Source organism: Thiorhodovibrio litoralis (genome assembly GCF_033954455.1).
GTDB classification, from domain to species: domain Bacteria; phylum Pseudomonadota; class Gammaproteobacteria; order Chromatiales; family Chromatiaceae; genus Thiorhodovibrio; species Thiorhodovibrio litoralis.
The window spans coordinates 170,346-1,093,091 of sequence record NZ_CP121473.1; the positions used below are offsets into that span (position 1 = coordinate 170,346).

The 922,746-nt window shown below is 61.3% G+C and carries 790 protein-coding genes, 7 tRNA genes, 1 other RNA gene, 17 pseudogenes and 2 riboswitches; of the genes and pseudogenes, 421 read left to right on the forward strand and 394 right to left on the reverse strand.

The window, feature by feature from the left end:
• Nucleotides 1-139: 139 nt before the first annotated feature.
• A pseudogene (locus Thiosp_RS24920) lies at nt 140-388 on the reverse strand (IS91 family transposase); the annotation flags it as partial.
• A gap of 168 nt (nt 389-556) precedes the next feature.
• Here Thiosp_RS24920 and Thiosp_RS00805 point away from each other — a divergent pair.
• Both Thiosp_RS00805 and Thiosp_RS00810 read left to right on the forward strand, forming a co-directional pair.
• Nucleotides 557-940, forward strand: coding sequence for a hypothetical protein (locus tag Thiosp_RS00805; protein ID WP_323696791.1), 384 nt, complete (start codon nt 557-559; stop codon nt 938-940).
• A gap of 124 nt (nt 941-1,064) precedes the next feature.
• Nucleotides 1,065-1,469 (forward strand): annotated as a pseudogene (locus Thiosp_RS00810) (IS21 family transposase); the annotation flags it as partial.
• A gap of 131 nt (nt 1,470-1,600) precedes the next feature.
• Here Thiosp_RS00810 and tnpC read toward each other — a convergent pair.
• The 3 genes from tnpC to tnpA are packed head-to-tail and all read right to left on the reverse strand — an operon-like array spanning nt 1,601 to nt 4,045.
• Complete coding sequence (tnpC, locus tag Thiosp_RS00815; RefSeq protein ID WP_201067122.1) at nt 1,601-3,289, reverse strand: IS66 family transposase; 1,689 nt, start codon at nt 3,287-3,289, stop codon at nt 1,601-1,603.
• Between the two features lie 52 nt (nt 3,290-3,341).
• The gene (gene tnpB / locus Thiosp_RS00820) at nt 3,342-3,695 is read right to left on the reverse strand and encodes an IS66 family insertion sequence element accessory protein TnpB (RefSeq protein WP_201067124.1); all 354 of its coding nucleotides are present in this window, start codon (nt 3,693-3,695) and stop codon (nt 3,342-3,344) included.
• Complete coding sequence (gene tnpA / locus Thiosp_RS00825; protein ID WP_009150009.1) at nt 3,692-4,045, reverse strand: IS66 family insertion sequence element accessory protein TnpA; 354 nt, start codon at nt 4,043-4,045, stop codon at nt 3,692-3,694. Before tnpA ends, tnpB begins: the two co-directional genes overlap by 4 nt.
• Before the next feature lie 80 nt (nt 4,046-4,125).
• Here tnpA and Thiosp_RS00830 point away from each other — a divergent pair.
• Nucleotides 4,126-4,506 (forward strand): annotated as a pseudogene (locus Thiosp_RS00830) (DDE-type integrase/transposase/recombinase); the annotation flags it as partial.
• Here the strand turns inward: Thiosp_RS00830 and Thiosp_RS00835 are convergent.
• From Thiosp_RS00835 to Thiosp_RS00850, 4 genes are all read right to left on the reverse strand, one after another.
• Complete coding sequence (locus Thiosp_RS00835) at nt 4,500-6,575, reverse strand: recombinase family protein (RefSeq protein WP_201067126.1); 2,076 nt, start codon at nt 6,573-6,575, stop codon at nt 4,500-4,502. The pseudogene Thiosp_RS00830 and the gene Thiosp_RS00835 sit on opposite strands and share 7 nt — an antisense overlap.
• Nucleotides 6,572-6,883 (reverse strand): hypothetical protein, encoded by a 312-nt coding sequence (locus Thiosp_RS00840; RefSeq protein ID WP_201067127.1) that lies wholly within the window; start codon nt 6,881-6,883, stop codon nt 6,572-6,574. The genes Thiosp_RS00835 and Thiosp_RS00840 overlap by 4 nt, the downstream gene beginning before the upstream one ends.
• The gene (locus tag Thiosp_RS00845) at nt 6,880-7,347 is read right to left on the reverse strand and encodes a helix-turn-helix domain-containing protein (protein WP_201067128.1); all 468 of its coding nucleotides are present in this window, start codon (nt 7,345-7,347) and stop codon (nt 6,880-6,882) included. The genes Thiosp_RS00840 and Thiosp_RS00845 overlap by 4 nt, the downstream gene beginning before the upstream one ends.
• Before the next feature lie 181 nt (nt 7,348-7,528).
• Nucleotides 7,529-7,741, reverse strand: a complete 213-nt coding sequence (locus Thiosp_RS00850) for a DUF5372 family protein (RefSeq protein ID WP_323696792.1) — start codon at nt 7,739-7,741, stop codon at nt 7,529-7,531.
• A gap of 101 nt (nt 7,742-7,842) precedes the next feature.
• Here Thiosp_RS00850 and Thiosp_RS00855 point away from each other — a divergent pair.
• The 8 genes and pseudogenes from Thiosp_RS00855 to Thiosp_RS00890 all read left to right on the forward strand — a co-directional run.
• Nucleotides 7,843-8,625: pseudogene (locus Thiosp_RS00855) on the forward strand (Mu transposase domain-containing protein); the annotation flags it as partial.
• A 28-nt stretch (nt 8,626-8,653) separates the two neighbouring features.
• Nucleotides 8,654-9,286 (forward strand): annotated as a pseudogene (istB, locus tag Thiosp_RS00860) (IS21-like element helper ATPase IstB); the annotation flags it as partial.
• A 114-nt stretch (nt 9,287-9,400) separates the two neighbouring features.
• Entirely contained in the window at nt 9,401-9,970 is a 570-nt protein-coding gene (locus Thiosp_RS00865) for a hypothetical protein (protein ID WP_323696484.1), read from the forward strand.
• Nucleotides 9,971-10,063: 93 nt separating this feature from the next.
• A complete protein-coding gene (locus tag Thiosp_RS00870) occupies nt 10,064-11,521 on the forward strand; it encodes a DDE-type integrase/transposase/recombinase (RefSeq protein WP_323696576.1) in 1,458 nt (485 codons plus the stop codon).
• Entirely contained in the window at nt 11,518-12,369 is an 852-nt protein-coding gene (locus tag Thiosp_RS00875; RefSeq protein ID WP_323696456.1) for an ExeA family protein, read from the forward strand. The genes Thiosp_RS00870 and Thiosp_RS00875 overlap by 4 nt, the downstream gene beginning before the upstream one ends.
• Nucleotides 12,369-13,178 (forward strand): DNA-primase RepB domain-containing protein, encoded by an 810-nt coding sequence (locus Thiosp_RS00880; protein WP_323696455.1) that lies wholly within the window; start codon nt 12,369-12,371, stop codon nt 13,176-13,178. The genes Thiosp_RS00875 and Thiosp_RS00880 overlap by 1 nt, the downstream gene beginning before the upstream one ends.
• Nucleotides 13,179-13,277: 99 nt before the next feature.
• A complete protein-coding gene (locus Thiosp_RS00885) occupies nt 13,278-13,856 on the forward strand; it encodes a tyrosine-type recombinase/integrase (RefSeq protein WP_201069229.1) in 579 nt (192 codons plus the stop codon).
• On the forward strand, nt 13,853-14,842 hold the full coding sequence (locus Thiosp_RS00890) for a tyrosine-type recombinase/integrase (protein ID WP_201069228.1): 990 nt from the start codon (nt 13,853-13,855) through the stop codon (nt 14,840-14,842). Before Thiosp_RS00885 ends, Thiosp_RS00890 begins: the two co-directional genes overlap by 4 nt.
• Before the next feature lie 70 nt (nt 14,843-14,912).
• Here the strand turns inward: Thiosp_RS00890 and Thiosp_RS00895 are convergent.
• The 6 genes and pseudogenes from Thiosp_RS00895 to Thiosp_RS00925 form a co-directional block, all read right to left on the reverse strand.
• Nucleotides 14,913-15,797: pseudogene (locus Thiosp_RS00895) on the reverse strand (IS91 family transposase); the annotation flags it as partial.
• Nucleotides 15,794-16,701, reverse strand: a pseudogene (locus Thiosp_RS00905) (tyrosine-type recombinase/integrase). The pseudogenes Thiosp_RS00895 and Thiosp_RS00905, both read right to left, overlap by 4 nt.
• A gap of 155 nt (nt 16,702-16,856) precedes the next feature.
• Nucleotides 16,857-18,107, reverse strand: a complete 1,251-nt coding sequence (locus Thiosp_RS00910; protein WP_201069226.1) for a glycosyltransferase — start codon at nt 18,105-18,107, stop codon at nt 16,857-16,859.
• The gene (locus Thiosp_RS00915) at nt 18,104-19,144 is read right to left on the reverse strand and encodes a glycosyltransferase family 2 protein (protein ID WP_201069225.1); all 1,041 of its coding nucleotides are present in this window, start codon (nt 19,142-19,144) and stop codon (nt 18,104-18,106) included. Before Thiosp_RS00915 ends, Thiosp_RS00910 begins: the two co-directional genes overlap by 4 nt.
• Nucleotides 19,141-21,090 carry a hypothetical protein gene (locus Thiosp_RS00920; protein WP_201069224.1) on the reverse strand — a complete coding sequence of 650 codons (1,950 nt, stop codon included), beginning with the start codon at nt 21,088-21,090 and terminating at the stop codon, nt 19,141-19,143. The genes Thiosp_RS00915 and Thiosp_RS00920 overlap by 4 nt, the downstream gene beginning before the upstream one ends.
• Before the next feature lie 86 nt (nt 21,091-21,176).
• Nucleotides 21,177-21,590, reverse strand: a complete 414-nt coding sequence (locus Thiosp_RS00925; protein WP_201069223.1) for a pilin — start codon at nt 21,588-21,590, stop codon at nt 21,177-21,179.
• Between the two features lie 349 nt (nt 21,591-21,939).
• On the opposite strand from Thiosp_RS00925, the gene Thiosp_RS00930 reads away from it, so the two are divergent.
• Both Thiosp_RS00930 and Thiosp_RS00935 read left to right on the forward strand, forming a co-directional pair.
• On the forward strand, nt 21,940-22,401 hold the full coding sequence (locus tag Thiosp_RS00930; protein ID WP_201069222.1) for a tetratricopeptide repeat protein: 462 nt from the start codon (nt 21,940-21,942) through the stop codon (nt 22,399-22,401).
• Between the two features lie 66 nt (nt 22,402-22,467).
• Nucleotides 22,468-22,680, forward strand: coding sequence for a hypothetical protein (locus Thiosp_RS00935; RefSeq protein WP_201069221.1), 213 nt, complete (start codon nt 22,468-22,470; stop codon nt 22,678-22,680).
• Nucleotides 22,681-22,764: 84 nt separating this feature from the next.
• On the opposite strand, the gene Thiosp_RS00940 is transcribed toward Thiosp_RS00935, so the two are convergent.
• From Thiosp_RS00940 to Thiosp_RS24615, 4 genes are all read right to left on the reverse strand, one after another.
• Nucleotides 22,765-23,124, reverse strand: coding sequence for an HVO_A0114 family putative DNA-binding protein (locus tag Thiosp_RS00940; RefSeq protein WP_201069220.1), 360 nt, complete (start codon nt 23,122-23,124; stop codon nt 22,765-22,767).
• On the reverse strand, nt 23,121-23,408 hold the full coding sequence (locus Thiosp_RS00945) for a toxin-antitoxin system TumE family protein (RefSeq protein WP_201069219.1): 288 nt from the start codon (nt 23,406-23,408) through the stop codon (nt 23,121-23,123). Before Thiosp_RS00945 ends, Thiosp_RS00940 begins: the two co-directional genes overlap by 4 nt.
• Nucleotides 23,409-23,775: 367 nt before the next feature.
• Nucleotides 23,776-24,126 carry a hypothetical protein gene (locus Thiosp_RS00950; RefSeq protein ID WP_201069218.1) on the reverse strand — a complete coding sequence of 117 codons (351 nt, stop codon included), beginning with the start codon at nt 24,124-24,126 and terminating at the stop codon, nt 23,776-23,778.
• Nucleotides 24,035-24,352 (reverse strand): DUF4143 domain-containing protein, encoded by a 318-nt coding sequence (locus Thiosp_RS24615; protein ID WP_201069258.1) that lies wholly within the window; start codon nt 24,350-24,352, stop codon nt 24,035-24,037. The genes Thiosp_RS00950 and Thiosp_RS24615 overlap by 92 nt, the downstream gene beginning before the upstream one ends.
• 53 nt (nt 24,353-24,405) lie before the next feature.
• Here Thiosp_RS24615 and Thiosp_RS00955 point away from each other — a divergent pair, with 53 nt between their 5' ends.
• A complete protein-coding gene (locus Thiosp_RS00955) occupies nt 24,406-24,654 on the forward strand; it encodes an SEL1-like repeat protein (protein ID WP_323696793.1) in 249 nt (82 codons plus the stop codon).
• A 21-nt stretch (nt 24,655-24,675) separates the two neighbouring features.
• Here the strand turns inward: Thiosp_RS00955 and Thiosp_RS00960 are convergent, their stop codons facing one another.
• From Thiosp_RS00960 to Thiosp_RS00975, 4 genes are all read right to left on the reverse strand, one after another.
• Nucleotides 24,676-24,804, reverse strand: coding sequence for a PIN domain-containing protein (locus Thiosp_RS00960; protein ID WP_255324711.1), 129 nt, complete (start codon nt 24,802-24,804; stop codon nt 24,676-24,678).
• Complete coding sequence (locus tag Thiosp_RS00965) at nt 24,801-25,007, reverse strand: hypothetical protein (RefSeq protein WP_201069216.1); 207 nt, start codon at nt 25,005-25,007, stop codon at nt 24,801-24,803. The genes Thiosp_RS00960 and Thiosp_RS00965 overlap by 4 nt, the downstream gene beginning before the upstream one ends.
• A gap of 133 nt (nt 25,008-25,140) precedes the next feature.
• Nucleotides 25,141-25,464: a type II toxin-antitoxin system PemK/MazF family toxin gene (locus Thiosp_RS00970; RefSeq protein ID WP_009147845.1), complete on the reverse strand. Its 324-nt coding sequence runs from the start codon at nt 25,462-25,464 to the stop codon at nt 25,141-25,143.
• Nucleotides 25,465-25,683 carry an antitoxin MazE family protein gene (locus Thiosp_RS00975; RefSeq protein ID WP_009147844.1) on the reverse strand — a complete coding sequence of 73 codons (219 nt, stop codon included), beginning with the start codon at nt 25,681-25,683 and terminating at the stop codon, nt 25,465-25,467.
• Between the two features lie 242 nt (nt 25,684-25,925).
• Here Thiosp_RS00975 and Thiosp_RS00980 point away from each other — a divergent pair, with 242 nt between their 5' ends.
• From Thiosp_RS00980 to argA, 6 genes are all read left to right on the forward strand, one after another.
• Nucleotides 25,926-26,186, forward strand: coding sequence for a type II toxin-antitoxin system Phd/YefM family antitoxin (locus Thiosp_RS00980; RefSeq protein ID WP_009147843.1), 261 nt, complete (start codon nt 25,926-25,928; stop codon nt 26,184-26,186).
• Nucleotides 26,186-26,602, forward strand: a complete 417-nt coding sequence (locus Thiosp_RS00985; RefSeq protein ID WP_201069215.1) for a type II toxin-antitoxin system VapC family toxin — start codon at nt 26,186-26,188, stop codon at nt 26,600-26,602. Before Thiosp_RS00980 ends, Thiosp_RS00985 begins: the two co-directional genes overlap by 1 nt.
• Before the next feature lie 331 nt (nt 26,603-26,933).
• The gene (locus Thiosp_RS00990) at nt 26,934-27,212 is read left to right on the forward strand and encodes a type II toxin-antitoxin system RelE/ParE family toxin (RefSeq protein ID WP_201069257.1); all 279 of its coding nucleotides are present in this window, start codon (nt 26,934-26,936) and stop codon (nt 27,210-27,212) included.
• Nucleotides 27,213-27,223: 11 nt separating this feature from the next.
• On the forward strand, nt 27,224-27,532 hold the full coding sequence (locus Thiosp_RS00995) for a HigA family addiction module antitoxin (RefSeq protein WP_201069214.1): 309 nt from the start codon (nt 27,224-27,226) through the stop codon (nt 27,530-27,532).
• Between the two features lie 156 nt (nt 27,533-27,688).
• On the forward strand, nt 27,689-29,125 hold the full coding sequence (locus tag Thiosp_RS01000; protein WP_201069213.1) for a sigma-54-dependent transcriptional regulator: 1,437 nt from the start codon (nt 27,689-27,691) through the stop codon (nt 29,123-29,125).
• A gap of 87 nt (nt 29,126-29,212) precedes the next feature.
• Nucleotides 29,213-30,577, forward strand: a complete 1,365-nt coding sequence (argA, locus tag Thiosp_RS01005; RefSeq protein ID WP_201069212.1) for an amino-acid N-acetyltransferase — start codon at nt 29,213-29,215, stop codon at nt 30,575-30,577.
• Nucleotides 30,578-30,616: 39 nt separating this feature from the next.
• On the opposite strand, the gene Thiosp_RS01010 is transcribed toward argA, so the two are convergent.
• The 8 genes from Thiosp_RS01010 to Thiosp_RS24620 all read right to left on the reverse strand — a co-directional run bounded on the left by Thiosp_RS01010 (nt 30,617) and on the right by Thiosp_RS24620 (nt 39,362).
• A complete protein-coding gene (locus tag Thiosp_RS01010) occupies nt 30,617-31,024 on the reverse strand; it encodes a hypothetical protein (protein ID WP_201069211.1) in 408 nt (135 codons plus the stop codon).
• A 144-nt stretch (nt 31,025-31,168) separates the two neighbouring features.
• Nucleotides 31,169-33,598 carry a sucrose synthase gene (locus Thiosp_RS01015; RefSeq protein ID WP_201069209.1) on the reverse strand — a complete coding sequence of 810 codons (2,430 nt, stop codon included), beginning with the start codon at nt 33,596-33,598 and terminating at the stop codon, nt 31,169-31,171.
• Nucleotides 33,595-34,560: a PfkB family carbohydrate kinase gene (locus Thiosp_RS01020; RefSeq protein WP_323696794.1), complete on the reverse strand. Its 966-nt coding sequence runs from the start codon at nt 34,558-34,560 to the stop codon at nt 33,595-33,597. The genes Thiosp_RS01015 and Thiosp_RS01020 overlap by 4 nt, the downstream gene beginning before the upstream one ends.
• A gap of 120 nt (nt 34,561-34,680) precedes the next feature.
• Complete coding sequence (locus Thiosp_RS01025; protein ID WP_201069207.1) at nt 34,681-35,523, reverse strand: SAM-dependent methyltransferase; 843 nt, start codon at nt 35,521-35,523, stop codon at nt 34,681-34,683.
• Nucleotides 35,520-36,323: a glycine/sarcosine N-methyltransferase gene (locus Thiosp_RS01030; RefSeq protein ID WP_407702756.1), complete on the reverse strand. Its 804-nt coding sequence runs from the start codon at nt 36,321-36,323 to the stop codon at nt 35,520-35,522. Before Thiosp_RS01030 ends, Thiosp_RS01025 begins: the two co-directional genes overlap by 4 nt.
• Nucleotides 36,324-36,937: 614 nt before the next feature.
• A complete protein-coding gene (gene folE2 / locus Thiosp_RS01035; RefSeq protein WP_242519037.1) occupies nt 36,938-37,726 on the reverse strand; it encodes a GTP cyclohydrolase FolE2 in 789 nt (262 codons plus the stop codon).
• Nucleotides 37,727-38,034: 308 nt separating this feature from the next.
• Nucleotides 38,035-38,928 (reverse strand): polyprenyl synthetase family protein, encoded by an 894-nt coding sequence (locus Thiosp_RS01040; RefSeq protein WP_201069202.1) that lies wholly within the window; start codon nt 38,926-38,928, stop codon nt 38,035-38,037.
• A 110-nt stretch (nt 38,929-39,038) separates the two neighbouring features.
• Entirely contained in the window at nt 39,039-39,362 is a 324-nt protein-coding gene (locus tag Thiosp_RS24620) for an exodeoxyribonuclease VII small subunit (RefSeq protein ID WP_201069200.1), read from the reverse strand.
• A gap of 272 nt (nt 39,363-39,634) precedes the next feature.
• Between Thiosp_RS24620 and parE the strand changes: the two genes are divergently transcribed.
• Together parE and Thiosp_RS01055 are read left to right on the forward strand one after the other, a co-directional pair.
• Nucleotides 39,635-41,527: a DNA topoisomerase IV subunit B gene (parE, locus tag Thiosp_RS01050; protein ID WP_201069198.1), complete on the forward strand. Its 1,893-nt coding sequence runs from the start codon at nt 39,635-39,637 to the stop codon at nt 41,525-41,527.
• Between the two features lie 24 nt (nt 41,528-41,551).
• Entirely contained in the window at nt 41,552-42,670 is a 1,119-nt protein-coding gene (locus tag Thiosp_RS01055; RefSeq protein ID WP_201069196.1) for an FIST signal transduction protein, read from the forward strand.
• A 44-nt stretch (nt 42,671-42,714) separates the two neighbouring features.
• On the opposite strand, the gene Thiosp_RS01060 is transcribed toward Thiosp_RS01055, so the two are convergent.
• The 4 genes from Thiosp_RS01060 to gatC all read right to left on the reverse strand — a co-directional run bounded on the left by Thiosp_RS01060 (nt 42,715) and on the right by gatC (nt 46,590).
• Entirely contained in the window at nt 42,715-43,194 is a 480-nt protein-coding gene (locus tag Thiosp_RS01060) for a rhodanese-like domain-containing protein (protein WP_201069194.1), read from the reverse strand.
• Nucleotides 43,195-43,305: 111 nt separating this feature from the next.
• Nucleotides 43,306-44,751: an Asp-tRNA(Asn)/Glu-tRNA(Gln) amidotransferase subunit GatB gene (gene gatB / locus Thiosp_RS01065; RefSeq protein WP_201069191.1), complete on the reverse strand. Its 1,446-nt coding sequence runs from the start codon at nt 44,749-44,751 to the stop codon at nt 43,306-43,308.
• Nucleotides 44,752-44,755: 4 nt separating this feature from the next.
• A complete protein-coding gene (gatA, locus tag Thiosp_RS01070) occupies nt 44,756-46,228 on the reverse strand; it encodes an Asp-tRNA(Asn)/Glu-tRNA(Gln) amidotransferase subunit GatA (protein WP_201069189.1) in 1,473 nt (490 codons plus the stop codon).
• An 80-nt stretch (nt 46,229-46,308) separates the two neighbouring features.
• Nucleotides 46,309-46,590, reverse strand: a complete 282-nt coding sequence (gene gatC / locus Thiosp_RS01075; protein WP_201069187.1) for an Asp-tRNA(Asn)/Glu-tRNA(Gln) amidotransferase subunit GatC — start codon at nt 46,588-46,590, stop codon at nt 46,309-46,311.
• A 652-nt stretch (nt 46,591-47,242) separates the two neighbouring features.
• On the opposite strand from gatC, the gene Thiosp_RS01080 reads away from it, so the two are divergent.
• From Thiosp_RS01080 to lipB, 10 genes are all read left to right on the forward strand, one after another.
• On the forward strand, nt 47,243-48,289 hold the full coding sequence (locus tag Thiosp_RS01080) for a rod shape-determining protein (protein ID WP_201069185.1): 1,047 nt from the start codon (nt 47,243-47,245) through the stop codon (nt 48,287-48,289).
• An 82-nt stretch (nt 48,290-48,371) separates the two neighbouring features.
• The gene (gene mreC, locus Thiosp_RS01085) at nt 48,372-49,259 is read left to right on the forward strand and encodes a rod shape-determining protein MreC (RefSeq protein ID WP_201069184.1); all 888 of its coding nucleotides are present in this window, start codon (nt 48,372-48,374) and stop codon (nt 49,257-49,259) included.
• A 6-nt stretch (nt 49,260-49,265) separates the two neighbouring features.
• Nucleotides 49,266-49,745, forward strand: coding sequence for a rod shape-determining protein MreD (gene mreD / locus Thiosp_RS01090; RefSeq protein WP_201069182.1), 480 nt, complete (start codon nt 49,266-49,268; stop codon nt 49,743-49,745).
• 9 nt (nt 49,746-49,754) lie between these two features.
• A complete protein-coding gene (gene mrdA / locus Thiosp_RS01095) occupies nt 49,755-51,662 on the forward strand; it encodes a penicillin-binding protein 2 (RefSeq protein WP_201069180.1) in 1,908 nt (635 codons plus the stop codon).
• Between the two features lie 6 nt (nt 51,663-51,668).
• Nucleotides 51,669-52,790, forward strand: coding sequence for a rod shape-determining protein RodA (gene rodA / locus Thiosp_RS01100; RefSeq protein ID WP_201069179.1), 1,122 nt, complete (start codon nt 51,669-51,671; stop codon nt 52,788-52,790).
• Between the two features lie 46 nt (nt 52,791-52,836).
• The gene (locus Thiosp_RS01105) at nt 52,837-53,682 is read left to right on the forward strand and encodes a septal ring lytic transglycosylase RlpA family protein (protein ID WP_201069177.1); all 846 of its coding nucleotides are present in this window, start codon (nt 52,837-52,839) and stop codon (nt 53,680-53,682) included.
• Between the two features lie 226 nt (nt 53,683-53,908).
• Nucleotides 53,909-55,075 carry a D-alanyl-D-alanine carboxypeptidase family protein gene (locus Thiosp_RS01110; protein ID WP_201069176.1) on the forward strand — a complete coding sequence of 389 codons (1,167 nt, stop codon included), beginning with the start codon at nt 53,909-53,911 and terminating at the stop codon, nt 55,073-55,075.
• A complete protein-coding gene (locus tag Thiosp_RS01115; protein ID WP_201069174.1) occupies nt 55,072-55,935 on the forward strand; it encodes an aminotransferase class IV in 864 nt (287 codons plus the stop codon). Before Thiosp_RS01110 ends, Thiosp_RS01115 begins: the two co-directional genes overlap by 4 nt.
• Complete coding sequence (locus Thiosp_RS01120) at nt 55,928-56,248, forward strand: YbeD family protein (protein ID WP_201069173.1); 321 nt, start codon at nt 55,928-55,930, stop codon at nt 56,246-56,248. The genes Thiosp_RS01115 and Thiosp_RS01120 overlap by 8 nt, the downstream gene beginning before the upstream one ends.
• A 59-nt stretch (nt 56,249-56,307) precedes the next feature.
• Nucleotides 56,308-56,862, forward strand: a complete 555-nt coding sequence (gene lipB / locus Thiosp_RS01125) for a lipoyl(octanoyl) transferase LipB (protein WP_242519003.1) — start codon at nt 56,308-56,310, stop codon at nt 56,860-56,862.
• Here the strand turns inward: lipB and Thiosp_RS01130 are convergent.
• A complete protein-coding gene (locus Thiosp_RS01130) occupies nt 56,832-57,488 on the reverse strand; it encodes a chorismate--pyruvate lyase family protein (RefSeq protein WP_201069169.1) in 657 nt (218 codons plus the stop codon). The two genes, lipB and Thiosp_RS01130, sit on opposite strands and share 31 nt — an antisense overlap.
• A 219-nt stretch (nt 57,489-57,707) precedes the next feature.
• Between Thiosp_RS01130 and Thiosp_RS01135 the strand changes: the two genes are divergently transcribed.
• On the forward strand, nt 57,708-57,905 hold the full coding sequence (locus Thiosp_RS01135; RefSeq protein WP_201069167.1) for an alanine-zipper protein: 198 nt from the start codon (nt 57,708-57,710) through the stop codon (nt 57,903-57,905).
• Here the strand turns inward: Thiosp_RS01135 and Thiosp_RS01140 are convergent.
• Nucleotides 57,884-59,146 (reverse strand): L,D-transpeptidase family protein, encoded by a 1,263-nt coding sequence (locus tag Thiosp_RS01140; protein WP_323696795.1) that lies wholly within the window; start codon nt 59,144-59,146, stop codon nt 57,884-57,886. The two genes, Thiosp_RS01135 and Thiosp_RS01140, sit on opposite strands and share 22 nt — an antisense overlap.
• On the opposite strand from Thiosp_RS01140, the gene Thiosp_RS01145 reads away from it, so the two are divergent.
• The 4 genes from Thiosp_RS01145 (at nt 59,060) to Thiosp_RS01160 (ending at nt 64,470) form a co-directional block, all read left to right on the forward strand.
• Entirely contained in the window at nt 59,060-61,180 is a 2,121-nt protein-coding gene (locus Thiosp_RS01145; RefSeq protein WP_201069166.1) for an elongation factor G, read from the forward strand. The two genes, Thiosp_RS01140 and Thiosp_RS01145, sit on opposite strands and share 87 nt — an antisense overlap.
• 224 nt (nt 61,181-61,404) lie before the next feature.
• Complete coding sequence (gene groES, locus Thiosp_RS01150) at nt 61,405-61,695, forward strand: co-chaperone GroES (RefSeq protein ID WP_009150142.1); 291 nt, start codon at nt 61,405-61,407, stop codon at nt 61,693-61,695.
• 83 nt (nt 61,696-61,778) lie between these two features.
• Nucleotides 61,779-63,434, forward strand: coding sequence for a chaperonin GroEL (groL, locus tag Thiosp_RS01155; protein ID WP_201069164.1), 1,656 nt, complete (start codon nt 61,779-61,781; stop codon nt 63,432-63,434).
• Between the two features lie 139 nt (nt 63,435-63,573).
• Nucleotides 63,574-64,470, forward strand: a complete 897-nt coding sequence (locus tag Thiosp_RS01160; RefSeq protein WP_201069162.1) for a CPBP family intramembrane glutamic endopeptidase — start codon at nt 63,574-63,576, stop codon at nt 64,468-64,470.
• On the opposite strand, the gene Thiosp_RS01165 is transcribed toward Thiosp_RS01160, so the two are convergent.
• From Thiosp_RS01165 to Thiosp_RS01180, 5 genes are all read right to left on the reverse strand, one after another.
• Complete coding sequence (locus Thiosp_RS01165) at nt 64,450-66,123, reverse strand: hypothetical protein (protein ID WP_201069160.1); 1,674 nt, start codon at nt 66,121-66,123, stop codon at nt 64,450-64,452. The two genes, Thiosp_RS01160 and Thiosp_RS01165, sit on opposite strands and share 21 nt — an antisense overlap.
• 52 nt (nt 66,124-66,175) lie before the next feature.
• Nucleotides 66,176-67,261 (reverse strand): GDP-mannose 4,6-dehydratase, encoded by a 1,086-nt coding sequence (gene gmd / locus Thiosp_RS01170; protein WP_201069158.1) that lies wholly within the window; start codon nt 67,259-67,261, stop codon nt 66,176-66,178.
• 182 nt (nt 67,262-67,443) lie between these two features.
• The gene (locus Thiosp_RS01175) at nt 67,444-67,965 is read right to left on the reverse strand and encodes a DUF3368 domain-containing protein (protein ID WP_201069156.1); all 522 of its coding nucleotides are present in this window, start codon (nt 67,963-67,965) and stop codon (nt 67,444-67,446) included.
• A 2-nt stretch (nt 67,966-67,967) separates the two neighbouring features.
• On the reverse strand, nt 67,968-68,267 hold the full coding sequence (locus tag Thiosp_RS24625) for a UPF0175 family protein (RefSeq protein WP_407702757.1): 300 nt from the start codon (nt 68,265-68,267) through the stop codon (nt 67,968-67,970).
• Between the two features lie 190 nt (nt 68,268-68,457).
• Entirely contained in the window at nt 68,458-68,754 is a 297-nt protein-coding gene (locus Thiosp_RS01180) for a Rossmann-fold NAD(P)-binding domain-containing protein (protein ID WP_323696796.1), read from the reverse strand.
• A 348-nt stretch (nt 68,755-69,102) separates the two neighbouring features.
• Here Thiosp_RS01180 and Thiosp_RS01185 point away from each other — a divergent pair, with 348 nt between their 5' ends.
• The 5 genes from Thiosp_RS01185 (at nt 69,103) to Thiosp_RS01205 (ending at nt 79,868) form a co-directional block, all read left to right on the forward strand.
• The gene (locus tag Thiosp_RS01185; protein WP_201069153.1) at nt 69,103-72,795 is read left to right on the forward strand and encodes a Druantia anti-phage system protein DruA; all 3,693 of its coding nucleotides are present in this window, start codon (nt 69,103-69,105) and stop codon (nt 72,793-72,795) included.
• Nucleotides 72,788-74,131 carry a hypothetical protein gene (locus Thiosp_RS01190; RefSeq protein ID WP_201069152.1) on the forward strand — a complete coding sequence of 448 codons (1,344 nt, stop codon included), beginning with the start codon at nt 72,788-72,790 and terminating at the stop codon, nt 74,129-74,131. The genes Thiosp_RS01185 and Thiosp_RS01190 overlap by 8 nt, the downstream gene beginning before the upstream one ends.
• A 763-nt stretch (nt 74,132-74,894) precedes the next feature.
• Nucleotides 74,895-78,881 carry an AAA family ATPase gene (locus Thiosp_RS01195; RefSeq protein ID WP_201069151.1) on the forward strand — a complete coding sequence of 1,329 codons (3,987 nt, stop codon included), beginning with the start codon at nt 74,895-74,897 and terminating at the stop codon, nt 78,879-78,881.
• Nucleotides 78,882-78,915: 34 nt separating this feature from the next.
• Nucleotides 78,916-79,302: a hypothetical protein gene (locus Thiosp_RS01200; RefSeq protein ID WP_201069149.1), complete on the forward strand. Its 387-nt coding sequence runs from the start codon at nt 78,916-78,918 to the stop codon at nt 79,300-79,302.
• Nucleotides 79,302-79,868: a Uma2 family endonuclease gene (locus tag Thiosp_RS01205; RefSeq protein WP_201069147.1), complete on the forward strand. Its 567-nt coding sequence runs from the start codon at nt 79,302-79,304 to the stop codon at nt 79,866-79,868. Before Thiosp_RS01200 ends, Thiosp_RS01205 begins: the two co-directional genes overlap by 1 nt.
• 89 nt (nt 79,869-79,957) lie before the next feature.
• On the opposite strand, the gene fcl is transcribed toward Thiosp_RS01205, so the two are convergent.
• The gene (gene fcl / locus Thiosp_RS01210; RefSeq protein ID WP_207188155.1) at nt 79,958-80,914 is read right to left on the reverse strand and encodes a GDP-L-fucose synthase; all 957 of its coding nucleotides are present in this window, start codon (nt 80,912-80,914) and stop codon (nt 79,958-79,960) included.
• On the reverse strand, nt 80,911-82,473 hold the full coding sequence (locus tag Thiosp_RS01215; protein WP_201069143.1) for a bifunctional GNAT family N-acetyltransferase/carbon-nitrogen hydrolase family protein: 1,563 nt from the start codon (nt 82,471-82,473) through the stop codon (nt 80,911-80,913). Before Thiosp_RS01215 ends, fcl begins: the two co-directional genes overlap by 4 nt.
• A 97-nt stretch (nt 82,474-82,570) precedes the next feature.
• Between Thiosp_RS01215 and Thiosp_RS01220 the strand changes: the two genes are divergently transcribed.
• Both Thiosp_RS01220 and Thiosp_RS01225 read left to right on the forward strand, forming a co-directional pair.
• Nucleotides 82,571-84,367, forward strand: coding sequence for an ABC transporter transmembrane domain-containing protein (locus tag Thiosp_RS01220; protein ID WP_201069141.1), 1,797 nt, complete (start codon nt 82,571-82,573; stop codon nt 84,365-84,367).
• 132 nt (nt 84,368-84,499) lie between these two features.
• Nucleotides 84,500-85,507 (forward strand): WD40 repeat domain-containing protein, encoded by a 1,008-nt coding sequence (locus tag Thiosp_RS01225; RefSeq protein WP_201069139.1) that lies wholly within the window; start codon nt 84,500-84,502, stop codon nt 85,505-85,507.
• A gap of 19 nt (nt 85,508-85,526) precedes the next feature.
• Here Thiosp_RS01225 and Thiosp_RS01230 read toward each other — a convergent pair whose 3' ends face one another.
• Nucleotides 85,527-87,437, reverse strand: coding sequence for a methyl-accepting chemotaxis protein (locus tag Thiosp_RS01230; protein WP_201069137.1), 1,911 nt, complete (start codon nt 87,435-87,437; stop codon nt 85,527-85,529).
• A gap of 582 nt (nt 87,438-88,019) precedes the next feature.
• Here Thiosp_RS01230 and Thiosp_RS01235 point away from each other — a divergent pair.
• Nucleotides 88,020-88,475 (forward strand): hypothetical protein, encoded by a 456-nt coding sequence (locus Thiosp_RS01235; RefSeq protein ID WP_201069136.1) that lies wholly within the window; start codon nt 88,020-88,022, stop codon nt 88,473-88,475.
• Nucleotides 88,476-88,513: 38 nt separating this feature from the next.
• Here the strand turns inward: Thiosp_RS01235 and metG are convergent, their stop codons facing one another.
• The 9 genes from metG to ettA all read right to left on the reverse strand — a co-directional run bounded on the left by metG (nt 88,514) and on the right by ettA (nt 97,815).
• The gene (gene metG, locus Thiosp_RS01240) at nt 88,514-90,562 is read right to left on the reverse strand and encodes a methionine--tRNA ligase (RefSeq protein WP_201069135.1); all 2,049 of its coding nucleotides are present in this window, start codon (nt 90,560-90,562) and stop codon (nt 88,514-88,516) included.
• 462 nt (nt 90,563-91,024) lie between these two features.
• Nucleotides 91,025-91,465 (reverse strand): SufE family protein, encoded by a 441-nt coding sequence (locus Thiosp_RS01245; protein ID WP_201069133.1) that lies wholly within the window; start codon nt 91,463-91,465, stop codon nt 91,025-91,027.
• Nucleotides 91,466-91,538: 73 nt separating this feature from the next.
• Nucleotides 91,539-91,865: a HesB/IscA family protein gene (locus tag Thiosp_RS01250; protein ID WP_201069131.1), complete on the reverse strand. Its 327-nt coding sequence runs from the start codon at nt 91,863-91,865 to the stop codon at nt 91,539-91,541.
• 136 nt (nt 91,866-92,001) lie between these two features.
• Complete coding sequence (locus Thiosp_RS01255) at nt 92,002-92,652, reverse strand: LON peptidase substrate-binding domain-containing protein (RefSeq protein WP_201069129.1); 651 nt, start codon at nt 92,650-92,652, stop codon at nt 92,002-92,004.
• 285 nt (nt 92,653-92,937) lie between these two features.
• Complete coding sequence (locus tag Thiosp_RS01260) at nt 92,938-93,381, reverse strand: YqaA family protein (protein ID WP_201069127.1); 444 nt, start codon at nt 93,379-93,381, stop codon at nt 92,938-92,940.
• A 34-nt stretch (nt 93,382-93,415) separates the two neighbouring features.
• On the reverse strand, nt 93,416-94,102 hold the full coding sequence (locus tag Thiosp_RS01265; protein WP_201069126.1) for a gamma-glutamyl-gamma-aminobutyrate hydrolase family protein: 687 nt from the start codon (nt 94,100-94,102) through the stop codon (nt 93,416-93,418).
• Nucleotides 94,075-95,124, reverse strand: coding sequence for an amidoligase family protein (locus tag Thiosp_RS01270; protein ID WP_242519002.1), 1,050 nt, complete (start codon nt 95,122-95,124; stop codon nt 94,075-94,077). The genes Thiosp_RS01265 and Thiosp_RS01270 overlap by 28 nt, the downstream gene beginning before the upstream one ends.
• A 118-nt stretch (nt 95,125-95,242) precedes the next feature.
• Entirely contained in the window at nt 95,243-96,130 is an 888-nt protein-coding gene (locus tag Thiosp_RS01275) for an ATP-binding protein (RefSeq protein ID WP_201069124.1), read from the reverse strand.
• A gap of 17 nt (nt 96,131-96,147) precedes the next feature.
• Entirely contained in the window at nt 96,148-97,815 is a 1,668-nt protein-coding gene (gene ettA, locus Thiosp_RS01280; RefSeq protein ID WP_201069122.1) for an energy-dependent translational throttle protein EttA, read from the reverse strand.
• 327 nt (nt 97,816-98,142) lie between these two features.
• Between ettA and Thiosp_RS01285 the strand changes: the two genes are divergently transcribed.
• Nucleotides 98,143-98,430 (forward strand): hypothetical protein, encoded by a 288-nt coding sequence (locus Thiosp_RS01285; RefSeq protein WP_201069120.1) that lies wholly within the window; start codon nt 98,143-98,145, stop codon nt 98,428-98,430.
• Nucleotides 98,431-98,664: 234 nt separating this feature from the next.
• Here the strand turns inward: Thiosp_RS01285 and Thiosp_RS01290 are convergent, their stop codons facing one another.
• The 4 genes from Thiosp_RS01290 to Thiosp_RS01305 all read right to left on the reverse strand — a co-directional run bounded on the left by Thiosp_RS01290 (nt 98,665) and on the right by Thiosp_RS01305 (nt 107,004).
• Nucleotides 98,665-101,841, reverse strand: coding sequence for an error-prone DNA polymerase (locus Thiosp_RS01290; RefSeq protein WP_323696797.1), 3,177 nt, complete (start codon nt 101,839-101,841; stop codon nt 98,665-98,667).
• 80 nt (nt 101,842-101,921) lie between these two features.
• Nucleotides 101,922-103,949 (reverse strand): CHASE3 domain-containing protein, encoded by a 2,028-nt coding sequence (locus tag Thiosp_RS01295; RefSeq protein ID WP_201069118.1) that lies wholly within the window; start codon nt 103,947-103,949, stop codon nt 101,922-101,924.
• Between the two features lie 164 nt (nt 103,950-104,113).
• Nucleotides 104,114-106,180 (reverse strand): oligopeptidase A, encoded by a 2,067-nt coding sequence (gene prlC, locus Thiosp_RS01300; protein WP_201069116.1) that lies wholly within the window; start codon nt 106,178-106,180, stop codon nt 104,114-104,116.
• A 152-nt stretch (nt 106,181-106,332) separates the two neighbouring features.
• A complete protein-coding gene (locus Thiosp_RS01305; RefSeq protein ID WP_201069115.1) occupies nt 106,333-107,004 on the reverse strand; it encodes a CNP1-like family protein in 672 nt (223 codons plus the stop codon).
• Between the two features lie 204 nt (nt 107,005-107,208).
• Between Thiosp_RS01305 and Thiosp_RS01310 the strand changes: the two genes are divergently transcribed.
• Genes Thiosp_RS01310 through Thiosp_RS01325 form a run of 4 tightly spaced genes read left to right on the forward strand, consistent with a single transcriptional unit; the run spans nt 107,209 to nt 110,246 of the window.
• The gene (locus Thiosp_RS01310) at nt 107,209-107,763 is read left to right on the forward strand and encodes a gamma carbonic anhydrase family protein (RefSeq protein WP_201069113.1); all 555 of its coding nucleotides are present in this window, start codon (nt 107,209-107,211) and stop codon (nt 107,761-107,763) included.
• Nucleotides 107,756-108,481 carry an SCO family protein gene (locus tag Thiosp_RS01315; protein WP_201069111.1) on the forward strand — a complete coding sequence of 242 codons (726 nt, stop codon included), beginning with the start codon at nt 107,756-107,758 and terminating at the stop codon, nt 108,479-108,481. The genes Thiosp_RS01310 and Thiosp_RS01315 overlap by 8 nt, the downstream gene beginning before the upstream one ends.
• A gap of 21 nt (nt 108,482-108,502) precedes the next feature.
• A complete protein-coding gene (locus tag Thiosp_RS01320; RefSeq protein ID WP_201069109.1) occupies nt 108,503-108,931 on the forward strand; it encodes a secondary thiamine-phosphate synthase enzyme YjbQ in 429 nt (142 codons plus the stop codon).
• 4 nt (nt 108,932-108,935) lie between these two features.
• Nucleotides 108,936-110,246 (forward strand): RuBisCO large subunit C-terminal-like domain-containing protein, encoded by a 1,311-nt coding sequence (locus tag Thiosp_RS01325; RefSeq protein WP_201069107.1) that lies wholly within the window; start codon nt 108,936-108,938, stop codon nt 110,244-110,246.
• Between the two features lie 58 nt (nt 110,247-110,304).
• Here the strand turns inward: Thiosp_RS01325 and Thiosp_RS01330 are convergent, their stop codons facing one another.
• The 5 genes from Thiosp_RS01330 to Thiosp_RS01350 all read right to left on the reverse strand — a co-directional run bounded on the left by Thiosp_RS01330 (nt 110,305) and on the right by Thiosp_RS01350 (nt 116,438).
• Nucleotides 110,305-110,577 (reverse strand): oxidative damage protection protein, encoded by a 273-nt coding sequence (locus tag Thiosp_RS01330; RefSeq protein ID WP_201069105.1) that lies wholly within the window; start codon nt 110,575-110,577, stop codon nt 110,305-110,307.
• A 178-nt stretch (nt 110,578-110,755) separates the two neighbouring features.
• Complete coding sequence (gene mutY, locus Thiosp_RS01335; protein ID WP_201069103.1) at nt 110,756-111,853, reverse strand: A/G-specific adenine glycosylase; 1,098 nt, start codon at nt 111,851-111,853, stop codon at nt 110,756-110,758.
• Nucleotides 111,854-111,867: 14 nt separating this feature from the next.
• Nucleotides 111,868-114,207: an AsmA family protein gene (locus Thiosp_RS01340; protein ID WP_201069101.1), complete on the reverse strand. Its 2,340-nt coding sequence runs from the start codon at nt 114,205-114,207 to the stop codon at nt 111,868-111,870.
• Between the two features lie 131 nt (nt 114,208-114,338).
• A tRNA-Gly gene (locus Thiosp_RS01345) sits at nt 114,339-114,412 on the reverse strand.
• Nucleotides 114,413-114,614: 202 nt separating this feature from the next.
• A complete protein-coding gene (locus Thiosp_RS01350; protein ID WP_201069099.1) occupies nt 114,615-116,438 on the reverse strand; it encodes an AMP-dependent synthetase/ligase in 1,824 nt (607 codons plus the stop codon).
• Between the two features lie 107 nt (nt 116,439-116,545).
• On the opposite strand from Thiosp_RS01350, the gene thiS reads away from it, so the two are divergent.
• Entirely contained in the window at nt 116,546-116,746 is a 201-nt protein-coding gene (thiS, locus tag Thiosp_RS01355) for a sulfur carrier protein ThiS (protein ID WP_201069097.1), read from the forward strand.
• Between the two features lie 13 nt (nt 116,747-116,759).
• On the opposite strand, the gene Thiosp_RS01360 is transcribed toward thiS, so the two are convergent.
• Nucleotides 116,760-117,167 (reverse strand): globin domain-containing protein, encoded by a 408-nt coding sequence (locus Thiosp_RS01360; protein WP_201069095.1) that lies wholly within the window; start codon nt 117,165-117,167, stop codon nt 116,760-116,762.
• A gap of 212 nt (nt 117,168-117,379) precedes the next feature.
• On the opposite strand from Thiosp_RS01360, the gene djlA reads away from it, so the two are divergent.
• From djlA to Thiosp_RS01375, 3 genes are all read left to right on the forward strand, one after another.
• Nucleotides 117,380-118,198, forward strand: a complete 819-nt coding sequence (gene djlA, locus Thiosp_RS01365) for a co-chaperone DjlA (protein ID WP_201069094.1) — start codon at nt 117,380-117,382, stop codon at nt 118,196-118,198.
• Nucleotides 118,199-118,314: 116 nt separating this feature from the next.
• Complete coding sequence (locus tag Thiosp_RS01370) at nt 118,315-118,545, forward strand: DUF350 domain-containing protein (protein WP_201069093.1); 231 nt, start codon at nt 118,315-118,317, stop codon at nt 118,543-118,545.
• Nucleotides 118,545-119,189: a transglycosylase SLT domain-containing protein gene (locus Thiosp_RS01375; RefSeq protein WP_201069092.1), complete on the forward strand. Its 645-nt coding sequence runs from the start codon at nt 118,545-118,547 to the stop codon at nt 119,187-119,189. Before Thiosp_RS01370 ends, Thiosp_RS01375 begins: the two co-directional genes overlap by 1 nt.
• A gap of 31 nt (nt 119,190-119,220) precedes the next feature.
• Here the strand turns inward: Thiosp_RS01375 and Thiosp_RS01380 are convergent, their stop codons facing one another.
• From Thiosp_RS01380 to Thiosp_RS01410, 7 genes are all read right to left on the reverse strand, one after another.
• On the reverse strand, nt 119,221-120,429 hold the full coding sequence (locus Thiosp_RS01380; RefSeq protein WP_201069091.1) for a type II secretion system F family protein: 1,209 nt from the start codon (nt 120,427-120,429) through the stop codon (nt 119,221-119,223).
• Nucleotides 120,430-120,450: 21 nt separating this feature from the next.
• Nucleotides 120,451-122,448: a type II secretion system ATPase GspE gene (gspE, locus tag Thiosp_RS01385; protein ID WP_242519000.1), complete on the reverse strand. Its 1,998-nt coding sequence runs from the start codon at nt 122,446-122,448 to the stop codon at nt 120,451-120,453.
• A gap of 186 nt (nt 122,449-122,634) precedes the next feature.
• Nucleotides 122,635-124,488, reverse strand: coding sequence for a polysaccharide biosynthesis protein (locus Thiosp_RS01390; protein ID WP_242518998.1), 1,854 nt, complete (start codon nt 124,486-124,488; stop codon nt 122,635-122,637).
• Entirely contained in the window at nt 124,488-125,426 is a 939-nt protein-coding gene (locus Thiosp_RS01395) for an MraY family glycosyltransferase (RefSeq protein ID WP_242518996.1), read from the reverse strand. Before Thiosp_RS01395 ends, Thiosp_RS01390 begins: the two co-directional genes overlap by 1 nt.
• 254 nt (nt 125,427-125,680) lie before the next feature.
• The gene (locus Thiosp_RS01400; RefSeq protein ID WP_201069090.1) at nt 125,681-126,232 is read right to left on the reverse strand and encodes a DJ-1 family glyoxalase III; all 552 of its coding nucleotides are present in this window, start codon (nt 126,230-126,232) and stop codon (nt 125,681-125,683) included.
• Between the two features lie 24 nt (nt 126,233-126,256).
• Complete coding sequence (locus Thiosp_RS01405) at nt 126,257-127,948, reverse strand: S41 family peptidase (protein ID WP_201069249.1); 1,692 nt, start codon at nt 127,946-127,948, stop codon at nt 126,257-126,259.
• Nucleotides 127,949-128,085: 137 nt separating this feature from the next.
• A complete protein-coding gene (locus tag Thiosp_RS01410; protein ID WP_201069089.1) occupies nt 128,086-129,288 on the reverse strand; it encodes a murein hydrolase activator EnvC family protein in 1,203 nt (400 codons plus the stop codon).
• 132 nt (nt 129,289-129,420) lie between these two features.
• Here Thiosp_RS01410 and Thiosp_RS01415 point away from each other — a divergent pair, with 132 nt between their 5' ends.
• From Thiosp_RS01415 to Thiosp_RS01435, 5 genes are all read left to right on the forward strand, one after another.
• Nucleotides 129,421-129,843: an ArsR/SmtB family transcription factor gene (locus Thiosp_RS01415; RefSeq protein ID WP_274607981.1), complete on the forward strand. Its 423-nt coding sequence runs from the start codon at nt 129,421-129,423 to the stop codon at nt 129,841-129,843.
• Nucleotides 129,844-129,861: 18 nt separating this feature from the next.
• Entirely contained in the window at nt 129,862-130,287 is a 426-nt protein-coding gene (locus tag Thiosp_RS01420; RefSeq protein ID WP_201069088.1) for a rhodanese-like domain-containing protein, read from the forward strand.
• A 14-nt stretch (nt 130,288-130,301) separates the two neighbouring features.
• A complete protein-coding gene (gene secB, locus Thiosp_RS01425) occupies nt 130,302-130,805 on the forward strand; it encodes a protein-export chaperone SecB (protein ID WP_201069086.1) in 504 nt (167 codons plus the stop codon).
• Between the two features lie 53 nt (nt 130,806-130,858).
• Entirely contained in the window at nt 130,859-131,854 is a 996-nt protein-coding gene (locus tag Thiosp_RS01430) for an NAD(P)H-dependent glycerol-3-phosphate dehydrogenase (protein WP_201069084.1), read from the forward strand.
• A 299-nt stretch (nt 131,855-132,153) separates the two neighbouring features.
• Nucleotides 132,154-136,764, forward strand: coding sequence for a DUF7948 domain-containing protein (locus Thiosp_RS01435; RefSeq protein WP_201069082.1), 4,611 nt, complete (start codon nt 132,154-132,156; stop codon nt 136,762-136,764).
• A 329-nt stretch (nt 136,765-137,093) separates the two neighbouring features.
• Here Thiosp_RS01435 and Thiosp_RS01440 read toward each other — a convergent pair whose 3' ends face one another.
• Nucleotides 137,094-137,504: a tRNA (cytidine(34)-2'-O)-methyltransferase gene (locus Thiosp_RS01440; RefSeq protein ID WP_242519025.1), complete on the reverse strand. Its 411-nt coding sequence runs from the start codon at nt 137,502-137,504 to the stop codon at nt 137,094-137,096.
• A gap of 306 nt (nt 137,505-137,810) precedes the next feature.
• Here Thiosp_RS01440 and Thiosp_RS01445 point away from each other — a divergent pair, with 306 nt between their 5' ends.
• Nucleotides 137,811-138,032, forward strand: coding sequence for a hypothetical protein (locus Thiosp_RS01445; protein WP_201069078.1), 222 nt, complete (start codon nt 137,811-137,813; stop codon nt 138,030-138,032).
• Nucleotides 138,033-138,109: 77 nt separating this feature from the next.
• Here Thiosp_RS01445 and Thiosp_RS01450 read toward each other — a convergent pair whose 3' ends face one another.
• The 6 genes from Thiosp_RS01450 to Thiosp_RS01475 all read right to left on the reverse strand — a co-directional run bounded on the left by Thiosp_RS01450 (nt 138,110) and on the right by Thiosp_RS01475 (nt 145,238).
• Nucleotides 138,110-138,514: a hypothetical protein gene (locus tag Thiosp_RS01450; protein WP_201069076.1), complete on the reverse strand. Its 405-nt coding sequence runs from the start codon at nt 138,512-138,514 to the stop codon at nt 138,110-138,112.
• Between the two features lie 167 nt (nt 138,515-138,681).
• The gene (gene ntrC, locus Thiosp_RS01455) at nt 138,682-140,106 is read right to left on the reverse strand and encodes a nitrogen regulation protein NR(I) (RefSeq protein ID WP_201069074.1); all 1,425 of its coding nucleotides are present in this window, start codon (nt 140,104-140,106) and stop codon (nt 138,682-138,684) included.
• Nucleotides 140,075-141,193, reverse strand: coding sequence for a nitrogen regulation protein NR(II) (gene glnL / locus Thiosp_RS01460; protein ID WP_201069071.1), 1,119 nt, complete (start codon nt 141,191-141,193; stop codon nt 140,075-140,077). Before glnL ends, ntrC begins: the two co-directional genes overlap by 32 nt.
• 318 nt (nt 141,194-141,511) lie before the next feature.
• Nucleotides 141,512-142,129, reverse strand: a complete 618-nt coding sequence (locus Thiosp_RS01465) for a DUF4124 domain-containing protein (RefSeq protein WP_201069070.1) — start codon at nt 142,127-142,129, stop codon at nt 141,512-141,514.
• 200 nt (nt 142,130-142,329) lie between these two features.
• Complete coding sequence (glnA, locus tag Thiosp_RS01470; RefSeq protein ID WP_201069068.1) at nt 142,330-143,736, reverse strand: glutamate--ammonia ligase; 1,407 nt, start codon at nt 143,734-143,736, stop codon at nt 142,330-142,332.
• A 320-nt stretch (nt 143,737-144,056) separates the two neighbouring features.
• Nucleotides 144,057-145,238: a cation diffusion facilitator family transporter gene (locus Thiosp_RS01475; RefSeq protein WP_201069066.1), complete on the reverse strand. Its 1,182-nt coding sequence runs from the start codon at nt 145,236-145,238 to the stop codon at nt 144,057-144,059.
• A 216-nt stretch (nt 145,239-145,454) separates the two neighbouring features.
• Here Thiosp_RS01475 and glyQ point away from each other — a divergent pair, with 216 nt between their 5' ends.
• The 5 genes from glyQ to Thiosp_RS01500 all read left to right on the forward strand — a co-directional run bounded on the left by glyQ (nt 145,455) and on the right by Thiosp_RS01500 (nt 150,332).
• A complete protein-coding gene (glyQ, locus tag Thiosp_RS01480) occupies nt 145,455-146,360 on the forward strand; it encodes a glycine--tRNA ligase subunit alpha (protein ID WP_201069064.1) in 906 nt (301 codons plus the stop codon).
• Complete coding sequence (glyS, locus tag Thiosp_RS01485) at nt 146,357-148,465, forward strand: glycine--tRNA ligase subunit beta (protein WP_201069062.1); 2,109 nt, start codon at nt 146,357-146,359, stop codon at nt 148,463-148,465. The genes glyQ and glyS overlap by 4 nt, the downstream gene beginning before the upstream one ends.
• 78 nt (nt 148,466-148,543) lie before the next feature.
• On the forward strand, nt 148,544-148,921 hold the full coding sequence (locus Thiosp_RS01490) for a pyrophosphohydrolase domain-containing protein (protein WP_201069061.1): 378 nt from the start codon (nt 148,544-148,546) through the stop codon (nt 148,919-148,921).
• Nucleotides 148,918-149,490: a D-glycero-beta-D-manno-heptose 1,7-bisphosphate 7-phosphatase gene (gene gmhB / locus Thiosp_RS01495; protein WP_201069060.1), complete on the forward strand. Its 573-nt coding sequence runs from the start codon at nt 148,918-148,920 to the stop codon at nt 149,488-149,490. Before Thiosp_RS01490 ends, gmhB begins: the two co-directional genes overlap by 4 nt.
• Before the next feature lie 257 nt (nt 149,491-149,747).
• Nucleotides 149,748-150,332: a lysophospholipid acyltransferase family protein gene (locus Thiosp_RS01500; RefSeq protein WP_242518995.1), complete on the forward strand. Its 585-nt coding sequence runs from the start codon at nt 149,748-149,750 to the stop codon at nt 150,330-150,332.
• 24 nt (nt 150,333-150,356) lie between these two features.
• On the opposite strand, the gene pseB is transcribed toward Thiosp_RS01500, so the two are convergent.
• The 15 genes from pseB to Thiosp_RS01575 all read right to left on the reverse strand — a co-directional run bounded on the left by pseB (nt 150,357) and on the right by Thiosp_RS01575 (nt 166,067).
• A complete protein-coding gene (gene pseB / locus Thiosp_RS01505) occupies nt 150,357-151,352 on the reverse strand; it encodes a UDP-N-acetylglucosamine 4,6-dehydratase (inverting) (protein WP_201069058.1) in 996 nt (331 codons plus the stop codon).
• A gap of 183 nt (nt 151,353-151,535) precedes the next feature.
• The gene (gene pseC, locus Thiosp_RS01510; protein WP_201069057.1) at nt 151,536-152,702 is read right to left on the reverse strand and encodes a UDP-4-amino-4,6-dideoxy-N-acetyl-beta-L-altrosamine transaminase; all 1,167 of its coding nucleotides are present in this window, start codon (nt 152,700-152,702) and stop codon (nt 151,536-151,538) included.
• A 65-nt stretch (nt 152,703-152,767) separates the two neighbouring features.
• On the reverse strand, nt 152,768-154,057 hold the full coding sequence (gene flgL, locus Thiosp_RS01515; RefSeq protein ID WP_201069056.1) for a flagellar hook-associated protein FlgL: 1,290 nt from the start codon (nt 154,055-154,057) through the stop codon (nt 152,768-152,770).
• Between the two features lie 19 nt (nt 154,058-154,076).
• The gene (flgK, locus tag Thiosp_RS01520) at nt 154,077-156,266 is read right to left on the reverse strand and encodes a flagellar hook-associated protein FlgK (RefSeq protein WP_201069055.1); all 2,190 of its coding nucleotides are present in this window, start codon (nt 156,264-156,266) and stop codon (nt 154,077-154,079) included.
• Between the two features lie 99 nt (nt 156,267-156,365).
• Entirely contained in the window at nt 156,366-157,397 is a 1,032-nt protein-coding gene (gene flgJ, locus Thiosp_RS01525; protein ID WP_201069054.1) for a flagellar assembly peptidoglycan hydrolase FlgJ, read from the reverse strand.
• A 34-nt stretch (nt 157,398-157,431) separates the two neighbouring features.
• Entirely contained in the window at nt 157,432-158,529 is a 1,098-nt protein-coding gene (locus Thiosp_RS01530) for a flagellar basal body P-ring protein FlgI (protein ID WP_242519023.1), read from the reverse strand.
• Between the two features lie 190 nt (nt 158,530-158,719).
• Entirely contained in the window at nt 158,720-159,406 is a 687-nt protein-coding gene (locus tag Thiosp_RS01535) for a flagellar basal body L-ring protein FlgH (protein ID WP_201069052.1), read from the reverse strand.
• Between the two features lie 27 nt (nt 159,407-159,433).
• Nucleotides 159,434-160,225: a flagellar basal-body rod protein FlgG gene (flgG, locus tag Thiosp_RS01540; protein ID WP_201069051.1), complete on the reverse strand. Its 792-nt coding sequence runs from the start codon at nt 160,223-160,225 to the stop codon at nt 159,434-159,436.
• A gap of 86 nt (nt 160,226-160,311) precedes the next feature.
• Nucleotides 160,312-161,052 carry a flagellar basal-body rod protein FlgF gene (flgF, locus tag Thiosp_RS01545; RefSeq protein WP_201069050.1) on the reverse strand — a complete coding sequence of 247 codons (741 nt, stop codon included), beginning with the start codon at nt 161,050-161,052 and terminating at the stop codon, nt 160,312-160,314.
• A 32-nt stretch (nt 161,053-161,084) separates the two neighbouring features.
• Nucleotides 161,085-162,533, reverse strand: a complete 1,449-nt coding sequence (flgE, locus tag Thiosp_RS01550) for a flagellar hook protein FlgE (RefSeq protein WP_201069049.1) — start codon at nt 162,531-162,533, stop codon at nt 161,085-161,087.
• Between the two features lie 33 nt (nt 162,534-162,566).
• On the reverse strand, nt 162,567-163,238 hold the full coding sequence (locus Thiosp_RS01555) for a flagellar hook assembly protein FlgD (RefSeq protein WP_201069048.1): 672 nt from the start codon (nt 163,236-163,238) through the stop codon (nt 162,567-162,569).
• Nucleotides 163,239-163,250: 12 nt separating this feature from the next.
• Nucleotides 163,251-163,673, reverse strand: coding sequence for a flagellar basal body rod protein FlgC (flgC, locus tag Thiosp_RS01560; protein ID WP_201069047.1), 423 nt, complete (start codon nt 163,671-163,673; stop codon nt 163,251-163,253).
• On the reverse strand, nt 163,673-164,086 hold the full coding sequence (gene flgB / locus Thiosp_RS01565) for a flagellar basal body rod protein FlgB (protein ID WP_201069046.1): 414 nt from the start codon (nt 164,084-164,086) through the stop codon (nt 163,673-163,675). The genes flgC and flgB overlap by 1 nt, the downstream gene beginning before the upstream one ends.
• Nucleotides 164,087-164,218: 132 nt before the next feature.
• Nucleotides 164,219-165,031, reverse strand: a complete 813-nt coding sequence (locus tag Thiosp_RS01570; protein ID WP_201069045.1) for a CheR family methyltransferase — start codon at nt 165,029-165,031, stop codon at nt 164,219-164,221.
• Nucleotides 165,032-165,122: 91 nt separating this feature from the next.
• On the reverse strand, nt 165,123-166,067 hold the full coding sequence (locus tag Thiosp_RS01575; protein WP_201069044.1) for a chemotaxis protein: 945 nt from the start codon (nt 166,065-166,067) through the stop codon (nt 165,123-165,125).
• 234 nt (nt 166,068-166,301) lie between these two features.
• Between Thiosp_RS01575 and flgA the strand changes: the two genes are divergently transcribed.
• The 5 genes from flgA (at nt 166,302) to Thiosp_RS01600 (ending at nt 170,123) form a co-directional block, all read left to right on the forward strand.
• Nucleotides 166,302-167,114, forward strand: a complete 813-nt coding sequence (gene flgA / locus Thiosp_RS01580) for a flagellar basal body P-ring formation chaperone FlgA (RefSeq protein WP_201069043.1) — start codon at nt 166,302-166,304, stop codon at nt 167,112-167,114.
• A gap of 138 nt (nt 167,115-167,252) precedes the next feature.
• Entirely contained in the window at nt 167,253-167,579 is a 327-nt protein-coding gene (gene flgM / locus Thiosp_RS01585; RefSeq protein WP_201069042.1) for a flagellar biosynthesis anti-sigma factor FlgM, read from the forward strand.
• A gap of 93 nt (nt 167,580-167,672) precedes the next feature.
• Complete coding sequence (locus Thiosp_RS01590; RefSeq protein WP_201069041.1) at nt 167,673-168,161, forward strand: flagella synthesis protein FlgN; 489 nt, start codon at nt 167,673-167,675, stop codon at nt 168,159-168,161.
• Between the two features lie 115 nt (nt 168,162-168,276).
• Nucleotides 168,277-169,791 (forward strand): flagellar hook-length control protein FliK, encoded by a 1,515-nt coding sequence (gene fliK, locus Thiosp_RS01595; RefSeq protein WP_201069040.1) that lies wholly within the window; start codon nt 168,277-168,279, stop codon nt 169,789-169,791.
• Nucleotides 169,788-170,123: an EscU/YscU/HrcU family type III secretion system export apparatus switch protein gene (locus Thiosp_RS01600; RefSeq protein ID WP_201069039.1), complete on the forward strand. Its 336-nt coding sequence runs from the start codon at nt 169,788-169,790 to the stop codon at nt 170,121-170,123. The genes fliK and Thiosp_RS01600 overlap by 4 nt, the downstream gene beginning before the upstream one ends.
• Here Thiosp_RS01600 and Thiosp_RS01605 read toward each other — a convergent pair whose 3' ends face one another.
• The 20 genes from Thiosp_RS01605 to Thiosp_RS01700 all read right to left on the reverse strand — a co-directional run bounded on the left by Thiosp_RS01605 (nt 170,124) and on the right by Thiosp_RS01700 (nt 188,945).
• On the reverse strand, nt 170,124-170,561 hold the full coding sequence (locus tag Thiosp_RS01605; protein ID WP_201069038.1) for a DUF2802 domain-containing protein: 438 nt from the start codon (nt 170,559-170,561) through the stop codon (nt 170,124-170,126).
• An 87-nt stretch (nt 170,562-170,648) separates the two neighbouring features.
• Entirely contained in the window at nt 170,649-171,134 is a 486-nt protein-coding gene (locus Thiosp_RS01610) for a chemotaxis protein CheW (RefSeq protein WP_201069037.1), read from the reverse strand.
• A gap of 158 nt (nt 171,135-171,292) precedes the next feature.
• On the reverse strand, nt 171,293-172,225 hold the full coding sequence (motD, locus tag Thiosp_RS01615; RefSeq protein WP_201069036.1) for a flagellar motor protein MotD: 933 nt from the start codon (nt 172,223-172,225) through the stop codon (nt 171,293-171,295).
• Complete coding sequence (locus tag Thiosp_RS01620; RefSeq protein ID WP_201069035.1) at nt 172,222-172,965, reverse strand: flagellar motor protein; 744 nt, start codon at nt 172,963-172,965, stop codon at nt 172,222-172,224. The genes motD and Thiosp_RS01620 overlap by 4 nt, the downstream gene beginning before the upstream one ends.
• 10 nt (nt 172,966-172,975) lie before the next feature.
• Nucleotides 172,976-174,085, reverse strand: a complete 1,110-nt coding sequence (locus tag Thiosp_RS01625; RefSeq protein ID WP_201069034.1) for a protein-glutamate methylesterase/protein-glutamine glutaminase — start codon at nt 174,083-174,085, stop codon at nt 172,976-172,978.
• Nucleotides 174,086-174,088: 3 nt separating this feature from the next.
• Complete coding sequence (locus Thiosp_RS01630; RefSeq protein WP_201069033.1) at nt 174,089-176,386, reverse strand: chemotaxis protein CheA; 2,298 nt, start codon at nt 176,384-176,386, stop codon at nt 174,089-174,091.
• Nucleotides 176,387-176,438: 52 nt separating this feature from the next.
• The gene (locus tag Thiosp_RS01635) at nt 176,439-177,209 is read right to left on the reverse strand and encodes a protein phosphatase CheZ (protein WP_201069032.1); all 771 of its coding nucleotides are present in this window, start codon (nt 177,207-177,209) and stop codon (nt 176,439-176,441) included.
• An 88-nt stretch (nt 177,210-177,297) separates the two neighbouring features.
• Nucleotides 177,298-177,684: a chemotaxis response regulator CheY gene (cheY, locus tag Thiosp_RS01640; RefSeq protein ID WP_201069031.1), complete on the reverse strand. Its 387-nt coding sequence runs from the start codon at nt 177,682-177,684 to the stop codon at nt 177,298-177,300.
• Between the two features lie 73 nt (nt 177,685-177,757).
• Complete coding sequence (locus Thiosp_RS01645; RefSeq protein ID WP_201069030.1) at nt 177,758-178,513, reverse strand: RNA polymerase sigma factor FliA; 756 nt, start codon at nt 178,511-178,513, stop codon at nt 177,758-177,760.
• 169 nt (nt 178,514-178,682) lie between these two features.
• On the reverse strand, nt 178,683-179,507 hold the full coding sequence (locus tag Thiosp_RS01650) for a MinD/ParA family protein (RefSeq protein ID WP_201069029.1): 825 nt from the start codon (nt 179,505-179,507) through the stop codon (nt 178,683-178,685).
• A complete protein-coding gene (gene flhF, locus Thiosp_RS01655; RefSeq protein WP_201069028.1) occupies nt 179,494-180,795 on the reverse strand; it encodes a flagellar biosynthesis protein FlhF in 1,302 nt (433 codons plus the stop codon). Before flhF ends, Thiosp_RS01650 begins: the two co-directional genes overlap by 14 nt.
• 81 nt (nt 180,796-180,876) lie before the next feature.
• Nucleotides 180,877-182,979 (reverse strand): flagellar biosynthesis protein FlhA, encoded by a 2,103-nt coding sequence (flhA, locus tag Thiosp_RS01660; protein ID WP_201069027.1) that lies wholly within the window; start codon nt 182,977-182,979, stop codon nt 180,877-180,879.
• Nucleotides 182,979-184,130: a flagellar biosynthesis protein FlhB gene (gene flhB / locus Thiosp_RS01665; protein ID WP_201069026.1), complete on the reverse strand. Its 1,152-nt coding sequence runs from the start codon at nt 184,128-184,130 to the stop codon at nt 182,979-182,981. Before flhB ends, flhA begins: the two co-directional genes overlap by 1 nt.
• Before the next feature lie 123 nt (nt 184,131-184,253).
• Nucleotides 184,254-185,027: a flagellar biosynthetic protein FliR gene (gene fliR / locus Thiosp_RS01670; protein ID WP_201069247.1), complete on the reverse strand. Its 774-nt coding sequence runs from the start codon at nt 185,025-185,027 to the stop codon at nt 184,254-184,256.
• Between the two features lie 102 nt (nt 185,028-185,129).
• The gene (gene fliQ, locus Thiosp_RS01675; RefSeq protein WP_201069025.1) at nt 185,130-185,399 is read right to left on the reverse strand and encodes a flagellar biosynthesis protein FliQ; all 270 of its coding nucleotides are present in this window, start codon (nt 185,397-185,399) and stop codon (nt 185,130-185,132) included.
• Nucleotides 185,400-185,461: 62 nt separating this feature from the next.
• Nucleotides 185,462-186,262 (reverse strand): flagellar type III secretion system pore protein FliP, encoded by an 801-nt coding sequence (gene fliP, locus Thiosp_RS01680; RefSeq protein WP_274607980.1) that lies wholly within the window; start codon nt 186,260-186,262, stop codon nt 185,462-185,464.
• A complete protein-coding gene (gene fliO / locus Thiosp_RS01685) occupies nt 186,259-186,789 on the reverse strand; it encodes a flagellar biosynthetic protein FliO (protein WP_323696798.1) in 531 nt (176 codons plus the stop codon). Before fliO ends, fliP begins: the two co-directional genes overlap by 4 nt.
• Nucleotides 186,786-187,337: a flagellar motor switch protein FliN gene (gene fliN, locus Thiosp_RS01690; RefSeq protein ID WP_201069024.1), complete on the reverse strand. Its 552-nt coding sequence runs from the start codon at nt 187,335-187,337 to the stop codon at nt 186,786-186,788. Before fliN ends, fliO begins: the two co-directional genes overlap by 4 nt.
• 90 nt (nt 187,338-187,427) lie before the next feature.
• Entirely contained in the window at nt 187,428-188,405 is a 978-nt protein-coding gene (gene fliM / locus Thiosp_RS01695; RefSeq protein ID WP_201069023.1) for a flagellar motor switch protein FliM, read from the reverse strand.
• 33 nt (nt 188,406-188,438) lie between these two features.
• A complete protein-coding gene (locus Thiosp_RS01700; RefSeq protein WP_201069022.1) occupies nt 188,439-188,945 on the reverse strand; it encodes a flagellar basal body-associated FliL family protein in 507 nt (168 codons plus the stop codon).
• Between the two features lie 317 nt (nt 188,946-189,262).
• On the opposite strand from Thiosp_RS01700, the gene Thiosp_RS01705 reads away from it, so the two are divergent.
• The gene (locus tag Thiosp_RS01705; RefSeq protein ID WP_323696799.1) at nt 189,263-190,534 is read left to right on the forward strand and encodes an AI-2E family transporter; all 1,272 of its coding nucleotides are present in this window, start codon (nt 189,263-189,265) and stop codon (nt 190,532-190,534) included.
• 39 nt (nt 190,535-190,573) lie between these two features.
• On the opposite strand, the pseudogene Thiosp_RS01710 reads toward Thiosp_RS01705, so the two are convergent.
• The 4 genes and pseudogenes from Thiosp_RS01710 to pcnB form a co-directional block, all read right to left on the reverse strand.
• A pseudogene (locus tag Thiosp_RS01710) lies at nt 190,574-190,981 on the reverse strand (HdeD family acid-resistance protein); the annotation flags it as partial.
• A gap of 130 nt (nt 190,982-191,111) precedes the next feature.
• Nucleotides 191,112-191,972: a pantoate--beta-alanine ligase gene (gene panC, locus Thiosp_RS01715; RefSeq protein ID WP_201069020.1), complete on the reverse strand. Its 861-nt coding sequence runs from the start codon at nt 191,970-191,972 to the stop codon at nt 191,112-191,114.
• 144 nt (nt 191,973-192,116) lie between these two features.
• Nucleotides 192,117-192,914 carry a 3-methyl-2-oxobutanoate hydroxymethyltransferase gene (gene panB, locus Thiosp_RS01720; RefSeq protein ID WP_201069019.1) on the reverse strand — a complete coding sequence of 266 codons (798 nt, stop codon included), beginning with the start codon at nt 192,912-192,914 and terminating at the stop codon, nt 192,117-192,119.
• 148 nt (nt 192,915-193,062) lie between these two features.
• Entirely contained in the window at nt 193,063-194,418 is a 1,356-nt protein-coding gene (gene pcnB, locus Thiosp_RS01725) for a polynucleotide adenylyltransferase PcnB (RefSeq protein WP_201069018.1), read from the reverse strand.
• A 171-nt stretch (nt 194,419-194,589) separates the two neighbouring features.
• Between pcnB and Thiosp_RS01730 the strand changes: the two genes are divergently transcribed.
• A tRNA-Glu gene (locus tag Thiosp_RS01730) sits at nt 194,590-194,664 on the forward strand.
• Nucleotides 194,665-194,753: 89 nt separating this feature from the next.
• Here Thiosp_RS01730 and Thiosp_RS01735 read toward each other — a convergent pair.
• Nucleotides 194,754-196,811, reverse strand: coding sequence for a methyl-accepting chemotaxis protein (locus Thiosp_RS01735; protein ID WP_242518990.1), 2,058 nt, complete (start codon nt 196,809-196,811; stop codon nt 194,754-194,756).
• Nucleotides 196,812-197,283: 472 nt separating this feature from the next.
• On the opposite strand from Thiosp_RS01735, the gene Thiosp_RS01740 reads away from it, so the two are divergent.
• From Thiosp_RS01740 to Thiosp_RS01805, 14 genes are all read left to right on the forward strand, one after another.
• Nucleotides 197,284-199,641, forward strand: coding sequence for a PAS domain S-box protein (locus Thiosp_RS01740; RefSeq protein ID WP_201069017.1), 2,358 nt, complete (start codon nt 197,284-197,286; stop codon nt 199,639-199,641).
• A gap of 67 nt (nt 199,642-199,708) precedes the next feature.
• Complete coding sequence (gene alr, locus Thiosp_RS01745) at nt 199,709-200,797, forward strand: alanine racemase (protein ID WP_201069016.1); 1,089 nt, start codon at nt 199,709-199,711, stop codon at nt 200,795-200,797.
• Between the two features lie 134 nt (nt 200,798-200,931).
• Nucleotides 200,932-203,004 (forward strand): ribonucleoside triphosphate reductase, encoded by a 2,073-nt coding sequence (locus Thiosp_RS01750; RefSeq protein WP_201069015.1) that lies wholly within the window; start codon nt 200,932-200,934, stop codon nt 203,002-203,004.
• A 47-nt stretch (nt 203,005-203,051) separates the two neighbouring features.
• The gene (nrdD, locus tag Thiosp_RS01755) at nt 203,052-203,282 is read left to right on the forward strand and encodes an anaerobic ribonucleoside-triphosphate reductase (protein ID WP_201069014.1); all 231 of its coding nucleotides are present in this window, start codon (nt 203,052-203,054) and stop codon (nt 203,280-203,282) included.
• Between the two features lie 115 nt (nt 203,283-203,397).
• A complete protein-coding gene (locus tag Thiosp_RS01760) occupies nt 203,398-204,141 on the forward strand; it encodes an anaerobic ribonucleoside-triphosphate reductase activating protein (RefSeq protein WP_201069243.1) in 744 nt (247 codons plus the stop codon).
• 237 nt (nt 204,142-204,378) lie between these two features.
• The gene (locus Thiosp_RS01765; RefSeq protein ID WP_201069013.1) at nt 204,379-205,371 is read left to right on the forward strand and encodes an SPFH domain-containing protein; all 993 of its coding nucleotides are present in this window, start codon (nt 204,379-204,381) and stop codon (nt 205,369-205,371) included.
• Nucleotides 205,372-205,385: 14 nt separating this feature from the next.
• Nucleotides 205,386-206,318 (forward strand): SPFH domain-containing protein, encoded by a 933-nt coding sequence (locus tag Thiosp_RS01770; RefSeq protein ID WP_201069012.1) that lies wholly within the window; start codon nt 205,386-205,388, stop codon nt 206,316-206,318.
• A gap of 318 nt (nt 206,319-206,636) precedes the next feature.
• Nucleotides 206,637-207,593 (forward strand): serine hydrolase, encoded by a 957-nt coding sequence (locus Thiosp_RS01775; protein ID WP_201069011.1) that lies wholly within the window; start codon nt 206,637-206,639, stop codon nt 207,591-207,593.
• 506 nt (nt 207,594-208,099) lie between these two features.
• Nucleotides 208,100-208,651 (forward strand): NapC/NirT family cytochrome c, encoded by a 552-nt coding sequence (locus Thiosp_RS01780; RefSeq protein ID WP_201069010.1) that lies wholly within the window; start codon nt 208,100-208,102, stop codon nt 208,649-208,651.
• Nucleotides 208,644-209,642 carry an ankyrin repeat domain-containing protein gene (locus Thiosp_RS01785; protein WP_201069009.1) on the forward strand — a complete coding sequence of 333 codons (999 nt, stop codon included), beginning with the start codon at nt 208,644-208,646 and terminating at the stop codon, nt 209,640-209,642. The genes Thiosp_RS01780 and Thiosp_RS01785 overlap by 8 nt, the downstream gene beginning before the upstream one ends.
• Before the next feature lie 194 nt (nt 209,643-209,836).
• The gene (locus tag Thiosp_RS01790; protein ID WP_201069242.1) at nt 209,837-210,442 is read left to right on the forward strand and encodes a c-type cytochrome; all 606 of its coding nucleotides are present in this window, start codon (nt 209,837-209,839) and stop codon (nt 210,440-210,442) included.
• A 22-nt stretch (nt 210,443-210,464) separates the two neighbouring features.
• The gene (locus Thiosp_RS01795; protein ID WP_201069008.1) at nt 210,465-211,757 is read left to right on the forward strand and encodes an NAD(P)/FAD-dependent oxidoreductase; all 1,293 of its coding nucleotides are present in this window, start codon (nt 210,465-210,467) and stop codon (nt 211,755-211,757) included.
• Nucleotides 211,758-211,933: 176 nt separating this feature from the next.
• Nucleotides 211,934-214,213 (forward strand): RelA/SpoT family protein, encoded by a 2,280-nt coding sequence (locus tag Thiosp_RS01800; protein WP_201069007.1) that lies wholly within the window; start codon nt 211,934-211,936, stop codon nt 214,211-214,213.
• Entirely contained in the window at nt 214,206-216,524 is a 2,319-nt protein-coding gene (locus Thiosp_RS01805) for a GGDEF domain-containing protein (RefSeq protein ID WP_323696801.1), read from the forward strand. Before Thiosp_RS01800 ends, Thiosp_RS01805 begins: the two co-directional genes overlap by 8 nt.
• 40 nt (nt 216,525-216,564) lie before the next feature.
• Here the strand turns inward: Thiosp_RS01805 and Thiosp_RS01810 are convergent, their stop codons facing one another.
• From Thiosp_RS01810 to Thiosp_RS01820, 3 genes are read right to left on the reverse strand one after another with little or no spacing between them, the layout of a single operon-like run.
• On the reverse strand, nt 216,565-217,803 hold the full coding sequence (locus tag Thiosp_RS01810) for a malic enzyme-like NAD(P)-binding protein (RefSeq protein ID WP_201069006.1): 1,239 nt from the start codon (nt 217,801-217,803) through the stop codon (nt 216,565-216,567).
• 40 nt (nt 217,804-217,843) lie between these two features.
• Nucleotides 217,844-220,996 (reverse strand): efflux RND transporter permease subunit, encoded by a 3,153-nt coding sequence (locus tag Thiosp_RS01815; RefSeq protein WP_201069005.1) that lies wholly within the window; start codon nt 220,994-220,996, stop codon nt 217,844-217,846.
• On the reverse strand, nt 220,993-222,489 hold the full coding sequence (locus Thiosp_RS01820; protein ID WP_201069004.1) for an efflux RND transporter periplasmic adaptor subunit: 1,497 nt from the start codon (nt 222,487-222,489) through the stop codon (nt 220,993-220,995). Before Thiosp_RS01820 ends, Thiosp_RS01815 begins: the two co-directional genes overlap by 4 nt.
• A 162-nt stretch (nt 222,490-222,651) precedes the next feature.
• Here Thiosp_RS01820 and Thiosp_RS01825 point away from each other — a divergent pair, with 162 nt between their 5' ends.
• From Thiosp_RS01825 to Thiosp_RS01875, 12 genes and pseudogenes are all read left to right on the forward strand, one after another.
• Complete coding sequence (locus Thiosp_RS01825; protein WP_407702759.1) at nt 222,652-224,844, forward strand: YgiQ family radical SAM protein; 2,193 nt, start codon at nt 222,652-222,654, stop codon at nt 224,842-224,844.
• An 886-nt stretch (nt 224,845-225,730) separates the two neighbouring features.
• Nucleotides 225,731-226,384, forward strand: coding sequence for a type II restriction-modification system restriction endonuclease (locus tag Thiosp_RS01830; RefSeq protein ID WP_201069003.1), 654 nt, complete (start codon nt 225,731-225,733; stop codon nt 226,382-226,384).
• A 3-nt stretch (nt 226,385-226,387) separates the two neighbouring features.
• Nucleotides 226,388-227,935 carry an N-6 DNA methylase gene (locus Thiosp_RS01835; protein WP_201069002.1) on the forward strand — a complete coding sequence of 516 codons (1,548 nt, stop codon included), beginning with the start codon at nt 226,388-226,390 and terminating at the stop codon, nt 227,933-227,935.
• Between the two features lie 519 nt (nt 227,936-228,454).
• On the forward strand, nt 228,455-228,988 hold the full coding sequence (locus tag Thiosp_RS01840; protein WP_201069001.1) for a hypothetical protein: 534 nt from the start codon (nt 228,455-228,457) through the stop codon (nt 228,986-228,988).
• A 128-nt stretch (nt 228,989-229,116) separates the two neighbouring features.
• Nucleotides 229,117-229,551 (forward strand): GNAT family N-acetyltransferase, encoded by a 435-nt coding sequence (locus Thiosp_RS01845; RefSeq protein WP_201069000.1) that lies wholly within the window; start codon nt 229,117-229,119, stop codon nt 229,549-229,551.
• Between the two features lie 71 nt (nt 229,552-229,622).
• Nucleotides 229,623-229,919 (forward strand): hypothetical protein, encoded by a 297-nt coding sequence (locus Thiosp_RS01850; protein WP_201068999.1) that lies wholly within the window; start codon nt 229,623-229,625, stop codon nt 229,917-229,919.
• Nucleotides 229,920-230,065: 146 nt separating this feature from the next.
• Nucleotides 230,066-230,356 carry a helix-hairpin-helix domain-containing protein gene (locus Thiosp_RS01855; protein ID WP_201068998.1) on the forward strand — a complete coding sequence of 97 codons (291 nt, stop codon included), beginning with the start codon at nt 230,066-230,068 and terminating at the stop codon, nt 230,354-230,356.
• Nucleotides 230,357-230,565: 209 nt separating this feature from the next.
• Nucleotides 230,566-230,703 (forward strand): type II toxin-antitoxin system HicA family toxin, encoded by a 138-nt coding sequence (locus tag Thiosp_RS01860; protein WP_323697143.1) that lies wholly within the window; start codon nt 230,566-230,568, stop codon nt 230,701-230,703.
• A 4-nt stretch (nt 230,704-230,707) separates the two neighbouring features.
• A complete protein-coding gene (locus Thiosp_RS01865; protein WP_201068996.1) occupies nt 230,708-230,920 on the forward strand; it encodes a type II toxin-antitoxin system HicB family antitoxin in 213 nt (70 codons plus the stop codon).
• Between the two features lie 253 nt (nt 230,921-231,173).
• Nucleotides 231,174-232,721 (forward strand): serine hydrolase, encoded by a 1,548-nt coding sequence (locus tag Thiosp_RS01870; RefSeq protein ID WP_323696802.1) that lies wholly within the window; start codon nt 231,174-231,176, stop codon nt 232,719-232,721.
• A gap of 127 nt (nt 232,722-232,848) precedes the next feature.
• Nucleotides 232,849-232,962: pseudogene (locus Thiosp_RS24630) on the forward strand (type I restriction enzyme endonuclease domain-containing protein); the annotation flags it as partial.
• A 37-nt stretch (nt 232,963-232,999) separates the two neighbouring features.
• Nucleotides 233,000-233,470, forward strand: a complete 471-nt coding sequence (locus tag Thiosp_RS01875; RefSeq protein ID WP_201068995.1) for an ASCH domain-containing protein — start codon at nt 233,000-233,002, stop codon at nt 233,468-233,470.
• Nucleotides 233,471-233,574: 104 nt separating this feature from the next.
• On the opposite strand, the gene Thiosp_RS01880 is transcribed toward Thiosp_RS01875, so the two are convergent.
• The gene (locus Thiosp_RS01880; protein WP_201068994.1) at nt 233,575-233,961 is read right to left on the reverse strand and encodes a type II toxin-antitoxin system VapC family toxin; all 387 of its coding nucleotides are present in this window, start codon (nt 233,959-233,961) and stop codon (nt 233,575-233,577) included.
• On the reverse strand, nt 233,958-234,197 hold the full coding sequence (locus Thiosp_RS01885) for a type II toxin-antitoxin system Phd/YefM family antitoxin (RefSeq protein ID WP_201068993.1): 240 nt from the start codon (nt 234,195-234,197) through the stop codon (nt 233,958-233,960). Before Thiosp_RS01885 ends, Thiosp_RS01880 begins: the two co-directional genes overlap by 4 nt.
• 288 nt (nt 234,198-234,485) lie before the next feature.
• Between Thiosp_RS01885 and Thiosp_RS01890 the strand changes: the two genes are divergently transcribed.
• The 5 genes from Thiosp_RS01890 (at nt 234,486) to Thiosp_RS01910 (ending at nt 239,013) form a co-directional block, all read left to right on the forward strand.
• Nucleotides 234,486-234,731, forward strand: coding sequence for a hypothetical protein (locus Thiosp_RS01890; RefSeq protein WP_201068992.1), 246 nt, complete (start codon nt 234,486-234,488; stop codon nt 234,729-234,731).
• Between the two features lie 73 nt (nt 234,732-234,804).
• Entirely contained in the window at nt 234,805-235,842 is a 1,038-nt protein-coding gene (locus Thiosp_RS01895; RefSeq protein WP_201068991.1) for an amino acid ABC transporter substrate-binding protein, read from the forward strand.
• A 15-nt stretch (nt 235,843-235,857) separates the two neighbouring features.
• Nucleotides 235,858-237,102, forward strand: a complete 1,245-nt coding sequence (locus tag Thiosp_RS01900) for an amino acid ABC transporter permease (RefSeq protein WP_242518987.1) — start codon at nt 235,858-235,860, stop codon at nt 237,100-237,102.
• An 85-nt stretch (nt 237,103-237,187) separates the two neighbouring features.
• On the forward strand, nt 237,188-238,237 hold the full coding sequence (locus tag Thiosp_RS01905) for an amino acid ABC transporter permease (RefSeq protein WP_201068990.1): 1,050 nt from the start codon (nt 237,188-237,190) through the stop codon (nt 238,235-238,237).
• A complete protein-coding gene (locus tag Thiosp_RS01910) occupies nt 238,234-239,013 on the forward strand; it encodes an amino acid ABC transporter ATP-binding protein (protein WP_430738961.1) in 780 nt (259 codons plus the stop codon). The genes Thiosp_RS01905 and Thiosp_RS01910 overlap by 4 nt, the downstream gene beginning before the upstream one ends.
• 133 nt (nt 239,014-239,146) lie before the next feature.
• On the opposite strand, the gene Thiosp_RS01915 is transcribed toward Thiosp_RS01910, so the two are convergent.
• The 4 genes from Thiosp_RS01915 to Thiosp_RS01930 all read right to left on the reverse strand — a co-directional run bounded on the left by Thiosp_RS01915 (nt 239,147) and on the right by Thiosp_RS01930 (nt 246,821).
• The gene (locus tag Thiosp_RS01915) at nt 239,147-239,569 is read right to left on the reverse strand and encodes a cysteine rich repeat-containing protein (RefSeq protein ID WP_201068989.1); all 423 of its coding nucleotides are present in this window, start codon (nt 239,567-239,569) and stop codon (nt 239,147-239,149) included.
• A gap of 63 nt (nt 239,570-239,632) precedes the next feature.
• Nucleotides 239,633-241,387: a methyl-accepting chemotaxis protein gene (locus tag Thiosp_RS01920; protein ID WP_201068988.1), complete on the reverse strand. Its 1,755-nt coding sequence runs from the start codon at nt 241,385-241,387 to the stop codon at nt 239,633-239,635.
• Nucleotides 241,388-241,652: 265 nt separating this feature from the next.
• Entirely contained in the window at nt 241,653-245,327 is a 3,675-nt protein-coding gene (locus tag Thiosp_RS01925; protein ID WP_201068987.1) for a YhaN family protein, read from the reverse strand.
• Nucleotides 245,328-245,423: 96 nt separating this feature from the next.
• Nucleotides 245,424-246,821 carry a metallophosphoesterase family protein gene (locus tag Thiosp_RS01930; RefSeq protein ID WP_201068986.1) on the reverse strand — a complete coding sequence of 466 codons (1,398 nt, stop codon included), beginning with the start codon at nt 246,819-246,821 and terminating at the stop codon, nt 245,424-245,426.
• A 273-nt stretch (nt 246,822-247,094) separates the two neighbouring features.
• Between Thiosp_RS01930 and Thiosp_RS01935 the strand changes: the two genes are divergently transcribed.
• The 5 genes from Thiosp_RS01935 to Thiosp_RS01955 all read left to right on the forward strand — a co-directional run bounded on the left by Thiosp_RS01935 (nt 247,095) and on the right by Thiosp_RS01955 (nt 252,156).
• Nucleotides 247,095-248,192 (forward strand): DUF2333 family protein, encoded by a 1,098-nt coding sequence (locus Thiosp_RS01935; protein ID WP_407702760.1) that lies wholly within the window; start codon nt 247,095-247,097, stop codon nt 248,190-248,192.
• Between the two features lie 27 nt (nt 248,193-248,219).
• Complete coding sequence (locus tag Thiosp_RS01940) at nt 248,220-248,783, forward strand: nucleotidyl transferase AbiEii/AbiGii toxin family protein (RefSeq protein ID WP_201068985.1); 564 nt, start codon at nt 248,220-248,222, stop codon at nt 248,781-248,783.
• Between the two features lie 278 nt (nt 248,784-249,061).
• Nucleotides 249,062-250,387: a GntP family permease gene (locus Thiosp_RS01945; RefSeq protein ID WP_207188161.1), complete on the forward strand. Its 1,326-nt coding sequence runs from the start codon at nt 249,062-249,064 to the stop codon at nt 250,385-250,387.
• A gap of 29 nt (nt 250,388-250,416) precedes the next feature.
• Nucleotides 250,417-251,592 carry a glycerate kinase family protein gene (locus Thiosp_RS01950; protein ID WP_201068983.1) on the forward strand — a complete coding sequence of 392 codons (1,176 nt, stop codon included), beginning with the start codon at nt 250,417-250,419 and terminating at the stop codon, nt 251,590-251,592.
• Between the two features lie 147 nt (nt 251,593-251,739).
• A complete protein-coding gene (locus tag Thiosp_RS01955; protein ID WP_201068982.1) occupies nt 251,740-252,156 on the forward strand; it encodes a TusE/DsrC/DsvC family sulfur relay protein in 417 nt (138 codons plus the stop codon).
• Between the two features lie 80 nt (nt 252,157-252,236).
• Here Thiosp_RS01955 and Thiosp_RS24925 read toward each other — a convergent pair whose 3' ends face one another.
• Together Thiosp_RS24925 and Thiosp_RS01965 are read right to left on the reverse strand one after the other, a co-directional pair.
• Nucleotides 252,237-252,506 carry a hypothetical protein gene (locus tag Thiosp_RS24925; RefSeq protein WP_456129275.1) on the reverse strand — a complete coding sequence of 90 codons (270 nt, stop codon included), beginning with the start codon at nt 252,504-252,506 and terminating at the stop codon, nt 252,237-252,239.
• A gap of 148 nt (nt 252,507-252,654) precedes the next feature.
• The gene (locus Thiosp_RS01965) at nt 252,655-254,460 is read right to left on the reverse strand and encodes a uracil-xanthine permease family protein (protein ID WP_201068980.1); all 1,806 of its coding nucleotides are present in this window, start codon (nt 254,458-254,460) and stop codon (nt 252,655-252,657) included.
• A gap of 84 nt (nt 254,461-254,544) precedes the next feature.
• Between Thiosp_RS01965 and Thiosp_RS01970 the strand changes: the two genes are divergently transcribed.
• The gene (locus Thiosp_RS01970) at nt 254,545-254,967 is read left to right on the forward strand and encodes a hypothetical protein (protein ID WP_201068979.1); all 423 of its coding nucleotides are present in this window, start codon (nt 254,545-254,547) and stop codon (nt 254,965-254,967) included.
• 104 nt (nt 254,968-255,071) lie between these two features.
• Here the strand turns inward: Thiosp_RS01970 and Thiosp_RS01975 are convergent, their stop codons facing one another.
• The 7 genes from Thiosp_RS01975 to Thiosp_RS02005 form a co-directional block, all read right to left on the reverse strand.
• Nucleotides 255,072-255,407, reverse strand: coding sequence for a NifB/NifX family molybdenum-iron cluster-binding protein (locus tag Thiosp_RS01975; RefSeq protein WP_201068978.1), 336 nt, complete (start codon nt 255,405-255,407; stop codon nt 255,072-255,074).
• A 99-nt stretch (nt 255,408-255,506) separates the two neighbouring features.
• Nucleotides 255,507-255,959 (reverse strand): DUF1810 domain-containing protein, encoded by a 453-nt coding sequence (locus Thiosp_RS01980; protein WP_201068977.1) that lies wholly within the window; start codon nt 255,957-255,959, stop codon nt 255,507-255,509.
• 46 nt (nt 255,960-256,005) lie between these two features.
• A complete protein-coding gene (locus tag Thiosp_RS01985) occupies nt 256,006-257,085 on the reverse strand; it encodes a hypothetical protein (protein WP_201068976.1) in 1,080 nt (359 codons plus the stop codon).
• 79 nt (nt 257,086-257,164) lie between these two features.
• Entirely contained in the window at nt 257,165-258,148 is a 984-nt protein-coding gene (locus tag Thiosp_RS01990) for a fatty acid desaturase (RefSeq protein WP_201068975.1), read from the reverse strand.
• A gap of 66 nt (nt 258,149-258,214) precedes the next feature.
• A complete protein-coding gene (locus tag Thiosp_RS01995; RefSeq protein ID WP_201068974.1) occupies nt 258,215-258,841 on the reverse strand; it encodes a DUF6962 family protein in 627 nt (208 codons plus the stop codon).
• A complete protein-coding gene (locus Thiosp_RS02000; RefSeq protein ID WP_201068973.1) occupies nt 258,838-260,529 on the reverse strand; it encodes a flavin-containing monooxygenase in 1,692 nt (563 codons plus the stop codon). Before Thiosp_RS02000 ends, Thiosp_RS01995 begins: the two co-directional genes overlap by 4 nt.
• 40 nt (nt 260,530-260,569) lie before the next feature.
• Nucleotides 260,570-261,751 carry a glycosyltransferase gene (locus Thiosp_RS02005; protein WP_201068972.1) on the reverse strand — a complete coding sequence of 394 codons (1,182 nt, stop codon included), beginning with the start codon at nt 261,749-261,751 and terminating at the stop codon, nt 260,570-260,572.
• Nucleotides 261,752-261,891: 140 nt separating this feature from the next.
• Between Thiosp_RS02005 and Thiosp_RS02010 the strand changes: the two genes are divergently transcribed.
• Nucleotides 261,892-262,956, forward strand: coding sequence for a type II CAAX endopeptidase family protein (locus tag Thiosp_RS02010; protein ID WP_201068971.1), 1,065 nt, complete (start codon nt 261,892-261,894; stop codon nt 262,954-262,956).
• Here Thiosp_RS02010 and Thiosp_RS02015 read toward each other — a convergent pair.
• Nucleotides 262,929-263,504: a class I SAM-dependent methyltransferase gene (locus tag Thiosp_RS02015; RefSeq protein ID WP_201068970.1), complete on the reverse strand. Its 576-nt coding sequence runs from the start codon at nt 263,502-263,504 to the stop codon at nt 262,929-262,931. The genes Thiosp_RS02010 and Thiosp_RS02015 overlap by 28 nt on opposite strands.
• Nucleotides 263,505-263,560: 56 nt before the next feature.
• On the opposite strand from Thiosp_RS02015, the gene Thiosp_RS02020 reads away from it, so the two are divergent.
• The 5 genes from Thiosp_RS02020 to Thiosp_RS02040 all read left to right on the forward strand — a co-directional run bounded on the left by Thiosp_RS02020 (nt 263,561) and on the right by Thiosp_RS02040 (nt 270,917).
• Complete coding sequence (locus Thiosp_RS02020) at nt 263,561-264,679, forward strand: glycosyltransferase (RefSeq protein WP_201068969.1); 1,119 nt, start codon at nt 263,561-263,563, stop codon at nt 264,677-264,679.
• Between the two features lie 347 nt (nt 264,680-265,026).
• Nucleotides 265,027-265,923 (forward strand): efflux RND transporter periplasmic adaptor subunit, encoded by an 897-nt coding sequence (locus Thiosp_RS02025; RefSeq protein WP_201068968.1) that lies wholly within the window; start codon nt 265,027-265,029, stop codon nt 265,921-265,923.
• Nucleotides 265,924-265,932: 9 nt separating this feature from the next.
• Entirely contained in the window at nt 265,933-269,085 is a 3,153-nt protein-coding gene (locus Thiosp_RS02030; RefSeq protein WP_201068967.1) for an efflux RND transporter permease subunit, read from the forward strand.
• Nucleotides 269,086-269,245: 160 nt separating this feature from the next.
• A complete protein-coding gene (lipA, locus tag Thiosp_RS02035; protein WP_201068966.1) occupies nt 269,246-270,274 on the forward strand; it encodes a lipoyl synthase in 1,029 nt (342 codons plus the stop codon).
• A gap of 19 nt (nt 270,275-270,293) precedes the next feature.
• A complete protein-coding gene (locus tag Thiosp_RS02040; protein WP_201068965.1) occupies nt 270,294-270,917 on the forward strand; it encodes a hypothetical protein in 624 nt (207 codons plus the stop codon).
• A 97-nt stretch (nt 270,918-271,014) separates the two neighbouring features.
• Here Thiosp_RS02040 and ilvA read toward each other — a convergent pair whose 3' ends face one another.
• Nucleotides 271,015-272,544 (reverse strand): threonine ammonia-lyase, biosynthetic, encoded by a 1,530-nt coding sequence (ilvA, locus tag Thiosp_RS02045; RefSeq protein WP_201068964.1) that lies wholly within the window; start codon nt 272,542-272,544, stop codon nt 271,015-271,017.
• A 268-nt stretch (nt 272,545-272,812) separates the two neighbouring features.
• Here ilvA and rpiA point away from each other — a divergent pair, with 268 nt between their 5' ends.
• A complete protein-coding gene (gene rpiA, locus Thiosp_RS02050; RefSeq protein ID WP_201068963.1) occupies nt 272,813-273,469 on the forward strand; it encodes a ribose-5-phosphate isomerase RpiA in 657 nt (218 codons plus the stop codon).
• 38 nt (nt 273,470-273,507) lie between these two features.
• Here the strand turns inward: rpiA and Thiosp_RS02055 are convergent, their stop codons facing one another.
• On the reverse strand, nt 273,508-274,059 hold the full coding sequence (locus Thiosp_RS02055; protein WP_201068962.1) for a bactofilin family protein: 552 nt from the start codon (nt 274,057-274,059) through the stop codon (nt 273,508-273,510).
• Nucleotides 274,060-274,214: 155 nt separating this feature from the next.
• Entirely contained in the window at nt 274,215-275,024 is an 810-nt protein-coding gene (locus Thiosp_RS02060) for a DUF6776 family protein (RefSeq protein ID WP_201068961.1), read from the reverse strand.
• A gap of 200 nt (nt 275,025-275,224) precedes the next feature.
• Between Thiosp_RS02060 and Thiosp_RS02065 the strand changes: the two genes are divergently transcribed.
• Both Thiosp_RS02065 and Thiosp_RS02070 read left to right on the forward strand, forming a co-directional pair.
• Complete coding sequence (locus Thiosp_RS02065) at nt 275,225-276,829, forward strand: formylglycine-generating enzyme family protein (RefSeq protein ID WP_242518986.1); 1,605 nt, start codon at nt 275,225-275,227, stop codon at nt 276,827-276,829.
• Entirely contained in the window at nt 276,816-277,808 is a 993-nt protein-coding gene (locus Thiosp_RS02070) for a PfkB family carbohydrate kinase (RefSeq protein ID WP_323696803.1), read from the forward strand. The genes Thiosp_RS02065 and Thiosp_RS02070 overlap by 14 nt, the downstream gene beginning before the upstream one ends.
• A 99-nt stretch (nt 277,809-277,907) precedes the next feature.
• Here Thiosp_RS02070 and Thiosp_RS02075 read toward each other — a convergent pair whose 3' ends face one another.
• Nucleotides 277,908-278,936: a DUF2333 family protein gene (locus Thiosp_RS02075; protein ID WP_201068960.1), complete on the reverse strand. Its 1,029-nt coding sequence runs from the start codon at nt 278,934-278,936 to the stop codon at nt 277,908-277,910.
• Nucleotides 278,937-279,230: 294 nt separating this feature from the next.
• On the opposite strand from Thiosp_RS02075, the gene Thiosp_RS02080 reads away from it, so the two are divergent.
• From Thiosp_RS02080 to Thiosp_RS02135, 12 genes are all read left to right on the forward strand, one after another.
• A complete protein-coding gene (locus Thiosp_RS02080) occupies nt 279,231-279,878 on the forward strand; it encodes a Na+/H+ antiporter subunit E (protein WP_201068959.1) in 648 nt (215 codons plus the stop codon).
• 1 nt (nt 279,879) lies between these two features.
• Nucleotides 279,880-280,128, forward strand: coding sequence for a monovalent cation/H+ antiporter complex subunit F (locus Thiosp_RS02085; protein ID WP_201068958.1), 249 nt, complete (start codon nt 279,880-279,882; stop codon nt 280,126-280,128).
• Complete coding sequence (locus Thiosp_RS02090; RefSeq protein WP_201068957.1) at nt 280,125-280,424, forward strand: monovalent cation/H(+) antiporter subunit G; 300 nt, start codon at nt 280,125-280,127, stop codon at nt 280,422-280,424. The genes Thiosp_RS02085 and Thiosp_RS02090 overlap by 4 nt, the downstream gene beginning before the upstream one ends.
• Nucleotides 280,421-281,119, forward strand: a complete 699-nt coding sequence (locus Thiosp_RS02095) for a Na(+)/H(+) antiporter subunit B (RefSeq protein ID WP_242518985.1) — start codon at nt 280,421-280,423, stop codon at nt 281,117-281,119. Before Thiosp_RS02090 ends, Thiosp_RS02095 begins: the two co-directional genes overlap by 4 nt.
• A complete protein-coding gene (locus tag Thiosp_RS02100) occupies nt 281,116-281,787 on the forward strand; it encodes an MnhB domain-containing protein (RefSeq protein WP_201068956.1) in 672 nt (223 codons plus the stop codon). The genes Thiosp_RS02095 and Thiosp_RS02100 overlap by 4 nt, the downstream gene beginning before the upstream one ends.
• A gap of 10 nt (nt 281,788-281,797) precedes the next feature.
• The gene (locus Thiosp_RS02105) at nt 281,798-282,091 is read left to right on the forward strand and encodes an NADH-quinone oxidoreductase subunit K (protein ID WP_407702762.1); all 294 of its coding nucleotides are present in this window, start codon (nt 281,798-281,800) and stop codon (nt 282,089-282,091) included.
• A complete protein-coding gene (locus tag Thiosp_RS02110; RefSeq protein WP_201068955.1) occupies nt 282,084-283,544 on the forward strand; it encodes a complex I subunit 5 family protein in 1,461 nt (486 codons plus the stop codon). Before Thiosp_RS02105 ends, Thiosp_RS02110 begins: the two co-directional genes overlap by 8 nt.
• Nucleotides 283,541-285,046, forward strand: a complete 1,506-nt coding sequence (locus Thiosp_RS02115; RefSeq protein WP_323696804.1) for a complex I subunit 5 family protein — start codon at nt 283,541-283,543, stop codon at nt 285,044-285,046. Before Thiosp_RS02110 ends, Thiosp_RS02115 begins: the two co-directional genes overlap by 4 nt.
• Nucleotides 285,047-285,164: 118 nt before the next feature.
• A complete protein-coding gene (locus Thiosp_RS02120) occupies nt 285,165-287,141 on the forward strand; it encodes a proton-conducting transporter transmembrane domain-containing protein (RefSeq protein WP_201068953.1) in 1,977 nt (658 codons plus the stop codon).
• 55 nt (nt 287,142-287,196) lie between these two features.
• The gene (locus tag Thiosp_RS02125) at nt 287,197-289,911 is read left to right on the forward strand and encodes a proton-conducting transporter transmembrane domain-containing protein (protein ID WP_201068952.1); all 2,715 of its coding nucleotides are present in this window, start codon (nt 287,197-287,199) and stop codon (nt 289,909-289,911) included.
• A 96-nt stretch (nt 289,912-290,007) separates the two neighbouring features.
• Nucleotides 290,008-290,286, forward strand: coding sequence for a BrnT family toxin (locus tag Thiosp_RS02130; protein ID WP_201068951.1), 279 nt, complete (start codon nt 290,008-290,010; stop codon nt 290,284-290,286).
• The gene (locus Thiosp_RS02135) at nt 290,246-290,578 is read left to right on the forward strand and encodes a BrnA antitoxin family protein (RefSeq protein ID WP_201068950.1); all 333 of its coding nucleotides are present in this window, start codon (nt 290,246-290,248) and stop codon (nt 290,576-290,578) included. The genes Thiosp_RS02130 and Thiosp_RS02135 overlap by 41 nt, the downstream gene beginning before the upstream one ends.
• A gap of 18 nt (nt 290,579-290,596) precedes the next feature.
• On the opposite strand, the gene rdgC is transcribed toward Thiosp_RS02135, so the two are convergent.
• Complete coding sequence (rdgC, locus tag Thiosp_RS02140) at nt 290,597-291,502, reverse strand: recombination-associated protein RdgC (RefSeq protein ID WP_201068949.1); 906 nt, start codon at nt 291,500-291,502, stop codon at nt 290,597-290,599.
• A 160-nt stretch (nt 291,503-291,662) separates the two neighbouring features.
• On the reverse strand, nt 291,663-292,772 hold the full coding sequence (amrS, locus tag Thiosp_RS02145) for an AmmeMemoRadiSam system radical SAM enzyme (RefSeq protein ID WP_201068948.1): 1,110 nt from the start codon (nt 292,770-292,772) through the stop codon (nt 291,663-291,665).
• A 264-nt stretch (nt 292,773-293,036) separates the two neighbouring features.
• On the opposite strand from amrS, the gene amrB reads away from it, so the two are divergent.
• The 4 genes from amrB (at nt 293,037) to Thiosp_RS02165 (ending at nt 296,473) form a co-directional block, all read left to right on the forward strand.
• Nucleotides 293,037-293,840 (forward strand): AmmeMemoRadiSam system protein B, encoded by an 804-nt coding sequence (gene amrB, locus Thiosp_RS02150; RefSeq protein WP_201068947.1) that lies wholly within the window; start codon nt 293,037-293,039, stop codon nt 293,838-293,840.
• Entirely contained in the window at nt 293,827-294,447 is a 621-nt protein-coding gene (amrA, locus tag Thiosp_RS02155) for an AmmeMemoRadiSam system protein A (protein WP_242518984.1), read from the forward strand. The genes amrB and amrA overlap by 14 nt, the downstream gene beginning before the upstream one ends.
• 188 nt (nt 294,448-294,635) lie before the next feature.
• Nucleotides 294,636-295,940, forward strand: coding sequence for an HlyC/CorC family transporter (locus Thiosp_RS02160; protein WP_201068946.1), 1,305 nt, complete (start codon nt 294,636-294,638; stop codon nt 295,938-295,940).
• A gap of 26 nt (nt 295,941-295,966) precedes the next feature.
• Nucleotides 295,967-296,473: a Uma2 family endonuclease gene (locus tag Thiosp_RS02165; protein ID WP_201068945.1), complete on the forward strand. Its 507-nt coding sequence runs from the start codon at nt 295,967-295,969 to the stop codon at nt 296,471-296,473.
• Nucleotides 296,474-296,491: 18 nt separating this feature from the next.
• Here Thiosp_RS02165 and radA read toward each other — a convergent pair whose 3' ends face one another.
• The 8 genes and pseudogenes from radA to thiC form a co-directional block, all read right to left on the reverse strand.
• Entirely contained in the window at nt 296,492-297,892 is a 1,401-nt protein-coding gene (radA, locus tag Thiosp_RS02170; protein ID WP_201068944.1) for a DNA repair protein RadA, read from the reverse strand.
• A gap of 52 nt (nt 297,893-297,944) precedes the next feature.
• Complete coding sequence (locus tag Thiosp_RS02175) at nt 297,945-298,463, reverse strand: GNAT family N-acetyltransferase (RefSeq protein WP_201068943.1); 519 nt, start codon at nt 298,461-298,463, stop codon at nt 297,945-297,947.
• Nucleotides 298,460-298,744, reverse strand: coding sequence for a type II toxin-antitoxin system TacA family antitoxin (locus tag Thiosp_RS02180; RefSeq protein WP_201068942.1), 285 nt, complete (start codon nt 298,742-298,744; stop codon nt 298,460-298,462). The genes Thiosp_RS02175 and Thiosp_RS02180 overlap by 4 nt, the downstream gene beginning before the upstream one ends.
• Nucleotides 298,745-298,948: 204 nt before the next feature.
• A pseudogene (locus Thiosp_RS02185) lies at nt 298,949-299,176 on the reverse strand (DnaB-like helicase C-terminal domain-containing protein); the annotation flags it as partial.
• Nucleotides 299,177-299,215: 39 nt separating this feature from the next.
• Nucleotides 299,216-299,716, reverse strand: coding sequence for a DUF3368 domain-containing protein (locus tag Thiosp_RS02190; protein ID WP_201068941.1), 501 nt, complete (start codon nt 299,714-299,716; stop codon nt 299,216-299,218).
• Entirely contained in the window at nt 299,701-299,946 is a 246-nt protein-coding gene (locus Thiosp_RS02195) for a UPF0175 family protein (RefSeq protein WP_242518983.1), read from the reverse strand. The genes Thiosp_RS02190 and Thiosp_RS02195 overlap by 16 nt, the downstream gene beginning before the upstream one ends.
• Nucleotides 299,947-300,166: 220 nt before the next feature.
• A complete protein-coding gene (dnaB, locus tag Thiosp_RS02200; protein ID WP_323696805.1) occupies nt 300,167-303,166 on the reverse strand; it encodes a replicative DNA helicase in 3,000 nt (999 codons plus the stop codon).
• Nucleotides 303,167-303,303: 137 nt separating this feature from the next.
• A complete protein-coding gene (gene thiC / locus Thiosp_RS02205; protein WP_242518982.1) occupies nt 303,304-305,208 on the reverse strand; it encodes a phosphomethylpyrimidine synthase ThiC in 1,905 nt (634 codons plus the stop codon).
• A 141-nt stretch (nt 305,209-305,349) separates the two neighbouring features.
• Nucleotides 305,350-305,448, reverse strand: a riboswitch (TPP riboswitch).
• Between the two features lie 139 nt (nt 305,449-305,587).
• Between thiC and Thiosp_RS02210 the strand changes: the two genes are divergently transcribed.
• The 4 genes from Thiosp_RS02210 to Thiosp_RS02225 all read left to right on the forward strand — a co-directional run bounded on the left by Thiosp_RS02210 (nt 305,588) and on the right by Thiosp_RS02225 (nt 312,038).
• On the forward strand, nt 305,588-306,175 hold the full coding sequence (locus Thiosp_RS02210; RefSeq protein WP_201068939.1) for a LemA family protein: 588 nt from the start codon (nt 305,588-305,590) through the stop codon (nt 306,173-306,175).
• 153 nt (nt 306,176-306,328) lie between these two features.
• Complete coding sequence (locus Thiosp_RS02215) at nt 306,329-308,497, forward strand: M48 family metalloprotease (protein ID WP_201068938.1); 2,169 nt, start codon at nt 306,329-306,331, stop codon at nt 308,495-308,497.
• On the forward strand, nt 308,473-311,184 hold the full coding sequence (locus tag Thiosp_RS02220; RefSeq protein WP_201068937.1) for an ATP-binding protein: 2,712 nt from the start codon (nt 308,473-308,475) through the stop codon (nt 311,182-311,184). Before Thiosp_RS02215 ends, Thiosp_RS02220 begins: the two co-directional genes overlap by 25 nt.
• Nucleotides 311,181-312,038: an ABC transporter substrate-binding protein gene (locus Thiosp_RS02225; protein WP_242518981.1), complete on the forward strand. Its 858-nt coding sequence runs from the start codon at nt 311,181-311,183 to the stop codon at nt 312,036-312,038. Before Thiosp_RS02220 ends, Thiosp_RS02225 begins: the two co-directional genes overlap by 4 nt.
• Nucleotides 312,039-313,136: 1,098 nt before the next feature.
• Here Thiosp_RS02225 and Thiosp_RS02230 read toward each other — a convergent pair.
• Nucleotides 313,137-313,610 (reverse strand): transposase, encoded by a 474-nt coding sequence (locus tag Thiosp_RS02230; protein WP_242518979.1) that lies wholly within the window; start codon nt 313,608-313,610, stop codon nt 313,137-313,139.
• Nucleotides 313,611-313,731: 121 nt separating this feature from the next.
• On the opposite strand from Thiosp_RS02230, the gene Thiosp_RS02235 reads away from it, so the two are divergent.
• Together Thiosp_RS02235 and Thiosp_RS02240 are read left to right on the forward strand one after the other, a co-directional pair.
• A complete protein-coding gene (locus Thiosp_RS02235) occupies nt 313,732-314,613 on the forward strand; it encodes a DUF4338 domain-containing protein (protein WP_323696489.1) in 882 nt (293 codons plus the stop codon).
• On the forward strand, nt 314,610-315,980 hold the full coding sequence (locus tag Thiosp_RS02240; protein WP_323696488.1) for an IS4 family transposase: 1,371 nt from the start codon (nt 314,610-314,612) through the stop codon (nt 315,978-315,980). Before Thiosp_RS02235 ends, Thiosp_RS02240 begins: the two co-directional genes overlap by 4 nt.
• A 249-nt stretch (nt 315,981-316,229) precedes the next feature.
• Here Thiosp_RS02240 and Thiosp_RS24635 read toward each other — a convergent pair.
• A pseudogene (locus Thiosp_RS24635) lies at nt 316,230-317,315 on the reverse strand (hypothetical protein); the annotation flags it as partial.
• Nucleotides 317,316-317,439: 124 nt separating this feature from the next.
• On the opposite strand from Thiosp_RS24635, the gene Thiosp_RS02245 reads away from it, so the two are divergent.
• From Thiosp_RS02245 to Thiosp_RS02260, 4 genes are read left to right on the forward strand one after another with little or no spacing between them, the layout of a single operon-like run.
• Nucleotides 317,440-318,840 carry a hypothetical protein gene (locus Thiosp_RS02245; protein WP_323696806.1) on the forward strand — a complete coding sequence of 467 codons (1,401 nt, stop codon included), beginning with the start codon at nt 317,440-317,442 and terminating at the stop codon, nt 318,838-318,840.
• Between the two features lie 36 nt (nt 318,841-318,876).
• Nucleotides 318,877-319,758: a DUF4338 domain-containing protein gene (locus Thiosp_RS02250; protein ID WP_323696489.1), complete on the forward strand. Its 882-nt coding sequence runs from the start codon at nt 318,877-318,879 to the stop codon at nt 319,756-319,758.
• On the forward strand, nt 319,755-321,125 hold the full coding sequence (locus Thiosp_RS02255) for an IS4 family transposase (RefSeq protein ID WP_323696602.1): 1,371 nt from the start codon (nt 319,755-319,757) through the stop codon (nt 321,123-321,125). Before Thiosp_RS02250 ends, Thiosp_RS02255 begins: the two co-directional genes overlap by 4 nt.
• Nucleotides 321,125-322,099, forward strand: coding sequence for a DNA polymerase (locus Thiosp_RS02260; RefSeq protein WP_201068892.1), 975 nt, complete (start codon nt 321,125-321,127; stop codon nt 322,097-322,099). The genes Thiosp_RS02255 and Thiosp_RS02260 overlap by 1 nt, the downstream gene beginning before the upstream one ends.
• Before the next feature lie 211 nt (nt 322,100-322,310).
• On the opposite strand, the gene Thiosp_RS02265 is transcribed toward Thiosp_RS02260, so the two are convergent.
• Nucleotides 322,311-323,810 carry a helicase HerA-like domain-containing protein gene (locus tag Thiosp_RS02265; RefSeq protein WP_201068891.1) on the reverse strand — a complete coding sequence of 500 codons (1,500 nt, stop codon included), beginning with the start codon at nt 323,808-323,810 and terminating at the stop codon, nt 322,311-322,313.
• Between the two features lie 421 nt (nt 323,811-324,231).
• On the opposite strand from Thiosp_RS02265, the gene Thiosp_RS02270 reads away from it, so the two are divergent.
• The gene (locus tag Thiosp_RS02270) at nt 324,232-324,822 is read left to right on the forward strand and encodes a peptidylprolyl isomerase (protein WP_274607974.1); all 591 of its coding nucleotides are present in this window, start codon (nt 324,232-324,234) and stop codon (nt 324,820-324,822) included.
• A gap of 19 nt (nt 324,823-324,841) precedes the next feature.
• On the opposite strand, the gene Thiosp_RS02275 is transcribed toward Thiosp_RS02270, so the two are convergent.
• Together Thiosp_RS02275 and Thiosp_RS02280 are read right to left on the reverse strand one after the other, a co-directional pair.
• A complete protein-coding gene (locus tag Thiosp_RS02275) occupies nt 324,842-325,405 on the reverse strand; it encodes a Slp family lipoprotein (protein WP_201068890.1) in 564 nt (187 codons plus the stop codon).
• Nucleotides 325,392-326,036: a Slp family lipoprotein gene (locus tag Thiosp_RS02280; RefSeq protein ID WP_201068889.1), complete on the reverse strand. Its 645-nt coding sequence runs from the start codon at nt 326,034-326,036 to the stop codon at nt 325,392-325,394. The genes Thiosp_RS02275 and Thiosp_RS02280 overlap by 14 nt, the downstream gene beginning before the upstream one ends.
• A 118-nt stretch (nt 326,037-326,154) precedes the next feature.
• Between Thiosp_RS02280 and Thiosp_RS02285 the strand changes: the two genes are divergently transcribed.
• The 7 genes from Thiosp_RS02285 (at nt 326,155) to Thiosp_RS02315 (ending at nt 331,807) form a co-directional block, all read left to right on the forward strand.
• Nucleotides 326,155-326,466 (forward strand): hypothetical protein, encoded by a 312-nt coding sequence (locus Thiosp_RS02285; protein WP_201068888.1) that lies wholly within the window; start codon nt 326,155-326,157, stop codon nt 326,464-326,466.
• Between the two features lie 9 nt (nt 326,467-326,475).
• Nucleotides 326,476-327,228, forward strand: coding sequence for a Nif3-like dinuclear metal center hexameric protein (locus tag Thiosp_RS02290; RefSeq protein ID WP_201068887.1), 753 nt, complete (start codon nt 326,476-326,478; stop codon nt 327,226-327,228).
• 383 nt (nt 327,229-327,611) lie between these two features.
• Nucleotides 327,612-328,205, forward strand: coding sequence for a ubiquinol-cytochrome c reductase iron-sulfur subunit (gene petA, locus Thiosp_RS02295; RefSeq protein ID WP_201068886.1), 594 nt, complete (start codon nt 327,612-327,614; stop codon nt 328,203-328,205).
• Nucleotides 328,205-329,446, forward strand: coding sequence for a cytochrome b (locus tag Thiosp_RS02300; protein WP_201068885.1), 1,242 nt, complete (start codon nt 328,205-328,207; stop codon nt 329,444-329,446). Before petA ends, Thiosp_RS02300 begins: the two co-directional genes overlap by 1 nt.
• The gene (locus tag Thiosp_RS02305) at nt 329,443-330,186 is read left to right on the forward strand and encodes a cytochrome c1 (RefSeq protein ID WP_201068884.1); all 744 of its coding nucleotides are present in this window, start codon (nt 329,443-329,445) and stop codon (nt 330,184-330,186) included. The genes Thiosp_RS02300 and Thiosp_RS02305 overlap by 4 nt, the downstream gene beginning before the upstream one ends.
• A gap of 408 nt (nt 330,187-330,594) precedes the next feature.
• On the forward strand, nt 330,595-331,200 hold the full coding sequence (locus Thiosp_RS02310; RefSeq protein WP_201068883.1) for a glutathione S-transferase N-terminal domain-containing protein: 606 nt from the start codon (nt 330,595-330,597) through the stop codon (nt 331,198-331,200).
• Between the two features lie 178 nt (nt 331,201-331,378).
• On the forward strand, nt 331,379-331,807 hold the full coding sequence (locus Thiosp_RS02315; RefSeq protein WP_201068882.1) for a ClpXP protease specificity-enhancing factor: 429 nt from the start codon (nt 331,379-331,381) through the stop codon (nt 331,805-331,807).
• Nucleotides 331,808-331,856: 49 nt separating this feature from the next.
• Here Thiosp_RS02315 and Thiosp_RS02320 read toward each other — a convergent pair whose 3' ends face one another.
• Nucleotides 331,857-332,192: a DUF3301 domain-containing protein gene (locus tag Thiosp_RS02320; protein ID WP_201068881.1), complete on the reverse strand. Its 336-nt coding sequence runs from the start codon at nt 332,190-332,192 to the stop codon at nt 331,857-331,859.
• Nucleotides 332,193-332,247: 55 nt separating this feature from the next.
• Nucleotides 332,248-332,628: a hypothetical protein gene (locus Thiosp_RS02325; protein ID WP_323696807.1), complete on the reverse strand. Its 381-nt coding sequence runs from the start codon at nt 332,626-332,628 to the stop codon at nt 332,248-332,250.
• Between the two features lie 269 nt (nt 332,629-332,897).
• Between Thiosp_RS02325 and Thiosp_RS02330 the strand changes: the two genes are divergently transcribed.
• The 5 genes from Thiosp_RS02330 (at nt 332,898) to Thiosp_RS02350 (ending at nt 339,414) form a co-directional block, all read left to right on the forward strand.
• Nucleotides 332,898-334,142 carry a TraB/GumN family protein gene (locus Thiosp_RS02330; protein ID WP_242518955.1) on the forward strand — a complete coding sequence of 415 codons (1,245 nt, stop codon included), beginning with the start codon at nt 332,898-332,900 and terminating at the stop codon, nt 334,140-334,142.
• 143 nt (nt 334,143-334,285) lie between these two features.
• Nucleotides 334,286-336,442 (forward strand): type II secretion system secretin GspD, encoded by a 2,157-nt coding sequence (gene gspD, locus Thiosp_RS02335; protein ID WP_201068879.1) that lies wholly within the window; start codon nt 334,286-334,288, stop codon nt 336,440-336,442.
• Nucleotides 336,443-336,488: 46 nt separating this feature from the next.
• Nucleotides 336,489-337,457, forward strand: a complete 969-nt coding sequence (locus tag Thiosp_RS02340; RefSeq protein ID WP_201068878.1) for a KpsF/GutQ family sugar-phosphate isomerase — start codon at nt 336,489-336,491, stop codon at nt 337,455-337,457.
• 11 nt (nt 337,458-337,468) lie between these two features.
• Nucleotides 337,469-338,542 (forward strand): glycosyltransferase family 2 protein, encoded by a 1,074-nt coding sequence (locus tag Thiosp_RS02345; protein ID WP_201068877.1) that lies wholly within the window; start codon nt 337,469-337,471, stop codon nt 338,540-338,542.
• A gap of 83 nt (nt 338,543-338,625) precedes the next feature.
• Entirely contained in the window at nt 338,626-339,414 is a 789-nt protein-coding gene (locus Thiosp_RS02350) for a glycosyltransferase family protein (protein ID WP_201068876.1), read from the forward strand.
• A gap of 19 nt (nt 339,415-339,433) precedes the next feature.
• Here Thiosp_RS02350 and Thiosp_RS02355 read toward each other — a convergent pair whose 3' ends face one another.
• Nucleotides 339,434-340,552 carry a BPSS1780 family membrane protein gene (locus Thiosp_RS02355; protein WP_201068875.1) on the reverse strand — a complete coding sequence of 373 codons (1,119 nt, stop codon included), beginning with the start codon at nt 340,550-340,552 and terminating at the stop codon, nt 339,434-339,436.
• Nucleotides 340,553-340,638: 86 nt separating this feature from the next.
• Entirely contained in the window at nt 340,639-342,573 is a 1,935-nt protein-coding gene (locus tag Thiosp_RS02360) for a hypothetical protein (RefSeq protein WP_201068874.1), read from the reverse strand.
• A 246-nt stretch (nt 342,574-342,819) separates the two neighbouring features.
• On the opposite strand from Thiosp_RS02360, the gene Thiosp_RS02365 reads away from it, so the two are divergent.
• Both Thiosp_RS02365 and Thiosp_RS02370 read left to right on the forward strand, forming a co-directional pair.
• Entirely contained in the window at nt 342,820-347,859 is a 5,040-nt protein-coding gene (locus Thiosp_RS02365; protein WP_201068873.1) for an AAA family ATPase, read from the forward strand.
• A 10-nt stretch (nt 347,860-347,869) separates the two neighbouring features.
• Nucleotides 347,870-349,138, forward strand: coding sequence for a glycosyltransferase family 87 protein (locus Thiosp_RS02370; RefSeq protein WP_201068872.1), 1,269 nt, complete (start codon nt 347,870-347,872; stop codon nt 349,136-349,138).
• Between the two features lie 73 nt (nt 349,139-349,211).
• On the opposite strand, the gene Thiosp_RS02375 is transcribed toward Thiosp_RS02370, so the two are convergent.
• Together Thiosp_RS02375 and Thiosp_RS02380 are read right to left on the reverse strand one after the other, a co-directional pair.
• A complete protein-coding gene (locus Thiosp_RS02375; RefSeq protein WP_201068871.1) occupies nt 349,212-350,114 on the reverse strand; it encodes an EamA family transporter in 903 nt (300 codons plus the stop codon).
• A 105-nt stretch (nt 350,115-350,219) separates the two neighbouring features.
• Complete coding sequence (locus tag Thiosp_RS02380; RefSeq protein ID WP_201068870.1) at nt 350,220-351,584, reverse strand: hypothetical protein; 1,365 nt, start codon at nt 351,582-351,584, stop codon at nt 350,220-350,222.
• A 512-nt stretch (nt 351,585-352,096) separates the two neighbouring features.
• Between Thiosp_RS02380 and Thiosp_RS02385 the strand changes: the two genes are divergently transcribed.
• The 5 genes from Thiosp_RS02385 to Thiosp_RS02405 all read left to right on the forward strand — a co-directional run bounded on the left by Thiosp_RS02385 (nt 352,097) and on the right by Thiosp_RS02405 (nt 356,816).
• On the forward strand, nt 352,097-353,422 hold the full coding sequence (locus Thiosp_RS02385; RefSeq protein WP_201068869.1) for a RyR domain-containing protein: 1,326 nt from the start codon (nt 352,097-352,099) through the stop codon (nt 353,420-353,422).
• Nucleotides 353,419-354,309, forward strand: a complete 891-nt coding sequence (locus Thiosp_RS02390; protein WP_201068868.1) for an ABC transporter permease — start codon at nt 353,419-353,421, stop codon at nt 354,307-354,309. The genes Thiosp_RS02385 and Thiosp_RS02390 overlap by 4 nt, the downstream gene beginning before the upstream one ends.
• Before the next feature lie 17 nt (nt 354,310-354,326).
• Complete coding sequence (locus Thiosp_RS02395; protein WP_201068867.1) at nt 354,327-355,028, forward strand: ABC transporter ATP-binding protein; 702 nt, start codon at nt 354,327-354,329, stop codon at nt 355,026-355,028.
• Between the two features lie 112 nt (nt 355,029-355,140).
• Nucleotides 355,141-356,115, forward strand: a complete 975-nt coding sequence (locus tag Thiosp_RS02400; protein ID WP_201068866.1) for an MlaD family protein — start codon at nt 355,141-355,143, stop codon at nt 356,113-356,115.
• 86 nt (nt 356,116-356,201) lie between these two features.
• Complete coding sequence (locus tag Thiosp_RS02405; RefSeq protein ID WP_201068865.1) at nt 356,202-356,816, forward strand: ABC-type transport auxiliary lipoprotein family protein; 615 nt, start codon at nt 356,202-356,204, stop codon at nt 356,814-356,816.
• A gap of 117 nt (nt 356,817-356,933) precedes the next feature.
• Here Thiosp_RS02405 and Thiosp_RS02410 read toward each other — a convergent pair whose 3' ends face one another.
• The 3 genes from Thiosp_RS02410 to Thiosp_RS02420 form a co-directional block, all read right to left on the reverse strand.
• Complete coding sequence (locus tag Thiosp_RS02410; protein WP_201068864.1) at nt 356,934-357,707, reverse strand: competence/damage-inducible protein A; 774 nt, start codon at nt 357,705-357,707, stop codon at nt 356,934-356,936.
• 104 nt (nt 357,708-357,811) lie between these two features.
• The gene (locus Thiosp_RS02415; RefSeq protein WP_201068863.1) at nt 357,812-358,999 is read right to left on the reverse strand and encodes a PcfJ domain-containing protein; all 1,188 of its coding nucleotides are present in this window, start codon (nt 358,997-358,999) and stop codon (nt 357,812-357,814) included.
• Between the two features lie 149 nt (nt 359,000-359,148).
• Entirely contained in the window at nt 359,149-359,580 is a 432-nt protein-coding gene (locus Thiosp_RS02420; RefSeq protein ID WP_201068862.1) for an OsmC family protein, read from the reverse strand.
• Between the two features lie 31 nt (nt 359,581-359,611).
• Between Thiosp_RS02420 and Thiosp_RS02425 the strand changes: the two genes are divergently transcribed.
• Nucleotides 359,612-360,034 carry a VanZ family protein gene (locus Thiosp_RS02425; RefSeq protein WP_201068861.1) on the forward strand — a complete coding sequence of 141 codons (423 nt, stop codon included), beginning with the start codon at nt 359,612-359,614 and terminating at the stop codon, nt 360,032-360,034.
• Here Thiosp_RS02425 and Thiosp_RS02430 read toward each other — a convergent pair.
• Nucleotides 360,019-360,747 carry an MBL fold metallo-hydrolase gene (locus Thiosp_RS02430; RefSeq protein WP_201068860.1) on the reverse strand — a complete coding sequence of 243 codons (729 nt, stop codon included), beginning with the start codon at nt 360,745-360,747 and terminating at the stop codon, nt 360,019-360,021. The two genes, Thiosp_RS02425 and Thiosp_RS02430, sit on opposite strands and share 16 nt — an antisense overlap.
• 75 nt (nt 360,748-360,822) lie before the next feature.
• Here Thiosp_RS02430 and Thiosp_RS02435 point away from each other — a divergent pair, with 75 nt between their 5' ends.
• The gene (locus Thiosp_RS02435; RefSeq protein ID WP_201068859.1) at nt 360,823-361,446 is read left to right on the forward strand and encodes an HAD-IA family hydrolase; all 624 of its coding nucleotides are present in this window, start codon (nt 360,823-360,825) and stop codon (nt 361,444-361,446) included.
• A 78-nt stretch (nt 361,447-361,524) separates the two neighbouring features.
• On the opposite strand, the gene Thiosp_RS02440 is transcribed toward Thiosp_RS02435, so the two are convergent.
• The 8 genes from Thiosp_RS02440 to Thiosp_RS02475 all read right to left on the reverse strand — a co-directional run bounded on the left by Thiosp_RS02440 (nt 361,525) and on the right by Thiosp_RS02475 (nt 368,516).
• Complete coding sequence (locus tag Thiosp_RS02440) at nt 361,525-362,211, reverse strand: hypothetical protein (RefSeq protein WP_323696808.1); 687 nt, start codon at nt 362,209-362,211, stop codon at nt 361,525-361,527.
• Nucleotides 362,212-362,473: 262 nt separating this feature from the next.
• A complete protein-coding gene (locus Thiosp_RS02445; RefSeq protein ID WP_201068857.1) occupies nt 362,474-363,184 on the reverse strand; it encodes a YoaK family protein in 711 nt (236 codons plus the stop codon).
• Nucleotides 363,171-365,870: a DNA topoisomerase III gene (gene topB, locus Thiosp_RS02450; protein ID WP_201068856.1), complete on the reverse strand. Its 2,700-nt coding sequence runs from the start codon at nt 365,868-365,870 to the stop codon at nt 363,171-363,173. Before topB ends, Thiosp_RS02445 begins: the two co-directional genes overlap by 14 nt.
• 79 nt (nt 365,871-365,949) lie before the next feature.
• A complete protein-coding gene (locus Thiosp_RS02455; protein ID WP_201068855.1) occupies nt 365,950-366,279 on the reverse strand; it encodes a type II toxin-antitoxin system PemK/MazF family toxin in 330 nt (109 codons plus the stop codon).
• Nucleotides 366,273-366,509: an AbrB/MazE/SpoVT family DNA-binding domain-containing protein gene (locus Thiosp_RS02460; protein ID WP_201068900.1), complete on the reverse strand. Its 237-nt coding sequence runs from the start codon at nt 366,507-366,509 to the stop codon at nt 366,273-366,275. Before Thiosp_RS02460 ends, Thiosp_RS02455 begins: the two co-directional genes overlap by 7 nt.
• 172 nt (nt 366,510-366,681) lie before the next feature.
• Nucleotides 366,682-367,623: a DNA ligase gene (locus tag Thiosp_RS02465; RefSeq protein ID WP_201068854.1), complete on the reverse strand. Its 942-nt coding sequence runs from the start codon at nt 367,621-367,623 to the stop codon at nt 366,682-366,684.
• A 100-nt stretch (nt 367,624-367,723) separates the two neighbouring features.
• Nucleotides 367,724-368,101, reverse strand: coding sequence for a tetratricopeptide repeat protein (locus tag Thiosp_RS02470; RefSeq protein ID WP_201068853.1), 378 nt, complete (start codon nt 368,099-368,101; stop codon nt 367,724-367,726).
• Between the two features lie 217 nt (nt 368,102-368,318).
• Nucleotides 368,319-368,516, reverse strand: coding sequence for an Alvin_2107 family globule sulfur oxidation protein (locus Thiosp_RS02475; protein WP_201068852.1), 198 nt, complete (start codon nt 368,514-368,516; stop codon nt 368,319-368,321).
• A gap of 383 nt (nt 368,517-368,899) precedes the next feature.
• On the opposite strand from Thiosp_RS02475, the gene Thiosp_RS02480 reads away from it, so the two are divergent.
• The 5 genes from Thiosp_RS02480 (at nt 368,900) to soxZ (ending at nt 374,433) form a co-directional block, all read left to right on the forward strand.
• Nucleotides 368,900-369,943, forward strand: a complete 1,044-nt coding sequence (locus Thiosp_RS02480; RefSeq protein WP_201068899.1) for an AAA family ATPase — start codon at nt 368,900-368,902, stop codon at nt 369,941-369,943.
• Between the two features lie 11 nt (nt 369,944-369,954).
• Nucleotides 369,955-371,283, forward strand: coding sequence for a vWA domain-containing protein (locus Thiosp_RS02485; protein WP_201068851.1), 1,329 nt, complete (start codon nt 369,955-369,957; stop codon nt 371,281-371,283).
• A 277-nt stretch (nt 371,284-371,560) separates the two neighbouring features.
• The gene (locus Thiosp_RS02490) at nt 371,561-373,045 is read left to right on the forward strand and encodes a M48 family metalloprotease (RefSeq protein WP_201068898.1); all 1,485 of its coding nucleotides are present in this window, start codon (nt 371,561-371,563) and stop codon (nt 373,043-373,045) included.
• A gap of 390 nt (nt 373,046-373,435) precedes the next feature.
• On the forward strand, nt 373,436-373,945 hold the full coding sequence (soxY, locus tag Thiosp_RS02495; RefSeq protein ID WP_201068850.1) for a thiosulfate oxidation carrier protein SoxY: 510 nt from the start codon (nt 373,436-373,438) through the stop codon (nt 373,943-373,945).
• 170 nt (nt 373,946-374,115) lie between these two features.
• Nucleotides 374,116-374,433 carry a thiosulfate oxidation carrier complex protein SoxZ gene (gene soxZ / locus Thiosp_RS02500; protein ID WP_201068849.1) on the forward strand — a complete coding sequence of 106 codons (318 nt, stop codon included), beginning with the start codon at nt 374,116-374,118 and terminating at the stop codon, nt 374,431-374,433.
• Between the two features lie 109 nt (nt 374,434-374,542).
• On the opposite strand, the gene Thiosp_RS02505 is transcribed toward soxZ, so the two are convergent.
• The 4 genes from Thiosp_RS02505 to Thiosp_RS02520 form a co-directional block, all read right to left on the reverse strand.
• Nucleotides 374,543-375,550, reverse strand: a complete 1,008-nt coding sequence (locus tag Thiosp_RS02505; protein WP_201068848.1) for a lysophospholipid acyltransferase family protein — start codon at nt 375,548-375,550, stop codon at nt 374,543-374,545.
• Between the two features lie 43 nt (nt 375,551-375,593).
• Complete coding sequence (locus Thiosp_RS02510; protein WP_201068847.1) at nt 375,594-376,088, reverse strand: Fe-S cluster assembly transcription factor; 495 nt, start codon at nt 376,086-376,088, stop codon at nt 375,594-375,596.
• Between the two features lie 138 nt (nt 376,089-376,226).
• Nucleotides 376,227-376,994 (reverse strand): serine O-acetyltransferase, encoded by a 768-nt coding sequence (gene cysE / locus Thiosp_RS02515; RefSeq protein WP_201068846.1) that lies wholly within the window; start codon nt 376,992-376,994, stop codon nt 376,227-376,229.
• A gap of 93 nt (nt 376,995-377,087) precedes the next feature.
• Nucleotides 377,088-377,861 (reverse strand): RNA methyltransferase, encoded by a 774-nt coding sequence (locus tag Thiosp_RS02520; protein ID WP_201068845.1) that lies wholly within the window; start codon nt 377,859-377,861, stop codon nt 377,088-377,090.
• Nucleotides 377,862-378,055: 194 nt separating this feature from the next.
• Between Thiosp_RS02520 and Thiosp_RS02525 the strand changes: the two genes are divergently transcribed.
• From Thiosp_RS02525 to Thiosp_RS02540, 4 genes are all read left to right on the forward strand, one after another.
• A complete protein-coding gene (locus Thiosp_RS02525) occupies nt 378,056-378,853 on the forward strand; it encodes an inositol monophosphatase family protein (RefSeq protein ID WP_201068844.1) in 798 nt (265 codons plus the stop codon).
• Between the two features lie 64 nt (nt 378,854-378,917).
• Nucleotides 378,918-380,669, forward strand: a complete 1,752-nt coding sequence (locus Thiosp_RS02530) for a 2-oxoacid:acceptor oxidoreductase subunit alpha (RefSeq protein WP_201068843.1) — start codon at nt 378,918-378,920, stop codon at nt 380,667-380,669.
• Nucleotides 380,656-381,510 carry a thiamine pyrophosphate-dependent enzyme gene (locus tag Thiosp_RS02535; RefSeq protein ID WP_201068842.1) on the forward strand — a complete coding sequence of 285 codons (855 nt, stop codon included), beginning with the start codon at nt 380,656-380,658 and terminating at the stop codon, nt 381,508-381,510. Before Thiosp_RS02530 ends, Thiosp_RS02535 begins: the two co-directional genes overlap by 14 nt.
• Nucleotides 381,507-382,061 (forward strand): ferritin family protein, encoded by a 555-nt coding sequence (locus tag Thiosp_RS02540; protein WP_201068841.1) that lies wholly within the window; start codon nt 381,507-381,509, stop codon nt 382,059-382,061. The genes Thiosp_RS02535 and Thiosp_RS02540 overlap by 4 nt, the downstream gene beginning before the upstream one ends.
• Nucleotides 382,062-382,230: 169 nt before the next feature.
• Here the strand turns inward: Thiosp_RS02540 and Thiosp_RS02545 are convergent, their stop codons facing one another.
• The 3 genes from Thiosp_RS02545 to Thiosp_RS02555 form a co-directional block, all read right to left on the reverse strand.
• On the reverse strand, nt 382,231-382,599 hold the full coding sequence (locus tag Thiosp_RS02545; RefSeq protein WP_201068840.1) for a sulfur globule family protein: 369 nt from the start codon (nt 382,597-382,599) through the stop codon (nt 382,231-382,233).
• 134 nt (nt 382,600-382,733) lie between these two features.
• Nucleotides 382,734-383,468 (reverse strand): HAD family hydrolase, encoded by a 735-nt coding sequence (locus Thiosp_RS02550; protein ID WP_201068839.1) that lies wholly within the window; start codon nt 383,466-383,468, stop codon nt 382,734-382,736.
• Nucleotides 383,455-384,561, reverse strand: a complete 1,107-nt coding sequence (locus Thiosp_RS02555) for a quinone-dependent dihydroorotate dehydrogenase (RefSeq protein WP_201068897.1) — start codon at nt 384,559-384,561, stop codon at nt 383,455-383,457. Before Thiosp_RS02555 ends, Thiosp_RS02550 begins: the two co-directional genes overlap by 14 nt.
• Nucleotides 384,562-384,663: 102 nt before the next feature.
• Here Thiosp_RS02555 and cls point away from each other — a divergent pair, with 102 nt between their 5' ends.
• The 3 genes from cls (at nt 384,664) to Thiosp_RS02570 (ending at nt 388,311) form a co-directional block, all read left to right on the forward strand.
• Nucleotides 384,664-386,058: a cardiolipin synthase gene (cls, locus tag Thiosp_RS02560; RefSeq protein WP_323697101.1), complete on the forward strand. Its 1,395-nt coding sequence runs from the start codon at nt 384,664-384,666 to the stop codon at nt 386,056-386,058.
• Between the two features lie 40 nt (nt 386,059-386,098).
• Nucleotides 386,099-386,761 carry a hypothetical protein gene (locus tag Thiosp_RS02565; RefSeq protein WP_201068837.1) on the forward strand — a complete coding sequence of 221 codons (663 nt, stop codon included), beginning with the start codon at nt 386,099-386,101 and terminating at the stop codon, nt 386,759-386,761.
• A gap of 206 nt (nt 386,762-386,967) precedes the next feature.
• A complete protein-coding gene (locus Thiosp_RS02570; RefSeq protein WP_201068836.1) occupies nt 386,968-388,311 on the forward strand; it encodes a dihydroorotase in 1,344 nt (447 codons plus the stop codon).
• Here the strand turns inward: Thiosp_RS02570 and Thiosp_RS02575 are convergent.
• Both Thiosp_RS02575 and Thiosp_RS02580 read right to left on the reverse strand, forming a co-directional pair.
• Nucleotides 388,301-388,453 carry a hypothetical protein gene (locus Thiosp_RS02575; protein WP_201068835.1) on the reverse strand — a complete coding sequence of 51 codons (153 nt, stop codon included), beginning with the start codon at nt 388,451-388,453 and terminating at the stop codon, nt 388,301-388,303. The genes Thiosp_RS02570 and Thiosp_RS02575 overlap by 11 nt on opposite strands.
• A 37-nt stretch (nt 388,454-388,490) precedes the next feature.
• Nucleotides 388,491-388,880: a DUF3775 domain-containing protein gene (locus Thiosp_RS02580; protein WP_201068834.1), complete on the reverse strand. Its 390-nt coding sequence runs from the start codon at nt 388,878-388,880 to the stop codon at nt 388,491-388,493.
• Nucleotides 388,881-389,215: 335 nt separating this feature from the next.
• Here Thiosp_RS02580 and bcsA point away from each other — a divergent pair, with 335 nt between their 5' ends.
• The 4 genes from bcsA (at nt 389,216) to Thiosp_RS02600 (ending at nt 397,995) form a co-directional block, all read left to right on the forward strand.
• Entirely contained in the window at nt 389,216-391,624 is a 2,409-nt protein-coding gene (bcsA, locus tag Thiosp_RS02585) for a UDP-forming cellulose synthase catalytic subunit (RefSeq protein ID WP_201068833.1), read from the forward strand.
• Nucleotides 391,625-391,711: 87 nt separating this feature from the next.
• Nucleotides 391,712-394,225: a cellulose biosynthesis cyclic di-GMP-binding regulatory protein BcsB gene (locus Thiosp_RS02590; RefSeq protein ID WP_201068832.1), complete on the forward strand. Its 2,514-nt coding sequence runs from the start codon at nt 391,712-391,714 to the stop codon at nt 394,223-394,225.
• Between the two features lie 115 nt (nt 394,226-394,340).
• On the forward strand, nt 394,341-395,474 hold the full coding sequence (locus tag Thiosp_RS02595) for a glycosyl hydrolase family 8 (RefSeq protein ID WP_201068831.1): 1,134 nt from the start codon (nt 394,341-394,343) through the stop codon (nt 395,472-395,474).
• A complete protein-coding gene (locus tag Thiosp_RS02600; protein WP_201068830.1) occupies nt 395,431-397,995 on the forward strand; it encodes a cellulose synthase subunit BcsC-related outer membrane protein in 2,565 nt (854 codons plus the stop codon). The genes Thiosp_RS02595 and Thiosp_RS02600 overlap by 44 nt, the downstream gene beginning before the upstream one ends.
• Before the next feature lie 185 nt (nt 397,996-398,180).
• Here the strand turns inward: Thiosp_RS02600 and Thiosp_RS02605 are convergent, their stop codons facing one another.
• Nucleotides 398,181-398,345: a hypothetical protein gene (locus Thiosp_RS02605; RefSeq protein WP_009148119.1), complete on the reverse strand. Its 165-nt coding sequence runs from the start codon at nt 398,343-398,345 to the stop codon at nt 398,181-398,183.
• 188 nt (nt 398,346-398,533) lie between these two features.
• On the opposite strand from Thiosp_RS02605, the gene Thiosp_RS02610 reads away from it, so the two are divergent.
• Nucleotides 398,534-398,776, forward strand: coding sequence for a ribbon-helix-helix domain-containing protein (locus tag Thiosp_RS02610; RefSeq protein ID WP_201068829.1), 243 nt, complete (start codon nt 398,534-398,536; stop codon nt 398,774-398,776).
• A gap of 12 nt (nt 398,777-398,788) precedes the next feature.
• On the forward strand, nt 398,789-399,124 hold the full coding sequence (locus tag Thiosp_RS02615) for a type II toxin-antitoxin system RelE/ParE family toxin (RefSeq protein WP_242518934.1): 336 nt from the start codon (nt 398,789-398,791) through the stop codon (nt 399,122-399,124).
• Nucleotides 399,125-399,144: 20 nt separating this feature from the next.
• Here Thiosp_RS02615 and Thiosp_RS02620 read toward each other — a convergent pair whose 3' ends face one another.
• The 4 genes from Thiosp_RS02620 to Thiosp_RS02635 form a co-directional block, all read right to left on the reverse strand.
• Entirely contained in the window at nt 399,145-400,062 is a 918-nt protein-coding gene (locus tag Thiosp_RS02620) for a diguanylate cyclase (RefSeq protein ID WP_201068828.1), read from the reverse strand.
• 99 nt (nt 400,063-400,161) lie between these two features.
• Nucleotides 400,162-404,121 carry an ABC transporter substrate-binding protein gene (locus Thiosp_RS02625; protein ID WP_201068827.1) on the reverse strand — a complete coding sequence of 1,320 codons (3,960 nt, stop codon included), beginning with the start codon at nt 404,119-404,121 and terminating at the stop codon, nt 400,162-400,164.
• A complete protein-coding gene (locus Thiosp_RS02630; RefSeq protein ID WP_201068826.1) occupies nt 404,118-408,116 on the reverse strand; it encodes an ATP-binding protein in 3,999 nt (1,332 codons plus the stop codon). Before Thiosp_RS02630 ends, Thiosp_RS02625 begins: the two co-directional genes overlap by 4 nt.
• Before the next feature lie 108 nt (nt 408,117-408,224).
• Entirely contained in the window at nt 408,225-409,859 is a 1,635-nt protein-coding gene (locus tag Thiosp_RS02635) for an alpha-D-glucose phosphate-specific phosphoglucomutase (RefSeq protein WP_201068825.1), read from the reverse strand.
• A gap of 168 nt (nt 409,860-410,027) precedes the next feature.
• Here Thiosp_RS02635 and htpG point away from each other — a divergent pair, with 168 nt between their 5' ends.
• From htpG to hemN (Thiosp_RS02670), 7 genes are all read left to right on the forward strand, one after another.
• The gene (gene htpG / locus Thiosp_RS02640) at nt 410,028-412,046 is read left to right on the forward strand and encodes a molecular chaperone HtpG (protein ID WP_201068824.1); all 2,019 of its coding nucleotides are present in this window, start codon (nt 410,028-410,030) and stop codon (nt 412,044-412,046) included.
• A gap of 170 nt (nt 412,047-412,216) precedes the next feature.
• Nucleotides 412,217-412,870 (forward strand): adenylate kinase, encoded by a 654-nt coding sequence (adk, locus tag Thiosp_RS02645; RefSeq protein WP_201068823.1) that lies wholly within the window; start codon nt 412,217-412,219, stop codon nt 412,868-412,870.
• Between the two features lie 234 nt (nt 412,871-413,104).
• On the forward strand, nt 413,105-413,479 hold the full coding sequence (gene trxA, locus Thiosp_RS02650; protein ID WP_201068822.1) for a thioredoxin: 375 nt from the start codon (nt 413,105-413,107) through the stop codon (nt 413,477-413,479).
• Between the two features lie 59 nt (nt 413,480-413,538).
• Nucleotides 413,539-414,084: a DUF1249 domain-containing protein gene (locus Thiosp_RS02655; protein ID WP_201068821.1), complete on the forward strand. Its 546-nt coding sequence runs from the start codon at nt 413,539-413,541 to the stop codon at nt 414,082-414,084.
• Between the two features lie 127 nt (nt 414,085-414,211).
• The gene (locus tag Thiosp_RS02660; RefSeq protein ID WP_201068895.1) at nt 414,212-414,682 is read left to right on the forward strand and encodes an Rrf2 family transcriptional regulator; all 471 of its coding nucleotides are present in this window, start codon (nt 414,212-414,214) and stop codon (nt 414,680-414,682) included.
• A 7-nt stretch (nt 414,683-414,689) separates the two neighbouring features.
• A complete protein-coding gene (gene prmB, locus Thiosp_RS02665; protein WP_201068820.1) occupies nt 414,690-415,646 on the forward strand; it encodes a 50S ribosomal protein L3 N(5)-glutamine methyltransferase in 957 nt (318 codons plus the stop codon).
• A gap of 69 nt (nt 415,647-415,715) precedes the next feature.
• Nucleotides 415,716-417,137 (forward strand): oxygen-independent coproporphyrinogen III oxidase, encoded by a 1,422-nt coding sequence (gene hemN / locus Thiosp_RS02670; RefSeq protein ID WP_201068819.1) that lies wholly within the window; start codon nt 415,716-415,718, stop codon nt 417,135-417,137.
• Nucleotides 417,138-417,292: 155 nt separating this feature from the next.
• Here hemN (Thiosp_RS02670) and Thiosp_RS02675 read toward each other — a convergent pair whose 3' ends face one another.
• The 3 genes from Thiosp_RS02675 to Thiosp_RS02685 all read right to left on the reverse strand — a co-directional run bounded on the left by Thiosp_RS02675 (nt 417,293) and on the right by Thiosp_RS02685 (nt 420,436).
• Nucleotides 417,293-418,876, reverse strand: a complete 1,584-nt coding sequence (locus Thiosp_RS02675; protein ID WP_201068818.1) for an FG-GAP-like repeat-containing protein — start codon at nt 418,874-418,876, stop codon at nt 417,293-417,295.
• Nucleotides 418,877-418,966: 90 nt separating this feature from the next.
• Complete coding sequence (locus tag Thiosp_RS02680) at nt 418,967-419,767, reverse strand: hypothetical protein (RefSeq protein ID WP_201068817.1); 801 nt, start codon at nt 419,765-419,767, stop codon at nt 418,967-418,969.
• 15 nt (nt 419,768-419,782) lie between these two features.
• Nucleotides 419,783-420,436, reverse strand: a complete 654-nt coding sequence (locus Thiosp_RS02685) for a P-loop NTPase family protein (RefSeq protein ID WP_201068816.1) — start codon at nt 420,434-420,436, stop codon at nt 419,783-419,785.
• 404 nt (nt 420,437-420,840) lie between these two features.
• On the opposite strand from Thiosp_RS02685, the gene Thiosp_RS02690 reads away from it, so the two are divergent.
• From Thiosp_RS02690 to Thiosp_RS02725, 8 genes are all read left to right on the forward strand, one after another.
• Entirely contained in the window at nt 420,841-421,476 is a 636-nt protein-coding gene (locus tag Thiosp_RS02690; protein ID WP_201068815.1) for a polysaccharide biosynthesis/export family protein, read from the forward strand.
• A gap of 168 nt (nt 421,477-421,644) precedes the next feature.
• Nucleotides 421,645-422,862: a hypothetical protein gene (locus tag Thiosp_RS02695; RefSeq protein ID WP_323696809.1), complete on the forward strand. Its 1,218-nt coding sequence runs from the start codon at nt 421,645-421,647 to the stop codon at nt 422,860-422,862.
• 154 nt (nt 422,863-423,016) lie between these two features.
• Nucleotides 423,017-424,798, forward strand: coding sequence for a GumC family protein (locus Thiosp_RS02700; protein ID WP_242518932.1), 1,782 nt, complete (start codon nt 423,017-423,019; stop codon nt 424,796-424,798).
• 8 nt (nt 424,799-424,806) lie between these two features.
• Entirely contained in the window at nt 424,807-425,691 is an 885-nt protein-coding gene (locus Thiosp_RS02705; RefSeq protein ID WP_201068813.1) for a CpsD/CapB family tyrosine-protein kinase, read from the forward strand.
• Between the two features lie 42 nt (nt 425,692-425,733).
• Complete coding sequence (locus tag Thiosp_RS02710) at nt 425,734-426,555, forward strand: ExeA family protein (RefSeq protein ID WP_201068812.1); 822 nt, start codon at nt 425,734-425,736, stop codon at nt 426,553-426,555.
• A gap of 1,035 nt (nt 426,556-427,590) precedes the next feature.
• A complete protein-coding gene (locus Thiosp_RS02715; protein ID WP_242518925.1) occupies nt 427,591-428,244 on the forward strand; it encodes a VPLPA-CTERM sorting domain-containing protein in 654 nt (217 codons plus the stop codon).
• A 130-nt stretch (nt 428,245-428,374) separates the two neighbouring features.
• A complete protein-coding gene (locus Thiosp_RS02720; RefSeq protein ID WP_201068811.1) occupies nt 428,375-429,124 on the forward strand; it encodes a VPLPA-CTERM sorting domain-containing protein in 750 nt (249 codons plus the stop codon).
• A gap of 141 nt (nt 429,125-429,265) precedes the next feature.
• Nucleotides 429,266-430,564, forward strand: a complete 1,299-nt coding sequence (locus tag Thiosp_RS02725) for a TIGR03790 family protein (RefSeq protein WP_201068810.1) — start codon at nt 429,266-429,268, stop codon at nt 430,562-430,564.
• A 56-nt stretch (nt 430,565-430,620) separates the two neighbouring features.
• Here Thiosp_RS02725 and Thiosp_RS02730 read toward each other — a convergent pair whose 3' ends face one another.
• The gene (locus Thiosp_RS02730; RefSeq protein WP_323696810.1) at nt 430,621-432,972 is read right to left on the reverse strand and encodes a tetratricopeptide repeat protein; all 2,352 of its coding nucleotides are present in this window, start codon (nt 432,970-432,972) and stop codon (nt 430,621-430,623) included.
• Between the two features lie 580 nt (nt 432,973-433,552).
• Here Thiosp_RS02730 and Thiosp_RS02735 point away from each other — a divergent pair.
• Together Thiosp_RS02735 and Thiosp_RS02740 are read left to right on the forward strand one after the other, a co-directional pair.
• Nucleotides 433,553-434,977 (forward strand): undecaprenyl-phosphate glucose phosphotransferase, encoded by a 1,425-nt coding sequence (locus Thiosp_RS02735; protein WP_201068808.1) that lies wholly within the window; start codon nt 433,553-433,555, stop codon nt 434,975-434,977.
• A gap of 165 nt (nt 434,978-435,142) precedes the next feature.
• Complete coding sequence (locus Thiosp_RS02740) at nt 435,143-435,865, forward strand: DUF4143 domain-containing protein (protein ID WP_201068807.1); 723 nt, start codon at nt 435,143-435,145, stop codon at nt 435,863-435,865.
• Here Thiosp_RS02740 and Thiosp_RS02745 read toward each other — a convergent pair.
• The 3 genes from Thiosp_RS02745 to Thiosp_RS24640 form a co-directional block, all read right to left on the reverse strand.
• Nucleotides 435,816-436,100 carry a HigA family addiction module antitoxin gene (locus Thiosp_RS02745; protein ID WP_201068806.1) on the reverse strand — a complete coding sequence of 95 codons (285 nt, stop codon included), beginning with the start codon at nt 436,098-436,100 and terminating at the stop codon, nt 435,816-435,818. The two genes, Thiosp_RS02740 and Thiosp_RS02745, sit on opposite strands and share 50 nt — an antisense overlap.
• 131 nt (nt 436,101-436,231) lie before the next feature.
• The gene (locus Thiosp_RS02750) at nt 436,232-437,383 is read right to left on the reverse strand and encodes an ATP-binding protein (protein ID WP_201068805.1); all 1,152 of its coding nucleotides are present in this window, start codon (nt 437,381-437,383) and stop codon (nt 436,232-436,234) included.
• A gap of 147 nt (nt 437,384-437,530) precedes the next feature.
• Nucleotides 437,531-437,692 (reverse strand): IS66 family transposase, encoded by a 162-nt coding sequence (locus Thiosp_RS24640; RefSeq protein WP_201068804.1) that lies wholly within the window; start codon nt 437,690-437,692, stop codon nt 437,531-437,533.
• Nucleotides 437,693-438,264: 572 nt separating this feature from the next.
• On the opposite strand from Thiosp_RS24640, the pseudogene Thiosp_RS02755 reads away from it, so the two are divergent.
• The 7 genes and pseudogenes from Thiosp_RS02755 to Thiosp_RS02780 all read left to right on the forward strand — a co-directional run.
• Nucleotides 438,265-438,512, forward strand: a pseudogene (locus Thiosp_RS02755) (NAD-dependent epimerase/dehydratase family protein); the annotation flags it as partial.
• A gap of 42 nt (nt 438,513-438,554) precedes the next feature.
• On the forward strand, nt 438,555-438,851 hold the full coding sequence (locus Thiosp_RS02760; RefSeq protein ID WP_242518972.1) for a hypothetical protein: 297 nt from the start codon (nt 438,555-438,557) through the stop codon (nt 438,849-438,851).
• Between the two features lie 219 nt (nt 438,852-439,070).
• Nucleotides 439,071-439,433: a pepsin/retropepsin-like aspartic protease family protein gene (locus Thiosp_RS02765; protein ID WP_201068803.1), complete on the forward strand. Its 363-nt coding sequence runs from the start codon at nt 439,071-439,073 to the stop codon at nt 439,431-439,433.
• Between the two features lie 692 nt (nt 439,434-440,125).
• Nucleotides 440,126-440,647 (forward strand): annotated as a pseudogene (locus Thiosp_RS02770) (NAD-dependent epimerase/dehydratase family protein); the annotation flags it as partial.
• Nucleotides 440,648-440,766: 119 nt separating this feature from the next.
• Nucleotides 440,767-441,588: pseudogene (locus Thiosp_RS02775) on the forward strand (GDP-mannose 4,6-dehydratase).
• Between the two features lie 349 nt (nt 441,589-441,937).
• Nucleotides 441,938-442,030 (forward strand): annotated as a pseudogene (locus Thiosp_RS24645) (hypothetical protein); the annotation flags it as partial.
• A 69-nt stretch (nt 442,031-442,099) separates the two neighbouring features.
• Nucleotides 442,100-442,405, forward strand: coding sequence for a hypothetical protein (locus Thiosp_RS02780; RefSeq protein WP_242518924.1), 306 nt, complete (start codon nt 442,100-442,102; stop codon nt 442,403-442,405).
• A gap of 50 nt (nt 442,406-442,455) precedes the next feature.
• Here the strand turns inward: Thiosp_RS02780 and Thiosp_RS02785 are convergent, their stop codons facing one another.
• Complete coding sequence (locus Thiosp_RS02785) at nt 442,456-443,484, reverse strand: IS630 family transposase (protein WP_201068802.1); 1,029 nt, start codon at nt 443,482-443,484, stop codon at nt 442,456-442,458.
• Nucleotides 443,485-443,778: 294 nt separating this feature from the next.
• Here Thiosp_RS02785 and Thiosp_RS02790 point away from each other — a divergent pair, with 294 nt between their 5' ends.
• The 6 genes and pseudogenes from Thiosp_RS02790 to Thiosp_RS02815 form a co-directional block, all read left to right on the forward strand.
• Entirely contained in the window at nt 443,779-445,050 is a 1,272-nt protein-coding gene (locus tag Thiosp_RS02790) for a lipopolysaccharide biosynthesis protein (RefSeq protein WP_201068801.1), read from the forward strand.
• 703 nt (nt 445,051-445,753) lie between these two features.
• On the forward strand, nt 445,754-447,013 hold the full coding sequence (locus Thiosp_RS02795) for a UDP-N-acetylglucosamine 1-carboxyvinyltransferase (protein WP_242518923.1): 1,260 nt from the start codon (nt 445,754-445,756) through the stop codon (nt 447,011-447,013).
• The gene (murB, locus tag Thiosp_RS02800; RefSeq protein ID WP_201068798.1) at nt 446,997-447,995 is read left to right on the forward strand and encodes a UDP-N-acetylmuramate dehydrogenase; all 999 of its coding nucleotides are present in this window, start codon (nt 446,997-446,999) and stop codon (nt 447,993-447,995) included. The genes Thiosp_RS02795 and murB overlap by 17 nt, the downstream gene beginning before the upstream one ends.
• A 76-nt stretch (nt 447,996-448,071) precedes the next feature.
• Nucleotides 448,072-449,235 carry a glycosyltransferase family protein gene (locus tag Thiosp_RS02805; RefSeq protein WP_201068797.1) on the forward strand — a complete coding sequence of 388 codons (1,164 nt, stop codon included), beginning with the start codon at nt 448,072-448,074 and terminating at the stop codon, nt 449,233-449,235.
• 77 nt (nt 449,236-449,312) lie between these two features.
• Nucleotides 449,313-450,590 carry a right-handed parallel beta-helix repeat-containing protein gene (locus Thiosp_RS02810; RefSeq protein ID WP_201068796.1) on the forward strand — a complete coding sequence of 426 codons (1,278 nt, stop codon included), beginning with the start codon at nt 449,313-449,315 and terminating at the stop codon, nt 450,588-450,590.
• Nucleotides 450,591-450,783: 193 nt separating this feature from the next.
• Nucleotides 450,784-451,083 (forward strand): annotated as a pseudogene (locus Thiosp_RS02815) (ISAzo13-like element transposase-related protein); the annotation flags it as partial.
• 71 nt (nt 451,084-451,154) lie between these two features.
• Here Thiosp_RS02815 and Thiosp_RS02820 read toward each other — a convergent pair.
• Nucleotides 451,155-452,345, reverse strand: a complete 1,191-nt coding sequence (locus Thiosp_RS02820; RefSeq protein ID WP_323696811.1) for an ISAs1 family transposase — start codon at nt 452,343-452,345, stop codon at nt 451,155-451,157.
• 311 nt (nt 452,346-452,656) lie between these two features.
• On the opposite strand from Thiosp_RS02820, the gene Thiosp_RS02825 reads away from it, so the two are divergent.
• From Thiosp_RS02825 to Thiosp_RS02845, 5 genes are all read left to right on the forward strand, one after another.
• Complete coding sequence (locus Thiosp_RS02825) at nt 452,657-453,964, forward strand: O-antigen ligase family protein (RefSeq protein ID WP_323696812.1); 1,308 nt, start codon at nt 452,657-452,659, stop codon at nt 453,962-453,964.
• 24 nt (nt 453,965-453,988) lie between these two features.
• Nucleotides 453,989-455,089 carry a glycosyltransferase gene (locus Thiosp_RS02830; protein ID WP_323696813.1) on the forward strand — a complete coding sequence of 367 codons (1,101 nt, stop codon included), beginning with the start codon at nt 453,989-453,991 and terminating at the stop codon, nt 455,087-455,089.
• Between the two features lie 61 nt (nt 455,090-455,150).
• Nucleotides 455,151-456,296 (forward strand): glycosyltransferase family 4 protein, encoded by a 1,146-nt coding sequence (locus Thiosp_RS02835; protein ID WP_323696814.1) that lies wholly within the window; start codon nt 455,151-455,153, stop codon nt 456,294-456,296.
• 29 nt (nt 456,297-456,325) lie between these two features.
• Entirely contained in the window at nt 456,326-457,435 is a 1,110-nt protein-coding gene (locus Thiosp_RS02840) for a glycosyltransferase family 4 protein (RefSeq protein WP_323696815.1), read from the forward strand.
• A gap of 140 nt (nt 457,436-457,575) precedes the next feature.
• Entirely contained in the window at nt 457,576-458,709 is a 1,134-nt protein-coding gene (locus tag Thiosp_RS02845) for a glycosyltransferase family 4 protein (protein ID WP_323696816.1), read from the forward strand.
• A gap of 59 nt (nt 458,710-458,768) precedes the next feature.
• Here the strand turns inward: Thiosp_RS02845 and Thiosp_RS02850 are convergent, their stop codons facing one another.
• Nucleotides 458,769-459,605: a WecB/TagA/CpsF family glycosyltransferase gene (locus Thiosp_RS02850; protein WP_323696817.1), complete on the reverse strand. Its 837-nt coding sequence runs from the start codon at nt 459,603-459,605 to the stop codon at nt 458,769-458,771.
• A 91-nt stretch (nt 459,606-459,696) separates the two neighbouring features.
• Here Thiosp_RS02850 and Thiosp_RS02855 point away from each other — a divergent pair.
• Nucleotides 459,697-460,832, forward strand: a protein-coding gene (locus Thiosp_RS02855) for an IS630 family transposase (protein ID WP_323696818.1) whose coding sequence is annotated in 2 segments (ribosomal slippage) — nt 459,697-460,123 and nt 460,123-460,832 — 1,137 coding nt in all. Because the reading frame shifts where the segments join, the coding sequence is not laid out codon by codon here.
• 288 nt (nt 460,833-461,120) lie between these two features.
• On the opposite strand, the gene Thiosp_RS02860 is transcribed toward Thiosp_RS02855, so the two are convergent.
• Entirely contained in the window at nt 461,121-462,656 is a 1,536-nt protein-coding gene (locus Thiosp_RS02860) for a transposase (protein WP_201066138.1), read from the reverse strand.
• 751 nt (nt 462,657-463,407) lie between these two features.
• Here Thiosp_RS02860 and Thiosp_RS02865 point away from each other — a divergent pair.
• The 9 genes from Thiosp_RS02865 (at nt 463,408) to Thiosp_RS02910 (ending at nt 471,662) form a co-directional block, all read left to right on the forward strand.
• On the forward strand, nt 463,408-463,635 hold the full coding sequence (locus Thiosp_RS02865) for a hypothetical protein (RefSeq protein WP_201066137.1): 228 nt from the start codon (nt 463,408-463,410) through the stop codon (nt 463,633-463,635).
• Between the two features lie 85 nt (nt 463,636-463,720).
• The gene (locus tag Thiosp_RS02870) at nt 463,721-464,053 is read left to right on the forward strand and encodes a sugar transferase (RefSeq protein WP_201066136.1); all 333 of its coding nucleotides are present in this window, start codon (nt 463,721-463,723) and stop codon (nt 464,051-464,053) included.
• Nucleotides 464,054-464,066: 13 nt separating this feature from the next.
• Nucleotides 464,067-465,632, forward strand: a complete 1,566-nt coding sequence (gene xrtD / locus Thiosp_RS02875; protein WP_201066135.1) for a VPLPA-CTERM-specific exosortase XrtD — start codon at nt 464,067-464,069, stop codon at nt 465,630-465,632.
• A 249-nt stretch (nt 465,633-465,881) separates the two neighbouring features.
• A complete protein-coding gene (locus Thiosp_RS02880; protein ID WP_201066134.1) occupies nt 465,882-466,169 on the forward strand; it encodes a type II toxin-antitoxin system TacA family antitoxin in 288 nt (95 codons plus the stop codon).
• Nucleotides 466,166-466,666, forward strand: coding sequence for a GNAT family N-acetyltransferase (locus Thiosp_RS02885; protein ID WP_201066133.1), 501 nt, complete (start codon nt 466,166-466,168; stop codon nt 466,664-466,666). Before Thiosp_RS02880 ends, Thiosp_RS02885 begins: the two co-directional genes overlap by 4 nt.
• Nucleotides 466,667-467,018: 352 nt before the next feature.
• Nucleotides 467,019-467,477, forward strand: a complete 459-nt coding sequence (locus Thiosp_RS02890) for an AAA-like domain-containing protein (RefSeq protein WP_242518491.1) — start codon at nt 467,019-467,021, stop codon at nt 467,475-467,477.
• A 67-nt stretch (nt 467,478-467,544) separates the two neighbouring features.
• Nucleotides 467,545-468,447: an Rpn family recombination-promoting nuclease/putative transposase gene (locus Thiosp_RS02895; RefSeq protein ID WP_201066132.1), complete on the forward strand. Its 903-nt coding sequence runs from the start codon at nt 467,545-467,547 to the stop codon at nt 468,445-468,447.
• Nucleotides 468,448-468,913: 466 nt separating this feature from the next.
• A complete protein-coding gene (gene feoB / locus Thiosp_RS02905) occupies nt 468,914-471,418 on the forward strand; it encodes a ferrous iron transport protein B (RefSeq protein ID WP_201066172.1) in 2,505 nt (834 codons plus the stop codon).
• A gap of 22 nt (nt 471,419-471,440) precedes the next feature.
• Nucleotides 471,441-471,662, forward strand: coding sequence for a FeoC-like transcriptional regulator (locus Thiosp_RS02910; protein WP_201066131.1), 222 nt, complete (start codon nt 471,441-471,443; stop codon nt 471,660-471,662).
• Nucleotide 471,663: 1 nt separating this feature from the next.
• Here Thiosp_RS02910 and Thiosp_RS02915 read toward each other — a convergent pair whose 3' ends face one another.
• From Thiosp_RS02915 to Thiosp_RS02940, 6 genes are all read right to left on the reverse strand, one after another.
• Entirely contained in the window at nt 471,664-472,584 is a 921-nt protein-coding gene (locus Thiosp_RS02915; protein WP_201066130.1) for a ParB/RepB/Spo0J family partition protein, read from the reverse strand.
• A 16-nt stretch (nt 472,585-472,600) separates the two neighbouring features.
• On the reverse strand, nt 472,601-473,389 hold the full coding sequence (locus tag Thiosp_RS02920) for a ParA family protein (RefSeq protein ID WP_201066129.1): 789 nt from the start codon (nt 473,387-473,389) through the stop codon (nt 472,601-472,603).
• Nucleotides 473,390-473,392: 3 nt separating this feature from the next.
• Entirely contained in the window at nt 473,393-474,142 is a 750-nt protein-coding gene (rsmG, locus tag Thiosp_RS02925; protein WP_201066128.1) for a 16S rRNA (guanine(527)-N(7))-methyltransferase RsmG, read from the reverse strand.
• On the reverse strand, nt 474,142-476,088 hold the full coding sequence (gene mnmG, locus Thiosp_RS02930) for a tRNA uridine-5-carboxymethylaminomethyl(34) synthesis enzyme MnmG (protein WP_201066127.1): 1,947 nt from the start codon (nt 476,086-476,088) through the stop codon (nt 474,142-474,144). Before mnmG ends, rsmG begins: the two co-directional genes overlap by 1 nt.
• 108 nt (nt 476,089-476,196) lie before the next feature.
• Nucleotides 476,197-478,170, reverse strand: coding sequence for a hypothetical protein (locus Thiosp_RS02935; RefSeq protein WP_201066126.1), 1,974 nt, complete (start codon nt 478,168-478,170; stop codon nt 476,197-476,199).
• Nucleotides 478,171-478,400: 230 nt separating this feature from the next.
• A complete protein-coding gene (locus Thiosp_RS02940; protein WP_201066124.1) occupies nt 478,401-478,781 on the reverse strand; it encodes a cupin domain-containing protein in 381 nt (126 codons plus the stop codon).
• A 191-nt stretch (nt 478,782-478,972) separates the two neighbouring features.
• On the opposite strand from Thiosp_RS02940, the gene prfB reads away from it, so the two are divergent.
• The 4 genes from prfB (at nt 478,973) to galE (ending at nt 483,317) form a co-directional block, all read left to right on the forward strand.
• Nucleotides 478,973-480,071, forward strand: a protein-coding gene (prfB, locus tag Thiosp_RS02945) for a peptide chain release factor 2 (protein ID WP_201066121.1) whose coding sequence is annotated in 2 segments (ribosomal slippage) — nt 478,973-479,047 and nt 479,049-480,071 — 1,098 coding nt in all. Because the reading frame shifts where the segments join, the coding sequence is not laid out codon by codon here.
• A gap of 51 nt (nt 480,072-480,122) precedes the next feature.
• Nucleotides 480,123-481,685, forward strand: a complete 1,563-nt coding sequence (gene lysS, locus Thiosp_RS02950; protein ID WP_201066119.1) for a lysine--tRNA ligase — start codon at nt 480,123-480,125, stop codon at nt 481,683-481,685.
• A gap of 66 nt (nt 481,686-481,751) precedes the next feature.
• Complete coding sequence (locus tag Thiosp_RS02955) at nt 481,752-482,243, forward strand: protein YgfX (RefSeq protein WP_201066117.1); 492 nt, start codon at nt 481,752-481,754, stop codon at nt 482,241-482,243.
• A gap of 57 nt (nt 482,244-482,300) precedes the next feature.
• Nucleotides 482,301-483,317, forward strand: a complete 1,017-nt coding sequence (gene galE, locus Thiosp_RS02960) for a UDP-glucose 4-epimerase GalE (RefSeq protein ID WP_201066115.1) — start codon at nt 482,301-482,303, stop codon at nt 483,315-483,317.
• 137 nt (nt 483,318-483,454) lie between these two features.
• On the opposite strand, the gene Thiosp_RS02965 is transcribed toward galE, so the two are convergent.
• The 5 genes from Thiosp_RS02965 to Thiosp_RS02985 all read right to left on the reverse strand — a co-directional run bounded on the left by Thiosp_RS02965 (nt 483,455) and on the right by Thiosp_RS02985 (nt 488,880).
• Nucleotides 483,455-483,871: a DUF2384 domain-containing protein gene (locus Thiosp_RS02965; protein ID WP_201066113.1), complete on the reverse strand. Its 417-nt coding sequence runs from the start codon at nt 483,869-483,871 to the stop codon at nt 483,455-483,457.
• 148 nt (nt 483,872-484,019) lie between these two features.
• Nucleotides 484,020-486,332 carry a RelA/SpoT family protein gene (locus tag Thiosp_RS02970; RefSeq protein ID WP_242518490.1) on the reverse strand — a complete coding sequence of 771 codons (2,313 nt, stop codon included), beginning with the start codon at nt 486,330-486,332 and terminating at the stop codon, nt 484,020-484,022.
• Nucleotides 486,333-486,428: 96 nt separating this feature from the next.
• Nucleotides 486,429-486,710, reverse strand: a complete 282-nt coding sequence (gene rpoZ, locus Thiosp_RS02975) for a DNA-directed RNA polymerase subunit omega (RefSeq protein ID WP_201066111.1) — start codon at nt 486,708-486,710, stop codon at nt 486,429-486,431.
• 462 nt (nt 486,711-487,172) lie between these two features.
• Nucleotides 487,173-487,817 carry a guanylate kinase gene (gmk, locus tag Thiosp_RS02980; RefSeq protein WP_201066169.1) on the reverse strand — a complete coding sequence of 215 codons (645 nt, stop codon included), beginning with the start codon at nt 487,815-487,817 and terminating at the stop codon, nt 487,173-487,175.
• Between the two features lie 196 nt (nt 487,818-488,013).
• Nucleotides 488,014-488,880 carry a YicC/YloC family endoribonuclease gene (locus tag Thiosp_RS02985; protein ID WP_201066109.1) on the reverse strand — a complete coding sequence of 289 codons (867 nt, stop codon included), beginning with the start codon at nt 488,878-488,880 and terminating at the stop codon, nt 488,014-488,016.
• Between the two features lie 195 nt (nt 488,881-489,075).
• Here Thiosp_RS02985 and Thiosp_RS02990 point away from each other — a divergent pair, with 195 nt between their 5' ends.
• From Thiosp_RS02990 to Thiosp_RS03020, 7 genes are all read left to right on the forward strand, one after another.
• Nucleotides 489,076-490,086 carry a serine/threonine protein kinase gene (locus tag Thiosp_RS02990; protein ID WP_201066107.1) on the forward strand — a complete coding sequence of 337 codons (1,011 nt, stop codon included), beginning with the start codon at nt 489,076-489,078 and terminating at the stop codon, nt 490,084-490,086.
• Nucleotides 490,087-490,212: 126 nt separating this feature from the next.
• A complete protein-coding gene (gene rph / locus Thiosp_RS02995; protein WP_201066105.1) occupies nt 490,213-490,935 on the forward strand; it encodes a ribonuclease PH in 723 nt (240 codons plus the stop codon).
• 28 nt (nt 490,936-490,963) lie between these two features.
• Nucleotides 490,964-491,575, forward strand: coding sequence for an RdgB/HAM1 family non-canonical purine NTP pyrophosphatase (gene rdgB / locus Thiosp_RS03000; RefSeq protein ID WP_201066103.1), 612 nt, complete (start codon nt 490,964-490,966; stop codon nt 491,573-491,575).
• Between the two features lie 25 nt (nt 491,576-491,600).
• A complete protein-coding gene (locus tag Thiosp_RS03005; protein ID WP_201066102.1) occupies nt 491,601-492,422 on the forward strand; it encodes a YggS family pyridoxal phosphate-dependent enzyme in 822 nt (273 codons plus the stop codon).
• Nucleotides 492,423-492,468: 46 nt separating this feature from the next.
• Entirely contained in the window at nt 492,469-493,299 is an 831-nt protein-coding gene (gene proC / locus Thiosp_RS03010) for a pyrroline-5-carboxylate reductase (protein ID WP_201066101.1), read from the forward strand.
• Between the two features lie 92 nt (nt 493,300-493,391).
• On the forward strand, nt 493,392-493,979 hold the full coding sequence (locus Thiosp_RS03015) for a YggT family protein (protein WP_201066100.1): 588 nt from the start codon (nt 493,392-493,394) through the stop codon (nt 493,977-493,979).
• 101 nt (nt 493,980-494,080) lie between these two features.
• Nucleotides 494,081-494,365 (forward strand): DUF167 family protein, encoded by a 285-nt coding sequence (locus tag Thiosp_RS03020; protein WP_201066099.1) that lies wholly within the window; start codon nt 494,081-494,083, stop codon nt 494,363-494,365.
• A 115-nt stretch (nt 494,366-494,480) separates the two neighbouring features.
• On the opposite strand, the gene Thiosp_RS03025 is transcribed toward Thiosp_RS03020, so the two are convergent.
• A complete protein-coding gene (locus tag Thiosp_RS03025) occupies nt 494,481-495,155 on the reverse strand; it encodes a sulfite exporter TauE/SafE family protein (protein WP_201066098.1) in 675 nt (224 codons plus the stop codon).
• Nucleotides 495,156-495,330: 175 nt separating this feature from the next.
• Here Thiosp_RS03025 and pyrE point away from each other — a divergent pair, with 175 nt between their 5' ends.
• Both pyrE and Thiosp_RS03035 read left to right on the forward strand, forming a co-directional pair.
• The gene (gene pyrE, locus Thiosp_RS03030) at nt 495,331-496,032 is read left to right on the forward strand and encodes an orotate phosphoribosyltransferase (RefSeq protein ID WP_201066096.1); all 702 of its coding nucleotides are present in this window, start codon (nt 495,331-495,333) and stop codon (nt 496,030-496,032) included.
• Nucleotides 496,029-497,192 carry a DUF4124 domain-containing protein gene (locus tag Thiosp_RS03035; protein WP_201066094.1) on the forward strand — a complete coding sequence of 388 codons (1,164 nt, stop codon included), beginning with the start codon at nt 496,029-496,031 and terminating at the stop codon, nt 497,190-497,192. The genes pyrE and Thiosp_RS03035 overlap by 4 nt, the downstream gene beginning before the upstream one ends.
• Nucleotides 497,193-497,248: 56 nt before the next feature.
• On the opposite strand, the gene argB is transcribed toward Thiosp_RS03035, so the two are convergent.
• From argB to coaBC, 4 genes are all read right to left on the reverse strand, one after another.
• Nucleotides 497,249-498,145 carry an acetylglutamate kinase gene (gene argB, locus Thiosp_RS03040; protein WP_201066092.1) on the reverse strand — a complete coding sequence of 299 codons (897 nt, stop codon included), beginning with the start codon at nt 498,143-498,145 and terminating at the stop codon, nt 497,249-497,251.
• Nucleotides 498,146-498,167: 22 nt separating this feature from the next.
• Nucleotides 498,168-500,783 (reverse strand): phosphomannomutase/phosphoglucomutase, encoded by a 2,616-nt coding sequence (locus Thiosp_RS03045; protein WP_201066091.1) that lies wholly within the window; start codon nt 500,781-500,783, stop codon nt 498,168-498,170.
• A gap of 121 nt (nt 500,784-500,904) precedes the next feature.
• Entirely contained in the window at nt 500,905-501,363 is a 459-nt protein-coding gene (gene dut, locus Thiosp_RS03050; RefSeq protein WP_201066090.1) for a dUTP diphosphatase, read from the reverse strand.
• Nucleotides 501,347-502,576, reverse strand: coding sequence for a bifunctional phosphopantothenoylcysteine decarboxylase/phosphopantothenate--cysteine ligase CoaBC (gene coaBC / locus Thiosp_RS03055; RefSeq protein WP_201066089.1), 1,230 nt, complete (start codon nt 502,574-502,576; stop codon nt 501,347-501,349). The genes dut and coaBC overlap by 17 nt, the downstream gene beginning before the upstream one ends.
• 194 nt (nt 502,577-502,770) lie before the next feature.
• Between coaBC and radC the strand changes: the two genes are divergently transcribed.
• Entirely contained in the window at nt 502,771-503,445 is a 675-nt protein-coding gene (gene radC, locus Thiosp_RS03060) for a RadC family protein (protein ID WP_201066088.1), read from the forward strand.
• 99 nt (nt 503,446-503,544) lie between these two features.
• On the forward strand, nt 503,545-504,558 hold the full coding sequence (locus tag Thiosp_RS03065; protein WP_201066087.1) for a helix-turn-helix transcriptional regulator: 1,014 nt from the start codon (nt 503,545-503,547) through the stop codon (nt 504,556-504,558).
• A gap of 120 nt (nt 504,559-504,678) precedes the next feature.
• Here the strand turns inward: Thiosp_RS03065 and ccmI are convergent, their stop codons facing one another.
• The 9 genes from ccmI to ccmA all read right to left on the reverse strand — a co-directional run bounded on the left by ccmI (nt 504,679) and on the right by ccmA (nt 512,217).
• Nucleotides 504,679-506,061 carry a c-type cytochrome biogenesis protein CcmI gene (gene ccmI, locus Thiosp_RS03070; RefSeq protein WP_201066085.1) on the reverse strand — a complete coding sequence of 461 codons (1,383 nt, stop codon included), beginning with the start codon at nt 506,059-506,061 and terminating at the stop codon, nt 504,679-504,681.
• Entirely contained in the window at nt 506,058-506,567 is a 510-nt protein-coding gene (locus Thiosp_RS03075; RefSeq protein WP_201066084.1) for a cytochrome c-type biogenesis protein, read from the reverse strand. The genes ccmI and Thiosp_RS03075 overlap by 4 nt, the downstream gene beginning before the upstream one ends.
• A gap of 1 nt (nt 506,568) precedes the next feature.
• Nucleotides 506,569-507,144, reverse strand: a complete 576-nt coding sequence (locus Thiosp_RS03080) for a DsbE family thiol:disulfide interchange protein (RefSeq protein ID WP_201066083.1) — start codon at nt 507,142-507,144, stop codon at nt 506,569-506,571.
• Nucleotides 507,145-507,238: 94 nt separating this feature from the next.
• Nucleotides 507,239-509,239 (reverse strand): heme lyase CcmF/NrfE family subunit, encoded by a 2,001-nt coding sequence (locus Thiosp_RS03085; RefSeq protein ID WP_201066082.1) that lies wholly within the window; start codon nt 509,237-509,239, stop codon nt 507,239-507,241.
• On the reverse strand, nt 509,236-509,706 hold the full coding sequence (gene ccmE, locus Thiosp_RS03090; RefSeq protein WP_201066081.1) for a cytochrome c maturation protein CcmE: 471 nt from the start codon (nt 509,704-509,706) through the stop codon (nt 509,236-509,238). The genes Thiosp_RS03085 and ccmE overlap by 4 nt, the downstream gene beginning before the upstream one ends.
• 61 nt (nt 509,707-509,767) lie before the next feature.
• Entirely contained in the window at nt 509,768-509,971 is a 204-nt protein-coding gene (gene ccmD, locus Thiosp_RS03095; protein ID WP_201066080.1) for a heme exporter protein CcmD, read from the reverse strand.
• Complete coding sequence (ccsA, locus tag Thiosp_RS03100; RefSeq protein WP_201066079.1) at nt 509,968-510,750, reverse strand: cytochrome c biogenesis protein CcsA; 783 nt, start codon at nt 510,748-510,750, stop codon at nt 509,968-509,970. The genes ccmD and ccsA overlap by 4 nt, the downstream gene beginning before the upstream one ends.
• Nucleotides 510,751-510,763: 13 nt before the next feature.
• The gene (ccmB, locus tag Thiosp_RS03105) at nt 510,764-511,435 is read right to left on the reverse strand and encodes a heme exporter protein CcmB (RefSeq protein ID WP_201066077.1); all 672 of its coding nucleotides are present in this window, start codon (nt 511,433-511,435) and stop codon (nt 510,764-510,766) included.
• The gene (gene ccmA / locus Thiosp_RS03110; protein WP_201066075.1) at nt 511,429-512,217 is read right to left on the reverse strand and encodes a cytochrome c biogenesis heme-transporting ATPase CcmA; all 789 of its coding nucleotides are present in this window, start codon (nt 512,215-512,217) and stop codon (nt 511,429-511,431) included. Before ccmA ends, ccmB begins: the two co-directional genes overlap by 7 nt.
• A gap of 249 nt (nt 512,218-512,466) precedes the next feature.
• On the opposite strand from ccmA, the gene Thiosp_RS03115 reads away from it, so the two are divergent.
• Entirely contained in the window at nt 512,467-513,087 is a 621-nt protein-coding gene (locus Thiosp_RS03115; protein ID WP_201066073.1) for a DUF2726 domain-containing protein, read from the forward strand.
• A 66-nt stretch (nt 513,088-513,153) separates the two neighbouring features.
• On the opposite strand, the gene Thiosp_RS03120 is transcribed toward Thiosp_RS03115, so the two are convergent.
• From Thiosp_RS03120 to Thiosp_RS03170, 11 genes are all read right to left on the reverse strand, one after another.
• Complete coding sequence (locus Thiosp_RS03120; RefSeq protein WP_201066071.1) at nt 513,154-513,489, reverse strand: non-heme iron oxygenase ferredoxin subunit; 336 nt, start codon at nt 513,487-513,489, stop codon at nt 513,154-513,156.
• A 21-nt stretch (nt 513,490-513,510) separates the two neighbouring features.
• Nucleotides 513,511-514,611: an anthranilate phosphoribosyltransferase gene (locus Thiosp_RS03125; RefSeq protein ID WP_201066069.1), complete on the reverse strand. Its 1,101-nt coding sequence runs from the start codon at nt 514,609-514,611 to the stop codon at nt 513,511-513,513.
• Between the two features lie 163 nt (nt 514,612-514,774).
• Nucleotides 514,775-515,686 (reverse strand): carbon-nitrogen hydrolase, encoded by a 912-nt coding sequence (locus tag Thiosp_RS03130; protein WP_207188036.1) that lies wholly within the window; start codon nt 515,684-515,686, stop codon nt 514,775-514,777.
• A 190-nt stretch (nt 515,687-515,876) separates the two neighbouring features.
• Entirely contained in the window at nt 515,877-518,243 is a 2,367-nt protein-coding gene (locus tag Thiosp_RS03135) for a TOTE conflict system archaeo-eukaryotic primase domain-containing protein (protein ID WP_242518486.1), read from the reverse strand.
• A 191-nt stretch (nt 518,244-518,434) separates the two neighbouring features.
• Nucleotides 518,435-519,406 (reverse strand): adenosylcobinamide-phosphate synthase CbiB, encoded by a 972-nt coding sequence (gene cbiB / locus Thiosp_RS03140; protein WP_201066167.1) that lies wholly within the window; start codon nt 519,404-519,406, stop codon nt 518,435-518,437.
• A gap of 18 nt (nt 519,407-519,424) precedes the next feature.
• Nucleotides 519,425-520,405, reverse strand: coding sequence for an ABC transporter ATP-binding protein (locus Thiosp_RS03145; RefSeq protein ID WP_201066065.1), 981 nt, complete (start codon nt 520,403-520,405; stop codon nt 519,425-519,427).
• Entirely contained in the window at nt 520,402-521,421 is a 1,020-nt protein-coding gene (locus Thiosp_RS03150) for a FecCD family ABC transporter permease (protein ID WP_201066064.1), read from the reverse strand. Before Thiosp_RS03150 ends, Thiosp_RS03145 begins: the two co-directional genes overlap by 4 nt.
• A 248-nt stretch (nt 521,422-521,669) precedes the next feature.
• Complete coding sequence (locus Thiosp_RS03155; RefSeq protein WP_242518484.1) at nt 521,670-522,590, reverse strand: ABC transporter substrate-binding protein; 921 nt, start codon at nt 522,588-522,590, stop codon at nt 521,670-521,672.
• Nucleotides 522,580-526,350 carry a methionine synthase gene (gene metH, locus Thiosp_RS03160; RefSeq protein ID WP_201066063.1) on the reverse strand — a complete coding sequence of 1,257 codons (3,771 nt, stop codon included), beginning with the start codon at nt 526,348-526,350 and terminating at the stop codon, nt 522,580-522,582. Before metH ends, Thiosp_RS03155 begins: the two co-directional genes overlap by 11 nt.
• A 219-nt stretch (nt 526,351-526,569) precedes the next feature.
• A tRNA-Ala gene (locus tag Thiosp_RS03165) sits at nt 526,570-526,645 on the reverse strand.
• A gap of 219 nt (nt 526,646-526,864) precedes the next feature.
• Nucleotides 526,865-527,392 (reverse strand): YcbK family protein, encoded by a 528-nt coding sequence (locus Thiosp_RS03170; protein ID WP_201066062.1) that lies wholly within the window; start codon nt 527,390-527,392, stop codon nt 526,865-526,867.
• A 391-nt stretch (nt 527,393-527,783) separates the two neighbouring features.
• On the opposite strand from Thiosp_RS03170, the gene Thiosp_RS03175 reads away from it, so the two are divergent.
• On the forward strand, nt 527,784-528,539 hold the full coding sequence (locus Thiosp_RS03175; protein WP_201066061.1) for a lytic transglycosylase domain-containing protein: 756 nt from the start codon (nt 527,784-527,786) through the stop codon (nt 528,537-528,539).
• A 21-nt stretch (nt 528,540-528,560) separates the two neighbouring features.
• Here the strand turns inward: Thiosp_RS03175 and Thiosp_RS03180 are convergent, their stop codons facing one another.
• Nucleotides 528,561-530,786 (reverse strand): DUF1631 family protein, encoded by a 2,226-nt coding sequence (locus Thiosp_RS03180; protein ID WP_207188030.1) that lies wholly within the window; start codon nt 530,784-530,786, stop codon nt 528,561-528,563.
• Between the two features lie 11 nt (nt 530,787-530,797).
• The gene (locus tag Thiosp_RS03185) at nt 530,798-531,157 is read right to left on the reverse strand and encodes a hypothetical protein (protein WP_323696819.1); all 360 of its coding nucleotides are present in this window, start codon (nt 531,155-531,157) and stop codon (nt 530,798-530,800) included.
• A gap of 211 nt (nt 531,158-531,368) precedes the next feature.
• Here Thiosp_RS03185 and Thiosp_RS03190 point away from each other — a divergent pair, with 211 nt between their 5' ends.
• Nucleotides 531,369-532,655, forward strand: a complete 1,287-nt coding sequence (locus tag Thiosp_RS03190) for an O-acetylhomoserine aminocarboxypropyltransferase/cysteine synthase family protein (RefSeq protein ID WP_201066058.1) — start codon at nt 531,369-531,371, stop codon at nt 532,653-532,655.
• Nucleotides 532,656-532,692: 37 nt separating this feature from the next.
• Here Thiosp_RS03190 and Thiosp_RS03195 read toward each other — a convergent pair whose 3' ends face one another.
• The 3 genes from Thiosp_RS03195 to map form a co-directional block, all read right to left on the reverse strand.
• A complete protein-coding gene (locus Thiosp_RS03195; RefSeq protein WP_201066056.1) occupies nt 532,693-533,514 on the reverse strand; it encodes a hypothetical protein in 822 nt (273 codons plus the stop codon).
• A 113-nt stretch (nt 533,515-533,627) separates the two neighbouring features.
• Entirely contained in the window at nt 533,628-536,300 is a 2,673-nt protein-coding gene (glnD, locus tag Thiosp_RS03200) for a [protein-PII] uridylyltransferase (RefSeq protein WP_201066054.1), read from the reverse strand.
• A 58-nt stretch (nt 536,301-536,358) separates the two neighbouring features.
• Entirely contained in the window at nt 536,359-537,141 is a 783-nt protein-coding gene (map, locus tag Thiosp_RS03205) for a type I methionyl aminopeptidase (RefSeq protein WP_201066052.1), read from the reverse strand.
• Between the two features lie 586 nt (nt 537,142-537,727).
• Here map and rpsB point away from each other — a divergent pair.
• The 15 genes from rpsB (at nt 537,728) to rnhB (ending at nt 552,470) form a co-directional block, all read left to right on the forward strand.
• Complete coding sequence (rpsB, locus tag Thiosp_RS03210; RefSeq protein ID WP_201066162.1) at nt 537,728-538,486, forward strand: 30S ribosomal protein S2; 759 nt, start codon at nt 537,728-537,730, stop codon at nt 538,484-538,486.
• A 57-nt stretch (nt 538,487-538,543) separates the two neighbouring features.
• Nucleotides 538,544-539,425 (forward strand): translation elongation factor Ts, encoded by an 882-nt coding sequence (tsf, locus tag Thiosp_RS03215; protein WP_201066050.1) that lies wholly within the window; start codon nt 538,544-538,546, stop codon nt 539,423-539,425.
• A gap of 38 nt (nt 539,426-539,463) precedes the next feature.
• The gene (gene pyrH / locus Thiosp_RS03220) at nt 539,464-540,183 is read left to right on the forward strand and encodes a UMP kinase (protein WP_201066048.1); all 720 of its coding nucleotides are present in this window, start codon (nt 539,464-539,466) and stop codon (nt 540,181-540,183) included.
• Entirely contained in the window at nt 540,180-540,737 is a 558-nt protein-coding gene (gene frr, locus Thiosp_RS03225) for a ribosome recycling factor (protein WP_201066046.1), read from the forward strand. Before pyrH ends, frr begins: the two co-directional genes overlap by 4 nt.
• A gap of 68 nt (nt 540,738-540,805) precedes the next feature.
• Nucleotides 540,806-541,621 (forward strand): polyprenyl diphosphate synthase, encoded by an 816-nt coding sequence (gene uppS / locus Thiosp_RS03230; protein ID WP_242518497.1) that lies wholly within the window; start codon nt 540,806-540,808, stop codon nt 541,619-541,621.
• A 36-nt stretch (nt 541,622-541,657) separates the two neighbouring features.
• Nucleotides 541,658-542,509, forward strand: a complete 852-nt coding sequence (locus Thiosp_RS03235) for a phosphatidate cytidylyltransferase (RefSeq protein WP_242518483.1) — start codon at nt 541,658-541,660, stop codon at nt 542,507-542,509.
• Nucleotides 542,506-543,726 (forward strand): 1-deoxy-D-xylulose-5-phosphate reductoisomerase, encoded by a 1,221-nt coding sequence (gene ispC / locus Thiosp_RS03240; RefSeq protein ID WP_201066042.1) that lies wholly within the window; start codon nt 542,506-542,508, stop codon nt 543,724-543,726. The genes Thiosp_RS03235 and ispC overlap by 4 nt, the downstream gene beginning before the upstream one ends.
• Complete coding sequence (gene rseP, locus Thiosp_RS03245; protein WP_207188029.1) at nt 543,723-545,093, forward strand: RIP metalloprotease RseP; 1,371 nt, start codon at nt 543,723-543,725, stop codon at nt 545,091-545,093. Before ispC ends, rseP begins: the two co-directional genes overlap by 4 nt.
• 190 nt (nt 545,094-545,283) lie before the next feature.
• On the forward strand, nt 545,284-547,593 hold the full coding sequence (gene bamA / locus Thiosp_RS03250) for an outer membrane protein assembly factor BamA (RefSeq protein WP_201066040.1): 2,310 nt from the start codon (nt 545,284-545,286) through the stop codon (nt 547,591-547,593).
• Nucleotides 547,594-547,668: 75 nt separating this feature from the next.
• Nucleotides 547,669-548,178 (forward strand): OmpH family outer membrane protein, encoded by a 510-nt coding sequence (locus Thiosp_RS03255; protein WP_407702784.1) that lies wholly within the window; start codon nt 547,669-547,671, stop codon nt 548,176-548,178.
• 8 nt (nt 548,179-548,186) lie between these two features.
• Nucleotides 548,187-549,251: a UDP-3-O-(3-hydroxymyristoyl)glucosamine N-acyltransferase gene (gene lpxD, locus Thiosp_RS03260; RefSeq protein WP_201066038.1), complete on the forward strand. Its 1,065-nt coding sequence runs from the start codon at nt 548,187-548,189 to the stop codon at nt 549,249-549,251.
• 177 nt (nt 549,252-549,428) lie between these two features.
• Nucleotides 549,429-549,872: a 3-hydroxyacyl-ACP dehydratase FabZ gene (gene fabZ, locus Thiosp_RS03265; protein ID WP_201066037.1), complete on the forward strand. Its 444-nt coding sequence runs from the start codon at nt 549,429-549,431 to the stop codon at nt 549,870-549,872.
• A 3-nt stretch (nt 549,873-549,875) separates the two neighbouring features.
• Complete coding sequence (gene lpxA / locus Thiosp_RS03270; protein ID WP_201066036.1) at nt 549,876-550,646, forward strand: acyl-ACP--UDP-N-acetylglucosamine O-acyltransferase; 771 nt, start codon at nt 549,876-549,878, stop codon at nt 550,644-550,646.
• Nucleotides 550,647-550,691: 45 nt separating this feature from the next.
• Nucleotides 550,692-551,879, forward strand: coding sequence for a lipid-A-disaccharide synthase (gene lpxB, locus Thiosp_RS03275; protein ID WP_201066035.1), 1,188 nt, complete (start codon nt 550,692-550,694; stop codon nt 551,877-551,879).
• A gap of 9 nt (nt 551,880-551,888) precedes the next feature.
• On the forward strand, nt 551,889-552,470 hold the full coding sequence (gene rnhB / locus Thiosp_RS03280) for a ribonuclease HII (RefSeq protein WP_201066033.1): 582 nt from the start codon (nt 551,889-551,891) through the stop codon (nt 552,468-552,470).
• 102 nt (nt 552,471-552,572) lie between these two features.
• On the opposite strand, the gene Thiosp_RS03285 is transcribed toward rnhB, so the two are convergent.
• The 5 genes from Thiosp_RS03285 to Thiosp_RS03305 all read right to left on the reverse strand — a co-directional run bounded on the left by Thiosp_RS03285 (nt 552,573) and on the right by Thiosp_RS03305 (nt 557,033).
• Entirely contained in the window at nt 552,573-553,988 is a 1,416-nt protein-coding gene (locus Thiosp_RS03285) for a YihY/virulence factor BrkB family protein (RefSeq protein ID WP_201066031.1), read from the reverse strand.
• 87 nt (nt 553,989-554,075) lie between these two features.
• Nucleotides 554,076-554,558 carry an SsrA-binding protein SmpB gene (gene smpB, locus Thiosp_RS03290; RefSeq protein ID WP_009150356.1) on the reverse strand — a complete coding sequence of 161 codons (483 nt, stop codon included), beginning with the start codon at nt 554,556-554,558 and terminating at the stop codon, nt 554,076-554,078.
• 92 nt (nt 554,559-554,650) lie between these two features.
• Entirely contained in the window at nt 554,651-556,036 is a 1,386-nt protein-coding gene (locus Thiosp_RS03295; RefSeq protein ID WP_201066029.1) for a TRAP transporter large permease, read from the reverse strand.
• Complete coding sequence (locus tag Thiosp_RS03300; RefSeq protein ID WP_201066027.1) at nt 556,029-556,616, reverse strand: TRAP transporter small permease subunit; 588 nt, start codon at nt 556,614-556,616, stop codon at nt 556,029-556,031. The genes Thiosp_RS03295 and Thiosp_RS03300 overlap by 8 nt, the downstream gene beginning before the upstream one ends.
• A 39-nt stretch (nt 556,617-556,655) precedes the next feature.
• Entirely contained in the window at nt 556,656-557,033 is a 378-nt protein-coding gene (locus Thiosp_RS03305; protein ID WP_201066025.1) for a DUF2782 domain-containing protein, read from the reverse strand.
• A gap of 187 nt (nt 557,034-557,220) precedes the next feature.
• On the opposite strand from Thiosp_RS03305, the gene bioA reads away from it, so the two are divergent.
• The 10 genes from bioA to Thiosp_RS03355 all read left to right on the forward strand — a co-directional run bounded on the left by bioA (nt 557,221) and on the right by Thiosp_RS03355 (nt 564,602).
• The gene (bioA, locus tag Thiosp_RS03310; protein WP_201066022.1) at nt 557,221-558,510 is read left to right on the forward strand and encodes an adenosylmethionine--8-amino-7-oxononanoate transaminase; all 1,290 of its coding nucleotides are present in this window, start codon (nt 557,221-557,223) and stop codon (nt 558,508-558,510) included.
• Between the two features lie 108 nt (nt 558,511-558,618).
• On the forward strand, nt 558,619-559,119 hold the full coding sequence (gene ybgC, locus Thiosp_RS03315) for a tol-pal system-associated acyl-CoA thioesterase (RefSeq protein WP_201066020.1): 501 nt from the start codon (nt 558,619-558,621) through the stop codon (nt 559,117-559,119).
• Nucleotides 559,109-559,783, forward strand: a complete 675-nt coding sequence (tolQ, locus tag Thiosp_RS03320; protein ID WP_201066018.1) for a protein TolQ — start codon at nt 559,109-559,111, stop codon at nt 559,781-559,783. Before ybgC ends, tolQ begins: the two co-directional genes overlap by 11 nt.
• 47 nt (nt 559,784-559,830) lie before the next feature.
• Nucleotides 559,831-560,271 (forward strand): protein TolR, encoded by a 441-nt coding sequence (tolR, locus tag Thiosp_RS03325; protein WP_201066016.1) that lies wholly within the window; start codon nt 559,831-559,833, stop codon nt 560,269-560,271.
• Between the two features lie 60 nt (nt 560,272-560,331).
• Nucleotides 560,332-561,324, forward strand: coding sequence for a cell envelope integrity protein TolA (gene tolA / locus Thiosp_RS03330; RefSeq protein ID WP_201066014.1), 993 nt, complete (start codon nt 560,332-560,334; stop codon nt 561,322-561,324).
• A gap of 12 nt (nt 561,325-561,336) precedes the next feature.
• The gene (tolB, locus tag Thiosp_RS03335; RefSeq protein ID WP_201066012.1) at nt 561,337-562,623 is read left to right on the forward strand and encodes a Tol-Pal system beta propeller repeat protein TolB; all 1,287 of its coding nucleotides are present in this window, start codon (nt 561,337-561,339) and stop codon (nt 562,621-562,623) included.
• Nucleotides 562,624-562,684: 61 nt separating this feature from the next.
• The gene (pal, locus tag Thiosp_RS03340; protein WP_323696821.1) at nt 562,685-563,200 is read left to right on the forward strand and encodes a peptidoglycan-associated lipoprotein Pal; all 516 of its coding nucleotides are present in this window, start codon (nt 562,685-562,687) and stop codon (nt 563,198-563,200) included.
• Nucleotides 563,201-563,309: 109 nt separating this feature from the next.
• Nucleotides 563,310-564,227, forward strand: a complete 918-nt coding sequence (ybgF, locus tag Thiosp_RS03345; RefSeq protein WP_201066010.1) for a tol-pal system protein YbgF — start codon at nt 563,310-563,312, stop codon at nt 564,225-564,227.
• Nucleotides 564,228-564,306: 79 nt separating this feature from the next.
• A tRNA-Cys gene (locus Thiosp_RS03350) sits at nt 564,307-564,380 on the forward strand.
• A gap of 137 nt (nt 564,381-564,517) precedes the next feature.
• A tRNA-Leu gene (locus Thiosp_RS03355) sits at nt 564,518-564,602 on the forward strand.
• A gap of 157 nt (nt 564,603-564,759) precedes the next feature.
• On the opposite strand, the gene Thiosp_RS03360 is transcribed toward Thiosp_RS03355, so the two are convergent.
• The 6 genes from Thiosp_RS03360 to Thiosp_RS03380 form a co-directional block, all read right to left on the reverse strand.
• Nucleotides 564,760-564,888, reverse strand: a complete 129-nt coding sequence (locus Thiosp_RS03360) for a hypothetical protein (RefSeq protein WP_274607915.1) — start codon at nt 564,886-564,888, stop codon at nt 564,760-564,762.
• Between the two features lie 258 nt (nt 564,889-565,146).
• Nucleotides 565,147-565,395, reverse strand: a complete 249-nt coding sequence (locus Thiosp_RS24650) for a toxin-antitoxin system HicB family antitoxin (RefSeq protein WP_201066008.1) — start codon at nt 565,393-565,395, stop codon at nt 565,147-565,149.
• A 68-nt stretch (nt 565,396-565,463) separates the two neighbouring features.
• Entirely contained in the window at nt 565,464-566,912 is a 1,449-nt protein-coding gene (locus Thiosp_RS03365; RefSeq protein ID WP_201066006.1) for a bifunctional 2-methylcitrate dehydratase/aconitate hydratase, read from the reverse strand.
• Between the two features lie 242 nt (nt 566,913-567,154).
• Nucleotides 567,155-568,309, reverse strand: a complete 1,155-nt coding sequence (prpC, locus tag Thiosp_RS03370) for a bifunctional 2-methylcitrate synthase/citrate synthase (protein WP_201066004.1) — start codon at nt 568,307-568,309, stop codon at nt 567,155-567,157.
• A gap of 152 nt (nt 568,310-568,461) precedes the next feature.
• Entirely contained in the window at nt 568,462-569,361 is a 900-nt protein-coding gene (prpB, locus tag Thiosp_RS03375) for a methylisocitrate lyase (protein ID WP_201066152.1), read from the reverse strand.
• A 38-nt stretch (nt 569,362-569,399) separates the two neighbouring features.
• Nucleotides 569,400-570,110, reverse strand: a complete 711-nt coding sequence (locus Thiosp_RS03380; protein ID WP_201066003.1) for a GntR family transcriptional regulator — start codon at nt 570,108-570,110, stop codon at nt 569,400-569,402.
• 435 nt (nt 570,111-570,545) lie between these two features.
• Between Thiosp_RS03380 and Thiosp_RS03385 the strand changes: the two genes are divergently transcribed.
• Nucleotides 570,546-572,576, forward strand: coding sequence for a UvrD-helicase domain-containing protein (locus Thiosp_RS03385; RefSeq protein WP_201066002.1), 2,031 nt, complete (start codon nt 570,546-570,548; stop codon nt 572,574-572,576).
• 47 nt (nt 572,577-572,623) lie between these two features.
• Here Thiosp_RS03385 and Thiosp_RS03390 read toward each other — a convergent pair whose 3' ends face one another.
• Nucleotides 572,624-573,664: a GMP reductase gene (locus Thiosp_RS03390; protein WP_201066001.1), complete on the reverse strand. Its 1,041-nt coding sequence runs from the start codon at nt 573,662-573,664 to the stop codon at nt 572,624-572,626.
• A 126-nt stretch (nt 573,665-573,790) separates the two neighbouring features.
• Here Thiosp_RS03390 and parA point away from each other — a divergent pair, with 126 nt between their 5' ends.
• The 6 genes from parA to ubiB all read left to right on the forward strand — a co-directional run bounded on the left by parA (nt 573,791) and on the right by ubiB (nt 579,839).
• Nucleotides 573,791-574,420: a ParA family partition ATPase gene (parA, locus tag Thiosp_RS03395; protein WP_201066000.1), complete on the forward strand. Its 630-nt coding sequence runs from the start codon at nt 573,791-573,793 to the stop codon at nt 574,418-574,420.
• Between the two features lie 636 nt (nt 574,421-575,056).
• A complete protein-coding gene (locus Thiosp_RS03400) occupies nt 575,057-576,016 on the forward strand; it encodes an MBL fold metallo-hydrolase (protein ID WP_201066150.1) in 960 nt (319 codons plus the stop codon).
• Nucleotides 576,017-576,227: 211 nt separating this feature from the next.
• A complete protein-coding gene (locus Thiosp_RS03405) occupies nt 576,228-576,590 on the forward strand; it encodes a gamma-butyrobetaine hydroxylase-like domain-containing protein (RefSeq protein ID WP_201065999.1) in 363 nt (120 codons plus the stop codon).
• A gap of 146 nt (nt 576,591-576,736) precedes the next feature.
• A complete protein-coding gene (gene ubiE, locus Thiosp_RS03410) occupies nt 576,737-577,486 on the forward strand; it encodes a bifunctional demethylmenaquinone methyltransferase/2-methoxy-6-polyprenyl-1,4-benzoquinol methylase UbiE (RefSeq protein WP_201065997.1) in 750 nt (249 codons plus the stop codon).
• Nucleotides 577,483-578,181 carry a ubiquinone biosynthesis accessory factor UbiJ gene (locus tag Thiosp_RS03415; RefSeq protein WP_201065996.1) on the forward strand — a complete coding sequence of 233 codons (699 nt, stop codon included), beginning with the start codon at nt 577,483-577,485 and terminating at the stop codon, nt 578,179-578,181. The genes ubiE and Thiosp_RS03415 overlap by 4 nt, the downstream gene beginning before the upstream one ends.
• A complete protein-coding gene (gene ubiB / locus Thiosp_RS03420) occupies nt 578,178-579,839 on the forward strand; it encodes a ubiquinone biosynthesis regulatory protein kinase UbiB (protein ID WP_201065995.1) in 1,662 nt (553 codons plus the stop codon). Before Thiosp_RS03415 ends, ubiB begins: the two co-directional genes overlap by 4 nt.
• 45 nt (nt 579,840-579,884) lie before the next feature.
• Here the strand turns inward: ubiB and Thiosp_RS03425 are convergent, their stop codons facing one another.
• The 5 genes from Thiosp_RS03425 to Thiosp_RS03445 all read right to left on the reverse strand — a co-directional run bounded on the left by Thiosp_RS03425 (nt 579,885) and on the right by Thiosp_RS03445 (nt 583,478).
• Nucleotides 579,885-580,874, reverse strand: a complete 990-nt coding sequence (locus tag Thiosp_RS03425) for an NAD-dependent epimerase/dehydratase family protein (protein ID WP_201065994.1) — start codon at nt 580,872-580,874, stop codon at nt 579,885-579,887.
• Complete coding sequence (gene xthA, locus Thiosp_RS03430) at nt 580,856-581,671, reverse strand: exodeoxyribonuclease III (RefSeq protein ID WP_201065993.1); 816 nt, start codon at nt 581,669-581,671, stop codon at nt 580,856-580,858. Before xthA ends, Thiosp_RS03425 begins: the two co-directional genes overlap by 19 nt.
• An 11-nt stretch (nt 581,672-581,682) precedes the next feature.
• Nucleotides 581,683-582,069, reverse strand: a complete 387-nt coding sequence (locus Thiosp_RS03435) for a hypothetical protein (protein ID WP_201065992.1) — start codon at nt 582,067-582,069, stop codon at nt 581,683-581,685.
• Entirely contained in the window at nt 582,066-582,797 is a 732-nt protein-coding gene (gene phoU, locus Thiosp_RS03440) for a phosphate signaling complex protein PhoU (RefSeq protein ID WP_201065991.1), read from the reverse strand. The genes Thiosp_RS03435 and phoU overlap by 4 nt, the downstream gene beginning before the upstream one ends.
• 156 nt (nt 582,798-582,953) lie before the next feature.
• Nucleotides 582,954-583,478 carry a L,D-transpeptidase family protein gene (locus tag Thiosp_RS03445; RefSeq protein WP_201065988.1) on the reverse strand — a complete coding sequence of 175 codons (525 nt, stop codon included), beginning with the start codon at nt 583,476-583,478 and terminating at the stop codon, nt 582,954-582,956.
• Between the two features lie 352 nt (nt 583,479-583,830).
• Here Thiosp_RS03445 and lgt point away from each other — a divergent pair, with 352 nt between their 5' ends.
• A complete protein-coding gene (gene lgt / locus Thiosp_RS03450) occupies nt 583,831-584,664 on the forward strand; it encodes a prolipoprotein diacylglyceryl transferase (RefSeq protein WP_201065986.1) in 834 nt (277 codons plus the stop codon).
• Nucleotides 584,665-584,728: 64 nt separating this feature from the next.
• On the opposite strand, the gene Thiosp_RS03455 is transcribed toward lgt, so the two are convergent.
• The 15 genes from Thiosp_RS03455 to pufB (Thiosp_RS03525) all read right to left on the reverse strand — a co-directional run bounded on the left by Thiosp_RS03455 (nt 584,729) and on the right by pufB (Thiosp_RS03525) (nt 597,484).
• The gene (locus Thiosp_RS03455; protein ID WP_201065985.1) at nt 584,729-587,374 is read right to left on the reverse strand and encodes a glycosyltransferase; all 2,646 of its coding nucleotides are present in this window, start codon (nt 587,372-587,374) and stop codon (nt 584,729-584,731) included.
• A complete protein-coding gene (locus Thiosp_RS03460; protein ID WP_201065984.1) occupies nt 587,371-589,200 on the reverse strand; it encodes a glycosyltransferase family 39 protein in 1,830 nt (609 codons plus the stop codon). The genes Thiosp_RS03455 and Thiosp_RS03460 overlap by 4 nt, the downstream gene beginning before the upstream one ends.
• Nucleotides 589,201-589,210: 10 nt before the next feature.
• Nucleotides 589,211-589,780 (reverse strand): dCTP deaminase, encoded by a 570-nt coding sequence (dcd, locus tag Thiosp_RS03465; protein ID WP_201065983.1) that lies wholly within the window; start codon nt 589,778-589,780, stop codon nt 589,211-589,213.
• A gap of 56 nt (nt 589,781-589,836) precedes the next feature.
• Nucleotides 589,837-591,069 (reverse strand): lytic transglycosylase domain-containing protein, encoded by a 1,233-nt coding sequence (locus Thiosp_RS03470; RefSeq protein ID WP_201065982.1) that lies wholly within the window; start codon nt 591,067-591,069, stop codon nt 589,837-589,839.
• Nucleotides 591,070-591,354: 285 nt separating this feature from the next.
• Nucleotides 591,355-591,735: a helix-turn-helix domain-containing protein gene (locus Thiosp_RS03475; protein ID WP_201065981.1), complete on the reverse strand. Its 381-nt coding sequence runs from the start codon at nt 591,733-591,735 to the stop codon at nt 591,355-591,357.
• A 724-nt stretch (nt 591,736-592,459) separates the two neighbouring features.
• Nucleotides 592,460-593,650, reverse strand: coding sequence for a twin-arginine translocase subunit TatC (gene tatC / locus Thiosp_RS03480; RefSeq protein WP_201065980.1), 1,191 nt, complete (start codon nt 593,648-593,650; stop codon nt 592,460-592,462).
• Nucleotides 593,647-594,060: a Sec-independent protein translocase protein TatB gene (tatB, locus tag Thiosp_RS03485; protein WP_201065978.1), complete on the reverse strand. Its 414-nt coding sequence runs from the start codon at nt 594,058-594,060 to the stop codon at nt 593,647-593,649. Before tatB ends, tatC begins: the two co-directional genes overlap by 4 nt.
• 17 nt (nt 594,061-594,077) lie before the next feature.
• Nucleotides 594,078-594,350, reverse strand: a complete 273-nt coding sequence (gene tatA / locus Thiosp_RS03490; RefSeq protein ID WP_201065976.1) for a Sec-independent protein translocase subunit TatA — start codon at nt 594,348-594,350, stop codon at nt 594,078-594,080.
• Nucleotides 594,351-594,506: 156 nt separating this feature from the next.
• Complete coding sequence (locus tag Thiosp_RS03495; protein WP_201065974.1) at nt 594,507-594,833, reverse strand: phosphoribosyl-ATP diphosphatase; 327 nt, start codon at nt 594,831-594,833, stop codon at nt 594,507-594,509.
• Nucleotides 594,834-594,849: 16 nt separating this feature from the next.
• On the reverse strand, nt 594,850-595,638 hold the full coding sequence (gene hisA, locus Thiosp_RS03500) for a 1-(5-phosphoribosyl)-5-[(5-phosphoribosylamino)methylideneamino]imidazole-4-carboxamide isomerase (protein ID WP_201065972.1): 789 nt from the start codon (nt 595,636-595,638) through the stop codon (nt 594,850-594,852).
• A gap of 62 nt (nt 595,639-595,700) precedes the next feature.
• Nucleotides 595,701-596,204 (reverse strand): ATP-dependent zinc protease family protein, encoded by a 504-nt coding sequence (locus tag Thiosp_RS03505; RefSeq protein WP_201065970.1) that lies wholly within the window; start codon nt 596,202-596,204, stop codon nt 595,701-595,703.
• Nucleotides 596,205-596,466: 262 nt separating this feature from the next.
• Entirely contained in the window at nt 596,467-596,637 is a 171-nt protein-coding gene (pufA, locus tag Thiosp_RS03510; protein WP_201065968.1) for a light-harvesting antenna LH1, alpha subunit, read from the reverse strand.
• Between the two features lie 53 nt (nt 596,638-596,690).
• The gene (gene pufB, locus Thiosp_RS03515; RefSeq protein ID WP_200281042.1) at nt 596,691-596,816 is read right to left on the reverse strand and encodes a light-harvesting antenna LH1, beta subunit; all 126 of its coding nucleotides are present in this window, start codon (nt 596,814-596,816) and stop codon (nt 596,691-596,693) included.
• Nucleotides 596,817-596,935: 119 nt separating this feature from the next.
• Nucleotides 596,936-597,184 (reverse strand): light-harvesting antenna LH1, alpha subunit, encoded by a 249-nt coding sequence (gene pufA, locus Thiosp_RS03520; RefSeq protein WP_201065965.1) that lies wholly within the window; start codon nt 597,182-597,184, stop codon nt 596,936-596,938.
• Between the two features lie 156 nt (nt 597,185-597,340).
• The gene (gene pufB / locus Thiosp_RS03525; protein WP_201065964.1) at nt 597,341-597,484 is read right to left on the reverse strand and encodes a light-harvesting antenna LH1, beta subunit; all 144 of its coding nucleotides are present in this window, start codon (nt 597,482-597,484) and stop codon (nt 597,341-597,343) included.
• A gap of 911 nt (nt 597,485-598,395) precedes the next feature.
• On the opposite strand from pufB (Thiosp_RS03525), the gene Thiosp_RS03530 reads away from it, so the two are divergent.
• From Thiosp_RS03530 to Thiosp_RS03580, 11 genes are all read left to right on the forward strand, one after another.
• A complete protein-coding gene (locus tag Thiosp_RS03530) occupies nt 598,396-602,214 on the forward strand; it encodes a magnesium chelatase subunit H (RefSeq protein WP_201065963.1) in 3,819 nt (1,272 codons plus the stop codon).
• 23 nt (nt 602,215-602,237) lie between these two features.
• A complete protein-coding gene (bchL, locus tag Thiosp_RS03535; RefSeq protein ID WP_201066148.1) occupies nt 602,238-603,155 on the forward strand; it encodes a ferredoxin:protochlorophyllide reductase (ATP-dependent) iron-sulfur ATP-binding protein in 918 nt (305 codons plus the stop codon).
• Nucleotides 603,156-603,866 (forward strand): magnesium protoporphyrin IX methyltransferase, encoded by a 711-nt coding sequence (gene bchM / locus Thiosp_RS03540; RefSeq protein ID WP_201065962.1) that lies wholly within the window; start codon nt 603,156-603,158, stop codon nt 603,864-603,866.
• A complete protein-coding gene (locus Thiosp_RS03545; protein WP_201065961.1) occupies nt 603,863-605,296 on the forward strand; it encodes a BCD family MFS transporter in 1,434 nt (477 codons plus the stop codon). Before bchM ends, Thiosp_RS03545 begins: the two co-directional genes overlap by 4 nt.
• A gap of 26 nt (nt 605,297-605,322) precedes the next feature.
• Complete coding sequence (gene puhA / locus Thiosp_RS03550) at nt 605,323-606,099, forward strand: photosynthetic reaction center subunit H (RefSeq protein WP_201065959.1); 777 nt, start codon at nt 605,323-605,325, stop codon at nt 606,097-606,099.
• Entirely contained in the window at nt 606,096-606,827 is a 732-nt protein-coding gene (puhB, locus tag Thiosp_RS03555) for a photosynthetic complex putative assembly protein PuhB (RefSeq protein ID WP_201065957.1), read from the forward strand. The genes puhA and puhB overlap by 4 nt, the downstream gene beginning before the upstream one ends.
• Nucleotides 606,828-606,854: 27 nt before the next feature.
• Nucleotides 606,855-607,364, forward strand: coding sequence for a photosynthetic complex assembly protein PuhC (gene puhC, locus Thiosp_RS03560; protein WP_201065955.1), 510 nt, complete (start codon nt 606,855-606,857; stop codon nt 607,362-607,364).
• Between the two features lie 18 nt (nt 607,365-607,382).
• Nucleotides 607,383-608,228, forward strand: a complete 846-nt coding sequence (puhE, locus tag Thiosp_RS03565) for a putative photosynthetic complex assembly protein PuhE (RefSeq protein WP_201065953.1) — start codon at nt 607,383-607,385, stop codon at nt 608,226-608,228.
• 530 nt (nt 608,229-608,758) lie between these two features.
• A complete protein-coding gene (gene hemN, locus Thiosp_RS03570; RefSeq protein WP_201065951.1) occupies nt 608,759-610,123 on the forward strand; it encodes an oxygen-independent coproporphyrinogen III oxidase in 1,365 nt (454 codons plus the stop codon).
• Nucleotides 610,124-610,215: 92 nt separating this feature from the next.
• Entirely contained in the window at nt 610,216-610,962 is a 747-nt protein-coding gene (gene bchJ / locus Thiosp_RS03575; protein WP_323696822.1) for a bacteriochlorophyll 4-vinyl reductase, read from the forward strand.
• 42 nt (nt 610,963-611,004) lie between these two features.
• On the forward strand, nt 611,005-613,095 hold the full coding sequence (locus tag Thiosp_RS03580; protein WP_201065949.1) for a PAS domain S-box protein: 2,091 nt from the start codon (nt 611,005-611,007) through the stop codon (nt 613,093-613,095).
• Nucleotides 613,096-613,179: 84 nt separating this feature from the next.
• On the opposite strand, the gene Thiosp_RS03585 is transcribed toward Thiosp_RS03580, so the two are convergent.
• The 6 genes from Thiosp_RS03585 to murJ all read right to left on the reverse strand — a co-directional run bounded on the left by Thiosp_RS03585 (nt 613,180) and on the right by murJ (nt 621,280).
• Entirely contained in the window at nt 613,180-614,211 is a 1,032-nt protein-coding gene (locus Thiosp_RS03585; protein WP_407702785.1) for a succinylglutamate desuccinylase/aspartoacylase family protein, read from the reverse strand.
• Between the two features lie 26 nt (nt 614,212-614,237).
• Nucleotides 614,238-615,143: a 30S ribosomal protein S6--L-glutamate ligase gene (rimK, locus tag Thiosp_RS03590; RefSeq protein WP_201065947.1), complete on the reverse strand. Its 906-nt coding sequence runs from the start codon at nt 615,141-615,143 to the stop codon at nt 614,238-614,240.
• 50 nt (nt 615,144-615,193) lie between these two features.
• The gene (lspA, locus tag Thiosp_RS03595) at nt 615,194-615,691 is read right to left on the reverse strand and encodes a signal peptidase II (RefSeq protein WP_242518480.1); all 498 of its coding nucleotides are present in this window, start codon (nt 615,689-615,691) and stop codon (nt 615,194-615,196) included.
• Nucleotides 615,691-618,498, reverse strand: coding sequence for an isoleucine--tRNA ligase (gene ileS / locus Thiosp_RS03600; RefSeq protein WP_242518492.1), 2,808 nt, complete (start codon nt 618,496-618,498; stop codon nt 615,691-615,693). Before ileS ends, lspA begins: the two co-directional genes overlap by 1 nt.
• Nucleotides 618,499-618,595: 97 nt before the next feature.
• Nucleotides 618,596-619,546, reverse strand: coding sequence for a bifunctional riboflavin kinase/FAD synthetase (ribF, locus tag Thiosp_RS03605; protein WP_201065945.1), 951 nt, complete (start codon nt 619,544-619,546; stop codon nt 618,596-618,598).
• 138 nt (nt 619,547-619,684) lie between these two features.
• Nucleotides 619,685-621,280 carry a murein biosynthesis integral membrane protein MurJ gene (gene murJ, locus Thiosp_RS03610; protein WP_242518479.1) on the reverse strand — a complete coding sequence of 532 codons (1,596 nt, stop codon included), beginning with the start codon at nt 621,278-621,280 and terminating at the stop codon, nt 619,685-619,687.
• Between the two features lie 97 nt (nt 621,281-621,377).
• Between murJ and rpsT the strand changes: the two genes are divergently transcribed.
• The 4 genes from rpsT (at nt 621,378) to Thiosp_RS03630 (ending at nt 625,346) form a co-directional block, all read left to right on the forward strand.
• Entirely contained in the window at nt 621,378-621,644 is a 267-nt protein-coding gene (rpsT, locus tag Thiosp_RS03615; RefSeq protein WP_201065943.1) for a 30S ribosomal protein S20, read from the forward strand.
• A gap of 255 nt (nt 621,645-621,899) precedes the next feature.
• The gene (locus Thiosp_RS03620; protein ID WP_323696823.1) at nt 621,900-622,946 is read left to right on the forward strand and encodes a sugar transferase; all 1,047 of its coding nucleotides are present in this window, start codon (nt 621,900-621,902) and stop codon (nt 622,944-622,946) included.
• Complete coding sequence (locus Thiosp_RS03625) at nt 622,946-624,211, forward strand: glycosyltransferase (protein ID WP_201067269.1); 1,266 nt, start codon at nt 622,946-622,948, stop codon at nt 624,209-624,211. The genes Thiosp_RS03620 and Thiosp_RS03625 overlap by 1 nt, the downstream gene beginning before the upstream one ends.
• 100 nt (nt 624,212-624,311) lie before the next feature.
• The gene (locus Thiosp_RS03630; RefSeq protein ID WP_201067267.1) at nt 624,312-625,346 is read left to right on the forward strand and encodes a glycosyltransferase family 2 protein; all 1,035 of its coding nucleotides are present in this window, start codon (nt 624,312-624,314) and stop codon (nt 625,344-625,346) included.
• On the opposite strand, the gene Thiosp_RS03635 is transcribed toward Thiosp_RS03630, so the two are convergent.
• Nucleotides 625,302-626,579: an O-antigen ligase family protein gene (locus Thiosp_RS03635; RefSeq protein WP_201067265.1), complete on the reverse strand. Its 1,278-nt coding sequence runs from the start codon at nt 626,577-626,579 to the stop codon at nt 625,302-625,304. The two genes, Thiosp_RS03630 and Thiosp_RS03635, sit on opposite strands and share 45 nt — an antisense overlap.
• A 77-nt stretch (nt 626,580-626,656) precedes the next feature.
• On the opposite strand from Thiosp_RS03635, the gene Thiosp_RS03640 reads away from it, so the two are divergent.
• Together Thiosp_RS03640 and Thiosp_RS03645 are read left to right on the forward strand one after the other, a co-directional pair.
• Complete coding sequence (locus Thiosp_RS03640) at nt 626,657-626,944, forward strand: hypothetical protein (protein WP_201067263.1); 288 nt, start codon at nt 626,657-626,659, stop codon at nt 626,942-626,944.
• The gene (locus Thiosp_RS03645) at nt 626,926-627,801 is read left to right on the forward strand and encodes a DUF6492 family protein (RefSeq protein ID WP_201067262.1); all 876 of its coding nucleotides are present in this window, start codon (nt 626,926-626,928) and stop codon (nt 627,799-627,801) included. Before Thiosp_RS03640 ends, Thiosp_RS03645 begins: the two co-directional genes overlap by 19 nt.
• Before the next feature lie 47 nt (nt 627,802-627,848).
• Here Thiosp_RS03645 and Thiosp_RS03650 read toward each other — a convergent pair whose 3' ends face one another.
• Both Thiosp_RS03650 and Thiosp_RS03655 read right to left on the reverse strand, forming a co-directional pair.
• A complete protein-coding gene (locus Thiosp_RS03650) occupies nt 627,849-628,163 on the reverse strand; it encodes an addiction module antidote protein (protein WP_201067260.1) in 315 nt (104 codons plus the stop codon).
• Between the two features lie 5 nt (nt 628,164-628,168).
• Nucleotides 628,169-628,510, reverse strand: coding sequence for a type II toxin-antitoxin system RelE/ParE family toxin (locus tag Thiosp_RS03655; RefSeq protein ID WP_242518634.1), 342 nt, complete (start codon nt 628,508-628,510; stop codon nt 628,169-628,171).
• A gap of 88 nt (nt 628,511-628,598) precedes the next feature.
• Between Thiosp_RS03655 and Thiosp_RS03660 the strand changes: the two genes are divergently transcribed.
• From Thiosp_RS03660 to Thiosp_RS03710, 11 genes are all read left to right on the forward strand, one after another.
• Nucleotides 628,599-629,489 carry a hypothetical protein gene (locus tag Thiosp_RS03660; RefSeq protein WP_201067258.1) on the forward strand — a complete coding sequence of 297 codons (891 nt, stop codon included), beginning with the start codon at nt 628,599-628,601 and terminating at the stop codon, nt 629,487-629,489.
• Nucleotides 629,490-629,493: 4 nt separating this feature from the next.
• Nucleotides 629,494-632,370 (forward strand): SLBB domain-containing protein, encoded by a 2,877-nt coding sequence (locus Thiosp_RS03665; RefSeq protein WP_201067256.1) that lies wholly within the window; start codon nt 629,494-629,496, stop codon nt 632,368-632,370.
• Nucleotides 632,371-632,404: 34 nt separating this feature from the next.
• A complete protein-coding gene (locus Thiosp_RS03670; RefSeq protein ID WP_201067254.1) occupies nt 632,405-633,661 on the forward strand; it encodes a Wzz/FepE/Etk N-terminal domain-containing protein in 1,257 nt (418 codons plus the stop codon).
• On the forward strand, nt 633,658-635,097 hold the full coding sequence (locus Thiosp_RS03675) for a lipopolysaccharide biosynthesis protein (protein ID WP_201067253.1): 1,440 nt from the start codon (nt 633,658-633,660) through the stop codon (nt 635,095-635,097). Before Thiosp_RS03670 ends, Thiosp_RS03675 begins: the two co-directional genes overlap by 4 nt.
• A complete protein-coding gene (locus tag Thiosp_RS03680) occupies nt 635,094-636,041 on the forward strand; it encodes a sulfotransferase family protein (RefSeq protein WP_201067252.1) in 948 nt (315 codons plus the stop codon). The genes Thiosp_RS03675 and Thiosp_RS03680 overlap by 4 nt, the downstream gene beginning before the upstream one ends.
• A gap of 13 nt (nt 636,042-636,054) precedes the next feature.
• Nucleotides 636,055-637,716, forward strand: coding sequence for a WecB/TagA/CpsF family glycosyltransferase (locus tag Thiosp_RS03685; RefSeq protein ID WP_201067251.1), 1,662 nt, complete (start codon nt 636,055-636,057; stop codon nt 637,714-637,716).
• A complete protein-coding gene (locus tag Thiosp_RS03690; RefSeq protein ID WP_201067250.1) occupies nt 637,716-639,002 on the forward strand; it encodes a PP2C family protein-serine/threonine phosphatase in 1,287 nt (428 codons plus the stop codon). The genes Thiosp_RS03685 and Thiosp_RS03690 overlap by 1 nt, the downstream gene beginning before the upstream one ends.
• Nucleotides 639,003-639,198: 196 nt before the next feature.
• On the forward strand, nt 639,199-639,555 hold the full coding sequence (locus Thiosp_RS03695) for an STAS domain-containing protein (RefSeq protein WP_201067249.1): 357 nt from the start codon (nt 639,199-639,201) through the stop codon (nt 639,553-639,555).
• A 4-nt stretch (nt 639,556-639,559) separates the two neighbouring features.
• Nucleotides 639,560-640,015 carry an ATP-binding protein gene (locus tag Thiosp_RS03700; RefSeq protein ID WP_323696824.1) on the forward strand — a complete coding sequence of 152 codons (456 nt, stop codon included), beginning with the start codon at nt 639,560-639,562 and terminating at the stop codon, nt 640,013-640,015.
• Nucleotides 640,016-640,112: 97 nt separating this feature from the next.
• Nucleotides 640,113-640,967, forward strand: a complete 855-nt coding sequence (locus tag Thiosp_RS03705) for a phosphate/phosphite/phosphonate ABC transporter substrate-binding protein (RefSeq protein ID WP_201067245.1) — start codon at nt 640,113-640,115, stop codon at nt 640,965-640,967.
• 4 nt (nt 640,968-640,971) lie between these two features.
• On the forward strand, nt 640,972-644,178 hold the full coding sequence (locus Thiosp_RS03710; protein WP_201067243.1) for a PAS domain S-box protein: 3,207 nt from the start codon (nt 640,972-640,974) through the stop codon (nt 644,176-644,178).
• Nucleotides 644,179-644,587: 409 nt separating this feature from the next.
• On the opposite strand, the gene Thiosp_RS03715 is transcribed toward Thiosp_RS03710, so the two are convergent.
• Entirely contained in the window at nt 644,588-645,712 is a 1,125-nt protein-coding gene (locus Thiosp_RS03715) for a type II CAAX endopeptidase family protein (protein ID WP_201067241.1), read from the reverse strand.
• 164 nt (nt 645,713-645,876) lie between these two features.
• On the opposite strand from Thiosp_RS03715, the gene Thiosp_RS03720 reads away from it, so the two are divergent.
• The gene (locus Thiosp_RS03720; RefSeq protein WP_201067240.1) at nt 645,877-647,079 is read left to right on the forward strand and encodes an efflux RND transporter periplasmic adaptor subunit; all 1,203 of its coding nucleotides are present in this window, start codon (nt 645,877-645,879) and stop codon (nt 647,077-647,079) included.
• Nucleotides 647,025-650,258, forward strand: a complete 3,234-nt coding sequence (locus tag Thiosp_RS03725; protein ID WP_201067239.1) for an efflux RND transporter permease subunit — start codon at nt 647,025-647,027, stop codon at nt 650,256-650,258. The genes Thiosp_RS03720 and Thiosp_RS03725 overlap by 55 nt, the downstream gene beginning before the upstream one ends.
• Nucleotides 650,259-650,356: 98 nt before the next feature.
• Here the strand turns inward: Thiosp_RS03725 and Thiosp_RS03730 are convergent, their stop codons facing one another.
• The 4 genes from Thiosp_RS03730 to Thiosp_RS03745 all read right to left on the reverse strand — a co-directional run bounded on the left by Thiosp_RS03730 (nt 650,357) and on the right by Thiosp_RS03745 (nt 655,141).
• The gene (locus Thiosp_RS03730) at nt 650,357-650,554 is read right to left on the reverse strand and encodes a type II toxin-antitoxin system ParD family antitoxin (protein WP_201067238.1); all 198 of its coding nucleotides are present in this window, start codon (nt 650,552-650,554) and stop codon (nt 650,357-650,359) included.
• A gap of 222 nt (nt 650,555-650,776) precedes the next feature.
• A complete protein-coding gene (locus Thiosp_RS03735) occupies nt 650,777-652,468 on the reverse strand; it encodes a SulP family inorganic anion transporter (protein WP_201067237.1) in 1,692 nt (563 codons plus the stop codon).
• Between the two features lie 164 nt (nt 652,469-652,632).
• On the reverse strand, nt 652,633-653,616 hold the full coding sequence (locus Thiosp_RS03740; RefSeq protein ID WP_201067236.1) for an aldolase catalytic domain-containing protein: 984 nt from the start codon (nt 653,614-653,616) through the stop codon (nt 652,633-652,635).
• Between the two features lie 127 nt (nt 653,617-653,743).
• Nucleotides 653,744-655,141: a GGDEF domain-containing protein gene (locus tag Thiosp_RS03745; RefSeq protein WP_201067233.1), complete on the reverse strand. Its 1,398-nt coding sequence runs from the start codon at nt 655,139-655,141 to the stop codon at nt 653,744-653,746.
• A gap of 395 nt (nt 655,142-655,536) precedes the next feature.
• On the opposite strand from Thiosp_RS03745, the gene Thiosp_RS03750 reads away from it, so the two are divergent.
• A complete protein-coding gene (locus tag Thiosp_RS03750; protein ID WP_201067273.1) occupies nt 655,537-656,007 on the forward strand; it encodes a DsrE family protein in 471 nt (156 codons plus the stop codon).
• Nucleotides 656,008-656,038: 31 nt separating this feature from the next.
• Here Thiosp_RS03750 and Thiosp_RS03755 read toward each other — a convergent pair whose 3' ends face one another.
• From Thiosp_RS03755 to Thiosp_RS03770, 4 genes are all read right to left on the reverse strand, one after another.
• On the reverse strand, nt 656,039-656,713 hold the full coding sequence (locus Thiosp_RS03755; protein WP_201067231.1) for a hypothetical protein: 675 nt from the start codon (nt 656,711-656,713) through the stop codon (nt 656,039-656,041).
• Between the two features lie 201 nt (nt 656,714-656,914).
• Nucleotides 656,915-657,247 (reverse strand): hypothetical protein, encoded by a 333-nt coding sequence (locus tag Thiosp_RS03760; RefSeq protein WP_201067229.1) that lies wholly within the window; start codon nt 657,245-657,247, stop codon nt 656,915-656,917.
• Between the two features lie 111 nt (nt 657,248-657,358).
• Nucleotides 657,359-658,480 (reverse strand): lipocalin-like domain-containing protein, encoded by a 1,122-nt coding sequence (locus tag Thiosp_RS03765; protein WP_201067228.1) that lies wholly within the window; start codon nt 658,478-658,480, stop codon nt 657,359-657,361.
• Between the two features lie 218 nt (nt 658,481-658,698).
• Entirely contained in the window at nt 658,699-661,401 is a 2,703-nt protein-coding gene (locus Thiosp_RS03770) for an FtsX-like permease family protein (RefSeq protein ID WP_201067227.1), read from the reverse strand.
• A gap of 333 nt (nt 661,402-661,734) precedes the next feature.
• On the opposite strand from Thiosp_RS03770, the gene Thiosp_RS03775 reads away from it, so the two are divergent.
• Both Thiosp_RS03775 and Thiosp_RS03780 read left to right on the forward strand, forming a co-directional pair.
• Nucleotides 661,735-662,019 (forward strand): helix-turn-helix domain-containing protein, encoded by a 285-nt coding sequence (locus tag Thiosp_RS03775; protein WP_201067226.1) that lies wholly within the window; start codon nt 661,735-661,737, stop codon nt 662,017-662,019.
• Nucleotides 661,979-663,256 (forward strand): type II toxin-antitoxin system HipA family toxin, encoded by a 1,278-nt coding sequence (locus tag Thiosp_RS03780; protein WP_201067225.1) that lies wholly within the window; start codon nt 661,979-661,981, stop codon nt 663,254-663,256. Before Thiosp_RS03775 ends, Thiosp_RS03780 begins: the two co-directional genes overlap by 41 nt.
• Before the next feature lie 157 nt (nt 663,257-663,413).
• Here the strand turns inward: Thiosp_RS03780 and Thiosp_RS03785 are convergent, their stop codons facing one another.
• The 12 genes from Thiosp_RS03785 to Thiosp_RS03840 form a co-directional block, all read right to left on the reverse strand.
• Entirely contained in the window at nt 663,414-664,751 is a 1,338-nt protein-coding gene (locus Thiosp_RS03785) for a protein kinase domain-containing protein (RefSeq protein WP_201067224.1), read from the reverse strand.
• A gap of 50 nt (nt 664,752-664,801) precedes the next feature.
• The gene (locus Thiosp_RS03790) at nt 664,802-665,452 is read right to left on the reverse strand and encodes a hypothetical protein (protein WP_323696825.1); all 651 of its coding nucleotides are present in this window, start codon (nt 665,450-665,452) and stop codon (nt 664,802-664,804) included.
• Nucleotides 665,453-665,766: 314 nt separating this feature from the next.
• A protein-coding gene (locus Thiosp_RS03795) for an IS630 family transposase (protein WP_323696471.1) occupies nt 665,767-666,902 on the reverse strand; the annotation gives its coding sequence in 2 pieces (ribosomal slippage) (nt 665,767-666,476 and nt 666,476-666,902; 1,137 coding nt in all).
• Nucleotides 666,899-669,046, reverse strand: coding sequence for a serine/threonine-protein kinase (locus Thiosp_RS03800; protein WP_201065458.1), 2,148 nt, complete (start codon nt 669,044-669,046; stop codon nt 666,899-666,901). Before Thiosp_RS03800 ends, Thiosp_RS03795 begins: the two co-directional genes overlap by 4 nt.
• 33 nt (nt 669,047-669,079) lie before the next feature.
• Nucleotides 669,080-669,775, reverse strand: coding sequence for a hypothetical protein (locus Thiosp_RS03805; protein WP_201065460.1), 696 nt, complete (start codon nt 669,773-669,775; stop codon nt 669,080-669,082).
• A 68-nt stretch (nt 669,776-669,843) separates the two neighbouring features.
• The gene (locus Thiosp_RS03810; protein ID WP_201065462.1) at nt 669,844-672,342 is read right to left on the reverse strand and encodes a S1 RNA-binding domain-containing protein; all 2,499 of its coding nucleotides are present in this window, start codon (nt 672,340-672,342) and stop codon (nt 669,844-669,846) included.
• Between the two features lie 26 nt (nt 672,343-672,368).
• A complete protein-coding gene (locus tag Thiosp_RS03815; protein WP_201065464.1) occupies nt 672,369-673,838 on the reverse strand; it encodes a hypothetical protein in 1,470 nt (489 codons plus the stop codon).
• The gene (locus Thiosp_RS03820) at nt 673,835-675,517 is read right to left on the reverse strand and encodes an Hsp70 family protein (protein WP_201065465.1); all 1,683 of its coding nucleotides are present in this window, start codon (nt 675,515-675,517) and stop codon (nt 673,835-673,837) included. The genes Thiosp_RS03815 and Thiosp_RS03820 overlap by 4 nt, the downstream gene beginning before the upstream one ends.
• Nucleotides 675,514-676,647: a hypothetical protein gene (locus tag Thiosp_RS03825; protein WP_201065466.1), complete on the reverse strand. Its 1,134-nt coding sequence runs from the start codon at nt 676,645-676,647 to the stop codon at nt 675,514-675,516. Before Thiosp_RS03825 ends, Thiosp_RS03820 begins: the two co-directional genes overlap by 4 nt.
• Nucleotides 676,648-677,112: 465 nt before the next feature.
• Complete coding sequence (locus Thiosp_RS03830; RefSeq protein ID WP_323696826.1) at nt 677,113-677,274, reverse strand: hypothetical protein; 162 nt, start codon at nt 677,272-677,274, stop codon at nt 677,113-677,115.
• A gap of 59 nt (nt 677,275-677,333) precedes the next feature.
• Entirely contained in the window at nt 677,334-678,920 is a 1,587-nt protein-coding gene (locus Thiosp_RS03835) for an ATP-binding protein (RefSeq protein ID WP_201065468.1), read from the reverse strand.
• A gap of 44 nt (nt 678,921-678,964) precedes the next feature.
• Nucleotides 678,965-679,642, reverse strand: coding sequence for an ABC transporter ATP-binding protein (locus tag Thiosp_RS03840; protein ID WP_201065470.1), 678 nt, complete (start codon nt 679,640-679,642; stop codon nt 678,965-678,967).
• Nucleotides 679,643-679,872: 230 nt separating this feature from the next.
• Between Thiosp_RS03840 and Thiosp_RS03845 the strand changes: the two genes are divergently transcribed.
• The 17 genes from Thiosp_RS03845 (at nt 679,873) to minE (ending at nt 697,267) form a co-directional block, all read left to right on the forward strand.
• Nucleotides 679,873-681,693, forward strand: a complete 1,821-nt coding sequence (locus tag Thiosp_RS03845; RefSeq protein ID WP_201065472.1) for a hypothetical protein — start codon at nt 679,873-679,875, stop codon at nt 681,691-681,693.
• Nucleotides 681,690-685,211, forward strand: a complete 3,522-nt coding sequence (locus Thiosp_RS03850; RefSeq protein WP_323696827.1) for a DEAD/DEAH box helicase — start codon at nt 681,690-681,692, stop codon at nt 685,209-685,211. Before Thiosp_RS03845 ends, Thiosp_RS03850 begins: the two co-directional genes overlap by 4 nt.
• A gap of 265 nt (nt 685,212-685,476) precedes the next feature.
• On the forward strand, nt 685,477-686,364 hold the full coding sequence (gene nifH / locus Thiosp_RS03855) for a nitrogenase iron protein (RefSeq protein ID WP_201065488.1): 888 nt from the start codon (nt 685,477-685,479) through the stop codon (nt 686,362-686,364).
• Nucleotides 686,365-686,529: 165 nt separating this feature from the next.
• Nucleotides 686,530-688,011, forward strand: a complete 1,482-nt coding sequence (gene nifD, locus Thiosp_RS03860; protein WP_201065490.1) for a nitrogenase molybdenum-iron protein alpha chain — start codon at nt 686,530-686,532, stop codon at nt 688,009-688,011.
• Between the two features lie 173 nt (nt 688,012-688,184).
• The gene (gene nifK / locus Thiosp_RS03865; RefSeq protein WP_201065493.1) at nt 688,185-689,756 is read left to right on the forward strand and encodes a nitrogenase molybdenum-iron protein subunit beta; all 1,572 of its coding nucleotides are present in this window, start codon (nt 688,185-688,187) and stop codon (nt 689,754-689,756) included.
• Nucleotides 689,757-689,822: 66 nt separating this feature from the next.
• Nucleotides 689,823-690,035: a putative nitrogen fixation protein NifT gene (gene nifT / locus Thiosp_RS03870; RefSeq protein ID WP_201065495.1), complete on the forward strand. Its 213-nt coding sequence runs from the start codon at nt 689,823-689,825 to the stop codon at nt 690,033-690,035.
• Nucleotides 690,036-690,062: 27 nt separating this feature from the next.
• On the forward strand, nt 690,063-690,257 hold the full coding sequence (locus Thiosp_RS03875; RefSeq protein WP_201065497.1) for a 4Fe-4S binding protein: 195 nt from the start codon (nt 690,063-690,065) through the stop codon (nt 690,255-690,257).
• Between the two features lie 159 nt (nt 690,258-690,416).
• On the forward strand, nt 690,417-691,136 hold the full coding sequence (locus Thiosp_RS03880) for a dinitrogenase iron-molybdenum cofactor biosynthesis protein (RefSeq protein ID WP_201065499.1): 720 nt from the start codon (nt 690,417-690,419) through the stop codon (nt 691,134-691,136).
• A 23-nt stretch (nt 691,137-691,159) separates the two neighbouring features.
• The gene (locus Thiosp_RS03885; RefSeq protein ID WP_201065502.1) at nt 691,160-691,435 is read left to right on the forward strand and encodes a DUF6129 family protein; all 276 of its coding nucleotides are present in this window, start codon (nt 691,160-691,162) and stop codon (nt 691,433-691,435) included.
• A 114-nt stretch (nt 691,436-691,549) separates the two neighbouring features.
• An RNA gene (gene ffs, locus Thiosp_RS03890) (signal recognition particle sRNA small type) lies at nt 691,550-691,646 on the forward strand.
• Between the two features lie 85 nt (nt 691,647-691,731).
• Complete coding sequence (dnaX, locus tag Thiosp_RS03895; protein WP_201065505.1) at nt 691,732-693,516, forward strand: DNA polymerase III subunit gamma/tau; 1,785 nt, start codon at nt 691,732-691,734, stop codon at nt 693,514-693,516.
• Nucleotides 693,517-693,640: 124 nt separating this feature from the next.
• Nucleotides 693,641-693,964 (forward strand): YbaB/EbfC family nucleoid-associated protein, encoded by a 324-nt coding sequence (locus Thiosp_RS03900; protein ID WP_201065508.1) that lies wholly within the window; start codon nt 693,641-693,643, stop codon nt 693,962-693,964.
• A gap of 105 nt (nt 693,965-694,069) precedes the next feature.
• Nucleotides 694,070-694,690: a recombination mediator RecR gene (recR, locus tag Thiosp_RS03905; RefSeq protein ID WP_207188022.1), complete on the forward strand. Its 621-nt coding sequence runs from the start codon at nt 694,070-694,072 to the stop codon at nt 694,688-694,690.
• Nucleotides 694,691-694,748: 58 nt separating this feature from the next.
• Nucleotides 694,749-695,093: a histidine triad nucleotide-binding protein gene (locus Thiosp_RS03910; protein ID WP_201065511.1), complete on the forward strand. Its 345-nt coding sequence runs from the start codon at nt 694,749-694,751 to the stop codon at nt 695,091-695,093.
• A gap of 105 nt (nt 695,094-695,198) precedes the next feature.
• On the forward strand, nt 695,199-696,005 hold the full coding sequence (minC, locus tag Thiosp_RS03915) for a septum site-determining protein MinC (protein WP_201065514.1): 807 nt from the start codon (nt 695,199-695,201) through the stop codon (nt 696,003-696,005).
• Between the two features lie 182 nt (nt 696,006-696,187).
• Nucleotides 696,188-696,997, forward strand: a complete 810-nt coding sequence (minD, locus tag Thiosp_RS03920) for a septum site-determining protein MinD (protein ID WP_201065517.1) — start codon at nt 696,188-696,190, stop codon at nt 696,995-696,997.
• Between the two features lie 3 nt (nt 696,998-697,000).
• On the forward strand, nt 697,001-697,267 hold the full coding sequence (gene minE, locus Thiosp_RS03925; RefSeq protein WP_201065520.1) for a cell division topological specificity factor MinE: 267 nt from the start codon (nt 697,001-697,003) through the stop codon (nt 697,265-697,267).
• A gap of 34 nt (nt 697,268-697,301) precedes the next feature.
• Here the strand turns inward: minE and dapE are convergent, their stop codons facing one another.
• The 3 genes from dapE to dapC form a co-directional block, all read right to left on the reverse strand.
• A complete protein-coding gene (gene dapE / locus Thiosp_RS03930; protein WP_201065534.1) occupies nt 697,302-698,540 on the reverse strand; it encodes a succinyl-diaminopimelate desuccinylase in 1,239 nt (412 codons plus the stop codon).
• Nucleotides 698,541-698,561: 21 nt separating this feature from the next.
• A complete protein-coding gene (gene dapD, locus Thiosp_RS03935; protein ID WP_201065537.1) occupies nt 698,562-699,383 on the reverse strand; it encodes a 2,3,4,5-tetrahydropyridine-2,6-dicarboxylate N-succinyltransferase in 822 nt (273 codons plus the stop codon).
• Nucleotides 699,384-699,689: 306 nt separating this feature from the next.
• Nucleotides 699,690-700,934, reverse strand: coding sequence for a succinyldiaminopimelate transaminase (dapC, locus tag Thiosp_RS03940; RefSeq protein ID WP_201065685.1), 1,245 nt, complete (start codon nt 700,932-700,934; stop codon nt 699,690-699,692).
• Between the two features lie 216 nt (nt 700,935-701,150).
• Between dapC and Thiosp_RS03945 the strand changes: the two genes are divergently transcribed.
• The 6 genes from Thiosp_RS03945 to Thiosp_RS03970 all read left to right on the forward strand — a co-directional run bounded on the left by Thiosp_RS03945 (nt 701,151) and on the right by Thiosp_RS03970 (nt 707,618).
• Nucleotides 701,151-702,392, forward strand: a complete 1,242-nt coding sequence (locus tag Thiosp_RS03945; protein WP_201065541.1) for a hypothetical protein — start codon at nt 701,151-701,153, stop codon at nt 702,390-702,392.
• Nucleotides 702,392-702,817, forward strand: coding sequence for a type 2 periplasmic-binding domain-containing protein (locus Thiosp_RS03950; RefSeq protein WP_201065544.1), 426 nt, complete (start codon nt 702,392-702,394; stop codon nt 702,815-702,817). The genes Thiosp_RS03945 and Thiosp_RS03950 overlap by 1 nt, the downstream gene beginning before the upstream one ends.
• 9 nt (nt 702,818-702,826) lie before the next feature.
• Entirely contained in the window at nt 702,827-704,416 is a 1,590-nt protein-coding gene (locus Thiosp_RS03955; protein ID WP_201065555.1) for a diguanylate cyclase domain-containing protein, read from the forward strand.
• Between the two features lie 43 nt (nt 704,417-704,459).
• Entirely contained in the window at nt 704,460-704,834 is a 375-nt protein-coding gene (locus Thiosp_RS03960; RefSeq protein WP_201065558.1) for a VOC family protein, read from the forward strand.
• Between the two features lie 191 nt (nt 704,835-705,025).
• The gene (gene gltX / locus Thiosp_RS03965; protein ID WP_201065562.1) at nt 705,026-706,444 is read left to right on the forward strand and encodes a glutamate--tRNA ligase; all 1,419 of its coding nucleotides are present in this window, start codon (nt 705,026-705,028) and stop codon (nt 706,442-706,444) included.
• Nucleotides 706,445-706,505: 61 nt separating this feature from the next.
• Nucleotides 706,506-707,618 (forward strand): glycosyltransferase, encoded by a 1,113-nt coding sequence (locus Thiosp_RS03970; RefSeq protein WP_201065565.1) that lies wholly within the window; start codon nt 706,506-706,508, stop codon nt 707,616-707,618.
• On the opposite strand, the gene Thiosp_RS03975 is transcribed toward Thiosp_RS03970, so the two are convergent.
• Both Thiosp_RS03975 and Thiosp_RS03980 read right to left on the reverse strand, forming a co-directional pair.
• Nucleotides 707,569-708,315, reverse strand: coding sequence for a sulfotransferase family 2 domain-containing protein (locus Thiosp_RS03975; protein ID WP_201065567.1), 747 nt, complete (start codon nt 708,313-708,315; stop codon nt 707,569-707,571). The genes Thiosp_RS03970 and Thiosp_RS03975 overlap by 50 nt on opposite strands.
• Before the next feature lie 151 nt (nt 708,316-708,466).
• Nucleotides 708,467-709,279, reverse strand: a complete 813-nt coding sequence (locus Thiosp_RS03980) for a DUF2189 domain-containing protein (RefSeq protein WP_201065568.1) — start codon at nt 709,277-709,279, stop codon at nt 708,467-708,469.
• 650 nt (nt 709,280-709,929) lie between these two features.
• Here Thiosp_RS03980 and Thiosp_RS03985 point away from each other — a divergent pair.
• The 4 genes from Thiosp_RS03985 to Thiosp_RS04000 all read left to right on the forward strand — a co-directional run bounded on the left by Thiosp_RS03985 (nt 709,930) and on the right by Thiosp_RS04000 (nt 715,222).
• The gene (locus tag Thiosp_RS03985) at nt 709,930-711,096 is read left to right on the forward strand and encodes an ATP-grasp domain-containing protein (protein WP_201065569.1); all 1,167 of its coding nucleotides are present in this window, start codon (nt 709,930-709,932) and stop codon (nt 711,094-711,096) included.
• 11 nt (nt 711,097-711,107) lie between these two features.
• On the forward strand, nt 711,108-712,040 hold the full coding sequence (locus tag Thiosp_RS03990) for an isoaspartyl peptidase/L-asparaginase family protein (protein WP_201065570.1): 933 nt from the start codon (nt 711,108-711,110) through the stop codon (nt 712,038-712,040).
• An 82-nt stretch (nt 712,041-712,122) separates the two neighbouring features.
• Nucleotides 712,123-714,573 carry a protein-disulfide reductase DsbD family protein gene (locus Thiosp_RS03995; protein WP_201065571.1) on the forward strand — a complete coding sequence of 817 codons (2,451 nt, stop codon included), beginning with the start codon at nt 712,123-712,125 and terminating at the stop codon, nt 714,571-714,573.
• Nucleotides 714,574-714,604: 31 nt separating this feature from the next.
• On the forward strand, nt 714,605-715,222 hold the full coding sequence (locus Thiosp_RS04000) for a redoxin domain-containing protein (protein ID WP_201065573.1): 618 nt from the start codon (nt 714,605-714,607) through the stop codon (nt 715,220-715,222).
• 56 nt (nt 715,223-715,278) lie between these two features.
• On the opposite strand, the gene pap is transcribed toward Thiosp_RS04000, so the two are convergent.
• A complete protein-coding gene (gene pap, locus Thiosp_RS04005) occupies nt 715,279-716,841 on the reverse strand; it encodes a polyphosphate:AMP phosphotransferase (protein ID WP_201065575.1) in 1,563 nt (520 codons plus the stop codon).
• A 95-nt stretch (nt 716,842-716,936) separates the two neighbouring features.
• Here pap and Thiosp_RS04010 point away from each other — a divergent pair, with 95 nt between their 5' ends.
• Nucleotides 716,937-717,074, forward strand: coding sequence for a hypothetical protein (locus Thiosp_RS04010; protein WP_201065577.1), 138 nt, complete (start codon nt 716,937-716,939; stop codon nt 717,072-717,074).
• A gap of 59 nt (nt 717,075-717,133) precedes the next feature.
• Here the strand turns inward: Thiosp_RS04010 and Thiosp_RS04015 are convergent, their stop codons facing one another.
• Nucleotides 717,134-718,300 carry an ATP-binding protein gene (locus Thiosp_RS04015; RefSeq protein WP_201065579.1) on the reverse strand — a complete coding sequence of 389 codons (1,167 nt, stop codon included), beginning with the start codon at nt 718,298-718,300 and terminating at the stop codon, nt 717,134-717,136.
• A 138-nt stretch (nt 718,301-718,438) separates the two neighbouring features.
• Nucleotides 718,439-719,599: an aminotransferase class V-fold PLP-dependent enzyme gene (locus Thiosp_RS04020; RefSeq protein WP_201065581.1), complete on the reverse strand. Its 1,161-nt coding sequence runs from the start codon at nt 719,597-719,599 to the stop codon at nt 718,439-718,441.
• 234 nt (nt 719,600-719,833) lie between these two features.
• Between Thiosp_RS04020 and Thiosp_RS04025 the strand changes: the two genes are divergently transcribed.
• Nucleotides 719,834-724,510 (forward strand): hypothetical protein, encoded by a 4,677-nt coding sequence (locus Thiosp_RS04025; RefSeq protein WP_201065584.1) that lies wholly within the window; start codon nt 719,834-719,836, stop codon nt 724,508-724,510.
• A 27-nt stretch (nt 724,511-724,537) separates the two neighbouring features.
• Here the strand turns inward: Thiosp_RS04025 and Thiosp_RS04030 are convergent, their stop codons facing one another.
• The gene (locus tag Thiosp_RS04030; RefSeq protein WP_201065587.1) at nt 724,538-725,308 is read right to left on the reverse strand and encodes a tetratricopeptide repeat protein; all 771 of its coding nucleotides are present in this window, start codon (nt 725,306-725,308) and stop codon (nt 724,538-724,540) included.
• Nucleotides 725,309-725,599: 291 nt separating this feature from the next.
• On the opposite strand from Thiosp_RS04030, the gene yajC reads away from it, so the two are divergent.
• The 3 genes from yajC to secF are packed head-to-tail and all read left to right on the forward strand — an operon-like array spanning nt 725,600 to nt 728,775.
• Complete coding sequence (yajC, locus tag Thiosp_RS04035) at nt 725,600-725,932, forward strand: preprotein translocase subunit YajC (protein WP_201065591.1); 333 nt, start codon at nt 725,600-725,602, stop codon at nt 725,930-725,932.
• 7 nt (nt 725,933-725,939) lie between these two features.
• Nucleotides 725,940-727,796 carry a protein translocase subunit SecD gene (secD, locus tag Thiosp_RS04040; RefSeq protein ID WP_201065593.1) on the forward strand — a complete coding sequence of 619 codons (1,857 nt, stop codon included), beginning with the start codon at nt 725,940-725,942 and terminating at the stop codon, nt 727,794-727,796.
• Nucleotides 727,797-727,812: 16 nt separating this feature from the next.
• Entirely contained in the window at nt 727,813-728,775 is a 963-nt protein-coding gene (gene secF / locus Thiosp_RS04045; RefSeq protein WP_407702765.1) for a protein translocase subunit SecF, read from the forward strand.
• 47 nt (nt 728,776-728,822) lie between these two features.
• On the opposite strand, the gene Thiosp_RS04050 is transcribed toward secF, so the two are convergent.
• Both Thiosp_RS04050 and Thiosp_RS04055 read right to left on the reverse strand, forming a co-directional pair.
• The gene (locus tag Thiosp_RS04050; RefSeq protein ID WP_201065595.1) at nt 728,823-731,003 is read right to left on the reverse strand and encodes an AAA family ATPase; all 2,181 of its coding nucleotides are present in this window, start codon (nt 731,001-731,003) and stop codon (nt 728,823-728,825) included.
• Nucleotides 731,004-731,067: 64 nt separating this feature from the next.
• Complete coding sequence (locus Thiosp_RS04055; protein WP_201065597.1) at nt 731,068-731,880, reverse strand: PilZ domain-containing protein; 813 nt, start codon at nt 731,878-731,880, stop codon at nt 731,068-731,070.
• Between the two features lie 183 nt (nt 731,881-732,063).
• Here Thiosp_RS04055 and lptF point away from each other — a divergent pair, with 183 nt between their 5' ends.
• Both lptF and hisF read left to right on the forward strand, forming a co-directional pair.
• Nucleotides 732,064-733,215 carry an LPS export ABC transporter permease LptF gene (gene lptF / locus Thiosp_RS04060; protein ID WP_242518429.1) on the forward strand — a complete coding sequence of 384 codons (1,152 nt, stop codon included), beginning with the start codon at nt 732,064-732,066 and terminating at the stop codon, nt 733,213-733,215.
• A 90-nt stretch (nt 733,216-733,305) separates the two neighbouring features.
• Nucleotides 733,306-734,931, forward strand: coding sequence for an imidazole glycerol phosphate synthase subunit HisF (gene hisF / locus Thiosp_RS04065; RefSeq protein ID WP_201065601.1), 1,626 nt, complete (start codon nt 733,306-733,308; stop codon nt 734,929-734,931).
• A 216-nt stretch (nt 734,932-735,147) separates the two neighbouring features.
• On the opposite strand, the gene Thiosp_RS04070 is transcribed toward hisF, so the two are convergent.
• A tRNA-Met gene (locus Thiosp_RS04070) sits at nt 735,148-735,224 on the reverse strand.
• A gap of 217 nt (nt 735,225-735,441) precedes the next feature.
• Here Thiosp_RS04070 and Thiosp_RS04075 point away from each other — a divergent pair.
• The 3 genes from Thiosp_RS04075 to Thiosp_RS04085 all read left to right on the forward strand — a co-directional run bounded on the left by Thiosp_RS04075 (nt 735,442) and on the right by Thiosp_RS04085 (nt 740,447).
• The gene (locus Thiosp_RS04075; RefSeq protein ID WP_201065604.1) at nt 735,442-737,196 is read left to right on the forward strand and encodes a B12-binding domain-containing radical SAM protein; all 1,755 of its coding nucleotides are present in this window, start codon (nt 735,442-735,444) and stop codon (nt 737,194-737,196) included.
• A 417-nt stretch (nt 737,197-737,613) separates the two neighbouring features.
• Nucleotides 737,614-739,743: a serine hydrolase domain-containing protein gene (locus Thiosp_RS04080; protein WP_201065607.1), complete on the forward strand. Its 2,130-nt coding sequence runs from the start codon at nt 737,614-737,616 to the stop codon at nt 739,741-739,743.
• Between the two features lie 44 nt (nt 739,744-739,787).
• Nucleotides 739,788-740,447, forward strand: a complete 660-nt coding sequence (locus Thiosp_RS04085; protein ID WP_323696828.1) for a hypothetical protein — start codon at nt 739,788-739,790, stop codon at nt 740,445-740,447.
• A 380-nt stretch (nt 740,448-740,827) separates the two neighbouring features.
• Here the strand turns inward: Thiosp_RS04085 and Thiosp_RS04090 are convergent, their stop codons facing one another.
• Nucleotides 740,828-742,588, reverse strand: a complete 1,761-nt coding sequence (locus Thiosp_RS04090) for a DEAD/DEAH box helicase (RefSeq protein WP_201065609.1) — start codon at nt 742,586-742,588, stop codon at nt 740,828-740,830.
• A 100-nt stretch (nt 742,589-742,688) separates the two neighbouring features.
• The gene (locus tag Thiosp_RS04095; protein WP_201065612.1) at nt 742,689-744,005 is read right to left on the reverse strand and encodes an alpha-amylase family glycosyl hydrolase; all 1,317 of its coding nucleotides are present in this window, start codon (nt 744,003-744,005) and stop codon (nt 742,689-742,691) included.
• Between the two features lie 311 nt (nt 744,006-744,316).
• On the opposite strand from Thiosp_RS04095, the gene Thiosp_RS04100 reads away from it, so the two are divergent.
• Nucleotides 744,317-745,420 carry an SAM-dependent methyltransferase gene (locus tag Thiosp_RS04100; protein WP_201065615.1) on the forward strand — a complete coding sequence of 368 codons (1,104 nt, stop codon included), beginning with the start codon at nt 744,317-744,319 and terminating at the stop codon, nt 745,418-745,420.
• Nucleotides 745,421-745,438: 18 nt separating this feature from the next.
• Here the strand turns inward: Thiosp_RS04100 and Thiosp_RS04105 are convergent, their stop codons facing one another.
• The gene (locus tag Thiosp_RS04105) at nt 745,439-748,168 is read right to left on the reverse strand and encodes a YncE family protein (protein WP_201065617.1); all 2,730 of its coding nucleotides are present in this window, start codon (nt 748,166-748,168) and stop codon (nt 745,439-745,441) included.
• Between the two features lie 750 nt (nt 748,169-748,918).
• Here Thiosp_RS04105 and Thiosp_RS04110 point away from each other — a divergent pair.
• Complete coding sequence (locus tag Thiosp_RS04110) at nt 748,919-749,446, forward strand: hypothetical protein (RefSeq protein WP_201065623.1); 528 nt, start codon at nt 748,919-748,921, stop codon at nt 749,444-749,446.
• 41 nt (nt 749,447-749,487) lie between these two features.
• Here the strand turns inward: Thiosp_RS04110 and rimO are convergent, their stop codons facing one another.
• Nucleotides 749,488-750,807, reverse strand: coding sequence for a 30S ribosomal protein S12 methylthiotransferase RimO (gene rimO, locus Thiosp_RS04115; RefSeq protein ID WP_201065625.1), 1,320 nt, complete (start codon nt 750,805-750,807; stop codon nt 749,488-749,490).
• 254 nt (nt 750,808-751,061) lie between these two features.
• Between rimO and ispH the strand changes: the two genes are divergently transcribed.
• The gene (gene ispH / locus Thiosp_RS04120; protein WP_201065689.1) at nt 751,062-752,012 is read left to right on the forward strand and encodes a 4-hydroxy-3-methylbut-2-enyl diphosphate reductase; all 951 of its coding nucleotides are present in this window, start codon (nt 751,062-751,064) and stop codon (nt 752,010-752,012) included.
• A gap of 128 nt (nt 752,013-752,140) precedes the next feature.
• Entirely contained in the window at nt 752,141-753,232 is a 1,092-nt protein-coding gene (gene thiO / locus Thiosp_RS04125; RefSeq protein ID WP_201065627.1) for a glycine oxidase ThiO, read from the forward strand.
• A 24-nt stretch (nt 753,233-753,256) separates the two neighbouring features.
• On the opposite strand, the gene Thiosp_RS04130 is transcribed toward thiO, so the two are convergent.
• From Thiosp_RS04130 to Thiosp_RS04150, 5 genes are all read right to left on the reverse strand, one after another.
• Nucleotides 753,257-753,724, reverse strand: a complete 468-nt coding sequence (locus tag Thiosp_RS04130) for a PAS domain-containing protein (RefSeq protein ID WP_201065628.1) — start codon at nt 753,722-753,724, stop codon at nt 753,257-753,259.
• A gap of 166 nt (nt 753,725-753,890) precedes the next feature.
• On the reverse strand, nt 753,891-754,349 hold the full coding sequence (locus Thiosp_RS04135) for an SRPBCC family protein (protein WP_201065629.1): 459 nt from the start codon (nt 754,347-754,349) through the stop codon (nt 753,891-753,893).
• 73 nt (nt 754,350-754,422) lie between these two features.
• Nucleotides 754,423-755,757, reverse strand: coding sequence for an NAD(P)/FAD-dependent oxidoreductase (locus tag Thiosp_RS04140; protein WP_201065630.1), 1,335 nt, complete (start codon nt 755,755-755,757; stop codon nt 754,423-754,425).
• Nucleotides 755,750-756,376 carry a c-type cytochrome gene (locus Thiosp_RS04145; RefSeq protein WP_201065631.1) on the reverse strand — a complete coding sequence of 209 codons (627 nt, stop codon included), beginning with the start codon at nt 756,374-756,376 and terminating at the stop codon, nt 755,750-755,752. Before Thiosp_RS04145 ends, Thiosp_RS04140 begins: the two co-directional genes overlap by 8 nt.
• A gap of 14 nt (nt 756,377-756,390) precedes the next feature.
• Nucleotides 756,391-758,382 (reverse strand): cytochrome b/b6 domain-containing protein, encoded by a 1,992-nt coding sequence (locus Thiosp_RS04150; protein ID WP_201065633.1) that lies wholly within the window; start codon nt 758,380-758,382, stop codon nt 756,391-756,393.
• Nucleotides 758,383-758,743: 361 nt separating this feature from the next.
• Between Thiosp_RS04150 and Thiosp_RS04155 the strand changes: the two genes are divergently transcribed.
• The 3 genes from Thiosp_RS04155 to Thiosp_RS04165 all read left to right on the forward strand — a co-directional run bounded on the left by Thiosp_RS04155 (nt 758,744) and on the right by Thiosp_RS04165 (nt 761,697).
• The gene (locus Thiosp_RS04155; RefSeq protein ID WP_201065635.1) at nt 758,744-759,322 is read left to right on the forward strand and encodes a DUF302 domain-containing protein; all 579 of its coding nucleotides are present in this window, start codon (nt 758,744-758,746) and stop codon (nt 759,320-759,322) included.
• A 207-nt stretch (nt 759,323-759,529) separates the two neighbouring features.
• Nucleotides 759,530-760,252 (forward strand): PspA/IM30 family protein, encoded by a 723-nt coding sequence (locus Thiosp_RS04160; protein WP_201065637.1) that lies wholly within the window; start codon nt 759,530-759,532, stop codon nt 760,250-760,252.
• A complete protein-coding gene (locus Thiosp_RS04165) occupies nt 760,249-761,697 on the forward strand; it encodes a hypothetical protein (protein WP_201065639.1) in 1,449 nt (482 codons plus the stop codon). Before Thiosp_RS04160 ends, Thiosp_RS04165 begins: the two co-directional genes overlap by 4 nt.
• Before the next feature lie 182 nt (nt 761,698-761,879).
• On the opposite strand, the gene Thiosp_RS04170 is transcribed toward Thiosp_RS04165, so the two are convergent.
• Complete coding sequence (locus Thiosp_RS04170; RefSeq protein WP_201065641.1) at nt 761,880-762,308, reverse strand: hypothetical protein; 429 nt, start codon at nt 762,306-762,308, stop codon at nt 761,880-761,882.
• A gap of 32 nt (nt 762,309-762,340) precedes the next feature.
• A complete protein-coding gene (locus Thiosp_RS04175; protein ID WP_201065643.1) occupies nt 762,341-762,721 on the reverse strand; it encodes a clan AA aspartic protease in 381 nt (126 codons plus the stop codon).
• A gap of 56 nt (nt 762,722-762,777) precedes the next feature.
• On the opposite strand from Thiosp_RS04175, the gene Thiosp_RS04180 reads away from it, so the two are divergent.
• Nucleotides 762,778-764,025, forward strand: a complete 1,248-nt coding sequence (locus Thiosp_RS04180; RefSeq protein WP_242518433.1) for a Bcr/CflA family multidrug efflux MFS transporter — start codon at nt 762,778-762,780, stop codon at nt 764,023-764,025.
• Nucleotides 764,026-764,033: 8 nt separating this feature from the next.
• On the opposite strand, the gene Thiosp_RS04185 is transcribed toward Thiosp_RS04180, so the two are convergent.
• Nucleotides 764,034-765,308: a YbfB/YjiJ family MFS transporter gene (locus Thiosp_RS04185; protein WP_323696829.1), complete on the reverse strand. Its 1,275-nt coding sequence runs from the start codon at nt 765,306-765,308 to the stop codon at nt 764,034-764,036.
• A 225-nt stretch (nt 765,309-765,533) separates the two neighbouring features.
• Between Thiosp_RS04185 and hsdR the strand changes: the two genes are divergently transcribed.
• From hsdR to Thiosp_RS04220, 7 genes are all read left to right on the forward strand, one after another.
• Complete coding sequence (gene hsdR / locus Thiosp_RS04190; protein WP_201065646.1) at nt 765,534-768,008, forward strand: EcoAI/FtnUII family type I restriction enzme subunit R; 2,475 nt, start codon at nt 765,534-765,536, stop codon at nt 768,006-768,008.
• A 107-nt stretch (nt 768,009-768,115) separates the two neighbouring features.
• Nucleotides 768,116-769,573 carry a type I restriction-modification system subunit M gene (locus Thiosp_RS04195; protein WP_201065647.1) on the forward strand — a complete coding sequence of 486 codons (1,458 nt, stop codon included), beginning with the start codon at nt 768,116-768,118 and terminating at the stop codon, nt 769,571-769,573.
• On the forward strand, nt 769,570-770,412 hold the full coding sequence (locus Thiosp_RS04200; RefSeq protein WP_201065648.1) for a DUF3800 domain-containing protein: 843 nt from the start codon (nt 769,570-769,572) through the stop codon (nt 770,410-770,412). Before Thiosp_RS04195 ends, Thiosp_RS04200 begins: the two co-directional genes overlap by 4 nt.
• A 136-nt stretch (nt 770,413-770,548) precedes the next feature.
• Nucleotides 770,549-770,797 carry a DUF433 domain-containing protein gene (locus tag Thiosp_RS04205; RefSeq protein WP_201065649.1) on the forward strand — a complete coding sequence of 83 codons (249 nt, stop codon included), beginning with the start codon at nt 770,549-770,551 and terminating at the stop codon, nt 770,795-770,797.
• A gap of 64 nt (nt 770,798-770,861) precedes the next feature.
• Nucleotides 770,862-772,586, forward strand: coding sequence for a restriction endonuclease subunit S (locus Thiosp_RS04210; RefSeq protein ID WP_201065650.1), 1,725 nt, complete (start codon nt 770,862-770,864; stop codon nt 772,584-772,586).
• Between the two features lie 115 nt (nt 772,587-772,701).
• The gene (locus tag Thiosp_RS04215; RefSeq protein WP_201065652.1) at nt 772,702-772,941 is read left to right on the forward strand and encodes a type II toxin-antitoxin system ParD family antitoxin; all 240 of its coding nucleotides are present in this window, start codon (nt 772,702-772,704) and stop codon (nt 772,939-772,941) included.
• Nucleotides 772,941-773,243, forward strand: coding sequence for a type II toxin-antitoxin system RelE/ParE family toxin (locus Thiosp_RS04220; protein WP_201065654.1), 303 nt, complete (start codon nt 772,941-772,943; stop codon nt 773,241-773,243). Before Thiosp_RS04215 ends, Thiosp_RS04220 begins: the two co-directional genes overlap by 1 nt.
• A 72-nt stretch (nt 773,244-773,315) precedes the next feature.
• Here the strand turns inward: Thiosp_RS04220 and Thiosp_RS04225 are convergent, their stop codons facing one another.
• Nucleotides 773,316-773,636 (reverse strand): type II toxin-antitoxin system YafQ family toxin, encoded by a 321-nt coding sequence (locus tag Thiosp_RS04225; protein ID WP_201065656.1) that lies wholly within the window; start codon nt 773,634-773,636, stop codon nt 773,316-773,318.
• Nucleotides 773,608-773,886, reverse strand: a complete 279-nt coding sequence (locus Thiosp_RS04230) for a type II toxin-antitoxin system RelB/DinJ family antitoxin (RefSeq protein ID WP_201065657.1) — start codon at nt 773,884-773,886, stop codon at nt 773,608-773,610. The genes Thiosp_RS04225 and Thiosp_RS04230 overlap by 29 nt, the downstream gene beginning before the upstream one ends.
• A 216-nt stretch (nt 773,887-774,102) precedes the next feature.
• On the opposite strand from Thiosp_RS04230, the gene Thiosp_RS04235 reads away from it, so the two are divergent.
• The gene (locus tag Thiosp_RS04235) at nt 774,103-775,689 is read left to right on the forward strand and encodes a sigma-54-dependent transcriptional regulator (protein ID WP_201065659.1); all 1,587 of its coding nucleotides are present in this window, start codon (nt 774,103-774,105) and stop codon (nt 775,687-775,689) included.
• A gap of 21 nt (nt 775,690-775,710) precedes the next feature.
• Here Thiosp_RS04235 and Thiosp_RS04240 read toward each other — a convergent pair whose 3' ends face one another.
• Nucleotides 775,711-776,658, reverse strand: coding sequence for a sulfur oxygenase reductase family protein (locus tag Thiosp_RS04240; RefSeq protein ID WP_201065661.1), 948 nt, complete (start codon nt 776,656-776,658; stop codon nt 775,711-775,713).
• 130 nt (nt 776,659-776,788) lie between these two features.
• Here Thiosp_RS04240 and Thiosp_RS04245 point away from each other — a divergent pair, with 130 nt between their 5' ends.
• Nucleotides 776,789-777,580, forward strand: a complete 792-nt coding sequence (locus Thiosp_RS04245) for a DUF599 domain-containing protein (RefSeq protein ID WP_323696830.1) — start codon at nt 776,789-776,791, stop codon at nt 777,578-777,580.
• A gap of 65 nt (nt 777,581-777,645) precedes the next feature.
• Here Thiosp_RS04245 and Thiosp_RS04250 read toward each other — a convergent pair whose 3' ends face one another.
• Together Thiosp_RS04250 and Thiosp_RS04255 are read right to left on the reverse strand one after the other, a co-directional pair.
• Nucleotides 777,646-778,212: a hypothetical protein gene (locus tag Thiosp_RS04250; protein ID WP_201065665.1), complete on the reverse strand. Its 567-nt coding sequence runs from the start codon at nt 778,210-778,212 to the stop codon at nt 777,646-777,648.
• Nucleotides 778,213-778,215: 3 nt separating this feature from the next.
• Nucleotides 778,216-778,800: a hypothetical protein gene (locus Thiosp_RS04255; RefSeq protein WP_201065667.1), complete on the reverse strand. Its 585-nt coding sequence runs from the start codon at nt 778,798-778,800 to the stop codon at nt 778,216-778,218.
• 409 nt (nt 778,801-779,209) lie between these two features.
• On the opposite strand from Thiosp_RS04255, the gene Thiosp_RS04260 reads away from it, so the two are divergent.
• Nucleotides 779,210-779,542, forward strand: a complete 333-nt coding sequence (locus Thiosp_RS04260; RefSeq protein ID WP_201065669.1) for an STAS domain-containing protein — start codon at nt 779,210-779,212, stop codon at nt 779,540-779,542.
• 69 nt (nt 779,543-779,611) lie between these two features.
• Here the strand turns inward: Thiosp_RS04260 and Thiosp_RS04265 are convergent, their stop codons facing one another.
• From Thiosp_RS04265 to Thiosp_RS04290, 6 genes are all read right to left on the reverse strand, one after another.
• Nucleotides 779,612-780,025, reverse strand: a complete 414-nt coding sequence (locus Thiosp_RS04265) for an ATP-binding protein (RefSeq protein WP_201065671.1) — start codon at nt 780,023-780,025, stop codon at nt 779,612-779,614.
• Between the two features lie 117 nt (nt 780,026-780,142).
• On the reverse strand, nt 780,143-780,835 hold the full coding sequence (gene cuyB / locus Thiosp_RS04270) for a cysteate racemase (RefSeq protein ID WP_201065673.1): 693 nt from the start codon (nt 780,833-780,835) through the stop codon (nt 780,143-780,145).
• The gene (locus Thiosp_RS04275) at nt 780,823-782,130 is read right to left on the reverse strand and encodes a dicarboxylate/amino acid:cation symporter (protein ID WP_201065675.1); all 1,308 of its coding nucleotides are present in this window, start codon (nt 782,128-782,130) and stop codon (nt 780,823-780,825) included. The genes cuyB and Thiosp_RS04275 overlap by 13 nt, the downstream gene beginning before the upstream one ends.
• On the reverse strand, nt 782,130-784,007 hold the full coding sequence (locus tag Thiosp_RS04280) for a transporter substrate-binding domain-containing protein (RefSeq protein WP_201065677.1): 1,878 nt from the start codon (nt 784,005-784,007) through the stop codon (nt 782,130-782,132). The genes Thiosp_RS04275 and Thiosp_RS04280 overlap by 1 nt, the downstream gene beginning before the upstream one ends.
• Nucleotides 784,004-786,076, reverse strand: a complete 2,073-nt coding sequence (locus Thiosp_RS04285) for a SpoIIE family protein phosphatase (protein ID WP_201065679.1) — start codon at nt 786,074-786,076, stop codon at nt 784,004-784,006. Before Thiosp_RS04285 ends, Thiosp_RS04280 begins: the two co-directional genes overlap by 4 nt.
• Before the next feature lie 314 nt (nt 786,077-786,390).
• Nucleotides 786,391-791,223 (reverse strand): hybrid sensor histidine kinase/response regulator, encoded by a 4,833-nt coding sequence (locus Thiosp_RS04290; RefSeq protein WP_323696831.1) that lies wholly within the window; start codon nt 791,221-791,223, stop codon nt 786,391-786,393.
• Nucleotides 791,224-791,531: 308 nt separating this feature from the next.
• On the opposite strand from Thiosp_RS04290, the gene Thiosp_RS04295 reads away from it, so the two are divergent.
• The 7 genes from Thiosp_RS04295 (at nt 791,532) to Thiosp_RS04325 (ending at nt 797,209) form a co-directional block, all read left to right on the forward strand.
• Complete coding sequence (locus Thiosp_RS04295) at nt 791,532-791,753, forward strand: hypothetical protein (RefSeq protein WP_201063860.1); 222 nt, start codon at nt 791,532-791,534, stop codon at nt 791,751-791,753.
• 30 nt (nt 791,754-791,783) lie between these two features.
• Nucleotides 791,784-792,611, forward strand: a complete 828-nt coding sequence (locus Thiosp_RS04300; RefSeq protein ID WP_201063858.1) for an ABC transporter permease — start codon at nt 791,784-791,786, stop codon at nt 792,609-792,611.
• A gap of 88 nt (nt 792,612-792,699) precedes the next feature.
• Complete coding sequence (nagZ, locus tag Thiosp_RS04305) at nt 792,700-793,971, forward strand: beta-N-acetylhexosaminidase (protein ID WP_201063856.1); 1,272 nt, start codon at nt 792,700-792,702, stop codon at nt 793,969-793,971.
• 37 nt (nt 793,972-794,008) lie between these two features.
• The gene (locus Thiosp_RS04310; protein ID WP_201063854.1) at nt 794,009-794,569 is read left to right on the forward strand and encodes a hypoxanthine-guanine phosphoribosyltransferase; all 561 of its coding nucleotides are present in this window, start codon (nt 794,009-794,011) and stop codon (nt 794,567-794,569) included.
• Nucleotides 794,570-794,804: 235 nt separating this feature from the next.
• Complete coding sequence (locus Thiosp_RS04315; protein WP_201063852.1) at nt 794,805-795,263, forward strand: hemerythrin domain-containing protein; 459 nt, start codon at nt 794,805-794,807, stop codon at nt 795,261-795,263.
• Nucleotides 795,264-795,430: 167 nt separating this feature from the next.
• Entirely contained in the window at nt 795,431-796,204 is a 774-nt protein-coding gene (locus Thiosp_RS04320; RefSeq protein ID WP_201063843.1) for an S-methyl-5'-thioinosine phosphorylase, read from the forward strand.
• A 639-nt stretch (nt 796,205-796,843) separates the two neighbouring features.
• Nucleotides 796,844-797,209: a hypothetical protein gene (locus Thiosp_RS04325; protein ID WP_323696832.1), complete on the forward strand. Its 366-nt coding sequence runs from the start codon at nt 796,844-796,846 to the stop codon at nt 797,207-797,209.
• 165 nt (nt 797,210-797,374) lie between these two features.
• Here Thiosp_RS04325 and Thiosp_RS04330 read toward each other — a convergent pair whose 3' ends face one another.
• Nucleotides 797,375-797,926 carry a SprT family zinc-dependent metalloprotease gene (locus Thiosp_RS04330; RefSeq protein ID WP_201063838.1) on the reverse strand — a complete coding sequence of 184 codons (552 nt, stop codon included), beginning with the start codon at nt 797,924-797,926 and terminating at the stop codon, nt 797,375-797,377.
• Nucleotides 797,927-798,346: 420 nt separating this feature from the next.
• Here Thiosp_RS04330 and Thiosp_RS04335 point away from each other — a divergent pair, with 420 nt between their 5' ends.
• From Thiosp_RS04335 to Thiosp_RS04370, 8 genes are all read left to right on the forward strand, one after another.
• Nucleotides 798,347-798,901, forward strand: a complete 555-nt coding sequence (locus tag Thiosp_RS04335; RefSeq protein WP_201063836.1) for a ribosome maturation factor RimP — start codon at nt 798,347-798,349, stop codon at nt 798,899-798,901.
• A gap of 111 nt (nt 798,902-799,012) precedes the next feature.
• Complete coding sequence (gene nusA / locus Thiosp_RS04340; RefSeq protein ID WP_242518283.1) at nt 799,013-800,629, forward strand: transcription termination factor NusA; 1,617 nt, start codon at nt 799,013-799,015, stop codon at nt 800,627-800,629.
• Between the two features lie 15 nt (nt 800,630-800,644).
• On the forward strand, nt 800,645-803,449 hold the full coding sequence (gene infB, locus Thiosp_RS04345) for a translation initiation factor IF-2 (RefSeq protein WP_201063833.1): 2,805 nt from the start codon (nt 800,645-800,647) through the stop codon (nt 803,447-803,449).
• On the forward strand, nt 803,446-803,865 hold the full coding sequence (rbfA, locus tag Thiosp_RS04350) for a 30S ribosome-binding factor RbfA (protein ID WP_201063831.1): 420 nt from the start codon (nt 803,446-803,448) through the stop codon (nt 803,863-803,865). Before infB ends, rbfA begins: the two co-directional genes overlap by 4 nt.
• Nucleotides 803,866-803,891: 26 nt before the next feature.
• A complete protein-coding gene (truB, locus tag Thiosp_RS04355; protein WP_201063827.1) occupies nt 803,892-804,887 on the forward strand; it encodes a tRNA pseudouridine(55) synthase TruB in 996 nt (331 codons plus the stop codon).
• A gap of 164 nt (nt 804,888-805,051) precedes the next feature.
• On the forward strand, nt 805,052-805,321 hold the full coding sequence (rpsO, locus tag Thiosp_RS04360) for a 30S ribosomal protein S15 (protein WP_201063825.1): 270 nt from the start codon (nt 805,052-805,054) through the stop codon (nt 805,319-805,321).
• Between the two features lie 153 nt (nt 805,322-805,474).
• Nucleotides 805,475-807,583, forward strand: coding sequence for a polyribonucleotide nucleotidyltransferase (gene pnp, locus Thiosp_RS04365; RefSeq protein WP_201063817.1), 2,109 nt, complete (start codon nt 805,475-805,477; stop codon nt 807,581-807,583).
• A gap of 27 nt (nt 807,584-807,610) precedes the next feature.
• Complete coding sequence (locus Thiosp_RS04370; RefSeq protein ID WP_242518282.1) at nt 807,611-809,212, forward strand: alpha/beta hydrolase; 1,602 nt, start codon at nt 807,611-807,613, stop codon at nt 809,210-809,212.
• Nucleotides 809,213-809,337: 125 nt separating this feature from the next.
• Here the strand turns inward: Thiosp_RS04370 and Thiosp_RS04375 are convergent, their stop codons facing one another.
• Together Thiosp_RS04375 and Thiosp_RS04380 are read right to left on the reverse strand one after the other, a co-directional pair.
• Nucleotides 809,338-809,622, reverse strand: a complete 285-nt coding sequence (locus tag Thiosp_RS04375) for a PilZ domain-containing protein (RefSeq protein WP_201063815.1) — start codon at nt 809,620-809,622, stop codon at nt 809,338-809,340.
• 244 nt (nt 809,623-809,866) lie between these two features.
• Nucleotides 809,867-811,030 (reverse strand): hypothetical protein, encoded by a 1,164-nt coding sequence (locus tag Thiosp_RS04380; RefSeq protein WP_201063813.1) that lies wholly within the window; start codon nt 811,028-811,030, stop codon nt 809,867-809,869.
• A gap of 547 nt (nt 811,031-811,577) precedes the next feature.
• Here Thiosp_RS04380 and Thiosp_RS04385 point away from each other — a divergent pair.
• Together Thiosp_RS04385 and Thiosp_RS04390 are read left to right on the forward strand one after the other, a co-directional pair.
• Nucleotides 811,578-813,476, forward strand: coding sequence for an AAA family ATPase (locus tag Thiosp_RS04385; RefSeq protein WP_323696833.1), 1,899 nt, complete (start codon nt 811,578-811,580; stop codon nt 813,474-813,476).
• A gap of 511 nt (nt 813,477-813,987) precedes the next feature.
• A complete protein-coding gene (locus Thiosp_RS04390; protein ID WP_201066846.1) occupies nt 813,988-814,728 on the forward strand; it encodes a putative metalloprotease CJM1_0395 family protein in 741 nt (246 codons plus the stop codon).
• Nucleotides 814,729-814,800: 72 nt separating this feature from the next.
• Here the strand turns inward: Thiosp_RS04390 and Thiosp_RS04395 are convergent, their stop codons facing one another.
• Nucleotides 814,801-815,010: a YjfB family protein gene (locus Thiosp_RS04395; RefSeq protein ID WP_201066849.1), complete on the reverse strand. Its 210-nt coding sequence runs from the start codon at nt 815,008-815,010 to the stop codon at nt 814,801-814,803.
• Nucleotides 815,011-815,396: 386 nt separating this feature from the next.
• On the opposite strand from Thiosp_RS04395, the gene Thiosp_RS04400 reads away from it, so the two are divergent.
• From Thiosp_RS04400 to Thiosp_RS04410, 3 genes are all read left to right on the forward strand, one after another.
• Nucleotides 815,397-815,717, forward strand: a complete 321-nt coding sequence (locus Thiosp_RS04400; RefSeq protein ID WP_201066851.1) for a hypothetical protein — start codon at nt 815,397-815,399, stop codon at nt 815,715-815,717.
• A 264-nt stretch (nt 815,718-815,981) separates the two neighbouring features.
• Nucleotides 815,982-817,196: an HDOD domain-containing protein gene (locus tag Thiosp_RS04405; protein ID WP_201066853.1), complete on the forward strand. Its 1,215-nt coding sequence runs from the start codon at nt 815,982-815,984 to the stop codon at nt 817,194-817,196.
• Nucleotides 817,197-817,358: 162 nt separating this feature from the next.
• Nucleotides 817,359-818,222, forward strand: coding sequence for an HDOD domain-containing protein (locus Thiosp_RS04410; protein ID WP_201066855.1), 864 nt, complete (start codon nt 817,359-817,361; stop codon nt 818,220-818,222).
• Between the two features lie 69 nt (nt 818,223-818,291).
• Here the strand turns inward: Thiosp_RS04410 and Thiosp_RS04415 are convergent, their stop codons facing one another.
• Together Thiosp_RS04415 and Thiosp_RS04420 are read right to left on the reverse strand one after the other, a co-directional pair.
• Nucleotides 818,292-819,011, reverse strand: a complete 720-nt coding sequence (locus tag Thiosp_RS04415; RefSeq protein ID WP_242518576.1) for an OmpA/MotB family protein — start codon at nt 819,009-819,011, stop codon at nt 818,292-818,294.
• 29 nt (nt 819,012-819,040) lie between these two features.
• A complete protein-coding gene (locus Thiosp_RS04420; RefSeq protein WP_201066859.1) occupies nt 819,041-820,123 on the reverse strand; it encodes a hypothetical protein in 1,083 nt (360 codons plus the stop codon).
• Between the two features lie 510 nt (nt 820,124-820,633).
• Between Thiosp_RS04420 and Thiosp_RS04425 the strand changes: the two genes are divergently transcribed.
• From Thiosp_RS04425 to Thiosp_RS04435, 3 genes are all read left to right on the forward strand, one after another.
• Nucleotides 820,634-821,080, forward strand: a complete 447-nt coding sequence (locus Thiosp_RS04425) for a hypothetical protein (protein WP_201066861.1) — start codon at nt 820,634-820,636, stop codon at nt 821,078-821,080.
• Between the two features lie 252 nt (nt 821,081-821,332).
• On the forward strand, nt 821,333-823,633 hold the full coding sequence (locus tag Thiosp_RS04430) for an FHA domain-containing protein (protein ID WP_201066862.1): 2,301 nt from the start codon (nt 821,333-821,335) through the stop codon (nt 823,631-823,633).
• A 246-nt stretch (nt 823,634-823,879) separates the two neighbouring features.
• Nucleotides 823,880-825,034 (forward strand): vWA domain-containing protein, encoded by a 1,155-nt coding sequence (locus tag Thiosp_RS04435; RefSeq protein ID WP_201066863.1) that lies wholly within the window; start codon nt 823,880-823,882, stop codon nt 825,032-825,034.
• A 171-nt stretch (nt 825,035-825,205) separates the two neighbouring features.
• On the opposite strand, the gene brxL is transcribed toward Thiosp_RS04435, so the two are convergent.
• The 25 genes from brxL to metK all read right to left on the reverse strand — a co-directional run bounded on the left by brxL (nt 825,206) and on the right by metK (nt 850,003).
• A complete protein-coding gene (gene brxL, locus Thiosp_RS04440) occupies nt 825,206-827,308 on the reverse strand; it encodes a protease Lon-related BREX system protein BrxL (RefSeq protein WP_242518577.1) in 2,103 nt (700 codons plus the stop codon).
• A complete protein-coding gene (gene pglZ / locus Thiosp_RS04445) occupies nt 827,298-829,925 on the reverse strand; it encodes a BREX-1 system phosphatase PglZ type A (protein ID WP_201066864.1) in 2,628 nt (875 codons plus the stop codon). Before pglZ ends, brxL begins: the two co-directional genes overlap by 11 nt.
• A gap of 3 nt (nt 829,926-829,928) precedes the next feature.
• The gene (locus Thiosp_RS04450; RefSeq protein WP_201066865.1) at nt 829,929-830,501 is read right to left on the reverse strand and encodes a Uma2 family endonuclease; all 573 of its coding nucleotides are present in this window, start codon (nt 830,499-830,501) and stop codon (nt 829,929-829,931) included.
• A gap of 65 nt (nt 830,502-830,566) precedes the next feature.
• A complete protein-coding gene (locus Thiosp_RS04455) occupies nt 830,567-830,824 on the reverse strand; it encodes a DUF2281 domain-containing protein (RefSeq protein ID WP_201066866.1) in 258 nt (85 codons plus the stop codon).
• Nucleotides 830,825-831,241: 417 nt separating this feature from the next.
• Nucleotides 831,242-831,703 carry a DUF3368 domain-containing protein gene (locus tag Thiosp_RS04460; RefSeq protein WP_201066867.1) on the reverse strand — a complete coding sequence of 154 codons (462 nt, stop codon included), beginning with the start codon at nt 831,701-831,703 and terminating at the stop codon, nt 831,242-831,244.
• Entirely contained in the window at nt 831,696-831,920 is a 225-nt protein-coding gene (locus tag Thiosp_RS04465; RefSeq protein WP_201066869.1) for a UPF0175 family protein, read from the reverse strand. Before Thiosp_RS04465 ends, Thiosp_RS04460 begins: the two co-directional genes overlap by 8 nt.
• Nucleotides 831,921-832,043: 123 nt before the next feature.
• A complete protein-coding gene (locus Thiosp_RS04470) occupies nt 832,044-832,232 on the reverse strand; it encodes a hypothetical protein (protein WP_201066871.1) in 189 nt (62 codons plus the stop codon).
• A 25-nt stretch (nt 832,233-832,257) separates the two neighbouring features.
• Nucleotides 832,258-832,515: a DUF433 domain-containing protein gene (locus Thiosp_RS04475; RefSeq protein WP_323696834.1), complete on the reverse strand. Its 258-nt coding sequence runs from the start codon at nt 832,513-832,515 to the stop codon at nt 832,258-832,260.
• Nucleotides 832,516-832,589: 74 nt separating this feature from the next.
• On the reverse strand, nt 832,590-832,727 hold the full coding sequence (locus tag Thiosp_RS04480) for a hypothetical protein (protein ID WP_201066873.1): 138 nt from the start codon (nt 832,725-832,727) through the stop codon (nt 832,590-832,592).
• 21 nt (nt 832,728-832,748) lie between these two features.
• Nucleotides 832,749-833,153 (reverse strand): PIN domain-containing protein, encoded by a 405-nt coding sequence (locus tag Thiosp_RS04485; RefSeq protein ID WP_201066874.1) that lies wholly within the window; start codon nt 833,151-833,153, stop codon nt 832,749-832,751.
• The gene (locus tag Thiosp_RS04490; protein WP_201066876.1) at nt 833,153-833,395 is read right to left on the reverse strand and encodes a DUF2281 domain-containing protein; all 243 of its coding nucleotides are present in this window, start codon (nt 833,393-833,395) and stop codon (nt 833,153-833,155) included. The genes Thiosp_RS04485 and Thiosp_RS04490 overlap by 1 nt, the downstream gene beginning before the upstream one ends.
• A gap of 35 nt (nt 833,396-833,430) precedes the next feature.
• Nucleotides 833,431-836,979, reverse strand: coding sequence for a BREX-1 system adenine-specific DNA-methyltransferase PglX (gene pglX, locus Thiosp_RS04495; protein ID WP_201066879.1), 3,549 nt, complete (start codon nt 836,977-836,979; stop codon nt 833,431-833,433).
• Between the two features lie 10 nt (nt 836,980-836,989).
• Nucleotides 836,990-837,175: a type II toxin-antitoxin system HicB family antitoxin gene (locus Thiosp_RS04500; protein ID WP_201066881.1), complete on the reverse strand. Its 186-nt coding sequence runs from the start codon at nt 837,173-837,175 to the stop codon at nt 836,990-836,992.
• Between the two features lie 35 nt (nt 837,176-837,210).
• Nucleotides 837,211-837,456, reverse strand: a complete 246-nt coding sequence (locus tag Thiosp_RS04505) for an AbrB/MazE/SpoVT family DNA-binding domain-containing protein (RefSeq protein WP_242518578.1) — start codon at nt 837,454-837,456, stop codon at nt 837,211-837,213.
• Between the two features lie 18 nt (nt 837,457-837,474).
• The gene (locus Thiosp_RS04510; RefSeq protein WP_242518579.1) at nt 837,475-837,684 is read right to left on the reverse strand and encodes a hypothetical protein; all 210 of its coding nucleotides are present in this window, start codon (nt 837,682-837,684) and stop codon (nt 837,475-837,477) included.
• Nucleotides 837,677-838,120: a PIN domain-containing protein gene (locus Thiosp_RS04515; RefSeq protein ID WP_201066885.1), complete on the reverse strand. Its 444-nt coding sequence runs from the start codon at nt 838,118-838,120 to the stop codon at nt 837,677-837,679. The genes Thiosp_RS04510 and Thiosp_RS04515 overlap by 8 nt, the downstream gene beginning before the upstream one ends.
• Before the next feature lie 25 nt (nt 838,121-838,145).
• Entirely contained in the window at nt 838,146-841,757 is a 3,612-nt protein-coding gene (gene brxC / locus Thiosp_RS04520) for a BREX system P-loop protein BrxC (protein WP_201066887.1), read from the reverse strand.
• 22 nt (nt 841,758-841,779) lie between these two features.
• Nucleotides 841,780-842,355, reverse strand: a complete 576-nt coding sequence (locus Thiosp_RS04525; RefSeq protein ID WP_201066889.1) for a DUF1788 domain-containing protein — start codon at nt 842,353-842,355, stop codon at nt 841,780-841,782.
• 24 nt (nt 842,356-842,379) lie between these two features.
• Nucleotides 842,380-843,081 carry a DUF1819 family protein gene (locus Thiosp_RS04530; RefSeq protein ID WP_201066891.1) on the reverse strand — a complete coding sequence of 234 codons (702 nt, stop codon included), beginning with the start codon at nt 843,079-843,081 and terminating at the stop codon, nt 842,380-842,382.
• A gap of 149 nt (nt 843,082-843,230) precedes the next feature.
• A tRNA-Leu gene (locus Thiosp_RS04535) sits at nt 843,231-843,315 on the reverse strand.
• 186 nt (nt 843,316-843,501) lie between these two features.
• Entirely contained in the window at nt 843,502-845,595 is a 2,094-nt protein-coding gene (locus tag Thiosp_RS04540) for a SulP family inorganic anion transporter (protein WP_201066893.1), read from the reverse strand.
• A gap of 372 nt (nt 845,596-845,967) precedes the next feature.
• Complete coding sequence (gene metF / locus Thiosp_RS04545; protein ID WP_201066895.1) at nt 845,968-846,837, reverse strand: methylenetetrahydrofolate reductase [NAD(P)H]; 870 nt, start codon at nt 846,835-846,837, stop codon at nt 845,968-845,970.
• A gap of 121 nt (nt 846,838-846,958) precedes the next feature.
• Nucleotides 846,959-848,380, reverse strand: a complete 1,422-nt coding sequence (gene ahcY, locus Thiosp_RS04550) for an adenosylhomocysteinase (RefSeq protein ID WP_201066897.1) — start codon at nt 848,378-848,380, stop codon at nt 846,959-846,961.
• 22 nt (nt 848,381-848,402) lie between these two features.
• A riboswitch (S-adenosyl-L-homocysteine riboswitch) is annotated at nt 848,403-848,510 on the reverse strand.
• Between the two features lie 86 nt (nt 848,511-848,596).
• Nucleotides 848,597-848,788, reverse strand: coding sequence for a type II toxin-antitoxin system HicB family antitoxin (locus Thiosp_RS04555; protein ID WP_323696835.1), 192 nt, complete (start codon nt 848,786-848,788; stop codon nt 848,597-848,599).
• 45 nt (nt 848,789-848,833) lie between these two features.
• Complete coding sequence (gene metK / locus Thiosp_RS04560) at nt 848,834-850,003, reverse strand: methionine adenosyltransferase (RefSeq protein WP_201066898.1); 1,170 nt, start codon at nt 850,001-850,003, stop codon at nt 848,834-848,836.
• Nucleotides 850,004-850,289: 286 nt separating this feature from the next.
• On the opposite strand from metK, the gene Thiosp_RS04565 reads away from it, so the two are divergent.
• The 11 genes from Thiosp_RS04565 to ilvC all read left to right on the forward strand — a co-directional run bounded on the left by Thiosp_RS04565 (nt 850,290) and on the right by ilvC (nt 863,862).
• Nucleotides 850,290-850,847 carry a thioredoxin family protein gene (locus tag Thiosp_RS04565; protein WP_201066899.1) on the forward strand — a complete coding sequence of 186 codons (558 nt, stop codon included), beginning with the start codon at nt 850,290-850,292 and terminating at the stop codon, nt 850,845-850,847.
• Nucleotides 850,848-851,490: 643 nt separating this feature from the next.
• On the forward strand, nt 851,491-853,503 hold the full coding sequence (gene tkt, locus Thiosp_RS04570) for a transketolase (RefSeq protein WP_201066900.1): 2,013 nt from the start codon (nt 851,491-851,493) through the stop codon (nt 853,501-853,503).
• Between the two features lie 108 nt (nt 853,504-853,611).
• The gene (gap, locus tag Thiosp_RS04575) at nt 853,612-854,613 is read left to right on the forward strand and encodes a type I glyceraldehyde-3-phosphate dehydrogenase (protein ID WP_201066901.1); all 1,002 of its coding nucleotides are present in this window, start codon (nt 853,612-853,614) and stop codon (nt 854,611-854,613) included.
• Nucleotides 854,614-854,756: 143 nt separating this feature from the next.
• Nucleotides 854,757-855,938, forward strand: coding sequence for a phosphoglycerate kinase (locus Thiosp_RS04580; RefSeq protein ID WP_201066902.1), 1,182 nt, complete (start codon nt 854,757-854,759; stop codon nt 855,936-855,938).
• A gap of 8 nt (nt 855,939-855,946) precedes the next feature.
• Entirely contained in the window at nt 855,947-857,395 is a 1,449-nt protein-coding gene (gene pyk / locus Thiosp_RS04585) for a pyruvate kinase (RefSeq protein ID WP_201066903.1), read from the forward strand.
• 64 nt (nt 857,396-857,459) lie between these two features.
• Nucleotides 857,460-858,524 carry a class II fructose-bisphosphate aldolase gene (gene fba, locus Thiosp_RS04590; RefSeq protein ID WP_201066904.1) on the forward strand — a complete coding sequence of 355 codons (1,065 nt, stop codon included), beginning with the start codon at nt 857,460-857,462 and terminating at the stop codon, nt 858,522-858,524.
• A gap of 187 nt (nt 858,525-858,711) precedes the next feature.
• Nucleotides 858,712-859,464 carry a DUF6776 family protein gene (locus tag Thiosp_RS04595; RefSeq protein ID WP_201066905.1) on the forward strand — a complete coding sequence of 251 codons (753 nt, stop codon included), beginning with the start codon at nt 858,712-858,714 and terminating at the stop codon, nt 859,462-859,464.
• Nucleotides 859,465-859,531: 67 nt separating this feature from the next.
• Entirely contained in the window at nt 859,532-860,158 is a 627-nt protein-coding gene (locus tag Thiosp_RS04600) for a biliverdin-producing heme oxygenase (RefSeq protein WP_201066906.1), read from the forward strand.
• Nucleotides 860,159-860,496: 338 nt separating this feature from the next.
• Nucleotides 860,497-862,227 carry a biosynthetic-type acetolactate synthase large subunit gene (gene ilvB, locus Thiosp_RS04605; RefSeq protein WP_201066907.1) on the forward strand — a complete coding sequence of 577 codons (1,731 nt, stop codon included), beginning with the start codon at nt 860,497-860,499 and terminating at the stop codon, nt 862,225-862,227.
• 48 nt (nt 862,228-862,275) lie between these two features.
• Nucleotides 862,276-862,767, forward strand: coding sequence for an acetolactate synthase small subunit (gene ilvN / locus Thiosp_RS04610; RefSeq protein ID WP_201066908.1), 492 nt, complete (start codon nt 862,276-862,278; stop codon nt 862,765-862,767).
• A gap of 78 nt (nt 862,768-862,845) precedes the next feature.
• Complete coding sequence (ilvC, locus tag Thiosp_RS04615; protein WP_190275827.1) at nt 862,846-863,862, forward strand: ketol-acid reductoisomerase; 1,017 nt, start codon at nt 862,846-862,848, stop codon at nt 863,860-863,862.
• Between the two features lie 234 nt (nt 863,863-864,096).
• Here ilvC and gshA read toward each other — a convergent pair whose 3' ends face one another.
• From gshA to aspS, 4 genes are all read right to left on the reverse strand, one after another.
• The gene (gshA, locus tag Thiosp_RS04620; RefSeq protein WP_201066937.1) at nt 864,097-865,728 is read right to left on the reverse strand and encodes a glutamate--cysteine ligase; all 1,632 of its coding nucleotides are present in this window, start codon (nt 865,726-865,728) and stop codon (nt 864,097-864,099) included.
• A gap of 23 nt (nt 865,729-865,751) precedes the next feature.
• On the reverse strand, nt 865,752-867,980 hold the full coding sequence (locus Thiosp_RS04625; protein WP_242518580.1) for a carboxy terminal-processing peptidase: 2,229 nt from the start codon (nt 867,978-867,980) through the stop codon (nt 865,752-865,754).
• A gap of 133 nt (nt 867,981-868,113) precedes the next feature.
• On the reverse strand, nt 868,114-868,587 hold the full coding sequence (gene nudB / locus Thiosp_RS04630; RefSeq protein ID WP_201066910.1) for a dihydroneopterin triphosphate diphosphatase: 474 nt from the start codon (nt 868,585-868,587) through the stop codon (nt 868,114-868,116).
• Nucleotides 868,588-868,650: 63 nt separating this feature from the next.
• Nucleotides 868,651-870,429 (reverse strand): aspartate--tRNA ligase, encoded by a 1,779-nt coding sequence (aspS, locus tag Thiosp_RS04635; RefSeq protein WP_201066911.1) that lies wholly within the window; start codon nt 870,427-870,429, stop codon nt 868,651-868,653.
• A gap of 373 nt (nt 870,430-870,802) precedes the next feature.
• On the opposite strand from aspS, the gene Thiosp_RS04640 reads away from it, so the two are divergent.
• A complete protein-coding gene (locus Thiosp_RS04640) occupies nt 870,803-872,725 on the forward strand; it encodes a methyl-accepting chemotaxis protein (RefSeq protein ID WP_201066912.1) in 1,923 nt (640 codons plus the stop codon).
• 92 nt (nt 872,726-872,817) lie between these two features.
• Here the strand turns inward: Thiosp_RS04640 and mutS are convergent, their stop codons facing one another.
• Nucleotides 872,818-875,553, reverse strand: coding sequence for a DNA mismatch repair protein MutS (mutS, locus tag Thiosp_RS04645; RefSeq protein WP_201066913.1), 2,736 nt, complete (start codon nt 875,551-875,553; stop codon nt 872,818-872,820).
• A 268-nt stretch (nt 875,554-875,821) separates the two neighbouring features.
• Here mutS and Thiosp_RS04650 point away from each other — a divergent pair, with 268 nt between their 5' ends.
• From Thiosp_RS04650 to Thiosp_RS04670, 5 genes are all read left to right on the forward strand, one after another.
• Nucleotides 875,822-876,457, forward strand: coding sequence for a class I SAM-dependent methyltransferase (locus Thiosp_RS04650; protein WP_201066914.1), 636 nt, complete (start codon nt 875,822-875,824; stop codon nt 876,455-876,457).
• Nucleotides 876,458-876,672: 215 nt separating this feature from the next.
• The gene (locus Thiosp_RS04655) at nt 876,673-877,812 is read left to right on the forward strand and encodes a hypothetical protein (protein WP_201066915.1); all 1,140 of its coding nucleotides are present in this window, start codon (nt 876,673-876,675) and stop codon (nt 877,810-877,812) included.
• A gap of 88 nt (nt 877,813-877,900) precedes the next feature.
• Nucleotides 877,901-878,260, forward strand: a complete 360-nt coding sequence (locus tag Thiosp_RS04660) for a hypothetical protein (protein WP_201066916.1) — start codon at nt 877,901-877,903, stop codon at nt 878,258-878,260.
• A gap of 136 nt (nt 878,261-878,396) precedes the next feature.
• Nucleotides 878,397-879,998, forward strand: coding sequence for a sensor histidine kinase (locus Thiosp_RS04665; RefSeq protein WP_242518582.1), 1,602 nt, complete (start codon nt 878,397-878,399; stop codon nt 879,996-879,998).
• A gap of 52 nt (nt 879,999-880,050) precedes the next feature.
• The gene (locus Thiosp_RS04670; RefSeq protein WP_201066917.1) at nt 880,051-881,385 is read left to right on the forward strand and encodes a sigma-54-dependent transcriptional regulator; all 1,335 of its coding nucleotides are present in this window, start codon (nt 880,051-880,053) and stop codon (nt 881,383-881,385) included.
• Between the two features lie 74 nt (nt 881,386-881,459).
• On the opposite strand, the gene Thiosp_RS04675 is transcribed toward Thiosp_RS04670, so the two are convergent.
• The 6 genes and pseudogenes from Thiosp_RS04675 to Thiosp_RS04700 form a co-directional block, all read right to left on the reverse strand.
• Nucleotides 881,460-882,278 (reverse strand): DUF2202 domain-containing protein, encoded by an 819-nt coding sequence (locus Thiosp_RS04675; RefSeq protein ID WP_201066919.1) that lies wholly within the window; start codon nt 882,276-882,278, stop codon nt 881,460-881,462.
• Nucleotides 882,279-882,739: 461 nt separating this feature from the next.
• Nucleotides 882,740-883,237: pseudogene (locus Thiosp_RS04680) on the reverse strand (TrkH family potassium uptake protein); the annotation flags it as partial.
• Between the two features lie 129 nt (nt 883,238-883,366).
• The gene (locus Thiosp_RS04685) at nt 883,367-885,958 is read right to left on the reverse strand and encodes a hypothetical protein (protein WP_201066922.1); all 2,592 of its coding nucleotides are present in this window, start codon (nt 885,956-885,958) and stop codon (nt 883,367-883,369) included.
• Complete coding sequence (locus Thiosp_RS04690) at nt 885,955-886,113, reverse strand: hypothetical protein (RefSeq protein WP_201066924.1); 159 nt, start codon at nt 886,111-886,113, stop codon at nt 885,955-885,957. The genes Thiosp_RS04685 and Thiosp_RS04690 overlap by 4 nt, the downstream gene beginning before the upstream one ends.
• Before the next feature lie 166 nt (nt 886,114-886,279).
• Nucleotides 886,280-889,720, reverse strand: coding sequence for a beta strand repeat-containing protein (locus tag Thiosp_RS04695; RefSeq protein WP_201066926.1), 3,441 nt, complete (start codon nt 889,718-889,720; stop codon nt 886,280-886,282).
• A 1-nt stretch (nt 889,721) separates the two neighbouring features.
• Nucleotides 889,722-890,024, reverse strand: coding sequence for a DUF4347 domain-containing protein (locus Thiosp_RS04700; protein ID WP_201066928.1), 303 nt, complete (start codon nt 890,022-890,024; stop codon nt 889,722-889,724).
• Nucleotides 890,025-890,269: 245 nt separating this feature from the next.
• Here Thiosp_RS04700 and Thiosp_RS04705 point away from each other — a divergent pair.
• A protein-coding gene (locus Thiosp_RS04705) for an IS630 family transposase (RefSeq protein WP_323696471.1) occupies nt 890,270-891,405 on the forward strand; the annotation gives its coding sequence in 2 pieces (ribosomal slippage) (nt 890,270-890,696 and nt 890,696-891,405; 1,137 coding nt in all).
• Nucleotides 891,406-891,494: 89 nt separating this feature from the next.
• Here the strand turns inward: Thiosp_RS04705 and Thiosp_RS04710 are convergent.
• On the reverse strand, nt 891,495-892,124 hold the full coding sequence (locus Thiosp_RS04710) for a helix-turn-helix domain-containing protein (RefSeq protein ID WP_323696836.1): 630 nt from the start codon (nt 892,122-892,124) through the stop codon (nt 891,495-891,497).
• Nucleotides 892,125-892,437: 313 nt separating this feature from the next.
• Between Thiosp_RS04710 and Thiosp_RS04715 the strand changes: the two genes are divergently transcribed.
• Together Thiosp_RS04715 and Thiosp_RS04720 are read left to right on the forward strand one after the other, a co-directional pair.
• On the forward strand, nt 892,438-893,742 hold the full coding sequence (locus Thiosp_RS04715; RefSeq protein WP_323696837.1) for a hypothetical protein: 1,305 nt from the start codon (nt 892,438-892,440) through the stop codon (nt 893,740-893,742).
• A 658-nt stretch (nt 893,743-894,400) separates the two neighbouring features.
• Nucleotides 894,401-895,225, forward strand: a complete 825-nt coding sequence (locus Thiosp_RS04720; RefSeq protein WP_201066949.1) for a response regulator transcription factor — start codon at nt 894,401-894,403, stop codon at nt 895,223-895,225.
• Between the two features lie 261 nt (nt 895,226-895,486).
• Here Thiosp_RS04720 and Thiosp_RS04725 read toward each other — a convergent pair whose 3' ends face one another.
• The 4 genes from Thiosp_RS04725 to Thiosp_RS04740 all read right to left on the reverse strand — a co-directional run bounded on the left by Thiosp_RS04725 (nt 895,487) and on the right by Thiosp_RS04740 (nt 900,145).
• Nucleotides 895,487-897,088 (reverse strand): AAA family ATPase, encoded by a 1,602-nt coding sequence (locus Thiosp_RS04725; protein ID WP_201066950.1) that lies wholly within the window; start codon nt 897,086-897,088, stop codon nt 895,487-895,489.
• A gap of 140 nt (nt 897,089-897,228) precedes the next feature.
• Nucleotides 897,229-897,351: a hypothetical protein gene (locus Thiosp_RS04730; protein ID WP_274607933.1), complete on the reverse strand. Its 123-nt coding sequence runs from the start codon at nt 897,349-897,351 to the stop codon at nt 897,229-897,231.
• Between the two features lie 117 nt (nt 897,352-897,468).
• Nucleotides 897,469-898,914: a TrkH family potassium uptake protein gene (locus tag Thiosp_RS04735; protein WP_201066951.1), complete on the reverse strand. Its 1,446-nt coding sequence runs from the start codon at nt 898,912-898,914 to the stop codon at nt 897,469-897,471.
• A gap of 142 nt (nt 898,915-899,056) precedes the next feature.
• Nucleotides 899,057-900,145: a TQO small subunit DoxD gene (locus Thiosp_RS04740; RefSeq protein ID WP_201066952.1), complete on the reverse strand. Its 1,089-nt coding sequence runs from the start codon at nt 900,143-900,145 to the stop codon at nt 899,057-899,059.
• Nucleotides 900,146-900,285: 140 nt separating this feature from the next.
• On the opposite strand from Thiosp_RS04740, the gene Thiosp_RS04745 reads away from it, so the two are divergent.
• Complete coding sequence (locus Thiosp_RS04745; RefSeq protein ID WP_201066953.1) at nt 900,286-900,828, forward strand: hypothetical protein; 543 nt, start codon at nt 900,286-900,288, stop codon at nt 900,826-900,828.
• Nucleotides 900,829-901,084: 256 nt separating this feature from the next.
• Complete coding sequence (locus tag Thiosp_RS04750) at nt 901,085-901,867, forward strand: spermidine synthase (RefSeq protein ID WP_201066954.1); 783 nt, start codon at nt 901,085-901,087, stop codon at nt 901,865-901,867.
• Nucleotides 901,868-901,928: 61 nt separating this feature from the next.
• On the opposite strand, the gene Thiosp_RS04755 is transcribed toward Thiosp_RS04750, so the two are convergent.
• The 7 genes from Thiosp_RS04755 to sufB all read right to left on the reverse strand — a co-directional run bounded on the left by Thiosp_RS04755 (nt 901,929) and on the right by sufB (nt 908,436).
• Nucleotides 901,929-903,056 carry a toxic anion resistance protein gene (locus Thiosp_RS04755; RefSeq protein WP_242518594.1) on the reverse strand — a complete coding sequence of 376 codons (1,128 nt, stop codon included), beginning with the start codon at nt 903,054-903,056 and terminating at the stop codon, nt 901,929-901,931.
• Nucleotides 903,053-903,958, reverse strand: a complete 906-nt coding sequence (locus Thiosp_RS04760) for a 5-bromo-4-chloroindolyl phosphate hydrolysis family protein (RefSeq protein WP_242518595.1) — start codon at nt 903,956-903,958, stop codon at nt 903,053-903,055. Before Thiosp_RS04760 ends, Thiosp_RS04755 begins: the two co-directional genes overlap by 4 nt.
• Before the next feature lie 6 nt (nt 903,959-903,964).
• A complete protein-coding gene (locus Thiosp_RS04765; RefSeq protein WP_201066956.1) occupies nt 903,965-904,150 on the reverse strand; it encodes a hypothetical protein in 186 nt (61 codons plus the stop codon).
• 46 nt (nt 904,151-904,196) lie between these two features.
• Nucleotides 904,197-904,616: an SUF system Fe-S cluster assembly protein gene (locus tag Thiosp_RS04770; RefSeq protein ID WP_201066958.1), complete on the reverse strand. Its 420-nt coding sequence runs from the start codon at nt 904,614-904,616 to the stop codon at nt 904,197-904,199.
• Nucleotides 904,617-904,798: 182 nt separating this feature from the next.
• Entirely contained in the window at nt 904,799-906,187 is a 1,389-nt protein-coding gene (gene sufD, locus Thiosp_RS04775; protein ID WP_201066960.1) for a Fe-S cluster assembly protein SufD, read from the reverse strand.
• A complete protein-coding gene (sufC, locus tag Thiosp_RS04780; RefSeq protein ID WP_201066962.1) occupies nt 906,184-906,936 on the reverse strand; it encodes a Fe-S cluster assembly ATPase SufC in 753 nt (250 codons plus the stop codon). The genes sufD and sufC overlap by 4 nt, the downstream gene beginning before the upstream one ends.
• A 57-nt stretch (nt 906,937-906,993) precedes the next feature.
• Nucleotides 906,994-908,436: a Fe-S cluster assembly protein SufB gene (gene sufB / locus Thiosp_RS04785; RefSeq protein ID WP_201066964.1), complete on the reverse strand. Its 1,443-nt coding sequence runs from the start codon at nt 908,434-908,436 to the stop codon at nt 906,994-906,996.
• A gap of 207 nt (nt 908,437-908,643) precedes the next feature.
• Between sufB and Thiosp_RS04790 the strand changes: the two genes are divergently transcribed.
• Together Thiosp_RS04790 and Thiosp_RS04795 are read left to right on the forward strand one after the other, a co-directional pair.
• Nucleotides 908,644-909,042 carry a hypothetical protein gene (locus Thiosp_RS04790; RefSeq protein ID WP_201066965.1) on the forward strand — a complete coding sequence of 133 codons (399 nt, stop codon included), beginning with the start codon at nt 908,644-908,646 and terminating at the stop codon, nt 909,040-909,042.
• 184 nt (nt 909,043-909,226) lie between these two features.
• Nucleotides 909,227-910,273 (forward strand): Fe(3+) ABC transporter substrate-binding protein, encoded by a 1,047-nt coding sequence (locus Thiosp_RS04795; RefSeq protein ID WP_201066967.1) that lies wholly within the window; start codon nt 909,227-909,229, stop codon nt 910,271-910,273.
• Between the two features lie 85 nt (nt 910,274-910,358).
• On the opposite strand, the gene Thiosp_RS04800 is transcribed toward Thiosp_RS04795, so the two are convergent.
• Nucleotides 910,359-912,197, reverse strand: coding sequence for an LTA synthase family protein (locus Thiosp_RS04800; RefSeq protein ID WP_207188066.1), 1,839 nt, complete (start codon nt 912,195-912,197; stop codon nt 910,359-910,361).
• 294 nt (nt 912,198-912,491) lie between these two features.
• Here Thiosp_RS04800 and Thiosp_RS04805 point away from each other — a divergent pair, with 294 nt between their 5' ends.
• Together Thiosp_RS04805 and Thiosp_RS04810 are read left to right on the forward strand one after the other, a co-directional pair.
• The gene (locus Thiosp_RS04805) at nt 912,492-914,171 is read left to right on the forward strand and encodes an ABC transporter permease (protein ID WP_201066971.1); all 1,680 of its coding nucleotides are present in this window, start codon (nt 912,492-912,494) and stop codon (nt 914,169-914,171) included.
• Nucleotides 914,158-915,249 (forward strand): ABC transporter ATP-binding protein, encoded by a 1,092-nt coding sequence (locus tag Thiosp_RS04810; protein WP_201066973.1) that lies wholly within the window; start codon nt 914,158-914,160, stop codon nt 915,247-915,249. The genes Thiosp_RS04805 and Thiosp_RS04810 overlap by 14 nt, the downstream gene beginning before the upstream one ends.
• A gap of 8 nt (nt 915,250-915,257) precedes the next feature.
• Here the strand turns inward: Thiosp_RS04810 and Thiosp_RS04815 are convergent, their stop codons facing one another.
• Together Thiosp_RS04815 and Thiosp_RS04820 are read right to left on the reverse strand one after the other, a co-directional pair.
• Nucleotides 915,258-915,491: a hypothetical protein gene (locus tag Thiosp_RS04815; protein WP_201066974.1), complete on the reverse strand. Its 234-nt coding sequence runs from the start codon at nt 915,489-915,491 to the stop codon at nt 915,258-915,260.
• Nucleotides 915,492-915,638: 147 nt separating this feature from the next.
• Nucleotides 915,639-916,601, reverse strand: a complete 963-nt coding sequence (locus tag Thiosp_RS04820) for an NAD(+)--dinitrogen-reductase ADP-D-ribosyltransferase (RefSeq protein WP_323696839.1) — start codon at nt 916,599-916,601, stop codon at nt 915,639-915,641.
• A 251-nt stretch (nt 916,602-916,852) separates the two neighbouring features.
• On the opposite strand from Thiosp_RS04820, the gene Thiosp_RS04825 reads away from it, so the two are divergent.
• Together Thiosp_RS04825 and Thiosp_RS04830 are read left to right on the forward strand one after the other, a co-directional pair.
• Complete coding sequence (locus tag Thiosp_RS04825; protein ID WP_201066975.1) at nt 916,853-918,802, forward strand: HAMP domain-containing methyl-accepting chemotaxis protein; 1,950 nt, start codon at nt 916,853-916,855, stop codon at nt 918,800-918,802.
• A gap of 12 nt (nt 918,803-918,814) precedes the next feature.
• Nucleotides 918,815-919,003 (forward strand): hypothetical protein, encoded by a 189-nt coding sequence (locus tag Thiosp_RS04830; protein ID WP_201066976.1) that lies wholly within the window; start codon nt 918,815-918,817, stop codon nt 919,001-919,003.
• On the opposite strand, the gene Thiosp_RS04835 is transcribed toward Thiosp_RS04830, so the two are convergent.
• Nucleotides 919,000-920,007 (reverse strand): hypothetical protein, encoded by a 1,008-nt coding sequence (locus tag Thiosp_RS04835; RefSeq protein WP_201066977.1) that lies wholly within the window; start codon nt 920,005-920,007, stop codon nt 919,000-919,002. The two genes, Thiosp_RS04830 and Thiosp_RS04835, sit on opposite strands and share 4 nt — an antisense overlap.
• A gap of 215 nt (nt 920,008-920,222) precedes the next feature.
• Here Thiosp_RS04835 and Thiosp_RS04840 point away from each other — a divergent pair, with 215 nt between their 5' ends.
• Nucleotides 920,223-921,716 (forward strand): hypothetical protein, encoded by a 1,494-nt coding sequence (locus tag Thiosp_RS04840; protein ID WP_201066978.1) that lies wholly within the window; start codon nt 920,223-920,225, stop codon nt 921,714-921,716.
• Nucleotides 921,717-921,718: 2 nt separating this feature from the next.
• Nucleotides 921,719-922,690, forward strand: coding sequence for a RibD family protein (locus Thiosp_RS04845; RefSeq protein WP_201066980.1), 972 nt, complete (start codon nt 921,719-921,721; stop codon nt 922,688-922,690).
• Nucleotides 922,691-922,746 lie beyond the last annotated feature (56 nt).

Genomic DNA, 922,746 nt, shown 5'->3' on the forward strand with positions numbered 1-922,746 from the left:
ATGAACCGCTGGCGGACTCAGCCTGAAGACGGCGGCGAAGTCATTAGGAACCGAGGGGACTATTTTGCCCGAATCTCAGGCGAACGCCACTCTCGGCACGCGATCACCGATTTGGAAGAAAACGGGTTGTTGCTTGCGTTTACATCACCGGTATCGATGCCCCATCAAGCGGCGGCGATGTCTGCAGCGGCGATCCTCGCGGGGGCAAGCGCGTCTGGATAATGATCATCTCGGCCCCGCAGCAGGGACATTTGAGCCGAGGACGCGGTTTGAGCTTGGCGAGGAACTGTTGCGGATCCAGTCCGAACAACCACTGCAACAGCGCAATCGCGCGTTTGCGATTAGGATGGAGAAAGCCGAAGTTGCGCGCGCGGCGAAAGCCCTTTATGCGGTGCAGCGCATAAAGGGCTTTATGCAGAGTAGATGGTTATGCCGAGAATGCCGCTGAGGGACAGCAGCTTTCACGCGATATCAATGGATCACGGCCCGAAGTCTGCCGATCGACTCCGCATAAGTAGAGTGCCGTCCTTCTCGATATTAACGAAAGGAGGACAGCATGTTGACCACATACTTCAAGCATCCGTTCACGCTTCGCAAGCTTCGCTCCGGCCCTGGCGGTCCCTACCTAGACGACTTCGCCGCTCAGCTGGCTCAATCGGGCTACTCCCGTTACAAGATCAGGGCTCATCTGCGCGGTGCCGGGCGATTCTCCGGGTGGGCCGCGCAGGCAGGCGTGGCGATCGATGCGCTGGATGCGGATTCCACGCCGATCGTAAGCGATCAGCGAACTACATCTACCCTGCCCGACCGGGGCGGCGGACAATGGTGCAATGGAACGCAACCACGCACCAGCGCAATGCCCGCAACAGTCAACCCCCGGCGGTTACCCGCCGATCCGGCCACCGATTCCAGGATTATCCGGCCACTGATTCCACGCTGATCCGGCCACCCATTCCAGAGGCATCCGGCCACTGATTCCACGGCCATCTGGCCACCCCTGGCAGGAAGCGACGCAGGACCACGATCCACTATCCTCGGCCCCTTTTCGAAGCGAGGAGGTTGAGATGGAGCGTTTGTCCATGCGTAAGATTCGAGAAGTGCTGCGCCTGCGGTTTGAGGCCGGGCGATCAGCACGTCAGATTGGCGCCAGCGTGCAGGTCGCACGCAGCACCATTGGCGAGTACGAGCGGCGCTTTGCCGCTAGCGGGTTACCCTGGCCGCTGCCCGAATCGCTCAGCGACGCCGAGCTGGAGCGACGGCTGTTTCCGCCCGCACCGGCGCTGCCGGCCCACAGCCGCCCGATCCCCGACTGGGCCAGCCTGCACCAAGAGCTACGTCGCCCCGGCGTCAGCCTGATGCTGCTGTGGGAGGAATACCGCGCCGCCTACCCACAAGGCTATGGCTACAGCTGGTTTTGCGACACCTACGCCAGCTGGTCGGCCAAGCTCGACGTGGTCATGCGCCGTAAGCGATCAGCGAACTACATCTACCCTGCCCGACCGGGGCGGCGGACAATGGTGCAATGGAACGCAACCACGCACCAGCGCAATGCCCGCAACAGTCAACCCCCGGCGGTTACCCGCCGGTGGTCGTCGCGGCATCATCGCTTGCCAGACACCGCTGGATCAGTGATCGAGGCCAAACGCGCTGGCGCGGGCAGATCCTCGGGGCGGAGGTTAAACGGCAGCAGCGCCTCAATCGCCTGCGGCGTTTTCGCCAGGGGCAGTTGCTCGAAGAGGTGGTTGAGGTACGCCCGGGGCTCGAGTTTATTCGCCTTGGCCGTCTCAATGAGGCTATAAAGCAGCGCGCTGGTCTGTGCCCCTTCGGGACAACCGGCAAACAGCCAGTTCTTCCTTCCGACCACAAAGGGACGAATGGCATTCTCCGCCTGGTTATTGTCGATCTCCACCTCGCCATGATCGAGGAAGACCAGCAGCGTCGGCCACTGATTCAAGGCATAGCCAATCGCCTTGCCCAGCAGACTCTTTGGCGCCACGCGCAGCACATGGCGATCCAGCCAGGCCTTGATCTGTTCGATGATCGGGAGGCTGAACGCCTGGCGCTCACGCACCCGGGTATCCGCATCCGCCCGCTCAAGACGCAAGCGCTTCTCAATGGCATACAACTCGCCAATCATTGCCACCATCGCCTGAGCGAGCGAGGCCTCGCGCCCGGCGCCCGCCTCGACGAACTTGCGTCGCACATGCGCCCAGCAACCGGCATGGTCGATGATCTCCTCTACCTTGGCCAGCACGTGGTAAGCACTGTAGCCATCGGATTGCAGAATCAGCTCAATGGGTGGATCGCTGCCGGCGCCATGCTCACCAAACAGCACCGCATGGGGGACAGCGGCCGCGCGCGAGGTCGCGTATTCAAACCAGCGCACCGCTCGCCCGGGCGGTCCCCCGCAAAACACCCAGATAAAAGACTCCTGGGTATTGTCCCGTCCGGGTTCGTTCAACACCTGCAAGCGGGTTTCATCGATGTTCAGCGTGGCGCCAAGCAGCAACTGCGCTTTGATCGCCTGCGCGATGGGAGCCAGTGGCGCCTGCAACTGCATCAGCCACCCGGCCATGCTCTGGCGCGGGATGTCGATCCCCTCGCGGGCAAAGATCTTCTCCTGGCGATACAGCGGCAGGGCATCGACAAACTTCCCCGTCACGATCGAGGCCAGCAGCGAGGCATGGGCGATGGCCTTGGGGATCATCTGAGGCGCGCGTGGGGCGATCTTGATCCCGGCCTCCTCGTCCTCAACGCTGTCATCGACCGGGGCATACTTGGCACGCTTGTATTCGATGACATAGAGCTGACGCGGCAGATCGGCGAGCTGCTCGGAGACGTCATAGCCGATGAAATGCCAGTTCTCCCCGAGCGCGGCTTTCTCCTGCTCGGATAGATCAAGGATGCGCTCCACCCGGGTCAAATGCGCTGGCAGCGGTTTGCGCTTGGGCTGGCCTTTGGGCGGGTTGGTCTTGGTGTTCTCGCCCTTGGGCGGCTTGGTCTTGGCATCCGCCTCGGCCTCAAGCTGGCCGATCAGTGCTTCAAGCTCTGTCTCATCAAAGAGGTTGAGCTGTCCATCGGGCACCTTGTCCGTGCTGGGACCAAAGCGTTTGCGGCGCAATAACTCAATGTACTCGAGCAATTGGTCAATGCGTTTGGCGTCGCTGTCAATGCGCTCCTGTTGTTCGGTGAGCGTCTGCGTCAACGCGTCCAATTGCGCGCGCAATTGGTGAATGATCCCGTGCAATTGAACGGGTTCATTGGGCAGCATTTGAATGGCGACTTCCATAGTCGCGAATCATACCGAGAACGCGTATCTGAATACAAGCTTTTTTTGCATTTTAAATCAGATTAAAGCGCGCCTGTTGATGTCCTTCGAGTTGCTTTGGATCGAGCCCTTCAAGCAGCCAATGCAATTCGCGCAATGAGAGGTTGACGGGATCGTTGCTGGTGGGTGATGGCCACCAGAAGCGCTGTTGTTCCAAGCGTCGGTACCATAACCAGAAGCCGTTGTTGTACCAATAGAGAATTTTGAGTTTGTCACGGGCGCGATTGCAGAAGACAAACAGGTGAGCGGAGAAAGGATCAGCGCCGAGGGTGTCGCTGACGATCCCCGCCAGGCCATCGATTTGCTTGCGCATGTCGGTAGCACCGGCGACCAGGTAGACGTGGGTATGGGTGCCGATGCCGATCATGCGTCACGCCCTTTGAGGAGGGCGATGAGCCGATGCAGGGTGGTGGCATCAAAGCCGGCGCTGATGTCTAGGCGCAGTCCGTCAGGAAAGTGAAGACTGAGCGGTGAACCGCTGTGGGGTGTCGGTTCGCTGATCCAGTGCACCGGAACCAGGGTGCAAGCCGGTTCTTGCTCGCGCCCGGGGGTGGGCGTTGCGCGCTGGCCTTCGCGGCGAAACACCTCACGCCAGCGCGCGAAACTCGACACGGAAATGCCGTGGCGTCGGCAGTACTCGCCTTGGGTCAGACCACTGTCCCACCATGCGTCGGTTAAGGTCCGCCATTGCTGGCAAGTGCGTCGCTTTTGTACCATGCGGATGCTCCTGTCGTGGTTGATCAGGTCGGCATCTTGGCGGGGCGGCGCTGGCGGGGCTAGATGTAGTTCGCTGATCGCTTACCATGCGCCAGAGCCACCGCGCCGGGGAGAAGCTGTTCGTCGACTATGCCGGTCAGACGGCAGAGGTGATCGATCGCACCACCGGGGAAATCCGCACCGCCCAGATCTTCGTGGCGGTACTGGGGGCATCGAACTACACCTACGCCGAAGCCACCTGGACGCAGAACCTGTCGGATTGGACCGGCTCCCACGTGCGCGCCTTGGCGTTCCTCGGGGGCGTGCCGGAAGTACTGGTCCCCGACAACCTTGCCAGTGGGGTGAGCAAAGCCCAACGTTACGAGCCCGACATCAACCCCACCTGCGCCGAGCTGGCCGCGCACTACGGTGTTGCGGTGGTCCCGGCCCGGGTGCGCAAGCCTCGGGATAAGTCTCACGCTTCACACTGCACTCCGTCTGGTTGTTGCGGGGTTGGTTTGACGTAACGACCGGATTTCCATTTTGATTTCACCGGCGCATTGTCCGTTGGTGGAACATAAAGGTAGCGCGGTTTGTCGTCGTAAGCGACCGCATCGAGCCAACCTTTTGACCGCCAATTCTTGACCGTGGCGGGCGCGATTCCAAGCTGCTCGGCGACCTCATCGGGCGTCAGATAGCCCGCTTCGCGCAAGCGCTCGTAGCGGCTCTTTAAACCGTAGGCAATGCGGATGTTACGAATCATCAACCGATGCAACGCCCCGCCATCGCACGAACGCATGCCGCGTGCATTGAGGATCGCCGCAATGGCCTTGTCGGTGTGGTGATCGATCAGGCGATCCACCGCAGCCACAAGCGTGGTGCTGTGGCGACGCAACTCACCGATTGGTAGAGGTCGTGGCAAGCGGATCGTTTGCGTCGCCCCACCGCGGAAACGCACTTGGGTGATGATCTCAGATCCCTTGTGCAGCGTGACATCCTCGATCAATAAGCGCAGCATGCGCTTGCGTTCCCGATCGGGTGTGGCGGGATCACGCCATAGGGCCGGGAAGTCATTGGCCAGTGCCATCATTTGGGCGCGTTGCGGCTCATCGACCAGCAAACGTTCGGCCTCGCGTTGGCGCGCGTAGTGCTCCTGCGCCTCGGCCACCGCGCGCAGCTTTTCATTCCACTCCGCCTCCAAGGAATCGGCCACCAGGCGATTTTCCGGCTCAACCTGCATATAGCGGCGCCGCGCCAGATCGGCTTCGTGCTGGGCGCGCTCGACGGCTTTGTGGCGCAATTGGTCGGCTTGATCGAAGCGCGCCTGCAGTTCCTGGTGGATCGCCAGTGTCACCTCCACTGTCACCGGGGTGAGCGTCTCCACCACCAGTTCACCGATCGCACGGTCAATGCCGGCGCCGGGAATTGACTGGCAAACGGGCTTGGCCTGTTCGATGCCGTCGCGCTGGCAGATGTAGTAGGGAAAGGTCTTGGCGTTGCGATGGTCGTAACGCACGCTCATGCGCTTTCCGCACTGCCCGCAGATCACCAGACCCTGGAGCAAGGCCGGTCCCTCGCGCGGTGGGCTGCGCCGGCGCTCCTCGCCGTGTGTTGCCGAGTTCTGACGCAACTGCTCAAGATTGCCCTCGTATTCCTCCCAGGTGATATAACCGGGATGGGCATCGCGCACCAACGCGATCCAGTCCTCGCGTGGGAGTTTCTTGTAGCGCTGCGCGCCGTACTTGCGCTGACGGCTGCGCCCGTAGCTGAAGGCTCCGGCGTAACGCGGATGGTGCAGCAGCCACAGGGCGCGGTGGTGCGCCAGCTCCCCCCAGATCACCTCGCCTTTGCGCGGACCATGGCTGATGCGACGTGGAAAGCGCAGCTTCTGTTGCCGAAACGCTTTGACCGTGGCTGTCGCTGAGCCGACGCGACGGAAGGTCTCAAAGAACAAGCGTACCGTCGCCTGCACGTGGCTGTCGGGATCCAGCACCACATGCTCGGCGCCATCATAGACGAACCCAATCGGCAGCCGACAGGGCAACTCCCCACGACGCGCCTTGTTCATCATTCCGCCGATCAGCCGTGCCCGCAGCAGGTGCAGTTCCGCCTCCGACATGGTGCCTTTCAAGCCCAACAGAAGTCGGTCGTTGAAGTGGCCCGGGTCGTAAATCCCGTCCTCGTCGAGAATCAGGGTATCGCTCAGGGCGCAGATTTCCAGCAGACGGTGCCAGTCGGCGTTGTTGCGCGCCAAACGCGAGACCTCCAACCCCATCACAATCCCCGCACGGCCCATGCCGACATCGCTGACCAGGCGCTGAAAGCCTTCGCGCTCCTCGCTCGAGGCGCCCGACTGACCGAGGTCACGATCGACCACGACGATGCGCTCGTGCGCCCATCCCAGTGCCAGCGCCCGCTGCTTGAGGGCGTATTGGCGCTCCGTGCTTTCGGTGTTCTCCAGAACTTGGCGCAAGGAGGACTGGCGGATATACAGATAGGCGTGGCGTTTGAGGTGGCGGGCCTGCACCTTGCCCTGAGGATCAGCGCTCATGCCGGTTGTGCTCCGCTGTGTGGCGCTTGTGAGCAATGGATGGCCATGCTTACCAGCACGTCGATGAGCTCCGCATGCAGCGGCGAGGGGGCGGACAGGGGCGGCGCAGCGCCAGACACTGAACGCTCGAGCGCGGGTTTGCACTTGGGCACGCCGAGCCGAGCCCACGTCAACATGCCATGACGCAGCAGGATGTTGAGTCCGAGTTCCTCGGCGCGGCCCGCTCGCGCCTCGAGGCAGTGCGCGCGTAAGCGTTCGTAGGCGCTGAGCGTATCGAGCGCGGGCGTTGGCTCGGGTGCGGTGTTCATGGGCGTTTTTTTTCCGCCCGCTGCAGCGCGCGTTCGATACTGCGTGGATGGACCTGGAGACCGAAGTGTGTCGCGACCTGTGCGGCCAGTTGTGCCGGTGTCAGCGCTGCCTCTTCGGCAACCCGGTGCAGCAAGAACGCGACGACCTCCTCGGTCAGCTTGTGCCCACCATGGGGACCGCGTTTTTTTGGATAGAGCCCCGCCAGTCCCTCGCCTCGCCACGCCGCCTGCGCCTCATAGAACGAGGGACGTGACAGGCCGAAGGCAGCCGCCGTGGCACTGACTGAATCGCCATCGACCTGCACGCGGCGCAACATCTCATATTTGACTTGAAGCAGATCGCGCGGATCGAAGAAGTCCGATTGCGCGAATAGCGCGTCGGTGACGGCGTGCGTGCGCGGATTCAGCACGCCCTGTTCGTGCAAACGCTGCTTCTTGGGATCGCTATACGCCCGTTTGGCCATCGTGAGTCTCAGGTGCAAGTGTTAGGCGAATTATGTCTCAAATGGCCACATTGTCAAGCGGCAGTTTCTGGCTGATGCAGATTTGTAGCGATGATACAGAGGAAGAAACCGAAAGGCATCTGTCCTGCCCATGGAAAGGCAAATATTCCCTTACAGTAATGACAAATTTTACCTGACACACTTATTCGCCTTGATCGCCGTTGTCCTGTTCGCGCAGACGCGCCACCAATGTCACCAGCTGGACAAGATCCGCTGGGCGAAAATGCGCGCGCCCGCCGGCCACTGACACAAACGCATCCACTTCGCCAACGTCCGTCCAGCTTGCTGGCACGGCTTTGAGCGCCCCTTGCTCGTCGTAGAAAAACACCCGGTACTCGCCCCAGGTTTGGCGCACCGTCAGCAACTCGTAGCGACATCCATGGCGCGGGTGGAACGGATGGGTGATGGTGACAACTTGCCCTTCACGAACGTCATAGGCTGTAGTCGATAGCTCTGGATAAGGCCAAGGTCGAAGTCGGCGTGCAAGTGGTTGAACGCTGGATACTCGCCGCTCTGCGCCGGCGCACGTTTTTCTCCCTGCGCGAGCTCAATGACGCCATCGCCGAACGCCTGGCTTGGCTCAACCAGCGCCCGTTCAAAAAGCTTCCCGGCTCGCGCAAAGAGGCGTTTGAGGCCATCGACCGCCCGGCACTGCGTCCCTTACCCGCTGAGCCCTACGTCTTCGCCACCTGGAAGACAGCGCGGGTGAACATCGACTACCACGTCGAGGTTGAGGGCCATTACTACTCCGTGCCTTACGCCCTGGTGAAGAAGACCCTGGATGTGCGCTTGAGCGAGCGCACCATCGAGTGCTTCCACCGCAACCAGCGCGTCGCCAGCCATGCGCGCTCCTCCCTCAAAGGCCGTCATACCACGGTGACCGCGCACATGCCCAAGGCGCATCAGAAGTACGCCGAATGGACGCCTGAGCGCCTGATTCGTTGGGCCGAGGAGACCGGACCGGCAACCGCCACGGTGGTGGCCAACATCCTCGCCTCCCGTGCCCACCCCCAGCAGGGCTTTCGCTCCTCTCTGGGCTTGCTGCGCCTGGCCGAGCGCTACAGCCCCAAGCGCCTGGAAGCGGCCTGTGAACGCGCCCTGCGCCTGAATGCCTGCCGCTACAAACACATCGCCTCGATGCTCGAGCGCGGTCTGGATCGCCACAACCCGCCCGTTCAACAGTCCCTCGATCTGCCCAGCGCGCATGAGCATCTGCGCGGGGCGGAGTATTTCCACTAATCCCTTCCATCAACAGGAGTGATCACTCATGCTGCATCATCCAACCCTGGATAAACTCCAGCAACTGCGCCTGCATGGCATGCTCGCGGCCTTGCGCGAGCAGCTCGAGCTGCCCGAGGTGGCGTCTTTGAGCTTCGAGGAGCGCCTCGGGTTGCTGGTCGACCGGGAGCTGACCCTGCGCGAGCAACGCCGGCTACAAACCCGTCTGCGCCAGGCCAAGCTCAAGCAACAGGCTTGCCTGGAGGATCTGGACCGCCACAGCCCGCGCGGGCTCGATGCGGCGCTGATGACCCAACTGGGTACCGGGCAGTGGATTCGCGAGGGGCTCAATTGCCTGATCCTCGGCCCCACCGGGGTGGGTAAGACGTGGATTGCTTGTGCGCTGGCGCAGCAGGCGTGCCGCCAGGGCTTCACCACCCGCTATCTGCGCACCCCGCGATTGTTCGAGGAGCTGCGCCTGGCGCATGCCGATGGCACCTTCCCAAAACTCATGCGTTCCCTGGCCAAGACGGATCTGATTGTGCTCGACGACTGGGGGCTGATGAGCCTGGAGGCCGAGGCCCGACGCGATTTGCTTGAACTACTCGATGACCGCCACGGCCAGCGCGCGACGCTGATCACCAGCCAGGTGAGCCTGAGCAGACTATTTGCGGGAATCGGCCGCGATTCTGAGCAAATTCAGTGAGGGAAAACAAAAAACCCCCTCAAACAACTTGACGCAAGTTGCCCGAGAGGGCTGTCTCCGAATTTCGCCAAAAACCAGGAGACAGTCCCAGTGTGTCACGCCTTTCTTGCCGACACGAACTTTTACCACCTGCTCACCCGGATCGACGAGTCGATTGCCGAGGAAGTCCGCGCGGGCGGCTGTGACTGCGGTGGTGCGTTGCACAGCGCCCGTTATCCGCGTAAGCCCCGAGGTGTTGTGCGTGGCGTCTTGGATGAGAGCTACCAGAGCCGTCTGAGTTTCTGCTGTGCCGCGGACGGGTGCCGGCGGCGCAGCACCCCGCCTTCCGTTCGGTTTCTGGGCCGCAAGGTCTATCTCGGGGTCATCGTCGTGCTGATTTCCGCCCTGCATTGCGGGCTGAGCGCATCGCGTCGCCAGCGCTTGATCAAGACGCTCGGTGTCACCGTCCAAACCCTGCGGCGGTGGCAGCACTGGTGGCGTGAGCAGTTTGTGCAAACCCGCTGCTTTCGATCCTTGGCTGGTCTGTTGATGCCGCCGATCGCCACCGAGCACCTGCCAGGATCCCTGCTGGAAAAATTGAGCGCAAAAGCGTTGTCCGAGCGCGTCGTGCAACTGCTGATATTGATCGCCCCGAGCACGACAGCGACAGGCTCGCTGTAGGGCAACGCCAACCCGCAGAAGACCTCATCGCGCCGCTGGGCGGCGCCTTCTAGACTCCCGGTGATGTGTGAAACAACTGGGAGGTGAAGACGAATGTCCGATGACAACGGCCTCGGTGATCCCGATGGTTGGGCGCGGTTGCGCTTTGCCATTATTGGTCCTTTATTGGCTGATCCTGCGCCGGCGAACGCGCTGGGCGCGCGGCTGAAGGCGCTAGCGGCCAAGTCATGGCGTCATCCGGTGACTGGGCGGGCGGTCAGTTTTAGCTTTGGGACCTTGGAGCGCTGGTATTACCTCGCACGCGATGCCCAAGACCCGGTGACCGCACTGCGCCCGCGCCGGCGCAGCGATGCCGGGGAGCAGCGCGCGCTGAGTCCGCGCCTGATGGATGCGGTGCAAGCCCAGTACCGCGACTACCCCGGTTGGACGGTGCAGCTGCATTACGACAACCTCGCCGCCTTGTGCGCGGGCGATCAGACCCTGGGGCCGCTGCCCTCCTATGCCACCGTGCGCCGCTTCATGAAGCGCGCGGGCTTGCACCGCCGGCGTGTCCCGGCGCGCAAGACGCCGGGCGCTGAACAGGCCGCGCGGCGCCTGGAGGCCTGCGAGGTGCGCAGCTATGAAGCCCAGTATGTCCATGCCTTGTGGCATCTGGACTTTCATCATGGCTCGCGCAAAGTCCTCACCCGGGGTGGCGTCTGGGTCAAGCCCCTGCTGCTGGCGGTCATTGACGATCACTCCCGCCTGATCTGCCATCTGCAGTGGTACCTCGATGAGACCACCGAGACCTTGGTCCATGGCCTGGGGCAGGCGTTGCACAAGCGCGGGCTGCCGCGCGCCTTGATGAGCGATAACGGCGCGGCAATGCAGGCCGAGGAGTTCACCGCCGGATTGCACGCCCTGGGCATCCTCCATGAGCCGACCCTGCCGTACAGCCCGTATCAGAACGCCAAGCAGGAGCGCTTCTGGGCCACGCTGGAAGGCCGCCTGATGGCGATGCTCAAGGACATCGCGGAGCTGAGTCTGCCTCAGCTCAACACCCTCACTCAGGCGTGGGTGGAGCAGGAGTACCACCGCAAGGTCCACAGCGAGACTGCCGCCACGCCGCTTGCGCGTCTTCTCGATGCGCCCAACGTGGGGCGCCCCTGTCCGGACAGCGAGCAGGTCCGCGGCGCTTTTCGTTGTCGCGTCCAACGCCGTCAGCGCCGCAGCGATGGGACGCTCAGCCTGGCGGGCAAGCGCTTCGAGGTGCCGGCGCGCTTGCGTCACCTTGAGCAACTGCATATCGCTTATGCCCGCTGGGATCTGAGTGCTGTGGACGTGGTTGATCCCCACTCGGGCGCCATCCTCTGCCGCCTCTATCCCCTCGATAAAGCCGCCAATGCCTCCGGGCAGCGTCGGCGCCTTGAGCCCGCCGGCGCACCGCCACCGCCATCACAACGCGCCACGACGCTGCCACCGTTGCTGCGCGACTTGCTCGCCGAGTATGCCGCCACCGGTCTGCCGCCGGCCTATCTGCCAAAACACGATGACCTGGAATCCAGTCGATGAACAAGACCCTGCTGGCCCTCTATGGACTGAAGTTCAATCCGTTCTCCCCGGAGCTGCCGACGGCGGCACTGCATCGCAGCGCGCCGGTGGAGCAGTTTTGCTGGCGCATCGAGCAGAGCCTGATCCGCGAAGGCGGTTTTGCGCTCATTCAAGGTGATCCGGGTACCGGCAAGAGTGCGGTACTGCGCCTGCTCGATGAGCGTCTGCGCCAGCTGCCCGATATCAGCGTTGGGGCGCTCACGCATCCCAGCTCGAAGGTGGCGGACTTCTACCGCGAGATGGGCGATCTGTTCGCCGTTGACCTCAAGCCCCATAACCGCTGGGGTGGCTTCAAGATCCTGCGCGAGCGCTGGCTGGCGCATCTGGAGACGACGCTGTTGCGCCCGGTGTTGCTCATCGACGAGGCGCAGGAGATGCATCCGACGGTGCTCAATGAGCTGCGTCTGCTGACCTCCATGCAGTTCGATTCGCGCACGTTGTTGAGCGTGATCCTGGCCGGCGATGGCCGCCTGGCGACCAAGCTGCGCCGTGAGGAGTTGCTGCCGCTGGGCAGTCGTATCCGTACGCGCCTGAGTATGGAGTATGCCAGTCGCGAGGCGCTGGTCGCCTGCCTGGAGCATTTACAACACAGTGCCGGCAATGCGAGTCTGATGAGCGCAGGGCTGATGAAGACGCTCGCTGAGCATGCGTTGGGCAATTATCGCGTGCTCACGACCATGGCGGCAGAATTGCTGGCGCAGGCTGCTCGGCTCGAACGCGCGCAGCTCGATGAACAACTCTACCTTGAGGTGTTTGGTTCAGCGGCGGGCAACGCCCGCCAACGCCCGAGTGCCAGGGCGGGCGCCTGATGAGCCGCTTGAGCGCTGAGCGCCCGCACCAGGCCATGACAGCGGCAAGACACACCGCCGTGATGCTTGAGGCATGGCACGACGCTGGCATCGTGCGTGCCGATTTGGCGGTGCGCACCGCCAAGGCGACGATGCTGTGGTTCCATGATCGCTCTTTGGATCAGCTTCCGTTGGGGCTGGCCAGAGCGCGCAATGTCCAACAGGCCGATATTTATATCCGTCCAGCCCGCGGCTATCCCTGGCCAATGGTGTTTCTCGATGATGTCGCACGGCCGATGGCGCAGCGCATCGCTCGGCACTATGCGGCCCTGGTGGTGCAGACTTCGACGCTCGGGGGCTGCCACCTGTGGCTACGGCTGACCCGCGCGCTCGATGAGGCGCAGCGCTGTGATGTGCAGCGTTGGCTGATCCCGCGCGTTGGCGCCGATCCGGGCTCGGTCTCCGGTGAGCACCTCGGTCGGCTCGCCGGGATGAAGAATGCCAAGCGTGGCGGGGAGTGGGTCAATGTCCTTCGGCGACCAAGCCCGCAGGAGCGCGTCTGGGATCCAACTCCGGCCTTGCCAACGATGGCTCCGGCTCCGCCGCCGGTCGTCAACTGCGCTCCACGGGCGCGCTTATCCACCGGTGATCCGTCCGAATCTGCCCGCGAATGGGGCTGGGTCTGCGGCGCTCTTGAGGCCGGCCTTGCACCGACCACGGTCTACCAACGCTTGCTCGAGCGCGCGTCCCCGCGTCGCGGAGCCGATGCCGAGCGCTATGCCCGCTACACCCTCGCTCGCGCCATTCGCCAGAGCGCTAGAGGCAACTGAACCCGCTGCGTCTCTCCCCCCTCAGGGGGGGAGCGTGGTTCACGATTCCGGCTTCCCGCTGTCGGCCAGTAACGGCCCCCGTGATCCCACACGCATTCCATGTCCTTCAAATGGCTTGGAAATGGGTCCCGCAATTATCGTGATTACGCTCACAAGACTCTGTTCACGCTCCTCGCCGTCACTGGACTGCGGCCGGCAGAAGCCTACGCATTGTGCCGTGATGACATCACCCACGACGGATTAACCATCCGTAAGACCAAGTTCGGAAAATCCCGCTTGGTCCCGATCCACGAATCCACCCGTTGCGCCTTGGCGCACTATCTGGAGCAGCGCGCACGGGTCGGCTGGAATGACGCGCATGTGTTCGTGTCTTTAGCCGGACGCCCTCTCTCTGCGTGCCTCGTCTCGCGCCTCTTCAGGCAACTCCTGCAGACAGCTGGACTGCCGGAGCGCCCCGGACGACCGCGCGTTCACGATCTTCGTCATCGGTTTGCCACCCGTGCGCTGGAGGCCTGTTCCGGATCCCGCGAGCATATTGGTGCTCATATGCTCGCGCTGACAACTTACCTTGGGCATGCCCATGTCGGAAGTACCTACTGGTATCTCGAAAGTACCCCGCAATTGATGACCGACATCGCCGCTCGCTGCGAGGACTTTGTCTGGGGAGAACCATCATGACGGCGATTGCTCCGCACATCACGGCGTTCTTGCGCGAGCGCCTTCCCCAGCAGCGCGGCGCCAGTGAGCACACCTGTCAGAGTTACGCATACGCCTTCCAACTCCTGTTCCTCTACGCGAGCGAACGCTTCCACGTGAAGCCCTCCGCGCTGACGCTCGAGCAGCTCGACGCTCCGCTCATCATGGATTTCCTCGAACAGCTCGAGACGAAGCGAGGCAACACGGCCAGCACCCGAAACGCGCGATTGGCTGCCATCAAATCCTTTATGCGATTCTGTGAGTATCGCGAGCCCGCCGTCCTTGAGCAGAGCCGCTGCATTCTCGCCGTTCCGTTCAAACGCACCGACGTTACGCTGATCGACCACCTGAACATCGCCGAGATGGAGGCGGTCCTCAACGCCCCGGACCTGAAGGTGCGCGACGGCCTACGCGACCGGGCCATGTTGCACCTGTGCTTCTCGGCAGGATTGCGGGTGTCAGAGTTGGTGAGCTTGCCCTTAGCCGCGCTGGACCTGCAGTCATCACCCAGTATCCGTGTCCAAGGCAAAGGGCGGCGCGAGCGCTGCCTGCCTCTGTGGAAACACGCCGCCACCGATCTTCGGGCCTGGTTGGCGGTCCGCGGCGAGGCGTTCGCACCGGAGCTGTTCCTCAACGCGCGCAGCCAACCGATGACCCGTTCCGGGTTCGAGTACATTCTGCGCAAGCATGTGCGCACCGCCTGCGAGCATTGTCCATCGTTGAAGGGCAAGCGGGTCTCTCCACACGTCCTGAGGCATACCTGCGCAATGATGATCCTGCAGGCCACCGGAGACCTGCGGAAAGTCTCATTGTGGTTGGGTCACGCGGACATGCAAACGACGGAGGTGTATGTGCGTGCCGATCCGACCGATAAACTTGAAGCGATCACAGCCATCACACCGCCAGATCTAAAAAGAGGGCGATTCCGAATGCCCGACAAACTAATTGCATCTCTGCAGCGGAGCTGATTATGCGGAGTCATCGGAGCCAGCTCTGGCTTCCGGGGCCGGCTCCGAACTCTGCGACTGCGCATAACCATCTACTCTGCATAAAGCCCTTGGGCAAGACATGCTGTAGGATCAGGGCAAGAAACTGCGCCCCCGGGAGGGTTCGGTATTCAAAGCGCTGGCGTTTGGCGTGGCGGTAGCGAAAAGTCACCTGGCCGTTCTCGCAGGCGATGATGTCTTGCTCGCGAATCACCCCGCGATAGAGATAGCGCCCCAGATAGACCAACGCCTTCTCCCCGCGGCCGACACGCTTGCAATCGACCACCCAGGGGCTTGGCACAGCGCTGGGCAGCGCCAATCCCTCGGCGGCGATGGCTTCCAGTAGCTTGGCGCGAAATACCGTTGCCAGCGCCTTGTGACTGAACAAATACCCGCGCTTGCCGGATTTGGTCCGCCACCGCTTCTTGGCCACATCGATCGCCGCCGCCGGCATCACCAGATGCACATGGGGATGAAAATCCAGCCGGCGTGAATGGGTATGGAGCACCGCAATCGCCCCGGCATCGCCCTGCAATTGCTTGTCATTGCGTGCGAATGTCTGCACCGTCTCCCAACTGGCGCGGATGAGGTGATCGTAGAGAACACGCTGGTTGGCCCACACCAGAGAACGCAGTTGCTCAGGCACCGTAAAGGTCAGCAAAAAGTAGGTCGCCGGTACCTGCTTGGCCAGTTGGCGCTCCAGCCACTGCTGGCTCTCATGGTGCTGGCAGTGCGGACAAGCGCGATGTCCGCAGGAATGCGGGATGAACTCGGTCTGCCCACAGGCGTTGCACTGGGCCTGCATGCGTGGACTGGCCGAGGTGCGGCAGTTTTTCAGCACATCCAAGGCCAGACGCTGACTGGGCAAGATGCGCTCGGCGTCCTGTTGCAGATACTCCGACTCGAAGGTGCGAATAATCGAGGAGAGCAAGATCATTTCACGCTCCTCCAGTCAATGGAGAAGCCGCCGATCAAGGCATTGATGGCCTGCTCGGCGCGCTCGCTGGTGTGGCGCGTGAGGTGGGTATAACGGGCGGTGGTGAGAATGGAGTGATGGCCGAGGATGCTCTGGACTTCGCGCAGATCGACACCGGCTTCGATTAGATGGGTAGCATAGCTATGGCGAAGGCTATGGGGCGTGATCTTTTTTTAATCCCGCAGGCGCTGACAACTTTACCCAAGGTGACTTGCACGCCACCGCGATCCAGCGGAGTCTTGGCCGAGCCAGCCCCTGTCAGACCGCCCTGGCGGTTGGGAAACAGCAGCGAGGGATGGCGGTGCAGGCTCCAGAATCGGCGCAGCACCTGCAAGGTTGTCTCCGGCAGCGGCACCAGACGATCCTTGCGACCCTTGGCATCGCGGATATGCACCCGCCGGCGAGCGGCATCGATATCAGCCACCGTCAGGCGTAGACCTTCACCGAGACGCAGACCGAGGCTGTAGAGGGTGAAGAAAAACACCCGATAGCTCAGCACCCGGGTTGCCTGCATCACGCGCTGGGCTTCCTCGACGGTGAGAATATCGGGCAGACGCTGACCGCGCGGTGGCTTGATCAGATCGACATGCACCCAGGGCTTGTGCAGCACATGGGTGTAGAAAAACTTCAGACCGTAGAGATCGAGTTTCACCGCGCTCCAGGAGTGCGTGTCGAGCAACGCGGTGAAATAATCGAGCAGCTGCGCCTCGCTGAGATCCTCAAGGCAGCCATCGAAGGCCGCGCCAATACGCCGCACGCCACGCGAATAGGCGTCGATGGTCTTGGGCCGCAGGCCCTTGAGTCGCAAGTGCTTGAGATGCGCCGCGTACTGGCGCGTGAACTGCTCCTGACAGGTTGTTGACATGTGGGTATCACCTCATGGTCGTTGACAGACAACCCCTCCAACGCGAGGGCGTGAGGTGATATTGTAAGCCGGGACTCGCCGCCGGGGTCTCCGCGAAGCGGCTCCGTCCAACAACGAAATCACGATGAAAGCATGCGCTTGGCGTTTGATGCCAGTCACTTGTAATCCCTCTTACGTCGACTCATCAGCTGTCTGAAAAGCACGTCGAATGCCCTGGCGCTCGCTGCGCGCGAGAAGTGGATTGTGGCGTGATGGTATGCCTTGTTGGCCAAACATTTTGCGAGCGAAGGTTCGGTTGTCAGTCGATGTACTGCGGCGGCAATCTGATCTGGTGCGCGCTCGTCGACCAGCAAACCCGTATGCTCGTGTATGACGGCATCGGGGATGCCGCCAAGGCGGCTGGCGATGACGGGGAGACGCGCCATCATGGCCTCAATGAAGGTTAACCCCTGGGCCTCGACCCAGCCGTTGGCGGCAGTGCGCGATGGGCCAACAAAGATGTCAGCGGCATTGAGCCAAACGGGGATCTCGGCTGGGTCGATCCAGCCGGCAAAGTGCACTTGGTCGCGGACAGAGTGTACTGCGGCGAATTGTTCGAGTGCTTGTCGTTCGGGGCCATCGCCAAGGATGAGTGAGCGAATGTTGGGGTAGTCCGCTCGGAGCTGGGCGGTCGCTTGAATCAAATCCGCCGCGCCCTTTTCCTCGATCAACCGACCGACAAAAATCAGCAGCGGCCCTGCCCCACACCGGTAGCGTGCGCGAACTTCCTGACTGCGCTGGCATTGTCCGCTATCAAGTGGCTCGCTAGTCACGCCCATGGGGATGCGCTCAAGGCGAAGCGGTTTGGGGGCCAACGCGCGTACGCCCTGTTCGGTAAAGGCACTGTTGACGGTGACGGCGTCAGCACGGTTTAGGACGAAGCGCTTGAAGCGCTGCATCAGCGGTGAACGCAGGCCGAACAGGTCACCGCCATGAACTGTAACCACATGGGGCAGGTCGCCGATAACGTGGCTCAACTGACCGACAAAGCCTTGGGGCAATATCCAGTGGCTATGTAGGATGTCATAGCGGCGACTCGCAAGCCGGCGCACAACGGCAAGCCCTTCGGCGGCAACCAAAGCGGGCAGCTTGAGTCGGTCAAGCGGGCGGCGGCGTAGATTGACCAGCGCGCCGCCCTGATAACAGACTGTCTGCTGGCTGGCGGGATAGAGATAGCGGAAGCGCTCGACCGGAACGCCATCAAGCCGTTCGGCGGTAGCCGCGCCGAGGGCATGGGGCGCGAGCAGATCGACCTGCCAGCCCAAGGTCTGGAGATCCTGGGCCAGATGCAGTACGAACGCGGTACTGCTGTCGCCGCTCCAGCGCGGGAGGCTGGAGGTGACACAGAGGATGCGGCCCGGTTTCACCCAGAGGTGCTTCTCGGTTGCTGCTCGGACGTCAGCGCCTTGGGAGTGCCTTGACCCATCGCCGGGCCGGTTGCGTTCGGCCGGGCGTCTCGCGCTGGGCTGTCCAGTTCAAGCCGGCGCACCCGCTCTAGCGTCATTTCCAGTAACTGGCGGTTGAATGAGATCAGATCGGCGACTAGCCCGATCAACCAGGCAAAGACGCCAATAAGCAGGAGCACACCGCCGAGTTGCAGCGACTGAATATGCCCTGCACCGCCACCCTGGATGTAGAAATACAAAAACCTCAAAACCGGCAGCAGACCCAAGCCAATCAGCGCCGCGCCGAGATAGAAAAACACCCGCAACGGCTTGTACATGGCGTACATGCGGATCATGGTGATCAGCGATTGACCGATAAACTGCGGAATGCTGCGGAACAGGCGTGAGGGACGCGCCGTGGCATTCGTGCGAATGGGAACCGAGACCACCGTCAGATCCCGTTTACCGGCCTGAATGACGGTTTCGATGGTGTAGCTGAAATTGGAAACAATGTTGAGCCGAAGGGCCGCTTCGCGGGAGAATGCGCGGAAACCGCTGACCGTGTCGGGGACATCAATCCCAGCAAGCCGGCGCACCGCCATGCTGCCGAGTCGCTGAAGCCGCTTTTTGAGGGGGGAAAAATGCGCGATCCCATCGGTCTGACGGTCGCCGATAACCATGTCGGCTTCCCCGGCGAGGATGGGCGCAACCAGCTTAGCGATGTCAGCACCGACATACTGATTGTCGGCATCGGTATTGACGATAATGTCAGCGCACTGTTGCAGACTGGCATCCAGGCCATTACGAAAGGCTCGCGCCAGCCCTAGGTTGTGCTTGTGGCGGATCAGATGATGGACTCCGTATTCCAGCGCCACAGCGGCGGTGCGATCCCTGCTGCCGTCGTCGATTACCAGAAGCTCAATGCAGTCGATCCCAGGTATAGCGCGCGGGATATCAGCCAAGGTGGCCGCAAGCGTTTGCTCCTCGTTATAACAGGGAAGCTGGACGATGAGTTTCACGAGTCGTCCGGCAGCGCCGAGACCGGCGCTTGTACCTGGGCCGCTTCCTCGCGCACGGCGGCAGCCATTTCATCCAGGAGCGCATCGGACATCGAGTCATCGCGCCATGGTACCAGCCGGCGACGTTCAATGAGCACCAAGGCGTCCTCATAGCGCTTTTCGTCAAGTAAGACATTAACCTGCAACTGCAGGATAGGCATTGTGCTAGGAGTCAATGCCTCAGCTTTTTGCAGATGTTCATGTGCCGCAGCAAAATCGCCCGCTTCCTTCGCAAAAAAGGCCGACTGAAAAAGAATCTTTGCCTTGCAAGGCAGTGTGCGGCAGTTTGGGTTTTTGGAAAATATCAACGGCAGTTGATAAGCATCTGCGGCTGTCAGGGGGCGGCAACGATTGTCGGCGATTACGATCTGAAAAGCGTACAGGCTATCCATAAAAGCATGTGAGTAACGACCGTCCTTTGCCGTCTCCAGAATTTTTTGATAGCGGCGACGGATGTCTGGCTCATCAGTTTCCCCGCACGCATAGAGCAACGCCTGCATCTGTACATCAAGACAGCCCGGACAACCATCCATTAATCGATCGAGTGAATAAAGCGAGTAACTAGTGGTTCCAAGCGCTTCGTAATACGCCGTGCTCAAATGAAGAATGGCACGCGCTGATGAAGGATGGCGCTTCGTCCAATTTTCAACCGCCTCTAGCGTATTGCCCCAAAGCGATGTCGTTGCGTAAAGGATGCCATACAACATCAGAGCATAAATGCTAAGCAGCACCTGCCCTAAACGGACATAGCGTTTTGGAAGCTGCCAAACGAGTGCTGCCAATGCTAAACAGCAGCCATAGATGGCCAGGTAATTGCGGTGATCGAAGACCAGTTCCAACTGAACGACGGTCGATTCGATTAGATGACCGGTAAAAAACCACAGCAGCGCGAACAGTGGCCAGGGGGTGCGCTTGCGAATGGCATAGGCTAGCGCAGTAAGAACAACAAACCCGGCCAATGCCAGACTCGGGAGTAGCCAGCCTTGCACCAGTTCCACGTCGTCATGGAAGGGGCTGAATGCGGTCGGTTGGGGAAATATCGCCCGATACAGGTAATCCCAAAGGATAACGACTTCGGTTTGTACCCGATCCCAACTCGACCAGCCGCGATAGTCGCTGTAGGCAAACCAGTCAAGATGTAAAGGCGAGAGATACCACAGTAACGCGAGCAATCCTACCCCAAGTGCTCCGCGTCGCAACCAGATGGCCGGCTTTGGAGCTGGGAGCGTCTTGAGCAAGACGGCATCAATTACCAGGGCATAGACAGGGATGAGCGCCCCGCTTTCTTTGGTGAAAAGTGCGAGCAGGGTTCCTATACCAAGTGCGGAGGCCTGGATGGTCAGAGCGCGCTTTGGGTGGCACTGTTGCAGGAAATAACCGTAGACGAAGACGGCCAATCCAGAAAGACCAAAAAGCATCGCCAAACTGGTCCAGCGTTGCACAGTGGTGAGCGTGGTCGAGACTAACAGCGGCATGGACAGCCACAGCAGCGCTGCCATTAGTGCTGTCCAGTAAGCCGTGCGGTCCGTGCCTTGGCCGCGCAGCTTCAGGATCATGTAGCCAATTACAAATAGCAATAGGCCATTGGTGAGATGAATGAGAACATTGACCCGGCGCGCATCAATGCTGCTATCGGACCAATCGCTGGCATGAGGCAGAAAACTGAGCAGCGCTAGCGGCCGGCCGAGTGGCCCGCCGTCACCTGTGGTGACAAAAGTCCATGCCTGGTCGAACGTTTCGATTTCCGCTAATGGACCGAGGAATCCCCGGTCGTCATAAAAAAGGTCACCTGTGACGCCTTGCTCATACGCAAAGCCAACCGCCATCAAAACCATCAAGAGTGGTAGCGAGACCAGAACAGCCCGTCTTAATCTTATCGGTGCCAAGGCAAGGTCGGATAATTGCATTGTCGGTCTTCTGAAAACGGTAATCAGCCATAAACAACAAAGCCCTGGAAACCAGGGCTTTATCAGGGTCTAACGAACTAGGCTAGTTAACGGCAAGAGCCAGGCATAAGCTTGGTCGGCGAACCGGAACACGTCCATTTGCCGACGGTTGCACCCATTACAGATCCAGTTAAGGTAATGGTTACTGAGTCGGGCACGGATCCCGTTACGGTAATCGTTGGGGCTGCTGTTGTACCAGCAATGGTCATACTTTTTGCATACTGCGTAGCTTGAAAGCCGTCATCACAGCCAGCAATGGCGGCTGTTGTGATCGGGGTCTGGCTAGCGACAACCTCCGTAACACAGGTACGCGCAGCGCTCGCGGCGAGAACGATTTCAGAAACCTTTGCCTTTTTCGTGTAATCCTGGTAGGCCGGCAATGCAATGGCTGCCAAAATACCAATGATCGCCACCACGATCATGAGTTCGATCAAGGTAAAGCCTTGTTGATGCTTACGCATGAGTAAAGTCCTCTTTATTCAACATTAAAAATGAAACCCGAATTCGCTGATGACTGACCGAGCCTAAGTCCAGGATCGGGCTTCGTACGGGCTCGTGGGAGCTGAAGCAGCCGCCATGCCAAGTGACCTCACGACGCAAGCTTGCGCAGAACATCTCATTACGCAACAATCGGTTACCAGCTCCTTCCCGCCGCCAACTGGCAACAACTGTCCCGACCACAGCAGCCTAAGGAAAACCATAACTTTATATCGGGATTGCCGATGCAATCTCTACCGTTTTTATCGGGATGGCCATGGCCGTCCCACAAATACTTGACATACCCTTCCTCAAAACAGGGGCTTTTTAACGATGCAAACCATCCATTTCAACACTGCCATGGCTATTACTGGCCTCAGCCGTAGCAGCCTGTGGCGACGCATCAGCACGAATCAGGGATCTAGCGAGACTGTCGGTGAGGTACGCGGCCACACTCGGGTCCGCATTAACCTCGATAGCGCGCTGGCATGGGCCAAGCTGAGCTTGCAGGACGATGATCGCGAACTGATCCTCTCCGCCGATGCCGAGCACGCCGATGCCCAGTGTGATCTCGGCTTGCTGCTGCTTGAAGTCGGGCACCCAAAGCGTGCAATCTACTGGTTGGAAAAGGCCGCCGCGCAGGGGTTCGCGGATGCCATGCAGTGGCTCAGTCAGTGCTATGCGCGTGGGGATGGTGTGGAGCCAGACGAAGCGCAAGCGGCCGTCTGGCTAAAAAAGGCAGCACAGCATGGCAGCGTGATCGCGCAGCGCCAGGTGGAAGCGCTGGGGCTTTAACCGGGCCGCGCGAGTGGTCGCGTCCGAATCTCGGTCAAGTGCCATGACTTTCTGAGGAGTTTTGAGATGAGTATCACTTATGAGCAGGTGCTGGAGTTGTTCCGGGAGACCGACCGAAAGTGGCAGGAGACTGACCTGAGGTTTCAAGAGACGGACAGGAAGTGGAAGGAGACTGACAAGAGGTTTCAGGAGACCGAGCAACGGATGAAGGAGCTGCAGAACTTGTTTGAGAGCCAGTGGGGCAAGCTGATGGAATCCCTGGTGGAGGGGATTTGGTGAATCTGCTGCGCGCACGGGGCATTGCCATCACCGACACCAGCACCCGCATGAAGGGAAAATTGCCCGATGGTGGCCCACAGACTCCTACGCAACTCGTGCCAGGGGCAGAATAATTTCGATGGAGGTAAAGGGGACGGACAAGGTGCCATCCTCGTTGCGCTCTAGTAAACCAAGGGTTTCGAGTCGGTCGAGATGCTGCGATAACACTTGGGGATCGCCTGCGACCGGCAGCTTGGCAGCCAGTTCCTCGGCATGGCACGGACCGATGCGCCGCAGGTGATCGAGAAGCTCCAGCCGTTGGGAGGTCAGCTCGGCGAACAGCGTCTGCGCCGATTCGAACCTGAGCTGATAATCGACCGACCGCCCTGAGCGTGCGTCGGCCATTTGGTCGGCAACGGCATCAAAGATCGAGCTGCGGTGACCAACTTCAATGATGGCTTTCATTTTGGCGACTCCCAGCGAGCGATATCGGCGCGAAAATCTGCGATAATTTGATCGAGCGTTGTGAACGGGTAAGGCTGCTCCTCGCTGGCGAAATGCCGATGATCCCCTTTTCCACGTTCATTGTCGTAACGGACCCGGCACCTGTCGCGCGTTCCAAAAAACAAGCGATATTTGTAGCGATGCCGGCAGGGCGGCAGCGGTTTTGGCAGCTCCCAAATAACCACTTCCACGATGGAGCCGTTATCACGAACCTCTTTTGCACGAGCCAGTAAGGTTGCGGCCATTCATCTAGCTTAACTGAAGATCGGTTCAGCGTAGTGAGGATAGCGACGAAGATTTTTCGGAAGCCACCCTGATACACGGCAGCTAGCCAAGAACGCAACCATCGGCTGCATGGTGCCGTGGCCTGGCTGACCGCCGATGCGGGCGCGGAGGCCATGGCGATCAACAAGGGATTGTTTGGAAGAAAAAAGTGCCAGGCTCGAATTGTTTTCATTGCTTGACGCTTTTCTCACCAAGCATCCACCTCAAAACCGCGGTTCAATCGGAGGTTAACCCATGAGCATTGAAATCAGCGGACACGAGGCGATGGCCCAATTTCCATATATGGCCACATTTATCTCAACATCGAGCAATTTTGGGGGCACCGAATCAATGCGCCGTGCCCTGCCGGACCAGTTCGGCCAACCCAATGGCCTCGATATTCTCGGCCAGCGGCAGGCGGCGTTCGCCAGGACAGACCACGATGAGTTGATCGAGCTTGAGTGTATCGATGGCCGCCCGCATTGAGCGGGTCGTGCGTGGGCTTGCGGTGTATTTGATCTCGTAACCAATCCGACGCCCCTCGTGAATGACCAGCAGGTCCAGCTCCGCGCCTGCGTGGGTGGCCCAAAACCAGACATCTTGCGCGTCAAGCTCGAGACTGCGGACAGTCTCCTCCAGTGCGAATCCCCCCCCAGGATCCGCCGAGCTTGGGGTGATGCAGTAGCGCATCATAGTCACTGATGCCGATTATCGTGTGTAGCAGTCCGGAATCGCGCAGGAACAGCTTCGGCGCCTTCACTTGGCGTTTGCCGATGTTCTCGTGCCAAGGCTGAAGCAGGCGCACCATGAATGTCGCCTCGAGGATGTCGAGATAGCCGCGTATGGTCGTGTCCGCAGCGCCGAATGACCGACCAAGCTCGGAGAAATTGAGCAGCTGGCCATGATATGCGCCAGCATCATCCAGAAGCGGCGCAGGGACTGTGGTGGAATGCTGATTCCTAGCGCCGCGTGACCTCGGTGGGCGCCGCCGCCCAGCGCGAACTGGGACTGCTGTTCCTGGCGCTTACGCAACCCGAGCGTGCGGCCCACTGGCTGCACCTGGCCGCCGCGCAAGCGGATGCCGATGCCATGCAGTGGCTCGGCAAGCTCCATGCGCGCGGCGAGTGTGTGGAGCAAGACGAGACCAAGGCCATTGAGTGGATCAAAAAAGCCGCAGAGCATGGCCATGTGATCGCGCGGCGGCAGGTGGCGGAGTTGGGGCTCTAACCCGTCAAGGTTGGCGTTCGGTCAAGAAGCTGCCGCGTCAGAAAAGGGATTGAGCACTGACACGCCACTGCGCTCGACATCCTTTACATTGCGGGTCACCAGGGTCAAGCCATGGACCTGCGCCGTCGCGGCCAGCAGGCCATCGATCACCGGCAGCGCATCCGGCACATTGTTGCGCGCCCAGCGCTCCGACCGACATCCCGGGCGCGATGCAAATCCTCATCACTGAGGCCCTCGGTCAATCCCGCAAGGCGGCGCTTCAAGTCGTCGTCTGTCCTGGAGGCATTGGCGGGAGGGTCATCCATCAGCAACAGCACCCGCAGATGGGTGCCGTCCTGGATGGTTTCCGGCACGCGAATGCTGTGCTGCTCGACCGTGGCTTCTAACTCGATAGGCTTGCATTAGCGCCTCCAGAAATAACCTGTTCATTTATCGCGCGATACCGCACATTTGGCTTGAGATTCGACATTGCACGCGAATTTACGCTTATTTTGCGATACCCAAGAACACTGCTAGACAACGATCAACCTCCACCATCGCATTCGCATCAATGCGCCCGAAGACAGCTCCGATCTTGTCGCGCCTCACCGTCACAGCTTTATCCAGCATCACCTGTGATGGCTTTTGCAAGCCATTTTCCGGGCTAGGATCAATGGTGATGCGCAATAGCGGCGCATCAACAAGCGCGCTGGTAAGTGGCAACAATGTGACAGTCCCGTGCTCGCTGAACTGGTCAGCTTGGATGACCAGCGCAGGTCGCGGTTTGCCGAAATCGCCCTGCATGGCGACGGTGACGAAATCGCCGCGCATTTACTCAACCCAAGCATCCAGACCAGCCAAGGCGTCATCCAAGAGCTGCTGCATGTCCGTGTCGGCCATGTCCGATTGGGATACAAGGCGAGACTGGCGGCGACATTCTTCGGCAAAGTCTGACCGTCGTGTATCCGGCACCCAAATTTGCACCGGACGAAGTCCAGCCCTGCGCAGTGCATCGCGGTGCTTTTGAGCTCTTGCGTTCGTGCTTGCCATGTCGGCCTTCTCGATTTGTTACATGAAACATACTCTACCCCCATATTTCATTCAAGATCGCGACCCTTGCGTTGATGCGGTTACTGCAACAGGCCATAGCCGCAGCCGAGTGATGCGGGCCGTTGGGACGGGTCGCTCTGGAAATTTGGTGTTGCGATGGACAGTTGCTTTGCAACAGTCGCCTGCCGCAAAATCTAGCCAAATCAGCTAGACAGGCCAAATCAGCTAAACAGGATTGAGCAATGCCAACCTCGACATGGTCTTTACAAGATGCCAAAAATCGCTTTAGTGCCGTGGTTGACGCGGCTTTGCTTGGCCAACCACAGTGGGTCACGCGACGCGGCAAACCCGTCAGTGTCATCCTGTCTGTCGAGGCCTACGAACGATTACGGCAGTGCGAACAGGCCACCGCCCCCTCGTTTTCTGCACTGCTGCTGCAATTGCCGCAGGATGACCAGGCGTTTGAGCGATTATCCGTTCAACAGCGGGATGTGGAACTCTGATGTATCTGCTCGACACGGTCGTGTTGTCGGAATTGCGCCGCAAGCAACGCAATCCCGGTGTGGTTGGCTGGATCTCAGCGCAGGCTTCAACCGACCTGTTCCTCAGTGTGGTGACCATCGGCGAGATCGAACGCGGTATCATGCAGCAACAAAAGCGCAATGCCGTGTTTGCGCGGGAACTCGGAAAATGGCTCGACCAGGTGCTTTCCCTTTACGCTGACCGGATTTTGCCCATTGATCGTTCGGTGGCACGGCGCTGGGGCAGGCTCTCGGCGAAGATTGGCGATGATGGAGCCGATCTCTTGATCGCGGCAACGGCACTGGAACAGGGTCTCACCGTGGTCACGCGAAATCTTTGCCACTTCGAACCGACGGGGGTGGCGGTGTTCAACCCCTTCACTGAGTCGCACGGCTGAAGCGGCTAAGATTGGCTATCCTGCGCAGGATGATCGCGCCAGGCAGTGACAGCGATCAGACCGCTGCTTAGCCTTCTCGATACCGAAACCTGCTAGCCATTCCACTTAATGGCTCTGCAAGACGATGCCAATGCGTGGATCAAGCAAGCTGCCGAGCACGGCGATGTCATCGCGCACCGGCAGGTGGAGGAGCTGGGACTCTAACCCGACAAGGTTGGCGTTCGGTCAAGAAGCTGCCGCGTCAGAAAAGCGGGCGCGCGGGTGCGCTACTTTGCCACCGGCCTTGGTCGATCATTTGGCGTTTCGTAACGCATCGCGTTATGCTTTAGCCATGATTAAGACGTTCCGCTGCCGGGATACAGAGACGTTGTTCTCAGGGCGGCGCATCGCGCGGTTCGTCAACATAGAACGCGCGGCGTTGCGCAAGGTCGTCCAGCTCAATCTCGCGCGTGCCATCGACGATATGCGCGGGCCTCCCGGCAATCGTCTAGAGGCCCTGAAGGGGGATCGCTCCGGACAATGGAGCGTGCGGATCAACGCGCAGTGGCGGCTGTGTTTCCGCTTTTTGGATGGCGACGCCCTGGATGTCGAAATCGTCGACTACCACTGAGAGGTGAACTGATGAATCGGGAGCTGGCGCCGGTTTCTCCCGGCGAGATGCTGATGGAGGAGTTCCTCAAGCCGCTGGAGCTGTCGCAGTATGCACTGGCACGGGCGGTGCATGTGCCGCCGCGGCGGATCAACGAGATCGTGCATGGCAAGCGTGCGGTGACGGCGGATACTGACCTCCGTCTGTGCCGTTTCTTCGGCCTGTCGGAAGGCTGGTGGCTCCGGCTGCAAGCCGACTATGACATTGCCCTGGCCAAGGAAAGCATGGCCGAGGAGCTCAGCGAGATCGAGCCCTTGCCACACGATCGTGAAGCCGCATGAGCCCGAGAGCAATGCTTCCAGGCGCTCGTTTCCGCCTCATTTTGAACAAATATGTCTGAACCAAATGGGATTTCGGCCCAAAACCGAAAGCACAATTGTGGTTAATATTCTTCTGTCGATTGCCACTCCCACCGCCTGCCATCCGCCTTCCGTCCAATGACATCTGCCACCAAATCCAGACCGCGTGCGCTGGTTGTCGATGACGAGCCGGACATTCTTGACTTGGTGCGTATTACCCTCTCGCGCATGGGGCTTGAGGCGCGCTGCGTCGGCACCCTGGCGGCCGCGCGCGAGGCGCTGACCGAGGACAGCTTCGATTTCTGTCTCACCGACATGCGCCTGCCCGACGGCGATGGAACCGATCTGGTGCGTCACGCCAGTGCCAGCTTTCCGGACATGCCGGTGGCGATGGTCACGGCCTACGGGAATATGGAATCTGCTGTTGCCGCGATGAAAGCCGGCGCCTTCGATTTCGTCTCCAAACCGCTCGACCTGCGGGTGTTGCGCGAGCTCACCGATGCGGCGCTGCGCGCGCGCGGCGGGGGCGCGGCCGATCCACTGGACGCGAGCAGCCCGCAGACCGCTTTGATTGGCGAGTCCCCGCAGATTCATGAGCTGCGCGCCATGATCGCCAAGCTCGCGCGCAATCAGGCGCCGGTTTTCATCAGCGGCGAGAGCGGCACCGGTAAGGAGCTGGCCGCCAGTCTGATTCATCAACTCGGGCCTCGCGCAGACCAGCCGTTCGTGCCGGTCAACTGCGGCGCCATTCCGGCTGATCTGGTCGAGAGTGAGCTCTTCGGTCACCGCAAGGGCAGCTTTACCGGAGCGATCAGCGACAAGCCGGGGCTGTTTCAGGCCGCCCATGGCGGTACCCTGTTTCTCGATGAGATCGCCGACCTGCCGCTGCCGATGCAGGTCAAACTCCTGCGTGCCATTCAGGAAAAAAGCGTTCGCCCGGTCGGTGTCGCCAAGGAGGTTCCGGTGAATGTGCGCATCATCAGCGCCAGCCATCTGGATCTGGCCGACGCGGTGGCGCGGGGCGCTTTTCGTCAAGATCTCTTTTACCGCATCAATGTGATCGACCTGCACCTGCCGCCGCTGCGCGAGCGCACAGGAGACATTCCGGTTCTGGTCGCGCACCTGCTGCCGCGCATCGCCGCGGAATCCGGCAGCCCGGCGGAAACCCTTGCCGATGACGCCATGGCTGCGCTCTGCGACTACGCCTTTCCCGGCAATGTGCGCGAGCTCGAAAATATCCTTGAGCGTGCCAGTGCCTTGTGCGAATCGAGCGTGCTGAGCGCGGTTGACCTGCGCCTGCCTGAATTGCAGCCGGCGCGCGTCCTGGCCGAAACCCCTGCGCCTGGAAATCGGGCTATCGCGAGCGCTGCAACTGCACAAGCGCCGGGCGGCATGGCGCTGCCAGGCGCCGGGCGTAGCCTGGCTGAGCGGCTTGATGTGATTGAAAAACCACTGCTCCTTGAGGCTCTTAGCCAAGCCAATCAGGATTCCGAAGCGGCGGCCGCCCAACTCGGGATCTCCCCGCGTTCCTTAAAGCTGCGCCTTGCCCGGCTGAATCTTGCCATCGCTGAATAAGCTGCGGCCGCGTTAAACTCGGGCGAGTCTGATTGGCGCAAGAACGGCGCATCACCCCAGGGCACCCCATCGGCTCTCTCCATACTCATGGCAACCAACGCATCGCGACCTCAGCCCGAGAACCCGCCCGCCGGCCCCGTCGGTATAGACCCAAAGGACCCCTTCGTGGCCTGGTTCCGCCAATGCACGCCCTATGTGCATGCCCATCGCGATCGCACCTTCGTGATCTGCTTTGGCGGCGAGGCCATTGCCGATCCGGGCTTTCCGAATCTGGTGCACGACGTCGCGCTGCTGCACGGTTTGGGTATTCGCCTGGTGCTGGTGCATGGCGCCCGCCCGCAGATTGAGCAGCGCCTCGCCCGCCAGGGTGCCGAGATGCGCTATGTGAAGGGCCTGCGGGTCACCGACGAGGTCGCCCTGGCCTGCGTGAAAGAAGCCGCCGGCGTCGCGCGGGTGGACATCGAAGCGCTGCTGTCACTTGGGCTGGCCAACTCACCCATGGCCGGGGTACGTATTCCGGTCGCCTCCGGCAACTTCGTCACGGCGCGTCCGCTGGGTGTTCTCGACGGCGTCGACTATCAGCACACGGGCGCCGTGCGCCGGATCGACCGCAATGCTCTGCGCGAGCGTCTGGATGCCCGGGCACTGGCGCTGATCCCGCCGCTCGGCTATTCCCCGACCGGGGAGGTGTTCAACCTGAGCGCCGCTGATGTCGCCTGCTCCACCGCTGTCGCGCTCGGCGCTGACAAATTGATCTTTCTACTCGAACCCGGTGGCCTGGTGTCTTCCCTCGGCGCCCAACTGCTGCTTGCCGAGGTCGACCGATTGCTCGCCAGCACTGAGGAGCTGCCGGAAGAAACCGCCGCCGTGCTGCGCGCCAGCACCGATGCTTGCCGGCGCGGCATCCGCCGGGTGCACCTGATTGAACGCGCGCGCGATGGCGCCCTGCTGCGAGAACTCTTCACTCGCGACGGCTGCGGTACCCTGATCTCCAGCGAACCCTTTGAGGAGCTGCGCCAGGCGCGCCTGGCCGATGTGCCGGGTATCCAGGAGCTGCTCGCGCCGCTCGAGCGTAAAGGCCTGCTGGTGCAGCGCTCGCGCGAACGGCTGGAAAGCGATATTGACCAGTTTCAGGTCAGCGAGCGCGACGGTACCATTCTGTCCTGTGCTGCGCTTTTTCCCTATCCCGAGGCCGGCTTTGGCGAGTTGGCCTGTGTCGCGGTGCATCCTGAGTATCGCAGCGCTGGGCGCGGCGATCGAATGCTCGCGCACATGGAGCAGTGCGCGCGCCAGCGCGGACTCGCGGGCATCTTCGTGCTCACCACCCAGACCGCGCACTGGTTTCGCGAACGCGGTTTTGAGCCCGCCGGTCTTGATTGCCTACCAGAAGCCAAGCGCTCAAGCTACCAGGGCAAACGCAACTCTCAAATCTACCTCAAGAAACTCAGTTGAGCCCCACCCGAAGCGCTTAGGCGATTGACAGAAATCGCCTCAGTGCCCGCTTGGCGGGCCGAACTGAATCGGGTGTTGCTTGACGTAGGGATCAGTGAAATCCAGATGGATCTCATAGCCATCGTCCTGCTCGCGGATTTTTACTTGTTTTAAGTCCGGCATCCGGGTCGCGAGCCAGGTGCACATGGCCGCCGCCAGCGCCTCGTTGTTGGTGGCAATGGACTCGGTCAGATTGGCGGCAATGAACTGGGCTTTCTGGCCCAGGTCGGGCGCGGGAATGTGCTGACCATCGACGACCACGCCCTCCTCATCCATGCGCTCGTCCATTTTCGCCAGATAGGCGCCCTGGTAATCGGGCAGCGACTTGGCGCGGTCGTACTCCAGTTGGGCGATGCCGTTCAGGGTCACGGCCATCATGGAGGCTTCGGATGCGGATTGTTCACTCATGTGCTGGTCTCCGTGCGAATACTCTAAAGCGGGAGGGCAGTGCTCTCGACCACCGGCGCTTAACCGGGCCGCGCTGAGCGGAGATTTCGCCAGGATCGGTGAGATGGCCAGGAGCGGGTGAATTACCATTACTGCAAAGAGGGTTTACGCGAGGACGTCGCGCGCAAGCGGGCGGAACTTGAGCGCGTACAGCATCTCGAGGTAGCGAGCGGTCTCGGCGCGCTCAAGGTCGGTGACGAATTTCCAGAAGCCGTAGATGCGTGACAGGGTCATCATGCGCTCGGCGTAGCGGCGCCAGGTGTAGCGTTCTTCCACGCGGTCGATGGCGGCTTGGGAGAAGGTTTGCCAGTGGTGAGCATCCTTGGCGCAGGCGTCGAAGAATTCGACGATCAACCCGGCGGCCTGGTCGCCGTGGTTGGGGTCGATGTGAAAGCCGGAATGGCCGTGCTCGATGATCTCGGACGGACCGCCGTATTGGGTGGCGAAGGTGGGCAGACCACAGCTCATGGCCTCGACCACGGTCAGGCCGAAGGCCTCGAACAGCGCTGGCTGGACAAAAGCGCCGCGGCGGTCGGCGATGGTGCGGTAGAGCTCCCCGGCGAGGAATTTGTCCAGATGAATCCCCAGCCAGCGCACCTGGCCGTCGAGTCCGTGGGTGTTCATCAGGTGATGCATATAGCCGATCTGTTCGCGCTCTTCGCTGTCGCCCGAGGCTTGTTCGTCGACATGCCCGGCGACGACGACCAGATTGACCCGTTCGCGCAACTCCGGGCTGTTGGCGAACCAGTCCACCAGGCCGCCGATATTTTTGATGCGGTCCAGCCGTGCCATGGAGAACAGTAGCGGTTTGTTGGGGTCTTGCAGATGCCCGCGCGACTGCCCGGGTTGGGGCTCGCCGAAAATGAGTTGTTCGATCTCCCCATGCAGGTGGTCCAGGCGCCGCTCGGTTTCGGTGAAGGGAAAGTAGATGTCCTCATCGGCGCCCGGGGAGACGATGTTGAACTTGGGGTCATAGACATCCACCCCGGCGACCACGCGGTAAAGGCCCGGCATGGTGAAGTTCATGTAGCTCTCGTACTGGCCGAGGTTGTCGTCGGTGCCGGCGATCTCCTGATAGGTGCTGGTGATGATGAAATCCGCTGTGTTCATCGCAATCAGGTCGGCGGTGAACTGACAAGAGAAATGATAGCGCTCCTCGTTGTCGCGCCAGTAGAGATCGGAGAACAGGTACTTGGTCTTCTCGAGTGCATGGGCAATGTTGCACTGGCTGACCCCAAGCCGCCGCGACATCAGGGAGGCGACCAGATTGCCATCGGAATAGTTGCCGATAATCAGGTCCGGGCGTCCGCCAAGCTCGGCCAGGAGTTCGGTTTCCGCATCCAGGGCGAAGCGCTCCAGGTAGGGCCAGATGGAAAAGCGCGAGATCCAGTGTGGCAGGATGTCGCCCTGTTCGTTGCGGAAGGGGACACGCAGAATACGGGCGTTGCGGGTGCCGGCGATGGGCTCGAGGCGCTGATCGGAGGTCGTGCCTTCAGATTCCGGGATCAGCCGGGTGATGACGATGACTTCCGGCTCGATGTCGATGCCCTGCTCGACCAGTCGCTTGCGCATTTCCCGTTCCAGCGCGCGGACCTGGTCGAGGATATAGACTACCTGCCCACCGGTATCAGGCCGGCCGAGCACATTGGATTGCCCGAACCAGCCATGCGGCGACAGGATGGCGATGGAGAAGATCATCGGGATGCGGCCGAGAAATTCCTCGATGGTCTGCGGCGATGGCGCCTCGAGGATATCGAGCAACAGGCCCATGGTGCTGCGCACGCGTGCGGCATCGCTGCCCCAGCCGGGCTCGAAACCGAGCGCGCGCAGTTCGGGCGCGAGCTCCTCATAGCCGGTACCGGCGGCGCGCCGGCGCAGCGGCAGCAGCGCTTGTCTGAGTGCGTTGCGCAGCCCGGCGACATCGGCGATGGAGTCGTTGAGCATCAGGTGTTGCCCACGATAGCTGTGCATGCGCAGGAAGTTGAGCAGCCGGCGGTCGCCCTTGCCGATCTCCTCGAACAGGCGACTGGACAGGCGGCGATTGAGAAACTCCACACCGCGGCCGATGGAGCCCTCCTCGCGCAGCTTGAACTGATCGCGATGGAAGGGCGACATGTCGATCTCGAGCCCCCAAGGGTCCTCTTGCCCGCCGGTTGCGGCGCGCTCCTTGAACACCAGATATTCAGTCACGTCGATCTGTTGCGCATCCATGGTGTCGATATGGATGCGCACAAAATCCCAGCGCGCCACCCGGCGGCGCAGCGCCAGGCAAACCCAGGCGGGTGTCAGGGTGGCCTCCTGGCACTGGTGCAAGGCGCGCGCGAGCACCGTGCCCTTGAGTTCCGGGACATCCTGGCATAGCTGCCCGAGTGCGTCGGAGACATCGCTGCGCAGCAGGAAAGGCCGTTGCAGGCCGGCGAGATAATGGAAAACGCGATGGGTCTGGTTACGCTGCTCGCGCACGAAAGCGATCAAATCCGGCACCAGGGAGCCGGTGGATTGCTCGTTGCGCTGCTCGAGAAAAAGCTCGCTCATGTCCGGCTCCGATGCGTCTGGCTCCGATGCGTCTGGCTCCATTGCGCACTGACGGCCCGATAAAACGCGGGATCGCGACAGGTGGCGCCGCGCTGTCCGACAATGGCGGTGGCAAAGGTCTGAGCGCGCTCGAGTGTTTGTTGCAAGGGCCAGCCACGTAGCAGGCCAAGAATCAGCACCGAAGCGAAACCGTCACCGGCGCCGACCGCATCGACAAAGTGCGCAACCCGCGGCGGGCCCAGCTTGAAACTGTCGCCGTCAGCGGTGACGGCCAGCGCGCCATCGGCACCCAGGGTGACGAAGGCGATGCTCAAACCCTTGGCTTCGACCAGACGCCGGGCGCGCTCTTCTGCTGAATCACCGGCCGGCGCTAGGATGCCCAGTTCGTCGGCATTGAGCTTAATCCAGGTTGCGCCATCGACCAGCGTGGACACCTGCTCGGGCGTCCACCAGGGGGCGCGCAGGTTGACATCAACAAAAACCGCGAGCTTTTTGCTATCGCGCAGGCGCTGCAAAGCCGCGGCTGAAACCGCATGCCGGGCTGCCAGGGTGCCGTGATAGAGCAGGGTGCCAGGCGCGCACTCGGGCATAGAGCCGGCATCGATAAAGTCGTAAGCGCGCTCGGCGACGATGTCGTAGCTTGGTTCACCGCGCTCCAGGCTGACTTCGACTGTGCCGGTCGGGCGGGTGAAGTCGCGTTGCAGCAACGATGCGTCCATGCCCTGCTCGGTCATGGCGATCTGGATGCGCTCGCCCAAGGCGTCTAGCCCGATCCGGCTGATGAATCGCGGTGCCTGAGGCGAAGCGGCGTCAGCGGCGGCGGCAAAGGCTTGAAGATGCCAGGCAACATTGAAAGGCGCGCCGCCAAGCACCTCGGTGACGCCGCCGCCCTCATCAGGGAAGCAGTCAAACAAGACTTCACCGAAAATGAGAGGTTGTTGTGACGGGTCCAGTGTCATCATAGGTGTGCCTGCGCGAGTTGCTGAAACGGGGCTGCAAGCGCGGGCGACCGGCGCGCCAGGCCGCAGCCAAGGCTCGCCGCCGCTGGGCTGAATCAGCTGGGCTGAATCAGCGGGCGGGTCTTACCCAGCCGGCTTGCGAAAGTGCAGGATACCCCAGTCGAGATAGCCGTTGCGACCGGCTTCGACCCAATGTCCCAAGCCGGTGATCATGCGCTCGATATAGGGATCGGAGACCTTGCCGGCAAGGTCATCGCGGCTGGATTCAAGCACTTCGCGCACCCGGCTGTAGTGGCTGATCAGATGCTCGACCATAGGCTCGACGCCGACCTCTTGCAAACCGTTGGCGGCGGCGGTTTCCCGATAAAAGCCGATGGAACCGAGGCTGGCAAGATGGATGCGATCCAGCACCGGTTGCAGCACGCCTTCGGGGCAGTCGTCGGCCTGCATCGGGTCGGTGAAGATCAAATCGCCACCTGCGCGCAGCACGCGTGCGGCCTCGGCGATGACCTGCGCACGCCGGCCGCTATGCAGAATGGCGTCCTGCGACCAGACCAGATCGAAGCTGCCGTCTGTGGCCGGGACTTCCTCGAAGCTGCCGTCGATGACCGTGATCAGGTGATCGAGCCCGCGCTCTCGGTTCATCTCCCGGTCGCGCTCGTTCTCGGTCTCGCTCAGGTTCAGTGCCGTGACCTGGCAGCCGTAAGTCTCGGCGAGATAGCGCGCGGCGCCGCCATAGCCAGCGCCCATGTCGAGCACGCGGGACTCGGGTCCGAGCCCAGCCACCTTGGCCGCCATGCGCTCGACCGTGCGGTGGCTGGCATCGCGAATGGCCTCATTCGGGTTCTGATACAGGCCGATGTGGATGTCCTCACCGCCCCAAACGTGAAAATAGAACTGATCGGCATCCTCGCTGTTGTAATAATTCCGTGCCGTTTCAACAACTTCTGTGTAGCCTAAGCTCATTCTTCTTCTCCTCCTTCCACATAGCGCTTTTCCGCCACATGGATAAAGAAATCCGGTTCTTTGTCATGGTAGGTTTCCTGGAAGTCGCCATAGGTGGTGACGCGCTGGAAGCCGACCTCGCGCAATAAGGTGCGGACGTATTTTCTGCGCAGCGGAAACATGTTCAGGTGAAAAACTTCATCATCCGGAAACTCGTAGCGGAAACGTGCCAGGGACTCGTCGACATGCTCGGGCGTGGCGCGGACATTGTCTCCGCAATAGTAAAAGTTGTGCGTGGGCTCGATTTTATGATCGAGCAGGGCATCGTAGTTGCGCTGGTCGATAATCAGGATGCCGTCATGCTTCAGGGTGGCGTAGAACTCGGCCAAGGCTTTACGCCTGTCGTTGTCGTCGTGTAGGTGGGTAAAGGAGTTGCCCAGGCAGATCACGGCGTCGTAATAGTCATGAATGTCGCGGTTTAGCCAGCGCCAGTCGGCTTGAGCGGTGCGCAGCAAATAGTCGCGCTTACGCGCGTTCTCGAACGCCTTGGCCAGCATGTTCGGGCTGCCATCCGCGCTGGTTACCTCGAAGCCGGCGCGCAGCAGGCGCACGGAATGGAAGCCAGTCCCGGTGGCGACGTCCAGCACTTTTTTCACACCATGCTCGCGCAGGGCGCGGATGAAGAAATCCCCCTCCGCTTCGGCGCGACCGTCCCAGTCGATGAGCTGATCCCAGCGCTCGACAAAAGGGTGGATGTACTCGGATTTGTAATGATTGGTGTCGCGAACCTCGAGTGGGTCCGATCCGTAATTTTGTTTCATGGAAAGTTCTTGGCTGTTCAGGTTCATCGCGGGTCCTCGAGCGGATGCTGGGCGGCTCGCAGCGCGGGCGCCTATGGGCGACGGGCGCGAACGCACGCCTGCGAGTTTTCGCGGAGCTGGCCTTAGGCGCGTAATCCGGACCATCCAGGCGGATGATTCCGTGAAATTCACCGTAAGACCAGTGATTTGCGGTGCTGACGCGGCATGCGTCAGCGAGATTGAACCCCGCGGAAAGCGCGGGGCAGCGCGTCGCTCCCGTGCCACCGTTGGGCCGGATGCACGATGGAGCGAGAGCGCGACTTGCGATGGCCGCCTGATCTTTACGCAGATCAATGGCAGCCAGATGAGGTGGCAGCGCCGCGAGCGGGCGAAGTGTGAAAACCCGGTACAACAACCGCCGGAAAACAGCCGTCAGTGAAAGACTGTCCGCCCATTCTAGCCGAATACCGCGACAAATTCACCCCGGGGTTGCGCGAGCGCTCCCGTGGTAGGGCAAACCGGCGCTAGAAGCAGCGCGCAATAGGGGTGTAGATGCCTGAGCCGGGGCGGATGTGGCGTTGCCCGTTAGTCCGGCTGGTGCCTTGGTCAGGGTGGTAACTCAGGGGCTAGGGCGCTCAGGTGGAGGCGGCGGCGTCCTTGTCGCGCTCGATCATCGCGTAGGCGGAATGATTGTGAATGGACTCGAAGTTTTCAGATTCCACCACATAGGCGGCCACCCGGGCGTCCTCGTTCAGCAGCCCGGCAATGTCGCGGACGGTGTCTTCGACGAACTTCGGGTTGTCATAGGCGCGCTCAGTGACGTACTTCTCATCAGCGCGCTTGAGCAGGCCAAACAGCTCGCACGAGGCCTGGGATTCGACCAGGTCGATCAGTTCCTCAATCCACAAGAACCCCCGCGTGCGCACGGTGACAGTGACATGCGAGCGCTGATTATGGGCGCCGTAGGCGGAGATTTCCTTCGAGCACGGGCATAGGCTGGTCACCGGAACCACAACGCGGATGGACAGGCAAGGCCTGCCTTGCTTGACCTCGCCGATAAAGGTCACGTCGTAGTCGAGCAGGCTGGCCACGCCACTGATGGGTGCGCGCTTGTTGATGAAAAACGGAAAGCGCATCTCGATGTGACCGGCTTCGGACTCCAGCCGATCGGCCATCTCAGCGAGCATGTCCTTGAAGGTGGTGACGCTGATCTCGGGCTCGTGGTTGTTCAGGATCGCGACGAAGCGCGACATGTGCGTGCCTTTGAAGTCATGCGGCAGATGCACGTACATATTGAAGGTCGCGACCGTATGCTGCTCCTGCCCGCTGCGATCCTGAATGCGCACCGGGTGGCGGATGTCCTTGATGCCGACGCGGTCGATGGCGAGATGCCGGCTGTCGGCACTCGACTGCACATCGGCCATGGCCTGGTCCGAAGAAAGCGGGCCTGCTTTGTCCTGTTGCGAGGGCGGCGGTGCTGTCGGGGCATCGGCCCTCAGGGTGGATTCCATCTGATAAGTCCTCGTCATCGCCGAACGGCGGGGGGAGGCATCTCCAACCCCGGCCGAGCGGGCGCAATACTGTCATTGAATTTCAATATATATTGACGCAGAGGAAAAAGGAAAGGTACCCGGAATCAGGAGATGCCAGGATCTGCGTCGGCTTGAAGCGGCTGTGCCTGGGGCTATTGAGGCTTTTTTTTGCCTGGTGGGGCTTTGAGCTTGGAGCCTTATCAGTGATCGCGGCTGATCACGTAGTCGGCGATCCAGCGCAGCGGGTCGGCTCCCTCGTCCAGCCCATTGAGGCAACGGTGGGCGTCCGCGATCAGGCGCGCGGCCTCTTCATGCGCGGCCTCGACGCCGAGCAACGACGGATAGGTTGCCTTGTGATGGGCGGCATCCTGGCCGCTTTGTTTGCCCAGCACCTCGGTTTGACCTTCCACGTCGAGCAGGTCGTCCTGAATCTGGAACGCGAGCCCGATGCAGCGCGCGTAGCCGTCCAGGGCGCCGGCCTGTTCGCCAGAGAAGTCAGCTTTAACCAGCGTGGCCATGTTGACGCTTGCCTGAATCAGCGCGCCGGTCTTGTGCAGATGAATGGCCTCGAGCCCGTCGCGGTCGAGGGTCTCACCTTCGCTCGCGAGATCCAGTGCCTGTCCGGCGACCATGCCGCGCGAGCCGGATGCGCGCGCGAGCAGTTCGACCATGCGCGCGCGTGCCTCGAAGCTGTTGGCCGAGTCGGTGGCGATCCACTGGAAGGCCAGCGTCTGCAGTGCGTCGCCTGCGAGGATCGCTGTAGCTTCGTCGAAAGCCTTGTGGCAGGTCGGGCGGCCGCGGCGCAGGTCGTCATCGTCCATGGCCGGCAGGTCGTCGTGAATCAGCGAGTAGGTGTGGATCAGCTCAAGCGCGCAGGCAGGCGCGTCGATTTGCTCGCTCGTGACTCCAACGGCACTGGCCGCGGCATAGGCAAGCGTAGGGCGCAGACGTTTGCCGCTGCCAAGCGCGGCATAGCGCATGGCCTGGTGCAGGCGTTGCGGCTCGAGCTCCGCGCTCGGCAGACGAGTCTCGAATGCCCGCTCGATCCGGGTCTGACAGCTGGTCAGGAATTGTTGCAGCGCCTTTTTGGCCATCGTTGAATTGCTGTGATCTGTAAAAGTGATTGAGGGTCGAATGCCTTGATACGGGCGGCTGTTAGCCAAGCAGTATCCTTACAAAAAGTCTTTCTCTCGCGAGCCTGTCGTCAAGATCGCGCCGGAGCGCCAGTGGCGTCGAAAGGCGCGGGCTCGGCGGCGGCATTGGCCTCGGTCAGGATGCGCACGCGCTGTTCGGCGGTATCGAGCGCCTGCTGACAATGGCGGCTGAGATGAATGCCGCGCTCGAAGGTGGCCAGCGATTGCTCAAGCGCCAAGTCGCCCTGCTCAAGTCGATCCACCAAGGCTTCGAGCTCTGCGAGAGACTGCTCGAACTGGAGCGGTTTTTCGGCGGCATCAGACCCTGTCGCATCCTGTGTGACGGGCTCGCCGGTGACGGCTTCGGATTCTGAACTGGGCTTGGCTTTGGGCACGGGTGACGCGTGGCTGTTGCTGGTAAGACCGCCCGCGGTGCGCCGCAAATTAGCGGGCCGAGGGCAATTGCCTTTGGAGTTTCGAGCTGACTACGGTAGCTTACAGCGGTTTTGCGGTCAATCGATCTGGCCCGCGGCGCGTGCAGGTTTCGCCGTCATTTGGTGTGGAGCGACAACTGCCCGCCGTGATCCGGTGAATTTCAGCCAGTAACTAATAAGCCAGTAACTAATCGGTCGGTGACCTGAGCTTTGATGGTGAAGGAGTATCAGCAGTGAGCAAAGGCGGGTATGACGCCTCAGCAATCGAGGTCCTGAGCGGCCTCGACCCGGTGCGCAAGCGCCCGGGTATGTACACGGATACCACGGGGCCAAACCATCTGGTCCAAGAGGTGGTGGATAACAGCGTCGATGAGGCCATTGCCGGTCATGCGCGCTCCATCGCGGTGGAATTGTTTGCCGATGGCTCGGTTCAGGTCAGCGATGACGGCCGCGGCATGCCGGTGGATGAGCACCCGCAGCTCGGGCTGCCCGGCATCGAGGTGATCCTGACCAAGCTGCACGCGGGCGGTAAATTCTCGGCGGGCAGCTATCAGTTCAGCGGCGGTTTGCACGGTGTGGGTGTGTCCGTCGTCAATGCACTGTCAAAAAGGCTGGACGTCTGGGTCAAGCGCGACGGTCGCGAGTATCACATTGCCTTCGAGCAGGGGGAGAAGGTCTCGGAGTTGATCGAAACCGGCACCGTCAAACCTCGGGATACCGGAACCCGACTGCGGTTCTCTCCCGAGGCGGGCTATTTCGACACCACCAAGATTGGCGTGCGCGCGCTGCGCCATCTGCTGCGCGCCAAGGCGGTGCTTTGTCCCGGTCTCGAGGTGTCGTTCGCGGATGAGGCGACCGGCGAGCGCGAAAGCTGGTGCTATCAGGAGGGCCTGACGGACTATCTCAGTCAAGCCTTGGGTGATGTGCCGACGCTGCCGGAGGCGCCGTTTGTCGGCGAGATGGCAGGCGAAGCGGAAGCCGCCAGCTGGGCCTTGGTCTGGGTTCCGGAGCAGGGCGAGCTGACTACCGAGAGCTATGTGAATCTGATCCCGACCGTGCAGGGGGGCACCCACGTCAACGGCTTGCGCTCAGGGCTGACCGAGGCGCTGCGGGAGTTCTGCGAGTTCCGCAACCTGCTGCCGCGCGGAGTGCGCCTGGCGCCGGAAGATGTCTGGGGCCGGGTCAGCTACATCCTGTCGGTGAAGATGCTCAATCCACAGTTCTCAGGGCAGACCAAAGAGCGGCTGTCCTCACGTGAGTGCGCCGCCTTTGTCTCCGGCGTGGTCAAGGACTCGTTCAGCTTGTGGCTAAATCAGCATGTCGCCGATGCCGAGCGTGTGGCCGAGTTGGTCATCAACGCGGCCCAGACGCGCCTGCGCGCCGGGCGCAAGGTGGCGCGCAAGAAGGTCACCCAGGGGCCTGCGCTGCCTGGCAAGCTGGCCGACTGCACCTCGACCGACCCCAGTCGCAGCGAGCTGTTTCTGGTGGAGGGGGACTCCGCCGGCGGCTCGGCCAAGCAGGCGCGCGACCGGGAATTTCAGGCCATCATGCCGTTGCGCGGCAAGATTCTGAATACCTGGGAAGTTGATCCCAACGACGTGCTGGCCTCGCAGGAAGTGCATGACATTTCTGTGGCCATCGGCGTCGACCCGGGCAGCGACGACCTCTCGCGCCTGCGCTTTAGCAAGGTCTGTATTCTCGCTGATGCCGACTCGGACGGCGCCCATATCGCCACCCTGCTGTGCGCACTTTTTCTGAGACATTTCCCGAGCCTGGTGGTGGGCGGCCATGTCTATGTCGCCATGCCGCCGCTGTATCGCATCGACGTTGGCAAGCAGGTGTTCTACGCGCTCGATGACAGCGAAAAGCAAGGTGTGCTTGATCGCATCGCTGCTGAAAAACTTAAGGGCAAGATCAGTGTGCAACGCTTCAAAGGCCTCGGCGAGATGAATCCGCGCCAGTTGCGCGAGACCACGATTGATCCGGACACCCGGCGCCTGGTGCAACTCACGGTTGAAGACCCGGAAGCCGGGGGGCATCTGATGGACATGCTACTGGCCAAGAAACGCGCCGGCGACCGCCGCGCCTGGTTGCAACAGAAGGGTGACCTGGCTGAATTAGCCTAGCGCGCCCCGCAGGAGGACAGACCCATGAGCCCATTCCGCTATTCCCACGCCAGCGGCGAAGACTGGCGCCAGATTCTGGCGCGGGTGGTTGCCGAGCTGCGCGGTGCCAGCGGAAACCTCGGCTTCCTTTATGTCACCGAGCCCCTGAGCCCCCATCTCGACGATGTCCTCGATGGCCTGCGGCTGGCTACGCGGGTCGAGCATTGGATCGGCGCCGTGGCCGGTGGCATCTGCGCCGCTGGTGTCGAGTACTACGACCGCCCGGCCCTTGCTGCCATGGTCGCCGACCTGCCGCCGGACGCCTTCCGCATCTTCCCCCCCGTCATCGGCGATCTCAAAGCGTTCGACGCGGACCAGCAGCGCTGGCTCGGCAACCAGCTGCCCTATATGGCGCTGGTGCATGGCGACCCGGGCAATCGCGCCACCGCCGTGCTGATCGAACAGCTCGCCGCACGCACGGCGACTGGCTTTCTGGTTGGCGGCCTGGCAAGCGCGACCGTTGGCGGGGATGCCCGGTTGATTGCTGAGGAGCCCTGCGGTGGGGGGCTTGCGGGCGTTTGCTTCAGCGATGCGGTGGCGCTGCAGACCGGACTCAGCCAAGGCTGTACGCCCATCGGGCCGCAGCGGCGCATCACCGAGGCGCAGCGCAATGTGATCGTTCAGCTCGATGGCCGGCCGGCACTGGATGTCTTCAAGCAGGATATCGGCGCCGAGTTGGCGCGCGACCTGAATCAAGTCGGCGGGCTGATTTTTGCCGGCTTGCCCATCCGCGGCAGCGATACCGGCGATTATCTGGTGCGCAATCTGGTCGGCATCGATACCAACAAGCGCTTGCTAGCGATTTCCGAGCTAGTCGAGCAAGGCCAGGACATGATGTTCTGCCGTCGCGACGCCGACAGCGCACGCGAGGACCTCGGGCGCATGCTGCGTCACCTGAAAGGCCGCGTGAAGGGTACCCCGCGCGGTGGTATCTATATCTCTTGCCTGGGACGCGGCGCCAACCTATTTGGTGAGGATTCCGACGAGCTTAAGCTGATTCACGATCAGCTCGGGGAGTTTCCCTTGGTCGGCTTTTTCGCCAATGGCGAGATTTTTCAGCACCGACTCTATGGCTACACCGGGGTTTTGACGCTCTTTACCTAGTGATCAGCCTGCCGAGCGACACGCCTGGCGAATGAGCCACGAGCTCAGCACTTCCGGCATGGCTCGACCGGCAGCCCGCGCCTTAGCCAGCCAGGGCCGGTGCGACTGCCGACCATTCCCTCGCTGACATTGGCCACATCGGTGAATCCGGCCTGCAGCAGCACGCGCTGCATCACCCCGCTGCGGTTGCCGGTGCGGCAAATCAGGCCGATGGGGGCGTTCTTATCGCCATCGACGGCTTTAAGCACGCTTTCAACGAACGCCTGAGGACCGCCCGGGCGGCTCATGTCGATACGCAGTGCGCCCGGTGCAACGCCGGTCTGGCGCCATTCCTCGGGGGTGCGCACGTCGATCAGCGTGAGGCGCTGTTCGGCGACGGCCTGACTGGCCTCGGGTGCTGTCAGCTCGGGGCCGGCCTCGGCGCTGCAGGCACCGAGTAACAGGCCAAGGGCTGCGAACAGAACGAGTGCTAGGGGACGGGCGCACGTGATCGACTGTATTTCAGACTGCGGTTGGCAGCGCATCGCGTGATACCTCCTTCGATGCTGGCAGGATAACGTTTAAGCGATTCACAAAAGCTATCGGCCAGATGGGGTGGCGCCATGGGTTCGGCAAGACCTCTGGCCTTCTGCGCTTCACTCGCCAGCAAGTTTGTGCTTGAGCAATTGATTCACCACCCCGGGGTTGGCCTTGCCCTGGCTTTGTTTCATCACCTGGCCGACGAAGAAACCGAAGACTTTCTCCTTGCCGGCGCGATACTGCTCCACCTGCTGCGGATTGGCGGCGATCACGGCATCAACGATGCCCTCGATGGCGCCGCTGTCGGTGATCTGCTTGAGTCCGCGCGCCGCGATGACCGCATCGGCATCGCCCTCGCCGGCCCAGATAGCGTCGAACACCTGTTTGGCAATCTTGCCGGAGATGCTGTTGTCCTGCAGCCGCTTGAGTAGGCCGATCAGCTGCTCCGGTGTAACCGGGCAGGCGCCAATCTCCAGATCGGCCTTGTTGAGCGCCGCGGCGAGGGCGCCGGTGATCCAGTTGGCGGCAAGCTTGGCATCGCCGCAGCCGGCGACTGTTTGCTCAAAGTAATCCGCCATCGCCAGAGAGCTGGTCAGGGTGACCGCATCCGCGGTGTTCAGGCCATATTGCTCGGCGAAACGCGTGCGCATCGCATCGGGTAGCTCGGGCAGCCCAGCCGTGGCGGCCTGGATAAACGCGGCATCAATGGCCAGCGGCAGCAGGTCCGGGTCTGGGAAGTAGCGATAATCGTTGGCTTCTTCCTTGGAGCGCATGGAGCGGGTTTCGTCGAGATCGGCGTCGTACAGGCGAGTTTCCTGTACGATAGTGCCGCCATCTTCCAGAATATCGCGCTGGCGCTCGATTTCGAATTCCAACGCTTTGTGCAGAAAGCGGAAGGAGTTGATGTTCTTGATCTCGGCGCGGGTGCCCAAGGTGTCGGAACCAGCCGGACGCAGCGAGATATTGGCGTCGACGCGGAAGGAACCCTCCTGCATGTTGCCGTCGCTGATGCCGATCCAGCGCACCAGCTGGTGGATTTTACGCGCATAGGCCACCGCTTCGGCCGGCGAGCGCATGTCGGGCTCGGAGACGATCTCGAGCAGCGGCGTGCCGGCGCGGTTGAGATCGATGCCGCTCAGGCGGCCGTCGCCGAGATGGTCTTCATGGACTGACTTGCCAGCATCTTCTTCGAGATGGGCACGGGTGACGCCGACGGTCTTCAGGCTGCCGTCATCAAGCAGAATATCCACCTCGCCGCGTCCGACCACCGGCAGCTCGTACTGGCTGATCTGATAGCCTTTGGGCAAGTCGGGGTAGAAATAATTCTTGCGCGCGAACACCGAGCGCGAGGCGATCTCGGCGCCGATGGCAGTGCCGAAACGCACGGCATGGCGCACCGCCTGGTCATTCAGCACCGGCAGCACGCCAGGCAAGCCGAGGTCGATCGCGCAGGCCTGCCGGTTGGGCTCGGCGCCGAAGGCGGTGGCGGCGCCGGAGAAGATTTTCGAGGCGGTCTTGAGTTGGGTGTGAATCTCAAGGCCGATCACAATGTCCCATTGCATGGTGTCACTCCGTGAGGGACGCTGGCGGACGTGCCAGGTGCCAGTCGCTGTGCCGCTGGAGCTGATGGGCGACATTGAGCAGGAGCGCCTCGGCGAAATAGTCGCCAATCAACTGCAGACCCACGGGCAGGCCAGCGACGGGGGCAACGGGCACCGACATGCCCGGCAGCCCGGCGAGGTTGGTCGAGATGGTGTAGATGTCGTTCAAATACATAGCGACTGGATCGGTGGTCTTGTCGCCGAGGGGAAAGGCGGTGGTCGGTGCCGTGGGCCCAAGGATCACATCCACCTCGCCAAATGCGCGCTGAAAGTCCTGCTTGATCAGGCGGCGAATTTGCTGCGCTTTCAGGTAGTAGGCGTCGTAGTAGCCGGCCGAGAGTACATAGGTGCCGATCATGATGCGGCGCTTGACCTCGGCGCCGAAGCCCTCGCCACGGCTGCGTTTGTAGAGATCTTCAAGATCGATCGGATCGGCCGCGCGATGGCCGTAGCGCACGCCGTCGAAACGGGCCAGATTGGACGAGCACTCCGCTGGTGCCACCACATAATAGGCGGGTACTGAAAGCTCGCTGTTGGGCAGGCTGATCTCCTTGATTTCCGCGCCCTGCTGGCGCAGCACGGCGATGGCCTCCTCAACTGCGGCGGCGATATCGCTGTCTAGCTCGGGACTCATGAACTCCTTCGGCAAACCGATGCGCAGCCCGGAAAGGCTTGCATCCAGTTCCGACGAGTAATCCGGCACCGGCTCCTCGGCGCTGGTTGAGTCCTTGGAGTCGAAGCCGGCCATGGCCTGCAGCACCAGCGCGGCGTCGGCTGCAGAGCGCGCCAGCACCCCGGCCTGGTCGAGGCTGGAGGCGAAGGCGATCATGCCCCAGCGCGAACAGCGCCCGTAGGTCGGCTTGATGCCGGTAATGCCGCAGAAGGCCGCCGGCTGGCGAATGGAGCCGCCAGTGTCGGTGCCGGTCGCGGCCACGCACAGTCCGGCTGCCACGGCCGCCGCTGAGCCACCAGAGGAACCGCCAGGTACCCGAGTCGAGTCCCAGGGGTTTTTCACCGGACCATAGTAGCTGGTCTCGTTCGACGAGCCCATCGCGAACTCGTCCATGTTGGTCTTGCCCAGGCTAACCGCGCCCGCCGAACTCAGTTGGCTGACCACGGTGGCGTCATAGGGTGCGATGAAGTTATCGAGCATGCGCGAGGCGCAGCTGGTGCGCACGCCCTGGGTGCAGAAAATGTCCTTGTGCGCAATCGGGATGCCGGTCAGAGGACTACCCTCCCCGCGCGCGAGTTGCTGGTCGGCGGCATCGGCGTCGGCCAGCGCCGCCTCGGGTGTGACGGTGATAAAGGCATTCAGCGCGGGGTTGTGTTGCTCAATGCGCGCGAGGCAGGCGGCTGTCAGCTCGCGGCTGGACAGCTCGCGCCGGCGCAGCCGCGCCGCCAATTCGGCAATGGGCTCGCCGAGCGTCTGATCGATCATGTTGCTGCGGTCCTGGTGCTGATGTTGGTGCCGGTGTTGAATCGGGTGTTAGCGCCGGTTGGGGCCACTCCTGTCAATGGTTACTCAATCACCCGCGGGACCAGATAGAAGCCGTCCTCGGTTCTTGGCGCGATCTGCTGGAACTGCTCGCGCTGGTCCGGCTCCGTGACTGCATCGGCGCGAAGCCGCTGCGTGATCTCGAGCGGGTGGGCGAGCGGCTCGACCGCGGTCGTGTCGATTGCGTTCATGTGCTCGACCATGGCGAGAATATCAGTCAGTTCGCCCGCGTATTGGTCGAGTTCGCTCGCATCTGCGGCAAGTTTGGCGAGATTTGCGATTCGTGCGACTTCGGACGCTTGCATTCTTGTCAGGACTCATTCGGCGTGATTTCAGTCACGAAAAAACCCGTCGCGCGAAAAAAACCGCACGAGGAGAGATGTTCGGTATTAAGCTTGCAGCTTCTGTATCAAGCGTGCGGATAAGCTCACACAGGGGCTTGCCCAGGGCAGACCGGGAGCAGGCCGGGACAGGATGGAGCCGGGCCCGCTGCATGCTCCAAGCTACCATAACAGCGCCCGTCTGACGAATTTGCCCGGTAACTTAAATCTGCCCAGTAACAAAATTCGGCCCGGTAACCTGGGTGAAGGTTTCACTGCTGCAAGGGAGCATTTGCTATCGGTGTTGTCAGTGACCTCAATGCGCGCGCAAAAAAAATCCTAGACCTGGCAGACCATTTGCCCTCGGGGTTCTTGCCGAGCAAGCGCGACATTGCTAGATTAGGCGTTTGACTGAGATGGCGCGATCGCGGTTTGCCGGTGATGTTGATCAGATGAGTCCGGGCCATGAGCGCTAGCCCACGACCTTATTCACAACGCGGCTTCGCTGGCGAAACGCCTCGATGCGAGGCGTTTTTTTGTATTCGCCACGCTCGCACCTCGGCGCGGGCATGCTGGTTAACACGGCTGAGCGACGAGCTTTTGTCGTTAGCCGGGGCGGTCTTAAGGAAGGAAACCAATGTTTTTTAGACGCATTCGGGGCATGTTTTCCAACGATCTGTCGATCGATCTGGGTACCGCCAACACGCTGATCTATGTGCGCGGCAAGGGGGTGGTTTTGAATGAACCCTCGGTGGTCGCGATCAGGCAGGATCATGATGGTGGGCGCAAGACCGTGGCCTCGGTTGGCGAGGAAGCCAAGGCTATGCTCGGGCGCACCCCGCAGAACATCACCGCGATCCGCCCGATGAAAGACGGCGTCATCGCTGATTTCACCGTCACCGAGAAGATGCTCCAGTACTTTATCCACAAAGTGCATGAGAGCCGGATTATTCGCCCAAGTCCGCGGGTGCTGGTGTGCGTTCCCTGCGGTTCCACTCAGGTTGAGCGCCGTGCCATCAAGGAATCTGCCGCCGGTGCTGGCGCGCGCGAGGTCTACCTGATTGAGGAGCCCATGGCGGCAGCCATCGGCGCTGGCTTGCCGGTGGCGGAAGCGCGCGGGTCCATGGTGCTTGATATCGGCGGCGGTACCTCGGAAGTTGGGGTGATTTCTCTCAACGGCATCGTTTACTCCCAATCGGCGCGCATTGGTGGGGACACCTTCGACGAATCCATCATCAATTACGTGCGCCGCAATTACGGCACCTTCATCGGTGAGGCTACGGCGGAGCGTATCAAGCACGAGATTGGCTCCGCCTTTCCCGGCAGCGAGGTGCGTGAGGTCGAAGTCAAGGGCCGCAATCTCGCCGAAGGCATGCCACGCAGTTTCACGCTGAACAGCAACGAGATTCTCGAAGCCCTGCAGGAGCCGCTGTCCGGAATCGTCAGCGCCGTTAAGATCGCGCTCGAGCAGACACCCCCGGAACTGGGCTCCGATGTTGCCGAACGTGGCATCGTGGTCACCGGTGGAGGCGCGCTATTGCGCGACCTTGATCGCCTCATTGCCGAGGAAACCGGACTGCCGGTGATAATTGCCGATGATCCGCTGACCTGTGTGGCGCGCGGTGGCGGCATGGCGCTGGATATGATCGACAAACGAGGTGTGGATTTCTTTGTTGGCGAGTAGGCTGGTCGTGAGTTGACTAGGATTCGGCGTCGCTTGTCTCGGATCGAGCAATTTTTCGCGGCTATTGCATGAAGCCCCTTGCATGAAGCCACTTTTCAACCGCGGACCCTCTGCCGGTGTGCGCCTTGTTCTGGCGCTGGTGCTGGCGTTCGCGTTGATCATCGCCGATCTGCATTACCGCCAGTTCGATGCGCTGCGCTCCGGGCTTGCGGTGACCGTCTATCCGCTGCAGGTGCTTGCGTCCCTGCCGACGCGCTTCGCGCAGGATCTGGAAAGCCAGATGGCCAGCAAGGTGGAGTTGCGGGCCGAGAATGAACGCCTGCACCGGGAAAATCTGACCCTGCGCGCACGCCTGCAGCGCTTCGCCTCGCTCGAGTCGGAAAACGAACGCTTGCGCAACCTGCTTGGCTCGGCGTTCAAGGTGGGCGAGCGGGTATTGATCGCCGAGTTGTTGCAGGTGGACCTCGACCCCTACCGCCAGCAGGTGCTGATCGATAAGGGCGCCTTGTCCGGGGTGTTCGTCGGTCAGCCGGTGCTGGATGCCAATGCCGTCATGGGGCAGGTGGTGCGCACCAATCCGCTGACCTCAACGGTCCTGTTAATCACCGATGCCCGCCACTCGCTGCCAGTCAAGATCAACCGTAACGGGCTGCGTTCTATCGCTACCGGCTCCGGACTGGTGGATCAACTCAATCTGCTGCATCTTCCCAAGAAGGCCGATGTGCGGGTTGGCGATCTGCTGGTCACCTCCGGCCTCGGCGGTACCTATCCACCCGGCTATCCGGTCGCGCGGGTGACCGAGGTGCGCATCGAGCCGGGCAAACGCTTTGCCACCGTGACCGCCGAACCTACGGCGCGACTTGATCGCAGCCATGAGGTGCTGCTGGTCTGGTCACTGCCGAAACTCATGGAGAGCGGCGTCATGACCGAGACCGGCGGAACGGGGATTACCTCGACGCTGGAGCCTTGAGCCGCCATGCCTGGACGTACCCTATGGGCGATTCTGTTGACGCTGGGCGCATCCTGGTTTCTGACCATCGTGCCAATGCCCGAATGGGCTGTCGGCTATCGCCCGCAGTGGACGGCGCTTGCGGTGGTTTTCTGGATCACGACTGTGCCCGACCGAGTCGGGGTTTTTTGGGCTTTCTTTGCCGGGCTGATGCTGGATGTCGTCACCGGCTCGCTGCTCGGCCAGCATGCATTGAGCTTTTCGGTGATGGGGTACCTGGCCGTTGAGCTGCAACAGCGCATCGCGCTGTTTCGGGACTGGCAGCAGGCGTTATCGATCTGGCTGATTTTGACAGTCGAGCGGTTGTTGTCACTGTGGGTGATGAGCGCGACCAATCAGCCGACCCCCTCGCTGTCTTACTGGACCGCAACCTTTGTCAGCATGCTGCTGTGGCCCTGGTTGGCGGCTATGTTGCGCGGGCTTGTGCGCCGCTTGAATCTGGCTTAGCCTCGAGCCATGGTCGATTCCATGTTCAAAGATCCACGCGGCGAAAAGCGGCTGTTCACCGCGCGGGTGATTCTAGCCGCCGTCGTGGTGGTGCTCTGCCTGGCTGCCGTGGTGGCGCGCCTGGTTTTCCTCCAAGTTTATAACAACGACCATTTTCGCACCTTGTCTGAGGACAATCGTGTGCGCGTAGAGCCCTTGCCGCCCATGCGGGGCCTGATGTACGACCGCAATGGTGTGCTGCTGGCCGATAATGTGCCGTCCTACTCGCTAGAGATCATCCCAGGCCGGGTTGAGGATGTCGCCGCCACCATCGATGCACTGAGCAAAATCATCCCGATCAGCGAGGACGACCGTCAGCGCTTCGAGCGCTTGCGCCGCCAGCATCGGCGCTTCGACGGGGTGCCGATCCGCCTGGACTTGAGCGACGCCGAGCGCGCCCGTTTCGCGGTGCAGAGTCATCGCTTCCCCGGTGTGCAGATTCATGCCGAGTTGCTGCGCCATTACCCCTTCTCGCTCGAGACGGCCCATGTACTCGGTTATGTCGGGCGCATCAACGAGGAGGAAATGGGCCGGATCGATACCTCGGCCTATGCCGGAACCAGCCATATCGGCAAGGTCGGCCTGGAGAAGGCCTATGAGGACGCTTTGCACGGCATCGTTGGTTACCAGCAGGTGGAGGTCAATGCGCGTGGGCGGGTACTGCGCACGCTCAAAGAACAGCTGCCAACCTCAGGTGAAGATCTGGTGCTGTTTCTCGATCTCGACCTGCAGCGCGATGCGATGGCGGCTATGGAGGGAAAGCGCGGGGCCGTGGTGGCCATCGACCCGACCTCCGGCGGCGTGCTGGCGATGGCGAGCACCCCCAGCTTCGACGCAAACCTGTTTGTCGATGGCATCAGCGTGAAGGATTATGTCGCTCTGCGTGACTCGATCGACAAGCCTTTGTACAACCGAGCGGTGCGCGGTCAGTATCCCCCGGCCTCGACCATCAAACCGTTCATCGGCCTTGGCGGCCTGGCCACCGGCTCCATCAGTTTCAGCGACGGCAAATACTGCGGGGGCTATTTTCAGCTCCCCGGCCACGGCCATCGTTATCGCTGCTGGCGGCGCAGCGGGCATGGCACCTTGACCGTGACCGATGCCGTGGTGCAGTCTTGCGATGTGTATTTTTACCGGCTCGCGCACGACATGGGCATCGAGCGGCTCGATCGATTCTTGGGCGATTTCGGCTTTGGCACCACAACGGGCATGGACTTCGCCGATGAGCTTGGCGGTCTGCTGCCGTCGCCAGAGTGGAAGGAGCGTGTCCGTGGTCAACCCTGGTACCCGGGTGAGACGCTGATTGTGGGCATCGGGCAGGGCGCTTTTCTGGTGACTCCGGTGCAGCTGGCCGCTGCGACCGCGGCCATGGCTAACCACGGAACCTACTTCCAGCCGCGCATGGTGCAGGCGGTGCGCGATCCGGCCAGTGGAATTGTGCAAAGAACAACAGCAGTGAGCCATCGCGTTGCGGTCGACAGCGAGGCGAAGTGGCAGGGGATTGTCGATGCGATGGCGCAGGTGGTGGAGGGGCCTCGTGGTACCGCACGCCGCATCCGCAGCCCATTGATCCGCATTGCCGGCAAGACTGGTACCGCGCAGGTCTTCACCATCGGTCAGAATGAGCGTTACAACGAGTCACAGGTGGCCGAGCGCATGCGCGACCATGCGCTGTTCATCGCTTTCGCGCCGGTCGAGGCGCCGCAGATCGCGGTGGCCGTGATCGTCGAAAACGGCCGCCATGGCAGCTCGACTGCCGCGCCCATTGCCCGCCAGCTCATCGATAGCTATCTCCTCAAAAAACGCGTAAAGATTCCGGAGCCGGCGGACACTGCGCCCAACGCTCAGGCGGATGCAGACGGATCGGATGTGGATTGAGCAGTTATGGCCACTCTCTCCGACAGCCTGAGCAGCGCACAGAACCGCGGATTGTTCGAGCGCTTGCATATCGATCTGCCGTTGCTGCTTGGCGTGCTGGTGCTCTGCGGTTGCGGGCTGGCGATTCTGTTCAGCGCCACGGACCAGTCCACCGGTCAGGTCGAGCGCCAGATGATCAGGCTGGGCCTGGCCTTTGGGATCATGACCCTGATCGCGCAGGTCCATCCGGACGAGTTGCGTCGCTGGTCGCTGCCGCTCTTTGGGTTTGGCGTGGCCATGCTGGTAGCGGTAGCCATCACCGGCGAGATCGGCAAGGGCGCGCAACGCTGGCTCGACCTTGGCGTGGTGAGGTTTCAGCCCTCGGAGCTACTCAAGCTGGCGGTGCCCATGATGCTCGCCTGGTTTTTCTCCGGCGCCACGCTGCCGCCCAGTCTGCCGCGGATATTGGTGGCTGTGGTTCTGACCGCCATTCCTGTGTTGTTGATCGCCCGCCAGCCGGACCTCGGCACCGCACTGATGGTCACCAGCGCGGCGGTGATGGTGCTCTTCATGGCCGGATTGAGCTGGCGGCTGATCGGGGTGCTGGCGGCACTGGCCGCGGGAGCGGCGCCGGTGCTGTGGTATTTGATGCACGACTACCAGCGCCAGCGGGTGCTGACATTTCTCGACCCGCAGTCCGATCCGCTTGGCTCCGGCTATCACATCATTCAGTCGCAGATTGCCATCGGCTCGGGTGGGATCTACGGCAAGGGCTGGTTCCACGGCACCCAGTCACATCTGGAATTTCTGCCCGAACGCTCGACGGATTTTATTTTCGCGGTGCTTGGCGAGGAGTTCGGCCTGGTGGGTATTCTGGTGGTGCTGCTGGTGTATCTGTTCATCATCTTCCGCGGGCTCTACATTGCCGCGCATGCGCCGACGAGTTATGCGCGCTTGCTGGCTGGAGCCATCACCATGGTGTTTTTCACCTATCTGTTCGTCAACACTGGCATGGTGGTGGGCTTGCTCCCTGTGGTGGGGGTGCCGCTGCCCTTGATCAGCTACGGGGGAACCTCCCTGGTGACCATCATGGCGGGCTTCGGGATTCTGATGTCAATACAAACTGCCAAATATTCTCAATCAAGATAAGATGTTTGCCGCTATAATGAAGGTAGTTTGTCAGGAAGGAGCAAGCATGAACGCGCGTCTTTTCAACCGCTGGCTGGTCTCTGGTGCCTTGATCTCCCTGCTTGTGGGCTGCGGCGGCACCGCGACCCGCCCGGACAGCGAGGAGATCGGTGGGGCGCCCGATGCCGTGCCACGGGTCGAGCCCAAGTCCAAATACGGCAACATGTCGTCCTATGTCGTGATGGGACGGCGTTATAGCACCAAGCCCAGCAGCAAGGGCTATGTCGAGCGCGGCCAGGCATCCTGGTATGGCAGCAAGTTTCACGGACGCCGTACCTCAAGCGGTGAGGTCTACGACATGCATCAAATGACCGCGGCGCACAAGACGCTGCCGCTGCCAAGCTATGTGCAGGTGACCAATCTCGAGAATCACCGCAGTACCGTGGTGCGCGTCAATGACCGCGGCCCCTTCCATGGCGGGCGCATCATCGATCTGTCCTACGCGGCGGCGAAAAAGCTTGGAGTGGTCGACGCCGGTACAGCAAAGGTGGAGGTCCGTTCGATCGATCCGCGCGATCATGGCGGGTTTGTCAAGGTTCAGGCCCCGAAGGCACGCAGGATTGCGGACAAGCCTGACAAGACAGCCGGCCCGTTTCAGGACCCAGCCCTCGCCGCCAACGATCATCTCTACCTGCAGGTCGGAGCCTTCGATCAACTGGCCAATGCCGAGGAGCTTCGCCATCGGTTGCTAGCGCAAGTCCCTGGTCCGGTCAATATTCGTCCCGGGGCAGAAGCTGAGGTTGCGCCCTACAAGGTGCATGTCGGGCCGCTTAGCTCCCGTGCCGAAGCTGAGGCTATGGCGCAGCGGCTGGCCAGCCTGGGGCTGGAGCCGGGGATCTTTGTCGGTCCCTGAGTCTTGTGCCCGTCGTCTCTTGTCTCTTGAGTCCTGAATCTGGCGCCCAGAGTTTCACAGGCTAGTTTCACAGCCTGGGCCGCGCCGTTGAAGGAGCGCGACCCTCAAGGCGCGCTCCCCGGATGACAAGCCCGCGCCGGCTTCCACTTCAAGGTCGCCAATCGGTTAGAATTTTTGCATTCAGCGGTCGCACGGCCGCGCTTTTTTCAGCTGGAAGGATAGCGTGATGTTCTCTTTGGCAAGATTCCCGCGTCTGGCCTTGGTGCCAGCCTTTTTCCTGCTGTGCGCTCTGGTGGCAAAACCATTGTCCGCGTCGCCCCAGGCCATGCCCGAGCCGCCCCAGCTCGATGCCGGCGGCTATGTGCTGATGGACTTCGAGAGCGGCAAAATCCTCGCCGAGCTGAATGCCGACGAGCAGCTCGCGCCCGCCAGCCTTACCAAAATCATGACCGCCTATGTGGTCTTCGGAGAGCTGGCTGCGGGGCGCCTAAGCGTCGACGACGATGTGCTGATCAGCGAAAAGGCCTGGCGCACCGGCGGGTCGAAGATGTTCGTCGAAGTTGGCAAGCGCGTGCGGGTGGAGGATTTGCTCCAGGGCATGATCGTGCAGTCCGGCAATGATGCGAGCGTCGCTCTCGCCGAGCATGTTGCCGGCAGTGAGGCGGCCTTTGCCGACATGATGAATGCCGAGGCCGCGCGCATTGGGATGACAGGCTCGCGTTTCACCAACGCTCCCGGTCTGCCCAATCCCGCGCACTACACCACCCCGCGCGACATCGCGATCCTGACTCGGGCGATGATTCGGGATTATCCGGACTACTACAGCTGGTATTCGCAACAGGAGTTCACCTACAACGATATCCGCCAGTACAACCGCAATATCCTGTTGCGCCAAGACCCAAGCGTCGATGGTGTCAAGACCGGCCACACCGACGAGGCGGGATACTGTCTGGTGGCTTCGGCGAAGCGCGATAGCCAGCGCATGATCTCGGTGGTGATGAAGACCGCAAGCACCAAGGCGCGCGCGAGTGACAGCCTGTCGCTGCTGAACTACGGCTTTCGCTTTTTTGAGACCATCGAACTCTTTCCCGGCGACAAGCCGGTCGAGACCCTGCGCATCTGGAAGGGCGAGACCCAGGAGTTGCCCGTCGGGCCGGCGCACGATGTCGCGATCAGTATCCCGCGCGGCAGCTACGAGAATGTCGTGACGCAGCTCGAGGCAGTGCCTGAGATCATCGCCCCCATTGAGAAAGGTGATCAAATCGGCGAGATTGTCATCACCTTAAACGACGAAGAACTGCGCCGGGTGCCGCTGGTCGCGCTGGAGGCGGTTCCCAAAGGCGGGCTGATCCGGCGCGCTATCGATACTGTGCTGCTGTGGTTTCAGGGATGACACAGGTCTATCTCAACGGGGAATTCCTGCCGCTGGCCGAGGCGCGGGTGCCGGTGCTCGATCGTGGGTTTCTGTTCGGTGACGGAGTCTATGAGGTGATTCCCGCGTATGGTCGCAAGCCGCTGCGACTCGGTGCGCATCTTGATCGACTCGAGCGCAGTCTGGCCGGCATTCGTCTTGACAATCCACTGGCCCGCTCAGATTGGGAGGGCATTGTTGCCCGTCTGCTTGATGCGCACGAGGCGAATGATCAAGCCATTTACCTGCAGGTCACGCGCGGTGCCCCGGCGGTGCGCGACCATCGGTTCCCTGCAAAGACCTCACCGACGGTTTTTGTCATGACCAAAGCGCTGACGCCGCGCGATCCAAATATTGCTGAGTACGGTGTCGCGGCGGTACTGCGTGAGGATACGCGCTGGCAGCGTTGCGACATCAAGTCCGTTTCTCTGGTGGCGGCCGTGCTGCTGCGTCAGGAAGCGGCTGATGAGTCCGCCGAGGAGGCACTGCTGGTGCGCGACGGCCATGTCGTGGAGGGGTCCATTAGCAATTTGTTTGTCGTGCACGAAGGTCGCTTGACCACGCCACCCACGGGCCCCGAGCTGCTCTCGGGTATTACGCGTGAATTTGTCATTGAGCTTGCCAGACGCGAGGGACTGCCGCTTGCCGAGCAGCCGGTACCAGTCGCTGCATGCCGCACGGCTGATGAAATGTGGATTTGCAGTTCCACGCGCGAGCTGTTGCCGGTCACCCGTCTCGATGGCAATCCTGTTGGCGACGGTCGAGTCGGGCCAATGTGGCGCCGGCTTGATGCCGCCTATCAGGAGTGCAAGGCGCAGCTGGCGGGGAACGGCCATGGCTGAGCGCGGCAAGGCCGGGGCGAGCGCCACTCCCACCGCGAGCAGCGCGCCCACTGCGAGCGATACCCTGCTGGAGTTCCCGTGCCGGTTTCCAATCAAGGCAATGGGGCTGGCCGAGCGCGATATCGCCACCCTGGTGGTTGAAATTCTCACACCCCACACGGGAGACCTGGCCCCGCACCAGGTGCGTCAGCGTCCCAGCCCCAATGGCAAATGGCTGTCGGTGACCGTGGAAATCGAGGCTCAAAGCAAAGCCCAGCTCGACGCCATTTATCGCGACCTGACGGCGCACGAAGCGATCGTCTATGCGCTGTGATAGAAGCTCCTGTCGTGCGCCAATGCGGGCGCTGCGCTTACCAGGAGACCTTCGAGCAAATGCGCGCATTCACCGACACGCGCGACGCGCAAACCCGCGATGAGCTCTGGGTGGTGGAGCATGACCCGGTATTGACCCTGGGTCAGGCGGGCCGCCGCGAACATCTGCTGAACCCAGGGACCATTCCCATCATCGACAGCGATCGCGGCGGTCAGGTCACCTACCACGGTCCCGGTCAGGTGGTGATCTATGTGCTGCTCGACCTGCGCCGGCGCGGACTTGGCGTGCGGCAACTGGTTAGTCTGCTCGAGCAGTCCGTGATCGCAGCGCTCGCCGCCGAGGGCATCAATGCCACCACCAGGGCGGGCGCGCCCGGCGTTTATGTGGATGATGCAAAAATTGCCGCTTTGGGGCTGCGCGTGCGCCGCGGCTGCAGCTACCACGGGCTTGCGCTCAATGTCTCCATGGACCTAGCGCCTTTTTCGCGCATCGATCCCTGCGGTTATCGCGGGCTGCGGGTCACCCAAGTCGCCGACCTCGGCTGTGAGCTGGCGAAGGAGCAAGCTGCCAGTGCGCTGGTTGATCAGCTGTGCGCGCGGTTGGGGTCGCCTTGAGCGCGGTCCGGCGAGCAAAACAGCGCCAGCGGAAAGGTTTCGGTAATCAGGATCACCGGTTCGCCGTCGATGATGATGCGATAGGTCCGAAACAGACTCTCGCCTGACACACCCTGAGCCGTGTCGGCTGGGACAGGGGCCTGATTCACACCAACCTCCATCACCTCGCGGTAGCTTTCCAGTCCGCTGTCGCGGATGAGCGCGCCGATGCCGATTTCACGGTCGATCAGGCGTTGGCGAAAATGATCGGGCACGCGCTCGGCGCGAATCACCGAGTCGGCGCGGGCATACTCATTTCCTGTGTCGGCCCCGCGCAGACGCACGCGCCGCATCAGAGCGCGATCGCCTGCATTGATCGCTACCCAGGGAATCTCCGCTTCGGCGGAGAGGAATTCCTGGTATAGGGTGTCCACCATGACCGGCTCCCAGAAATAGGCCTCGAGGATCTTGGTGACCGTGCCATCAGTGACCAGCAGGGCGCGCAGAAATGCCGGCAGCGATTGAATGGCGCGGCGACTGCCGTCACGACAGGCAATGGTGCCGCCACGCACGAATCCCTGGCAGCGAAACGGGTTGACGTCTGCCGCGATGCCGGAGGCATGGGCGCTGGGGTAAAACTGCTTCATTGAGGGTCGGGGTTTCCAGGCTTTTGAGCAGACATTCAAGAGACGAGGGCGCGGCCTTTGGGCCTCCAAGGGCAGTGATATCAAACGCTCATGAAGGTGGGGCAAGCTGCCGTCCGGAGTCGTCTGGGGCGATAATCTTTAGGCGTGGGACTCGAAATTTTCTCAGTCTGTGGTATAACGGGCGCGCCACAAGGCAACAGTTATATGGAGAATATGCTAATGACCAAGCGAACCAAACTCGCCTCTTTGTCCATCGCCGCCGTTCTTGGCGGTGCCATGCTCGGCGGCTGTGCCACCGATCAGGAAGCCCGTGATATGGCTCAGGCCGCCATGGACTCCGCCAATGCAGCCCAGGCCTGCTGCAACGCTAACGAAGAGCGCATCAACCGCATGTATCAGAAGATCATGTCCAAGTGATGCCAGCTGGCTGATTCTTGCCGGCCGCCCACTACGGTGGGCAGGCCGGTATTTTCATCCCTCACCTGTTTGACCTCGTCCCAGTTCACCAGCACGCCCGGCGCCTTGGCGATGGACTCTGGTATCAGATCCTCCACGCGCGTGTCGGCCTGCTGTTTCTCGGTAGCGTTTGCCTCCAAGAACAACTGATCCCCGAGCCAGCCAACCTTGTACGGTTGATCCACGATGGTGACCTGCGTTCCGGTCGGAATCTGACTGAACAGATATTCGATGTCTTCCGGAAACATGCGCGTGCAGCCATGACTGACTGGCATGCCAACTCCCCAGGGCTTGTTGGTGCCATGGATCAGATAACTGCGATTGCTCAGCCGCATGGCGAAGGCACCGAGCGGATTATCCGGTCCGGCCGGAACCACGGCAGGTAAAATATCACCTTTGGCCGCATGCTCGGCGCGGATCGATGCCGGCGGCGTCCAGGTCGGACCCTTGATCTTCTCGACAATGCTGTATTGACCGACCGGCGTCTCCCAGCCTTCGCGTCCGGTACCGACCGAGAAAGTTTCGACTTCCTGAGGCGAGCGGAAGTAATACAGTCGCTTCTCGGCGGTGTTCAGCACCAGCCCCTGCCGTGGCGCATCCGGCAGCACATGGCGCGCAGGAATCAGTACATCCGCGCCATCCTTCGGCACCCACATGTCGACATTGGGGTTGGCCTGTTCCATCTCGTCGAAACCGAGCCCATGATGGCGCCCGATATCAAGCAGCGTCTGGCGTGCGTCGGCCTTGACGTAGAAGGGCGTGCCGATGACGTCGTCGTCCGAGCTTGCCAGCCGGTATGGCTCTGACGCTAGCGCGATGCCCGAAGCGCCGATGCCGCTGAGTCCAATTGCGGCAAGTGCAACCGCCGGGAGTATCGCGGTCAGTCTTTGCCCGGTGTGGATCAAGAGTTGAACGGTAAGGTGCATCAGGGATGCGAACAACGAAGGAATCATGGTCGGGATTTGGCTAGGGATCTTTCTAAGACGCATGGCAGGGATGCTCGCGCCAATATTGGCGGCAAAGTTGGCGGCGATGGGGGCCGCGGCCATGCCCCTGCCGATTTCAAGCTTGATTTGTGCCTTGCAGGGCCGGGATGATGCGGGGCATCCTGACAGATGATCCGCTTTCGATCTCAGAGTGCCGTTGTGACAGATCATACCCATAAACTCCAGCACGTTCGCAATATCGGTATTGTCGCCCATGTCGATGCCGGCAAGACCACCCTGACCGAACGCATTTTGTTCTATACCGGTGCACTGCACAAAATTGGTGAGGTGCATGAAGGCGCCGCCCACATGGATTGGATGGCTGAGGAGCGCCAGCACGGCATCACCATCACCGCGGCAGTAACGCGCGCCCCGTGGCGCGAGCATTTGCTGCAGATCATCGACACCCCGGGCCATGTTGATTTTACCATTGAGGTGGAGCGCGCGATGCGAGTCCTTGATGGCCTGGTGCTGGTGCTCGATGGCGTGCGCGGGGTCGAGCCGCAAACAGAAACCGTGTGGCGCCAGCGTGGCCATTTCAAGCTGCCGACGCTGTTCTTTATCAACAAAATGGACCGCCCGGGCGCGGATTTCGCCCAAGCGATGGCCGCTATCGGCGAGCGCCTGGGCGTGCAGCCGATCGCCGTGACCCTGCCGCTGCCTGAGCGCAATGCCGTGATCGATCTGATCCGCCAGGAGCTGCTTGAGTTCCATGGCGAGCAGGGCGAGGAGGTGGTGCGTGCACCCTGCCCGCAGGCGCTCTGGTCCGAGGCCGCTGGGCTGCGCGAATCCCTGCTGCTGGCCGCTGCCGAGGTCGACGACACGCTGGCCGAGCCGGTGCTGGCCGGTGAGCCGGTTGCGCCGGCAGCACTGCTCAAAGCACTGCGCCGGGGCGTGTTGAACGGAGACTTGTTCCCCTGCTTTGGCGGCAGCGCGCTGCGCAATCTTGGTGTGCAGCCATTGCTCGACGCCGTGGTGGATCTTCTGCCCGCGCCGACGGATCGCCCAGCAATGACGGCGCAGCGCTTTGAGGCAGCAGCGGCGGATAGCCCGCAGCCCGCAACCGAGTCCATCACCATCGGCGGCGATGGACCCCTGGCTGCGCTGGTATTCAAAGTCCAGCTGTGGGATGGGCGGCGGCATTGTTTCACGCGCGTTTATCGCAATCGCGTGCGCCCCGGCGATAGTGTGGCCTTCATCGGTGCCGACGGACAGGTGGTCAAGGAGCATGTCGCGCGCATTTTCGACATTGACGCCGGCAAGAAGACCAAGCTCGACGAGGCCGGCCCCGGGCAGATCGTGCTACTCGCGGGGCTGCGCCACGCGGCAACCGGCGATACCCTGTGCGACCCTGAGCATGTCTTCAGCCTTGAGCGTATTGAAACCCGCACGCCGGTGCTGAGTCTGGCCATAGAACCGACCAGCAGCGCCGAGGAGGAAAAACTGCTCGAGGCACTGGACAAGGTGGCGCAGGAAGACCCGACGCTCAAGGTCGAGGAAGACCCGGAAACCGGCCAGCGGCTGCTGCGCGGTATGGGCGAACTGCATTTGCAGATTGTGATCGAGCGACTGGAACGCGAATTCCATCTGCGCGTGCGCAGCGGACGCCCGTCGGTTGCTTTGCGCGAAAGCATCGGCGTCGAGATCAGCGTTGAGGATTGCTATCAGCGCCCGGCGTCGCCGGACGGCAAGCACCCGGAAGTCAAGGCCAGCATCGGCTTGACTCTGACACCGGGGGAGCGTGGCTCTGGCGTGCAGATCCTTGATGAGCCGCAGGTGCACCCGGCGGGTAACGAATTGAGCGAGGAGCAGCGCCGCGCCTTGCGCGAGGGTTTGCAGCTCAGCCTGAGCAGCGGCCCGCTGCAGGGCGCGCCGGTTGAGGATGTCGCCATCCGTGTGCACCGGGTCGATCTTTTCGGTCAGGCCAGCACCCCTGAGGCCTTGGGCGCGGCGGCGGCCCGGGCGCTGCGCAAGGGGTTATCTGCGGCCGCTCCGGTTGTGCTGCATCCGCTGATGCGCGTCGATCTCGTGGTGCCGGAAGACAATCTTGGCCATGTGCTCGGTGACCTGCAGGCGCGCCATGCGGTGATTCGCGCCACCGTGCTGAGCGACGGTGGCGGCGAGCGCGAGGCGCGCGTGCAATGCGCGGTGGCACTCGAGAGTCTGCTCGGCTATGCCACCGAATTGCGCAGCCTGACCCAGGGCCGCGGCCAGTTCAGCATGCAGTTCGAGCGTTTCGACGCTATCTAAGCCTTCGGCTTGCCGAGCCCAGTCTTCCCGCCTGCGTGCCGACGTGCATGAATTTTGGGGGAGTCCCTGGCATTCCCGCAGCATTTTTTGATGTCTCTGCCCCTTGACAGTGCGAGCATCGGGACTATTATTAGCACTCGCTACTGATGAGTGCTAACAACCCCGTCCCTAGGCCGGGCTGACCGGCGCTCGACCACTCACACTACATTGAGGGGACTCAAACAATGAATATCCGTCCTTTGCACGACCGCGTCGTTATCCGTCGCATGGAAGAAGAGCGCACCACCGCTGGTGGCATCGTCATTCCAGATAGCGCTGCCGAAAAGCCGATCCGTGGCGAAGTCATGGCTGTTGGCAACGGCAAGATCATGGACAGCGGCGACTCCCGCCCGCTCGACGTCAAGGTCGGCGACAAGGTGCTGTTCGGCAAGTACTCGGGCACCGAGGTCAAGGTCGATGGCGAAGATCTTCTCGTGATGCGCGAGGAAGACATCATGGGTGTCATCGAGGGCTAAGCCTTCGCGCACCCTGACCCACAAGCAATTTCGTTCGCGTCACCCTGTCGCGAGACCAGTTTAGATCACGGGAGCAAACTCCAATGAGTGCAAAAGAAGTTAAGTTTGGATCTGATGCGCGTGCGCGCATGATGGATGGCGTCAATGTCCTGGCCAACGCCGTCAAGGTTACCCTGGGCCCGAAAGGCCGCAACGTCGTGCTGGAGAAGTCCTTCGGCTCACCCACCGTCACCAAAGATGGTGTCTCTGTGGCCAAGGAAATCGAACTGAAAGACAAGTTCGAGAACATGGGCGCACAGATGGTGAAGGAAGTCGCTTCCCAGACCTCCGACGTCGCCGGTGACGGCACCACGACCGCTACCGTGCTGGCTCAGGCCATGGTGCGCGAAGGCCTGAAGGCCGTCGCCGCTGGCATGAACCCGATGGACCTGAAGCGCGGTATGGACAAAGCCGTCGAGAGCGCCGTCGAGCAGTTGCGCGCCCTGTCGCGTCCTTGCTCCGATAACAAGGAAATCGCCCAGGTTGGTACTATCTCGGCCAACTCCGACGACAGCATTGGCGAGATTATCGCCGAGGCGATGGAGAAGGTTGGCAAGGAAGGCGTCATCACCGTTGAAGAAGGCAAGTCGCTGCACAATGAGCTGGATGTCGTGGAAGGCATGCAGTTCGACCGTGGCTATCTGTCGCCCTACTTCATCAATAACCAGCAGAGCCAGACCGCCGAGCTGGAAGACCCCTACATTCTGCTGCACGACAAGAAGATCTCCAACATCCGCGATCTGCTGCCGGTGCTTGAAGGTGTCGCCAAATCCGGCAAGCCGCTGATGATCGTCGCCGAGGATATCGAAGGCGAAGCGCTCGCGACTCTGGTTGTGAACTCCATCCGCGGCATCATTAAGGTTTGCGCCGTCAAGGCTCCGGGTTTCGGTGACCGTCGCAAGGCCATGTTGCAGGATATCGCCATCCTGACCGGCGCCACCGTGATCTCCGAGGAAGTCGGTTTGTCGCTTGAGAAGGCTACCCTGAACGAACTCGGCCAGGCTAAGAAGATCCAGGTCAGCAAGGAAGAGACCACCATCATCGACGGCGCTGGCTCCGAGGTCGACATCAAGGGCCGCTGCGAGCAGATTCGCGCCCAGGTCGAGGAGACCACCTCTGACTACGACCGCGAGAAGCTTCAGGAACGTCTGGCCAAGCTGGCCGGCGGTGTGGCCGTCATCAAAGTGGGCGCCGCGACTGAAGTCGAGATGAAGGAAAAGAAAGCCCGCGTCGAGGATGCTCTGCACGCCACCCGCGCGGCAGTCGAGGAAGGTATTGTGCCCGGCGGTGGTGTGGCACTGGTGCGCGCGCTCAACGGCGTGCGTGGTCTCAAGGGTGCCAACCACGACCAGGATGTCGGTGTCGGTATCGCCCTGCGCGCGATGGAAGAGCCGCTGCGCCAGATTGTGCATAACGCCGGCGCCGAAGCCTCTGTCGTGCTGCAGAAGGTTGCCGAAGGCGAAGGCAATTATGGCTACAACGCCGCCAGCGGCGAGTATGGCGATTTGGTCAGCATGGGTATTCTCGACCCGACCAAGGTATCCCGCACCGCGCTGCAGAACGCCTGCTCCATCGCCGGTCTGATGATCACCACCGAGGCCATGGTGGCCGAGGAGCCCAAGGACGATGCACCTGCCGGTGGTGGCATGGGCGGCGGCATGGGTGGGATGGGCGACATGGGCGGCATGGGCATGATGTAATCGCCCCTCTGTCGGCCTGTAGCGCGCTGGTCGGTTAGAGCTGACCAGCGCCTGCTGTCCCTTGACGCCCCCTGCAAGTCTCTTGCTGGGGGCGTTTTCGTTTTCAGTTCATCCCGTTCGTCGTGGCATCATCTCACCCATGCACCCAACTGCTCTGTTTTTTGGCTACATGTTCGCCTCGCTGGTACTCGCGGCCTTGCTCGCCGTGCCTGTGCTCGGTAGCGGAGTGCTCGACGAAGAACCTGCGCGAGTGCTTGGCCGCTTGGCTCAGGTGCTGATGCTGCTTGGCCTTTGGCCTTTTTTGCGCATGCTCGCACTGGCTGATCGCTCCAATCTGGGATTTGCCGTCCCGACCGAGCGGCTGCGCTCGCAACTCTTGGCTGGCTGGCTGAGCGGAGTGGCGATGATGATCGCCATTGTTGGCCTGCTGCTCATTACCGGCGCGCGCATTTTCGAGACCTGGGAGCCTGGCTGGGTGCTGGATTTGGCCAGGACCGCCCTGCGGGCGCTAGTTGCCGGGTTATTGATCGCGCTGGTTGAGGAGACCTTTTTTCGCGGCGCGCTTTTCGCCGCCATTCGCCGCCGCGGGACCCTGCTTGAGGCCGCCGGATGGTCCGCCGCGCTCTATGCGCTGGTGCATTTCATGAAGCCGCACGGGCTGCCGGACGGCATGACAGCTGACGCGGTTGGCATCGCCTGGATGCTCGGAAGCGTCTTCACCGGGCTATTCGACTGGCATCACCTGGATTCACTTTTCGCGCTCTGGCTTGCCGGGGTACTGCTGGCCCTGCTGCGCGAGCGCACCGGCAGCATCGTCTTTGGTATTGGTCTGCATGCCGGTTGGGTGTTCGTGATCCAGACCAGCCGGCGCCTGACCGATGGCGTGGATCACTCCGCTTGGGCATGGCTGGCGGGTGATTACGATGGCGTGATCGGCTGGTTGGCGGCGGCGGTGCTCGCGCTAGCGATTTTGCTTGAACGATTGACCGCCGGGGGGGACCGCGCGCCTGAGGGCCTATTCAGGTCTGGGGAGTAAGCAGGTATTGGGTGCATCCTCGCCGATGAAGCCATAGTAGCGACCGAGCCAGTAGGCCAATAGGTAATCGACACCGCCATAGAGTCCGTTCGGCAAGCCGGGGTCTTCCAGCTTCCACGGCTGGCGCTCCCACATAAATCTGGCTGGCACGCGCTCAGAGACATCGATCGCCTCGGCGGACAAACCGGGGCAGCGGGCACTCTCGGGGTAGCTCCCGTAGAGATCGACGGGGTGGGCCTGGTTCGGTGCGACGGGAAAGCCGGCGAGTTGGGCAACATGTGCGTTCAGGACCGCATCAAGCTCAGTGCCCTCTGGTGCCTGGGAGGCATAGATAAAGGCAAAGAATACATTCTTATCGTTGGCCACTGCGGGCCACATCCGCTCGGCAAGGATGTCACGCTGCAATTTCTCGCGTCTTTGTGGGTCTGTTTCGAGTCGTGCCCAGCTATAGGCAGGCATGAAGCCGATATTGAGCCCATGGTAGCCGTCACCGCAGCGGTTGGTATCGCGCCAGCGCGCGGCGATTGCCAGCCACTGATCCGCTTCTTCGGCATAATAGTCGACCAGTGCCTGGTGTCTTGCCGCATAGTCGGGACTGTCCGCTGACATCTGCAGTGCGATGCGAAAGGCGGCGCCAAGCTGTAACGCCTGGGTCGGTAGGGGTATGTCGGGCAGCCAGCGCAAACCGGGAAGCTGGCGCAGATACTCGGATGGATTTGGCCAGAACACCAGCACGCCTTCTCCACTTACCTCCCCGGTGGCGATATTGATCTCAAGCCTCGGGATGCCATCCGGCATGGCGGCGTTCAGATAGACGACGTTCTCAAGCGCCATCTTGAAACGGACATCCCAGTTTGGGAAGACGATTTCCACATCACGCCGCTCGCGCTGCATGAGTTGCTCGGCAAATTCGACGCTGTCGGCGCGCAGCTTCTCCATGGCGGCACGGGCCATCTCGCCGCGCTGAGGATCATCCTGCCAGGCACTCAGCGCCTCGTAGGCGAGTGAGTAGCCCAAGAGCACGCCTTGATATTGATCGCGGCTGACATTCCCGCGCCAGTCCCAGGTTTGGTCTTCAAACGGAGAGCCGATGTAGACCTCGGGATCATCCGGAGGCAGGGCGCTTAGAACCACGGGCGGGCTGTCGGAGGGCGCGGCGAAACGCGCCAGATACCCGGGATCGCCCGGAATGTTCCACCAGCGATGCAGCGTTTCGGTGGTCGTCAGCACCTGCTCGAAGGCGTCGTCGGCGCCCGTGGTCATCAAGCGCAGTGCCTCAGAAGCGAGATAGGACCCGGTCCAGATCGCCGAATCGCGCACGCCACCGTAGCTCCAAACGTCCTGGTAACTTGCATCGGCGAAAATGGCGCTCATCACACCGCCTGCTGGCATCATTTTTTCGCGTAGCCAGGGCAAATAGGCGCGAGCACGGTTGTGCATGTGCCCGACGCCTTCCTCTGGTGCTTCAACCCACCCCTGGGTCGTGGCATCCCACAGCGTGCAAGTACCAGCTTCAGTTGTGGTGTCTAGCAGGCAGCTGTCGGCGCAAGCGGCGGGCGTGTTCGCGGCAAAGGCCGACGCGGACAGCATGAGGAACTGGCTGCCGAGTGCAATTGCGCAGACTTGACGGAGGCTGTGGGCAATTCGTGGCATGGGGGCTCCTGATGTCAGCTATTACCTGATGAAAGCTATTCTCGGATGCAATCTATTCATTGTGCTGAAGCACGGTATATCCCTCGCGATTGCATAAGGCATCGCGCTCGGCTTCCTTCAAGTCCTCGCGCATCATCTCGGCCACAAGCTGCGCGAAGCTGATCTCGGGCTCCCAGCCAAGCTTCTGTTTGGCTTTGCTCGGGTCGCCGAGCAGGGTCTCGACCTCGGCCGGGCGGAAGTAGCGCGGATCGACCTCGACCAGACAAGCGCCGGTTTTTTCATCGAAGCCTTTCTCGTCGACGCCCTTTCCTTCCCAGCGGATGTCGATACCGATCTCTCGGGCGGCGATTTCAACGAACTCCCGCACCGAAAATTGCTTGCCGGTGGCGATGACGAAATCTTCTGGCTGGTCCTGCTGCAACATCATCCATTGCATGCGCACATAATCCTTGGCGTGGCCCCAGTCGCGCTTGGCGTCCATGTTGCCCAAGTAAATCCGCTCCTGCAGGCCGAGCTTGATCCGCGCGAGCCCGCGGGTGATTTTGCGGGTGACGAAGGTCTCACCGCGGATCGGGCTTTCGTGGTTGAACAAAATGCCATTACAGGCATAGAGCCCATAGGCCTCGCGATAGTTCACCGTGATCCAGTAAGCGTAGAGCTTGGCCACGGCATAGGGCGAGCGCGGATAGAAGGGCGTGGTCTCGCGCTGCGGGACTTCCTGCACCTTGCCGAAGAGCTCGGAGGTGGATGCTTGATAGAAGCGGGTCTTTTTCTCAAGCCCGAGGATACGAATGGCCTCGAGCAGCCGCAGCGCGCCGAGACCGTCGGAATCGGCCGTGTATTCAGGCTCCTCGAACGAGACAGCCACATGGCTTTGCGCTGCCAGGTTGTAGATTTCATCCGGCTGCACCTGCTGCATGATGCGAATCAGGCTCGAGCTGTCGGTCATGTCGCCGTGGTGCAGCACAAAGTGCCGGCCCGTCTGATGCGGGTCCTGATAGAGATGATCGATGCGGTCGGTGTTGAACAGCGAGCTGCGTCGCTTGATGCCATGCACCATGTAGCCTTTCTCAAGCAGGAATTCCGCCAGATAGGCGCCATCTTGACCGGTAATACCGGTGATCAGAGCTGTTTTCATTTTGTTGATAATCGCAAGTGGTTCCCTTAAACGCCCCAAATGCTACCGCAAAACCCGACCCAGCGGGTGCGGCGCCCCACCCCGGGGCTGCGCACCGCTTTGGCGGAAGCTTGCCGGCATTTCGCCCTTGACGCCGAAAACCTCGCAAGCTGTCAAAGCTTAAACAAGTTGTCGAATAATGATCAATGACAAGAACTTGAGGTTGGATGCCAGGCACAACCCTGATGCCCTTGCACCATGCGACTGACGGCTCGCAACACCTCCGGTGACACGCGAAAGTTCGTTTGCGCAGTCAAGCAAGAGACGGCTTCATCGAAATCAAGCCAACCGCGCTGTGCCGCATCCGCAAGCAAGCCCAGCGTGCCTGCCACGCGCAGACCGGCGCCAAGCGCGGTTTTTCTGCCGATGCGCTCGTCAATCAGGAGCAGATCGGCCTGCCGTCCTAGCGCGAGCCGGATTGCCGCAGACTCCCCGTGATCAAGCCGCTCCAACCCAGGAACATCAAGCGGCTCCGCCATCTTAATGTCCAGCCAATCCGGGCTGCCCTGAATGAAAGTCCGCAGTTTGCCCGGAGCAGACGGGTGAAGACATTCTTCGGCCACCTCGGGCGGCATCAGAATTCGCCCGAAGCGCTTTTGCAGAAACGCGCCGGCATCCAGGGTCACAAGATAGCGAAGTACCGAAGTATCGCTGACAACAGTCACGTTCAGAGCGATGTGGACAATGTCTCGATGTCCCGCGCAGCTTCCCCAACGGATGGGCTCGGCCAGACATCATGACTCGCAATAAATGCCTCGGTCTCCCAAAGGGACTCGTGCTCGAGTAGCTGACCAACCTCTGCACGCGAGAGGCTCCCGGAGCGGTAGGCTTCCGCGGCGAACCCCTCCAGGACCCTGCGCGGCACGTCCGCGCACTGGGTTTCAAGACGTCTGAGCAAGGGGTCTGGGATGTTGAGTGTCAAAGTCATCGCGGCACTGGAAATCCAAAGGACGGGGAGCCTGCGCATGATGATCGCCAAAGCCCCCCTATCAGCGCAAGTTTTTTACACCAAACCCCTTCCACGCACCCTTGGGCACAAGGGTTACAAGCCGAGGGACTCGGAAGGCTTTCGCAATCTCGCTCATGACCAGGCTCGGGAATGCCTTTTCGCGCCTTTTCGACCGGTGTCGCGGCATCGATCTTAATCGGACCAGCCCTCACCCGCGAACCTGTTCCAGGTTCTCGACAAACCACTGATAGGTTTGTGCCAGCCCTTGCTCGAGCTCGATGCGCGCCTGCCAGCCGAGACCGCGCAGACGGCTGACGTCGAGCAATTTGCGCGGTGGACCGTCGGGCTTGGTGGCGTCGAAGCGGATCTGGCCCTGGTAGCCGGTCACGCGCTTGATGGTCTCGGACAGCTCGCGGATGGATAGGTCTTGGCCGCTGCCGACGTTGACGTGGGAGCACATGCGCTCGGTCAGCTCGGCATAGTGGTCCGGTGCGAGGTTCGTCATAGAGACACAGGACTAAGAGATCTCAGGACGCTAGCTTCGGCGCTTGCCGAAGTTTGATCAACGTGCACTCAACACGGGTGGAGTGGTCGCGTGCCTTTTTCCGCGCTATCATGCCAGGCAGGTATTGGGCAAGGGTTTGGCCCAGAGCGTCTGGATCCATTATTGAGCTTGTGCTGTGGGATAGCATTTTTTTCACCGAGCGTTAGAGCACTATTTGCCATTTCTGTCACATTTAAAACATTATGCGCTCGAATTCATCCTGCGGACGCTACCGAACTGCGAACTCTGACGTGCCTTCACCAACCTTGAACTTATTGCCGACCTCATCGCCAAGGACACTCGATTTTAATGATCGTACCCATCCGCCCACCACTGGATGGCGCCTGCGCCGAGCGCTTTCTGGCCTTTTCCCGCTGCCTCGCGCGGACGCAATCGGCGGACGAAAGCGCGCGCGAAGCGCTACTGGCTGACGAGATCGGCTGGGCCCGGGACGCCCTGTCTTCCGCAACGTTCGCGTTCGACACCTACGAAGCCGCCGTGCGCGTTCTCGCCGACCTGCATCGCCTCGGTTGGCAGGTACGCGAATCGGGCTACGGCATCGAACTGTCGATGCAAACGCCACGCATCGGCGGACTCTCACCGGCCCAGATTCGTGACGAAAAGGCCCGCACGCGAGCCCTATTTCGCCCAGCGGTGCAGGCACAGCTTGGCGATCCCGCGGTGCGTAGCTTTGTGGCGCGCATGGAAAAACCTAGCGCCAAAAGTGGAAAACGGCCCATCACCCAACTGATTACCGAAGGTCCAGAACTGCATGGGCGCCTAACAACAACCACATGGGATGATGCAACGCCGTTCGAGCAGCTGCCAATCCAACCCTACTTGCAACTGGTCACCAAGGACGCCACGGATGCCGTCACCGGCCAGAATCTTCGGGAAATTTGGCGCTATTTTCGGTTTACCTGGTCGATTCCGCAGTTTGCCACGCCAGGGCGACAGCTGCTTTACTTGGTGCGCGACGCCGCGCATCCCTGTCATGCCGTCATGGGGTTGCTGGGTCTGAATAATTCAGCCCTGCAAATGGGCGAGATCCGCGAAGCCGAACTCGGTTGGAGCCGCGCAGTCCTGATCGCGCGCCTCAAGACTATCACTGACGCCAATCAGCTCACCGAAGAGTTCAACTGGCTTGAATCCTGCCTAAGCAATGCATTGCAGGATGTCGAAACGGAAGCTTTGGCTACCAGCGACGAGATCGCCGAACCCAGCGCGGAGGTGATCGCCCGGCTCAGGCGGCATGGTCAAGAATTCGATCATTGGCGCGATCAAACCCTGCGCCAACTCAAGGTGGAAAAAGCCAATGGGCATCATCCGGCAACCGCCGCATCCGTTGAAGACGCCCGCGGCTATCCCCCGGTCAGCGACGCGGTGCTCGACCTTGAGCCGAAACCGTCGGGAAATCCCAGAATGCAGCAGGCGCGTCGTTTCCTGGTCGCGCGTAAGCGGGCCACCTTGCTGGCCGAACTGCTCCAAGCCCGGCAGACGCTGCGCAGGTATCGAGCCGAACTGACGGATCCACGCCGACTTCCCGCGATCATCGAGCGCGAGGAGATCTTGGTCGCGTTGCAAACAGTGCTCGACTCCCTCAAGAGCCGCTATGCTGGTATCAATATCCTGGAGGTCAGCACTTGCGGTGCTATCCCTCCTTACAACCTGATGCTTGGCGGCAAGCTCGCGGCACTGCTGTTGTTCTCCCCGCGGATTGCCGCCGACTACCGCCGCCAATATGCCGGGCCATCCATCATCGCCTCGCAACTAAAAAACGCCCCGGTGCAGCGTGACGCGACCCTGGTTTATCTGGCGACAACCAGCTTGTATGCCCACGGCAGTAGCCAATATGAGCGGGTGCGGCTCCCCGCCTGCGTCATCAGCGAGCAACAAGATGAATTGCGTTTCCGGCGTCTTGGCATGACCAGCGGCTATGGCACCATGCAATTTCTAGATGAGACGCGAGCGGCAATCGAACGCTTTCTGCTTCATCAGCAAGGATTTGAGGATATCAACAGCATCTTCGGCGAGGGTCCCAGCCCCAAGCTTCGGCTGTTCACCGCCGGCATGACTCGGCTCGGCTTCCGGCCCGATGAGCTCATGTCACACCACCAGCGACGGCTGATCTATGGCATCAGTCTGGCTCCCCAGTCCAAGGAGTTCTTGTCAGGGCGCCCAACGCAGCTGCCCGACTATCTCCTCGAACCAGAGCGATTCCAAAGCGCGACCCGAGCCATCGCCCGTTATTGGACGAACCGCTGGCTGTCATCGCGGTTGTCTCATTCCGAAAGTCTCACAGCCCTGTTGGTTCAATCGGCGTGGCGACTCGGAGATCGGCTACCTGTCATACGCCCGCCGGAGGAAACGGAGATGTCTCAGCCCGATCGCGAAACCGATCAAACGCCAGCATCCCAGTCAACGGCGTCCGGCCAAGATTTCTGGCTGCAAATCGCGGCAGCGGGTCCCAAGACCGTCTCGGATGCCCTGACGCTCCAAGAACTCGACAAGCTGCATATCGACTTCGCGATCGAATCCTTTGTGGCCGCGCAAGTGGCTGACGGGCGAAGCCTGTTTCTGACCGGCAATGCTGGCGATGGTAAGACCCATATCCTGCGCAAGCTAGCACCACGGCTGAAAAAAGCGGGCGCGGTCGTGGTGGAAGATGCGACCGCCTGCATGCGTCGCAATCAGATTGAGCCGGTTATCGAGCGGTGGCGTGACGCCGAACGCGACGGTCGTCCGTTTTGCATCGCCATCAACGAGTATCCGTTGCATTTGCTGCGGATCGCGGCCAAAGCTCATCTTCCTGAGTTAGCCGCAGAATTGGCGCGTCAAAGCCAGCGGCCGCTGATTTATGGTGAAAATTCTTTGGTCGAAGAAGCGACACCGCCGCTGTTCGTTGTTGATCTTAGCCTGAGGAACCCTTTGAATCCGGCGATCTCAGCGGAAATGTTGGACCGAATATTGATGGATCAGTGGATTACCGAAACATCAAGCCTCGAGTATAACAAGACGCGGCTCGCCGACCCTGTCGTTAAACGAAGATTGATGGCGCTTTTTCAGCGACTTGTGAATATCGGCGTGCGTGTCACAATGCGGGAGCTATGGATATTGCTCGCACGCCTGGTTCTCGGCTATCGGGGTGATTTGAAAGAACCTTTAGGCTCAAATCTCGAATATCGCTACACCGAAGTTTTGTTCTCTAGCGACGCGCGCTTTACTTTGGGGCAGGCGCTACAATTTTGTGATCCAGCTCGATATAGTCATCCCATCTGGGATTCGCTGCTAGAGGACCGACATGAGACAACGCTTGAAGGCTGGAATTTTGGACCTCCAGTCATCAATGTAGCCGATCGGCCAGATCGAAAGGTGTTCCAGGCACTGAAGAGAAGTTTCTATTTCGAGCATGATTCCGGTGATGCCTGTTTTTCCTTGGAAGATTCGGACGTCGCTGAGTTTCAGAAAGTTTTGCGCAGTTCCGTTAGCTCGAATCTTCAGGTGAAAAGGCAGTTGGTTCACGGGCTTAATCGAGCATTCTGCGTTCAGGAGTTTCCTGGTTGTGAGGATAATCTTTACCTCTGGAATGGTCATCGTTTTCACGAAAAGCCGAGCCGATCATTCCTTGCGCATCGTTTTATTCCAGTTATGCGCCTGGAATTACTGCAACCGCAAATTCCCCCAATGGTGGCCGAAGCGTTTCCTGAATATGAACCAGATCACCTTGTTTTGGCATGCAAAACAGGAAATGAGTTCATGGCAAGATTAAAAATTGATTTCCCCCTTTTTTGCATCTTGCAACGTTTACGAAGGGGGTTGCCAAGAAAGCTCTTGCCTGAGAGCGAAGCCTTCCGCTTGGATGCGTTTATGGAAGCTCTAAATTCGGTGGAGACTGAATCCGATTCTCGTGTTCTTTCTGCGCATTTGGAACGTAAGGAGCTCCTGGAGGTTGAGCTTAATTCGGAGGCCAATCAGTATCGGCGGGTGTCTTGCAATGGCTGAGAAGAAGATTTCGCCGACCAAGAGCGGCAGAATTGATCAACTCCAGCGGGCGGCGTTGGGTTACAAGCCTTACAGAATGAAGCCGGTTCATTTAGCGACGAGTTTTCTATTGGCCTTGACTGGAAAATATCGTCAGCTCAGATGGCTCAATATCTTTATTAATCCAAAGGTCGCCGAAAAGAAACCTGGTGATATATATGTTTCAGAAAACTTATATTCTGAACTAATCGAAGGTGAACTTGATTTGCTTGCGAAAGATGTTTCGTTGCAAGATTTCAAGTTATTGCGTCAACATTTAAATGCAGCATTGAACAATGACGGAGCTGCTGGCGCCGCATTTTCTCCGCACTCCACGCACGGAGTAGATTACAGCACCCCATCTCTATGTTATCTCGCCAATCAGTCGAAGAATCATGGATATGCGGGCGCCTTCATCGTAATAGTTTTGCAGCAGAGCGACGCTGGACGAGATTTCTTGGCAATTGCGGCTGACATTGTCAATCAGTCGGAGACATCAGCAAGTTTTGTTGGAAATCCGCTGGTTGAAAATGAAGAGCAAACGCTCGATTCCGATTTATCTGAACTTTGCGGCGAACCACCGCTCTCCTTTTTGGCTTCCGTCAGTGATCTTATGTTGCCTCAAACAGAGGTTTTGAAAACCCTTGCCGAGCATTTAAAAAAATCGCGGTCCATCTACGCGCTGAGAAATCTTATGCTTGGTATTGGAAGCTGGTTACTCGCGTACCAAGTGCGACACATTCCTGGGTGTGAGGAAAGCATCTTGTTCTGCGATTTTGCGGGTGATACAAAGCCTCGATTAAGGGTTCAGTCTGCTGCTTGCTATTCGCGTCACCTCGGGCTTTTCGGCCGTAGTCTCAAATTTTGGATGGATCAGCCGGAATCACGAGTCCTAGATGCGGATATTGGTGTTTACGAGTTGGCGGCGACGTCCGTTACAAAACACTTGGAGGAACACTTCCGGGATTTTTCTGTGCAAATCGGGTGGGCACAACCTCGGAGTGGTGGGTCGCAAAAATATTTTCGGCCCCAGCCTGATACGATGCGCGTTTTGCTAATGAGCGTAATCGAGGACGGAGAGATTTGCACGATTGACGAAGTGGCGGAACGCTTGGCCTATCGTTGGCGCCTGGTTTTTGGGCTTTTGCCTTCAGATCATTCCGTGTTGAGGAAGCATGGTTACAGTCCTTTAGATGAGGATGCGGACTTGAGGGCAAATCGAGAGGCTTTCAAGAACCTGGCAATAAGTCTTGGTCTGGCCTGGGAACCCTCTGACGGACTGGTTTTGTTTTCCGTGCGAAAAGACCGATTGATCTGAGGTCAATATGAATGCTCCGGAATATGTCGCGATTGCTATTGCTCGATGGGTCGTGTCGCGGATCGATGCTGAGAACGATTTTGCCTGTGAAGGGCTCCCGCAGTTAGATGTCAAGGTGCTTTTTCGAGAGCTGGCAAACGATCAAAACTTTGTGAGAGCAGCTCCGGATTTCTCGATCGCGCTGGCCGGTTTCGGGGAAACGACCGCAGATCTGGAGTTGGCAGCTAGGCTGGTCAGTCTTAGTCCTATCATAGCCTTTGCCGATGATCTGCACGTCGCTGCTCAATGGCGAAATGATCGTGGAAACCACCCTCGCACGCTTGCTTTGGCGATGGGCTATAACGCCGGTGTGCATACCCTTGGACACTATGCCCGTCCCCAGGTACGGGATCTCGCAAGATTGTTACTTGAGGACGCGGGTCGTCATTTGACATCTCGCTTTCCAAACAGCCCAGACATACATCGGCAGTTATTGCAGGTTCTGATTTCTGAGCCGGGAGTCGATGCCTTGCTCTCGTTGGAAAGCTGCGCGAGTTTCCTTGCCGAGTGGGATTTGCTCCCCGAAAGAAACGGCAATCATGCCCCCTGGATGGCGCTCCCGGCACTTGGTCTGTTGCGGGATCGTGATCTGTTCGGTACGGACGATCTGGGAAAACGCCTAGCCAAAAATTTGGATGCTGCTGGGCGTATCCGCACCTTGCGCCTTTCGGATTTGCGCAAGCGAGGTAATCGAGTTTATCGCGATCCGAGTCGGCAGCAGCAAATGCGTTCCGCTTTCGGCTCGGTGCAAGCCTATCTCGAGGCTATCCAACAAGGCCGAGCCTCCGAATTGGATTTATCGGAGGCTCTTCTGGTTTTGCAGCCTCCGAAGGAGCCAAAACCGGATGCTCCCGACGATCCCGATAAAGCGAACCCAGATAACCCGGATGGCGATGAAGCATCCGCGAATCTGTCCACTCAGGCGGCGGACGCGTTGCTTGATGGGCGCGAAGAGGACTTAGCGGCTATTGCGGATGCGCTGGAAGAGGCGTGGAGGGAAGCACTCGATACCGGAAGCGATGTCATTGAGGTGGAACTTCGTCTTGTCAACGGGCAACCTGTCGAGGGGCATCTGGAAATCGACCCGGCTGTGCTTGATTGGGTTGAGGCGTTTTGCTCGGAAGATCGCTTTGGCGGTGTCTTCGAGACAGCAGAATCCAATCTCGAACAGGCATTGAAGTCAGCGGCAGATCATTCGCCGCTCTTCTTAAATGTTGATGCCATCATTACCGTCGAGGGCGAGGATGTGTCGCTGGAGACCATTCTTGCGGACTGGGATCAAGTACTAACCGAGCGAGTCGGGGCGCAAACTGCGTTGGCACCGGCTTGGCGGGAGTTTAGGGCGCTGCGAACGCGTCTGCTGTCGCATCTCGGCTTACTGGTCTTTCACGCGCGCCATTGGCTCGACGGGCGTCCCGAGGTGCTAGCAAAGGTCCGTCGGTATCTGGAGCTGGCAGCGTGCCTTTATCGTGAAACCCAAGACCACTATCAAGTGATGGCGGGGATCAGCGCCACCTGGGCGCGCGCGGCGCTGGAAGCCTTGCTCGCGATTGACATCATTCAGGTCCGCGCAACGCGGGCGGATGGCAAACAGCTTGCGAAAGCAGTGCTCCTGCCGACTCACCCGTTGCACCTGTGGCGTAATGAACGCCTGTCCACACTGCTGCGGGGTCTGGACGCGAGTTCACCGATGGCAAAGGACGAACGCGAAACCATTCGTCAGGAGTTGGAGCGTCCGGAGCAGTTCCTTTCAGTGGTGCGCCTGTCCAGTTTGCCAGCCGGTCGTGGACTGGGCCAGATGTTGCCCTACACTAACCAGATTCGCGGCTTGCCGGTATTTGAAAATCTCAGCAATACCTGTTCGGGTTCTGACGGGGTCCGGCGGCTAGGCGAGGCTTTGGATCAATTCATCATCCATAACCCAAACCATCCTTTTCCTCTTCGTCTCACGGTTGTCAATCCGCCGGCTGGTGATGAGTTGCCTCGGGAATTGGTCAGGCTGCTCAAGAAACCGCAATATCGTGGTGGCCAACGGCTGTCGGGGATTCATTTGGATCTCTATGCGAGTGGGCATCATCTTGATCGGTTGCGCGGCAGTCTTAGGTTTAGCCGCCCGCAAAATGAGGATGAAGTGCACGAGAAGGTCGCTGACGGCCGCTTGCTGATTCGTGTCCATGATGAAGAGGTGACGCCTGCGACCAAGCTGGAGTCCGTGGTGGAATTGCTGCGGGAGCGACCGAGCCACTTGGTGGCGATTTTCGATGAATCCAGCATCGAATTGCGGCAGCGCACCATTGATCACATGCTGCCAATGAGCCCATTTTGCGTCCGTTATGACGTTCAGGTGGATCAATTTTCTGGAAGCATCCGACTGGAACCGCAGCCGGGCGAGTCGCCGTTCAGCGAATTTCTCCAGTTGATGAATGAGCTGGAGGGTCATCAGCGCAGCGGCGCGGTTCAGGCCTATGCGCATGCCGAGGGGCTGGGGCAGACGGTGGATGCCTTGCTGCAAGGGAAGCGTCCCGCCGCCACCTGGCTGTTTCTCGCCGACCGGGCTTTGCCATCGGAGGCGGGCATGCGCTCGGTGCGCATTTCGGAACAACGCGAGGGGTTGCGCGACACCTTCCTCGCCGCGCGAGATTTTGCTGGTCTCGCGCGCTTGCTGCGCCCGAAGCTGGCAAAGCGGGCCAATTTGACCATTACACTGGAGGATATGGAGCGCCTGTTGTTGCAAGGCGCCCGCTTGCTCGGTAGCGGTCTGCTGTCGTTGATGAAAAAGCAGGACGGCCAGCCCGATGAAAAGCAGGTGATCGGTCTCGCTGGGCTGCTGTTCGCGGCGCGCGATTTTCAGCGGCGCATGCCAGGCGCCTTGGTGCTGAGCGTCGATCATCCGTTGGCCAGACTATGGCTCCGCACGACAAATCCTGATACCAGCGCGCGGTGCGATCTGTTGGTGCTGTGGCGTGACCAAACCGACGATACCTTCGAGTTGCTCGCGGTTGAGGTCAAAGCCTCGGACAGCGAGAGTCTGAATAACGAAACGGGGCGGATTCCTGACGCCGTTAATCAGATCAGCCACACGCTGGAAGCCATCGCCGATGGTCTGGCGGGAGGTGCCGCGCCGCCGAGTCCGCTGTCAGTTCCCCGTTGCGAAATGCTGAAGCAAACGCTGGCCCGCGCGGCGCAGGCGCGCACCGGCAAGGCGGCCGATGATCGCCGCAATCGCCAGCTGTGGGGTGGCTGGTTGCAAGCGCTTTTTGGTCAGGACGCGCCAAGGGTTCATCTCCGTGGCTGTGTCGTGAGCGTCATGCTGCGCCGCGCTAGTCCCGGAACGGAAGAGCCGCTGGCAAACGCGACGCAATGGCCCATCAGTCACCGGGTGCTCGGCGAGCTGGAGTTGGATGAGCTGCTGCATGATCCGCAGCCACGAGAGCTAGACCCATCCGAATCCGAACCCTCTTGCGCGGACGAGGGGAGTGCTCGTGCCGACACAGATGCAGCCATCCCGGCTGCGCCTGATGCTTCTATCCTCGCTTTTGTCACGACAACCACTGACCAGCAAGCAGCCTCAGGGTCGCCATCGCGGACCACTGTTCCGGATCGGCCACCATCCAGTTCTCCTGCTGTGGTCATGCCGACAGTGCCGCGAGTCCAGGCGTCGGATGAAACCTCGGCGGATGAAACGCCTGCCTGGCCGCCGGCAGTCAATGCCCTCGGGCTTATCGGTCAGGACGAAGCCGTCCAACGTCTCGTCGAGCAGGCCGTGTTTGCACAGACCACCGGGCAGCGCTTTCCAGATAAGTTGCTGGTTGGCCCGGCCGGTGTCGGAAAAAGTACCTTGGCTCGCAAAATTGGCGAGATGTTGCAGCACGAGCTGCTGCTGTTCAATGGTGCCGATCTGCGACGGCCTGCTGATTTGGCGCAGCGGCTGAAGGAGCAACAGTTGCTCGAAGACTCCGGTCAGGAAGTGCTTGTCAAACCCACGCTATTGTTCATTGACGAGGTGCATGGTATCGCAGGGACTGTCGCGACCTGCTTGCTCTCCGCCATGGATGATCGCCGCATTACCACCATCGACGGTAAGGTCTACGATTTCAACCAGGCTATTTTTCTGGTTGCCACAACCGACCCAGGCCAATTGTCCGAGGCTTTTCAGAGCCGCCCCGATAAGACCTGGCTGCGCCCCTATACCTTGCACGAACTGGCTGGAATCCTGTGGCTACACGGCAAGGGTTGCCTGGATGGCGCCGAATTGTCCCGGGAAGCCTGCTACGAAATCGCGGCGCGCAATCAATGCAATCCCCGCCGCAGCGTCCGGCAATTGACCAACACCCTGGTGCAACATTTCTTCAGCCGCGCGCTGGCGGCAGGGGAAGGAAAGCCCTCGCTGCGGGATACCGCGACCTGGATGACGGGCGAGAACATTGCCCGGTTTTACGATCAGCAGGGCATCGATGCCAATGGCCTTGATGACCTCGCACGGCGTTTTCTGAATTACCTGAAACGGCAGGGGCCATCATCCGAGCCAACATTGCGGCAGGCGCTCGGTCTTGCGCACCCAAGGGATTTCGTTGAGGTGGCCGAGTATCTGGTCAGGCTGGGACTGATCGAAACCTCTTCAGCGGGCAGGCGCTTGACGCGTCAAGGTGAGAAATATCTGCGCGCCGAGGCGCCAGCGGATTTGCGCTCGCGGATTTCGCGCGCTGGATAGCTAGGCTGATGCATGGCCTTTTGGAAGATTGGTCATGATTATGATTATTGATCAAGACACCCGCTTGCAAAGAGGTAGCCTCAATTCGCTCTGGCGCGAACCGAATTTGGAGTCCTTTACCGGCGAAATCGTACTAACAGGTGAGCGTATCAAGGCAGCCTGCGGCCTCGATAAAGCAATTCTTGCCTGGGACAGCAAATTGCGTCATGCGGGAAAACGCAATGGTTATCACGGTGGCTGCGCGCCGGCTGAAGCCCTGGTGCCTTTTTCTATCTACGGGTATGGTCCACAATCCGCAGCGATTGGAATCTTCGCGAAGAAGTCAAGCCGAATTGGTGGCAGGTCGCGCGGGATGCTCAGTGACAGAATTCAATCGCTCGCTGGTGCTGCAGACCCAAGTCAAACCAAGGGTATTCTTTGATGGAAGCGCATCGCCTTAGCACAGTCGATGACTTGCTGGCCTGGAATGGCGAGCACCCGGTCGAGCTCATCGATGGCGAGATTGTGCGGCGCCCGATGAGTCGTTTCGAACATGGGCAGGTACAAACCGGGTTAATCGGCCAATCCTTTCCCCTGGTCATGCAAGGGCAACCCGGGGGTTGGTGGATTCTGCCCGAGATCAGCGTTCGCTATGGCGCGCACCATTGTCCCAGCCATGACTTGGCCGGCTGGCGCAAGGAGCGGTTGCCCCAGCAACCCGCTGGCATCATGACCATCTTTCCGGACTGGGTGTGCGAGATTCTCTCACCGGGTCATGAGCGAAAAGATCGAGTCATGCACTTCATCCGCCTGCAACGAGCCGGCGTGCCTTTTTATTGGATTGTCGCTCCGCAAGAGCGCGCCCTGATTGCCTATGCGTTGGATGCTGGCTGCTATCGTGCCGTTTTCACCGCCGAGGGGGCGGGCGAGACGGCTGTCAAAGCTCGTATTCCGCCTTTCACGGAGATCGAGATCGATCTTGGGCTGCTGTTTGGGCAGCCGCACTGACACTCGTTAGCGACCAGTGGTGGATTTCGCTGTCGCTCATCGACCCTATGCGACTGGCGTCATTGTGCCGATCCCAATCGGACCAGCCCTCACCCGCGAACCTGTTCCAGGTTCTCGACAAACCACTGATAGGTTTGTGCTAGCCCTTGCTCAAGTCCGACATGCGCCTGCCAGCCGAGGGCGCGCAGACGGCTGACGTCGAGCAATTTGCGCGGTGGACCGTCGGGCTTGGTGGCGTCGAAGCGGATCTGGCCCTGGTAGCCGGTCACGCGCTTGATGGTCTCGGACAGCTCGCGGATGGATAGGTCTTGGCCGCTGCCGACGTTGACGTGGGAGCACATGGGCTCGGTCAGCTCGGCATAGCGCTCTGGTACCAGGTCCATGAGATGCACGCAGGCATCGGCCATGTCATCGACGTGCAGGAACTCGCGCAGTGCATTGCCGCTGCCCCAGACCTCGACCTCCGCTGCCTGCGCGCGCTTGGCGTCATGAAACTTGCGCAGCAGCGCCGGGATGACGTGGCTTTCGCGCAAGTTGAAGTTATCGCCCGGGCCGTAGAGATTAGTCGGCATGGCGCTGCGAAAATCCGAGCCGTATTGACGGTTGTAGGATTCGCACAGCTTGATGCCGGCAATCTTGGCCACCGCATAGGGCTCGTTGGTCGGTTCGAGCGGCCCGGTCAACAGGGCGTTTTCCAGCATTGGCTGGGGCGCAAGGCGCGGGTAGATGCAGGAACTGCCGAGAAACAGCAGCCGCTCGACTCCGTGCCGCCAGGCGGCATGGATGACGTTGGCCTCAACCATCAGGTTCTGATAGATAAATTCGGCCGGCAGGTGCTCGTTGGCCCAGATACCGCCCACCTTGGCGGCGGCCAGATAGACTTGCCGCGGTTGTTGCTCGGCGAAAAATGCCTCCACGGCTGCGCTGTCAGTCAGGTCAAGCTCTGCCCGGGAACGGGTGACCAGCTCGATCCCCTCATTACCGCTGAGCCGCCGCGCGATGGCGGAGCCAACCATGCCGCGATGACCGGCGACAAACACTTTCATTCCCGCCACACCAGGGTATAGAGGTCATGCCGGCGGTCCTTGAGGTTTTGCACCGTGCCCGAGTAGCGTGCCTCGCGCAGATCGGCGAGGCGCAGATCAGCGAAGGCGACTGTCTCGACATTGGGCGTGGTGTCGGCCGCCACGCCATCACGCGCGAAGGGGAAATCACAAGGCGTCAGGATGCAGCTCTGAGCATACTGGATGTCCATGTTGGCGACATTCGGCAGGTTGCCGCAGTTGCCGGACATAACCACATAGCATTGGTTCTCGACCGCGCGCGCCTGGCAGCAGTAGCGCACGCGCAGGTAGGACTGGCGCTCGTCGGTGCAGAAGGGCACGAAAATGATATTCGCGCCCTGGTCGGCGAGATGCCGGGACAGTTCGGGGAATTCGGCGTCGTAGCAGATCAGCACCCCGATGGGGCCGCAGTCGGTGTTGATGGTGGAGAGCTCATGGCCGCCCTCGATGTTCCACCAGTAGACTTCATTCGGGGTTGGGTGGATCTTTGCCTGCTCATGGACTTCGCCGCCGCGCAGGCAGACATAGCAGATGTTCTCGACCCGGCCGTTGGGCATTTTTGTCGGGTGCGAGCCACCGATGATGTTGATGTTGTAGCGCACCGCGAGATCGCGCAGCGCGGTCTTGATCGGGTCGGTCCAGCGCGTCAGCGCATCGATCGCCTCCGAGGGCGAGAGCTCAGAGTCTTCCATCGATAGCAACTGCAGCGAGAAGAGCTCTGGAAAGACGCAAAAATCCGAGCGGTAATCGGCCGTCACATCGACGAAATAGCGCAGCAACTCGACGAATTCCTCAAAGGATTTCACCCGCCGCTGTTGATACTGCACGGTCGCGACCCGCACCGTGTCGCTCAGCCGCCCGCCGAAGGGCTTGGCGCGCGCTTCTTCTTTCTCATCCGGCGCTTGCGGATTGCGCCACAGCAGATGCACGCCATAGCCGAGGGACTGGCGGTCCTCGTTCCAGTAGCTCTCCATCAGGCCAATCACGTCGAAATCGTTGCGCAGCTGAAACGTCAGCACCGGGTCTTTCTCGCGCCCCTGGCGGATGGCCTCGATATACTCCTCCGGGCTGGCATAGCGTTCCATCGCCTCAGCGAGGGTTGGCAGCCGCCCGCCATAGATAATGCCGCGCAGTGCCCAGGCCTGGACCAGCTTCTTGCGCTCGTCATAGAGGCGCTGGCCAATGCGCAGGCCGCGAAAGTCTGGATCGACACAGACCTCCATGCCATAGAGGTAGTCGCCGTTGGGGTCGTGGCGACTGGCGTAACCGCTGCCGGTGATCCAGTTCCAGGTGTGGGGCTTGAGCGCGATTTCACCGCTGATCAGAAAGCTCGAGCAGAAACCGATCAAAGCGCCCTCATATTCGGCAATGAATTGCCCTTCGGGAAACTTGTTGATCTGCCCGCGCAGCATGCTGGCGCTGTAACTGCTCACCCCGCTGCCGGCATAGGCGCGAGCAAAGAGTGTGCGGATGTTGGGAATGTCCGCCGGCGTCGGGTTGCGCACGACGACCTGGGCGGCTGTATCTGGCGTTTGAGTCATGGGCTCTCGGTTGGTTTGGGCCTGCTCTAGGGCCCAAAATGGCAGATGAATGTTTCCGATGGCTATATCTTGACAGTTTTTAACGGACCTTTCTCGAATGCATCATCAAGCTCCCTCCAGTGCTCCACCTGACCGGCCCGGTACGCGCAATTTGCACTCGCTGCTGCGGCTTCTGACTTTCGCCCGACCCTATGGCCTGCACCTTGGCGGCGCCCTGATCGCGCTGCTGCTCGCTGCCGGGTCTGTCCTGACCTTCGGCCAGGTCATCCGCACCGTGGTCGATACCGGGCTTAGCACCGGCTCGCTGACGGCGCTTAATCAGGCGTTGCTGTTTTTCATCGGGGTGGTGGTCCTGACGGCGCTGGCCATTGTCGCGCGCAGCTATTTGCTCAACTGGATTGGCGAGCGGGTGGTGGCGGATATTCGCCAGGCGGTTTTTGAGCGCGTGCTGCATCTGGATATCGGCTATTTCGAGAGCGTGCGCGCCGGGGAAGTCATCAGCCGTCTGACTAGCGATACCGCGCTGCTGCAAGTGGTCGTCGGCTCGACGCTCGCCATGGCGCTGCGCACTTCCTTGCTGATCATTGGCGGGGTGGCCATGCTGGCCTTCACCAGCCCGGCGCTGACCGGACTGGTGCTGCTTGGCGTGCCCTTTGTGATCGGCCCAAGCTGGCTGCTCGGCTCGCGGGTGCGCAAGCTCTCGCGCGCCAGTCAGGACCGGGTGGCCGACATCGGCGCCTATGTGGATGAGGCCGTGCATGGCATTCGCACCGTGCAGGCATTCAATCACCAGCCGATTGACGCGCACCGCTATGCGACTCAGGTCGAGCGCGCCTTTCGCGTCGCCATGTCCCGTTCCGTCAGCAGTGCGCTGCTCTCGGGAGTGGCGACGCTGCTGACCTTCGGTGCCATCGGTGCCGTGCTCTGGGTTGGTGGCCGCCAGGTCTTGGCCGGCAGCCTGAGCGGCGGCGAACTGTCGGCCTTTCTGTTCTATGCGGTGCTGGTGGCCGGCTCGGTCAGTTCGCTTGGCGACCTGATTGGCCAACTGCTGCGCGGCGCTGGGGCGAGTGAACGGCTGATGGAACTACTGAGCCTGGAGCCGGCAGTTACCGCGCCGGCCAATCCGCAGTCGCTGCCGCAACCGAGCCGGGGCGCGGTCGCTTTCGAGCAGATACGCTTCTGCTATCCGAGTCGCCCGGAAATCCCGGCGGCCGATGGGCTGAGCCTGGAGATCCAGCCTGGTGAGCGGGTCGCGCTGGTTGGGCCCTCGGGTGCGGGCAAATCGACTCTGTTTGCGCTCTTGCTGCGCTTCTACGATCCCCAGGCCGGCACCATTCGCTTCGACGGCGTCGACCTGCGTCAGCTCGCTCTGCGCGACTTACGCGGCCAGATCGCGCTGGTGCCGCAGGATCCGGTCATTTTCGGCGCCAGCGCCTGGGAGAACATTCGCTATGGGCTGGACTCGGCCAGCGATGAGGACGTCCGCCGCGCCGCCACCGCCGCTCACGCGGATGTGTTTCTGGACCGGCTGCCGCAAGGCTTCGATACCTATCTGGGTGAGCGCGGCGTGCGCCTGTCCGGTGGCGAGCGCCAGCGCATTGCCATCGCCCGCACCATTTTGCGCAATCCCGCCCTGCTGCTGCTTGATGAGGCCACCAGCGCGCTTGATGCGGAGAGCGAGCGCTTGGTGCAGGACGCGCTCGAGCATCTGATGCAGGGCCGCACCAGCATGGTCATTGCCCATCGGCTCGCTACCGTGCGCAATGCCGACCGGATTCTGGTGCTGGACCAGGGCCGTCTCGTCGCCAGCGGCAATCATGCCAGTCTGATGCGCGAGGAGGGACTTTACGCGCGCCTGGCTTCGCTACAGTTTCAGGATGGCGATTCATCTTGAAGCCATCATTAGAAAGCCATCCCCGATTGACAGCCATCCCCGGCTCGCGTCGAATTCACCGAACCGCGCGCATTGGCCGTTGTCGCAATAGCTGATGGCGCAACTCAAACCGAATCACTTGCGAGAGCGCTGATGTCTGCTGCCAAATCCGTCCATGTGTTGTGCTGGCTCGCCGCCTGCGGTGCCGCGCTGCTGCTTGCTGGCTGCTTTGACCCCGGCGAGAAGCGCAGTTTCGAAGTCGCCGTGCAGGGACTCTATGACGCCGATCTGAGCACTGACGCGCGCGCGCTCGTGGTTGCTTCGGTCAACCACGGCGGCAGCTTTTGGGATGTCAGCGGCAGCTCTCGGCGCTTCAATTGGAACCATCACGGCGGCGAGCAGACGACCTTGGTCGCTGCGGCACTGGCCGGCGACGCCACCTACGCGGTGACGGCGGATCAGGTGCCGATCATGGTGCTCTGGGATGCAAAAACCGGCCGCGCAATACAAAGCTGGATGCTGCCGCACGAGGTGACATCCATGGCCCTGGCAGATTCCGGTCAGCGGCTTCTGATCGGCACCGCCAACAGCGAGGCATTGGTGTTTGATCTGCGCCGCGGTGGCATCGAGCATCGCCTGCCTCATGATGAGGAGATCAATGCTGTCGCCATCACGCCCGATGGCCGCCTGGGGCTCACGGTATCCGATGACGATTACGCGCGCTTGTGGGACCTGCAGCAAGCCAAGGAGCTGCATCGCTGGGAGCTCAATAACAATGGGATGACCGCCGCCCTGTCCCCGAGCGGGCGCTATGCCTTTGCCGCTGGTCAGAGCGCGCGTGCGGCGGTCTGGGACACCCGCAGCGGCGCGCTGATGTTCGAGCTCAACCCCTACCAGAAGTGGGTGGGGCGCGGCATCACCTACAGCACCGCAGTGTTCTCGCCGCGCGAGGACGAGCTGCTGACCGGCAGCGTGACCGGCCAGGTCAAGCGCTGGTCGCTCGCCAACGGCGAGCCGCTCGGAAGCTGGACGCTTGGGCGGCGAAGCTGGATCGCGCCATCGGCCGTCAAGCTGATCGCCCTGGGATATGCGCTCAATGGCGACTACATCGCCGTGGGCAGCAACGGCCTGGTCTACGTGCTGGGCCGCCAGCCCGGTTAGCGGCCCTCGACACGCGACATCAGACTCGGAATTGTCCCACCAGCGACTGCAGCCGGGCGGCCAGTTGGGCCAGCTCTTCGCTCGCGGTGCTGATCTGGGCCGCCCCCGAGGTGGTCTGGTCGACGGCTTCGGAAATGACGTGGATGTTGCGGTTGATCTCCTCGGCCACGGCGGTTTGCTCCTCGGCCGCACTTGCGATTTGATGGTTCATGTCGGTGATGCTTGAAACCGCGCGGTTGATGGTTTGCAGGGACTCGCCACCCTGCTTGGCCTGATCGACCGCCTCGCTCGCCTTGGCTCGGCCCTGTTCCATGGCCGATACGGCGTTGTTGGAGCCGGTCTGCACCCGCTCGATCTTGTCCTGAATGTCCTGGGTGGAGACCTGAGTGCGGCTGGCGAGCGTGCGCACCTCATCGGCAACCACGGCAAAGCCGCGGCCTTGCTCGCCAGCGCGCGCGGCCTCGATGGCGGCGTTGAGCGCAAGCAGATTGGTCTGCTCGGCGATGCCGCGGATCACGTCGAGCACCGCGCCAATCTCCACACTGTCGGCGGACAGACGCGAGATGATCTCCCCGGCGCTCTCGACCTCGCGCGCAACGGCCTCGATGGCCTCGATGGTCCTGCCGACCACCTCGGTGCCGGCATGGGTCTCCTGGTCGGTCTCCTGGGTGGCGCGCGCGGCTTCGGCGGCATGGCGAGCCACTTCTTCCACGGTGGCGGTCATCTGGTTGATGGCGGTGGCGACTTGATCGATCTCATGCTGCTGGCGGCTGACGTGCTGGGAGGTATCCGAGCTGGTCATCGACAGCTCCTCGGCGGCCGAGGCAAGCTGGGCCGAGGCACCGGCAATCTCGCGCACCAGGGTCTGGATTTTGTCGAGAAAGGCGTTGAAGGCGCGCCCGAGATCGGCCAGCTCGTTGCGACCTTCGGTGTTCAGGCGCTGGGTCAGATCGCCGTCGCCAGCGGCGATTTCATCGAGGCCATTGACCGTGGCGCGCAAGGGACCGGTGATCGTCTTGGCGATCCCCCAAGCGATGCCGAGCCCAAGCGCCAGCATGACGGCGCCTATCAACAGCTGAGTGATGAGCGCGTTGCGGTAGGCCGCCACCGATAGGCTGCGGTCGACCAGCAGTTCGACCACGCCGATCGGCTTGCCCGAGTAGTCTTCAATGGCCTCGGCGTAAATCAGCACCGGCCCGCCCTCAACTCGCGCGTCGCGGGTGATCGTCTCGCCGTCGAGCGCCGCGCGCAGCTCGTCCGGCTTGAGCAGGGTGCCGCCCTTGATGGTGCCGGCAAGGGTCTCGAAGCCTCTGTCGGCGGCCAACTGCAACGCGCTTGGCACGCCGAAACTCTCGAGGATATGATCGAAGAAGGCTTGCCCGAAGGACATGCCAAATTCCACCACGCCGATGTGCTCGCCTTGGTAAAACACTGGCTGGACACCGCGGATGCCAAGGCCGGCCACTCCGCGCTCGAGACCCATGATGGGTTCGCGATTCTGATTGGCGTTCACCACGGTGCCGCGCATGCGGCTGAGGTCATCGCCATGCTTGTCTGGCATGTGCACGCGCAGAAAGGAGGTGGCGGGTGGGGTCAGAAACTGGAATTGCCGCACATCCTGGTGCGTTTTCAAGTGCTCGAACTCGGCTTGGGTCAGTTCGAGCAGGCGCTCGCGATCACGCTCGGCAAAGGCGCGCTGAATCTCCGGCATATTGGCCTGAGCGGCGCTGAGCGCCAGTGCAAGCTTGCCCTGTTCCTGAAGCATGGAGCTGAAGGTCTCGAACAGACCGCGCGCGAAGCGCATCTGATCTTCTGCCGTGATGGATTTGAGCTGGTTGAGCTGCGTTGGCAGCATCACACCATAGGTGACCAACAACATGAGGGCTGAGCCGAGCAGAATGCGCAGGCCAATGGTCAGGTTTTTCAACATAATTTCGTCTCCGGCGCGAAAAACAGCGCATCGCTTTCCCGGTGAGCCGGGGCGCTTGTTATAGTTATAGCTTATTTTTCAGCCCGCTTGACGGGAATCTTTCCAGGCTTTCGAGGTTTATGGGGCTCACACCTGCGTTCTTGCTTGGGGCTAGGTCACGGGCGTGGGCGTCGTGAATACCTGACTGAAGGCTTGCCAGTGGTACCCAGGTGGCGACAAATTTGCGGGCCCGTCACATACCCTGAGATGAGCAGGTTTACTTTTTAATTCAGTAATCTATAGGTCAAAAGTTGCATCCATCGAGCAAAATTGTCGCGCTCCCTGTGCTTGGAATTGCGATTGAAGCCTGCGTTATTGCTCAAGCTTTGCTATGGTTAGAGGAGGCAAGACTTGAGTACAATCTCGCCGATACGCCGCTTGTCGCCCCTGGCGCGCTCCCTCGCCCGGCTTCGCGACCCGCTCCGAGTCAGAGTTTCTGGCTCCGTGCCGCGGCGATTTCCTAGCAGTCCATCCCCGATAGACTGTAATGACCGATCAATCGGAACAGTTAAGAGATCAGCCGCCGGCTGAGTCTATCGCTCCATGAGTGAACACCAAACGACCTCTCCACGTAGCCGCCTGCGCGCGCTCAGGGCTATCCCTGATCAAGACAGGACCGATGAGCAGTGGGACGAGCTCAATGAGCTCGAGATCATGCTTGCGCCCGCCAATCGCATCGCGCCTCCACCCGGGGCGGAGCCATCGCGCGCGCGACCCGCTCGCGCGAATGGTGCGAGATCCAGCGGCCCCAAGCCCAATGGTCAGCGCTCCAATGCCGCCCGCTCAAATGACGGCCGGCCCAATGGCCCGCCGCGTTCCAAGGATGTGCGCGTCACAGCCGACGGAAATCCCAAGAAAGGCAATGCCCCAAGGCGCAATAAACCCGACGGCAATCCCGCGCTGAATGCCGGGGAGACCGATGCCGGGGCGCCAAGGCGAAAATCGCCCAAGCGCGCTCGCAGAAGACCTCGCACTGCGGGGCCAGCGGAGGGCGCCTGACGGGCTCGCTTGCGCCAGAGCCCGGCGTTTACCGGCGTTTATTTGACCCGCATACCAGGCTCTGCGCCGCTGTCGGGAGAGAGCAAAAAGAGCTCCTTGCCCCCAGGGCCGGCGGCTAGGACCATGCCCTCAGATACACCGAAGCGCATTTTGCGCGGGGCGAGGTTGGCGACCATCACCGTCAGGCGCCCAGCCAGCGTCTCAGGCGCATAGGCTGCGCGAATGCCGGCAAAGACCTGACGCTGCTCACTGCCCAGATCAAGACGTAGCTTGAGCAGTTTGTCAGCGCCATCAACGTAGTCCGCTTCGATGATGCGGGCGATGCGCAGATCCACTTTGGCGAAGCTGTCGTAGTCGATGGTTTCTGCAAGCGACGGGTCCAGTGGCGCGGCAGGCTCCCCCGTACCGGTGTCGTCAGCATTCGCGTCCGTTGTTTGCAGATCGGCTTTGGAAGCGGCCAGCATGGCATCGATCTGGCTGCGCTCGATGCGCGTCATCAGCGGCTTGAACTTCTCCACCTGATGATCCAACAGCGGCTTGGGCAGTGCATCCCAGGTCAGTGGCGCGATGCGCAGGAAGGCTTCGGCCGCCTCGGCAGTGCCGGGCAGCACCGGGCGCAGCCAGCCGATCAGCAGCCGAAACAGATTGAGCCCCTGGGTGCAGACACCGTGCAGTTCGGCCTCGCGACTTGGGTCTTTCGCGATCACCCAGGGCGCCTGTTCGTCGATGTACTGATTGGCGCGGTCAGCCAGTGCCATGATCTCGCGCATGGCTCGGCCCAGTTCGCGCTTGTCGTAGGCGGCGGCAATGCTCTCACCGGCGACGGCGAACTCGGCGAAGAGCGCTGGCTCGGGCAGTGTTGCCGAGAGTCGGCCGACGAAGCGCTTGTGGATGAAAGACGCCGTGCGGCTGGCGATATTGACGATTTTGCCGACCAGATCGGCATTCACCCGCGCCTGAAAATCCTCCAGGCTGAGGTCGATATCATCCACGCCAGGACCGAGCTTGGCGGCGAAGTAATAGCGCAGATACTCAGGGTTGAGATGGTCGAGATAGGTGCGCGCCTTGATGAAGGTCCCGCGTGATTTCGACATCTTCTGTCCATCGACGGTCAAAAAGCCGTGCGCGAAGACAGCTGTGGGTGCGCGGAAGTCAGCGCCTGTCAACATCGCCGGCCAAAACAGGGCGTGGAAGTAGATAATATCCTTGCCGATAAAGTGATAGACCTCGGCAGGGGAGTCGGGCGCCCAGAAGTGGTCGAACTCCAGACCCGGCGTGCGCTCGCACAGGTGCTGAAAGCTTGCCATGTAGCCAATAGGCGCATCGAGCCAGACGTAAAAGAACTTGCCCGGTGCGTCCGGGATCTCAAAGCCAAAGTAGGGCGCATCGCGCGAGATATCCCATTCCTGCAAACCGGCGTCGAACCACTCATCAAGCTTGTTGGCGACTTGCTTTTGCAGGCCGCCGCCGCGCGTCCAGTCGCGCAGCATGGGCTCAAAGTCCGCGAGCTTGAAGAAATAATGCTCCGAGCGGCGCATCTCCGGCACCGCACCAGAGACCGCTGAGCGCGGGTTTTTTAGCTCCGCCGGGGAGTAACTAGCACCACAGGCCTCGCAGTTATCGCCGTACTGATCCGGCGCGCCGCACTTGGGGCACTCGCCCTTGATGAAGCGATCCGGCAGGAACATCTTCTCCACCGGATCATAGGCCTGCTCGATCTCACGCCGGGCGATATGGCCCTGGTCGCGGTTGCGGCTGTAGATCAACTCGGCGAAATGGCGGTTCTCGGGCGAGTGGGTCGAGTGATAATTGTCGAAGCCGACGCGAAAGGCGACAAAATCCGCTTGGTGCTCGGCCGCGACCCGCTCGATCAGTGCCTCCGGGGAGATGCCCTCGGCGCGCGCCTTGAGCATAATGGGTGTGCCATGGGCGTCGTCGGCGCAGACGTACCAGCAGTTGTGACCGCGCATCTTCTGGAAACGCGCCCAGATGTCGGTCTGGATGTACTCGACCAGATGGCCGATATGAATGGGCCCATTGGCATAGGGCAAAGCGCTGGTGACGAGAATGTCGCGAACCTGAGTCATAATGTCCCTTGTTGGGTTGCGGGCGAAAAAGCGTCAGCGGTCAGCAACGAAAAGCAAAGCCGCGTCCGCAGGCTGCTGCCGCCAAAAATGTACGCCCATTATCTGGCACCGACGGCGGTGGCGTTAAGACTTTAACGCGAAAATGCACCGGCATTTCGGGCTGAAATGACGGCGAGGCCGCCCAAGGGTTGATTGCAGCAACCGCTTCATCCGCAGACACAGACGAAAAAAGCCCTAGGACATCGGCTTGGGGCTTGACGGAATGTTTGAGTTTGATATCAGGCAGGCGTCAACGAATGTTGCGAACGCGAATCGCCCCAGCGGATAGCGCGCGGGTGCGTGAGGTGATGTTGGCTTTTCTGCGTCGGTACTTGTTCAGCGGTTGCGCTTGCGACCGGAGTTGCTGAACCAGGTTGCCGAAGGGGCGCGGATTCCCAGGACCAAATCTGCAGCACTGGCGTTTCAGGCGAATGCTTGTGCCTGACCTTTCATCTTGTTCACGATGGCATAGACGCCAACGTGGCGGTTCGGGCTTAAGTGCTCTTCGAGTTGCAGCCCGGTGAAGAGCTCATCGACATCCAGGGCCTCAATTTCCGCCGGGGTCTTGTCGCTGAACAAGCCCACCAGCAGCGCCACCACCCCCTTGATGATGGCGGTGTCGCAATCGCCTTGATAGCTCAGCTGGCCGTTGCCATCCGGACTGGGGGCGACATGCACGGTGCTCATGCACTCTTTCACCAGATTGGAATCCGTTTTGGATGCAGGGTCCATGGGCGCCATCTTTTCGCCAATCTCGACCAAATACTCATAGCGCTGGTCCCAATCGCCGAGCAGCTCGAAGGTGTCGATGATCTCGGCGATTTGCTCGCTGGCCGATGGCTGTGCTGATGCTGAACTGGTCATGGGTGTGTCGTCATCAGGTGCTGGTGAGTTGGATGCGGCTGGATTGCGTGATGGCGGACTGCATGATGGCGCTTCAGACGTTGAAGGATTCGCCGCAACCGCAAGCGTCTTTCACATTGGGGTTGCGGAATTCGAACCCCTCGTTCAGCAGGCTGGATTTGACGAAATCCACCTCGGTGCCGTCAATGCGCGGCATGCTGTCTGCATCCACGATGACCTTGACGCCGTGGCTTTCGAAGATCTGATCGCTGTCGTCGACCTGGTCGGCGTAATCGACTTCGTAGGCAAAGCCGGTGCAGCCGCTTTTCTTGGTGCCAATGCGAATGCCAAGCCCATGTCCGCGTTTGTCGATCATTCCGGAGATATGTCGCGCCGCGGCATCCGTCAGAGTAACTGCCATTTTCGTGTCCTCAAATTATCGTGATCGGAAATAAGCCTTGGGTTTTGGGTCGATACTTTATGTCTATCTACTATAACCCTATCAATAACAAGCGAATAGTGGTCAGGTTGACGAATTTCAAGCTGCTTGTGCGCATTTAGTGCCGTTGCACGGTGCCATCGCTGCTTGAGAGAGCTGACATATCCATCAGCCCGCGCATCAGGGTGGCGCGCTCCTCAAGTGCGACGGTCTCGATCAACGCCTGCTTGTCGCCGGCATCAAGCGGCAAATGGGTGCAGAGCAGATTGACCAGATCATCATCGGCCATTTCCGCGATGTCGTCCCAGGGGATTTCAACCTGGCGGCGGGTGCAGAAGCTGCGCAGGGAGCCGATGAAGCGCTCGCGATCTGTAATGCTGGTTTGCTCGGTGTTGTAATCGCCGGCAAATTCATCCCAACTCACGCGAGCGCGCCGAAACCCGCTGACGGGCTCGGCTTCCTCAAGCACGCGGAAGCGGCAAAATCCACTCAGCACCAAGACGATACGTCCGTCATTGGTTTCACTATAGGAGGTGATTCGCCCGGCGCAGCCGATACGGTGAATGGAGTCTTCATCGCTGCCGGCGGGTTGCACCATCCCGATGATGTGCTGCTCGGCCAGCGCATGTTGCACCATGCTCAGGTACCGCGGCTCGAAAATATTCAGTGGCAGTTGTACGCCCGGCAGGACCACGACGCCAGCCAGCGGGAAAATTGGCACAATACTCGGCAACCGGTCGAATTCAGGCAGGAATGGACTGCTTTTCATAGGATAAAATCCAGCTCTGTCAAGTGTGATGTACCCGCATGAGCTGCGATTGCGGCGTGGCATAACATAACGGGCGCTCCCGCCAGCAACCGAAAACTCATGTGTGATACGCAGATATTGGGACGAGGAAGGCTGCCTGCGAGAGGCGGCAGGAAATGACGGGTACCTTGCCGTGAAACAGCAGCTTCATCCTCCGAGGCTTCATCCTCCGAGATGGTGTCGGACCATGAACGTCTAAGCAAAACAGTAGCTGCGTCTCCAGAGGTGATTGCCGCACTATGATCGTTAGGCTGTCGCCCACAGTGGTCGACCGAGCTCGACTAACCCGAGCAGCACGGCATAGCGAAGCCCCTTGCCGGTTGCGGTCAAGAGCAGAAACAGCAGAAAGCGCACTCGCATCAGCCCGGCGATGAAGGTCAGCGCATCACCGCCGACCGGCGCCCAGGCCAGCAGCAGCGACCACACACCCCAGCGCTGAAACCAGCGCTGGGCGGTGTCGAGCCCCGCCCCTTTGAACGGAAACCAGGGACGTTCGCGATAGCGCAGCAGCCAACGCCCAATTGCCCAGTTGAGGGCTGCGCCCAGGGTATTGCCGGCGGTGGCCCAGAGCCAGAGCGAAAAGGGCGCGTAGCCGGTGGTCAGCAGGCCGGCGAAGACCACCTCGGAGTAAGCGGGCAGCAGCGTCGCGGCAAGAAAGGAAATGGCGAACAAGCCAAGATAGGCGTCCATCGTCAGCGCGCGGTTTCGCTTAAGCGGGTGCTGATCAGAGCGGCGCGCACGCGGCGGTGATCAGGTCACGGAACAACCGGCGCTGGCGGCTGAGATACAGCAGAAATTCCGGATGCCACTGCACACCGACAACGTAGTCTGCGTCCGGGTCCTCGACCGCCTGAACGATGCCATCGAGATCGCGTCCGGCGATGCGAAGATTCCCGCCGAGTCGATCGATGCCTTGGTTGTGCAGACTGTTGATGCAGCAGCGTCCGCAGCCAAAGCGGTCATGCAGCGCGGTGTTGGCCTCGATCAGCAAGGTCTTGAGCGGAAAGATCGTCCAGCGGTTGGAGGTTTGTTTCCGCCGCGAGCGCAGTTCCTGAAACAGGCTCCCGCCGCGGCGGACGTTCAGCAGCTGGGCGCCACGGCAGATGCCAAGCAGCGGGCGCTGCCGAGCGAGCATCCGGTCGATCGCTGCAGACTCGAAGCGATCGCGCTCAGTGTCGATTTTGGGTGTCACCTCGGGCGCCGCCGCATAGAGCACCGGATCGACATCATGGCCGCCGGTGACGACAAGCCCGGCGAGTGAATCGATCGCATCCTCGGCGATGCCAGGATAGAGCTGCCGTGGCTGTCCGCCGGCTATCCACACGCCAAGCGCGACCAATCCGCGCGGCATGAGCGCGCCGTGCCGCGGTCCGGTGATGCCGATCAGCGGTCGGATGTCGGCGTTAGCCATTGTTCGCTCTCCTGCACCCAGCCTTCCAGCCCGCTCGTCAAGCGTGCGCCCAGAGATTGGTCCAGGTGCGCGGCATAGGCGACGCAGATGGCGTTCAGGCGTTCGGCGTCGGCCGCCAGGCGCTCGACTTCCACCCAGTCGTTCCAGGCCAGGTGCAGGCCCCAATCGGGTTGGTCGATCTCGCTATTTGGCAGGCGGTAGTGGAATGTGGGCCGCGCCTTGACGCGGGCGTCGGTGACCACGCGCGCCAAGCGCTCGGCATCGAGATGGGCGAACAGCGGCAGCAGGTCGAGCTCGCGGTTGCGGGTCGGGTTGGCGACCAGGTAGTCGTCGATGAATCCCGCCTGATCCGGCCAGTAGTCGGGGGCGATGGTTGCGCGGACATAGTCTTTCGGGAAGGGATCGGCAAAGAATGTCAGCCGCCGGGTCAAGTCGACCTCGGCGCGCTTGCGCAGCCAGTCAGCCAGGCACAGATAGGCTTTGAACAGGCTGAGCAGGGTGGTAGCGTCCAGCGCCGGTGGCTGCGGGTTGAGCTGCAGGCCAAAAGCGTAGATCGGGTTGTCGCCGGTACCCAGGGCGCCGGCTTTGCGCAGGTGCACAATCAGCGATTGGACATCGCCCAAGCGTTCCAGCGGCAGCGGCGGGCTGATGATCTCGACCGGCACCAGCGGCTCGGCAATGAGCTTGAGCATCTGCTCGATGCCATCCTTGACCAAGGTTTCAAAGGGGACATCCTGATCGTCATCGACGCGCTTGCGGCGGCCAAGCTCCTTGAGCAGTTCAAAGTCCAGCTCGACCCGCCATTCACCGGCCGAGTCGCCGCAGATCACGGCCTCGTAGCGCCCGCTTTCGCGCAGGTCACCGCCGAGGTGGTCGACGAGCAAGGCTGTGGTCTGCTCGAGCGTCAGTCCGCCAAATTCGATTTCGATGCCAACCAGTCGCGGTTGCCCCTCGGTTGTCAGCCGTTGCGGCGGCATGGCGAGCCGAGGAAGTGATGGATCGGTTTCCGTGTCATGGGCCATAACGGGAACTCCTTTATTGGGGCTGAGACCGGGGCGCTGGCCCAAGCCCGCCAGAGGTATCTTTAAGAGTCTTGCGGCCCGCGCGGAATTCTCAATGCGCGAAACGGATGGCGGTGCCTTAGGTTAGTTCGTCCGACGCCAACCGCCCGGCCCAGTCGCGCGCGAACTGCCAGGCGGTTCGGCCGCTGCGCGAGCCACGGGTTAGTGCCCACTGCAGGGCTTTGCGGTTGATGACCTCAAGGTCGGCCGGCGCGGCAACCGATTGGGCATCATTGAGGCGCGCGAGCCAGTGATGGACCACGCGAAGATATTGCTCCTGACTGAAAGGATAAAAGGACAGCCAGAGGCCAAAGCGATCCGACAGGGAGATCTTCTCCTCGGTGCTTTCGCCGAGATGGATCTCGCCGTCGATCAGTTGCGCCTGCTGGTTCTCCTGCTGGAATTCCGGCAGCAGATGACGCCGGTTGGAGGTGGCATAGATCAGCAGGTTGTCCGGCGGCGCGCTGATGGAGCCATCGAGTACGGCCTTGAGCGTTTTGTAGCTGGACTCGGCTGCCTCGAACGAGAGATCGTCGCAATAGACGATAAAACGCTCCTCGCGCCCGTCGATGGCCTCGAGCAGATAGGGCAGGTCGATCAGATCCGCCTTATCGACCTCGATCAGCCGCAGTCCCTGGTCGGCATAGGTGGTAAAAATCGCTTTAATCAGAGAGGACTTACCGGTGCCACGCGAGCCCCACAGCAGCACATTGTTGGCCGTGCGACCAGCCAGAAATTGCCGGGTATTGCGCTCGACTACCGCGCGTTGATGCTCGATGCAAAGCAGGTCATCCAGCGCCAAGCGGTGCGGGCGGCGCACGGCCTCAAGCCGGCCATCCCGCCCGCCGCCGCGCCAGCGGAAGCTCTGGGCATCAAAGTCCGGCGTTTCCGTTGGCGCCGGTAGCAAAGCCTCCACTCGCTTCATCAATCGGGTCGCGCGCTTGAGGAATTTCTTCTTCTCGCTCATTGGAAAGGTTCTAGGTATCAGGCATGCAAAGGCCGGTACTTGATCCGATGCGGTTGATCGGCTGCGTCGCCCAGGCGGCGATGGCGGTCGGCCTCGTAGTCGGCGTAGTTGCCCTCGAACCAGGTCACTTGCGAGTCGCCCTCGAACGCCAGGATGTGGGTGGCGATGCGGTCCAGGAACCAGCGATCATGGCTGATAACCACCGCGCAGCCGGGGAAGGTCAGCAGGGCTTCTTCGAGTGCGCGCAGGGTCTCGACATCCAGATCGTTGGTCGGCTCATCGAGCAGCAGCAGGTTGCCGCCGCTTTTCAGTAGCTTGGCCAGATGCACCCGGTTGCGTTCGCCGCCCGAGAGATCGCCGATGCGCTTTTGCTGATCCGAACCTTTGAAATTGAAACGGCTTACATAGGCACGCGAGGGCATCTCAAAGCGTCCGACGACGATATTGTCTAATCCGTCGGAAATATCCTCCCACACCGTCTTGCTGTCATCGAGCGCGTCGCGGCTCTGATCGACGTAAGCGATCTCCACCGTCTCGCCGACGCGGAGTTCACCTGAGTCGGCCTGCTCCTTGCCGGTGAGGATGCGAAACAGCGTGGTCTTGCCAGCACCGTTCGGGCCAATCACGCCAACAATGCCGCCCTTGGGCAGATTGAATGACAGATTCTCATACAGCAGCCGCTCGCCATAGGCTTTGCCCAGCCCATTCGCCTCAATGACCAGATCACCTAAGCGCGGGCCTGGCGGGATGTAAATCTCATTGGTCTCGTTGCGGGTCTGGAATTCCTGCGATTGCAGCTCGTCGAAGCGGGCCAGACGCGCCTTGCTCTTGGCCTGACGGCCCTTGGGATTGGTGCGCACCCATTCGAGCTCTTGCTTCATGGCCTTAATGCGCGAAGCCTCCTGCTTCTGTTCGAGCTCCAGACGATTCTCTTTCTGTTCGAGCCAGGAGGAATAATTGCCTTCCCAAGGAATGCCGTGGCCGCGGTCGAGTTCCAGAATCCAGCCGGCGACATTATCCAGGAAGTAGCGATCATGGGTCACGGCGACCACGGTGCCGGGATAATCGTGCAGGAAGCGCTCCAGCCAGGCGACCGATTCGGCATCTAGATGGTTGGTCGGCTCATCGAGCAGCAGCATGTCGGGTTTGGACAACAAGAGCTGGCACAGCGCGACGCGCCGGCGCTCGCCACCGGAGAGCTTGGTCACGTCCGCCTCCCAGGGCGGCAAGCGCAGCGCATCGGCCGCGACCTCCAACGTGCGGTCCAGATTGTGCCCGTCGGTCGCCTGAATCAAATCTTCCAGCTCCGCTTGCTCTTTAGCCAGGGCATCAAAATCGGCGTCTTCCTCGGCATAGGCGGCATAGACGGCGTCAAGTCGCTCCAGCGCCTGCTTGATGGGCGCGACCGCCTCCTCGACATTGCCGCGCACGTCCTTGGCCGTGTCGAGCTGTGGTTCCTGCGACAGAAAACCGACCTTGATACCGGGCTGGGGGCGCGCCTCGCCTTCGATCTCGGTATCGATGCCCGCCATGATGCGCAGCAGCGAAGACTTGCCGGAGCCGTTCAGCCCCAGCACGCCGATTTTGGCACCGGGGAAAAAGGACAGGGAGATGTCGCGCAGAATCACGCGCTTGGGCGGCACCACCTTGCCGACCCGATTCATGGTGTAGATGTATTGCGCCATGGTGTTGTTGTCTGGTTTGGGAGTTCGTAAGTCGCCAGGCGCGCACTTGGCACGCCTGAGGGAAAGACCCTGAATTTTGCGCGTTCGTGTCGGGAATGTCCAAGCAACCGAAGATTTTGCCGGACGCAAAACAGGCCCTTGTGTCGGGGTCTGGTATCGATGCGTCCAAGACGCTGATACTGACCGCAAGCAACCACGAATAGGAAAAATAATTTTCCTTTTGAGTTTTGCCCCGGATGAGTTTCTCGTGTTAGGCTCTGGCCTCCCAAAGTGTTCAGACGTGATTATATTGCCGAATCCATCACTCATTGCTAGGAGGAAATATCCATGTTTCGCAACAAACTTATTGTTACGACGGTCTTTCTAACTGCGGCACTCGGTTTCGCCGCGACAGGAAATGCACTGGCGGCGACTTGCAAAGGCATGGAAAAGCCAGCCTGTGAATCGACAGCTGGGTGTTATTGGGTGGACCCATACAAGCGCAAAGATGGGGTTTCAGTGTCCGGCCATTGTCGCGGAAAACCCGGCAGCAAGAAAGGCAGTGGCGACGGCAAAGGCGACAAAAAAGGATCCACAGGCACCTCTGGTTCAGGCACCTCTGGTTCAGGCAGCTAAGCAGGCACCAGAAGTACGGCCAAATGGTGCGGTGGCCGATCAAACCAAATCCTGAGGTTCTCCTTGCGACTGCTTGTCTCGCAGCACGCCCCGGCATCTAGTTTTGCGTCGCCGCCAGTGGCTGATACTCGTTATGGACCAGAAGGCTCGGGATCCGGCGGATAGCCTGATCCCGAGCCATTACATCGCCCGCGCATGCGCCGCCTCCAACATCCCAGCCCCACCCCAATTCACTTAGTGAAAATCCCGCGACTGGTATTGGAGACGCCCCACTAGGGTATTCAGCAGTGTCGTCTCATCGTGCAGGGTTCTGGCGATCAAGTGCGTTACCCCGCTCTGGCGCTGCACCTGCGCTCGCACCCGCAGCAGACTGGCGTTGAGTAACGGCTGGCGATAGCGCTCGGCGATCTGGCGCCAGACGATCAAATTCACATGCCCCGTCTCGTCTTCCAGGGTCACGAAGGTCACCTCGTTGGCCGATGCCGGGCGCTGACGATTGATGACCAGCCCGGCGGTGTCGATGCACAGGCCATTGATGGCTTGATCCGCCTCGGCCGCGCTCAGCAGCCGTTTTTTGTTCAGACGCGGACGCAGCAAGGCGAGCGGATGGCGACGCAGGCTCAAGCCCAGGCTGGCATAGTCAGCGACGATGTTTTCCCCTTCGCTCGGCGCCGCCAATGTCGGGCAGGGATCCGCCGACCCCGCCTCCTCGACCTGCTGAAACAGCGGTAGCGGCACCTGATATCCGCTAACCTGCCAGGCCGCCTGGTGGCGATCTGCGGCCAGCCCGCGCAAGCAGTCGGCGGCAGCCAGGGCGTTCAGATCGCGCCGGTCAAGCCGGGCGCGACTGGCCAGCTCCGCCACCGAGGAATAATCCCCCAGCTCGCGCGCCGCGACCAGACGTTCGCCACCGCCACGGCCTAGCCCCTTGACCAGACGCAGGCCCAGTCGCAGCGCCGGCGCACCCCGTGCATCCGCCTCCAAGGTGCAATCCCAGTCGCTGCTGCGCACATCCGCCGGGCGCACCTCGACCCCCTCCCCCTTGGCTGCCCGCACCAGTTGCGCCGGGGCATAAAACCCCATCGGCTGGCTGTTCAAGAGCGCGGCAAAGAAGGCGGCCGGCTCTTGGCACTTCAGCCAGGCCGAGACATAGACCAAGAGCGCAAAGCTGGCGGCATGGGACTCTGGGAATCCGTATTCGCCAAAGCCCAAAATCTGCCGGTAAAGTTGCTCGGCAAAGGCCGGTGCGTAGCCGCGTGCGCGCATGCCATCGAGCAGGCGCTGGCGGATATGTCCCAAGCCCCCGCGCTTCTTCCAGGCAGCCATGGAACGGCGCAGCCGGTCGGCCTCGCCGGCGTCGAAGCCAGCCGCGACCATGGCGATCTTGATCACCTGTTCCTGAAAAATCGGCACCCCCAAGGTCCGCCCAAGCACTGAGCGGACCTCCTCGGACGGGTAGCTGACCGGCTCCAGCCCCGCGCGCCGGCGCAGATAGGGGTGCACCATGTCGCCTTGGATGGGCCCGGGCCGGACGATGGCGATCTGGATCACCAGGTCGTAGAAGCAGGCCGGCTTGATGCGCGGCAGCATCGCCATCTGCGCGCGCGATTCGATTTGAAATACCCCGGTGGTCTCGGCGCGCCCAATCATCTGATACACCGCCGGGTCTTCCGGCGGGACATCGGCCATCGTCAGCCGCCGACCGCGAAAGTCGCTGATTAGATCCAGCGCGCGGCGAATCGCGCTTAGCATGCCAAGCGCCAGGCAATCGACCTTGAGCAGCCCGAGCGCGTCGATGTCGTCCTTGTCCCACTGGATCACCGTGCGCCCGGGCATGGCGGCGTTCTCAATCGGCACCAGCTCGGCCAGCGGTCCGCGGCTGATGACAAAGCCGCCGACATGCTGCGACAGATGCCGTGGCGTGCCGATCAGCTCTGGCAGCAGCCGCTTAAGCCAGCGCACCGGCCGACTATCGGGGTCGAGACCATGGGCGCGCAACTCTGCCTCGTCCAGCGCCTGCCCGTCCCACCAGTGGCGCTGCCCGGCGAGCCGGTCGATGCTGTCGGCGGGCAGCCCGAGCGCCTTGCCGAGATCGCGCAGCGCGCTTTTGGGCCGATAACAAATCACCTCGGCCGCCAGGGCCGCACGGTCGCGGCCATACTTGGCATAAATGTACTGGATGACCTCCTCGCGGCGTTGGTGTTCGAAGTCGACATCGATATCCGGCGGCTCGTTGCGCTCGCGCGAGATGAAGCGCTCGAACAACAACTCCATGCGCGAGGGATCAACCTCCGTGATACTCAAGCAATAACAGACCGCCGAGTTGGCCGCCGAACCACGCCCCTGGCACAGGATGCCGCGCGCGCGGGCGAACTCGACGATATCGAAGACGGTCAGGAAAAAGGGCGCGTAGTCGAGTGCGTCGATCAGCTCTAGCTCGTGCGCAAGTAAGCGCTGGACCTTCTCTGGCACGCCATCTGGCCAGCGCCGCCCGGCACCGGCTGCGGTCAGGGTGCGCAGATGGGCGATGGGGGTCAGGCCCGCCGGCACAACTTCTTGCGGGTACTCATAGCGCAACTCAGCGAGCGAGAATTGGCAACGCTCGGAAATGACCAGAGTCTCGCGCAGCAGCTCTGGCGGGTAGATGCGCGCCAAGCGCTCGCGCGGGCGCAGATGGCGCTCGCGATTCGCGGCCAGACGGGTGCCAAGGCGCGCAATCGGGCTGTTGTGGCGGATGGCGGTCAAGGCATCAAGCAAAGGTGCGCGCTCCGGTGCGTGCATCAGCACCTCGCCGACCGCAACCGCCGGCAGCTGACAGCCTTCGGCCAGCGCGAGCAGTTCGGCGAGTCTGGCCCGGTCATCCCCCTGGCGATGCAGCGCAATACCAAGCCAGGCACGTCCGGGGAACTGCTGGCGCAGCCAGGCGCCATGTTCCGCTAGTAGCGAAGCGGGCACGGACACCAGACCCGGCAGCCAGATCGCCAGGCAGTGCGCCAGCTGTGAACCGGGCTCCGGACCAACCTTCAAGCAGGACACGAAATCGGCGCGCGTCAATTGATACCGGCCTTTGGGTGCCTTGCGGCGACCGCGCGCAATCAGCGTGGAGAGCTCACGATACCCGGTCAGATTCGTCGCCAGCACTAGCAGCCGCGGGCCGTCGACAAGCTCCAGCAGACTGCCGATGATGAGCGCCAGCCCGTGCGACCGGGCCGCGACATGGGCGCGCACGCAGCCAGCCAGGGAGCAGTCATCCGTCAGCGCCAGTGCTCGATAGCCCAGCGCGCTGGCTGCTAGGACCAATTCCTCCGGCGAGGAGGCGGCGGAAAGAAAAGAAAAATGACTCTGACAACAGAGCTCGGCGTAATCGGGCTCAGGTTGAGCGGTGCGCGTGTCGGCAATGGTGTGAAACACTGGTGAGGCCCTGCTCTATACTGTTTATAAAAACAGTATAGAGCAGGGCCAAGGTTTCGGTCTCCAGGCCGAGCAGAAGGTTAGCTGCTTGTGAGCGTGCGCAACGCAGTACGCGGTGTGGCGTGCTGACTCCCGGCCTCGGTGCGGAAGAAGGCCATCGTCTCCTGCAACTGACTGGCCTGACCGCTCAGCTCTTCGGCCGTTGCCGCTAACTCCTCGGACGAGGAGGCATTCTGTTGGGTGGCTTTGTCGAGCTGGCTCATGGCATCGTTGATCTGCCCGATACCCGAGGCCTGTTCTCCGGATGCGGCTGTGATCTCTTCGATGAGGTCCGCTGTCTTGACGATGTTGGGCACCATATGGTTCAACAACTTGCCGGCCTCTTCGGCGATGCTGACGCTGCCGGTGGCAAGTTGGTTGATCTGCTGAGCAGTGACACCGCTGTTTTCGGCAAGCTTACGCACCTCGGCGGCCACCACGGTGAAGCCCTTGCCGTGCTCGCCCGCGCGTGCTGCCTCGATGGCGGCGTTGAGCGCGAGAAGATTGGTCTTGTAGGCAATATCTTCGATCAGGCCGATCTTGCCGGCGATTTCTTTCATGGCATCGACCGTGCGCTTGACGGCTTCGCCGCCGCGCCGGGCCTCATCCGCCGAGCTATTGGCGATGCCATTGGTGACGCGGGCATTCTCGGTATTTTGCTGCACCGATGAGTTCAACTGTTCGATGCTTGCAGTGGTCTGCTCCACACTGGCCGCCTGCTCAGTTGCACCCTGACTCAGTGCCTGCGCCGTCGAGCTCACCTCGCTCGAGGCCGAGGAGAGATTATCCGCACCCACACGAACCTCACCGACGATCTGACGGAGGCGCTCGACCATTGCGAACATATCCTTATAGACGCCCTGCAGATTGGTTTCATCAAACTTGACCGCCAGGTCGCCGTCAGCGACGCGGCGTGTGATATCGGCAATCACGGCCGGCTCACTACCCAGCTGCTTCATGATAATGCGGGTCAGCAGCACCGCAATGGCGACGCCGATGATGACCGCTAACAAGGTTCCGAAGATGGCGGTATTGATCGCCCGCGCCGATGTGGTTTCAAGGCTGTTCATCCGCGTGCCCATCAACGCCTCTTCCCTTCCCTTGAAGGTCTTAATCTGTTCACGGAATTTGTCGAAGAACACCTTGCCTTTTTCTTCTCCAACCAACCTGGCCATGTCATCCATGGTCTTGGCATCACCAATTTCGCGGCGCAGATTGATTTGGACTTCAACAACATTGTTGATCCAGTCAGTTATGGTTGTGTTGATCTCTTCCAACAGAGTAACCTGAGCGGGATTGTCGTCCACGGTTTTCGACAAGGAAGCGACTAACTCATAAAAGTTGGCCTTGCCGGTAGTGTAGGGTTCGAGAAATTCCTCCTTGCCCGCGAGAAGGTAGCCGCGCATCCCGGTTTCCATGTCGACCGCGGCGCCAAGGATCGCCTGCGCGCTCGCGATCACCTCATAGGTATGATCTACCCAGCCCGCCAATTGCCTGAGTTCGTCAATATCGGTTGCTGTTCTTGCCTTGGCCTGGCGCTGTTGCATCAGCTGCTGTTCGCGTTCGATAAAGGTGGCAATCTGCCCGCGAAACGCATCGAAGTATTGCTTGCCCCGGGCTTCTCGAACCAGCTTGGCCATGTCGTTCATGGTCTTCGCGTCGCCGATTTCTCGTCGAAGTTCGATGGCCGGCTCGGTGACATTGACTTGCCACTGATCGATGGTTTCCTTGGTCTCCGCCAGCAATTGCACCTGAGCAGGATTGTCATCGACGGTCTTTGACAGCTTGCCAATTAGTGCATCAAATGCTTGTTTCCCGCTCTTGTACGGGTCGAGAAACCCCTCCTTTCCCGCAAGTAGATAGCCGCGCATGCCCGTTTCCATGTCGACGGCGGCAGCTTCGATGCTGGACGCTTCGGCGAGTACTTCATGAGTGTGGTTGACCCACTGAAAATTCTGAAGCAGTGACTTAATGCTCGTGTAGACCACGATTGAAATGCCAATCATGAGGGCCAGAATTAGAGCGTTGCCCGAAAAAAGTTGAGTTCTGAGCTTTAAGTTTCCAAGCATTTTCTGATCCACTCCAGACTTTGAAGTCTCGGGCCGGTGAGTAAGTTAAACGCCAAATTGCCTTTCGGGTCTATTGTCGCGCATCGGGATCATAAAGGCCTGGAGCGTGATTCACAAAGTTTCATCTTTAGGTATCCCGGCACCGCCCCACAGGGATTGAGTATTCAATAGCTGCCAGCGGTTGGTTGCGCCTCTGGCACTGGCGGGCTGATGCCGCTATGACGCAGCAAAGCATCCGTGGTCGGTTCGCGCCCGCGAAAGGCGATGAACAGGTCCATGGCCTCGGCCGCACCGCCTTTCTCAAGGACGTTTTCCCGGAAAGAGCGGCCGGTGTCGGCATCGAAAATGCCGCGTTCTTCGAACAGCGAGAAGGCGTCGGCTGACAGCACCTCGGCCCATTTGTAGCTGTAGTAGCCGGCTGCATAGCCGCCGGCGAAGATGTGCGAGAAGCCGTGGGCGAAGCGGTTGAAGGCTGGTGGTTTCATCACCGCGACTTGGTCGCGCACCTGATCAAGAATTTGCCCGATGCGCGCGCCGGCAGCCGGGTCGAACTCGCTGTGCAGGCGGAAGTCGAAGAGCGCGAACTCGAGCTGACGCACCATCTGCATCGCCGACTGAAAATTGCGCGCCGCGCGCATGCGCTCAAACAAATCATCCGGCAGCGGCTCGCCGGTCTCGACATGACCTGAGATCAGGTCCAGGGACTCACGCTCCCAGCACCAGTTTTCCATGAACTGACTCGGCAGCTCGACGGCGTCCCAGGGTACATTGTTGATGCCGGCGACGGCCGGGTAGTCGATGCGGGTCAGCATGTGGTGCAGCCCGTGGCCGAACTCATGAAACAGCGTCAGCACCTCTTGGTGGGTCAGCAGTGCCGGCTTGCCGTCGACCGGCGGGGAGAAGTTGCACACCAGATAGGCGACCGGAATTTGTCGGTGGCCGTTGCTCCAGTAGCGGTTGGCATAGACGTCCATCCAGGCACCGCCACGCTTTTTCTGGCGCGCGAAGGGGTCGAGATAGAACTGGGCGCGCAGTTCGCCGTCGCTGTCGTGAATCTGGTAGAAGCGCACATCCGGATGCCAGAGCCCGGGGGCTTCGGCCTCGCTGATGCGCACGTCGAACAGTCGCCGCGCGGTCTCGAACAGGCCGGGCAGCACCCGGGTGATGGGGAAATAGGGCCTGAGCTCCTCCTGGCTGATGGTGTATTTGTGCTGCCGCAGCTGTTCGGAGAAGTAGGCGACATCCCAGGGCTCGAGCGCCTGATGGCCAAGCTCGGAGGCGGCATAGGCGCGGACTTCCTCCAACTCGGCGCGGGCACGCGCGACCGAGTGCGCGGCAAGATCGGTGAGAAACTCCATCACCTCCAAGGTGGAACGCGCCATCTTGGGTGCCAGAGATAGCTCGGCATAGTTGGCGAAGCCGAGCAGTTGTGCCTGCTCATGCCGCAAGGCGAGGATTTCTTCCATCAGCGGTCCGTTGTCCCAGCGCCCGGCATGCGGGCCCTGATCCGATGCCCGGGTGCTGTAGGCCTCATAGAGCTCGCGGCGCAGCTCGGCGTCCTTGGCATACATCATCACCGGCAGGTAGGAGGGCATGTCGAGCGTCAGCACCCAGCCGTCGATGTCGCGCTCGCGCGCCTGCTGGCCGGCTAGTGCCAGGGCGGACTCGGGCAGTCCGGCGAGCGCGTCTTCGTTGGTGATCTGCTTGTGCCAGGCGTTGGTGGCGTCGAGCAGGTTCTCCTCGTACTGGCTGGTCAGGCGCGTCATGCGCTGATTGATCTCGCGAAAGCGGGCCTTCTTGTCCTCTGGCAGGTCGACGCCGGAGAGGCGAAACCCGCGAATGCCGTGCTCGAGCATCTTGCGCTGGGCGGCGTCGAGGCCAGGCTCGCGGGCAACCCTTTCATACCCGCGCAGCAGGTCCGGGTTCTGCCCGACCTCGGTGCCATATTCGCTGAGCTTGGGCAGCCCGGCGTTGTAGGCCTCGCGCAGCGCCTCGGAATTCATCACCGCGTTCAGGTGGCTGACTGGCGACCAGCTGAGGCTGAGACGCTCATCGGCCGCTTCGACCGCCTCGATGAAGCTCTCCCAGGTGGCCTTGTCCGGATCGCGGGTGACGGCGGCGATGGTCGCGCGGCACTCGGCCAGACGCTTGTCCAGTGCCGGGTCGATGTGCTCGGGGCGTATGGCGGCGAACTCAGGCAGGGGTTGATCGGTCAGAAGCGGATTGGTCATTGGCTGTGAGGAATCTTCGGGTCAAATTGTTGGGCTTTGGAGCTAGCGTGCGTCTGCAACTTGGCAATGGTGGCGTTTCGGTGCGAGCGCAATAGGCGCAATGGGTGCAGAACGGAGCGGATGCGCAGCGGCTGGCAGCGTGTCGCGGCTGGCTACTCCATCAGAAAACCGGTGTTTTCGGTGCCGCTCACGCGGCCATTGCGCAGCAGTCGCACCTGCGCCTTTTTTGGCCGGGCGGCAAATTTGCGCGGAACGCACAGGTAGTGCCGCCAGAGTTCTTCGCGCACTGGGTCGGTACCTCGACGGTCGATACCCAACCACTGCGCAGCCAGCCCTGCGGACTCGAAACGATTTTGCTGGCCATAGGCATAGATGCGATATTCACCGTGCGGCGTGCAGCGCAATCCCTCAAACGAGAGATTGCGGGCGCCGGAAGCGGACTCGGCGACCAGGGTGTAGCGCACCACACCGTCGGCGCCGGTGTTGAGGCTGCGCGCGTCAATGAAGTAATCGAAGGGCGTATCGGGGTTGTCGAGCCGCACTGGGATCAGGTCCTGCTCGAGCGGCCAGGCAGGGAGATTGAATCGACCTTCCTTCCAGGACTCGGCGTCGCGCACGCTGTCGGGGGTATCCGGCTCTGCGTCATTGACGAACATGTTCTCCTGTGCTGACACTGTGGCGCACAGGCTCAAACCCAGTCCCAGTCCTAGTCCCAGTGCCAGCCGGGCCAGTCGCAGCAAAGCAAAGCGGGGCCTGCTGCGATGATGCTCACTGGTGCAGCGCGAGGCGGTTATCCAGGCATGCAAATCGATCGAACTGTACATAGCGCATTACTCTCCCGCAAAATTATCCCGCAAACAGTTTCCAAGATTTCCGGTCAAGAATTCTCCTCCCAAGAGTTCCACCAATGAGTTCCACAAGAAGTCCCGCCAAGAATTTCCCATAGAAAAGGCCGCTCTCGCCAAGCCGGCGGAGCATCGTGCTAGCATAGCCGCTGCGATGCATAGGGCCAAATAGCAGGAGTAGCGATGAATAACGTCCGCAGCTATCAGGGTATGGAGCCACAGATTGCCAACGATGCCTGGGTCGACGAGACAGCCGTGGTTATCGGCAATGTCCGCATCGGGCCTGAGGCATCAGTCTGGCCGCAGAGCGTGTTGCGCGGTGATATTCATCGCATCGAAATCGGTGCCGGCAGCAACATCCAGGATGGCTGCATTCTGCATGTGTCGCACGATAGCCGCTTTCTGCCCGGCGGTGCGCCGACCATCGTGCGCGACAAGGTCACCGTGGGGCATCAGGCGGTGCTGCATGGCTGCGAAGTGCAGGATCATTGCTTGATCGGCATCGGTGCCAAGGTGCTCGACCGCTCGGTGCTCAAGCCCTACTGCATGCTCGGCGCCGGTGCCCTGGTGCCACCCGGCAAAGTGCTCGAGGGCGGCTATCTGTACGTCGGCGCGCCGGCGCGCCGCGAGCGTAAGCTGACGGATCTGGAACTGGAATACCTCGCCTATTCCGCCGAGCACTATATTCAGCTTGCCGTGAAGCATCGCATGACCGTCTCCCTGGGGCTCAATGCCTGAACCCCATTCGGCCCCCCGGCCAGTTCGCAATCCGGTGCGCAAGCCGGCTCCCAATCCGGCCCTCAATCAGGTTCAGGCGGCGCGGTTGGGCAGCCTCTGGTCCCGTCGGCTGTTGCCGCTGACCGCACTGGCGCTCGCGCTCTTGCTCGCCTGGCTGTGGTTCGGCTGGCACCCGCAAGCGCCCTCGCATCAGTTGCGCGACGAGCAAAGGCCGCAGGCGGCAGGCGGCGACTTCGCGCTGCAATCCGCCGCTGGTCCGCTGCACCTTGAGGATTTCCGCGGCAAGCTGGTGCTGCTTTACTTTGGTTACACCGCCTGTCCGGATGTCTGTCCGACCAATCTGGCGATGCTCGGCATGGCCTTGCGCGCGCTCGAGCCCGAGGAGCGCGATCGGGTGCAGGTCATTTTTGTGAGCGTCGACCCTAAGCGCGACGACCTCGCGCATCTGCAAACCTACGCCGCCTATTTCCATCCGGACATCATCGGTGCGACCGGCAGCGATACTGAGCTGCGTGCCCTGGCCGATCGCTATGGCGCAGTCTATCGCGTCAGCGAAGACCCGAGCTCCGCCATGGGCTACCTAATCGACCACTCCGCCAGCACCTATCTGATTGACACCAAAGGCCGCTTGCGCGAGGCGCTTGGCCACGCGACGCCGGCGGAGCAGATAGTCGCCAGGCTGCGGCGGTATCTGGTAGAAAACAGGCTTCCTGGATAAGGCCAATTCGCAGGTAGAACGATGAAAACCGTGTTGGATGAGATCACCCTAGCGACCCATCAACCCATCGAGATCATCGACATCAGCGCGCAACTGCGTGAGTGCTGTGCCCGTTCCGGTATCCGCACGGGCCTGGCTACCCTGATCTCCCGCCATACCACGGCTTACGTCAACTTAAACGAGCGCGAGCCGCAGCTGCAGCTGGATATGCTGGCCTTCCTCAAGCGCTTCATCCCGCGCGACGGCGATTATCGCCACAATGTCGCGCCGGTGGATGATCGCGACAATGCCCATGCGCATCTGCTCGGGTTGTTTATGAACGCGTCCGAGACCATCCCGGTTGTCGATGGCAAGCTGATGCTCGGTGATTGGCAGTCGGTTTTTTTTATCGAGCTCGACGGTCCGCGACCGTCGCGCGCCCTGACGCTGCAGTTTCTCGGGGAGGGTTAACGCCATGAACGCAACCGATGCCCGCGGCTTTTTCGCCTCGGCCGAAGATATTGTTCTCGAAGACCATCTGCTGCTCGATTATGTCTTTGAGTGCCAGGGCGACCCGGAGCTCGCTGCCGCCCACCTTTGTAGTGAGCAATCCACCGCTCAATGGGCGCGCGTGGGCGTCGATGAGGACTACCGCCCGCGTTTCGCAGCCAAGGTGCTGGAACTTGAAATTCAGCCCTCGCCGGCTGGTTGGACTGTGCCGATGCCGGGATTGGGCGAGGGCCCGGTCCATCGCTGTCATGTGCGCATCGCTCACCCGCACGCCAATTTCGGCCCGCGTATCCCCAACCTGCTAAGTGCCGTGCTCGGCGAAGGCGCCTTTTTCGCCCCGGGCATCCCCCTGATTAAGCTGCTCGATATTCATTTCCCGGCATCTTTCCTGAGTGCCTTCGCGGGGCCAAAATTCGGCATCCAGGGTTTGCGCGAGAAGCTTCGGGTATATGATCGACCGATATTTTTTGGCGTGGTCAAGCCCAACATCGGCCTCGCCCCGGAACCTTTCGCCGAGCTTGGCCATCAGGCCTGGTGCGGTGGCCTGGATATCGCCAAGGACGATGAAATGCTGGCCGACACCGATTGGTCACCACTGGCCGAACGGGCGCGATTGCTGGGTGACGCCTGCCGGCGCGCCGAGCAGAGCACTGGGGTGCCGAAAATTTACCTCGCCAATATCACCGACGAGGTGGATCGGCTGATTGCACTGCATGACACCGCCGTCGCTGCCGGCGCGGGCGCGGTGATGCTGAACGCCTGGCCCACGGGTCTGAGTGCCGCGCGCATGCTCGCCCGCCATACCAAAGTGCCTTTGGTGGCGCATTTTCCGGTCATCGCGGCCATGAGCCGTTTACCCTTCTTTGGTGTGCATAGCCGTGTTATCACCAAACTGCAACGCCTGGCCGGATTCGATGTCATCATCATGCCCGGTTTTGGTGAGCGCATGATGACCCCGGCGGAAGAAGTGAGCGCCTGCATCGATGCCTGTCTCGACCCGAGCTTTGGCGCGTTGAAGCCCAGCCTGCCGGTCCCTGGTGGAAGCGACTCGGCGGCGACGCTCGCGGCTGTTCACGCCCAGGTCGGCAGCGCGGATTTTGGCTTCGTTCCCGGCCGCGGCGTCTTTAACCACCCCCAGGGACCGACCGCCGGGGCGAAAAGTCTGCATCAGGCCTGGGAGGCGATTGCCGCCGGCGTGGCCGTGCCTGAGGCCGCTCGTGAGCAGCCTGAACTCAAGGCGGCACTCGAGACATTTGGCGATCTGTCGATCCCTTGACCTGCGCCCTTGGGGCGCACTGACAGCTCCAGGCGATATTCGCTTTGACAGAAATCGCCTAAGTCTTGGGCGGCACATAGCCTTCGGGCACCTCCGCGCCCTCGCCGAAAAAGAACTCTTCCATCTGCTGCTCAAGAAACTTGCGTGCCTTGGGATCCATCGGGCTGAGGCGATTTTCGTTGATCAGCATCGTCTGATGCTTGAGCCATTCGCTCCACGCCTGTTTGGATACCTGATCGAAAATACGCTGCCCGAGCGCACCGGGATAAGGAACACGTTCGAGCCCTTCGGCCTCTTGTCCGAGCTTGATGCATTCAACCATGCGGGCCATAAAATTCTCCATTAGGAAGGTCGCGACCAAAGCCGGTCGCGCTTGGCGGATTCAGTCTGTTTCGTAAACCGGTCTGCACTCGCGGCATAGCAGGCACGCTTATTGACCAGGGCCAACCCAGGCGCCGCGAGCCGGTGCGGTTTGATCCGGCGCCGGCAGCAAGCTGTCACTGCCCGGCTCAAGCGTCTTCGGACAGCTCCAGCAGCAGGCGTTTGAGTGGCGCGGGCACGGCCATTTTGGTTGCCGCCTCAAGGCTCAGCCACACACGGGAATCATCGTCTGCGACCCTGTCGGAAAGGCCCGGAAACCTCAGGCGTACCGGGTGGATATCGAGTGCAAAGTGGGAGAAGGTATGCCGTCTGTCGGCGAGTTTTTCAACCGCAGTGGCCTGGGCACCCAGATGGCGCTCGCACCAGCTGGTGAAATCTTCATCCATTGCCGCCTCCGGCAAGGTCCAGAGTCCACCCCAGATCCCACTGGCGGGGCGTCGCTCGAGCAGAATGTTACCTTGAGCGTCTTGCACCAGCAGCCAGCGGGTCGCGCGTCGCGGTAGCGAGCGCTTGGGCTTGGGCTTGGGATAGCAGCGCACCTGGTCGCTCGCCAAGGCGAGACACTGTCGACTGAGTGGACAGCAAGTGCAACGCGGCGCGCCGCGGGTGCAGAGGGTCGCACCTATATCCATCATCCCTTGGTTGTAGGCGGCGGCGCCGGGCCAGTCGCCGCGAGGACCAAGTCCAACGGCGGCTGCCAGCAGCTCATCCGCCAGCACCCACAGACGGTGTTGGACCGCGCTCTGCCCCGGCCAACCAGATACTGCGAAGCACCTTGCCAGCACCCGTTTGACGTTGCCATCAAGAATCGCATGGGCCTGGCCGCCGGCCAGGGACAACACCGCTCCGGCAGTGGAGCGGCCGATGCCCGGCAGTGCCATCAGGGAGTCGAGTTGTTGGGGGAACTCGCCGCCGTGGCGTTTCTCGATCTCGCGGGCGGCGTGATGAAGATTGCGCGCGCGGGCATAGTAGCCAAGCCCGGCCCAGTGACGCAGCACATCGTCCAAGTCCGCGCGCGCCAGTGCGTGAAGGGTCGGAAAACGCGCGATGAAGCATTCGAAGTACGGGATGACCACGGCAACCTGCGTCTGTTGCAGCATGATCTCCGAGACCCAGACCCGATAAGGTGTGGGCTCGCGTTGCCAGGGGAGGTCCTTGCGGCCGTGCTGGGCGAACCAATCGAGCACTGTGGCCGCGAAGGCATCGGGGAGCCAGGCCGTGGTCATGGCATCACGCGCGCTTAGTCGGTTCCGAGCAATTGGCGCAAGCCTTGCTCCAAACCCTTGATTCCGGTGTGTTCCTCAAGTGCGCGCAGCTTGTCCTGATGCTGTTGCAGCTTGCGCTCGAGCGCGCGCGCTGCGGCCTCGCGCAATGCCGGCCCTGGGTCGAGCGTCACGCGCGGTGCTGTCCACCCGCCCTGAATGCGAAGCGGTAGCTCCAGGCCGCTCAGATCAATGCCATCCGGTTCATTCGCCTTTGGTTGCAAAACGGCGTTCAGATCGAAATCCACTCGTTGGGTGGGCAGCTCAACAAGGCCGGTGCCAGAGATGGCCACCTGCGGCGAACGAGCGAGGATGTCCTGACTGCGAAACAATCCCAATCCCGATCCCCCCTGAAAGCTCGCGCTCATCTCGGTGAAGACATCGAGTTGGGGCAACTCAGCCAGGGTTGCGGGAAGATTCAGGCCTTTCGCGCGGAGCAATTTGTCCAGCGCGATGCCTTCCACTCGCACATCGCGCAGCAGCAGGGCGGCATCGCCGCCCAGGCTGTGGCTGATTTGAGCCCAGTCGCCGCCGGTGGCGGTCAACTCGAGCCCAATCTCGGCCGCGCCGCTTGCCGACAGCTCGGTGCGCAAATCGTTCAGCAGGGGGCCAATTTGCACGCCTTCACCTTTCGCCAGCAGCTTGAGCGCTGGTGCCTTCGCGCCGACGGGCGTCAGCTCCAGATAGCCGCCGATGCGCCCGGCGTAGAAATCCGGAGCGGAAAAGTCCGTGGTCAGGTGCAGGTTCTGAAGCCGTGGTTTCAATTCAATCGGGCCGGCGTTCAGCTTGAAGATGCCAAATTGCTGGACTTCGATTTCACCCGATGCTCGCAGCGCAGACCAGAAGGGGCTGGACGACGCGGCGGCTTGCGTGGCGGGCGGTGTTGGCGCCGGCTCTGATGCCGCGAGCGCGCTGACTTTAAGCAATCGACCGTCTGGGGGGAGGTCATGGGCGGTCCGCGCGCTCGCGGTGAGACTTAGCTCGTCATCTGCGCGTGATGCTGAGGTTGTCGCAGACCTTGCCGCCAGATGTGCGACATCCCCACTTGGCAGGTAGCGGTCGAGGTTCAGTTGGTCCATTGACAGACTGAACAGGGCCGTCGGCTGGGCGCCAAAACCGAGCGAAGCGCGACCCTGGGCCTCGGTGTCATCAAGCTTTAGCCGGAGGGACTCCACGCGAAGGGCGCGTGGGCTCAAATGAAAATCAAGACGCGCCGCGAGCGAGCGAAAGCCTTGGTCGGTCGCGGTCAGCGTGGCTGGAACCTGGTCGAGCTCGCCGTTTTCAATCCAGGCGCGCGGATCGAAGGGGTCGATCCTGAGCTGCCCGGATGCTGTGGGCAAACCTTGTTCCAGAGCGGTGGAGAGCTGTCCGTGAAAACGCAGCCCGAGCATCAGCGCCTGCATGTTCTCGAGTTTTGCCAGACCTGCGCGACGATCGAGACGCAGGTCGCCCGTGAGCTCGGCCGCTGGGCCATGCAGGTCGAGGTTCGCGCGACGCAACCGCAGGGCGCCGATTTTGAGGCGCGCGTCCGACAGCTCAAGGATGTCGGGATCACTAACCGGCGCAAGGCTAGAGGTCAGTTCCATCCGCGCCGACCAGTCCGCGTCGAACCCAGGCAGGCCGCCGAGCAACAGCCCGCGCGCATGCACCTGTGTCGCCGCCGATTCTTCCCCGGGGCCATCCTCGGGTTCCCCTTTGAGTCCAGGTCCAGGATCAAGCCCAGGCCCAACCAAGGGCAAGGGCCCGATCTTTAAGGACAACTCCGTGACCTGAAGATCCTGTCGCGTCGCGCCGTCTTTTCCCACAGCGCTCAGGCTAAGTTGGCCGCCATCGATCGCAAGCTCGCGCAGGCGCGGGCCGGTGGCGTTGCTCGCTCCAACCAGCTCGACCTTGGCCTGTGCCATGTCAAAGGCGATCACTCGCGGATTTACCGTCGTGGCGGGGTTGGGTGTGCTGTTGAGTTCGCCGGTCAGACCCAGCGCCGTGGCGCTCGCTGGCTGCAACTCGGCGCTGAGTAAGGAGCCCCAACGAAAGGCGATCAGCACTTCACGCGCATGCAACCGCGGCCGTTGCGGGTGGTCCGCCGGCGCTTGCATGGTTACCTGCCCCAGGCTGATCTCCGGCAGGGGGCGCCAGCGAATGCGCGGGCCCGTGCCGATGGTCCATTGCCAGGCGGTGGCCTGCTCGGCTTGGGCGATCAGGACGTCCCGGATTTGTGGGCGATCAAGCAGATAATCGCCGGCGAAAAAGAGGGTTCCGCCGAGTCCGGCAAGAATGAGAACGACCGCGAGAAGAATTGCTCGTAGCCGTCGGATCATGCTCCCCGACTCCTTTTGCAATTTGCCCTGCTGTTGTTGTCGCAATTCGCGGGGCGGTTTTGGTCGTGATGCGAGCCGTGGTTTCGGCGGCGGATCAGAACCGCGTCTGCCGCCGTCATCGCGGTCGGGAATGGAGCGGGCGATGGGAATCGAACCCACATTGGAGGCTTGGGAAGCCCCTGTTCTACCATTGAACTACGCCCGCATTAAACTGGGCCTGCATTGCACCGAACCTGCATTGTGCCGGGTTCACATGCCTGGGTTCGCATTGGCCTGGGCTGGCATTGAGATGGACCCGCGATGGTGCCGGCACCGGCCAGATGCCTGTCAGGCGATTGTAGGTCCGGGCGAGCAGATCGGCAAGGCAAGATGTTGCCCGCTCAGAACAGACTGAACCGCCAAGCCGTTCAGGCATACATTTGCTCGATGCTGTCGCGATACCTTTCGATGACCCGGTCGCGCTTGATCTTCATCGTCGGCGTCAGTAGCCCGTTGTCGATGGACCAGGGCTCGAGCAACAGGGTGGCGCGGCGGATCTTGGCATAGCCGGGAAAATCTGCCAGCGCCTCGCGCATGCGCGCCAGCATGGCTTTGACCAAGCGTGGCTCGGTCAGACCGGCTGGTTCTTGAGGGTCGACGCCAAACTCCCGCGCCAGCGTTGGCCACAGGTCCGCATTCAGCACAAGCAGGGCGCTCAGAAAGGGTCTGCCTTCGCCGATCACCATGGCTTGCTCGAACATGGGGTCCATACTGATGGCCATCTCCATGTCGGCCGGAGGGATCTTCTCGCCATTGGAAAGCACCAGAATGTCCTTCAGCCGCCCGGTGATCTGAATATGGCGACCGATCAGCCGTGCCTGATCCCCGGTGCGCAGCCAGCCATCGCGGCCCAGCACCCGCGCGGTGGCGGCGTGATTGTTCCAATAGCCGCGCATGACGCCCGGCCCCTTCACCTGCAGTTCATCTTGGTCGCCAATGCGCACCTGCACGCCGCGCAGCGGGATGCCGACGGTCTCGGGACGGTTGTCCTCAAGCGGGTTCACGCTGATCACCGGGCTGGTTTCCGTCAGGCCATAGCCTTGAATCAGCGGCAGTCCCAGCCCGATGAACAGCCGCGCGACATCCGGCGGCAGGGGCGCGCCGCCGCTGACTGCCGCACGGATGCGCCCGCCGAGCCGTTCTAGCACCTTGGTGGCCACCAGACGCTTGAGCAGTGGCCACAGCAGCTGCAGTGGATGCCAGCGCCGGCGCCCCTGTCGGTGCTCGAACACCATCCAGCCGACGCGCGCGGCCAGCGCGAACAACCAGCGCGCCGGTGGTGGGCGATCTTTGAGCTGCTGGCTCAGGCGCTGATAGACGCGCTCGAAGACTCGCGGCACGGCGATGATCACGGTCGGGCGGATGTTCACGAGATCCTCGCCGAGCTGCCCGACCGAGCGTGCGTAGGCGACGGTGGAGCCTGCCATCATCGGCAGATAGTAGCTCGCCATGCGCTCGAGCATGTGCGACAGTGGCAAAAAGGACAGGAAAACGTCCTCCTGATAGACATCCAGCACGGTCAGGGCGCCATGCGCGTTGCTTAGCACATTGCGGTGGGTGAGCATGACGCCCTTGGGCTTGCCGGTGGTGCCGGAGGTATAAACGATGGTCGCCAACTCATCCGGGTCGGCCACGCGCTGGCGCCAGGTCTCCGCCTGCGCGGGTAGCCAGTCAGCGGCGGGCGCCACGCGTGGGTCGCGCTCAGCCTGCGCGCGCGCCTCGGCGGAGGACTCCAGCAGCACCACCCGCGCCGGCCGGCGTGGGTCGGCGATGGCCTCCGCGAGCCGCTTCCAGCGCCCCAGATCCTGGACTAACAGGACCTCAGCTGCGGCATCCTGGAGGATGTAGGCGACATTCTCGGGGCGGTCGTCAGTGTAGAGTGGAACCGTGACCAGGCCGAGCGACAGAGCTGCTTGCTCGAAAATCACCCATTCTGGACAATTACGCAGCAGGATGGCGACGCGGTCGCCAGGCTTCAGCGCCTCACCTGCCAGCGCCTTGCGCCAGCGCGCCACCTCCGCGGCCGTTTGCGCCCAAGTCAGGCTTTGCCAGCCGCCCCGAGTTCGATCAAGCGTACGATCATGCCAGCGATAGGCCTCGCGCTGTGGCGAGCGGTGCAGCCGCTGTAGGAACAACCCATCGAGCGTTACCGCGCGCTCGAGCGGAATGAGATCTTCTGACCATTGCACCATGACGGCCCTCGCGACGTTTTTATCCCAATTCCCGGCCAGCGGCGCCGAGTGCAACGGCGCCATTATCGCGGTTGCTAACGGCGCCAGGGCCGGCTGAGGACATATCTATGCACATCTTTCTTAACGGCGAAAGCCATGAGCTGGACCCGGGAACGACCTTGCAGCGACTGATTGACCAGCAGGGGCTGACCGGCCGGCGACTTGCGATTGAAGTCAACCAGACCCTGGTGCCCCGCAGCCAGTTTGCCGCAAGCGAGCTCGCCGAGGGCGATCGGGTTGAGATCATCCACGCCGTTGGCGGAGGTTGAAGGCTAGTCGACCTCAGCTTGCTCCGCCTTCCATCATCAGTTCGGCCAGTTCATCATAGACCCTGATCCATGCGGTGCGGGTTTCGGCGGTAAAGTCGCTCCCGAGCCGCTCGGCCAGTGTCGTGATCAAGGCCTCGCGCAGTCGTGGAAAATCCTCGTCCTCGACACCATAACCGCTATGGCGCGCGCCCATCATTTTGATCACCCGATCCAGCGCCTGCAGATCGTCGAGTGACTCGACCGCGCGATTGACCATGCGCATCAGCTTGTGGGCCTGCTCGTCCATTTCGCCCTTGAACAGATGGCGCAGGTCCGGGTTGTCGTTGAACATGCGCTGATACAAGGCGGTACCCAGTTGATCGGCTTGCGGTTGGAGTTGCGCCCAGGAAGAGCGCACGAGTGCGATGTCGTCTGATGTCATAATAGGAGTGTCTCCTGTGAGCAAAAGGCCGCGCGGAGCATCGGCGCTAGCGCGTGCCCGGAGTTAGCCGCAATGGCATGGTCCATCGGTCTGCCGGGCAGAGTAGCGGAAATCGCCGCAGTTTATACCTGAGTTGGGGCGAAATTGCTCACCCTGGGTGCGGGGCGTAAAGGGAATCATCGAGATACGAGTCCATGGGCTGGATAGGTAAAGTGATCGGAGGCATCGTCGGGCTGCTTGTCGCGGAGGCACCGGGCGCCGTGCTGGGCGCCATTCTAGGACATGGTTTCGATCATGGCCTGCGCGCGCTAAGGCGCAACGGCTCGCTGTCGCGGAGCGAGCGCGAGCGGGTGCAGACGGCGTTTCGCGCGGTGACCTTCAGCACCATGGGGCATGTGGCCAAGGCCGACGGAAGGGTCTCGGAAGCGGAAATCGCCATGGCCCAGGCCGCCATGAAGCGCCTGCGCTTTTCCGCGGAAAAAAAACGCCAGGCCATCGCCGATTTCAAGCGCGGTAAGTCGCCTGATTTCGTGCTGGCGCAAGCGCTCGGTGCCTTCTGGCGCGATTGCCGGGGCAATCCTATGCTGTTGGAGATGTTTCTGCGTTTCCAGCTACAGGCTGCCTATGCCGACGGGCCGCCCGCCCCGGCGCAACGTCAGCTGCTTAACCAGGTGCGCCGGGCCCTGCGCATCCCCGAGGCGGAGTTTAACCAGCTCGAGCAACGCACGCGCGCCGAGCAGGCAAAGGGCGCGGAGAAAAACGGCACCCGCAACAAGAAGAAATCCAGGCGCCGGCGAACTCCAAGCGAGGCGGCTGACCTGACGCTCGCGCAGTCTTACGCGCTGCTGGGTGTGAAGCCGGGTGATTCGGACCTCGAAATCAAAGGCGCCTACCGTCGCCTGCGCAGTCAGCACCATCCCGACAAGTTGGTGGCCGAGGGTCTGCCGGAGGAGATGCTGAAACTGGCAGCCGAAAAGACCCAGCAGATTCGCCAGGCCTACGAGCGCATCCGCAGCGCCCGCGCGGCTTGACCAAAGTGTCGTCATGGCTAACACTGAAAAGTGCGCGGCGGCCATCTCAGGCGCGCAGCGCGACCAGCCGAACCCTCCTGCAATGACAGGGGTGTGCCAAGACCCGGGAGAAGCTTATGACGGATGCCCTCGATCCAGCCATTCTCAATTTCATTTACGCGTTTTTGGGCGGCGTGATGACGCTGTTTTTCATGTGGCTGGGGTGCAAGCTATTCGGCCATACGGTCAACTTCGACATTCAGGCTGAGTTGGCGCGCGGCAATCAGGCCGTCGGCATGATGATCATGGGCATTTTCATCGGCGTCGGGGTGGCCCTGGGTCTGGTGATCGGCATGGGCCTTAACTGATGGGCTCGTGGCTGGGGCGGCTGGGGTTGCCCGCCATCTGGCTCGCCCTGGCTCCAGCGCTGGCGCTCGCTGGCTTTGGTCTGGGGCATGTGGGCCATGCGCGCTGGACCGACGAATACGACGCGGACTTTCGCAAATACTCCAAACGCTATTTTGGCCCCGGCTTCGACTGGCGCTGGTTCAAATCGCAAGCCATTGCCGAGTCCAATCTGCGCCCCGAGGCCTACAATCCCAGCGGAGCCACCGGGCTGATGCAAATCCTGCCAAGCACTTTCAAGGAGATCCAAGGCAAGAATCCCTCCTTTTCCAGTCTCGCCGAGACGCGCTGGAACATCGCCGCTGGCATCTACTACGACCGCTATCTCTACCAACGCTGGCGCAAGCGCATCGGCGTCAGCGATCAGCACCTGTTCTATACCTTCGCCAGCTATAACGCCGGCTTCGGTCGCGTCAGCAAAGCCTATCGGAAAGCCGGCGGCGACGAGGATGACGCTGTGCTGCCCTGGTACCAGGTAGCGCCCTATGTGCCAGCGGAGACGCGGGAATACGTCAAGAAAATCCACCGCCTCATGCGCCCGGCCTTCACTCGCCAGCCGCGCCGGGAGCCAGAGCCTAAAACCGCAAGCACGGGCAATCCCAACTGAAGCCGATTCGACCCGGCAGCAGCCGGTAGACTCAGAACACCAACTCGTTCGCGCCCAGAATGGCCATCAGGATGGAGATGATGATGCCGGCGACGATGACGCCGAGGCCGATGATCAGCAGGGGCTCGAGCAGGGTGAGCAGGCGTTGCACGGAGCTGCGGGTCTCGCGGTCGAAGATATCGGCCACTTTTGCCAGCATGGCATCGAGGGTGCCGGATTCCTCGCCGACGCGGATCATCTGCTGGGCGAGCTGAGGCAGGACTTCATGCTGCTGCAGCGGGCCGGCGATGCCGCGGCCGTGTTTGAGGTCTTCGGCCACATGATCGAGCCCTTCGCCAATCTTGCGATTGCTGATGACTTGTTTGGCCAAATTGAGCCCGCTCAGAAGCGGCAGGCCGTTTTTTAGTAGCGTCGAGAGGGTGTGACAGAAACGCGCGGTTTCCATCTTCCAGATCAGGTCTCCGAACAGCGGCAGCCCCATGACTTTGTAGTCAAAACGGCGGCGATTCTCGGGGTCCTGCAGCCAGCGTTCGACGAGCACCGCGATGATGGCGACGATGACCAGCAGCGCCCACCAGTAGTTGCGGAACAGGGCACCGGTGCTGACCACGATTTGGGTCGGCAATGGCAAGGCGGCGCCCATGTCCTCGAACAGCACGGTGAACTGCGGCACCACGAACACCAGCAGCAGGATCACCGACAGCCCGGCGACAAACAACAAAATCATCGGGTAAACCAGCGCTGAGCTGACGGTGCCACGCAGTTCGGCGCTGCGCTCAAGATAATCCGCCAGGCGCACCAGCACCTCATCGAGCGCGCCGCTGGCCTCGCCGGCGCGCACCATGTTCACGTAGAGCTTGGGGAATTGACCGCCCTGGGCCTCGAGCGCGGCGGAGAAGGTCGCGCCACCGCGCACGCGGTCTTGCAGGTCGGCGAGCACGCGCACCACGGTGTCGTCGATGCTCAAATCGCTCAACACCTGCAGCGAGCGGTCGAGTGTCAGGCCGGCTTCCAGCAGGGTGGCCAGCTGACGGGTGATGACCTCGATATCCTTGGTGGTCAGTTCCTTGCGCCGGCGCCTGGCGAGCCGCGCGGTCAGGCCGCCAGCCGGGCGCGTGACGAGCGGAATCAGCCCCTCGCCCTGGAGTCGGGCGATCAGGGCGGCCTCGTTTGCCGCTTCGTATTCGCCTTCGATCTCTTCGCCGTCGAGCTTGACGGCCTTGTACATGTAGCGGGCCATTGGTGTTTCCGTTAGGGGCGCCTAGTTCTCCTCGGCCACGCGCATGACTTCCTCGATCGTGGTGCGCCCGTCGAGCGCCTTGCGCAGGCCGTCCTGATAAATGGTCATCATGCCCTCTTCGCGCGCGATGCGCCCGATGTCGGTGGCGGTTTCATGCGCCAGCACCGCCTTGCGCACGCGGTCGCTCATCACGAGTACCTCGGCAATCACCAGCCGCCCCCTATAACCGGCGCCATTGCAGCTCTTACAGGCGCTGGTGCCAGCGCGATACAGCTGCACCGGGCCCTCGAGACCTGGCACCGAGCGCTTGAAGCGATCGGCGAGCTCGGGCCGCGCATCGAAAGGCTCGCGGCAATCAGGGCACAGGCGCCGCACCAGGCGCTGGGCCAAAATGCCGTTAATGGTGGAGGTGAGCAGGTACTCCTCCACGCCCATGTCGAGCAGACGGGTCACGCCGCTTGGCGCATCATTGGTGTGCAGGGTAGAGAGCACCACGTGACCGGTCAGGGCCGATTGCACCGCGATGCGCGCGGTTTCGAGGTCGCGCATCTCACCGACCATGATGATGTCCGGGTCTTGGCGCACAATGGCGCGCAGTGCACCGGCGAAGGTCATGCCGATGGACGCCTTGACCGGAATCTGATTGATGCCGGCAACCTGATACTCCACCGGGTCCTCGACCGTTATGATTTTGCGATCCGGGGTATTTAGCCGGCTCAGTGCGGTGTAGAGGGTGGTGCTCTTGCCGCTGCCGGTAGGACCCGTGACCAGGAAAATGCCGAAGGGTTGCTCCAGCACCTTGATCAGCCGGTCGCGCGGCGGGCCGTCGAAACCCAGGGCGTCGAAATCGAAGCTCACGCTTTCCTTATCGAGCAGGCGCATGACGACGCTCTCGCCAAACATGGTCGGCACCGTGGAGACACGCAGATCGAGTTCCTTGCCTTGCACCCGCAGCGGAATGCGCCCGTCCTGCGGCAGCCGTCGCTCGGCGATATTGAGCTTGGCCATGATCTTCACGCGCGAGATGACGGCTGCCGTGGAGCGCACCGGCGGTGACTCGGACTCCTTTAAGATGCCGTCGATGCGGTAGCGCACCTTGAGCTCATCGGCAAAAGGCTCGATGTGCACGTCCGAGGCGCGTGACTCGACCGCGCGCTGCAGGATCTGATTCACCAGCCGAATGACCGGCGCCTCGCTGGCCAGATCGCGCAGATGCTCGATGTCCTCCTCGCTGAAGTTGCCGAGCTCGGCGTCCAGATCGGCTTCCCCGGCGTCTTCGCTCGGATGCTCGTAGAGACGCTCGATGGCGGCTTCGATTTCGGTCGGCAGGCCAACGCGCAGGCGCACTGTGCGTGCAGTGGCCATGGCCACAGCCTGAGAGACAAAATGATCAACCGGATCGGCGACGGCGATTTCGAGCTCGCCATTGTGCTCGCGCAGCGGCAGCACCCGTGAGTCTTTCATGAAACGCAGGCTGATGGCGTCTTCGAGGATCGGGTCCTCGGGATAATCCTCCGCCGTCGCGCGCTCCAGACCGAGCACCTGCGCATAGGCGCCCGCCATGTCGCGATCAGACACCAGCCCCAGACGCACCAGCATGCCGCGCAGTGGGTCGCCGCTGTCGTCGGCCAACTTGCGCGCCCGCGCCAAGTCCCCGGCCGAAAGCTTGCCCTGTTCGTGCAGATGGGCAATCACCCGCGCCTCGTCGGCCGCGGTCAATTCCGTGGTGGACGGTGGGATATCCTCAACCAGCGATTCGGCGATGGCCTCGCCACCGCCTTCGCCCCCTTCGACCAAACCCGCCGCGGACGGCTTCTCCCCGGGAGCGGCCTTTGGATCAATCTCAGCGGAAGCGCCGAGCACTTGCTCCGCCGCGTCTAAGTCGACAGCGGGATTCAACCTCGGCTCGCGGCGACGACCGGAAAAGCGCAGGGCGTTGCGCAGCATGGGCAGCCGATCCAAGCCGGTCTTGGCGGCAACAGACGCTAGCGGATGCGCGGACGCTGACTCTGAAGGCATGGAATCTCCTGATCGTTGAGAACCTGGCCGCGCGAAAACGGCAAACTTCAGTCGGCCGCCTGAATCCGACCCCAACCTTGGCATTGTAGCCTTTCCGGCTTCGCGGTGGCGCACTGTCCAGGCAAATCCATTGAGGTCGCTCGCATGCGCGTGTTCCGGGCCAGCCAGCGGAATGCGCTTTTCAGGTCACGCGGACCATTCCGGCACCAAGCGGGCAAGCGCCTGGCGCAGGTGCTGTTCATCCCCCGCGTTCAGGGCGCTGAGCAGTCCCTCGAGCACCGCCAGGTCAATTTCAGCCGCCGCTGCAGTCGCCGGGCGGCGCGCGGCGCGGATCTTCGGATGCTGAGTTGGCAGGGTGTCTTCATCCTTGTAAAAGAGTTCCTCGAAACGCTTTTCGCCGGGGCGCAGGCCAATGTAGCGGATGGGAATATCGACATCGGGCTCGCGCCCGGAAAGCCGAATCATCTGCTCGGCGAGGAAGCGAATCTTGACCGGCTCGCCCATGTCGAGCGCAAAAATCTCCCCACCCTGGCCGATCGCCGCCGCCTGCATAATGAGCTGGCAGGCCTCGGGAATGGTCATGAAAAACCGCTCGACTTCTGGATCAGTCACCGTCAAGGGGCCGCCCTGCGCGATCTGGCGCTTAAACAAAGGCACCACGCTACCAGCGGAACCGAGCACGTTACCAAAACGCACGATAATAAAGCGCGTTTCAGAGCTTCTCGCTTGCTTAAGACACAGCTGCTCGGCTACACGTTTTGTTGCGCCCATGACGTTGGCAGGATTCACTGCCTTGTCGGTTGAGATCAGCACGAAACGCTCGCAGCCAGCCTGGGCTGCCGCAGTGGCGACCACCTGAGTGCCGAGCACGTTGTTTCGCACCGCCGCGCGAACCTGATCCTCAAGCAGCGGAACATGCTTGTAGGCCGCGGCATGAAACACGATCTGCGGTGACTCGCGCCGAAAAAGCCCGTTCAGAATCTCGCCATCGGTGACATCGAGCAAAAAGCGTCGCAGCGCGACATCCGGGTGCGTTTCGCGCAGTTCAAGCTCGATACGATACAGATTGAACTCGCAGGCATCGACCAAAATCAGTGATTCAGCCCCGGTTGCGATCAGTTGTCGGCACAGCTCGGAACCGATTGAGCCGCCAGCGCCTGTCACCAGAATGCGACGGCCGGCCAGTCCAGCGCGAATCCCGTCCCAATCGAGTTGCACCGGAGTGCGCCCGAGCAAATCTTCAATCGACACATCCCGCAGTTGATTGATGCTCACTTGTCCCGTCATCAGGCTCTCAAGCTGAGGGACGGTGCGAAAGGGTCGGCCCGAGCGCTCACAGCGCTCGACCAGATGTCGCATCTGGCGGGCGGAAGCGCTTGGCACCGCGAGCAGCACCAGATCGATGCCAAGACGCTCGACCAGCTGGGGCAACTCATCCACCGGCCCTTTGATTGGCACGCCATGAATGGCGCCCCCTCGCCGTCGCGGGCGATCGTCAACAAAGGCAATCGGCTGGTAGCGATGCGCCGGATCACGCAGCATGTCGCGCACCAGCATTTCCCCCGCCCGACCGGCGCCAACAATCAGCACCCGCTGCGCATCCTTAAGCGTCAGGCGCCGGTCTTTGATCGAGCGGTAAAGCAAGCGCGGGCCGGCTAATAAGACCAGCTGATAAAGCAGAAAAAGCACCGAGACCGAGCGCGGAACCTCCGCGAGCCGGTTAAGCACAAAGAGCGCAATCATGCTGAGCGCCGAGGCGGTGACCGCGGCTTTGAGGATGCGCGTCAGATCGGGCAGGGAAGCAAAACGCCACACACCGCGATAGAGCCCGAAAAGCCAGTAGACCAGCGCGCAGATCGGCAGCACCAACGCCAGCGCGCGCCAGGCGCTGTTCAAAAAAGGCGTGGGAATCGTCTCGAAATTAAACCGCGTCCAGAATGCCAGCAGCCAGGCAGTCGGCACCATGATGAGGTCGTGAGCGAACGCAGCCGTGCGCGAACGCAGCCGATTGTAGAGCGGATACAGTGCCGCCAAGCCCATCAGCGCAGCGCAGCCTGGCGCTTAATTTGACGCTCTGCCAGAGTCACCCGCCAGTGGATCAGCGCATAGATTCCCGCCCAGGCCAGGATCAAAGTCCACTGCTCGGTGATCGCAAGGCGGGGCGCGGCCACAGCACAAAGCGCTGCGGCTGCCATTAGCACACTGGCGCGCACAAGCGTTTTGCGGTGACTCCAGCCAGCCAGAACCAGACGCTGGTAATGATGGGAGCGGTGCGCCTCCCATACTCGCTCACCCTTCAAGGCGCGGCGCAACAATGTCCAGGTGGCATCGACGATGAAGGGCGAGAACGCCAGCACCGCTACCCACAGCGGGAATAGCCCTTGTTGCGCTCCCCTAAGACTGAGGCCGGCGGCGAAAAGACCCAACACAGAGGAGCCGACATCACCCATGAACAGCCGCGCTGGCGGGAAATTCAAGCTCAGAAAGCCGCTGGCCGAGGCTACAACAAGCGCATTGACCAGGGCAAAGAGCCAGGCTCCCTGAGAAAACCCAAGCCATGCCAGCGCACCAAAGCCAAAGAGGGCCATGGTCGCGGCAAAGCCGTCCATGCCATCCATGAAGTTATAAAGATTGATCATCCATACAATCAACAAAACACTCAGCGGCCACACCAGCAACGCTGGCAGCGGGGTCTGAATGCCTGGCAGCCCGCTGGTCTCCCAGCGCATGCCACCTGTAACCAGCACGGCCGCGGCGAGTATATGCGCCAGCAGTCGGTAGCGACGCGGCAGTTCGCGCAGATCATCAATCAGGGACACGCCGCCGACAATCGCGACCGCCAATAAGAGCGCGCCCAAAAGGCGTCCGACTTGCGCGGATGCAGGCCAGCCAGCAACGCTGATATACAGCACCAGCCCCAGGCTAAAACCTGCGATGATCGCCAAGCCGCCGGTGCGCGGCGTCGGCTGCTGGTGCAAGGAGCGCTCGTTGGGATGGTCCAAAGCTCGCAGAAAAGTCGCTATCCGCCCGTTTGCCGCCCTGGCTAACCATGCGCTGAGAAAACCGCTTGTCAGCAAGGCCAGCCCGAGGCTTAAGCTTGGTAACAGGACCTTCAAGCGCAACTCCCTAAAAAAACCGCTGGGGGAAAACTGCTAGCGCAGCGATCAGCCCAGGCGCGCGAGCTTTGCTCGCGGCAATTGCAGTCGGCACTCTCTGGCTGCGTCGTGCAGGGTCAAGTCCGCACCAGCGCGGCCGCGACCTTGTCGCGTTGGGCATCGCCTGAAAGCTGCGCGACCAACTCCAGCGCGAAGTCCATCGCGGTGCCGGGCCCGCGGGAGGTGACCACCAGGGCATCAACCACCACAGGCGCGTCGGTGAACTTCACCCGCGGATAGTCGGCGGGATCGACAGCGCCGGGATAGCTGGTGGCCTGGTGGCCATCGAGCAGGCCGGCGCTGGCCAGCACCTTGGGTGCGGCGCAGATGGCGGCAACCCGGCGGCCGGACTCGGCCTGGCGCCGCAGCAGATCGCGAATGCGCTGGTCACGCTCGAGGTGATCGGCGCCAGGCAGGCCGCCGGGCAGGACGATCAGATCGAAGGTCTGATCGAGCACGGCGTCGAGCGATTGATCAGGCAGCAGCACCACGCCGCGGCTGGCGCGCACCGGCCCGTCTTCCAGGCCGGCGGTGATTACTTCGATCTCGGCGCGGCGCAGCAAATCGATAATGGTCACGGCTTCGAGCTCTTCACACCCCTGAGCCAGGGGAACCAGTACGCGAGGCATCGTTATCGCTCCTCCAGTTCGGTCTCAGTTGCTTTGTGGCGGCACCAGAATCTCGGGCTTGAAAGAGGTGCGGGTGCGGGCGAGGCTGAGTGCTTTCAGCACATTCAGCGCCTCGCTGAGCTGATAGTCCTTTGCCGCCAGCGACTGCTCGGCGTCGGTTTCGTCCGCTGCATTCTCATCCGCCGCGTCGTCCTCTAAGTGCCGCACCAGATTGGCTTCCTTCAGTGGTGCCACGTCCGGCTTGTCGGCCAGAGTCAGGCTGCCGCGTTCCAGGCCAATGTCGGGCTCGATGCCATGGGCCTGAATCGAACGGCCCGAGGGGGTGTAGTAGCGGGCCGTGGTGAGCTTGAGCGCCGTGGTTTCATCGACCGGGACGATGGTCTGGACCGAGCCCTTGCCGAAGGTATCCGTCCCCATGATGATGGCGCGCCCCTGATCCTGCAGCGCTCCGGCGACGATCTCCGAGGCCGAGGCACTGCCGCCATTAACCAGCACCACCAAGGGGGCGTCTTCAAGGATGTCATCCGGGCCGGCCTTGAATTCCATGCGCGCGTCCTCGACCCGGCCCTGGGTGTAAACGATCAGTCCGCCACGCAGAAAGGCATCGCTGACGCCTACGGCACTATTGAGCACACCGCCTGGGTTGTTGCGCAGGTCCAGCACCAGCCCTTTGATGGGATCGCCGGTGGCTGCTGCGCTCGTCTCCGAGTCACTTTCGGTCAGATCCTGATCCTGCTCCGTCTCGCTTGGAGCTGCAGCTGACTCAGCGGTATCCGCTGGCTGCTTGGCCTTAAGTCTCAGCTCCTCGATTTTCCGGCGCATGTCCTCGGTGGTGCGGGACTGGAAATTGGAAACGCGAATATAGGCATAGCCCGGCTCAAGCATCCGCCCCTTGACGCTGGCGACCTGGATGATGTCACGCTCGATGGCGATCTTCAGCGGCTTATCCTCGCCATCGCGCATAATGGTGAGCTCAATGCCGGTGCCCGGCTCGCCGCGCATCAGCTTGACCGCGTCGCCGAGCGACATCCCTTTGACCGGCTTGTCATCGATGCGCACGACCACGTCGCCGGCTTGCACGCCAGCGCGTTCCGCCGGGGTGTCGTCGATTGGGGCGATGACCTTCACGAAGCCATCTTCCATCCCAACCTCAATGCCCAGGCCACCGAACTCACCCTTGGTGCCAACCTGGAGATCTTCATACTCCTCGGCATCCAGGTACGAGGAATGCGGGTCCAGGCCCGAGAGCATGCCCCGAATGGCAGCCTTGAGCAGAGCCTTGTCATCGACGGGCTCAACATAATCGCTCTTGATGCGACCGAAGACCTCGGCAAAGGAACGCAGCTGCTCCAGCGGCAGCGCAGACTCGTCCTCCTTCTCTGCAGCGGTTTCCGCTGCGTCTGCTTCGCCTTGGTCCTCGCCTTGATCCCCCGCAGTGTCTTGCGCATGTGAGTCCGGCTCGGCTTTGTTTTCAGCTGGTGCTGGCGCGGACTCAGCCGGCTGAGCAGCGGGCTGTGTCAGTGGCTCGACATCCGGCGCGGGGGTATAGGGTTTCGGCGGCTCTGCGCTCACCGCCAGGGTGGTCAGCGACAGCAGACAGGCTGCGGCAACCAGTGCAGGAGCGGCGATGACCGCCGAGCTGGCGCGCTGGCGAACAGTCTCCGACACCGAGCCTGAACACGGCATCCGATTCGCGGGAAAGGAAAGCTTGAGCATCATGATGATCGGTTCTCTTTATCGATGTTCCTGAGGTCGGTGTTCCTTGAGGTCGGTGTTCCCAAAGACTGGGTGCATTGTGACAATTTGCCAGCGCTTGGCAAGCGCTGCGGGTAAATTGGCCTAGCGAATGGCACCTAGCGAATGCCATCAGAGCACCAAAGGCGCGGGTCGAGCGGTCTGCCCTGGTGGCGCAGCGCGAAATAGAGCCCATCGCGGTCGCCACCGCCGCTAGCCCCAGCCAGTGCGATGGTCTCGCCGGCCCCGACCCATTCCCCGGGTTCCTTCAGCAGGCTTTGATTATGCCCGTAAATGGTCATGTAGCCATCGTGGTGGTCGATGACCAGCAGCAGCCCGAAACCGCGCAGCCAGTCAGCATAGACTACCTGCCCGCCATGCACGGCATGTACATCCTCGCCCGGCGTTGCCGAGAGCAGCACGCCGTCCCCATGCAGGTCGCCGGTTGCGCGCGGGCGAAAACTGGTTAGCACGCGCGCGCCGCGCACCGGCCAGTGCAAGGCACCGCGCCGAGCGGCGAGGCTCTCCCGGTCAAGGTCAAGCACATCGCGAATCTCACTCTGGCGGCTGAGCTCAGTGGCCAGCGCGCGCAGCTGCGCGGCATTCTCGCGCAGGCCTTCGACCCGATCACGACCGGCGGCAATGGTGCGCTCCAGGTTGGCGACGATCAACGAGCGCTCCTCCTGGGCCGCATGCAGCCGCTGGCGCGTTTCCTCCTGGCGTCGGGCGAGCTCGGCGAGGCGCTCGGCCTCAGCGGCGGTTTGCTGACTCAGTCCCTTGAGCCGTTTGGCTTGTTGATCGACCCGCGCGATCTGGCGCGCGCGCCTTTGGCCAAGGGCGCGGTAGTAGCCGAACAGGCGCCCGCTGCGGGTGACGTCCTCCTGATTGAGCACCATGCGCAGCCGATCACCGCGGCCCATCGCATGCGCGGAGCGCAACAGCTCGGCCAGCACCGCGCGCTCGGCGTCCAGCTCCAAGCGCACCGTCTCCTGGCGCACGCGCAGCTCAGCCAGCGCCTGGCGTTGCTCATCCACCATGGCACCGAGCTGCCGCCCGCCCAGCGCAAGGGCCGAGATATCGCGCTCGGTTAGCTCGAGATCAGCATAGAGTTGGTCACGGCGGGCCTCGCGCTCACGCAGATCGCGCTCGAGCACCTCCACCTGCTGCTCGATCGACGACAGGCTTTGCGAGTCGCCTGACCCTGCGTCCGCCGCTCCCGCTGCATCCAGCCCTGGCTCGCCCTGGGTAACGGACCAGGCTAGCCGCGGCGCAAAAGTTGACAGCAGAGTTGACGCCAGCGCCGCCCACAGGGCCAGTCTCATCCAAAACGTGCGATTTTGTCGTACCGCAGCGCCAGCCGAAACCACCGCGCGTGGGTTTTTGCTTGCCAGATGCGAGAAAAAGCTTATCATCCCTATGTCAATCAGCATTCGATCATCTTTTGATCATGAGTCATGGCATCCGATTCAAAACAGCCGTTCGCAACGCCCGGCGCGCCACCGCCATCCGCCAATGCGCCGCAAGAGGCTGCGCGGGCTGATCCTTTGGCCGATGCGTCAGCCGACCCACTCAGTGAGGAGCTACTCACCGACGACGGCGACATCGAGCGCGCCTCGCGCTCCCTTAAGGCCATGTCGCATCCGCTGCGGCTGAAAATTCTGTGCATTCTTGGCGATGAGGAAGTCAGCGTACAGGATATTGTTGAACACGTCGGCACCTCACAAAGCAATATCTCCCAACATTTGGCAATTCTTCGCGACAAAGGCATTCTTGCTTCGCGCAAGGACGCTAATCGGGTATTTTATCGCGTCAGCGACTCGCGTACCCTGCAGCTCATCCGCCTGATGCGCGAGGTTTTCTGTCACCACGGCCACTGAGGGTAATATTTACTTGCCATGCTTGCCCAACTTGTTGAATTTGCCGGCAACCACTGGATTCTGTTCCTCGCCCTGATCGTCATCTCAGCCCTGCTGATCCATAACCTGATCGTCGGCGACAAGGGCTCGGTCGACCCCTTGGGTGCAACTGATCTGATCAACCGTCGTGAAGCCGCGGTGATCGACGTGCGCCCAAGCGGGGATTATGCCAAGGGGCATATCATCAACGCGGTCAACATCCCGATGAATGGCTTCCGCAACCAGACCGGCACCCTGGCAAAATTCAAGACCAAACCCGTTGTGATCTCCTGCCGCTCGGGCTCGCAATCGCAGATGGCCTGCGGCATCCTGCGCAAGCAGGGCTTCGAGGAAGTCTACAACCTGCGCGGCGGCGTCATGGCCTGGCAGAACGCCAATTTGCCCCTGACCCGCAAAAAGCACTGATCAAAAGGTTACCTATGGCTGAGAAAGACACCCCAGAGCAGGCGCCAAATGCGGCGCCAGAGCAGCAACAGGCTCAGGATCATCAGGTCCTGATCCGCACCATCTACACCAAGGACCTCTCCTACGAAGGGCCCAATGTTCCCGAGATCTTTCGCGATGAATGGAAGCCCGAGGTCGCGCTGCAATTCGACATCAAGGTGAATCCGCTGGTCGAAGACACCTTCGAGGTGGTACTCACCCTCACCGTCACCGTAAAGGTTGGCGAGAAAACCGCTTACCTGGTCGAGCTGCAGCAAGCCGGCATCTTGAGCGTAAAAGGATTCAAGGAAGAAGAGCTCGCGCCCTTGTTCTATGTCTATGCGCCGAGCGTCCTCTTCCCCTACGCGCGCCAGACGGTGACGGACCTGGTCGCCAAGGGCGGTTTTCCGCACCTGGTGCTGCAGCACATCCATTTCGACCAAGTCTACGCGCAAAAGGTCGCCGAGCAGCAGGCCGCCGCCGGCACCAAGCCGCACTGACGCGAGATCAGCTCACCGCCAAAGGCGCCTGATCCAATCCGACGGGAGACAGCATGGCAACAGTGGCAATGATCGGGGCCGGCTCCTGGGGCACCGCGCTCGCGCTGCAACTCTGCCGCAACGGCCATCAGGTGCGCCTGTGGGGACATGAACCCGCGCTGATGGAGCGCATGGCCGAGGCGCGCGAAAACCGCGATTTTCTGCCCGGCTTTGCGCTGCCGCCAGCGCTGGAGCCAGTCAGTGACCTTGCCACTGCGGGGGCGGATGCTGATGCGGTGGTGATTGTCGTACCCAGCCAGTTCTTCGCCAGCGTGGTTGCCCAACTGCTCCCGCTGCTGCCCGCGGACATGGGCATTGGCTGGGCGACCAAAGGCTTCGACCCCGAAGGCGGGCGCCTGCTGCATGAAGTGATCCGTGAGCAGTCACCCCAGCGCGAGCTAGGTGTGCTGTCCGGCCCCAGCTTTGCCGGCGAGGTTGCCAAGGGCTTGCCGACCGCCGTCACAGTGGCAGCCAGTAGCGAGGGCTATGCGCGCTCGCTCGCGGCGCTCTTTCATGGCCAGCGTTTTCGCACCTACCACCACGATGATCTCATCGGCGTGCAGGTCGGCGGCGCCGCAAAGAACGTGCTCGCGATCGCCACCGGCATTGCCGATGGCCTCGGCTTTGGCGCCAACACCCGCTCAGCGCTCATCACCCGCGGCCTGACCGAACTGATCCGCCTCGGCTGCGCCCTCGGCGCCCGGCGCGAGACCTTCATGGGGCTCGCCGGCCTCGGCGATCTGGTGCTCACCTGCACCGACAACCAGTCGCGCAACCGTCGCCTCGGCCTGGCGCTGGCCGCCGGCACCCCCCTCAAACAAGCCCAGAGCGACATCGGCCAGGAGGTGGAAGGCGTCATCACCGCCACCGCCGTGCACAAGCTCGCCACCAGTCACCAGGTGGACATGCCCATCTGCGAGCAAGTCCATGCCGTGCTCTACCAAGGCCGCACCCCGCAAGAAGCCACTACCCGACTGCTCGAGCGCGCCGGCAAGCCCGAGCTCGACTAAAGCCCGCCCCAAGCTGGCCGTTAGCCCGTGTTGGCGAAAGGCGGAACAGCCACGAACAGCGGCAGCCAAACCCAGCGCCGATTAGCGTGGCGCATTTTATCCCTCAAGCGCAGGGCGCTCCTCCCTGAAAGCCGCACTGGTCTGGCCTGTCCAAACTTGCGCCGTTCCCCAAGCCAGGTACCCGCGTCACAGCAGAGGGCAACAATTTTTTGTTAACAAAGTCACACAACCGATCAGGAAAAATCCGCTATACTCGGCTATGCAGTGTCGAAAAACGCACTTTTTGAGGATCTAAGCGAATGCCACGACATAAATACGTAATATTCAAGGTCTTTTTGACCTTGCTCACGGTCTTTTTGGTGGCCGGTCTCAGCTCGGCGGCACTTGGCCCCGACCGACTGGGCAAGAAAGCTCCGGAGGCGCGCGCGCCTGCGCTGCCGGTTTATTTTGTCGCCAACCAGGGCCAGTGGCCCGAGGGCATTCGCTACCGCGCCCGCGCCGCTGGTGCCCAGGCACTATTCCGCGATCAGGGTGTTGACCTCCTGATCAAACGCCCGGATGGCTACCAGCCACTGGCGCTGCGGCCCCTGGCTGCCAGCACCTCTGCTGAACAGTCCGCCGGCCTGCAGCCGGGCGAGCCGCAACAGGCGCGCTTTAATTTCCTCAAGGGCGGCGACAAGGCCAACTCCCATAGCAATATTCCAAGCTATGGCCAGCTGACCTACCAAGGCATCTTCGACGGCGTGGACATGGTCTTCCGCTCCGAGAACAAGGCCCTGGTCTACGATTTCATCGTCCACCCCGGTGCCGACCCGGCCAGGATTCAGGTCGCGCTCGAAGGTGCCCAAGCCCTCGCCGTCAGTGAAGACGGCGAACTGCTGATCACCCTGCCCGATGGCGAGCAAATCAGTCAAAGTGCTCCGGTAATTTATCAGGAAGCCGACGGCCAGCGTGAGCGGGTTTCCGGTCAGTTCAAGCTGATCCAAGCCGCCGCGCAAGAAGGCCCGAGCAAGAGCGCGCCCGCCTATGGCTTCGAGATCGCCTCCTATGATCGCTCGCGCGAGCTGGTGATCGACCCGACGCTGAACTTCTTCTCCTACGGCGGCGGCGGCGGCGATGACATCGTCACCTCCATGTGGGTGAATGAAGATGGCGAAAGCTTCGTTGCTGGCTATACCGAATCCAATGGCTTCGCATTACCCGTGGATGATACTAACATCCTGACGCCCGACGAGCTTGTTGGTACTCAGGCTGGCACCGACGGCTTCATCTACAAAGTCGGTGTGGACGGCGCCCTTGCTTGGGCAACGATACTCGCCGGCGACGGCGACGATGAAGTGCGCGATTTCGCCGTTTATGACTCATCCGGCACCGTCGCCCCTTTCATGGTGCAAGTAATTGATATCACTGGCTTTGTGGTCAACGGCACAGGTTACACATTAACAGCTAATGGAAAAAGCGACACCGTAACTGCAACCGCAGCTGATGGCACCGGTCTCGATTTCGCTGCCACCCCCACTTGGACCGATGTCACGATCACGACAACAGCGGACGAGATCAGGCTCGAGTGGACAGCAACACCTACTTCGGACGCTTTGGCGACTTTAGTGAGTGGAGGAAGCGTCGACAACCTAACTCAGGATACAGCAGGTAATGCAACCACTCCTGCGCAACAAAGCGTTACTTTGACGAATGTTGGTCTGACTACAACAGACAGCTACCGCCTAACGGCCGATGGGATGACCTTGACCGCCGCAAGCCTGAGCAGCGCGGATCTTGATGCATTAATCGCGGCACTCAAAGCAGATCCCGGCTATCCATTCGCGCCTTTCACGATCTCGAAAAACACGGATGCCACTCCTGAGCTACAGCTCGACTGGAAGGCGGCTGGCGGTCCCATCGCCGCTGGTACCTTGTCGCAATTCAGCTCGACTAATGAAAAGGTCGCCACCAAAGAGGTCACCCCGATTGACCCAAGTTATGACGCCATCTACCTGACCGGCGTAACAGACTCGGAAAACTTCGCGACCTCCAATGCCATTTACCCGCTGCTGATTGGCGGTACCGATGCCTTTGTCGCCAGACTTGCGCTGAGCGGCGACAATCTGAGCTTCTCCACCTACTATGGCGGCACCGAGGACGATGCCGGCAATGCCATCGCGATCGACCCCAATGGAGGGGGCTCGCCGAACAAAATCTACATCGCCGGCATCACCGAGTCAGAGGACCTGCCGCTGCGCAACGCTCTTTATGCCTTCTCCGAGGACTTCGGCGGCACCACGGGTTTTGTGCTGCGCATGAAGTCAGACGGCTACCTGATCGAGAATGCCACCTACTTTGGCGGCGACGGGAATGACAGCATCGATGTCATCGAGATCGCCGAGAATGAGGATGTCTACCTCGCCGGCAATACCGAATCGGAGCAATTCCCGGTCACCGACCTCTCCATCAGCGACGCCAATAGCGGCGGCATTGATATGTTCGTTGCGCGCCTCGAACGCGGCGGTGACAACCTGATCTTCGGTACCTTCATCGGCGGCAGCGGCGATGACACATTGACCGACATGGTGCGCGTGCCGACCACCGACCCCGACCTGTTCCACTACCTGATCAGCGGCTATACCGACTCCACCGACTTCCCACTGATGAACGCAGTCGATGAAGTCAATGACGGCGAGGAAGTCGACGCCACCCTGACCAAGCTCGACTGGACCGGCACCTTCCTGCACTTCTCCACCTACCTTGGTGGCCGAGGCGAGGACTATGCCTACTCGGTGGCCGTGGACCAGATGCAGGACACTGCTACTACTACACCTACTCCAGGTGTCCCACTCAAATTGGATGAGCTCGATATCTACCTTGGCGGCGAAACCGGCTCCAACGTCTTCCCGTTCGAGGATGTGGGGAACATTCCCTTCTTGTTCGATCCCACGCAAACCATTCAGAATTTCAATGCCGGCAATGGCGATGCTTTTCTGACCAAGCTCGGTCCCTGCGGGCAGAGCATCTATTACTCCACCTTCTTCGGTGGTCCCGAGGCGGATCGCTTCATTCGCCTAAGAACCCGCCCTGCTGACTATGACACGACGGCGGACACAACCCCTGCCTACCAAAATGAGGTTTTCATCGCCGGTGAAACCGAAAGCGTCGCGGCCGGTTTCTTCCCGCCGAGCGGCGTGGCGCCGTCCGTGGATCAGCCCGACCTGGCAGGCGGTATCGATACCTTCACCGCCTACATCAACGGCTTGGACGAAGATCGTCTATTCCCCGAGTTGGTGCTCGGCTGCAATCTTAACGAGGTATCGCCGAGTGGCTTGGTTGGCGTGACTGACGAGCTCAACTTTGGGACCACTTTGGACTTCCCGCTCACCTTTAGCGCACCAACCGGCTCCGAGGCCATTGTCTCCTTCAGCACCAAGATCTACTACGACCCGGATGTGCTGAAACTTGGCGACGGCGCCTTTGAGGATAGCGGTACCAATACTGCGGCTAATCCGCTCGGCAACGGAGTAGAATGGGGCGTTGCGGTTACAGGTCCGCTTGCTGGTGCAGGCAGTTTTGAATGGCGCGTGAAGAATACGCCGGCGACCGGAGTTCTCGAGCTGGAAATCCAACAATTTGGAGGAGGCTCCGCCATCACCTTCGGTGCTGCTGGAAATACGGACATCGCGACGCTCAAATTTGCACCGGCCAACCCCATCTTGGTCACTGACGACGTCGACTCCATGATGGCCACGGTGCAGATCGAGCAAAACGCACCGGCAGTGACAAATAATGGCCGCAGCACCATTCTGTCTGGTCGCACCGGCAGCAAAATTGTGCGCTTGCGTTGCGGCAATCTTCTCGGTGACTGCAACTGCAGTGGCCGTGTTGAGCTGGCTGAATACACCACTGCACGGACTGCTGCGGTGAGCGGAGTTGCACCATCACTCCTGTGCCAGAAAGAGGATTACGATACCTTGACTGCTTTGGGTGCTTCAGACATCACCCTGATTGGCATCAACTACACCGCTGGCCAGGCCGCCAACCAGGCTGCCGCGCCGCGCTCGCGGGTAAGCTCGAGCCAACGCCTTGCCGCCGATGCAGTGGCAGCCGCCGCCAGCTCCGCCATGGCTGGGCTTGTGTTCAGCGAGCCACGGTTGTCCGGCGGCGTGGCCGAGGTCGATCTGGAATTGGATGCTGGCGGCTTGTCGATCGCGACCCTGCTGACGGAGGTCGATTACAACCCGTCCGCTGCGTCCGTCCTCGGTGTGACCATAGGCAGCGCGGCCCAGAGTTCAGGCAAGAATCTGGATTCCAGCTCGCCGACGTCCGGCAGTCTGCGCATCCTGATTACCGCGCTCAACGCCAATCTGATCGGCAGTGGCACGGTGGCCACCATCCGCTTCGACTGCGCCAGCGACTGCAGCAACCTCGGCCTGACGCAAGTTCCTGATGCCTCAGATGCCAATGGAGATAAGGTTGCTATCAGCGCGGGCCCGGCGGTCGCTGACCCAGGTGCCATGCCCACCAAGGTGGTGCAGCTCGGTGCCGGTGCTGAAACCACGAGCATCTCTGGCGAAACAGGCGTGATGCTGCGCTATGTCGACTTCGGTGGCAACGACACCTACAACATAGCCTCCTCACTGCAGGGGTCTGTCACCATCGTCGACAACCAGACCAGCAACATCGCGCTGCCGGCAGGTATGACGGTCAATGCCAGTCAGTTCGCGACGGATGGCGTGCTGCTGACCATTGGCGACAAGCAGCTGAAACTCCTTGGCCGCCCTGACCTGTTCACCTTCGACCTGGCCGGCGCACAGCAGTTGTCGCTGAGTGACTTTGCCAGTCTCTTCGGTGTCAGCAATCTTGGCAGCTCGCCGACTTCGGGGAGTTCAGGTACCATCAGCGCATCAGGAGGGCTCAACTAGAGCGTGAAGCGGCCCGCCGTTAGCGGCGGGCTTATTATCTCTCCGCGCGGGTGGTTCCGGTGGGCCCATCCGCGTCCCATTCAAACAAAAGGCCCGGTCATGGTCCCCATGATCGGGCCTTTTTTGTATTCTGCCGCCAACTGCTCTGGCTGGCCCGAGCGCTGGTGATTTGGCGCGGCTTTGACGGGGCTGCTGGAGCTACCGCTGGTCCGCGCACGGGATGGCTGGACTGCAACGCGCGAACGCCTTGTTGGGGGATGCTTGCGTGCCAGGCTCCCGTGGCAATGCCGCCAGAGGAACGGCAAGCACTGCGGTCTTGGGGATTGCGCTCACCCGCCATGTGCGAATTTGAGCTGCCGCCAAGCCTCGTAGGCGACGACCGCCACAGCGTTGGAAAGATTCAAGCTGCGGTTGCCAGGGCGCATCGGAATTCGCAGGCGCCTGTCCGCTGGCAGAGCTGCCAGTATCTGCTGAGGCAGCCCGCGCGTCTCGGGACCAAACAGCAGGGCATCCTCGGCAGCAAAGTCGACCTCCGCATAGGAACGCCCGCCGCGGGTGCTGAGCGCGAACAACCGCCGCGGTTGCAAAGCGTCGAGACAGACCGGGAGCGAGGGGTAAGTCTGCACCTGAGCCCAATCGCGGTAGTCCAGTCCGGCGCGACGCAGCAGCCGATCCTCAAGCGTGAAGCCCAGCGGCTCGATCAGGTGCAAGCGGGCCCCGACATTAACGCACAGGCGCATAATATTGCCGGTATTCGGCGGAATTTCGGGCTCGTAAAGCAGAATATCCAAGTACGCAGTCCAGGATGGCTAAGCGGACGAACCAGTTCGTTGTGACGCGGATGTGAAGCCGCTGCTGGCAGCTTGACCCAATATCAGACGGCTGTGCTATATTATTCCTTTCTAACATGCCCGGAAATGTCGGCATAACGCGATCTTGCAGCCGCCGCGCACGACATCAATCCGGTTTACAGGTTCAGCATCCGGCGCCTCCTGCCGCGTGCTGCATCCGCACCCCTTCCGCACTACATCCTCAGGAGCTGAACTATGGCCGACGTTGCTGCTTTGAAGAAAGAAAAACAGGAGCTGATCGATAAAATGCTGGTCATGCAGAAGCAGTTCATCGACCACGAGCATGACAACGGCATCTCGGGCAAGGACTACTGGGCATCCAAAGATGGACTGCTCGCCAATTTCCGCCATGAGTACAACGACATGGCCAACCGCGTGGTTGACCTGGCGCACGAAATCGTCGGCTCCAAACGCTAATCGCCGTCGTTCATCGCTTGCTTAGGCGCTGCAGGCGGGGTCGCTGATCCCGTTTGGCGCCAGGACTTTTACCGGCACTAGGCGGCCGGCCGGATGTGCTCAATGTACTTGGGGGTATCGCGCAGCGTGAGTGCGATGGTCTCCCCGCTGATAATCAGGGGTTCTGCGCGATCCCGGATATGCAGCTCGAGGCGAATCCTGCCGCGACTCTCAAGCGGAATCGGGATCATGTTTCGATAGGTATATTGGTTGTCGTCGATATCGGCGGTTTCGCAGACGCCAGGGCCATCCGGTAGCTCTCCTTCTATCTGCTCCACGCTGTTAATGACCAATTCTCCCGCCTGCCACCACAGGGTCTGCTCGAGCGAGCCGGTCATGGTCTTGACGATAAGTGCGCGGGTGAAGCGAAGGTGGAAGCTGCCTTGCTCCCAAGAAGCGCCGGCAAATTCCGAGCCGGCAATCTGGATACTGCTTGCGTCCAACGGGATACTCCTGTGCTCGCCGCTTTGCCTGCCCGGGGCTTTCCTGAGTGCAGGGATGATGGGTAGGCTCGGGGCGGTTGTCTGATCAGTCAGTGGCGAGAAGGTCTGGTTGAACGGCGCATTTTCAAGCGCCAGCAAGACCAGGCCGGTCGCGCAGCGCTCGTGTCTCAGTCGGATGGGGTCGCGCCGACGCGACTTTCTATGCCGAGTTCCTTGATTTTACGCGTCAGGGTGTTGCGCCCCCAGCCGAGCAGGCGCGCGGCTTCCTGACGGCGGCCGCCGGTGAACTCGAGCGCGACATCGATCATCACGCGCTCAAAAGCCGGCAGGGCGGATTCCAACAGGTTCTGCTGGCCGTTGCGCAGCATGCGTTTGGCCCAGTTGCGCAAAGCTCCCTCCCAAGAGCCGTCCTGCGATGGGGCGCGGGTCTCGGTCGCGCCCAGGTCCGGTGGCAGGTCCTCGACATGAATCTCCTTGGTCGAGGCCATCACCGTCAGCCAGCGGGCGGTGTTCTCGAGCTGGCGGACATTGCCTGGCCAGTCCAGATTCTCAAGCCGCTCGGTGGCGTCATTGGCCAGCACCTTGGGCTCGCAATTGAGCTCGCGCGCGGCCTGAGCGAGAAAGGCGCGCATCAGCAGGGCAATATCCTCGCGCCGCTCGCGCAGCGCGGGCAGATGAATGCGGATGACATTGAGGCGGTGGAACAGATCCTCGCGAAAACTCCCGCGACGCACCAGGTCATGCAGGTTCTGGTGGGTCGCGGCGATGATGCGCACGTCGACCTTGATGGGCGCAAGGCCGCCAACTCGGTAAAACTCACCATCGGCCAGTACGCGCAGCAAGCGGGTTTGCAGCTCGGCCGGCATGTCGCCGATTTCATCCAGAAACAGCGTGCCGCCATCGGCCTGCTCGAAGCGTCCTTCACGCCTTGTCTGCGCGCCGGTGAAGGCGCCACGCTCATGACCGAACAGCTCGGATTCCATCAGGTCGCGCGGAATGGCGGCCATGTTCAGGGCGATAAAGGGCGCGCCCGAACGTGGGCTGTGCCGATGCAATGCGCGTGCGACCAACTCCTTGCCGGTGCCGGATTCGCCATTGATCAGCACCGTGATATTGGATTTCGCCAGCCGGCCGATGGCGCGAAAGACTTCCTGCATCGAGGCGGCTTCGCCGATGATTTCAGGAGCTTGGTCGAGCATCTCCACTGCGCCGTCAGCATCCTCCTGGCAGCGACAGGCGCGGCGCACTTGGTCGATGGCATCGTCGATATCAAACGGCTTGGGTAGGTACTCGAAGGCACCGCTGTCGAAGGATGAAACCGCGCTGTCTAAATCCGAATGGGCGGTCATGATGATGACCGGCAGCCCCGGATGCTTGGCGTTGATCTGGCGCAGCAGCTCCAGCCCGTCGATTCCGGGCATGCGGATATCCGAGAGAATTACATCCGGGCGCTCGCGCTCGAGGTTGTCCATCACCCCCACACCGTTGGAAAAACTGGTTACATCCATGTGCTCCTGGCGCAGGGCGCGCTCGAGCACCCAGCGGATGGAACGGTCGTCATCAATCACCCAGATCCGAGGCGGCCTGTTCATCAGCATGTCTTAATGGTAAGTAAACGAAGAATTGGGTTTTGTGCGGCCGGCTCTCGCATTCGATCAACCCGTCATGCTGGTTGATCAACTCCTGCGCAATCGGCAGGCCAAGCCCGGTGCCGCCGGAGCGGCCGGACACCATGGGGAAGAAAATTCGATCCTGCAGGCTTTCTGGAATGCCCGGGCCGTTGTCCTCGATCTCGACTGACAGCACCAGACGGTGGCGCAGATTGCCGATGGTGAATTGCCGCAGCACGCGGGTGCGCAAGGTCAGTTGTCCTTTCTCCCCGGCGGCTTCGGCACCATTGCGCACGATGTTGAGCAAGGCTTGGATCAACCGCTCGCTGTCGGCTTCGAAATCCGGAATGCTCGGGTCATAGTCGCGGACCAGACTGGGGCCCTGCGGAAACTCGGCTGTGATCAGTCCGCGCACATGCTCAAGCACATGATGAATGTTGACATGGCTGACCTGGGGCAGCTGATTGGGCCCGAGCATGCGGTTGAGCAGATTTTGAAGGCGGTCGGCCTCGTCGATGATGATGCGGGTGTATTCACGCAGATCGGTGTTCGGCAGTTCACGCTCGAGCAGTTGCGCGGCTCCGCGCAGCCCACCGAGCGGGTTTTTGATTTCGTGCGCAAGCCCGCGCAGCAGCGCCTGGCTCGCCCGGTGCTGCGCAAGCAGGTGCTCTTCGCGGGTGATGCGGATCTGGCGGTCGACCTGGTAAAGCTCCATCAACAAATCATTGCGCCCGTCTTCCTGATGCAATGGCAGGACAGTGCAATTGACGCGGATTAGTTGTCCATCAGGGCGGGTCAGCTCGACTTCGCGCTCGGTGTAGGGATGGCGCGTCTGCAGGGTATCGCGCAGACGCTGTTCCACCGGTTCCGACGGGCAGGGCACCAGGTCGCCGGCGGGAACGCCAAGCACGGCATTGGCACTGACAGACAACAGGGTTTCTCCCGCCGGGTTGATATAGCGCAGATACAAATCGCGGTCGAACAGCAGCATGGCCGCGGTCATATTGTCGAGCACCCGCTCGGCAATGCGCGGGTCCACACGTGTGGCCACAGAGGCTGGCTTCTTCATGGTGGGAGGAATCTTCCACTTTGCACGCACGGCATCTGTTGCAAGCATGCCGGTTAATCGCTGAGGCGGTCCGCGGTGAGCCTGGCAGAAGCGAGTAGAAGCTGGCACCTTGGATTCAAGCCACGGCTTAGGGCCACGGACACCCTGAGGTAGTTAGCAATAACCAGGCCAGCCGGCCTGAATCCGCATGAGTGCTTGCAGCGCAGCGCTGTTTGCGTTGACCGACGGGGCAGGGCGCAACGTCAACGGCGAGAATTCGCACCAAAAATGTGCGGGCGCTGCCAGGGTGAATGACCCTGCTAGCGCGGCTCGGCATGATCAGGGCTGATCTGCCGGGGTCGGGGTGGTCAGCAGGTTGAATGACAAAAGCGCTGTCTGCGCCAGAACCGCGCCCGTTGGATCGAGAATCTGTGCCTGGACCTGATGGCTGCCGGGAGGCAGGCCCTGTAGCTGAAATTGCGTGCGCCCGTTGAGACCATCAACCGGCGTTCCGTCGACTTGCACCGCGAGCTTGTGCTCGGTCTCGAGCGGCGGGCTCAGCATCAGGCTGACCTGTACCTTGCCTTCGGCGGATTCCAGGGTCTCGCCCGCGGACGGCGCCACCACGGCGAACTGCTCGTAAGGGCCGAGCATGGCGCCTTGCTGCCCAGCATCTTCCCCCGTCTCCTGCCCGGCGTTTTCGCCTGAGGAGCGGCGTGGCAGCGGGATGGCTTCAGCATCCGGCAATGGCTGATCGGAATAGATGACACGTCCCTCGGCATCGACTCCCTTGTAGGCTTGGGCGCCGCACCAGGCTGGGAAGCTCAGCACCACACAGGTGAGTAGCAGGCGCGGTATCCAGAACCTGCGGGAGAGCGCGGATCTCGGAAAAAGCCCAGGCTCTGCCCGAGGATGGTCGGCGCGGCGGTCGGTGGGGATGGCAGAAAGCGTCGGCATGGCGATGCACCCAGCGGCGATGATTGGATATCCAGAATGTTAGTGCAGATATCCCGCGGCGACAACGTTGGTGGCGGTGCTCCGGGGTGGTGGCAAAAAAAACCCGCGGCCGGTTGCTCCGGCGCGCGGGCTGACTTGGCTGCCGTGGTTCGCGGAGCGCCAACCGGCACTCCGCGAGGCTCGCGGCCCCGGCAGCTGTATCAGCAGCTGTAGTAGAGGTCGAACTCCACCGGATGGGTGGTCATGCGAAGGCGCGTGACTTCATCCATCTTGAGTGCGATGTAGCCGTCGATGACGTCGTCGGTGAAGACACCGCCGGCGGTCAGGAACTCGCGATCCTTGTCGAGTTCGTCGAGTGCCTGGTCGAGCGAATAGCACACTTGCGGAATGGTCTTTTCCTCCTCCGGCGGCAGGTCGTAGAGGTCCTTGTCCATCGGGTCGCCCGGATGGATCTTGTTCTGGATACCGTCGAGGCCGGCCATCATCATGGCCGCGAAGGACAGATAGGGGTTACCCGTGCTGTCCGGGAAGCGCACCTCGATACGCGCGGCCTTGGGGTTGGCATCATGGGGGATGCGCACCGAGGCCGAACGGTTGCGAGCCGAGTAAGCCAGCATGACCGGCGCCTCGAAACCCGGCACCAGACGCTTATAGGAGTTGGTGGAGGAATTGGTGAACGCATTCAGCGCACGCGCATGCTTGATGATGCCGCCGATGTAATAGAGCGCGTTCTCAGACAGGCCAGCGTACTTGTCGCCACTGAAAATATTCTGCCCGCCCTTGCCCAGGGACTGATGCACGTGCATGCCATTGCCGTTGTCACCGACCAGCGGCTTGGGCATGAAGGTGGCTGTTTTGCCGTAGGAGTGCGCCACGTTGTGCACGCAGTATTTGAGAATCTGATTCATGTCAGCACGCTTGACCAGGGTGTCAAACACGGTGCCGATCTCACACTGACCTGCGGTGGCCACTTCGTGGTGGTGCACCTCGACCTTCAGCCCCATCTCTTCCATCGCCAGACACATGGCGGAGCGCAGGTCGTGCAGCGAGTCAACGGGAGGAACCGGGAAGTAGCCACCCTTGAGGCCCGGGCGATGGCCCATGTTGCCATCCTCGAACACGCGCTCTGAGTTCCACTGCGCTTCCTCGGAGTCAACTTTGTAAAAGGCGCCGCTGATGCTGGCACCCCAGCGCACGTCGTCGAGCACGAAGAACTCAGGCTCTGGACCAAAGAAAGCCGTGTCGGCAATGCCGGTGGACTTGAGATACGCCTCAGCCCGCTTGGCGACCGAGCGTGGGTCGCGCTCATAGCCCTGCATGGTGGCGGGCTCGAGAATGTCGCAGCGGATGATCATGGTTTTTTCGTCGGTGAAGGGGTCCATCACCGCCGTGTCAGCCTCTGGCATCAGCACCATATCCGAGGCCTCGATGCCTTTCCAGCCGGCGATTGAGGAGCCGTCGAACATCTTGCCGTCCTGGAACAGGCTATCGTTAACCATGGACGCTGGCATCGAGACATGCTGCTCCTTGCCACGGCTGTCGGTGAAGCGCAGGTCGACGAACTTCACGTCCTCGTCTTTGATCAGTTTCATTACCTTTGCGGACATCTAGCAATTCTCCATTCGGGTGAGCGGAATTTTGGTCTGCCATTGCAGATCAGTTGGATGCAGATCAGTTGGATTTTGAGTGAGGGTAAATGCCAACGGCTGGCACAGCGGAAAGCAGAGATCATGCCATAAGGACGCAGGCAGAGAAGCAGCATCAGGACAGAGCGTTGCGCTCTTTTTGAATGCGGCTACGCACCAGTGCTGTGCAAGTGAAGCGCTCAGCGCACCACGTTCGTGCATGCTGCTGGCGAGCAGCACGGGTGCATCAGACCAAACGCATCAGACCGAGAACAGCGTTTGCGCGCCCGGCGGTCAAGGCATCAGCCAAAGTAAACCCGCGCGTGGCGGAACACCGGGTCTTTGGTGATCGCGTGCCGGATGTGACTCGCGAGCTTCTCTGGCTCGCTTCCCGGATCGGTCGAGAGCCCAAGCGGCAGCAGAATCTCGACCTCAAGCGCGCCGTGCAGGTAATGCAGCAGCACCCGGCGGCGCTCGGCGAATTGCGGAATCCCGGCGCAGAGCTGCTCGAGCTTCTGCAGCGCCTCGGCACGCAATGGCAGGTCGGCCCTGACCGGGCGGGCTTCGTCATCTTCCGGGTCGATATGGACGATGACCTCGTTGATCTCGTCGAAGCCGGCCTTCAACCGCTGCTCCACCAGCACGGTGATCATGTGCCCTTCCGAGACGCTGATGTAGGGATCGACCAGTATATGGACGTCAGCGCTGGCCTGACCACCGTGGGTGCGGGTGCGCAGCATGTGCAAGTCGCGCACATCGGCAAGTCCGGCAATGGCTTGGCGAATCTCGCGCACGCGCGCCGGTTCCAGGCCAGCATCGACCAGCTCGCCAACCGCCTCCTTGCCCAGATCCCAGGAAATCTTGGCAATCATCACCGCTACCAGCACCGAAGCGATGGCGTCCAGATAGCTCAAGCCCGCCAGGGTGCCGGCGATGCCGATCAGCACTACGATGGATGAAATTGCGTCGCTGCGATGATGCCAGGCATTGGCGCGCAGCATGTCTGAGCGCACCCGGCGAGCATAGACCAGGGTGTACCAGAAAAGCGCCTCATTGACCAAAATTGAGACCCCGGCAGCAGCCAGCGCCAACCAACTCGGCTGCAGCAGTTGCTCGGGCTGAAACAGGCGCTCCACTGCATCCCAGCCGATGCCAAGCGCCACCGCCGCCAGGAAGAAACCAAGCACCAGTGTCGCGACCGTCTCGAACCGCTGGTGCCCATAGGGATGTTCGGCATCCGGTGCCTCCCCGGCGTGCCGTCCGGCAAAGTAGACCAGCGCGTCCGAGGCCAAATCGGAGACCGAATGCACCCCGTCGGCAATCAACGCATGGGAATTGCCAAACCAGCCGCAGAGGATCTTGCCCACCGCAAGCAGCGCATTGCTGATCGCCGCCACCAAACTGGTGCGCGCGATGGCGCTCACGCGTTCCGCTTTCCAATCACTAGCGCCGCGCTCGTCCTGCTGATGGGCTTCACTACTCATAATGCCTTCACCATGGTGACAGTGTACCGCTCCATTACCTTTGCTGCCTCGCCGCTAGCGCGCGATTTGCGACAAGCCTTTATACTGGGGCGCTTTCCTGTTTGGTTGCCTGTTTGGTTGCCTATTTAATCGGAGGTTTGCGTGCCAGGCACTGCTGGATCAAATTCTCAGGGGGCTCAGTCCCAGAGGTCTCATGCTCAGGGGTCGGAGTCTCAGGTGCTGGATTTTCAGGATCTCATTCTCAGGCTGCAGCAGTTCTGGGCCGAGCGCGGCTGCTTGATCGTGCAGCCCTATGACATGGAAGTGGGCGCCGGGACCTTTCATCCGGCAACCTTCCTGCGCGCCATCGGCCCCGAGCCCTGGCGCGCGGCCTATGTGCAGCCCAGCCGTCGCCCGACCGACGGGCGCTATGGCGAGAACCCCAACCGGCTGCAGCACTACTACCAGTATCAGGTGCTGCTCAAGCCCTCGCCGGCGGACATTCAGGAGCTCTATCTCGAGTCCTTGAAGACCCTCGGCATCGACCCGCTGGTGCATGATATCCGCTTTGTTGAGGATAACTGGGAATCCCCCACTCTCGGCGCCTGGGGCCTGGGCTGGGAGGTCTGGCTCAATGGCATGGAGGTCACGCAGTTTACTTACTTCCAGCAGGTGGGCGGGCTGGAATGCCGCCCGGTCAGCGGCGAGATCACGTACGGGCTCGAGCGCATCGCCATGTATCTGCAGGGGGTCGAGAATGTCTTCGACCTGCTGTGGAAGCAGACCCCCGAGGCGCGCGTGACCTATGGCGATGTCTACCACCAGAACGAGGTCGAGCAATCGGCCTACAACTTCGAGCATGCCGAGGTCCCGGCATTGTTCGAACAATTCGATGTCGCCGAGCGCCAAAGTCGCCATCTCGCCGAGCTCGGCCTGCCGCTGCCGGCTTATGAGCAGGTGCTGAAAGCCTCCCACCTGTTCAACCTGCTCGATGCCCGCGGGGCGATCTCCGTGACCGAGCGCCAGCGCTTCATCCTGCGCGTGCGCACCCTGGCCCGCGCGGTGGCCGAGGGCTATTACCAATCGCGCGAGGCGCTGGGCTTTCCGATGCTGGCTGAGCAAAGCGAACGGAGGGCCGCATGAGCACTGCCACAACCACGAACCTGAGTAGCAATACGGGCGACCTGCTGATTGAAATCGGCACCGAAGAACTCCCGCCGGTCGCCCTGCCGCGCCTGGCGGAAGCCTTTCGTCAGGAGCTGATCAAACGCCTCGATGAACATCAGCTGGCCCATGGCGAGGCGCAGCTATTCGCCACCCCACGCCGTCTGGCGGTGCGCGTTGCCGATCTGGCGCTCGCTTCCCCCGATCAGCAGCAGACGCGTCGCGGTCCGGCGGTAGCGGCGGCATTCGGCCCCGATGGTCAGCCGACTCAGGCCGCGCTCGGCTTCGCGCGTTCCTGCGGAGTCGAGGTTGCAGAACTTGGCCGGCTGGAAAGCGGAAAGGGCGCCTGGCTGATTTACGAACAGAACATCCCTGGTCGCGCCGCCGCCGACCTGCTGCCGGACATGGTTGAGCAGGCGCTTGCCGCGCTGCCCATTCCAAAACGCATGCGTTGGGGCAGCGGCGAGGCCAGTTTTGTGCGACCGGTACACTGGGTCTGCGGCCTGCTTGGCGATGAGCCGGTCAGCGGCGAGGTGCATGGGATCGCCATTGGTCAGCAAACGCGCGGGCATCGTTTCCACGCACCAGAGCCCATTAGGGTCGAGCATCCGCGCGACTACGACCGCCTGCTGCGCGAGCAGGGCAGGGTGGAGCCGGACTTTGCCGCCCGCCGTGCGCGCATAGTTGAGCAGGTCGGCGCGCTCGCCGCCAATGCTGGCGGGCAGGCGCAGCCCACGGATGCGCTGCTCGATGAGGTCACCGCCCTGTGCGAATGGCCGGTCGCGCTACTCGGGCGCTTCGATGCGGCCTATCTCGAAGTGCCGCCCGAGGTACTGATCGAGACCATGAAGAAGAACCAGAAGTATTTTCCGGTCTTCGGCAGCGATGGCGCCCTGATGCCGTGCTTCATCACCATCTGCAATATCGAAAGTCGCGACCCGGATGTGGTCCGCGCCGGCAACGAGCGGGTCATTACCCCGCGCTTTGCCGATGCGCAATTTTTCTGGTCGCAAGACCTCAAAGACCCGCTGGCCAGCCGCACACCGAAGCTCGCGGACGTGGTCTTTCAGGACAAGCTTGGCTCCCTGGCCGACCGCGCTGCGCGTGTCGCCCAAGTGCTCGGCGCCATGGCGGAGCCGATGGGACTCGACCACACCGAGGCCGAGCGCGCCGCGCAACTGGCCAAGTGCGATCTGGTCACCCTGATGGTCGGGGAGTTCGGCAGCCTGCAGGGTATCATCGGGCGCTACTACGCCCAGCACGGTGGCGAGTCCGCCGCCATCGCCGAGGCCATGGCCGAGCAATACCTGCCGCGTCATGCTGGCGACCAACTGCCCGGTACGCCGCTTGGGCAGGCGCTGGCGCTGGCCGACCGACTCGACACCCTGGTCGGCGTCTTCGCCATCGGCGAGCGCCCAACCGGTGTGAAGGACCCCTATGGCCTGCGCCGTGCCGCCATCGGCGTGCTGCGCATCCTGATCGAAACCCCGCTAAGGCTCGACCTCAAGGCGCTGCTCGGGCACAGCGCCGAGAGCTTCCCTGCGGCCATTAGCGCGCCAGCGGTGGTCGATGAGGTGCTCGGCTATTGTCTCGAGCGCCTGAGCGGTTACTATCAGGATCAGAAGATTGCCGCCGACCGGGTCGATGCGGTGCTGAGCCTTGGCCTCTCCGAGCCGGCCGAGATCGACCGCCGGGTGCGCGCGGTCGAGGCCTTCAGTGCCCTGTCCGAGGCCGCCGCGCTGGCGGCAGCGAACAAGCGCATTCGCAATATCCTCAAAAAAGCACCCCAGCAGGCTCCGCAGCATGCCCGCCAGCTGGACCCCGGCGCGCTGCGGGAGGCCGAGGAAATAGCCTTGGTGCAGGCCATGGATGAGGTCGAAACCAAGCTACAGCCGCTACTCGCGGCTGGCGATTACCGCGCGGCCCTGGTGGCCCTGGCCAGTCTGCGCGCTCCGGTGGATGCCTTTTTTGACGCTATTATGGTGATGGCCGAAGACGCGGGCGTGCGCGAAAATCGCCTGGCGCTGCTCGAGCGGCTGCAGCAGCTGTTCCTGCAAATCGCCGATATCGCGAAACTGCAATGAGCAAGCGCGCCGCGGCAGACATTGCTCGGGAGCACGCGAGAGTCCAACCTGATTCCGACCCTGATTCTGATAAGGCGCATGGCTGAAGACACCACCAACCCAGACTCCTACGACGCCATGCTGGCGGAGGTGCAGGCCTTTCATGATAAGCACCGCTTTCGCGAGACTGGCGGTGAGGATCTGGTCTATCGCATCGCGCTCATGGCCGAAGAGCTTGGCGAGATCTCGGCCAGCGTGACCAAGGGCAAGCCCTACGGGCACTTGGCCGAAGAAATTGCCGATCTTTACATTCTGTTGCTTGGCACCGCCATTTCCGCCAATGTCGACTTAAAAACCGCGTTCTGGAAAAAAATGGTCAAGCTCGAGTCGCGTGAGGCGCGCATGATCGGGGGTCGCATCCGCGTCTCCGCATTCAAGGATGAAACCGGTAGCGACCCTGGCCCCGAACACAAATGACTGTCAAGCTTGTCATCCTCGACCGCGATGGCGTCATCAACCAGGACTCGGACGCCTACATCAAATCGCCTGACGAATGGGTACCCATCGCCAACAGCCCACAGGCCATCGCCCGACTCAACAATGCCGGCTGGACGGTGACGGTCGCGACCAACCAGTCCGGCATCGGCCGCGGCCTGTTCGATCACGACCAACTCGCGCTCATTCATCAGAAAATGGCCCGCGAGCTTGCCACCGTAGGCGCGCGCATCGAGACTATTGCCTACTGCCCGCACCGCCCGGATAACGGCTGCACCTGCCGCAAGCCGCGCACCGGCCTGCTGGAGTCCCTCGCTCGGCGCTTTGGCGTTGAGCTCACAGGTGTTCCCGTCATCGGCGATGCGCTGCGCGATGTGCAGGCGGCCATGGCGGTGGGGGCGCGCCCGTTGCTGGTTCGCACCGGCAAGGGCGAGCGCACCTGCGCGACCCATGGGGTGGAGCTCAGCAATGTCGAGCAGTTCCCTGATCTTTTCGCCGTCGTCGATGCCCTGCTCAGCGAATCCCGGGCAGGGTCTGGGCGGCAGCCTTGAGCTCAGAATCTGGCACCCAAGCCTGAAACCACTCCGCCATACTTACCACCCAGATGCTGCTTTTTCGCTGAGTCCAACACCGCCAAACCATGCTGTATCTTCGCTCCGCACTTTTTATCCTGGTATTTAGCTTTACCAGTATTGGCTTTAGCATCGCTATTTTGCTTGCCACTCCCTTTGTGACCGAGTGCGCGCTGGGTCGGCTTGGTAATGCATGGTCACGCGCTTCGCTGACGCTGCTTCGTGTTATTTGCAAGATGGATTTTGAGGTCAGCGGGCGCGAGCATTTACCTTCAGGGGACGCAATCATCCTGTGCAAACACCAGTCCGCCTGGGAGACGGTCACACTGCGGACGCTTTTCCCGTGTCGACAGGCGTGGGTGCTGAAGCGGGAGTTGCTCGCCATTCCGTTCTTTGGCTGGGCACTGCGTTGTTTCCATCCCATCGCGATCGACAGGGGCTCGCCGCGCCAGGCACTCAAGCAAGTGCTGAGTCAAGGCGAAACCAGCTTGAATGCCGGGCGTTGGGTGATACTGTTCCCGGAAGGCACGCGCGTTGCTCACGGCGAGCGCGGGCGCTACAACATCAGCGGTGCCAAACTGGCTGAACGCACCGGAACTAACGTCGTCCCCATTGCACACAACTCCGGCGTCTTCTGGGGGCGGCGCGCCTTTGTCAAACAGCCAGGCTGCGTTCGTGTCGTGGTCGGGCCGCCAATTACCAGTCAAAACCGCAGCGCGGCTGAGATCAACCGCCTTGCCGAGGACTGGATCGAAACCACGGTTGCCAGCTTGCCCGACAAACCAGGCATCCCATGCAAGGCCAAACCCGCAGGGCCGTGAAGGGCTCACCCCGGGTGTTGGACTTCAGGACGAATCCAGACTCGCGATCATCTCTTTGAGCTCATCGACCGACAGCCAGCGGTTGTTGGTGTCGCTCGCATAGCGGAAGCCTTCCTCGCACCAGTGGCCGGTTCCGCGTAGCCGCGCGTCGTCTGATGCGCGTCCACCGTGGTGGCGGTAGAGCGCAAAATAGTCATCGAACTCTATCGCATTGCGAGAGTCGTCCTCGGGCAGCAGCACCTCGTGCAGCTTCTCACCGGGGCGGATGCCGGCTTCCTCAATACCACAGTTCGGGCAGATGGCGTGGGCCAGATCGAGGATGTTCATGCTGGGGATCTTGGGGATGAACACCTCACCGCCCTGCATGCGCTCGAGGCAGGCAAGCACAAAATCCACCCCTTGATCGAGCGTGATCCAGAAGCGGGTCATGCGCCTGTCCGTGACCGGCAGGCGGCCTTCGGCACACAGGCGTTGAAAGTAAGGGATTACACTGCCGCGCGAGCCCACCACATTGCCGTAGCGCACCACCGAAAAACGCGTGGTCTTGGGCCCGGAGAGGCTGTTGGCCGCCACAAAGAGCTTATCCGAGCAAAGCTTGGTCGCGCCATAGAGGTTAATCGGGTTGGCCGCCTTGTCGGTGCTGAGCGCAATCACCTTGCCGACATGGAAGTCGATTGCCGCATCGACCACATTGGACGCGCCGAGGATATTGGTATTGATGGCCTCAAGAGGGTTGTACTCGCAAGCCGGCACCTGCTTGAGCGCGGCGGCGTGGATGACGATATCGACGCCATCGAAAGCCCGGTGCAGGCGCTCCTTGTCACGCACGTCGCCGAGAAAATACCGGATCGCGCGGTAGCGTTGCTCCGGAAAAACCTGCGCCATTTCATACTGCTTGAGTTCGTCGCGCGAGAAGATAATCAGCTTGCGTGGCTTGTAATCGCGCAGTACCCGGCGCGCGAAAGCGGTGCCGAAGGAGCCGGTCCCGCCGGTAATGAGAATGACCTGATCATCAAGCATGGCTGTGAGTCCTTCCCGCTGTCCTTTGCGCCCGCTGTTTTCCGCATCGCACTTGAATTGACCTGTTCGGATCTGATTTTAGCGCGATTGCGAAACTGCTTTCAGTTTCAGATCGACTTTGCAGCTTCAGCTTGGCTGGCAGAGCGGTCGACAGCCTTTTGATCGGACCAAACGCTCACGCTGTCAAGCTCGCAAGCCAAGCGTTTCCTCAATTAGACTCATGACCTCATCCTGCGCCGTCTCGCTCAGATCAGGGAACAGGGGAAGCGACAGAGCGCCGGCGTAAAAAGCCTCGGTTCCGGGGAACTGCTCCGGTCGCCAGCCGCGATGCGCAAACAACTCAAGCCGATACAGCGGTTGATAATGCACCTGCGCGCCAATGCCCGCGCGATGTAAAGCGTCGAACAGGCCTTGCCGCTCTTCTGCGTCCGCGCAAGCGATCCAATACAAATGCCAGGCACAGTGTTCATCGGCATCCATCGGCGGCAACTTGAGTGTTGTTTTGCCCAAGCGTTGATGATAACGGCGGGCCAGGGCGCGGCGGCGCGCAAGCAGACTGTCAATCCGCCTGAGTTGACTGCACCCAAGCGCGGCCTGCAAATCGCACAGACGAAGGTTGTAGCCCGGCTGTCGAATGCGATAGCGCCAGTCCGCCCGCCCATTGTCCGTCGGGCGCTCGATGTCATGACTGCGCAGCCGAGCAATCCGCTCGGCCAGCAGCGGATCATTCGTCATCACCATACCGCCCTCGCCGGTGGTCAGCAGCTTGACCGGATGAAAGCTGAAGGCCACCGCATCGCTGTGGCGAGCGTTGCCGATGCGGCTGTTTGCGTCCTGTAACTCGGTCGCGCCCAACGCATGGGCCGCATCCTCAATCACCGCGAAGCCAAACTCTGCCGCCAGCGCGCCGATGGCCTCCATGTCGCACGGGCGCCCGGCATAATGGACGGGCACCAGAACGCGCGGCAAGCGACCCGCGCGTCGGGCTTGCCAGAGCTTTTCCTTCAAAGTGGTGATGGAAAGATTGCCGGTGCCAGGGTCGATATCGAGCAAGTCGACCTCAGCTCCGCAGTGCAGCGCACAGCTCGCGGAAGCAACAAAAGTCAGCGCCGAGGTCCACAGGCTTTGACCAGGTGCGAGTCCAAGGGCGCGGCAGGCCAGCAGCAGCGCCGAGCTGCCGGAGTTGCAGGCGATGCCATGGGCAGCGCCGCAGCAGGTGGCCAGCTCATGCTCGAAAAGCGCCACCTGCTCGCCTTGGGCGAGTTGGCCATGGCGCATGACATCGACGACGGCGGCAACATCGTCGTCTGTGATCTGATGCCAGCCGTAGGGGATTCGATTTTTGCTCAAGAGCGTTGTGCCTTGAACCTCATATCTGGCTGGCGTCCATCCCTGACCACAGGCTATCCCTTACATTAGAGGAAGTTGAAAAGCGACAGACGATTGGTCTGTACATAAGACTGCTGCGCGGCCTCAAGTGCAACCTGCTGAAACTTGAAGCGGCTGATGGCCTCAGCGTAATCGAGATCTTCGAGTTCGGACAGGGTCGAACGCAGATCAAGCTTGCGGCCCTCGTTCAGCTCGGTCTGGCTATCGATGACCTGCAGCCGGGTACCCACGGTGGCACGGATATCGCTCAAATGGTTGAAGCTTGCATCGAGATCCGTGAGGCCACGGTTAACGGCGTTGGTCAGATCAGCACGACTGCTTGGCCCGCCAACCGGCGTCTCGAGGGCGGTGGCGATTGCATCAAGTGTGTGGAAGAGTGAGACGTTTTCGGCCGGACGTGACGTGACAATGTCGCTCGGGTTCCCGGCGCCTCCGGCATTGGGTAAGCGCGGCGTGCCGCTGAGGACGAGCGAACGGCCTGCAAATTCAACCGGGCTGCCAGGGGAATAGTCGGTTGGGCCTAGCTCCACCCCGTTGGAAGCGCCGTTTGGCCCGAAGCGCTCGACCTGGTATTGGACCGTGCCAGCATTATCGAGAAAGCTGATTTCAAATGAATCAACGGCGTTATCGCCATCGAGAAAGACCCCGAGGTCGCTCACCTCCGTCTTTTCGATAACCACGGAGCCCCGAGGAATGGCGCCATTGTCAGCGCGAATGACATCTGCCGACACCCGTCCGTCGTTCTCCCGGATATTCATGAAGACGTCAGCACCATTGTCACCAATGGCAACATTTCGGAGCGATGTCATCGCGATTTCGCGCACCGACCCATTGCCTTCGGCACCGGTGTATGAAACAACCCCATCGCCGTCAATTTCGAAGGGTGTTGCAAGGGACTTGGTTCCAGCAAAGAGATACTCGCTATTCGGATCCTTGGTGTTAGCGACATCGAAAATTGCATCGCGAATTTCGCGGACTTCGCGCGCCATAAAGCCGCGAGTTTCGTCGGTTTGGCTGTCGTTCGCGCCTTGAATCACTAATTCTCGTACTCGCTGAAGTTGATCCGTCACGCCAGCAATGGCCCACTCTTCCTGCTGCAAACGCGGTTGGGCAAGATCGGCATTACGCTGAAATTGCTCGATCGATTGAATGATTTCCCGGAATTGCGCGCTTTGAGTCGCGCCTGCTGGGTCATCGGAAGGCGACAGAATGCGCTTGCCGGTGGATAGCTGCTGCCCGGTGCGGCTAAGCTCGGCCTGAGCCCGCTGCATGGACTCACTGCCGGCTCGAAAGATCTGTTCCGTTGAAACGCGCATTACTAGCTCCCAACCCGAATTAACGGATTGCCGCGAACAGGGTATCGAAGATTTGGTTACCGACCGAAATTACTTGGGCGGCAGCCTGATAAGCCTTTTGATATTTGATTAAATTAGCGGCTTCCTCGTCGAGATTGACCCCAGACAACTCGTCGCGCTGAACCTGGGCCGATTCACGCAGTGCAATGCTCGAATCACGAAATACCTGCGCCTGACGTGTGCGGGTCCCAACCAGCCCTAGGGTGCTGTTGTAGCTGTCGGCAAAGCTTTCTTGATTCTCGATGACTCGGTCCTCGGCCAGACCGGCTAGAGCGAGCATGTTACGGTTGTCACCTTCGCGGCCTTTGCTCAGTTCAACACCAAAGATATCACCCTCGACTGGGGTGCCTGCTATGTCAAGCTGCCAACCTTTACCCACAACCGTTGTTGGCGGAGGCTGATCTGCCACCGGTGGAGTTGAAGATTGCTGGATAATGTTAAAGGTGTCACCGTCTCCGGGGGTTCCCCGAATTTTCATCTCGAAACCATTTTCACTTATGGTTGTTGTGCCTGTCGGATCAATTGGAACAGAAGTGGATAATGGCGGCACGCCTCCCCCTGTGACCTCGAAAACCTGGTTGGTTTCGTCGTATTGAATATTGCTAGGCGCAAAATCCGTTGCATCGGTCACCTTGAATGACTCGATTTTGGTACCTCCGGCGTTTGGTCCGATCAAATTCGGTGGGTCGGCAAAATCATACTTCCCAGTAAATTCAGGGCTGAAAACCTGAAAATTGCCTCCTTGAAATAGCACGGCTGCGGGTACTTCGACATTTTCCTTGTCGGCTGGGGGCGGGTCATCCCGCCGCAGGTCGAGCATGCGCGTCGCGCCGTCATTGTCCGGGCTAGCGGTCGCGCCGGCGGCAGCAGCCACCTTACGCGGATCAACCATTTTGATGTCAAGTCGCTCAGCCGCGAAGCGGGTTGGTTGAATTATCCATTCATCCCTGTTCGCGGCTCCACCGATTGTGCTGGTGTCAACGATCAAACCGTCCACCTTGATAACCGGATCACCGGAAGAGTCAGCGACCACCGAGTTATCGTCCAGTCGCCTCAATTCAAAGTCAGACCCGTTGTAGCGCAAGGAATAATCGCTGGACGTCAAGTCCGTGATAGCGCCGGTGTTGAACTGCACATCAGGGTAATCGCTGCTGGCATTCCCGGGCTTTGCTCCAACGTACAGTTCCGGGGTGACAAAAATATCCTCGCCAGTGTCACCATTCAGATCCAGCCCGAGCTGGTTCTGTTGATTCATCGCCGTACTCATGACGACAGCAATCTGGCCGATGCTATTCTGTGCCGGGTCCAGTATCTGATCGCGAATTTCGATCAGACCGCCGAGTTCACCGCCGGTCATAAACTTGGTGATATCGTTTGCGTTACCGCCGGCACTTTTGAAGCCGATCCCATAGTTGCGGATGTCACCTGACATATTGCCAACGGTCAGTTCGTTGGTGATGCCGCCGAGCACTAGTGGTTGCCCGTTGCCGATAAAAACATTCATCGAGCGGTCTTCCTGCTCGAGCGTTCGGATGTCGATGATGTTGGAAAGCTCGGTCAGCACTCGCCCTCGTTCATCAAGCAAGTCGTTGGGCGCGCCACCTTGCCCCCCCGTCATGCCGTAGCCTTCAACAATGCGCTTGTTCAGGTCTTTTAGCGATGAGGCCAGGGCATTGACTTCATCGACATTAACTTTAATGTCTTGGTTGACAAGCTTGCGTTGCTCTTCGATTCTGGAATTCAGCTCATTGAATCGGCCGACCATGGATTCTGCTTCACCCAAAAATACGGTGCGGGCGGTGTTCGAGGTCGGGTCGCTCGCCACGTCGTTGGCTGAATTGAAAAAAGTTCGCATGGGCGGTGCCAAGCCAGTTTCGACATCCGCTAGCAAACGGTCGATACGTTCACTATATTCCGCCCGGGCCTCGCCATTGGCAGCATCGGAGGTGCTGTTTCGCAGTTGCACATCGACGAACTCGTTTTGCATCCTGCGGATGGACGAAACCTGCACCCCCTGACCAATGAAGTTGCCACCGAGCATTTGCGGAGTGCGCGCTTCAAGGTCGACACGCTGACGGCTGTAGCCATCCTTGGTGGCGTTGGAGATATTGTGCCCGGTGGTCGCGAGCGCACGCTGGAATGCCAGCAGCCCGGCGGTGCCGGTGCTCATGATGCTCATCTGCTTGCCCTATGGTGCATTTAACTGCCTGTTTTCCGGTTCCGCGCGCAACACCGCTTGCGTCGCGAGGCTCCTGCATCGCAACTTAAATTAACCTGCATGGGATGTAACGGTTGCGGAGGCGATTTCTTGAGTCGAATCCTTGGCCATCATAGCGTTCAGCCGGTCGTGAATGGACAAGATTTTGTTGGCATAGTTCGGGTCCGTGGCATAACCGGCGCGCTGCAAGCCCCGGACAAACTCGCGGCTGTTGGGGCTGGCGAGCACATCGCGGTAGCGCGGATTGCGATGCAAAAACTCGACATAATCCTGAAAGGATTCCGCAGGGCTCGGGTAGGCCCGAAAAGCCCAGCGCTCGCGCTGAGCCACGCCGTTGCGGTACTCGAGCGTGCCGACCGAGACCCGGTCCCCAGTCCAGCCGCCATGCGCCTTGATGCCAAAGAGGTTGTAACTGCTTTGGCCGTCGGCATGGCGTGGCACACGGCGACCCCAGCCGGTCTCGAGCGCGCTTTGCGCCAACAGTACATTCGGGTCGAAGCCTAGCTTGGCGGCGGCTGCTTCGGCTTGAGGTCGTAGCACCCGTAGAAAATCTTCGGGCGAGGATGGGGGCCAGTCGTTGGGGTCGAGCGGTGGCGCCTCGACTGAGGCTGAGGTTCTTCGCCAAGTTTGTGCGCTTTCTGCACCTTCACCAGCCCCCGCGGCAGAAGAAAGGGGACGCATCGGACGCAGGTAGGGGTTGCGTTCCGGAACGCGCAGATCAGCAGGGTCGGCCGCCTGCGCGGCGCTCGCGCTGGTGCGGCCGAGTTGTTGCATCAGCAGACCACGAAAGCCAAGCCCAGGACCCTCGCTGACAGATTGTGCGATCTCCTGATCGAGCATGTCGCGATACATATCGCTCTGGGCGGAGTCGAACAGGCCATCCCCCAAAGAGGTTGCACGCATCTGCTTGAGCATCTGCCCAACGAGCATCGCCTCGAAGGCGCGGGCAGTCGCTTCCAGCCCTTCACTGTCACCAGAGGTGGCTTGCCGGCGCAGGTCATGCAGGCCGGCCGGGTCAGTGGCCAATGCTCTACTGGCCTGATGGGTGGCCAGTGCCGAAATGCCAGTGTTGAGCTCGCGCATGGCAGCAGGTCCGTATTACCGGGGCAAGGGGCGGTCAGATTACCACCAGCTCTGCACGCAGGGCGCCAGCCTCGCGCAGGGCCTGGAGGATAGCGACCAGATCACCGGGGGCGGCGCCAACATTGTTGACAGCGCGGACGATCTCATCGAGCGAAGTGCCAGGATCAAACAAGAACATGCGGTTATCCTCCTGGGTGACGGCAATGTTTGTCTGCGGCGTTACCACCGTTTGACCACCTGCAAGTGCGTTAGGCTGCGTCACCTGCGGGTTTTCCGTGATGGTGACAGTCAGGTTGCCGTGAGAGACGGCGGCAGGCATGACCCGCACATTGGCGCCTATTACAATGGTGCCAGTGCGCGCGTTGATCACAACTCTGGCCGGCGGCGTACCGGGCTCAACCGGCAAATTCTCGAGTACCGCAACAAAGGCGACCCGGTCGCTTGGGCTGGTTGGCGCACGCACCTTGACTGATGCGCCATCGAGTGCCTGCGCCACCCGCCCGCCAAAGGCATCGTTGATGACATCCATCATGCGGCTGGCGGTTGAAAAATCTGGCCGATTGAGGTTTAGCACCAGCGAGCCGCCCTGGGAAAAAGAGCTGGGTACCTCGCGCTCGACTGTGGCGCCGCGCGGAATACGCCCGACGCTCGGAATATTGACGGTCACGCTGCTGCCATCAGAACCATCAGCGGTCAAACCGCCAACAATCAGGTTACCCTGTGCAACGGCATAGACCTGACCGTCCGCGCCCTTTAGCGGCGACATCAGCAAGGTACCGCCGCGCAGGCTGGAGGCGTTGCCGAGCGAGGAGACAGTTACGTCAAAGCGCTGACCGGCCTTGGCAAAGGGCATCAGATCGGCCGTGATCATGACGGCGGCAACGTTCTTGAGCTGCGGATTCACGTCCGCTGGCAAGGTGACGCCGAGCTGGGCGAGCATGTTCTTGAGGCTCTGCACGGTGAAGGGTGTTTGGGTGGTGCGGTCGCCGGAGCCGTCCAGCCCCACCACCAAGCCGTAGCCGACCAGTTGGTTGTCGCGCACGCCGGCAAAGTTGGCGATGTCCTTGATGCGCTCCTGTCCGGGGGCGGCACTAGGGATGGAATTGCCTGCTTGCAGCGGCATGCTGGCCATCAGGCCGACCAGCGCGGCGAACCAGGTGGCGGAGACGGTGGAGCGGTGTTTCATCGGTCGACCTCGTCAAATTCTTGGCGATTACCCGGGGCATTTCTGGAAGATGTCCGGGTGAGTGGCCGGATTGTCGCCGGCTCACCCAGGTTGAAGCAAATCGCGAGCCAGAATTCTTCAGCGGGCAGCGAGGTGCTCAGAATGGCATCAGCGCACTGACGAAGAAGCGCATGATCCAGCCCATCGCATTGCTGTCGGCCACAGCACCGGTTCCGCCGTAGTAGATTTGCACGTCAGCGACCTGAGTCGACAGCACGGTGTTCTCGGCGGTAATGTCAATGGGCCGCACGATACCGCGCAGGCGCACATATTCCTTGCCCTGATTCAGGCCCAGCCATTTCTCGCCCTGTATGACCAAATTGCCGTTGGGCAGTACCTCAGCCACCGTGACCGAGATATTGCCTTCGAGACTATTGCTTTGCTCCGAGTCACCCTGGCCGTCAAAGTTAGTTCCCGATTCCAATCCGGCCCCGAAAAGATTCCCTGACGGTTCAACTTGATGGCCAAGGATGTCTAGGCGCGTAAAGTCAATCCCGGCGGTGGAATCCTTGGTGACCGATGTTTTGGCAGTTTTCGTGGCATCGGTCTTTTCGACCAGTTGCACATTTAAAATATCGCCCACCAGCCTTGCTTTATAGTCCTCGAACAGCCCGCGACTCTGCGCAGCCTGAAAGATGGCGCCGTTGTTGTACTGTTGCGGCATCGGCGCAGGCGCGGAAGCGGCAAGAAATTCCGGGCTATCTCCGCGCTTCACCGGCATGGAATCGCAACCAACGAGAATGGCGGCGGACATAGTCACTGTGAGTATCTTGTTAAGCATCATGGTGCATTACTCTTGATCAGCCTGGCCTTAGCGGGCGAGGTTGTTGTTCGCGAACTGAATCATCGAATCGGCAGTCGACAAGGCCTTGGAGTTGGCCTCATAAGAGCGCTGGGTCTCGATCATATTGACGAGTTCCTCTGCGATATTCACGTTGCTGGTCTCAAGCATGCCTTGAATAAGACCACCTAGCCCGTTAATACCGGGTGTGGATTCCTGCGCGGCGCCGGATGCTGCCGTTTCCAGGAACAAATTCTCACCCATTGGCTGGAGGCCAGCCGGGTTGATAAAGTCCGCAAGCTGCAGTTGTCCAAGCTGCTGAGGCTCGGGTTGGCCGGGTAACTGTGCGTTGACGGTCCCGTCCTGGCCGATGGTAATCGAAAGGGTTTCTTCCGGGACGGTTAGCCCTGGCTGCAATGGATAACCGTTGGACATTACCACCTCGCCATCGGAGTTGACCTGGAAGCTGCCGTCGCGGGTATACCCCATGTCGCCATTGGGTAGCAGAATCTGAAAGAATCCGCGTCCTTCGATGGCGACATCTAAGGCGTTGTCGGTCAGAACCATATTGCCTTGTTGGAAGAGCTTTTCGGTTGCCACCGTGCGCACGCCGACACCCAACATCAGGCCGGATGGCAACTGAGTGTCCTGAGTCGCCTGAGCGCCTGGCTGGCGAATCGTCTGGTAGATGAGATCCTCAAAAACTGCGCGACCTTTTTTGAACCCAGTGGTATTGACGTTTGCGAGATTATTCGATACCACGGTCATCCGCGTCTGCTGAGCATCGAGCCCGGTTTTTGCCACCCATAGCGCTTGGTTCATGGTCTATTCCCTCCAGGCGGGCACTCATTGCCGCCCTGATTTTTGTTTCAGTTGCGCTCTGGAAATACGCGCAGATCAACTCGCACCTAGCTCATACCGAGCAGACGGTTGCTGGTTTTGCCAAGAGTGTCGGCGGTGCTCATCATCTTGACCTGGGTCTCGTAATGACGGGTGAGCTCCATCATCCGCGTCAGCGCCGCCACTGTATTGACATTGCTTGTCTCAAGCATGCCCGATGCCACCCGCACATTGGCATCGGCTGGTGCTTGAGCACCGTCGCGCTGCCGAAATAGCCCATCCTCGCCGCGAACCAAGTCTTCAATTGGCGGATTGACCAAGCGCAGACGCTCAACGGCCGCAAGCCCCTGCGCGTCACCTCCCAGCGGACGAATGGTCACGGTGCCATCGGTGCCAATAAGAATGCTCTCAGCCGGTGGTATCGCAATGGGTCCGCCATCGCCGAGCACGGGCAAGCCGTTACCGAGACGCATAATGCCCTGCGCATCGATGCGAAGATCGCCGGCGCGAGTGTAACCTTCGGTGCCGTCCTTGGCTTGTACTGCCAGAAATCCGTCACCCTGTATGGCGACGTCCAGGTCCCGTCCAGTGGTCTGCATGGCGCCCTGCCTAAAATCTATGGCTTCATCGGCTACCTGTACATAGTCTCGGGAGTCGTAAACCGGACCTCGCATAGGCTCGGTGTAGGCATATACGAAGGATTCGCGAAATCCATGCGTATTGGCGTTCGCTAGATTGTTGTTGTTGACTGCCTGCGCGTACATGGTCTGCTTGGCGCCGGTCATTGCCACATACAGCATGCGGTCCATGAAATCCCTCCAGCCTCAAAGGCCCGTTTGGCTTAACGCTTGATCTGCAGAACCGTCTGTGTCATTTGGTCGGAGGTTGAAATTGTTTTGGAGTTAGCCTCAAAATTTCGCTGGGCAACGATCAAATTGACTAGCTGAGTAGCCAGATCCACATTCGATGCCTCGAGGGCACTGGATTGAATTGTTCCGAGATCTCCAGTACCAGCTGCGCTGTAGACTGGATCGCCAGCGGCGAAGGTAGCCGCCCAGTTGTTGTCTCCGACTGGTTGCAGACCTTGGACATTATTAAAACTGGCCATTGCGACCTGCCCCAAGACCGACGACTGACCATTGGTGTAACGGGCAAATACCCTGCCTTCATTATCAATGTCAATCGTGGATATGGTCCCTGTTGTAAAGCCGTCCTGGTTAAGTTCGTTAATGTCGAACTGGGTGCCGTACTGGGTTGTGCCGTCTCCTGCGTTTTCCGGAGAGGTTGCACCAAAATTGATAGTGGTTACATTAGCCGCATCTGGGCTAAATTGGTTGGCTCCATTACCAAACGGTTCGCCATCAGGAAATGCCAAAGCCCAAACGAAAGCGTCATTATCCAGGGGCTGCGGTTGAGGACTCGGCATTTCCAAATAACCCTCAGGTGTAAAAACGAGTCTTGCTGCTTCTACCTCATTGCCAGGGCCTGTCGGGTCGCCACCGTTTGCACTTTGCATATACATCCGACCGTCGTCACCTTCAATCTCCATTCCCATGTAAACATCCCATTCCAAAGGGATTGGGTTGTCGTCGCCATCACGAGGCTTCACAAAATACAGGGTCAGCGTTCTTGGGGTGCCCAAGGAATCATAGACTGTAACAGCGGTGGAGTAGTTGTAAGTATCTGGGTCAGGTCTAGTAGGACTGCCTGGCTCACCTGGGTCTGGCCAGCCATCGTTATCCTGGGCCGTCCAGTCTAGTAGCGGAGGCTCGGCATCCGATGGTAGGTTAACCACCACGTCGACCTCTTTGGTGGCACTGGGTTCTGCATTACCCGTCTGAAGTTGCAGATCAGTTAATTCACCAGTTGCAAAGATGGTATCAAGATTGTTCGGCTCTGCTGGCTCAAAGCCTTGCAGATATTGACCATTATTATTGATGATAAAGCCTTCGCGATCGACCTTGAGCTCACCATTTCGAGTGTATTCGAGGCTCCCGTTTATTTTATCCTCTACCACAAAATAGCCATTTCCACTAATTGCAAGGTCTAGCGCATTATCCGTAAACTGAATGGTTCCCTGTGAGTGTTGCTGCGCCACATCAAGAACGCGAACACCCTGACCTGCCGCCGTATTGGAAAGCCCGGTGGTTGTAGTGGCAAAGAGGTCGCCAAACTCTGCGCGCGAGTATTTAAACCCCGTGGTCCCTACATTGGCAATATTGTTCCCGGTTACGTCAAGGTCTTTACTCGCTGCGAACAAACCGCTAAGACCAACATTAAAAGCACTCATGAGTTAACTCCCGTTTTTCAAATCTTACTGAGCTTAGCTAATACGCCTGACGTCTGAGAAGCCGATCGATTCCATGCCTGGCACGCTAAGCTCCAGAGTTCCGTCCTCACCGATAGCGACGGTCTCTACCCGCTTGTTCAGAAATGTTTCCACCGCTTCGGTACCCTCATTTCCAACCACGTTTGCGCGGAATTGATAGACACCCGGTGTTGCGGGGGTGCCATCACTCAGAAGACCGTCCCACTCGAACTGCTGCAAACCCGCGCCGGTATTTTCAAGCTCTAACGTGCGAACCGCCGCTCCACTAGCATCCAAAATCTCTATCGAGGCAGATGTTGCAGCGGTTTGAAGGTCAATGGCCCCGGAAATTGTTTCGCCTTCGTCGAGTTGGCTAAACTCAGCCGGGATTAAGACTTCATGGCCTACGAGAGTCGCCGCTTGGAGTGCCTGACCCTGACTCAAGGACTGCGACAGGGTTTCGAAAGACTGTGTCAAACTTTCAATGCCGGTTAACGTCGAAAACTGTGCCATTTGACCGATAAAGTCCGTGTTCTCGACGGGCTTCATTGGGTCCTGAGTAGAAAGTTGGACGGTCAGTAGTTTCAGGAAATCTTCTTGGCCTAATTCACCGCGCTGTTCAGTATTGACCTGGGGAGTCGGTGCGAGGCCAAGTGACTGCAAGGTCTCAGTAGAAAAATCTGACATTGTGCGGATTCCTTATTGCTGTCCGCCAATCTGCAGGGTGCGCTGCAGCAACTGACGTGTGGTATTCATGACTTCGACATTGGCCTCGAAGCTGCGTGAGGCGGACATCATGTTGGCCATTTCCTGGACCACGTTGACCGCGGGACGGAAGACATAGCCCTCCTCGTTTGCCTGTGGGTGATGTGGCTCATAGGTGATGATGGGCTCGTCTGGTCTGTCGACGATTCCTGCGACCCGCACTGGCGTATCTGCTCGCTCCGGGTTGTTACGATCAAGCACCGTCTGGAACAGCACTTCCTTGGGTTGATAGGTTTCTTCAGGGGTAGGAGCGCCTACGCTGGAGTTGGCCAGGTTGGATGCCACGGTATTGAGTCGCACCGACTGGGCAGTCAGCGCCGAACCCGAGGTATTAAAGATGCTAAAAAAGTTGCTCATCAGCTGCCTCCGGATTGCAGGGCGGATTTCAGACCCGAGACCTTGCGGTTGAGGAATTCGACGCTGCTTTGAAACTGCATGGCATTCTCGGCAAAGGCGGCGTGCTCGAGTTGCGGATCGACGGTATTGCCATCCAGCGCCGGTTGCGCGGGGACGCGATAGAGTCGCTCCGGCGGCATGTCGACGGCTCCGGCGGTGTCAGGCGGCAAGTGGCGGTCGTTGGTGCGCTTGAGCGGCAAGCTATTGCCGCGTCCGGCTGCCTGTGAGAGCGCGTCGCGAAAGTCGACGTCGCGCGCCTTGTAGTTGGGGGTTTCGGCGTTGGCGAGGTTTGACGCCAACAACTCGGTGCGGTCCGCCCTGACCAGAAGGGCTTGCGGCGAAATGCCTAGTGCTTTGTCGAGAGAGAGGCTCATGGCTTGTCCTGCATGGCTGACCCAATGTCTTGGTCATGAACAAGCAATGCCCGTGCCAGCCGAAGTAGGGCGGAGCAAGCAGGAGGAAATCGATGGGCAATCGCGCGCGGGCGCGATTAGGGGATGAGGCGATCAGACCCGGCGCAGGACCGAGCCGCGCGGGGTGCGCTCGAGTTCGAAGGCTTTGGTGTAGGGGGAGACAGACTCGGAAGCGCCAATGAAGAGATAGCCGCCCGGGTCCATCTGCCGGGCGATACCGTCAAAAACTCGACTCTTGGTTTCGGCGGAGAAGTAGATCAGCACATTGCGGCAGAAGACAATGTCGAACTTGCCGAGCGTGGCGTAGGAGTCGAGCAGGTTGAGCTTCTGAAAGCGCACCTGGCGCTGGAGCTCCGGCTTGATCTTGTGGCCGTTCTCGACGGTGTCGAAAAAACGCTTGCGGCGCTCCTCACTCAGGCCGCGCACGATGCTCAGGCCGTCGTAGATGCCAGTGCGGGCCTCGGCTAGCGCCGACTCAGACAAGTCGGTACCCACAATGCTGGCGCTTGGCGCTTTCATCGGATTGGCGCTGGCATACTCGCTCAGCACCATGGCAATGCTAAAAGCCTCCTGCCCGGTGGAAGCGGCGGCTGACCAGACGCGGATGGAGCGCTTGGAAGCAGCAAGGTCCGGCAGGATGATGTGGTGCAGCATCTCGAACGGGTAACCGTCGCGAAACCAGGAGGTTTCGTTGGTGGTCATGGCATCGATGACGCGCGACTTGAGCTTGGGCTGGGCCGAGCTGCGCAACGCTCGCAGCAGCTCCTCGACGCTGGCGAAAGAGAACTCCTCGAGCAGGCGCGACAGGCGGCTGGAGACCAGGTACTGGCGGTTTGAGCCGAGCACCAGCCCGCAGCATTCGCTCAAAAAGCGAGAAAATTCAGTGTAGTCCTGCGGGTCAATCACGGTAACATGGCGCAATTATCTGGCAAGTTGATCTGGCAAGGTGGTCCGGCACGCATCGGAGTCTTTCCGGGTGCTTCAAGGGGTCGCTACTTCAAGCCTCATGCGTTAGCTGCTGGCGAGTATATTTCAAGATGGCGGCGGCAAGCTCGTCAGGATCGAATTTTGGCAGAAAATGATCCGCGCCAGCACGTTTTACCAGATCGGCATTGAACTGACCGCTCAACGAGGAATGCAAGATCACATTCAAGTGTCGCAAATGCGGGCTTTCGCGGATCTTGCGCGTCAGCGTGTAGCCGTCCATGCGTGGCATTTCAATGTCGGAAATCACTAGCGCGATCTGCTCGTGCGCGGGTTGGGTCTGCTCAAGTGTCTCAAGGTACTCCAGCGCCTGGAGTCCGTCGGAACGCGCCTCGACTGCAAAGCCGAGATCCGACACGCTGCGCTCGATCTGTCTGCGCGCTACCATCGAATCATCCACCACCAGTACGCGTTGTGCGCCATCGCCCGCGACCGCACGCGCCTGCTCTTTGAACTCCGTTGAAACCTCGCGTGCAAGTGGGTTGACTTGCACGAATACCCGTTCAACATCGATGATTTCAACCCAGCGGTTGTCGATCTCCGTGACCGCCACCAGAAAGCTCTCGTGCTCGGTGCCGCGCGGCGGGGGCTTGACCTTTTCCCAACTGACATTCACGATCCGGTCCACATTCGAGACCCAGAAGCCCTGCACCGAACGATTGAACTCGGTGACAATGACCTTGGCGTCCTGATTTGGCGAAATTGTCTGGGCGCCGAAGCCGATGGCGCTGGCCAGATCGATGATCGACACCGTCTTGCCGCGGATGTTGGCGACCCCGCAAACAATAGCCGCCGAGCCCGGCAGCTGGCGCAGTCGTGGCTTGGCGATGACCTCGCGCACCTTAAACACATTGATGCCGAAGGTTTGGGTGCCACCGAGATGGAACAGCAAAAGCTCCATTCGGTTCTGCCCGACCATCTGCGTGCGTTGGTCGACATCGTCAATAAATTGACTCATTAAACCTCCAGACCCTTGGCCCCGATCGCATGGGTGCCACTCATTGGATGATAGCCTAAAAGCGGCAACATGGCTTAAGCCATCGGCGGTTTTTGGTCCGCTGGCTGGTCGCTGCAACCGCGACTACTGCTCGCGCCGGCGCGGTCGGTAAAAATGGCCTCGGTCTTGCATTCTCCTGCGCAACGAACAGGAGCCGAAATCGCCTCATCGCCCATAGGCAAGACGGAGCAAGAGATGCAAACTATCAACCTCAGAACCCCGCAACCGAGGCGCCAGCGTCTGGCGCCCAACTGGCGCTGGCTGATCAGTGCGCCCTTGCTATGCTTCAGCGCCCTTTTCCTGGTCCAAGGAATCAGCGGCCAAGTGGGAATCATCGCGCAGGCAAACGCGGCCGGCTTGGCCGCCACTGAAGAGATCGAGCCGGTTACCAATATCCAGCGCGCGGCCAAGACCTTTCTTCATCATGTGGCGGGCGGCGATGGCGGTGCGAAGGTCAAGGTCTCCGTCGACCCGGTCGACCCGCGGCTGCGCCTTAAGCTTTGCGAGCATGACCTTCAAGCCAGTCTGGCACCGGGTGCGCGCAAAACGGGTAACACCAGTGTGAAGATCCAATGTCAGGGGCCGGTGCGCTGGTCGTTGTTCGTATCCGCCCGCGTCGAGCGCTTTGGCGCGGTCGTGGTGGCCGCCGGCCCGCTGAACCGCAGCAGCATGGTCATGCCCACGGACGTCAAACTCGAGCAGCGCGAGACCGGTGCCTTGTTGGGCGGCTACTACGATGATCTGACCGATACCGTCGGCATGCAGGTACGCCGCTCGCTACGCCCCGGTGACATCATCACCGATTCCCACCTGAAAACGCCGCTCTGGGTTGAGCGCGGTCAACTCGTGCGCCTGCTCTCCGAGGGCGGCGGCATACGCGTCAGCATGAGCGGCGAGGCGCTGGAGGACGGCGGCGCGGGGGATCGCATCCGGGTGCGCAACAACTCAAGCGAGCGGGTTGTCGAAGGTGTCATCGAATCCCCTGGCGTGGTCAGGATTCCGCTCTAACCCGCTGGTTGCATCGCGTTGAAGCGGGGTGGCACGATGATGTTGACGCAATTCCATGGGTTTTCATTTCCCGTTGCCTTCGCCGTTAGGCTAAGATTCGGTTAAGGCCGCTAGCGAATTTTGACAGCAAGATGACCGATGGACATCAAAAACCTGGGAGCGAATAAAGGTCGCGCGGAGCGAGTCGGGTCTAAGGGCTCCCCGCGATCCGCTGGCAAAAGCGGTGCTGCCGGCAAAGCGGCGGGCACATCTGCTGCTGCAAGCTCCGCTGCAAACCAGGGCGAGTCGCTTGAGCTGACAGCCCTTGCGCGCGCGCTCAGCGCCGCGCAGGCCGACGCAGCCACCGCGCCTTTCGACGCCGACCGGGTGCAGGAAATTCGCGACGCCATTGCCGAGGGGCGCTATCCGATCGACAACCGGCGCCTGGCGGACAAACTGATTGAACTCGAGGGGTTGCTCGATTAACAAGGGTTGATTATCCGCGGCAAGCCTTCAAAGTGAGCCTATACGTGAAACAGCAGCTTCATCCTCCGGGGATGACGCACCATGGACGTTAGCATGTCACAGCATCACAACTTTCTGCATGCACTCGATCACTCGATCGATCTCGCGGGCCAGCTCGAGAAGCTGCTGCTTGAGGAAACCGCCACGCTCGATGGCCGTGACCCTGAGCATCTGCAGGCCTTGGTGGAAAATAAGCAACGGGTGCTTGAGCAAATTGAACAAGCCACTGCGGGCTTGCAGCAGATTGTCGAGGCCGCCGGTCACACGTTCACCGCCGACGGCATGGACGCTTTTCTTAAGGATGGCGAGCCGACAGCGGCAGAGCACGAAACCGCCACCGTCGGCTGGAAGCGGCTGCGCGAACTCGCGGCCAGTTGCGAGCTGATGAACCGCACCAATGCCCAGGCGATCGAGCGCGGTCGTCAGCGCGTCGCCACCGCGCTGAAGTTAATCCGCGGCGAGGATGACAACGGCAATACCTATTCGGCACAAGGGCATTCGCAGTCCGGCACCGTGCTCGGTCGCACCCTGACCCAGGCCTGACGCGCTCTGTGGCATCCCCACGTCTCGCCCGTTCGCCACCGCCCTTTCAGCACTCGGGCGGGGGTGTGCGAGAACCTGCTCCCGCAATCTGCTGCGATGGTGATCGGGTTTTGCGATGACAGAGCCCAGCCAGATCAACACCGGCGCCAACACCGGCGCGCAGTCGGCGCGTGTTGCCGATGCCACGCGGACCGCGCGTGCGGCGGTCGATCAGGCGCGCGAAAGCACCCGCGTGGCACTTGGCTCGCGCGTCGAGGTGCAGGTGAAAGCGGTGCAGAGATCGGGTGAGATGGAGGTGCGGCTGCGCACCCAGGGCGAAGGCGGCCAGTGGTCGCAGAACATGCGTGTGGGCGTGACCGACAGCCTGCGCCCGGCCCTCCTGGACGCGCTGCGCTCGCTTGCAGCCAGTCAGGGACGGGGTGCCACGCTGAACGCCGAGGTGACCTCCCTGACGCCGCGGATCATGCTGAGGCTGTTGCTGCCCAGCGCCGACGGCGCGCCCGGCACCAAGGCCTGGTTCAACGCCCAACTGCGCAATCATCTGCCCGGCGCCCAGCGTTTGGCCACGACCTTCGCCGATTGGAGTCGCGGACTGCGCGAGGCGGGCAGCGAGCGCCCCGCGCAAGTGCAGAGCGCGCAGAACCAGGCGCTAAACCAGTCGGTCAAGCAACTGCTTGATCGCCTCGCGAGCCCGCGCGAACTGACTGACCCCGCGCGCCTGGCCGAAAGCCTGCGAAATTCAGGTGTCTGGCTCGAGGCTACCCTTGCCCGTGCCGGCGCCGCTCCTGCTTCACACCAAGCGCTAGATGCGGATTTGAAAGCACAATTACTGCGTTTGGCTGAACAAGTGCGCGCGCAGCAAGCAGCTAACCCAAAGCCCGGCCAACCCAAAAGCGCTCAACAAGCGGAAACCAAAGCAGGGCAACCCAGTGCTGGATCGCCAGCACAAACCAAAGCAGGCCAGGCCGCTGCTGGATCGCTAGCGCAAACCAAAGCAGGCCAATCCGCTACCGCATCGTTAGCCCAAACCAAAGCTGGTCAGCTCGATACCGCAACATTAGCCCAAAGTAGAGCTGGTCAGCCTAGCAACCCAACACTCGCCCAAAGCAAGGCTGACCCCCAAGCCCCGCAACAACGCGCCGCCGACATGCAGATGGCCGGCGCGGATCGCCTCGCGCAGCTCTCAACAGGACTGTCGCGCGAGGTTGACGGTGTGCTCAAGCAGTTGGTCACGCTGCAGCTGCAAAACGCCGAAAACGGCCCGGACCAGCAGCGTTGGGCGCTTGAGTTGCCATTTCGGACCGGTGCCGGATTATTGACGCTGGATGCCGACATTCAGCGGGAGGCGGATCAGGACCGTGATCAGGGCGAGAACTGGAGCATGCAGATTCGCCTCGACCTGCCGGTGCTTGGGCCGCTGCTGATTCGCCTCAGTCTCAGAGATAGCCGCCTGCACGGGAGTCTGGTCGCTGAGCAGAGCGCCAGTGCCGAACTGCTGCGCGAACGTCTGCCGGAGCTGCGTGCGCAGCTTGAAAGCCGCGATCTCGACATCGGCAGTTTGCACGCGCGCGAAGGCAACACGCAGAGCAAGCCACCCGCGCGGGCGCCGCTGTTGCGGGAGCAGGCATGAGCGAGGAGTCCCGACAAGCGCACCAGCGCGCAAATCAAAAAGCGGTTGCCCTGCGCTGGGACCGCGAGCATGCCCCGCGCATCACCGCAACGGGCACTGGCCTGACGGCCGAGGAAATCCTGCGCGTTGCCGATGAGCATGGCATTCCCTTGCAGCAGGACCCGGCGCTGACAGAGGCTCTGGCGCAAATCCCGCTGGGTGAAGAGATTCCGCCCGCGCTCTATGTTGCTGTCGCCGAGGTGCTGGCCTTTGTCTTCATGCTCGCGGGGATCGATCCGCGTCAGGATCAAGCCAAGGATGATTCAGTCGTTGCCGAGTCCCAGCCTTCCTGATCAGCCTTCCTGATCGCCGCCCTGGCCAAGGGCGACGCCCTGTCCGTGCAGATTGAACAGTAAATCGACTTCCGATTCGGTCAGTGAGCACAGTTTGCGCACCTCAGAACGGGGCTGTCCGTGGCGAATCAGCTGGATCGCCTGGGTGTAGGGGCTGCCGTCCGCATCGCGCAGGCGCATCTCTAGACGCGTCTGCTGGTTGACCTCGCCGATGCGCTCGATTGCCCGACGCACGCTGACGAGATCCTCGCGATGGGTGACGGCCTCACCGGAGAGCACCCTCACAGCGCCCTGAATCGCCAGCAAGGTCTGGGTTTGCTGCTCCTGCAACTGCTGCATCTGCATCAGGCGCCTGCGCAAACCCGCCAGCGCCAGCAGTGCCAGCAAGGCGATCCCGGAGGCCAGAAGCGTCAGAATGTCGGCGGTGGCGATAACCATCTTTTAGCCTGAATGATCAGGATACGGGCGCGAAGTGTTAGCAATCACGAGCATTTGCGCTGGATCAAGACGCGCCGGTGGGCTGGGCTAGATGTTGCGCACCAGTTCCCATTCCTCATCCGAGAGCAGTTTTTCCAGGCTGACCAGTATAGTGAGCCCGTCCGGACTGCTGTACACGCCGAGAATGAAGCGGCTGTTCTGATCGTTACCAACCGCTGGTGCTGGATCGATGTCTTTGGAGGTAATCTGCACAACCTCCGCCACCGAATCCACCAGGATACCCACGTTCTGGTTGTCGACATCAATGATGACGATGCGCGACTGCTCCGTTGCATCATGGTCTGGCAGCCCCATGCGTCGACGCCCGTCGATAACGGTCACCACATCGCCGCGCAGGTTAATGATGCCGAGAATGTAATTCGGCACCCCGGGTACCGGGGCGATCTCGGTGAGCTTCAGCACCTCCTGCACCTGCAGCACGTCGATGGCGTAGGTTTCCTCGGCCAGACTGAAGGTGACAAAAGAAGAGGAATCGTGGGACGCGGCATCTTGGGCCTTTTGTGGCTCGGTCATGTCTTTTCACTCCCGTTAAACAGTGCGGCATTATGCGGATTGTTCGGCCTTAGTGCCAACCGGGCGCTGCGCAGTCCCTGGTCAAGGCGCCTGCCCTCGGCCACTGTGGCGCGATTGCCCCGTCAATTCACCTCAAGGCCCCGGCTTACGTCGGGCCTCTATCGGGCTTCCATCGGCGCCCGAGAATCGGATCTCAGCCGCTCGGGGGCGTGGTTCCCGTCCAATCCGTCATCGGTCGCGCTCGGCTGGGGCAGAATCATAACGGTAACCCGGCGGTTTTGCGCCCGCCCGGCGGCGGTGGCGTTGCTGGTAATAGGCGCGAATTCTCCATACCCCATGGCCACCATGCGCCGCGGGTCGACTCCCTCGCGGGCAAACAGATGTACTACGCTGGCTGCGCGCGCTGAGGACAGCTCCCAGTTTGAGGGAAAGGTCTCGCTGGCAATTGGCACGTTATCGGTATGGCCTTCCACATGAATCCGCACCGGACGCCCGACAAGGGTGTCTGCCACATCTGCCAGCACCGGGCGGGCACTTGCGGCGAGGGTGGCTGACCCGCTGGGAAATAACAGCTGAGTGTTGATCTGAATCTCGAGCCAGTAAGCCTCGCGCTTGACCTTAATCACATCGTCGCGAATCAAATCCTTGAGCGAGGTTTCCAGCTGATCGGCAATATCGGCAATCGCAGAGAGCCGATCGTCGGGCTGAGGTGCGGCTAACGCCTCATTCGCCGCGGGCGTGGCGGGTGCCTGCGCCTCCACGCGCGCATCCGTTCGCACCGGCGCGATCTCGCCCGTGGGCAGATCAGCCAGCCCAAAGTAAATTTCGAGCGGTGCCACGGTGCGCGCCTGCGCATCGGCAATCTCACTGGCATCGTACCCCACCTCCCCGATCTCGATCGGACGCCCGGAGCCCGCATTCCCAAAGGCCTCGACCATGGAATCAGACAGGGCATGGAACTTCCCGGCGTCCACCGCCGAGATGGCGTACAAGACGACGAAAAACGCCAGCAGTAGCGTCAACAGGTCGGCATAGGGAATGGCCCAGGCCTCGTGATTGCGTTCATCGGACTCGCGTCTGCGATTGATCATCGCCCAAGATAACCGCTGAGCTTGGTCTCGATGGTGTATGGGTTCTCGCCCGCGCCAATGGCCACCAGCCCTTCGAGTAGCATGCTCTGATAACTGGTGCGGGCGTGCACGATGCTCTTGAGCTTATTGGACGCTGGCAGGAATAACAGGTTGGCAAAGCCGATCCCATAGATGGTTGCGACAAAGGCCGCCGCGATGCCTTGACCCAGACGCGAGGGATCACCCAGATTTTGCATGACCGCCATCAGGCCCATGACCGCACCGATAATGCCGAGGGTGGGCGAGTAGATACCCATGCTCTCAAACACCCGCGCGGCCTGGATGTCGAAGGATTCCGCATGCTGCAGGTCCGATTCCAGCACCTCGCGCAATGCTTGCGGATCGGTCCCGTCCACCAGCAATCCCAGCGCCTTGCGCACGAAAGGATCGGCTTCTTTCTCCACCGCCGGCTCGAGTGCCAGCAGGCCATCCTTGCGCGAGAGGTGCGACCAGCTGACGATGCGCTTGAACATCCGCTCGGCATCCAGCTCCGGCGGCCGGAAGACCCAGGGGAAAATCCGCATGGCATGAAAAAAGGCGACCGGGCGCGAGTTGACCAGGGTCGCCGCCAGGGTGCCCAGCACGACGATCATAAAAGCCGCCAGATTCCACAGCGCGGCCAGGCCGCTACCCTTGGCGACGGAGCCGCCGATTACCGCGAACAGTCCAAGTGCCAGGCCGATGATGCTCAGCGCATCCATGTTGCCAGCCTCAGCAGAACCCCTTGACCAGCGCTGGTCCCACCTCCGCAAGTGCCAGAATATTGTCGGCCAGACCCGCATCCACAACTGCCGCAGGCATGCCATACACCACGGATGAAGCCGCATCCTGCGCCCAGACTTTTGCCCCCAGGGCCTTCAGCGCTCGCGTACCTTCGCGCCCGTCTGCGCCCATGCCGGTCAGCACAACCGCAAGCACCTGGCCGCGCAGCACTCCCACGGCCGACTGAAAGCTGATATCGACGCTCGGCTTGTAGATGGTGCCAGGCGGGCTGTCGGTGATCTTGATGCGCGGGGCAGAGCCACCTTCGAGCACCATCTGCATACCGCCCGGCGCGAGTAACGCCAAGCCAGGTTTGAGCATGTCGCCGTTGGCTGCTTCGCGCACCTCGATCTGGCACAGCTTATTCAAGCGCTCGGCAAAGGCCGGCGTGAAGCTGGCCGGCATGTGCTGAATGAGTACGATCGGCAGCGGAAAGCTTTTGGGCAGGTGCTTGAGCACTTCCTGCAAGGCGACCGGTCCGCCGGTGGAGGTTCCGATCAACACCGCGCGGGCCGATTTGAGCGTGCCGGGATTGATGTCCGCCGCCTTGGTCCCTTGTGGCGCCGGACGCGCACCGGCGGTGGTGGCGCTCGTCGCTGGGCTGGGCGTGGTTGGAGTACCTGCCGGCGGTCTCGCGGTGGCAGCGGCGGACGGACGCACGCGACTTCGCGCCAGGGTGCGCACGCGCCGGCGCAGCAGCGCCTTGGCGCTATCCTCGTCGCCGGCCATCTCGTTGAAGCGCTTGGGCATAAAGTCCATGGCCCCGGCATCAAGCGCGTCCAGCGTCGCTTGCGCCCCATCAGTGGTCAGGGTCGAGAACATGAGAATCGGGCACGGATTGTCCTTCATGATGTGGCGCACCGCCGTGATGCCGTCCATCACCGGCATCTCGATGTCCATGGTGACCACATCTGGCTTTACTTCCTTGACGACCTTGATCGCCTCTTGCCCGTTTGCTGCCATCCCCACGACTTCAATGCCTACATCAGCATTGAGAATCTCGGCAATGCGTCGGCGAAAAAAGCCGGAATCGTCAACCACGACAACGCGACACGACATGAATTAAATCTCCGCTACGACTGCCCGGCTGTGCGCGCCGCGGCTGGTAAGTCCGCCCTTGCCCATGGTGCGCATGAGCTCGGGAATATCCAGAATCAGAGCAATGCCGCCATCGCCGGTGATGGTGGCACCAGCAAGCCCCGGTACGCCGCTCAAGCCCAGCCCCAGCGGTTTGATGACAACTTCCTCCTGCCCGACCAGGCCGTCCACGACCAGTCCGACCTTGCGCTGACCAACGTGAACCACCACGACATGCGCTTCCGCGCTCGCCGTGATCTGCGCATCCGGGCGCACCCAGCGCCCGACATAGACAAGCGGCAGGGCGTGCTTGCGCACCATTATAGTCTCCTGGTCGTCGACGAAATGGCTCTTGGTCAGGTCCAGGTCGAGAATCTCCGAGACCGACGCGAGCGGGATGGCAAAGCGGCGCCCGTCGAGGATCACCATGAGTGCAGGTAGAATTGCCAGCGTGAGCGGCAAACGCACCTGCAGGCTGGTACCACGACCCAACTCGGAATCGATCTCAACGGTGCCGTTGAGCTGGGCGATGCGGGTCTTGACGACATCCATCCCAACGCCGCGGCCGGAGACGTCAGAGATTTGCTCCTTGGTGGAGAAACCGGCCATGAAGATCAGGTTGAACGCTTCGCGGTCGGGCATGCGCTCGGCCATCATCGGGTCGAGCAGGCCTTTTTCGACGGCTTTCGCGCGCAGCACGTTGGCATCCATGCCGCGGCCGTCGTCCTCGATGATGAGCGCGATATGATCGCCCTCCTGGGCCGCCCCGAGCACAACCTTGCCTTTGCGTGGCTTGCCCTTGGCCACGCGATCCTCCGGCGACTCAATGCCATGATCGACGGCGTTGCGCACCAGATGGACCAGTGGGTCGGCCAGCGCCTCGACCAGATTCTTGTCGAGATCGGTCTCTTCGCCGAAGGTCTCGAGGTCGATTTCCTTGCCCAGGTTGCGGGCCAGGTCACGGATCACGCGCGGGAAGCGGCCGAAGACCTTCTTCACCGGCTGCATGCGGGTTTTCATCACCGCGGTTTGCAGATCGGCCGTCACCAGCGCCAGCGAGCCGATGGCCTTGGAGACCTCGTCATCACCCATCTGCGAGCGCAGCATGCTGAGTCTGTTACGCACCAGCACCAGCTCACCGACCAGATTCATGATCTCATCAAGACGATGCGTATCGACCCGCACAGAGGTCTCGGCGGGCGGGTTGGCGGCGTTGCGCGAAGCCGCCTTGGCGGGTGCCGCGCTGTCGTCCGCGGCAGGCTTGGCCTCCGCGCTTGCCGCAGCCGGCTGGGCAGCCTGAGCTGGGGGAGCCGCTGCTTCCGCCGGCTTGGGCTGCGCGGGCGCAGGTTGCGTAGCACTGCTGGCCGACTGAGGCGCCGGTTGGGCGCTTGGCTGAGCTGGCGGCGCTTCAACTGCCGGCAGCTCGGCTGGATCAGGCTCGGCTGGAGCTAATTCGGCTAGGGCGGGATCAACAGGAGCAGGCTCAACGAGCGGCGGCGCCTCAACGGGCTTGGGCGGTCCGCCGGCACCGTGGAGTTGATCGAGCAGCGCCTCAAATTCGTCGTCAGTAATGGTATCGCCCCCGCCCGCAGCTGGTGGTGGGGGGGCTTTCGGCGCTGCCGGGGGTGCTTTTGGTGCTGCCGGTGGCGCACTGGCATGCTCGCTGCTGATCGCATCGAGCAGATGATCATATTCCGCCTCGGTCATCATCTCGCCGCCGGCGGCAAGCGGACTCTCCCCGGCGTCCGCTTCCTGTGCCGGCTCTGGTTTGGGCTCAGGCTGTTCAACCGGAGGTGGTGTCGGCTGCTCAGCTGGCTCGGGGCTCGCAGCAGGAGGTGCTTCGGCCGCCGGCTCGGCGGCTGGGGTGGATGCAGTCGCGGGCGGGCTGGAATCGCCGGGCACGGCGAGCTTATCGAGGTCCCCGAGCAAGGCGGCGGGAGCGGGGTCCGGGTCCTGGCCGGACTTGATGTCGTTGAACATGACGTTCAGCACATCGAGTACGCGCAGGATGGTGTCCATCAGGAAAGCGTCGATGCGCTTTTCGCCGTTGCGCAGCAGGTTGAAAATGTCCTCGGCCCGATGGCAGACTGCCACCATGGAGTCGAGGCTCAGGAACCCGGCGCCCCCCTTGATGGTGTGGAAGCTGCGAAAAACGGCGTTGAGCAATTCCCGGTTGTCTGGTTCCTGCTCAAGGTCGATCAGCTGCTCGTTTAGTCCCTCGAGCAGTTCGCCGGCTTCAACAAGGAAATCCTGGAGAATTTCGTCATTCGGGTCGATGGCCATGACCGTTACTCTTGCTGATGAAGCGCATGCGCGTCTGTGATGTCAGGCGGCGTCAGAAGCCGAGACTCGAGAGCAGGGCATCGACATCGTCCTGGCTGGACATGACTTCAGCCTCTGCATCCTTGGTGTTAGGCACGGCCGGTCCCTGAGCCGCGAGCGCGTCGGGCTCGGCGACCGCAGTCGTCGCTGACTGGTGAATTTTGTCGGGCTCCAGGCGCGCGCCGGAGAGGCGCACCAGGCCAACCAGGTTGCCCTCAACCTCTTGCACCAGTTTGATGACGCGCGCGATGATCTGACCGGTCAGGTCCTGGAAATCCTGCGCCATCATGACCTCGGACATCAGACTACCCATGCGCTTGGTTTCCGCCGTGGCATGGTGCAGAAAGTCATCGAGTTCGTGCGTGAGGTCGCGAAACTGCTCCACGCTCAGCTCGCGGCCGCGGAACTTGGTCCAGCTCTCGGCAAAGCGTGCGGATTTTTCATGCAACGCCTCGGCGATGGGCAGCCCTTCATCAACCGCGTTCAGGGTGCGGTGCGTGGCTTGTTCGGTCATGGTGATGACGTGGTTCAGACGCTCCTTGGCATCCGGAAACTCCGACTGCGTAAGCTCGATCAGGCGGGAGTCGTCGCGAAAACCGCGCAGGGCCTCGTGGAGCTCGCGGGTGAGGCGCCCGAGTTCCTCGAACAGCTCGCGCTCATAGGGGGCACCCAAGCGCTGGATGGTCAGCGCGGCTTCATCGGTTTGGCCGGATTCGAGTTGTTCGATCAGCAGCCGCGCCAGCTCAAGCTGGTGCTCGTTTAATTCTTCTTGCTGTTGTGACATAGTCCTGCCGTGCCGCGCTGACCTGGTTGGCGGTGCCCGTTTGGCGGCGTGAGGGTTGGCGGCCTAGAGCTTGCCCCTGGAAACCGTCTCAGCCTTGAAGACGCTCAAAGATTTTTTCGATTTTTTCCCTGAGCGTTTCCGCAGTGAAGGGCTTGACGATATAGCCGTTAACTCCTGACTGCGCGGCCTCCATGATCTGCTCGCGCTTGGCCTCGGCGGTGACCATCAACACTGGCAAGGTCTTGAGACGCTCGTCGGCGCGAATAGCCTTCAGCAACTCAATGCCTTGCATGATCGGCATGTTCCAATCGGTCACCAGGAAGTCGAAGTCGCCGTTTTTGAGCATCGGCAACGCGGTACTGCCATCGTCGGCCTCCATGGTGTTGTTGAATCCGAGCTCGCGCAGGAGATTCTTGATGATGCGACGCATCGTGGAGAAATCATCCACGATGAGAATTTTCATGCCTTTATCCACTTTCAGCTCCAAACCAACTCGATGAGTGATAATACGAAGATCGTAAGACCCCCGTCAGCCGATCAGCATCGGCTTATTTGTCCGATTCACCGGCACCGACCCACTCCTGCAGACGAGCCCTGAGCCGGTGGACGGACTGACTGCGTATCTGACACACGCGGGATTCTGTAATACCCATGACGGCACCAATCTCGCGCAAATTCAATTCCTCATTGTAATAGAGCGCCAGCACCAGCCGCTCCTTCTCCGGCAGACTGGCCAGGGCCTCAGCCAGCGCATCGCGAAACGCATCGCGCTCTAGCGAATCGACCGGGGTCGAGCCATCAGCCGGCAGCAGACGATCATGATCGCGATCCTGACCGAAAAGCTCATCCAGCCCGAGCAAATGCACACCGGCATTGTCCTGCAACATGCCATGGAATTCATCCAGGCTGACATCCAACTCGGCGGCAATCTCGCGGTCGCGCGCGGCGCGTCCTTCGCGCGCCTCGACGCTCTGAATGGCCACGGCCATCCGCCGGCTGTTGCGATGCACCGAGCGCGGCGCCCAGTCGGCCCGCCGCAACTCGTCGATCATGGCGCCGCGAATGCGAATTCCGGCATAGGTGGCAAAGGTGGCCCCCTGCCCGCCCTGGAATTGACGCGCCGCTTCGATCAGGCCAATCATACCCGATTGAATCAGGTCGTCGACCTGAACTGACGCCGGCAGCCGCGCCATGAGGTGATGCGCGATACGGCGGACCAGGTCAACGTGCTCGCTCACGAGCTGCTCTGGCGACTGCGCGTCCGCATCGCTCTGATAGCCCTGCAAGGGTCGCTTCGCGGTCATGACGGATGCAAGATCACGCCTCCCTGATATTCAACTGGCCTGATATTCATCGGGCCTGATATGCAACTGGGTAATCGACTCGATCGGCCGTCGCTCGTGGCCCGATAAATGGTCTGACAATAGGCCACAGGGTTAAGGGTAGCCGCCACACAGAGACTGCGCCAGTCACTCAGGCCCGCTCGAGCATGCGCTCGACAAAGAAACTGAGACCGCCGCTGCCGCTGCGCGCTGTTTTCCATCCGTCGACGCGCCGTGCCAGCTCGCTAAAAGCGCGGCCGGAGGGGCTTGACGGGTACAGGCTCACCACCGGCACGCGCTTCTGCACCGCCCGGCGCAAGTGCTCATCGAGCGGAATGGCTGCGGAGACATCCACCACCACCTCGGGCAAATATTGCGTCAGCACGGTTGTGAGCTTTTGCGCCAAGCGCCGAGCCGCCTCGGCGCTGGCGACCATGTTACAGACCAAGCGGAAGCGGCGCAGCCCATGATCTTGGTATAGCACCTTCATTAGTGCGTAAGCGTCTGTCATGGAGGCCGGCTCGTCACAGACAACGACCAGCACCTCCTGCACCGCTTTGCAGAAGCTGGTGACGGACTCCTGCACGCCGGCGGCGGTATCGACGATCAGCACATCGAGCGGGTCGCGGTAGGAGCTGAAGGCGCGAATCAACCCGGCATGCTCGGTCGGGGTGAGATTGGCCATGGAAGCGATACCCGAGGCCGAGGGAACCAGCAAGATGCCCTCGGGGCCTTCGACCAGCACGGCTTTCAGATCCTCCACCTCGCCGTTGACCAGATCGTGCAGCGTGCGCTGGGGGCGCAGGCCAAGCAGCAAATCGGCATTCGCCAGGCCCAGGTCGGCATCGAACAGCATGACGCGACGACCAAGCCTGGCCAGTGCCACGGCGAGATTAACCGAAACATTGGTTTTGCCAACGCCACCCTTGCCGCTGGCGATGGCGACGATTTTCAGCCCGGAGTCATAGGCCGACATGAGCGCTTTTCCTGAATGGAACCACCGACTCGAGGATCATACCCTGATCCTGCGGGCCAAGGCGATCAGCAATGGGTGCCGAGCCCAAGGGGCGGGCTGTCACGCGCTCGCCCGCAGTGCGTTCCGCCGACGCGCGGATGGAGGAAGTGCGCGCGAAAGTGCTCCCGCGCAGAGGCGTTTCGCGCAGGGCCAGTCGCGTCAGATAGAGGGTGTCGATCGTATGGAAATGCTCGCCCAGCCCCTGGCCGTCGCTGTAAAAAGCAAGCCCGAGGCGTTGCTCGAGCAGTACCGAGAGCGTTTCGCCAAGCTGTTCGGCTTCGTCCACCTTAGTCAGCACCAGGGCACTCGGCGCACTGCCCTGGAAGGCTTGCAGCACCTGCCGCAGTACCCGTCCTTGATGAGTCGCTGCAATCACCAGCCAGGTTTTCAAATCGACCTCGGAGCGCACCTGCGCGAACAGCCGTTGCTCGGCCACATCGCGCGCGGCCTGTCCGGCGGTGTCGATCAGCACCAGGCGCCCGTCGCCGGCACGCACCGAGAGATCGGCCAATTCGCGCTCGCTCTCAAGCAGCATCACCGGCACGCCAGCCATCTGCCCGAAGGCTTGGAGTTGCTTGTAGGCGCCCAAACGCTGACGGTCGAGCGTCACCAGGCTGACGGCGTCGCGTCCCATGCGCCGGATCTGGCGCAGCGCAAGCCGGCTGATGGTGGTGGTCTTGCCCACGCCAGTCGGCCCGACCAGTGCCAGCATGCCGCCATGTTCAAGGATGTCGGGCTGCTCGGTGGCGAGCGCCGAGGACAGCCGCGCGCGCACGCGCGACCAGGCGGTTTCGACATTGGTATCTTCAGGAATGCCGCCGGTTACGCTGCGCGAGAGCTTCTCGTTGAAGCCGCACTCGGTCAGGCCGGCGACCAGCTCCGCCGCAAGCGGATGCCGCGCGGCCCACTGCGCGCTCTCGCTGGCGCCATTCTGCTGGACCAGCAAATGGCGCAGATCGCTCAGCTCGCGGCGCATGGCATCAAGCTCGGGATCGACCGGACCCTGACCGCGCGCGCTATGGTGACCTTGGGTGCGCGCACCGTTGCGTCGGGATGCGCTAGCTTCGCGGCTTTGCGCGCTCACGCGTGTTGGCTCGGCTGGAGCTCCGTCATGATCGAGCGCCGCGACGATTTCGAGCATCCCTTCCACCCGGCGACTGGAGAGAATCACAGCGTCAGCGCCCTGATGCTCACGCACCTGGCGCATTGCATCGCTCATGTCCTTCGCTCGATACCGCCTGACATTCATCTGTGTTCTCCATTAAGCTCAAAAAGTTTTCAAGCTCTCAAGGGCCGTATCAACAGGCCCTTGGATAGTGTTTGGTTGTCTTCAGGCCGCGCGTGCCTCGTTCTGTCCCACGGTCGCGACCACCCGGATGCGCCTGTTGTCCGGAATCTCAGTAAAGGCGATCACTGTCAGATTCCGCACCGCGCCGCGCAACCAGCTCGAGATCCAGGAGCGGATTTCCGGCGCCACCACCAGGACCGCCGGTGCGCCTTCGACCTCCTGTCGGCGGGCCGCATCTGCCACGGACCGCTGCACCCGCTCGGCCAGGCTGGGCTCGATCCCGATGGTCTCGCCCTGACTGGTCTGAAGTGACTTATGCAAGAGCTGTTCCAATGAGGGGTCGAGCGCGATCAGCGGCAGCTCTTCGCTAGGGCCGATCAGGTCCTGCACGATGGAGCGCGCCAGCGCGACGCGCACGGCGGCCGTTAATGTGTCGGGATCCTGACTCGTCTGCGAGCGTTCCGCCAAGGTTTCGGCGATAGTGCGGATATCGCGGATGGACACCTGCTCGGCGAGCAGATTCTGCAGTACCTTGAGGACCGCACCAAGGGAGAGCTGCTTGGAGAACAGGTTCTCGACCAGCTTGGGCGAACGCCGCCCGAGTTGATCGAGCAGATGCTGGACTTCTTCGTAGCCGATCAGCCGATAGGCGCTCTCGCGCAGCACCTGCGACAGATGGGTGGCGATCACGGTCGCGCCATCGACCACGGTGTAGCCGGCGCCTTGCGCGGCATCGCGGTCGGAGGGATCGATCCAGAGCGCGTCGAGGTTAAAAGTCGGGTCCTTGGTCGGCGTGCCCGGGACCTTGCCGAACACCTGCCCGGGGTTGATCGCGAGCTCGCGGTCCGGGAAGACCTCGGCACTGGCGACATTCACACCCAGCAACGCAATGCGGTATTGGTTCGGGCCAAGCTCCAGGTTGTCGCGAATGTGCACCGGCTGAATCAAGAAGCCCAGCTCCTGCGACAGCTTGCGACGCACGCCCTTGATGCGGCCCATCAACTGGCCGTCCTGACTGCGGTCGACCAGCGGAATCAGCCGGTAGCCGACCTCCAGCGCCACCAGATCGACCGCCGGCACATCCTCCCAGGACAGGTCGCGCTGCTCGGGTGAGGGCACGTCGACTCCGGGTGGCAGCGCTGCCTGAGCGTCAACGGCTTCTAGCTCGCGCGCGCGGCGGCTGATCTGATACCCAGCCCCTGCGAACATGCTCGCAAGCCCCAAGAACACCATGTTGGGCATGCCGGGAATCAAGCCCAAAATACCAATGATCCCGGAGGAGACATAAAGCACCTTGGGGTTCTGGAACAGCTGCTTGCTCACCTGGCTGCCCATGTCCTGCGCGGTGGAGACGCGGGTGACGATGAGCGCGGTCGCGGATGACAGCAGCAGTGACGGCAATTGGGCAACCAGACCGTCGCCGATGGTCAGCAGCACGAAGTTGGATGCGGCGTCGCTGAACGTCATGTCGTGCTGCGTGGTACCGATGATCAGCCCGCCAATAACGTTGATGAACAAAATCAGAATGCCGGCGACGGCATCCCCGCGCACGAACTTGCTGGCGCCGTCCATCGAACCGTAGAAATCAGCCTCCTGGGCAATCTCCTCGCGCCGCGTGCGGGCGGTATCCTGATCGATCAGACCGGCATTGAGGTCGGCGTCGATTGCCATCTGCTTGCCAGGCATGGCATCCAGGGTGAAGCGGGCGCTGACCTCAGATACGCGTCCGGCGCCCTTGGTGACCACCACGAAATTGATAATGACCAGAATGGAGAACACCACCAGACCGGCGGCGAAGTTACCGCCGATGACGAAATCACCAAAAGCCTGCACCACGCGCCCGGCTGCACCTGTACCGTCGGCACCATTGAGCAGGATCACCCGCGTCGAGGCGACATTGAGCGCCAGGCGCAGCAGGGTGGCGACCAGCAACACGGTCGGGAAGATGGCGAACTCGAGCGGTCGCGGGGTGTAGATCGCGACCATGATCACGACCAGCGACAGCGCGATGTTGAAGGTAAAGAGAATGTCCAGAATGAAGGGCGGTAGCGGCAGCACCAACATAGACAATAAGGCCATAATGAGCACGGGCGCGCCAAGCCCGAAGCCGCGCAGGGATTGCAGTCTTTCGGCGATGGTGGCCATCAGTGTGCCCTGCGCGCACGGCGCGCCGAGGTCGGATCGAGATACTCCTCAGGTACCGGCAGGTCGTGCGGCATGCTCGGGTGCGTATTCGGGCGCTTAAGCTGATAGACATAGGCCAGGATGCGCGCCACGGCGACAAAAAGTCCGCCGGGGATTTCCTTATTTAGCTCGGTGGTGAAGTAGATCGCGCGTGCCACCTTAGGCGCTTCCACGGTGGTAATCAGATGCTCCTCGGCCAGCTCGCGAATCTTGAAGGCCACATCGTCAACGCCCTTGGCCAACAGCCGCGGCGCGCTCATGGCGCCCGGCTTATAAGAGATTGCCACCGCATAATGGGTCGGGTTGGTAATGATGACGTCGGCCTTAGGAACTTCGGACATCATGCGCCGTTGCGCCATCTCCATTTGCATCTGGCGGATTTTCCCTTTGACCTCGGGCTTGCCTTCCGTCTCCTTGTGCTCGTCCTTCACCTCTTGCAGCGTCATCTTGAGCTGCTTGTTGTGGTTCCACAGCTGAAAGGGTACATCGATCAGGGCGATCAGAATCAGCACCGCGGAGACCATCAAAAACACCCAGGCCGCCAGATGGGCGGAATGAATAATCGCTTCCTTGACCGGCTCCTCGCCCAGCATCAGAACCTCGTCGACGATGGTGGAAAGCACCATGGCGGCAACGCCGCCGACCAGTAAAAACTTACCAAGCGCCTTGCCAAGCTCCATCAGGCCGGTGGGCGAGACAAAGCGCTTCATGCCCTTTATCGGGTTGAGCTTGCTGAATTTCGGCTGCAGTGCTTGTGACGAGAAATTGGCACCGCCGATGATCACTGGCCCGATCAAGGCGGCCACCGCTAGCAAACCGAGCAGCGGGGAGAGATTGAGCAATGCGCGGCCGAACTGTTCGCCAAAGTAGGCGGGAAGTACGGCAGGATCAAACAGCATGTCGCGCTCAAGCGTCAGGCTGTCGGCGAACTGATTGGCCATGCCGATGCCCAGATAGGAGCCGAACAGCAGCATGAAGGTGCTGGCCACAATCAGCTCAATGACGGTATTGAGCTCCTTGGAGCGGGGAACCTGGCCTTTCTCGCGTGATTCGCGGACCCGTTTGCCAGTGGGTTCTTCGGTTTTTTCTTGGCCGTTTTCGTTTTCGGCCATGTTCGTTCTCCAGCAGCCTGTGTCGGTCCGGCCATGTCGTTGCGCGATCTTTTGCTGCGATCGCCAAGCCGAGTGCGCGCGCCGGGGCGGCCCAGGACTTGACTCGCGAGCCTTCGGTTGCGATCAGAGTCCAATCAGGCGCTGGATCAACTCAAAGCCCAGTGTCAATAACTCGCCTAATCGGGCAAAAACGCTCGGCAGCAAAATACTGAGAAGCACAAAGCCGGCCAACATCATGACCGGAAAGCCCACCGCAAAAATATTGAGCTGCGGCGCGGTGCGCGCCACCACACCCATGGCCAGATTGACCATCAGCAGCGAGGCAACGGCTGGCAGCGCGATCAACAAGGCACCACTGAACATGGTGGTACCAAAATTCAGCAGCGTCCAGAAATCGTCCGGCACCAGACCGCCGACGCCGATCGGCAGACTGGAAAAGCTCAGCAGCAGCATCTCAAGCAGCACCAGATGGCCGTTCATGGCCAGGAACAGCAGGGTGGCGATGATGACGAAAAACTGCGAGACGATGGGCACTTGCACACCAGCAGCCGGGTCAACCACCGAGGCAAAGCCAAGTCCCATTGACAGCGCCACGCTCTCGCCCGCCTGGGTCAGGGATGAAAACACCATCTGTAGTACAAAGCCCATGGCGATGCCGATCAGCACCTGCTGAATCGCAATGACCAACCCCTGCATGCTGAGCACGTCGATCATCGGCGGGGCTGGCAACTGGGGTGCGATCATCAAGGCCAGCAGCAGGCCAAAGCCGATGCGCATTCTGCCATTGACGCCGCGGGCGCCGAAGATCGGCGCCACCAGCAGCATGGCGCTAATGCGCACGAAGGGCCAGATCACCGACAGGGTCCAGCTCATGATCTGATCGGCTGTGATGCTGATCATCGCGCTTGCGCAGGCCAGACATGCCGACTGCCGAGGGTCATGGTCGCGCTCACGCCGAGAAATGAATCCTTGCATTCATTGTCTCTGAGCGCGGCCATCTCAGCCCAACAGCGAGGGAATGCTGTCGTAGAGTCCGGTGGTGTAGTCGGTAATGGTCGCCAACATCCAGTGGCCGGAAAAGAGCATGGCGGTAAAGACGCCAAGCAGCTTGGGGATGAAGGTCAGCGTCATCTCTTGAATCGAGGTCGCGGCCTGGATCATGCCAATCAGTACGCCGACGGCCAGACCTGTCAGCAGGGGGGGCGTAGCCAGCAATAACAGCACGGTTCCCGCATCTTTTCCGACATCGATCACCATTTCCGGAGTCATTGGATTTGCCTCTCAGCGCTTGTTGAATTGGGTTGACGTTGTGCTTGCTTGGAAGGTGATGCTCAGCTGTAAAAGCTGCGTGCCAGGGTGCCCATGATCAGCGACCAGCCGTCGATCAGCACGAACAGCATGATCTTGAACGGCAACGAGATAATCATCGGCGAGAGCATCATCATGCCCATGGACATGAGCACACTGGCGACGACCATGTCGATGATCAGAAAAGGAATCAGGATCAGAAAGGCAATCTGAAATGCCGTCTTGAGCTCGCTGGTAACAAAGGCCGGCACGAGCAGGTTGAGCGGAATGGCGTCCGGGCTATCAAAGCCGTCGATACCGTTGATGTTGGCAAACATCGCCAGATCGATCTCGCGGGTTTGCGCCAGCATGAAGGTCCGCAGCGGACCGACTGCCGTGCTCAGCGCCTCTTCGGTGCCGAGCTCTTCGTTCATGTAGGGCACGATGGCGTCGCTGTAGATGTCCTGAAACACCGGTCCCATAATGAACAGCGTCAAGAAGAGCGCGAGTCCGAGCAGTACCTGATTGGAGGGCGTCTGCGTGGTCCCCAGGCCCTGGCGCAGAATGCCAAGGACAATCACAATGCGCGTAAAGGAAGTCATCATGATCAGCGCCGACGGCAACAGCGTCAGCAGGGTCATGATGATCAGCACCTGCAGCGTGATCGAGTAAGTTTCCCCGCCGTTCGGCCCAGTGGTGACCGTCAGGGCGTTCAGGCCGCCGGTCTGTGCCCAGGACTCAGGCGCGAACAGCAGGCAGGTCGTCCCGGCGGCGAGAGCCAGCAGGGTGATCAAGCCGGCTGTCGGTCCGGTGCGCGATGGATTGGGGGTTTGGATCGGGCTCATGCGTCTGTGGTCTTGCTCATCTGCTTGCGCAGCAGAGAAGCAAAATCGACGCCAGCTTTCTTTCCAAGCGAAGGTTCCGATGCGGAGGGGGATTTCAGCGGTTTCTCAAGCCGGTGCAGGGCGCGCATGCCGGTCGGGGAGACCCCGATCAACACCTGCTCCTCGCCGACCTGCACGAGCATCAACCGCTCGCGCGTGCCGACGGAGCGAACCGCCAGAATTTCGATCGCTCGCGGGAGTCCCCTGCTCGAGGTGCCAGAAAACCGACGCATGAACCAGGCAAACACCAGAATGGCGATCACCACGAACGCCAGCCCGCCGATAAGCTGCGCCAAGTACCCCCCGGAGCCATAGCTGGCGCCGGCGAACTGACTGGCCGCAGCGGCGGCCTGCTCGCTCGCCGCAGGCGTTTGTGCAAAGAGCGCGTCCAGGGTTGCGAACTGGGCAGCCAACAGCAAGGCCAATTGACCGACCAGCCGCGAAGCGCCCGCGCGGAGCCGGCGTTGGCCGTAGTGTGCGGGTGTCACTTGTTGATCTTCCTGATGCGCTCGCTGGGGCTGATAACATCGGTCAGGCGAATGCCGAATTTTTCATTCACCACCACCACCTCGCCATGTGCAATCAGGGTGCCATTGACCAGCACGTTCAGCGGCTCACCGGCGAGGCGGTCGAGCTCGACCACCGAGCCCTGGTTGAGCTGCAGCAAGTTGCGGATTGGAATCCGGGTGCGGCCAATTTCCATCGAGATGGTGACGGGAACATCCAGCACCATGTCGAGATTGACCGCATCAACACCATCGGGCACCGACTGGGCGAATTCCTCTGGCTGCATGGGTGTCGCGGCGCCCGGATCGCCGCCGCCACCCAGCCACTCTGGGCTGCGCGGGTCGGAGCTGCCGCCGCCAGGGGCGGCCGCCGCCATCGCGGCATCGACATCGGCCTGCGCGTCACCGCCGCCTTGTTGCTCTTCATGCCGCTGCTCCTCGAGCGCTGCGGCCCAGTCGTCGGCCGCGGATTGGTCGTTGCCACCGTCCTCCGCATCCTCGACAACCGCGTTTTCCTTGTCCTCGCTCATGAATCAGGGCTCTTCTGGTTGGTTGGCTGCCTTGGCATTGGAACTGCCCTCCAGGCATTGGAACTTTGGCCGGGCCTGACGCCAGTGGCGTCAGCGATGCAGGATTTCCTCAATTTTTATCGCGTTCTGACCATTGAGGGTGCCGTACTTGCCGCGAAACAGTGGCACATCCTCCACGTTCAAGATCACTTGCTCCGGCAGATCGACAGGAATGATGTCGCCCGCGCGCACCCGCAGCAATTCTTCGACGCTCAATGTCGCCTCGGTCAGCATGGAGCTGATCTCGACCTCCGCGACCTGGACTTCTTCCTGCAGGGCCTTGAGCCAGCGCTGGTCAACCCCCGAGCGGTCCGATTGCAAGCCCGTATCCAGATGCTCGCGAATCGGCTCGATCATGGAGTAGGGCAGGGTGACGTGCAGATTGCCACCGCCGCCGTCGAGATCGATGTGGAAGTCGTTGATGACCACGATCTCGGTGGGGCTGACGATGTTGGCGAACTGCGGATTGACCTCGGAGTTGATGAACTCGAATTTCAGCTCCATCACGGGCTCCCAAGCTTTCTCCATGTCGCGAAAGGCCGTGTTGAGCAGATTCTGGATGACGCGCATTTCCATGGGCGTGAAATCGCGCCCTTCGATGCGGGTGTAGAAGCGCCCGTCGCCGCCGAAGAAGTTATCCACCAACACGAACACCAGCTTCGGGTCGAACACGAAAAGCGCTGTTCCATGCAGAGGGGCTACGCGCACCAGGTTCAGGCTGGTCGGCACGAACAGGGAATGGACATAGTCCGCGAATTTGGTCAGCCGGGTGCCGACCACGGAAATCTCCGCCGAGCGCCGCAGCAGATTGAATAGATGCACGCGCAGGTAACGGGCGAAACGCTCGTTGATCATCTCGAGCGTCGGCATACGCCCGCGGACGATACGCTCCTGAGTTGCGAAATTGAACGACCGCGCCTCGCCGTCGGTGGGGAAGTCCTCGCTCTCCGTATCAATGTCGCCGCCATCAACACCGTGTAACAGGGCGTCGATTTCATCTTGGCTGAGGATGTCGGTTTGCTGGGCCATGGCGCGCGGTCTCTTAAGATCAGACGATAGGCGTCATTGCATGACGATCTCGTCGAAAAACACATTCTCTATTCCGGCGGGAGAGCCGGTGCGGACCAAAATTGCGGTGACGGTTTCATGCACCTGCTCGCGCAACTTTTCCTTCCCCTCGGGCGTGTTGAGCTCTTCGAAGGACTGGTTGCCGAACAGCACGAGCAGATCATTGCGAATGATCGGCGTATGCAGCTGCAACGCATCAATGACGGCCTGATTCCGGCTAGCCAGCACCACATTAACCCGCAGGTGATTGGCCGGCTCATCGGGCGCCAGCGTCGCAGTGACCGGCTTGTCGAGGCGGTAGTAGATCAGGGGCGAAGGGCCGAGCTCCTGCTGCTCCGCCACCGCAGCTTCCTCACCTCCTCCGCGCAGCAGGAAAAACCAGGCTGCCGCACCACCACCCCCAAGCAAGAGCAATACCACTAAAATAATGACAATCAGCTTGCTCTTGTTGGCGCCGCCCTGGGCGTCCGCTGGTTCCTTTTTTGCCGGTTTCTTTGCCATTGTCGCTTCACCCTGGTTGTTCGCCCGCGCCGCGATGGACTCATCGGACAAGCGCACTCTTTGGCGATGAGTTTAACAAAACTGCTTGAGAGAGGATGGCCGGCACGGCAATTTTTGACGCGCTCCGCACGGTCGGCTTGCTACCATCGCTGCCGTCCAAGTCGCGAGCGCTGCAGCCGTGGCCTGCGCGCCGGTTTCTGGCATAGAATCCGCGCTGACAACAAGATCGCACCGCATGCACTCCGGGCACGGCCCGGGTGGGGGATCGCGCGCCCAACCCGGCAGGATCGGCAGGGCACAAACAAAGCAGGCCGCCAATGAGCAAAGACCAGATCAATAATCTGACCATTCTGCTGATGACGCTTGGCATCAGCGCGCTCTTTTTAAGCATGATCCATCAGTTTCTGATGGTGATTTTCCTCTCCGGGCTGTTCAGCGCGCTGGCGCGGCCCTTTTACCTGCGCTTCGACCAGTTGTTTGGCGGTCGGCGCCATCTGGCGTCGCTGGTGACCCTGCTGGCAATGGTTTTCATTATCCTGATCCCGCTCACCAGCCTGATCGGCGTTGTGGTCGCGCAGGCCATCGACGTCAGCCAGTCTGTCACGCCCTGGGTGAAAAAGCTTAGCGAACCCGGTGTTTTTGCCGCTAAGCTCGAGCATCTGCCGTTCTACGACGAGCTCGGACCTTACCGCGAGCTGCTGATTTCAAAGGCCGGCGAGGCGGTCAGCATCGTCAGCAAATTTTTGGTCGGCGGGCTGTCCTCGCTGACACTGGGCACCGCGAATGTGATCTTCATGGCTTTCGTGATGCTCTACACCATGTATTTTCTGCAAATGGACGGCGACAAGTTGGTGGAGAAAATTCTCTACTACCTGCCGCTCAAGAGCAGTGACGAGCATTTGATGCTCGACAGGTTCACCTCGGTTACCCGCGCCACGCTCAAGGGCAGCCTGCTGATCGGTGCCGTGCAAGGCACGCTGGCCGGTATCGCCTTTGCCGTCGCCGGCATCGATAACGCCGTTTTCTGGGGCACCGTGATGGCGGTGCTTTCCGTCATCCCAAGCGTCGGCTCGGCCCTGGTGTGGATTCCCGCTGTGATTCTCCTGATCGTTCAGGGCCAGATGGTCAGCGGCATTCTGCTGGCGCTCTTTTGCGGTCTGTTCGTCGGCAGCCTGGACAATTTCCTGCGCCCGATTCTGATCGGCAAAGACACGAAAATGCACGAGCTGATGATCTTCTTCGGCACCCTGGGCGGCATCATGATGTTCGGCATCTCGGGAATTTTCATCGGCCCGCTGATTGCCTCGCTCTTCATCACTGTGTGGGACATGTATGGCACCACCTTCAGGCACCTGCTGCCAGCGGTTGAGTGGACGCCCTCAGTGCTGCCCATCGGCCGGCGCAAGCCGGCCGATGGAGACGACAAGGAGCGGTCGGCCTCAGCTGACTCTCCCCTTGGCCGCGGCCCGCGCCGCGAGCGCGACGAACACATAGGACCAGCCGTTGAAGATCAGCTCCACGGCGACGAAGAGTCCGATGACCCAAAGTCCAGAGGTGGGCCACTGAGCGATGATCAGGCCGCCAAGTAGCAGCGAGATCACACCTGAAATCAGTGGCCAATACCACCCGCTGGACGGGCGCAGCTGAAAGCTCATCAGCAGCCTCATGATACCGACCGCGATCAGTACGGCGCCCAGCATCAGTGTCAAGCTGACGGCCGTGACTTGAGGATACAGAACGATCATCAGCCCACCCGCCACATAAAGCAGAGCGATAAGCACATGAAACAGAATGCTGCGCCAACCGCGGCATTTAATCGCCTGTAGCAATTGAAACACTCCGCCAACAATCAGCAAGGTGGCAAAGAAAAGCACGCTCGCCTCTGTCAGCAGGAAGGTCAGGCTCAGCCCCAAGGTGCCTAGCACGATGGAAAAAAGCCCGAAAGCGAGCAGCCATCCCCAGTGCTTTTCCAATTCGCCGAACAGTTCCGGTGGAATGACTGCTCCGTTTGGCGCGGTTTGATCTTCAGTCGCCATTTTGTTTCTCCAATTTTGGGTTGATATTACAAAACAACACGAATACTCATCGCGTTGCGTGTCGGACAGTATAGTGGCAGTTCAAGTCGCGACTGAGCCTTGCGCGGACGCTGCGCTCGCGCTTGCGCCGTCAAGTTCTTGCAGCAGGCCGCTGTAGGAGCAGATTATCGATCAGACGGGTGCTCCCAAGATAAGCCGCGACCAGGATGACCAACGCGGCATCGCACGGCTGCGCAGCGCCAAGATCGTGCGCGCGCCGCACGCTGAAATAGTCCGTGTTGAATCCGACCGCGTTCAGTGCCCGCTCGCCCTCGGCTTCAGCCGCCGCTGGGCTGCACCCATCGCGCAGGGCTTGTGCGGCCTGCTGGAGTTGCCGGTAGAGCGCTGGCGCAGCAACCCGCTCGGCATCCGAGAGATAGGCGTTGCGCGAACTCAGCGCGAGGCCGTCGACTTCCCGTACCGTGGGGCCAGAGAGAATCTCAATCGGTAGGTTGAGATCCCGCACCAGTCGGCGGATGACAACCAGTTGCTGAAAGTCTTTCTCGCCGAAGATCGCTATATCTGGCTGCACGGCATTGAAGAGTTTGGTCACAACTGTTGCGACCCCGTCGAAAAATCCGGGTCGGCTCAGGCCGCAGAGCATGTCTGAAAGCCCGGGAACATGCACCCGTGTCTGCCCCTCGCGCCCGTCGGGATACATTTGCGCATCCGCTGGAGCAAAGAGTGCATGCACGCCGCGCGCATTGAGCAGCTCGCAATCGCGTTCAAAGGTGCGCGGATAGCGGTCGAAGTCTTCATTGGGGCCGAATTGCAGCGGATTGACGAACAGGCTCACGATGACACGGTCGGCGCAACTCAGCGCCTGAGCAACCAGCGACAGATGTCCGTCGTGCAGCGCTCCCATGGTTGGCACCAGCGCGATGCGCTGACCTGCACGGCGCCAATCGGCTACTTGCGCGCGGGTGGCGGGTATTTTCGTGAAGATTTCCAACGATCGCGTTCCTCAAATCACCTTACCGCTCATGCTCCTGGCCGGCCCGGACAATGGCTCGGTGAGATTCGCGGCAAAGGCACTGGACTTGATGATCGGCAAGCGGAGCGGCAGCATTTGCTACCACTGCCAGGGCCAAAGCCGTCAAAACAGCGTCTGTTCCGGTCCCGGAAAGGCCCCGCACTTCACTGCCGTTAAATAGGCGTCGACCGCACCGCGCAGCCCTTTGTCTTGGCCGGTCAGGAAATCCCGACTAAAGCGCGGCTGCGTGCCCGCCCCCAGCATGTCGTGCAGCACCAGCACCTGCCCATCGCAGTCGGGACCAGCGCCGATGCCAATCACCGGCAGGCTGAGGCTCTGGGTCAGCTCTGCCGCCAATTGCGCTGGTACGCACTCCAGCACCAGCATGGCAGCTCCGGCCTGCTCGAGCGCCAGCGCCTCGGCGCGAATCCGCTCCGCCGCCGCGGCATCGCGCCCTTGATAACGGTATCCGCCGAGCCTGTGCACCGACTGCGGCAGCAGGCCGAGGTGCGCGCAAACGGGCACGCCAAAATCACTCAGCGAGCGGACGCAATCGAGCATCCTCGGTTCGCCGCCCTCCAGTTTGATCATGCGGGCGCCACCTTCGCCCATCAGCCGGCGGGCGCTCTCAAGCGTCTGTGCCGGCGTGGTGTAGCTCAGAAAGGGCAGATCGGCAATCAGCAGCGGGCCGGAGGTGGCGCGCGCGACGCAAGCGGTGTGATACACCATGTCATCGAGCGTGACCGGCAGCGTACTGTCCTGACCCTGAATCACATTGCCCAGAGAGTCGCCCACCAGCAGCACATCGACCCCGGCCTGCTCCAGCAGCCGCGCGAAGGTCGCGTCGTAACAGGTCAGGCAGGCAATCCGCTCACGCTCGCGCTTCATGGTGGCGAGGCGTCTCAGAGTCATGGGTTCCATGGCTAGCAGTGTCGCAAGGACTGAGCGTCTTGGGCGATGCGTGGGCTTGCTTGTCTCATCGAGCAGGAGCGACGCGCCTCAGCAGAATTGCTCATCAGGCAAGCGGAGCTGATCAAGCCAAAGCTGCTCATCCGGCAAGAGATGTGCATCAAACAGGGGGCACGGCAGGCGTGGATGCATCGCCCGTCGTGTTGGGCTGATCGGTGCGCACCTTGCGCCGGCGTCGCCGTCGGCGGGTCCCAGACGACTTTTGCTCGCTCGTCATGACGGCGCGCTCGGTCGCATTGACCTGCTGAAACTGGGTCCACCACTCGGCAAGTTCCGTATCCACCTCGCCCGATTCCGCACGCAGCAGCAGAAAATCGTAGGCGGCGCGAAAGCGCGGATGATTGATCAAGGCAAAGGGGCGCTTGCCCCGCCGCCGCTCCAGCGCGGGCTGCAGAGACCAGATCTCGCGCATCGGCAGACCCAGGCGCTTGGGGATTGCCACCCGCCTTTGCTGGCGCCCGTTGATCGAGCCCGAGGCGACAGCCATCGCCTCCGATGGGCCATGACCAGCGTCAAGCAGTCGTTGATACTCCTGCCGCACCGGCTCCCACAGCAGCACCGCGAACAGGAAGAAAGGCGCGATTGGCTTGCCTTCCTGCAATCGACGGTCGGTATTGTCGAGTCCGCGATTAACGAAAGTAATCGGGAAATCCTGTTCCTCCGCCGCCAAGCAGTTTTCGGTTTCGGGGAAAAGCTCGGCAAAGAGCCCGTAATGGCGCAGCTTCTCAAACGCCGACAAGGCACAACCCGCTTGAAATAGCTTGAGAATCTCCTCGAACAGCCGCGCCGGGGGGACGTCGTGCAACAGCGGTGCGAGCTCAAACAAGGGTGCCTCGCAGCGCGGGTCGATCATGAAACCCAGTTTGCAGGCAAAGCGCACCGCCCGCAGCATGCGCACGGGGTCCTCGCGGTAGCGCGCGACAGGATCATCGCCAATCAGTCGCAAGCGACCGGCGGCGATATCGTCGAGCCCCCCGGCGTAGTCGACCAGCGAAAAATCCTCGATATTGTAATAGAGCGCGTTAACCGTGAAATCGCGTCGTAACGCATCCTCGGCAATGCTGCCAAAGACGTTATCGCGCAGGATCATGCCGTTTTCGATCTGGCGCGCGTCATCATCATCTCCGCTGGTCACGTTCGCGGCGCGGAAGGTCGCCACCTCGACGATCTCTGGCCCGAAGAACACATGCGCGAGGCGAAACCGCCGCCCGATCAGCCGGCAATTACGAAACACCCGCCGCACATCCTCCGGGAGCGCATCGGTGGCGACATCAAAGTCCTTCGGCTCATGCCCGAGCAGCAAGTCGCGCACACCACCGCCCACCAGATAAGCCTGATAGCCGCTCTGCTTCAGCCGGTTGAGCACCTTTACCGCATTCGAGCTGATATTCGCGCGCGAAATACTGTGCTCCGGGCGCGGCACAATGCGAGGTGAATGTTCAGTCACAGAAGACAAGGAAACGAAAAGATCCGCATTTTTTTATGTTAAATGATCGACTTGTCGAAGAACCCGCTGTGCCCAAAAGACAAGCAAATGGACAGGGGCCGCGCGAACAATAAATCTCTACCGCCCGCTTGAGCCCACCAGGGAATACCGTATAATACGCGACTCTCCACCGCACGTCCCGCTCCCTTCGTCTAGCGGTTAGGACGCTGGCCTCTCACGCCGGTAACAGGGGTTCGAATCCCCTAGGGAGCGCCATTAAGCAAGGCTGTCTGCTCGCCAGCGCGTTAAAGGCCGCAGCGGTTAATGCCTGCTTGCTTTGCCCTTGAGTTGGCTAGGCATCCCGCCTAAAAGCGCTCGAAATCCTTATCGCCCCCATTGCTGCCAAAATCATCAGTTGCGACATCCGGTTCGCTGTGACGGGGGGGCGAGACCGCTTTTTTGATGGCCGGGCTTGAGCTTTCACGCTTGCCTGCTGACACCTTAAAGAACGCCATGGTTTCCTGTAGCTGCGCAGCCTGGCCGCTGAGTTCCTCGGCGGTGGCGGCCAGTTCCTCGGAGGCTGAGGCGTTCTGCTGGGTGGCTTTGTCGAGCTGGCCCATGGCCTCGTTGATCTGGCCGATGCCAGATGCCTGCTCGCCGGAGGCGGCGGTGATTTCCTCCACCAACTCGGCGGTCTTGACGATGTTGGGCACCATTTCCTCGAGCACGCGCCCGGCATCTTCGGCAATCGACAGGCTGTTGGTGGCGAGCTGATTGATCTCCTGCGCCGTGGTGCCGCTGTTCTCGGCGAGCTTGCGCACCTCGGCAGCGACCACGGTAAAGCCCTTTCCGTGCTCGCCGGCACGGGCGGCCTCGATCGCGGCGTTGAGAGCAAGCAGATTGGTCTTGTAGGCAATCTCCTCGATCATGCCGATTTTGCTGGCGATTTCCTTCATCGCCTTGACGGTGCGGTCGACTGCCTCGCCGCCCTGGCGGGCTTCCTCGGCCGAGCTTTTGGAAATGCCGTTGGTGACGCGTGCGTTCTCGGTATTTTGCTGCACCGAGGCGTTGAGTTGCTCGATGCTCGCGGTGGTCTCCTCGACGCTCGCGGCCTGCTCAGTGGCGCCCTGGCTAAGCGCCTGGGCGGTGGAGCTGACCTCACTCGACGCGGAGCTGAGACTATCCGCGCCGACACGGACCTCGCTGACCACGGTTTTCAGCTTGTCGGTCATCAGCGACATCACCGCCATCACGCTGGTCTTGTCACCGGCACGCACCTTAAGCGAACGAGTCAGGTCACCGTCGGCGAGCCGACCGGCGACATCCACCAACTCAGCCGGATCGCCGCCGAGCTGGCGCGAGGTGCCGCGCACGATGAGGATCGCCGCAGCAAGCCCGAGCAACAAGGCCACAATTCCAGCACCAATCAGCAGCGTAGTAGAGCTCTGGCCCGATGCCTCCATGGATTCCTGCAACTCGGTGGCATCCGCTTGGAGCTTATTGCCCATTCCGGTGAGATTTTCCTGCACCTGGGCCAGGTTCGGCTCCGACTCGTTGCGGAAGATCGTTGCGGCCTCCTGCACATGCTGCAGTCGCTTTTCGGCGGCCTCGATGATGTCATGCAGATGGCCGGTAACGGTTTCCAGTGCCGGCATGGTCACCTCGCGGTAGATGCGCTGGGCCTTGGCGACACCATCGTTTCCCGTGTCTTCCTGTCCCCAACTGCTGACGCGACTGCCCTCGGCGAGTGCGGCGTTGATCTCCTTGGCCGACTCGTGCAGCGTGTTGTGGGGTTCTTCGATCTCCTTGAAGATGCGAGCAAGCTGCGGATCATTCTTTTCAATGCGCGCACGTTCCGGGCCGTAGAGCAGTTTGCCCAGCGCGCACTCGCGCGGATTCATTTGCACATCGATTTCGGTCGCTCCGCTCAGCAGAGCCTCCTGCACCGTCATGGCCCAACGCAGGTGGCCGCTTTCGATGTCGGAGATTTTCTGCACCAACGCCGGGTCTACAGGTTCGTAGACCTCATCAATGGCTTGGGCGGATGCGTGCAGCTGACGATGCGGGTCCTCGATCGCGGCAAGGTAAGGCTTGAGTCCCGGAAACATGGCCTCGGCACGCTTGCGTTCGTCGCTGTAGTACCAGCGGCCAAACGCACATTTGGTGGGGTCGAGCTGAACCTCCAGCTCATTGACGTCCTTATCGAAAACAAATGACTTCAGCGCCGATGCCCAGCTCAAATGCTCGGCTTCGCGGGTGACTAAATCGGTACGCAGATTATCCGCTGCTACCACCTCATCGGAGCTTGCCAATAGAGACATCAGGCTTTGGATTCCCAAGCCGACCCCGAAAACCAAGAGCACCAACACAGCAGCGAACCCGAGCGTGATCTTGGTGCTGAGGGTCATTTGGCTTTTTGCCATTAGCGGAAACTCCTAGGATTTAGCCATATTATAAACGCGCATTGCAGGCGCTAAGCTAGGTATAGCACATGGAGCAATGCGCTGTTTCCGATAACGTCACGATTGACAATTCGCAACAAGAGTTCGCTCTGTTGTTTGCTCACGCAGCGCCGACATGTCCACCTTCGATCGTCCAGGCTTGCGGAAATTGCGTGCCATCTGTGGCACATTGCCCGAGACTGCGTGTGACCGCTTCGGGGACGCGTCGACCCAGATGGGGTGGATGCCTTGATGGCTCCGGCCGATGCGCGGCGCGAGCAGATGAAGGACAGCGCGGCGGACTAACGCGGTTTTGACATTTCGCGCGAATTGCGCGAGAACGGGTGGCAAATCCGGTCCCCTACGATGCCGGAGCATACCCAGAGCATGAAATGGATGGAGGATTTACCTCTTACGTGACTTCCCGCTCCGGCGCAGGATGCCAGCCGACCCCATGATGACAACCACCGCTCACAGTCAGGATGACCACTCGCCAGCAGCGCCTGCGCTTTTACGCGCGCTGGTGGCTGCCTATCCTCGCGGCTGGCTTCAGGCGATCGATACCAATGGGCGCTGCCTGTTTGCCCATGGCCGCGGACTTGATGCCGCCGGCTTAAAGCGCGCGGACATGACTGGCCGTCTGCTTGGCGAGTTTTTGCCGCCGGAGATTGCCGATCCCATCATGGCCGCCCTGTGCAGCCTTGGTGGCGATGAGGTGAAGGTTTTTGTCGGCGACCTGGCCGGGCAGCCGTTCCGCTTTGAGTTGACCGCCATCGCCGATCAGCCTGATCAGCCTGATCAGCCTGATCAGCCTGATCAGCTCGATCAGCCCCCCGGATTCCTGCTGGTCGCGGATCGTGCATCTTTACCCGCGGAGCCGCCGCAATCGCGCGATGACTTGCAGCGCCAGTCTTATCAGCGCTTGCTGGAGGTGCTCGAAAGCACCACGGATGCATTCTTCGAGGTCGATCCCGACTTTCGCCTGCTCTACATGAACCGCACCGGCCGCGAGGCGCTTGGCTGCTCGGATAACGGCGAGCTGATCGGGCGCAACCTTTGGGATATCTTCCCCGAGGCGGTTGGCACCCGCTTCCACCAGGAGTATGAGCGGTCCTTGCGTGAGCAAGTGCCGGTCGAGTTCGAAGCCTATTACGCCCCGCACCAGAACTGGTACGAGGTTCACGTCTACCCCTCGGCGCGTTCGCTGTGCGTCTATTTTCGCGTCACCAACGACCGCAAGGCCGAGGAGGCGCGGCTGCTCGCGAGTGAAAGCCGCTTTCGCGGGCTGTTCGAGCAGGCCGGCGATGCCATCCTGATCGCCGACGACAACGGGCGCTATTTGGATGCCAATCCGGCCGCCTGCGCCATGCTCGGCTATGATTGCGACGCGCTCAAGCAGATGAGCATTGCCGAACTTGCCGCGCCCGATGAGGCTGGGTGCTTGAGTCGCCAGTGGCGCGGGTTTTTGGATGAGGGCGAGCAGTCCGGCGAGTTTACGCTGCGCTGCAAGGACGGCACCTTGCTGATGACGGAATATCACGCGGTGGCAAACGTCATTCCCGGACAGCACATGTCGGTGCTGCGCGACATCTCTGAGCGCAAGCTCACCGAGCAGCGCCTGCTCGAGCGCTCCGAGCGCGCACAGGCGGCGAGTTCCGCCAAGAGCGCCTTTCTGGCCAACATGAGCCATGAACTGCGCACCCCGCTTAATGGCGTGGTTGGGATGCTGTCGCTGCTTGAATCGACTGTTTTATCCGCCGAACAAACAGACTATGTCGCCCAGGCCAGGCGCGCGTCGGAGCGTCTGACGCGGCTGCTGACGGACATTCTCGACCTCTCGCGTGTCGAGGCCGGGCGCCTGTTGCTGAGTCACGAAACCTTCGATTTTCACGAGTTCATCGACTCACTCAGACAGCTCTTCGCGCCCGCCGCGCGCCAGAAAGGGCTTGAGCTTGACATCACCCTGGACCCCGAGACTCCACGCCAGGTCAAAGGCGACCCGATCCGCGTTCATCAAATCCTCGGCAACTTGCTCGGCAATGCGATCAAGTTCACCGAGCACGGCAAGGTCAGCTTGACGGTCCGCTGGCTTGGCCACGGGCGGGGCGATGATCAACTGATTCTGTTCAGTGTCCGGGATACAGGCGCGGGTATCGCGGAGCTTGACCTGGATCATCTGTTCGAGCCTTTCGCGCAAGTCGATAACATCTTTACTCGCACCCACGACGGTGTCGGCCTGGGCTTGTCGATCGTGCGTAATCTGCTAAAGCTGATGGGCGGCTCCCTGTGCATTGGCAGCCAGCCGGGTATCGGCACCGAGTTCACGCTCTCCATTCCCTTTGCCCGGGCGGCAGCGCCAGCCAGCACCGCCCCGCAGGCCGACGCCGTGACAGCGGACCCGCTGCAGGGACTGCGGGTGCTGGTCACCGATGACGAGGCGGTCAATCGGCTGGTGGCGAAGAAGCTGCTTGAGAAAGCCGGCTGTCAGATTCATGCCGTCAGTGACGGCTACCAGGCACTCGATGCGCTGCGCGAGCAGCACTTCGACCTGCTGCTGCTCGACGTGCGCATGCCGGGCATGGATGGCATCGCCACCACCGCGGCCATCCGCGCCGGTGAGGCGGGCGAACACAACCGCCTGCTGCCCATCGTCGCCCTGACCGCCCATGCGATGAGCGGTGATCGCGAGCGCTTCCTCGGCGCCGGCATGGATGCCTATGCCGCCAAGCCAATCGATCTCGCGCAGCTGCGCGAAGCCATGGCCGTCGCGCTTGAGGCGCAACCGGGGCACGCCGCTAGCAACAGCTGGTAATCAGAGCGGATGACAAGAGGCTTGCCGTCTCTTACCTATCCGGGAAAATCTGGAATATTCTGACGCGATGTCCCGCCCCATTCGTGCCCAGGTCAATCTTGCGGCAATTCAGCACAACCATCGCCTGGCGCGACAACTCGCCGGTGGCGCCCGTGTCGTGGCGGTCATCAAGGCCAATGCCTACGGGCATGGGGCCGTCACGGTCGCGCGCGCGCTGGCAGCGGAGGCGGATGCCTTTGCCGTCGCCTGCAGCGAGGAGGCGTTGGAGCTGCGCGAGTCGGGCATCCACAATCCAATCCTGCTGCTTGAGGGCATTTTCGACCCCGTCGAGTTGGAGACGCTTGAGCGCCTGGCGCTGATGACGGTGGTGCATGACCAGCGCCAGCTCCAGTGGCTGCTGAACGCCCGCCCGCGCCAGCCGCTGCGGGTCTGGCTGAAGGTCGACACCGGCATGCACCGGCTCGGACTCGCCCCCGAGCAGGCCGTCGCAGCCTATCGCCAGCTTGCCAGTTGCCCGCATGTCGGGGAACTGGTGCTGATGAGCCATTTCGCTCGCGCCGACGAGGCCGATCCGGCACCGACCGACCGGCAGCTCGCGCGCTTCGCATCCTTGTCTGACACGGCCGCCGGACCCCGCAGCCTGGCCAATTCCGCCGCCATTCTCACGCGCCCTGACACCCACGCGGATTGGGTGCGCCCGGGAATCATGCTCTATGGGCTAAGCCCGCTGGAGCAGGGGCATCCGCATGCTGATGCCCTGCAACCGGCCATGTGCTTTGAATCTGAGCTGACTGCGGTGCGCGAGCTGCCTGCGGGTGCAGCCATCGGCTATGGCGGGCGCTTCGTGTGCCAGCGTCCGACTCGCGTCGGCGTGGTCGCGGCCGGCTATGCAGACGGCTATCCGCGCCACGCCCCTGACGGAACGCCTGTCGCCGTCAATGGCCAGCGCACCCGTTTGATCGGCCGCGTCTCAATGGACATGCTTACCGTCGACCTGACCGATCAGCCCCAAGCCAAGCCCGGCGATCCCGTCGAGCTCTGGGGCAACCTGGTCAGCGCCAATGAAGTCGCCGCCGCCAGCGGCACCATCAGCTATGAGCTGCTCACCGGGCTCTCGCGCCGGGTGCCGTTGCGCTACCCCGCAGTGCTCTCTTGATAGCGTCATAGCGGTGCATTAATTGATCCAGATCATGTTTTCGCGATTTTGGCGTCATTACAACATTCACAATATCTAGTGTCTTCTATACTCTGTAACACAATATCTTGTGCCTTAGCCTGAGAGGACGCCTCATGGCGCATTCCCAATCCAGCCTCGCCAGCCTGCCGCGGCGCGTGCTTAAGCGCGACGGGGAGGAAGTGCCATTCGCGTCCGCGCGGATTGAGTCGGCGATCCTGCGCGCCGGGCGCGCGAGCGGGGAGTTTGATGAGCTCGAGGCCGGCCTGCTGACCGCCCAGGTGGTCAAGGTATTGGCGCACCGCTTCGATAACGGGCGCGTTCCGGATATCGAGGACATCCAGGATGTCGTCGAGCAGACTCTGATCAGCGCCAATCATTTCGAGACCGCGCGATCATACATCGTCTATCGCGAGCAGCATCGCAAACTGCGCCACGACCATCGCACCCTGGTCGATGTCGCGGGCTCCATCAATGAATACCTCGACCGCTCCGACTGGCGCGTCTCAGCCAACGCCAACCAGGGCTATTCTCTCGGCGGGCTGATCCTGAACACCTCGGGCAAGATGATCGCCAATTATTGGCTCAGCCACGTCTATACGCCCGAGATCGGCCAGCCGCACCGCGACGGCGATTATCACATCCATGATCTCGACATGCTCTCCGGCTACTGCGCCGGCTGGTCGCTGCGCACCTTGCTCAACGAGGGGCTGAACGGCGTCCCCGGCCGGGTCGAGGCCGGCGCGCCTAAGCACATGTCCTCGGCCATCGGCCAGATCGTCAATTTTCTCGGTACCCTGCAGAACGAATGGGCCGGTGCCCAGGCGTTCTCGAGCTTCGATACCTATCTTGCGCCCTTCGTGCGGGTGGACCAGCTTGACTACAGCCGTGTGCGCCAGTACATCCAGGAGCTGATCTACAACCTGAATGTTCCCTCGCGCTGGGGTACTCAGACACCCTTCACCAATCTCACCTTCGACTGGGTCTGCCCGGAAGATTTGCGCGACCAGGTGCCCCTGATTGGCGGCGTCGAGCAGTCTTTCACCTATGGTGAACTGCAAGCCGAGATGGACATGATCAACCGCGCTTACATCGAGGTGATGACCGCGGGCGATGCGAAGGGCCGAATTTTTACCTTCCCGATTCCGACCTACAACATCACGCCGGATTTTATCTGGGACAGCGAGAATGCCGAGCGGCTGTTTGAGATGACAGCCAAGTACGGGCTGCCCTACTTCCAGAACTTTATCAACTCCGAGCTCACCCCCAACATGGTGCGTTCCATGTGCTGCCGGCTGCAGCTCGACCTGCGCGAGCTGCTCAAGCGCGGCAACGGGCTGTTCGGCTCGGCCGAGCAGACCGGGTCGCTCGGGGTGGTCACCATCAACTGCGCGCGCCTAGGTTATCTGAGCAAGGGCAACGAAGACGATCTGTTCGGGCGCCTGGACCACCTGCTGCAGCTAGCGCGTCATAGCCTTGAGCTCAAGCGAAAGGTTATCCAGCGCCATCTCGATGCCGGGCTCTTCCCTTATTCAAAGCGCTACCTGGGCACTCTGCGCAATCATTTCTCGACCATCGGCGTGAATGGCTTAAACGAGATGATCCGCAACTTCACTGCCGACTCGCAGGACATCACGAGCGAGTGGGGCCGCGAGTTTGCCAGCCGTTTTCTCGATCATGTGCGCGAGCGCATGGTGACCTTTCAGGAAGAAACCGGCCATATGTATAACCTAGAGGCGACACCGGCCGAGGGCACGACCTATCGCTTCGCGCGCGAGGACAAGAAACGCTACCCGGACATCCTGCAGGCCGGCAGCGAGGAGTCGCCCTACTACACCAACTCCTCACAACTCCCGGCCGGCTTCACTGACGATCCCTTCGAGGCCCTGGCCCTGCAAGAGGGTCTGCAATCCAAATACACCGGCGGCACCGTGCTGCATCTCTATATGAGCGAGAAGATCAGCTCCACCGACGCTTGCAAGCGATTGGTAAAGCGAGCACTTGAGAACTTCCGCCTCCCTTATGTCACGGTGACGCCGGTTTTTTCTATCTGCCCGCATCACGGTTATATCGCCGGCGAGCATGAGTTCTGCCCCAAGTGCGATCAGGAGTTGATCGCGCGTAAGCGCGCTGAGGCCCAGGGCGCAGAGCTTGCCAGCACCGGCGGAACGCCGGCGCTAACGCACTAATCAATTGTTGTAAAAGACATCCTTCGCCCCTTAATCGGAGACATCTCATGCTGACCGACGACAACATCGAAATCCGCGACGAAGAACGCACCCGCTGCGAGGTCTGGACCCGGGTGATGGGATATCACCGTCCGGTTTCAGCCTTCAACGCCGGCAAGCAGTCCGAGCATCGCGATCGCGTCATGTTCTGCGAAACACCGCAGGGCCAGGGGGAACGGTCAAACGCGCACGCGGGCCAATCCGCATTCGAAGAAGAGCGCCATCTCCAGGCGGCCTGATTCGCCTTTACTCGCAACTTACGAAGCTGCCATGTCCGACGCTGTTCAAACCGTTGAGCCAAGGCTGACCTTAGGCTGTGCGCCAGAGGTCGGTTGTCAGACCACGGCTGCGGAAATGCGCGAGCGATCCAATCTTGAGCAAGCTACCACGGACTTAGCTTCCGCACCGGATGCAGCAGAGGCACTGCGCCTTGGGGGCCTGACCGCGATGACCACCGGCGATTATCCCGGCGAGTTGGCGGCGACTCTCTTCTGTCATGGCTGCCCGTGGCGCTGCCCCTATTGCCACAATGCGCATCTGCTCGATGCTGGCCAGGCGCCAGCGCTCGACTGGGCAGAGGCGCGGGAGTTTCTTGCCCGACGTCAGGGGCTGCTCGATGCCGTGGTTTTCAGCGGTGGGGAGCCGACAGCGCAAGCTGCCTTGCCTGCCGCCATGGCCGAGGCTCGCGCGCTTGGCTTCAAGATCGGACTGCATACTGGCGGCCCCTTTCCAAGACGACTCACCCGAATCTTGCCACTGGTTGACTGGATCGGGCTCGATATCAAAGCACTGCCCGCGGACTATCCGCTGATCACCGGCGTGCCCGGCTCCGGAGAGCAGGCCTGGGAGAGCCTTCAGCTCGTGCTCGATTCTGGCGTTGATCTGGAAGTGCGCACCACCCTGATGCCGGGATTCGACCACCCTGAGTATCTCGCGCCACTGATGCAGCAGCTTGCCGACGCCGGCGTGGCCCGCTACGTCCTGCAGCAATGTCGCCCCCACTCCCTGCTCGACCCCGAGTTGCGCGCCCGGCTGCCGCTTGCGATTGATCTTCCGCAGAATATCCCCTTCGCGCATTTCAGCCTGCGCCAGGATTGAATCTCGCGACCGGGCGCAGCCAGACTCAGCAGGAGGCTGGGGAATAAACCTCCGATTGGCGAAAATCTCCCGCAGCCAATCGATCCGGTATCCTTAAAACGCAGTATCTCCGCGCTGGCCCAGCCGCTCTTTTCGCAATAATTGCGCTTGCGAGCTGATGGCAACCGGTTATGCTTGGCAGTGCCCGCGCAACGCTCGGGCGCTCACCCTATCAAGCATCTGCCGGAGATCCTGCCTATGGCTATTACCGCCTTTATTTTCGGGCTGCTGATTTATATCGGCTTTCGCGTATTTTCCGGTTCGCTCTATACGGTCAAACCCAATGAGCGCGCCGTGCTTACCTCTTTTGGTCGCGCCCAGCGCATCGGTGACAGCTTTGTCACTGACGACAGCTTGAACGACGAGGAAAGGCAGCGTTATCAGTTCCCGATGCTGCGCACCATCGGCCCTGGCGGACCATATTTTAAATGGCCCTGGCAACAGGTGCACAAGGTAGACGTTGCCACCCAAGCCTTGGACCTGACCTGGGACCCGACCAAGCGCCAATCGACCATTGAGGCTGTCACTAAGGATAACCTGACCACCGGCGTGAATGGCCAGATACGCTTTCGCGCCTCGGAGAGCAACCTCTACGCTTACCTTTTTGGTATCGACAGCCCGCTTGAGCATGTGATGGGCTATTTCGTCTCGGTGCTGCGCGAGCGGATTGCCAATTTTGTCGATCCGAAGGGCCAGAGTCTGGTTGGGGACAGCGAAATGCAGGGTGATGAAGGCACTGGCCCGGCAGTCGATCTGTCCGAAGGGGTGTCGATCAACGACTTGCGCAAAAATCTGCCGCTGCTGAATGACTACATGGAGCAGCAGTGCCGCTCGACCGGCACGCGTTATGGCATCGAGCTCGATGCTGCGCTCATTACTCAGATCGACCCGCCGACCGAGGTTGACCGCGCGCTCTCAGCGATTAACTCCACCCGCAATCAGGTCGCGGCGGATATCAGCACCGCACGCGCCGATGCCGAGCAGCAGATCACCATGAGCAAGCGTGCGGTGGAGATCGCCAGCAACAACGCCCAAGCTGAGGTGGCGCCGCTGCGCGAGCTTGGTGAGACCTTGTCCAAGATCAAGGGGACGGGTGGCCGCGAGGCCTTGCGCGCCTACCTGCGCAACATGCGCATTCCGCTGCTGAAGCAGGCGCGGCGCATCGTGCAAGTCACCGCCCCGAGCCGCTGAAGGAGGACATCATTATGTTTATCGATCAAGGTTTCGGCGCGGCTATCGCGTTCTTTTTTGGTCTTATTTTTATTCCAGTGTTCCTCGGGCTGTCGCGTTCCTTCGGGCTCTATGCGGTAGTGCGCGAGCGTGAGGCACAGGTGTTCACGCTCTTCGGACGGGTGATTGGCACCCTGGACGAGTCTGGCCTGCGTTATCCGGTCAGTCATTTCGGACTGAAGGCCTTGCTGGTGCCATTCTTCGGCAAACGCTACCTGGTCAGCACCGCGCTGAAGCAGTATTACCTGCGCGATCAGATGGTCAACTCAGAGGAGGGCACGCCCATGGGCGTGGGCATCTGGTATGAGATGCAGGTCAGCAACCCGGTGTCCTATCTGTTCGTCAACGCCAATCCCGAGGGCTCTCTGCAGGCGAATGTCGCCAGCTCGACCATCTCGACCCTAAGCAATCTTGAGATGGACAAGATGCTCGAGGATCGCCATCAGCTCAGTCGCAAGGTGCGCGCGACCGTGTCCCCGCTGTCGGAGAAATGGGGTTACAAGCTGGGCTCGGTCTATATTCGTAAGGTCGCCTTCACCGACCGGCAGATGGTGGACAACATCACCGAGAAAGTCGTCAAACGCCTGGTGCAGGTCACCAGCGCGATGAAGCAGGACGGCGAGAACCGCGTTGGTTTGATCAAAAGCCAGACCGCCTACAAGGTGTCGCAGAAAATGGCCGAGGCCGCCGCGACCCGCCCAGCAGTGGTGGGTGCCGCGCTCAACGATCTCGCCGGCAAGGACCCGGAAGTGCTGGCCGCCGTGCTGGATGTGATGGAAACGGACCAGTTGATCGCATCCAACGCCGAGGTCGACGTGCTGCCGGCTGACGCGCAGATGCTGGTTGAGCTGGGCGGTGCCTCGGGACGCCCGGCGCCGATGGCACTCGACAGCGACGCCTTTGCCTGAAATCTGCTGCGCCGCTGATCTGGCGCGCTGCTAATGTGGTGCGGCAGGCACACCCACGGTCAGAAGCCGAAGCCTCTGGCCGCGGGGCTTATCGTTCACAGCCCTGACCAAGCTGGGGATTGATCAACCCTGTGCTTCGGTGTGTTCCACCAGAGGGTCAGCAAAGTCCTTTGGAAAAGCGCGATAAGTCAATTGCTTGTTGCGTTTGCCTAAAAAATCTATAAAATTACCCGGGCAAGCGCCTTGCTTTCCTGTTGTTTTCAATTATGCTTTACGGCATCATTCCCTTGTTTCCCCTGCCTGGGAGCGGATCATGCCATGAACAAGCTCTACGACCCTTCTGCCACAGCAGCCCTTTCCAGTGTTGACGCAGACGGGCTGTCTTCGCGCCGCGACTTTCTACGCCAGCTCGCTTTTGCCGGCGGCGGTCTGCTGCTCGGCGGTGCACCAAGCCTGCTTGCGGCGGCGCCCAGTTCATTGCAAACCCAGGTCTCGGCGCTGGTCAAGCGCATGCGTGCCGAGGGGCGCATTTCCTCCCGCGAGCGCACATCCTGGTCAATCTACGATTTCTCTGCGCGGCAGAAACTGGTCGCCATCAATGAGGACATCCCGCGTCAGGCGGCGAGCATGATCAAGCCGTTCGTGGCCCAGGCGTTTTTCTACTCCGCCGACAGGCGCGGCTCCGGGCTCACGTTTTCAAGCTCGGTGCGCGATATCATGGAACGCAGCATTCGCCGCAGCAGCAACACGGCCACCAATGAGCTCATGCAGATGGTCAGCCGCGCCAACGGCAATCATGGCCCGGGGGATGTCGAGCGGGTGCTGAAAACCTATGCGCCGGGTGTTTTCCGTGAGACAAGCGTGGTCGAGTATATTCCGGCCGGCGGGCGCACCTACCGCAATATGGCCTCGGCGCATGATTACAGCCGCTTCCTGTTCGCGCTCTGGCAAAACCGCCTGCCGCACTCCCAGGAGTTGCGCGAGATCATGGGCTTGCCCAATCACGACCGCATTGCCCGCGGGGTGAGCAGCATCCCCGCAAATGTGCGTGTCTACGACAAGACCGGCTCGACCGCGCGTCTGTGCGGCAACATGGGCATCATCGAGTGTCGGGACAGCCGCGGGCGCCCGCGACCCTATACCTTCATCGGCATTATCGAGCGCGACAGCCGCACCGAGTCCTACACCAGCTGGATTACGGCACGCAGCAATGCGCTGCGATCAGTCTCCAACCTGGTTTATCTTTACATGAAAGATCAGCACCGTTTGGTGTGAATCCTCCAGGGCTGATGGTCCCAGCGGCCAGTCAGCCTTTCGCCTGCTCCTGGCGCGAGTCCCGGCACGCGCGTGAGTCCTCGACGGCGAGCGCGCTTGCAGTCCTGACACTTGTCTCCCTGCAAAAGCGTCTCCAAGCCATTCCAATCCCAGACGACGACCGCCGTGCGCCGGCTCTCACCTGCTGCATTGATCCGCGTGGACAGCCTCGCTCACGCAATCGCGTTGCCTTAGCAGGGCAATTGCCGGACGGGTCCGCAGCCCTCGCCGCTTGGCAAAAAGCCTTCGATCCATTAGCATCCGTCAATGACATCGTAATAAATCGAGGCTAGGAGCAGCGCGACCCGGCCCAAATGGCGACTCACCACCTCGCCGCCGTCCATTGTAATGGATTGATTGCTCGCTGGTCGGCCATGTCCACGGCGTCAGTTGTGTCGCCCTGCCTTGGTTTTTGCGCATCACGACGATCATCAGGCTCTGTTGTCAGTTTGTAAGCGAGGTTTCGCATGCCTGTTCTCAAGGGTTCTTCCCTCCGTCTTATTCTTGTGCTCGCCGCTCTCTTTGTAGCCGGTATCGGGTTCGCGGGCGTCTTTAACGCCACGCTGAGCGCCACCAACGAGATGGAGTTCTGCGTCTCGTGCCACACCATGGAGACCAACTACAAGGAATATCAGGAGAGTATGCACTTCAAGAACCAATCGGGCGTGCAAGCAACCTGCTCCGATTGCCATGTGCCCAAGCCCTTTTTGCCCAAGATCGCCACCAAGGTGATCGCGGCCAAGGATGTGTACCACGAAATCATGGGCACCATTGATACTCCGGAAAAATTCGAGGAGCATCGTTGGGCCATGGCCTCGCGGGTGTGGCAGAAGATGGAGCGCAGCGACTCACGCGAGTGCCGCAGCTGTCACGAATTCAAGAACATGGACCTGTCCGAGCAAGGCCGTTCTGCACGCAGCCGCCATTCCCGCGCCGAGGACAAGGGCCAGACCTGCATCGACTGCCACAAGGCTGTCGTGCATGAGATGCCAAGCGAGCCGGAGGATGACGATGCCTAGTGACTCGCGCCTGGCGCGCGCGCAGGCGGCGACCCGCCCCCGCCCCCGCCTTGTGAGCCTGTCTGTTTCTCTGCTTGTGGCGCTGGGGCTCATCACCACCACCGCGCTGGCGGATAACCCCGAACTCGACCGCGAACTGCGCCTGTCGGCCATGATCGGCGACAGCGAGTCCATCTCCGGGCTCATTGATCAGGGCGCCAGCGTCAACGCCGCCAATGAGTTTGGCAAGACCGCCTTGATGATGGCGGTTGAAAGTGACAGCATGGGGGCGGTTGCCACCTTGCTGAATCGTGGCGCTGACGTGAATGGTCGGACTGTCGCGGGCTGCAGCGCGCTGACCTTCGCCGCCGAGAACGGCCACATAGGTATCTCTGCGCTGCTGCTTGAGCGCGGCGCGCATGTCCACGACCGCACCCGGTCGGGCTGGGATTCGCTGATGATCGCCAGCCGCTATGGCATCTCCGAGATGGTGCGGCAGTTGCTGTTTCGAGGAGCCGATCCGCGCGCGGCCGACAAGGACGGACGCACCGCGCTGATGAACGCGGTCGCCGCCGGTTTTCCTGAGACCGCGCAGCTGCTACTCCAGGCCGGGGCGGATATCAACGGCCGCGACAACGAGGGCGACACCCCGCTGATCATCGCTGCCGACAACGGCCATCAACCGGTCGTCGGGCTGCTGCTTGGCGCTGGCGCCAATGTTAATGCGCGCGATGAGTTGGGGATGAGCGCGCTGTCATGGGCGGTTGCCGACGGATACCCGGAGATTACGCGCATGCTGCTTGGCGCCGGAGCTGACCCGAATGTCGCCGATGTCGATGGTCTCACCCCGCTGATGCTGGCTGCCAGCCAGGGCGATTCCAATCTGCTCCGGCTGCTGCTCGCGCATGGCGCGAACCCCGCCTTAACCGACGCCGACGGCCAGACGGCGGCCGACCTCGCCCGCAGCGGCGGGCATCAGGCTGCCGCCAGCATACTCAGCAATGACAACTAACACTTGCACGCCTCGCGGCGTTTGCCTCATCACCAGACCCGGCGCCAACCGCGTCGAACCCAATCGCATGGAAGCCCCCGCGCACTAGCGCACAACGGAGCTGTGCCAACCCCAGTCGCCCAGTCTGCAATGGTATTCACGCCATCGGCTCGGGCCACGCTGTATTTCCCTAGAAAAAGTCAGGAGGAGGAATGATGACCAAGCAACCCCCAACCCGCGCTCTGATCGGCGCAGCCCTTGCACTCGGGCTCGGCTCGGGCGCGGCCCTGGCCGAGACCGCCACCAGCGACATGCTCGCTAACACCTGTGCCGGCTGTCATGGCACCTATGGCAACAGTCAAGGCCCCGCAACGCCAACCATCGCTGCGATGGACCCGATCGTCTTCGTCGAGACCATGCAGTACTTCCGTGATGACGAGACCTACTCGACCATCATGGGCCGTATCGCACGCGGCTACACCGATGAAGAACTCGAGAAGATGGCGGAGTACTTCCACAAGCAGGAGTATGCGGCAGCCAAGCAGGATTTCGACCAGGCGCTGGTCGAGCAAGGCGGCGAGCTGCATGAAAAGTACTGCGAGAAGTGCCACATCGAAGGCGGCAAGCCGGTCCCCGAGGAAGAGGACTATTACATTCTGGCCGGTCAATGGACACCCTATCTGAAGTACGCCATGACCGATTTCCGCGACGAGCGTCGCGAGATCCCCAAGAAGATGAAAAGCAAGCTTGAGTCCATGCTCGAGTCCGACGGTGAAGATAGCCTCGCCGCCCTCTGGGCCTACTACGCGAGCCAGCAATAAGCATCCAGGAGGAGAACAGGACATGACAATGAACAGACGCGACTTCGTCAAATCCACCGGAGCCCTGGCCGCCGTCAGCGCCGTCGGCTTCCCGCACATCGCCCGCGCCGAGAGCAAGAAGGTCGTCGTGGTGGGCGGCGGCACCGGCGGTGCCACCGCGGCCAAATACCTGAAGCTTGGCGACTCGAACATCGATGTGACCCTGATCGAGCCGAACAAGACCTACTTCACCTGCTACATGAGCAACGAGGTGCTCAGTGGCGACCGCAAGCTTGACTCTATCGAGCACGGTTATGACGGTCTGAAAGGTCACGGCATCAAGGTTGTGCATGACAGTGCCACCGGCATCGACGCCGAGAAAAAGGTCGTCAAGACCGCCAGCGGCGAGGAATTCCCCTACGACCGCTGCGTCGTCGCCCCGGGCATCTCCCTGCTGTACGACAAAATCGAGGGCTACAGCGAGGAAGCCGCGCAGAAAATGCCCCATGCCTGGAAGGCCGGCGAGCAGACCAAAATCCTGCGCAGCCAGCTTGAAGCCATGAAAGACGGCGGCACTGTGCTGATCGCCCCACCGCCCAACCCCTTCCGTTGCCCGCCCGGCCCTTACGAGCGCGCCAGCCAGATCGCCATGTATCTGAAAGAGTCCAAGCCCAAGTCCAAGGTGCTGATCATGGACTCTAAGCAGAAGTTCTCCAAGCAGGGCCTGTTTACCCAGGGCTGGGAGCGCCTCTATGGCTTCGGCACCGAGGATGCGCTGATTGAATGGCAGCCGGGTCCGGATTCCGCCGTGGTCGGTGTCAATGCCGATGACATGTCGGTGACAACTAGCTTTGGCGACACCATCAAGGCCGATGTGATCAACATGATCCCTCCGCAGCACGCCGGCAAGATCGCTCAAGAAGCCGGCCTGACCGACGACAGCGGCTGGTGCCCGGTCGATAAAAAGACGTTTGAGTCCAGCATCCATGCCGGCATTCATGTCATCGGCGACGCTTGCATCGCCACCAAGATGCCCAAATCCGGCTACTCGGCCAACAGTCAGGCCAAGGTCACGGCGGCCGCCATCATCGCCATGCTAAACGGGGACGAGCCCGGCATCCCGGCCTATGTGAATACCTGTTATTCCATCGTTGGTAAGGACTATGGCATCTCGGTCGCGGCGGTCTATCGCCTGAGCGAGGATGGCGCCACCATCGCCGGTGTCGAGGGTGCCGGTGGTCTAACACCGATGGATGCACCTGAGTGGGCATTGGCACGGGAAGTCAAATACGCCCATAGCTGGTACAACAATATCGTTCACGATATTTTCAGCTGATCGGCTCTCGGTCAGTTGCCTGAGAATTCGGGGTCGTTCTGACCCCGAATTCTTGCCCGCTTCCGTGCGGGCTGATCTCCATCGAATTGCTCTCCCGACCCACCCGAACGACGCGGCTTTGGTATTCTGCGCGATGAGATTTCTTTTCCTTCATCCGCAGATATTCCGCGCGCCCGATGGTTCAATCCACCTCGACTCTGCCTGATCGGTCGCTCGCGGATCGCCCGGCGTCCGAGTCATGGCTGCGCGAGCTCGACGCGCATTACGAGCCCGCAGACCGCGAGCGCATTGCGACTGCCTGTGCGCTGATGATCGACTGCCGCAATGAAGCGCGGCTCGACACCGGCGAAACCGAAGCGCGTCATCGCCTGGCCACGGCGGATATCCTGTTCAACCTGCGCATGGACGCCGATACCCTGTGCGCCGCGCTGCTGAACGGCTGTCTCGATCGCGATGCGCTGACCGAAGCCCGCCTTGCCGAGCGCTTCGGATCGGGGATCGCGCGCATGGTGGCCGACCTTGGGCGCATCGGCGCCCTGACCAATGTCGAGCGCATCATCGCCGAGAAGGATCAGCACGAGCACGAGGAAAACCTGCGCCGCCTGCTGCTCGGCATCGCCGAGGACGTGCGGGTGGTGCTGGTGGTGCTGGCCGAGCGCCTGCACCTGATGCGCGCCGCCAAGTCGCTGGAGCCCAGCCGCCAGATCGCGCTGGCCGAGGATACCGAGCGCGTCTATGCCCCTCTGGCCAACCGGCTTGGTGTGTGGCAAATCAAATGGGAGCTTGAAGACCTGGCGCTGCGCTACCTGCATCCGCAGGAGTACAAGCGTGTTGCCACCGCGCTGCGCGAGCGCCGCGCCGAGCGCCAGGACTACATTGCGCAGGTGATTGCGCTGTTGCAGCAGGAGTTCGCGCGCGCCGGCATCGAGGCGCAAATCTACGGGCGCCCGAAGCATATCTATAGCATCTGGAAAAAGATGCAGCGCAAGGCTGTCGACATTGAGCAGATTTTCGATCTGCGCGCGCTGCGGGTCATTGTGGCCGATATTCCCGCCTGTTATGCCGCGCTCGGGGTGGTGCATGGGCTGTGGAAGCACATCCCGCGCGAGTTCGATGATTACATCGCCACGCCGAAAGGCAATCTCTATCGCTCCCTGCACACCGCGGTCATTGGCCCCGGTGACAAGCCGCTCGAGGTGCAGATCCGCACCCAGGAGATGCACGAGCACGCTGAGCTCGGCGTCGCCGCGCACTGGGCCTACAAGGAGGCCGCCGGCCATGATGCCGACTTTCAGCGCCGCGTGGTGTGGATGCGCAACTGGCTGGAACTGCAGAACGACTGCGACCAGAGCGGTGAGCTGCTCGCGCGCTTCAAGGCCGAGTGCGAGCCATCGCATGTCTATGTGCTGACCCCTCAGGCCAAGGTGATTGAGCTGCCCAAGGGCGCCACGCCGCTTGATTTCGCCTACACCATTCATTCGGAAATCGGCCACCGCTGCCGTGGCGCGCGGGTCAATGGGCGCATCGTACCGCTAACCCATCAGCTCGCCAGTGGCGAGTCGGTGGAGATACTGACGCAGAAAAACGCCACCCCAAGCCGCGACTGGCTGAGTGCGCATCATCACTACATGGTGACTGCCCGGGCGCGTAACCGCGTGCGCCAGTGGTTCAAGTCGCAGGACTTCGATCGCCATCTGAGCGAGGGGCGCGTCGCGCTGGAGAAGGAACTGGCGCGCTTGAACATCGAAGCCAAACCAATGCTCGATCAGATCGCGCCGCGCTATAACCTGCAACGCGGCGAAGACCTGCTGGCCGCCATTGGTCGTGGGGACCTGACCGCTGGGCAGATTGCGCGCCAGGTCGGCGAGCCGCGCCCCGCGTCGGCAGACAGCCAAAGCGCTGCCCAAGCTGAGGCCGCGACCCTGCAACAGATGACTTTCAAGCCGCGTCCGGCCAGATCAGGGCAGGCCCGATCAGGACAGACCCAGGCCGGCTCAGGCAGCCGCGAGCCGGGCATCGTGGTGCAGGGCGTCGGTGATCTGATGACCCAGATCGCCAGCTGCTGCAAGCCGGTGCCGAGCGATCACATCGTCGGCTTCGTCACCCGCGGGCGCGGTATCCGCATTCATCGCCAGAGCTGTCGCAACATCGCCCATCTACCGCCGGGCGATCGCGAGCGCCTGGTGGAAGCGCATTGGGCCGAGCAATCCGCCGATACCCGGTTTGCCGTCGATCTCCGCCTGCTCGCTGTCGACCGCCGCGGCCTGCTGCGCGATGTCTCCGCCGCGCTGGCCGATGCCCATGCCGATGTCGTCGGGGTAGCCACTCACAGCGACAGGCGTGCCGATGTCGCCAGCATGCGCTTTACGCTGAACATTCGCGGCATCGACGAACTCGACCGCCTGGTGACCAAGCTGCGACAGGTTGCCGACGTGCTTGAGGTCAAACGTGTCTAGCTTGGTTGCGCGCGCTCTTGCCCTGCTACTGGCATCCGGAGTCGGTTTTCTGACCGCAGCGCAAGCCGCGGCTTCCGCAACAGACACGCCCGCGGCTGAGCTCGCCCCGGTTGCAGATGCGGCGACTGTGCTCCAGCGCCCCATCGCCCCACTGGAGCACGGCTGGGCGTACCGCTGGGGTGATTCGCCTCTGGAGCCAGACGGCAGGCCAGCCTGGGCCACCGGGACCGGGACCGGGACCGGGGCCGATCAATGGATTGGGATTCACTTCCCGTCGAATCCGCCCGGGCGCGACGGGCGCGAGCATGTCTGGTACCGGGTGCCGCTGCCACCAATGGACTGGCGCGATCCGGCGCTGTTTATCTTCAGCGTCGACATCTTGGTCGAGGTCTATCTTGACGGCGAGCGCCTGTATCACTTTGGCGACTTCGATGCTGAGGGCCACGGAGCTTTCGTAGGCTGGCCCTGGCACCTGATCTCGCTGCCGCGCGACGCCGGTGGCAAAACCCTCTACTTTCGCATCTTCTCCGACTACAAAGACATCGGCCTGTGGGGCGACATCCTGCTTGGCGAGCGCATCGAGCTGGTGGAGCGGGTCCTTGCGCAATCATTGGAACGGCTGGTAACCGGTGGCTTCTCGCTGCTGATCGCGGTGCTGGCCCTGGTGCTGGCCCCGCTTGAGCGCAGTCGCCATGGCTTTGGCGCCATCGCGCTCTTTGCCGCGGCATCCAGTGCCATGCTGTTTAGCAGTGCCCCGGCCAGCACACTGATGCTGAATCGTCCCTTGCTGTGGGAGTTCGTCGGCGCTGGTGGCTATTACCTGATCCCGGTTGCCATCGCCTGGCTGCTCGAGCAATGGCTGCGTCCTGCGCGTAGCTCACTGCTTGTGCTGGTCCGCTGGGTGCATATCGCCTACTTTATTGGCGCGCTAGGGCTGGCCTGGCTCGGTTGGGTGTCGCTGGCCAACACCTATCCTCTCTTTGATGCGCTCTTCACCATCACCCTGGTTGCGATGATGGTACCGGCGCTGCGTCTGGCGCAAGCTGGCACCCTGGAGCAGAAACTGATCCTGTCCGCGGTGGCGCTGCTCGACATTCTGCTCCTGCTCGACTTGGCGGTGGCTCATAGCCTGCTGCCCTGGACCGAGATACCTCTAGCCTGGGGCGTGCTGGCCTTTTCACTCGTGATCGTCATCATCTCGGTGCGCCATTTCGCCGCCACCCAGCGCGAGTTGGCGCGGCTCAACGCGTCACTTGAGAGTCAGGTGACGGCGCGCACCAGCGAGCTTGAACGCATGGTCGAGCGCGAAGGCGCCCGTGCGCAATTATTGGAGATCGAAAACCGCAAGAGCGCCGAGCTCGATGCACTCATCATGCAGCTGCAAGGCTGCCAGCGCCTGAGTGCCAGCGAGGCCGTGCTGGCCGATGCATTGCCTGGACTCTGCGACCCGCTGTCGGGCACTTTCTACCTGCGTACCGCCGGGCGCCACATCGGTCAAGGCACCAGCTGGGGCCCGCGCGCGCCAGACCTTGACGAGAGCCTGACGGCCACCACGATGCGCCAGGAAAGCGAAGCGCAGTCAGTCGATATTGATGCCAGCGCCAGCAGCCAGGTGTGGCCCTTTCGGCTGCACTATGAGCATCCGCAGCTCGGTGACACCGACCTCGGGCTCCTGCTGATTCGCTCGCCAATGGATAGCCGCTCGAGCAGCACGGCAGAAGACATCGACTTCTGGTGGAGGGTGCTCGGGCGCTCGGTGGAGAGGATCAACCTGACGCTGTCTCTGCTCGCGCTTCAGGACGGGCTGCGCGTGCTCTCCTACGAAGACGGCCTGACCGGGCTCAAGAACCGTCGCTTTCTCGATGAGATGCTCGTGCGCGAGATTGCGGTGGCGCAGCGCCAAAGCTCGCCCCTGTCGCTGCTGATCTGCGATGTTGATCACTTCAAGCGCTTCAATGATACCCACGGACATGCCGCTGGTGATGAGGCGCTCAAACAGGTTGCCGTGCGACTGCGGCAAGTCTTTCGCGATACCGACCTGATTTGCCGCTATGGCGGCGAGGAATTTGTCCTGCTGCTTCCTTCCGCCGAGAGCGCACCGGCGCGCGAGCGCGGCGAAACTCTGCGTGCCCAGGTCGCATCCGAGCCTATCCTGTATGAAGGCCAGCCGCTGGCCCCGGTCACGGTATCCATTGGTATCGCCAGCTACCCCGACCCGGTTAGCGATCCCAAAGACCTGATGGCGCGCGCCGACGAAGCCCTGTATCGCGCCAAGGAATCAGGCCGCAATCGGATTGAACTGGCAACCTGAACTGGCGGCTGAGCCGCCTGGCCAACCCCCGTGGCTGAGTCTAGGCCGCAGCCACGCCGCTATCAATGGCGGCCTGGGCGACCGCAGCAGGGACGCGCTCTCGCAGACGCGGGTCGAAGGGTTTGGGGATGATGTAGTCGGGGCCGAATTCCAGCTTGTCGAGTTCATAGGCTTGCAGGACTTCCTTTGGCACCGGTTCGCGGGCGATGGTGCGCAGGGCCTCGACTGCGGAGATCTGCATCTCCTGGTTGATGCGCGAGGCTCGCACGTCGAGCGCGCCGCGGAAGATGAAGGGGAAGCCAAGCACATTGTTGACCTGGTTCGGATAATCCGAACGGCCAGTGGCCATGATCAGATCATCGCGCACCTTGAATGCCTGCGTTGGGCGGATCTCTGGAATGGGATTTGAGAGCGCAAAGACGATCGGCTTGGGCGCCATGGAGGCGAGCATGGCGTCGCTGACCAGATCAGGGCCGGAGACGCCGATGAAGACGTCGGCATCCTGCATGGCGTCTGCCAGGCTACGCTTGTCGGTCGGGTTGGCGATTTCGGCCTTGAAGGTATTGAGATCATCGCGCCCGGGGTGGATCACGCCCTTGCGGTCGAGGGTGAAAATGTTCTCAAGCTTTGCGCCCAAGCTCACCAGCAGATGAATGGCCGCGATGCCGGCGGCACCGGCGCCGAGGATGACGATTTTGGCCTCGGCCAGCGTCTTGCCCTGCAATTCCAGTGCGTTCAGCAGTCCGGCGGCGATGATGATGGCGGTGCCGTGCTGGTCGTCGTGGAACACCGGGATGTCCAACCGTTCAATCAGCCGCCGCTCGATATCAAAGCAGTGCGGTGCGGCGATGTCCTCGAGATTGATGCCGCCGAAGGTCGGAGCGATGTTTGCCACCGTTTCGATGAAGGCATCCGGGCTGTCGGCATTGACTTCGATATCGAAGCAGTCGATGCCGGCAAAGCGCTTGAACAACACTGCCTTGCCTTCCATCACCGGCTTGCCGGCCAGGGAACCGACATTGCCCAGACCCAGCACGGCTGTGCCGTCGGTGATGACCGCAACCAGGTTGCCCTTATTGGTGTAGCGGTAGGCATCGGCCGGATCAGCATGGATGCGGCGCACAGGCTCAGCCACGCCTGGCGTGTAGGCTAGCGCAAGCTGATGCTGGGTGCTGGCCGGTTTGGTGATTTCGGTGGCGATTTTGCCGGGGATTGGCTCGGCGTGATAGGCGAGCGCCTCGGCGTTGATGTCGGCGTCTTGGGCGGCGGTGTCGGTCACGTTGTTATCTCCGGTCGTTGAATATGGTTACTGAGTTCGGTCAGGACGAAGCAGGCGGTGCCGCAGGTTCCGGTGTCTTTGCCTTACCCAACCCATGGAACCACTCACGCCCGCGTTGGAAGACCACGTAGAGCATGGGGATGAGGAAAATCCCCAGTACGGCCGCGGCGAGCATGCCGCCAAAGACCGCCGTGCCCACGCCGCGCTGGCTGGCCTCGCCGGCGCCGGAGGCGATGACCAATGGGATGAGACCTAGGATAAAGGCGAAGCTGGTCATCAGCACCGCGCGGATTCGCAAATGCGAGCCGTTGATGGCGGCTTGCTCGATGCTGCGCCCGGCTTTACGCTCGGCCATGGCGAACTCGACGATCAGAATGGCGTTCTTACTCGCCAGACCAATCAGCACCACGATGCCGACCTGGGCGTAGAGATCGTTCGGCAGTCCGCTGATCCATAACGCCAGCATGGCGCCGAGCATGCCGACGGTGACGGACAGCAGCACCGCCGCCGGCATCGACCAGCTCTCATAGAGGGCGACCAGGAACAGGTAGGCAAAGAGCACCGCCAGGCCCAGCACGATGGGCGTCTGGCCCCCGGCTTCCTTCTCCTGGAAGGCGGTGCCAGTCCATTCATAGGCATAGCCGGCTGGCAAGGTCTTGGCCGACAGGGTTTCCATTTCTTTCAACGCCTGGCCAGAGCTGTAGCCAGGTGCGGGCTGGCCCTGAATGGTGACGCTGCGATAGTTGTTGTACCGCTGCAGAATCTGCGGTGCCAGCAACAGTTCGGGCGTCATCAGGGCGCGGATCGGCACCATCTGGCCCTGCTTATTGCGCACATGAATGCGATAGACATCATCGAAGCGTTCGCGGTCACGTTGGCTGCCCTGGATTTGCACCTGCCAGACACGGCCAAATTTGTTGAAGTCGTTCACGTAGTAGCCACCAAGCGTCGACTGGAGTGCGAGGAAGATGTCGCTAATCGTCACCCCGAGCGTCTGGGCTTTCTGACGGTCGATATGCAGGAAGATCTGCGGGGTGCTGGTGGTCCAGGTCGAGAACACCCGCTCCAGGTCCGGCTGCTGGTTGGCGGCCACGATCATGGCGCGCATCGCCCCGGCAAGTTCTTCTGGTTTGCGCCCTTGCAAGTCCTGCAATTGATACTCGAAGCCGCCGCCGGTGCCGAGTCCGATAATGGGTGGCAAGTTAAAGGGCATGACGCGCGCACCAGGGATGCCCGCGGTCTTTGTCGCCATGCGGTCGATGACGGCATTCACGCCCAGATCGGGCGAGGTGCGCTCTGAGAAAGGCTTGAGCCGCACCACCACCAGGGCACTGTTCGACTGCACGCTGCCGTTCAAAATGCTGTAGCCGGGAACCGTCAGCAGATGCTTGACGGCCGGATCATCCTTCATGATGTCGACGATCTGCTGGCTGATGGCGATGGTGCGATTGAGCGAGGCCGCCTCGGGTAGCTGCACCTCGGCCATGAAGGCGCCTTGATCTTCTTCTGGCAAAAAGCCCGTGGGCGTGTGGGTGAACAGCCAGCCGGCGCTGAGCGCGATGACCGCCACCATGACCAGAACCATGATCGCGACCCGCACCAGCCGGGTGACGATGGATGAATAGCCATCCCGCACCCCGTCGATGGCGCCCATCATCCGCGCCATCAGCCCGCCTTTGCGATGGTGGGTCGGCTTGAGCAGCACCGCGCACAGCGCAGGCGATAGGGTGAGCGCGTTGACCGCCGAGATCAGCATGGAGAAGGTCACTACGGCGGCGAACTGCTGGAACAACTGCCCGGTGATGCCGGGGATGAAGGCCACCGGCACGAAGACCGACAGCAGCACCAGTGTCACGGCGATGATGGGGCCGGTGATCTGGCCCATGGCTTTCTTGGCGGCGGCACGCGGGTCGAGGCCTTCTTCCTCCATGACGCGCTCGACGTTTTCGACCACCACAATGGCGTCATCTACCACAATGCCGATGGCAAGAACGATCGCGAGCAATGAAATGGTATTGGCCGAAAAGCCGATCATCAGCAAAAATGCAAAGGTGCCGACCAGGGCCACCGGGACAGCGACTAGCGGAATCAGGGTGGCGCGCCAACTGCCGAGGAAGACGAACACCACCAGGATGACCAGGGCGAAGGCCTCGAACAGGGTATGGATAACATCCTCAAGGCTCGACTCGACAAAGTCCGTGGTGTCGTAAACGATGTTGTAGTCCAAATCATCCGGGAAGCGCTTAGCGAGCTTATCCATCGCCGCATCAATGCCCTTGGCGACGGCAACCGCGTTGGCACCCGGTGCCAAGTAGATGGCCATGGATGCCGTGTCCTGGCCATCAAGCATGCTGACGGAGTCCGACTGCTGTGAGCCAAGATCCACGGTGCCGATATCCTTGATCAGCACGGTGGAGCCATCCTGATTGGCGCGCACCACGATGTTCTCGAACTCGCTCGCGTCCGTCAGCCGTCCTTGCGTCTGCAGGGTGATCTGGAACTGCTGATCCGGCGTCATCGGCTGGGAACCAATGCGCCCGACTGCCGCCTGCACGTTCTGCGCCTGGATGGCGTTGATCACGTCAGTCGGGGTCAGGGACAACGCCGTCATGCGATCAACATTCAGCCAGATGCGCATGCTGTAGTTGAGCGGACCGAACTGCATCACCTCGCCCACACCGGGGACGCGCGCGAGGGTGTCGATCAGGTTGATGGTGGCGTAGTTGCTCAGAAAGAGCCCGTCATAGGACTTTTCTGGCGAATAGAGCGCGATGACTTGCAGCATCGCGGTCGATTGCTTCTTGACGCTGAGCCCCTGGCGGGTGACTTCCAGCGGCAGTTGCGGCTCGGCAAGACTGACCCGGTTCTGCACATTGACGGTGTTGATATCCGGATTGGTGCCAAGCGCGAATGTCACATTGAGCGAATAGCTGCCGTCATTGGCGCTGGTCGACTTCATGTAGAGCATGTTGTCGACGCCATTGACCTGGGACTCGATCGGTTGGGAGACTGAGGACTCCACGACCGAGGCACTGGCCCCCGGATAGGCACCGCTCACCGACACCTGGGGCGGCACGATGTCCGGGAACTGGGCGACCGGAATACGGGTGATGGCGATGATCCCGGCGAGCGTCAGAACGACCGAAATGACGATCGACAGTCGCGGCCGGTCGATGAAGACGTCGGAAATCATAGCGCGTTGGCCTCGCTGTTCTGTTCCTGCTCGGCCTGGCCGTTCTGGTCGCCAGCATCGCCCTGATTAGCTTGATCTGCTTGATCTTTCGTGCCGTCAGCACTGTCGGGGCTGGCGGCTTGGGTTTGCGTCCCAGGTTTGTCATCAGCCGCCTTGTCAGATGATGCCTTGTCGCTGTCATCCACTGTTGCCCCAGGCTTGGGCGAATCCTTGGGTGCGTCCTTCGGCGTGTCCTTGGACTCGTCCGGGGATGCACCAGCGCCCGCGTCCTGATCAGCACCACCATCGCCGCTGTCGCCAGGCTCCTGCGGCGGGCTGGCCTTCACCGGCTGGCCCGGACGGACCTTCTGAATGCCCTCGACGATCACCAACTCGCCTTCTTTCAAGCCCTTGGTCACCGCGACATCCGCGCCCTTGGTCGGGCCGGTCTCAATGCGGCGCACTTGTGCCTTGCTGTCTTCGTCGACCACAAAAATGTAAACGCCCTGCTGATCGACCTGAAGCGCGGCCTGCGGCACCACGACGGCCTCGTCCGGATCACCGAGCGCGAGGCTCAGATTGACGAACTGTCCATCGATCAGAATCCCCTTCGGATTGGCGAGTTCGGCGCGCAGGGTAACGGAATCCGTGGTCTCATTGGTGGTTACATCGACAAAGTCGAGCTGGCCGGTGTGGTCGTACTGGCTGCCATCAGGCAGTTCCACCTTCACTTTCACGTCCTTGGCGTTGCCGCCACGACCCTCGATCTCGCGGCGTGCCTCGAGCAGTTCGCGCTGAGTAACCGGAAACTGCACATAGATCGGGTCCTGACTGACCAGTGTCGCCAGCGGACCGGACGAGGGGGCGACTAGATTGCCGATGGTGTAATTGGCCAGGCCAATGCGCCCGGCAACCGGAGCGGTGATCTGGGTGTAGCCAAGATTCAGCTCGGCCGAGTTCAGCGCTGCTTTCGCCTGCTGAATGCTCGCCTGGGCGACGGATTCCGCCGCTTGGAGTTCATCCACCTTGGATTGTGCGATATTTTTGCTTTGCAGCAACTCCTGACCGCGCTTGAGCTGGGCGCTGGCGTTGAGTTCGCTCGCCTCGGCCGAGGCCACATCGGCCTGGCGCTGTTCCACCACCGCCTGGTACTGATCGGGCTCAATCAGGAAGAGCACCTGGTCTTTCTCAACACGGTCGCCCTCCGTGAAGCGCCGCTCCTTGAGAAAACCCTCGACCCGGGCGCGCAGTTCCACCTTATTGATAGCGACCACACGGCCGACAAAATTGGCCGAACCCTCGACCAGCTCCTTCTTGGCTGGCTGGGCCACCACCGAGGGGGGCGCAGCGGGCGGCGCTGGCGGCGCTGACTTGCCGCAGCCAGCGACCACCAGAGCGGCAAAGATGGTGGCGGTCAGCGCAGCGCGATGCCAGTCAGACGCCAAGTGGCTCTGCTTGGCCGCTGCAGCTGGGATGTTCGGGGAGGGAATGGTGGTGCAACCAGCTTGTGGCATGGGGTAGGCCTCAACGTCTCGGGCGGAGCGAAACCGCGGCGGCATCCTGATGTTCATGGTGCGGCACCACCTCGGAGGATGAAGCTGCTGTTTCACGCTAGGGGATGCAAAGCGACTGCGGCGCGATCTTGTGCGCGTTATGCTAAACGAAAGCTCCCGCCAATGCCCACGATTGTTGCCATGATTGAGCCGCAGGATATCTTCACCTACCGCAAGCACTGGGCGCACAAATTCGGCACCGCCCCAGAGCTGCCGATGTCGCGTGCCGAGATGGATCTGCTCGGCTGGGACGCCTGCGATGTGATTATCGTCTGCGGTGATGCCTATGTGGACCATCCCACCTTTGGCATGGCCATTATCGGCCGGCTGCTTGAGGCCCAGGGGTTTCGCGTCGGCATCATCGCCCAGCCGGACTGGACCAGCGCGGAGGACTTTCGCCGCCTCGGCCGCCCGGAGCTATTTTTCGGCATCACCGCCGGCAACATGGACTCCATGGTCAACCGCTACACTGCGGAGCGGCGCAAGCGCTCGGACGATGCCTACACCCCGGATGCCATGCCCGACCGTCGCCCGGATCGCGCGCTGATGGTCTATGCCCAGCGCGCCCGCGAGGCCTTCAAGGACGTTCCCGTCGTGCTTGGCGGCATCGAGGCCAGCTTGCGCCGGGTGGCCCACTATGATTATTGGTCAGAGAAGGTCCGCCGCAGCGCACTGGTGGATGCCAAAGCGGATATCCTGCTCTATGGCAATGCTGAGCGTGCCCTGGTTGAACTGGCGCATCGCCTGGCGCGCGGCGAGCTGATTGAACAGATTCGGGATTTGCGCGGCACGGCTTTCATGGTGCGCGAGTTACCGCAGGACTGGGCGCAGGTCGATGCCAGTGCGCTCGACAAGCCTGGACGCATTGAGCCGCACCCGCATCCCTATCGGGATGAGCCGATTTGTTCAGGACAGCAGAGCCCGACCGATGCGGCATCGCCGCCCGGGCAGCCGCCCGCATCGCTCGCCCCAGAAGCTCGGCTGGCGCGAAAGGTTCGCGAGCGCACCCTGGTCCGACTCCCGGCGTATGAGCAAGTCCGTGCCGACCCGGTGCTCTATGCCCATGCCGCGCGGGTGCTCCATTTAGAAACCAACCCGGGCAACGCTCGCGCCCTGGTGCAGGCGCATGGCAATCGGTGGCTGTGGCTGAATCCGCCGCCGATTCCGCTGACCACCACCGAGCTTGATCGTCTCTACGAGCTGCCCTTCGCGCGCCGCCCGCATTCCAGTTATGGCGATGCGCGCATCCCCGCCTGGGAGATGATCCGCTTCTCGGTCAACATCATGCGCGGCTGTTTCGGCGGCTGCACTTTTTGTTCGATTACCGAGCACGAGGGGCGGGTCATCCAGAGCCGTTCGCGCGAGTCCATTCTGAGGGAGCTGGAAGACATCCGCGATCGCGCGCCCGACTTCACCGGCGCTATCTCCGATCTCGGTGGCCCGACCGCCAACATGTGGCGCATGTCCTGCCGCAGCCCCGTCATCGCCGCCGCCTGCCGGCGCTTGTCCTGCGTGCATCCGGACATCTGCAAGAATCTCAATGCCGACCATGGTCCGCTGATCGGTCTTTACCGCGAGGCGCGCGCGATGCCGGGCATCAAGCGCATTCTTATCGCTTCCGGCCTGCGTTACGACCTTGCCGTGCGCTCGCCCACCTATATACGTGAGCTGGTCACTCACCATGTCGGTGGCTACCTCAAGATCGCCCCGGAGCACACCGAGCCTGGACCTTTGAGCAAAATGCTCAAGCCGGGCATCGGCAGTTTCGAGCGCTTTCGCGAGTTGTTCGAGCGCTACTCGCGCGAGGCTGGCAAGGAGCAGTATCTGATTCCCTATTTCATCGCTGCCCATCCCGGTACCACCGATCAGGACATGCTGAACCTCGCGCTGTGGCTGAAGCGCAATGGTTTTCGGCTCGATCAGGTGCAGTCTTTTCTGCCGACGCCCTTGTCTTTGGCTACCGCGATGTATCACAGCGAGCGCAATCCGCTCAAAATCGTCACCGCAGACTCGGAACAAGTCACAGTCCCGCGCGGCCAGCGTCAGCGGCGCCTGCACAAGGCCTTTCTGCGCTATCACGACCCGGACAACTGGCCGCTGCTGCGCGAGGCGCTGACACGCATGGGCCGCGCCGACTTGATTGGCAACGGCAAGCGTCACCTAGTGCCGCGTTTTCAGCCGCCGGGTACTGGTGGGGTGCTGGTTGCGGGGAAAGGTGCATCCAGGGATTCGCATCGGGGCATCGGGGATTCGGGGCGGCCCTTGGCGGCGCATTCGGGGCGCTCCCGTCAGGGGCGCTCCGCTCGGCGGCGGTGACGGCGTGTTATCCAATATCCGCCAATTTGGCATTTCGCGGGGAAAAACGCCGCGCATGTACTATGATTTGTAGCAGATATAGACAGCGTGTTGCGGAGGGAAGAGGTAGCGCTTCGAGTCCCGAGGCTGTTTTGGGTCGGGTGACAGTCGCGGGGGACGCCGTAAATCCATCCCTGGAGGCTTCATGGCGGCATCCATGCCGCCAAGACCCCCGCGCCCGTCACCCGACCCAAAACCCAAAGCTCCTGGCTGGCATGTCGAGAAGCCGCGGATGGCGCGGATGGCAACGTCCGTCTAGTTCCTCCCAGCTTGTGGCGCGACGTAAAGTGTCGGCAGTTGCATCAGGCGCGATAGTGTCGCGAAAGAGTGAACTCAGTGTGCTAGACAGAATCCGCGATACTGTAATAGACAGATTCTGTCTAGCACACCTGACCGACATTCTGTCTAGTTAACTGTTGAACTAAACCGCCTTTGGCGGGGCTTGGCGCCAAGCCGATAACAAGGAAATGTGGATACTCGGCAAACCACTGAGACAGGAAGTGGGCGTGTCTGATTCGATAGCGCGACGCAGATCGGCAGGATTGTTACAAAATGATGAAGACTGTCATCCTCAGGAGATAAGAAAATGCTTTTTTACAACAAGATAGAACCGCGCCGCCTGAACCAGACGGCAGATACAATACCCTCTTTAGCATATTCCCTGCCAGATCCGATCTCGCCCGCCAGTTAGGCCGTTCCTGAAACTGGCACCGCGCATAAGGCGGTTTAGTCCAACAGACATTTATCCGCCGTGCGCGTCGAACTCAGTGCTTCGACGGGAACGTCTGTGTGGCGCACGCCGGATAAAATGCTTTTTCGTTAGCTGCAACACCGCATCAAGATATCTATGAAACCAAAATTGACAATCGAAGGACTAAGAGCCGAAGCCGCTCGGTTCGCAGAGGTGGAAAGCGCCTACGACGAACCGTCGCTCTACGGCGTAACGGATGGGAAAGCCGTGGGAACGTATCTTGAGCACAAGTTCACATCCTACCTGGCGAATACGTACACCCATAAAGAGGGCAACTCCGCCTCAGGCATTGATCTTCCTGGGCTCGACGTTGACATCAAGGTTACAAGTTTCAAACAACCTCAATCCTCATGTCCTTTTAGGTCCGCCTCTCAAAAGATATTCGGTCTCGGATACCATCTGCTCGTCTTTGTGTATGAAAAGACCGATGATGAGGAAAGTAGAACCGCTTGCCTCAACATGCAACACACGATCTTTGTTGAGAAAGAACGCACGGCGGATTTCCAAACGACAAAGGGTCTCATAGACATACTTGAAAGAGAAGGCAACAAAGACGACGTTGTCGCATTTATTATCGAACGCAACTTGCCGGTCGACGAAATAGGTGCTGCTCAACTCGCTGACAGAATTCTTGAAAACCCCCCAAAGCAAGGATACCTAACAATATCCAATGCCCTTCAATGGCGACTACAATATGGTAGGGTCATACAACAGGCTGGCGCCGTATCCGGCATACTTAGAGTTCGTTGAACAATGGCAAAAAAGCCTTCCGATAAATGGCAGTTTGGCGACTTTCAGACACCGATTGAACTGGCAAGGACGGTCGTCGAGACCCTTAGGGAGGTCCATCATATCGCCCCCGACGTTGTCATTGAGCCAACTTGCGGAAAGGGCTCATTCGTTCGCGCTGCTTACGAAGGATTCGAGCATTCACGGATACTTGGTTTTGAAATTAATCCCCGGCATGTCGACGAAGCCAATCGTTTGCTAAATGAAGCTTCCGCGAATGATCGGGCGTTAATTAAGCAAGCCGACTTTTTCAATACAGATTGGACCGAGACGCTGTCCAAACTTGTGGGGTTCGTTTTAGTGATAGGGAATCCTCCCTGGGTCACTAGCAGCGAGTTAGGACTTCTTAACAGCAAGAATCTCCCTGAAAAATCAAACTTTCAGAACCGAAAGGGTATGGAAGCGATAACAGGTTCAGCGAATTTTGACATATCTGAATGGATGCTTCTTCAGCATATCCAGTGGCTCTCGAAGAGAGAAGGCGCGATTGCCTATTTGTGTAAGTATTCAGTTGCTCGCAAAGTAATGCGGCAAGTCAGGCAAAGCGTGAAGCATCGGTTTTTCGGGCATGTTTACCCAATCGACGCAAAGGTTTTCTTCGGTGCCTCAGTGGATGCTTGCCTTTTTCTACTGACCACTGATGCTGGGGATGCTGATTTTGAACTATACGAGTCACTAGGCGCATCTAAGCCTTCCCGGCTTATCGGCGAAAGGGACGGGTTTATGGTGAATGATCTGCTCAATTATGAAAAATGGAAGCATTTGAATGGCCAAGATCCGAAATATATTTGGCGTTCAGGAATCAAACATGATTGTGCAAGAGTGATGGAAATGGAACCCCTGGACGGAGCTTACAAGAATGGGCTTAATGAGATCGTCCGCTGCGAGGATGACTACCTATATCCTCTGTTGAAGAGTTCAGATATTGGCAACGGCAGAACACAATCCTATAGAAAGGTTGTGTTAGTAACCCAGAAGCGCGTAGGAGATGATACGTCGGTTATCAAGAACCGTGCGCCAAAGACGTGGGGATATCTTGTTCAGCACAAGAGCCTTCTTGAAGGTCGTAGAAGCTCAATATACCGAAATCGACCGACTTTTTCTGTCTTCGGAGTTGGTGAATACTCATTTAAGGATTGGAAAGTAGCTATATCCGGGCTTTATAAGAAACTGCGCTTTAACCTTGTCGGACCGATGGATGGGAAGCCTGTAGCGTTCGATGACACGGTGAATTTTTTGGCCTTTGATACCGAAGCCGAAGCGGCGTTTGTTTATCGAATGGTCACTTCGCCTCCCGCGATGGAGTTTCTCGAATCGATGGTGTTCTGGGACGAGAAACGGCCTATAACCACGCAATTGTTACGAAGGCTTTCGATCAAAGAAGTCGCGAGAGAAATCGGTTCATTGGAAGAATACCTTAAATGGGCTGATTCACCGCGCCAAACTCTTGGTCAGCTCGAACTTGGAATAGCAGAGAAGAAAAATCGCTACATCGAAGTCGCTGGCAGCTAACAATCGGATAAGCGCCGACGCCCAACTGCGGCCTTCGCTAACGCTCAGACCGCAGTTGGCCGCGGGCTATGCAAAACGTTGAACTAAACCGCCTTCGGCGGGGCTTGGCGCCAAGCTGATAACGAGGAAAAATGGATACTCGGAAATCACTGAGACAGGAAGAGGGCGTGTCTGATTCGATAGTGCGATGCAGATCGGCAGGATTGTTACAAAATGATGAAGGCTGCCATCCTCAGGAGATAAGAAAATTCTTGTTTACAACAAGATTGAACCGCGCCGCCTGAACCAGTCAGCCGATACAATACCCTCTTGAGCATAATCCCTGCAAGATCCACTCTCGCCCGTCAGTTAGGCCGTTCCTGAAACTGGCACCGCGCATAAGGCGGTTTAGTCCAACAAACATTTATCCGCCGTGCGCGTCGTGCCATACGTTAGGGCGCCAGAGCTATGGCTCCAGATCGCGAAGCATATATCTCTGTGATGGTAGAGATTAAGAGGCGAATCGAGGTGATATCTTCCTTGATTCGAAAAGAGATTGCGGTTAAATACCATGCGACTCATGTGGAGACTATGGTTCTCCAGCTTCGTATGATTCTCGAACTAATTGCGCTCTCCTCACTGGCTGCAAATCGAGAGATATTTGAGGCCAACAGAAGAAAGTTTGAAGACCACTGGCGAGTCTCAAAAATTATCAAGGATGTCGAGGCGCTGAATCAGAATTTTTATCCCATGCCAATTTTGCAGCTGGAAACTCCAGGCGGACCGGCGGAGCAGGAGTTTATCTTAAGGGCTGATGGTTTTCTGACAAAGGATGAGCTGGTTGAAGTTCACGGGCGATGCGGTGCGGTACTTCATGCTGCTAATCCATACGGCAAGAAGGCGAATTACGGTCAGTTTGAGCAAGAAGTACCAACATGGGTTACAAAAGTCATGACTCTGCTTGCAGATCACAAGATTCAGTTGCTTGATGATGAAAGCTTTTACTTTGTTCGTATGGAAGACCCGACTGATAAGCGGGTCCACTTGTGGACATATGGTCGAGCACAGCCCTAACAATCTCCTTCAGACGGACAAAAGCATAGCGTCATGCCTCTTGCTTTGGCAAAATTTATGCCCCTATGCTTTTGCCGCTGAGGAAGGGCGTTAGGCGTCACACAACACCCTCATCGCGTCGCCACCGAATGGAATACCAACTTGACCTCACCGACGAAGCTAACGAAGAAATCCGCAAGGAAATCGTTGCTTCACTGGTCGAGTACAACGCCTCGAAGGCAGGCCCGAGCAATGGGCGACCATTGGTCATCGCTTTACGTGACACATCTAACACGATCATGGGAGGGTTGTGGGGCAGCACCGGTTTTCAGTGGCTCTTCACCCAACTCCTGGTTGTCCCGGAGGGCCTTCGGGGCCGCGGTGTAGGAAGCCAACTCATGCGTATGGCTGAAGCTGAGGCCATGGCGAGGGGCTGCCACGGCGCATGGCTCGACACGTTCGAGTTTCAAGCAAGAGGTTTCTACGAGCGGATCGGCTACAAGTGCTTTGCGCAACTGCCAGAGTATCCATCGGGCTTCTCGCGGTACTTCATGAAGAAGTCACTCGCACCGGTCGCCCTGTGAGCCCAAACCCCTCGCTCAAGCGGAGCGCCAACCGCCGGCCACCCTTACCGCAACCGAATGGAGAAAAAACTGTGAGAAATGCGATCATTGCACTGGTGTCTTCTATAGTCATCACCATCAGCTTCCCGATCATCGCCAACGATAACATTGACGGCATGATGTCTATGACAAGCCATCAAACAACTTCAAGGATAATCGATGATGAGTTGGCCCAAGACAATATAATCGTTGCAAGTGGTGATTTTGGCCAGTGTGTAGCAGGATGCGATAGTGAGCAGGGAATATGTATCGGACAGTGCCAAGGCAAGGGGCAATGCATTTCAAACTGCCAATCGGCTCATGGTCGTTGTGTAGCTCGTTGCCACTGATTATAGACGAGCGGTGCGTGATTGACGGAGTGAATACGCTAGCTGGACTAAAATAAAAATTCCCTAACAAGTTGCTCCAGCCGAAGCCGGTTTCGCTCTCGCTCAACCGGCTCGGCTGAGCATGGCGTTAGCCGAAATATCAAAACATGAAAAATCCAGACAGAGAGAAAGTATCACGCTTGGATGCACTACCAAATATTGGAAAGGCGATATCTGCAGATCTTCATTTGATTGGTATCGACCATCCTAAAAAGCTTGTTGGAATGGAGCCATTCAAAATGTATGAAAATTTATGCGCAGCAACAGGTAAAAAGCATGACCCTTGCGTGATTGATGTGTTTATGTCTGCTGTTCATTTTATGGAGGGTGGAGAGCCTCTTCCGTGGTGGTCGTTTACTAAAGAACGAAAAAATAGATTAATTCAGCGTGAGGGATAAAAAAAAGAGTTAGACAGGTCTGGTTCGATTTGGTTCCAAGGAATTGAACCAAACCTAACCAAATCGCCTAACGATGGCATTCAGCCGAGCGCGCGAATAGCGCGCCGGCTGATGCTGACGTTAGGCATGAAATATTCATTTACTCATTTGCACGAAGCACCGTGAAAATATCGGAGATTTTAGAACGAGTTAAAGAAGATGGTTGGTATGTGGCGGCGACAAGAGGAAGCCACAGGCAGTTTAAGCATCCCGATAAGCCCGGTCGGGTTACGGTGCCCGGCAAGCCAAATGATGACGTGGCTCCAGGCACAAAGAACAGTATTTTTAAAGAAGTCGGCTGGAAGTGAAACTATGCGCTATGCAATTGTCATTGAGAAATCAGACAGCAACTTCTCAGCATATGTGCCGGATTTGCCCGGATGTATCGCAACTGGCACTACAGTTGCCGAAGTAGAATCCGAAATCCGGGAAGCAATCACCTTTCACCTAGAAGGTATGCGGGAAGACGGCATGCCCCCTCCGATGCCACAAAGTCAGGTAGAGTACGTTGATATAGCCGCCTAAAGATTGCCTCCAGAGTCCGACCGCTCGCCCCGCTTACGGACAATTTCCCGGCTCGGGCGGCTGGGGCTCAGGTCGATATTCCCTCGAAAGCGCAGCATTGACAGCCGCCAAACGACCGATTGATACTTGGACGACCTGGGGGGCAGGTCGTTTTTGCTTCCTTTACTCACGCCGACGGCTTGACGATACGATAGGGGGTGTAATGGGAATATGGGGGAGTGATGTCGCGAATTCCGCGAGGCGCGCCTGTGCGGTGCTTTTGGTCTCGACCCTTGGTGTGTCGCCGGCCGGCGCGGAGGACCTCACGGAGGATCGGATCAGCAGTGCGATCCAAGAACTCGATCGCATGGCGCCCGAGTTGTTGCAGCGCTCCGGTGTGCCAGGTATGGCGATCGCCGTGATCTCCAGGGACCGGGTTCGCTACCAGCGCGGCTTCGGTGTCCGTGCGCTTGGCAGTGGCGAGCCGGTCGACACGGAGACGGTTTTCCAACTCGCTTCCGTCTCGAAGCCGCTGGCGGCCACCGTCGTTGCCGGACTCGTCGGGGATGGTCTCGTCGCCTGGGAGACGCCTGTCTATCGTTTTCTGCCGGGCTTCGTCTTGTCCAACCGCTCGGTCACGCAAGCCGTGACTATTGCCGATTTGCTCTCGCATCGCAGCGGATTGCCTGATCACGCGGGGGATCTGCTGGAGGATCTAGGCTTCGATCGTGACGAGATCCTGAAACGTTTGCGGTGCGAGCCACTCTCGCCTTTTCGCATCACCTATGCCTACACCAATTTCGGCTTCACGGCCGGTGCCCTGGCTGGTGCCTCGGCCGCCGGAATGGACTGGCCCGATGTCGCCGAGCAGCGGCTGTTCGCGCCACTCGGCATGTACCAGAGCAGCTTCCGCTATGCCGACTATCTGAGCCGGACCAACCGCGCCGTCGCTCACGCTTATGTGGACGGGGTTTACCAGCCGCTCTATGAGCGCGATCCCGATGCCCAGTCGCCGGCGGGCGGGGCTAGCGCCAGTGTGAGCGATCTGGCGAAGTGGGCGCAGCTCGCGCTCGACGAGGGCCGCTATGAGGGTGAGCAGGTTATCCAGTCCGCCGCACTGTTGCAGACGCAGTTGCCGCAATCGATCAGCGCTCCGGCAGACAAGGCGGGCGGACGCTCCGGGTTCTACGGCTTGGGTTGGAACGTCAGCTACGATAACGCCGGCCGCACCAAGCTCAGCCACTCCGGGGCCTTCATTCTCGGGGTCGCCACGAGCGTGACCCTCTATCCGGAGCTCGACCTCGGCATTCTGGTCCTGACCAATGGTGCACCCTATGGACTTGCGGAGGCGACGTCTCAGACCTTCTTCGACTTGGTGCTGGAAGGCGCCGTGCAGGACGACTTGCTGAGCCTTTACTTCGACCGCTTCTCCGTGCTCTGGGCCGAGGAGCGCGATTTCATGCGCGATTACAGCGTGCCGCCCGCGAGTCCCGCGCCGTCACTGGCGCAAGCGGCCTATCTGGGCCGCTATTACAACCCCTATTACGGTCCGTTGCGGGTGAGCGCGGGGGCGACTGGGATGTCGATCACCCTGGGACCGGATTCTATGACCTTCCCCTTGAAGCATTGGGATGGCAATCTCTTCGTGTTTGAGACGACTGGGGAAAATGCGCTCGGCCTCAGCGGCGCCGAGTTCGTGATCGGCCCGAGCGGCATCGCTGAAAGCCTCATCCTGGAGCGCTACAACCAGACCGGACTAGGCACCTTTAGGCGGCGTCCCGGTCTGCAACTCTGCCAATCCTGGCGCGAATCAGCCGAGTAGAGGGGGCGGGTGCCGCAGTGGTGCACAGGGTCAGTGACAACAGTCGCGGGCTGTCGAGCAATGTCTATTTTGCTCAACGGTAGCTGTTTCGGTGGCTGAACCGGCGAAGTCAAAAGCACTCGGTCAAAAGGTCAGGGTGCTGGTTAAGCCCATCTTGCGCAAGTACGGCTACCCACCAGGCCTGCAGACCGCAGCAGTGCAGGCGGTATTGACGGAGGCCGGGGGGGTGTCAACGGATTGGGGGCGGTTGTTTCGCACGAGCGGAAACATGACTTCCTATGGATGTAAAAGCAACAGATTATCTCGAACGATTTTTGGTGACCTTGCCGGAGGAGGGACGCCGGCAATCGCGGCAATTCGATGCCTACCATTTTTGCGCGGACCAGAAAAACGCAGATACCTGCGCTGAGCTTGTCCTGAACGGCGATAAACGGGCAACAGCCGGTCTCGTATGGAGTTACGAGGCAGAAGCGGAACCTCTTCCCGAGGTCGGCAAACTGACTGTCATCACGGATTGGAGCAAGACCCCAAGGTGCATAATCGAAACAACAGCGGTTGAGATCAGGCCTTTCAAGGATGTCGACTCAGCGTTCGCGTTCGAAGAAGGCGAGGGCGATAAGACACTTGAGTCCTGGCGAAAAGAACACTGGAAATTTTTCAGCGCCGAGTGTCATGAATTAGGCATTGAACCTAGCCAGGAAATGCCTGTAGTTCTGGAGCGTTTCCAGGTTGTCTATCGTGAACAGTAAGGCCCTTGAGAAGAAGAAAAGCAGCTGGATGAAATTGTTTTCCAGATTGCTGGGCATGCAGCGTGGTCAAGCCAAGGGCCTGATGCGGCTGTTCGCTGAATTTTCTACCAAATCGTTTCGATGCCAAACAGCGAAAAGGCCGGATCTCGCGTGATGAGCGGCAAACGCTCGATCTCACTTTGCGCCGCCAACATGCGGTCGAAGGGATCCTTTTGCGCCACGCCATAGCCGCCGCTTCGCAAGGCATGCAAATACGACGCAGGCAAATGGCGAAACCCATCGGCCGCCACCAATTCCCCGAAGCGATCAACCACGCCAGGCACGCCCGATAATTTACCTAATCGGACCTTGGTCGCAATTTCCCAGGCGCTCGCCGCGCTCACGAAGATCGCGTTGTCTTCATCCGCAATGATCTTGCGCGCAGGGCCAGAAAGGTCCGGGCTGTCCGTCACCCACCAGAGGAAAGCGTGCGTATCCAGGAGCGCGCTCACCCGGCTTGCTCCCAGGCGCGCAGCTCATCATCCGGCAGCTCCTCGAAAAACGCATCATCCACGCATCCAGAAAGGCGCCCGGGGCGACGCCCCGACGCTGCTTGATCGAGCGGCATCAGGCGCGCGTAGGGCTTCCCCGCTTTAGCCAGGACGATCTCGCGGCCCGCATGCGCCTGTTCGAGCAGGCGAGAAAAATGGGTTTTTGCCTCATGGACATTGACGCTTAAGACTGACATTGTTTGCGCTCAGGTGGACTAAGTCGTAAAACTAAGTCTGGCCTGGCGCCAAGCGAAAAGCAAGACAATTGCTTCTGCCGCGCTATCCTCGGCTTCTCTCCAGGCGAGTTGGCTAAGCGGACGGGATGCCGCGCGGCTGTTGATCAGGTAGCATGTCTTTCCCTCGACTGAGTCGCGCCACCACTCTACCATGTGCTTGCGATGCCCAATGCGGCACCGATCGACATCTCTCCATACCAAAGCGCCTAACAGACACGCAAGCAACAACAAGTAAAGAGGAGCGAAGCCATGGCTTATGTCACCATCGATGGTCAAAAGTATGAGAAAGAACTGCTGGATCTGGCAAAAAAGCATACAACCGGGGCTGGCGAGGGCAAATTGTCGAAAGATGAGGTCGCGGACCTGTTCAAATCCGCATCCGATGGGCAAGGCGTCACCGATACCGAAAAGGACACGCTGGCCTATATCCGCAAGAACTTCGAATTCACGGATGCCGCAGCGAGAGATTTTGATGAGAGCTTTGCCAAGCTATAAGCTGGCCTGATCGATTGCCGGGCCTCGCGGTGCCCGGCAGCCGCCATCCCCGATATAGAGAGGAGATTTGATTATGTTTCAACGGAAATTCACTCAAGGATGCGCGGCTTGTCTGGCGTTTGCGAGTCTGTGTCTGGGCCCTTTGACGGCCGTTGCGGGTGACACGCTCGACGCGGTTAAGAAGCGCGGCTTTGTTCAGTGCGGGGTCAATACCGGTCTGCCCGGTTTTTCGAATGCGGATGACCAAGGCGAGTGGACCGGCCTGGATGTGGACTTCTGCCGGGCGGTCGCTGCGGCCGTGCTGGGCGATGCGCAGAAGGTCCAGTTCACCCCGCTGACGGCAAAGGAACGACTCACTGCGTTGCAGTCCGGGGAGATCGACGTGCTCTCGCGCAACACCACCTGGACCTTGACGCGCGATACCTCGCTTGGTATCAATTTCACCGGTGTGAGCTACTACGACGGGCAGGGGTTCATGGTGACCAAAGCCCTGGGTATCAAAAGTGCCAAGGAGCTTGATGGCGCGGCGGTCTGCATTCTGGCGGGAACCACCACCGAGCTGAATCTGGCTGACTATTTTCGCACTAACGGCATGGAGTACGAGCCGGTGGTATTCGACACCGCCGACCAGACCGCGCGCGGTTTTGAGGCCGGGCGTTGCGATGTGCTGACCAGCGATCAGTCGCAGCTTTATGGGGTGCGCCTTAAGCTGAAGGAAGCGGACAAGGCGGAGATTCTGCCCGAGGTGATTTCCAAGGAGCCCCTGGGGCCAGCGGTGCGTCAGGGTGACGATGACTGGTTCAACATCGTGCGTTGGACGCTTTTTGCGATGGTGAACGCGGAAGAGTTTGGCGTGACCGCGGCCAATGTCGATGAGATGAAGAAATCGACAACCAATCCGGAAGTCCGCCGCCTGCTTGGCTTGGAGGGGATCAAAGGCAAGGGCCTGGGGCTCAAAGATGACTGGGCGTATCAAATCGTCAAGCAAGTCGGTAACTATGGCGAAGTGTTCGCGCGCACCGTCGGCAGCGGCTCGCCGCTTGGCATCCCGCGCGGGCTGAATGCTCTGTGGCGCGATGGCGGTCTGCAATACGCCCCGCCGATCCGCTGACCGAATCGGCACGTTTTGAAGCCACAACCCGCCGCTGACAAAACCTCCTCGCGCCAGTTGCCGACTTGGCTCGGCTGGCTGAGCCGGTCAGGTCAGCGGCCAAGCCACTGGCTGAACTGGCGCGACCCCCAAGTCCGGGCGCTGGTGTTCCAGGCCCTGTTTGTGGTTGGCGTTGGCGCGCTGCTGGCTGATATTGTCGCCAACACCCTGGCGAATATGGAAAGCCGGGGGATCAGCACCGGTTTTGGCTTTCTCTCATCCGAGGCCGGTTTTGGCATCCTGCAAACGCTGATTCCTTACTCAGAGACTTCGAGCTTTGGACGCACCTTTGTTGTCGGGCTGCTGAACACCCTGCTCGTGTCGGTGCTCGGCATCGCACTGGCGACCCTGCTCGGGTTTGTGATTGGCATCGCTCGGCTGTCTACCAACTGGCTGTTGGCGCGGCTCGCCTCGGTCTATATCGAGGTGTTCCGCAATATCCCTTTGCTGCTGCAGATTTTCTTTTGGTATTTCGCCGTCCTGCAAGCGCTGCCGAGCCCGCGCGACAGCCTGTCGCTGGGCGAGGCGGTGTTTCTTAACCTGCGTGGGCTCTATCTTCCCCGTCCGCTGCCAGAAGCCGGCTTCGACTGGGTGATGGCGGCTCTGGCGCTCGGCATCCTGGCGAGCATTGCGCTGCGGGTCTGGTCACGCCGGCGGCAGGCACGCACCGGACAGCTGTTCCCGCTGCTGCCGGCTGCACTGGGGCTGATCGTCGGACTGCCGACGCTGGTGTTCGTGCTCGCCGGTGCTCCGCTTGGCTGGGAGTTGCCGGTACTGCGCGGCTTTAACTTTCGTGGCGGCATTACCATGATCCCAGAGCTGGCGGCGCTGCTGCTGGCGCTGTCGATTTACACCGCCGCCTTTATCGCCGAGATCGTGCGCGCGGGCATTCAGTCGGTTGACGGTGGACAAACGGAGGCGGCGGAGGCGCTTGGATTAAGGCACGGGCAGATCCTGCGGCTGATCGTCATTCCCCAAGCCCTGCGGGTCATCATCCCGCCGCTGACCAGTCAGTATCTGAATCTGCTCAAGAACTCCTCGCTCGCGACCGCCATCGGTTACCCGGACCTGGTCAATGTCTTTGCCGGCACCACCCTGAACCAGACCGGTCAGGCAGTGGAGGTGATCGCCATGACCATGGCGGTCTATCTGACTATCAGCCTGCTGATCTCGCTGTTCATGAACTGGTACAACGCCCGCTCGGCGTTGAATGCGCGTTGAGACGGATACCATGATGAGCTCGGGCAGCGAATCGAAAAGACCCAGCCCCGGTGCAGGTCCGCCGAAAACCGCTGGCAGCCCCACGATGCGCGCCGGGCATTGGGTGCGGCGAAATCTCTTTTCCACGCCGTTTAACAGCGCCCTGACCCTGCTGATCCTCTACGGGCTCTACCTGGCCCTGCCGCCGCTGATCAATTGGGCCATTATCAATGCGGACTGGATCGGCGCCAGCCGAGAGGATTGCACCAGCGGCGGCGCCTGTTGGGTCTTCATCGGTATGCGGCTCAATCAGTTTCTGTACGGCTTTTACCCGGCGGAGGAACAGTGGCGGGTCAATCTCGGCTTTTCGCTGCTCGCTCTGTTGCTGGTGCCGCTGACCATCAAGGGCTTTCGCCACAAGCGCCCGCTTGCCTTGGCGCTGGTGCTTGGCTATCCCGCCATCGCCTATCTGCTGTTTCATGGCGGCGTGCCCGGTCTGCCGTTGGTACAGACCCACCAGTGGGGCGGGCTGATGCTCACCCTGGTGCTGGCAGTGGTCGGCATCGTCTTGGCGCTGCCCTTCGGCGTGCTGTTGGCGTTGGGGCGGCGCTCGAAAATGCCGATCATTCGCGCGGGCTGCATCACCTATATCGAGATCTGGCGCGGCGTGCCGCTGATTACGGTGCTCTTCATGGCCTCGGTCATGCTGCCGCTGTTCTTTCCGGGCGAGGTCACGGTCGATAAGCTGCTGCGCGCCATGATCGGCATCGTGCTGTTCCAGTCCGCCTACATGGCGGAGGTGGTGCGCGGTGGCCTGCAGGCCATTCCTAAAGGGCAATACGAGGCCGCCGAGGCGCTCGGGCTCGGCTACTGGCGGAGCATGCGGCTGGTGATTCTGCCGCAGGCGCTGCGGCTGGTCATTCCCGGCATCGTCAACACCTTTATCGCCTTGTTCAAGGACACCACCCTGGTGCTGATCATCGGCCTGTTCGACCTGCTCGGCATCATCCAGCAGGCGTTTACCGATCCTAACTGGCTTGGCTATGCAGTGGAGGGCTATGTGTTTGCCGCACTGGTGTATTGGATTTTCTGCTTCGGCATGTCACGCTACAGCCAGACGCTGGAGCAGGAGCTCAACCGCGGGACCTCAAGATGACCGAGAGCGAAAGCATCGATTCAACCGGGACGCAAACCGCCGCTGCTAACCCGATGATCCAGATCCAGGATCTGCATAAATGGTTCGAGGAGTTCCATGTCCTCAAAGGCATCGATCTCAATGTCGCACGGGGCGAGCGCATCGTCATCTGCGGGCCTTCTGGCTCCGGCAAATCCACTCTGATCCGCTGCATCAATCATCTCGAAACCCACCAGCGCGGGCGCATCGTCGTCGACGGCATTGAGCTCCGTGAGGACTTGCGCAACATCGAGCAAGTGCGCAGCGAGGTCGGCATGGTGTTTCAGCAGTTCAATCTCTTCCCGCACCTGACGGTGCTGGAGAACTGCTGCCTGGCCCCCATCTGGGTGCGCCACATCCCGCGCCGGGAGGCCGAGCGCAGTGCCATGGAATATCTCGAACGGGTGCGTATCCCCGAGCAGGCCGACAAATACCCCGCGCAACTCTCCGGTGGTCAGCAGCAACGGGTCGCTATCGCCCGCAGCCTGTGCATGAACCCGCGGGTGATGCTATTCGACGAGCCTACCTCGGCGCTCGACCCGGAGATGATCAAGGAAGTGCTCGATGTCATGACCGAGCTCGCTAGCGAAGGCATGACCATGCTCTGCGTCACCCACGAGATGGCCTTTGCCCGCACCGTCGCCGACCGCGTGCTCTTCATGGACGGTGGCGAAATCCTCGAGGCGGCTCCGCCCGAGGCTTTCTTCAGCAATCCCCAGCACGAGCGCACGCAATTGTTTCTCGGTCAGATCTTGTAACCAGCTGAGGGCTAGCACCCTCAGCCATGGATTCGAGAATCTCTACCAGACACTGCCGACCAACTGACTAGAGGTTTATATGGCCCGGGCCAAAGGCCGATATGGACCGGGACCTTAATCTACCGAAAACAGCTCAGTCCTTTTCGCTTAAGCCGGCATTAGCCAGAGCTTTCTTGCAACGGCCACTGATCTGCTTCTCGTGCTCTTGTAGGCAGATAATCAGCCGCCCCTCGCCTTTGGACACCGAGTCACAGTATTCATCGAGATCATCGTCGCATTCGTCGGCCACATCACTCAGGAGGCCTACGGCTTGTTCAAGTTGCACGGAGGCATCATAGAGGGCCAGCTCGCACTGCCCAGAGAGCTTGTCTCCGTATGCGTATAGACAGGCCAGCACCCGGCCGGCTCCAGGTGTGACTCCAGTGCAATGCGTTTCAAGCTCCTTCTCACAGCCTTGCGATATCGCTTTGGCGAGAGGATTCTCCTGTGCCAAAGCGCCGAAAGACAAGACATTGAGGAGAATCAGGATGGTCGCGCCGAATATGGATTGTTTCATGTTAATTTGCCTTCGTTTGATGATTGACTTTGTTGGCGTTTTGCCTTTGTGTTGGGATTACGATTAGCCATCTAGCCTGAACTGGTGCAGCTGATCGCGTAGCATTTGCGCAAGCTGCTTGAGGTTCTCTGTCGCCTCGGACATGCGCTCGGCGCCACGTGAGGTCTGATCGGCGACCTGGCTGATGTTGACGATGTTGCGGTTGATCTCCTCGGCCACGGCGGATTGCTCCTCTGAGGCGCTGGCGATCTGCTGGTTCATGTCGGTGATGGTGCCGACCGCGTCGGTGATGGAGTCGAGCCCGGCGCCAGCCTCGACGGCTTTGTTGACCGATTCCTTGGCCTGGGCCTGGCCGTGCTCCATCGCGGCGACAGCCTCTGTGGCAGCCGACTGCAAGCGCTGGATCATCTGCTGGATTTCGTCGGTCGAGCTCTGGGTGCGACTGGCGAGGCTGCGCACCTCGTCGGCCACGACCGCGAAGCCGCGACCCTGCTCGCCAGCGCGGGCGGCCTCGATGGCGGCGTTGAGCGCGAGCAGGTTGGTCTGCTCCGCCACGCCGTTGATCACATCGACCACGGCGCCGATCTGCTCGGCATCGTTTTCGAGCCGCGAGATGACCTGAGAGGCCTTTTCGATATCGTTGGCCAGCTGCTCGATCGATGTCATGGTCTGCTGGACAATGGCCTTACCGTTGCTGGATTGCTGGTTGGCGTTGCGCGCGGCATCGGCGGCGGCCGCGGCGTTGCGTGCGACCTCCTCGACGGTGGCCGTCATCTGGTTCATCGCGGTGGCGACCTGGTCGGTCTCCGCCTGCTGCTGGCTGACGCCGGCGTGGGTCTCGTTGGTGACCTGGCTGACCTCGCGGCTGGCGCTGTCGAGTTGCTCGGCCGACTGAGAGACTTCTCTGACCAGCCCCTGGATGCGAGCGATGAACTCATTGAAGCCCTCGGCCAGGCGCTGCATTTCGCGGTTGTTCTGCGGTGGCAGACGGAAGCTCAGGTCGCCGTTCTGCTGGGCTGCGAGCATGGCGTCAACGGCAGAGTCGATCGGTTGGGAAACCATGCGGTAGCTCAGCCAGCCAATCAGGCCAATCATGCCGCCGCCGGCAAGGATGACCAGTAGCACGAGCATGATGACCTTATTGCGCGTCTCTGTGCGAGACTCGGTCAGCGGGCGGATAATCTCAAAGGAGCCGTGCATGTCGCCAAGGCGCTTGCCGTCCATGCGAAATCCGGTGATGTCGGTTCCGTCAGTCCGGCCCCAGAGCTCCTCGCTGCGATCCGGGTTACCGTGGCAGTCGAGACACATGTGGCTGAGATAGACCGGGCGGAAGTAGCGCACGGCGTCCAGTTCCTCGTCGATGACGAAATGCTCTTCCACATCCGGGTTGTCTTTGAAATAGGTGAGCACTTCCGCCTCGACTGGATCGGGCTCGTTTTGTTCGTTGCGGGCGCCGCGGCGTGGTGTGCGGAACTCAAAACCGCCCGCTTCGGCCTTAGCCTTCGCGGCTTCCCAGGCGGTGATGACGGGGACCGTGGCTGCCATCTTGTCCCAGCGCTCATCCTTGGAGAGGTCTGTGGACTCGTTGATCTCGCGCAGCATTTCAGCCGAGAACAACCCCAGGCGCCATTTTTCGTCCATGTTCTCGCGCATGGACTCCGTCAGTAGCAGCAGGTTGCGCGCGGCATGGACCTCGCTTGCGACCGTCTGTTTAAACTCATCCCTAGCGTAGAAGACGAGTGCTACGCAGACCACGATGATCAAGATGGCGGCGGTCGCTGCCACAATTCGAAAGCCGACGCTGTTGATTGCTTTCACGGCGAACGGTACCTGCACGATGGGTTAAATAAAAAGCGAGCCGACCGCATGGCGCCTAGGCCGGTGGGGGCGTTCGATCATGTGCGCGAGTCTCGGCAGACTAATGATAGCCACTAACGACTCCGCCGGATTTTACAAGGCTATGCGCAACAATGGGTGCCGTCAAGCAAGCGGAACAGATCGCGGTTGCCGCATCAAGGCGTCCGGCTTGCCGATGTCGCTGCCGTCAGGGCGGATCGCAGCGGCTGCGGTGAGCGGATAGCCCTCAGCAAAGGTCGTGAACAAAGATTGGCATCCGCCGCTGTGAAGCATGCGGATGCGGTTGGGAGTCGCTAGCGGCTTGCAGCGCCAGCGCCTGCTCAACCACATAACGGTGGTGGGTAAACAGAATAACCTGGGTTTGGGCGGAGAAACTCGCCAGCGCCGCCAGGGTGGCGCGCGAGCGCTGATCGTCGAATTGCACCAGAATGTCGTCGACGATCAGCGGCAGTGGTTCGGCATGCGCGGCGCGCTGCTCGAGCGTTGCCAGGCGCAAGGCCAGGTAGAGTTGGTCGCGGGTGCCGGTGCTCAGCGCCTCGACCCCCAGACGCTCGCCGCTGCGGCGCCTGGCGACCAGGACCGGCTGCTCCCCCTGGTCGAAATCGATTTCGACCGCGCTGAAGGCGCCTTCGGTCAGCTGGGAGAAATACCCGGCGATCAATGGCAGCAGTGGATCGCGATGGCGCTCCGCGAAGCGATCGCGGGCGTCCTGCAGCAGGCGCGTGGCGAAGCGCCGCTGCAGCCATTGCTCGGACAGACGTCGGATGCGCGCGCGTGTCTGGGCGAGTTGAGCGGCGAGCTCGGCGGCATGGGCGCTGCCATCCATCGCCGCCAGGGCTTGGCGGGCGTGGAGCTTGCGCTCGATGGCTGCGCGCTCGCGCGGGCGCAGCTCCATGGTGAGCTGTTGCTCGAGAGCGTCGAGCTCGGCACTGAGTGCATCGCGCTCGAGCGACGCGGCTTCGGCGCGCAGTTCGGGGAGCGCTCGGCCGTCGCCGGACTGGCGCAGTGTCTCCTGGAGGGCGTCGCGCTCGCTGTGCAGGTCACGCTGGCGCGCTACGCGGGCCTCGACGCCGGCAAGTGCTTCGGGCGCTGGGCAGCCGGCGATGCGACAGAGCTCCGAGAGCATGGCGCGGGCGCCAGCCTGAGTGGCGTCGATGCGCGCAAGCTCCTCTTCGGCCTGACGGAGTTGGGAATTGATCTCATCGCGGCGGGTGCGGGTTTCGCGCTCCCGCCCGAGGCGCTGGCGCAGCTCGCCGAGCGCCGGCTCAAGCCCGCTGTTCTGGAGATCGGGGGCCAGACGGGCGAGCAGGTCGCGGGCATGCTGCTCGAAGGCGCGGGCATCGGCATCAATCGATTCGATACGGGTGTCCAATTCCGCCTCACGGTCGAGCAGCGCAAAGAGTTGATCCAAGCGCTCGAATTCCTCGGTCACCGCCTCGCCATCCCGCTGCGCCGGCAGGCCGAGCTGCGCGAGCAGTGCTTGCCAGCCTGTCTGCCAGTCGGCCAGGTCCCGCTCGGCGGTCGCTGCCTCGGTGTCCGCGCCCTGACGCCGCGCACGCAGATCCTGGAAGGATGCTTGCAAACTCGCGTGCTCTTGCGTCTGCTCCTGCATCCGCTCGAGCTCACGCTCGGCGCTGCGCAACAGCGGGGCGAGACGTTGCTGGGTGGCGGGTGCTGCCGCAGCTTGGTTTGGGTTGATCGACTGGTCAGATGATTGGCTTGCGGACTGGTTAGTGAGAGGCTCGACGGCCTGAGTCGGCGCCAGTGGCTGGTCCATCGCCCGGGTCAATCCCAGCGACAAGCGGGCGCGATCCTGCTCAAGCCGCTGCAGGCGTTGCGCAAGATGGGCGCGCTGACCGGCTTGCTCGATCAGCGGGCGCACCTGAGCGTGCCAGTCGCGCATCGCGGTAGGCTGGTGTGGGTGAATGCCGAGCGCGGCCCAGAGAGCATGCCATTCCTGCGCCAGGGCGCTGCTTTGGGATGCGTTTTCGCCGATCTTGCGCTCGAGCTCCGTGCTTTGCGTCTGTGTCTGCTCGAGCTTTGCCTGCATGGCTGCCTGCTCGTGCACGCTGGCGGCCTCGCGCCGCAGGCGATCGGCGATGCTGTCTGACTCGCTCTGGCTGGCTTCGAAGCGCTCGGGTAGTGGGGCGGCGGGCGTCTCGGTTGCCTGCGGCGCGGGTGCAGGAGCGGGCTCGGGAATGGACGCGGAAATGGGCGCGATGTCGCTCGCGCTGCCAAAGCATTGCGCCTTGATTCCCTGCCACAGCCGCTCGCGCTGGGCGCGGGCCGCGTTTAGCTGGTCTTCGGTCGGGATCTGACCAGCCAGTTGCAGGGTCCGCAGCCGCTCATTCAGGCGCGTGCGCTCGGCGCGAATCGCGGTCAGATCGGCGGCAAGGCGCTCGGCGGTTTGGTGCAGGCTGGACTCGCGCTCGACAAATTCAGCAATGCGCGTCGCGTTCGGCAGGGCGGCGCGACATAGACTGTCCAGGTCGCCGGGCCAGAGTCCGGCGCTGGCCAGAACCCGCTTGGCCTCGTTGGTGTGATGCGCGAGCTCGTCGCTCAGTTCGGCGATACTCTGGTCGAGATCGCCAGCCCGGCGCGCGGCCTTTACGGCGTCTTCCAACGCTTCGCTCGGTGGTGGGACCGGGCAGGCGGCCAGCGTGGCTTCGCGCTGTTCCAGCTGGTGCTGCAACTCGCGCTGCGCTTTGTGCGCATGGGTGACGGCGGCGCGCACTTTGGTGCCCTCGGCGGCCAGCTGCGCGGCGCCGCGGCGTAGCGCGAGCAGCGGGCGCAGGGTTTCGGCCTGTTCGAGGGGTAGCTCGGGGCGGGTGACGGCGAGTGCTTGGGTGGCTTGCTTGCGCAGTGCGTCGCGCCGGGCGAGCAGGCCGGGGCGGTCGTTTGCAGCCTTGCGATAGCTGCCGAGCTCTTCGCTCAGGGCCTCAATGGTGTCGGCTTCAGCGAGCAAGGCACCGGCGACGACCAGGCCGTCGGCCTGCTGGCGCAGATGCGCCAGGCGGATGTCGGCACTGGCGCGCTGGGCGGTTGACTGCTGCAGCTGGCGCTCGGCCTCTTGGCGGCGGGGGGTGAAATCCTCGGGCAGTGCGGGAACGTCGCCGATGGTCTCGAGCTCGGCGTTGAGCTCATCGAGCCGGCTGAGACTGGGCTGGGTGCGGCGCACGCGCTCGAGCAGGCTGCGGCGGGTTTCGGCTGCAAGAATGTCTTGTGCGATCGCGGCCAGGGCCTGTGCGGCCGCGGTCAGCTCACGGTCTGCATCCTCCCAGTCGCGGGCGCTGAGACCGGCGGTTTTCAATTCACGCTCGAGATCGCGGTAGCGGGCCAGCTCCTGGTTCAGCAGCGGCTTGCTGGCTTGGGGGCGATAGAGCTCGTCGGCACTGCTGGTCAGGGACGCGGCGATGCCGCGCAGATTGAGCTGACCGATGACGGCGCCGAAGAGCGCATCAGCGGCGGCGCCGTGCTCAGCCAGCAGTTCCTCGCCACCGCTGACCAGGGTTTGATGGTCGATGCCGAACAGGCGTTCAAAGGTCGCGGCATCCACGCCGCCGAGCAGGGCGCTGAGTTCCTGCTCAGGAATGGGGCTCTGGTCCGGGTCGAGCAGGGTGTTCTTGTTGCCCTTGCGCCGGGAGCAGGAAAGCTCACGGCCATCGCGTGCCTGCAGACGCGCGCCAATGCGCAGATCGCGCGGACCATGAATAAAGTCATCCCGAGTGCGCGCCGGGATGCCGAATAGCAGCCCATGCAAGGCACGCAGGGCCGAGCTCTTGCCGGCCTCGTTGGGGCCATGGAGGATGTGCAGCCCCTGTGCGCTGCCGCCGCTGCTCAGGTCGAGCCGGCAGTCAGTGAAGGGGCCGAAGGCCTGCAGGTGGAGCTCAAGCAGGTGCATGCGGGTACCGCTGGTGCAGCTCGTTCATCTCGCGCTGCTGGTGGGCCTTTTGCTGGCTCGGAGCTTGGCGACTGTGCTTTGTTGTTGCAGGCGTGGTCATTGCGTCTGATGACCCTGAGTCAAGTCGCCACGTAGATGCGCGAGCAGCAGGGCATGGGCATCGCGCAGGCACTGTTGCAGGTCGCCGTCGGCGCGGTTCAGGCTGGCGGCGCTCAAGTCCAGTGCATCCTCGCCATGGCGCAGGCTGGCCGGCAGCTTGCGCGCAAGCTCCTCGACATCCTGCAGCAGTTCCTCGGCGAGCGGCGGGTGTTCCGGGTCTGGCAAGTCTGGGGCTGCTAATTCGGTGTCTGGCAGGCTGGGGTCTGGTAACTTGGGATCTGATATGTCAGGCGAGAGAACAAAAGACGCGGGATCAGCCAGGGTTTCAAGCAGGGGGCCGAGGCTGGGTGCGTCGGCTGAAGGCTGATCGGCACCCTTGCGCCGCTCGGGGCGCTTGGTGTCGAGAACGAGCTTCTCAATCCAGATTCCACGACCCGCGATCTCAAAGCCCAGCACCCGGCATTGGTTCAAGAGTTGTTCAGCGCCGGCTCGCAGTTGCGCATCCTGCTCGGTTTGACCGCAGAGCCTCAGACGCAGGGCCAGCAGACGGCCATCGGCGGCATCGAAGGCGTTCTGCAATGCGCGTGCGATGCGCTCATCAATCTGATTTCGCGACGGGTTTTCTGCCACCACAAGCTCAAGCTGCTGCCAGCGCACCACATCGAGTGCGTGGTGCTCGGCAGATTCGATGCGACCGTCCTGAATGCGCACCAGGGTCGCGCCTTTGGCACCGGTCTCGCGCGCGTGGCGTCCCTGCAGGTTGCCAGGAAAGATGATCCAGGGCTGCTCGGTGACGACTTCGCGCCGATGCACATGGCCGAGCGCCCAGTAGTCGTAGCCGAGGCGAACCAGGTCATCGAGATGACAGGGCGCGTAGCTGGCGTGGCCTTCGCGGCCGTCGAGTGCGGTGTGCAGCAGGCCGATATTAAAGCCGTGTGGATCGGCTGGCGGATAGGCGCGAGCGAGGTTCTGCTCGACCTGACGCGTCCCATAGCTGTGGCCGTGAATCGCCAGGCCGGCCTGCTCGAGACGGATGGTTTCGGGCGCGGCGCTCGGGAACTCATGGACATTGTCCGGCAGGCGCAGATGCCGGCTGATCTGGCTGGCGGCGTCATGGTTGCCGCGCACCATCATGACTGGAATGCCGGCTTCTTTGAGCCTTGCCATCTGCGCGGCGAAGAATAGCCCGGTGTTGTAGTCGCGCCAGTCGCCGTCGTAGATGTCGCCCGCAAGCAGCAGGGCATCGACGGATTCGGCGATCGCCAGCGCGACCAGATTTTCCAACGCGCGGCGGGTGGCTGTGCGAATCTCCTCGACTGGCGCGCCTTCATAGGCTTCGAGCCCGGTCAGTGGACTGTCGAGGTGGAGATCGGCGGCGTGCAGGAAGGCGGGCATGGAAAAGTGGGGGATGGATGGTGGATAGAGGCCTGCTTAAGTGAGCGAATGTGCGGGAGCGGTCCTACTGCGGCGCGGGTTGGATTCCTTATCTGGCTGGTGACGGCAAGTGTAACAGAGTGCCGAGTGGGCAGGTGTGCGTCTTGATGCATTGATAATTGAGGTGACTGCAGCGGCCAAGGCTCGGATAATGGCCCCAGATGATGATCTCCAAGCCGACTATTTCTAAGTCGACGATCCTAATGCTTAATTGAGTCTCTGGCTCAGGAGCCAATGATGCAAGAACACAATCCCGAAGCGGGCGCGCCGTCGCCGAAAAATGCGTTGCGCCTGCGACAGAGCGCGGCGAAAGTCGTCAAGCTCTACGACCCGCGCACCTGGAAGGAAAAAGGCCTGTGGTGGACCCTCGGGCTGCTGCTGCTGACCGGTGCCGTGCTGATGGTGCTGACCGGCATTTATTGGTCGCGCAGCCCCAGCATGTTCGATGTCGAGCAGAACGCGCTGGAGAAAGCTGATGGCGATCAGGCCAAATTGGTTCCCGGCTATGTCACCACGGCCACCGCGATGCGCATCGGCGAGACCCTGCTCGACAAGCCTGGCGGCTATATCACCAATGACGTCCTTCCGCCGGGACTCTACCTCGACAACATCAAGAACTGGGAATTTGGGGCTCTGACAGAGTTGCGCGACTTGGTGCGTGCGCTGCGTAACGACTTCGCCCGCTCGCAAACCCAGTCGACTGAAGACAAAGATTTGCAGCTCGGTGAACCGCAATTCCATTTCAATTCGGATTCATGGATTCTGCCCTCGACCGAATCGGCATATAAAGAAGGCCTGGGCTATCTCGAGAATTACCTGAACCGCCTGGCCGATAATAAACAGTTCGACGGTCAGTTCTACAGCCGCGCGGACAATCTGGCCGCTTACCTGGCGGTAGTCGAGAAACGCCTCGGCAGCTACGCGCAGCGTCTCGCGGCCAGTGCTGGGGAAATGCGTTTCAACATCGACCTGGCCGGCGATCCGAACGCGACCAAGTCAACTCCCACACCATCGCAAACGGAAGTGAAGACTAACTGGTGGGAGCTCGACGATATTTTCTTCGAGTCACGCGGCTACTGCTGGGCGCTATTGCACACGCTGAAAGCGACACAGGTGGACTTCAGGAAGGTGTTGGTGGACAAGAACGCGGAGGTCTCCCTGCGCCAGATCGTCCGCGCGCTTGAGAACACCCAGAAGCCCATCTGGAGCCCGTTGATCTTGAACGGCACCGGCTTCGGTCCCATGGCCAACCACTCCCTGGTCATGGCGTCCTACATCTCTCGCGCCAACGCGGCCATCATCGACCTGCGCAACCTGCTCGAGCAAGGTTAGCCACCATCACGATGAATTGTTTTCTTGATGGATTTCCTCAAGGTCATCCAGCAAATAGGCGGCGCCCTCGATGCGCAGCAGGTGCGGTATGCCTTGATAGGCGGATTTGCGATGGCTTTGCACGGCTTGCAGCGCGCTACCGTGGATCTGGATTTTATCCTGATGCTGGAGGACCTGAACCGGACTGACCAAATTTTGACAGGTGCGGGTTACCGGCGTGTCTTTACCAGCGAGAACGTCTCGCATTATGTTGCCGACTCCCCAGACCTTGGCCGCATTGACCTGGTTCACGCCTTTCGGGGGCCGAGCCTGAGCATGCTCGAGCGTGCCGAACGCATTGAGATCGCCCGAGACCTTGGGCTCCCCGTTGTCCAGGTCGAGGATTTGATCGGCTTGAAGATACAAGCGGCTGTTAACGATGAGCAAAGGGCTGCGGCGGATTGGGTTGATATTCAGCTGATGATTCAGGCTGCGGCGCTGGCTGGAAACTCCCTGGATTGGTCGCTCATCGAAGATTATCTTGGTATCTTTGGGCTCAACTCCGAGCTAACACGCATGAGGGACTGGTATGGCCAGACTAACGGCCGATGACCGCGCCGCATTTCGGCGCTTGACCAACAAAGGCTGGGTACAGTCCTTGGACGAGCGCAGCCCCCGCGTGGTCAAACCGACTACCGAAGCGCGCTACCGCTACTGCCTTTGGGCAACTGCAGCCGCGAAGTTTTTTCGCGGCAAAAAGCCAGTCCGCTTCGGCGGCGAACATTGGAAGCTGTAAAGCCTATCGCGCGACTCATCTCGTCTCGGTGCACGGCGAACAAAGTGAGGGGGAGCACGTGACTGAGGTTGGTTATCTACTTCTCGTGCTAGTGATGGCAGTCGCGTTCATCGTGCTTGCCACCTCACAGTTGAAGTGGCACCCCTTCATTGTCCTGTTGATGGCCTCCTATGGCATCGGCTTTGGCGCTGGCATGGACCCACTGGCCATCGGCGCCACCATCCGCTCCGGGTTCGGCAACATCCTCGGCTATATCGGCATCATCATCATCCTCGGCACTCTGATCGGTACCATCCTGGAGCGCACCGGGGCGGCGATTACCATGGCCAATGCGGTGCTCAGGCTGCTTGGCGGTCGCTTTCCGGGGCTGGCAATGAGCCTCATGGGCTACGTGGTCTCCATCCCGGTGTTCTGTGATTCCGGATTCGTCATTCTGTCATCGCTGAAACGGGCATTGGCGGAGCGGGCCAAGGTGTCGGCGGTGATGATGAGCGTCGCCCTGGCCACTGGCCTCTTTGCCTCTCACACCCTGATTCCGCCAACCCCAGGCCCGATTGCGGCTGCCGGAAACCTGGGGCTGAGTGACAAGCTTGGGTTGGTTATCGTCGCCGGGATTCTGGTCTCCTTCGCGGCGGTATTGACCGGCTATGCTTGGGCGGTCTTTGTGGGTCAGCGCCTGAGCAGTGGCGAAGATGGCGCCAATTTTGACGAGGCGGCCTACGAAAAGGCTCTGAAGGAATACGGCAAGCTGCCCTCGGCGACCATGGCCTTTGCTCCGATCATGGTGCCCATCCTGCTGATTGCACTCGGTTCTGTCGCAGCCTTCCCCAGTCATCCTTTGGGCGAAGGCACCGCCTTTGCGATCATCAGCTTTCTGGGCAAGCCCATCAATGCGCTGTTCATCGGCTTCTTTATCTCGCTGGGCCTGCTGCCGTCGTTGACCAAGGTGACCACCTACGATTGGATTGAGGACGGTCTCAAGAGCGCGGCCACCATCATCATGATCACTGGCGCCGGCGGCAGCCTCGGGACCATCCTGAAAGAGGCCAGCATCGGCGAGGTGCTGGGCAACGCATTGGCGAGTTACAACCTCGGCATCTTCCTGCCGTTCGTGATCGCCGCAGCCTTCAAGACCGCCCAAGGGTCCAGCACCGTGGCCCTGGTCGCGACCTCAGCCCTGATCGCGCCGATGCTGCATTCGCTGGGACTGGATTCGACCGCTGGTCAGGTGTTAGCGGTCATGGCCATCGGCGCCGGGGCGATGACCGTATCTCATGCCAATGACAGCTTCTTTTGGGTGGTGGCGCAGTTCAGCAAGATGGACGTCAGCACCGCCTATCGGGCGTTGACGGTGGCGACCCTGATCCAAGGACTGACTGCGGTGGCGGTGGTGTACCTGATGTCGCTCGTATTGCTATGAACTCCCGCACTGCGATCAGGACCGGGCCGATGCGGGTCTTGGTGGCGCCAGATTCCTTCAAGGGAAGCATGGACGCGGCGACCTTTTGTGACATCGCTGAGGAAGTGTTCAGTGCCTGTCTGCCCGACTGCGAGGTGCCCAGTTGCGAGGTGATTGGCCTCCCGATGGCGGATGGTGGCGGGGGGACCGCCGAGGCGATGGTGAGAGGCACCGGCGGCGAACTGCGGATGCTCACCGTGACTGGCCCCATGGGCACGCCGGTCGGGGCCAGTTACGGCCTGCTCGGCGACGGCCTGACTGCGGTGGTGGAGATGGCGCAGGCGTCGGGGCTGCCGCTGGTGCCACCGGGGACGCATGATCCGCTGCGGGCGACCTCCTATGGCACCGGCGAACTGATCGCCGAGGCACTGGGGCAGGGGGCTGAGCACGTCATCCTGGCGCTGGGCGGGTCGGCGACCAACGACGGTGGGATGGGCGCACTGCAGGCGCTGGGTTTCCGCTTTCTCGATCATGCCGGCGCCCCGGTTGCCCCAACAGCTGAGGCGCTGATGCAGATCAGGTCGGTGGTTACTGACGATCTCCATGTCAGGCTGGGCTCGGCTCGCTTTACTATCGCGTCGGACGTTACCAACCCCCTACTAGGAAAGCGCGGCGCGACCGCAGTCTATGGTCCGCAGAAGGGGGCCGACGAAATGGCGCTGCGGCACTTGGAGCTGGGTTTGGCCCATTTTGCCGATCTCACCGACCAGGCGACCGGGACCGATCACCGCGAACACCCCGGCGCGGGGGCGGCCGGCGGCATGGGATTCGGGTTCTTGAGTTATCTCGGGGCCGCGCTGCGCAGTGGTTTCGAGGTCGTCGCCGAGACCTACGGCCTGGAGCAGCGGCTCCAACAGGGCCATTGGGACCTGCTGATCACCGGCGAAGGACAGGTGGATTTTCAGAGCGTGCAGGGCAAGCTGGTCGGACGACTGGCCGAGCTGGGGCAGGCGCACCAGATTCCGGTTCTTGTGTTGGCGGGCTCAATCAGCGGTGATTTGGAGGGCCTGTACCGCGCCGGTGTGACCAGCGTGTCAAGTATTGTCGAGGGGCCGATGACCCTGGAGCAAGCGATGCAGCAGGCGCCGATGCTCTTGCGGCGGCGCTTGACGGACCTGCGCCGATTGTGGCGGGTCCGGAGCTTGGTCTATCACGCAACGTCTTGATTTGGTCAATATCCATGGCAAACCGCAATCAATCGAAAAAATCGATCGGAAATGGCGATAAATTCCGTTTCTTTCTTGCGATTTGGGGCTAAACTTGAGTGGAGAGGTATGGATTGGGTCGGTCGGTTTTTGACGCGGAGGTTCACCATGACTGCGAAGGCTGCATCCGTTCGCCGGGATTCGCCACTGAAGGCCACGACTGATGGCAACATCACCGTCGGCAAGAGAGTGGTCTCCACCGACGAGGAGGGCTACCTGCTTGAGCCGGAAGACTGGTCCGAAGAGTTCGCCCTGGCCTTGGCCGAACGTGAAGGTCTGAAACTGACGCGCCGACATTGGGCGGTGATTCGCTATATGCGGGGTTACTTCAGTGACCACAACGTCCCCGTGGGCTGCGTCGATCTTGACACCATCCTGCATTTTCGCTCCCACTGGCCGCGGGTCCGCGGTCAGCCGCGTTGGTGGCCGGGGCTGTTTCCCGCCGGAGGACTGCGACGGCAGGGGCATCGGCTTGCCGGTCTGCCGCGCGTTGAGCACCACCATGGATGCCGGCTCGATCTCTGATCGCGCGAGCCTTTTCAAGCATTCGTCTAAAGCCACCGGGGTTGAGCCATTCGTTTCAAGCCATCCGGTGCTATTCATCGCTAGGTCGCCAAGCGTGTTCCTTTGCCCTTGACCAGCGCTTCCCAGTTCGCGTACGGGGCAGGTGGGCGGTAGCTGAAGGTTTTGCGGTCGTAGTGACCGGAGATGGTGGTGATGACGCGCATCAGATCGGTCGCCGCGGCTTTCACGCCGTCTTCCGTCACGCGCGCGCCGGCCCAATCGTCGTTACCGGGCCAGGAGACATGATCCCAGGCGACCAGGCTGTAGAGGCGGCAGTTGCTGCCAAAACCGGGGATGACTGTGACGGTCAGCTATCAGGGCCTGCCCGGTGATCCCAGTATCAGCGTTGGTTTCGACTGAGGCGAGCAACCGACGCCTTGGGACCATAGATTCAATTGATAAGGCTCGGCTTTGTGCGCTTCGATCATGGCGTTATCCACAGTCTTCAGCCCCTGGCGGCTAATGCTCGAACCGGAGTTGCAGATAGGTCAGCTTGCCGCGCTTGCCCACGCGAATCCGATCAGCCAGACGCTTGAGCATGATCAGCGGCAGCGCATCCAGCGCGCGCTCGAGCCGTTCGTCATCCTCGTCTTCCATGATGCTCGCGAGGTCGACCTGATCGACCTCCGGGGCCATGCTCAACGCTAGGCCCTCGTAGGAGAGCGTGAATTCCAGGAAGAATTCATCGAACGCCGCCTCCAGCAGCAGCGGCGGTGAGTCAGGCTGGCGCAGTGGCTCGATCAGCTCGATGGCTTCACCGAGGCTTTGGGCGGCGCGGGCGATGACAATGCGCCGCGCGCCCCATGCTGTGCCCTGGCTGTCGACAAAATCCTGAGCGGCGGCGACAGGCGTCCGCTCGGGCACCGGGAAGTTCGCGCGCTGCTTCACGCCGATTTGAAAGACGGCATTGAGCACCACGGCGACGATGGCGGCGACCGCCAAGGAGGATGCCAGCAGCGGCTCGGCCCAGGACGGCGCCGTCGCGGGAAGTTCGGGAAGAACCACGATGGCCATGCCGGCGACGATGGCCAGCCCGACCACGAATACTCGACGCGGGTTGAGCAGGCGCGACAGGATGAGCTCCATACCCGCCACGATCAGGTAGCCGGCGGTGTAGATGAGGATGGCCCCAACCACGGCGCGCGGAGTGTTCGCGATCAGCGCGCTAACCTGTGGCATAAAAGCAAACACCAGCAGGAACAGACCGGCGATGAGCCCCACTCGCCGCGCCGCGACGCCGGTGGCGAAGGCGAGGCCGATATTGGCCGAGGAAATTCCGGTCGACGGCGTTCCCGTCAGGCCGGACAGCAAGGTCGCGATCCCTTGCGCAAAAATCCCGCGACTGACCATCGGCAGGTCGGCGCGGCGCCAATCGGCGTCGTTCATCTTGTCCAATGTAAGCAGGTTGCCGAAGTTATCGACGGCGTTCACCACTTCCACCATCACCATGGGCAGCGCGGCGGCCATGACGAGCACCGGCGTCGGCAGTTCGGCCAACGGTAGATCAAACAGCGGCAGATCGAACAGACGTGCCGCCGACTCGGACGGCTCGGCCTGGCCTAGGTCAAGACCGAAAACCACCGTGACCAGGTAACCGCCGCCCACGCCGATTAAAACCGCATAGTTGCGCCAGCGCTGACCGCCCCAAATGGACAGGGCGATGATAATCATCAGCGTGAGCCCCGCCACCAGCGCGGCGGAGCCGTCGATAACAACAGCCCCAGCGGTGAGACCGAGGCTGCGCTCCACGCCACCCTGCACCAGGGACAGACCGAGCATGGTCACCACCACGCCGGTGACCTCCGGAGGAAAGATCGAGCGCAGCCGCGATACCCCGCGCGATAACAGCAAGACGAGGATGCCGCCGATGAGCAATCCTCCGGCCGCGGCCTCCAGGCCCAAGGTGCCGGCGACGGCAATGAAGGTCCCCAGGGTCACAGGCGTTGGGATATGAACCACGAGATGACCCGCTCCAAACCGGGTGGCGCTTGCCTGCAACAGGGTCCCGACCGCCGCGACCAGGATGCAGGTGGACACGAACTCCTGGACAGCGCCGCCGCTCAAGCCCAATTCGCTGGCGGCGATCACCCCGTAAACCGAGAGCATCAGAGCGAGGAGCGCATGCTGCAGCCCCAGTGCGAGGGTCATGCCAAGCGGCGGCGCCTCGTCGACTGCATAGAGCATGTCGCGCGGCTTGCTGAGGGAGCGCGGATTGGGCTTGGGCAGCCAGCGATTCAGCCAGCGGGTATGGATGTTTTCGCCCATGTTGGTCGCTCCTGTTCTCGCGTGCGCGGCGGGCATGGCGCAGTTCAATGGGTTATCCTGGCATCAGCGAGAGGACAGCATGCCATGGCCGATACCCGACTCATTCTCTATCACACCCAGCCCGTCAGCGCGCGCACGCGTTTTGTGCGCTTCGATCATGGCGGCATCTGCGGCTTTGAGCCCCTGCCAGCGCGAACACACCTGGACGAAGATGACCCCGACATCGCCAGCAAGTTGGTCTCGCATCCGGCGTTTTTGCTGCGCGATGCCGAGAAACGGCTGCGGCTGGAGGCTGGCGCCTTGGAGGTGCATGCTGGTTTTCGCGCGACACCGATGTCACCGGGTGGCGCGATTGAGGTCAGACTGGCACGCTTCATCAGCCTGGACCCGCCCTTCGCGGAAGTCGCGGCGGTCGGCGGCGCCTTCATCGCCTTGACCGAGGCACGCGAGCTGCCGCCGGTGGAGTTGGAGTTACTCCGCCGCGCTTATCAACGCATTCTTGGTTAGGCGGTGATCCAACTCCGCGGCATGAGCGCCGATTTCGATTCGGCTCTCGATGCGGTTCCCAAAGCCGCTCCCGATCCGGCTCCCGCTTCGGCCTTGGACGCCACTCAGGCTGCTGAGTGACGGCGCGCATAATCATGCAAGGCGTCCGTGATCGGCTGATTCGCATAGTCAGACACGGCCTCAACTCCACTCGCGGCCAGCTTCTCCCGCGGCGGGTCGCCGATCATGGCGACCAGCACCGCCTGGCAGTCGGCCACCGCATCGAGAATGCCACCGAGGGCGGAGCTGATCGATTGCCCAGCCACACAGTATTGCTCGATGTCGCGCTGCTCCACCAACTGGCAATGCTCGGCGCTGAGCTCATAGATCAGAAACTGTCTGGCATGACCGAAATGGGTGTCGATGGTCACACCGTCCTTGCTCGCAACCGCAACTTTCATGCGTTTTCCTCCAAGATTGTCCGCCAGTCAGCCACAGCCCCCGGCCCGGAGGTCGCGGCAACTCTGGGCCGGACCTGCGCAGTTAGGATCGTCCATTGCTTATCGCGCGGAACCAATGAGTTCAAGCGTTCGCTGATCCGGCACGCCGTCGAAATAGGCGTCAAGCAAGCGCTCAAAGACCGAGCTACCGCCAGAAGGCGGCGCGGGCAGGCAGTTGAACAGTGTGGCGCACGAGCGTAGCTTGATGTCATCCGGTGAGCCGAAGATGTCGTGCGCCGAGCGGCCGGTCACGCCGAGCACGGCCTCACAGCATTCCACCAGTCGCGATCCCAGTATCTCGTGCTGCAGATAGGCTGCGGCTTCGGCGAGGCTCTTGATTGCATAATGCCGAGAAGTCGCGCTGAATCCGAGCCCGGCGAACTGCGGGAAGATGTACCACATCCAATGCGACTGCTTGCGCCCCGCGCGGATCTCGGACAATGCCTGATCGTAATGTTGCGCTTGGGCTTGCACAAAGCGATGCAGGTCATGCGGGTCGTTAAGTTCCATCATCCCAGTGTCCAAGTGTATAGGTGTCCAGGTGCGGCCATGGCGCTGGTCAAGGCTGTGATGACAGCAGCAGGCGGGTGCCCTTGTCCTGGACCAGCGCTTCCCAGGTCGCGTAGGGGCTGGGTGGGCGATAGCAAAACGCCTTCGGGTCATAGTAGCCCGTGACGCCGGTGATCACTCGCATCAGGTCAGTGGCGGCGGCCTTGACGCCGTCGTCGGTTACGCGCGCGCCGGCCCAGTAGTCGTTGCCGGGCCAGGAGACATGATCCCAGGCGACCAGGCTGTAGAGGCGGCAGTTGCTCAAGTCCTCGCCGGCTTCGGCATAGCGCGGCGGCGGGCATAGCTGCGGTTTGAGCGCATTGCCTTGCAGGAAGGGGCGCACGCGCAGCGACAGCGATCCAAATTCGCGGCTTTGGTTGCTAGATTCCACATAGGGATCGTAATAGATCACGCGAATCTTGGGCAGACGCTCGGCGTGGCGCTCGAGCAGGGCTATCAGCGCATCGAGCAGTTGCAGCCCGAGCTGCCCGGAGAAGGGGCCGGCGAACTGCCCGCAGCCAAGACCGGGGACGGTGATCAGGGCGGACTGGCCGCGCGCGGCGGCATCGGCGTTAGCGTATTCGAACAGCGGCAGCAGGCGGCGCTCGTACAGGGCGCGATAGCCGGCTGGGTCGATCTGGCCGTCGCGGGTGACCGCGGCCCAATCGGCCGGCGTGCAGCCGCGACCATTGCGCAGCAGGGCCCCGGGGATGAAGAGCAGGGTGGCGGCAAAGGGGGGCTGATGGATGCTCGGTTCCTGATGGCGCCCATCGTCAAATACCTGAACCGGCGCGGCCAGGCCGAGATCGCCGAGCAGTGACAGCTCGGCGGGGTTCCAGTCGCGCCCATCGCCATAGACGGCGGATTCGGCGAAGTATTGAGGGCGCTTGGTGTTGATGAGTCGTTGCAGGAAGTCCGCGTCGCTGAGCTGGCCCGATGCGAGATCGAGATCACCCAGGTCCGCGCGCAGACTGGCACCGGCGCGGTCGAGTCCCCGTTCGGCGAGCAGAAGGCGATAAGCGCTCAGGGCCTGGAGCGTATCCCGGTGGCAGAGCCATCGATAAGGCGGGTTGGAGTGATCTTCGGGCATGGAGCCTCCTGACCGAGGTGCCGAGAAACTCGACGCTGGCTATCCGATGAGGTGACAACCATAACCCAGGCAGCGGTCGCTAGACCACGGACGTGTCGCGTCCGGTAACCGTCGCCGGGCGCGCCTGCGCCGGACCACGGATGGCCTCCCAAAGGCTGATGATACGCGCGCGGTAGTCCGGTTCGTGCGCGGCGAGTTCGGCGTGCAGCCGCGGCAGGTTGTGATAGGGCACGATCGGATAAAGATGATGCGCGGTGTGATATTTCATGCCGTGCGGCTGCAAGATGTCGGCAAGCGGCGAGACGATGGTGTAGCTATCGCTCAGCTGGTCTTGCATGGTCGACGGCCGCTCCAATAGCTTTTCCAGTCCATGCTCCAGCGGGATGCGTAGAGCGAGCAACAGCCAGCCGCCGGCGAGCACCAGGTACAACCAGGGCAGGGCCTCGGGGGCGAGAAGGCCAAGTACTAACAGCAGGACCAGCGCGAAGCGGCTGCGGGCGACGATTTCGCGCCGGTGCCGTTCCTCGGGGATATTGGCCGTGTTAGCTCCACGGCGCCCGAGGTAATCGGCGATCACCGCCTCAGCCGTGGTGCCCCCGAGGCTGGCGGCGATGACTTGCAGCAGGCTCCAGAACGGCAGCACCAGCGGCGCAAGCAGCAGGACGACAACCGCAAAGCCCGGATGATGCCGGACGAGCAGATATTGGGGATCGGCGGCGGTGCCGAATATGCCCCGCGCGTGGTGGGTCAGATGGGGCTTATGGAAGCGGACCACCGGAAACAGGCTGATTGCCCCGACGGTGTGATCCCACAGCAGACGAAAATTGCGCATGCGCGGGTCTTGGTGATGGTGGACGATGTCGTGACCAAAGATACTGGCGCGCTGAATTGACATCACGGCCAGGAGGTAGGCCAGGGCGGTGCTTGGCACTCCCTCGGCATGCAGCAACCAGACAAAGCCGAGCACGAAGCCGCCAAGGTCGATGGCGAAGTCGCGATAGTAGCGGCGCAGGTCGAGCGCGAAGTGTTGTTTGTCGATTGACGCGGGGCGTGATGACGCCATTCGGAAAAACCTCCGCTGCATTCTCTGGAAACGACGTCACGGGCTGCGACGTCTTGGGGTGGTCATTCAGGTTCGCTGACGCTTGAGTGCGCGACCGCCGAGGTAAAAGAACACGAATGCCGGCATCAAGGCGACGTGGAAGGTGCCATAGAGCCCGAGGCCGGCCACCCCGTCGCCACCCAGAGGGATCAACATGGAGGTCGCCAGGGTCAGCACGATGGCCAGGGCCATGGTCCAGGAGCCGCTGCCATTGCGCAACCCGCGCAGGTGCAGCCCCAGGGCGAGCAGCATAACGACCAGGTTCCCCGCCACCAACACCAAGAAATTGTCCTCGGTTGCCACCAGCCAGCTAATCAGCGCCAGTCCGACCAGCCCAAGCGCGAGGCTGATGCGCTGACCGAGTGTCGACAGAAACTGACGCGCCGTCGACATCAGAAAGACAAAGATGCCGAGCGTCATCACGATGCGGGTGACGGAACGCAATGGGATGTCGGCGGGATGCCCGCTGCCTTCGAGGAACCCGTGATGAATGGTGCCGAGCAAATTGGCCAGCGCCGCCACCAGAAGATAGAGCGCGAGAAGCCCGGCGGCTGAGGTTCGCTCCTGATCGGAGCGGAAGGAGAGGCCCGCCAGAAAGGCGATGAAGACGGCAAGAATGGCGTTGGTGATGGCGGATAGCGCAAGATCAGTCATGGCGTGACTCCTGTGGGTGCTGGTCGCGGTGGCAGCGAGCGACCGTGGCGGGCGATACGACGGCGGGCGATGGCATCGAACAACGCATCGAGCCGTAGCAGCCGCGCGACCCCGACCACCAGCCCGTAGGTCAGCAGATAGCGTCCCAGCGACACGTCACGACGCCGAAAGCCAAAGGGCATCGGTGAAATGTATTCATCCAGCCGCGCCCGCTCCGCGGGGCCGAAATCCGAGCTGATGAGCCGCAGCAGCAGCGGCGAAGCCGGCACCCGCACTACCTTCGAAAACAACGTCCAGTCCCGGCGCGGATCGAAGCGCGCGAGCAGGGGAGCGAGGCCGTCCTGCTGCATCGCCTTCATCATCACCTCGAGATACCAAAAGGGGCAGGTGATGTTGCGATTGCTGCGCTGATAGCCGAACACGGCATCGAGCGCGGCGGCGTCGGCCTCGGCCTCGGCGCGCAAGGTCGCCGGTTCCGGCAGCGCGACGCGCCCGGACCACACGCGGGCAGCGTAAAGACATTGCAGCTCGATCATGTAGGGCAACGAGAGAATGGTCGGGCGCGCGAAGCCGAAGAACGCCAGCGAGGGATCATCCGGGTGGAACACTAGGCGGTGCAGTCGGTCGGTCGGGGTCGCGGCCAGCGCCTCGGGCAGGAAGGAGAAATCCGGCTGATAGCCGAAACTACAGACGATGTGGGTGGCTTGGACCTCGCGGCCGTCCTCGAACACCACCTGGTCGCCGGTGCAGCGCGCGATGCCGCGCGCCGGGGTGACACGCCCGTTCCAGACGTGCTCCAGCGCATGGCCGTTCTTGTTGAAGAACTGGCGGTACAAGGGAATGTCGTTCTGCCATTCAGCGATACCGTGACCCTGGTAGGAGAAAACGCTCCCTGAGGTGGCAAGATTACCGATATAACGCATGCCATGCACACCCTTTGGCGCCGAGGTGAGTAGGCCAAGGACAGCTGAAGAGTATTCGTCCAGCGCCATGTCGTGGCGATCATAGCGGCCCGGCGGTTGGCCGGGTCGCAGCGGCACCTTGCGGAAAAAGTGCTGACCACCGCGGATGGCCCAGGTCACCTTGGCCTGGGTTCCGTTGGCGAGATCATTGACAATATCCGCCGCCGTCTCGCCGCCTCCATAGACGATGACATGATCGCCCGCGCCAACACCGAGGTCGAGTGGGTGTTTGATCACGGCGGTGTGAATCAGGGCGCCGCTGAAGTCCGCCACCGGCCCGGTGATCGGCCGGGGGCGCTGGTGGACGCCGGTTGCGACCGCGAGACGTCGAGCCGCGAAGGTGCGCCCGTCTTGCGTTTCGACCTTCCACAGGTCAGCGGATTTGGACGCCCGTGCGACCCGGGCGCCGGTGACGATGCGCTCGCTCAGACCGAAGTGATCGGCGTAACGGCGCAGGAAGGCGAGCGCGTCCTGGTGGCGGAAGAAGTTGCCCGCGGCCTCGCCCATCGAGAAGTCGGAGGCTTCGGTCACATGCCGCGAGGACGACGACACCGTATTGCGCATCACGGTGATGGTGTCGGGGTCGTCGGAATAGTTCCAGACGCCACCGAGGTCATCCCTCGCCTCCAGCAGAGTCACCTCGAGTCCCGCCTCGCGGGCATACTTCGCGGCATAGAGACCGGCCCATCCGGCGCCGATCACCAGCAAGTCAGGGGTTGGATTCATGTATCAGCTCCCGGGGGGATGAAAAACACCGTGGTCATGGTCAAGGCTTCAGGATCAGCGTCTCGACAATGCCCAGTAGGTCATGCGCCGCCGTATTGGTCTGTGCCACCTGGCGCGCCACCTGGAGCGCATCTGGCGCGCCGGCTTGTGCCGTCATCGCCCGCGCTTGGCGCACAAACTGCAAAGGGTGGGTAAAGGTTTCGCCGAGCTGCTTGGTCCGCACCCAGCGGGTTAGAGCTTGTTCCTGTGGTAAGACACGATGTGCATCAATCAGCAATGGCAGACCCAAAGCCAGCGCCTCCGATACCGACTGCGGTCCGGCCTTGCCGACGAACAGATCGGCGAGTGCCAGATAGCGGTGGATATCTTCGCGGTAGCCGAGAACCAGGCGCGGAAAAGGCAGCTTCGCCGCGTCCAGCTCGCGCGCGAGTCCGGCGTTGCGCCCGCAGAGAAAAATGACCTGCGGCCGGAAATCGGCAGCGGCCAGGGCGTTCGCCAGTTCGACCAAGCGCGGACTGCCCTGCCCGCCATAACTCAGCACCAGGGTGGGCCGCGCTGGTTCAAGGCCCAGTGCGGCGCGCGCGGCCCCCGGATTCTCCGGTGGTGGTTGCAAAAACTGAGGTCGGATCAATAATCCGCCGGTGGCGAAAATACGCTCCTCCGGTTGCCTTTTGGCGCGCAGCTGCGCCAGGCCCTCGGATGTGCCGGCAATGGCAAAATAGTCTGTGCCCCGGGGGAACCAGACGAAGGGCGACACTTCGGCCCAGTCGGTCATCATGATCGCCAGGGGCACCTGGCCATTGCGGTAGCGCTGAATGGCGTCGATCATCGCCGGGTTGAGCATGGGCAACACCGAAATGACCAGATCCGGCTGGGTCGTCGCCCATAGCCGGGCAAATTCACGTCGGCCCGCCCGCCGCAGGAAGACCACGGCGATTGCCGACAAGACAAAGAAAGCCCGGCAAAATAGCCCGGTTCGACCGCCATCGAGCACCAGCTGGTTATAGGTAGCCTCCACATCCCGTCCTGTCCAGCGAGTGAAGGGATCGAGGTGGGCAAGCACTTCGCGATAGGGGTTGATCAGGGTGACGCGGTAACCGCCGTCGGCTGCGAGCAGATCGCGGAGTGCCTGAGCGCTGGCGCGGTGGCCGCCACCGGCATCCGTGTAGAGGATGACCACATGAGGGCAAGGAGCGGCGCTGTTTGTCGAGTCAGGCGTCAACAGCTGGCTCGGTCAGGAATGGCGCCGGGAACCTCACTTTCATCGCGCGGAGCTCCCCGCTGGAAGGCTGATGATAGGATGGCCGCACAAGCGCGCGGCGAACGCGCCTACCAACGCTTGATCATGGCCGCGAGACAGCAATGCACGAAACACAGCACACCTCCGATTTGCTCGCCCAAGAAACCATCGAGAGCATGCGCGATGCGGTGCTCTCATTTGACCACGGTGGCACCATCCTGATGCTGAATCCCGCCGCGGAGCGCTTGTTTCAGATCAGCGCCCGGGATGTTATCGGGCAGCGTTTTGCACAGACCTTTCTTGATCGCGAAGAGCTTGAGAACCTGAACGACGCGATTCTCGACGCCATCTATGATCCCACGACGCCGCATACCGCTGAAGTGCAGATCAAGCGCGATAGCGATGGCCAGGGCGAGTGCGGCTCAATTCTGCATCTGATAGTAAGCACCAATCTCCTGGTCGGCGAGCATCAGCAACCCCTGGGACTCGTGGCGGTGATCGCCGACGTTAGCGAGCGCGTTCGCCTGCTCCAAGAGAAATTGGAACAGGAGCGAATGCGCCAGCTGTTCGGGCGGCTGTTCGTCTACACCATCGGCGTGATGTCGATTTTTACCATCGCCAATAATTTGATTGCACGCTCCATTGTCAACATCGACCTCTACAGCCCCATCACGGCCTGGGGCGCTCTGGTGGTGTTGTTAATTCCATCACTGATCGCCATCCGCATGATGGACCTGACATTGCAAGACCTTGGTATTAGCCAGGTCGGGCTGAAACGCTCGCTCATTGAGGGGGCGATCGCCTCGGCGATCCTAGCAGCGCTCGTCGCCATTTTGGCCATCGTCCTCAAGCATTACGATCTCGTTGACGGAAAGGCGACGCCTTTTGAGTTTGTACCGGCGCTTTTCTACCTGCTGCACAGCTTCTTCCAGGAATTTATCACCCGTGGCTTCATGCAAAGCTCTTTCCAGCGTTTCCTGGATGACAAAAAAGGCTTTGCCTCTGTCTTTCTGACTTCTTCGCTGTTCGGTCTGTTTCATCTGCAATTCGGACTCGACGCTGTACTGATGACCTTGGTCAGTGGGGTCATCTTCGGTCTGTTTTATCTGCGTACCCGCAATCTTGCGGGCGTCACCATGCTGCACTTCTTTGCTGGCGCCTATGCCTTTTGGTTCGGGCTGATTTGAGGTTGCGGAGGCCGTAATTTGACGACGAAATGCATCTTGCGATCGATCAGTGCGCTCACCGGCCAGAACCAGTAGCGGAGTCCGTTCCGCTGTTCTTCCGCCGAGAGCCGGGCCAGGCTGAAGACGTTCTGCCACTGGCGAGACGACAGGAAATTGAAGGGCATGGGGGTTCCGGTCCCCACGTTGCCGATCCAATCCAGGGCGGTCATGATCGCTCGCTCCCACCAATTTTCCACGACATGGTCCTTGACGATGACCCAGGCGCGGGCCACGCGCGCCGCCTCCCGCAGCGTCACTTGGGGGGATTCGGTATGGTGCAGCATGTCCGCGCACAGCACCAGGTCGAAGGCGTTGTCCGGGAAGGGGAAGATGCATCCGTCGTAGGTGGATGCCGGAATCCGGCAGTTGGGGGGGCGATGAATGTCGATGCCCGCGATGTGCAGATCCGGTTTGGCTCGCAGCAGGCGTTCGGCGAGCGCGCCGCTCCCGCAGCCCACATCCAAGAGCGAGACCTTGCCATCGGGAAGCATCGGCACAACCGCCTTCACGATGCCATCGAGTCTGCGTCGATCTCCGCGGACCACTAGCGCTCGAAACATTCGTCATGACCTCTGTACAGACCGTTGATATCGTCGCGACCGCCGCGCTTCCCTGGCGAACGGGCACGGCCGTTCTCGCACTGCTGCGGGCCTTCTATCTGGCCCGTCGCGGGCTGGACGTTCATCTGTATCTGCCCTGGATCGTGCCTTGGCAGCAGCGCGAACTTTTCGGGGACGCGGGCGCCTTCGATACCGAGGAGGAGCAGGCGGCCCATATCCGCTCCAGCCTGCCGGAGCCGGGATGTCCCGATTTGCATTTGCGCTTTTATCCCGCCCGCTATTGGCCATCGCTTGGCTCCATTCTGCCCGCCTGCGCGCTGCCATCACGTCTTCGCCCTTGCGACTGGCTCATCCTGGAGGAGCCCGAGCATCTGAACTGGACGCGCCCTTGGAGCCGTTATCGCAGCCTGTCCCCACGCGTCACCGGGATGGTGTTGACCAACTATCGCTATTATTGCGCGCATGCCTTCCCTGCCGTCCGCTGGGTGGCTGACCTCCTGGAGCGCTACGACCGCTGGCTGATTCGACGTCTCTGCGATCACTGCATCGTCCTTGGCAACAGCATCACCGGGTTGCCGGACGCCGGTCGCTTTCTCGGCAGCGGCGTCCATCCCAAGTTCTTCTCCCAGGCCGGACGGGCGCGGACCGGGCTCTATTTTATGGGCAAGCTGATCTGGGAGAAGGGGTTTCGCGATCTGGTCGACCTGCTGGCGGCGGGAGGGCAGCGAGAGATCGACGTCTTCGGTCGGGGACGCGACCAGGATGCCATTGCGGACTATGCCCGGGAACGCGGGGTGCGTCTGTATTTCAAGGGAGTGTCAACCCGGCCAGCCCTGGATATCGCCCGCTACAAGATCTTCGTGAACCCGTCGCGGAGCGAAGGGCTCTGTACCACGACGGCGGAGGCCTTGGCGCAGCGCAAATTCGTGATCATTCCCCGGCATGCCAGCAATGCGCTCTACGATCCGTTTGGTAACGCATTGGTGTACGACTCGCCCGAGACCTTCCAGGCGTGCCTCCGGCATGCCATGACCCACCAGCCCGAGGTGGATCCGCTTGAGGAGAGCCTAAGCTGGGAGGCAGCCATCGACCGTTTATTGGCAGACCATGGGCTGCCGCGATGATGGCTTTGGTGCGCGCGGCCGTTCATAGAATTCTGGCCATGGACGCCTGGCTAGGACCTGGGCAACCGCGCTTGCAGCCAGTCTTTGAAAGCTGCATAGTCCTGATCGGGCGGCACGGGTAGGCGCTGTCTGCCCGGGCGGTTGGGAGAAGCGCATGTCGCATGGTGAGGCTCGATTGCGGAATGTCAGAACCTAAGACGAAGTCATCCGTGGCACTTGTGCCGGAACATTGTACGTTTCGCTGGTTACGCCTGGTTTCTGCCACTGGTTTTGGCATCTTTCTCTTCTTTTCTCTGGCGCTGATTGCCCGGGCGGCTGACCCCTCGGAATGGATCGTTCGCCCATCGATGCGCATCATTGAATTGACCGCCTTCACCCGCCCACGCGCTCGTCTGCCTGTGGTGGCGGAGATTGGTGGTCGGGTTGAAGAGGCGCAGGATGACATCGGCGATCCGATCGGAGCGGATGGCCAGTTCGCGCGCCTTGATGCAACCTTTCTGCAACTGGAGCTGGAGGACAATCAGGTCGAGCAGGCGCGGTTGCATGATCAGATCGCCTTCGATGAGCGCGAGGTCAAGCGCAATCAGGAACTCGCCCGCAACAAGAATGTCGCCGCCTCGCAGCTCGACCAGGCGCGCCAAACCTTGCGCAATAACACCCAGGCGCTGCATCGCGCCGAGGTGCGGGAACGGGTGCTCAAGGAAAAAATTGCCCGCACCCGGGTACTGGCGCCGGTCGGTTGGCTGGTGATCGAACGCCGCATCGAGCCTGGCCAATGGGTGGCCGACGGGGAGCGGCTTGGTGAGGTGGCGGATTTCTCTACCCTGCTGCTGCCCTTGGCGCTGACACCCGAGCAGCTCAGCGCCCTACGGACCATGCCCGCGCCACTGACCGTCAGGCTGCCGGAGTTGGGCCGCGAGGTGCCGGTGGCCATCCATCGCATCAACCCCGCCCTTGACGAGGGCACGCGCAAGATCGCCGTCGATTTGCGTCTGCAAGACGCTATCGAGCCCCAGCGCGGCGGCCTGCGCGCCGAACTGCGCCTGCCCTTGCCCGATCCGGACAGCCGACTGGTGCCCGCCGCCGCCGTGCAACGCGGATTCGAGGAAAACTGGGTGCGGCCGCGCGAAGGAGAAGCCATTGGCGTCACCATCCTCGGCAGCGAGCGCATCGACGGCGAGGACTGGCTACGCGTGCGCGCACCAGGACTCGCGCCGGGCATGGCGTTAAGCCCGCGCGACTAACTCGGCGCGATGAAAGCCCTGGTCCATTTCACCCTGCGCCAGCAGGTGCTGTTCAACCTGGTGTTCGCGCTAGGCATTCTGGTCGGTGTGATGGCGCTGGGGCAGATCACGGTCGAGCGCTACCCCGATGTGAACATGGGCAAGGTGCAGGTCGCCACCCTCTATCCGGGCGCCTCGCCGGAGGATGTCGAGGCGCTGGTGACGCGCAAGATCGAGGAGTCGCTCGAGGGGCTGGAGGAGGTGGAGTTCATTCAGTCGAGCTCGGTGCGCGAGCGTTCGATCATCACGCTCAAGTTCCGTGACGACACCGATTACGACGCGCTTTACAACCAGCTGCGGTTTCGCGTGCTGGGTATTCTCGACGAGCTGCCGGAGATGGTCGAGCCGCCGGTCTTCACCCAGTGGACCACCGGTGCCTGGTTGCCGGTGGTGGTGGTGAACCTGGTCGGCGAACGCTCCAATCGCGCGCTGGCGCTGATGGCCGAGCAGCTGCGCGCCGAGATGAGTCGGATTCCCGGGGTGAGCGAGGCGCGGGTGAGCGGCGACTGGACGCGCGAGTTCCACATCTGGCTCGACCCCGCCAAGCTCGCGCGTTTTGGCATCACCTTCGATCAGGTCGCGAGCGCGCTGCGGGACGCCAATCAGGTGATCCCGGCCGGGGATTTCAGCGACGGCTCCGGGGAGTTCGTGGTGCGGGTCGACGAGCGCTTCCGCGACAGCGCGCAGGTGGCCGCCGTGGTGGTGCGCGCCGATGCTGATGGTTCCTTTGTGCGCTTGGGGGATCTGATCAGCCGCGCCGAGCTCGGCTATCGCGATCCTTTTGTGATCCGCTCCGTCAGCGGGCAGGACGCGGTGGCCTTGAGCATCCTGAAGACCACCGACGGCGATGCGCTGAAGATCCACCGCGCGGTGCGCGAGATTCTGGCCACGGCCGCGCCGCGCCTGGCCGCGCTTGGGGTCGAGGCGGTGCTGACCCAGGATTCGACCACCTATGTCGTCTCCTCGATCTCCACCCTGGGCTGGAACATGATCGTCGGCATGCTGCTGGTCGGGGTGCTGCTGTGGCTGTTCATGGGGCCGCGCAACGCCGGGCTGGTCAGCCTGGGGATTCCGTTTTCCTTCTTGCTGACCATCACCATGACCTGGCTGACCGGCAACACCCTGAACGAGATCACCCTGTTCTCCTTCGTGCTGGTGTCGGGCATCCTGGTCGACGATGCCATCGTGGTGGTTGAGAACATCTACCGCCACATCCAGGACGGCGAGCCGCTCGAGCAGGCGATTGTCGATGGGACCGCCGAGGTGATGCCGGCGGTCATCGCCGCCACCGCCACCACGGTCGCGGCCTTCCTGCCGATGCTGATGATGACCGGCTCGACCGGGGAGTTCTTCGCCCAGATTCCCAAGGCGATCAGTTTTGCCATCATCGCTTCGCTGTTCGAGTGCATCTTCATCCTGCCGCTGCATTACCGTGATTTTGGCCCACGCCCGGTGGGGAGTGGCGGCATTGGGGGACGGGGTTCAGGCCCCGTCCAGGCGCGCGACCGCTGGCTGCTGAATGCGCTGATCAAGCCGACGCAGCGCCTGCTGGCGGTAACCCTGCGCTTTCGCTGGCTGACACTGGGTACCGTCGGCCTGGCCTTTGTGCTCAGCATCGCCATTCTCGGCGTCTCGGTGAGCGGTGTCCTACCCCTGATACGCATCAAGTTCTTTCCTGACGATTACAACCTTTACTATGTTTTCGTTGAAGGCCCACCGGACACGCCGCTGGCGCGCGTGGACGAGAAAGTGCGTGCCATCAGCACCGATCTGCTGGCCGATGGCCCTGGCTATGTCGACTCGGTCGCGGCTTTCGCCGGCTTTACCATCAATGAAGACTACGAGGAGGTCTATGGGCGCTATCTGGGCACCGTGATGGTCTCGCTGCCGCGCACCAGCGCGCGCGCTTTCAGCGATCCGCTCGCGCATTTGGAGGACATCCGCGCCCGAATGATTGCGACCCATGGTGGCGGGGACTTCAAAATCCGGGTGCGCGCCGAGAAGGATGGGCCGCCCTCGGGGAAGGATGTCAACATCCAGGTGGTGGGTCACAACGACCGCGACGTGGCCGGGCTGGCCGATGCGCTGGCCGCCGGGCTCAGCGATGATCCGTCGCTGGCGCCCTACCTGACTGACCTTGACGCCGGGCGCGCCGCCCCGGCCCGAGTGCTGCGCTTCAACGTCAATGCCGAGCGCGCCGGCGAGCTGGGGCTGACTCAAGGGCAGGCCATCGCGCTGGCGGCCTCGGTGCTCGATGGCCGCTATCTGGGCAAGTTTCGCCTGCCCGATGAGGAAATCGACATCAAGCTGGGCCTCGACCCTGGCGGGCTCGAGCGACCGGAGGACGCCCTGGCCACGCCGGTGCTGGAGGATCTGACCGGCCCGGTGCGCCTGGGCGACGTGGTGCGGTTGAGCCACCTGAGCGAGCCGAGCGAGCTGCGCCGCTATCAAGGGCTGCGCTCGCGCGTGATCACCGCCAATCTCGCCACCGGCGCGCCCATCTCGGCGGCCACCGTGGTGGCCTGGGCGCGCGAGCGTGAGCAGGCCTTGAGTGAGCGCTACCCCGGCGCTCATCTGATCTTTGGTGGCGGCTACGAGGACACCCAGCGCTCTTTCCAAAGCCTAATGCGCGCCTTCTTCGTCGCCATTTTGCTGATCTATCTCATCCTCGCCGTGCAGTTCCGCTCCTACGCGCAGCCGGCGTTGATTCTCTCGGCGGTGATGTTCGCCATCATCGGGGTGGTGTTCGGTAAGCTGCTGACGCAGTCGCTGTTCACCGTCAATAGCTTCATCGCCGTGGTCGGGGTAACCGGCGTGGTCATCAACGATGCCTTGGTCTTGCTCGAGTTCATCAATCGCCGCTACCGCGCGGGCCAGGATCGCCGCAGCGCTATCCGCGAAAGTGTCAGCCTGCGCCTGCGCCCCATTGTGCTCACCACCCTGACAACCAGCCTGGGACTGCTGCCGATGGCGATTGGGTTCCCCAGCTATTCGGTCATCTGGGGCACCATGGCCTCGACCTTCGTGACCGGATTGGCGACCGCGACCCTGCTAACCATCTTCGTGGTGCCGGTCGCTTGGGACTTGCTGACGGAATGGCAGGAAAAGACGGCCCGAAAATGATAAACTGTTGGGCTTTGTGCCCATTGGTCGGTCGCTGACACCTCCCTTCGCTGTCCGGAACCTTGTGATACTTAAGGCGTAACGGGTGTTCGCTCCGTGCGATCAGAAACATCCGCGACCAGGATCATCCCAACTCAAAGTCATCGAACCCTGCTGCATCATGCCTGCAACCGATAAACTGACGCCGCCTTCACGTCTGAGTCCGCGCACCCATCAGCGCGGGCTCGACAAGGTCGCGCGTATTCCGGTGAAGGTGGAGGCGGGCGCGCGTGCTGATGGTCAAGGGGCGCATCAGGCAGGCGGCCAGGGTCCAGCGCGGCCGCCGCGCAAGCCGGCCTGGATTCGCGCCAAGGCACCTTTGGGTGCTGGAGTAGCGCGCATCCGCCGCCTGCTGCGGGATGCATCCCTGGCCACGGTGTGCGAGGAGGCGCAGTGCCCCAATCTGGGCGAGTGCTTTGCCCATGGCACCGCCACCTTCATGATTCTGGGCGACCTCTGCACCCGCCGTTGCCCCTTCTGTGACGTGGCCCATGGCCGTCCCCAACCACCGGATGCCGAGGAGGCAGGACGTCTGGCCGAGGCCATTGCCGGCATGGGGCTCAACTATGTGGTCATCACCTCGGTCGATCGCGACGATTTACGCGACGGCGGCGCCGGGCATTTCGCATCCTGCCTGCGGGCAATCCGCGCGCGAAGCCCCGAGATCCGCCTTGAGGTGCTAGTGCCCGACTTTCGCGGGCGCGAGGCCAAGGCGCTGGAGCAATTCACCGGCGATGCGGTGCCCGATGTGTTCAACCATAACCTGGAGACCGTGCCCAGGCTCTACAAGCAGGCGCGGCCCGGCGCGGATTATCGCGGCTCGCTCGAGCTGCTGCGCGCGTTCAAGCAACGCCATCCAGGCGTGCTGACCAAGTCGGGCTTGATGGTCGGAATTGGCGAGACGCCGGAGGAGGTGCTGGCCGTCATGCGAGACCTGCGCGCGCATCATTGCGACATGCTGACCGTCGGCCAATACCTGCAGCCAAGCGCCGAGCACCTGCCGGTGCTAGAGTACTGGACGCCGGATGCCTTTGCCGAGCTGCAGGCCGAGGGCGAGGCGATGGGTTTTGCCAGTGTGGCCTCAGGGGCCATGGTGCGCTCGTCCTATCATGCCGACCAACAGGCGCACGCGCTGGTTCGTGCCGAATAGGTCGGCGAAACGCACTGCCATGTCCATCGAGCTCAAGACATACGTTTTCATCGACTCGCTGCAGCCGCAGCTCGCCGCCTATATGGGTAGCGTGTCCCAGGGCTTCTTGCCGGTGCCGGGCGATGCCTGTCTGTGGCTTGAGGTCTCCCCTGGCATGGCGATTCATCGCCTGACCGACATCGCGCTGAAAGCCACCCGCGTGCATCTGAGTCAGCAGGTGGTGGAGCGGGCCTATGGCACCATGGTGATCCACCAGCGCGATCAAAGCGATGTGCTTGAGGCCGGGCGCTCGGTGCTGAATCGCCTTGGCGTGCGTGAAGATGACCGCCAGAAGTGCCAGGTGGCCTGGACCGAGATCATCCGCGCGGTCACCCCTGACCATGCGGTGCTGATCAACCGGCAGAATCGGCGCGGATCGATGATTTTGCCCGGCCAGAGCCTGTTCATCCTGGAAACCGAGCCGGCCGGTTACATCGTCTATGCCGCGAACGAGGCCGAAAAAGCCGCCAATGTCACTCTGGTCGATGCCCGCGCGGTCGGTGCCTTCGGCCGGCTAACCATGGCTGGGCGCGAGGCGGATGCCGATGTCGCTGCCGCCGCCGCTGTCAATGCGGTAGAGAGCTTGAGCGGGCGGATTCGTTAGACGATTTTTGAGTGCTTGGTCGGGGACGCTTTCGCTGCGATTGCTCCCGGCTGAAGTTGCTCTCACCCATCACGCTTGCATCCATCAGTGGACTTGGTTATTTCGCTCGTCCGCTGCCAGCAAAGAGTCCACAAGCGGGGTTGTCGGTCTCGTCCCAGAAAGGATAGCCGAGCGTCTGCAAGCTCTGATGGAGCTCATCCGCTTCGGCCTCCGGCACCTGAATGCCCATCAGCACCCGCCCATAGGCGGCGCCGTGATTGCGGTAGTGAAATAGGCTGATGTTCCAGCGCCGGCCCAGGCTGGAGAGGAAATTGAGCAGCGCGCCCGGGCGCTCGGGGAATTCAAAGCGCACCAGGCGTTCGTTGGTGAGTCCTGGCGCATGTCCGCCGACCATGAAGCGAATGTGTAGCTTGGCGGTTTCGTTCTCGCTCATATCGAGCACGCTGAAGCCTTTGTTTTCCAGGCGCTCGGCCATCTCGCGCCGTTCGCTGGCGCCGCCGCCGAGCTCAATGCCGACGAACACCTGCGCCTCGCGATCATCGCTGTAGCGGTAGTTGAACTCGGTAATCTGGCGTTTGCCGATGGCCTTGCAGAAGGCAAGGAAGCTGCCTGGGCGCTCGGGGATGCCGACGGCGAACAGCGCCTCGCGGCGCTCGCCAAGCTCGGCGCGCTCGGCGACATGGCGCAGGCGGTCGAAGTTAATATTGGCGCCGCTTTCGATGGCGATCAGGGTCTCATCGCGCAGGCCATAGAGCTCGACATAGCGCTTGAGCCCAGCGACCGCGAGCGCGCCGGCCGGCTCAGCGATGCCGCGGGTGTCATCGTAGATGTCCTTAATGGCGGCGCAGATCTCATCGGTGTCGACCAGGATCACTTCATCGACGCACTCGCGCGCGACGCGGAAGGTCTCAGTGCCAATGCGCCGCACCGCCACACCGTCGGCGAACAAACCCACCTCCGGCAGATCGACCGGCTCGCCGGCCGCGAGTGCGTGATGCAGGGTCGGGGCCTCGGCTGGCTCGACGCCAATGATGGAGACTTCCGGGCGCAGGTATTTGATGTAGGCGGCGATGCCAGCGATCAGCCCACCACCACCGACGGGCACGAAAATCGCCGTCGGTGGGTCCGGGTGCTGACGCAGAAGCTCCATGCCGATGGTGCCCTGGCCGGCGATCACATCAGGATCATCAAACGGATGGATAAACGTCAGCTTGCGCTCCTCGGCCAGGCCAAAGGCGTGGGCGCAGGCTTCATCGTAGGAGTCGCCGTGGAGCAGGGCGCGGCCGCCGAGATTGCGCACCGCCTGGACTTTGATCGCCGGCGTGGTGCGCGGCATCACGATGGTGGCCTCTGCACCCAGTCGCGCGGCACCGAGGGAGACACCTTGCGCATGGTTGCCGGCGGAGGCCGCGATGACGCCGCGCGCCAGGGCATCCGGCGAGAGATGACGCAGCTTGTTGTAGGCGCCCCGCAGCTTGAAGGAGAACACCGGCTGCAGATCCTCGCGCTTGAGCAGCACCCGATTGGCCAGCCGTCGCGACAGCAGGGGCGCCGGGGTCAAGGGTGTTTCGGACGCGACCTCATAGACGCGGGCTTTTAGAATGCGTTCAATATAGCGATGGGGCATGCGGGTGCCTGGGCAGGGTCGAAAGGCCGGCAGTTAGTGAGTGGTAGTGATACCGAAACAACAGGAAGTTTCTGTTCGGGACCAAAACGGATTTGCAATCAGAAAAGCGGGAAAGATGGCCGCGCCGGTGCTGGAGTGGCTCTGTTATTATCGGCACTGGACTTATCCTCTACCCGCATTACCTTGAGGCCTTTGGCCTGAAACCCGAAGTTCATTGATGCCGGGTAAAATTCCCAACACCAATTTCAACAGACGGAGCTTGAGCGCCATGACTCAGGATGAACTGAAAAAACAAGCCGCCGAGGCGGCCATCGCCTATGTTCAAGGCGGTATTATCGGGGTCGGCACCGGCTCGACAGTGAACCACTTTATCGATTTTCTTGCACAGATCAAAGGCCGGTTCGATGGCGCGGTCTCGAGCTCTCAGGCCTCGACCGAACGGTTGCAAGGCCACGGCATTGAAGTGCTGGACTTAAACAGCGCCGGCGATCTGTCTCTCTATGTCGACGGTGCCGATGAGGCCAATGGTCGCCTGCAGCTCATCAAAGGCGGCGGCGGGGCGCTGACGCGCGAGAAAATCGTCGCCGCCGCCAGCGAGACCTTTGTCTGCATTGCCGATGAAAGCAAACGCGTCGATGTGCTGGGTCAATTTCCGCTGCCGGTCGAGGTCATCCCGATGGCGCGCAGCTATGTTGCCCGTGAATTGGTCCGGCTCGGGGGCACGCCGGTGTATCGTGAGGGCTTCGTCACCGACAATGGCAATGTGATCCTCGATATCCAGGGGCTCGAAATTCAAGATCCCGCGGGTCTGGAGCAGCAAATCAACAATATCGCCGGCGTTGTCACCGTCGGGCTGTTCGCGCTGCGCGGTGCCGATATGCTGATTTTGGGCTCGCCAGACGGACTCAAGACTTACGAGCCCTAGTCGCTCTCGCGGCCTACCCAGGCTGCCCGCAGCGCAGCTCAGGCCGTCTCGGTTGCCGGTTTGGTGCTGGCGCGAGCTGGGCGGCTTGAGTTTTTGCTTGTATTCGTGGTTTCTCCTGAAGTTCCTCCTGGGGTTTCAGCTGAGGCGCGCCCGTTCGCTGAGCTGGAACCGGTTTTCAAGGTCACGGTTTCTTCAAATTTGCTTCCGTCGTAGCTCAAACGCTGCAACTCGGCTGACTCGCAATGCACCAGCTTGCCATTGATCTCGGCACCCATGGCCATTTCCAGCAGTTGATAGTAGAGGGTGCCGCTAACGCGCGCATTGGCGCCGAGCTCAACCCGGTCTCTCGCATGCACATCGCCGACAATGCTGCCGTCGGTGATCAGTTGCTCGACTTTGACGTCGCCCTCGATGACGCCCTGCTGGCTGATGATCAGCGCGGCGCTGGTTTCTGGTTCGGCGGTCACTTCGCCTTTGATCTTGCCATCAAGGTGAAGCGCGCCCGAGAATCGGACCTGACCTTCGATGACGGTGCCCTGCCCGATGACGGTCACGACCTTGGGCGGCTTCACTCTGCGGATACGTGCCATGAAACGAACCTCCTGGTTCCGGTTTTGGGTCATGTTTCCCATGACTGTCGTGAATCACACGTATTCATGACTATGGGGTAGTGAGAATGGGTTGGCCGGGACGCGCTGGTGCTGATTGGTTGCGCTGATTTATTCATCGGATTTATTCATCTGATTTATTCACCTGGGCCAGTGCCATTATCAGTGCCTGCGTCAGCGTCCTGGCTGGTTTGCCACGGGAACTGCCGGCGCGCCCCACCTGTCGCTTCGTCATCCGGCACCACGACCACCAGCAGCTCTTCGGGTTGGAAGTCTTGCGGCAATTGGAGTGTGCCGTCAATTTCCTGAAAGTGGCGAAAGCCGAGTCTGTGACTGTCGCGGGAATCATCCGTCAGTTCGTCGAGGCTGAAATAGCGTTCCTCGCCTTGCAGTTGGCCGCGCAATTGCAGGCGCACCTGGCCGGTCAGCATATCCGTACTGGCGTTGGTGCGCGAAACCTTGAACCAGTAGCGGAACCTGTTGTCGCTTTCGCGCGAGAGTGCCAGGTCGCTGATATCGAGCGGGCCATCGTCACCGCCAAAGAGTTGGGTCAGAAACGCCACCTGAGAGCGCAGTTGCGCGTTCTCAGTTTGGAGCACGCGAATCCTCTCCTGTGCTTCTCGTACCGCTTTGTTTTCTTCTTGGTGGTCCTTGGTGAGCGTTTGCAGACGTTGTTCGAGTTGCGCTGTTTCATCCTGGAGCGCCTCGCGGGTCTGCTTGAGCTCGGTCAGGTCCGCCGGCTCGACCGGTTGCTCGGCTGGCTGCTCGACTGCTTGTTCGACCGGCCATTTGGGCACGAAGGGCGTTTCGCCAGTGAGATCGAAAGCCAGATAGGCCCAGCTGCCGAGCGCCACGGCGACCAGCAGGAGCGCTAAGCCCAGCCGACCGGTCGGACGAGAATCAATGATGTGAGGCTGGCGAATTCTTCGCACTTTGACCTGTCCCATGCCTTGTCGCATCAGTGCCTTGGCTCGATTGAAAAATAATGATCTAGGATAGTCGCCTTTGGCCACGGGCGCAGCCGTTTTTGTGCTTAGGCGTGACTTGTTTATACTTTCGCCAATGGTACGCCGATCCTTGCGCCCTCGCGCGTTGCGGAATCTTCACGTTTTCAGCCACCACAACCTGCTCGCAGGCAGGGGGGACCATGTCTGATCGACCCTCTCAGTCCAACAATCCATCCGTCGGTCAGCCTTCCGCGGGCGGCGCGGACTCGGGCTCATCTGCCGGTGCGAAGGCCGCGCCGCGCAATGTCAGCACCGTAGCGGCCGATCTCGCAATCCAGCAGGAAAACGAAGGGCTGCGACTGGCGCTGCGCGAGCAGGAGCGCATCGTCGAGGAGCTGACCAACGAATGCCGCCGGCTTGAGGATCGGCTTGAGGATCGCTACCAGGACATCGACGCGCTGCGACGCGAACTCGATCGGGGCGAGCGGGAGCGCAAGCAGACCGATGAACGCTCCTCGCAAATTGTTGACGACGGCGGTTCGTCCGACTCCAGCTTGCCATCAGCACCAAGTGCGACCTCCGCAAAGGATACCAAAAAGGACGGTTCATCTGGAGCCGCGAAAGGTAGCGCGCTCGGTTTTGGTTCGGGTTTGGTGGGTGGTTTGTTGTTGGCGGGTCTGAGTGTGGGAGGTCTTTGGTTTGGTGGCATCCTGGCGCCGGCGGGCGGTATTTCCGCCGCGCCCGAGGTGGCTGGACCGCCGGAGCCCACGCGGCCCCCTGTACGTCCAGCCCCGGAGGCTGGCACTGCGGCTAGCTCGGCGACTGTTACGGGGACTGGAACGGCGACCGGCGGGGAGGACGCCCTGGTTTCAGACGTGGCGACAGTGGACACCGCAGCACCGATCTCCAGCACCGGCCCAAGGGATGAGGCGGGAATGCCCGAGGCGGGGGCGGATCAGGCCGCAGCGGAGACTGCAGACCAGAGAGCCAGTCCGGAAAGCATGGCGTTGAAGGTTCCTGATGAACCTGTTGCGGGCATGCACACGGATGCGTTCCTCACTGACGAAGCGACGGCACCGGAGATGGTGGTGCTGGAGCCAAGCGAGTTCATGATGGGAAATCCGGTTGGGATGGCTGACAGCGATGCGCGGCCGGTGCATAAGGTGAGCCTCGATGGCTTCATGATCGGTGCGCGCGAGGTGACCTTTGCCAATTACGATCGATTCGTGCGCGAGACCGGCGCGCGACGCCCGCAAGATTATGGCTGGGGACGCGGCTCGCGCCCGGTCATCGATGTCTCCTGGGACGAAGCGCGTGATTACGCCAAGTGGTTGAGTGAGAAGACCGGCCAGCCCTATCGGCTGCCGACCGAGGCTGAGTGGGAATACGCTGCGCGCGGCGGGGCCAGTTCCTCGTTCTGGTGGGGTATCGGCTCGCCGGCCAGCCGCGCACTCTGCTTTGACTGCGGGACCCGCTGGGATCAGATTTCGACCGCGCCGACCGGCAGCTTTCCGCCCAATCCATTCGGCCTCTACGATACGGCTGGCAACGTTTATGAGTGGACGGCGGATTGTTACCATCACAATTACAACGGGGCTGCGAGCGATGGCAGTGCCCGGATCGGGCCGGACTGCGAGCTGCGCGTTACGCGCGGCGGCAGCTTCAACTCGCCGGCGGGAGCAATGCGCAGCCACGCGCGCAATCGTTTTGCCGCCGACGCGCGTGTCGACATTCTCGGCTTTCGGGTCGCGCGTGATCTCGACGCAGCATCGCAACCCGAAGATAGTGACGGTGACGGGGGCTGAGACGCATCCTGCCGCGCTGGGGATGGTGAGCCTTGGTCGCCGAGTGCCTGAGTCCCAGCGCGAACCCGAGCCTTCTCGCCCGGGCCGCATGCTCGGGGTTGGCATCGCGGCGCTCGATATCGTCAATCAGGTCGCGAGCTATCCCTGCGAGGACCAGGAAGTGCGCGCCACCGGTCAGCGCATTGCGCGCGGCGGCAATGTTGCCAATACGCTGTCGGTTCTGAGCGATCTTGGCTGGCGCTGCGATTGGGCCGGTTGCTACGCCGATGACAGCGGCGCGGATTTTATCCTCTCGGATTTGCATCGCCGCGGAATCAACACCGAGACAGCCGTGCGTTGTGCGGGCTCGGCAACCCCCACCTCCTACATCACGCTGAGCGAGGCCACGGCAAGCCGGACCATCGTGCATTACCGGCGCCTACCTGAGTTGAGCGCGGACGATTTCGCCGCGATTCCGCTCGACGCTTACCAATGGGTGCATTTCGAGGGGCGCAACGCACCTGAAACAGCGGTCATGATCGAACGCGTGCGGCGGGAGCACCCGGCACTGCCGGTGTCGATCGAGATCGAAAAGCCTAGACCCGAGCTCGCGCGGCTGTTTCAGCCCGTGTCCCTGCTGCTGTTCTCCCGCGCCCTGGTGCAGCAGGAGATCGGCGCCCAGACCTTGCCCTGGGACTATCTGGCCGCCCAGCAGCGCCGCAGCGGGGCGGCGCTGTGCGTGGCGCCCTGGGGCGCCGATGGGGCTTATGGTATCGACAAGGGCGGCCGCCAGTTCTTCGCACCGGCTGCGCCGCCGGATCAGTTACGCGATACTCTTGCCGCCGGCGATGTTTTCAATGCCGCGCTGATCGACGGACTGCTCCACAAAAGGCCGGTTGCTGATGCCATGACGCGGGCGAACCGGATCGCAGGCTTTAAATGCGGTTATTCCGGCCTGGAGGGGATGATTGACGCGGCTCGCGACGCCGGTCGGGTCTGACTCTGCGGTTACGGACGCAAAGATCGGGTGGTGTGCGGCTGTTGCTGAGCTGAAATCGGCCCGCAACGCGTGCGGGCCGATCAGGTGCTAGGCAGAATCCTAGCCGGTCTCGAGCAATACGCGCAGGTCAATGACGGCGGCGTTGGCGCGCGAGATATAAGACGCCATGACGAGCGAGTGATTGGCGAGCAGCCCGTAGCCGTGGCCGTTCAGCACCACCGGGCTCATCTTGCGCATGGTGGCGCCATGCAGGTCGCGCATGATCTGCTCGACCGAGACCAAGGCGTTCTTGCCGGCCAGCACGCTTTCGAAGTCGATGGAAATTGCCTGCATCATGTGCAGCAGCGCCCAGGTATAGCCGCGCGCCTCGTAGAAAATGTTATCCACTTCGGTCCAGGAGGTTGCCTCCAGCACTTGGGCGCCACCCTGGGTCTGGGTGAAGCTCGCGGTCAGCTCGGCGTCGTTCACACTGGCGCTCAGGCGCTGCGCATAGCTGCCCAGGCGCTTCTCGACCACCATCAGGTAAGCGCGGAGATTGTCGGCGCGGGTATAGAAACGCGCGGTTTGGTCGGTCCCGGAGATCAGGGCCGCACGATACTCCTTCAGCGCATTGATGCCGTCGCGATACTGGGACTCGGTCGAGGGTAGCATGTAGGAGTTGGCGTCGAAGTTGAAATCGGAGTCCGCCAGCTTGAGCTTGTCGTTCTCGATCGACTGGGTCTGAGAGCGGCTGAAATCATTGCGCAGCGAGCGCACCGAGTCACGCAGCTCGGTCAGTACGCCGTATTCCCAGTTCGGCATGTTGTCGATCAGGATGCCGGGCGGGGTAATATCGTTGCTGATATAGCCGCCTGGCTTGCCGAGCAGGGTTTCGGCAACATTGATGGCGGAAGACACAGTGGCAACGCCCGGCGTCTTGAGCGCTTCCTTGGTGTCTATGTTCGGAATTTCAATCTTGCTGATCTCGAAGGGTTCTGGCTGCAGCGACCAGTAAGCGCCGAGACCGCCGATGGCAGCCATTGCCAAGATCACAAGCACGGCCATGATGCGACCGAGCGGCAGTTTGCGGCGTGATGATGTTGCGTTTGGCTGCTCGTCCGAGCGGCCGGCAGAGGTTTCCTTGGTCACAATGAGCTCCTCGTTGTTCGTGGAATGAGCCGGAAAATATCGCTGGCTTAATTCTACCCGGAAAAGGCGGCGTGCTGGTGAGCGAATCCGCTGGGGCGGGAATCTCCCGGGCAGGCATGCGGGCGAAGTTTTGATACACTCTTGCCGAACAGCGCGACCGCTGGCCACGCCGGCACTGCTTGCCGTGCCGGTTCTGGGCCAGCTCTGCTCCACATGTTCATAGGGGCGACCCGGGGATCACCCAAGTCGCATCGGTCGAGAATTCGAAATTCCATGCAGTTCTGGAAGTTAGGCATGCCCCGAGACCAGCGTCGATTTAAGCCAGAGACCCGGCCAGAGACGAGTGCGCAACAGTTGCTCACGCGCAGCCTGCTGTTTGCTGCGCTCTGGATGGTGCTGACCCGGGCTGACCCGGCCTCCTGGGTTATCGGCGTGCCGGCGGTGCTGGCTGCGACCTGGGCAAGCGTGCGCCTTGGATTCAAGGCACCGCGGCCGACGGCTCGCGGACCAGCGGGCTCCGGTTTGGGTCTTGCCTCGCTCGACCTGGCTACCTCGACACTCGCGCGACCGCGCGCGCGCCAGGCGCGGCTCGCCTCCTGGCTCGCCATTGATGTGCGCCGGTTGCTCCCTTTTGTGCTGTTTTTTGTCGTGGCCTCTGCGCGCGGCGGGCTCGATGTCGCCGGGCGGATTCTGGCACGGACGCTGGACATCGCCCCGGGTTTCATCACCTATCGCATCAGATTGCGCCATCCAGGGGCACGCATCCTGTTTATCGACCTGATCAGCTTGCTGCCCGGCACGCTGAGCGCCGACATTGAGGGGTCCGATCGCCTGGTCATTCATGTCCTGGATGTCGGCTCGGATAATTTTCGCGAGTTGGCGCAGCTCGAGTTGCAGGTCGCGCTGCTATTTCGCGAGCCCGGCGGCGCGGGAGCCTATTGACATGGCGACCATGATGCTGGTGTTCGCGAGCCTGCTACTGGCGACCATGGGCGTGGGTCTGGTGCGCGCGCTGCGCGGGCCGACGCCCGCAGACCGTCTGCTTGCGGTGCAGTTAATCGGTACCGCGAGCATCGGCGTGCTGCTGCTGCTGGCTGCCGCGCTGTCCATGCCGGCGCTTGCGGATGTGGCCTTGGTGTTCAGCCTGCTGGCCGCCGTGGCGGTGGCCGCGCTAACCCGGCGCCGCGCATGATCTGGTTCTCGCTGGCATTCTCCGCCGCCCTGATCGCTGCTGGTTTGGCGTTTTTTGCCGCCGGCACCCTCGGTTTGTTGCGTCTGCCGGATATTTTTACCCGGCTGCACGCGCTCACCAAGGCTGACAATCTCGGCTTGGGCTTGATCATCCTTGGCCTCACGCCCTGGGCGCCGAACCTCTGGTACGTGCTTGAGCTGGCGCTGATCTGGCTGCTGGTGCTGCTCGGCGGCGCGACCGGCGCGCATCTGATTGCCCGGCGTGCCTTGCACGGCGACGGGGAGGACCCGCAATGAGCGCGACCATGGCGTCAGGCCCCGCATTGCTCGCCTTTGACCTGCTGATGCTCTCCACCTTGCTCGCCCTGGCGGTTGCCACTCTGAGCAGTCGTGACCCGCGCCGTGCCGCCATTTTGTTCATCGTCTTCGGGCTCTGGTTGTCCCTGGTTTGGGCGCGACTCGGCGCGCCCGACGTCGCTCTGGCGGAGGCGGCCATCGGCGCAGGCCTGGGCGGGGCGCTGATGCTCGCTGCCGCGCGGCGCGCCGTCGCGAGTCAGGGCTCAGCGCTGTCCGCAGCGGATGAAACTGAGGCTGACCTGGCTGCGCAAGAGGGGATGACCTCTGCTGGGGGCCAGGCTCGCGCTTCCGAGGCGGAATCGGCCTCAGCACCCGCATCGGCCCCCGTTCCCGAATCCCCATCGCCGGAATCGACTCCATTGCCCGAATCAGTCCCAGCACCCGAATCGGCTCCAGCAAAAGCTGAAGTCCCTTCGGGCGAGCGGAGATTGGTTCAGGCTGAACTGGAGCTGACACAGCCTGAGGTCGAAACGGATCAGCTTGCCGCATCGGCCTCGGCCGAGCAGCCCAAGCTGGAAGCCGACCAGCCCGAGGCAGAAAAGTCCAAGCCGAGCCGGCACAGGTCGAAACGGTCGAAATCCAAACAGCAACCTGGGGACTCGCAGCCAGACTCAGGCGGGAGCTTGGAGCCATGAATCGGCTGGAGCCCAAGCCGCAGCGTTCTGCCTCGATTCTCGTCGTGGTGCTGCTGGCATTGCTCGCGGCCTTGTTGCAATGGGTGTTCTTTACTCACCAGATGCAGGCGCCGGACGGCGAGTTGGCCGCCTTGGCGGGGGCCGAGCTGCCGCGCACCGGAGTGACCAACCCGGTGACAGCTGTGCTGCTGAGCTACCGCGCGGTCGATACCCTGCTTGAGCTGGCAGTGCTGCTCGCGGCGCTGCTCGGCATCTGGGCGCTGGGTGCGCCCTCGCGCGGCTATCAGCGCGCCGGGCCTGTCTATGCCGGCATGGTGTCCTGGGTGGTGCCGCTGCTAATTCTCACCGCCGGCTATCTGCTCTGGATCGGCGCCAAGGCTCCTGGCGGGGCCTTTCAGGCCGGTGCCTTGCTGGCTGCGGCTGGGGTCATTTTGCGCCTCGGCGGCTCCGCGCGCGGCGGTCTGCCGGGTGCCTCGGCACGGCGCTGGCTGGCGGTGGCGGGAATTGGCGTCTTTGCCCTGGTCGGGCTCGCCACCATGCTGGCTGGGCGCGGGTTCCTGAACTATCCCGAGCCCTGGGCCGGCTGGCTGATTCTGCTGATCGAAACCTTCGCGACTGTGACGATCGCGACTTTGCTGACGGCGGCTTATGTGGGGAATGAGGAGTGACTGCGGGAACATGATGAACACCGAATTCCTTTACGCTGGTGCCGGCTTTCTGCTGTACGTGCTCGGCATCTGGTCGTTTTTGCTGCACCGGACGCTGCTGCGCAAGCTGATCGCGCTTAATGTGATGGGTGCGGGCGTGTTTCATCTGCTGATCGCGCTGGCGGGGCGCGGGGCGCCGCCGACTGATCCGATACCCCATGCGCTGGTGCTGACAGGCATTGTGGTCGCAGTCAGTGCGACCGCGCTGGCGTTGGCTTTCGGTCGCGCCCTGGATCAACTCGGGGAAGCTGCCACCGATGACTGACACCCTCGCGCTGGCCTTGGTTCTGCCCCTGGGCGGTGCGCTGCTGGCGGTGGCGCTGCCGGGTCAGGCCGCGCGTTTTGGCCTGCTGGCGGTGGTGCTCAATACCCTGAATACCGCGGCGCTGATCGTCGGCGTCTGGCAGCAGGGGGTCCTGCGCGCGGATTTCGGCGGCTGGGGGGCGCCGCTCGGCATCGGCTATCTGGCCGACGGGTTGGCGGCGGCCATGCTGGGGATGACAGCACTGGTTACCCTGGCCATCAGTGTCCAGGCTGGCGGCTATTTTCGCGATCCCGCCCGCGCGCGCCATTTCTGGCCGCTGTGGCTGCTGCTGCTCACCTCCCTGAACGGGCTCTTTCTGTCGTCCGATCTGTTCAACCTCTATGTGAATCTGGAGCTGCTCGGGCTCACCGCCGCAGCCCTGGGCGCGCTTGGTGGACAGCGCGCCGCGCTCGAGGCCAATCTGCGCTATCTACTGGTCGGGTTGCTGGGGTCCATGACCTATCTGCTCGGTGTGGCGCTGGTCTACGGCGCTTTTGGCACCCTGGACTTCGCGCAACTGACCGAGCAGTTGGCGGCGGGCACCAATTCACCGGGCCCGATCGCCGCCACTGCACTCGGGCTGATGGTGATGGGGCTGGCGCTGAAGGCGGCGCTTTTCCCGCTGCATTTCTGGCTGCCGCCGGCTCATGGGAGTGCGCCGGCCCCGGTGAGTGCCGCGCTCTCGGCGCTGGTGGTGAAAGCGGCCTTTTATCTGATTCTGCGTCTGTGGCTGGAGGTGCTCGCGCCTCTGACCACCCCGGGCGCGTCCAACCTGCTCGGGCTGCTGGGCGCGGGCGCGGTGCTCTGGGGCTCCTGGCAGGCACTGCGGGCCGAGCGGCTGAAACTGCTCGCGGCTTATTCGACAGTCGCGCAGCTCGGCTATCTATTTCTGTTCTTTCCGATCATGCAGGGGCTGCCGGCTGGGGAGACGCGTGAGAATCTGCTCGCCGCCCTGGCCTTGATGGCGCTGACCCATGGCTTTGCCAAGTCGGGCTTGTTCCTGGCGGCGGGTTTTGTGCAGCAGCAGGCCGGGCATGATCGCATCGCCGAGCTGAGCGCGACCCTGCAGCGGCTGCCGGCGACGACGCTCGCCCTGGCGCTGGCTGGTACCGCGCTGATCGGCCTGCCGCCGAGCGGCAGCTTTAACGCCAAGTGGCTGCTGCTCAGCGGGGCCTTCTCAACGGGGCAGTGGTGGTGGGTGCTGGTGCTGCTGGCCGGGACGCTGCTGGCCGTGGCCTATGTATTTCGCCTGCTGGCACGCGCGTTCGGCCTGGAACCGACGCCGCGGCAGTTCTTCACCCAGGCTCGGGCCGAGGTGCCGGCGTTGCTGCTTGGGGCGACGGCGGTGGTGGTGCTGGGCTTGGGCACGGCGCCGCTGTGGCGCCTGCTGGGCGCGGATGGAGGTCTGGGATGACGCCGCTGTTCGATAGCTTGCTGCCGATCGCCATCCTGCTTAGCTCGCTGGTCCCGGGCTTGGTGATCTTTCTGGTGGCGGAGGACAATCGCCGCCTGCGTGTTGTGCTGAACATGACCGGCGCCATCGTCAAGCTGCTGCTGGTAGCGGTGCTGGTGTGGGGGGTCTATCACGACCGCAGCTATGGCGCCGAGCTGCCGTTGGCGCCGGGGCTCAGCCTGGTGCTGCAGGCCGACGCGCTCTCGGTGCTGTTCGTCACACTCTCCACGGTGCTGTGGCTAGTGACCACCGTCTATGCCATCGGCTATCTGGAGCACTCACCCAATCGCAGCCGCTTTTTCGGCTTTTTCAGTCTGTGCGTGACCGCGACCATCGGCATCGCCCTGGCCGGCAATCTGTTTACCTTTGTGGTGTTCTATGAGCTGCTGACGCTGGCGACCTATCCGCTGGTGTCGCATCGTGGCACGCCGGATGCAACCGCCGGCGCGCGCGCCTATCTGGCCTACACCATGGGCGGTGGCGCGCTCTTGTTGGTCGGGGCCGTCTGGCTGCAGACCTTGATCGGGCCTGTCACCTTCACGCAGGGCGGGCTGCTGGCCGAGCAGCCGGCAAGTTTGCACCCGCAGTTCATCGCCATCTTTTTGCTGTTGCTCGCTGGCTTGGGGGTGAAGGCTGCACTGGTGCCGCTGCATGGCTGGCTGCCGCGCTCCATGGTGGCACCGGCGCCGGTCAGCGCCCTGCTGCACGCGGTGGCGGTGGTCAAGGCGGGTGCCTTTGGCATCCTGCGGTTGGTCTATGACATTTACGGAGAGGAGGTCGCCCACGCACTCGGGCTGCTGACCATCCTGGGTGTTGTGGCCTCGGTGACCATCATCTACGGCTCGATGATGGCGTTGGGGCAGGACGGGCTGAAAAAACGTCTGGCCTACTCCACCGTCAGCCAGGTGTCCTATATCGCCCTGGGGGCGTCGATTTTCGGGCCAGTGGCGACCATCGGCGGCATGGTGCATCTGGTGCATCAGGGCATCATGAAAATTACGCTGTTTTTGTGCGCAGGAAATTATGCCGAGACCCTGGGCGTGCACAAGGTCAGCGAGATGAACGGCATCGGCCGGCGCATGCCCTGGACCACTCTGGCCTTCAGCGTTGGGGCCTTGGGGATGATTGGCATTCCACCGATTGCCGGTTTTATCAGCAAGTGGTATCTGGGCCTGGGCGCGGTCGAGGCGGGCGTGCCCTGGGTGTTGCTAGTGCTGGCTGCCAGTACCCTGCTGAACGCTGGCTATTTTCTGCCAATTCTCTTCCGCGCCTGGTTCCGCGAGCCGCCGGTGGATTGGCCACATGAGGAGATTCCGCGCCGTCGGCTGGAAACCCATGCCTCCCTGCTGTGGCCACCGCTGATCACCGCTGCGCTTTGCCTGATGGCCGGGCTGTTCGCGGCGGCTCCCTTCAGTCCGCTGGAGTGGACGGAGCTGATTGCTAAGCGTGAATATGGCGGTTAGTTGTTAGTGGTCCTTTTGTAGCCGCTCGTTCGGCGCTAATCAGGAACTAATGATCACTAATTGCTAACCACCAATCGCGAGTCACTCATTACTAACAGCCGCTCACTAACAAGGAAACATGACCTTCTCCACCCCCTTCGCCTGGCTGCTGCTGGCGCTCTGGGTCTGGCCGCTGCTGCTGGTGCCGCTGGCCGCTCGGGTGCACTGGCCCTGGCTGCCGGCGCTGGGCGCACTGCCGGCATTGGGAGTGGCGTTGCTGTTGCCCGTTAACACCTCGCTCGCGCTGCCGTGGTTGATGCTCGGCAGCGAGTTGGGGTTGGATACCACGGGTAAGGTGTTTCTGCTGTTCAGCGCACTGCTATGGCTGGCCGCGGGTGTCTTCGTCGCGGCTTTTCGCGGTGGCGTTCAGGGACTGGCCGGCGAGATGACGGTTGCTCAACAACGCACCAATAAGAAGCTAGCCGATTCCACGCCGGGCGCCGGCGCGAGTTTCACCGGGCGGCGTTTCAACGCGCTCTTTCTGCTCACCATGAGTGGGCAGTTCTGGGCGGTGGTGGGGCTGGATTTGGTGAGTTTTTATGTCGGCTTCGCCATCATGGGGCTGGCGTCTTACGCGCTGGTGGTGGCTGATGGCAGCGTAACTGCATTGCGCGCCGGGCGGCTCTACCTGGCCATGACAGTGGCGGGCGAGGTGGCGCTCTTCGCCGGGCTGGTCAGCCTGGCCGCCGAGACTGCCACCCTGATGCCAGCCCCAGCGATGCTGGGGCAGGTGAGTGGCGCAAGTCTGGCGCTGGTGCTCCTTGGTTTGGGCGTGAAAGCGGCCATCGTACCGCTGCATCTGTGGCTGCCTCTCACCTATCCGGCCGCGCCGGTCGCGGCCACGGCGGTGCTGAGCAGCGCCATGATTAATGTCGCGGTGCTGGGTTGGCTGCGCTGGCTGCCGCTCGGTGCGGTGGCCTGGCCTGACTGGGCACTTTGGTTAACCCGGTTGGGGCTGGGAACCGCGTTCTTCGCGCTTGCCGTCGGGCTGATGCAGCGCGAGCCAAAGGTGGTGCTAGCCTATTCGAGCATCAGCAAAATGGGCTTTCTGCTGCTGCTGACAGGGCTGATGTTGGGCCAGCCAGAACTCGCCGGCGTTGGGGTGGCGGCCATGGTGTTCTATGCCGCGCATCATGCTCTGTGCAAGGCTGGGCTGTTTTTGGGACTGGGGCTTTTTGAGCGCGAACATTCACGCGGGCCGGCTGCAACCCGGGTGCGCGCCTGGCTCCTCGCAGGGCTCGGCGTGTTGGCGCTGGCGTTGGCCGGCGCGCCCCTGACCAGCGGTGCGGTGGCGAAGTATTTTACCAAACCCCTGCTGACGGACCTGCCGTGGGACGACTCCTGGGCTTGTCTAAGTCCGCTGCTGTGGTTGATGACCCTGGCCAGCATGCTCCTGATGGCGCGTTTTATGTGGCTGGTGTCGCGCGACAGCGGGCTTGTCAACCCAGATGTCAACGCGGCGGCCGGCCGGCTAGCGAATCCAGCAGCCAAGGAAGTGGCAAATGCGCAAGGGGTTGCCGCGAATCAGGCGCCCATGCTGAATACGCCATTGTTGGCCTGGAGTGCGCTTGTCGTTGTGGTTTTGCTTCTGCCCTGGGTCTTCGGTCCGGCTTCGTCCTGGCTGACCAACACCGCTACCCTGGTGTTGGCTGCAGGCATTTGTATCGGCGTGTTGCGCCTTGCTCAGCAAGGCCGCAATCCGCTGAGGTCCTTCGTGGGGTGGGTGCCGCCGGGTGATCTGCTGGCGTGGGCACTCGCCGGCGCGCGGGCATTGAGCGCGGCTGGCTTATGGCTGTGGTGCGGCTGGCATCTTGGTCTGGAACGGGCCGTTCGCTGCTTGGCGTCCGCTTGGGGAGGCGCAACCGGCTGCGGCGCAAACGCGAGCCCGAATCTGAACCAGGGGGCGGCGCAGCCTGGCAGCGCATCGGCGATCCGCCCGGGGCTTTCCGGGTCGCCTTCAGAGGCTGTGCTGCGCACCTGGCCGGTCGCGGGAGCGCTCTGGCTGGGGCTTGGCAGCCTGTTGCTGTTCCTCCTGGTATTGGGTGGGATGCAGTGAATCGGAGTGCATGCACTCGCCTGGCCTGCTCCGCGTTGGCTTTGACGGAGGGATCATGCTGACCGGGTTCTGGCTGCTTTTCGCCTGGCTGTGGCCCTTGCTGCTGGCGGGGCCTGCGCTAACCAGGCGCCTGTGGTGGCTGCCGCCGCTCGGTGCGCTTCCGGCCCTGCTGATTGGTTTCGCGCTGCCGCTCGGCAGTCAGGTCGAGCTGCCCTGGCTGATGCTTGGCACCCGCTTGGGGCTGGATGCAACCGGACAGGTGTTCTTGATTTTCACGTCAATCGTCTGGCTGGCCGCCGGGGTCTTCGCCGCCGCGCAGCGCTGGCGCGCGTTGTCGGCCCCTGATCAGGACAGGCACGCCGCGCGCTTCAGCGCCTTTTTTCTGCTCGCGATGGCGGGCAATTTCTGGCTGATTCTCGGGCTGGATTTGATCAGCTTCTACGTTGGCTTCGCCATCATGGGACTTGCCTCCTATGTGTTGGTGATTCACGACGGCGACCTGACCGCGCTGCGCGCCGGGCGGGTCTATCTGGCCATGGCCTTGGTTGGCGAGGTGTTGCTGTTTGCTGCCTTGGCAATGATCGTCGCCGAGACCGGCACCACAGCGCCCGAGGTCGGGCAGCTTGCGGCACTCAGCAATGTCGCCATCGCGCTCGCGCTGCTGGGTTTGGGTGTGAAGGCCGGCATTTTTCCGCTGCACCTGTGGCTGCCGCTGGCGCATCCGGCGGCGCCCATCGCGGCCAGCGCGGTGTTGAGCGGCACCATGATCAAGGTCGCGCTGCTCGGCTGGCTGCGCTTTCTGCCGGTGGGGGTGTTGGCGCTGCCGCACTGGGGGGCGGTGCTGATTCTGCTTGGGCTGTTTACGCTTTTCTACGGGCTTGGCGTGGGGCTGACCCAGCGCGACCCGAAAACCATCTTGGCGTACTCGAGTATCAGCAAGATGGGCTTTCTGCTGGTGCTGCTCGGGCTGGTGCTGATGCAGCCGGCGCTGGCGCCGCTCGGCGTCGTCGCCATCGCGCTCTATGCCGCCCACCACGGGCTGGTCAAGGGCGGGCTGTTCCTCGGTATCGGGCTGCGCAAGCATGCCGAAGCCATGCGCCAGCCGTTGATTCTGGGCGGGCTCGGCTTTCTTGCCTTGGCCATGGCTGGCGCGCCCCTGACCACGGGCGCCGTCGCCAAGGATGCCACCAAGCCCTTGTTGGCGGGGCTGCCGGCGGCGTGGGGCGAGCTGTGGGGTACTTTGGGGGGGGCGTTAACAGTCAACCCGGTAGGGACCGAGCAAGCCAGCGGCTGGTGGAGCTGGTTGGTCCCGGACCCGGCGATGGTTCTAGGGCTGGCACTGGTTCTTTCCACAATGGTCACGGTTGCCCTGATGGCGCGGCTGCTGTGGGTTGCCAAACACATCTCGATAGGAAACGGGGCCAAACCGCTGGCCGGCGAGGCCGGCGCCGAGATTGCCTGGGCGCTGTTGATCCAGACCATCATCATCCTGCCGTTCGCGATGGCGCAGCCCAAAGCGCTGCTGGCCAACGGTATCCCGGTAGCGCTTGGCGTCGGGCTGGTGGCGGGCACTCTGTGGCTGGTTAGGCGCGGGCAGCTGAGGCTGGCCGGAGCGGTCGGTCGGGTGCCACCCGGAGACCTGCTTGCGCTGGTGGTGCCCTTGTATCGCATCGCCTGGGTGCTTGGCGCCCTGTTCTGGGTTCGGTGGCAGGCGATGGTCACGGCTGTCGCGTCCTGGGTATCGCAAGGACTGCGGCGGGTGCTCGTGGGTGCGCCGGGAGACCCCGAGCGCGAACTGCGTGGCTGGCCGGTGGCGGGGGCGCTCTGGCTCATGGTCGGCGGCGGGCTGCTGATCGCCCTGGTGGCAACCAAGCCGCTTTGGGTTGTGGCTGCCAACAAGCCTGCGGCTGACGGTCAACCGGCAGCTGCGACACAAACTGCCGGGCCTGAGCCAGAACCGGAACCGCTTCCGTTGGCGATGCGCCCAATGGATGAGGAGACGACAGGCGTCATCCCTGCCGATCCCTGGGTTACGCCAGATGCCGCTTCGGCATCGTCCGCGCTAGCTGAAAAGGATTCCCGCCGGTCTGCACCCATGCAAGCCTCCAACGCGCGTGATGAGCAGCCGGGTGCGCGCGCCGCCGAGGCGCAGTCGTCTGAGCCCAAGCGCGGCGAAGAGGAGGGGCAAGCGGATGGAGCTGACTTAACCTTAACCGATGGTGAGGCTCAAGCGGAACAAGCTGGCCAAAACGGTGGTCAAACCCGGTTGAATGGCGCCGAGAACGAAACCGGTAAAACCGACGGTGAGTCCGCGGCGGATGAGAGCAACCAAATCGATGGTGATGGCCAGACCCAGGGCAGCTTGGCCTCTGCGTCAGCGCAGCAGGGGGATGAATCGGAAAATGATCAAGCCGCCGCCCCCGAGGCCGACGCGCGGTCTCCGCTGTGCGAGAGCGATGCGCCATTCGTTTTTAGCCAAGCCGACGACCCCGACACCGCAATCGAACTGACCCAGTGCGTTGCCAACGGCGACGGCGGCTGGCGTTCCCTCGGCGAACCGAAGCTCAGCAACCGTCTGGTGCTAATCCTGCAACGCAATCTCGAATGGCTCGAATACAATTCAGGAAGCACGGATGGCATGATCGGCCCATCCACACGCGATGCCATCCGCGCGTTCCAGCAAGCCCAGGGGATGCGCTCGACTGGCGGCATCAGCTTCCGCCTGCTGCGGGCGATCAAGGCTGAGATCGAGCGGCGGCAGGCAAATTGATGCCAACGCAAGAGATTGACAGATCTCGGCCTTTAAACGCTTGTTGTTGCAGTTTGGCCGCTTGTAATCGGTTTGCGATCATGTATTCTCTAGTGCATGCGCTTCACATGGGACGAAGCCAAGCGGCAAGCCAATTTACACAAACACGGGCTCGATTTCGCCGATGCAGCTCGGGTTTTTGCCGGGCCATTGGCTCTTGTCGAAGATCGTCGCCATGATTACGGCGAGCAGCGCATGATCGCGATTGGCCTGCTCGGGATTTTGATTGTGCTGATCGTTCATGTCGAATCCGACGATGAAGTCCGGATTATCTCAATGCGCAAAGCAACCAGTGATGAAACCGATCTCTTCTACCAAAACGCCGGTTACTTCTGACGAGGACGCGCCCGCGCTTAGCCAAGCCGATTTTGATCGGGCCCAATGGCGTTTGGGTAACAAGGGTGTCAGCCGCGCTGAGTGGCAGGCGGCTGTTCACGCTCGTGTCGACAAGCAACAGGTCGAACTGGTGCTTGACGCACCGATTGTCGAACACTTTAAGGCGATGGCGGGAGATCGCGATTACAGAATGCTTATCAATGATACCTTGCGACGCGTCATTGAGTCAGAGCATCTGGAATTGGACTTGCGCCGCATCATTCGCGAAGAAATGAGTGCGGCCCGCACCTGACGGTCAACCTTATAAGCGCTAGCCAGCTTCCGCTGGCGCGAACTCCCCGCTCAGCGCCTCGAGCAGGCTGCGTAGCTCGCCGGCCATGATGATGAATTCCGCATCCAGGCGCGCCTGGTCGTCTTCGGCGTTGTCATCGAGCGCTTCCTCGATCAGCTCGTCGCTGAAGCGCAGGCGTTTCAAAGCTAGGTCTTCACCGAGCACGAAGGATAGACGTTCGTTCCAGGTCAGGGCGAGTGCCACCACGCGCTTGCCTGAATCCAGATGCGCCTTGATCTCGGGGCTGGTCAGGTCCTGCCCGCGACAGCGCACTACGCCGCGGCTGTCGCCCTGGTCACGCAGCTCGCATTGATCCTCGATATCGAACCCGCTCGGGGCGTCATCGGCGGCCACCCAGGTGCTCAGGCGCTCATCGACCGCCGTGGTGGCGCGCAGCGGTTTGGCCGGCAGCGAGCCGAGTGTCTCACGCAGCAGGCTCACCAGTTCTTCGGCCAGTTTGTCGCTTGAAGCGTCAACTACCAGCCAGTTGGCAGCCGGATCGATATAGGCACGCAGCAGGCGCGAACGGGTGAAAGCGCGCGGTAGCATCTCGGTGAGCAGCTCCTCGCGCAGTCGGGTACGCTCGCGGCGGCCGACATCGCGCGACTCGCTCTGCTCGATCTCGGCAACTTTCTCCGCCACCGCCTCGGCCACTACCGAAGCCGGCAACAGCCGCTCCTGACGGCGCGCGGCAATCAGCAGACAGCCGCCGGCCTGGTGGGCCAGGCTTTCGGCATTCGGCCCCAGCGGCGATGCCCAGCCGAGGGTGGCGGTTTCCAGCGGCCCGCAAGGCCGAAAGGCGCGTTCGCCGAGACGGTCATGCAGTTGCAGTTGATCGAAAGCAAAGGTGCCATCGAGACGAAAAACCTTGGCATTCCTGAACACAAAAGCTCCTTACTGGGCGCATGATGGCGCGCAAAAGGCTGGCATTATGCGCCCCATGCGCTGGGATGCAAGCGCATGCGGCAGGTGGGCGCTGCTGAGGACAGGCTCCGGGCTCCGGTAAGCGAATCCAGGGCGTTATCCAGATCGCACCAAAGACTCTTTAGATCGCGCTCGTGAGCGGCTGGCGGCGCGCGCCCCAGTTACCGGGTTGGGGCTCGAAGACCCCGGCGCAGGGCGCGCCGCATTGGGCGCAGGTGCCGGTCGGGGTCAGGTTCCAGGTGCCGAGCCGGTACCAGTCGCGCTCGATTAGCAGGGCGCCGCAGTTGCTGCACCAGGTGCTGGCGCCGTCGCTGTCATGCACATTGCCGGTGTAGACATGGTGCAGGCCCTGCGCGCGCGCGATGCGGCGCGCGCGGGTCAGGGTCGCGGGCGGGGTTGGGGGCAGGTTGTTGAGCTTGAAGGCCGGGTGGAAGGCCGAGAAGTGCAGGGGCACATCGGGGCCGAGGTGCTCGAAGATCCAGGCTGACAGGTCGTTGAGCTCGGCATCGCTGTCGTTTAGCGTGGGAATCAGCAGGGTGGTAATCTCGAACCAGACCTTGGTTTCCTGCTTCAGGTACTCTAGGGTCTCGAGTATCGGGCCGAGCCGGGCGCTACAGTGTTTGCGGTAGAAGCTTTCGCGGAAGGCTTTCAGATCGATGTTCGCCGCGTTCATGTCGGCAAAGAACAGCTCGCGTGCGCCGGGGCTGATGTAGCCGGCGGTGACCGCGACGTTGGCGATGCCGAGCGCGCGGCAGGCCTGGGCAGTGTCGCAGGCGTATTCGAGGAAAATCACCGGGTCGTTGTAGGTGTAAGCCACCGAGCGGCAACCATGCTTGTGGGCAGCCTGGGCGATCTGTGCGGGGCTGGCCGTTGCGGCCAGGGTGTCGGTCGCGCGGGACTTGCTCATCTCCCAGTTCTGGCAGTAGTCGCAGGTCAGATTGCAGCCGGCGGTGCCGAAGGAAAAGACCGGCGTGCCGGGGAGAAAGTGATTGAGCGGCTTTTTCTCGATCGGGTCGATGCAAAAACCGCTCGAGCGGCCATAAGTCAGCAACTCGACCCGCCCGGCGCGCGCGCCGCGCACGAAGCAGAGCCCGCGCTGGCCATCGCGCAGCTGGCAGGCGCGTGGGCAGAGGTCGCACTGCACGCGTCCGTCCTTGAGAACATGGGACAGCCCCTCGGGGAATCCGGGGGATACCTGGTTCGCAGTGGTGGAGCTTGCTGATAGGGTCATGGCGGCTCGCTGACAACGGCTTGATTGGGTTCCAACATCTTCACACGGCTTCTTTGTTCGCGGTGATCCCTTTCAGTTATCCAGAACCATCGTCTAAACTGTTAGATGTCTCTGGCGCAGATTGGTGCGGCTATTCAGGCCGCAGCCGATCTTCGTCACTCGATCATCGTCGGGGCGCGGGGGCGGTATTTTTCGGGAAATCTTTGCCGGAACGCACGTCCTGACTCGGCGAATCAATTCGCCTCTACATTGGGAAGATGAGGCATGACTAGCTTACGCCAGGCAAATGTTGCCGGCAGCTTTTATCCAGCGAATCCGGCACAGTTGCGCGCGGACATCGACGCCTGCTATCGCCAGCGCGCCCAAGCCGAGGGTCCCGAACGGGCCGATGGCCGCATCAAGGCACTGATTGTGCCGCATGCGGGCTTGATCTACTCCGGCCCCATCGCGGCCAGTGCTTATGCCAGCATCGCGCATCAGGCTGCGGACATCCGCCGCGTGGTCCTGCTTGGGCCTTCGCATCGGCTGCCCTTCCATGGGCTTGCGCTCTGTGCGGCCGATGGCTACGAGACACCGCTCGGGGTGGTGCCCATCGCGCGCGCGGCCTGCGATGAGTTGCTGCGCTTCGCGCAGTTGCAGGCGCTCGATGCCGCTTTCGACGGCGAGCACTGTCTTGAGGTGCAGTTGCCCTTTTTGCAGCAGTTGCTGAGTGACTTTGAGCTAATTCCACTCCTGGTCGGCACCGCCAGTGCCGCCGAGGTGGCGGAGGTGCTGGAATCGCTCTGGGGTGGTGATGAGACTCTGATTCTAATCAGCTCCGATCTCAGTCATTTTCTCGATGACCAAAGCGCGCGGGCGCTGGATGCCCGCACGGCTGCCGCCATTTTGCGCCTGCAGCCTGAGGCGATCGGCTCGGATCAGGCCTGCGGGCGCTATCCGATGGCTGGGTTGCTGCAGCTTGCCAAGGCGCGCGGGCTCAAGGCCGAACAGCTCGATTTGCGCAACTCCAGTGAGACCGCCGGTCCGCGCGACCGCGTGGTGGGCTATGGTGCCTATGCCTTCCGCTGACACCCAAGACCGCGTGGTCGCGCAAGCCGAGGAGGCGGGTCGCCTGCTCGGCGACGCGGATCATCTCCGTCTGCTCGCTGTCGCGCGTGCATCCATTGCGCATGGACTTTTGCATGGGCGCGCCGCGAGCGTCGATTCGGCAAGTGAGAGCCCGGCGCTTCGGTCACCGGGTGCGGCCTTTGTCACCCTTGAGCTGCACGGGCAGTTGCGTGGCTGCATTGGCAGTCTGGAGCCGCACGGTGGCCGCAGTCTGGCGGCCGATGTCAGCGAGAATGCTTATGCCGCTGCCTTTCGCGATCCGCGCTTTGCGCCGCTCGGGCAGCATGAGCTGGCGGCGTTGCACATTAGTATCTCAGTCATCGGTCCGCGCGAGCCCATTGCCTGCGCGAGCGAGAGCGACTTGCTGGCGGCCCTGAGCCCTGGCGTTGATGGCCTGATTCTCGAAGCCGGGGCGTGCCGTGGTACCTTTCTGCCCTCGGTGTGGGAGCAGCTCCCACGTCCGGCGGATTTTCTGCGGCATCTCAAACGCAAGGCCGGCTTGGCTGAGAATCAATGGCCGGAAAATCTGCAAGCCTGGCGCTATCGCACGGAATACTTTGGCGAGTGACTTACACCAATCGCAAATGGTTTTTGGTTTTGGGGCGGGTGACGGCCACGGGGGTCTCGGCGGCAAGGATGCCGCCGGGAAGCCTACAGGGATGTATTCATAGCGTCCCCCGTGGCTGTCACCTGCCCCAGAACGAGCCGAAATCTCATAGGGTTTCGGCATAAACAGGCAACCCAGCCCCAACCACAGTGAATGATCCTCCATTAGCCGGACTCTTTCTGGCGCTGATCGGCCTGCTCATTTTGTCAGGCTTTTTTTCCGGTTCAGAGACGGCGCTGATGACCCTGAACCGCTATCGGTTGCGGCATCAGGCTGACCAGGGGCACCGCGGAGCCCAGCTTGCCCAGCGCCTGCTTGAGCGGCCAGATCGGCTGATTGGCCTGATCCTGCTGGGCAATAATTTTGTCAACATTCTGGCATCCTCGCTCGCGACGGTGATTGCCCTGCGCCTGGGCGGGGAGGGAGCGATTGCGATCGCTGCAGGCCTCCTGACGCTGGTGGTTCTGGTGTTCTCCGAGGTGAGCCCCAAGACGCTGGCCGCCCTGCACCCGGAGCGAGTCGCTTATCCGGCGGCCTTTGTCTATGTGCCCCTGCTGCGGCTGCTCTATCCCATCGTCTGGCTGGTCAATTTAATCGCCAACAGCCAGCTGAAGCTGCTCGGCGTGCGCATGGATGACCAAAACGGCCAGGCGCTGAGCCGGGAAGAACTGCGCACCGTCGTCACCGAGGCCGGTGCCATGATCCCCGAGCGCAGCCGCGACATGCTGCTCGCGATTCTGAACCTGGAGCAGGCGACGGTGGAAGACATCATGGTGCCGCGCCATGAGGTGGAAGGCATCGACTTGCAGGATGATGAAGAAGACATCCTGAACACCATCAAGCGTTCGAGCTATGCGCGGCTGCCGCTATTCGACGGCAGCATCGATAATGTGGTTGGCATCTTTCACGCCCGCAGTGCGCTCGGCGGCCTGCCTGAAGGTGATGAGCTGAAGGACGCGCTCTGCGGGCTGGCGCGCGAGCCCTATTTTGTTCCCGAGGGCACCCGGCTCTATCAGCAACTCATCAACTTCCAGCGCGCCAAGGAGCGTATGGCCTTGATTGTCGATGAGTATGGCGATTTTCAGGGCATGATCACCCTGGCCGATCTGGTCGAAGAAATCGTCGGCGAGATCACCACAGATCCATCGGACTCCTTCCCCGACATCCACCGCAATGAGGACGGCAGCCTGTTGCTTGATGGCAGCATCAATGTGCGCGAGCTCAACCGCGCGTTGCGTTGGGAGCTGCCGACCGATGGCCCCAAGACGCTGAACGGGTTGATTCTGGACTACATGGAAACCATCCCCGAGCCCGGCACCAGTCTGAAACTGAGCGGCTATCCACTGGAGATCCTACAGGCCGACGACACGGCGGTGAAGACGGTGAAAACCATTGCGCAGGAGCAACTGGAGTCCGATGCGGCTGTGATAGCAGAGCCAGCCAGTTTTGGTTGAAAAAGAAGCCTCACGAGCTATCGTCTATGACATTGGCAGAGACTCTGCTGCGCGCCGATGCACTTGGCATTCGCCTTGAGATCGTCAACGGCTTGCCAATCTGGGAGGCGCAGCCGGTTTATCGGCACCAAAAGCATGTTGATCGAATCGCACGGTCACTGCGCACGTCGTCAGATCAGGGGCCGGTGGGTGGTGGCATTTGCGACTGTATCTCAGCCAAGGATGTCTATATCCAGTTTCCGACTGGCCTGAAGCGGCCGGATATTTCCACCTTCTGCCAGGAGCCGCCGGAGGAGCAGCAGGACTCGGTTCTGACTATGATTCCGGAAGCCGTGATTGAAGTTGTCAGCAAGGGCTATGAGGCCAAGGATCTTGACATTGGTCCACCCTTCTATCTGTCGCAGGGGGTCAAGGATGTGGTGGTGTTTGACCCAGAGACTCTGCTGGTGTTGCATTCGCGCCAACAGGGCGTAAATGTCCAGATTGCGCCGCTCGAGATCGACCTTTTTTGCGGCTGTCGGTTAAGCCTTTAGCCTTTTCTGCGGTGCATCTCAGACTCCATCCAGCGCCTCGCGCAGGGTGGTCACGGCGCGAATTTCCAGTCCTTCGAGTCCACCCTTGGGCGCATTGGCCTTGGGGATAATGGCCTGACGCATGCCATGCTTGGCCGCCTCGCGCAGTCTCTCTAAGCCATTGGGAACTGGGCGAATCTCCCCGGCCAGGCCAATTTCGCCAAAGACGGCTAGCTCCAGCGGCAAAGCGCGGTCGCGATAGCTTGAGAGCACCGCCAGCACCAGCGCCAGATCGGCGGCTGTCTCGGTTACGCGCACGCCGCCGACCACATTGGCAAAGACATCCTGATTGAACATGGGCACCCCGCCATGGCGATGGACCACCGCCAGCAGCATGGCCAGGCGGTTCTGATCCAGCCCCAGGGTGACCCGTCGCGGATTGGCCAGCGGGCTTTCGTCAACCAGCGCCTGCACCTCCACCAGCAGCGGGCGGGTGCCCTCGCGCGTGACCAGCACCACCGAACCTGGCACTGGCTCCGCCTGGCGAGAGAGAAAAATGGCTGACGGATTCTTGACCTGACGTAGGCCACGGTCGGTCATGGCAAAAACGCCCAGCTCATTGACGGCACCGAAGCGATTCTTGACCGCCCGCACCAGCCGATGGGTGCCACTCGGTCCACCCTCGAAATACAGCACCGTGTCGACCATGTGCTCTAGCACCCGCGGTCCGGCTAGCGCGCCTTCCTTGGTGACATGGCCGACCAGAAACACCGTGGTGCCGGATTGTTTGGCAAAGCGCACCAATTGCGCCGCGCTGTCGCGCACCTGGGAGACCGAGCCGGGCGCCGAGTTGGTGGTCTCGCTGAACAAGGTCTGGATGGAATCGATCACCAGCACCGCCGGGCGCTCCTGCTCGACGGTGGCCAGGATGCGCTCGACCGAGGTCTCGGCCAGCAGCCGGATGGCATCCCGCGGCAGCGAGAGCCGCAGCGCGCGCAGGCTGACCTGCTCGGGCGATTCCTCACCGGTCACATAGAGCACCGGATGGCGGCGCCCGGGCGCCTTTGTTTCCGCCCAGCCCGCACCAATGGCAGCGCAGGCCTGCAACAGCAGCGTGGACTTTCCAATGCCCGGATCACCGCCGAGCAGCACCACGGAACCCGCGACCAGTCCGCCGCCAAGCACCCGGTCGAGCTCACTAATGCCGCAAGGCGCGCGAGTCTCCACCTCTGGAGCCAAGTCCGCCAGATCATGCACCAACCCAGCCGTGGCGGCACCGGCATAACCGCGCCCGACAGGAACGGGCGCCGGGCGATGCTCCTCGACCTGATTCCAGGCACCGCAATCCGGGCACTGCCCCGCCCATTTCGGCAGCTCCGCCCCGCAGGCGGCGCAGACAAACAGGGTCTTGGGCTTCTTGGGATTGGCAAGGGTGGACATGGCGGAGTTTGAAGTGTTAATCGGGAAGGGACGTTTGACAGCGGATTGGGGTTCAAGGCAGTTCGCAGGAGGGTGCCAACTGCTGCAAGACCTTTGCGGGTAACAGCAGGCGATCCGGGCAGCCCGGCAATGGGATAAAGCCAAAGTGTCGGTAGAAGGCCGCTGCCGATGCATCCTTGGCATCCACCACAATGGCGGCAACGGCCAGTGCCTGGCTCGCCTGTATAACCTTGCGGCAGGCATCGGAAAGCAAGATCGAACCCAATCCACGGCCCTGAAAGCTCTGGTCGACGGCCAAGCGTCCGAGTAACGCAATAGGCACCGGATAGCGGGGCAGCTTGCGCGCCATCTCTGGCGGCAAACTTTCAGCACGAAGGCTTCCCGCGCTCAACGAGAAGAAGCCGGCGGGACGCTGCGTCTCATTTGGAGTGGCGGCGACGAATACCCGAGCAATTCCCCGTCTCACATCCTGGGATGCATAGCGCTGCAGGTAGAGATCGAGTTGTGGCTCGCCACAGTGAAAGAGGTCGGTATCGATGGTGCCATCAAGCGCCTGGATAACGAAGCTCAAGAAGCAATAACCTGTTCCGAATGACGTTCGAAGGCACGAACCAGCGCGGCATTGGGTACAGCCGGCGTGTCGAGCGCGGCAAGAAATGCCTGAAAATCGTCGTTTTGAAGCGTGATCGACTCCTGTTCGCTCAGAATGCGTTCCGCAGCGGCGACGGCTTCGGTCAGAACGAATGCTGACAGATTGGAGCGGCTGTAGGCAGCTGCTTTGTCCAGCAACTGCCGGGTACGCTCGTCGCAACGGATATGGAGACGGCTATTTTTGGTTGCGATCAGGCTCATTGCAGGTTCCGGGCGAAAGAGGAAGACTTTCGGAATTGTGCGCCGAACGTGCGTACAGGACAAGTCGAAAGCCCTTTTGTCTTCAGGCAGGATATTGGCATGGCCCCGGAAGCCAATTGCGTATCCTGCCAACCGACATCATGGGCAGGCCGCACATACTTGATGTTGAGGCCCGTCGCTAATCCGGTCGACAGGCGCTTCAGATCAAAACCCACCGCCCTCGCTGTAGTAGTCGTGGGCCAGGTTATCAAAGCGCGTGAACTGACCCTGAAAGGCGAGCTTCACGGTGCCGATGGGGCCGTTACGCTGTTTGGCGATGATGATCTCGGCAATGCCTTTGTCGGAGCTGTCTTCGTTGTAGACCTCGTCGCGATAGATAAAGGCGATCAGGTCTGCGTCCTGCTCGATGGTGCGGGCCGACATTACCGGTCGATTCGCGATTCTGGCAGTCGGCAGAATAAAGCGGTCGGCTCAGTTCGGTGGCGCTTCGCCAACCTCTTGCAGCGCCTGCGCCACCAATGTGGGGCTGAGATACAACCCCTCGTCAATCAGTCGTTCGATAACAGGCTTGGCTGCCGGAATCTGTCCCATGCGTCGAGCCGCAAGAAGGATTCCTAATGTTCCGACGACTGGAATATCCAGGCTCTGCGCACAGCGGCGCGCTGCGGCGTCATCCAACACGGCAACCGCCGTGGGCCGACGAAGACAATGACTCACAACCTGGGTTTCGCCTGCTCCGAGGTCCCATGCCGCGACAATTGGGGGAATCGCGATGTCTTCGGCAAGAACCAGCCTGCGCTGGCTCTTAAAGGCACCCGTGATCTCTGGTCCATCCCAACCGGCGCGAATCTCTCGCACAACCGCATCTGGAACCGCGACATCCGTTGTGCTGAATTCGAAAAGCCAAGACCACCCATTTACCCGATGTAAAAAGATCAGTGGAGAGGCGTTGACGATCAGCTTGTCAGGCACGCCAGTTCCTCGCGCAATTCTTCAATGTCTGCTTGCACGGCAGGCACCCGGCGTCGATACAGTTCGCCAAGCAGATCAGTGCGGCTTAGCCCGAGAATTTCAGCCGCCTTGCTTTGCGAGATACGCCCTTCCGCATACCACTGAACCACCGCTGCGCTCTTGACCTCTTGCGCGAATTCATTAGGGCCCTGTCGGAGTGCGGATAGAGCGCCTGAATCAAAATCAACCATGATCTGGGGCATCGTGTCCTAAACCTCTCTTGCAGCGCTGAGATGGGTCAACTTTCAGCCTGGTTGTTAGGCAGAGTGCAAAAAAACAGCGTTCAACAGTTCGCTCAAGCTTGGGTCCCGCTTGTGCGTGACGATCACGAAGGCTTGGCGGCGTCCCTCGCGACTTTAGTCTGGCCCGAAATAAGCCGGACATCCAAGCCGTTTGGCTAGGTGGTAACGTTCAAAACCCACCGCCCTCGCTGTAGTAGTCGTGGGCCAGGTTATCAAAGCGCGTGTACTGCCCCTGAAAGGCGAGCTTCACGGTGCCGATGGGGCCGTTACGCTGCTTGGCGATGATAATCTCGGCAATGCCCTTGTCGGAGCTGTCTTCGTTGTAGACCTCGTCGCGATAAATAAAGGCGATCAGGTCTGCGTCCTGCTCAATGGCGCCGGATTCTCTCAGGTCCGACATGACCGGACGCTTGTTCGGTCGGCTTTCCAGGCTGCGGTTGAGCTGCGACAGGGCAACAACAGGCACGCTGAGTTCTTTAGCCAGCGACTTGAGTGAGCGGGAGATCAGCGAGATCTCGGTCGCGCGGTTCTCGCCGGCCATGGGTGCCTGCATTAGTTGCAGGTAATCGAGCACGATCATGCCCAGTTCTTTCTCTTCGCGCTTCAGCTCCCGTTGCAGGCGCCGCACCCGCGCGCGCACCTCGGTCGGCGACAGGCCGCCGGTGTCGTCGATGTGCATGGACACTTGTGACAGCATGCTGACCGCCGAGGTCAGGCGCGGCCAGTCCTCATCGCCGAGCTTGCCGGTGCGCACTCGGTGCTGATCGATCTGCCCGAGCGAGGACATCATGCGCATGGCAAGGGAGTCGCCGGGCATTTCCATGCTAAAGATAGCAACGCCTTTGCCGGTCTTAATCGCAACGTTTTCAGCCATATTCATTGCGAAGCTGGTGTTGTGTACGCAGATGTCGTTAGCGATGAAATTGTGGGTATCGGGGATGGTGAGATCGTAGACTTGACGTAACCCAAGGGGCTCAATGGCGACGATAGGGTCCCAGAACAGATCGCTGCTAGCAAGATCAGCTAGTGACTGATCCCCCAAGGCGCAGGCTAGCTTTGCGAGCCGCTTGCGGGGCAGGGCGCGCTTGCCCACATGAATGTTGCTGGTGCCGATCAATCCCGCCCGCGCTGCGAGATGCGCCCAAGACTCCTTACCCTTCAGTGCTCGCAGCCGCTCCCAGACGCCAACTGGAATCAGATCGGTGTTGGTCTGCTGGCGCTTTTGCGCGAGCGCCTCGAGCACGCGTTCGAGGGCGGGCTCTTTCGAAAAGATGCCGATCTCGGTGGCAAAGGTCCGAATCGAGTCGCCATCGGTGATATCCAATTGCCAGGCATGGGAGTGGCCCTGTTCGCGGCGAATGCGGCGGTGACGCAGCTTGGCGATGATGCCGAAGCGCAGCAGCAGATGCTGAATCTGTCGGGCCAGGCGCTCACTGACCGAGGCGTAGCCAAGCTGACATTGTCCGCTGCTCAAGCGCGTCGCCCAGCCATCGGTGGCGAAGAGCCGGTTCAGAAACAAAGCCAGTTGATCCTTCGGCAGTTGAAAGACGGGCGTGGGAACGAATTTGCCGTGCGCGTCGCGTTCCCAAAGTCCAAGCTCGATGAGCCAGCGAGTCAAGGCATTGGGACCATTTTTCGCGCCATCCAACCGTGGATTGGGATCCCAGGTAACGCGAATGTCGGCGAAAAAGTCTGTAATGCGGTCGAAAAGCGCCACACCGGGCATGCTGCGACCTTGAATCCAGTTGCATACGCTGGCCGGGCATGCGCCTGTGGCAAGGGCGAAGGCGCGCTGGGACGATCCAGCCGCGACCAATGCGTCCGCGAGCGCTTGGCCAAAGACTCGACGCTGGTCCTTGATGCGCGCGTGATCGCCGATCACACAGACCTCGGGAGTTCGGTCGGGGCGTTGCTTGAGTAATGCGCGTACCCCGCCGAAATCCTGCGCGGCGGAGATAAAGTCCGCTTGAATCGAGGCGTTTTCGTTGATCAGTTTGGGCGTTCGGTTTCTAAAGCAGCCGTCGCCAATGAGGTAGCCGAGCAGTTTGACCTCGCACTCGCGCATTGCCTGGGTGCCAAAGACCGGCAGGCGACGTGGGACGCCAATGGTGTCGCCGACCTTGAGCTCGCCAAGCGGCTTCCAGCCATCCAGCGTTAGAAAGGGATGCGTGGTGGTTGTTTCAACGACGCGGCCGAGCCTTGTGGTCACACGGAAGGCGGGCTTGAAGCCGTCATCGACGAATGCGCTCGCCCGCGCAGTCTGGAGTCGCAGCCGTTCGCTGAGTGTCAGCAGTTCGGCCTGGCGTCGGTGGAACAGGGTTTCAATGGTTTCGACGCGACCGTCTGCCAGCAGGATCTCCGAGTTGGCCTCGAGGCATTTGCCCATTGACGGCCGTCCGGCCACGATCACGAGATCCCCGGCTTGCAGACCGGAGGTTTTCATGTCGAAGTCGGTAAAGCCGGTCGGGACGCCGGTGATGGGTTCTTCGCGATGGTAGAGTTCGTCGATCTTGTCCATCGCGGTGACCAGCAGGTTGCGGATCGGCTGGAAGCCTCCGCCGCCGCGAGTGAGTTGCTCGGCGATCTGGAATACCTTGGCCTCGGCCAGGTCGAGGATTTCGGACTCGCTGCGGCCCTCGGTGGCGAAGGCGAGGTCGGCGATCTCGACTCCGGCACGGGCGAGCTGGCGCAGCACCGAGTTGAAACGCACGATGCGCGCATAGTGCACGGCATTGGCGGCGGAGGCGGTGTTGCGGTCGATCTCGGCGAGATAGGGCAGGCCGCCGATGTCCTCGAGCAGCGAGCGCTTTTCGAGCGCCTCGGCCAGAGTGACGACATCGAAGGGCTGGTTTTCCTCGGCCAGGATGGCGATGCCGCGAAAGACCAGGCGATGTTCCTGGCGGTAGAAGTCGTCTTCGCAGACTTTGTCGGCGATCTGCTCCCAGGTGGCGTTTTCAAGCATCAGGGCGCCGAGCAAGGATTGCTCGGCGTTAATGTTGTGCGGCGGGACGCGGGCGTCGGCGAGTTCTGGTGGGGTGGTTGGGTCCAAGGACGTCATCCTTTGTGTTTGCGGAGCAGTGCGGTTTTGGGAGGGGGCAATGTCTGAGCGGTAAGGGCTTGCCCATGGCTTTGGGTCGGGTACCGGTCGCGGGGGACGCCGTGAATCCATCCATGGAGGCTTCACGGCGGCATCCCTGATTGCAATCAAGGGCCGCCGAGACCCCCGCGCCCGGCACCCAGCCCAAAGCCTAAGACCTTTTCGCGATGGAAATATCCGAAGAGGGTCTAATCCGGAAATTGACGTTCTCAAACCGGCTTGTAGATTTCCCCGCCGGTGTTCCGAAATTCCGCAGCCTTCTCTTCCAGCCCCGCATCCAGGGCGCGGGTTTCGTCGCTCAGGGCGTGGGCCTTGGCGTACTCGCGCACGTCCTGGGTGATTTTCATCGAGCAGAACTGCGGGCCGCACATGGAGCAGAAATGCGCGACCTTGTGCGAGTCGTGCGGCAGGGTCTGGTCGTGAAACTCATGCGCGCGCTCGGGGTCGAGCGCCAGGTTAAATTGATCTTCCCAGCGGAACTCGAAGCGCGCCTTGCTCATGGCGTTGTCCTGCACTTGGGCGCCCGGCAGGCCCTTGGCCAGGTCCGCGCCATGCGCGGCGATGCGGTAGGCGATGATGCCGTCGCGCACGTCCTGCTTGTCGGGCAGGCCGAGGTGCTCCTTGGGGGTGACGTAACAGAGCATGGCGGTGCCATACCAGCCGATGTTGGCCGCGCCGATGGCGGAGGTAATGTGGTCATAGGCCGGCGCGATATCGGTGATGATGGGGCCGAGCGTGTAAAATGGCGCCTCGTAGCAGTCGGCGAGCTCTTTGGTGACATTCTCTTGGACCATCTGCAGGGGCACGTGGCCGGGGCCCTCGATCATGACCTGCACGTCGCGTTCCCAGGCGATCTTGGTCAGCTCGCCCAGGGTTTCCAGCTCGGCGAACTGGGCGCGGTCGTTGGCGTCGGCCAGGCTGCCGGGGCGCAGGCCATCGCCCAAGCTGAAAGCGACATCATAGGCGGCCATGATGTCGCAGATGTCGCGAAAATGGGTGTAAAGAAAGTTCTCCTGATGATGCGCCAGGCACCATTTCGCCAGGATGGAGCCTCCGCGCGAGACGATGCCAGTGACCCGGTCGGCGGTGAGCGGGACGTAGCGTAGCAGCACCCCGGCGTGGATGGTGAAGTAGTCCACCCCTTGTTCGGCCTGTTCGATCAGGGTGTCGCGGAACAGCTCCCAGGTGAGTTCTTCCGGGCGGCCGTCGACCTTCTCGAGCGCCTGGTAGATGGGCACGGTGCCAATTGGGACAGGCGCGTTGCGCAGAATCCATTCGCGGGTCTCATGGATGTTCTTACCCGTCGACAGGTCCATCAGGGTGTCGCCGCCCCAGCGCGCGGACCAGACCATCTTCTCGACTTCCTCGGCGATGCTGGAGCTCAAGGCAGAGTTGCCGATGTTGGTGTTGATCTTCACCCGGAAGTTGCGCCCGATGATCATGGGCTCGAGTTCGGGGTGGTTGATATTGGCCGGGATGATGGCGCGACCGCGGGCGACCTCGTCGCGCACGAACTCCGGCGTGATGGTCTCGGGCAAATTGGCCCCGAAGGCCTCGCCGCGATGCTGGCGCAGGAGCTTCTCGTAACGCGGGTCGGCGCGCAGCTCATCGAGCTTTAGATTTTCGCGCAGGGCGACATATTCCATCTCTGGCGTGATGATCCCCTGGCGCGCGTAGTGCATCTGGGTGACATTCTGCCCAGGTTTGGCGCGGCGCGGCGCGCGGCGATGCTCGAAGCGCAGGTGATCGAGCGACGGGTCCTGAAGACGACCCTGGCCGAAGGTGGAACTCGGTCCCCCAAGCTGCTCGGTGTCGCCGCGCTCGGCAATCCATGCGTCGCGCACATCGGGCAGGCCGCGCAGCAGGTCGATGGTCGCGTCCGGGTCGGTGTAGGGGCCGGAGGTGTCATAGACCGGGATGGGCGGATTGTCTTCCGGTCCCTGATTGGTCTCGGTTGGTGTCTGCACGACCTCGCGCAGCGGCACGCGCAGATCGGGCCGCGAGCCTTGCACCCAGACGCGGCGGGAGGCCGGAAAGGGCCGCGTCACCTCGGCGGACAGGCGCGTGCTGGTAGCGACAAAATCGGCGGGAAGAGTGCGGGGCGGGGCGTTCATCGCGGCTGTCCTCATCAAACCGCACGGCGCGCATCCGGGCCGGCGGCGGTTAGTCGGGTCTTGGCCGCACGGGTGGGGCGGGAGAAGAGTATCAGCCGGGCCGCGTTATAAAGATACCTTGTTGGGGCACCTGATTGGCCGGCCGCATGATCCCCACTTCCCTCCGCCGGTGCGAACCGGATCAGGTGCTTAAGGGTGTTTCTCAGCCCGCAGTTCGCGTGGGCACCCCCAGCAGGATGTATCAGCACGCTAGCCCAAGGCGCGGGGGATTTCAAGCGCGGAAAACCCGATGATGGCCATGCCGGTTTTGAGCTTTCCCGCTCGCAATGCCTCGGGGTTAGAATGGCCACCTGTTCAGTCAATCGGAGAGGGCTCATTCATGATCGCACTCATTGTCATTCTGGTTATTTTGGCGCTGATGGCGTTTTGGGGGATGGCGGCCTACAACGGGTTGATCGCCGCTCGCAACAATGTCGGCAATGCTTTTTCGCAGATCGACGTCCAGCTGCAGCGCCGGCATGATTTGATCCCGAATCTGGTCGAGTCAGTCAAGGGCTACATGAAGCATGAGCAGGAGACGCTGAATCAGGTGATTTCCGCGCGCGCAGCGGCGCAGCAGGCGCAGATACAGGTGAAGGGCGACCCGACCGATGGCGCCGCCATGGCGACACTGGCCGGTGCTGAGACGGCTCTCGGCGGGGCGCTTGGGCGGCTGTTTGCGCTGGCCGAGAATTATCCGGACCTGAAGGCCAATCAGAACATGCTGATGCTGCAGGAGGAGCTCTCAAGCACCGAGAACAAGGTCTCCTTCTCGCGCCAGGCGTTCAACGACGCGGTGCTGAATTACAACAATCGCCTGCAATCCTTCCCGGTTAACCTGTTTGCCGCTAATTTCAACTTCAAGCAGGCGCAGATGTGGGAAATGGAAGACACCGCCGCGCGCGAGGTGCCCAAGATCAGCTTCTGAACGGGTTTGTCATCATCCGTGCCGCAGTCCGCGCTCCAGCAGGGCCTGACTTCCGACTCATGACTGGTAATCATTGATAGGTTGCCGGTTACTGATCCCCCGTCACTGATGTCCAAACGCTGATCGCCGACGACTTATTTTCAGGCACTAACCATGGACTTCTTCGCTGCACAGGCGCGGGCGCGCACCAACACTCGGCTGCTGATGCTTTACTTCGGCCTGGCGCTGCTGGTCATCACACTTGGCGTTTATGTCTTGGCGCTGTTGCTAGTTGCCAGCGCATCAGATGGCAATTTCAGCGCAAGCGGCGAGTTGCCGCGCTTGCTCTGGTGGCGCCCGGGTGTGCTGATGACGGTTCTGGTCGGTGTCGGGCTGGTTGTTGGCGGCGGAAGTCTGGTCAAGATCGCCCTATTGCGTCGCGCCGGCGGTGCCGGCGTGGCCGAGTCGCTGGGCGGGCGGCGGGTAGAGCGCGACACCACGGATTTTGCTGAGCGGCGCCTGCTGAATCTGGTCGAGGAAATGTCGCTGGCCGCCGGCATGCCGGTGCCGCAGGTTTATGTACTCGACAAGGAAACGGGTATTAACGCCTTTGCTGCCGGTTTTTCCCCAAATGAGGCCGTGGTGGCCGTGACCCGCGGCTGCCTGGAGCGATTCAACCGCGATGAGCTCCAGGCGGTGATCGGCCATGAGATGAGTCATATCGTTCATGGCGACATGTCCCTGAATCTGCGCCTGATGGGGGTGATCTTCGGGCTGCTGATGCTGTGGATGCTCGGGCGCTGGTTGTTCGCGCTCGCGCCAAGGCGCGGCAGCGGGAACAAAAACCAGGGCAATCAGCTGGTCCTCTTTGGTCTCGGGTTGTTGATTCTGGGTGCTGTGGGTTTGTTCTTCGGGCGGTTAATTCAGGCCGCCGCCTCGCGCCAGCGGGAATATCTCGCCGATGCCTCCGCGGTGCAATTCACCCGTAATCCACTCGGGTTACGGGACGCGCTGATCAAGATCGCCCGCGCCGGCTCCGGGTTCGCGACCCCCGCAGCCGAGCAGGCGAGTCATTTGTTCTTTGCCGATGGTGTCGGTCGGGCGCTCAAGGGCGGTAAGCGCGCGCCGCGCCGCGTCCAGCAGCGCTCCGGCTGGCTCGCCACGCACCCGCCGCTGCTGCAACGCATTCAGCGGCTCGATCCGCATGTTGATGCGGAGAGCCTGTTGGGTGCTTCCCCAATACCCTCCCAAGTAGCCCCCCAGACAGCCTCCCAGACAGCCGGTTCCGCCGGGATGTCGGGCAGGGTTGCGTCCCTCGATTCCGATGCTGGCATGGTGGCTGGTTTCGCTGCCGGTCAGTCGGCGTCCGGGCCCTTGGTTGCGCAAGAGTCCACCGCCGTGCATCGCGGCCTACCTCCCGGTGAGTTCCCGAATGAGCCCCTCGGCGGGCAGAAGGGCGAGCTTCAGGCCGAACCCCAGGCTGCCGACTTGGTGGAGAGCGCCGGGCAGCTTGATGGTGGGCATCTGGCCTATGTGCAGTATCTGCTCGCACAGATCCCGCCAGCGCTGCAGCAGGCAGCGCATCAGCCAGCATCAGCGGCTGTTCTCGTCCGTGCCTTGTTCTGTCTGAGTCGCCCGGAGCAGGGCGAACAGCGCATCCGGGCACTGGCGCAACCGAGCGATGGTGCCTTGGCCGAGCAGGTGCGCCAGCTCTCGGCGCTGCCGGCGCAGACGCAGTTGCTGCTGTTCGATCTGGCCATGCCAAGTGTCGCGGCGCTGTCAAAGCCTGATCGTCATGCGCTGTTGCAGGTGCTCGGTCAGCTGGCGCAGCCGGATCTCGATGCGGGTCTGTTCGACCTGCTGCTCTTGGTCAGGCTCTATGCGGGCGCCTCCGAGGATGGGGAGTCCGTTGGTGCTGAATCAGGCTCCGATGCCAAGGCGCTGCGCAGCGGCAATCAGGGGGCGGCGATGAATCTGCTGTTCTCTGGCTTGGCGCTCGCGGCTGGCAGCGGGCCGGACAGCGAGCGCGCCTTCGCGGTGGCCTGTGAGCGGGCGCCGGTGCCTTACGCCTGGCGTCTGCTGCCTGGCGCTCAGCTCACGCCTGGCGCATTGATCGGCGCCTGTCGGCGTCTGGCGCGGCTGCACCCAGAGCGCAAGCGCGCGCTAGTGGGCGCCTGCGAGGCGGCAGTGATCGAAAACAGCAGCGTCAGTCTGGCCGAGGGGCAACTGCTGCGCGTGATCTGCGCGCTGCTTGCTGTGCCTGTGCCGCCATTGCTGCCGGGTCAGTTGCGCTATCTCGCGTCTGCGGAGTCGGTTGAATGGCCGTTGCGCCTGAGTCTGTAGCGAGCGCCACCGGCACGCCATCGCAGCCCTCCAAGACCCGCCGCCTGTCGGCGAAGTGGACCTATTTTTCCGCGGTGCTTGGCGCGGCTGCGGTGCTGTGCTTTATTGCGTTATTCGCGCTCTATCAGTTGCGCGAGGATGCACTGGAGAACGGCTACGCGACGGCAGAGACCTACGCCCGCGCCTTTGAAGACTTCGTCACCCAGACATTCAATCTCACCGAACTGCTGGCGGCGCGGCAGGATTGGGCCACTGTGATGGCGGATCAGACTGCAGCCGAGCGCGAGCAGACGCTGAGCGCGGCCATTTTGCATGTGCCGAGCATGCGCTCGCTGTCGCTAGGAACAGGGGGCCGGATTGTCGCAAGTTCCAATGCCGATAACCTGGGATTGGAGATCGATTGCCGCTCTTTCCTGCCGCTCAGCCAGCAGCTCGGGCTGCTGCGCCTGGGGCCGCCCTGGACTGGACGCGACTTCGCCGGTGCTCGGGAATCGACGCCGCTCGCGCCGATTTCCGGAACCGCGCTGGCTTTTCTGCCGCTGTGCTATCGGCTTGAGGCCGGGCGAGGGCTGAAGCTGCTTGGCGCGCTGAACCCGGACTTCCTGATCCAGCATTTCGACCAGGCATTGCCGCTCGACAGGGGGCAGGTGGAACTGCTGCGCATCGACGGCCGGCGCCTGCTCAGCACCGATCCGGCCCAGCCCATGGGCGACGTCAGCCCGCATGCGGTGCCGACGGCTGGGGTAGGAAGCGGGCATTTCGGGCGCTTCGCCCCGACGTCCTCCAGTGACGGGCTGCTGTCCGTCTACCGCTCCTCGTCGCTCTATCCGGTGGTGGTGCTGGTGCATCTGGATCGGGCGCGCGTGCTGGATAATTTTCGCCGCACCGAGGCCATTGTGCTGGCCGTTATCGTGCCGACGCTGGCGGTCTTTCTGGTGCTCGCGGTGCGTTATTCACGCCAGCGGGACAAGGAGTTTGAGCTGCGGCTGAGTATGGCGCAGGCGCAGCGGGCGAACCAGGCCAAGAGTGCCTTTCTGGCCAACATGAGCCATGAGATCCGCACGCCGATGAATGCCATTCTGGGCATGAGCTGGCTGGCGCTGCAGACACCGCTGGCACCCCAGCAACGCGACTATGTGCTGCAGATTGAGCGCGCCGGCAAGGCGCTGCTCGGCATCATCAATGACGTGCTCGACCTGTCCAAGGTCGAAGCCGGCAAGCTCGTTATCGAGCGCGCACCCTTTCGCATCGGCGATGTGATTGCCGATCTCGAAACCCAGATCGGCTTTCTGGCGCGCGAGAAACGGATCGACTTCCAGGTCGCGGTGCGGGCGGATATCGACCGCCCAGTGCTTGGTGATCCGCTGCGGCTGCGCCAAGTGCTGACCAATCTGGTCGGCAATGCCATCAAGTTCACCCCCGAGCAGGGGCGGGTCAGCCTTGAGGTGACAGCTCCGGATGCGCCCGCAGCGCGGGGCCAGCGGCCCTATTGCTTTGCGGTGCGCGACTCAGGCATCGGCATGAGCGCCGAGCAGCTCAAGCTTTTGTTTCAGCCCTTTACCCAGGCCGAGGCGTCGACGGCCAGGCGCTATGGTGGCACCGGCCTGGGCTTGAGCATCAGCCAGCGCCTGGCGCGCCTGATGGGTGGGCGCATTGAGGTCGAGAGCACGCCGGGCCAGGGTAGCTGCTTTCGCCTGCTGCTTGAGCTCGAGCCGGCTGCTGAAGAAGCGCAGAGTGCTGGGTCCGATGCGCTGTCATCCGGGAGCGTGTTCCCCGAGATGCCGGATTCCCGGGTGTTGGGCGCCGAGATCTCGGCTGTCGACCAGCAGGTGCTGACCGGCGCCAGATTGCTGCTAGTCGATGACAATGCGGTCAACCGCCAAGTGGCGATGGGGATGCTGGCGACCCTCGGTATTCAGCCGGAGCAGGCCGCCAATGGGGCCGAGGCCATCGCACAGGCCGAGCGCATGCTGTCCGAGTCAGGCGGTATCGACGTCATCCTGATGGACGTGCAAATGCCGGATATTGATGGCGACGAGGTGACGCGCCAGCTGCGAACGCGCGCAGCCTTCGCGCAGGTGCCCATCATCGCGATGACGGCCTATGCCATGCGCAGCGAGCGCGAGCGCTGTCTCGCAGCCGGCATGAACGATCATCTCGCCAAGCCAATCGACATCGCGGGGCTGAAACGGGTCATCGCGCGCTGGGTCCTGCCCGCGCTGGCGCGACCTGGCGAGACTGAGGCTGATTCCGGTTCCGGTAACGCCGGTTCATCAGGAGCCTCGGTGCCGGCGGCAGTAGCTGAGTCGGCAGGCGGGCCGACGATCGCCGGTATCGACCTGGCCGATGGGGCCTACCGTTTCGGACAGGATGCCGAGCTGTTCCTGTCGGTGCTGCGTGAGAGCGGCTCGTCCGTCCTTGCCCACCATGGCAAGCTTGAACAGCTGCTTTCGAGTCAGGATGTCGCAGGCGCGCAAGCCCTGGTGCATACCGTAAAAGGCATGGCAGCGAACGTGTCGGCGCGGCGGCTGCATTTGGCGGCGGCTCGACTCGAGGCGTTGCTGACGCCCGAGCGGTTGAATGCTTCTGATGCGGTATCGGCGCAACAGGAATATAGCCGCGCTTACGATGAGGTCAAAGCCGGACTCAGCGCGTTGCTGGAACGGCAGGAGGAGCAAAGCGGATGATGAATGGACGGACGCTGGGATGGCGTTTGTGGCTGCTGACGGGGCTGATTGTGATGCTGTGTTCGCCTGTGGTAGCAGCCGAGAATCGCCTTGAGCAGATCGTCGCAAGCGGTCGCGTGCGGGTGTGCATTTGGCCTGAATACTATGGCATCACCTTCCGCGATCCGCGCACGCAGTCGCTCTCTGGTATCGATTACGAGATGGCACAAGCGCTCGGGGACGATCTCGGCGTTGAGGTGGAGTTGGTCGACAGCAGCTTTGCCGAGCTGATCGCGGACATTGAGCAGGACCGCTGCGATGTCGCTATGTTTGCCATCGGCATCACGCCGGAGCGCGAGCGCCAGCTGCGCTTTACCACGCCGCATCTGGCCAGTGATATCTACGCCGTGACCACCAAGGCCAATCGGCGCATCGGCGACTGGGACGATATCGACCGCGAAGGCGTGGTGGTTGCTGTGGCCAAGGGCACCCTGCATGAGCCCATCATGCGCCAGCGGCTTGAGCGCGCGACGCTAAAAGTATTTGACACTCCCTTCGCGCGCGAGCAGGAGGTGCGTTCCGGTCGCGCCGATGTGTTTATGACGGACTATCCCTACGGCAAGAAGATGCTCGACACCGTCGACTGGGCGCGGCTGATCGCGCCGGGGGCCGAGTTTCATATCACGCCTTACGCCTATGCACTCAAACCCGGCGATGATGCCTGGCATGCGCGTATGCAAGACTTTGTGCAAACCATCAAGCAGGACGGTCGCCTGGCCGCAGCAGCGGAAAGAAATGGCTTGTCGCTGCTGTTGGCGAAGGATCAGGAGAAAGATGACCTCGGCTCTGTACCCATCGACCCGCAAGGGGACTGAATCGGCAAGCCGGTGACAGGCAGAAAATTCGAAGACAGAGCCAGGAGGCTGTGCACCAGCGGCAAGCCTCTTTACGCGCCATAGCCAACTTGGACATAGCGGTCTTAGAGCTCGTGCAGCACGGGCTCTAATAGGGTCTCTTGTCGGCCATGAACAGACCTTGCATCTTCCATGCCTATCCGGTTGGCTCCCAAAATTGGCGCGACGGGAAAGCGGCTCATGCTTCCACTCAGGTTGTCGGCCCCGGACCGAAGGAAAACAGATGCTTGCAACTGGAATGATAGTGGATGGCGTTTGAGCGCTAGTGTTGCAAGCTCAATCGGAACGGTGTGGGAGGCAACCGGATAGGCATGGCATCTTCGACTTCCACCGGCAGCAATGAAAGCCTGACCAGACTTCGAGTCGCCGGCCACAGCATTTGTTGGACGAAGCTGCTAGCGTGGAGAAAGACAACGCGCCTCGCAACCGGATATGCTTACCGAACCAGGTAAGAATTAGGCTGGTGTTTCTGCTCTGCGGGCGGCCACTCTCGGCGAATGCAGACTGAGCGCGCTAGACTCGACCATGATCCTGTTGCCTAACCGATACCCTAAAGGAACAGTCCGCACACAAAAAGCCCGATAGCATGAGTCACCATCGACACCCTCAGTGCCGGGCTAGCCATGAAGGCCGTAAGACGCAGATTTTTCTTTAACAAAAGGAAATGCTAGTCACAATTGCTCGGCATCATATTTTTTTCAATTAAAAAACAGATTCCGAAAAAATAGATATTGCTGCCATCCCACTTCCCCCGCCTTGTCAATCGTTTTTTTCTCGAGATTTAAATGTTTAAAATCGGCCTTGATCATAAGTCGAGCCGAAACTCAGTGACCAGGTCGGGAACCCCATGCCAAAGCATTGCGCAAACAATAACTTAATCTTCCTCTGCACCGCCTGGCAGCCCAAGGTGGCCCGACTTGTGATCAAGGCATTAAAATCAAGCTATTACACGCAAATCGATTAGTCCGCATGCGCGGCATCCTCTCTCCTCCTCAGGCTTGTCCAACGAACGGTTCAGATCGTCGCTCGCTTCGCACAGACGATCTAACCTCATTCGTTTCACCATTCCTTATAGTTCCCGCTTGCAAGCGAACCATAGTCACTGAAAAAATCGAGTTCCCATATCTTCTTGCCTGCTCTCCTAGGATTGTTCTTAAAGTATTCATTCCTCTCGTCAAAATGCCGGGAAATAGCGATTTTCATCTCTTGTTCGTTGGCATAATCCGAATGGTGAATGACGGCCTTCTTCATGATTCCAAATACCGATTCGATCACATCTAGGAATTGGGCACACGCGGGCAGCGGGATAAACTCGATTATCGGTCCAGTTTCCATTTTTATAGTAACTTCGTTGAACCCATCAAGCCATGAAACAAGTTTATTAGAATTATGCCAAGAAGCAGCGTCCCATGTAATGTAGATTCGGGACTTGTCAATATGCTGATTAAACAAGAGTTCGATCAAGTCAATCATCGTATTGGAATCTTTCGCCTTGCAGAAAAAGGCAGTGACTTGATTGGTGGTCGCGCTCAATGCACCGGCTAGAGATCATACCATTACCCATATCTCCCCGCCCCAGCGTCGTCCGGGGCTGGACACAGCTCCCGAGTTCTGCTGAGATGCCCTTTCATCTTCAGCAAGGGGACGGGAGACCATGGACCAAGCGATTCCAAGCCGTTTATGTGGGCGCCCTTTCAACGAGACCGACTTAGCGCGCATTCGCCAGGAGATCGCGCTGGCGCAGCCGCCGCTGCGCGCGGAGATCGCTCGGCGGGTGTGCCGCGCGCTGGAGTGGACCGATATCCAAGGCCGCCCCAAGCTCATGAGTGCCCGGGTGGGACTGCTGCGGTTGCATCGTGCCGGGCTCATTGTGCTGCCGCCACCGACCTGCGGCAATGGCAATGGGCGGCGCTTCGTCCCGCGCCCCGAGTCCCGGCCCGAACCGATCCCAGTGTCCGTCCCGCTGCGCGCGCTCAGCGGCTTGCGCCTGGCGCGCGTTGATGATCGAAGGGCCTCGCAATTATGGAACGGCCTGATCGAGCGCTACCACTACCTCGGCTACAGTCCCCTGCCTGGTGCGCAGCTGCGCTACCTGATCCAGTGGGATGGCGGTCTGCTCGGCGCCATCGGCTTTGGCGCGGCGGCCTGGAAAGTCGCTGCCCGCGACCGCTGGATTGGCTGGACGCCCGCGCAGCGCCAAGCACACCTGGGACGGGTGCTCAACAACGCCCGCTTCCTCATCCTGCCCTGGGTGCAGGTCAAACACCTCGCCTCCAAGGTGCTGTCCTTGGCCGCGCGGCAAGTCAGTGTCGACTTTCCCGCCCGCTATGGCGAGCGTCTGGTGCTGCTGGAGACCTTTGTCGAGACCCCACGCTTTGCCGGGACCTGTTACCGTGCCGCCAACTGGCACGACTTGGGCGAAACCACCGGGCGCGGCAAGTGCGACCGCACCCATCGGGCCGCGCTGCCGCGCAAGGCGATCTATGTCTACCCGCTGGCGGCGGACTTCCGCGCCGCCCTGGGGGTGGTGGCATGATCGCGCTGGCCTCTGAACTGCAGGACATCTCTCTGGGCGACAAGCGCCTGAATCATCGCGCCCAACAGGTGCTTGAAACCCTCGGCGCCAAGCCGACACAAAGTATTCCCGGGGCTTGCAACGGTTGGTATGAGACCCGGGCCGCCTATCGCTTTTTCGATCATCCCACGGTCACCGCCGAGCAGATCCTCGCACCCCATTTTGCTTGTACCGAAGAACGTCTGCGCGAGCATCCGCGGGTGCTGTGTATCCAAGATACCAGCGAGCTGGACTATACAACCAAAAAAGGCATTGTCGGTCTTGGGCCACTGAACTTTGAGAGCCGCTATGGGATGTACATCCATCCCACCTTGGCGGTCACGCCCGAGCGCCTCGCGCTGGGGCTGCTGGATTTGCACACTTTTGTGCGCGAGCCCGGTAGCCTGGGCCAGGACAAAGACTCGCGCCGCCCACTGGAGGAGAAAGAAAGCGTGCGCTGGGTCGATGGCTACGCGCGCGTCAATGCGCTGGCCGAGGAACTGAGCGACACGCGCTTGACCTATGTTGCCGATCGCGAGGGCGACATCTACGACCTGTTTGTTGAAGCGCCCATCCCCGAGAACAGCGCCGATTGGCTGGTACGGGTGCAGCATCGCGACCGCTGCTTGGCCGATGGCAGAAAGCTCAATGAGGCCCTGGACGCCGCCCCGGTGCTCACCGAGATCACCTTCGAGCGTCCCGCCACCAAGGGGGCCAAAGCACGCCAGGTCACGCAGGAGATCAAGGTGGTGCGCGTGACCCTGAAGGCACCCTGGCGCCCGGATCGCACCTTGCCCGATGTCACGGTCACGGCTTTGCTGGCCACCGAGGTCAATCCGCCCGCCGGCGAGGAGCCACTCAACTGGCTGTTGCTGACCAATCTGGCGGTGCAGAGCGCCCAAGAGGCCATCGAGACGCTCTCCTGGTATCTTTGCAGGTGGCAAGTGGAAATTTTTTTCCGGATCTTAAAAAGTGGCTGCCGCATCGAGGAGCTGCAGCTCGAGACGCGCGAGCGCCTGGAGCCGGCGCTCGCTTTGTACATGATCATCGCGTGGCGGGTGCTGTACCTGACCATGCTCGGGCGCGAGTGCCCGGAGTTGCCTTGCGATGCGGTCTTTGCCGAGGAGGAATGGAAGGCGGTCTATCTGGTCACCCAGAAACAAGCGCCACCCGAGCAGCCGCCCTCGCTCGATACCATGGTGCGCATGGTCGCCTCCCTGGGCGGCTTTCTCAACCGCAAATCCGATGGGTTCCCGGGACCGAAGACGCTCTGGATTGGGTTGCAGCGCATCCCCGATTTTGTCATGGCGCTGGAGGCTTACCGCAGCGTCAGGGATAGTTATGGGTAATGGTATGGCTAGAGATACAGAACCTCTGTGAGATTGCATTTGCGGAAATGTATTTATGGTTCCTTTCTTCATATACGTTCGTCCACCGTACTTCTTGACGCGGATCGGGCCCATTTCATCCACAAAGAAAAGCAGCTCTTCCGGTTGCAGGGAACGTAAGGTGCGGCAAAGTAGCTCAACCTTTTCCCGATACGCTGGGTCAGCACTTGTTAACACCTGACGCGCTCGGCGCATCGTATAGCCCGATTTCCGTAGATATCTTCTTGCGGTGGCTGCACTTATAGATTCTTTATATTCTTTTTCAAATGCTTCGACCAGGCTGCTTCCAGTCCAGCTTGCCCTGTTGATCCCATATGTTCTTGGCGGTTGATGAAAGATCTCTAATACGCGAGTGGCATCACGCTTTGCTTTCGTCTTATTTGGAAAAATGCGTCTTTTGTGAGGTACGAGACCTGAAATTCCGCGTATTGAGTAAGCACTAGACCAGCGTTCTATGGTTGCCTCCGAAATTCTAATACACCTACAATAGTCGGCTTTCATACCTTCAGCGCGCTTGTAATCCTTTAGCCGGTCAAGGACGTACTTCTTTTCCGACGGCCCTAAAATTGATGAATATCGCTGCGACTGACGATCGCAATCCTTACTGCCTAATGCACACAGAAGGCGCACTCTGACCGACTGCGTAATAAGGCACCTTCGCAAGTGACCGACAAGGTTTTCTAATCTGTTGATGTCCTCGCAAGGATCGCGATTGATCGACTGTTTTATGGCAAGAAGATATCGTCTGATCGTAGCGTAGCTAACCACAGGGACCCAGCCCTGATGCTTTGCGACTTCAATTAGATTGTCATAGTGCTTCTGAAAACTCCAACTTCTATGCCTCTTGAATTGCCTGAGCAGATATTTATAGCTTTCATTGTCAAGTCTTCGGTGAGCTCCTAAATCTGATCGACGTCGAGCTAACTCTTTTATTGGAGCATTGTCGGTCTTTAGCGCCAGGTAATACCATCTTTCGATAGTTGAGAAGCTAAACTTAACATCTCTACCGGAGAGTGGATGTTTCCAGGTTCGCTCTGAGAGTCGTTGTATCTCAACTGTAAGTTGACCTACATCGAAGCGCGAGAAAATGAGATGGTTGACGACTCCGTATCGAAAGTCACCCCATAGTAAAAGGCTTTGTTTGTCATCAGTAATTTTTGAGTTCTTTAGCATAAAGCAAATTGAATTGGTTAAGGGACTACTTGTGGTAGTTATTCTTGCTACACGATTGCCGGTGTAATCTGCTAAATTGTTCTGTACAGGCCGCTCATTATGTAGCAAATGAAAAAGCGACATGTGCTGGGCTATTTGTATCGGAATCTAGTGCCATACAACCCTGCACGCCACTGTCAGTACTCCTTTTGAAGACAGCTCCCAACAAGAATAGACCACCGATCAGTAGAATCGGATGGAGGTTATCATGCCACAATTGGCACACGACCTTTTCGTGGTAGATGCGACGTTTCTTGTCAAGAAAAGCCAACAGGCTTTCTTGGGCGCATCACTGCTTGAGGTGGATGGCATAGACCATACCTTTACCTATGGAGTTTGTCGCGAGTTTCTTCGGCTCCGACAAGCACTAGGTGCGGCGAGACTCGGCGTGATCTTTGGCAGCGAAACCTATGCCGAATCGGCCGATGCCCAGAAAGTCAATCGCACAGCCCAGCTGCTGAAGGATCTGGGCTTGCGGGTAGTCGACGAGCCAAAGTACTCCATCGTTGATATCTGCATGGCGAGCATAGATAATGCGAGCCATTTCGTCTCCGAAAACACCGCTTTGCTCCAATTCACTGTCCATGGCGCAACAGTGATACTGGTAGATATCCGCATGGGAAACACGGTTTTCAACGCCGACACTGTCCAGACCAAATTCGGAATTGCGCCCGTCCTCATTCCAGACCTCCTCGCCCTCACGGAAGCGCCAAAGGACTCGAGACTCACCACCCCCCAGGCCGTTAGGTTGCTAGAGCGTTTCGGAGGGCTCAAAGAGATACTGAAGGCGATAGATACCGATACTCTCAAACGCCGTTCGACGGCGGCCAAGCTCAAAGGCAACGAAGAGAGACTATTGCTACATCGAGCTCAGCTGGCACCAAGTGGGCAAAAGCCCGAGATCCAAGCCATTGGCTCAGTCGAACGCGACTTAGACACGGAGGAAAACCGAGAAGCTCTTCGTTTACGGCGATTTCACTCTCTTGTTCGCCTCCTCCCGACGCCGAAACAAATACAATTAGAACCCGTTGAAATCAAAGAGCATAAAGGTACCTACCAATCTATAGTGGATGCTGCTTCGCTGCAGCGTCTGGTAACAGCTATACGCGCGACTCGCGTCTGCGCTATCGACACAGAGGCAACTGACAAGGATCCCCATCGTGCAGAACTTCTAGGCGTGTCGTTCTGTTTCAAGAAGGGGGAGGCATTCTATGCCCCGTTGACCGGGGAAGACTTGCGGGATTTGAGCGCCGGTAATGTTCTAGAGGCTTTACAGGAAATCGCCCGGTGTGATGTTGATTTCGTTGGCCACAACGCGAAGTACGATGACGTGCTACTTCGCCGTCATGGAATCACTTTGTCCAGAATAGGATTTGATACGATGCTAGCAGCCCATGAGTGCTTCCATGATTGGGAGTTCTTCAATCTCAAGCATCTTGCGCAGGTCCTATTGGGAAAGACCATCAAGAAATACGGAGACGTTGTCGAAAAGAACAAGAACCTATTGGACGTTCCCTTCCAGCGCTTGGTGCATTATGCCCATACCATTACCCATATCTCCCCGCCCCAGCGTCGTCCGGGGCTGGACACAGCTCCCGAGTTCTGCTGAGATGCCCTTTCATCTTCAGCAAGGGGACGGGAGACCATGGACCAAGCGATTCCAAGCCGTTTATGTGGGCGCCCTTTCAACGAGACCGACTTAGCGCGCATTCGCCAGGAGATCGCGCTGGCGCAGCCGCCGCTGCGCGCGGAGATCGCTCGGCGGGTGTGCCGCGCGCTGGAGTGGACCGATATCCAAGGCCGCCCCAAGCTCATGAGTGCCCGGGTGGGACTGCTGCGGTTGCATCGTGCCGGGCTCATTGTGCTGCCGCCACCGACCTGCGGCAATGGCAATGGGCGGCGCTTCGTCCCGCGCCCCGAGTCCCGGCCCGAACCGATCCCAGTGTCCGTCCCGCTGCGCGCGCTCAGCGGCTTGCGCCTGGCGCGCGTTGATGATCGAAGGGCCTCGCAATTATGGAACGGCCTGATCGAGCGCTACCACTACCTCGGCTACAGTCCCCTGCCTGGTGCGCAGCTGCGCTACCTGATCCAGTGGGATGGCGGTCTGCTCGGCGCCATCGGCTTTGGCGCGGCGGCCTGGAAAGTCGCTGCCCGCGACCGCTGGATTGGCTGGACGCCCGCGCAGCGCCAAGCACACCTGGGACGGGTGCTCAACAACGCCCGCTTCCTCATCCTGCCCTGGGTGCAGGTCAAACACCTCGCCTCCAAGGTGCTGTCCTTGGCCGCGCGGCAAGTCAGTGTCGACTTTCCCGCCCGCTATGGCGAGCGTCTGGTGCTGCTGGAGACCTTTGTCGAGACCCCACGCTTTGCCGGGACCTGTTACCGTGCCGCCAACTGGCACGACTTGGGCGAAACCACCGGGCGCGGCAAGTGCGACCGCACCCATCGGGCCGCGCTGCCGCGCAAGGCGATCTATGTCTACCCGCTGGCGGCGGACTTCCGCGCCGCCCTGGGGGTGGTGGCATGATCGCGCTGGCCTCTGAACTGCAGGACATCTCTCTGGGCGACAAGCGCCTGAATCATCGCGCCCAACAGGTGCTTGAAACCCTCGGCGCCAAGCCGACACAAAGTATTCCCGGGGCTTGCAACGGTTGGTATGAGACCCGGGCCGCCTATCGCTTTTTCGATCATCCCACGGTCACCGCCGAGCAGATCCTCGCACCCCATTTTGCTTGTACCGAAGAACGTCTGCGCGAGCATCCGCGGGTGCTGTGTATCCAAGATACCAGCGAGCTGGACTATACAACCAAAAAAGGCATTGTCGGTCTTGGGCCACTGAACTTTGAGAGCCGCTATGGGATGTACATCCATCCCACCTTGGCGGTCACGCCCGAGCGCCTCGCGCTGGGGCTGCTGGATTTGCACACTTTTGTGCGCGAGCCCGGTAGCCTGGGCCAGGACAAAGACTCGCGCCGCCCACTGGAGGAGAAAGAAAGCGTGCGCTGGGTCGATGGCTACGCGCGCGTCAATGCGCTGGCCGAGGAACTGAGCGACACGCGCTTGACCTATGTTGCCGATCGCGAGGGCGACATCTACGACCTGTTTGTTGAAGCGCCCATCCCCGAGAACAGCGCCGATTGGCTGGTACGGGTGCAGCATCGCGACCGCTGCTTGGCCGATGGCAGAAAGCTCAATGAGGCCCTGGACGCCGCTGCGGTGCTCACCGAGATCACCTTCGAGCGTCCCGCCACCAAGGGGGCCAAAGCACGCCAGGTCAAGCAGGAGATCAAGGTGGTGCGCGTGACCCTGAAGGCACCCTGGCGCCCGGATCGCACCTTGCCCGATGTCACGGTCACGGCCTTGCTCGCCACCGAGGTCAATCCACCCGCCGGCGAGGAGCCACTCAACTGGCTGTTGCTGACCAATCTGGCGGTGCAGAGCGCCGAGGAGGCCATCGAGACGCTCTCCTGGTATCTTTGCAGGTGGCAAGTGGAGATTTTTTTCCGGATCTTAAAAAGTGGCTGCCGCATCGAGGAGCTGCAGCTCGAGACGCGCGAGCGCCTGGAGCCGGCGCTCGCTTTGTACATGATCATCGCGTGGCGGGTGCTGTACCTGACCATGCTCGGGCGCGAGTGCCCGGAGTTGCCTTGCGATGCGGTCTTTGCCGAGGAGGAATGGAAGGCGGTCTATCTGGTCACCCAGAAACAAGCGCCACCCGAGCAGCCGCCCTCGCTCGATACCATGGTGCGCATGGTCGCCTCCCTGGGCGGCTTTCTCAACCGCAAATCCGATGGGTTCCCGGGACCGAAGACGCTCTGGATTGGGTTGCAGCGCATCCCCGATTTTGTCATGGCGCTGGAGGCTTACCGCAGCGTCCGGGATAGTTATGGGTAATGGTATGGCATTATGCCTGCGAGGATGCGGACACAACCTTTCGGCTGTTCGGAGTTCTTAGCAAAGAGCTTGAGATACGCGGGCTGCAATCTCAGTTTGAATCACGGACTATGACCTTGGCATTGCAACTTGGCAGTTGGGAATTCGAAGGAATTCCCGTCGGCGAGCAGCGGCTGCACGCGCTCCGAACGGGTGCCAGCAAGCAAGTTGATACGGCTCGAGAAGCAGTCCAAAGCCACTTGGGCAAGGGTTTCAACGTTGACTCTAACCAGGAAATCCAAGCCGCGTTGTTGGCGGATGAAAACATTGCGGATTTTTTTCGGGGCAAACGACTAACAAACAATCTGTTGGAGGACCTATCCGGCGCCAGTGAGGCAGCTCGCGCGTTGGTCATCTACCGCCGTGAGAAATATGTGCTACAACAAATCGAAGAGCTGATTGAACAGAGCCAAAATGGGAAGGTGCATCCTGTTTTCAGCCAGATCAGTAGCCGATTTGGACAGATTACCGCCCGTAAGCCCAACCTTTTCGCAACAAATGTCGTCCGAGAAGCAGTAGACAAGTCAGTATGGCATCTCTACTCCGACGCTATGCGTTCGTTACAAGCATTGGTCACCTTATCGGGCGACGAGATTCTGTCCACGGACCTGATTGAAGGTTACCCGGCCGATTTCGCTATCTTGGAAGAAAACGTTGATAGATTCTTATTATCGTTGGTCGTAGGCAACAGCAACTCCAAGCTCGCTCGCCAGTTCCTTCTAGAGCAACCTGTCGTTGCCGACCTAAGGCACCGCATAAGCGTACGCTATCGACGCGCATTCCAGTGGGTCGATGGCGTCCACACAGACGCTATCAAATATGGCTTTATAGAGAACGAGGGCCGCAGGTTTTTCGTTGCAGGCCTCGGCAGTTCCGACCTCTATAAGCGTCAACAGGCTATGAATCTGTGCGTGAAGTGGTTGCTTCAATATTAAGGCCGCCGCTCTTCACCAACCCCGAGAGTCACTTCTCGGACGGTTGTTCGGGTCTTCGAAGACATCGATATCGGAGATTTTATTCCCCGTCTGATTTGGTTTGGATTCGGCCTTCATTACTCGTAGATCCAATATCGGTTCTGGGTCGGTAACTGCACCTGGGACGGAACTCACGATACGGCTGTTTCCTCAAGCTCTTAGGTACTCGGTCTCACCGCCGGCGACTGCCGCCGAAGAGCGAGCCCAGGGCGCCGCGCACCAGTTGGCGGCCGAGCTGGCTGCCGACTGAACGCAGGGTGCTTTTCAGCATGGCTTCCATGGGTGTTTGGCGGCTGCTGGAGCGGCGCTTGCCGCTGCTGCGCTGGCCGGCGGAGGTGCGCCCGGACGTCGAGGGCGCGTCCTGGCGCTGCTCAGCCGCTTTCGCGGCCTGCTCGGCCATGGTCTTGAGGGTTTCATAGGCGGAGACGCGGTCGATGGCCTGTTCGTAGACACCACTGACCAGCGACTGGCGTATCAATGCGGCGCGCTCATCAGCGCTGATGGGGCCAAGCCGGCTGCCGGGTGGGGCGATCAGCACGCGTTCGACCGGGGTGGGAATGCCGTCCTCATCGAGCACCGAGACCAGCGCCTCGCCAACGCCGAGCGCGGTGATGGCGGTTTCGGTGTCGATGGCCGGATTTTGGCGGAAGGTCTGGGCCGCCGCGCGCACGGCTTTTTGATCTCTGGGGGTGAAGGCGCGCAGCGCGTGCTGCACCCGGTTGCCGAGCTGGCCAAGCACTGTGTCAGGGATGTCCAGCGGGTTTTGGGTGACAAAATAGACCCCGACGCCTTTGGAGCGGATCAGCCGCACCACTTGCTCGATGCGCTCGATCAGCACCTCGGGCGCGTCGTCGAACAACAAGTGCGCCTCGTCGAAAAAGAGCACGAACTTGGGCTTGTCCGGATCGCCGACTTCGGGTAGTTGCTCGAACAACTCCGAGAGCAGCCACAGCAGGAAGCTGGCATAGAGCGTGCGGTTCTGGATGAGGGATTCGGCGGCCAGGATGTTCACCACCCCGCGTCCGTCGATGTCGGTCTGCATCAGGTCGGACAGATCCAGTGCTGGCTCGCCGAAGAGCGTCTCGCCGCCGGCCTGCTCGAGTCGCAGCAGCCGGCGCAGAATGGCGCCGACTGATGCCTGGGACACATGCCCGACCGTGGTGCGCAGCGCGTCGGCCTGCTCGGAGGCGAAATTGAGGATGGCGCGCAGGTCTTTGAGGTCAAGTAGCAGCAGGCCATTCTCGTCGGCAATATGAAAGCAAATGTTCAGCACCCCTTCCTGGGTGTCGTTCAGCCCCAGCAGGCGCGCGAGCAGCATGGGGCCCATTTCGCTGACGGTGGTGCGGGCCGGATGGCCGAGCGCGCCGCCGATGTCCCAGAAACTGACTGGGTTCTTGTCGTAGCGAAAGCCCAGTGACTCGAGGTCTAATTCTTGAACCCGCTCGGCGACCTTGGCATTCTCGCCGCCGGGCTGGCTGATGCCGGCCAGGTCGCCCTTCACGTCGGCCATGAACACAGGCACGCCGATGCGGCTGAATTGTTCGGCGAGCAGTTGCAGGGTGACGGTCTTGCCGGTGCCGGTGGCCCCGGCAATCAAGCCATGGCGGTTGGCTTTGTCCGAGCGCAGCCAGAGGCTTTGCTCGCCCTTGCCGATCAACAATGGGTCGGTCATGAGAAAACTCCTTGGAGCAAGCTGATGCGTGCATGATCGGCGCAAAGGCGGTGCGCGTCCAGACTTGGCTGGCGAACGGGTTTGACACATGGCGCTGGTGTTTTGCTCCGGCCCACGGCTGTGGCACGATTGGCTGCCGCATTGCCAAGCCGGGGCTGCGCCCTGACAATGGTAACCCGTTGCCCCGAGGAGTCAGGACTTGCGTGCTCGATGAGCCGCCTGGATGAAGGCTGAGCGCCGTCATCTTGCCGGCCGGCCTGCCCCGGAGAGTGACTTCGCGTGATATTGCAAAAGAGTCAGCCCCATAGCGTCTCTCTTGCATTCCCAATTTCGTCATGAACATCCGCCCGACACCCAAGCCCTCGGCGCACTGGGTCCATTTCAACATGCTGTTAGGAGATAAACCCCCATGATGAGAATCATGAATTCTTTGTTAGTTATTTTTGCTGCTTCCACCCTCGCTGTCGGGCTGGCCTTCGCCGAAGCTGATGCGGACCAGGCCGCTGAGACTGCGCCGAACCCGAAGGTCGCGATGGATGTCAGCATCGGCGGGGAGCCGGCCGGCACCATTGAGTTCGAGCTGTTTGCGGATACCGTGCCCAAGACGGCCGAGAATTTTCGTGCGCTCTGCACTGGAGAAAAAGGCGATGATCTCAGCTACGCCGGTAGCCCGTTCCACCGCATTATTCCAGGCTTCATGATCCAGGGCGGGGACTTCACCCGCGGCAATGGCAGCGGCGGTAAGTCGATTTACGGCCGCAAGTTTGATGATGAGAATTTCAAGCTCAAGCACAGCAAGCCCGGCTTGCTGTCCATGGCTAATTCTGGGCCGAACTCCAACGGCTCGCAGTTTTTCATCACAGTCGCGCCCACACCCTGGCTGGACGGCAAGCATGTGGTCTTCGGTGAGGTGACCGACGGCATGGATGTAGTCGATAAAATGGAAGCCACGGGTTCGCGCAGCGGTCGCACCAGTGCGCCTGTGGTGCTGGAGTCCTGCCGGGAGCTGTGAGCGCGCTGCGGCGCGGACGTCAGAAGCTGATGCCGACCCCGCCGCCGCTCCAGCCGGAACCGGCGCCCACGCCGATGCTGATGCGCGGGCGGTAGCCGTCCCAAGTGGCATTCGCTGCGCCGGGGCGGCGAATGCCATACAGGATCGTTTCCGTGACGACCGGCATCGGCTCGCCCGAGCGGGTTTGGGTTTCTACAGCGGCGAGCCGCCCAGAGACGCGCAGGGGCTGGCCGGAGATCAGCTCGGTGGTTTCGAAATAGCCGGGATAGCGCACCAGAAAGCGTCCCTGGGCCGGGGCGTCCCGGCGCACTTGGCAACTGCTGTCGAGTGGCCGGGCGCTGATGACGAGCTCGGTTGCGTCGGACAGGTGTCGAGCATCCATAAAGATGCCGCCCCAGGTCAGATGCTGCCCGAGCGGTACTTGGTCGGACGCCAGAGCGCGCATGGCCGCGGGTGATGGATAGGGATTGGATAAGGTGGCGGGGCACTGACCGCCGTCGCTGGCGCAGCCACTGAGGATGCTCAGGACGCACAGGGCCTTCGCGACCCTGCGTCCTGGACTCTGGTCTTTACCAAATGCCATAGGGCGGACCATACCAGGAAGGACCGCAACACCAGGGGTCGCGGATGAAAGGACCGAACCCAGGTCCCCACCAGCCATAGCCGTAGGGGTAAGCAAGCGCAACAGGTTCGGGCTTGGGCCACAAGTAGGTCGTCAGCGCAGCTACCACCGGGTAGGGGTAGCGATACTCGCCGATGGCATGCGGCTCAACGGCAATGATGGGGCCGACGACGGTGAGTAGTCGATCGAGCGGAAAGCGGGTGGGATCGACGAAACCTTGAAACTCAGCGATGAAACGCCCCGGCGAGTCGGTTTCGATGTCCGGGCGGCCGCTTTGTTCGAGTCGGCGTGCGAGCACTTTGATACGCGTGGTCTCGGGGCCGTTGTCGACCTCAAGGATGCGCCCGCCCCAGCGGGTCGAGCGCCCGAGATAGGCATCCGGTGTTTGCTGAACGGCTGCTAACGAGATGTCGGGCTGGGCCGGGTCGCGGACCGGGACCGGAACCGGACTGGCGCAGGCCGTGAGTAGCGCGCAGCAGAAGCCGAGCGCTAGTAACGGCAGACTAGCGTTCGCACGCCAGCGGTGGCGCCGGCGCCGATATGGGCGCTGATAGCGGTTCTCGGTGGCTGGCCTGTGGGAGTCGAAAGGCACGGAATGGAGTTGAGCAATGAGTGGCGCTTGGATTGAGTATAGGCATTTGCCCGTCGTAATGTCGAAGTCTCGGCGCTCGACTATGCCGCAGTCTTCGCTATGGCCGCGATGATTGTCGATGACGGCAGCATCCGGCGCTAGAATCCGCAAGCCCAACCCGCGTTGCGCGATGCGGCAGCTGCTGGCGCAGGCGCGCGAACTGCTTGGGCAGGCCGATCTCGCGAGCCTGGTGTGCGATGGTGATTGCGGGGACTGCGTCATCAAGCAGGTCGAGGTTTTCGAACAAGCGCTGGCTGAGTGGGATTTGCGCCTCGCGCAGGGCGAGGCGCCAACCTTGGGTGATCTTGAGGAGCTGGCGCAATGGGGATGGCTGCTTGGGAGAAGATTGGTGCATGCCGGGTTGCTGAACGGCGCAACGCAATTGCGATAGGTACAGGTCATGCTTGAGTTGAAAACACTGGTTGACTACTGCGCGGATTTTCTGTCGATCGCGGACTTTCAGGACTATTGCCCGAATGGTCTACAGGTGGAGGGTGTTGAGCGCATTGAGCGCATCGTAACCGGCGTGACGGCCAGTCAGGCGCTGATCGACGCGGCCGCGGAGGAAAACGCCGATGCCCTGCTGGTGCATCATGGTTTTTTCTGGAAAGGCGAGGATCCTTGCCTGGTGGGCAACAAGGGACGTCGGGTCAAGGCGTTGCATGCAGCCGGACTGTCTTTGTTGGCCTATCACCTGCCGCTGGATGCCCACGCGGAGCTTGGCAATAATCGTCGTCTGGCTGATTTGCTCGGTATCGAGCAGCCTGCCCCGGCATCCGCGCGGGAACCCTTACTCTGGCGCGGGCATCTTCCAACTGCCGAGTCGGCGGAAGCCTTTAGTGAACGTGTTGCGAAGGCACTCGCGCGCAAACCCTTGCATATCCCGGCGTGCGATCGGCCGATCAAAACACTGGCCTGGTGCACAGGGGGCGGCCAGCGCTACATCGAGCAGGCTGCAAGTCTTGGAGTCGATGCGTTTTTGAGCGGCGAGATTTCCGAGTCAACAACGCATCAGGCGCGTGAGTCTGGTGTGGATTACTTTGCCATCGGTCATCACGCCTCCGAACGCGAGGGTATCCGCGCGCTAGGCGAGCATCTCAGTCAAGGTTTCGGGCTGCGACACCGTTTTATTGATATCGATAATCCTGCTTGAGGCCGCCTCGGTTTTCGCCCGAACGAGTACGCGAGATCGTAGCAGCATAATCCGATCAAATTCCACGGGTATTTGCGGAATGTCGTGGTCAGTCGGCCATTTGGCGGTTTAAATTCGGCATGAGCGAAGCTCGATGAGCTGCCAAAGGCGTTTCGCTGCTTTTTTGAGAAGTGCTTTTATGGCTTGATAAGTAAGGTTTTTTGGTCTTTTCTGTCGACGAAAATCTTGCGGACATCTTGACCGCAATGGGCAGGATCGGCCAGAATGCTTGATCTTTTTTGAAGAGCTTCGCGATATTCTAGTTTTCCATTTCCTTCGATACTGTGCGAGCGCCTCCGGTTCGAGGCGTCGTCCGGACGAGCCTACGGGGGGCTTTTGATCAAATGAGCGCACAAGGCGTTAATAAGACGCGGCGGCGGGTCCTCGTCGCCGCCACTAGCGTCGCCGGTGCCGTTGGCGCTGGCTTCGTTGCGGTACCCTTTATCGCGTCGATGAATCCGAGCGCCAAGGCGCGCGCGGCCGGCGCACCCGTAAGGGCCGATATCAGCAAGGTCGAGCCAGGCGCACTGCTGCGTGTCAAATACCGTGGCCAGCCGATTTGGGTCGTGCATCGCACGCCAGAGATGCTTGATGGCTTGCCCAAGAACGACTCGAAGCTGGTCGATCCGCAATCGACTGTGCCGCAGCAGCCGGAGTATTGCCAGAACCCGACCCGCTCCATCAAGCCGGAATATTTTGTCGCTATCGGTATTTGCACCCACTTGGGCTGCTCGCCGACCTACCGGCCAGAGTTCGCACCGGATGACCTGGGGCCAGACTGGCGGGGCGGTTGGTTCTGTCCCTGTCACGGGTCTAAGTTCGACCTCGCCGGGCGGGTTTTCAAGGGCGTGCCGGCACCGACCAATCTGGTCATCCCGAAACATACCTATCTGACTGACACCACCGTCCTGGTGGGCGAGGATGGAGGACAGGCTTAATGAGTGCTGAACACGCGCAACCCACAGGTCTTCTTGGGTGGTTCGACAAGCGCTTCCCGATTCTGAACGTCTGGAACGACCACATGGCGCGCTACTACGCGCCAAAGAACCTCAACTTTTGGTCTTTTTTTGGTGTGCTGGCCATCACGGTGCTGGTGCTACAGATCGTCACCGGTATCTGGCTGGCGATGAACTACAAGCCTTCGGCTGAAAACGCCTTCGCATCGGTCGAGTACATCATGCGTGATGTCGACTGGGGCTGGCTGATTCGCTATATGCACTCAACCGGTGCCTCGGCCTTCTTCATCGTCATTTATCTGCACATGTTCCGAGGCCTGATGTGGGGTTCCTACCGCAAGCCGCGCGAGCTGCTGTGGATCATTGGCGTGGTGATCTATCTGGCCATGATGGCCACCGCCTTCTTCGGCTATCTGCTGCCTTGGGGGCAGATGTCTTACTGGGGCGCGCAGGTTATCGTGAACCTGTTCGCCGCTGTGCCAGAGATCGGCCCCGACCTCTCTACCTGGGTACGTGGTGACTTTGTCATCTCGGATGCCACGCTGAACCGCTTTTTCGCCTTCCATTTCCTGATTCCTTTCTTGCTGGTGGCGCTGGTGTTCATTCACATCGTCGCCCTGCACCATGTCGGGTCGAATAACCCGGATGGAATCGAAATCAAGGAAAAGAAAGACGAAAACGGAATTCCGCTTGATGGCATTCCCTTCCACCCGTACTACACGGTCAAGGATTTGGTTGGCGTCGTGGTCTTTCTGGCAATCTTCTCTGCGGTAGTGTTCTTCGCGCCGGACTTTGGCGGCCTGTTCCTTGAGGGGCCCAACTTCCAGCCGGCTGATCCGCTCAAGACACCGCCGCATATTGCCCCGGTTTGGTACTTCACCCCCTTCTACGCCATGCTGCGGGCGATTCCGCCGATTGGGGGCTCGCAGTTCCCCGGCGTGGTGGTGATGTTTGGCGCGATTGCCATTCTGTTCCTGCTGCCCTGGCTTGATCGTAGTCCGGTTAAGTCGATCCGCTACAAGGGGCCGATCTCCCGCTTCATGCTCGGTGCCTTTGCGGTGTCTTTCGTGGTGCTGGCGTATCTGGGGCTGCAACCTGCCAGCGATATTCATACGCTGATGGCGCAGATATTTACCGCGGTGTATTTCGCGTTCTTTATTCTGATGCCAATTTACAGCAAGCTCGATAAGGTCAAGCCTGTTCCGGAAAGGGTAACCTCATGAGAAACGGTCTATTTGCACTCCTCCTTTTGGTCGCACCCTTTGCCGCCTGGGCTTCGGGCGGGGAAGGGCCCGAGCTTGAGCACGCCGACATCGATCTAAAAGATCAGGCTTCTCTGCAGCGCGGTGCGAAATACTTCGTCAACTACTGCATGGGCTGTCATTCGCTTCAGTATTCCCGTTACAACCGGGTTGCGGCGGATATCGGCATCACCGACGCTCAGGCGCGGGAGTTCTTGATCTTCGGTGATCAAAAGCCAGGCGACCTGATGACCAACGCGCTGCGTCCCGAGGACGGTGAAAAGTGGTTTGGGACCGCGATACCCGACCTGACACTTGTCACTCGCTGGCGCGAGCCGGATTGGGTCTATACCTATCTTAAATCGTACTATGTCGATGACTCGCGTCCCTACGGCGTCAATAATCTCGTATTCCCCGATGTCGGCATGCCGCACGCCCTTGCCAGCCTTCAGGGGATTCAGGAGCCGGTCTACAAGGATGGCCACCATCCGGAGGAGGGTGCGGCTGCGCACATTATCGGGGTCAAACTGGTCGAGCCAGGCACCTTGACAGTCGAGGAATACGACAACATGGCTCGGGATATCACCAATTTCCTGACCTATGTCGGTGAACCGATGAAGCTTGAGCGCAAGCGCCTTGGTATCTACGTCCTTTTATTCCTCGGGTTGATGTTCTTTCTGACCTACAACCTGAAGAAGGAATACTGGAAAGACGTTCACTGATCTGGCGCGCTTTCTTGCTGGTCAGGTTTTACCCTGACTGAGGTGCATGAGTTCAATCTGGAGACCGGGAAGGATTCGGGTTATTTTTGACTGGCCCATCGCACTCCCCGTGGTGCCACCCGGGTTCTGGCACTTAGCCAGTGACCCGGGTGTCTGAGCCTTTTTGCAGGAGTTGCGGGCATTGCATTGGCCCGCGCCTGCACCATTCATTGCGATTATCGTCAACGCGATAATCAGGCTCTAGCGTAGATACGGTTCTTACTTACCCGGCCAGGTTCCCACAGTCCTGCGCAAAAGTGGCGTCTTGATTGTCGGATTGTCCGTCCGTCGTTTGCCGCAGCGGTTTCGCTTGACGGTGCGCGGCCTCGATGAGGATTTCTCGCGGTGGTTTCAACTCGACGTTCGGTAATGACCCTGTTTTCAGACAACACTTGCCCCTACTGCCACCGGGTTCGAATGGTCTTGGCTGAAAAGAAAATGACCGTCGACATTGTGGACGTCGACGCGGGGGCGCTGCCGGAAGAGGTGTTAGACGCCAATCCGTACGCCGAAGTGCCGACCTTGGTCGATCGCGATCTGCGCCTTTACGAGTCGCGGATCATCATGGAATACCTCGATGAGCGTTTTCCACATCCGCCATTGATGCCGATTGACCCGGTAGCCCGGGCCAATACCCGCGTTTACATGTACCGGGTGGACCGTGACTGGTCGGTGTTGATGGATCGCATCCTTAAGGGTTCCAAATCTGAAGCCACGCAAGCGCGCAAGCAGCTGCGTGAAAGTTTGGTCACGACTTCTCCAGTGTTCGGGGCGCACGCATTCTTTATGAGCGAGGAATTCTCGCTGGTCGACTGCTGTATCGGGCCCCTGTTGTGGCGACTGCCGATCCTGGGTCTGGAGCTGCCACCCGCGGCGAGCGCGGCCAGAGACTACGCGGCCCGCCTTTTTGCCTGGCCCGCCTTCAAGGAAAGTTTGACCCAAGCGGAACGGGACATGGTGGCGGATGCGCGTTGAAAGCCCGCCTCCTTGGGATGGATATAAAGGGGACTTCACAAACGACACAGGCACCGAGGGTCGCATCGCTGAAAGTGGCCTCGCCGTTAATGCCAGTCACTGTGGATAAATCATACAGGGTCGTCGGGACTCATCGCATCGGTGAGCCGATATGGGAGGCAAGGGAGAGGAGTAAGGCATGACATCCAATCGTCCCTACCTGATCAGGGCGTTGTTTGAGTGGATACTCGACAATGACATGACGCCGCATCTTTTGGTCGATGCGATGCATCCGAATGCTGATGTGCCGCGGAAATTTGTCGAAGAAGGACGCATCGTTCTTAACATTGCACCGACCGCCGTCAAGGATCTGATGATCTCCAACGAAATGATCACCTTCTCCGCGCGTTTCGGTGGCGTACCCTCTGTTGTTGGGCTCCCTCCGGCTGCGGTGCTCGGCATCTACGCGCGCGAAAATGGACATGGGATGATATTTCCGCAGGAAGAGGATCTGGAGTCCCACCCGACGTCCGAGGATGGGGAGTCGACCGATCTCGGCGCTCAGGGTCAAGAGAATGCCAAGGGTGAACGAAAGACCAATCGTCCGGCGTTGCGCATCGTCAAATAGTGGAGTTTGGCGGAAAAATCGCGTTGCTGCCCGCGCTACCAAAAGGGCTTCAGCTTTCCCAGAGATTTGGAGCCATTTCCTGAACGGGTTGGTAACCGCCGAGCGAGATACGCTCCAGGTCCAGTCCACGAATGATCACTTCTCCTTGATGGCGGCCGACGCCTTCTTCGCTGAATTCAAATTGGTAGGTTCGTCTTTGTTTCAAACCATCGGCTTGCCACACCAGAGTGACGCGGCGCAATGCGACAGTCTGGTCGAGAAACTGAACCCCATGCTTTTGGCACGTCCGACGCGAAATGCCCAGTGCCAACTCGCGCGCGCGCAGCGAGTTCATCCAGAGCGCAACCGCCAGTAAAAGCAACAAAATCAGAAACAGATGTGTCACTTGGTTGCGAGACGTAGCGAAACTGGGGGGCAGGGGCAGTTGTCTGTCAGCATGTCTAGTCGGTTTTGAACTTCGGCAGGCCGGAAGTCAGCCACCAGTTCGATGTCTCCTTGTCATAGAGCCAACGCTGGCGATCAGTGAGTGATTCCAGTCGCTGGCGATCACGCAGTACATACTCAATCCGGACGATTTGCTCTGCCTTATCCTCCTCGATGATGACCGGCGAGCGCACCACTTCGTAGCCGGTCACGCGGACATTCTCGAGAAGGGGTGTTAGCTGTTCAGGACGTTCTTTAGGCTCGACAAATTGCAGGGCCGCATCATGATAGCCCCAGCGAATAGCCTGCCGATATCCACTGGTTGCGCTTTCAAGCACCCGATTCTTGCGTTCCTCTTTGACTTGCTTGCAACCAGCAAGGGGCAACAGCAAAGTCAAGCACAACAGCAGTAGCAGTTTTCGATTCGAACGTGGCATGAAGATACCTTCTCGCAAGGGAAGTGTTGTTAGAGAGAAGTTTTGTCAGACAGTGTCGCGGTGATTTTCTGGTCTTATGGCGTCCATGTTGGCGGCGAATGCAAACTCAGTGTCTTATGGGAGAATACATTCTTGCAATTTTCTAAGCATTCTTGCATGGAACCCAAACCGCGAACAGTCGTAAAGAGTCTTTGCGGGCTTCGCCTGGCCATTTGCCTGGAGCGCCGCTGATGAGCCCGGAGATGAGCCCGGAGATGAGCGAGCCGCGCGAGAACAAACAGGGTGCCGCAGCTGAGCCACTGGTGACCGTCAATGTCAGCGGTGCCCATGTGACCTTGCTGGGTACAGCCCACGTTTCACGTGCGAGCGTCGATAAGGTCAGGGAACTCCTTCAGACGCCGGGAGAGTTCACGGCTGTTGCGGTTGAGCTTTGTCAGAGCCGTTACCAGGCGTTGATGGACCCGGACGCGCTCGCGCAGCTCGACCTCTTCGCCGTCATCCGCGAGAAACGGGCCCACATGGTTGCCGCGAATCTCGCGCTGTCCGCCTATCAGCAGCGCCTAGCCGAGCAGATCGGTGTTGAGCCGGGGGCAGAACAGCGTGAAGCGATCATTCAAGCGCAGCGTTTGGGATTGCCAGTCCTGTTGATTGACCGCGAAATCGGGGTCACGCTAAAGCGCACCGCGGCTAATTTGGGCTTTTTCAAACGGCTCAACTTGTTCGTTGGTCTTTTGGCCGGGCTGCTGTCACGCGATCAGGTGACTGAAGACGACATCGAGACTCTGAAGCAGGGGGATGTGCTTGAAACAGCATTCGGTGAGTTTGCCGAGAACCGCCAGGATTTGTTCACGCCCCTGATTAGCGAAAGGGATCAGTTCATGGCGGCGCGACTGCGCGAGGAGATTGGCGAGCATGGGTATCCTCGGGTTCTTGCTGTCATCGGCGCTGGACATTCCAAGGGCGTCGCTGAAGCGCTTGAGCATCAGTCGCGGCCCCCGGCTGAGCTCATCGCTGAATTGCAACGGCTGCCGACTTCCAGCAGGTTCTGGCGCATCTTCCCCTGGTTGGTCGTTGCGCTGATACTTGGGCTCTTCGGCTATGGATTCACCCAAGGGCCAGATGTCGGCTGGGAGGTTATTAGCGACTGGGTTGTCATCAACGGCGGACTGTCAGCATTAGGTGCCGCTCTGGCAGGGGCGCATCCGCTGACGGTGCTTGGAGCATTTTGCGCGGCGCCCCTGACCTCGCTCAATCCGACCATCGGTGCGGGCATGGTGACTGCGGCTATCGAGCTTTTCCTGCGCCGGCCGCGGGTCGGGGACTTCCGTCGGCTCCGCGACGATGTAGCGCGCTGGTCGGGCTGGTGGCGCAACCGTGTAGCCAGGGTTCTGCTGGTTTTTGTCTTTAGTACCATCGGCTCGGCGGTTGGCACTTATGTCGCCGGCTTCAATATCGTTGCGCGGTTGATTGCTTGATGCGTCCGTCTCGCTTGCGAGAGATCAAGGCTCTACTTGCTCGTTAGAGCATCAACAACATTATGTTAGCAGCAGTATTTCGAAAATAAGTTAAGATAAGGGTTATAGATGTTTGCTTCCTGTTGCTTGCTTGAGGAGAGACGTTGAAACTGCTGCTGGTAAATGGGCAAGGCTGCTGGCGTCTGTGTTTCAAGGCAGTCCCTGCTGTTTTGGTGGCACTGGCTGTCGGCGGTTGCTCGAGCTTCGTGTGGGACCCAAGTCAACGGGTCGGTTCAGACAAGGGACACATCATCAGTGAAGAAAAGTCCGCGTTTGGCGCCGAAGCTAGCACCAGTGCGCTGCGCCGCGACGGAATCGCAATGGGCGAGGACCTCCCTGAACTAACGGATAAAGTCGAACGTGGGACGGGTGTTTTCGTGCGCGATGTCCAGGCCCCAAGTGTTGATACAACCCCGGGTGACGTGACACTCAATTTTGACGGGACTGATATCCGGGAAGTGGTTAAGGTCATTCTAGGTGACCTCCTCGGGGTGAATTATGTGCTCGATCCTGCAGTGCAGGGATCTGCTTCGCTGCAGACTGGACGCCCGCTGCGCAGGGATCTTCTGGTACCGACCTTAGAGACGCTGTTGCGCATGAATAATGCCGCACTAGTCGAGAATGCCGGGACCTATGAGGTGGTTCCTCTGACAAAAGCGGTGCGCGGTCGGTTAGCGCCGCAACTTGGGGCTAGCCGCAAAGCGCTGCCGCAGGGCTATTCCGTGCAGATCATCCCGCTGCGCTATGTTGGCGCAAAGGAGATGTCGGACATTTTGCAACCCCTCGCACCTGAAGGCAGCATCGTGCGAGTCGACAGCTTGCGAAATCTGCTCGTCATCGCGGCCGCCGGGCCGGAAATGAGCAACTTAATCGATACGATCGACGTATTCGATGTTGACTGGATGGCCGGTCTGTCGGTTGGTTTCTTCACCTTGGAATATGCGCAGGCAAGTGATGTTGTTGGACAAGTCGAAAAGTTGCTAGCCGATGATTCTGGTTCCCCGTTCAGCGGCTTGTTTCGGATGATTCCGGTCGATAGTTCGAATGCAATTTTGGTGGTGGCGCCTCAAGCGAGCTACCTCGAAAAGATGAAGGACTGGATCGAGCGGCTTGACCTAGCCGCGGCGAGTGGCAGCGGAGCCCAGCGACTTTATGTTTACCGGGTTAAGCACGGGCAAGCTGAAAACCTTGCGGGTATGCTCACGGAATTGTTCGCCGGCAGTAGTTCCGGAGGTACAACGCGCAGTGTTGGTGGTGTGGCGCCGGGGTCAACTGAAGCAACGATCGGTGGCGATGGACAAAGTGGTACAAATCAGAGCTCGCAGGCTTCGAGGAGGAACGTCTCCAGTAATCTCGATATGTCGTCGGAAGTGAATATTGTTGCCGATACCATCAATAACTCGCTGCTGGTTCGCTCAACGCCTAGAGACTACAAGAAAATACTCGATGCACTCAAGCAGCTTGACATCGTGCCCTTGCAGGTGCTCGTCGAGGCTACGATTGTTGAAGTACGACTGAGTGGTTCTCTGGAATACGGTGTTCGTTGGAACTTTCTAGCGGGCCCGAAAACCGATGGAGATTACAGCAATGCCATCGGGTTAACAGCAGATAAAGATGGGGCCATGGGGCCCTCATGGCCCGGTTTTAATTGGTCTGTCGTCGTCAATCCGGATACAATCCGCTCGACATTAAGCGCATTGGCAGCCGATGACCTCGTCAATGTCCTGTCTTCACCGTCTGTCATGGTGATGGACAACCAGGAGGCCAGGATTCAAGTTGGTGATGAGGTTCCGGTAAGGACCCGCGAACAACAGAGTACCGATGCCAATAGCACGCTGGTTAACGAGATTGAGTACAAGAATACGGGCGTTATCCTGACCGTAAAACCACGAGTGACGCCAGGTGGGCTGGTGCAAATGGAGATTGAGCAGGAGGTCAGTTCCGTCAATGAGCAGGAAGGTGCGACTGATTCGCCGTCCTTCCGCACCCGCAAGATCAACAGCAATGTTGCGGTCCAGTCCAACCAGGCGGTCGTGTTGGGTGGATTAATTCAGGATGATAGGTCGACGAGTAAATCGGGTGTGCCGGGTTTTTACCGTGTCCCGGTTGTCGGTGCGCTCTTCGGGCAGACGGCCAGAAGCTCTAGCCGCAGTGAGCTTATCGTTGTTTTGACGCCAAAAGTGATCGCCAATGACAGCGATATCGAGGCTGTGACCGAGGACTTTCGCTCCAAGGTCCAAAATCTAAAAACTGCCTTTTGAAGTGTTAGACACCGAGCGATCAAACCGCCTTTTGGTATCTCAATTCATGCCACCGGACAAAGCCGACCTGAAATCACCGTCGCTCGATTTTGTGGCCATTGCAGAAGATGTCTTCCGCATCGAAGCCGAGGCAGTAGCGGGTCTGGCGAAGCACATCGACGAGAACTTCAGCTGTGCGATCCGGGCCATTTTTTCGAGCAGTGGCCGCGCAATTATTTGTGGTATGGGCAAGTCGGGGATTATTGGAAGAAAGATCTCAGCGACTTTGGCAAGTACTGGAACGCCGTCGTTTTTTATGCATCCTTCGGAGGCATATCATGGCGACCTCGGTATGGTCGATGGCGACGATATCTTCATTGCTATTTCGCATTCCGGAGAGACTGAAGAACTGCTGCGCCTTCTCCCCTTCTTGCGTGACAACGGTAATCGCACCATTGCATTGACCGGTAATACCCGCTCGACTCTCGCGCGTCAGGTCGACCACCATCTTTGGGTGCATGTGGAAAGAGAGGCCTGCCCGTTGCAACTGGCCCCTACAGCCTCCACGACAGCGACTCTTGCTATGGGAGACGCGTTAGCAGTCGCCTTGATGCGGGCGCGAGGATTTCAGGAAAACCATTTTGCGCGTTTTCATCCTGGCGGCAACCTGGGAAGGCGCATGCTCGCTCTGGTGCGTGATGAGATGCGCAGCGATGGCCTACCTTTCATAACGCCTGCCGCATTGGCTGCCGAGGTGGTTGCGACCATGAGCGGTGGACGCTTAGGTATTGCGATTGTCAGCGAAGATAAGATTGCCCCTCTGGGCATCATCACAGACGGGGACTTACGCCGAGCGCTAGAAACAAGTCACGAGTGCTTTTTTGAATTGCGCGCGGGTGACATGATGACGGCAGATCCGCTTTCCATCGGTGCTGACAGTCGTATGAGCGCTGCCATGGAGATGATGGCGGAGCGGAAAGTGACCTCGCTAATCGTCGTGGATGATTCCGGTATCGTAGGTGTTGTCCAAAAATAAGCGGGTGTTCAATGCGCTTGACCGATTCGGCGGAAGCTAAGTGTCAGTATCCGAGAGTCATTTTGGTGCTCGCGACTTTCTCCGGCGCTAGATTTTTGGAGGAGCTGCTTGACAGCCTGTTGTCACAAAGCTATCAGCGTTGGGAGTTGTTGATACGAGATGACGGCTCACAAGACAATACGCTGCCGATCATACAGCAGTACGAGAAACGTTATGAGCGCATTACATTAATCGATGATGGAAAAGGCCGGCTCGGTCCGGTCCAAAATTTTGCGGCATTGTTGGAAGTCGCTCAGAAGCGAAACGGAGATTATGTTTTCTTGGTGGACCAAGATGACCTTTGGAGCTCGGAAAAGATTGCGCTAGAAGTCAAAGCGCTTGAGCTCGCGGAAGGGAAAATGGGGCGCGATTGCCCGCTTCTTGTACATTCTGATTTGCGGGTTGTCAGCAAGAGAGGGATTCTCATTGCGAAGTCGCTATTGAAGTATCAACGGATTTCCCATCAGGAATCTGATGCCATGGAGGTTCTGCTGGTGCAGAACTTTGTCACTGGCTGCACCGTCGCGCTCAACCGTGCCGCATTAGAGGTCGCGCTGCCGATTCCCAGGCTGGCGGTGATGCATGATTGGTGGTTGGCGCTTGCCGTTGCGGCCACTGGGCGCCTGCTTTTTGTCGGGCACCCCACCGTTGACTACCGGCAGCATGGAAAGAACCAAGTTGGAGCCGTAGGTGCCCTGCGAGGCTTGCAGCTCTTGGCTCGGCGGATTAGAACCAAAAATAAACTGCTTTATGATTTCGTCGCAGCCATTGCTCAGGCCTTAGCGCTGCTGCGCCACCTTCGACTTCGGGGTCTTTTTGATGAGAATAGGCGCGAGCATGTCGTGCTGGAAAGGTTTTGCAGCTTGTTTGTGGACTCGGTGAGCTGGCAGGCGCGTTTGCAAGAATGTCGCTTATTAGGGATAAGACGGCAGTTTCTTCCCCGAAGAATTCTGTTTTATCTTCAGCTGGCGTTGCTTAAGGACCTTGCCGTCTGGGAGTTGGATAAGGGTGATGGCGTCATGGAAGATGCAATGGAAGATCTGTGAATAGTTCTTTGGTTGTGTCTGTTGTTGTCTATGGGCCGGAGATGGGGTGGTTTCGGCTTCTCGTGGAATCCTTGTCCCGGGCTGTGAAGGAAGCCAAGGAATCTCTTCACCTCAGACATGTCGCCATTTGCGTGGTAGATAACAGTGCCGATGAGAGCGGACGGTTAATTCTTGATAAGCTGCGCGAGGAAAGTCCAGACATTTTCGAAGAGAAAAGCTGGTTGAGGTGGGAAGTATTTTCCGGTCATGGCAATCTTGGCTACGGATGCGGAAACAATTTGGCGTTAAAGAGCTACAAGGACGCGGATTTCTGGTTGGTGCTAAATCCAGATGTGGAAATTGACGTCGATGCTTTAGCGGTTGGCATTCGCTACCTTGAAGATCATCGGTGTGTTGCCATGCTTGCGCCAGGTGTCCTAACGGAAAATGGCTCGGTTTCGCACCTTTGTAAGGCGTATCCAAGTGTCCTGGATTTGGCTGCGCGGGCTTTTTTTCCTGCATCTTTTTTTTCGGCGGCTTCTGTCCCTGAACGGCTGCAGCGTATTTTCCGTGACCGCATTGCGAGTTACACGCTAGCCGTGATGGCTGCGGAAGACCGGCCGCGTGATGTCCCGATTGTCAGTGGCAGCTTCATGCTGTGCCGGGCAGCGGCCTTAAGAAAAGTCGGGGGATTTGATCCTGGGTATTTTTTGTATTTCGAGGATTTTGATCTTTCTCTCAGAATTTCAGCTGAGGGCGCACTGCGATGGTTGCCGGCAATGCGCATTCGGCATGCCGGCGGGCATGCTGCGCGCAAAGGCCTATGGCATACCTGGCAGTTCGTGCGCTCTGGCATCCGGTTTTTCAATCAGCACGGCTGGCGTTGGGGCTGATTGAAAAATATAGGCAGCGCTAAAAGATGTCGCGGTAGGCGGCATACATGGATGCGAGCAACACGGGCGACAGGATTAGCAGCCCCAGTCCGAAGGGAATGATGGCGAGGATCATCAGCAGGCTGCCGACCAGGCCGTAGATCAGGAACGGCAGGACGTTTTTCAGACAGCCGTGGAAGCTCAGTTTCATCGCGGCGACCGGACCGAGACCGTTCAGCATGACCAGGGCGGGGGCGAACCAGTAGGCCATGACCAAGGGGATGGCCAGGGCCAGGATGATCAGGGAGAGCACCAGCACGGTCGGCCCCAGGGCAGTTAGAAACAGCTCTGGATTGTTTTCCAGTGCCTGTGTGTCCATGCCACCGGCTGCCCCCATGATGGGGCCGATCATGATAATCACCGCCAGAATGGCAAGCACAATGGACCCGAGCATGTAGAGTCCGCCCACGCCGAGCAAAGAAGCGGTGTTGTTCTTGAAACCCTCAAACAAATGACCCACGCCAAAGTGCTCGCCGCTGGCTTGCGCATGGGCGCCGGCCATTAAGCCCCCTATGAGCACGGGGCTGATGAGCATGGAGGCAACGCTGCCAATCACTGGTACCAAGGCAAGCGCGATATTGATCAGCATGAATACCAAGAGGGCGCCGATCCATGCGAGAGGCGCCTGCTTGAACAGTCCCCAGCCGCTGACGATCCAACTCAGTCCATGGCCCATTGGAACAACCGCTGGCTCGGGAGTCGTGGCCCGGTGGGAGCTTGCTGCGGCGGCCGGGGGCGGCATGAATGCGGGGGGCGCGGTGCGAGGTGGCTCGACGGGGCGCGCGGTTCCGGGAGGTGGTGGCGGTGCCATGCCGGCGGAGTTGGCAGCCGTGCCAGTGCTGCTATCAGTGCCGCTGCTGCTGCCGTCGTTGGCATCAATGCGGGCGATGAGCCCGATGTCGGCGAGAACGTCGCGGTAGTGCGCGGCGGCGGCGGGGTCGACGTCTTTCTTGAGTGCTTTTTCGCGGCCATCGCGAATGAGTCTTAGCGCCTTTTCTTCCGGTACCTTGAAGATGGAAGCGAACTTTGTCGCTGCCTGTTGCGGGTCGATGCCCGATTTTAACTGGCCGGTGAAGACAACGGTGCAGAGTTGGCTCATGGTGGTCACCTGCGGCAAGGATCGCTGATAGGCGCCAGCGACTGTTTCCTGTGGTCGTTGCTGGCCTGGGTTTTCAGATTGAGAAATTACGCGGTTTGTTTGTTCATCCAGGCGAGCAGCCCCGGCTCGGACACCCAGACATCGCGCATGGCCTCGCGATAAAGCCACGCCTGATTGTCGCTGCCGGGTGCCACGCTACTGGTGGCGAGTGTCGGTCGCCTGACGCGCTTGCGCATCAGGTAGCGCGGCACGCGTGGCAAGCGGCCGAAGGCGTCGTGCAGAATGGCCGCTGCGCGCTCGGTCTGGCCCAGGCGATAAAGCGCAAGCACCTCGCCATAGGCCAGTTCGGCGGTCACATCGGTCGGGAAGCGCCGCGCCAGCGCCACGGCTTTTTCGTCCTCGTGGTAGCGCAGGTAGTGGTTCATCAGCTCGGCGCGGATGCCGAACTCATCGCTGGGATTCAGGTTGAGCAACTGCTCGAGCAGGGTGCCGGCCGCTTCGGGTGGCCCCTCCTCAGCGCGGTGCTGCGACAACCTCAGCAACAGCCGCAGCAGCGGGCGGTTGCCTGGCATCGACCAAGGCAGCCGGTGCCAGCCGTGGGTCTCGACGCCACGCTCGAAAATGGCCTGGGCGCGTTCGAGCAGCCGGCGCAGCAGGCGGGTGCGAATCCAGGGCAGGCGGCTCTCGGGATGCTCCTCAATCGCGGTGGCAAGGTCATCGAGAATGTCCAGGCTGTCGATGGATTCTGGGTGATGGTCAAGAAAATTGAGCCAGCCGCCGCTCTCCCATGCGTCACCGTCGTCGAGTGAGCTGAGCTGGTTGCCGAGCGGCTTGGATGCGGGGAAGCTGCGGTGCCAGGCGCGCTCGGTGCGCTTTAGAGCAGCGGGTGGCGTTAGGCTGGCGGTCGCTGCGTTGGGCGCGGTGCCGGCTGGAAAGGGTAAATCCTGCTCCGCGAACAAAGGCAGTTGCTCATCGAAAAAGACGTTGGTGGTGCCTTGCGCGCGCTCGAAGTGGTAAGTCGGCAGCGAATGCCGGTGATGTTGCTCGACCCAGTCGCGCACCCGCAGCAGCATTGGGTCCATGGCATCGGCATGCGTGGTCGCCAGGGCGTCCTGCGGGTCGCTGATGGCATGGGTCAGGAAGTCGAGCGTGCGCTCGCTTGCCTGCCCATTGCGGCGCAATTTGCCGCGCCAGAACCGGGCGCGCTCCCGCGCCAGGTCGTCGCGATGCTCGGTCGCTAGCAGAGTGATCTCAAGCAGGGCATTGGCCGGACTGTCCGGCGCGTTGCGCAGAGCTTGCTCAAAGGACAGATGCGCCTTGGCAAACTGGCCGTCTTCGATCTGCGTGGTGCTGATGCGCTGCCAGGCGGCTGCTTTCAGTTCGCGCCCGGCGGTTTCGGTGACGCGGCGCAGAAAGCTCTGGCGTTTTTTGCGGTAATCCAGTGTCTCGTAGGCATCGCAAAGGGCGTCGAGTGCGGTCTCGTAGCGGCTGTCGAGTTGTGAGAGGTCGCGGTCAAACAGTGGCTCGAGCAGGTGCGCGGCGCGTCCCGGGCGGTCGTCATCGAGCCAGCGCTCGGCGACCCGGGCAAGCAGATGGTCAGGGATGGCGGCGTGGTTGATGGCGTTTTGCAGCGCGTCGTCGTCGAGCTTGTCGAGCAGCAGTTCCCACACCAAGTCGGCCGGCATCTCGGGTAATTCCCCGGCCTGGGCGCAGCATTGGCCGAAGGGGCGATCGGAGCCGCACAGGCAGGGCTGCTCGGGGGATGGCGTTGGCACCGGCCGCGGCCGATAGCCCAGCGCGGGCAATGGGGTTGCGTTCCAGATGGCGGTGCCGAGCAAGGCGCCGAGCCGGTTGATTTCGTCCGCGGTCAGCTCGTTCTCGTCGAGATCGAGAAATTTGGGAATGGCAACGCGCGCCCAGTCAAGAAACTGGTGCAGGTCTTGCTCGCGGAAGATTTCCTCCACCGCGGCTAGAATGAGCTCTTCCATGCGCTCGGCGTCCTGACTTTCGCGCTGGATCATGACAACCCCCGGTTCACTAGCGCCCTCGCATCGCTGCCTCATTCTAGCGCGAGATGCCCGCCTGGTGTCGACTTTGTCGCTTCCGCTGGGCAAAGACCGGGCTGTGGTCGAACTCCGGCGTTATGCTGGTGTCTGCCGGGCAGTGGCGCGTCCGGCAGTTTGGACGCGGCGGGTGGCGGATGCCTTGGGCGTCGCAGGCAGCAGGCATTGCAAGGCCGAGATTGAGCAACGCGCAGGCGCAATGGAATGAAAGACGATCAAGTTCGCATTTTCGTATCCTCTCCCACGGATGTGGATCACGAGCGCGCGATCGTAAAAGACGTGATCGAGCGACTTGGCCAGGAATATCTGCCCTACTTCCCGCTGCGCGCGATTTTGTGGGAAGAAGAAGCCCTGACCGCGGACCGGACCTTCCAGGCGGGTCTGACTCAGCCATCGCAATGCCAGATTGTCTTGGTAATCCTGTGGACGCGTGTCGGCTCACCCTTGCCGGATGATCCCTATCGTGGCATGACCGGCACCGAGTGGGAGTTCGTGAGCGCGGTGACGCATTCCAATACGCACGGACTTCCGGAAGTTCTGGTCTACAAGAAATCCACGCCCAAGCTGGTCGACATCACGGACGCCGAGACAGCGCAGGAAGCCATCGTCGACCGGCGCCGGCTTGAGGACTTCTTCCGCGCGCATTTCTTTCACCAAGACAATACCTTCAAACGCGCTTTTCGCACCTTCGACAGCGATGCCCAGTTTCGCGAACTGGTCGAGGTGCAGTTGCGCAAACTGCTCAATCGGCGCGTCAGCGCGGAGCGCCGCGCGGGCGCTGGGGAGCTGCAATGGCGCGGCAGTCCTTTCCGCGCCGGCGAGGCATTCGAGTCGAGCGACGAGCGGGTGTTCACCGGGCGCGAGGTCGAGCTGCGAGAGCTGAGCGAGCGTCTGCAGGCGCGTGCCGAAGCCGGGCGTGCGCTCATGCTGCTCAGCGGGCCGAGCGGCTGCGGCAAGACTTCCTTGCTGCGCGCCGGGCTGGTGCCGCGCCTCGCGCGTCCGTTCCGCTTTGAGCACATCGCCGCGGTGCGTTCTTGTCTGTTCAGTCCGCCGAGCATGCCTGAAGATCCGCTGGCAGCCTTGGCGGCCGCGTTGTGCGCGGAGACTTGTCTTGGCGATCCGCTGCGCGGATTCGGGCTCGATGCTGCGGCGCTGACCGCCTTGCTGACGCGCGATCCTGCAATCGCGGCACGCCAGCTCATCGCGGCGTTGAAAGAGTCGGCTCGCATCCAGATGCTCGAAGGGCAGGTGCGTTTGGCGGTGATTGTCGATCCGCTCGATGCGATCTTCGCCAGCGCGGGTGATGGGGGCGCGCACCAAGAGAGGACCGAGCTGCCTGCCCAGGTGCCGAACGAGGTGCCGAACGAAGGCGAAAAAACCCTGGAGACCTTTGCCCGCGCATTGGCGGCCTTGGCCCGTAGCGGCGAGATTTGGGTCGTGGCGGCGATGCGCAGTGATGCCGTGCGCCATCTGCCGAAGCTACCACAGCTGGCGGCGATGCTCGATGACGGCGGCTGGCAGCAGCTTGAGCCGCTGCCGAGCGCGCGCATCCGCCAGATTATCGAGATTCCGGCACGCATTGCCGGGATTGAGCTCGAGTCGCAAGTCAGCGGCGCCGGTCGAGGTCTGGTCGAGCTCATCGAGGCTGAGGCCGGGCATCTGCGTCAGTGGGCGCCGCCGCTGCAAGCGCTGCTGCACTCGGCCTATCTGAGCGCCCGTGCCGCGGCCCCGGAACGGGATCAGGCCACGCACCTGAGCGTGGATCATTGGCGCGAACGGGGCGGACTTGCCGGTCAGATGCTGGCGCATGCCGAGGCGATGTGGCGTGACAGCGTCGATGCACCCGCGCGCGCCGCCTTGCCTAAATTGTGTCGCGCGCTCATTGCGCTCGGCAATGACGGCCAGCCCCAGCCACGCTTGGGCGATCTGGACGTTCTCGAGCAGGATGCGCAGACGCGGCGGCTGCTCGATGCCATGATCGCCGCGCGCCTGCTGACGACCGAGGCAGAGTGCGATCCGAGTCTGACCGCAAGCTGCGAACACCCAAACTATTCGCTGCTGCACGCGCTGACTGGCCTGTTCCGTCATGCACAGGGGCGAATCGTGCGCGACCGACCTCAAGTCGGCGCGCCATCGCCTGATGAAGCCAGTCCGGGCTTGAGCGCAGAGGCTGCTGCGGCAGCGCCGCAGGCTTCGGACACGCTCGATTGGAGCCGCTTCGTGGGCGTGGTCAGTCTCGCGCATCCGGTTCTGCTCACGCGCTGGGAGCCCATGCGCGATTGGCTGAGCGACCCGGACAATCGCGCTCTGCTGCACCTGCGCGAGCAACTGAGCCGGCAGGCGCGGTTATGGAAGCGCACCGGGTGCAATCGAGAGTATCTGTTCGGGGAGGCCGGCTTCGCGGCAGCGCAGCGGTTTGCCGACGCCTTTCCCGACGAGCTAGAGCCCCTTGAGCGCGAATTCCTGCATCAAAACGGGGCTTACCTGGCCTTTGTGCGTCGGCGCAATCGCATGGTGCGCGCGTTCGGCGTGCTGCTGGTCCTGCTGCTGGTCACCGCCAGCACCGCGGCCTGGATTGCCCAGCGCAAGTCCGAGAATGCCCGCTTGGCGATGCATCAGGTGCAGCTCAAGGAGGCTGACTTGCAAAGTCGTGGCGGCAACACGCCCCAGGCAGTCGACAAAGCGCTCGCGGCGGGCGTAGATTTGCCGGGCGAGGCGGTGCGTACCCTCAGCGACGCCTTCAGTCGCAATCGGCTGATGGCGATGATCGCCGCGCGTTCGCCGTCGCTCGATCGGCCCGTGCGGCCCGCTTTCAATGCCATGGGCGATCGGGTTGCCACGCTGCAGACAGGGCAGGGGGCAGGCCAATGGCGGCTCAACGACGGGCGCTTTATCCCCGCCGACCCGCCGGTGTTGAGTGATGGGCGCCTCGGCATTCACTCCCTCGTTATGGCACTCGCAACCGACGAGGTCTTTGGCATCGCAGCGGACGGCGTCTATCGGCTGCCGGCCTTTGCCGGTGCCGCCCCCGATTACCCTTGTGGCGCGCAGGCGGGTGCAGCGCTTGCGCTCGACGCCGGGCGGCAGCGCCTGGCGCTGGCGGTTCCAGGGGATGGCGGGCATCAAGGAGTCTGCGTGCTGGGTTTGACAGAGCCCGGCCGAGTGCTGTTCGCGCACAGCTTTGCCGAGCAGGAGTTGCGCGGTCTGAGCTTTTCCGCGGATGGACGCTTCCTTCTGACAGCCTCGAGCATCGGACGCACCCATTTGATTGACTTGGACGCGCCGAAGGGCGAGCAGCCAATCCGTCTCTCGCTTCCACCTGAGGGACCGGTCGGGCGACCCTTCAATCGCGCTGTCTTCGATCCCGCAGGCGAGCGCATCGGGATTGCCGCCGCCGACGAGCAAGTGCGATTGTTCGACCGCGACGGTCGCTTGATTGCCACACTCGGTAGCGCCATCATCGACGCTCAGCGAGTCCAGATCCACAACAGTGCCGTGCGCGATCTCGCTTTTTCCCCGGACGGAGCTTACCTGGTGGCCGTGGACGACGAGGGGCAGGTGGTGCGCTGGTCACTGACCGATCCGCCCCAAGCGGTCGTCCTCGGTCAACACGAGCTCAGTATTGTCAGCGTAGCCGTGGGTGACCCAATGTCCGGCCGGGCGTTGGGGACGGACGCTGCTGGCGAGGCGAAGAGAGTTCTTGTGCTAACGGCATCGCTCGACGGAACGGCGCGCCTCTGGACTCTGGCAACCGGTAAGCCGCTGGCAGTCTTCGGGCACGATGAGGCGGTTAGCTGGGCTGATTTCGTAGCGGATTCAGAGCGCGTGCTGAGTTTTTCGGTGCGCGACGGTTCTTTGCGGTTGTGGAGCGTGCTGCCGAGATCGCGGCTCGCCTTCGAGCTCAAACATCCTGATCCAACAAATCATGTGTGGCATCTCGACATGACCTCCGTGCCGCGAGAGCTGCTGGGCTCGAGTGGACCTGACACCGCTGCGGCGGAAAAGTCCCCCCTGTGGCTCGCAACGGCGGGCTACGATGGTGAAGTCCGCGTCTGGCGATATGACCGCGACGGTCAGCCACCACGATTGAGCTACAGTTTCGCGCAACAGGATGCTGCCGCAGCTGAAGGGACGGATACGGACATCCGGCCCGTGCGCCGCGTGCGCTTTTCGCCTTCCGGTCGGCGACTTGCGGCGGCGCGTTCCGATGGCAGCGCGCGTCTGCATGACCTCCTGACTGGCCGCTCCTGTCGCCTGCAGGTCGCCGCGCCAGACGCGACTGCGACGGAAAGTCCTGGAGCCGATCAGGTCTTTGACGTGCGGTTCGCGCCAGATGAGAGCTGGCTGTTGGCGGCCTCCGATAATCCAAGCCAGCCGCTGCGCTTGTTCGACGCACTGAGCTGTGAGCCCATCACCGGCATCGATGTGCTCGAACAGGCGACTGCTGCGACTGAGGCGATCGCCGTCAGGCAGGTCGGCGACGTCACTCTGGTCGCCACGGGAGATCGCGCTGGGCGGGTGCGCTTGCTGCGCGCTGCCGGGGCTGATGACTGGCAGGAGCAATGCGCCATTGATGCCAAAGTCGGCTCCATCAGCGATGTGGCAATCGCTCCGGACGGCGCTGCTTTAGCCATTGCTGGCGAGGCAAAACAACTGGCAATCCTCAGACTGAATGGCCCCGAGTGTGGTCAGCTTGACCTTTCCGAGGGACACAGTGACCGGCTATACAGTGTCGCTTTCTCGCCGGAGGGTGATCGGATTTTGACTGCGTCTCTGGATAAAACCGCCAGGCTATGGACGCGCACCGGTCAGCCGCTGGCCGTGCTGGTTGGTCATCAAGACCGTATTTACCATGCCACCTTCAGTCCTGGGGATGGCCGCTGGCTGCTGACCGCCTCCCGCGACGGTACGCTGCGCCTATGGCGCGCGCCGCCAGCCGACTATCGCCCGGAACGCGCCGAAGTGTTGTCGGATTTTCTGCCCTTGCCGGCGAACGCGGGCGGAGCGGCCTTCGCGACTTTCAGCCCTGATGGTCAATATGTTGCAGGTGCCTACTGGGACAACGCTGCACTGCTTTGGCGCCTGTGGCGCGAAGATCCGTTGCCGGATGACAAGCTGGCTGCGCAATGGGGGGCGGATAGGGCGCGGCTCGCCCTGCTCAAGGAGGCCTACCGTTTTCGCCGTGACAATGATGTCAGCGCGGCCAAGCAAGATTCACCCGCGCAATTGCGCGCAACGCAATGATGGCTGACTGATGCTGAGCTGGAGCGCATTGCAAATCGGTCGACGGGGCATCGGGCTTGTTATCGCGCTCGTGCTCTTTGCTCTGGTTGCCAGCCAGATTCCGCTGCGCGACACCGATGTTGCGGTTTACGCCAAGGCCGCTGACCGGGTTGTGCTGGATTCACAGGACCCTTATCCGCGCCAACCAGGTGATGTGCTGCCTTTTACTTACCCGCCCACGGCGCTGCCGCTGCTGTATCTTATCGCGCGATTGTCCACGGCACAGCTCGCGGATGTGATGTTCGCCGTCAATATCATGCTGACAGTCGTGCTGATGTTGCTGCTGGTCGGCGACCTGGCGCGCGACGACCCCTCAGGTCGGTTGCGGATCTGGGGGCCGATCTATATCGCCTGCTTCGGCGGGCTCTCCCTGACGCTGCAGTTCGGCCAAATCAACCTGTTGCTGCTGCTGTTGCTCTGGGGTTACTGGCGCGAGCTGCGTCGCGGTCATCAGCGCGCCAGGGCCGGCGCGCTGCTGGCACTCGGATGCCTGGCCAAGCCGCACTACGCACTGCTGGCACTCGGCGCCGGACCGCGTCCAAGCTGGCGGCTCATTGCCGGGACTGGCGGCGCAGCCGCGCTGCTGGTCGTGCTCAGTCTGTGGGTCGCGCCGGTCGGCAGTTGGACCTCCTGGTGGAGCGAGATCGTCGCCACCACCAGCGTCACCGGGTTGCCGCCCGGACACAGCTCCATTGCCGCACCTTGGAATCGGAGCCTCGTTGGAGCCATTGCCCGGTTTCTTATCCCCAATAAGTTCAGCGGCGTCGTCTGCGAAGACGCCGAGCTTGCCGCGCAGCTCAGCACGCTGGCAATCAGTCTTGTCCTCGCGGTGACAGGCATGGTGCTGTGGCGCTCGATGCGCCGCGAGCTCACGCCATTCTCCGCTGGGGCCTATGGCGCGCGTGACTCTCTGGACCATGACCTCGAGTTGTCACTGATCAGTCTGGCGGTATTTTTGATCGCGCCTGCGAGTTGGACGCACCACTTGGTGATGTTGCTGCCGGCAACCTTGATCTTGCTGCGCGATCGGGTTCTCTGCGCCGGCGTTGCGCTTGGTAGCCGCGTGACCGCCGGGTTGGTGCTGGCGGTGATTGCCTTGACGCTCGACGATCTGATTCCGCTTGAGCTGCGGGTAAGCTCGCTGCCCCTGATGACCTTGATGACAGTTGCCGTGGTTGCGCTCTGGCTATTGCTCGCCGAGCAACTCTGGCGGCGAAGCGCGACTCTTGCACGTCTCTGAACAGAATCTTTGCGAATACGACCTTTGCGCCACGAGCGTTGTGAGCAGGTCGCCAGCCTAGGGCTCGCCGCTGTCACATCAGCGTCAGCACAATCAGGCCGAGCAGCATCACCGCCGAGCCGGTGAGCTTGACGAGCAGGCGCGCTTCGTCAAAAAACCAGCGCCCGAGCACCACGGCGAACAACCCCGCCGAGCGCTTCACTGCCATGGCATAGGAGGCGAGTGTCAGGCTGAGCGCGATCTGGTCGGCGATGCGCATCAATGCAAACAGTACGCCAAGGGAGAGCAGTGACCGACCGTGCTGCAGCACTTTCGGTGAGAAGGCCTCGCGGTGAAAATCCCGGTTCTGAAGGCTGAAAATGACATAAAGCATCACCGGGTTGATGGCTGCCACCATCACGGCGAAGGATAGTGGATCGGACAACTGAATCCCCACCCGCCCGAAGGTCGATGCCGCAGCGAAGCACAAGGCCGCGGCCAGGGTGAACAGGCTGCCGGGGTTCTTAACTAGCATCACCAGCGGGTCGGACCAGTGTCGCATCCCGCTCTCCAGGCTGACCACATAGCTGCCGAGCATCAGCAGTCCGAGTCCGAGCGCGCCCGACAGGCTTGGCAGTTGCCCGGTCAGCAGCCACTCCATCGCCACCACAAAGCCTGGCGTCAGCGTCAGCACCGGCCCGACCAGGGAAATCTCCCCGCGCTGTATGGCCAGATTCAACGCCCAGCCGCCGAATCCGGACAGCAGGCCGCCGCACAGCACGGCGCCAACATAGGCGGGCTGGTGCAGCGGAAAGTCGTGATACCAGATGATGAGTGGCAGGGTTACCACCAGGCTGGCCAGATTGACATAGAGCGTCAGCGCCTGCGCCGAGAAGCTGAAGCTCAGATGCTTGGTAACCGCGAGCCGTGAGGCATGAAAAAACGCTGACAGCAGCGAGAACAGGATCCAGAAATGTGCGTAGCCGGCGAAATCCACAAGGGTCGTGTTTCAGGGTTCGTCGGTTCGGCTCGTGAGGCGATGCAGGGGGGACGGGGCGACTGGCCATGCAGAGGTGCGGCAGGGTCGACCCAGCGGGCGACCTTAGCACCAGCCAGATGCAAAGTCGCGTAGCTGTTTAGGCTGTTCGATGTGCACGGATGCCAGCGCCGTCAGCCTTTTGCGCAGATGAGTGGCAAACGCATGCTGCCAGGCGGCGCGCGCATGCCAGTCTTGGGGGCTAAACTCACCCTCTCCGCGCAGGACACGCACGCTCGGGGTGGCGCCGATTGGCAGCAGGCCGGCACAGCCGATACCGGAAAAGAGTTTCGCCGACAGCAGCAAATACACCGGTCGGCTGGCGATGACCGGGGCTTTTAAGGTGTTGGCTAGAGGTGTGTATAGGTTGACTCCGTAGCAGGGTTGATTCAGGCTCATGCAGTGCTGGCGGGTTCTCGGGCTCGCATGCTGGAGCCGGGCCGCGGTGGCAGGCGACAAGTCGCGCAAGCCCTCGCCAAGGAATTTGAGCGAGGCTTCCAGCTCGGCTGGCAGGCTGAGAGCATGCACTGCGGCGAGACGCTCCGCAGCAGGGAGCAGCCGATGGCGGTGCCAAGGGGGCGGCGGCTCGTTATGGCCGACAAAGGCTTGTGACAGCTGCGCGGACAGGTGTGCAATGCGCTGATGGATTGCGCGCATGATGGCCTCAAACGCCGGTTCGCCGAGGACGTTCCACCCGGGCAGCTCGATCAAGCAGCCCGGCGGGCGTTCGCCGCGGATAATGGCCTCGGCGTCGGTGTCGAGCAGGCGCGCGCCGATCGGGGCAAGATCGAGATCTTGCAGGGCCGCGGTGAACAAGGCCCCGCCGAGGAAGCTCAGTGGATCGAGCAGCTGGCGTCTTTCCTTCAGGTCTCTGGTGGCAGCGAGCGGTTGCTGCGCGGCGATGGCCTTGAGCTCCGCATCGCTCCAGTAAAGCAGGTGCAGATGAAACTGCTTGGCCGCCTGCACGCTTTCGCGGTCGCTGGTGCAGGGGTCGCAGTTCATGGCCAGACTGAGATGCCCGCCGTCGAGGCCAAAGGTCCGCTGCGTGCCGGGTTGCGAGACGAAGCGCACAAACTCAAGCGCGCTGCGCCACAACAGGCGTCCGGTGATGGGCAGTACCGACTCGGGCGCCGGCTTGGGACTCGCCGAGACCTCGCTCAGCATCACATCATGCAGCGCATGTGGCAGCGCCTTGTCGATCAGCGCCAGGCGGTCATGCTCCGATGCCTTGACTGCCGCGCTCCGGCAGTCCCACGTAAGAATGGTGCGGCGGCCAAAGCGCTGCTCGGGCGGGCCGGCCGTTTCGTCCGCGCGCAGCCGGAAGGCCGCCGGCGCGGCCGGAATGCGCAAATGCTGCCAAGCCGTTGGCATGCGCTCGATCCCGGACGGGAAGAGCTGCGCGAAAGGGTCCTGGTGGCTGGAAGTCGTCATTTGGTGACAGGATACCAGACGCCCAGAGTGCGGAAATGCCAAGCGCGCATGATTCGGCCAGCCTCGGGCAATGAATCTCTGCGATTCACGAAAAGTCGGGAATTCATTGGCGGTCGCTCGGGTCGCTCAAGGGTTCATGCAATCGAATTGACTGCTCGGTTGCCGTCGATACCCTGAGCTTAGTCTGCTTTCTGTGGTTTGCTCAAGGCCCCCGGCGGATTCTTTACCGCGTCTGCGCTGTCAGCGCCAGCGTGCTGTCGTTGTGAATTTAGTCAGCTCGCGGGCATGCTAGACTCGCGACATGTGGTCGTGGCAACGGCGATGCTTGAGTTCTGCTACCAACGACGATGCGCGAAGCCTTGATTGGCAACCGATGGCGGCTTACAGGACGCGGGGAGGGAGCTTTCCCGCGGGATGGCTCGCGGCCGGCGACTGGGCCTGGACTGCAGCCGGCCGGGGATCGCGTCGCAGCGCAAAGTCGCCTGGCTTGGGCTCGGGCAGCAGCGTACCGGGTGATTCCTAACCTGCTCGAGGTGCGTGAAGGGCGCCTGGATCTGGCCGTTGTCGGAGAGCGCGAGACCTGTCTGGCGCTGCTGCACCGTATCGGGCGCATGATCGCCCGTCCGTTCGACGCGCCCCTGCCGCTGATCCTGTCCTTGTCCGGTGATCAATCGGGCGCTGCTGAGGATGCGCGCTTTGCCGTGTTTGAATCCCTGTTCAGGCAGCAAGAGCATGCCGCTCCGGGACGCCGCTTGCTGTTGTTTCTGGCTCTGCCGAGCGCGGAAGTGACACTGCAGCGCATTGAGGAAGTAACCAAAAGGCTCGCCGGCACCAGCGGCTTGATGGTGCTGCCTGCCCCCCCGAGCGCCGAACGCCAGGATGCCATCGCCACCCAGCTGCTGGCAGCGGGCTGGCTGCCGCATTTCGTTGCCCTGTCGGGCAAGTGGCGGGAGCAGGCGGCGGGGCCCGGCGGGCTCGATAGCGAGCGGTTGGGGCGGATCATCCATGAGTTGTTTCTTGAGAATGCCTGGACTCGCGGCGAACGCCGCGGGGCGGCGCCGGCATTGCAACCATGGCATCGTCTGGATGAGACCTACCGGATCGCCAACCGCTCGCAGGCGGAGCATATCGCGGTCAAGCTCGCCTGTGGCGGATTGATCGCGACCCAGGAACCGGTCATAGCCGATGGCAGCCAGGCGCCGCTATGGTCGATGCCAGAGTTCATCGAGCCGCTGTCGTGTATGGAACACGATCGTTGGTCAAGCGACCGCCTGCTCGATGGCTGGGTGTATGCGCCAAAGCGCGACAATGCCGCGCGCCACCACCCGGATCTGATCCCTTACGATGATCTGTCCGAAGACATCCGCGAGAAGGATCGGGTTGCCGTGGCAACCATTCCTTTCATTTTGCAGCTCGGCGGCTTCGGCTGGCGGCCGCTGGCGCAGGTGCGCCTAGTCGGTTCCTGGCCCGATCCCAGCGATCACGCTAGTGTAAAAAGGCGCTGGCGGCGCGATCTGGCACGGGCAGCACGCGAGCGCGCGCCAGCCCTGCTCGAGTTTCTGCTCGACCCGCGCGAGCCCCGGCAGTGCCATGTTGGCATCATGCTGGCCAAGTTTGGCTTTCCGCTGTCGCTGTGGTTGGCTGAACGGCACCCGGTCGCGTCCCTGGCAGCGGATGCGCCGAGCCGTGCTGCGCTGCTGCACTGTTTGGCGCTGTGCCGTCAGGTGGTCTGGGACGACGACCTGCCGCTCGCGCCGGCAACGCCCTCGGCACTGGAAGCCATGGTGGTGGAGCGCGGTGGCCTGCGCATCGAGCGACACCTGGCCGGGCCTGCATGAGTTCCCGCTCCGCCTTGGCCCTCACCGCACTGGGCCGGAGTGAAGCGCCCGGATTGCGCGGTCGCGCGCTCAGCCTGGTCGATACGCTCGGCGCCATCGCGCTCTCACCGGTCGAGCTGATCGGCATGGCGGTGATTCTGCTCGCGCGCATGGGCGAGTTCATCGCGCTTGCCCCCTTCGCGCGCCACCGCTTTGCGTTTCATGCGCTCATTTTTGGCCGCGATCTCGCGGATTTGCTCATCGGCCCCGCCTTGCGCGTGGTGGCCCTGTCCGCGGTCCTGGGCGTGACCGTGGCGGTGGTGCTGGAGAATTATGCCACCGGGCTGCTGTCGCAGACTGGTACCGCCAATCTGGTCATTATTGCCACGGTGCAGCAGATTCCGCCCTTCGTCGCCAGTGGCGTGCTGGCCGCGCGCGGCGCGCTGCCGCTGTCGATCCGTCTGGCGGAAATGGTCGATCGCGGCCAGATCGACTCCATGGCCATCATGGGTGTCGACCTGGTCATGCTGCACGCGGTGCCGCGTTGCCTGGCGGTGAGTCTGGCCTCGGTGGTGCATGCCCTGCTGGCAATGGTGGTTTTCGGGCTGACTACCGGGCTGACGCTCTCGCTGATGGGTATCGTGCCGATCGAAACGTTTTTTGCCGCGCTCAGGATGCTGCCGCTGTTCGCCAAGGTTGGACTGATCGGGCTGCAATTGCTCACTGCCTCCCTGCTGGTGGTGGCGGTCGCCGCGGTGCAGGGCATTCAGGGCAGTGGCGAGGAGCGCGTCGATCTGGCGCAGGTCAGCGTGGTTTGCATCCTCAAGGCGGCCACTGTGGTGCTGGTGGTTAACGTGTCCTTCGCGCTCTCGCGCATGCCAGAGCTGCCGGTGTTGGTATGGCGGTGAGCCAGGCAGGGCGCGGAATGGAGTCCGAATCCGCTAGCGGCCTCAGCGTCGTGGTCAAGGGCCTGGTGGTGCGCCGCGGCTCGCGGCGGGTGCTGGACGGACTGTCGTTTGAGCTCGGTGCCGATGGATTGTTGCTGGTCACAGGCCCCGCAGGCTGTGGCAAAAGCACCCTTCTGCAGGCGTTGGCCGGGGTGCTGAGCGCCGATGCGGGCTCGATTCGCTTTGGCGGGCGCGCTGCAACCGACGCCCTCGCGGCGGGGCAGATTGGCGCGGTGTTCCAGCGCGATTCGCTGCTGCCCGAATTGACGGTGCTTGAGAATCTGTTGCTGCCGCTGATGGTCGGGCGGGCGTTGTCGCGCCGCGTGGCGATGATTCGCGCCCAGGTGCTGTTGGCGCAGTTCGGTCTGGTCGACATCATGCACGCCTGGCCCGGCCGCCTGTCGGACGCACTGCGCCGGCGCGCATTGCTGGCGCGGGTGATGGCGGTGCAGCCGCGCCTGCTGCTGCTCGATGATATTCTGGCGGGTCTGGATGCCGCTGGCCGGGCATTGATCGCGCGTCTGCTCTCCCCGCCAACCGGGCGGGTGGCGAGTATCGTCGCCACCACCAGCCGCCCGGATGATTTTGCACGAGATGCCAGCGCGATGCTGGTGCTGCCGGAGGGCAGCACAACCCTGTACGATGAAAACCACGTCAAGCGTGCGGGGCCATCAAGATGACGCATGAGCAACACAGGCGCCGAGTCAGATCAGGCCTCTTCTGGTCGGGCCGAAATCGGAGCGCGCAGCCAATGCGGGCTGCAGTTGACAGAATCCATCGGGAGAGCACAGCTTGCGTCATAACACGCTGACCTTGCAGAATCGTGCGGTGGGCGCGGTCGTGGCACTGCTCGCCATCTGGGGAGCCGTCACTCTGATCGGCACGATCCGCGAACAACATGCTGGCAACGGATACTTCACCCTGACAACGGACGTGATGGGGGTGCAGGCTGGCAGCATTGTCACGCTGAATGGCTTTGAGATCGGGCAGGTCAACGCGGTTGCGCTGGAGTCAGCGGGCGAACAGGCTCAGAATGCCGCCAGCCTGGTGTTTCGGGTCGATTTTCAGATTGTTACGCCGGTGGTGTTCCCGGCGCAAACCACTTATCTGAGTATCGAGGAGGTCAATCCCGTCGCCCCCGCGCGCCTGGTCATCAAGCAGCTGCCGGCGGCCCAGCCGGAGGATGCCGAGGGCGTCGTCGAGCTGGGGCAATCATCGGCGAAGATAGTTTATGCCTGTCCGACCCCGCGCCCGATCGTCGACGGGCTGCTCGGACCAGGCGCCTGCATCCCCACCCTGGCGGTCGAGGAAGATATGCGCCCTGGTCTAAGCGGGCTGATCTCGGCTGCGACCGCGGCACTCATCACCCTGGATCAAACCATTGGCGAGTTTGCGCAGCTCGGCCAGGAGATTCGCGGCAATAACGCCCAGCTCGCGAAGATGCTGAGCGATGATCCCGACAATCCTGGCAATCTGTATCAGCTGCCGGCAGCACTTGAGGACGCGGCCACGCGCATGGCGGATGTCACCGAGGGGCTGCATCGCGATGTGGTTGAGAGGATCGATCGCATGGTAACGCCCGAGACCATCGCTTCGTTGGAGCGCGCGACCGCGCAACTCGAAGAACTCATTGCCACCACCGGCCATGGTAGCCAGGAGACGCTCGAGAACCTGGCCGCGATCACGCGCAGTCTCAATCGGATCACCTGGGAGCTGGAACGCGATCCGATCGGCTTCCTGCGCGGTCCAAGCGGAGGGACACGATGACGATGTCGTTGTTGCAAGAGAACTGCTGTTCCAGGCTGGGCCAAGGACGCGCTGAACCCCGGTGTTGTTTGTGGCCAACCGCTGTCTTGGGGCGCCTCACGGCGGTTCTGACGTTGGTCCTGATGGTGGCGAGCCTGCTTGGCGGCTGCGCCTTTCGGGCGGCTCCACCGGCGCTGATGTACCGCTTAAGTATTGCCTCCGAGCCTGCAGGATCGCCGCCACCGGTGACAGGCAACGCGGAGCTGCTGCCGCTGCGCTCGAATCGCCCTCAGGGCGGTTCGCTAGGGATTCTGATCGCGCAGGTCGGCGAGGTGGTGCGGGTGGAGGAATTCACTGCCGGGCGCTGGGAAGAATCGCCGGAAACCGTGATCGAGCGCGCCCTCACAGAGAGATTCAGCCGCTCGGGCGAGTCGGCGGTGGCCACCCGCCCGCGCCTGCGCCCCTCGCTTGATCAGTTCGAGTTGGTGGAGCCCGTCGCAGGCGACGGCGCCCATGCCGCGGTTACGCTGAGCTTCCAGCTGCTGTCGCCGCGCGACCGTCTGGTATTGGCAACCGGCGAAATCCATGAGCGCGAGCCGCTGTCAGCCGAGTCCCTGACTGCGGGGGAGGCCCAACTCGATGCCATTGTGCTCGCATTCAACCGCGCCAGCTCGCGCGCCGTGGCGCGCTTTGCTGAAGCCTTATCGCGAACCTTAAGGTGATTTCGGGAAATGAGCATCCCCGTTATCGAACTGAGTGTGTGAGTTGGACTGACAACTGACAGATGACAGAAATCACCTGATCAGAGCAGTGATGGCTGCCGCTCTGCAAGACGCCGTTCAGCGCTCTGGCGCGCGATAGTGAAACCCCGCCGCGTCGAGCCTGCACTTAAGCGCTGTCATGGCGGTGTCCAGCTCGCCGCGGCCGCGAAAGCCGAAGCGGATATGCGCGTCATCGCCCATGTGCGGCAGGCTAAAGAGCTTGAGCGTCGGAAATTCCGCTCCGAGTGCCTGCATGATGGGGATCAGCTGACTTTCTGGCACGCCGAGTACCTCGACGGCCTGCTCCGCCAGCGGCGCCGAGCGCTGGCTGTCGTCGCGGTAATGTGTGTCGAGCACCCACTCTGCCATCGGCCACGCCATGGACGGAAAACCGGGCATGAACCAGTGCTGGTGGATGTGAAACCCGGGTACCCGGGTCACCGGGTTGGAGATCAGGGTGCTGCCCTCAGGCAGTTCGGCCATCTGGATGCGGTGCGGATAGGCGTCGCCGCCAAAGCGCTCCTCGATGATCCGGCGTGCCTCCGGGTGCTGCATCAGCGGCACATCGGCGGCCGCGGCGGCGCAGGCGCGGGTGTGGTCATCCGGAGTCGCGCCGATGCCGCCGCAGCAAAAGACCGGCTCGCCAGCGGCAAAAGACAGCCGCAAGTGGCGCTCAATGGTCGGCGGGTCATCGGGCAGCATCCAATACCAGGCCAGCTGATGCCCGCGCGCCAGCAGTCGCTCGCGCAGCGCCGGAAAATGGCCATCGGTGCGGGTGCCGTTCAGCACCTCATCGCCAATCACAATCAGCCCGAAGGCGAGTGGCGCGTTGATCTTGCTGGTCTGCGTCATGTTCAGTATTTTCCGTGAAAGACAATCCAGGCCGTTTCGATGGGCGCGATTGTCCCCGGCTTGCACCCTGCGGTCTACCACTACCCGAGCAGCCCATCTTAGTGCTATTTTTGCGACGCTTGCCCCGGTCTTGCCTGCCTTGAGCCCTCGAGGCAGTCGCGGAACCACTGCTCGACTGCCGCTTGTGCTTGCTGGCTGGGCGTTTGGTTGGCGACACCCCGCAATTGATCGAACAAAACACGCCCGTCGTGAATCTTGAGCCCGAGTGTCAGGCGCTCAGGCGCGAGCACCTTGTAGACGGCATAGCGGCCGTTGTAGATGCGCTCGCTATAGGATGAGACGCAGTGGGCCATCTCCTCGGTTTCGGCTTGCAACGCGTCGGGGGTCTTAATGGCCTGAATGCTCTGTGTGTCGGCGAAAGGCGCTGGTGGGTACGGCACGACCTTGCCGTTCGCGTCGAAACGCCGCAGCCGCCAGCTTTCCTGGCGCATCTGAGCGGCGACCAGGCGGTCGTGCAGACGGCACAGTTGAGAGATTTGGTCAAATTGCTGCATTGTCCGCACCGCCTCCTCACCACCCATGCGGATATTGTCTTCGACCCATTCGCGCCGCGAGCGGTCGGTTGCCTCACAGAGCAGGCGTTGCAGGGGGCGACCGGCTACCCAGGGATAGCGCGCAAGGACCAGGAACAGGCGCCGGGTGAGACGTTGCTCATGGACCAGCGCGTTGCAGAGGGTTTCATCACCGAGGACACGCAAGAGTCTACTGAAAGCGAAGGTGTCAATCTCCGCCATGGCGATCTTGCGAATCAGCTTGACGACACGCTTGTGCGGCGGTAACCCCATCTCGCGCAGAATGTCGACCTGCTTGCGGGCAGCAAGCTCAGCGAATGCTTGTTCCGGGTAGCCGTGCGCGGTGGCAAAACGGTGCAGGAGGTAGCAGAGGTTGACGTTGGAGATAATGAGATCCCGCACGACCTGTGAGCGTTGCGCCAAGCGGGCGAGGGCATACCGACGCCCTGGCAGTTGCGCCAGTGGCTCGGTCATCGCCCTCGGGATAGTGGCGAACCATTGCCGGAACGCGCCGTCGGCGTAAGAGCCAAACGGCAGACCCAGGTCGGTGACGCTGCCTTCCTCAAGCTGGCTGTTGTTGCAGTGTAGCGTCAGAAAGCCGGATGCCCAGTCGCTGACCGCATGCAGGCTCTCGCTGCCGAGCAGCCTGGAGTAATCCATCAGCAGGCAGGCCGCGTCCTGATCCCAGGCATAGGTGACCGGGCTGCCGGCGTCGCCCACGAGTTGGCTGCGAGCGCGTTTCGCCGCAAGGCAGGCCTCTATGCGCCCTTTTGATGTCTTCTGACCCTGAAATGCTGTGTTCACGATCTAGTGCTCGCGTCACAAAGCTCGGCGATGAGAATTTTGGCCGGCGGTGCGCTGCCAGCGGACTAAGCGGACGCCACCGTGACGGTCGGTTCCATGTCCACTGGGCAGTTGAGCGAACGCGCGATCAGGCAGAGCTTGTGGGATTTTTCCAGTATGCGCTGGCCCTGCGCCTCGCTGCCGGCCGCGACTGTCAACTCGGGGCGAATCACAATCCGCTTGAAGCGGTAGCCGATCTTGTCTTCTTGCAGCAGTTCGCCTTCGGCGCTCGAGCGGTAGTCTTTGATCTCGAGCTTCGACATCCCGGCAATCACCAGTACATAATTTGCCAGGCAGGTTTCGGCCGCCAGTACCAGCAGATGCTCGGGGCTGTAACGGTCGCTGCTGTGCGGAGAGCCGACCGGCAGAGGGGCGTGGCCCTCGATGGCGACATCGCCGCCTTCGCCCTCTCCGGTCCAAGTGTAGGCGGTGTGATAATGCATTGGAATTTGGCTCATGCGGGAATCTCCTGTGGCAATGAATGAAAACATGAACAGAACGCCAGCACCCTTGCCGTCTACTCAGCTGATCTGGCAACCTTTCTGGCGGTTGAGCGCGTGGCTGCTGGTGGTCTTGGTGGTGATCTTGTCAGTGGTGCCAACGGGCGTGCCAGCAGGCTTTGAAGGCGGCGACAAGCTCCAGCATCTACTGGCCTATATGGTACTGGGGTTCTGGTTTGCCGTGCTTTATCCGCGCGAGCGGCGTCTGATCCTGCTTGGGTTGATCTTGCTCGGCGCCGCGCTGGAAGCTGTTCAGGGGTTGGTGCCGGCGCGCATGGCGAGCCCTTTCGATCTGCTTGCCGATGCGCTCGGTGTTTTTCTTGGTGTGCTCCTGGCTCGTTCGCCGGCGCAGGGCCTGTTTGGCTGGGTCGAACGGCGGCTGGCGGCGGGCGTTGGTCACAGCCAAAGCTGAGCTCCGGCTCCGCCTGGACGAGCGTGCTCGCCGAAAGCGTGATCAAAGGCCGCGATGCCTGCCTCCCCGGTGCAATGGGTGGCCAGCACGTCTTTGATGCCAAGATCGCCCAGTGTGCGGATTTCCTGTGCGATGGCCGCTGCATCGGCATACATCAGATGAAAGCCGCCGATGGCCCAGCGGACGGGCGTGGGCAGAAAACCATTGGCCTTGGCAACCAGCGCACTCATGCCCGGATGCGCACAGCCGCTGATCACGGCCGCCCCGTCCGGCGTTTGGAGCACCAGCGCATGCTCGGGAGGTTCGCTCGCCACCAAGCCTGTCGAATGGATGTCGGGCACGAATTCTAGCGGATCATCGTCGACGATCAGGCAGCGGATGCCAAGATCGAGCAGATCGGCGAGCAGATGCTTCGAGAACCCTTGATGCAGCACGCACTGGATGTCTGGGTTAAGCTCCAGGATCGAGTCCAGCCCGCCGATGTGGTCCCAGTGCTGATGGGACAGAAACAGCCAATGGATGCCGGTGGGCGTCACGCCCAGTGCCGCCATGTTGGCGAGCAGTACCCGGCCGTTGCTGCCGGTGTCGAACAACAGGCGCTGGCGCTCGCCTTCCGGGCCGAACTCGATCATTGCCGAGAACCCCCAGAGCGCGCGCGTGCCGGGCGCGCCGGGGATATTGTCGTACAGGAGCTGAATCTGAACAGTATTCATCACAGAGGTTACGAGGCATCAGACCGCAAAACTATAGCGCAACCTGAGCCAGGGTGCGGTCGCTTCAGGCTGGTGGTGTTCGACTTCGACGGCACCCTGGCCGACAGCTACGCCTGGCTGGTCGGCGCGCTGAATCGCCTCGCACCGCGCTATCGATTTCGCACTGTGAGTCCGGCCGAAGAACCTGAGCTGCGCCAACTCGGGGCAGCGGCCATTCTGCGCCGGCTACGGCTTGCGTTCTGGAAACGCCCGCTGGTTGCGCGCGCACTGCGCCGATTGATGGCCGAGGAGGTCGAGCAGATTGCGCTTTTCCCTGGAATCGCTGAGCTGCTGCAAGCGCTGGAGCATGGTGGCGTGCCTCTGGCCATCGCTAGTTCCAACGCGCGGGATAATATCACCAGGGTGCTGGGTGAGCGCCATCTGGCTCGCTTTGCGTATCTGGAATGCGGCATCAGTCTCGGCGGCAAGCCAAAACGGCTGCGCGCCTTGCGCCGACGCTATCGACTCGGACCAGGGGAGTTGCTCTACATCGGCGATGAAGTGCGCGACCTCCAAGCTGCTCGCGCCGCCGGCGCGGCAAGTGGCGCTGTGACCTGGGGCTACAATCATCCCGACGCCCTGCGCGCGCAGCAGCCGGATTATCTGTTTGCCGAGCCTGGTGAGATTGCAAGGCTGGTGCTCGCTTCCCAGTCCGCCTGAGGTCCTAAGCTGGAGGATTCAATTTTTCTGCGGGCGGCGCAGCCATATCCGAGGTAAGGTGTAAGGTGCCCCGAAGCCTTAGGCGGTGGCTGAGAAGCTGGCTGAAGACAAGTTCAAGCCCGGCGAGTTAGAGACGTCGCTACTGCCGTTGTTGCGGCCATATTCCATCAGCATCGACACGTTCTGGCGAACCTGCTCGTTGACGTTAACGCTTTGATTGTTGCGTTGATTGTAGGAAGCGGCTGGGGTCGCTGCAGAGGGGTCATAGGTTGTGCCGGAAGACGCGGCCATCGTGGAAGCGGTCCCGGTTGTGGTGCCTGTTGTGGCGCCAGTGCTGCCAGCAGCTTGCGGTGTAGGACCGGGATATTGCTGATTTGCCGGTTGCTGCTGCGCCGCTGAGTTTTGCGTGTATGCCTCCATCGCCGCCATCAGACGGGTCTGCCCAGCGCGCGTCGCTGGCTGTTGATCCATCCGATTGGCATTGGTCACATCACGCGTTGGATCGGCGGTTGGACGCATTTGCGCCCCGGTAGAATCACTCACCGATTGCAGGGTGGATTGACCCGGCGTTCCGCTGGCGTTGTTGACCTGTGATGTGCCCCTAGGCGCACCCGATGCCGGGGATGTCGCGTCTGGGGGCATCGCGGCCGATGCCATCGTGTTATTGCCGATCTGCCCGCTGCCTGGCGCGCCGACCTGCCCACTGCCTGACGGCTGCGGGTAATACAATGTCATGTTGCTGGAAGCGCTGCTTATCGGAGCCATCGCTGTCTCCTCGCTGGTTGTCGTGGTTCGGTCCGCACCTTCGGCTCGAATGCCGGACGGCGTAACTCAATTAGATCACATACTTTCATTATCGTTCATTTCAGCCGATCGGTCACCCTCGCCGGTCGAATATTTTGACAATGTGGTCGCGCGGCGCCGATCTAAAGTCTCCGAGTGCTTCCGAAACGCCTGATTGCCCACATCCATGCCGCGTTTCCGGCTGATTCAGACTCCTTTGCCCAGTCGAGAGAGGATCGCCGTGTCAGTCACGGTTCTGATTGTGAAGGCGAATCAAGCTGGCAACGAGCAGCAAGACCAGCGCCGGAGCGAGAAGCATCGCCAGACCAAGGCGGGTGGTTAACCAAGCCGAGATCAGGCAGCCCAGGACGAAGCCGGAAATGGTCGCAAGAGTGATGCGGTCCCGATGGTGCTCGGTATACTGCGTCTGGGGTGCAATGGGCGGAACCAGGCTGCGACTGAATTCGACCATCAGCCGAGCGATATTGCCGGTCATCACAGTGGTTGCGGCGCCGAAGCCGGGAAATAACTGGTGCGTGGCGTTTTGCACCGCCATCGCCATGACTGCGAGCAACCCGAGAATAACCGTGATGCTGTTGCCCGCGAGCACTGGGGACAGTTCGCGCGCCAGCGCTAAACCGGACAGCCCCGCCAGCAGCAGTGCTTCGACTATCAGCAGGCGACGAAAACGGGTGCCGCGCGGCCTGCCTGACAAGAGCCGGTCATGCACCAGAGTGACCAGCATGATAGTCACGAAGAACATTGGAATAGCCGCTAGGCGCAGGATTTCCGACAAGCTAACCCCATCGACCAGATCAGCCGCCACCAGCACCAGATTGCCGGTGATGTGCGCGGCCATCAAGTGATCTAGTGCGATGAAGGTGGCGACATCCGTCCAGCCGGCGATGAAGGCCAGCAGCGCGCGCAGCCATGAGGGAATCTCAAGCAGAGGCATCGAATGGCTCCGGGTCGGGTTGGGCGATGGCTTCAAGCGAAAAGTCCGCCCGCAGCCGCAAGATGCCATGCCCTGTTTGTCCATCGGGGCGCGTTAGTCTGTCGATGGGGTCGGTCTGGCCGCGCTCGATCAGACGACGGATCTGATGTTCATCGAGGATGATGCCATATTGCTCGCGCCAGATGACCAGATCGCAGCCCTCGCGGTAGCGGTCGCAGCCGTAGCCGCGGCGGCCGCGGATAATCCGACCTTGATGGCATTTGGGACACTGGGCGATGCCGGTTGGCGTCGATGCGGTTTGGGGGGCTGAAATTGGCGCTGGTTCGATCGGCGCGCGGGTAACCTGATCCGTGTCGGCGGCAGAATCAAAATCGAGCGCGACCCGGCCGTTTTGATCCAGCTGCAGCCGAGCGCTGAACGCTTTGCCGGCTTTGGAGCGGAAATCGCTGATGGGCTCGCTGTGGCCGGTATCGACCAGGGCCTTGAGCTCGGCCTCGGTGACCTTGTGACCGGCGATGGTCTTCCACACGGTGAAGCCGCAGCCGTCCCGGTAGCCGCTACAGCCGAAGGCGCGGGAGTTTTCGCTGATCTGGCCCTCTTTGCAGATGGGGCAGGCGCCGAGATCCCCGGCTGACTGAGTCGCGCGCTTGCTGCGGCCTTTCCCGCGCGTGCTTTTGCCGCCTTTTTTGCTCCCGGTCTTGCCAGGCGCGGCCGCGCGCGCGGCGTCGATCTGCTCAGGCGACATGGTCGCGCCCACGGCCACCTGGGGAATGAGCGCCCGGATAAAGTCGCAGATGTCCTGATAGAAGGCCCCGGCATCGGCTTCGGCGCGCTCGATGGCTTTCAAGCGCTGCTCCCAGTCGGCGGTCAGCTCGGGGCTGCGTAGCGGCTCGGCGACCAGATCGATCAGCACCCGGCCTTTTTCGGTGGCACGCAGGGTCTTGCGTTGGCGCTCGACATAGCCGGTGCGGATCAGCTTCTCGATGATCTCGGCGCGGGTGGCCGGGGTGCCGAGGCCACTGTCTTTCATTGCGGCGGCAAGCGCGTCGTCTTCGATCTCGCGCCCGGCGTTCTTCATCGCATTCAGCAGGCTGGCGTCATCGTATGGACGCGGGGCCTGGGTTTCTTTTTCGACCACCTCCATGCCCGCGACATGGACGCTCTGGCCTTTTTCCAACGCAGCCAGGGCGGTGGTCTGCGCCGATTCGGTCTCGGGCTCGCTGGCGCTGCGCTTGCTTTTGACCTCTGCTGCTTTCCAGCCGGGATCGAGCACCCGCGCGGCCTGGGCGACGAAGCAGGCGCCGCCGATGTCGAGCCTGACATGGATGTCCAGCACCCGCTGCTCGGGCAGAAAGACGGCGACGAAGCGGGCACAGACCAGGTCATAGATGCGCTGCAGCGGTTCCGGCAGGCTCGCCGGCGCCCGGGTCTGGGTGGGCAGGATGGCGTGATGGTCGGTCAGCCGGGTCTTGTCGACATAAGCCTTGCTGAGTTTGTGGCCGGTGGCTAGGCGCTCGGCAGCGATGGGCGCGAGCGGGTGGTTCAACGCGCCGAGAATGCCGGGCAGCTGCGGCAGCATGTCCTCGCTGATGTGGCGGCTCTCGGTGCGCGGATAGCTAATCAGCTTGTGTTGCTCATAGAGCTGCTGGGCAAGCTCGAGTGTCTTGGCGGCGGTGAAGCCGAAGTGCCGGTTGGCGTCTCGCTGCAAGTTGGTCAGGTCATAGAGCGGCGGCGGGCGCTGGCGGCGCTCCTTGCGCTGGATGTCCGTGACCTGGCCGCTCTGGTGTGGGGCGAGCTGCTCGCGCAGCTTCTCAGCCTTGGCTTTGTCGTCGATGCGGGTCTCGCCATCGTGCGGCCAGTTCGGGGCCAGGCGCGCATCGAAGCCCTCGCGCAGGTGCGCGACCAGCTCGTAGAAATAAGCTTTTTCAAAGGCCGCGATGGCCGCATCGCGCGCGACGATCATGGCAAGCGTTGGCGTCTGCACCCGCCCGATGGTGCAGAGCACCCGGTTGCGCACCGTATAGGCGCGGGTCAGATTCATGCCGATCAGCCAGTCAGCCTGGGCACGGGCGCGCGCGGTGGCGGCCAGCGGATCGAAAGCGCTGCCGGGCTTGAGTGCCTGAAAGCCCGCGCGGATGGCCTCATCGGTCAGGCTCGAGATCCACAGCCGCTCGACCGGCTTGGTGCAGCGCGCATGCTGATAGATGAGCCGAAAGATCGCTTCGCCCTCGCGCCCGGCATCCGTCGCGCAGATCACACGCTCGGTCTCGTGCGCGTTGAGCAGGGCCTTGACGATCTTGAACTGCGCGGCGGTCTTCTTGTCCGTGCGCAGCCGCCAGCGCGCCGGGATCATCGGCAGTTGCGCCAGCGACCAGCGACCGGCCCAACTGGCCGTTGCGGCTGGTTGACTTTGGGGGTCGCTTTGAGGCTGCCATTGAGCGCCACTCTGGGCGCCGTCTTCAGCGTTCGTCTGCCCGCGCGCTGTTGCCTGCTGCGCGGTTTCTCCGGGTGTCCCTCGGCGCGTCCCATAGTCATCCGGCTCAGCAAAATGCACCAGATGTCCCAGCGCCCAGGTGACGCGGTAGCCGCTGCCCTCCAGATAACCCTCGTGGCGCGAGCGCGCGCCCAGCACCCGGGCGATGTCACGGGCGACACTGGGCTTTTCGGCGAGGACAAGAGTGGTCATGGGATCGGAAACGTGAATATGAGATCAAATGATGCTCTCAAATCGTGCTCGAACGCGAGAGCAGGCGAGCCAGCGCAAATCACCCAAGCATCTCGAGCAGCACAGAGTGCCAAAGCGCGGGGTCGATCACTCCGATCTTGTTCAGCAGGCGGCGCTGATCGACGGCCCGCAATTGATCGAGCAGGATACGCGCCGGTTTGCCGTCGAACGTCAGTCCAGGGCGGCAGCCCAGTGCTTGCCCTTTGCTGGTGATGGGCGCGATGATCACCCGAGGCAGTGCTGTGTTCATGTCATCCGGCGAGACCACCAGACCAGGACGGGTTTTGTAAATTTCGGTTCCAATCGTCGGGTCGAGGTTGACCCAATAGACCTCGCCGCGACGAATCGATCGCTCGGGTGTCTTTACCATTCCCAGTCTCTGGTATCCGCATCCGGCGCCAAATCGCCCCAGACATAAGCATCCTGTGCTGGGTCATAGCCCTGGAACCAGTCCTGGCGTGCTGGTTTGATCGGCTCAATAATGAGGCGCCCAGCATCCAGTCGCAGCTCGACCTTGTCCGCGAAGCCGCCCTGGCTCAACAGCGCAGCCGGAATGATGATCCCTTTGGAATTGCCGATTTTTCGCAATCTGGTCTGCATCGAGATGTCCTTGCTGAAATGTAACAACTTCGTTATTACATCGCGATGTTGAACCACCGTCAACCAGCGATCAAGATTGCAAGAGACCCTAATCCCAAAAAATGCACCCTCTTTACAACGACTTCGCGTCACTACTCCCATCGCAAGAGCTGCGACTGGGACTTGGCCGTGATTATTCCGCCTCGCTCAGCCTCAGATAGCTTGCGAAGCGGGGGAGGCCGGTCTTGGTCTCGCCTTGGTATTGAAAAGTGATGGTGCTGCCGATGGGTGGCGGGTTGCGGCGTTCGGCGTCGCTGAAGCCGGTGCCGATGCGAAAGCGTCGGCCTTGGTCGTCCTCGACTAGCAGGGCGCCGAGCATGCCTTGGTATTTGCCGCGCCCGGGTAGGTGAGCCAGGACTTTGGCCTCGGCATCCTGCTTGGATTTGACTTTGAGCAGGTCGCTGGAGCGACCCTCGCGGTAGCGTGCGTTTTCATGGTGGAGCATCAGGCCTTCGCCGCCAAGCCTCTCGACGGCGGCGAGGCGTGCCATCAGTGCTTTTTCGTCGGCGACGCGAAATTGCTCGACCGGGGCGATGCGCTCGGAGGGCGCATTGGCCAGCAGGCGTTTGATTTCGACCAGCCGCTCGCTGAAGTGGGCGTCCAAGGTTGGCAGGTCGAACACCATGAAGCGTACTTCGCGCCAAGCGTCTTCGTCCGGCTCTTGGCGTCGCGCCAGGCCGGAGATGGCGGCAAACTGACCGCGCCCGAGCCAGAGTTCGCCGTCGAGTGGCACGGGCGGAAAGCCGGTGACGAACCAATCCGGTGCCTGAATGACATGACCGCCGCGACTGATCAGGCGGCTGCCGTCCCAGCGGGCGCGCACGCCGTCGAGCTTTTCGCTCACCCAGTAATGTGCGACATCGGTGCCCGCTTGGTGAGTTTTGGCCAGCATCAGTGCCGGCGGTGTGGGTGGATGCGGGTGTGCGGTGGCTGGCGCTTCGCTGATACCAGTTTCAGGCTGATTGTTGCGCGCGTCACTCCAGAGCGGTGACGGCGCAAGCGGCGCCAGGACCAGCAGAAGGAGAGCGCTCAGGTGGAGCCGGGTGCGCCCGGACGTGACTGCGAGAGAGGGCATGATATTCCTCGCGGCAAGGGGATTGGGTCAGGCGTGTCGTATATTACACAAAGGCCGCGAGGAGTGTGTGGGAGGGGCGCGACTGGGCCAGCTGATCGAGTCAATCAGCGCTGCTGGGAATGGGGCCTTGACCACCCATGTTTGGCTGCTGTGTGGCCGAAGCTCCGCTGCCTTCAATGACTGACAGCTTTGCGCCAGAACGCAGTCGGCGCGCGGCCTGGTATTCTTCTTCGGTCATTTGGCTGCCGATGATGTTGCGCAGGCTTTCTGCGTCGCGGTCGCCTTGGTCGACGGCGAGTGACAGCCAGTAGTGAGATTGGGCGAGGTCGATGGGAAGGCCGCGGCCCTCGGCGTAGATCAGGCCCATTGCGAACTGGGCGTCGACTTCACCGCGTTTTGCGGCGGCGCGCACGGCGGGCACCTTGGATGGGTCGTTGCGCAGCAGAATCAGGTGCTTGAGATAATTGTTATCTGTCATCGGCGGAACCGAACAGAGACGGTGAATCTCACGCATGCATTTGCCGGGGCAGTTCATGCAGTCGCAGGACCCGAGGAGCAGCGAGATGCTGAATCCTGGGCCTGCAGCGTTCAGTAGGCCTTGCCGTGAGGCCAAGGCACCAAAGTCCCGGTAGGGATGGCTTAAGGCGATGGGCTCAGGGACGCACGGCTTGGGGCGACGGACTTGGCGCGAGGTCTTAGCTCTTGGCCCACTTCTGGAAGTTGTCGGTGGTCTTTTCCTCGCCGTCGCCGTAGCCGGCTTCGTAGGCTTCGGTCAGGCGCTGCTCCTCGCGTTTGGGATTTTGCAGAAAACCGCACTGCCAGCCCTGAATGTACTCGTCGTCGACAGCGAGCTGTTCCATTTTTGTGACTGCATCATAGTAGAACTGATTCATATCCGCTCTCCGCACTGCCACATGGCAGTCTTGGGGGTTGTTCTTGGTGTTTGTTTCGAAGGGGCATCCATTTACCGACCGACTCTCAGTGTGTATCGCGCGATTCCGAGCCTAGAGCGTTGCGCCTTGCGGTGCGGCCGCGGACCCCGATCGGGTAAGGATAGCTGATAAGAATACTGCATTTTTCTGATGTCTGTCATCCTTGGGATGGCTCGCCCGTGCCGAATCCCGAGTCGCTGTCCCTGCCCCTTGCCCCTGCCTCTGCTGATTACAAACCGCAGCGCGTCTTGTGAAGACGGCATGCGACTCCAACCTTGCGGTACAGAAGGCTGTCCGTCGCGACGGCCGGAGTCCGTTTCCTCAAGCAGATCGTCGTCATGCCCATGCGCCCAGCTTATCTACTGAAAATTCTTGACCGCGAATTCACCAGTACCGCCGATGATCATCACACGCCGGTGATGCTGTGGGGGCCGCCCGGCGTGGGCAAGTCGCAGATGGTGGCCCAGGTTGCCGCCAGGCATCGCGCGCCGATGATTGACATTCGCTTGTCGCAGATGGAGCCGAGCGACCTGCGCGGCATTCCCTTTCGCGTTGATGAACGGGTCGAATGGGCGGTGCCCTCGCTGCTGCCGGATGCCGAGCGGCACGGGCCGGCGGGGATTTTGTTTTTGGATGAAATTACCTCGGCGCCGCCCTCGGTGTCGGCGGCTGCATATCAATTGATACTCGACCGACGGCTGGGTGACTATCAGGTGCCGGCGCACTGGGCCATCGTCGCTGCCGGTAATCGTCAGGGGGATCGCGGCGTGACCTACGCCATGCCGGCGCCGCTGGCCAATCGGTTTTCCCATTTCGAGGTCGAGACCCACCTGGACGACTGGGTCACTTGGGCTTACTCCGCTGGCATCGACGAGCGCATCATCGGCTTTTTGCGTTTTCGCCCAGAGCAACTGTTCGACTTCGACCCGGCGCACAACCCGATGGCTTTTCCCTCCCCGCGCTCGTGGGAGTTCGCGCATCGCGCGCTGCAGAAGTTCGAGCACGACCACGAACTGCTGCAGGGCTGCCTGCAGGCTTGCGTCGGGCCGGCAGCTGGAATCGAGGTGACCGCCTTTATTGAAAGCCTGGAGCAGATGCCGGACCTGGATGCGATTTTGCGCGGCGAGACGGTGCCGGTGCCAGACGAAATCGATCTGCAATACGCGGTGGCCGCGGCCCTGGTCGGGCGGGCGCTGCGTGTGCGTGGTGAGCCTCAGGGTGCGGACGCCATCGGTCATATCCTCGTCTATGCCGGGCGCTTTCCGCAGCGGGAGATGGGCGTAATGCTGGTGTCCGATCTGCATCGCGCCATCGGCAGTGACTTGTTCGCCGTGCCGGCCTTTGCCGACTGGGCGCAGGCAGTGGCGGATGTGATGCTGTTTGATTGAACCCGGCTAGCATGGCAGACACTGCAAGCAAAGCAAACGAGGTCGACCTGACGGCGCTAGAGACCAAGCTCGCCGCTGCGCGCACGCGCCTGATACTGGATAAGCCCTTCCTCGGCTCACTGGTGCTGCGCCTGCCGCTGCGCGCCGCAAATGCCAGCTGGTGCCCGACCACGGCGACCGACGCGCGCGCCTTTTATTTCAATCCTGACTACATCGACGCGCTAAGTCTGGCCGAGACTCAATTCATGCTCGCGCACGAGGCGCTGCATTGCGCGCTGTCGCATTTCGCGCGCCGCCAGCACCGGGTCAAGCACAAGTGGGATCTGGCCTGCGACTATGCGATCAACCCGCTGTTGATCGACGAAGGGCTCAAGCCGCCACCCAATGCGCTGTTCATGCCGCCCTATCTCGGCATGACGGCGGAGGAAATCTATCCGCTGATCGATGACAACGACCAGTCCGAGACGCTCGACACCCACGCCTACGATCAGGATAACGACAGCCAGCAGGGCAGCCAGGGACAGGGATTGAATGAGCGCGATCTGGCTGAGCGCGGCCGTTCGCCCGAGTCCCGTGATAGCGAGAGTGGCGGGACGGGGGGCGCAGACCAGGCGTCCGGACAACAGGGGACGGGGCAGGCCGTCGAGGACAGCTCGCCCGATGAGCGACGTCAGGGAGGCGATGACGGTCCGCCGCCGCTCACGCCGGATGAGCGCGAAACCCTTTCGGTGCAATGGCAGCAGCGCATGGCCGGCGCTGCGCAGCAGGCCATGCAGGCAGGCAAGCTCGGCGGCGAACTGCGTCGGCTGATCGACCACCTGCTACAGCCCCAACTGCCCTGGCGCGCGCTGCTTGCGCGCTATATGAGCGCCCTGGCGCGCGATGACTACAGCTATGCGCGCCCGTCGCGGCGCGAGGGCGAGTTCCTCCTGCCGCGCCTGCGCAGCGATCAGCTCGATCTGGTGGTCGGGCTGGATACCTCAGGCTCCATCCGCGATGCGGAAATCGAAGAATTCATCGCCGAGATCGATGCGCTCAAGGGCCAGATTCGCGCCCGCGTCACCCTGCTGCCTTGCGATGCTGCGCTTGCCCCGGGTGCGCCTTTTGAGTTTGAGCCCTGGGAAACCTTTGACCGCCCTGAGCGTCTGCATGGACAGGGCGGGACCAGCTTCGTCCCGGTGTTCAACTGGCTGAGCGATCAGGGCCGCCGTCCCGATCTGCTGTTGTACTTCACCGACGCCGAAGGCGCCTTCCCGCCCGCCGCGCCTGCTTATCCGGTGCTCTGGCTGGTCAAGGGCCGCTCACCGGTCCCTTGGGGCGAGCGCATCCAGCTTAATTGATCGCGATGCGCCAGCTTGATTTCAGGCGGCCTGCTTGCGAAGCTGTTGCTTGCAGAATGATAGACATCACAAATGTGCTGTGGGTGTTGGGCCGGGCGACGGGCGCGGGGGTTTCCAGCGGCAGGACGCCGCTGGAAAGCCTACAGGGATGTATTCACGGCGTCCCCCGCGACCGTCGCCCGGCCCAACACTTGCTTAACCCCCTGTGGTTTTGGTTTAACGCGGACGGAACCCTTGGCCCGCCGCTGGACTCTGAGCCGACATGACGATGCACCCCATGCAATATTGCCCGCGCGCCTCGCGACCGCGCGTTCTTTGGCTGGCCCTAGCGCTGCTGATCACGCTCGCGGCCAATCCGCTGGCCGCGGACCCCTATCAGTTGCCTGATTTCGGCAGCTCCGCCGACACCGTGCTGTCACTGGCCGACCAACGCGCGCTGGCGCGGGCCTTCATGAAAAGCGTGCGCAAGGCCCTGCCGGTGATCGAAGACCCGGTGCTGGATGCTTATATTCAGTCCCTGGGGCAGGAGCTGGTGCGCTCTGCCAATGCGGGTGGCGGCTACCATTTTTTCCTGATCAATCAGCCCGCCGTCAATGCCTTTGCCGGTCCCTCCGGACAGATCGGCGTCTTTGCCGGGCTGGTGCTGGCGGCCGAGACCGAAAACGAGCTGGCCGCCGTGCTGGCGCACGAAATCGCCCACGTGAGTCAAAAGCACCTGATGCGCTCGTTCGAGGCACAAAAGCGCATGGCTGTGCCGGCCACGGCGTTATTGATCGCCGCCGCGCTACTCGGCGCCCAGGTCGACTCCCAGACCGGCATGGCGGCTATGGCTGGCGTTCAGGCCATGGCCGTGCAGAACCAGATCAACTTCACTCGCGACAACGAAGAAGAAGCCGACCGCCTCGGCATCGATATTCTGGCCGAAGCGGGCTTCAACCCCTTCGCCATGCCCGGCTTTTTCGAGAGTCTTGGGCGCAGCAGTCGCTACTACGACAACAGCGCGCCCGAGTTCCTGCGCACCCACCCGGTGACCACCAATCGCATCGCCGATGCGCTTGCGCGTGCTGAACAATACGGGTTGCGCCAGCGTGCCGACAGTCTGGAATTCCATCTCGCCCGCGCCAATCTGCGCCAACGCAGCTACAGCGGCGCGCAGCGGGCGGTGGAACGCTTCGAGTCGACACTCGCGAGCGGACGTTACCGTAACGCGCTGGCCGAGCGCTACGGCTATGCGCTAGCGCTGCTGCGCGCCGGGCGCTTCGACGCCGCCCGTGCGCAGGCCAAACAGTTGCTTGAAGCGCGCCCAAGTCAGGTCGAGTTTATCGTGCTGGACGCGAACATCGACATCGAGGGCGGGCAGCTTCCGCGCGCGATCCGCAATCTCAAAAGCGCCCATGGCCTCGATCCGGGTAACTGGCCGATCACGCACGCCTATGCCGAGGCACTGCTGAAAGCGGGGCGGGTCAGTCCCGCCCTGAGCATGCTGGAGGCATTCCACCGCCGTCGCCCGTCCTTTGCAGCGGTTTACGGTCTGCTGGCCGACGCAGCCGGACGCTCGGGAAACAAAGCCAAAACCTATGGCTACCGGGCCGAGGAGCTTTATTATCAAGGCGACCTGGAGCCTGCGATTCGTCAGCTTGAGCTTGCCCTGCGGGTGCCCAATGTCGACTACCATCTGGCGTCCAAACTGCAGGTTCGCCTGGATGCGCTGCGTGAGGAAAAAGCCAGCGAGAAAAAGAAATGGTCGCGCGGAGATGACTAACTTCGCCTGCTGCCGTGGCGCGCGACGGGTTGCACATGTCAGCGACTCAGGTAAGCTTGGCAGCGAGCGATAAAGCCCAATGGTTGCGTGCAGTATTGCGCGGTGACCAGATCGAAGCTCTAACGAGCGGAAGCAATCGCGGGTCGATTCTGATGGACAAAAAGTTCCATTACCGGATGATTTTTGACGATTGTGCCTCAATCTTCTGCCCCAGCTTGCGACCCGGTGGCCGGTTAGGGCTTGTGCCGGATTGGGCTCGGCGGCCGTATTGAGCCTGGATGGGCCTGCTTTGGGTCTGGTGTGATTCGGCGCAGGTCCCATCTCGGATGCGGCAACCGGGTCTGCAGCGATGCTTCGCCTGTTTGATGTTTACCCCTAAGGAGAGAGTTTATGACTGACGCAAAAACAACGATTGACGCAAAAACAACGATTGACGCAAAACGCAGAACCGTTCTGAAAGGCTCCATGGGTGCTGGCGCCATGGCACTGGCGACCAGTGCTGGTCTGCTGACGCCGCAGGCGCTGCTGGCTGCCTGGCCAGAGGCGGCATTTACCGCCAAGGATCAGACCGCGGCGCTGAAAGAGCTGCTCGGTTCCGATGCGATGGAGACCAGCGATGCCATTGAGATCAAGGCACCGGACATTGCCGAGAACGGCGCCGTGGTGCCTGTGACCGTGTCGACCGATATGGAAGGGGTCGAATCCATTTCTGTATTTGCCATGGGCAATGGCACGCCGCTGGTTGCGTCATTCGACATGGCCGAGAATTCAATGCCCTTCGTTTCAACCCGCATCAAGATGGCGAAAACAGCCGATGTGGTCGCCGTGGTCAAGACCAAAGACGGGTTGCTCAGCAATGCCAAGAACGTGAAAGTCACCATCGGTGGCTGCGGCGGCTGAGGAAACGCAACGCGGTTAGCCTGACGCTTATGCAGTGATTTCCCCGGATACCCGGGAGCATGAGACTTAGGCCGTTTTTGTTAGGCTCGAGGGCCTGACATGAAGAATTCCAGACATGCAGAATGCAATTAAGCGCTGAGAGCGCGTCTCTCGCGCAGAGGAAACAGATTATGGCTAGCAACATCAAAATCCGCGCAAAGGTCGAAAATGGCGTGACCACGGTCAAGTCGCTGATGAACCATGAAATGGAAACCGGTCTGCGCAAGGACAAGAAGACCGGGGAGCCGATTCCGGCGCACTTCATCCAGGAGGTGACCGGTAAATGGAAGGACCAGGTGGTGATGACGGCTCTCTGGAGCGGCGGTGTCTCCAAAAATCCTTACTTGTCGTTCAAGTTCAATGGCGGCGAGCCTGGCGATACCGTCGAGATCAGCTGGGTGGACAACAAGGGCGAAAGCGATAGCGCTACGGTCGAAATCTCCGACTGATGCCCATGCTCCCGCGGTGCCGCGTGCCGGCGCATTAGCCGGCAGCGGTGCTGCGGACCTTCCCGCCCCGGCTGGGGCGGGTGCCAGCGACTGACGGTGTCAAGTCCGTTTAGGTCACTAGGTCTTTTTCCGTCGAAGGCAGCAAGTGCGCGCGCAAACCCATTACCTGCTGCCAGGCTGCGCTATCTGACGACTTTCCGGTGTAAAACTTCGGCACGCCTTGCGGGCGTTCGCGAAAGCGTCGATAGGGCCACAGGTATTGCTCGGGGCAGACGCGCACGCACTCAGCGATACCTTGGTTTAACGCGGCTGCAGCTTCTTCGTCGGAGTCCGCGGCAACCCCCTCGGGTGCTCGCTGGCAGTGAATGCGATAACCCTCGCCAGGGCCAAGACGCTCCGCGAACAAAAAGACCACAGGCGCGCCCGTTTTGCGCGACAGCCGATTCACCAGCAACATGGTGTAGGCTGGAATGCCAAAGAAAGGCGCGAACACAGCCCCTTTATCCGCCCGCGGCGCCTGATCGGGTAGGATGCCGACATACTCCCCGCGCTCAAGTGACTGCACCAGAACGCGAATCCCGCGCGCCGTAATGGGCGCAAGCGTCGCGCCGCTGCGTTTGCGCGCGGCCAGAATCATGTCATCCAGGTATTTCTGCGGCTTGTAGAAAATCGCTGTTGGTCCGCAGGCTGCCAGATAGAGGCCGGCGAGCTCCCAAGCGCCCAGGTGCGGGGACAGCACGATCAATCCGCTGCCGGTTTGGCGCTCCAGAAGCTCGACGCCGCGCGTTTCACGCACCAGGTTTAGCACCTCGGCGCTGGGGCGCAACCACAGGTGCGCAATTTCCGCGTAGGTCTTGCCGAATTCGCGCAGGCAGCGGTTGCGCAGCGCGATGGCCTCGTCTCGGTTGAGCTCCGGCAGGCACAGGCCAATGTTGATCAGGGTGTTACGGCGCTGGCGATTGGGCAGGTGGGCAATGGACGTGCCGATGGCACCGCCGATGTAATGGACCCAGCGCAGCGGCAGCCGCGCGAGCAGGCGCATCAGCGGGCGGACGCCGCGCTCAAGCCAGGCGGCTTTGTCGAATTGGATGCGGCGTTTCGCCGCGGGGGCAGCCATCTGGGCCATCTGGCTTGCAACCGCCGGGATCGACAAACGCCGCTCAGGCGTTAGCTTGCATCGGGGTGGGCTGGGCCTTCGCGGCTTCCATTACCGGCTCTTGCGGGATCTTGGGCCGGTGGATATCGCTGTGGTGACCGCGGCGCTCGACTAAGTCTTTCAGGCTGATCTGGTAGAGGTACTCGTAGATGCGGTGGCTCAGGTCCATCCATAGGTCGTGCGTCAGGCAGGGGCCCTCGTTGCAGCAGTCACCGGCGCCGCCGCATTTGGTGGCATCCACATGCTCGTCGACAGCGGAGATGACCTCGGCGATGTTGATCTCATCAATGTCGCGCGCCAGGTTGTAGCCGCCGCCGGGGCCGCGCACGCTGCAAACCAGCCGCTGCCGGCGCAGTTTGGCAAAGAGTTGCTCGAGGTAGGACAGGGAAATGCCCTGGCGGCGCGCAATGTCCGCGAGCGCGATCGGACCCTGGCCCTGATGGATAGCCAAATCGAGCACGGCGGTCACGGCGTAGCGGCCTTTGGTGGTCAATCTCATGCGTGCCGACTCCTTAGGATCGAAAACGAAGGTGACATCCTACGATAGCTGACTAATTCCATCAATTTTTCGCCAGCCTTCTTCGCAGCCGGTGTCGGTGGTTCGATCGGGCCGGTTGGATCGGGCTGGGGCGTGGCGTCACCTTGGCTCTTGTTCGGTGGCAGATTCCATCTCGCAGCCGTCGAGATCGTTCAGATGCTCGAAATGGCGCGTTAAGCCTTGCGACTCGAGCGTGCGCGACAAGGTCTCGACACGCTGATCCAGTACATGGATGTGATCGAGCATGCGGTTGATGGCATTGGCAATCGGGTCCGGCACGTCGCGGGTAGCGCCATAGGCGTCGAAGCCAATGCGCTTGGCGGTATCGGCGCGCTGCCGGCTGGCGGCATCGGCTGGTTGCTCAATGACGCGGCCCGGCACGCCGACCACCGTGCTGCCGGATGGCACCGGCTTGACCACCACGGCGTTGGAACCAATCCGCGCGCCATCGCCAATGCCAATCGGCCCCAGAACCTTGGCACCGGCACCGACGACCACATCGCACCCCAGGGTCGGGTGGCGCTTGCCTTTTTGCCAGCTGGTGCCGCCCAGGGTGACCCCATGGTAGAGCGTGCAGTCGTCCCCCACCACGGCGGTTTCACCGATCACCACGCCCATGCCATGGTCGATGAAAAAGCGCCGGCCGATTTCGGCGCCCGGGTGAATTTCGATGCCGGTGAACAGCCGTGCGACATTCGATAGCATTCGCGCGAGCCAGCGCAGACGCGCTTGCCACAGACGATGAGCCAGCCGGTGCATCAGCACGGCGTGCAGACCGGGGTAGGTGGTCAGAACCTCGAAGCTGTTGCGCGCCGCGGGATCGCGGGAGAAGACGCAATGAATGTCTTCGCGGAGTCGCTCAAACATGGATTTTCCTTGAGTGTCGCGGATGCATGTTGCGGCTTGGGTCGCGCCCCGCGGTGAATCCTACCAAGTCAGTTAATTCTATACGGAGAAGATTCATGAGTTGGCGTGGCGGCCGAGCGCCTTGAGCATCCCGCGCAGGATATTGATCTCGGTGCGATCGGGCCGCGCGCGATTGAACAGGCGCCGTAGCCGGCGCAGCAGCTTGTGGGACTGTTCCGGCTTGGCGAAGCCGACCAGTACCAGGGTTTCGCGCAGATGCTCGAAAAATCCCGCCATCTCCTCCGCGCTGGCCGGCTCATGTGGGCCTTCGGCGGCTGGCGGTGCCGCAGGCATATCTGCCACGGTCGGCGCAAGCCACGCCTGGCGAATCTCGTAGGCAAACACCTGGGCCGCGGCGGCCAGGTTGAGCGAGCTGAAGGCCGGGTTGGCGGGGATTTGGGTCAGATAATGGCAGTGGGCCAGCTCCTCGTTGCTCAGCCCAGAGCTCTCCCGACCCAGCACCAGGGCGACCGGGCCTTCCGCTGCCTCGGCGAGCAGTTTGCGTGCTGCGTCCGCCGGGCTCAGCAGGGGCCATTCAATCGCGCGTCGTCGGGCGCTCGCGCCAATTACCAGGCGGCAGTCGCCGAGCGCCTCGGGCAGGCTGGGATGGATGGGCGCTCGCTGCAGCAGGTCATCGGCACCCACCGCGCGAGCGAGGGCCTCGGCATCCGGCGCGCGACGCGGGTTGACCAGGGCCAGCTGATCCAGTCCCATGGTCTTCATTGCGCGTGCCACCGCACCCTGGTTGCCGGTCAGGCTGGTCTCGACAAGGACAAAGCGAATGCGGCCAAGCGCCTCGGAGTCAGCGTGAGCGTCGGCGTTGGTCATCGTGGCTCTGGTGAGGGGGCTAGCGTGAATCGCCAGGGGCAATGTTTGATGGTGCTAGAAAGGCGTGAGAGCTTAGCACCGCGTCATTGAGTGGACAACTTTTGCCGCGGCTGGCGCGGGCTGCCCCTCCCCGGCAAGACAGGGGTGCCGGGCAACGGGTGCCATTTCGGGCGCTCTTGGAGTATTGTTGTCGCATGGACCCCATGCTCAATATCGCCGTGCGTGCCGCTCGCAGCGCCGCGCGCATCATCATGCGCTCGTTCCACCGTCGTGACGAGCTGACAGTGACCACCAAGGAGCCGAATGACTTCGTCAGCGAGGTCGACCGCGCCGCCGAGGCCGCCATCATCCAGGAGATTCACGGCAAATTTCCCCAGCACGCTATCCTGGCCGAGGAAAGTGGCCAGCACTCCGGCAACGAGTACGAGTGGATTATCGATCCCCTCGACGGCACCACCAACTATCTGCACGGCTTTCCGCAGTTCGCGATCTCCATCGGGCTGCGCCACCGTGGCCTGATGCAGCAGGCAGTGGTCTACGATCCGCTGCGCGAGGAGCTGTTCACCGCCAGTCGCGGCCGCGGTGCCTTGCTCAACGACAGGCGCCTGCGGGTCACTTCCCGGCGCGACCTGCGCGGGGCACTGCTGGGTACCGGTGTTCCCTTTCGCGAGGATGGCAAGCTCGAGCTGTTTCTCGACAGCCTGCGGGTGATGGTGCCAGGTACAGCCGGAGTGCGTCGTCCGGGCTCGGCCGCACTGGATTTTGCCTATGTGGCCGCCGGACGCCTTGACGGCTTCTGGGAGTTCGGCCTGTCACCCTGGGATTTCGCCGCTGGCGCGCTGCTGGTGGTCGAGGCCGGTGGCACGGTCACCGACATGGCCGGCGGCGATCGCTTCTTCGACACCGGCAATGCGGTCGCTGGCAATTTGCGCGTGCATCAGGAGATGCTCGAGCGCCTGAAGCCGCTGCTGGGCGAACGGCTCAAGGCCTGACGGGGAATAGAATGAATACAACAACGGCGCGGATGCGCGAACGGATTTTCGAAACGACACAGGCATGACTGACGGATTTCAATCCTGCGCCATCACTGGCTCGGGCGGTAGCGGTGCCGTGACCGCCGGCATGATGGTGCTCGACGCCGCTGCGCGCGCGGGCTGCTATGGACTCATGACACGCTCGGCTGGCCCGCAGATTCGCGGTGGTGAGTCGGCTGCCATGCTGCGTTTCGGAGCCTCTCCGGTGGCCTGTATGGGCGACAGCTTCGGTATTCTCGCTGCCTTGGACTGGGGGAATTTCTTCCGCTTTGCGGGCGAGATTCCGCTGACGGCGCAGACGCTCATCCTGGCCGACCCGGGTGCTGGCAAGGTGCCGCCGCAGCTTGAGGCCTACAGTGAGCAGATACGCTGGGTCAATCTGCGGGAACTGGCCGATTCCCTGCCCGGCGGGCGCTTCAACATGGTCGCCGTGGGTGCCATTGCCGCCTGTGCCGGCTTGCCGCTGGCGGCGGTGCTTCAGGCCGCGAGCGCGATCTTGCGGGCGAAGGACGCCGCGGTGATCGATGCGTCGCACGCATGCATCAGCCTTGGGTTTCAGCAGTTCTCGAGCGATGGCAAGGAGCCTTTGGGCAAAGAGCCCGATGGGAAAAAGACGACCGCACTGCCCGAGGTACCGCGCCGCTGGAGCATCAGCGGCAACGAGGCCGCCGGGCTCGGCGCACTGCGCGGCGGTGTGCGCTTCGTCGCGGCCTATCCCATCACACCGGCGACTGAGATTCTTGAGTGGCTGGCGCCGCGCATCGCGCGTCTCGGCGGCGCCTTGCTGCAAGCCGAAGACGAGCTGGCCTCCATCAATATGATCATCGGCAGTTCCTTCGGCGGGGTGCCCTCGCTGACGGCAACATCGGGCCCCGGTCTTAGCCTGATGATGGAAGGGTTGGGGCTTGCGGTGGCGAGCGAAACGCCGGTCGTGCTGGTCAATGTGATGCGCGGCGGGCCGAGTACCGGCATTCCGACCAAGTCGGAGCAGTCCGATCTCAATATTGCGCTCTACGGGTTGCATGGGGATGCGCCGCATCTGGTGCTGGCGGCTCTGGATATCGGCGATTGCGTGCTGACCCTGCATTGGGCTACGCGCTTGGCCGAACATCTGCAGACAGCCGCCATTGTGCTGTCCGATCAGCTCCTTGGGCAGTCGCGCGCCATTATCGATCCGCCTGGCTTGCCTGAGCTGAATCTTGCCCGCCGCTGCATGCCGCTGGACCAGGGCGGGGACTACCGCCGCTACCAGTTCACCGAGGACGGCATTTCGCCGATCAGCGCACCGGGAGTGCCGGGAGGCAGCTACACCGCCGACGGGCTTGAGCACAATGAATCCGGCACGCCCTCGAGCATGGCCGGGGATCATGCGGCGCAATTGGCCAAGCGTCGCGACAAGCTGACGCGCTTCGATGTCGGCCCACTGTGGGCCGAGATCAGCGGCGAGGGCGATCTGTGCCTGCTCACCTGGGGGTCGAGCCACGGCGCGGTGCTTGAGGCGGCGGCGACACTGAATGCCAGCGGGCGCCCGACCCGGGTGATCGGCCTGCGACTGATCGCCCCGCTGCAGCGCGATGCCTTGCTGGCGGCGATATCCGGTACCCGCGTCTGGGTGGTGGAGCTCAACCAGGACGGACAGCTGTTTCATTATCTGCGCTCCGAGGCCGCCCTGCCGGAGCATGCCATGTCCTTTGCCCGCCCGGGGCCGCTGCCACTGCGCCCAGGTGAGATTCTTACAGCCATCGCCGCGGAGGCAACCGATGACCACCGCTAGCAGCGAGACCGCGACGCATTCTTCAACTACCCTCAGGGCCAAGGACTACAAGTCCGAGGTCAAACCGGTCTGGTGTCCGGGGTGCGGGCATTTTGGTGTGCTGGCGGCACTGACCAAAGCCTTCGCCTATCTTGGGCTGCCGAAGGATGAAGTCGTCACCGTCTCCGGTATTGGCTGCTCCTCGCGCATTCCGGCCTATATCGACGGTTACGGCTTTCATGGCGTGCATGGGCGCGCGCTGGCGCTGGCGGCAGGACTCAAGGCGGCCCGGCCGGACTTGACGCTGGTGGTCGCCGGTGGCGACGGCGACGGCTTTTCCATCGGTGGCAATCATTTTCTGCATGCCTGCCGGCGCAACATGGACATGACCTATGTGGTGATGGATAACGAAGTCTATGGCATGACCAAGGGCCAGGCATCGCCCACGACCCAGCCCGACTGGTCGCACAGCAAGCTCACGCCGCGCGGTACCGGCGTGCCGCGGTTTTATCCTGCCGCCATTGCGCTCGCGGCCGGTGCCAGTTTCATCGCGCGCGGCTTCTCTGGCGATCCTAACGAACTGGTGCGCCTGCTGGTGCAGGCACTTGAGCACCCCGGCTTCGCGCTGGTGCAGGTGCTGAGCCCCTGTGTGACATTTCGCCCGGAGCAGAAGGGTTGGAAGCAGGCGGTGCATCCGGTGGCCGAGCCGGCGCCGGACGACCCGGGGAAAGCCGCGAGCTTGATTCAAAGCGACGATGGTCTGGCGATCGGTGTACTCTATGCGCAGCGCCAGCCGGTCTATCAGCCGCGTAATCGCGCCGAGGCCGAGCTTGCGGAGATCGAAGCGGAGTTTCTGCTATGAATGATGCAGCATCCAAACAAGGGTCCCACTCCATCGACTCGCTCGAGGAACTCTGCGCCCATGCGCTCGAACTGGAACACGAATCGGCCGGGCGCTTTCATCAGCTCGCCGACAGCATGGAAGTGCATCACAATGCCGAGGTTGCGGGCCTGTTTCGCGAGCTGGGGAAACTGAGCGAGGCCCATGCCGCTGCAATCGAGGCGCGCGCCCAGGGGCTCGAGCTGCCGCGAATCCCGCCGTGGGAGTTCAAGTGGAATTGCCCCGACGGACCGGAAAGCCACTGTCTGGATGATGATGTCAATTATCTGATGACGTCCACGCAGGCGCTGCGACTGGCGTTGTTTAACGAGCAGCAGGCGCATGCTTTTTATCAAAGCATTGCCGATCGCTCATGCGACGTCCAGGTGCGCGAGCTGGCGGCGGAAATGGCAGCCGAGGAGGCCGAGCACGCGGGTCTGCTAGCTGAATGGCTGGAGCGCGAAGGCGCCGAGGATGGATCAGAGCAAGACGGACCAGCCGAGGATCTCGACCCGCCGAATGTTCCTGAGTAGCGCAGTGGTGGCTTGGCTGCCGTTGATGGGCGCAGCCGGGTGGCCAGGTCCAGACGCAAGAAAGGCCGGAGCTGAACCTGCTAAAGGGTTCAGCTCCGGCCTTTACATTCGACGGGATCAGCCAGCGCCAGGCGCTTGCGCGCCGGCAACTGACCGATAGCAAGCCGAATTACTGCTGGGGAGCGGCGGGCTGCTGCGGGGCAGGAGGAGCACCATAGGGCGCGGGCGGAGCACCATAAGGAGCGACTGGCGCACCATAGGGGGCACCGTAGCCGTAAGGGCCGCCGTAGTAGGGGGCGTCATAGCCATAGCCACGACCGTAACCACGGCCATAGCCGCGACCTGTGCCGCGACCGGAGCCGCTGAAGCTCATGTTGAAGTCGCCATAGCCATTGCCCATCATGTCGTTCCAGAAATCACCAACGCCGTCATTGTAGCCGCCGGGGCCGTAGCCATTACCCGGACCCCACCAAGCATTAGCGGTAGCGGAAACACCAAGAAGTGCGGCCACGGCCGCTGCGGTAGCAAGCTTTTTCATTATCCAATCTCCGTTATGTTGTGATCTCGCGCTAGCGCCAAAGTTGGCACCAACGAAGTTCATTATATTAGCATTTTCTAATGTGTCAAGAGAAAGTTCTGCTGCCAGATCAATCAGGCGGCAAGCATGCTCGCTTAGACCGATGCTGACAGGCCCGGCTCGCGAGCGGATGCGTCCTGAGTTCTTTGCAGCCTGAGTCCGAGAGCATGGGTCACGCGCTCGGCGAGTGCATCCGGTGTTGGCAAGATGACCTCCGCCGGGATGTCGTGCCCGACATGCAACCGCTCGAAGTCCTCGAACCCATAGGACACCATGAAAGGATGCATGCCGGTGCCGACTGCGGCGCGGTAGTCCTTGACCTCGTCGCCACAGGCATAGGCGCGCGCCGGGTTGATCTTGAAGCGTTCGCGCAGTTCGCGGAAATAGGGCAGCTTGTGCTCACTCAGCGGCAGGTGCACCAGAAAATCGAGCATGTCGTGGGCGAGACCATGGCGCTCGAACAGCCGGTGCAAGGTCGCGAGCGGATCATTGGTAATGTTACGGGTGACGATGCCAACTTTCACATCCGGCGCCTCGGCGAGCGCATGGATCAGTTGCTCGATGCCATCGAACATGCGCGCTTCTTCCCGATAGACCTCGGTCAGGGTGGCGACCAGCCCGGTGCGCTTTTGCCAGCCGATTTGCCGGCGCAGGTTTTGCGGAATTTCCTTAAAGCCCCCGAGATACTTGAAGATATTGCGCCGTTTCTGAAAACGCACCAGCGGGCCGATGTCCATACCGTGGTGGACAAAGGTTTTCTCGATGGCGCGAAAGGCGTCGATGGTGGTGCCATCGGCATCAAGGATTACCAGTCGATCATGGCTGTACATGAACGCCGTTTCCGGGAGGCAAGATATCCAAAATTCGTTTGACCAGGGCCGGCCCCTGGTAGATAAGCCCAGTATACAACTGGATCAGATCGGCGCCGGCAGCAAATTTGGCCATGGCATCCTGTGGCGACATGATGCCACCGACGCCAATCAGCGCGGCCTGCTCGCCAAGCGCAGCGCGCAGCGTGGCGAGCAACGCTGTACTGCGCGTGAACAGCGGCCGACCCGACAGGCCGCCGCTGAGTCCGGCGGGTGGGTTGGGCAGGGCGGAGTGGTCGATAGTGGTGTTGGTCAGAATCAGGCCCGCGCCGCCTTCATCGAGCGCCGCCTGGGCGCAGGTGATGGCATCCTCGTCGGCCAGATCCGGTGCCAGCTTGATCAGTAGCGGTCGCGGGTGGGCAAGGCGTTGATTGAGCATCTGCAACGCCGAAAGAATGCGCCGGACATCATCGACGCGCTGCAGATCGCGCAGGCCGGGGGTGTTGGGGCTCGAGATATTGACGACGACATAATCGGCCCACTCGCCGAGCGCGGCAAAGCTTTGCTGGTAATCGGCCGCGGCTTCGTCGCTGCTCGCGCGTTTGGACTTGCCGATATTGACGCCAAGCGGCACCCGCAGGCGATTGCTTTCGCTCTGGTCGCCCTGTTCGCCCTGTTCGCGAAGCGCGCGCAGGCGCTGTGCGACACAGCGCGCGCCCTGGTTATTGAAGCCCATGCGATTGACCAGCGCACCCTGTGGCGGAAAGCGAAACAGCCGTGGGCGCGGATTGCCGGGTTGCGGATGCGCGGTCACGGTGCCGACCTCAACAAAGCCAAAACCCAGCCGCTGCCAGGCCTGCACCGCGGTCGCGTCCTTGTCGAGCCCGGCTGCGAGACCGACCGGGTTGGGAAAGGTAAGTCCCATCAGCTGGCGGCCGAGACTGTTGTTGACAGCAGTCGGAGCGCGTTCTCTCGCCGGTGGGCTAAGCTGATCCAGTACCCTGGCCCAGTGTCCGGCCAGCGTGAGCGTGAGATGATGGGCCAGTTCGGGGTCGAGCCGGAACAGCAGGGGGCGCAGCAGCCGCCAGCTGCCGGTGGTGGATTCGTCTGGCATCATTATTCAGTGGTTATTCCGCGTCAACAGCGATGAGAAATTAGCATGGAGTTGTTTTTTCGGCTTGAGCATCTGGGGCTACAGCTGTTGCTGGCCGCGCAGATGATCGCCGTAATTTTGACCACGACGCACATTCTGCTCAGCGAGCGCGATGTGGCATCCACCGTCGGCTGGACCGGGCTGGTATGGCTCGCGCCTCTGGTTGGCTTGCTATTCTATTGGTTATTCGGCGTCAATCGTATCCAGCGCAAGGCTCACCGGCTGCGCCCCCAAGGCTCGGCGCAGAGCGAGTCGGCGCGCATTGCGGCCGAGGATCGCGCCCAGCATCTGCTCGAGCAGCGCTATCCTGAGTGGGTGCCGCTCGGTCATCTCGGAGATGCGCTGACGCACTCGGTGCTCGAGCCCGGCAACCAGGTGCGCGCGCTGGTCGATGGTGATCAGGCCTACCCGGAGATGCTCTGCGCCATCGATCAGGCGCATCATAGCGTAGCGCTATCGACCTATATCTTCGATATCGACGCCGTCGGGCGCCAATTCGTCGCCGCGCTCGATCGCGCCCACCGCCGCGGCGTGCAGGTGCGGGTGCTCATCGATGCCGTCGGCCAGCGCTACAGCCGCCCACGCGCGCCGAGATTGCTCGCGCGCCTGGGGGTGCCGGTAGCGGCCTTTCTCGACTCCCTGCTGCCGATTCGCAACCCCTATCTTAATCTGCGCAACCACCGCAAGATTCTGGTCGTTGATGGGCGCATCGGCTTTACCGGCGGCCTGAACATCCGTGGCGGCTGCCTGCTGGCCAACCGGCCGCAAAGCCCGGTGCGAGACCTGCACTTTCTGCTTGAGGGACCGGCCGTGCGCGGCCTGATGAGCGCCTTCGAGGTCGACTGGCATTTCACCACCGGCGAGCGCTTGAGCGGGGATGATTGGTTTCCGCCGCTGGTGCCGGTCGGCGACAGCCTGGCGCGCTGCCTGCCGGACGGGCCGGATGAGGACTTCGATGTCATTCGTCGCATGATGCTAGGCGCACTGGCCCAGGCGCGCGAGCGGGTGCGCATTATCACGCCCTACTTCCTGCCCGACCAACTCCTGCTGATGGTGCTCAATGTCACCGCGCTGCGCGGGATTGAAGTGCAGATCCTGCTACCCGAGCGCAACAACCTGCGTTTTGTGCAGTGGGCCGCCCAGGCGCAGGCGGAGCAGATACTCGCCGGCGGCTGTCGGATATTTCTCTCGCCTCCGCCGTTCGATCACACCAAGCTGATGCTGGTGGACGATCTCTGGTGCTTCTTCGGCTCCTCAAACTGGGACCCGCGCAGTCTGCGGCTGAATTTCGAGCTGAATGTCGAGGTTTACGACCGCACCCTCACACGCCAACTTCAGCACCTGTTCGACGCCAAGCTCAGGGAAGCGACAGAAATCACCGCCGCCCAGATGCGCGCCCGCTCGGTGCCGATTAAACTGCGCGACGGAGCGGCGCGGTTGTTGAGTCCTTATCTATGAACGCCTGCTAGCTGCTCACTAACGAGAGACGAAAAACACGATGGATCAGAAGAAACTACAAAAGAAACGCGCTAGGCGCGAACAGAAGCGCCGCCAGGCAAAGACGGGGAGCTCGGGTGGTCAGGGTCTCCTGGCCTTTTCGCGCGATTGGGCCTGGGCCGCGCAGGGCGAGATTGCCGATATCCTGGTGCCGGCGAACCTTTTTGATACCGGCAAAGGAACCCTATGGTTCAGCCGCAAGCTACCTGACGGTCGTCATGCGGTGGCGGCCTTTTTGCTGGATGTCCATTGCCTGGGGGTGAAGGACGCGCTCTATAAGATTGCCGAGGTTGGGGAGTATCCCAACATCCTCGAACGGATTTATGCCCAAGCGCCTGGTGAGATGGAGCGCCCGCAGTTGGAGCGGCAACATCCAAGCTGCGCGCGCAAGCTCATTGAGCAAACGGCCGCCTATGCCAAGGACCTCGGCTTCGAACCGCATGCGGACTACCGCATTGCGCGGATGATTTTCGGTGACATTGATGCCAGCGCATGCCCGGAGTCTTTCACCTTTGGCAAGGACGGCAAGCCCTTCTATGTCGATGGTCCGAATGACACGCCGGCGATGAAGAAACGCATCCTCAAGCAACTGGAGCGACGCTGCGGTCCGGATGGCTACCACTACATGGTCTCGGTATCTAATCAGGACGACGATCTGCTCTGAATAATCTCAGCTCCGAACACCGTCCTTGATCATCAGGGGCCTTGAATTTTCTGTCCGCAAAAACGAGGGAACGCGACAATGACAACTGTCACACTTGATCTCCCCGACGCCTTGGCCGAGCGCGCTGGCGGAGCGGCGCCTATGGGTCGTAGCAGGATGGCATCAGCCTGGCTGACGCCTATTCCCTTAAACGAGTGCTGATCGCGATGAAAACACTGCTGATCTCCAACGCGCGCGTGGTCAATGAGGGGCGGCAGTATGACGCCGACCTACTGATCCGCAACGGACGCATCGATACGATCGGTGCCGATCTTCAATCGCGACCGGCGGACCAGGCCATTGATGCGCGCGGCCACCTGCTGCTGCCGGGCATGATCGACGACCAGGTGCATTTTCGCGAGCCGGGTTTGACCCACAAGGCGGAGATCGCGACCGAGTCCCGCGCGGCGGTGGCCGGGGGCATCACCAGCTTTCTCGAGATGCCTAACACCCAGCCGCCGACGCTGAGCCTAGAGGCGCTGGAGGCCAAGTACCAGCGTGCCGCCCAGGTCTCGCCCGCCAATTTCGGCTTCTACCTCGGCGCGAGCAACGACAATCTGGACGCCATCCGCCGCCTGCCGGTCGGTGCCGCCTGCGGTGTAAAGGTCTTCATGGGCGCATCCACCGGCAACATGCTGGTCGATGACCCCAAGGTGCTTGCGAGTATCTTTGCTGAGGCACCGGTGCTAATCGCCACCCATTGCGAAGACACCCCGCTCATTCGCGCCAATGAGCAAGCCTATCGGGAGCAATATGGCGAGGCGGTACCGATGGAGATGCATCCGCTGATCCGCTCGGAAGAAGCCTGTTGGCGCTCGTCCTCACTCGCGGTAGAGCTGGCGCGCCAGCACAACACCCGCATGCATGTGCTGCATCTCACCACGGCGCGCGAACTCGGGTTATTCGAGCCCGGCTCGCACCGCGATAAGCGCATCACCGTCGAGGCCTGCGTGCATCACCTGTATTTTGACGCGCACGACTATGCCGAGAAAGGCAGCCTGATCAAATGCAACCCCGCCATCAAACAGCCAGAAGACCGCGCCGCGCTGCTTGCCGCAGTCACCGAGGGCCGCATCGACGTGATCGCCACCGACCACGCCCCCCATCTGCTCAGCGAAAAAGACGCGCCCTACTTCGCCGCCCCAGCCGGCCTGCCGCTGGTGCAACACGCCCTACCCAGTTTGTTTGAACATGTGCGCACCGGCGCCCTGACGCTGGAAACCCTGGTCGAGAAAACCAGCCACGCGGTGGCCGATTGTTTCAACATTCAAGGTCGCGGCTACATCCGCGAAGGCTACTGGGCCGACCTGGTGCTGATCGACCCCAACAGCCCGCACGCCATCACCCGCAGCGAGGTCTTGAGCAAATGCGGCTGGTCGCCCTTCGAGGGGCGGACATTCAGCGCGCGCGTGCTCGCAACTCTGGTCAATGGTGATGTCATCTGGCAGAACGGCGCGCTCAATCCGCAAGCGACCGCCGGCATGCGCCTGGAGTTTGGCGCTACGCGCTGACCCGAGCCGACTCGAAGCGTCCTTCGCGCAGCAACTCGAACGAGCAGTCTTCCAGGCAGTCGATGCCGGCGTCGGTCAGCATGCGCTGCAGCTCGGGGGATTCCTGGCCCGGGTTGAAGATGACCCGTCCCGGCCAGATCACGAGGATGGTCTCTGCCGTGGCCAGCGCACGGGCGGGGCTAATCCTCGCAGGACAGCCCGTGCGCGATCAGGCCTTCTTCTAGGTGATCGGAGATCATCGGGTGGGCCAGGATGTACTCGCAGGCGCGAATACTGAAATCGCCCAGGGCTTCATCGACGCATTCTTCCCATTCGTCAATGCTGTAGTCGCCCCGTCCGACCCACATTAATGCCACCAGTTCGGCGCGTTGGCGCTCGCCCATGTCGGCGATGGTCTGACGCATCTGGTTTAAGCTGTAGTCCTCGCTGTGGTCGGCGAGAATTTGCAGTGCCCAGTCCTCGGTGGGGGCGGCTGGTGAATCCGGAATGACGACTTCTTCCTTGGCCTGGAACTCCCGCGCCAGCGCGATGATGCAGCATAGTGTTTCAAGCCGGATATGCAGGTGCATGAGGTCTCCCCAGGTGTGGTGTCGGCCCTTGGTACCTGAGCCTGCGCTGGTGCTGTTCTAGCGCGGGGCGCGGCGCTCTGTTGGGCATGATTTTCTCTCTGTCGGTGGGCAGTTTACTACGGCTTTTGCTATCGCATGGCTGACAGGGCGCAAAGGATGCTGTGATTCGAGTCGCCAGTGACCTGAGCGGCTTTTCGTGTTTGACTTGTTTGGGGGCGAAATATGAACGTCAGTCCGCCTACGTATCCGTAAGGGCTTTTATGTTGATGGCTTCGTGCATGAGGCTGTTGTGTCTTGATCGTCCCGTGGATTGACCCTCTGCTATACTCAGTCGGATGTCCAAATCCAAGCCTTCATTGTCGCCGGATGACTCGCTGACACTTCAGCCGGGCGCGATTACGGGCTTTGCCTGGGCCATGTTGACGGCGTTTGTCGTGCTGTCGCTCCTGGTGCTAGCGGCCATGCCACAGTCGATCTGGGAGCAGTTACTGCTGGCGGCTGCCCTGGTGCTAACCATGATTGCGCTGCGCCCGGTGGCGCTGCGCCACCTTTATGTCAGCAATCTTGGGCTGATCCTGCGTTTTGTGCTACTGACGCTAGGGCTCTTCGTCAGCACCCGCTATTTGCTGTGGCGTGCCTTCTATACCCTGCCAACTGAGGGTGTGGTGGATTTCGCCCTCGGGCTGCTGCTCTATGCTGGGGAAGTCTTCGCTTTCGTCATTTTGATCTTGGGCATGTTCGTCTCTCTGCGCCCGATCACCCGCCCGGTGGCGCCGCTGCCGGCGGATAGATCTCAGTGGCCGAGCGTAGATGTGCTCATCCCTAGCTACAACGAGAGCACCGAGTTGCTCGAGACCACCCTGCTTGGCGCGCGCGACATCGACTACCCGGCCGACAAGCTCAAGGTCTATCTGCTCGATGACGGCGGCACAATCGAAAAGCGCAGCCAGGCGGACCCGGAACGCCGTCAGACAGCCGAGGCACGCCACCAAGAGCTGAATGCCCTGTGCGAGCAGCTCGGTGTGCAGTATTTGACCCGCGAGCGCAATCATTCAGCCAAGGCCGGCAATCTCAACGATGCGCTGCCCAAGGTGCATGGCGAACTGGTGCTGATACTGGACGCTGACCATGTGCCAACACGGGACTTTTTGCGCAACACCGTCGGCTGGTTTCTGCGCAATCCCAAGCTGTTTCTGGTGCAGACGCCGCATTTCTTTCTGAGCCCGGACCCGATCGAGAAAAACCTCGCGATCTTTCAGCGCATGCCGAGCGAGCAGGAGATGTTCTATACCAACATCCAGCGCGGGCTCGACTTCTGGAATGCATCCTTCTTTTGTGGCTCAGCCGCTGTGCTGCGGCGCAGCTGTCTGGATGAGGTCGGCGGTCTGGCGGGCGAGACCATCACTGAGGATGCCGAAACCGCGCTGGAGCTGCATCGCCGCGGCTATGACAGCGCCTACATCTGGCGGCCGATGATCGCCGGCTTGCAGCCCGAGACCTTCAGCTCTCTGGTGACCCAGCGGGCGCGCTGGGCGCAGGGCATGATGCAGTTGTTTTTACTCAAAAATCCACTGCGATCAGGCGGGCGAGTGCATTGGTGGCAGCAGCTTGGCTACTTAAATAGCATGATGTTCTGGTGGTTTCCCTTCGCCCGACTGATCTTCCTCTTCGCACCCTTGGCCTACCTTTTCTTCGGGCTTGGCATTTTTAACGCGAATTTTAACGAGTTGCTGGCCTATATGATCCCGCACCTGATCGGGGTGCTGATCGTTATCGACTACCTCTATGGCAACGCGCGCTGGAGCTTTGTCTCGGAATTCTACGAGACGGCGCTGAGCTTTTTTCTCATCAAGCCCCTGATCACCGTCATCCGTCAGCCGCGCGCGCCGCACTTTGCCGTCACCGCCAAGGGCGAGGTGTCGGGTCAGGACTTCATCTCCCCGCTGGCGCGACCCATCTACTGGCTGATCGGGCTGTCGCTCGCCGGCATGCTGGCCGGTTTGATCCGGGTCGCGCTAGTGCCCGGCAGCCTGGTGACCGACCTGGTCACCCTGTTCTGGAATTCCCTGAACCTGCTGTTGCTGATCGGTGCCCTGGGCGCCCTGCTCGAGCGACAGCAGCGCCGCGCGGCGCCGCGCTTCGACATCGACGCTGAAGCGCACATCAAATGCGGGGACGACTGGCTGCCCTGTCGCACCTGGGACCTTTCGGCCACCGGAATTGGGCTGGTGGTCGATGCCCAAGTGGGCGAGCGCATCGCGGAGCTTTCGCGGGTGCGCGTGCTGGTGCAGCGCGCGGCGGCCGATTTCGTCGAGGTGCATGTGGATATCCGCGACCGTCAGCCCTTCGGTGACGACCTGCGGCTTGGCTGCTTGTTCGTCGGCAAGGACGGCGCCTTGAGCACTGCGGAGAAGGCGACCATCGTGCGCCTGGTCTTTGGCGACAGCGAGCGCTGGCGCACCATCTTGCAGGCGCGCGACCAGCGTGTCGGCATTCTTCCCGCGAGCCGCATCATGTTGCAGCTGGTGGTGCAATATGGCCTCGCGCATCTGCGATTTTTGGGGCGCAACCTGGCGCGCCAATGGCAAGATCGGTGGCAAAATCACCGGCATGGCGAACGATATGCCCCGGGACAGTCCGAGCAGCATCTCCGCTCAGGCTCCGCAGCGTCTCCCGACGCTCACAAGCCGCCGCCCTCGCAACCTCCAGTCACCGCCGCCCTGTCCCTTGCCCAGTCGGAATAACTTTATCGTTTGATGAGGAAAATGATCGTGCACCATGGACTCTGTTTTGGTCCCTCTCGAGGGTTGCCGGGATCGGCGCTCCTGCTGATGACCACTATCGCGCTGTCGCCGATGGTGATCGCCCAGGATGCCGCGCCGCAAGCAGCGGATGCCGCCGCGCCCGCCGCCGTGCAACCGGCAAATCCGCCAGCCGATCAGCCAGCCGGTCAGCCAACTGATCAAGCAACCGACCAGTCGCCTAACCCGTCAAAAAGTCCGTCAATGGGCCAGGCAATAGGTCAATCCACCAAGCAGCCGGACAATGGCGCAGCACCCCTGCGCGCGGAGCAGGACCTGGCCAGCTTCCTGTACGGAAAGACCAGCATCATGCTGCAGGGCGCTCAGGCTCGGGCGAGTGTCACCCTGCCGCTGCCGGCAGCCTGGGATGTCCAGGCCTTCACGCTCAGGCTCAAATACCGCAACTCCGGCAGCCTGGTGCGCGACCGCTCGCAATTACGCGTGGCGCTGAATGGCCTGATCATCGGGCAATTCGCGCTCGACCCGGAACGCCCCGAAGGTGAGGCACGCATTCCTCTGCCGCGCGATCTGCTTGAGGTCGGTTCCAATTATCTCGAGTTCTCGGTCGCGCAGCACACCAATCGGCCGAGTTGCGAGGACCCGAGGGCACCCGAGCTTTGGACGCAGATTGATGCCAAGGCTTCGACTCTGACGCTTGAGTATCAGCGTCTGTTTCCGACTCTTAAACTCTCCGGCATCAATAACTTTGTCAAACGCCATCGCTGGGGGCAAGGCCGTTTGCGCATCCTGATGCCGCTCACGGACGGCAAGGCCGATGCCGATCAGCTGCGCTGGGGCGCGCTGGTGGCACAAGCAGCGGCGATTGGCCTGCTCTTCAATCCGCTCGAGTCTCGGCTCGAACCGCTGCACCCCTTTGCCAAGCAGGTCAACGCGCACTATGGCGACATCGTGCTGGTTGGAACCCGCGACCAGCTAAAAGGTGCGCTGGGAGCGGACTGGGCCGACACCGTCACCGATGCCTATCTGGGTATCCGTAGCAGCCGGGACCTTGCCGGCACGGCGGGCGAAGCCGCAGAACCCTGGGTGGCCCTGGTGGTTTCAGGCCGAGATGAAGCGGAGGTCACACGCGCGGCCACCGCCTTGGGTGTGATGCGCGAGCCACTGCCGGCTATGCCATCAGCCCTGATCAAAACACTGGAGCTGCCTGATATTCCCGACAACACCGGCCCGCGCGCGCTGATTGACGGCGCCGTCGCCAGCTTTGCCGACCTGGGTGCGTCGACCACCACGCTGACCAGCCCCTTGTTGCCGGCAACACTCTTCTCCGGCGAGGGCGGCGATGTGCTGGCTGACTTGCCGACCTCGCTCGGGCTCAATTTCTGGGTGCCGGCGGGCTTCTTCCCGGGCCGGCCGCTCGAAGGCGTGGTGACGCTGAATTTCTCCTATGGCGCGCGCCTGCGCGGCGACTCGGTGCTAAATCTGAGCTTGAATGGCGTTTTTGTGCGCGCCATTCCGCTCGATCAGCCAGCCGGCAGTGTCGAACGCGGTTATCAGATCCGCTTCCCGCTCAGTCTGCTGCGGCCAGGAAGCAATCAGCTCGATCTTGCGCCGATGCTGGTGCCTTCCTACACCGGTGAATGTGATATGCGCCAGGGCGAGAACCTGCTGCTGACGATTGACGCCGAATCCAGCCTGCAACTGCCGCCGGTGCAGCGCCTCGCCACCCTGCCAGACCTGGAATTGCTCGCGCGTGCAGGCTACCCGTGGTTGCGTGATCCCACCGGCAGCGATCTTGCCGTGGAGTTGGGTGATGCCACGCCCGCCACCGCCTCCGCCGCCTGGACCCTGCTTGGCCGCATGGCGCAGATCACCGGGGTGCCGCTGTTTCGGGCCAGCATTGGTTCCAATATCAACGAGCAACAGCCCAACGAGGACCGCGATCTGCTGATGATCGGGGCCGTGCCGGTGCTGAAATCCAAGCTCTGCGCCGCCGGGCCCATCAGTTGCCGTGATGGTCAGGTCCGGATCGACTATCCGGTGCTGGAGGCAGTCATGCCCGCTAAACCGGATAAACAATGGGCCGAGCGGGGGCTCGCCCGCATCGAGCGCTGGTTCGATCCGCCCGAGGGCCGACTGGGCCGCTTTGACGCCCGATTCGGACTGACGGAACCCGGAAGCTCCACCCGGCCCTCAGGCGACCTGCTTGGCGAGCGCGGCGCACTCTTCAGTTTCGAGTCGCCCAATACACCTGGACGCGCCGTGCTGATGCTGACCGCGCGCACCCCAGAGCTCCTGCAAGAGCGCACCGCGCGCCTGGTGCAACCGGACTTCTGGTACAACCTCAAAGGCGGAATGGTGCTCTGGGAGCAGACCGAACAAAGCCTGTTGAGCCGCTTGCCGCAACGCACCTTCACCGTCGGCGAGGTCAGTACCGGCACCTGGCTGAATTATCTGCTCAGTGCCTATCCTGCCGCGCTCATCAGTGTGACATTGTTGCTGGCGGTACTGCTCGCCTCGCTGCTGTTCGTGGTTACCGGGCGTTTCCGCCGCCGCCGTCATCCGCAGGTACCTGAAGATGCTTGATGTCTTTCGTCGCTTCCACCGCATTCCCCGCACCCAAACTGGCGTTAATGATGGGCTCTATGCTGATGCACATGCTCGTCCCGCCGGGACTTTGGTGCCTCGCGCTTGGCGATCAATGCTGGCGCTGATAGTGGTGCCGATACTGGTGTTGACCCAGCCGGCGGGCGCCGCAACCGAGCCATCAGCAGACTGTCCAACCGCCGCCGACCCAGCCAACTGGCAGCGCTATGCCGCCCTGGTGCTGGACCAGGACGGGCGGGTGCGCGACACCGGCAATGGTGGCATCTCGCATTCCGAGGGGCAGGGCTTCGGTATGCGGCTTGCTTTCCATTACAACCAGCGCGAGGATTTCGCGCGCATCTGGCAATGGACGCAGAAAAATCTCTATGTGCGCGGCGATCATCTCGCCGCCTGGCGCTGGCGCCCAGATGCTGACCCCCACGTCGACGACAAAAACAATGCCACCGACGGGGATCTCTTCATCGCCTGGTCCCTGGCGCTGGCCGGGCGCTGCTGGGACAAGCCTGAATATCTCAGCGCTGCGGGCAAAATCGCCGATGACATTCGCGCCAAGCTGGTCCGTCAGACCAAAGCCGGCGCACTGCTGCTGCCAGGCACCGAGGGGTTTGAGCACGATGAGACCCTGACGCTCAATCTGTCCTATTGGGTTTTTCCGGCCTTTGACGAGCTAGCCCAACTGCAACCGAAGGCCAAGGAATGGGCTGCGCTGATTGAATCCGGCGCCGACCTGATCGGCAAGCTGCGCTTCGGGCGCTGGCAACTGCCACCAGACTGGGTGGCCTGGTCAGAAGCGGACGGCTTCAACCTGCCGGATCAGTTCCCGCCGCGTTTCAGCTATGACGCGGTGCGGGTGCCGCTGTATTGGATCTGGCACGGGCAGGCTGGCGAGCCCATCGCGCGCATTGGCGCCTACTGGCAGGGGCAGCAGGGCTGGGCCTGGCAGCCAGACTGGGTGGACCTGAAAACCGACGCCATCAGCAGCAACGCGGCACCCCTGGGCATTGCCTCCATTGCTGGACTGACGCGCTTTGTTGCGACTAGTGGCGATGAGAATCATGGCGTCGCGCTGCTGCGCCTGTCCGCCTTGCCAGATGGCGAGGATTCCGGGCTCGACTACTACTCGGCCTCTTTGCGCCTGTTCACTGCCATGGCCGGCGAGGGCTGGTGCCGGCACTCAGGCAAAGATGGCCAAAGCCCCTGTCTCGGAACTTTCGGCGATGGGCAGTGATCCCGCCCGTGCGCTCCTGTCTGATCGGGCGGCTTTGCTCGCCCTGATTCTTTGGACTGGCCTTCTCGGCTGCGGCCAAGGTGCGAATGCTCAGTCTACTGGCGCCCAAAACAACGGATCTCAGAACACGGGCACCCAGACCGATCAGAACAATCTGACCGGACAACAAGCCAGTCCGCAGCAGGGTGCGACGGATGTGGTCCCCCCCGCCCCAGGTGTCGAAGTCTCGACCGATGCACAGACCGTCGAATTATCAAGCGAGGCAGCGGACGTCAAAGTTCGCGAGCAGAGGTCGGGGGTGGAAGTGCGCAATGCCCCGGACACCGAGGTGCGCTACACCCCACAACCGGGGCAGGACCTGCCGGAACTACCAGCCGGGGCAGTGCGGGCAGCCCAACCCATCTACTCCGCCGGCCGCCGCGCCGAGCCAGCACTCTGGGCACTGTTAAATGCGGGGCGTTACGACGAATTGCAGCGTGACATCGCCCGGCTGCGCAATGAGGACCCCAACTGGCAGCCCCCGACCGAGTTGCTATTCTGGCTGGACCATCACCTGGCCGAGCAGGCGAAACCCTCCGCCCCAGCCGTAGCTGGCGAGCCCGCCGCGCCGGCACGGCCCGATCCTTACGCCGAGGCACTGACCCGCGCCGGTCGCCAGCAAAGCCGCGGCCAGCCGGGAGCGGCACTCAACACCCTGAAGCCCTGGCTCAAGACGATGCAAGCGCGACGCGATGCCTCGGCCATGGCCCAGGTTGGCTGGGCGCGGCTCGCACTGGATCAGCCACAGCAGGCACTGGCCGCCTTCCAGCAAGCCTTGCGCTGGCGCGGAAGCAGCGAGGCGGCCAAAGGCGAACTGCTGGCGCTCTCCGCCCTAGGCGAGCCCGATCCGCTTTTGGCCCAGGCTGAGACCAGCACGCAACGCTGGCCCGCGCTGCGCAAGTCGGCAGCTGGCGCCCTGCGCGCGCTGGCGGTGCGAGAACATCAGCAAGGCGATTATCAAGCGGCGGGACGCCTGTTGAGCGCGGCCCAAGAACTCTCGCCCGCAGATCGCGACACCCAGATGCTCACCGGCTGGAACGACTTCAAGCTCGGCGACTATCGGCGAGCGACCGACACCTTCCAGGCGCTCTACCAAGCCGAGCCGGACAAGCCAAGTGCCGAGGGTCTGCTACAGAGCCTCGAGAAGCTTGGCGACCGAGGCGAACTGCGCGCGCTGGCACAAGCCCCTGGCCCACTGCGGGATCTGTGGCGTCGTGAACAGGCCCAAACCCGCTTTGACCAGAGCCAGTTCCTGCGCGCCTACCGGCTCGACCCGAGCCTGAATCCGGCGCTTGAGAACATCGAAAGCCCGGCACTGGCGCTCGGACTCGGCTGGCGCAGCCGCAGCGGCGATCCGGGCCTGAGCCGCCTGGATGAGCGCACCGAGCCACTGCTGCTGGCCAGCGGCTGGCTAGGTGAAGTCGGCCTGTCCTTGGCTGTCGAGCGCATCTCGCTGGATGCCGGCAAGCCGGATGCCGACGCGCTGCTCGGCTCCTGGCCATCGCGCAGCGCGCAGCAACAATCCTTGGGCCAGTTTTCAGAGTGGCAAGCCGCGCGCCGCGACAACCAGGTCGAGGGCGGCCTGAGCTGGATGCTGAGCCTGAACGATCAGCGCCTGCAACTGGGGGACTGGCAACTCGTTGCCGCCATCGGCCAGACACCGACCGAAGGGGCACTACCGGCGGGCTGGCAGGGTCTGCTCGGCGTCGAGCGGCGCCAGTCGAACTTCGCCTGGACGGCCACCTTCGAGCATCTCCCGCTGCGCGAATCCCTACTGTCCTACACCGGCATGGTTGATCCTGTCACCGGCAATGCCTGGGGGCGGGTGTCGCGCACCGGTGTCTCTCTCGACGGCTGGATGTTGCTCAATCCCGATTGGACCCTGAGCGGTCTGCTGCGGGCGCATGCCTATCGTGGCACCGACGTGGAGGACAATTTCGGCATTGAGGCTGGCCTGTCACTCGGGCGCAACCTGAATCACCCGGACTTCGCCTACTTGACCCTGGGGCCGGCCCTGGAATACCGGCACTTCGAGCGCAACCTCAACCACTTCACCTGGGGCCACGGCGGCTACTACAGCCCCGACCTCGACCTCGGCGTGATGCTGGCGCTCGATTTTCAGACCCGCGAGGCCGCGCACTGGTTGGTACGCGGCTCCGCCCGCGCCGGCTGGCGCATGCAGAATGAAGCCGAAAGTCCCTGGTATCCACTCGGCCTGCCACAAAATGGACTCTCAGCAGGCTTGCTCGACCCAGGCATCAATGGAACCTATGCCGATTCGCGCAAACAGGGGTTGGGCGGCTCACTGCGCCTAGAGGGCGTAATGCGCCTCAGCTCATACTGGCAGCTCGGCGGAACCCTGTCAGCCGACTACAGCCCCCAGTTCGATGAATTCAGCGGCATGCTCTTCGTCCGCCGCCTTTTCAGTCCCAGACCGGCCGTCTTCAGCAGCGATCTGCTGTCCGAGAGCATTTCACCCTGATTCGGGTTTTGTCTAGCTAACGCTCATGGTCCCGGCCAGCCCGGAGAATGAATCCATGACATACACGGTGAAGGGAGCGAAGAGACCGCGTTTCGCGAATCATCTTCGCTGAGCCTGATTCGCCTGAAGTACACCACCCTGCCGGCTTTGCACCGGCAAGATGGTGTTGAACTCGATCAGACAGCTCAGGCGACGGCTTTGGCAGGGATGCTCACAGCGGCGGATTTATCGCCGTCCTTTTTGCCGCCACAGCTTTTGCCGTCGCCAGCCGTAGCGGTTCCCAGAGCGCCAAAGGCAAGGATCAGGCCGAATGCCAGGGTGCCGAGCAGGTTCATGTTGCGCGTCTTCATCAGTGATTCCTCCGTCCGAAGCAGGATAAGCCAAAGGCTGTATTTCAAGAGTCTCTAAAGAGCGGATTGCGAATCCGCAACCGCCTCGAAACTATAGCTATGGCCTGCGGCGAGATTTCCAAGACCTTCGTCCACCAAGACAGCGGCGTTATACTTTGGCAAAACTTGCCAATCGGGAGCGGGCAACCATGGCGACAATCAACATTTCCCTTTCGGATGATCTGCGCGACTTTGTCAACGAGCAGGTCGTGGCGTCAAGCTATACCAGCACCAGTGAATACCTCCGCCAGCTGATCCGTGAGCACCGCGAAGTGGTGAGATTTCGCACCCTGATCGACGATGGTGCCAGCTCGCCGATAGAAGGCCAGTTTGACAAGGGGTATTTCGACGATCTGCGGAGCCGTGCCAAGCACCGAACGACTGCTACCTGATCGGCAGGCCTGATGGCTAAGCCCGTTATCCGCCGCGAGCGCTCAAGCAAAGATCTGGAGGAAGCGGCTGATTTTCATTTTGCCCAGGGCGGCGAGGCTCTGGAGTTGAGGTTTATCGATGCCATCGAGCGAACTCTGCAACTGATTGCCGAACGGCCCGCGATCGGCTCCCTCCGATACGCCCACCCGCTGCAACGCAGCGGTCTGCGATGCTTCCAAGTCAGGCGATTCCCGTACGTAGTCTTCTATGTCGATCTACCGGATCGGGTCGATGTGTTACGTGTCCTCCACCGCCGTCGCGATATTCCGGCGATCTTGCAGAGTGATCGTGGAGATGGCGCCCCTTGAGGAAAAATAGAACGGGAAGCTTACGATTTCCGATCTGGTTGCTCGAGGGCATAGCGATTGCGCCCCTGCGATTTGGCCAGGTAAAGCTGTTTGTCGGCGGCGGCGGTGAGTTGCTCGGGTTGCAGACTCTGGGTGCAGTAGCAGCTGACCAGGCCGAGGCTGACGGTGACATGGGGGGCGGTGGGCGAGGTCTCGTGCGGGATTTTGAGTGCGATGACGTTGGTGCGGATGCGCTCGGCGATGGCTTTGACATCTTCGAGCGCGCCGGTGTCGGGCAGGATGCAGGCAAACTCCTCGCCACCGTAGCGGGCGGCCAGATCGGTGGCGCGCAACAAGGAGCCATGTATGGAGCAGGCGATGGCGCGCAGGCAGTCGTCGCCGCGTAGATGGCCGTAGGTGTCGTTGTAGAGCTTGAAGTGGTCGATGTCGAGCATGATGACCGTAAGCGGCTCGTGGCTGCGCAGGTGGCGCTGCACTTCACGCTCCAGCACTTCGTCGAAGCGCCGGCGGTTGGCCAGGCCGGTCAGGCCGTCGGTGGTGGCGAGCTCCGTCAGGCGGTCGCGCGCGCGCTTGAGCTCGATGTGATTGCCGACCCGCATGCGCACGATCTGGGGGTTAATCGGCTTGGTGATGTAGTCCACAGCACCCAGCGCCAGGCCGCGCGTCTCGGTCTCGATATCGTCGCGCCCGGTGATGAAGATGACTGGAATATCGGCGGTGTGAGGCTCGGTTTTCAGGCGCGCGCAGATCTCGAAGCCGTCCATGCCGGGCAGCATAATATCGAGCAAGATCAGGTCGGGGTTGGTGCTGGCGGCCAACTCCAGTGCTTTGGCGCCGTCGGTGGCGAAGAGCACTTCATGGTCGTCCATGAATATCTTGGCAATCAGCTCGATGTTGATGGTCTCATCATCGACGATCAGAATCCGTGGCTGGTTCATGCGCGTGTGGTCGGGTGATTGGAGGGCGATTGGGTGGCGATGACCACAGTCTAAATCGAAGCCTAAGTAGAAACCGGAGGAGATGACTGGCCCTAACCCTCAATTAGGAGCAGGAGCGGGAACCTGAGCAGACACAGAAGCAGAAGCCGTCCTCAACTGTTCCACGATAGCACCGAGGTGCTTGCTCGCATTAGGGAAGTCCAGTCTGGCGAGCGCGGCGGCCAGCGCCTCAATGTCCGGGGAGCTGATGCGCGCTTCCAGGGATTGTCGCAGGTTCTGAAAGTCTAGGCGCGCATCAACAGCATTTATGTCTAGCTTGTCACGCAAATGTTGCAGGGCTTCGTCGAGGTCTGTTTGAGACAGCTTCGCGACATCGCTCGCCGGATCGGGCGCGGCGGCGGGAATGCGGACCTCCCCGAGCAGTTGGCGGGCAGCGCTCAGCGCGGCGGGCAGCAGGGTTTCCAGGTGCGCAAGAGCGCTGGCGAGTGACGCGGGTAAATTGGACGCAAGCGGCTGGGCATTCGAGCTCTCCGGGAGCGATTGGGCCGTGGCTTCGATGGCGGCTTCCAGCTCGCGCGCCGCGCGGGCGAGTGACTCCAAGGCCAGGGTCGCGGCGGAACCTTTGAGCGAATGCGCCCGCAGCCGCGCCTGCGCCCAGTGCCCGTCTTGCAGGTGTGCGCGCAGCTCTGGAACCAAGTCCGCAAACTCGGCAACGAAGGTATCGATCAGCTTGACCAGCAGGGCGAGGTCGTCGTTGCAGCGGTGCAGCGCGGCGGCGATCTCAAAGGGCGGACAGTCACGCAGCGGCGGAGGGCCGGCTGAGTTATCCGCGCTTGCATGCCCGGCTTCGCGGGTCATCGGCCAACCCGTCGGCTGTCCGGTCGCCCGCTCCACCGGCCAATCCGTCGCCCCGGCGCTGGCCAACTCCGCGCGCAGCCAGCGTGCCAGGGTGGCAACCAGCTTGTCCAGGTCAATCGGCTTGGTGAGATGCGCGTCCATCCCGGCGGCCAGGCTCTTGGCCTCATCACCGCGCAGCGCATGCGCTGTCATCGCGATGATGGGGAGATGCGACTGGTCGGCTTGGCGCTCTTCCCAGGCGCGAATGCGTCGGGTGGCGGTGAGGCCATCCATGCCCGGCATCTGGATGTCCATCAGCACCAGGTCGAAGGGCTCTGCGGTGACGCGGGCGACCGCGGCTTCTCCGCTGTCGGCGGTCGCGATGCTCGCCCCGAAGGGTCGCAGCAACTCCTCAATCAGCACCCGATTCACCCGGTTGTCATCGGCCACCAGCAGCCGGCGACCCTGCAGGTCGAGCGTTGGCGCTTCGGCGGGGACTGGCTCGTGATCGGTTGCGGAATCCGCGACCCGTTCGAACGCTAGAGCGAAGCCGAAGGTGCTGCCTTGCCCCAACTCGCTCCTGACCCAGAGTGTGCCGCCCATCCGTTCGACCAGCTCCCGGCTGATGGCCAGCCCGAGTCCGGTGCCGCCATAACGGCGGGTGATTGAACTGTCGCCTTGGGCGAAAGGTTCGAACAGCCGCGCCATCTGCTCCTCGCTCATGCCGACGCCGGTATCTCTCACCTCGAAGTCCAGCGTGATTGTGTCAGGCTGCTCCGGGGGGGGCTCGTCCTCTTTTGGCGCAGCGGCAGGCGCGACACGCAGTACCACCTGACCCTGCGTGGTGAATTTAATCGCGTTGTTGATCAGGTTGATCAGCACCTGCCCGAGGCGCAAGCGGTCGCCCTGGAGTTGGTTGGGCAGGTCGGGAGCTAGCTCCAAGCGCAGGGCGACGCCCTTCTCCTGTGCCTTGACGCCCAGGAGACGTTCAATCTGGGTGAGTGCCGGGCGCAGGTGGAAGGGCGCGTGTTCGAGCACCAGCTTGTTCGCTTCAATTTTCGAGAAGTCCAGAATATCGTCGATGATCAGCAGCAGGCTTTGGGCGGCTGTCTGGATTTCGTTTAGGTAGTTGCGCTGATGGTCGGTCAGCTCGGTACGCAGTGTCAGGTGTGTCATACCAAGGACGGCATTCATCGGCGTGCGGATTTCGTGGCTCATGTTGGCGAGGAACTGGCTCTTGGCGCGATTGGCCGCCTCGGCACGCTCGGCCATGGTCATCGCCTCCTGACTGGATGCGCGCAGGGCACGGTTGGCCCGCTCCAGCTCCTGGCGGGAGGCTTCGATCACGGCTTCCGCGCGCTTGCGCTCGCCGACATCCTCAAACACCGCGATGCCACCTGAGATGCGACCAGCGTCGTCGTATAGCGGCGCCACGCGCCCCGATAGCCACACCTCGGCCTCGCTGGTGGTGGCGCGATACAGCCCCTCGAACAGACCCTCCTCGCCGTTGAGTACGGCCTGCAATGCGGGAATCAGGCTCCGATCACGCAGCTTGCCGAGATCGAGACCGATCAGCCGCTCGCGCGTTGACTGGAGGATGGTGGCCAGGCGCTGGTTGCAGTCGAGCAGTTGCAGATCCTGATCGAACAGAAACACGCCGGCCGGGGAGCGCTCGAACAGCAGCCGGTAGCGACGCTCGCTGGCGCGCAGAGCCAGCTCAGCCGCCCGGCGCGCGGAGATGTCGCGGGTGACACCGTAGTAGCCGCTGATCTGGCCCTGGTCATTGCGCATGGGCGCGACATTGATCTCAGTCCAGAGCCAGCCACCGTTCTTGCATTTCTGCTCCAGCTCATAGCATTGGGTGCTGGTGGACTTGGCCTGGGATTCGCGCTCCAGACGCTGGGCGTTGGCCTGCTGGATCTGCTCAATGCCCTCGGGCTTGAGCAGGCTCCAGACGGTCTGGCCAAGCACCTCCTCGCGCGGGAAGCCGCGCAGGCGCTCATCGGCCAGGCTGATGTAGGTGAAGCGCAGATCACTGTCGAGATGCCAGATGATGTCGCTTGAGTGCTCGGTGAGATGGCGGAATTTCTCCTCGCTTTGGCTCAGCTCGTGGCGAATTCGCGCACTCTCTGCCAGGCTCGCGCGCAGGCGGCGATTGATGCGCCGGAACTGCCAGGTAATCGCGAAGCTGAGCAGGATGAGCACCAGCGCGCCGCCCATGGAAAGCCGCAGCCAGGCGGGCAGTGCGCCGCGTTCGGGCGCGCCATAGAGCATGTCCGCGACCGGAAAGTCGCGTTCCAGCATGCCAAGATCGGCATAGACGGCGGCGATGTGCTGCCAGCGACCGGGGTTCATATAGCCGATCTCGACCAGATCGGCGCGAATCAGCTTGGCGGTCTGCTCGGCCTCGAAGGTCAGGAAGGCCCGGCTCGGTGGCGGGTCGCTGATGTCGCGCGCCAGAATGTCGTCTATGACCTCTTGGGGGTGAGCGAGCGCATAGGCCCAGCCGCGCAGACTGGCGTCGAGAAAGGCGGCGACCCGACTCGGATGCCGGTCCAGTTCCGCCTCGCTGGTGAAGAGATTGTCGCCGTAGAAGTCGATCCCGGCCGAGCGCGGCGAGTAGATGGAAAACGGCAGCTCGGCCTGTTGCAGAAAGAAAACTTCGTTGGTTGAGTAGGCAGAAATGGCCTGGGCGCGCCCGTCGATCAGATCGCGGAAGTCAAATTGGTGCTCGATGATATCGATGGTGTCGAGCGGCACGTCCTCGGCCGCCAGATAGGCGAGCAACTCCTCGGCCTGGCGCTCGATCATCACCGGTTTTCCGGCCAGATCATGGATGCTTTGCAGGTCGTTATCGCGCCGCGCGAGCAGCACCAACGGCGAGTGCTGAAAAATGGTCGCCAGCGCCACCACCGGCTGCCCGGCGGCGCGCGCAAGCAGCAGGCTGCTGGTGCCGATGCCGAATTGCGCCCGACCGCTGACCACCTCGGCCACCACGTCGGTGTCGGGGCGGGCTTCGATCAACTCGACCTCCAGCCCGGCGTCACGATAGTAGCCCTGGGTCTGGGCGGCGTAGTAGCCGGCGAACTGGAAGGCGTGGGTCCATTTGAGCTGCACCCGCACCGGCTCGAGCGCGATGCCGGGGGCGGCGTCCAGCAGCAGGGCGGCGAGCAAGCCAACCAGCAGCCCGTGTTGGCGCATGCGGCGGCTGGTGATCTTCATGCCTCAGTGCTCGCGGCCTTGCCGCCATGGAGGCGATCGAGCAGCTGACCTGCGGCGGCAAAATCGAGCCGCTCGATCGCCGCAGCCAGATCATCCAGGGCCAGTGGGTCGCTTGCCTGCGCCAGCAGCGGGCGCAGCTCGGCAAAGGTGCGCCGCGCGCTGATCCGATTGGCGGCAAGCTGCTCGCGCAGCTCCGCCAGACGCGGGCCGATGAGGACGATGGAAGCCGGGGACGGGGCCTGATCGATTGCCTGGGTTGCTTGCCGGTTCGTTGCTGGGCTCGCTTCTGGGCCTGCTTCTGGGCTGGCGTCTGGGGCCTGTTCGGGTTCATGCGCCGGCGCCCTGTCGCACAGCGCTTGTGCGGCCGCGAGCGCGGCGGCGAGTTGCTCGCTCAAGCGTTCGAGTGCTGCGTCCCTGTGCGCGGCAGTGCGTGACAGCGCGGCATCTTCCTTCTGCGCCGACAGTGCTTTTTCAAGCGCGGCGGCGGTGCTGGCGAGCTCGCCGAGTCCCAGGGTGGCAGCGTTGCTCTTAAGCGCATGGAGTTGCTCGCTCGCGGCCCGTGCATTACCGGCCGCAAGCGCGTCACGGATCTGCGCATCGGCCTGCTCAAAGCCCTCGACAAAGCGCGCGATCAGCCGCAGCAGCAGGCGCTGATTGCCGCTGCAACGGGCGCTCGCCGCGCGCAAATCAAACGGCGGCCAGTCCTCAGGCAGCAAACCCCCGGTATCCGGCGCTCGGTCGGGTTGCTGGAGCTCAGAGTCGCGCGGCTTGTCGTCGGCCAGAGCGAGCACGGTTTCCGGATGCGCTGGGGCCGGATGTGCGGTGTCCGGATGCGCTGGGCCTGGCGGCAGCCAGCGCTTGAGCATGGTGGACAGGCTGACAGGGTCGACGGGCTTGGTCAGGTGATCGTTCATGCCCGCGGTCAGGCTCTTGGCGCGATCTGCGGTGAGTGCATGGGCGGTCAGCGCGATGATGGGAACGCCCGGCGCCTGCTCCCCTTCGGCGCGACGGATGCGGCGGGTCGCCTCGAGTCCGTCCAGCTCCGGCATCTGAATGTCCATAAAAATCAGGTCGAAGCGCTGCGCCAGCGCGAGCTCGACGCCGGTTAGCCCGTCGGTTGCGGTGGTGACCCGGACGCCCAGCTCGGCGAGCAGCGCCTTGGCCAGTTCGAGGTTGAGTCGGTTGTCCTCCACCACCAGCACATGGCGACCGCGCAGGCGCGCCCGGTCCAGGGCGGACAGCTCAGGCGCGCCTGGGGGCGCGGAGGCTGCCTCGGCGCGCGAGTGCGGCGGCATCCGCGCCGGTTCGCGGTCGACACGCAGGCGCACGGTGAAGCGGAAGCAGCTGCCCTGCCCGGGTGTGCTCTCGACCTCGATGCGACCGCCCATGCGCTCGATCAAGCTCTTGCTGATGGCGAGCCCGAGGCCAGCGCCCCCATAGCGGCGGGTGGTGGAGCTGTCTCCCTGGGAGAAGACCGTGAACAGACGCGGAAGCTCCTGCTTGTCGATGCCGATACCGGTGTCCCAGACCTCGAATTGAAGCACCTGCTCCTCGGCGTCAGGCGCGGCTGGCAAGGCCGCGACGCGCACGCCAACCGCTCCCTGCTCGGTGAACTTCACCGCGTTGCTGGCGAGGTTGGTCAGCACCTGGCCCAGCCGCAGCGAGTCGCCGATAAACTGTGTCGGTGTGCCGGGCGCGACCTCCAGGTGCAGCGCGAGCCCCTTGCGCTCGGCCGGCTCGCGGATCATGGCCCTCAGGGTGTCGAGCAGAGAGTCCAGCACGAAGGGCCGCTGTTCGAACTCCAGGCGCTCGGCCTCGATCTTGGAGAAGTCGAGGATGTCGTTCAGCAGCGCCAGCAGTTGCTGGGCCGCCGTCATGGTCATGTCGAGGTGCTCGCGTTGCTCCGGGTCGACGGCCTTGCGCTGTGCGAGGTAGGTCATGCCAATGACCGCATTCATGGGCGTGCGAATCTCGTGGCTCATGTTGGCCAGGAAGCGGCTCTTGGCTTGGTTGGCCGCATCGGCCTCCGCCGCCATGGCGTTGGCGTGCTGGATCGACTGATTGAGCGCCTGGTTCAGCCGCTCCTGTGCCTCGCGCGCCTGGCGCTCGCCGAGATACTGCTGGTAGCGACCGAGGGTGGCGGCAAAGTTATCGGCCGCGAGTTGCAGCAGCGCGCGCTCAGTCGGGCTGAAGGAGCGCTCGCGCTCGGTATCGTCGAAACCGACAAAGCCAATCAGATCGCCATCGACGCGCATCGGCTGCATCACACAGGCATTGATGGATTGGGCTTGCAGTAGCTCGCGCGCATCGGCCATCGGTGGCGGCAGCGCGTCGAAGGAGCTGAGGTAGAGTGGCTCGCCGACCAGGAATTGGTCGATCAGACCGGGGAAGGTTTCGAAGGGTACGTTCTGTAGTTCGTCGATCTTGCACTGGACACCCTCGCGACACCATTCGTGCGTGTTTGACCAGGTTCTGGCATTAAGGTCGTTGCTGAAGATGTAGGCGCGACCCGCGTTCAGATGGGTGCCGAGGATTTCCAGACAGCGCGTCAGTCCCTCGTCGATGGTGTCGATCCGTAGGCTGGCATTGGCGAGCGCGAGGCGCGAGGCGATGGCGTGGAAGTCGGTAATTTCTTGCAGGCGCGACTCCGCCTGTTTGCGCTCGGTGATGTTCACGATGATGCCGTCGAGCCACTCGAGCCGCCCGTCTTCGACATAACAGCCGCGTCCGGTTTCCTGCACCCAGAGGCTGCCCCCGTCGCGATGAATGATCCGATAGCTGAGCTCGAAGGGCTCGCGCGCGCTCACGGCCCAGTGCACTTGTTCAGTGACACTGTCGCGATCCTCGGGGTGGATCAGGTCCTCATAGCGGCGCGGCTCCTCGGCCAGAAAGTCCGCTGCCGGGTAGCCACTCAGGACCTCGATGCCGTCGCTGATGTAGTCCATGGGCCAGCCCGGCTCGTTCAGGCAACGGTAGACCACGCCAGGGACACTCTGGACAAGCGAGCGGAATTTGTACTCGCTTTCGCGCAGTGCGCGCTCTTTGGCCCGCGTCAGATTCAGATTGGCCGACAGCGCTGCGGCCGCCTGGGCCTGACGGCGCAGCAGATGCAGCAAGGTCGCAAGCAGTCCGCTCAGCACCAAGGCCGCGAGGGTCCAGCTCAGCATCTGCTGCTGGCGGTGATCGGCAATGGCAGCCATCACAGGCGCGATGTCCTCGCTGATCATCACCGCCAGCGGCCAGTCCTCCATGGTGCGCACCGAGACCATGCGCGGTGTCTCTGCGGTGGACTCGATGATGCGCGATGCCATGCTGCTGGGAGATGCCATGCTGCTGGGAGTGGCGTTCAGTGTGGCGATTTCTGGCACGACGCGACCGACCATGCGCGGCTGCTGCTGCGGTTGCTGCGCGATGATTTCTCCCGCGCGGGTCGTAATGGTCACCGATGTTTCGGGCAGTTGGTCGGTGAAGGCCAGAGCCTCGGCGAGCCACTCCACGCCCATGATGGCAACCACGGCGCCGGCGAATTGATCCTGCGCGTCGAGTACCGGTCGGCTCAGCGCGAGGAAATGATGAGCGGGGTAGATGCGCGAGCCCATTAACTCAGACAGCAGCGGCGTGTCGCGCGGGTCATCGCGATGGCGGACAAAATAGCTGCGATCGGCCACTTCGGGCGGTTCGCCCGGCGACGCCCAGGCGATGATGCTCCCGTCACGGTCAAGCAACAGGAAGTCGAGCACCACCGGCACCTGATCGCCATGCGGGCGCATCACGGCAGCCGCCATAGCGGGGCCGTCGGTTATGGGGCGGATCTGGCGCATTTGCACCAGCGTGCGGTCAAGCTCGGCTAAGCGCGCGAGAACCAGCGACTCTTCAGTGACTGCCAGGCTCTCGGCGCGGGCTCGCGCACTCTCCAGCAGGTGGTCTGCGAGGTCGCGCGTGCCGATGAGATACTGGCTGACAAAGAGACCGAGCAGCAGTAGCCAGAGCAGCACAATTGCAAGCAGTGATTGCCGCTCCCCGCGCGAGCGAGCGGCTCGCGCGGAAGATTCACCCGCAAGTCGGGGGGCGTCAGGCTGTTGGGAGGGTTCGTTCAGCGGAATTCAGGTCACGACATCTGGTGCCGAGCGCCCGGTACGGGCTTCGATCTGCGCGAGTTCGCGCGCGATGAGAATCAAGGGCTCGAGCGCAAGCTGCACGTCCTGATCATGTTTTTCAGGGTCCGGCTCGAAGCGCTCAATATAGACCCGCAGGGTCGCGCCCGAGGTGCCGGTGCCGGACAGGCGCATGACGATGCGCGAGCCGTCCTCGAAGCCGATGCGAATGCCCTGATTGGCTGAGATGCTGCCATCGACTGGGTCGGTGTAGCTGAAGTCATCGGCATAGGCGACCTTGCAGTCGCCGAATTGGCGACCGGGCAGATCGGCAAGCAGCAGGTGCAGGTGATGGACCAAGCCTGTCGCTGCCTCGCTGTCGACGCCTTCGTAGTCGTGGCGGGTGTAGTAGTTGCGGCCAAAGCGCCGCCAATGATCGCGCACGATGGTCGCGACTGACTGGCGCTTGGCGGCAAGTAGATTGAGCCAGAAGAGCACCGCCCAGAGGCCGTCTTTCTCGCGCACGTGGGACGAGCCGGTGCCGAAGCTCTCCTCGCCGCACAGGGTGATGCGCCCGGCATCGAGCAGGTTGCCGAAGAACTTCCACCCTGTTGGCGTCTCGAAGCAGTTCACCCCGAGTGCCTCAGCGACACGATCGGCTGCCTGGCTGGTCGGCATGGAACGCGCCACCCCGGCAATGCCGGCCTTGTAGCCTGGCGCGACCTCGGCATTGGCTGCGAGCACCGCGAGGCTGTCGCTGGGGGTGACAAAGAAATCCCGCCCCAAGATCATGTTGCGGTCGCCGTCGCCATCGGAGGCTGCGGCAAAGTCCAGCCCCTCGGCGCCCTGGGTGAGTTCCACAATCTCGTGCGCATGCACCAGATTGGGGTCGGGATGGCCACCGCCGAAGTCTTCTAGCGGGATGCCGTTGATGACGGTGCCGGGCGCAGCGCCGAGGCGGTTTTCCAGGATTTCGGTCGCATAGGGGCCGGTGACAGCATGCATGGCGTCGAAGCACATGCGGAAGCTGCCGGACTTGAACAAATCGCGAATGGCATCGAAATCAAACAGCGATTCCATCAGCATGGCATAGTCGGCGACCGGGTCGATGACGCTGACGCGCGTGTCGCCGAGTTGAGAGTCGCCGATCTGGTCGAGATCGATCGCGTCCGTCTCCAGGGTTAAGTAGCGCTCAATGTCGGTCGTGCGTTGATAGATGGCATCGGTCACCGACTCGGACGCGGGGCCGCCGGATGCGACATTGAACTTGATGCCGAAGTCTTCATCCGGTCCGCCGGGGTTGTGGCTGGCCGAGAGCACGATGCCGCCCTGGGTGGCATGCTTGCGGATGATGCAGGACACCGCCGGGGTTGAGAGAATCCCGCCTTGGCCGACCAGCACCCGCGCCACGCCATTGGCCGCGGCCATGCGCAGAATGGTCTGGATGGCCTCGCGATTGAAGTAGCGCCCATCGCCACCCACGACCAGGGTGCCGCCGTGCAGGGTGGCCTGGGTGTCGAAAATGGCCTGAACGAAGTTCTCGAGATAGTGCGGTTGTTGAAAGACTTTGACCTTTTTGCGCAGGCCCGAGGTGCCCGGTTTCTGCCCCTCGAACGTTGGTGTGCTGACAACTTTTGGTTCCATCTGCAAAACCCTTGAAAACGCGGTGGATAGCCTCTATCGACGGGCGCGACGAGGAAGCTGTGGAACCCTGATTGTAACCCCATGATCCTGTGCGACAATGGGCGATTGATTTTGGCGTTGGCTGCCGCCAGTGGCCGACTGGAAAAAACATTGAGGTAAAACCGATCCATGACAGACTCTACTCAGCCAGACTCTACTCAAAAGGAAACCCTGGAATTTCAGGCCGAGGTCAGCCATGTCCTCGACTTGGTCATTCGCTCGCTCTACTCCAACAAGGAGATCTTCATGCGTGAGCTGGTCTCCAACGCCTCGGACGCGGCGGAGAAGTTGCGCTTCGAGGCGCTGACCGATGCCAGCTTGTTCGAAGATGACCCCGAGCTGCGGGTGCGGGTCCTGGTCGATAAGGACGCCGGCACCGTCACCGTCTCGGACAACGGCATTGGTTTGAGCCGCCAGGAGGTGGTCGAGACCATCGGCAGTATCGCCAGCTCCGGCACCCGCCGCTTCGTCGAGGCGCTCAAGGACCGCCAGGGCGCGCCTGGGGATGGCGCCAAAGAGGATGACGCCAAAAAAGAGGGCACTAAGGAAGGCGATGCCGCCACTGACGGCACCCTGATCGGCCAGTTCGGCGTCGGCTTCTACTCCGCCTTTATCGTCGCCGATAAGGTCACACTCGTCTCCCGCCGCGCCGGCCTTGGCGCCGAGCATGGCGTACGTTGGGAGTCCGACGGCCGTGGCAGCTACACGCTCGAGACCTTAGACAAGCCCGGCCGCGGCACCGATGTCATCCTGCATCTGAAAGAGGACGAGAAGGAATTTGTCGACGACTGGCGCCTGCGCTCCATCATCAGCAAATTCTCCGACCACATCGCCGTGCCGGTGGAGATGCTCAAGCAGGACTTCCGCAGCGACGAAGAGAAGGAAAAGGACAAGCAGGAAGGCAAGGAGGATGCACCTGAGTACGAGCGCGTCAACACCGGCCAGGCGCTATGGATGCGCAACAAGTCGGATATCTCCGATGACGACTACAAGAGCTTCTATAAGCACATCTCGCATGACTTTGAAGAGCCGCTCTCCTGGGCGCACAACCGCGTTGAGGGCACCAACGAGTACACCACGCTATTGTTCGTCCCCAAGCGCGCGCCCTGGGATATGTGGGACCGCGACCAGAAGCATGGCGTCAAGCTCTACGTGCGGCGCGTTTTCATCATGGACGAGGCCGACAAGCTGATGCCGCACTATCTGCGGTTTGTGAAGGGCGTGGTGGACTCCAACGACCTGCCGCTCAATGTCTCGCGCGAGATCCTGCAACATAACCGCAAGATTGACACCATTCGCGGCGCCAACGTCAAGCGGGTACTCGGCCTGCTCGAGACCATGGCCAAGGATGAGCCCGACAACTACAAGGCCTTCTGGAAGGAATTCGGCCGGGTAATCAAGGAAGGCCCGGCTGAGGACTTCGCTAACCGTGAGCGCATCGCCGGCCTGCTGCGTTTCTCCACCACGGTGGGCGAGGGCGATGAGCAGGACACCTCGCTCGATGCCTACATTGAGCGCATGAAGGAAGGCCAGGACAAAATCTACTACATCACCGCCGACAGCCCTGCCGCTGCGCGCCACAGCCCCCACCTGGAGGTGTTCCGCAAGAAGGAGATTGAAGTCCTGCTGCTCTCCGACCGCGTCGACGAATGGCTAGTGTCCAACCTAAGCGAATACAAAGGCAAGCACCTGCAGTCCGTCACCAAGGGCGAGCTGGACTTAGGCGAAATCGGCGCCGCGGAGGAAAAGGAAAAGACCGAGAAGGCCGAGAAAGAGCACAAGGACCTGTTCAAGCGCCTGAAAGACGCCCTTGGCGACCGGGTCGATTCGGTGCGCCCCTCCAGCCGTCTGGTGGATTCTCCGGCCTGCATCGTGGTTGGCGCCCATGACATGAGCGCCAACCTCGCGCGCGTGCTGAAATCCGTCGGCCAGGATGCGCCGGATAGTAAGCCGATCCTGGAGCTGAACTTGGACCACCCGATGGTGCGCCGGCTGGAATCGGAAAGCGATGACAGCCGCTTCAAGGACCTGGGCCTGATCCTGCTCGACCAGGCCGAACTCGCCGAAGGCGGTCAGCTCGATGATCCAGCAGCCTTCGTCGGGCGGCTGAACAAGCTGATGCTCGGGCTGTTTATGACCGGGGGCTGATGCACGGCTGTTACCTGGTGCCGGCTCCGCGTCCCGCTGGGAACGCGGAGCCGGCTGCTGTTGGTGCTGGAACGGGACCGGGAACGGGAGGGGCAGCCAAAGTTTGCTCCGCACCCGCCTCTGTGGCAGCCTAGCGCGGCCAACTTAAACTACTATGAGGGCTTCAGCACATGCGCGTCATTCTTCTTGGCGGGCCGGGGGCAGGTAAAGGTACCCAGGCGGCTTTCATCACTGAGCATTTCAAGATTCCGCAAATTTCCACTGGCGACATGCTGCGCGCGCAGGTCAAATCGGGCAGCGAGCTGGGCAAGGCAGCCAAGGCCATCATGGACGCAGGCGGGCTGGTGTCGGACGACATCATCATGGCCATGGTCAAGGAACGCATCGCCGAGGACGACTGCCAGAATGGCTTTTTGTTCGACGGATTCCCGCGCACCCTCGCCCAGGCCGATGGGCTTAAGGCCGGCAAGGTGTTTGTTGACGCCGTTGTCGAGATTGCTGTGCCGGACGAGGAGATCATCAAGCGCATGTCCGGGCGGCGTGTGCATCTGGCCTCTGGGCGCACGTATCACGTTGTTTTCAATCCGCCCAAGGAGGAAGGCAAGGACGATATCACCGGCGAGCCGCTGATCCAGCGCGACGATGACAAGGAAGAAACCGTCTGCAAGCGCCTCGAGGTCTATCATGAGCAGACCAGTCCGCTGATCAACTACTACTCGAGCTGGGCCGAGCAGGGTGGCGAAGGCGCCCCGCGTTACTGCAAGGTTGAGGGGGTGGGCGGCGTCGATCAAGTGCGCGAGCACATCCTCAAGACCCTGTCCTGACGCAATGCCGATGCGCGTGGCCCGCGTGACGACCGGGCGCGCGGGGCCTTGCTGTCGGGCTTGATGGCAAGGTGATGACAGCGCACCGACGGCGCATCACTGCAGTCTGCGGGCGATTTTTTTCGTGTAATTATATTGCGCTATGAGCTGTGGCGCGGCTCCTGTCGGAGTTGAGCGAATCTGTTACACTGGGCAGCGTCTTGTAACCAGATGCTAAACAAACAGGAGTTGGTCATGGCAGTCATCGAATTGACGAGTGAGAATTTCGAGTCCACGATCACACAAAACCCCTTTGTTCTTGTTGATTATTGGGCGCCCTGGTGCGGCCCCTGTCGTTCGTTCGCGCCTGTCTATGAAAAGGTCTCGAATGATCACGAAGACATCGTCTTCGCCAAGGTCAACACGGAGCAAGAGCAACAACTGGCGGCGCATTTCCAGATTCGCTCCATTCCCACGCTGATGATCTTCCGCGATCAGGTCATCATCTTCTCGCAGGCCGGTGCGCTGCCGGAGGCATCCTTCCGCGATCTGCTGACCCAAGCCAGCGAGCTCGACATGGACAAGGTGCGTGCCGATATGGAGCAACAACAGGCCGCGGCCAACAGCTGAGGCTTGGCGTTCGCGAATTTCACCCGCCAGAGTCTTCCAGAAAGAGTCTTCCAGAAACTGTGCCTGGCATTGCGACACCCTGGCTCCGTGGCCCCACGGTCGGCGCCCTGCTTGAGTTGCTGGAGGAGAACTACCAGCTGCTGTTGTGCCTGGCACCCGACCTGCGCCGGTTGGCGGGAGGGCATCGGGCGTCCGGGCAGGGCACCGACCTGTACCTTGATGTCATCGACCAGGCGCGTTACACGACAACCCTGCGTCTCACCTATCGCTTCCCGTCCCAGGATGACTCCCTAAGCCAAAATCATTTGGGGTGCCAAAATGACCCCCTGAATGGTGAGACCGACCAGACGCAAGCCTGGCATGCCGACCCGGACGCCTACTTGCGCGTCTGTCACGATGCCCGACAGGTCGAGGTGATCTCGCTGCGTCAGACCGTGCTGCCGCTGTTTGGAGAAGACCGGCTGGCAACGCTGCAGTCAAAGTGGGACGCGAACTGGTTTCTCGCAAAATGGCTGGGGTACTGCGTGCGCGAGGACTACCGGTTCTTCCCGGCCCGCCCGCGCCCGCGCCCTGCCAAGACGTTGGATTCCGCGCCCGCCTGCTGACAGCTCGACATGGTTGAAAAATATTCGCAACCCCGATGCTTGACAATTGTTCGCTTAAAACCTAGTTATAGGGTAGGGTATTACAGCCGTCATGCGATGGCGGCGAATGGACTTGGGGTATGCGATCATGAGACTTTCCACCAAAGGCAGGTACGCGGTGACGGCGATGCTGGATCTGGCGTTGCACGACGGCCAGGGGCCTGTGACACTCTCGGGTATTTCAGAAAATCAGGGGATCTCTCTGTCCTACCTAGAACAGCTTTTCTCCGCCTTGCGCGCCAAAAGCCTGGTGCGTGGCGTGCGCGGGCCGGGAGGCGGCTATTACCTGGGCAGGGAATCCAGTGAGATTTCCATCGCCGACATTATTTGCGCTGTCGACGAGTGGGTTGAATTCACACGGTGCGGCGGGCGGGAAAACTGTCGCAACGGGCAGAAGTGCCTGACCCACAGCCTGTGGGACCAGCTCAGTGACGAGATCTTCGGCTTTTTGAGTAACATCTCTTTGAAAGACTTGGTCGAGCGCGGCGGCAAGCGTGATCCGCTGTTTTCACCCAATGTGCATCTGGCGGCTGACCCGCTGAAAAAGCAGGCTGCCTGAGAGGAATATGAGTCACTTGCCGGACTTGCTCGCTGATACCCAGGATCTCCTGACTATTGGTGACTTTGTTCGCTGGGCCACCAGCCGCTTTCAGCAAGCCGGCCTGTTCTTCGGCCATGGCACCGGCAATGCGCTCGATGAGGCCTGCTGGCTGGTCGCGGATGCCTTGCATCTCGATCTTCCGCTTGGCGGCGATCTTTACCCCTGCCGACTCACTCCAGGTGAGCGTGACGAGGTTGCGGCCCTGCTGCAGCGTCGAGTGCGCGAGCGCATCCCGGCGGCCTACCTGACCGGGCATGCCTGGTTTGCTGGGCTTGAGTTTTCAGTCGATCAAAGCGTCATGATCCCGCGCTCGCCCATTGCGGAGCTGGTTGAAGCCCGGTTCGCGCCCTGGCTCGACGCGGAGCGGATGACAGCGGTGTTAGACCTGTGCGCCGGCAGTGGCTGCATCGGCATTGCTGCGGCTGCGCATCTGCCGCAGGTGCGGGTCGATCTCGCAGAGCGCTCGCCGGCGGCCCTGCAGGTCGCGGTCAGCAACCTGCAACGCCTGACAGACGCCGCCGGGCTCGAGGACCGGGTGCGCGTGATTGAGTCGGACTTGTTCACCGCGCTGTCGGGATTCCAATACGATCTTATCCTCTCCAATCCGCCCTATGTCGGCCAAGCCGAGCTTGCCACCCTCCCGCCCGAATACGCCCATGAGCCGGTGGCTGCCTTCGCCGCCGGCGAGCAGGGGCTTGATTTGGTTCTGCGCATTCTTCGCGATGCGCCGGAGTATCTCACCGACCAAGGGGCGCTGATCGTTGAAGTCGGTAACACCGCAGCTGTGCTACAGGAGCGGTTGCCGCAGGTGCCATTCCTGTGGCTAGAGTTCGAGCGCGGCGGCGAGGGCGTTTTTCTGCTCCATCGCGAGCAGCTGATCGATTATCATGGGAAGTTCGCACAGGCAGCGACAGCGAACTGACGCTTGCAATAATTCAGCGCCAATGATGTTGTGCCGACCAATTCATGCCAACACTTTCATATTAGACCCATGCTTGACCAAACGCAGACCTCCCAAGCGCAGATGGCCGATCAGCGCACCGTTTTCGACCTCGACCTGATCAAGCGCTACGACCAGAGCGGCCCGCGCTATACCTCCTACCCCACCGCGGTCGAATTCCACGATGGCTTCAACGAGGCCGCCTACCGCGCCACCTGCGAACGCAGCAACTCGAGCAAGCGTCCGCTGTCGCTGTATTTTCACATCCCTTTCTGCGACACCCTGTGCTTCTACTGCGCCTGCAACAAGGTCGCCACCAAAGATCGCAGCCTCGCCCAGCCTTACCTCGAGCGCATGTACCGCGAGATGGAGATGCAGAGCGCGCTCTTTGATGATGACCGCGTGGTCGAGCAACTCCACTGGGGCGGCGGCACCCCGACCTTCATCAGCCAGCAGCAGATGCGTGAGCTGATGGATCAGACGCGCAAGAATTTCCGCCTGCTTGATGATGACAGCGGTGAGTATTCCATTGAGATCGACCCGCGCGAGGCCGGAGGCGACACCGTCAAGCTGCTGCGTGAGCTGGGCTTTAACCGCATGAGCCTCGGCGTGCAGGATTTTGACACCAAGGTGCAGAAAGCCGTCAACCGCATTCAGACCGAGGCTGAAACCATGGCAGTGCTTGAGGCCGCGCGCAAGGTTGGCTTTGGCTCTATCAGCATCGATCTCATCTACGGCCTGCCCTTCCAGGACCCGGATGAATTCAGCAAGACACTCGATAAGGTCATCGATGCCGCGCCCGAGCGGGTGTCGGTATTCAACTACGCCCACCTGCCATCACGCTTCAGCCCGCAGCGACGCATCAAGGATGATGATCTGCCGCCGCCTCAGGTCAAACTCGACATCTTGCAAATGACCATCGAGCGCCTGACCGACGCCGGTTGGCTCTACATCGGCATGGACCATTTCGCCCGTCCGGACGATGAGCTGGCGCTGGCGCAGCGCAATGGCACCCTCTATCGCAACTTCCAGGGCTACTCCACCCATGCCGACGCCGACCTGATTGGCCTGGGTGTCACCTCCATCGGCAAGGTGGCCAACACCTATGGCCAGAACCAGCGCGAGATGGAAGCCTACAACGCCGACATCGACGCCGGCCGCCTAGCCGTCTTCCGCGGCATTGAGCTCAATCGCGACGACGAACTGCGCCGCGATGTCATCACCCGCCTCATCTGCAACTTCAAGCTCGACTACGCCGAGGTCGAGCGCGTGTGGGACATTCAGTTTAGCGACTACTTCGCTACAGGCCTGAGCAAACTGAAGAACATGGAAGCCGATGGCCTGCTCGAAACTGACGCTGGTGGCATCCGCGTCCTGCCCAAAGGCCGACTACTCATCCGCAACATCTGCATGGCCTTCGACGCCTACCTCGAGGCCAAGCAAGGGCCGGTTGGCTTCTCGAAAGTGATCTGAGCGGGGCGCTCAGGTGGATACGGCAGGAGAGGGTCGAGGAGGAGGGTAAAGACACGCGACCCAAGCAAAACCTGCTTGAGTCTGTATCTGCGGGATAGCAGCGAGTGAGCAATTAGCTCACCGCTGCTATTCAGTTAGCAATTTCCAGTTGGAAATTATTTCTTGACAGCAGGCCAGATCGTCACATCGGCGGTGAACTCGCCAAAGTCTCTCACAAGCAGGCTGTCTTTGTGGACAAGGACGGAGCCTACATTGTCGAAGAGTTCAACGCGCGCTTCATTTGCGACACCGCGACTGGCGATGACCTCAACTATGCCGTCGCCATTCAAATCTTCTGCAGATGGCCGGACAGCACCTGAGCTGCCACCGTATTCTTGACCCGAAAGCTCCGCAAAACCAAAGGGCAGCAAATAGCCATCCGGCTCCGAGTGGAAGAGTTCCATGGTGCCGTCAGCACCCTCACCGAGGCCAAGAATGACGTCGTCGCGTCCGTCCTGGTCGAGATCCCCGGTTGCTGGCCAGGTTTCCCCGTTAACGCCGGCATAATCAAGCCAGCTCAAGGAAAAAAACTGGTCGTCACTGCCTAACAAGGCGCTTGGCTGCCCGGGTTCGGAGGGAGTCATTCCGGTGATGCCATCTTTAATGACAAAATTCCCGCCACCGTTGCTATTGGCAATGTTCGCAGTCGTGCCAAGGCCGATAATCAATTCTGAAACACTGTCGCCGTCGATATCACCGAGCGCTGGCCGTGTTTCGCCGTTCATCTGTGCGTACTCTGGCCAGCCAACTTCCGTCCAGCCGGAACTCACAAGGGTACCATTACCCTGGTCGTCCTCCTGGTAGGAGAAGACTTGCATCATACCGCCACCGCCGGCACCGAGCCCGACGATAATCTCGGCGCGGCCATCACCGTCGATGTCCCCGACCGCAGGAAGGGTCTCACCGTTTTGGCTGTTGTAGTCGACCCAGTCGATTTTTCCCCATGCCAAGGGCGTGAGGTCGTCATCGAAAACCTGAAAAATACCGCCCGGAACACCGGGAACGCCTTGAACAGGTCCTAGCCCAATGACCAGCTCGTCGCGGCCATCACCGTCGATGTCACCCGTTGCCGGGCGAGTTTCGCCGCTCAGCGCGTTGTATTCTGGCCAATCCAACAGGACGCGGTTTTCTTCGAGCCAATCAGGACTCAAGACCGATGTCCATCCACCATCTTGCGGGTAGGGACCGAACCCGGTGAGCAATTTTGGAATCACCGGGGCTTCGGCGGTGGCTGGCGAGAGGTCTGTGCTCGGGTCGCTACCATCGGCGAGGCTGCGTCCGCTAGCCTTTCTGCTGTTTGCCTGTCTGGAATTACCGACAGCACCGGCAGGGGAGCGAATTTGGTCTGATCTCGTGGGTCGAACCTGAGATTGGGTTTGAGGTTGGGCCTGGACCTCGTTCGATGCGGGCGACTCATTTCCTTGGCCGTCGTAAGCAGTCACAATAAAGTAGAAGGGCTGGTTGCCAGCGAGGCCACCAATACTATGTTGGGTGGTTTTGCCGACGTCGATGACCTCGGTGTAAGTGCCGGAGGCATTTCCGTAGTGGACGCGATACCCTGCCACTCGGCTGTCATCAACCGGGTCCCATGCAAGGTTGTATGTGGCTGCAAAAACGATCGAACTCGATAAACAGAACAACCCGCACAAAGCAGTTGTGGTATGCTTTGTGCTAGTATATCTTGTGCTAAATGCCGCCATCGTCTGGTAACCTCCTGTAGGTTCTGCCCTCGGGGTTCTATCCTAAATAATAGCAGGTTCCCGGAAAAATACGTCCTAAATCAGCCGCGTTCACTTGGCCGGCGATTGGTTGTTCGTGGATAAGTGGTCTGCGTCGATCACGGTTCCTAGCACTCGTAGCCCGAGGTAACGCGCCATTTGACGCTCGGACTTGAACGCTGCGTTTAAAAGCTCCTTGATGCCAACGACCAGCAAGAAGGTGATCATCAAGGCTGCAAAAGTGATCAGTGCTGGCGTCAGTTTTGCCCAGTGGAACGGAGAGCTTGCGCTGCCGGTGACAATGGATTGTTCCGGGTTCAGCACTGCTTGCGCCGGGGGTTGTTGGCCGTCGGCGCTTGAGCCTTCCGGTGTCGAAGCCGGTGTCGAAGTTTGGCCCGCGCGAGTGCTGCCGCTCTGAGCGCGTCTGATGAGCCGCTGGGAAAAAAATTCGACCAAGGCGACCCCAAGGGTTTCGCTCTGACCTTGGTAGCGGATGCGCAACTCCCCGGGCGAGGTGCGCTCGAAGGTCATGGTGTCGTGCACCACGCGGCCTAGGGCAAATTCGTTCAGCTGGACGTTATCAGGCAGCATTCCGGTCAGGCTCAATTGCTTACGGAGTTGCATCGTCGCGAACTGTTCGTTGAATAAACCCTCTGGCTCAGCAAGCAGCTGGGATAGCGGGATGACGTTGACCGGGCTATCGCTTGCTGCGATGGGCGGATCGCCCGCGAACGAAAACGCCTGGTATGCGAATGAAAGGTCCGGGCGGATGACGGCCCAGCCGCCGACGAGAAGCGAGACCGCAACAATGACCAACAGCCATGCCTTGTGCGCAACAATTGCGTGGCGGTATCGTCGAAAAAAGAAAAACATGGATTTAGTGCCAACCTAGCGGGTTTTCTGGGGGCGGAGTTGGTTATTCACAACGCCGAGGATATTCACGCCGGCACCCTCCAGTATTTTTTGGGATCTCCGGACATTTTGCCTTAGGGAAACGCCTGCTTGTACAACGAGAACCACGCCATCGGCGATTGCGCCGAGGATGACCGGGTCCATCATCTGGCGATTGGTCGGTATGACCGATGACGCATCAATGATGATAAATTGGTAAGACTGCTTGGCCTCCTCGATCAAGCGAGTGGCGATTTTGTACCAACCGCTGACCGAATGCGGCTCTTGGCGGCCGTGATCGGCAGGCGCTGTGATCATGTCGCAGTTTTCGATGCCGGTGGGGCGTGCAAGTTCCGCCACGCTGGCCGTTGTGTAGCGGTCAATCGTTTCCCCGATACCGAGTCCGAAGTACCCATGCAGGGCGGGGCGGAACCAGTTGCAATCAACCGCCAGAACAGAGCCTCTCCCCAGTAGCGCCGCCGACGCAGCAAGGGTGGCGGTCGTCAAGGTTTTCCCCTCATCGCGACATGCGCTCGTGACCAGCAGCGAGGCCGTCGGCTGGCGCCCGAGGGCATTGTCAACAGCGAGGAAAATTCGCCTTGATTCAGCGGCTTGCTCAAGGACTTTGCGGCGGTCCTCCAGCTCCTTCATGGTTCCGCTCCTGGCGTCAACTGCGCGCGGCACCATGCCCGGTTGCTCAAGATGGCAAAGGCGTCGTCAGGGCTCGGAGGCTGAGGTACGTCAGATCTCATGGGGCGGATCTCATGGAGGGCGGGACTCTATTAACGGTTGGGTTCGATATTGATCAATATCGGACAGAACAGCAAAGGTTACAACCAATCTCGGTTTTCAGCAACGACCGGGGCCAACAATTGAGCGGGGCATGGACGCTCATCGCCTTCTCAAAGGCCTGCTTCGGGGTGATAATGCCCGAGAAGGCGCCAAGACTGCAGCTAGACTGCGGCGGGGCGCTGCGCGAGCAAAACTGGCATGTGTCGGTCGGTGCAGGCCAAGCGCTTGATTTTTTATAGTCTACAGATAGAGGGAGCGACACTATGCAGCGGCAGCAGTTCTGTTCACGAGGGACATGGGCGACTTGGCTCAAGGTGGGGCTGTGCGGGATGGCCGTCCTCTCGGTTTCCTTGGCCGCGATGGCCAACGATGTGGCCGAGCCGCAAGGAGCCCCAGAAGCAACGACGGCCGAGTCCGTAGGTTACGGTCTGCAGCCGGGTGACATTATCCTCATCTCAATCTGGGGCGAGGAAGGGCTGGATCGGCCGGTACTGGTTGGCCCGGATGGGCGGATTTCCTTTCCGCTGGTCGGAAACCTCCAGGCTGGTGGGCGCACTGTCGAGGAGCTCACCGGCATTATCGCCAAGCGTGTCTCCCGATATGTGCCAAACCCGTTGGTGACCGTCAGTCTGCAAGACATCCCTGGTAACCGCATTTATATCCTCGGGCGGGTCAATAAGCCGGGCGATTTCGTCATCGGCCGCGACGTGCAGGTGATGCAGGCGTTGGCGATGGCTGGTGGCTTGACCGCATTTGCTGATCGAAAATCTATTAACGTGCTGCGCACCGTGGACGGCAAGCAGTTGCAGATTCCGTTCAACTACAAGGAAGTCGAACGCGGCAAGAACCTCCAGCAAAATATTCCACTTCAGGCTGGCGACGTCATCGTCGTGCCCTAGGCGGGACTGCTTGAACGAGCCTTAGCGACGGGCTTTCGTCTGTTAGTAGAGTTAAACCCAACCAAAGCGGTTGGGTTTTTTTTGAAAAAAAGACTGGCGGAATTCTCTATTTCTCATATCCTTGGAGGTGTAATCTAACATTCAGTCGAGAAAAAGGGGTTGAGGGCGTTGCCAAATCAGACTGCAGTGCGTTTGTGGCTTAGGCCTCGGGATTTGGCTGGCAGCCGGCGGGCATGGTCCCGCTCGTGGCTTCTGGCGCTTGCCACGCTGCTGCCGTTATCAGCATCAGCGCAGGATTGGTACCTGCAGCCAAAGGCCAGCCTAGACACCTTCTACGACGACAACGTGCGACTGACAACCGTCGACGCGCAAAGCTCTGCTGGCGCGATCGCCAGCGCCGAGGCTGAATTCGGCCGCCGCACCGAGGTCAGCGAGGTCGCGATCCGCAGCGAAGTCAGCAATCGCACCTATGACGCGGTTTCTGAGCTCAACAGGACCGACGGATTGCTCGAGTTGAACTCAGCCTATCAACTCGAACGCAACGGCTTCGGCCTCGACGCCCTTATCGACTACGACTCGACCCTCACCAGCGAGGTGGCAACCTCCGGTTTTGTGCAAGTCAACAAACGCCGCACAAGTCTATTTGCTGCCCCGTCTTGGACTTACTCGCTCACCGACCGCGCCAGTCTTGAGTTCGGTGCCAACTACACAGACGTGACCTACGAGGATGTTGGGGAGATCCCCTTGTATAACTATCGCATGAGCGGCGGCAGCATTGGCGGCACCTACCTTTGGAGTGAACGCACGCAGCTTTTTTCCCAGCTGACTTTCGACCGCTACGAGGCCGACCAAGTGGGCACCAGCTCTGATACAATTGGCCTGCTTGTCGGTGGCGCCTATGCGATTTCTGAGCGTTTGTCGTTGACAGCGCTGGTTGGTCCACGATTGGCTACGTCTGAAACGCCAAGTCCACTCGGCGGCACGGAGACTCAGGACAGCACCGGGGTGCTGGTGGATCTCTCGGTCGAGAAGCGTTTCAACGTCGGCAAACTGGAACTCTCGGGTTCCCAGGCACTCCTACCGAGCAGCAACGGCGATCTCGCGAGCACGACATCCGCCGGCTTAGATCTTGACTATCCGATCGGTGCGCGTTGGTCGCTGCTGGTTGGCGCCGATGCCTACCGCAATCGTAATCCCGACGGTGAGGAAAGCATCAATGACCGTGATTACGTCTCGCTCGAGCCGCGGTTGCGTCATCAGCTCGGGGATTGGTGGCAACTGGACCTTGGCTACCGCGTACGTTACCAGAAATACACTGAGCAACAGGAGAGTGCCTTTTCCAACGCCGTCTTTCTCAACCTGGGCTACACCCCAGCGCCGCGCTGAGTGGATCGCCCCCTGGGCTTGGCTTTCCTAATGGCCGCATCGGACCCTTGCCTTTATGTTTATGTTTACCGACAGTGAAAGGAATCCTGCAGTTGCCTCGGCAACCCCCTCTGCGCTTCAGGTGTTAGATTCGCCCGGGTCCTCGGCTCCCCACATGATGGAAGAGCATGCGCTCAGCCTCGACGACTACATTGCGATCCTCAAGCGCCGCAAGTGGCAGCTCATCATCCCCGTGGTCGTGCTGTCGGTGATCGCCATGATCACTGCGGTTTTGCTGCCGCCGACTTATCGCTCAACGGCCACCATTCTGATCGAACAGCAAGAGATCCCTGACGAACTGGTTCGCTCGACCGTCACCAGCTTCGCTGACCAACGGGTGCAGACCATCAGCCAGCGGGTCATGACCACCGAGAATCTCGGGAAGCTCATTGAAAGCTATCATCTTTATCCGGAGTTGATGCAGCGCTACGGTCTGGTTTCTGCCGTCGAGCAGATGCGCGAAGATATCAAGCTCGAGATGATCAGCGCCGATGTCATCGATCCCCGTAGTGGTCGCCCAGGTGAAGCGACCATCGCCTTCTCTCTGTCTTTCGAGAGCGAGTCGCCCGCCATGGCGCAGCGCGTCGCCAACGACATCACCTCGCTCTTTCTCAGCGAGAATTTGAAAGACCGTCAGGAATCGGCCAAACAGACCGCAGTCTTCCTGCAAAACGAGGCCAACAAGCTCGCCGATCGGCTTTCCTTGCTCGAGGCGAAGTTGGCGGAGTTCAAAGAAAAGCATGGCGATAGTCTGCCGGAGCTCAAAGCGCTCAACATGCAACTGATTCAGCGCACTGAGGATCATTTGCGCGACACCGAACAGGCGGTGCGCACCCTGCAGGAGCGAAAAATCTATCTGGAAGGGCAACTCGCGCAGATCGATCCCTACAGCGAGCTGTTCTCTTCCGATGGCAGACGCGTGCTCGGGCCGGTGGATCGGCTGAAGGCGCTCGAGGCGGAGTATGCGGAGGTGGCGGCGCGTTATTCGAGCCAGCATCCTGAGCGCATGCGCCTTGAACGCGAAATCGCCACCCTGCGCCAGCAAGTCGGGAAATCCGCGAATGTCACGGCAGGGCTCGAGCGGGCCTTGGATGCGCAGCAGGAGGAACTGGCGGATCTGCGCAAGCGCTACTCGAACGAGCATCCAGACGTCAAAGCCTTGACCAGTGCCATCGCGATTACCAAACGCCAGCTCGCGACAGCAAGGAAGGCTGGTTCAGCTGATCCAGCAGGCGTGTCCGACGCTGATAATCCCGCCTACGTTCAACTCCAGGCCCAATTGCACTCGGCAGACGTGGAGCTGCGCTCGCTTCAGGAATCTCGCGAGGAGACCCGCACCAAGCTTGCCGAGCTGGAGCAGCGCATCACCAAGGGCCCGAGAATCGAGCAAGAGTACCAGGCATTGACGCGCGACCATGAAAATGCCATGGCAACCTATAGCGAGGTCAAGCAGCGCCTGGTGGCAGCCGAACTCGGCGAGGCGATGGAGACCGAGCGCAAAGGGGAGCGTTTCTCCCTCATCGAGCCACCGCTATTGCCTGAGCAGCCGGCGAAGCCGAACCGGCTCGCGATCGCCTTCCTTGGGCTGGTGCTTGCGTTTGGCGGAGGCGTCGGCAATCTCGCGTTGCGCGAGGCGTTGGACAGAAGCGTGCACGACGTCCGTGACATGGAGATGATCATCATGGCCCCACCCTTGGCTGTGATCCCCTTCATCGAGACCGAAGCCGATATCCGCCGGCGCAACAGGCAGAGGTTGCAGCTCATACTCGGCAGTATTCTTGCTGTGACATTGGTAACAGGCGCTGTGCATTTATTCGTAATGCCGCTTGACGTCGCCTGGTTCAAGGTTCTCGACCGGGCAGGTCTGTTGAATACCGCCCCACCTAGCGCGCGCTGATATCGGCCATGGAGCGCATAAAAGAGGCATTAGAGCGCGCTCGGGCTGAGCGCGCGGCTGCGCGCCTGGATGACGGCACCGAACTGTCGGCGCTGCAAGCTGACGTGCAAGCCGATCTGCAAGCCGATCTGCAAGCCGATGTCCAAGATGACGAGGTCGAAGAGGCCGAGGACGACAGCAGCGGTGTGCAGGTTTCCTATACAAAAACGCGAAACCTGAGCGTTAATTACGAACGGCTGCGCGCAAAGCGCGTGTTAATCAATGAAGCCCGCAGCCCCATTGTCGATGCCTACAATATTTTGCGCACGCGCATCCTGCAGCGGCTTCGACCCAACGGGTGGAATGCCGTCGCGGTCACCAGCCCGCGACCCGGTTGTGGCAAGACGCTCACATGCATCAACCTCGCCATCAGCCTGGCTCGGGAGGTCAATCAGACCGTACTCCTCGTCGATCTCGACTTGCGCCGCCCATCTGTGATTCGCTACTTCACCGACGAGGATCTGCCTGGAGTCAGCGACTACCTCCTCGAACAACATGAACTCGCTGAGATCCTGGTAAATCCGAGTATCGAGCGTCTCGTGATCTTGCCAGGGCATAGCTCCTTCACCAATTCCTCGGAGATGCTCTCCACACCGCGGATGGTGCGTCTCGTCACCGAACTCAAGACGCGCTATCCTGACCGTATCGTATTGTTTGATATGCCACCCTTGCTGACCGGCGACGATGTTCTGGCCTTCTCCCCCTATATCGACGCCATCATGCTCGTGGTCGAGGCTAGCGGAACAACCCGAGATGACCTCAGGCGCGCATGGAATTTACTCGATGGGAAGCGCATCCTTGGCGTGGTGCTGAACAAGGCTGACGGCGGCTCGGCCGGCGACGGGTACTATTAGCGAAAAAAACCAAGCAGCGCGCAGTTGACTTAGGCGGCCCACATGTATGACAAGTTTTACGGATTCAAGGAAAGGCCTTTCTCCCTGCTTCCGGATCCGAGCTTTCTGTTCCCAGGTCGTCAGTACCGCATGGCCTATTCGCTGCTAGGGTACGCGGTGGTCAGCAAGGCGGGGCTTGCCGTCATCACAGGTGATGTCGGGTGCGGTAAAACGACGCTGGTTCGCCAAATGCTCAATCAGTTGACGAATCGTGTCACTGTTGGTCTGATCACCAACACCGCCAACATGAAGGAAAACCTGCTCAAGCGGGTGCTGCTGGCCTTTCGCCAGGACTACACGGGCAAAGAGTCAGTCGAGCTGCATGAGGCCTTGGAGAACTTTCTCATCTCCGAGTATGCCCGTGGCCAACGGACAATCCTGATTGTCGACGAAGCGCAGAATCTTCCCATCGAGACACTCGAGGAATTGCGCCTGTTTTCCAATATCAATGCAGACAAAGACCAGGTGCTGCAACTCCTGCTGGTCGGGCAGCCCGGGCTCAAGGAAAAACTGGAACGGCCCGAGTTGCAGCAGCTCGCGCAGCGGGTGGTTGTGAGCTACCACCTCAACCCGCTGACCGAGCAGGAAACGCCGATCTACATCCGCTACCGCCTCAGACACGCGCGGGGCAATCCGGCGATATTCACCGATGCGGCAATCTCCCTGATTCACCAGCACTCGGGCGGTGTCCCGCGTCTCATCAACGTTCTCTGCGACATGGCGCTGGTCTACGGCTTCAGGGAGCGCGCGAAAACGATCGAAGCCCCCCTGGTGCAGACCGTCATTCAGGATCGCACCGGGGGAGACCCTGCCGGCCTGGTCTGACGCAGTCCGTGGCGTTGACCCGAACAAAGCGTCTGCAAATAGTTGATTTATATAGCTTTTATGGACGTTATTTGAAAGCCTTTATCGCACTCTGCACCTCTGTCATCCGACGAATGGCATTGATAAATGTGACCAGCGTCACTATGATTGTGCATAAGAGTATATTTTTGGGGTGATTGCCGGCAGCGAAAGCGCTAAGTGCAAAGTCTTGCGATGAAAAAGACCAAACTCCTGCTCATAACGACGGCTGTTTTAGCAGCTGCGAGTGTCGCGGTGGTGCCAAGGCTGGCTCCAATCCTCCTGACGGACGGGGACGCCGATAACAGTTCTGGCAGCAGCAGCAATAAAACATCGGGTCCTGCTTCGGGCGCTTTGAGCCAAGCCGCTTTTGGCCACGCAGGGAGCGCGCCGCAGGTCCACTTCGCTTTTCTAGGCGGTATATCGCGCTTTAGTCAGCACTTTGACTTACTGAGCAACAATTTTACGTTCCAGTCCTGCCCCCTTCCGGACGGCCCAGGTTGGGGGGACGGAACAAACAGCGACGACCAGCAGTCGATCTGGTTTGCGACGGAGCCAAGCGAGAGTCCAGCGCCCGCTGATGGTGGCAACAGCAAGCTCGGCCAGAGCAGCAACGTCCAGTATGGCCCTCTTGGAGACGGTGCCCTGTTATGGACTGGGTTATCGAGCAGCAGCAATAATTCGAGCGCAAGTCAGGCCAGCGCGAGTCATAGCGGAGACCAGCAGACATTTTTGTATCAGAGCGACACAGATCAGGCAATTGCAGCTGAGACCACAGGGGGTGGAACAGCCGGCGCCGGCAGCCCGCCGAGTCCCGGCCCGACAGCAGTGCCCATTCCAGCTGCATTTGTCCTCTTCGGCTCCGCGTTGGCGCTCCTGCTGGGGCTTGGGCGGCGGCGCCAAACAAGCGTATTTTCTTAATATCAAAATGTTAGACTGTTACTCTGGGTAAATCTTGATCATCTAAGCATTTTTATAGACGAATACAATATCTTAAATTCCACCAGGTGAATGATCATGAAAAACTTAGTCTCTTATAGTATCGGTAGCATGATGCTCGCGGCGTCTATGGCCGCTTCGGCCGGGTTCGTGATAGAAGGCGGAACGGCGAACACACTGACGTACAGCACAGAGCTGCCGCACAATGGCTTCAACCCAAATGGGTTCGGTGCTGGTAAAGGATATGAGGGAGAAGTTGGCGTTGTCGGGGCCAAGGTCAATTGGTATGGGAATGCGTCTGATGTAACTTGGACCTTGGAGTACCTCGGTAAGGAGGCGAGTTGGAACAATGAGTTCAATTTCTCCGCAGTAGACGGTAACAGTTGGAAGTCTATTTTCACCGTTCAGGGATCAAAAGTTGGGGCCACGGAGAGCATTGAAGGCGGAAGTTTCGGTTTTCAGTTTCTTGCTGACGCAGGTGACAAAGGGAGTGTATCCAATGCCGAAGGGCGTGATAGCGCGCCGTATTTCTGGGCGCAAACGTACGACGAGGGCAATACCCTGGTTCTGTGGTTCTCGGATGGCGGTGCCGGCAATGATAAAGACTTTGACGACATGGGTGTGAAAATCAGTGCCAAAGTCTCTAGCGTTCCAATTCCTGCGGCGCTACCCTTGTTCATGTCCGCCTTGGCCGGCTTAGGCTTCGTCGGCTTCCGTCGCCGCAAAGCCTGAACGACAATCTTTATTATGCACTCAATGAGTGCTTGCGGTGGCAGTGTTTCTCAGTAGGCTTAACAATGGCTCGTTTTAGAGCAATACCAGCTAACACAATAGACTTGACGGCTGCAAGAGGTGTAGAACGATGAAAAAATCTATCTTTGTAGCGGGCCTAGCGCTCGCAACCTTGACCGGTGCCAATGCGTATGCTGCGGCTATTATCACAGAAATGCCATATTATGGTGCATACTTCACCGCTATCAAAGCCGCCGGTGGGACCGTTGAGGATTTTGAAAAGGAAAAATATGTTAAAGGGCCATGGAACAACAGCTGGGGCAGCCCCGTTGGCGACTTCTACGGGTTGGGCGGTACTGGCAGCGGAACCACCTGCCAAGCCTCTGACAACTGTGAGAAAATTGCTCTAACCGACTACTCAATTAACGGTCAATACGGCATTTTCCCTAACGACCAAGGTAAAGCGCTTAATTCAAACGACAAGGGCGGAATACAATGGAACGTCAATAGCGCAACTGGGTTTGATATGGTCGCATTTGCAATCCGTGACGCGGCTGACCAGTCGGGAACGCAGTTCAAAATCACGGCCATGTCGGCTGACGGTGGTACCATTTTCGCCGAGCAGTTGTTTACAGGTGGATGGGATAACGAAGAAGTAAATGTGTTTGAGATTAAGTTTGATACCGTGTTGAATAATGCGATAGTCAAGCTGGAAAGTCTAAAAGCAGATGGTGCTACTTACAGGTTAAACGATGCTTTTACGCTTGATGCCGTATCAATGGGTAAAACCGCCGTTCCTCTGCCAGCAGCCGCTTGGCTGTTCCTAAGTGGTTTGGGCGTGCTGGGCGCAATGCGCAAGCGGAAGCAGGTAGTCGCCTGATCTCGAAAGACGATTTTTTTAGCAGCGCCTTTCTAAAGGCCAACATACCCTCGTGCGAAAGCACGGGGGTATTTTTTTTCAATAAGATGCGGCAGTTTTCTTGACCCCTTCAGAAGGCTTGACCTAGCTGTGGATTGGAATTTGAAATTGATACCAACCGCCAGCTGCCTCAGCTTTTCGGAAAATGCGCGCGTCCCCCTGCATTTTTTGCTGCTACTTGCACTGACACCCGGTTCCCGAGCAAGCGGAGACGGTGATCTTTCGATCACTCTTCCGCGTCAGCACCTAAGCCCGGCTGAACTCGGGCTGATCATCAACGATCTCGATCCGCTCAGCCGCCACATCGGCGCCTACTATGCCGAGCGTCGTCAGATTCCGGAAGCGAATCAAATCCACATCCGCCTAGCGCCCGAACCGGTGATCAAGGCCGAGGCCTTCGCCGAGGTCTACCGCCAAGTCCAACAACAAACGCCCGAACAGGTCCAAGCCTACGCCCTGACATGGGCCGAACCCTACCGGGTTGACTGCATGTCGATCACCACCGGCTTCGCGGTGGGCTATGACCCGGCTTTCTGTGCCGATGAGTGCAATCTCACCCGACCAAGCCCCTACTTCGCCACCAACAGTCAGGCGCCCTACGATGACTACCGCTGGCGACCGACCATGGCTTTGGCGGGGGAAAGCTTCGATGAGGTCAAGGCGCTGATTGATCGCGGTATCGCGGCGGATGAGACGCGGCCAGCGGGGACGGGCTACCTGGTCAGCACCGATGACGCGGCCCGCAATGTGCGCGCACGACAGTATCAGCGCGTCATCGGCAGCTTTGGTTCCATCGTGCGTTTGGAGCAAGTCGAGGCCAATGCCATCCGGTATCGCCCGGACGTGCTGTTTTACTTTACCGGGCTCGTGCGGGTACCGGATATCGACACCAATACCTATCTGCCAGGGGCCATTGCCGATCATGTGACCTCAAGCGGCGGCGTGCTGACGGGCTCCCGGCAAATGAGCGCGCTGCGCTGGCTGGAGGCGGGGGCGACGGCCAGCTATGGCGCCGTGGTGGAACCGTGTAACTTTCCGGCAAAGTTTCCCAGTCCGGCGGTGCTGATCGCCAATTACCTCAATGGCGCGACCGCGATCGAGGCCTATTGGAAAAGCGTGGCCATGCCTGGGCAAGGCATTTTCATCGGCGAGCCGCTCGCGCGCCCCTACGGCGGCTATGCGCTTGAATACCAGGCCGGCGAGGATGATGCGGAGGGCGATCACTGGCGCTTGACAACCTATGCCCTCTCCCCAGGTCGCTATCGGCTTGAGAGCGCGCTCGACCCGCTCGGTCCCTACGAGGGGCGCGGCACCTTTGTGAAAAAAGGGGCCGCGCCGGCGGTGCTGGAGCTGCCGGTGGAAGGCGCGCCCGTCTACCGCATTTTGCCCGCGTCCCCGTGAGGATGCGGCGGAGCGGCCAAGTGACTCACTAGAGCTGCTCGGCTAGAGTTGCGCGACTAGAGTTCCTCAAGGGTCGCCTGTGCTTCCTCGCTACCGGGGAAGGGGCTGCCATCGGCCAGCGCGCGCTCAAGTGCCGCGCGGGCCTCGCTGGTGCGACCGAGGGCCTGGTAGGTCATACCGAGGTGGTATTCCAGCTCCGGGAAGGGGTCATCAAGCTGTGCCGCTTGGGTGAGAGTGGCGAGCGCGGTTGCGTAGTCGCCATTCTTGTAGTAAGCCCAGCCGAGGGTGTCGAGTAACACTGGCTGCTTGGAGTCATCGAAACGCTTGGCGAGTTCCAACGCACGCGCGGCCTGGGCCTCGTCAAGATCGGGCTGCATCAGCAGCATCATGGCAAGATTGTTGGCAACCACATCGGCATTCGGCGCTTTGTCGAGCACCTCCTGATAGACCGCAATGGCATCACCGCCGGATTTCTGGATCAGGTTGCCGAGATTGTAGAGCAGGAAGGCATTGCGCTCGGTGGCATCCGCGCCCTGCTCGAGTGTGGCGATGGCGGCGTCAAGATCACCACCGCGGTCTTGTACACTGGCAAGCCCCAGATATCCGGTGGGCGACTGCGGATGCCGCTGGATGATGTCACGGTAGGTCTCAGCAGCCGCCTGGTCCTGCCCGCGCGCGCTCTGGATCTGTGCCAATAGCTCGGCGGCGGCAATGCTGGTCGGCAAATCGTCGACCAAGGCCTTGGCTGTCGCCTCGGCCGCCTCTGGTTGCTCAAGCGCCATCTGCACGCGCGCCAGTGCCAGGCGCGGTTCCGGTGCTTTCGGTGCAATGGCCAAGGCCTTTTCCAGCTCGGCCTTGGCACCTTCAAGATCATCCTGCTGCTGCAAGCTGAGAGCCTTCAGATAGTGCCCAAGTGGATGGTCCGGGCGCTGCTCGAGCAGCAGCGTCGCGGTCTTGCCGAGCTCCTTCCAATCCCGGTTGCTGAGCTGTATGCGGGCGAGCGCACTCTGCGCCTCGGCACTGTCTGGCACCTTCGCCAGCAGGTCGTCGAGCGTCATTCTCGCACCCTCGAGGTTGCCACTGTTGGCCTGGACCTCGGCCAACTGCAAGTAGGCGCGCGGATCATCAGGCGCAGCGGCAATCAGATTGCTCAGCGCCTCTTGCGCCAGCGGCAGCTCGTTCTTGGCTAAATGCACCTGCGCTAACAGGCGCATCGCCGGCAGGGATTCCGGGCGGTTGCGCAAAATGGTGCGCACATCGGCCAACGCCTGGTTGGTATTGTCACGATCCAGCGAGATAGCGCCGCGCACCAGCAAGGCTTGCTCGTCTTGGCTTTCCTCTGCCAGCACTTCATCGGCCAGCGCCAAGGCATCGTCAAGGCGGCCCTCGGACACCGCGAGGGTCGCCAGGCGGGAGCGTGCGGTGAGGCCGGCTGCGTTCAATCCGGCGCGCTCGGCGACGTCCTCATAGGCTTTCCGCGCGCCCTCAATGTCATCTTGCTGCGCACGCAGCTCGGCTAGTGCGAGCCCCAGGTCATATTCCTCCGGGTACTGGGTAATCATCTCGCTCAGTGCCTCGCTCGCCGCTGCCGGTGAGCGGACTTGAGCCAGATAACGCACCACGGCAATCTTCGGCGCGCTCTCATCCGGCGTCAGCGCGATGGCCTCGCGCAGCACCGCCTCGCCCTTGTCGATCTGCTCGTGCTGCGCAAGGTAGCCAGCCAGGCGCAACCGATGGGATAGCTCTTCTGGGTCGCTCGCGACAATCTGCTCAAGCACTGCGGTCGCCTTCTCGACCTCCCCCTGCTTTTCATAGACGCCACCGAGCATGAGCTGGAGCTCCAGGTCATCGGGGTAGGCGGCGAGGGCTCGCTCAAGCAGCGCGGTCGCCGCGGCAGGATCATCCTGCGCCAGGCGAATTTGCGCCATCAAGGCCAAAGCCTCGCGTTGCTCAGGGTCGATCGCCAGCGCGGCCTCCACATCCTGCACCGCGGCGCCGAGATCGCCCTGGCGGCGGGCCACGGCCCCGCGCAGCATCAGCCCCCCGGCATTCTCAGCGTCAAGCGCCAGCACCGCCTCCGCCTCAGCCAGGGCATCCTCGGGTTGATTGCCCGCCAGCAACAGCAGACCCTTGCGCACCCGCGCCTCGATCAGATTCGGATCAATCTCCACTGCGCGCGAGTAGCTGCCGTAGGACTTACGCCACTCCCCAAGCTCCTCCTGGATGCGGCCAAGCATGTACCAGGACCCCGCATCGCGCCCTTCCACTTGCAAGGCGTTCTTGAATTCCAGCTGCGCCTTCTCAAAATTACCTTCGTCAAACAGCGCCATGCCGCGCTGGTAATAGCGGGCGCTGGTATCTTCCGCGCTGCAACCGGAGAGCACGACCGCGACCAAGAGTACGGACAACACCACAGTCAAGGGGGGGGGGCAGCGTGGCGTATGGAGCCGAGGGACCTTTTTGCATCGTGGCTTTCATCATGAGCTATCCTTAAAGGTGGGTTCAGACGCTAAGAACAGGGTGACAGATCAGGCCATCGTGCCCAAATTGCCACCCGCTCTGCGCCAGGGTGGATTCAGTGCTCAAGAATGACGAAAAATCCCTAAACTGTCCAGGATGAGTGGAAACGCGTCTAGGACCTCATTCGGGCTGCGCTCCGCTGATTTCGCTGTTCGCACCTGCAAGCAAGTGCAAGGTTTCTGATTTTCCCTTTGGTAGGATGATGCGCGTAAGTGGGTGAAAGGCTAGCAGGGCATTGAATCAAGTGCCGGTAGATGCTGAAACGCATTTTTTTGTGAGGCATTCTTATTTTTGTGCTCTATTTCTCCAAATACCGATGGGGCGTCTCGACTCCCGGCGACCCAAGCTCCTGTGTCGTAGCCTCTGCGCTCCGGTATGGTCGGCCCCTCATTTCTCCCAAAATGCCTGAAAACCGCTGTGGCGAATGGCGCCAGCGCCAACCGAGTTCACCAGAGATGATCTTCTAGCATGGATGCACAGCTCCCCTCCGCTCGCAAAAGGCCTATTCTGGCTGAATTTCAAGCCGTGTCGTTATTTTTCTGGATCTCCGACGCCGCCATGATCATGGTCGCGTTGAATGGGCTGACGCGTCGGTTTGATGCGGGATGGGGCATCAATTACTGGATGGCTGCCCTGCTTGGAGCTCTGATTTTCAACATTTATGCGCGACCAGCCGGGGCCCATCGCAGTTGGCGGGGGCAGCACGCAAGCCGGTTCGTCTGGCCGGTGATCAACGCCTGGGTGGCGACGGTGGCCACTCTCATTGCGGTTGCCTTTGTTACCAAAACGTCTTACGAATTTGCACGGGCAGTCATGCTGAGCTGGTTCGTATTAGTGCCTGTGATCATCTTAGCGTGGCGGTACCTCGGCATCCGAGTGGCTAGAAAAGCATATAACGCAGGCCGGAATATGAAGCACGTAGCGGTTGCTGGCTCTGTCAGCGATTCTACGGAGCTCATCAGTGTGATTCAGGGCAACCCAAGTCTCGGTCTCCGCCTAGTCGGCCTTTACGATGATCGCAAACTCGACAGAGAGGGAGACGCAAGCACCCATGACGAGCATCGCCGGGGGGATTTCGATGACCTTGTTACGGCGGCGCGGATGGGTATTGTTGACTTGGTGTACATTACCCTGCCCCTCAAGGCGGAGAACAGAATATCCGAGCTCATTCGCCACCTGTCGGACACCACGGCCTCTATACATTATGTGCCGAACTTTCTGACATTCGACCTCTTGCACTCGCGCTGGATCTACCTCGGTTCGATCCCGACGCTCAGCATCCGCGAGACCCCGTTTTATGGCGCTGATGGCTGGCTCAAGGCCCTTGAGGACCTCTTGCTGACGGTGGTTGCGCTTCTGCTAAGCGCTCTGCCAATGGCTATCATCGCGATTGCGGTGAAACTGGATTCGCCTGGTCCGGTCATCTTCCGGCAGAAGCGCTATGGCCGCGATGGTCAAGTCATTTCGGTCCTGAAATTCCGCACCATGCGAGTCTGTGAGGATGGTAAAAAAATCACCCAAGCCACCAAGGATGACCCGCGCGTGACCCGCGTCGGTCGATTCCTCCGCCGGTATTCTCTCGACGAACTCCCCCAATTCCTGAACGTGTTGCGAGGAGAAATGTCCATCGTCGGCCCACGACCTCACGCTGTCGCGCACAGCGAAGAATACCGCAAACTTGTACCTGGCTACATGCTGAGACACAAAGTGAAGCCTGGCATCACCGGATTGCCTCAGGTCAGCGGCCTGCGCGGCGAAGTGGACACCACGGAAAAAATTCGCAAGCGCGTCGAGTACGACATGCACTATATCCGCGAATGGTCTCTGTGGCTTGACCTGAAGATCATCTTTCTGACGACAATTCGAGTGATAACTGACAAGGATGCCTATTAAGCGCCTCGAACACTGTTTTGCCGGCACCCATCAAAGCGGCTCCGTCTCCTGAAACAAGCGTGAAACGCCATTGAGCGAGGGCTGTGCCGCGGACATCGTGGCCTCCAGGTTTGACAATATCCCTTTCCCGGCGTTAATTTGCCAACCATCTGGATTGAAAGAGAATTGGAGCCGGAACTTAAGCGTCTGACAGCGCAGTTTCCAGCCCTGATATTGGTCGGTCCGCGCCAAGTCGGCAAGACCGCTCTGCTCAGTCGTACCTTTCCCGATCATCGCTACGCCACCCTGGACGCGCGCGAACCGCTGGTGAAACACCACGCGGACTGGGCGCAATTCCTCTGGCGTGGCGGTTTTCCCGCTCTTTGGGCCGGAACGCAGAAACCCTGCCTGATCGCGAGCGCTGGTATCAGGGCTATCTGGCCACTTAATTTCACCGATACGGGGCTAGCCGCCTATCTGCTTGGATTCGCCGCGGCCGAAACCCTGCTGGCGGGGCGGGAAGCCGGCGCGCTGTGGGAAAACCATGTCGTCACGCAGTGGTTGCGCTCGCGGGACTGGCACCAGCCTTCTGCCAACCTCTGGTACTGGCGCGACCAAGCGGGCAACGAGGTGGACCTGCTCATTGAACGCAACGGCGCGCTGCACGCCATTGAATGCAAACTCACCGAACAACCCGGCCCGCGCGAGACCCGAGGACTGGCCAAGCTGCGCGCCTTCTACGGCGACCAGATCGCCACGCGCGCATGGATCGCCTGCACCACGCGACAGCGACATGAAATCGCACCAGGAGTGGATGCGACTCCAGGGTGGGAAATCCGCAGGAGCGTCCAACAGGCTCCTAGGGCGTTGCCACCATGGGTTCCAACTTGGGCGGCGGCTCGTTACTGATTCGCCACAAATCCCATTGAACTTGATTCATAAGCCATGATTCGGCGCTGGTGCCAGTCAGCAGCGACACCCTGAGCGCCATTTCAGCCGTCATGGCGGCATGGCCGTTTAGCAGACGGGATAACTGCACGCGCGACACGCCAAGCCGTTTGGCGGCGGCGGTTACGCTCATGCCATCAGGCAAGAATTCACCCAAGACTTCGCCGGGATGGGCGGGGTTGTGCATCTGTACCATGTTGGCCTCCTAGTGGTAGCCCGAGGGTTTGCACGATGGAAAACATCGTGGCCGCCAGCTGCGCGCTCCACAGGCTGGCGGAGCCAAAGTAGTTTTGGGTATCCCGAATTTTGTGTGGGGCTCGGTGACTATCAGTCCGCGCTGGCCTGGCCAGCGCCCAGGTCGGCCAGCCACTCGGCAGCGGGATCGACCGCCACGGGTCCGCGTTGCTCGCGCTGGCGCAGATGTCGAACCAGCAAGGTCGCTCGGGCATCGGGAAATCGGGCGGCAGTTGCGGTCAGATAGCTCGGAACGGTGGCGTTCGACCACTTGCATTCAATCAGTTGGGTCGGCTGATAGGAATCGCACATCACAAAATCAATTTCCCGGCCTTCCTTGTCACGAATGTACCCAAGACTCGCCTCTTTCCCCTCGGCATCGCGCAACCGCTGGACCTCGGCTCGCAGCATGGTGGCGCAGGCATTCTCGAAGCGGGCGCCCTCATCACCCTTGACGAGACCTGTGTCGTAGAAATACACCTTCGGCTCCTTGAGCAAGGCGCGCGCGATATTTCGGTGAAAAGGCCGCACGGCGAAGACGATATGCAGGGTTTCAAGGATGTCCAGATAGCGCCCGAGGGTGGTGGGTGAAACCTGAAGGTCGCGGGCCATGGATGCCAAGGATACTGGTGACCCAACGCGTTCGCGCAGCATCTCCACAAACAGCCGCATGGCCCGCACCTCGCCGATGCGGGAGAACTCAAGGATGTCATCTCGGATCAGACCTTCGAGATACAACTGGCGCCAGCGCCGCGCATCGGCATCCGCTTCCACCAACAGGGGCTCAGGAAAGCCGCCGCGCTCCAGTAGCCTGTTCAGGGCGTTTTCAGGGGTGATGTCGGTGGCTGTGACGAGCTCATGCACGGTCACGGGGAGCAGGTGCCAGGAGAAGTAACGACCGGCCAGCGATTCACCGGCTTGACGGAAGGCGTCCAACCGCGCGCTGCCCGTGACAAGAATCGATTGTCCTTTGGCTCGACCGTCATAAACGCCTTTCAGCCAGGCGCGCCAATCCTTCATTTTGTGCAGCTCATCGAATACCAGCAAGGACGCAGTGGGTACCCAACTTTGTGCCAGCATCACGCGACGGTCAGGAAGCACATCCCAGTTAAAGAGGTGCGCATCGGGAAACTGGGACGCAATCATCTGTGCCAGTGTGGTTTTGCCCGCCTGGCGCGGGCCGGTGAGAAAAACCATTTTCCGGGCAAGATCGCGCTGCACCATCGGCTGGATCAGTCGTTTCATGGTGACGATTTTCCCATGAGCTGGAAAATCGTCAAGACTATTTTGGCTTACTCTGGAAGACGGTCGCCACAGCTCGCAGAAGAAATTTGATTGCGAAACGGGAAGCCAAGATTTTCCGTGCGCGTCATCGGCCCCGGATGCGCTGGATCAACACCAGATTCCGAAATACCCATAGTTCTTGCGCCGGCATACCGGCGTGCGCAGGGTCTCCTCCGCCTTGTTATTGTCCATCGGGACCTGATCAGCACTTGGCGGGTGCGTGAGAAACACTGTCAGCCCCGACCAATGTGCGAGCAGGCTGGTGAGCACCTTCGCGCCAGATACCGCTTCAGGGTTGGGACTGCGAGGTCCAGCGCGCCCGCCAACTTGCTGTAGTTGAGAACCTGCCCGTTGTAATGGGCGCAGCGAATCAGATCCCGTGAGGCAGAGCTAAGGATCAGGAAACGCCCGGGCCGGCGGTCACGGTCGATTTCCAGTGCTTCCTCGGCGAGGCGGGGAATATAACCATGCATTTTCACTATGACCATAGTTGATTTGCATGGTTACGCGATGTCGCGCTGAATTCATCATCAAGGCTCTCCTCACCTGGCTCACCGCCTTGCGCGCCGCCCTGTAGGCGCGGCATCCCTCGTCGCGAACAACGCGCAAGACAACAGGTAGCGCTTAGATCGGCATACGCCGATCCACAGAATGGCAGCAACAGTTTAGCCATCGGTGCGCCGGCTCTAGCCGGCATCGCGCGCTAGGCGGGCTCGGCAGCCCCTCCGCGCCGCAGAAGGGAATTTTCAGCAGGGACAGAAAAGCGTGATCTCGACTATACTCTGCTGATGTAGTGTTCAGCCCGGCCACAACCCCGACAAGAGCTCAAAGTTGACGCCAAAATGAAGGTCTTTGTAGCAGGCCACCGTGGCATGGTCGGCTCAGCCATCGCGCGGCGCCTGGCAATGTTAATGGGGTCGATCTCATCACCCGTTCACGGGCCGAGCTTGATCTAACCGACAGCAGCGCCGTAGAGACCTTCTTCGCCGAGCAACGCCCGCAACAGGTCTACCTCGCCGCGGCCAAGGTCGGGGGAATCTGGGCCAACGAACATCTGCCAGCCGAGTTCATCCAGGTCGATCTGCTGGTGGCCAACGACGACGTGCTCATCGCCGTTGAATGCAAAAGCAAAATGACCCACGACTATGTGGACCAGCATGTTGAACGCAAGGGCAAACTCAAACGCATGCTACCCGCTTACCGCCATCACCAAGCCTTCGGCGCGGTGGCGGCAATGGTTATGCCCACGGATGTCGTTCACTACGCGCAAAACCAAGGTTTTTATGTGCTGGTGCAAAGCGGCGAGACGCTGACCATCTGCAACGATCCTTCTTTTTCTGCCAGTGCCTGGTATTCAAGGAATCAGAGGCAATCAAAAATCAAAGCGGCTACGCTCGGTTCACCTTTCGAGCGTCCTGCCGGAGCCTGAGCAGGTCGGCGGGCGCGAACGCGGGCTGACCGGGTGTGAGAGCGCCGCTGGCGTTATTGAGCCCGAGTTCGGCCAGATCAACCGCAGACAAATTCACCTCCGTGCATCCGTTTACGGAAGTGTCAACCCGAAGCCGAACGGAGTAGAAAGAATGCCAACCTGGCATTTTTTCTCTCCCATTTTTTACCTTTGAGCTAAATACTGGATTTGGAGAATCTCATGGGGCTTAGCTATGTCACTGTAGCGCTGACGAATCTTGGCAAAACGAAACCGTCCTATAAAGCCGATTTTTTAGTCGAAACCGGAGTCGTCGACTGTCTAGCGCCGAGTCGCGCCTTGCGGGATGCTGGGGTGCTTGAGGAAGGAAAAGACGTGTATGAACTGGCTAACGGCGATGTTATTGAATACCCCTACGGCTTTGCCCGAGTCACCTTCATGGGCGCAGAAACAGTGACCCAGGTGATTTTTGGTCCGGATGATAGCGAACCAATTTTGGGTGTTGTGGCTTTGGAGACCACGGGCATCGGGGTCGATCCAGCAACCCGCACGCGGAAGCAGATGTCCGCCAAACCCTTGAAATAGCAGTTTGCGTCGACCAAACCCCCGTTGACCCGCGGGGAAGGATAGCCTTGACGAAGGGCATCGCGTCATTTCCGCAAGCTAAGGACTATCGCGAACTCTAGCGATTCGGGCACCTAGTGCGGCAGGATACTTATCGGCCAGCGAAAAGATGCGCGCCCAGCAGAACACAATGATTGCGCCTTGAATGCACGTCGTTAATCTATGCTCGCGATGCGGCGAGATAACCGGTCAGATATCGCGCTGATCGGGCGAGCCATCTAATCGCGCTGACCAAGAGCTCCGTCAAGTTGGAAGCTTGGGGTCCGCCATTTCAGAGCTTTGGGCTATACTCTAGAACATAATAAATTTTAGGCTAGTGCCTACCGTTAACCTCGCATGGTGGCACTGCACAGCAGCGATTGGAGTCCAGTGGTTTTGTCGCGCTGGATCGGTAACGAAGGGAGGGTGAAGGTGCCATCAGAGACGCGATCCGTTAAGCGCAATGATTACTGTGCCTGCTCCGTGAATCACGCGAGCTCTTGATCAAGGTGCCTGCGGATCGCTGCCCCGGCGATCTCAGACCCAGCAGTCCGGCGTGACTTCTGAGGGCCGGCTGCAAATTGGTCGCTAATTTGGGGGGGGCGACCGGCGCCGAGACTACGACCGGTTGTTCTCAGAAGAGAGCCTATCCGCAGACTGCTCAGAGAGGGCTGATGAAGATTTTCGTAGCTGGTGACCGGGGTATGGTGGGTTCAGCCCTTCTGCGCCGGCTGCAAGCGGCAGATGGTGGCGGCAACCAGTACATCACCCGCACCCGCACGGAGCTGAATCTGGTCGACTCAGCCGCTGTTGAGCACTTTTTTGCAGAGCAACAGCCGGACCAAGTTTACCTGGCGGCTGCCAAAGCCGGCGGCATCTGGGCCAATAATCACCTCCCGGCCGAATTTATCTATCAGAATTTGATGGTTCAGGCCAACGTGATCCACGCAGCCTGGCGCCATGGTGTGCAACGACTCCTGTTCCTCGGCAGTTCCTGCATTTATCCGCGCCTAGCCGACCAACCGATGACGGAAGATGCCCTGCTGACCGGCCCCTTTGAGCCGACGAACGAGCCCTACGCGGTCGCCAAAATTGCCGGAATCAAGCTCTGCAAGTCCTACAATCGGCAATATGGCAAGGATTTTAGAAGTGTGATGCCGAGCAATCTCTATGGTCCGGGGGATACTTTCCACCCGCGTGCCCGCATCCCGCTCGGAGACGGGCTCGCCCAGACCGATGCATGGTTTGTCGAGCACCAGAACAGCCTGTGCACCTAACACATTACGATATTAAGAAAGCCCGTGACAACACGTCCATGAAGACAGCTCTCATCACCGGTATCACCGGCCAAGACGGCGCCTATCTCGCGGAATATCTGCTTGAGAAAGGCTATGTGGTGCACAGCATCAAACGACGCAGCTCGCTCTTCAACACCGACCGCATCGACCATCTGTATCAGGACCCGCATCAAGCGGACCGGCGCTTCGTCCTGCACCATGGCGACATGACCGACAGCTCGAGTCTGATCCGCATCATGCAGCAGGTGCGACCGGATGAAATCTATAACCTAGCCGCGCAAAGGTCCTGCAACGGCATCCGGTACAACCATAAAAGCCCCATCCGCGGCGAGACCTTCGTAACCCGCAAGATCACCCGCGGGCTGGCGCGCATCAAGCTCGGCCTGCAGGAGCGGATTTACCTCGGCAACATGGATGCCAAACGCGACTGGGGCCATGCCAAGGACTATGTGCGCATGCAATGGATGATGCTGCAGCAGGATCAGCCCGAGGATTTTGTCATCGCCACTGGCAAGCAATTCTCGGTGCGCGAATTCGTCGAGATCGCCGCGCGCGAGATCGGCATCGACATCCGCTGGGAAGGCCAGGGCGTCGAGGAGAAAGGCTATGACCAGAAAACCGGCGCCTGCCTGGTGGAAGTCGACCCGCGCTACTTCCGCCCGGCCGAGGTCGAGACCTTGCTCGGCGACCCGAGCAAGGCCAAGTAGAAACTTGGCTGGGAGCCAGAGATCAGATTCGCCAGCCTGGTGGCGGAAATGATGCGTGAGGACTTGAAGGAAGCCGAGCGCGATGCCCTCTGCACCCGAGAAGGCTATGCTGTCCATCGCTACAATGAATAACCGAACAACGTCGAATAATATCTTGGTCCTTTACCAACGTGCTGGGCGCTAAATGATCATTGGCCTACTAGTGGAAGTTCATTTTTTATTTGCACCAATATTCTTGGTGATAAAGAGACATTGCGTTTTTGGTACCTCTTTTTTGAAAGCCAACGAAGGTGTAACGTGTGGATTCTGACGAAATGTCTTCTGATAGGTTGATGAAAAAGTTAAACCTAGGTTGTGGCTCTCAGGTTCCGGATGGTTGGATTAATGTCGACTACGCGCTTGGAGCGAGATTCACAAAAATAATTTTTTTCGTGGCGTTAATAAAAAGATTAGGCTTTTCAACCTGGATTGGCATGAGAAAATATTTGTTCATGATCTAACGAAGAGCTTCCCGTGGAAGGGTACAACAGTCGACGTCGTTTATAGCTCTCATACTCTAGAGCATCTCACTAAAGAACAGGGCAGACAATTTCTCTCCGAGTGTTACAGAGTTCTTCGTCAGAACGGAATTATCAGAATCGTCGTGCCCGATTTAAAACATGAAGTAACAGAGTATCTTGAAGGTCGCATCCGAGCAGACGATTTTATTGAAAACCTTGGCGTGCTTTATGAGGTTAAAAGCAACACTCTGAGAAACATGCTACCCCCTTTTTTTTCATTCCCACACAAATGTATGTATGATTCACCAAGATTGATCGAAATACTCACCGAATTTGCTTTCCAGGCATCGTCGCAAAGCGCTTTCGAAAGTGAAATCACCGATATAAAAGCCGTCGAATTACCAGGCCGCACCAAGAACGCAGTAATCGTAGAAGCGCGGAAACAATAAAATTTTCAAGCTTGGGCTCTTTATACCCGTTGGATACAGGTTTTCGGCCCTCAAATAGATGGCACTATTTCGAAATTATCAGTTAGCAGTGACCTTAAGCCATCTCGATGTTTCTCCAGATTGTTGAAAAATTCACTGCACGCATCTTCGTATTCTGCGAATGTCTCGTAATAGGTGTTATAGAGAATCTTGCGTTTAAAGAATTTCCAAAATCGTTCTATTAAATTCAAATTGGGTGAATAAGGTGGAAGAGGAACAAGCTCTATCTTTGAGGTTTTCAGGTAATCACTTACTTTCTTCGCTTTATAGTAACCCGCATTATCGCAGAAGATGGTGATCACGGACGCCTTGGGATACTGGCGCTCCACGTCGCGAAGCAGGTCAATGGTGGTCTCGGCATTGATGGTGTCTTCAAAGCGAACAGTGGCTTTCAGATCGGCGACATTGAGTGCGCCATTGATGTTGAGGCGTTGCCGACCGGTATTACTTTTCACATACCCACGCTTGCCGCGTTTGATCCATCCGCCAGCGAGGACGGGGTTGTGGTGTGGATGGACGGCGTCCATGAAAATAATAACGTCTTGATCTTGAAGATTTTCCTTCAGCGCCTTGTAGTCCTCGACAAAGGCTTTTTGCTTGTCCTCGTCGGGCTTGCCTGGTACCAGCTTGGGCTTCTTGTAACGATAGCCGAGACGATGCAGCACGGCGGTCATGCCAGAGAGACTGAAGGTGACACCTAAGTGTTCTTTGACCCAACTGCGCACGCCTTCAGCAGTTTGATAGATATGATCTTGCAAATGCTTATCGAGTTCCGCCAACTGTGCTTCGTTCAGGAGCGCTTCACTGCCCACATAGTTCATGCGCATCAGCTGCTCAAGCCCGCCGCGGCGATAGTTTTTAAAGTATGATCGCGCGGTATCGGGGTCCATCAACAGCGCTTCGGCCACCTCCGAGGGGCTGAAGCCCTCGGCCAACAGGATCACGGCATTGATGCGATAGGCCTCGCGCACGTTGCTCGCCTTCCTATGCGCGGCACGCAGATCTTGAAGCTGGTCAGTGGTGAGACGGTAGTCGGTCATGGGGCAAGCCTACCGCATTTTTTCAGTGACTTCCAAGGGTAACCTCAACCGAAAACCTAAGTAAGACTGGTATATCTTTCCGGAGCCTAGCCACGTTAACTGTGAAAGACATCCCCTGCGGTTTGTGTCGATTGTGCGCTGATCCGTTCCTAAATTGTTAATCGCAGAAAATTTTTTGAGACTAGATCCCTTTCTCGATCCTTTTCGCAGTTTTCGAGGCACAATAACCGTGAGTTTGACTGTCGATAATATTGCGTCACTACTTTAATTTCAATGCGCAATAGATTATCGAATTTGAATGCTCGCCTATTTGGCGGGCCGGCTAAAGCGGTTTTTCAAGGAATGGGAACGCTGGCGCTTGGTACTGGGTTAGCGCGGCTGATTGGGGTTGCCTCGATCCCGGTGTTGACACGCATCTACAGCCCCGAGGACTTCGGCATACTATCGATTTTCACTGCGGTGATCTCTATGATCGTGCCGGTGCTGACGCTGCGCTATGTAGTCGCGATCCCGCTCCCTAGACATGATGGGATGGCAATGAACATCATGGCATTGTCCGCAGCCTCGATTTTTACCATCACGCTGGTGATCAGCGTCGGCTTGTGGTTTTTTGGCCCGCTACTGCTGGGGCTGATGTCGATGGAGGTTCTAGCCCCCTATTGGTGGCTAATCGCACTGGGAGCTTTTGGCATCGGAACATATGAGTTGCTGTCGATGTGGGCGACTCGACGCAAAGCTTATAAAGATGTCGCACAGACTCAAGTTTTCCAATCGGCAATTGGCTCGCTTATTAAGATTGGCTTGGGTCTGCTGGCGATCAAGCCCCTTGGATTGTTGCTCGGTCATGTTATCGCCCAAAGTGGAGGAATTGGATCATTTATCCTAAGGTTTTGGCCAGACTTTCGACGCACGAAGAGAATGATCACGCGACAACGCATGAGGTTCGCGGCAGGATACTTCCGTGGCTTTCCGGTCTTTCGGCTGCCGTCGCAGTTCTTGCTGGTGTTTTCGATGCAGGCCCCGCTTCTGTTTACAGCAGCGGTTTATGGTGCCGATGCGACTGGAGCACTTGGATTGGCGCTTACGGCATTGGCTTTTCCAATGAGCTTGTTCGGACGGACGATGGGTAAGGCGTATTATGCAGAGGTGGCAAGTCTAGGAAAAAATCGCGTTAAAGAGGTAAGGTCGCTCACTATTTCAGTCATCAAAAGGCTTTTTCTTTTTTCTTTAATTCCTGCTGTCGCTCTATTTCTTATGGGGCCCTTTTTTTTTCAAGTGATATTCGGTGAAGAATGGATATTGGCTGGTAATATCGCGTCGGTGCTTTCAATCTATCTTGTTGGTCAGTTTATCTCATCTCCAGTCGTTCAGCTTCTCGACGTTTTCGGGCGTCAATCTGATTATCTGTTAATAAATGTTTTGAGAGCCATTATTTTAATTATTTTATTTGGTGCTGCACACAAATGGCAGCTACATATTATGACGACTTTTTTAGTATACTCAGTTGGTATGTTCCTTTTTTACATACTAACAATGCTTCGCGTTATGAGCTTTGTTCGGAATTAAGAAAATGAACAAATGTTCAATTGAGTACCTATCAATAATTAGCTCTTCTAGCTCGAGATATAATCACGCCACTGATTTTACAGTCGCCTATAGGGGAGTGATATCATCTTGATTTTGCGATGCTATTTGATCATTAGTCCTTGTATTTCAAAGCTTAAAGAGTGAATAATTTTCTATGAGGTTTGTCAGAAATGATGATTTTAAATAAAACATTGGTTATGATTTCTTTGGGTTTGGTGCCACGGTTAATGTGGTATCTTAAATTGATGGGGTTTCTAAAGCAAAACGGCCAAAGTGTATTAGTATTAATCGCATTAAATCATATCCTGAAAAAATTCTAATTTTTATATCGCTAAATGCTCACTTAAATAATTCAATAAAACTTTACCATTCTACTGAAATTGTGGTTGGAGATGGCGTCCGGTTTGTGAGGATGATACTATTTAACAAACTCTCACAGTTGGAGGAGCAAGAATTGGTGATGCACAAAAAACATTATTACCCAGAGGTCGGGCGAAACACGGTCATATTCGCGGGCGCAGTGGTTGTCGGAAACATTAGAGTTGGCTGCAACTGTCGGATTGGTGCAAATTCAGTTGTGCTGGATGATGTGCCAGATAATTCCACTGCTGTGGGCGCACCCGCGCGCGTGATCACTACCGACTAGTTTATTGCGCTTTTGTGAACACTTGGGATGCGGAAAATGAACGCCATCAATAGTCTGACCCTTTTGCGCTCCTCGCTTAACGGCGTTGTCTCACTCTCCGGTGCCAAAAACTCCGCCTTGCGTCTGCTTGCCGCTAGCCTGCTTACCTCGGAAACGGTCACACTCACCAATTACCCCTCTGGTCTTCTGGATGCCCAAGTTCATGTGGATATGCTCACCGCTCTGGGCAAGACGGCTAATCTCACATCCAGTAATGAGATCCGCATCAGCGAAACCCGCCCAATACACAGCCGCCTGACCTGGGAGGGCCGCTTGATCCGCAACACGCTGCTGATCCTTGGCGCACTGACCGCACGGTTTGGCGAGGGTAGCGTGCCGCTGCCCGGTGGCTGTAAGCTGGGTGAGCGCAAGTTCGATCTGCATGTCATGCTGCTTGAGCGCTTGGGTGCTCGTGTCTGGGAGGAAGGTGACTCCCTCTGCGCATCGGCTCCCGCTGGGCTGATCGGGGCCGAGATCCATCTTCCGCTCCGTTCGACCGGCGCTACGGAGAACGCCATCCTAGCGGGTACGCTGAGTAAGGGGATCACCCGGATCTGGAACCCTCATATCCGCCCGGAGATTCTGGATTTGATCGCGATGCTTCGGCGCATGGGGGCGAAGATCCGAGTCTTTGGCCAAGAGCATATCGAAATCACCGGGGTTGAGGGGTTGCGGGGGGCGGAACATCGGGTGATTGCCGACAACATGGAAGCGATTACCTGGCTGGCCGCCGCCGTGATTACCGATGGCGATATCGAGATCCGCGATTTTCCCTGTCGTGATCTCGTTGTTGTACTGGCGCACCTGCGGGCAGCGGGGGCAAAGCTCTATCCGGGTGAAAACTCGTTGATTGTTCGCGGCGGGGCCTGCTATCCGATCGAGATCAGCACCGGCCCTCACCCGGGAATCAACTCGGACGTGCAACCGATTCTGGCGGCTTGGGCGGCTAAGGCCCGCGGCGAGTCGCGTATCATCGACCTGCGCTTTCCCGGACGCTATGGGTATGCCAACGAGATGGCTCGAATGGGTCTCCGCCACGAGGTGGAAGGTGACATGCTAGTTATCCATGGTCAAGGCGGTGGCCTTCATGGTGCTAAAGTCCGTGCACTAGATTTACGAGCGGGTGCAGCGCTTGCCCTTTGCGGATTGGCCGCTGAGGGCAAGACCGTGATCACGGATGCGTGGCAGATTTCGCGTGGCTATGTGAACTTTGCCGAAAAACTTCGGAGTCTGGGAGCCAATGTCCAATCAGACTGACAGGCGCGATTCGGGAACAACCGTCAGCGCAGCGGCGATTCGCGACCTGAAGCGGATCTGCCCTGGGGCGGTTGCCCGCGATGTTTCCCTCGCGAGCATCAGCCGCTGGCGTATCGGCGGCACTGCGGACGTGATCGTCCGCCCCCGAAACATCGACCAATTATCGAGGCTACGGGCCTGGTTACATGCTCAGGGGCTTGCCCAGGTGGTGATCGGCGCGACTACGAATCTGCTGTTTGCCGATGAAGGGCTGCGGGCAATTTGCATACAAGTAGGTGAAGCATTTGCGTCACTTAGGGTCGATGGCTCGAAGATTACAGCAGGTGCGGGGGTCTGGGTGCCACAACTTGCACGCAGGGCCATGGAAGCAGGCCTCGCAGGTATTGAGCATACCTGCGGCATTCCGGGCACGCTAGGCGGGTTGATCTGCATGAATGGTGGTAGTCAGCGCAAGGCAATTGCTAGCAATATCCTCTATGTCTTCACAGTCGACGAAAAGGGTCATTCATACACCCATCGACCGGATGATTTAGCTTTTTCTTATCGAGCATCGATTTTTCAAGAAAGTACGGAGACTATTGTTCAAGCGGTTCTGGGCCTGGAACGGACAGATGACAAAAGAAAAATCCGGCGTGATATGATCGAAACACTAAAGTTACGGCGCGAGAAATTTCCACGAAAAATACCAAATTGTGGTTCAGTGTTTGTCAGCAATCCTGAAATGTATCGAGAGCATGGTCCGCCAGGTGTTGTGATCGAGCGTTTGGGTCTGAAAGGATATACTCGTGGCGGTGCGCACATTTCAAGTCGGCACGCCAATTTCATTTTAAATCAGGGGGCCGCAAAAGCTCGGGATGTGCTCGAATTGATCTCGATTGTGCGGGCTCGCGCCAAAAGTGACATGGGAATAAATCTAAATACCGAAGTTCGGTACGTGCATCCTGCTGGGACGATTCTTTCAGCTCATGTTGCATGCATATAAGCTATATGAAGCTACACACTTCAATTATTGATTGTCGAACCGCGATGGTTAAGTTTATAGCAATTGATAATATTGTATGAAAGTTCTATATGTGATTAGCGTTTTCAATGAAGGGAGCGGAGGCCATTACCATTCTCTCGACCATATTTCACGAGCAGTAGCCGAAGTCGAGGACGTATCTATCGTCTCCATCGGAAAAAGAGAAAGCAATACGCTTTCCAGTAGCCCTCATTATCGAGGTAACATCCTTTTTAATGGATGCAACTTTATCCGATTATTTAAACAGCTAAATGATTTCCTGACTAAGATCAATCCGGATATTATCCATTTTTTTGATGCATATTCCTATTCTATCGTAACGCTGAATCCGTTGTATCGGCGCTGGCCAATGCTTCTAACCAAATGCGGCGGAAAAAATGAGATTCACTATCCAAAAGTAGCCGCTTTAACACTATTTAGTAAAGAAAACCTAGATTATTTTCTTTGTCAACGAAAGTTCAAAGACGCTTATATCTGCCTCATTCCTCATAGAGTGAGACAACTATCGCCTCCACAAGAACTGATGCCAAATGTTTTCACGCACGATTCAAATACGTTTGTTTTTATGAGAATAGCGAGGATCGGACCATCGAAGCATAAGAGTATTTTGGATTCCATTAGATTAATAGAGAATCTACGGCGATCATCAGCGGGCGTAAACGTCTGTCTGATTGTTGTTGGTTACCTTGAGGATTCGAACGTTTTTGCCGGATTAATGAAAGAAGTAGGATCTAAATCACTACCGGTGACATTTATTACAGACGAGAAAACAAGCAAACGCGGATCTGATTGCCTGATTGCAGCGGATGCAGTTATCGGAACGGGTAGAGGAGTAATGGAGGCGAGTTCGCTAGGTCTTCCGATTTTATGCCCAACAAATAATAGCAACATACCAATATTAATTAAGAACGAGAAAATGATGCATAATTTTTTTGATACTAATTTTTCTGGAAGAGTAACCGTTGATAGCGCGACTCTCAATGGTAATATGCTGGAAATACATAAGATGATATGTGACCTAGGCCATAGAAAAAAATTAAGCGCTCTATCTAAAATGTTTTTTAGAAATCATTTTGATCTGTCGCTTGCGAAGGATAAATACAGCCATGTTTATAATGACGTAATTAAAATCAATTTCAATAATTTTGGCGATTTATTTAATAAAGCAAGATATTGCTTGAGGTGTGTTCGACTTATGTAAGTTCCTTTTTTGGAACCATCAGATGCAACCCATGTCGAAGGTAAGATTAACAGCACAAAAAACGGAGAGCACGGCAAATGAAAACTGAGAACAATGCACGCAAAAACATTAATGTTCATTACGTAGCGATTTTAATGTTTTTCTCTAACATCTGTCTAGCCAATACTATCACGGTAGACACGGCGGGTAATGATAGCAATCCTGGAACAACTGCGTTGCCGGTTGCAACATTACAAAAAGCGATAGAGCTTGCAGAGTCCGATGATGTGATAGAGATAAAACCTGGAAGATATGAATCAACCGGCGGAATCAAAATAGATCATAAGGAAAATATCACAATAAGTGGAGTAATTGACAATGGCGGCAATATCCCCGAATTCATGCTCATGGGTGGTTACGTTAACGGAGTAGAGTTTGGTGAAGAAACAAGAAATATTGTTCTCGAAAATATTTCTTTAACATGGATGTCTAATGAAGATGGTAATGTTCTGGCAATAGCGGGATCCGACATTACTGTAAGAAACAACAAACTATCATTTGATCAAAATTCGTTGGCGACTAAGTATGATGGAATTAAAATACTTGCAACTGCGAAGAACATTTTAATTCAAAGTAATGAGATATCAAAAGCGCCACAGCAATGCATTGATGCGGTCGGCGGTATAGGCATTGTCGTCAGAGGTAACAAATTGCAAAATTGCGATTCTGGCATCGTGTTGAAAGGAGGGACTTCTGGTAACTTAATCGAATTCAATTTTATTCGAAATATGACGCACAGCGGCATCGGTCTCGGTGGGACAACGCTGCCAGAATATAGTCAAGCCGAATATGAGATTTCTTCAACAACCGCGAGGGAAAATATCATTACTTATGATGATCCAAACAATATCGGCGGCGGTATTTTTTTAAGGGGGGCTGAGAATTGTACTGTAGAAAACAATTCTATTTATGGTCCTGGTATTTACATTCAGGCCGGTGGAGATCCAGCCAAGTTAAACTATAAAAGCGCCAATAATGTTATTAAATCCAATATTGTTTGGAGGACGGGGAACGACGGTATTTTAGTCGTCGACGCGGGAAATGATTTGGGTTTGACATTAGAAAGCAATTGTTACTGGAAAACCACTGGTTCTGGGGAGTTTAAGATTAACGGCACATGGCTATCTTATGCATCCTATCTCTCTGATATAAAGTTTGATTCGGAATCGGTATTTGAAGACCCAGCGTTTTTAAATCCCCAGGATGGTGACTTTATAGTGCCTCCGACAAGTCCATGCTTCACAAAAGGTGCAGACCAAAGCAAGTTTACTAAATTAGATGCCGCGATACCTGCACCGACCCTCAGAATTGAATGACAAAAAAGAGTTGCGATCAATTCTTGCGAGATAATGGGTCGCTCTTTGCCTAGACGAAACATCATCGTGGCCCCTCCCGGCCGGTTGCCAGAAACGGAAGTTCTGCCTCCGCAGTTTTCGCTAAAACCGCCATTTGGCCGAGGGGATGTTAGAGCCGCATTGTGTCTATGATCCCGTGCGCAATCTCGCCTTCATGACGCTCGGGACCTCGCGCGAGACCATTGTCTTTGTCTATGACGCCATCGCGCGGGCTTGGCTCGCGCTGTTTAAGGCCCTCTATCCCCGCGCTACGGAGATCTTGCTGCAGTTCGATTGCGGTGGCGCTAACGCCGTGCGCTCCCTGCGCTTCAAAGAAGACCTGATCGCTTTGTCCGCGCAGCAAGGCCGGCGCTTGCGCATTGCCCACTATCCGCCCTACACCTTCAAGTGGAATCCTATCGTGCACCGCCTGTTCAGGCAGATCGAACGACGCTGGCGCGGCGTAATCCTTGATACCCCGCAGAAGGGGCTCTTGACTGTTGAGCAGACCCGGACAAACACCGGTCTGCAAGCAGGGCAATCGCATCAAGGTCCACTAATATTCGAGTCGCCTGACATCGTCTTCCGCCGTGGCGGATCGGGCGGCTCAAAAAGCAGTTTTCCCAGGTATTTCTCATTCCACCCAGCCGTCAATCGCTTGTTGTGAATCCCCAGTTTATGCGTGGAGTCCTTTTTCAGCCGAGTCAGGGCAAGATGTCTCAAGACCGCGAAGTTCTCCCGTGCAATCGGCTCGCGCAGGCGCGACTCATCTTCGCGAAAGCCGATATCCAGACACCAGTGAACCGCGTTTTCGATCCCCCAATGGCCGCGCGCGGCTGTAGCAAAGGTGTCGGCGTTGATGCCACAGCTCCCGATGTAGTAGCGTGTCTCTTGCGTGATTTTGCCGTTGCAGGTGCGCTCACTCTGCACCATGCCGATCATGTTCATCCCCTTCCAGCCTTCGCTGTGTGGCACCGCGCTGAGGTCTTCAAGCGTGCGGTAGCGACGGGTTTCGACGCGGCCATGTCCGCTGTCGCGCGTTTCAACGCCCTCAGAGACCAGTCCGGCATAGCCGCGCGCATCGGCTTCAATGAACGCTTCATTGACCTCTTCGACCAGGTGACCTTGGTTGCCTTTGAGGGCCAGCAAGTAGTCGCCGCCTTGGTCGATAATTTGCGCGGCAATGGCTTTCTGGCAGCCCATGGCATCGATCGTGACGATGCATCCGCGCAGGCAGAGCAGTTCCAGCAACTTCGGAATCGCGGTGATCTCGTTGGACTTCGCTTCGGTGGCAACCTGTCCCAGCACCATCCGGTTCGCCGTGGCCCATGCGCTGACCATATGCAATGCCCCCAGTCCGCGTGCCCGATCAAAGGAGTGACGCAGGGTCTTGCCATCAATGGCCACCACCTCCGCCGGGATCAGTTCGCGAATCGATTCGGCCCACGAGCGGAAGCAGGCTTGAAAGGCCGCCGGCTCGATCAGCGAAAACACCCGCCCGAAGGTATCGTGGGACGGAATCCCATTGGGCAAGTCCAGAAACTGCCGCAGCCATGCCTCCTTGCTGCGCCCAAACTGTGCGATCGCCGCGAAGCCCTCGGCCCCGCCAAGAATAGCGGCGATGGCGATCACGATCATCTCCAGAAGAATGTGCCGCCGCTGCGTGGGGTTGCGCGGATCGACAAGTGGGGCAAAGTGCCGCGTGAGTGCGTGATCAAGGGCAGTAGCAGATGGCATGGCAGGTCTCCGAGTCAGGCAAGTATTTTCAGCTGATTATCTTGGAAACCTCTACCTGTGTCTAAAAGTATATTATTAAGCGTTGATGCGATAGCCCTGGGTCTGCAAGTGGTCGGTCAAATCCTTGATCGCTGCTATGAGATCGGACGAACCTTTTCGATACGTTCCGCAGCACCAAAGATCAATTCATTCGCCCTGATCAGAATCTGAGCGGATGGAATTACGTTGTAGATGCCAATTAATTTCATGCATAAGTTGTATGACTCATGATTGAATCGTTATTTAATAATTGAAAATAATATATCATCAATATGTTACTTGAGTCAACAATTGAACTTATTGGCGTCGCATTGACTCCTGTACTTGTTGTCGGCATTTTTCTGCGTCCCCAAATTCTTTTATGGTACTTGGTGCTTGATTCATGGGTTGTTATTAGAATTAGCCAAATATCGATATTTATTCCCGCACTTACATTCAATCGGATCATGGTTTTCGTTGGAATTATCGTATTAGTTATGCAAAAAGTCGGGGCTCGAAAAAAAGCGCCACCATCACTTTTTACATTACCATCCTTAATCATGTTTTTTTTCATCTTTTACTGCCTCTTTTCTTATTATAGTTATGCGCACTCTATCAACACACTCTTACTTAACAATCTTATTTTTTTTGTTCTTTGCCTATTTTTAATAGAAAGTAAAAAAAACAACGAGGTACTTGCTACCGTGAGCATAATTGCGACTATTGTTGCGTTTCTGTTAGGAGGATCGACACTAGCTAATATTTTAATAAATATGGATCTCGCTCAGCGTAGTATCGCCGGAAACCGTAATCAGACAGGAGTCTATTTGATCCTTTGCCTAAGCTTTTTGATTCCATACCGAATGTCGCTTGGGCGCTCTCAATTGTTGGCTCGCCTCACAGTTTCCCTGGCAATTGTCGTTGCTTCCATTTCTGTTATCCTCGGCTTAGGAAGAATGACGACTTTTGCATTTATAGTCATCATGTCCTATTTTATTTTTCGCGGATATATTTCCAAGACAACGATAGTTGTCTCACTCTTTATAATTCTTTTGGTGGGATTATTGCACGGCGATTTTCTGGTAAGCTTTTCCGAAAAGCTATTGCGTCTTCCGAGCGCAAGTATTGAAAAGCTAGACGACCAACAACTCGGGGCCTTGACGTCTGGTCGGAACGTATTGTATGAGCAAGCGTGGAAATTATATCAAGGCAATACGTTGTTTGGCGCGGGTTTCGACAAATGGGTATATGTTCAGGAGGCCAGGTTTGGCAGAAGTACCTCCCTGCATTCTCGCTGGCTACAAATACTTATTGAAACGGGTGTGCTAGGAATTGCGCTCTACGGTTCGCTATACTTCTTTAGCTTTGGGTCATTAGGCAAACGCTCTGGCTCCAGACTGCTACGAGACGCGCTAGGGGCAGGTTTATTTGTTTTTTTTGTTGCTGGCATCACCGATAACCACGGATTCAATGATCGTATCTTTTATTTTATCGTCGCCTTGATCGCTGATTTCAGTACGAAGCGCAAGATACCTAACATTAGGGTATCGACTCAGCACCTCTTGAAAGGGGCATACATGGATAATCCAAGGCCCCGATAACAATCTTTGAGGGAAGACAATATAATGCTAAATCCAAAACTGAAAAGAGTTTGCTTTATTATCAATAATCTGCAAATCGGAGGAGCCGAGCGTTTATTAATAGAAACAATACTGAAGTGGCAACAACGACCTCACTGGGAGTTACATTTAGTCCTTGGAGACGACCGGATCGACTTCGATTCCATATCTTCATGTCGACTGGCGTCTTTGCATATCCTGCCAATGGCGTCTACCTTTCGCCGTATTCTTACGTTGCGTCAGTATTTTATCAATCACAATATCGATGTGTGCGTTTCCCACCTTGAGCGCTCAAACAAGACTGCGGCGATTGCGGCAATGCTTGCTCGGATCCCTTGTGTTGCGGTAGTTCACAACATCAATATTTATCCACCAAGAGCGCCATCGGGGGTTGTCGCGGCGGCGATTTATAATCTGCTATGCTGGCGAGTAGTAGCGGTTTCTGATGCAGTTGCTGAGTATTTGAATAGAATAGGCATTTTATCAACAAAAATCAAAATCATCAATAACGGAGTCGATACCGAGGCATTTTACCATTCGTATGCCTATTCGTTTTCCTTGAATCCTGTTACCTTTCTTTTCATTGGGCGTCTCGTTCCCGCCAAAAATCTATCCTTATTACTTGCGGCTCTCGGGCAATTCGATAGGAAATGCAATCGCTGGAAATTGATTGTAATAGGTAATGGAGTCGAGCGTCATAGCCTGGAACGGCAAGCAAGGGATCTCCATATTGTTGATAAAGTGTCGTTTATTGACGCGATACCAAATCCATGGGTGTTGTTAGGGGACTCTTCTGTTTTAGTGTTCACCTCTGTTAGAGAAGGAATGCCGATGGTGTTATTAGAAGGCATGAGTATTGGCTTACCCATTATTTGTTCGAATGTAGGGCAATTTCCCATTGTTGTGACATCTGAAAATGGTATCGTTTTTGAGTCAGGCAATCTTCATGCTTTGGTTGATGCTATGTGCGCTTTTTCCAAATTATCTATTGAAGAAATTCGCAGTATGTCAATCGCTTCGCGCCGTCTAGCTGCCGCTTATGACATTAATGTCTGCGTTGATAAGTATTGTTCTTTAGCCATGAACGCACTGGAAAACAGTCGATAACCCTTGTGAAAGCATTAGGGATGAGGTGGCTTGGAAGTTATTAATTCAGCCGGAGCATTCAATGAACCTAAGTGTTATTTTTCATAGTTGGCTGTTTAAAGATGGTTCCGGGTATTGGTGCAAGGATGTTTATGGGATTTACTTTGAAAAATTAGCCGAGAGATTCGATTTGAATCTTGTGGCTACCGTTAAGGAGGATGCTCAAACTTTTAGCACTCGAAAATTTTCCAGTGATCATCGAATAGTCATCACGCACTTGCCAAACAATCCACTGAGTAAGATGGCGGCTTTGTGGAATGGAATTCGGAATGCGGAATTTGTGCTGATTTTTATGCCGACCTATTCTGGCGCATTTGCGGGAGTCGTTGCCCGAATCTCAGGAATTCCTTACGCCGTTTACCATGGGATCGACTGGGTTCAAAATACCACTTGGGCTCGCCGAGTTGATTCATCCCGGCTGGGATGGTTGATAGAGCGCTTCGAGCCTTTTTGGATACGCTGGTGGGATATGCAGCTTATACGGGGGAGCCGTTTCGTACTCACGGCGGGTGGGCAGCTTCAAGAAAAATATCAATCTCTTGGCCTCCGAGTCATTCCGACTGTCCCTATTATTCAATTCGCACGCCGTGACTTATGCGTACCTAAGAAATCTTTGCATTCTCCGATACGTTTACTTTATGTAGGCGGCCTGATGGTACGCAAAGGCGTGCAGGATTTACTAAGTGCATTGACCAAACTGCGTGGACGCCTCGATTTTACACTGACGCTCGTCGGGGACGGCCCAGATAGGAGGTTAATTGAGAAGAAAGTAAAGGCCTTAGGTTTGGATCAGCAGGTTCATTTAGCGGGTTTTGTCGCTGCTAGCGACGAGTTAAAGAATATCTATCGCACTCATGATATTTTTGTTTTACCGAGCTATGCCGAAGGATTTCCACGGGTACTCTATGAAGCGGCGCTGTTTGGGCTGCCGATATTAACGACGGATGTAAACGGTATCCCTTATCTTCTGCAGGATGAACACAGCGCGCTCTTTCTTCGAGTAGGCGGCATTGAAGATATCGCTAACAAGGTTGGACGAATTTGTGAAGATACGGATCTTCGTTGCCGGATTGCAAAAGAGGCTAACCAAATTGTGACTGATATTCTTGATTGTCCAGCTTGGCAACAACATGGCGATCTTATACTTTCTGAAATGACGAATAATTAAGTGTAAGTCATTGGTATGGGAGTATTCTTGTGAAAAAAAAAATATTGTTCGTATCAAATTATCCAGTAAATTATCGGGTCGATTTTTATAACGAGCTTTTTCGTCTTTTTGGCCACGATTGCATCCGGTTTGCATTTGTAGAATCTGGCGAGCGTCATGTGCGAGCGATAAGTGTTTATGAGGGAGAACCCTTTCACGCATGCAGTCAGGTTATTGATGACGTCTCTATGCCCAAAGTACTCTTTAAAATTGCGCGACTGCTATTGCAGTTTCGGCCGGATGTTGTTGTCATCACGGGGTTTCCCTACTATTTATTAGGTATGGCGGTCTATCGGATACTTACGTCCTGTAGATTCGTGATCTGGTGGGCCGGTACGGCTCACTCGGAGTGTGATCGCTCTTTACTGCGTATGATCTACCGGCGTTTTTTTTCTCGCCTTTATTCTGATGGAATTTTTTATTCGCGTCTCTCGTTGGATTATTATCAAAAAATCTCAGTGAATTTGCAGCGTACCTACATACTTGGTAACAACACCAGGGATTCGCACAAGATCTACCGTGCATACAAGAGTGACAAAACAACACTCCGGCCGCAGAGACAGCAATGCGCATTGTCTTTTATTACGGTTGGCTTTCAAAACCCGAGTAAAAACACTATGTATCTGCTGGAAGCGGCGAGGCTTGTTAAGGATAGCGCTTTAGTTTTTGAACTTGTCGTCATCGGTGACGGTGAGGAGTTACCGCGTCTTCGAGCATATGCGTCTCAACATGATTTACCAGTCGTTTTCCATGGGGCAAAAAGTCCGCATGAAACATTGCAACTTATGTCGCAAGCCGATGTAATGATACATCCTAGCCTTAAAGATCGCTCGCCCCAAACCTATACCGAAGCAATCTGTCTGGGGCTTCCGGTATTAATCTCGAAATCATCTGGGGTTGATGACGCTTATGTTTCCCGTTTTGCGGATGAGGTTGTATTTGATCCTTGTGATATTTCCGATATTGCCCAGAAGATGCGATTATTGATAGAATCTCCCGCTCTGGTTTCGCGACTGGGAGACGCGGCCCTGGAAACCGCATTTCAACATGATGGCTTAACTGGCGCCAAAGACGTATATGATTTTCTTAGCGGACCCTGATTTTAGCATTCGGCGCAGCAAAAGCCGGACGTTTAAAGTTAGAGTCATTGTCAGAATGCATGAAAATATTATTAGTCCACAATTGTTATGGATCAGCCTCCCCTTCCGGAGAAAATCGAGTATTCGAGGCAGAAGGTTCGATGTTGCGGAAGTATGGCCATGACGTTAAGTTGTTTGTTCGGCAGAGCGATTCTATTCGATCAAAAGGCAAACGTGGGGAACTCATTGGAGGAGTAGTCACGCCGTGGAATTTTCAGATGACCCGCGCTATCAAGCGCGCAGTGCGATGCTTTTGCCCTGATGTCGTGCATGTCCACAATACTTTTCCTCTTATTTCTCCAGGTATTTTTCACGCTATCGGGAGCAATTTTCCGCGGGTCGTGACATTACATAACTATCGGTTATTTTGCCCGGCTGGCATCCCAATGCGGGATGGAAAGATTTGCATTGATTGTCTCAGGAAGCGGAACCCATTGCCGGCGTTGTACTATGGTTGCTATCGCGACTCTCATATCGCGACAGTACCACTTGCTCTTTCGGTTGTGCTGCACCGAGCGATAGGGACGTGGACACGGCAGGTCGAAGCGTTTATCGCGCTTTCAGACTTTCAGCGGGGTCTGATGAGTTCCGCCGGTCTGCCGTTAGCAAAGGTGCATGTGAAGCCAAATTTCTTCCCCGAAATCCCGGAGGTGATAACTTGGAAGGCGAGACACGGCTACGTTGTGTTTGTTGGACGTTTATCGCAGGAAAAAGGGTTGGTCTGTTTATTGCAAGCATGGGCTGGATGGGGGCCATCGGCCCCCGAATTACGCATTGTTGGCGAAGGAAATTTGCGTCCCACGCTTGAAAAAATGGCGTCAGGATTGCCAGTGCGCGTTCTCGGACAAATGCCTGGGACCGCCACACAAGCTCAAATCGCGGGGGCGAATTTGCTCGTATTACCGTCGGAATGCTTCGAAGGTTTTCCAATGGTGGTGCCAGAGGCGTTCGCATTTGGAACTCCCGTGGCTGTTTCGAACCTTGGGCCGTTGCCAAGCATTGTCTCCTCAGGGGAGAACGGCCTGGTCTTCGAGCCTTCAACGCCGAACTCTTTACTAGAGGTTGTGCGATCCGCTTGGCAGACACCCGGATTGCTCGAACGCCTCGGACAGCATGCGCGTGCTGAGTTTAAGAAGAAATATACAGAGGATGTCAACTATTCGAGACTCATCAAGATTTATGAAAGCGCAATTGGTGGTACTGGAGGAAATGGCTCATCTTTTTCCTTGTCATAAGTCTGTAATATAATGCAAATTATCGTGTTTTTATCGTACGGATTCGTGCAGAAAGATTTTCAGGCTTTCTTCTGTGTACCGATGATCTCCATCAGAATGTACTTCAGGTAGACGGGCGTCGAGATTAGGTTCCGCCGCCACAAGCGTCTCGGCTCACGCAACAATCGCGGTAGCCATTCAAGTCCGAGTTTGCGAATCCACTCTGGAGACCGTTTCTTTGAGCCGCCATAAAAATCGAAAACGGCACCAATTGCGCAGATGAGCGGCACTTGGAGTACCTGCCGATGATTTTCAATCCATTTTTCCTGCTTGGGAGCTGTCATGCCGACCCATAGCACGTCCGGCTTAGCTTCGTTGATCATCTGAGCCATTTTACGGTTCTCTTCTTGGGAAAAGGTCTGCTTGAATGGCGGGGAGTAAGTGCCGCAAACTGAGATATTGGTGAAATCCTTAGCGAGCTTGTGAGCGATTGCATTAAGAACACCTGGAGTGGATCCAAGAAAGAAATAACGCAGGTTTTCTGATTTATCGGCCAGTTGGGATAAATGAAGAAAAAACTCAGTTCCTGCTACTCTTTCCCTGATGGGAAGGCCAAGCATTTTGGCGCCTAGAATAATGCCGGCACCGTCGGGAAGTAATAGACTGGCGCGGGTCAGTGCCAATCGAAATTCATCATCATGCTTTGCCACAACGATCGAGTGTGGGTTAATGCAGTCCACGACATCAACTCGCGTCTTCTCGTTGAGCATATCGAACGCCAGTCTAACGTCACCATGCAGACCACGAGCGCTGATGTCATAACCCAGTAGACGACTTGATGGCCTTATCTCGCCGGATACTTGATCGTTCTGTGTGAGACCCCTTGGTTTTTTGTGTGGAAGTTTCGGTGTGGTCATTTTGTTGCCTTCTAGTTCCTTATTTCGGCTTATGTTGCGAAAAAAAGCCGCTAGTGGTATCTCTTAGAGCATTGCAGAAGGAGATACCGCTATGACAAAGAAATATGTAGTCCGTCTCAGCGATGAAGAGCGTGGTTTGTTGGAAGACCTGGTGAGCAAAGGGCAAGCGGCGGCGCAGAAGATCAAACATGCGAATGTATTGCTCAAGGTCGATGCCGAAGGGGCGAATTGGAGCGATGCACAAGCCGCTGAGGCGTTCGGTTGCGCGCCGCGCACTGTCTTCAGCATTCGCGAGCGGTTCGTCGAACAAGGATTTGAAGCGGCGCTTTCACGCAAGCAACGTGAGCACCCGAGCTGCGAGCCCCTGCTCGATGGGGAAAAGCAGGCGCGGTTGGTGCAAATTGCCTGTAGCGAGCCGCCTCCCGGATACGCGCGCTGGACGTTGAATTTACTCGCGGGGAAGTTGGTGGAACTGGATGTCGTTGAGAGCATCTCGGCACCCACGGTGATGCGCGCACTAAAAAAAACGCACTCCAACCGCATCGGCGCAAGTGCTGGGTGATTCCCCCCGGGGAAGACGCCGCCTTTGTGGCGCAAATGGAAGATGTCCTGGAGGTCTACCGCCGCCCCTACGACCCCAAGAAGCCAGTTGTCTGCATCGATGAACAACCGACCCAGTTGATTGCCGAGACACGCCAGCCCCTGCCGATGCAACCGGGCCAACCCGAACGCTACGATTATGAATATGAGCGCGCCGGTACGGCGGTGAACTTCATGATCACAGAACCCTTGGGGCAATGGCGCAAAGTCAGTGTGCGCGAAACCAAAACCGCGATCGATTTAGCCCAAGAAATCAAGACATTGCTGGACGTGGACTATCCCGACGCCGAGAAAGTCGTCATCGTCTGGGACAACCTCAATACGCATACGCCCGCCTCTCTGTACAAAGCCTTCCCACCTGAGGAAGCGCGGCGGTTGATCGAGCGCTTGGAAATCCACTACACCCCAAAGCACGGCAGCTGGTTGGACATTGCCGAAATCGAACTCAGTGTCATGACCAAGCAGTGCCTAGACCGCCGCATCGGCGATATCGAAACGCTTCGCCGCGAAACCGCCGCCTGGGCAGAACAACGCAACGAGGCCCAAATCGGCGTCGACTGGCAATTCACCAACGACAAAGCGCCTGTGAAGTTGAAGCACTTGTATCCGCAAGTTAAGCTGAAATGAGGTCCTAGTTGCCTATTTTAAGTGCGATGAATTGTAGCGAGAGATGGTCGCTGTGTCTCTCTACCTGGGAGATGTCAGTCCGGTAGGATGGTTGTGTCCACTCCGAAAAGGCACTCCGCCGTGGAGTCGCTGTTGGCTGCGGGCTGAGCACCAGGGATAGTAACCAGTTGCGCGAGCGACGGGTCTTACACGGATATTTGACGAACATTGACTAGGGTACAACGCGCTTCATGTAAACCTGCCGCGATCGAAGCTGTTGGCAATTGCCGGGCAGCCCTGGGCTAGCGTTCAGGCAGCCATTTCGGCCTCTTTGGCCTGATACAGGACTATCCGCTTCACGTTGAGCCACGCCACTCGGCACACCGCCCAGAGCTGAACGGCGCTGCGACCGCGATACTTCAGCTTCTTGTTTCGGGTGTGGTAGACGAGTTGGAAGATGCTCGCCTCGACGTTGCAGCGGCGATTGAAGAGCTCGCGCGGGAGATACTTCGTGCGCCGTCGCGTGGCGGCCGCATCAATGGTTTTGTCGGTGATGTAACGCCATTGGCCGTCGGCACGAAACCGATAGCGACCCGGTTTGTATTCTTCGGCGAGTTGGCGCTCGCCGCTGTGGCGGTCGACGACGATGACACCCTCGTCGGTGCGCTCGACGTCGTAGCGCCCGGGCTTGCCGGGGAAACCGGTGTAATGGATGTCTTTGTCCTGCTCGTTGGCGTAGGTCTCATTGGCTTCGCTGTAGTAGGCGCCGTCGGCGGAGATCGCTTCTGCCGGGGTCTCGAGCACCTGTTCGCTGTTGGCGACCGCCTCTTGGAGGTAGCTGTTGTCGGCGGCGGTGGCGGGCTCGACTTGGACGTCGACGATGAGGTTGAGCCCGTCGTCCTGGCAGGTTTCGGTGAGGTTGACGCTGTAACCGCGCGCGGTCTCATCGCGGTTCTTGCGGTAGGCGGCGTCTTCGTCATGCGGGGATTGGAGCGAGTCGGCACTGATCTCTTGGGCGGGTTTGAGCGTCACGCGGGTCGCCTCGTTTGAATCATCGACCTGGTATTGCTCAAGCAGTAGCCGCTCGATGAGCGAATAGCGGGGGCTGCTCTGGGCATCGTAAGTCTGATGCAGACGCAGGAGTAATTCGCCAAGCTCCTCGAGCCAGGCGTGCTTGGCGGTTTCTTCCAGGCGGTAGATGTGCTGACTCGGGCGTTTGGCGCACAGGCGTTCCAGCAGGGCGCGGTCGGCGTCGCTTAGGCGCGCTTGCTGCTCGGGCGCGAGGCTGTTCCAGAAGACCTGCAGGCAGGCGATGATGAGCTGTAAGCGGGTGCAGGCGGCCAGGTTGCTGCCCAGAAGGGTGCTATCCATGCGCAGGCGATCACCCACCACGCCGAGGCGCTTGGCTTGCTCGCGCGTGAGCTCCTGAAAGACGTCTTTGAGCAGGTTCTCGCCTGTCTCGACTTGGTGGGCAGACAATCGCTGCTTGAACAGGTAGTAGGTCGATTCGACCGGCACTTCGTTGGTGAGGTTCATCAGTCCCAAGGCGCGACGCACCAGCAGATTGAAGTGCACCGCCTCGAACAATTCCTCGTCACTCCAGCCGAAGCCCTCTTTGAGGATGAGCATCCCGACCAGCAGGCGCAGCGGGGCGTTCGGGCGACCGGTGGTGTCATCGAACAGCTCGGCAAAACGCTCCTCGGGAATGCGGTTGGTGACTTGGTCGAGGAAGACGTTCTGCCAGGCGCTGGGATCGTTGAGCTTCTTCTGGTCGAGAGCGCGCAAGAACTGCTCGACGTTGCTGAACAGATCAATCTGGCTGCTGGCAGGGCTGGCTCGGAACATCGTCTGGATGGCCTCGGCTGAGTCTTTGGACGGACGGTGCTATTTTACCAGCCATCGGCTGCCAGTCGACCGGTCTGGGGACTTTTCGGAGGGGACTCATGGTTGAAGAACGAACCGCATTTTTTGCGAGGGTTCTGGCGGGGATGTCGTCCAGGCAATTGCTACGTTCTTGCTTATCCGTGTTGGTGACTGATGAACTGTGTGGCGCGTTGATCCGGCGGGAGTGGTGCTCCACTGGCGCTCGGGCGCGTTCGACCCGAAACGACTGCAATGGGGCGGCTGGATGCCGCCGCATCCGACGATCAAGGGGTACGGGCGTGTTAAGTAAACGGGGCGGCAGGTAGTCTATCTGCCCGAGGTGCTGGTGCGGATGCGCACCGGCCGGGCCAGCAATCTGTCGATGCGCAATATGATGTGTAAATCGTCCGAGGATGATCGGGCGTTGCGGGCGAATGGGGTAGGTGCGGGCGGTGCTTTGGCCTGATAGAATCTGTCGAAACTTGGGCAATTTTTAGTCCGTTAAGGGCGGGGCGAATTATTTGGCGCCAGTTTTCCTCAGTCAGTTCTCTAGAAATACTTAGCTTCCCGGGTGCCGGAAGTATCTGGACGCTTCGCGTTGTGAATGGACGAAAATATAATTCCTAGGAGCGGATTGAAAATGGATAGCCGGGTTGGAAGCACATCTGCTTAGCCAACAGAAACCTTCCGCTCTAAACCACCAACAGAAGACATCAAGCAGCAGTTTCATCATTTGTTTGAGCTTAATGGCTCACTGCCGGATCGCCTGCCGAAGGTGATTTTCGACAATGTCGTCGCAGGCTCCCTTTTACTTGCGACCGCCCCGGTCTTGCTGTTATTAAAGCTCGCCTATCTAATCGAAGGCTGGATTTTGCCAGAAAATATAGGGCCGTTGTTCTTTTATTACAATGCAGTCAGCGCTGGTCGCGTCTTCCGTAAATACAAGATTTTGCATCATTAAAGTTAAGTACATTGAGCCAGAGTAAGCAAAGCGGGGCGATTGGGTTGCCTATTTCGCTGAATGGACACCGGAGAGTAGAGCTGTGATGGGGCGTTTCGTCAAGAGCTTTTACTTTGACGAGATTCCGCAATTCTATTGTGTGCTGCGTGGGGAAATGAGCATTGTCGGGCCGCGCCCTCTGGCAATCGTGCATTACCAGCGTGATTTGGCGCAGGGAAAAGTGGCACGCTCACTGATCAAGGGCGGTTTATTGGAACTGGGCCATATTCATAAAGAAACCTCTGAGATGGGGAAGCCTTTCTATGAATATGAATACGTCGATCAGTATCTTAAGCACTCCCCCATGGGGCTTTTGTGGCTGGATTTGACGATCATCGCCAAGGGTGTCCGTTTGATGCTCCAGGGCAAAGGGTTGTGACGGTATCGCTGACATGACGAATCAGGTGTCTTTAATCCGGCTGGCGGTTGCCATTGGCATTACCTTTGTTCTCATCGGTAACCTTTACTTGCCAGCACTACCCAATCTGCTGAGACAATGGAGCTCCAGCGAATACAGTCACGGCTATTTTATCCCGCTTGTTAGCCTGATGTTGGTTTGGCAAAAATGGACGGCGCTCGCCAAAATGCGCTTTTCCGGGGCATGGTTGGGCTTCGGTCTAACCCTTGTCGCGTTTTTGATGCTCCTGGTTGGACATCTGAGTGCCGTCTACATGGTGATGCACATCTCGCTGATTTTGCTGATTACGGGCATGGTTTGGTCCTTCGCTGGACACGCGGCCATGCGGATTCTCTCGGTGCCGTTGGTTTATCTGGTCTTCATGATCCCTTTGCCTAACTTTTTGCATAACCAGTTATCTCTCAGCCTGCAATTGTTGTCCTCTGAGATCGGCGTTTGGTTTATCCGGCTTTTTGGTATTTCGGTGTTCCTTGAGGGCAATGTCATTGACCTGGGTAGCTATCAGTTGCAGGTGGTGGATGCGTGCAGTGGCTTGCGCTATTTGTTCCCATTGATGAGCTTTGGTTTTTTGATTGCCTACTTCTTCAAGGCGCCTTGGTGGCAGCGGGTGATCGTCTTTGCTTCAACCGTGCCTATCACAGTGGCCATGAACAGCTTTAGAATCGGGGTTACCGGGCTGCTGGTGGAGTATTTTGGCATCGGCGCCGCCGAGGGCTTTTTGCACGATTTTGAGGGCTGGATTATCTTTATGGCGTGCACGGCTCTGTTGCTGGCGGAGGTGTGGCTGTTCGTGCGTTTTAGTGGCCATTTCTGCAAGAATCGGTCCTTTGGCGCAGCCTTGGCGCTGGATTGGCCCGAGCCTTTGCTGGCGGATTTCGTGCCGCCTGGGCGCTCGGTGCCCAAGCCCTTCTGGGCGGCGCTGGCGTTGTTGGCACTGACGGCTGTGGTGATGCCTTTTTTGCAGGCGCGCCCGGTGGAGCCTTTGGCGCGCGAATCCCTGACGGTTTTTCCTGAGGAGGTCGGGCAGTGGGAAGGCACGCCTGAGATTCTGCAAGAGAATATTCTTCGGAGCCTGGATCTGACCGATTATTTCATCGGGGATTTCATCGGTGGCGGTGATCGGCGGGTGAATTTTTATGCCGCCTACTATGATTCTCAGGGGGCTGGGGAGTCGGCCCATTCGCCACGCTCGTGCATTCCGGGCGGGGGCTGGAGGATTGAGGACTTGCAGCGGATCAGCCTGGATGGCTTGTTCGTGGCGGGGCAGCCGTTGCGGGTCAACCGGCTTAAGATTCAGCGCGGTGAGGATAAGCAGCTGGTGTATTATTGGTTCCAGCAACGCGGCCGGGTGTTGACGAATGAGTATGCGGTGAAGTGGTTCTTGTTCTGGGATGCGCTGACGCGCAATCGCACCGATGGGGCGCTGGTGCGGCTGACAACGGTGATTCAGCCGTGGGAAGACTGGGCCGATGGCGATCGGCGGTTGCGGGAGTTCGCGGCCCAGGCGGTGCCGGAGTTGGGGCGGTTTGTTCCGGACTGATTGGAGAGGCATTTCACGCGACCATTAAGGTTCCTCGGAATGCTTCTCTGCGCGGCGGTCGGGGCAAGGCTTGCTCCGGGAAGGTTCGACGCATGACCAAATCTGAGCTTCAACGGGATGCTGTGGGCACGCGGGCCGATGGGGTTGACATGGTCGCGCTGACAAAGTCGCGAGAGTCTTTCGTTGGTGGACGGGCGTTTGTCGATTGTACTAACCTGTCGTCAATTGTTTGCTTTTGGGACTCTTGACATGCCCTCTGTCATCGCATCGGCCCGATCTTCCCGTCTTGGCTTGCGCGCCACCCCCGCACAGGAGGCCGTGCTGCGGCGCGCCGCTGAAGTCGCCCACAAGTCGCTGACCGACTTCATTCTTGACGCAGCCTACCAGGCGGCGGAGCAAACCTTGCTCGATCAACGCCTCTTCATGGTTTCGGGCAACCAGTACCAGGCACTCTTGGACATGCTGGATCGGCCCGAGACGGACAATCAAAAATTGGCGGATCTGCTTTCACGCCGTCCGGTGTGGGCCGATACTTGAGTTTGTCGGCACCTCAGCCGTTGGGTGTGGCGCATCGGCTGGAGGCGTTTGATTGCGGGCAGCCCGCCCTCACGACATGGCTGCGCCAATATGCGCGTCAGGCCCAAGGGAGCGGATCGGCGAGAACCTTTGTCGCTTGCGATCAAGATCGGGTGGCTGGCTACTATAGCCTGACTGTCGGCCAGATTGACACGCTGGAAGCTCCCGAGCGGATTCGTCGTGGTATGGGGCAGTACCCAATTCCCTTGATCATTTTGGCGAGGCTCGCCGTGGATTTGGATTATCAGAAGCCGGGTTTGGGTTATAGCCTGCTGCAAGACGCTATCATTCGTACAATTGCTGTCGCTGGACATGCTGGGATTCGGGCGCTGCTGACACACCCCATCAATGCTCGGGCCGATGCTTTTTATCGCCGGTTCGGTTTCGAGCCAACGCCATTGCAACACCGACAACTCATTTTGCTCCTCAAGGACGCGCGCCGGCTTGTCCGGCCCTAGCGCCTGTGACATTACTCGCGATCATGACAGGATTCAGCGGGCTGGCAACGCCGCGCGCTTTCGCTCGGTGTCGCGCTGGTCCTCAAGGTTAGCCGCGATTCCCGCGACACCAGGTCACCGAGTGACAACGGCATGATGATACCTGGTGGTGCATGTCTCGCTCATTCTGCTGCTAACCGGGCTGGTGTGGGCGTTTACAGGGCATGAATATGCCGTGAAGTGGTTCTTGTTCTGGGGTGCGCGGACCCGCAACCGCACCGACGGGGCATAGTGAGCTTGGCAAAGGTCGTTTTAGCCCGGCGGCTGAGCTGTCAAAGCAGGTTAAACTGACGGACCAAAGCTTCCAGGCGCGATGCCCGCACCCGCGCCGTCACCGCCAGAAGACACCACCATGCGCTTTTTCAACACCGAAGGCCCGGTACGCCCCGAGATGCACTATGTGCTGCCGCCGCTCGAGCGCTGGGACCTGGACGAGGTGCTGCGGATGATCGCGCAGCAAAAATTCTTCCTGCTCCACGCCCCACGCCAGACCGGCAAGACCTCCTGCCTGCTCGCGCTGATGGAACGGCTTAACCGCGAGGGGCACTATCTGGCGGTCTACGCCAATCTCGAAACCGCGCAGGCGGCCCGCGAGAATATCCAACTGGCGATGACCGATATTGTGCAGACCATTGCCGATGAAGCCCGCGCCGATACCGGCGAACAGGGCTTGGCGGAACTGGCGGACGACGTGCTGCCAAACAACGCCCCCACCCGTGCCCTGCGCGCCTTCCTCACCGCGAGCCTGGGCGCTGTCTTTGAGCCGCATTAGGATTCGCTGTGGCATCCTCCCTTGCTTGGTCGACCCAAACCCTGATAATCGAGTCCACTGTCGAGCGATGAAAGAACGCTACATCAACCTTTTTACGGATTTTGGCTTTAAGAAAATCTTTGGCGAAGAGGCCAGCAAGGAGCATTTGATCAGCTTTCTGAACACCCTGCTTCCGGCGCGGCATCAGATCGAGGAACTGCACTTTTGCAACACCGAGAACCAAGGTGCCAGCGCGCTCGATCGCAAAGCCATCTTCGACCTCAACTGTCGCAGCGCCAGCGGGGAATTTTTCATTGTCGAGCTGCAAAAAGCCAAACAGAATTTTTTCAAAGATCGCAGCGTTTTCTACGCCACCTTCCCTATCCAGCAACAAGCCCAACGCGGAGACTGGGACTTCCGCCTCTCGGCGGTTTACACCATCGGCATTCTCGACTTCATCTTCGACGACGAAGACAACGCCGAGCGCAGCGAAGTGATCCACCGAGTCCAGTTGAAAAACCAGCATCATCAGGTCTTCTACGACAAGCTCACCTTTATTTACCTGACCCTGCCGAACTTCACCAAAACCGCCGAACAACTCGAGACCCTGCAGGACAAATGGTTCTACCTGTTCCGCCACCTTCACGAACTCGACGAAATCCCCCCGCGTCTGCGCGAGCAAGTGTTCTTGCGGGTGTTCGAGAAAGCCAGCATCGCGCGCTTTCAGCCCGAGGAGCGCCAAGCCTACGAATCGAGCCTGAAGTACTACCGAGACCTCAAGAACGTGATCGACACCGCGCGCGATGAGGGACGAGAGGAAGGACGAGAGGAAGGACGGGGGGAAGGCGCGCGGCAGGCGACGCTGAGCACTGCCAAGAAGCTGCTATCGCTCGGTGTTTTGACCGATGAACAGATCGTGGCAACCACCGGATTGAGCGCGGAAGATCTTCAGCGTATTCGCGTAGCCCTGGAAAGCGGCCCAACTGACTGAAACGCTCCTCAAGCCTCATCCAGTGGCTTCCCTTAGTTGATCCAAACCCTGATGATCAAGCCTGAGTTTATTCAGAGACGAACAATCGATCACTTGGGAAGACAGAGCGCTGGCGAACAGCTCTCGGAGAACCTCCATCGCTATGTCAGGCTCTACAACCAACACATTCCTCAACGCGCTCTTGGCCCATCGAGGCATTGAAACAAGGGCACCAACGGCAGCCAGAGCTGTTTTCAAAACGCATTTACAATCTTCCATGACTTGACATGATCCTATTTGAGACTGATTCTTGATTCGATTAAGTCTTCGGCGTAAGATTTTCGACGCGGCTGGGTTCGCTCTTCGGTGGCAATTTTTCGGGCAGCCTGTCGTTCCGCCAATCTTTTGTTTGATTGGCGTCAATCGTCCTGAATCTGCACGCGCTGGAGTGACAAGTCTGATGGGAAGGGAATTCGCAGTGGCGGAAATGCCTGCTGAAGCATCCGCTGTTAAGGTCACGCCTCATGCGGCAGCGCATGCGCCGAACCGCCCGCTGACGCTTGCGCTTGCCGGGAATCCGAACTGCGGCAAGTCGGCGCTGTTTAACTCCCTGACGGGCATCCGCCAGACCACCGGCAACTGGCCGGGGGTGACGGTGGAGCGCAAGGAGGGGCGCTGCGAGCTCGATGGGCGGGCGGTGCGGGTGATCGATCTGCCTGGTATCTACTCGCTCGATGCCAGCTCGCTTGATGAGCGGGTGACGCGCGACTATCTGCTCGCGCGCGAGGCGGATGCCATCGTCAATGTGGTGGACGCGACCAATCTGGAGCGCAATCTGTATCTCAGTGTGCAGTTGCTGGAAATGGGTGTGCCCATTGTGATTGCGCTCAACATGATGGACCTGGCGCGGCGTCGTGGTTTGGAGATTGACGCCCAGGCGCTGGCGCGCGAGCTTGGCTGTCCGGTGGTGCCGGTGGTGGCGGTGAGCAAGGAGGGCCTGACTGAGCTTAGCGCGCGCGCTCTGGCGGTCGCCTGCGGGCAGGAGTCGGCCGGCTTTAGTCTCGCGCAGGATGAGTGCGTTGAGCAGGGTGTTGTGGCGCTGAGTGAGGCTATTCAGGCCAAGCTGCCGGGGCAAGCGTCAGTCCCGCCTTCCCGTACGCCAGATGATCAGAAGGTTCCAGCTTCAGACCCAACTTCAGATCAGGCACCTTCCGAAACGCCGGCTCAGGCATCCGGGACGCAGGCGGGTTCGTCGTCACGCGCGCCCAATGTGCGCTGGCTGGCTCTCAAATTGTTGGAAGGCGATGACTTCGCTGCCGCGAACGTCGACGACTCGGTGCACCAGCTTGCGGAGCATTGGCGCGCGGCTATCAACGAGCGCTCGGGCGAGGAGCCGGATATCTACATTGCCGATTCGCGCTTCGGGCATGCCCATGCGCTGGCGGCGCGGGTTCAGCGTGTGCGCGGGCGGGCTGGCGGTACCCTGTCGGACGCCATCGACCGGGTGGTGCTGAGTCGCTTTTGGGGCGTGCCGCTGTTCCTGGCGGTGATGTATCTGATGTTCGTCTTTACCATCAACATTGGTGGTGCCTTTATTGATTTCTTCGATGGCGCTGCGGCGGCCTTGTTTGTCGATGGCTTTGGTACCCTCCTCGACAAGCTCGGCACGCCTGAGCTCCTGCGGCTGTTGCTGGCCGATGGCATCGGCGGTGGGCTGACCGTGGTGGCCACCTTTATCCCGGTCATCGCGAGCCTGTATATTTTTCTCTCGGCGCTGGAGGATTCCGGTTACATGGCACGCGCGGCCTTTGTGATGGATCGTTTCATGCGCTCCATCGGGCTGCCGGGCAAGGCTTTTGTGCCGTTGATTGTTGGCTTTGGCTGCAATGTGCCGGCGGTCATGGCCACGCGCACGCTCGAGAACGAGCGCGAGCGTAAGCTGACCATTCTGATGAATCCCTTCATGTCCTGCGGCGCGCGCCTGCCGGTATATGTGCTGTTCGCCGCCGCCTTTTTCCCGCACTCCGGGCAGAACGTGGTGTTCGCGCTCTACCTGACGGGCATCGCCGTGGCTCTGCTGACCGGACTTATCATGAAACGTACCCTGCTCGCTGGCAGCAGTACCGGTTTCGTGATGGAGCTGCCGCCCTATCATTTGCCGACAGTGCGTGGCGTGCTGCTGCGCACCTGGGACCGGGTGCGTTTGTTTCTGCGCGAGGCCGGGCGCATCATCGTGGTCATGGTGGTGGTGCTGAACCTGCTCAGCGCCATCGGCACCGACGGTAGCATTGGCGAGACGGACAGCGACGTCTCTGTGTTGAGTGCCGCCAGTCGCCTGACGACGCCGCTGTTCGCGCCCATGGGGATCGACTCGGACAACTGGCCGGCGGTGCTGGGAATTTTCTCCGGCGTGCTGGCGAAAGAGGTCATCGTCGGCACCCTGGATACCGTTTATGGACAGCTTGCCACCGAGGAGCAACCCGCCACGGTGGAGACCACCGAGTCCTTCAATCTGCTCGCTGCCTTAAGCGCTGCACTGAGCACCATCCCGGCCAATCTCGGCGATGCCTTGGGCAGCTTGGCTGATCCGCTTGGGCTCGGCGGTGTGGATCAGGCAGCGACCGATCCGGGCGTCTCCGCCGGTGCCTTCGGCGCCATGGAAGTGCGTTTCGACGGCCGTGCCGGTGCCTTCGCCTATCTGCTCTTCGTGTTGCTGTATTTTCCCTGTATCGCCACCATCGGCGCCATTGCGCGCGAGGCCGGAGCGCCCTGGGCTGCCTTTGTGGGAGCCTGGACTACCGGCATCGCCTACATCACCGCGACCCTGTTCTATCAGTCGGCGACTTTCGCGCGCCATCCCTGGTGGTCGGGGAGCTGGATTGCCGCTGGTGTGCTGACCCTGATCCTGGTCTTCATCGGTCTGCGCATCTGGGCGCGGCGGGGGCGGGAGCGGGAGCTGGATGTAGGCGGCGCGCAGCGGGCGCCGGCCTGATGACTGCTTTCGCAGCGTGCCGATGCTAACCGACCTGCGTGCCTACGTGCGCGAGCGCCCCTTTGCGAGCCTCAGCGACATCGCCTTGCATCTGCGGGTAACGCCTGAGGTGGCCAGGGATCTGTGTGCGGTGTGGATGCGCAAAGGACAGCTCGAGCGCATCGACTGTGCGAGCGGCTGTGAGAACTGTCAACTGTGTCAGGGACCGCCAGCAGAACTCTATCGCTGGCGGGTTGCGCCTTGAGTCACTGAATATGCGCCAAAATCCCGTCGAGCTCGTCGAGGTTGTTGTAGCCGATGACCAGCTTGCCGGAGCCGGCGGTGCCGTGCTTGATGGCGACGCGGGCGCCGAGGCGGTCGGCGAGGTCGTCTTGCAGTCGGCGGATGTCGGGGTCGAGCGGGGGCTTTTCCTTCTGGCCGTCTTCGGTTTCCTCGTTTTGCCAGCGGCGCACCAGTTTTTCGGTATCGCGCACCGAAAGACCGCGGCGCACGACCTGGTCCGCGGCGTCGCTCTGGTTGCGGCCTTTGAGCCCGAGCAGGGCGCGGGCATGGCCCATCTCGAGCTGGCGCTGGTCGAGGTAGGTCTTGGTGTCGGGCTCAAGCTCCAGCAGGCGCAGCAGGTTGGTCACCGTGGTGCGGGACTTGCCGACGGCCTCTGCGACCTGCTGGTGGGTCAGGCTGAATTCCTCGGCCAGGCGGTGCAGGGCGCTGGCTTCCTCGAGTGGGTGCAGGTCGTCGCGCTGGATGTTTTCGATCAGCGCGATGGCGAGCGCGGTTTTTTCATCGACATCACGCACCACCACCGGGATTTTTGCCAAGCCCGCCTGTTGGGTGGCGCGCCAGCGGCGCTCGCCGGCGACGATTTCGTAGTCGCCGTCATCGAGCCTGCGCACCACGATGGGCTGAAGCACGCCCTGGGCGGCGATGGAATCGGCTAACTCGCTCAGGCTGTCGGGGTCGAATTCGCGTCGCGGCTGGTAGCGCCCGCGGCGGATGTGCTCGACGCCGAGCTCGGTGACGGCCTCGCTCGGATGCGCCGTGGTGGGCGATTCATGTGTGGTGTTCTGGGTGTCGCTGCTGGTGTTGGATGCAACACCGGTTGCGGTGCTGCCGCTGCCGAGCAGGGCATCCAGGCCGCGTCCGAGTCCTTTGCGTTTTGTACTCATGCGTGGGAGCTTACTCTTAGGCGGCGTCCGCGGTGCGACCGGCTCGGCCAAGGACCTCGCCGGCCAGTGCCTGGTAGGCGATCGAGCCGCGCGAGCTGCCGTCATAGAGCAGCACCGGCAGGCCGTGGCTGGGTGCCTCGGCCAGGCGCACATTGCGCGGAATGATGGTGGTATACACCTGTTTGTTGAAATGCTCAATCAACTGGGTGGACACTTGATTGGCCAGATTATTGCGCGGGTCGTGCATGGTGCGCAGGATGCCTTCGATCTTCAGCCCCGGGTTGCGGCTGTCCTGAATCTGGCGGATGGTGTCGATCAGCGCGGAGAGCCCTTCGAGCGCGTAGTATTCGCACTGTATTGGGATCAGGACGCCGTGCGCGGCGACCAGCGCATTGAGCGTCAGCATGTTGAGCGACGGCGGACAGTCGATCAGGATGAGTTCATAGGCGTCAGCGACGGCGGCGATGACCTCTGACAGGCTGCGCTCGCGGGCGTCGGTATTCATCAGGCCCACTTCGGCGGCGGTCATGTCGCCATTGGATGGCAACAGATCGAAGCCGGGCGCGGGCTCCTCGACCCTGACCCGGCAGGCGCCGAACTCGGCATCGCTCAGGAGCAGATCGCAGCCGGTGAGCTCCAGGCTGTTTTTGTCCACCCCGCAACCCATGGTGGCGTTGCCCTGCGGGTCCATGTCGATCAGCAGCACACGGCTTCCGAGCGACGCCAGGGATGCCGCTAGATTCACGGCGGTGGTGGTCTTGCCGACCCCGCCTTTTTGGTTAGCGATCGCAATGATTCTGGCCATAATTCAAGGGCTTCCGTCGATGCGGATCAAATGGCGCTCGCCCGGTACAAAGGGCACCTCGAGCCGGGTGACTGTCACCCGCGCGCCCATTGTGGTTCCGGTTGTGGCCTCAGCGGTGGTCCCGGTTTTGGCTCCAATGGCTGATAGCGCGGCGATTTCGTCATCCGGCCGGCGACCTTTGTATGCGAGCAGGACTCCGTCTGGTTGGCGCAGATGAGCGCTGCTGGACCAGAGTGCGTCGAGCGGCGCAAGCGCACGAGCCGTTATGGTAGCGAATTTTTGCTCCGGCTGGTATGACTCAAAGCGCGCTTGCACGACGCAGACATTGCCAAGCTCCAAGCTGGCCGCGGCCTGGCGCACGAAACGGGTTTTTTTTCCGATGCTGTCAAGCAGCACGAATTGCAGTTCCGGGCGTGCGATGGCGAGCGGAATGCCGGGTAAACCGGCACCCGTGCCAAAGTCGAGTACCGGGGATGCGTCGAACGCACCGAGCGCGGCCAGGCTGTCGAGCAGATGGCGGCCGATCATCTCCAGCGGATCGCGCACCGCGGTGAGATTGTAGCGGCTGTTCCAATGCGCCAGCAGGTCGATGTAGTCGAGCAGCGCATTGCGTTGAGCATCACTGAGCTCGGCGGCAGCATGGCCAAGCGAGGTGCCGTTGGGTTCAGCGAGGGGAGCCGCCAGCGGGTCGCCGAGCTGCGCCAGGCCCTGATCGAGCCGCTCGCGCAGGGCAAGACGCAGCGATGCACGCATCAGGCGCTGCGGCGTGCCGCAGGTTGGGCGGCGCCATTACGACCCGTGCTCAGCTCTCCGCTCGCCTGGATGCGCTTGAGGTGAATCAGCAGCAGGGACACGGCCGCCGGTGTAACGCCCGGAATACGCGCGGCCTGACCTAGAGTGGTCGGGCGCGTTGCCTTGAGTTTCTCCAGGACCTCGGTCGAGAGTCCGCGCACCCGGTCGAAATCGAAATCGAGCGACAGTGGTTGGTGCTCCTGCGCCTGCTGGCGTTCGATCTCGGCGCGCTGGCGCTCGAGATAGCCGGCGTACTTGGCCTGGATCTCGATCTGCTCGGACACGGCGGGGTCCGCAACGCCCGAGCCGATGCCCTCGACGGCGGTCAGGCGGGCATAGTCGAGCTGCGGGCGGGCGAGCAACTCGAGCGCGCGTGCTTCGCGTTTCGGCGGCTCGCCCAGATGCGCGGTGAGCGCCTCGGCTGCGGGACTGCCGGGGCGCACCCAGGTGTCGCGCAGGCGTTGCTGCTCGCGGGTGATGGCCTCGCGCTTGGTGTCGAACGCCTGCCAGCGCGTCTCATCGACCAGGCCGAATTCCCGCCCGAGCTCGGTCAGGCGCAGGTCGGCGTTGTCTTCGCGCAATTGCAGGCGATACTCGGCGCGGCTGGTGAACATGCGGTAGGGCTCATTGGTGCCGCGAGTGATGAGATCATCAATCATCACGCCGAGGTAGGCCTGATCGCGTCGCGGACACCAGGGCTCGAGCCCACGCACCTGGCGCGCCGCGTTCAGCCCGGCCAGCAGCCCCTGAGCGGCGGCTTCCTCATAGCCTGTGGTGCCATTGATCTGACCGGCGAAGAACAGCCCGCGGATGGGCTTGGTCTCAAGCGAGGGCAGCAGGTCACGCGGGTCGAAGAAGTCGTACTCGATGGCATAACCGGGGCGGGTGATGTGCGCGTGCTCCAAGCCCGGGATGGAGCGCACCAGGGCCTCCTGCACGTCGAATGGCAGGCTGGTGGAGATGCCGTTGGGGTAGATTTCGTCGCTGTCCAGCCCCTCGGGCTCGATAAAAATCTGGTGTGAGGCCTTGTCGGCAAAGCGAAAGACTTTGTCCTCGATCGACGGGCAGTAGCGCGGCCCGATGCCTTCGATCACGCCGCTGAACAGCGGCGAGCGTGAGATGCCGGCGCGGATGATCTCGTGCGTGCGCTCGGTGGTGCGAGCGATATGGCAACTGACCTGACGCGGATGATCGGCCGGGGAGCCTAGGTAGGAAAAGACCGGCACCGGGGTGTCGCCCGGCTGCTCTGCGAGTTGGCTGAAGTCGATACTGCGCGCGGCGATGCGCGGCGGGGTGCCGGTTTTTAGCCGTTCGACACGCAGCGGCAGGGCGCGCAGGCGCTCAGCCAGTGCCAGCGCGGGCGGGTCGCCGGCGCGTCCGCCGCGGTAATTAGATAGCCCGATGTGAATGCGCCCGCCGAGAAAGGTGCCGACTGTGAGCACCAGGGTGCGGGCGCGGAACTCAAGCCCCATCTGGGTGCGCACGCCGGTGACTTGCGCACCCTCGCCCTCGCCATCCAGGATCAGATCGTCAGCCGCCTGCTGAAACAGGTCGAGCCCCGGCTGGTGCTCCAGTGCGCGGCGCACGGCGGCTTTGTAGAGCAGGCGGTCGGCCTGGGCGCGGGTGGCACGCACCGCGGGGCCCTTGCGGCTGTTCAAAATGCGAAACTGAATGCCGGCGGCATCGGCCGCGCGCGCCATCAGCCCGCCCAGGGCGTCGATCTCCTTGACCAGATGCCCCTTGCCGATGCCGCCAATGGCCGGATTGCAGCTCATCTGCCCCAGGGTTTCGATGTTGTGGGTGAGCAGCAGGGTGCGCGCGCCAAGGCGCGCCGCGGCCAGCGCAGCCTCGGTGCCGGCGTGACCGCCGCCGATCACGATGACGTCATAGTCTTGGGTTGCCCGCATGAATGCCCGCCTGGATGCAAAAAACTCGCCCTCGCCCGAGTGGGCGCATGGCGAGAGTCTAGCCGAATGCTGTCGGTGATGCGCGGATTCGCGCAGGCGACAGCGGGCTCAGAAACGCGGCGGGCGGGGCGCGGAATCGGCTGGGCGGCGGCTGTCTGCCGGCGGCGCCATCGGCGAGTGCGGGCTGGTGCTGCGCCGACGCATCTTGTGCGCGCGCGGGTAGTTGGGAACGCCCAGTTGCGGGTCGTGCGGGTTGATCTGGAACAGTAGGAAGTCCTGGGTGGCGTCCCGAACGCTGCGGAGTTTCGACTCGATACTCATGCGATTGGTGCGAATTGCGATCGGATCGCCTTCGTGAACCTGCTGCTGCGGTGGTGTCATCAGTCCCCAGCCGAAATCTTCGTCATAGACCAATAACGCGCGCACTGCGTTCTCGCGCGAGGATTCAGACTCTGGGGCGCTTGAAGGCGAAAGCAGTTCCTTGTCTGCCGGGTTTTCGCTATGGCCTTGGGTGTCGGCGACCGGGCTGTTGGAACTCATGGAGCTGCTGTTGAGCAGCGTGTCCTGGACCGGCTTGACCGAAACCGGCACCGCAAAGCTGGCCAGCTCGAGCAAGTCGATCTGCAGGGCATGGTTGCTGCGCAGAATGCGCGCAACGCGGCCGAGTCGCGGGCGTGCGAGGCCCGGCTTGCCGTTGCCGAAGGCGACCAGGCTGCCAACGTTCAAGGCGGTGCTCGACTGCGAGCTCGGGTCCTGAATGCGCCATAGGCGCGCGCTCTGACGCACTAGCTGCCAGGCGTCGCCATTGGTTCGCAGGTTGCTTGGCTGCTCCAAGGGGTGGCGTCTGGCGCGCGGGACGGTGCTGGGTGAATGCGAATGCGGGAAGCGCGAGAAGACCTGATGCAGCAGGGCACGAATGGTCGCCATGCCGGCGTTCAGGTACAGCGCCTCGGGCTGCTCCCGCGGCTGCTCCGGGTAGTGGTCGATGTCGCCATTGTCGATGTCGCGGGCGAGCAGACGGATACTCGGGCGGCGTGACGCCAAGGGCAGCGGCAGCAAGCGCTCGGGCGAGCGTGTGCCGCCCGGATCGCGACGGAAGAAGACTTGCTGATCGGCGCGAACGGCCATGGCGAGGTTGCTGTAGTCGAATGCGACGACAGCCGTCTTGCCCTCGGGGGCTTTGGCGCTCGGAGGACCGGCGTGATCGGCATGGATGAAACGTCGTTGAACGCTCTCAGGCTGCCCGGGCTGGGTCTGGATACCTTTGATCTGAGCGGGGCTGTCGGGCGTGCCCTGCGCACTGTTCGCACACGAGACGAGCTTGACGGCCTCTGGCACCGAGGCGCAGTAGCGCGCAATGAAGCCCTGGGTGTTCTTGGCCCAGCTATAGACGTCGAACAGCCCAAGCGCCTGGAGGTTCAGGTAAAGTTGCGAACGGGTGCAGTTGCCATCGACGCCGGTCAGGAAGTCTGGCGCGGTTTGGGCCTTGAGCGGCTTGTCAGGGATATTCGCGGCCGCCAGGGCAAAAAACACCCGATTCGCGCGCTGCCAGGAAGCTCCGGGAAGCGGCTGATAGCGCAGACGGTGCAGTTCCGCCTCGCGCCAGGTCCACTCAAGGATGCGCAGTCCGCTTACCTGCAGCAGGGCTCTGTCGGTCGCGTTCTGGCGCGCGGCATAGGCGTCGGCCAGCGCCAGATGATAGGCGTTGATCAACTCCACGATGCAGCCGTTGAGTTGATCGAGCTTGCTGGCCTGCACCGGGCGTTCCGGCAAGCCGCGACGGTCGCGGGTCTGCTGGGTGAGCAGCATGTCGGCTTCCGACCACAGATTTTCGCTGATCGCCTCGGCTTCTTCGAGTCGCTGGGCGGCCGCAATGCGGCTGCGATTGCTGTTCTGCAACTCGCCGAGGATTCCCGGCAGGGAGTCCTGTTCGGGCCGGTCGCCCTTGATCAGCCGCAGCGAGCTGGCTCGCAGCAGTCGCGGGGCGCGCCATTGGCTGGGTGTTTCAAGGCCCGCGCGCAAGCAGGCGAGCATATCGCGCTCGGCAATGCAGGCCGCATCGGTAGTCTGGGCTGTAAGCACGACGGCCTCCCGCAATCATGTTCAAGAAGCATTCTCGGTCCCCGGGCTTGAGAGCAGACTCCGAGGGATGGAGCATGGAAAGCTGCTCCGGGGACGATGCTTCCAGAGTCTCTTACTGGCGAGTCTAACGTGGTGCTGGGCGCATGCCTGTGATTCGAGTCACAGGTCTTGGGATTTGTCAGAATGACGGGCGAGATTCGCGCCTGGCGGGAGGGATGACGGCGGGCTTTTCAGTCTTCAAGCTCGATGTAGCGTTCTGCCTGAAAGCGCGGGTTGCAGATGGCGAGAAAGACCAGCGGCTGGTCGCCGATGTTCTCGATACGCTGCGGGCAGTCGGGCGGGATGAACACCACATCCCCTGGATCAACCTGCGTGGGTTCGAGCTCGCCGACATGCACGCGGCCCCGGCCCTGCAGGATCAGGTAGCGCTCGACTGTTTGTTCCAGACGATGCCAGCGGGTGGTGACGCCCACATCAACAGTAGCGCGCGCAATCGACAGCGCCGGGTCATCATCCCGGTTCCAGCTTTCCAGGATGTCGCAGCGCTCGCTGGTGGGATAGGTCTCGGCCTCGTCCGGGCGATGGATGATCGGTTGACTGCTGGCGGTCACGGATGAATGTCTCCCGGGTGCGAATGATTCCTGTTGGCGCGGGCGTTCGGGTCTTGACCCTGATCTGAGCCCGATCTGAGCCCGAGGCCCAAGTATAGCGCATCGACGAGCAGGAGATCCTTGCTCGCTCGGTCGGAATCCCGCATGGTTTCGGTATATACTTGACGGCTTTGCCCGATGCGGAGAAGACCATGCAGGATATCAGCCCGATTCGCGCTCGTCTTGGCGATTTGAGGGGACGCTTGGAGTCCCTCTGGGGGTATCTTTGACTATGCTGGCAAGGATGAACGCCTAACGGAGGTGATGCGCGAGCTTGAGGAGCCGGATTTGTGGAATGACCCGGAGCGCGCGCAGAAGCTTGGGCGCGAGCGCGCGATGCTCGAGAACGTGGTCATTGGGCTGCGCGAGTTGCGCGCCGGGCTTGATGACGCCGATGATCTGCTCGCGCTGGCGGTGGCAGAGGAAGACACCGATACCGTCGATGCCGTGGTCGCTGACCTCGACGGCTACGAAGCGCACGTCGCCAAGCTCGAGTTTCAGCGCATGTTCTCGGGGCAAATGGACGCGAGCAACGCCTTCGTCGATATCCAAGCCGGCTCCGGTGGTACGGAGGCACAGGATTGGGCCGAGATGCTGTTGCGCATGTATTTGCGCTGGTGCGAGGCGCATGAGTTCAAGACCGAGCTGACGGAATATTCCCCCGGCGAGGTGGCCGGCATCAAGTCGGCCACCATCGCGGTGCAGGGCGACTATGCGTTCGGCTGGTTGCGCACCGAGACTGGCGTGCATCGGCTGGTGCGCAAGTCGCCGTTCGACTCCGGTAACCGCCGGCATACGTCTTTTGCCGCGGTCTTTGTCGCGCCCGAGGTGGACGACTCGGTGGAGATCGACATTAACCCGGCAGATCTGCGCATCGACGTCTACCGTGCCTCTGGCGCTGGCGGTCAGCACGTCAACCGGACCGAATCGGCCGTGCGCATCACCCACAACCCGACCGGGGTGGTGGTGCAGTGTCAGAATGATCGCTCGCAGCACAAGAACAAAGACCAGGCGATGAAACAGCTCAAAGCAAAGCTCTATGAGCTGGAAATGAAAAAGCGCAGCGCCGATCAGCAGGCGTTGGAGGAGACCAAGTCCGACATCGGCTGGGGCAGTCAGATTCGCTCCTATGTGCTTGATCAGTCGCGCATCAAGGACTTGCGCACCAATATCGAGACCGGAAACACCCAGGCGGTGCTCGATGGTGGGCTTGATCCTTTCATCGAAGCCAGCCTGAAAAGCGGCCTGTAGAAGCGAATTGATAGCAAAACCACCAGCAAAAAATTATCCGCAAAACATCCAATGTCCAATCCGACATCGCCCGATATTGACGAACATAAGCTTATCGCCCAGCGACGCGAGAAGCTCACGCGCATTCGCGAGCAGGGTGTGGCCTTTCCGAACGACTTTCGCCGCAACGCCATGGCCGGCGAACTGCTGGCGGAATACAACAGCAAGAGCGATACAGAGCTCGAGCAGCTTGGCGTGCGCGTGAAGCTGGCCGGTCGGGTCATGAGCCGGCGGGTGATGGGCAAGGCGAGCTTCGCGCATCTGCAGGACATGTCCGGCAAGATGCAGCTATTCGTGCAGCGCGACCGCGTCGGCGAAGAGGCCTATGCTTGGTTCAAGAAAGAACTGGACATCGGCGACATCTGCGGCGCCGAGGGGGTGTTGTTCAAGACCAAGACCGGCGAGCTGTCGGTGAAGGTCGACGGGCTGCACCTGCTGACCAAATCCCTGCGCGCGTTGCCGGAGAAGTTCCATGGCCTGGCGGATACCGAGACCCGCTATCGCCAGCGCTATCTCGATCTGATCATGAACGACGCTACCCGCACGACCTTTCGCGTGCGCACCGGGGTGGTTCAGTTCATCCGCGAGTATCTCAATGGGTTGGGTTATCTCGAGGTTGAGACGCCCATGATGCAGGCCATTCCCGGCGGTGCGCTGGCGCGGCCCTTCGTAACCCACCATAACGCGCTCGACATGCAGCTGTTCCTGCGCATTGCGCCAGAGCTCTACCTCAAGCGGCTGGTGGTCGGCGGTTTCGAGCGCGTCTATGAAATCAACCGGAATTTCCGCAACGAGGGGCTTTCGACCAGGCACAACCCCGAGTTCACCATGCTTGAGTTCTATCAGGCCTATGCCGACTACCATGACCTGATGGACCTGACCGAAGACCTGCTGCGCCAGCTGGTGCAGCAGGTGCTCGGCGGTACCGAACTGAGCTATCAGGGCGAGACCTACGACCTGGCCAAGTCCTTCCAGCGCCTGACGGTGCGCGAGTCCATCCTGGCCTTTAATCCGGAGCTTAGCGCGTCCGACCTCGATGAGCTCGCCGCGGCGCGCGCGCTCGCCGAGCGCTTGGGCATCCCGGTGAAAGACAGCTACGGCCTCGGCAAGGTGCAGATCGAGATCTTCGAGAAGACGGTCGAGTCGCGGCTGATGGAGCCGACCTTCATCACCGAATATCCGCTTGAGGTCTCGCCGCTCGCGCGTCGCAATGATCAAAACCCCTTCGTCACCGACCGCTTCGAGTTTTTTGTTGGCGGACGCGAGATCGCCAATGGCTTCTCGGAGCTGAACGATGCCGAGGACCAGGCTGAGCGCTTCCGCCGGCAGGTCGAGGACAAGGATGCCGGCGATCTGGAAGCCATGCACTTCGATGCCGACTACATCTGCGCGCTCGAGCATGGCATGCCGCCAACGGCAGGGGAGGGCATCGGCATCGACCGTTTGGTGATGTTGCTGACCGACTCTGCTTCCATTCGCGACGTGCTGCTGTTTCCGCACATGCGGCCCATCGCGACCGCGGCGGAGATGTCGGGCGAGACTTCGGTTAATGCCGTCCCAGAGAGCCCAGCCTAGCGCCATCTGTCCCAAGGAGTTCGGCTGATGCCTCGAGACCTCGCCGCCGCCCGCTGGTGATCGGCGATGCAGTCGAGCGTTGATCTCCCCCCATTGCAGCTGCGTCCGGTCTGGTCACGGCAACTGCTGATTTATTGGGCGCTCGTGCATTTTGGTGCCTTGGCGCTGGTGACGGTTGTGCCGCTGTCCCCGCCGTTGCCCCCACCATTGTCTTGGAGCGTCCGCCTCGGTTTGGTCGCGCTGGTTGGCGGGTCCGCTGCCTTGATCTTCGCGAACCACTTGTGGCGGCGGATGCACTGGTCGATCATGGAGGCCGTCAGCCACCCGGATGCTTGGGAGTTGGTGCTCGGTAGTGGGGAGACCGTGCATGCGCGTCTGCTTGGCTCGAGCTTTGTCGGTCAGCGCCTGATGGTGCTGAATTTCGCCCTTGGCCGCTGGCGTCGGCTGTCGCTAACCCTTGCCCCGGACAGCTTGGATGCCGAGCCAATGCGTCGCTTGCGTGCCGATTTACGTGCTGGTTTGCGCGTCAATGGTCCGCACAGCAAGGTGGATCGCTAAGGGTGTAGGCTTGGTGAGTGTTGGCTTGGTGAGTGTTGCCTTGGGAGGAGACGCGCTATGAAAATTCTGGTCACCGGCGGTGCCGGTTACATCGGCAGTCACACGCTGGTTGAGCTACTGGCGGCTGGGCATGAACCTGTGGTGGTGGATAACCTCTGTAACAGCAAGGAAGAAGCGCTTGAGCGGGTGCGCCGTATTAGTGGTCGGGACTTTGCATTCCATCGCCTAGATTTGCGCGATTTGCCGGCTCTTGAGCAGGTGTTCAAGCAGCATGCATTCGATGCCGTGGTGCATTTTGCCGGCCTGAAAGCGGTTGGCGAGTCGACCGAACAACCGTTGCTCTACTACGACAACAATGTGATCGGGACGCTGAATCTGTGTCGCGCGATGGATGGTGCCGGCGTGCGGCGGCTGGTCTTCAGCTCTTCGGCGACCGTCTATGGTGATCCGCAAAGGCTTCCCATCGTCGAGGAGTCCCCGCTTTCGACCACCAATCCTTACGGGCGCACCAAATTGATGATCGAGGACATCCTGCGTGATCTGGCTGCCGCCGATGCGCGTTGGCAGGTGACGCTGTTGCGCTATTTCAACCCGGTTGGCGCCCATGCAAGCGGCCTGATCGGTGAAGACCCGAATGGCATTCCGAATAACCTGATGCCCTATATTGCCAAGGTCGCTATCGGCGAGCTGCCCGAGCTGCGGGTGTTTGGCAACGACTACCCGACGGTGGATGGTACAGGCGTGCGTGACTACATCCATGTGGTGGATCTTGCGCTTGGGCATGTGGCCGCGCTGCGGGAGGACGCCGCGAGCCCCGGGGTGCGGGTGTTTAATCTCGGAACCGGCCAGGGCTATTCTGTGCTTGAGGTGCTCAAGGCCTTTGAGCAGGCCTGCGGACGGGAGCTCAACTACCGCATCCACCCGCGCCGCCCAGGCGACGTAGCAAGCTGCTATGCCGACCCCGGCAAGGCCCAGCGTGAGCTGGGATGGCAGGCGCAGCGGGGAATGTCAGAGATGACCACCGACCACTGGCGCTGGCAGAGTCAAAACCCCCAAGGGTATGTGGCCGGTTAACCCTTGGGTGCTGGGGCGGGTAACGAGCGCGGGGGTGTTGACAGCAGGGATGCTGTCGTCAAGCCCCCAGGGAAGGGTTCACGTCGTCCCCCGCGCTCGTTACCCGGCGCAGCACAGTCCCGCCAGTCTGAACCTTTTCAGGCGGCTTTGGATTCCACCTTGGAACCGGTCAGGTCCCAGGCGAAGGTGCAGTCGAGATGCGACAGCACTGAGATCATGCCGCTTTCTCCGTCTTCAACCATCACCGCCACCGGGGCCTTTTTGCCGAACTGCCTGTTGCCGCGCTTCACCCACATGTTGCGCATCTCGGGGTTGCGGGGAAAGTAGGTGTGCAGGGCTTCTTCAATCCGCAGCAGATAGCTGACCCGACGGTTAACGGTTGGATCATCCGGGAAGGGCTCCTCGTCGCGGAAGCGCGAGATGTTGCGTGCCTTTACGCTCGCGGGCAGGCGCAGGATGTGCATGATGTCGCTGGCAGCCAGGCCCCATGTCTCAAGCAGGCTCATTGTGCGGCGGGTCATTAGCAGGCGTTCATCGAGTGTTAGCGTGGTCATGGTCTCAATCCCGGCGTAATGCGCTTGGTTTTCAATCGATCACCGCGCCAGCCTCGGCTAGCGCACCTTTAACGCCATGATGCGGGTAAAAAACCTAGTATGCAAGTCGGAATTAGCGCTGGCAGGACAAAGCCGCACGTTGGGGCCGTTAGCGACATAAGCGTGTAATGCGCAGGACCAGTGGGATCTGGCGCAGACGCCGCAGGATGCGGGCGAGGTGGCCGCGACTCTGTACCTTGATCTGGAAGTCGAGGGTGGAGGCTCCGCCGGCTTTTTCTTTCGACTGGATATTGGCGATGTCGGAACCGGACTCGGCGATGGCCGTCGCGATGCTGGCCAAGGCGCCGCGTTGGTCTTCGACCTCGATGCGAATCTCGGTGATGAAATCGCCGCTCGGCGTCTCCCCCCACTGCAGGTCAATCCAGTGGCCGCGCTTGGCGTGGTAATCGCCCAGGTTGCGGCATTCCAGGCGATGCACGACGATGCCCTTGCCGGGATTGAACAGGCCCGCGATGTGATCGCCGGGAATCGGCCGGCAGCAGCGGGGGAAGGTCATCACCATGCCTTCCGTGCCCAGAATCGCGAGCTGTTGGCTCGCAATGGTGTCGCTGGTGGTCGCCGTGGAGGGCTCCGAGTGCTCGGCGCTGGCCAGTCGCCGCGCCACCAGCATGGGCATGCGGTTGCCTAGGCCGACGTCGGCGAACATCGCCTCGGGTGAGACGGCATCGGTCTGCGCCGCATAGGTGGCGATGCGCTCCTCGCAAATCTCATCCAGGCTAAGCCCGAGGTTGGTGAGCTCATTGTTGACCAGATCACGCCCCAGCCGCGCCGCCTCACGCTGCTGCATGTTCTTGAGAAAGCTGCGGATATTGGCGCGTGCCTTGCCGGTGACGACAAATTTGAGCCAATGCGTTTTGGGTGTCGCGCTGGGTATGGTCGAAATCTCGACCGTCTGGCCGCTGCGCAGCACGGAGTTGATCGGCACCGGTCGGCGGTCGATCACCGCATAGACGCCGGTGTTGCCGATGTCGGAATGGATGGCGTAGGCGAAGTCGATCGCCGTGGCGCCGCGCGGCAGGACTTTGATCTCCCCGTTGGGGGTGAACACGTAGACATCGTCCGGGAACAGGTCGATCTTCACATGCTCAAGAAACTCTTTCGGGTCGCCCGAGTCGCGCTGCAGTTCGAGCAGGTTTTGTAGCCAGTCGCTCGCCAGGGCAGGCGTTTTGCCGTGCTCGCCGCCGGTCTTGTAGAGCCAGTGGGAGGCAATGCCCGATTCGGCCACTCGGTGCATGTCGGTGCTGCGAATCTGAATCTCGATCTTCACGCCCTGAGGGCCAAAAAGTACGGTATGGATCGACTGGTAGCCGTTCGACTTGGGGATGGCGATATAGTCCTTGAACCGCCCCGGCACCGGTTTGTAGAGATTGTGAACCTGGCCTAAAACCCGGTAGCAGGTGTCGATGGAATCGACAATGACACGAAAGGCGAAGACATCGACCAGATCGCGAAAGGATTTGCCTTCGTCGCGCATCTTGCAATAGATGCTGTAGAGGTGCTTCTCGCGGCCAACCACCTCGGCGGCGATGCCCTGCTGCTCGAGGCGCCGGCGGATGGCGCTCTCGACGCTGGCGATCATCTCATGATGACCGCAGCGCACTTGTCGCACCGCGTTGTCGAGTACGAAATGCCGCCAGGGCCACAGGTGGCTGAAGCCGAACTCCTCCAGCGCCAGGCGAATACTGTTGATCCCTAAGCGGTTGGCGATGGGGGCGTAGATGTCGAGCGTCTCGCGCGACTTACGCCGGCGCTTGTGCGGTGGCATCACCCCCATGGTGCGCATGTTGTGCAAGCGGTCGGCGAGCTTGACGAGGATGACGCGGATGTCGCGCGTCATCGCTAGCATCATCTTGCTGAAGTTGGCGGCTTCCTTCTCGGCGTCGGTCTTGAAGGTGATCTGAGTGAGCTTGCTGACGCCATCGACCAGCTCGGCGATCTCGTCGTCGAAGACCTCGGCGATGTGCTCCTTTTCGGTCTCGGTATCCTCCACCACATCGTGCAAGATGGCCGCCATCAGGCATTTGTGGTCCATCTGCAGGTCGGCAAGGATGCGCGCGACTGCGATGGGGTGGAAGATATAGGGCTCCCCACTGGTGCGGGCTTGTCCCTCGTGCGCTTCGGCACTGAACAAGTAGGCCCGATAGACTTCGCTGATCTGCTCGCGCGGCAGATAGCTCTCAAGCTGTTTGCATAGATCGCTGATCAAAAAGCGCTTGTTGGGTTTGCAATCGTCCTGCTGTTGGGTGAGATCCGTGGTGGAATCCTGAGGGGGATGCTGTATGCCCTGTTGGGGCGGCACTTGCGCCGTGGGGGTGCCTTCGGCAGCGGCAGGGAGCGGGTCCCGAGCGCGCGCGTGCCCAAGAAGCCCGGTCACGGCATCGGCAAGCGCGCTCTCGCTCATTTGACCGCGTCCGTTCTATCCGCCGCCGGGCGCGTGCCCGCGGCGATATGCGGTTGGGGATCTTTTGCGCTGCATGGACAAGGTTTCGCGCTGCGCTCAGATATCTTTCGCCACCGAGGCGGCCAATTCTTCCGCCAGGGCTTCTTCCAGCGATTTTGTGATTTCTTCTGGTTCGCTCGCGTGCTCCTCGATCTGTGCCGAGTTGATATGACCACTGGCAATTTCCCGCAGCGCGAGCACGGTGGACTTGTCCTTGGCCCATGGCAGAAAGGGCTCAACGCCGTTGCTTAGCTGTCGCGCACGCTTGGTCGCGAGAATAACGAGCTCGAATCGATTGTCGACGTGCTCAAGGCAGTCTTGAACGGTAATACGGGCCATTGGTTATTTTTCCTAAGGTGTCTTATGCGTGAATCACATAGTGTTTGGGCTTGTTTTGGCCCGGGTCACGGTCGCGGGGGACGCCGTGAATACATCCTTGTAGGCTTGCGATCGCATCCCTGCGATCGAACACCCCCGCGCCCGTCACCCGGGCCAAAACCGGAAACTGATTTGTGATGGCAAAAATTTAAGAATGAAGCGGTTAGCGACTAACCGCCGAGATATAACATGAGTACTTCCGAAAATAGCAAACTTTTGCTAGTTCGATAAGGATTTTCCGCAGGAAAGTAGAGAAAAGTCCCTGCTATCTGTGAAATTGCAAGAACTCATCGCCCGGCCCAGCCTTTCGGGTCTGACTGGGCCTGGCTGGGCCTGGCTGACTGGGCTGGCCGGATCTGGCTGGGCCAGGCGTTTTGCCGTGGATCAGACGGGGCTATTCGCTACAGTGGTTGGCTGTGAGTCTTAAGCAGGCTGGTCGCTGTTGCCCATGTCGGCTTTGGCGTCGCCATCGAGCATGGCGCCGAGTGTGCCGCCGAGCTTTTGCTGCTGGTTGGCGCGGCGCAGACCGAAGGCACACACCAGGGCGCGCAGCTCGGCCAGCGCGGCCTCGAAGCGGTCGTTGACGATCAGGTAGTCGTATTCGCCGTAGTGGGAGAGCTCGCTGCGGGCCTCGGCCATGCGCCGGTTGATGATCTCCTCGCTGTCCTGCCCGCGGTTGCGCAGGCGTTGCTCGAGCTCCTTCAGCGATGGCGGGAGGATGAAAATAGAAACGGCCTCGGGGAAATGCTCCCGCACCTGGCGCGCGCCCTGCCAGTCGATCTCAAGCAGCACGTCCTGGCCGGCATCGAGCGCCTGGCGCAGGGTCTCGCGCGCGGTACCATAGGCATTGTCGAAGACATGGGCGTATTCCACGAAGGCGTTCTCGAGCACCATGCGCTCGAAGGTCTCGCGGCTGACAAAATGATAATGCTCGCCGTCGACCTCGCCCTCGCGCGGCGAGCGGGTGGTGTAGGAGACCGACAGACGCAATTTGGGATGCCCGTTCAGCAGGGTGCGCACCAGGCTGGTCTTGCCGGCACCGGATGGGGCCGAGACGACAAACAGCATGCCCCGGGTGTCGTTGCCGTTGCTGTCATCACGTCTGTCAGTCTGTCTGCGATCGGAGTTTCCACGCCTGTCCAACCCGGGATTCATGGTCGTGGTTCCCGGCATGTTGTTTGCGGGGTGGTCGCTGATGTTAGCGCTCACGCTCTCGCCCTCCCTGGAGAATAAAAGTCGCTGTGATTCACGCCAAGGCTCCGTGTCATTCCAGATTTTGAATCTGCTCGCGCATCTGCTCGATCAGCACCTTGATGTCGACCGCGATGCGGGTCACGGCGGCATCGGTGGATTTCGACCCTAGGGTATTGGCCTCGCGGTTGAGCTCCTGCATCAGGAAATCCAGCCGGCGGCCGACCGGACTCTCGCCGGCAAGGGTCGTGCGCACTTCGTCGATGTGGCCGCTCAGGCGGTCCATTTCCTCGTCGACATCGCAGCGCTGGGCCAGCAGCACCATTTCCTGCTCGATGCGGCTCGGGTCGAGCTCGCCGCGGATCTCCGCCAGGCGCTCACTGATGCGCGCCCGCATCTCATCGAGTAATTGTGGCATGCGCGCGCGTACCTCGCCGACCAGTGTCGTCAGACGCTCGCAGCGCTGCTCGATCAGCGCGCGAAGGCGCGTGCCTTCGCGCTCGCGCGCGGCGAGGAGTTCGGTCAGGGCGGTATCGAAAAGGGCGAGCGCGGCGGCATTGAGGCTGTCGAGATCCGGCTCGGGCTCCTCGAGCATGCCCGGCCAGCGTAGCAGGTCCATGACCGATGGCGCGCGCGTTTCGCCGGTGCGGGTGGCGATCCGTGCGGCGGCGTCGAGCACTTGCGCAAGCAGCGGCTCATTGATGTGCAGTTCTCCGCCGGTGCCCGCGGACGGCGAATACTTGAGCGTGCAGTCGATTTTGCCGCGGGCAAGGCGCGCGGACAGTCGCTCGCGCACGCCGGGGTCGAGCCCACGCAGCTCCTCGGGCAGACGCAGGTTGGGCTCGAGAAAACGGTGATTGACCGAGCGGATTTCCCAACTCAGCTCGCCGAAGGCGCCGCGCTCTTGGTGGCGGGCGAAGGCGGTCATGCTCTTGATCATTGCAAGGGTTTAGATCATTGCCGGCGTTTTTGGTCGCGTCTTAGCGGCCATGGGTGTCTGGAATTGCTTGGGGCTGCCGCCCGGATGCGCTAAGGTCTATGATATACCAGACAGCGCCCGGCCGATGCCGGGCATGGCCGCGTCAGCGTCCGGCTGCTTGCCCGTGTTCTTTATTATCGGCGGAAAACATCGCTCATGGCAGCGCCAACTCCAGCTCCAAACCGGGACACCCTCGAACCCGGTACCTATATCGACTGCTTCCGCATCGTGCGCACCATCGGCAAGGGCGGATTCAGCCTGATTTATCTCGCCAAGGACGATGAAACGGGCGACGAGGCGGTCATCAAGGAGTTTATGCCAAAAAAGATCGCTCGGCGCCTGGAAAACAAATGGGTGGAGCCAGTCGATGAGAACAGCCGTGTCAGCATGATCCGCAGTTTGCGCCTGTTCTTTCAGGAGGCCAAGGCGATGGCGGCGCTGCGGCATCCGAACATTGTTGGCGTGCATGGTCTGTTCCTGGCGCATGGCACCGGTTATCTGGTCATGCAGCATGAGCGCGGGCGCAATCTGGCGCAGTTTGTCCACGAGCGCGGCGGCGCCTTGAGTACCACGCTGCTGCTGCGCATTTTTCTGCCTCTGCTCGATGCGCTGATGCTGATCCACGCGCGCAGCATGCTGCATCTGGACATCAAGCCCGGCAACATCCATCTGCGTCACGGGCATGACCCGCTGATGCTGGACCTTGGCGCGGTGCAGGTGATGTCCTCCGGGCGCAGCATTGGCGGGCAGGTGATCACCGCCGGCTATTCGCCGCCGGAGCAATACTCGAGTAGCGGCAACATCGGCCCCTGGACGGATGTTTATGCCATCGGCGCCTCCATGCGCTCGTGTATCGAGGCCAAGACGCCGCAGCCATCGCCTGAGCGGGTCGAGAACGATATCATGGTGCCCCTGGCGGAGGTAATGAAAGACCGCTATCCTGCCTCGCTGCTTGAGGCGATCGACTGGACCATGGAGCTTGAGCCTGAGAAGCGCCCGCAGGATGCCAGCGAACTGCTGACCGTGTTGCAAAGTCAGGACTATGCGCTGCCGAAGTCAACCATGCGCGAGCTCCTCCCCTCGTTCCAAGCGGGCGGCGACATCGCCACGTCTACCACTGGTTTGCGCATTGGTGCCCCGAGCTCGATGCTGACCCAGGACCTCTGAACTAGTACCTCTGAACCAGTACCTCTGGCCTGCGGTTGGTCGCTGATGTGTCTGGACCGAAGGCGCGGTCAAGCGTACCCGCTCGATTGCAACCGCACCCGATCAAACCCCCAGGAGTTTTTCAGCATGCGACCATCTGCCCGCCGCTCCGATGAACTGCGACCGGTCCGCTTCGTCCGTCATTTCACCCGGCATGCGGCCGGTTCGGTGCTGGTTGAGTGTGGCGACACCCGGGTGCTCTGCACCGCCAGCATTTCCGAGCGGGTGCCGCCGTTTCTGCGCGGTCGCAACAGCGGCTGGCTGACCGGCGAATATGGCATGCTGCCCGGCAGCACCTCCGAGCGCATTGACCGCGAAGCCGCGCGCGGGCGCCAGGGCGGGCGCACGCTCGAGATACAGCGGCTGATCGGGCGTTCCTTGCGGGCCGCTATGGATCTCACTGCCTTGGGCGAGCGCACCATCACGCTCGACTGCGATGTGCTCCAGGCCGATGGCGGCACCCGCACGGCGGCCATCAGCGGCGCCTGGGTCGCCCTGCGCGATGCGATCGACGCGCTGATTGCAAGCGGAGCCCTGGCCGAATCACCGCTGCAGGCGCAGGTCGCGGCGGTCTCGGTGGGGCTCTACCAGGGCACGCCGGTGCTGGACCTGGACTATGCCGAGGACTCGAATGCTGAGGCCGACATGAACGTGGTCATGAATGCCGATGGCGGCCTGATCGAGGTGCAGGGTACGGCGGAAGGCCGCGCTTTCAGTCGCAGCGAGCTAAATGCCCTGCTGGATCTGGCCAGCGGTGGAATCGATGAAATTTTCCACCTCCAGCGCGCGGCGCTGCAGCCGGCGGCTTGATGTTCAACCAAAACGAGCGCATGCGGTCATGACTGAGCATCAACATGCTGTCGTGCTTGCCAGCAACAATGCCGGCAAGCTGCGTGAGCTCGAGCAGCTCCTGCAGCCGGCTGATGTGCGGCTTTATGCACAGCAGGAATTCAGCATCGCCAGTGTCGAAGAAACCGGCCTGACCTTTGTCGAGAATGCGATTCTCAAAGCGCGCCATGCCGCCGCGGGCAGCGGTTTGCCGGCCATCGCTGACGATTCCGGCCTCGAAGTGGATGCCCTCAATGGCGCGCCCGGTATTCGCTCAGCCCGCTATGCGGGTGAGCAGGCCGACGACGGCGCCAACTGTGCCAAGTTGCTTGAGGCCATGACCGATATTCCGCAAGGACACCGTCAGGCGCGCTTTCAGTGCCTGGTGGTCTACTTGCGCCATGCCGAAGATCCGACACCGGTGATCTGTCAGGGGACTTGGGAGGGACGGATTCTGACCGAGCCACGCGGTGACAAGGGCTTTGGTTATGACCCCTTGTTCTGGGTGCCGGGGCAGAACCGCAGCGCCGCTGAGCTTGATGCGGGTACCAAGAATGCACTGAGCCACCGTGGGCAGGCGTTGTCGAAACTGGTGCTCGCCTTGACCGACGGGCTTGCGTGAGCGATGAATCCTGTGTGATCAGCCCATGAGTAAAGTCAATCATAGCGAGATCGCTGAGCGCATCCAGGCCGTGCAGGCTCGGATTGACACTGCCGAGCAGCGTTTCGGGCGTGAGCCGGGCAGCGTGCGCCTGCTTGCCGTTAGCAAGCGGCAGCCGCTTGACAAGATCATAGCGGCGCGGGCTGCGGGTCTGCGCGCCTTCGGCGAGAGCTATGCACAGGAAGGCATCGACAAACAGCAGGCTCTCGCCGAGTTGGAAGGGCCAGGACCGGAAGGTGCTGGGCGAGAATTCGCTGGCTCGGAAAGTGCTGGCCCCGAGGTGGCCGGAGCGGAAGTTTCTGGGCCGAACCCTGCGGGTCAGGATATCCGCCAGGCGATCCAATGGCATTTCATCGGTCGGGTTCAGTCGAACAAGACCCGCCTGATCGCCGAGCACTTTGACTGGGTGCATGGACTCTTCAGTGTGGAGCACGCGCGACGACTCGCCGCGCAACGCCCGGCAGCGCGAGGACCGCTGCATGTCTGCCTGCAGGTCAATTTGAGCGGCGAGGCATCTAAGGCCGGGGTGGCGCCCGACGCGCTTGAGGAATTGCTGCGCGAGGTCGTGAGCATGGACGGGTTGCGACTTGAGGGATTGATGACCCTGCCCGCGCCAGCCGCGGATTTCGCCGCTCAACGTCGCCCTTTCGCGGCCCTGCGGGCGTTGCGCGATCATTACTCAGGCGAAGGATTGGCGCTGCCCATGCTGTCGATGGGAATGTCTCAGGATCTTGAAGCCGCCATTGCCGAGGGCGCTACAATGGTGCGCATCGGGACCGCATTGTTTGGCGAGCGGGCCCAAGCCTGAGAATTTCTTTCATTCTGATAAAGACCAAACCGAGCGTTCAAGATTCATGTCCAAGACACCCATTGCTTTTATCGGTGGTGGCAACATGGCGCGCAGCCTGATTGCCGGGCTGGTCGCTGATGATCACGATCCGGCCGCCATTCGTGTCGCCGAGCCTGATGCCACCAAATGCGAGCAGCTTGCGCGTCATTTCGGCGTTCTGGCGAGTGCTGATACCCAAGCGGTGCTGCAGGGCGCGCGCGTGGTCGTGCTGAGCATTAAGCCGCAGGTTGCCGCCGAGGTTTGCCGCGCGCTGGCGCCGGCGCTCCCGGCCGAGACGCCGTTGGTGATTTCCGTGATGGCCGGCGTGCCTGAGGCCAGCATCCAGAAGTGGCTGGGCCGTCCGGTTGCCCTGGTGCGCGCCATGCCCAATACGCCGGCGCTGGTCCAGTCGGGCGCCATCGGGCTTTTTGCCAATGCGCAAGCCAGTGCCGAGGAGCGCAATCTTGCCGAGGAGATCTTGCGCGCCGGTGGGCTCACGCAGTGGGTGGATAGCGAGGCCGACATTGACGCGGTGACTGCGCTTTCAGGCAGCGGGCCGGCCTATTTTCTGCTGTTGATGGAAGCGATGGAGCAAGCCGGTATCCACCAGGGACTGGACGCCGAGGCCGCGCGTTTGCTGACCATTCAAACCGCGCTCGGTGCCGCGCGTCTGGCCATGGAGAGTGATGAGTCACCAGCCGAGCTGCGCGCCCGGGTCACCTCACCTGGCGGTACCACGGAGCGTGCCATCACGCATTTGGAAGACGGGGGGTTTACCTCGCTGGTCGATCAGGCTATCGCCGCTGCGCGGACGCGGGCTGCTGAACTGTCTCAGGAGATGCAGCGCGCCGACTGAACAGCTCTCGGTTGCATCGCTGTTTGCTCAGGCGCGGCTGCGACCCGCGCCGCTAACCAATCACCCACGAATTATCTGCCGGAGGCCTTGCCATGGGCGCATCCTACTTCACCAACCCGCTGGTGTTCTTGATCAAGACGCTGCTTGGCATTTATGCCACGCTGCTGGTGCTGCGGTTTCTGCTGCAGTGGGCGCGGGCGGATTTTTATAACCCGATTTCGCAGTTCGTGGTCAAGATGACCAGCCCGGTGCTGCAGCCCGTGCGTCGTCTGGTTCCGAGTATCAAGGGGATGGATACCTCGTCCTTGCTCGTCGCTTGGATTGTCAAATCCATTGAGCTGCTTTCGATTGCCCTGCTGGTCGGTGCTGGGAGTCTGTCCTGGCTTGCGCCGCTTTGGGCTATTCCAGCGTTGCTCAAGCTCGTTCTGAATATCTTTTTGTTCGCGATCATCATCCGGGTGATTCTAAGCTGGGTCAATCCCGACCCTTACAACCCGGCTGTTTCGCTGCTTGGGCGCATTACTGATCCGCTGATGCTGCCGGCGCAGCGTTTGGTGCCGCCGATTGGCGGCATCGATCTGTCACCCATGGTGGTGATGATCGTGCTGGTGCTGCTGCAGATGCTGCTGCTGCCGCCCTTGCTCGCGCTGACCGGGGCTCCGGCGGCTCTGGTCGTCTGACCTGGTGTGATATGGGCGCGTGATAAAAGGGCGAGATAAGAGAGTGTGCCTGAGGGTGCGGGGCGCTATTGCCGCGATTCGGGCATGAACGCGATCAGGGCATGAGCTGGTATCGGTGGGATGGCGAGGATCTGATTTTGAACCTGCGGGTCCAGCCGCGTGCCGGTCGCGATGCGTTTGCTGATCCGATCGGCGATGCGGTCAAGGTCAAGCTACGCGCCCCACCGGTGGACGGACGCGCCAATGCAGGACTGATTGCTTTCCTGGCCGATAACTTTGGCGTGTCGCGAGCGGACGTGACGCTGCTCAGCGGCGAGCATAGCCGCAGCAAGCGCCTGCGGATTAGGTCACCTCGGGACTTGCCTGCCGGCATTGTGCGTGTCTGAGACCAACGCAATGCGCCTCAGGCTGGTTTGACGAAAAATTGGCTTTACGCATTCGCGTGGCAGCTTGATCCACCGCGGCTTGGGGTTGCGATGATGGCGAGGCAGCAATAGGGAATCAGGCGGCAAAAAGCTGCCAGAAGGCCATCAGCGCGAAGCCAATCACAATGGCGCCAGCGATCTGGCTGAGCCAGGGGCGCTCGAGCAGTCGCGCCGCGGCGCCCGCAAGCAATCCCATGCCAAGAAGATTTGTCAGGGTGCCTAGGCCGAAGGCCAGCATCAGCAGGGCGCCGGCACCCGCGCTGCCCGTTGCGAGCGACCATATCAGCACACTGTAGACCAGTCCGCAGGGAAGCCAGGCCCAGACGAAGCCGACCGCTACGGCCTGCCAGGCATGGCGAATCGGCAGCCAGCGCCGGCCGATGGGCTCGATATAACGCCACAGGCGCCCGCCAAAACGCTCGAGTGTCGCCAGTCCCTGCCACCAGCGCCCGAGGTAGAGCCCCAGCAGCAGCATCATCACGGCGGCCGCGGCATAGAGCAGGCGCTGGGCGTCTTCCAGTGGGAGATAACTCAGCATCCAGTCGCCAAGCCCGCCAAAGAGCGCGCCGATGACGCCATAGCCGAGCAGGCGACCGAGGTTGTAGCCAAGCTGCGTGGGTAAGCGCTCAAGAGGCGTTTGCAACCGTGGTTGGCTCAGTGTCAGGCTGGTGACAATTCCGCCGCACATGCCAAGGCAATGAATCCCGCCGAGTAGACCGACGAGAAATGCGGTCGTCAAAGATGCTGTCATGATGTTGGAGCCGGTCGCGGGCAGCAGGAAATGCCTGAAATGGCTATTATAAGGTCGAGAGCATGAGGTATTTCGTAATGGTAGCAAGCCGAAATCCTATGCCATTCATGTATCACTAGGGTTTTGGCCTAGAACCGAAAACGCATCTGCCAAGGGTATCTTTACGGAGGTTGACTTGGAGCAAAGTCCGCAGGAATTTCGCCCGGATTTTCGACAGGAGTTCGTCCGCTTCGCGATCGAGGCCGGCGTGTTGCGCTTTGGCGATTTCGCGCTCAAGTCCGGTCGGCGCAGCCCGTACTTTTTCAACGCGGGGCTGTTCAATACCGGTGCGCGGCTGGCGCGGCTAGGGCAATTTTACGCTAGCGCCCTGCAGGCATCGGAGCTTGATGAGGTCGACATGCTGTTCGGTCCGGCGTACAAGGGCATACCCCTTGCCGCCGCAACGGCCATTGCTCTGGCTGACGGCCATGGTTGCGATCTGCCCTATGCGTTCAACCGCAAGGAGGTGAAGGATCACGGTGAGGGCGGGGAGATTGTCGGCAGCCCGCTGCAGGGGCGGGTGCTGGTGATCGACGATGTGATCACCGCTGGAACTTCGGTGCGCGAATCCGCAGAGCTGATCGATGCCGCAGGCGCTCAATTGGCCGGTGTGCTGATCGCACTCGACCGGCGCGAGTGCGGCAGCAGCGGCTTGGCCGCGACTGATGAGGTGGCCACGCGCCATGGCGTGCCGGTGATCAGCATCGCCTCGCTCGATGAGCTGATCGACTTCATGGGGAAAAATCCAGGATATACCGAGTTCACGCCGGAACTGCTCGACGCGATGCAAGGCTATCGTCAGCAATACGGTGCCAACCAAGACGGAGAAGCAAGATGATCGCTCGGCAGCATTCATCCGGTCACCGCGGCGGCTATTCAACGGCAGTGACCACAAGCAGCGCTCTGGTTCCGGTGCGCGCAATGACGATCGCGGCTGTGGCAGTTTGGCTTTTTGTGTGCGCCTGGTCGGCCGCGGCGAGTCAGCTCTACCGCTGGGTTGATGATGACGGCAAGGTGCATTTCTCCGACCGGCTGCCGCCCGAGGCAAGCGACAAGGCCCGCACCGAGCTTTCCGATGAAGGGATACCTGTGCGCGAAGTCGAGCGCGCCAAGACGCGCGCGGAATGGATGCAGGAGCAGGAGATTGAGCGGCTACGCAAGGAGGCGCAGGCGCAGATCGATAAACAGCGCCGGGAGGATGAGATTCTGCTGCGTTCTTACCGCACGGCGGACGATCTGATCATGATGCGCGACGGCAAGATTGCCGCCATTGATGTGATGATCCAGCAGATCAGAGGGAATGTGCGTCGGTTGCAAAACCAGATCAACCGATTTCAGAGTAATGCCGCGGACCTCGAACGGGCGGGTAAGCCGGTTGACCGCAGGACCGAACAGGCTATCGCATCCACCAAGGAGAGCATCGAGGGCGAGTATGCGCAGATTTTGCAGCATCAGCTTGCCAAACAGGACATCTATGAACAGTTCGCCGATGATCTCGAACGCTTTCGCCGCCTAAAGGATGTCCGGGAACCGGTCGCGGACAACGGCAGCGCGGAAATCCTTTTGGGGCTTAAGAATCTGGTGCCCTGTGCCAATGACCGCGAATGCGATCTGCTCTGGGGGCAGGCGGTCGGTTATGTGGAAACCAATTCCACCGAGCCGATCGAGAGTCTGAGCAACAATGTCGTGATTACAGCCGCTCCGAAGGATGACGACGACATCGGCCTGATTCTCTCGCGCATTCCCAACGACGCGGGGGACCCGGGTGCCGGTGCGTTGCTGTTCCTGGACTTACAATGCCGCAACTATGTGCAGACGGCATTGTCCTGTCGCACACCGGCCCGCGCCGCCGTGGTGGAGGGCTTTCGGGAAGCGCTTCTCGGTGCGGCCGAATCCCCTGCCGACTCGGCGCAATCTTCCGCTCCCGAGGGGCCTGATCGGGATGCGCAGACGACGGAAGCATCGCCGACCACACCGGGGCTTGGCGGCTCTGAATAACGATAGTCAGGGATGCCTTTGATAATGCCTGGCGCGTGTCTGGAGAAGTCAGAAAGCTAACGCCGGCGGATCAGACTGCCGATTCCTTCATCGGTGAACAGGTCGAGCATGACAGCATGCTCGACGCGCCCATCCAGGATATGTGCGGCGCCGACGCCCATCTGAACGGCTTCCAGGGCGCAGCGTACCTTGGGCAGCATGCCGCCCTGAATCACGCCGGTTTTGATCAGCTCGTCAACCCGCGCTGCTTCGATTTCTTTGATCAGCTTCCCTTGATCATCCAACAATCCAGCAGTGTTGGTGAGCAGGATCAGCTTTTCGGCCCGCAAGACTTCAGCGACCTTGCCGGCAACCAGATCGGCGTTGATATTGTAGGAAAAACCATCGTTGCCGACACCGATGGGTGCGATGACAGGAATAAAATTGCCGCCGACCAGCATGTCGACCACGGCCGCGTCGATGCTCTCCACCTCGCCAACATGGCCGATGTCGATGATCTCGGGCGCCGCCAGCTCCGGTGCGTCGCGCCGCAATAGCAGTTTGCGCGCGCGGATGAAATCCCCATCCTTGCCGGTCAGCCCCACGGCCGCGCCGCCGTGACGGTTGATCAGGGTGACGATTTCCTTGTTGACCAGACCACCGAGGACCATCTCGACCACATCCATGGTCTCGCTGTCGGTCACCCGCATGCCCTGGACAAACTCGGTCGCCTTGCCAAGGCGCTTGAGCAGCTCACCGATCTGCGGCCCGCCGCCATGCACCACCACCGGGTTGATGCCGACCAGTTTCATCAGTACCAGGTCGCGCGCGAAGCCTTCCTTCAGGCGTTGCTCCACCATCGCGTTGCCGCCGTACTTGATGACGACGGTCTTGCCGCTGAAGCGGCGGATGTAGGGGAGCGCCTCGATCAGGACATGGGCGATATTCTGGGCACGTTCAGCGGGTAAGGACATAAGCGGAGGAGGATTGAGTCAATCAGAATGGCAGCTTGAGATCGGGGGCGGCGCTTTGCATGATCCGGCGCATCAAGTCCTTGAGCTTCTCGAGCGTTGACTCGTTGACCGCCTCGAAGCGGAAGGCCAGGGCCGACTCTGAATTGGATGCACGCACCAGCGCCCAGCCTTTGTCGCTTTCCACGCGCAGGCCGTCGATGGTAATCGCTTTCACGCCGCTCAAGCGGCCTTTGGCTTCCATCACCTGGGACATGATTTCGATCTCGCGGCCGAGGCCGACCGGCAACAAAAGCTCGGGTGTGCCGACCGCGTTGGGCAGCTCGCCGAAGACATCCTTCGACGGGCGTGAGTCGATGGCCAGCACCTCGATCAGGCGCGCGGCGGCGTAGAAGGCGTCATCAAAGCCGTTCCAGCGGTCGCCGAAGACGATATGGCCGCTGTATTCGCCGGCGAGCGGCGCATTGAGCTCTTCGCGCTTTTCCTTAATGAATGCATGGCCGGATTTCCACATCACCGGCTGGCCACCGAGGCTCTTGATCTGCTGCGCCAACAGGCGACTGCATTTGACGTCGAAGACAATATCGCTGCCGGGTGCGCGCGCGAGCAGATCGGCCGCGAGCAGCATCAGCACCCGGTCGGTCTGAATGAGTTGGCCGGCGGAATCGACCACTCCGAGGCGGTCGCCGTCGCCGTCGAAGCCGAAGCCGACATCCGCTCCCTGTGTGGTGACGGCGTCGATCAGCTCGCGCAGATTCTCCGCTACCGAGGGGTCGGGCAGTTCGGTGCCGGCGCGCGGGTCGGAGAGGTCGCAGCGGACTTCGATCACCTCGCAGCCAAGGTCGCGGAACAGTTGCGGCGCCACCAGCGCCGGGGTGGCGAAGCCGCAGTCCACTGCCACCTTCAGCGGGCGCGCGAAGGTTACGTTCTGCTCGAGTTCGTCGAAATAGTCGGCCAGCACGGATTGCTCGCGATAGCTGCCCTCGCCAGTCATGAACTCGCCGCGTTGCAGCCGCTGCTTGAGCTTGGCTATATTAAGTGCGGTGGCGGATTTACCGGAAAACGCGAGCTTCACGCCGTTGTATTGTGCCGGATTATGGCTGGCCGTGACCATGGCGCCAGAAATATCGCCGGCGAGATGGGTGGCGAAGTAGAGCACCGGCGTGGGTACGATGCCGAGATCAATCACATCGCAGCCGCTCGCGCGCAATCCGTCCGACAGGGCCGCTGTCAGCGTTGTGCCGCTCGGGCGGTGATCATGGCCCACCAGCACGGCCTTGCTCCCGCCTTTCTGGGATTCCGTCCCGATCGCCTGGCCGAGCAGGCGCATGAAGTCTTCGGTCAGGTCGGTCTCGATCAGTCCGCGAATATCGTAGGGGCGAAACACGCGCGCCGGGGTGGTGCCCAACTTCTCCGACACGTCGACTCGGGTCAGGCTTTCCTCCGGCGTTTTGCTTGAGATCATGCTGGAGGGCGCTGCCACCTGGCTTGCCGGGTTGACGGTGTTTAAGTCCATGCTGAGTCCAGCAACCACGCTGCTGTCCGGCAGCAGCGCCGAGGAATGGTCCCCGGGGGCGACGAGTTCGGAGTCGCCTCTCGCGGTATGGGCGCGCTTGCGCGACATGCGCCTCAGCGCCGCGTCGAGCGCCATCAACTCCTGCAAGCGAATGGTGCGCTTGGTGGGCGGCTGCCCGAGGTCAACCTGGGCCATTCCGGCGTTGAGCTGATCGACTTCGCGTTGCAGACGCCGGGATTGCGCCCCGCCAGCCGCGATCAGAATCACCAAGTGAATCGCCGCAAGCGCCCCGCCCACGATGAGGTTTGGCCACAGAAACCCGGAAGCAAAAGGCTGCGGCGCCGGTTGCCAGGCAAGCAGCTCAATGCCGGTTTGCGGAATCTTTGCCTGCGCGATCACCGCGCCAGCGGCTGGCTGCGGCGCCGATTTGGGGGAGATGGTTGCCTTGGCTCGGTCCGTGCCCTGCTGAAACAGGAAATGGCGGTTACGCGCGATATCGGGATTTGGTTGCGGCAGCAGGTTGAGCGGAAGGGCCAGATAGATGATGCCCAACGTGGTGCTGCCGTCGCTCGCGAGAATGGGGCCGGCGATGGCGAGATGAGCATTCGGCGTGCCGACCTGATGCGCCTCCAGCAGGGAGATAGCGCCGGAATCGGCGACTTGCCGGACCAGGTCCAGCCCGGCGTAGCTCAGCGGCAGCTTGTCCTCGTCGAGAATCCGCACGCCGGGGGAGCTGGGATCGAGCCGCACTAGATGGAGCGCGAGCGCCAGGGGGGCGCGTTCCTGCAAACGCTTGACCTCGGCGTCGAGATTGGCCTGGTCGGCGTACTCAAGGGCGGTGCGCAGACGCGTGTCATCGGCGAGCTGTCCAAGCTGCTCGCGCAGACGCTCCTTGCGATCGCCGAAGGCGTCGGCCAGGCTGGTCACCAATTCCTGCAGCTGTTGCTGCTGCATGCGACGTTCGACGCCGGTTTCAAACCAGGTGGCGGCGAAAAATGCTCCAGCAATGGCCACAACGGACGCGCTTGCGGCGATGAGCCAGTATCGGACCAGATGCTGGGGTTTCGCCGCTTTGGATGTTGCGGTTTTGCCGCCACGCTTGATGGTTTTCTTACCTAGAGCCATGATGTCAGTGCATTCTGTTCCGGTGTCGGCACGAGCTGATTCTTGCAGACGCCCAGCCGGTTCTCGCAGAGGCGCAATGCTGCGGAGCAGCGCGCTCTGGGATTGGCGTCACGCAGGCCGATCAATGTCTACCACTGTGTCCGAAGCCTCCCTCGCCGCGCGAGGAGGGGGCGAAATCCTCGACAATCTCAAGCCTCGCCTGCAGCACGGGGACCAGAACCAGTTGCGCGATGCGCTCGCCGACCTGAATCTCAAAGCTGTCCTGGCCACGATTCCAGCAGGATACCAAGACTTCGCCCTGGTAGTCGGAGTCGATCAGGCCGACCAGGTTGCCAAGCACGATGCCGTGGCGATGCCCCAAGCCCGAGCGCGGCAGGATCAGGGCGGCGATGCCAGGGTCATCGATGTGAATGGCGAGCCCGGTTGGGATCAGCTCGGCCTTACCGGGCGGGAGGTTCACCGGCGCTTGCGCCATGGCGCGCAGGTCCATGCCGGCGGCGCCCTCGGTGGCGTGGGCGGGCAGCGGAAAGCTGTCACCCAGGCGTTTGTCGAGGATTTTGATCTTAAGCGGATGTGGCATAGCGTTCTGTGACGGTGCGGGCGATTTCACGCGCGGCCTGTAATTTTGGCATCAGTGGCAGTTCCTGTTGGCCGTCGCGCCAGAGCAGCAGCAATGCGTTGTCGTCGCGCTCAAAGCCGCCCTGCTCGCCACCAACCCGATTGGCCGCGATCATGTTCAACTTCTTGCGCTCGAGCTTGTCGCGGGCATGGGCCTCGAGTGCGTCGGTCTCGGCAGCAAATCCCAGGGTAAAGGGGGCATGATCGCGGGCGGCGACCTCGGCGAGAATGTCCGGGTTGCGCACCAGCCGCAACGTCATGTCGGCTTGGTGCTTTTTCAGCTTGTGGGAGGCCGAATGCTCGGGTCGATAGTCGGCCACGGCGGCAGCGGCGACGAAGATGGCGCAGTCGGCGATGTGCTCCATGACCGCGGCATGCATCTCCAGCGCTGTTTCGACCTGGATCACGCGCGCCACCAATGGTGGCGGCAATGCCGTGGGGCCGGTTACCAAAGTGACTTGTGCTCCCAATTCCGTCAACGCCTGTGCTAGAGCATAGCCCATCTTGCCGGAACTGCGGTTACCAATAAAGCGCACTGGGTCCAGGGCTTCACGCGTCGGTCCTGCGGTGACCAGCACCGGCTTGCGGGTGAGCGGGCCTGGGGCGACTGGATCTGGGCCGGGCGGCCCCGGAGCGTTCGCGAGCAGCTCTGCGGCAATGGCGGCGGGCTCGCGCATACGCCCGCCGCCAACCTCGCCGCAGGCCTGATCGCCGCTGTCGGGGCCGAGCAGACGCACGCCCCGGGCGAGCAGGCGGGCGACATTCTCCTGCAGCGCCGGGTGGGACCACATTTGTTGGTTCATGGCCGGTGCGATGGCCACGGGCGCCTGGCTGGCCAGGACCAGGGTCGTCAGCAGATCGTCGGCGAGCCCATGGGCGAGACGTGCGATCAGATTGGCACTGGCCGGCGCGATGAGAATCTGATCGGCCCAGCGGGCCAGCTCAATGTGGCTCATTCCAGCCTCAGCCGCAGGGTCGAACAGCTCCGAGCGCACCGGGCGACCGGCTAGTGCCTGCAGGCTGAGGGGGGAGATAAACTCGCGCGCGCTTGCCGTCATCACCACCTGGACCTCGGCGCCGCGCTCGCGCAGCCGCCGGATCAGTTCGGCCGCCTTGTAGGCCGCGATACTGCCGCTGATGCCAAGCAGAATCCGAGGTTGGCGGGCGTCGTTCATGTGCTCAGTCTGCGTTCGTGCGGGCGCATGCGCGACTTGGCACTCGGGCGAGGGTTGGCGTTCGGCGGCACTTCGTTTACTCTTCGCGGATACAGTGGCTGTTGCTGATCCAAGCCCGCTGCGTTGTCAGGCTGATACGCAATCCGGGCTGGGCTTGAAGGAACGTCATTGATCTAAAGAAGGAGGTTGCGATCATGTCGATTGCGGACTGGCCCGCGGATGAACGACCGCGGGAGAAATTGCTCGCTCTCGGCGCGGAGGCACTGACCGACGCCGAACTGCTGGCCATTTTTCTACGAACTGGTGTTCCGGGCAAGAGCGCTGTCGATTTGGCGCGCGAGCTGCTTGCGACCTATGGCGGTCTGGTGGGGCTGTTGTCTGCCAGTCAGGCGGATTTTTGCTCCGGCAAGGGACTCGGCGTGGCCAAATTCGCGCAGCTGCGCGCGGTACTCGAGATGAGCCGGCGCTATCTGCGTGAGGAATTGTGCGAGCGCGATGCCATCACCAGTCCGGAAGCGACGCGCCGCTATCTGAAAATGCGCCTGCGCGGCTATCCCTACGAGGTGTTTGCCGGGCTCTTTCTCGACAATCGCCATCGGGTGCTTGAGTACCAGGAGTTGTTTCGCGGCACCATCGACGGGGCCAGCGTGCACCCGCGCGAGGTGGTGCGCGCGGCCATGAACTGCAACGCCGCGGCGGTGATTTTTGCCCATAACCATCCTTCAGGCGTGGCCGAGCCGAGTCAGGCGGATATTCGCATCACCGAGCGTCTGCGCAATGCGCTCGATTATGTCGACGTGCGGGTGCTGGATCACATCATCATCGGCGAGGGTGAGGGGACCTCTTTTGCCGAGCGCGGGTTGCTCTGAGTGTTCCCGCCGGTATGTTCGTCGAATCATTTCGGCAAGCTGGCAATGATGAGGGCGGTTTGGCGATGAGAACGGCGTGGCGATGAGAATGGTGTAGCGATGAGTGCGACCCATGTTGAACGAATCGAGCGTCTGCAACGCCTGGAGGCGTTAATCGCGCATGCGCAGGCGGCGCCCGAGCGTTGTCCAGATGTGGCCTTGCTCGAAAGCCGGTTTGGCGATGAGGGTGCGCATCCGACCTCGCCCGCTGCGCGGCGGCGCATGTTGCAGCGGGATCTGACCGAGCTGGTCCGTGATGGGCGCATCAAGGTGGTGAATCCTGGCGGTAAGCCACTGCGCTACCGCCGCTGTGCGCAGGTGCGCGACGATGATCCGGCCGTTTTGGCCTACACCCGCCGGCAGATTGCCGAGCTGGTCGGCGAAATGGTTCCCCAAGGGCGTGTCAATGCACTCTGGCGCTCGCTGATGCACCATGACCATGGGCCGATTCTCGACGAGCAGCGCTTGCGCATGCTGCCGGATACCCTGCGGCTGGTGCCAGCGGACGTGAAGCCGAAAGTGCTCAATGCTGTTATTACCGCGCTGGCCGAACAGCGCACGCTCAAGGTGCTCTATCAGAACAACGCTGGTGAGCGCAGTCGTCCGCGCTTGCATCCGCAGGCACTGGTGCAGCGCGGACCCGTGTCCTACCTGTTGGCGCTCAAGAACCGGGAGCCTGAGCCGGTGCGTTTCTATGCGTTGCACCGTTTGATCGAAGCGCGGGTCGAGGATGACGCCGCGCGCGCGGCCGAGGATTTCGATCTGGATCGGGCAATCGAGCATGGCCAGATCGACTTTGGCCGCGGCGAGATGATCGCGCTGGAGCTGCGCGTGCGCGGCTACCTTGATGCCGTACTGCGTGACTGCCCCCTGAGTCTCGACCAACAGCTGCAAGATGAGCCAGAAGGCAGTGAATTTACGCTAAGGCTCAGTGCTCAGGTCCCTTCCAGCGGCGCACTGCTGCGCTGGCTGCTAGCCGGTGGGGATAACCTTGAAGTGGTCGCACCTGAGTCGCTGCGCGAGGTCATGGCCGCGCAGGCGGCCAAGATGAATGCCGTCTACGCGACCTCCTAGGAAGGGTGCAAAACGAGCGATACAACTTTACCTGCTGAAGTTGGGCCGGCTGCGCTTTGCCCAACCGGGCTGGTAATTTTTGAGCCTTTACCTAGCGTGCTGCCGGCCCGGAGGTGCGGCCTAGGGCAGGCGCCGGTCGATGATCACCTCAACCGGCGCTTGCCGGTCGCCCGCGACCTTGATTGGCCCGGTCTCGCCTTGCAGGTCGCCCGACATGGGCATGGCTTGGCCGCTGGCGGAAATCCGCGCGCCAACGATGACTTCAGGAAAACTCGAGAGCTTCATCGCCGGGGTCATGGCCATGCTGTCATCAAGCGTCAGAGTGGCGGGCAGGTCGCCAACGCCGATGCGCTGTGCCGCAAGCGGCATGGGTGGGCCGGCGGCGGCCTTGGCGTAGACGAAGACAGCGGCGCCTTGCGGGATCTGGTTGGCGAACTCGGGCGCGATCGACACCTCTGCCTGAATGCTGGCGGCGGGAGCGGCAGTGCGATCGGCGTCAGCAGGCGCCGGGGCGGATGCAGCCGTCGCGCTGGTGCTGGGCGGCGGTGTTGGCGATTCAGTTGCGGGTGAAGGTTCCGGCTGCGCCGGTTTTGCTTGTGCCGTCGGTGAATTGGGCAAATTGTCGCTGGCGATACCGCCGCGCTTGCGAGCTTCCTCGATCAGGCCACGCAGATCGGCAGCGTCACTGCTGTTGGGATCGGTCTGCGCGAGAATGCGCTGCCAGGACTGAATCGCGCCTGTGTATTGTCCGCGCTGGAAGGACAACACGCCGCTCAGCCAGCGGGCATTCATGTGGTCCGGATCGGCCGCGAGCACTTCGCCGATCAACTCGGCGGGTTTGCCTTCCAGGCGATTGTCGTTATTGGCCGCGATGGCCTCGGCATAGGTCAGCTTCACGTCCAGGTCATCAGGCGCCAACGCATAGGCACGCTCCAGGGAGGCAAGCGCTTGCGGGGCATTCCCCAGGGCGAAGTAGGTGCGCCCGAGCATCATCCAGCCTTCGATATCGTTCGGGGTCTGCTCCATGCGCGCGGCCAGGCGCTCGGCTAACACGTCAAGCGACGGCATTTCGCCGTTGCCCTGTCCTGGGCTTTGCCCGGCACCGGCATTGGCGAGCTGCGGAATAATCTGTGGCGTGCCCGTTGCCTGGTAGAAGACAACGGCGAGCGCAGGCACTGCCAGGGCCAGAAGCGGAAGTAACCAAAGTCCGCGGGTGGCGAGTGCGGGCGCTGTCCCTGCTGCGTCGCCCACGTCGTGCAGCAACTCGCGCTCCAGCTCCAATCTGGCAGACTGGTGCTGGTCGGCGTCAATCTTACCGGACGCGAGATCGGTATCCAGTTCTTCGAGTTGCTGGCGAAACAGCTCAAGGTTCACCGCATCCTGACTGACGTCGGCGGTGTCATCGCTACCTTCCGCCTGCTTGCGTCGCGGCCACAGCGGGACCAGCAAGATGACAGCAGATAGCAGCAGCAGTGCGCCGGCCAGGGTCCAGAACAGGGTCATGAGGTCTCATCCTTAACGCTGGAGTCGGTATCCAGCAGTTGTTGCAGTCGCTGGCGTTCGTTCTCTGACAGTTCGGCGGGTGGTCCAGCACGGCTGCGGAGCAGGGAACGGATCATGAAGAAGGCGGCGATGGCGATCAGCACGAAGGGCCCGAACCAGAGCACATAGGTGGAGGGTTTGAGCGGTGGATCGTAGAGCACGAAGTCACCATAGCGGTCGGTCAGGAAGGCGAGAATCTCCTCCTGCGACCGACCCTCGCGCATCATGCCGTAGACCTCCTGGCGGAGGTCTTGGGCGAGCTCGGCCTGAGAGGCGGCGAGGGATTCATTCTGGCACACCAGGCAGCGCAGCTTGCCGATCAGCACGCGGAATTGCTCTTCCTGCTCAGGGCTGGTGAAGTGAAATTCCTCGAGCGTGTAGGCACTGGCCGCGGCGCTTATTGCCAGCAATCCGCAAAGCAGCAGCAGGCGCGCTCGGGCGCCGAATTTGGGACGAAAAAGACGCATCTCAGCTCTCCGTTGCCGCTTGTTCGCGCTTGAGGTCCTCGATGATGGGGGCGAGGGTTTCCTCCCAGACCACCGGGTCGATGGCACCGATATGCTTGTGGCGGATGATGCCGTTGCGGTCGACGACAAAGGTCTCGGGCGCGCCATAGACGCCCCAGTCGATACCGGCGGAGTTGTCCGGGTCATAGCCGATCAGCGTGTAGGGATTGCCAGTCATGCGCATCACCGTCAGCGCATCGGTTTTCTCGTCCTTCCAGTTCAGTCCGATCAGCTGGAAATCGTTACTGCGTGCAAGCTCCATCAGCGTGCCATGTTCGGCACGGCAGGCACTGCACCATGACGCCCAGACGTTGACCAAGGAGATCTGCCCATCCAGATCCGCATTCGAGACCGTGCGCGATGGATCGAGCAAGTCTGGCAGTTCGAACTCCGGCGCCGCCTTGCCGATGAGTGGCGAGGGCACTTCGCGCGGGTCCTGGCCCAGTCCGTAGAGCAGCAGGCCGGCCAGGGCCGCGAAAATGATCAGCGGAACCAGGAAACGGAAGGTCGAGGATTTCTTCTGGTTGTTGTCAGTCATGGGTTGTAGGGTCAATCCAGCAAGTACGGTCAATCCAGCAAAAAATTGTCGCCCGAAAGATGGCGCACCGGCGAAGATGGTTTCTTGCTAACGCTCAAGCATTCACTGTGGCAGCCGCGCCAGCGGGCATGCCCGCCTTGACTCGGGCCTGGCGATAGCGCGGGTCGGTCACGGCCAAGCCGCCGCCGATGGCCATGAAGATGGCCCCAAGCCAAATCCAGCGGACATAGGGCTTGTAGTAAAGGCGCAGTGCCCAGTCGCCGTCGCCGACGCTCTCACCTAAGGAGACATAGATATCGCGCAGGAAGCCAGCATCGATAGCTGCCTCGGTCATCGGCATGCCGCCGCCGAGGTAGGCGCGTTTTTCAGGAAATAGCTCGGTGATTTTCTTCTCGCCGCGATAGACGATGAAATGCCCACGGTCGGCCTTGTAGTTAGGGCCATCAACCGGCTTGGCGCCCTGGAATTCAAACCGATAACCGGCGATTTCATCGGAATCGCCCGGTGACATGCGCACGTCATGCTCGACGTCGAAGGTCGAGACCATGGTGATGCCGACGATCAGCACCGCCACGCCCAAGTGCGCGATCAGCATGCCGTAGAAGCTACGTCCACCACCGCGCAGATCGGCGGGGATGGCCTTGATGCCGTCGATGATGCCACCAGCACGGTTTTTCAGCCGCTCGCGCAGGGTTGTCAGGTGCGAAAACAGGACCCAGGCAGCGAGCCCGATGCCGGCGGATACCCAGAAATGGCTCGCGGCAAAGTCGGACTTGGCCACCCAGACGGTGGCGCCGACGGTCAGTAGCACCGCCGGCCAGAGCTTGCCGAGCAGCCGCAGCATCTCGTCATGCTTCCAGCGCACCAGCGGGCCAATTCCGAGGAATAGCGCGAGGAAGGGCGCCAAGGCTACGAACATCTTGTTGAACCAAGGGAAGCCAACCGAAATCTTGCCCCAGCCGAAGGCCTCGTAGATCAGCGGTGCCAGGGTGCCGAAGAGCACCAGAATGGTGAAGGCAGAGAACAGCAGGTTGTTGATCAGCAGCGAACTCTCGCGCGAGAGCAGGTCGAAATGTCCGCCGGTCGATACCGCCGGCGCGCGCCACGCATAAAGCGCAAGCGACCCGCCGATGACGACGCATAGAAACAGCAGAATGAAGGTCCCGCGCGTTGGATCGGTGGCGAAGGCATGCACCGAGGTCAGCACGCCCGAGCGCACCAGGAAGGTGCCGAGCAGGCTGAGTGAGAAGGCCGAGATGGCCAGCAACACCGTCCAACTTTTGAAGGCTGCGCGCTTTTCAGTCACCGCCAGCGAATGCAGCAGCGCGGTGCCGATCAGCCAGGGCATTAATGATGCGTTTTCAACCGGGTCCCAGAACCACCAGCCGCCCCAGCCGAGTTCATAGTAGGCCCACCAGGAGCCGAGTGCGATGCCGATGGTGAGGAAAACCCAGGCCACCGTGGTCCAGGGGCGCGACCAGCGCGCCCAGGCGGCATCCAGCTTGCCGCCGATGAGTGCCGCGATGGCAAAGGCAAAGGCCACAGAGAAGCCGACATAGCCCATGTAGAGCATCGGCGGGTGAATGGCCAGTCCTGGGTCCTGCAGCAGCGGGTTGAGGTCGCGGCCCTCGGGCGGCACCGGGAACAGCCGGTCGAAGGGATTGGACGTCAGCAGAGTGAAAAGCAAAAAGCCGACCGTGACCATGCCCTGTACCGAGATGACTCGCGCGATCATTGTCAGCGGCAAGTTCTTGCTGTAGAGCGCAACCGCCGCGCCCCAGCCGGCCATCATCAGCACCCATAGTAGCAGCGAGCCCTCGTGCGCACCCCAGACCGCCGAAATCTTATAGATAGTTGGCAGCAGGGAGTTGGAATTGGTCGCGACATAGGTGACCGAAAAGTCGCTGACCACAAAAGCCTGCACCAGACAGGCAAAGGAGAAGGCAATAAAGGTCAACTGCCCATAGGCCAGCGGACGGGCGAGTTCCATCCAGGGCCGGTTGCCGTTGAGGGACCCAGCCAGCGGCACGCTGGCCTGCACCAGCGCGTTGACGAGTGCGATGACGAGCGCGAAATGGCCGAGTTCTGGAATCATTGGATCACCGGCTTGTTTTGTGTCACTGACTCGACCACGCCATCGACGTGGGATTGCTGCAGACTGTCGGCAACCTCGGGCGGCATGTAGGATTCGTCATGCTTGGCCAGAACCTCCTCGGCCATGAAGACACCGCCCGGCCCCATGCGCCCTTTGGCCACCACGCCTTGGCCCTCACTGAACAGATCGGGCAGGATGCCGGTATAGCTCACCGGCACCACGGCGGCGTTGTCCGTGACCTCGAACCTTGAGGTCAGTCCGTCGCTCTGTCGTTTCAGGCTGTCTTCTACCACCAGCCCGCCAACGCGAAAGACGGCATCGGTTGGATGCTCGTTCGCCATCACCTGCGAGGGGCTGAAGAAATACGAAATATTGCTGCGCAGCGCGCTGATGGCCAGGCCAGCGGCCAGGCTGACGCCGACCACGGCGACTGTCACGAAAAGCATGCGTTTTTGTCTGGCTTTCATCCTGAGTCCTCGAATGGCACAGTGCCTGCGCCGGGTATGCTCGGCGCGGGCTTTCGTCTTGCTAGTCAGGGCTGCGCTGCTTGCCTGACGGCTGAACTGACGGCTGATGTGGCGCGCGCCCGCGTACCCATCGACCTAAACGCGCGCGAATGGTTCGCTGACTGACCATCAGCGCGATGATTTCCGCCGCAAGCAGCACGAAGGTCATGCCGTAGGCGCCCCAGACAAAAAAGGCATAACCGCCCTGGTTCAGAAAGTCGCTCATCGCACCGTCCCTCCTCGGGGCTCTCCTTGGGATTCCCCTTGCAGCAAATCGCTTACCCAGGCGCTGTCGGCCTCACGCTGCAAAATGATGCCGCGCAACCGCGCGAAGGCGGTGGCGAAGGAGTAGCTCCAGAACCCGAGCGTCACGCCAAGCATTGGCCAAAGAATGCTCGGGTGAATCGAGCCCGGATCGGAGCGCTGATGCAGCGCCGCGCACTGGGTCGGATCGGGGCAATTAATGGACCAGTAAATCACCGGCAGCATCACCAACCCCACAATCGACAGCAAGGCAGCGGCGCGATCGGCGCGGCGGGTGTCATCAATGGCCGAATGCAATGCGATATAGCCGATGTAGAGGAAGAACAAAATCAACTCCGAGGTCAGGCGTGGGTCCCAATCCCAGTAGGTGCCCCAGCTTGGCCGCCCCCAGAAGGCTCCGGTCCAGAGCGCTATGAAGGTGAAAATCGCTCCGGTCGGCGCCACTGCATTGGCCATCATGAAGCTGAGGCGCGTATTAAACACCAGCCCGATCGCCGCCCAGCCGGCCAGGACAAGGTAAAGCCACATCGACATCCATGCACCACCGACATGGATGTAAATAATGCGGTAATACTCCTTTTGCGGATTACTGCCGCCGAGTTGGTCCGCGGTGCCGAAAAAGCCCCACAGCAGCGAGGCCAGCACCAGCACGGCAGCCAGGCCTCCAAACCAGGGAATCAGCCGGCCCGCGATGGGGTAGAAAGCAGCCGGGGAGGCGTATTTGAACCAGTTGAGCTTCATTTTGTAACGAGTGTCAGTCGATCGAGATGCGCAATGCCGCCGCCGCCGCCCAGGGGCCGAGGATCAGTGACAGCAGCAGCAGCGCACCCAACAGCATCAGATAAGGCTCGCTGTCGGCCAGCGCAATGGCGCTGACAGTGACGGCGCCCTCGCCGTAGATCAAAATCGGTATGTAGAGCGGTAAAATCAGCAGCGAGAGCAAAATTCCTCCACCGCGTAGCCCCAGTGTCAGGGCCGCGCCGATGGCGCCGATCAGCCCCAACGTGGGGGTGCCGAGCAGTAAGGATGCCATCATCATCAGCGTCTGACCATCCTCGAGCTGATATTGCAGCGCGATCAGGGGCGCGATGATCACCAGTGGCAACCCGGTCAGCAGCCAGTGGGCGAGCACCTTGGCCAGCACCAGCAGGCCGAGCGGCTGCGGGGTGAGCAGCATCTGTTCCAGGGTGCCGTCGTCGAAGTCGGCCGCAAACAGCCGCTCAAGCGCGAGCATTGAGGCCAGCAGCGCCGCCACCCAGACCACCCCGGGTCCGAGCTCGCGCAGCAGGGCTTTCTCGCTGCCAACACCGAGTGGGAACAGGCTGACCACGATGATAAAGAAGAACAGCACCGTCAGCACATCGGTGCGCCGGCGCAGCGCGAGCGTCAGGTCACGCAGCAGAATCGACCAAAATGTTTTTAGCATGATGTCTCTGCCGCGATCCCGGGGAGCTTTGCCGCCGCGGTCATTGCCGCGTTTCCCATCGAGCCAGAAACCGCGGGTGGCTGCGGGCTTTGTGCTGGATCTGGGCTTTGCATTGAATCTGCGCTTGGCATTGGACTAGCCGGTGATGTGATCACTGGCGCGGTTGCGTCGAGATTCAGATGCAGCCTCTGCTCAACCGCTAGCGTCAGCGCCTGATGTGTGGTTAGCACCACGAGGCCGCCGGCCTCGACATGGGCGCGAATCAGATCATCGAGCAAGGCGACGGCGCCGACATCCAGCGCTACGAAGGGTTCGTCGAGAATCCACAAGGGCGCCTTGCTAATCAGCAAGCGCGCCAGCGCGACCCGTTTCTTCTGCCCTTGCGACAGCATGCGGCAGGGTAAATCCTCAAAGCCGCCGAGGCCGATGCGCGAAAGTGCCTGCTCAATTTCGGTATCTTGGCAGTCTCGGCGCCCGGCCAGGCGCGCCGAGATGCGCAAGTTCTCGACGCCGGTCAAATCACCCTTGATGCCATTGAGGTGCCCGAGGTAGAGCAAATCGCGATAATAGTCCTCGGCCAGCCGTTCGATCGGCTCGCCGCGCCAGCGAATACTGCCGGCATCCGGGTGCAGCAGGCCGCACAGAGCCCGCAGCAGCGTGGTCTTGCCGCTGCCGTTGGAGCCCTGAAGATGCAGCAGTTGCCCTGGCTCGAGCTTCAGGTCCAGTGCGCTGAACAGGCAACGATCGCCACGGCGGCAGCTCAGTGCGGAAACCTCAAGCATTTTTCAGTGCGGAAACCTCATGCTGTCTCAGTGCCGGGGCCGCAAGTGCGACGCCGCGCGGGATTCTGTTTGCTGCTTTGGGGCCGCCAGACTCAGACAGGAAGATACAGCCCGGGATAACAACCAGGTAGATTCAAACCGTCAGACGCAAAAAGTGAGGTGTCTTGGGTTGCCGGAGTCTGGTGCTGTGGCTTAGCAGGCCGTGAACCTTAACCGCTGCAGCCTTTTTCGACAACCGGAGAGAAAATAATGCACCTGTTCTATCTGCTGCTGATTCTGACCATAATTGCGCTTGCCAATCTCTTGCTTGGTGTGGTCTTGAGCAAAAAGGACGGTGGGCGCGTCGGCAGGCTGCCGGCGCAGCGGCGCAGGCCCATGCTGAGTGTGCGGGAGGTTCAGAATCTCAAGCTGCTGGAGAAGATTCTCGGTGAGCAGCGCCGAGTGCAGACGCAGGTGCCTCTGTACTTGTTGATCGATCCGGCACCCGGCGTGTCGGCAAGACGCGCCAGAAAGTGGCGCTCCCAGCTCGGTGCCCTGAGCGTCGATCTTGCCGTGCTGTCAGCCGATGCCACTGAGCCGCTGTGCGCTATCTTGCTGACCGCGGGCGGCAAGCGTCCGCGCCGGGTGCGTCGCGAGCAGGCTCAGGTGCAATCCTTGTGCAAGCAAGCCGATCTGCCCGTTCTGACCCTCTCGGGCGACGAGCAGGCAGCTCCCGAGGCACTCAAAGAGCGTCTCGAGGAGCTAATCTGGCCGCTAGAGGAGCGCTTGGTTGCCGATCACCAAGTGGCGAGCGAGGACGAAGACGCCCTGCTCGCCGGGCTGGCCGTCGCCATGCGTGACCGTAGCGTGGCGCAGCGGTCGGCACGCTAGATCTGAATGACAGAGGGTTTCGGCTTGTTTTGGGCTCCAAGACCGGAAACTTTTTCGTGATGCTGATTAAGTAGCGGCGTTGGTCGACCGGCTGGGGTCAATCCAAATCCGCCCGTCCTCGATGACGACGGCGAAGGTGGCGATGGGCTGATCCGCCGGCTCATCCAGGGGCTCCCCCGTCTTGAGGCTGAAACGGCTTCCATGCAGTGAGCATTTGATGCGATCGCCATCCAGGCAGCCGTAAGAGAGCGGGTAATCCTCGTGGCTGCAAAGGTCCTCGACCGCATAGAGGTCGTCGCCCACCATGGCCACCAGAAAAGCGCGGCCGTCGGCTTGCACTTTCAGGAAGTGCCCGGGCTCGAGGGTCTCGGCATCCGCGACAGGGACAAAGGGTGCTTGCATGTCTCAATCCTCCCTGATGCGTCAGCGCAGCCGTTGCGCGGCCACGCCTGAGTCCAATGCAGCGCGAACGCGGTCGGCCGCAGCCGGCAGTGTTTTCTCGCGGCCCAGATGCCAGAGCACCAGGGCGCCTGCGAACACCAGACTGTCGTAGGTCGGGCCGGGCTCGCCAGCCAGCGCGCGGCGGCCGGCATCGGCAGCGGCCTGTGCGGTGGCGCGCACATCCACCGCGATGGCAATGTCATCGCCGGGGCGATTGGCGGTGGGCAGATCATCCGGCAAGGGCACGGCGCGCGCGGACTGCTCAATGCCCAGGGCGGCCGGGTCGATGTCGAACGACTGCTCCTCGCCCATCTGATGGTAGTTGAAGCACACGCCGGCCTGGCGAAGGGACGGGATCACGCCACCTTCGACACCACGAACCAGCAGGGCCGAGTCGAAATCGGCATGCCGCGCGAGCAGGGCATAGATGCGCGGATAGGGCTTGTGGACATAGCCGGTGACCAGATGTGTCTTGCGTCGCCCTTGAATGGGCTGGGCCATGACCTCCGTGGTGGTAATGACCTGGCGCTTGACGATGGTTGAGCGCAGGTCGACTAGTGCGTGCAGTTTGGGCGCGAAGGCGCGTTGGTCGACATAGGTCCAGCCAAGGGCCGGATCGGACAGGCGCCGAGCAGCATCGTCAGGCGACAAGTCGACCGGGATGCCGGCTGCCTCAAAGACATGCCGCGCGGTCACGCCGAATTTGGGGCCAACAGCATCCACGCCATGGCTGACGGTCGGTACGCCGCACTCAGCCAGCACAGGTGCCAGAAAGGGCGCCGCTGGCAGACAGCGATTGTAGCCGTCGTAGGGGTCGGCAATGTCCACCACGTCATCGACATCGGCCACCGCGCTGTCGGTGATGCCGCGAATCGCGTCCAGCACGCCGCGCATTTCGTCGTCGGTCTCGCGCTTCATGCGCAGTCCGATCAGAAAGAGCCCAGCCTGCACCGGGTCGATCTCGCCATCAAGAATGGCGCGCATGCCGATGCGGGATTCTTCCAGTGAAATGTCCTTGGACAGTTCCGGGCCGGTTGCGATGCGCTGAATAATGGAGCGCATGGTCTTTTGCGTATCGTTCATGTTTGTCAGTCCTGCGTCATGCCGCCGGTAATGATGCGCTGGCACAGCTTGCGTCCGCGCTTGGTATCTAGAGCTGAATTGTTGAGATGTCTGCCTATTTTGGGCCGGGACCTCATTAATGTTTTCTAATCCGCGCGGATTGTCAGGGTTGGCCGGGCGCACTTCAAGCTGAATCGCGAAACCGGCGGCTGAGATCGCCATAGGCGTCGATGCGCCGGTCGCGCAGAAAAGGCCAGGCGCGTCGGATCTGTTCGCTGTGGCTGAGATCAATCTCGGCAATTAGCAGCGCGGGCGCATCCTCAGGCGCCCTGGCAAGCAACTCGCCTTGAGGGCCGCAGACAAAGGAGCTGCCCCAGAACTGGCTGCCGCCGCCCGGTGCGCTGGCTTCGGCCTCAAAGCCCACGCGATTGCAGGCCAGCAGGGGGAGCCCGTTGGCGATAGCATGGCCGCGCTGCACCGTCATCCAGGCCTCGCGCTGGCGTGCCTGCTCGGCGGGTGAATCCTCCGGATCCCAGCCAATCGCAGTCGGATACAGCAGCAGCTCGGCACCGGCCAGCGCCATTAGGCGTGCCGCCTCAGGGAACCACTGATCCCAGCACACCAACACGCCAAGGCGCCCAATGCTGGTGTCGATGGGGTTGAAGCCAAGATCGCCGGAGGTGAAATAATACTTTTCGTAGTAGCCAGGATCATCCGGAATGTGCATCTTGCGATAGCAGCCGGCAAGACGCCCGTCGGTATCCAACACCACCGCCGTGTTGTGATACAGCCCCGGGGCGCGGCGCTCGAACAAGGATCCAACGATGACCAGACCATGCCGACGCGCAGCCACGCCGAGCCACTCGGTCGTCGGGCCTGGCACGGGCTCCGCGCGGTCGAATCCCGTCATGCTTTCGCGCTGGCAGAAATAGGGCCCGTTGTGCAACTCTTGCAGCAACAGCAGCCCGCAGCCCGCCTGCGCCGCTGCCTCGATATGGTCCAGAATGGCCCTGCGGTTGGTCTCGGCATCACCGTGATCCCGATCTTGCGCCAGGGCAAGCTTGATGACGCGCGCTCTGTCCGGGTTGGATTGCATCTGCTTGGTACTAGTAATTTTTGACAATGTTTTCGAACCCACGAGATTGCGGGAATTAAATGTCGCGTTCCTCGGCTTCCTTCAGAAGGCGTTGCCGAAAAGAGGTGCCAAGACGGAATCCGTGCAAGGGCGGTTGGGAAACTCACCAGCATCATCCTGCCTGAGAAACTGAGCGACAGCAAAGCATCGCTCAGCGGACATCCAGCTCAGGTTGGTCAGCGATGCGATAGCCCATCGCCCGATATCCCCGTTGGCGTTTGTCCCACATGCGTCGCAGTGCTGGATGCCCGGCATCGACAAAGTCGATAATCCGCACGTCGGTCTTGTTGGCATGCTCCCGGTGCAGGCGGCCAGCATATTGCTGGAGTGTCCCCCGCCAGGACACCGGCATCGCCAAGACCAAGGTATCAAGCGGCGGATGGTCGAAGCCTTCCCCGACCAGTTTTCCCGTGGCGAGTAACACTCGAGGGGCATTCGGCGAGAGCGCATCAAGCTCGGCGATCAAGGCGCCGCGCTGCTTTTTCGACATCCGCCCGTGTAGCACGAAGACTGATGGAACCTTGCCGGCCAGTGCAGCATGGATGGCATCCAAGTGGCCGGTGCGCTCGGTCAACACCAGAACCTTGCGTCCCTTATCGAACGCCTCGCAGATGGCATCGGCGATCGTCTTGGTCCGATCTTGGTCATTGGCCAGGTGACGAAAGACCTCCTGAATGCCCGCTTCCGGCGGCAGGTCAATGCCCCCGGACAGCTCGTGCGGCACCACGGCAAGGTCATGCGGGGCGCCTGCGGGCTGTGTCGCCGTATATCGGATGGGACCACACTGCATGAAGATAATGGGCTGTTGGCCGTCGCGGCGGATCGGCGTGGCGGTCAGGCCCAGGACGTATTTGGCTTTGACGCGTTTGAAGATGTCCTCGAACGAGACCGCGCCGATGTGGTGACACTCATCCACGATGACCTGACCATAGTCTTCGACGCAGGCGTTGACCTCACCCTGCCTCGAGAGCGACTGCATCACGGCAATATCGATCTGGCCGCTGAGCTTGGACTTTCCGCCGCCGATGGTCCCGATCACGCCCTTGCCGACGCTGAGAAAGAATCGCAGACGTTCCCGCCATTGGTTGAGCAGGTCCGTTCGATGTACCAGGATCAAGGTGTTGATACGGCGCTCAGCGATCATCGCGGCGGCGACGACCGTCTTGCCGAAGGCCGTTGGCGCGCAGAGAACCCCGGTGTCCTGTTGTAGCATCGCGGTGACGGCGTCGGTTTGGTCGGATCGCAGGGTGCCAGCGAATTCGACCTCAATAGGCTGGCCCGAACACCGCTCGTCGTGAAGTTCGCTGTCGATGGCGTTGTCCTGCAAGAGCTCCAGCGCGGCATCGAGACAGCCGCGCGGCAGCGCAATATGCTGCGGGTAGTTTTCCGCACAGCCGATCACGCGGGGCTTATCCCACACCGAGAGGCGCATGGCCTGTGCCCGGTAGAAGGCCGGGTTTTGAAAGGCGGCGAGGCGGATCAGCCGGTTGGCCAGTGGCTGCGGCAGTTGTGCCTTCTCGAAATAGAGCAGGTTGGCCAGGGTCATGGTGATGCGCTTGGGCATCGGTGCTGGCAGCGCTCTGGCCGCTGGTTCGGGTCGCTTCCAGGGCTTCGCCTGGTCTTCCTCATCGATGAAGGCGATATCCAATGGATGCATCCCACCGCCACCGCGCAGGATGGTGGGCTCGATATCCCGTGGCGACATCAGTCTTATCGACGCCAGGTAGGCCCATTGGTCTGGATACGCGCGCCAATTGGTGTCGACGAATAGGCTGCACTGGTTTTCTCGCGGTTGCTTTTGCAGTGGCAAGGCAATCAGGTTGCCGAAACCGCCCTTGGGTAGCTTATCCTGGTTTGGGAAAAGTCGGTCGTAGGAAGTCAACTCGAGCTGACGGGTCCGGGCGCAGGTGTGGCTGATCAGGGTCGTGCCAAGACGACGGGCCTCGTGTGCTGGCACACGGTTATCGAAGAAGATCCAGGCATGCGCCCCTTGGCCGGAGCGCGAGATTTCGAGCGCGACGGGAACACCGAGGTCCTCGCAAGACTGGGCGAAAGCAAGCGCATCGGCACGCCAGTCAGCTTTGTCGAAATCGACCGCGAGAAAATGGCAGGTGTCATCTTCCAGCAAGGGATAGATGCCCATCGTGTGCTTGCCCGCCAGGTGGTCATAAATGACTTCATCGGTGATTGGGATCAGCGCGCGATGGCCACAGTCGGCGCATTTGATGCGCGGTTTGTCGCACAGGCCCGCGCGCCATTCGTTGGCGCACGCTGGTGTATAGCCTGATTTGCCGCTGCTCTTGCTCTCCCAGCGGACCGGAAAGACATCGTCGCGGCCCCGGAAAAGCCGACGAAACAGCGCCACTTTTTCGCGCGTTGACAGCCTCGGAGTTTCCCGCTCGGAGGCGGGGGAATCGGACTCGGCAGGCTCTCGCCACTGGATTCCATGGGCTTCCAGTAGCGCGATCAGGCGCGCATTCTCGGCCCTCAGCGCGACAAGTTCATCCTGCTCAGCCATCGGGCCTACCGTTGACGAGCCTATCGCTGGCGAGGCAAGTGTCCCGACTCCTTGCATTAGCGAGATTGGCGTCGTCGGGGTTAATGTGGCTCGAGGGGGCTGTGGGTTGCTTGGTCGCCATAACGGGTGGCCTGGGTCGAATCAGCGTGATCTCGTATTGGATTTCAAAGCGGTGCGTGACACAAAATGCTTCATTCGCAAGCAACCAAGACCGCCATGGCAAGCCCGCAAGCGAGGCTGATCCAGCTGGCGCAGGCGATCAGGGCGAGCGCGCATCGCAGGTCGGATGCATTCAGGTTGGCCCGCCATTGCGGCGCGCCCATGAACAGATCGCTGACCAGTTTACCGTGCCGGTGGATGGGGCCGAGCAGGCGTGCGCGCAGTGCGCCAGCGCAGGCGGCTTCGCTCCAGCCGGAATTTGGACTGGGCAGCAGGGCATGCTGATGCCAGGCGGTGGTGAGCGCGAGCTTTGGGTGCAGGGGCTGGCCACCGAGGCGCAAGACGGCTGCCGCGAGTGCGATGAGCGGCGCTGATAGCCGCGCTGGCAGCCAGTGGATCAGGTCATCCGTGCGGGCGGCGAGGGTGCCGAAGCGGCAATAAAGCGCGTTGCGGTAACCGACCATGGAGTCGAGCGTGGAGATCGCCTTGACCAGAACCAGTCCGGGCAGGCCGAACAGGCAGAGCGCCCAGAAGGGTGTAAGGACGGCATCGGTCAGATTCTCGGCCAGGCTCTCGATGGTTGCGCGCACGATGCCGTCGGTTTGCAGCGGCTCGGTGTCGCGACCGACCAGGCGGCTCAGCGCGCGGCGGGCACGCGGCAGGTCATGCAGTTGCTCCAGCACGCGCCGGCCGTGGTCCAGGAGGTCGCGGGTGCAGAGCAGGCTGTAGGCGAGAAACAGATCCCAGCCCATGGCGAGCAGCGGATCGACGGCGGCCAAAAGCCAATGGGGCAGCCACCAGCCGGCGAGCGCGGCACCGATCACCAACAGCCAATGCAGCGCGCCGCCGCCATATCCCTTGAGTCCGCTGTCGAAGAGCCGGTGCTCAAGGCGCAGGCTGAATGCGCCGAGCAGCCGGATGGGGTGCCAGGGATAGTCAGGATCGCCAAGGGCGGCGTCAAGCAGCCAGACGGCGAGCAGCAGGGGCCAGGGGAAGGTGTTCAGCGGCGGGCTCTCAAGCGTTCAGGGAGCTTGTTGAACACTGGGATTCGCATGATTTGCATCGGCATCGCTCAGCGCCCAAGGTAGCACATAGCTTTGCCCCTCGATCTGCGCGCTGATTGCGCGAATGCCGTAGATGTCCCGCAGCCGCTCGGGGCTTAGCACTTGACCGGGCGGGCCGAGCGCGACGGGCTCGCCCTGGTGCAGCAGCAGCAGCCGGTCGCAGAAGCGGCTGGCGAGGGTGAGGTCGTGCATCACAACGATGGCGGCACGCCCTGGTGGGTGCGTATCGGTTTGCTCTGCGTCGCCGCTGCTGTGATGAGCGCTGTTCTGGCTGCTGTTTGGGGTGCTGTGGCCGACCTCGTTCTGCGCGCCGTGGCGGTCGCTGGCGGTTGTGCCGGACTGACAATAGTCGCGCAGATAGCTCATCACCTTGAGCTGATGCAGCGGGTCGAGCGCGGCGACCGGTTCGTCGGCGAGCAGCAGTGGCGCCTCGACGGCCAGTGCCCGGGCGAGCCGGGCGCGGGCGCGCTCGCCGCCGGAGAGTTCGGTCGCGCGGCGGGTTCGTAAGTGCCAGATGTCGGTGGTGCGCAGGGCTTGATGGATGGCGCGTTGGTTGTCCGCAGTCGGACTGCCTGAGGCCCAAGGGGCGACGCCGCGCCAGGTCGGGTGATAGGGATGTCGTCCGAGTGCGACCAGATCCTCGACCCGGATCGGCCATTGCACGCGGTCGTCCTGACTGAGATAAGCCAGCCGGCGGGCGCGCTCACGCGGGTCGAGCGTGTTCGTATCCTGCCCGAGCAGGCGAATCCGGCCGGCCCAAGCGCCACCAACAGCAGTGGGCAGCAGTTGCACCACGGTCTTGAGCAGGGTGCTCTTGCCAGCGCCATTGGGGCCGATCAGTCCCAGCAGCTCGCCTGCCCTCAGTTGCAGCGAGACACCGCGCAGCAGGCTGCGCCCGCCAAGCTCGACCGAGACGTTTTCCAGTTCGAGCAGGATCATGGTAAATCTGCCCGCGCGCGCCACACTAGCGCCAGGAAGAAGGGCGCGCCGATCAGTGCCGTGACCACGCCGAGCTTGAGCTCTTGCGATGACGGCAGGTGTTGGTCGAGCAGCCGCAGGCCGATGTCGGCGGCCAGCACCAGCGCCGCCCCACCAAGCGCGCTGGCGAGAATCAGCGGTCCCGGGCGATAACCGACCCAGGGCCGCAGGATATGCGGCACCACCAGCCCGACGAAGCCAATGGCGCCAGTGACGGCCACGGTGGCGCCGACGCTCAGGGCCGACCCGGCAATGATCAGCCCGCGCAGTCGCCCCAGCGACACGCCAAGACTGGCTGCTTCCGCCTCGCCCAGGGTCAGCACTTCAAGTGCGCGTCCACTGGCGAGCAGCAGCGCCAAGCCGAGCAGCACGAAGGGCAGGCACAGCAGTACGTCATCGAAACTGCGATCACTGATCGACCCGAGCAGCCAGAGCACCATGTCCTGCACCGCATTGGGGTTAGGCGCGAGATTGAGCGCCAGGGAGGTCAAGGCCCCGGCCCAGGCCGAGAGTGCGATCCCGGCCAGAATAAGCGTGAGATTGGACGAGCCCGCCCGGGTCAGCGCATAGAGTGCCAGGGTCGCGAGCAAGGCCAGCCCCATGGCCGCTGCCGGTAACAGCCACAGGCTGATGGCGGTGGCGCCGAAGTAGAGCGCCAGCACCGCCCCGAGCGCCGCGCTCGCGGAGATGCCGAGCAAGCCGGGCTCCGCCAGCGGGTTGCGCAGCAGACCTTGCAGCGCCGCACCCGAGGCACCCAGCGCCATGCCCACCAGCCAGGCCAGCAGTACCCGCGGCAGGCGAATCTGCTGCACAATCAAGCGCTGCTCCTCCGTGCCCTGGCCCAAAAAACCCGCCACAACCTCGGCTGGGGACAAAGGCGCATAGCCGATGGTGAGCGATGCCAGACTCAAGCCCGCCAGCAGGAGTGGCAGGGCAAGCAGTGGCAGGCCGGCGGCTTGCCGGTCGTCGGTTGCCACGGGAGAAGGCGCGGAGTCAGCTTGTATCACGCTGGTTCAGATACGGGCGACAAATCGCCTGGGAGTGAAAGTGCTGGCAAGGTTCGGTTGGGAGTTTTTGCATGATCTGTCATTCGGATTGCCAATTCATGCAAATATTCGTTTAAGTCAGCAGAGGTTCGTTAGGCACGCAGAGGCAAAAAGACGAGTTGCGCCGATTGGCCCATCCTAGTCGTCTGGAGCATGGACCACCAGGATGTTTGAACGCATCACGGGTTTTTCTGGCGATATCCCTGCGCAATGACCTCGGCCGCCTGTAGCAACTCGAGCCCACCACAGCCCCAGCCGTTGGCAGGCAGGCCGATGCTGGGGGTGCTGGTGAGCAGGTGGCGCAGCAGCGGATGCCGGGCGACGCCGGAGGCCTGTATTGGCTGATCCTGATCGAAATAGCCGAGCAGGAAAAGATTGGGCGGTGCCAGGACGAGACGCTCGAGCGGGAGCTGACCCCAGCCACGGATGTCCTGCTCGCTGGCGAGGTTGGTCAGGCCCAGGCGCTGGATGAGATCGTCGACATAGGTGCCGCTGCCGGCTGTGCCGCCGTTTGGGCGCAAATACAGGGCACGCTGGTTTTCTGTCCTTTTTTCTGTCTCTTTGTCTGGCTGCGCGCTGCGCTGATAGGCCGACATCTGCTCGGCCAGCGCTTTCATGCGCGCATCTGCGGCTGCGGTGACTTGCCGGGCCTTGTTCGCGCGGCTGATGCGCTCGCCGGTTTCTTGCGCGCTTTTCAGTGCATCTTCCCAATCGCCGGGATAGGGGATCTTGACGATTTCGATCCCCTGGCGTGCGAGCAGCTTAGCGTGGCGCTGACCGCCCCAGCCGGCATAAGCCAGCACCAGATCGGGCTTCAGTGCCAGCAATTCCTCGATGCTGCCGCGATGGCTGGGATAGGCCCGCGCCTGTGCGGCAAGCTCGGTTTGCTCCAGCCCACTGCTCTGGCGCGACAAGGCCAGCACTTGCTCTGGCGCGGCCAGGCGCAGCAACAGCAGGTCGGCGCACAGGTTGGTGCTGACCAGGGTTGGCAAATCGCGCGCAGTCTCGGCGCTTGCGGGCGCCACAAGGACGCTGATTAGCAGCGCAAAGGCTGCTACGGCACGGAATTTCGGCGCGATCCGCTCTGGTCTAAGGATCATACCCCAGCACCGGTGCCAGCCAGCGCTCGGCCTGCTCGAGCGTCATGCCCTTGCGCTGGGCGTAGTCCTCGACCTGATCCTTCTGGATGCGCCCGACGCCGAAGTAGCGTGACTCGGGGTGGGAGAAGTACCAGCCGGAGACGGCCGCCGTGGGTAGCATGGCGTAGCTTTCGGTGAGGGTGAGGCCGATGCGCTGATCGGGCTTGAGTAGCTCCCACAGGGTGCCTTTTTCGGTGTGATCCGGGCAGGCGGCGTAGCCGGGGGCGGGGCGAATGCCCTGATATTTCTCGGCAATGAGGGCGTTGTTGTCGAGCTGTTCGTCGGGTGCATGGCCCCAAAGCTGCGTGCGCACAATCTGGTGCAGGCGCTCGGCGAAGGCTTCGGCCAGGCGGTCGGCCAGCGCTTTGAGCATGATGGAGTTGTAGTCATCGTGATCGGTCTCGAAACGGGCGATGTGCTCGTCGATGCCGACCCCGGTGGTGACCGCGAAGCCGCCGATCCAGTCCTGGGTGCCGGAATCCGCTGGGGCGATGAAATCGGTCAGGCAAAGATTCGGTTGGTTCTTGCCGGGGGCGCGGAACATCTGCTGGCGCAGCATGTGCAGGGTGGCCAGTGGCTGTTTGCGGCCTTCATCGCTGAAGAGCGCGATGTCATCGTCATTGACCGATTGAGCGGGGAAAAAACCGCACACGGCGCGGGCGGTGAGCCACTGCTCCTTGACCAGGGTTTCCAGGAAAGGCTTGGCATCCTCGAACAGCTTGCGCGCCTCCTGACCGACGACCTCGTCATCGAGAATCGCTGGATACTTGCCGGCCAGCTCCCAGGCGTTGAAGAAGGGCGACCAGTCGATGAAGTTGACCAGATCGGCCAGCGGATAGTCGTCGATGGTCAGGATGACGCCATCGCCTTGGCGCTCGACCGTCAGTTTCCAGTCCGGCTGGTCAAGGCTGCCGATGTCGAATTTCGGCTCCAGAATCTGCGGGCGCGGTGGCTGGTAGCCTGCCCAATCAATACCGACCTTATTGGCCCGCGCATCGCCAATCGGCATCGACTTGCGCGTCCCGCTCTTGGCTTCGCGCTCGACGCGCAGGCGCTCGTAGTCGGCAGCGATTTGAGCCACATAGCTGTCGCGCTGGGTCTTGCTGAGCAGGTTCGACACCACGCCGACCGCGCGCGAGGCGTCCACCACATAGACCACCGGATGCTTCCGCTGCGGCGCGATCTTCACCGCCGTGTGCAGCTTGGAGGTGGTGGCGCCGCCGATCAGCAGTGGGATATCAAAGCCCTGGCGTTCCATCTCCTTGGCGACATGGACCATCTCGTCGAGCGATGGGGTGATCAGGCCGGACAGGCCGATCATGTCGACCTTTTCCTCGCGTGCGCGCTTCAAGATGGTCTCGGTCGGCACCATGACGCCGATGTCGATCACCTCGTAGCCATTGCATTGCAGCACCACGGCGACGATGTTCTTGCCGATGTCGTGCACATCGCCTTTCACCGTGGCGATCAGGAACTTGCCATAGCTGGTGCCGGCCATGCCGGAGGCTTCCTTCTCGGCTTCCAGATAGGGGAACAGATAGGCCACGGCCTTTTTCATCACCCGCGCCGACTTCACCACCTGGGGCAGGAACATCTTGCCCTCGCCGAACAGATCGCCGACCACATTCATGCCGGCCATCAGCGGGCCTTCGATGACCTCCAGCGGCTTGTCGGCGGCGGCGCGCGCGGCCTCGGTGTCCTCGTCGATGAAGTCGGTGATGCCCTTGACCAGGGAATGCTCCAGGCGTTTCTCGACCGGCCAGGAACGCCATTCCTGATCCTCGGCCTTCTCGGCGCTGCTGCCGTCGCCCTTGTACTTGGGTGCGATGTCGAGCAGGCGCTCGGTGGCATCCGCGCGGCGGTTCTGGATCACATCCTCGACCGCCTCGCGCAATTCTTCCGGCAGATCATCATAGATGGCCAACTGCCCGGCGTTGACGATGCCCATATCCATGCCGGCCTTGACGGCATGGTAGAGAAAGACACAGTGAATGGCCTCCCGCACCGGATTGTTACCGCGGAAGGAGAAGGACACATTCGACACGCCACCCGAGACCAACGCATGGGGTAGCGTGCGCTTGATTTCGCGGGTCGCCTCAATGAAATCGACCGCGTAGTTGTTGTGCTCCTCAATGCCGGTGGCGACTGCGAAGATGTTGGGGTCGAAAATAATGTCCTCGGCAGGGAAGCCGACCTGCTCGGTCAGCAGCTTGTACGCCCGGGTGCAGATCTCGACCTTGCGCGCCTGGGTGTCGGCCTGGCCGACCTCGTCGAAGGCCATCACGATCACCGCGGCGCCATAGCGCCGGCACAGCCGCGCCTGCTCGATGAATTTGGCCTCGCCCTCCTTCATCGAGATTGAGTTGACGATGGCCTTGCCCTGCACGCATTTCAGCCCGGTCTCGATCACCTCCCATTTGGAAGAGTCGATCATCACCGGCACTCGCGCGATGTCCGGCTCGGCGGCGGTCAAATTCAAAAACCGCTTCATGGCGGCGACCGCATCCAGCAGCCCCTCGTCCATGTTCACGTCAATCACCTGGGCGCCATTCTCGACCTGCTCCACGGCGACACTGAGCGCGGTGTCGTAGTCGCCCTCTTTGATCAGCCGCTTAAAGCGCGTCGAGCCGGTGACATTGGTGCGCTCGCCGACATTGACGAAGAAGCTGTCCTCGGTGATGTTGCAAGGCTCGAGTCCGGACAGGCGGCAAGCGGGTGCGATCTGGGGCGCCTGACGCGGCGCCATGCCAGCGACGGCTTCAGCGATGGCGCGGATGTGATCGGGCGTGGTGCCGCAGCAGCCGCCGATAATGTTTAAAAAGCCGCTGCGCGCCCACTCGGACACCTCTTTGGCCATGTCCTCTGGCCCGAGATCGTAGCCGCCCAGCTCATTCGGCAGCCCGGCATTGGGATGCGCCGAGATCTGGCACTCGGCGATGCGGGAGAGTTCCTCGACATAAGGCCGCAACTCGCTTGGCCCGAGCGCGCAATTCAGCCCAATGCTGAGTGGCTGGGCATGGCGCAGTGAGTTGTAGAAGGCCTCGGTCGTCTGCCCGGTGAGGGTGCGCCCGGACTGATCGGTGATGGTGCCCGAGAGCATGATTGGCCGCTCGACACCGTCCTGATCGAACACCTGCCAGACGCCAAAGGCCGCAGCCTTCGCGTTGAGCGTGTCAAAAATGGTCTCAATCAGCAGGATATCGACCCCGCCTTCGATCAGCGCCCGAGTCGCTTCGGCATAGGCGGTGACCAGGGTGTCGAAATCGACATTGCGGAAGCCCGGGTCGTTCACATCCGGCGAGATAGACGCGGTGCGATTGGTTGGCCCCAGAATGCCGGCGACAAAGCGCGGTTTCTCAAGTGTGGAAGCCTCATCCGCCGCCTGCCGGGCCAGCTTCGCGGCGGCCAGGTTGATCTCATAGACCAGCTCCTCCATGCCATAGTCGGCCATGGCGATGCGGGTGCCGTTGAAGGTATTGGTCTCGATGATGTCGGCGCCGGCAGCCAGGTATTCCGCATGGATGCCCTTGATGATCTCGGGCTGGGTCAGCACCAGCAGATCGTTGTTGCCCTTGAGATCGGACGGCCAGTCCTTGAAGCGCTCGCCGCGATAAGCGGCCTCGTCGAGCTTGTGGCGCTGGATCATGGTGCCCATGGCACCGTCGAGAATGAGGATCGAGCGCGCGAGGCGCTCCTGAAGGAGGCGGGAATTGTCAGTCATAAGTATATTTTGCGGAGGATTTCTGGCGCTGGATTGTCTAGGGCTGGGCCAATCAGGATGATCCAGAGAGGCCGGTCCAAAGGCTGGGCCACTGCGGCGAGTCGGGCGCAATAGCCAATGCCGAAGCAAATGGCGCTCGGCTGCTATAACACTCGGTTTTGGCACACCGCAATGAGGCGTGGGACGCCTTAGCAATGGCGTGCGCGGGGGAATGAAGCCTGGTGGAGCCGAGGGGGATCGAACCCCTGACCTTCGCATTGCGAACGCGACGCTCTCCCAGCTGAGCTACGGCCCCGATGGATCTTGTCGGGCGCTGAAGGCCGACGATTGACCCACAAGCCTAACCCGGGCGGGGGCTTGGTGCAAGCAACTCAGGGTTGCGTTTATATAAAGTGTTCGATCTGTCTTTTTTTTAAGCGTTAAGGGTGCGCGTAACGGGTTTTCTCGCGGGTTTCGTTGGCTCTGCCGCCATGGTCTGAGGCATGGCGGTCAGGCCATTTTCAACTCCATCCCCTCAAACGCCCCAGTGGCGCACCTGGCCGGTGTCGAGATGAACAAAGTCGGACCTCGGGTAGTAACCCACGCCGCCGCGGCTCAGCTGAAGAGCGGCATTACAAACGCTCGGGGTGGGAGTTTCGGCAAGGCGTATGTCGAGGGCGCGTCCGCTCATGTGCAGGCTCCGCTTGGCGACGCCCCCTGATTTGCGCCGAAGCATGGCGTTGGTCTGTGGGGACCGATAGGCGCTCAAAATCTCGAATAGACTGCCATCCTGGTCGAGACGTTCTTGCAGATCGTACAGGGTGTCGAACAATCGCGGGTCGATCGGCGTTTGCTCGCCGGTTCGGAAATCTTTCAGGAACTCATTGAGCCGCGCCAAGGCGCTGCGGTGATAATAGCTGCCGGTGCGGTAGTCGATTTCGAGCCGCTCTTCTGTATGCAAGTGGTGGAGTCGTAGGCAACGGGCCTGCGGGCGGCGCTTGGCGGCGAATACAGATGTGGCTGTTGTCGACAGCGCGAACCCCAAAAAAAACCTTCGGTTCATTATCGATCTCTCCAGTAAAAAGATGGGCGCCTTGGTCAGAAAAACTGATCAATCAGCATTGTTGCCTTCGCGTAGGGTCGGCAAAAAATCCTCACCACGCCGAAACGCACGCGGATTGCGTCCGCACCTTTGCAGGCAGCGGCCAGCAACGAAGACAGGAGCACTGGCCTGATTGATGGTTGACCTTTGGCGATAAACCTCTAAACTTACTTAACAAGCGTTGCCAACTTGCTAGTCTAAAACAATTTATTTCACCGATGGCAGGAATAATAGCACAAAGCTGGAAAACCGGGAGGGGCAGGCACCCATGAAAATCGCTACCGTTCGTCGCTTTCTTGCGGTCCGGCGGAGCGCGAAGGCCCGTTGTGTCTTTATTTCAGCGGGAGGACGCATGCGCAATCGGACTTTGCTGATGCTGATGGCCGCCACTGCCGTCGCGAGCGCGCCGCCGGTGGTGGTGGCGGACGTGTTCAAGTATGTCGACCAGGCTGGAAACGTGGTGTTTTCCGACAAGCCACTGAAGACCACTGGCCTGACGCTCGAGTGGAAACGCGCAGGTCAGGCGCTGGTGGCCGAAAACCGTGAGCAGTCGGAGCAGTTGCGCGAGCGCCAGCGCGAGGCGGCGGAGAAACTGGAAGCGCGGCTCGCGCTGAAGCGCCATCAGTGGCTGGGCCGCTCGCCCTTGTGGGGCTCTGCAAGCGGAGGGCTGACCCGTGCCAAGCCTGGTGCATCGCTCAGTGAAAGGCGTTCGCATTATCGCGCGTTGATCGACAATACCGCGCGCCAACACCAGCTCTGGCCCGAGCTGCTGCATGCAGTGATCCGCACCGAATCCGCCTATCGCGCGGATGCCATGTCTTCGGCCGGGGCCTGTGGGCTGATGCAGCTGATGCCGGCAACGGCTGAGCGTTTCAAGGTGCGAAATATCTGGGACCCGGCCGAGAATATCCACGGTGGTGCGGCTTATCTGCGGTTTTTGCTCGACCTGTTTCACAACGACCTGCGTCTTGCGCTGGCGGGCTATAACGCCGGTGAAAATGCGGTGAAACGCTACGACAATAGCATTCCCCCTTATCCTGAAACTCAAGATTATGTCCAAAAGGTATTACGGTTCTTGCATGCCGAGCGCAAAGCGTTTCGTTCCTGACAAGCGCAAACCATTGGCGATTTAGGATACAGCGGGTTTTACTTCGCTGCGGCGATCGGTCGTTGATCGGGCGTCTTCGGGGGGAGCAACCACCCGCGCGCGACCACTGAGCATGGCTTTGGCCAAGTCCTTGAGGCCGCGCATTTCTGTTTTTGTCCCGGCTTCATCCACGAACAAATAGGTCGACGTCAGCGGACTGATCCAGGAAAGCTGGATGCGCCGACCATCCGCCTCGGCGTCGCCAAAGGGTGAGTCGAGCTCGAACCAGGTGCCGGATTTGGTCTTGCGCAACTCCTCGATCATTGCTTGGAGGGCATCCTCCGGAACCTCGGCAGAGGCTGGTTGTAAGTTGGAATCTTCCGCGCCCGGGCTGCCGTCGAAGTGCGTTTGCGGCAGGGTGGAAAGGCCCAGAGGCCGGCCGGCCGGCGGGCGCGATGGCAAGGCTTGGCCGCGGCGCAGTTGCTCGCGCACGCCATGCGGGTTTGCCAGTAGGTTGTCGAGCACAATCAAGCTAGCCCGATTGTGACTGCCAAGACGCTGAGCGCCATTGGCGATGCGCTGTCGCAGTCGCGGCAGTTCGCCGATCCGGGCACGCAGTGCGGCTCCGGTTACGCGCGGATCGAAGACCTCTACCAGACTGCGTGCGGTGTCGAGGGCCTCGCGCCAGCTGGGGCTGTCTGGTCCCTCGTCGCGATGCTGGCGCACCAGGGTCAGGAGCTCAGTCCAGGTGGTGTCGAGAAATACCCGAACCTGCTGCGGAACCTCATAGGGTCGCAGCAACTCGAGCATGGCTCCGCGCGCTTGCTTTTGCGCGTCGCGCGCGGCTGAGCGCTCGCGGTGAAAATCCCGGCTGCGACGTTCGGGGGAAGTGCGCAATTGCTGCAGCGGGCGAATCTGCCGGCGCAGGTGATCGAGCAGTGGCTCGAAGGGGGGCGGCTCGCCGTCCGGCGTGTCGAGAATACGCTCGACCACCTCCCGCAGAACTGGCAATGCGCCCTGACGCGGATCGGATTCGTCGATCCATAAGCTGCCCGCTTCGACGCATTCATCGAGCAACAGCCGCCCGGGATGACCAGGGTCACGCAGCAGTCCGATGTCGCTGATAGCCGCTTTCAGATAGGGGATCTGCAGTTGTCCGAGCGCGGCTTTGGCAATCATCGGCAGGCCTGGCGTGTCGAACATCTCCGCAAACATGCGCTCAATTGTGTTGATCAGCTCGGGATCGCGAGCGTTCATGCTGGCTTTGTTCAACCCGCCGATAGCGATCTGGTCGCTGCGGCCCCCGGGAGGCAAGGGAGCGGTCTGCGAACCAACGACAGAATGCGCGACCGTGCTGAGAAAGCTTTGCAGAGGGGATTGCTCCTCCGGTGCTCGACTGATCTCTTGTGGGCGCTCGGCCGCGCTGGCGCTCGGCTCGGAGCTGCTGGGGTTGAGGCCGGGCTGGCTGGCGGCGAGTTCAAGCAAATCGCCGACCAAGGCTTGATAGACCGCGTCTTGATCGTCAGGGTCAGGGCTGCCGTTTGCGCTGGCGCCAATCTGCGTGCTTTGGTAGGCAGTGCGGCGCAGGTTGACAGGCCGCGTCTTCGGCAGGATGCCGGCGTTGCGCAGGAGGTCGTTCAGCTCGCGATACAGTGTGGCGGCCGACCAGGTGACGCGGTGATGAAAGAGCGCATAAAGCACCACTTTCACGCGGATGTCGAATTCTTCCTCAGCAATGGCGGCGCGAAAGCCGTGGGCCAGATGATGGGGGCCGGCAGGGATTTCGTCATCGCGCAGCTTGCCGCCGCCGGAAATCGCGGCGAGCCGCTGACTGAGCGCGTACAGCTCCGGAAAGCAGTGCGCATTGGTGCGGATGATCAGGTTCTTGATCGCCAGCGCCTCATTGTCGCTGGCGACGGTCTGAATCTCACGTTCATCCGAGCCGATGATCTCGCGTCGCGGCAGCCATGGGCGCGGCTCGGCGCGGCCATGGGTGAAAAAATGCGCCATGCCATTGTCGATGGCGGCGTGAAAACGCTGGCTGATGGCCTGCTGGGCCTCGTCGAGTTGCGCGGCGGTGGCGAAAAACAGACTTTGCGCCAACTCGTTGCCGACAACCTCGGCGAAGCCAAGCAATGACGGGCCTGCCGACTCAAACAGCGCGACCAGGCGCTGGTCGCAGAATTTCAGCGTGCATGCGCGATAGCCATCAATGGCTTCGCGCACGCGCGCTTTATCGAGGGTGGCTCTGGATTTCGATCGGAGCATGGGCCGCGAGATTAATCCTCGCCGATCACGCGTTCATCGCGCGGAGTGGAAAGCATCTTTTCGGCCTCGCCCTGCTGGTTGGCGAAGATCAGGCGAAATTCGCCGTTCTCGTCGGCTGGGGCTTTCGCGCGCAGATCGCGCACCAGAGTGCGTGCTTCCTGGTAGCGATCTTTGGTGTCGATATAGGTCAGCTGCCGCTTGGGCGAGATCTTGTAGACAAAATAGGGCATAGCAGTCGTTTTTCTGGCAGAACCGAATGGAAATGACAAGGATACCCCGGAGCGGTGCTGCTGGCGATGCCATTTGATACCGCTGAGGCAATCGGCGCCCCGGATGCCACCCGATGGCTGGATCCGGATCGCGTCCGGCACATGCCGGGCTGGTTTTCGCCGAACGGGCCTTTTCGACTATGATCCTTCGCTGAGCGGGCCGCCATGGCTTTGCAATAAATATAACCACGCCTTTGGAGCCACGCCTTTGCCGAATCACAAGCGTTAACCTGTTGTGCGGGAGCAGGGCGATGGACGCAAGGGGGACGCCCTAATGGCGGCCCTTTGAAGGCAAATACAGGAGATGGGGAGCATGCATATCGAGACACTGGCGATTCACGCGGGTTTTGCGCCGGACCCGACCACCAAGTCGGTGGCCACGCCGATCTACCAGACCACCAGCTACGCGTTCGACGATACCCAACACGGAGCCGACCTGTTCGACCTGAAGGTGCAGGGCAACATCTATACCCGCATGATGAATCCCACCAGCGACGTGCTGGAGCAACGGGTGGCGGCCATGGAGGGCGGTGTCGGCGCGCTGGCGCTGGCCTCTGGCATGTCGGCAGTGACCAACTCCATCCTGACGATTGCCCAGGCCGGGGATAACATCATCGCTACAGCCACGCTCTATGGCGGGACTTATAACCTGTTTGCGCATACGCTGCCGCGTCTCGGGATTGAAGCGCGACTGGTGGCTCCTAACGACATCGACGCCATGGAAGCGCAGATTGATGACAACACGCGCGCGGTCTTCTGCGAGTCAATCGGCAACCCGGCCGGGAATGTGGCGGATATTTCAGCGATTGCCGAGATGGCGCATCGCCATGGCGTGCCTTTGATTGTCGATAATACGGTGCCGTCTCCCTATTTATGTCGGCCGTTTGAACATGGCGCGGATATCGTAGTGCATGCGCTGACAAAATACATGGGCGGGCATGGCACAACCATTGGTGGCTGTTTGGTCGATAGCGGGCGGTTTCCCTGGGCCGAGCATGCTGCGCGCTTCCCGCTACTCAATGAGCCGGATGTGTCCTATCACGGTGTCGTCTACACCGAGGCTTTGGGGCCGGCGGCCTACATCGGGCGGGCGCGGGTGGTTCCCCTGCGCAACATGGGCGCGGCGATTTCGCCCTTTAACAGTTTTCTGATTTTGCAGGGTATCGAGACCCTGCATGTGCGCATGGATCGTCACTGCGAGAATGCGCTGACGGTGGCGGAATTCCTGCGCGATCACCCCAAGGTGGAGTGGGTGCGCTATGCCGGTCTGCCCGACAGTCCAGACTATCCGCTGGTGCAAAAATACATGCGCGATGCGCGCGCGAGCTCCATCCTGTCCTTTGGTATTCGTGGTTCTTCCGGCGACGGACGCGAGGCGGGCGGGCGCTTTATCGATGCGCTGCAGCTGGCGGTGCGCCTGGTCAATATTGGTGACGCCAAAACGCTCGCCTGCCATCCGGCCACCACCACCCACCGCCAGCTTTCCCCCGAGGAGCTCAAAGCGGCGGGTGTGTCGGAGGATCTGGTGCGCTTGTCGATCGGCATCGAACATGTCGATGACATCATTGCCGATCTCGAGCAGGCGTTGGCGGCTGCCTGAGCAAGGCTGCTGCTCTCCCGGCGGCTTACCGCGTGCCTTACCAGCCGCGGTAATACCAGCGGTTGTCCCATTGGGTTGGCGAAAAAGTGTTGGTTGCGGGATAGGCCGCCTGAGAGGCGGGCTCTTCATCGCCGGTGACAGGCGATTCGCTCGCGGTCTGCGTGTGTTGTGCCTGCTCCATCTGGGTTGGCTCCATCTGGGTTGGCTTCATCTGGGCCGGCTGCATGGGAACTGAGGGTATGCCGACTGGCGGCATGCGGACGGGACGTTTCGCGTTCTGAGCCGGCGTGGCCCAGGGGCCACCCAGCCAGCGAGCCATCGGGGCGTGCGGGATCGCGCTTGGGTGATGTGCGTCCAGGGGAGGCGGGGGGATGAACGGGAGGATCGGCTGCCGATCCCCAAGCAAGGCCCGTCGTTGCGCATTCAGGTGATCGCTGACTTGCTGATGCTGATGTTGGTGCAATTCTGCCTGGGCCTGCAGGGCTTCTTCGTTCAATCGAAGTCGCGATTCATGATATTCGCGCCGGTGCTTGGCCAGAGCCTGGCGTTGCGCCCGTACCTCGGCGATCCAGCGTGGCAAGCGATCCGCGTTGGTCATGGAATCACTGGTGCTGGCAACCCTGGAGAAGGCGTCGCCGAACATACCAGGGTTGAACGAAGCGGCTCCATGCGACCCGTCCAGAGGCTGTTCCTGGATGGTGGCTTTCTCTGTTGGCTGGTTTGATTGACCCAATGCGGGGGCAAGGGCACTCGCTAGCAGGATGCAAACCACGGCCACAGCAGCGCGGGAGATGGCAGCGGGCAGCCGTGTTACCGAGACGCCCGGGGCGGCGTCGGAGATGTGATGCGTGCGAAGCATAAAGCCAAAGCGCTTCCCTGTTGTTTGCGTGCAGTCGATCGCAGGGCGCCGGTCCTGGCGGTCAGCAGAGCCGTTAGATCCTGACCCTGTTTCCTTGTCCCATTTCCAATGGTTTAGACCGGGTTTGGGCTTTTTTCAAGTCGCCGGTGGATTTCCTGGCGTAGACACGACAGGGCGCTCTCGCAACGAATCGGGCCTGCTTCGCGGGTGGTGATGAAAAAAACATCGTCGACCTCGGCGCCGACAGTGGCGATTTTGGCGCTGTGCAGGCGGATATCGCAGCTGGCGAAGACGCTGCCGACCTCCGCGAGCAGTCCTGGTCGATCGAGCGTGACCAGGCGCATCAGGGTGCGCTGGTGTCCGGGGTCATCGCTGAAGCTGACGCGGGTTTCGATGGGGAAATGATGATGCTGGCGCGGCAGTCGCCGGGCGACCTCAACCTTGTCGTTGTCGAGTTGCTCGAGTTCGCGGTGGAGCAGGGCGCACAGTTCTTCCGTTTGTTCGTCCTCCGGAATCGGCTGGCCGTCGGCGCCGAGCACCTGAAAGCTGTTGGTTGCGCTGTGGTCGTCGGTTGTTGTGATGCGGGCATCGACGATGTTAAGCCCGAGCTGGTCGAGCAGCGCCGTGGTGCGCACAAAGAGATTTTTGTTGTCGCGCGCATGAATGAAAATCTCGCTGCAGCCGCGCGCTGGCAGCGAACGGATTGCTACCAGTGGTAGGCCGAGGCGGTCGCCGGCGAGAATCTGCTCGCTTTGCCAGGCAATCTCCTCGGGCGAGGCGGGCGCGAAGAACTCGGCGCTGAGCTTGCGCCACAGGCGGCGACATTGCTCGGCCTCGATGCCGGCGCGGGCGAGTATGCGCATGGCTTCGGTTTGCTTCTGCTCGATCAGATCATCCTGGGCTTGCGGGTTGTCGAGCCCGCGTTCCAGGGCGTCGCGGGTGCTGAGGTAGAGCTCGCGCAGCAGCGCATCCTTCCACGAGGTCCAGCGCTTGGGGTTGGTGGCGCGGGAGTCGGCCACCGTGAGCAGATAGAGGTAATTCAGCCGGTTGATGTCGCCGACTAGGGTGGCGAACTCCTGAATGACCTCCGGGTCGCGGATGTCCTTGCGCTGCGCGGTCAGGGACATGAGCAGGTGGGTCTCAACCAGCCACACCACTAGGCGGCTGTCGTATTCGCTTAAGTGATGCAGCTGACAGAAGTCCCAGGCATCACGGGCGCCAAGCTGGGAGTGATCGCCGCCGCGGCCCTTGGCAATGTCGTGGAACAGGCCGCCCAGATAGAGCAGCTCGCGCTTGGGAATGCGCCGCGCGATGGCGCTGCACAGCGGGAATTCGTGGTCGAACTCGCTGACGCTGAAGCGGCGCAGGTTGCGAATCAGCCGCAGGGTATGCTCGTCCACCGTGTAAACATGGAACAAGTCATACTGCATGCGCCCGACGATGTTGGTGAAGGCCGGAATGTAACGCTCGAGCACCCCGTAGCGGTTCATGCGCGTGAGCACGCGACTGAGCCCGGTCGGTTGGCGCATGATCTCCATAAACAGGCTGCGGGTGCGCAGATCCTCGCGAAAGTCATCGTCGATGCGGTGGCGGTTCTCGCGCACCAGGCGGATGGTGCTGGCGCGCACGCCCTTGAGATTGGAATGCAACTGCAGCAGGTGAAACAGCTCGAGCAGCGCAAAAGGCGCGCGGTTGAACACCTGAGCGTGGGTGACTTCCAGGTAACCGCTGCGGGACTGGAAGCGCTTGTTGATCGGCTGCGGCGGGCCGATGTGATCATGCAGCACGATGGCCTCGCGAAACAGCTGCAGCAGCATTTCGTTCAGCCGGTTGAGCTCCATCACGGCGCGATAATATTGCTGCATGAACTGCTCGACGGCGAGATCGGTCTCGGTGTCGGAAAAACCGAACTGGGCCGCCAGGGTGCGCTGGTAGTCGAACAGTAGCCGGTCCTCGCGTCGCCCGGCGAGCCGGTGCAGCGCGAAGCGGATGCGCCACAGCAGGGCCTGGCATTCGATCAGGGTGAAATATTCGGTCTCGGTCAGGAAGCCATGGCGCACCAGTTCGGCGAAATCCGTGGTGCCGAAGTGGCGTTTGGTCACCCAGGCGATCATCTGGATGTCGCGCAGCCCGCCCGGGTTCTCTTTGATGTTTGGCTCGACGCTATAGGCGGTGTCGCCATACTTCTGCCAACGCGCGAGCTGTTCGTGACACTTGGCGTCGAAAAATGCCTCGCTCGGCCAGATACGCTCGGGCGCGATGGTGCGCTGCATGTCCGCGAACAGCGCCTCGCTGCCAGCCAGCAGGCGGGCCTCGATCAGATTGGTGATTACGGTCACGTCGTCGCGCGCCTGGACCTCGCAGTCGGCAGGGGTGCGCACGGCATGGCCGACCTCCAGGCGGATGTCCCACAGGAAGGTCAGAAAGGCGCTTAGGTGTTCTGAAGTCGCCTCAGGCGCGTCGGGTGCGATCAGAATCAGCAGATCGATATCCGAGGCGGGCATGAGTTCTGCGCGCCCGTAGCCGCCGACGGGTACCAGCGCAGCTTGCTCGTCGTCCGGCCCGAACTGCCGCCAAGCCTGGATCAGGAGTTCGTCGATCAGGTGGCTGCGGGCGCTGCCGAGCGTCCCGATGGGCACCGCGGCGTCGAAGGCATCCGACAGGCGGCCAGTCGCCCGCGCGAGGACTTCGCGAAACAGGCCGATGGCCTGGTTACGTGAAGCGCCGGCAAGGCTTTCTCGCTCCTGGTCTGTGAGCGGCTGGTGCGCGATTGCGTCTGGCGTCATCTTCGGGTTGCCATGAGAAAGCTGCTTTCATCGTTTGGGTTGGGCGAGAGCATGAACGTCAGGCGGCTTGCATCTGCGCGCGCTCTTCCTCGCGCAGCGTCAGGATCTCATGGCCGCTCTCGGTGACCAGGATGGTATGTTCCCACTGCGCCGATAGGCTGCGATCCTTGGTGACCACGGTCCAGCCATCGGGTAGCAGTTTGATATAGCGTTTGCCGGCGTTGACCATGGGCTCGATGGTAAAGCACATGCCGGGTTGCAGCACCAGCCCGTCGCCCGGTTTGCCGTAGTGCAGCACTTGGGGCTCCTCGTGGAACTGTCGGCCAATACCGTGACCACAGTATTCGTGTACTACCGAGAACTTGTTGCGCTCTACCAGAGTTTGAATGGCATGTCCGATGTCACCCAGGGTGGTACCGGGGCGCACTGTGGCGATGCCGGCACGCATGGCCTGCTGGGTGACATCGATCAATCGACCGGCCAGCACCGATGGCTGGCCGACGGTGAACATCTTGCTGGTGTCACCGTGATAACCATCCTTGATGACGGTGATGTCGATATTCAGCACATCGCCTTTTTTCAGGCGTTTCTGTGACGGGATGCCGTGACAGACCTGATTGTTGACCGAGGTGCAGATCGATTTTGGAAAGCCCCGGTAATTCAGCGGCGCGGGGACCGCTTTCTGTTCCCGGGTGATGAAATCATGGCACAGGCGGTCGAGTTCCCCGGTGGTGACGCCGGGTTGAATATGCTCGCCGATCATCTCAAGAACTGCAGCCGCGAGCCGTCCGGCGACGCGCATTTTTTCGATTTCAGCGGGGGTCTTAATGGTAACGCTCATGGATCGGGAATCAATGATGCTGGTGCGGGCGCTCACCTGTGAGGCGAAAGGTGCGGCGCAGGGTATTGCTCAAGGTGTGGCGCAAGTCGCGCAAGAAAAACAGGGCGCGTAAAAAACGCGGTGATGGTCGCCGGTGCTCGGGTGCATCATTGCCCAAGAGCAGCCCGCCATGGTATAAGATGCGCCGCGAAGCCGCAAACCACACCTCAACTCGGCCGCTCCAACGGCAACGGTTATCCCGGATTACCCCACGGATGGTCTCAGTTGGCTGTCCGCCGTCCCGGCAAGCCTGATGTGTCGACCTTGAAGGAGGTCCTGGCCCGTCTGTCGGGCCTGCACGGGAAATTGGCAGGGGCCATGCGTTACAGGGTCCCGGAGTGACAGAAACCGGTTTGGCGGTGTCGCGGTTTTGATCTTGCGCGGTCGATTAGATGTCGCGCGCAAGCAAATCTCGAACTCACTTTGTTACTACAAACGCCACACGCGTTCCGACACATCATGCTGGGTGCCTCCGCTTGCGAGGTTGTGTGATGGGGGTCGCGGAGGTCCAACCCAAGCGGAGTTTAAAGCAATGACAGACGTTTCCATGCGCCAGATGCTGCAGGCCGGCGTGCATTTCGGGCATCAAACCCGGTACTGGAACCCAAAGATGGGTGCCTACATCTTCGGGCAGCGCAACAAGATCCACATCATCAACCTGGAGCGCACGCTGCCGCTGTTCCAGGATGCAATGAATTATCTCGGTAAGCTGTCCTCCAACGGTGGGCGTATCATGTTCGTCGGCACCAAGCGCGCCGCGCACGACCCCATCCGCGAGCAGGCCCAGCGCTGCGGCATGCCCTATGTGAACCACCGCTGGCTCGGCGGCATGCTGACCAATTTCCAAACGGTGCGTAAATCCATCCAGCGCCTCAAGGATCTTGAGGCGATGTTCGAGGACGGCACCATCGAGCGCTTCGGCAAGAAGGAGCAGCTGACGCTGAGCCGCGAGCGCGACAAGCTCGATCTGAGCCTTGGCGGCATTAAGAATATGTCGGGCTTGCCCGATGCGCTCTTCGTGATCGACGTCGGTCACGAGCGCATCGCGGTGACCGAGGCGAACAAACTTGGCATCCCGATTGTCGGAGTGGTCGACACCAACAACGACCCGGGTTCGGTGGACTATGTCATTCCCGGCAATGACGACGCCATTCGCGCCGTGAGCCTCTACATTGAGGCTGCCGCATCAGCCATTCTCGATGGCCGGCAGACGGCGGCGGCCATGGCTGGTGGTCGCGATGCCGGGCAAAGCGAGTTCCTGCCTGAAGAGGCCGCCGCGGCGGCTGAGGAAGCGGCTGCTTCCTGAGAATCCCATCGCGGCATCGCCCGACAGACAGTTTGATACATTTTTTTGGGGGATTTCATGGCAATTTCTGCCAGTTTAGTCAAAGAGCTTCGGGAGCGTACCGGGGCCGGCATGATGGAATGCAAGAAGGCGCTGGTCGAGACCGCCGGCGATATCGAGGCGGCGATCGAGGCCATGCGCAAGTCCGGTCAGGCCAAGGCGGCCAAGAAAGCCGGCCGCACCGCTGCTGACGGCGTGGTCGAGATCCGTGTCTCCGACGACGGCAAGCAGGCGGTGGTGATCGAGATCAACAGCGAAACCGACTTTGTCGCCAAAGACGGGAACTTCTCCGCCTTCGCCGCCGCGGTCGCCGATGCGGCGCTGGCCTCCGAGGTCGAGGATGTCGCCGCGCTCGCGGCACTGAATCTGGCCTCTGGCGAGAGCATCGATACTGCGCGCGAGGCTCTGATCGCCAAGGTCGGCGAGAACATTCAGCTGCGCCGGCTGCTGCGCTTCAGCAACTGCGAGGGCCGTCTGCATCAGTATCGTCATGGCACCCGCATCGGCGTCTTGGTCGAGTTGATTGACGGCGATGACGCCCTCGGCCGCGATATCGCCATGCACATTGCCGCGACTAACCCGGGCTGGGTCAGCGAGGACGAAGTTCCTGCGGAGGCGGTCGCCAAGGAGCGCGAGATTTTCCGCGCCCAGGCACTCGACAGCGGCAAGCCTGAGAACATCATCGACAAGATCACCGAGGGACGGGTGCGCAAGTTCTTCGAGGAAATCACCCTGCACGGTCAGGCTTTCGTCAAGGATACCGAGCAGACCGTCGGCAGTTTGCTGAAGAAAGCCGGGGCCAGGGTCAAGCGCTTCGCGCGCTTCGAAGTCGGCGAGGGGATCGAGAAAAAGACCGAGAACTTCGCCGAGGAAGTGCAGGCTCAGGCGCGTGGCGTCTGATGTGTGCGTCTAAGCGCTGAGTTGATTACGGAGCAGCCATGGGGCATCGGCGAATTCTGCTAAAGCTGAGCGGCGAAGCCTTGCTCGGGGATGCGTCCTGCGGCATCGACCCCGCAGTGCTTAACCGCATTGCCGCCGAGGTTGCCGAGGTGGTCGCTGCCAAGACGCAGATCGCGCTGGTGATCGGCGGCGGCAACATCTTTCGCGGTGCCGGGCTTGCCGGCGCCGGCATGGATCGCGTGACCGCCGATCAAATGGGCATGCTCGCCACCGTGATGAACGCGCTCGCTATGCAGGATGCACTGGAGCGCATCAGCGTGCCAACCCGGGTGATGTCGGCGCTCAAGATCAATCAGGTGTGCGAGGACTACATTCGCCGCCGTGCGGTGGCGCATCTCGATGCCGGACGGGTGGCTATTTTCGCTGCCGGCATTGGCAGTCCCTTTTTCACGACGGACTCAGCCGCGAGCCTGCGGGCGATCGAAATCGGGGCGGATTTGCTCATCAAGGCGACCAAGGTCGACGGAATTTATTCGGCCGACCCGGTGACGCACCCCGACGCCGTGCTGTATCGTCGGCTGACTTACGAACAGGCGCTGCGCGAGAACCTCAAGGTGATGGATGCCACGGCCATTGTGCTGTGCCGCGACAATCAGGTTCCGCTGCGGGTGATGAACATCTACGAGCCAGGCGCGCTGGTGCGGGCCGCGGCCGGCGAGGATATTGGCTCCCTGGTAGAGAGTGAACCCAGAGAATGATCGACGACATCAAGAAAAACGCCGCCGAGCGCATGGCCAAGAGCGTCGAGGCGCTCGGCCATGAACTTGCGAAGATTCGCACGGGCCGCGCCCATCCGTCGCTGCTCGATCATGTCAAGGTGTCCTACTACGGCTCCGAGGTGCCGATCTCCCAGGTGGCTAATGTCGCTGCCGAGGATGCGCGCACCCTGACGGTGACCCCGTGGGAGAAGACCATGGTGTCAGTGGTCGAGAAGGCCATCATCCAGTCTGATCTTGGCGTAAATCCCAATACCGCCGGGACCGTGATCCGCGTGCCCATGCCACAGTTGACTGAGGAGCGCCGGCGCGATCTGCAGCGCATCGCGCGTCAGGAGGCCGAGCAGGCCCGTGTGGCGGTGCGCAACATCCGCCGCGATGCCAACAGCGATCTCAAGGAATTGGTCAAGGAGAAGCTGATTTCTGAGGACGACGATCATCGCGGTCAGGAAATCGTGCAGAAACTGACGGATCAGTACGTCAAGGAAGTCGACCAGGTTCTGGAGCGCAAAGAAGCCGATTTGATGGCAATCTGATGGTCCCAGCTGAATGGGAATCCACAACCGACTCGGCGAACGTTTTGCCGGTGCATGTTGCCATTGTGATGGACGGCAACGGTCGCTGGGCGCGGCAACGCGGCCTGCCGCGCACGGCCGGGCACAGGGCGGGTGCCAAGAGCGTGCGCGCTGTGGTGGAGGAATGCTTGCGCCGCGGCATTTCAGCCTTGACGGTGTTTGCTTTCAGTAGCGAGAACTGGCGCCGGCCCAAGTCGGAAGTGAATGTGCTCATGGAACTTTTCATGAGTACGCTGCGCATCGAAATGCGTCGCCTGGTAGAGAATGATGTGCGTTTTCGCGTCATTGGCGATCTGAGTGCTTTTTCGGAACGATTCCAGCGCCAGGTACGCGAGGCCGAGCAGGCGACACAAGATAACCAGGCGCTGACCTTGCAGGTGGCTGCCAACTATGGCGGGCGTTGGGATATCGCTCAGGCGGTGAGGCAGCTGGCGGACGAACTGCTTGCCGGTCAACTGAAGGCCAGTGAAATCGACGAAGCGATGATTGGCAACCGCTTGGCGTCAGCCGGTCTGCCAGATCCCGATCTCTTTATCCGCACCGGCGGCGAGAAGCGGCTGAGCAATTTCCTACTGTGGCAATCGGCTTATGCCGAGCTGTATTTTTCTGACCTGATGTGGCCAGAATTCGATACGGACGCTTTCTCTCTGGCGCTCGCGGATTTCGCGCGGCGCCAGCGGCGCTTCGGCCTAACTGGCGAGCAGCTTGACGCAGTCGACGGGGAACTGGGTGCGGGGTTGGAAGCGGGCGAGCAGGAGTCCATCCCGGACTCTACTGGGCCGTCTGCCGGGCAGTCCGCCGCTATCGCCACTACCTCGGTGCGATCGTCTTACGACATGGTCTGATAGCGCGATTGCGGACCCTTGAATATTCCCTCCTCCATGTCTGAGCCAAATACAACGGCAATGTCCGGGGCGCTGCGCGAGCGGTTCTGGACCGCACTGGTGCTGGCATTGCTAACAGCTGGAACCGTGCTCTGGCTGCCCACTGCGGGGCTTGCAATTGCGCTGGCGCCAGTTGTCGGGCTGGCGGCCTGGGAGCTTGCTTTTTTGCTGGGCTTGTCCCGGACGTCTTGGCGTTGGGCTTATCTGATCACAGCGCTTGCTGTGATGGGGCTCGGCTGGTTAGCCGGTTTGGTTGCCATACCTTGGCCGCTGCTGCTGCCGACGGCGCTGTTCTGGTTGTTCTTGACGCCATGGATTCTCCGCGCGGGGCCGGTGCAACCAGCCACCGCGGTCGATCGCTGGATGCTGGTTTTTTCCTTGCCGCTGGTCCTGGGATGCTGGATTGGACTGCTGGCGCTGCATGCGATTCCCGCTGGCGGGCCCTGGATGGTGCTCTTTGTGCTGATGCTGGTGTGGCTGACCGATTCCGGCGCCTATTTTGCCGGGCGTCGCTTCGGGCGGCGCAAGCTCGCGCCCCGTGTCAGCCCGGGAAAGACCGTCGAGGGTGTGATCGGAGGGCTGTTTGCTTCGGGATTGTGGAGCTTGATGTTGATTCCTGTCGCGCCAACCCTGGTGTCCTGGCTGTGGCTGGTGCTGCTGTGCATGCTGACGGCTGGGGTGTCGGTGGTGGGCGACTTGCTTGAGAGCTGGCTGAAGCGCCGCCGCAATCTTAAGGATGCCGGCTCACTGCTGCCGGGTCATGGTGGCATGCTCGATCGAGTGGACAGCATGCTGGCCGCGGTGCCCCTGTTTGCACTTGGTTTTCTGCTGTGGGAGGCAACCGCATGATTGGCATCGCCGTGCTTGGCTCGACCGGTTCCATCGGTGTGAGTACGCTGGACGTGGTGCGGCGCCACCCGCAGCGCATGCGAGTGGTGGCCTTGAGTGCGCACCGCAATGTCGAGCGCATGGCCGACCAATGCCGGGCGGTCAAACCGCGCTATGCGGTCATGGTCGATGCCGAGGCCGCGGCGCGACTTCGCGCTGCCCTCGCGGACATGCGCGACCCACCCGAGGTGCTGGCCGGCGCGGAAGCGCTTGAGGAGATTGCGACCCTGCCGGAGGTCGACTATGTGATGGCGGCCATCGTCGGTGCCGCCGGACTGCTGTCCACCCTGGCCGCAGCGAAAGCAGGCAAGCGTCTATTGCTGGCGAACAAAGAAGCATTGGTCGTGGCGGGCGCCATCCTGATGCGCGCGGTGGTCGAGTCCGGCGCCGAGCTGTTGCCAATCGACAGCGAACACAATGCCATTTTCCAATGCCTGCCGCCACAGCGACCGGAAGGTCTGGCACCCGCGGGCGTTGAGCGCATTCTACTGACGGCTTCCGGCGGGCCCTTTCGCAACACCCCGGCCGAGGATCTGCTGCGGGTGACTCCCGATCAGGCCTGCGCGCATCCCAACTGGAGCATGGGGCGCAAGATTTCCGTTGACTCAGCGACCATGATGAACAAGGGGCTCGAGATCATCGAGGCCTGCTGGTTGTTCGATACGCCGCCTGAGCGTATTCAGGTGGTTGTGCATCCGCAAAGCGTGATTCACTCCATGGTCCAATACAACGACGGCTCGGTGTTGGCACAACTCGGCAACCCCGACATGCGCACGCCCATTGCGCATGCACTGGCGTGGCCGGAACGCATCGCCTCGGGCGTCGAAATGCTCGATCTTTTTGCTGTCGCGCGACTGGACTTCGAGCCGCCCGCGCCGGAGCGCTTCCCCTGCCTGCGCCTCGCCTATCGTGCGGCGAGCGAGGGCGGCACTGCCCCCGTGGTGCTGAATGCCGCCAACGAGGTGGCCGTGGCGGCTTTTCTGGACGGGGATGTCGGCTTTACCGACATCGGTCGGATTGTCGAGATGACCATGGATCAGATGCCCGTCGTACCGGTCGAGCAAACCGACATGCAGGCGGGGCTCAATCAGGTGCTAGAAGTCGATGCACAGGCGCGCGCACTGGCGCGCCAGTCGGTCGCGAGCCTTGGCGTATCCTCGGGAGCCCGGGCTGAATGATTGACCTGCTGCTCAAGCTCGGCGCCTTTTTAGTGGCGATCGCGATTTTGATCGCGGTGCACGAGTTTGGGCATTTCTGGGTGGCGCGGCGCCTGGGTGTCAAGGTGCTGCGCTTTTCACTGGGATTCGGCAAGCCCCTGCTGACCTGGCATCGGCGCGGCGATGAAACCGAGTATGTCCTCGCCGCCTGGCCAATCGGCGGCTATGTGAAGATGGTCGATGAGCGCGAGGAGGAAGTCGTCGATCCCGCCGATCTACCACGCGCCTTCAATCGCCAGTCCTTGTGGAAACGCTCAGCGATCGTGGTGGCAGGGCCAGCGGCGAATTTTCTGTTCGCGTTGTTGGTTTACTGGCTGGTGATGATGGCGGGCGAGTCCGGCTTGCGCTCTGAGGTTGGTGAAGTGGTTCCCGATTCCATCGCAGCCAGCGCCGGTTTCGTCCCAGGCGATCTGATCGAACGTGTCGACGGGCGCGAGACCCCGACCTGGAGCGCGGTGTGGCTCGCATTGCTGCGTGGCTCATTGAACGACGAGGACGTCCTGGTGCGCGTGCGTGACGCCTCGGGCTCGCCCCAGGACCGGTGGTTGCCGAGTGCTGAGCTTGGCGGGCTGGACCCGGCCCGGGGCTTTTTATTGTCACTCGGCCTGAGTGGGCCGCGACCTGCTCTGCCGCCAGTGATTGGTGAGCTGGTGCCGGGACAAGCGGCGCTGGCGGGGGGATTGCAAACTGGAGACCGCGTCACGGCGATAGACGGCCAACCTGTGCAGGTGTGGGCGGATCTGGTCGATGCCGTGCGCTCCCATCCGGGGCAAGCGCTGGAGATCCAGGTCGAGCGCGGCGCCGATACCTTGAAGCTCTCAGTGGTGCCAGCGACCCTGACGGAAGGGGATGAACGCTTCGGGCGCATCGGCGCCGGACCCCTGGTGCCGGAGGATTTTTATGCGAGCCAAGAGGTTTCGGTGCGACTGGGACCGCTGGCGGCGGCCGAGGCGGCAGCAACCCGGGTGATGGATGTTTCCGTGCTCACGCTGCGGTTGATCGGGCGCATGCTGACCGGGCGTGCCTCGATCGAGAACCTGAGCAGTCCAATCGGCATCGCTGACGCGGCCGGGCGGACGGCAAGTGTCGGCTTCGAGCCCTTCGTAAAATTCCTGGCGTTGCTCAGTGTCAGCCTGGGATTGTTGAACTTATTACCAGTGCCGGTGCTCGACGGCGGACATCTGTTGTTTTTCGCGGTGGAGGCGGTGATTCGCCGCCCACTCCCCGATGATGTGCTGGAACAGAGCCAGCGTCTGGGCATCGCTCTCCTGGTTGGCTTGATGACGCTGGCATTTTACGTCGACATCGCGCGCTTTCTCGCTCCGTGACGCTTGGGCTGATTAAGGGGTTTCCCTTATAATGGCACCTTTTAGCCGCCGCTCAGGGGCCACAAGGCAGACCGGCGGCCGGATTACTGGCCTTTAATTCATGGGCGCGCCGCGACAACGGGCCGCGTCAACCAATCCGACCAAGCATCCATTGAGGGCGTAAGGTGTGCCAAAGCTAAACAAACGCACGATGTTGCGACGCGCGAGCGCTCTCGGCCTGCTGCTGGGAGCATCGCTCTGGGTGGGCGCCGCCGCTGCCCAGTTTCGTGTTGCCGATATTCGCGTCGAGGGCCTGCAGCGCATCGCCGCCGGGACCGTCTTTACCTATCTGCCGGTGCAGATCGATGATGTGGTTGCTGATGACGTCACCGCTGATATCATCCGCTCCCTTTACGCCACCGGGTTTTTCGACGACGTAAAGGTCGAGCGTGACGGCAATATCCTGGTGATCTGGGTGCGCGAGCGCCCGGCGGTGGCACAGATCGACATCGTCGGCAATAAGTCCATCAAGACCGATGATCTCAAAGAAGGTTTGAAGGAGATCGGTCTTGCCGAGGGGCGGGTGTTTAACCGTTCGGTGCTTGACCGCATCGAGCAAGAACTGCGGCGGCAGTATTTCGCTGCGGGTAAGTACGGCATGGATGTCGAGTCAACCGTTTCGCCACTCGAGCGCAACCGCGTTGCGGTGCGCATTGAGGTCACCGAGGGACTGACGGCGCGGCTCAAACAGGTCAATATCATCGGCAATGAAGACTTCAAGGAAAAGACCCTGCTAAAGCAGTTCAAGCTGGGGCCGACCAAGTGGAGTTCTTTCTATACCAAGAATGACCGCTATGCCAAGGAGAAGCTTGCCGGGGATCTGGAAGCCCTGCGCTCGTTTTATCTCGATCGGGGTTACATCAATTTTAAGATTACCTCGACTCAGGTCACCATTAGTCCTGACCAGAACGACATCTATGTGACCATCGGCATTGAGGAGGGCGAAATCTTCCACGTCAGCGATATTCGCTTAGCCGGCGATCCGTCGGTTCCAGTCGATCAGCTTTTTCCGCTGATTCACATGCAACGGGGTGAGGTGTTCTCGCGCAAGGCCGCGAGCGAAAGCGCCGAACGGATTTCGGGGCTCCTTGGGAATGAGGGCTATGCTTTCGCCAATGTGAACACGGTGCCCGAGGTGGATGCCGAGAACAAGACAGTCGCTGTGACCTTTTTTGTCGATCCGGGTAAACGCGTTTATGTTCGCCGCGTGAACATGAAAGGCAACACTCGCACGCGTGATGAAGTCTTGCGGCGCGAGATGCGCCAACTCGAAACGGCCTGGTTTTCCGCCGATCGGGTGAAGGAGTCGCGTGAGCGTCTGCAGCGGCTCGGCTTTTTCGATGACGTGACAATAGAAACGCCGGCGGTCGCTGGCTCGCCAGATCTTGTCGATGTGGATGTCACTGTGACCGAGAAGCCTTCGGGTAATCTGCTTGCAGGTGTTGGTTACTCTCAGTCCGATGGGATACTGTTTAACACCAGTGTCTCGGAAAACAATTTTCTTGGCACCGGTAAGCAGGTGTCCTTGGCCTTCAATACCAGTAGCACGAATCAGCTTTATCGCCTGGCTTATACCAATCCCTACTATACGGTTGATGGAATAAGCCGAGGGTACAATCTTGCTTATCAGACGACTGACTTCGACAATTATATTGGGGCGGATTATTCAACGGATGTTGGCTTGGCGGAAATGAACTTTGGCCTGCCGATTTCCGCCACCAGCCGCGCCGGGCTTGGCTTGCGCTACCAATATACGCATTTCTTCGCCGGCGAATACTCTGAGTTAGCACAAGATTTTGTTGCCACCAATGGGGAGATTTTCAACGACTTTTTCCTCACCGCAAGCTACACAAAAGACTCGCGAGACTCGGCTGTTTTCCCGACCAAGGGGACATTGCAGGGCATTTACGGGGAAATTTCAGTACCGGGAAGCGATCTTCAGTACTATCGCCTCACCTATCGCGGGCGCCAATACGTGCCGCTAACACAGCGCTTTACCTTCGCGCTGCGCGGGGATGTTGGCTATGGTGGGGGATATGGCGACACCTCGACCATGCCTTTCTTCAACAATTTTTATGCGGGTGGGCCGGGTTCAGTGCGCGGTTGGGAAGCTTACTCACTCGGACCGCGTGAAACCACCGTAGAGCAAGATCCGGTGGGCGGCAATCTAAAGATCACTGGCAGTGTTGAGCTCTTTGCACCGCCGCCGGTCGGTGGAAAATTCGAGGATACCCTGCGCGTGGGCGCCTTCTTTGACTTTGGCAATGTGTGGTGGACGCAGCAGACGGATTTGGTCTCTCCAACGGGTTTTGATCTTGGTGAGTTGCGATATTCAGCGGGTTTGTCGTTGGCCTGGCTGTCGCCGGTTGGCGCTTTGTCGTTGAGTGTTGCCTATCCGATTAATGCCAAGGAGAACGATAACACGCAGGAGTTCCAATTCTCCTTTGGCCAGAATTTTTGACCTGGGTCCGCGCAGCCGAGGAGTATCAATTTGATCGAACAGCTGACGATGCGAATCCTACTCAGTTTCGGGCTTATGGTTGCCGCGGCTTTTGCGGTTTGCTCGGCGGAGGCAGCGGGTCAAGAAGAACTGGACACGAGTCTGCGCATCGCCGTCGTTGACCCCAATCGCATCGTCGAGGAGTCCCCTCAATACGAGTCAGCCCGTCAGGTTCTGCTCGAGGAGTTGAACGAGCGTGAGAGCACGCTGATCGATCAGCAGGAAGGGATCGACAGACTGCAGAAGCGCCTAGAGCGTGATGCGGCGTTGATGAGCGAGGATGAGCTGCAACGGTTGCAAAACGACATCCGTTCGCGTACGCGACGCCTGCGTTATGAGAAGGAAGAAATGCAGGAGGATTTCGCTCTGCGCAAGAACGAATTGCGCACCCGCCTGGTCAAGCAGGTCGAGGAAGTGGTTGCGCAGATCGCCCGCCAAAAGGGGATCGATCTAATTCTGACCGACGGCGTGGTCTACTTCAGCGAGCGCATGGATGTGTCCGATGAGATCATCGAGCGGCTCAAGAAGGAGTTTGCTGACCGCTGACAGCGGTCATGCATCCAAAGCGCGTGTCGGGTAGGGAAGGGATACAACTGGCTGATTTGGCCGAGCGCGTTGGCGCCGAGTTAGCCGGTGATGGACAGGTTGTCGTGTCGCGCGTGGCGACCCTGGAGCGAGCAGCCCGCGACTGCCTGACTTTTCTAGGTGATGGCAAGCGACGCTCGCATCTGGCGCGCACCCAAGCCGGTGGGGTGGTGATTCGTCCCGAGGACATCGATGACTGTCCCGTATCTTGTTTGGTGTCGGACAATCCTTATCTGACCTTTGCGCGCGCGATTGAAATCCTGCATCCGCCCCTGCCACCGACTCCGGGCTGCCACCCGAGCGCGGTGATCCATGAAGACGCGTGCATCGACCCGAGTGCGTCTGTTGGACCCTTGTGCGTGATTGAAGGCGACGTCACAATCGGTCCCCGCGTGCAAGTCGGTCCTGGCTGCGTGCTCCTGGCCGGTGCGCGAATTGGGGCAGACAGCCGTCTGGTGGCGCGGGTTGTGGTGTGCGAGAACTCGGTCATCGGTGAGCGTGTACTGCTGCATCCAGGAGCTGTGATCGGTCGCGAGGGGTTTGGGTTCGCGAAGGATGGCGAGCGTTGGGTGCGAATGCGCCAGATTGGCCGCGCGGTCCTTGGCGACGATGTCGAGATTGGTGTCAATTCGGCGGTTGATCGCGGCGCTATCGATGATACCCGCATAGACAACGGGGTCAAAATCGACAGCCTGGTGCAGATTGGCCACAATGTGCAAATTGGTGAGAATACTGCGATGGCGGCTTGCAGCGGGATTTCAGGGTCGACCCGCATTGGACGCAACTGTACCTTGGCCGGTGCCGTTGGCATGGCGGGGCATTTAACCATCGCTGATAACGTGCATTTTTCCGGCATGGCGATGGTGACGCGTTCCTTTAGCGAAGCCGGGGCGTACAGTAGCGGAATCCCCGCGATGCCGGCGACCGATTGGCGGCGTCAGGTGGTGCGTTTTCGGCAACTCGACGACATGGCCAGGCGGGTGAGACAGCTTGAGGCGCGCATTGCGACACTCGCGCCCGAGGACGATGCCTGAAGGACACTGCCGGAGGAGAACGCCCAAGGAAGCGGCGCCTGAAGATCTAAAGACACGGCCGGCGCCGACGGATTCTTGGGCGGCCGGTGAATATGAATTGGATGCCGGGCGAGCCGTTTCAGTGGCGTCGCCCTGACACTCGCCTGAAGACTCGGTAGTTGGTTCTTGGAGGCTGCTTTGGTAATTATGGATATTCACAAGGTGATGAGCTTCTTGCCGCACCGCTATCCCTTTCTGTTGGTGGACCGGGTGGTGGAGTTTGAGCCGGACCAACGGCTGCTCGCGCTCAAGAATGTCACCTTCAACGAGCCTTTTTTTACCGGGCATTTCCCGGTGCGCCCGGTGATGCCCGGGGTGCTGATCGTGGAGGCCATGGCACAAGCCACCGGGCTTTTGGCCATGGCGTCGCGACCGGACGAAGTGAGCGAAAAGTCCTTGTATTATTTTGTCGGAATCGACAAGGCGCGCTTCAAGCGGCCGGTTGAACCCGGCGATCAGTTGTTTCTGGAAGTCACCCTGAAGCAGGTGCGCCGCGGTATCTGGAAATTCGATGGCGTGGCGCGGGTCGATGACAATCTGGTCGCGACTGCCGAAATTATGTGCACGGCGCGGGATTTCTAATCCTTGATTCATCCGAGCGCGGTTATCGACCCCGATGCCGATCTGCATCCGGAGGTGGAGGTCGGTCCCTTTGCGGTGATCGGCGCCGAGGTCAGCATTGGCCCCGGCTGCCGTATCGGCTCGCACGCGGTCATCAAAGGGCCGACGCGCATCGGAGAAGACAATCAGATTTACCAGTTCGCGGTCGTTGGAGAGGTCCCGCAGGACAAGAAATTTGCTGGCGAGCGCTCCGAACTGGTTATTGGTGATCGCAATGTGATCCGGGAGTTCGCCACCCTGCATCGCGGTACTGCTCAGGATCAGGGCGTGACCCGCATCGGCAACGACAATCTGCTCATGGCCTATACCCATGTCGCTCACGACTGCCGAATCGGCAACAATGCGATCATGGCCAATGCCGCCTCGCTCGGTGGTCATATCCAGATCGACGACTGGGCGATTCTGGGTGGTTTTACCATCGTGCATCAGTTTTGCCGCCTGGGCACCCATTGCTTTACCTCCATGGGCTCTGTGGTGAGTAAAGATATTCCGCCTTTCGTTACCGTTAGCGGGCATCCGGCGCGAGCGCGTGGTGTGAATGTAGAAGGGCTGCGCCGTCGCAATTTCAGCGCCGAGCGTATCGCGCTGATTCGCCAAGGGTATCGATTGCTCTATCGGTCCGGGTTATTGATCGATGACGCTGTCGCGCGCCTGCGCGATATGGGCGCGGAGGCGCCGGACCTGGCTCTGATGGCGGATTTCGTCGCTGCCCGGGCGCGCAGTCTGCTGCGCTGAAAGGATCTCAATTGGTCGCGGGCGGCTGAAAACCTGACGCGCAACATGAGCCGCCATTCTCCATTAACCATCGCCATTGTTGCGAACGAGCCCTCGGGTGACCAGCTCGGCGCCCTGGTGCTGCGCGCGCTGCGCGAGCGCCGTCCGGACACCCGCTTTGTCGGCGTGGCGGGCCCCAAGATGCTGGCCGAAGGTTGCGAAACCTGGCTGCCGCTGGAGCAGCTCTCTGTGATGGGCTTCGTTGAGGTGCTAAAAGAGCTGCCGCAACTGCTGCGCCTGCGCCGTGAACTGCGTGCGAAATTGCTGGCGCTCAAGCCTGATTTGTTTCTCGGTATCGATGCGCCGGACTTCAATCTGGGCCTGGAACGCGACCTGCGCGCGGCGGGAATTCCAACCGCACATCTGGTGTGTCCAACGGTCTGGGCCTGGCGCCCTGGCCGGGTCAAGGCCATCCGCCGCGCGGTGGATTTGATGCTCAGTATCTTCCCCTTCGAGGAGGATTTTTTGCGCCAGCATCAGGTGCCAGCGCGCTATATTGGTCATCCGCTGGCCGATGACATTCCGCTCGAGGTCGATCAGGCACAGGCACGCGCCGCCATTGGCCTTCCCGCAGCTGTGTCGTCCGTGACGGAATTTGTCGTCGCGCTCTTGCCAGGCAGCCGCCTGAGCGAGGTCGAGCGCCTCGCCGATCCCTTCATTGAAACCGCGCTACAGTGTCAGCGGGAACGCCCCGGGCTGCGCTTTGTGGTGCCTCTGGTGTCAAAGCGCATTCGTGCGGTCTTTGAAGCCCGGCTGGAGCGGCTCGGGCAAGGCCGGTTTAAGCCGTTGCTACTTGACGGGCGCTCGCGCGAGGCCATTGCTGCGGCAGACATCGTACTGACGGCATCGGGCACCGCCACGCTTGAGACTCTGCTACTCAAGCGCCCGATGCTGGTCGGCTATCGCGTCAATCCCCTGACCTGGGCGCTGGTCAAAGGGCTGCGTCTGGTCAAAGTGCCCTATGCCGCCATGGCCAATCTGTTGGTGGGCCAAGAGCTGGCGCCGGAGTTTCTGCAAGAGCGCTGCAACGCCGGTGAAATGGCGCCCATGCTGCTCAGGCTGCTTGATGATGCCCCACTGCGCGAAGAGATTCAGGCCGCCTACCAGCGGGTCCATCAGCAGCTAAGACAGGACGCGGCGGCGCGCGCGGCAGATGCGCTGCTCGCGCTGATCGATGCGCCCAGGCCGGCCTGAGCGTAGGCCGTGTCGACTGTCTTGCGCATCGCTGGCGTGGATGAAGCCGGGCGCGGTCCGCTCGCCGGCCCCGTGGTGGCCGCAGCGGTAATTCTGAACCCAAATCAGCCGCTGACCGGCCTGGCCGACTCGAAAAAACTCAGCGCGACTCAGCGCGAGCATCTGGACCGGGATATTCGCGCCAGCGCGTTCGGCTATGCCATCGCTATGGTCAGCGCTGCGGACATTGATCAGGAGAATATTCTCAACGCCAGCCTAAGAGCTATGCGGGAGGCCCTGCATGCCCTGCAACCACCAGCGGATCGCGCCCTGATCGACGGCAATCGCTGCCCACGCGACCTGCGCTGCCCGGCCGAGGCCATTGTGCGCGGCGATGCCAGCGAACCGGCCATCAGCGCCGCGTCCATTCTCGCCAAGGTGGCGCGTGACCGCTTGATGCTGAAACTCGACGCCGAGTATCCGGGGTACGGCTTTGCACGCCACAAAGGCTATCCGACAAAGCGTCATCTGGAAGCCCTGCAACGCCTGGGGCCATGCCTGGAACATCGCTTGAGCTTTGCGCCAGTGCGCAAGCAAATTAAACCTGTTTAAGGTGACTTGCCACAAAGATTGTCCCGCCGGGCAACCTGCGCAGAGGCGAATTCTCTGGCCTCGTCGAGCATGCCAGGGGGAACAAGGTGTCTTCGCGCCCCCCTAAGTCGAGGTGACGGAAGTCCCTTCGCCCAAGTTGTCCTGTCCGGCCCGGTTTGAGTGTTCCGGGCTAGTGCTTTGGGAACCGTCGATGAGATTCTTTAGCGTCAGCCCTTCAGTCGCCCCGTTTGTGGCGGCCGCGATGCGGGTCTCGATGTCAGCCACCGGACCTGTCAGAGGTGCGATTGCGCCTTCTTCCTCATATTCGCGCACGGCATCGAGCACCGCCTGGATGCTGATGCGCTCTGGCGGGCGGCTGGGGATGAAACCCTCTGGGAGAGCCAGGTGATGGCTTGCGGTGCTATCCGTCGTGCGCCGAATGATCTGGGCGGTCTTCAGCATGTCGAGCAGGGTCGCGATATTGGTGCCGGGGACACCACAGGCCTTCGCCAGGGTGTCGGCATCGGGCGGCAGACGCCCGTGCTCGTAGTCGCTCGCGATGCGGCCGATCAATAACAGCGCCAAACGCTCGCGCAGGCGGTTGCTCAGGCGCGGTTCGCGTTTTTTGGTGTTCAGATAGGCGGGGTTTTGCACATAAAAGGCGATATTGGCGCCGATCAGCACAATCAGCCAGGCGATATAGATCCACATCATGAACAGGATCAAAATCGCCAGTGAGGAATAAATCGCCGCGTAACGGGTGGAGCCGGTAATAAAGGTGGCAAAAATTGAGCCCACCGTCTGCCACAGCAGCCCGGCCACCAGTGCGCCGATGATGGCCGCGCGTAGTTGCACCCGGGTGTTGGGCACATAGGCGTAGATGAAGGTGAAAGCCAGGCTGATCAGCAGGAAGGGCAGTAGCCAGGGCCACACGGAGCCGAGCAGAAAGCCCATGGCCTCGCGCTCCATCAACCATTGCACCAGCGTATTGCTGCGCAGGGAAGCCGTCGCTCCCACCGCAGAGAAAAACAGGACCGGGCCGATCAGCAGCACGCTCAGGTAATGGCTGAGGCGCTCGCCAAAGGGGCGCAGTTGTTTGATGCGCCAGGTGGCATTGAAGATTTGCTCAATCTTTTGAATCAGCGACAGTACCGAGTAGAGCAGCACCCCAATCCCGACGGAACCCAGCACCTTGACATTGGTCTTGTCGACGAAGCCGATAAGATTTTGTGCGATTTCTCCGCTCTGATCACCCAGGGGCGCCAGCGCATGCAGCAGCCAGGGCTCGATCTGATTATGTACGCCAAAGCCCTTGAGCACCGAGAAGCTGACTGCCAGCAGCGGCACCAGCGACAGCAGGGTGGTGTAGACCAGACTCATGGCCTGCAGGGACAACAGGCCCTGGTGGAAATCCCGGCCGAGGGCGAACATGACGCGCCCGATCAGCACGGCATAGCGCTGTGCGAGTGGCAGCTGCTCCAATGGCGTCTGCCACAGCAAATGCTCAAGTCTGGTGGGGACGAGCTTAAAATCGATCATGTCGCGGCGGCCGGTGGCGAGGCGCGCCCAGTTGCGCTAGCGCACCGCTGGTTCATGCGGGGGGTTCATGCGGGTGAGTCATGAACGTTAGTCATGCGCGCGCACCAGCCGCGCCTTTTCGCGCTGCCAGTCGCGGTCTTTCTCGGTCGCGCGCTTGTCGTGCAGCTTCTTGCCCTTGGCCAGGCCGATCTCGAGCTTGGCCATACCGCGCTTCCAGTACATGGCGGTGGGCACCAGGGTATAACCGGCGCGCTCGGTCTGGCCGATCAGGCGGTCGAGTTCCCCGCGCTTGAGCAGCAGCTTGCGGGTGCGCGTCGGGTCGGTGGTGACATGGGTCGAGGCGGAATTCAGGGGCGAGACATGGGCGCCGATCAAAAAGGCTTCTGCATGCAGGATCTTGACGTAGCTCTCCTTGAGCTGTGCGCGCCCTGCACGCAGGCTTTTGACTTCCCAGCCAAGCAGGCACAGCCCTGCCTCGATGCGTTGCTCGATGTGGTAGTCATGCCCGGCCTTTTTGTTCAGCGCAATGGTGTTGCTGCCGGATGATTTCTTTTTGCTGGATTTTGCCATTGGCCAAGTCTATACCAAGGGGACAGGGATTTTCGGCTTGTTTCGGGCCGGAAAGCGGTCATGGGGGGCGGGGCAGCGATAGAGCATTTCGCTCAATCCGTATAAACCGCGTGCGGCAGCCAGGTGGCCAGTTCCGGGAAAAACGACAGCGCCGCCAGCATCAGCAGCTGGATGGCGATGAAAGGCGCGACACCTTGGTAAATCTGCGAGGTGCGAAGCTCCGGGGGCGCGACACCGCGCAGGTAGAAGAGCGAGAAACCAAAGGGCGGGGTCAGGAAGGAGGTCTGCAGATTGATGGCGATCATCACGCCGAGCCACACCGGGTCGAGTCCCATCATCAGCAGCACAGGGCCGACGATGGGCACCACCACGAAGGTGATCTCGATGAAGTCCAGAATAAAGCCGAGCAGGAACATCACCACCATCACCAGCGCGACCGCGCTGACGGTGCCACCGGGCAGGTTGGTCAGGAAGTCAGTCACCAGCTCATCGCCATGAAAGCCGCGAAACACCAGCGAGAAAATAGCCGCGCCGATAAAAATCAGAAACACCATGCTGGTGACCATGGCCGTCTGCCGCACCACCTCGCGCAGAGTGGTGAGGTTGAGCTGACGTTGCTGGGCGGCCAGCAGCATGGCGCCCACGGCGCCGACGCCGGCGGCCTCGGTCGGGGTGGCAATGCCGTAGAGAATCGACCCCAGCACGGCAACAATCAGCAGCAGGGGCGGGAGCAGCACCCGCACGACTTGCAACCACAGCCCCGAGCCGCTGTGCAGCCGCTCGGCGGCCGGCATGGCCGGCATCCAGTGCGGGCGGATGACGGCGATCAACACCAGATAAGCGATGTAGGCGGCGACCAGCAACAGGCCGGGAATCAGGGCGCCGACGAACAGATCGCCGACTGAGACCGTCTTCGGCGACCAGATACCCATGTCGAGCTGTGCCTGCTGATAGGCGCTTGAGAGCACATCGCCGAGCAGCACCAGCACGATGGAGGGTGGAATGATCTGCCCCAGGGTGCCAGAGGCGCAGATGGTGCCAGCGGCCAGGCTGGGGGAATAATTTCGCTTGAGCATGGTCGGCAGTGACAAGAGCCCCATGGTCACCACGGTGGCGCCGACAATGCCGGTGCTGGCGGCAAGCAGCATGCCGACCACTGTGACCGAGATGCCCAGGCCACCACGCAGCGGGCCGAACAGCATGGCCATGGTCTCGAGCAGCTTCTCCGCCACCCGCGAGCGCTCGAGCATCACGCCCATAAACACGAAAAGCGGCACTGCGATCAGCGTCTCGTTGATCATGATGCCGTAGATGCGATTGGGCAGCGCCTCCAGAAAGGCGTGGTCGAACAGGCCGAACCATTCACCGACCAGCGCCATCAGCAGCGCGGTGCCGCCGAGCGACAGGGCCACCGGATAGCCGAGCAGCAGCACTAGGCCGACCGCCACAAAAAGCACCAGCGGCATCAGCTCAGCCATGGGGACCCCCGGCGGACTTGCCATCGCTGCTCAACGCCTGCTCGCAACCAGCCAGGAAGAGCCCGTTGCGCAGCAGCCAGACCGCGGCCTGAACCAGCAGCAGCGCGGGCATGAGCAAAATGAGCGTTTTTAGCAGCCAGACGCCGGGCAGGCCGCCGGCCTCGCGCGAGCCTTCGTGCAGCGACCAGGATGCGGCGACGTAATGGACGCTCGAGACCAGAATGAACAGGCACACTGGCACCAGCAAGAACAGCGTACCGAGCAGATCCACCCAGGCGCGCTGACGCGGCGAGAAGCGCTGGGAGTAGAAGATATCGACCCGCACATGCCCATCGCGCCCCAGGGTGTAGGCTGTGGCCAGCATAAACAGGGCGGCATGCATGTAGGTGACCGACTCCTGCATCGCGATCCAGCCCAGATCGAAGGCGTAGCGCAGCAGCACCACCAGAAAGGTCATCAGCACCATGGCCAGTGCCAGCCAGGCGACGCTTTGGCCGAGCCAGAGGTTAATCGCCTCAAGCCGGCGCGCAAGGCGCAGCAAAAAGGCTTGACCTGTCTGGGGTGGAGTTGAATCGGCCATGATGAGAGGGCTCGGTTGCAGATGACGGGCGAGCGATCGCTACCAGCTGAACAGCAGCCATTGCGGCACGGACATATTCGGCCCGGAGTCCTCCTCGCGATCAAGTGTGCCGTCCCCATTGGTGTCGAACAGGTAGTAAGACGGGCCGGTGAGTGGATCGATTTTTACCATGTAAAGCTTGCCCTTGATGCGATACTCGGTGACAACTTCGGTTTCGGTCTCGGTGATGGTCACCTCGGGCTCAATGCCTTCGCCCGGATAGGGGGAGGCTGGAATGTTTGGTGTCGGCAGGTAAAATTGGCCTGCGGGCGGCTCCTGAACCGGTTCCTGAGCCATCTCCTGAGCAGGCGTGCTTGTAACAGACACCAGCAATGCCAGCATGAGCATCAGGGCCGGGGCAAACGACAGGGTTTTCATTGGGGTCCTCTCCACCATGGGTTGCGGCGCGCGCCGATTGCAGCCGTTAATCCCGGCCATTCGCACACCATGGCTTTAGTTTATTACGGATGGCTCTTATCTTGCTGCCAAAATCTGCGGATTGCCGCAGTGAGCCGGCACCGGTTCCAGAACACCTCGGACAGATGCGACTCAGGAAACGCGCGCCATGCAAAGGGACAGACTGCTCGAGCTTGACGCCAGCCATGCCTGGCACCCCTACAGCGCCACCCGTGATCCGGACCCGGTCTATCCGGTGCGCCGCGCGCGCGGCTGCACCCTGGAGCTGACCGATGGGCGCGAGCTGATCGACGGTATGGCCTCCTGGTGGTGCGTGATTCACGGCTACAACCACCCGCGACTGAACGCTGCCGCCAAAGCGCAGCTCGATGACATGGCCCATGTGATGTTCGGCGGCCTGACCCACGCCCCAGCTATGGGGCTGGTGGAGCGTTTGGTGCGCCTGACACCGGCGCCGCTTGAACGGGTGTTTCTGTGCGATTCGGGCTCGGTCGCGGTCGAGATCGCGCTCAAAATGGCGATGCAATACTGGCACGCGCGCGGGGAGCCCAAGAAAACGCGCTTTCTCGCGCTGCGCCACGGCTACCATGGCGACACCTACCATGCCATGTCCGTCTGCGATCCGGTCACCGGCATGCATCGGCTGTTCAGCGCTTCGCTGCCGCAGCAGCTGTTCGCGCCGGCGCCTGCCCCGGCTTTTGGCGCGCCATGTCTGGACACTGATATCGCGGACTTCGCCCAACTGCTTGAGGCCCATCATCACGAACTGGCCGCAGTGATTCTTGAGCCCATAGTGCAGGGTGCCGGTGGCATGCGCTTCTACTCGGCTGACTACCTGACCCGGTTGCGTGCCCTCTGCGACCAGTACCGGGTGCTTTTGATTGCCGATGAGATCGCGACCGGCTTCGGGCGCACCGGGCGGTTGTTCGCCTGCGAGCATGCAGGCATCAGCCCGGATATCATGACCCTCGGCAAGGCGCTAACCGGCGGCTATCTGACCTCCGCCGCCACCCTGACCACCGAGGCTGTCGCAGATACCATCTCCGACGGCGCGCCCGGTGTGTTCATGCATGGCCCGACCTTTATGGGTAATCCGCTCGCCTGCGCCATCGCCAATGCCAGTATCGACCTGCTGCTTGAGGACGACTGGCAGGCCAATATCGCGCGCATTGAATCCCGTCTGCGCACCGGCCTCGCCCCTTGTCGCGACCTTCCCGGCGTGGCCGAGGTGCGGGTGCTCGGCGCCATCGGCGTGGTGGAGATGACCGAGCCGGTCCGGATGCGCGAAATCCAGCGCCGCTTCGTCGAGCAAGGCGTCTGGGTCCGCCCCTTCGGCCGCCTGGTTTATCTGATGCCGCCCTATGTGATCTCCGACGAGGAGCTCGACCACCTGTGCAATGCCATGGTCAAGGTGCTCGCCCCCAGCTCTAACCACTAACCACTGACTGCTAGCCAGAAACGACATGACCACAGACACCTGCCCCAGTTATCGCTTTCGGCTATCATGACGCCGTATGAATTCTGATCTTATCGAGCAGTCACAACCATGCGGGAAGCGTTGAGCCCGTCTGCCTTCGTCTGGCCGGTGCGGGTCTATTACGAGGACACCGACGCCGGTGGTCTGGTGTATCACGCCAACTACCTGCGCTTTTTCGAGCGCGCACGCACCGAATGGCTGCGCGCACTTGGCTATGAGCAGGACCAACTGCGCGAGGACGAAGACCTGCTGTTCGTCGCGCGCCGCGCCGAGATCCGCTTTCAGCACCCGGCGCGTTTTAACGACGCCCTGCTGGTGAGCGCGAGCATCTCCGCGCACGGCGGCGCCAGCATCGATTTCGACCAAGACATTCGTCGCCAGGCAGATGGCCAGCTGTGTTGCAGCGCGACCTTCAATATTGCCGCGATCAGTGCCGCGCGCCAGCGGCCCAAGCGGATACCGCAGCCGCTGCTTGCCCAGCTTTTTTCCCAACCTTCCGCCCAGCCTTCCGCCCAACCTTTCGCCCAACCTTCTGGCCAACATTCCGGAGAGACCGCCCATGGGCTCTGAGCTTTCGCTGTTTAATCTGTTCGTCAATGCCGGTTTGACGGTGAAACTGATCCTGCTGATCTTGTTGATGGCCTCGGTGCTGTCCTGGATGATCATTTTTGATCGCTCGCGGGTGCTGAAACGGGCCCGCCAAGCGGCTGAAATTTTCGAACATCGCTTTTGGTCCGGTGGCGATCTGAGCGCGCTTTACCGCGATCTTGGCCAGAGCGAGGTCAGCAGTTCGGGACTCGCGTCCATTTTTCGCGCCGGCTTCAAGGAATACGTGCGGCTGCGCAAAATTGAACCAGACGACACCATGGCGGTCATCGCCGGTGCCGAGCGTTCCATGCGGGTCGCCCTGAGCCGGGAGATGGACCGGCTCGACGCCAACCTGTCTGTCCTTGCCACCATCGGTTCCATCGGCCCCTACATCGGCCTGTTCGGTACGGTCTGGGGCACCATGAATGCCTTCTATGCCCTTGGCAATCTGCAACAGGCCACCCTGGCCGTGGTCGCTCCTGGCATCTCTGAGGCACTCATTTCCACCGCCGTCGGGCTTTTTGCTGCCATTCCGGCGGTGGTCGGCTTCAACCGCTATGTCGATCAGGTCGAGCGCATGCACAATCGTTACGAGGAGTTCATGGAGGAATTCTCCACCCTGTTGCAGCGCCAAGGCCATCAATAGATCGCCGGCAATACCGCCAGCCTGGCTGACTCCACACCGAGGCCAAGATGAAGCGCAAAGACCGCCGCAACCGCCGCCGGCCCATGGCCGAGATCAACGTGGTGCCATACATCGACGTGATGCTGGTGCTGCTGGTCATCTTTATGGTCACGGCACCTCTGATCAGCCAGGGTGTCAAACTCGACTTGCCTCAGGCCCAGGCCAAACCGCAGCCATCTGAAGATAACCCGCCCCTGGTGATCCATATCGATCAAAGCGGCGACATTTATCTCGATCTTGGCGATGCCAGCCCTGAGCAAGTGGACCAGCAACAGCTTTTTGAGCGGCTGGAAGGCGCGTTGCGTGCCGACGCAGAGCTGAAAGTCATGCTGCGTGCGGATGAGTCCGTGTCCTACGGGCGCATTATCGATGCCATGGTTGCCGCTCAGGCCGCCGGTGCTCCCAGCGTGGGACTGGTAACCCAGCCACCGCTTGAGGAGACACCCTAAGGCTCATGGTCCCGGCTACCCCGGACAATGCAACGGCTGTGACAGGGTAGACGGGCCGTCATGTGGCAAATTTTTGAACGCAATCCGCGCGCCTTTTTGTGGGCGCTTCTGCTGCATCTGGCGCTGGCGATCCTCATCTTTAGCAGCATCGCCTGGACGCGTGGCGATCAGCACTCTGGCGCGCAGGGAAACCTGATCGATTCCAGCCTGAGTTTGTCGCCCGAGTTGCAGGATCGGGTCGCCCAGTTGCGTGACCCACAGGCTTTCCGGATCGCGCAGGAGGATGAACGCCAGCGCCAAGAGGACAAGCGCATCCAAGCCGAAGAGGAAGCCCGTCAGGCTGCAGCGGCGGCTGAGGCTGAACGCCAGCGGCAGGCCGAACAGGAATCGCGACGTCGGGCTGCGATCGAGGCCGAACGCCAGGCAGAACGCGATGCGGCGCGCGAAGCCCAGCGCCAGGTCGAGCTGCAGGCCCGGCGCGAAGCTGAACGTGAGGCGCGTGTGCAAGCTGAACTGGAAGCCCAGCGCCAAGCCGAGCTTGAAGTGCAGCGCAGGGCAGAAGAAACTGCGCAACGCCAAGCCGAAGAACAAGCCCAGCGCGAGGCCAAGGAACAAGCTCAGCGTGAAGCCGAAGAACAAGCCCAGCGCGAGGCAGAAGAACAGGCTCAACGCGAAGCCGAAGAACAAGCCAAACGCGAAGCCGAGGAGCAGGCTCAACGCGAGGCTGAGGAGCAAGCCCGCAGCCAAGCCGCCGCCGCAGCCGCGCGCGCCCAGCAACTCGCGAACGAATGGGTACCCAGAATCAGCGCTAAGGTGGCACAATTCTGGATCCGGCCGCAATCGCTCCAGGTCCAGGTCTCGACCCTGGTCCGCCTGCAACTGAATCCGGGCGGTGAGGTGGTGCCCGGCAGTGTCAAAGTCATCGAAAGCAGCGGCTATCCGGCCTTTGATACCTCGGTGGTTCGCGCCATCATGGACGCCTCACCGCTGCCAGTGCCCGATGGTGATGACTTCAAGGTGTTCAAAGACTTCGATTTTCGCTTCAAACCTTAGGAATCCGCGATTATGCCGCGCATCGTCTCCCTTCTGCTGCTTTGCCTCCTAAGCCTCCCGGCCCAGGCGCGTCTGACCATCGAGATCACTGGCGGCGTCGAGGGCGCGCAACCCATCGCCGTGGTGCCCTTCGGCCAGGTCGAGGGTACCGTGCCCGGTGTCGACATCGCCAGCGTCATCGCCGCCGACCTTGCCCGCACCGGGCGCTTCAAGCCCATGCCGACGCGCGAGATGCTGATGACGCCGCATCGCGCGGAGGAGGTCGACTTCCGTGAATGGGAGCTGTTGGCCACCAACAATTTGGTGATTGGCGAGGTCAGCCAGGCCGCGAGCGGCGGCTATCGTGTCGACTACAGCCTGTACGATGTCTTCGGCGGCAAGAAACTGCTCGGCAGCAGCCTGCAGAGCAGCGAGCAGGGGCTGCGCCTGACCGCGCACCGCATCGCCGATGCCATCTACGAAAAACTCACCGGCGACCGGGGCGTCTTCTCCACCCGCATCGCCTATGTCACCTCCACCGGGCGCGGCACCTCGAGCGAGCGTGTCACCCTGCGCGTCGCCGATGCCGACGGCTTCAACCCCCAGACCATCGTCGACTCGCCCGACCCCATCATGTCACCCGCCTGGTCGCCGGACGGACGCAAGCTCGCCTATGTCTCCTTTGAGAACCGCCGCTCATCGATCTATGTCCAGGAGCTGGCCAGCGGCCGCCGCGACAAGATCGCCAGCTATCCAGGCATCAATGGCTCACCGGCCTTCTCCCCGGATGGCAGCCGCATGGCCATGACGCTGTCGAAGGACGGCAATCCGGATGTTTATGTCATGAACCTTGCCAGCCGCCAACTCACGCGCCTGACCGACCACTACGCCATCGACACCGAGCCAGCCTGGTCCCCGGACGGCGGCACCATCTACTTCACCAGTGACCGCGGAGGCCAGCCGCAGATCTATCGTGTCTCCGCCAGCGGTGGTGCGGCCGAGCGGGTCAGCTTTGAAGGTGACTACAACGCCGCCGCCCAAGTCGCGCCCAATGGTCGCTCCCTGGCACTGGTCACCCGCACGGGTGGCAGCTTCCGTATCGCGGTCGATCAGCTTGGCGGCGGCCGTCGTCTGCTGAGCAACGGGCCCCTGGATGAATCCCCCAGTTTCGCGCCCAATGGGAGCATGGTAATTTATGCCTCTCAGAACAACGGCCGCGGGGTGCTCGCCGTGGCCCCCATCGCCGGCGGCTCTGGCCAGCGCCTCACGCAAGACGCGGGTGAGGTGCGCGAGCCGGCCTGGTCACCTTTCCTGCGCTGACACGCGCCCCTTGTCTGCCCGGCTGATCCACCCGGCGCCTTATCACCAACCGGAGTAATGCGTGAATAAACCGCTGATTGGCTTGCTAGCCAGCTTGCTGCTGACCCCTTTACTCAGCGGCTGTCCCTCGACGCCGACGCAGCCCGATACCGGGCTAACTGGCGCGGAGCTTGATGCCATGGGCCGCGGGGCCTCAACCTCGGGCATCAATGACCGCCGCGGCTCGCCGCTGGATGATCCATCGAGCCCCTTGTATCAACGTGTCATTTATTTTTCCTACGACGCCGCGGCCGTCGATCCAAAATACGCCAATCTGCTGCGCGCGCACGCGGACTACCTCGCTCGCAATGGCGATGCCTCCGTGGTGCTGGAAGGGCACACCGACGAGCGCGGCACGCGCGAATACAACCTCGCCTTGGGTGAGCGTCGTGCCGAGGCGGTGCGCAGCTTCTTGATGGCCGAGGGCGTGCCGGCGCAGAAAATTCGCACCCTCAGCTACGGTGAGGAACGCCCGGCGGAAATCGGCAGTGGCGATCGTGCCTATTCGCTGTCGCGGCGCGTTGAGTTGGTCTACTAAGACGGCGGCGAGCGTTTCTAAACAACCCGGCATTGCGATCCAAAGACCGAACGATGATCTGGAATCGCGATATCCTGATCACAGGCGAGCAGACTAAGGGAGCAGGATCATGAGCCTTCACGCCTTGGGACGATTGGGCATCTTCGCCCTGTGCGCGCTGGTTAGCAGCGGAGTCAGCGCCGACCCGCAGCTTGAGGCGCGGGTTGCCAAGCTTGAGCGCATGGTCAGCGACCAGCGACAGTCTGATCTGCTGCTACAGATTCAGCAGCTCCAGAAGGAAGTCCAGGACCTGCGCGGCATGGTCGAAAAGCAGCAGTTTCTGCTCCGCCAGCAAGAGCGCGGAAAAGAGCAGCTGCAAGGTCCCGGGTCGGGCCAAATCCCCGACAGCAATAACGCTCTCCTGGAGCGCGCAGTACCCGGGCAGCGGCTGTCACCCTCTCCCTCAGGCCTGCCACCGGCACCCGGTTTGCCAGCCCGGCCGTCCCTGTCGGATGGGCCGACTGGATTATCGGACCCGATGAACCAGCTCGGGCTGGGGGCAACTCCAGGCGCCGGCACGCAACTGCAATTGACACCCGAGGACACCGTGCTGCCGGCGCTCCCCGCGCCGGAAACCCAGAATGCCGGCGAGCGCGACGCGTATCGCCAAGCCTTTGAGCATCTCAAGGAACGCAACTACGAGGCGGCCCGCGTGGCCTTCGAGGGACTGTTGACACAGTATCCGCGCGGTGATTTTGCCGACAACAGTCTCTATTGGCTGGGCGAGATCAGCTACCAGGACAAGGATTATCCCGAAGCGCGCGCGTCTTTCGAACAGCTGATTCAGGACTACCCCTCCAGTCCCAAGGTGCCAGGTGCGATGCTGAAACTCGGCTATCTCGACTCGGACCTGGGAAACATCGAGCAGGCGCGCATCATGCTGCAAGCCGTTGTGCGTCGATTCCCAGATACCGCCGAAGGCCGCCTCGCCGCCAAACGCCTGTCAGAGATAACCCAGCTTGGCGCGCCCGGAGTGAGCGGACGCTGAGACGAGGAACCGCTGCATGGGTGCTCATCGCAATTAGACGATGACAACCCGCAAGCGCAAGGTTAAAATACCCGATTCCGGCTGAGTGGCAGAGTGGTTATGCAGCGGCCTGCAAAGCCGTGTACCTCGGTTCGATTCCGGGCTCAGCCTCCATCATCGCTCCCAACGCTAAGCTGCAAAGGGCCGCAAGCGCGGACTCGCCATCGTGGCAAAACGCACAAAACGGCCTGCCCGCAGCCAGCCGCAATCCCACCGCTGCTACTCCAGCAGACTCGCCCCACCCCACTCCTGCCCGGGTGGCGGAATTGGTAGACGCAAGGGACTTAAAATCCCTCGGCTTTTGCTGTGCGGGTTCGAGTCCCGCCCCGGGCACCACTTCAGAATCAATCGCTTAGGCGATACCGGCCGGAAGAGGCTCTGGGCGCTCGCGCTATCTGAGCCCAATCTGAGCCCACAACCCTAAAAAACCGGTCTATACTGGTCCAGCGCCGACCAAGCCCGCGATGCGAGCAGGAAGCCGCCAGCGCGATCCTTAGCCGGCTGCGCTTAAGTGCCCGGACAGGCTGGCCAGTGCCGGGATGATGCTCATGCTGATGAGAAAGGATGTGCCCAGCGCGAGAATTGCCGCCGTGGCGATCGGCCCCGATAAAGCCCCCGGCATGGTCACCGTCTGTCCCGCATAACAGGCGATGCAGTCGCGCAGTGCTTGCCTCCATCGGGCAATTTTCCCTTCAAACGTGTGCTTCGGTCTCCTGAAGCTAGCGGTCTATATCCCGAAACAATTCCAGCACCTGCTCATAGGTGATACTCATCTCAAGCCACCTCGAAATCGTTGAAAATACAATGAGTTTAGGTGTCAAGTCTCGAACGGTAAGGGCGTTTCACAAAAGGGGCTGACCGTCGCGCGCAAGATCGGCTGTTATCCGTGCGCGGCTTCCGACAAAACCTGCGCCGCCCACTGATTGATGCTCGTGCCCGCCACCTCAGCAGCGACCGCTACCGCCGCATGGACATCGGGATCGACCCGTAGCAGCAATTTTCCCGAATAGGGTTTCTGCGCCGACCGGTAACCCACAAAAGCCCCCAGAGCATCAGCGCGCCAGAGGTCAAGCGCAGGCTGGTGAAGCTGGCGGGATCGGTCCCGGTATCCCGCAAGGCCGCCCGACATAGCCAGGAATTCGCCGCTAGCGGAATCATGGCGAAGGCTGTCAGCGCAATCAGGCGACCTTTCGACACTTAGATCAGAAGCAGGTCGACGAATGCTGGCACTGGCGTTGCGAGCAATGCCGCCTCATCCTGGCACAGCGCTGCGATGCGCTCGGCTTGCCGGCGCGGAAAGCGGGTGCGCAGGGCGGCTGAGAATTTCTTCTCGAGCACCGGAATCCCTTCGGCGCGGCGGCGGCGATGGCCGATGGGGTATTCCACCTCCACCTTCTCGGTTGAGCTGCCGTCGCTGAAGAAGACCTGCACCGCGTTGGCGATGGAGCGCTTGTCCGCGTCGAGATATTCGGCGGTGTAGCGCGGATCTTCGCGCACCTGCATTTTTCCGCGAAGCTCATCGATGCGCGGGTCGAGCGCCACGGCGTCTTCGTAGTCTTCGGCCGTCAGGCGGCCGAACAGCAGCGGCACTGCCACCATGTATTGCAAACAGTGGTCGCGGTCGGCCGGATTATGCAGTGGGCCGTCCTTGCTGATGATGCGAATGGCGCTTTCCTGCGTGGTCAGCTCGATGCGTTCGATCTGATCAATGCGATCGCGCACCTGGCTGTGCAGTTCCATGGCGCATTCCACGGCTGTTTGGGCATGGAATTCGGCCGGGAAGCTTAGCTTGAAGAGCACATGTTCCATCACATAGCTGCCATAGTCACGCGAGCGGCTCAGTGGCTCCCCTTTGAACAGCACGTCCTGGAAACCCCAGCCTTTGGCGGTGAGTGCCGAGGGCAGCCCCATCTCGCCCTTGGCGACCATCATGGCCAGGCGCAGACCGCGCGAACTGGCATCGCCAGCGGCCCAGGATTTGCGCGAGCCGGTGTTGGGCGCGTGGCGGTAGGTGCGCAGGGACTGGCCGTCGATCCACGCGTGGCTCAGCACATCGATGATCTGGTCCTTGTCGAGGCCCAGCATGCGCGCGGCCACGCCGGCGGAGGCGACCTTGACCAGCAGGACGTGATCGAGTCCGACGCGGTTGAAGCTGTTCTCCAGCGCCAGCACGCCCTGGATTTCATGCGCTCGGATCATGGCATCGAGGATGTCGGCGACCGTCAGCAGTGCTTCACCGCGCGCTAGGGCTTGGCGTGACAGGAAATCCGCCAGGGCGAGGATAGCGCCGAGATTATCAGACGGATGGCCCCACTCGGCTGCCAGCCAGGTGTCGTTGAAATCGAGCCAGCGCACCATGGCGCCGATGTCGAAGGCGGCCTTGATCGGGTCGAGGCAATGAGGTGTGCCGGGTACTCGCGAGCCATTTGGCACCAGGGTGCCGGGCACGAAGGGGCCGAGGTGCTTGGTGCACTCGGGGTATTGCAGCGCCAGCATGGCGCAGCCGAGCGAGTCCATCAGGCAATGGCGCGCGGTGGTCTGGGCCTCGACGGAGTTAATAGTGGTGTCACAGAGGTAGTCAGCGATGGCGACCAGCTCCGGGTCGGGATCAGGGCGCAGGTTGGTGTCGGCGGTGTGAGAGCTCATAGGGAAGTGGTTAGTCGTGTGTTGTTGTTTGGAGCAGCATAGGCTCTTGGCTCGTTTTGGGCCGAGTAACGGTCGCGGGGGACGCCGTGAATACCTCCCTGTAGGCTTCCCGGCGGCGTCCTGCCGCCGAGACCCCCGCGCCCGTTACCCGGCCCAAAACCCAAAGCACCTCTGTGATCGTTCTAGTGATCCAGGCGCGAGGGCGGATGGCGGTGATGGATTTCGCCGCTAGCGGTTTACGTTTAGCGCTGATCCATCGGCACCCAGGAGCGATTCTCCGGGCCGACGTAATTGGCACTCGGGCGAATGATCTTGGCATCCTCGCGTTGCTCGATCACATGGGCGATCCAGCCGGTGGTGCGGGAGATGACGAAAATCGGCGTGAACAGCGCCGTGGGCACGCCCATCTGGTGGTAGGAGACGGCCGAGAACCAGTCGAGATTGGGGAACATCTTTTTCGCGTCCCACATGACCGACTCCAGCCGCTCGGCGACCTCGAACATGCGCATGGCGCCGTTGTCCTCGCTCAAGCGCCGGGCGACGGCCTTGATGATCTGATTGCGCGGGTCGCCGGTGGTGTAGACCGGATGGCCGAAGCCGATGATGATCTCCTTGCGCCCGATGCGCTCAAGGATGTCCGCTTCGGCCTCATCGGCGCTGACATAGCGGCTCTGGATCTCGCAGGCGGCCTCATTGGCGCCGCCGTGCTTGGGGCCGCGCAGCGCGCCAATGGCGCCGCTGATGGCGGAGTAGACATCGGCATTGGTGCCGGCGATGACGCGCGCGGCGAAGGTGGACGCGTTGAGCTCATGCTCGGCATAGAGAATCAGCGAGCAGTGCATGGAGCTGACCCAGGTTGGCGAGGGACGCTCGCCGTGGAGCAGATGCAGCAGGTGGCCGCCGATGGAATCATCGTCGGTTTCGACCTCAATGCGCTTGCCATTGTGCGCGAAGTGGTACCAGTAAAGCAGCATGGAACCAAAGCTGGCCAGCAGCCGATCGCCGATGTCGCGCGTGGCAGCGGCCGGCATGCTGTCCTTCTCCGGCTCAAGCGTGCCGAGGATGGAGCAGCCGGTGCGCAGCACGTCCATCGGGTGCGCGGATGGCGGCAGGTGCTCGAGCGCGGTCTTGAGCGCCGCCGGCAGTCCGCGCAGGCTTTTCAGTTTGCGCTTGTAGGCCGACAATTCGGCTGCGGTCGGCAGGCGGCCGTGAATTAGCAGATGGGCAATTTCCTCGAACTCGGCCTTGTCGGCAAAGTCGAGGATGTCGAAGCCGCGGTAGTGCAGGTCGTTGCCCGTGCGCCCGACGGTGCAGATGGCGGTGTTGCCGGCGACGGTGCCGGACAGGGCGACGGATTTCTTTGGTTTAGGTGTGGTGGTCGCGTGGCTGTCAGTCATGGTCGGCCGCTCCAGTGGTGAGTGAGGGAAGCCTGGGTTTTGTTAATGGTTTTTTGATACGTTGCGGGCTTGATCCGCTTTCGTATCGATCTGTCACCGGCGCGATCTGTCAGGATTGGGCCGGTGATCACTCTATCGTTCAGGCTGGACGATTAGAGGTTTTTCTCGCTATTCGCCTGATCAGCGAACAGTCGGTCAAGATGCTGCTCGGCGTCGTGATAGCCGAGGAATTCATACAGCTCCATGCGTGTCTGCATCAGCTCCACGACGCCTGCTTGGCTGCCCTGCTGGCGAATGGCGTGATAGACCTTGAGCGCGGCCTGATTCATCGCACGGAAGGCCGAGAGCGGATAGAGCGCTAGCGACACGCCGGCAATGGCCAGCTCAGAGGTGGTGAAAAGCGGGGTGGAGCCGAACTCGGTAATGTTTGCGAGCACTGGAATTCCGCTTGCATCGGCAAACCGCTGATAATGGTCGATATCGGTGACGGCTTCCGGAAAGAGTATGTCAGCACCGGCCTCGGCGCAGGCCTGGGCGCGCTCGACGGCAGAGTCCAGCCCTTCAACCGCCAGTGCATCGGTGCGCGCCATGATGACGAAATCTTGATCGCGCGCGTCCACCGCCGCCTTGATGCGGTCAACCATCTCGCCTAAGGGCACAATGGCCTTGCCGGGGCGGTGGCCGCAGCGCTTGGCGGCGACCTGATCCTCAATGTGACAACCGGCGGCGCCGGCACGGATCAGCTCGCGGATGGTGCGCTGAATGTTGAGTGCGCCGCCAAAGCCGGTATCGGCATCCACCAGCAGCGGTTTTTCGCTCGCATAGGTGATGCGGCGGGTGTCTTCCAGGACATTGTCCAGACTGGTGATGCCGAGATCAGGTAGCCCGTAGGAGGCTGCCGCCACGCCGCCGCCGGAGAGGTAAAGCGCGCGGAAGCCGAGATGCTCGGCCATGATGGCGTGATACGCATTCACGGCGCCGACAACCTGCAGCGGTTGTTCTTCGTTCACGGCGGCCCGCAGGCGGGCGCCCGGTGTCATCCTGGGTGTCATATCGGGCGTGTTCTGGCTGGTGGCCGAGGTGGATTGGCTCATGCAACGGGCCTCATGGTTGGTTGGGCGGGGTGGCCCGTCATGCGCTGCTCGGCATGACGGCGCGAGGCGCGGATGTGTCGGCGCATCAGCCATTCGGCCAGCTCGCCATCGCGCTCGCCGATGGCATCGACGATCAAGCCGTGCTCCTTCAGGGCTCCGGTGGCGCGCTCGCTCTTCATGCCGAACTGGCAGCGGTACATCCGCGCGAGGTGATAAAGATCATCGCACAGAATCGCAATCAGGCGCCGGTTGCCGCTGCCATGCACGATGCGATAGTGAAAATCCCAGTCGCCCTCGGTCTGAAAATACGCCTGCCAGTGGTCGCGCTCGACGCTAGCGCGGTGGGCCTCCAGCAAGTTTTGCAGCTCGGCCACCTCCGCATCCGTCATCGCTTCTGCCGCCAGACGCGCGGCCAGACCCTCGAGCGATTCGCGCACCTGATAGAGCTCAACTAGCTGCTCCACCCCAAGCGACACCACCCGCGCGCCGACATTGGCCCGGCGCTCCACCAGGTGGGTCGCCTCCAGCCGGCGCATCGCCTCGCGCAACGGCCCGCGGCTGATGGCGAAGCGCTCTGCCAGGACCGGCTCGCTCAGCTTGCTGTCGGGTGCGATCTCCCCCTCGACGATCGCACGGCGAATCTGCGCGAATACTCGATCAGCGCGGGTGGCGCTGTCGGCGGACGATGAAGCGACGGCAGTCAGCATCGGCTAGATTGTCGACAATATTTCATTCGAGAAAGCATAACCCTCAAAAAACGGAGGAGTCAAGCCGGGATTGTCAACAATGCTGGGTGCAGTAAATCGGCAGCGAAGCTCGCGAAGTTCTCTTTAACCTAAAATGAGCGCATGGATGTTTGTTCGCGGGCGGGCTGACGGTGAGGGCTGCTTGGGGCGGGCGGCCGCAAGGGCAACATGGAGTATAGTGAAGGAAATGACGGGGACTAGTCTGCTGCAGTCAGTCTGGCGGGTCTTTTGCAAACGGGATTGTGCAGCGATGGCGCTGATGGTGTGGGATGCCTCTGGCATGATGATGAATTGCATTGCTCGGGATCTCGGATTGTTAGAACCATCGGCATCAAGACACTTGCGCGCGTTGCATTCTTGTGAAGACTTCATCGGCTTGCGTCACGTAGCGTCTGAATGCAGGACCTGAACCCGGCGCAGGCCGAGGCCGTTACTCATACCCATGGCCCGCTGCTGGTGATCGCCGGTGCCGGCTCGGGCAAGACGCGCGTCATTACCCGCAAGGTGGCCTTTCTGATTGCCAAACGGGGGCTGTCGGCGCGTGCCATCGTGGCACTGACTTTCACCAATAAGGCCGCGCGGGAGATGAAATCCCGCGTGGGCGAATTGGTGCAGGGACGTGCCGCGCGCGGGTTGACAGTCTCGACTTTTCACACCTTCGGGCTCAACCTGCTGCGCCGCGAACTCAAGCACGCCGGGCTACGCCCCGGTTTTTCGCTGTTTGACCCCCAGGACGGCGAGGCACTGCTGAAGGATCGCCTGGCAGATGCCGGGATGGCGGAGATTGCCCCGGCGGCGGCTTTGGGTCGCATCTCGCAATGGAAGAATGATCTCATCCCGCCCGCAGCGGCCGCGAACGCCGCCGAGGATGACTTCGAGGCTGCCCTGGCCGCGCTCTATCGCGACTATGAGCGCAGCCTGCGCGCCTATAACGCGGTCGACTTCGATGATCTCATCCTGCGCCCGGTCGTGTTGCTGCGCGAGCAACCGGCGGTGCGCGAGCATTCGCAGGCGCGCGTTGGTCACTTGCTGGTCGATGAGTATCAGGATACCAACAGTGCCCAATATGAGCTGATCCGCTTGCTGGTCGGGGAGCGCGGTGCCTTCACCATGGTCGGCGATGATGATCAGTCCATCTACGCCTGGCGCGGCGCGCGGCCGCAAAATCTTGGGCGGCTGCGTGAGGATTATCCGGCGCTGAAAGTCATCACGCTGGAGCAGAACTATCGCTCCAGCGGGCGGATTCTCAAGCTTGCTAATGGTCTGATTTCACACAATCCGCACCTTTTCGAGAAGCGCCTATGGAGTGCGCTCGGCCCTGGCGAGCCGGTGCGTCTGCTCAGTTGTCGCGACGAAACGCACGAGGCCGAGCGGGTGGTGGCCGAGATTCTGCACGGGCATTTTGCCGAGCAGCACAATTTTGGTGACTATGCCATTCTCTACCGCGGCAATCATCAGGCGCGGGTGTTCGAGCAGGCATTGCGTACCCATCGCATTGCCTATTTCCTCAGCGGCGGTCAGTCCTTTTTCGCCCGCTCGGAGGTCAAGGACGTGATGGCCTACCTGCGCCTGCTCTCCAATCCGGATGACGATGCCGCCTTTCTGCGTGTCGTCAACCGGCCTGGGCGCGGTATCGGCGCCACCACGCTGGAGGCGCTCGGCGGCTTTGCTGGCGAGCAACGCACAAGCCTGCTGCGCGCTTGTTCGGCCGCTGGACTGGGCGGCCCGGTCAAGGAGCCGCAGCGGGCCGAGTTGCGCGCCTTCAATCATTGGCTCGAGGAACTGCGTGGGCGCTCGCGCAGCGAGCCCATCGCGGCGGTGCGTGCCGTGCTGAAAGACTGCGACTATGACGGCTGGCTCTATCAGCAGTCAGCCTCGCGCGCGGCGGCCGAGCGGCGCCTGCAGCATGTCGAGGACCTGGTCGCCTGGCTGGACGCCTTGCACAAAGGCGAGCGCTCCGACGGCAACCTGCGCGGCGCCGGCCTTGATGATCTCACCGCCCGCCTGGCTCTGCTCGATGTGCTCGAGCGCCAGGACGAAGACAGCGGCGGCGATCGGGTGCATCTGATGACCCTGCATGCGGCCAAGGGGCTGGAGTTTGAGCGGGTGTTTCTGGTTGGCATGGAAGAAGATCTGCTGCCGCATCGTGCCAGTATCGAGGCCGACGAGGGCAGCGCTTCTGGCATCGAGGAAGAACGCCGTCTGTGCTATGTCGGCATCACCCGCGCCCGCCGCAGTCTGTGCCTCACGCTCGCCCGCCAGCGCCGCCGCTATGGCGAGACCGTCACCTGTGAGCCGAGCCGCTTTCTCGCCGAGCTACCCGAAGGCGAAGTGCGCCGCGATAACGACCCCGCTGCCGCCGAAGAGAGCCGCAGCCGCGGCAAGGCGCACCTGGATGCGCTCAAGGCCATGCTGGGGGGCGATTGACGTCACCCGGCCCGAAACCGGATGTGTGACGTCTTGAATTCTGAGTGTTAATCATTTGTAAACACCGCGTTGTGCTGCTCCTGGACGCGAATAAAGGTGGTGCGCTTGCTGAGTTCCTTAAGGCTTTGGGCACCGACATAGGTGCATGCCGAGCGTAGGCCGCCGAGGATGTCTTGGACGGTGTTGAGCACGGGGCCGCGGTAGGGCACCTCGACCGTTTTGCCCTCAGAGGCGCGGTATTCGGCAATGCCGCCTGCGTGCTTGTTCATTGCGGTGTCCGAGCTCATTCCGTAGAAGATCTTGAAGCTCTTGCCGTCGCGGTTGATCTTCTCGCCACCGGATTCGTCGTGGCCAGCCAGCATGCCACCGAGCATGACAAAATCGGCGCCGCCGCCAAAGGCCTTGGCGATATCGCCAGGCACGGCGCAGCCGCCATCGGAGATGATTTGCCCGCCAAGCCCATGCGCTGCATCGGCGCACTCGATGATGGCCGAGAGTTGGGGATAGCCGACGCCGGTCTTGATGCGGGTGGTGCAGACCGACCCGGGTCCGATGCCGACTTTGACCAGGTCGGCACCGGACAGCAGGAGTTCTTCGACCATTTCGCCGGTGACCACATTGCCGGCGATGATGACGTGCTTTGGAAAGTGTTCCCGGGTTTTTCGCACAAACTCGACGAAGTGCTGGCTGTAGCCGTTGGCCACATCGATGCAGATAAAATAAAGCTGTTGATGACGTTCCAGCACGGCTTTGATGGTGTCGAGATCGCGTTCGGCCGTGCCCGTGCTGACGGCTAAATAGTCCTGGATGCCAGGGTGGGCGGCGAGAAAATCATCCCAGGCATCCGGGCTGTAATGCTTGTGGATGGCGGTGAGCAGGCCTTGCTTGGATAGCACCTCCGCCATCTCGAAGGTGCCGATGGTATCCATGTTGGCGGCCATGATGGGCACGCCGGTCCAGGTCCTGCCGCTGTGGAGAAACTTGTAGCTGCGCTCCAGCGATACCTGCGAGCGCGAGCGCAGCGTCGAGCGCTTGGGCCGGATCATCACATCTTTGAATCCGAGCTTCAGGTCGGCTTCGATTCGCATGGGCGGGCTCCTGTAGCCGCGATGCAATGTCCGGACGGAGCCGAGCATTCATTCGCGATCGGTGACATGTGCATTCGATATAGAATAGCGGCTGGCCTGGCGACAGCAATAGCGGAGGTAGCAAGCGTGGCCATCATTGCCGTGGTCAGTAACAAAGGCGGTACCGGCAAGACGACCCTGGCGATGAGCCTGGCCGCCGGCCTGCTGCGCGATGAAAGTGTGATGCTGATCGATGCCGATCCGCAGCAGTCCGCCTATCAATGGCGGCTGGTGGGCGAGGATCGACCCGGCCTGCCGCCGGTGGTGGCCGTGGCGCATGGCTTCGAGTCGACAGTTAAAGCGCTCAGCGAGAGCCACCAGCATCTGGTTATCGACTGCCCGCCGTCGATCAAGTCCGAGCAGAGCGGGCGGGTGCTGCGCCTGGCCGATATTGCGTTGGTGCCGGTGCAGCCCTCGCCGATGGACCTGTGGGCAACCGCGCCGATCGCGCGGGTGATTGCCGAACTGCGTGCCGAGAACCCGCGCCTGAGAGGCTTCATCGTGATGAGCCAGATCGAGCCGCGCACCACCTTGTCGCGCCTGATGCCCGAGGCCGTCGCCGAACTCGACCTTCCGGTCGCGCAAGCCATGCTGCGGCGCCGTTCCATCCACCGCCATTGCGCGCTCGAGGGCCGGACGATTTTCCAAAGCGGACGCCGTGGCGCCGAAGCCGTGGCCGAGATTGACCAACTGATCGAGGAGATATTCCGCCCATGACAGCCGCGAGCAAAACCGAACGCCAGTTGATCGACTCCATTCGCAAGGCCAAGACAGGCGCCGAAGGCGATGCCGAGCAACCAACCGATGCACCCGCAGTTGCCGGGAGTGGATCTAAGCCAAGTTCCTCATCAGCGCCGACCTCATCAGCGCCAACCTCATCAGCGCCGAAAAGTGCTGCTACGGCCGCCGCAGCGAAGCCGTCGGGGCAGACCCCCGCAGCGAGCAAGCCAAGCACGAGCAAAGCTTCCGCTGGCAGATCGACGGCAACCAGTTCAGTGACCAAAAAACCGGCTGCAAGACAAACAGCCAGCGGCCAGCGTGCCCCAGAGTCAGCATCTAAGGGAATAGCAGGTTATAGCCTTTCACGCCGGGTTTGGCCGGATTGATGTCTGGATATTCCAAATGAGCTTCCGGTTTTGGGCTGGGTGACGGGCGCGGGGGTCTCGGCGGCAGGACGCCGCCGGGAAGCAGCCTATTTGAAATTGGGGATGTATTCACGGCGTCCCCCGCGCCCGTCACTCGGCCCAAAACAAGCCAAAATACTCTGAAATTCAAAGATAAATCCGTTCAGTAAACCCCGATTGTCTCGGGGCAGTTAAAGTCTTACTTCATCGACAGGAATCAGAACGCATGATGGAAACTCTCGCCGACGGCGTCTATTGCATCGACACCGGGCTTTACCGGCCGCAGCTTGCTGCCTGTTATCTGATTCGCGCAGGCGACAGCCTGGCTTTCGTCGATACCGGCGTGGCGCGCGCCCTGCCGCGCTTGCTTAACGCCGTGGCCGAGCTCGGTCTCACGCCCGCGCATGTCGAGGCAGTGATCCCGACCCATGTCCATCTCGACCATGCCGGCGCTGCGGGTGCGCTGATGCAGGCCTGCCCCAATGCGCGGCTGATCGTGCATCCGAAGGGTGCGCCCCATCTGATCGACCCCTCGAAGCTGATCGCGGGGGCCACAGCCGTCTATGGCGCCGAAGAATTCGAGCGCCATTTTGGGGCTCTGACCCCCATCCCCGAATCCCGCGTTGAGCTGGCCGAGGATGAGCATCGCATCGACCTTGGCGGGAGGATGTTGCGCTTCATCGACACGCCAGGGCATGCCAATCACCACGGCTGCCTGTTCGATGAGCGCACGCGCGGCTGGTTTACCGGCGACACCTTCGGTATCGCCTATCCGGAATTCCACACCGATGCCGGACCCTGGCTGTACGCACCGACAACCCCGGTCGCTTTCGATCCCTCGGCGTGGCAGCAGAGTCTGGACCGCTTGCTCGAGGCCAAGCCGCTGTCGGCCTACCTGACGCACTTCGGTCGTGTCGCTGAGCCTGCCGCGCTCGTCGGTCAACTTCGGGTGAGTATCGACGCGATGGCCGAGGTCGCCTTGCGCGAGGAGGAGCAACCTGAAGATGGACGAGGGGAGCGGCTCAAGCGCGCTGTCGCGGACAGTCTGCTGGCCGCCGCGCAAGCCCACGGCGTGAGCCTGGCGCCCGAGCGCATCCGCGAGTTGCTGGCGGTGGATACCGAGCTGAACGCCCAGGGGCTCGATGTCTGGCTGAAGCGCCGGCGCAAGCAGCGCGAGGCGGCCGGCTGAGAAGACCGGCAAATCTGCGCATCTCAGGGCGGAATTCGTCCACCGCGGGCTTCCTCACCCTCAGGCTTTGTCAGTGGCTCGACAGGGCGCAGACCCTCTTGCTTGCTTGAGATCAGCCAGAGCTCACCCACCTATCGGGGGAGAAAGCGGCTGTCCGGGCACCTGCCTCGACGGCTAATTCACCAGATCGCGCCACGGAGTTTTGTTTGTCATGCCTACCCCGACGGAATTCAATTTGCACCGCGCCTCAAAGGTGCTCGAAATTGCCTTTGATGACGACGCCCATTTCACCTTTCCCGTTGAGTTCTTGCGGGTGTATTCCCCGTCAGCCGAGGTACAGGGCCACGGGCCTGGTCAGCGGGTGCTGCAGCTCGGCAAGGAGGAGGTCGGCATCGACAAGATCGAGCCGGTCGGTAACTATGCGGTTTGTCTGCATTTTGATGACGAGCACAACACCGGCATCTACTCCTGGGAGTATCTCTACAATCTGGGCAAGAACCAGGAAGGGCTCTGGGCCGACTACCTGGCCGAACTCGAAAAGGCCGGGCACAAGCGCAAGGTGCGCCCGTCCTGAACCCCGTCCGGGCAAGGGAGGTGCCTGCCGAACAGGCAGTATCCCAGCTTGGTCGCACACCTTTGTCGCCACGGTCTCTTGCCCGCGCAAGGTGCGTCTGGCTGGGGTAGAATTGCCAGTTGTTTATCATACAAGAGCGGGAGCCGATGTCAGATCAGGACCAGACCCATTTTGGCTATCAGCAGGTGCCAGTCGGGGAAAAACAAGAGCGCGTGCGCGCCGTCTTCGACTCGGTCGCGGACCGCTACGATCTGATGAACGACCTGATGTCGCTTGGCATCCATCGCCTGTGGAAGCGGCGGCTGATCGAACTCGCCGGCGTGCGCCGCGATCAGCGCGTGCTGGACCTGGCAGCCGGCACCGGCGACTTGAGCGCGCGTTTCGCCAGCATTGTCGGTGCCAGCGGGCAGGTGGTGATGTCTGACATCAATGCCGCCATGCTGGCGCGCGGGCGCGAGCGCATGGACGATGCCGGCGTGATTGGCAACATCCACTATGCCCTGGCCAATGCCGAGGCGCTGCCGTTCGCGTCCGATTCCTTCGACTGCGTCACTATCGGGTTTGGCCTGCGCAATGTCACCCATAAAGATCACGCGCTCGCCGAGATGCAGCGCATTCTGCGCCCGGGCGGTCGTGGCCTGGTGCTCGAGTTCTCCCACCCGACCCAGGCGCCTCTGCGCCATGCCTACGATGCCTACTCTTTCTCGGTGTTGCCGGTTCTCGGACGGCTGGTGGTGAAGGACCCGGACAGCTACAAATATCTGGCCGAGTCCATCCGCATGCATCCGGATCAGGAAAGTCTGCGCGACATGATGGAACAGGCCGGGTTCGAGCGCTGCGAGTATTTCAATATGACCGGCGGCATCGTGGCAATCCATAAGGGGTGCAAGTTATGAGCCCAATTGGCAATCAATCAGCTGATAACCAAGCCAAGACGGGGGCTGAAAACGGCTCTGAGGGCATTCAGATTCCGGATGCGGTGCTGCTGTCGCTGCAGGAGAGCATCAACCGTTTCCTTGCGCTCGATCCCGAGGGCGCCGAGCGGCTGTCCGACGTGCAGGGCCAGGTGCTGCTGATTGTGCTGGAGGGCTTCGGCACGCGCGTGTTCGCGGTGCCGGGGCATCATACCGTCGGTATTTATGCCAGCTACGATGCTGAACCGGATTGCACCGTGCGCGGAAGCCCCGCCGCGCTGCTGCGTCTGTCGCTGGCGGATCATCGCGAAGACGAGATTTTTTCGGGCGCGATCGAGATCACCGGGGATAATCAAGTCGCCCAGCGCATCGGGGATGTCTTTCGTAATCTCGATATCGACTGGGAAGAACAACTCGCTCGGCTGTTCGGCGACGGCATTGCGCGGCGCATCAGCCAGCAGGCGCGGAGCGCACGGCAGTGGGCTGAGCGTGGCGGCGATACTCTGACGCAGAATGTGCGCGAATTTTTGCAGGAGGAGGGCGGCCTGCTGCCAAGCGATATGGAGCTGCGCCAATTCCTCAACGGCGTCGATATCCTGCGCGATGACGTGGCGCGCCTGACCGCCCGCATCGACCGGCTCGCTCCCGCGCGCCCCTCGCCGATGCCTGAGGCATGATCGTTCCCATCAGCCAGACCTTGCGGCTGATTCACATCAACCTGGTTCTGCTGCGTCACGGCCTCGATGAGCTGATCTTTGCCACGCATCTGTTCCGGCCGTTGCGCTTTCTGCTGTGGCTCTCGCCGCTGCACTGGTGGCGCAAGCGCAAGCCGCTGCAACCTTATCCGGCCCGGGTGCGTGAGGCACTTGAGGACTTGGGGCCAATCTTTATCAAGTTTGGCCAACTGCTCTCCACTCGGCGCGATCTGCTGCCAGATGACTGGGCCGACGAGTTGGCCCGCCTGCAGGACCGGGTACCGCCTTTTCCCAGCGATGTTGCCCGCAGGCTGATCGAGAAGGCCTGGGGCTGCCCCATCGATGCCGTGCTCGATGACTTCTCCGACCTGCCTCTTGCGTCCGCATCGATCGCGCAGGTCCATACCGGTCGGTTAAAGGACGGGCGCGATGTCATCGTTAAGGTGCTGCGCCCGGGGATCGAGCGAATCATCGACCGCGATATTGCGCTCATGTACAGCATCGCGCGCCTCGCGCATCGCTACTCCAAAGAGGCGCGCCGTCTGCGGCCGATCGAAGTGGTCGCCGAGTACGAAAAAACCATCTATGGCGAGCTCGACCTCCAGCGCGAGGCGGCCAATGCCTCGCAATTGCGGCGCAACTGGCTGAACAGCTCGGCGCTCTACATTCCGGATGTCTGTTGGGACTGGACGCGCCCCACCGTGATGGTGATGGAGCGCATCTATGGTACCCCGGTTGGCGACGTGGCCAAGCTCAAGGCGCAGGGTATTAGCATGCGCCTGCTCGGCGAGCGTGGGGTGGAGATCTTCTTTACCCAGGTGTTCCGGGATAATTTCTTCCATGCCGACATGCATCCAGGCAATATTTTCGTCGAGTCGAGCGGGCGCTATATTTCGGTCGATTTCGGCATCGTCGGCAGCCTGACCGAGGAAGACCAGCGCTATCTGGCCGAGAATCTGCTCGCCTTTTTCGAGCGCAACTACCGCCGGGTGGCCGAGCTGCATGTGGAGTCCGGCTGGGTGCCGCGCGGCACCCGGGTTGATGAATTCGAGTCCGCCATCCGTACCGTCAGCGAGCCGATTTTCGAAAAGCCCCTGGCGGAAATTTCCTTTGGGCATTTTCTGGTGCGCCTGTTCCAGACCGCACGGCGTTTCAACATGGAGATCCAGCCGCAGCTGGTGCTGCTGGAGAAGACGCTGCTGAATATCGAAGGACTCGGTCGCCAGCTCTACCCCGAGCTTGACCTCTGGACCACCGCCAAGCCCTTCATGGAACGCTGGATGAAGGAACGCCTCGGCCCACGCGCCCTGCTGCGGCGTACCCGGGCCAATTTCGGCCCCTTTGCCGAGCACTTGCCGGACCTGCCCATGCTGGCTTATCGGGTGCTCGAAAACATGGAAAGCAACCACCTTGAAGCGCGCGCAATGCGCGAGGAGCAGGCGCGCCTGCAGCGTGAGCTGCGCGAGCGCCGCACCTTGGTCGGTGTCATCAGCGGTGCCGTGCTGATCGTCTGCGCAACCTTGCTGGTGGTGCTTGGGCCGGGTGGATTACTGCAACCTTTGGTCGTGCAAATACTCGCCGCAGCCGGTTTTTTGATTGGCGTGTCCTTGTTGATTAAGCAGTGGCGCGCAGCGGGGTGACCCGCCCTTCCTTCTCCTCCAGCCCCGTCCCCCAGCGCCGTTGTCTCACAGCCTGTTCGCGAGATACCAGGCCGCGGTTTGGCGCAGACCTGTTTTGGTCTCGATGGGCGGGGTCCATGCGATTCGCTGACAGCTTTGTTGGGTGTCGATTAGCAAGGAGCCGGCAAGCCGTTGCAGTGTCGCCTGCCGGCCGCTGATGGTGGCGAGCGCGTTTAAGAGGGCGACGGGGATTGGGAGCAGACGCGCGGGTTTTTTCATGCCCGAGGCGAGGGCGTCGATCAACTCGGGCGTGGATAGCGGGCTTGAGTCCGCAGCGAGCAGAGTCTCGCCAGACGCTGCCGGGTGGTGCAGGCAGTGATTGATCAGGTCGCACAGATTTTCCACTGCGAGCAGACTGCGCTGGTTTTCAATCGCGCCTAGCGGTAACGGGATGCCGCGCTCGATCAGGCGCAGCAGACGCAGCAGATTTCCTTTCACACCCGGGCCGTGCAACAGTGGCGGGCGGATGATGACGACCTGCAGTCCGGTTCGCCCTGCAATGCGTTGCAATGCCTGTTCAGCGGCGAGTTTGGAGCGACCATAAGCATCCTCGGGCGAGGGCGTGTCGCTGGCGCGAAAAGGCGGGCGGCCATCGGTGCTCTCGCCGTTCACCTTGATGCTGCTGATGAAGACCAACCGACGGACACCGGCTTGCACCGCTGCGTTGGCGAGGTTTTCGGTTGCCTGCACATTGGCGGCAAAGAAAGCGCGTTCAGGGTTGTTGCTGTGCTCACGCATGACATGAGCGCGGCCAGCGAGATGGACGATGCTGTCAATGCCGGCGAGCGCCTCGGCCAATCGGGGAGCTTGTGCCAGGTCGCCAAGTAAGCGGTCCGCGACAGCGCCGGGAGGCAAGACGCCTGCGGTGCGCAGTCCGGCGATGACTGTCCAGCCGCGCTCGCTCAGGTATGGGCAGAGCGCATTCCCGACGAATCCGGTCGCACCAGTGACAAGTACACTGGCGGCGGTGTCAGTGGTTAGTCGATCTCGATCCACACCGGGCAGTGATCTGAGGGTTTGTCGAGGGCGCGGATGCCATAGTCGATGCCGGCGGCGCGCAGGCGCTCGCGCACCGGGGCGCTTACCAGTATCAAGTCGATGCGCAGACCGCGCTTGGGCTCACGCTCGAAGGCGCGCGAGCGGTAGTCGAACCAACTGAAACGATCATCGATCTCCGGGTGCAGGGCGCGAAAGCTGTCCTGCAGGCCCCAGGCCGTCAGGGCCGAAAACCATTCACGCTCCTCGGGCAGGAAGCTGCATTTACCCGAGCGCAGCCAGCGCTTGGCGTTATCTGCACCGATACCGATATCGCTGTCTAGGGGCGCGACATTCATATCGCCCATCACGACGATGTGCTGATCGGGGGTGAATTCGCGCCGCAGATAATCGAGCAGATTGGCGTAGAAACGCTCTTTGTAAGGAAACTTGACCGGGTGGTCGCGGCTTTCGCCTTGCGGAAAATACCCGTTGATCACCGTCAGCTCGCTGCCGTCGCTGAGGGAGAAAACGCCGGTAATGGCACGGCGCTGGGCATCGGCGGTATCGCCCGGGAAGCCCTTGGTGAGCCGTTTTGGCGGTTTTTTGCTCAGTAGGGCGACGCCATAATGGCCTTTTTGGCCATGATAGGCTGGCTGGTAGCCGAGGGCTTCGACCATGTCGCGCGGAAATTGCTCGTCGGCGACCTTGGATTCCTGCAGGCCGAGAATGTCGGGGGCGAGCTGTTCTTTGATCGCCTCGAGCTGGTGTGGCCGGGCACGGATGCCATTGATGTTGAATGAGGTGATAACCGTCATAGGGAATGCTTTCAACCGTTGGATGCATCTGCGTGCGCCGTCGCCGGCGCGGGAAACTGTTGCCAGATGTCGTGAGTTTCCTGATAGCCCATGCGATAGCCGTGGGCGAGCGCCTTCTCCCAGGGTAGCAGTGTCGCGGTCTCACCGCTTGCGGCATCGTCGCGATTGCCGAAGATGTCGGCAACTTGCTCGTGCGCACCAAGCTCGCGCAGCGCTCTTGCCATACCGCGCGCATAGCCCTGGTTGTACCAGCGCTGTGCATCGTCCTGTTGGGAGCGGAAGTCGTCGTTTTCCTCGGTGAGCTCCCGCAACAGGTCGAGCAGTTCCGTCAGGAGCGGATGGCTGTCCGTCTCGCCATTGGCTTGTGCGTGGGGCGCGTCGATTTGCAGGTGGCTCATGGCGGTGAGGTGGCGTGACGCAGGGAGTCGATCAGCAGGTCGCGGTTACGGTAGCGCACATCGTCGCCACGGGTGACATAAACGGCCTGCTCGGCGATATTGGCGCCATGATTGCCGAGCCGCTTGAGCGCATGAGGAATGGCGAGCAGTTCGGCCAGGGCGCGCGGCTGTTGCGCATAATCAGAGCAAAGAATCTGCTCGCGGGCAGAGCGGGCCTGCTGGTAGAAGGCGCTTTCACGCTCGAATACCGCAATCGCTGGCGCCAACTCAGCTTCCGCCAAGGCGGTGACACCTTGCTCGAGCATCTGGCAGCTGGCTGCCAGGAGTTGCTCGAGGGATTGCGCTAATGGCGCCGGTGGTGGCGGATGACCCAAATCATGCAGGCGGATGGCACTGCGCGCCATGCTTGCGGCATGGTCGCCGCAGCGCTCGAGGTCGTTGACGACTTTGGAGATCGCCATCACCAGACGCAGATCGATCGCGGTTGGCTGGCGTTTGGCGATCACGATGAAGATTTCTTCATCGGCTTCCATTGTCAGGCTGTCGATCTCCGGCTCGCGATCAAGCACCGTGCGCGCGGCGTTCAGGTCCGGTTGCAGCAGACTGGTAAGTGCCTCGCGGCTTTGGTCGAGTACGCGGCTTTTCATGTCCAGGACAAGGTCGCGCAGACGTGCGAGCTCCTGGTCATAGGCACGCATGATATGGCGGCCGCGCTGTGATTTAATCATGGTCGAGTGCACTCAAGGCAGCGAAGTGTTGGCAAGATACCAGGTGCCGGGTCTGGTGCGATGTCGGGCTGACATCCTTGTGATGTTATTTAGTCTCAAGAGCCGGCACGGCCCATTCACAATGTTGTGTCGCAGGCAGGCGGCTGGTCAAGCCGGCTAAGGCAGGATGCTAATGGGGGTGCCATCGCGGACCTTCTCCCAGATTTCGTCCATCGCCGCGTTTTGTACCGCAATGCAACCATCGGTCCAGTCCAACTCGTCATAATCTCTGACCAAGGGCCCCGGTCGCAGCCAGTTGGGGCGCCCGTGAATCATGATCATGCCGCCAGGTCTCACGCCGATGGCGCGGGCGAACTCGCGGTCGGCCTGGTTGGGATAGGAAACGTGAATGGACTTGTAAAACTGGCTGTTGGGGTTGCGCCAGTCAAGGATGTAGTCTCCTTCGGGAGTGCGCTCATCACCTTCCTGGATTTTGTGGCCTCGCGGCGAGTCGCCAAGGTTGATCGGGTATTCCCGAAACACGCGCCCGTTGTTGACCAGTTGCAGCAAGCGCTGGTGCTTTTTTACTACCACTTGGTCGGCGAGCGCGGGCTCGGGTGGCGGCTTGACGGCACAGCCACCCAGGCACATGAGGCCCAGGATCATACCCAACAAAAGAACGCGCGCATGCCCGAGGCACATGGTTGCAGCCACCCTGGGAGATGGGCGCGCGTGTTTGGCGCTGAGGCACGCAAGCGTGATGACGGTTGTTGTTGAACGGGAACGATGGGATGCGGACGGTTTCATGCGGATTGGCTGTGAGTCAGAGGCATGTTGATCTTGGTGCCGGTATTGTGGTCGCAGCGCTGACGTTGTCCGGCGCGCTGCTGCTCGGCTGGCTGCGACAGGCTTGATGCCGATGGCATCGGAGACTAGCGCAGCTGTTTGCGGATCACAAGGATTTGACGCCTGCGGCTAGCCCTGGCGCCATGGCATCTATCCTGACAAAGGGGGCATCGGTGCCCGTGCCTGTCTGTGCTAGACTCCGGCCTCTATGTTGACCTATCCCAACATCGATCCTATCGCGCTCGATTTAGGCCCGCTCCAAGTCCACTGGTATGGGCTTATGTACCTGGTTGGCTTCGCGCTTGCCTGGTCGCTCGGGCGCTGGCGCGCGGCGCGCAGCCACTATTCCAACCTTTGGTCGGCCGACATGGTCGACGATCTCATCTTCTATGGCGTCATCGGCACCATTGCCGGCGGGCGGCTTGGCTACATGCTGTTTTACGGTCAGGCGCAGATTCTTGAGAACCCGCTTAACCTGCTCAAGGTCTGGCAGGGCGGGATGTCCTTTCACGGTGGGCTGATCGGCGTGCTGATTGCGCTGTGGTTGTTTGCGCGAAAATATCGCCTGCGTTTTTTCGAAGTGGGGGATTTTCTCGCGCCTTTGGTACCTCTGGGTCTCCTCGCCGGTCGCATCGGCAATTTTATCAATGGCGAGTTGTGGGGCCACCTAGCCGATGTCCCCTGGGCCATGCGCCTGCCATGCCCGCGGTTTCCCGAATATTGCCAGGGGTTGCCCGCGGGCGCGCTCTGGTCGCTGCCGCTGCATCCCTCGCAACTCTATGAGGCTGCACTCGAGGGCCTGGTGCTCTTCGTGGCGCTGTGGATTTTTTCCAGCAAGCCGCGCCCGACCATGGCAGTCTCCGGGGTCTTCCTGCTGCTTTATGGTGTGTTTCGCTTCGGCGTCGAATGGGTGCGGCTCCCGGACGCCCATATCGGCTATCTGGCCTTCGGCTGGCTGACCATGGGGCAGGTGCTGAGCCTGCCCATGGTGCTGGCCGGCGGTTTCCTGCTGCTCTGGGCGTACCGGCGTCGTTCGGCCTGAGCGGCTGGGGGCTCGCCTGGTCACGCGCCTGGCCACGATAGCGACTCTGTGCCTATCCGTCTGATCAGTGCGGCGGCGTTGCGGCAGCTTTGTCGGTACTTGCATTGATTAGCGGGTCGTCGATTTTCTCCATGGTGCCGACCAACCCGGCGGGAAGTCGGTGTGAGGCGCTGATGAGCGAAACCGCAACCGCTGCCAGGTAAGGAATGGCCTGCACCAAGAGCACGCTGGTCCAGACCTTCACATCCAGCATGTAAGCATCCTCGCGCTGCATGATGCAGAAGGCCCCAAGGCATAGGGCGAGCGCGAACAGGGCTTCTTCGCGCGCATCAAGCAATGCCCTGATCAGTGCCGGCGAGCTGGCCAGCTTGGGTGTGCGCTGGAAAGGCATCTTGCCCGAGATCAGCCCAGCGACAATGGCGCGGGCGATGGTGTGCGAGAGCGCGAGTCCCGCCAGGCCTGCGGCGATGCTCTGGCGCCAAGTGGCGGTGACCCGGCGACGGTAAAGAAACAGGCTTTTGAGAATTTTAAAGGCAAACAGAACCAGCGGAATCAAGGCCACCGTGATGTAGGGCGGGGTGACCTGATTGGGGTAAAAGGTCATCGCCAGCGTCCAGCCAAGAGCGGCGAAATTAAATAGCAGGTTGAAGCTGTCTGCGAACCAGGGCAGCCAGCCAGCGACGAAGTGATAGCGCTGCCCGGCGGAAAGTTCGGTGCGGCGCAGGCCAAACAGCTCGCGCCAATGATGGCCGAGAATGCGCACCGCGCCATAGGCCCAGCGAAAGCGCTGCTTGCGGAAGTCGGCAAAGCTGTCAGGAATCAGCCCGCGTCCATAGGTGCAGGGAATATACAGCGCCTTGTGCCCGCGCTCGAACAGCCGCAGGCCAAGCTCGGCGTCCTCGGTGATGCACCACTCGGCCCAGCCTTCGGCGGCTTGCAGCGTCGTGCGGCGAATCATGGTCATGGTGCCATGCTGGATGATGGCATTGCGCTCGTTGCGGGTGACCATGCCGATATGGAAAAAGCCTCGGTATTCAGCCAGGCACATGGCTTTAAAGGCGTTTTGCCCGCCGTCGCGATAGTCCTGCGGTGCCTGCACGATGCTCACTTCCTGATCGGCGAAGGCCGGGATCAGGTCGCGCAGCCAGTCGGGTGTGACCACATAGTCGGCATCGATCACGGCGATGACTTCGGCTTTCGGGTCGGTTTCGCGCAACGCGAAATTGAGCGCGCCTGCCTTAAATCCGGCCAAGGGGTCGACATGGAAAAAGCGGAAGCGCCCGCCCAGACGCTGGCAATGCGCGCGCACTGGCTGCCAGACATCGGGGTCCTTGGTGTTGTTGTCGATGACCAGCACCTCGAACGCTGGATAATCAAGCTCCGCCAGGGCGTCCAGGGTTTCGATCAGCAGTTCGGACGGTTCGTTGTAAGCCGGCACATGAATGGAGACAAAGGGTGGGTCTCCGGCCTGATTGCCGCGCACCGGAAAGCTCCGCCGCCACTGCTTGAGCCAGAATGCCTCGGCCCATTCGTGCGTTTCAGCAACCAGCAGGATGACCACGCCGATGCCGCCAATGAGCAGCAGCACGCCAACTGCCGTGGTGGCCGGTGTCATGTATTGACGGGTGTAGTCGTAAATAATCCACACCGCCGCGGTCGAGATCGCATAGGTTACCAGCGCGATAAATCCTTTGCCGGAAGAGGACATGGTCGCGCTGTCGCGATACAGCAGTAACAAAAGCAGCACAGACATGCCGACAGAGAGTGCCGCCAGTTCTTGCCACTGGGGTACGCGCACCACCGGCTGGGTGAATTCGAACTTGGGCTCGCGTTCGGCGTTGTAAACGCCCCAGTAGGTGCCAATGGCGCCTTCGATTTGCGTTTTCCACGGCTGGTCGAAGGCTTCCATCACATAATAGACGTAGCCGGCTTTCTCTGCCTTGGCCAGAAAACGGCGCAGGAAGCGTGTCTGATTGGCCTGCGAGGCCTCGGCGCCGCGATTGCGCCGCCCGTTGCTGGGCCAGCCGACCTCGCCGATGATGATCTGTTTGTCCGGATAAGCGGCCTGGATTTCCTCGTAGCGATTGAAGGCGTAACTGACTGCCATATCGATCGGCAGTCCCTCCCAATATGGGAGCAGGTGGATGGCGATGAAATCCACGTGCTCGACCAATTGCGGATATTTAAGCCAGATGTGCCAGGGCTCCGCGGTGCTGACTGGGAGGTGGGTAATCTTGCGCACGCGCTCGATGTCAGCAATCAGCTCATCGACGGAAACATCTTCGCGCAGGAGGCTCTCGTTGCCGACCATTACCCGCACGATATTGCTGTGACCCTCACGCAGCAGGCTGATCAGGCGCTTGAGCTCGGCCGCGTTGGCGTCCGGGTCCGGGCCGATCCAGGCACCCAGAGTGACATTCAAATTGCGCGCGCGCGCGAGCCGCGGGATTTCCTGGAAGGTTTCTTCGAGGCTGTAGGTGCGTATCGCATGGGCGCGGCTTTCCAGCAGGGCGAGGTCGCTGTCGATTTCCTCGACCGTGGGGAATATCTTCCGCGTCGGATCCTGGTCACTCTGAATCGGTGAGAAGGAGAATCCCTGAATGCGCGTCGGCCAGGGCGGCTCCGCGGACGGGCGGTTCAGCAGTGCCCAGAGACTGATGGTCAGCACTGCCATCAGCAGTGGAATCATTACAGTGGCGAAACGTCTCATCGGGAATCCGGGAGCCTGGGCTCGGTTGCCAAGTCGCCATGGTCGCCCGCGGGGCTGGTTTCGGCGGGCACAGCTTGCAGCCATTGCCAATGACCTGGGAGTGGCCGCAGGGTGCGGTGCCGCGCTGCGGAGCCTTTATCTGAGTCCGGTTCTGATCCCGATTCTGAGTCGGGTTCTGAGCCGGGATCTGTGTCAGGTTCTGAAGCGAGGGCGGCACTGAGCCGGGCCGAGGGTGTGAGCGCAAAAATGCTGTCAAAACCATCAGGGACTGTCAGTGGCTGCGCGCTGCCGGGCTCGCCCCAGATTCGGACATTGGGTGCGAGGTGATAGGCAAGGGAAATCAGCTCACCGGTGCCAACACCGCTCGGACTGACCACCAGCAGCGGGGCTGGCGCGGCATTGATCAAGCGTGCGACATCGCGATTACCCGCGCTGAAATTCTTGTTCCACCAGCTGTCCGCCGCGTAAATGACGGAAAAGGACCAGAGCCCCGCTAACACCAGCGCGGCGAGCAGCGCAGCGGCGGCTCGCCGCCACAGGATCGCGGCGCCCGCGAGTGCCTGCCCCAGGCTCCATGCCAGCATCAGCTGCAAGGCAACCAGGCCGGGCAATGCGTAGCGCGGGTGCTGAGAGCGGCTGCCGCCAAGGAGCAGATCCGGACCAAGCACCACTCCGATGAAGGTGAGTGCCAAGAGCGGGAGCATCCAGACGGCCGGGCGCGGCGCTGCGCGCAGGTAATACCCCCATGCCCATATGATGGGAAGCAGCAGCAGGGCGCTCAAGGCAAGAACTTCTCTACGCCCGCCTGCTGGCTGGAGGTCGACAAACACTCGTGTCAGATGAGCGCGCCATGCCAGCAAAATGTCCGTGAGCGGAATGGGACGCTCCATCCAGGAGGTAAAATCGTCGACGTGATCAGCAGACACGGCCATCACGACGAGCCAGGGAGTAAACAGCAGCACGGCCGCAACGATGGCGAGAGCAAAACGCGTGGCCAGTGCGCGTAGCCCCTGTCGCCAGCCAGGGCGATGGGCGCTCGCGAGCAGCCCGAACAAACCATGCATCGGAATCAGCAGCACCGATAGCAAATGGGTATAGAGCGCGAGTGCCATCAGCACCGCGTAACCGGCCCATGTGGCTTTGTCGCCGGCGCGCAGGGCACGCACGAAGCAGGCGCTCGCGGCGATGACCAGGAGGGTCCAGAGTGCGTATTGGCGCCCTTCCTGAGCGTAGAGCAGATGCAGCGGAGAGACCGCCACCAGCAGCGCTGCCAGCGTGGGCACCGGCCAGGGCCCCAGCCAGGACAGGCTCCAGTCGGCCGGTTGCTTCCACAGTCCGCGCGCCTCGGTCTGGTTGGATTCCCGCGCGAAGAGCTCGCGCATCAGCCAGAAGGCGGCGAGCGGCAGCAAGGCGCCAAACAGGGCCGCGAGCCCGCGCATGGCAATGACCGGCTCAAGCGGCAGCGCGAGCACCGCTCGCACCAGCAGGTAGTAGAGTGGCGGATGCTCAGGGTGGCGCATCAGGGCGGTCAGCGCAGCGCCCCAGGAGCCGGGCGGTCCCTGCTGGAAGGCCAACACCTCGGCGGGCGAGAGCAGGCGCGCGCTGAACAGGCTCTGGTTGACTTCGCTCGCGGTGTGGCCCAGCACCCGGATGAGGGTGAAGACCTCGTCGTGCCAGACCAATAAATGATCCAGTCCGAGCAGACGCCACAGGCTGAGCGCCGCAATCAGACTGGTCAGCAGCACCGCGGGCAGTGCGGCCAGCCACAAGGGAGGCCGCGCGGGCGCGAGCTCTTGCGGAATGATCTGCCGCAGCGCGTTTTGCATCAAGCAGGGCTCAGGGTTTGGGCAAGGTTACGCCGCGCTGCCCCTGATATTTGCCTTTGCGGTCACGGTAAGAGCTCTCGCAGACTTCGTCGGATTCAAAAAACAGAATCTGGGCGACACCTTCGTTGGCGTAGATTTTGGCGGGCAGCGGGGTGGTGTTGGAGAACTCGAGCGTGACATGGCCTTCCCACTCCGGCTCCAGTGGAGTGACATTGACGATGATGCCGCAACGCGCATAGGTGCTCTTGCCCAGACACAGCGTCAGCACATTGCGCGGGATGCGGAAATACTCCACGGTGCGCGCCAGCGCGAAGGAGTTGGGCGGAATCATGCAAACATCGGCGCGCAGATCGACAAAGCTCGAGGCGTCGAAGTCTTTCGGGTCGACAATCGCCGAGTTGATGTTGGTGAAAATCTTGAACTCGTCCGCGCAGCGGATATCGTAGCCGTAGCTCGAGGTGCCATAAGAGATGACATGTCCGCCATCAGGCGCGGTGCGCACTTGGCCCGGCTCGAATGGCTCAATCATGGCGTTCTCGCTCGCCATGCGGCGAATCCAGCGGTCGGATTTAATGCTCAACTAATGGGCCTCCGTAAAGGGTTGGTCGCCCCGAGCTCAAGGTGCAAGTCATGGCCCTAGCTCGCTCCAAACAGCGGTGCGTCCACCCGGGGCTCGCGCTTGCGCGGCGCGGCCTTTGGGCTCTCTGGCAGCCAGACGATGCTGCCCGCCGGAATGGGAGCGAAGCCGTCGCGGATAGGGTTGCGCCAGGCGGGATTGGCGCGAATCAGTTCGTGCACCGGGATCTCATGCTCCCTGGCAAACGCACTCAAGGTCTGGCTGCGGGTAAGACGCAGCGGCTTGTGGGCGACGGGTGCTTCGTAGCTGATACCGCCAGGGAAGTAAGCGTTCGCGTTTCTTGCGACATAGCGCGCGGCGAGAAATTCCGCGTAGAAATTGCGCGAGGCAAAGCCGAAATAGCGCCCTTGGTAGTTCTGGACGATGTTGCCGATGTCGTTGCCATGCATCCGCTTGGCGTTGTTCATCCCGCCGACGCCATGGTTATAAGAGGTAATCGCGAGCGGCCAGCTGCCGAGCTGACGATGGGCCTCGGCCAGGTAACGCGCGGCGGCGTCCGCGGCGATGAAGGGGTCGAGTCGCTCATCCATCGCGCCATTGACCGTCATGTAATGGCGGCCGGTTGAGCGAATGAACTGCCACATGCCGGCCGCCCCAGCGCTCGAGCGGGCATTGAGCTGGAAGGAGGATTCCACATGCGGCAAGTAGGCCAGGTCATCAGGCACACCATGGCGGCGAAAAATCTCCCTGAATTCCTTGTCGTAGCGTCCACTCAACTCGAGTCCGCGATGAAATCGCTCGCGCAGACCGCGCTGGCTGCGCACGCGCTCGGCGGGGTCGATCAGGGCCGCAGTGCCGCCTGCCTTGCGGAGCTGCGCTGCGAGCGCGCGTTCCTCGCTGGTGAGCGTGGCATTGCTGGCAACCTTTTGCGCGAGCTGAGTCAATCGGCCGCGCCACGACGCTTTCAGGTGGTCGACGAAATCCTGCTGGCGACCTGTATAGGATGGTTTGATCGGGCCGGGCAGGGTGGCGACCTGGTAGATCACATCCATGTAGCGGTCATCATGGATGGCCACCTGTGCGCGGCTCCATTCGGAGTAGACCTTGCGCCAGAAGTCGACGTTGGGCTCGAGACGCGCCGGGATTTCGAAGTCCCTTGTGGCGGACTTGGCGTAATCGGGTTTGATTGCAGATGTGGTGCAGCCGGTCAGCAGCAGGCTCACTATCGGCAGGAAGATCGCAAGAAGCAGGGCCGCGCAAAGCGGCTGCCGCTGCCAGGCAGATTGGCGCATGACAAACACTTCAATGAGTCGGAATGGAGCCGGACGGGGTGATCATGTGGCTGGGTGATTTGGTCTCACGCGGGCCAGCGTCACCACCATCATCCCCGCCACTACGCCCGCAAACGCCAATTTTACCCCAAAATGCGCCGAAAATTTCGCGGACTAGTGACCGCTGCGCCACCGGCGAACCGCGGCTCGCCGGTGGCTGGGTTGGGGTAGGCCCCCCGTGTTGCGCGTTTCCCGCGTCTTTAGGCAGGCATATCTTAGTCTGGTCTTAGCCGGCCTTTTCCAGGCTTACTCCGCCATCTCCAGGCGACTGCGCATGGCCGGGACCGAGTATTCGCGCTGTACCTCGCACACGCGCAGGATGGTGTCCTTGCCGCGTTCATCGCTGTTGCGGAAGGCATCGATCATTTTCCATTCTGTCTTGCTCAGCGGCGACTTGTCGTCCAGGCACATCAGATAGGTTGGCGTCAGGCCGTCGAGTGCGTTGGACAGCTCGGCAGCTTCTTCCAGACCCATGCGGCGGATGCCCTGCTCGTAGTTGCTGATGCGTGACTTCGACAGGGAATTGGTGCGCGCGGCCAGCTCAGCCAGGCTGTAACCATGGGCATTACGGGCGGCGCGCAGGCGTTGGCCAATCTTTTTGGTGAGGTTGATGCTTTCTTCGTCCATTTTTCTCTCTCGTATTGGGGTGAAATGTCTTTTCAGTGGACGTTTGTAGGGAGATTCCCTACAAACGTCCATGTCTGATATCGTACACTTCCAATCCCAAAGGTCAAGGGATTCTTTTCATCGATAACAATCTGAATCCCGTATTTGCCGCTCCATTTCGCTCCGAGTGCCCGCGGCCAGGTAGCGCAGCTTGCTGTTCTAGGTGGAGTGTGGGGGAGAGGGAGCGACCAAAGTCGCTACTTTTTAAGAGGATGCGTCTGAGCGGTCTGAGTTCGCTGATAGGCGCGATGCCTTGAGGCGCTTGGAAATCGCTTATCGCCCTGGAAGCAACCGGAGTGAGGCGCTGAAAGACGATCACGAAAAGACAGGAAAACCTGGCAGTCACGGACAAAAAAATCTGCGCCGATACTGTGTCTTTTCTGGTTCTGCTTTCAGTTTGCCTTTGCGCTCAAAGGGTTGCGGATTCAGGATAAAGTCGCGTTGGCGCCAACTAACGCCAACGGCTCGGCATCTGGAGAGGTCGAGCCAATATCGTGACAAAGACCCGCAATCCGGCGCGGTGTGCGCTGCCGGCGGAGGGATGGTGATGCTTGGACAGGTGCCGGGCAAGGCAACCCGGGCGCTGGCAAACCCCAGTGTCGTGCCCGATGTTGACCGGAATCTTAGGTTGGGGTGCCGGCGGGGGTACTTGCCGACTTGGCAAGTGCGTGAGGAGGGTGCGAGCTCAGCTGTCGAGATCGGTCAGAATGTTGCGCGCGACGCTGCGTTGGTCGGCATTGCCCTCTTCCAGCACGCGATAGAGCAGATGGCGCGCGGCGGCTGTATTGCCTTCGGTGCGGCGCTGGTTGGCTTGCTCGAGCCAGGCAGCGGCGGTGGCGGGCGTAACCCTTGAGGCGCTCGAACGCGCGGGGCTGTCCTTCAGTAAGCCAAGCTCTTCGGCCTCAATAGCGTCGAGCTCGGCCTCCATTTCATCCTCCGTGAGCGGGCGGAAGCGCTCGGGGTCATTGATATCGCCGTCATCGAGCTCCGCGCCATACTCGCCGCCAGCGGCTCCGGGTGTGGCGGGCGCCTGTGGCAGCTGGGGTGGGCCGCCTGAGTGTGGCGGCGGGTCATCCTCGCCTGATGTGTCGTCTGCTGCCTGCGCGCGTGCCTCGGCGCCTTTCTGGAAGAAGCGGGAGAACAGGATGCCCGCCTCAAACAGCAGCCACATCGGGATGGCGAGCAGGGTTTGGGAGACGACATCCGGCGGCGTGAGCAGCATGCCGGCGATAAAGACACCGACGATGACATAGGGGCGTTTCTGCCCCAGCGCAGCAGGCGTGGTGATGCCGGCAGCGACCAGCAAAATGGTGGCGATGGGGATCTCGAAGGCGACGCCGAAGGCGAAGAACAGTTTAAGGATAAATTCCAGGTAGAAGGCGATATCCGGCATCTGCTGGACGCCTTCTGGGGTGACCGAAGTGAAGAAGCCGAAAACCAGCGGAAAGACGACAAAGTATGCAAACACCATGCCGAGATAAAAGAGCACGATGCTGGAGGCGAGCAGCGGCACGGCCAGGCGCTTCTCGTGCCGGTAGAGTCCGGGGGCGATGAAGGCCCACAGCTGATAGAGGATGTAGGGCATGGCGATGAACATCGCCACCACCAGCGAGAGCTTGAAGGGGGTCAGGAAGGGAGATGCCACTTGGGTGGCGATCATGGTCGCGCCTTCCGGCAGTTGGGCGCGAATGGGCTTGGCGGCCCAGGTGTAGATGGTGTTCGCGAACGGAAACAGCCCGATAAAGACGATCCCAATAGCCGCGACCATGCGCAGCAGGCGATCACGCAGCTCGATCAGATGGTCGATAAAGGGTTGTTCACTCCCGCCGTCATCGGCGCCGATCGGCGGCTTCGGTTGGTGCGCACTCGCACTCATGCACGCGGTTCTCGCTCGGGTGAGGCCTTGTCTACTCCAGGCGCGGCGCCGTCTTGACTGAGCGCAGGGCCGTTTTGGTCAGTCACGGGGCTGTCTTGCTTAGCGGCATTGCCGCTCTGTCTGGACGCGGATTGCCCTAACCGCGCCGATTTCGACGTGGTCCTGGGGTCGAAATGCTCCTCGAGAATTTCATCAAGAGGCTTGCGCTCGTTTTGGTGGCGCAGAATCTCGCGCAGCTCTTCTGCTTTGATTTCGCGATCGATTTCGTCCTTTACCGACAGCAATGCGCGACGCCCGCGCCCAACCCAGCGTCCGGCTGTGCGCGCCAGGCGCGGCAGCCTCTCTGGCCCCACGACCAGCAGGGCCACGACGGCAATCACTACCAGTTCAAGCGCGCCGATGTCGAACATGCTGCGGGTATCTCGGGTTAGCCGTTAGATTTTGCGGTCTTGGCCTTGTCTGGTTCCGGCGTGGCGGTAGCCCCTTCGGTCTCGGCCCCATCGGCTTTGGCTGACAGCTGCGCCTTGGCTTTCTCGTCTTCGTCATCCGAGCGCTCGCCGTCAGTCATGGCCGAACGGAAGCCCTTCACCGCGCCGCCAAGGTCGGAGCCCAGGTTTTTGAGTTTCTTGGTGCCGAAAAGCAAGAGCACGATCACTAAAATGATGAGCAGTTGCCAGATACTGATGCCACCCATTCCCATAGAATCCTCCCATGTGCCCGTGCATGTCCCAGGCATTGGATGCCAGGGAAAGGCGAGCTTGTGTCTGTGTGATAAAAGCAGCGATAGAAGCAGCCGCGAATCATACCGCAACCGCGCGGACCGATGCAGTCAGAAGAGCCAGTTTTGCTAACCCGCTCAGGCCCCCGGCTTGCGTGCGGCCTTCTCGGCCAGACCTGAGAGCCCGAAACGCCGGTCGAGTTCGCCTAGCACGGCGCTCGGGTGCAGGCCCTGATCGGCCAGCAGTACCAGAGTGTGAAACCAGAGGTCCGCCACCTCGGCGACCAGGTGATCGGGATCGCCATCCTTGGCGGCCATGACGGTCTCGGTGGCTTCCTCGCCGATTTTTTTCAAAATTGCATCCAGGCCCTTGGCATAGAGCTTTGCGACATAGGAGGACTCCGGCGCGGCCTGCTTGCGCCCCTCAAGGACCTCGGCCAAGCGTTCAAGAATGTTGTCGCTCATGATGGCTTGTCGCTCCTTAGCGTGACGCGGCGCTGGCGGCGAGGCTGGCGGCGCTGCTGGCGTTGATGCTGTCGGCGAGGCGCTGCCCGGCGGCGAAATCAAGAGTGCCCTCATAGATAGCCCGCCCGGTAATGGCGCCGTTGATGCCGCCTTTGGTGAGCTGGGCGGCGATTTCTGCCAGGGCGCGCACATCCTCGACCGATGTGATGCCGCCGGAGGCGATCACCGGCACATCGATGGCCTCGGCCAGACGGCGGGTGGCCTCAATGTTGGGGCCGGTCAGCATGCCGTCGCGGCCGATATCGGTGTAGATCACCGCACCGATGCCGTCGGATGCAAACCGCTTGGCCAGGTCTTCGACGCGATGCTCGGTGGTTTCGGCCCAGCCGCGGATGGCGACTTGTCCATCCTTGGCATCCAGTCCGACTAGAATATGACCTGGGAACGCTTTGCACGCGCGAGCGACGAAGTCGGGCTCGATCACGGCTTGGGTGCCGATGATGCAGTAGCGCACGCCTGCGTTAAGGTAAGCGCCAATGGTGTCGAGGTCGCGGATGCCGCCGCCAACCTGAATCGGCAGCTGCGGATACTGGGTTGCAATGGCGCGGATCGCCTCGCCATTGACCGGGGTGCCGGCAAATGCGCCATTGAGGTCGACCAGATGCAATCGACGCGCGCCAGCATTCAACCAGCGGCCGGCCATCTCGACCGGATTGTCGGAAAAGCGGGTCTCATCCTCCATGCGCCCCTGGCGCAGACGCACGCAACAGCCGTCTTTCAGGTCGATGGCGGGGATCAGAAGCATGGCTCGGAGGCTCCCAGGATGTGATCTTGGAGTGGTAATGGGGTTAATGGCGATGGCCGCGGTTAGCGCTGATAGCGCGCGATCGGGTCGGCAGGCTGGCCGAGCGCATAGGAGCGACCGGAATCCACCAGTGCGCGCTTGGTCAAGGCTGTCCGCCCGATCAGCATGCGAAAGCGCATGGTATCGCGGTTGGTGAGTGTCAGCTCGATCGGCCACGAGTCTGGGCCAAGCTGCAGCCGGGTGGCAATGACAAAGCGCTGCTCGCGATGGCCGCCAGAATCCGACACCTGGCGCTGGTCGAGCACGGGGGCGCGGCAGTTCACGGCGACATCCAGACGCCCCTGTAGCGGATGCACGGCAAAGCGCGCCCAGACGCGGCCGTCGGCATCGGTCTCAGTATCCAGGTCGAAGGCGTGCAAGGCCGAGGTGCGCGCGCCCGTATCCAGCTTGGCTTTGATTAGCGGGAGCCCGAGTTCGGGCAGTCCGGCCCATTCGCGCCAGCCGAGCACCTTCAGATGAGAGCTGGATGACTGGCTTAATGGAAGGCTGGAGGGAAGGTCAGGCATGGCGGTATTGTACGATTTTAGTCCCCATGATATCCGCTGGCTTGCTGTTGCCGGTCGGGTGTCGCCGGAGCATGGACCTGCGCTTGCGATGCAGATCGCGCTTGCTGCCAGGATACCGATCAGGTAAATGGTTGGGGCAAAATAAGGTGCGGGCAAAAAAAAAGCCCCGTTTGGGGCCTTTGCAGTCGACGCGCTTGCCGACTGCCAAGCGCTAAGCCATCGACTGGAAGCCGATGGCTTAGCGCCAACTGAATGCCGCGTCTTAGTTGACGAACAGCATGCCAGCAGGAGCGATCGCGAACACTGCAGCGTGAACTGCGATGCCCAGGACCAGCAGAGAGAAGAACATCGGCATCAGCCAAGTAGAAGGATTAACGACCATCCAGATTTTCCAGTCGTCTTGGGGGTTTTGGGGCTTAGCGATTTCGGCCATGATAAAGGTCCTCTAAATCGGAATTAGGTGTAGGTTTCGGGTAGCAGGTTCGCTTAGAACCAGGGCTTGCCGCCGATGACCAGAATGTGAGCAACAGCTGCCAGACCGACGAAAGCGGTGTAGGTGACCTTGAACTGCTCGTGGAACTCTTTTGCTTGATCAGGGGTAAGACCAGACATTTTGAAGCCTCCTAAATGAGGTTGTAGTGAATACCGAACAAGTAGTAGTTCGGTTGAGGAACTCTGTTTAGATCAGCGTTAGCTAGATCAAAATCTGCTAGATCAGAATCAACCAGTGCTTATTGTGCAGCTGGAGCAGCTTCTGCAGCAGGAGCTGGGGCAGCAGCCGCAGGAGCAGCAGCAACCGGAGCTTCATCATTCACGAACAGCATGCCAGCTGGCGCAATGCTGAATACAGCGGCGTGAACAGCGATACCAAGCACCAGCAGTGACAGCATCATCGGCATCAGCCAGGTCGAAGGATTAACGACCAGCCAGATGCGATAGTCTTGCTCAGCGGGCTTGTAGTTTAGTACGTCTTGGAACATGTGTGATCTCCTTTTAAACCGAACAGTCTCGACGCGATCCGAATTATTTTGATGGGCTTTTGGGTGACTTTACACCAGGGCGATCTTTATCAGTAATGATCTCGATCAGATAAAGGCACCATCAAGAGCGGATCAGTTGCGTGCAAACTCGGGTTATTAGAACCAGGGCTGACCGCCGATAACCAGGATGTGAGCAACTGCGGCCAGACCGACAAATGCGGTGTAGGTGACCTTGAACTGCTCATGGAATTCTTTTGCTTGATCAGGCGTCAAGCCAGATACGCTCTTGGACTCTGCCATTTTTTAGACTCTCCCGTTAGGGGTTGAAGACTTTAGCCGCGCGTCTTGCGGCTGAATTCACCGCGACATGTCCGCAAGGCGGGTGTCGTGATGAGCGCTTTGCCCAGCGGTGCCGGAGGCGAAAGCCGGTCGGAAGAGACCTGTTGGCAAATGCCTGGTGGCGAAACTGGGCGATTAATCCCTTAACCCTGCTCGATCCATGGGTGTCAGTTTAGCCTGACAGAGATAAATGTCAACACTGATGTACAGTTTTTTTTTCGCGCACCGGCTTTTTTTTGGTGAGGTAACCTAATGCAGATTGCCTGCGTGTTTTAAGCCTTTGAAAGAAAAGATAAAAGAGGTGAGGATGGGGTGGTCGGCCGACTCCGGGTTTGCCAGCCCAGGCCTGTTGCCAAGCCGTTTGGAAGGCCTTGCTGCGTGCGGATGGCGGACATCTTTTTGTTTTGTTATCGCGGCACCTAGATGATCTGGTCCCCGGGGAAGGGCTGATCAAAGGCGAGCGCCGGGTGGGGTGTCAACTTTGCTTAACGTAAAGAAATATTGACATACCGGCGGTATCCGACTAGATTTTGTAACATTAGTGCGAGGACTCTTGACTGGAGTATTGCGTCCAGAAAGAGGGTGGCGTTTGGTCCATGCTGCGGCGATGACCTGCATCAAGGCAGACAATATAATAGGTTTCGGATCTGGCGTTTGTGCGCAGGGCGGTGCGGGCTTAAGATGACAGCCCTTTCGTAGGCATGGCTCTCTGCCCAAGGGTGGTTTGCTAAGGGCTGGAAGGGGGCTACTCTGTTAAGGGGGCGCTCTTCGCCAAGGTCAAGCTTCGGCCTCGACTCACTGAGCGTCGGGGCAGGGTGCTGTGTCAGATCTGCCGTTGCGCGGCGAGCAAGCGAGATCGATAACATATAGAAATGGCAACTAAGACTTCGGCTTCGGGTTCAAAGGCAGCGGGTCGGTCGGCATCGGCTAAGACCCCTATCAATGTCGTCATCGTCACGCTAGATAGCCATCTCGCCGGTGCGGCCGAGCGGGCGCAGGCTTTGTTAAAGGACGAGATTCCTGGTTTGCGGCTGACGCTGCATGCCGCTGCCGAGTGGGACGATGATCCAGCGGCGCTCGAGCGCTGCCATCAAGACATCGCCAAAGGCGATATCGTCCTGTCGACCATGCTGTTCATGGACGATCACATCAAGGCGGTGCTGCCCGCGCTCGAGGCGCGCAGGGACCAGTGCGATGCCATGGTCGGTTGCATGTCCTCCGGCGAGGTGACCAAACTCACCCGCATGGGCAAGTTCGACATGAGCGCCAAGCAGGGCGGGGCCATGGCCTTGCTCAAGCGCTTGCGGGGCAGCCAGCGCAAGGTTGAGCAGGACGACGACCAATCCTCCAGCAAGGCGAGCAGCAATTCGAGCGATGGCGCCCGGCAGATGGCCATGCTGCGGCGTATCCCGAAAATTCTGCGCTTCGTTCCTGGCACCGCACAGGATGTGCGGATTTACTTCCTTACCCTCCAATACTGGCTGGCCGGTTCGGACGAGAATGTCGCCAACATGGTGCGCCAGCTCGTCGACCGCTATGCAGCCGGCCCGCGCGAAGCATTGCGCGGCGCGCTCAAGGTATCGGCGCCCGCCGAGTATCCGGAGGTTGGCCTCTACCATCCGCGCATGCGCGGGCGCATCAGTGACAAGCTCTCCAAACTACCGGCCAAGTTACCCAAGAGTGCTGAGATCAAAGGCCAGGTCGGTCTGCTAGTGATGCGCTCTTATGTGCTGGCGGGCAACACCGGCCACTACGACGGCGTCATCAAGGCGCTCGAGGCACGCGGTCTGCGGGTGATGCCGGCCTTCGCTAGCGGCCTGGATGCGCGCGCGGCGATTGAGAAATTCTTTTTCGCCCGCTCGGGCAAAGGGGTCAAGCCAACCGTCGATGCCGTGGTCTCGCTGACCGGTTTCTCGCTTGTCGGTGGCCCGGCCTATAACGACTCCGCCGCTGCCCAGGAGCTGCTGGCCAAGCTGGATGTGCCTTACCTGGCCGCGCATCCGGTTGAGTTCCAGACGCTCGAGCAATGGCAAGCCTCCGATCGCGGTCTGATGCCGGTGGAGGCCACCATGATGGTTGCCATCCCCGAGCTCGACGGCTCGACCGGCCCCATGGTTTTCGGTGGCCGCTCGGCCGAGGCGGCGCAGGATCGCGCACGCGACATGCAGCCGCAGCCAGAGCGCGCCGAGACGCTGGCTGCCCGCGTGGCGCGCCTGATCAAACTCCGCCACACGCGGCCAAAGGATCGCAAGATTGCTGCGGTGCTGTTTAACTTTCCCCCCAATGCCGGTAATACTGGCACGGCTGCCTACCTGTCGGTGTTTGAGTCCTTATTCCGCACCATGCAGGCGCTCAAGGCCGACGGCTACACCGTCGAACTGCCCAAGGATGCCGATGATCTGCGCGAGCGGGTAATTTACGGCAATGCCGCCGTGCATGGCGCCCATGCCAATGTGGCGGCCCGCATCGCGAGCGACGACCATGTCCGCCGCGAGCGCTATCTCGCTGAGATCGAAAGCCAATGGGGTCCGGCGCCCGGTAAGCAGCAGAGCGACGGCGCTTCGATTTTTGTGCTGGGCGAGCATTTCGGCAATGTCTTCGTCGGCATTCAGCCGAGCTTTGGCTATGAAGGCGACCCGATGCGGCTGTTATTCGACAAGGGTTTCGCGCCCACGCATGCCTTCTCGGCTTTCTACCGCTACCTGAAGGAAGATTTCGCTGCCCATGCGGTGCTGCATTTCGGCACCCATGGCGCGCTTGAGTTCATGCCCGGCAAACAGGCGGGCCTGAGCGCGGCCTGCTGGCCGGATCGGCTCATCGGCGATCTGCCCAATTTGTATCTGTATGCCTCCAACAATCCGTCGGAAGGCACCATCGCCAAACGTCGGGCCGCCGCGACCCTGGTCAGTTACCTGACGCCACCCATCGCCAATGCCGGTCTCTATCGTGGCCTGGTGGACTTGAAAGGCTCTATTGAGCACTGGCGTGGTTTGACGCCCGATGCACCCGAAGACGAGCGTTGCGATCTCGCCCAGCTCATCCAGGCCCAGGCTGCCGAGCTTGATCTGTGCGAAGCCGAACCGCAATGGGACATGGCTGCGGCCGAGGGTCATGTGCAGCGTCTGAACGATGAGATTCTCGAACTGGAATACACCCTTATTCCTTATGGCTTACATGTGGTTGGCGAGCCGCCCAATGGCCAGGAACGTCTCGACCTGCTGATGGCAGTGGCCGAGTCGAGCGTTAATGGCGAGGTCGAGCGCGATGTGGTCGAGGCGCTGACCGAAGGCGCCACCCCCGCGCAGGCGCTCAAAAAAGCCGGCATTGAGGCAACCGAGGAGCAAGTCGCCCGTTACCGCGAGCTTGCCAACTACAACAAGCTGCTCAGCGAGGATCACGAAACTCCTGCAATTCTGCGCGCGCTCTCCGGGCGCTTCGTGCTACCAGCGCCGGGCGGCGACCTGCTGCGCACGCCGGAGATTCTGCCGACCGGGCGCAACCTGCATGGCTTCGATCCCTTCCGGATTCCGAGCAGCTTCGCCTTTAAGGAAGGTTCGCGCCACGCGCAGCAGTTGCTCGATCGCTACACCCAGGACGGTCATCCGCTGCCTGAGTCCATCGCGCTGGTGCTCTGGGGCACCGACAACCTCAAGACCGAGGGCGGTCCCATTGCCCAGGCGCTGCACCTGATCGGCGCCAAACCGCGGCTGGACAGCTATGGCCGCGTCTGCGGCGCTGAACTGGCCCCGCTGGAAGAACTCGGTCGCCCGCGCATTGATGTGGTCATGACCCTGTCGGGCATTTTCCGCGACCTGCTGCCGTTGCAGACTAAGCTGCTGGCCGAGGCGAGCTTCCTCGCTGCCACCGCTGAGGATGAGCCGGTCGAGCAGAACTTCGTGCGCAAGCATGCTCTTGCTTATCAGCAGGAGCACGACTGCGATATCGAGACCGCCGCGCTGCGCGTATTCAGTAACGCCGATGGCGCCTACGGGTCCAACGTCAACCATCTCATCGACAACAGCCGTTGGGACGAGGAAGACGAGCTGGCTGAGACCTATACCCAGCGCAAGTGCTTTGCCTATGGTCGTTCCGGTACGCCGGTGCGCCAGGCCGAATTGCTCAAGAATGTGCTCGGCAAGGTGGATCTGGCCTACCAGAATCTCGACTCGGTCGAATTGGGCGTCACCACGGTCGATCACTATTTCGATACCTTGGGTGGCATCAGCCGCGCGGTTGGCCGCTCCAAGGGCTCGGAAGTGCCGGTCTACATCGGCGATCAGACCCGCGGCGATGGTCAGGTGCGTACCCTGGCTGAGCAGGTCGCGCTCGAGACCCGCACCCGTATGCTCAATCCCAAGTGGTACGAGGGCATGCTCAAACACGGCTACGAGGGCGTGCGCCAGATCGAGGTCCATGTCACCAACACCATGGGCTGGTCGGCTACGACTGGGCAGGTGGCGCCCTGGGTCTATCAGCGCATGACTGAAACCTTCGTGCTCGATGATGAAATGCGCGAGCGTTTGGCGGCACTCAACCCAACCGCCTCGGCCAAGGTGGCCAACCGGCTGCTCGAGGCGCATGAGCGCAACTACTGGACACCCGATCCCGCCACGCTCGAAGCCCTGCGCCGCGCTGGCGAGGAGCTTGAGGATCGGCTCGAGGGCATCACCGAGGGAGTGGCAGCCGCGTGAGCCTCGATCGCCTTCCTCCAGGAATGTTTGGGAGCGGTCTCGGCAGCGGGGACCCCAAGAGCTCCGGATCGCAGCCACCGCCCGATGGCCAGGGCAGCGTGCAGGTGCAGCTCGATCCTGACATCAAGATCGGCAAGGCGAAAGTCTTCGCCGTCTATGGCAAGGGCGGTATTGGCAAGAGCACTACCAGCTCCAACCTGTCGGTTGCATTCTCCAAGCTTGGCAAGCGCGTGGTGCAGATCGGCTGCGATCCCAAGCACGACTCGACCTTTACTCTGACCAAGTCCCTGGTGCCGACCGTGATCGACGTGCTCGAGACGGTTAATTTTCACCCGGAAGAACTGCGCCTCGATGACTTCGTGTTCGAGGGCTACAATGGCGTCATGTGCGTGGAGGCGGGCGGTCCGCCGGCCGGCACCGGTTGCGGTGGCTATGTGGTCGGGCAGACGGTCAAACTGCTTAAGCAGCACCATTTGTTCGACGACACCGATGTGGTGGTCTTTGACGTGCTCGGCGATGTCGTCTGCGGTGGTTTTGCTGCGCCGCTGCAGCATGCCGACCGCGCGGTGATCGTCACCGCTAACGATTTCGACTCAATTTTCGCGATGAATCGCATCGCGTCAGCTATCCTTGCAAAGGCAAAGAACTACAAAGTGCGTCTCGCTGGGGTGATCGCCAATCGCAGCGACGAGACCAACGAAATCGACCGTTTTAATGAGGCCGTCGGGCTAAAAACCCTGGCGCATTTGCGCAACCTCGACATCATTCGCCGCAGCCGGCTGAAAAAGTCCACCCTGTTCGAGCTCGACTCCACACCCGAGCTGGAGCAGGCCAAGGAACAATACATGGTGCTGGCACAAGCGCTCTGGGACGGGCTCGACCCGCTGACGGTGAGCCCGATGAAGGATCGTGATCTGTTTGATTTTCTGGGATTCGATTAAGTGACCAATCCGTCTTATCAGCAACGCCGCGGCCAGATCGAGACCTATTTCGACCGCACCGCCGCCGAAGCATGGAAACGGCTGACCTCGGACGGCCCGCTCGGGCGCATTCGCGAGACGGTGCGTCAGGGCCGTGAGCTGATGCGCCAGACGCTGCTCGACTGGATGCCGCAGGATCTTTCCGGCTGCCGGCTGCTTGATGCCGGTTGCGGAACTGGTCTGCTAAGTATCGCCGCAGCCCGTCGCGGAGCAGATGTTGTTGCGGTGGACTTGTCCGCAACCCTGGTTGACCTGGCACGTGAGAGGGTTCCGCCGGATCTTGGTGATGCAAGCAACGGCTCGGTCGATTTTTCGGTCGGCGACATGCTTGATGCCAGCCGTGGTGAGTTTGATTACATCGTAGCGATGGACTCCCTGATCCATTACGAGCCCGAGGATGCACTGGCTCTGATCCGTGGTTTTGCAGCTCAGGCGCGCCGCGGGGTAATCTTTACCTTTGCGCCGCGCACGCCAGCACTGGCGCTGATGCATGCAGTCGGGCAGTTCTTCCCGCGCGGGGATCGCTCTCCAGCCATTGTGCCCATCCCCGAGAAACGCCTGCATGCGCTGATCGCGGCGGATGATGCGCTGAAGGGCTGGCGTATCGGGCGCAGTGAGCGCATTATTCGTGGTTTCTACACGTCTCAAGGGCTAGAGCTGATTCCCGCATGATGCTTGCCTACCGCCAACTCGCGCAACGCTGGCTGCGGATCGCGCCCAAGTATCTGCCCTTCGCCGATGTGGCGACACGGGAGTTGCCGCTCAGCCGTTTGCTGCGGCTGTCGCTGTTTCAGGTCTCGGTGGGCATGGCCGTGGTGCTGCTTAATGGCACCTTGAACCGCGTTATGGTCGTCGAGTTGGGCGTGTCGACCTGGTTGGTGGCGCTGATGGTCTCGTTGCCGCTGGTGTTCGCGCCGCTGCGTGCGCTGATTGGCTTCCGTTCCGACCATCACCGCTCCGCGCTTGGCTGGCGGCGGGTGCCCTATATTTGGTTCGGTACCCTGCTGCAGTTTGGCGGCTTCGCGATCATGCCGTTTGCTCTGCTGTTGCTCTCGGGCATGGGCACAGGGGAAGCACCGCCCTATGCTGGGGAACTGGGCGCCGCCATCGCCTTCCTGCTGGTCGGTGCTGGGCTGCACACCACGCAGACCGCTGGTTTGGCACTTGCCACCGATCTCGCACCCGAGGAAGCGCGCCCGCGTGTGGTCGCCTTGCTGTATGTCACCCTGCTGGTTGGTATGTTCGGCAGTGCGCTCATCTTTGGCGCCCTGCTGGCCGATTTCAGTAGCAAACAGCTGATTCAGGTCATTCAAGGCGCTGCGGCTGCCACCATGGTGCTGAATCTGATTGCACTGTGGAAGCAGGAGGCACGCGATCCGAGCCGCAACCGAGGGGCAACGCGTCCATCCTTCAAGACAGCCTGGGCGGAGTTCATTCGCGGCGGGCGGGCGAGTCGCCTGCTGGTGGCGGTCGGGCTCGGCACCGCCGGCTTCGGTATGCAGGATATTCTGCTTGAGCCCTACGGCGGTCAGATTCTGCATCTCTCGGTCAGTGCCACCACGGTACTGACGGCCATTCTGGCGGCGGGAACCTTATTCGCCTTTGGGCTTGCCGCCCGCCTTCTCGGGCGCGGCTATGACCCTTACCGGCTCAGCGGCTATGGTGCGGTGGTTGGCATCATGGCGTTCGTGACGGTGATATTGTCCGCGCCGCTCGGCTCGGTACTTATTTTTCGCGCCGGTACGGCGCTAATCGGATTCGGCGGCGGGTTGTTTGCCGTCGGAACTTTGACCGCGGCCATGAGCATGTCGCGCAACGGTCAAAGCGGACTGGCACTGGGGGCCTGGGGAGCGGTGCAGGCGACCGCGCTCGGGCTGGCGATCGCGCTCGGCGGAGCATTGCGCGATTTCTTCTCCCGGCTGGCGGTCGAAGGTGCGCTCGGTCCCGCGTTAACTGGCCCGAGTGTCGGCTATGCATTCGTCTACCATCTCGAGATTGTCCTGCTTTTCGCAACCCTGATCGCCGTCGGCCCACTCGCGCAGCGCGCGAGCACTGGTCAAGCGCGATCTTCCTCAAAGCTTGGCCTGGCCGAGCTTCCTTAAGTCAAACCGCACACGGAGGAATTCCGATGCCATCTGGTTACATTACACAATATATGGACGTCGCCCAGCTCACGCTCTGGGCGTTCTGGTTCTTCTTCTTCGGAGTCGTCTACTTCATCCGTCGAGAGGACAAGCGCGAGGGCTATCCTGTCGAATCCCAGCGCATGTTCGGCAAGATCAAAATGATGGAAGGCTTCCCGCCGCTGCCGGCGCCCAAGACCTTCACTCTGCCCCACAACGGTGGCGAAGTGGTCAAGCCCAGCCCGGATCGTCCGCAGTACGATTACAAGCTTGAGCCAGTCGAGGACTTCCCGGGGGCGGCCTTCCAGCCGGTCGGTAATCCGATGACTGCCGGTGTTGGCCCGGGTTCCTATGCTGTGCGTGCAAACAAGCCGGATCTGACCCACGCTGGCGAGGCGCGCATCGTGCCGTTGCGCGTGGCTAAGCACTTCCACGTGGTCGAACGCGATCCTGATCCGCGCGGCATGACCGTAATCGGTGCCGATGGTGCCGTTGGCGGCAAGGTCACCGAGATCTGGGTTGACCGTGCCGAGCCGCAAGTGCGCTACCTGGAGCTTGAGACCAACAACAAGAAGAAGGTGCTGCTGCCGATCAACATGTGCAGGGTCAAGGGCAAGCAGCAGGAAGTGAAAGTCCGTTCCATCAATGGTGCTCACTTCAATGATGCGCCGACCCTGGCCAGCTATGATCAGATCACCCTGGCCGAGGAAGACAAGGTCACGGCCTACTATGGTGGCGGTACGCTCTATGCGACTCCTGATCGGGCGGAGCCCTTTCTGTGAGTGAGTACGAAGTCGAGCCGATTCCCGGCTTGCCTGGGCTCCTCCCCGAGGGGGAGGAGCTCCTTTGGCAGGGCACCCCGCAGTGGGTGCCCCTTGCCAAGCGGGCCTTTCATGTCCGCGGGGTGCTGTTCTATTTTGGTTTGTTAGTCTTGCTGCGGGTAGGCTTCATCCTCACCGAGGGTGAAGGCTGGGGCCTGGCGCTGCAGTCCGCTCTATGGCTGGCCTTCCTGGCCTTTGCCGCCGTGGGGATTCTTTCTCTGTTGGCCTGGCTTTATGCGCGCTCCACCATCTATAGCATCACCAGCCGGCGGGTGGTGATTCGCTCTGGCGTGGTGGTGCCGATGGCGGTTAATCTGCCATTTAAGAGCATCGAGAGCGCCGGGCTGCGGGTCTATTCGGATGGGGCTGGCGATATTCCGCTGGCGCTGATCCCTGAGCAGAAAGTCAATTATCTGATTGTCTGGCCCAATGTCAGGCCATGGACGTTTTCCAAGGCGCAGCCGATGTTGCGCGCGCTGCCGGATGTGGAGAAAACCGCCGAGCTGCTTGCTCATGCGCTGAAGGCAGCGACTGAGGCCGAGTCCGCTGAGGTGGCTCAGGACCAGAGTTCGCAGCCGTCGGGTTCTGCTACCACACAATCACGCGAGGCGATTCGGGAATCCACTGAATCCTCCGATGCCGGCGCCAGCTCGGCTGGCGAGCCTTTGCCAACGACACCGTCATCCTGACGCACCCCGCAAAACGAGGTATTACCCTTGAGTGACCCATTCGAGGGACAGCAGTTTCCGCGTCCCGTGTTGATTGGCGCCGCCATTCTGATCAGTTTCACCATTGCCGTGGCGGCTTTTGTGCGCCTGACCGGCATTGGTAAGGATGAGAACGAGTTCGCTCCCGCAGTAGTGGAGCGTAAGCTCTATTTTCACGAGATTGACCCAAACACCATTGAAGTCATTGCCGACGGCGGTCGGATCGCCACCCTCGACGCGAACGATGATGGCTTCATCTTCGGTGTGTTGCGCGGGCTCGGGCATAACCGTAAGGTCAACGAGGCTGACATGGGGCAGCCTTATGTGGTCTCGCAGCGCGCCGACGGGCGCATCCTGCTCGAAGACCCGATGACCGGCGACCAACTCGACCTGCGCGCCTATGGCGTGGATAATGCCGCCGCTTTTGCAGATCTGCTTCGCGCCGAGCAACAAGGCGCCCCGACAGCAGCGGCGTCTCCGGCGGACGGGTTGCCAGGTCAGCCGCGCGCCGCCCACTAGCCAACAGCGGTGCTCCCTATGCTGAGCCTCGCGCTCGCGATTCTCTACGCGCTGTTTCTGTGGTGGGTCAGTACGGGCATCATCCTGTTTCTGAACCGTCTCGCGCCATCAACCTATCGCTGGAGTCTGCTTGGCGGCACCGTGCTGGGTGGGGTTTCGGTCGCGGGGGCCATCTGGTCGTCAGACCGCGCGGACATCCTCGGCGCCTACCTGGGCTTCACCAGTGGGGTGCTGATCTGGGGCTGGCTCGAGATGACCTACTTCATGAATGCCATCACCGGGCCGAGCAAGGCGCATTGCCCGCGCAATGTTCATGGTCGGCGGCGTTTCTGGCTGGCTATTCAAACCAGCCTCTATCATGAGTTGGCCGTGGTCGCCGTTGGGCTGCTGCTGTTCGCCCTGTGCTGGGGGCATGTCAATCAGACCGCCGCATGGACGTTCGCGGTGCTTTGGTGGATGCGCTGGAGCGCTAAGCTCAATTTGTTCTTCGGCGTGCCCAATCTGAACGAGGATTGGCTGCCGTCGCATCTGCGCTTTCTCACCAGCTATCTGGCCAAGCGCCCGATGAATCTGCTGTTCCCAATGTCGGTGACAGTGGCAACCGTGGTGATGGCGCTGCTGGTCGAGCATGCGCTCGACTTCCCTCCCGGCAGCTTCACCGCCCAGGCGGCGGTCCTCGCGGCCAGTCTGCTGGCGTTGGCGATTCTTGAGCACTGGTTTCTGGTGCTGCCGGTGGCCGATGCGGCCTTGTGGGATTGGGCGTTCGAGCCCAGCCCCACGGAAGCTCCAGCGGACGTCTCCGCTGAAGCCCCGGATGGCAGCTCGGGGAAGAAGCGTCCGGATTCTTCTGTCTCGTCGAGATAACCGTCACTTAGACGGCTTTATTTAGACGCGTTCTCGTTTTGAGGCTGTAGCTTCCCCTAACCGTGTTTATCGCCTGTGCCGTTGGTCTGGCAATTTGGCAAAGTGCATGAAAGGGGGTAAGCTTAGAAAATCGCTTTGTCATTGAGCTGGGTCAGTGTCACTGGCCAATGGCTGACTTATTCTGTGTGGCCTTGCCGCCTTTGGAGAAGCCCCGGAGGACGCCGTATGCGTATTCTGCCGGTTCACGTTACGAACCACTTGGCAACTAAAAGACGCCACGCAGAATTCTTATCCTGTGCCCGTAAGCCCGTGGTCACTCGGGTTTGGGCGCTGATGCCGCGCTTTTCCCTTCCCTGTTTTCTCTTCCATTCAAGTCGCTTTTTCACGCGGCCCATTCTCGCGCTTTTCGCTAGGACGGGACTGGAGCGCCGCCATGGGCGGTGCGCTCTCCCCGATCGAGGTACCTGGCCGGAAGTTCTTTGCTTTGCGTGCACCAAACTGCCGCTGAACCGCTCCGAGGTTGCCGTCTGATGACAAGCATGATGCCGATCGATATCTCGCCGGAACTGCTGACGCGATTTAGCCGTTTCGACCGCCCTGGCATGCCAGCGCCAGCAGCGGATGCCTGGGCCGATGGCTTCACCGGGGAAGATTACCGCCGGGCGCTCGGCGAAATTGGCCGGCATCCGGATGAGACCCTGGCGCTCTATCTGCACATCCCTTTCTGTCCCGGGCGCTGTCTGTACTGCGGCTGCAATACGACGGTTACGCACAACAGTCAGCGCATCGACGGGTATCTGGACGCTCTCGAGCGCGAGGTGGAGATGGTGGCGGACGCCATGGCGGCGGGGCGCGAGGTATTGCAGCTGCATGTCGCGGGCGGTACGCCAAACTATCTCAACGACGCCCAACTGACCCGTCTGGTGGAGTTGGTCGACAGCCGCTTCCGCATTCTGCCAGAGACCGATGCCTCGATTGAATGCGACCCGCGGCGTACCTCTGCCGGCCAGCTCGAGTTGTTGCACGCGCTGGGCTTTCGCCGTGTGACCTTCGGTGTTCAGGATCTCGAACCGCGCGTGCAGCGCTCCATCGGCCGCATTCAATCGATTGATCTGGTGCGCGATGTCTACTGGATGGCGCGCGAGATCGGCTTCGATTCCATCGGTTTCGATCTCATCTACGGCCTGCCGGAGCAGACCGCCGAGAGCTTTCAAGCCACCCTGGACGCCGTGATCGAGATGGCACCCGACCGGGTGTCCTGCTTCGGCTACTCGCGCGGGACCAGTCTGGCCATTCACCAGCATGCCATCGACGTCCATCGGCTCCCTGACGACATGGACCGCCAACGACTGTTCGAGCAGGCGGTCAAGACGTTCCTGGCCGCCGGCTATGTCTGGGTTGGGCTGGATACCTTCGTGCTCGATACCGATGATTTGGCCATTGCCCAGGACGAGGGGCGGCTTTCGCGTAACTGCATCGGCTACACCAGTATGCGAGCGGACAATACCATTGGTCTCGGTACCGGCGCGGCTGGCGAGGTCCATGGTCATTGCGTGCAGAACGAGCCGAACCTGCCAACCTGGGAGGCCATGATCGAACGCAGCGAGCTGCCGATCGCGCGCGGGCATCTGCTCAATCCTGCCGACCTGCGCCGGCGCGAGGCCATCGGTCACCTGATCTGTAATCTCGAGCTGCCGCTGGAACTGGCCGAGGGCTGCTTCGACGACGAATACCGGCGCCTGGCAGCCTATGCAAGCGATGGCCTGGTCGATGTGGCTGATGACCGCCTGCGGATCACGCCCACCGGTCGCTACCTGCTGCGGCATCTGTGCACCGAGCATGAGGCCTACTATGCTTGGGACCGCGCGCGCTGGCATTTTGCGAGAACCCTTTGAGCCATACTGGGCACAACGCTGGGCGGAACACCGAGCCTAACCCCCAGCCTATCCCCGGGCCCAACCCTGGTCTTGACCACCGCCATAACGAGGTGGAGCACGAGCAAGGACAGGAAGCTGACGCCGCAGAGGTCGCGCGTATTGGCCCCAATGCCATCATCCGTGTTGGTGAGGCTCTGACTGCCCTTGAAGAGAACACCCTTGCCGGGCTTGGTCTGAATCCCAGAGAGTCATCCTCCAAGCTGAGTGGGGCCGGGAGCGACCGGTCTGAAGGCAGCGCTCTGGCATCTTGTGGAACAACTCCAGGGTTTGAACTCACCGGGATCGGCGCGAAGATTTTTGCCGATGCGGGCCTAGAGCATTACCTCAATCATCCCCCTTCGGAAATGGTGCCGGAGTCCGAAGTCATCGCCCTGCAGCAGGCATTGCGCGCCGCGCTTCCGCAAGAGATCGCATCTGCCGTGTCGCGCGATGCCGGCCGTCGCACCGGCGATTATTTGCTCGCGCATCGTATCCCCAAGCCCGCTCAGCGCCTGCTGAAATTGCTGCCGCCGGGGCCGGCTTGCCGCATGTTGCTAAAGGCCGTGGCCAACAACGCTTGGACCTTTGTCGGCAGTGGTCAGTATGCATTCACCATGGGGCGGCCGGTGCGGGTGTCCATTGCCCAGTGTCCGATCTGCCGCGGCGCGACCGCCACCGTGCCGGTTTGCGACTTCTACGCCGGCTCCTTCGAACGCCTGTGCCAAATCCTGGTCAGCCCGCGGGCGCGCGTACACGAAACCCAGTGCCAGGCGCTGGGTGCTGCGGCCTGTGAGTTCCAGATCGACTGGGGGCGCTGAGCTTCTCGTGCTTCTCTCTCGCGGTGCCAAGCCGCGCTCTGCATGCTGTCCATCCTTGCTTCGCTGCTGACGGGCCTCGTGCTGGGCTGCGCGCTGGGGGCGTACCTCCTTCGCCGGCAGTGGCGCGAGCGCCGTCTGGCTACGCTAGCCACCGAAGCCCCCCAAACCCAGCTCCAGCCTGAGCCCCAGTCCGAGCCGGTTGATCGGAACCTCCGGCAACTCGAGTCCATCCTGGCTACGGTGGCAGATTCGGTATCCCTGGTGGACACCAATTTTGTCTACCTTTACGTCAACATGACTTACGAGCGGTTCATCGGCAAGCCACGCGCCGCAATCATGGGGGCGACGGTGGCTGATACCCTCGGCGATGATGTGTTCAGGCAGCACGTCAAGCCGCGGCTCGAGCGCTGCTTCGACGGCGAAACCGTCTCCTATGATGCCTGGTTCGAATTGCAGCCCGGCGCGCATTTCTTCATGTCGATGACCTATCGGCCCTACCGTGACAAAACCGGCCGTGTGGTCGGGGCCGCCGTCACCGGGCGAGATATTTCGGCGCTGAAGCGGGCGCGCGATCAGGTAGAGCTGGCACTGGAGAAGCAGCGCGTGCTCGAGGCCATGCGCGAGAGCGAGCGGCGTTTTCGCATCATGGCCGATGGCGTGCCGCTGATTCTCTGGGTGGCAAATCAGCACGGCGAGCTGGAGTTTGCCAACGCGGTATTCCGCCGCTTTTTCGCGCTGGCGTCCGATTCTTCGGCTCCGCTGCGGGATCTGTGGCCGCGGGTGTTCCATCGTGAAGACCTGGAAGTCTTTCAAGGCCGGCTGAAAGAGTCGGTGGCTGATTTCAGTGGTTTTGAGACCGAATGCCGCGTCCGCCGCGGCGATGGTGAGTGGCGCTGGATGCAAGTATCCGTGGCGCCGCATCGCGGCAGCACTGGCAAGGTGCTTGGCTTTGTCGGGGCGATGCAGGACATCAGTGAACGCCGCCGGGCGGAGGCCGAGGTGCGCAAGTCGGGTGAGCAGCTGCGCGAGCGCGCCGAACGGCTCGCGCGCTTGACGCTGCAGCTCACCCTGAGCGAGCAGCAAGAGCGTCTGCGCATCAGTCGGCTGCTGCACGATCATCTGCAACAGGACATGGTGGCGGTTAAGTTCCAGCTCGCGAAGCTCGACGCCAACCCGGCCCTTGCAGGGCAGGATGGTCTGGCTCAGGCAAAAGCGCTGATCGAGCAGGCCATCTCTACCGGTCGCACATTAAACGCCGATCTCAATCCGCCGCTGCTGCATCAGAGCAGCTTCGGTGCCGCCCTGGCCTGGCTGGCGCAGACCAGTCAGACGCGACATGGGCTGCGGGTGCATCTGCAGGTGGTGCGTGATCTGTGGCTCGAGCCCGAGGAGTTGCGCATCCTGCTGTTTGAGTCGGTGCGTGAGTTGCTGCTCAATGTCGTCAAGCACGCGGGGACAAGCGAGGCGACAGTGGTCCTGGATATCGAGCAGGGCGAGCAAGTCCTGGTGCTGGTGGACGACGCCGGGCGCGGTCTGGACCCGAACAGCAACGCGCTCGATCAGGGCACTGGGCTGGGTCTGATGGCCATTCGCGAGCGTCTGACCCTGCTTGGCGGCACCCTGCAGATTGTCAGCGGAGCCGAGATACGCGGCACCAGGATCGCGCTGCGGGTGCCCCTGAGCGAGGGCAGCAAGAACAAAACGTCGGGCAGCCAGTCCGCTCTTACCGATGGGAGCGAATCAAACTTGCGCCCGGCGCCGGCAGCGAAAAAGATGATTCGTGTTTTGCTGGCAGACGACCATGTCATGGTCCGTCAGGCGCTGGCGAGTCTGATCAGCGACGAGCCGGACATGCGGGTGGTGGGGGAGGCAGCGGATGGATTCGAGGCGATCGAGCTGGTGCAGCGCCACCAGCCCGACGCGGTGGTTATTGACTTTTCCATGCCGGAGCTTGATGGGCCCGGGGCGACCCGTGTCATTCGCGCGCGCTGGAGTCAGGTTCGGGTCATTGGTCTGTCGGTGCAGAACGACCCGAGCTGGATTGAGGAAATGCTTGATGCCGGCGCGGCACATGCGCTGAGCAAGGCTGATGTCAGCGAGGCGCTGCTCGATTGTCTGCGCGAGACTGTGTGAGAACCATTCGCTCGCGCCGCTGTGGCCGCTTCTTACACTGAATCACAGGGTTTTGATGTCTACGGTGGGCTGGTAGCGTGCCGGTCAGACCGAATCGACGAACAGATCGTCTGGCGGCTCGAGTAGATTCTGAAACCGTTCCACCGACTCAGCCGCCGCTGCGGTCTGCTCAAAGCGGGCGATATGAAACAGCGCCTCGCCCTCGGTGACCAGCGGGAGGTTGGTGCGACCGATGATGATGCCTCCCGAGGGGGCGGGCACCGGTGTGTCGGTGTCGCCGAAGGGGTCGGCGATGGTGGCCAGATGCGCGCCCTTGGTGACCCGCGAGCCGAGCGTTTTGACCTGACGCAGCACGCCGCTTTGCCCGGCGCGCGCCCACAGGGTCGAGCGGGCGACGGCCGGCGAATGCGTGGCGGAGCGACGGCCACCGCGCACCATCCCGAGATATCGCATCACCGCCAGAATCCCGCGCAGTCCGGCGCGGATGGCGAACTCATTGAAGCGCAGCGCCTCACCACCTTCGTAGACCATCACCGGCACGCCGAGCGCGGCGGATTCGCCACGCAGCGAGCCGTCGCGCACCTCGGCATTGATCAGCACCGGTGTGCCAAAGGCACTGGCCAGCTCGAGCATGCCGAAATCATCAAGCGCGGCGCGAATCTGTGGCAGATTCTCGCGATGGGCCGCGCCGGTGTGCAGGTCGATGCCGAGATCGCTGTCGCGCACGACCTCTTGCATCAGGGTGGTCGCGAGGCGAGCAGCCAGGGAGCCACTTTCGGAGCCGGGAAAACTCCGATTGAGATCGCGCCGGTCAGGCAGGTAACGCGACAATCGCACAAAACCGTAAGCATTGACCACGGGAACGGCGAGCAGGGTGCCGCGCATATTGCGCAGAACCGAGGTCGCGAGCAGACGGCGGATGATCTCAAGCCCGTTGATCTCATCGCCGTGAATGGCGGCGGTGATAAACAGTCTCGGTCCTGGCAGCCGGCCATGAACCACATGCACAGGCAGGATGACCCGGTTCTGGGTAAAGAGGCTGGGCAGCGGAATGTCGACCCGGGTGCGGCGGCCAGGGGCGATATGCTGTTCTGCAATCTGGAGCGGTTTTTGGATCAAAGGAACCTGTGTCCCTGCTGTCCTCAGCCCTTGCCGCGGGTGCGCGTCTTGCCGGCGGTGGCGTCCTTGACCAGAAAGTCGATGATCATGCCGGCAATGTCTTTGTTGGTGGCCGCCTCAATGCCTTCGAGTCCAGGTGAGGAGTTGACCTCCATGACCAGTGGGCCGTGATTGGAGCGCAGGATATCCACCCCGGCAACATTCAGCCCCAGGACGCGCGCGGCGCGTACCGCAGTCGAGCGTTCCTCCGGCGTGATGCGGATAAGGTTTGCGGTGCCACCGCGGTGCAGATTGGAACGGAATTCGCCCTCCTTGCCCTGGCGTTTCATGGCCGCGACCACCTTGTCGCCGATCACGAAGCAGCGGATGTCAGTTCCGCGCGATTCCTTGATGTACTCCTGCACCAAAATATTGACCCGCAGTCCCATGAAGGCTTCGATCACGCTTTCGGCAGCCTGCGCGGTTTCGGCCAGTACCACACCGATGCCCTGGGTGCCTTCCAGCAGTTTGATCACCAGCGGTGCGCCGCCGACCATTTTGATCAGATCCTGAACATCGTCAGGTGCATGCGCAAAGCCGGTGACCGGCAGCCCGATCCCCTTGCGCGACAGCAACTGAAGCGAGCGCAGTTTGTCGCGCGAGCGCGTGATGGCGACGGATTCGTTCAGCGGATAGACGTTCATCATCTCGAACTGGCGCAGCACGGCGGTACCGTAGAAGGTCACTGAGGCGCCGATGCGCGGAATGACCGCATCGAAACCCGTCAGGGACTCGCCCTTGTAGTGGATGGACGGGGCATGGGAGGTGATGTTCATGTAGCAGCGCAGCACGTCGACGACCCGGGCCTCGTGACCGCGCTCGCGGGCAGCCTCCAGGATGCGTCGGGTCGAATAGAGGCCAGCGTTGCGGGAGAGAATGGCAATTTTCATAGGATGAACCTGAGCTTTTCAGTGGTAGTTCGAAATCACAACGGTTGATTTCAAACGTCTTTTCCCGCGCGCAGGGTCTCGATCAGCAGCAGCGCGACGCCAATGGTGATGGCGCTGTCGGCGATGTTGAACGCGGGCCAATGCCAGTCACCATAATAGACATCGATGAAATCCACCACCCGTCCGGTGCGCAGCCGGTCAATCAAATTGCCGACGGCGCCGCCGATCAGCAAGGCCAGTGCCGCAGCTGTCATGCGCTCGCGCGCATCGAGCCGCAGCAGCCAGACAACCAGCACGATGGTGACCAGCAGCGCAAAGGCGGCGAACAGCCAGCGCTGCCAGCCACCGGCATCGGCCAGCAGACTGAAGGCGGCGCCCTCGTTGTGCATCAGGGTCAGATTCAGCATCGGCATCAGCGCGACCGGCTCGTGCAGCGGCAGCAGGCGCTCGGCCAGCCATTTGGTCAGCTGATCGAGCAGGATTACTGTAGCCGTTAGCCACAGCCAGCGGGCGCGGTAGGCAATTCCTTCGGGCGTGGTCATCTGCATCAGGCAAACTGCCGCGTCTCGCCGCCGCCGGCGACATTCTCGACACAACGCCCGCAAAGTAGCGGATGCTCATCATGGGTGCCGACATCCGCGCAATGGTGCCAGCAACGCACGCATTTCGGGTGCGGGCTTGGGCGCACTAGCACGCGCAGTCCAGCGGTCACTTCGCTGGCTTCGGTGGGGGCCTGTTCAAGGTTCTCCACCCGGGCGGCGGAGGTGATAAATACAAAGCGCAGCTCCGAGCCCAGGCGCTTGAGCAGTTCAGCCAGTGCGGGTTCGGCGTAGAGCACAATCTCCGCGTCCAGCGCGGCGCCAATGGTGCCGGATTGGCGCGCGGCTTCTAACGCCTTGCCGACGGCCGCGCGGCATTCGAGCAACTGGCCCCAGGCATTGAGGTCGAGCGGATCGGTTGCATCGAGCGCGAACAGCTGGTCGTACCAGAGCGCGGTGAAGACGCTCGGCTCGCGCGGCCCGGGGACGTGCTGCCAGATCTCCTCGGCGGTGAAGCTCAGAATGGGCGCGAGCCAGCGGCTCATAGCCTCAATGATGTGATACATGGCGCTCTGGCAGGAGCGGCGCGCCAGGCTGTCTTTCTGGGTGGTGTACTGGCGGTCTTTGATGACATCCAGATAAAAGCCGCCCATGTCGACCACGCAGAAATTGTGCAGTCGGTGATAGATCAGGTGGAACTGATAGTCCTGATAGGCGCCGATGATCTCTTGCTGCAGCGCCTGGGCGCGCGCGACGGCCCAGCGGTCAAGCGCGATCATCTCCGCCGGCGCGACCAGATCCCGCTCAGGGTCGAAGCCATGCAGATTGGCCAGCAGAAAGCGCGCGGTGTTGCGAATGCGCCGATAGGCATCGGCGGTGCGCTTGAGGATCTCATCGGAAACGCCCATCTCGGCGCGGTAGTCGGTCGCCGCCACCCACAGGCGAATGATATCGGCGCCGAGCGTCTTCACCACCTGCTGCGGGCTGACCACATTGCCAAGCGATTTGGACATCTTGCGCCCGTCCTGATCGACGGTGAAGCCGTGGGTCAGCACTGTTTTATAGGGCGCGCGCCCGTGCATGGCGACCGAGGTCAGCAGTGAGGACTGAAACCAGCCGCGATGCTGGTCGGAGCCCTCAAGATACAGATCGGCCGGTGCGCGCAGACCGGCACGCTGCTCGAGCACGCAGGCATGGGTGACGCCTGAGTCGAACCAGACATCCAGGGTGTCCGTCACCTTGTTGTAGTTTGCTGCTTCGTCGGCTGGTAGCAGATCGGCCGGCTGCAGCTCGAACCAGGCATTGATGCCGCCCTGCTCGATACGCTGTGCCACCTGCTCAATCAACTCCGCCGTGCGCGGATGAAGATCGCCGGTCTGTTTGTGGATGAGTAGCGCGATGGGCACGCCCCAGGTGCGCTGGCGCGAGACGCACCAGTCCGGCCGATTGGCCACCATGCCGTGAATGCGCGACTGACCCCAATCCGGCAGCCAGCGCACCTGCTCGATGGCAGCCAGGGCCGCATCGCGCAGGGCGGGGTGGGCTTTGGACTGACCCATGCCGATGAACCACTGCGGCGTGGCGCGGAAGATGATCGGCGTCTTGTGCCGCCAGCAATGCGGATAGCTGTGGCTGAAGCGCGCCGCGCGCAGCAGGGCGCCGCGCGCCTTGAGGATCTCGACCACCTGTTCATTGGCGTCGAAGACGTTCTCACCGGCCAGCATTGGCGTGCCGGGAAGGAAGCGCCCATCACCACCGACAGGATTATCCACTCGCAGCTTGTAGCGGTTGCCGACCAGATAATCTTCCAGACCATGACCGGGCGCGGTATGCACGGCGCCGGTGCCGGCCTCGAGCGTGACATGCTCGCCGAGAATCACCGGCACCTCACGCTCGTAGAAGGGATGTGCGAGCTTTAGCCCCTCAAAGGCATCTCCGCGCGCATAGGCGATGACCCGGTAATGGTTGATATTCCAGCGGTCCATGGTGTCCCGAATCAGGCCGTCCGCCACCAGCAGGCGCTCATGCCCGCCATTGCTGCCCGCGGGGCCATCCTCCACCTGCACCAGGGCGTACTCCAGCTCCGGGTTCAATGCGACCGCCTGATTGGCAGGCAGCGTCCAGGGCGTGGTGGTCCAGATCACGACCGACATCGGCCCCTCGCCGTGCCCATCGGGTACCGAATGGCAGCGCGCGAACAGGGCTTCTTCTTCCAGCACCTTGAAGCGCACGTCGATGGCGATGGATTCCTTATCCGCGTATTCCACCTCGGCCTCGGCCAGGGCCGAGCCGCAGTCGATGCACCAGTGCACAGGCTTAGCGCCCTTGTGCAAGTGCCCGGCATTGATGATGCGTCCAAGCGAGCGCACGATCTCGGCCTCAAAGGCAGGGGCCATGGTCAGATAGGGGTTGGCCCAGTCGCCGAGAACCCCGAGACGCTTGAAGTCCTCGCGCTGGCATTCCACCTGGCGTGCCGCGTAGTCGCGGCAGGCGTCGCGGAACTGGGTCGGGGTGATGCGCTGACCGGGCTTGCCCTTCTTCTTTTCCACCTGCAACTCGATTGGCAGCCCGTGGCAGTCCCAACCCGGCACATAGGGCGCGTCCAGTCCGTCGAGGCTGCGCGACTTGACGATGATGTCCTTGAGAATCTTGTTGACCGCATGGCCGATGTGAATGGCGCCGTTCGCATAGGGCGGGCCATCGTGCAGGATGAACTGCTCCGCACCGGCGCGCGCCGCGCGAATTTGGCCATAGACATCGCTCTGCTCCCAACGCTTGAGCATCTCCGGCTCGCGTTGGGCCAGATTCGCCTTCATTGGGAAGCCAGTCTTGGGGAGGTTCAGGGTGTTTTTATAGTCGGTGTCGGACTGAGTCACGAGATTGCTGTCCTTAAAACAAAGAAAATTCCAAAATCTAAAGAGTCGGGCTTGGCGCCGGCGAGGTTGCGAAAAACTCCCGAGCCGCCGCGCTGTCGCGTGCGATCTGCTCCTGCAGCGCCGCGAGCGACGGGAACTTCTGCTCATGCCGCAACCAGGCGCAGAACTCCACCCGCAGATGGGCGCCATAGATGTCCTGATCGAAGTCGAACAGATGCACTTCCAGGCGGCTGTCGGTTCCGGCAACAGTCGGGCGCGAGCCCACATTGGCCACTGCGGGACGAGCGACCGGCCCAAGCCCATGAACGCGCACCGCATAGACCCCTGAAACAGGTGTTGAATGACGGTGAAGATGCAAATTCGCGGTCGGGAAGCCAAGCGTGCGACCGCGCTGGTCTCCATGTGCCACCCGCCCATGGAGATAGAATGGCCGGCCGAGCAAGCGCTGCGCAAGTGCCAGGTCAGCGTCCGCCAGCGCCGCGCGCACCCGGGTGCTGCTGATGCGCTCCTGACCGTCGTGCACCGTTGGCAGGTTTGCAACCTCAAAGCCAAAGCGTTCGCCGCACTCGCGCAACAACTGAAAATCACCCGCGCGCTTGTGCCCGAAACGGAAATCATCCCCGACCAGCAGATAGCGCACGCCAAGCCCTTCAACCAGCAGGCGCGTGACAAAGCTTTCTGGATCGAGCGCGGCCAGATGCTGATCGAAACGCAGCACCACCAGCTGCCCGATGCCATCCTCGGCCATGATGCGCGCCTTCTCGCGCAGCCGCGTCAGCCGCGCCGGCGCCTGAGCCGGTGCGAAGAACTCCATCGGCTGCGGCTCGAAGGTGATCACTGTCGCCACAGCCTGATGCGCGCGCGCAAGATCAATCAGCTGCCGGAAGACCGCCCGATGCCCGAGATGCACGCCATCGAAGTTACCAATGGTTGCGACACAGGCCCGGTCGGAGGCGTGCAGGTTGTGAAGGCCGCGAATCAGGCGCATGGGACGGGTCGTTGACTGAGGTCCGAGAAAGCGAGGGTTATGGCAGATGGTTCCGAATCAAATCTTATCACTGCTGTCGGCCTTGAGCAGTATTGCGTCGGCATCGAGTTCAGCCGTGAGCAGCAGACCCTGGGCGTTTCATTCCCCGTGCGCGGGTTGCAGATGGCGCAACCGCAGGCCGAGTGCCAACAGGGTGATCAGGTAGACCAGAACCCCGCTGAGAATGACGCCGGTCATGAGGAAGGGCCGCTGGAGTGCTGGTGCTTCTGACCAGCCGACGTGCGCCGCGAGAAAGGCGATTAACAATGCCATCACGGCTGTGCTCAGCATGACCCGGGCGAGCAGTGCCAGCCAGCCAGAGGACAGCTGCGTGCCATCCTCGGCCAAGAGCACGCGCAGCAGCAGCCCTGCTCCCAGCGCGGCGGCGATGGATGTCCCCAGGGCGAGGCCGGTATGGCCGAGCGGTCCCATCAGCAACAGGCTGAGCAGCAGGTTGGTCGCGATGGTGATCAGGCCGATGCGAAGCGGTGTGCGCAGCTGTTCCCGGCTGAAAAAGCCTGGCGCTATGACCTTATGAGCCATGAAAAATGGCAACCCCAGCGCATAGGCCATCAGCGCCTGGCTGGCCTGAGCGACATCCGTTGGGTTGAATCGCTCTGACAGAAAGAGCGTGACGATCATGGGTTCGGCCAGGATCAGTAGCCCCGCCGTCGCCGGCAGACCAAGCAGCAGCATCCAACGCAGTCCCCAGTCGAGGGTGGTGTTGAAAGCAGCGGTGTTGCCGTCGTGATGCGTGCGGGCAAGTCGCGGCAAAATGGCCGTGCCCAGCGCTGCGCCCAGAATGCCAAGTGGAAAATCCATCAGGCGCTCGGCGTAGTAAAGCCAGGAAATACTGCCAGCGACCAGAAAGGACGCAAGCAGGGTGTCGAGCAGGAGATTGATCTGGGTGATCGACATGCCGACTAGCGTTGGGCCGAGGGCGGCGAGCAGGCGTTTGAGCTCTGGGTTTTGCAGGTTCACACGCGGAACCACCAGCAGTCCGATGCGCGCCAGCGCCGCCAGCTGCAGGGCCAGTTGCGCGACCCCGCCGATCAGCACACCAAGGGCCAGGGCGAAAACCGGCTGCTCGAGCCGGGGTGCCAGCAGCAGCGCACAGCCGATCAGCGACAGGTTGAGCAGTGCCGGGGTGAAAGCGGGAATGGCAAAATGCTCGAAGCGGTTAAGGACGGCACCGGCGAAGGCGGTGAGTCCAACAAAAAATAAATAGGGCAATGTCAGGCGCACCAGCGCGGTGGCGAGCTCATGCTGGGACGTCTCTGGGCTGAAGCCAGGTGCCAGCAGAAAGACCAGAACGGGGGCTGCAAGCAGTCCCAGCAGCGTCAGCACGAGCAGCAGGGCGCTCAGGGAGCCTGAGAATTCGCTGATCAGCTCGCGCGTGCGCTGGTCCTGGCTATCTCCGTTGCCAGCGCGCGTCAGCACCGGCACCAGGGTGGCGGCAAAGGCGCCCTCCGCGAACAGCCGCCGCATCAGATTTGGGATGCGGAAAGCAACGAAGAATGCATCCGTCGCCTGATTGGCGCCGAAGAGTCGCGCAATCAGCATGTCCCGCACAAAGCCCAGCAGCCGCGATGCCAGGGTGCCGCCGCCAATGCTGGCAACTGGCCGGGCGAGCGAAGCGGAGGTTTCGGGTAGCGTCATGGCTGTTTGTGCATTGGATTTTGCGTCATTACGCATTGACAGGGCTGCGCTGTCACATTAGCATTGATCGACTAACCTGATCGAATTTCTAACCGCTTTATTCTTTATCTACAGACGACGAGAGAGGACTCCCTTGGCTAACTCCGCTCAAGCCCGCAAGCGCGCCCGTCAGGCCGAAACACATCGTCAGCGCAGTGCCGCGCAGCGCAGCCAGTTCCGCACCGCGCTCAAAAAGGTGCTCAAAGCTATCGGCGCCGGCGACAAGGACGCGGCCACCGCCGCCTATCAGTCCGCGGTGCCAATCATTGATCGCGCGGCCAACAAGGGCCTGATTCACGACAACAAGGCCGCGCGCCACAAAAGCCGTCTCAACGCCAGACTGCGCGCCATGGCGTCCTGATGCCAAAGGCCTAAGTGCTTGGCTAACAAGGCTCAAAGACTGAGCCCAATAAGGGCTCTGGCCTGCGCTCAACATGGCCCAAGGCCTGACTTAAAGAAGCAAAGCGCAAATAGCCGAGCGCACTGAGAGGCTAAAATCAGCCGTAAGTGCGATTGATTATCAGCCGACTGACAAAAAAACCGCTGCCCGCATCGCCGGCAGCGGTTTTTTTATGTTGCTATAGATGATTGGCAATTCGTGTAGAGGACTGCAGCCATGCCGAATCAACCGAGCGACCAGACAACGGAGTCGGGTCTTTTCACCGCGACGGATGAGGCCGACGGCCGCCTGCGCATCCAAATGCCCAAGGAACTCTCGGTGGTGGAGGCGGTGCCCTTTCGCAACGCCTTCCGCTCGGTGTGTGAGGTGCCGGACCCGCCGCGCGAGCTGGTGCTGGATTTTGGCAAAACGCGCTTTCTTGACAGCAGTGGAATCGGCGCGCTCTCTGGCTGCATGAAGATCGCCAAGGCGCGGGATGTCGATCTGGCGCTGGCCTCGGTCGGGCCGGAGGTGCGCGCGGTGCTAACGCTGACTGGGCTGGATCGGGTGCTGCGCATCCTGAGCGATGATTCATCTGGTGGTCTGACGGGTGCGCCAACGGGCGCCCAGGCGGCGTCCGCGCGCGCGCCAAGCGCTGCTGATTTGCCGGTCACCCATGCCTCGATTCGCTCCAGGACCAAGCGCGTGCTTGATGTCATCGGCGCGCTGGTGGGGCTGGGTATCACTGGTGTTCTGTTCGTCCCCATCGCCATTGCGATCAAGCGCGAGAGTCCGGGGCCGGTGCTTTTTGGCCAGACGCGCTGCGGTTGGATGGGCCGGCGCTTCACCCTGTATAAGTTCCGCTCCATGGTCGCGGACGCCGAGGCGCGCAAGAGCGAAGTGAAGAACGAAGCCGAGGGCGCGATCTTCAAGGCCAAGGATGATCCGCGCATCACCCGGATCGGGCGGTTGCTGCGTCGCACCAGCCTGGATGAATTGCCGCAGTTCTGGAATGTGCTGCAGGGCTCGATGAGCCTGGTCGGCACCCGCCCGCCCACCCCGGATGAAATCGATCAGTACGATGTGCCGGAATGGCGCCGGCTGGACGTGAAGCCGGGGATTACCGGCGAGTGGCAGGTCAACGGGCGTTCATCGATTAAGAGCTTCGAGGACATTATTCGCCTCGATCTGCGCTATCAGCGCAACTGGAGCCTGTGGTACGACATCCGCCTGCTGTTCAAGACCGTGGCTGTGGTGTTCAGCAAGGACAGCGGGGCCATGTGATGACGACAGGTTCGCCCACCGCGCCAGCCATTCTGTTTCTGACCCCGGAATTGCCCTATCCGCCGCACAGCGGTGGGCGTATCAAGAGCTGGAAGCTGATCGAGTGGCTGGGCAATCGTTATCGCCTCGGTGTCGCCTGCGCGCTTAAGGGCGATGACGAGCAGCATCTGGCGGCCTTCCGCGCACGCGCGCGGCTGCATGGTCAAGAGGCCGGCCAACACGCTGATCAGCAGGCGGGTCACCAGGCTGATCTGGTTGCCGAGCCGGTGAAGATGCCGCGCTCGCTCAAGGCCCTGCTGCGCAGTTACCTAAAGCGCATTCCGCTCAATGTGCTGCGCACCCGCTCCGACACCTTGGCGCGAAAGATCGCCGCGCTGGCGCCGCGCTATGACCTGATCTTCTGTGATCACTATGAGGTGTTTCAGTACGTGCCGGATGACTTCACCGGGCCGGTTATTCTGCACGAGCACAACGCCTATTTCCTGATGTGGCGGCGCTATGCCGAGTCCGGCGGCAATCCGCTGATGCGCCTGGCCAGTTATCTGGAATCGGTGCGGGTGCGTCGCTATGAGCTGGCCGCCTGCGCGCGCGCCGATCTGATTTTCGCCTCGCCAAACGACATCGACAGCCTGGTCGCCACGGGCGCCGAGCGCGCCAAGTGCCGGGTGACCTATCACCTCGGCGATGAGGCGACGCTCAATCGTCCGCCGCTCGATTATGACCAAACCGAGCTGGCGCTGCTCTATGTCGGCACCCTGACATGGGAGGCCAATGTCGATGGGTTGCTGTGGTTCCTGGCCGAGGTCTGGCCGGGGCTGGTTGCCAAACATCCAGACGTGCGACTGCGCATCGCCGGCAAAAATCCCGATGTCCGTCTGCAACAGGCCGCAGCCGCGCATCCTGGTGTCGAATTGCTCGGCTTTGTCGACGACCTGGAACCGCTGTTCCAGCGTAGCCGGGTGTTCGTCGCGCCGCTGCGCTTTGGCGCCGGCATCAAGGTCAAGGTGCTGAGCGGCATGGGCCGTGGCCTGCCGACAGTGACCACCTCCGTCGGCAGCGAGGGGCTGGCTGTTGAGAACGGCGTCCAGGCCGCCATTGCCGACCAGGCGCCCGAGACCATTACCGCCATCGACCGACTCTTGACCGATCGCGCCCATTGGGAAGCCATGGCCAACGCCGCGCGCGAACTGATCGCGGAGCATTACACCTGGGATCGGGTGCTCGGCGACATGCAGCGTGAAATCGACGGCCTGTTGCAGCGATGACCGTTACAGCAATGAGCCTTGCAGCGATGACCCTTGCAGCGATGCCCCTTGATCCGATGGCAGAGATTGGCCATCCAAGCATGAGGTCGGCGCCGCGAGCATGAACCCGCGTGTCTACATCATTCTGGTCAACTGGAACGGCTGGCGCGACAGTATCGAGTGCCTGGAGTCCTTACTGCGCCTCGACTACGACAACTTTCGCGTGCTGCTGTGCGATAACGCATCAGCAGACGGCTCCCTGGATCATATCGCCGCTTGGGCCGCCGGCGAGGCAGCGTATTCCGCGCCAGCCGATTCTCCGCTCGCCCATCTGACCACACCAGCGTTGCCAAAACCGCTCGCCTTCGCGCGCCTCAACCGCGCCGCCGCCGAACTGGGCGAGCTGTCCGATGACCCGCCACTGGTGCTGGTCGACACCGGCGCCAATCTTGGCTTTGCCGGAGGTAACAATGTCGGTCTGCGCCATGCCCTCGCGCGTGGCGATGCCGACTATGTCTGGCTGCTCAACAACGATACTGTCGTCGATCCCTCCTGTCTCGGCGCCATGGTCCGCCGCCTGCAACAGGCCGGCCAGCCGGCGATGTGCGGCTCGCGCATCCTGTTCTACGAGAACCCCGGCGTGGTGCAAGCGCTCGGCGGCGGGCGTTTCAATCGCTGGACCGCCATCTGTTCGCAGTCCCTCGGGCGCTTTCTGCCGGCGGAGCAGCCGATCGATGCGGCCGACTATGAGCGGCGGATGACTTACATCGTCGGCTGCTCCTGGCTGTTGCCCAAGCAGTTTCTCGACGAGGTCGGTCTGATGGACGAGCGCTATTTTCTCTACTACGAAGAAGTTGACTGGGTGCTGGCGGCGCAAGGACGCTACGCGCTCTGCTATGCCGACGATGCCCGGGTCTATCACAAGGAAGGCAGCAGCATCGGCTCGCCCACCGGCGAGCGTCCGTCATCCAAGCTGTCGGATTTCTACATCTTTCGCAACAAGCTCTGGATCACCGCCAAGCATTTCCCGCTCGGCTTGCCGACGGTCTATCTGTTCTCGCTGGTGCAGGCCGTGCGCCGGGCGGTGCGGGGGCAATGGGACAAGTGTTGGCTAATTCTGGCGGTTTTGTTGGGCAAGCGGCGCTGTAAGCGCTGAGGCTTCAACCCTGAGTCCCAGCTCCTCGTAGTAACCAGCGGTCAGGGCAATGGCAAAAGCGGCCGTGGTGAGCCCCTGCATGTAGGCAAGGCCAGGATTGAGGATCAAATTCAGCGCCAGGGCGGTCATCATCATCAACAACGACCAGATGACCGGGTTATGGGCGCCATGCTGCTTGCGATAGGCCCAGTTGACCCGCAGCAGGCGCAGCAGGACCAGAAAGAGGAAATACACGTAGAGCCCGACACCGACCAGGCCCCATTTGAACGCGGTGCCGATGATGCCGAGGTCGGTTGGGAAAAACTTGTAGCCGAAAATATCCTGATAGGTCTTGCTGTAACCGCTGGATTGGCCATAACCAAACACGGGATGTTCCATGATGGTCTTCCACGCCAGGATATAGGATTTGGCGCGTACCTCGGCGCCATCGGCGTGCATGAAGGAATCAATCAAAAAGCCGCTGAGGCCGATCAGCAGCATTAGGCCGAGCGGCAAGACCAGCACCAGCAGGTTCATGCGATTCGCGCGACTGAGAAACAGCGGATAGATCATCATCGCCAGGGCCACGGTGGCCATTTGCGAGCGGGCCATGATCAATGACCACACGTAGCCGACCATCCCCAACACCAGCAGCCAGCCGAGCTTTTCCACTACCCGGTTGTGCTGGACCAGTCGAATCAGAGCGAAGCAGGTCAGGATGATCAGCGCGAAGGTGGGCGGTTTGAGCCGATAGCCGCGCCATTCGTCGTAGGTGACCAGATAGGACATGTAGCCGGTCGAGAAATAGGCGGCTTCCAGATCGACGCGATGGTAGCTCAGGATGTAATTGAGAATGATAATGATCAGGCTGACGACGAAAAGCTTCTCGAGTGTCGCCAGCGGCAGGCCGAGGCGATAAAGAAAATACAGCGTCGGCGCCAAAAAGATGATCATGAACTCGCGCGAGGCGAATAGGCTTGGCACAATGCCCACGCCGGCGTTGAGCGCGAAGGTGAGCGAGGAGCTGAACATGATGTAGCCAACCAGCACCGGCGCGCTCCAGAACCACCAGGTCCAGCGGATGGCGCGGTCGGTCAGTGCCGTGTAGAGCGCGCCATAGAAGAAGAGCGCGAAGGTGAGCGCCAGCCCCAGCTCCTGGAAGCGGTTGTTGAGAAAATACTTGCCACCCTGGTAGCCGGCGAAAAAAATCAGGACCAGCAGAAAGCCGATGATGCTCTGGACGGAAACGCGCACGCTGGTCTATCCCCAGATGGACTCAAGACGGGCTCAAGATGGGCTCAAAACGGTCTCAAGCCGGGTGATTCACTGTGATGAGACGTGAAAAGCCCGGTCGTGTCAGGGCCAGCCGCCTGCGGGTGACCACCGATCTGTTCTTCGCGATGGTCATGTTGCTGGTGATCATTCTCGGCTTTCTCGCCGCCGTGCTGGGACTGCTTTACTGGAGCAAGGTTGATTTGGGAATCGATTTGTTCGACCGTCATCTGTTTGCTGGTCAGCATCCTGTCACGTTGCCTATCTGCCAGGCTGCATTTCTCGCCGCAACGTCGGCACTGACGGCCCCTCTTTGCCAAGGTCAATCATGCAAAAAACCGTCCTAGTCACCCCAAGCTATGCGCCCGACTTTGAGCGCTGCCGCATTCTTTGTGACAGTGTGCGCCAGCATGTTGGCGGCCATGCCGAGCATGTCATTATCGTCGATCACCAGGACGAAGCACTGTTTTCCCAGTTGGCCGGTGATGGCACTCGCTTGCTCATCAAGCAGGACATGTTGCCTGGCTGGCTGTATCAGCTGCCCTTCGCGCGCAAATGGTGGCTGAATCTGTGTGGGCTGCCGGTGCGTGGCTGGATATTGCAGCAGATCGTCAAGCTATCTGTCGGCGAGGCGATTGACGCGGATTTGTATCTTTTTGCCGACTCGGATGTCGCCTTTGTCCGTCCGTTCGATGTCGGCAGTCTGGTGGACGCGGCCGGCCGCGTGCGCCTCTATGGCGGCGCGCGCAAGCCCCAGGATATCGCCGATCCGCGCCATCAGGCGTGGTATCGGCATGCCGGTAAAGTGTTTGACCTGACCGGGCCGGACTATCAACAACGCGATTATGTCAGCCAGCTGGTCGCCTGGCGGCGCGATACCCTAGTGCGTCTGACCCAACGCATTGGCGAGCATGGCCGGCGCAACTGGCAGGCCGTGCTGGCCAATACCCTGGATTTCTCGGAATATACCCTCTACGGTGTTTTTGCCGAACATGTCCTCGGCGAAGACTGCGGCCATCTCCTGGTCGATACCGAACTCTGCGACTGCTCCTGGCATCATGCGATCAACACCCAGGCGGATCTCAAGCGGTTCATCGAGCAGGTGCCGCCATCATTTCCCGCGGTGCTGATTCAATCAAACCTCGGCATCGCACCGGCGGATTATGCCCAGGTGCTACAAGACCGGTCCGCGGTTGGTTCCTGAATGCAGGGCGGTGCCAGAGGCCGGTGGGTAAGAGCGTCCCAATGCGCTCAGGCGGCCTTGGCCTCCAGCGGTTGCGCGACCAGCTTGACGCCCAGGGCATGGCAAACTTTGTAGATGGTCTCGAAACGCGGGTCGGCGCCGGCGCGGAGTGCTTTGTAAAGGGCTTCGCGGGTGATTCCGCTGGCCTTTGCAATTTCTGTCATACCGCGGGCGCGGGCGGCGGTGCCAAGCGCTTGCGCCAAAGCGTTTGGATCGTTCTCCTCCAGCACGATGGTGAGATATTCAGCGATTGCTTGGTCGTCTTCCAAGTGCTCGGTGATATCGAATTCGGGCAGATCGGCGATGCGAATTTTTTCAGTCATGGGTCTTAGTCCTCGAATTTGGAAGCCAACGCAATGGCTTTGGCGATATCAGTCTGCTGAGTGGATTTCTCCCCGCCGCCAAGCATCAGGATCAGGACCGGGCCTCGTTGGGTATAGTACATGCGCCATCCAGGGCCAAAGAACTCGCGCATCTCAAACACTCCATCGCCAACTGGCTTGACGTCGCCCAGGTTGCCAAACTGCGCTTTTTCAAGTCTCCGTGCCAGACGTCGCTTTACGGAGCCGTCTTTAATGCCCGAAAGCCAAGCACCAAACTCAGGCGTTTGTCTGATGGTGAACATCGCGGGAGCGTAATCGAATGGATACGGTTTCGTCAACGCGCTCATGTCTCAGACAGGCTTCGGGTTAGAATAGCGCGCGCTAATCGCCAGCAAAACACGCTGAAATCACGGGCCGTTCAGGTATCGTTACTTGATGTCTATCCACCTTCCTCTCGCCCTAATCGCGCTGGCGCTGCTGCTCAACGGCTGCGCGACCTCGGGGCCGGTGGGTTCGCGGCAGGTGGTCACCGAGGATGGGTATCGCGAGGCGGACCAGGTTGTTGAGCGCATTCCGGAGCGCTTCACGCCGATGTCGGCGTCCGTGCTCGCGGCCGAGAAGGAGTTGCCGGTGAAGTTCAGTAGCGGCTTTTTGTTGATCGACGACGCGGGTGCGATGCGCGAAAAATTGCCGGCGCCGTTCGATTCCCGCGCCGGGCTGGCGAGCGTGCTGGCGCGGCGGCTCAAAGCAACGCTTGTCCAGCCTGGCTATGATGGGCGCGAAACCAGTGGCCCGGTTGCGCTGACAGCCGTCTCTTTGCACGAACTCGACAGCGGCTGGTCGCCTAAACTAGCCGATGGGCTGGCCGCGCTTGCGCCACGGCTTTCCGCGACCACCAGGAATACCTTCAGCACCGCGCTGATCATCCTCAGTCGCGCCGAGCGTGTCGATGAGGCCGCCGTGCGTCAAGTAGCCGAGATGCGGGGCCGGTTTGGCGAGCGCTTGTGCGTCCATCTGGTCACGGTGGGCGACCCAAGCGCCTGCTTCAAACTGAAGACGTTCGATGCGTGCGGAACCGCGGTCACCGGCGCCTCGATCGCGGAGCCCGAGGCCATGGCAGCCTTTGCGCTGCGTGTCTTCTACGGTGATCCGCTCGACAGCGATGGCGATGGGGTGGCGAACTACCAGGACCGGTGCCCGCGCACCGGACGCGGGACGCGGGTGAACTGGAACGGTTGTCCGTTCGACGAATCGCGCCTGATGAAGCTCTTACCGCGAGAAATCACGGAGCAAGGCTGGGCCTTGCCGCCGCCCTCGAGCCTTTAGCGAGATGCGTGCCACTGCTTTTCTGATCATTCTCCTGCCGGCTTTTTGTGGGCTGGCAATCGCGTTCAGCTTGACTGCAAATGCGCAGCAACTGCCCATTTTCGACTCGCTCGATGAGCGTCAATTGATTGATCAAATGCGCGCCGCGCCATCCGGGCAGGATGAACCGCTCGCGCAGCCCGAGGTCGAGACGCAAGACGCCCCCGCGCCGAGCGATGTCGAGCCGGAAGAGCCCTCGGCCATCGAGCAGAAAGTGGCCGAGAGCCTGAACGAGGTCACCCTTGAAGAGAAGATCCAGCAGCAGCTGGTGCAGCCGGAGCTGAGCCAGTTTGGCTATGACCTCTTTGATCAGGCGCCAACCACCTTCGCGCCCGTGACCGACCTGCCGGTGCCGAGCGATTACATCATCGGGCCGGGCGATACGTTGATCGTGCAGGTCTACGGCAAGCTCAATGTCGAGTACAAGCTGGTCGTCACCCGCGACGGGCGTCTGCTGGTGCCGGAACTGGGGCCGGTGCAGGTCGGCGGGCTGAAGTTTGACCAGGCGCAAAATCTCCTGAGCGAGCGCTTTGCGCGGCAGATTATCGGTGCCAAGGCGGTGGTGACCATGGGGGATCTGCGCACCATCACCGTTTTGGTGGTGGGGGAGGTGGTCAAGCCCGGTGACTACAGCGTCAGCGGTCTGGCGACCCTGTTCAACACGCTGATCACCACGGGTGGCGTCAAGCGCATCGGCAGTCTGCGCGATATCCAACTTAAGCGTCGCGGCAAGACGCTGGCGACCCTCGATCTCTATGACGTGCTTCTGCGGGGAGATACCTCGGGCGACGTGACCCTGCAACATCAGGATGTCATCTTCGTGCCGCCGATCGGCCCCACCGTGGGCATCGGCGGCGAGGTGCAACGCCCGGCGATTTACGAGCTGCTCGGCTCGGATGAGGGCCCGGATGCCGACCCCAATGCCACACTCGGCACCGTGGGCGAGCTGATCGACCTCGCCGGCGGGCTGATGCCAACCGCCTCGCTCGCCGATGCCCATATCGAGCGCATTCAAGACGGCGAACGCTACACGTTGATCGCGGTTCCGCTCGACACGTCCGCCGGACGCGACACCGGGATTCAGGCGGGCGATATTCTGCGCATCTTTCCGGTCAGCCGTGCCATGGAGGATGTCGTGCTGCTCAGCGGTCATGTGCTGCGCCCCGGTGGCTTTCAGTTTCGCCCCGGCATGCGGGTGTCGGATCTGCTCAGCTCCCCGCGCCAGCTCAGGCCCAATGCCGATGTCTCCTTCGGCCTGCTGCGGCGCGAGAACCCGGACAGCCGCCGCCTTCAGATCGGCTATCTGGACATCGCGCGCATTTTCCGCCAGCCGGGTGGGCGCGCCGATGTTGAACTCAGACCCCGCGACGAGATTATCGTGTTCGATCTGCGCCAGCCGCGGGCGCAGCGGGTGGCGAATCTGGTGCGCGACCTGCGAACCCAGGCCGAGCCCGGGCGTTACCCGCCGATGGTGGTCGAGGTGCGCGGCCAGGTGCGCAACACCGGCGCCTTTCCACTGGCGGCGCGCGCGCGGCTGCTCGATGTAATCGGCTTCGCCGGCGGCGCCTTGGAGGAAGCCGATACGGGCTATGGGCTGATTGCCCGCCAGCACTCCACCGACGGTCGCCTGGAGTTCCTGAGTTTCAGCCTGAAGCGTGCCCAGGCCAGCACGCGCACTCCGGAGAATCCGCTGATCTATCCCGAGGATCGGATCTTTGTTTTCGACCGTAATGAGGAGCGCACGACCCTGATCGGCGATGAGCTCGACCGGCTGGTCGCGCAGACACCCTATGGCGAGGCCTCGCCGGTGGTCTATGTGCGCGGCGAGGTGCGCCACCCCGGGCGCTATCCGCTCGAACCCGGCATGCAACTGGCCGATCTGCTGCAAGCCGCCGGTGGGCTGACCGAGGAGTCCTTTGGCCTGTCGGCCGAGCTGACGCGTTTTGAGCTGCTGGCCGGCGAATATCAGGCCATCGAGCATCGCCAGGTGGAGCTGGCTGGAGTGGCCACCGAGGTCAATGGCGGCGACATCCTGCAGCCGCATGATGAGCTGGTGCTGCATCGCAAGCCCGACTGGCAACGGCGCGCGAGCGTGACCCTGGCCGGCGAGGTGCGCTTCCCTGGCGACTATCCCATTTCGCGCGGCGATACCCTGTGTCAGGTGATCAAGCGTGCCGGTGGTTTGTCCGACGGCGCCTATCCCTTCGGCGCGGTCTTCATTCGCGAGCGGGTGCGCGCGCAGCAACAGGAGGCGCTAGATCGCATTCAGGACAATCTCGACGATCTGCTGGTCAGACTGTCCCTATCCTTCGGGGCCAAGAACGACGAAAAGACCCCGGCCGGGGAGCGCAAGCAGGACTTGATCAAGGTCATCAATGAACTGAAGCGCAGCGAGGCCATCGGGCGCCTGGTCATCGATCTCGAAGGCGCCATGGATTGCTCTGGCGAGGCCAATATCACACTGCAGGACGGCGATCGGCTGACCGTGCCGACCATGGCTCATGAGGTGACAGTGGTCGGCGAGGTCTATCATCCAACCTCCCATCTGTACCGCAAGAAACTCAACAGTGCTGATTATGTCGAACTGAGCGGCGGCACCACCGTGCTGGCGCGGCGCAATCATGTCTTCGTGATCCAGGCCAATGGCGAGGTCATGTCCGTGCGTGGCGGCGACTGGCAACACGGCGCCGGGCGCGTCACCATCACCCCCGGCGCGACCATCTATGTACCGCTAAATGTGGATCGGATGAATCGCCTCGAAAGCGCCGAGTCCTGGTCACAGATCCTCTACCACCTAGGCATCACCGCGGCGAGCCTGAACGTGATCGGGCTGTTTGACTGATGTCGCCGTACCGCCTTGAGATTGCATCACCCTGATGAGCACGCCCGATCAGGATAACCAACCCAACGCCGCGCGCCAGTCGCTGGTCGCATCGAATCAGCCGGCGCTGCCCTATGGGCTCGAGGACGAGATCGACCTGATCGAGTATCTGGTCGCGGTGTTTCGCAACAAGCATTGGATTCTGCTGCTGGCATTCCTGATGGCCGGGGCCGGCTTCGGGCTTGCCAAGGTGCTGCCGCATCGCTATGAGGCGTCGGTCCAGTTGGCGCTGCGCGATCAGGTGAATCCGGGTGGTGTGGCGCCGGATGAGCGTCGCGCGCCCCAGGCGCTGACCTTGGTCGAGCAGAGTTTCGTGTTGCGCAATGTGAATGAAAATTATCGCCACATTGTGATGGCGCGCATGCGCAGCCGCACCTTCACCCTGCACTTCATCGAACACCGCAACCTCTTACCGGCGCTGTTTGAAAAGCAGTGGGATGCGGAAAAAAACGCCTGGCGCGATGATTTCAAGCCGGACATCAACCTGGCTGTGCGACTGTTTCGCGAGCAGGTGCGCACTGTCGTGCACAACCCTGAGAACGACCTGATGCGGGTCTATGTGCGCTGGAGCAATCCCAGGCTGGCGGCGGACTGGGCCAATGCCTTTGTGCATGACTTCAACGACTACTGGCGCGAGCGTGTCATCGAAGAAAGCGACCGCAAACGCGCCTTCCTGCTCGAGCAGTTGCGCGAGACCTCGGTGGTCGATCTGGAAAAATCCATCTACCGCATGATCGAGGCCGAAACCGCCGTTGAAATGCTGGCCCGCGCGCGCGATAACTATGTGCTGGAAGTGCTCGATGCGGCGGTTCCGCCGGACTACAAGTTCAGCCCATCGACCAAGCGTCTGGTGCTGATGGGGTTTTTCGGTGGCTTTGGCCTCGGAGTGGTCGGCGCCATCGGTTCCGTGCTGGTCCGGCGCATCTTCAAGGCCATGCAGGCCTATCGGGCGCGTACCGAAAGCCGGCCGCTGGCGCGTCGCGAGTCCGGTGGCCGCGCCGGCGGTCAGTCAGGCCGCGATTTCGATGCTGGTTTTGGTGATGATTTCGGCGGTGATGACACGGGTGATCCTGGCGGTGATTCCATGGCCGGCCTCCGCGATGATGCCAGCGATGAGCCCAGCGGCGATCCCAGCATCGATCCCAGCAGAGGCCCCGAATCCGGCCTCGGATCTGATTCCACAACGGGCCCTAGATCCGGCTCCACCCCTGGCTCGGCGCGACGCGAGCCCTACCTGAGCGACCTCGATTGAAGACCGAGCCAACCAATCCAAGCGCGCGACTAAGCGCAAAATTGCGCAAGGCCTTGCCGGCACTCGCGGTGCGCGGAGGTGGCCTCGGCTTGCAGATCGCGATGAGCATCGTCATCGCCCGGTTGCTCGGCGCCGAAGGCATGGGGCTTTATACCCTCTATGTCACCTGGCTGGTGCTCTTTGCTGATCTGATTGGGATCGGCATGCCGGTCTATGCGCTGCGCACCGTGGCGGCGCTCAAGGCACAGGGGCAGGGCATGGCCGTGGGTGCCTTTCTCTGGCGGGCGCTTGGGCTGGTCTTTTTAATCGGCGCCGCGCTGATGCTGTTGCCCTGGTTTTTCGCCGCGCCCATGGCCGCCGTGGTCGCCGACGATGCCAGCCTTGCTCCAGCGCTGAAGGTGGCCGCTGCTGGTGCACTGCTCTTTGCCGGCATGCGCATTTTGGCCGAAGCTCTGAAGGGCGCCGGCGCCACGCAGCGCGCGCTTTTTGCTGAATCCGCCATCATCCCGCTGGTGGTGCTGGGGCTGCTGCCGCTGCTGGTGGCGCGGGGCTGGCTGAACGGGGAGCATCTGTTGTGGCTGCATGTCTTGTCCGTGGCGCTTGCCTTGTGCCTGACGCTGGCATTCTGGTTGGCCGCCAAACCGCGGGACGATGACCAGAACATCGATCGAGGTGATGGCCGCTTGCCCCAGGCCGCCAAATCCCGCGCTTATGATCAAAATCGGAGTGAGAAGCCAGCGCTGTTAGCCGCGCGGCCCCAAGACGCCAAGCCGCCGTCGCCACGGGTGATCTCATCCGCCTTGCCGCCGCTCTGGGGCGGGACCTTGCTCAACATGGCCTACGTCAGCCTGCCAATCCTGATCCTGCCGCAGTTTGCCAACGTCGACGAATTGGGCCTGTTCGGCGCGGCTTTTCGGTTGATTAATTTGGTCACCGTTATTCTGGTGACCCTAGCGGCCATTTTCGGCCCCCAGTTCGCAGCGGCTTATGCGCTGAAAGATGCTGCAGGGCTGCGGCGGCTGCTCAAGCGCAGTCAGCAGTTCTCGCTCATCCTTTACGGGCCGGTGTTCATCGCGTTCACGGTCTTTGCCGCCCCGGTGCTTGGGCTCTTTGGCGAGGAGTTTCGCGCGGCCGCCATGCTGCTCGCGATCATGGCCCTGGGGCAGTTGGTCAATGCCGCCACCGGTCTGGTCGGCTACCTGCTGAACATGATGCACCGCGAGCGCACCGAGTTTCTAATTCTGCTCGTCACCGGCGTGCTGATGACCGCCGCGATGATAGTCGGCGGCATGCAGGCGGGCGTGCTCGGCGTGACCTTCGCCTACAGTGGCGGCTTGATGCTTAAAAATCTCCTGTCCCTGGTCTTCTCCCTCAAGGCGCTGCGCGACCTGGAAAAGGCTAAGGCGCCCTTGTCTGAATCCGAGTTCCAACCATGACCACCGCAAAGCCGCTTGATTTCGTCATCATCGGTGCGCAGAAGTCCGGCACCACCTCGCTGTTTCGCTATCTGGAAAAGCACCCGGAGCTGTTCCTGCCGCCGGAGAAGGAGCTGCCGTTTTTTAGTCGCGATGACCTGTTCAGTGCCGGCTGGCCGGCCCTGGTGGCAGAGCATTTCGGCGGTGCGCAATCCTATCAGCTGTGGGGGACCGCGAGTCCGCAGTATCTGGCCGACCCGCGCGTAGCCAAGCGTTTGGCCGAGGCCAACCCGAACATGCGCCTGATCGCGCTGCTGCGCAATCCGATTGATCGCGCCTTCTCGCATTTCACCATGTCGCTGCGCCGGGGGATGGAGACGCGCGATTTCGCCCAGGCCGCGAGCGAATTGCTCAACCCCGAGGCCCTGGCGCGCGACCGCGACGCCATCCCGCCCGATTATGCCGAGGGCTACGCGCAGGCCAATGAGGAGGTGACACGCTATTATTTTGTCTGGAGCGAGTATGCCCGGGCGCTGGAGCGCTTTCTGAGCGAATTCCCGCGCGAGCAGTTGCTGATCCTTTTCATGGAGGACATGCAGCGCGAGCCCCAGGCGAGCATCGACGCGGTGCTGGAATTTCTCGGACTGCCAGCGGATTATCAGCCGCCAAATCTCGGCAAGGTGTATCACAAGGGCGGCGGGCGTCAGCTCATCCCCAATGCCTGGCGCGAGGCGCTCAAGCGCAACGGCGTCTTTCGCGCGGTCTGGGACCGGGTGCCGCCACGCACTCGCGGCATCATCAACTATTGGTACGATCAGCTCAATGTGCGCAAGGGCAAGGGGGCCGGGATCGTCGCGCCCACACCGGAGACGCGCCAGCGGCTGGCGGAGCATTTCGCCCCCGATGTGCGCCAGGTCGAGGAACTCGCCGGCAAGCCGGCGCCTTGGGCCGATTTCGCGCAATGAAGCAGGTGGGCGCATGAATCAGAACAACCAGCCATCGGGCCAGGTCACACTCATCCTCGGGATTCCGGTCGATGATCTGACCCCGGAGCTGGTGGTCGAGCGTACCCTGGCCTTGATTGCAGCCTATCGCCGGGATGGTCGGGCGCGCCAGATCGTCACCGTCAATGTGGATTTTCTGACCAATGCCCTCGGCTGGACGCCCTGGTCGGCGCCGCGCCACCCGGAGCTGCTGGAGATTCTGCGCCGCGCCGATCTGGTCACCGCCGACGGCATGCCGGTGGTGTGGCTCGCGCGGCTGCTGGGTACCCCGCTGCGCGGTCGCGTCACCGGGGCCGATCTGGTCCCGGCGCTGGCCGCCGCGCTGGCGCGGAGCGGGCAATCGCTCTACCTGCTTGGCGGACGTGGCGAGGTCGGGCAGCAGGCGGCGGATAAACTGGTGGCGGAGCATCCCGATCTGCGCATCGCCGGCGTGCATTCGCCCTTCGTGCAGACCGAGGGCGAGGCCATGCTGCTGTCGGATGAGGAAGACGCCGAGATCGTCGCGCGCATCAATGCCGTCGAGCCGGATGTGCTGCTGATCGGCTTCGGCAACCCCAAGCAGGAGATCTGGTTTCACCGCAATCGCCACCGGCTCAAGGCCGGGGTCAGCATCGGCATCGGCGGCACCTTTGAGTTCATCGTCGGGCGGGTGGCGCGCGCGCCCGTGTGGATGCAGCGCACCGGTCTGGAGTGGATCTGGCGCATCAGCCAGGACCCGAAACGCCTGTGGAAGCGCTATGCCGTTGGCTTCGCCAAGCTGGGCGTGATGACCGTGCCGCTGGTGGCGCATTATCACCTGCAACGCCGGCTTCAGGGCCTGCGTCAAAGATGGCGAAAATCCCGGACTGACCAGGCAAGTGCTGACCGCGCGAACCCTGATCTGACGAACCAGACGCGGGCACCAGCGCCGCAACAGGACGCCACCCTCGCGGCCGATGCCGCTGCCGCATCCCGACGCCGAATGCTGCTTTTGCCCGAGGTCGCCGATGCCGCCTGGGTCAAGACCCAACAGCCTCAAGCCGACACCCCGGATCAGGCCGAGCTGGTGGTGGATTTCACTCAGGTCCGCTTTCTGGATTCGAGCGCGCTCGGTTATCTCGCCCGCCTGTGGAAGTCGCGCCAGAATGCCGGTGCACCCGTTCGCGCCGAGGGACTCGAACGGACCCCGGCGGCCAGTCTGCTGAAAATGACCCGAACCTGGGATCTGTTCAAACAGGGCATTGCCACCGTGGCGGACGCGGACCAGCCCGTGGCGAACCAAGATCCGCAAGCCTCCAAAATCCCCGGCATCGCCGACTGGCAGTTCTCCCTGGCCGAGTCTCCAGATATCGCCATTGCCATGCCCGGCAACCGACTGGACGCGGACCGGGCCCGACGCCTGGACCTGGATGCCTTGGCCGCGCAACTCGGCAACCGGCATCTGCTGCTCGACCTCAGCGACCTGGCCTTTATTGACAGCACCGGGCTTGGCGCCCTGTTCCGCCTGCAACGCAAGCTCCAAGGGCATGACCGTCGGCTGCTCCTGTGCGCGCCACAACCAGCGGTGCGTCAGTTGCTGGATATTACCCGCCTGACCGCCTTGTTCGAGCTGGCTGCGAACCGCGAACAGGCGCTGCGCCGCTTGGAGACGGCCTGATGAGAACCCCGATGCGGATTCTGGTCGTTGATGACGATGCCTGGATGCGCCAGGCGCTGGTGGCCATGCTCAACGCCTGGGACTATGAGCCTCTGGAGGCCGCTGATGGCGAAGAGGCCTGGGCGATGCTGCGGCAGAATCCGGTCAGTCTGGTGCTGTGCGACTGGATGATGCCCAAGCTCGATGGCGTTGAGCTGTGCCGGCGGCTGCGCGCCGCCGACTGGCCGCACTACATCTATGTGATTTTGCTGACCGGCAAGGATCAAACCGCCGATCTGATCGCCGCCTTCGAAGCCGGCGCTGATGATTTTCACACCAAACCGGTCAAGGCCGGCGAGCTGCGGGTGCGCATTCGCGCCGCGCGGCGCGTGCTCGACCTGGAGCGCGCCCTGGTCGCGCGCAACGGCGAACTCCAAGGCATGAACCGGGCGCTCGCTGCCAGTCAGGAGCGCATCCAGCGTGACCTGCAAGCGGCGGCGGAAATTCAGCGCGATTTGCTGCCACACTCAGCCGCGCTCGGTCTCCCGGTGCGTCTGGCTTGGTCGCTGATGCCCGCCGATGAACTGGCCGGTGACAGTTTCAATGTCTTTGCCTTCGACGAGCGCTATCTGGGCTTCTACGTCATCGACGTGTCCGGCCACGGCGTACCGGCCGCCATGCTCTCGGTGCATCTCGCGCGCACCCTGGCCCCGGAGCCCCGTCCGGACAGCCTGGTGCGTCGCCCGGAGGCACCCGCGCAAAAATCGCCCGGGCGCCTGCGCTTTGGTCGCGGAACAAACGTGAGTGACGCGCCGCTCTATCGCGCGCCGGTGGAGGTGCTGACGCGGCTTAATCAGAGCCTGCTCGATGATGATCGCGGCAGTCTCTATTTCACGATGATTTATGGCATCCTCGACACCGTTACTGGCCAAGGCGAGCTGTGCCAGGCCGGGCACCCCTATCCGTTGATCTGCCGCGCCGATGGCCAGGTGGAACAGCTGGGCGAAGGCGGTTTCCCGGTCGGCCTGCTGCCAGATGCCGAGTACGATGCCGTCGCTTTCAGCCTCGCGCCCGGCGAGCGGCTGTTGCTCTATTCCGACGGCGCGACCGAGTGCTTCGACGCCGAACAGGTGGCCTTCGGCGATGACCGGCTGCGCGCGGCCCTGGCCGCCGGGTGCGAACAGCCGCTGGAGCGGATGGTCAGCGGTATCGAGCAGGCATTGCGCGACTGGCAATGCCAGGATGCATCGACGCAGGCAGCGGGTTTTGGCGATGATGTATCACTGCTGGCGATTGAGCGCGCGTGAGGACCCGGGAATCATCGGTTCTTCAGGAATGGTTGCATCCTAACGCTCATGGTCACGGCCACCCCGAAGGATGAGGCCTGTCGTTTCACGGTAACGAACGAATCTCGGCAGCCGGGTTTCGGAATCAGAGCTTAGAATCCGAGGTCCATAATCCGGGTTCACGACTTAAGTCTCGCCACAAGAGAATGTCTAACTGATGGACGATCTGCAGCGCAAAGACTATCCACAGGCGCGGGTCATTCGCCTGAACATGGGCCGGCTGACGGCGAGCAGCGCGGCCAAGGTGCTGGCGCGGGTGCGCGCGGCGGGCGAGGGCGCCCCGGCGCTGATCGTCGATCTCAGTGAGGTCGAGTTCATGGACAGCACCGCCATCGGCGAGTTGGTGGTGCTGACCCGTCGGCTGCGCGAGGCCGGCCAGCCCTATTGCCTGGCTGAACTCAGACCGCCGCTGATGAGTCTGGCGCGCCTGATGCGCCTGGAGCGCGCGCTGGCCTTCTGCGACAGCGTCGACACCGCGCTCGCCAGCTTTGCCAAGCCGGCGCCCCAAGGTTGACGGCATGAGCGTTGACGGCATGAGCGCGGCATCGCTTGAGTCTTGCCATGAACTGCGCCTGGAGATCGACAGCCGGCTTGAATGCGTCACGCCCCTTGGCATTTGCCTGCATGCCCTGGCGAAGCAACTCGGCTTCGATGACATGAACGCCTATCAGATTCAAACCTGCTGCGTCGAGGCCATTAACAACGCCATCATCCACGCTTACGCGGGCGAGCCCGGCCACCCGGTGCGCGTGCATTGGCAAACGCAAGGCGATGAGCTGATCATCGAGATCCAGGATCGCGGCCGCGCCATGACCACCCCGCCGCCCGAGCACGAGCCCGCCCCCGATGCCGAGAACGGCCGCGGCTGGTGGATCATGCGCCAATGGATGGATAGCGCCGAGTATCGCGACCGAGGCGAGCTTCATGGCGTCCGGCTGCGCCGCCGCATCGACGGCCTTGGGAATCGCGCCTGAACAGGTTCCACCCGTGACCATGGCGATCACAACGCGCCAGGGTCCCATCTGGGTCGGATATCGGATATTCACCAGCATTTGCTAGCCGCTTACCTCCATGCATGCCAACCTCCACCGTCCGCGCCTGTCCCTTATCGCCCTGATACTCATTGCCCTGTGGTCTTTGTTTGCTGTGCAAGCCTGGGCTGAAGATACCTCACCACTGCGGTTCGGCGTGGTGCCCCAGCAGTCCGCCAGTCGCCTGGCCGCGCTCTGGGTGCCCCTGCTGACTGAGCTGGAGCAGCGCGGCGCACCAGCGCTGGTGTTTCGCACCGCCCCGGATATCCCGACCTTCGAGCGCCGTCTGGCGGCTGGCGAGTACGATCTCGCCTACATGAACCCTTATCACTACACGGTGTTCAGCCAGTCGCCCGGCTACCGTGCCTTCGCCAAGGCGCGTGATCAACGGATTCAGGGGATTCTGGTTACCCGACGCGATAGCGACCTAACGGCCTTGAGCGATCTGGAGGGCGCTGATCTGGCCTTCCCGTCCCCGGCCGCCTTCGCCGCCAGTATTCTGACCCGCGCCAACCTCGCCAGCGCTGGCGTCAGCTTTCAGCCGCACTATGTCTCCTCGCACGACTCTGTCTATCGCGGGGTGGCCAAGGGGCTCTATCCGGCTGGCGGCGGGGTGGTGCGCACCTTTGAATCCGTGGCCCCGGACATTCGCGAGCAACTGCGGATTTTCTGGACCAGCGACGGCTACACCCCGCATGCCTTCGCCGCCCATCCACGTTTGTCGGAAGAGACAACCAGCGCCATTGCCACTGCCATGATCGGACTCTCCGAGGATGAGACCGGACGGGCCCTGCTGGAGCCGCTGCGCCTGCCGGGGCTGGAAGCCGCCGAGGATGCCGACTGGGATGATGTGCGCGCGCTGGATATTCAGCTGCTCGACGATCTGATCGAGTAAGCCCTTGAGCTTTCGGCTCAAAACCATCCTCGGCATCGCGCTCATCGAGAGCGCCCTGCTGCTGGTGCTGGTCCTCAGCACCCTCGGCTTTCTGCATTCCTCCAATCAGGAACAATTGCTGCAACGCTCGCGCACCATGACGCAGTTGTTCGCGGCCACCGCCAAGGACGCGGTGCTGGCCACCGATCTGGCCTCGCTCGATGATCTGGTGGTGGAAATGCTCGATCAGCCCGATGTGCGCTACGCCCGGGTGCGCGGTAATGACGCCATCCTGGCCGAGGCCGGCGATCCGGAGGCGCTGGCGCGACTCTTTCGCGCCGATGCGGATCTGCGCGCGGTCGAGGATGGGATTCTTGATGTCAGCGCGGCGATTTTGGTCGGCGGTCAAGGCTTTGGCCGCGTCGAGCTGGGGCTGGCGACCAGCAATCTGCGCGCGGTGCTGGAGCGCGCGCGGCGCTGGACCATCAGCATCGCGGTGCTGGAGGTGCTGCTGGTGGCGATTTTCTCCTGGGTGCTGGGCACCTGGCTGACCTACCAGCTCAAACAACTGCGCGAAGCCTCCGAGACCATCGCGGAGCAGGGGCCGGGAGTGCAGCTTCCGGTGCGGGGGCGCGATGAGATTGCCACCGCCGCGCGGGCCTTTAATCGCATGTCCGCCCGTCTGGCCGACAGCTATCGCGACCTGACCGCCGCGCTCGATGAGGCGCGCCAGCTTGAGCAACGCGCGGCCCGCAACGAAGCCAAGAATGCCGCCACCCTGTCGGCCTCGCTCGATGCCATTGTCACTGCCGACGCGCACGGGCGCATTGTGGAGTTCAACGACAACGCCGCGCAGCTGTTCGGCTATGCGCCGGCCGAGGTCATTGGCGCCCCCATGGCCGAGATCATCATCCCCGAGCGCATGCGCGCCGCTCACCAGCGCGGCATGGACAGGTACCTGAGCACTGGCGCGGGTCGGGTGCTCAACCGCCGGCTGCAACTGCCGGCACGGCATCGCGATGGCCATGAGTTCACCGTGGAGCTGAACATCTCGCCCATCCAGACCGGGGACAGCACCCTGTTCACCAGCTTTATGCGCGACATCAGCGCCGAACAGGCGGCCGAGCGCGAGCTGCGCCTCGCCGCCCAGGTGCTGGAAGCCAATGAAGGCATCATGATCACCGATGTGAAGGGGCGCATTGTGCGCGTCAATCGCGCCTTCACCCGCATCACCGGCTACAGCGCCGAGGAAGCCCTGGGCCAGAATCCGCGCATGCTCGCCTCCGGTCGTCAGGATCGCGCCTTCTACACGGCTATGTGGCGCACCATCCGCGAGCAGGGACAATGGCGCGGCGAGATCGAGAACCGGCGCAAGGACGGCGGCATTTATCCCGAGCTGCTGAGCATCACGGCGGTGCGCGACGAGCAGGATCAGACCACTCACTATGTGGCGCACTTCTTCGACATCAGTGAGCGCAAGCAGACCGAGGAGCGGCTGCGCAAGGCGCGCGAGCAGGCCGAAGCCGCCAATGTGGCGAAAAGCCGGTTCCTGGCCACCATGAGCCACGAAATCCGCACCCCGCTCAATGCCATCATCGGCATGAATCAATTGTTGCTTGAATCAGGCCTGAGCGCGGAACAGGCTCCCTTCGCGCGCTCGGCGGTCGATGGCGGACAGCTGTTGCTGGCCTTGCTCAACAATGTGCTGGATTTTTCCAAGATCGAGGCCGGGCGCCTGACGCTGGAGCCGGAGTGGTTCGACCCACTTGCGACTGTCGAATCCGTCGTCGAGCTCTTCCGCAACGAAGCCGTCAGCCGGGGCGTCCAGTTGGCGATGCGCGCGGGTCCCGACATTCCTGCGCGCTGTTTCGGTGACCGTCTGCGCATCCAGCAGATTCTGACCAATCTGCTCGGCAACGCGGTCAAGTTTACCGAGCAGGGTGGTATCCGCGTCACGCTCGATTATCATCAGCCGACAGGCGCGACTGCGGACGCAGGTGCAGGCGCGGATGCGAGCCCAGGGGGACGTTTGTACCTGGCTGTGCGCGACAGTGGCATCGGGCTGTCCCAGGCCGACCAGACTCGGCTGTTCGGTGAGTTCGTGCAGGCCGAGGACGGCGCCACCCGCCGCTATGGCGGCACTGGCCTGGGCCTGGCCATCAGCCAGAAACTCGCCCAACTGATGGGCGGGCAGATCCGCTGCGAGAGCGCGCCGGGTGTCGGCAGCACCTTCCGCGTCGAGCTGCCCATGGCGGCGAGCTTTGAGCAGCCCGCGGGCGCCGATCCGGGTGTGCCGACGGGGACAACTGGACCAACTTGCCCAAGTGGGCCGAATGCCTCGCTGTCCGCGAGGATGGCCCCCGGAATCGCCCCCGGAACCGCAAAAATCCTGTTGGTCGAGGACAATCCGCTCAATGTCGAGGTGACCCGCGCCGCGCTGCAACAATCGCAACATCAGGTCACCGTGGTGGGCAGCGGGCTCGATGCGCTGACCCAGGTCGAGCAAGACAGGTTCGACCTGATCCTGATGGACATCTCCATGCCCGGCATGGACGGACTCGAAGCCACTCGGCGCATTCGCGCCGGCCAGTCAGCCAATCGCGCTACTCCGATCATCGCCATGACCGCCAATGCCTTCGCCGAGGATCGCGAGCGTTGCGCACAGGCTGGCATGGACGATTTTCTCTCCAAACCAATCGACATTGGCAGGCTGCGCCAGCTCGCGAGTCAATGGCTAAGCCAATCAAAAACCATGCAAGACATGCCGCCAGACGCATCGTCAACGCCAGTCCAGCGTGCAGCTACAGATGCCCCTGAGCCGATGTCGAACGCCGAGTCCGCAAACACCGCCAGGTCCGATCAGCTGACCGAAGCCGCGCAGCGCCCAATCTTGGAACAAGAGACGCTCACCCAGCTCGCCGCGGATACCACCGCCGAGTTGCCGCGCAAGCTGGTGGACATGTTCCTGGGCGAAATCACCCAACGCGTCGAGGAACTAAACGCGCTGCGGGCCGCCGGCGACCTGGCCGCGCTCGGCGCTGCCGCGCATCGCATGAAAGGCAGCGCCGGCACCCTGGGCGCCGCCCGCCTGCATCAGACTGTGTTGCTTCTTGAGAAGGCCGGCAAGAGCGCGGACGCAGATCAGGCCGATCAGATCCTGGCCGCTTTGCAACCGACTGCCGCGGAAACAGCGCAAGCGCTATCCGAGTGGTTGTCCTCGGAGCGCGGGTGAGCATGTTGCAATTCCGTGTGGGCCGCTCTTGAGTTTCCGCGCTGGAAAGAAGGCGGCTGACCGGCAAAAATCCGTTCGGCCGTTGGAAGTGACTGAGTCTGCGCTTACTTGAACACGCGAATTGTCGTGTTGGCCTCTATCGATAAATGCAGGCAGCCAGCTTTCAGGCGGAGCAATACAAAAACCAAATCCTGACGCTGCAGTAGCCGCAAATCTGTCGAGGCTGCTCCCAAAATGGTCCACGAACAACTGTCACGCAAAGTGAGCCGAGACCTTTACGCCCGGTTTCGCTCAGGAACGGCCGCTCAGCCTTCACACTTTGGCAAGAGAAAACACATTATTCAGCAGATATTGGATCCAACAACTGGTCTTAGCCAGGCCAATGCGATGAGCTTCATTGCGCACTCTCTCAGCGATTGTCGAAGCCGACGAAGAGCCCGAGGACGAAGGTGGCATAGAATCCGATGATCATATGCGAGATGGTCGGGCTGACGACGGTGCCTGAGCGCTGGAACAACCAGCCCCAGAAGATGGACGGGACTATGACCATGGCCGCAACCGCCGGACTCAGATGCGCGTGGAGCACTGCGAACAGCAGCGTTGTCACCAGGTTGGCGACCCAGACCGGAGAGGGGACCACGCCATCGAGAAAGCGTTGTAGCGGTGCCTGAATGGCGCTGCGGGTGCCAATTTCCTGAATCGGTGTGGTCACGATAAAGAAGGCAATGCCTGTGGCATAGAGCATGGCGCTGGTGACGACCTCGCCATTGTCGAGCACCCAGAACTCGAACAAGGCCCGCTCGTCGGGCGAGATGCCCATGATGGGGCGCAGATAGACCCATTTTGCCACGGCCAAAACGGCACAGAACACCAGCGACCAGCCGATGGATTCCGCCAGGTCGCGCCGGGAGATGCGCCAGGTCAGACCGAGCTGCTTGCCGGGTAGTTTGGTCCAGCGCTTAATGCCTAAGGCGGTGAACATGAGCGCCGCCAGGCCCACCAGGGGTCCAATATCGGTACCACCGGCCAGGGCGAATTTCTGAATCGGCTCGAGCAGCAGGGTAAAAACGCTGAAAATGGCCAGCACCGCGACGATGAAGCGTCCGGCCGCCGAGCGCAGCTGTTCCTGCTCAAGGCGGTCGCGCAGTCGCAGCACCCGCTCGCTGATATCGGCGATCACGGCCACCACGCCCTCAATCTGGTCGTCGTCACTGGATACCAGCAGGTTGGTGCGCACGGTCACGAACTTCTCCACGCCGCCCGGCTTAAGCGTCAGCTCGATGGTTTGCGGCTTGCCGGGGTTATAGATGGCCTCGAGCATGCAGTCATTGAAGGTATCCAGCCCATCGTGACTGAGAAAGGTGTCGGCAAAGGTCTTCCCAACCGCGCCCCGGGCGGTCACGCCCAGCAGGGATTCGGCCACCGGGTTGATCATCAGGATGCGACCTTTGGGGGTCAGGGCGATGACGCCATCCTTGATGCTGTCGAGAACATCCCGCGCCATGGTGGGCGGGAGAGATAAGGACTCATGCATACTGGGGTAAGGTCTGAAACAAAGAATCTGAGGAAGAAGATTTGAAGACCATGCGGTCTTGGCGCATGATCGCCGGATGGCGAATTATCCCACCATGCCAAATGTGCGTGCCACCAAATAAAGCCGGCAGCGGGCGCCAAGACGGTCTCGGTTTCAACCTCTGGATGTCGGCTCGTCAAACCCTTGTCGGTCTATCCATTCAGTGGTCTTGCGGCCTGTTGCTTGCCGCCCTGGTGTCCGCGCCAGTCGCGGCCGCATCGGCGCCAAGCGCGCAACCCGGCAGCCAGCCTGGCCTGCTCGTCGATGTGGTACCCGTCGAGCCACGCACCCGTGTCGAGCTGAAGCAGATTTTTGTCGGCCGGGTGGAGGCGCGTCAGCGCTCCGAGTTGGGTTTCGAGCGCGGTGGCCGTTTGACGAAACTTTTGGTTCGCGAGGGAGACCAGGTCGCGGCCGGTGATTCCCTGGCGCGCTTGGATAAATCTTTGTTACTCGCCGCGCGTGCCGAACGGCTGGCGGAATTGGCCAATGCCAAGGCCGAACTGGCGCTGGCCGAAGCCACCGCCCGGCGCTACCAGGCTTCCGTCGCCGATGGCGCGGTGACGCATCAGGCCTTGGACGAGGCGCGCGAAGGGGCCACGGCCGCCGCCGCGCGCGTGCAGCTCGCGCAGGCACGCATCGACGCGCTCGATCTGGATGTGACCAAGACCGAGCTGCGCGCGCCTTTTGCCGGTACCATCATCGCGCGCCTGGCCGATACCGGTCGCGTGGTCGCTGCCGGCAGCCCCATTGTGGTGCTTCAGGAGGACAGCGCGCCCGAGATTCGCATCGCGGTTGCCGGCGCGCTGGCCGACCAATTGGTTCCCGACGCGCATTACCCGTTGCAGGTGGGTGATCAGGTTTTTACGGTCCGTCTGCGCGCGCTGCTGCCGGTGCGCTCGGCACTCAGCCTGACGGTTGATGCACTCTTCGAACCGACGGAGGAAGGCACGGCCCCAAGGCCCGGCACCCCGGTGGAACTGCATCTGACCAAGCAGGTTGCGGAGGACGGCTTCTGGCTGCCCTTGGCGGCGCTCAGCGCAGGTGATCGCGGTCTGTGGCGCGCCTTGATGGCTGCGCCGTTGGATGACGCCGCGCTGGACGCCGGTCGTCCTGAGCGTGCCACCCTGGTGGCCCGCCCACTGCAAATGCTACATCTCGGTTCGGCGTGCGCCTTTGTGCGGGGTGCCCTGGGTCGCGGCGACTGGGTGCTGGCCGGCGGTGCGCAGCGGGTGGTGCCGGGTCAGTCGGTGCGCACGCGCGCGGTACCGGATCCTTGCGCGCCCCCGCTCGCGACAACGGCGGACACTGGCGCCGCCCCGCGGCCATGACACCGGCGGTCGCGCTGCTGCGCAACCGCCACCTGCTGATTCTGGCGATCCTGCTGCTCGCGCTCGCGGGACTGTCGGCGTGGAGCAGTCTGCCGCGCATCGAGGATCCGCGCATCGTCAGCCGCTATGCCTTTGTGGTCACGCCCTACCCTGGGGCGAGCGCGGCGCGGGTGGAGGCCTTGGTCACCAAGCCGCTCGAGGACGCAATCCGCGAGGTAGCGGAAGTCAAGGTGATCGATTCGACCTCCAGCGGCGACCTCTCGGCCATCGGCGTCGAGCTCGACGATGCCGTCACCGCCGCCGACAACGAGCGTGTGTTTTCCGAACTACGCGACAAGCTCGCCGCAGCCGCCGCCACGCTGCCTGCGGGCGCGGGGCCGCCGCTACTGGACTCCGAGCGCGGTGCGGTGGCCTTCTCGCTGGTGGTCGCGCTCGCCTGGACGGGAGCGGACGCCAACGCGGCGCACGCCACTCCCGCCCCATTGGGTCTGCTCACGCGTCTCGCCGAGGCGTTGGCGGATGATCTGCGCGCGCTGCCCGGTACCGAACGGGTGGTGCGCTTCGGCGCCGCCGAGGAGGAAATCCGCGTCGAAGTGCAAGCGGCAGACCTGGCGGCCGCTGGACTCACCCTGGAACAACTCGCCGCGCGCCTGTCCGCGGCCGATGCCAAAGCCCCGGCCGGTGCGGTCTATGGCGACGGCGCTCGCTTGCGACTCAGTGTCGCGGGTGAGCTCGACAGCGTGCAGCGCATCAGCACCGTGCCCGTGCTCGCGGCCGATGGGCGGCTCTTGCAGCTCGGTGATGTCGCCAAGGTGCACAAGACCTGGCGCGAGCCGCCGATCGCGATGGCCGCCGCCGACGGTCAGCGCGCCATCTTGCTCGGGGTGCGCACGCGCGCGGCGCTGGATCTGCACGCCTGGTCGGAGGCCGCTCGCGCGCGCGTCGCGGCCTTCGCCGCCACCCTGGATGCCAGTCCGGCGGACGGCGACCTGAGCGTGCAGGTGCTGTTCGAACAGAATCGCTACACCAGCGCGCGCCTGGCCGAACTGGGCGGCAACCTGCTGGCCGGCGCCCTGGTGGTGATGGCCGTGGTGTGGCTCAGCATGGGCTGGCGTCCGGCGCTGATTGTCGGCACCGCCTTGCCGCTGTCGGCCGCCGTCACTCTGCTGGGACTTGATCTGGTGGGTCAGCAAATTCACCAGATCACCATCTTCGGCATGATCATCGCGATCGGCTTGTTGATCGACAACGCCATCGTGGTGACGGATGAGGTGCGCAAGCAGCGTGCTCGTGGACTGACGCCGGATGCCGCCGTGGCCGCTGGGATCCGGCATCTGTTTGGCCCGCTTGCGGCCTCCACCTTTACCACGGCACTGGGATTCATGCCAATTCTGTTGCTGCCGGGCAATGTCGGGGATTTTGTCGGCCCCATCGCCACGGCGGTGATTCTCGCCTTGGGCGCCTCCTTTTTGATCAGCATGAGCCTCATCCCGGCATTGGCTGGCCTGTCGGGGCCGTCAAGCACGGCCGGCCAGGCCGCGCGCTGGTGGCGGGATGGCCTCAGCCATCCGGGGCTGGCCGCCGCCTACCGCGCCCTGCTGACCGCACTGCTGCGCCGCCCGCTGCTGGCCGCGCTGGCCTGCCTGCCGCTGCCGCTCGCAGGCATCCTGGCCGTGGGTCAGATGGGGTTGCAGTTCTTCCCGCCGGCGGATCGCGACCAATTCGAAGTGCAAATCTGGAATGCTCCGAGTGCTTCCATCGCCGACACAGCCGCCGCGATGGCGGCCGCCGAGACCGCGATTCGCGACGCTGGTGCCGTGCGCCAGTTGTTCTGGGTGGCCGGGGCCAGCTCGCCGCCGGTGTATTACAACCAGCTGCGTCTCGAGGACAACAATCCCGCCTATGCGCGCGCCACGGTGACCGCTACCTCGGTGGCGGAGGCGCGTCGCCTGGTCGCGGTGCTACAACAGGAGCTGCCGGAGCGGTTTCCAACCCTGCGCCTTGTCGTGCGTGCCTTCGGTCAAGGGCCACCCATTGCCGCGCCCATCGCCTTGCGGCTGCTGGGGCCGGATAGCGATGAGCTGAGACGCCTCGGCGAGGAGGTGCGCGCGCTCATCCATCGCCTGCCCGAGGTGACCGAGAGTCGCGCCAGCATCGGCGACGCCCGTCCACGGCTGACGTTGCATGCCAATGAGCAACAGGCGCGTCTCCTGGGCATCAGCCTGAACGAGATCGCCAGCCAGTTTCGCGCCGCGCTGGACGGCGTTGAAGGTGGCCAGGTCCTCGAAGACGTGCAAAGCTTGCCGGTGCGGGTGCGCTGGGCGGGACCGGAGCGCGCCGATCTGGCGCGGCTCGCGACCCTGCCGCTGATTCCTACAGAGGCCAACCGCGCCCAAAGCGATGCCACTGGCGATCCCATGGGCGGCGTTTGGATCCCTGCAGCAGCGCTGGGCCCGCTCAGCCTGGAGCCCGAAATCGCTTCCATCACTCGCCGAGACGGCGAGCGCGTCAACATCATTGAGGCCTGGCTGCGGGCAGACAGTTTGCCGATCGAAGTGACCGCACGCTTGCGCCAACAGATCGCCGATGCCGGATTCGCGCTACCGAGCGGCTATCGCCTGGAATTTGCCGGCGACAGCGAAGAGCAAGGCGAGGCCATCGGACTGTTGCTCGCCTATGCGCCACTGCTGGGCGCCCTGATGCTCGCTACCCTGGTGCTGGCGTTTCGCAGTTTCAGCCTGGCCGCGCTCATTGCACTGGTGGGCCTGCTCTCGGTGGCGCTGGGCATGCTTGCGCTCTGGCTGAGCGGCTGGCCACTGGGGTTTAACCCGGTGCTGGGCAGCGCCGGGTTGATCGGGGTCGCCATCAACGACAGTATTGTGGTGTTGGCGGCGATTCGCGCCCATCCTGCTGCAGCCGCAGGCGACATTCCAGCGATGGTCGATGCCATCAACGGTGCCACGCGACACATCATCTCCACCACCCTGACCACGGTGGGCGGGTTTCTGCCGCTGATTCTGTTCTCCGGTGGCGCCTTCTGGCCGCCACTGGCCATTGTGATCGCCGGCGGTGTCGGCCTATCCTTGCCACTCGGGCTGATTTTCGCACCCGCCGTTTATCGCTTGCTGGTGCGCACCGGCTGGGTGCGCCATTCGCAAGTGAGTCAACAGGGGATTTGAGTTAGCGTCCTGCATTGCCCTTGTCTCGATCTCGTTTTTTGGTTCCGACTGGGTGTCTAGGTCGCTAGCCGCTCTAGGAGTGACCCGAAAAGAACCGCTCATGCCTCCCGATCGGATTCCACGAGGAGAGCATCGATTGAATAATCAGCAACGAACTGGCCACGCAGAGCTTGTTCTTCACCCTCAGCCAGATGTGCCCGGAGAGCGGCCATCTTGCTGTTGCGTTCCTCCAAGTGCCTCAACGCGTCGCGCACGACCTCACTGGCCGAGCCATCAAGGCCGAGGTTGAGCCCCATGCAGCCTAGACGTCCAGAATCGGCGAGGCGGTGGCGCGCAGACTGGTGTCGATCGTTCGGCATTCTTCAAGCTGAGAATTGACCAGGAATATCGCCATTGGTCAGAAGGCTGGTCTGGCAGTGCAATGGGAGACAACAAAAAATGGGCAACTTGCCGACAGCTAGGCAGCATTTCGATTGTTATTGTCGAGCGGGGCTGGCCCGCTCCAACGGGCTAGTCGATTAACCTCCCGCCGCGAGAGGCGCCGGACGCTGGCCGGCGCGGTCGGCGATGGCGGTTTTCAGCGCATCGGGGCGGCTGCCGATCCAGTTCTCTGCCGGCACCAGTTTCAGCAGGCCGAGGCTCTCGAGGCGTTTGCGCGTGGCGGGCTGGGCGCCGGCAAAATACACCCGGCAGCCGTGGTGACTGGCCTCGATCACCGTGGTCTCGATCGCCATGGAGCTGGTCACGCCCATGTGCGGGACATCGGTGAGATCGACGATCAGGCTGCGCGCGTGGGCAATGTCGGTCTGCTGCCGGGTAATGGCCTTGGCGGCGCCAAAAATCAGCGGGCCGCTCAGGCACAGCAGTGCAATGCCATTGTCAGGATCGCCGATGATTTTCTTCTCCTCGTTGGTTGCCTTGGGGCAGTCCATGTCCGCCGCGTTGGCGCCGCCGCCGAACAGGCGCACCCCTTCTGATTGGAGGTCAGCCAGGCGGCGAATGGTGAGGATGTTGGCGACGAACAACCCGATGCCCACGGCGGTGATGAGGTCGACAAAGACTGTCAGCGCGATCACACCGTACATGATGAGTGCACCGCGTAAGGAGACCCGATGCGCACGGCGCAGAAAGTCCCAGTCGATGATGTCGAGCCCGACCTTAATGGCGATGCCTGCCAGCACCGCAAGCGGAATGATTGAGACCAGGCCTGTGGCCCAGAGCACGACCACGGCGAGAATGACGGCGCGCGTCAGGCCGGAGAGGGCTGTGCGCGCCCCGGTCTGAATATTGACTACTGTGCCCATGGTTGCGCCCGCACCCGGCAGACCGCCGAACAGGCCCGAGGCCATGTTGCCGATCCCCTGGCCAATGAGTTCTTTGTCAGAGTCGTGATGGGTGCGGGTCAGGCTGTCGGCGATGACGGAGGTGAGCAGCGCGTCGATGGAGCCCAGCATGGCCAGGACCAGCGCGTCGACCAGCATGCTTTGCCACAGGTCCGCTGTCAGAGTGGGCAGATGCAGCGAAGGGACTCCGGAGGGGATGGCGCCGATTTCACGGTAATCACCGCTGCCGATCACCAGTACGGCGATTAGCGTGCCGGCCACCAGCGCGAGCAACTGCGGCGGCAGCAGGCGGCGCAGGCGCTTGGGCATGAGCAAAAGAACCGCGAGCGAAATGCCGCCAAGCAGCAGTTCATCGGGCCGCAAGGTGGCGGCGAGTTCCGGTAATGCCTGCAAGGAGCCGAGTACGCCGCCGGACGGCGTCGGATGGCCGAGCAGGACGGGTAATTGCAAAATAATCAGAATGAAGCCAATGCCCGACATGAAGCCAGAAATCACCGTGTAGGGCATCATGGTGACATAGCGCCCGAGCTTCAGGATGCCGAACAGGATCTGAAACAGTCCGGCGAGCATCACGGTGGTGAAGGCGATGGCCATGCCGCCTTCCGGGTTCGCGGCCATGATGCTGGTGATGACCGCTGTGATCACCACGGTCATGGGGCCGGTGGGCTCGGAGATCAGGGTTGGGGTGCCGCCAAACAGCGCCGCGAACAGCCCCACCAGCACGGCGCCATAAAGACCTGCCTCGGCGCCGGCACCAGAGGCCACGCCAAAGGCCAGGGCCATTGGCAGGGCGACCACGGCAGCGGTGACGCCGCCGAAGAGGTCGCCGCGCAGATTATTGAAGCGAATGGTGTTGAATACGCGCATGGCGAGTTCCTTGTCCTGACCTTAATCTTGGCTATCAGCCCGGCGAAACCCGCTAAGTATGGCGACTTCGGTCGTTCCTGAATAATCGCTGGTGACAATACCCTGGATCAGCGATTGATGATGGGTCGCACGCGCCGCCGTTCCCGGCGGCGTGGGGATGATTATCAGATCTCGGCGACGACCTTGTCGTAGAAGGCCAGAAAATCGTCCGGGGTCTTGCCCTCGCGCCATTCGATCGCCGCGCGCGGGTGCTGGTTGAGCTGCCCGGTGATGTTATAGGGCACCAGCGGTCCCCACTCGATCTGCTCGCGCAGCGGGATGACGTGATGCTGGATCACCTCGATAATCGGGCGCACGTCGAACTTGGGGTTGCGCAGAAAGCCCAGCAGCAGCTCGGTATGGCAGTTGCCGGCGCCGCGGCCCATGCCGAAGATGGTCGCGTCGACGCGGTTGCAGCCAAGGATGATGGCCTCGATGGTGTTGGCAAAGGCGAGCTGCAGATTGTTATGGGCGTGAATGCCGATGTCCTTGCCGGTTTCCGCCATGGCCGCGGAGTATTTGCGATAGAGCCGATCGATCTGCTCGCGATACAGGTAGCCGAAGCTGTCGACGATGACCATGGTCGAGGCGGTCGTGGGGGCGACGGCCTCAAGGACGGTGTCGATTTCCTCCTCGGTGATGTTGGACACTGCCATCAGATTGGCCGTGGTCTCATAGCCCAGCTCATGGGCGTGGGCGATCATCTCCACCGCCTCAGAGACCTGATGGGCGTAGAAGGCGACCCGGATCACATCCAGCACGCTGTCGGGGGCTGGTAGCAGCTCGGTTTCCCAGTCGCTCTTGCCGGCGTCAGCCATGGCGGCGAGCTTCATGCCGGTGCTGGCGCCGTCATGGTCGCCCACCACGCGGCGCATATCCTCCTCGTCACAGTGGCGCCAGGGGCCGAACTGCTTCTTCGGGAAAGTCTTTTTCGAGTTTTTGTAACCGATCTCCATGTAGTCGAGCCCGGCTGCCAGGCAGGCCTGGTAGGCGGCTTTCACGAAGTCATCGGAAAACTGGTGTGCATTGATCAAGCCCCCATCGCGCACGGTGCAGTCGAGTACCTTGAGTTCGGGGCGATAGGTGATCCAGGGGGCTTTTTCGGACATCGGGGCTTCTCCAGACACAAAATTGGGCAGGCAAAGACAGGCCAAGCCGCGATCCGCGCCAGTCCGGGCGAATATTTTGGGCCCATATTCCGGGCGCGGTGCAGAGCGGCGCGGGCGGGGTGTCTGCTTAGTCTAGCCCAGATGCCGGGCGGGAATCCAAACGGCACTGCTGAACCCGATTGCGCCCGGCCTGTTTGGCTTGATAGAGCGCGCTGTCCGCCGCGGCGATTAGCTCGTCAGGGGAATCGGCATCCTGCGCCGGGAAGCAGGCGAGCCCGATGCTGATGGTGACCTGCAGGCGCAGCTTTGCCGTCTCGACGACCTGATCAGCTACCGCCTCGCAAATGCGCTCGGCCAGCGCACGGGCCGCCTTGCCGTCGGCGCCCGGCAACAGAATCAGAAACTCCTCACCGCCATAACGCAGCACGATATCGCCCTGGCGCGACAAGCGTTTGAGCGTTTGCGAAACCTCCACCAGCACGCGGTCCCCGATCAGGTGTCCGTGATCGTCGTTGACGGCCTTGAAGTGGTCGATGTCCAGCATCAGCAGGCTAAGATCGCTGTCGCTGCGGTTGGCGCGTTGGAATTCCTCGTGCAGCCGTGCCATGCCGAAACGGCGGTTATACAGGCCGGTCAGCGGGTCGATGACCACCAGATGCTGCAAATGATGGTGTGCCTGGGCATTGTTCAGCGCGAGCGCGAAGCTCTGCTGAAAGAGCGTCATCATGCGCCGCGCATGTTGGCTGAACTCATGCGCGCGCGCGAGCAAGAACAGCCCCAGTGCCACCCCTTTGAAGGCGAGGGGAATCAACACCAACTGGCGCGGGCGAAAGCGGGTCAGCACCGCGTCGATGGCGACATCGTCCGGTAGGGTGACGGTCACCGCGTGGTTGGCCGCCAGGCAATGGCGCACCGGCTCGCTGGCGGATGGATCGGTGAGGCCGTGAATGCCGCGCTGCGCGGTCAGTGTCAGTTCGCCTGCCTGCTCGACGATGACCGCGCCGGCATCGGCCTGGGTGTGCTCGATCAGCCGATCGAGGGCCTCTTCCGACATGGGCTCGAGTTCCAGCTTGCCGGTTAGGCGATGGACGAACTCGTTCACCGCAGCCTCGACCGCGTGCGAGAGCAGGAGCGCGTCGACTAGGTCGTTGAAAGAGCGTGCGATTTCTCCGATCTCGTCAGCCGAGTCGATGGTGAGCTGGCATTTCTCGGGGGTGCATTGCTGCCAGTTGTTGGTGTCGGTGGCACGGCGGATGGCGGCCTCGACCTTGCGGGTTTGTTTTGAAAGCCGCCGCAATCGCGGTGCCACCACCCAGCGTGCGACCAGGAAATTGGCCAGGGCCACCATCAGACCCGCGGTCAGGCAGGCCAGCCGGAACCGCAATGAATAGACCTCTTCGGCTGGAAAGCCAAGCCAATGCATGATGAAGGGAAACAGCAGACCGATCGCCAAGCCGAGACCGGTCATCCATGCGACCATGTCGTAGCAAAGCTTCCGCGTCAGCTTTGGTAGCACCATACTCATCAGCCCCGCCTCCTTTGTTAGCGACGCTGTTGCCGCGTCCTTATCTCATCATGTCGGTTGTACTTTGCTACAGCTTGTGATGTTGTTCCGTACAGTGAACACGCTGCCATCGCTGCGGACTATAGCATCGAAATGAGTTCCACTAAAGTGTGCAGGGGAAAGAAAACGGCAAATCAGTCATCGATAAGTATCTCATCAATAAAGCAAATTAGAACATAAGAAAAGACTGATTCATTAATCCGCTGTGATCTTGAAAAATAGCCGGAAGCCGCAACTGTCCTGTCGCTGTCACTGTTTTCACTAGACCCTGATGAGGTATTGCTTTGCGCAATTGCCTGATAACAGTGCAAGCGTCAAATCAACAAGACATCATGAACACCAAAGGAGAACGGCCCATGTTTACTCGGCGGCTTTTTTTAACCCTGCTTTTCAGTATGCTTGCGAGCGGTATCGCGCATTCAGAGACCGCCTATGAGCCGCAAAAAGTGGTCTATCACGTCAACTACTACGACCCTCAGCTACAGACAGCGGCGCTGCGCAACATTCAAAATCACATCAACGCTGTTGGAGCCGACAAACTTGAGGCCAAAGTCGTCATGCACGGCGATGGCGTATCCCTGGTGCTGGACCCTGACTATCTGGAGGACACGAAGATGAAATCGGCCAGTGCCGATGCGAATATGCAAGCGCGAATCGCTGGGTTAAAGTCCCAGGGAGTAGTCTTTGAAGTGTGCGCAAACACCTTGAATGGGCGCGATATTCCACGGGATGCGCTCTATGATGTGTCCGACTCCGACATCGTGCCGAGTGGCGTCGCCGAGCTTGGGCGGCTTCAGCAGCAAGGATTTGCTTACATCAAGCCTTGAAGGCAGGCACAGAGCGCGTCTGGATCGGCAGCTACGCCAGCGGACCGACCCACACCCCCAGCACCAGTATCAGGCTGGAGGTGACAGTGATCAGGATATTGTCGTCAATCGGTCCGAACTCGTAGCGTTCCACGATAGTCGCGACAACGGCCGAGAGCATCCCCCACAATGGAATTGCCGGTTGGGCATGGAGGCCCACCACATAGCCGATCGGCACGCACAGCAGCAGCATGAAGACATTGCCCACCGGGCTCTTTGAGCGATGGCGGATCAGCGCATTGCGTGCGATGCCCGTCACCCCGTCGCCAAAAGCCATATAGAGCGCCGGCAGAATGGCCAGCGAGGGCTCATTCAGTAGCCACCAGAGCGCGGAGACCGACAGCGCCCACATGAGCGCGAACTTGACGTCGTTTTGGTTCTCCTGTGTCTGGAACCAATAAAACCGCCAGCCGCTGAGGTGTGCGGCCCAGGTCAGCGCGGTCAGGAGTAACCCTGCAACCAAGGGTACCCAGGGACTGGTGAAAACCAGCGGCACCGCCAGCGACCCAACCCCGCCGGCGGCCATGTGCACGATCTTGCGGTTGTAGTAGACCGCCCGAATCGGCTCCATGCCGCGCGCGACCATCCAGCGATAGGGCAGGATGGTGAGGAACAAAACGCCCAGCACATAGAGGCTGAGCAGCAGCGCCCAGAGGAATTGGGACATATAAAGCCGCCTTGCGAGGAGAGAGGGTCGGTTGAGAGTGAAATCTCGTTGTGGCCGATGTCTGACATGAAGAGCCCCGCGTCTGATCCGCGGGCCCCGATACCCTGGGAAGTCCGCAGGGTTTCAGGAAGCGTGCCCGAGGAAACGCGGGGCTCGAGTGCGGGCTAAAGCGCCTCGGCGAGGCGCTTAGGTCGCGGGGGATTAGTCCTTCGACGATGATTGGGCCGGTGCGCTTTGGTACGGATAATACCCGGAGTATGGATAGGCATATCCGCCATAAGGATAACCGTAGTACGGGGTGTAACCGCCATAGTAAGGCGCATAGCCGCCATAGTACGGATAGTAACTGCCGTAATAGGGATAATAGCCACCATACCAGGGGTTACCGCCCCAGGGGCCGCCGTTCCATGGCCCGCCGCCCGACCAGGGCCACCAGAACGCCTGTGCTGGCATACTGGCGAGCACGCCAGCGCCGGCGATCAGGGCTGCCGCGAAACCGAGCTTAAGTCTATTGGGCTTGGGTGTTTTGGTCATAACTTAACCCTCAACAGTGAACGGATTAAACGACAGGGACCTCGGCAATGACCGGGTCCCGCTGTATTTTATAGCGCGACCGTCGGCTTGCTTCAAGTCGCTCGCGTGCGGTTAGAGTCGCGACTGACGCTGCCAATACCCGGTCATTTCCAGATAGCCACGGCCGATTTCAGCGGGCCTGGCGCTGTCTTCTCCCCTGTCAGCTTGCTCAAGCACCTGAACCGCGCCCTCCCAATAGATGGTCGCGGTGGAGCGGCGCGCGTCGAGCTCCTGGTCGTCCATCAGTGGCACCAGGCGCAGGCGCTGGCCGGGTAGATCCAGTTTCCATTCGATCGGGTAGCGGGTTCCGGTGCGCGACGATTGCCAGAAGCGCTCGGGCGTGAAATCGATCTCATCCGGCATCAGGATGCGGGTTGGCTGCCCGGGGCGAACCAGAGTGCCGCCGGCCCAGAGCTTGCTTCCATCGACCTGGCGCATCCGATAGGCCATCAGCGAGCCCCCGTCGTTCAGGTTGATGCCGATCCAGTCCCAGCCCGCCGCCTGCTCGGGCAGATAGGCGGTGGACCATTCATGGTCTAGCCAGGCGTGTCCGGTAACGGCGCGCGCTTGGTTCTCGGCGGCTTTCGGCCCGCTGTCAGCGCCGGTTTTCGTGTCCGTGGCGGACAGGCGCAACTCCCCGGTCACCGCGAGCTGGGGGCGACTGTAATAGTAACTTGCGTCGCTCGGGTCAGGGCTTTTCTGACTGAACCCGTCGCGGCCATTGAGCACGGGCGGGGCGGGCGGGGTCAGGCGCAGGTCGAAGGCGAAGTCATCGGCCTGGATGCTGGCGTGATAGCTGTCGGTGGTCGGGTCGCGTTTTAGCGCCCAGTCTTGAATCCAGACGTGGGTGTCCTCGCGCGACAGCCCGGCCAGCGGCGGCAGCTCGCGCGCGGCGCGCTCGTCATGCAGCAGGTGGCCGGTGTCCGGATCGGCTAGTGCGGCATGGGCGAGGATCAACTGCCGGGGCGCGAAGCGGCTGGGATTATCAGCGCCGATGCCGGTCGCGGAGCGAAAGAATGTCACCTGAAAGCCGCGCTCGCGGCCTTGGTCGTCGGTGAGCCAGCCGGTGATGTACCACCATTCGGTGCGGTAGCTCGGATGGGCGCCGAAGTCGCGCGGGAAGCTCAGAGCGCGCTCGGGGGTCACCTGGGTGAAGTGGCCGGCATCCTCGGCGATCGCCGGAACTGTCGGCATCCACAGCAGTATCGAGACCGCTATCCAAGCCGGTATCCAGGACAGAACCGCGCACAGAGCCGGGATGCGTGCGATCGGCGCGGCCAGGGACCGTAATTGGTTCGCTATCCCGCGAACCCGGCGGTTCCGGTGCCGCGACTCGGTGCGACCGGCTCTCTGGTGCTCGGAATCATGCCATCGAGGTCTGGCAAGGAAGGTTTTGGGTCGCGCCTGCTTCATCACCAATCCTCCCGCACCGCCAGCACCGCGTCTTGTCGCATGGCCTGATTGCCGGCAACCCGCGCTGCGGCAGCAGCCAGCACCACCATGGTTGTCGCGAACAAGGTCAGCAGCACCACCGGCACCGCCAGCTCCATGCTCCAGTGGAAGCTCTGGCGGTTGATGACCTCGATCAGCACCCAGGCGATGCCACCGCCGGCGATCAGACCAACCAACACCGAGAGCAGGGCGCCGAGCGCCGCCTCCAGCCCCAGCAGCCGGCCGATGTCGCCCCGGTTGAGCCCGAGATGACGCAGAATGCCAAATTCCTTGCGCCGGCTGCTCGCAAGCGCGGCAAAGGTGGTGGCGATGCCGAACAGGCCAATCAGCACCGCCACGCCTTCCATCAGATAGGTGACGAGAAAGGTGCGGTCGAAGACGGTCAGGATCATCGCGCGCAAATCGCCGGGCAGAATCATCTCGCTGACCGAGTCGCCCAGGGCGGTGCGAATGCTGTGCATGATGGCTTCCGGATCGGCGTCTGGCGCGAGCATAAGTCCCAGGTCGTTGGTCAGGGTGTCGCCGCTCAGTGCGCGGTAGTCGTCCATGCGGATGACAATGGAACCGTGCTGGCGCGCGTAGTCACGCCAGATGCCTGCGATGGTGAAGGCGCGCAAGGTGCCGCCAAACGGCAGCTCCAGGCGATCGCCGACGCCGAGCCCACGCTGATCGGCCAGCGCCTCGGAGATCCAGGCCGGTGGCAGCGCATCCTCGCGCCTTTGCAGACTGCCGGCCACCAGCGGCAGGCCGCCAGCACCATCGACACGCCGCGCGATCAGACTGACTGCCGGCCCAACGTTTTCGAGCTGGCTGTTCGCGAATTCGCCGCTCTCTAGCTGGCTGTCGCCCTGCTGTTTATCTTTGCGCGAGCTGCGGTCTGGCTGACTGGGGGCAGCCCGGGCGCTATCGAGTCGGACGCTGTCGAAGCGCACCGGATAAAGCTCCCACACGCCGGGCAGGGCGCGCACTTGCTCGACCTGATCGGGTGCGAGAAAGCCGCTGGCGCTGGCGTCCGACGCGCGCAGATAGAGATCGGCCGGCAGCATGCGCGTGAGCCAGTCATCGACCGAGCCGCGAAAGGAATCGACCATCACCGCCATGGAGGCAGCCAGGGCGACGCTGGCGACGACTCCAGCGCCAGCGACCACCGTCTGCCCGGGGGCGGCGGTGAGGCGCGCCTGCGCCAGCCGCGGAATGGGGCCGGCAGCAAACACCAGCCCAAAGCGCAGCCAGCCAAGCAGTCGTGTTACGCCTGGCAGGGTGAGGATGGCAGCGAGCAAAATCAGCAGCACCGCCAGATAGCCGAACACCGGAATGCCCCATACCGGCGGCAGGGTGCAGAGCAGCGCCGCCAGCCCGGCGCTGCCAAGCGCCAGGGTCCAGCGCGGACGGGCGCGATAGGCCTCGGCCTCATCTCCAGCTTTCAGCGCTTGTGCCGGGGCGGTGCGCGCCGCTTCCCGCGCCGGCAGCCAGGCACCGGCCAGGCCGGCTCCCACGCCAAGGGCGACATAACTCAGGGTGGCGAGCCATTGCCAGCTCAACTGCGGATTCAAGCCGCGAAAGAACCCGGCACCGAGATCCCCGCCGACGGCGGTGAAGGCCAGGGCCGCCAGCAGATAGGCCAGTAGTGCGCCGATCAAGCCGCCGAGCAGTCCCAGCAGGGCACCCTCGGCCAGCAGACCGCGCCACAGCTCCGCGCGCGTCAGCCCCAGCGCGCGTAGAAAGGCCAGCTCCTGGCGCCGGCGCACCACCGCGAGCCACTGGGTGGAGAACACCAGAAAGCCGCCGGTGAGCAGCGCAATGGTGGCGAGCATGGTCAGATTGACGCGATAGGCGCGCGTCAGCCCGAGGGATTCGCTCGCGGCCTGTTCCGGCGGCAGCACAGTGAGACCCGGCGGGAGCTGCGCGGCAATGGCGGCGCGCGCCTGCGCCGGCGGCAGATTCTCGCGCAGGCGCAGATCGATGCGGCTCAGCACGCCAAGGCGGGAAAACTGCCACTGGGCCGCGGCGATGTCCATCACCGCCAGTTCCTGCCCGACGCCGGCGGAGGGCACGCTACCGGCGACGCGCAGCCGGAGTTCCTCGGTGCCGGCCTGCAGGGTCAGACTGTCGCCGGGCTTGAGTTCGAGTCGCTCGGCGGCGGCCGGGCTCAGAAAAAGTGCATCCTCGCGCAGAGTCGCGAGCAGATCAGGGGGCGAGCGCCTGGCGTCGGACTGGGGAGCGTCGGGGTCCGGCGCTGGCTCTGACTCTGAATCTGACTTCGGCGCGTTGGCAACGTCGGCATTGGCAGGCTCGGGCATCAGCGCCGCATTCACCGCCGCCAGGCTGAGCACATCAACGCCAAGAATGCGCAGCGTCTCGCGACTGCCCGGCAGCCGCGCACTCAGCTCCAGCACCGGGCTGGCAGCGGCCACCTCCGGCAGCTCGGCAATAGCCGCGAACAGGGCATCGTCAAACCCACTCGCGCCCGCCAGCACTTGCAGATCCGCCTGACCGTTCAAAATCCGCACGCCGCGCTGAAACTCATCCAGAGCACCGCGATGGATCAGCTGCACCGCCAGCCCCAGCGCCACCCCGAGCGCAATCGCCAGCACCGACAGTGCCGTCGGCAGCCGTCGCCGCCACAGGCTGGCGAGAAACAGATGGCGCAGGGTGGCGGTCATGATTATCCCTCGCATGATAACAAGAGCAACTTGAGCATCCTTTGCGGGTCTTCCCGCCTGGTACTGACATATTGGTGCCGAGCGCAGCGCGGCAAGCTCTTCAACCTTCCAAAAAGCAAGCAGCGATCACGATCATCTCACTGATTTCCGACGTGCGTGTCGTCTAAAGGCTCATGGTCCCGGCCACCTCGGATGATGAAGCCACGGGATTCACGGCAGGGGTTAGGACCGGCCCGCAATCGCTCGCCCCGCACCGATCTGGCCAGATTGCATTTCACAGTAAAAGCAATCAAAATTTCCTTTAGGTCAGAAAACGCCTAATAACGGAAATACATGTTTGCATTAACAGACGCCGAGCAAGCCACCTTAACGGCCTTGGGCGCACGCCTTCGCCGTCGCCGCCTGCTGGCCGAGGAGCCACAGTTTCGCGCGGCGGCCCGCATCGGGCTCTCGGTGCCGACCTATCGCAAACTCGAGCAAGGTGACCCCAGCGCGCAGATTGGTGCCTGGCTGCGCGCCATCCGACTCTATAGCGCGCTGGAAGACGTCGCTACGCTGATCCCTGAGTCGCTGTTCGATGCCGACCTCAGTCGCCAGCGTGCCCCGCGCCGCCAATGAGCACCAAAACGGGCAAGCGCTGATGCAACTCTCAGTCTGGCGCCGCACCCCTGGAGGTGCGCTCTTGCTTGTGGGCGAGTTGCGCGTCGCGCAACCGGACCAAGCCGCTGGCGGCCGTCAGCAGGGCGAATTCCGCTACGCGCCGGAATATCTCAACCATGCCGAAGCGCTTGCGTTGGACCCGATCCATTTGCCCCTGCGCCCCGGCATCTTCCCGGCCAGCGCCCCCGAGTCCGGCCTGCATGGCGTCTTCGAGGATTCCCTGCCCGATGCCTGGGGGCGCGCGCTCCTGATTCGCCAACACCGATTAGCGCGGGCTGATCAAGCCCCGGTGCGCTTGCTGGCATGCCTTGGTGGTCGCGGTCTGGGGGCGTTGAGCTATGCGACCGGGGATGCTCCGCCGGCCCCAGAGAGTCGGCCGGTATTGGACATAAAGACGCTTGTCGACGCCGCAGTGCGCTATGACGCCGATCCAGCCACAGTGAACGAGCGTGATCTCGACACTTTGTTCCGGGCGGCCAGCTCACCGGGTGGAGCGCGACCAAAAATCCTGTTGCACGATGGCGGCCGTGCCTGCATTGCCAAACTCGGCTCGACACGAGATCGCGCGGATATGGTGCGCGTCGAAGCCGTCTGCTTGGCGCTGGCGCGCGAAGCCGGCCTGTCCGTGCCGTCTTTTCGCGTCCAGGGCTTCGGCCGCCATGCCGCCTTGCTGGTCGAGCGCTTCGACTGCACCGCGCAGGGGCGCCGCCACATGCTCAGTGCGCAGACCTTGCTCGGCGCGACTGGCTGGTATCAGCTTGGCTACAGCGACCTGGCCGATGTGGTGCGCACCCTTTCCGGCAAGCCCGAGCAGGACATCCCCGCACTTTACCGACAGATGGTGTTCAACGCCATGCTCGGCAATACCGATGACCATCTCAAGAACTTCTCCTTTTATCACACCGGCGCGGCTTGGCGGCTGACTCCCGCTTACGACCTGTTACCCGACGAACCACGGCGCGGCGAGCATGTGCTGCATTTCGGTGCCGCCGGTCAGCGCCCAACCCGTGAGGCGCTGATGAATCTGGCGCGGACCTTTGGTGTCCCCACCATGGCCGCCACGCGCATTCGCGAACAGGTGGCCGCCGCCTTGAGCCAATGGACAGATCAATGCGAGCAGGCTGGGGTTCCGAGCGAGGATTGCCAGCGCCTGGCCGGCGACATTCAGCAGCGGTTGGCGCACTTGAGTGGTTAGAGTCCTTCAGGCAGGGGGATTGGCAGGCCTTACAGGGCCTGCGCGGCCAAGCCAGCGGTTGTCGATGATGCCGAACTTCACCTTTTATGCGCAGGTTTGTTAAGCCGCTAACAGCCAGCTTCCCGAGGTTCTGAAATGCTATTCCCGGGCACTCGGACTAAGATGTTTTCAACAACATCCGCAACCGACTCCATGCCTGCTTGCGCATGAACGGATCTCCTTCCAATGCTTCTAGACAAGAACTAAGATCCCCCGGAACGTCGTTCGCGGGCCAACCGAAGGGATCTCCTGTCAATGCAAAACGCAAACAGCGTCCGATCGAAAACCAGTCCATGCTGGGGGCCGGCGATACGCCCGGTTCGCGTTCGGGGGCGTCAAAGGGGGAGGCTGCGGCATCTTGACCGAGAGTGCTCACATCAAAAGCTGCCGCACCGAAAAAATCACATATACGAATGTCCTGCGGGGGTGATCCGGCAACCAGGATTGAGACCGGTTCGATGTACCGATGTACCACTCCGGCTGCATGCACGGCATCCAAAGTATTCACGATCAAGAAAAAGAGCTTGCGACATCCACACCAATCCAGCGGTTGATCGTCTACCAGGTCAGAGAGGGTTCGACGGGAGAAGAACTCGTTTACGAATACGGTCGCAGTTGGGGTGACCCTGTGATCATATAGTCGCAGAATGTTCGGAGTCGCTGTTTCTTGGAGCGATACCAAGTGGCTCTGGTGAGCTCTCATGACTGACTCCGCAGGTCGGTCAGCTGCGGTATATGGACAGACCTCGATCCGAACCCGCCTTTGCCTAGGCCGGTGCTGCACTCCAATGTATACGTCACGTGGCACCGGGCGTGGTCGACTCTCAAGCAGCTCGACCACCTCAAGGTCGCTGCTGAGAAAGCACGCAACGGGATTTTCCTCGGACAGGTGGCTGATCTCAAGGGCCGCAGCAAGCGCATCTGGGCTCGGGCGACGCTGGCGAAACTCTGCAGCGTCGGTGATCAGTGCATCCTCCAGTTCAGAAACCCTGCGAATCAAGAATCGTGCCCCTAGTGCGGTCCGTCCATGGAAGTTGGCGCCAAGCTGTGTGACGTCACAGGCGTCTGGAACAACGATGCATGACAGGACCTCCGGAATTGCATCTCCCGCACTTAGTCTGGAACTGACCAAGGACTCGGCAACCTTTGCCTTCTTGAAAGCGATGTCCAGTGGGTGAGAAAAGCCTTCCACGGGTATCCATCGGTCTTTGCGTTCATGTTCCCAGCCCGAGGCGCTATCACGGTATCGACCAGGCCACAACTCCTTGGCATCGATCGTAACCAGCTTTCCGCACATCAGAACCAACAGGTCATGCTCGTTTGGCAGGCTGCGGGTAGGATGTGGGAGAATGAGATTATTAGTTACGATTCCATCGATTCGGTCGAAGCCGCCAATCGTCGCCAGAAGAAGGCGCTCGAAATGATTTTGTGGCACACGTGACGATATAACACGCATATTGAACCTTTTTGCCTGATTACCGCAAAACCCAAAAAAATAGTTGGGAATTATCTGGGTGGTTTGACCAACAACAAAGTTGCATCATCCGTTCCAACAGTTTCAAGAGTCCACGAAATAATCTCTCCAGGCAAATCCATGGAGGGAAGCCGAAGAATATCGTCAGCACCGTCCGTTATCAGGGCCAAGCCAAGACAAGTATTCATGAAGACATCGCTGCAATGGAATGTCCTTGACCTGATAGCAGGGGTGGAGAAACCCAACATGTTTGCGGGCGTGTATCCCCTTCTTGGAAGACCGCCTTCGATGATTGGTTTGGGCGCTGAAGCCTGAACTAGCCAAACTTTCGTGTCTCCGGCTTCAGCCACCTTGATGCGACCAGAACCTGCATTCCAGGAGATAGCAGCCGCAGCAGCTCCGAGTCGCCAAGCTTGCCCCTGGAAGCTCGTGCGCAATAGCTCCCCGAGTGAACTCAGTATTGCCTCGGGCTCTGAGCAGTTTGTGAAGGCATTGCCGGCGGCTTCAAAAATCGCCTCTCTTGGCCAGGGTGGGCGTGCCGAGGCTCGGCCAGGTGCACCATCTACAACGAGGGCCACCAATTGCTCTTCCAGAATCTTGACAAAAGCCAAGTCGCAGCGATCGACCGGCGCATTGGGAGAAGTCTGCCAAAGCCGCGCGCACCCTTCCCAACGATCACTCATGCAAGATTTTCTCGAATATTCCAACGACTTCTTTCCAGCCAGAGGGCCGCCGGTCTGGCTCTGATTCAAGCAAGCGTCGGAGCACCTGGCCCAACCGCCTAGCACTTGGGGCGCTCGAGGCCGCCATCTTTCGGGCAAGGCCACCCTGAATTTCGGTAGGAGTGTTAGGCAATGACAGTTCTGGTAGCCAAGACTCAAGCAAAATCAATCCCATAGAGTACATGTCCCCTTGAGTTGTGCCAGGATAGCCGCTCCGGATCTCTGGGGCTTGGTAGGTGGCGCGCAGATCGAGATCGAGCTCATCGACTAGTACCTCATTTCAGCTTAACTTGCGGATATAAGTGCTTCAACTTCACACGCGCTTTGTCGTTGGTGAATTGCCAGTCGACGCCGATTTGGGCCTCGTTGCGTTGTTCTGCCCAGGCGGCGGTTTCGCGGCGAAGCGTTTCGATATCGCCGATGCGGCGGTCTAGGCACTGCTTGGTCATGACACTGAGTTCGATTTCGGCAATGTCCAACCAGCTGCCGTGCTTTGGTGTGTAGTGGATTTCCAAGCGCTCGATCAACCGCCGCGCTTCCTCAGGTGGGAAGGCTTTGTACAGAGAGGCGGGCGTATGCGTATTGAGGTTGTCCCAGACGATAACGACTTTCTCGGCGTCGGGATAGTCCACGTCCAGCAATGTCTTGATTTCTTGGGCTAAATCGATCGCGGTTTTGGTTTCGCGCACACTGACTTTGCGCCATTGCCCCAAGGGTTCTGTGATCATGAAGTTCACCGCCGTACCGGCGCGCTCATATTCATAATCGTAGCGTTCGGGTTGGCCCGGTTGCATCGGCAGGGGCTGGCGTGTCTCGGCAATCAACTGGGTCGGTTGTTCATCAATGCAGACAACTGGCTTCTTGGGGTCGTAGGGGCGGCGGTAGACCTCCAGGACATCTTCCATTTGCGCCACAAAGGCGGCGTCTTCCCCGGGGGGAATCACCCAGCACTTGCGCCGATGCGGTTGGAGTGCGTTTTTTTTAGTGCGCGCATCACCGTGGGTGCCGAGATGCTCTCAACGACATCCAGTTCCACCAACTTCCCCGCGAGTAAATTCAACGTCCAGCGCGCGTATCCGGGAGGCGGCTCGCTACAGGCAATTTGCACCAACCGCGCCTGCTTTTCCCCATCGAGCAGGGGCTCGCAGCTCGGGTGCTCACGTTGCTTGCGTGAAAGCGCCGCTTCAAATCCTTGTTCGACGAACCGCTCGCGAATGCTGAAGACAGTGCGCGGCGCGCAACCGAACGCCTCAGCGGCTTGTGCATCGCTCCAATTCGCCCCTTCGGCATCGACCTTGAGCAATACATTCGCATGTTTGATCTTCTGCGCCGCCGCTTGCCCTTTGCTCACCAGGTCTTCCAACAAACCACGCTCTTCATCGCTGAGACGGACTACATATTTCTTTGTCATAGCGGTATCTCCTTCTGCAATGCTCTAAGAGATACCACTAGCGGCTTGTTTTCGCAACATAAGCCGAAATAAGGTACTAGTGTCAGCACCGAGTAGTCATCATGTGCAGCGAGACCAAGGTCGATCAATACAGTGGCCTCTGGGCGTCCGCCTGGAAGCATAAGATTGCGCGGGGCGATGTCATTGTGTACAAAACCTCGGAGACGTTCATCGATGGCGGCGAGTATCGAGCTGAGACGGAAGCCCAGCCGAAGAACGTCTTCCGAATACCAGGCAGTTTTTGACTGCGATTGGCCAAATATTTCGGCAAGCGTGAGGCCGTCGATCCATTCGCAGACTAATGCCTCATTGCTTGGGCGAGCGAGGAGCCTAGGAATACCCTCTACACCAAGAAGTTCCTCTAGCAAACGCGCCTCACGATCAAAGAGCCTATTGCTGGCCCGTTGGTCGCTGCTGATGGTGTCAAGTAATAGCGTATGCTTTAGCGCATGGCGCTCACCTGTATTATCGTCAAGTACTGGTAGTACAAGGGCAAAGCTTCCTCGTCCAATGTCGAGGTCGTGAAGTCGCGACCAACGACCGAAGAAATGCTTCTTGGCTAGGATGTTATGCAGATACTCTTCAGCCAAATCCGCACGCTCCCGACGAAGATCTAAGCTATCTGCATGACGCAGCCATTCGCAAAGAATGTGGTGCGCAGTCTTCAACTCCCCCTGTTTTTTGGCCGCCCTCGCCACGGCGATGCAACGACCCATGCTGGGCGTCACCATGGGCTCAGAGGAATGTTGCTCAAGAACCCAACGTTCCACTTCCTCCCAATGCTCGAACAGCCAACTCGACGGCACTGCCCGGCCCAACACAGACCACGGAAGCACATCATTAGGAATTGCCGCGAGGCAGCGAAGAATCTTGTCGACGACAGCCGCAGAAGCTACTCCCCCGGGAGAATCTGGAACTAATCCCGCTGCAGAAGCCAATTCTGTCAACGCAAACTCGGGAGAGGGGAGTTCCCCGGTAGGTATTCGACGATTGATAAGATTTCCTAAAGCCGAGAGGCCTGAATCGGTCAAAATCGCAGCGAGCCTTTGGCTCTCCTGTCTTTGAACTAACCAAGCCGTCCAGATTTCATGCATCTCGCCTTCGTCCACCTCACCGATATTGCAGGCAGCCTTTTCGGATGGGGAATGGACGGTGCCATTTATCATTTCCTCATCATCTTCATCATTAGTTTCGGTTCCCTGTTTCGACAATAGGGACCGCAAGGCGCTGTAGTTGAGCCCGACTGACTCGGATTCTGAGGCTACACTCTCTCGCCGGGTATCCTTGACGGGAAAACCTGCTTGGATCAAAAAAGAGTCTTTAGGAGATCCAGAGTTGGTTATCGTTGGCGGAGTCTCCATTGACGGGGATTCTTGAGGGCGTCCTTGTTTCCTTTTGGCAAATATTCCACCAAGCTGTTCGGAAGAAAATTGCCTCAGTTCCGCTACGGGTGTCACAGCTTCAGGGATTTCGCCAGAGAGGTTAGCGAACTCCTGAGCGCCGTTCGCCAATGCATCGACCATGCATCGAGCATCATCAAGCGTTAATGGCTGCGACCACTCTGGACATCGATGCCCTGTTACACGACGGAAAACCTCCTCGACAGTCGAGCGGTTTTCTCCGTATCGAGTGCTCAGAATATGTAGCGAAACTACCGAACCAGCGCGCGTATGCAGGTTTTGCGAATCCTTGCGTTGCGCCGCGGCGGGGTTAGGTAGTGCGTCGACAATCCTTCTAGCATCATCTATATCTAAGGGGCTAGACCATTCAGGGCATTGCCGCCCCGTTAGCCGCTTGAATAGCTCTTCGATAGCTGTACGCTCAACGCGGTATGTTGAGCTCAGAACATGCAAAGATACCACTGAACCAGAGCGGGAAATCAAGCGATCAGTGTTCGCATTCATCTGTGGAGGAGCGGCTACCTGGTTGCTAGGTGATTGTTCGGCCTCAACATCAACAGCTCTCGCTTCATCTTTGCGGCAAGTTCCTTCTTGTAACCCCCCTGCGGGTGACTCTCGCGCTTCTGCCGTTAGAAGCTCCGTTTTGGGTAAATCGCACTCGATAATACCGCCCTTGCAAGTACGGTCTTGCAACGCTTCAACCATCCGTCTGGCATCTTCAATTTCTAGTGAGTGTGTTCATTTAGGGCACTCACGTCCAGTTACTTGGCGAAAAGCTTGTTCAATAGAAGAACGCTCGATACCAAACCTTGCTCCCAAGACTTGCGGCGATACGACGAAACCCGTGCGAGAACGCAAAGGGTCAAACTCCAGTTTCGGCTCTTGTGGTAAGGACACTTCAACGCCCGGTCCGCAGAGCCCACTATTTGCAGTAGGTTCGACTTCGACCCGGTGCTTCAGTATGTCGACAATTCGGCGAGCAGATTCAATATCTAGGGGCTTGTTCGATCGCGGGACATCCGGCCCGATCTTCGCGCGGTAGAGCGTAACTACGTCTGATAAAGGCATAATGTGACGACTGCTTATGACGTCCAGCGACACGATACTCCCTGATCGTGTGCGAAGCGGATCAAAAGGTGCGCCAGGAGGTTTCTGAAAAATACCATCACACTGCTCATTGAGCCCCCGGTATCTGCCGAACGAATTCCCCTCGATATCTCTTAGCGAGAGCCTGAGTTGCAATCCCTCTCTCCGCCAAGTGAGCAACTCGGTAACGACTTCGCTACCATCAGGCAGATCGTCTATGCCCTCCAAGACACAAGCAAGCTCTGGCCGCGAAAGTTTGCCCACAAGACCTGTATCGTTAAGCTCAATAAATACGTCTGTGTTGTCTCGGCCGACCACACGCCCACAGGCAATCGACCCAACCTTCATTCCCCTCATATCTCTTATCGGCGGCAGGCGCTTGATAAATCGTGATGAAACGTGAGCCGAATCTGAGTCTACTGAAGAGTTTTTATTCGGACAATATCGTTCTTTGATAGTACTCCGGCGTCCTCTGGGATACCGTTACTGCGAAGAAACGCATCCAGCCCGGGGGATAGAGTCACGAAAAAGCCAGCATCGCAGACTGAAGAAATCCGGCCGGTTGCAAAACTGCCGGGAGGATATCTATCCGCAAGACATAACCATGGGTTCCGTAGAAGGTTCTTCCGACTCAAACCGATCCGCCGTCTTTCTATGTCAAAATCCTTAATTGTTATTCTTACATTCGCACCGATCTGAAAGAGATTTTTGGGATGCGGAGGCTGCTTTAGCCATGTCATTTCTGATACATGAAGCAGTCCTTCAACTTCGTTACATAATTCGATAAAAACACCAAAATCATTGATGTTTTTAACTTTTCCATTTAGGATAGATCCCGCCGGAAACTCTTTAGCGAACTCCGCCAATGGGTCGATCCGCAATTGTTTAATACTCAAGCTAACTTGTGCTTTTTCTCGGTCGACGCTTAAGACCTGGACCTTTATTTTTTGTCCGGTCTTCAAAATCGCTTCAATATCCGTGCGGCCTTTTATTCGCGAGTAGCTGATTTCATTTTGGTGGAGCAGTCCGGTGATATTACCAATGCTTACGAAAGCTCCGTAATCGACAATAACTTTAACAGTACCAGTCAGAACATCGTCTTCGCAGATGTTATCTAGTTCCGCTTTGAGTTCTGAAGGCTGGAGAATATCCTGCGAAATAACTATATTCCGTCGATCGAGATCAAGTTTTATGATTCTAGCTGGAAAAACTTCGTTTATAAGTTCATTTCTACGAGTTCTCCAGAACTGATCAGATCTAGAGCAAGGAAGAAACGCAGTGATTTGATCTAAGTCAACGAGCTTAAGTTGTTTACCGCGGGGTACGTCATCAATCAATATTTCTGCTTTCCACCCACCTTTGACCACTGAGGTAACCCGCACTGTAATTGGCATGTCATTCTCAAAGCGGTACTGAAGAGTAGCAAAAAAAACCTCCGCCTCTTTCGTAAGAACCTTGATTAGTGGTAGAAGACCTCTTGGAGTGGCTACTGTGCCACGCAATATTGTCTCACGATCAACTACATGAGATTTATCAGCAACAATCTGACTTGTGCATGCGCAATTTCCATCGTCTAGAGTGACTTCATTAGGAAAATCGTGCTCACCACTAAAGCTTAGGCGCGTTCGACGTAATCGCCCCTCCGTTGTAACCTTCAGAGTCTTTAAATTGGCATCTGACTCAGTTACTCGGCCCCATATCCATCCGTATTGCTTAGGGGTATCGTTAAAGAGCCCTTGGCAGCCAAGCTCCCAAAGACATACGGATGGGAGCTGGTTCCAACTGGAAATATGTATTGGAATGCGCTTCCCTACTTCAGGAATGGCTTTCATCCACTTCAACGAAATATACGCCTCAAGCCCGAGAAGCACTACGCATCGATCATCATTATAGCCGATAACCTGCAAAGGAATCGGCACTCGTTTATATGTATCTTTGTATGAACCGAGAAATGGAGCGTATTGATACCATAGTAACAAGCCGACTGTACGTTGATGACCAGAGCCAATCTCTACCATCATGCCCCGATTTGTCATGGAAAGCGTGCGCGCCTCACAAATTATCATTCCAAGGGGATATTGCTTTTTGACTTGCTGCCACTCTGGATGGGTCGGACTCCTCAAGCAGATGAAAACATCAGCGGTAGTCATGTCAACGGAGAGTCGCGCATCCAGAACTTCACCGCTTAGAGGTGTTTTGATTGAACTCCACCCGCGATCTTCTGGAAATACTTGAGGAAACCATCCGAAGAGGTCAACTGTCCACTTGTCTGTGTCGGTTGTTGCAACTCTAACCTTGATGTCGGGTCGAGCACTGGCCAAGGATCGAAGCGAGTAAAGTCGAGCGGCAGACATTCCCCTAGGCAACGGCTCAACATGCGCGCATAACACAACAGGACTGCTTTGTGGATCGGAGACCTTGAGAGCTAGACTCTGACCAATAAAGGGATTGAGGTCTACCTGTAAGAATGAAGCAGGCCAAGGTAGGCCTGATCGATGCACTACGCCATCCTGCATCTTTTCTTTATAAGTGAATTGCCCCAACAGGGTATCGTGCTTTTGGTCATAGCGCGAAATTCTAAGAGAAACTGTTTCTCCTCTCGCTGGTTCTGCGGAATCGGTAGGCTGTTCCGGAAGATTCCACCGAGGATTGATTAGCGACCAACCGCCGCCGGTAAGGGGGAAAATAGCAACAAAGTGATCCGGCTCGACGCTATCAAATACGTTTTGGTCGATCAGAGTTTCTCGCCCGTCAGGTAGCAACACGACGCATTGTTCTTCCAAGGAGGTCAACACTCGGGCAATCGTGGGCTCTAAGGTTGACGCCGAGTGCGCCGAAGCATTCTCTCCCTTTTCATCATCGCTGTCTTCTTCTTCAGTAACTCCACCAAAGAGTTCCAAAAACTCGTCGCTCATATTGGTGCTCCGAGACGGAGGTGATCTTAAGCCAAGGATGCAGCAGTGAAGATTCGATCCCAGGCGAGTTGAATCTCCTCAGCCAATCTCGGAGAACCTTTCTGAATCAAATCGAAGAGGACAGTACGTGCTGACGCTCCCGGGTCGAGTTCCAATGTTCCGAACGCGCGAACTACCCCGACACGCACATCTTCAATATCAGTATCGGAAAATACGGTCCAAAGAGAATCCGCAAGTTGAGGTGTTGCTGCACGGCGCAGCACCCCTAGCGCATCGAGCGCGCGCACCCGTTCGTCTGGCGACTTTTCGGAGTCTTGTGCAACGGCGAGCAGCCTAGGAGAAACAACAGATGCTAAGCGCCGAAGTAATTGGCGCTCGGGATCGGTGAGCGTGCCATCGACAACGGAATCAATAAGGGCATCGACGTTGGCCTCTCCCCATTCAAGTTCCTGGTATCTTCTGAGGAAGGATTGGATCTCTGGGAGGGGGCGTCTTTTGAGCGCGGGCATGTGTTGCTCGACCATATCACGGACTGCTATTGCACCAGAATGGTTATGATTGTGCCCAGCCAAAGTTAGAAGCCCCCTTAATAGAAAACTAGTTGTTCGGGAAGCTTCAGCTGAATGAGCATCCTTGACAAAAGTGATCAGTGCATCGGTTGCCATAACACCGCCACGCATGATCATCTGCATCAGTAGGTGCTCGATTGGGCCACGGCTAAGAGGATTTGCAGCGTGATCTAGCACAAGTTGCGGTACGATAGCGTCTCCGTAACATGCCAACGCTAACATTAGAAAACCCCGCGGCTCTTTTGTGTGATATCTTTCTAGGTACTCTCTATAAAGGACCCCCAGCGTTTGCTCATCCTTGCGAAAATCAGCCGCCAGTTTCGAAAACAGTTTTTTTGCCGCCTTGTGTTCCTCAGTATGAGATTCTTTCCTGGTCATTACATCAGTCAAGTAGGCGATTACCGGCTCGAGGAATTCCGTTTGATTTAGCACTATGACGCGCTCAGCAATCGATTGGCGCAGATCAGGGTAACCGCGCTCCAAGTCGGCAAGTTCTGTTATCTCGGCTTCGTCCACCGGGTCTACATGTCTGACGAGCCAAACGATTCGTCGGACGTTGGGGAAGGGATGGACTTGTCGATCACGCAGGTCATCGCGAATAGTGCGCCGCCACTGTTCCCTGGGCGCATCTAAATAGCAACGGCGAATCATCCATACAACGTCGTCCTCTAGTCGGGATTCTGGCGGTATGCGCCAAGCGAGATCGAGCATTACTAAAGCGGTTTGAAGCTCACGCTTACGCCGTACCTGACGAAATAGGGATTCAATTCTGGTGCGCACAGGGGCATTCGGCGTCTTAGCCATGTCAACCAATGCCTTGCTGAATATGCGGCGTTGATGTGGATGAACGTGCTCAGATGCCTTTCTGAGCTTAAGTATTCGAGCAATCTGATTACCGCGCTCCCGCGCAACCTTCCATTTGCTCATACCGGGGCTCCAGGCTCATTTAGTGGGGGGAGTTGATGCCCGGTCCCGGTTACATCCCAGCCAGGAGCAGTTCCAACCGAGACATCGCCGCGAATCAATCGTCCTGTATTTGCTGAAAGATCCAGGCGTAGCTCTTGATCATCAGTCAGTTCAACCGTCAGTGAGATTGGGGTTTGGGCCGGAAGGATCTCAGGGAATGTCACAACCCGTCGGGCTAGGGGTGAAAGATCTGGTTCAGATTCCTCGGTTGTTGCTTGCGTACCCAGGTAGAGTTCGAGCTCCAACCGGTTATCAGGTCGCGGCATGAGGATGAGTGAAGGATGCTCAGTCGGCGGCATCGGAACCTCCTGCCGGAGGGGAACCAACTCCCGGAATTTATCCCGTGTAACCTTCAGGAATATCCCATCAAAAATGCGTTCGCGAACGTCGAAGCGACCGTCGCCGTAGCCAGCATCGAGACCGGCTTTCCAAGCTGCACCAAGCGCCACTGCAAACATTGGATCACGAATCATTGTCGGTTCTCGGCAAAAGATATGGTGCAACGCTAACTTAACGGGAGGTAAGGTCGCTGAACCCCCAGCCATCCAAACCTTCGTTACATCAAGTGGCCCAAGTTCAAGTTTTTCGTGGACCGATGCAGTATCCAAACTTTCTTGGATCGGTCGAAAGAATCCGAGTTCTGATCGACGTGCATCTGGGTCATCGACTCTGGGAAAGTATTCTTGTAATGCGTCGCGGAGGTCAGTCCCAGAGAACTCGGTGCGCCACTCCGGAACATATCCCAGTTCAGAGACATATACTGATTCAGAAATTGCAGCCCACCGTCCAGCGGGCTCATTCGACAGCACATCAGAAAGACGGTGTTTCAGATCCCGCGCTTTCTGCAAAAACAACCAACACAAGTACGTCCGGTCAGGATCGCTTGTGATCAGGCTATCAAGGGAGCCGAATTGTTTTTCAAAACGGTTCAGCAATAATCCCGCGATATTGAGATCGAAATCATCACCTGCTATTTCGTTGTAACGTGACTGACCCACTACGTCGAAGATCGTCTGGTTTGCTTCTCTGTGCATCCTTACCAGAGAAACGTCTAGCGTGCCGCCTCCAATGTCTATTACTGCATGTAAATCGTGTTTACTTTTGTCATTAGGTACGCCGGCACTGTGAAGTTCAGAAAGCAAAGCCGCCGTCGGTTCGTCAAAAAGCGATAAGGTAGTTGGCTCGAAGCCGGCCATTGCAGCAGCGGTCAATGTTGCCCGCCGCGCCTCGGTTCCAAAACAGGCAGGGATTGTGACGACGACCCGTTCCGGTGCTTGGCCATAGCTGCGGATGAGTTGATCGTGAACAATTTTCAATATGCAGGCAGATACTCGTTCTGGGGTCCAACCAACGCCACCGAATGTCCGAAACCAGTGACGCCCCATGTAGCGTTTGACCGACGCCAAAGTCTGTGCGCCTTTGATAAGAGCTAACTGACGGGAAAAGGCGCCAACGTAAACTCTTCCATCAAAAAACGTCACTACTGAGTCCAGCAATGGTAAGGATCGTGAACCCGCCGGTGGAAAATCGTCGACTGGCTGGAAGATAGGCACAACTTCAGGGGAGGAAGAGTTTGATTGCCAAACCGACAGCACCGTATTTGTCGTGCCAAGGTCTATCCCTGCGCAATAACGTGTCACAGTTTCCCTCCACAAGCACAGGGTTCGATGGCAACGATTCCGGGGATCAGCAACTCCCCTCTAAGGTTTACGCCCCGGCGCATGACTCTGACTTTTTGCAGACAATCGGTTGTGCCACGGCGAAAGGGGACCCCGGCCAGCTGCCAGGCAGGGTTAGGTAGCTTTATCTCAAGAACCGATGCCGGTTCCCCGAAGAATGTCAGATCATCGGTCAGGATTAAACGGCGCCAAGTGCGAAGTAGATCCTTTGCAAGTCCCTGTGCATCTTTTTCTGCGGCTGCGATCTCAATCGCCGGGTCTCCCCGGAGCACGAGAAATGGCTCCACAAGCACCGCCAGGACCTCATGCGGGAAATACCCAGTAACAGCGCCGTCACGTTTGGAAGACGAGTGTTGTTGTATATTCTCGCGCTCGGCGGTAGACGTTTTTGTCGAGAAGTTTTTGGTCGGCGTGGTTTGCTTTCGACTGCGTGCCATAACCAAAAAATTGAGAGGAAGAGATAATTTATCGGTATTTAGAGAGGATGTGGTGGGTACTTCGCTCCAGCTTCTTCGAGACAACGGCCGCCACATGACATGGAAGGCAACCCGGTAGCGGCCCTTGGGTGTTGTGGCTGCATTCCCCGCCCACGCCATGAGTTCATCAACGAGCTCAGAGGCAGCGTTAGGGATGTTTTGATCCGAGTCAAAACCGAGAGCCCCCTGACTTGGGCTTGCCCGCCGCCTGCCACGTCCAAACAGTGAGAAGCCATTGACCAAGTGAACCAGTGCGGCGGAGAGCCTTGGTAGACCCAAATCATCCTCGAGGTTCACGGGTTCGCGGCGCAAAATGTTCGCGAGATAGCCGACAAATTGCTGGCGAGGTTCGTCGGCGTTAAGGCCCAGCTCTGTTGAGAAGTCCTGCCATCGTGCATCGTCCACATGAAACGGCAGGTTTTCACGGCCAGCGAAAACAGTTGTTGCCAAAGGATCGCCGTACAGAAGATTTCCCAGCACAGCAAGCAGCAGCGACCATGCAAGCTCTTCACGTGCAATGGAGGTTGGCTGAGCGCTGTCCTGATCGTACCACGGAGAAGGTAGATTCCTGAGTTCGCTCTGCAATAAGCTGTCCACTATCGGGCTGGCATTCACGATCTTAACTCAGAGGTAGGCTTCTTGGTTGTATGGTGGGCACTATAAGTCTACAGCTTAGAGCGCCTACTGAAGTCGGTCAAGGGTTATCGACCAGTCGATCAGCAAGAAAGGTTTGATGTGTGTCAATAGACGACCAAAATCTTTGCGCTCAAATAAGGTCGGCTTGTTTAAGAAGAAGAGCTTGGTTTCCCGTTAATCTTTTCGTGTCAGGATGTAGGCGGTCTGATCGAGCGAATCAAATTGCGAGGCAAGCATGACCTCATAATCTTGATGGGGCGTGGTCGGTGCTTGGTCCGGAAACTGCTGAAGGAAAGTATATGGAATGCTAAGCAGGCTGGTTGGTAATGTTGAACGAGATGCTTGACCGTAACGAAAACAACACACATCGCCCTTCGCCGCCAAAGGGTTGTGGGGAGTTGATCGTTAGGTTGGTAGTGATTGGTTGCGCATGCCGTCGCCTGTTCAGAGCCAGTTGTCGAGTCGAAATCCGGGAATCCGTCTTATTCCCTCAAATTGTTGGTGATCAGAACCGCGTTCTCGGCCAGCGCGTTGCAGCTCTGCTCCAAACTGAAGCGGTGCGTCTACGATGGCGAAAATGGTGATGTGTTTGGCGGTTGCAGCCATCGACTGTTCTCTGTTGCCATGGGCGCGATATCCACCATCAGTAGCTAGTGGCCGTCCCGTCAGCCCCTGATGACCTGAATGCGGCGCCCGCCAGGGCTGCGCGCGGGGGTGCTGTTGGTGCGCTCGGCGATCGGAGGCTGATCGGGTCTGCGGTCGAAGATCACCAGCCAACCGCTGTCGAGGCCAAGCCCGGCCAGGTACTGGTCGATTTGCGCCAGTCCCGCGTTGAGTGGATCGGTTGAGCCCGGGCGCCAGACCTTCAGCTCAATGCCGAGCGTGACCTCGCCATGGCGCAGACACAGATCCATGCGCCCGGAGCCGATGGCATATTCGCGTTCCAAGGTGCCGCCGCCGTTGACCACCCGGTGCAGGAAGGCCATCAGCACCAGGTGCGGGGCGATCTCATGGTAGGGGGCGCTGGCGAGCAGCGGCTGGCCGTGCTGGCGCCAGAAGGCGAGGAAGGCCTCCATCAGACGATCGGGCACAAGCTGGCCGTCGGTGGCGAGCCAGGTCGGGCTGATGTGTGGCAGGGATGCCTGGGGCGTGTAGGCCAGTATTCGTGGCAGAACCTCGCGGTAGATGGGATTGGCCACCACGAGCCCGCCGGCGGGGTCCTGTCGCAGCAGCCCGAGGTCGAGCAAGTACTCGATATCATCGATGGGGACCTCGCCGAGACTGGTCCCCGCTAGCATTGGCTCGATGACGGCGCGCACGCGCGGCTCGCGCAGCTTGTCGGCGAGTTGATCGAGATGGGTGACACGCGCGGCGATGAGGGCTTCTTTCGCTTGCTCGATCATCTCGCGCTCGATGGGACGGGAGCGATCACGCCCTTCAGGGCGGCGAAAGCATGCCTCATAGGCGAGCGCATTGACCAGCCAGGGTTGGCCCTGGGTCAGCGCCCAGACCCGCTCCTGCGCTTGCGGGGTGAAGATCTGGCCGGTTTCCTGGGTATGCTCGGCGAGCAAATGTTTCACATCCTCTGGTGAGAAGTCCCCCAAGCGCAGCGACTCGGCCTTGATGTTGAAGGCGCTGCCGCCGGTGATGATGTCTTTCTCAGCGCTGGAGTGAATGCGGTAATCGCGCAGATCGCGCACGCCGCAGAGCACCACTGTTTGCGGAAAATGCCTCGGGCGCTGCGTGTAGCCCGCACGCAACTGGCGCAGCAGCGAGATGAGCGTGTCGCCGACCAGGGCGTCGACCTCATCGAGAAACACCACCAGCGGCAGCGCTGAGTTCTGGAATGCGCGCTGAGCCAAGCGAGCCAGGAAGGTGCGCAGCGCGCGCGTCGGGGCAGCCTCCGCCAAGACCTCGCGCGCCAGGGCGGGCAGCTCCGCGTCATCGTGCTCGCGCGCGGCATCAGCGGCGATTGTCTGCACGATGTCGGCCATGGCCATCGTCACATCCTCACGTGCCGCCTGGGCGCTTTCGAGATTGGCGTAGACCGCCCGATAGCGTCCGGCGCGGTTGAGATGCTCCATCAGCGCGAGCAGACAAGTCGTCTTGCCGGTCTGGCGCGGGGCATGCAGCAGGAAATACTTCTTCTGGTCAATGAGTGACAGGATCTCATCAAGATCCCAGCGCGACAGCGGCGGCAGGCAGTAGTGGTCGTCGGGTCGAACTGGACCCTCGGTATTGAAGAATCGCATCGGTGGGGCTGCTTGCCGGGGTGGAGCTCGATGTTCCTTCACTATCAGACATTGCCCGCTGCGATCAAGCCATCGCTGGTCAACCGCAACGTCTTCTGCGCCTTACCGGCGGCGAGCTGGGAGTGGGTGACCATTAGGGTGATGGCGCCGGCGTCGCGGGTGCGCTCGAACAACAAGTCCAGCACGCCTTCGGCGCGTTCCGGGTCGAGGTTGCCGGTCGGCTCGTCGCACAGCACCAGTGCGGGTTCATGCACCAGGGCGCGGGCGATGGCGACCCGCTGCATCTCGCCGCCGGAGAGGTGGCGCGGCCAGTCGTCGGCGCGGTGGCCGAGTCCGACTCGCGCGAGCATGGCTTGCGCGCGCTCGCGCGCGATCTTGTCCTTGGTCTCGAGCAGCCACAGGGGCAGGGCGACGTTCTGCGCCAGGGTCAGGTGCGGCAGCAGGTGGAAGGCCTGAAACACGAAGCCAAAGCGCCGCTTGCGCAGCTCGGCAAAGCTGTCGTCATCGAGCGCCGTCAGCTCCTGCTCGCCGAGATGAATGTGGCCGCCATCGGCCCGCTCCAGCCCGGCGATGCAGTTGAGCAATGTCGACTTTCCTACACCGGACTCGCCGACAATGGCCACCGACTGGCCCGGCTCCAGCTGCAGGGAGACATCGCGGAACAGGGGATGACCAAGGGTTGGGTCGAAGCGTTTGGTAAGACCAGCCAAGCGTAAGGTCATGATGGCATCAAGTGGCTCGGTGTGAATATCTGGCAGCTGGGTTGCCGCAACCGTCGCAGTCTGCGGGCCTTCGGCATGCTGCCATGTTACCCTTCCCGCGCGATGCGCGGGGTTCTGAATTGGGCGAGACTGGCGCGAGCCGTGGTGTCGCGCTTGCAAACCCTTCCGGAATTGTGACCGTGCCACTTTGTCGTCCAATGATCCGAAGCACCCACAAAAGGTGATCGCTCATGGAGCTGAAACAGTTACTCTTCAACCTGACCGTCAGCGAACTCAAGAAGATCCGCACGCATGTGCCCAACGCGGGCAGCAGTCAGCGCAAGGATCAGCTCGTAGCCGCCATCAGCGGTTATCTATTGTCCGACGCGCTCGCGCCCTTGGTCGCCGGGATGCCGGAGCTTGAGCGCCAAGCCGTTGCCGAGGCCGTGCACAACTGGAACAACCAATTCGATCTGATCGGCTTCAAGGCGAAGTATGGTGCGGTGCCGCGTTTTTTTACCTATGACCCCTACGACTGGCTCAGCCGGCGGGAGCCGCTGGCCCCAACCGCGCTGGAGTTGATCTTCTACAATCGCGATATACCCGCCGACCTGGCCGAGCGACTGGCCGCGCTGATCCCGCCGCCTGTGGCTTTCAGTGTTACCACCTGCGATGACGATGCGCTGCCGACCGCCATCGGGGATTCCCCGGACAAGGACGAGCCTCTTGAGCGCGTCGACACTGAGTTCATGGTGCGCGCGGATCTCTCGGCAGTGCTGCGCCTGGTCGCCCAGGGTGGGCTGGCGGTGGGTGCCAAGACGGGGTTGCCGAGTGGCGCCGCCGTTAAACGCCTGACTGCGCTGCTGAGCGGCGGCGACTGGTATGCCGAGTCCGAAGAAATGGCCTCGCCGCGCTGGGCCGGCGGCCCTATTCGCCCGATCCGCGCCTTCGCCTGGCCGGTGCTACTGCAGACAGGTGGGCTGGCCAAGATCGACGGCAGCAAGCTCGCGCTAACGGCCAAGGGCAAGAAGGCACTCGGGCAGCCACTCGAAGAGGTCATCGCCAGCCTGCATGAGCGCTGGCTCGCCAAAGGCAGTCCGGATGAGCTGCGGCGCATCGATCTGATCAAGGGGCAGACCAGCAAGGGGGTGAAGCTCACCCCGCCAGCGGAGCGCCGCAAGGTCATCATCGAGGCGGTCCGCGAAGGCTGCCCGGTCGGTCGCTGGGTGGCGGTCGATGAGCTGTTTCGGTTGATGAAGATAGACGGCTATCGCTTCGAGATCGCTGGCAACCCGTGGAAGCTTTACTTCAGCGATGCCAACTACGGCAGCCTGGGCTATAGCGGCAGTGTCACCTTCGAGCTGTTGGAAGCCCGCTATACCCTGGTCTATCTGTTCGAGTATCTCGCCACCCTGGGGCTGATTGATGTCGCCTACACCCAGCCCCATCAGGCCCGCCGGGATTATGGTGGGCACTGGGGCACGGACGAATTCGACTTTCTCAGCCGCTACGACGGCCTGCGCTATCTGCGTCTGAACGCGCTGGGCGCCTACTGCCTCGGCTTGGCCGAAAGCTACACCCCCCAGCTACCCGAGCGCCCGCCGCTGCTGGCTTTGGAGCCTGATCTGAGCCTGCGGCTGCTGCGCTCGCCGGAGCCAGCCGAGCAGCTGCAGCTCGAGCAGATCGCCCGCGCCGACGGGCCGGAACGCTGGAGCCTGGATGCCGCGGCCATCCTGGCTCAGAGCGCGACCGGTCCTGAGGAGCGCGCGCGCATCCGTGAGTTTCTCGTCGCGTCCATGGCTGAGGATACGCCCAAGGAGCACTTGGTCGAGCTCGATGACTGGCTGGGAAGTATTGCCGAACGAGCCAGTGCGCTCAATGATCTCGGCGCGGCCCGTTTGATTCAGTGCCGCGATGTTGCTCTCGCTGCCATGCTGAGCAAGGATCCCGCGACCGCCGCACATTGCAGTCGTGCCGGTGATCGGCTGCTGTGCGTGCCAGAGAAGAAACTCGCCGCCTTTCGCAAGGGACTCGCCGGGCTGGGCTTCGTGCTACCGGAGCTGAAGCCGTGATCGAGTTCGATGAGCTAGAGGTTACCCTTGAGCTGGCCCTCGACGGCGATCCAGATGCTGGGTTGGATCTTCTGCGGAAACCCGCGGCGGAATGCGATGCCGCCATTGCGAGCTATACCGCAGTCGAAGCTGAAGCCCTGATGCTGTCAGCTTGGGTTGGTTTTCTGCGCGGCCAGTATGCCGACGCAGCCGCCGGTTTCGAGGCGGCTCATGCGGTAGAGCGCAAACGCACCCGCAAGCGCAACCTCATCCTGCCGGGGATTGTTGGCGTACTTCATCTGCTTGCACTGCTCGAGCGCGGCACGCCTGAGGATTTGGTCCGCGCGGAGGATCTGGCCAGAATGGTCCTGCGGATGCGCAACGCCGGCCATCTGCGTTACCTTCACCTCCTCATCGCGGACTTGGCCGTGCTGCTCGCGGGCAAGCGCCGCAAGGAGGATTGCTACGCTCTGAATTTCGGCATGGCGCCTCGCGAGCCCATGCCCCAGTTATTGCAGATGTTGGCGTTGCACTGGCTCGGCGACCGACTGGATTCCAAGCAGCTGTCGACCCTGTCGCGCTTGGCGCACGACGCTGCTGAGAGCGGCCGGGTCTGGTACGCAAACGAGGCCGTCGCCCTGCTGAAAGCCACGGAGTTTGACGGCAAACTGCCCGACTTCGAGCCACCGCCGCAGGATCTTGTCACTCTGACCGAACTGCTGCATCCCAAACCGCATTGGGAGCTTGCGCTCGAGGCGCTTTCGCGACTGAAGACTGACCAGCGCGCCAGCAAGGATACCGAGGACGCGCTGCGCTTGATCTGGCTTTTAGTGCGGCAAGGGCAATGGGTCGGCCTGGAGCCACGCGAGCAAAAACGCACCAAGGGATGCGGCTGGACGCGTGGACGCGCGATCCCGCTCCAGCGTTTGGCGGAAGAGTCCGGAAAAATGGCCCATTTGACCGCCCAGGATCGATCTATCGCTGCTTGCATCGTCCGCTCGGATGCGGTCGGGTACGTCAGCTCGACTCAATTCCACCTGGATTCCGAGCGGGCGCTGCTTGCTGCCGTGGGCCACCCACTGGTCTTTAGGAGCCTCGATGATGGTGAGCCGGTAGAGCTTGTTCGCGGCGAACCGACGCTGAAAGTGACGAAAGGCCGCAATGATATTCTGCTCAATATGGAGCCCTTTCCCGAGGTCGCGCGACATGTCATGCCGATGGACGAGGACGCGCAGCGCATCCGCCTCGTCGAATTCGACGAAAGACACTACCAGATCATGTCTATCCTTGGAGCCAAGGGCCTCTCAGTTCCCAAGAATTGCGAACGACAGGTCCTGAAAAGCCTCGCTGCGGTGGCGCCGATGCTGACGGTGCACTCGGACATCGGCGGCGGCGCCGATAGCGAAGCAGGCGAGGCGGTGCCGGCCGATGCCCGCTTGCACCTGCATCTGAAGCCGATCGGCGAGGGGCTGAGTCTGGAGTTCTTCGTGCATCCCTTTGGCGATGCCGGCGGCCCACAGCTGCGCCTCGGCGAGGGCAGCGCGACGCTCTTTGCCGACATCAGCGGTCGCGCCTTGCGCTGCACGCGCAAGCTAAGCGAGGAACGTGCGGCGGCGCGCGAGCTGCTCGCTCACTGCCCGGCGTTGGAAACGCAGGATGGAGACAATACCGCCTGGAGCTGGCAGCTCGATGATCCGGAAACCGCGCTGAGCGCGCTCGAGCAGCTCCAAGCGCTGGGCGATGCGGTGGTGCTGGACTGGCCCAAAGGCAAGCGCATCGCGCTGACACCGGCGGCTGGGCTCGCGCAGATGCGCGCCCGGGTCAGCAGCACGCCGGACTGGCTCGAGCTCGGCGGTGCCCTGCATCTCGACGACGGTCGGGTGTTGGAGCTGCGCGAATTGCTCAAGGCGATGACCAACAGCCGCTTCGTGCGTCTCGGTGAGGGTGATGTTCTGACACTCAGCGAAGCGCTCAAAAAACGCCTCGATGGCCTGCGCGGGCTTACCGAAAAAGGGCGCTTTCACCCGCTGGCTGCACCGGCCATTGCCGAGCTGCTCGATGGCATGGCGATGGAATCCTCCCCGGAGTGGGAAGCACGCCTGGCCCGCCTCGCCGAGCTGGCCGAGCTGGAGCCGAAAATCCCCTCCACCTTGCAGGCCGAGCTGCGCGACTATCAGATCGAAGGCTACCGCTGGCTGGCGCGCCTGGCGCACTGGGGTGCCGGTGCCTGTCTCGCCGACGACATGGGGCTTGGCAAGACGGTGCAGGCGCTGGCGCTGATCCTCTCCCGCGCTCCGCAAGGCCCGACGCTGGTGCTGGCTCCGACCTCTGTCTGCGGTAACTGGCTTGAGGAGGCTGCGCGCTTCGCCCCAACGCTCAAGCCCCGGCGCTTCGGTCTCGGTGATCGCGCCGCCATGCTCGCGCAGGCCGGCCCTTTCGATCTCATTGTCGCCAGCTATGGCCTGCTGCAAACTGAGGGCGAGCGCCTGGCCGAGGTGCATTGGCAGACCATCGTCACCGACGAGGCGCAGGCATTCAAGAACGCGGTCACCAAGCGCTCGCAGGCCATCATGCAGCTGCAGGGCGATTTCCGCGTCATCACGACCGGAACCCCGATCGAAAATCATCTCGGTGAGCTGTGGAATCTGTTCCGCTTCATCAACCCCGGCCTGCTTGGCTCGCTCGAGTCCTTCAACGCCCGCTTCGCCCTTCCCATCGAGCAGCATCAGGATCGCGAGGCCCGCGCCCGGCTGCGCGCGCTGCTGCGACCCTTCATCCTGCGCCGCCTGAAAAGCGAGGTACTGAGCGAACTGCCGCCGCGCACCGAAATCACCCTGAGCATTGAGCTGGGCGACAGCGAAAAGGCCCTGTACGAGGCCGTGCGTCGCGAAGCCATCGACCGCATTGAGAGCGCGCAGGCCAGCGCCAATCCTGGCCAGCAGCGCATGCAGCTGTTCGCCGAGATCATGCGCCTGCGCCGCGCCTGCTGCCATCCGCGCCTGGCGCTGCCCGACAGCCCGCTGCCGAGCAGCAAGCTCGACGCTTTCGCCGAGATCGTCGAGGAACTGCTTGAAAACCGCCACAAGGCCCTGGTGTTCAGCCAGTTCGTCGATCATCTCAAGCTGATCCGCGAGTACCTCGATAACCGCGGCATCCGCTACCAATACCTCGACGGCAGCACGCCTGAGCCCAAGCGCCGCGCGGCGGTTACGGCATTTCAGTCCGGCGAGGGCGATCTGTTCCTGATCAGCCTGCGCGCCGGCGGCTCGGGGCTGAACCTGACCGCCGCCGACTATGTCATCCACATGGACCCCTGGTGGAACCCGGCAGTGGAAGACCAGGCATCCGATCGCGCTCACCGCATCGGCCAGCAGCGCCCGGTCACCATCTACCGACTGGTCGCGAAGGACACCATCGAAGAGCGCATCCTGGCATTGCATGCGAACAAACGCGACCTCGCCGACGCTCTGCTTGAGGGCACTGACGATAGTAGCCGGCTCAGCTACGCTGAGATGCTGGAGCTGGTGCGGAATCAGTGAGCGGGAATCCGGTGGTTTCTCGGTGGCAAAGGCTTGAGGTGGTCGTTCTCTTAAATGATGCGCCTGATGCGAGCATGTCGTTATCCGCACAGCCTTCGTGGCTTTGTCGGCTCTGCTACCTGCCAGCAGTCTCTGTGACAACCAGAGGTTTTGTCGTTAAATCAATTGCCTAAAGCTGCCTCTCCTGGCTGGCACGCCTGTTGCTTATCTCCATTCGACTTCGTCGTACAACTGCCCCGAGGGGCGAGCAACTGGGAGAAACGCAATGGCATTACGGCAATGTGCAATCTATGGCAAGGGTGGTATCGGTAAGTCCACCACCACGCAGAATCTGGTCGCCGGTCTGGCTGAGCTGGGCAAAAAGATCATGATCGTCGGCTGCGACCCCAAGGCCGACTCGACCCGCCTGATCCTGCACTCCAAGGCGCAGGACACCATCATGCAGATGGCAGCAGATGCTGGCTCGGTTGAGGATCTGGAGCTCGAGGATGTGATGGCGACCGGTTACGGCGGCATCAAGTGCGTTGAGTCCGGTGGCCCGGAGCCGGGTGTCGGCTGTGCTGGCCGCGGCGTTATCACTGCGATCAACTTCCTGGAAGAGGAAGGCGCCTATGAAGAAGACCTGGACTTCGTCTTCTACGACGTGCTCGGCGACGTGGTCTGCGGCGGTTTCGCCATGCCGATCCGCGAGAACAAGGCGCAGGAGATCTACATCGTCTGCTCCGGCGAGATGATGGCCATGTACGCGGCCAACAACATCGCCAAGGGCATCTGCAAGTATGCAAAATCCGGCAGCGTGCGTCTCGCTGGGCTGATTTGTAACAGCCGTAACACCGCGCGCGAAGACGAGCTGATCATTGAGCTAGCCCGTCAGCTCGGTACCCAGATGATTCATTTCGTGCCGCGCGATAACGTGGTGCAGCGCGCTGAGATTCGCCGCATGACGGTCATCGAGTATGACCCAAAGGCCAAGCAGGCTGATGAGTACCGCACCCTGGCGCAGAAGGTCATCGACAACAAGATGTTTGTTGTACCGACCCCGATTTCCATGGATGAGCTTGAAGACCTGCTGATGAAGTTCGGCATCCTGGAAGAGGAAGACGAGAGCATCGTCGGCAAGACCGCAGCTGAGGAGCAGGCTGTCGCGGCCTAAGACGGACGCGCGCAAGGTCCGCTCTTGAACCTGGCCTGGCCCTGGCCTGCCGGTGCCTGCCGCCAACGCGGCACGCCGGCCTGGGCACCAAGAACCCTTTTATCTCATCTTTGATCGAGCGACCGTCCGCGGATTAGCGGCGGCGCCGTCGAGAGGTACGCCACCATGGCATCAATGACGCGTGAAGAGACCCAGGCCTTGATTCAAGAAGTCCTGGAAGTGTATCCCGAGAAGGCCAAGAAAGACCGCGCCAAACATTTGGCCGCGAATGACCCGAGCCTGGAGCAATCCAAGAAGTGCATCACCTCCAACCGCAAGTCTCAGCCAGGTGTGATGACCGTTCGCGGTTGTGCTTACGCGGGCTCGCGCGGTGTGGTCTGGGGGCCGGTCAAGGACATGGTCCACATCTCCCATGGACCTGTCGGCTGCGGTCAGTATTCCCGCGCCGGGCGCCGTAACTACTATGTCGGCCACACCGGTGTGAATACCTTCGCCACCATGAACTTCACCTCGGACTTTCAGGAGAAAGACATCGTCTTCGGTGGTGACAAGAAGCTCGATAAGCTGATCGACGAGATCAACGAGCTTTTCCCGCTGGCCAAGGGCGTCAGCGTGCAGTCGGAATGCCCCATTGGTCTGATTGGCGACGACATTGAGGCAGTCGCCAAGAAAAAGACCAAGGAGCTCGAGAAGCCTGTCGTGCCGGTGCGCTGCGAGGGCTTCCGTGGAGTGTCGCAGTCGCTTGGTCATCATATCGCCAATGACGCGTTGCGCGACTGGGTGCTGCACAACCGCGACGGCGACAATAGCTTCGAGACCACCCCCTATGACGTTGCCATTCTCGGTGACTACAACATCGGCGGTGATGCCTGGTCCTCACGCATTCTGCTTGAGGAAATGGGTCTGCGCGTGGTGGCTATGTGGTCCGGCGACGGGACTCTTTCGGAGATGGAGCTGACCTCCAAGGTCAAGCTCAATCTGGTCCACTGCTACCGTTCCATCAACTACATCACCCGTCACATGGAAGAGAAGTACGGGATTCCGTGGATGGAGTACAACCTGTTTGGGCCGACCAAGATCGCCGAGTCCTTGCGCGCCATTGCCGCCTTCTTTGACGAGACCATTCAGGCCAATGCCGAGAAGGTCATCGCCAAATACCAGGCCGAGTACGATGCGGTGGTTGCCAAGTACAAGCCACGTCTGCAGGGCAAGAAGGTCATGCTCTATGTCGGTGGTCTGCGTCCGCGCCACATCATCGGCGCCTATGAAGACCTTGGGATGGAAGTGGTTGGCACCGGTTATGAGTTTGCGCACAACGACGACTATGACCGCACGCTCAAGGACATGGGCGACTCGACCCTGCTCTATGACGATGTCACTGGCTATGAGTTCGAGGAATTCGTCAAGCGCATCAAGCCCGATCTGATCGGTTCCGGTATCAAGGAAAAGTACATCTTCCAGAAGATGGGTGTCCCGTTCCGGCAGATGCATTCATGGGATTACTCCGGTCCTTATCACGGCTATGACGGCTTTGCCATCTTTGCCCGGGATATGGATATGACGATCAACAATCCCTGCTGGAACAGAATGCAGGCGCCCTGGCTGCAGTCGGCTGAGAAGTCGGCAGCACAGGCTGCGGCGGCCTGACACTCTGACGCTTAAGTGACCTTTAAGTGACCCTTAAGTGACCAGGCGGAGGGCGCAGCCGCGCCCTCCCTCACCCGATCAACCAAGATCAGCGGCGCCACCCTGCGCGGGCGGCACCTATCGTCTCACTTTGCCCTCTGTTCGCAGATTAGCGGCGGGGCTGGAGTACACCCATGAGCCAGACAGTCGACAAAATCAAGCCTTGTTATCCCTTGTTCCGTGACGAAGACTACGTCGAGAGCTTCGAGAACAAGCGCAAGCATTTTGAAGAAGCTCCCTCGATGGACAAGATCGAGGAAGTCTTTCAGTGGACCACCACGCAAGAGTACCAGGAGAAGAACTTCGCCCGTGAGGCGCTGACCATCGATCCGGCCAAGGCCTGTCAGCCACTCGGCGCGGTGCTCTGCTCCCTGGGCTTTGAGAAGACCCTGCCTTATGTGCATGGCTCTCAGGGTTGCGTGGCCTATTTCCGTACCTATTTCAACCGCCACTTCAAGGAGCCGATCGCCTGTGTGTCGGACTCCATGACAGAAGATGCAGCGGTCTTTGGCGGCCATAAGAACATGTATGAGGGACTGGAGAACGCCAAGGCGCTCTACAAGCCCGAGATGATCATGGTGTCCACCACCTGCATGGCCGAGGTCATCGGTGACGACCTCAATGCCTTCATCGGCAACGCCAAGAAGGAAGGGCATATTCCGCCCGAATTCCCGACGCCTTTTGCTCATACCCCGAGCTTTGTCGGCAGCCATACCACCGGTTGGGACAATATGTTCGAGGGCGTGCAGCGCTATTTCACTCTCAATGAGATGGAAGGCAAGAAGGTCGGCAGCAACGGCAAGATCAACCTGGTGCCCGGTTTTGAGACCTATCTTGGCAATTACCGCGTCATGCATCGCATGATGAAAGAGATGGGTGTTGACTATAGTCTGCTGTGTGATCCGACCGAGGTGCTGGATACCCCGGCTGATGGCGAGTACCGCATGTACGACGGCGGCACCACCATCGATGAGATGAAAGACGCCCCCAACGCCATCGATACCCTGCTGCTGCAGCCCTGGCAGTTGCCGAAGACCAAGAAATTCGTCGACATCACCTGGCAACAGCCGTGCAATGCCATCAACATCCCGATGGGTCTGGAATGGACCGATGACTTCCTAATGAAGGTCTCGGAACTGTCAGGCAAGGCCATCCCCGCCAGCCTGGCCAAGGAGCGCGGCCGTCTGGTCGACATGATGACCGACAGCCACGCCTGGCTGCATGGCAAGAAGTTCGCGCTCTATGGCGATGCCGACTTCGTCATGGGGCTGACCCACTTCCTGCTCGAGCTCGGCGCCGAGCCTACCCATGTGCTCTGCCACCACGCCAACAAGCGTTGGAAAAAGGCCATGGACAAGATGCTCTCCGAGTCGCCCTATGGCCAGAATGCGACGGTCTACATGAGCAAGGACCTGTGGCACCTGCGCTCGCTGTGCTTTACCGATAAGCCTGACTTCCTGATCGGCAACAGCTACGGCAAGTTCATTCAGCGCGACACGCTGCACAAGGGTAAGGAGTTCGAGGTTCCGCTGATCCGCATCGGCTTCCCGATCTTCGACCGCCATCACCTGCATCGCATGACCACCATGGGCTACGAAGGTGCCATGTACATCCTCACCACGCTGGTTAATGCCGTGCTTGAGCGTCTTGATGAAGAGACGAGCGAGATGGGCAAGACCGACTTTAACTTCGACCTGATTCGTTAATGCATTCGCCCGGCGCGGACGTGCAATCGTCCGTGCCGGGCGGCAACGGATCATGAGGATGCCTTAATGCCCAATGTGATGATTCGCAGGAAGGACGACGGCGCACTGCTGTTCTATGTCGCCAAGAAAGACATGGAAGAGACCATCGCCAGCGTGGAGACCGACACGGCCGATGCCTGGGGCGGCGAAGTGGCCCTGACCGACGGTTCGCGTTGGTACATCGAACCGATCAGCCCGCCGCCCAACTTCCCGACAACGTTAAGATTCAAACGCGCCTGAGCACGCGCGCCAGACAGGAGATATCCCATGGCCTACCAGATCATGAAAGACCTGTGCACCGCTTGCGGCGACTGCGAGCCAGTCTGCCCGACCACTTCCATCGCACCGGCCAAGGGCGTCTACGCCATTGATGCGGCCAGCTGCAATGAATGCGACGGTGAGTCTGACATGCCCCAGTGCATCGACGCTTGCATGGAAGACGGCTGCATCGTACCGGCTTAATGCTTGAGTCATCCGGATCGCCAGACGCCGGCCCGGCTGGCTGCTAACGACTTCCGGATTCAGCCACCCCAGCGAATACGCCATGGACGGCGCTCACTGGGGATGGTGATGCGCAGCAATCACCCCACCCAACGCTGGCCAGCGAGGACCACGAGGACCATGACCACAGACGCCCTGACCGATGACATCGCCCTGCGTATTGGACTCGCTGCCCGCGCGCTGCCCGACACACCACCCGAGCGGCTGCTCAAGGTGCTGGCTGACTGCATCGGCCTGCCGCCCAGTGCCGAGAAGCTCGAAGGCTTAAGCGTCAAGGAGCTGCGCTCCGGCGCCAGTGGCGAGTTTTCCGACTTCGACACCTCCGTCATCAAGAGCGCGCTCGCTTACCTCAAAGGCACCGCCAGCATGGACACCATGCCGCCGCCGGAGCCCGAGAGCCCCATCCTGAGCGCCGACGGAACCGACCCCGACGGTATCATCCGGGTCGCATTCGCCTCTAACAACGGCGAGCTGCTCGATGGCCACTTCGGCGCCTGCCAGCGTTTTCTGGTCTATCAAGTCGGCGTTGACCAGGCGCGCCTGATCGACTGCCGCGAAATTGACGACAGTCAGGCCGAGGACGACAAGAACGGCTACCGCGCCAGCCTGATCGCCGACTGCCAGCTCCTCTACGTCGTCTCCATCGGCGGCCCGGCTGCCGCTAAGGTCGTCAAGCACGACATCCACCCCATCAAGCTTCCAGACGGCGGCTCCGCACCTGCCCTGATCAGCGACCTCCAGCAAGTCATCGCCGACAAAACCCCACCCTGGCTCGCCAAAGCCATGGGCCATCCGGCCGAAGACCGGGTCCGCTTTGCAGCAGAAGCCCTCGAGTCATAATCCCCCACGATGATTCCGCCACGATGATTGCACCAGAACGCCTCGACCAAATCGTCACCATCGTCGAACGCGCCGGGCTTAACCTCCAAACCCTCGGCGCCCTGCGCGAAGCCCTGCCCGACATCCACTTCACCCATTGCATGGATGATGATCTCGGCAACAAAAACCCGGTGCGCAGCACCGAAGCCTTCAACCTCTACCTGGTAGAAGGCAGCAGCGGCCACTGCCTGCAGATCACCCAGAATGCGGACCTCGCCACCGGCGTGGTGCTCGCCGAGATTGACGAGCCAGACGCTTAAGCGCGGCGCTTTGCCGCGGGCTTTGCGCGTCCTTGCTTGTATCGCCCGCGGCTCTCTGCTAACTTGCTCGCTTGCGCTGCATGTGAGATGCGGCGCTTCTGTTTTGGTGGGTGGTGTCGGTCCCCGCGCAAGGCTAAGTCGTGAACCCGGTCAGGCCCGGAAGGGAGCAGCCGCAGCGATGGACGTCTGTGCCGTGGTGTGGCTGGCACTGCCCACCACCCTGCCATCGGGCTTGGCCTGTGGGCTTAGTCAGAGCCCCACCCCTTCCAGCCAAGCGCGCGCTCTAAAGCATTTGCATGTTGTTTAGCGATTCCGAACTGGCCGAGAATGCCACCACAGCCTATCAGGTGCTGGCGCGCAAATGGCGCCCGCGCGCCTTCGCCGACTTAGTCGGGCAGGAGCATGTTGTCCAGGCGCTGACCAATGCACTCGATCGCGGTCAGTTGCACCACGCCTACCTGTTTACCGGCACCCGCGGCGTTGGCAAGACCACGCTTGCGCGCATCCTCGCCAAGTCACTGAACTGTGAGCAAGGGGTGACTTCCTCACCCTGCGGCGTCTGCTCGAGCTGTCGCGAGATTCACGAGGGCCGCTTTATTGACCTGCAAGAGGTCGATGCCGCCTCGCGCACCAAGGTCGATCAGACGCGCGAGCTGCTCGATAATGTGCCCTTCGCGCCGGTGCGCGGCCGCTACAAGGTGTACTTGATCGACGAGGTGCACATGTTCTCGACCAGCAGCTTCAATGCGCTGCTGAAAACGCTCGAAGAACCACCGCCGCATGTGAAGTTCGTACTCGCCACGACCGACCCGCAAAAAGTGCCGGCCACGGTGTTGTCACGCTGTCTGCAGTTCAACCTCAAACATTTGTTGCCAGAGCAGATCGGCGCGCAATTTCGCCGCGTGCTGGAGGCCGAGCAGATCGAATTCGAGGACCAGGCCCTGGCTCTGCTGGCGCGTGCGGCCGAGGGCAGCATGCGCGATGGCCTGAGCCTGCTCGATCAGGGCATTGCCTTCGGCGGCGGCCGGCTTGGGGTGGCGGATGTGCGCGCCATGCTTGGCGCGCTTGATCACGATTTGACCCTGGCGCTGGTCGAGGCCTTGTGCGACTGCGATGGCGAGCGTCTGCTGGCGGAAGTCGGCCGGGTCGCGGAGCTGACTCCGGACTTTGCCAGCGTGCTCAAGGCGGTGATCGAGCTGCTGCATCGGTTAGCACTGGCGCAGCAAGTGCCGGCAACCCTGGACACGGCCGACCCGGACTACGAGCGCCTGAAGGCTCTGGCTGAGCGCGTCGCGCCAGCGGATGTGCAGCTCTTCTATCAGATTGCGGTGATGGGGCAACAGGACTTGCCGCTGGCGCCGGATGCGCGCACCGGGCTTGAGATGGTCCTACTGCGGGCGCTCGCCTTTCGACCCGATACCGAATCCGCCTCGCGCGCGAGTGCCCGTCACAACGGTGGGCCGGCAACTCCTGGGGCGGCAGGGACATCGGGCCCGAATGGCGGATTGGCTGGCGGGTCTGCTGGCGGCTCGTCAGGGTCGAGCACGCTGGCCGCGGCAGAGGCGGCCAAGCCAGATGCCGTTGCCGAGCCGAAACAAACGGCGATCGCGCCAAGCATTGAACCCAAAGATGTCGTTGCGCGGCCGGTCGCGCCATCGGACGATTCAAGGTCAGGCGGCCGGGCAACAGGACCAAAGAGTGATCAAGACTGGCATGCGCTGGTCGAACACCTGCCGGTCAATGGACTTGGGCGGCAGCTGGCCTCCCACTGCGCGTTTCAGTCCTGGGGCAACGGCGAGTTGCATCTGCATCTGGAGCCCGACTGCGAGCATCTGATCAAGGCCGATGCGGCGGAACAACGGCTGGCGGATTCCCTCCAAGAGGTGCTTGGCGAGCCGGTGCGCTTGCGGATTCAAACGCTGCGCTCGCCCAGCGATACACCGGCACAGGCGTTGGCGCGCAAAGCCAAACAGCGCCAGCGCGAGGCCGAGGCGCTAATGCGCGAGGACCCCATTGCCCTGGGGATGGTCGCGCGGCTGAATGCGCAATGGGTGCCGGACAGCATTCGGGCGACCGGCTGATTCGCCGCGGCAGGCGCGGGGCTTCCGTCGCCAACAACCGGCGTGACTTAGAGCGGGTTGCCGTTGGGGCGCAACCCGCAACTTATCGTGACATTAGGCAACGCATAAAAACAGAGGATTACGCATGAAAGGCGGAATTGGAAACATGCTCAAGCAGGCGCAGAAAATGCAGCAGGAGCTGCAAGAGTCGCAGGAGCGCCTAGCGCAGGAGGAGGTGACCGGGGAGTCCGGCGGCGGCATGGTGAAGATCACCTTGAACGGCAAGTACGAGGTGCGCAAGGTTGAGCTCGATCCGTCGCTGATGAGCGACGAGAAGGAAATGCTCGAGGACCTGATCGCTGCGGCCACCAACGACGCGGTGCAGCGGGTTTCCGAGAAGCAAAAGGAAAGCATGGCGAGTCTGACTGCGGGTCTGCCGTTGCCCCCAGGCATGAAGCTGCCGTTTTAGATCGGCGTGCGCGAGGCTCAGGCGAACGGGAGGCGCAAGCGTCGCTGAGCGCGAGCCCTGCGCTTGGTGCCACTCGCGATTGCTTGTGCAGGATGTCTCTGCCCAATGCGCTTGCCAGATGTCATTGCCGTGTCAGAATCTCACCTACTGCCTGAATTGATCGACTCTCTGCGCTGTCTGCCAGGCGTCGGGCCGAAGTCGGCGCAGCGTATGGCGTTCTATCTGCTCGAGCGCGATCGCGACGCCGGTCGCCACCTGGCTGCGGTGATGGCGTCGGCCATGGACCGGATCGGGCGCTGTGAGTCGTGCCGCACGCTGACAGAAGCCCAACTTTGCAGCATCTGCGCCAGTTCCAAGCGCGATCAGAGTCTGGTCTGCGTGGTGGAGGGGCCGTCCGACGTGGCGGCGATTGAGCAAGCAACCGAGTTCTCTGGCGTCTATTTTGTGCTTGGCGGGCGGCTGTCGCCGCTCGACGGGATCGGTCCCGATGAGCTTGAGCTCGACCGCCTGCAACAAAGGCTGGCCGGCGACGGGGTGACTGAGTTGATTCTCGCAATTAGTCCGACGATCGAGGGTAGCGCCACCTCGCACTACATTGCGGAGATGGCAGCCGCCGTCCGGGTACCGGTCACGCGCATCGCCCACGGCGTGCCTTTGGGCGGAGAGCTCGAGTACGTCGACGGCGGAACTCTGGCGCATGCGTTTAGCGGACGTCAGCCGGTTTAGCGCCTATCGCCAAGAGATGGCACAATGGGCGCCATCACCATCAGGAGGCCGGAAAGTCATGTCGGATACTGTGTTCGGTAAAATCGCGCGCGGCGAGATGGACGCCGATATCGTTTATCAGGATGATCAGGCCGTCGCCTTTCGCGACCTGAGTCCGCAGGCGCCGGTGCACATACTGATTATTCCGCGCAAGCCCATTGCCACGCTCAACGACGTCTCGCCTGAGGACGCCGCCCTGGTCGGACATCTGTTCCTGGTCGCCTCCAAGGTGGCTGCGCAGGAGGGAGTGGCCGAGCAGGGTTATCGCACCGTCATCAATTGCAATGCTCAGGCTGGCCAGACGGTTTATCATCTGCATGTGCACCTGCTGGCCGGACGCGCGCTGCAGTGGCCTCCGGGTTAGCCAGCGGCTTTGGTGCAGGGAGCCTTTGGGACTCAGCGGCTCCTGCGATTGGCCCCTATGACAGCGTCTCTGCTGCCTGCGCTTTGCCTGCGATGGACTGATGCGATGACTGTGCAAAATGAGTCGGAAAACAACGCGACCCAAAGTGTCCTCGACATTAAGGCAGCGTCTTTCAGTCTGCCCGTTATTCGGCTGTTGCGGCTCGATATGGAGAGCTTCGCCGATGAGATCAGGGCCAAGGTAGAGCAGGCGCCGGACTTTTTTCTCCACGCCCCTGTGGTGATTGATCTCGGCGGACTTGATGATCCGGCAGCAGAGGTGAATTTCCCGCGTTTGGTCGGGCTGTTGCGGGGCTACGGTATGCTGCCGATCGGGCTGCGTGGCGGCTCGGCGGAACAACAGGATGCGGCGCGCGCCATGGAGCTGGTGCTGATGAGCGACGGCGGCCGGCGGCGCGTGCATGAGACGGCGCGCAACGGTGACTCCGAGGTGGCGGATGCCGTCAAACAGGCAGAGAGCCTGCAGACCGGCGACAAGGCCCCACGCGGCGAAGTGCCCCAGAACGGCAATGGCATAGGAATTGAAGTTGGTTCCACCCTGATCGACCGTCCGGTGCGTTCTGGGCAAAAGGTCTATGCTGCTGGCGGCGACCTGACGGTGACGGCTGCTGTTAACTCGGGCGCCGAGCTGATGGCGGATGGCAACATCCACATATACGGTCCCTTGCGCGGTCGGGTGTTTGCTGGAATTAGAGGGAACACCAAGGCGCGGATTTTTTGTCAGGATCTACAGGCGGAGCTGGTGGCGGTGGCTGGTCATTATCGCGTTAGCGAAAATATTCCGCTCAACCTGAAAAACGCCAGGGTCCAGATTTATCTCGATGAGGAAACCTTGCGGATCGAGCCGTTCTGACGGTCACGCATTCTTTCCGGGCGAGTGTTTGATGTTGCCAGCGCGGTGCGCCTTTCGGCAATATACGCTTGGTTTTGCTAGCGGGCGGCTGCGCCCTTTGCGCAGCGGCTTTTGTTTGGCAGCCTATATGGTTAGCAGCCTAATGGTTTAGCAGCCTAATGGTTTAGCAGGAGGATCAATCCTTGGCTAGAGTTATTGTGATCACCTCGGGCAAAGGCGGTGTCGGTAAGACGACCACCGCAGCGGCTATGGGCATGGGCCTGGCGCAGAAAGGCCACAAGACCGTGGTGATCGATTTTGACGTGGGCTTGCGTAATCTGGATCTGGTGCTGGGCTGCGAGCGGCGCGTGGTCTATGACTTTGTCAATATCATCAATGGCGAGGCCAAGCTGAACCAGGCGCTGATCCGCGACAAGCGTTGCGACAAGCTCTCGATTCTGCCTGCCTCGCAGACGCGGGACAAGGACGCGCTCAGTCGTGAAGGCGTCGGGCAGGTGCTTGAGGATCTGGCCAAGGATCACGAGTACATTATTTGCGATTCGCCAGCCGGCATTGAGCATGGCGCGCTGATGGCCATGTACTTCGCCGACGATGCCGTGGTGGTGACCAACCCTGAGGTCTCTTCGGTGCGGGACTCAGACCGCATGCTGGGCATTCTCTCGAGCAAATCGCGCCGGTCTGAGCAAAATCTCGAGCCGATTGCAGAGCATCTGTTGCTGACGCGCTACTCGCCCGAGCGCGTCGAGCGCGGCGAGATGTTGAGCGTGGCCGATGTGCAGGAAATTCTTTCGTTGAAAATGCTTGGCGTGATCCCGGAATCCCAGGCAGTGCTTAATGCATCCAACGCTGGCAATCCGGTGATTCTGGATAAAGACTCCAACGCCGGGCAGGCCTATCAGGATATGGTCATGCGATACCTCGGTCATGAGGTTCCCCTGCGATTCCTGTCCGCCGATAAGCGGGGAATCTTCGGACGCCTGTTCGGAGGCTAGCCAATGGGCTTACTCGACTATTTCCGCACAACCAACCGCGCCAAGGGGTCTGCCTCGGTCGCGAAAGAGCGTCTGCAGATTCTGGTCGCGCACGACCGTCTCGCGCGGGATCGGCCGTCTTACCTGCCACGACTGGAACGCGAGATTCTCGAGGTCATCCGCAGATATGTGGATGTTGACCCGAACGCCGTTTCGGTCAGCTACGAGCAGGACGATAACCAGGAGTTTCTCGAGCTCAACATCCTGCTGCCCGACAACCCGGGGCGCTAATTCAGCACTCTATACGGCGCTCTGAGCAAGGGCGCTAAGGCGCCAGCAGCCGCTCCAGGATGCCGGCATAAATGGCCGCCAAGGGCTCAAGATCCGCCACCGGAACGCATTCATCGACCTTATGAATGGTCGCGTTCAGCGGGCCAAGCTCGACTACCTGGGTACCAGTCGGCGCGATAAAGCGCCCGTCCGATGTGCCGCCGCTGGTCGATAACCGGGTCTCCACTCCAGTCACCGCCTTGATCGCAGCCGCTGTCGCCTTGGTCAGTTTGCCGGCAGGCGTGAGGAATGGCTCGCCCGAAAGGCGCCAGTCGATGGCGTACTCCATTCCCGCAGTGGACTGCCCTGCAGCTTGATTCATCTTGGCGTCATCTAGCGCGGCATGATCTAGCCCGGAGTGGTTTTGCCCAGGTTGGTTTCGGCCGGCATGGTTAACCCCGGCACCATTCAGCAGGGCCACGAAACGCTGCTGGATTTGCTCCGGCGTCAGTTCGGTCGAAAAGCGCCAGTTGCAAAGCAGTTCCAACTCCCCCGGGATGACATTCTCGGCTCCAGTTCCACTGTGGATGTTGGAGATCTGGAAGCTGGTCGGCGGGAAGTAGTCGTTGCCCTGGTCCCAGACCTCGGCACACAGCGGACCGAGTATGGCGCTTAGCCGATGGATCGGGTTGTCAGCCAGGCTGGGGTAGGCCACATGCCCCTGCTTGCCGCGAATGCGCAGCTTCGCGTTCAGGCTGCCGCGGCGCCCGTTGCGAATCTGATCACCGAGCCGGTCCTGACAGGAAGGCTCGCCGACGACGCAATAATCGATCTGCTCGCCGCGTGCCTGCAACGCCTCGATCACCCGGCGCGTGCCATCAACCGCCGGGCCTTCCTCGTCGCTGGTGATCAGCAAGGCGATCGAGCCGACAGGCTTCGGGTGTTGGGCAAGGAACTGTTCGCAGGCGACCACCATCGCGGCAAGAGAACTTTTCATGTCTGCTGCGCCGCGACCAAAAAGCTGCCCGTCGCGGACCACGGGCACGAAAGGGTCGCTGTGCCAATGCGCGCGCGGCCCGGGTGGCACCACGTCGGTATGACCGGCAAAGCAGACCAATGGCGGCTTGTCGCCCAGGCGAGCCCACAGGTTAGTGACGTCGCCAAAAGCCATGGATTCGAGCCGGAAGCCGAGCGCGCTCAGACGCTCGCTGAGCAGCGTCTGACAGCCCGCGTCCTCGGGTGTGATCGATGGGCGCGCAATCAGCGCCTTGGCGAGTTCAAGAACAGAAGACATGGTTGGCTGTATAGCGCGGGCCTAGATGTCGCGCAGCAGCTCGTTGATGCCGACTTTGCCGCAGGTTTTCTCATCCACCTGCTTGATGATGACTGCGCAATACAGACTATGGGTGCCGTCTTTCGACGGTAAATTGCCGGGCACCACGACCGAGCCGGGCGGTACATGGCCGAATAGAATCTCGCCAGTCTCGCGGTTGTAGATCTTGGTGCTCTGGCCGATGTAGACGCCCATGGAGATGACCGCGCCCTCGCCGACGATCACGCCCTCGACAACCTCTGAGCGCGCGCCGATAAAGCAGTTGTCCTCAATGATGGTCGGCGCCGCCTGCACTGGCTCCAGCACGCCGCCAATGCCCACACCGCCGGACAGATGCACGTTCTTGCCAATCTGCGCGCAGGAGCCGACCGTGGCCCAGGTATCGACCATGGTGCCAGAATCGACATAGGCGCCGATATTCACATAGCTCGGCATCAGCACGCAGCTTGGCGCGATATAGGACCCACGGCGCGCGGTGGCTGGCGGTACCACACGCACGCCGCCTTCGCGGAATTCGCGCGAATTGCTGTCCTGATATTTCGACGGCACCTTGTCGTAGTAATTGGTGAAGCCGCCCTTGATGAAGGCATTGTCCTCGATGCGAAACGAGAGCAGCACCGCCTTTTTGATCCAGTCGTTCACATGCCATTGGCCGTCGCGCTTCTCCGCCACCCGAGATTGGCCGCGGTCGAGCTGCTCGATGGTATCCATCACCGCATCCCGCACCAGTGTCTCCACATTGCGTGGGGTAATCTCGGCGCGGCGCTCAAAGGCTTGTTCGATAATCTGTTGCTGCTCGTTCAAGGTCGGACTCCGGGAGGTGAATGTGCCTGAAACACATAGAGCTTTGGCGTGTTTTAGGTCGGGTGACGGGCGCGGGGGACGCCGTGAATACATCCCTGTAGGCTTCCCGGCGGCGTCCTGCCGCCGAGACCCCCGCGCCCGTCACCCGACCTAAAGCCGAGCGCTCATTTGTGGTTCTTAGAATCGCAATTTAGTGGCGCATTATACCCGAGGCGCTCTGGCAGGGGCGCAGGCTGGTCGTCGTTATAAGGTGGCCCATTGCCGCAGCTGCGGAGGTATCTCGGGGCCGCTATAGGCTGGGAGCCGTTATAAGGCAGCGCAGTAGCGGCGAATTCGCTCAGCGGCCTCGATGCAGTCTTTGAGTTCTGGCACCAGGGCGATGCGGACATAGCCGCGGCCGGGATCATCGCCCTTGGCGCCATTCGGTCTGGAGCCATCGGGTCTGGACAGGAAGCGGCCGGGCAGCAGGGTGAGATGTTGGCTGGCGAACAGTTCACGGGCGAAGCGGGTTTCGTCTTGCTCCGGGGTGCGCGCCCAGAGGTAAAAGCCACCATCAGGCTGGCGGCAGTCGAGCACCCCGTTCAGAATCTCCAGCACGGTTTTGAACTTTTCGCGGTATTGCGCGCGGTTCTCGCGGACATGGGCCTCGTCGCTCCAGGCCGCGATGCTGGCATGCTGGTGCTGCAGTGGCATGGCGCAGCCGTGGTAAGTGCGGTAAGCAAAGAATTGCTCGATCAACCTGGCATCGCCGGCGACGAAGCCCGAACGCAGCCCGGGCGCGTTGGAGCGCTTGGACAAGCTGTGAAAGACCAGGCAGCGGCGATAGTCGTCCAGGCCCATCGCGGCGGCCGCCTGGAGCAGGCCGACGGGCGGCTTTGACTCATCCGGGTAGATCTCGGAGTAGCACTCGTCGGCCGCGATGATGAAATCATGCCTTTGGGCGAGTTCGATCAGCCGTTGTAGGTTGGCCTGATCCATCACAGCGCCGCTCGGGTTGCCGGGTGAGCACAAATACAGCAGTTGGCAGCGTTTCCAGCTGGAATCGTCGACGGCCTCGATATCCGGCAAAAAGCCATTGTCGGCGGTGCAGGGCAGATAGCGCGGCTCGGCACGCGCGAGCAGGGCGGCGCCTTCATAGATCTGATAGAAGGGATTGGGCATCATCACGAGCGGCTGTTCGCTCGGGTCGATCAGCGCCTGGGCGAGGGCGAACAGCGCCTCGCGGGTGCCGTTCACGGGCAGAATCTGGGTCGCCGGGTCGATGCCAGATCCAGACACGGCTCCTTTATTGGACCGGCCGAGCTGGAAGCGCAGCGTCAGCCAGCCGGCAATGGTCTCGCGCAGCTCAGGCAGTCCTCGCGTGCTTGGGTAGGTCGCCAGATGATGCAGATGCGCGATCAGCGCGTTGCGAATGATCGACGGCGTGGGATGCTTGGGCTCCCCAATCGAGAGCATGATCGGCTTGAGTTCGGCTGGCGGTGTCACGCCCTGCTTGAGGGCGGCGAGCCGCTCAAACGGATAGGGTTTGAGGAGGTCGAGCACGGGATTCATCGCAGTTAATTGTTCAGTCTGTAATAGATTGCGCATTATAGGGATATGCGCTTCGGTTATGATGTGATTTGTTCATTCAGACCCTAAGTCTTCAATATGATCAGGTTTCAGTCCAGGGAATTGATTTCGCGAGTCGGACAAGAGCGGTGGTCTGTGCGGTGGGTTCGGCGCCCCCTTCTAGCTGGCTGTCCCGCTCCTTGTTTGCTCGCGGGATTCATGTTGCTGTTCGGCACGCCAGGAACTTGGGCGGGCGAAGGCACCATTGGCAAGCCCAGGGTTCGGCTCAGCAGTTTCGGCACTTTAGGGATGGCTTATAGCAGCCAGGCTGATCTGCATGCGCAGCGGGACTGGGGGCAGCCTGATACCTTCCAGGGGGCCTGGTCCTGGAAACTGGATTCGATTTTCGGCGTGCAAGCAAACGCGCAACTGGCAGATACGCTGAATGCCGGGGTGCAGCTTGTTCTCAAAGACCGTCCCGCGGTGACGCTGGAAGAGAGTCTGCAGTGGGGCTTCCTGGCGTGGCAGCCGAGCGAAGGACTGGTGCTTCGCGGCGGACGCCTTGGTATTGATTTCTACATGCTCTCGGATTATCGCAACGTGGGTTTCGCCTATCTCTGGCAGCGCCCGCCGATCGAGTTCTACGGCCCTCTCCTGCCTTATCATGTCGATGGGTTCGATTTAACCTATCAACACCCCTTTGCCGACGGGATTGTGCTGGCCAAAGTATACGCTGGGACGACAAGGCAAGACGTCCAACTTGTCAGTGGCGTGAGCGCGGAACAGCTGGAATTGACTCCCATGTGGGGCGGCAGCCTGAGTTACGAAAATGAGCGCTGGCGGCTGAAGGCGGGTTTTGGACACATCACCTTCGGGGATGATCTGTCCTACCTCGATTCCACTGGCTTGTTGCCGGGTCTGAGGGAGCCGCTGGTGCAATGGATTTGGCCCGCGGCTCAAGGCTATGCCGATGATGCGACAATGAAAGGAAAGAGCATCGGTTTCTATTCCCTGGGCGCATCCTTCGATGACAATACCTGGCTGATGTCCGGGGAATTGGGGTATTTGGACAGCGAGTGGGGGCCTGTGCAGGATTCCTTTAGTGCTTATCTGAGCATTGGGCGCCGTTGGGGGCATCTGACGCCTTATGTGCTGCTCGCGGCTATCGAACCGGTCGGCGAGGCCAAGTCGATTGACGCTCCGCCCCAGTTCGCCTTGAGCGATCCGGCCTTGGCGGAGATTTATGCTGGGACCAAGGGTCTTTACTCTGATCTCTTATCGGATCAGCGCACGCTAAGCCTTGGGTTGCGTTGGGATGTGTCCAACAACATGGCTATGAAGTTCCAGTGGGACCATAGTCAGGTCAGGGACGACGGGCTTTGGTGGAATACCTCCGGCGATAGTGATTTTACCGACACCCGTGTGAATGTTCTCTCGGCCAGTTTGAACTGGATGTTCTGATGAAGACGCAGGTCCTTGCGATTGTGGTCATCATGAGCCTGTGCCTGACGGGGCTGGCGCGGGCTGAGCTGGTCGTGGTCGTTAATTCGGAAAATCCGGTTACTGAATTGACGCGAGACCAAGTCGTGGATATCTACATGGGCCGACGGACGCGCTTTCCGGATGGTCGCCCAGCGTTGCCCATCGATCTCGGCCCGGATTCGCCCCTGCGCGCGGCTTACTATCAGGAGCTGGTCGGTAAGACTGTCGCGCAAGTCAATGCCTATTGGGCGCGCCTGTTATTCACCGGGCGGGCAACACCGCCACGGGTGTTGCCCGATATCGAGGCGGTGCTCGACGTTGTGAACGCCAATCAGGACGCGCTGGCTTATCTCGACAGCCAGTCCCTGGATGATCAGGTGAAGATTGTCTACCGTCTGCACTAGGAAATGGTGGTGAATGATCGCCTCTCCATCCGCATTGCCATCACCGTTGGTGTCCTTGCTCTGCTGGGAGCGGGCTTGGTTTCCTTTGTGTCTTACTGGCGCACCCATGCGGTGGAGGTGACCAGCGCTCAGCGCACCCTGAGCCAACTTGGTGCCACGGTCGAGCGCACGGCAATGATCGCAGCTTATCTGCAAAATCGCGAAATTGCCGAAGACGCCGTGCTTGGGCTGGCGAAGAACGAGATTGTTGCCGCTGTCTCCCTGACCAGTCTCGACGGAACCTTCTCGGTCGATCACGGTCACCCGGCCAGTCAGTCAGCACAGGACGCGGTAAGGGTTGCGCTGGAATCCCCATTCACACCGGGCGAGCAAGTCGGCGAAATGACCATTTATCCGCGTCAGGAGTTGATTAACCTGAACGCGCGCAGCGCTGCGCTCGGTAATGCTGTGCTCCTTGGTGGCTACACCTTGCTGGTTGCCCTGTTGGTCATGGCGATTATTCAGTGGCAATTCGTTCCTGTGCTGCGGCAACTCGCCAGCGCCCTGCATGTGATCAACCCTGGCGGTCCGGAGCGACTGCAACTCCCGAGTCGACACCGGGATGACGAAATTGGCCGATTGGCCCTCGATATCAATCGATTGCTGGATTTGGTCCAGTCCAAGCTCGATAATGAGCGTGGGCTGCGTCTGGAAATGCAGGATCTGGAACAGCGTTTTCGCCTGATCTTCGAGCGCGCCAGCGTGGGGATTTTTCTGCTCGATGAAGATGGCTGCCTGGTCATGGCCAACCAGGCATTTCGGGACATCCTGGGTCGGGATGGCATGAGCCAAATCCAAGGTCATCAGATCTGCCTCTACCAGCTGTTTGATGATGTCGAACGGGTGATTGCGATGCTGGAGGAGGCCACTGATCATGGCCAGTCGACGAGCGCCGATCTCAGCCTGGCCAATGATGCGTCGAGTACGCCGCGCTGGGTGCACTGTGTGCTGACACGCATCCGGTATAACAGTGATAATCACCTGGCAGGCAGAGCATTGGTTCAGGGTATCGTCACTGACATTACTGAACGTAAGCAGGCCGAGCGAATCATCCGCTTTCAGGCCGAGCGCGATCCACTTACGAACCTTGCCAATCGGCGTTCTGCCGAGGCTGAGCTGAATGCACGCCTGGAGCAGTCACGTCGTGAAGGGGTGTGCTTGGCCGTCTGTCTCATCGATCTCGATCAGTTCAAGCCAATCAACGATACCTATGGCCATGACGTGGGTGACAAGGTATTGGTGGCGGTGGCTGAGCGCATTAGGGATTGTGTTCGACGGGCCGATCTGACCGCCCGTCTTGGTGGCGATGAGTTTCTGGTCGCGCTCCTGGATGTCTCCTGTCGCTCGACGATCGGGTCAGTGGCGCGCAAGCTCCTTGAATCCCTCGCCCGGCCTATCGACCTGGGTGACGGGCTGGAACTCCGCGTTGGAGCCAGTTTGGGGATCAGCTTGTCCAACGAGCATGGCCATGATCTCCAACGCTTGCTGAGTCTGGCTGATCAGGCAATGTATCAAGTCAAGCGGCACGGCAAGAATGCGTTTCGGGTCTATTCTGCGTAACAAGCTTTCGGTGGCCAACGGGCGCTAAGTTGGGGGAGGGAAGATGATTCTCGGGATTCATCATGTCAGTCTGATTGTGGCTGACACCAAGCGGGCACTGGAGTTCTATCAGGATCTGCTTGGCTTGGCGATCGAACCAAGTCGCCCGGATCTGGGTTTTCCTGGGGCCTGGCTGCGGCTGGGGGATGGGCAGATTCATTTGCTGGAGCTGCCGAATCCCGACCCGACCATTGGGCGCCCGGCGCATGGCGGGCGCGACCGTCATCTCGCGGTGCGGGTGAGCGGACTCGATGGCCTGGCCGAGCGCTTGCAGGCGGCTGGTGTGGGCTTTACGCGCAGCAAGTCCGGTCGCAAGGCACTGTTCTGCCGCGACCCGGACGGCAATGCGCTGGAGCTGATCGATACCGAGCAGAGCTGACGGGCGTCGAAGCGCATTCGATCCGCCCTGTTCGCAGACCTGTCGGCGGCTGCTTGGAAGCCGCCTGCGATCAGCGGCGCGCGGCTCTGCTACAATGCGCCCCCGCGTCACGAGCTGACGGGACCAGACGAGGCCGGCCCTTGGCGGCCCCAGCCACTAATGACGAAACCCTAACAACTCACCACTCAGACATGACTACCGTCCGTACCCGTTTCGCTCCCTCGCCGACCGGATTTCTGCATGTCGGCGGCGCCCGTACTGCCTTGTTTTCCTATCTGTTCGCGCGCAAGCATGGCGGGCAGTTCATCCTGCGCATCGAGGATACCGACCTGGAGCGCTCCACGCCCGAGTCGGTCAATGCCATCCTTGAAGGCATGACCTGGCTGGGGCTAGATTATGACGAGGGACCTTTCTATCAGACACAGCGCTTCGACCGTTATCACGCGGTGATCGATGAGTTGCTCGACAAAGGACTGGCCTACCGTTGCAGCTGCCCGAAAGAGCGTCTGGACAAGCTGCGCGAGCGGCAGATGGCGGCCAAGGTCAAGCCTCGTTATGACGGGCACTGTCGCGGTAAGACTGTCGATCCGTCCGAGCCGCATGTGGTGCGCTTTTCCAATCCTGTCGAAGGGCTGGTGGTGGTCGACGACCGGGTGCGCGGGAAGGTGCCGTTCAACAATAACGAGCTCGATGACCTGATCATCCGCCGCAGCGACGGCTCGCCCACCTACAATCTCACCGTGGTGGTCGACGATGCCGAGATGAACATTACCGATGTGATTCGAGGCGACGATCATCTTGGCAACACCGCTCGCCAGATCAACATCTTAAAGGCCTGGGGCAAAGAGCCGCCGCGCTATGCTCATCTGCCGATGATTCTCGGCGAGGACGGCAGCAGGCTGTCCAAACGCCATGGGGCGGTGAGCGTGATCGCCTTTCGCGATCAGGGCTATCTGCCCGAGGCGCTGCTGAATTATCTGGTGCGCCTGGGTTGGTCGCATGGCGATCAGGAAATTTTTTCCGTCGATGAGATGATCGCGCTCTTCGATCTGGAAGCGGTCAACAAGGCGGCGTCAGCCTTCGACTACAACAAGCTTGCATGGGTCAATCAGCATTACATCCAGCATGGCGATGCCAAGCGCATTGCTCACTTGCTGAGTCCGCATTTGGGACATTTGGGCATCGACCCGAGCACCGGGCCTGAGTTGACGGCCGTGGTGGAGGCGCAGGCGGCGCGCGCCAAGACGCTGAAGGAGCTGGCCGACATCAGTACCTTCATCTATCAGGATTTCGACGACTACGATGCCGCTTCAGCCAAGAAGCATCTGCGCCCCGTTGCGCTGGAGCCGCTCAAGCGTATGCGCGCTGCATTGGAAATGCTGGCGCTGGAGGACTGGCAGCCCGAGATGCTCCACCATCAGGTCGATCAGGTCGCGGCTGAGCTGGACCTGGCCATGGGCAAGGTCGCGCAGCCGCTGCGGGTCGCGGTGGTTGGGCGGGCGGCCTCGCCCGGTATTGATGTGACCCTGCATCTGATCGGCAAGGACGCAGTCCTGCGGCGTATCGACCGTGCCCTAGCCTTTATCGAGGCGCGTGCGGCGCAGGGTTGATGGCTCAAGCTGATGAATCCCGCCCGGGCCTCCGGCTTTCCGGGCTGCTCCGGTTTTGCTGATGTCAGCCTGCCGACCAGAGCTGGCCGTCATCGTGCCGACCTACAACGAGGCGGCCAACATTCAGGCGGTCATCGACGGGCTGGAACAGGCGCTGACCGGCATCGACTGGGAGCTGATCGTCGTCGATGACGACTCCCCCGATGGCACTGCCGAACGGGTGCGTTCGCTGGCTTGCGAGCATCCGCGGGTGCGGGTGCTGCAGCGCATCGGCCGGCGCGGGCTGTCCTCGGCTTGCATCGAGGGCATGCTCGCCACCACCGCGCCCTATCTCGCGGTGATGGATGCCGATATGCAGCACGATGAGGCACTGTTGCCGCGCATGCTTGAGCGGGCAAAAGTCGCCGGGCTCGATCTGGTAGTCGGCAGCCGTTATGTTGCCGGCGGCGGTCTTGGGGACTGGAGTGAGCAGCGCCGCTCGATGAGCCGCCTGGCCGGCGCCATTGGTCGGCGGCTGATCAAGGCCGACCTGAAAGACCCCATGAGCGGCTTTTTTCTGCTGCGTGCCGAGGTGCTGCACCAGTGCGTGCGACGCCTGAGCGGGGTGGGCTTTAAGATTCTGCTCGATATCTTCGCCAGCCATCCGCGCCCGCTGCGCTTCGAGGAACTGCCCTACGAGTTTCGCGCACGTCAGGCCGGGGCAAGCAAGCTCGACAACGCGGTGCTGTGGGAGTACCTGCTGATGCTGTTACAGAAGCTCGCCGGGCCCTTGGTTCCGGCGCGCTTTATTGGCTTTTCGCTGATCGGCGGTTCTGGCGTGGTGGTGCACATGCTGGTGCTGTGGCTGCTTTACCGGGTGGCGGACACCAGCTTCCTGTTAGGGCAGTCGGTCGCCACTCTGGTCGCCATGACCACCAATTTCTTCCTCAATAATATCCTGACCTACAGCGACATGCGCCTGCGCGGGCGCGAGTTGCTGCGCGGCTGGGTGTCGTTCGTGGTCGCCTGCAGTGTCGGGGCCTTTGCCAATGTCGGCGTCGCCAGCTATCTGTTCCAGGCCGATTCCTTCTGGGTGCTCTCGGCGCTCTCTGGGATTCTGGTCGGCGCGGTCTGGAACTATGCTGTCACCGCTGTCTATACCTGGAGAAAGCCGAGCGGGGCGCGGGCGCAGTGAAGAGCGCGCGGGTCTGCTCCGCTGGACGCGGCTCCTGCTCGGGATCGAACTGGTAGCCGAACCAGGCGATATCACGCGCGAAACGGCGCGCGATCCACTCGGCTGTTTCGTCGGTGTAATAGGAGCGGTAGTCGCGGCTGCGATCCTGAGCGCGGCGGTGATGGGGCAGGGGACGGATGTTTAGGCCCAAATGGCAGCAAACGTGCTGGAAGTCCGTCTCCAGTTGCTCATAGCGGCCGATGAAATCCACGCAGGGCTGGCCGTCAAGATCAATTAGATAATCGCTCTGCCGCTCGATGGAAGTATCGACGTGATACTGATAAGGGCGCTCAGGGTCGAGCTTCCAGCGCAGAAAGTCGCTGAAGTTGTCATGTCCGCCAAGATAGTGCGGGCGCTCGTGGCGAATGTGATGATAGGAGCTGACCTGCAGATCCCAGGGGTTGCGCACGAAGGCGAATTTGAACAGCTGCTGAAAAAACGCGTGCGGCAGCAACTCCTTGGCGGCGATGATCTTGGCATGGCGCGGCAGCTTGAGTGCCAGGCGGTGGCCGCTCAGATGACTGAAGCGCGCGCATAGAAACATCGGCCAATACCAGGGGTCGCGCCAGCGCTGGCGGCTGAGTGCCGCGCGCACGCTGGTGCCGCCCGTCTTGGCGATATGGACGAACAAAAAACCGTGGCCGGGCGAGAGCAGCATGGCGCTATTCTAGCCCGGCAAGCATGGCGGCGTCGCGATGCCAAGGGCGACACCCGCGTCGATTTGGGGAATGTCTACTCTGGGACCATGCTCCCGGACTCACGAACCCGCTAGTTGATGGTGTGTGAGAGGCGTGAGTATGACTGGGGGCTCAGGTAGGATCAGACTCCCGCGGTACCAGGTCCCGATACGCATGCCAGGTGGCATGCCCGAGCAGCGGCATTGCGATCACCAAACCGATGTACAAGGTGAGAAAACCCGCGCCTATGACCATCACGATGATGGCCGCCCAGAGTGCCATCGGCAGCCAGTTGGTGGTGACGGCTTTGACGCTGGTGCGAATGGCAGTGAAGCCATCGATATTGCGATCGACCAGCATGGGCACCGAAATGGCGCTGATCGCATAGGCAATGCCCGCCAGCACGAAGCCGACCAGCACACTAGCAAAAACGAATGCATTGTTCTCGCCCGACAGGAACACAGTGCTGAAGAAGGTCTCCAAGGGCGGATTCAGGCTGGTGTAGAGCAGCGCGAACAGCACGAAATTGGCCATCATCCAGAACTGCATGATGATGATGAGTCCGGCGGTGATGATGCTGAGCTGCCCCTGATTGCTTTTCCATGCCTCGAGTGCGTTGCAGAATTGCAGCGGCTCGTTTTTCTCGACATGGGCGCTCATCTGGTAGAGCCCGAGCCCGACGACCGGGGCGAGCAGGTAAAAGCCCGCCGCCAGGAAGGGCACGATGAACACATAGCCTTCCGAGACCAGCGCCCAGGTGAGCACTGCGCTGATCAGCACGATGACGGCGCCATAGGTCAGGCTGTATTTGCGTGCCTGCTGCATGTCCTGCCAGCCCTTTCTCAGCCACTCCCAGGGTTGGTCAATCGTGATGCGGTTGACGCGGATGCCGTCGTCCGCTGTCTGCGGAGGGACGCTGATCCGGTCGATGGTGGGGTTGTCCATGGTCTGCTCCTCGCTTGATGGTATTTCTTGATTTGGTGGCCTCTTTGATCGCTAGTCCGGGATCGACATTCAGGTATCGATCTGCAGGCTTGCTGGTCGGCGCCCTGATGTGGTGCCGTCGTCAGCGAGAGGCTCATGTTGTTGTTGTACGAAAAATCGAACTCTTCAAGAACGTCATGGAATCTGCGAAAAACCGAAAACTCATCCGCGATTTCGATGCGTCTTGATCGAGCGGATGCGCACTTGCGCTCGTCGTATCGGCCGGGCGGTCAGTCAGCCGAAAAAACCGAGTAATTTTGTCATCCACTCATTTCAATCATCGTGAAAGAATCCCGGAATATCAAGCGGGATTCGACCAGCGGTTGGCCGGCTCGGACTTCGCTTGACTGACCGCATTGGTCCTGAGATCACGACGGGCGGGGCGGCTGGGCGGTGAAAGGTGGCCGGTACAAGGCGCTGAGAGTATGCGCTTGCGTGGTGCATTGGGTCCGTCGTATGGAGTGATCTGCACCATTTGGAGCGGCGCTCGGGCGTCTTAAAACCCGGTGCGATGCGCCGAGACCGGTGATTCCTGTCTACGTTCAGTGGGGCATGATTTGTGCTTATGGTTGCACTATGTTCTCCGTGGACGTCTTGCAAGGGCACCGAAGATGGGACGCAGAATCCTCAACCACGATATCATGAACTGCACGGCCGAGGGCGTGCTGGGCAATCACCTGTATTCCGGTCGGGCCGTTGGCATTAGCGACCCGGAGGATGTGGTGATGCTGCATCCCGCGCTCGAGGCGGATTGGGACGCGCTCTGCGCCCACTATGAGCGCATCGGTTTGAGCCACAGCCGGCAGCTTGTCTGGGACGTCTGCCGGGAGCGCTTGCGTGAGTTTCCGGATCATCAGCCCTCGGTGTTTTTCTTTGGTGCTGAGGAGCATCAGATGCGCCCCGACTCGGATTGGCATGGCGCGGTTGCCAGTGTCAATTGCAAGAACGCCTTTATGACCCATGCCGAGAGGCTGGGTGTTCCGGTGCCGGTGACGCGTTGTTTCGAGGATGCGCAAGACATTGGCGAGGATGCCATCGCGACCACGATCTTTCCCTGTTATCTGAAAGCCTCGGTGTCGGTCTCTGGGGTCGGCATTTTTCGCTGCCAGGATGCCGATGCCCTGCGGCGTGCGTGCGGTGAGTTCGCACCAGGAACACCCGTGCAGATTCAGCGCGAGGTGAAGGCCGAGAGCTTTTTAAATCTGCAATACATCAACGACAACGGCCAGGTGGAGCGCCTGGCGGCGACCGAGCAGGTGCTCGATGGCTATGTGCATCAGGGCAACCGCCATCCGGCGGCGCATGCGCCTTGGGAGATGGTCGACCCGCTGGCCGACTGGCTGGGCGAGACCGGCATGCGCGGCGTTTTCGCCTTCGATGTGGCTGTGGTCAGGGAGCCCGCAGCCCAGCTTTCCACAGGGCTTTCGAACAGGCTGGCCAATGGGCTTTCAAACGATCCTGCCAAAGCCCCCGCCGCTGATGCTAACGGTGTCGAGTATTTGGCCATCGAGTGCAATCCACGCTTCAACGGCGCATCCTACCCGACACTGGTCGCGGACAAGCTTGGGGTTTCCGAGTGGCTGGCAATCGCCTTTGGCACCCGGCATCGGTGCCTGGCCGATCTCGACCTCAATGGTCTGGAGTACAATCCGGACACCGGCACCGGCGTGGTGCTGGTCAATTGGGGGCCGATTCAAGTCGGCAAATTCCTTGCGCTGCTTGCCGGTGATCGCAACCAACAGGAAATGCTCGCAACAGAACTCGGCGCGCGCCTATAAGCCTCTTAAAGATGACGTCCAACTCGAACTTCTCCCTGATGATCCACGGCGGCGCTGGCGCGCTCGATAATGTGCGCGACCAGGCCACGGCTGTGCGCTACCTCGAGAGCATGCGGCTGATTCTGGAATTCGGTCGCGAGATCCTCGCGCGCGGGGGCAGCGCGGTGGAGGCGGTGGAGAGCTGCGCCTCGGAGCTGGAAGACAATCCGCTGTTCAACGCCGGCTGCGGCTCGGTGCTGAACGAAGACGGCCAGGTGGAGATGGATGCCGGCATCATGGACGGCCGCGATCTGGCCGCCGGTGCCGTGGCTGGCGTGAGCGGCATCGCCAACCCGGTGCAACTCGCGCGCCTGATCATGGACGGCAGCGAGCATGTGCTGCTCTCCGGCGCCGGCGCGCTGCGCTATGCTGAGCACTGCAAGGTGCCGCTTGCGTCGGATGAGTATTTTCGCACCCCCGAGCGGGTCGCTCAGCTCGCACAGGCCAAGGCGCACAAGGCCATCATGCTCGATCATGACGACTCCGGCGAGGGGCAGAAATACGGCACCATCGGCGCCGTCGCGCGCGATCTCAACGGCAATCTGGCCGCTGCGACCTCCACCGGCGGCATCGTTAACAAGCGCCTCGGGCGCATTGGCGACTCTTGCCTGATTGGCGCCGGCGTCTATGCCGATAACGCCAACGGCGCCGTCTCCACCACCGGTTATGGCGAGGATTTCATCCGCACCGCACTGGCGAAGATGGTCGCGGACCTGATCGAATACCGCGGCCTTGATGCCCAAGGCGCGGTCGATTTCGCGCTGGAGCATTTCCGCCGCAAGGTCGGCGGTCGCGGTGGGCTTATATGCATCGACCACCAGGGCCGCTGCGCCAGCGCCATGACCACCAAGAAGATGATCCACGGCTGGATCGAGCAGGGCGGCGACAGTCACTGTCGGTTCTGATCATCCTGTCATTCGCTGCAGGGGCGGCTTCACTAACGCCCTTTGATGACGGTATGATGGCAGCTGGCGGCGGAGGGTGTTGATGACTGTCTTCGACAAGGGATGGACCTTGAGTGGGTGGCGCCGGACTGCCTTTTGGGTGCGGCGCGGGCTGCCGTTCTGGCTGCTGATTTTGTTCTGGTTCATCACGGCCGCGGCTGTTGCGGCGGCGTCCGATGCGGAGTTTCCCGAGGCGAGTGACGCGGAGGTGGTGACTGACCACCTGACCGCCCGGCTTATCCCGGAATTCCAGCATGTGATGCCGGGAGATCGCGTCGACCTGCTGCTTGTCTTCGACCTACAGCCGGGCTGGCACACCTACTGGCGCAACCCGGGCGATTCCGGCGAGCCGCCGCGGCTGACCTGGACGCTGCCCGACGGCGTGCGGGCTGGACCAATTCGCTGGCCCTATCCCGAGCGCATCCCGGTCGGCCCCTTGGCCAACTACGGCTATTCCGAGCAGGCGCTGCATCTGATCGCGTTGCACATCGACCCCGACTGGCCCGCCGGGCAGCCGATCCCGATTCTGCTCGACGCCAACTGGCTGGTTTGCGCCGAGCACTGTATTCCTGAGTCTGGCCGCTTCGCACTGACGCTGACAGCGCAGCTCGGCGCTTCGGGCGGGGGCGCGGTGTCTGGCGATGCCGAGGGGCTTGGTGATGCCGAGGCGAACGCGCTTTTCGCGCAGGCGCGCGCCGCCGTGCCGCAGCCGTTTGGCGCTCCAGTGCTGCTTGATCGCGATGGCAGTCCGTTGCGCCTGCGTCTGCCATGGGCGAAATTGTCTGGTCAGCCCATTGAGCCCAACGAACCCATTGAGCCCGTGGAGTCCAACCAGTCAAATCAGTCCGTTCAGCTAAAGCAGCCTGATGCGATCAAGCAACTCGAGTTCTTCGCCGATGAGTGGGGGATGATTGAGCACGCTGCTGCGCAAACCTGGCAGCTGCGGGGCGACTGGCTGGAACTCGCGCTCAGTCCTGGCGCGACGCCTGCGTCCGTGGCGCCGTCGGGCGTGCTAGTGGCAACCACCGCTGACGGAGTGCGCGCCTGGGAATTGTCCGCGACCCCGCAATCTCTGCCGCCGCTAGCTGCGAGCGCTGATGCAATACCCGGCGCAATGCCCAAAGCAGGGCAGCATTCAGGGCCGGACGCGACTCTGGGTCTTCCGCTGGCGCTGCTGTTTGCGTTCCTCGGCGGTCTGGCGCTCAACCTGATGCCCTGCGTTTTTCCGGTGCTGGCTATTAAGCTCATGGGGCTGGCCGAGCAGCGCGGGCTCGCTCTGGCAGCGCGCGCCTGGCATGGACTCATGTATAGCAGCGGTGTGCTGGTGTTCTTCGGTTTGCTTGGCGGCGGGCTGCTGGGCTTGCGTGCCGCCGGTGCGGCTGTCGGCTGGGGGTTCCAGCTGCAGTCGCCGGTGTTCGTGGCGCTGATGGCCGGGCTCTTTCTCGTGCTGGGGCTCAGTTTGTCCGGCGCCCTCACCTTGGGCAGCGGTCTGATGGGACTCGGCGCCGGCGGTCGCTTGCTGAATGCTGGCCCGAATACTGGCCCGCCCGATCGGGTGCGGCTGGATCGCGCGGCGCTGGCTGCGTTCGGCACCGGCGCGCTGGCCGCGCTGGTCGCAGCACCCTGCACCGCGCCCTTCATGGGGGCGGCCATCGGCTATGCGCTCACCCAGCCGTGGTTTGCTGCCCTGGCAGTGATCCTGACGCTCGGCCTCGGTATGGCCTTCCCTTTCGCGCTGCTCAGCCTGTTCCCAGCCTGGACGCGCAGGCTACCCCGTCCGGGTCCCTGGATGGAACGGCTGAAGCAACTGCTCGCGTTCCCGCTGTTCGCCACCACCGCCTGGCTGCTGTGGGTGCTGACGCAGCAAACCGGCCCCAATGGCCTGGCGCAGACGCTGATCAGTCTGCTGGTGCTGGCATTCGGGCTCTGGTTGCTGGACGTTGTGCGTCAGGACGGGCATCGCTGGCAGCGCCCGGCGCGGCTTGGGCTGCGCCTGCTGGGTTTCGCCAGTCTGCTGATGGCTATCGTTCTCGCTGCCCAGCTAGGCACGCTGATTGACGCGGACACGAGTACAAGCGCCGGCGACGGCCGCCAGCAGGCAATACAGCAGGCAACACAGCAGGCGCAAGCTCAGGGTGTGTTGCCGTCAATGCCTTATTCCGCCGCGACGCTCGATGCCGCTCTCGCTGAGGGGCGGTCGGTGTTCGTCAACATGACCGCTGCCTGGTGCATTACCTGCCTGGTCAACGAGCGCGTTGCGCTTACCAGCGATCGGGTCGCCCAGGCGTTCGCCGAGCGTGACGTGCTCTATCTGAAAGGCGACTGGACCAATCATGATTCAGACATCTCGGCCTATCTAAGTGACTTTGGGCGCGACGGTGTTCCGCTCTACGTTTATTATCCGCTCGGCGCCGAGCCTCAGGTCCTACCGCAGTTGCTAACGCCAGGACTGGTCCTGGAAGCTCTTGAAACGCCTGGTGGCGGCAGCAACTGACTCCAGCAACACCTCACCTAAGGAGAATCCCATGCAACAAGCTCAACACCCACTGCTCACCATCGGCCTGACGCTCTGTGCTGCTCTGTTTAGCCTGAATCTGGCTGCAGCGCCTGAGGTTGGCGCGCCCGCCCCGGATTTCTCAGTGATCGACACCAAAGGCGAGGTCTGGACACTCGATCATTTAAAGGGCAAAACAACCATTCTCGAATGGACCAATCACGACTGTCCCTATGTGCGCAAGCACTACGACAGCCGCAACATGCAGCGACTGCAGCACAAGGCCGCGGAGGAGGGAGTGGTTTGGCTGACGGTCATTTCCTCGGCGCCCGGCAAGCAAGGCCATGTCAGCCCCGAACAGGCCGATGAGCTGACCGCCTCGCGCGAGGCCGCGCCGGTCGCCGTGTTGCTTGATGAAAGCGGTGAGATGGGCGGTGCCTATGGTGCGAGCACCACACCGCATCTGTTCATGATCGACCCCGAGGGTACCCTGATCTACATGGGCGGTATCGACGACCGCCCGACCTCGGATGTGGCCGACATCGATGGCGCCACCAACTATGTCGACCAAGCCTTGGCCGAGCTGGCCGCCGGCGAGGCGTTGTCGACGCCGGTCACCCGACCTTACGGCTGCTCGATCAAATATTGAGTGAAGCTACGGCCCGGTGTGCAGACGGCAGCGCAGTCCGGATGCGAACGGGTCAGCTATTCGGCATCGCCGGCCGTCTGCCCGACCTCATCCCCGCAGCGCTTGACGCCGTTTAGCGAGGCTACCCCGTCCTGCTGCAACCCGGAGCGTAAGCGCTCGCAAAGGGTCGAGAGTACCTTGATGCGCGCGAAAGGCTTGTCGTCGCCTTCCACGAGCGTCCAAGGTGCATACTCGGTGCTGGTGCGTGCGACCATCTCGTTGACGGCAGCCTTGTACTGATCGGCTTTCTCGCGATTGCGCCAGTCCTCGTCGGTAATCTTGTACTGTTTGTAAGGCGTGTTCTCACGGTCGCGGAAGCGGCGCAGTTGTTCGTCGTCGCTGACTTGCAGCCAAAACTTCATCAAAATCGCGCCCTGCTCGACCAGCTGCTCCTCGAAGTCATTGATCTCGCTGTAAGCGCGACGCCATTCGGACTCGCTGGCAAAGCCCTCGACGCGTTCCACCAGTACCCGGCCGTACCAGGAGCGGTCGTAGATGATCATGTAGCCTGCGCGTGGAATGTGGCGCCAGAAGCGCCACAGATAATGGTGGGCCTTTTCTTCGTCAGTTGGCGCTGCCACCGGAATGGCACGATACAGCCTGGCATCCACCGCGCTGGTGATGCGGCGGATGGCGCCACCCTTGCCGCCGGCGTCCATGCCCTCGAACACCAACACCGTCGTGCGCTTTTTCTTGTAAGCGGTCCAGGCCAGCTCGTTGAGCTCCGTCTGCAGGCGCTTGAGCTCGGACTTGTAGATGTTGCGCTCGAGCTTCTGGTCGAGATCGAGCTGGTCGAGCAGGGTGATCTGCGCCGGCGCGCTGTCGGGCAGGTCAAGCGGATCAGCGGTCGGCGGCGGCTCCATCGGCAGCGGCTGTTGCAGCCGGGCGCGAATTGCCTGCAATAGCGTTTTGCCCACGGTCAGATCGCGATAGCGGTTGTCGGTCGCCTCAATCAGATACCAGGGCGCGATGCCGCGGTCAGTCTGGCGAATTACGCGCTCGGCAACATGCTCGAACTGCTGATACTGCTCGGAGAACTTCGATTTTTCCGGCAGCATCTTCCAGCGGCTGCGGTCATCGCGCGAGAGCTCCTTCAGCCGCCGCTTCTGGTCCTTCTCGGTGAGATGGAACCAGAACTTCACCACCAGCGCACCGTCGTGCGTCAGCATGCGCTCAAAATCAACAATGCGTCCGAGCCCGGCATCAAGCGCCGCGTCGTCGCACAGCCCCTGAAACCGGTGCTCGATCGGCGCCAGATACCAGCCGCCGAACAACACCGCCATCTCCCCGCGCGGCGGCAGATTGCGCCAGAAGCGCCAATAGCGCGGGCGCTCGCGCTCCTCGTCGCTCAGATCCCAGTAGGCAAAGGTCTGCAAACCGCGGCTGTCGAGCCACTCGTTCAGCCGATTGACCACCTCGCCCTTGCCGGCCGCCTCCACCCCGGAGACGATCACCACCACCGGGATTTCTGCGTCGCGCATCTGCCGCTGCACCTCCAGCAACTGCGTGCGCAGCTCATCGCGCTGCTCCTTAAACTCGCTCTTGCTGACCGAGCGACCGACTTTGGTGGCCTCGAACATGGTATGGCGTCCCCTGTGAAAGACAGAATTCGATAGCCCCGCAGATGCCGAGTGGCACCTCCGGTGAGGCTGCCGCGACCGGATACCGGCCAAGTGTGAGCACTGCAAGCAGCGGGGTCAATGCCCGTGGGCGCGCCGCCCACGACCACCGATCCATGCTGGGCGGATTGAAACTCAGCAGCGATCTGCTGCTGGTCGAAGGGAGCAATCCCGAATGGCCGCGCGCGGCCTAGGGATGAAATCGGCGAGAGGTGGCATGGATGTGGAAAGATTCGACAGAACCCGGATCAATTTAAGATGCTGACTGGATGAGCGAGCAAAACTCGCGCAGGCCGATGACCGTGATTCCTCCAGGTTTTCGGTAGCGATCCTCGCCGCTGTAAATGATCCAGGCTTGGTCTGGTGTCAAATCCGCCAGGGCATGGTGGAATCCGCGATCCGGGGTCGGAGTAAGCCCGCGCTTGATTTCGATGGCCCAGGTTTCACTGTTCGGTAGCTCAAGCACGAGATCGATCTCGGCCCCCGCAGCGGTGCGATAGAAGCTGGCCTGAGTGCCATCGGGCGCGCATTGGAGCAGGTTTTCGAGCACGAAGCCCTCCCAGCTGCCACCCACCACCGGGTGACCGAGCAGCGTCTCGCGGTCGCGCAACCGCAACAGTATGTGAACCAAGCCTGAGTCGCGAATATAGATTTTGGGCGAACGCACCAAGCGTTTGCCGACGTTGGCGTGGTAGGGCGGCAAGCGCCTGACCAACAATAGATCGACCAGAAGATCGAGATAGCGTCCCACCGTGCGACCGTCGAGTGCGAGGCCGCGGGCCAGTTGCGCCGTATTCAACAGTCCGCCTTGGTGGTGGGCTAGCATGGTCCACAAGCGTCGCAAGGTTTCGGCTGGCGTGCGGGCTCCGAGTTGCGGAATGTCCCGCTCCAAATAGGTGCGGACAAAGTTTTCTCGCCACAGCAGGCTGGTCCGATCGCTGCTTGCAAGGAAACTTTCCGGGAGACCGCCGCGCACCCATAAGGCATCGCGGGCATCGGGCGCGATTTCCAGCACATCAAAGGGGGCGAGCTCGACATAGGCGATCCGCCCCGCGAGCGTTTCGCTCGACTGGGCGATGAGGTCGATCGATGCCGAGCCAAGCAGCAGGAACTGTCCCGCCGCGCGACCGTTGCGCCGCCCCTGGTCGATCAATCCGCGCAGGGCTTGGAAGATCTCTGGTATGCGCTGGATTTCGTCCAGGATGACGAGCTTATCGGCATGACTGGACAGATAATCGACCGGGTCTTGAAGCTTGTCACGATCCGGTGGGGATTCGAGATCAAGGTAGAGACTAGGGTGCGCGTTCTCAATGGAACGTGCGAGCGTGGTCTTGCCGACCTGTCTGGGGCCGAGCATGGCGACAGCCGGGAACTGAAAAAGGCGTTCACGCAGAATGGGCGCGAGGCGACGGGGAATCATCCTTGTAAAAATAGCATCATGCTGTAACTTTTACAATGTTATGTTGCTGAGAGACCTTTGCGCTGCCGCGTTTTTTGGACAATCACAACGCCTGTCTGCTTGAAACCGCATCCACAATTGTGGTTTCTTGTGTTCATCTTAGGAGCGGATGCTCAATGCTCTTTCTGCAGTTAGTGCCACCGCCTGCTCAAGATGCTCAATGGGCGTGTGGAAATGCGGTGAGAAGCGGATGCCGCCGCCGCGTGCGGCGCAGAGCAGGTTCTGCTCCATCAGTTTGCGCCAGAGGGGTTGGTGGTCGTCCAGGCCGGGAATGCGGAAGGTGAGGATGCCGGCGCGGTGCTCGGGCGCGCGCGGGGAGAGCAGCTCAAAGCCTTGAGCGTCGATCAGCTCGATCAGGTGGTCGATGCGCTCGGCGATGGCCAGTTCGATCTGGTCCAGGCCGGCTTCTTCGAGCAGTGACAGGCTGGCTTCGAAGGCGTGGGTGCCGAGCATGTTGGGGCTGCCGCATTCGAAGCGCCGAGCGCTGGCGGCTGGTTGCCAGTCGGCGCGGTCGAAGTCGCCCATGTGCTCGACCATGTGCCAACCGAACTGGTGCAGCTTGAGCGTTTCGCGCAGCTCGGGGCGGCAGTAGAAGAGTGCAATGCCTTCGGGGCCGAGCATCCATTTGTGGGCATCGGCGACGATGAAATCGGCCGGCATGCGCGCGAGGTCATAGGGGATGGCGCCCAGGCCCTGGATGGCGTCGACGCACAGCAGGATGCCGCGCGCGCGACAAGCTTGGCCGAGGCGTTGCAGATCCAACCGCCGCCCGCGCGCGTATTGCACCCAGCTGACGGCGATCATCCGGGTGCGGGCGTCGCAATGCGCGAGCAGGTCATCCTCGGGGGACTCGGATTCCGCAAGCTTGAGCGCTCGCCACTCCACACCTAGATCGCCGTGTTTGGGGTCGGCCAGGGACTCCCAAACAATGCGGTTGGACGGGAATTCCTCGGCGATGCCGACGATGTTGTCGCCGGGCTGCCAGTCGAGCCCGTAAGCGATGACCGACAGCGCCTCCGAGGTGCTTTTCGCCAGTGCAATGTCATCGGCCGATGCCGCGCCTATCAGTCGCGCCAGGCGCTCACGCAGCCGTTGTTCGGTGGCCTGCCAGTGCGGATAGCGGAGCGAGCCCTGGGTGGCGTTCTCCTCGGCGAAGCGACACACGGCATCGCGGGTGCGCAGGGGCCAGGGGCCGATGGCCGCGTGGTTGAGGTGCAGCAGGGACGGGGATAGGTCGAATTCCGATAGCAGGGCGTTCATGGTCAAATTCGCGCGATGATGTGCTGGAGGTTTTGCCGGTCATTATGCAGACCTTGATCATTGCCCGCTCAGTTGGCGAGCGGTCTTGGACGTGCACCGATCAAATCACGCATGATTGAAGCGCGGCCCCGCGCGTTATAGTCTCGACTCCTGTGCTTGTCGCGCACTGAGAAATGCGCGAATTCTTCCCGCGAGCTCAGAAATGCGCGAATTCTTGCCGCGAAATGCAGGAATGTGCAAAAGCACCCCGAGATCGGCATCAGCACCACCATCATCGCCAACTGGGTCTTCGCCGCCAGCGTGGTTGAGGAGCGACACATGAAACCTGTTCGAGGACTTGCTCATTTCTGCCATTCGTCAGGCGCGAGGGGCTGGCTGGTGGGATGTTTGCTGGCTCTGGGAGCTCTGGCGACGGTGACAGGCGCAGCCGGGGCCGCTGACGGGGCCGGTGCCAGTGCAAATCTCAGCGCCAATCTCAGCGACAGCACCAGCGCTTCGAGCCTGAGCGATGTTCCGCCCATGCTGGCACCCTGGGTGCCATGGGTGCTGCGTGATGCCGACTGGCGCGATTGTCCGCTGGCACCGATGGGGACATCGCCCGCGCGGGCTCTGTCGTCGCAGGTGGCTGAGCAGGAGAAAGGCCGGCTGTGCCTTTGGCCTGGCGCCTTGACGCTCAACGCTAATGAAGCGGGTGGGCGTTTCGCCCAGACCTGGCGTCTGTATGCGCCGCGTTGGGTGCCCTTGCCGGGGGATGCCAAGACCTGGCCGCAGCAGGTGGAGGTCGATGGTGACTTCCAACCGGTGCTGGATCAACAGGGGCGGCCGGCGGTGTTCTTGCAGGCCGGGGAGCACGACGTCGAGGGCCGCTTTGTCTGGTCGCGGCTGCCTGATGGCTTGCAGTTGCCGGAGATTCGCGCGCGGGTGAATCTGCGCTTGGGGAACAAGGACATCCAGGCACCGCGCATCGACGCCGACGGGCGTTTGTGGCTCGGCACGGGGCCGGTGAAAGGGCAGGGGCCGGACGCGGCAGAGGCAGGTCGCGGCGACACCCTGGCGCTGGATGTTACCCGGCTGCTCGCCGATGGTGTGCCGGTGCGCTTGACCACCCGTTTGGAGCTCGAGGTGTCCGGTCAGCCGCGCGAGCTGCGCCTGACTGGCGCCGTGCCGCCCGAGGCGCTCGCGCTGCAGATCGACAGTCCGCTGCCGAGCCATCTCGATGATCAGGGGCAATTACGATTGCAGGTTCAGCCGGGCCGCTGGGTGGTGCAGGTGCAGGCGCAATATCCCGGACGCCCGACGCGCTTCGCGCTGGCAGGAATCGAGGCCCCCTGGCCGACGCGGGAAGTCTGGGCCTTCCGTGCCGATCCGGAACTGCGCCAGGTCGAGGTGCAGGGTGCCCCGGCGGTCGATCCGCGCCAGACACGTCTGCCGCCGGATTGGCAGAGTCTTCCCGCTTATGGCATGCAGGCTGGCGATACCTTGGTGCTCGAGCCCATGTCCGCCGCCCAAGCCGGGCGCGCGCGGCTGCGCCTGGAGCGCGATCTATGGCTCGACTTCAGTGGTCGCGGCTATAGCCTGCGCGACCGTATCGACGGAGAGCTTGCGGGTCTGACGCGACTGGATGCCCGCTCGCCCCTGCACCTGGGGCAGGTGCGGGTTGATGACCAGCCACGCCTGATTACCCGGTTGCCGGCGCCAAACCAGCCCAATTCGGACCAATCTCATTCAGATCAGCCAGATTCGGATCAGTCCAATTCGTCCGGCGTCGAGGTGCGCGGCGAACTACTGTCCCTGTTGGCTGATGGCCGCCTTGACGCTCTGCGCGCCAAACTGCCGGCTTCGGGCTGGGCGGTGCCCTTCGAGCGCATTAGCACCAGGCTCTATCTGCCGCCAGGCTGGGACCTGCTTGCGGTAACAGGCGCGGACAACCTGCCAGGCAGCTGGCTTGCGCGCTGGTCGCTGCTGGACCTCTTTCTGGTGCTGGTCGCGGCCTTGGCTTGCGCTCGCCTGTGGGGCTGGCGCTGGGGTGTCCTGGCGCTGCTTACCCTGGTGCTGATTTGGCAGGAGCCGGATGCGCCCCTGGCTGTCTGGTTGCACTTGATCGCCGCCGCCGCGCTGTTGCGTCTGTTGCCAGCAACGCGCGCGCCCGATGACACTCAACCGCGCGCATTGCAGCGCGCGCGGGTGCTGGTGCAGTTGTACTTTCGCGCCGCTTTGCTGGTGCTGGTGCTAATCGCGATCCCTTTTCTGGTGCAGCAGATGCGCGACGGGCTCTATCCGCAGTTGAATATCAGTCCGACAACCGCCTTCAGTGCGGTGTCTCGCAATCAGGCGCCCGCATCGCTGATGGACGAGGCCGATGGCATGGTGCAGGCTGAGTTGGCGCGGTCGGCGCCTGCGCCCGAGCCCTATGCCAACCGCTCCGGCGGCGTATCCTCGATGGCCAAGTCCAAGGCACCGGATTGGAACGCCCCTCCGCCGGGTGCTGTGTTGCAGACCGGAGCTGGGGTGCCCGATTGGCGCTGGAATGCCTTTGATCTGCAATGGAATGGCCCGGTCGCATCCGATCATTCCATCCGTCTATGGCTGGTGCCGCCAATCGCCGCGCTGGTGCTGGCCGTTGCGTCTTTGCTGCTGGTGCCGGCCTTGGCGCTAAGAATCGCTGATCTGTGGCCGCCCGCCCGCGGGCTTGGACGTGGCCCGGGACACCCTGGAGCCAGTGGCGCTGGCAAAGTTGCCGGTAATGGCGCTGATAATGATGCTGGCAAGGGCGCGATAATTGCACCGGCCCTGGCGCTGATGCTGCCCTTGCTCGCAGCTCCCTGGCTGTTGCCGCAGCCAGCGCAGGCGGCGGAAGCGCCGAATGTATCGACGGCCACCGGCGCCCCGCGGCCAGCGTCTGCATCGATAGCAGCGGCCCCGGCCCCCGGCGTGTCGGTCGACACTTCTGCTTTTCCGCCGTCCGGCCTGCTCGATGCGCTGCGCGAGCACCTGCTGGAAGCGCCGGAGTGCTGGCCGGATTGCGTCACGCTGACGCGCCTGCATCTCGAGGTCGGCGATGACCAGCTGCGCTTGCTGCTGACGGTGTCCGCGGGTACCGACGCATCCTTGGCGCTGCCCGGTGGCGATTCGACCTGGTCACCGCAAGAGGTGTCGATCGATGGGGCTGAGCTGCCGCTGGCGCGTCGCACCCAAGACGGCCATCTGCTGGTGCCGGTTACCGATGGACGCCATCAGCTTGAGCTGGTTGGGCCGCTCGATGGAGCCGTGCGGGTTGAGTTGCCACTGCCCTTGATGCCGCGCCTGGTCACGACCGATCTCGACCCGGCCTGGCAGCTCGAAGGGCTGCGGGCCGATGGGCAAGCCGGCTCGCAGCTGCGCTTGGTGCGGGTTGCGACCTCATCGGGTGCGCAGCAGGCGCGGCAGGCACAACAGGAGCCGGAAACGGCGCTCACACCGCTGCTGCGCCTGGAGCGCGACCTTAACCTCGGGCTGACCTGGGAGCTGCGCAGTCGCGTGCGGCGCTTGTCCCCGGCCGATACCTCGGTGAGCTTGTGGCTGCCGCTGCTCCCCGGCGAGGCCGTGACCAGCGCCGAGACGCAGGTGGTGGAGGGTCGCTTGCTACTGTCGCTGGCACCCGGCCAACGCGAATTGGCCTGGTCATCGCGCCTGGCACCGTCGCAGCAGTTGGAATTGCAGGCAAGTGTTGACTCGCGCCTGGTCGAGACCTGGTGCATTGGCGTCAGCCCGTTTTGGCATTTGCAGACCGAGGGTATCGCGCCTGTCGGTCGCGACTGCGGTGATGCCGGGCGCTCTGCAGCTGGCAGGGCAACGCCAGCGCGGCTTTGGCGGCCTTGGCCCGGAGAGCATCTCGGGCTCGATCTGGTGCGACCGGGCGCGGTGCCCGGCCCGACGCTGACGCTGGATCAGACGCGCTATGAGTTGACGCCGGGACGACGGGCGAGCGAGGCATCGCTCAATCTCAAAATCCGCAGCAGTCAGGGCGGGCAGCATGAAATACGCCTGCCAGAGGGCGCCGAGCGCCTCGAAGTCCGCATCGACGGCGATGTGCGCGGACTGGCACTGAAAGACGGCCGGGTCGATCTGCCGCTGGTGCCTGGCGTGCAACAGGTGGCGCTGGCCTGGCAGCAGCCGGGGGGCATGGCGCTCAGCTATCAGCCGGCGCCGGTCGATGTCGGTGCAGCCAGTGTCAATGCCAGTACCGAGGTCAAGCTTGGCGCGGACCGCTGGGTGCTCTGGGTCCAGGGCGCCGGCGTTGGGCCGGCGGTGCTGTTCTGGAGTCTGCTCGCGGTGCTGGTGGTGCTGGCCTGGGGCCTGGGGCGGTTGCGCCTGACGCCGCTCGGCTGGGTGGATTGGCTGCTGCTCGGCATCGGGCTGAGTCAGGCGGATCTCTGGGTGGGCCTGCTCGTGGCCGGCTGGCTGTTGGTGCTGGGCTGGCGCCGGCGCCTGGATGGCGAACATCTGCAGGCCATGCCGGCCTGGCGTTTCGACCTGGCACAGATCGCGCTAGTGGTCTGGACGCTGCTGGCGCTAATGGGCCTGTTGGCGGCTATTCAGCAGGGGCTGCTCGGGCCGCCGCGCATGCAGATTGCCGGCAATGGCTCGGATGCCGGGCTGCTGCGCTGGTATCTCGACCGCAGCGGGCCGCAGTTGGGCGAGGTACTGGTCCTGTCGGTGCCTATGTTGGTCTACCGGCTACTGATGCTGGCCTGGGCACTGTGGCTCGCGCTGCGTCTGCTGGCTTGGCTACGCTGGGGCTGGCAGTCCTTCTCCCAACCGCTGTTGTGGCGGGCGCTGCCGTCGCGCAGCAAGAACAAAGCCGCCACGCCCTCCGGGCGCCCGGGTGAGCCTGGCACGGGGGCGGATGCGTCTTTGAGTCTGGATATCTGAGGCGAATTGATCGAACGGTGGGAGAATTTAGTGTGCCGTCGCCGGGGTGCCTGTCATGAGCGATTGGGCCACCGCGCGGCTGCGGTTGGCTTCCTGCTCGTTGCCGTTGGCGGTTTGCACCTCGGCCAGGATCTGCCAAGCGTTCGGGTCGGTCGGACTGAGACGCACGGCGTGCTCCAGAATGGTTACGGCATCTTCGCTCTTACCGCTCTGTGCCAGTAGCCGGCCGAGGTTGTTGTAGGCGCCGGCGTATTGCGGGTCGAGCTTGATGGCGGTCAGAAAGGCTGCGGTGGCGGCATCTGTCTGCTCTTGCATCATCAGCATGGCGCCGAGGTTGTTGCAGGCGGCGGCATTGCTGGGGTCGAGTTCCAGGCAGCGGTCGAACGCCATGCCGGCTTCCTCGATGCGCTCGAGTTGGGCGAGCGCGACGCCGAGGTTGTAATGGTATTCGGATGCGTCCGGCTCCGAGGCCAGGCCACGGCGGATGAAGGTCAGCGCGGCTTCCGGATCGCCGCTGGTAATCTTGAGTACGCCGAGCTGATTCAGAGTGATGGGCTCGTACGGGTCCTGGTTCAGCACGTCGCGATACAGGGCCTCGGCCTCGTCGAGCCGCCCCTGCTCGTGCAATTCATCGGCCTGGCTGATCATCTCCGCAAGCTCGGTGGGGATTTGTCGCTCTTTCGCGACCCGCGCGGCATCGTCGCTCAGCCCGGTGGCGGCGTCGCGACCGGAATCGCTGCCCTGCGTATCGGCTTGGCCGTCGGGCAAGGCATCTTTGGGCATGAAAATTTCAGCCATAGTCAGGGGTCCTCGGGAGCTCTGGTGGCGCGGCGATCATTGCGCGCCTTAAGATTTGGTTCCGTGCTTAACATCAGTCTGTGCGAATTCAGCTGATATTTCCAGCATTAACGCCCGGGAAACCAAAAAACTTGACGCTGGGCACTTTTTTGTGGCGCCCGCTGTGCGGCCGGATTGCGCCCTGAATGCGACCGGAATGCAATTGGGGTCTGCCGAGCGTTTGCAGACCTGTGCTATAGTCGGGGGCTGATTTTTCGCTGACCAGTGCGTGGCGCTGTGGAGAAGATGAATATGAGCTTTTTCATTTCCGATGCGATGGCCCAAGCGGGGGGCGCGGCTCCAGCAGGCCAGTCTCTGTTAGGGCTGCTGTTTCCGATCGGCCTGATCATCATTTTGTATTTCCTGATGATTCGCCCGCAGATCAAGCGCCAAAAAGAGCACAAGGCGCTGGTGGAAGGGTTGAGCAAGGGCGATGAGGTCGTCACCATGGGCGGGGTGGCCGGTCGCATTGTTGACATTGGCGATAACTTCGCGCAGTTGGAAGTTGCCGATGGTGTGACCATCAAGATTCGCCGCCCCTCGGTCGAAGCGGTGCTGCCGAAGGGGTCCCTGAAAGAGCTCTGATTTTGCAATGAATCATTATCCGCTGTGGAAGAATCTTTCGATTCTGGCCGTGATTCTGGTCGGGCTGCTGCTTGCGCTGCCCAATCTGTTCTCGCAAGACCCGTCAATTGAGATTACCGCCGAGCGCGGTGTCGAGATGACCGACGGCAGCATCGCCGAAGTGCGGGCGGTGTTTGAGAACGCCGAGGTGCCGGTCAAGGACGTCGAGCGGCTGGAAGGCGATCGCCTGCTGGCGCGCTTTCGCAGCTCAGGCGAGCAGCTGCGCGGGCTCGAGGTGCTGCAAAATACCCTGGGAGACCGCTACCGGGGTGCGCTGACCTTGTCGCCCGACCTGCCTGGCTGGCTGGATGCGATGGGACTTGAGCCAATGTTCCTTGGGCTCGACCTGCGCGGTGGTATTCACGTGCTGATCGATGTCGACATGGACGCTGCGGTGGCGCAGGCGCTCGAGCGCTATACCGGCGACATCCGCACCGATTTGCGCAAGGCCAAGATTCGCTACCTGACGGTGCTGCGCGAGGGTGAAGGCGTGGAGGTGCGCTTTAAGGACGAGGCGAGCCGGGATGAAGCGGCCAAGCGCATTCGCGGCGAGTTTCCCAATCTCACCGTCGCGACCTCGGAGCGCGACGGCAATTTCTATGTCATCGGCAGCCTGCCGCCGGCGCAGCAAGAAGAGGTCAAACGCTTCGCGCTGCAGCAGAACATCACCACGCTGCGTAATCGCGTCAATGCCCTTGGCGTGGCCGAGCCTATCATCCAGCGCCAGGGTGAGCGGCGCATCGTGGTGCAGCTGCCTGGTGCTCAGGATCCTGGCCGGCTCAAGGAGCTGCTCGGCGCCACCGCGACGCTGGAGTACCGCCTGGTCGATACCGAGCACAGTGTGCAGGATGCCCTCGACGGGCGCGTGCCGGTCGGCGCGGCACTTTACAAAGAGCGCAATGGCCAGCCGATTCTTCTCAAGCGCCGGGTGATTGTGACTGGTGACCAGATCACCGACGCATCGGCCGGGTTCGATCAGCAATCCGGCTCCCCAGCGGTCTTCGTCAGCCTCGATGGCCCGGGCGCGCGGCGCATGCGCAATGTGACGACCGAAAACGTCAGCAAGCCGATGGCGGTGGTTTTTATCGAAAACCGTACCGTCACCCGTATGGTTGATGGCGAGCCGGTCAAGGCGCGCGAGCGCACCGAGGAAGTCATCAGCGTCGCCAACATCCTTGAGCCCTTCGGTCGGCGTTTCCAGACCACTGGGCTCGATAGCAGTGAGGAAGCGCACAATCTTGCGCTGCTGCTGCGCGCCGGTGCCCTGGCCGCGCCGATTGAGATCGTAGAAGAACGCACCGTGGGCCCGAGCCTGGGGCAGGACAATATCGACCAGGGCTTTCTCTCGGTCATGGTCGGCCTGGCCGCAGTTGTGGTCTTTATGGCCCTTTACTACCGCTTGTTCGGGCTGGTGGCTGACCTGGTGCTGGTGGTGAACCTGATTATGATCGTCGCCGTGCTGTCGTTCTTGCAGGCCACGCTCACTCTGCCGGGTATTGCCGGCATTGTGCTGACGGTAGGCATGGCCGTGGACGCCAATGTCCTGATCTTCGAGCGCATTCGCGAGGAGATCCGCAACGGCAGTTCGCCGCAGGCCAGTATTCACGCGGGCTATGACAAGGCGCTCTCGACCATTGTCGATGCTAATGTCACCACCCTGATTGCCGCCGTGGTGCTGTTCAGCTTCGGCACCGGTCCCATCAAAGGCTTCGCGGTAACGCTCTTCGTCGGTATCGTGACGTCCATGTTCACTGCCATTCTTGGCTCGCGCGCGCTGATCAACCTGATCTACGGTGGGCGTCGGGTGAAGAAGCTGGCGATTTAATCCGGAGTTCGCGGCAATGGCAGAAAAACAGATGGCGCACACTCAACTGATCAAAGAGCTCAATATCGACTTCATCGGCAAGCGGCGCATCGCGGTGATCGCCTCCGGTGTGCTGATTGCCCTTTGCCTGGTCTCGATGTTGGTGCGCGGGTTTAATTTCGGGCTCGACTTCACCGGCGGTACCGTGATCGAGGTGGGTTATGAGCAGCCGATGGAGCTTGCTGACATCAACCAGGCACTGGCCGATGAGAACTTTACCGACGCCGTGGTGCAGCACTTCGGCTCGCGCCAGGATGTGCTGATTCGTTTGGCGCCGCGAGATGATGAGGGAGCCAGCGCCGAGGTCAGCGATCAGGTCTTTCGCGCACTGAGCGCCCAGGTCGAGACTCCAGTCGATCTGCGCCGGGTGGAGTTCGTCGGCCCGCAGGTGGGTGAGGAGTTGCGCGAGCAGGGCGGGCTCGCGGTGCTGTTCTCACTGATCGGCATCCTGATCTATGTGGCGCTGCGCTTTGAGTGGCGTTTCGCCGCTGGTGCCGTGGTGGCCATCATCCATGACGTGATTTTTACCCTTGGTATGTTCTCGATTTTCGCCATCCCTTTCGATCTCACCGTGCTGGCCGCCGTCCTTGCCGTGATTGGCTACTCGCTGAACGACACCATCGTCATTTTCGATCGCATCCGCGAGAACTTCCGCCGGATGCGCAAGGGCACGGTCATCGAAATCACCAACCGCTCCATCAACCAGACCCTGTCGCGCACCATCGTCACCTCCGGCACCACGCTGATTGTGCTGCTGGCGCTTTACTTCCTCGGTGGCGCAGCGATCAGCGGCTTCTCGCTGGCGCTGCTCATTGGCGTTGTAGTGGGTACCTACTCGACCATCTATGTGGCCACCGCCATGGTGATCTGGCTCGGCATCAGCCGCACCGATCTGATGCCGACCGTGAAGGAAGGTGAGGTGCTCGACGACCGGCCCTGATGATGAGCCGAGCCTGATAGGCTGCGCGCTGCGGTTGAATGTGCCGTTTATCTGCGCGCGTCTGCCTGCACGTCGCCGATGCTGCGGATCCAATAGCCCTGCGCCACGATGTCGATAGGTAGCTGCGAGAGCCCGGTCATCGCGCTCGCCATGTCCGGGAAGCTGCCGAACACCGCGATCACGACGGGACCGGTCGCGATGACATTGGCCCCCTCGAGCTGGTGAGATTGCAGGTAAGCCTCGACTGCCGCGAACTTTTTCAGTGCAATGAGCTGAATGGTCAGGTGGGACGGATTCTGTTCCGCCAGCCAGAGAAGATCCTCGCGGGTGCGAGCCTTTTGGTAGGTGACAGGCGCTTGGGAAGGTCCACTTGCGGACACTGGCGTATCCGTGGCTGCAGGAGCCTCCGGCGGACGCCTTTCCGATGCCGCAGGATTCTGAGTTTCCGATAGAGTTTGAGCGCGCGCTGTCGGCTGTTGATCCGGCCGTGGCGGGCTGGTTGCCTGATCAGTGGCCGGCGCGGATGCTTGGCCGGTTGCGGGCGCAGGCTCTGACCCGAGCTCGGGCTCTGCTTCTTTCTTGGAATCTGCTTCTGTTTTGGAATCTGCTTCTGTTTTGGAATCTGCTTCGGTCTCGGAATCTGCTTCGGTCTCTGCCTCGGGCGCAGTTTGGGGCCGGGGCTCGGTTTCTGGCGGCTCAGATGGCAACGCTGGCGGCTGCTCGGTTTGATGCTCGACGGGGGCGCCTACCGAAGGAATCGCGATCCCTGTGTCGGGCGGTTGCATTTCCGCTGAAGGCGGCTGGCCAGGATCGCCAGATGGGTCTTCGTTCGGGTTCTCTGCGATCATCTCCTCTGTGATCACGGGCTCTGTGGTCGCCGTTTCTGGGATCACCGTATCTGGGATCGCAGTCTCTGGGGGGGGTGCCGCAGCTGCGGGCGCCTCACTGTTGGGCGCATCGCCGGGCGCTTGAGTCGCTTCGATAGAATCTGGCTCGGGCTGCGGCGCCTGTGATGCGGGTGGCATGCCTGGGGCTTGGGTGTCGGGCGGTAGCAGCCGCGGAGGCCGCGTCGAGCCGCTTGCGGGCCGATTCAGCGCGTTTTCGTCCTCGGGCAGGTTGAGGGCGATGCTCAGAATGATCGCGACAAGACCTGCGCCGGTGGCGGTTGGCAGGAACCAGGGTTGCTTCCAGAAGGCAAGGGCTAGCTTGCGGCGCTTCGGTTCGGGTTTTTGTGTTTGTTCCTCTGGCTCGAGCGCGCTCGTCGGCTCAGATTCGGCGCGCGGCTCCTCGCTGGTGGGTGCATCTTCCGGCTCTGGGGGTTCTGCAGACTCCGGGCTTTCAGGACCCTCTGGGGGCTGCTCGGTCTCCTGGTCCTCCTGGGGGCTGTCGTCCTCGGCGGGCTCGTCTATGAGTGCATCAGGCAGTTCATCAGGCAGCTCATCAGGCGCTGGGCCGGTCTGGCTCTTGTGCTCAACCGCCTCGCAGTAATCGCTCAGCCATTCTTCGGCGAGCTCGTTCAGATCGCCTGGTAGCCCACGGCTGCGCTTGTGTAGATTGGCGATAATCTCTGGCTTGAACAGGCTCGCAATTTCGGCATTTCCGGCCGCCGCGAGCCGCTGGCGCAGATAGGCAGCGGTTTGCTCCTGGTTGAAGGCAAGCAGGCCAATGTGCTGGACTTGGCGATCATTCTCGGTCTCGAAAATCCGCTGGTAATTGCGCCCGAGCACGGCGTCTCCCATCAGCAGCAGTCGCGGGCCGATGGGGCTGGCGGCGCTGACATCCTCGCCGAGCTTGAGCAACTCGCGCAGGATGCCGGAGCCAAGCAGATGGGCGTCATCAACCGCGATCAGCATGTCGATGCCGCGCTTTCCGCGCTCGACCAGCAGCTCGTTCAGTCTCCGGCTGCGATCGTCCTCACCGCGCGCGGCCAGGTGCTTGCGAATGGTCACGTCGACGGACGCGAAGGTGGTATTGCTGCGTCCGCGAAAGGCGACGATCTCGAAATAGCGCGGCATGGCGCCAAGCAGCCGCATCAGCTGGGTGCTGCGACCGGCGCCGCTGCTTGCGCTGAGCAGGAGAATGGCGCCCGGCTTCTCGAGCGCGCTCAGCATCCGTTCGATCTGTGTGTCGAGTAGGGTGTCTTTGTAAAGGAACGCCTCCCGCGCACCCGGCGCGAAGGGCTGATCCTGCAGCTGCAAGCGTTCGAGACACTCGGGCGTTAGTGCCATTGCGACGCTATGACCTCAGTGCCCAGCATGGATGTTTTTCTGTCCTGGTGGCAGGGGCGCATCGCTAGTACAGCCCCAGGTCGTCTAGCGATGGCAATGCCTCGGTGTCCTCTTCCGTCGAAGGCTCCGGGGTGTCGGTCAATACCATGGTTTCTTCGGCAATCTCCGGGAATCGCTCACGCAATTCCTTGCGCAGCAGGGTGAGGCCCTCAGCCTGGTAGTCGAAAACCGAGAAATGCGTTGCAAAGGCTCCCATGGGACGGAAGACGACGCCATTGACGCGCGCCTTGGCATGAACGGAAAAGATTTCTGGCTCGCCAGCAAGAACGACCGGGATATCAAGTCCATGCACCGAATTTTTCTCAAGCTTTTCGGACAGGGCGACGCGCATCTTTGTTGGTGTGACGTCCTCTGTCCAGCCTACAAGATTGCCACCTCCGGCGAGCGCGAGCTTGACTCGCCTGTGCAGCGGAAAGCTCATTGCGTGCGCTACGCTTGGCCGTTCGTCATAGCGAACCTGTGTTTCTGTCATCAGTGGCGCGGACAGCTGGTCGACCTGTGCTTGGAAGAGCGATTCCGCTTCGCCAACAAACTCTTCCACTTGCAAGGCAAGGCGGAAATCTGTCGTACTGGTGTCAAGTACGCAGCTAACAACTCTTGTGGTTACCTCTGCCTGGACTTCCTTTCCCCGGCGATGGTTGAACATGAACACAAGCACCCGCAATCGCACCCCCACGCGCTGCGGCTTGTCGGCATGAATGCTCAGCCCGCTGCAGGAGATATCCTCCGCCCACAGAAGTTCTGTGTGCCCATCGGGGAACAGAACGCCAGTTCTGAGCTTGCAGCGGAATCTGGGGTGTTGGCGTCGATCTTCCACTTGGTGCTCTATCTTGCGTCGGGGTCGCGTCCATCGCGGGCGCATCGACCTCCGTTGCGATTCCAGTCCAAACAAGTCTAGCGCATTCCGGTTGCGGCAGGGTTCTTTCCTCCCGCCCGAGCCAGGACTTGCTCGATTGATCAGAGGCTTCCAGAATGCTCAGCATTCGAGATGTTGCGATTGATGTCCCAAGGGCTCGAGCCGATGCTAACTGTTATCGACCGCTATGTGCTGTTGGAGGCCGCGAAAGTCTTTGCGGCGATTACCCTGACGCTGTTTTTGATCACGGCGAGCGTGCTTTTTCTGCGCAGCCTTGAGGAAGTGAATATCGGTGCGCTCAGTACCGAGGTGGCCTTTCGTTATCTTGGTTACCAACTGCTGCGTGATAGTGGCCACCTGGTCCCACCGGCGTTCTTTCTGGCGTCATTGGTGGCGCTCGGGCGCATGGCGCGCGACAGCGAGCTGATTGCCCTGCAGGCATGTGGTGTCGGCCCGGTGCGTATCTACCGGGCTTTGCTCTATTTGGCGCTGCCGCTCGCGCTTATCACAGCCTGGCTGGCCCTGGTGGTCCAGCCCGATGCAGCGGCGAAAATTCAGGTTATCCGCGAACTCCAGGGGGAGCAGGCCACCCAGGTTGCCGGTTTGCAGGCGGGTCGCTTTTATCAGCAGTTGGGTGGCGATGTGACCTTTTACGCCGCGCACTTCGATGCCGAGAAGCGCTTGCACGGCATTTTCCTCTACGATCGCCGCGACCCAAGCAGGCCAAGCTTGGTGTTGTCAGACGTTGGCTACTATCAGGAAACGCGCGATGCCGGGGGACGTTACATTGTGCTAAACCGCGGGCGGCGCTACGATGGCGCGCCTGGCATGGCAGATTTCAGCATCGGCGAGTTCGATCGCTACCAGTTGCAATTGGATGCGCCAGCGTCCGCAGCCATGGCGCGTAATAAGCGCTCGACGCGCAAGACTGCTGAGCTCTTAGGCTCGGACAATCGCGGCGACTGGGCCGAACTGCAGCATCGCTTCGCGAACCCTCTGGCCTTGTTCGCACTGGCGCTTATCGCCATTCCACTAACGGCAACATCGCCCCGGCAGACGGGAAGCGGGCGGCTGATCTTGGCACTCTTCACATATTTCGCCTTTTTCAACCTGCAACGCCTGGCCGAGAGTTGGCTCGAGTTTGGCATCTTGCCAGCCTGGCTCGGGAGCCTGTGGTATCAGCCGTTATTGGTTGTTCTGGTGTTTGCGATTCTCGCGCCCAGGTCGTTCTGGATGGAGCGCAAGCGCGCGCTGCAATGGATTCCAAGAAGGCTGGAAGTGCTGAGCCGGAAATGAAAAATCTGCGCGGCTTCCAAATTCGGGGCCGAGGCTTCAAACTCTCGGCTTCAAAGTCCAATCTCTGTAACTGCCAACCCGCAACTGTCCATGATTGCCCTTCTTGATTATGGTGCCGGCAATGTGCGTAGCGTGCGCAATGCCGTGGCCGCACTCGGTTATCCGCTCACCGATGTTCGCAAGCCAGCCGATATTTTGGCGGCCGAGCAGCTCATTTTCCCCGGCGTGGGCGCCTTCGGGCCCGCGATGGAGCGCCTGCGCGAACTGGGCTTCGAGGAGCCTCTGCGCAAGTATTTGCTTGCTGGACGGCCTTTTCTCGGTATTTGCATCGGCTTGCAGTCGCTGTTTGAGGGTAGCGAGGAATCGCCCGGCGTGCCCGGACTTGGGCTGATTCCGGGAATTGTCCGGCGTTTTGACAACACTCGCCTGTCGGTGCCGCACATGGGCTGGAACGGTCTACGCCTGCAACGCGACTGCGAGTTGCTGGAAGACGCTGAAGAGCGGCGCTTTTACTTTGTGCATTCTTACTTTGCCGAGCCCAATGCGAGCAACCGCGATTGGGTACTGGCACAGACGGATTACGGGCGGCCGTTTATCAGCGCCGTGCAACGCGGTGAGGTTGCTGCGGTGCAATTCCATCCGGAGAAAAGCGGTGCGCCGGGGCTCGAAGTCCTGCGGCGTTTCCTCGCCGGACAGTGCACCCTGGACGAGTCGTCCGCTGGAGATGCCTCGGGTGCTGAGCCAGAGCAAGTCGCCACCTCGGCGCAAGAGCCGACATGTCTGGCCAAGCGCGTCATTGCCTGTCTCGATGTGCGCACCAACGACCAAGGCGACCTGGTGGTCACCAAGGGAGATCAGTACGACGTGCGCGAGCAAGGCGAGGTGCGCAACCTCGGCAAGCCAGTCGAGTTGGCCAAACGCTACTATGACGAGGGTGCTGACGAGATCACCTTTCTCAACATCACCGCCTTCAGAGACTTTCCGCTCGCTGACCAACCCATGCTTGAAGTGCTGCGCCTCGCTTCGGAGCAGATTTTCGTGCCGCTTACCATCGGCGGTGGCATCCGCGCCTTTACGGACAGCGACGGGCGCGACCATTCCGCATTGGATGTTGCGTCCGAATACTTCCGTTCCGGGGCCGATAAGGTCTCGATCGGCTCCGAGGCCGTGCTGGTTGCCGAGGCCTTTTACGCGCGCGGCGGGCGCGGCGATGGCAGCAGCGCCATCGAGCAGATCGCGCGCGTCTACGGCAGCCAGGCGGTAGTCATATCAGTCGATCCGCGTCGCGTCTATGTGGATGCGCCGGATGCGACCTCGCATCGCTGTGTTCAGACGGCAGAGCCTGGCCCCAATGGCGAGGGTTACTGCTGGTTTCAGTGCACCATCAAGGGCGGGCGCGAGGGGCGCGATCTGGATGTGGCGCAGCTGGTGCAAGCCTGCGAGCAGCTTGGCGCCGGGGAGATTCTGGTCAACTCCATCGACCGCGACGGCAGCGGCCGTGGCTTCGACCTAGAGCTGCTTGAAATGGTCCGCGCCTGTGTGCGCATCCCGGTCATTGCCTCAAGCGGCGCCGGCTGCCCCGATCACTTCAGCGCGCTTTTTGCAGCCGTCGATGTAGACGCAGCCTTGGCCGCCGGGATTTTCCATCGGCGCGAGGTCCCCATCGAAGCAGTCAAGAGCGACCTACGCGACCACGAGGTTATGATTCGCGGCTAATGCTCTACCGGCCCATCATCGGCCCAGACTATAGGGTTAGGGTTGCCCGGCAGTTGCGGGTTTCGTTCAGGCCAACCGTCTTGCAACGAAAACTGATGATCAGCCGCTCATCGCAGAGCGATACGGAGGGGAGGCATAAAAAAACCGGCATCGAAGCCGGTTTTTTTTGATTTGCGATATCCGATCAGGTATATCGGGCATCGCTAACTGGAAAATTGGTAGCGGGGGCAGGATTTGAACCTACGACCTTCGGGTTATGAGCCCGACGAGCTGCCTGACTGCTCCACCCCGCAACTGAGCCAACCATAATACCGCAGTCATCCGGGCTTTGCAACTGACGAATGAATGCGGACGCACGTTGAGTCTGGCGTGTTCTGTGTCAGATGATGTCATTGATGCCCGCCAGGCCGCAGCGCGACCCGCTGTTGTCAGGCAGGATTTGCTTTCACCCCAAGCGGCGTCGATGATGCAGGGGTAGAAGTTGATACGCGCCCAAAGAGTTGCGAAACCATGCCTGTCTTCCGCCTGATTCTGCTCAAGCCATCCCACTACGACGACGAGGGCTACGTCATCCAATGGTGGCGCTCCGGCATTCCGTCGAACACCTTGGCCGCGCTTTACGGCATGGCCCACGACGCCGCCGAGCGGCGCGTTCTCGGTGACGATGTCGAGCTGCGTATCAGTGCGATTGACGAGACCAACACCCGTATCCGCGTGGAAAAACTCGCGCGCATGATCGAGCGCGATGGCGGCGCCGGGTTAGTCTGCCTTGTCGGGGTCCAGTCGAACCAGTTCCCGCGAGCCATGGACATCGCCCGCGGGCTGCGAGCGCGCGGCATCCAAGTGGGCATGGGCGGCTTCCATGTCAGCGGCACCCTGGCAATGCTGCCCGAGATCACCCCCGAGTTGCGCGAGGCCATGGACTTAAGCGTGTCCCTCTACGCCGGTGAGACCGAAGGACGCTTCGATGAGTTTCTGCTCGATGCCTATGCCGGGCGTCTCAAGCCGCTCTACAACTACCTGAACGACTTGCCGAATATCGAAGGCGTCGCGCCGCCATTCATGCCGCGCGAATACGTCGAGCGCACCGTCGGCACCCTGAGCAGCTTCGACGCTGGCCGCGGCTGTCCCTTCGTCTGCAGCTTCTGCACCATCATCAATGTGCATGGGCGCAAGTCGCGCTTCAGAAGCCCCGACGACATCGAGCGCATCGTCCGCGACAACGCTGCCCAGGGAATCAAACGCTTCTTTGTCACCGACGACAACTTCGCCCGCAACAAAAACTGGGAGGCGATCTTCGACCGGCTGATCGCGCTCAAAGAGCGCGAGGGCCTTGGCGTCCATCTAACACTTCAGGTCGACACCCAGTGCCATCGTATCCCCCGCTTTATCGATAAGGCCGCCCGGGCTGGGACCAAGCGCATCTTCATCGGCCTTGAAAACATCAACCCGGATAACCTGGCTGCCGCGAACAAGAAGCAGAACAAGATCACCGAGTTTCGCAAGATGTTGCTGGCTTGGCGCGCCCACCGCGTCTTTATCGATAGCGGCTACATCCTCGGCTTCCCCGGCGACACTCCCGAGAGCATCCGCCGCGACATCGAGATCATCAAGCGCGAGTTGCCGCTGGATCGGCTGCAGTTTTACTGCCTGACCCCGCTGCCGGGCTCGGCCGACCACAAAGCCATGCACGAGCGCGGCGAGTACATGGACCCGGACCTGAACAACTACGAGCTCAATCACGTCACCACCCGTCACCCCAAGATGAGCGCCGCGGAATGGCATGGCATCTACCGCGAGGCCTGGCGCCGCTTCTACTCCCTGGAGCACATTAAGACACTGATGCGCCGAGGGTGCGCCACCGGCGTCAGCCCCGGCAAGATCATGAGCTCCTGCATTGTTGTCTACCTGTTCGGCGCCATTGAGGGCATACAGCCCCTAGAAGCGGGACTGTTACGGCGGCGGGTGCGTCGCGATCGCCGTGCCGGCTTGCCGATCGAGAATCCGTTCCTGTTCTATCCGAAATACCTGGCACGCGGCCTTCATATGTTGTTCGCGGCCGCACGGCTGCTAATCCCGCTGGCGATCCTGCGCGTCCGGCTCAAGCGCAACCCCAGATCAAAAGACTATGTGGATCAGTCTCTCATCCCGGTTGACGACGCCGAGATGGACGCGATGGAGATGTACCGCAACAGCGACGCGGCGACCACGGCTGTCGCGACCCACAGGCGCAAACTGGCCGAGCGGGCAAGCAAACCCATTTAGCTCGGGCGCTGCTGTTGAGACCGTCTACCACAGTCGCAACGCCACGCCCGAATACCAAGTTTCGGAAGATGGCAATGCCATTGAATAAACTCATCTTTTCGTTGGTATAAGAACACGATATATGCGCAATGGCCGTGGGCAGTGGCTAGGTACCTACTCTCTCCCTCACTATTGATCCCTCTCCGAAAAGTGCGACCGATCCCGCGCTGCCGAGCTCCCGGCTTCGCTCGCGCCCGTTGCCAAGTGATGCCAAACTCTTTGCGGCTACTGGGTTCACCTTGCTTCGGCAAATTATGCTTGACCCGGGCAGTTGCTGCGTCAAACTAAGAGTTCTCCGCGATTCCCAACAGCCTGTTGCGCGAATAGTCTGCAAAGGCCCTGCTGGCCATTAACAAAAACAACCATAGCGTAATCACCATGCCCCAACTCAAATTCCGCCTGCCGCGAGCCATCTTGACGCAGTGGCTCGGTCTGACCGTCATTATCATAGTGGGCTTCAGCCTTAGCGCCTGCGACGAGTCTACCGACAACCTTCCGGCCCCTGCATATCAAAATGCCATTGCCGAAACCACCCGCTATATTGAAGAGCAGCTGCCGCTTGTAGATGGTGTTGGTTTGAGTATCGCTCTGGTTGATCAGCAGGGCGTGGCCTGGGCTCAGGGCTTTGGCTTGGCCGACCGCGAAACAGGCAGACCGGTGGATGCAGACACCGCCTTTATGATCGGGTCGGTCACTAAAACCCTAACGACAGCCATGCTGCTGCGCGCCGTCGATCAGGAACTGGTGCAGCTTGATGCCCCGGTGCAGGAGTATCTGCCCGAGTTCAGTCTGCTCGAGCGCTATGCGGACCAGGACGAGCAAATCACGCTGCGGCGGCTGCTCAATCACCACTCCGGAGTGCCGGGAGATATCTACAACGGCATGTTCATCAACTTTCAACCCCTGGAACAATGGGATTGCGGGCTCTACAACGACTGGCTGTTCGATTACCTGGCTTTCGACTATCCCAGCCACCGGCCGGGCTCAGTGGCGTCGTACTCCAATACCGGTTTTATCCTGGCCGGTGAGATTGCCCTGCGTCTGCTTGGGCGCCCGGATGAGAGCTTCCGCGACTTCATGCAGCGTGAACTCTTCACCCCGCTTGGGATGAATCGTACCTCTCTGTCGCCAATCACCGAAAACCGGGCCACGGGCTATGTGGATGGCCAGGCCATGGCTTCGCAAGAATTCAACTGTACATCAGGCGCCACTGGCGGCGCCTACAGTACGGCGAAAGACATGGGCCGTTTTGTGGCCATGCTGCTGAACCAGGGGCGCACGCTTGACGGGCTTGCTTATCTGCAAGCGGACACTCTGGCCCGAATGGGTGAAGCGGAGAGAACGCCTTTGGACATCAGCTCTTTCTTCCAACCCGGACTTGGGCTCGACAGTGTTGCCTATCCGCCTCTGCACTACGCGGGGCCAGCCTGGATCAAGACCGGCGGCACGGGTGATTTTAATGCATGGATCGGCGTGCTGCCTGAGCGAGGCATCGGATGCGTGGTACTGACAAACTTCGACCAGGGCGGCATGCTGGCCCCGGCGGTCACGCGACAATGCCTGCAAGCGGCGCTCGAGGACAGGGACGGACTGATGCCCTCCGCCCCCGCGCTCCCTGAGTACACTACCGAGACCGATGTGGACGTCCTTGTCGGCCTCTATGCCAAGCAAACGGGTTACGATCTCATTGCCGACAATGGCGATGGCACTCTGACATGGACAGTGAATGCGCACAGCGAGGTGTCTGAAACCCGCAAACTCTTCTACCAGGATGGCGCTTACAAGCACGATGATGGCACGGAGCGGATTGTCTTTAACAATCTGCGAGACCAGGGTGAGAACTATTTCGTCATGATTCAGGCGAGTGGTTCTGGATCAAAAGAAGAACAATACGTGCTTGACGGCTATATGCAGCAGATCATCGGCCAGAAGGTCGAACCCGTCGAAATCGCAGATCTTTGGCAAGAGCGTGCCGGCACTTACATGCTGAACAATATGCCCTGGCATGATGCCTTGTGGCAATTCGGAGCGCCCTTGTCAGATCTCTCGATTCAAGACGGCATCCTGCTCATCGACGACAGTGTCGCATTGCCGGCTGATGAGACTCTTGCCTTCCTCGCCGGTATCAACAACCGGGCGGATAGCCGTCTTCTTATAGAGCCCCGTGACGGCGTCGAGCATATCGTCATCAATGGCTACACCGGCCTGCCGCTCGATGCTATTGCCATGCTGAAGCCGGGTGAAACCGTCAGCGCGGAAGCTGGGGTCTTTAAAAACCAATGGTATCGGTTTGAGGCACCAGTGCCTGGGCAGTCCCTGACCCTCGAGTTCACTGCCGAGCAGGATAACTACTTTTTGATCCTCTACAACGAGGCGTTTGAATTCATCGATCGCGTCCCCGGTCGAATGACCATCGAAAATGCTGAGGGGACTTACTACCTCGCCGTTGCCGCCACACCGGATGCCTCAGGACGCTTTTCGCTGACACTGAGAGTGGCGGCTCCGTAAGTGCGTTAGCTGGCGACTCGACGGGGGACTCTAAGGGTGCGCCGGTGGCCAGCCTGGCGGTGCTGGCCGATACCGACCGAGGCTTCCGCCCCCAAGGCTACAGCGCCGCGCTGTGGGACTGTCGGGTGCAATTCGACTTCCCGATGGTCAAACTGCTCGACTACACCACCCCCGAGCGCTGGGCCGAACTGGAAGCAAGCGACAACGTTTTCGCCCTGGTGGTGATGGCGCAGATCCGCGCCAAGGTCACCGACGATGCCGAGACAATGAAACGCTGGAAATTCTGCCTGATGCGGCTGATGTACGAGCGCGGCTACGAGCGGTCGCTGATTGTCGACCTCTTCCGGCTGATCGACTGGATGATCCGTCTGCCTGAAGCGCTAGAAGCCGAATTCCGCCAAGAACTCTATGCCTACGAGGAGCAATACCAAATGCCTTATGTCACAACTGTTGAGAGAGCAGGAATTGAAAAGGGGAAAGCGCTGGGATTGCAGCAGGGTATGCAGCAGGGTATGCAGCGGGGTATGCAGCGGGGTATGCAGCAGGGCGAAGCCGCGATCTTGATGATGCAGCTAGAAGAAAAATTCGGCTCAGATTCGCTCGAAGCGCACCGCGAGCGCATCGTGGCAGCCGACCATGAAGAACTCCTGCAATGGTCCAAACGCATCCTCACCGCCGAGACGCCCGAGACCATCTTCCACTGATGAGGCTCTCGGGCCGCGCTGGCAGCATCAACCCGCCGCCCTCATCTCCGCCGTATCCGTCACAAAATCAATTAAAGGGGCCGTGTTTGAATTAATTTTCGAGCCCGCCGGGCAAGGACGCCGAGTCCCCTAAACTAACCAATTCCATCTGATCTCAGGTTTCACCTTCCAGCCCCCCGGGGGTTCGCCCAACGGGGCTTTTTTGCGTCCATCAGTGAAAGAAGATCTGGGAATCTCTGAATCACGAGTGAAATTCATTATGAGGTTGCCAAGGACGCCGCCAGCAACGCCGTTCTTAAAGACTTCAAGGGCATGATTCAAGGCGATTGAACGGTTCGCTTGACGCCTGCCGGCCCGACTGACGGAACTGGTCGGGTCGGTCAGCGTCCGCGCGGATTGCCGCGAGGCTTTTTCGGGCCTGAGCGCGGGCCGGGTCGTGGGCGGCTTGGGGGCTCATCGGACGGGCGGATGCGCAGGGCTTGGCCGCAGACATAGACTCGCTGCAGGTGCTGGAAGATGTCGTTCGGCATGCCGGGGGGCAGGTCGACGATGGAGTGGTCGTCGCGGATCTCGATGCGGCCGATGCGTCGTCCGTCGAGCCCGGCCTCGTTGGCGATGGCGCCGACGATTTCGCGCGGGCTGGCGCCGTGTGCATGGCCGACTTCGATGCGGTAGCTGGTGAGTTGGTCATCCTGGTCGCGACGCGATGGGCGGTCGCGGCCGCCGCGCGGGCCGTCTCGATCGGGACGGCGGTCGTTCCCGTCCCTGCCACGCGGCGGCGGGCTGAGGCGCTTTTCTTCCACTTCCAGCGGACGCTCGCGCTGCAGCATAAAGCACAGGGCCGCGGAGATGTCCATGAGCTCGAGCTCTTGCTCCTTGCTCAGATTGGCGACCAGGCGGTAGAAAAAGTCCAGGTCCTGCTCGCTCAGTGTTTGGCGCAGGTCCTTGGTGAAGCGCTCAATGCGCGAGGCGCTGAGCGCTTCGGCCGAGGGCGGGTCCATGGCCGGGATGTTGCGGCGGATGGTGCGCTCGATGGCGCGCAGCAGGCTGCGCTCGCGTGGCTCGATCAGCAGGATGGCACGGCCGGTGCGCCCGGCGCGGCCGGTGCGGCCGATGCGATGCACATAGGAGGCTGGATCAGTCGGGATGTCGTAGTTGATCACATGGCTCAGGCGTTCGACGTCGAGTCCGCGAGCGGCCACGTCGGTGGCAATCAGGATGTCGAGCTGGCCGTCCTTCAGCCTTCCGATGGTGCGCTCGCGCATTTCTTGGTTCATGTCACCGTTGAGCGCCTCGGCGGCGAACCCGTGCGCTTTCAGCTTGTCGGCCAGCTCGGTGGTGGCGTTCTTGGTGCGCACGAAGATGGCCATGCCGTCAAAGTTTTCCATCTCGAGCAGGCGCGTCAGGGCATCGAGCTTGTGACCGCGCGCGACCATGCAGTGGTGCTGGTCGATGGTGTCGACCGTCTCGGCTGATGCGCGCACCCGGACTTCGATCGGGTCTTTAAGGCGCAGACGGGCGACGCGCTTGATGGCCTCCGGCATGGTGGCCGAGAACAAAGCGATCTGCAGTTGGTCCGGGCAGTGCTCGAAGATCCAGTCAATATCCTCGGCGAAGCCCATGTTGAGCATTTCGTCGGCTTCGTCGAGCACCATGGCCTGCAGACCGTCGAGCGACAGATTGCCGCGGCGCATGTGGTCCATGACCCGCCCCGGGGTGCCGACGATGACCTGCGGGCGCCGCTTGAGCTGGCGAATCTGCAGACTGGAGCTCTGTCCGCCGTAGATGGGCAGGATGTGGAACTGGCTGAGCTGTGCGGCATAGTCCTGAAAGGCTTCGGCCACCTGCAAGGCCAGCTCGCGGGTTGGGGTCAGAACCAGCAGTTGCGGCAGGTTCAGGTCCGGGCGCATGCGGCACAGCAGGGGCAGCGCGAAGGCGGCGGTCTTGCCGGTGCCGGTCTGTGCCTGTCCGAGCAGATCGCGCCCGCCGAGCAGGTGCGGAATGCACTGCGACTGAATGGGTGTGGGGGTCTCGTAGCCGAGGTTGGCAACGGCGCGGAAGATGGGCTCGCACAGGCCGAGATCGGCAAAGCTGAGCGTTGGCTCTTCGCTGGCGGGGTCCTTGGGGGCGTTTTGGTCCATGGGCTTTCAGGGGTTAATGATGGAGGCTCAATGAGCAGGGCTGTCGGTTGGTGTAAAGCGAATGATCCGGCGCTGTCAACCCCGCCGGCTGGGAGTGAACTCAGGCACCGCCCGCGGGGCTTGCCGCGGGTGTGGCCTTGTCCTGCCTCGCGATGGCCTCGGTTGTCAGCACGCGCGCCATGCCTGGGCCGAGGTCGAACTCGAAGGGCGTGGGCAAATAATCCATGGGCCAGTCCGGGGATAGATCATAAAGTGGCGGCGGGCTGTCGATGAGTGCATAGAGGTCGTCGAGACGCAGGTGCTGGTTGTGGTGCGAGTCCTTGTTCAGGATCAGCAGCGCCTCCGCTCGGCCTTTCGCGGCCTTCTTGTGCAGGATCAGAATGGCCTCGTTGGGGTGGGGCCGCTGCGCGATGGGACCCTCGCCGCTGAAGACCGTACTTGCTTTCTTGATGCCATTGATCTCGGTGATGAAGTCAGTCAGGTCGATGTTCGCCGGCTCCCAGTCTTGCAGGCGGGTGTTGACCACATGCAGGCGTTTGCGAAAGCCGTACTCGAAGCCCATCGGCATCATCACATGGCTTGAGAAGAGCGCGGTGAACAGATAAAGCTGGCGCATGGCATTGACATTGCCGTGGGTCTCGCTGAACAGCCGCTCGGTATCGTGGCTTTCGGGAAAGCCGATGGAGCCCAGCATGGAACGAGTGAGCGCGTACTGGGTCATCAGCCAGGGGCTGGAGAAATCCCACCATTTGGCGCTGTTGTAGATGGCATCGAAGCCGGCCGCCGCCGTGGACTTGGTTTGCTTGGGCGTGCAGCCCAGAGTCTCGGCGACAAAGACCAGGTCGGGATGCTTGGCGCGGCAGCGACTGATCAGGCTCTTCCAGAACTCAGCGGGCAATTGATAGGCCGCGTCGCAGCGAAAGCCGCGGAAGCCGAGCTCAACCAGATGCTCGACCACGCGGACGAAATAATCCTGCATGCCGGCCTTGTCGGGCGACTTGCGATGATCGAACTGGGCCAGATCGCGCCAGATGACCTTGCTACCGTCAGGCTCGAGGCAGAAGGGATTGGCCGGTTTGCCGCGCTTCATCACGAACCAGTCCGGGTGCTCCTTGACCAGGGGGCTGTCGACGGCGCAGTGGTTGATGACCAGGTCGGTCATCATGCCAAGCCCGAGTTTCTCCGCGCTGGCGCAGGCGGCGCGCAGTTGTTTCTCGCCGGGACCGCCTTTAGGATCGACCAGCGCTGAGTTGATGCCGAAGTAATCGCGGATGGAATACAGGCTGCCGGACTCGCCGGGCGGCTGCACCGGATTGACGAAAATCCAGTCGAAGCCCATGCCAGCGGCGCGCGCGAAGTGCTGGTTCCAGCCGGGAAAAGGTCCGGCGAGCAAGGGGAACAGGTTGTAGATGATCATTGGCGCTTGAGGCTCCGGTAACCGCGTGTTGCGGTTGGGGTGGCGGCGATGGTGCCGGCTTGGGGTAAGCTGTGGTCGAGTTGGCACTCTAGCGAAGCGCTGGCGTTGCCGCAATGGCATTACGCGGTCTTGCGAATGCTGCGATGGAAACCGATCTTTGTGCGGACGCTGTCAACTCTGGCTGTGAGAGCCCGAAACAAGATTGGATCTGTGCGCTTTTCCCCATTCGCGGTCAGCGCGAGCCAAAATGTGCCGGCCAGTTGTCCCAAATCTGATGTTCCAACCAGACATTTCAATCGGAAAATTTACCCATGATTAGCGCTCTCGACAACGCGATTGCTGCCATTATCTCCGCCGGTATTGCCGTGGCCGAGCGCGGCTGGCTGCCCGATGCCCTGCTGCGCGCCGGTATTCGCTCGCGGCTGCGCGACACTCTCAGGGAACTGCCACTCAAGGATTGCGAAGCCGCCGTCAGATCGGAACAGGCGTTCCTTGAGATGATGCGCGACTCGCCCGTCGCCGCGCTGCCCGAGCGCGCCAACGAGCAGCATTATGAGGTTCCGGCAGACTTCTACCAGCTCGTGTTGGGCCCGCGCCGCAAGTATAGCGCCTGCTGCTGGCCGGCGGGCGTCGACTCGCTGAAACAGGCCGAGGAGGCGTCGCTCGAGGTCACGGCCGAGCGTGCCGGCATTGGCGACGGTCAGCGGGTGCTGGAGCTCGGCTGCGGTTGGGGCTCCTTCAGCCTGTGGGCAGCCGAGCGCTTCCCTGGTAGTGAGTTCGTCGCGGTGTCCAACTCCCATTCCCAGAAAGCCTTCATCGATGCCCAGGCGGCGAGTCTGGGGCTTGAGAATCTGCGGGTGCTGACGGCCGACATGAACGACTTTCAGGCGCCGGGGGCCTTTGATCGCATCGTCTCAATCGAGATGTTCGAGCACATGCGCAACTGGTTCAAGCTGTTCGATCGTCTGCACGACTGGCTGAACCCCGGCGGGCGTTTCTTCATGCACATCTTTTGTCACCGCGCCCATCCTTATCCCTACGAGGAGAGTGGCGGCGATGACTGGATGACGCGCTTTTTCTTCGCCGGCGGCATCATGCCCCACGATGCGCTGCCGCTGCATTTTCAGTCCCGCTTGCACCTGGTTAACCGCTGGCGCTGGGACGGTCGCCACTATGAGCGCACGCTCAATGCCTGGCTGGAACGCATGGATGCCAACAAAGCACGGGTCTTGCCGATCCTCGAGCAAGCCTATGGTAGCGACCCCAGCGCCGGTGACCCTGCCCGTGCCGCGGCCCTGTGGTGGATGCGCTGGCGGCTTTTCCTTATGGCATGCGCCGAGCTGTTTGGCTTTCGCGACGGGCAGGAATGGTGGGTTGGGCATTATTTGTTCGAGCGCCCGCGTGCCGAAAGCTAGCCCGAGCATAGCTGCCACTTAGGGCACGCTCTCCGGATTGCTTGGATTCGAGCCTGCATCGAGTTCGTCGCCATCGTAAAAACCGTCCTCGTCTCGGTCGAGTGCCATTCGCTCGCCCGAGCCGGGTGGGACACATGTGAAGGTTATTACATTGCCTGGAGGAGCAGTGAGCCTCAATAGTCGGGACATTGTGAGCGGTGGTTCATGAAGCCTGTCGCTATAAAATAGGCTGTCATCCCGCATGAGCAGTCCTCGCGACTGCCCGCCAATGGTACCTTTCGCAATCAGCTCGCATTCGCCGGCAAGAGATCTTGTCTGCAGTAGTCGTAAACGTCTAGTCCTCTCGGACATTGGAGCTTCTGAATTCCACTTAAAGGTCATCTGCTGGCCAACGATGGGAAAGAGATTGCTGTCAGAAGCCAGGACGAACGAGCTAACCTCTCTGCGTTCGCGCTCCGCGACTAAGGGGTTATTAGAGAATACCCCCACGAAGCTGCGGTGAAAATTCGGTAACGTATCGCGTGCGCCGTCGTGAGTATAGCCAAATCCACGCACCACCCCTCCTACATTCGGGGCATCGGCAAGATCGTCGCTCACGCCGCCTCCGTTAAAGCCAACCTTGGTGTACATGTTGCGAAGATGAGGCACCTTGATTGCCTGTTCCTGTGGTGTATCCCGAACAGTGTTTCCACCCAGGCCATTTGTTCCGAAAAACCCCTCACTGCGGTCGAAAACGTGGCAGTCGTTGCACACGAGTCCATTAACGTCGGGGCGTTCGAAGAAGATCTCCGCTCCGGCAGCTTCGTCTTCCGTTAGGCTGTTGTCTAATGCGCGCACTGGATTGGGTGGGTAGCTTATTTCAAGAGCGAAGTTAGTAAACGCCAGCATCTCTTCATCGCTCAGCGGTTCGGTTCGCCCGAGCAGATGTTTGAAAGCCCCGTTAAACGCCATGAACGCCGCTTCCTCGTCCATCGGGTCGCCACCGGTGCTACTACCACCGGTGCGGTCACCTCTCCAGTGCATGGGACCTTGCCCAGCCATTCCCCGCAGGCTTTGGGTGGTCATGGGGCCTTTCATCGGGTGGAAGTCTGTGGCAGGTGGGTTACCAACGTTCACGGGATTGGGGTTTTCCTCGACTTCCCCATCAGGATTGCCCAGATCCCACCCCAAATGATCCGTGTCACCAAAAATGTGGCAGCCAGCACAGGAAGAGTCCCCGCGGCTAGAGGTATAGGAGGCATCGTATAGGAATGGGCGCCCTTTGACGACTTCAGGGGGCTCTGGGTTAAACATCGCTACGCTACCGACCTCAACACCGGGGCTGGTGGAAAGGTCGACAATCGCGATAGCATTGTTGAAACGGGTGAGTACATAAAGCCTTTTTCGAAGCTCGTCCAACGCGATGCCACTGGGGCCACCCCCGCTTAGCAGTATCTGTTTCTCTGCGCTGGGCAGGAAGGTGTCAGCTTCAAGCGCTTCAGCATCGTAGACAGCAATTTTGCTGGAACCAAAGGCTGCCAAATATAAGGTCGCTCCATCATTGCTGAGGACCATCTGGGTGGGGGTAGCGACGCTGATTGCATTTTCTTGGGGAGTACCGGGAAACGTTTCGTAGTTGATGTGCTTGTTCAAATGTCGGGTTTTCACAGTGCTTCCCTGAATGACGGAAATCCGGTTTTCGATGAAGTGACCGCGTACCGTGCTACCACCTCCACCAGGTCCTTCGAAGCGAATATGATTTCTCGCTTCGATGTTAGAGACGTAAATGGCACCAGTTGCAGGATTCGTCACCATATTGAACAGTGTCGTTCCCACTCCTCTCACCCGACTGTTGTCGAGTTCCACCGGCGGATCGGCCATGGCGTCGATCGCGAAGACGTCAAAGTCGGGTAAGCTCATCCGCACGTTGTCACTCCACACCTTGCCGCCAGCATCCACCCAATCGGTTCCGTTGTATTTGATGATCTGACCAACATCGGGTGCTGGTACATCGTCAACATTCATCAGTGGGGGCGGCATGCGTCCATCTACGGTGTCGGCACCGACTACTGAAGTCTGATTGCCAGAGTGGAGTATGCCTGCGTAAACGACGCTGCCCTCTGCATTGGTCGCTAGGGGGCGAGGTGTATCGCCAAACAGTGTGACGATGTCCGGCTTCTCCTGCGGATTCTTTGCATCAATCACCCAAACATCGGCTCTGCCTTCGATATCAAGCGGCTTGTATTCGAGAGGAGAATTTTGCCCCCGATGGGCAGTCGTAACGAATGCCTTTCCGTTGTTTGGCCCAGCAAACACGATATCCCGAGGCTCGTCGCCGACATGAACCGTTTCGATCACGACCGCCTGGACTGGCTGGGGGGCTCCGACGGGGGGGAACCACACAATACTCACACTATCGGACAGATGATTCACGACCCATGCTTGATTGTCGGAAAATGCAGCAACTGCCACTGGCTCCATGCCAACGGGCACCGAGTAAGCATGCTCGAGCCCTTCGGCGGTTATGTCGTAAATCTCCAGACGGTTATCAGGGGTATTGGTGACCAACAGCCGCTGACCATTCGGAGTCAGGACGATAGGCCGCGCCTGCCCCGATTCGAACGTCACAAAACTCTCAGCATGGATCGAGCCAGCGCACAGGCCGAGGGAAATAAGGAGAAAAAACTGGATAAAAAGACCGGGAAGCCCTTGCTGAACGGGAGCCAGCGATGGGAGTGGTTTTATCAAATTACGAGTTGTCGACTTCATTTTGGGTTTCGCTCATACCTAGCTGATAATCGTTGGAAAAGTCCTCGGACTGGCGGCTTTCAGAAATGCAAGCAGCTGGCGGATAAGGAACTAAAAATTTGGCGATGATCGATATCAATCTTAACCCCGGTGGCTTGCGCAGGTCAGGCGAATCGTTTCTAAGGTTGTTGAGCAAGAGCCGGCGCCGATTCGGTTTCTGACTGACCTTAACGTTACCGGGATTTCCTCGGCCACGAGGGCCTCCGCGGCATCAATGATGTCTTGCGGTTGAACGCTTATAGCAAGTCCTCGCGCGGGAATCTTCAAAATCCATAGCGGGATTGTCGTCGAAAAAGGCTGAAAAGCGGGAAATCTTACACGAAAAATGGCGTCTGCTGATATGTGTGGCGCGAACTTGCGCAACCACGCGAGTTTCTCCTTGCTAGCCCGAGGGTCACGAACCCAGGTAAAGTGCCCGGTTAAACTGGCAGTCATAAGATACTCCCGTGGTTATTTCTCGATAGACTGTCGCAACTTTATCGATATTTGAACTTTTATTCCGCTCGCCCTGCGCCAGCGCACCGAAAGCTAGCCCGAAGTGCAAACACCCGGCTATAGTAAGGGTGACGAATGTCGGGAGCCACTCGGCAGGCCATCACAAGTGGTCAGTAGAGCACGAGATGTGACAAATTGGCAGTATTGCCATAACACAAGAGCCAAAATTCCAGATGGTTTTGGTGAACTGGATTAGCGATGAAGGGGGAACCAGCGATGAAGGCTCTGAGGATCATTTTCGGTTGTGCGCTGCTGGCAATAGCCGGTTGCTCGTCATCGCCCAAGAACATCGACTACGACCTGGTAACGACTGACATCAAGCCCTTCGAATACGGCGAGGTGCTTTGCCACGGCGTGTCAATGGATGTGCGACATACCTGTGTCACCTTGGCAATGCAGCACTATCGTGAGCGGGTGCGCATGGAAAGTCCCCCTGCGGAGGCTACGCAAGGGCCTTTCGCAATGGTTTTCGCCGATGGTGATTTCTATACCGGGCGCTATACCTCGGACCCTTTCGCCGCGGCCTTTAACGTGCGCAACGCGGGCGGTGAGCGGTGCCGCGGCCGCTACAATGCCTTCCACGGCGATAAGGACCCCATTTTCAAAATCCGCTGCGATGGCGGGGTGAGCGGGCAGGGCAATATCATTCTCGATCTCGGTGGGCGCAACGGGCTTGGCGAGTTCAAGCTCGACGATGGTCGCTACGGCCGCATCGCCTTCGGCTATGCGGCAGTGGATGCCTGATCGGCGCAGCTGCGCTCACCTTATCGGCGCAGCCGCGCTTGCTAAGGCCTATAGTCCGTCGGTTCGCCGATCAAATCATGCTCGGTGCTGTCGGTGATGCGCACCATGATGAAATCACCCGGCTCGACCTCCCAGGCGCCGGGGATGATCACCTCGCCGTCGATCTCCGGAGCGTCGGCATGGCTGCGGGCGATACAGCGGTTGGGCTCGATGCGGTCGATCATCACGATCATGTCCTGGTCTACCCGGCCTCGCAGTTTGGCGCGGCTGATCACGGCCTGGTGGGCCATGAAGCGCTCGAGCCGTTCCTGCTTGACCTCATCTGCAACCGCATCAGGCAGCGCGTTGGCCGCGGCTCCGGTCACCGGCGAGTAAGCGAAGCAGCCGACCCGGTCGAGTTGGGCTTCGCTCATAAACGCGAGGAGCTGCGCGAAATCCTCCTCCGTCTCGCCAGGAAAGCCGACGATAAAGGTGCTGCGGATCGCAAGCGTCGGGCACTGCTCGCGCCATTGGGTCAAGCGCTCCAACATGCGTTCGGTGGCGGCCGGGCGGCGCATGGCGCGCAGAACAGCAAGGCTTGCATGCTGTAGCGGCATGTCCAGATACGGCAGAATCAGCTCCTGCGCCATCAGCGGAATGAGCTGGTCGACCGAGGGGTAAGGGTAGACATAGTGCAGGCGCACCCAGGGGGCGATCTCGCCGAACACCTGGGCGAGGGAGGTCAGATCGGTGCGCAACGGGCGCCCGCGCCAGAAGTCCAGCTTGTGGTTCAGGTCGCGCCCATAGGCGCTGGTGTCCTGGGAGATGACCAGCAGCTCGCGCACGCCGTGATCGACCAGTCGCTGGGCCTCTTCAAGCACCTCTCCGATGGGCCGGCTGCGCAGGGGGCCGCGCAGGCTGGGGATCACGCAGAAGCTGCATCTGTGATCGCAGCCCTCGGCGATCTTGATGTAAGCCGTATGCGCGGGGGTCAGTTTAACGCCCTGGGGCGGGATCAACCGGTCGAAGGGATGATCCGGCGGCGGCAGGTGCTGGTGCACGGCGGCCATGACCGCGTCATCCTGCTCCGGACCGGTGATGGCGAGCAGGTCAGGATAGGCGTCGCGAATCACGGCTTCCCGGGCACCCAGGCAGCCGGTGACGATCACCCGACCGCAGGCGGCCATGGCCTCGCCGATGGTCTCGAGCGATTCGCTGACCGCGTCCTCGATGAAGCCGCAGGTGTTGATGACCACCAAATTGGCTGCCTCGTAGCTCGGTGCCATCTGGTAGCCGTCGGCGCGCAGCCGGGTGAGCAGGCGCTCGGAGTCAACCGTGGCTTTGGGACACCCCAGGCTGATAAACCCGACACTTGGAATCATGACACGCATCCGTAACGGCAAGGTGAAGAAGCGACGCTGAAACTATAGCGTTTCTGTCGGATTTTATCTTGATGGGCGACGGATTTCCGGTAGGATTAGCGCATCGCAATCGCGGGTCCCGCCCTGGCGCAAGCGCGGGTTTGGACCTGGCCCGTAGCCCGCGCCCGCTCAAGAATCGACATCGCACAGACATGACCACCGTATTTTCCGCCCAATCCTCTCCCGACGCGACTTCCAATGCTGCCCCGCCTGCCATGGACGTTTTGCTCGCCAATCCGCGCGGCTTTTGTGCCGGTGTCGATCGCGCCATCGCGATTGTCGAACGGGTGCTGGAGCAGCACGGCGCGCCCCTGTATGTGCGCCACGAGGTGGTCCATAACCGCTACATTGTCGAATCCCTGAAAGCGCGCGGAGTGATCTTTATTGAGGATGTCGCCGAGGTGCCTGAAGGTGCGGTCTGCGTCTTCAGCGCCCATGGGGTGTCGCTGGATGTTCGCCGCCAGGCCGAGGAACGCAACCTGCAGCTGTATGACGCGACCTGCCCGCTGGTGACCAAAGTGCATCTGGAGGTGGCACGGCACTGCCGGGACGGCGCCGATGTGGTGCTGATCGGCCATCGCGGACACCCGGAGGTGGAAGGCACCATGGGACAATGCCCCGGCGGCGAGGGACCGGGTGGCGAGGGACAGGTCCACCTGATCGAATCGGTCGCCGATATCCCGGAGCTTGCGGTGCGCGATCCGAATAACGTCTGCTATGTGACCCAGACTACCCTCTCGGTCGATGACAGTCGCGCGATGATCGATGCGCTCAAAGCCCGATTTCCGGCGCTGAAGGGGCCGAAAAAAAGCGATATCTGCTACGCCACCCAAAACCGCCAGGATGCGGTGCGCAAGCTGGCGGCGGATGCGGATCTGATGCTGGTGGTCGGCTCGGTAACCAGCTCTAACTCCAACCGCCTGCGCGAGCTGGCCGAAAAACAGGGCATCGCGGCTTATCTGATCGATGGCGCCGATGAGATCGACCCGCAATGGCTGGCCGGCAAACCACGGGTAGCGGTGACCGCCGGCGCCTCGGCACCGGAGCTGCTGGTGCAACAAGTGATTGAGCGCCTGCGCGAGCTCGGTGCGGCGCAGGTGCAGGAGTGCGACGGCGTTGCCGAAGAGGTTGTCTTTGCGTTGCCCAAATCCCTAATGACTGAATGATGGCCGAATGATGGCCGAATCCCCTGTGACGGAATCGAACAATAGACCCATATCCGGGCCTCCAGCCTGAGCAACTAGCGCTGCCGGTGGCGGCCTGAGATGCGACGCCCAAGCGAGCGAAACAGACTATGAGCGATTATCTAATTGTCGGCGGCGGCGTGATCGGCTTGATGACCGCCTATGAATTGGCCAAGACTGAAGCCTCGGTAACCCTGATCGAGATGCGCGATACCGGGCGTCAGTCCTCCTGGGCCGGCGGCGGCATCCTCTCGCCGCTCTATCCCTGGCACTATCCGGCCTCGGTCAATGCGCTCGCGTTCTGGAGTCAGGCCTACTATCCGCAGTTCATCCAGGAGCTGCTGGATAAAACAGGTGTCGATCCGGAATATCGCGCCTCCGGGTTGATGATTCTGGATGCCGCGGAACGCGATCTCGGCCTGGCCTGGGGCGAACGCCACAGCATTCCAGTCGAGTTGCTGGACCGCGCCGGTGTTGCGGCCCAGGAGCCCAATCTGGAACTTGAGCTGGATAATGCGCTCTGGCTGCCGAGCATCGCCCAGGTGCGCAATCCGCGCTTGACGCGTTCTCTGCGCGCGGCTATCGACAAGAAGGTGAAGATTCGCGAGAACGAGGAAGTCATCGACCTGCGCATTCAAAACGGGCGGGTCGAGGGTGTGCGCACCACGGCCGGACAGGTGGCGGCTGATCGCGTCGTGGTTTGCGCCGGCGCCTGGACCGCGCAACTGCTCGAGCACATCGGCCAAGCCCCGAATATTCGCCCGGTCCGCGGGCAGATGATGCTGTTCTTTGCCAAGCCGGATCAGATCCGGCACGTCACCCTCTACCGCGAGCGCTACATCATCCCGCGGCAGGACGGCCGCGTGCTGATCGGCAGCACGCTTGCGGAAGAAGCCGGTTTCAACAAGAGCACCACCAGCCAGGCCAAGGAGGAGCTCTACCGCTTTGCTGTCGAGCTCTACCCGCTGCTAAAACGCGCCCCGATCGAAGACCACTGGGCCGGCCTGCGCCCCGGCTCGCCCAAAGGTGTGCCCTACATCGGTGCCTACCCGGGAGTCGAGGGCCTGTTCGTCAATGCCGGCCACTTCAGCACTGGCCTGGTCACAGGCCCGGCCTCGGCGCGTCTGATCAGCGATCTCATGCTTGAGCGCTCGCCCATTGTGTCGCCCGAGCCTTATGCGCTCGAGACCGAGCGCGACTGAAGCCCGATCTTTACAGCGCCTGGGTCAGTCATCGTCTGGCGGCGTGCCGGCTTTCGTCAGCAGGGCATTAAGCCGCGCCAGTTCCTCCTTGGCCTTGACCTGTTCAGTCACGTCGTACTGAATGCCAAGATAGTAGATCAGCTTATCTTCGCGATCGAACAGCGGGCGGATGGTGAACTGGTTGTAGAACAGGGAGCCGTCCTTGCGATAATTGCGCAAAGTGATAGTGACCGACTTCTGCTCCTCGAGCGCCTCGCGGATGCGCCCAAGCTCTGGCTGGTCGTGGTCCTCGCCCTGCAGAAAGCGGCAGTTGCGACCGAGAATCTCGTTGCGGTCATAGCCGGTGATCAGCTCGAATGCCTCATTGGCGTAGACGATGGGATTGTCCGGCTGGTCGGGGTCGGACAATGTGACCCCGTTGACGACCGTATCCAAAATCTGTGACAGCACAAAGGGGATGAGCCCCGGGTCTTTGTCGGCGGTGAATTCCATGGTCGGCTCCTGAGCATTGGGGCTTGCGCCTGAGTAGCGTCATCTTGTCTTGACGGGGTTATCGCCATCACACATTGGTTTTTCGGTTTCGGGCCGAATTTCCACCTGATTTTGATTAAGCCGCAGCCACAAGATGGCTCTGTGTCTGTTTAGTCGGGCACGGGCTTCAGTCCGCGGCCTCGCTTGCGAGCTCGCGCTCTGCGAGAGTCTTGATATTGCGCACCACCCGCTCGGCTCCATCCTGAATGGCGACGCGAATCAGTTTTTCGAACGGGCGCATGTAAAGCTCCAAGCGCCGCAGCTCGAATCCGAACTCCAGCCGAGTCTGCTCACCCGCGGGCTCCAGCCAATAGCCGGTCCGGAACAGATCCGTGCTTTCGGCAAACTCCAGCCGCTGGGGGCTATCCAGTGCGGTGACCGCAAAACTGTTCTCGCTGCGTCGCCCCTGATCGACCCGCACCTGGCGCATGCGACTGCCAACGCCAATCGGGCCAGGCGTCAGTGGCTCGAGTTGTTTGACCTCTGGCGACCAGCGCGCATAGTTTTCGACGAAATTATCGGCGACAAAGCCAAACACCTGCTCCGGTCGCCGTTCGATCACAATGTTCGCTCTGGCTTTCACCATGATGCTGTCCTCGCGGTTAATCCTCTTGCCCGAGGGTGGTTAGGTATCAAGCTCCGAGAAATGATCAGAATGCCTATTCCATCATGTCATTGATGACGTTCTTGAACCAGCTATGGGCGTAGCTGACCTCGCGCTTGCGGATCTCCGGGCTGGCGTTGGCCGGTGAGACGCCGCCAGAGCCGGGGATGGGCTCAATGGTGTTGGTGTCGCTGTCGAGGCTATAAACGGCGGCAACCGAGATACCGAAGTCTTCGCCGACGACGCTGTAGCAGGTGTTGACGAAGGTGGGGTCGCCCGGCTCCTTGTCCTGAAAGCGGGCGATAATGGCCGCCGCGGCGACCTTGGCCTGCGAGTTAGCGGCATAGGCGGACTTGGGCATTTTCGAGGCACTGGAAGCGTCGCCCAGCACATAGATGCCGGGGTGGCGGCTCGATTCGAAGGTGAGTTTGTCCACTGGGCACCAGTCTCCATCCACCAGGTCGGCGGCGAAGGCAATTTCCCCCGCTTTTTGCGGCGGGATGATGTTGACCACATCGCCTTGAAATTCCTCGACCAGGCCGATCAGGGTGCGCGTTTGCGGATCGAGTTCTTCCACCGCACCTCCCGCGGCCGCGCTGATCCATTGAATCATGCTGTTGTCGGTGCCGTAGCCGTAGAGCTTGGTCCAGCCCTCGATGTACAGCCCCTGCTTGGAGAAGGCGTCCTTGGCGTCGAGGATGGTGATCTTGGCCTTCGGCTTGTGATGCTGGCAGTACATCGCGATTTGCGAGGCACGCTCATAGGGGCCGGGCGGACATTTGAAGGGGTTGGGCGGGGCGACGATGATCACATGCCCACCCTCGGGCATGGAGGTGAGCTGGTTGCGCAGCAGTTGGGTTTGCGGGCCGGCGAACCAGGCATGGGGGATACTTTCGTTGGCGATCTCTTCGTTGTAGCCGGCGATGGCACCCCATTTGAAGCCGACGCCGGGGGAGACCACGCAAGCGTCATAGTCGAAGCGGTTGCCGCTCTTGGTTGTCACCTGTCGGGTGTCCGGGTCGATCCCGACGACCCAGTCCTGCACCACGTCGACACCATAGCCGCGCAGGCCGTCATAGCCGAAGGTCAGCGATTGCAGCGTGCGCTCGCCACTGAGCACCTCGTTGCTCATGAAGCAGGAGGTGTAGTCCGCTTCCGGCTCGATCAGGGTCACGTTCAGACTCGGATCGAGCTTGCGCAGGTACTTGGCCGCGGTGCAGCCACCCACGCCACCGCCGACGACCACGACCCGGCGCACGGCCCCCAGGACAAGGGATGGAAAGCCCAGGGTGCCTGCGATGGTGCCCCCCAGTGTGCCACCTAGTGTGCTAAGCGTGGCGGTCGCACCGCCGGCGATGCCCAGAAAGGTTCTGCGTTTCATCTCAGTCATGATTCGGCTCCTCGGCATCGATGTCGGACTGGCTCGCGTAGTAATTGAGCAGCGCCGGGATAGCCTCGTCCCCAGCTTCGTCAATCGCGGCGTCGACTTTGCGCTTCATCTTGCGCGGCCATTTCCGTTTGCCGTCGATGAAGTCCTCCATGGTGAAGTGCAGATAGGGCATCCATTGCCCGGCAAGGGTGCCGGCATCACCGGGGCGGCCGCCGTTCTCGTGGCATTTCTCGCAGTACTCATCGTGCAGTTGCGCGCCCTGCTCGGCCAGCGCGGCGTCGTAGTCTTGTGGGAAGACCTGCAAGCGCTGACTGGCGAAGAACCAGCCCATGTCCTTGAGCTGCTCGTCGCTGTAAGCCTTGGCGATGCGGTTCATGATGCTGGGGTTGCGCTTGTCCTCCCGGTAGGCCGTCATGGCGTCGACAAAGACTTCAGGGTCCATCCCGGCGATGGCGGGCATGGATGGCCCGACACTGGAACCATCGGTGCCGTGACAGCCGGCGCAGGTGAAGGCCATAGCCTGTCCGGATGGCCCGGCCGCGCCGGTCGCCGGCAGGGCGACGAGCGCGGCGAGCAGCAGGTTGCGAAGGTGCTTCGGCGTGTTTTTGTAGTTTTTCATCGTCTCAATCCCCCTCAGTTTGGCGCGGTGACCAGGCCGATCAGCACCAGGGTGAGCAAGGCCAGGCCAGCCATAATCAGCACCGTGGTGATGAACGAGGCCGCCAGCGAGGCGCGGCGCGACGGACGCTGAACCAGATGTTTCTCGAGTTCGCCGCTGGCCACCAGCCGGTCGTATTCGAGTCGATGGTCGTGCTTGAACTCATCGATGGGGATCACGCCGGTGAAGATGGCAGTGCTCATCGGGAAGCGCTCGGGGCGGAAATGCACGTTAAAGAAGTGCACCGAGTTCAGGAAGATAGCCGCCAGGAGCGCCTCTTCGGCATGCACCAGATTGGCGATATTGAAGGTCCAGCCCGGCAGGATCAGGGACGTCTTATCCGGCATGAACAGGATCAGGCCCGAAGTGCCGATGACTGTGGCGCCCCAGAAGGGTGCCCAGTAGTCGAACTTCTGCCAGTAGGTCCAGTGGCTGAACTCGGGACGCGGTCCGCGGCCGAGGAACCACTTGAACATGTCTTTCAGGTCCTGCCAGTCCTTCCAGTTCGGCAACAGGGAGGTGCTGCCGAACCACTTGAAGGTCTTGCGATTGCGCCAGATATTGCTGGTCGCAATCGAGAGGTGGACGAAGAAGATCCCCAGCCAGATGGTGGCAGCCGTGCGGTGGATGATGCCCTCCATGCGGATGCCGCCGATGAAGCCCACCACTGCCTTGGCCCAGGCGGTATGGGAGAACAGCAGCGTGGTGCCGGTCAGGATCAGTGTCATGGTGGCGACGGCGAACAAGAAATGAATCCAGCGCCAGACGACCGGGAAGCGGCGGAAGTAAACCACGTCAGGCGTGCTCAGGTCTTCAATGAAGCCCTTGCCCTGGATGCGTTCCATGACCTCGCGGTAGAGCCACAGGATCACGTGGACCCAGAAGAAGCCCATGACCGCGAAGATCAGGGTGTCCATAAAGACCTTGAAGCCCCACAGGCCCGGGTAATTCTCGCGGTCGTGGGCGTCGCCATGGGGCCAAAAGCTGAGGAAGTTCTCGTTGGCGTCCTCATGGCACTGGCGGCAGTTCTCCAGGCGATTGTTGGCGTGGATTTCCGACGTCGGGTCATCCTCGCTCTTGACCAAATGCCCGCCATGGCAGTCATGGCACTTGGCCGCTGCGGTGTAACCCAGGCGGTGGACCTGGCCGTGGTAGGACGCAAAATAGGTGCGTTGGGCCTCCTCGTGACAGTTGCCGCAGTTCTCGGTGATCTGCAATTTGGCCTTGTCCGTCTCGGGGGAGGCAATCTCGTGGGTGGTATGGCAATCGGAGCAAACCGCCGCCTCGCTGTCGCCTTCCTCCATCACCGCCTTGCCGTGATCTGAGGTGCGATAGTCTGCGAGTTCCTGTTCATGACAGGCACCGCAGATTTCGGGGTTTTTCAGCCGGTGCTCGGCGCGCTGGATGCTGCCAAGTTCGCCGATGTTGTGCCCGTCGTGGCAGTCGTAGCAGGTGGCGTTGGTGCGCGACTGGTCCAGTTCACTGGGCTTGGCGTGGACCGAGTGCATGAAGTTGTCGATTTGCTCGTTGACAACCTCAAGGCGCGCGTACTTGCCGTCGGGATCATCCTTGTGCGCTTCCCATGTCTCGCGGTGGCACTCGATGCAGCCGACAATGACGGACGGCGCCTTGCGATGCGGGACCCGATCGATGGTGACGTGGCAACTGGTGCACTTCTGCCCGCCATGAACGCTGGCCTTGATCTGCCCGCTGTCGACCAATATCTCCACTGGTGAGCCGTCGTCGCGCACATCCATCGGATGCTGCTCATCGCCGTGGCAGGTCAGGCAACGCTCGTTGGGGATGATGCGCTTGCCGGTCTCAGGATCGAAGTGGTCGATCATGAGCTCCGTCGTGGCCCCTGGGGCAGGGTCCGTCGTCGTGCTATAGGCGACGGGATGGATGATAAGACCGAGCAGCGCCAGCCATAGGCAGGCCACTCGTTTGGTCTCGATGCGGCTTGGCATCGCAACTCCTCCTAAGATTTGTGCTCCCCGTCACCCCGCGGAATGACTCCCACGAGACTCAAGGAAGTCCCAGCGTTTTTTCTGGTTGATAATTATCGTTTCCACCTTGGCGAGGTGACTTTAGCACTTCTCACAAGGGATAGGGAATGCAAACGACGGCCGCCTTGGTCGCTGTTTTGCAAGAAGGGCAAGTCAAGGAGCCTGACGTGCCGGGGTGGTTGCTAGACAGCGAGTGAGAGGGCGGCGTTTCGCCGCTGCTGCCGAAGGCGCGAGTCGCCGCGCGCTGAGATCTATCGACAAATGCTTTAAGATCGTCAATCAAAGAACCACACGCGGCGCCCGCTGCTCTTGGAGGATATGGATGAAAATTATTCGCAATCTGCTCGCCATCATCGGTCTTGTCTCGGTGCTTGCACTTGGCTACGGCTATGTCCGCTTTAGTTCGGCTGTGGCCGGTTTTGACCCCGAGTTCAGTCGCTTCTATGGTGAGCTTGCTCAGCGCCTGCTTGAAACCGGTGATCCCGGAGTCGCCATGATGTGGTCGGTTCCGGTCGAGGACGGACTGACTGCCGAGGACGTGATTGAGTCGATGAAAAGCATCGCAATCTCTAAAAACTTGCTTTTTGTCGGCGAATCGCCCTTCTACAAGCAGATTGAGGCCATCACTGGCGAGGAGTATCGCTACGTTAACTTTCTCTCCTTCTGCGATGCGCGCGTCGGGCGCATGATGCTGGAGTATCGCAACGAATACAGCGGTTTTATGCCGTGCCGGATTGCGTTGGTGGAAGACGCTGAAGGCAATTTGAAGCTCTACAGCATGAATCTCGACTTGATGATCTACGGTGGAACGGAGCTGCCGCCGGATCTGAAAGAATCAGCGATTCAGGTGCGCAATACGCTTCGTGCCATCATGGAAGGTGGAGCCGCTGGCGAATTTTGACTTGCGCGGCGGGCGCTGATGCGCATTGTACAAATTTTGTATGGCAAGCCGTCATAAATTGTCTTTTCGCTCGCTGAGGTTTTGCGGCAGGGCGCTCTGAGGTGGACGGTAAGTTATTGACAAAAAGAGGGAATCAGCGCTAACAGGAAACTGGCACGCTTACTGACATGCATGAAATGCCATTCGCAATTCATCGAGGAGCATGTCATGTCATTGATCAAACGTTTCACTGTCGCCGTCTCGACTCGGCTCGATCGGCTGGTCGGGGATCTGGAAAACCATGATGCCGTGGTTGAAGTCGGCATCCGCGAAAGCCGGCGGCTCTATGCACAAGCCAAGGTGCGTTATCAGCGCTTGCAGCGCGACGGCGAGGCGCTGCGCCGTCAGCTCGAGGAGCGGCGCACCGACGAGCGCAACTGGCGCGAGCGTGCGCTATCTTGCGAACCCAATGCCGCCGGCGAGGAGAAAGCCCTGCAGTGCCTGAAGCGCGCGCGTCAAGCAGCGCGCGAGGCGGCATCGCTGGAGCAGGCCTGGCAGCAGCATCAATCGGTCGAGCGACGGCTGGCAGCGGACATCGACGCCCTGCGCGAGCGGGTCGCTCAGCTCGCCCATCGGCGCTCGCTGATGCGCAGTCGCGAGGCGACCGCGGACGCCGCGGTGCGGGTGCGCGAGGCCGAGTGCGATCCGCAACTGGATTTGGATGAGACCTTCGAGCGTTGGGAGATTCGCCTGACCGAGGCGGAAATGGCTGCAGATCAGTCGGCCCAATTGAATGCTGTGGGGCTGCATGCGGTGGGGAGTGACCCTTTTGAAGAGGAATTCCTGGTCGCCGAAGAGCGCGCTGCCTTGCACGCGGAGCTTACCGCGCTGCGCCGTGGTCATGCCGATGCCAATGCAGCGGCGGCCGCGCCTGCGGGAGGTGTGCAATGAGCGCCTTCGCCGTGACTCGCAATGAAGCCCTTTGTCTGGATGCCGATGCCCTGGACATTGCTGAGGAGGAGGCGGTCAATCGCGCAGCGACATCCGCACCCGCTCAGTCATGGTCGGCTACCGCGCCCGGCGCAGTCTCCGGTGGTGCCGCGCCGATGCGCTCCCCGCGCCTGACCTTGTCCCTGTTGCTGCGCAGTCTTGGTGGACTGGTCATCGTCGCCGCCTTCGTGCTTTACCTGTTCGAGGGCTGGCGCGACAGCGATGATCTGAGCCGCAGCCTGCTGCTGCTCGGCCATACCCTGGCGCTGACCCTGGCCGGACTGGCCAGCGGCCACTGGCTGCGTGAGAACAAAGGGGCACGCCTGTTCATCGCCCTGGCGTTGGCCGCTGTGCCGGTGAATTTCGCCTTTCTCGGCGGCTTGACCTATCCCTTCCTGAGCTGGGATGCCCCGGCCGGCATGGCTGCTGCCGCGTCCATCTGGACCCAGTCCCAAGGCCATCTCGCGATGGGACCGGCGCTGCTGCTGAGCGGTGCCAGTCTGCTGGTGCTCGTGCTGTCGGTGTGGCTGGGCTTTCGCGTCATGGCAAGGGACTCGGTTGCGGGCTTGAGCGGGCTTTATCTGTTGAGCAATGCCGCCCTGCTGATACCGACCCGCAGTGATGCCATGATCTCCGCCTTGTTGGTCGGGCTGGCATTGACCTTGGGGCTGCTCGGCTTGCAGTTGCGCCGGCGCGATCCGGCCCTGGCAACCGCCGAGGGCCGCTTTGCGCGCGCGGTGCTGTTGCTGCCCTTGCTGATTCTCGGCGGGCGCAGCCTGTGGCTCTATGCGCCGGACACGCTCTTTGTCACCACCCTGAGCCTGCTCGGCTACCTGGCGCTGCGCTTCTTGCTGGTGAGCATGGCACCCGGCAGCGCCTGGCGTGGCCTGGTGGAGGCGCTGGCGGTGGCGATGGCCGTGATGGTCACCGCGCTGGCGGGCGCTTCCCTGCTGCCGGCCTGGTCGCTGGCCGAGGTCGTTTACCTGCCCCTGAGTGCCGCCATCCTTGGTGCCCTGCTGCTCGACCTCTCGCGCCTGACCGGATCGCGCAGCTGCGGCTACCAGAGCACTGCGGTTATGCTCATGAGCTTAAGCCTTCTGCTCGATCTGGGTATCCATGGTGGCTTTGGCCTGGCCCTGGTAGCCTTGCTCGCGGGCGTGGCCGCGCTCGGCTTCGGTTATGTCATCAAGGGCCGCCTGCTGTTCGCTACCGGCCTGATCACCGCGCTGGCGGCACTGGCTACGCTGGCGACTGAAGCGCTCGAGCACTTCAGCCTCGGCGGCTGGAGTGCCCTGGTGCTGCTCGGCATCGCTATCATCATCGCCGGCTCTGCGCTTGAGCGGCATGGTGAGCGGCTCAAGACCGGGCTGTCGGGGTGGCGTGCCCATTTCGCTGACGCCGATTGAGCACAGCTTAAAAGTACCCGCGTGTTGCGCTGCCGCCGCGCCAGGCGGCAGCGCTTAAATTTTTCCGCTCAATAAATAATGTCCAAATCCCGCTTGAGCGCCGCCGAGCGCGGTTTCGCGCGCGGGCTCGATCAGACCTTCATCGCCACCAATCTGTCGGAGCTGTCCGAGAGCCTAGGTGGCTACTCCAAGAACATCGCCGCGCTTTGCAATGCTTGCTCAGGTGTGCCGTAGAAACCGCCGTGAGTGAAGACACTTGGCTGATATTTGTCGTGGCTATAAGAATAAAAGTCCAAGGTCCAGTTGTTCTCGTCACCTTTGTATCTCAATCGGCATAATTTTATCGGTGCGTTTCTTAACCGCTCAATGCGGTCTTCGCGTGTTTCATTGAATAGCGCTGGATCAAAATCTTCTGGCACGAAAGGTTCCTGGTAGGCATCGATATAACAAAAGTAGCCTCGGAAACGCACGTCAATGCGCGTGAACTTTCCAGCGTAATTCGTATTGGCGTAGCATTCAATGCGGTCCTTGATCTTTTCTTTTATTCTATCAGGAATTTTTACTCCACCGGAATGAGGGTCTTTAACCCACATTTTTGTTGTCGATGCCATGATTCTTACCTTCTTTTGACGCGACGGATCAGCTACTTCACCCGAGCATGAGGAATATTTGGGCTTGCCGGATCAACAGTGATCTCCCTTTTGGCAGGATTCACCACGAGATCCATATCCTCCATGGGAACAGCGCCAAGTAATACTTCATCGCCCAACACCAAGGCGCCGACGTAACAGAAGCGCTGACCAAAGGCCACTTTGATTGGGCCGACGTAAGGGACATTTTGTTTGCGTCCATCAGCAACAGTCACCTCGCGAACCGATTCTTGGTCGAGTTCGAGTTGCAGTGCAACATGTTCGGGGATGCACAACATTAATGCACCTGTATCGGCTAGCGCCTTGACATTCATGGGGCCAAGCTCGGGTTTACGAGGATTGCTGAGTTCCAGGTTTGTGAATACATGCCCCATGTGAAACGCCTATGATGTTTCAGGTATGCGCAAGTGTAACAGAGGATTTCGCCGACATGCGCCCAACCCGTTCGCCCGGCCCAACCCAGCCAAACGGAGATAACCTGATCATCCGCGCGTCCCTGCATCCACTCTTGCTGATCACCCTCGGGGCGCTGGCCGCCCTGACGCCGTTCGCCATCGATCTCTACCTGCCCAGTTTGCCAGCGCTTGCGCGCGATCTGGGTAGCGACATCCGGCACGCGCAACTCAGCGTCACCCTGTATCTGGGGTTTTTCGCCAGCGCTCAGCTGCTGCTCGGGCCCTTGTCAGATGTGCGCGGGCGCCGACCGCTGACAGGCGGCGGGCTAGCGCTTTTCGCCCTCGGCGTCCTGGGCTGCGCGCTGGCTCCGTCGATGACCTGGCTGCTGGTGAGCCGGAGTCTCCAGGCAGTCGGCGGCGCGGCCATTGCCGTGACCATCCCGGCACTGGTGCGCGATCGCTTCGCGCGCGACGATTACGCGCGGGTGATGACGCTGGTGATGCTGGTCATGGGGTTGGCACCCCTGATCGCCCCGAGCCTCGGCAGTCTGGTGCTGTTGGTCGGTTCCTGGCGCTGGGTGTTCGCTACCTTGCTTGGCATCACACTGGTCACGGCACTGCTGTTTTTGCGTGTGGTGCCGGAAACCCTGCCGCCGGCGCGGCGCCAGCTACGGTTCTTAGATCCGCTGCGTCAGTATGGGCGCATCCTGCGCCATCGCCGGGCGCTGGCCTATCTGGGCACGGCATCGGCGAGCTTTGCCGGACTTATGGGCTTTGTCGTCGGCTCGCCCTACGTCTACATCGAGCTCCACGGCATCTCGCCGCAGGTCTTCGGCCCGCTGTTCGGAGCCAATGTCGCTCTGGCGCTGGTGGTGTCCGTGCTAAATGCGCGGCTGATTCCGCGCTTTGGTGCCGAGCGGCTGCTGCAAATCGGGCTTGGCGTGCAGGCGCTTGCCGCGCTCTTGATGCTGGTGCTGACTCAGGTACCCAACCCGACCCTGTGGCTGATCGCACCCCTGACGGGAGCCTATCTGGGCATGACGGCGCTGGTGATGGGCAATGCCATGGCCGGCTTTATGGCTGACTTTCCCGATCTGGCCGGCACCGCCTCAGCTTTCGGGGGCGCGGTCCGCTTCGGTGCAGGTGCGCTCAGCGGTTCGCTGATCAGCCTCCTGCACGATGGCAGCGCGACGCCGTTATTGGTCGGCATGGGCCTGAGCGGCCTGATGAGCGGCAGTTGCTATCTGCTGGGTGCGCGCGTGCGGGAGACGGGGCCCGAGTGATCGGTCGGTTAAACGCGCCCGGCTGAGGATTGGCGGTCGGTTTCCGTTTGTGGCAAGAGCCGCATGATGACCAGGCAGCCGAAGCCCAGCGCCATGATGATGGCAACCATGATTAGGGAAAGGTCGAAGTGTCCGCTTAACTCGGCGAGTTCACCCGCCACCACTGGGGCGATGATCTGCGCGATTCCGTAGCCCAGCGTCAGGCGGGCCATGATGGCAGCCGGGTGGGTGGGGTAGCGCACGCCGACCATGGTCAGCACCAGGGAGACAATGCCGATGAACGTCAGCCCGAACAGCAGGGCGCTCGCCACTGCGGCGGCCAGGGTATTACTGAACACTGGCAGCAGGATGCCAACTATCTGCAAACCGTAGCCCCACTGTAACGCGCTCAGGTAACCGACGCGGCGGGCGAGACGGTCCCAGAGCAGTGGAGCCGGCGCTGCGGCCAAGCCGACAAGCATCCACATGGCACCGCCTTGCCCCGCGAGCGCCGGCTGTTGTTCGGTGATCAATACTGTGAAGGTGGCGTTGACCACATAACCAAAGCCGGCACAGAGGTAGGCGCCTTGAAGCAGCCATAACCAGATCGGGCCGGGTTCCGTCGCCGCTGCGGTATGCTGGGCTGACAAGGGCGTGCCGTGGTTTGGGCGCGGCAACCAAATCCAGGCAGGAAGCAGCAGCACGGCGCCAAGCGCTGTCAGCAGCCACCATTGACCGCGCCAGTCAATGAACGGCGCCACCAGTTCCACGGCGAGGGCGCCAATCAGAATCCCCAGGCCAATGCCGCTGAAATGCAAGCCGAGCTCGCCACGGTGATCGTGACGAATAAGCCAGTTCAGAATGAGACCCGAGCCCAGCATGAGCCCTCCCGCCGTGGCAAGCCCGGCGAGGTAGCGGCTGATTCCCCACAGCCAGGGGGCATCATCCAGCGCCATCAGTGCTGTGGTCAAAACGGCCAGGACCAAGGCGATTCGATACAGCCGGTCCTTTAGCATCAGATCCCGCAGCCGCGTCACCAAAAGCAGGCCAGACAGGTAGCCGAGATAGTTCCAACCGGCCAGCCACCCGGCTAAGGCGTCGCTCAGCCCGGTCTGTGCCTGCATGTAAGCGATCATGGGCGTATAGGCAAAGCGTGCCACCCCCATGGTCAGCACCAGACCGGCGATGCCCGAGACCAGAACCAGCAGACGTTGGGTTTGCATGCGCAGTGAGTAATCCTTGCCAGTTATCGACGGAACCCAGGCTGGCAGTCGCATCATCATGCGACGATTGGCCTGTGTCACCGCATTATGCGCGATAGGGCGTCCCTCTTGGCTGTTCGATTTGGAACGAGCCGACCGCGAAGGGCCGATTGCGACCATCGAGGGCCGCTTCGCGCGCGCCGTGCTCTTGCCGGCTCCTGCTTCCTCTTCGCCAGCGAGTTGCGTACACTGTCACCTAGGGTCGCGGCTCGGTTTGCAGCTAGGTCAGCCGCGCCACGTGAATCCGCCAGGAAAGGCCATGCCGGAATGAACAAGAAGTCGCTGAGCGAAGACGACATCTGCGTCAAGTTCATCACGCCAGCCATTGTCAACGCCGGTTGGGACGAGAGCACCCAGATCCGCCGCCAGGTCTCCTTCACCAAAGGCCGCATCATCGTGCGCGGCAAGCTGGTGACCCGCGGCAAGGCCAAGCGCGCCGACTTCATCCTCTATTACCGCGGCATCCCGATCGCGATCATCGAGGCCAAGGACAACAACCACAGCGTCGGCGCTGGCATGCAGCAGGCCCTCGACTACGCTCTGACGCTGGACGTTCCCTTCGTCTTCGCCAGCAACGGCGACGCCTTCGTCTTCCATGACCGCACTGGCCAGAGCGCCCAACTTGAGACCGCCCTCGCGCTGGACGCCTTCCCCGCGCCCGATGCCCTCTGGGCGCGCTACCGCGCCTGGAAGAACCTCGCGCCCGCCCAGGAAGCCATCGTCCTGCAACCCTATTTCCACGACGGCAGCGGCAAGGAGCCGCGCTACTACCAGCGCAACGCCATCAACGCCGCGATCGAGGCCATCGCCAAGGGGCGGGACCGCATCCTGCTGGTCATGGCCACCGGTACCGGCAAGACCTACACCGCCTTCCAGATCATCTGGCGGCTGTGGAAGGCTGGGCGTAAGAAACGCATCCTGTTCCTCGCCGACCGCAACGTCCTGATCGACCAAACCATGGTCAACGACTTCCGCCCCTTCGGTCCGGCCATGGCCAAGCTCAGCACCAAAGCCAAGACCATCGAGCGCGCCGACGGCACCAGCACCGAACTGACCCTGGCGCTGGACAAACAGCGACGGATCGACACCGCCTACGAGATTTACCTCGGTTTGTACCAAGCCATTACCGGTCCCGAGGAGCGCCAGAAGCTCTTTCGCGAGTTCTCCCCCGGCTTTTTCGATCTGATCGTCATCGACGAGTGCCACCGCGGTAGCGCCGCCGAGGATTCCGCCTGGCGCGAGATCCTCGACCACTTCGCCGCCGCCACCCAGATCGGGCTAACCGCCACACCCAAGGAAACCGAATACGTCTCCAACATTCACTACTTCGGCAAGCCGGTCTTCTCCTACTCACTCAAGCAGGGCATTCGCGACGGCTTTCTCGCCCCCTACAAGGTCATCAAGGTGCACCTGGACGTCGACGTGGAGGGCTACCGCCCCACAACCGGCGAGACCGACAGCAAGGGCGAGCTGATCGAGGACCGCCACTACAACCAGAAAGACTTCGACCGGACCTTGGTCATCGACGCTCGCACCCGGCGCATCGCCAAGTGGGTCTCGGACTACCTCAAACAGAGCGGCGACCGCTTCCAGAAGACCATTATCTTCTGCGTCGACACCGACCATGCTGCCCGCATGCGCCAGGCCCTGATCAACGAAAACCAGGATCTCACCCAGCAGAATCCCAGGTACGTCATGCGCATCACTGGGGATGATCCGGACGGTCAGGCTCAGCTCGACAACTTCATCGACCCCGAGTCCAGGTACCCGGTGCTGGTCACCACCTCACGCCTGCTCTCGACCGGAGTGGATGCCCAGACCTGCCGCCTGATCGTGCTGGAGCGCGAGGTCGGCTCCATGACTGAGTTCAAGCAGATCGTCGGGCGCGGCACCCGGGTCCACGAGGACACCAAGAAGTACTATTTCACCCTGGTCGACTTCCGTAAGGCGACTAACCACTTCGCCGACCCTGACTTCGACGGCGAGCCGGTGCAGATTTACGAGCCCGGCGAGGATGATCCCCCGATCCCGCCCGAGGACGAGATGCCGGTCGATCAAGGGGAGGACGCCATCCCGCCGCAACCGGGCGAGGATGAGATCGTCATCGACCAGCCGGAGCCGCCCGACATCAGCCTGCCGCCCGGAACCTTGCCGCCCGGCGTCGGTGAGCCGCGACCCAAGTACTACATCAAGGGCCGGCCAGTCACCGTGCTGACCGAGCGGGTCGAGTACCTGGACGAGAACGGCAAGCTGGTCACTGAGAGCCTGCGCGACTACTCCCGCCGCGCCATCCGCGGCCATTTCGCGAGCCTCGAGCAGTTTCTGCGTCGTTGGCGCTCCACCGAGCGCAAGGAGGCCATCATCGAGGAGCTGGCCGAGGAAGGGCTGCTGCTCGAGCCCCTGCTGGAAGAAGTCGGCAAGGAGCTCGACCCCTTCGACCTGATCTGCCACATCGCCTTCGACCAGCCGCCGCTCACCCGTCGCGAGCGTGCCAACAAGGTCGCCAAGGGTGACGTATTCACCAAGTACGGCCCCCAAGCCCGCGCCGTGCTGGAGGCCCTGCTCGATAAGTACCAGGACGAGGGCCTGGTCGGCGGACTCGATAACGTCCGCGTCCTGGCGGTCCCACCCTTCGATAAAATGGGCACCCCGCTACAACTCATCAAAGAGTTTGGCACCAAGGCCGGCTTTGAGCAGGCCGTGCATGAGCTGCAAGCCGCCCTCTATGAGGACGTTGCATGAACGAGGAGTCTTCCGCCAAGGCGCAAAGGCGTGAAGAAGAATTCCTCGGCGGCTTCACCTCTTAACCTGAGCGTCTTCTTTTACTCCACCTCGGTTGACTCATCGCCATGTCGGTCAGAACCACCGTCAAATCCATCCAGGACATCATGCGCCAGGACGTCGGCGTCGACGGCGACGCCCAGCGCCTCTCCCAGCTGTGCTGGATGTTCTTCCTCAAGATCATCGACGATCAGGACCAGGAGCTGGAAGTCATGCGCGATGGGTACAGCTCGCCCATCCCCGCGCGGCTGCAATGGCGCACCTGGGCCGCAAACCCCGAGGGCATGACCGGCGAAGACCTGCTCGACTTCATCAACGACGACCTGTTCCCCTCGCTCAAGGAACTGGCCGCCCTTGGCGCCAGCGCCAACCGCGCCCGCGTTGTGCGTGGCGTCTTCGCGGACGCCTACAACTACATGAAGTCCGGCCACCTCCTGCGTCAGGTGGTCAACAAGATCAGCGCCGTGGACTTCAATGACCTGGCCGAGCGCAAGCACTTCGGCGACATCTACGAGCAACTGCTGAACGACCTGCAATCCGCCGGCAACGCGGGCGAGTACTACACCCCGCGCGCCGTCACCGCCTTCATGGCCGAGCGCATCGACCCCAAACCCGGCGAGCTCCTGTTCGACCCCGCCTGCGGCACCGGCGGCTTCCTCACCTGCGCCATCAGGCACATGCGCGAGCGTTACGTGAAGCGCCCGGAGGACGAGCAGGCCCTGCAAGCCGGCTTGCGCGCGGTCGAGAAGAAGCAGCTCCCGCACATGCTTTGCGTCACCAATCTGCTGCTGCACGGCATTGAGGACCCGAGCTTCGTGCGCCACGACAACACCCTGGCCCGACCCTACATCAGCTACGGCCAGAGTGAGCGGGTGGACATCATCCTCACCAACCCGCCCTTTGGCGGCAAAGAGGAAGACGGCATCGAGTCCAACTTCCCCGCCCACTTCCGCACCAAGGAGACCGCCGACCTGTTCCTGGCGCTGTTCATCCGCCTGCTCAAGCCCAGCGGGCGCGCCGCCGTGGTCCTACCCGATGGCAGCCTGTTCGGCGAGGGCGTCAAGACCCGGCTCAAGGAGCATTTGCTGGAGGAGTGCAACCTGCACACCGTCGTTCGGCTGCCCAACAGCGTCTTCAAACCCTACGCCAGCATCGGCACGAACCTGCTGTTCTTTGAGAAGGGCGAGCCGACCCAGGATGTCTGGTTCTACGAGCACCGGGTTCCCGAGGGCCAGAAAGCCTACTCCATGACCAAGCCGATTCGGGTCGAGCACCTGCAAGGCTGCGTGGACTGGTGGGGCGGCGCCGAGCGAACAGGCCGGGAGCAGACCGAGCAAGCCTGGCGGGTCAGCCTCGACGAGATCAAGGCCCGCACCTACAACCTCGACTTCAAGAACCCCCACACCGTCGCGGACGACCACGGCGACCCCGAGGAGTTGCTGGCCAAGCTGAATGAGTCCGAACAGCAGGCCGCCGCCCTGCGCGTGCAGTTGAAGGCTATCCTGGCGGAGGCGCTGTTGCGATGAGCATCGACGAGCCCCCATCAACCGCAATGCCGGTTCAGTATTTCGTTGACGAAAGCGGTGATGGTGTGCTGTTCGACGCCAAAGGCCGGGTGCTGTACGAGGCGGGGAGCGCGCCACGCCATTTCATTCTGGGCATGGCGCGGATCGAACAGCCCGAGCAGGTCGCGCAGGCGTTGACGGAACTGCGAATGGCGCTCTTGGCCGATCCCTACTTCAAAGGCGTGCCGTCTTTTCGGCCCGATGCCGGCAAGACGGCGCTGTACTTCCATGCCAAGGACGATCTGCCCGAAGTCCGGCGCGAGGTCTTGCGGCTGCTGTTGACCCTGGATTTCAAATTTTCCGCTGTCGTGAAGAGTATGAAGGCGGTGCTCGACTATGTGCGCCGACGTAACCTCATGGACAGCCGCTATCGTTATCGGCCCAACGAGTTGTACGATTTGACCGTGCGCATGCTCTTCAAGCAGCGGCTTCACCAGCATCGGGTTTATCGAATCGTCTTCGCCAGACGAGGCAAGCGCGACCGCACCGAGGCACTCAAGGAGCAGATCCAACTCGCTCGTGAGCGTTTCCTGCGGCAGCTCGGTCGGGAAGCGGATGAGACGGCGTTGGAGGTGATTCCAGCTTATCCACAGGAGTCTCCGGGACTTCAGGTCGCGGACTACTGTCTGTGGGCGCTCCAGCGCTTATTCGAGAAAGAGGAGGATCGTTATGTGCAGATGTTGTGGCCGAAGGTCTCGCTGATCCACGATGTGGATGACAACGGTCGGAATCGCTACGGTTGCTACTACAGCAAGCGTCGGCCCTTGACGATCGCGGACATAAAAAATCGGCAGGTATAGAATCCAAGGCTTGAGCCAAGGATCACACGGCATGAAGCCGAATTTTGCCTGCCGATCTAACTCGAGAATGGCCGATGATCGAAGCCGTGTCAAGCTCGCTTCACGATTGCCAGCCAGCCTCGGAGGTGTTGCCGAGATGAGTTTGAGCGAACGCATTCAGACCGATCTCGCTGTCTGTCACGGCCAGCCGGTGATCCGCGATACCCGCGTTCCCGTCTCGATTGTCCTCGGTAGTTTGGCCGGCGGTATGAGCATGAGCGAGATCGTCGATGAGTACGGCGTGACCCCCGAGGACATTCAGGCTGCACTGAATTTCGCCAGTGATCTCATCGCGCGGCAGTCCTGCTGCCGCGTGCCGCCCGATGCGATCAGAGAGTCGGCCTGACGCCGATGCGCGCAGTGATGATCTCCTGTCTTTGCGCCTTTGCGTCACCTAATCGGAAACTGAAATGAATCCGCAGCGACTCCTGCAGCACTTCGACCGGATTGCCGAGGCGCCCGATGCCGTTGCCCGACTGCGGCGGTTCGTTCTGGATCTGGCGGTGCGGGGGAAGCTGGTGGAGCAGGACCCAAACGACGAGTCGGTATCCAAGACCCTACGTAGCATCAAGGTGCGCGGATTCTCCGAAGGTGCGTTTCCCGTTCCTACCGTGTGGGCGTGGATCGATGTAGGTTCCGTCGCCGAGGCCCGATTGGGAAAGATGCTAGACAAAGGCAAGAACAAAGGTAACCCGCGCCCCTACCTTCGGAACGTCAATGTCCGTTGGTTCAATTTCGATCTTGCTGATCTGCTAGAAATGCGGTTCAAGGACTCTGAGCTTGCTGAGTTTGAACTACGAAGCGGTGACGTCCTCATCTGTGAGGGCGGCGAACCTGGCCGTGCCGCTGTGTGGGACCAACGGGCTCGAGGCATCTATTTCCAAAAGGCAATACACCGAGTGCGGTTCTCGCCAGTCGTCGATCCGCATTTTTTCGCAAAGGCCCTCAAAGCTAGCTCCGAAGACGGGCGGTTGCAGCAGTCATTCACAGGGACCGGCATCAAGCACTTTACCGGAAGAAGTCTTGCTGCCTACCGGTTTCCGCTCCCACCGCTACCAGAACAACACCGCATCGTCGCCAAGGTCGATGAACTGATGGTGCTGTGCGATCGGCTGGAGGCGGCGCAGGCCAAGCGCGAGCAGCGGCGCGACCTGCTGGTGGCGGCCAGCCTGCGGCAGTTGCAGGATGAAGAAAGTCTCACGCAAAAGCGCGAAGGCGCGAAGAAAGAAAAAGAAGCGAGTCGAAAAAAACTTTGCGCCTTTGCGCCTTCGCGTGAGCCCATCTTTCTTCGAGACATCCCTCGCCTAACCACCCGCCCCGAGCACATCAAGTACCTGCGCCAGACCATACTTGGCCTTGCCGTGAGTGGGGAGCTAGTGCCACAAGATCAGCAGGAGGAACCGGCGAGCAGCCTCTTGAAACAGATTGCAAACGAGATTGCTGCTTACGCCACCGCTAACGGGATCGTTCCAACTCGTCCCGATCACATTGCCCCCGTTGACATGCCGTTCGCTGCGCCGCTCGGTTGGCAATGGACCCGCCTTTGCGCTCTGTTTAATGTCATTACCGATGGCGACCATCAGCCTCCACCAAGAGCCGAGAGTGGTATAGCCTTCCTGACGATTGGAAACGTCACGACAGGACGACTTGATTTCGCCGGATGCCGATTCGTCCCAGAGAACTATTTTCGCTCGCTTCCGATGCATCGCACGCCCTGTAAAGGCGACATCCTGTATACCGTGGTTGGCGCTACATTCGGGAGGCCGGCGGTAGTCGATACTGATCGAAAGTTCTGCGTTCAGCGCCACATAGCGATCTTGAAGCCAACAGCCTCTGCGAGCTTGCACTTCATGGCGTACTTAATGGCATCGCCGTTGGTCTACAGCCAAGCATCGAATAAAACGACTGGCACTGCCCAGCCCACTATTGGCCTTCGGCCACTTCGGAATTTCGTTGTACCGTTGCCACCGCTCGCCGAGCAACACCGCATCGTCGCAAAGGTCGATGAGCTGATGGCCATCTGCGACCAACTGGAAGCCCAGCTCGACACCACCCAAACCGACAGCCGCCGCCTGCTCGAAGCCGTGCTGCATGAGGCCCTGGCCTCGGCCACAGCCGCGGAATTGGCGGCGTAGCCCTGCTGCTTTTCTGCAAGGGCTCGGGCAAGAGACGGGGTGAGACCGCGACTTGACTTGTTGGGCCTTCCCCATAAGATATACGAAATATTGGTATTTTTAGAGAATGATCGCAATGGCGAAAAACACCAGCGTCAGCTTGGGAGACCACTTCGACCAGTTTATTGCCGGCCAGCTTTCGACGGGGCGCTACGGCTCCGCCACAGAGGTGGTGAGAGCGGGACTGCGCCTTCTTGAAAGCGAAGAGCAGAAACTGGAAACACTGCGCCATTTGATTGCTGAAGGTCGAGCCAGCGGGACGGCAGGATATAGCTACGAGACCTTTATGGCTGAGCTCGACAAAGAGCTGAATTAGTGGGTAAATTTTCGCTTACCCATGCCGCCAAGAATGATCTTCGGGGAATTGCCCGTTTTACCGAGGAACGCTGGGGACGCGCACAACGCCGGCATTACCTGAAAGGGCTGGACGACGCTTTCAGAATGTTGGCCGCCTCGCCCAAGCTGGGAAATGCTTGCGACCAGATTGAGCCAGGCCTTCGTAAGTATCATTTTCAGAGTCACGTCGTGTTTTACGACGTTATCTCCGATGAAGAGATCCATGTTGTCCGTGTTCTTCACAAAAGCATGGATGCCCACCAGGCCGTTTTCTCCGCCTAACGCCAAGCCTCAGCGGCGGAACTTCGAGATCAGCAGAGAATCACCGCCGTTGCGGCATTCCCGGTGAGGATTTCAGGTTTCAAATAGATCGGCGTGGGTGCCGGCGCGCACGAAGTTGACGGTCTTGCCCTCGACCTGGTAGATCAGCAGGAAATCACCGCCGATGTGGCATTCCCGGTGATCGGCCCATTCGCCCTTGAGTGGGTGGTCCAGCCATTCGGGCCCGAGCGGCACATCGTTTGCAATGAGCAGCAAGATGGCTTGCTTGAGTCGGTTCATATCGTGGCGGCCGGAACGGGACAGGCGTTCCCAGTCCTTCCGGAACGCCTTGGCGTAGTCGGCTGCCCGTGGTGGGGAGGTTCGTTTACTGTTGGCTGTTTTTTTCAAGGTCATCGAAGAGCGCGTCAGCGGATTGGAAGCGGGCCGAGCGTGCTTTCATCATCGCCCGCGATTCCTCCATCGCCCTCTGGGTTTCGGCATTGGGTACCTTCAGCTCCAGCGGAAACGCCTGATCGTTGACCACGCGCTTGAGCAGAATCCGCACGGCATCCGAAACCGACAACCCCATGGCCGCCAGTGCCTCGCTGGCCTGGGCCTTGATGTCGTCATCCACACGGACATGTAGCATCGATGTGTTGGCCATGATGGAACCTCCTGAATTCGGCTATTCTGTATCTCATAAGAGATACGGTCAAGGCGCGAAGTTCCGAGCGGCGCATCCTTGGCAATGAGCAGCGGCATCGCTTGCTTGAGTGGCTTCATGTCGCGGCGCCCGCTGGTCTCTGGCGGCCACCCGGGCAAGCGGCACGACCCTGTTGTGTTAAAAGATCATCTATTCACAGACAGGGTTTGACCGCGAATGCCCAGCTCACGCCGTTTATCGCCCGCTGAACGCGACTTCTTCGCCCTGCTGACCGAGACTGTCTATGCGAACCCGTTCGGAAGCGATCAGGACGGGCTTAGCCGCCTGCTTGGTCGTGATCTGCCAGCCGACCCGATCTCCCAGGCCGATCATTATGGCAAGCTGATGCCGGAGGTCGACAAGCGGCTGGCGGCTTTGCGCGAGCGCGGGCTCGAGCGGCTCGAGCAGTTAGCCGGCGAGGACCGCGAGTTGATGCGGCAGGTTTTTCTGTTCGTCGGCTATCAGCGCCATTTCGATCTGTTCGACAAGCTGATCGAGCAGCAGTCGGCAACAGAGACAAACACGCCCGATCTGCGCTGGCTGCCGCAATTGTTGGCCGGCCTGCGCGATAACGGCTTCACGCCCGCCGAGGTGCGGCGCTGGGTGGCGCTCTATTATCAGTTGCGCCGGGCCTATTTTTTCATCGAGCGCGCCATGGTCGGGCGCAGTGCGCCCATGCGGCAGCTGCGCCGCGCGCTTTGGAACAGTGTTTTCACCAACGACCTGCGCCGCTACACCCTGATTTTGTGGGGGCGCATGCAGGACTTCTCCACCCTGCTGCTGGGAGAGACCGGCACCGGCAAGGGCTCGGCCGCCGCCGCCATCGGTCGCTCGGGGGCCATTCCCTTGAGCGATGACGAGCGCGGCTTTGTGCGTGGGCTCGACCAGACCTTCATCGCCACCAATCTGTCGGAGCTGTCCGAGAGCCTGATCGAATCCGAGTTGTTCGGTCACCGCAAGGGCGCCTTCACCGGGGCGGTGGATCATCATGACGGCCTGTTCGCGCGCTGCGATGCCTATGGGACCCTGTTTCTGGACGAAATCGGAGATGTCTCCCTGCCGGTGCAGACCAAGCTGCTGCGCGTGCTGCAGGAGCGCACCTTCGCCCCCGTCGGCAGCCATGAGACGCGGCGCTTCGCCGGCCGGGTGGTGGCGGCAACCAACCGTCCGCTCGCTGGCTTGACCGCGGGTCTGCCGAGCGGGCAGGCGGCTGGAAGCAGGGACGGATCAGCGATCGGCGCGCCTGCTGGATCAGCGGCCGGTTTTGCTTCTGGACAAGGTTTCCGGCGCGACTTTTTCTATCGTCTCTCCGGCAATATCATCACCATGCCGAGCCTGCGCGAGCGCCTGGCCGACTGTCCCGAGGAGCTCGGCGAGCTGGCCACTGCGCTGCTCGAGCGCATGCTCGGCGAGGCTGCGCGTGTCGAGCACCCGCGCATCATGGATGCGCTGACCGAGCTGCCCGCCGACTATCCCTGGCCCGGCAATGTGCGCGAACTCGAGCAGGCGTTGCGGCGCATCATCCTGAACGGCTGCTATGTCCCCGACACCCTGTTCGAAAAGGGGGCGGGCGAGCAACAAGACCGCTGGCTCGTCGGCGTCCGCGACGGTTCGCTCGACGCTGCCGCTCTGTTGTCAGGTTATTGCCAGCGGCTATACGAGCGGCTCGGCACCTACGAGGCGGTGGCCGCGGTGACCCAGCTCGACCGGCGCACGGTGAAAAAGCACATTGAGGGCAAGGTCCCTTGTGAAACCGATGGGTGACCCCTCGATGCTGATCCGTTGCTAGCGCAAGCCTTGCAGGATCTCACGATAGGTATGCTCGCTGAACATGCTGTCTGAGATGCGCACGGTGGGCTTGGTCAGGCAGTTGTTCAGCACCTTGGTGCCGTGAACCTGGAGGATCTCGGGCTTGACGTTGACATGCGGCATGCTGGTCTGGGCGTAGTTCATGTTCTCGAACTCGACCATGGTGATGTATTCGGCCGGGATGCTGTAGCCCTCCCAAACCTCGGCGGTGCGCTGCAGCTTGGCGCCGGGTTCGCGCTTGAGCTCTGCCATCATGGACTCGACCGTGGCCTGGCCGCTGCCGAGGGTGGACAGGCCGATGCGCTTGATGATCTGCCAGCCGATCACGCCGGGGGATGCCTCCAGCATCTCCATGGTCTGGATTTCGCCCTGCTCGAATTCCTCTTCCTTGCCGTGGCGCACCTGATGGGTGGCGAGTACCGTGACCGTATGCTCGGTATCCATCGCATAGCCTTTCATTTTGCTCGGATCAGCGCCGCCGAAGGCCATCTGCACGAACTGGTTGCGTGACACCAGCTTGGGCAGTTTGCTTTTGACGATGCGGAAGATCGGCTCTTCTGGTCCGTCGAGCAACATGCCGCCGCACTTGGCGCAGGACTGCACCACCACGTCCTCAAAGGTTTCATGGAAGTCCTCGTGTGCTTCCCAGGAGTCCCAGTAGGTGAACTGGTCGATCCAGATGTGCGACAGCTCCGAGCCCATGTCCGAGCTGGCGGCCCAGCGCATGCCCATGGGGCAACTGCCGCGCTGGCGCATCAAGTCGAAGCCGCGAAAGCCGGGGGTCAGTGCTGTGGCCAGGCACATTTTGCTGCTGGCCTCTTTCATCATGCTCATCAGGTTCGGGTCGTTGCGCACCAGAACCCGGTTGATGGCGACATAGAGGGGTGACTTGGGCTCGGCGTCGAACAGGGCTTTCATATCCATCGGAGAGGACCTTTTGGGTTAGGGGAGGGAAGCGGTGTGCAGGCGTGATCCGAAATTGAGTATTATCAATCTAGCGCAAAGATCAGGGCGCTTCCGACGGTTTTAAATGCCTTCGTCTAGAAGCGGGGGTTTGGCCGCCGATGAAACTCTTGGTGTCCTTATGGAACAAGGGTTTAAGTGGGCCGTTGTGGTTTGTAGTAATAGCCGGCTGGCGTGGGTTGTGCTACTTCTAATCCAAGAAGGCCGTGTAAGGGACGAAGATGTGTACTCAATCGTGATTACCGACAAAGCACTCGAAATTGGCCTATCCGGCTCCGCCATCAGCCTGTTGGTGTTGTACCACTTGTTCCACGCATGGGAGGTGAGAGCGCGCCCGGAGCAGACGTCCTTTGGGCGCAATTCTCTAGCGCGGGCACGTTGGGCGGCGCATATCATGCGCAAGGGTTCGGATATTCTGGCGGTGCAGACGTTGCGCAATTGGACCATGGGCGCCACCCTGCTGGCTTCTACGGCCATCGTGCTGGCACTGGGGATTCTGAGCTTCGCGCTCAGCTCGGATGGTGTCGACCAGCTAAACAGCATTGTTCATATCGCCGGCGTGCGCAGCCACGCGCTGGCAGTGATCAAGGCGTTGCTGGCGGTCTTTATCTACTTAATTGGCTTCGTCAGCTTTTCGCTGTGCATCCGCTTTTACAACCACGCAGCCTTTCTGCTCAATCTGCCGCCGGGGGAGGGTGAAGAACCCGATCCGACAGCGGCGATTCATGCCATCAGCCGCGGGGCTGGTGCTTATAACTTCGGCATGCGCGCCTACTATGTCTCCATCCCGCTAATGCTATGGCTGCTTGGGCCGATCTGGTTCTTCCTTGGCGCGGTGGTGATGATCTTTCTCATCTACCGACTGGATCACGGTTCTGGTTGATTTGCCGCGGGCGCTTGCTTGGGGATGTTAGCTGGGAGATGTCGGCTGGGAGATATCAGCGGGGGTCAGTTGTTGGGGAAAATGGACATGGGCCGCGACATGATGTCGACATCGCGGCCGATGCCGCCGACGTTGCCAGTCATGTCGATCAGCTGCCGATCCATGGTGTAGAGGGTGGCGCCGATGGAGGTCATGTGCTGCTCGATGAAGTCCATCCGCTCGGCAATGGTCAGAATGTCCTCGCGCATGCTGCCCATATTGTTGCCCATGCCAGCGACCGATTGATAAATCGACGGCATGGTGCTGACCTGAGTGTCCATCTCAACCACGGCCTGCTCCATGGTCAGCATGTCCCGGTTAACCCGGTCGAAGTCTGAACGCATTCTCTGCATATCATCGGCCATCTCCACCATGTAGAAGGTGATTTTGTCCATGCGGCTGGTAAATGTGGCAATCAGGGCCAGCATGGCAATCATCATCACCACCATGCCGAGCATGGCGTAGCGGATGATATTGTTAATACGGGTGGTGCTGCGAACCATGTTGTGCTTGAACACAAACATGAGGTCCTCATGCAGGTCCATGAAGCGGTTCGCGGCATCCTCGGTGGCGGTGCGGTCGTCTGTTGTCATGGGCTATTGGCCGAAAAAGGGCATCATGCGCATCGGGCTGCTCATCTGATTGACGTTGCGGCGCATGATGAACATGTCGCGGTTCAGCAAGCCGAACGCCTGATTCATTTCGATCATATTGTGGTCGATGCCGCCGACGGTCTCGCCAATGCCGCTGACATTCGGGGAGATGTCGCCCATGGCGCCGGTGATGAGGTCGATGTCACCGCGCATCTGCCGTAGTTTGATCTCCAGTGGTGGCATCACGCTCATGTGGTCGCGCATCCGGCCGACGGCGGTGTCGATGGTGGAGACGTGGAGCGCGACCTGGCTGAAATCCTCCTGCATCGCGTCGATCTCGCCGTACATGTTGCCCATGCGCTCGGTGATCACGCCCATGGCCCCCACCAGGGTCCAAATCAGGTAAAACACGGGCGGCGTCAGCACGAGCATGATGATGGATGCGACTCGTCCGATGAGCTGGGTGCGCTGATTGGACTGGCTGTGGCGGAAGTCGACATCCTCTTCCTGCTTGACGGTTTGCTCCAGGCGCTCGTTGATGATGCTCAACGCCTCGAGTGACATGGGGCGGGACTCGTTTTGTGGCATGCTGGCTTACCGAAATGTTTATGGTCCCGGCCACCCCCTACGCACCCCCAGGAAACACAAATCCGAAACTGGTGGCGTATTGGTCGTTGAAGGGTCAGGGCAAGCCGATAGCGGTTTGCGCTTGCCGGATAGACGAAGCCGTCAGAAGACGGCATGATGCACCTTGATTGGCAGGGGGCAGAGCCTGATATAACCTGATGCAGCGTGCCGATTGAGTTGAGGCCGGTCTGATCAAGCATAGCGCAAATTCGGGTCGGCAATACCGCAGGTTTCAAGCTGTTTGTCAGGCGCTGGGAATGCCGCCCTATCCTAAAGGGGCCTGCGCTGTTCGCGAAAGGCGCTTGCGAGATCGTCTGCTCGCACCGAGGACTATTTTGAATCGTCAAGCGATATCGACGGAGGTTATGCCGTGACGGCAGACTATTTTGATCAGGAGGGGGTACTGGTGGTGCAGCCGGGAAAGCGGCTCGATTCAACCAGCTCGCCGGAGGTCGATCGAGAGGTATCGGCGCGCATCGAAGCGGGCGCTTCGCGGGTGGTGTTCGACTTTCAGAATACTGAATATCTTTCCAGTGCCGGGCTGCGAGTGATGATGAAAGCCGCCAAGGCCACAGGAAAGAGCGGAGGCGGTGTCGGGTTGTGTGGCGCCAACGCGCATGTCAAGCAGGTTGTCGAGCTGTGCGGGATGGAGTCCCTGTTTAAGATCGCCCCGAGTCTCGATCGCGCGATCAAGCTCGTTTAGGCCGTCCACCCGGTTCTAAAAAAGCTCCTCCAGCTGTCTCTGGTCAATGCGCCCGGTCGGGTTGGCCAGTCACTTCTCCTCAATCCGCTTGACCAGGCGCAGGTGATTGCGCTGGCCGACCCGCTTGTAGCTCAGTTCGTTGGTTAGCGTCTGCACCAGATGAATCCCTAAACCGCCGATCGGGCGATCTTCCAGCGGGGCGTCGATATGCTCAGGGGGGCCGGCGGCGGTGGGGTCGAAGGGTGTGGTGTCGTCGCTGATGTCGATGACCATGCGCCCGTCCTCAAGCTGTACCTCAACTTCGATGTTGGGCTCTTTGCCTTCGATTTTGCCGTGCTTGAGGATGTTGACAACAAGCTCTTCGATGCACAGCACAGCCGCATGCACGGCGGCAAAGGGAATCGCCGCGTCCATCAGCTCGCTTTCGACCTGCTCAATGAGTACGGCGATGGCATCTGGAGTGTCCGCTACCTGAAATTTCATCGCTCGGCCCTTTGTTGCTGATCCGTGACTGGCGTCATTCATAGCCCAACCGGTGCAAGACCTTGCGGATCTTCGCTAGCCTTTGGTCAGTCAAGCGAGTGTCATCTTGGCCCAGGGTTACAGCTGGGCGTTGGGCATCAGCCGCTGCACCGCATGGCGTGCCAGCTCGAGTGTCGTATCGACGAGCTGAAGACCCTGGGTGTTGACCCGCGCCATCGCCAGCGGCAGTTCGGTGCAGCCAAGGATCAGCGTTTGCGAATCGATCGCCAGGGGGGCGCTGAGCAACTGCTGGAACTGTTCTGCGGCGGCATCAATCGCGCCGGCCTTGACCTCGGCGATACAGCGGTCAACAGCCGTTTGCAAGCGATGTTGATCAGGAACGCTGCAGTCGATGCCGCGCTGCGCGCACAGCCGTTGGTAGAAGCCCGAGGCGACCGTGCCGCGGGAGGCCAGCAGCAAGACTGAGCCTGCTGGCTGCAAGCTCGCCAGCGCGGCCTCGGCGATATGGATGATCGGCGCGTCACTGGCGCTGGCCAAGGCATCGTACCAATGGTGCGAGGTATTACAGGGAATCGCGATCGCATCGACCCCAAAGCCATTCAGCTGTTCGATGGCACGCTGCAGCTCGGGGAGCGGGCTCGGGCCCTTGGCGAGGATGGCGGCGGTGCGGTCAGGGGTCTGCGGTAGGTTCAGGACCAGGCTGGGCAGATGGTCCTGATCGCAGTGCGCCGGGGTCACTGCCACCAGCTTGCACATAAAATCGGCGGTGGCGGCTGGGCCCAGGCCGCCGAGGACGCCTAGGCAGGGCATGCTTGCGCCTCCCCGAGCGCGGGGCGTTCGCAGGCGAGGCTGACCGATGCCATGTTGGTCATCACCAGGACCAGGGTGCGCAGGATGTCGACCAGGGGATCAATCGCCAAGAAGAGGATGAAGGCGGCCTCGAAGGGTAGTCCGATATAACCGCAGACGATGCCGGTGAGGGTGACGACCGCAATGCCGGTCATGCCGGCCGATGCCAGTCCAGCGATGATCGAGCCTGCGAGCAGGATGGCGAAGTCGGTTGCGCTCAGGCTCATCCCGTAGATCTGGGCAACAAAGAGCGTCGCGCAGACGTAGTAGAGAATCGGGCCGGTGCGCAGCAGCGACACGCTCAGTGGCACCAGCAGCTCGACTCGGGTCTGATCCAGTCCGATGCGATCAATCAACGACTGGATCATCACGGGCATGCAGATCACGCTGTTGCGGGTTGCCACCGCCAGCGAGAACGGATCGCGAAGGGCGTCGAGCACCGTGCCGAGCGTCGATCCGCTGCGTTGCCAGATCACCAGCGCCGAGAAGCCTATCAGGGCAAACGAGCCGGCGGCGAAGGCGGCCAGGAATTGGGTCATCGCCAGAATCGGCTCCCAGCCAGACTCGGCGATCTGCGCCGCGCTCATGAAGAGCAGCACCGGCGGCAAGAAGTAACTCATCCAACGCATCAGCATCTGGCAGCCCTGATAGACGGCATGCAGGGTGTCAGTGAAGGCCTGGGCGACTGAGTCGGGGACATGGCCGATCGCGAGCCCGAGCAAGATCGAGAACACCAGGACCTGCAAGGTCTCGCCATTTGTCAGTGCGGCGAAGATGTTGGAAGGGATCAGGCTTAACAACACCGAACCGACACCGGGTTCTGACGCCGCTGTCATCGGGCTGCTGAGTGTCATCTCGATATTGTGGGCGCCGGAATCAACACCAACCAGGTTACCCAAGATTTCCAGGGTGTGAGGCGAGAAGCTCCACAACTGCTGCACGACAAACATGACCAGGGCGCCGGTGACCGCCGAGACCAGGGAGAAGACCAGGAACACCAGCAGCACGCGAAGCAAGATGCTGCCAGACTCACCTTCACGCATGACCCGCTGCACGCTGTAGATCACCGCGGCGACCATGAACGGCAGCACCACCATCTTCATCAGGTCGAGGTAGACATCGCCGACGAAGTCGAAGCGGAGAGAAAATTCGGGCAAGTACGTGCCCATCGCAAGCCCGAGAAACAGGCTCGCGATGATAACCAGCGGATGTAATGCCAGTCGCTTGAGCCCGCGTTCGTGATGCTGAGTGGCCATCAGTTGCTCGCTCCAGAGCGGATTAGCTCATCCGCCTCGCGCGCCGCCTCGAGGGTTGTTTCGATGTCCAGCTTGTTTGCCCTGGTTTCAAGAAACAGGTTGATGAAGTTAAGCAGGGCGTCGTCCCCGAGCGCGACGACCACGCTGAGGGTGTCCTGCAGATCCTCCAGGGTGACGGTGCGCAACCGCAGCGAGGCCTGGGAATCCGCGGTCAGGAGTCGGCGAATTTCCAGTTCATCGCGATATACGGCGACCACCTCGCCGGTGCTCACCGCCTCGACCGCTGCGTCCCAGGTCGGATAGGGGCGGATCTGCGCGGCTGGGAAGTTGCGCTTGGCGAATTCGGCAAATGACGAGTGCGCGATCACGCCGATGCTGCCATCGAAGGTGCGCACCACGTTCTCCAACTGCTGCGAATGAGTCATCTGCGCCAGGCGCAGCCGATTGAAGGCCAAGGCATGACTGAGGCGAAGATAGGGCGCGGAGAATTGCACCCGCTGGGCCCGTGCCAGGGTGCGCGACAGCTTGCTGATGCCGATATCCGCCTCGCCTTCGGCGACCAGATCGACGACCTCGTTGAAGCTTTGCGCGTCACGGTTCAGCCGCAGTTCGACGCCGAGTTCGGCCGCCAACTCGCGTGCCATGGTGACCTCGAGACCGACGGTCTCCCCACTCAGGGTATAGAAGAACGGTGGTGTCTCCATGCCGCCCATGGCGACGATGAGCTCGCCGCTGCTGACGATACGGGCGATGTCAGGTGGAAGTGCTCCGGCCGGTACTGCCCGGCTCAGGCTGGAGCTGGAGGGGGTGACGGGTGCCAGTTCAGTGCGGGTTGGGGCGGTCTTCGACAGTTCGGCCGGGTCGAGATTCGGCTTGGGCTGAGGCTGATGCTCATGCCTGGGGGCAGCCGCGTCCGCTTGCGTTTGGCCCGCGCGCGAATCGCTCGAGTGCTGGCTTGGAGTCGATTTGTCGAGTGCCGCCGGCGGCGACTGCGACGGACCGCTCGCGCTGCCATCAGTCAGCGACAACCCCTCGTCTTCCGGGGCGGATGAGCCCTCGCGCCAGGTCGACCGCATGCGCTGGCTGAAATCGCTATGTCGGATGCCCCATTTCTCTTCAAGCTGGGTGAAAAGACCGCTGCCGTGCCAGTCCTTGATCGCGTCGGAGACGAACTGCTCCAGCCGGCTGCCGCGCTCGTCTCGATTCAGGGCAGCCACCCAACCGGTGACGTAGAGCGGCGGCAACACCATCTCGTAGCGCGTTGCCAACTGCGGGTCGCCGAGCATCACCGAAAACACCGCGGTATCACCGAGAAAGCCATCGCAGCGTCCCTCCAGCAGGGCCTTCAACGCAACCTCGGCGCTGTACAGGGCAACGATGTCGGCGCCATGCTCGACCGCCAGAGGCCGATTGTAGAAGGAGCCACGACGCGAACAGATGCGCCGGTTGCGAATGTCCGACCACTGATGAAAGCCGGCGGATTGGCGCGCCAGCAGGCTGGCGCCTGACTCATAGTAAGGCGGTTGCACCAGCGTCATCGCCTCGCGCCGCTCGGGCGTCTCGTTCATGGTCGCGATGATCATATCGACCCGTCCCGACTCGAGCGCGTTCTCGCGTTCCGCCGAGAGCACCGGCACCAACTTCAGCGCCACCCCCAGTCGATCGGCCAGATCGCGAGCCAGGTCCGGCTCTAGGCCGACGATCCGATCGCTCCCGGGGCAGCGCTCACCCCAGGCTGGGACATCGGCCTTGACGCCGACCACCAACTCGCCGCGCCAACGGATGTCGTCGAGGCTGTCGGCGCTCAGCGCGGCGCTGCTGATTAGCAGCAGCCAGCCTAGCAGGATTGGCCAGCGGCCCGCGCGAAGCCCCATCATCCTGCGTCCGCCTGGTCCACCGGGGACGCATCGACTGTGGTCGTGCGATCCTGCTCACCGAACTGCAGCGCGACGCAGGTGATGTCGTCGGATTGCTCTTGGTCGTCGGCAAAGGCATCAACCGCGTCGAAGATCCGGTCCACGGCCTCGCGTGGGCTGTTTGGCGGCTGACCGGAGAACAGCGCATGCAGGCGCTCGGTGCCGAACTCCTGTTGACTTTGATTCATGGCTTCGTTGACGCCATCGCTGAATAGGATCAGGGTATCACCGGCCGTGAGCTTGAAGGAGCCGGTCTGATAATCGATCTCTTCCATCACTCCGAGCACAACGCCTTTGGTGGGGGGCAATTCAGAGACCTCACCATCGGCGCGCACCAGCAGCGGTGAGGGATGGCCGGCGTTGACATAGGTGAGTTCGCCAGACGCGGGGTTGAAGCGGATATAGATCAGGGTGACGAAGGTGCAGGCGTCATTGTCGTCCGCCAGGATGTCGTTGACGATCGCCATCAGCTCTCCGATCGAATCCTGCCGCTGAGTCGCATAGGCGCGCAAAAGTGTATTCGCTTGGGTGCCGAACAGGCCTGCCGGAATGCCCTTGTCGCTGACGTCCGCGACCATGATGTCGCGCATCTCCTCGCATGCCTCGAAATGGTCGTAGAAGTCGCCCCCAATCTCCTTGGCGGGTCGCATTCGGCCCCAGAGCGCATAGCGAGGGTCGCTGGGCCAGTGCTGGGGCAGGATCGCGGCCTGCACTCGCGCGGCGATATCCAGCTCTTGGCGAAGCGATACCAGTTGCATGGACTCGTTAAAGGCGCGTGTGATGCTCTCGAACCAGGGTCGCCAGGATGAGGGTACCGCAGGGATATCGGTGGGCTCGAAGTTGGACTCGGCGGCAATGTGTCGCACCAACTTTGCCGCTGGGCCAACGAATTCGCGCGAGGTCAGCAGATAGGTAAGCCCCATCAGCAACGCCAGTCCGATCAACATTGCCACCATCGGGCCACCGATATCCCCGAGCAGCAGAGCCCAGAGTTTCTGCATCGGCACGATATAGAGCATCGACCAAGGCGCATTGAGCAACGGCCGGCGGATCACCAGGTAGTCCGCGATTTCAGCTGCTTGCCGAGCCGGCAGTGCAAGGAGTTCAGCCTGAAATGGCCGCAGCGACTCGGGTAGCGATTGCGCGAGATCCGGTGTCTGCTCCACCGCGAGGGGATTCTGGTACATCACTGGATGGGTCAGCACACGTTGCTGGTCGTCAACCAGCATGGTGAAGCCGAGCGGATAGGTGAAGTCGCTGTTGATCCGGTTAAGGTAATCAACGCTGAGATCAATCGAGAGCACGCCGATGAACCGATCCTCATCGTAGATCGGCACCGCAACCGGCGCCAGCAGACCGAGTGCTTCACCGCCGAAGTAGACCGGCGCCCAATACTTCGCTCGGTCTGGATTGGCGGCCGGGAGTCCCAGCTGCCACACCGGCTGATTGACCACCTGGGCCACAAAGGCGATCTTTTCCGCGCGTCGCCATGGTAGTTGCGCCTGGACCCCCTGGGTTGAAAAGAAATGCGCGCCCGCGGCACTGGGCAGGTTGAAGAGCAGCGAGCTCCACTCGTCGTTCAGGCTGAGGATGATCGCCAGATCGCGATAGAAGGTCTCCGAGCGTCCTTCGAGCGCGCCGGTGCCGAGGATGTTACCGGCCGAGTCGCGGTCGGGCAGGGCATCGAGATTGAAGCCGGAGCCGTCATCGTTCGGGCGCAGCCACAGCCCCGGGGGGCTCTTCAGTGGCGAGGCATCGCCGGCAGGCGCCGCGCCGCCATTGCCGCGCGTGGCCGCTGAGATGCGCAGCGTCTCTAATTGGTCGCCGGCCGAGCGCAGCACGAACTCGAAGAACTGGGCATGACGCTCGACATTGGCTTCGATAAAGTGAATCTCCTCGGCCAGCTTGCGCTGGAAGAGGTAGCCAAAGAAGACGATGAGCGCCAATAGCAGCGACAGGTAAGCCACCGCGATCATGCGGTTGTAGTTGCGAAAGAGGTTGGCCGACTGGCGCGTCGTTGGCGTTGTCATAGGGAGCCTGGTCTTGGTCGTAACCGTGACCAAGACCTGGTAGCAAACCAAGATCCTGGGCGATGGCGATGGATTCAACGCCTGCGGCGCGAGCCTAGTGCGCGCGCGCATCTACATCGCTCAGCAGGCTATCCGAGGAACGCAAAAGGGTCAAGGTGGCCGCGCCATGTGCGAACGGCAAATCTGCTCCAACCCACAGGCCACGGGAGCGTCAGCGCCCGATAGTGGCGGGGCAATTGAGTGTCTTGGCGGGGAGGGCGCTCTAGCATCACGAAACCGGCTTCTCGGCGATTCTTTGTGAGGGACGGTCGCGCTCAGTGACGGGCGCAGACACGGTGGACGGTCTTGAGCAACTGGGCGCGATCGACGGGCTTTGAAGTATAGGCATTCATGCCGTGAGCCAGGAAGCGTTCTTCGTCGCCGCTCATGGCGTGGGCGGTCATGGCAATGATGGGGACTCCTGCGCGCTCAGCCCCGGCTGCGCCGTCGCGAATGGCGCGGGTGGTCTCGAGTCCGTCCATGCCAGGCATCTGTACGTCCATCAGCACAGCATCGAAGGGCTCGGCGCGCAGGGCGTCGAGTGCTTCTTGGCCATTAGCGGCACAGCGCACCTGGTGGCCGGATTTCTCAAGCAGCCGTCGAGCGACCAGCAGGTTGGTCGGTTCGTCATCCACCAAGAGCAAGGACCAGCTTGCGCTGGCTGATGCTGTGGCCACGGCGGCCTCGTCGGTTGTCGTAAATAGCGGCGATGGTTGCGTTCCAGCCACTTGCAGTGGAACCGCAAAGCGCACGCGCGTGCCTACCCCTGGCGTGCTTTCGACCTCGATCTGGCCATGCATCAGGTTAAGCAGCCGGCTGACGATGGCAAGACCGAGTCCGGCGCCTTGAGAGACCGAGCCGGCATGGGGTAATGACTGAAAAAAAGGCTGGAAGACCTGCTCGATGTCTTCGGCGGGAATGCCACGGCCGGTATCACTGACCTCGAAACCAATGCGCGCCGGTGCGCAGTCGCTGGCGGCGATTGGGCTCAGCGTGACGCATACTTTGCCTTTGTCGCTGTATTTAATCGCGTTGCCGACCAGGTTAAGCAGTACCTGACGCAGGCGCAGTTCATCACCAATGACCCATTCCGGCGTGCCCGGCTGAATGTGACAGGCCAGCGCGAGCCCTTTCTCTTGCGCGGCGAGGCCAAAAATCTCCAGCACAGCTGTGCGCAGTTCGGCGATTTGGAAGGCGGCCGGAGAGAGCCTCAGCTTGCCGGCTTCGATGCGCGAGAGATCGAGAATGTCCGAGAGCAGCCCTTCAAGCCGCCTGGATGAGCGCAATGCTGTGCTGGTGCATTCGAGTTGCTCTTCAGTCAGCCTGGTGTCCCCGAGTAGCTGCAGCATGCCGATCACGCCATTGAGCGGCGTGCGGATCTCGTGGCTCATGTTGGCGAGGAACTCGCTCTTGGCCCGGCTCGCGGCCAGGGCTTCCTCGCTGGCAAGGCGCAGCGCTTGCTCGGTCTCCTTCGCCTTGGTGATGTCCTCGATCAGGGCGATGAAATAGGCCGGCTCGCCCTGGCCAGTGCGGATCAGGCTGGTCGATAACCGGCCCCAGACGATGCTGCCCTCGGCGCGCACATAGCGCTTGTCGAGGTGCACCTCGGTGAGCTCGCCTGTGAGTAGCTTGCCAACCTGCGTGCGGGTCTCTGGGAGGTCATCCGGGTGGGTGATATCGACGACGCTGAGATTGCGCATCTGCTCTTCGCTGTAACCCAGAAAGCGCCCGAGCGCCGCATTACCGCGTTGATAGTGGAGGTCCAGCGATACGATCCCGGCGCCGACCGGCGATTCATTAAAGGTGAGACGAAAACGGGCCTCGCTTTCGCGCAGATCGGCCTCGATCGCCTTGCGCTGCGCGACCTCCTCGCGCAGTCGGGCGGTCGCGGCGGAGAGTTCCGCGGCCTGGCGCTCGGCATCCTGGCGGCGATCGCTCTCGCGGGTCTGGGCCGATTGCAGGCGCAGCAGCTTAATCTGGCGCTCCACCACGGCGGCGCGCATCTGCTCGGCCTCGAGGTCAGCAAAGGTCGGCGGCAGTCGCGCTGAGATCCATTCGCGGTAGTGGATCTCCATGGCGCGCAGTTTGGCATCGGCGCCCCAGCGGGCGAAGGCATCATAGGCTTGCTGCAAGCTGCCCTGGGCAACGCGATCGTCACCCTGGGACTCCCAAAACCAGGCGGCGCGCTCGGCGATCAGCCCTTCCCAATGCGGCAAGTGCCCGTCCTGCGCCAGACCAACGGCCTTCACATAGTTGCGCATGGCTTGCGTGGCCTCGCCGCGCAGGCGCGCGCGCTCGGCCTCGGCCAGCGTGGCCATGGGCGCAAAATTCGCAGGGTTTTGCTCGCTCCAGCGACGCAGGCGCGCAAGCAGCGCGTCGAGCTCGAGATTCCAATGATGCTGACGGTCGGCATCGACCCAGGGGTGGAGCGCGCTCAGAATCAGAAACCGCGTGCATTGATGTTCGGGCCAGGGCAGCAAGCCCTGAGTGCCGACCATGTAGAGCGTTGGGGCAACCTCCTCGGAGCAGGCCAGGGCGTCCTCGTGGCGACCGAGCAGCAGCAGGCTGAAGGTCTTGAGAATGCGGAAGATGCAGAGCACCTGGGGGTTATTGTGCGCGCTCACTTGCTGCAACCAGTTGTGCTCCGCGCTTGCCTGGTGGTCGGGATCGCTCGCCTCGCCGTGCAGGGTGTCGATCAGCAGCAGCCCGCCCGCGAGCAGGTCGATGGCCCACTGATTGCCGCGCGAGCGACTGAAATCCAGTGACTGTTCGGTCTCCTCGCGCAGGGCGGCGAGTTCCATGCCCTGATAGAAGCGGCTGTACATGTTGTGCCCGAAAGCATAGGCCGCATACTGCAGATTGCCCGCGTGCAGCCCGATGGCATAGGCCTCGGCATAATCGGCGCAGCTGTGCTCGAGCGGCGCGAACCAGAACCGTGCCGAACTGCCAATCATCAGCCGGAAGACGCTCTGGTCGGACGGGTTCTCGAAGGTCTCTGTCATTAACCGCTCGGCCAGATCGGTGAAGGCGCGCGCGGTGTCGAAATCATCAGCGACCCAGATCATCAGTCCAGCAAAGGCCGTGTGGCTGTAGCCGACTTGCGGCAGATTGCCGTGGGTTAACGTCAGGTTCACCGCCATCGGCACGATGACGGACCACAGCCGCTGATGGGCGCGGTAACAGGATGGGCCGATGGCGATCAGCAGGAAGCCGACCATGCGCTGCACCGGGTCGGTCATTTTCGGGCGCTCGGCCAGGGCGGCAATGGATGTTTCGGCCAGCGCGGCGCGCACCCGGGCGATCTCGGCGTCTCGCGCGGCTTCGTGGTCGTGCTCGGGGAGGCTGACGCCAAGTCCGGCAAGGGCTTCGCGACCGGCGGCGATGGCATCCGCATAGCGGGCTTGCAGGGTGTATTGCACAATAAGCGTGTTCAGCACCTCGGCTCGCTCCAACGCGCTGTCGGCGCGCTCCGCCGCCTGGCGCAGCAGCTGCTCCGCCAGCGCATGCTCGCCCTCGAGGAATTCGCTCTCGGCCCAGCCCTGTAGCAGTTCCATGCCGGTTTCATGGTGATGGCGCCAGATCCATTCGGCGAAGTCCGGCTCGCCCAGCAGGGTGCCGGCGGCGCGATGGTAGCCGAGTGCACTGCGGTGGGCCGTGGCTGCGCGCGCCTTGCCCGCAACGGAAAGATTCAGTGCCAGTATGCGCAGCTTCTCGTCGCGGTCGGTAATCAGCGCGAGACCGGCGTTGAGCAGTTCGACTAGCTCGAACAGTCGCTCGCTCATCTCATTGGGCGGTAACTCTTGCAACAGGGTGCGGCCGATGTCGAGTTTGATCGCGGGCTGTGCGGCGGGATCGAGCAACCCATGCGCCGCTTGCTGCACCCGGTCGTGCGCAAAGGACAGATACTGGCCTCTCTGGCCGCCTTGGTTGGCCGGAAATGCTGGGCTGCCATCGCTGTCTGGGGCCTTGGTCGCCACCAGCAGGGCGGTATCGAGCGGCTCGCGCAGGAGCGCTCGGCACTCGCTCGCCGAGCGGCCGGTGAGCAGGCCGAGATCAGCCAGGTCGAAGCGATTGCCGAGGCAAGCGGCCCGCATCAGCAGCGCCTGTTGGTCCGGGCTGAGCTGGCGGAAGCGGTGGGCGAGGAACTCGACCACGTCGTTCTTGACCTCAATGGCGTTGAAGTCCTCCAGCGACCAGGTCCAACGTTGTTGCTCGGCTGAAAAGGTCAGTAGTTTCGTGTCATGAACGAAGCCGACAAAGGCACGCATGAAAAACGGATTGCCCTGGGTATGGCGGTGCATGATGCGCGCCAGTTCGCCAGGGTTGGTCAATGCGGGCCGAAAGGTATCGCTCAGAAATGCCTGCTCGACGGTCAACCCGAGCGGCCGCAGCGCCAGAGTCGTGACCGGGACATGGTGCTGTTTGAGATGACGCAGCTTTTCCTGAAAGGGATGGGCATCATCGAGCTCGTCATCGCGGTAGGCGGCGATCAACAACATGTACCGCAGAGAAAGGCCGATCTCGAGCGGCTCGAGCACTGCAAGCGAAGCCGCGTCTGCCCATTGCCAGTCGTCGATAAACAGCACCAGCGGATGCTCCGGCTGGCACAGGGTCGCGAGAAAACGGCGCAGCATGGTGCCGAAGCGATGGCGTGCTTCCTGCGGGCTGATATTCGGTGGGGGTGGGAAGGTGCCGAGCAGCGGCTCGAACTCAGGCGCCAGATCAGTCAATAGCTGCCCGCAATCGCCGACGGCCTCGCACAGCCGGGCTGTCCAATACTGACGGGCATCGGGTTCCGCAGTCAGCGCGCGCGCAATGCCTGCTAGCGCCTGGCGCAGTGCTGAATAAGGCGTCCCTTGCTGGTATTGGCCGAACTTGCCAACGCCGAAGAATCCGTTGCTCGCCAGCACGCTGGTGCGAAGTTCCTCGACCAGTGCGGTTTTGCCGACGCCAGGCAGACCTGGCACCAGCAAGACTTCGCCCGCACCCCGCGCCACCCGCCCGAAGGCCTCGAGCAAGATGGTGCGCTCGGCGTCGCGGCCATAGAGCCGTTCGGGAATTGTGAGCGATTGGGCAGGGGGGGCGGGGGCAGAAGATTGATGAGTCATGGCGTTCGCAGCTAAAACGGCCAGTGGCCAGGGTGGGGGTCGGTGTCAGGCGTGCCTGGAAAAATCAGGCTCGACTCCAACGCCGACGCGAACCATGTTCCTCGTGATATTAGAATAGCATCCGCATCTGAGGATGCCGGAAAATACTGGCCCAAGTTGTCAAGCTGCCGACGTGGGCTGCTGGCTTGAGGTTGCCAGCTTGGGGTTGCATTGGCGTATGCTTGATCGCTGAAGCATGACACGGTCTTTACTGCGAAAATACAACGATATCTATGCCAGGATTCAGCGAAACTTTCAGTTGGGCACAGATGCCGACCGCGCTCAGCCCGATTGCGCGCTTGATGCCAGTCTGTTTGGTCTTGTGTCTGGCTTGCAGCGGGGCGCGGTCCGCCGACTCAGGCTATGCCACGTTCGATGATCCGCTGCCAGTGCAGCCATGGCAGCCGGCGCAGTTGGTGGAGGTGACGGAGGATTTGCTGCGCGCCGCCATCGCCCGGCAACAGACCGATGCCAACCGTCGCCGCCGCTGAGCTGCTCTGCGCTGCTTGAAGGACGCCGGCATGCGTGCTGCGCTCTGGCACACCAAAGATCCGCTGCTGCTCTTGGCCGTCACCGTGCTGCTGCTGTGGCTACTCGCCGCGCTGGTGCTGCCCTGGCTCGCGCTCGCGCCCAACCAGGTGGATTTGCCGCGCATTCTGGCACCGCCGGGTGGTGAACTGTGGCTGGGGGCCGACGACCTTGGTCGGCCGGTGCTGGACCGGGTGCTGATGGGCGCGCGCACGGCGCTTGCGGTCGGACTGGGCGTGGTGCTGGTCTCGGCCGCTGTGGGTGCGCTGATCGGGGGCGCGGCGGCGCTGGCCGGCGGCGTCTGGGATCTGCTGACAGTGCGAGTCATCGATGTCTTTCTGGCGTTTCCGGGTATCCTGCTCGCCATTGCGCTGGCGGGTATTCTCGGGCCAGGGCTTGGCAATCTGGTCATCGCCCTTGCCGCTGTCGGGTGGGTCGGCTACGCGCGCCTGGCGCGGGCACAGGTGCTGTCGTTGCGTTCGCGCGAGCATGTGCTCGCCGCGCGTGCGTTGGGGGTTGGCAGCGGCCGCATTCTGCTGCGCCATCTGCTGCCGCTGGCGGCGGCACCCTTGATGGTGGAGGCCACCTTTGGTATCGCCGCGGCGGTAATCAGCGAGGCAGGCCTGTCGTTTCTGGGGCTGGGCGTGCAGCCGCCACATGCCTCCTGGGGCACCATGATTCGCGACGGGGTGGGTGTGCTGCTGGTGGCGCCCCATCTGGTGCTGGCGCCGGGCATTGCTTTGCTGTTGGTGGTGCTCGCTGTCAATCGGGTTGGCGATGCCTGGCGAGACCACCTAGACGTGCGCGGCCGCGTGGTCTGAAATCCGCCCAGGAGGCGCCGCAATCTGATCTTGATGTGGCAAATTCTTGCCTGAATATCTTCGTTTTTGTCGATAAGGGAGACCCCTGATGTCTGCGCGTATCGGACCTGTGATGCTGGATTTGGAAGGCGAGACGCTCAGCGGCGAGGAGCACGAGTTGCTCGACCACCCCGCCGTTGGTGGCGTGATTCTGTTTTCGCGCAATTACCACCACCCCGAACAGCTGAAGGCACTGATCGGCGAGATTCGCGCGGCCTCCGCGCGGCCTCTGCTGATCGCTGTCGATCAGGAAGGCGGGCGCGTGCAGCGCTTACGCGACGGATTCACGCGTTTTCCGCCACTGCGCCTGCTCGGCCAGCTCTACGACAGCGACCCGGTCGCCGCCTGTCAGGCCTCCGCCGATCTGGGCTGGTTGCTTGCCAGTGAGCTTCTTGAGGTCGGGCTCGATTTCAGCTTCGCTCCGGTGCTGGATCTGGATTATGGGTTGAGCGCGGTGATCGGGGACCGCGCCTTCGCTGCCGACCCGGCCGCGGTCATCGCGCTTGCGCGCGCCTGGGTGGCTGGTGCGCGCTCCGCCGGCATGGCGTCCTGCGGTAAGCATTTTCCAGGACATGGCGGGGTGGTGGAGGATTCGCACGCAGAGTTCCCGGTCGACCGGCGCCCGGAAGCGACCCTGCGCGAGGCCGACCTGCAACCCTTCAAGGCCCTAATCAGCGCCGGGACCAGCCCCGGGACCAGCCCCGGGACCAGCCCCGGGGCCGACACCTGGACCGGCACTGGAACCAGCGCCGGGGCCGGCACTGGAACCAGCGCCGTTCTCGACGCGGTCATGCCCGCGCATGTGATCTACCCGGCGGTTGATGACCAGCCGGCCGGGTTCTCGTCGGTGTGGCTAAAGCAGATTTTGCGCACGGAACTGGGATTTCAGGGCGTCATCTTCAGCGATGATCTCAGTATGACCGCCGCCGAGGTGGCCGGCAGCTACCCGCAGCGCGCGCGTGCCGCGCTGGACGCTGGCTGCGACATGGTTATCCTGTGCAATAACCGGCTGGCCGCCTTGGCGGTGGTGGACTCTCTGGTCGACTTTGATGATCCGGTTGGTGCCCAGCGCCTGGCGCGGCTGCGCGCGGGCGATCCAACTGCCTCATCGAGTGTCGACCCCGAAAGCCAGCCCGGAAGCCAGTCCGGAAGCCAGTCCGGAAGCCAGTCCGCGAGTCGGCCCGGCAATAAGTCCGGAAGTGAACCCAGCAGCGCGGCGGTTTCGGCAGCGCAGGCCGACGCGCAGCGCAGGCAGGCGGCACAGGCGGCGCTCAAGCGGCTGCTGCCTCGCGATGAGGACGATGTCTCTGTCCCCGTCTGAAACCAACCGCTGTTATGCCTTGATGGAGCTACCTTAGATGAACAAAATGACTGCCGAGACTTACCAGGGTGTCGCGGAGCGCGCCGAGTGCCTGTTTGATCGCGCGGCGGTGGAGTCTGCCTTCGACCGCATGGCCGATGCGTTGGAACAGCGCCTGGCCGCGAGCGATCCTATCGTGCTCAGCGTGATGACCGGTGGCGTGGTGACGGCTGGCATTTTGCTGCCGCGGCTGCAGTTCCCGTTACGGCTGAGCTATGTGCATGCGACCCGCTATCGTGAGGGCACGCGTGGCGGCACCCTGGAGTGGAAATATCGCCCGTCAGAGATCATCCGCGGCGAGCATGTGCTGGTTGTCGATGACATTTTCGACGAAGGGGTCACCATGCAGGAGATTGTCGACGCCTGCCGCGAAGACGGCGCCGCGTCCGTCACCAGTGCCGTGCTGGTGGAGAAACTGCGCGCGCGTGACTGCGTTTATCGTCCCGACGTGGTTGGATTGACCACTCCCGACCGTTATCTTATGGGTTACGGGCTGGATTACAAAAGTTATTTCCGCAACGCCGACGGCATCTATGCAGCCGCCGATCAGGATGTCTGAGCGGGCTTTAACGGGGTATCTGGCCGATAAAGAAAAGTCTAATATAATGAACCGCTTGTTGACATTGTTCGGGGTTTGTATTAAATCCTTGCAGCAAGGGGATGAGGATGACGACCGTCCAGGGTCCCGCGCTGTCTGACTGGTGCGCGACTTCTTGGCGGCGCGTCGCCCGCCCGGATCGATCTTTCAGGATCGATAGAAAATCCAACGACGATAAAGAATGCTGGAGGAGCACATGGAAACACTGACCGGATACCGCGACAGTCACAATGATCTCAGGCAAATGATTGATGACCTGCGCCAGCTGCTGCAGCCAGAGCTGCTCAAGATCCGCCCGAACGCCAAGACGGCCTATCAGCTGCTGTGTGATCTGGCCACCAAAGTCAAAGCGCATCTGGCCTCGGAAGACCAGCGCCTTTACCCGAATCTCCTCACCCATGAGGACCCGCGGGTGAAGTCCATTGCCTGGGGATTCATCAGCGGTGAGAAACCGCTGCGGCGCTCGTTCGACGAGTATCATCGCAAGTGGCTGAAGAACTGTGATTTCAACTTTACCCCGGAATTTCTCGAGGAAACACACGAGATTTTCGACATGGTCGCCTGCCGTATCGATCGCGAGGAGCAAGTTCTGCTGCCAAAGCTGGTTGAAATCGGTCTTCTTGCAGAGGCGTCTGCCGAGCGCGCCCGCCTTTAACGCCTCGCGACCCTTCCGGACCCGCGGTTGTCCCCTGTTTTGCCCCTTGCCGTTGCTAAGGTCGATGCGCTTTGGTGGGTGCTGATTGCGTGAGTTGGGCGCGATTGACCAATCTTCAGTAAAATCCCCTCTTACCCATCGTATTCAACGAGAGTGGAGGGGCTTGCATGACGCGCCTGGCGGTGATTGGCGGCTCGGGATTTTCCGCGTTGCCCGGTCTGGAGGTGGAGCGGCGCGAGCCGGTCCCGACGCCCTATGGTGAGACCTCCGCGCCTCTGACCTGGGGGCGTCTCGGCGATTGCCCGCTGTTGTTCCTGCCCCGCCATGGCGATGCGCATGGCATTCCCCCACATCAAATCAACTACCGCGCTAATATCCGCGCGCTGGCCGATGCTGGTGCCTCGCACATCGTCGGGCTCGGTGCCGTGGGCGGGATTGCCGCGGATTGCGCGCCCGGTGTGCTCTGTGTGCCGGATCAAATCATCGACTACACCTGGGCGCGGCTGGGGAGCTTCTACCAGGGCGAGCCCGGCGATCCGCCGCTGGATCATATCGACTTCACCGAGCCCTATTGCACCGAGCTGCGTGCTGCATTACTGGCAAGCGCGGAAGCCGTCGGGCAGTCTGTGCGGGCTCAGGGCTGCTATGGTGCCACCCAAGGCCCCCGGCTGGAGACTGCGGCGGAGATTCGGCGCATGGCTCGCGACGGCTGCGATCTGGTCGGGATGACCGGCATGCCGGAAGCCGCGCTGGCGCGTGAGCTTGGTCTGTGTTATGCCGCGCTTTGCTTCGTGGTGAATCCCGCCCCCGGTTGTTCCGACGGACCCGTCACCATGGACGAAATCAACGCCAACCTTGGCCTGTGCGCGGCGGCGGTCGAGGGTCTGCTGCAAACCCTGGCGCAACGTTGGGTCTTGCACCGAGAGCGCGGCAATGCTTAAGTCTGCAATGATATAAGGCTTCGCTGATGCTTAAGTCTGCGATGATCAAGGCTCCACTAGTTGAAAAACATCTCCGAATTTTCCATGCCCCTGCAAACAGGAGTAGCACCTATGTCCAAAAAAGCCCCTGACGACGCGCCTGCAAAGACCGCTAAATCGCCCAGAGTCTGGCCCAAGCTCCTGCTGTGGAGCTTGGTGCTGGCCTTTGGTTTTCTTTATCTCCGCTCTCTCGATTATTCAGAGAAAGACTATCCTCAGGCTCAGGCACCCAAGCCGGCAGCGCCTCCGCAACAGGCGGCGCCTCCGCCGGTCGCTGCTCAGGCACAGCCCGCGGCTCGGCCGGCCCCAGCCATGCCCCCCCAGGTTGGGTCCCCTCAAGTCGGGCCTCAGGCTAGCCCCCAAAGTCAAACTGCCGCAGCGCCGCACGCGCCGATGCAGCAGCCAGCCGCCCCCCAACCGATGCCGCAATATTCCGCGCAGTCGCGGCCGGCGCCCGCCCAGCCACAGCCGGCCCAATCGCAGCCAACACGGCCACAGCCAGCACAGCCACAGCCGACTGGCGCTGCTCCGGGTCAGAAGGCTGATGCCGGTCAGGGTGCCATCAAGGCAGCCGAATCGGAGGCTTTTGCGCAACGTGTCATGCGTGATCAGGCCCAGGGTCAGGCCCAGCAGCCGTCCGCGGCCGGGTCCGGGGCGTCCGCCCCATCGCCATCCGCTGGTGGAGCGACCGCGGCAATGCCGCAGCCGCGCTATCCGCAGCCGCCCGCTTATGGCTACGGACAGCCGCCAGCGCAGGCCGCCCAACCGGGCGCGGGTTACCAGAACCAGTATGCCGACTATATGCGTCAGCAGCGCGAAGCCTATGATGCCGCGCGCAAACGCTGGGAAGAGGCCTATGGTCAGTCCCGGCAGGGCCAGTATCCTCAAGGCCAGGTTCCGCAAGCGCCTGGTTACGGCGGCTATCCTGGCTACTACCCGCCGGGTTACTACCAGGGCGTTCGCTGAGAGGCGCTGTGATTTAGCCTCTTTGTCGCCTCGCCTGCAATAAGTCGCTTTGTTGCAAGGCGGCGGCACGCAACCGGCCGGTCGGAGTCAGCTCTGCCCGGCCGGTTTGCGTTGGCGGCCATTAACTTTGGCAACAACAGAGGATTTCGACCCAACAGGGAACACTCAGGTCGGTGCGCGAAACAACGGCGCCGGCCCCTGCTTCAGGGGCTGACCGCAACGTCGGCACAGATAGGTCTGGCCCTTGCGCGCACGGTTATGCCGCACCGCGCTCAGGCGATGTTCCTGACAAGAACAGTGGTAGCTGTGACTGCTCACTCGGCGGTGTGGGATTTCTTTGAGATCGTAATCATGGCAGCGCCGGGGCTCGGCGCCGAACAGCACCATCAGTTCGCGCCATTGCGGTCCATGAGGGCGGGCCCTGCGGCCGAACCGCTTGAATGTCAGCCAGTGCGCGATTTCGTGGGGCACTGTCTGGTCGATGAACTCTTCGCCGTGGCGCAGCAGCAGCCAGGGATTGAAACGCACGACACATCGGGCGCGCGCATCGCAGCGCGCCTGCCCGGCGCTCTGGCCGCGTAAGTCGAAGCGAATTTCCGGAGGCGGTGGCGCGATTCCAAGTTCGCCTTGAGCGGTCGCGAGCAGTTCTCGCACCCGCTGTTCGACCGCCGAGCGCAGATGTGCGAGGCGGGCTTGTTCATCTGAGGTGAAAGGCATGGATGACTCTCTGTCCGGGGCTCCGCGCGCGCTTGCTGCCTGCTGCGATCTGCCCGGAACCCTCCCGGCGCGGGCGCGAAATAACCCGACTATCTTGCGCCACGAAGCCATAGTCTGTATATTCAGACGGCTTAAGTGAAGGTGATTGCTCGTTGCGGGTGCGATCTAGCGCGCGCGATCGCCAGCGCAGGGAGCCAGCGCAGGGCAATCATCAAACCCCGTGATCGGGGTTTTTTTGTGGTTTTGTGGCTGTTGTCCAGGCACCTAAGGCGACAGCTTAAGCGTTGGGCCTTGCGCCCATTTTTTGTTTGGGGCCCAGGTTTGTTTGGGGCCCAGGTTTGTTTGGGGCCCAGGTTTGTTTGGGGCCCAGGTTTGTTTGGGGCTCAAGTTTTTTTTGGGGAAGTTGGCCGGGGACGGAGCATGCGTCAGGCGAATCCGAAGCTGACCGCACTGGCAAGGGCGGTGATCGAGCCGCTTGGCTATGAGTTGGTCGGCGTCGAGCACGTCGCCGGCGGGCGTCATGCGGTCGTGCGGGTCTTTATTGATCGGGAAGAAGGAATCACCGTCGATGACTGCGCGCTGGTCAGCCACCAGCTCAGCGGTCAGTTTGATCTTGATGACCCGATTCCTGGTCAATATGAGCTTGAAGTGTCCTCGCCCGGGCTGGATCGGCCCTTGTTCACGGCGGAGCAGATGCGCCGATTCGAGGGGCAGCGAGCGCGCGTGCGCCTGGCCGAGAAGCAAAACGGACGGCGCAACTTCGAGGGCATGCTGGCCGGTGTGGTCGCCGGCGTGGGCACCAGTGGAGGCGCCAATGGCAGCGAGCCACCGCCGGTTGATCTGGTCGGGGAATCGCAGGCCGGTATGGCCGGGCACATGACAGGGCAACAGCTGTGTCTGAGGCTTGATGATGGCGAAATCGCTTCCCTGCCGCTGGCATTGATCGAGAGCGCCCGCTTGGTGCCGCTGCTGTGATGGGCCAGAACAATGAGCAATAGGTTTTTAGCGGGATTGGCAACCTAAAGCCAATGAGCTGCAGCGGATGCGCTCACCCGCAAAGGTATTTGTCGAGCGCGGATAGCACGCATGAGCAAAGAGATTCTACTGGTTGTCGAGGCCGTCTCGAACGAGAAAGACGTCGCCAAGGAGATTATCTTCGAGGCGATGGAAGCGGCGCTCGCCTCGGCGACACGCAAAAAGCACGGCGGCGATATCGAGGCGCGCGTCAGCATCGACCGCCAGAGCGGCGATTACCTCACCTTCCGGCGTTGGGAGGTGGTGCCCGATCCTGACGGTGAGCCGCTCGAAGCGCCCGAACGCCAGATCACGCAGTCTGCGGCGGTGGAGCTAGAACCCGGCATTGAGCTCGGCGGCTTCATCGAAGAGGAGATCGAATCCGTCCTGTTCGGGCGCATCGCCGCGCAGACCGCCAAGCAGGTCATTGTGCAGAAGGTGCGCGAGGCCGAGCGGGCGAAGATCGTCGAGGCGTTCAAGGATCGCGAGGGTGAGCTGGTCACGGGCATCGTCAAGAAGGCCGAGCGCAATACCATTGCGCTCGATCTCGGCAGCAACGCCGAGGCGCTGGTGCCGCGCGATCAGATGATCGCGCGCGAGTCAGTGCGCCCGGGGGATCGCCTGCGCGGCTTGCTCTATGAGGTGCGCGCGGAGCTCAAGGGGCCGCAGCTGTTCGTGAGCCGCACCGCGCCTGAGTTGCTGATCGAGCTGTTTCGGCTCGAGGTGCCGGAGGTAGGCGAGGGCACCATCGAGATTCTCGGCGCCGCGCGCGACCCCGGCCTGCGTGCCAAGATTGCCGTGCGCACTTCGGACCCGCGTATCGATCCGGTCGGAGCCTGTGTCGGTATGCGCGGCTCGCGCGTGCAGGCGGTCTCCAACGAGCTAAATGGCGAGCGGGTCGACATCATCCTGTGGGATGAGAACTCGGCGCAGTTTGTCATCAACGCCATGTCCCCGGCTGACGTCGTCTCCATCGTGATCGACGAGGAAGCGCACAGCATGGATGTGGCGGTTAAGGAAGAAAACCTGTCCCAGGCCATCGGGCGCGGCGGGCAGAATGTGCGGCTCGCCAGCCAGTTGACGGGCTGGGAGCTCAACGTGATGAGCGAGGAGGATGCCGCGGCCAAGAGCGAGGAAGAAGGCCAACGGCTGGTCGAGCATTTCATGGTGCAACTCGATATTGACGAGAGCGTCGCGGCGGTGCTGGTCGAGGAAGGTTTTACCACGGTGGACGAAGTGGCCTATGTGCCCGTGGCTGAACTGGAGGCAATTGCCGAGTTTACCGACGAGATTGTGGAACTGCTGCGCCAGCGCGCCAAAGATCTGGTGCTGACCCGCGCCATCGCCAGCGAGGAGGAAATCGACGCCGAGCCGAGCGCCGAGCTACTGACGATGCCTGGCATGGACGAGACGCTCGCCTATGAGCTGGCGCGGCGGAAGGTGACGACCATGGACGATCTTGCCGAGCAGTCGGTGGATGAGCTCATGGAGGTCGATGGCATGGACGAAGAACGCGCAGCAGCGCTGATTATGAAAGCGCGCGAGCCCTGGTTCGCTGACTCGAGCCCCAACCCGGATGCCTCCGAGCCGCAAGCCCCCGAACCGGAAAATTCCGGGCAGGCGGTTTCCGGTCAAGAAGGCGCCGGGGTGGAGAATTCCGTTCAGGAAACTCGGTCGGATCAAGGCTAGCCCGCGGAGGTGCGAATGACGAGCGAAGTCACGGTCAGACAGCTGGCCAATACAGTTGGCATCCCAGTCGAACGGCTGCTCACGCAGCTGCACGAAGCTGGCATCAGCGCGGCCGATGCCGAAGCGACCATTACCGAGCAGGAAAAAAAGCAGCTGCTTGGATTCCTGCGTCGCAGTCATGGCAGGCAGGGCGAGGAGGAAGCCGCTTCCCCGGACCGCGTCACATTGAAGCGCAAATCGCTCAGCGAGCTGCGCCAGACAACAGCGGCGCAGCGTCCGGCAGGCGGCTCGCGGCCTTCGGTCAGCGCGCGCCCTGGCGGTGCTCAGCGCAGCAGCAGCAAGACGGTCAGTGTCGAGGTCAGACGCAAGCGCACCTATGTGCGCCGCGGCGACGCCGAGGCCGAAGGCGCGGCGGTGCGTGGGACCGAGCGCCAGACGCTCGAGCAACCCGTGGGTCGGCGCCGGAGTGAAGGCCCCGATTCCGGGCGTGCCGGCGGTTCCGCAGCCGGACGTGATCCGGGTGCCGATGCGCGGCGTCGCGAGGAGCTTGAGGCGCGTCGCGCGGAGGAAGAAGCCCGGCGACTGGCCGATCGCGAAGAACTCGAACGCCAGGAGCGCGCGGCTGAGGCGCGTCGCCGCAGCGAAGATGATGAAAGGCGCAAGGCCAACGAGGAAGCGCGGCGTCTGGCTGAGGAGCAGGCCGAGCTGGCACGTCTTTCTGGCGAGTCGGATGAAGGCGCGGCATTGCCGGTCGAGGATGTCGTCACGGCTGATGAGCTCGAGACCGGAACGGTCGAGGGTCGTAGCCGCAAGGCGGGCAAGAAGGCTGGCGAGCGCGGGGATAAAGATAAGCTGGCTGAGAAGGAAAAACCGGCCAAGAAAGGCGCGCGCAAGGAAGCCGGACGGACGAAACGGGTCGAAGCCGAGGTTGAGTACGAAGAGGAAAACAGCTCCGATGACGAGGCCGTGGTCACCCGGCCTGTGGTGCGTCGCCGCAAGAAACCGGCCAAGGCGCAGCTGCAGGATAAACATGGCTTCCAGCGCCCGACGGCGCCGGTGGTGCGCGAGGTAGAGATTCCCGATACGATTTCGGTTGCTGAGCTGGCCTCGCGCATGTCGGTCAAGGCCTCACAGGTGGTCAAGGAGCTGTTTAAGCAAGGGGTGATGGTCACCATCAACCAGCTGCTCGACCGCGACACTGCGACCATCGTGGTCGAGGAGTTAGGCCACACAGCGGTCGAGGCTCAGGATGACGATGCCGAGGACACGCTTCTCGCGTACCTCGAGGCCGAGAACGAAACGGCTGAGCGCGTGCCGCGTGCCCCCGTGGTCACCATCATGGGCCATGTCGACCATGGCAAGACCTCGCTGCTCGATTACATCCGTCGCACCAAGGTGGCCGCGGGCGAAGCCGGCGGGATCACCCAGCATATCGGTGCCTACCACGTCACCTCCGAGCGCGGCACCATCTGTTTTCTCGATACCCCGGGCCATGCCGCGTTCTCGGCCATGCGCGCGCGCGGTGCCGAGGTCACGGATTTGGTCATCCTGGTGGTCGCCGCCGACGACGGTGTGATGCCGCAAACCATTGAGGCCATTCAGCATGCGCGCGCATCCAAGGTGCCGATTGTCGTGGCTGTCAATAAAATGGATAAAGCCGATGCCAATCCCGACCGGGTGATGCAGGAGCTCTCGCAGCATGAGGTCGTCGCCGAGGAATGGGGCGGCGATACCATGCTGGTGAAGGTCTCGGCCAAGAGCGGTGACGGGGTCGACGATCTGCTTGATGCGGTTCTGCTGCAGGCCGAGGTGCTGGAGCTCAATGCGCCTGTCGCCGGCTCGGTGCATGGCACCATTGTTGAGTCGAGCCTGGAGAAAGGCCGCGGCCCGGTCGCGACCGTGCTGGTGCAGTCAGGGACCCTGCGCGCTGGGGACATGATCGTCAGCGGTGCCGAGTACGGCCGCGTGCGGGCGATGTTCGACGAGCACGGCCGCAACGTGAAGGAAGCCGGCCCCTCCACGCCGGTGCAGATTCTCGGGCTTTCCGCAACGCCCAACGCCGGTGATGACGTGATGAGCGTCGCCGACGAGAAGCGCGCACGTGAGGTGGCTGAGTTGCGGACCGCGCGTGATCGCCAGACCAAGATCGATGCCCAGGGCGTGGCCAGTCTCGATGCCCTCTTTGGCCAGCTCAAGGCTGGCGAGCGCAAGTCGGTTAACCTGATTCTGAAAGCCGATGTGCAGGGTAGCCTTGAGGCGCTGAGAGACAGTCTGATCAAGCACACGAACGACGAGGTCAAGGTCAACATCATCGGCTCTGGTGTTGGTGGCTTGACCGAGTCCGACGCCAACCTGGCGGTTACCTCCAACGCCATTCTGCTCGGGTTCAATGTGCGTGCCGATGCCGCGGCGCGGCGCGTGGTCGAGGAGAAAGGCCTGGATCTGCGTTACTACTCGGTGATCTACGAACTGATCGACGATGTCAAAAAGGCCATTTCTGGTCTGCTGAGTCCCATCGTCAGCGAGGAGATCATTGGCCTGGCAACCGTGCGCGATGTGTTTCGCTCGTCGAAATTTGGCGCCGTTGCAGGTTCCATGGTGACCGAGGGCGTGGTGCGCCGCAACAGCCCGATCCGCGTACTGCGCGACAATGTCGTGGTCTACGAGGGCGCGCTCGAGTCTCTGCGCCGCTTCAAGGATGACGTGCCGGAGGTCAAGGCCGGGACCGAATGTGGCATTGGCGTGAAGAATTACAACGATGTCCAGGTTGGTGACCAGATCGAGGTGTTTGTGCGGACGGAGCGGGCGCGGGAGCTATGACGCGCGACAGCGGACGGGATTTTCAGCGCTGCGAGCGCGTTGGTGCCGAGTTGCTGCGCTCGCTCACGGTGATCCTGCGCGATCAGGTCAAGGACCCGCGGCTAGGTAATGTCACGCTCCAAGAGGTGCGGGTCAGCCGCGATCTTTCCCATGCCAAGGCCTACTTCACCTGCTTCCCGCTCGATGAGGACGCCGCGGCGCGTGAGGCGCTGCTGAACGGCCCCCTGGCGGGCTTCTTGCGCCATGAGCTCTCGCGCACCGAAAGGCTGCGGAGCATTCCGCAGTTGCACTTCGTCCATGACGAGTCGATCAACCATGGCGAGCATCTGAGCGCTTTGATCGATGAGGCAATCGCTGCAATTCCCGCCGAGCATCAGGCGCAGGCCGATGCCGAAGACTCGACCCCGCGCGCTTGAGCGCTGCATGATCCGTATCCAAACCGATGGCACGACGACGTAAACAGGGCCGCAAGGTGGCAGGAATTCTCCTGCTCGATAAGCCTTTCGGGCAGACATCCAACCACGCCCTGCAACGGGTCAAGCACCTGTATCAGGCCGCCAAGGCCGGGCATACCGGCAGCCTTGATCCGCTTGCCACCGGCCTGCTGCCCATTTGTCTTGGCCATACCACCAAGTTTTCAGGCTTTCTGCTTGATGCCGATAAGCGCTACCGGGTGCGCGTGCGCCTGGGCGAGACCACCACCACGGCCGACGCCGAGGGTGAGATTCTCGAGCGCAAGCCGACCGACGGGGTGACGGAAGCGGCTGTGCGCGCCTGTCTGGAGCCTTTTCTCGGCGATATTCAGCAACTGCCGCCCATGTACTCAGCCGTCAAGCATCAGGGCGAGCGCCTCTACAAGCTGGCGCGCGAGGGCAAAGAGGTCGAACGCCAGCCGCGGGCCATCCGCATTCATCGCTTAGAGCTTCTCGATGTGGCGCTGCCGGATATCGAGCTTGATGTGCATTGCTCCAAGGGAACCTATGTGCGCACTCTGGCAGAGGATATCGGCCATTGTCTCGGCTGCGGCGGGCATGTCATCGGCCTGCGCCGCACGGGGGTCGGACCCTATGTCGAAGGCGAAACCCGCTTCGTTACCATGGATGAGCTGCAGAATCTGGCTGGCAGTCGCGATGGCGAGCAAGACAACCAAGCCGCAAGCAGCGCAACCGACGCCGACGCCGCGGCTGAAGCCCCGTCGTTTCGCGAGCGTCTACAGGCACTCGACGCCCTGCTGCTGTCACTCGACACCACGCTCGGGCATTGTCCGGCGTTGCGCTTGTCCGCTGACGCGGCCTTTTATCTGGCCCAAGGGCAGCCTGTGCTGGTACCACAGGCGCCAACCGACGGCATGGTGCGCCTCTATGATCAGTCCGACCAGTTTCTGGGAGTGGGCAGTATCCTTGAGGATGGCCGGGTACAGCCAAAGCGTCTGGTATAAATTTCCAGGAACGTTTTCATTGAGGGACGCAAGCCTTAAACTGCAAGCCGATTTTGATGACTGAATCATCTGCGTCCGGCCGGTTTTCCTGAAGTCATTGTTGGGAAAACGGCAGGTGCTGCAAGGCCCTGAGGTCGGTTATTCAACCCGATAGGAGACAAACAATGACAATGACCGCAGAAGACAAAAGCCAGATCATCGCCGAGCATGCGCGCGGCACCAACGACACCGGCTCGCCCGAGGTGCAGGTGGCGCTGCTCACGGGGCGCATCAAGCAGTTGACCGAGCACTTCAATGAGCACAAGCACGATCATCACTCGCGTCGCGGTTTGGTGCGAATGGTCAATTCTCGGCGCAAGCTGCTGGATTATCTCAAAAGAAAGGATATCGACCGCTACCGGGCCCTGATTCAGAAGCTCGGCCTGCGTCGCTGATACTCTGGGGCGGCGGTGCTCGTAGCGAGCACCGCCGCCCCGGTCTTTGCCTGACGCGATCGTCGCGGCACTCGCGCATCGCGCCAGGCGCCCCAAGATTCAGCCCTGTTCAAGACCTAGCCCTCTTTTAAGACCCAGCGAGGCTTATTTCCAGTGACTCATATCACCAAGACTTTCCAATACGGGGATCAGACCGTAACGCTCGAGACCGGCGAGATCGCCCGCCAAGCCGATGGCGCGGTCATGGTCAATATGAACGACACCGTGGTCCTGGTCACGGTGGTGATCGACAAACGCGCGACTGTCGAAAAAGACTTTCTGCCGCTGACCGTCGATTATCAGGAAAAAACCTATGCCGCCGGGCGCATCCCAGGCGGCTTTTTTCGTCGTGAAGGGCGCCCGAGCGAGGCCGAGATTCTCACTTCGCGCCTGATCGACCGCCCCATCCGCCCGCTGTTCGCTGACGGCTTTGGCCGTGAGGTGCAGGTCATCGCCACGGTCAAGTCGCTCAATCCGGCGGTGAATCCAGAGGTTCCCGCACTCATCGGCGCCTCCGCTGCGCTGGCCATCTCGGGCGCGCCCTTCAATGGGCCCATCGGTGCCGCGCGTGTCGGCTATAAGAATGGGGAATATCTGCTCAATCCCGCCATGATTGGCCTGACCCCAGACAGCGATCTGGATCTGGTGGTTGCCGGTACCGAACAAGCCGTACTGATGGTGGAGTCCGAGGCGCGCGGCCTGTCCGAGGATGTCATGCTCGGCGCTGTGCTCTTTGGTCATGAGCAGATGCAGGTTGTCATCAATACCATCAAGGAACTCGCAGCCGAGGTCAACAAGCCACCGCTGGAGTGGACCCCGGCGGCGACCGATGCCGAACTGGCGCAAGCGGTTGCGGCCCAGGCCGCCGCTGGTTTGGGCGAGGCCTATCTCATCAAGGACAAGATGGAACGCTATCGCGCGCTCGATCGGGTGCGCAATGCGGTCTACGCCGAGCTTTCCGGAGAGGATGAAAAGTGGCCGCAAGCGCTGGTCTATGCCGCGCTCGAGAAGCTCGAAAAATCCATTGTGCGCGGGCGTATTCTGCGCGGCGAGCCGCGCATCGACGGCCGCGACACCAGCACCGTGCGTCCCATCAGTATTCGCACCGGCGTGCTGCCGCGCACCCACGGCTCGGCGCTCTTTACTCGTGGCGAGACCCAGGCGTTGGTGGTCACCACGCTCGGCACTGAGCGCGATTCGCAGATTATCGATGCCCTTGATGGCGAGCGGCGCGAGCCCTTCATGTTGCACTACAACTTCCCGCCCTTCTGCGTCGGCGAGACCGGCCGGGTCGGCAGCCCCAAGCGGCGCGAGATCGGCCATGGCCGTCTGGCCAAGCGCGGGGTGATGGCCGCCATGCCGAGCATCGAGGAATTTCCCTACTCAGTGCGGGTGGTCTCGGAGATTACCGAGTCCAACGGTTCCAGTTCCATGGCCAGCGTCTGCGGCACCAGTCTGTCCCTGATGGATGCCGGGGTGCCGGTGAAAGGCTCGGTGGCTGGTGTTGCCATGGGCTTGATCAAAGAGCAGGACGAATTTGCCGTGCTGACCGACATCATGGGCGACGAGGACCATCTCGGCGACATGGACTTCAAGGTGGCCGGAACCGCCGAGGGGATTAACGCCCTGCAGATGGATATCAAGATCGAGGGCATCACCCGCGAGATCATGCAGCAGGCGCTGGCTCAGGCCAAAGATGGCCGGATGCACATTCTCGGTGAGATGAACAAGGTCATCGACCACCATCGCTCTGAGATGTCCGAGCATGCTCCGCGCATCATCGAGTTCAAAATCCATCCGGAAAAGATCCGCGACGTTATTGGTAAGGGTGGCTCCACCATCCGCGCCATCACCGAGGAAACCGGCGCCACCATCGACATCAACGACGATGGCGTGGTCAAAATCTTCTCGGTGCAGAAGTCCGCTGGCGAAGAGGCGAAAAAGCGCGTCCGCCTGATCACCGCTGATGTCGAAGTCGGCAAGATCTACGAGGGCAAGGTCGCACGCCTGATGGACTTCGGCGCCTTTGTCACCATCCTGCCCGGACGCGATGGTCTGGTACATATCTCCCAGATTTGCGAGGAGCGGGTGCAGAGCGTTAGCGACAAGCTCTCAGAGGGCGACCATGTGCGGGTCAAGGTGCTGGAGGTCGATAAGCAAGGCCGCATTCGTCTCAGCATGAAGGCGCTGAGCGATGAGGAACGCGCCGCTCCAGTCGCCTAGCCAAGCGGGCTTGCGGTGACTTCGGAGTTGACCGCGGCGGCCGTCGCCGGGCCTGTGCCCGAGCGGCCGCGCTGGCGTGCCTGGCACTGGTTACCGCTGGTGCTAGGGCTTGTCGCGCTCTTCTACGGCGGTTCGACCTTGCTGAATATGGCAGCCGGGGTGGAGGTTTCCCGGCAGCAGGTTGGCGATTTGCCGCTGGCTGTCTATCGGCCGCGCGCCGTGGTCGCCACTCCTGCGGTGGTGATTGCGCACGGCTTCGCCGGCTCGCATCAGCTAATGCGCTCTTTCGCGCTGAACCTGGCGCGCAACGGATATTTCGCCGCTAGCTTCGACTTCCCCGGCCATGGACGCCACCGCGCCCCGCTGGGCGGCAGTCTTGGTTCACCGGAGCGCATGGCGTCTTTGCTCGAGGCCCTGACCGAGGCCGTCGCTTTCGCGCAGCGCCAGAATCCCGGTGCCGAACTGGCCCTCCTCGGGCATTCCATGGCCGGGGACATCTTGGTGCGCTATGCCACCACCCATCCGGCGGTGAAGGCCATCGTCGCGGTCTCGCCCTACCTGTCCGAGCCCATAGACGCCGAATTCACGCCCAATCTGCTGTTCCTCTACGGCGCGCTCGAGCCTGAGATGATTCATCAGCAGGGCTCTGAAGCCGTGGCGGAAGTGGCCGGCACCGAGGTTCAGTTGGACACGACCTACGGCGACCCGTTAGCAGGTGGCGCGCGCCGTTTGGTCATGGCCGACGGCGTCGAGCACATCAGTGTGCTTTTCAATGGGCAAGCACAGCGCGAGGCGCTCGATTGGCTGGATGCGAGCTTCGCTCGGCGCGCGCCTGATCAACCGCCGGCGCGGGGCATTCTCACCGCGGGCGCGGGTCTGGCCTGGCTCTATGCCGGTCTGTGTCTGCTGGCCTGGCCGCTCTCGTTGCTGTTACCGCCGCTGGCGAGTCGCCCGCTCGGCGCGGGCTTGAGGTGGAACAAGCTGGCCATTGTCGGCCTCGCTCCGGCGGTTTCTACCCCTGTGCTCTTATGGCCGCTGCCGAGCGACTTTCTGCCGCTGCTGATCGGGGATTACCTGGCGCTGCATTTTTTGGTGTACGGCCTGCTGGCTTGGGGTGCGTTGGCGCTGGTTGGCGCACTGCCCGATGCTCCTCCCGGCTGGTCGAATAGGCCACACGGGTCAAGGGCGAGCGGGCCACTCGTGCTAGTTTTGGGTGCGGCCGCCTGGCTGATCTATGCGGTTGTCGCATTCGGTTGGCCCACGGACATTTTTGTCGCGAGCTTTTTCCCGCCGCTGGCGCGTTGGCCGAGCTTCCTCGCGCTGTTCCTTGGCAGCGTGATCTACGCCAGCGCAGATGCCTGGCTGGTGCATGGTCAGGGTGGTGCCCGCGGTGCCGGGGTCTTTACCCGCGTGCTGTTCTTGCTGTCGCTGGTGCTCGCCGTGGCGCTCAACCTGAACGAGCTGTTCTTTCTGGTGATTATTGTCCCGGCAATCCTGCTGCTCTTCATCGTCTACGGCTGGCTGGATTTTCTCTCCTACCGCAGGACCTGGCAGCCACTGCTGGGAGCAGCCGCCAGCGCGCTGGTCTTTGCCTTGACTGTCACGGCCACCTTCCCGGTCGTGGCCTGAGCCGTTTCGTGGTGGGCCTGCTGATGCGAAAGGCATTGCGGTTTTAACCGCAATGCCCGATCGCTGAGCGATGTTTCGCTCATGCTGCGGCCTGCCCCCCTGTCAAAGCCGCGCTTTGACTGGAGCTAACCTTCGAACTCGAAGGCCACCAGTTTGCCTTCTTCGCCGTCGGTGATGCGCACGACATGACCGTGCCTGGTCAGCGGCTCGATGCTCTCCGTGGCGCCGCGCACGACGAAATCGAGTTTGTCGCCGGCGGCAAGCGTCATGTCGGCGTAGAAGCTGCAGCCTCCAGCGCTGAGATCAACCAATTTGACATCCACCGTCTTTTGGTTTCCGAGATGAGTGACGCTGGCACTGGTTTCCGTTGAAAGGCGCATGAAGCCGCGACGGTCGTCTTCTTGCATCATGGAGCTGTCCTCTGTTTCGAATCGACGCAACCAGATTCGGCACATGCCGACCTGGGACCAAAGCTTGGGTTCAGGCCAGGGCGACGGTGCGTCCATCGCCCTAGCTGGCGCCAATGATACCCGCAAACCGGTATTCAGGGGCAGTGAAGAGCACGGATTTTGTGCGCGAGAGCGCGATGGCGAGCCGTGCAACCGGGGCGGATGAGGGAGCAGCGTGAAAAAACCGAAGGGCGGTGCCAGGAAATCAGACAGCGAGGTCGATTTGCTGGATGGTGCCGGGCGCGCCACGCTCGGACAGGAACACGCCGGATGAACGGATTTGCCCGAGCAAGGCGTTGTCCTGGTCTTTTAGCTCAAACGGGGTGGTGATATTGCCCAGGTAAATGGCACCAACGCCGCGCTCGCCGAGTCCGACGAGTTGATCCTTTCCATCTGCGGTCTTGGACCAGATGCGCAGGTTTTGATACACGCTGTCGTTTTCATCGATCCAGTTATTCCCGTCATCGTCGTACTCGGCCAGCTCGGCGAAGCCCTCGCCAGTGGCGGGACCGAAGAGTTCGGAGCCATCGTTGACCTTGCCATCCTTGTTGCGATCAAGCGCGAGAAAGCCGCTGTCGGGGCCGACAAAGGCAATCTGGTCCGAACGGCCGTCGGAGTCGATGTCGAATTCAAAACGCGTGGTGGTCAGCTCGGCCGCATTGCCGCCAAAATTGAGCACCAGCGGGTCTTTGACCTGGGCATCGCCGGCGCGAATGCTGACGGATTGCTCGCGCAGGAATTCGCGGCTCATGTTCAGTTCCACGGAAATGTCGATGGTTTTGCCGTCAGCCGTGGTGACTTGTCCTTGCGCAGAGAAGCTGGTGGATTCGGATTCGTAGTGGCGCTCGTAGGAGTCGTACTCGATGCCAAAGCCAGCGCTCTGGTTCTCACTGTCGTTAGCCGGCTGGGCAGTGGCTTGGGCGTGAATGCTGTTGAGTTCGGCAGCGGTGGCCTCGGCCTTACCCCTGGCTTCTTCCATCTTCTTGGTAAATTCGCCAGGGGGGGCCAGTTTCAGCTTCTTGCCGGTCATGGACTCGATCATCTTCTTGAGCAGCGAGAGCTTTAGCTCGTCTTTGTTGCTCATTTGGGTTTCGTCGACGTCGCCTGATGCTTTTGCGCCAGAGGCTTTTGCACCGGATGCGGGGGCAAAGGCTTTTTTCGGTTGCGTGGCCTGCGCGCGCAGCGACAGTTCAAGGGTATCGGCCCGAGCCTGAGCGAGTGCCTGACCAGCGGCGCTAGCGTTGGTGTTGACGTTGGCGTTGTTATTCGGGCGATCGCCCACCCACATGTTCAGCCGTTCGTGGCTTTCGTGTTCCTTGACTGCTTTATGCTGGCTTTGCAGCAGCATGTCCGAGCTGGCAATTTTCATCGGTGGATTACTCCGGGTCCGACTGGTGTCAAAAAAGACGCCCGCGGCAGCGCGCGTGCATGCGCCGCGGCGGCACTTGACTCTATGGTTGGGTTAACGGGCCGGGGAGGTGAAAATTGAGCTTGGCTTGCGGCAAAGCGCTGCCAAAGGGGCGTGGTGGATGTGTCGATGATGCATCGACCGACTCTGGCGCGATCGACCTTAATGCGACTGACCTTGGCACGACTGGCCTTGGCGCGACTGACCTTGTCAGATCGGGAGCGATCTGATGGCCGGGGCCGGGGCCTTGTTGATTGGGGTATAGTGGTGGGGCGCCGAGAGTAGGGATGGTGGGATACTGGCGCCTGGTTGGCGTTTTCACGGCCGAGCTCATTGTGTCCGCCCAGCCATCAGCTGCCTTGGCGTTGGTGTTTTTTGTCCCGGCTTTCATGGTTCTTGTTCAACTGCTTTATTGCGCGCATCAGGTTGTGTTTTTAGTCTGCTGCATCATCGGCTTGGAGAGGTCCAGGAGGTTCGCTTGTGATGCGCGTCCCTTCGGCTTGCTGTTATGTCGCTGACACCTGAGTGCCTTGAGCAACTCGGTCTGCACACCGAGCCATTCGGCCCGGTGCCGGAGGATTCCGCGCTCTACCGCGACGCGCTGCTCGATGGCTTCAGTGAGCTGGCCTTGCGCGCCTTGGCTGAACCCAGTGTCATGCTGGTGCTGGCGGGCGCTGGCGGTGTGGGACGTAGCACGCAGCTACAGCAAATCCTGAGCTTGCTGGCCGACGACGTCGAGCTGATTGCTTTCCGTGCCCGACCCAATGTGGGTTTCGAGGCCGTCGATGCCACCTTGAGGTTTCATCTCAGTCAACTCGGCAGCGAGGATGCGAGTGCCTCGCTGCTGCATCTCCTCGGCGAGCGTCTGCGTGCCGGGCGGGTGCTGCTGCTGGCAATTGATGATGCGCATCTGCTTGCGGCGTCGGTCTTGGAGCATCTTTTGTCGTTGCGGCGGCAGTTGCTCGAACGCCTTGGCACGACCGCACGCTTCTTTCTGGTGGGTGACCCTCCGTTCGCCGCCAATCCGCTGCCGGGCCTGGATGCCGAGGCCGATGCCCAGGTGCTGAGACTGCATCTGCGGGCGTTCAACCGTGAGCAGACCCTCGCCTACATGCGCCATCGCCTGCTGACGGCCGGGCATCCGCGGCCTGACGCGCTGCTGAAGCGCGAGCTTATTGATCGCCTGCAAAGAAGCAGCAGCGGCTTGCCGAAATACTTGAACGCCCTGGCGGAGGACTGGCTGGAGGAGTCCTGCGATCACAACGCATCTTTCGCCGAGACGCCTTCTGACCCGCTGCCGGGTGAGGCCCAGTCCGCGCGCTCCGTGGCTTCCCAGGTGGCGTCGTCCGCGCCGCCCGGTGATGCAATGGTCTCGGCAATGACCGCGCTGGAAGCATTGCGCAATAAGTCGAGCCAGGCGCTGGAAGCAGCGGAACAGGATGCAGGACGCGATGATGGCAGCCAGTCCAACTCGCCCGCTGGCAAGAACGGGTCTACAGCCGGCCGCGGGCGCTCGGGCAAGCATGGCAATAAGTCCAAGGGGCGCGCAAAACCGCAAGCGACAGCTGCCGGCAAAGCAGTCCCAGTGTGGAACCGGCCTTGGTTTGTTCCCGGAGTCGCTGTTTTTAGTCTATTCGCGATTTTGCTGCCGCTGATCTGGCAGCTACCGAGCTCGGATGGAGCCAGTTCCCCGACGCGCCCGCGGGATGTGACGAATGCGCAGCGCCCGCAGCGAGCACCGCTCGCCCCCGGTGTGCCGCAGGTGGCACCCCAGGTCCCGGCACCCGAATCAGCGCGGCTGAAACGACGGGAATTGCAAGTTCCCGCGATTGTGCCTGGCGATTCAGTCGCGGCGGACTCGGCGCCAGCGGATGCGACAACGACCGCAGCCGCGGCGGGTTCAGCGCCTGGCGCCCCGTCCACGGGGCCCGGGGATGGAGATGGGGATGGGGATGGGGATGGGGATGGCGAAGGGCAGTCCGCGGCGGAATTGGCAGCGGTAGGTGCGGCGCCGGAAGATTCTCCAGATGCTTCGCCAAATGGCTCAATGGAGTCCGGAACGCAGGAGACGGGCGCAGAGCAGGGCACTCGAGAGACCTCAGCGGCTGGCGAGCGCGACCTCGATCGTGACTGGATTCTGAAGCAGTCAGGTGAGCATTTCACCATTCAACTGACGGCCGCGCGTTCGCTTGCTGCGGCGAGACAACATGTCCAGGGGGGCGGGAATTTGGATGTCCGCTTTGTGCCGACGCGAAGTAAATCGCAGGATTTTGTCGTTGTACTCGCGGGGGCTTATCCCACGCGCGCCGATGCCGAACGGGCGCTTGAAAAACTTCCAGCGGCGCTGCGCGAGCAGGGCTACTGGATTCGCTCTGTCGCCTCGGTGCGCCAGTCGTTGCGCCAATAGGCAAGTCCTGCGGGGGCACCGCATAGATTAGTTTTCGTCGTGGTCCGGGTGCAGCTTGGCAAGGGCGGAATTCGCCCTCAAGTCTTAGCGCCACTGGCCGTTACCTCCATTCCTGCCGGATTTTATCTGGGCGGCAGCTTATCCGGGCTGCAGCTTATCCGGGATTCCGCTGCGGGCAGGGTTTGAGGAATTTTTTCTCGATTGTTTTTCACCAAATAAGAGATTCTTGTTCAGCGACATGCAGATCGGCTCCGCAACGCATCCTTCCAATCCAGTGTTTCCAGCTCTGTCTGGCGGCACTGGTGTGCGTGCCGGTCAGCGAGGGCCCTTGGCTGCGCCGTCGCAGCCACCCTGGGGTCAGCCTGCCGGTCCTGGTCAGGCTCCGCTGGTTGAATCTGCTGCTCCCAATACAGCCGTTTCGGACCCTAGATCGCCGAATCCTGGCTTTCTAAACCCGACGTTCCCCAATTCAGCGTTTCGGGCAGCGGAGTCAGGTGCTGCGCTAGGAAAAATGACGGCGCTGAATCAAGCCGCCGCCCGTTTGGCGCCGCAGGGTGCCCCGCCTGAAGGTGGGCCAGGCAGCCAAGCTGAAGTCCAAATCGGCTTGAATGGGGCGCAGAATGGGGCGCAGGCAGAGGAGTCCGATGACGCCGGAAACGCGGAAGCAGGCGAGGGTGAGTCCGACGGCGAGCGCATGGGCGAGGATGAAAAGAAATCCGCGCAAGATCTCACCCCCGATGAGCAGCGCGAGGTGAGCGATTTGCGCCAGCGCGATATGGAAGTGCGCGCGCATGAGCAGGCGCATGTGGCCGCAGGCGGGCGCTATGTGACCAAGGCGCCGAGCTATGACTACGAATCAGGACCTGACGGCAATCGTTATGCCGTCGGCGGTGAGGTGTCCATCGATACCTCGCCGGTGCCTGGGGATCCTACCGCTACCAAGGAAAAAGCGCAGGTTATCCGCCGCGCTGCGCTGGCACCAGCAGAACCCTCGACGCAGGATCAGCGCGTTGCTTCTCAGGCGCGGAGGATGGAAGCGCAGGCGCGCGGAGAGATGCTGCAGGAAAATCAGGGCGAGCTGTCCGATGCGCTCGCGAAGGTTGGAGAGCCAATCGAGGGTGATGGCAGTGTCGGGGATGCAGGCAGCGAGGCCGCAACGGCTGCGCCGATGGATGGCGGTTCACGCCTGCAGCAGCGGGTTTCAGGCTTCTTTGCGGCGTCACCGAGCCTCGGTTTGAGCCAGTTCGCCTGAGAATATCTTCGCCTGCGCCTGAGAACTCCCCGCTGCTGAGGCCTTAGCTGCTGAGACCTTTGAGTCGACCCGTTAGGCCGTCACATTGATGTTGCCGCCGATATTGTCCGGCAATGCGGTGGCTTGCGGGCTTTCGGCGATGCTCTCGATCAAGGCGGCCGCGCCCTGCACCTGTGCATCCAGTGCCATGTTCAACACGCTGATGTCGACAGCTTCGTTGGTCTGGGAATTGTTGGCATTGGTCGCCAGGCTTGCGATTCCTGCGACTGAAGAAACATCCATCGGTAGCTCCCTCCGGTTTGCAATGCGCGCCAGGCATGACCCCGCGCGCTGGCGCATTTTGCGGTTTGAGTGGAAGAAAATTCCTTTTCTGACTATAGTTTAGCTGATTGCTGGTGGAGTAGTCACGACGCTTTGTCCCGCTGGACAGCTGAGTCGGTCATTTGTGATCGTGATCACATCGTGGGATCAAATAAGGCTATCACGTCAGGGAATTCACAACGGGATCACACAAGGGCCGCGCATGCGTTTTTCCAGCAAGTCCAGACTCCACGTCAGACTATCTCGATCTCGACGCGTTACATACAGTGACTGTATCGGCCGCCGTCTTCAAGTTTTAAGCGGATGCGTCGTTATCCTGGGTAAGATTCGTATCGAGGACCGCACCCATGATGCTTCAACAAGTCGTTAGCCAAGCCAGCTCCGTGCCTCCGTTTGCCGCGCCGGAAGATGCCCATCCGCCGACACTGGCAGCCGGTTTTTTGCCGGCGTTTCGCCATGAGCTCGACGGGGAGGTGCGTCTTTGCCTGACAGATGACGGGCGTTTGTCGAGCGTGCATCTGCTTGACTCGCTGCCAGCCGAGTGGGTGGCTGAACGCGACGATCATGGGCGTGTGATGGCTCTGGTTGAGCAGGTTTCAGCCGGTTACCTGCGCGGCCATGAGTTCTGGAGCCTTGGAGAGTTGCGCCGTCCGCGTCTGGACAGTTAGCAATCCAGCCCATCCGTCACCCGCGAGTGGGTGCTCCAAATCCCGCGCCGCCCGCCTCTGCGGCGCGTCACCCGGTTGTTCCGCTCCGCTCAAGCGTATTCGCTTTGGGGCGGGCATGAGCCAACAGTCCAGGGTTTTCCAATCATCTGCTAAGCGTTTTGTGGCATCAAAGGCATTCTTCCCCCCATTCTGACTACCGATAGCTTGGTTCTTGCTAGACTATAAGAAGTTCCAAGGTTTGGCCCAGTTGACGGGATTTGCTTTATGTCAGAGGACTTGACCCCTTCTACCGTGCTTGCGGGGATGGACATCACCAAAGGGTTGTCTGAGCAGGCGCGCGCCGAGCTTGGCTCGCGGGGGAAGCTTGTGCGCATCGATCAGGGCAAGCGTCTGGCGCGCCATCAAATTGGCGATCAACGATTGTTTCTGGTTGATGGGAATGTCATGCGCTCCTGCAACGGGCTTGAGCGCGAGCTCGACAGCTGCTTGGGGCTGAGCGATCCGGTTGAGCTTTTCGACGACACTGGCTCGGATGACGATACCATCATCACCCAGGCGCGTTGTCTGCTTCTTGGCGTGCCGCGGGAGCTATTACCAGATGGCGCGAGTGATAGCGCGGAGGTCGATGAGCTTGAGCTTGACGATGCCGAGGGGGATTTTCTCGCCGGGCTCTATGAGCAGATCAATTCCAACCGCCTGGAGCTGCCCGCGCGCCCCGAGGTTGCGTTGCGCATTCAGCGCCTGACTGAAGACCCGGACACCGGTATCGCGGAATTGACCGAGCTGATTCAGAGCGATGCGACCCTTGCCGGCGCTTTGATTTTTGCGACCAACAGTCCCCGTTTCCGCGCGGCGAAGGAAATTACCTCCGTCCGCGACGCGATTGTCCGAATTGGTTTTGCTAACACCCGCATGCTCGCGACCAATCTTGCCTTGCGTCAGGTCTTCAAGGCGAAGCGGCAGGTTTCCCGGGAAGTAATGGCCGAGGTTTGGGCAGAAAGTGTGCTGCGCTCGGCCTACTGTTCGCTATTATCCCAAAAACTGAAGCTGCTCGATCCGGACCGCGCCTTGTTGGCTGGTCTGCTGGCGAGCGTTGGCGCCGTGCCCATTGTTCAGTTTTTTGATCAACTCGGCGAAAGCGCCGGCGGGCGCTCGGAACTCGACGAGTTGCTTGAGAAGCTGGTGAGCTTGACCGGCGTTCTGGTGGTCAACTACTGGGAGCTGGGTTCAGACCTGGTGGCGGTGGCCGAGCAGGCAATGAGTTGGGACTACAATGCGTCCGAGCCCGATTATGCCAGCCTCAGTATTGTTTCGCGTTGGGCAGCACTGGCTCACCATGGCCAGCCTCGTCCGCCAGCGGCTGAAGTGCCGGCTTTCGCTACCTTGAACATGCAGCTACCCGGCGAGGACGGATCTGTTGTGGAGCTTGAGGGGAGCGAGGCGACGCTTGAGCGCTTGCAGGGCATGTTTGAGGTTTGATGACGGGTTTGAGATTTGGTACCTGTCTTTTGGGATCACCTGGGCTAGACTGAGAGGGAATGCTGTTCGGGCGACCAAATCATGGCTCGGGCTCGGGCTCGGCTGGCAATTGCCAAACATGACGCATATTCGCGCGCTAAGGGGGATCCCGTATTGTCATCCATGACGATTCAGTCAATCGTTAAATCGACCGGAAAGCTGCTGGCCATTCCGCGGGTTGTGGGCGAGGTCATGCGTCTGCTCGATGATCCGGACAGCGGACAGCCGCAGATTGCCAAGACGCTGGCGCAGGACCCGGCTCTGGTGGCCATGTTGCTCCGGCTGGCCAACAGTGCGGCCTTCTCGCCAAGTCGCACGGTCGATTCCGTCGATCGTGCGCTGGCGCTGCTCGGACGCGAGCAGGTGCGGCGTCTGGTCATTACCGGCGCGGTCACCGGGGCAACCGATCGCCTGCCGCCGCAGCAGCTGCTGCCGTTGGAATTCTTCTGGCGTCATTCCGCCTACTGTGCGGTGATCGGGCGTTTGCTTGCTGAGGAAACCCACCGCTCGCTTGAGGGTGTTGTGTTTCTCGGTGGCCTATTGCATGACCTTGGGCAGTTAGTGCTTTTCTCGCAGGCACCGGAGGAAACCCAGCGCGCTTTCTTGAACAGCCTGAGTGCCCCTCAGGCGCTCAGTCCGCAAACGGCGGAACATGAGCAGCTTGGGTTCGATCACGCCGAGCTTGGCGGCGCCTTAGCCGAGCATTGGGGGCTGCCACAGGCGCTGTGTGACATCTTGCGCTTCCATCATGACCCCTGCGCAGCGCCCGAGAGTTCCGCAAACGCTGTTGCATTGGTGCATGTCGCTAACACGGGCGCGCATCTCGCCGAACTTGATTCGCGTGACTGGGGCGATGCGCCGCCAATCGACTCGTGCGTCTGGTCGCGACTTGGCATCACCTCCGATGTCTTGTTGCCGGTCATCGAACAGGCCCAGTATCAGGTACTGTCGGTCGAGGCGCTGCATGATCCGGAGCTGGCTGGCTGAGCGCCTTAGCCCGGGCGCTTGCCCGGGCCTCATCTTGCCGCTGTCGGTTTTTTGACGCCAGCTGCACGGTCATTGCACTCTTGGAGGCGGGGTTGCTTCGGGGTTCTGCTCAAGCGGGCGCCCGGCCAGCAGACTGGCCTCGAAATTGGTCAGCACGCTGAACTCCACCCGTCGGGAAGCTTCCGCATCTTCCGCGCCTTGGGCATCGCGCACCAGCCGCGAGGATGAGAGACCCACGGCAGCCACGCGCTCGCGAAACCAGCTTGCCTGTTGCACGGCGTCAAGTCCGTAGGCATAGCGCAGCACCTCCTGCGTGCGTTGCTGACTCAGCGCCATGTTGGAGAAATACGCCTCGAGCGGGCTGCTGTCAGGACCCCACTCGCTGGAGGTATGCCCCTCGATGCGAATCTCGCGAATCACCTGATGGAAGGGCTCGAGCTGGCGCACATAGCGCGGGAAGAAGTCGTTCAGGATGGCTTCGAACTCTGGCTTGATGGTTGCTGAGTTGCGATCGAACAACACCTCGGGCTCACGAAAGCGCAGCGTCAGGGTGGGGCGGTCCAGTTCGGCGTTCCAGCGCGGCAGGTCGGCGCGGAATTCCTCTTCGAGTGCCTGATAAATGGCCTGGCGCAGCTCTGCGGCTGTGACCCGGACCTCGGTCTCGACCTGATGACTGCGCTCGAGCTGAACCATGTGCAAGAGCGCAAGGAACAGAAAGATCATCATCAGCGAGGCCATCAGGTCGGACACCACCAGCCAATGGCTACCGTCGTCAGAGTCCGCCGTCATCGGGGGCTGGTTTGGAAGGCTTATTGCTCTCATTGTCTTTCACCCAGAGCGATCCCTTGAAAATCGGGATTGTTGTGGCGGCCGGGGCGATGGGCCGGCGGCGGTTCCCTATAGCCGTGCTCGGCGTTCTGCGCGGCAAGCACCGCATTCTCGATGCTCTCGAGCATGGCCGTGAGTCGGCTGTCCATGGCCGGGAAGGCGTCTTTCGCCTTGTCGCGCAGCTCGGCGATGGCGCCAAGCAGGGCTTCGAGCTCCATGGTTTCGCGTCTCAGGCTGGACAGGGTGCTCTGCTGATCCGCGACATGCTGGGAGATACGCATCGCTTGGTCGGTCAGTGTCTTCAGGGTGGCTTCGGACTTGGCCACGCCGGCGGTGGCATGGTCGAGCTGGCTGCCAAGACTTTCCATATGCTGGCGATACTGGTCCTGCCACTTCAGCAGCTTGCCCACGGCGCCGTCGAGGCGGGCGAAGTTCTCGCCGAACTGCACGCCGAGCTTGTCGTTGAAGTCGCGAATGACCTCCTCAAGCGCGGCGACCAATTGACGCGAGCCAAGCTCACTCAACTGGGCGGCGAAACCGTCCAGCCCCTCGATTAAGCGCTGGTGATGGGTTTCCATGGTTTGATTCAGGCGTTCATCGAAGCGGTGCAGGCCGTCGTTCAATGCCTTGGTGGCGGCAAGCTGCGCCTCGGCGAGTTTCATCTGACGTTGGTCGTCAGTCTGGCCAGCCGCGGCCTGGGCGCCTGTTCCGGCCTGTCTCGCGCCGGCGCCCAGCACCAGCACCAGACGTAGCGAGGCACTGAGCGCGATACCGACAATACTGGTGATAAAGGCCAGCTTGAGGCCCTCAAGCAGCGTCGGAATGCTGTATTCGACCTGGCTGACATCGAATTGCAGTAGTCCGATGGCGATGCCCAGAAAGGTCCCGAGAATGCCGAGTGTGGTCAGCAATGTAGGTACGCTGTAGGCAAAGGCGGCGCCTTTTCTGAGCGCGGTTGCCATCAGCGCGGCGCCAAACATCGCCAGCAACAGCAGTGTAAAGACGCCGATCACCACAATAGGATCGAGCCGATTAAGGGTAGTAATCAAACCAAGGGCAATGGTGTCGAACATGATAGAGCCTGCTCTGATGCCGCTGTCATGCGGAGAGGAAGGTCTGGCCATGCGCATTCCCCTTGGCGGGGACCTGGGCGCGGCCTGGTGCGTGCTGACAGACGCAAAGCAGATTCGGTGCCAATGGTGGAATTTCTAATAAATACAAACGTTAGTTGGATACTTGCTATTCTTTCTGCGGCGCGGGCGCGAGACAGCAGGGGCGCCTGTCGAGACTTTGACGCTTGTGTTGGTGTTCCTGGCATCCAACGCCCGCTGTCAAGCCAGTCTGGCATGGATAAAAAATGCTTTGGCGATCAGGTGTGTGACCTATGCGGAGAGCTGGGCTATAATTAAGTTAAGAGAGCGTTGAGAAGCGCTGGTTGTGCGCCCGACCTTGCTGGTTTCTTAACCGGTTTTGCGTCCGGCTTGAGCAGGGATGAGCCAACCCAGGTGACGCGGCGATAAAGCGTCCTTGGGCAGCGCAACGGACAGGCAGCGTAATCGCGAACCCGAAGGGAGGGCCTCAAGATGATCGAAGCTGCGCCCATTTATGTACCATTTGTTCCAAACGGGCGTCCAACCGGGTCCGAGCGTCTCGGGCTCGGGCAGATGTCCGCGCGCCCGGAGAGCGCCCGTGCGCTCAATGCGCCTGAACAGAGCAATGCCAAGGCGCCTTTCTCCGAGCGACAGGCCGCGATCGACTCGGCTTTCTCACAGCAGCAGCCGGTTGCCACAGGGCAGGCCGGCCGCAGTAATGCCGAGCTCGGTGCACGCGCCCGGGTCGCTGCCGGCAGCCAGTCCAACGGCCAGTCAATGCAATCACCACCAGCGCAATCCCAGACAAATGGGGCCTCTAGTGGCGATGACCAGGAATCTGTCGCTGCCAGCAGCGCCATGCGCCAGCGTGTAGAGATCGCTGTGCGGCTTGCGCTTCCTTCCGAGGAAAGCGGCGTGCAATACAATGTCGTGGTCTGACTGGTCACAGACCTCTGGTATCGATAACCGCTGACAGCCTCCCGGTTTTGGCGTCGACCAGTTTTGCTCTGCCTTCGCCATCGGTGTCCCACTTGTTGACGCCCCAGTCATTGGCCTCCAGCCATTGGTCCCCTCGATTTGTCAGACCCTCGCACGGCACTCATTGAACAGCCGTGGGAATCTTTAGTTTCGCCCGCGTGGCAGAATACGCTAAATTGTGCATCGGATCGCAGTTTGACTTAAGGGGAAGGCGTGGATCAGCAAACTCTCGAGCTGGAATTCCGAACCCGGCGCAGCGCTGTCGGGCGGGTGACTCTGACGCCTGAGAGCGATTGCCTGATTGGTTCGGGGCAAGACGCCAGTCTGCGGCTGTTCGACGATTCGGTCGTCGAGCGGCACGCGCGTTTGTTCTGGCGCGAGCAGGGTCTGTTTGTCGAGCCTCTCGACGGCGCCTTGGTGCGTGTCAACGGGGACGCTGTTACCAGGGCTACACCGTTCAGGCACGGCGATTGGCTGATGCTTGGTCTGATCTCCGTGCAATTGGCCTGTCCGCAGCTTGGCGCGGATTCACAATCCCCAGCACTAGAGCCCGAGGCGGCGGAGCCTGTTGATGAAGCGACGGAGATCATTGTCGGGCGTTCGCCCGATTGTGGTTTCGCGATCGATGCACCGACCATCTCGCGACGCCACGCCCGGATCGCCATTCGTGGTGGGCAGGTTTGGGTCGAGGATCTCAAGAGCACCAATGGGACCTCGATCAACGGTCAGCGGATCAAGAAACGGGTCGCCCTGCGTCAAGGGGATCGCGTCGCCTTTGGCAGCCTGTTGTTTCAGTTCACCGGCGAGGCACTTGACCCGTGTGAGGAAGGTAACCGCATCCGGGTTGAAGTCACCGGCTTGACCCGCGAGGTCAAGGATCGCAAAACCGGCCAGCCGCGTCGGCTGCTTGATGAGATCGATCTGTGCATCGAGCCCGGCGAGTTCGTCGTGATCTTCGGCACCAGTGGCTCGGGCAAGTCGACACTGCTCGATGCGCTCAATGGGCGTCGTCCGGCAACCTCGGGCTCTGTGGCCTATAACGGGATCGATCTTTATTCCGCCTTCGACCTCTTCCGCTCGGGCATCGGTTATGTGCCGCAGCAGGATATTGTCCACCGCAAGATCAAGGTCAGTTCCGCGCTGGGCTACACGGCAAGGCTGAGACTGCCCCTGGACACCAGTCGCGCGGAGATCGATGAGAATATCGAACGGGTGCTCGACCGCGTCGGCTTGCTGGAAAAGGCCGATTTGGCGGTGGATACGCCCGAGCCGCTGAGCGGTGGGCAGCTGAAACGCGTCAGCCTGGCTGTCGAACTGGTTGCCAATCCAAACATTTTGTTTCTTGATGAGGTCACCAGCGGGCTTGACGCTGGAACCGACAAGCGGATGATGCGGCTGTTCGAAGGGCTGGCCGCCGATGGCAAAACCGTTGTCTGCGTCACTCATTCCCTCGAGAACATCGACACCTGTCATCTGGTTGCGCTCCTGCATCGTGGTTGCCTGGTTTACTATGGCCCTCCCGATCAGGCGGCGGCCTACTTTGGTGTCGAACGCTTGTCCGATGTCTATGAGCGGCTCGATCAACAAGATGCCAAGCTGTGGGAGTCGCGTTTCCGCCAGTCATCGCAATACCGGGACTATGTCGCTAACCGAAAGCGTCCTGTTGCTCCAGGACAGGGGCCGGGTAAGCCAAGAAAACGGCCCGCGCCGCAGGGTGGTGGTTTGTATGGCTGGTTCGGCTTGCGTCAGGCCGCGACTCTGACGCGCCGCTATATCGACCTGTTATTGTCGGATCGGCTCAATCTGGCGGTGTTGCTGTTGCAGGCTCCACTGATTGCGCTGGTTGTTGGAGGCGTGTTCACGACCGAGGGCAGCCTGCCGGAGCGAGCCGCCGCCGAGAGTCAGATTGCTTTCGTGCTGGTGCTTTCGGCCATCTGGTTTGGCTGCATCAACTCGGCGCGCGAGATCGTCAAAGAGCTGCCCGTCTATTTGCGCGAGCGCTCGGTAACAGTGCGCATCCCCGCCTATCTGCTCAGCAAATTATTGCCGCTCGCGGTTTTGTGCGTGATTCAGTGCGCGAGCTTTCTGGCCATCGTCAGCCTGATGATCGATTTCCCCGGGTCATTTGGGGAGCGCCTTGCGGTGCTTTTTCTTGCCGGTTTCGGCGCCAGTGCCATGGGACTTGCCGTGAGTGCATTGGTCAACACCAATGACAAAGCAATTGCCACCTTGCCGCTGCTGCTGATTCCCCAGTTCATCCTGTCCAATTCAGTGGTCGATCTTTCCGGTTTCACTGAAACCTTTGCTCAGGTCGGTGTGATTGCATACTGGGCGCTGGATGCGATGCGCGCTACCCTAAGCACCGAGCTGCTTGATTTGCTTGGTCCGAATGGCCAACCTGTCATACCCGTGGTGGCCGACTGGGCCTCGGGCCTGCGGGCGCTAGCCGCCCAAGCGGCTGGGTTCCTCTTGGTAACCGTTTTCGCCCTTAAGCTGAAAGACCGGAAGCTCTAAAAGAACTTCAACTGAGGCGCTAAATGCCAGTGATCCCGGAATGCTGTTGCCCTTGGACTTGCGAATTGAGCTGTTGCCGACGGCGTCAACCGATGCGTTCGTTAGATCGATGCGCCGGAGCTTCAGTCCTCTCGTTGAATTCTGAAAATTTTCTATGGTTTCGCCGAGGCGAAACGAATCGGGTGGCTGTTTTAGTCGCCTGAAATCCATGTTGGTCAATCAAAGTAAAACCGATTGGGGGATACGATGCGAAAAGTAACAAGAGTTTTTGCGCAGCCTATGTCGCGCCTTTCTTTGGCGGCTTTGCTGTTTGGTTTTTTGCTGATGAGTCTGCAGGTGGTCTCAGCCCAGGGGCTGGGCTATGGTTTTGCCGCTCCAGGGAGTTACGGCCTCAAAATTTATCGCGCCGATTATGCGCTCTACCCTTTCGTCCAAGTGTATTTTCGAACTTTCGACTCGAACATGCAGCCTCTGGTGAACCTCAATGAGCGCAATATTGGTGTCATGGTCAAGGGCCGCACCTATGACCCGATGAAAAGGCAATATGGCATTCAGTCTATCCGGCAACGCGAAGAGGCGACCCGCAGTGTTCTCATCATTGATGCCAGCAAATCCATGACTGGAGAGCCATTTGAAGAGATGCTGAGAGCCGCAATCCGCTACATTGAGAGTAAACGTCCTCAAGATGAAGTGGCGGTTTTGGCTGTCCGCGATACGAAAGAAGGCTACGAGGTCGTGTCGCCCTTTGAGCGTGATGAGAGGGCGCTCGCGCGGCGTATCGCTGATATCCAGGCCGACGGCGAGAAAACCCGGCTTTACGATGCGGTGGGTGCCGCTCTTCAAATGTGCGGTATGGCTTCGCAAGGCACTGTCGTGGGGGCTGGAAATTATGTTGTGTCCTGCTCCCTTGTGGTCTTCTCGGACGGCAAAGACGAGGGCAGTTCGATATCGCGTGACGAACTGATGACGCGGATCTCGAATCTGGCAATACCCGTGCCTATTTACTCCTTGGCGTATTCCCGCATCGACCCGGCTTATTTCAAAAACCTCGAGGCATTATCCAAGAATTCCTTCGGGATCTATTACCTTGTCGATGAAACCACCAATCGAATGCAGCGTGTTGTGGAGGAAATCCAGAACATTCTGCAGAGCGACTACGTCCTGACGTTCCGCTCCTATGTGCCAGTCGATGGCGAGAAACATAATTTGAAACTCGGCGTCGAGTATCCAAGTGGTAGCGGTAAATACGTCTATGACGATACCGAGTTCGAGGCCATTCAACCTCCGCCCATACCCGAGATCGATAACGCGATTTCACAGATGAGCCAGAAAATTCCCGCATTGCCGGATGGCAACCCATACTGGGAGCGCCCTTCGGTCCCGGTTGGAGCCGGCGAATAACCTACTGCGGCCCGTCTAAAAAAACGGGCCGCGCGCCTGGCTATGGCGTAACTAGTTGGACCCGCTACTTTATGATTGAGATCACCGCAGCGACTCATCACGGTTCCTGACCAGCCCCCAACCCCTAATCAGACGCAAACCCCGGCATCCTGACCGGTCACCCTCTGCCCCTCACTCCAGCCCAACCGCCTTGAAGGCCGCATCCACCGGATCGGCATAAAAGGCCGTCTGAAATTTGGCGAACAACTCGCCGGGAACACTGGGAATGTCGCCGACACTGGCCATCGGCAGCAGGATGCGCTTGGCTCCGGAGTCGAAGGCCACTTGCAGACATTCGGCCAGGTTTTCGACTGGCACGATGTTACCGCCCAGGCTCATGTCGCCGAGGATCACCAGCTGACCCTGCAGCGGCTTGCGCAGCACGCCGGAGCAGAGGGCGACGAAGCTGGCCAGCGTCATCGCCTTGGCCGCGCCGGTGTTGTGCAACTCGACCGTATGCAGGTGATAGTCGTGATCGCCGGCCTTCACCAGTCCGCTGACGCGCGGCAGATTGGCCTTGAAGAAGTCGAACGCGATGCGGGTCGCTTCCTTGGCCGCGCTGTTGCTGCCGAGCCCGGAGGTGGCGAACTTGCCGCTGCCGGCGGTGGTTTGGGTTTCCAGCCGGTACAGGCCCAGATGCCCGCTCGTGCCCGTCGCGATGGTGTGCAGTACCCCGGGGTTGAGCAGCCCGTCCGGAATCAGCTTATCCCCACCCTGTTCTGGCACGCTGACGAAGGTCTCCTCCATCGTCTCCTGATCGATAAAGGAGAAATGCACCTCGAAAAATTCCATGCCGCCGATCTTCTTCAGCTGCTCCTTGACCCGCCGGCGCAGCTCCAGGGCATAGATCAGCACCCGGCGCACGGCGTCCTTGTCGAAGTCCCCGGCGGGATACAGCAGCTTCAGCAACCCGGACACTGTGCGCCGCGCCGCGATGGTGTCGCGCTGATTCATGTCCTTGCCGAGCCGGAACCAGCGGTCGATGGCGTCGGAGAAAGTACGCTTGCGCATCTCGCGCATGAACTCGGCCAGGTAGTCAGTAATCAGCCCGTAGCGGTTGGTGAAAAACTCAGGGCGCATTTTCGGCACCTCCCAGCCCGGGATGTAGGCATGGAAGCGGTCGAAGAAGGCTGAATCGATCATCGACTCCGGAAAGGGTGCCAGCAGGTGGCTGGTCTTCACCAGGGTATCGACCGGCTGGTTGATGTTGCCGACGAACATCATGCTGGCCGATGCCTGAATCGACTCGCGCCCTCTGGCGAAGGAGCCCGAGGCCATGTAGTCCTTCATGATCTGCACCCCGTCCTTGTCCTTGAACGCGATGCCGGCCACCTCGTCGAAGGCCACCAGATCCCACAGCCCGACCAGTCCGATGGTGCGCCGCGCCATGTTGTAAAACAGGTTGGCCACCGTGGTCTGCCCGCCGGAGATCAGGATGCTGTTGGGGCTGATCTCTTTGTAGATATGGCTCTTGCCGGTGCCGCGTGGCCCCAGCTCGCAGGCGTTGTAGTTGTTTTCGACGAAGGGGATCATCCGCGCCAACAGATGCCACTTGACCCGCTCATCCAGGTTGGTCGGCTCCATGCCGGTCGAACGGCACAGGACATCGATCCACTGCGCCTCGTCGAAGCCCCGTCGCCCCTCGAACAGTTGCTCCAGGTCCAGATTGGGCATCTGGATCGGTTTGAGCTCGCCGATGCTGAACGGCGAGCCTCTGCTGCCTTCCTCATAGAAATAGTGCACCGTCGCGATGCACCAGATGCCGCCGACCAGCAGCTTCTCGAAATCCTTGACGAAACGCCCACTGATCTCGGCGTCCTTCACCCCCAGGTTGGAGAGCAGTGCCTCATAGACATCGCGGCGCTCGTTCAGGTGCACAGTGACCTTGTCGATCACCTTGAAGCTGCCACGCTCCCGGATCTTGGATTTGATCTTCTCCGCCTCGTCCGGGCGCACATAGTTCTCGGCCAGGATGGTCTTGACCGTCTCCAGCCCGTCGCGGATGGTCGCCTCGTCATCGGAGGCGCAATACATGCCGAGCAGATACTCCAGCACATAGACCGGCACATTCGCCCCTTCCTTGATGCGCTTGGTCAGATCCTTGCGGACCACCTTGCCGCTGAAGTGCCGGTTGAGCAGCGCATCGACATCATGCATGGCACTATCTTGTGCCTCCAGTGTCGCGGGTGCTGCGTCCGCAGCAGCGGCTGAGAAGTCGAGGGAATCAGAAGTCATTGGCAAAGAGCAGGTCAATGGTGACGTCGAAGCGGGCTTCTTCCACGTCGGTTTCGGCGTTGCGCAACAGCAGGTGATAGACCCGCTTGCTATCGAATGGGCGACTTTCCAGCGTCAGGCTCACCGTCTTGCGCCAATGATTCATATCTGCCGAGGGGCTGTCGAAGGTCAGGGTCTCGACATTGGTCACCGGCTCGGCACCGTCGTAGAGCGCAATTTTGAGCGTGACCGGCTTGACCCGCTCGCTGACGGCCTGGTTCTGCATCAGCTCGAAGCGGTGGCGGTTGGTGGTGACCTTGAAATTGTTCCCGAGCACGCTGACCCCGACGGTCTTGATCTGAGTCTTGGTGGCCTTGTCGCCGCCCTTGTAATGCTGCACCCGGATCACCGGTACCGCGATCTCCTGCGGCATCGCCCCGCCATGGACAAAGCGCGCGCCGCCGATGAAGTGGAAGCGATTGGCTCCCTTGGGCACCCAGAACGCCATGACCGGGTCATCACCCTCCGCGCTCACCCCAGCGGTGTTGGCGGTCGAGCCACGAAAGGCCTGGTTGCTCTCGGGCAGGTCATGACCGAGTAGATAGCGTTTCTTGGCCTTGAGGGTGCCAGCGGGCTTGTCAGTGAGGGCGTTCTTGTCGGTCTCGCTGAGCGGGCGCTCTTGAAACAAAAACCCATGATCGGCGGTGATCAGCACCTGGTTGCCGTTCAGGCTGTTGACGATCTTGGCCACCAGGTCCGTCAGCTCATCAAGCGCCTGGCGCACCGCGTGGAAGGTCTCGGCCTCGGTGGCGAGCTTGTCGCCGATGGCATCGATGCGATCATGGTACAGATACACCACTCGATAGGGCTTGATGAAGGCGCGGCCCTCGTCCTTCTTCATCGCCATGAAGGTCTCGGCCCGGACCGCGATGCCCTCGACGGCGGCCAGCACCTTGGCGCGTTGCTCCAGCGAGCCGCACGGCAAGCCGTCCACGCGCGGGTTGACGTTGGCGTCGTAGGTCAACCGCTGGTGCGGCAGCAGGGCTGCCATGCCCAGCCCGGTATAGGACGGCAGCACGCCGAGCTGCGCACTGAGCTTGGCATCAAAGCGATAGCGGCCGTTGAGCTGCGCGGTCAGCTCCTGCGCGACCTCGTAGCGCAAGGCATCGCTGATGAGCACAAACACCCGCCGATCCGCGCCTTTCGCCAGCAAGGGCGCGACCTCGCGGGCGAAGAAGTCGTGCTGATTGGGCGCCTCGGGCAGCCGCCAGTGCGCCAGCAGGCCGTTGGCCAGATGCTGGTTCCAGCGCAAGGCCAACTCGGCCACGAAGCCCTGGCCATAGCATTGCTCGACCCGCTCGCGCAGGGCTTTGAGGATGTCCCAGTCGCGCGCCTCGGCGGCATCGGCGCAGACGCAGAAGTGCCGATACAGCTGGTCGAAGCGATACAGTCGCCCGGTGTAGGCGGTGAACAAATCCCGCGCCGTCGCCGGCTCCGGGTTCAGCGCCTCGGCATTGTGCCGCGCGAACAGCTCCGCCGCCGTCGCCAGCGCTTGATAGACCGCATGCAGCGCCTGGCGCGGGGCGGCCTGGGTGTCGGCCAGCGTGGTCGAGGCCCAATAGCCATCCTGGCGGCGCGAGACCAGGTCGCGAATGGCCCCGGCGTCGATGGTGTCCGCCGTCTCTAGCACCCGGTCGCGCAGCCGGCGGGCGATGGCCTGCTCGACCTGGAGGAAGGTCTTGGCCTCCAACAGAGCATTAAGCGCCAGGCCGGCGAGTTGCTGATCGAGCTTGATCGCCTCGGCGACCTGGGCCGACAGCTCCTCATAGGAGGGGCTGCGCGCGCGGCTGTCGCGCCATTGCGCCAGGCACACCACGGCATTGGCGACCCCATGCTTCGGCAGCACCAAGTGCACCAGGCCGGCCGGCAAAGCCGACCCCAGCGCATGGGCCAGGTCGGAGACCAGCAGTCGAATCAGCAGGCCTTGCAGCGAGGGCGCATCCTCGCGCCACCCGAAGGACTCCGCGACCAGCTCCCAGAACGCCGCCTCAAGGCCATACTTGGCCAGTTCAGCCCAGACCGCCGGCGGTTCGTCGAACTGGCCCTGGGGGATGGCATCCAGCAGCGTGATCAACAGGGTGAAGCACTCGGGGTGATCGGCCTTGATTAGCACCGCGATCATCTTGCGGTCGATGGTCGCCGCGTCATCCTCGGCGCTGACCAGCTTCTTCAGCCGCTCCAGCCGCTCGCGACTGGCGAAGAACCTGGCCCGCTCGGCCAGATGCGCGCGCAACGACTGAGTGGACAGCCCCAGATCCGCCAGCACCATCGACGCCCGGTCGGCGCTGAAGCTGCCGCTGTAAAGGCGGATATCCAGCAGCCAGTCCTCATCCGGCGCGGGCGGTGCGCACGGGGCGTAGAGCAGATAGCGACCACTCGGGTCGTCCAGCTCCAGGCGCACCTTGACCTCCAGGGCCGGATGCTCATCGAGTCGCAGCAGGCTGACCCCGTCCAGCATCTCGACCAGCGCCGGCAGGTTCTCCTCGAAGGCGCGGTCCGGGTCGTGCCAGAACACCAGACGGTGTCCGTCCTGGTGGAAGCGCTCGTGCAGGGCATCAGTGATGCGTTGGGTGTCCATGGATCAGGCCCAGAGGCTTGCCAGCGAGAAGCGCGTCGCCTCAAACGGCGGCTGCGATACACCGGCGTCGTCGCTGAGCGTATCTAATAGCCGCCAGCGCCCGTTGCCCTGCCGCGCATAGACCTCCAGCGTGCGCGCATTTGGGTCGATCAGCCACAGAAAAGGCACCTGCTCGCGGGCGTAAATGGGCATCTTCACCGCCCGGTCGGATGCTGCGGTCGAGGGCGACAGGATTTCGCAGACCCAATCCGGCGACAGCTCGAACCAACTCGTCTCCGGCAAGGTCGGCAGCCGCTCGCGCCGCCAACCGGCCAGGTCTGGCACCAGAATGTCGCCGCCGAGGTGCAACTCAGGCTCATCAATGATCCACCAGCCGCCAGGTCCACCGAGCCCGCCGTCATAAGGCCCGCCAATCAGATAACCCAGCGCCGAATAGGCGCGAGCATGTTTCGGTGCCGGGCGGGGATGGGTATAGAGCGCGCCATGAAGGATCTCGCCGACCAGATGCTCCGGTAGTTCGAGGATGTCCTCGTAGGAGGCGAGACGCGCGGCGGCTGATTGAGCTGGTGGAGTCACGGCATCTAGTCCTTGAAATCGTCCAGATATTCATCTGCATCGGCGATGATGGTGAGATCTTCGGGTTATCCATCAAGACCCCAGTCCGACGCGGAGGCGCTGCTCATCACATCGCCCAACTCGCGGACCTTGCCGGCGAGGGCTGGCGGTGGGACGCGTCGTTTTCGTCGAAGGAACGCCTCGGTATCCTCCTGCTTGACGTCGTCGGTGGGCGATGTGACGGCATAGCGCTGTTCCAGGAACTCGATGTAACTGAGTGCCTCTCGTGCCGCCTGTTCGGGAAGCCGGCGGCTATGGGCGTAGATGATCTCGGCGATAGACATGGCGAGTGGGTTCCTGTCAGAAGTGATCGGGGGCGACTCATCCGCGCTCTTAGCGCTGACTCGGTGATTCAGGCCGCATCAACATAGTGTAAGCCTAAGGCGAGTATCGGGCGATCTCGGGTTAGGACATCAGATACCTGGGTGTCCCCATCAGTCGCCCTCTCCAAGGAACGACTGAGCAATCTGCCGATTCACCTCGGGGCTGTCCCAATCATCCTCAGGCGGCGGAAGATGCGCCCAAGCCCCAGGTCGCCGCTGGTCGCCTTGCTCTTTCGGATACGGCTCTCTTGAAGCCGCTTGGTCGTGGAGTGGCCACAGAATGATCTCCGTTTTTTGGTGACGAAGCGCCTCGGGCACCGGATCGAATCTGGTGTGCCGTCGTACTTGGGCGCTTCTTCGCTTCTTCCTTTTGACAACTTATGGACTGGCCTCCCCGGCTAACCGCAACGCCTCTTGCTCCATCGCCGTCGAGAGGCGAAAACCCGCCTGTTTCAGACGCTTCAGCACAGTGCCCAAGGACTCGATCACGCCGATGTGTTTGCCCTTAATTGCGACCCCAACGAGTCCGGTATAGGGCACGCCGAGTCGCTGGGCCATCTGACGCCCTTTCAGGTCGTCCAGAATGACCCGCGCATCCCCGCGCTCCATGGCTAGCGCCTGTGTCGCCGATTCTCCGAGATCGATTGACAGCCGCAGTACGCGGATCAGATTTCGATCCTGAACACGCGCGACCTCGATCCAATCAGGAAACGCGGAGCCAAACTCATCTCGGACCTCCTCTGCGACCAGAATGTGGCCATAGACGCCTTCCAGCAATGCCAGCAAGCCGATATTGTCCAACGCGATCAAGGGGCTGGTATTGCAGATGGTCTCAGGCACGCTCAACATCCTGGGCCAAGTCTTCCGCCGGGTAGTTAAAGAGCGTGACATCCTGGCGGCCCAGCAGCTCGATAAACCCTCGTTTCGAGAGTCCTGCCAAGTGCGCGGCCTGTCCCGCCGACAAGCGGCCCTGCTCATACAACCGAGCCGCCAGCGTCAGAGCCAGATCAGACGGGCTGATGTCAAGGTCATCGGGAAGCGGCAGTACGGCGTTCATGGAAGGATCTCTGAATAAGTTAGGAAGTGGAGAAGTGAATAAGTTAGGAAGACGAGCGTGCAGTCGGACTTGGGCGCTTCTTGACTTCCACGCTTCCCCTGCCATGCGTATCCAGCGGGAGCCTCACGGCATATAGCCCTTGAAATCGTCCAGATGTTCATCGTCATCGGCGATGATGGTGAGCTCCCCCCGCGCGCTGCCTGGCTGACGTTGCGGGCTGCTCGCATGAGTACTTGGCTCCGCAGCCGTTATCGGCTCATCGAGCGGACAGAGAATCTCCTCGGCCTTGACAATGATGCGAATTGGGTTCATCGCTTTGCCATCTCCGGTAGCTTCATCAACCGAGGACCAAACAGTTTGTCTCGTCATCATGAAGACGACGCTGATGGCGCTCCCTATCGGCCGCAAACTGCAAGCAGGCGCGGATGTCGTCAGGTTCCAGCTCCGGAAAGTCTTCAATGATCTCATTCACTGATAGACCGGCGGCAAGCTGATCCAAGACATCGTAGACGGTGATGCGCAGCCCCCGCACACAGGGCTTTCCGCCTCTTTTGCCGGCCTCAAGCGTGATGCGTTCTCGGTAGTTCATCGTCATTCTATTATTTACTCCATCGGCGATCAGGTTACGAGCCAGTCCCGACAGCTCGCTTCTTCACTTCCGCGAGATGTTCATATCTGTTCATCGAAGCGGCGCAGTTCGTCGAGCTGCTTGCCGAGCTTGTCGCGCTCTTTCTGCAGGCGCTTGGCCTGGGCTCCGCTGCTGGCGGCTTCGATGTCGTCCGCCAGGCTGTCGATGCGCGCGGCCATCTTGGCCGGTAGTGGCCTCCGTTACTTCATGCGCATCCAATCCTCGCAGCGAAGGCCTGGCACTCGCTCAAACTCCGAGGTGTTATTCGTCACCAGGGTCAGCTCTGCCGCGAGCGCGATGGCCGCGATCTGCAAATCATAGGGACCAATTGGCGTGCCCTGGCGATTGAGATAGACGCGAATCTCGCCAAATCGACGGGTCGCTTCACCGCTGAAGGGCAGACTCGGCAGCCAGTCGAGCAGTCGTAACAAACGTTCGGAATTCTCGGTGACCCGCGTGCTCTTCGCCACGCCGAACCACAACTCGGATTCGACCGTGGCACAGATTCGCAACTGTTGCCGCCCGACTCGGCGAACATGGGACTGCACGGTGGGATGGTGCTTCATCAATGCAATCGCCGCATTGGTATCGAGCAGATAGGCCATCAGTCAAGATCCAGGCGCGGGCTGTCCTCGCCCAGGTCCGCGTTGCTGATATCGTCGGGAAAGTCCTCACTCAGTCCACCCGCGACCGCCGCAAGGAACGCCTCGGTATCATCCTTCCCGACATCGGCGGACGACGGAACAGCATAGCGTTGCTCCAGAAACTCGATGTAGCTGAGTGCCTCGCGGGCCGCCTGTTCGGGAAGCCGGCGGCTATGGGCGTAGATGATCTCGGCGATGGACATGGTGAGTGGGTTCCTGTCAGGAGTGATCGGGGCGACTAATCGGCGCTCTTGCCGGTGACCGCCTTCACCTCAGCCAGCAGGTCGCCGAACTTGCCGTAGTTGACCTTCACCCCGTCGTCGAGGTCGAGGGTGATGCGCTGGTCGGCATGGTGGCGCAGTTGTTCGTCGAAGCGGCGCAGCTCGTCGAGCTGTTTGCCGAGTTTGTCGCGCTCTTTCTGCAAGCGCTTGGCCTGGGCTCCGCTGCTGGCGGCTTCGATGTCGTCGGCCAGGCTGTCGATGCGCGCGGCCATTTTGCTTTGCAGCGGGACGACGTATTCCATGCGCATGCGCGCCAGGGTGCCTTGGTGGTAGCGGTGCAGGTAGACCAGGCATTGGAAGGCTTTGTGCTTGCCGCTGGAGAAGCACCAGTAGATCGGGCGCTTTTTGTAGGTTTGCAGGTGGTCTTTGAAGAACTTGTCGGCGAGGTAGCGGCGCAGGGTGTCGCGCGGGGCTTCGCCGCGCTTGGGTGAGAGGTTGGCGGCGAGGAAGCGCAGGTTGTCTTCCAGATGGGCCTTGTCCCAGGCGACGGCGATGAACTCGACCAGCCGGTTGGCGGCGTCGTCCTCGAACCAGTCGGTGTCGGTGATCGGCAGGATGCCGTCCTCGTCGGCTGGGAAGCTCGGGTAGCGGCTGGGGTCGAAGCCCTGGTTGCCGCTGTGGGCGTAGATCAGCCCCGGCTCGTCGAGGCTGTAGCGGCCCATGATGCAGCCGATGACGTAGGACACCAGTTCCTGAATGGTGTCCTGGCGGAAGCAGATCCACTGCTCTTCTTCGGTGATCTTGCCGCCGTAGCGGTAGGCGGGATTTGCCCAAAGGGTGACCTCATGAATGGGAACTGCGGCGCTCACTTGATCATCAAGACAAAAATGCTCGATCCAGAACTGATTGTTACTTTGCTCCCACTGTTGAACCCGTACCGTTGTCTCGCTGCATGTCGAACGATAGCTCGCGTACGCCTCTGACAATTGAGCACCCGACTCATTGCCATCGTTAATATCGCGGTCGATCAATGGGTGACGACGAAAGCCCGAGCTTGCCTCTACAAGGTTCCAGTCTGCCTGTGTAATCGCGAGCAGCCGAGAGACCCATGGGTTTTTCGCGCCCTCCTGTGCCACGGGAACTTTGGATACGCTTCCAACCTCAAAGGCCAGCAGCGGACTCGATACTCGCAGCAGGTGCGCGCATATAGTGGAGTTCAGGTACGAAAGAAGCTGCTCAAGTTGATCAGTCTGGTTCGGCAAAACAACCGGACCCTTGTGTCCGAACACAGCACCCTTCGGTACATAACGAAATGACGCTGCACTGCTCGTGATAAGGGACCAAGTTATTGCTTCGCGACCGTAAAACTGGGGATTCCGAATTACAGACCGATTGAACTCGCGAAGTTCGCGGCCATCGTTCTGCCAGTTGATCACCAAGAGGTCGTTCCCGTACCAGCGCCGGAAATCGCCACCTTTTGTAAAGGGGTACCACTTGGGCCTCTCGGACCTAGCGACACTCAAGCGCGAGTAATCGACTTCGAACCAGGAGCGCAAAAACCGTCCATCGTCCGCAGTCGCCAGTCCCTGACGAACCTCGCTTACGTCTTCAAGAGGCGGATGGCGCGCGAATGCTAGGTCAGTGCTCTTCGTGATCCAATATGCGATGGGGCTATTGGGGATGTGCGCAAACCTGTCTGGACTACATCGATAGAGCCAATCGCATTTCGGATCCCGTATAGCCTCCAGGGTCTTGGTGCGCTGAGCCTCGGCCCCGTAGAACAATGTCAGGTCGATGAAGGATGCAGTGCTTCCGGATATCCGCGCCCTGTACACTGAGTATGCGCAAATTGTCACGTGAGCCGAGTCCCAGAAGGCGTTGTACTCTGGCTGGATGAGTGAGGTAAGTGTGACCTCCGTGAGCAGAGTCTCCCGCACTGCGGAATATGTCGACTGATACATCCACACCTGCGGAGTCATGAAGGACGCCCGACCGACGGCCTTGGTGAGCCGTATGTTCCTTTTAACGAATCCGCAGAAGAGGTTCTTGTCGAACTCAGGATACTCGGAGCGGAGGAAGTCCTTGACCTCATCACACTGGTGCTTGTTGCCCATGTACGGCGGATTCGCCACTATCGCGTCGTACCGCGTAGCCAGAAATTCGGCCTGCTGCACGAGCAGCCCCAAGCGCTTGAGCGTATCCGATACGAAAAGATCCTGACTGATCGCGTCGCTCAGCCGCTTTAGCAACGGAAGGTTCGCCGCCAACCCCTCCGGCACCTGAATCAACGACCCAAAAGTCCGAGCATCCCGAAACAACTCCACTAACTCATCCACAGCCTCCGCAATCCCTTCTTCACTTCCCAACCTCTTCACTTCCTCACTTCTTAACTCCCCTGACTCCTCCAACGCCATCACATTGAGCGTCACCCCGCGCTCCAACACCCGCCGATCATCCTCCCGCGCCTTCATCATCAACGCGAACCCGGCCAACTGTGCCGCGCGCGGGTCGATGTCCAGCCCGTACAGATTCTTCTCCAAAATCAGCTTCGGAATATCCCGCAGCCGATAGCCGCGCTCCAGGTAGATCGCCTTGAACAGCTCATAGGCCTCGACCAGGATATGGCCGGAGCCGCAGGCGGGGTCCATCAGGGTCAGGGCCTCGGGGTCGAGGCTGTCGGGGGTGATGGCGTCGAGCTGCGCCTGCACCTCCGGGGTCTGCTCGGCGGGCTCGATGTAATAGTCCATCTGCGCCTTGAGCGGCGAGTCGGGGTAGGTCGCCAGCCACTGCGCGCCGAGGCTGTTCTGGACCATGTATTTGACGATCCAGTTGGGGGTGAAGAGCTGGGTGGCGGCGGGGATGTCCTCGCTCTTGACCACCTTGCCGATGACCTGGTCCTTCTTCTCGGAGATGTAGAACTGGTACAGCCAGCCGATGATCTCGATCTCCTGCCAGTCGTCCTCGGGGATGGCGCTGACCAGCGCGCGGATCAGAGAGTCGGTTTGCAGCAGGCGGTCGGGCAGCAGCAGCTCGGTCTCGTCGTCGACCGGCTCGAACAGGAAGGGCATGGCCTGGTGCAGCGCGCGGCATTGGGCCAGCAGCAGCTCGCGATACAGGGTCTCGTCCTGAGTGCCGTCCATCTTCAGCGCGATCACCCGCTCACGGTCGAGACCGGGCAGCTCAACGTGCTGGGCCTGCTCCAGGATCTCCGGCAACGCGCCGGTCGCGCCTGCGGCGGCGGGATGGCTGAGCACGCGGTAGCTGTGATCGAGGAAACCGTGCAGCTCCATGTAGCGGATGGCGATCAGGCGGTTGAACCAGGTGTAGGCGGCGGCCTCCACGACCGGCTCGAAGCCCTGCGCGCGGATGCGCTCGGCGAGCCGCGCGCGCTGCCGGGCGATGCGGCGCGGGTGCGGTTGGCCGTCGATGACCAGCAGCTCGCCCTCTTCGCGCGCCTCGGCGATGCGCTCGGCGCTGAGCCCAAACAGCGCGGCGCGGCGGGTGACGGCGGCGATGAAGTCGCGGCGGCCCTTGGGGGCGTAGGTTTTGAGCGTGTTGGTTTGCATTTGGGGTCAATCAGGCGTTTTGTAATTCCAAGACGGGCGGACCATCGTCTGACAGCAGCGAAACGACCTCTCTGAGATTTTCAGCGAGCTCATCAAGGGTTTCCGCTTGCGAATGCGCTCCCGGGAAACCGGGGATGTAGCCAACGTACAAGCCGGTATCGGGGCACTTTTCGACAACTGCGGTATAGCTTTGCATGGTGGTTTCCTTTGGCTTATTGGTGTTGATTGCAATCACCGGCCAGCCCGTTCGCGAATAACGCGCTCCATGTCTTCATCCATCACCGACACCTTGGCCTGGCAGAGACCAAAGGCCGCTTCGATGCGATGCTCCCTCGGCACGACACGAATGCCTTCGGCGTCGAGGATGAATCCCACTTGGTCGCCTGGCTCCAAACCCAGCTTCTTGCGGATCTCCACCGGAATCGTGACCTGACCTTTGCTGGTGAGCGTCGCTGTTTGCATCTTGTTGCTATGCATGTTGGCTTCCTTTGGGTGTCAGCGGTCCGTTGTGAGTACTCGCGCTCGCCTGGCCATGGCCGCCTGGCTCAGCTCTTCGACGCTCTTCTCGGGCCATAACTGCCGCTGCCACTCGGTGTAGTCGAAGGGTTCTCGCGCCATCAGGGCGATGAACTTCTCGGCGTCAACTTCGCCCAGCGCGTCGATCAGCGCCTGGACACCCTTTACCCTCAGCGTGGTATCAGTCATTGCGGTCATCAATCTTTACCAAGAAGTCAATTGGAGTGATTGCGTGGCACTCAGGAACATCGCGCAATTTCTTGAGCAATTTGTCATCCGTTGTTACAAAGTATTCCGCCTTACCTGCGACCGCCGAAGCAACATGCAGGGCATCCTTGGGCTTGACGCCCAGATGGGCGAGCTGCTTGGCGAACGCAATGATCGCCGGAGATTCCACCACATCGATAACCGCAAGGTTCGCCCATCGGGCAATGGCCATTCTTCTCTCGTGAAACGGGTTTTGCTCGTTCTCGAGATCCAGCATATAAGACCAGGCGAGTTCCAGGCTGCCATCCCTGATCCGTTGCTGGATGTAGAGTTTGGCCTCCGCTTCAAGTCGAATCCTAATCTGCTGCTGCGTGTCGAACGGTCGGTTGAAGACGCAGTTATCGAGGTAGATGCGCATGGGAATGACCTTCGGCTAAACACCTTCACCGAATCTCGATCCGATCACCCGCAGCGATCACCGTCTCCAGCGCTCCGCGCAGCTTGTCGAGGTAGGCATCGATATCGGCCGGGGTCTCCAGGTAGCCCTCGGGCGCGAGCGCGGCGGGCTTGATCACCCGGCGGGGTTTGACGTAGGGCTGATCCGGTTTCTCTTTGACGCCATCGCCGGGCTGCTTCGGTGGCGGCGGGGCGCTGGCCTCGATCTTGGCAAAGGCGGCGTCGGCCAGTTCCAGCGCGCGGATACCGGCCTGGGTGATGTGCGCCAGGCTGGTCTGGGCCGCGATCTGCTGTTTGAGCTGTTGCAGCGGATAGAGGCATTGGTTGCTTAGGGTGTTGTCGGCCTGGGCTGCATCGAGTTCAATCTGCACCTTGCCGAGTTGTTTGTCGATCTCGGGCAGGATCTGTGCGCGATGCGCAGCGATCAGCCCATCATTAACCTGCTCGATGCGGTGAATCAGCGCGGCGGCTTCCTTGACCATGCCATAGGGCGCGGGGGCCGCAAGAATCTCGGCGCTGCGCTGGAGCGCGGCGGCGGCATCGGCATGCTGCTCCAGCTCGGTGCGGTTGGCCTGGAAGCGCTGTTTGGCGTCAATCAGCTGATCCCAGGCCTGGCGCTGGTGGGTGTAGAAGTTGCGCAGCTCATGGATGCCGTCGGCGAGATCAAGCAGGTCGTTCTTGCGCGCCAGGAATTGCTCGATGAGGCGGACGCTGTCGGTCTCGGCGCTCATCGCCTTGATCACGCCGAGTGCGTCGGCGATGGTTGGTCCGCCCGGATACTGGCCGGTGCCGGCCAGGGTTTGGTATTCGCTGAGATCAGCGCGCCAGCGCCCGAGCTGTTCGCGCAGATGGGCGTCGATGGCGTCCTCGCCATCCGGGGCCAGGCTGCTGAACAGTTCCTTGGCGAGCTGCCGCGCCTGCTGGAGCTGGCCGCTGTCGACGGTCTTGCGCTTGGTGAGCCGGAGCTTGCGCCACTTGCTCGGCGAGGTCAGCGGCTCATAGGCTTTTTCCAGGCTCAGGGTATCGCCGTCGAGCACCAGGCTGATGTCGCCCCGGCGCAGCAGGCGGGCGATCAGCAGCACCACCTCCCATTCCGGCCAGCCATAGGGCCGGCGACCGAAGCGCTCCTGCACCAGGGCTTCCAGCACCATGGCATGGTTGGCGCTGGCCATCAGCTCGATGTGTTGCGCCAGCTCTTGAATGGCTTGCTGATTGCCCTGTCCGGCCTCCAGCGAGAAGCCAAGATCATCGACATCGGTGGCGCTGAGGACGGCCTTGATCTCGGCCTGGGGGTTGGCTGACAGTTGGGTGAGGTAGCCGAGCTTGGTGAAGCTGTTGCGCACCAGATAATTCAGCCCGTCGGCGATGACCTGGAGCGCGCTCTTGGCCTTGGTCGGGACGGGCTGACCGGCGGCATAGCACGCGGCCTCCTGGCCGTGCGCGTCGAGCAGGCGCAGCAGCCGCGCGCGGCGCTCGCGGTTTTCTTCCTGACGCTCGCGCAGGATGCGCAGCGTGGTGTGGGAGGCGGTGCCGTCGTTTTTGCGCCCGACGTACTTGTCGGTCTGGATCAGGGTGCGAATCTCGCGCGCCAGGGTCTTGTCATCGGGCAGCTTGAGGATGAGCGCGCCGCCCTCGGCGCTGCTAGTGAGGATGCAGCGGGTCTCGTCATAAAGGCCATAGTCGTCGGCCAGCGGGGTGATGACGGAGAGCACCAGATCGCCATCGCTGCGCTGCCCGTGCGGGTGCAGGTCGCACAGGCGGGTGAGGCCAAAGTCTTTGTTGTTGTCCGGAAAGCGGTGCTTGCGCAGGCCCTTGAGCACGTCCTCAAACAGCAACTCGGCGAGCAGTTTGGTCTCCTCGGCGGAGCTGAGATCGATGTCCTTGATCTCGCGGCTGATGTCGCGCTCCTCATTGGTGAGGAAGAAGAAGCCCTCGCCATTGCGCCCGATCAGGGTTTCACGCTCCAGGCGTTGCAGGCTGGCTTCGATCTGGTGGCGCAGGGCCAGGCGGTCGGCATCGATGCGGTCAACGAACAGCGTCACCAGGTTATCGACGTTGCCGCGAATCTCATCGACATAGCGGATCAGGAACAGGGTCTTGAGTACCAGGGCGTCGTTGGGGTCGAGCTTGTCGTTGCGCTCGGCGTTGTCGATGGTCGACTTGACCACGCCTTCGAGAAAGCTCTCGATGGCCGGATAGAAGCGGTACAAGGGCACCAGCACGCCGACCTCGGTATCCCTGAGCTGGGTCGCGGCGGACTGAAAGGCATCGAGCATCGAGCGCTCGCCGCGCGCCAGGTGCAGGCCGGTGACGCCGTGGCGGCGGATGGCCTCGAAGATCTTCTGCACCAGCTGGAACTGGTAGGGCGCAAAGGGATAGACGGCGGCGAAATCCAAGGCGTCGGCGAACGGCTTGAAGGTCATGCCGACGTTGCTGAAGCTGAGCTGGTTCTTGAGGATGTCGGCGCTGTCGGCATAGACCTGGTTCAGCGCGGCTTGAGCCGGCTCGGTCTTGGTGAGCAGGCGCTTCTGAATCACCTCATCGACATTGCCGCTGGAGAGCGACAGCCGGGTCTTGAAGCGGCCCTGAATCTTGGAGAAGTCATTGGCCTTGGATGCGCGCACTTCGCCGAGGATGGCGTCGATGTCCTCTTGCGAGGTGACGACCACCCAGGCGCGCCCGCCGCAGGCGGTGCCGAGGGTCTCGGTGATGGTTTGCAGGCTCAGCATCAGGTGGGTGTCCTGACCGATGAACTGGCCGATCTCATCGACCAGGAAGACGATGCGCCGACCTTGGCCGGGTGCGGCGGCTTGCCCTGGGTGCGGTTGATCCAGGTAGTCGCGCACCCAGCCGGCGAAGTTCTCCACCGTCAGCAGGGACTCGAAATCGGCTTCCGCGCGTTCCAGCCAGGCGCGTGCGCCCTCGGGGCTTTTGCCGAGCGTATCGGCCAGGGCCTGGACGATTTCGTCCTGATAGAAGCTGTACCCGTCGCGCTCGGCGTCCCAGTCGACACCCGCGACCGCATGAAAGGCGGCCTTGAAGGCCCCCAGCTGGCCCTGCTGGTCGAGCCGGCGCTCGATGTGCGCGAGGTGCGGGTAATCGCCGCTATAGCCGAGTTTCTCGTTGAAGACCTTGAGGAACACCCGCAGGATGGCGTCGCGCCCACTGCTGTCGGCCTTGCTGTCGATGTTGAACAAGATCACATCGGTATCGGTGCTGAGCGCGCGCTTGATGTCGCCGGCGAGCATGGCGTCCTGGATCTTGCCGTCGAAGAAGTCAATCGCCCGCCGGGTCTGCCCCTGATAGCAGATCTCGCGGTTCTCAAGCAGGTAGGACAGGATCTTGAGGAAATGCGACTTGCCGGAGCCGAAGAAACCCGAGATCCACACCCCGATCAGGCCGAGGATGTGCGGGTCACCGGGGCGGTCAATGGCCTGCAGGAAGGCGTCGAAGAAGCGCCGGAAGTGGGTGTCCAGCTCCTTGGTAATCACATACTCGTCGAGTTCCTGCCACACCGAGGCGGCATCGTCCTGATCGGCCTTGATCACCCCGTTGATGGGGCGGTCGACGGCTTTGGTGAATAGTTCCTTGATCAACATCGGCGGGCTCCCAGTCGACAAGTCAGCCGACGAGTCTGAAGGCACGGTAGTAGGGCTTGTCTTGCAGCAGGCCGAACAGCCGCAACGTCTGGCCGTCATAGACGCCGGGGTAAAACAGCACCAGTGGCGTGCTGCCCATGCCGGCATGCAGGTTATTCAGCAGATTGTGGGTGCGCAGCAGCGGGTAGGCGCTGCCAACCCCGGAGACCAGCACCATATCCTTCGTCGCTGGGTCAGCTTGCTCGATCAGCGCCGCCGCCAACTTGCCCGCATCAAGCGGCGCGGCCAGTGCCTTGAGCACGGCCGCATCCCCCTTCGCGCGCTGCATGTTAAGCGCCTTGGCATAGAAATTCCGCGTCTTGAGCGTCTCGACAATCAGCCCAAACAGGTTGATGTGGCCGACGCGCAGATCGGGCCGTTGTTTCGGGAGCTGCTGCAGCAGAAAGGCGATGTGCTCGCGCACCACCGGCTCCTGCTCTGGTGGGTAGTCGAAGGCGTAGAACGGGATCTCATTGCCAAGCCCCCGCCCTTGGAGAAAGTCATCCCCAGTGATCCGAGACAGGATTTTGTCGAGCCGCTGGTTGAAGTCGCCGCTCATAGGCTTGGGTCTCGGTCAGGCTTCTCAGTCGGTGAGCTGAATACAGCGCAGCGCATACCACTGCTCGGCCTCGCGTAAGACCGTCACCACCTCGGGGGAAATCTCTAGCGGTTGCAATGCGTGCGCGGAACCCGCTGCAATATACCCGGACTCGCGTAACATGCCAAACACACGCGTTCTCAGGGTCGTGCGCGTCGACTCGTTCCAGCGAGGCATCTTAGGATCGCGCATCTGGCAGTCATCGACGTACTGATCCCAGTGCGCGCGTTTCAGCTGTCGCTCCAGATGGCGATAGAGATCGCGCACGACCAGGTCAAGAAAGTCACCAAGCAGGGGAGAGTAGACGACGGTGGCCGCAAGGACCGCCTGCGTCGCCACCGGCCGGCTGCCGTCGCGAATCAACTCCCACAGGCTCGAGGTCATGGGCCGCAGCCGCGCCCGGATCAGATTGGCTTTGGTGATCGCCGTCGACGGCGAGCGTTTCGCCAGGACGTTCTCAACCCGAATCGCCTGCTCCCACCGCTCGCGATCAACGCCCTGGAGCAGTAAACCGGCCACCAGCCGAGTCTCCGGGACCATCAGTCCGCCCTTGCTGAAGTTGGCTTTGTAGCGCCCGATATGCTCCAAGAGACGCCCCGAGGTTTTCAGGATAGGGATGACTCGTGCCGACCAAACACCGAATCTGCAGGAGCGCCGCTCGCCGAGATTCGGGACCTGCTTGGGCATAACACCATCCAGATGACAGAACGTTATGCCCATCTGGCACCGGAAAACCTAAGAACCACCGTTGCCCGGTTTGAGTCACGTTTAAGTCACGTTGCCCCAGCCATTCAGCAGGAAGCTGTTTGAGGGGGCTTGTAAGCGATTGATCTAGTTGGTGCGCGAGGGGGGAATCGAACCCCCACGGATTGCTCCACTGGAACCTAAATCCAGCGCGTCTACCAATTCCGCCACCCGCGCGATGGAAGGTGGCGCCCGTTGCGGGCGCCGGTGCATGTTGGGCGACTGCCGTTTTGTGGAGGGAAGCCGAACCGGAATGGCCCGACCGGCAGCCTGTGATGGTGCTAGTTTAACCTTTACTTAGTAAATGTGCGCGGCACTGTGATGCTGTTGGCTGGTCCCGGTCCTGGTTCCGGGGCTTGAAGATCAAGCCGGCACGCCGTCGTATTTGCTTTCCATGAAGTCGAGCGCTTTTTCCTTGGTGCGGAAGAAGTTTTCGCGCCCGAGCACGTCGAACAGCCGGCCGCGTTCCAGCGCCTCGTAGATCTGGGCTTTGAGGCTCGAGAAGTAAATCTCAATGCCGTTGTCGCGGTAGGTGTCGATGACGTCGCGCAGGCGCTCTTCGCCGGAGACGTCGATGGCGTTGATGCCGCTGCCGATGACCAGGACCGCCTTGGCTTGCGGGTTCTGCATGCGCGCCTCGAGCAGCATGTCTTCGAAGTGAGAGGCGTTGACGAAGTTCAGCGAGCCGTCAAAGCGCACGGCGATGAAGTTCTTGCCGAGCACCGGCAAGTTGTTTTCCGCCGCGCCGGCCAAGGTGCCATCGGCGTCGCGCCCGAGGATGGTGGTGCGCGGTTTCATGGTGCGGAGCATCCACATGACGATACCGAGCCCGCCGCCGAGCAGGATGCCGTTGGCTAACTGCGGGGCCATGGCCAGGGTGGCGATGAAGGTGACGATTCCGGCGATGGCCTCCTGTCGCTCGATACGCCAGGCACGGATTAGGGCGCGGACGTTGATGAGCCCGAACACCGCCATCATGACAATCACGGCCAGCACGGCCTGCGGGAGGTGGTAGAGCAGCGGCGTGAGAAACAGTAGCACCAGCATGACGGCGATAGCGCTGATGATGGCGAATAAGCCGGTTTTGGCACCGGTTTTCGCCGCCACAGCCGAACGCGAGAAGGACCCGCTGACGGTGAAGGAGCTAAAGAAGCTGCCGACGATATTGGCCAAGCCCTGACCGACGAGCTCCTTGCTGGTGTTGACCCGTTCCTTGGTCTGAGCGGCGATGGCTTTGGAGATGGAGGTGGCCTCCATAAAGCCGATCAGCGCCATCACCAGAGCCGAGGGTAGCAGTGCCCAGAAGAAGTCAGGTTTGAAGCTGGGGAGATGAAATTGTGGCAGCCCGGCCGGAATGGTGCCGACCACGGCGCCGCCGCCCATGAAAGTGATTTGATCGCCGGCCACTTTGCTGATGCGCCAGGTGTGGTCGTCTGCGGTGATATCGGGCGGGGTGTCGCCCCGCCTGAAAAGTAGGTCCTGGCCGCTGGCATCGACGGCGTGCTCGAAACGCAGGCCATGCAGATCCACCTGGCGCTCGTTGTTCGCGAGCTTGCGTTGTTCCATGTCGCGGGTGAGAACGCGCAGGTCGGCTTCCAGCAGGGCGAGTTCGGCAAAGCGGCTGTTGTCATTGGTTTTAGCCAGCTCGCGAATGTCCTGCCCGATGGCGGAGGTGGTCTGGCCGAGTGAATCGATAGCGCGCGCGGTGGAGGCATAGTCGATGGCAAGCTGGCGTGCGGCCGGGTCCTGAATGGCATCGACGCTGACGGTTTGATTGCGTTCGAAGCCAATCATCCAGCTCACCAGGGTGGTGAAGATAACCGCTAGCAGCACGCCGGGCAGCTTGGGGGCGATCTTCTTGGTACCGACGATGATGGCAAAGGTCACGAGCGCAAACAGGACCGTGGGCAGGTGAGAATTCGGAAGCTGCACGATCACGTTCCAGAGATCGACAACGAAACTGTCGGTGCGCGGGAAGGGCACATTAAGCACCTTGCTCAACTGCGACAGGCCGATGATGAGTGCGGCGGCGTTGGTGAAGCCAATAATTACCGGACTGGAAAGGAAATTGGCAATGATGCCCATGCGCAGCAGGCCAAGCGCCAGGCGCAGCACCCCGACCATCAACGCCAGCATGATGGACAATTGCAGGAATTCCTGACTACCGATTGCGGCCAGTGGCAGCACGGCGGCGGCCGACATTAAGGACAACATGGCGACCGGACCGGTGTGGAGCTGATTGGATGAGCCCCACAGCGAGGCGATGATCACCGGCACGAAGGAGGCATAGAGCCCATAGACCACCGGCAAGCCGGCCAGCTGTGCATAAGCCATGCTTTGCGGCACCAGCACCAGAGCAACCGTGATGCCGGCGATCAGATCGGCCCGCAGCGTGGTGCCTGTCATCGGGAACCAGCGCATGAAAGGAAAGAGCGCCTGCAAGAGCGGAGATTTCATGTGGCTCACCCTGCTAACTTGAAATGGGTTGTCTTGAAAGCGGTTGTCTTGAAACGAAGCCGCTGTTCTGGGGCGTGTCAAACCGGACAGCTTAACGGATCATAGAATCGCTGATGATAGATGTTTGGGTAAGGCGTGATCGATTTTAATCGATAGGTTGCGTCTGGGCGACGCGATGATACCGGTGCGCGGGCGGACAAAAAAATGGCCGCGCCACAAGGGTGGGCGGCCGAGTCCAAGGAGGAGTGGATGGATTCCGCCCCTGAGTTTAGAGATGCCGGTTCCCGGTGTCGCTGATAATTCTCATCTGGCGTTGTTAAGCAGCCCGAGTCATCTGGGCGGGATCATCGATCGAGATGCGGCCTGTCGCCTTCATACCGGCGCGGACTCGGCTGGCTTGATGCCGAGCTCGGTGCAGAGCGCCAGGGTCGGGCCGGCCTGGTTCATGGTGTAAAAATGCAGCCCTGGCGCACCGCCGCTGATCAGACGCTCGCAGAGCTTCAGCACTGCGTCGTGGCCAAAGGCGCGGATGCTGTCGCGGTCGTCACCGAAAGCCTCGAGCCGGCGGCGGATAAAGCGCGGGATTTCGGCCCCGCAGGCGTCTGAGAAGCGCGCGAGCTGGGAGTAATTGGTAATGGGCATGATGCCGGGAATAATGGGCACCGTGATGCCGAGCTTCTCGCACGCATCAACAAAGGCGAAATAGGCGTCGGCGTTGAAAAAGTACTGGGTGATGGCGCTGTCCGCCCCGCACTCGACCTTGTGCTTGAAGTGCTGCAGGTCCGCCGCGGCGGAAGCGGCTTGCGGGTGAAATTCGGGGTAGGCGGCAACCTCGATATGAAAACGCGAGTTGTAGGTCTCGCGCAGATAGGTCACCAGCTCGCTGGCGTAGCGAAAGGTGCCGCGGTCGGGCCGACCCATGCCGGAGGGCAAGTCGCCGCGCAGTGCCACCAGGCGGGTGATGCCCTGGGCGGCATAGTGCTCGACGATGTCATGAATTTCGTCCTTGCCAGAGCCGATGCATGCGAGGTGGGGCGCGGTCTCGATCTGTTGCTCGCGCAGCCAGGAAACGGCCTCGAAAGTGCGCTCGCGAGTCGAGCCGCCGGCACCATAGGTGCAGGAAAAATACTTCGGTTTTAGTGTATTGAGCTTTGTGACCGCGCGTTTCAGCTTGGTCATGCCCTCGGGTGTCTTGGGCGGGAAGATCTCAAGGCTCAGGGTGTCTTGCAGGTGCGTGTGCATCTCTTGTCCCTCTATGGAGCATATCGTGACGCCACCCGAAGGTGGCGCGAGCGAGCCGCTGCCGGAGCGGGCTCGCTCCAGGACAGCCGGGGGCGGCCCGAAGGCCGCCTGCAAGAGGGCTTTAGTAGCGGTAGTGCTCGGCCTTGTAGGGGCCGTCGACGCTGACGCCGATGTAGTCCGCCTGGTCGGGGCGGAGTTTGGTCAGCTTGACGCCGATTTTCTCCAGATGCAGCCGCGCGACTTCCTCGTCGAGGTGCTTGGGCAGCACATAGACGCCGATGGGATACTCATCCGGCTTGGTGAAGATCTCAATCTGCGCCAGTACCTGGTTGGTGAAGGAGTTGGACATCACGAAGCTCGGATGGCCGGTGGCGCAGCCCAGGTTCACCAGACGCCCGCGCGCGAGCAGGGTGATGCGATGGCCGTCGGGGAAGATGATCTGATCGACCTGCGGCTTGATGTTGACCCACTCGTATTTTTCGAGACTCTGAACCTGAATCTCGTTATCGAAGTGGCCGATGTTGCAGACAATCGCCTGGTCTTTCATCGCTGCCATGTGGTCATGGGTGATGATGTCGAGGTTGCCGGTGGTGGTGACGAAAATATCGCCCTGGTTGGCGACTTCATCAAGGCGCACCACGCGGTAGCCTTCCATCGCCGCCTGGAGAGCACAGATGGGGTCGATCTCAGTCACCCAGACGGTGGCGCCAAGCGCGCGCAGGGCGGCGGCTGAGCCTTTGCCGACGTCGCCATAGCCGCAGACGATGCCGACCTTGCCGGCGATCATCACATCGGTGGCGCGCTTGATGGCGTCGACCAGAGACTCGCGGCAGCCGTAGAGGTTGTCGAACTTGGACTTGGTGACCGAGTCATTGACGTTCATCGCCGGGAACAGCAGAGTGCCGTTTTTGAACATCTCATAGAGACGATGCACGCCGGTAGTGGTCTCCTCGGTCACGCCCTTGATGCCCTTGGCCATTTTGTGCCAATGCTCGCGGTCGCGCTCGAAGGTGCGGCCCAGCACGCCGAGTACTGCTGTCCATTCCTCGTTATCGTCAGCGGTCGCCTTGGGCACGCTGCCAGCCTTCTCGTACTCAACGCCCTTGTGGACCAGCAGAGTGGCGTCGCCGCCGTCGTCCAGGATCATGTTCGGACCCCTTTTTTCTCCATTGGGGCCGTCCGGCCAGTTGATGACCTGCTCGGTGCACCACCAGTATTCTTCCAGCGTCTCGCCTTTCCAGGCATAGACGGGGATATCGCGCGCGGCAATGGCCGCGGCGGCGTGGTCTTGGGTGGAGAAGATGTTGCAGGAACACCAGCGCACTTCGGCGCCGAGTTCGACCAGGGTCTCGATCAGCACCGCGGTCTGGATGGTCATGTGCAGGCTGCCGGTGATGCGCGCGCCTTTCAGCGGCTTTTCGGGGCCGTATTTTTTGCGCAGTGCCATCAGACCAGGCATTTCGGTCTCGGCAATGACCATTTCTTTGCGGCCGAAATCGGCGAGGGACAGGTCGGCGACTTTGTAGTCAGTAAACTCACTCATGGTTAATCAGCTCCTGATGAATCGTGAGTGAGCGCCGTTGTAATTTTTTGGGCTCCAGCTTCCGAGCCTGGCCCTTGCCCTTGATGATCCATTTGAGAATCCAGGGTGGGTTGCAGCGCTCCTCGGAAGGGAGGGTTGGATGGTTAAAGAACGTCGTGTTTAGCTCAACCTCTGGATGATTTATGGCGTTGAGTCGGGCGATCAGATCGCACCGTTTCATGCCACCGCAAGCTCACCCACACGCCGCACCAGCGGAATGTCGCCACTGGTGACCTCCTGGTGGATGTCTTTCAGGTGCTCCTGCAAATCCTCGAGCGTCTCACCCTGGGTCAGGAAGTCCGGATAGGCTTCAAGGTAGCCGATCCACATGCCCTCATCCTGCCAGTAGACATATTTCAAGGTGTTCACGACGGATGCCCTCGGTCAGCGAAAGGGGCTTGGCGACATAGGGATTCAGATCCCCGCCGCATCCTTCAGCGCTGCGGCCTTGTCGGTCTTCTCCCAGCCGAACTCCGGCAGTTCGCGACCGAAGTGGCCGTATGCAGCGGTCTTGCGGTAGATGGGCTGGATCAGGTTCATCATGTTGACCAGGTTGTAGGGCCGCAGGTCGAAGTGATCGCGCACCAGGGTGGCGATGCGGTCTTCGTCGATCTTCGCGGTGCCGAAGGTCTCGACCGAGATGGATGTCGGCTCGGCGACGCCAATGGCATAGGAGATCTGAATCTCGCAGCGCTCAGCCAGACCGGCGGCAACGATGTTCTTAGCCACATAGCGCCCGGCATAGGCAGCGGAGCGGTCAACCTTCGATGGGTCTTTGCCGGAGAAAGCACCACCGCCGTGACGGGCCATGCCGCCATAGGTATCGACGATGATCTTGCGCCCGGTCAGGCCGCAGTCACCCACAGGGCCGCCGATGACGAAGTTGCCGGTTGGGTTGATGTGGATCTTGGTGTCCTTGTGCATCCACTCAGGCGGAATCACCGGCTTGATGATGTTCTCCATCACAGCCTCTTGCAGATGGGCATAATCAATGTCCGGGTCGTGCTGAGTGGAGAGTACCAGCGCATCGACGGCGACGACCTTGCCGTTTTCGTAACGCATGGTCACCTGGCTCTTGGCATCCGGGCGCAGCCAGGGCAGGACGTGTTGCTTACGCATCTCGGATTGGCGCTCGACCAAGCGATGCGAATAGGTGATCGGAGCCGGCATCAGCACGTCGGTCTCATTGGTTGCATAGCCGAACATCAGGCCCTGGTCGCCGGCGCCTTGTTCCTCGGGTGCGCTGCGATCAACGCCTTGGGCAATGTCGGTGCTCTGCTTGCCGATCAGTGACATGACCGCGCAGGTGGAGCCGTCGAAGCCGACATCTGAGCTGTTGTAGCCGATATCATTGACCACCTCGCGCACCAGGGTGTCGAAATCGATCCAGGCCTCGGTGGTGATCTCGCCGCCAAGGATGACGACACCAGTTTTGATCATGGTCTCGCAGGCAACGCGAGCGTGGGCTGGGTTGGGGTCGGTGGCCAGGATTGCGTCAAGGACGGCGTCGGAGATTTGGTCAGCGACCTTATCGGGGTGGCCCTCGGAAACCGATTCCGAGGTGAACAGATAGTCTTTTGCCATGGTGTGGTTTTTCCGTCGACTGTTGGCGCCAGGCATCCGCGCGGATGCGTCGGGAAATGCTGGCTGCGGTTGATACGAGGGCGTCATGATGGCCGATGACCGGCCGCCCTCGGAGGGGAGGTGAGTTCCCCAGTGTAACGCATGGCAGCGCTCCCTTTCAAAGTTTGCACCCGCCATTGACCAGGAATATCGGTGGAAGAGTTTGGGAATCAAGCATCTTTCCGGTACCATCCGCGACTGATTTTTCGAACCGCAATGCAGGCGCTTTCAGCCTGGGGAGTCAGTCATGGTTTCACTCGAAACACCGGTGTGCGAATTTGGCCTGCCGGCCCCGAATTTTTCCCTGCCCGGGGTGGATGGCAAGACCTGGACGCGCGACGACTGCAAGGGGCCCAAGGGTCTGCTGGTGATGTTCATCTGCAACCACTGCCCCTATGTGCAGGCAGTGCGCGAGCGTATCGTGCGTGATGCGCGTGAACTGGCCGAGCTTGGCGTCAACTGCGTCGCCATTATGTCCAACGATCCGACCGACTATCCCGAGGATTCGTTTGAGAACATGAAGCAGGTTGCCGCCGATTTTCAGTTTCCCTTCCCCTATCTGCTTGATGAAACCCAGGGCGTCGCCAAGACCTTCGGCGCCATCTGCACGCCGGATTTCTTCGGCTACAACGGCCAACTCGAACTCCAGTATCGCGGGCGCCTTGATGAAAGCCGCAAAGAAACCGCGCCGGACGGCGTTCGACGCGATCTGTTCGAGGGCATGAAGCAAGTCGCTGAGACCGGCAAGGGCCCCGAGCAGCAGATTCCCAGCATCGGCTGCTCGATCAAGTGGAAGGAAGGCTGACGCCATCGCCTGATGCGGATGCCGCATTGCGGATGCCCGGTTGCTGATGCAGCTAGGCTCCGCGAGGCCGCACGCGCCGCTGGCGGGCCTGTGCCGCAGGCTCGAATTCTGCGCTCTTGTTAGGGTGGGAAAGCCTTTTTTATCAACCGCATGCGCAAGCCTGTCAAAGGTCGGTAAAGTACCGCTTGGTCGGAAAATAGTTGCTCGAAGGCGGCTTTCCTACTTATTATGTCGGCTTTTATGCGGCGCGCTTGTCGCCGGCTCGCGCGTTTAATGCAGCTGGCAATGGGCCTGTGGACAGCCCCAAGCAGGCTATCTTAGGCAACAAGCTCCAAAGCATTCTTCGTCGCCAAGCGCTTCAATAGCCCTTGGGAATTTTGCCAGCGAGCTGCGTAGCGAGTGTGCCAAGGATCTGGCGTCAGCGGGCATCGAACTGCCAGGGCCTCTAGATCGGCAGACGGCCGGACCGGCAGGCGAAGAGGCCGGTAGATGACCAAACCGGTCGATAAAGGTCCACGCCGCCCGGCCTGGTGGCGAGCCGGCGCACATCTGCTACTCGCTGCTCACATCCGAACGGCGCAAAAGAGCGCGCGCACCGAATTTGTAACGCTATTGATTTAACGTCATTTCTCAGGAGGGGCTCATGTCCTCACGCAAAGAACTCGCGAACGCCATCCGTGCGCTTAGTATGGATGCGGTGCAGAAGGCTAAGTCGGGGCACCCGGGTGCGCCCATGGGCATGGCCGACATCGCCGAGGTGCTCTGGAACGACTTCATGCAGCACAATCCGGCCAATCCGAGCTGGGCCGACCGGGATCGCTTCGTGCTGTCGAACGGCCATGGCTCAATGCTGATTTACTCGCTGCTGCATCTGACCGGTTACGACCTGAGCATCGAGGATCTTAAGCAATTCCGCCAGCTGCATTCCAAGACCCCGGGGCACCCGGAGTATGGCTATGCGCCGGGCGTCGAGACCACCACCGGTCCGCTCGGGCAGGGCATCACCAATGCCGTCGGCATGGCGTTAGCCGAGAAGATCCTGGCCGCGCAGTTCAACAAGCCCGGCCATGAGATCGTCGATCACCATACCTATGTCTTCCTCGGCGATGGCTGCCTGATGGAGGGTGTCTCGCACGAGTCCTGCTCTCTGGCCGGCAACCTGGGCCTGGGCAAGCTGATCGCCTTCTATGACGACAACAACATCTCCATCGACGGCGAGGTGCGCGGCCACGGCGACACCCCGGCCTGGTTCCTCGATGACACGCCCAAGCGGTTTGAGTCCTATGGCTGGCATGTGATCCCGAAGGTCGACGGGCATGATGCTGAGGCCATCAAGGTCGCGGTCGAAGAAGCCCGCGCGGTCAGCGATAAGCCGACTCTGATTTGCTGTCAGACCATCATCGGTTTTGGCTCGCCAAATAAGCAGGGCAAGGAAGAGTGTCACGGCGCGCCACTCGGTGATGACGAGATTGCGCTCACGCGCGAGAAGCTCGGCTGGAACCATCCGCCGTTTGAGATTCCTAAGGCGATCTACCAAGGGTGGGACGCGAAGGAGCGCGGCACTGCGCTGGAAGGCGACTGGAACAAGCGTTTCGCCGCTTACAAGAGTGCTTTCCCGAAGGAAGCGGCTGATTTTGAACGGCGCATGGCCGGCGAACTGCCGGATGACTTCGACGCCAAGGCGTGGGAGTTCATCAAGGAAGTCGATGCCAAGGCTGAGAAGATCGCTACCCGCAAGGCCTCGCAGAACGCGCTCAATGGCTTTGGTCCGCTGCTGCCGGAATTGCTCGGCGGCTCGGCTGACCTTGCCGGCTCTAACTTGACGCTTTGGAAGGGCTGCAAGGGTGTCGGTCCCAAGAATGCCAGCGGCAACTACATCTACTACGGCGTGCGCGAGTTCGGCATGTCCGCCATCATGAACGGCCTGACGCTGCACGGCGGCTTCAAGCCCTATGGCGCGACCTTCCTGATGTTTATGGAATATGCCCGCAACGCAGTGCGCATGGCGGCGCTGATGAAGATCACCCCGATCTTTGTCTACACCCATGATTCCATCGGCCTCGGCGAGGACGGTCCTACCCACCAGCCGGTCGAGCAGGTCAGCATACTGCGCCTGACCCCGCGCCTGTCGACCTGGCGTCCCTGCGACGCAGTTGAAAGCGCGGTGGCCTGGAAGTGCGCTATTGAGCGCCAGGGCGCACCCAGCGCGCTGATTTTCTCCCGCCAGGGTGCGCCGCACATGAGCCGGACCGAAGATCAGCTCCGCGCTATCGAAAAAGGCGGCTATGTGCTGCGCGACTGCGAGGGCACGCCTGATGCCATCATCATCGGCACCGGCACCGAGGTCGAGCTGGCCGTGGCGGCCTGTGAGGCACTGACCGCCAAGGGCCGCAAGGTGCGGGTGGTCTCTATGCCCTCGATGGACACTTTCGATTCACAGGATGAGGCTTATAAGGAGTCGGTCCTGCCAGAGGCTGTCCGCGCCCGCGTCGCGGTCGAGGCCGGCGTGTCCAACCTGTGGCCCAGGTATGTGGGCATGCATGGCAAGGTCATCGGTGTCGATACCTTCGGCGAGTCGGCACCCGCGGGCGATGTCTACAAGGCCTTCGGCGTCACCGCAGATGCGGTTACCTCTGCGGTTGAAAGCCTGCTGTAAATTCTTGTTTTAGTTAAATCCCGATGCGCTGGGTGCGCTCCGCCTGCGAGCGTTGCGCGCCCCGGCGCCGGTCACTGGTTTTTCACTTCACTTGAGGAGTAGTTTCCTATGCCTTTGAAAGTAGGTATCAACGGCTTTGGCCGCATCGGCCGCATGGCTTTTCGTGCGATCTCCAAGGATTTTCCTGACATCCAGGTGGTCGGTATCAACGACCTGCTTGACCCTGAGTACCTGGCCTACATGCTCAAGTACGACTCGGTCCATGGCAACTTCGCCGGTGACATCAGCGTTGATGGCAATACCATGATCGTCAATGGCAATAAGATTCGCCTGACCGCCGAGCGCGACCCTGCCAACCTGGCCTGGGGCGATGTCGGTGCCGATCTGGTGCTGGAGTGCACCGGCTTTTTCCTCACCACCGAAAGCTGCCAGGCCCATATCAGCGCCGGCGCCAAGAAGGTCGTGCAGTCGGCGCCCTCCAAGGACAGCACGCCGATGTTCGTCTATGGCGTCAACCACAAGACCTACGACGGCCAGGCCATCATCTCTGCGGCCAGTTGCACCACCAACTGTCTGGCGCCCGTCTCTAAGGTGCTGAATGACAACTGGGGCATCAAGCGCGGCCTGATGACCACTGTTCACGCTGCCACTGCCACCCAAAAGACTGTCGATGGCCCGTCGCAGAAAGACTGGCGCGGTGGTCGCGGCATCCTGGAGAACATCATCCCGTCCTCCACCGGTGCGGCCAAAGCAGTCGGCAAGGTGCTGCCGGAACTCAACGGCAAGCTGACCGGCATGGCCTTCCGCGTGCCGACCTCTGACGTTTCCGTAGTTGACCTGACCTGCGAGCTGAACAAAGAAGCCAGCTATGACGACATCTGCGCCGCGATGAAAGCAGCGTCCGAGTCTGGTGACCTGGCCGGCGTGCTGGCCTACACCGACGAGAAGGTCGTCTCGACCGACTTCCGCGGTTGCGGCACTCCGTCCATCTTCGACGCCGGCGCTGGCATCATGCTGGATTCGACCTTCGTGAAGGTGGTCTCCTGGTACGATAACGAGTACGGCTACACCTGCAACTTCCTGCGCATGGTGCAGCACGTCTCGAAGTAAGTTAGCAGGACTGCAAACGGGATCAGGCCGGCAAGCGCTGCCGGCTTGTTTCCCATGGTTGTAGCTAGACCGCGCCGCGTGATTTGGTTTCGCGCGTCGGCCCGCGGTCTCTGATTTCTGATTTTCTGGAGGAAGTACCTGTCATGTCCTTCACCAAGCTCACTGATCTCGATCTCGCTGGCAAGCGTGTGTTGATCCGTTCCGACCTCAACGTCCCGGTGAAGGGCGGCAAGGTGACCTCGGATGCACGTATCACGGCCTCCATGCCCACATTCGAGCACTGCCTGAAGGCGGGTGCCAAAGTCATGGTGATGTCCCACCTTGGCCGTCCGGAGGAAGGCGTCTACTCCGAGGAGAATTCGCTCGCTCCGGTTGCTGCCGATCTTGGCGCCAAGATGGGCCGCGAAGTGCGCGTGGTGAAGGATTACCTGGACAAGGCCCCGGAGCTTGCCGATGGCGAATTGGTGCTGCTCGAAAATGTCCGCTTCAACAAAGGCGAGAAGAAAGACAACGAAGACCTGGCCAAGCAGTACGCGAGCCTGTGCGACATCTATGTGATGGACGCCTTCGGCACCGCGCACCGCGCCCAGGCCTCGACGCATGGCGCTGGCAAGTTTGCGCCGGCCGCCTGCGCCGGCCTGCTGCTGGCAGAGGAACTCGACGCGCTGCAAAAAGCGCTGGCCAAGCCCAAACGGCCGATGGTTGCCATTGTCGGCGGCTCCAAGGTCTCTACCAAGCTGACGGTGCTGGAGTCCTTGTCGACCAAGGTTGATCAGCTGGTCGTCGGTGGCGGCATTGCCAATACCTTCATCAAGGCTGCCGGTCATAATATCGGCAAGTCGCTGTGCGAAGATGATCTGGTCGCTACCGCCAAGGCGCTGATGGACAAGGCCGAAGCGGCCGGCGCAACCATCCCGATCGCAACCGATGTGGTGGTTGGAAAGCAGTTCAACGAAAACGAGCCCGCGGTGCAGAAAAAGGTCAACGAGGTCGCTGACGACGACATGATCTTCGATATCGGCCCCGATAGCGCCAATGCCCTGGCCGAAATCATCAAGAAGGCCGGCACCGTAGTTTGGAACGGTCCAGTTGGGGTGTTCGAGTTCGATCAGTTCGGCGAGGGCACCAAGACCATCTCCATGGCCATCGCCGAAACCGACGCCTTTACCCTGGCTGGCGGCGGTGACACCATTGCGGCCATCCAGAAATACGACATCTATGACAAGGTGTCCTACATCTCCACCGCAGGCGGCGCATTCCTCGAGTATCTCGAAGGCAAGACCCTGCCTGCAGTGGCCATGCTTGAGGCGCGTGCCAAGGACTAAGTGCTTTGATGCCCAGACGGACAAAAATTGTCGCGACCTTCGGGCCAGCGACCGATGCGCCAGGTGTGCTCGAGGACATGATGGACGCTGGACTGAACGTGGTCCGGCTCAACATGTCTCACGACAGCCATGACCGCCAGCGCGAGCGTGTGCGCCTGGTGCGTGCGGCCGCGCTTGCCAAAGGTCATCCGCTGGGTATTCTGGTCGACCTGCAGGGCCCCAAAATCCGCATTGGCCGTTTTGCCGCTGGACCGATTGAGCTGCCGGAAGGCGGAGACTTTGTTATCGACGCGGATTGCCCGCTCGATGCCGGCGATGCAACCCGCGTCGGCACCACCTTGCCGAGTATGGTCCAGGACGTCGCTGCTGGCGATGTGTTGCTTCTCGACGACGGTGCCATCGAATTGGAAGTCACTGCGGTGCAGGGGGCGCGCATCCAGTGCCGGGTGCTGCATGGCGGCAAGCTGTCAAACAGCAAAGGCATCAACAAAAAGGGTGGCGGCCTTTCAGCGCCAGCGCTCACCGAGAAGGATAAGGCGGATATCGTGTTCGCCGCCGAGGTTGAGGCCGACTATGTCGCCGTGTCTTTTGTCTGCAATGGTGACGATGTCCGCCTCGCACGCGAGTTGCTGCAGGCCGCTGGCGGTCAGGGTGGCATTGTCGCTAAGATCGAGCGCGCCGAAGCCCTAGGTGCGCTCGATGACATCATCGACGCCTCCGATGCGGTCATGGTTGCGCGCGGTGATCTGGGCGTCGAAATTGGCGATGCCGAACTGCCTGCGGTGCAGAAGCGCCTGATCAGCCTTTCCCGCGAGCGCAACAGCGTGGTGATCACTGCCACGCAGATGATGCAGTCGATGATCGAAAACCCGATTCCGACCCGCGCCGAGGTTTTCGACGTGGCCAATGCGGTGCTGGACGGCACTGATGCGGTGATGCTCTCGGCCGAGACCTCAATCGGCAAGAATCCCGTCAAGGTGGTCGAATCGATGTCGCGCATTTGCGCCGAGGCTGAAAAAGAACGCTTGGTGCGGCGTTCGAGCCATCGGCTCGATACCGTTTTCGGTCGGGTCGATGAAGCCATCGCGATGGCGAGCATGTACACCGCCAACCATCTTGGCGTGAAAGCCATCGCTGCCCTGACCGAATCCGGCGCGGCGGTGAAATGGATGTCGCGAATCAGCTCGGGCATCCCGATCTATGCCATGACTCGACAGGTCTCGACCCGACGCAAGGTGACCTTGTTTCGCGGGGTCTATCCGGTGCGGTTCGACGTTTCCAGCGCCAACATTCACGAGGTCAACAGGGAAGTCATCGAGGAACTGTTGCGCCACGGCACCGTGCAATCCGGCGACCTGGTGATCATCACCAAGGGCGACCGTTGCGGCGTCGAGGGGCAGACCAACATCATGAAAATCATGCGCGTCGGCGAGCATCATTTGCTGGCCGGCGACTGACAGGCCGCCATCCGGCGAGCTGTCCCCTTCACAAGTTTCACGTCAACGACAGAGGAGTATTGCAATGGCCCTCATTTCGCTTCGCCAAATGCTGGATCACGCGGCCGAATACCAGTACGGTGTTCCCGCCTTTAACGTCAACAATCTCGAGCAAATGCGCGCCATCATGGAGGCGGCCGACGAGACCGACTCCCCGGTCATCGTGCAAGCCTCGGCTGGTGCGCGTTCATATGCCGGCGCCCCTTTCCTGCGCCATCTGATCCTCGCCGCTATTGAGGAATGGCCGCACATACCCGTGTGTATGCACCAGGACCATGGGACCTCCATGCCTGTGTGTCAGCGCTCGATTCAACTCGGCTTCAGTTCCGTGATGATGGACGGCTCGTTGGGCGAGGACGGCAAAACCCCCGCCAGCTATGAGTACAATGTGGACGTGACCCGCAAAGTGGTCGAGCTGTCCCACGCCTGTGGTGTCTCGGTCGAGGGTGAGCTGGGTTGCCTGGGCTCGCTAGAAACCGGGCAGGCTGGTGAGGAAGACGGCATTGGCGCCGAGGGCACGCTGGATCACAGCCAGTTGCTGACCGACCCGGACGAAGCCGCGGATTTCGTCAGCAAGACCCATGTCGACGCCTTGGCCATCGCCATCGGCACCTCCCATGGCGCCTACAAGTTCACGCGTCCGCCGACCGGCGACATCCTCGCCATCGGTCGCATCAAAGAGATCAACGCGCGCATCCCGACCGTGCATCTGGTCATGCATGGCTCGTCCTCAGTCCCGCAGGAATGGCTGAAGATCATCGATCAGTTCGGCGGCGACATGGGCGAGACCTATGGTGTGCCGGTCGAGGAAATCGCCGAGGGCATCAAGCACGGTGTGCGCAAGGTCAATATCGACACCGATCTGCGCATGGCCTCCACCGGCGCCATCCGCAAGCACATGGCCGAAAACCGCAAGAACTTCGACCCGCGCAAATACTTCGCCGCTGCCACCGCCGCGATGAAGGATATCTGCAAGGCGCGCTACGAAGCCTTCGGCACGGCGGGCAATGCGAGCAAGATCACGGCGCAGTCACTCGAAGTCATGACCGCGCGCTATACTAAGGGTGAGCTTGATCCTAAGATCAACTAACAGGCACCTTAGAACAATCGCGTTGCACTGGATGCAACATGATAAGGGGCGTCCTTGGGAAGCTGGGGACGCCCTTTTTTGCCTCCCTATTCTCGGCAAAGTCGACACTTTCCGCTTGTGCACAGCCATAGCAAGGGGGCGGCGGTATTCCTGACTTGGCCGCAACCGGAGTGCGGAGTCAGGTATTTTGGCCCGCGTACGCGCGAGACGCATTTATAGGCCGCAGATCGTCACAGCCCGCAAGGAAGGGATTGGCTGGTCTCTGGTCGCGTTTTTTGTCCTGCTACCCTGGCTACTGGTCGCCGCTTCGCCCTGGCTCGGCCAAATTCTGTTACCGAAGCTGCCGCGCGTCGTGTCGCCGCTGGAGCGTCAGGCCGCGGCATCGCGCCAGCAGGTTTTGTTGGTGCGCCAGCAAAACCAAGCGCTCATGGCGCAGATCGCCCAGTTGGAGCTTGATGTGCGCATCGATCGCCGCGCAAGTGCGTTCGCGGCTGAGCAAATCGTTACCTTAAGACGCGAGCGCGAACAGCTGACTCAGGATGTCGCGGATTGGCAGCAGCTGCTCGGTGCCAACACCTTGCCTGATCTGATTCGCGAGCTGGAGATTGAACCGGAAGAGGGGCGACGCTTCGGTTATGCGCTTGAGCTTGCACCTGAGTATCAGAATACGCTCGCGGCCGGGGCAGAACTGGCGCTCTGGGTCAGCGGGCGTTGGCGCGAGCAGTTCGTCAAAGCTGCACTGGGCGATCTGGCGCGGGATCGCATCCGGGTGCCGATCGATCAGACAGCGGCGCTTGCTACCTCGCCTGCGTTTCAAGGAGCTTTTGTGTTACCGGAGGGTTTCAGCCCCGAGGCGCTGATCGTCGAGCTGCTTCCGGTCGCTGGTTTGGTGAGTGGCCCGCGACAGGAGGTTGCCTGGGATTCCGCCGCTGCTCGCTAGTGCGGTATTGATGGGCTCGCACGGCCTTCTCGTCGCTGATATTGATCCTGTCGAAGGAGAACCACCGATGTCCGCAACAGGTCTGGCAGTCCGCAAGCCGGGCGCGTTGATGAAGGAATTGCGCGTGCGCACTGCCACCTTGCATGCCGCCACCGAGGCCTTGCCCTTGATGCGCAACCTGATGGCGCCGGAGGTAGATGCGGCCACCTACCGCGCCTATCTGGGTGCCTTTGCGCGGCCCTATGGCCTGCTCGAGCCGCATCTGCATGCATGCTGCCGGTCATCAACCCTGAACCGTCTGGGCGTGCGTGCGCGCTGGCCAGCGCTTGAGCAGGATCTCGCCGCGCTCGGGATGGAATCGCCCTCGCCGCCGCCTGCGCACGCCAAGCAGTTGTCCGACCTGGTTGGAAACGAGGCCCAGGCTCTTGGCGGGCTTTATGTGCTGGAGGGAGCCTCGCTCGGCGGCCGGGTGATCTCCCAGCGGCTCAGTCGCAATCTGGGGGCAGAGGCGGACCGCTTGCCCTTCCATTTTCTCGGCACCCGCGAGGCGCCGTCACCAGCCGATGGCTGGCGTCGCTTTGGCGCGGCGCTCGAGGCCGAAGTCACCACGCAGCAACATGATACCGAGCAAGTGCTGGCCGCCGCCGTTGCCGTGTTTGATTTGGTGCATCGGTCTCTTGACGGTAATAGTTGACCTTATTGGCTGGAATATTGTACTTTTTCTCGTTCCCCGGCGAGTGCCGGGGCGGCTCGCCTCGCGCGGCCGCTGTCTCTCCCATTCATGCAATGGATTTCATGCAGTCGATTCGCGTGAATCGATGAGTTCAATCGTTCTTGTGCCGCCCGCGGCACCTCGGCCCAATGCGCTGCCTGCTGCCGCCATCTTCGCTGCACTGGGCACCGATGCACGGGGCTCGATCAGCAAGCGGGTGGTGCGGAGGTAGACCCGTGCAGCAAGCGCCCGCGCCTGGCTCAATATCCGAGCCGGCGGCATCTTCCGATCAGTCTCACCATTCATCCGAACGGCCGCTCTTGGAACTGAGCGGCGCGGAAATCGTCATCCAGTCGCTGATCGATCAGGGTGTCGAGACCGTCTTCGGGTATCCCGGCGGCGCGGTGTTGCACATCTACGACGCGCTCTTTCAGAAGAGCGAGCAGATTCGCCATATTTTGGTGCGCCACGAGCAGGGCGCCACCCATGCGGCGGATGGCTACTCGCGCGCGACCGGCAAGTGCGGGGTTGCCCTGGTGACATCCGGTCCGGGTGCGACCAATGCCGTGACTGGCATTGCCACCGCCTATATGGACTCCATCCCGATGGTGGTGCTGACCGGTCAGGTGCCAACGCCTGTCATCGGCAGCGATGCCTTCCAGGAAGTCGATACCGTCGGCATCACCCGCCCGTGCGTGAAGCATAATTTCCTGGTCAAACGCCTTGAGGACTTGGCCGAGACCATCGCCAAGGCCTTCCATATCGCAACATCCGGGCGTCCCGGCCCCGTGGTGGTGGACATCCCCAAGGACGTGACCGATCCTGGTATCAAGATTTCCTACCAGTTTCAGCCCGACCTCAAGCTGCGTTCCTACCAGCCGGCGCGCAAGGGGCATCTCGGGCAGATGCGCAAAGCGCTTGACCTCATGCTGGGCGCGAAGCGACCGGTGTTCTACACCGGTGGTGGCGTTATTTTGGGCGACGCGCACGAGTCCCTGACAGAGATGGTGCGCAAACTCGGCTTCCCCATCACCAGCACCCTGATGGGGCTGGGTGCCTATCCGATGAGCGATGGCCAGTTCATCGGCATGCTCGGCATGCATGGCACCTACGAGGCCAACATGGCCATGCACGAGACCGATTGCCTGATCGCCATCGGCGCGCGCTTCGATGACCGGGTGACGGGCAAGATCGAGCATTTCTGCCCGCATGCGACCATCATCCATATCGATGTCGACCCCTCCTCGATTTCCAAGAACGTGCGGGTGGACATTCCCATCGTCGGCCCGGTCGAGACGGTGCTGACCGACATGCTCGGCCTGCTGCGCGAGAAGGGTGAGCAACCGGACAAATCCGCCCTCGCGGCCTGGTGGGAGCAGATCGATGCCTGGCGCAAGCTCGACTGCATGTGCTATGACCGCAAAAGCGAGCTGATCAAGCCGCAGTTCGCGGTGGAGACGCTGCATAAGGTGACCGGGGGCGATCTTTATTTGGCCTCGGATGTTGGCCAGCACCAGATGTTCGCGGCCCAGTTCTATCCGTTCGAGAAACCAAGGCGCTGGATCAATTCCGGCGGGCTCGGCACCATGGGCTTCGGCCTGCCTGCTGCCATGGGCGTACAACTCGCCCACCCCGAGGCCCAGGTGGCCTGCATCTCGGGCGAGGCGAGCATCCTGATGTGCATTCAGGAGCTGGCGACCTGCAAGCAGTACGATCTGCCGATCAAAATCATACTGCTCAATAACGGCTACATGGGTATGGTGCGCCAGTGGCAGGAGTTCTTCTACGAGAGCCGTTATGCGCACAGCTATGTCGATGCGCTGCCGGACTTCGTTGCTCTGACCGAGAGCTTCGGCCATGTTGGGATGCGGGTGGACAAGCCCGGCGAGCTCGAAGCCGCTATGCAGGAGGCCTTTGCCATGCGTGACCGGCTGGTGTTCCTCGATGTGATCGTCGACCCGACCGAGAACGTCTACCCGATGATCGCAGCTGGCAAAGGGCAGCATGAGATGCACCTGCCGCCGACGATCTCCCAGCGTGAACTGGCCTAAGCCCCCTTTCTTTAAGCCCAGCCTTTAACGCTCTCCCTGGACAAAGTGATGAGACACATTCTTTCCATGCTGGTCGAAAACGAGTCGGGCGCCCTGTCGCGCATCGCGGGGCTGTTTTCCGCGCGCGGCTACAACATAGAGTCCCTGACCGTGGCGCCCACTGATGACCCCACCCTGTCGCGCATGACCCTGGTCACCTGCGGCAACGACGACATCGTCGAGCAGATCAAAAAGCAGCTCAACAAGCTGATCGACGTGGTCAAGCTCGCCGACCTGTCAGAAGGGCCGCACATCGAGCGCGAGATGATGCTGATCAAGCTGCGCGCCAAGGGCGCAGATCGCGAGGAACTCAAGCGCCTGACCGAAATCTTCCGCGCCAAGATCGTCGACGTGACTGAGTCCAGTTATGTGGTCGAGCTGACTGGTACCTCAAGCAAGCTTGATGCTTTCATCCAGGCCGTGCCGGATGGGCTGATCACCGAGGTGGTGCGCTCGGGGCCGAGCGGCATCGGGCGGGGCGAAAAAGCGCTGGCGCTCTGATACCCATGCGTTCCGCGTTTTCGCTAGCAAGTTCTTACCACTGACTGAATTTTACTGAAGGATTCTCCTGTTATGGCAATCAACGTTTACTACGACAAAGACGCCGACCTCTCGCTGATCCAGGGCAAAGAGGTCGCCATCATCGGCTATGGCTCCCAGGGGCATGCTCATGCCAATAACCTGAAGGAGTCGGGCGTCTCGGTCACCGTGGGTTTGCGTCCAGGCTCCTCCTCGGCGGCCAAGGCGAGCAATGCCGGGTTGCAGGTCAAGGACATCCCTGAGGCGGTCGCTGGTGCCGACGTGGTGATGATTCTTGCCCCCGATGAGCATCAGGCCAAGCTGTATCGCGACCAGATCGCGCCGAACATTAAGCAGGGGGCCGCGCTGGCCTTCGCGCACGGGTTCAACATCCATTTTGGTCAGATTGAGCCGCGTGCCGATCTCGATGTGATCATGATCGCGCCCAAGGGCCCTGGCCATCTGGTGCGCTCCACCTATACCCAGGGCGGCGGCGTGCCGAGCTTGATCGCGGTGCAGCAGGATGCCAGCGGTAAGGCGCGTGACATCGCCCTGGCCTACGCCTCAGCTAATGGTGGTGGCCGTGCCGGCATCATCGAGACCAACTTCCGCGAGGAATGCGAGACCGATCTGTTCGGCGAGCAGGTGGTCCTCTGTGGTGGCCTGACCGCACTCATCCAGAATGGCTTCGAGACCCTGGTCGAGGCCGGCTATGCGCCCGAGATGGCCTACTTCGAGTGTCTGCACGAGGTCAAGCTGATCGTCGACCTCATCTACGAGGGTGGCATTGCCAACATGCGCTACTCCATCTCCAATACCGCCGAGTATGGCGATCTGACCCGTGGCCCGCGCATCGTCACTGACGAGACCAAGGCCGAGATGAAGCGTGTTCTCGGCGAAATCCAGAACGGTTCCTTCGCACGCGAGTTCATCCTTGAGAACCAGGCCGGTGCGCCGCGCATGAAGGCCATGCGGCGCCTGAGCCAGGAGCATCAGATCGAGGAAGTCGGCGCCCGCCTGCGCGAGATGATGCCCTGGATTCGCGAGAAGCAACTGGTCGACAAATCCAAGAACTGAGCTTCGCGGCAGCAGACAGCCTGGATAGGCAGTCCGGTTCGCAACAAAGCCAGGCTGCTTCCCGGCTTTGTTGCCACAAGAGCGCCGAGCGATTTCGGCTTGTCTAATGCTGAAGACTCATTCGCGGTCGCTCAGATTGGCCTGGGGTCATTGGAAGGGTTGATTGGGCTGATGGTTGAGCTAATCCGGTAGCTAGGGATGACTGCCTGGGAGCAGGATGAGCCGGTGGAACGATCAGGCTTGGAATAGCGCGCTTTTCCCAAGTCCCTCGGTTGCTCTGCCCTGATTGAAATAATCCGCGAGAAACTCATCGAGGCTGCGTTGATCCTCGGCTTCGATGCGTTTTTGCTTCGCGATTGACTCGGCGCTCAAGGCTTCCAACTCCCGCTGTGCCGCCTCTGGCAGTTGTTGTTCTTGAAATGCCTGCCGGTGAACTTCGGTGAGGCGGCGTGCAAAGGTCGCGAAGCCCTCGCCTTGTGCGCGCATCTCCGCGAGCATGCGCGCCGAAGGCGTGCTGTTTGGCTCGCGGATTTTCTCCTGTTGCGCTTGCACGCTGGCCTGATGTGGGCCAGTCGGGCCGCCATCGAGCAGGGCAGCGACTTCCCCCATCTGGCTCAGCACCTCGCCTGCCCAGGTGCGGAGGTGTATCGCTTGCGTCTCGCGCTCAAGTGCCAACTCGGGCTCGCGCCCGCGGTGGGCGGTTGTGACCTCGTTACTGTCGATCGCACGGCGCTCGCGTGCATTGATGCGCGGACTGGCGCACAGCAGGCTGTGCAGCATGAAGGTGGCGAGAAAGTGCAGCTGTTCCTCGTCGATGCCGAGCGGGTGAAAGGCGTTGACATCCACTGAGCGCAGCTCGACATAACGGATGCCTCGGCGTCTGAGGGCCAGCGTCGGGCGTTCCATGCCTTCTGTGAGCTGTTTGGGGCGCACCGTGCTGTAGTATTCGTTCTCGATCTGCAGCACATGATCGTTGAGCTGCTCATAGCGGCCAGCGACCTTCACGCCGAGGTTCTCGTACTGAGGACAGGGGGTCTCGATGGCCCAGGTCAGACTGCGGACGTAGGCATCCAGGCTGTCGTAGCTCGCCTTCATGCCGGTGCCTTCTTCCTGCCGGTTTTGATACCCAATGTCACCCATGCGCAGCGAGGTGCCGAATGGGTGGTAATAGGTATGGTCGTCGAAGGACGCGAGCGCTCCCGGCTCGCCCTGCACGAAGCTCTTACACACCGCCGGTGAGGCGCCGAACAAATAGGGCACCAGCCAGCCGAGGCGTTGCAAATTGCGCACCATTCCCATGTAGAGCGCGTCGCGGAAGGCGTGGGTGTCGGCCGGAAGATGCTTCTCGCGGCCGAAGGCGTCCTGCAGCAGCGGCCACAGGTTTTCGCGCAGCGAGAAGTTAAAATGCACGCCGGCGATCACCTGCATGACCCGCCCATAGCGGTTGCCGAGCCCGCGCCGGTAGATGGTCTTCATCTGCCCGGCGTTGGAGTCGCCATAGTAGGCAAGCGGGATGGCTGCGCTGCCACCGATCACACAGGGCATGCTGGTGGCCCACAGACGCTCATCGCCGATGTGGCGGTAGACGAACAGGTGCAGATTGTTCAGGAACTCAAGCGCCGCGGCTGGCGTGGCCACCGCAGGTGTGACCAGCTCGATCAGTGCCTCGGAGAAGTCCGTGGTGATGTAGGGATGGGTCAGGGCCGAGCCCAAGGCCTTGGGGTGCGCACTGGTGGCTACCTTACCCTGCGGCGTGACACGCAGGGCTTCTTTTTCCAGTCCAATCAGATAAGGGTCACGCAGCAGGTCGGCGGGCAGGCGAGCGAGCGCGGCAAGCCGCTGCTCAAAGAGCGGATCGGGGGACATCAACTACTGCGGTCTCCGGTGGGCTAGTCGCGCATGGCCGCGCGCGGACGTTGCGATCCGCCCTGTTGTTTGATCAGGTCGGCAAGGATGCGCGCGGCTTCATCGACCTGAATCGCGTCGATAACGTCCTGTTGTTTTTCGAGAGCTTCTTCATCGATGGGGTCGGCATCCTCGTCGACGGGCTCGACACCGCGGGTGCGCAGGAAGTCATTGCGCTCTTCCTTCAGTGCCTTGTTGCGACGTTCGGACTCCTGACGGCGCTCATCCTCGCGCAGGGAAACCACGTCCCGCTCCTCGATTTCGGTCAGCATGCGGCCTTGATGGGTCAGCATGAGAAATCCCGGGTCTTTGGTGGTGCGCTCGACCGAGCGGGATTTAAGCCAATCGAGATTTACTCCGTTGAACGTTTGGTAGTTGGCTGGGCGGATGCTGCCCCAGGGCAGTGCGTTGTCGAGCGAGCGCTCACCATGGTCATCGCTGTCGTTGCCAAGGTGGAACGGTATGTCGGGCTCCACCCCCTTGAGCTGGGTGCTGCCGCCACTGATGCGGAAAAACTCCGCCATGGTCAGACGCAGCCGACCGAGGTCGATGTCGTTGCCCGGCACATAGCGGTTCAGGTCGATGAGGGTTTGCACCGTGCCCTTGCCGAAGGTGGGCTCGCCGATCACGATGCCGCGGCCGTAGTCCTGGATGGCACCGGCGAAAATTTCCGACGCCGAGGCGCTGTTGCGGTCAACGATGACCGCCAGCGGACCCGAATAGACTAACTCGGGGTCAGGGTCGGTCTCGACCTCGATCTTGCCGAAGGAGTCTTTGACCTGCACCACCGGGCCTTCTTTGATGAAGAGGCCGGTTAGCGAGGTTGCCTCGGTCAGCGAGCCACCGCCATTGCCACGCAGGTCGATGACGATGCCGTCGACCTCTTGCCCCTTGAGCTCGGCGACCAGCTTGCGCACATCGCGCGTGGTGCTGCGGAAATCGCGGTTGCCTTCGGATTCGGCGCGGAAGTCGCGGTAGAACGCCGGTAGTTCGATCACGCCGATGCGCAGGTTGGGGGCATTCTCGAGGGCGTCGATGACATAGGACTTGGCGGCTTGGTCCTCAAGCTTGATTTCGTTGCGCACCAGGGAGACTTCGCGCATGCGCCCGCCGCCAGAAATCTCGGCTTTGGGCATTAACTGGAGGCGCACCACCGAACCCTTGGGGCCGCGAATCTTGTCGACCACGTCCTGCAGTCGCCAGCCGATAACGTCGTCAAATTCGCCATCGACGCCTTGGGCGACACCGACGATCTTGTCGCCTGTCTGCACCATGCCGGACTGCCGTGCCGGGCCGCCGGGAATGGTGCGCTGGATGACGGTGTATTCGTTATCCGCGCGCAGCACGGCGCCGATGCCCTCGAGCGAGAGGCGCATGCTGATGTCGAAGTTCTCCGAGGTGCTCGGCGACATGTAAGCGGTGTGGGGCTCCAGACTCTGGGTGTAGGCATTGACAAAGGTCTGGAACACATCGTCTGCATCGAACTGATGAATCCGCCGGCGGATCCCCTCGTAGCGATTGCGCAGCTGTTTGCGGATTTCAGCATCGTCCTTGTCGGCGAGCTTGAGTGTCAGGTAGTCGTTCTTGACCCGCTTACGCCAGATGTCGTCAAGCTCTGCCTCGGACTTTGGCCAAGGTGAGTCGGCACGGTCGAACTGATACTCGTCGGGCTGGCTGAAATCGAAGTCCTGCGCGAGCAGACCGAGGGCGAACTCGACGCGGTCGTCGACGCGCATGCGATAGACGCGAAAGATATCGAAGGCGACATCGACGCGCCCCTGCGCCAGGTCGTCGTCGAGCTTGCCGGTGCTGGCGAGAAAGCGCTTGATGTCGCGGTCGAGGAAGAAGGAGCGGTTCGGGTCGAGCCCCTCAAAATAGTGCTCGAGCGTGGCCGTGGCAAAAGCCGGGTTGAGCTGGAAGTCGCGGTAATGAAAGCGCTCGAGCACCTTATTGATCACGACGGCGGTTTTGGCCTGCCGTTCGGTCGGGAACAGGGTCGAGAGACTAACGTCGACAGGTCGCGCGGCTGCCTGAAAGGCGGCTGCCAGCAAGGTGGCTGCGAGCGCAAGGTTTAGCGACAGCTTCAGGCCCTGTCGCAAGCCCTTTTGCGGGTGAGGCAGCCAGGCGAGCATGCGACGCAGTGCTCGCCGGCGAACCTCAGGCAGATGCACCGCTGGTCGTTGAGTCGCTGAGAGGCGCGCGAAGGTGTTCATGGGGCGGGCTCGTCGTGTCATGGGCGAAGACTGGATGCCTGGAAATTGAAAATGCGGGCTCATCTGCCTGATTCAACGCTAACTTTCAGAGACTAACGGCAAGCGTGAGGCAGTTCAATGGCGACACAGTAAATCAGGCGAACCCCGATGCCGCCGTCCTACTCGCTAGAAAGCGGATGGCATCGCGATTGGTCCAGGAGGTCGCCAGCTCCAGCGCTTTGGTCAGGTCGAGCCACCGGTAACGGCTGTGCTCGAGCGCGTTCAGGCGGATCAGTCGGCGTCCCGGCAGCGCGCAAGCGAACCAGTATTCGCGGTTGAAACAATGCCCGTCGCGGTAGCGCGAGCGCCATGCGCGAATGATCGGAAACAGGCGCGACTGGCGCAGGTCCATCAGCTGGGCGCCGCCGAGCAGGCCGGTCTCCTCGCGCAACTCGCGCATCGCCGCCTGGCGTGGGCTTTCGCCCGGGTGCAGGCTGCCGGTGACGGACTGCCAGAAATCAGCCGGGCGAGTGCGCTGCATCAGCAGAAACTCCCCGGCGCGCGTGAAGACCACCACGAGCACCGAGGCCGGTCGCTTAAACTTTGGTTTTTTACCTTGGTGCGCCACTCGACTGGTCTCTCTGTTACCAAGCTTTGCCAGCGCAGCGCCGCCAAAGTTCCATGATAAGTCTCATGACGCCGCGCGCAGGCGCAGCGCTAGCTCCTTAAGCTGCGCCTGATCGACCGCAGCCGGCGCACCGGTCAGCGGGCAGGCTGCGGCCTGGGTTTTCGGGAAGGCCATTACGTCGCGAATCGAGGGGCTTGCGGTCATCAGCATCACCAGCCGGTCCAGCCCGAAGGCGATGCCGCCATGCGGCGGGCAGCCGAATTTGAGCGCCGTGAGCAGGAAGCCGAAGCGATCATTGGCGTCCTCCTCGCTGATTTGCAGCAGCTCAAAAATCCGCCGTTGCACCTCCTCGCGATGGATACGGATGGAGCCGCCGCCAAGCTCGGTGCCGTTGAGCACCAGATCGTACGCGCGCGACTTACAAGCCCCGGGGTCGCTCGCGAGCAGCTCGAGCTGATCCTCGCCGGGCGCCGTGAAGGGGTGGTGCAGCGCCTGCCAGCGGTCGGTTTTTTCATCCCGCTCGAACATCGGGAAGTCGACCACCCAGACCGGACGCCAGGCATCCTCGGCCAGGCCGCGCTCGTGGCCGAGCTTGACGCGCAGCGCGCCGAGAGCTTCGTTGACCACGCGCGTCTTGTCGGCACCGAAGAAGATCAGGTCGCCATCGACCGCGCCGGTGCGCTCCATCACGCCATCGACTGCCGCGTCGCGCAGGTTCTTGAGGATCGGCGACTGCAAGCCCTCGCGGCCCTTGGTTGCCCAGTCATTCACCTTGATATAGGCCAAACCTCGGGCACCAAAGATGCCAACATACTTGGTGTACTCGTCGATCTCCTTGCGCGAGAGCTTGGCGCCCTCCGGCACCCGCAGCGCCGCGACCCGGCCCTTGGGGTCGTTCGCCGGGCCGGCAAAGACCTTGAAGTCGACGTCCTGCATCAGGTCCTTCACGTCAACCAGCTCAAGCGGTACGCGCAGATCGGGCCGATCAGAGCCATAGCGCTGCATGGCCTCGTCATAGGTCAGGCGCGGGAAGGGATCGGGCAGTTCAACAGCGAGCACCTCGCGGAACAGTTCGCGAATCATGCGCTCCATCAGGGCGGTCAGCTCGGCCTCGTCGATGAAGGACGCCTCGATATCGAGCTGAGTGAATTCCGGCTGACGATCAGCGCGCAGGTCTTCATCGCGGAAGCAACGCGCAATCTGATAGTAGCGATCCATGCCCGACATCATCAGCAACTGCTTGAACAGTTGGGGCGACTGCGGCAGGGCATAGAACTCGCCCGGATGCACCCGGCTCGGCACCAGGTAATCGCGCGCGCCCTCGGGCGTGGACTTGGTGAGGATGGGCGTTTCGATGTCCAGAAAGCCCTGGTCATCCAGAAATCGCCGCAGGGTGCTGGTGACCTGAGCGCGGGTGCGCAGCCGCTGCTGCATCTCCGGGCGGCGCAGATCGAGATAGCGATAGCGCAGGCGCAACTCCTCGTTGACGTCCGCGTGGTATTCATCAAGCTGAATCGGCGGGGTTTCCGATGCGTTCAGTACCTCAAGCCCGGTGGCCAGGACTTCAATCTCTCCGGTTGGCATCTCGGGGTTGACAGTGCCCTCGGGCCGATGCCGCACCCGCCCCTCGACCCGCAGCACATACTCGCTGCGAATCCGCTCGGCCTGGGTGAATATCTCGGCGCGATCCGGATCGAAGACCACCTGGACCAAGCCGCTGCGATCACGCAGATCGACGAAAATCACCCCGCCATGATCGCGCCGGCGATGCACCCAGCCGCAAAGCTCGATGGTCTGATCGATAAATCCAGTGTTAATGGTGCCGCAATAATGGCTGCGCATGGCGTTCGAGTCCTCGAGTCCCTGTTCCCGGTCGCAAATGAGATCATCTCCCGCCAAAAAAGTTACGCCTTAAAGCGGCGAGTTAGGCTGCTTCGAGCGGCATTGACGAGGCGTTCAGGAAAACCGGCTAGCTTAGCCGGTGGCGGCGCATCCGACAAGAAGTAGAGCAGCCCATTTGAGTGAAAAGGCTGCGGAGAAATGCACTGGCGGAAGCTGGTAGCGCAGAAATTACCGGGCAGAAGTATCTGGCAGAATGATCTGGCAGAAGTCTCCGATAGCATCGCCCGTGGTTTTCGATTTTGTTGGATTACTGCACTTCGGCCCGACATCCGCTGTATCATAGTGCATTCACCTCAGAGTCGCGCCCAAAACAATGAACTCAAAGTCCCTGCAAGCGAAAGTCACCGCGGCGCTGAGCCTGTTTATCGTGCTTGCCACCCTGGGGGTGGTGATCGTGGTCTCCGTCACCCAGAGCGATGCCATTCACGCGCGGGCGGATCAGGAGGTCAGGACCAACCTCAATCGGGTGCGGGGACTCTTGTCCGTGACTGACGCGCTCATGAGCGAGCGCGTTGCCTCCTCCATGGCGCTGCTCAAAGAGCGTGGCGCCGAGCTTGGCACCCCGTCGATCGGCGACCCGGTGCGGGTGAAGGATCGCACCCTCGGCGATCTCCTGCTTGGCGAGGAGCCGCAGGCCAACCGCTTCGAGCTTGTCGACGGGGTCACCAAGCTGATGGGTGGCACCGCGACGCTGTTCGTGCGCCAGGGCAGGGACTTTGTGCGCATTTCGACCAACGTCAAGAAAGACGGTCAGCGCGCCATCGGCACCATCTTGGCGCCAGACGGAAAAGTGATCGAAATGATTCGCGAGGACCGTTCCTTCGCCGGTCAGGTCGACATTCTCGGTACCCCCTATGTCACCAGTTATGAGCCCATGTTTAACGCCAGTCGGGAGCTGGTGGGCATCTGGTACGTCGGCTACAAGGCCGATCTGGGGGAGCTGGAGCAGACGATCCGCGAGAGCCACATTCTCGAGCAGGGGTTTCTGGCTCTGGTCGATGATCAGGGGCGGGTGCGCTTCCATTCCCACGAGCAGGATGATATTGCCCAGGCTGTGGTGGCGGGCAAGCGCGACGATTGGGTGGTCGAACGCGTCGATTACCCCGGTTGGGGATATCAGGTTGTTGCGGCCTACCAGGAATCCGAGATTCGTGACCGCGTCCTTGGTACCGTCGGCATCATCGTCATCAGCGGTGTGATCCTCGGCGCATTCGCCATTCTTGGCATCGGTCTGCTCGTCAAGACCCTGGTGATCGTCCCGGTGCGGGACGCGATGGCGGTGGCCCAACGCATCAGTGACGGCCACTTGGATACGCCAATCAAGACCTCCCGCAACGATGAAATCGGTCGTTTGCTGAGTTCCCTGGATCGGATGCAAACGGTGCTGCGCGGATTCATTGATCAGATCTGCGACACCGCGCGCGAGCTCAGTTCGTCATCCGATGAGCTGAGAACGGTCACCGATGAAACCGTGCGCGGGGTCGGCGATCAGCACGCCCAGACCGATCAGGTTGCCACGGCGATGAATGAGATGGCTGCCACGGTCGCGGAGGTCGCGCGTAACGCTGCTGCGGCGGCCGAAGCCACCGGTAGTGCCGACCGCGAAGCACGCGAAGGGCATCGGGTGGTTCAAGGCACCATGAGCGCGATTGAATCCCTGGCGCAAGAAGTCGAGCGTGCCGCTCAGACAATCCAGAAGCTCGAACAAGACAGCGAGAAAATCGGTACCGTCCTCGATGTGATCCGTGGCATTGCCGAGCAAACCAATCTCCTCGCGCTCAATGCGGCCATTGAGGCAGCGCGCGCCGGTGAACAGGGGCGTGGCTTCGCGGTGGTGGCCGATGAGGTGCGGACACTGGCCACCCGCACCCAGAGCTCGACCCAGGAAATTTCCGGGATTATCGACGCGCTCCAGGTAGGTTCGCGCGAATCCGTGGCGACCATGAGCGAAAATTGCGATCGCGCTCGGCGGACTGTGGAGCAGGCGGAGTTGGCGTCCAGATCGCTCACCACCATCACGGATGCGGTGGCGCAGATGAACGACATGAACAACCAGATTGCCGCCGCCGCCGAAGAGCAGACCGCTGTGGCCGAGGAGGTGAACCGCAACGTCACCGCGATTCGCGACATTGCCGAGAGCACCAGCGATGGCGCGCAAAAGAGCGCGAGCGCTTCGGCACGCTTGGCAGAGCTGTCAGATGATCTGCGCGAGATTCTGAGCCAGTATCAGAAATGACGTGATCAGCGCGATGGCGGTTCCGGCCCAAAAGGGAAACGCATTTGCGATGGGAAGATTCTGAGTTCGGTGATTTTGGCTGGTGTCGCGGATTAGCGATTTTTGCGATCGAGCTGCCTGAGCTCATAGAGCAGGTCAATCGCTTGGCGCGGGCTTAGGTCATCGGGGTCGATGGCGCGCAGGCGCTCGAGCGCTGGGCTGGGTGGCTCGGCGGGGAATAGTGACAGCTGGGCCATGTGGGGCCTGTCCTGGTCCCTGTTCGGATCGCGGCTCAGATCGCGGCCCCGATCCCGCTTCTGATCAGGCCCCTGGTCCCGCTCCCCATCGCCTTCTCTCCGCGGAGGCAGGTTCTGGCTGGCCGCCTGACGCTGGCTCTGATCCTCGAGCTGGCGCAGCCGCTCGCGGGCGCGGGCAATCACCTCCGCCGGCACCCCGGCCAGCGCGGCCACCTGCAAGCCGTAACTCTGGTTGGCCGGTCCCTCGCGCACGCTGTGCATAAAGACGATCTTCTCGCCATGCTCAATGGCCTCGAGATGCAGATTGGCGATGCCAGGGTGCTCCTCGGGCAGGCTGGTCAGCTCAAAGTAATGCGTCGCGAACAGCGTCAGGGCGTGCAGGCGAGTGGCCAGCTCCACCGCGCAGGCCCAGGCCAGCGATAGCCCGTCGAAGGTGCTGGTGCCGCGGCCAATCTCGTCCATCAGCACCAGGCTGTTCGCGCTGGCGTTGTGCAGAATGTTGGCCGTCTCCTCCATCTCCACCATAAAGGTCGAACGCCCGCCGGCGAGATCATCGGCGGCTCCGATGCGCGAGAAGATGCGATCAATCGGGCCGATTTGTGCGCTGCGCGCCGGCACGAAGCTGCCGGCATGGGCCATCAGCACGATGAGCGCGGTTTGGCGCATGAAGGTCGATTTGCCGCCCATGTTCGGGCCGGTGATGATCAGCATGCGTCGCTCGGGGTCGAGCCGCACGCTGTTGGCGACAAAGGGCGCGTCGCTCAGTTGCTCGACCACCGGATGGCGGCCGTCTTCGATCGCAATGCCGATGTCGTCGCTCAATTCCGGGCGCGTCCAGCCAAGCCGCTCGGCGCGCTCGGCCAGATTGGCCAGCACATCGAGGCTGGCGATGGCGGCGGCCGTGGTTTGCAGGGCCGCCAGATGCGCGATCAGCTGGGCGAGCAGCTCGTCGTAGAGCATTTTCTCCCGTGCCAGGGCACGTTCGCGGGCGCTCAGCGCCTGGTCCTCGAAGCGCTTGAGTTCGGGCGTGATGTAGCGCTCGACGCCTTTGAGCGTCTGGCGGCGCTGGTAGTCGTCCGGGACCTTGTCGGAATGGGTGCGACCGATCTCGATGTAATAACCATGCACCCGGTTGTAGCTGACCTTGAGCGCCGGGATGCCGGTGCGCTCGCGCTCGCGCGCCTCCAACTCCAGCAAGAACTGATCGCCATGCTCGGCGAGGTTGCGCAGTTCATCCAGCTCGGCATCGTAGCCGGGTGCTAGCACGCCACCGTCGCGGATCAGCATCGGCGGCTGTTCGATCAGCGCGCGCTGGAGCAGGTCGCGGACCTCGGGGTGCTCGCCCAGGTCTTGATTCAGGCTTGTCAGCAGCGGGCTGTCGAGCTCTGCCAGCGACTGATGCAGCTCAGGCAGCAGGCCGAGTGCATCGCGCAGCGTGGCGAGGTCGCGCGGGCGGGCGGAGCCTAGTGCAACCCGGGCGAGAATGCGCTCCAGGTCGCCGATGGCCGACAGCGTCTCGCGCAGCGGCTCACCGCGGGCGGTCTCAATGAGTGTGGCGATGGCGTCATGGCGCAGGCGAACCTCATGCACATCGCGCAGTGGGCGATTCAGCCAGCGGCGCAGCAGGCGCGCCCCCATCGCGGTGCGGGTGTTGTCCATCACTGCCGCGAGGGTGTGCCCCTCCTGACCGGAAAGGGTCTGGGTCAGCTCCAGATTGCGCCGGGTCGCGGCATCCAGAATCACCGCCTGATCGCGCTGCTCCACTGTGAGCCCGCGCAGATGGGGCAGGGTAGCGCGCTGGGTGTCTTTCACATACTGCAGCAGGCAGCCGGCGGCGCCGACGGCCAGGCGCAGCCCAGTATTCGATCCGGAGTCGGTCGCTGCGCCGGAGCCAACATCGGTGCCGCCGCAGCCAAAGCCCGACAGATCCCGGGTGCCGAACTGCTCGCACAGCATGCGCTCGGCGCTATCGGCATCGAAATGCCAGGCCGGGCGTCGGGCCAAGCCGCTGCCGAGCGCCAGGCGTTTGTCCAGCAAGCTGTCCTCATCCAGCAGCAGCTCCGCCGGTTGCAGTCGCTCGAGCTCAGCGCTCAGCGCTTCAAGACCGCTCAGTTCCAGCAGGGTGAAGCGTCCGCTGGCCAGCTCCAGGCTGGCGAGCCCAAAGGCAAGAGCGCGGCTGTCCGACTCACCCTGGGTGGGTGCCGGCAGGGACTGCTCGGCGACGGCGCACAGCAGATTCTCTCGCCGCTGATCAAGTAATGCCTCGTCGGTAAGCGTCCCCGGCGTGACAATGCGCACCACCTCGCGATCAACCGGACCCTTACTCTTGGCCGGATCGCCCGTCTGCTCGCAAATGGCAACCGACACACCCTGACGCACCAGGCGCGCCAGATAGCTCTCGGCTGCGTGATAAGGGATGCCTGCCATTGGAATCGGCTTCCCCGCCGACTGCCCGCGCTTGGTCAGGGTAATGTCGAGCAACCGCGCCGCGCGCTCCGCATCCTCGAAAAACAACTCGTAGAAATCCCCCATACGATAAAACAGCAGCATGTCCGGATGCTCGGCCTTGATCCGGAGGTACTGCTGCATCATTGGGGTGTGTTTTTCAGGCACTTGCTGCACGCTGTCTGATGCGGTGGTTACCGTGAAACTCTTGGATTGATTATCCCGGGTGGCGGGGATCATGAGCGTTGGGGAGTCTACGCTACCCCAGCAGCGTCTGAAAGTGAGGGGCTACTCATTACGCGGGTCGCTGTCCCGGCTGACAGCGCAGCAAGGATCAGACATTGGGATACACTGTCGTGCTCAAGCGCCCGATGACAACTCCGTTCAAACTGATCGCTCGGCCTATCCTCTGACCATGCCCCACCATCACGATCTCTCCGTGCGAGCCGGTTTGCTCAAAGCCTATGCGGCTTTGGCACAGACCTATGATGCCAATCGCGGTCTGTTCGACATGAGCGAGGTGCTGGAGGACAGCTTCACCCGTCTGCCGCCGACGCCGGGTACCCTGATCGACCTTGGCTGCGGAGCTGGAGAACCGGTTCCGGCGGCCTTTCTGGAGCGCGGTTGGCAGGTGATCGGCGTCGACTTCTGCCCTGAAATGCTCGCCCTGGCTGCGCGCCACGTGCCGCAGATGCAGCGGGTGGAAGCCGACATGCGGAAGGTCGACTTCCCGGCCGAGAGCGCCGATGCGGTCACCGCCATCTATAGTCTGTTCCATCTGCCAGCGAGCGAGCATCCTGACTTGTTCGCGCGCGTGCGCCGCTGGTTGCGGCCCGGCGGGCGGTTTCTCTTCACCTACGCCAGCCGCGACTATACCGGGCAGGATGAGTTTGACGGCTACAAGACCTTCATGGGGCAGCGGCTGTATTACAGCCATCGCGATCCAGCGGGCTTGGCGCAGCAGGTGTGCGACGCCGGTCTGGAACTGGAATCGGTAACCCCGCGCGACATCGGTGGTGAACGGTTTCTATGGGTGTCGGCCAAGCGCTGAGCGCTCGCCCAAGAGACGACGCTTGTCGATGCTTTATCTGCTGCGCTGAGCCGCCCCAGCGAGGCGAGAATATGAACAATCGCCGCCGGTGTGCTAGGTGGCAAATGCGGGCTTGGGTCACTATCGTTGTATCATTGCGGGTGCTGCACAGTGAGAGCCATGAACGGTCCTGCGCTTAGCATTGGAGAAGAGATCATGAATCCGCGGGCTCATCCGTGAGTCGCTGTAATCAGCCAATCCGGCGGCGTCGGATCGACTTTGTGACCCGCGCGGTGGCGGTGATGCTCATGCTCGCGGAGCTTTCCGTCGCCAAGGCCTCGGATGCCGATCTGAGGGGCGAATTTAGCCTCGGCTACGACAGCAATCCTGCGCAGCGTCGCGATGGACCGTCACTGGGCTTTGCGCAACTCGCGCTCGGGTTGCGGCAACCTTTGCCGCAGGGGCTGAGTGTTGATGGCGATCTGTGGCTGCGTGATTACGCCGGCAACAACGATAGTGGCCGTCTCGACCTGACCATCGCCTGGTCGCAGGCGCTTGGCAAGACGCAGTTTGACCTCTGGGGCACCGGCGGATGGTATCGCGACCAACTGGTTCCCGCTGACGAGCGCAATGAAACCGCCCTGGGCGCCGGGCTGACACGCGCCCTCTCGGCACGCTTCGATCTTGCCCTGCTGACTGAGCGGCGCTGGTTGGACTATCGCAATCGAGAGCTGCCCTGGGCCGGACGGCCAGGCGGCATGGGCGCAGGGGACTCTGGTATAGGCGGCGCTGGTTTAGGCGGCTTGGGGACAAGCGGCTTAAGATCCAGTTCCTGCTCGGTTAACCAGGGCTTGAATGCGGATCATGGCTACGGCGGTCAGGGCGGATGCGGCGGTGGTAACAGCGGTGGCCCTGGCGGTGGCCCTGGCGGTGGCGGCGGCGCTGGCAGCGGTGGGAGGCCGTCGGATCTCACACCCCAGCGCCGCGCCGACCGGCTGGACTCCTTGGCACTCGAGACCACCTGGCTGGCGAGTCCGCGCCTCCATCTGACGCTCGGCCTGGATCGGGCCTGGCGGCACAGCACCATTGCGCTCGACGCCTATGATCAACAGGGCGTGCGACTTATTCTGGGGTTCGACCCGAACGCCGTCATCAGCCTGAGCGCCGAAGCGGGGTGGTCTCGCCTGGATTATCAGCAAGCACCGCAGCAGATTGAGCGCGTCGATCATCAGCGCGGGCTTGGTGTTGATCTGCGCTACTGGCTCGGCCAGGGAGCTTGGTTCTGTGGCTTGGATCTCCTCGACAGCCGCTCCACCGTGGCTGTAGAGGCCTTTACCCAATGGGTCGGGACCTGTGGCTACCAGCACGCCTTTTAATGCGCCTTTTGGCCGGCGCTACCATGACCGCCAAGGGTCGTTTAGAGCGTTGCGGTGGCCAGCGCTGGCTGTCCTGTTTTGCGCGCTCATGGCTCCGGCGCTGGCCAGGGCCGCGCCGGGGCCGCAACTTGGCACCCTGGTCAAAATCGAGCAGGACGTGCTGATCGTCGAGCTGGATGACGCCCCAGATGGCGAGTCCACGCGCATTCCCATCACCGGGCGCGCGCGCGACATCGCCTGGCAGCCGGGCATGTCCGTGCGGGTCTGGCTTGGGGCGGCGGATGCAGGCGCAGGCGCGGACGCGACACGGGTGACACCCATTGGCGCGAGCGGCGCTGGGGTTGATCGCACCGGCGTGCGCCGGCGCTTGAGTCGCGGCAGCGCGGGCGGACACGGTGGGCTCGGCGCTGGCTCACGGGGCGGTGGTGGTGGACGTGGCGGACGCTGAAGCCCCGCGCCAATCCGGGCAAATGCCGCAGCAAAGGCGCCAACAAAGGTTTGGCCCGCTGTGGCTCTGGTGGCGCGACCTCATTCGCCAGCGTGACGGAGCCGGACGACAACAACGGCCGCCGCGACGGTCATCCTTGCGACGTCCCCCTCCATGGCTCGGCAACCTGCTGGTGTTTGGGTTGCTCATTGCTTTGACAGTGGCCGCATTCTTTCTGCAAACCCGCGCGGCCGAGCGGCGTTTTATCGCCGATGCCGCCGAGCACAGCCGGCTGCTCGCCGACGCGGTGCGCCTGTATGCACGCGGCGCCGTGCTGGCGGGTGAGGCGAGCGATACCATCCTGACAGCCTTTCTCGGTAACAGTGCGCGATTTGTGCTCTATCTTGATGATATCGAACCCTTTACCGCCGATGAGCTGACCGCCTTTGCCGCCGAATCTGGGCTGGCACTGATCCGCATCCTGCGCAGCGCCAGTCCGGCGGACGGCGGTGTCCCCCCAGCCCCCTCGGGCGACTGGGTGCAGGGGCCGCCTGACCGGGCCGGGGATCGCCCGCTGCCCTGTGAGCCACTCGAACAACTGCGGCGATGGCCAGGAGAAGCTGGATTTGTGTTCAGTGTGCCGCGCGACGGGCGCCCCGGCTGCGTCATGGTCGCGTTGGAAAGTGCGGCGGTCGAGGCTTTGCGCCAGGCAGTCAGCGTGCAACAGGCGCTTCAGAGCGTCGGCCAGCTGCCGGGAGTGCTTGGCGTGCGCCTGGACGGCCAGCCACGCCTGGACTCCGGGTCAAGGACCGATCTGGCGGCGCACATCCGCTTGATCAAAACGGCGGCTGGCACCACCCTGGCCGAGGCGCACGCGCCCATCGCCGGCGCAGAGCTGGTGCTGCGACTCGACGGTCAGGCACTCAGCCAGCGGCGCGAGGAATTATGGTTGTCCTTCGGCGTCTTTTTGCTGGTGCTCTTAGGGGCCGGTGCGCTCGGCACCTGGCTGCTGGTGCGGGTGCAGCGCGCGCATGAGGCTGAATTGCGCGACTACGAGCGGCGTCTGTCCGCGCAGCGCGAGGAGGCCAGCCTGGGGCGCGCTGCCGCGACTATCGCGCACGAGATTCGCAATCCGCTCAACGCCATCGGCCTCGGCCTGCAGCGCCTGAAGCTGGAGGCGAAGGGACTGGGCGCGGCGCAGCAGGCATTGATCGGGCGCGTGATGCAGGCGCTGGAGCGCACCAATGGCACGGTCAGCGCCTTGCTGGCCTATGCCCGCCCTGGTCAGCGCGAGCGCCAGCCGCTCGATCTGGTCGCGCTGGTAACGGACGCCCTGGCCTGGCACCGCGAGTTGCTGGACGAGCGCGACGCGGACATCACCGCGACACTGCCGGCGAACGCCTGGACGCGGGGAGATAGCGAGCAGCTCAGGCGCGCGCTGGACAATCTGTTTGGCAATGCGCGCGAGGCGCTGCCGGTCGGTGGTCGGCTGGAGATCGCCCTGGCATGGGAGGAGAACGAGCCGGCCGGCAGTGGTTGGCGGCTCAGTGTGACCAACGATGGCTTGCAGTCAACCGATCAGCCGCTCGAACAGCTGCTCGAGCCCTGGGTCACCCACAAAACCGACGGCACCGGGCTGGGGTTGGCGATTGTGCAGCGTATTGCCAAGGCCCACGATGGTTGCGTCGCGCTCGACAGCCCGGCGCCCGGACGACTGCGCGTGTGCTTGTGGCTGCCTGCGGCGGAGGTCGCAGCTTGATGCGTGCTGGCGCACCCTTGCGCCTTCAATTGCGCGTTCACAGGAGTCTGAGATGAAGATCCTAATCGTCGATGACGAACCCATGCAACGCGAGTTGCTCGCGGGCTTTCTGGCCAACCAGGGCTATGCGGTGCTGGAGGCCGAAAATGGCGAGCAGGCGCTCCAGCTGTTCGCCCGCGAGCCGGTCACCCTGGTGCTGCTCGATCAACGCATGCCGGGGCTGCCGGGGGAGGAGGTGCTGGCGCGGATGAAGGCGCTTAATCCGCAGGTACGAGCCATGATGATCACCGCCTATGGTTCGGTGGAGACAGCCGTGGCGGTGCTCAAGCTGGGCGCCGATGATTTTCTCGAAAAGCCCATCGATCTGGGCGTGCTGATGGAAAAAATTCAGCACATTGAGCAGCAACTGGGCGTTGATCAGGATGTGCAGGCGCTGGTCGAACCTGACGAGGAAGAAACCGCACCACTGCCCATCCAACTGGTGGCCGAGAGCCCGGCCATGCGCGAGCTTTTGTCGCTCGCGCGGCGCATGGCTGTGAGCGATCTGAATGTACTGATTCGCGGCGAGACCGGCACCGGCAAGGAAGTGATCGCACGACTGATTCACGCCCTGAGTCCGAGAGCGGCGGCGCCCTTTGTTGAGCTTAACTGCGCGGCCATTCCAGAAACCCTGTTTGAGAGCGAACTGTTCGGGCACGAAAAGGGCGCCTTCACGGGCGCGGCCAAACAGCATCGCGGGCACTTCGAGCTGGCCACCGGCGGGGTGTTGTTTCTTGATGAGGTCGGCGAACTGGCGCTGCCGCTGCAGGCCAAGCTGCTGCGCGCCCTGCAAGAGAAGCGCATCAGCCGAGTTGGCGGCGAGCGCGACGTCGGCGTGGATGCGCGGGTGCTGGCGGCGACCAACCGCGATCTGCGCGCCGAGGTGGCGGCTGGACGCTTCCGCGAGGATCTGTACTTTCGCCTCAATGTGCTGGAGATCGAGCTACCGCCGCTGCGCCATCGGCGCGAGGATATCCCAGCGCTGATTGATCACATCATCACTCGGCATGGCGGCGCGCCGGTGCGCCTGGCGCCGGAGACTCTCGACCGCCTGATCAAGTACGACTATCCCGGCAATGTGCGCGAACTCGAACACCTGTTGCAGCGGGCGCTGACCCTCGCACGCGGGCCGGTGTTGCGACCTGCCGACCTGCCGAGCGAGGTCCGTGAAGCGGCGTCAGGTGCTGCGGGATCTTTGCAGGAACGCCTGGATGGCCTGGAGCGCGAGCTGCTGAAAGCCGCCCTTGAGCGCGCTGACGGGGTGCAGACCCGCGCCGCTGAGGAATTGGGTATCAGCGAGCGGGTGCTGCGTTACAAGATGGGGAAGTTTGGGCTTCAGCGGCCCTGAGCAGGGGCCGCGCGATTGGATGCGATCGCGCGGCGCTCAACTCTCTGTGGGCTTGGGTTCAGAGGTTCAGAGGTTTAGAAATCGCCGCGTCCAGGACCTGCGCCCATGCCCTGGCCAGCGCCCTGGCCTTGACCGCCGCCACCTTGGCCTTGACCGGCTCCTTGGCCTTGACCCTGGCCGGCACCTTGGCCACCGCGCTCCATCGGAGTATCGAGGATCGCATTGACGCTTTCCTGGTCAAGCCACTGGGCCGTGTAGGCGGTGCCGAGTGCCTCGATGGCGCCGGCAAAGGCGCGCAGATGATTGCGTGAGCCGCGCTGCAAGTTGCTGAACATCTGGGTCAGATCCTGGTTGTCGATCTCGGCCAGCGCGGAATCCAGATCGGCGATATCGACTTCCTCGACCAGCGCCGCCACCCGCAGTGCTTCTGTCGCGCTCGCCTGTCCCTGACTGAGCAGGTCGTTATAGAGCGCTTGCAGATCGGGGTTGGTGAAAACACCGCGCTCATCCTGAACAATCGGATCAACGATGGCGTATTTGTCCATCAGCAACTTCACCGACTCCATGTGCTGCTGCTCGGCTAGCGCAACATTAGCGAATTGCGGCAAGCCCCAGAGCTCGGCAAAGGTGAGATAGAGATCGCGCGCCATCTTTTCCTCTTCGCGCATAAACACCAGGTGCGACTCTTCGATCGCATCGACGTCTTCATAGGGCAAGGCCGCCAGGCAGGTCGTGGGATCGCAGTCCCCCAAGCCAGCGCCAGCACCGGGGCCGCCTCCCTGTCCAGCTCCGTGGCCGGCTCCCTGACCACCAGCGCCCATTCCAGCCCACAGCGGCGTGGTAACCAACGCAACGGACAGACCCAGAGTAGTGAGAAAACGACGATGTTGCATATCAGACTCCTTGTTTAGTGGCGCTCAGTATCGAGAACGTACTTGGCATACAGCACAAAGGATGCCAACGTCGGATCAGCGCCATAGCGCGCTGCGGCGCCATGTCCCGGCCTCAGATTTCGACAAAGCGCGCAGGCGCTCGACATTTTTGTCGAAACCGGCTGTCGAGCCTGGGGTCGTCTTAGACCCGCGACCCAGGCGGCATCCCGGCCGGTCGGCAGCTGAAAAACGCCGCCTCTGCGGATGTGATCTTCAATGAGCCCAAAAGAGGAGACAGGCGAAGTGCTTTGAGCACTGCTCGCAGGGAATGATCGAATCACCCGCGCCAATAGGCGGGCAGAAACAGAATCAGCAGGGTGAAAAGCCGATGCAGCCGCCGATGAAAGACAGGATAACCAGGGTGAGTGGAATATGCCGCAGCCATTCGCCGAAGGTCGCGGTGCCAAAGCCGGTGCTGGTCAAGCATCATGAGTGGAGAAGCCTCCGGTGGCCACAGTGGCGAAGGCATGACCGACGGCATCGAACAAACTCATGCCCGCGGCCCAAAAAGCAAGCGCGCAGGCCAGCGTCAGGCCGAAAGAAAGACCCCACAGCGAGCGCGCCGTTTCAGCAATGCGCGGCGTGAGCTTCTCGAACTTGGCGACTCCGGAGGACTCGGCGCGATAGAGCTGGCTGCCGCCCACGCCCATGAGCGGCAGAATCGCGACGGCCAGCACGATCATGCCCATGCCACCGAGCCACTGGATTTGCTGGCGGTGATAGAGGATCGACGCCGGCAAGGCATCGATGTCGCTCATGACCGTAGCGCCGGTGGTGGTAAAGCCGGAAATGGACTCGAACACCGCATCGGTGAATTGCAAATGCAGCCCGAGTGCGAAGGGCAAGCCACCAATGGCGCCGAGCAGCGCCCAGAACAGCGTGACGACGAAAAAGGCCTGCCGCTGACGATCTGGAATCATCAGGCACCCTCTTGCACGCGAGTTCTTGATAAACCAGCGAATAGATGCCGCTGTTCATGATCGACTCCTGGGCTGAGCCGGTGCGGCACTCCGCCAAGCATGGCTCGGGCAGACGTGCCGCCGCCGCTTTTACAATGGCAATATGTCCCAGTCGATGTTGGAGGCGAAAGAAGCCGCAACGTTTAGCGCGTCCGTGTTAGCCCTGTCGGGACCGAGAACCTCGGCCAGCTCTGTGTAGTCCAGCTCCGCCTCGCCGAGCATGTACATGAAGGTCTGCGGTGCACCGAGCAGGGTGACGGTATGGTCCTGAATCGTCATTGCGAGTCCATCGGCGAGGAAGTGCGCACTGCTGATTGCCGTATCCTCGGGCAGCTCAATCCTGCTGACCTGGTTATCGATCAGGGTGACATCGCGCGTCAGCTCTGGCGGCAACTGATAGGTATCCGCACCACCGAAGTCGATAATCCGTTCATCACCGCCGTCAACAACGAGACGGCTGTCGCCATGGTCAAGATAATGGGTGCGCCCGGGTCCTCCGGCGATGGTGCCGTCGGCCTGCACCGTGCCGCTGATGCTGGCCTGATGCGGCTCGTTGCGGCCGGGGGCGGGGACGGTGGTGCCGAGGGCGTGCGCCAGTTCAGTGAAACTGAGCGCGGTGCCTGCGGCGGGATCATCCGGATCGCCGCCGAAGACATAGCGGGAGGCCTCGGGCGCGCCGAGCAGCCTCAGGGTTCCGCCAGGCAGGCTCAGTTCGAGTCCGTCGGCCAAAAAACGTGCGTCGGTAATGACCAATCCTGCGGGCAAGTTAATGACACTGGCCTGGTTGTCGACAAGGCGCACATTGCCGATAAAGGTCGTGGCAAGGGTGTAGGTATCTTGCCCGCCAAAATCGAGGATGCGTGGGGCGGCGCCGTCAATCAAAATGCGATCGTTGCTGTCTGGCAGGTAGGGTGGAGTAACAAGAGGTTCGGCGCGATAACCGGGGGCGCCCGGATCGGTGATGGCTCCAGCGGCGGGGTTGCTGTCGAAGGGGCCATTGTCCTCAATGACAAAGTCAAGCCGGATCTTGCCGCCAACCTCGGTGACTTTGCCACCGTACTCGGGGCTGGCGAGGTTGACCCAGTTGCCTGCGCTGTCTTGTTTCCAAAACCCGTTGATTTGCTCCTCGTCCGCCAAATCAGGATTTTTTTCAATTAGCAGGCTGAATGGGACTTTCCCCGCATCTGTAGCGCCTTCGGATATCGCGGCATTCGCCTTGAAGCCAATCAGGCCAAGGGGCATGTCGATACCGTCGCGGTCTTCCGGGGGCGGTGCTTCGCCTAGGGTCATGGTTTCCAAAGTTACGCGTCCGCAAGGAAGGGATACGCCACTGCCACCGGGTGCCACTTCTTCGCTGAAGGTACCGCCGACCAGGGTGACATAGACCGGCTCGGCATCCGGGTCCTTTGTGCTGTCGCCAGTGCCCTTGATCGCCAGCGAGGCCACGTCGCCTTGTGCGCTGTCGAGCATGCCGTCGCCATTGCCGTCTCCGGTGAGACCGCCCTCCCAAGGTGGCGGCGCGCTGTCTTCGATGTCGTTTGGAATATCGTCGCAGTCTGCTGGTTCTGGTTCCGGTTCTGGTGTAGGTGAAGGCGCAGGCGTAGGCGGAGGCGCGGGCGGCGCGAAGGTAACCCGGGCGGCATCCGATGTCGTGCCGTCGCCGTCGCTGAGGGTGACGCCGAAGCTGTGGGTGGTCACGCTGTCGGGCGTGAACAGGATGTTCTGCAACAGCGTGCCGACCAGGGCCGGCGTCGCGTTCGTGGTTAGGTTGATGACCAGGTCGTCCGTGCCCTGACCGGCGCTGGAGACGGTACCGATTTCCGTGCCATTCACCGAAACGGTTTCGGCGTCGGCCAGGGCGCCGTCGCCGTCCGCCGTCGCCGTGGTGCCGTCCAGGCTGAAGGCGCCGGTCGCCGCGGTGCCCGCGCGCGCGATGGTCAGGGTTCCGCCGTCGAAATCGGTGGAATCGGCATCGGTCACGGCGGCATCGCCGCCCAGATCGAGCGGCAGCGTCGCAACCGCCGTCAGGGTCTGACGGTCACCGTTCAGGTTGGCGATGCTCGGCCGGTCGGATACCGTCACGTCAATGGTATCGGTGTCGGTATAGGTACCGTCGGTCGTGGCGACCGTGATGGTCTGCGCGCCGGTGCTGTTGACGGCCGGGGTGTAGCTCAGGGTCGCCAGCGCGGCGTTGACCTGCGCGACCGAGCCCTGGATTTTCAGGCTTTCGGTGCCGGCCCCGGTGATGGTGCCGCCGCCCGACGCGGTCAGGGTGCCGTCGCCGGGATTGACCGAAACCGTGGTGGTCAGGGTGGCGCTATCGGCATCGGCGACGGAAACGCCGGTGATCGCCTTGGCGGTGCCGTCCACGGCGGTTTGAGCGCCGGGCACGGTGTTCACGGGAACGTCCTGGACATTGATCGTAACCGTGGAGACGGCTGAGGTCGCGGCGCCCACAAATTCGCCGTCACTCAGGGTCACTTCGAAGCTGTGCGCGCCACCGTCGGTGGAGGTGTATTGCAGGGCTTGCAACAGCGTCGCCACATGCACCGGAGTGGCATTGCCATTCAGGTCAATGGTCAGGCCATTGGTGCCCTGGCCGTCCACGCCGGTGTTCACCACACCGATGGCGACGGGGACGCCGCTCACCTCCACCTTGATGGACTCAGAGGCCTCAATCACGCCATCTGCACCCGAGGTCGCCTTGCTCGTATGCTCGTATCCAGCGAGAAATCGCCCGCCAGGCTGGACGTGCGGGAGAGGGTCAGGGCGCCATCATCGAAATCGACGCTGTCGGCGTCGGTGACGGTGGCATCGCCGTTCAGATCGAAGGCCACGGTGGCGCCATTGCCCGCCGCCGTGGCGTCGCCGTTCAGGTTGTCGATGACCGGCGGATTCTGGGTGACGGTGATCGTGAAGGGGCCGGCGGCATCCTGATCGCCGCCGTTCGCGGTGCCGTCGCCATCATTCAGGGTCAGGCTGAAGACCTGATCCCCCAGCCAGTCACCCGCCCCCCCCTAGTGCTGGCGCGTCGTAGGTCAGCGCCTGAAGCAGCGTCTGGATGTTCGCGGACGTCGCCCCGGCGGTGAAGGAAACCTGGAGGGTATTGCCGCCTTGCCCGTCATCGGTGGCATGCACCGTGCCAATGGACACACCGTCGACTGCGATGGTCTCGCCAGCGGCGATGGTTCCTTCGCCGCCCGATGTCGCGGTTGTGCCGTCCAGCCCCCATGACCCATTCGCGCCGCCGCTGTCCTGAGTGACGGTCAGGCTGCCCCCTTCGTAATCGGCGGAGTCCGGGTTACTGACGGTGGCATCGTCGAGCAGCGCCACGTTTTGCGCGCCGGCCCCCGCGACCAGGGTCGCGGTCTCACCGAACACGCTGCCCACCTCCGGCGGGTCGTTGACGGCCGTCAGGGTGACGGTCGAGGCGATGGCGGTGGTCGTCGAATCCGCGCCGCCGTTGGCCTTACCGCCGTCGTCCTGAACGGCGGTGATGGTCACCACGCGATCCGAAGCGGCGGTCGGGTCGTCGCTGGTGTTGCGGTAGGCAAGGCCGTTAACCAGGGCCTCGAACTGGACCTGGGTGCGGTCCAGTCCGGTCACCGTCACCGTCGCCGTGCTGCCCGACAGGCTGACCGCCGCCGTGCCGCCGGCCACGGTCACGCTGTTGGCGTCGGTCAGGGCCACGTCGGTGCCGTCGATGGACAGGATCTCGGCGGCGCCGTCGGTGACGTTACTGACCGTCAGGGTCAGTCCGGCGAAGCTGTCCCCGGGCTCCCCCGCATTCGCGTTGGCGCTGCTGAACAGGCTGGCGCCGCCCCCGCCTTCGGTAAAGGTGGGGTTATCGCCGGTCGCGCTCAGGGTGGGGGCCTGGTTGACGGTGGAGATCGTCACCGTCACGGCCCCGCTTCCGGTGCCCGGTGCGTCGCCCGAGCCCTGGTCGCCGGGGCCCGTGTTGCCGTCCTTGAACGTCCAGTCCAGGTCCACGCTGGCCGGCGGATCGTCGCTGGTGTTTTTGTACTGGATCGCCTGCATGACCTCGTTGACCAGCGCCGTGGTGGGCGTGGTGCCGTTGACGTCCTTGAAGGAAACCGTGACCTGCCCGGCGGTCGTCGTGGTGTCGAAATCCGCGATGGCATTGCCGCCCGCGCTGATGGTGCTGCCGGCGACGGTCAGGCTGCCGCCACTCTCAATCGAAAAGGTGTCGTCGGCGATGGCGCCGCCGCTGCGTGCGATGGTCAGGCTGGCGCCCGCGTAGTTGCTAGCGCCGGCATTGCGGGCATCCAGTTCCGTGTCGCTGACGGTGACGTCGCCGTCCAGAATGACGGCGGTCCCGCCCTCGGTGAACGTCGGCGTGCCGTCTAGGCTGGAGAAAGCGGGCAGCGCGTTCGGCGTATCAACAATGGTGACCGTGATGGTCTGGACCGTGGTCTGGTCGAAGGCGTCGGTGGCGGTGACCTGCAACTCCCGGTCATTGTCGCCGCCGTGCGCGTAGGGCTGGCCGGCGGCGAAGGACAGGGCCGCCGTGGTCTCGTCCAGCGTAAATAGCACCTGATCCGCGCCGCCGGTGATGGCAAAGGTGACGGGACCGGTGGCATCGGTGGCGCTGAGAGTGAGAATGTCGGTCGTGTTCTCGACGACCGAGGGCGCGTCGCTGGACGTGAAAACCGGCCCGGAGCCGTCCACCACAACGTCCAGACCGGCCGACGCCGCAGATTCGTTCCCCACCGCGTCCGTGGCCGTTGCGGTGAAGGTGTGCGTGCCGTCTGCAAGGGCACTGGCGGTGATCGACCAATTCCCGGCCTCGTCGGCGGTCGTTGTGCCAACGATGCGGTCGATGCTGCTATAGAGCGTGACGGCAACCCCCGCCACGGCGGTGCCGGTCAGGGTCGGCGTGGTGTCGTTGGTGTGGTCGTCGTCATGGGCCAAGCCGGTGTCGCTGGCGGCGTCCAGATCGGGCATCGAGGGCACGGCCGGCGGTATGTTGTCGAGAGTGTAGGTCTCATCCGTGACCGGCTCACCACCCGGCAGGGCGTTGCCCCCGATGTCGGTGATGTCCTGACCGGCCGCCAGATCCAGCCCGACCGTGCCGATTAGCCCAGCCAGGTCACCGCCAGAGACGGTGATGTCCCACACGCTGGCGTCCGTGCCCTGGCTGACGTGCGTGATGGTGGCGGTGGTGGTGCCGTCAATCGTGAAGTCGTCGGCGGTGACATTGGTCACGCCTTCATCGAACGTGGCGCGGAACACCAGGGTATCGGCGCTGGTGGTCGGCTCGGTCGGGCTCTGGCGGGCGAAGGATTGCAGCGTGGGGGCCGTGGTGTCGAAGGTGATATTGGTGTTGGACCCGGCTCTAATGGCGCTCCACGCTTTGCCCGCGACGCCGGTCATGTGAAGGGTGCGGCCGCTACCCAGGTCGATGTCGCCGGCGGGCGTGCCGTTCAGGGACGTCAGGTCCTCGCCCTGGATTGTCAGGGTATCATCGGCCTGGAAATCCGTGATGGTGTCGCCGGCAAGGCCGTCGGCCGTGTCCCAGAATCGGTCGGCGCCGGACCCGCCAGTCAGCGTGTCGTTGCCGGCGCCGCCGATAATGTTGTTCTCACCGGACCCGCCGGAGAGAAAATCGTCGCCGTTTTGGCCGTAAAAATTGTGTCCACCGCTGGAGGCATCGTAAAGAGCGTCGTTGCCATCGCCCGCGTAAAAACCGATAAGCTCCCTATCATAAATAACACCCAGGTCGGCGTGTGCGGTCCCGTCGTTCCACCCGGCCGCTGTCTGGTTTGACCACAACAAGCCGCCGTCGCGGACCGTGAATTTGAAGGCCTGATCCTCCAGGCCCGTGTTGCCCTCGAACTTGAACCCTTCGCCATTCAGCGTCAGCGTTTTTGCCGCGCCGTCCCAGCGCCAGCCGTTCAGGGAGGGAATATCGAGCGTGTCCTCGGCGGCATTGAAGTCGGTGATGGTGTCCAGGCCGTCACCCGCCCCGTTGTGGACGAAGGTGTCGGCGCCGGCGCCGCCGGTCAGGGAGTCATCGCCGGTTCCACCGGTCAGGGAGTCATCGCCGGTTCCACCGGTCAGGGAGTCATCGCCGGCCCCGCCGTCCAGGGTGTCATCGCCGCCAAATCCGGATAGGGTGTCTTCTCCGGACCCGCCCTCCATCGTATCAGAGACATCGCTACCTTCGATATCCAGCGCGCCCGACCCATCGGCCCAATTCACCCTAAGACTTCTATTCGTGTATGAGTGCGCATAACCAACGACAGACCTCAACGTTTCATCGGCTTTAGGCCCGCTGTTTGTGTCGGTCCAGGTGCCCAGAAAGTTTGTGCTCCCGCTATCGCGGGTGATGATGACCTGCTTCGTTGCATCCCAGTTTACCTCCGCATAGGGGTCGGAGTTTCCAAAATAAATGCGTGCCCAATTAACCGAAATATCAACCATCTTACAGCCCTCCAAAATTCAGCCTGCCGGCACTGCCATGGGAGACAATGTGGATGGCGCCGAGTCCGTCGCGGTCCGCGAGGTGCCCAGCGATCTGCGCCAAGGCCGGTTGATCGGCGGACAGCCAGACCACCTCGACGCCATCCCTGACGCCGGAAGCCAGTTGCTCGGCATCCGGAACGGCGGCATCGATAAACAGAATTTCCGCCGCGGAAGATGGCTCGGAAACTGTCACCTCGGGCGGAAGGCCTGCCTTTGCCGACAAATCCTGGGCAAATTTGTTGAAATCCAGTTGCTTGTTCATCTCTGTCCCCTTGCGCTGGCGATCACGGCCGCTGAGAGAGCCAATATCCCAAGCGGGGAAATCGACTCGCGGGCGCATTCGGCCATCGGGCCGCAGTATCGCGTCCTTGACTGATGTCATTGAAAAGGCTTGGTGATTTAACCTAGCGTATTCCCGACTATTGCACTAGTACCTTATTTCGGCTTATGTTGCGAAAACAAGCCGCTAGTGGTATCTCTTAGAGCATTGCAGAAGGAGATACCGCTATGACAAAGAAATATGTAGTCCGTCTCAGCGATGAAGAGCGTGGTTTGTTGGAAGACCTGGTGAGCAAAGGGCAAGCGGCGGCGCAGAAGATCAAACATGCGAATGTATTGCTCAAGGTCGATGCCGAAGGGGCGAATTGGAGCGATGCACAAGCCGCTGAGGCGTTCGGTTGCGCGCCGCGCACTGTCTTCAGCATTCGCGAGCGGTTCGTCGAACAAGGATTTGAAGCGGCGCTTTCACGCAAGCAACGTGAGCACCCGAGCTGCGAGCCCCTGCTCGATGGGGAAAAGCAGGCGCGGTTGGTGCAAATTGCCTGTAGCGAGCCGCCTCCCGGATACGCGCGCTGGACGTTGAATTTACTCGCGGGGAAGTTGGTGGAACTGGATGTCGTTGAGAGCATCTCGGCACCCACGGTGATGCGCGCACTAAAAAAAACGCACTCCAACCGCATCGGCGCAAGTGCTGGGTGATTCCCCCCGGGGAAGACGCCGCCTTTGTGGCGCAAATGGAAGATGTCCTGGAGGTCTACCGCCGCCCCTACGACCCCAAGAAGCCAGTTGTCTGCATTGATGAACAACCGACCCAGTTGATTGCCGAGACACGCCAGCCCCTGCCGATGCAACCGGGCCAACCCGAACGCTACGATTATGAATATGAGCGCGCCGGTACGGCGGTGAACTTCATGATCACAGAACCCTTGGGGCAATGGCGCAAAGTCAGTGTGCGCGAAACCAAAACCGCGATCGATTTAGCCCAAGAAATCAAGACATTGCTGGACGTGGACTATCCCGACGCCGAGAAAGTCGTTATCGTCTGGGACAACCTCAATACGCATACGCCCGCCTCTCTGTACAAAGCCTTCCCACCTGAGGAAGCGCGGCGGTTGATCGAGCGCTTGGAAATCCACTACACACCAAAGCACGGCAGCTGGTTGGACATTGCCGAAATCGAACTCAGTGTCATGACCAAGCAGTGCCTAGACCGCCGCATCGGCGATATCGAAACGCTTCGCCGCGAAACCGCCGCCTGGGCAGAACAACGCAACGAGGCCCAAATCGGCGTCGACTGGCAATTCACCAACGACAAAGCGCGTGTGAAGTTGAAGCACTTATATCCGCAAGTTAAGCTGAAATGAGGTACTAGGTCAAAACGCGAAAACTTACGCACCGAATTGGTGCAAAATGGCAGAAAGCGCGGGTAGCGGGCGCTGAGAGGGGCTTGGGCTCAGTTAGAAAGAGAGCGCGCCAGCGTGGTGGAGGGTAGTTCACCGAACAGGTCGCGGTAGGCGCGGGTAAAGCGCCCCATGTGCAGGAAGCCCCAGCGGGCGGCGACCTCGGTGATGGTGCGGGTGGAGGCGGTGGGCGCGAGCAGTTCGGCCCGCGCGCCGTTCAACCTGCGCATGCGCAGGTAAGCGCCGGGCGCGAGGCCAAGTTGCTCGCGAAAGGCATGTTGCAGGGTGCGCTCGGATACGCCTGCGGCGGCGCAGAGGTCGCTGACCCTGGGCACGTCTCCCTGGCTGGCTTGCGCGTCCATGCAGGCTTGCGCGCGGCGGACAATGCGCAGGGAGCGGCGGCGAGCATGGAGGTTGGGGCCGCTGCCGCCATCAGGGTCGGAGTGACTTACGGCTAAGAGGAGGTATTCGCGCAGGGTCTGGCTGAACCCATCGGGTTGGGGACCACGCAGGTCCCGGTCAAGGTCGCGCGCCAACGCAAGAAGGGCGCGCAGGCTGCGCTCGAGGGGCGCCTTGGCGGTGTGACCGAGCCCGGTGAGATTCCCCTCGCCCGCCAGGCGCTCGGCCAGGGGCTCGTTTAGCAAGGCGAGCTCGCGCAAGAGCTCGGCCTGGTCGAGTCGCACATAGCAGGTGGCAATGCCGCCGGGGACGAGAACATCGAATTCCGTTTGCTCGGGCAGGAAAAACAGCTGCTCGGCGCTATCGTCAGCGAATTGCGTAAACCGCTTCTTGTCCTGCGTGTTGGCGGCCGGTGACAGGATCAGTGAGATGGTGCACTGCCCATTGGGTGTGGCACCGATTTTGCAGCAATTCCCGTTGAAGAATTATTTGCTTTAAAAACAATGCACTGCATGATTGTGGGAAAAATGTTTTCGTAAACTTTCTCACAGAATCAGGGTATTATCTCGCAAAGCTCAGGTTGCGAGGTAAGAACTGATGAGTGCGCCTTTTGGTCGTCAATCGCTGAGTGCCGCCGGACTGCTGCGCACCGCGCGATCGGTCTTCGGGAAAATCCCGGATGAAGCGGCGAGCGACATCCCGCTGGTCGATCACCTGATGTCCGGTCTGGCGCTGTTCGGACTGAAATACCCCTCCTTGCTGCAATTCGACCAAGACCGCAAGGATGCAACCAAGCGAGCGAATCTGCGCACGCTCTACGGCATTGAGCGCGCCCCGAGCGATACCTGGTTTCGCCAACGTCTCGATGTGATGGACCCCAAGCATCTGCGCCCCTTGTACAAGGCGTTGTTGGCCGCCTTGCAGCGGGGCAAGGGCTTGGAAGGGTTTGCCTATCTGCACGGGCACTACCTGCTCTCGCTCGACGGCACCGGGTACTTCTCCTCACAGAGCATCCATTGCCAGCACTGCGCCGAGAAACACCACCGCGACGGCACCATCACCTACTACCATCAGGCGCTGGCGGCGGTGTTGGTCCACCCCGATCAGCGCGAGGTCTTTCCCTTGGTACCAGAGCCCATTATGCGCGCCGATGGGGCGAAGAAAAACGACTGCGAGCGCAACGCCAGCAAGCGGTTGTTAAGCGATGTGCGTCGCGAGCATCCGCACCTGAAACTCATCGTCATTGAGGATGCCTTGGCGTCCAACGCCCCGCACATCCGCCATCTTCAGGCGTTGAACATGCGCTTCATCCTCGGTGCCAAGGAAAGCGACCATGGCTTTCTGTTCGACTGGGTGGCCAACACCCCAACGACGATCGTGCGCGAGTACAAGGACGAAGACGGCACGCGCCACCGCTTTCGCTCTCTCAACGGCGCCCCATTGAATGAGTCCAATTTTGACCTGGAGGTCAATTTCCTCGAGTACTGGGAGCACGCCCCGGATGGCAAGGTGACCCATTTCTCCTGGGTCACCGACATTCCCATCGACGACACCAACCTGATGACTTTGATGCGAGGAGCCCGCGCCCGCTGGAAAATCGAGAACGAAACCTTTAACACCCTGAAAAATCAAGGCTATCACTTCGAGCACAACTTCGGTCACGGCGATCAACACTTAAGCACCGTGCTGATGCATCTGATGATGCTGGCGTTTCTCATCGACCAGATCCAACAACGCTGTTGTCGGCTGTTTCAAACCGCAATGACAGCGGCGCAGAGCAAGATCCGGTTGTGGGATCAGCTACGCCATCGCTTCAATCTCTGCCTGATCCCAAATTGGGAGGCCCTGTATCGCTCCATCTTCGATCCGCCCAAACTCGTCCTGACCTGGGATACTTCCTAGACGACCGCCGTGACCGAGCGCTCGTGTGATGATGTTCAGGGGATAACCAACAGCCAGCTTGCACCATCACGGCTTACCCGTGAGGTTTTCCTCTGCCCAGGGGTTTCGCAACGCTCGCTCAATCGACGGGCGCGCGACCGAATGGGGAGCAGCGGGAATTGCTGCCGATTTTGTAGAGGTCTTGACTTTGCTGCTCGTGAACGATCTCGATGTCGCCGAGGTCCGCGCGCTCAATCAGGCCGGTGAAACTTCCGGCACTTAATCTGCCGACAAGAGAACTCCGCGACCCAGGATTGGGCGTCCGCGGTTTGAGAGGCATCGAGCAACGCCACGCGTTGGTGGATGGGCGCGCCGCGCGCTGCCTGGGATGACTCGGCGGGGCTGCTCGACGCAGCCAGGCGCGGGTCGTTGCGGGCTGAAAGGTCGGCAAGCATGATGTTCGCCAATAGCGGGCAATCTTTGACCCACATAACAACACCAGAAACGCGATTGGTTGAACATCCTCTGATCAGAGTAAATTGCCGAATCAATCGCGCCCATGGGGTAACAAATCGCCCCGCGAATGGGCTCGGGCTTGGCAAAGGCCGGCAATCGGCCAATCAGCCTGGCGCACGGCCAAGGCCCGGTATCGAATGCCAACAGGCGAAGGGCGATCACCATGACAGAGATCAAAGACACAAGGGCACGCGCCGGGATACATCGGCTATGGGATGAGCTACCCAGTTTCGGTGCTTACCGCTCCATGGATGCCTTGCTATTCTGCATGAATACGCTGGCCGAATTGATCAGGGCCCAGCATGCCTATTGGATCGGCACCCTCAGGTTGCCGGAATTGGCGGCCCCGGAATTAGCCCCCAAGGATCCGCTCGATGGCTGGCGGGTACGAGCATTTCACTTTGGCGAGCCGCCCCGCGGGCACGAGGCGATCAGCCGTCAACATCTTCGGGGCATGGATGGTGGCGAGATCGATGCGAGTATTATCGCCAACCTAAGTGGAGCCGGGACCTATCGGGTCAATGTTCTGAGCGACATGATGCCGCCGAACTGGTTCAAATCGAAGTTCTTCCAACGCTTTTATGCCTCGATGGGCTGCCGTGATGCAATCTTCGTGATGACACCGGTGAGTGGGGGGATCGAATCTTGGCTCGCATTCGAACGCTTTGGTGACCAAACCGTTCCCTTTGGCGAGACCGAGCGCGCGCTTCTCGCACATGCGATGCGTCCGCTGAAGTGGTTTCATCGCCAACTGGTGCTGCATTATGGCGTGGCCCTGGCGGATCAGCACATGACCGCGGCGGAGCAGCGTGTTCTGGCCGAGCTGCTGACAGCCAAGACCGAGCAGCAAATTGCCGAGAAACTCAGCCTAAGCCCGACGACAGTGCACAGCTATTGCACACGACTGTATCGCAAATTCGGTGTGCACAGCCGCCCCGGACTGACCGCGCTATGGCTTGGTCGGGTGCGGGAGATCGACGACACTTGATTTCGTTCCCTAATCTGAGCGGCCAAGCGAACCTATAGTGGGCCCATTTTGTTCCAGCAGATTCCCGCACGCCATGGATGGCGTAATGCTGCTCGGCGCACGAAAACTCCAACGCTCTGGCCTATGTCGTTTCGGCTTGTTTGGCGGCGACTCCCTTATACTTCCCCGTGCTCCGCTTTTCGGCCATCCATCATGAAATTTCCCTACGGCACCGCTGATTTCAACGCCATCAGCAACGAGAAATGCTTATGTCAACAGAACCTAGGCTCCCCAAACCCCGATGCGAAAACCCTGATGGCTGGCTGGTTTGTGCCAGATCTTCTTGTTCCAGGAGACCTTGGGGTGGCGGTTGAAGATAACCAGATGGGCCTCGTCGGCGCCAACCCGCTGGCAATAGTCCAGGGTCTGCGCCAGGCCGGTCTGGATCACCGCATCGAGCTTGCCGCGCAGCAGCTTGAGTTCAATGACCACCCGTTGCAGCGGCCCGTGCATAGCCTGCTCCGGATCCAGCGGCCATTCGATCAGGAGATCGGTGCGCTTGCGACCGAGACCATACTCCCGACTGATACGGCCACCGCCGTTGATGATGCGCTGCAAAAAGGCCTGCATCAGCAGTTGCGGGGCAGCTTCTTTGTAATCGAAGCCTTCACTCCAGCTATCGGAGTGTTCGCGGAAAAATTGCTGGAATGCGGCCAGCAGTTTGGGCATGTTCAGGCGGTGGTCTGAGTCGATGTACCAGACCTGTTCCTGATTGGGAATGCGGGTTTGCGCAATCCAGCTCAGCTCGCGGGGGATCACCTCTTGATAGATGCGGTTGCTGATCTGCACGCCGGGGCGGGTGACAATCAGCCCAAGGTCTTCCACATACTGCTGATCGTCCATCCTCAGGTTGTCCAGGCGGTCTTCCTCGCCGCTCAGCAGGGCTTGGAGTACGCGATGCACTCGGGGTTCCTTGAGCTTGTCGCTGAGCTGATCCAGATGAGTGGCGCGCGATTGAATCAGCTGCTCGCGGGCGGCCTGGTAGTCGATCAGGCCGATGGGGTGGCGGCGGTCGCGCGCGGCGCGGTTCTTCCAGGTCACCTCGTAGCCCAGGGCATTGACCAGCCAGGGCTGGCCGCGGCTATCCTCCCAAAGCTCCGCGAAGATGGCTTCGTCGAACACCTGGCCGGTGGCCTCGGTATGTTGCAACCAGAGGGCGCGCGTCTCGGCTGCGGTGAAATCGCCCATGCGCAGCGAGACGGCTTTGATGTTGAAAGCGCTGCCGCCGGTAATGACCTGGGCGCCGTCCTGCTCCAGGCGGTAGTCGCGCACATCGCGCACGCCGCAGAGGAGGATGGATTGCGGAAAGTGCTCGGGCCGCTGGGCGTAGCCGGCGCGGATCTGGCGCAGCAAGGAGATCAGGGTGTCGCCGACCAAGGCGTCAACTTCGTCGAGCAGCAGGACGGTGGGTTTGCCTTGCTGCTCTGCCCATTGCTGCAGCACCTGGGTGAGCAGGTGTTGGGGGGCCAAATGCTGCTTTTTACTTTCGTACCATTCCAGCAGATCCTGTTGATTGAGATAGAGGTCGATGGCATTGACCAAGGCATCACAGGCCGCCGGTATGCCTTGGGTTTCATCCCCACGCGCGGCCTGGGCGCCTTCGATGTTGGCGTAGGCGCAGGCGTAGGCGCCGGAGGCATTGAGTGCCTGCATCATCGCCAGCAGAGTGCTGGTCTTGCCGGTCTGGCGCGGGGCGTGCAGCACGAAGTAGCGCTGCTCGCCGATTAGTTGCTGAATCTCTTCCCAGTCCAGACGCTGCAACAGCGGTAGGTGATAGTGCATCTCCGGCTTAATGGGGCCGGCGTTGTTGAAGAATTTCTGCATGATGGTGCTCGGTGCATGGGCCAGTTGGCACGGCAGCGCATCCTTCTGGCGAATCCCGCAGTGGCTGGAGCCATCATAGCACCGGGCTTGCGCCCCTGAGCAGCGCAGTCAGGCCGCCCGGTGCTGATGCAGAAAAACGCTTAAACCAGCGCCCAGTCCCCAACCGGCACGCCGACCAAGTTCAGGGCAGCTGCCTCCTCGTCCGCCGGCAGGAAGCGGTCATGGTATTCCTGACTAGAGAGAAAGACGGCAAGATAGGTCATCGGTGTCTCCTCGTCGGCCAGTTCCTCCTGCCAATAGGCATAGCCGAGTCCCGCGACCTAGGTGCCATCCCGGCTGGTCGGCAGTTGAAAGACGCTGCTGATGCGGATGTGATCGAATCACCCGCGCCAATAGGCCGGTAGAAAGAGAATTAGCAGGGTGAAGACTTCCAGGCGGCCGACCAGCATGGCAAAGATCGACAGCCACTTAACGGCTTCATCGACGCCGGCGAAACTCGAGGCCACCTCGCCAAGTCCCGGCCCGAGCAGGTTGATGGTGGCCACTACGGCGCCGACTGCGGTGGTGAAATCAAGTCCTAATGCCATCATTGCCACCGTTAGCATGAGCGTCACAACGGTGTAGAGCACCGCGAAGCCCCAGATGGAAAATTGGGTGTCCTGATCGACCGGGCGGCCGCCGAGCTTGAGCGTCAGCACGGCGTGAGGATGCGCGAGATGAACCAGATGTTGCACGCCCTGGCGGGTCATCAACATGACTCGAACCACCTTGATGCCACCGGCGGTGGAGCCGATGCAGCCACCGATAAAAGACAGGATAACCAGGGTAAGCGGAATATGCCGCGGCCATTCGCCGAAGGTCGCGGTGCCAAAGCCGGTGCTGGTCAAGATGGAGGCGACCTGAAAGGCACTGTAGCGCAGGGACTCGCCAAACCCTGGATAAGCCCGAGTCCACATCAGGCTCAGCGCGATGAACAGACTGCCGCCGATAAACAACCAGCCAAAGACCCGCACCTCGGGGTCGCGCGGATAGGCGAGCGGATCTAACCGGCGCCAAGCGATGAAATGGACCGCGAAGTTCACCCCACCGGCGAGCATGAAGACAATGGCAATGCTCTCGATCAGCGGGCTGTTGAACCACCCGATGCTGGCATCATGAGTGGAGAAGCCTCCGGTGGCCACAGTCGCGAAGGCATGACCGACGGCATCGAACAAACTCATGCCCGCAGCCCAAAAGGCGAGCGCGCAGGCCAGCGTCAGGCCGAAATAAAGACCCCACAGCGAGCGCGCCGTTTCAGCAATGCGCGGCGTGAGCTTCTCGAACTTGGCGACTCCGGAGGACTCGGCGCGATAGAGCTGGCTGCCGCCCACGCCCATGAGCGGCAGAATCGCGACGGCCAGCACGATCATGCCCATGCCGCCGAGCCACTGAATTTGCTGGCGGTGATAGAGGATCGACGCCGGCAAGGCATCGATGTCGCTCATGACCGTGGCGCCGGTGGTGGTAAAGCCGGAAATGGACTCAAACACGGCATCGGTGAATTGCAAATGCAGCCCCAGCGCGAAGGGCAAGCCGCCAATGGCGCCGAGCAGCGCCCAGAACAGCGTGACGACGAAAAAGGCCTCGCGCACCGACAGCGCTTGCATGGCGCGGCGATGCGGCAACCAAAGTGCGGCGCCGAGCAGCGCGCACAGCAGCCAGGAACTGACGAAAACACCCATCTGCCCGTCGCGATACAACCAGGCGATGCCGAGCGAAGGCAGAAAGCTCAGGCTGTAGAACAGAAACAGCAACCCGAACAGGCGAAAAATTGGACGCCAATGCATTATTGCGTGCGCTGAGTGGCCAGGATCAGCTTGGCTCGGATGTCAGGCGCCCGAGACTGGCTGTGAGCAGGGCGCCGGACACCAGGAAGGGGGCCAAACGCCAGGTGAGCCGGCGGATGGCCTGATGTTCTGCGTTTTCCATTCAGTCCCCCAGAACCACGGGTGTCACCCAGTGGTTGCCGTCGATATCGCTGAGCTCAAGCTGATAATCGCCCGCTGACAAAGGGCCTTGGGCAGGTAGCTTGATCACCGCTTGGGCCCCGGTGACGGCGCCGAGTCCGTAGCGGGCTGGGGCGATTTTCGCCGCCCATGGCTGGTTGAATTGGTTGGAGATGGCTGTGGCGGGTAGCTCGCTCAGCTCCTCGCCGCCCCAGCGGGCAAGGGTGTTGTTGCCAGCGCGCAATTGTGCCTCTATCACATAGAGCTTGCCGGTATCCGGGCCGGCATTGATGTAAGCGCTGAAGCTGACGCCGCCGTCGGGCTGGGCGCGTGCGTCGCTGAGGGCGATGTTGTAGGCGTGAAAGCTGACCCGTGGCTTCAACGGGCTGATAACCGCCCCATGCAGAAACTGGTAGAAGCCGACAGTAAACAGTAGCGACAGGATGCCCAGGCCCAGGCCCCAGCGATGCGCGCTGGTCAAGGCGAGCGGCCCGGAGCCGATCAGCCGAAACCATTGGCTCCCGCCAGCTGCCGGAAAGCGCCTGGCTAGCCAGTGGTCGATGGCGAAGCACCCGCCGCCCGTGAGCATCAGCGTGGCGCTCATCGCGAAGCCGCAGGCGGCCATGGTCCACTCATCGACGCAGGTTGAGCCCATCCAGCCGAAAATGAGCATCAGTGAGATGTTGAGCCCGACACCGACGAAGGCCAGCAGGCGGGTGCCGAGGCCGAGCAGCAGGCCGATGCCGACAATCAGCTCGGCAATGGTCCACAGCCACACCATCGACAGCAGCAGATCGCCGCGCTGCAGTATCCAGGCGACCAGGTCCGGAAACAAGGAGCCGGGCATGGCGTGCATCAGCTTGCCGGCCAGGTAGCTCGGCAGGGCCGGGTCCATCTTGACGGCGTGCTCCATCCCTCCAACGGACGCGACATCGTAGAACAGCCGTCGCGAGGCCCCAGCCCAGAAGATCCATCCCTGCACCAGTCGGGTGGAGAGTGCCATGACACCCGCGAGCGCGAACAGGCTCTGCGGCGTGCAAGTTTCGGCGTTGTTGTGATGCGTGCTGATCATGATCGAGTTCTCGCGTTACCATGCATGCTTTCAGTTTATCCTGATCAGAGGGTTGGGCATTATGTATTCCACCTGCCAGCCAACTCATCAGCCAGTTTATTAGCCACCCTGGGCGCGCGAAGGCAAGTTAGAATCTCGGCATGAAAGCGAAGCTACCCCGTTCCTACAAGCTGCTCCTGTCGCTCGCGTTGGTGATCGGGCCGATCACCTGGCTGATGTTCACCGAGGATGGCAAGCGCCGCAGCGATCTGGTGTTGCTGCATGTGTTGGGCGACCCGAGCTTTAACATTGCCTATGACAAGCTCACCCCGGCGGTGACTGAGGAGGTGATTCGCGAGCAGTTCCCGAAAGTCGAGTTTGACTGCCAGGCGCTGGCGACGGCCTTGGGGGATCGGCTGTGCGCGGCGAAGATCGCCTCGTTCAACGGCTTGCCGGCGCGTTCGGCGCAAATGTACTTTGCCGACGATCGGCTGCGCATGCTGCAACTCGGCTACCGGCTTAAGTATCACGACATGTTGGAGCAATCGCTGCGCAACGGTCTTGGCGAGCCGCGCGAGGAGTCCACCGGGCAGGCACCGGTGCTGATTTGGTCGACAGATTCGGGTGGCCAGATCATGCTGCCGGTCGCACGACCCGAGCGGCGCGCCGATGCAGCGCTGATTTGGCTCGCGCAGCCGGGTTGATGATGCGCCAGTGTTCCCTCGAGTGACCCCTCGAGTGACCCCTCGAGTGACCCGAGTCAGGGGCGTTCACGCGATCCCCAGCATCGGGTTAGAATGATGGCCGGTTTGTCACGCCGATTCATGAGAATAATAACGGAGCGCGCTCGCTGATCGTTTTCGAGCGCGCATTGAACCCTAGTCGTACTGACCTTTCCGCGGATGCTCGCCGCGCACCCCGAGGTGCCGCGGTCGGGCTGATGCAGGCAGCGGAGGATGGATGATGTCCCTGATAAAAAAATTGGCGCGCGCCCTGTTGATGCTCTTTATTTGGGGGCTCGCCGGCGGGGTCTTTGGCGCCGTGTTTGTTGCGATGCGCCACATGCTGGGCGACCTCGGTCTTGAGGGCTGGTACCCGTTATTGATCGGCGCCTGCGCCGCGGCCATGACCACGGCGGCGCTCTATAGCGCAATGTTCGTCGCATTGGTGGGCGCTGCCGCCGGCGTGCTGGCATCGATTGGCTATCTGATGCTTTACATGCAGGTGGTCGATTTGCCGATCATTACCGGTGTGGCCGCGGGCGCGGGCCTGGTTGCCGGAATGTTCTTTAATCGCGGTCGGCAGTCGAATGCGCGCGCTTTTGGTGTCACCGCCACTGGTTTGCTGGCGGGTGCCGGCGCTGGTTTGGCCATTGCCATTGCCTTGCAGCTCTATCCCGAGCCGATTGATGACATGGTCGTGGTGGCTGGCGTGGTGGCCTTGGTCGGCACCCTGTTTCAGCTCAATCAGCACTGGCTGGTGTATGGCTGCCGGGGCTGGCCCTGGACGCGCCTGGGCGGTTCGCTGGTCGCGGCATGGATCGCCGGTATCGTGGGCGTGGGCGTCTGGCTGATTGTTGGCACCACCTCGACTGGAATCGAATGGGGCATGAGCGGCAGTGTTGAGCAGCTGCTCGAACAAATTCCGTCCGGTTCGCTCGGTGGAGCTGTCGGCGGCGCCGTGACCGGTCTGCTGCTCGAGCTGCTCGGTTTCGGACTGGCGGACGAGAAGCACGATCTCTGACGCTTGTGTTTCTCTGGCGTTTGGGTTGGCTCCCGCGCTGGCGGGTCCGTCAATAAGGACCTTAGCCTGGCTGCGTTGAAGCCGACGCCTTGCTCAGCGCTTTTCTCAAGTTGCCCTCAAGCTGGGCGAGTTCCTTGCCCGCCGCTGCCCGCGCGCGGCGGCCTTGGTCGGCGATGCTCAGGCTCTCCTCAATGGTGTCGATCAGCGCCTGATTGGCCGCCTTGACGGTTTCGATGTCAAACACCCCACGCTCGATCTGGGTGCGTGCCTGGGCGTTGGCCTGCTTGAGATTCTCCGCATTCGCCATCAGTAGCTCATTGGTCAAGTCGGTCGCCGCCTTTACTGTCTCGGCCGCGCGACCGGAGCGATAAATGGTAATCGCCTGCGCGAGCTGCTGACGCCACAGGGGCACGGTGTTGACCAGCGTGGAGTTGATCTTGTTGATCAGCCCCTTGTCGTTTTCCTGCACCAAGCGGATGCTCGGCAGCGCCTGCATGGTGACCTGGCGGGTCAGGCGCAGGTCATGCACACGGCGCTCCAGGTCATCGCGCGCGCCGCGCAGGTCGCGCAGATTCTGCGCTCGCACCATGTCCTCAGTCTGCTTCACTTCGGCCTCAAGTGCCGGGATCGTCTCCCGATCCAGCTCCACGAGCTTGGCGTCACCGGCGGCGATATAGCCCTCCAGCTCGCGAAAATAATCCAGATTGGCGTCATACAGGCGGTCGAGCGAGACCACGTCGGTCATCAGCCGAGTCTTGTGGCGGTCCAGGTCCATGCTGATGCGCTCGATCTGATCGCGCACCTGTTCGTATTCCTGCAGGAATTTATGCACCTGTTTGGTCTTGCCGAATAGGCGTGCGATCACGCCGCGCTTGGCGTTGGGGTCGAGCGCCTCGACGTCGAAGCCACGCAGTTGCCCGACCATGTTATTGAGCGCCTCGCCGGCTGGGCCGGTGTCTTTGATGCGCACGCCCTCAAGCATTTGCTCCGAGACCTCGGTGAGCTGCTGCTGCGCTTTGGCACCAAAGTGCAGAATCGACTGGCTGTCGGTCAGGTCGATCTCAGTGAGCAAGCGCTTGATGTCCGTTGGGGCCGGCGGCGGTGTGGGCGCGGCCGGTTGGATGGGCAAAGGCGTTGTATCTGCTCCAGTGGCGGTTGGGGCCTGGGGTGTTTGAGTCGCTGCAGTCATGTAATGGCCTCATGCTCAAGCTGCTTTTGCAGCACTTCGATCTGGATGTCGAGGTCGGTGACGTCGGCCTGGGTCAGGCGCTGGCGTTGGTGGGCGAACTGGTCTTCGATGGTGATCAGCACGGTGCGGAAGCGCTGTTCGAGCTCTTCGGAGTCGGTATGACGATGGGCGCGCACATAGCCGTTAGAGACCTGTTCAGCGCCTTCGAGGAAGACTGTCAGGAAACGCCGAGCGCGGCTCAGGTCCGACGGGCGCGCGGCGATCTGCGCCAGGATATCGCGCCCGAGGGTGGCGATGCGCGCGAGCCGCCCACGCAGCTCGCGGTTGCCGAGGGCTCCGGCGGCCTGTTCGATCTGGATCAGCCGACTTTCGGCCTCGGCGAGGGCTTCGGCAACTAGCCGGGATTCGCGGTCGGCTGCCTCGAGCCGATCGCCTTGGAGCCAGGGTTGCATACCGTAGGCGAGAAAGAACCCGGTGCTGGCGACCAGCGCGAAGGCGATGCCGACTGGAACGGTATTGTCCGCACCAGCGATGGCGGTGACGGCGGTGGCCACACCCACCAGCGCGCCGGAGAGGTTGAGCAATGGCAGCTGCAGGCGCCGCGAGAAACGCCGCCGCGGCTTGGCTGCGCTGCTGAGATAAGCGCGCCGGGCGAGGATGGCGGCGATGGCAAAGAGCGCAAAGGCTCCGGCATCGGCGGCAAAGGCATCCAGACGCCCGGCGACCAGGCTGCCAAAGGCAGCCGGGACCAGCGGTGCGGTGGCGATCCACAACAGCAGCATGCGCGGTGGCTTCAGACGGGTGTCGGAACGGCGTTGATCGCGCCAGCGCTGCCAGCTCTGGCCGGCGGCGTGCATGGCATGCTGCACATCGGCGCTGATGTCGTGATGATCCAGGGACATGATGGCCTAGAAGACGAACAGCGACTGACAGCTTAGCAAGCTGAGGGTGGAAAAGAGCAGCAGGGCGCCGAGGAAACGCAGACCGCCGCCCGCGCGGCGAATAGCCGGTGGCGGCGGCTCCTGCGCAGCGCCCAGCGGAGGCGGTTGCACCTGGTGCAGAGTGTGTCGGGAAACGGGCGTGCTGACTTTCATCCCCGCGAGTTTACAACCCGCGCGCCTTCGCGGGTAGCCGTTGGTCTCACATCATGCCGAGTTGGAGCAGGGCTTCCTCGGACATGTTCTCCTGGCTCCAGGGTGGGTCCCAGACCAACTCGACCTGCACCGCGCCGACGCCCTCGACCTTCTGCACCGCGTCCTTGACCATCAGTGGCATCATGCCCGCAACCGGGCAGGCCGGGGCGGTCAGGGTCATGTCGACGTCGACATCCCCATTGGGGGCGATGTCGATTTTGTAGATCAGCCCCAGGTCATAGATGTTGACCGGGATTTCCGGGTCATGGACCCCGCGCATCGCGGCGATGATGGGTTCGCGCAGTTCTTCGGCGTCCATCCGCTCGATACCCTGCTCGATCTCGGGCCCGGTGGCAGCGTCATGCCCATCGGTGTCTGCTGTTTGCTCCTCGCGGCCAAAGCCGGTGAATCGTGCCAGTCTGTTCATTGCTCCGGATTCTCCCCTGCTCAGAACTGCTCTGCTGCGTCCTCCCCGGTTAAGCACGCCGTTTTTCAGTGCGCCCTTTAACAGTGTCTGGGGAAGTGAGCGAAAAATACCTGCGTTTGCGCGGCCGTGGGCGCTGGAACCCGAGTCCGCATCGGTGCGGGTGAAGTTTGCTGCAAGCTGACTCATAGTGGCGATTGCTCCAGGCGTTGGCCGACCGATTCGGTGATGGTTTCGCGCAGCGAATCGGACCCGATGGCGTCAATGATCTCCCCGGCAAAGCCAAGGCAGAGCATGCGTCGCGCAAGCGGCGCGGCGATGCCGCGCGAGCGCAGATAAAACAGCATTTCCGGCTCGAGCTGGCCGACCGTGGTGCCATGACTGCATTTGACGTCATCGGCGTAGATTTCCAGCTGCGGCTTGGTATCGACCTCGGCATTGGGCGAGAGGATCAGGTTGCGGTTGGACATGGCCGCGTCGGTCTGCTGCGCGCCCACCGCCACATAAACCCGTCCGTCGAACACAGCCTTGCCCTTGCCATGCAGAATGCCTTTGAAGTTCTCGCGGCTCGAGCAGCCAGGCACCTGATGCTGGACGTCCATGTGGTAGTCGATCAGTTGCCGGTCGCCAGCCAGGTACAGTCCCTGCAGCTCGCAGTCGCCTCCCGGCGCTAGAAAGCGCGTGACCAGGTCGGTTCGCGCCCATGCGCCGCCCATGCCAATGTTGATGCCGCGATAGCGGCTGTCGGCATCCTGTTCCAGATACAGGCCGGTGAGGTGATAGGCGCTGGGGCTTTCCTGTTGCAGCCGGTCATGGTGCAGCCGTGCGTCTTTGGCCAGGCGAATCTCGACCACCGCATTGTTGCAGTAAATTGCCTCGCCAAAGCTTAGGTAACGTTCAACCAAATCGGCGCGGGCACCCTCGGCCAGACTGATCAGGTGACGCGGCTGGGCGACGCTCGGCTGGTCGAGGCCGATGGAGAGGTGGAGCAGCTCGACCGGACGTTCCAGTTGCACGCCGGCGTCGATCAACATGACCAGCCCGTCGTCGAAGGCCGCGGTGTTCAGGGAGGTGAACAGGTGCTGGCCCTCACCAGCGACGCGCCCGAGCAACCCCTCAATCGCATCCGGGTCCTGCGCGATCACATCAGCCAGTCCGCCGACGCGCACGCCCTCGGGCAGGTCCTCGAGTTGCGACAGACGCGGCTCAAAGCGTCCGTTGACCATCACCAGCCGGTAGCTGTCGAGGCCGGCGACGATCTGATCCTCAAGGTCCTCGGCTTGCAGCGCGCTGATCGGCTCTAGCTGTGGCTTGAAGCCCTGATCAATCAGGCCGCGCAGCGCGGTGTAGCGCCAGTTTTCAGATTTCTGGGTTGGTACGTTCTGTCCAGCGGCGCGCTCGGCAGCCGCGGCGCGCAGTTTGCCCAGCCAGCCAGGCTCGCCCTTGCGCTGCGCGGCCGGGTCTGCGCCCAGCCAGTCGCGCAGCGCCGGCTCGATGGCGCCAGTAGATGCCCCAGCGGAGGTCGGGCTGGAACCCGGTGTGGATCGGGGGTTGGATCGGGCAGCGCCGTTCATGCCGCCTCCGCCTCGGCGATCCAGCCGTAGCCTTTTTCTTCCAGCTCCAGCGCCAGCTCCTTGCCGCCCGAGCGGATGATGCGCCCGTGCGCCAGCACATGGACATGATCCGGCTGGATGTAGTCGAGCAGGCGCTGATAATGGGTGACCACGATCATCGAGCGCTCGGCACTGCGCAGTGCGTTCACGCCGTCGGCGACGATGCGCAGGGCGTCGATATCCAGGCCGGAGTCGGTCTCGTCAAGGATCGCCAGCTTGGGTTCGAGCATGGCCATCTGGAAGATTTCGTTGCGTTTCTTCTCGCCACCCGAGAAGCCGAAATTGACTGGGCGCTTGAGCAGGCTGTCATCGAGATGCAGGACCTTCAGGCGCTCTTTCATCAGCCGCAGGAAGGACACAGCGTCGAGCTCTTCGTCTCCGCGCGCCTTGCGGATGGCGTTGACGGCGGACTTAAGAAAATAGGTGTTGTTCACCCCCGGTAGCTCCACCGGGTACTGGAAGGCCAGAAAAAGCCCAAGCTGGGCGCGTTCCTCGGGCTCAAGCCCGAGCAGGTTCTGGCCATCGAAATCGACCGTGCCGCCGGTGACGGTATAACCCTCGCGCCCGGAGAGCACATGGGCGAAGGTGCTCTTGCCTGAGCCGTTTGGCCCCATGATGGCGTGCACCTCGCCCGCGCCGACCTCGAGGTCGAGGCCTTTGAGAATGTCTTTGTCACCGACTTTGGCCTTCAGGCCCTTCACAGACAGCATGATGATGGCTCCAGAAAAATCCTGATTTAATGAGATGCGCGGGTCGGCCTGGTTGCTTTAGCCCACTGCGCCTTCGAGGCTGATGCTGAGCAGCTTCTGTGCTTCGACGGCAAATTCCATCGGCAGCTTGTTGAACACTTGCTTGCAGAAACCATTCACGATCATCGAGACGGCGTCCTCTTCGCTCAACCCCCGCGAGCGACAGTAGAACAGCTGATCCTCGCTGATCTTGGAGGTGGTGGCCTCGTGCTCCATCTTCGCACTCGGGTTTTTGACCTCGATATAGGGGAAGGTGTGGGCGGAGCAGGCATCCCCAATCAGCAAAGAGTCGCACTGCGTATGGTTGCGCGCGCCCTCGGCCTTGCCGGCGATGCGCACCAGGCCGCGATAGGACTGCTGGCCGTGCTGCGCCGAGATGCCCTTGGAGACAATGGTCGAGCTGGTGTTGCGCCCGATGTGGATCATCTTGGTGCCGGTGTCCGCCTGCTGGCGGCCTTTGGTGACTGCGACCGAGTAGAACTCACCGACAGAATCATCCCCGCGCAGAATGCAGCTTGGGTACTTCCAGGTGATGGCCGAGCCGGTCTCGACCTGGGTCCAGCTGATCTTGGAGCGCGCGCCCCGGCAATCGCCGCGCTTGGTGACAAAGTTATAGATGCCGCCTTTGCCGTTTGCGTCACCGGGATACCAATTCTGGACCGTTGAGTATTTGATCTCTGCGCCCTCCAGCGCCACCAACTCGACCACTGCGGCATGCAGCTGATTTTCGTCGCGCTGCGGGGCGGTGCAGCCTTCGAGGTAGCTGACATAGCTGCCTTCGTCGGCGACGATCAGGGTGCGCTCAAACTGCCCAGTGTTGGCGGTATTGATGCGGAAATAGGTGCTCAACTCCATCGGGCAGCGGGTGTTCTTCGGCACATAGACAAAGGTGCCGTCGGTGAACACCGCACAGTTGAGCCCAGCGTAAAAATTATCGCTCGGCGGCACCACCGTGCCGATGTGCTGCCTGACCAACTCCGGGTACTCCTGCAGCGCCTCGGAGATGGAGCAGAAGATGACTCCGGCCTCGGCTAGCTTTTCGCGAAAGGTGGTCGCCACAGAAACACTGTCGAAGACTGCATCGACGGCCACGCCGGCCAGTGCTTTCTGCTCCTCGATCGGGATGCCAAGCTTTTGGTAAGTTTCCAGCAGGATCGGGTCCACTTCATCCAGACTCTTCGGCCCATCTTTCTTCTTCGGCGCCGAGTAGTAGGAAATATCCTGGAAATTGATCGCCGGATGATGCACCGCCGCCCACTTCGGCGTCGGCATCTCAAGCCACTTGGCGTAAGCCTTCAGCCGCCACTCCGTCATCCACTCGGGCTCGTTCTTGCGCGCTGAAATCGCCCGAATCACGCTCTCGTCAAGGCCAGGGGGAAGGGTTTCTGACTCGATCTCGGTGATGAAACCGTGCTCGTACTCCGATTTGACGATGTCATCGTATTCAGTGGTCGCGCTCATGGCGATGGCTCCAATTGAATTTCTTAGTGGATTGCTTGGTTATTTAGCGCTGTCGTGGGCGAGTTTCAAGAGCGCTGGCGAGCATCCGCAGCAAGCAGACTGCCGGCTGGCTGCTGGCAGCTGTCCCCCTCGGCGGCTGTTCGGAGCTGGCTCCGGGGCGATCAACTCAAACAAGTGCATGGCGTGAAGCCTTTCTGACAGCGGTTCATGTTTCAAGTCTATCGCGAGCTTGCATCGGCGGAGAACCCGAATCCGGCTTCAAGCTCAGATCGCGGCGCGATCTCGCACCTGTCTAGTCAGCAAAAATGTCGTCTTTGCGACAAGTTGCGCGGCTTAGGTGCCTTTCCGCGCGCGTCCGGCGAATGCATCGCCTGCGCCGTAGCAGGCATCCGTTCGGCGTTTCGAGCATTGTGGAGCGGTCATCAAAGGCAGTTCGCTGCGGTGCTGCAAGTTCTGCGCCGCCTGCGCCTTGATGCAAACGCGAAACGTTTGTATTATCGAATGTGTCAGGCCAGTTCAGGTTGTCGTTCATGCAGCCTGCTGGATGCCTCTCGGCTGCGTCCGGCAGCTGATCACGACATCTTCATCAAAACATTCACGCCTTAACCTGGAGAAATTGGGAATGCAGCAGCAATCGGATTCTTTAATAAACACAGAAACTCCCCGGAAATGCGGCCAGTTCCAGTCAGGCAAACCTGGCGCTGACCAAAAGAGTGTGGATGGCACTCGATCAGGCGGAACTCGCGTTGGCCACACTGGCGTTGGCCACACTGGCGGGTTGGGCCGGCGAATGAGTCGCCGCGCGCTGGGCGTGGCTGTGCTCGGGCTCGGGCTCGGGCTCGCCTGGCCGATAGCCGGCATGGCCGAGGATCAGGGTGATGATCCCGGCGAGGTGAATCTTTACTCCGCGCGCAAGGAAGCGCTGATCAAGCCCCTGCTCGATCGCTTTACCGAGCAGACCGGCATCGAGGTGAATCTGGTCACCGGCAAGGCGGATGCTTTGCTGCAGCGCTTGAAAAGCGAAGGCGCCAACAGCCCCGCCGATCTGTTGCTGACGGTCGATGCGGGCAACCTGCATCGTGCCAAGGCCGCAGGACTGACCCAGGTGGCCGAGTCCGAGACCATCACAGAGGCGGTGCCAGAGAATTATCGCGACCCGGAGGGCCACTGGGTGGGGCTGTCCTTGCGCGCGCGTCCCATCATGTATGTGACAGAGCGCGTCGACCCAAGCGAACTGTCAACCTACGAGGCCCTGGCTGATCCAAAATGGGAAAAGCGCATCTGCATCCGTTCCTCCAGTAATGTCTATAACCAATCGCTGGTCGCGTCGTTGATCTTCGCCAACGGCGAGGAGGTCACCGAGACCTGGGCCAAGGGCGTGGTCGATAACATGGCGCGTCCGCCGATGGGAGGCGACCGTGACCAGATCAAAGCCGCCGCAGCCGGCGAGTGCGACATCGCCGTTGCCAACACCTATTATCTGGCCGGCATGCTGGGCTCGGATGACCCCGGCGAACGCGATCCCGCCGAGCAGGTCGCTGTCTTCTGGCCGAATCAGGACGGCCGCGGCGCCCATGTCAACGTCAGCGGCGCAGCGGTCACGGCTGCAGCCAAGAACAAAGACGCCGCCGTGCAGCTGATGGAGTTCTTGCTGAGCCCAGAGTCCCAAGCCTGGTATGCCCAGGCCAACGGCGAGTATCCGGTGCGCGCGGGCGTCGAGATCAGCCCGGTCCTAGCCGAATGGGGCGAGTTCAAGGCAGATGACCTCAACCTCGAGACCCTGGGTGAGCTCAACGACGATGCCGTGTTGCTGATGGACCGAGCGGGCTGGAAGTAAGTAATCCGAGGCCGTGACAATTAATCAGATAGCTGCTTAGAGCCCAGCAGCCAGTCTGTCCGACCTCCGGCGCGGCGGTCGCTTCCTAGAGGTCGGCGGCTGGCGGATGCAACTCCAGCAGCACATGTTGGTCGCCGCTGAAGATGTCAGTTCTCAAGGTCTCGATCGCTTGCAACCAATCGGTTGAGTTCTGGCATTCGGCATCATCGCCACTTCGGCAGGCCTTGATGTGATTGCCGTCGAGTCTCAGATGCAGCCCTGGCAGTGGGCGAATGCTGGGCATATCCGCTGTCTGGGCCGTGAGATCCATCATGGAGGGGCGGTCATCGCCAAGCAGGGCGAGCAGGAGCGCCGGCAATTCATACAAAATCAGATCGCCGACCGCCAGGGGGCCGCGCCGTCCATCAATCACAACCAGCGGCGTTTCCACCTGGGTGCGAAACATGGCGTCGCTGAAGTCACCGCGTTGGCTGGCGAGGACTCCCGATTCGGTATAGCCGCCAAAATTGGCGCCAAGAAAGGGCGGGTGGTCACCAAAGAGCACGATCAGCGCGTCCGGGTCGGCCTGTCTCAGCGTATCGAGAAAGGCCATGAGCTCCCGCGACTTGTAGTACATGGTGTTGGCATAGGCCGCGACAATGTCATGGCCTTCTGCAGCGGTGATCACTGGAGGTCGGCGATCGTTGAGCGGGTAATGCAGGTGGCCGAAATAGGTCAGCACGTAATTGAAGATCGGTGTCGGTCCGCTCAAGGTCGGCTCCAGGCGCTCAAACACCTGACGGTAGAGCGACTCATCGCTGAGAAATGAGCGGTTCATGTCGTCGAGCTCGAAGTCCTTGTCGGCCCAATAGGTCTCGAATCCAATCCGGCGATAGGCGTTGATCCGATTCCAGAAGGACGCCGAATTGGGATGCGAGACCAGGGTGCGGTAGCCGGCGTCTGCCAGATGCTTGGGCAGACAGGGGGCGTCGCGGCGCAGGCCGCCTTCGAAAAAGACATTGTCGCGGTTCACGGGGAAGCCGCACAGCACCTCGAATTCTGTGTTGGCCGTGTAGCCGCCGAACACCGGTGCTAGGGCATGCGAATATCCAGTCTCTGCCCAGAGCGCGCGGAAGGCCGGATCGATTGGGTCGGCGGACAGCTTGGAGGCGGTCAGCACCATGGGGTCCCAGAAGGATTCGAGGACGATCATGTGCAGGTTGCGCTGCGGCCGGCCAGTGCCGGCTACCGGAGCAACAGCGCCTTGGATGCCATTGTCCCCAATGGAACCATTGAGCACGGCTAGGGCTGAGCCAACCTCCTCGCGCGTCGGGGGAGTCTCGCGCCGGGAGAGGTTGCGTGCGGTCTCTTGAAGCAGATGGATCGGCAGGCCGCGCATCTCGAAGTTGGCGCGCTGATTCCACACCGAGAAGCCGAAATAGCGATCCATGGCCTGGGTAATGGGCGCTGGATGACTCACCACCAGCCCGATGCCAAGGGCGAGAAGCCCCAGGTTGATCCAGGTTGAGCGACGGCGCCAGGCCATCATCCAGCCGAGCAGCACCAGCGGCGCTGCGACCATCAGGACGGCGCCGGCGAACGCCCAACCGTCGAGCAGCATAAATAGGTTGCGCGCCGCGACGAAATCGTCCGGTGCGACGGGGCCGCCAAGAATCGAGAGCTTCAAGGCGTTGCCAAGGGTCAGGGCCGTGAACAGGGTCGCGCAGGCGATCATGAAGCGCGGCAGGGTGCGCGCCATCCCGAACAGCAAGGCGCCAAGCAGCAGGTGCGCGCTCAGGTCACGCGCATAGGTTGAGGGCCAGGGCTTGACCTGCAACAGCAGCTGCATGGCCGTCTGGGCCAGAACATACCAGAGCACGACGAACAACAGGGCCGCGAGCCAGGCAAGGGGCGCGCGGTGGGAGAATGAGGGTAAGGATGACAAAAGAGGCTTCACGGCGGTTGGTTGGGGGCGGTCAGATCGCCTTGGATCTGAAGTCGAATGACCAACAGCAGATTAGCCGATTGTCATGAAACTGTCATTAAAGCAGCCACCGTCTTAACCAGACCTGCATGCCATCTTCCCGCGCAATGGGCGACAGGGCGCTCCTGCCGGCTCATTGATGCAATCAAGCTCAAAAGCGAGGTCCTGGCTGTGCCGGGCTGGAGGTCAATCGCCGCTTTGCGTCCGTGGGAGCGCGCGCTTGGAGCCTGGCGAGCCGGGTGCTAGATTGCACCGATGATTCTTTCCGATTTCGCTCTCGCTCAGGTCCGTTTTTCTGCGCCTTCCTGGTGGCCGCCCGTGACGGTCGCCCTGGCCGTGCTGTTGGCACTGCCGGTGCTGGTGGTCGTGGGCTTTGTCTTCGTACCGGCCGGGGATGTCTGGCGGCATTTGGTCGATACGGTGCTGGCGGATTATGTGCTGAATTCCCTGCTGCTGATGCTGGGCGTGGCGATTGGGACCCTGATCGGTGGGGTTGGCACTGCCTGGCTCACGACCATGTGCCAATTTCCGGGGCGCGGGTTGTTCGAGTGGGCGCTGTTGCTGCCGATGGCGATGCCGGCCTACATCATTGCCTACACCTATACCGGTCTGCTGGATGTGGCTGGTCCGGTGCAGTCGGGTCTGCGCGAGCTGATGGGCTGGGGCTATGGGGATTACTGGTTCCCGCAGGTGCGCTCGTTGCCCGGGGCGGCCGTCATGCTGTCGCTGGTGCTCTATCCCTATGTGTATATGCTGGCGCGGGCGGCTTTTCTCAGCCAGTCGCTCGCGGTGCTGGAGGTGAGCCGCACGCTGGGCAATGGACCCTGGCGCACCTTTCTGACCTTAGCCTTGCCGTTGGCGCGCCCGGCCGTGGTTGCCGGTTTAGCGCTGGCACTGATGGAGACCCTGGCCGACTACGGTACGGTGCAGTACTTCGGTATTTCCACCTTTACTACTGGCATTTTCCGCACCTGGTTCGGGCTGGGTAATCCGGCTGCTGCCGCTCAGCTTGCGGCGGTGCTGCTGGGCTTTGTCTTTGCGCTGATCCTGCTCGAGCGCTGGTCGCGAGCCGGTGCGCGTTACCATGCCACCGGGCAACGCGAGCAAAGCATCCGCAGGTTGCGGCTGCATGGCGTCAATGGCTTACTGGCCTGGCTGTTCTGCCTGTTGCCGCTGCTGTTCGGTTTTTTGCTGCCGGCGGGGCAGCTGGCGTTTTGGTCCTGGTCGTTCGCGGCCGATGCATCGAGCGACGGTTTTTTGCAATTGGCGCTCAACAGTCTCGGGCTTGCCGCAGGAGCGGCGCTGCTCGCCGTCGCGCTGGCGCTGCTGATTGGTTATGGCAAGCGGCTCTATCCGGTGGCGAGCGTGCGCCTGAGCGCGCGGGTGGCCGGGCTCGGCTACGCGGTGCCGGGAACCGTGATTGCCGTCGGAGTGCTGATTCCTTTTGCCTGGTTCGACAATGCACTCGATGCTCGCATGCGCGAGTGGTTTGGCCTCTCCACCGGCTTATTGCTAAGTGGAACCCTGTTTGCCCTGGTGTTTGCCTATTTGGTGCGTTTTCTGTCCGTCGCGCTGCAAACGGTGGAGTCGGGGCTCGGTAAGATTCGCCCGGCTATCGACGATGCCAGTCGCTCGCTTGGGCTGGCGCCGGGGCAGACGCTGTGGCGGGTGCATGTGCCCATGCTGCGCGGCAGTTTGCTGACGGCTGGGCTGTTGGTGTTTGTGGATGTGTTAAAAGAGCTGCCGGCGACCTTGATTCTGCGTCCGTTCGACTTCAACACCCTGGCGGTGCGGGCCTATGAGCTGGCCTCGGATGAGCGCCTGGCGGACTCCGGCCCCGCGGCTCTAACCATTGTGCTGGCTGGGCTGCTGCCGGTGATTTTGCTAAGTCGAGCCATTACCCGGTCGCGGGGTACGGAGGGTGGGAGTGACTAAGACAAGCCGCCTGCTCGTGCGCGGTGTCAGCATCGGCTATGGCGGGACGCCCGTGGTGAGGGATGCCAGCCTGGAGCTGATGGACGGCAGCATCGGCTGCCTGTTGGGGCCGAGCGGGTGCGGGAAAACCACGCTGCTGCGCGCGGTGGCGGGGTTCGAGCCTGTCATGGCCGGGGAGATTCGCCTCGGCGGCGAGCTGGTGTCGCGGCCAGGTGTGATGCGCCCGGCAGAGATGCGCCAGATTGGCATGATGTTTCAGGATTTCGCGCTTTTTCCGCACCTGACGGTGGCGAAGAACGTCGCCTTCGGGCTGCACCGGCTCGAGCGTCGCGCCCGCGAGCAGCGGGTGGCGGAGTTGCTCGAGTTGGTTGGTCTGACTGAGGCAGCGCGACGGCATCCGCATGAGCTCTCCGGCGGTATGCAGCAGCGGGTCGCGCTGGCGCGGGCGTTGGCGCCGCGACCGCAGATGCTGCTGCTCGACGAGCCCTTCTCAAGCATGGATGTGGAACTGCGCGAGGCGCTTGCGCGAGAGATCCGCGCGCTACTACGCCACGAAGGGGTGACCGCCATTCTGGTCACCCACGATCAGCTCGAAGCCTTTGCGATGGCTGATCAGATCGCGGTGATGCGAGAAGGGCGCATTCACCAGACTGGCACCGGGTTTGAGCTCTACCATCAGCCCGCCGATCGCTTCGTGGCGGACTTTATCGGCCAGGGCGAGTTCTTGCCCGGACGGGTGCTGGATGGGAACAGTGTTGTGACGGAGCTAGGCGAGCTGCGCGGGCGCAACGCCATCAGCCTGCCGGCCGGCACCGAGGTGGACGTGCTGGTGCGCCCGGATGACCTGGTCTGTACCCAATGCGAGCCACAAAATGCGCTACAAAACGCACCACAAAGCGCTCAGGTCACCGAGCGCGCTTTTCGCGGTGCGGAATATCTGTATACGCTCAAGCTCGACAGCGGCCGCCGCTTGCTGTGCCTGGCACCCAGCCATGATGATTTCCCGCCCGGCAGTCACGTTGGTCTCCACGCCGAGCTCGATCATCTGGTGGTGTTTGAACGCGGCGCTGTGCTCTGACGGAAAGTTCAGCGCTTGGTTTCAGCGGCGTCCGCCGTTTCCGCCTTGGTTTCAGCGTTGCTGGCAGGGTCTTCGCTCTTGGGCGGGGTAGCCTTGATGCGGATGGTCGCGCCCGGCACCGAGCCGCGCAGTTTGCCGCTCAACCGGCCGGTTCTGACCGTGCCCTCGCCGTCGCGAAACAGGTAGAGCCAGATGCCGATCATGGCAATCAGCGCGAGCAGCAGGACGATGTTGGTTCCCATTGGGATGCTCCTTCCACGAGGGGTGGTAGCGACAGTTAAGCTGGTCGCGAGTGTCGGAAAAAGTTGGCCGCTATTCTATCCGGCTACTGGGGCCGGCTGCAGGGGCCGGTTTCAGTCTGTGCGATGGCGCCGTTTCAAGAATTGCGCTCAGAAGGTGCTGATCCGCACATCATACAGGCCGCCGACCACAACGTACTCATCCTCGCCCTTGAGCATGCCGGGCAGCAGGCGGTTGTAGAAGAAGACCTTGGCCAGCGGCACCTCGGTCTCCAGGATATAGTCACCAAACTCGTCGGCACGTTCGCGCTCGCTGGTGAAGCTGTTTAGGTTGTTCAGCAGCACTTGGTAGCGCTGGCCGTCCTGGCGGGCGAGCACCTCGTGCTCATCGATGCGATTGATGCCGCGATAGAGCTTAAGATGCGATTGACCGGGGTAAGCCCGCTCTAGCTCGCACTGGCAATAGGTGTAGAGCAGATCAAGCTGGGCCTCGAGTGCGTTGGTGGCATAGAGCCCGCGGCTGCCCTGCACCAGATAGGCGTGGTAGGCGTCGCTGTCGCGCCCGTCTAGCGGCCCCCCGTGGTGGCGCGCGAGCAGCCCAAAACGCGTCTCCACCCAATGCTTGAGCACCGCGCCCTCGCGTCCGTCGGAGTCGAACGACCAGCCGCGCATCATGCGCAGGTAGTTGGCGTTGCAGCGATATTTCTTGCGCGGCCCGGGGGTGAAGCCGGCTTCCTCCAGATCCTCCAGGCAGAAATGCACCGTCATGTAGTCGATGAAGTAGGCCGCGCGCTCGTCCTGGCAAGTCAGCGGAGCCAGGATCTTGAACAGATCCCGGTGAAAATCCCGCACTCCGTCGATCTTTAGCGCAACGGGGTGCTGCTGATAGGTCAGCCCGCCGAGAATCACCGCCGGCAGGTTGCAGCGATTGATTGGCAGGCGGGCGCTGGTCGGCAGCCGCGGGGCTGGGCTCGCGGGCGGGGCCGGAAAATCTGCCAGCACATTTGTCGGTACATCTGCCGGCGCATCTGCAAGCACATCTGTTGTTACATCTGCCGGCATACCCGCAGCAGCGGGCGGATCGGGCAGTGTCGCGTTCTCGGTCAGTCCCACGGGGTCTCCCGGATGTCAGGGTTGGCCTGAGATCATATACCGAAAACCCCGTTGGCATCAGGTGCGCAGGTGGTTTGTTGACAAAGGATAACCCTTTGGTCTTGCTGTTAGTGCGTCGGTGGCTGCCATGCTGCCGGGCGAGAGGCCCCGATGGGCTTGCGTTGTGCGGATAGCGAAATTACAAAAATTGCGCGCATCCTGTGCTATACCTTGGATTGATATTTGTCTATCGCTGCAAGTCGGAGAATTCGATGCTTAGCTCCCTGACCATGGCCAAGAAACTCATCCTCGGCTTCGGCGTCGTGCTGGGGTTGTTGTTGATTGTCGGCGGGTTTGCCTATGTGACCATCAACCAAGCATCGACCGATTTCTCGAGTTACCGCGACAAGGCACGCAAGGCCAACATGATGGGCGAGCTGCAGGCCGCCATGCTGATGAGCCGCATGAATGTGAAGGACTTCTTGATTACCAAAGGCAGCGACAAGGATCGCGCTGAATTTCAGCAATACGCGCAGGAAACCAAGCGCCTACTCGATGAGGCCGAGTCACAGATCTCCAGTCCGGAGCGCAGCGCCAAGGTTCGTGAAGCCCAGTCGATGATCGACACCTACATCGAAACCTTTGGCGAAGTCGAAAACGAGATGGCAAACCGTAACCGGCTTCTCTACGTCGTGCTGGCGGACCTGGGCCGAAGACTCGAGCAGGGCCTGACTGACATCTTCACGACCGCCGTTCGCGACGGCGATCCTGATTCCGGTATCGACGCGGCGAATGCATTGCGCAATGTTCTGATCGCGCGCCTCAATGTCATGAAATTTGTTGATGACAACCTCCAGGAAAGCCGCGATGGCGTCCATCAGGAATTCGACGATGCAGCGAAACTGTTCGATGACCTTGACCGTGGACTCCAGAATCCTAATCGTCGACGTGTCCTCGCCGAGGTCATGCAGATGGAAAAAGAATACATCGCTGCATTTTCTGAGCTGGAAGAAACGATCAAGACCCGTAACAACCACGTTCAAAATACCCTTGACGTACTCGGCCCCGAATTTGCGAACCTCCTCAACGACATCAAGCTGTCCTACATCCAGGAACAAGACGAGCTCGGCCCCAAGGTCCAGGCCGCCAACGAGCGTGCCGTCTTCATCATCTCAGTGCTGTCCGCCATCGCCTTGCTGTTCGGCGTCGTCATTGCCTGGCTGATCATCCGCGGTGTCATGGGCCAGTTGGGCAAGGACCCGGCCGTGATCGCAGAGGTGACAAAACGCGTCGCCCAGGGTGATCTTGGGATTGAGTTCGATCAGCATGACCTGCGCGGCGTCTATGGCGACATGCATGGCATGGTCCAGCAGCTGCAGCAGATTGTCGGCGAGGTGCGGGTCGGTGCCGATAATCTCAGTTCTGCCTCGAGTGAGGTCAGCTCCACCGCCCAGGCTCTGAGCCAGGGCGCGACCGAGCAGGCCGCCAGTGTCGAGGAGACCACCGCGAGCATCGAAGAGCTCAATGCCTCGGTCCAGCAAAATACCGAAAATGCGCGCGTCACCAACGGCATCGCCAAGAGCTCAGCCGAGGAGGCCCGGCAGGGCGGTGAGGCGGTCACCCGCACCGTCAGCGCCATGAAAGAGATCGCCAGTAAGATCGGCATGATCGAGGAGATCGCTTACAAGACCAATCTGCTCGCGCTCAACGCTGCCATTGAGGCCGCGCGCGCCGGTGAGCATGGCAAGGGCTTTACGGTGGTGGCCGCCGAGGTGCGCAAGCTGGCCGAGAACAGCGGCACCACGGCGCAGGAGATCAACGAACTGGCCACCAACAGCGTCTCCATCGCCGAGGACGCCGGGCGCGTACTCCAGGAGATGGTGCCCAACATCGTCAAAACCGCCGATTTGGTCGAAGAGATCACCGCAGCCTCTGGCGAGCAGGCCTCTGGCATCGGCCAGATCAACGAGGCCATGGGACAGCTCGACAAAGCGACGCAGCAGAATGCGTCCTCCTCTGAGGAGCTGGCCGCCACCGCCGAGGAGCTCAGCGGTCAGGCCGCGCAGCTGCAGGAGACCATGGCCTTCTTCAAGTTGTCGGGCGGAAAGCGCAAGAGCGCGCCGGCGAAGAAAGCTGCCGTGTCCCCGCGTCAGGGCGAGTCGGCCTTCGCCGGCGAGGGTTCCGGGGGCAATGCGTCGGATCAGGATTTCGAGCGTTTTTAGGCGAGGTTTGGCATGGCAGCATCGCTCGATACGCGCCAAGCGTCAGACAACAAAGCCGGGGCGCAGAGCGACGGCGCGCAATACCTGAGGTTTTCGGTCGCCGAGGAGCGACTCGCGATGTCCATCGGCGCGGTGAACTTAATCATCGAGACGCCGGAGATTGCTGCCTGGCTTATCCGCCCGACTAATCAGCCTGGCTAATCCCACGATTGCCCTTTGCACATCGGCAGCGAGGCGCGCGGGGACGAGGGATGATTGCGCTTGTATCGCGCCAGCACCGGCTCGAGTTGTTGCTTGGGCCAAAACTTCGGAGCGCCGATCTCCTTCAGGCAGGATGCATTCCAGTATAGACCTGCCCGCGACAAGGGGCGGCCGGCCGCAACCCTTTGCGCGACGGCCTCAATGTCCGCTGCCTCGGGATAGATGTACAAGGTGGTCGGGTCGTTCTCCGTCATGTCGACTATCTCCTGCGTGTCCCGCGGCGACCAGCTCGTGCATCCGCTGCTGCGGCCGCCGGAGTAGTCCACCAGATTTCCCAGCGGGGCGTAACCCTGGGCATTCGCGTAAGGGCTGCCAGGGGCGCGCAGCAAACAGGCGCCCTTGATCAAGACCGCCGGATGCCCCCCGATTGCGCGCTGCTCGGCGTTCGCGGTTTCGCCTTCGCCTTCGAACGGAATGAAGGGGCGCACCAGAGGCGCTTTCCGGCCCGACGACGCCTGGTAATAGCCCTTGAAGGAGGTTCGTGTCTCATCAGTGACATAGACTCCCCCTGCCGTTAGCTTGGAGCCCAAGGCGTTGCTGAAATGCTTCGCGCAACGTCTGCCGTTCCTGAAATCCTGCATGCCTTGGAGTGTTCGACCGCCGCCGTGGCCTGAGGAGATCGCGCGAAACGACCGCTTGGACTCGCAGATAATGTAGAAGCGGCGCCCCTGTCCGCCATCGCCTGATCCGTGCGGGCGCGTCGCGTCCATCGCAAAGTAGCAGGGATTGCGAACCGCCCCCTCGCCGACCTTGCGCAAGTAAAGCGCCCGCGCCCTCTCTAAGACCACCGGTGCGATCTGCCCGTCACCTTCGCCGACATGGGCCTTCAGCCAGGACGGGATACCCGAGGTCGGCTCCGCAGGGAAGGATTGCGCCGACGCCGGCAAGGAGATGACGCTGATAAATAGGCTAAAAATCGTGATAAGGCCGGATCTGCTTTGCATCGATCAATCCTCTCGCCGCGAAGTCTTGCAATTGGTTCAGGAGGTGACGGCATAAAATACACGATCGCCGAGAAAGATCGGCCTTAACGATGCCGCGTGCTTCGAACTGGGCCCCTGTGAGTTCCAGCTTAGCGTAACAAAGTAGAAATTTATTGCTGCGGATTCTTGTTCAGGCTGTAACCTTTGACGCTGCGCGCACGACTCAGCGAGTTGAGATGACCCTGCACCCCCGCGAAAACCATCAACTTGTCGGAAGGGACTCGGACGAGGGTTCAGGGGATGCGCTCTTGGCAATGGTGGCTGGGAGCTACCTGATCGCAGCCCTCGCCGGACTGCCGTTGTATGCGGACGGCGGGCATTATCTGTTTCGCATCATCGTCGATGGCTTGCCCTATGTCCCCGATGGGCGGCTTGCGGCTGTCATCCCCCAACTCCCGGCGTGGCTGCTGGTCCAACTGGATGCGAGCCTGGTTGCGCTCAGGCTGGCGTTTTCTGCTGGGTATCTGCTGCTTCCGTTTCTGTCGCTGCTGGCATGCTGGTTGATCGTGCGTTCGTCCGTACCATGGCTGATGGTTTTACCAGCGAGCGGCGCTCTGTTGAATCAGATCAATGCCTCCGCCGTCTCGGAACTCCTCGCTATCGTCTATCTGATGTGGCCACTGGTGCTCGCCCTTAGCCGCTATGGCGAGCGCCGGATCATCAGGTTGCTGACCTGGCTGGCCGCGCCGGTGATGCTGACCTTGCATCCGGTCGCACTCTTGGCTTGTGTCGTGCTCGTCGTGGTGGTCGAGATGACGATCAGGGATCGACTGCTGTCAGCCTGGCTTGTGGTCTGCGCCTTGGCCCGGCTGCTCTGGAGCCTTCAAGGGCTCAGCGGGTATGAGCAATCGCACCTGGCGGGTGACGGAGTGCTGTGGTACCTGCTGACCCAGACACTTGGCCAGCATGCGATGCTGTTCGCCGTCACCCTGGTCGGTCTTGGCGTCGCAGTGGAATTGCTGCGCAGCCCGGTGCAGGGTTTCAGTCTTGCGCCCAGAGTCGCCGGAGCTTTGCTGGTGATGGCAGCGGTCTTGGTCGGGTTCGAGCTGATTTTGGGGCAGGGTTGGCGGCTGAAATCCGGCATAACCTTCCCTGTGCAGTTGCTGCTAATGATAATCAGCGCATTGAGCGCGCCCGCCCGGGGGCAACGCGACCGGCTGAGATCAAGGCCAGGACCGGGACCAGGATCAAGAACATCGGGCGCGGGCGCGCGTTGGGCGCCGGTGCTGCGGATATCTTTGTTTGGGATTGCCGCTTTGATGCTGGTCAAGAGCGCCGCCTGGTGGACCGCAACGCGCGGGCTGCAGAATGTGGTGAGCGAACCTGGCGACGCCTGTGTTCACCATGGTCGGCAGACCCCATTCGCGCTGCAATGGCCATGGATGGCGGTCATCGATGAATGGAATGCCCCGATGAATGCATTGCTGTTCCGCCCCGGTTTCCGAGCACCGGGGAGCGAAACCCTCGCTCCGATCGCAATTCTGCTGCCCCGTGACGGCTGCGAGCAGGTTGCCACCACCGGGATCGCTTACCTGACGCCGTGGTTACCGGTATCCTGGAGCCTTCTCGACCAGCGCTTCGGTCCGCTGCGAGCGCTGCCTTCCGAGCTGCCGCGTTCTGAGCCGCCCCTCTCAGAGTTGCCCCTGTCTGAGCCGCAAATGCCCCGCTGACTATGAACGCAAGCACTCAAACCAATGCCGCGGACAAACTTTGGACCTTGATCCTTGCCGCGTCGCGCCTGGGGCGCTCGCGAGCTCTGGACCTTGAGGTCGCGGCCGGCTATGCGCTTGGCGACGGCCAGGAGCCCGCGCTGAAACCCTTGAGGGACCAGCAAGGGCGCGCCGCAATCGAGTGGTTGCCGAGAACGGGCTGGCAGCTGTCCGACACAACAACGGAAGAGCCGATGCGCTCCCTCGCCGAGCTGTATCTTCCGCTTTGCAACCCGCTGAACAACAGCAGCATGGTCTTCGCCCATCTGGGGCAAAGTATCGACAGTTGCGTCGCGACCGCCTGCGGCGATTCCTGCTACGTCACCGGGGAGGAAAATCTGCGTCATCTGCACCGCATGCGCGCCCTTTCCGACGCCGTGCTGGTTGGAACGGAGACAGCCGCCTGCGACAACCCCAAGCTGACCACTCGGCTGGTGGAAGGAAAAAACGCGATCCGGGTCATCCTCGACCGCCGCCGCCGGTTGCCGCCGGGTCTTGGTGTCTTCACCGACACCGATGCGGAGACCTGGCTGGTGTGCGACCATGATCAACTCGATGCACCCGGCTCTGTTCCCGCGCGAGGCCGGCTGATCGGGTTGCCGACCCGCGATGGCCATCTCGACCTGGTGAGCTTAATCGAACGGCTTGCTGAGCTCGGCATCCAGCGCTTGTTCATCGAGGGCGGCGGCGCGACCGTATCGGCATTCGTGGCCGAGGGTCTGGTCGACCGGCTGCAAGTCGCCATCGCCCCGCTGTTGATCGGCGCCGGGCGGGTTGGGCTGTCACCGCCGGCCAGCGACCTCCTGCGCAACGCCATCTACCCGTCCTGTCGCCTCTATCGCATGGGACGAGATATCCTCTACGACATGGACATGCGCCGTCCCCAGGACGGACGCACGGATCAGCCGCCGACCGGTTTAGAGCGAATTGCCTAGGCCTGCGAGGGAACAGTTGGGAGACTCCGGCTGCCGAGCCCCGCTGCTTCCAACAT

Bases quoted from the DNA above. Each gene is read 5' to 3' on its own strand.
- Thiosp_RS00805 (WP_323696791.1), top strand. From the start codon at position 557: ATGTTGACCACATACTTCAAGCATCCGTTCACGCTTCGCAAGCTTCGC.
- tnpC (WP_201067122.1), bottom strand. From the start codon at position 3,289: ATGGAAGTCGCCATTCAAATGCTGCCCAATGAACCCGTTCAATTGCAC.
- tnpB (WP_201067124.1), bottom strand. From the start codon at position 3,695: ATGATCGGCATCGGCACCCATACCCACGTCTACCTGGTCGCCGGTGCT.
- tnpA (WP_009150009.1), bottom strand. From the start codon at position 4,045: ATGGTACAAAAGCGACGCACTTGCCAGCAATGGCGGACCTTAACCGAC.
- Thiosp_RS00835 (WP_201067126.1), bottom strand. From the start codon at position 6,575: ATGAGCGCTGATCCTCAGGGCAAGGTGCAGGCCCGCCACCTCAAACGC.
- Thiosp_RS00840 (WP_201067127.1), bottom strand. From the start codon at position 6,883: ATGAACACCGCACCCGAGCCAACGCCCGCGCTCGATACGCTCAGCGCC.
- Thiosp_RS00845 (WP_201067128.1), bottom strand. From the start codon at position 7,347: ATGGCCAAACGGGCGTATAGCGATCCCAAGAAGCAGCGTTTGCACGAA.
- Thiosp_RS00870 (WP_323696576.1), top strand. From the start codon at position 10,064: ATGTCCGATGACAACGGCCTCGGTGATCCCGATGGTTGGGCGCGGTTG.
- Thiosp_RS00875 (WP_323696456.1), top strand. From the start codon at position 11,518: ATGAACAAGACCCTGCTGGCCCTCTATGGACTGAAGTTCAATCCGTTC.
- Thiosp_RS00880 (WP_323696455.1), top strand. From the start codon at position 12,369: ATGAGCCGCTTGAGCGCTGAGCGCCCGCACCAGGCCATGACAGCGGCA.
- Thiosp_RS00885 (WP_201069229.1), top strand. From the start codon at position 13,278: ATGTCCTTCAAATGGCTTGGAAATGGGTCCCGCAATTATCGTGATTAC.
- Thiosp_RS00890 (WP_201069228.1), top strand. From the start codon at position 13,853: ATGACGGCGATTGCTCCGCACATCACGGCGTTCTTGCGCGAGCGCCTT.
- Thiosp_RS00920 (WP_201069224.1), bottom strand. From the start codon at position 21,090: ATGCAATTATCCGACCTTGCCTTGGCACCGATAAGATTAAGACGGGCT.
- Thiosp_RS00925 (WP_201069223.1), bottom strand. From the start codon at position 21,590: ATGCGTAAGCATCAACAAGGCTTTACCTTGATCGAACTCATGATCGTG.
- Thiosp_RS00930 (WP_201069222.1), top strand. From the start codon at position 21,940: ATGCAAACCATCCATTTCAACACTGCCATGGCTATTACTGGCCTCAGC.
- Thiosp_RS00935 (WP_201069221.1), top strand. From the start codon at position 22,468: ATGAGTATCACTTATGAGCAGGTGCTGGAGTTGTTCCGGGAGACCGAC.
- Thiosp_RS00940 (WP_201069220.1), bottom strand. From the start codon at position 23,124: ATGAAAGCCATCATTGAAGTTGGTCACCGCAGCTCGATCTTTGATGCC.
- Thiosp_RS00945 (WP_201069219.1), bottom strand. From the start codon at position 23,408: ATGGCCGCAACCTTACTGGCTCGTGCAAAAGAGGTTCGTGATAACGGC.
- Thiosp_RS00970 (WP_009147845.1), bottom strand. From the start codon at position 25,464: ATGCGCGGCGATTTCGTCACCGTCGCCATGCAGGGCGATTTCGGCAAA.
- Thiosp_RS00975 (WP_009147844.1), bottom strand. From the start codon at position 25,683: ATGGCAAGCACGAACGCAAGAGCTCAAAAGCACCGCGATGCACTGCGC.
- Thiosp_RS00980 (WP_009147843.1), top strand. From the start codon at position 25,926: ATGCCAACCTCGACATGGTCTTTACAAGATGCCAAAAATCGCTTTAGT.
- Thiosp_RS00985 (WP_201069215.1), top strand. From the start codon at position 26,186: ATGTATCTGCTCGACACGGTCGTGTTGTCGGAATTGCGCCGCAAGCAA.
- Thiosp_RS00990 (WP_201069257.1), top strand. From the start codon at position 26,934: ATGATTAAGACGTTCCGCTGCCGGGATACAGAGACGTTGTTCTCAGGG.
- Thiosp_RS00995 (WP_201069214.1), top strand. From the start codon at position 27,224: ATGAATCGGGAGCTGGCGCCGGTTTCTCCCGGCGAGATGCTGATGGAG.
- Thiosp_RS01000 (WP_201069213.1), top strand. From the start codon at position 27,689: ATGACATCTGCCACCAAATCCAGACCGCGTGCGCTGGTTGTCGATGAC.
- argA (WP_201069212.1), top strand. From the start codon at position 29,213: ATGGCAACCAACGCATCGCGACCTCAGCCCGAGAACCCGCCCGCCGGC.
- Thiosp_RS01010 (WP_201069211.1), bottom strand. From the start codon at position 31,024: ATGAGTGAACAATCCGCATCCGAAGCCTCCATGATGGCCGTGACCCTG.
- Thiosp_RS01015 (WP_201069209.1), bottom strand. From the start codon at position 33,598: ATGAGCGAGCTTTTTCTCGAGCAGCGCAACGAGCAATCCACCGGCTCC.
- Thiosp_RS01020 (WP_323696794.1), bottom strand. From the start codon at position 34,560: ATGATGACACTGGACCCGTCACAACAACCTCTCATTTTCGGTGAAGTC.
- Thiosp_RS01025 (WP_201069207.1), bottom strand. From the start codon at position 35,523: ATGAGCTTAGGCTACACAGAAGTTGTTGAAACGGCACGGAATTATTAC.
- Thiosp_RS01030 (WP_407702756.1), bottom strand. From the start codon at position 36,323: ATGAAACAAAATTACGGATCGGACCCACTCGAGGTTCGCGACACCAAT.
- folE2 (WP_242519037.1), bottom strand. From the start codon at position 37,726: ATGGCCGATGTGCAGTCGAGTGCCGACAGCCGGCATCTCGCCATCGAC.
- Thiosp_RS01040 (WP_201069202.1), bottom strand. From the start codon at position 38,928: ATGGCCAAAAAGGCGCTGCAACAATTCCTGACCAGCTGTCAGACCCGG.
- Thiosp_RS01055 (WP_201069196.1), top strand. From the start codon at position 41,552: ATGAGCCCATTCCGCTATTCCCACGCCAGCGGCGAAGACTGGCGCCAG.
- Thiosp_RS01060 (WP_201069194.1), bottom strand. From the start codon at position 43,194: ATGCGCTGCCAACCGCAGTCTGAAATACAGTCGATCACGTGCGCCCGT.
- gatB (WP_201069191.1), bottom strand. From the start codon at position 44,751: ATGCAATGGGACATTGTGATCGGCCTTGAGATTCACACCCAACTCAAG.
- gatA (WP_201069189.1), bottom strand. From the start codon at position 46,228: ATGATCGATCAGACGCTCGGCGAGCCCATTGCCGAATTGGCGGCGCGG.
- gatC (WP_201069187.1), bottom strand. From the start codon at position 46,590: ATGCAAGCGTCCGAAGTCGCACGAATCGCAAATCTCGCCAAACTTGCC.
- Thiosp_RS01080 (WP_201069185.1), top strand. From the start codon at position 47,243: ATGTTTTTTAGACGCATTCGGGGCATGTTTTCCAACGATCTGTCGATC.
- mreC (WP_201069184.1), top strand. From the start codon at position 48,372: ATGAAGCCACTTTTCAACCGCGGACCCTCTGCCGGTGTGCGCCTTGTT.
- mreD (WP_201069182.1), top strand. From the start codon at position 49,266: ATGCCTGGACGTACCCTATGGGCGATTCTGTTGACGCTGGGCGCATCC.
- mrdA (WP_201069180.1), top strand. From the start codon at position 49,755: ATGGTCGATTCCATGTTCAAAGATCCACGCGGCGAAAAGCGGCTGTTC.
- rodA (WP_201069179.1), top strand. From the start codon at position 51,669: ATGGCCACTCTCTCCGACAGCCTGAGCAGCGCACAGAACCGCGGATTG.
- Thiosp_RS01105 (WP_201069177.1), top strand. From the start codon at position 52,837: ATGAACGCGCGTCTTTTCAACCGCTGGCTGGTCTCTGGTGCCTTGATC.
- Thiosp_RS01110 (WP_201069176.1), top strand. From the start codon at position 53,909: ATGTTCTCTTTGGCAAGATTCCCGCGTCTGGCCTTGGTGCCAGCCTTT.
- Thiosp_RS01115 (WP_201069174.1), top strand. From the start codon at position 55,072: ATGACACAGGTCTATCTCAACGGGGAATTCCTGCCGCTGGCCGAGGCG.
- Thiosp_RS01120 (WP_201069173.1), top strand. From the start codon at position 55,928: ATGGCTGAGCGCGGCAAGGCCGGGGCGAGCGCCACTCCCACCGCGAGC.
- lipB (WP_242519003.1), top strand. From the start codon at position 56,308: ATGCGCGCATTCACCGACACGCGCGACGCGCAAACCCGCGATGAGCTC.
- Thiosp_RS01130 (WP_201069169.1), bottom strand. From the start codon at position 57,488: ATGAAGCAGTTTTACCCCAGCGCCCATGCCTCCGGCATCGCGGCAGAC.
- Thiosp_RS01135 (WP_201069167.1), top strand. From the start codon at position 57,708: ATGACCAAGCGAACCAAACTCGCCTCTTTGTCCATCGCCGCCGTTCTT.
- Thiosp_RS01145 (WP_201069166.1), top strand. From the start codon at position 59,060: ATGATCCGCTTTCGATCTCAGAGTGCCGTTGTGACAGATCATACCCAT.
- Thiosp_RS01140 (WP_323696795.1), bottom strand. From the start codon at position 59,146: ATGGGCGACAATACCGATATTGCGAACGTGCTGGAGTTTATGGGTATG.
- groES (WP_009150142.1), top strand. From the start codon at position 61,405: ATGAATATCCGTCCTTTGCACGACCGCGTCGTTATCCGTCGCATGGAA.
- groL (WP_201069164.1), top strand. From the start codon at position 61,779: ATGAGTGCAAAAGAAGTTAAGTTTGGATCTGATGCGCGTGCGCGCATG.
- Thiosp_RS01160 (WP_201069162.1), top strand. From the start codon at position 63,574: ATGCACCCAACTGCTCTGTTTTTTGGCTACATGTTCGCCTCGCTGGTA.
- Thiosp_RS01165 (WP_201069160.1), bottom strand. From the start codon at position 66,123: ATGCCACGAATTGCCCACAGCCTCCGTCAAGTCTGCGCAATTGCACTC.
- gmd (WP_201069158.1), bottom strand. From the start codon at position 67,261: ATGAAAACAGCTCTGATCACCGGTATTACCGGTCAAGATGGCGCCTAT.
- Thiosp_RS24625 (WP_407702757.1), bottom strand. From the start codon at position 68,267: ATGCGCAGGCTCCCCGTCCTTTGGATTTCCAGTGCCGCGATGACTTTG.
- Thiosp_RS01180 (WP_323696796.1), bottom strand. From the start codon at position 68,754: ATGACGAACCTCGCACCGGACCACTATGCCGAGCTGACCGAGCGCATG.
- Thiosp_RS01185 (WP_201069153.1), top strand. From the start codon at position 69,103: ATGATCGTACCCATCCGCCCACCACTGGATGGCGCCTGCGCCGAGCGC.
- Thiosp_RS01190 (WP_201069152.1), top strand. From the start codon at position 72,788: ATGGCTGAGAAGAAGATTTCGCCGACCAAGAGCGGCAGAATTGATCAA.
- Thiosp_RS01195 (WP_201069151.1), top strand. From the start codon at position 74,895: ATGCGTTCCGCTTTCGGCTCGGTGCAAGCCTATCTCGAGGCTATCCAA.
- Thiosp_RS01200 (WP_201069149.1), top strand. From the start codon at position 78,916: ATGATTATGATTATTGATCAAGACACCCGCTTGCAAAGAGGTAGCCTC.
- Thiosp_RS01205 (WP_201069147.1), top strand. From the start codon at position 79,302: ATGGAAGCGCATCGCCTTAGCACAGTCGATGACTTGCTGGCCTGGAAT.
- fcl (WP_207188155.1), bottom strand. From the start codon at position 80,914: ATGAAAGTGTTTGTCGCCGGTCATCGCGGCATGGTTGGCTCCGCCATC.
- Thiosp_RS01215 (WP_201069143.1), bottom strand. From the start codon at position 82,473: ATGACTCAAACGCCAGATACAGCCGCCCAGGTCGTCGTGCGCAACCCG.
- Thiosp_RS01220 (WP_201069141.1), top strand. From the start codon at position 82,571: ATGCATCATCAAGCTCCCTCCAGTGCTCCACCTGACCGGCCCGGTACG.
- Thiosp_RS01225 (WP_201069139.1), top strand. From the start codon at position 84,500: ATGTCTGCTGCCAAATCCGTCCATGTGTTGTGCTGGCTCGCCGCCTGC.
- Thiosp_RS01230 (WP_201069137.1), bottom strand. From the start codon at position 87,437: ATGTTGAAAAACCTGACCATTGGCCTGCGCATTCTGCTCGGCTCAGCC.
- Thiosp_RS01235 (WP_201069136.1), top strand. From the start codon at position 88,020: ATGAGTGAACACCAAACGACCTCTCCACGTAGCCGCCTGCGCGCGCTC.
- metG (WP_201069135.1), bottom strand. From the start codon at position 90,562: ATGACTCAGGTTCGCGACATTCTCGTCACCAGCGCTTTGCCCTATGCC.
- Thiosp_RS01245 (WP_201069133.1), bottom strand. From the start codon at position 91,465: ATGACCAGTTCAGCATCAGCACAGCCATCGGCCAGCGAGCAAATCGCC.
- Thiosp_RS01250 (WP_201069131.1), bottom strand. From the start codon at position 91,865: ATGGCAGTTACTCTGACGGATGCCGCGGCGCGACATATCTCCGGAATG.
- Thiosp_RS01255 (WP_201069129.1), bottom strand. From the start codon at position 92,652: ATGAAAAGCAGTCCATTCCTGCCTGAATTCGACCGGTTGCCGAGTATT.
- Thiosp_RS01260 (WP_201069127.1), bottom strand. From the start codon at position 93,381: ATGGACGCCTATCTTGGCTTGTTCGCCATTTCCTTTCTTGCCGCGACG.
- Thiosp_RS01265 (WP_201069126.1), bottom strand. From the start codon at position 94,102: ATGGCTAACGCCGACATCCGACCGCTGATCGGCATCACCGGACCGCGG.
- Thiosp_RS01270 (WP_242519002.1), bottom strand. From the start codon at position 95,124: ATGGCCCATGACACGGAAACCGATCCATCACTTCCTCGGCTCGCCATG.
- Thiosp_RS01275 (WP_201069124.1), bottom strand. From the start codon at position 96,130: ATGAGCGAGAAGAAGAAATTCCTCAAGCGCGCGACCCGATTGATGAAG.
- ettA (WP_201069122.1), bottom strand. From the start codon at position 97,815: ATGGCGCAATACATCTACACCATGAATCGGGTCGGCAAGGTGGTGCCG.
- Thiosp_RS01285 (WP_201069120.1), top strand. From the start codon at position 98,143: ATGTTTCGCAACAAACTTATTGTTACGACGGTCTTTCTAACTGCGGCA.
- Thiosp_RS01295 (WP_201069118.1), bottom strand. From the start codon at position 103,949: ATGCTTGGAAACTTAAAGCTCAGAACTCAACTTTTTTCGGGCAACGCT.
- prlC (WP_201069116.1), bottom strand. From the start codon at position 106,180: ATGACCAATCCGCTTCTGACCGATCAACCCCTGCCTGAGTTCGCCGCC.
- Thiosp_RS01305 (WP_201069115.1), bottom strand. From the start codon at position 107,004: ATGTACAGTTCGATCGATTTGCATGCCTGGATAACCGCCTCGCGCTGC.
- Thiosp_RS01310 (WP_201069113.1), top strand. From the start codon at position 107,209: ATGAATAACGTCCGCAGCTATCAGGGTATGGAGCCACAGATTGCCAAC.
- Thiosp_RS01315 (WP_201069111.1), top strand. From the start codon at position 107,756: ATGCCTGAACCCCATTCGGCCCCCCGGCCAGTTCGCAATCCGGTGCGC.
- Thiosp_RS01320 (WP_201069109.1), top strand. From the start codon at position 108,503: ATGAAAACCGTGTTGGATGAGATCACCCTAGCGACCCATCAACCCATC.
- Thiosp_RS01325 (WP_201069107.1), top strand. From the start codon at position 108,936: ATGAACGCAACCGATGCCCGCGGCTTTTTCGCCTCGGCCGAAGATATT.
- Thiosp_RS01330 (WP_201069105.1), bottom strand. From the start codon at position 110,577: ATGGCCCGCATGGTTGAATGCATCAAGCTCGGACAAGAGGCCGAAGGG.
- mutY (WP_201069103.1), bottom strand. From the start codon at position 111,853: ATGACCACGGCCTGGCTCCCCGATGCCTTCGCGGCCACAGTGCTCGAT.
- Thiosp_RS01340 (WP_201069101.1), bottom strand. From the start codon at position 114,207: ATGATCCGACGGCTACGAGCAATTCTTCTCGCGGTCGTTCTCATTCTT.
- Thiosp_RS01350 (WP_201069099.1), bottom strand. From the start codon at position 116,438: ATGGTGCAATGGTCAGAAGATCTCATTCCGCTCGAGCGCGCGGTAACG.
- thiS (WP_201069097.1), top strand. From the start codon at position 116,546: ATGCACATCTTTCTTAACGGCGAAAGCCATGAGCTGGACCCGGGAACG.
- Thiosp_RS01360 (WP_201069095.1), bottom strand. From the start codon at position 117,167: ATGACATCAGACGACATCGCACTCGTGCGCTCTTCCTGGGCGCAACTC.
- Thiosp_RS01370 (WP_201069093.1), top strand. From the start codon at position 118,315: ATGACGGATGCCCTCGATCCAGCCATTCTCAATTTCATTTACGCGTTT.
- Thiosp_RS01375 (WP_201069092.1), top strand. From the start codon at position 118,545: ATGGGCTCGTGGCTGGGGCGGCTGGGGTTGCCCGCCATCTGGCTCGCC.
- Thiosp_RS01380 (WP_201069091.1), bottom strand. From the start codon at position 120,429: ATGGCCCGCTACATGTACAAGGCCGTCAAGCTCGACGGCGAAGAGATC.
- gspE (WP_242519000.1), bottom strand. From the start codon at position 122,448: ATGCCTTCAGAGTCAGCGTCCGCGCATCCGCTAGCGTCTGTTGCCGCC.
- Thiosp_RS01390 (WP_242518998.1), bottom strand. From the start codon at position 124,488: ATGGGCTTGGCGGCACTGTATCCGCTCTACAATCGGCTGCGTTCGCGC.
- Thiosp_RS01400 (WP_201069090.1), bottom strand. From the start codon at position 126,232: ATGCCTCGCGTACTGGTTCCCCTGGCTCAGGGGTGTGAAGAGCTCGAA.
- Thiosp_RS01405 (WP_201069249.1), bottom strand. From the start codon at position 127,948: ATGCTCAAGCTTTCCTTTCCCGCGAATCGGATGCCGTGTTCAGGCTCG.
- Thiosp_RS01410 (WP_201069089.1), bottom strand. From the start codon at position 129,288: ATGAGACTGGCCCTGTGGGCGGCGCTGGCGTCAACTCTGCTGTCAACT.
- Thiosp_RS01415 (WP_274607981.1), top strand. From the start codon at position 129,421: ATGGCATCCGATTCAAAACAGCCGTTCGCAACGCCCGGCGCGCCACCG.
- Thiosp_RS01420 (WP_201069088.1), top strand. From the start codon at position 129,862: ATGCTTGCCCAACTTGTTGAATTTGCCGGCAACCACTGGATTCTGTTC.
- secB (WP_201069086.1), top strand. From the start codon at position 130,302: ATGGCTGAGAAAGACACCCCAGAGCAGGCGCCAAATGCGGCGCCAGAG.
- Thiosp_RS01430 (WP_201069084.1), top strand. From the start codon at position 130,859: ATGGCAACAGTGGCAATGATCGGGGCCGGCTCCTGGGGCACCGCGCTC.
- Thiosp_RS01435 (WP_201069082.1), top strand. From the start codon at position 132,154: ATGCCACGACATAAATACGTAATATTCAAGGTCTTTTTGACCTTGCTC.
- Thiosp_RS01440 (WP_242519025.1), bottom strand. From the start codon at position 137,504: ATGCGCCTGTGCGTTAATGTCGGGGCCCGCTTGCACCTGATCGAGCCG.
- Thiosp_RS01445 (WP_201069078.1), top strand. From the start codon at position 137,811: ATGGCCGACGTTGCTGCTTTGAAGAAAGAAAAACAGGAGCTGATCGAT.
- ntrC (WP_201069074.1), bottom strand. From the start codon at position 140,106: ATGAACAGGCCGCCTCGGATCTGGGTGATTGATGACGACCGTTCCATC.
- glnL (WP_201069071.1), bottom strand. From the start codon at position 141,193: ATGAAGAAGCCAGCCTCTGTGGCCACACGTGTGGACCCGCGCATTGCC.
- Thiosp_RS01465 (WP_201069070.1), bottom strand. From the start codon at position 142,129: ATGCCGACGCTTTCTGCCATCCCCACCGACCGCCGCGCCGACCATCCT.
- glnA (WP_201069068.1), bottom strand. From the start codon at position 143,736: ATGTCCGCAAAGGTAATGAAACTGATCAAAGACGAGGACGTGAAGTTC.
- Thiosp_RS01475 (WP_201069066.1), bottom strand. From the start codon at position 145,238: ATGAGTAGTGAAGCCCATCAGCAGGACGAGCGCGGCGCTAGTGATTGG.
- glyS (WP_201069062.1), top strand. From the start codon at position 146,357: ATGAGCACTGCCACAACCACGAACCTGAGTAGCAATACGGGCGACCTG.
- Thiosp_RS01490 (WP_201069061.1), top strand. From the start codon at position 148,544: ATGGCTGAAGACACCACCAACCCAGACTCCTACGACGCCATGCTGGCG.
- gmhB (WP_201069060.1), top strand. From the start codon at position 148,918: ATGACTGTCAAGCTTGTCATCCTCGACCGCGATGGCGTCATCAACCAG.
- Thiosp_RS01500 (WP_242518995.1), top strand. From the start codon at position 149,748: ATGGATTTTGAGGTCAGCGGGCGCGAGCATTTACCTTCAGGGGACGCA.
- pseB (WP_201069058.1), bottom strand. From the start codon at position 151,352: ATGCTTGATGATCAGGTCATTCTCATTACCGGCGGGACCGGCTCCTTC.
- flgL (WP_201069056.1), bottom strand. From the start codon at position 154,057: ATGCGCGTTTCAACGGAACAGATCTTTCGAGCCGGCAGTGAGTCCATG.
- flgK (WP_201069055.1), bottom strand. From the start codon at position 156,266: ATGAGCACCGGCACCGCCGGGCTGCTGGCATTCCAGCGTGCGCTCGCG.
- flgJ (WP_201069054.1), bottom strand. From the start codon at position 157,397: ATGCGCGAGCTCAACACTGGCATTTCGGCACTGGCCACCCATCAGGCC.
- Thiosp_RS01530 (WP_242519023.1), bottom strand. From the start codon at position 158,529: ATGGCCAGCATGCCGCTGCAAGCAGGCAATTCCATCCCTAGTGCCGCC.
- Thiosp_RS01535 (WP_201069052.1), bottom strand. From the start codon at position 159,406: ATGATGCTTAACAAGATACTCACAGTGACTATGTCCGCCGCCATTCTC.
- flgG (WP_201069051.1), bottom strand. From the start codon at position 160,225: ATGAACCAAGCGCTATGGGTGGCAAAAACCGGGCTCGATGCTCAGCAG.
- flgF (WP_201069050.1), bottom strand. From the start codon at position 161,052: ATGGACCGCATGCTGTATGTGGCAATGACCGGCGCCAAGCAGACCATG.
- flgE (WP_201069049.1), bottom strand. From the start codon at position 162,533: ATGAGTGCTTTTAATGTTGGTCTTAGCGGTTTGTTCGCAGCGAGTAAA.
- Thiosp_RS01555 (WP_201069048.1), bottom strand. From the start codon at position 163,238: ATGTCAGATTTTTCTACTGAGACCTTGCAGTCACTTGGCCTCGCACCG.
- flgC (WP_201069047.1), bottom strand. From the start codon at position 163,673: ATGAGCAACTTTTTTAGCATCTTTAATACCTCGGGTTCGGCGCTGACT.
- flgB (WP_201069046.1), bottom strand. From the start codon at position 164,086: ATGAGCCTCTCTCTCGACAAAGCACTAGGCATTTCGCCGCAAGCCCTT.
- Thiosp_RS01575 (WP_201069044.1), bottom strand. From the start codon at position 166,067: ATGAGTCAATTTATTGACGATGTCGACCAACGCACGCAGATGGTCGGG.
- flgA (WP_201069043.1), top strand. From the start codon at position 166,302: ATGCAAACTATCAACCTCAGAACCCCGCAACCGAGGCGCCAGCGTCTG.
- flgM (WP_201069042.1), top strand. From the start codon at position 167,253: ATGGACATCAAAAACCTGGGAGCGAATAAAGGTCGCGCGGAGCGAGTC.
- Thiosp_RS01590 (WP_201069041.1), top strand. From the start codon at position 167,673: ATGTCACAGCATCACAACTTTCTGCATGCACTCGATCACTCGATCGAT.
- fliK (WP_201069040.1), top strand. From the start codon at position 168,277: ATGACAGAGCCCAGCCAGATCAACACCGGCGCCAACACCGGCGCGCAG.
- Thiosp_RS01600 (WP_201069039.1), top strand. From the start codon at position 169,788: ATGAGCGAGGAGTCCCGACAAGCGCACCAGCGCGCAAATCAAAAAGCG.
- Thiosp_RS01605 (WP_201069038.1), bottom strand. From the start codon at position 170,561: ATGGTTATCGCCACCGCCGACATTCTGACGCTTCTGGCCTCCGGGATC.
- Thiosp_RS01610 (WP_201069037.1), bottom strand. From the start codon at position 171,134: ATGACCGAGCCACAAAAGGCCCAAGATGCCGCGTCCCACGATTCCTCT.
- motD (WP_201069036.1), bottom strand. From the start codon at position 172,225: ATGATCAATCGCAGACGCGAGTCCGATGAACGCAATCACGAGGCCTGG.
- Thiosp_RS01620 (WP_201069035.1), bottom strand. From the start codon at position 172,965: ATGGATGCGCTGAGCATCATCGGCCTGGCACTTGGACTGTTCGCGGTA.
- Thiosp_RS01625 (WP_201069034.1), bottom strand. From the start codon at position 174,085: ATGTCGTGTCGCGTTGTCGTGGTTGACGATTCCGGCTTTTTTCGCCGA.
- Thiosp_RS01630 (WP_201069033.1), bottom strand. From the start codon at position 176,386: ATGGCCATCGACCCGAATGACGAAATTCTCCAGGATTTCCTTGTTGAA.
- Thiosp_RS01635 (WP_201069032.1), bottom strand. From the start codon at position 177,209: ATGTCACAACAGCAAGAAGAATTAAACGAGCACCAGCTTGAGCTGGCG.
- Thiosp_RS01645 (WP_201069030.1), bottom strand. From the start codon at position 178,513: ATGACCGCGAAGCGACCCTTGCAGGGCTATCAGAGCGATGCGGACGCG.
- Thiosp_RS01650 (WP_201069029.1), bottom strand. From the start codon at position 179,507: ATGTCGGCCTATGACTCCGGGCTGAAAATCGTCGCCATCGCCAGCGGC.
- flhF (WP_201069028.1), bottom strand. From the start codon at position 180,795: ATGAATGTCAGGCGGTATCGAGCGAAGGACATGAGCGATGCAATGCGC.
- flhA (WP_201069027.1), bottom strand. From the start codon at position 182,979: ATGGCCACCATCGCCGAAAGACTGCAATCCCTGCGCGGCTTCGGGCTT.
- flhB (WP_201069026.1), bottom strand. From the start codon at position 184,130: ATGGCCGAAAACGAAAACGGCCAAGAAAAAACCGAAGAACCCACTGGC.
- fliQ (WP_201069025.1), bottom strand. From the start codon at position 185,399: ATGACTCCGGAAATGGTGATCGATGTCGGAAAAGATGCGGGAACCGTG.
- fliP (WP_274607980.1), bottom strand. From the start codon at position 186,262: ATGAGCCCGATCCAAACCCCCAATCCATCGCGCACCGGACCGACAGCC.
- fliN (WP_201069024.1), bottom strand. From the start codon at position 187,337: ATGAGCGAGGACAAGGAAAACGCGGTTGTCGAGGATGCGGAGGACGGT.
- fliM (WP_201069023.1), bottom strand. From the start codon at position 188,405: ATGGCCCAGCAAACCGACATCCTCAGCCAAGATGAAATCGACGCCCTG.
- Thiosp_RS01700 (WP_201069022.1), bottom strand. From the start codon at position 188,945: ATGGCAAAGAAACCGGCAAAAAAGGAACCAGCGGACGCCCAGGGCGGC.
- Thiosp_RS01705 (WP_323696799.1), top strand. From the start codon at position 189,263: ATGAGCAAAGACCAGATCAATAATCTGACCATTCTGCTGATGACGCTT.
- panB (WP_201069019.1), bottom strand. From the start codon at position 192,914: ATGGAACCCATGACTCTGAGACGCCTCGCCACCATGAAGCGCGAGCGT.
- Thiosp_RS01735 (WP_242518990.1), bottom strand. From the start codon at position 196,811: ATGGCAAAAAGCCAAATGACCCTCAGCACCAAGATCACGCTCGGGTTC.
- Thiosp_RS01740 (WP_201069017.1), top strand. From the start codon at position 197,284: ATGATGACAACCACCGCTCACAGTCAGGATGACCACTCGCCAGCAGCG.
- alr (WP_201069016.1), top strand. From the start codon at position 199,709: ATGTCCCGCCCCATTCGTGCCCAGGTCAATCTTGCGGCAATTCAGCAC.
- Thiosp_RS01750 (WP_201069015.1), top strand. From the start codon at position 200,932: ATGGCGCATTCCCAATCCAGCCTCGCCAGCCTGCCGCGGCGCGTGCTT.
- nrdD (WP_201069014.1), top strand. From the start codon at position 203,052: ATGCTGACCGACGACAACATCGAAATCCGCGACGAAGAACGCACCCGC.
- Thiosp_RS01760 (WP_201069243.1), top strand. From the start codon at position 203,398: ATGCGCGAGCGATCCAATCTTGAGCAAGCTACCACGGACTTAGCTTCC.
- Thiosp_RS01765 (WP_201069013.1), top strand. From the start codon at position 204,379: ATGGCTATTACCGCCTTTATTTTCGGGCTGCTGATTTATATCGGCTTT.
- Thiosp_RS01770 (WP_201069012.1), top strand. From the start codon at position 205,386: ATGTTTATCGATCAAGGTTTCGGCGCGGCTATCGCGTTCTTTTTTGGT.
- Thiosp_RS01775 (WP_201069011.1), top strand. From the start codon at position 206,637: ATGAACAAGCTCTACGACCCTTCTGCCACAGCAGCCCTTTCCAGTGTT.
- Thiosp_RS01780 (WP_201069010.1), top strand. From the start codon at position 208,100: ATGCCTGTTCTCAAGGGTTCTTCCCTCCGTCTTATTCTTGTGCTCGCC.
- Thiosp_RS01785 (WP_201069009.1), top strand. From the start codon at position 208,644: ATGCCTAGTGACTCGCGCCTGGCGCGCGCGCAGGCGGCGACCCGCCCC.
- Thiosp_RS01790 (WP_201069242.1), top strand. From the start codon at position 209,837: ATGACCAAGCAACCCCCAACCCGCGCTCTGATCGGCGCAGCCCTTGCA.
- Thiosp_RS01795 (WP_201069008.1), top strand. From the start codon at position 210,465: ATGACAATGAACAGACGCGACTTCGTCAAATCCACCGGAGCCCTGGCC.
- Thiosp_RS01800 (WP_201069007.1), top strand. From the start codon at position 211,934: ATGGTTCAATCCACCTCGACTCTGCCTGATCGGTCGCTCGCGGATCGC.
- Thiosp_RS01815 (WP_201069005.1), bottom strand. From the start codon at position 220,996: ATGATTTCCGACGTCTTCATCGACCGGCCGCGACTGTCGATCGTCATT.
- Thiosp_RS01820 (WP_201069004.1), bottom strand. From the start codon at position 222,489: ATGCCACAAGCTGGTTGCACCACCATTCCCTCCCCGAACATCCCAGCT.
- Thiosp_RS01825 (WP_407702759.1), top strand. From the start codon at position 222,652: ATGCCCACGATTGTTGCCATGATTGAGCCGCAGGATATCTTCACCTAC.
- Thiosp_RS01830 (WP_201069003.1), top strand. From the start codon at position 225,731: ATGAAACCAAAATTGACAATCGAAGGACTAAGAGCCGAAGCCGCTCGG.
- Thiosp_RS01835 (WP_201069002.1), top strand. From the start codon at position 226,388: ATGGCAAAAAAGCCTTCCGATAAATGGCAGTTTGGCGACTTTCAGACA.
- Thiosp_RS01845 (WP_201069000.1), top strand. From the start codon at position 229,117: ATGGAATACCAACTTGACCTCACCGACGAAGCTAACGAAGAAATCCGC.
- Thiosp_RS01855 (WP_201068998.1), top strand. From the start codon at position 230,066: ATGAAAAATCCAGACAGAGAGAAAGTATCACGCTTGGATGCACTACCA.
- Thiosp_RS01865 (WP_201068996.1), top strand. From the start codon at position 230,708: ATGCGCTATGCAATTGTCATTGAGAAATCAGACAGCAACTTCTCAGCA.
- Thiosp_RS01875 (WP_201068995.1), top strand. From the start codon at position 233,000: ATGGATGTAAAAGCAACAGATTATCTCGAACGATTTTTGGTGACCTTG.
- Thiosp_RS01885 (WP_201068993.1), bottom strand. From the start codon at position 234,197: ATGTCAGTCTTAAGCGTCAATGTCCATGAGGCAAAAACCCATTTTTCT.
- Thiosp_RS01890 (WP_201068992.1), top strand. From the start codon at position 234,486: ATGGCTTATGTCACCATCGATGGTCAAAAGTATGAGAAAGAACTGCTG.
- Thiosp_RS01895 (WP_201068991.1), top strand. From the start codon at position 234,805: ATGTTTCAACGGAAATTCACTCAAGGATGCGCGGCTTGTCTGGCGTTT.
- Thiosp_RS01905 (WP_201068990.1), top strand. From the start codon at position 237,188: ATGCGCGCCGGGCATTGGGTGCGGCGAAATCTCTTTTCCACGCCGTTT.
- Thiosp_RS01910 (WP_430738961.1), top strand. From the start codon at position 238,234: ATGACCGAGAGCGAAAGCATCGATTCAACCGGGACGCAAACCGCCGCT.
- Thiosp_RS01915 (WP_201068989.1), bottom strand. From the start codon at position 239,569: ATGAAACAATCCATATTCGGCGCGACCATCCTGATTCTCCTCAATGTC.
- Thiosp_RS01925 (WP_201068987.1), bottom strand. From the start codon at position 245,327: ATGCACCTGCTTGAGCTCCACCTGCAGGCCTTCGGCCCCTTCACTGAC.
- Thiosp_RS01930 (WP_201068986.1), bottom strand. From the start codon at position 246,821: ATGCCCGCCTTCCTGCACGCCGCCGATCTCCACCTCGACAGTCCACTG.
- Thiosp_RS01935 (WP_407702760.1), top strand. From the start codon at position 247,095: ATGATGCAAGAACACAATCCCGAAGCGGGCGCGCCGTCGCCGAAAAAT.
- Thiosp_RS01940 (WP_201068985.1), top strand. From the start codon at position 248,220: ATGGATTTCCTCAAGGTCATCCAGCAAATAGGCGGCGCCCTCGATGCG.
- Thiosp_RS01945 (WP_207188161.1), top strand. From the start codon at position 249,062: ATGGCAGTCGCGTTCATCGTGCTTGCCACCTCACAGTTGAAGTGGCAC.
- Thiosp_RS01950 (WP_201068983.1), top strand. From the start codon at position 250,417: ATGCGGGTCTTGGTGGCGCCAGATTCCTTCAAGGGAAGCATGGACGCG.
- Thiosp_RS01955 (WP_201068982.1), top strand. From the start codon at position 251,740: ATGACTGCGAAGGCTGCATCCGTTCGCCGGGATTCGCCACTGAAGGCC.
- Thiosp_RS01965 (WP_201068980.1), bottom strand. From the start codon at position 254,460: ATGGGCGAAAACATCCATACCCGCTGGCTGAATCGCTGGCTGCCCAAG.
- Thiosp_RS01970 (WP_201068979.1), top strand. From the start codon at position 254,545: ATGGCCGATACCCGACTCATTCTCTATCACACCCAGCCCGTCAGCGCG.
- Thiosp_RS01975 (WP_201068978.1), bottom strand. From the start codon at position 255,407: ATGAAAGTTGCGGTTGCGAGCAAGGACGGTGTGACCATCGACACCCAT.
- Thiosp_RS01980 (WP_201068977.1), bottom strand. From the start codon at position 255,959: ATGATGGAACTTAACGACCCGCATGACCTGCATCGCTTTGTGCAAGCC.
- Thiosp_RS01985 (WP_201068976.1), bottom strand. From the start codon at position 257,085: ATGCCCGAAGATCACTCCAACCCGCCTTATCGATGGCTCTGCCACCGG.
- Thiosp_RS01990 (WP_201068975.1), bottom strand. From the start codon at position 258,148: ATGGCGTCATCACGCCCCGCGTCAATCGACAAACAACACTTCGCGCTC.
- Thiosp_RS01995 (WP_201068974.1), bottom strand. From the start codon at position 258,841: ATGACTGATCTTGCGCTATCCGCCATCACCAACGCCATTCTTGCCGTC.
- Thiosp_RS02000 (WP_201068973.1), bottom strand. From the start codon at position 260,529: ATGAATCCAACCCCTGACTTGCTGGTGATCGGCGCCGGATGGGCCGGT.
- Thiosp_RS02010 (WP_201068971.1), top strand. From the start codon at position 261,892: ATGCACGAAACACAGCACACCTCCGATTTGCTCGCCCAAGAAACCATC.
- Thiosp_RS02020 (WP_201068969.1), top strand. From the start codon at position 263,561: ATGACCTCTGTACAGACCGTTGATATCGTCGCGACCGCCGCGCTTCCC.
- Thiosp_RS02025 (WP_201068968.1), top strand. From the start codon at position 265,027: ATGCGCATCATTGAATTGACCGCCTTCACCCGCCCACGCGCTCGTCTG.
- Thiosp_RS02030 (WP_201068967.1), top strand. From the start codon at position 265,933: ATGAAAGCCCTGGTCCATTTCACCCTGCGCCAGCAGGTGCTGTTCAAC.
- lipA (WP_201068966.1), top strand. From the start codon at position 269,246: ATGCCTGCAACCGATAAACTGACGCCGCCTTCACGTCTGAGTCCGCGC.
- Thiosp_RS02040 (WP_201068965.1), top strand. From the start codon at position 270,294: ATGTCCATCGAGCTCAAGACATACGTTTTCATCGACTCGCTGCAGCCG.
- ilvA (WP_201068964.1), bottom strand. From the start codon at position 272,544: ATGCCCCATCGCTATATTGAACGCATTCTAAAAGCCCGCGTCTATGAG.
- rpiA (WP_201068963.1), top strand. From the start codon at position 272,813: ATGACTCAGGATGAACTGAAAAAACAAGCCGCCGAGGCGGCCATCGCC.
- Thiosp_RS02055 (WP_201068962.1), bottom strand. From the start codon at position 274,059: ATGGCACGTATCCGCAGAGTGAAGCCGCCCAAGGTCGTGACCGTCATC.
- Thiosp_RS02060 (WP_201068961.1), bottom strand. From the start codon at position 275,024: ATGGGACAGGTCAAAGTGCGAAGAATTCGCCAGCCTCACATCATTGAT.
- Thiosp_RS02065 (WP_242518986.1), top strand. From the start codon at position 275,225: ATGTCTGATCGACCCTCTCAGTCCAACAATCCATCCGTCGGTCAGCCT.
- Thiosp_RS02080 (WP_201068959.1), top strand. From the start codon at position 279,231: ATGCCCCGAGACCAGCGTCGATTTAAGCCAGAGACCCGGCCAGAGACG.
- Thiosp_RS02085 (WP_201068958.1), top strand. From the start codon at position 279,880: ATGGCGACCATGATGCTGGTGTTCGCGAGCCTGCTACTGGCGACCATG.
- Thiosp_RS02090 (WP_201068957.1), top strand. From the start codon at position 280,125: ATGATCTGGTTCTCGCTGGCATTCTCCGCCGCCCTGATCGCTGCTGGT.
- Thiosp_RS02095 (WP_242518985.1), top strand. From the start codon at position 280,421: ATGAGCGCGACCATGGCGTCAGGCCCCGCATTGCTCGCCTTTGACCTG.
- Thiosp_RS02100 (WP_201068956.1), top strand. From the start codon at position 281,116: ATGAATCGGCTGGAGCCCAAGCCGCAGCGTTCTGCCTCGATTCTCGTC.
- Thiosp_RS02105 (WP_407702762.1), top strand. From the start codon at position 281,798: ATGATGAACACCGAATTCCTTTACGCTGGTGCCGGCTTTCTGCTGTAC.
- Thiosp_RS02110 (WP_201068955.1), top strand. From the start codon at position 282,084: ATGACTGACACCCTCGCGCTGGCCTTGGTTCTGCCCCTGGGCGGTGCG.
- Thiosp_RS02115 (WP_323696804.1), top strand. From the start codon at position 283,541: ATGACGCCGCTGTTCGATAGCTTGCTGCCGATCGCCATCCTGCTTAGC.
- Thiosp_RS02120 (WP_201068953.1), top strand. From the start codon at position 285,165: ATGACCTTCTCCACCCCCTTCGCCTGGCTGCTGCTGGCGCTCTGGGTC.
- Thiosp_RS02125 (WP_201068952.1), top strand. From the start codon at position 287,197: ATGCTGACCGGGTTCTGGCTGCTTTTCGCCTGGCTGTGGCCCTTGCTG.
- Thiosp_RS02130 (WP_201068951.1), top strand. From the start codon at position 290,008: ATGCGCTTCACATGGGACGAAGCCAAGCGGCAAGCCAATTTACACAAA.
- Thiosp_RS02135 (WP_201068950.1), top strand. From the start codon at position 290,246: ATGAAACCGATCTCTTCTACCAAAACGCCGGTTACTTCTGACGAGGAC.
- amrS (WP_201068948.1), bottom strand. From the start codon at position 292,772: ATGACCCTATCAGCAAGCTCCACCACTGCGAACCAGGTATCCCCCGGA.
- amrB (WP_201068947.1), top strand. From the start codon at position 293,037: ATGACTAGCTTACGCCAGGCAAATGTTGCCGGCAGCTTTTATCCAGCG.
- amrA (WP_242518984.1), top strand. From the start codon at position 293,827: ATGCCTTCCGCTGACACCCAAGACCGCGTGGTCGCGCAAGCCGAGGAG.
- Thiosp_RS02165 (WP_201068945.1), top strand. From the start codon at position 295,967: ATGACATTGGCAGAGACTCTGCTGCGCGCCGATGCACTTGGCATTCGC.
- radA (WP_201068944.1), bottom strand. From the start codon at position 297,892: ATGTCCACCCTTGCCAATCCCAAGAAGCCCAAGACCCTGTTTGTCTGC.
- Thiosp_RS02180 (WP_201068942.1), bottom strand. From the start codon at position 298,744: ATGAGCCTGATCGCAACCAAAAATAGCCGTCTCCATATCCGTTGCGAC.
- Thiosp_RS02195 (WP_242518983.1), bottom strand. From the start codon at position 299,946: ATGGTTGATTTTGATTCAGGCGCTCTATCCGCACTCCGACAGGGCCCT.
- dnaB (WP_323696805.1), bottom strand. From the start codon at position 303,166: ATGGATTCACGGCGTCCCCCGCGACCGGTACCCGACCCAAAGCCATGG.
- thiC (WP_242518982.1), bottom strand. From the start codon at position 305,208: ATGAACGCCCCGCCCCGCACTCTTCCCGCCGATTTTGTCGCTACCAGC.
- Thiosp_RS02210 (WP_201068939.1), top strand. From the start codon at position 305,588: ATGATCGCACTCATTGTCATTCTGGTTATTTTGGCGCTGATGGCGTTT.
- Thiosp_RS02215 (WP_201068938.1), top strand. From the start codon at position 306,329: ATGGACTTCTTCGCTGCACAGGCGCGGGCGCGCACCAACACTCGGCTG.
- Thiosp_RS02220 (WP_201068937.1), top strand. From the start codon at position 308,473: ATGGCCGTTGCGCCTGAGTCTGTAGCGAGCGCCACCGGCACGCCATCG.
- Thiosp_RS02225 (WP_242518981.1), top strand. From the start codon at position 311,181: ATGATGAATGGACGGACGCTGGGATGGCGTTTGTGGCTGCTGACGGGG.
- Thiosp_RS02235 (WP_323696489.1), top strand. From the start codon at position 313,732: ATGGACCAAGCGATTCCAAGCCGTTTATGTGGGCGCCCTTTCAACGAG.
- Thiosp_RS02240 (WP_323696488.1), top strand. From the start codon at position 314,610: ATGATCGCGCTGGCCTCTGAACTGCAGGACATCTCTCTGGGCGACAAG.
- Thiosp_RS02245 (WP_323696806.1), top strand. From the start codon at position 317,440: ATGCCACAATTGGCACACGACCTTTTCGTGGTAGATGCGACGTTTCTT.
- Thiosp_RS02250 (WP_323696489.1), top strand. From the start codon at position 318,877: ATGGACCAAGCGATTCCAAGCCGTTTATGTGGGCGCCCTTTCAACGAG.
- Thiosp_RS02255 (WP_323696602.1), top strand. From the start codon at position 319,755: ATGATCGCGCTGGCCTCTGAACTGCAGGACATCTCTCTGGGCGACAAG.
- Thiosp_RS02260 (WP_201068892.1), top strand. From the start codon at position 321,125: ATGGTATGGCATTATGCCTGCGAGGATGCGGACACAACCTTTCGGCTG.
- Thiosp_RS02265 (WP_201068891.1), bottom strand. From the start codon at position 323,810: ATGACCGACCCATTGTTGATCGGCAAGGGCGAGCAAAGCCTCTGGCTG.
- Thiosp_RS02270 (WP_274607974.1), top strand. From the start codon at position 324,232: ATGAATTCTTTGTTAGTTATTTTTGCTGCTTCCACCCTCGCTGTCGGG.
- Thiosp_RS02275 (WP_201068890.1), bottom strand. From the start codon at position 325,405: ATGGCATTTGGTAAAGACCAGAGTCCAGGACGCAGGGTCGCGAAGGCC.
- Thiosp_RS02285 (WP_201068888.1), top strand. From the start codon at position 326,155: ATGACGGCAGCATCCGGCGCTAGAATCCGCAAGCCCAACCCGCGTTGC.
- Thiosp_RS02290 (WP_201068887.1), top strand. From the start codon at position 326,476: ATGCTTGAGTTGAAAACACTGGTTGACTACTGCGCGGATTTTCTGTCG.
- petA (WP_201068886.1), top strand. From the start codon at position 327,612: ATGAGCGCACAAGGCGTTAATAAGACGCGGCGGCGGGTCCTCGTCGCC.
- Thiosp_RS02300 (WP_201068885.1), top strand. From the start codon at position 328,205: ATGAGTGCTGAACACGCGCAACCCACAGGTCTTCTTGGGTGGTTCGAC.
- Thiosp_RS02305 (WP_201068884.1), top strand. From the start codon at position 329,443: ATGAGAAACGGTCTATTTGCACTCCTCCTTTTGGTCGCACCCTTTGCC.
- Thiosp_RS02310 (WP_201068883.1), top strand. From the start codon at position 330,595: ATGACCCTGTTTTCAGACAACACTTGCCCCTACTGCCACCGGGTTCGA.
- Thiosp_RS02315 (WP_201068882.1), top strand. From the start codon at position 331,379: ATGACATCCAATCGTCCCTACCTGATCAGGGCGTTGTTTGAGTGGATA.
- Thiosp_RS02330 (WP_242518955.1), top strand. From the start codon at position 332,898: ATGAGCCCGGAGATGAGCCCGGAGATGAGCGAGCCGCGCGAGAACAAA.
- Thiosp_RS02340 (WP_201068878.1), top strand. From the start codon at position 336,489: ATGCCACCGGACAAAGCCGACCTGAAATCACCGTCGCTCGATTTTGTG.
- Thiosp_RS02345 (WP_201068877.1), top strand. From the start codon at position 337,469: ATGCGCTTGACCGATTCGGCGGAAGCTAAGTGTCAGTATCCGAGAGTC.
- Thiosp_RS02355 (WP_201068875.1), bottom strand. From the start codon at position 340,552: ATGAGCCAACTCTGCACCGTTGTCTTCACCGGCCAGTTAAAATCGGGC.
- Thiosp_RS02360 (WP_201068874.1), bottom strand. From the start codon at position 342,573: ATGATCCAGCGCGAAAGTCAGGACGCCGAGCGCATGGAAGAGCTCATT.
- Thiosp_RS02365 (WP_201068873.1), top strand. From the start codon at position 342,820: ATGAAAGACGATCAAGTTCGCATTTTCGTATCCTCTCCCACGGATGTG.
- Thiosp_RS02370 (WP_201068872.1), top strand. From the start codon at position 347,870: ATGCTGAGCTGGAGCGCATTGCAAATCGGTCGACGGGGCATCGGGCTT.
- Thiosp_RS02380 (WP_201068870.1), bottom strand. From the start codon at position 351,584: ATGACGACTTCCAGCCACCAGGACCCTTTCGCGCAGCTCTTCCCGTCC.
- Thiosp_RS02390 (WP_201068868.1), top strand. From the start codon at position 353,419: ATGAGTTCCCGCTCCGCCTTGGCCCTCACCGCACTGGGCCGGAGTGAA.
- Thiosp_RS02395 (WP_201068867.1), top strand. From the start codon at position 354,327: ATGGAGTCCGAATCCGCTAGCGGCCTCAGCGTCGTGGTCAAGGGCCTG.
- Thiosp_RS02410 (WP_201068864.1), bottom strand. From the start codon at position 357,707: ATGACGCAGACCAGCAAGATCAACGCGCCACTCGCCTTCGGGCTGATT.
- Thiosp_RS02420 (WP_201068862.1), bottom strand. From the start codon at position 359,580: ATGAGCCAAATTCCAATGCATTATCACACCGCCTACACTTGGACCGGA.
- Thiosp_RS02425 (WP_201068861.1), top strand. From the start codon at position 359,612: ATGAACAGAACGCCAGCACCCTTGCCGTCTACTCAGCTGATCTGGCAA.
- Thiosp_RS02430 (WP_201068860.1), bottom strand. From the start codon at position 360,747: ATGAATACTGTTCAGATTCAGCTCCTGTACGACAATATCCCCGGCGCG.
- Thiosp_RS02440 (WP_323696808.1), bottom strand. From the start codon at position 362,211: ATGGCTCCGATAAGCAGCGCTTCCAGCAACATGACATTGTATTACCCG.
- Thiosp_RS02445 (WP_201068857.1), bottom strand. From the start codon at position 363,184: ATGCCTCTGCTTGAGATTCCCTCATGGCTGCGCGCGCTGCTGGCCTTC.
- topB (WP_201068856.1), bottom strand. From the start codon at position 365,870: ATGACCACTCTTGTCCTCGCCGAAAAGCCCAGTGTCGCCCGTGACATC.
- Thiosp_RS02455 (WP_201068855.1), bottom strand. From the start codon at position 366,279: ATGGTAAAGACACCCGAGCGATCGATTCGTCGCGGCGAGGTCTATTGG.
- Thiosp_RS02460 (WP_201068900.1), bottom strand. From the start codon at position 366,509: ATGCAGACCAGATTGCGAAAAATCGGCAATTCCAAAGGGATCATCATT.
- Thiosp_RS02465 (WP_201068854.1), bottom strand. From the start codon at position 367,623: ATGCCCTCTCTCGCAGTCACGTCCGGGCGCACCCGGCTCCACCTGAGC.
- Thiosp_RS02470 (WP_201068853.1), bottom strand. From the start codon at position 368,101: ATGACAGATAACAATTATCTCAAGCACCTGATTCTGCTGCGCAACGAC.
- Thiosp_RS02475 (WP_201068852.1), bottom strand. From the start codon at position 368,516: ATGAATCAGTTCTACTATGATGCAGTCACAAAAATGGAACAGCTCGCT.
- Thiosp_RS02480 (WP_201068899.1), top strand. From the start codon at position 368,900: ATGCGCCCAGCTTATCTACTGAAAATTCTTGACCGCGAATTCACCAGT.
- Thiosp_RS02485 (WP_201068851.1), top strand. From the start codon at position 369,955: ATGGCAGACACTGCAAGCAAAGCAAACGAGGTCGACCTGACGGCGCTA.
- Thiosp_RS02490 (WP_201068898.1), top strand. From the start codon at position 371,561: ATGCAATATTGCCCGCGCGCCTCGCGACCGCGCGTTCTTTGGCTGGCC.
- soxY (WP_201068850.1), top strand. From the start codon at position 373,436: ATGACTGACGCAAAAACAACGATTGACGCAAAAACAACGATTGACGCA.
- soxZ (WP_201068849.1), top strand. From the start codon at position 374,116: ATGGCTAGCAACATCAAAATCCGCGCAAAGGTCGAAAATGGCGTGACC.
- Thiosp_RS02505 (WP_201068848.1), bottom strand. From the start codon at position 375,550: ATGGCTGCCCCCGCGGCGAAACGCCGCATCCAATTCGACAAAGCCGCC.
- Thiosp_RS02510 (WP_201068847.1), bottom strand. From the start codon at position 376,088: ATGAGATTGACCACCAAAGGCCGCTACGCCGTGACCGCCGTGCTCGAT.
- cysE (WP_201068846.1), bottom strand. From the start codon at position 376,994: ATGTTTGAGCGACTCCGCGAAGACATTCATTGCGTCTTCTCCCGCGAT.
- Thiosp_RS02520 (WP_201068845.1), bottom strand. From the start codon at position 377,861: ATGACCAACGCCGACGCTCACGCTGACTCCGAGGCGCTTGGCCGCATT.
- Thiosp_RS02525 (WP_201068844.1), top strand. From the start codon at position 378,056: ATGGACCCCATGCTCAATATCGCCGTGCGTGCCGCTCGCAGCGCCGCG.
- Thiosp_RS02530 (WP_201068843.1), top strand. From the start codon at position 378,918: ATGACTGACGGATTTCAATCCTGCGCCATCACTGGCTCGGGCGGTAGC.
- Thiosp_RS02535 (WP_201068842.1), top strand. From the start codon at position 380,656: ATGACCACCGCTAGCAGCGAGACCGCGACGCATTCTTCAACTACCCTC.
- Thiosp_RS02540 (WP_201068841.1), top strand. From the start codon at position 381,507: ATGAATGATGCAGCATCCAAACAAGGGTCCCACTCCATCGACTCGCTC.
- Thiosp_RS02545 (WP_201068840.1), bottom strand. From the start codon at position 382,599: ATGAAAAAGCTTGCTACCGCAGCGGCCGTGGCCGCACTTCTTGGTGTT.
- Thiosp_RS02550 (WP_201068839.1), bottom strand. From the start codon at position 383,468: ATGTACAGCCATGATCGACTGGTAATCCTTGATGCCGATGGCACCACC.
- Thiosp_RS02555 (WP_201068897.1), bottom strand. From the start codon at position 384,561: ATGCCAGACGAATCCACCACCGGCAGCTGGCGGCTGCTGCGCCCCCTG.
- cls (WP_323697101.1), top strand. From the start codon at position 384,664: ATGATCGCCGTAATTTTGACCACGACGCACATTCTGCTCAGCGAGCGC.
- Thiosp_RS02565 (WP_201068837.1), top strand. From the start codon at position 386,099: ATGGATCAGAAGAAACTACAAAAGAAACGCGCTAGGCGCGAACAGAAG.
- Thiosp_RS02570 (WP_201068836.1), top strand. From the start codon at position 386,968: ATGAAAACACTGCTGATCTCCAACGCGCGCGTGGTCAATGAGGGGCGG.
- Thiosp_RS02580 (WP_201068834.1), bottom strand. From the start codon at position 388,880: ATGCACCTGCATATCCGGCTTGAAACACTATGCTGCATCATCGCGCTG.
- bcsA (WP_201068833.1), top strand. From the start codon at position 389,216: ATGTCCAAATCCAAGCCTTCATTGTCGCCGGATGACTCGCTGACACTT.
- Thiosp_RS02590 (WP_201068832.1), top strand. From the start codon at position 391,712: ATGACCACTATCGCGCTGTCGCCGATGGTGATCGCCCAGGATGCCGCG.
- Thiosp_RS02595 (WP_201068831.1), top strand. From the start codon at position 394,341: ATGCTGGCGCTGATAGTGGTGCCGATACTGGTGTTGACCCAGCCGGCG.
- Thiosp_RS02600 (WP_201068830.1), top strand. From the start codon at position 395,431: ATGGCCAAAGCCCCTGTCTCGGAACTTTCGGCGATGGGCAGTGATCCC.
- Thiosp_RS02605 (WP_009148119.1), bottom strand. From the start codon at position 398,345: ATGAAGACGCGCAACATGAACCTGCTCGGCACCCTGGCATTCGGCCTG.
- Thiosp_RS02610 (WP_201068829.1), top strand. From the start codon at position 398,534: ATGGCGACAATCAACATTTCCCTTTCGGATGATCTGCGCGACTTTGTC.
- Thiosp_RS02615 (WP_242518934.1), top strand. From the start codon at position 398,789: ATGGCTAAGCCCGTTATCCGCCGCGAGCGCTCAAGCAAAGATCTGGAG.
- Thiosp_RS02620 (WP_201068828.1), bottom strand. From the start codon at position 400,062: ATGAACCAGCCACGGATTCTGATCGTCGATGATGAGACCATCAACATC.
- Thiosp_RS02625 (WP_201068827.1), bottom strand. From the start codon at position 404,121: ATGAAGATCACCAGCCGCCGCATGCGCCAACACGGGCTGCTGGTTGGC.
- Thiosp_RS02635 (WP_201068825.1), bottom strand. From the start codon at position 409,859: ATGGAACCAAAAGTTGTCAGCACACCAACGTTCGAGGGGCAGAAACCG.
- htpG (WP_201068824.1), top strand. From the start codon at position 410,028: ATGACAGACTCTACTCAGCCAGACTCTACTCAAAAGGAAACCCTGGAA.
- adk (WP_201068823.1), top strand. From the start codon at position 412,217: ATGCGCGTCATTCTTCTTGGCGGGCCGGGGGCAGGTAAAGGTACCCAG.
- trxA (WP_201068822.1), top strand. From the start codon at position 413,105: ATGGCAGTCATCGAATTGACGAGTGAGAATTTCGAGTCCACGATCACA.
- Thiosp_RS02660 (WP_201068895.1), top strand. From the start codon at position 414,212: ATGAGACTTTCCACCAAAGGCAGGTACGCGGTGACGGCGATGCTGGAT.
- prmB (WP_201068820.1), top strand. From the start codon at position 414,690: ATGAGTCACTTGCCGGACTTGCTCGCTGATACCCAGGATCTCCTGACT.
- hemN (WP_201068819.1), top strand. From the start codon at position 415,716: ATGCTTGACCAAACGCAGACCTCCCAAGCGCAGATGGCCGATCAGCGC.
- Thiosp_RS02675 (WP_201068818.1), bottom strand. From the start codon at position 418,876: ATGGCGGCATTTAGCACAAGATATACTAGCACAAAGCATACCACAACT.
- Thiosp_RS02680 (WP_201068817.1), bottom strand. From the start codon at position 419,767: ATGTTTTTCTTTTTTCGACGATACCGCCACGCAATTGTTGCGCACAAG.
- Thiosp_RS02685 (WP_201068816.1), bottom strand. From the start codon at position 420,436: ATGAAGGAGCTGGAGGACCGCCGCAAAGTCCTTGAGCAAGCCGCTGAA.
- Thiosp_RS02690 (WP_201068815.1), top strand. From the start codon at position 420,841: ATGCAGCGGCAGCAGTTCTGTTCACGAGGGACATGGGCGACTTGGCTC.
- Thiosp_RS02700 (WP_242518932.1), top strand. From the start codon at position 423,017: ATGATGGAAGAGCATGCGCTCAGCCTCGACGACTACATTGCGATCCTC.
- Thiosp_RS02705 (WP_201068813.1), top strand. From the start codon at position 424,807: ATGGAGCGCATAAAAGAGGCATTAGAGCGCGCTCGGGCTGAGCGCGCG.
- Thiosp_RS02710 (WP_201068812.1), top strand. From the start codon at position 425,734: ATGTATGACAAGTTTTACGGATTCAAGGAAAGGCCTTTCTCCCTGCTT.
- Thiosp_RS02715 (WP_242518925.1), top strand. From the start codon at position 427,591: ATGAAAAACTTAGTCTCTTATAGTATCGGTAGCATGATGCTCGCGGCG.
- Thiosp_RS02720 (WP_201068811.1), top strand. From the start codon at position 428,375: ATGAAAAAATCTATCTTTGTAGCGGGCCTAGCGCTCGCAACCTTGACC.
- Thiosp_RS02735 (WP_201068808.1), top strand. From the start codon at position 433,553: ATGGATGCACAGCTCCCCTCCGCTCGCAAAAGGCCTATTCTGGCTGAA.
- Thiosp_RS02745 (WP_201068806.1), bottom strand. From the start codon at position 436,100: ATGGTACAGATGCACAACCCCGCCCATCCCGGCGAAGTCTTGGGTGAA.
- Thiosp_RS02750 (WP_201068805.1), bottom strand. From the start codon at position 437,383: ATGAAACGACTGATCCAGCCGATGGTGCAGCGCGATCTTGCCCGGAAA.
- Thiosp_RS02760 (WP_242518972.1), top strand. From the start codon at position 438,555: ATGACCCACGACTATGTGGACCAGCATGTTGAACGCAAGGGCAAACTC.
- Thiosp_RS02765 (WP_201068803.1), top strand. From the start codon at position 439,071: ATGGGGCTTAGCTATGTCACTGTAGCGCTGACGAATCTTGGCAAAACG.
- Thiosp_RS02785 (WP_201068802.1), bottom strand. From the start codon at position 443,484: ATGACCGACTACCGTCTCACCACTGACCAGCTTCAAGATCTGCGTGCC.
- Thiosp_RS02795 (WP_242518923.1), top strand. From the start codon at position 445,754: ATGAACGCCATCAATAGTCTGACCCTTTTGCGCTCCTCGCTTAACGGC.
- murB (WP_201068798.1), top strand. From the start codon at position 446,997: ATGTCCAATCAGACTGACAGGCGCGATTCGGGAACAACCGTCAGCGCA.
- Thiosp_RS02805 (WP_201068797.1), top strand. From the start codon at position 448,072: ATGAAAGTTCTATATGTGATTAGCGTTTTCAATGAAGGGAGCGGAGGC.
- Thiosp_RS02810 (WP_201068796.1), top strand. From the start codon at position 449,313: ATGAAAACTGAGAACAATGCACGCAAAAACATTAATGTTCATTACGTA.
- Thiosp_RS02820 (WP_323696811.1), bottom strand. From the start codon at position 452,345: ATGCCATCTGCTACTGCCCTTGATCACGCACTCACGCGGCACTTTGCC.
- Thiosp_RS02825 (WP_323696812.1), top strand. From the start codon at position 452,657: ATGTTACTTGAGTCAACAATTGAACTTATTGGCGTCGCATTGACTCCT.
- Thiosp_RS02830 (WP_323696813.1), top strand. From the start codon at position 453,989: ATGCTAAATCCAAAACTGAAAAGAGTTTGCTTTATTATCAATAATCTG.
- Thiosp_RS02835 (WP_323696814.1), top strand. From the start codon at position 455,151: ATGAACCTAAGTGTTATTTTTCATAGTTGGCTGTTTAAAGATGGTTCC.
- Thiosp_RS02845 (WP_323696816.1), top strand. From the start codon at position 457,576: ATGTTGCGGAAGTATGGCCATGACGTTAAGTTGTTTGTTCGGCAGAGC.
- Thiosp_RS02850 (WP_323696817.1), bottom strand. From the start codon at position 459,605: ATGACCACACCGAAACTTCCACACAAAAAACCAAGGGGTCTCACACAG.
- Thiosp_RS02860 (WP_201066138.1), bottom strand. From the start codon at position 462,656: ATGTTCCGAGCCAGCCCTGCCAGCAGCCAGATTGATCTGTTCAGCAAC.
- Thiosp_RS02870 (WP_201066136.1), top strand. From the start codon at position 463,721: ATGGGGCGTTTCGTCAAGAGCTTTTACTTTGACGAGATTCCGCAATTC.
- xrtD (WP_201066135.1), top strand. From the start codon at position 464,067: ATGACGAATCAGGTGTCTTTAATCCGGCTGGCGGTTGCCATTGGCATT.
- Thiosp_RS02880 (WP_201066134.1), top strand. From the start codon at position 465,882: ATGCCCTCTGTCATCGCATCGGCCCGATCTTCCCGTCTTGGCTTGCGC.
- Thiosp_RS02890 (WP_242518491.1), top strand. From the start codon at position 467,019: ATGCCCGCACCCGCGCCGTCACCGCCAGAAGACACCACCATGCGCTTT.
- Thiosp_RS02895 (WP_201066132.1), top strand. From the start codon at position 467,545: ATGAAAGAACGCTACATCAACCTTTTTACGGATTTTGGCTTTAAGAAA.
- feoB (WP_201066172.1), top strand. From the start codon at position 468,914: ATGCCTGCTGAAGCATCCGCTGTTAAGGTCACGCCTCATGCGGCAGCG.
- Thiosp_RS02910 (WP_201066131.1), top strand. From the start codon at position 471,441: ATGCTAACCGACCTGCGTGCCTACGTGCGCGAGCGCCCCTTTGCGAGC.
- Thiosp_RS02915 (WP_201066130.1), bottom strand. From the start codon at position 472,584: ATGAGTACAAAACGCAAAGGACTCGGACGCGGCCTGGATGCCCTGCTC.
- Thiosp_RS02920 (WP_201066129.1), bottom strand. From the start codon at position 473,389: ATGGCCAGAATCATTGCGATCGCTAACCAAAAAGGCGGGGTCGGCAAG.
- rsmG (WP_201066128.1), bottom strand. From the start codon at position 474,142: ATGCGTGCATCGCTGCGTCTTGCCCTGCGCGAGCGGCTCGATCAGGGC.
- mnmG (WP_201066127.1), bottom strand. From the start codon at position 476,088: ATGCGGGCAACCCAAGACTATGACGTCATCGTGATCGGCGGCGGTCAC.
- lysS (WP_201066119.1), top strand. From the start codon at position 480,123: ATGTCCAATCCGACATCGCCCGATATTGACGAACATAAGCTTATCGCC.
- Thiosp_RS02955 (WP_201066117.1), top strand. From the start codon at position 481,752: ATGCAGTCGAGCGTTGATCTCCCCCCATTGCAGCTGCGTCCGGTCTGG.
- galE (WP_201066115.1), top strand. From the start codon at position 482,301: ATGAAAATTCTGGTCACCGGCGGTGCCGGTTACATCGGCAGTCACACG.
- Thiosp_RS02965 (WP_201066113.1), bottom strand. From the start codon at position 483,871: ATGACCACGCTAACACTCGATGAACGCCTGCTAATGACCCGCCGCACA.
- Thiosp_RS02970 (WP_242518490.1), bottom strand. From the start codon at position 486,332: ATGAGCGAGAGCGCGCTTGCCGATGCCGTGACCGGGCTTCTTGGGCAC.
- rpoZ (WP_201066111.1), bottom strand. From the start codon at position 486,710: ATGGCCCGTATTACCGTTCAAGACTGCCTTGAGCACGTCGACAATCGA.
- gmk (WP_201066169.1), bottom strand. From the start codon at position 487,817: ATGCTGTTTGTCGTCTCGGCCCCATCCGGTGCCGGCAAGACCAGCCTG.
- Thiosp_RS02985 (WP_201066109.1), bottom strand. From the start codon at position 488,880: ATGATCAAGAGCATGACCGCCTTCGCCCGCCACCAAGAGCGCGGCGCC.
- Thiosp_RS02990 (WP_201066107.1), top strand. From the start codon at position 489,076: ATGGCAGCGCCAACTCCAGCTCCAAACCGGGACACCCTCGAACCCGGT.
- rph (WP_201066105.1), top strand. From the start codon at position 490,213: ATGCGACCATCTGCCCGCCGCTCCGATGAACTGCGACCGGTCCGCTTC.
- rdgB (WP_201066103.1), top strand. From the start codon at position 490,964: ATGACTGAGCATCAACATGCTGTCGTGCTTGCCAGCAACAATGCCGGC.
- Thiosp_RS03005 (WP_201066102.1), top strand. From the start codon at position 491,601: ATGAGTAAAGTCAATCATAGCGAGATCGCTGAGCGCATCCAGGCCGTG.
- proC (WP_201066101.1), top strand. From the start codon at position 492,469: ATGTCCAAGACACCCATTGCTTTTATCGGTGGTGGCAACATGGCGCGC.
- Thiosp_RS03015 (WP_201066100.1), top strand. From the start codon at position 493,392: ATGGGCGCATCCTACTTCACCAACCCGCTGGTGTTCTTGATCAAGACG.
- Thiosp_RS03020 (WP_201066099.1), top strand. From the start codon at position 494,081: ATGAGCTGGTATCGGTGGGATGGCGAGGATCTGATTTTGAACCTGCGG.
- Thiosp_RS03025 (WP_201066098.1), bottom strand. From the start codon at position 495,155: ATGACAGCATCTTTGACGACCGCATTTCTCGTCGGTCTACTCGGCGGG.
- Thiosp_RS03035 (WP_201066094.1), top strand. From the start codon at position 496,029: ATGATCGCTCGGCAGCATTCATCCGGTCACCGCGGCGGCTATTCAACG.
- argB (WP_201066092.1), bottom strand. From the start codon at position 498,145: ATGTCCTTACCCGCTGAACGTGCCCAGAATATCGCCCATGTCCTGATC.
- Thiosp_RS03045 (WP_201066091.1), bottom strand. From the start codon at position 500,783: ATGGCTCTAGGTAAGAAAACCATCAAGCGTGGCGGCAAAACCGCAACA.
- dut (WP_201066090.1), bottom strand. From the start codon at position 501,363: ATGCCACATCCGCTTAAGATCAAAATCCTCGACAAACGCCTGGGTGAC.
- coaBC (WP_201066089.1), bottom strand. From the start codon at position 502,576: ATGAACGACGCCCGCCAACCTCGGATTCTGCTTGGCATCAGCGGCAGT.
- radC (WP_201066088.1), top strand. From the start codon at position 502,771: ATGTCGATTGCGGACTGGCCCGCGGATGAACGACCGCGGGAGAAATTG.
- Thiosp_RS03065 (WP_201066087.1), top strand. From the start codon at position 503,545: ATGAGTGCGACCCATGTTGAACGAATCGAGCGTCTGCAACGCCTGGAG.
- ccmI (WP_201066085.1), bottom strand. From the start codon at position 506,061: ATGACCCTGTTCTGGACCCTGGCCGGCGCACTGCTGCTGCTATCTGCT.
- Thiosp_RS03075 (WP_201066084.1), bottom strand. From the start codon at position 506,567: ATGCGTCTTTTTCGTCCCAAATTCGGCGCCCGAGCGCGCCTGCTGCTG.
- Thiosp_RS03080 (WP_201066083.1), bottom strand. From the start codon at position 507,144: ATGACTGACAACAACCAGAAGAAATCCTCGACCTTCCGTTTCCTGGTT.
- Thiosp_RS03085 (WP_201066082.1), bottom strand. From the start codon at position 509,239: ATGATTCCAGAACTCGGCCATTTCGCGCTCGTCATCGCACTCGTCAAC.
- ccmE (WP_201066081.1), bottom strand. From the start codon at position 509,706: ATGAAAGCCAGACAAAAACGCATGCTTTTCGTGACAGTCGCCGTGGTC.
- ccmD (WP_201066080.1), bottom strand. From the start codon at position 509,971: ATGAGCGACTTTCTGAACCAGGGCGGTTATGCCTTTTTTGTCTGGGGC.
- ccsA (WP_201066079.1), bottom strand. From the start codon at position 510,750: ATGAAGCTCAACTGGTTCAAATACGCCTCCCCGGCTGCTTTCTACCCC.
- ccmB (WP_201066077.1), bottom strand. From the start codon at position 511,435: ATGCTAAAAACATTTTGGTCGATTCTGCTGCGTGACCTGACGCTCGCG.
- ccmA (WP_201066075.1), bottom strand. From the start codon at position 512,217: ATGCTTGAGGTTTCCGCACTGAGCTGCCGCCGTGGCGATCGTTGCCTG.
- Thiosp_RS03115 (WP_201066073.1), top strand. From the start codon at position 512,467: ATGCACCTGTTCTATCTGCTGCTGATTCTGACCATAATTGCGCTTGCC.
- Thiosp_RS03120 (WP_201066071.1), bottom strand. From the start codon at position 513,489: ATGCAAGCACCCTTTGTCCCTGTCGCGGATGCCGAGACCCTCGAGCCC.
- Thiosp_RS03125 (WP_201066069.1), bottom strand. From the start codon at position 514,611: ATGAACGATACGCAAAAGACCATGCGCTCCATTATTCAGCGCATCGCA.
- Thiosp_RS03130 (WP_207188036.1), bottom strand. From the start codon at position 515,686: ATGCAATCCAACCCGGACAGAGCGCGCGTCATCAAGCTTGCCCTGGCG.
- Thiosp_RS03135 (WP_242518486.1), bottom strand. From the start codon at position 518,243: ATGGCTGAGCAGGATGAACTTGTCGCGCTGAGGGCCGAGAATGCGCGC.
- Thiosp_RS03145 (WP_201066065.1), bottom strand. From the start codon at position 520,405: ATGATCCTGCTCGAACTGGAAAACGTCTCGGTCGAGCTTGGCGGGCGC.
- Thiosp_RS03155 (WP_242518484.1), bottom strand. From the start codon at position 522,590: ATGATCCTTAGACCAGAGCGGATCGCGCCGAAATTCCGTGCCGTAGCA.
- metH (WP_201066063.1), bottom strand. From the start codon at position 526,350: ATGACTGACAATTCCCGCCTCCTTCAGGAGCGCCTCGCGCGCTCGATC.
- Thiosp_RS03170 (WP_201066062.1), bottom strand. From the start codon at position 527,392: ATGAACCGAAGGTTTTTTTTGGGGTTCGCGCTGTCGACAACAGCCACA.
- Thiosp_RS03175 (WP_201066061.1), top strand. From the start codon at position 527,784: ATGCGCAATCGGACTTTGCTGATGCTGATGGCCGCCACTGCCGTCGCG.
- Thiosp_RS03180 (WP_207188030.1), bottom strand. From the start codon at position 530,786: ATGCTCCGATCGAAATCCAGAGCCACCCTCGATAAAGCGCGCGTGCGC.
- Thiosp_RS03190 (WP_201066058.1), top strand. From the start codon at position 531,369: ATGCATATCGAGACACTGGCGATTCACGCGGGTTTTGCGCCGGACCCG.
- Thiosp_RS03195 (WP_201066056.1), bottom strand. From the start codon at position 533,514: ATGCTTCGCACGCATCACATCTCCGACGCCGCCCCGGGCGTCTCGGTA.
- glnD (WP_201066054.1), bottom strand. From the start codon at position 536,300: ATGACGCCAGACGCAATCGCGCACCAGCCGCTCACAGACCAGGAGCGA.
- map (WP_201066052.1), bottom strand. From the start codon at position 537,141: ATGAGCGTTACCATTAAGACCCCCGCTGAAATCGAAAAAATGCGCGTC.
- rpsB (WP_201066162.1), top strand. From the start codon at position 537,728: ATGCGCCAGATGCTGCAGGCCGGCGTGCATTTCGGGCATCAAACCCGG.
- tsf (WP_201066050.1), top strand. From the start codon at position 538,544: ATGGCAATTTCTGCCAGTTTAGTCAAAGAGCTTCGGGAGCGTACCGGG.
- pyrH (WP_201066048.1), top strand. From the start codon at position 539,464: ATGGGGCATCGGCGAATTCTGCTAAAGCTGAGCGGCGAAGCCTTGCTC.
- frr (WP_201066046.1), top strand. From the start codon at position 540,180: ATGATCGACGACATCAAGAAAAACGCCGCCGAGCGCATGGCCAAGAGC.
- uppS (WP_242518497.1), top strand. From the start codon at position 540,806: ATGGACGGCAACGGTCGCTGGGCGCGGCAACGCGGCCTGCCGCGCACG.
- Thiosp_RS03235 (WP_242518483.1), top strand. From the start codon at position 541,658: ATGTCTGAGCCAAATACAACGGCAATGTCCGGGGCGCTGCGCGAGCGG.
- ispC (WP_201066042.1), top strand. From the start codon at position 542,506: ATGATTGGCATCGCCGTGCTTGGCTCGACCGGTTCCATCGGTGTGAGT.
- rseP (WP_207188029.1), top strand. From the start codon at position 543,723: ATGATTGACCTGCTGCTCAAGCTCGGCGCCTTTTTAGTGGCGATCGCG.
- bamA (WP_201066040.1), top strand. From the start codon at position 545,284: ATGTTGCGACGCGCGAGCGCTCTCGGCCTGCTGCTGGGAGCATCGCTC.
- Thiosp_RS03255 (WP_407702784.1), top strand. From the start codon at position 547,669: ATGGTTGCCGCGGCTTTTGCGGTTTGCTCGGCGGAGGCAGCGGGTCAA.
- lpxD (WP_201066038.1), top strand. From the start codon at position 548,187: ATGCATCCAAAGCGCGTGTCGGGTAGGGAAGGGATACAACTGGCTGAT.
- lpxB (WP_201066035.1), top strand. From the start codon at position 550,692: ATGAGCCGCCATTCTCCATTAACCATCGCCATTGTTGCGAACGAGCCC.
- Thiosp_RS03285 (WP_201066031.1), bottom strand. From the start codon at position 553,988: ATGATCGATTTTAAGCTCGTCCCCACCAGACTTGAGCATTTGCTGTGG.
- smpB (WP_009150356.1), bottom strand. From the start codon at position 554,558: ATGGCAAAATCCAGCAAAAAGAAATCATCCGGCAGCAACACCATTGCG.
- Thiosp_RS03295 (WP_201066029.1), bottom strand. From the start codon at position 556,036: ATGGCTGAGCTGATGCCGCTGGTGCTTTTTGTGGCGGTCGGCCTAGTG.
- Thiosp_RS03300 (WP_201066027.1), bottom strand. From the start codon at position 556,616: ATGGCCGATTCAACTCCACCCCAGACAGGTCAAGCCTTTTTGCTGCGC.
- Thiosp_RS03305 (WP_201066025.1), bottom strand. From the start codon at position 557,033: ATGAAAACCCTGTCGTTTGCCCCGGCCCTGATGCTCATGCTGGCATTG.
- bioA (WP_201066022.1), top strand. From the start codon at position 557,221: ATGCAAAGGGACAGACTGCTCGAGCTTGACGCCAGCCATGCCTGGCAC.
- ybgC (WP_201066020.1), top strand. From the start codon at position 558,619: ATGCGGGAAGCGTTGAGCCCGTCTGCCTTCGTCTGGCCGGTGCGGGTC.
- tolQ (WP_201066018.1), top strand. From the start codon at position 559,109: ATGGGCTCTGAGCTTTCGCTGTTTAATCTGTTCGTCAATGCCGGTTTG.
- tolR (WP_201066016.1), top strand. From the start codon at position 559,831: ATGAAGCGCAAAGACCGCCGCAACCGCCGCCGGCCCATGGCCGAGATC.
- tolA (WP_201066014.1), top strand. From the start codon at position 560,332: ATGTGGCAAATTTTTGAACGCAATCCGCGCGCCTTTTTGTGGGCGCTT.
- tolB (WP_201066012.1), top strand. From the start codon at position 561,337: ATGCCGCGCATCGTCTCCCTTCTGCTGCTTTGCCTCCTAAGCCTCCCG.
- ybgF (WP_201066010.1), top strand. From the start codon at position 563,310: ATGAGCCTTCACGCCTTGGGACGATTGGGCATCTTCGCCCTGTGCGCG.
- Thiosp_RS03360 (WP_274607915.1), bottom strand. From the start codon at position 564,888: ATGCCGGGGGCTTTATCGGGGCCGATCGCCACGGCGGCAATTCTCGCG.
- Thiosp_RS24650 (WP_201066008.1), bottom strand. From the start codon at position 565,395: ATGTCGGGCGGCCTTGCGGGATACCGGGACCGATCCCGCCAGCTTCAC.
- Thiosp_RS03365 (WP_201066006.1), bottom strand. From the start codon at position 566,912: ATGAGCTCTCACACCGCCGACACCAACCTGCGCCCTGATCCCGACCCG.
- prpC (WP_201066004.1), bottom strand. From the start codon at position 568,309: ATGACTGACAGCCACGCGACCACCACACCTAAACCAAAGAAATCCGTC.
- prpB (WP_201066152.1), bottom strand. From the start codon at position 569,361: ATGACACCCAGGATGACACCGGGCGCCCGCCTGCGGGCCGCCGTGAAC.
- Thiosp_RS03380 (WP_201066003.1), bottom strand. From the start codon at position 570,110: ATGCTGACTGCCGTCGCTTCATCGTCCGCCGACAGCGCCACCCGCGCT.
- Thiosp_RS03385 (WP_201066002.1), top strand. From the start codon at position 570,546: ATGCAGGACCTGAACCCGGCGCAGGCCGAGGCCGTTACTCATACCCAT.
- Thiosp_RS03390 (WP_201066001.1), bottom strand. From the start codon at position 573,664: ATGCGAATCGAAGCCGACCTGAAGCTCGGATTCAAAGATGTGATGATC.
- Thiosp_RS03400 (WP_201066150.1), top strand. From the start codon at position 575,057: ATGGAAACTCTCGCCGACGGCGTCTATTGCATCGACACCGGGCTTTAC.
- Thiosp_RS03405 (WP_201065999.1), top strand. From the start codon at position 576,228: ATGCCTACCCCGACGGAATTCAATTTGCACCGCGCCTCAAAGGTGCTC.
- ubiE (WP_201065997.1), top strand. From the start codon at position 576,737: ATGTCAGATCAGGACCAGACCCATTTTGGCTATCAGCAGGTGCCAGTC.
- Thiosp_RS03415 (WP_201065996.1), top strand. From the start codon at position 577,483: ATGAGCCCAATTGGCAATCAATCAGCTGATAACCAAGCCAAGACGGGG.
- ubiB (WP_201065995.1), top strand. From the start codon at position 578,178: ATGATCGTTCCCATCAGCCAGACCTTGCGGCTGATTCACATCAACCTG.
- xthA (WP_201065993.1), bottom strand. From the start codon at position 581,671: ATGACGGTTATCACCTCATTCAACATCAATGGCATCCGTGCCCGGCCA.
- Thiosp_RS03435 (WP_201065992.1), bottom strand. From the start codon at position 582,069: ATGAGCCACCTGCAAATCGACGCGCCCCACGCACAAGCCAATGGCGAG.
- phoU (WP_201065991.1), bottom strand. From the start codon at position 582,797: ATGATTAAATCACAGCGCGGCCGCCATATCATGCGTGCCTATGACCAG.
- Thiosp_RS03445 (WP_201065988.1), bottom strand. From the start codon at position 583,478: ATGTGCCTCGGGCATGCGCGCGTTCTTTTGTTGGGTATGATCCTGGGC.
- lgt (WP_201065986.1), top strand. From the start codon at position 583,831: ATGTTGACCTATCCCAACATCGATCCTATCGCGCTCGATTTAGGCCCG.
- Thiosp_RS03455 (WP_201065985.1), bottom strand. From the start codon at position 587,374: ATGAGACGTTTCGCCACTGTAATGATTCCACTGCTGATGGCAGTGCTG.
- Thiosp_RS03460 (WP_201065984.1), bottom strand. From the start codon at position 589,200: ATGCAAAACGCGCTGCGGCAGATCATTCCGCAAGAGCTCGCGCCCGCG.
- Thiosp_RS03470 (WP_201065982.1), bottom strand. From the start codon at position 591,069: ATGCGCCAATCTGCCTGGCAGCGGCAGCCGCTTTGCGCGGCCCTGCTT.
- Thiosp_RS03475 (WP_201065981.1), bottom strand. From the start codon at position 591,735: ATGGACGAAGAAAGCATCAACCTCACCAAAAAGATTGGCCAACGCCTG.
- tatC (WP_201065980.1), bottom strand. From the start codon at position 593,650: ATGAGTGCGAGTGCGCACCAACCGAAGCCGCCGATCGGCGCCGATGAC.
- tatB (WP_201065978.1), bottom strand. From the start codon at position 594,060: ATGTTCGACATCGGCGCGCTTGAACTGGTAGTGATTGCCGTCGTGGCC.
- tatA (WP_201065976.1), bottom strand. From the start codon at position 594,350: ATGGGAATGGGTGGCATCAGTATCTGGCAACTGCTCATCATTTTAGTG.
- Thiosp_RS03495 (WP_201065974.1), bottom strand. From the start codon at position 594,833: ATGAGCGACAACATTCTTGAACGCTTGGCCGAGGTCCTTGAGGGGCGC.
- hisA (WP_201065972.1), bottom strand. From the start codon at position 595,638: ATGCTTCTGATCCCCGCCATCGACCTGAAAGACGGCTGTTGCGTGCGT.
- Thiosp_RS03505 (WP_201065970.1), bottom strand. From the start codon at position 596,204: ATGCCTGACCTTCCCTCCAGCCTTCCATTAAGCCAGTCATCCAGCTCT.
- pufA (WP_201065968.1), bottom strand. From the start codon at position 596,637: ATGGCCGAAATCGCTAAGCCCCAAAACCCCCAAGACGACTGGAAAATC.
- pufB (WP_200281042.1), bottom strand. From the start codon at position 596,816: ATGTCTGGTCTTACCCCTGATCAAGCAAAAGAGTTCCACGAGCAGTTC.
- pufA (WP_201065965.1), bottom strand. From the start codon at position 597,184: ATGTTCCAAGACGTACTAAACTACAAGCCCGCTGAGCAAGACTATCGC.
- pufB (WP_201065964.1), bottom strand. From the start codon at position 597,484: ATGGCAGAGTCCAAGAGCGTATCTGGCTTGACGCCTGATCAAGCAAAA.
- Thiosp_RS03530 (WP_201065963.1), top strand. From the start codon at position 598,396: ATGGCAACTAAGACTTCGGCTTCGGGTTCAAAGGCAGCGGGTCGGTCG.
- bchL (WP_201066148.1), top strand. From the start codon at position 602,238: ATGTTTGGGAGCGGTCTCGGCAGCGGGGACCCCAAGAGCTCCGGATCG.
- Thiosp_RS03545 (WP_201065961.1), top strand. From the start codon at position 603,863: ATGATGCTTGCCTACCGCCAACTCGCGCAACGCTGGCTGCGGATCGCG.
- puhA (WP_201065959.1), top strand. From the start codon at position 605,323: ATGCCATCTGGTTACATTACACAATATATGGACGTCGCCCAGCTCACG.
- puhE (WP_201065953.1), top strand. From the start codon at position 607,383: ATGCTGAGCCTCGCGCTCGCGATTCTCTACGCGCTGTTTCTGTGGTGG.
- hemN (WP_201065951.1), top strand. From the start codon at position 608,759: ATGACAAGCATGATGCCGATCGATATCTCGCCGGAACTGCTGACGCGA.
- Thiosp_RS03580 (WP_201065949.1), top strand. From the start codon at position 611,005: ATGCTGTCCATCCTTGCTTCGCTGCTGACGGGCCTCGTGCTGGGCTGC.
- rimK (WP_201065947.1), bottom strand. From the start codon at position 615,143: ATGAAAATTGCCATTCTCTCCCGCAACGCTGGCCTCTATTCGACCCGA.
- lspA (WP_242518480.1), bottom strand. From the start codon at position 615,691: ATGCAGATGACCACGCCCGAAGGAATTGCCTACCGCGCCCGCTGGCTG.
- ileS (WP_242518492.1), bottom strand. From the start codon at position 618,498: ATGAAGGCGAATCTGGCCCAACGCGAGCCGGAGATGCTCAAGCGTTGG.
- ribF (WP_201065945.1), bottom strand. From the start codon at position 619,546: ATGCGCCTGATTCGCGGCCTTCACAACCTGCACGCCTCCGACCGGGCC.
- murJ (WP_242518479.1), bottom strand. From the start codon at position 621,280: ATGCGTAATGACGCAAAATCCAATGCACAAACAGCCATGACGCTACCC.
- Thiosp_RS03620 (WP_323696823.1), top strand. From the start codon at position 621,900: ATGCCGAATCAACCGAGCGACCAGACAACGGAGTCGGGTCTTTTCACC.
- Thiosp_RS03625 (WP_201067269.1), top strand. From the start codon at position 622,946: ATGACGACAGGTTCGCCCACCGCGCCAGCCATTCTGTTTCTGACCCCG.
- Thiosp_RS03630 (WP_201067267.1), top strand. From the start codon at position 624,312: ATGAACCCGCGTGTCTACATCATTCTGGTCAACTGGAACGGCTGGCGC.
- Thiosp_RS03640 (WP_201067263.1), top strand. From the start codon at position 626,657: ATGAGACGTGAAAAGCCCGGTCGTGTCAGGGCCAGCCGCCTGCGGGTG.
- Thiosp_RS03645 (WP_201067262.1), top strand. From the start codon at position 626,926: ATGCAAAAAACCGTCCTAGTCACCCCAAGCTATGCGCCCGACTTTGAG.
- Thiosp_RS03650 (WP_201067260.1), bottom strand. From the start codon at position 628,163: ATGACTGAAAAAATTCGCATCGCCGATCTGCCCGAATTCGATATCACC.
- Thiosp_RS03655 (WP_242518634.1), bottom strand. From the start codon at position 628,510: ATGAGCGCGTTGACGAAACCGTATCCATTCGATTACGCTCCCGCGATG.
- Thiosp_RS03660 (WP_201067258.1), top strand. From the start codon at position 628,599: ATGTCTATCCACCTTCCTCTCGCCCTAATCGCGCTGGCGCTGCTGCTC.
- Thiosp_RS03665 (WP_201067256.1), top strand. From the start codon at position 629,494: ATGCGTGCCACTGCTTTTCTGATCATTCTCCTGCCGGCTTTTTGTGGG.
- Thiosp_RS03670 (WP_201067254.1), top strand. From the start codon at position 632,405: ATGAGCACGCCCGATCAGGATAACCAACCCAACGCCGCGCGCCAGTCG.
- Thiosp_RS03680 (WP_201067252.1), top strand. From the start codon at position 635,094: ATGACCACCGCAAAGCCGCTTGATTTCGTCATCATCGGTGCGCAGAAG.
- Thiosp_RS03685 (WP_201067251.1), top strand. From the start codon at position 636,055: ATGAATCAGAACAACCAGCCATCGGGCCAGGTCACACTCATCCTCGGG.
- Thiosp_RS03690 (WP_201067250.1), top strand. From the start codon at position 637,716: ATGAGAACCCCGATGCGGATTCTGGTCGTTGATGACGATGCCTGGATG.
- Thiosp_RS03695 (WP_201067249.1), top strand. From the start codon at position 639,199: ATGGACGATCTGCAGCGCAAAGACTATCCACAGGCGCGGGTCATTCGC.
- Thiosp_RS03700 (WP_323696824.1), top strand. From the start codon at position 639,560: ATGAGCGTTGACGGCATGAGCGCGGCATCGCTTGAGTCTTGCCATGAA.
- Thiosp_RS03705 (WP_201067245.1), top strand. From the start codon at position 640,113: ATGCATGCCAACCTCCACCGTCCGCGCCTGTCCCTTATCGCCCTGATA.
- Thiosp_RS03715 (WP_201067241.1), bottom strand. From the start codon at position 645,712: ATGCATGAGTCCTTATCTCTCCCGCCCACCATGGCGCGGGATGTTCTC.
- Thiosp_RS03720 (WP_201067240.1), top strand. From the start codon at position 645,877: ATGTCGGCTCGTCAAACCCTTGTCGGTCTATCCATTCAGTGGTCTTGC.
- Thiosp_RS03730 (WP_201067238.1), bottom strand. From the start codon at position 650,554: ATGGGGCTCAACCTCGGCCTTGATGGCTCGGCCAGTGAGGTCGTGCGC.
- Thiosp_RS03735 (WP_201067237.1), bottom strand. From the start codon at position 652,468: ATGCGCGTATTCAACACCATTCGCTTCAATAATCTGCGCGGCGACCTC.
- Thiosp_RS03740 (WP_201067236.1), bottom strand. From the start codon at position 653,616: ATGTCCGAAAAAGCCCCCTGGATCACCTATCGCCCCGAACTCAAGGTA.
- Thiosp_RS03745 (WP_201067233.1), bottom strand. From the start codon at position 655,141: ATGAGTATGGTGCTACCAAAGCTGACGCGGAAGCTTTGCTACGACATG.
- Thiosp_RS03750 (WP_201067273.1), top strand. From the start codon at position 655,537: ATGTTTACTCGGCGGCTTTTTTTAACCCTGCTTTTCAGTATGCTTGCG.
- Thiosp_RS03755 (WP_201067231.1), bottom strand. From the start codon at position 656,713: ATGTCCCAATTCCTCTGGGCGCTGCTGCTCAGCCTCTATGTGCTGGGC.
- Thiosp_RS03760 (WP_201067229.1), bottom strand. From the start codon at position 657,247: ATGACCAAAACACCCAAGCCCAATAGACTTAAGCTCGGTTTCGCGGCA.
- Thiosp_RS03765 (WP_201067228.1), bottom strand. From the start codon at position 658,480: ATGCCGACAGTTCCGGCGATCGCCGAGGATGCCGGCCACTTCACCCAG.
- Thiosp_RS03770 (WP_201067227.1), bottom strand. From the start codon at position 661,401: ATGACCGCCACCCTGCGCCATCTGTTTCTCGCCAGCCTGTGGCGGCGA.
- Thiosp_RS03775 (WP_201067226.1), top strand. From the start codon at position 661,735: ATGTTTGCATTAACAGACGCCGAGCAAGCCACCTTAACGGCCTTGGGC.
- Thiosp_RS03780 (WP_201067225.1), top strand. From the start codon at position 661,979: ATGCCGACCTCAGTCGCCAGCGTGCCCCGCGCCGCCAATGAGCACCAA.
- Thiosp_RS03785 (WP_201067224.1), bottom strand. From the start codon at position 664,751: ATGCGTGTTATATCGTCACGTGTGCCACAAAATCATTTCGAGCGCCTT.
- Thiosp_RS03790 (WP_323696825.1), bottom strand. From the start codon at position 665,452: ATGAGTGATCGTTGGGAAGGGTGCGCGCGGCTTTGGCAGACTTCTCCC.
- Thiosp_RS03800 (WP_201065458.1), bottom strand. From the start codon at position 669,046: ATGGTTGAAGCGTTGCAAGACCGTACTTGCAAGGGCGGTATTATCGAG.
- Thiosp_RS03805 (WP_201065460.1), bottom strand. From the start codon at position 669,775: ATGAAGGTTGGGTCGATTGCCTGTGGGCGTGTGGTCGGCCGAGACAAC.
- Thiosp_RS03810 (WP_201065462.1), bottom strand. From the start codon at position 672,342: ATGAGCGACGAGTTTTTGGAACTCTTTGGTGGAGTTACTGAAGAAGAA.
- Thiosp_RS03815 (WP_201065464.1), bottom strand. From the start codon at position 673,838: ATGAGCAAATGGAAGGTTGCGCGGGAGCGCGGTAATCAGATTGCTCGA.
- Thiosp_RS03830 (WP_323696826.1), bottom strand. From the start codon at position 677,274: ATGGCTGCAACCGCCAAACACATCACCATTTTCGCCATCGTAGACGCA.
- Thiosp_RS03835 (WP_201065468.1), bottom strand. From the start codon at position 678,920: ATGCGATTCTTCAATACCGAGGGTCCAGTTCGACCCGACGACCACTAC.
- Thiosp_RS03840 (WP_201065470.1), bottom strand. From the start codon at position 679,642: ATGACCTTACGCTTGGCTGGTCTTACCAAACGCTTCGACCCAACCCTT.
- Thiosp_RS03845 (WP_201065472.1), top strand. From the start codon at position 679,873: ATGGAGCTGAAACAGTTACTCTTCAACCTGACCGTCAGCGAACTCAAG.
- nifH (WP_201065488.1), top strand. From the start codon at position 685,477: ATGGCATTACGGCAATGTGCAATCTATGGCAAGGGTGGTATCGGTAAG.
- nifD (WP_201065490.1), top strand. From the start codon at position 686,530: ATGGCATCAATGACGCGTGAAGAGACCCAGGCCTTGATTCAAGAAGTC.
- nifK (WP_201065493.1), top strand. From the start codon at position 688,185: ATGAGCCAGACAGTCGACAAAATCAAGCCTTGTTATCCCTTGTTCCGT.
- nifT (WP_201065495.1), top strand. From the start codon at position 689,823: ATGCCCAATGTGATGATTCGCAGGAAGGACGACGGCGCACTGCTGTTC.
- Thiosp_RS03875 (WP_201065497.1), top strand. From the start codon at position 690,063: ATGGCCTACCAGATCATGAAAGACCTGTGCACCGCTTGCGGCGACTGC.
- Thiosp_RS03880 (WP_201065499.1), top strand. From the start codon at position 690,417: ATGACCACAGACGCCCTGACCGATGACATCGCCCTGCGTATTGGACTC.
- Thiosp_RS03885 (WP_201065502.1), top strand. From the start codon at position 691,160: ATGATTGCACCAGAACGCCTCGACCAAATCGTCACCATCGTCGAACGC.
- dnaX (WP_201065505.1), top strand. From the start codon at position 691,732: ATGTTGTTTAGCGATTCCGAACTGGCCGAGAATGCCACCACAGCCTAT.
- Thiosp_RS03900 (WP_201065508.1), top strand. From the start codon at position 693,641: ATGAAAGGCGGAATTGGAAACATGCTCAAGCAGGCGCAGAAAATGCAG.
- recR (WP_207188022.1), top strand. From the start codon at position 694,070: ATGCGCTTGCCAGATGTCATTGCCGTGTCAGAATCTCACCTACTGCCT.
- Thiosp_RS03910 (WP_201065511.1), top strand. From the start codon at position 694,749: ATGTCGGATACTGTGTTCGGTAAAATCGCGCGCGGCGAGATGGACGCC.
- minC (WP_201065514.1), top strand. From the start codon at position 695,199: ATGACTGTGCAAAATGAGTCGGAAAACAACGCGACCCAAAGTGTCCTC.
- minE (WP_201065520.1), top strand. From the start codon at position 697,001: ATGGGCTTACTCGACTATTTCCGCACAACCAACCGCGCCAAGGGGTCT.
- dapE (WP_201065534.1), bottom strand. From the start codon at position 698,540: ATGTCTTCTGTTCTTGAACTCGCCAAGGCGCTGATTGCGCGCCCATCG.
- dapC (WP_201065685.1), bottom strand. From the start codon at position 700,934: ATGAATCCCGTGCTCGACCTCCTCAAACCCTATCCGTTTGAGCGGCTC.
- Thiosp_RS03945 (WP_201065541.1), top strand. From the start codon at position 701,151: ATGTTGCTGTTCGGCACGCCAGGAACTTGGGCGGGCGAAGGCACCATT.
- Thiosp_RS03950 (WP_201065544.1), top strand. From the start codon at position 702,392: ATGAAGACGCAGGTCCTTGCGATTGTGGTCATCATGAGCCTGTGCCTG.
- Thiosp_RS03960 (WP_201065558.1), top strand. From the start codon at position 704,460: ATGATTCTCGGGATTCATCATGTCAGTCTGATTGTGGCTGACACCAAG.
- gltX (WP_201065562.1), top strand. From the start codon at position 705,026: ATGACTACCGTCCGTACCCGTTTCGCTCCCTCGCCGACCGGATTTCTG.
- Thiosp_RS03970 (WP_201065565.1), top strand. From the start codon at position 706,506: ATGTCAGCCTGCCGACCAGAGCTGGCCGTCATCGTGCCGACCTACAAC.
- Thiosp_RS03975 (WP_201065567.1), bottom strand. From the start codon at position 708,315: ATGCTGCTCTCGCCCGGCCACGGTTTTTTGTTCGTCCATATCGCCAAG.
- Thiosp_RS03980 (WP_201065568.1), bottom strand. From the start codon at position 709,279: ATGGACAACCCCACCATCGACCGGATCAGCGTCCCTCCGCAGACAGCG.
- Thiosp_RS03985 (WP_201065569.1), top strand. From the start codon at position 709,930: ATGGGACGCAGAATCCTCAACCACGATATCATGAACTGCACGGCCGAG.
- Thiosp_RS03990 (WP_201065570.1), top strand. From the start codon at position 711,108: ATGACGTCCAACTCGAACTTCTCCCTGATGATCCACGGCGGCGCTGGC.
- Thiosp_RS03995 (WP_201065571.1), top strand. From the start codon at position 712,123: ATGACTGTCTTCGACAAGGGATGGACCTTGAGTGGGTGGCGCCGGACT.
- Thiosp_RS04000 (WP_201065573.1), top strand. From the start codon at position 714,605: ATGCAACAAGCTCAACACCCACTGCTCACCATCGGCCTGACGCTCTGT.
- pap (WP_201065575.1), bottom strand. From the start codon at position 716,841: ATGTTCGAGGCCACCAAAGTCGGTCGCTCGGTCAGCAAGAGCGAGTTT.
- Thiosp_RS04015 (WP_201065579.1), bottom strand. From the start codon at position 718,300: ATGATTCCCCGTCGCCTCGCGCCCATTCTGCGTGAACGCCTTTTTCAG.
- Thiosp_RS04020 (WP_201065581.1), bottom strand. From the start codon at position 719,599: ATGAACGCCCTGCTATCGGAATTCGACCTATCCCCGTCCCTGCTGCAC.
- Thiosp_RS04030 (WP_201065587.1), bottom strand. From the start codon at position 725,308: ATGGCTGAAATTTTCATGCCCAAAGATGCCTTGCCCGACGGCCAAGCC.
- yajC (WP_201065591.1), top strand. From the start codon at position 725,600: ATGAGCTTTTTCATTTCCGATGCGATGGCCCAAGCGGGGGGCGCGGCT.
- secD (WP_201065593.1), top strand. From the start codon at position 725,940: ATGAATCATTATCCGCTGTGGAAGAATCTTTCGATTCTGGCCGTGATT.
- secF (WP_407702765.1), top strand. From the start codon at position 727,813: ATGGCAGAAAAACAGATGGCGCACACTCAACTGATCAAAGAGCTCAAT.
- Thiosp_RS04050 (WP_201065595.1), bottom strand. From the start codon at position 731,003: ATGGCACTAACGCCCGAGTGTCTCGAACGCTTGCAGCTGCAGGATCAG.
- lptF (WP_242518429.1), top strand. From the start codon at position 732,064: ATGTCCCAAGGGCTCGAGCCGATGCTAACTGTTATCGACCGCTATGTG.
- hisF (WP_201065601.1), top strand. From the start codon at position 733,306: ATGATTGCCCTTCTTGATTATGGTGCCGGCAATGTGCGTAGCGTGCGC.
- Thiosp_RS04075 (WP_201065604.1), top strand. From the start codon at position 735,442: ATGCCTGTCTTCCGCCTGATTCTGCTCAAGCCATCCCACTACGACGAC.
- Thiosp_RS04080 (WP_201065607.1), top strand. From the start codon at position 737,614: ATGCCCCAACTCAAATTCCGCCTGCCGCGAGCCATCTTGACGCAGTGG.
- Thiosp_RS04090 (WP_201065609.1), bottom strand. From the start codon at position 742,588: ATGGACCAAAACGCCCCCAAGGACCCCGCCAGCGAAGAGCCAACGCTC.
- Thiosp_RS04095 (WP_201065612.1), bottom strand. From the start codon at position 744,005: ATGATCATCTACAACCTGTTCCCCTTGCTCGCCGGACCTTTTCCCGGC.
- Thiosp_RS04100 (WP_201065615.1), top strand. From the start codon at position 744,317: ATGATTAGCGCTCTCGACAACGCGATTGCTGCCATTATCTCCGCCGGT.
- Thiosp_RS04105 (WP_201065617.1), bottom strand. From the start codon at position 748,168: ATGAAGTCGACAACTCGTAATTTGATAAAACCACTCCCATCGCTGGCT.
- Thiosp_RS04110 (WP_201065623.1), top strand. From the start codon at position 748,919: ATGAAGGCTCTGAGGATCATTTTCGGTTGTGCGCTGCTGGCAATAGCC.
- rimO (WP_201065625.1), bottom strand. From the start codon at position 750,807: ATGATTCCAAGTGTCGGGTTTATCAGCCTGGGGTGTCCCAAAGCCACG.
- ispH (WP_201065689.1), top strand. From the start codon at position 751,062: ATGGACGTTTTGCTCGCCAATCCGCGCGGCTTTTGTGCCGGTGTCGAT.
- thiO (WP_201065627.1), top strand. From the start codon at position 752,141: ATGAGCGATTATCTAATTGTCGGCGGCGGCGTGATCGGCTTGATGACC.
- Thiosp_RS04130 (WP_201065628.1), bottom strand. From the start codon at position 753,724: ATGGAATTCACCGCCGACAAAGACCCGGGGCTCATCCCCTTTGTGCTG.
- Thiosp_RS04135 (WP_201065629.1), bottom strand. From the start codon at position 754,349: ATGGTGAAAGCCAGAGCGAACATTGTGATCGAACGGCGACCGGAGCAG.
- Thiosp_RS04140 (WP_201065630.1), bottom strand. From the start codon at position 755,757: ATGACTGAGATGAAACGCAGAACCTTTCTGGGCATCGCCGGCGGTGCG.
- Thiosp_RS04145 (WP_201065631.1), bottom strand. From the start codon at position 756,376: ATGAAAAACTACAAAAACACGCCGAAGCACCTTCGCAACCTGCTGCTC.
- Thiosp_RS04150 (WP_201065633.1), bottom strand. From the start codon at position 758,382: ATGCCAAGCCGCATCGAGACCAAACGAGTGGCCTGCCTATGGCTGGCG.
- Thiosp_RS04155 (WP_201065635.1), top strand. From the start codon at position 758,744: ATGAAAATTATTCGCAATCTGCTCGCCATCATCGGTCTTGTCTCGGTG.
- Thiosp_RS04160 (WP_201065637.1), top strand. From the start codon at position 759,530: ATGTCATTGATCAAACGTTTCACTGTCGCCGTCTCGACTCGGCTCGAT.
- Thiosp_RS04165 (WP_201065639.1), top strand. From the start codon at position 760,249: ATGAGCGCCTTCGCCGTGACTCGCAATGAAGCCCTTTGTCTGGATGCC.
- Thiosp_RS04170 (WP_201065641.1), bottom strand. From the start codon at position 762,308: ATGGCATCGACAACAAAAATGTGGGTTAAAGACCCTCATTCCGGTGGA.
- Thiosp_RS04175 (WP_201065643.1), bottom strand. From the start codon at position 762,721: ATGGGGCATGTATTCACAAACCTGGAACTCAGCAATCCTCGTAAACCC.
- Thiosp_RS04180 (WP_242518433.1), top strand. From the start codon at position 762,778: ATGCGCCCAACCCGTTCGCCCGGCCCAACCCAGCCAAACGGAGATAAC.
- hsdR (WP_201065646.1), top strand. From the start codon at position 765,534: ATGAACAAGAAGTCGCTGAGCGAAGACGACATCTGCGTCAAGTTCATC.
- Thiosp_RS04195 (WP_201065647.1), top strand. From the start codon at position 768,116: ATGTCGGTCAGAACCACCGTCAAATCCATCCAGGACATCATGCGCCAG.
- Thiosp_RS04200 (WP_201065648.1), top strand. From the start codon at position 769,570: ATGAGCATCGACGAGCCCCCATCAACCGCAATGCCGGTTCAGTATTTC.
- Thiosp_RS04205 (WP_201065649.1), top strand. From the start codon at position 770,549: ATGAGTTTGAGCGAACGCATTCAGACCGATCTCGCTGTCTGTCACGGC.
- Thiosp_RS04210 (WP_201065650.1), top strand. From the start codon at position 770,862: ATGAATCCGCAGCGACTCCTGCAGCACTTCGACCGGATTGCCGAGGCG.
- Thiosp_RS04215 (WP_201065652.1), top strand. From the start codon at position 772,702: ATGGCGAAAAACACCAGCGTCAGCTTGGGAGACCACTTCGACCAGTTT.
- Thiosp_RS04225 (WP_201065656.1), bottom strand. From the start codon at position 773,636: ATGACCTTGAAAAAAACAGCCAACAGTAAACGAACCTCCCCACCACGG.
- Thiosp_RS04230 (WP_201065657.1), bottom strand. From the start codon at position 773,886: ATGGCCAACACATCGATGCTACATGTCCGTGTGGATGACGACATCAAG.
- Thiosp_RS04235 (WP_201065659.1), top strand. From the start codon at position 774,103: ATGCCCAGCTCACGCCGTTTATCGCCCGCTGAACGCGACTTCTTCGCC.
- Thiosp_RS04240 (WP_201065661.1), bottom strand. From the start codon at position 776,658: ATGGATATGAAAGCCCTGTTCGACGCCGAGCCCAAGTCACCCCTCTAT.
- Thiosp_RS04250 (WP_201065665.1), bottom strand. From the start codon at position 778,212: ATGACAACAGACGACCGCACCGCCACCGAGGATGCCGCGAACCGCTTC.
- Thiosp_RS04255 (WP_201065667.1), bottom strand. From the start codon at position 778,800: ATGCCACAAAACGAGTCCCGCCCCATGTCACTCGAGGCGTTGAGCATC.
- Thiosp_RS04265 (WP_201065671.1), bottom strand. From the start codon at position 780,025: ATGAAATTTCAGGTAGCGGACACTCCAGATGCCATCGCCGTACTCATT.
- cuyB (WP_201065673.1), bottom strand. From the start codon at position 780,835: ATGCCCTGCCTAGGCGTCCTCGGCGGCCTGGGCCCAGCCGCCACCGCC.
- Thiosp_RS04275 (WP_201065675.1), bottom strand. From the start codon at position 782,130: ATGGCCACTCAGCATCACGAACGCGGGCTCAAGCGACTGGCATTACAT.
- Thiosp_RS04280 (WP_201065677.1), bottom strand. From the start codon at position 784,007: ATGATGGGGCTTCGCGCGGGCCGCTGGCCAATCCTGCTAGGCTGGCTG.
- Thiosp_RS04285 (WP_201065679.1), bottom strand. From the start codon at position 786,076: ATGACAACGCCAACGACGCGCCAGTCGGCCAACCTCTTTCGCAACTAC.
- Thiosp_RS04290 (WP_323696831.1), bottom strand. From the start codon at position 791,223: ATGACTCATCAATCTTCTGCCCCCGCCCCCCCTGCCCAATCGCTCACA.
- Thiosp_RS04295 (WP_201063860.1), top strand. From the start codon at position 791,532: ATGCCGACCGCGCTCAGCCCGATTGCGCGCTTGATGCCAGTCTGTTTG.
- Thiosp_RS04300 (WP_201063858.1), top strand. From the start codon at position 791,784: ATGCGTGCTGCGCTCTGGCACACCAAAGATCCGCTGCTGCTCTTGGCC.
- nagZ (WP_201063856.1), top strand. From the start codon at position 792,700: ATGTCTGCGCGTATCGGACCTGTGATGCTGGATTTGGAAGGCGAGACG.
- Thiosp_RS04310 (WP_201063854.1), top strand. From the start codon at position 794,009: ATGAACAAAATGACTGCCGAGACTTACCAGGGTGTCGCGGAGCGCGCC.
- Thiosp_RS04315 (WP_201063852.1), top strand. From the start codon at position 794,805: ATGGAAACACTGACCGGATACCGCGACAGTCACAATGATCTCAGGCAA.
- Thiosp_RS04320 (WP_201063843.1), top strand. From the start codon at position 795,431: ATGACGCGCCTGGCGGTGATTGGCGGCTCGGGATTTTCCGCGTTGCCC.
- Thiosp_RS04325 (WP_323696832.1), top strand. From the start codon at position 796,844: ATGCGTGATCAGGCCCAGGGTCAGGCCCAGCAGCCGTCCGCGGCCGGG.
- Thiosp_RS04330 (WP_201063838.1), bottom strand. From the start codon at position 797,926: ATGCCTTTCACCTCAGATGAACAAGCCCGCCTCGCACATCTGCGCTCG.
- Thiosp_RS04335 (WP_201063836.1), top strand. From the start codon at position 798,347: ATGCGTCAGGCGAATCCGAAGCTGACCGCACTGGCAAGGGCGGTGATC.
- nusA (WP_242518283.1), top strand. From the start codon at position 799,013: ATGAGCAAAGAGATTCTACTGGTTGTCGAGGCCGTCTCGAACGAGAAA.
- infB (WP_201063833.1), top strand. From the start codon at position 800,645: ATGACGAGCGAAGTCACGGTCAGACAGCTGGCCAATACAGTTGGCATC.
- rbfA (WP_201063831.1), top strand. From the start codon at position 803,446: ATGACGCGCGACAGCGGACGGGATTTTCAGCGCTGCGAGCGCGTTGGT.
- truB (WP_201063827.1), top strand. From the start codon at position 803,892: ATGGCACGACGACGTAAACAGGGCCGCAAGGTGGCAGGAATTCTCCTG.
- rpsO (WP_201063825.1), top strand. From the start codon at position 805,052: ATGACAATGACCGCAGAAGACAAAAGCCAGATCATCGCCGAGCATGCG.
- Thiosp_RS04375 (WP_201063815.1), bottom strand. From the start codon at position 809,622: ATGATGCAAGAAGACGACCGTCGCGGCTTCATGCGCCTTTCAACGGAA.
- Thiosp_RS04380 (WP_201063813.1), bottom strand. From the start codon at position 811,030: ATGAAAATTGCCAGCTCGGACATGCTGCTGCAAAGCCAGCATAAAGCA.
- Thiosp_RS04385 (WP_323696833.1), top strand. From the start codon at position 811,578: ATGTCGCTGACACCTGAGTGCCTTGAGCAACTCGGTCTGCACACCGAG.
- Thiosp_RS04390 (WP_201066846.1), top strand. From the start codon at position 813,988: ATGACGGCGCTGAATCAAGCCGCCGCCCGTTTGGCGCCGCAGGGTGCC.
- Thiosp_RS04395 (WP_201066849.1), bottom strand. From the start codon at position 815,010: ATGGATGTTTCTTCAGTCGCAGGAATCGCAAGCCTGGCGACCAATGCC.
- Thiosp_RS04400 (WP_201066851.1), top strand. From the start codon at position 815,397: ATGATGCTTCAACAAGTCGTTAGCCAAGCCAGCTCCGTGCCTCCGTTT.
- Thiosp_RS04405 (WP_201066853.1), top strand. From the start codon at position 815,982: ATGTCAGAGGACTTGACCCCTTCTACCGTGCTTGCGGGGATGGACATC.
- Thiosp_RS04410 (WP_201066855.1), top strand. From the start codon at position 817,359: ATGACGATTCAGTCAATCGTTAAATCGACCGGAAAGCTGCTGGCCATT.
- Thiosp_RS04415 (WP_242518576.1), bottom strand. From the start codon at position 819,011: ATGACGGCGGACTCTGACGACGGTAGCCATTGGCTGGTGGTGTCCGAC.
- Thiosp_RS04420 (WP_201066859.1), bottom strand. From the start codon at position 820,123: ATGTTCGACACCATTGCCCTTGGTTTGATTACTACCCTTAATCGGCTC.
- Thiosp_RS04425 (WP_201066861.1), top strand. From the start codon at position 820,634: ATGATCGAAGCTGCGCCCATTTATGTACCATTTGTTCCAAACGGGCGT.
- Thiosp_RS04435 (WP_201066863.1), top strand. From the start codon at position 823,880: ATGCGAAAAGTAACAAGAGTTTTTGCGCAGCCTATGTCGCGCCTTTCT.
- brxL (WP_242518577.1), bottom strand. From the start codon at position 827,308: ATGACTTCTGATTCCCTCGACTTCTCAGCCGCTGCTGCGGACGCAGCA.
- pglZ (WP_201066864.1), bottom strand. From the start codon at position 829,925: ATGGACACCCAACGCATCACTGATGCCCTGCACGAGCGCTTCCACCAG.
- Thiosp_RS04455 (WP_201066866.1), bottom strand. From the start codon at position 830,824: ATGTCTATCGCCGAGATCATCTACGCCCATAGCCGCCGGCTTCCCGAA.
- Thiosp_RS04465 (WP_201066869.1), bottom strand. From the start codon at position 831,920: ATGAACGCCGTACTGCCGCTTCCCGATGACCTTGACATCAGCCCGTCT.
- Thiosp_RS04470 (WP_201066871.1), bottom strand. From the start codon at position 832,232: ATGAACCCAATTCGCATCATTGTCAAGGCCGAGGAGATTCTCTGTCCG.
- Thiosp_RS04475 (WP_323696834.1), bottom strand. From the start codon at position 832,515: ATGACGATGAACTACCGAGAACGCATCACGCTTGAGGCCGGCAAAAGA.
- Thiosp_RS04480 (WP_201066873.1), bottom strand. From the start codon at position 832,727: ATGGCCGCGCGCATCGACAGCCTGGCGGACGACATCGAAGCCGCCAGC.
- Thiosp_RS04485 (WP_201066874.1), bottom strand. From the start codon at position 833,153: ATGGCCTATCTGCTCGATACCAATGCGGCGATTGCATTGATGAAGCAC.
- Thiosp_RS04490 (WP_201066876.1), bottom strand. From the start codon at position 833,395: ATGTCCATCGCCGAGATCATCTACGCCCATAGCCGCCGGCTTCCCGAA.
- pglX (WP_201066879.1), bottom strand. From the start codon at position 836,979: ATGCAAACCAACACGCTCAAAACCTACGCCCCCAAGGGCCGCCGCGAC.
- Thiosp_RS04500 (WP_201066881.1), bottom strand. From the start codon at position 837,175: ATGCAAAGCTATACCGCAGTTGTCGAAAAGTGCCCCGATACCGGCTTG.
- Thiosp_RS04505 (WP_242518578.1), bottom strand. From the start codon at position 837,456: ATGCATAGCAACAAGATGCAAACAGCGACGCTCACCAGCAAAGGTCAG.
- Thiosp_RS04510 (WP_242518579.1), bottom strand. From the start codon at position 837,684: ATGACTGATACCACGCTGAGGGTAAAGGGTGTCCAGGCGCTGATCGAC.
- Thiosp_RS04515 (WP_201066885.1), bottom strand. From the start codon at position 838,120: ATGCGCATCTACCTCGATAACTGCGTCTTCAACCGACCGTTCGACACG.
- brxC (WP_201066887.1), bottom strand. From the start codon at position 841,757: ATGTTGATCAAGGAACTATTCACCAAAGCCGTCGACCGCCCCATCAAC.
- Thiosp_RS04525 (WP_201066889.1), bottom strand. From the start codon at position 842,355: ATGAGCGGCGACTTCAACCAGCGGCTCGACAAAATCCTGTCTCGGATC.
- Thiosp_RS04530 (WP_201066891.1), bottom strand. From the start codon at position 843,081: ATGCCCAAGCAGGTCCCGAATCTCGGCGAGCGGCGCTCCTGCAGATTC.
- Thiosp_RS04540 (WP_201066893.1), bottom strand. From the start codon at position 845,595: ATGAAATCTCCGCTCTTGCAGGCGCTCTTTCCTTTCATGCGCTGGTTC.
- metF (WP_201066895.1), bottom strand. From the start codon at position 846,837: ATGCACACGCACCTGCAAGACACCCTGAGCCTTGAGATCTTCCCGCCC.
- ahcY (WP_201066897.1), bottom strand. From the start codon at position 848,380: ATGAGTGAGTTTACTGACTACAAAGTCGCCGACCTGTCCCTCGCCGAT.
- metK (WP_201066898.1), bottom strand. From the start codon at position 850,003: ATGGCAAAAGACTATCTGTTCACCTCGGAATCGGTTTCCGAGGGCCAC.
- Thiosp_RS04565 (WP_201066899.1), top strand. From the start codon at position 850,290: ATGGTTTCACTCGAAACACCGGTGTGCGAATTTGGCCTGCCGGCCCCG.
- tkt (WP_201066900.1), top strand. From the start codon at position 851,491: ATGTCCTCACGCAAAGAACTCGCGAACGCCATCCGTGCGCTTAGTATG.
- gap (WP_201066901.1), top strand. From the start codon at position 853,612: ATGCCTTTGAAAGTAGGTATCAACGGCTTTGGCCGCATCGGCCGCATG.
- Thiosp_RS04580 (WP_201066902.1), top strand. From the start codon at position 854,757: ATGTCCTTCACCAAGCTCACTGATCTCGATCTCGCTGGCAAGCGTGTG.
- pyk (WP_201066903.1), top strand. From the start codon at position 855,947: ATGCCCAGACGGACAAAAATTGTCGCGACCTTCGGGCCAGCGACCGAT.
- fba (WP_201066904.1), top strand. From the start codon at position 857,460: ATGGCCCTCATTTCGCTTCGCCAAATGCTGGATCACGCGGCCGAATAC.
- Thiosp_RS04600 (WP_201066906.1), top strand. From the start codon at position 859,532: ATGTCCGCAACAGGTCTGGCAGTCCGCAAGCCGGGCGCGTTGATGAAG.
- ilvN (WP_201066908.1), top strand. From the start codon at position 862,276: ATGAGACACATTCTTTCCATGCTGGTCGAAAACGAGTCGGGCGCCCTG.
- gshA (WP_201066937.1), bottom strand. From the start codon at position 865,728: ATGTCCCCCGATCCGCTCTTTGAGCAGCGGCTTGCCGCGCTCGCTCGC.
- Thiosp_RS04625 (WP_242518580.1), bottom strand. From the start codon at position 867,980: ATGAACACCTTCGCGCGCCTCTCAGCGACTCAACGACCAGCGGTGCAT.
- aspS (WP_201066911.1), bottom strand. From the start codon at position 870,429: ATGCGCAGCCATTATTGCGGCACCATTAACACTGGATTTATCGATCAG.
- Thiosp_RS04640 (WP_201066912.1), top strand. From the start codon at position 870,803: ATGAACTCAAAGTCCCTGCAAGCGAAAGTCACCGCGGCGCTGAGCCTG.
- mutS (WP_201066913.1), bottom strand. From the start codon at position 875,553: ATGATGCAGCAGTACCTCCGGATCAAGGCCGAGCATCCGGACATGCTG.
- Thiosp_RS04650 (WP_201066914.1), top strand. From the start codon at position 875,822: ATGCCCCACCATCACGATCTCTCCGTGCGAGCCGGTTTGCTCAAAGCC.
- Thiosp_RS04660 (WP_201066916.1), top strand. From the start codon at position 877,901: ATGGCTCCGGCGCTGGCCAGGGCCGCGCCGGGGCCGCAACTTGGCACC.
- Thiosp_RS04670 (WP_201066917.1), top strand. From the start codon at position 880,051: ATGAAGATCCTAATCGTCGATGACGAACCCATGCAACGCGAGTTGCTC.
- Thiosp_RS04675 (WP_201066919.1), bottom strand. From the start codon at position 882,278: ATGCAACATCGTCGTTTTCTCACTACTCTGGGTCTGTCCGTTGCGTTG.
- Thiosp_RS04695 (WP_201066926.1), bottom strand. From the start codon at position 889,720: ATGGTTGATATTTCGGTTAATTGGGCACGCATTTATTTTGGAAACTCC.
- Thiosp_RS04700 (WP_201066928.1), bottom strand. From the start codon at position 890,024: ATGAACAAGCAACTGGATTTCAACAAATTTGCCCAGGATTTGTCGGCA.
- Thiosp_RS04715 (WP_323696837.1), top strand. From the start codon at position 892,438: ATGAGTGCGCCTTTTGGTCGTCAATCGCTGAGTGCCGCCGGACTGCTG.
- Thiosp_RS04720 (WP_201066949.1), top strand. From the start codon at position 894,401: ATGACAGAGATCAAAGACACAAGGGCACGCGCCGGGATACATCGGCTA.
- Thiosp_RS04725 (WP_201066950.1), bottom strand. From the start codon at position 897,088: ATGCAGAAATTCTTCAACAACGCCGGCCCCATTAAGCCGGAGATGCAC.
- Thiosp_RS04730 (WP_274607933.1), bottom strand. From the start codon at position 897,351: ATGACCTATCTTGCCGTCTTTCTCTCTAGTCAGGAATACCATGACCGC.
- Thiosp_RS04735 (WP_201066951.1), bottom strand. From the start codon at position 898,914: ATGCATTGGCGTCCAATTTTTCGCCTGTTCGGGTTGCTGTTTCTGTTC.
- Thiosp_RS04740 (WP_201066952.1), bottom strand. From the start codon at position 900,145: ATGATCAGCACGCATCACAACAACGCCGAAACTTGCACGCCGCAGAGC.
- Thiosp_RS04745 (WP_201066953.1), top strand. From the start codon at position 900,286: ATGAAAGCGAAGCTACCCCGTTCCTACAAGCTGCTCCTGTCGCTCGCG.
- Thiosp_RS04750 (WP_201066954.1), top strand. From the start codon at position 901,085: ATGATGTCCCTGATAAAAAAATTGGCGCGCGCCCTGTTGATGCTCTTT.
- Thiosp_RS04755 (WP_242518594.1), bottom strand. From the start codon at position 903,056: ATGACTGCAGCGACTCAAACACCCCAGGCCCCAACCGCCACTGGAGCA.
- Thiosp_RS04760 (WP_242518595.1), bottom strand. From the start codon at position 903,958: ATGTCCCTGGATCATCACGACATCAGCGCCGATGTGCAGCATGCCATG.
- Thiosp_RS04765 (WP_201066956.1), bottom strand. From the start codon at position 904,150: ATGAAAGTCAGCACGCCCGTTTCCCGACACACTCTGCACCAGGTGCAA.
- Thiosp_RS04770 (WP_201066958.1), bottom strand. From the start codon at position 904,616: ATGAACAGACTGGCACGATTCACCGGCTTTGGCCGCGAGGAGCAAACA.
- sufD (WP_201066960.1), bottom strand. From the start codon at position 906,187: ATGAACGGCGCTGCCCGATCCAACCCCCGATCCACACCGGGTTCCAGC.
- sufC (WP_201066962.1), bottom strand. From the start codon at position 906,936: ATGCTGTCTGTGAAGGGCCTGAAGGCCAAAGTCGGTGACAAAGACATT.
- sufB (WP_201066964.1), bottom strand. From the start codon at position 908,436: ATGAGCGCGACCACTGAATACGATGACATCGTCAAATCGGAGTACGAG.
- Thiosp_RS04790 (WP_201066965.1), top strand. From the start codon at position 908,644: ATGTTTCAAGTCTATCGCGAGCTTGCATCGGCGGAGAACCCGAATCCG.
- Thiosp_RS04795 (WP_201066967.1), top strand. From the start codon at position 909,227: ATGAGTCGCCGCGCGCTGGGCGTGGCTGTGCTCGGGCTCGGGCTCGGG.
- Thiosp_RS04805 (WP_201066971.1), top strand. From the start codon at position 912,492: ATGATTCTTTCCGATTTCGCTCTCGCTCAGGTCCGTTTTTCTGCGCCT.
- Thiosp_RS04815 (WP_201066974.1), bottom strand. From the start codon at position 915,491: ATGGGAACCAACATCGTCCTGCTGCTCGCGCTGATTGCCATGATCGGC.
- Thiosp_RS04825 (WP_201066975.1), top strand. From the start codon at position 916,853: ATGCTTAGCTCCCTGACCATGGCCAAGAAACTCATCCTCGGCTTCGGC.
- Thiosp_RS04830 (WP_201066976.1), top strand. From the start codon at position 918,815: ATGGCAGCATCGCTCGATACGCGCCAAGCGTCAGACAACAAAGCCGGG.
- Thiosp_RS04835 (WP_201066977.1), bottom strand. From the start codon at position 920,007: ATGCAAAGCAGATCCGGCCTTATCACGATTTTTAGCCTATTTATCAGC.
- Thiosp_RS04840 (WP_201066978.1), top strand. From the start codon at position 920,223: ATGACCCTGCACCCCCGCGAAAACCATCAACTTGTCGGAAGGGACTCG.
- Thiosp_RS04845 (WP_201066980.1), top strand. From the start codon at position 921,719: ATGAACGCAAGCACTCAAACCAATGCCGCGGACAAACTTTGGACCTTG.